General features: G+C 71.3%; 779 protein-coding genes, 3 rRNA genes, 37 pseudogenes and 4 riboswitches (2 of these 823 only partly in view). Of the genes and pseudogenes, 440 read left to right on the top strand and 379 right to left on the bottom strand.

The window, feature by feature from the left end:
* The 8 genes and pseudogenes from mltG (ACQEWB_RS08180) to nusB all read left to right on the top strand — a co-directional run.
* Nucleotides 1-1,639, top strand: partial view of an endolytic transglycosylase MltG gene (mltG, locus tag ACQEWB_RS08180; protein WP_432828566.1) — the 3' portion only. It extends 53 nt beyond the left edge of the window; 1,639 of the gene's 1,692 nt are visible here — the last part of the coding sequence; its start codon lies off the left edge, out of view; it ends in the stop codon at nucleotides 1,637-1,639.
* Nucleotides 1,639-2,454 (top strand): shikimate dehydrogenase, encoded by an 816-nt coding sequence (locus tag ACQEWB_RS08175; protein WP_432828564.1) that lies wholly within the window; start codon nucleotides 1,639-1,641, stop codon nucleotides 2,452-2,454. Before mltG (ACQEWB_RS08180) ends, ACQEWB_RS08175 begins: the two co-directional genes overlap by 1 nt.
* Before the next feature lie 153 nt (nucleotides 2,455-2,607).
* On the top strand, nucleotides 2,608-3,792 hold the full coding sequence (aroC, locus tag ACQEWB_RS08170; protein WP_432828562.1) for a chorismate synthase: 1,185 nt from the start codon (nucleotides 2,608-2,610) through the stop codon (nucleotides 3,790-3,792).
* Nucleotides 3,793-3,824: 32 nt separating this feature from the next.
* Nucleotides 3,825-5,438 (top strand): 3-dehydroquinate synthase, encoded by a 1,614-nt coding sequence (gene aroB, locus ACQEWB_RS08165; RefSeq protein WP_432843698.1) that lies wholly within the window; start codon nucleotides 3,825-3,827, stop codon nucleotides 5,436-5,438.
* Between the two features lie 224 nt (nucleotides 5,439-5,662).
* Nucleotides 5,663-6,583, top strand: a pseudogene (locus ACQEWB_RS08160) (Pro-rich N-terminal domain-containing protein); the annotation flags it as partial.
* Between the two features lie 188 nt (nucleotides 6,584-6,771).
* Nucleotides 6,772-7,878 (top strand): aminopeptidase P family protein, encoded by a 1,107-nt coding sequence (locus tag ACQEWB_RS08155; RefSeq protein WP_432828560.1) that lies wholly within the window; start codon nucleotides 6,772-6,774, stop codon nucleotides 7,876-7,878.
* A 49-nt stretch (nucleotides 7,879-7,927) separates the two neighbouring features.
* Nucleotides 7,928-8,494 carry an elongation factor P gene (gene efp / locus ACQEWB_RS08150; RefSeq protein WP_389519587.1) on the top strand — a complete coding sequence of 189 codons (567 nt, stop codon included), beginning with the start codon at nucleotides 7,928-7,930 and terminating at the stop codon, nucleotides 8,492-8,494.
* Nucleotides 8,495-8,496: 2 nt separating this feature from the next.
* A complete protein-coding gene (gene nusB, locus ACQEWB_RS08145; protein WP_432828557.1) occupies nucleotides 8,497-8,931 on the top strand; it encodes a transcription antitermination factor NusB in 435 nt (144 codons plus the stop codon).
* A 162-nt stretch (nucleotides 8,932-9,093) separates the two neighbouring features.
* Here the strand turns inward: nusB and bldD are convergent, their stop codons facing one another.
* A complete protein-coding gene (gene bldD / locus ACQEWB_RS08140; protein WP_242774960.1) occupies nucleotides 9,094-9,597 on the bottom strand; it encodes a transcriptional regulator BldD in 504 nt (167 codons plus the stop codon).
* A gap of 253 nt (nucleotides 9,598-9,850) precedes the next feature.
* On the opposite strand from bldD, the gene pyrR reads away from it, so the two are divergent.
* The 14 genes from pyrR to ACQEWB_RS08070 all read left to right on the top strand — a co-directional run bounded on the left by pyrR (nucleotide 9,851) and on the right by ACQEWB_RS08070 (nucleotide 26,541).
* Entirely contained in the window at nucleotides 9,851-10,435 is a 585-nt protein-coding gene (pyrR, locus tag ACQEWB_RS08135; protein ID WP_432828555.1) for a bifunctional pyr operon transcriptional regulator/uracil phosphoribosyltransferase PyrR, read from the top strand.
* Between the two features lie 106 nt (nucleotides 10,436-10,541).
* Entirely contained in the window at nucleotides 10,542-11,522 is a 981-nt protein-coding gene (locus ACQEWB_RS08130; RefSeq protein ID WP_432828553.1) for an aspartate carbamoyltransferase catalytic subunit, read from the top strand.
* Between the two features lie 4 nt (nucleotides 11,523-11,526).
* The gene (locus ACQEWB_RS08125; protein ID WP_432828551.1) at nucleotides 11,527-12,813 is read left to right on the top strand and encodes a dihydroorotase; all 1,287 of its coding nucleotides are present in this window, start codon (nucleotides 11,527-11,529) and stop codon (nucleotides 12,811-12,813) included.
* The gene (locus ACQEWB_RS08120) at nucleotides 12,810-13,376 is read left to right on the top strand and encodes a hypothetical protein (protein WP_432828549.1); all 567 of its coding nucleotides are present in this window, start codon (nucleotides 12,810-12,812) and stop codon (nucleotides 13,374-13,376) included. The genes ACQEWB_RS08125 and ACQEWB_RS08120 overlap by 4 nt, the downstream gene beginning before the upstream one ends.
* Entirely contained in the window at nucleotides 13,373-14,515 is a 1,143-nt protein-coding gene (carA, locus tag ACQEWB_RS08115) for a glutamine-hydrolyzing carbamoyl-phosphate synthase small subunit (protein ID WP_432828547.1), read from the top strand. Before ACQEWB_RS08120 ends, carA begins: the two co-directional genes overlap by 4 nt.
* Nucleotides 14,508-17,816, top strand: coding sequence for a carbamoyl-phosphate synthase large subunit (carB, locus tag ACQEWB_RS08110; protein ID WP_432828545.1), 3,309 nt, complete (start codon nucleotides 14,508-14,510; stop codon nucleotides 17,814-17,816). The genes carA and carB overlap by 8 nt, the downstream gene beginning before the upstream one ends.
* 55 nt (nucleotides 17,817-17,871) lie before the next feature.
* Nucleotides 17,872-18,981 (top strand): quinone-dependent dihydroorotate dehydrogenase, encoded by a 1,110-nt coding sequence (locus tag ACQEWB_RS08105; RefSeq protein ID WP_432828543.1) that lies wholly within the window; start codon nucleotides 17,872-17,874, stop codon nucleotides 18,979-18,981.
* The gene (gene pyrF / locus ACQEWB_RS08100) at nucleotides 18,978-19,817 is read left to right on the top strand and encodes an orotidine-5'-phosphate decarboxylase (RefSeq protein ID WP_432828541.1); all 840 of its coding nucleotides are present in this window, start codon (nucleotides 18,978-18,980) and stop codon (nucleotides 19,815-19,817) included. Before ACQEWB_RS08105 ends, pyrF begins: the two co-directional genes overlap by 4 nt.
* Nucleotides 19,818-20,228: 411 nt before the next feature.
* Nucleotides 20,229-20,552, top strand: a complete 324-nt coding sequence (locus tag ACQEWB_RS08095) for an integration host factor (protein ID WP_003977346.1) — start codon at nucleotides 20,229-20,231, stop codon at nucleotides 20,550-20,552.
* 60 nt (nucleotides 20,553-20,612) lie between these two features.
* Complete coding sequence (gene gmk, locus ACQEWB_RS08090; protein ID WP_432828538.1) at nucleotides 20,613-21,170, top strand: guanylate kinase; 558 nt, start codon at nucleotides 20,613-20,615, stop codon at nucleotides 21,168-21,170.
* A gap of 66 nt (nucleotides 21,171-21,236) precedes the next feature.
* The gene (gene rpoZ / locus ACQEWB_RS08085; protein ID WP_003988945.1) at nucleotides 21,237-21,509 is read left to right on the top strand and encodes a DNA-directed RNA polymerase subunit omega; all 273 of its coding nucleotides are present in this window, start codon (nucleotides 21,237-21,239) and stop codon (nucleotides 21,507-21,509) included.
* 100 nt (nucleotides 21,510-21,609) lie between these two features.
* Entirely contained in the window at nucleotides 21,610-22,812 is a 1,203-nt protein-coding gene (coaBC, locus tag ACQEWB_RS08080) for a bifunctional phosphopantothenoylcysteine decarboxylase/phosphopantothenate--cysteine ligase CoaBC (RefSeq protein WP_432828535.1), read from the top strand.
* A 240-nt stretch (nucleotides 22,813-23,052) separates the two neighbouring features.
* Nucleotides 23,053-24,261, top strand: a complete 1,209-nt coding sequence (gene metK, locus ACQEWB_RS08075) for a methionine adenosyltransferase (RefSeq protein ID WP_432828533.1) — start codon at nucleotides 23,053-23,055, stop codon at nucleotides 24,259-24,261.
* A 123-nt stretch (nucleotides 24,262-24,384) separates the two neighbouring features.
* A complete protein-coding gene (locus tag ACQEWB_RS08070) occupies nucleotides 24,385-26,541 on the top strand; it encodes a primosomal protein N' (RefSeq protein ID WP_432828531.1) in 2,157 nt (718 codons plus the stop codon).
* 86 nt (nucleotides 26,542-26,627) lie between these two features.
* Here the strand turns inward: ACQEWB_RS08070 and ACQEWB_RS08065 are convergent, their stop codons facing one another.
* Complete coding sequence (locus tag ACQEWB_RS08065; protein WP_432828529.1) at nucleotides 26,628-27,173, bottom strand: hypothetical protein; 546 nt, start codon at nucleotides 27,171-27,173, stop codon at nucleotides 26,628-26,630.
* A 263-nt stretch (nucleotides 27,174-27,436) separates the two neighbouring features.
* Between ACQEWB_RS08065 and fmt the strand changes: the two genes are divergently transcribed.
* Together fmt and ACQEWB_RS08055 are read left to right on the top strand one after the other, a co-directional pair.
* On the top strand, nucleotides 27,437-28,369 hold the full coding sequence (gene fmt / locus ACQEWB_RS08060; protein WP_432828527.1) for a methionyl-tRNA formyltransferase: 933 nt from the start codon (nucleotides 27,437-27,439) through the stop codon (nucleotides 28,367-28,369).
* A 114-nt stretch (nucleotides 28,370-28,483) separates the two neighbouring features.
* The gene (locus tag ACQEWB_RS08055; protein WP_432828525.1) at nucleotides 28,484-29,902 is read left to right on the top strand and encodes an RsmB/NOP family class I SAM-dependent RNA methyltransferase; all 1,419 of its coding nucleotides are present in this window, start codon (nucleotides 28,484-28,486) and stop codon (nucleotides 29,900-29,902) included.
* Here the strand turns inward: ACQEWB_RS08055 and ACQEWB_RS08050 are convergent.
* Nucleotides 29,883-32,042, bottom strand: a complete 2,160-nt coding sequence (locus ACQEWB_RS08050; RefSeq protein ID WP_432828523.1) for an MMPL family transporter — start codon at nucleotides 32,040-32,042, stop codon at nucleotides 29,883-29,885. The genes ACQEWB_RS08055 and ACQEWB_RS08050 overlap by 20 nt on opposite strands.
* A gap of 134 nt (nucleotides 32,043-32,176) precedes the next feature.
* Here ACQEWB_RS08050 and rpe point away from each other — a divergent pair, with 134 nt between their 5' ends.
* The 11 genes from rpe (at nucleotide 32,177) to ACQEWB_RS07995 (ending at nucleotide 43,011) form a co-directional block, all read left to right on the top strand.
* Nucleotides 32,177-32,863 carry a ribulose-phosphate 3-epimerase gene (gene rpe / locus ACQEWB_RS08045; protein ID WP_432828521.1) on the top strand — a complete coding sequence of 229 codons (687 nt, stop codon included), beginning with the start codon at nucleotides 32,177-32,179 and terminating at the stop codon, nucleotides 32,861-32,863.
* A 90-nt stretch (nucleotides 32,864-32,953) separates the two neighbouring features.
* Entirely contained in the window at nucleotides 32,954-34,000 is a 1,047-nt protein-coding gene (locus ACQEWB_RS08040; RefSeq protein WP_432828519.1) for a sugar-binding transcriptional regulator, read from the top strand.
* 43 nt (nucleotides 34,001-34,043) lie between these two features.
* A complete protein-coding gene (locus tag ACQEWB_RS08035) occupies nucleotides 34,044-34,415 on the top strand; it encodes a ribonuclease domain-containing protein (protein ID WP_432843696.1) in 372 nt (123 codons plus the stop codon).
* The gene (locus ACQEWB_RS08030) at nucleotides 34,412-34,714 is read left to right on the top strand and encodes a barstar family protein (protein ID WP_432828517.1); all 303 of its coding nucleotides are present in this window, start codon (nucleotides 34,412-34,414) and stop codon (nucleotides 34,712-34,714) included. The genes ACQEWB_RS08035 and ACQEWB_RS08030 overlap by 4 nt, the downstream gene beginning before the upstream one ends.
* A 131-nt stretch (nucleotides 34,715-34,845) precedes the next feature.
* Entirely contained in the window at nucleotides 34,846-36,288 is a 1,443-nt protein-coding gene (locus tag ACQEWB_RS08025; RefSeq protein WP_432843694.1) for a GuaB1 family IMP dehydrogenase-related protein, read from the top strand.
* 362 nt (nucleotides 36,289-36,650) lie between these two features.
* Nucleotides 36,651-38,117: an amino acid permease gene (locus ACQEWB_RS08020; protein ID WP_432828515.1), complete on the top strand. Its 1,467-nt coding sequence runs from the start codon at nucleotides 36,651-36,653 to the stop codon at nucleotides 38,115-38,117.
* A gap of 10 nt (nucleotides 38,118-38,127) precedes the next feature.
* Nucleotides 38,128-38,580 (top strand): Lrp/AsnC family transcriptional regulator, encoded by a 453-nt coding sequence (locus ACQEWB_RS08015; RefSeq protein WP_432828513.1) that lies wholly within the window; start codon nucleotides 38,128-38,130, stop codon nucleotides 38,578-38,580.
* 40 nt (nucleotides 38,581-38,620) lie between these two features.
* Nucleotides 38,621-39,055 carry a VOC family protein gene (locus tag ACQEWB_RS08010; protein WP_432828511.1) on the top strand — a complete coding sequence of 145 codons (435 nt, stop codon included), beginning with the start codon at nucleotides 38,621-38,623 and terminating at the stop codon, nucleotides 39,053-39,055.
* Nucleotides 39,056-39,169: 114 nt separating this feature from the next.
* Nucleotides 39,170-40,312, top strand: coding sequence for an MFS transporter (locus ACQEWB_RS08005; protein WP_432843692.1), 1,143 nt, complete (start codon nucleotides 39,170-39,172; stop codon nucleotides 40,310-40,312).
* Between the two features lie 165 nt (nucleotides 40,313-40,477).
* Complete coding sequence (locus ACQEWB_RS08000; protein WP_432828509.1) at nucleotides 40,478-41,266, top strand: carbon-nitrogen hydrolase family protein; 789 nt, start codon at nucleotides 40,478-40,480, stop codon at nucleotides 41,264-41,266.
* Nucleotides 41,267-41,307: 41 nt separating this feature from the next.
* Nucleotides 41,308-43,011 carry a flavin monoamine oxidase family protein gene (locus ACQEWB_RS07995; protein WP_432828507.1) on the top strand — a complete coding sequence of 568 codons (1,704 nt, stop codon included), beginning with the start codon at nucleotides 41,308-41,310 and terminating at the stop codon, nucleotides 43,009-43,011.
* Between the two features lie 6 nt (nucleotides 43,012-43,017).
* Here the strand turns inward: ACQEWB_RS07995 and ACQEWB_RS07990 are convergent, their stop codons facing one another.
* On the bottom strand, nucleotides 43,018-43,704 hold the full coding sequence (locus tag ACQEWB_RS07990; RefSeq protein ID WP_432828505.1) for a DUF5995 family protein: 687 nt from the start codon (nucleotides 43,702-43,704) through the stop codon (nucleotides 43,018-43,020).
* Between the two features lie 174 nt (nucleotides 43,705-43,878).
* On the opposite strand from ACQEWB_RS07990, the gene ACQEWB_RS07985 reads away from it, so the two are divergent.
* Nucleotides 43,879-44,988: a glycoside hydrolase family 6 protein gene (locus ACQEWB_RS07985; protein ID WP_432843690.1), complete on the top strand. Its 1,110-nt coding sequence runs from the start codon at nucleotides 43,879-43,881 to the stop codon at nucleotides 44,986-44,988.
* On the opposite strand, the gene ACQEWB_RS07980 is transcribed toward ACQEWB_RS07985, so the two are convergent.
* Nucleotides 44,967-46,346, bottom strand: coding sequence for a uracil-xanthine permease family protein (locus ACQEWB_RS07980; protein ID WP_432843688.1), 1,380 nt, complete (start codon nucleotides 46,344-46,346; stop codon nucleotides 44,967-44,969). The two genes, ACQEWB_RS07985 and ACQEWB_RS07980, sit on opposite strands and share 22 nt — an antisense overlap.
* A gap of 167 nt (nucleotides 46,347-46,513) precedes the next feature.
* Between ACQEWB_RS07980 and ACQEWB_RS07975 the strand changes: the two genes are divergently transcribed.
* Nucleotides 46,514-47,776 carry an alginate lyase family protein gene (locus ACQEWB_RS07975; RefSeq protein WP_432828503.1) on the top strand — a complete coding sequence of 421 codons (1,263 nt, stop codon included), beginning with the start codon at nucleotides 46,514-46,516 and terminating at the stop codon, nucleotides 47,774-47,776.
* Between the two features lie 25 nt (nucleotides 47,777-47,801).
* Here the strand turns inward: ACQEWB_RS07975 and ACQEWB_RS07970 are convergent, their stop codons facing one another.
* Nucleotides 47,802-49,013, bottom strand: coding sequence for an MFS transporter (locus ACQEWB_RS07970; RefSeq protein ID WP_432828501.1), 1,212 nt, complete (start codon nucleotides 49,011-49,013; stop codon nucleotides 47,802-47,804).
* Between the two features lie 180 nt (nucleotides 49,014-49,193).
* Here ACQEWB_RS07970 and ACQEWB_RS07965 point away from each other — a divergent pair, with 180 nt between their 5' ends.
* Nucleotides 49,194-50,573, top strand: a complete 1,380-nt coding sequence (locus ACQEWB_RS07965; RefSeq protein ID WP_432828499.1) for an ROK family transcriptional regulator — start codon at nucleotides 49,194-49,196, stop codon at nucleotides 50,571-50,573.
* Nucleotides 50,574-50,611: 38 nt separating this feature from the next.
* On the opposite strand, the gene ACQEWB_RS07960 is transcribed toward ACQEWB_RS07965, so the two are convergent.
* Nucleotides 50,612-51,352: an SDR family oxidoreductase gene (locus ACQEWB_RS07960; RefSeq protein WP_432828497.1), complete on the bottom strand. Its 741-nt coding sequence runs from the start codon at nucleotides 51,350-51,352 to the stop codon at nucleotides 50,612-50,614.
* Nucleotides 51,353-51,443: 91 nt separating this feature from the next.
* Entirely contained in the window at nucleotides 51,444-52,331 is an 888-nt protein-coding gene (locus ACQEWB_RS07955) for an RNA polymerase sigma-70 factor (RefSeq protein ID WP_432828495.1), read from the bottom strand.
* A 231-nt stretch (nucleotides 52,332-52,562) separates the two neighbouring features.
* A riboswitch (FMN riboswitch) is annotated at nucleotides 52,563-52,693 on the top strand.
* Nucleotides 52,694-52,840: 147 nt separating this feature from the next.
* Between ACQEWB_RS07955 and ACQEWB_RS07950 the strand changes: the two genes are divergently transcribed.
* The 10 genes from ACQEWB_RS07950 to ACQEWB_RS07905 all read left to right on the top strand — a co-directional run bounded on the left by ACQEWB_RS07950 (nucleotide 52,841) and on the right by ACQEWB_RS07905 (nucleotide 62,074).
* A complete protein-coding gene (locus ACQEWB_RS07950; protein WP_432828493.1) occupies nucleotides 52,841-53,446 on the top strand; it encodes a riboflavin synthase in 606 nt (201 codons plus the stop codon).
* Complete coding sequence (gene pnuC, locus ACQEWB_RS07945) at nucleotides 53,443-54,084, top strand: nicotinamide riboside transporter PnuC (RefSeq protein WP_432828491.1); 642 nt, start codon at nucleotides 53,443-53,445, stop codon at nucleotides 54,082-54,084. Before ACQEWB_RS07950 ends, pnuC begins: the two co-directional genes overlap by 4 nt.
* Entirely contained in the window at nucleotides 54,081-55,370 is a 1,290-nt protein-coding gene (locus tag ACQEWB_RS07940) for a bifunctional 3,4-dihydroxy-2-butanone-4-phosphate synthase/GTP cyclohydrolase II (protein WP_432828489.1), read from the top strand. Before pnuC ends, ACQEWB_RS07940 begins: the two co-directional genes overlap by 4 nt.
* Nucleotides 55,371-55,419: 49 nt before the next feature.
* The gene (gene ribH / locus ACQEWB_RS07935) at nucleotides 55,420-55,905 is read left to right on the top strand and encodes a 6,7-dimethyl-8-ribityllumazine synthase (RefSeq protein WP_020128903.1); all 486 of its coding nucleotides are present in this window, start codon (nucleotides 55,420-55,422) and stop codon (nucleotides 55,903-55,905) included.
* 33 nt (nucleotides 55,906-55,938) lie between these two features.
* Nucleotides 55,939-56,211: a phosphoribosyl-ATP diphosphatase gene (locus ACQEWB_RS07930; protein ID WP_020117406.1), complete on the top strand. Its 273-nt coding sequence runs from the start codon at nucleotides 55,939-55,941 to the stop codon at nucleotides 56,209-56,211.
* Between the two features lie 43 nt (nucleotides 56,212-56,254).
* On the top strand, nucleotides 56,255-57,103 hold the full coding sequence (hisG, locus tag ACQEWB_RS07925; protein WP_432828486.1) for an ATP phosphoribosyltransferase: 849 nt from the start codon (nucleotides 56,255-56,257) through the stop codon (nucleotides 57,101-57,103).
* Nucleotides 57,104-57,117: 14 nt separating this feature from the next.
* Nucleotides 57,118-57,564 (top strand): PH domain-containing protein, encoded by a 447-nt coding sequence (locus ACQEWB_RS07920; RefSeq protein ID WP_432828484.1) that lies wholly within the window; start codon nucleotides 57,118-57,120, stop codon nucleotides 57,562-57,564.
* A 138-nt stretch (nucleotides 57,565-57,702) separates the two neighbouring features.
* Nucleotides 57,703-59,046, top strand: a complete 1,344-nt coding sequence (locus tag ACQEWB_RS07915) for a hemolysin family protein (protein WP_432843686.1) — start codon at nucleotides 57,703-57,705, stop codon at nucleotides 59,044-59,046.
* Nucleotides 59,043-60,128 (top strand): hemolysin family protein, encoded by a 1,086-nt coding sequence (locus tag ACQEWB_RS07910; RefSeq protein ID WP_432828482.1) that lies wholly within the window; start codon nucleotides 59,043-59,045, stop codon nucleotides 60,126-60,128. Before ACQEWB_RS07915 ends, ACQEWB_RS07910 begins: the two co-directional genes overlap by 4 nt.
* A 134-nt stretch (nucleotides 60,129-60,262) precedes the next feature.
* A complete protein-coding gene (locus tag ACQEWB_RS07905; protein ID WP_432828480.1) occupies nucleotides 60,263-62,074 on the top strand; it encodes an RICIN domain-containing protein in 1,812 nt (603 codons plus the stop codon).
* A 74-nt stretch (nucleotides 62,075-62,148) separates the two neighbouring features.
* Here the strand turns inward: ACQEWB_RS07905 and ACQEWB_RS07900 are convergent, their stop codons facing one another.
* Entirely contained in the window at nucleotides 62,149-64,008 is a 1,860-nt protein-coding gene (locus tag ACQEWB_RS07900; RefSeq protein ID WP_432828478.1) for an AAA family ATPase, read from the bottom strand.
* A gap of 425 nt (nucleotides 64,009-64,433) precedes the next feature.
* Nucleotides 64,434-65,087, bottom strand: coding sequence for a uridine kinase family protein (locus ACQEWB_RS07895; RefSeq protein ID WP_432828476.1), 654 nt, complete (start codon nucleotides 65,085-65,087; stop codon nucleotides 64,434-64,436).
* A gap of 176 nt (nucleotides 65,088-65,263) precedes the next feature.
* Between ACQEWB_RS07895 and ACQEWB_RS07890 the strand changes: the two genes are divergently transcribed.
* From ACQEWB_RS07890 to ACQEWB_RS07870, 5 genes are all read left to right on the top strand, one after another.
* Nucleotides 65,264-66,214: a hypothetical protein gene (locus tag ACQEWB_RS07890; RefSeq protein ID WP_432828474.1), complete on the top strand. Its 951-nt coding sequence runs from the start codon at nucleotides 65,264-65,266 to the stop codon at nucleotides 66,212-66,214.
* A gap of 54 nt (nucleotides 66,215-66,268) precedes the next feature.
* Nucleotides 66,269-67,723, top strand: coding sequence for an amino acid permease (locus ACQEWB_RS07885; protein WP_432843684.1), 1,455 nt, complete (start codon nucleotides 66,269-66,271; stop codon nucleotides 67,721-67,723).
* Between the two features lie 153 nt (nucleotides 67,724-67,876).
* A complete protein-coding gene (locus ACQEWB_RS07880; RefSeq protein ID WP_432828472.1) occupies nucleotides 67,877-69,229 on the top strand; it encodes a peptidase C39 family protein in 1,353 nt (450 codons plus the stop codon).
* Between the two features lie 143 nt (nucleotides 69,230-69,372).
* Nucleotides 69,373-69,513 carry an SCO1431 family membrane protein gene (locus ACQEWB_RS07875; protein WP_432828470.1) on the top strand — a complete coding sequence of 47 codons (141 nt, stop codon included), beginning with the start codon at nucleotides 69,373-69,375 and terminating at the stop codon, nucleotides 69,511-69,513.
* A gap of 120 nt (nucleotides 69,514-69,633) precedes the next feature.
* Entirely contained in the window at nucleotides 69,634-70,293 is a 660-nt protein-coding gene (locus ACQEWB_RS07870) for a TetR/AcrR family transcriptional regulator (RefSeq protein WP_432828468.1), read from the top strand.
* Nucleotides 70,294-70,344: 51 nt separating this feature from the next.
* Here ACQEWB_RS07870 and ACQEWB_RS07865 read toward each other — a convergent pair whose 3' ends face one another.
* Nucleotides 70,345-71,577, bottom strand: a complete 1,233-nt coding sequence (locus ACQEWB_RS07865; protein WP_432828466.1) for a glycoside hydrolase family 18 protein — start codon at nucleotides 71,575-71,577, stop codon at nucleotides 70,345-70,347.
* 347 nt (nucleotides 71,578-71,924) lie between these two features.
* On the opposite strand from ACQEWB_RS07865, the gene ACQEWB_RS07860 reads away from it, so the two are divergent.
* From ACQEWB_RS07860 to ACQEWB_RS07850, 3 genes are all read left to right on the top strand, one after another.
* Entirely contained in the window at nucleotides 71,925-73,097 is a 1,173-nt protein-coding gene (locus ACQEWB_RS07860) for an acyl-CoA dehydrogenase family protein (RefSeq protein WP_432828464.1), read from the top strand.
* 351 nt (nucleotides 73,098-73,448) lie between these two features.
* Nucleotides 73,449-74,606 (top strand): hypothetical protein, encoded by a 1,158-nt coding sequence (locus ACQEWB_RS07855; protein WP_432828462.1) that lies wholly within the window; start codon nucleotides 73,449-73,451, stop codon nucleotides 74,604-74,606.
* A gap of 13 nt (nucleotides 74,607-74,619) precedes the next feature.
* A complete protein-coding gene (locus tag ACQEWB_RS07850; protein ID WP_432828460.1) occupies nucleotides 74,620-75,717 on the top strand; it encodes a phosphotransferase family protein in 1,098 nt (365 codons plus the stop codon).
* A 10-nt stretch (nucleotides 75,718-75,727) separates the two neighbouring features.
* Here the strand turns inward: ACQEWB_RS07850 and ACQEWB_RS07845 are convergent, their stop codons facing one another.
* On the bottom strand, nucleotides 75,728-76,165 hold the full coding sequence (locus ACQEWB_RS07845; RefSeq protein ID WP_432828458.1) for a hypothetical protein: 438 nt from the start codon (nucleotides 76,163-76,165) through the stop codon (nucleotides 75,728-75,730).
* Between the two features lie 235 nt (nucleotides 76,166-76,400).
* On the opposite strand from ACQEWB_RS07845, the gene ACQEWB_RS07840 reads away from it, so the two are divergent.
* From ACQEWB_RS07840 to fxsA, 4 genes are all read left to right on the top strand, one after another.
* Nucleotides 76,401-76,841: an Lrp/AsnC family transcriptional regulator gene (locus ACQEWB_RS07840; RefSeq protein ID WP_121888443.1), complete on the top strand. Its 441-nt coding sequence runs from the start codon at nucleotides 76,401-76,403 to the stop codon at nucleotides 76,839-76,841.
* Nucleotides 76,842-76,888: 47 nt separating this feature from the next.
* A complete protein-coding gene (locus ACQEWB_RS07835) occupies nucleotides 76,889-78,490 on the top strand; it encodes an amidohydrolase (protein ID WP_432828455.1) in 1,602 nt (533 codons plus the stop codon).
* 566 nt (nucleotides 78,491-79,056) lie between these two features.
* Nucleotides 79,057-79,851, top strand: coding sequence for a polyprenol monophosphomannose synthase (locus ACQEWB_RS07830; RefSeq protein ID WP_432828453.1), 795 nt, complete (start codon nucleotides 79,057-79,059; stop codon nucleotides 79,849-79,851).
* A gap of 118 nt (nucleotides 79,852-79,969) precedes the next feature.
* Nucleotides 79,970-80,527 (top strand): FxsA family membrane protein, encoded by a 558-nt coding sequence (gene fxsA / locus ACQEWB_RS07825; protein WP_432828451.1) that lies wholly within the window; start codon nucleotides 79,970-79,972, stop codon nucleotides 80,525-80,527.
* Nucleotides 80,528-80,645: 118 nt separating this feature from the next.
* Here fxsA and ACQEWB_RS07820 read toward each other — a convergent pair whose 3' ends face one another.
* From ACQEWB_RS07820 to ACQEWB_RS07805, 4 genes are all read right to left on the bottom strand, one after another.
* On the bottom strand, nucleotides 80,646-81,020 hold the full coding sequence (locus tag ACQEWB_RS07820) for an RNA polymerase-binding protein RbpA (RefSeq protein ID WP_010046329.1): 375 nt from the start codon (nucleotides 81,018-81,020) through the stop codon (nucleotides 80,646-80,648).
* Between the two features lie 255 nt (nucleotides 81,021-81,275).
* Nucleotides 81,276-82,619 (bottom strand): MFS transporter, encoded by a 1,344-nt coding sequence (locus tag ACQEWB_RS07815; protein WP_432828449.1) that lies wholly within the window; start codon nucleotides 82,617-82,619, stop codon nucleotides 81,276-81,278.
* Nucleotides 82,620-82,678: 59 nt separating this feature from the next.
* Nucleotides 82,679-83,455 (bottom strand): glycerophosphodiester phosphodiesterase, encoded by a 777-nt coding sequence (locus ACQEWB_RS07810; RefSeq protein WP_432828447.1) that lies wholly within the window; start codon nucleotides 83,453-83,455, stop codon nucleotides 82,679-82,681.
* A complete protein-coding gene (locus ACQEWB_RS07805; protein ID WP_432828445.1) occupies nucleotides 83,452-84,105 on the bottom strand; it encodes a YczE/YyaS/YitT family protein in 654 nt (217 codons plus the stop codon). Before ACQEWB_RS07805 ends, ACQEWB_RS07810 begins: the two co-directional genes overlap by 4 nt.
* A gap of 99 nt (nucleotides 84,106-84,204) precedes the next feature.
* Between ACQEWB_RS07805 and ACQEWB_RS07800 the strand changes: the two genes are divergently transcribed.
* Nucleotides 84,205-85,704 (top strand): PLP-dependent aminotransferase family protein, encoded by a 1,500-nt coding sequence (locus ACQEWB_RS07800; RefSeq protein ID WP_432828443.1) that lies wholly within the window; start codon nucleotides 84,205-84,207, stop codon nucleotides 85,702-85,704.
* Nucleotides 85,705-85,752: 48 nt separating this feature from the next.
* On the opposite strand, the gene ACQEWB_RS07795 is transcribed toward ACQEWB_RS07800, so the two are convergent.
* Both ACQEWB_RS07795 and ACQEWB_RS07790 read right to left on the bottom strand, forming a co-directional pair.
* The gene (locus ACQEWB_RS07795) at nucleotides 85,753-87,327 is read right to left on the bottom strand and encodes a hypothetical protein (RefSeq protein ID WP_432828441.1); all 1,575 of its coding nucleotides are present in this window, start codon (nucleotides 87,325-87,327) and stop codon (nucleotides 85,753-85,755) included.
* Between the two features lie 40 nt (nucleotides 87,328-87,367).
* Entirely contained in the window at nucleotides 87,368-87,562 is a 195-nt protein-coding gene (locus ACQEWB_RS07790) for a hypothetical protein (RefSeq protein ID WP_037742059.1), read from the bottom strand.
* Nucleotides 87,563-87,822: 260 nt separating this feature from the next.
* On the opposite strand from ACQEWB_RS07790, the gene ACQEWB_RS07785 reads away from it, so the two are divergent.
* From ACQEWB_RS07785 to ACQEWB_RS07765, 5 genes are all read left to right on the top strand, one after another.
* Nucleotides 87,823-88,215, top strand: coding sequence for an ankyrin repeat domain-containing protein (locus ACQEWB_RS07785; RefSeq protein WP_432828439.1), 393 nt, complete (start codon nucleotides 87,823-87,825; stop codon nucleotides 88,213-88,215).
* Between the two features lie 301 nt (nucleotides 88,216-88,516).
* A complete protein-coding gene (locus ACQEWB_RS07780; RefSeq protein WP_432828437.1) occupies nucleotides 88,517-89,935 on the top strand; it encodes a HEAT repeat domain-containing protein in 1,419 nt (472 codons plus the stop codon).
* 210 nt (nucleotides 89,936-90,145) lie between these two features.
* Nucleotides 90,146-91,291: a glycosyltransferase family 4 protein gene (locus tag ACQEWB_RS07775; protein ID WP_432828435.1), complete on the top strand. Its 1,146-nt coding sequence runs from the start codon at nucleotides 90,146-90,148 to the stop codon at nucleotides 91,289-91,291.
* Entirely contained in the window at nucleotides 91,288-92,445 is a 1,158-nt protein-coding gene (locus ACQEWB_RS07770; protein WP_432828433.1) for a glycosyltransferase, read from the top strand. The genes ACQEWB_RS07775 and ACQEWB_RS07770 overlap by 4 nt, the downstream gene beginning before the upstream one ends.
* Nucleotides 92,442-93,287, top strand: coding sequence for an SGNH/GDSL hydrolase family protein (locus ACQEWB_RS07765; RefSeq protein ID WP_432828431.1), 846 nt, complete (start codon nucleotides 92,442-92,444; stop codon nucleotides 93,285-93,287). The genes ACQEWB_RS07770 and ACQEWB_RS07765 overlap by 4 nt, the downstream gene beginning before the upstream one ends.
* A 50-nt stretch (nucleotides 93,288-93,337) precedes the next feature.
* On the opposite strand, the gene ACQEWB_RS07760 is transcribed toward ACQEWB_RS07765, so the two are convergent.
* The 5 genes from ACQEWB_RS07760 to ACQEWB_RS07740 are packed head-to-tail and all read right to left on the bottom strand — an operon-like array spanning nucleotide 93,338 to nucleotide 97,763.
* A complete protein-coding gene (locus ACQEWB_RS07760; protein WP_432828429.1) occupies nucleotides 93,338-94,216 on the bottom strand; it encodes a biotin-dependent carboxyltransferase family protein in 879 nt (292 codons plus the stop codon).
* Nucleotides 94,213-94,830 (bottom strand): 5-oxoprolinase subunit PxpB, encoded by a 618-nt coding sequence (gene pxpB / locus ACQEWB_RS07755; RefSeq protein ID WP_432828427.1) that lies wholly within the window; start codon nucleotides 94,828-94,830, stop codon nucleotides 94,213-94,215. The genes ACQEWB_RS07760 and pxpB overlap by 4 nt, the downstream gene beginning before the upstream one ends.
* Nucleotides 94,827-95,585 (bottom strand): LamB/YcsF family protein, encoded by a 759-nt coding sequence (locus ACQEWB_RS07750; RefSeq protein WP_432828425.1) that lies wholly within the window; start codon nucleotides 95,583-95,585, stop codon nucleotides 94,827-94,829. The genes pxpB and ACQEWB_RS07750 overlap by 4 nt, the downstream gene beginning before the upstream one ends.
* Nucleotides 95,586-95,604: 19 nt before the next feature.
* Complete coding sequence (locus tag ACQEWB_RS07745) at nucleotides 95,605-96,450, bottom strand: putative hydro-lyase (RefSeq protein ID WP_432843682.1); 846 nt, start codon at nucleotides 96,448-96,450, stop codon at nucleotides 95,605-95,607.
* 17 nt (nucleotides 96,451-96,467) lie between these two features.
* Complete coding sequence (locus tag ACQEWB_RS07740; protein WP_432828423.1) at nucleotides 96,468-97,763, bottom strand: MFS transporter; 1,296 nt, start codon at nucleotides 97,761-97,763, stop codon at nucleotides 96,468-96,470.
* 128 nt (nucleotides 97,764-97,891) lie between these two features.
* Here ACQEWB_RS07740 and ACQEWB_RS07735 point away from each other — a divergent pair, with 128 nt between their 5' ends.
* The 4 genes from ACQEWB_RS07735 (at nucleotide 97,892) to ACQEWB_RS07720 (ending at nucleotide 105,841) form a co-directional block, all read left to right on the top strand.
* The gene (locus ACQEWB_RS07735) at nucleotides 97,892-98,596 is read left to right on the top strand and encodes a GntR family transcriptional regulator (protein ID WP_432828421.1); all 705 of its coding nucleotides are present in this window, start codon (nucleotides 97,892-97,894) and stop codon (nucleotides 98,594-98,596) included.
* 133 nt (nucleotides 98,597-98,729) lie between these two features.
* Nucleotides 98,730-100,259, top strand: a complete 1,530-nt coding sequence (locus tag ACQEWB_RS07730; RefSeq protein WP_432828419.1) for a hypothetical protein — start codon at nucleotides 98,730-98,732, stop codon at nucleotides 100,257-100,259.
* A gap of 31 nt (nucleotides 100,260-100,290) precedes the next feature.
* Nucleotides 100,291-101,181 carry a hypothetical protein gene (locus ACQEWB_RS07725; protein WP_432828417.1) on the top strand — a complete coding sequence of 297 codons (891 nt, stop codon included), beginning with the start codon at nucleotides 100,291-100,293 and terminating at the stop codon, nucleotides 101,179-101,181.
* Between the two features lie 37 nt (nucleotides 101,182-101,218).
* The gene (locus ACQEWB_RS07720) at nucleotides 101,219-105,841 is read left to right on the top strand and encodes a hypothetical protein (RefSeq protein WP_432828415.1); all 4,623 of its coding nucleotides are present in this window, start codon (nucleotides 101,219-101,221) and stop codon (nucleotides 105,839-105,841) included.
* Nucleotides 105,842-105,920: 79 nt separating this feature from the next.
* Here the strand turns inward: ACQEWB_RS07720 and ACQEWB_RS07715 are convergent, their stop codons facing one another.
* Nucleotides 105,921-106,451 (bottom strand): hypothetical protein, encoded by a 531-nt coding sequence (locus tag ACQEWB_RS07715; protein WP_432828413.1) that lies wholly within the window; start codon nucleotides 106,449-106,451, stop codon nucleotides 105,921-105,923.
* Between the two features lie 418 nt (nucleotides 106,452-106,869).
* On the opposite strand from ACQEWB_RS07715, the gene ACQEWB_RS07710 reads away from it, so the two are divergent.
* The 5 genes from ACQEWB_RS07710 to ACQEWB_RS07690 are packed head-to-tail and all read left to right on the top strand — an operon-like array spanning nucleotide 106,870 to nucleotide 114,786.
* A complete protein-coding gene (locus ACQEWB_RS07710) occupies nucleotides 106,870-109,701 on the top strand; it encodes a nitrate- and nitrite sensing domain-containing protein (protein WP_432828411.1) in 2,832 nt (943 codons plus the stop codon).
* A complete protein-coding gene (locus ACQEWB_RS07705; protein WP_432828409.1) occupies nucleotides 109,698-110,135 on the top strand; it encodes a roadblock/LC7 domain-containing protein in 438 nt (145 codons plus the stop codon). The genes ACQEWB_RS07710 and ACQEWB_RS07705 overlap by 4 nt, the downstream gene beginning before the upstream one ends.
* Before the next feature lie 9 nt (nucleotides 110,136-110,144).
* Entirely contained in the window at nucleotides 110,145-110,540 is a 396-nt protein-coding gene (locus ACQEWB_RS07700) for a DUF742 domain-containing protein (RefSeq protein ID WP_432828407.1), read from the top strand.
* A 24-nt stretch (nucleotides 110,541-110,564) separates the two neighbouring features.
* The gene (locus ACQEWB_RS07695) at nucleotides 110,565-114,200 is read left to right on the top strand and encodes a hydantoinase B/oxoprolinase family protein (protein ID WP_432828405.1); all 3,636 of its coding nucleotides are present in this window, start codon (nucleotides 110,565-110,567) and stop codon (nucleotides 114,198-114,200) included.
* The gene (locus ACQEWB_RS07690) at nucleotides 114,181-114,786 is read left to right on the top strand and encodes a GTP-binding protein (protein ID WP_432828403.1); all 606 of its coding nucleotides are present in this window, start codon (nucleotides 114,181-114,183) and stop codon (nucleotides 114,784-114,786) included. Before ACQEWB_RS07695 ends, ACQEWB_RS07690 begins: the two co-directional genes overlap by 20 nt.
* 89 nt (nucleotides 114,787-114,875) lie before the next feature.
* Here the strand turns inward: ACQEWB_RS07690 and glpK are convergent, their stop codons facing one another.
* The 5 genes from glpK to ACQEWB_RS07665 form a co-directional block, all read right to left on the bottom strand.
* Nucleotides 114,876-116,387, bottom strand: a complete 1,512-nt coding sequence (gene glpK, locus ACQEWB_RS07685; RefSeq protein WP_432828401.1) for a glycerol kinase GlpK — start codon at nucleotides 116,385-116,387, stop codon at nucleotides 114,876-114,878.
* Between the two features lie 58 nt (nucleotides 116,388-116,445).
* Nucleotides 116,446-117,171: an MIP/aquaporin family protein gene (locus ACQEWB_RS07680; protein WP_432828399.1), complete on the bottom strand. Its 726-nt coding sequence runs from the start codon at nucleotides 117,169-117,171 to the stop codon at nucleotides 116,446-116,448.
* 366 nt (nucleotides 117,172-117,537) lie between these two features.
* Nucleotides 117,538-119,163, bottom strand: a complete 1,626-nt coding sequence (locus ACQEWB_RS07675) for a GGDEF domain-containing protein (RefSeq protein WP_432828397.1) — start codon at nucleotides 119,161-119,163, stop codon at nucleotides 117,538-117,540.
* A 103-nt stretch (nucleotides 119,164-119,266) separates the two neighbouring features.
* On the bottom strand, nucleotides 119,267-120,457 hold the full coding sequence (locus tag ACQEWB_RS07670; protein ID WP_432828395.1) for a lipid-transfer protein: 1,191 nt from the start codon (nucleotides 120,455-120,457) through the stop codon (nucleotides 119,267-119,269).
* Nucleotides 120,447-120,878, bottom strand: a complete 432-nt coding sequence (locus ACQEWB_RS07665; protein WP_432843681.1) for a Zn-ribbon domain-containing OB-fold protein — start codon at nucleotides 120,876-120,878, stop codon at nucleotides 120,447-120,449. The genes ACQEWB_RS07670 and ACQEWB_RS07665 overlap by 11 nt, the downstream gene beginning before the upstream one ends.
* A gap of 99 nt (nucleotides 120,879-120,977) precedes the next feature.
* Between ACQEWB_RS07665 and ACQEWB_RS07660 the strand changes: the two genes are divergently transcribed.
* Both ACQEWB_RS07660 and ACQEWB_RS07655 read left to right on the top strand, forming a co-directional pair.
* The gene (locus tag ACQEWB_RS07660) at nucleotides 120,978-121,787 is read left to right on the top strand and encodes a M15 family metallopeptidase (RefSeq protein ID WP_432828393.1); all 810 of its coding nucleotides are present in this window, start codon (nucleotides 120,978-120,980) and stop codon (nucleotides 121,785-121,787) included.
* Between the two features lie 47 nt (nucleotides 121,788-121,834).
* A complete protein-coding gene (locus tag ACQEWB_RS07655; protein WP_432828391.1) occupies nucleotides 121,835-122,371 on the top strand; it encodes an NUDIX domain-containing protein in 537 nt (178 codons plus the stop codon).
* Here ACQEWB_RS07655 and ACQEWB_RS07650 read toward each other — a convergent pair.
* Nucleotides 122,362-124,740 (bottom strand): glycoside hydrolase family 31 protein, encoded by a 2,379-nt coding sequence (locus ACQEWB_RS07650; RefSeq protein ID WP_432828389.1) that lies wholly within the window; start codon nucleotides 124,738-124,740, stop codon nucleotides 122,362-122,364. The two genes, ACQEWB_RS07655 and ACQEWB_RS07650, sit on opposite strands and share 10 nt — an antisense overlap.
* 213 nt (nucleotides 124,741-124,953) lie before the next feature.
* Between ACQEWB_RS07650 and ACQEWB_RS07645 the strand changes: the two genes are divergently transcribed.
* Nucleotides 124,954-126,921 carry an acetoacetate--CoA ligase gene (locus tag ACQEWB_RS07645; protein ID WP_432828387.1) on the top strand — a complete coding sequence of 656 codons (1,968 nt, stop codon included), beginning with the start codon at nucleotides 124,954-124,956 and terminating at the stop codon, nucleotides 126,919-126,921.
* A 3-nt stretch (nucleotides 126,922-126,924) separates the two neighbouring features.
* Here the strand turns inward: ACQEWB_RS07645 and ACQEWB_RS07640 are convergent, their stop codons facing one another.
* On the bottom strand, nucleotides 126,925-128,244 hold the full coding sequence (locus ACQEWB_RS07640) for an aminotransferase class I/II-fold pyridoxal phosphate-dependent enzyme (protein WP_432828385.1): 1,320 nt from the start codon (nucleotides 128,242-128,244) through the stop codon (nucleotides 126,925-126,927).
* A gap of 111 nt (nucleotides 128,245-128,355) precedes the next feature.
* On the opposite strand from ACQEWB_RS07640, the gene ACQEWB_RS07635 reads away from it, so the two are divergent.
* Nucleotides 128,356-129,564, top strand: coding sequence for an MFS transporter (locus ACQEWB_RS07635; protein WP_432828383.1), 1,209 nt, complete (start codon nucleotides 128,356-128,358; stop codon nucleotides 129,562-129,564).
* Between the two features lie 23 nt (nucleotides 129,565-129,587).
* On the top strand, nucleotides 129,588-130,481 hold the full coding sequence (locus ACQEWB_RS07630) for a hypothetical protein (protein WP_432828381.1): 894 nt from the start codon (nucleotides 129,588-129,590) through the stop codon (nucleotides 130,479-130,481).
* 61 nt (nucleotides 130,482-130,542) lie between these two features.
* On the opposite strand, the gene ptsP is transcribed toward ACQEWB_RS07630, so the two are convergent.
* Both ptsP and ACQEWB_RS07620 read right to left on the bottom strand, forming a co-directional pair.
* A complete protein-coding gene (gene ptsP / locus ACQEWB_RS07625; protein ID WP_432828379.1) occupies nucleotides 130,543-132,213 on the bottom strand; it encodes a phosphoenolpyruvate--protein phosphotransferase in 1,671 nt (556 codons plus the stop codon).
* 78 nt (nucleotides 132,214-132,291) lie between these two features.
* A complete protein-coding gene (locus tag ACQEWB_RS07620) occupies nucleotides 132,292-132,741 on the bottom strand; it encodes a PTS sugar transporter subunit IIA (protein WP_432828377.1) in 450 nt (149 codons plus the stop codon).
* 556 nt (nucleotides 132,742-133,297) lie between these two features.
* Here ACQEWB_RS07620 and ACQEWB_RS07615 point away from each other — a divergent pair.
* The 13 genes from ACQEWB_RS07615 (at nucleotide 133,298) to ACQEWB_RS07555 (ending at nucleotide 148,588) form a co-directional block, all read left to right on the top strand.
* Nucleotides 133,298-134,823, top strand: a 16S ribosomal RNA gene (locus ACQEWB_RS07615).
* 277 nt (nucleotides 134,824-135,100) lie between these two features.
* Nucleotides 135,101-138,220, top strand: a 23S ribosomal RNA gene (locus ACQEWB_RS07610).
* Nucleotides 138,221-138,291: 71 nt separating this feature from the next.
* A 5S ribosomal RNA gene (gene rrf / locus ACQEWB_RS07605) occupies nucleotides 138,292-138,408 on the top strand.
* Together the 16S, 23S and 5S rRNA genes form the textbook arrangement of a ribosomal RNA operon.
* Nucleotides 138,409-138,518: 110 nt before the next feature.
* Nucleotides 138,519-139,127: a CDP-alcohol phosphatidyltransferase family protein gene (locus tag ACQEWB_RS07600; RefSeq protein WP_432828375.1), complete on the top strand. Its 609-nt coding sequence runs from the start codon at nucleotides 138,519-138,521 to the stop codon at nucleotides 139,125-139,127.
* Between the two features lie 115 nt (nucleotides 139,128-139,242).
* Nucleotides 139,243-141,738, top strand: a complete 2,496-nt coding sequence (locus ACQEWB_RS07595; protein ID WP_432828373.1) for a sugar phosphate nucleotidyltransferase — start codon at nucleotides 139,243-139,245, stop codon at nucleotides 141,736-141,738.
* Between the two features lie 107 nt (nucleotides 141,739-141,845).
* Nucleotides 141,846-142,751, top strand: coding sequence for a DUF881 domain-containing protein (locus ACQEWB_RS07590; protein WP_432828371.1), 906 nt, complete (start codon nucleotides 141,846-141,848; stop codon nucleotides 142,749-142,751).
* Entirely contained in the window at nucleotides 142,748-143,080 is a 333-nt protein-coding gene (locus ACQEWB_RS07585; protein ID WP_003988855.1) for a small basic family protein, read from the top strand. Before ACQEWB_RS07590 ends, ACQEWB_RS07585 begins: the two co-directional genes overlap by 4 nt.
* A gap of 5 nt (nucleotides 143,081-143,085) precedes the next feature.
* A complete protein-coding gene (locus ACQEWB_RS07580; RefSeq protein WP_432828366.1) occupies nucleotides 143,086-143,919 on the top strand; it encodes a DUF881 domain-containing protein in 834 nt (277 codons plus the stop codon).
* Nucleotides 143,920-143,980: 61 nt separating this feature from the next.
* Nucleotides 143,981-144,889, top strand: coding sequence for an FHA domain-containing protein (locus ACQEWB_RS07575; RefSeq protein WP_432828364.1), 909 nt, complete (start codon nucleotides 143,981-143,983; stop codon nucleotides 144,887-144,889).
* Nucleotides 144,890-144,931: 42 nt separating this feature from the next.
* Entirely contained in the window at nucleotides 144,932-145,663 is a 732-nt protein-coding gene (ftsR, locus tag ACQEWB_RS07570) for a transcriptional regulator FtsR (RefSeq protein ID WP_432828362.1), read from the top strand.
* An 85-nt stretch (nucleotides 145,664-145,748) separates the two neighbouring features.
* A complete protein-coding gene (locus ACQEWB_RS07565; RefSeq protein WP_004002801.1) occupies nucleotides 145,749-146,222 on the top strand; it encodes a bifunctional nuclease family protein in 474 nt (157 codons plus the stop codon).
* A 259-nt stretch (nucleotides 146,223-146,481) separates the two neighbouring features.
* Complete coding sequence (locus ACQEWB_RS07560) at nucleotides 146,482-147,126, top strand: MerR family transcriptional regulator (protein ID WP_432828358.1); 645 nt, start codon at nucleotides 146,482-146,484, stop codon at nucleotides 147,124-147,126.
* 79 nt (nucleotides 147,127-147,205) lie between these two features.
* Nucleotides 147,206-148,588: a DNA polymerase IV gene (locus ACQEWB_RS07555; RefSeq protein WP_432828356.1), complete on the top strand. Its 1,383-nt coding sequence runs from the start codon at nucleotides 147,206-147,208 to the stop codon at nucleotides 148,586-148,588.
* Between the two features lie 26 nt (nucleotides 148,589-148,614).
* Here ACQEWB_RS07555 and ACQEWB_RS07550 read toward each other — a convergent pair whose 3' ends face one another.
* Nucleotides 148,615-148,992, bottom strand: coding sequence for a PRC-barrel domain-containing protein (locus tag ACQEWB_RS07550; protein ID WP_432828354.1), 378 nt, complete (start codon nucleotides 148,990-148,992; stop codon nucleotides 148,615-148,617).
* A 114-nt stretch (nucleotides 148,993-149,106) separates the two neighbouring features.
* A riboswitch (glycine riboswitch) is annotated at nucleotides 149,107-149,203 on the top strand.
* Between the two features lie 176 nt (nucleotides 149,204-149,379).
* On the opposite strand from ACQEWB_RS07550, the gene gcvP reads away from it, so the two are divergent.
* The gene (gcvP, locus tag ACQEWB_RS07545; protein WP_432828352.1) at nucleotides 149,380-152,265 is read left to right on the top strand and encodes an aminomethyl-transferring glycine dehydrogenase; all 2,886 of its coding nucleotides are present in this window, start codon (nucleotides 149,380-149,382) and stop codon (nucleotides 152,263-152,265) included.
* Between the two features lie 59 nt (nucleotides 152,266-152,324).
* Here the strand turns inward: gcvP and ACQEWB_RS07540 are convergent, their stop codons facing one another.
* The 5 genes from ACQEWB_RS07540 to ACQEWB_RS07520 all read right to left on the bottom strand — a co-directional run bounded on the left by ACQEWB_RS07540 (nucleotide 152,325) and on the right by ACQEWB_RS07520 (nucleotide 156,157).
* Nucleotides 152,325-152,744 (bottom strand): TOBE domain-containing protein, encoded by a 420-nt coding sequence (locus ACQEWB_RS07540; RefSeq protein ID WP_432828350.1) that lies wholly within the window; start codon nucleotides 152,742-152,744, stop codon nucleotides 152,325-152,327.
* A 27-nt stretch (nucleotides 152,745-152,771) separates the two neighbouring features.
* Entirely contained in the window at nucleotides 152,772-153,836 is a 1,065-nt protein-coding gene (locus ACQEWB_RS07535) for an ABC transporter ATP-binding protein (RefSeq protein ID WP_432828348.1), read from the bottom strand.
* The gene (gene modB / locus ACQEWB_RS07530; RefSeq protein WP_432828346.1) at nucleotides 153,833-154,726 is read right to left on the bottom strand and encodes a molybdate ABC transporter permease subunit; all 894 of its coding nucleotides are present in this window, start codon (nucleotides 154,724-154,726) and stop codon (nucleotides 153,833-153,835) included. The genes ACQEWB_RS07535 and modB overlap by 4 nt, the downstream gene beginning before the upstream one ends.
* Nucleotides 154,723-155,553, bottom strand: a complete 831-nt coding sequence (gene modA, locus ACQEWB_RS07525; protein ID WP_432828344.1) for a molybdate ABC transporter substrate-binding protein — start codon at nucleotides 155,551-155,553, stop codon at nucleotides 154,723-154,725. Before modA ends, modB begins: the two co-directional genes overlap by 4 nt.
* A gap of 208 nt (nucleotides 155,554-155,761) precedes the next feature.
* Nucleotides 155,762-156,157: a TOBE domain-containing protein gene (locus ACQEWB_RS07520; protein WP_432828342.1), complete on the bottom strand. Its 396-nt coding sequence runs from the start codon at nucleotides 156,155-156,157 to the stop codon at nucleotides 155,762-155,764.
* A gap of 107 nt (nucleotides 156,158-156,264) precedes the next feature.
* Between ACQEWB_RS07520 and ACQEWB_RS07515 the strand changes: the two genes are divergently transcribed.
* Nucleotides 156,265-156,864 (top strand): DUF1707 SHOCT-like domain-containing protein, encoded by a 600-nt coding sequence (locus ACQEWB_RS07515; protein WP_432828340.1) that lies wholly within the window; start codon nucleotides 156,265-156,267, stop codon nucleotides 156,862-156,864.
* Here ACQEWB_RS07515 and ACQEWB_RS07510 read toward each other — a convergent pair.
* Nucleotides 156,842-157,360 (bottom strand): hypothetical protein, encoded by a 519-nt coding sequence (locus ACQEWB_RS07510; protein ID WP_432828338.1) that lies wholly within the window; start codon nucleotides 157,358-157,360, stop codon nucleotides 156,842-156,844. The two genes, ACQEWB_RS07515 and ACQEWB_RS07510, sit on opposite strands and share 23 nt — an antisense overlap.
* A 126-nt stretch (nucleotides 157,361-157,486) precedes the next feature.
* The gene (locus tag ACQEWB_RS07505; RefSeq protein WP_432828336.1) at nucleotides 157,487-159,439 is read right to left on the bottom strand and encodes an amino acid transporter; all 1,953 of its coding nucleotides are present in this window, start codon (nucleotides 159,437-159,439) and stop codon (nucleotides 157,487-157,489) included.
* Nucleotides 159,440-159,800: 361 nt separating this feature from the next.
* Here ACQEWB_RS07505 and ACQEWB_RS07500 point away from each other — a divergent pair, with 361 nt between their 5' ends.
* The 5 genes from ACQEWB_RS07500 to ACQEWB_RS07480 all read left to right on the top strand — a co-directional run bounded on the left by ACQEWB_RS07500 (nucleotide 159,801) and on the right by ACQEWB_RS07480 (nucleotide 167,862).
* The gene (locus ACQEWB_RS07500; protein ID WP_432828334.1) at nucleotides 159,801-161,696 is read left to right on the top strand and encodes an NAD-binding protein; all 1,896 of its coding nucleotides are present in this window, start codon (nucleotides 159,801-159,803) and stop codon (nucleotides 161,694-161,696) included.
* A gap of 171 nt (nucleotides 161,697-161,867) precedes the next feature.
* A complete protein-coding gene (locus tag ACQEWB_RS07495; protein ID WP_432828332.1) occupies nucleotides 161,868-163,571 on the top strand; it encodes a PHP domain-containing protein in 1,704 nt (567 codons plus the stop codon).
* Nucleotides 163,568-164,218 carry a hypothetical protein gene (locus ACQEWB_RS07490; RefSeq protein ID WP_432828330.1) on the top strand — a complete coding sequence of 217 codons (651 nt, stop codon included), beginning with the start codon at nucleotides 163,568-163,570 and terminating at the stop codon, nucleotides 164,216-164,218. Before ACQEWB_RS07495 ends, ACQEWB_RS07490 begins: the two co-directional genes overlap by 4 nt.
* A gap of 128 nt (nucleotides 164,219-164,346) precedes the next feature.
* The gene (locus ACQEWB_RS07485) at nucleotides 164,347-167,223 is read left to right on the top strand and encodes an AfsR/SARP family transcriptional regulator (protein ID WP_432828328.1); all 2,877 of its coding nucleotides are present in this window, start codon (nucleotides 164,347-164,349) and stop codon (nucleotides 167,221-167,223) included.
* A gap of 99 nt (nucleotides 167,224-167,322) precedes the next feature.
* On the top strand, nucleotides 167,323-167,862 hold the full coding sequence (locus ACQEWB_RS07480) for a sigma-70 family RNA polymerase sigma factor (protein WP_432828326.1): 540 nt from the start codon (nucleotides 167,323-167,325) through the stop codon (nucleotides 167,860-167,862).
* On the opposite strand, the gene ACQEWB_RS07475 is transcribed toward ACQEWB_RS07480, so the two are convergent.
* Nucleotides 167,846-169,246 carry a hypothetical protein gene (locus ACQEWB_RS07475; protein WP_432828324.1) on the bottom strand — a complete coding sequence of 467 codons (1,401 nt, stop codon included), beginning with the start codon at nucleotides 169,244-169,246 and terminating at the stop codon, nucleotides 167,846-167,848. The two genes, ACQEWB_RS07480 and ACQEWB_RS07475, sit on opposite strands and share 17 nt — an antisense overlap.
* A gap of 153 nt (nucleotides 169,247-169,399) precedes the next feature.
* Between ACQEWB_RS07475 and ACQEWB_RS07470 the strand changes: the two genes are divergently transcribed.
* Complete coding sequence (locus ACQEWB_RS07470; RefSeq protein ID WP_432828322.1) at nucleotides 169,400-171,826, top strand: WXG100 family type VII secretion target; 2,427 nt, start codon at nucleotides 169,400-169,402, stop codon at nucleotides 171,824-171,826.
* A 70-nt stretch (nucleotides 171,827-171,896) separates the two neighbouring features.
* Nucleotides 171,897-176,282: an FtsK/SpoIIIE domain-containing protein gene (locus tag ACQEWB_RS07465; protein WP_432828320.1), complete on the top strand. Its 4,386-nt coding sequence runs from the start codon at nucleotides 171,897-171,899 to the stop codon at nucleotides 176,280-176,282.
* A gap of 109 nt (nucleotides 176,283-176,391) precedes the next feature.
* Here the strand turns inward: ACQEWB_RS07465 and ACQEWB_RS07460 are convergent, their stop codons facing one another.
* Nucleotides 176,392-177,030: a hypothetical protein gene (locus tag ACQEWB_RS07460; protein ID WP_432828318.1), complete on the bottom strand. Its 639-nt coding sequence runs from the start codon at nucleotides 177,028-177,030 to the stop codon at nucleotides 176,392-176,394.
* Complete coding sequence (locus ACQEWB_RS07455) at nucleotides 177,027-177,320, bottom strand: hypothetical protein (protein WP_432828316.1); 294 nt, start codon at nucleotides 177,318-177,320, stop codon at nucleotides 177,027-177,029. Before ACQEWB_RS07455 ends, ACQEWB_RS07460 begins: the two co-directional genes overlap by 4 nt.
* A gap of 120 nt (nucleotides 177,321-177,440) precedes the next feature.
* Between ACQEWB_RS07455 and ACQEWB_RS07450 the strand changes: the two genes are divergently transcribed.
* The 5 genes from ACQEWB_RS07450 to ACQEWB_RS07430 all read left to right on the top strand — a co-directional run bounded on the left by ACQEWB_RS07450 (nucleotide 177,441) and on the right by ACQEWB_RS07430 (nucleotide 182,606).
* On the top strand, nucleotides 177,441-178,094 hold the full coding sequence (locus tag ACQEWB_RS07450) for a COG4315 family predicted lipoprotein (RefSeq protein ID WP_432828314.1): 654 nt from the start codon (nucleotides 177,441-177,443) through the stop codon (nucleotides 178,092-178,094).
* 297 nt (nucleotides 178,095-178,391) lie between these two features.
* Nucleotides 178,392-179,684 carry an extracellular solute-binding protein gene (locus ACQEWB_RS07445; RefSeq protein WP_432828312.1) on the top strand — a complete coding sequence of 431 codons (1,293 nt, stop codon included), beginning with the start codon at nucleotides 178,392-178,394 and terminating at the stop codon, nucleotides 179,682-179,684.
* A gap of 9 nt (nucleotides 179,685-179,693) precedes the next feature.
* Nucleotides 179,694-180,692, top strand: coding sequence for a carbohydrate ABC transporter permease (locus ACQEWB_RS07440; RefSeq protein WP_432828310.1), 999 nt, complete (start codon nucleotides 179,694-179,696; stop codon nucleotides 180,690-180,692).
* Between the two features lie 53 nt (nucleotides 180,693-180,745).
* On the top strand, nucleotides 180,746-181,510 hold the full coding sequence (locus ACQEWB_RS07435) for a carbohydrate ABC transporter permease (RefSeq protein ID WP_432843679.1): 765 nt from the start codon (nucleotides 180,746-180,748) through the stop codon (nucleotides 181,508-181,510).
* Between the two features lie 52 nt (nucleotides 181,511-181,562).
* Complete coding sequence (locus tag ACQEWB_RS07430; protein WP_432828308.1) at nucleotides 181,563-182,606, top strand: endo-1,4-beta-xylanase; 1,044 nt, start codon at nucleotides 181,563-181,565, stop codon at nucleotides 182,604-182,606.
* A gap of 1 nt (nucleotide 182,607) precedes the next feature.
* Here ACQEWB_RS07430 and ACQEWB_RS07425 read toward each other — a convergent pair whose 3' ends face one another.
* The 3 genes from ACQEWB_RS07425 to ACQEWB_RS07415 form a co-directional block, all read right to left on the bottom strand.
* The gene (locus ACQEWB_RS07425) at nucleotides 182,608-183,657 is read right to left on the bottom strand and encodes a LacI family DNA-binding transcriptional regulator (protein WP_432828306.1); all 1,050 of its coding nucleotides are present in this window, start codon (nucleotides 183,655-183,657) and stop codon (nucleotides 182,608-182,610) included.
* 225 nt (nucleotides 183,658-183,882) lie between these two features.
* On the bottom strand, nucleotides 183,883-184,089 hold the full coding sequence (locus ACQEWB_RS07420; RefSeq protein ID WP_432828304.1) for a DUF5999 family protein: 207 nt from the start codon (nucleotides 184,087-184,089) through the stop codon (nucleotides 183,883-183,885).
* A 396-nt stretch (nucleotides 184,090-184,485) separates the two neighbouring features.
* Complete coding sequence (locus ACQEWB_RS07415; protein WP_432828302.1) at nucleotides 184,486-185,070, bottom strand: hypothetical protein; 585 nt, start codon at nucleotides 185,068-185,070, stop codon at nucleotides 184,486-184,488.
* 553 nt (nucleotides 185,071-185,623) lie between these two features.
* On the opposite strand from ACQEWB_RS07415, the gene ACQEWB_RS07410 reads away from it, so the two are divergent.
* Complete coding sequence (locus ACQEWB_RS07410) at nucleotides 185,624-187,141, top strand: glutamate--cysteine ligase (protein ID WP_432828300.1); 1,518 nt, start codon at nucleotides 185,624-185,626, stop codon at nucleotides 187,139-187,141.
* A 43-nt stretch (nucleotides 187,142-187,184) separates the two neighbouring features.
* Here ACQEWB_RS07410 and ACQEWB_RS07405 read toward each other — a convergent pair.
* Nucleotides 187,185-188,930, bottom strand: a pseudogene (locus ACQEWB_RS07405) (substrate-binding and VWA domain-containing protein); the annotation flags it as partial.
* A 185-nt stretch (nucleotides 188,931-189,115) separates the two neighbouring features.
* Here ACQEWB_RS07405 and ACQEWB_RS07400 point away from each other — a divergent pair.
* The gene (locus ACQEWB_RS07400) at nucleotides 189,116-189,916 is read left to right on the top strand and encodes a CPBP family intramembrane glutamic endopeptidase (protein ID WP_432828298.1); all 801 of its coding nucleotides are present in this window, start codon (nucleotides 189,116-189,118) and stop codon (nucleotides 189,914-189,916) included.
* A gap of 7 nt (nucleotides 189,917-189,923) precedes the next feature.
* On the opposite strand, the gene ACQEWB_RS07395 is transcribed toward ACQEWB_RS07400, so the two are convergent.
* The gene (locus ACQEWB_RS07395) at nucleotides 189,924-190,733 is read right to left on the bottom strand and encodes a PhzF family phenazine biosynthesis protein (protein WP_432828296.1); all 810 of its coding nucleotides are present in this window, start codon (nucleotides 190,731-190,733) and stop codon (nucleotides 189,924-189,926) included.
* Between the two features lie 153 nt (nucleotides 190,734-190,886).
* Here ACQEWB_RS07395 and ACQEWB_RS07390 point away from each other — a divergent pair, with 153 nt between their 5' ends.
* The 4 genes from ACQEWB_RS07390 to ACQEWB_RS07375 are packed head-to-tail and all read left to right on the top strand — an operon-like array spanning nucleotide 190,887 to nucleotide 194,318.
* Nucleotides 190,887-191,672 carry a cyclase family protein gene (locus tag ACQEWB_RS07390; protein ID WP_432828294.1) on the top strand — a complete coding sequence of 262 codons (786 nt, stop codon included), beginning with the start codon at nucleotides 190,887-190,889 and terminating at the stop codon, nucleotides 191,670-191,672.
* Complete coding sequence (locus tag ACQEWB_RS07385; RefSeq protein WP_432828292.1) at nucleotides 191,669-193,309, top strand: thiamine pyrophosphate-binding protein; 1,641 nt, start codon at nucleotides 191,669-191,671, stop codon at nucleotides 193,307-193,309. Before ACQEWB_RS07390 ends, ACQEWB_RS07385 begins: the two co-directional genes overlap by 4 nt.
* 32 nt (nucleotides 193,310-193,341) lie before the next feature.
* Nucleotides 193,342-193,680, top strand: a complete 339-nt coding sequence (locus ACQEWB_RS07380) for a GNAT family N-acetyltransferase (protein ID WP_432828290.1) — start codon at nucleotides 193,342-193,344, stop codon at nucleotides 193,678-193,680.
* Between the two features lie 5 nt (nucleotides 193,681-193,685).
* A complete protein-coding gene (locus tag ACQEWB_RS07375) occupies nucleotides 193,686-194,318 on the top strand; it encodes a PadR family transcriptional regulator (protein ID WP_432828288.1) in 633 nt (210 codons plus the stop codon).
* 98 nt (nucleotides 194,319-194,416) lie between these two features.
* Here ACQEWB_RS07375 and ACQEWB_RS07370 read toward each other — a convergent pair whose 3' ends face one another.
* On the bottom strand, nucleotides 194,417-194,845 hold the full coding sequence (locus ACQEWB_RS07370) for a type II toxin-antitoxin system Rv0910 family toxin (RefSeq protein ID WP_432828286.1): 429 nt from the start codon (nucleotides 194,843-194,845) through the stop codon (nucleotides 194,417-194,419).
* A gap of 78 nt (nucleotides 194,846-194,923) precedes the next feature.
* Nucleotides 194,924-195,097, bottom strand: a complete 174-nt coding sequence (locus ACQEWB_RS07365) for a hypothetical protein (RefSeq protein ID WP_360828776.1) — start codon at nucleotides 195,095-195,097, stop codon at nucleotides 194,924-194,926.
* 221 nt (nucleotides 195,098-195,318) lie between these two features.
* On the opposite strand from ACQEWB_RS07365, the gene ACQEWB_RS07360 reads away from it, so the two are divergent.
* Entirely contained in the window at nucleotides 195,319-195,882 is a 564-nt protein-coding gene (locus ACQEWB_RS07360; RefSeq protein WP_432828284.1) for a Clp protease N-terminal domain-containing protein, read from the top strand.
* 46 nt (nucleotides 195,883-195,928) lie between these two features.
* Nucleotides 195,929-197,005: an EamA family transporter gene (locus ACQEWB_RS07355; protein WP_432828282.1), complete on the top strand. Its 1,077-nt coding sequence runs from the start codon at nucleotides 195,929-195,931 to the stop codon at nucleotides 197,003-197,005.
* A 32-nt stretch (nucleotides 197,006-197,037) separates the two neighbouring features.
* Here the strand turns inward: ACQEWB_RS07355 and ACQEWB_RS07350 are convergent, their stop codons facing one another.
* Both ACQEWB_RS07350 and ACQEWB_RS07345 read right to left on the bottom strand, forming a co-directional pair.
* The gene (locus ACQEWB_RS07350; protein WP_432828280.1) at nucleotides 197,038-197,667 is read right to left on the bottom strand and encodes an FMN-binding negative transcriptional regulator; all 630 of its coding nucleotides are present in this window, start codon (nucleotides 197,665-197,667) and stop codon (nucleotides 197,038-197,040) included.
* Nucleotides 197,667-198,350, bottom strand: coding sequence for a pyridoxamine 5'-phosphate oxidase family protein (locus tag ACQEWB_RS07345; protein ID WP_432828278.1), 684 nt, complete (start codon nucleotides 198,348-198,350; stop codon nucleotides 197,667-197,669). The genes ACQEWB_RS07350 and ACQEWB_RS07345 overlap by 1 nt, the downstream gene beginning before the upstream one ends.
* An 84-nt stretch (nucleotides 198,351-198,434) precedes the next feature.
* On the opposite strand from ACQEWB_RS07345, the gene ACQEWB_RS07340 reads away from it, so the two are divergent.
* Nucleotides 198,435-199,763, top strand: coding sequence for an aminotransferase class I/II-fold pyridoxal phosphate-dependent enzyme (locus tag ACQEWB_RS07340; RefSeq protein WP_432828276.1), 1,329 nt, complete (start codon nucleotides 198,435-198,437; stop codon nucleotides 199,761-199,763).
* On the opposite strand, the gene ACQEWB_RS07335 is transcribed toward ACQEWB_RS07340, so the two are convergent.
* Nucleotides 199,735-200,700: a DMT family transporter gene (locus ACQEWB_RS07335; protein WP_432828274.1), complete on the bottom strand. Its 966-nt coding sequence runs from the start codon at nucleotides 200,698-200,700 to the stop codon at nucleotides 199,735-199,737. The two genes, ACQEWB_RS07340 and ACQEWB_RS07335, sit on opposite strands and share 29 nt — an antisense overlap.
* 38 nt (nucleotides 200,701-200,738) lie before the next feature.
* On the opposite strand from ACQEWB_RS07335, the gene ACQEWB_RS07330 reads away from it, so the two are divergent.
* Nucleotides 200,739-201,641 (top strand): LysR substrate-binding domain-containing protein, encoded by a 903-nt coding sequence (locus ACQEWB_RS07330; protein WP_432828272.1) that lies wholly within the window; start codon nucleotides 200,739-200,741, stop codon nucleotides 201,639-201,641.
* A gap of 1 nt (nucleotide 201,642) precedes the next feature.
* Here ACQEWB_RS07330 and ACQEWB_RS07325 read toward each other — a convergent pair whose 3' ends face one another.
* On the bottom strand, nucleotides 201,643-202,110 hold the full coding sequence (locus ACQEWB_RS07325) for a pyridoxamine 5'-phosphate oxidase family protein (protein ID WP_432828270.1): 468 nt from the start codon (nucleotides 202,108-202,110) through the stop codon (nucleotides 201,643-201,645).
* 141 nt (nucleotides 202,111-202,251) lie between these two features.
* Here ACQEWB_RS07325 and ACQEWB_RS07320 point away from each other — a divergent pair, with 141 nt between their 5' ends.
* Entirely contained in the window at nucleotides 202,252-202,908 is a 657-nt protein-coding gene (locus ACQEWB_RS07320; protein WP_432828268.1) for a cysteine hydrolase, read from the top strand.
* Here ACQEWB_RS07320 and ACQEWB_RS07315 read toward each other — a convergent pair.
* Entirely contained in the window at nucleotides 202,895-203,401 is a 507-nt protein-coding gene (locus tag ACQEWB_RS07315) for a Rieske (2Fe-2S) protein (RefSeq protein WP_432828266.1), read from the bottom strand. The genes ACQEWB_RS07320 and ACQEWB_RS07315 overlap by 14 nt on opposite strands.
* Before the next feature lie 193 nt (nucleotides 203,402-203,594).
* Here ACQEWB_RS07315 and ACQEWB_RS07310 point away from each other — a divergent pair, with 193 nt between their 5' ends.
* The 7 genes from ACQEWB_RS07310 (at nucleotide 203,595) to ACQEWB_RS07280 (ending at nucleotide 209,698) form a co-directional block, all read left to right on the top strand.
* Entirely contained in the window at nucleotides 203,595-204,359 is a 765-nt protein-coding gene (locus tag ACQEWB_RS07310) for a HipA family kinase (protein WP_432828264.1), read from the top strand.
* Nucleotides 204,360-204,376: 17 nt separating this feature from the next.
* Nucleotides 204,377-204,805 (top strand): DUF3037 domain-containing protein, encoded by a 429-nt coding sequence (locus ACQEWB_RS07305; protein ID WP_432843677.1) that lies wholly within the window; start codon nucleotides 204,377-204,379, stop codon nucleotides 204,803-204,805.
* A gap of 125 nt (nucleotides 204,806-204,930) precedes the next feature.
* Nucleotides 204,931-205,692, top strand: coding sequence for a 3-oxoacyl-ACP reductase FabG (gene fabG / locus ACQEWB_RS07300; protein ID WP_432828262.1), 762 nt, complete (start codon nucleotides 204,931-204,933; stop codon nucleotides 205,690-205,692).
* 15 nt (nucleotides 205,693-205,707) lie between these two features.
* Nucleotides 205,708-206,469 (top strand): SDR family oxidoreductase, encoded by a 762-nt coding sequence (locus ACQEWB_RS07295; RefSeq protein ID WP_432828260.1) that lies wholly within the window; start codon nucleotides 205,708-205,710, stop codon nucleotides 206,467-206,469.
* A 211-nt stretch (nucleotides 206,470-206,680) separates the two neighbouring features.
* Nucleotides 206,681-208,264, top strand: coding sequence for an ABC transporter substrate-binding protein (locus ACQEWB_RS07290; RefSeq protein WP_432828258.1), 1,584 nt, complete (start codon nucleotides 206,681-206,683; stop codon nucleotides 208,262-208,264).
* 69 nt (nucleotides 208,265-208,333) lie between these two features.
* Nucleotides 208,334-209,017: a uracil-DNA glycosylase gene (gene ung / locus ACQEWB_RS07285; RefSeq protein ID WP_432828256.1), complete on the top strand. Its 684-nt coding sequence runs from the start codon at nucleotides 208,334-208,336 to the stop codon at nucleotides 209,015-209,017.
* A 159-nt stretch (nucleotides 209,018-209,176) separates the two neighbouring features.
* A complete protein-coding gene (locus ACQEWB_RS07280; RefSeq protein WP_432828254.1) occupies nucleotides 209,177-209,698 on the top strand; it encodes a hypothetical protein in 522 nt (173 codons plus the stop codon).
* A 40-nt stretch (nucleotides 209,699-209,738) separates the two neighbouring features.
* Here ACQEWB_RS07280 and ACQEWB_RS07275 read toward each other — a convergent pair whose 3' ends face one another.
* The 3 genes from ACQEWB_RS07275 to ACQEWB_RS07265 form a co-directional block, all read right to left on the bottom strand.
* Nucleotides 209,739-210,230 (bottom strand): hypothetical protein, encoded by a 492-nt coding sequence (locus ACQEWB_RS07275; protein WP_432828252.1) that lies wholly within the window; start codon nucleotides 210,228-210,230, stop codon nucleotides 209,739-209,741.
* A 112-nt stretch (nucleotides 210,231-210,342) separates the two neighbouring features.
* A complete protein-coding gene (locus ACQEWB_RS07270; protein ID WP_432828250.1) occupies nucleotides 210,343-210,858 on the bottom strand; it encodes a DinB family protein in 516 nt (171 codons plus the stop codon).
* A gap of 42 nt (nucleotides 210,859-210,900) precedes the next feature.
* The gene (locus tag ACQEWB_RS07265) at nucleotides 210,901-211,413 is read right to left on the bottom strand and encodes a TetR/AcrR family transcriptional regulator (protein ID WP_432828248.1); all 513 of its coding nucleotides are present in this window, start codon (nucleotides 211,411-211,413) and stop codon (nucleotides 210,901-210,903) included.
* Here ACQEWB_RS07265 and ACQEWB_RS07260 point away from each other — a divergent pair.
* From ACQEWB_RS07260 to ACQEWB_RS07250, 3 genes are all read left to right on the top strand, one after another.
* Complete coding sequence (locus ACQEWB_RS07260; RefSeq protein ID WP_432828246.1) at nucleotides 211,396-211,557, top strand: hypothetical protein; 162 nt, start codon at nucleotides 211,396-211,398, stop codon at nucleotides 211,555-211,557. The genes ACQEWB_RS07265 and ACQEWB_RS07260 overlap by 18 nt on opposite strands.
* Nucleotides 211,558-211,633: 76 nt before the next feature.
* The gene (locus tag ACQEWB_RS07255; protein ID WP_432828244.1) at nucleotides 211,634-212,818 is read left to right on the top strand and encodes an FAD-dependent monooxygenase; all 1,185 of its coding nucleotides are present in this window, start codon (nucleotides 211,634-211,636) and stop codon (nucleotides 212,816-212,818) included.
* A gap of 13 nt (nucleotides 212,819-212,831) precedes the next feature.
* A complete protein-coding gene (locus ACQEWB_RS07250) occupies nucleotides 212,832-213,737 on the top strand; it encodes a Gfo/Idh/MocA family protein (protein WP_432828242.1) in 906 nt (301 codons plus the stop codon).
* Here ACQEWB_RS07250 and lnt read toward each other — a convergent pair.
* Both lnt and ACQEWB_RS07240 read right to left on the bottom strand, forming a co-directional pair.
* Nucleotides 213,661-215,235 carry an apolipoprotein N-acyltransferase gene (gene lnt / locus ACQEWB_RS07245; RefSeq protein ID WP_432828240.1) on the bottom strand — a complete coding sequence of 525 codons (1,575 nt, stop codon included), beginning with the start codon at nucleotides 215,233-215,235 and terminating at the stop codon, nucleotides 213,661-213,663. The genes ACQEWB_RS07250 and lnt overlap by 77 nt on opposite strands.
* Before the next feature lie 72 nt (nucleotides 215,236-215,307).
* Nucleotides 215,308-215,783 (bottom strand): annotated as a pseudogene (locus tag ACQEWB_RS07240) (nuclear transport factor 2 family protein).
* 91 nt (nucleotides 215,784-215,874) lie between these two features.
* Here ACQEWB_RS07240 and ACQEWB_RS07235 point away from each other — a divergent pair.
* A pseudogene (locus ACQEWB_RS07235) lies at nucleotides 215,875-216,039 on the top strand (DUF4291 family protein); the annotation flags it as partial.
* Nucleotides 216,040-216,122: 83 nt separating this feature from the next.
* On the opposite strand, the gene ACQEWB_RS07230 reads toward ACQEWB_RS07235, so the two are convergent.
* Nucleotides 216,123-216,746 (bottom strand): hypothetical protein, encoded by a 624-nt coding sequence (locus ACQEWB_RS07230; protein ID WP_432828238.1) that lies wholly within the window; start codon nucleotides 216,744-216,746, stop codon nucleotides 216,123-216,125.
* 331 nt (nucleotides 216,747-217,077) lie between these two features.
* On the opposite strand from ACQEWB_RS07230, the gene ACQEWB_RS07225 reads away from it, so the two are divergent.
* From ACQEWB_RS07225 to ACQEWB_RS07210, 4 genes are all read left to right on the top strand, one after another.
* The gene (locus ACQEWB_RS07225) at nucleotides 217,078-217,671 is read left to right on the top strand and encodes a hypothetical protein (RefSeq protein ID WP_432828236.1); all 594 of its coding nucleotides are present in this window, start codon (nucleotides 217,078-217,080) and stop codon (nucleotides 217,669-217,671) included.
* Nucleotides 217,672-217,759: 88 nt separating this feature from the next.
* The gene (locus ACQEWB_RS07220) at nucleotides 217,760-218,173 is read left to right on the top strand and encodes a hypothetical protein (protein ID WP_432828234.1); all 414 of its coding nucleotides are present in this window, start codon (nucleotides 217,760-217,762) and stop codon (nucleotides 218,171-218,173) included.
* Nucleotides 218,115-218,678, top strand: coding sequence for a DUF4291 domain-containing protein (locus ACQEWB_RS07215; protein WP_432828232.1), 564 nt, complete (start codon nucleotides 218,115-218,117; stop codon nucleotides 218,676-218,678). Before ACQEWB_RS07220 ends, ACQEWB_RS07215 begins: the two co-directional genes overlap by 59 nt.
* An 82-nt stretch (nucleotides 218,679-218,760) precedes the next feature.
* Nucleotides 218,761-219,501, top strand: coding sequence for an SDR family NAD(P)-dependent oxidoreductase (locus tag ACQEWB_RS07210; protein WP_432828230.1), 741 nt, complete (start codon nucleotides 218,761-218,763; stop codon nucleotides 219,499-219,501).
* Nucleotides 219,502-219,535: 34 nt separating this feature from the next.
* On the opposite strand, the gene ACQEWB_RS07205 is transcribed toward ACQEWB_RS07210, so the two are convergent.
* Together ACQEWB_RS07205 and ACQEWB_RS07200 are read right to left on the bottom strand one after the other, a co-directional pair.
* Nucleotides 219,536-219,715 carry a hypothetical protein gene (locus tag ACQEWB_RS07205; RefSeq protein WP_432828228.1) on the bottom strand — a complete coding sequence of 60 codons (180 nt, stop codon included), beginning with the start codon at nucleotides 219,713-219,715 and terminating at the stop codon, nucleotides 219,536-219,538.
* Nucleotides 219,716-219,863: 148 nt separating this feature from the next.
* Nucleotides 219,864-220,232, bottom strand: coding sequence for a winged helix-turn-helix transcriptional regulator (locus ACQEWB_RS07200; protein ID WP_432828226.1), 369 nt, complete (start codon nucleotides 220,230-220,232; stop codon nucleotides 219,864-219,866).
* A gap of 75 nt (nucleotides 220,233-220,307) precedes the next feature.
* On the opposite strand from ACQEWB_RS07200, the gene ACQEWB_RS07195 reads away from it, so the two are divergent.
* Entirely contained in the window at nucleotides 220,308-220,868 is a 561-nt protein-coding gene (locus ACQEWB_RS07195) for a carboxymuconolactone decarboxylase family protein (RefSeq protein ID WP_432828224.1), read from the top strand.
* A gap of 1 nt (nucleotide 220,869) precedes the next feature.
* On the opposite strand, the gene ACQEWB_RS07190 is transcribed toward ACQEWB_RS07195, so the two are convergent.
* A complete protein-coding gene (locus tag ACQEWB_RS07190; protein ID WP_432828222.1) occupies nucleotides 220,870-221,745 on the bottom strand; it encodes an undecaprenyl-diphosphate phosphatase in 876 nt (291 codons plus the stop codon).
* 255 nt (nucleotides 221,746-222,000) lie between these two features.
* On the opposite strand from ACQEWB_RS07190, the gene ACQEWB_RS07185 reads away from it, so the two are divergent.
* The 3 genes from ACQEWB_RS07185 to ACQEWB_RS07175 are packed head-to-tail and all read left to right on the top strand — an operon-like array spanning nucleotide 222,001 to nucleotide 224,815.
* A complete protein-coding gene (locus ACQEWB_RS07185; protein WP_432828220.1) occupies nucleotides 222,001-223,179 on the top strand; it encodes a Gfo/Idh/MocA family protein in 1,179 nt (392 codons plus the stop codon).
* Nucleotides 223,176-224,102: a PmoA family protein gene (locus ACQEWB_RS07180; RefSeq protein ID WP_432828218.1), complete on the top strand. Its 927-nt coding sequence runs from the start codon at nucleotides 223,176-223,178 to the stop codon at nucleotides 224,100-224,102. The genes ACQEWB_RS07185 and ACQEWB_RS07180 overlap by 4 nt, the downstream gene beginning before the upstream one ends.
* Nucleotides 224,096-224,815 (top strand): cupin domain-containing protein, encoded by a 720-nt coding sequence (locus ACQEWB_RS07175; RefSeq protein WP_432828216.1) that lies wholly within the window; start codon nucleotides 224,096-224,098, stop codon nucleotides 224,813-224,815. The genes ACQEWB_RS07180 and ACQEWB_RS07175 overlap by 7 nt, the downstream gene beginning before the upstream one ends.
* Before the next feature lie 23 nt (nucleotides 224,816-224,838).
* Here ACQEWB_RS07175 and ACQEWB_RS07170 read toward each other — a convergent pair whose 3' ends face one another.
* Nucleotides 224,839-225,309, bottom strand: a complete 471-nt coding sequence (locus ACQEWB_RS07170) for a winged helix-turn-helix transcriptional regulator (protein WP_432828214.1) — start codon at nucleotides 225,307-225,309, stop codon at nucleotides 224,839-224,841.
* Nucleotides 225,310-225,420: 111 nt separating this feature from the next.
* On the opposite strand from ACQEWB_RS07170, the gene ACQEWB_RS07165 reads away from it, so the two are divergent.
* Complete coding sequence (locus ACQEWB_RS07165; protein WP_432828212.1) at nucleotides 225,421-226,590, top strand: thiolase family protein; 1,170 nt, start codon at nucleotides 225,421-225,423, stop codon at nucleotides 226,588-226,590.
* 96 nt (nucleotides 226,591-226,686) lie between these two features.
* On the opposite strand, the gene ACQEWB_RS07160 is transcribed toward ACQEWB_RS07165, so the two are convergent.
* Nucleotides 226,687-227,469 (bottom strand): TVP38/TMEM64 family protein, encoded by a 783-nt coding sequence (locus ACQEWB_RS07160; RefSeq protein WP_432828210.1) that lies wholly within the window; start codon nucleotides 227,467-227,469, stop codon nucleotides 226,687-226,689.
* Between the two features lie 49 nt (nucleotides 227,470-227,518).
* On the opposite strand from ACQEWB_RS07160, the gene ACQEWB_RS07155 reads away from it, so the two are divergent.
* The 4 genes from ACQEWB_RS07155 (at nucleotide 227,519) to ACQEWB_RS07140 (ending at nucleotide 231,200) form a co-directional block, all read left to right on the top strand.
* Entirely contained in the window at nucleotides 227,519-228,241 is a 723-nt protein-coding gene (locus ACQEWB_RS07155) for a DNA alkylation repair protein (RefSeq protein WP_432828208.1), read from the top strand.
* A gap of 276 nt (nucleotides 228,242-228,517) precedes the next feature.
* Complete coding sequence (tuf, locus tag ACQEWB_RS07150; protein WP_432828206.1) at nucleotides 228,518-229,687, top strand: elongation factor Tu; 1,170 nt, start codon at nucleotides 228,518-228,520, stop codon at nucleotides 229,685-229,687.
* A gap of 95 nt (nucleotides 229,688-229,782) precedes the next feature.
* Nucleotides 229,783-230,628: a spermidine synthase gene (locus ACQEWB_RS07145; RefSeq protein WP_432828204.1), complete on the top strand. Its 846-nt coding sequence runs from the start codon at nucleotides 229,783-229,785 to the stop codon at nucleotides 230,626-230,628.
* 134 nt (nucleotides 230,629-230,762) lie between these two features.
* Nucleotides 230,763-231,200 carry a DUF4442 domain-containing protein gene (locus tag ACQEWB_RS07140; RefSeq protein ID WP_432843675.1) on the top strand — a complete coding sequence of 146 codons (438 nt, stop codon included), beginning with the start codon at nucleotides 230,763-230,765 and terminating at the stop codon, nucleotides 231,198-231,200.
* Between the two features lie 58 nt (nucleotides 231,201-231,258).
* On the opposite strand, the gene galU is transcribed toward ACQEWB_RS07140, so the two are convergent.
* A complete protein-coding gene (gene galU / locus ACQEWB_RS07135; RefSeq protein ID WP_432828202.1) occupies nucleotides 231,259-232,206 on the bottom strand; it encodes a UTP--glucose-1-phosphate uridylyltransferase GalU in 948 nt (315 codons plus the stop codon).
* 378 nt (nucleotides 232,207-232,584) lie between these two features.
* Between galU and ACQEWB_RS07130 the strand changes: the two genes are divergently transcribed.
* The 4 genes from ACQEWB_RS07130 (at nucleotide 232,585) to ACQEWB_RS07115 (ending at nucleotide 239,364) form a co-directional block, all read left to right on the top strand.
* A complete protein-coding gene (locus ACQEWB_RS07130; RefSeq protein WP_432828200.1) occupies nucleotides 232,585-234,360 on the top strand; it encodes an RICIN domain-containing protein in 1,776 nt (591 codons plus the stop codon).
* Nucleotides 234,361-234,619: 259 nt separating this feature from the next.
* Nucleotides 234,620-237,085 carry a beta-glucosidase family protein gene (locus ACQEWB_RS07125; protein ID WP_432828198.1) on the top strand — a complete coding sequence of 822 codons (2,466 nt, stop codon included), beginning with the start codon at nucleotides 234,620-234,622 and terminating at the stop codon, nucleotides 237,083-237,085.
* On the top strand, nucleotides 237,082-238,641 hold the full coding sequence (locus ACQEWB_RS07120; RefSeq protein ID WP_432828196.1) for a carboxylesterase/lipase family protein: 1,560 nt from the start codon (nucleotides 237,082-237,084) through the stop codon (nucleotides 238,639-238,641). The genes ACQEWB_RS07125 and ACQEWB_RS07120 overlap by 4 nt, the downstream gene beginning before the upstream one ends.
* Nucleotides 238,642-238,713: 72 nt before the next feature.
* Nucleotides 238,714-239,364 (top strand): DedA family protein, encoded by a 651-nt coding sequence (locus tag ACQEWB_RS07115; RefSeq protein WP_432828194.1) that lies wholly within the window; start codon nucleotides 238,714-238,716, stop codon nucleotides 239,362-239,364.
* Nucleotides 239,365-239,367: 3 nt separating this feature from the next.
* On the opposite strand, the gene ACQEWB_RS07110 is transcribed toward ACQEWB_RS07115, so the two are convergent.
* Nucleotides 239,368-239,901, bottom strand: a complete 534-nt coding sequence (locus tag ACQEWB_RS07110; protein ID WP_432828192.1) for a gamma carbonic anhydrase family protein — start codon at nucleotides 239,899-239,901, stop codon at nucleotides 239,368-239,370.
* 157 nt (nucleotides 239,902-240,058) lie between these two features.
* On the opposite strand from ACQEWB_RS07110, the gene ACQEWB_RS07105 reads away from it, so the two are divergent.
* A complete protein-coding gene (locus tag ACQEWB_RS07105; protein ID WP_432828190.1) occupies nucleotides 240,059-240,901 on the top strand; it encodes a YhjD/YihY/BrkB family envelope integrity protein in 843 nt (280 codons plus the stop codon).
* A 95-nt stretch (nucleotides 240,902-240,996) separates the two neighbouring features.
* Nucleotides 240,997-242,322, top strand: coding sequence for a diacylglycerol/lipid kinase family protein (locus ACQEWB_RS07100; RefSeq protein ID WP_432828188.1), 1,326 nt, complete (start codon nucleotides 240,997-240,999; stop codon nucleotides 242,320-242,322).
* Between the two features lie 2 nt (nucleotides 242,323-242,324).
* On the opposite strand, the gene ACQEWB_RS07095 is transcribed toward ACQEWB_RS07100, so the two are convergent.
* Nucleotides 242,325-242,786: a DUF7144 family membrane protein gene (locus ACQEWB_RS07095; protein WP_432828186.1), complete on the bottom strand. Its 462-nt coding sequence runs from the start codon at nucleotides 242,784-242,786 to the stop codon at nucleotides 242,325-242,327.
* 310 nt (nucleotides 242,787-243,096) lie between these two features.
* Here ACQEWB_RS07095 and ACQEWB_RS07090 point away from each other — a divergent pair, with 310 nt between their 5' ends.
* Nucleotides 243,097-243,573: a LuxR C-terminal-related transcriptional regulator gene (locus ACQEWB_RS07090; protein ID WP_432828184.1), complete on the top strand. Its 477-nt coding sequence runs from the start codon at nucleotides 243,097-243,099 to the stop codon at nucleotides 243,571-243,573.
* A 25-nt stretch (nucleotides 243,574-243,598) separates the two neighbouring features.
* Here the strand turns inward: ACQEWB_RS07090 and ACQEWB_RS07085 are convergent, their stop codons facing one another.
* From ACQEWB_RS07085 to ACQEWB_RS07075, 3 genes are all read right to left on the bottom strand, one after another.
* A complete protein-coding gene (locus ACQEWB_RS07085) occupies nucleotides 243,599-246,001 on the bottom strand; it encodes a LuxR C-terminal-related transcriptional regulator (protein WP_432828183.1) in 2,403 nt (800 codons plus the stop codon).
* A 145-nt stretch (nucleotides 246,002-246,146) separates the two neighbouring features.
* Complete coding sequence (locus tag ACQEWB_RS07080; RefSeq protein ID WP_432828181.1) at nucleotides 246,147-246,629, bottom strand: DUF1269 domain-containing protein; 483 nt, start codon at nucleotides 246,627-246,629, stop codon at nucleotides 246,147-246,149.
* Complete coding sequence (locus ACQEWB_RS07075) at nucleotides 246,629-247,183, bottom strand: DUF1269 domain-containing protein (protein WP_432828179.1); 555 nt, start codon at nucleotides 247,181-247,183, stop codon at nucleotides 246,629-246,631. The genes ACQEWB_RS07080 and ACQEWB_RS07075 overlap by 1 nt, the downstream gene beginning before the upstream one ends.
* A 365-nt stretch (nucleotides 247,184-247,548) precedes the next feature.
* Here ACQEWB_RS07075 and ACQEWB_RS07070 point away from each other — a divergent pair, with 365 nt between their 5' ends.
* Nucleotides 247,549-250,257, top strand: a complete 2,709-nt coding sequence (locus ACQEWB_RS07070) for an MGH1-like glycoside hydrolase domain-containing protein (RefSeq protein WP_432828177.1) — start codon at nucleotides 247,549-247,551, stop codon at nucleotides 250,255-250,257.
* On the top strand, nucleotides 250,254-251,738 hold the full coding sequence (locus ACQEWB_RS07065) for an alpha-amylase (RefSeq protein WP_432828175.1): 1,485 nt from the start codon (nucleotides 250,254-250,256) through the stop codon (nucleotides 251,736-251,738). The genes ACQEWB_RS07070 and ACQEWB_RS07065 overlap by 4 nt, the downstream gene beginning before the upstream one ends.
* On the opposite strand, the gene ACQEWB_RS07060 is transcribed toward ACQEWB_RS07065, so the two are convergent.
* The 6 genes from ACQEWB_RS07060 to ACQEWB_RS07035 form a co-directional block, all read right to left on the bottom strand.
* The gene (locus tag ACQEWB_RS07060; RefSeq protein ID WP_432828173.1) at nucleotides 251,735-253,498 is read right to left on the bottom strand and encodes a SulP family inorganic anion transporter; all 1,764 of its coding nucleotides are present in this window, start codon (nucleotides 253,496-253,498) and stop codon (nucleotides 251,735-251,737) included. The two genes, ACQEWB_RS07065 and ACQEWB_RS07060, sit on opposite strands and share 4 nt — an antisense overlap.
* Nucleotides 253,499-253,526: 28 nt before the next feature.
* A complete protein-coding gene (locus tag ACQEWB_RS07055; RefSeq protein ID WP_432828171.1) occupies nucleotides 253,527-256,259 on the bottom strand; it encodes a cation-translocating P-type ATPase in 2,733 nt (910 codons plus the stop codon).
* Entirely contained in the window at nucleotides 256,256-257,221 is a 966-nt protein-coding gene (locus ACQEWB_RS07050; protein WP_432828169.1) for a polyphosphate kinase 2 family protein, read from the bottom strand. The genes ACQEWB_RS07055 and ACQEWB_RS07050 overlap by 4 nt, the downstream gene beginning before the upstream one ends.
* Before the next feature lie 17 nt (nucleotides 257,222-257,238).
* Nucleotides 257,239-257,658: a DUF7144 family membrane protein gene (locus tag ACQEWB_RS07045; RefSeq protein WP_432828167.1), complete on the bottom strand. Its 420-nt coding sequence runs from the start codon at nucleotides 257,656-257,658 to the stop codon at nucleotides 257,239-257,241.
* Between the two features lie 144 nt (nucleotides 257,659-257,802).
* Nucleotides 257,803-258,459, bottom strand: a complete 657-nt coding sequence (locus tag ACQEWB_RS07040; protein WP_432843673.1) for an RDD family protein — start codon at nucleotides 258,457-258,459, stop codon at nucleotides 257,803-257,805.
* Nucleotides 258,459-259,205 carry a hypothetical protein gene (locus ACQEWB_RS07035; RefSeq protein ID WP_432828165.1) on the bottom strand — a complete coding sequence of 249 codons (747 nt, stop codon included), beginning with the start codon at nucleotides 259,203-259,205 and terminating at the stop codon, nucleotides 258,459-258,461. Before ACQEWB_RS07035 ends, ACQEWB_RS07040 begins: the two co-directional genes overlap by 1 nt.
* A 163-nt stretch (nucleotides 259,206-259,368) precedes the next feature.
* Between ACQEWB_RS07035 and ACQEWB_RS07030 the strand changes: the two genes are divergently transcribed.
* Nucleotides 259,369-260,133 carry an acyltransferase gene (locus ACQEWB_RS07030; protein ID WP_432828163.1) on the top strand — a complete coding sequence of 255 codons (765 nt, stop codon included), beginning with the start codon at nucleotides 259,369-259,371 and terminating at the stop codon, nucleotides 260,131-260,133.
* On the opposite strand, the gene ACQEWB_RS07025 is transcribed toward ACQEWB_RS07030, so the two are convergent.
* Nucleotides 260,130-260,987, bottom strand: coding sequence for an EamA family transporter (locus tag ACQEWB_RS07025; RefSeq protein ID WP_432828161.1), 858 nt, complete (start codon nucleotides 260,985-260,987; stop codon nucleotides 260,130-260,132). The two genes, ACQEWB_RS07030 and ACQEWB_RS07025, sit on opposite strands and share 4 nt — an antisense overlap.
* A 93-nt stretch (nucleotides 260,988-261,080) precedes the next feature.
* Here ACQEWB_RS07025 and ACQEWB_RS07020 point away from each other — a divergent pair, with 93 nt between their 5' ends.
* Together ACQEWB_RS07020 and ACQEWB_RS07015 are read left to right on the top strand one after the other, a co-directional pair.
* Nucleotides 261,081-261,653 carry a helix-turn-helix domain-containing protein gene (locus ACQEWB_RS07020; RefSeq protein ID WP_432828159.1) on the top strand — a complete coding sequence of 191 codons (573 nt, stop codon included), beginning with the start codon at nucleotides 261,081-261,083 and terminating at the stop codon, nucleotides 261,651-261,653.
* 22 nt (nucleotides 261,654-261,675) lie between these two features.
* On the top strand, nucleotides 261,676-262,233 hold the full coding sequence (locus tag ACQEWB_RS07015) for a YbaK/EbsC family protein (protein ID WP_432828157.1): 558 nt from the start codon (nucleotides 261,676-261,678) through the stop codon (nucleotides 262,231-262,233).
* 10 nt (nucleotides 262,234-262,243) lie between these two features.
* Here the strand turns inward: ACQEWB_RS07015 and ACQEWB_RS07010 are convergent, their stop codons facing one another.
* The 3 genes from ACQEWB_RS07010 to ACQEWB_RS07000 all read right to left on the bottom strand — a co-directional run bounded on the left by ACQEWB_RS07010 (nucleotide 262,244) and on the right by ACQEWB_RS07000 (nucleotide 265,747).
* Nucleotides 262,244-263,464, bottom strand: coding sequence for a 4-hydroxybenzoate 3-monooxygenase (locus tag ACQEWB_RS07010; protein ID WP_432828155.1), 1,221 nt, complete (start codon nucleotides 263,462-263,464; stop codon nucleotides 262,244-262,246).
* Nucleotides 263,465-263,538: 74 nt separating this feature from the next.
* Nucleotides 263,539-265,176 carry an APC family permease gene (locus ACQEWB_RS07005; protein ID WP_432828153.1) on the bottom strand — a complete coding sequence of 546 codons (1,638 nt, stop codon included), beginning with the start codon at nucleotides 265,174-265,176 and terminating at the stop codon, nucleotides 263,539-263,541.
* 163 nt (nucleotides 265,177-265,339) lie between these two features.
* A complete protein-coding gene (locus ACQEWB_RS07000; protein WP_432828151.1) occupies nucleotides 265,340-265,747 on the bottom strand; it encodes a CoA-binding protein in 408 nt (135 codons plus the stop codon).
* A 93-nt stretch (nucleotides 265,748-265,840) separates the two neighbouring features.
* Here ACQEWB_RS07000 and ACQEWB_RS06995 point away from each other — a divergent pair, with 93 nt between their 5' ends.
* Both ACQEWB_RS06995 and ACQEWB_RS06990 read left to right on the top strand, forming a co-directional pair.
* Nucleotides 265,841-266,554: a hypothetical protein gene (locus ACQEWB_RS06995; protein ID WP_432828149.1), complete on the top strand. Its 714-nt coding sequence runs from the start codon at nucleotides 265,841-265,843 to the stop codon at nucleotides 266,552-266,554.
* On the top strand, nucleotides 266,551-267,096 hold the full coding sequence (locus ACQEWB_RS06990) for a SixA phosphatase family protein (protein ID WP_432828147.1): 546 nt from the start codon (nucleotides 266,551-266,553) through the stop codon (nucleotides 267,094-267,096). Before ACQEWB_RS06995 ends, ACQEWB_RS06990 begins: the two co-directional genes overlap by 4 nt.
* On the opposite strand, the gene ACQEWB_RS06985 is transcribed toward ACQEWB_RS06990, so the two are convergent.
* Complete coding sequence (locus ACQEWB_RS06985) at nucleotides 267,097-269,073, bottom strand: amino acid transporter (RefSeq protein WP_432828145.1); 1,977 nt, start codon at nucleotides 269,071-269,073, stop codon at nucleotides 267,097-267,099. It abuts the gene before it with no gap.
* A 127-nt stretch (nucleotides 269,074-269,200) separates the two neighbouring features.
* On the opposite strand from ACQEWB_RS06985, the gene ACQEWB_RS06980 reads away from it, so the two are divergent.
* From ACQEWB_RS06980 to ACQEWB_RS06970, 3 genes are all read left to right on the top strand, one after another.
* Nucleotides 269,201-269,827, top strand: coding sequence for a YigZ family protein (locus ACQEWB_RS06980; protein ID WP_432828143.1), 627 nt, complete (start codon nucleotides 269,201-269,203; stop codon nucleotides 269,825-269,827).
* 119 nt (nucleotides 269,828-269,946) lie between these two features.
* Nucleotides 269,947-271,110 (top strand): exonuclease SbcCD subunit D, encoded by a 1,164-nt coding sequence (locus ACQEWB_RS06975; protein WP_432828141.1) that lies wholly within the window; start codon nucleotides 269,947-269,949, stop codon nucleotides 271,108-271,110.
* On the top strand, nucleotides 271,107-274,196 hold the full coding sequence (locus ACQEWB_RS06970) for an AAA family ATPase (protein ID WP_432828139.1): 3,090 nt from the start codon (nucleotides 271,107-271,109) through the stop codon (nucleotides 274,194-274,196). The genes ACQEWB_RS06975 and ACQEWB_RS06970 overlap by 4 nt, the downstream gene beginning before the upstream one ends.
* Here the strand turns inward: ACQEWB_RS06970 and ACQEWB_RS06965 are convergent.
* A complete protein-coding gene (locus tag ACQEWB_RS06965; RefSeq protein WP_432828137.1) occupies nucleotides 274,190-274,636 on the bottom strand; it encodes an Lrp/AsnC family transcriptional regulator in 447 nt (148 codons plus the stop codon). The genes ACQEWB_RS06970 and ACQEWB_RS06965 overlap by 7 nt on opposite strands.
* A gap of 127 nt (nucleotides 274,637-274,763) precedes the next feature.
* On the opposite strand from ACQEWB_RS06965, the gene ACQEWB_RS06960 reads away from it, so the two are divergent.
* The 3 genes from ACQEWB_RS06960 to ACQEWB_RS06950 all read left to right on the top strand — a co-directional run bounded on the left by ACQEWB_RS06960 (nucleotide 274,764) and on the right by ACQEWB_RS06950 (nucleotide 276,746).
* Entirely contained in the window at nucleotides 274,764-275,246 is a 483-nt protein-coding gene (locus ACQEWB_RS06960; RefSeq protein ID WP_432828135.1) for a rhodanese-like domain-containing protein, read from the top strand.
* Between the two features lie 79 nt (nucleotides 275,247-275,325).
* Nucleotides 275,326-275,838 carry an immunity 21 family protein gene (locus ACQEWB_RS06955; RefSeq protein ID WP_432828133.1) on the top strand — a complete coding sequence of 171 codons (513 nt, stop codon included), beginning with the start codon at nucleotides 275,326-275,328 and terminating at the stop codon, nucleotides 275,836-275,838.
* Between the two features lie 62 nt (nucleotides 275,839-275,900).
* Complete coding sequence (locus ACQEWB_RS06950; protein WP_432828131.1) at nucleotides 275,901-276,746, top strand: SDR family oxidoreductase; 846 nt, start codon at nucleotides 275,901-275,903, stop codon at nucleotides 276,744-276,746.
* Here ACQEWB_RS06950 and ACQEWB_RS06945 read toward each other — a convergent pair whose 3' ends face one another.
* Nucleotides 276,747-278,438: a DUF885 domain-containing protein gene (locus tag ACQEWB_RS06945; protein WP_432828129.1), complete on the bottom strand. Its 1,692-nt coding sequence runs from the start codon at nucleotides 278,436-278,438 to the stop codon at nucleotides 276,747-276,749.
* Between the two features lie 33 nt (nucleotides 278,439-278,471).
* The gene (locus ACQEWB_RS06940) at nucleotides 278,472-278,963 is read right to left on the bottom strand and encodes an Lrp/AsnC family transcriptional regulator (protein WP_432828127.1); all 492 of its coding nucleotides are present in this window, start codon (nucleotides 278,961-278,963) and stop codon (nucleotides 278,472-278,474) included.
* Nucleotides 278,964-279,023: 60 nt separating this feature from the next.
* On the opposite strand from ACQEWB_RS06940, the gene ACQEWB_RS06935 reads away from it, so the two are divergent.
* Nucleotides 279,024-280,265, top strand: coding sequence for a trans-sulfuration enzyme family protein (locus tag ACQEWB_RS06935; protein ID WP_432828125.1), 1,242 nt, complete (start codon nucleotides 279,024-279,026; stop codon nucleotides 280,263-280,265).
* Here ACQEWB_RS06935 and ACQEWB_RS06930 read toward each other — a convergent pair.
* The 6 genes from ACQEWB_RS06930 to ACQEWB_RS06905 form a co-directional block, all read right to left on the bottom strand.
* Nucleotides 280,243-281,610, bottom strand: coding sequence for a GNAT family N-acetyltransferase (locus tag ACQEWB_RS06930; protein WP_432843671.1), 1,368 nt, complete (start codon nucleotides 281,608-281,610; stop codon nucleotides 280,243-280,245). The two genes, ACQEWB_RS06935 and ACQEWB_RS06930, sit on opposite strands and share 23 nt — an antisense overlap.
* A 137-nt stretch (nucleotides 281,611-281,747) precedes the next feature.
* The gene (locus tag ACQEWB_RS06925; protein WP_432828123.1) at nucleotides 281,748-284,417 is read right to left on the bottom strand and encodes a DUF6493 family protein; all 2,670 of its coding nucleotides are present in this window, start codon (nucleotides 284,415-284,417) and stop codon (nucleotides 281,748-281,750) included.
* Nucleotides 284,414-285,838 (bottom strand): SWIM zinc finger family protein, encoded by a 1,425-nt coding sequence (locus ACQEWB_RS06920; RefSeq protein ID WP_432828121.1) that lies wholly within the window; start codon nucleotides 285,836-285,838, stop codon nucleotides 284,414-284,416. Before ACQEWB_RS06920 ends, ACQEWB_RS06925 begins: the two co-directional genes overlap by 4 nt.
* Before the next feature lie 139 nt (nucleotides 285,839-285,977).
* Nucleotides 285,978-287,561 (bottom strand): alkaline phosphatase D family protein, encoded by a 1,584-nt coding sequence (locus ACQEWB_RS06915; protein WP_432828119.1) that lies wholly within the window; start codon nucleotides 287,559-287,561, stop codon nucleotides 285,978-285,980.
* A gap of 376 nt (nucleotides 287,562-287,937) precedes the next feature.
* Entirely contained in the window at nucleotides 287,938-288,768 is an 831-nt protein-coding gene (locus ACQEWB_RS06910) for an alpha/beta fold hydrolase (protein ID WP_432828117.1), read from the bottom strand.
* A 110-nt stretch (nucleotides 288,769-288,878) separates the two neighbouring features.
* The gene (locus ACQEWB_RS06905; RefSeq protein ID WP_432828115.1) at nucleotides 288,879-289,532 is read right to left on the bottom strand and encodes an NADPH-dependent F420 reductase; all 654 of its coding nucleotides are present in this window, start codon (nucleotides 289,530-289,532) and stop codon (nucleotides 288,879-288,881) included.
* 114 nt (nucleotides 289,533-289,646) lie between these two features.
* Here ACQEWB_RS06905 and ACQEWB_RS06900 point away from each other — a divergent pair, with 114 nt between their 5' ends.
* Together ACQEWB_RS06900 and ACQEWB_RS06895 are read left to right on the top strand one after the other, a co-directional pair.
* Nucleotides 289,647-290,531, top strand: coding sequence for an RNA polymerase sigma-70 factor (locus ACQEWB_RS06900; RefSeq protein WP_432828113.1), 885 nt, complete (start codon nucleotides 289,647-289,649; stop codon nucleotides 290,529-290,531).
* A gap of 189 nt (nucleotides 290,532-290,720) precedes the next feature.
* A complete protein-coding gene (locus ACQEWB_RS06895) occupies nucleotides 290,721-291,482 on the top strand; it encodes a GntR family transcriptional regulator (RefSeq protein WP_432828111.1) in 762 nt (253 codons plus the stop codon).
* Nucleotides 291,483-291,583: 101 nt separating this feature from the next.
* Here ACQEWB_RS06895 and ACQEWB_RS06890 read toward each other — a convergent pair whose 3' ends face one another.
* From ACQEWB_RS06890 to ACQEWB_RS06880, 3 genes are all read right to left on the bottom strand, one after another.
* A complete protein-coding gene (locus tag ACQEWB_RS06890) occupies nucleotides 291,584-292,741 on the bottom strand; it encodes an ROK family protein (RefSeq protein ID WP_432828109.1) in 1,158 nt (385 codons plus the stop codon).
* A gap of 165 nt (nucleotides 292,742-292,906) precedes the next feature.
* On the bottom strand, nucleotides 292,907-293,569 hold the full coding sequence (locus tag ACQEWB_RS06885; RefSeq protein WP_432828107.1) for a response regulator transcription factor: 663 nt from the start codon (nucleotides 293,567-293,569) through the stop codon (nucleotides 292,907-292,909).
* 14 nt (nucleotides 293,570-293,583) lie between these two features.
* Nucleotides 293,584-294,738 carry a sensor histidine kinase gene (locus ACQEWB_RS06880; protein ID WP_432828105.1) on the bottom strand — a complete coding sequence of 385 codons (1,155 nt, stop codon included), beginning with the start codon at nucleotides 294,736-294,738 and terminating at the stop codon, nucleotides 293,584-293,586.
* Nucleotides 294,739-294,845: 107 nt separating this feature from the next.
* Here ACQEWB_RS06880 and ACQEWB_RS06875 point away from each other — a divergent pair, with 107 nt between their 5' ends.
* Together ACQEWB_RS06875 and ACQEWB_RS06870 are read left to right on the top strand one after the other, a co-directional pair.
* Nucleotides 294,846-295,766 carry an ABC transporter ATP-binding protein gene (locus tag ACQEWB_RS06875; RefSeq protein ID WP_432828103.1) on the top strand — a complete coding sequence of 307 codons (921 nt, stop codon included), beginning with the start codon at nucleotides 294,846-294,848 and terminating at the stop codon, nucleotides 295,764-295,766.
* A gap of 2 nt (nucleotides 295,767-295,768) precedes the next feature.
* Complete coding sequence (locus tag ACQEWB_RS06870) at nucleotides 295,769-296,491, top strand: ABC transporter permease (protein WP_432828101.1); 723 nt, start codon at nucleotides 295,769-295,771, stop codon at nucleotides 296,489-296,491.
* A gap of 27 nt (nucleotides 296,492-296,518) precedes the next feature.
* Here ACQEWB_RS06870 and mug read toward each other — a convergent pair whose 3' ends face one another.
* From mug to ACQEWB_RS06825, 9 genes are all read right to left on the bottom strand, one after another.
* Nucleotides 296,519-297,067, bottom strand: a complete 549-nt coding sequence (gene mug / locus ACQEWB_RS06865) for a G/U mismatch-specific DNA glycosylase (protein WP_432843669.1) — start codon at nucleotides 297,065-297,067, stop codon at nucleotides 296,519-296,521.
* A complete protein-coding gene (gene purB / locus ACQEWB_RS06860; protein ID WP_432828099.1) occupies nucleotides 297,064-298,506 on the bottom strand; it encodes an adenylosuccinate lyase in 1,443 nt (480 codons plus the stop codon). Before purB ends, mug begins: the two co-directional genes overlap by 4 nt.
* A gap of 263 nt (nucleotides 298,507-298,769) precedes the next feature.
* A complete protein-coding gene (locus ACQEWB_RS06855) occupies nucleotides 298,770-299,555 on the bottom strand; it encodes an SGNH/GDSL hydrolase family protein (protein WP_432828097.1) in 786 nt (261 codons plus the stop codon).
* A gap of 77 nt (nucleotides 299,556-299,632) precedes the next feature.
* Nucleotides 299,633-300,646: a hemolysin family protein gene (locus ACQEWB_RS06850; RefSeq protein WP_432828095.1), complete on the bottom strand. Its 1,014-nt coding sequence runs from the start codon at nucleotides 300,644-300,646 to the stop codon at nucleotides 299,633-299,635.
* Complete coding sequence (locus tag ACQEWB_RS06845; protein ID WP_432828093.1) at nucleotides 300,643-302,052, bottom strand: hemolysin family protein; 1,410 nt, start codon at nucleotides 302,050-302,052, stop codon at nucleotides 300,643-300,645. Before ACQEWB_RS06845 ends, ACQEWB_RS06850 begins: the two co-directional genes overlap by 4 nt.
* Before the next feature lie 167 nt (nucleotides 302,053-302,219).
* Nucleotides 302,220-302,645: a GNAT family N-acetyltransferase gene (locus ACQEWB_RS06840; protein ID WP_432828091.1), complete on the bottom strand. Its 426-nt coding sequence runs from the start codon at nucleotides 302,643-302,645 to the stop codon at nucleotides 302,220-302,222.
* A gap of 60 nt (nucleotides 302,646-302,705) precedes the next feature.
* Entirely contained in the window at nucleotides 302,706-303,596 is an 891-nt protein-coding gene (locus ACQEWB_RS06835) for an LLM class F420-dependent oxidoreductase (protein ID WP_432828089.1), read from the bottom strand.
* 46 nt (nucleotides 303,597-303,642) lie between these two features.
* Complete coding sequence (locus ACQEWB_RS06830; protein WP_432828087.1) at nucleotides 303,643-306,210, bottom strand: ABC transporter permease; 2,568 nt, start codon at nucleotides 306,208-306,210, stop codon at nucleotides 303,643-303,645.
* A gap of 4 nt (nucleotides 306,211-306,214) precedes the next feature.
* A complete protein-coding gene (locus ACQEWB_RS06825) occupies nucleotides 306,215-307,051 on the bottom strand; it encodes an ABC transporter ATP-binding protein (RefSeq protein WP_432828085.1) in 837 nt (278 codons plus the stop codon).
* A gap of 240 nt (nucleotides 307,052-307,291) precedes the next feature.
* Between ACQEWB_RS06825 and ACQEWB_RS06820 the strand changes: the two genes are divergently transcribed.
* Nucleotides 307,292-307,519, top strand: a complete 228-nt coding sequence (locus ACQEWB_RS06820; protein ID WP_432828083.1) for an antitoxin — start codon at nucleotides 307,292-307,294, stop codon at nucleotides 307,517-307,519.
* A gap of 4 nt (nucleotides 307,520-307,523) precedes the next feature.
* Complete coding sequence (locus ACQEWB_RS06815) at nucleotides 307,524-307,898, top strand: fic family toxin-antitoxin system, toxin component (RefSeq protein WP_432828081.1); 375 nt, start codon at nucleotides 307,524-307,526, stop codon at nucleotides 307,896-307,898.
* Here ACQEWB_RS06815 and ACQEWB_RS06810 read toward each other — a convergent pair whose 3' ends face one another.
* Together ACQEWB_RS06810 and ACQEWB_RS06805 are read right to left on the bottom strand one after the other, a co-directional pair.
* Nucleotides 307,899-308,600: a class I SAM-dependent methyltransferase gene (locus tag ACQEWB_RS06810; RefSeq protein ID WP_432828079.1), complete on the bottom strand. Its 702-nt coding sequence runs from the start codon at nucleotides 308,598-308,600 to the stop codon at nucleotides 307,899-307,901.
* A gap of 72 nt (nucleotides 308,601-308,672) precedes the next feature.
* On the bottom strand, nucleotides 308,673-309,359 hold the full coding sequence (locus ACQEWB_RS06805) for an esterase/lipase family protein (RefSeq protein ID WP_432828077.1): 687 nt from the start codon (nucleotides 309,357-309,359) through the stop codon (nucleotides 308,673-308,675).
* A gap of 118 nt (nucleotides 309,360-309,477) precedes the next feature.
* Here ACQEWB_RS06805 and ACQEWB_RS06800 point away from each other — a divergent pair, with 118 nt between their 5' ends.
* A complete protein-coding gene (locus ACQEWB_RS06800; RefSeq protein WP_432843667.1) occupies nucleotides 309,478-312,072 on the top strand; it encodes a LuxR C-terminal-related transcriptional regulator in 2,595 nt (864 codons plus the stop codon).
* 24 nt (nucleotides 312,073-312,096) lie between these two features.
* Here the strand turns inward: ACQEWB_RS06800 and bioD are convergent, their stop codons facing one another.
* The 3 genes from bioD to bioB are packed head-to-tail and all read right to left on the bottom strand — an operon-like array spanning nucleotide 312,097 to nucleotide 315,290.
* On the bottom strand, nucleotides 312,097-312,819 hold the full coding sequence (gene bioD / locus ACQEWB_RS06795) for a dethiobiotin synthase (RefSeq protein WP_432828075.1): 723 nt from the start codon (nucleotides 312,817-312,819) through the stop codon (nucleotides 312,097-312,099).
* 1 nt (nucleotide 312,820) lies between these two features.
* Complete coding sequence (locus ACQEWB_RS06790; protein ID WP_432828073.1) at nucleotides 312,821-314,101, bottom strand: adenosylmethionine--8-amino-7-oxononanoate transaminase; 1,281 nt, start codon at nucleotides 314,099-314,101, stop codon at nucleotides 312,821-312,823.
* Nucleotides 314,094-315,290: a biotin synthase BioB gene (bioB, locus tag ACQEWB_RS06785; RefSeq protein WP_432828071.1), complete on the bottom strand. Its 1,197-nt coding sequence runs from the start codon at nucleotides 315,288-315,290 to the stop codon at nucleotides 314,094-314,096. Before bioB ends, ACQEWB_RS06790 begins: the two co-directional genes overlap by 8 nt.
* Before the next feature lie 178 nt (nucleotides 315,291-315,468).
* Between bioB and ACQEWB_RS06780 the strand changes: the two genes are divergently transcribed.
* Entirely contained in the window at nucleotides 315,469-316,596 is a 1,128-nt protein-coding gene (locus ACQEWB_RS06780) for an 8-amino-7-oxononanoate synthase (protein ID WP_432828069.1), read from the top strand.
* A 42-nt stretch (nucleotides 316,597-316,638) separates the two neighbouring features.
* Here ACQEWB_RS06780 and ACQEWB_RS06775 read toward each other — a convergent pair whose 3' ends face one another.
* Together ACQEWB_RS06775 and ACQEWB_RS06770 are read right to left on the bottom strand one after the other, a co-directional pair.
* The gene (locus tag ACQEWB_RS06775) at nucleotides 316,639-316,866 is read right to left on the bottom strand and encodes a DUF397 domain-containing protein (RefSeq protein ID WP_432828067.1); all 228 of its coding nucleotides are present in this window, start codon (nucleotides 316,864-316,866) and stop codon (nucleotides 316,639-316,641) included.
* Nucleotides 316,867-316,875: 9 nt separating this feature from the next.
* Nucleotides 316,876-317,736, bottom strand: coding sequence for a helix-turn-helix domain-containing protein (locus ACQEWB_RS06770; RefSeq protein WP_432828065.1), 861 nt, complete (start codon nucleotides 317,734-317,736; stop codon nucleotides 316,876-316,878).
* Between the two features lie 212 nt (nucleotides 317,737-317,948).
* Here ACQEWB_RS06770 and ACQEWB_RS06765 point away from each other — a divergent pair, with 212 nt between their 5' ends.
* The gene (locus ACQEWB_RS06765; RefSeq protein ID WP_432828063.1) at nucleotides 317,949-318,407 is read left to right on the top strand and encodes an ATP-binding protein; all 459 of its coding nucleotides are present in this window, start codon (nucleotides 317,949-317,951) and stop codon (nucleotides 318,405-318,407) included.
* 51 nt (nucleotides 318,408-318,458) lie between these two features.
* Here ACQEWB_RS06765 and ACQEWB_RS06760 read toward each other — a convergent pair whose 3' ends face one another.
* The 3 genes from ACQEWB_RS06760 to ACQEWB_RS06750 form a co-directional block, all read right to left on the bottom strand.
* Nucleotides 318,459-318,932, bottom strand: a complete 474-nt coding sequence (locus ACQEWB_RS06760; protein ID WP_432828061.1) for a C40 family peptidase — start codon at nucleotides 318,930-318,932, stop codon at nucleotides 318,459-318,461.
* Nucleotides 318,933-318,935: 3 nt separating this feature from the next.
* Nucleotides 318,936-319,123, bottom strand: a riboswitch (cyclic di-AMP (ydaO/yuaA leader).
* Nucleotides 319,124-319,486: 363 nt separating this feature from the next.
* Nucleotides 319,487-319,795, bottom strand: coding sequence for a hypothetical protein (locus ACQEWB_RS06755; protein ID WP_432828059.1), 309 nt, complete (start codon nucleotides 319,793-319,795; stop codon nucleotides 319,487-319,489).
* A gap of 7 nt (nucleotides 319,796-319,802) precedes the next feature.
* On the bottom strand, nucleotides 319,803-320,438 hold the full coding sequence (locus tag ACQEWB_RS06750) for an ATP-dependent Clp protease proteolytic subunit (RefSeq protein WP_432828057.1): 636 nt from the start codon (nucleotides 320,436-320,438) through the stop codon (nucleotides 319,803-319,805).
* 63 nt (nucleotides 320,439-320,501) lie between these two features.
* On the opposite strand from ACQEWB_RS06750, the gene ACQEWB_RS06745 reads away from it, so the two are divergent.
* Complete coding sequence (locus ACQEWB_RS06745) at nucleotides 320,502-320,789, top strand: type II toxin-antitoxin system Phd/YefM family antitoxin (RefSeq protein ID WP_432828055.1); 288 nt, start codon at nucleotides 320,502-320,504, stop codon at nucleotides 320,787-320,789.
* 87 nt (nucleotides 320,790-320,876) lie between these two features.
* Here the strand turns inward: ACQEWB_RS06745 and ACQEWB_RS06740 are convergent, their stop codons facing one another.
* The gene (locus tag ACQEWB_RS06740; RefSeq protein ID WP_432828053.1) at nucleotides 320,877-321,890 is read right to left on the bottom strand and encodes an ABC transporter permease; all 1,014 of its coding nucleotides are present in this window, start codon (nucleotides 321,888-321,890) and stop codon (nucleotides 320,877-320,879) included.
* Between the two features lie 116 nt (nucleotides 321,891-322,006).
* Here ACQEWB_RS06740 and ACQEWB_RS06735 point away from each other — a divergent pair, with 116 nt between their 5' ends.
* The 8 genes from ACQEWB_RS06735 to ACQEWB_RS06700 all read left to right on the top strand — a co-directional run bounded on the left by ACQEWB_RS06735 (nucleotide 322,007) and on the right by ACQEWB_RS06700 (nucleotide 328,978).
* On the top strand, nucleotides 322,007-322,657 hold the full coding sequence (locus tag ACQEWB_RS06735; protein WP_432828051.1) for a TetR/AcrR family transcriptional regulator: 651 nt from the start codon (nucleotides 322,007-322,009) through the stop codon (nucleotides 322,655-322,657).
* Between the two features lie 87 nt (nucleotides 322,658-322,744).
* The gene (locus ACQEWB_RS06730; protein ID WP_037782101.1) at nucleotides 322,745-323,047 is read left to right on the top strand and encodes an urease subunit gamma; all 303 of its coding nucleotides are present in this window, start codon (nucleotides 322,745-322,747) and stop codon (nucleotides 323,045-323,047) included.
* 10 nt (nucleotides 323,048-323,057) lie between these two features.
* Nucleotides 323,058-323,369, top strand: a complete 312-nt coding sequence (locus ACQEWB_RS06725) for an urease subunit beta (RefSeq protein ID WP_432828048.1) — start codon at nucleotides 323,058-323,060, stop codon at nucleotides 323,367-323,369.
* Nucleotides 323,362-325,083, top strand: coding sequence for an urease subunit alpha (locus ACQEWB_RS06720; RefSeq protein ID WP_432828046.1), 1,722 nt, complete (start codon nucleotides 323,362-323,364; stop codon nucleotides 325,081-325,083). The genes ACQEWB_RS06725 and ACQEWB_RS06720 overlap by 8 nt, the downstream gene beginning before the upstream one ends.
* Nucleotides 325,084-325,093: 10 nt before the next feature.
* Nucleotides 325,094-325,768 carry an urease accessory protein UreF gene (locus ACQEWB_RS06715; protein WP_432828044.1) on the top strand — a complete coding sequence of 225 codons (675 nt, stop codon included), beginning with the start codon at nucleotides 325,094-325,096 and terminating at the stop codon, nucleotides 325,766-325,768.
* Nucleotides 325,769-325,791: 23 nt separating this feature from the next.
* The gene (ureG, locus tag ACQEWB_RS06710; protein WP_432828042.1) at nucleotides 325,792-326,469 is read left to right on the top strand and encodes an urease accessory protein UreG; all 678 of its coding nucleotides are present in this window, start codon (nucleotides 325,792-325,794) and stop codon (nucleotides 326,467-326,469) included.
* Entirely contained in the window at nucleotides 326,457-327,224 is a 768-nt protein-coding gene (locus ACQEWB_RS06705; protein ID WP_432828040.1) for an urease accessory protein UreD, read from the top strand. The genes ureG and ACQEWB_RS06705 overlap by 13 nt, the downstream gene beginning before the upstream one ends.
* 143 nt (nucleotides 327,225-327,367) lie before the next feature.
* On the top strand, nucleotides 327,368-328,978 hold the full coding sequence (locus ACQEWB_RS06700) for an alpha/beta hydrolase (RefSeq protein ID WP_432828038.1): 1,611 nt from the start codon (nucleotides 327,368-327,370) through the stop codon (nucleotides 328,976-328,978).
* 70 nt (nucleotides 328,979-329,048) lie between these two features.
* On the opposite strand, the gene ACQEWB_RS06695 is transcribed toward ACQEWB_RS06700, so the two are convergent.
* From ACQEWB_RS06695 to ACQEWB_RS06670, 6 genes and pseudogenes are all read right to left on the bottom strand, one after another.
* A complete protein-coding gene (locus ACQEWB_RS06695; RefSeq protein WP_432828036.1) occupies nucleotides 329,049-329,780 on the bottom strand; it encodes a lysophospholipid acyltransferase family protein in 732 nt (243 codons plus the stop codon).
* 264 nt (nucleotides 329,781-330,044) lie between these two features.
* Nucleotides 330,045-331,273, bottom strand: a pseudogene (locus ACQEWB_RS06690) (PP2C family protein-serine/threonine phosphatase).
* Nucleotides 331,274-331,341: 68 nt separating this feature from the next.
* Nucleotides 331,342-333,792, bottom strand: coding sequence for a SpoIIE family protein phosphatase (locus ACQEWB_RS06685; RefSeq protein WP_432828034.1), 2,451 nt, complete (start codon nucleotides 333,790-333,792; stop codon nucleotides 331,342-331,344).
* 134 nt (nucleotides 333,793-333,926) lie between these two features.
* Entirely contained in the window at nucleotides 333,927-335,156 is a 1,230-nt protein-coding gene (gene rocD, locus ACQEWB_RS06680) for an ornithine--oxo-acid transaminase (protein WP_432828032.1), read from the bottom strand.
* Nucleotides 335,153-335,977 carry a dimethylargininase gene (ddaH, locus tag ACQEWB_RS06675; RefSeq protein WP_432828030.1) on the bottom strand — a complete coding sequence of 275 codons (825 nt, stop codon included), beginning with the start codon at nucleotides 335,975-335,977 and terminating at the stop codon, nucleotides 335,153-335,155. The genes rocD and ddaH overlap by 4 nt, the downstream gene beginning before the upstream one ends.
* A gap of 153 nt (nucleotides 335,978-336,130) precedes the next feature.
* Nucleotides 336,131-336,616, bottom strand: coding sequence for an Lrp/AsnC family transcriptional regulator (locus ACQEWB_RS06670; protein WP_432828028.1), 486 nt, complete (start codon nucleotides 336,614-336,616; stop codon nucleotides 336,131-336,133).
* 77 nt (nucleotides 336,617-336,693) lie between these two features.
* On the opposite strand from ACQEWB_RS06670, the gene ACQEWB_RS06665 reads away from it, so the two are divergent.
* From ACQEWB_RS06665 to ACQEWB_RS06650, 4 genes are read left to right on the top strand one after another with little or no spacing between them, the layout of a single operon-like run.
* Complete coding sequence (locus ACQEWB_RS06665; RefSeq protein WP_432828026.1) at nucleotides 336,694-337,443, top strand: LytR/AlgR family response regulator transcription factor; 750 nt, start codon at nucleotides 336,694-336,696, stop codon at nucleotides 337,441-337,443.
* Nucleotides 337,444-337,445: 2 nt separating this feature from the next.
* A complete protein-coding gene (locus ACQEWB_RS06660) occupies nucleotides 337,446-337,808 on the top strand; it encodes a hypothetical protein (RefSeq protein ID WP_432828024.1) in 363 nt (120 codons plus the stop codon).
* A complete protein-coding gene (locus tag ACQEWB_RS06655; RefSeq protein ID WP_432828022.1) occupies nucleotides 337,805-339,517 on the top strand; it encodes a cation acetate symporter in 1,713 nt (570 codons plus the stop codon). The genes ACQEWB_RS06660 and ACQEWB_RS06655 overlap by 4 nt, the downstream gene beginning before the upstream one ends.
* On the top strand, nucleotides 339,514-340,731 hold the full coding sequence (locus ACQEWB_RS06650) for a sensor histidine kinase (RefSeq protein ID WP_432828020.1): 1,218 nt from the start codon (nucleotides 339,514-339,516) through the stop codon (nucleotides 340,729-340,731). The genes ACQEWB_RS06655 and ACQEWB_RS06650 overlap by 4 nt, the downstream gene beginning before the upstream one ends.
* Nucleotides 340,732-340,746: 15 nt before the next feature.
* Here the strand turns inward: ACQEWB_RS06650 and ACQEWB_RS06645 are convergent, their stop codons facing one another.
* The 7 genes from ACQEWB_RS06645 to ACQEWB_RS06615 form a co-directional block, all read right to left on the bottom strand.
* Nucleotides 340,747-340,920 carry a hypothetical protein gene (locus ACQEWB_RS06645; RefSeq protein WP_242777128.1) on the bottom strand — a complete coding sequence of 58 codons (174 nt, stop codon included), beginning with the start codon at nucleotides 340,918-340,920 and terminating at the stop codon, nucleotides 340,747-340,749.
* A 13-nt stretch (nucleotides 340,921-340,933) separates the two neighbouring features.
* On the bottom strand, nucleotides 340,934-342,847 hold the full coding sequence (locus ACQEWB_RS06640; protein WP_432828018.1) for a protein kinase domain-containing protein: 1,914 nt from the start codon (nucleotides 342,845-342,847) through the stop codon (nucleotides 340,934-340,936).
* A 28-nt stretch (nucleotides 342,848-342,875) separates the two neighbouring features.
* Nucleotides 342,876-344,213, bottom strand: coding sequence for a DUF6777 domain-containing protein (locus ACQEWB_RS06635; RefSeq protein ID WP_432843665.1), 1,338 nt, complete (start codon nucleotides 344,211-344,213; stop codon nucleotides 342,876-342,878).
* Nucleotides 344,214-344,357: 144 nt separating this feature from the next.
* Nucleotides 344,358-345,308, bottom strand: coding sequence for a cytochrome c oxidase assembly protein (locus ACQEWB_RS06630; RefSeq protein ID WP_432828016.1), 951 nt, complete (start codon nucleotides 345,306-345,308; stop codon nucleotides 344,358-344,360).
* Between the two features lie 105 nt (nucleotides 345,309-345,413).
* The gene (locus tag ACQEWB_RS06625; RefSeq protein ID WP_432828014.1) at nucleotides 345,414-346,439 is read right to left on the bottom strand and encodes a 6-phosphofructokinase; all 1,026 of its coding nucleotides are present in this window, start codon (nucleotides 346,437-346,439) and stop codon (nucleotides 345,414-345,416) included.
* Nucleotides 346,440-346,618: 179 nt separating this feature from the next.
* Nucleotides 346,619-347,347 (bottom strand): type 1 glutamine amidotransferase, encoded by a 729-nt coding sequence (locus ACQEWB_RS06620; RefSeq protein WP_432828012.1) that lies wholly within the window; start codon nucleotides 347,345-347,347, stop codon nucleotides 346,619-346,621.
* A gap of 17 nt (nucleotides 347,348-347,364) precedes the next feature.
* Nucleotides 347,365-348,603, bottom strand: coding sequence for a MurT ligase domain-containing protein (locus ACQEWB_RS06615; protein ID WP_432828010.1), 1,239 nt, complete (start codon nucleotides 348,601-348,603; stop codon nucleotides 347,365-347,367).
* A 113-nt stretch (nucleotides 348,604-348,716) separates the two neighbouring features.
* Here ACQEWB_RS06615 and def point away from each other — a divergent pair, with 113 nt between their 5' ends.
* A complete protein-coding gene (def, locus tag ACQEWB_RS06610; protein ID WP_432828008.1) occupies nucleotides 348,717-349,259 on the top strand; it encodes a peptide deformylase in 543 nt (180 codons plus the stop codon).
* On the opposite strand, the gene ACQEWB_RS06605 is transcribed toward def, so the two are convergent.
* Nucleotides 349,256-349,900 carry a TetR family transcriptional regulator gene (locus tag ACQEWB_RS06605; RefSeq protein ID WP_432828006.1) on the bottom strand — a complete coding sequence of 215 codons (645 nt, stop codon included), beginning with the start codon at nucleotides 349,898-349,900 and terminating at the stop codon, nucleotides 349,256-349,258. The two genes, def and ACQEWB_RS06605, sit on opposite strands and share 4 nt — an antisense overlap.
* Nucleotides 349,901-350,072: 172 nt before the next feature.
* Here ACQEWB_RS06605 and ACQEWB_RS06600 point away from each other — a divergent pair, with 172 nt between their 5' ends.
* The gene (locus ACQEWB_RS06600; RefSeq protein ID WP_432828004.1) at nucleotides 350,073-351,299 is read left to right on the top strand and encodes an acyl-CoA dehydrogenase family protein; all 1,227 of its coding nucleotides are present in this window, start codon (nucleotides 350,073-350,075) and stop codon (nucleotides 351,297-351,299) included.
* On the opposite strand, the gene ACQEWB_RS06595 is transcribed toward ACQEWB_RS06600, so the two are convergent.
* The 3 genes and pseudogenes from ACQEWB_RS06595 to ACQEWB_RS06585 all read right to left on the bottom strand — a co-directional run.
* Entirely contained in the window at nucleotides 351,296-351,814 is a 519-nt protein-coding gene (locus ACQEWB_RS06595; RefSeq protein ID WP_432828002.1) for a cupin domain-containing protein, read from the bottom strand. The genes ACQEWB_RS06600 and ACQEWB_RS06595 overlap by 4 nt on opposite strands.
* The gene (locus ACQEWB_RS06590; protein WP_432828000.1) at nucleotides 351,808-353,022 is read right to left on the bottom strand and encodes a cytochrome P450; all 1,215 of its coding nucleotides are present in this window, start codon (nucleotides 353,020-353,022) and stop codon (nucleotides 351,808-351,810) included. Before ACQEWB_RS06590 ends, ACQEWB_RS06595 begins: the two co-directional genes overlap by 7 nt.
* 7 nt (nucleotides 353,023-353,029) lie before the next feature.
* Nucleotides 353,030-354,100 (bottom strand): annotated as a pseudogene (locus tag ACQEWB_RS06585) (type III polyketide synthase); the annotation flags it as partial.
* A gap of 180 nt (nucleotides 354,101-354,280) precedes the next feature.
* Here ACQEWB_RS06585 and ACQEWB_RS06580 point away from each other — a divergent pair.
* Nucleotides 354,281-354,942, top strand: a pseudogene (locus ACQEWB_RS06580) (transcriptional regulator).
* Nucleotide 354,943: 1 nt separating this feature from the next.
* Here ACQEWB_RS06580 and ACQEWB_RS06575 read toward each other — a convergent pair.
* The 5 genes from ACQEWB_RS06575 to ACQEWB_RS06555 form a co-directional block, all read right to left on the bottom strand.
* Entirely contained in the window at nucleotides 354,944-355,180 is a 237-nt protein-coding gene (locus ACQEWB_RS06575) for a DUF6213 family protein (protein WP_432827998.1), read from the bottom strand.
* 25 nt (nucleotides 355,181-355,205) lie between these two features.
* Nucleotides 355,206-356,600 (bottom strand): NADP-dependent succinic semialdehyde dehydrogenase, encoded by a 1,395-nt coding sequence (locus ACQEWB_RS06570; protein ID WP_432827996.1) that lies wholly within the window; start codon nucleotides 356,598-356,600, stop codon nucleotides 355,206-355,208.
* A 96-nt stretch (nucleotides 356,601-356,696) separates the two neighbouring features.
* The gene (locus tag ACQEWB_RS06565) at nucleotides 356,697-357,164 is read right to left on the bottom strand and encodes an NUDIX domain-containing protein (protein ID WP_432827994.1); all 468 of its coding nucleotides are present in this window, start codon (nucleotides 357,162-357,164) and stop codon (nucleotides 356,697-356,699) included.
* Nucleotides 357,161-358,699, bottom strand: a complete 1,539-nt coding sequence (locus ACQEWB_RS06560; RefSeq protein ID WP_432827992.1) for an ATP-dependent DNA ligase — start codon at nucleotides 358,697-358,699, stop codon at nucleotides 357,161-357,163. The genes ACQEWB_RS06565 and ACQEWB_RS06560 overlap by 4 nt, the downstream gene beginning before the upstream one ends.
* 102 nt (nucleotides 358,700-358,801) lie before the next feature.
* A complete protein-coding gene (locus tag ACQEWB_RS06555) occupies nucleotides 358,802-359,719 on the bottom strand; it encodes an NAD(P)/FAD-dependent oxidoreductase (protein WP_432827990.1) in 918 nt (305 codons plus the stop codon).
* 80 nt (nucleotides 359,720-359,799) lie between these two features.
* Between ACQEWB_RS06555 and ACQEWB_RS06550 the strand changes: the two genes are divergently transcribed.
* The 8 genes from ACQEWB_RS06550 (at nucleotide 359,800) to ACQEWB_RS06515 (ending at nucleotide 367,174) form a co-directional block, all read left to right on the top strand.
* The gene (locus ACQEWB_RS06550) at nucleotides 359,800-360,378 is read left to right on the top strand and encodes a helix-turn-helix domain-containing protein (RefSeq protein ID WP_432827988.1); all 579 of its coding nucleotides are present in this window, start codon (nucleotides 359,800-359,802) and stop codon (nucleotides 360,376-360,378) included.
* A gap of 21 nt (nucleotides 360,379-360,399) precedes the next feature.
* The gene (locus tag ACQEWB_RS06545) at nucleotides 360,400-361,356 is read left to right on the top strand and encodes a GlxA family transcriptional regulator (RefSeq protein ID WP_432827986.1); all 957 of its coding nucleotides are present in this window, start codon (nucleotides 360,400-360,402) and stop codon (nucleotides 361,354-361,356) included.
* 112 nt (nucleotides 361,357-361,468) lie between these two features.
* The gene (gene gap / locus ACQEWB_RS06540; protein ID WP_432827984.1) at nucleotides 361,469-362,467 is read left to right on the top strand and encodes a type I glyceraldehyde-3-phosphate dehydrogenase; all 999 of its coding nucleotides are present in this window, start codon (nucleotides 361,469-361,471) and stop codon (nucleotides 362,465-362,467) included.
* Nucleotides 362,468-362,608: 141 nt separating this feature from the next.
* On the top strand, nucleotides 362,609-363,586 hold the full coding sequence (locus ACQEWB_RS06535; RefSeq protein ID WP_432827982.1) for an NADPH:quinone oxidoreductase family protein: 978 nt from the start codon (nucleotides 362,609-362,611) through the stop codon (nucleotides 363,584-363,586).
* Nucleotides 363,583-364,764: an acyl-CoA dehydrogenase family protein gene (locus ACQEWB_RS06530; RefSeq protein ID WP_432827980.1), complete on the top strand. Its 1,182-nt coding sequence runs from the start codon at nucleotides 363,583-363,585 to the stop codon at nucleotides 364,762-364,764. Before ACQEWB_RS06535 ends, ACQEWB_RS06530 begins: the two co-directional genes overlap by 4 nt.
* A complete protein-coding gene (locus ACQEWB_RS06525; RefSeq protein WP_432827978.1) occupies nucleotides 364,761-365,843 on the top strand; it encodes an acyl-CoA dehydrogenase family protein in 1,083 nt (360 codons plus the stop codon). The genes ACQEWB_RS06530 and ACQEWB_RS06525 overlap by 4 nt, the downstream gene beginning before the upstream one ends.
* Before the next feature lie 170 nt (nucleotides 365,844-366,013).
* A complete protein-coding gene (locus ACQEWB_RS06520) occupies nucleotides 366,014-366,877 on the top strand; it encodes a phosphatidylinositol-specific phospholipase C/glycerophosphodiester phosphodiesterase family protein (RefSeq protein ID WP_432827976.1) in 864 nt (287 codons plus the stop codon).
* Nucleotides 366,878-366,979: 102 nt separating this feature from the next.
* Entirely contained in the window at nucleotides 366,980-367,174 is a 195-nt protein-coding gene (locus tag ACQEWB_RS06515) for a hypothetical protein (protein ID WP_242777078.1), read from the top strand.
* Between the two features lie 12 nt (nucleotides 367,175-367,186).
* Here ACQEWB_RS06515 and ACQEWB_RS06510 read toward each other — a convergent pair whose 3' ends face one another.
* The 3 genes and pseudogenes from ACQEWB_RS06510 to ACQEWB_RS06500 form a co-directional block, all read right to left on the bottom strand.
* The gene (locus ACQEWB_RS06510; RefSeq protein WP_432843663.1) at nucleotides 367,187-368,338 is read right to left on the bottom strand and encodes a phosphodiester glycosidase family protein; all 1,152 of its coding nucleotides are present in this window, start codon (nucleotides 368,336-368,338) and stop codon (nucleotides 367,187-367,189) included.
* A 172-nt stretch (nucleotides 368,339-368,510) separates the two neighbouring features.
* A complete protein-coding gene (locus ACQEWB_RS06505) occupies nucleotides 368,511-368,870 on the bottom strand; it encodes a DUF779 domain-containing protein (protein ID WP_432827973.1) in 360 nt (119 codons plus the stop codon).
* Between the two features lie 113 nt (nucleotides 368,871-368,983).
* Nucleotides 368,984-373,041 (bottom strand): annotated as a pseudogene (locus ACQEWB_RS06500) (discoidin domain-containing protein).
* A gap of 162 nt (nucleotides 373,042-373,203) precedes the next feature.
* Here ACQEWB_RS06500 and ACQEWB_RS06495 point away from each other — a divergent pair.
* The 11 genes from ACQEWB_RS06495 to ACQEWB_RS06445 are packed head-to-tail and all read left to right on the top strand — an operon-like array spanning nucleotide 373,204 to nucleotide 385,605.
* On the top strand, nucleotides 373,204-375,300 hold the full coding sequence (locus ACQEWB_RS06495) for a glycoside hydrolase family 27 protein (protein WP_432827971.1): 2,097 nt from the start codon (nucleotides 373,204-373,206) through the stop codon (nucleotides 375,298-375,300).
* Nucleotides 375,301-375,314: 14 nt separating this feature from the next.
* Nucleotides 375,315-376,604 carry an ABC transporter substrate-binding protein gene (locus ACQEWB_RS06490; protein WP_432827969.1) on the top strand — a complete coding sequence of 430 codons (1,290 nt, stop codon included), beginning with the start codon at nucleotides 375,315-375,317 and terminating at the stop codon, nucleotides 376,602-376,604.
* A gap of 1 nt (nucleotide 376,605) precedes the next feature.
* Complete coding sequence (locus ACQEWB_RS06485) at nucleotides 376,606-377,541, top strand: carbohydrate ABC transporter permease (RefSeq protein ID WP_432827967.1); 936 nt, start codon at nucleotides 376,606-376,608, stop codon at nucleotides 377,539-377,541.
* On the top strand, nucleotides 377,541-378,398 hold the full coding sequence (locus tag ACQEWB_RS06480) for a carbohydrate ABC transporter permease (RefSeq protein ID WP_432827965.1): 858 nt from the start codon (nucleotides 377,541-377,543) through the stop codon (nucleotides 378,396-378,398). The genes ACQEWB_RS06485 and ACQEWB_RS06480 overlap by 1 nt, the downstream gene beginning before the upstream one ends.
* Nucleotides 378,395-380,449 (top strand): alpha-galactosidase, encoded by a 2,055-nt coding sequence (locus ACQEWB_RS06475; protein ID WP_432827963.1) that lies wholly within the window; start codon nucleotides 378,395-378,397, stop codon nucleotides 380,447-380,449. Before ACQEWB_RS06480 ends, ACQEWB_RS06475 begins: the two co-directional genes overlap by 4 nt.
* A 51-nt stretch (nucleotides 380,450-380,500) precedes the next feature.
* Nucleotides 380,501-381,274: an SDR family NAD(P)-dependent oxidoreductase gene (locus ACQEWB_RS06470; protein ID WP_432827961.1), complete on the top strand. Its 774-nt coding sequence runs from the start codon at nucleotides 380,501-380,503 to the stop codon at nucleotides 381,272-381,274.
* 43 nt (nucleotides 381,275-381,317) lie between these two features.
* Complete coding sequence (locus ACQEWB_RS06465; RefSeq protein ID WP_432827959.1) at nucleotides 381,318-382,061, top strand: FadR/GntR family transcriptional regulator; 744 nt, start codon at nucleotides 381,318-381,320, stop codon at nucleotides 382,059-382,061.
* Nucleotides 382,058-383,203 carry a galactonate dehydratase gene (gene dgoD / locus ACQEWB_RS06460; RefSeq protein WP_432827957.1) on the top strand — a complete coding sequence of 382 codons (1,146 nt, stop codon included), beginning with the start codon at nucleotides 382,058-382,060 and terminating at the stop codon, nucleotides 383,201-383,203. The genes ACQEWB_RS06465 and dgoD overlap by 4 nt, the downstream gene beginning before the upstream one ends.
* A gap of 2 nt (nucleotides 383,204-383,205) precedes the next feature.
* Nucleotides 383,206-383,982, top strand: a complete 777-nt coding sequence (locus ACQEWB_RS06455; RefSeq protein ID WP_432827955.1) for a hypothetical protein — start codon at nucleotides 383,206-383,208, stop codon at nucleotides 383,980-383,982.
* Nucleotides 383,983-384,010: 28 nt separating this feature from the next.
* Nucleotides 384,011-384,643 carry a bifunctional 4-hydroxy-2-oxoglutarate aldolase/2-dehydro-3-deoxy-phosphogluconate aldolase gene (locus tag ACQEWB_RS06450; RefSeq protein ID WP_432827953.1) on the top strand — a complete coding sequence of 211 codons (633 nt, stop codon included), beginning with the start codon at nucleotides 384,011-384,013 and terminating at the stop codon, nucleotides 384,641-384,643.
* Complete coding sequence (locus ACQEWB_RS06445) at nucleotides 384,640-385,605, top strand: sugar kinase (protein ID WP_432827951.1); 966 nt, start codon at nucleotides 384,640-384,642, stop codon at nucleotides 385,603-385,605. Before ACQEWB_RS06450 ends, ACQEWB_RS06445 begins: the two co-directional genes overlap by 4 nt.
* Nucleotides 385,606-385,608: 3 nt before the next feature.
* Here ACQEWB_RS06445 and ACQEWB_RS06440 read toward each other — a convergent pair whose 3' ends face one another.
* On the bottom strand, nucleotides 385,609-386,874 hold the full coding sequence (locus ACQEWB_RS06440) for a YhgE/Pip domain-containing protein (RefSeq protein ID WP_432827949.1): 1,266 nt from the start codon (nucleotides 386,872-386,874) through the stop codon (nucleotides 385,609-385,611).
* 302 nt (nucleotides 386,875-387,176) lie between these two features.
* Between ACQEWB_RS06440 and ACQEWB_RS06435 the strand changes: the two genes are divergently transcribed.
* The 3 genes and pseudogenes from ACQEWB_RS06435 (at nucleotide 387,177) to ACQEWB_RS06425 (ending at nucleotide 393,216) form a co-directional block, all read left to right on the top strand.
* Complete coding sequence (locus ACQEWB_RS06435; RefSeq protein WP_432843661.1) at nucleotides 387,177-389,252, top strand: molybdopterin cofactor-binding domain-containing protein; 2,076 nt, start codon at nucleotides 387,177-387,179, stop codon at nucleotides 389,250-389,252.
* Between the two features lie 49 nt (nucleotides 389,253-389,301).
* Entirely contained in the window at nucleotides 389,302-389,763 is a 462-nt protein-coding gene (locus ACQEWB_RS06430) for a (2Fe-2S)-binding protein (protein WP_432827947.1), read from the top strand.
* Nucleotides 389,764-389,842: 79 nt separating this feature from the next.
* Nucleotides 389,843-393,216 (top strand): annotated as a pseudogene (locus ACQEWB_RS06425) (pyruvate carboxylase).
* Here ACQEWB_RS06425 and ACQEWB_RS06420 read toward each other — a convergent pair.
* The 6 genes from ACQEWB_RS06420 to ACQEWB_RS06395 all read right to left on the bottom strand — a co-directional run bounded on the left by ACQEWB_RS06420 (nucleotide 393,164) and on the right by ACQEWB_RS06395 (nucleotide 398,486).
* The gene (locus ACQEWB_RS06420; protein ID WP_432827945.1) at nucleotides 393,164-393,934 is read right to left on the bottom strand and encodes a hypothetical protein; all 771 of its coding nucleotides are present in this window, start codon (nucleotides 393,932-393,934) and stop codon (nucleotides 393,164-393,166) included. The pseudogene ACQEWB_RS06425 and the gene ACQEWB_RS06420 overlap by 53 nt on opposite strands.
* 74 nt (nucleotides 393,935-394,008) lie before the next feature.
* Nucleotides 394,009-395,055, bottom strand: a complete 1,047-nt coding sequence (locus tag ACQEWB_RS06415; RefSeq protein ID WP_432827943.1) for an amidohydrolase family protein — start codon at nucleotides 395,053-395,055, stop codon at nucleotides 394,009-394,011.
* Nucleotides 395,052-396,071 (bottom strand): 4-hydroxy-2-oxovalerate aldolase, encoded by a 1,020-nt coding sequence (dmpG, locus tag ACQEWB_RS06410; protein WP_432827941.1) that lies wholly within the window; start codon nucleotides 396,069-396,071, stop codon nucleotides 395,052-395,054. Before dmpG ends, ACQEWB_RS06415 begins: the two co-directional genes overlap by 4 nt.
* A complete protein-coding gene (locus tag ACQEWB_RS06405; protein ID WP_432827939.1) occupies nucleotides 396,068-397,012 on the bottom strand; it encodes an acetaldehyde dehydrogenase (acetylating) in 945 nt (314 codons plus the stop codon). The genes dmpG and ACQEWB_RS06405 overlap by 4 nt, the downstream gene beginning before the upstream one ends.
* A 56-nt stretch (nucleotides 397,013-397,068) precedes the next feature.
* Nucleotides 397,069-397,857: a 2-keto-4-pentenoate hydratase gene (locus ACQEWB_RS06400; RefSeq protein ID WP_432827937.1), complete on the bottom strand. Its 789-nt coding sequence runs from the start codon at nucleotides 397,855-397,857 to the stop codon at nucleotides 397,069-397,071.
* Complete coding sequence (locus ACQEWB_RS06395; protein ID WP_432827935.1) at nucleotides 397,854-398,486, bottom strand: TetR family transcriptional regulator; 633 nt, start codon at nucleotides 398,484-398,486, stop codon at nucleotides 397,854-397,856. Before ACQEWB_RS06395 ends, ACQEWB_RS06400 begins: the two co-directional genes overlap by 4 nt.
* Before the next feature lie 109 nt (nucleotides 398,487-398,595).
* Here ACQEWB_RS06395 and ACQEWB_RS06390 point away from each other — a divergent pair.
* Both ACQEWB_RS06390 and ACQEWB_RS06385 read left to right on the top strand, forming a co-directional pair.
* Nucleotides 398,596-399,033: pseudogene (locus tag ACQEWB_RS06390) on the top strand (FAD-dependent monooxygenase); the annotation flags it as partial.
* Nucleotides 399,018-399,295 (top strand): annotated as a pseudogene (locus tag ACQEWB_RS06385) (VOC family protein); the annotation flags it as partial. The pseudogenes ACQEWB_RS06390 and ACQEWB_RS06385, both read left to right, overlap by 16 nt.
* 54 nt (nucleotides 399,296-399,349) lie before the next feature.
* Here ACQEWB_RS06385 and ACQEWB_RS06380 read toward each other — a convergent pair.
* From ACQEWB_RS06380 to ACQEWB_RS06370, 3 genes are all read right to left on the bottom strand, one after another.
* Nucleotides 399,350-400,930, bottom strand: coding sequence for a glycoside hydrolase family 18 protein (locus ACQEWB_RS06380; RefSeq protein ID WP_432843659.1), 1,581 nt, complete (start codon nucleotides 400,928-400,930; stop codon nucleotides 399,350-399,352).
* A 701-nt stretch (nucleotides 400,931-401,631) separates the two neighbouring features.
* Nucleotides 401,632-402,342, bottom strand: coding sequence for a hypothetical protein (locus ACQEWB_RS06375; RefSeq protein ID WP_432827933.1), 711 nt, complete (start codon nucleotides 402,340-402,342; stop codon nucleotides 401,632-401,634).
* Nucleotides 402,343-402,365: 23 nt separating this feature from the next.
* Nucleotides 402,366-402,959: a rhodanese-like domain-containing protein gene (locus tag ACQEWB_RS06370; RefSeq protein WP_432827931.1), complete on the bottom strand. Its 594-nt coding sequence runs from the start codon at nucleotides 402,957-402,959 to the stop codon at nucleotides 402,366-402,368.
* Nucleotides 402,960-403,032: 73 nt separating this feature from the next.
* Here ACQEWB_RS06370 and ACQEWB_RS06365 point away from each other — a divergent pair, with 73 nt between their 5' ends.
* A complete protein-coding gene (locus ACQEWB_RS06365) occupies nucleotides 403,033-403,311 on the top strand; it encodes a metal-sensitive transcriptional regulator (RefSeq protein ID WP_432827929.1) in 279 nt (92 codons plus the stop codon).
* Nucleotides 403,312-403,374: 63 nt separating this feature from the next.
* On the opposite strand, the gene ACQEWB_RS06360 is transcribed toward ACQEWB_RS06365, so the two are convergent.
* The 4 genes from ACQEWB_RS06360 to ACQEWB_RS06345 all read right to left on the bottom strand — a co-directional run bounded on the left by ACQEWB_RS06360 (nucleotide 403,375) and on the right by ACQEWB_RS06345 (nucleotide 407,080).
* Complete coding sequence (locus ACQEWB_RS06360; protein WP_432827927.1) at nucleotides 403,375-404,118, bottom strand: sulfite exporter TauE/SafE family protein; 744 nt, start codon at nucleotides 404,116-404,118, stop codon at nucleotides 403,375-403,377.
* Nucleotides 404,115-404,474, bottom strand: coding sequence for a rhodanese-like domain-containing protein (locus ACQEWB_RS06355; protein ID WP_432827925.1), 360 nt, complete (start codon nucleotides 404,472-404,474; stop codon nucleotides 404,115-404,117). Before ACQEWB_RS06355 ends, ACQEWB_RS06360 begins: the two co-directional genes overlap by 4 nt.
* A gap of 70 nt (nucleotides 404,475-404,544) precedes the next feature.
* Nucleotides 404,545-405,921 (bottom strand): MBL fold metallo-hydrolase, encoded by a 1,377-nt coding sequence (locus ACQEWB_RS06350; protein ID WP_432827923.1) that lies wholly within the window; start codon nucleotides 405,919-405,921, stop codon nucleotides 404,545-404,547.
* A 127-nt stretch (nucleotides 405,922-406,048) separates the two neighbouring features.
* Nucleotides 406,049-407,080: a bifunctional class I SAM-dependent methyltransferase/NUDIX hydrolase gene (locus ACQEWB_RS06345; RefSeq protein WP_432827921.1), complete on the bottom strand. Its 1,032-nt coding sequence runs from the start codon at nucleotides 407,078-407,080 to the stop codon at nucleotides 406,049-406,051.
* A 114-nt stretch (nucleotides 407,081-407,194) separates the two neighbouring features.
* Here ACQEWB_RS06345 and ACQEWB_RS06340 point away from each other — a divergent pair.
* The 3 genes and pseudogenes from ACQEWB_RS06340 to ACQEWB_RS06330 all read left to right on the top strand — a co-directional run.
* Nucleotides 407,195-407,513: pseudogene (locus ACQEWB_RS06340) on the top strand (fumarylacetoacetate hydrolase family protein); the annotation flags it as partial.
* A 17-nt stretch (nucleotides 407,514-407,530) separates the two neighbouring features.
* Nucleotides 407,531-408,330 (top strand): annotated as a pseudogene (locus ACQEWB_RS06335) (AMP-binding protein); the annotation flags it as partial.
* A 27-nt stretch (nucleotides 408,331-408,357) separates the two neighbouring features.
* The gene (locus ACQEWB_RS06330; RefSeq protein WP_432843657.1) at nucleotides 408,358-409,023 is read left to right on the top strand and encodes an AMP-binding enzyme; all 666 of its coding nucleotides are present in this window, start codon (nucleotides 408,358-408,360) and stop codon (nucleotides 409,021-409,023) included.
* Here ACQEWB_RS06330 and ACQEWB_RS06325 read toward each other — a convergent pair.
* The 3 genes from ACQEWB_RS06325 to ACQEWB_RS06315 form a co-directional block, all read right to left on the bottom strand.
* On the bottom strand, nucleotides 408,966-410,984 hold the full coding sequence (locus ACQEWB_RS06325; RefSeq protein ID WP_432827919.1) for a non-reducing end alpha-L-arabinofuranosidase family hydrolase: 2,019 nt from the start codon (nucleotides 410,982-410,984) through the stop codon (nucleotides 408,966-408,968). The two genes, ACQEWB_RS06330 and ACQEWB_RS06325, sit on opposite strands and share 58 nt — an antisense overlap.
* A 102-nt stretch (nucleotides 410,985-411,086) precedes the next feature.
* On the bottom strand, nucleotides 411,087-411,857 hold the full coding sequence (locus ACQEWB_RS06320; RefSeq protein WP_432827917.1) for an SDR family NAD(P)-dependent oxidoreductase: 771 nt from the start codon (nucleotides 411,855-411,857) through the stop codon (nucleotides 411,087-411,089).
* Nucleotides 411,858-411,878: 21 nt separating this feature from the next.
* Nucleotides 411,879-412,169 carry a hypothetical protein gene (locus ACQEWB_RS06315; protein ID WP_432827915.1) on the bottom strand — a complete coding sequence of 97 codons (291 nt, stop codon included), beginning with the start codon at nucleotides 412,167-412,169 and terminating at the stop codon, nucleotides 411,879-411,881.
* Between the two features lie 165 nt (nucleotides 412,170-412,334).
* Here ACQEWB_RS06315 and ACQEWB_RS06310 point away from each other — a divergent pair, with 165 nt between their 5' ends.
* The 6 genes from ACQEWB_RS06310 to ACQEWB_RS06285 all read left to right on the top strand — a co-directional run bounded on the left by ACQEWB_RS06310 (nucleotide 412,335) and on the right by ACQEWB_RS06285 (nucleotide 420,873).
* A complete protein-coding gene (locus ACQEWB_RS06310; RefSeq protein WP_432827913.1) occupies nucleotides 412,335-413,372 on the top strand; it encodes a LacI family DNA-binding transcriptional regulator in 1,038 nt (345 codons plus the stop codon).
* A 310-nt stretch (nucleotides 413,373-413,682) separates the two neighbouring features.
* On the top strand, nucleotides 413,683-415,065 hold the full coding sequence (locus ACQEWB_RS06305; RefSeq protein WP_432827911.1) for an ABC transporter substrate-binding protein: 1,383 nt from the start codon (nucleotides 413,683-413,685) through the stop codon (nucleotides 415,063-415,065).
* A 1-nt stretch (nucleotide 415,066) separates the two neighbouring features.
* Complete coding sequence (locus ACQEWB_RS06300; RefSeq protein WP_432827909.1) at nucleotides 415,067-415,942, top strand: carbohydrate ABC transporter permease; 876 nt, start codon at nucleotides 415,067-415,069, stop codon at nucleotides 415,940-415,942.
* On the top strand, nucleotides 415,939-416,859 hold the full coding sequence (locus tag ACQEWB_RS06295; protein ID WP_432827907.1) for a carbohydrate ABC transporter permease: 921 nt from the start codon (nucleotides 415,939-415,941) through the stop codon (nucleotides 416,857-416,859). Before ACQEWB_RS06300 ends, ACQEWB_RS06295 begins: the two co-directional genes overlap by 4 nt.
* Nucleotides 416,860-416,887: 28 nt before the next feature.
* Nucleotides 416,888-419,029, top strand: a complete 2,142-nt coding sequence (locus ACQEWB_RS06290) for a beta-galactosidase (protein ID WP_432827905.1) — start codon at nucleotides 416,888-416,890, stop codon at nucleotides 419,027-419,029.
* A gap of 29 nt (nucleotides 419,030-419,058) precedes the next feature.
* Nucleotides 419,059-420,873, top strand: a complete 1,815-nt coding sequence (locus ACQEWB_RS06285) for an RICIN domain-containing protein (RefSeq protein ID WP_432827903.1) — start codon at nucleotides 419,059-419,061, stop codon at nucleotides 420,871-420,873.
* Here the strand turns inward: ACQEWB_RS06285 and pqqB are convergent.
* From pqqB to ACQEWB_RS06255, 6 genes are all read right to left on the bottom strand, one after another.
* Complete coding sequence (gene pqqB, locus ACQEWB_RS06280; RefSeq protein WP_432827901.1) at nucleotides 420,863-421,765, bottom strand: pyrroloquinoline quinone biosynthesis protein PqqB; 903 nt, start codon at nucleotides 421,763-421,765, stop codon at nucleotides 420,863-420,865. The two genes, ACQEWB_RS06285 and pqqB, sit on opposite strands and share 11 nt — an antisense overlap.
* A gap of 9 nt (nucleotides 421,766-421,774) precedes the next feature.
* Nucleotides 421,775-422,932 (bottom strand): ABC transporter substrate-binding protein, encoded by a 1,158-nt coding sequence (locus ACQEWB_RS06275; RefSeq protein ID WP_432827899.1) that lies wholly within the window; start codon nucleotides 422,930-422,932, stop codon nucleotides 421,775-421,777.
* Between the two features lie 105 nt (nucleotides 422,933-423,037).
* A complete protein-coding gene (locus tag ACQEWB_RS06270) occupies nucleotides 423,038-425,554 on the bottom strand; it encodes a branched-chain amino acid ABC transporter ATP-binding protein/permease (RefSeq protein ID WP_432827897.1) in 2,517 nt (838 codons plus the stop codon).
* 12 nt (nucleotides 425,555-425,566) lie between these two features.
* Nucleotides 425,567-426,436, bottom strand: coding sequence for a branched-chain amino acid ABC transporter permease (locus tag ACQEWB_RS06265; RefSeq protein ID WP_432827894.1), 870 nt, complete (start codon nucleotides 426,434-426,436; stop codon nucleotides 425,567-425,569).
* Nucleotides 426,437-426,601: 165 nt separating this feature from the next.
* Nucleotides 426,602-427,960, bottom strand: a complete 1,359-nt coding sequence (locus ACQEWB_RS06260) for an FAD-dependent oxidoreductase (RefSeq protein WP_432827892.1) — start codon at nucleotides 427,958-427,960, stop codon at nucleotides 426,602-426,604.
* 107 nt (nucleotides 427,961-428,067) lie between these two features.
* Nucleotides 428,068-429,075 (bottom strand): alcohol dehydrogenase catalytic domain-containing protein, encoded by a 1,008-nt coding sequence (locus ACQEWB_RS06255; RefSeq protein ID WP_432827890.1) that lies wholly within the window; start codon nucleotides 429,073-429,075, stop codon nucleotides 428,068-428,070.
* A gap of 127 nt (nucleotides 429,076-429,202) precedes the next feature.
* On the opposite strand from ACQEWB_RS06255, the gene ACQEWB_RS06250 reads away from it, so the two are divergent.
* From ACQEWB_RS06250 to ACQEWB_RS06170, 17 genes are all read left to right on the top strand, one after another.
* Entirely contained in the window at nucleotides 429,203-429,997 is a 795-nt protein-coding gene (locus tag ACQEWB_RS06250; protein ID WP_432827888.1) for an SDR family NAD(P)-dependent oxidoreductase, read from the top strand.
* A gap of 117 nt (nucleotides 429,998-430,114) precedes the next feature.
* Nucleotides 430,115-431,248 (top strand): acyl-CoA dehydrogenase family protein, encoded by a 1,134-nt coding sequence (locus tag ACQEWB_RS06245; protein WP_432827886.1) that lies wholly within the window; start codon nucleotides 430,115-430,117, stop codon nucleotides 431,246-431,248.
* Nucleotides 431,249-431,351: 103 nt separating this feature from the next.
* Nucleotides 431,352-432,140, top strand: coding sequence for an enoyl-CoA hydratase/isomerase family protein (locus ACQEWB_RS06240; protein ID WP_432827884.1), 789 nt, complete (start codon nucleotides 431,352-431,354; stop codon nucleotides 432,138-432,140).
* Nucleotides 432,125-432,496, top strand: coding sequence for a Zn-ribbon domain-containing OB-fold protein (locus ACQEWB_RS06235; protein ID WP_432827882.1), 372 nt, complete (start codon nucleotides 432,125-432,127; stop codon nucleotides 432,494-432,496). The genes ACQEWB_RS06240 and ACQEWB_RS06235 overlap by 16 nt, the downstream gene beginning before the upstream one ends.
* A complete protein-coding gene (locus ACQEWB_RS06230; protein ID WP_432827880.1) occupies nucleotides 432,493-433,641 on the top strand; it encodes a thiolase family protein in 1,149 nt (382 codons plus the stop codon). The genes ACQEWB_RS06235 and ACQEWB_RS06230 overlap by 4 nt, the downstream gene beginning before the upstream one ends.
* Nucleotides 433,642-433,651: 10 nt before the next feature.
* Entirely contained in the window at nucleotides 433,652-434,863 is a 1,212-nt protein-coding gene (locus tag ACQEWB_RS06225) for an acyl-CoA dehydrogenase family protein (RefSeq protein ID WP_432827878.1), read from the top strand.
* Nucleotides 434,860-435,831 (top strand): phosphotransferase family protein, encoded by a 972-nt coding sequence (locus ACQEWB_RS06220; protein ID WP_432827876.1) that lies wholly within the window; start codon nucleotides 434,860-434,862, stop codon nucleotides 435,829-435,831. The genes ACQEWB_RS06225 and ACQEWB_RS06220 overlap by 4 nt, the downstream gene beginning before the upstream one ends.
* A 12-nt stretch (nucleotides 435,832-435,843) precedes the next feature.
* Entirely contained in the window at nucleotides 435,844-437,064 is a 1,221-nt protein-coding gene (locus ACQEWB_RS06215) for an acyl-CoA dehydrogenase family protein (protein ID WP_432827874.1), read from the top strand.
* Nucleotides 437,061-437,837, top strand: a complete 777-nt coding sequence (locus ACQEWB_RS06210) for an SDR family oxidoreductase (RefSeq protein WP_432827872.1) — start codon at nucleotides 437,061-437,063, stop codon at nucleotides 437,835-437,837. Before ACQEWB_RS06215 ends, ACQEWB_RS06210 begins: the two co-directional genes overlap by 4 nt.
* Nucleotides 437,834-438,601 (top strand): SDR family NAD(P)-dependent oxidoreductase, encoded by a 768-nt coding sequence (locus ACQEWB_RS06205; RefSeq protein ID WP_432827870.1) that lies wholly within the window; start codon nucleotides 437,834-437,836, stop codon nucleotides 438,599-438,601. The genes ACQEWB_RS06210 and ACQEWB_RS06205 overlap by 4 nt, the downstream gene beginning before the upstream one ends.
* On the top strand, nucleotides 438,598-439,386 hold the full coding sequence (locus ACQEWB_RS06200) for an enoyl-CoA hydratase-related protein (RefSeq protein ID WP_432827868.1): 789 nt from the start codon (nucleotides 438,598-438,600) through the stop codon (nucleotides 439,384-439,386). The genes ACQEWB_RS06205 and ACQEWB_RS06200 overlap by 4 nt, the downstream gene beginning before the upstream one ends.
* Before the next feature lie 101 nt (nucleotides 439,387-439,487).
* Nucleotides 439,488-440,114, top strand: coding sequence for a TetR/AcrR family transcriptional regulator (locus tag ACQEWB_RS06195; RefSeq protein WP_432827866.1), 627 nt, complete (start codon nucleotides 439,488-439,490; stop codon nucleotides 440,112-440,114).
* A 112-nt stretch (nucleotides 440,115-440,226) separates the two neighbouring features.
* The gene (locus ACQEWB_RS06190; protein ID WP_432827864.1) at nucleotides 440,227-440,577 is read left to right on the top strand and encodes a nuclear transport factor 2 family protein; all 351 of its coding nucleotides are present in this window, start codon (nucleotides 440,227-440,229) and stop codon (nucleotides 440,575-440,577) included.
* Nucleotides 440,574-440,957, top strand: a complete 384-nt coding sequence (locus ACQEWB_RS06185; RefSeq protein ID WP_432827862.1) for a hypothetical protein — start codon at nucleotides 440,574-440,576, stop codon at nucleotides 440,955-440,957. Before ACQEWB_RS06190 ends, ACQEWB_RS06185 begins: the two co-directional genes overlap by 4 nt.
* An 18-nt stretch (nucleotides 440,958-440,975) precedes the next feature.
* Nucleotides 440,976-441,296: an EthD family reductase gene (locus ACQEWB_RS06180; RefSeq protein ID WP_432827860.1), complete on the top strand. Its 321-nt coding sequence runs from the start codon at nucleotides 440,976-440,978 to the stop codon at nucleotides 441,294-441,296.
* Nucleotides 441,297-441,311: 15 nt separating this feature from the next.
* A complete protein-coding gene (locus ACQEWB_RS06175) occupies nucleotides 441,312-442,847 on the top strand; it encodes a class I adenylate-forming enzyme family protein (RefSeq protein WP_432827858.1) in 1,536 nt (511 codons plus the stop codon).
* The gene (locus tag ACQEWB_RS06170) at nucleotides 442,844-443,896 is read left to right on the top strand and encodes an MBL fold metallo-hydrolase (protein ID WP_432827856.1); all 1,053 of its coding nucleotides are present in this window, start codon (nucleotides 442,844-442,846) and stop codon (nucleotides 443,894-443,896) included. Before ACQEWB_RS06175 ends, ACQEWB_RS06170 begins: the two co-directional genes overlap by 4 nt.
* Nucleotides 443,897-443,971: 75 nt before the next feature.
* On the opposite strand, the gene ACQEWB_RS06165 is transcribed toward ACQEWB_RS06170, so the two are convergent.
* Nucleotides 443,972-444,721, bottom strand: coding sequence for an SDR family NAD(P)-dependent oxidoreductase (locus ACQEWB_RS06165; protein ID WP_432827854.1), 750 nt, complete (start codon nucleotides 444,719-444,721; stop codon nucleotides 443,972-443,974).
* Between the two features lie 37 nt (nucleotides 444,722-444,758).
* Entirely contained in the window at nucleotides 444,759-445,562 is an 804-nt protein-coding gene (locus ACQEWB_RS06160; RefSeq protein WP_432827852.1) for an SDR family NAD(P)-dependent oxidoreductase, read from the bottom strand.
* An 800-nt stretch (nucleotides 445,563-446,362) separates the two neighbouring features.
* On the opposite strand from ACQEWB_RS06160, the gene ACQEWB_RS06155 reads away from it, so the two are divergent.
* The 21 genes and pseudogenes from ACQEWB_RS06155 to ACQEWB_RS06055 all read left to right on the top strand — a co-directional run bounded on the left by ACQEWB_RS06155 (nucleotide 446,363) and on the right by ACQEWB_RS06055 (nucleotide 473,835).
* Nucleotides 446,363-447,835 (top strand): sugar transferase, encoded by a 1,473-nt coding sequence (locus ACQEWB_RS06155; protein WP_432827850.1) that lies wholly within the window; start codon nucleotides 446,363-446,365, stop codon nucleotides 447,833-447,835.
* Nucleotides 447,836-447,908: 73 nt separating this feature from the next.
* Nucleotides 447,909-449,225, top strand: a complete 1,317-nt coding sequence (locus ACQEWB_RS06150; protein WP_432827848.1) for a nucleotide sugar dehydrogenase — start codon at nucleotides 447,909-447,911, stop codon at nucleotides 449,223-449,225.
* Nucleotides 449,215-450,482: pseudogene (locus ACQEWB_RS06145) on the top strand (glycosyltransferase family 4 protein). The gene ACQEWB_RS06150 and the pseudogene ACQEWB_RS06145 overlap by 11 nt, the downstream one beginning before the upstream one ends.
* A complete protein-coding gene (locus ACQEWB_RS06140) occupies nucleotides 450,479-451,849 on the top strand; it encodes a Wzz/FepE/Etk N-terminal domain-containing protein (RefSeq protein ID WP_432827846.1) in 1,371 nt (456 codons plus the stop codon). Before ACQEWB_RS06145 ends, ACQEWB_RS06140 begins: the two are co-directional and overlap by 4 nt.
* Nucleotides 451,846-453,366, top strand: coding sequence for a Wzz/FepE/Etk N-terminal domain-containing protein (locus tag ACQEWB_RS06135; RefSeq protein ID WP_432827844.1), 1,521 nt, complete (start codon nucleotides 451,846-451,848; stop codon nucleotides 453,364-453,366). The genes ACQEWB_RS06140 and ACQEWB_RS06135 overlap by 4 nt, the downstream gene beginning before the upstream one ends.
* Before the next feature lie 3 nt (nucleotides 453,367-453,369).
* A complete protein-coding gene (asnB, locus tag ACQEWB_RS06130) occupies nucleotides 453,370-455,304 on the top strand; it encodes an asparagine synthase (glutamine-hydrolyzing) (protein WP_432827842.1) in 1,935 nt (644 codons plus the stop codon).
* Between the two features lie 16 nt (nucleotides 455,305-455,320).
* Nucleotides 455,321-457,501, top strand: a complete 2,181-nt coding sequence (locus ACQEWB_RS06125; protein ID WP_432827840.1) for a bi-domain-containing oxidoreductase — start codon at nucleotides 455,321-455,323, stop codon at nucleotides 457,499-457,501.
* Nucleotides 457,498-459,438 (top strand): alginate lyase family protein, encoded by a 1,941-nt coding sequence (locus tag ACQEWB_RS06120; RefSeq protein WP_432827838.1) that lies wholly within the window; start codon nucleotides 457,498-457,500, stop codon nucleotides 459,436-459,438. The genes ACQEWB_RS06125 and ACQEWB_RS06120 overlap by 4 nt, the downstream gene beginning before the upstream one ends.
* Before the next feature lie 9 nt (nucleotides 459,439-459,447).
* On the top strand, nucleotides 459,448-460,995 hold the full coding sequence (locus ACQEWB_RS06115; protein WP_432827836.1) for a right-handed parallel beta-helix repeat-containing protein: 1,548 nt from the start codon (nucleotides 459,448-459,450) through the stop codon (nucleotides 460,993-460,995).
* A 1-nt stretch (nucleotide 460,996) separates the two neighbouring features.
* Complete coding sequence (locus tag ACQEWB_RS06110) at nucleotides 460,997-462,229, top strand: O-antigen ligase domain-containing protein (protein ID WP_432827834.1); 1,233 nt, start codon at nucleotides 460,997-460,999, stop codon at nucleotides 462,227-462,229.
* Between the two features lie 2 nt (nucleotides 462,230-462,231).
* The gene (locus tag ACQEWB_RS06105) at nucleotides 462,232-463,476 is read left to right on the top strand and encodes a glycosyltransferase (RefSeq protein WP_432827832.1); all 1,245 of its coding nucleotides are present in this window, start codon (nucleotides 462,232-462,234) and stop codon (nucleotides 463,474-463,476) included.
* The gene (locus ACQEWB_RS06100; protein ID WP_432827830.1) at nucleotides 463,473-464,732 is read left to right on the top strand and encodes a class I SAM-dependent methyltransferase; all 1,260 of its coding nucleotides are present in this window, start codon (nucleotides 463,473-463,475) and stop codon (nucleotides 464,730-464,732) included. Before ACQEWB_RS06105 ends, ACQEWB_RS06100 begins: the two co-directional genes overlap by 4 nt.
* Nucleotides 464,729-465,514, top strand: a complete 786-nt coding sequence (locus tag ACQEWB_RS06095) for a sugar phosphate nucleotidyltransferase (protein WP_432827828.1) — start codon at nucleotides 464,729-464,731, stop codon at nucleotides 465,512-465,514. Before ACQEWB_RS06100 ends, ACQEWB_RS06095 begins: the two co-directional genes overlap by 4 nt.
* Nucleotides 465,511-466,158: a PIG-L deacetylase family protein gene (locus ACQEWB_RS06090; protein ID WP_432827826.1), complete on the top strand. Its 648-nt coding sequence runs from the start codon at nucleotides 465,511-465,513 to the stop codon at nucleotides 466,156-466,158. The genes ACQEWB_RS06095 and ACQEWB_RS06090 overlap by 4 nt, the downstream gene beginning before the upstream one ends.
* A gap of 3 nt (nucleotides 466,159-466,161) precedes the next feature.
* Complete coding sequence (locus ACQEWB_RS06085) at nucleotides 466,162-467,187, top strand: NAD-dependent epimerase/dehydratase family protein (protein WP_432827824.1); 1,026 nt, start codon at nucleotides 466,162-466,164, stop codon at nucleotides 467,185-467,187.
* Complete coding sequence (locus ACQEWB_RS06080) at nucleotides 467,175-468,458, top strand: DUF4910 domain-containing protein (protein ID WP_432827822.1); 1,284 nt, start codon at nucleotides 467,175-467,177, stop codon at nucleotides 468,456-468,458. The genes ACQEWB_RS06085 and ACQEWB_RS06080 overlap by 13 nt, the downstream gene beginning before the upstream one ends.
* Nucleotides 468,455-469,762 (top strand): hypothetical protein, encoded by a 1,308-nt coding sequence (locus ACQEWB_RS06075; RefSeq protein WP_432827820.1) that lies wholly within the window; start codon nucleotides 468,455-468,457, stop codon nucleotides 469,760-469,762. The genes ACQEWB_RS06080 and ACQEWB_RS06075 overlap by 4 nt, the downstream gene beginning before the upstream one ends.
* A complete protein-coding gene (locus tag ACQEWB_RS06070) occupies nucleotides 469,759-470,706 on the top strand; it encodes a glycosyltransferase family 2 protein (protein ID WP_432827818.1) in 948 nt (315 codons plus the stop codon). Before ACQEWB_RS06075 ends, ACQEWB_RS06070 begins: the two co-directional genes overlap by 4 nt.
* A complete protein-coding gene (locus ACQEWB_RS06065) occupies nucleotides 470,703-471,914 on the top strand; it encodes a polysaccharide pyruvyl transferase family protein (RefSeq protein ID WP_432827816.1) in 1,212 nt (403 codons plus the stop codon). Before ACQEWB_RS06070 ends, ACQEWB_RS06065 begins: the two co-directional genes overlap by 4 nt.
* On the top strand, nucleotides 471,911-472,459 hold the full coding sequence (gene rfbC / locus ACQEWB_RS06060) for a dTDP-4-dehydrorhamnose 3,5-epimerase (protein WP_432827814.1): 549 nt from the start codon (nucleotides 471,911-471,913) through the stop codon (nucleotides 472,457-472,459). The genes ACQEWB_RS06065 and rfbC overlap by 4 nt, the downstream gene beginning before the upstream one ends.
* Before the next feature lie 41 nt (nucleotides 472,460-472,500).
* Nucleotides 472,501-473,835 (top strand): glutamate-1-semialdehyde 2,1-aminomutase, encoded by a 1,335-nt coding sequence (locus tag ACQEWB_RS06055; RefSeq protein WP_432827812.1) that lies wholly within the window; start codon nucleotides 472,501-472,503, stop codon nucleotides 473,833-473,835.
* Between the two features lie 7 nt (nucleotides 473,836-473,842).
* Here the strand turns inward: ACQEWB_RS06055 and ACQEWB_RS06050 are convergent, their stop codons facing one another.
* Entirely contained in the window at nucleotides 473,843-474,529 is a 687-nt protein-coding gene (locus ACQEWB_RS06050) for a phosphatase PAP2 family protein (protein WP_432827810.1), read from the bottom strand.
* A gap of 160 nt (nucleotides 474,530-474,689) precedes the next feature.
* Complete coding sequence (locus ACQEWB_RS06045; RefSeq protein WP_432827808.1) at nucleotides 474,690-475,910, bottom strand: metallophosphoesterase; 1,221 nt, start codon at nucleotides 475,908-475,910, stop codon at nucleotides 474,690-474,692.
* A gap of 159 nt (nucleotides 475,911-476,069) precedes the next feature.
* Between ACQEWB_RS06045 and ACQEWB_RS06040 the strand changes: the two are divergent.
* A pseudogene (locus tag ACQEWB_RS06040) lies at nucleotides 476,070-476,249 on the top strand (alpha/beta hydrolase); the annotation flags it as partial.
* 107 nt (nucleotides 476,250-476,356) lie between these two features.
* On the opposite strand, the gene ACQEWB_RS06035 reads toward ACQEWB_RS06040, so the two are convergent.
* The 3 genes from ACQEWB_RS06035 to ACQEWB_RS06025 are packed head-to-tail and all read right to left on the bottom strand — an operon-like array spanning nucleotide 476,357 to nucleotide 479,086.
* Nucleotides 476,357-477,163 (bottom strand): SDR family oxidoreductase, encoded by an 807-nt coding sequence (locus ACQEWB_RS06035; RefSeq protein WP_432827806.1) that lies wholly within the window; start codon nucleotides 477,161-477,163, stop codon nucleotides 476,357-476,359.
* A gap of 35 nt (nucleotides 477,164-477,198) precedes the next feature.
* Complete coding sequence (locus tag ACQEWB_RS06030) at nucleotides 477,199-478,275, bottom strand: zinc-binding dehydrogenase (protein WP_432827804.1); 1,077 nt, start codon at nucleotides 478,273-478,275, stop codon at nucleotides 477,199-477,201.
* A gap of 13 nt (nucleotides 478,276-478,288) precedes the next feature.
* Complete coding sequence (locus tag ACQEWB_RS06025; RefSeq protein ID WP_432827802.1) at nucleotides 478,289-479,086, bottom strand: SDR family NAD(P)-dependent oxidoreductase; 798 nt, start codon at nucleotides 479,084-479,086, stop codon at nucleotides 478,289-478,291.
* A 347-nt stretch (nucleotides 479,087-479,433) separates the two neighbouring features.
* Here ACQEWB_RS06025 and ACQEWB_RS06020 point away from each other — a divergent pair, with 347 nt between their 5' ends.
* Nucleotides 479,434-480,081 (top strand): cysteine hydrolase family protein, encoded by a 648-nt coding sequence (locus tag ACQEWB_RS06020; protein ID WP_432827800.1) that lies wholly within the window; start codon nucleotides 479,434-479,436, stop codon nucleotides 480,079-480,081.
* Between the two features lie 178 nt (nucleotides 480,082-480,259).
* Nucleotides 480,260-480,814, top strand: a pseudogene (locus ACQEWB_RS06015) (MMPL family transporter); the annotation flags it as partial.
* 384 nt (nucleotides 480,815-481,198) lie between these two features.
* On the opposite strand, the gene ACQEWB_RS06010 reads toward ACQEWB_RS06015, so the two are convergent.
* Both ACQEWB_RS06010 and ACQEWB_RS06005 read right to left on the bottom strand, forming a co-directional pair.
* Nucleotides 481,199-481,576, bottom strand: a complete 378-nt coding sequence (locus tag ACQEWB_RS06010; RefSeq protein WP_432827798.1) for an SDR family NAD(P)-dependent oxidoreductase — start codon at nucleotides 481,574-481,576, stop codon at nucleotides 481,199-481,201.
* Nucleotides 481,546-481,761, bottom strand: a pseudogene (locus tag ACQEWB_RS06005) (SDR family NAD(P)-dependent oxidoreductase); the annotation flags it as partial. The pseudogene ACQEWB_RS06005 and the gene ACQEWB_RS06010, both read right to left, overlap by 31 nt.
* On the opposite strand from ACQEWB_RS06005, the pseudogene ACQEWB_RS06000 reads away from it, so the two are divergent.
* A pseudogene (locus tag ACQEWB_RS06000) lies at nucleotides 481,730-482,008 on the top strand (helix-turn-helix domain-containing protein); the annotation flags it as partial. The pseudogenes ACQEWB_RS06005 and ACQEWB_RS06000 sit on opposite strands and share 32 nt — an antisense overlap.
* A 437-nt stretch (nucleotides 482,009-482,445) precedes the next feature.
* Here the strand turns inward: ACQEWB_RS06000 and mftG are convergent.
* The 11 genes and pseudogenes from mftG to ACQEWB_RS05945 form a co-directional block, all read right to left on the bottom strand.
* A complete protein-coding gene (mftG, locus tag ACQEWB_RS05995; protein WP_432827796.1) occupies nucleotides 482,446-483,996 on the bottom strand; it encodes a mycofactocin dehydrogenase MftG in 1,551 nt (516 codons plus the stop codon).
* A 129-nt stretch (nucleotides 483,997-484,125) separates the two neighbouring features.
* The gene (gene mftR / locus ACQEWB_RS05990) at nucleotides 484,126-484,707 is read right to left on the bottom strand and encodes a mycofactocin system transcriptional regulator (protein WP_432827794.1); all 582 of its coding nucleotides are present in this window, start codon (nucleotides 484,705-484,707) and stop codon (nucleotides 484,126-484,128) included.
* Nucleotides 484,704-485,642 carry an SDR family NAD(P)-dependent oxidoreductase gene (locus ACQEWB_RS05985; RefSeq protein ID WP_432827792.1) on the bottom strand — a complete coding sequence of 313 codons (939 nt, stop codon included), beginning with the start codon at nucleotides 485,640-485,642 and terminating at the stop codon, nucleotides 484,704-484,706. Before ACQEWB_RS05985 ends, mftR begins: the two co-directional genes overlap by 4 nt.
* A gap of 843 nt (nucleotides 485,643-486,485) precedes the next feature.
* On the bottom strand, nucleotides 486,486-487,589 hold the full coding sequence (gene paaE / locus ACQEWB_RS05980; protein WP_432827790.1) for a 1,2-phenylacetyl-CoA epoxidase subunit PaaE: 1,104 nt from the start codon (nucleotides 487,587-487,589) through the stop codon (nucleotides 486,486-486,488).
* Nucleotides 487,589-488,104, bottom strand: a complete 516-nt coding sequence (gene paaD, locus ACQEWB_RS05975) for a 1,2-phenylacetyl-CoA epoxidase subunit PaaD (RefSeq protein ID WP_432827788.1) — start codon at nucleotides 488,102-488,104, stop codon at nucleotides 487,589-487,591. The genes paaE and paaD overlap by 1 nt, the downstream gene beginning before the upstream one ends.
* Complete coding sequence (paaC, locus tag ACQEWB_RS05970; protein ID WP_432827786.1) at nucleotides 488,098-488,958, bottom strand: 1,2-phenylacetyl-CoA epoxidase subunit PaaC; 861 nt, start codon at nucleotides 488,956-488,958, stop codon at nucleotides 488,098-488,100. Before paaC ends, paaD begins: the two co-directional genes overlap by 7 nt.
* A gap of 8 nt (nucleotides 488,959-488,966) precedes the next feature.
* Nucleotides 488,967-489,260: a 1,2-phenylacetyl-CoA epoxidase subunit PaaB gene (gene paaB / locus ACQEWB_RS05965; protein WP_432827784.1), complete on the bottom strand. Its 294-nt coding sequence runs from the start codon at nucleotides 489,258-489,260 to the stop codon at nucleotides 488,967-488,969.
* The gene (gene paaA, locus ACQEWB_RS05960; RefSeq protein ID WP_432827782.1) at nucleotides 489,257-490,243 is read right to left on the bottom strand and encodes a 1,2-phenylacetyl-CoA epoxidase subunit PaaA; all 987 of its coding nucleotides are present in this window, start codon (nucleotides 490,241-490,243) and stop codon (nucleotides 489,257-489,259) included. The genes paaB and paaA overlap by 4 nt, the downstream gene beginning before the upstream one ends.
* A gap of 92 nt (nucleotides 490,244-490,335) precedes the next feature.
* Nucleotides 490,336-491,095, bottom strand: a pseudogene (locus ACQEWB_RS05955) (3-hydroxyacyl-CoA dehydrogenase family protein); the annotation flags it as partial.
* A 51-nt stretch (nucleotides 491,096-491,146) separates the two neighbouring features.
* On the bottom strand, nucleotides 491,147-492,373 hold the full coding sequence (locus tag ACQEWB_RS05950; protein ID WP_432827781.1) for a thiolase family protein: 1,227 nt from the start codon (nucleotides 492,371-492,373) through the stop codon (nucleotides 491,147-491,149).
* The gene (locus tag ACQEWB_RS05945) at nucleotides 492,366-492,677 is read right to left on the bottom strand and encodes a hypothetical protein (protein ID WP_432827780.1); all 312 of its coding nucleotides are present in this window, start codon (nucleotides 492,675-492,677) and stop codon (nucleotides 492,366-492,368) included. The genes ACQEWB_RS05950 and ACQEWB_RS05945 overlap by 8 nt, the downstream gene beginning before the upstream one ends.
* A gap of 96 nt (nucleotides 492,678-492,773) precedes the next feature.
* Between ACQEWB_RS05945 and paaI the strand changes: the two genes are divergently transcribed.
* Together paaI and paaK are read left to right on the top strand one after the other, a co-directional pair.
* On the top strand, nucleotides 492,774-493,217 hold the full coding sequence (paaI, locus tag ACQEWB_RS05940) for a hydroxyphenylacetyl-CoA thioesterase PaaI (protein ID WP_432827778.1): 444 nt from the start codon (nucleotides 492,774-492,776) through the stop codon (nucleotides 493,215-493,217).
* Nucleotides 493,214-494,560, top strand: a complete 1,347-nt coding sequence (paaK, locus tag ACQEWB_RS05935) for a phenylacetate--CoA ligase PaaK (protein WP_432827777.1) — start codon at nucleotides 493,214-493,216, stop codon at nucleotides 494,558-494,560. The genes paaI and paaK overlap by 4 nt, the downstream gene beginning before the upstream one ends.
* Before the next feature lie 127 nt (nucleotides 494,561-494,687).
* Here the strand turns inward: paaK and ACQEWB_RS05930 are convergent, their stop codons facing one another.
* A complete protein-coding gene (locus ACQEWB_RS05930) occupies nucleotides 494,688-496,265 on the bottom strand; it encodes an MDR family MFS transporter (RefSeq protein WP_432827775.1) in 1,578 nt (525 codons plus the stop codon).
* A gap of 173 nt (nucleotides 496,266-496,438) precedes the next feature.
* Between ACQEWB_RS05930 and ACQEWB_RS05925 the strand changes: the two genes are divergently transcribed.
* The 3 genes from ACQEWB_RS05925 (at nucleotide 496,439) to ACQEWB_RS05915 (ending at nucleotide 498,914) form a co-directional block, all read left to right on the top strand.
* Nucleotides 496,439-497,065: a TetR/AcrR family transcriptional regulator gene (locus ACQEWB_RS05925; RefSeq protein WP_432827773.1), complete on the top strand. Its 627-nt coding sequence runs from the start codon at nucleotides 496,439-496,441 to the stop codon at nucleotides 497,063-497,065.
* Nucleotides 497,066-497,197: 132 nt separating this feature from the next.
* A complete protein-coding gene (locus ACQEWB_RS05920; RefSeq protein WP_432827771.1) occupies nucleotides 497,198-497,956 on the top strand; it encodes a hypothetical protein in 759 nt (252 codons plus the stop codon).
* A gap of 64 nt (nucleotides 497,957-498,020) precedes the next feature.
* Entirely contained in the window at nucleotides 498,021-498,914 is an 894-nt protein-coding gene (locus tag ACQEWB_RS05915; RefSeq protein ID WP_432827769.1) for a hypothetical protein, read from the top strand.
* A gap of 138 nt (nucleotides 498,915-499,052) precedes the next feature.
* Here ACQEWB_RS05915 and ACQEWB_RS05910 read toward each other — a convergent pair whose 3' ends face one another.
* Together ACQEWB_RS05910 and ACQEWB_RS05905 are read right to left on the bottom strand one after the other, a co-directional pair.
* A complete protein-coding gene (locus tag ACQEWB_RS05910; protein ID WP_432827767.1) occupies nucleotides 499,053-500,774 on the bottom strand; it encodes a protein kinase domain-containing protein in 1,722 nt (573 codons plus the stop codon).
* 141 nt (nucleotides 500,775-500,915) lie between these two features.
* Nucleotides 500,916-501,394, bottom strand: a pseudogene (locus tag ACQEWB_RS05905) (2-oxo acid dehydrogenase subunit E2).
* 597 nt (nucleotides 501,395-501,991) lie between these two features.
* Between ACQEWB_RS05905 and ACQEWB_RS05900 the strand changes: the two are divergent.
* Nucleotides 501,992-502,114: pseudogene (locus tag ACQEWB_RS05900) on the top strand (hypothetical protein); the annotation flags it as partial.
* A 321-nt stretch (nucleotides 502,115-502,435) separates the two neighbouring features.
* On the opposite strand, the gene ACQEWB_RS05895 reads toward ACQEWB_RS05900, so the two are convergent.
* The 3 genes from ACQEWB_RS05895 to ACQEWB_RS05885 all read right to left on the bottom strand — a co-directional run bounded on the left by ACQEWB_RS05895 (nucleotide 502,436) and on the right by ACQEWB_RS05885 (nucleotide 505,640).
* A complete protein-coding gene (locus ACQEWB_RS05895) occupies nucleotides 502,436-503,524 on the bottom strand; it encodes a FecCD family ABC transporter permease (RefSeq protein ID WP_432827765.1) in 1,089 nt (362 codons plus the stop codon).
* A gap of 74 nt (nucleotides 503,525-503,598) precedes the next feature.
* Entirely contained in the window at nucleotides 503,599-504,600 is a 1,002-nt protein-coding gene (locus ACQEWB_RS05890; RefSeq protein WP_432827763.1) for a FecCD family ABC transporter permease, read from the bottom strand.
* Nucleotides 504,597-505,640, bottom strand: a complete 1,044-nt coding sequence (locus ACQEWB_RS05885) for an ABC transporter substrate-binding protein (protein WP_432827761.1) — start codon at nucleotides 505,638-505,640, stop codon at nucleotides 504,597-504,599. The genes ACQEWB_RS05890 and ACQEWB_RS05885 overlap by 4 nt, the downstream gene beginning before the upstream one ends.
* Before the next feature lie 167 nt (nucleotides 505,641-505,807).
* Between ACQEWB_RS05885 and ACQEWB_RS05880 the strand changes: the two genes are divergently transcribed.
* From ACQEWB_RS05880 to ACQEWB_RS05820, 13 genes are all read left to right on the top strand, one after another.
* Nucleotides 505,808-508,768, top strand: a complete 2,961-nt coding sequence (locus tag ACQEWB_RS05880; RefSeq protein ID WP_432827759.1) for an aminotransferase — start codon at nucleotides 505,808-505,810, stop codon at nucleotides 508,766-508,768.
* 6 nt (nucleotides 508,769-508,774) lie between these two features.
* Nucleotides 508,775-509,821 carry a LacI family DNA-binding transcriptional regulator gene (locus tag ACQEWB_RS05875; RefSeq protein WP_432827757.1) on the top strand — a complete coding sequence of 349 codons (1,047 nt, stop codon included), beginning with the start codon at nucleotides 508,775-508,777 and terminating at the stop codon, nucleotides 509,819-509,821.
* Between the two features lie 116 nt (nucleotides 509,822-509,937).
* Complete coding sequence (locus ACQEWB_RS05870; protein ID WP_432827755.1) at nucleotides 509,938-511,533, top strand: ABC transporter substrate-binding protein; 1,596 nt, start codon at nucleotides 509,938-509,940, stop codon at nucleotides 511,531-511,533.
* A gap of 6 nt (nucleotides 511,534-511,539) precedes the next feature.
* Nucleotides 511,540-512,511 carry an ABC transporter permease gene (locus ACQEWB_RS05865; protein WP_432827753.1) on the top strand — a complete coding sequence of 324 codons (972 nt, stop codon included), beginning with the start codon at nucleotides 511,540-511,542 and terminating at the stop codon, nucleotides 512,509-512,511.
* Nucleotides 512,512-512,582: 71 nt separating this feature from the next.
* Nucleotides 512,583-513,404, top strand: a complete 822-nt coding sequence (locus ACQEWB_RS05860; RefSeq protein WP_432827751.1) for an ABC transporter permease — start codon at nucleotides 512,583-512,585, stop codon at nucleotides 513,402-513,404.
* Nucleotides 513,401-513,940 carry an ATP-binding cassette domain-containing protein gene (locus tag ACQEWB_RS05855; protein WP_432827749.1) on the top strand — a complete coding sequence of 180 codons (540 nt, stop codon included), beginning with the start codon at nucleotides 513,401-513,403 and terminating at the stop codon, nucleotides 513,938-513,940. Before ACQEWB_RS05860 ends, ACQEWB_RS05855 begins: the two co-directional genes overlap by 4 nt.
* Entirely contained in the window at nucleotides 513,886-514,401 is a 516-nt protein-coding gene (locus ACQEWB_RS05850; RefSeq protein WP_432827747.1) for an oligopeptide/dipeptide ABC transporter ATP-binding protein, read from the top strand. The genes ACQEWB_RS05855 and ACQEWB_RS05850 overlap by 55 nt, the downstream gene beginning before the upstream one ends.
* Nucleotides 514,398-515,123, top strand: coding sequence for an ATP-binding cassette domain-containing protein (locus ACQEWB_RS05845; RefSeq protein WP_432827745.1), 726 nt, complete (start codon nucleotides 514,398-514,400; stop codon nucleotides 515,121-515,123). The genes ACQEWB_RS05850 and ACQEWB_RS05845 overlap by 4 nt, the downstream gene beginning before the upstream one ends.
* Complete coding sequence (locus ACQEWB_RS05840) at nucleotides 515,120-516,157, top strand: P1 family peptidase (RefSeq protein WP_432827743.1); 1,038 nt, start codon at nucleotides 515,120-515,122, stop codon at nucleotides 516,155-516,157. The genes ACQEWB_RS05845 and ACQEWB_RS05840 overlap by 4 nt, the downstream gene beginning before the upstream one ends.
* The gene (locus ACQEWB_RS05835; RefSeq protein WP_432827741.1) at nucleotides 516,127-517,212 is read left to right on the top strand and encodes a C45 family autoproteolytic acyltransferase/hydolase; all 1,086 of its coding nucleotides are present in this window, start codon (nucleotides 516,127-516,129) and stop codon (nucleotides 517,210-517,212) included. Before ACQEWB_RS05840 ends, ACQEWB_RS05835 begins: the two co-directional genes overlap by 31 nt.
* Nucleotides 517,197-519,056, top strand: coding sequence for an MOSC domain-containing protein (locus tag ACQEWB_RS05830; RefSeq protein ID WP_432827739.1), 1,860 nt, complete (start codon nucleotides 517,197-517,199; stop codon nucleotides 519,054-519,056). Before ACQEWB_RS05835 ends, ACQEWB_RS05830 begins: the two co-directional genes overlap by 16 nt.
* A 432-nt stretch (nucleotides 519,057-519,488) precedes the next feature.
* Complete coding sequence (locus ACQEWB_RS05825; protein WP_432827737.1) at nucleotides 519,489-521,588, top strand: AAA family ATPase; 2,100 nt, start codon at nucleotides 519,489-519,491, stop codon at nucleotides 521,586-521,588.
* Nucleotides 521,531-522,505: a response regulator transcription factor gene (locus ACQEWB_RS05820; RefSeq protein WP_432827735.1), complete on the top strand. Its 975-nt coding sequence runs from the start codon at nucleotides 521,531-521,533 to the stop codon at nucleotides 522,503-522,505. Before ACQEWB_RS05825 ends, ACQEWB_RS05820 begins: the two co-directional genes overlap by 58 nt.
* 70 nt (nucleotides 522,506-522,575) lie before the next feature.
* Here the strand turns inward: ACQEWB_RS05820 and ACQEWB_RS05815 are convergent, their stop codons facing one another.
* Nucleotides 522,576-523,730, bottom strand: coding sequence for a substrate-binding protein (locus ACQEWB_RS05815; RefSeq protein ID WP_432827733.1), 1,155 nt, complete (start codon nucleotides 523,728-523,730; stop codon nucleotides 522,576-522,578).
* Here ACQEWB_RS05815 and ACQEWB_RS05810 point away from each other — a divergent pair.
* The 4 genes from ACQEWB_RS05810 to ACQEWB_RS05795 all read left to right on the top strand — a co-directional run bounded on the left by ACQEWB_RS05810 (nucleotide 523,663) and on the right by ACQEWB_RS05795 (nucleotide 530,574).
* Complete coding sequence (locus ACQEWB_RS05810) at nucleotides 523,663-524,778, top strand: amidase family protein (protein WP_432843655.1); 1,116 nt, start codon at nucleotides 523,663-523,665, stop codon at nucleotides 524,776-524,778. The two genes, ACQEWB_RS05815 and ACQEWB_RS05810, sit on opposite strands and share 68 nt — an antisense overlap.
* A 183-nt stretch (nucleotides 524,779-524,961) precedes the next feature.
* Complete coding sequence (locus ACQEWB_RS05805) at nucleotides 524,962-525,807, top strand: hypothetical protein (protein WP_432827731.1); 846 nt, start codon at nucleotides 524,962-524,964, stop codon at nucleotides 525,805-525,807.
* Complete coding sequence (locus ACQEWB_RS05800) at nucleotides 525,807-528,200, top strand: bifunctional serine/threonine-protein kinase/ABC transporter substrate-binding protein (protein ID WP_432827729.1); 2,394 nt, start codon at nucleotides 525,807-525,809, stop codon at nucleotides 528,198-528,200. Before ACQEWB_RS05805 ends, ACQEWB_RS05800 begins: the two co-directional genes overlap by 1 nt.
* A 52-nt stretch (nucleotides 528,201-528,252) precedes the next feature.
* On the top strand, nucleotides 528,253-530,574 hold the full coding sequence (locus tag ACQEWB_RS05795; protein WP_432827727.1) for a bifunctional serine/threonine-protein kinase/ABC transporter substrate-binding protein: 2,322 nt from the start codon (nucleotides 528,253-528,255) through the stop codon (nucleotides 530,572-530,574).
* An 895-nt stretch (nucleotides 530,575-531,469) separates the two neighbouring features.
* On the opposite strand, the gene ACQEWB_RS05790 is transcribed toward ACQEWB_RS05795, so the two are convergent.
* The 4 genes from ACQEWB_RS05790 to ACQEWB_RS05775 all read right to left on the bottom strand — a co-directional run bounded on the left by ACQEWB_RS05790 (nucleotide 531,470) and on the right by ACQEWB_RS05775 (nucleotide 535,664).
* Nucleotides 531,470-532,426 (bottom strand): S66 peptidase family protein, encoded by a 957-nt coding sequence (locus ACQEWB_RS05790; protein ID WP_432827725.1) that lies wholly within the window; start codon nucleotides 532,424-532,426, stop codon nucleotides 531,470-531,472.
* 140 nt (nucleotides 532,427-532,566) lie between these two features.
* A complete protein-coding gene (locus ACQEWB_RS05785; protein ID WP_432827723.1) occupies nucleotides 532,567-533,811 on the bottom strand; it encodes a cytochrome P450 in 1,245 nt (414 codons plus the stop codon).
* A 249-nt stretch (nucleotides 533,812-534,060) separates the two neighbouring features.
* A complete protein-coding gene (locus tag ACQEWB_RS05780) occupies nucleotides 534,061-534,963 on the bottom strand; it encodes an NAD(P)-dependent oxidoreductase (RefSeq protein ID WP_432827721.1) in 903 nt (300 codons plus the stop codon).
* Complete coding sequence (locus ACQEWB_RS05775) at nucleotides 534,960-535,664, bottom strand: SDR family NAD(P)-dependent oxidoreductase (protein WP_432827719.1); 705 nt, start codon at nucleotides 535,662-535,664, stop codon at nucleotides 534,960-534,962. Before ACQEWB_RS05775 ends, ACQEWB_RS05780 begins: the two co-directional genes overlap by 4 nt.
* Before the next feature lie 131 nt (nucleotides 535,665-535,795).
* Between ACQEWB_RS05775 and ACQEWB_RS05770 the strand changes: the two genes are divergently transcribed.
* Complete coding sequence (locus tag ACQEWB_RS05770; RefSeq protein ID WP_432827717.1) at nucleotides 535,796-536,680, top strand: LysR family transcriptional regulator; 885 nt, start codon at nucleotides 535,796-535,798, stop codon at nucleotides 536,678-536,680.
* 356 nt (nucleotides 536,681-537,036) lie between these two features.
* Here ACQEWB_RS05770 and ACQEWB_RS05765 read toward each other — a convergent pair whose 3' ends face one another.
* A complete protein-coding gene (locus ACQEWB_RS05765; RefSeq protein ID WP_432827715.1) occupies nucleotides 537,037-538,743 on the bottom strand; it encodes an MFS transporter in 1,707 nt (568 codons plus the stop codon).
* A gap of 270 nt (nucleotides 538,744-539,013) precedes the next feature.
* On the opposite strand from ACQEWB_RS05765, the gene ACQEWB_RS05760 reads away from it, so the two are divergent.
* Together ACQEWB_RS05760 and ACQEWB_RS05755 are read left to right on the top strand one after the other, a co-directional pair.
* Entirely contained in the window at nucleotides 539,014-539,136 is a 123-nt protein-coding gene (locus tag ACQEWB_RS05760) for a hypothetical protein (RefSeq protein WP_432827713.1), read from the top strand.
* Nucleotides 539,109-539,209, top strand: a pseudogene (locus tag ACQEWB_RS05755) (IS5/IS1182 family transposase); the annotation flags it as partial. The gene ACQEWB_RS05760 and the pseudogene ACQEWB_RS05755, both read left to right, overlap by 28 nt.
* Nucleotides 539,210-539,377: 168 nt before the next feature.
* Here the strand turns inward: ACQEWB_RS05755 and adh are convergent.
* The 5 genes and pseudogenes from adh to ACQEWB_RS05730 form a co-directional block, all read right to left on the bottom strand.
* Entirely contained in the window at nucleotides 539,378-540,901 is a 1,524-nt protein-coding gene (gene adh / locus ACQEWB_RS05750) for an aldehyde dehydrogenase (RefSeq protein WP_432827711.1), read from the bottom strand.
* Between the two features lie 76 nt (nucleotides 540,902-540,977).
* Entirely contained in the window at nucleotides 540,978-542,291 is a 1,314-nt protein-coding gene (locus ACQEWB_RS05745) for a GAF domain-containing protein (RefSeq protein WP_432827709.1), read from the bottom strand.
* Nucleotides 542,292-542,362: 71 nt separating this feature from the next.
* Nucleotides 542,363-542,962 carry an N-acetylmuramoyl-L-alanine amidase gene (locus tag ACQEWB_RS05740; protein WP_432827707.1) on the bottom strand — a complete coding sequence of 200 codons (600 nt, stop codon included), beginning with the start codon at nucleotides 542,960-542,962 and terminating at the stop codon, nucleotides 542,363-542,365.
* 26 nt (nucleotides 542,963-542,988) lie between these two features.
* Nucleotides 542,989-544,001 (bottom strand): annotated as a pseudogene (locus ACQEWB_RS05735) (acetamidase/formamidase family protein).
* Nucleotides 543,998-545,482, bottom strand: coding sequence for an APC family permease (locus ACQEWB_RS05730; RefSeq protein ID WP_432827705.1), 1,485 nt, complete (start codon nucleotides 545,480-545,482; stop codon nucleotides 543,998-544,000). The pseudogene ACQEWB_RS05735 and the gene ACQEWB_RS05730 overlap by 4 nt, the downstream one beginning before the upstream one ends.
* Nucleotides 545,483-545,756: 274 nt before the next feature.
* Here ACQEWB_RS05730 and ACQEWB_RS05725 point away from each other — a divergent pair, with 274 nt between their 5' ends.
* A complete protein-coding gene (locus tag ACQEWB_RS05725; protein ID WP_432827703.1) occupies nucleotides 545,757-546,299 on the top strand; it encodes an FABP family protein in 543 nt (180 codons plus the stop codon).
* Between the two features lies 1 nt (nucleotide 546,300).
* On the opposite strand, the gene ACQEWB_RS05720 is transcribed toward ACQEWB_RS05725, so the two are convergent.
* Together ACQEWB_RS05720 and xylB are read right to left on the bottom strand one after the other, a co-directional pair.
* Complete coding sequence (locus ACQEWB_RS05720) at nucleotides 546,301-547,509, bottom strand: ROK family protein (RefSeq protein ID WP_432827701.1); 1,209 nt, start codon at nucleotides 547,507-547,509, stop codon at nucleotides 546,301-546,303.
* A gap of 10 nt (nucleotides 547,510-547,519) precedes the next feature.
* Nucleotides 547,520-548,965, bottom strand: coding sequence for a xylulokinase (xylB, locus tag ACQEWB_RS05715; protein WP_432827699.1), 1,446 nt, complete (start codon nucleotides 548,963-548,965; stop codon nucleotides 547,520-547,522).
* Between the two features lie 143 nt (nucleotides 548,966-549,108).
* Here xylB and xylA point away from each other — a divergent pair.
* Nucleotides 549,109-550,274, top strand: a pseudogene (gene xylA / locus ACQEWB_RS05710) (xylose isomerase).
* Nucleotides 550,275-550,543: 269 nt separating this feature from the next.
* Here the strand turns inward: xylA and ACQEWB_RS05705 are convergent.
* The 4 genes from ACQEWB_RS05705 to ACQEWB_RS05690 all read right to left on the bottom strand — a co-directional run bounded on the left by ACQEWB_RS05705 (nucleotide 550,544) and on the right by ACQEWB_RS05690 (nucleotide 556,529).
* Complete coding sequence (locus ACQEWB_RS05705; RefSeq protein ID WP_432827697.1) at nucleotides 550,544-550,882, bottom strand: hypothetical protein; 339 nt, start codon at nucleotides 550,880-550,882, stop codon at nucleotides 550,544-550,546.
* A gap of 34 nt (nucleotides 550,883-550,916) precedes the next feature.
* Nucleotides 550,917-552,257, bottom strand: a complete 1,341-nt coding sequence (locus ACQEWB_RS05700) for an esterase-like activity of phytase family protein (protein ID WP_432827695.1) — start codon at nucleotides 552,255-552,257, stop codon at nucleotides 550,917-550,919.
* Between the two features lie 127 nt (nucleotides 552,258-552,384).
* Entirely contained in the window at nucleotides 552,385-553,674 is a 1,290-nt protein-coding gene (locus tag ACQEWB_RS05695) for an SWF or SNF family helicase (RefSeq protein WP_432827693.1), read from the bottom strand.
* Nucleotides 553,671-556,529, bottom strand: a complete 2,859-nt coding sequence (locus ACQEWB_RS05690) for an SNF2-related protein (RefSeq protein ID WP_432827691.1) — start codon at nucleotides 556,527-556,529, stop codon at nucleotides 553,671-553,673. Before ACQEWB_RS05690 ends, ACQEWB_RS05695 begins: the two co-directional genes overlap by 4 nt.
* A gap of 249 nt (nucleotides 556,530-556,778) precedes the next feature.
* Between ACQEWB_RS05690 and ACQEWB_RS05685 the strand changes: the two genes are divergently transcribed.
* Together ACQEWB_RS05685 and ACQEWB_RS05680 are read left to right on the top strand one after the other, a co-directional pair.
* A complete protein-coding gene (locus ACQEWB_RS05685) occupies nucleotides 556,779-557,840 on the top strand; it encodes a fatty acid desaturase family protein (protein ID WP_432827689.1) in 1,062 nt (353 codons plus the stop codon).
* Between the two features lie 126 nt (nucleotides 557,841-557,966).
* Nucleotides 557,967-558,149: a hypothetical protein gene (locus ACQEWB_RS05680; RefSeq protein ID WP_242768857.1), complete on the top strand. Its 183-nt coding sequence runs from the start codon at nucleotides 557,967-557,969 to the stop codon at nucleotides 558,147-558,149.
* Nucleotides 558,150-558,153: 4 nt separating this feature from the next.
* On the opposite strand, the pseudogene ACQEWB_RS05675 reads toward ACQEWB_RS05680, so the two are convergent.
* From ACQEWB_RS05675 to ACQEWB_RS05665, 3 genes and pseudogenes are all read right to left on the bottom strand, one after another.
* Nucleotides 558,154-559,544, bottom strand: a pseudogene (locus ACQEWB_RS05675) (tannase/feruloyl esterase family alpha/beta hydrolase).
* Between the two features lie 217 nt (nucleotides 559,545-559,761).
* A complete protein-coding gene (locus ACQEWB_RS05670; protein ID WP_432827687.1) occupies nucleotides 559,762-560,640 on the bottom strand; it encodes a hypothetical protein in 879 nt (292 codons plus the stop codon).
* A 136-nt stretch (nucleotides 560,641-560,776) separates the two neighbouring features.
* Nucleotides 560,777-561,073 (bottom strand): hypothetical protein, encoded by a 297-nt coding sequence (locus ACQEWB_RS05665; protein ID WP_432827685.1) that lies wholly within the window; start codon nucleotides 561,071-561,073, stop codon nucleotides 560,777-560,779.
* Between the two features lie 191 nt (nucleotides 561,074-561,264).
* Here ACQEWB_RS05665 and ACQEWB_RS05660 point away from each other — a divergent pair, with 191 nt between their 5' ends.
* Complete coding sequence (locus tag ACQEWB_RS05660; protein ID WP_432827683.1) at nucleotides 561,265-563,493, top strand: MMPL family transporter; 2,229 nt, start codon at nucleotides 561,265-561,267, stop codon at nucleotides 563,491-563,493.
* An 88-nt stretch (nucleotides 563,494-563,581) separates the two neighbouring features.
* Here ACQEWB_RS05660 and ACQEWB_RS05655 read toward each other — a convergent pair whose 3' ends face one another.
* On the bottom strand, nucleotides 563,582-564,181 hold the full coding sequence (locus ACQEWB_RS05655; RefSeq protein ID WP_432827681.1) for a class I SAM-dependent methyltransferase: 600 nt from the start codon (nucleotides 564,179-564,181) through the stop codon (nucleotides 563,582-563,584).
* Nucleotides 564,182-564,333: 152 nt separating this feature from the next.
* Here ACQEWB_RS05655 and ACQEWB_RS05650 point away from each other — a divergent pair, with 152 nt between their 5' ends.
* From ACQEWB_RS05650 to ACQEWB_RS05630, 5 genes are all read left to right on the top strand, one after another.
* Nucleotides 564,334-565,110 (top strand): MHYT domain-containing protein, encoded by a 777-nt coding sequence (locus tag ACQEWB_RS05650; protein ID WP_432827679.1) that lies wholly within the window; start codon nucleotides 564,334-564,336, stop codon nucleotides 565,108-565,110.
* Nucleotides 565,111-565,164: 54 nt separating this feature from the next.
* Entirely contained in the window at nucleotides 565,165-567,690 is a 2,526-nt protein-coding gene (locus ACQEWB_RS05645) for a sensor histidine kinase (RefSeq protein ID WP_432827677.1), read from the top strand.
* Entirely contained in the window at nucleotides 567,687-568,124 is a 438-nt protein-coding gene (locus ACQEWB_RS05640; protein ID WP_432827675.1) for a roadblock/LC7 domain-containing protein, read from the top strand. Before ACQEWB_RS05645 ends, ACQEWB_RS05640 begins: the two co-directional genes overlap by 4 nt.
* Nucleotides 568,125-568,146: 22 nt before the next feature.
* Nucleotides 568,147-568,554, top strand: a complete 408-nt coding sequence (locus ACQEWB_RS05635; RefSeq protein ID WP_432827673.1) for a DUF742 domain-containing protein — start codon at nucleotides 568,147-568,149, stop codon at nucleotides 568,552-568,554.
* A 179-nt stretch (nucleotides 568,555-568,733) separates the two neighbouring features.
* Nucleotides 568,734-569,339, top strand: coding sequence for a GTP-binding protein (locus ACQEWB_RS05630; protein ID WP_432827671.1), 606 nt, complete (start codon nucleotides 568,734-568,736; stop codon nucleotides 569,337-569,339).
* A gap of 13 nt (nucleotides 569,340-569,352) precedes the next feature.
* Here ACQEWB_RS05630 and ACQEWB_RS05625 read toward each other — a convergent pair whose 3' ends face one another.
* Nucleotides 569,353-569,781 carry a PPOX class F420-dependent oxidoreductase gene (locus ACQEWB_RS05625; RefSeq protein ID WP_432827669.1) on the bottom strand — a complete coding sequence of 143 codons (429 nt, stop codon included), beginning with the start codon at nucleotides 569,779-569,781 and terminating at the stop codon, nucleotides 569,353-569,355.
* A 91-nt stretch (nucleotides 569,782-569,872) separates the two neighbouring features.
* On the opposite strand from ACQEWB_RS05625, the gene ACQEWB_RS05620 reads away from it, so the two are divergent.
* Both ACQEWB_RS05620 and ACQEWB_RS05615 read left to right on the top strand, forming a co-directional pair.
* Nucleotides 569,873-570,286 carry a roadblock/LC7 domain-containing protein gene (locus ACQEWB_RS05620; RefSeq protein WP_432827667.1) on the top strand — a complete coding sequence of 138 codons (414 nt, stop codon included), beginning with the start codon at nucleotides 569,873-569,875 and terminating at the stop codon, nucleotides 570,284-570,286.
* A 125-nt stretch (nucleotides 570,287-570,411) separates the two neighbouring features.
* Nucleotides 570,412-571,293 (top strand): DUF6397 family protein, encoded by an 882-nt coding sequence (locus tag ACQEWB_RS05615; RefSeq protein WP_432827665.1) that lies wholly within the window; start codon nucleotides 570,412-570,414, stop codon nucleotides 571,291-571,293.
* 41 nt (nucleotides 571,294-571,334) lie between these two features.
* On the opposite strand, the gene ACQEWB_RS05610 is transcribed toward ACQEWB_RS05615, so the two are convergent.
* Entirely contained in the window at nucleotides 571,335-572,201 is an 867-nt protein-coding gene (locus tag ACQEWB_RS05610) for an acyl-CoA thioesterase (protein ID WP_432827663.1), read from the bottom strand.
* Nucleotides 572,202-572,232: 31 nt separating this feature from the next.
* Nucleotides 572,233-574,746 carry a DEAD/DEAH box helicase gene (locus ACQEWB_RS05605; protein ID WP_432827661.1) on the bottom strand — a complete coding sequence of 838 codons (2,514 nt, stop codon included), beginning with the start codon at nucleotides 574,744-574,746 and terminating at the stop codon, nucleotides 572,233-572,235.
* Nucleotides 574,747-574,912: 166 nt separating this feature from the next.
* Here ACQEWB_RS05605 and ACQEWB_RS05600 point away from each other — a divergent pair, with 166 nt between their 5' ends.
* Nucleotides 574,913-575,707, top strand: coding sequence for a metal-dependent hydrolase (locus tag ACQEWB_RS05600; protein WP_432827659.1), 795 nt, complete (start codon nucleotides 574,913-574,915; stop codon nucleotides 575,705-575,707).
* Between the two features lie 17 nt (nucleotides 575,708-575,724).
* Here ACQEWB_RS05600 and ACQEWB_RS05595 read toward each other — a convergent pair whose 3' ends face one another.
* From ACQEWB_RS05595 to ACQEWB_RS05580, 4 genes are all read right to left on the bottom strand, one after another.
* On the bottom strand, nucleotides 575,725-575,997 hold the full coding sequence (locus tag ACQEWB_RS05595; RefSeq protein ID WP_432827657.1) for a type B 50S ribosomal protein L31: 273 nt from the start codon (nucleotides 575,995-575,997) through the stop codon (nucleotides 575,725-575,727).
* Between the two features lie 33 nt (nucleotides 575,998-576,030).
* Complete coding sequence (locus tag ACQEWB_RS05590; RefSeq protein ID WP_432827655.1) at nucleotides 576,031-576,501, bottom strand: DUF5709 domain-containing protein; 471 nt, start codon at nucleotides 576,499-576,501, stop codon at nucleotides 576,031-576,033.
* Nucleotides 576,502-576,717: 216 nt separating this feature from the next.
* Nucleotides 576,718-577,491 carry an anti-sigma factor family protein gene (locus tag ACQEWB_RS05585; RefSeq protein WP_432827653.1) on the bottom strand — a complete coding sequence of 258 codons (774 nt, stop codon included), beginning with the start codon at nucleotides 577,489-577,491 and terminating at the stop codon, nucleotides 576,718-576,720.
* Complete coding sequence (locus ACQEWB_RS05580) at nucleotides 577,475-578,083, bottom strand: RNA polymerase sigma factor (protein ID WP_432827651.1); 609 nt, start codon at nucleotides 578,081-578,083, stop codon at nucleotides 577,475-577,477. Before ACQEWB_RS05580 ends, ACQEWB_RS05585 begins: the two co-directional genes overlap by 17 nt.
* A gap of 98 nt (nucleotides 578,084-578,181) precedes the next feature.
* Between ACQEWB_RS05580 and ACQEWB_RS05575 the strand changes: the two genes are divergently transcribed.
* Entirely contained in the window at nucleotides 578,182-578,700 is a 519-nt protein-coding gene (locus ACQEWB_RS05575) for a COG4315 family predicted lipoprotein (RefSeq protein ID WP_432827649.1), read from the top strand.
* A gap of 37 nt (nucleotides 578,701-578,737) precedes the next feature.
* Entirely contained in the window at nucleotides 578,738-580,336 is a 1,599-nt protein-coding gene (locus ACQEWB_RS05570) for an FAD-dependent monooxygenase (protein ID WP_432827647.1), read from the top strand.
* 82 nt (nucleotides 580,337-580,418) lie between these two features.
* Here the strand turns inward: ACQEWB_RS05570 and ACQEWB_RS05565 are convergent, their stop codons facing one another.
* Both ACQEWB_RS05565 and ACQEWB_RS05560 read right to left on the bottom strand, forming a co-directional pair.
* Nucleotides 580,419-582,200 (bottom strand): ABC transporter ATP-binding protein, encoded by a 1,782-nt coding sequence (locus ACQEWB_RS05565; protein WP_432827645.1) that lies wholly within the window; start codon nucleotides 582,198-582,200, stop codon nucleotides 580,419-580,421.
* A complete protein-coding gene (locus ACQEWB_RS05560) occupies nucleotides 582,197-584,020 on the bottom strand; it encodes an ABC transporter transmembrane domain-containing protein (RefSeq protein ID WP_432827643.1) in 1,824 nt (607 codons plus the stop codon). Before ACQEWB_RS05560 ends, ACQEWB_RS05565 begins: the two co-directional genes overlap by 4 nt.
* Nucleotides 584,021-584,153: 133 nt before the next feature.
* Here ACQEWB_RS05560 and ACQEWB_RS05555 point away from each other — a divergent pair, with 133 nt between their 5' ends.
* Together ACQEWB_RS05555 and ACQEWB_RS05550 are read left to right on the top strand one after the other, a co-directional pair.
* A complete protein-coding gene (locus tag ACQEWB_RS05555) occupies nucleotides 584,154-584,879 on the top strand; it encodes a L,D-transpeptidase family protein (protein ID WP_432827641.1) in 726 nt (241 codons plus the stop codon).
* A gap of 164 nt (nucleotides 584,880-585,043) precedes the next feature.
* On the top strand, nucleotides 585,044-586,378 hold the full coding sequence (locus ACQEWB_RS05550; protein WP_432827639.1) for a cation:dicarboxylate symporter family transporter: 1,335 nt from the start codon (nucleotides 585,044-585,046) through the stop codon (nucleotides 586,376-586,378).
* 95 nt (nucleotides 586,379-586,473) lie between these two features.
* On the opposite strand, the pseudogene ACQEWB_RS05545 reads toward ACQEWB_RS05550, so the two are convergent.
* A pseudogene (locus tag ACQEWB_RS05545) lies at nucleotides 586,474-586,925 on the bottom strand (MarR family winged helix-turn-helix transcriptional regulator).
* A gap of 105 nt (nucleotides 586,926-587,030) precedes the next feature.
* Between ACQEWB_RS05545 and ACQEWB_RS05540 the strand changes: the two are divergent.
* Complete coding sequence (locus ACQEWB_RS05540) at nucleotides 587,031-588,842, top strand: ABC transporter ATP-binding protein (protein WP_432827637.1); 1,812 nt, start codon at nucleotides 587,031-587,033, stop codon at nucleotides 588,840-588,842.
* Nucleotides 588,843-588,885: 43 nt separating this feature from the next.
* Nucleotides 588,886-589,728: an endolytic transglycosylase MltG gene (gene mltG / locus ACQEWB_RS05535; RefSeq protein ID WP_432827635.1), complete on the top strand. Its 843-nt coding sequence runs from the start codon at nucleotides 588,886-588,888 to the stop codon at nucleotides 589,726-589,728.
* A 12-nt stretch (nucleotides 589,729-589,740) separates the two neighbouring features.
* Here the strand turns inward: mltG (ACQEWB_RS05535) and ACQEWB_RS05530 are convergent, their stop codons facing one another.
* The 5 genes from ACQEWB_RS05530 to ACQEWB_RS05510 form a co-directional block, all read right to left on the bottom strand.
* The gene (locus ACQEWB_RS05530) at nucleotides 589,741-590,820 is read right to left on the bottom strand and encodes an NAD(P)-binding domain-containing protein (RefSeq protein ID WP_432827633.1); all 1,080 of its coding nucleotides are present in this window, start codon (nucleotides 590,818-590,820) and stop codon (nucleotides 589,741-589,743) included.
* A 46-nt stretch (nucleotides 590,821-590,866) separates the two neighbouring features.
* Complete coding sequence (locus ACQEWB_RS05525) at nucleotides 590,867-591,889, bottom strand: ABC transporter substrate-binding protein (protein WP_432827631.1); 1,023 nt, start codon at nucleotides 591,887-591,889, stop codon at nucleotides 590,867-590,869.
* Nucleotides 591,890-591,932: 43 nt separating this feature from the next.
* Nucleotides 591,933-592,697: an ABC transporter ATP-binding protein gene (locus ACQEWB_RS05520; protein WP_432827629.1), complete on the bottom strand. Its 765-nt coding sequence runs from the start codon at nucleotides 592,695-592,697 to the stop codon at nucleotides 591,933-591,935.
* Nucleotides 592,670-593,557: an ABC transporter permease gene (locus ACQEWB_RS05515; protein WP_432827627.1), complete on the bottom strand. Its 888-nt coding sequence runs from the start codon at nucleotides 593,555-593,557 to the stop codon at nucleotides 592,670-592,672. The genes ACQEWB_RS05520 and ACQEWB_RS05515 overlap by 28 nt, the downstream gene beginning before the upstream one ends.
* 137 nt (nucleotides 593,558-593,694) lie before the next feature.
* A complete protein-coding gene (locus tag ACQEWB_RS05510; RefSeq protein ID WP_343234701.1) occupies nucleotides 593,695-593,778 on the bottom strand; it encodes a putative leader peptide in 84 nt (27 codons plus the stop codon).
* A 122-nt stretch (nucleotides 593,779-593,900) separates the two neighbouring features.
* Between ACQEWB_RS05510 and ACQEWB_RS05505 the strand changes: the two genes are divergently transcribed.
* A complete protein-coding gene (locus ACQEWB_RS05505) occupies nucleotides 593,901-594,329 on the top strand; it encodes a YjbQ family protein (RefSeq protein WP_432827625.1) in 429 nt (142 codons plus the stop codon).
* Nucleotides 594,330-594,334: 5 nt separating this feature from the next.
* Here ACQEWB_RS05505 and ACQEWB_RS05500 read toward each other — a convergent pair whose 3' ends face one another.
* The 3 genes from ACQEWB_RS05500 to ACQEWB_RS05490 all read right to left on the bottom strand — a co-directional run bounded on the left by ACQEWB_RS05500 (nucleotide 594,335) and on the right by ACQEWB_RS05490 (nucleotide 599,283).
* Nucleotides 594,335-596,179: a glycoside hydrolase family 76 protein gene (locus tag ACQEWB_RS05500; RefSeq protein ID WP_432827623.1), complete on the bottom strand. Its 1,845-nt coding sequence runs from the start codon at nucleotides 596,177-596,179 to the stop codon at nucleotides 594,335-594,337.
* Nucleotides 596,176-597,660, bottom strand: a complete 1,485-nt coding sequence (locus tag ACQEWB_RS05495; protein ID WP_432827621.1) for a glycoside hydrolase family 76 protein — start codon at nucleotides 597,658-597,660, stop codon at nucleotides 596,176-596,178. Before ACQEWB_RS05495 ends, ACQEWB_RS05500 begins: the two co-directional genes overlap by 4 nt.
* A gap of 114 nt (nucleotides 597,661-597,774) precedes the next feature.
* Nucleotides 597,775-599,283, bottom strand: a complete 1,509-nt coding sequence (locus ACQEWB_RS05490) for a glycoside hydrolase family 3 protein (RefSeq protein WP_432827619.1) — start codon at nucleotides 599,281-599,283, stop codon at nucleotides 597,775-597,777.
* Between the two features lie 302 nt (nucleotides 599,284-599,585).
* Here ACQEWB_RS05490 and ACQEWB_RS05485 point away from each other — a divergent pair, with 302 nt between their 5' ends.
* From ACQEWB_RS05485 to ACQEWB_RS05465, 5 genes are read left to right on the top strand one after another with little or no spacing between them, the layout of a single operon-like run.
* Entirely contained in the window at nucleotides 599,586-600,659 is a 1,074-nt protein-coding gene (locus tag ACQEWB_RS05485; RefSeq protein ID WP_432827617.1) for a phytanoyl-CoA dioxygenase family protein, read from the top strand.
* Nucleotides 600,641-601,948: a DUF6271 family protein gene (locus ACQEWB_RS05480; RefSeq protein ID WP_432827615.1), complete on the top strand. Its 1,308-nt coding sequence runs from the start codon at nucleotides 600,641-600,643 to the stop codon at nucleotides 601,946-601,948. The genes ACQEWB_RS05485 and ACQEWB_RS05480 overlap by 19 nt, the downstream gene beginning before the upstream one ends.
* A complete protein-coding gene (locus ACQEWB_RS05475) occupies nucleotides 601,945-603,135 on the top strand; it encodes a type III PLP-dependent enzyme (RefSeq protein ID WP_432827613.1) in 1,191 nt (396 codons plus the stop codon). The genes ACQEWB_RS05480 and ACQEWB_RS05475 overlap by 4 nt, the downstream gene beginning before the upstream one ends.
* Complete coding sequence (locus tag ACQEWB_RS05470; RefSeq protein ID WP_432827611.1) at nucleotides 603,132-603,662, top strand: GNAT family N-acetyltransferase; 531 nt, start codon at nucleotides 603,132-603,134, stop codon at nucleotides 603,660-603,662. Before ACQEWB_RS05475 ends, ACQEWB_RS05470 begins: the two co-directional genes overlap by 4 nt.
* Nucleotides 603,640-604,803 carry an MFS transporter gene (locus ACQEWB_RS05465; RefSeq protein WP_432827609.1) on the top strand — a complete coding sequence of 388 codons (1,164 nt, stop codon included), beginning with the start codon at nucleotides 603,640-603,642 and terminating at the stop codon, nucleotides 604,801-604,803. Before ACQEWB_RS05470 ends, ACQEWB_RS05465 begins: the two co-directional genes overlap by 23 nt.
* A 16-nt stretch (nucleotides 604,804-604,819) precedes the next feature.
* On the opposite strand, the gene ACQEWB_RS05460 is transcribed toward ACQEWB_RS05465, so the two are convergent.
* A complete protein-coding gene (locus ACQEWB_RS05460) occupies nucleotides 604,820-605,032 on the bottom strand; it encodes a hypothetical protein (protein WP_432827607.1) in 213 nt (70 codons plus the stop codon).
* Nucleotides 605,026-605,712: a hypothetical protein gene (locus ACQEWB_RS05455; protein ID WP_432827605.1), complete on the bottom strand. Its 687-nt coding sequence runs from the start codon at nucleotides 605,710-605,712 to the stop codon at nucleotides 605,026-605,028. Before ACQEWB_RS05455 ends, ACQEWB_RS05460 begins: the two co-directional genes overlap by 7 nt.
* On the opposite strand from ACQEWB_RS05455, the gene ACQEWB_RS05450 reads away from it, so the two are divergent.
* Both ACQEWB_RS05450 and ACQEWB_RS05445 read left to right on the top strand, forming a co-directional pair.
* Nucleotides 605,675-606,208, top strand: coding sequence for an MFS transporter (locus tag ACQEWB_RS05450; protein WP_432827603.1), 534 nt, complete (start codon nucleotides 605,675-605,677; stop codon nucleotides 606,206-606,208). The two genes, ACQEWB_RS05455 and ACQEWB_RS05450, sit on opposite strands and share 38 nt — an antisense overlap.
* Nucleotides 606,181-606,534 (top strand): hypothetical protein, encoded by a 354-nt coding sequence (locus ACQEWB_RS05445; RefSeq protein WP_432827601.1) that lies wholly within the window; start codon nucleotides 606,181-606,183, stop codon nucleotides 606,532-606,534. The genes ACQEWB_RS05450 and ACQEWB_RS05445 overlap by 28 nt, the downstream gene beginning before the upstream one ends.
* 58 nt (nucleotides 606,535-606,592) lie before the next feature.
* On the opposite strand, the gene ACQEWB_RS05440 is transcribed toward ACQEWB_RS05445, so the two are convergent.
* Nucleotides 606,593-609,979 carry a S8 family peptidase gene (locus ACQEWB_RS05440; protein WP_432827599.1) on the bottom strand — a complete coding sequence of 1,129 codons (3,387 nt, stop codon included), beginning with the start codon at nucleotides 609,977-609,979 and terminating at the stop codon, nucleotides 606,593-606,595.
* Between the two features lie 44 nt (nucleotides 609,980-610,023).
* Entirely contained in the window at nucleotides 610,024-610,884 is an 861-nt protein-coding gene (locus ACQEWB_RS05435) for a DUF3152 domain-containing protein (RefSeq protein ID WP_432827597.1), read from the bottom strand.
* Nucleotides 610,885-610,982: 98 nt separating this feature from the next.
* On the opposite strand from ACQEWB_RS05435, the pseudogene ACQEWB_RS05430 reads away from it, so the two are divergent.
* The 3 genes and pseudogenes from ACQEWB_RS05430 to ACQEWB_RS05420 all read left to right on the top strand — a co-directional run bounded on the left by ACQEWB_RS05430 (nucleotide 610,983) and on the right by ACQEWB_RS05420 (nucleotide 613,706).
* Nucleotides 610,983-611,674 (top strand): annotated as a pseudogene (locus ACQEWB_RS05430) (response regulator).
* Between the two features lie 62 nt (nucleotides 611,675-611,736).
* A complete protein-coding gene (locus ACQEWB_RS05425; protein ID WP_432843652.1) occupies nucleotides 611,737-613,161 on the top strand; it encodes a sensor histidine kinase in 1,425 nt (474 codons plus the stop codon).
* Nucleotides 613,158-613,706, top strand: coding sequence for a hypothetical protein (locus tag ACQEWB_RS05420; protein ID WP_432827595.1), 549 nt, complete (start codon nucleotides 613,158-613,160; stop codon nucleotides 613,704-613,706). Before ACQEWB_RS05425 ends, ACQEWB_RS05420 begins: the two co-directional genes overlap by 4 nt.
* 37 nt (nucleotides 613,707-613,743) lie before the next feature.
* Here the strand turns inward: ACQEWB_RS05420 and ACQEWB_RS05415 are convergent, their stop codons facing one another.
* The 6 genes and pseudogenes from ACQEWB_RS05415 to ACQEWB_RS05390 all read right to left on the bottom strand — a co-directional run bounded on the left by ACQEWB_RS05415 (nucleotide 613,744) and on the right by ACQEWB_RS05390 (nucleotide 618,946).
* The gene (locus ACQEWB_RS05415) at nucleotides 613,744-615,189 is read right to left on the bottom strand and encodes an SLC13 family permease (RefSeq protein ID WP_432843650.1); all 1,446 of its coding nucleotides are present in this window, start codon (nucleotides 615,187-615,189) and stop codon (nucleotides 613,744-613,746) included.
* Nucleotides 615,186-616,103: an NAD(P)-dependent oxidoreductase gene (locus ACQEWB_RS05410; protein ID WP_432827593.1), complete on the bottom strand. Its 918-nt coding sequence runs from the start codon at nucleotides 616,101-616,103 to the stop codon at nucleotides 615,186-615,188. Before ACQEWB_RS05410 ends, ACQEWB_RS05415 begins: the two co-directional genes overlap by 4 nt.
* 319 nt (nucleotides 616,104-616,422) lie before the next feature.
* Nucleotides 616,423-616,563 (bottom strand): annotated as a pseudogene (locus tag ACQEWB_RS05405) (class II fructose-bisphosphate aldolase); the annotation flags it as partial.
* On the bottom strand, nucleotides 616,551-616,691 hold the full coding sequence (locus ACQEWB_RS05400; protein ID WP_432827591.1) for a class II fructose-bisphosphate aldolase: 141 nt from the start codon (nucleotides 616,689-616,691) through the stop codon (nucleotides 616,551-616,553). The pseudogene ACQEWB_RS05405 and the gene ACQEWB_RS05400, both read right to left, overlap by 13 nt.
* A gap of 82 nt (nucleotides 616,692-616,773) precedes the next feature.
* On the bottom strand, nucleotides 616,774-618,204 hold the full coding sequence (locus tag ACQEWB_RS05395; RefSeq protein WP_432827589.1) for a four-carbon acid sugar kinase family protein: 1,431 nt from the start codon (nucleotides 618,202-618,204) through the stop codon (nucleotides 616,774-616,776).
* 43 nt (nucleotides 618,205-618,247) lie between these two features.
* On the bottom strand, nucleotides 618,248-618,946 hold the full coding sequence (locus ACQEWB_RS05390) for a FadR/GntR family transcriptional regulator (protein WP_432827587.1): 699 nt from the start codon (nucleotides 618,944-618,946) through the stop codon (nucleotides 618,248-618,250).
* Between the two features lie 145 nt (nucleotides 618,947-619,091).
* Here ACQEWB_RS05390 and ACQEWB_RS05385 point away from each other — a divergent pair, with 145 nt between their 5' ends.
* Both ACQEWB_RS05385 and ACQEWB_RS05380 read left to right on the top strand, forming a co-directional pair.
* The gene (locus ACQEWB_RS05385; RefSeq protein ID WP_432827585.1) at nucleotides 619,092-620,258 is read left to right on the top strand and encodes a cytochrome P450; all 1,167 of its coding nucleotides are present in this window, start codon (nucleotides 619,092-619,094) and stop codon (nucleotides 620,256-620,258) included.
* Nucleotides 620,259-620,309: 51 nt separating this feature from the next.
* The gene (locus tag ACQEWB_RS05380; RefSeq protein WP_432827583.1) at nucleotides 620,310-621,179 is read left to right on the top strand and encodes an isocitrate lyase/PEP mutase family protein; all 870 of its coding nucleotides are present in this window, start codon (nucleotides 620,310-620,312) and stop codon (nucleotides 621,177-621,179) included.
* On the opposite strand, the gene ACQEWB_RS05375 is transcribed toward ACQEWB_RS05380, so the two are convergent.
* Entirely contained in the window at nucleotides 621,148-622,221 is a 1,074-nt protein-coding gene (locus ACQEWB_RS05375) for an alkene reductase (RefSeq protein ID WP_432827581.1), read from the bottom strand. The two genes, ACQEWB_RS05380 and ACQEWB_RS05375, sit on opposite strands and share 32 nt — an antisense overlap.
* A gap of 115 nt (nucleotides 622,222-622,336) precedes the next feature.
* Here ACQEWB_RS05375 and ACQEWB_RS05370 point away from each other — a divergent pair, with 115 nt between their 5' ends.
* Nucleotides 622,337-622,714, top strand: a complete 378-nt coding sequence (locus tag ACQEWB_RS05370) for a MerR family transcriptional regulator (RefSeq protein WP_432827579.1) — start codon at nucleotides 622,337-622,339, stop codon at nucleotides 622,712-622,714.
* Nucleotides 622,715-622,748: 34 nt separating this feature from the next.
* On the top strand, nucleotides 622,749-623,945 hold the full coding sequence (locus ACQEWB_RS05365) for a cysteine desulfurase-like protein (RefSeq protein ID WP_432827577.1): 1,197 nt from the start codon (nucleotides 622,749-622,751) through the stop codon (nucleotides 623,943-623,945).
* A gap of 50 nt (nucleotides 623,946-623,995) precedes the next feature.
* Here the strand turns inward: ACQEWB_RS05365 and ACQEWB_RS05360 are convergent, their stop codons facing one another.
* Together ACQEWB_RS05360 and ACQEWB_RS05355 are read right to left on the bottom strand one after the other, a co-directional pair.
* Nucleotides 623,996-625,621, bottom strand: a complete 1,626-nt coding sequence (locus ACQEWB_RS05360; protein WP_432827575.1) for a S53 family peptidase — start codon at nucleotides 625,619-625,621, stop codon at nucleotides 623,996-623,998.
* Between the two features lie 122 nt (nucleotides 625,622-625,743).
* A complete protein-coding gene (locus tag ACQEWB_RS05355; protein ID WP_432827573.1) occupies nucleotides 625,744-628,605 on the bottom strand; it encodes a helix-turn-helix transcriptional regulator in 2,862 nt (953 codons plus the stop codon).
* A 153-nt stretch (nucleotides 628,606-628,758) separates the two neighbouring features.
* On the opposite strand from ACQEWB_RS05355, the gene ACQEWB_RS05350 reads away from it, so the two are divergent.
* Nucleotides 628,759-629,574 carry a DUF427 domain-containing protein gene (locus ACQEWB_RS05350; RefSeq protein WP_432827571.1) on the top strand — a complete coding sequence of 272 codons (816 nt, stop codon included), beginning with the start codon at nucleotides 628,759-628,761 and terminating at the stop codon, nucleotides 629,572-629,574.
* A gap of 3 nt (nucleotides 629,575-629,577) precedes the next feature.
* Here the strand turns inward: ACQEWB_RS05350 and ACQEWB_RS05345 are convergent, their stop codons facing one another.
* From ACQEWB_RS05345 to ACQEWB_RS05310, 8 genes are all read right to left on the bottom strand, one after another.
* Nucleotides 629,578-630,399 carry a DUF1684 domain-containing protein gene (locus tag ACQEWB_RS05345; RefSeq protein WP_432827569.1) on the bottom strand — a complete coding sequence of 274 codons (822 nt, stop codon included), beginning with the start codon at nucleotides 630,397-630,399 and terminating at the stop codon, nucleotides 629,578-629,580.
* A gap of 184 nt (nucleotides 630,400-630,583) precedes the next feature.
* On the bottom strand, nucleotides 630,584-631,522 hold the full coding sequence (locus ACQEWB_RS05340; protein ID WP_432827567.1) for a sugar phosphate isomerase/epimerase family protein: 939 nt from the start codon (nucleotides 631,520-631,522) through the stop codon (nucleotides 630,584-630,586).
* Nucleotides 631,519-632,127 carry a nucleoside deaminase gene (locus tag ACQEWB_RS05335; RefSeq protein ID WP_432827565.1) on the bottom strand — a complete coding sequence of 203 codons (609 nt, stop codon included), beginning with the start codon at nucleotides 632,125-632,127 and terminating at the stop codon, nucleotides 631,519-631,521. Before ACQEWB_RS05335 ends, ACQEWB_RS05340 begins: the two co-directional genes overlap by 4 nt.
* Entirely contained in the window at nucleotides 632,124-633,668 is a 1,545-nt protein-coding gene (locus tag ACQEWB_RS05330; protein WP_432827563.1) for a GMC oxidoreductase, read from the bottom strand. The genes ACQEWB_RS05335 and ACQEWB_RS05330 overlap by 4 nt, the downstream gene beginning before the upstream one ends.
* 50 nt (nucleotides 633,669-633,718) lie before the next feature.
* Nucleotides 633,719-634,849, bottom strand: coding sequence for an ROK family protein (locus ACQEWB_RS05325; RefSeq protein WP_432843648.1), 1,131 nt, complete (start codon nucleotides 634,847-634,849; stop codon nucleotides 633,719-633,721).
* A gap of 26 nt (nucleotides 634,850-634,875) precedes the next feature.
* Entirely contained in the window at nucleotides 634,876-635,760 is an 885-nt protein-coding gene (locus ACQEWB_RS05320) for a carbohydrate ABC transporter permease (protein WP_432827561.1), read from the bottom strand.
* The gene (locus tag ACQEWB_RS05315; RefSeq protein WP_432827559.1) at nucleotides 635,757-636,629 is read right to left on the bottom strand and encodes a carbohydrate ABC transporter permease; all 873 of its coding nucleotides are present in this window, start codon (nucleotides 636,627-636,629) and stop codon (nucleotides 635,757-635,759) included. The genes ACQEWB_RS05320 and ACQEWB_RS05315 overlap by 4 nt, the downstream gene beginning before the upstream one ends.
* The gene (locus ACQEWB_RS05310) at nucleotides 636,626-637,924 is read right to left on the bottom strand and encodes an extracellular solute-binding protein (protein WP_432827557.1); all 1,299 of its coding nucleotides are present in this window, start codon (nucleotides 637,922-637,924) and stop codon (nucleotides 636,626-636,628) included. Before ACQEWB_RS05310 ends, ACQEWB_RS05315 begins: the two co-directional genes overlap by 4 nt.
* 197 nt (nucleotides 637,925-638,121) lie before the next feature.
* Here ACQEWB_RS05310 and ACQEWB_RS05305 point away from each other — a divergent pair, with 197 nt between their 5' ends.
* Nucleotides 638,122-641,298 (top strand): amidohydrolase family protein, encoded by a 3,177-nt coding sequence (locus ACQEWB_RS05305; protein ID WP_432827555.1) that lies wholly within the window; start codon nucleotides 638,122-638,124, stop codon nucleotides 641,296-641,298.
* Here ACQEWB_RS05305 and ACQEWB_RS05300 read toward each other — a convergent pair.
* The 5 genes from ACQEWB_RS05300 to manD are packed head-to-tail and all read right to left on the bottom strand — an operon-like array spanning nucleotide 641,292 to nucleotide 646,547.
* Nucleotides 641,292-641,483, bottom strand: coding sequence for a hypothetical protein (locus tag ACQEWB_RS05300; RefSeq protein ID WP_432827553.1), 192 nt, complete (start codon nucleotides 641,481-641,483; stop codon nucleotides 641,292-641,294). The genes ACQEWB_RS05305 and ACQEWB_RS05300 overlap by 7 nt on opposite strands.
* Before the next feature lie 31 nt (nucleotides 641,484-641,514).
* On the bottom strand, nucleotides 641,515-642,543 hold the full coding sequence (locus ACQEWB_RS05295; RefSeq protein WP_432827551.1) for an L-idonate 5-dehydrogenase: 1,029 nt from the start codon (nucleotides 642,541-642,543) through the stop codon (nucleotides 641,515-641,517).
* Nucleotides 642,540-643,919, bottom strand: coding sequence for an MFS transporter (locus ACQEWB_RS05290; RefSeq protein WP_432827549.1), 1,380 nt, complete (start codon nucleotides 643,917-643,919; stop codon nucleotides 642,540-642,542). Before ACQEWB_RS05290 ends, ACQEWB_RS05295 begins: the two co-directional genes overlap by 4 nt.
* Before the next feature lie 52 nt (nucleotides 643,920-643,971).
* Nucleotides 643,972-645,342, bottom strand: coding sequence for a mannitol dehydrogenase family protein (locus ACQEWB_RS05285; protein ID WP_432827547.1), 1,371 nt, complete (start codon nucleotides 645,340-645,342; stop codon nucleotides 643,972-643,974).
* Nucleotides 645,339-646,547, bottom strand: coding sequence for a D-mannonate dehydratase ManD (gene manD / locus ACQEWB_RS05280; protein ID WP_432827545.1), 1,209 nt, complete (start codon nucleotides 646,545-646,547; stop codon nucleotides 645,339-645,341). Before manD ends, ACQEWB_RS05285 begins: the two co-directional genes overlap by 4 nt.
* Nucleotides 646,548-646,637: 90 nt before the next feature.
* On the opposite strand from manD, the gene ACQEWB_RS05275 reads away from it, so the two are divergent.
* A complete protein-coding gene (locus tag ACQEWB_RS05275; protein WP_432827543.1) occupies nucleotides 646,638-647,348 on the top strand; it encodes a GntR family transcriptional regulator in 711 nt (236 codons plus the stop codon).
* 28 nt (nucleotides 647,349-647,376) lie between these two features.
* Here ACQEWB_RS05275 and ACQEWB_RS05270 read toward each other — a convergent pair whose 3' ends face one another.
* From ACQEWB_RS05270 to ACQEWB_RS05235, 8 genes are all read right to left on the bottom strand, one after another.
* Nucleotides 647,377-648,612 (bottom strand): vWA domain-containing protein, encoded by a 1,236-nt coding sequence (locus ACQEWB_RS05270; RefSeq protein ID WP_432827541.1) that lies wholly within the window; start codon nucleotides 648,610-648,612, stop codon nucleotides 647,377-647,379.
* Nucleotides 648,609-649,874, bottom strand: a complete 1,266-nt coding sequence (locus tag ACQEWB_RS05265) for an AAA family ATPase (RefSeq protein WP_432827539.1) — start codon at nucleotides 649,872-649,874, stop codon at nucleotides 648,609-648,611. The genes ACQEWB_RS05270 and ACQEWB_RS05265 overlap by 4 nt, the downstream gene beginning before the upstream one ends.
* 70 nt (nucleotides 649,875-649,944) lie before the next feature.
* Nucleotides 649,945-651,384, bottom strand: coding sequence for a hypothetical protein (locus ACQEWB_RS05260; RefSeq protein WP_432827537.1), 1,440 nt, complete (start codon nucleotides 651,382-651,384; stop codon nucleotides 649,945-649,947).
* A 132-nt stretch (nucleotides 651,385-651,516) separates the two neighbouring features.
* Nucleotides 651,517-652,524 (bottom strand): hypothetical protein, encoded by a 1,008-nt coding sequence (locus ACQEWB_RS05255; protein ID WP_432827535.1) that lies wholly within the window; start codon nucleotides 652,522-652,524, stop codon nucleotides 651,517-651,519.
* Between the two features lie 100 nt (nucleotides 652,525-652,624).
* Nucleotides 652,625-653,752: a HoxN/HupN/NixA family nickel/cobalt transporter gene (locus tag ACQEWB_RS05250; protein ID WP_432827533.1), complete on the bottom strand. Its 1,128-nt coding sequence runs from the start codon at nucleotides 653,750-653,752 to the stop codon at nucleotides 652,625-652,627.
* Between the two features lie 180 nt (nucleotides 653,753-653,932).
* Nucleotides 653,933-654,589 (bottom strand): DUF3105 domain-containing protein, encoded by a 657-nt coding sequence (locus ACQEWB_RS05245; RefSeq protein WP_432827531.1) that lies wholly within the window; start codon nucleotides 654,587-654,589, stop codon nucleotides 653,933-653,935.
* Nucleotides 654,590-654,674: 85 nt separating this feature from the next.
* A complete protein-coding gene (locus ACQEWB_RS05240) occupies nucleotides 654,675-655,106 on the bottom strand; it encodes a hypothetical protein (RefSeq protein WP_432827529.1) in 432 nt (143 codons plus the stop codon).
* A gap of 315 nt (nucleotides 655,107-655,421) precedes the next feature.
* Complete coding sequence (locus ACQEWB_RS05235) at nucleotides 655,422-656,222, bottom strand: SDR family NAD(P)-dependent oxidoreductase (protein WP_432827527.1); 801 nt, start codon at nucleotides 656,220-656,222, stop codon at nucleotides 655,422-655,424.
* A gap of 86 nt (nucleotides 656,223-656,308) precedes the next feature.
* Here ACQEWB_RS05235 and ACQEWB_RS05230 point away from each other — a divergent pair, with 86 nt between their 5' ends.
* Nucleotides 656,309-657,160, top strand: coding sequence for a helix-turn-helix transcriptional regulator (locus ACQEWB_RS05230; protein ID WP_432827525.1), 852 nt, complete (start codon nucleotides 656,309-656,311; stop codon nucleotides 657,158-657,160).
* 13 nt (nucleotides 657,161-657,173) lie between these two features.
* Here the strand turns inward: ACQEWB_RS05230 and ACQEWB_RS05225 are convergent, their stop codons facing one another.
* A complete protein-coding gene (locus ACQEWB_RS05225) occupies nucleotides 657,174-658,070 on the bottom strand; it encodes an EamA family transporter (protein WP_432827523.1) in 897 nt (298 codons plus the stop codon).
* Between the two features lie 68 nt (nucleotides 658,071-658,138).
* Here ACQEWB_RS05225 and ACQEWB_RS05220 point away from each other — a divergent pair, with 68 nt between their 5' ends.
* Entirely contained in the window at nucleotides 658,139-659,011 is an 873-nt protein-coding gene (locus tag ACQEWB_RS05220; protein ID WP_432827521.1) for a LysR family transcriptional regulator, read from the top strand.
* Between the two features lie 3 nt (nucleotides 659,012-659,014).
* Here ACQEWB_RS05220 and ACQEWB_RS05215 read toward each other — a convergent pair whose 3' ends face one another.
* From ACQEWB_RS05215 to ACQEWB_RS05205, 3 genes are all read right to left on the bottom strand, one after another.
* Nucleotides 659,015-659,536, bottom strand: a complete 522-nt coding sequence (locus ACQEWB_RS05215; protein ID WP_432827519.1) for a GtrA family protein — start codon at nucleotides 659,534-659,536, stop codon at nucleotides 659,015-659,017.
* Between the two features lie 102 nt (nucleotides 659,537-659,638).
* The gene (locus ACQEWB_RS05210) at nucleotides 659,639-660,601 is read right to left on the bottom strand and encodes a DMT family transporter (RefSeq protein ID WP_432827517.1); all 963 of its coding nucleotides are present in this window, start codon (nucleotides 660,599-660,601) and stop codon (nucleotides 659,639-659,641) included.
* A gap of 201 nt (nucleotides 660,602-660,802) precedes the next feature.
* Complete coding sequence (locus ACQEWB_RS05205) at nucleotides 660,803-661,387, bottom strand: TetR/AcrR family transcriptional regulator (RefSeq protein ID WP_432827515.1); 585 nt, start codon at nucleotides 661,385-661,387, stop codon at nucleotides 660,803-660,805.
* Nucleotides 661,388-661,503: 116 nt separating this feature from the next.
* Here ACQEWB_RS05205 and ACQEWB_RS05200 point away from each other — a divergent pair, with 116 nt between their 5' ends.
* A complete protein-coding gene (locus ACQEWB_RS05200) occupies nucleotides 661,504-662,529 on the top strand; it encodes an aldo/keto reductase (RefSeq protein WP_432827513.1) in 1,026 nt (341 codons plus the stop codon).
* A gap of 62 nt (nucleotides 662,530-662,591) precedes the next feature.
* On the opposite strand, the gene ACQEWB_RS05195 is transcribed toward ACQEWB_RS05200, so the two are convergent.
* Nucleotides 662,592-663,239, bottom strand: a complete 648-nt coding sequence (locus ACQEWB_RS05195; RefSeq protein ID WP_432827511.1) for a TetR family transcriptional regulator — start codon at nucleotides 663,237-663,239, stop codon at nucleotides 662,592-662,594.
* 57 nt (nucleotides 663,240-663,296) lie between these two features.
* On the opposite strand from ACQEWB_RS05195, the gene ACQEWB_RS05190 reads away from it, so the two are divergent.
* From ACQEWB_RS05190 to ACQEWB_RS05180, 3 genes are all read left to right on the top strand, one after another.
* Nucleotides 663,297-664,010, top strand: a complete 714-nt coding sequence (locus ACQEWB_RS05190) for a class II aldolase/adducin family protein (protein ID WP_432827509.1) — start codon at nucleotides 663,297-663,299, stop codon at nucleotides 664,008-664,010.
* Nucleotides 664,007-664,936, top strand: coding sequence for a carbohydrate kinase family protein (locus ACQEWB_RS05185; protein ID WP_432827507.1), 930 nt, complete (start codon nucleotides 664,007-664,009; stop codon nucleotides 664,934-664,936). The genes ACQEWB_RS05190 and ACQEWB_RS05185 overlap by 4 nt, the downstream gene beginning before the upstream one ends.
* Nucleotides 664,937-665,026: 90 nt before the next feature.
* Entirely contained in the window at nucleotides 665,027-666,580 is a 1,554-nt protein-coding gene (locus ACQEWB_RS05180) for an MFS transporter (protein WP_432827505.1), read from the top strand.
* Between the two features lie 18 nt (nucleotides 666,581-666,598).
* Here ACQEWB_RS05180 and ACQEWB_RS05175 read toward each other — a convergent pair whose 3' ends face one another.
* From ACQEWB_RS05175 to ACQEWB_RS05135, 9 genes are all read right to left on the bottom strand, one after another.
* A complete protein-coding gene (locus tag ACQEWB_RS05175) occupies nucleotides 666,599-667,024 on the bottom strand; it encodes a VOC family protein (protein ID WP_432827503.1) in 426 nt (141 codons plus the stop codon).
* A complete protein-coding gene (locus ACQEWB_RS05170; RefSeq protein WP_432843646.1) occupies nucleotides 667,021-667,806 on the bottom strand; it encodes a LuxR C-terminal-related transcriptional regulator in 786 nt (261 codons plus the stop codon). The genes ACQEWB_RS05175 and ACQEWB_RS05170 overlap by 4 nt, the downstream gene beginning before the upstream one ends.
* A gap of 233 nt (nucleotides 667,807-668,039) precedes the next feature.
* Complete coding sequence (locus tag ACQEWB_RS05165; RefSeq protein WP_432827501.1) at nucleotides 668,040-669,296, bottom strand: enolase C-terminal domain-like protein; 1,257 nt, start codon at nucleotides 669,294-669,296, stop codon at nucleotides 668,040-668,042.
* Complete coding sequence (locus ACQEWB_RS05160) at nucleotides 669,293-670,201, bottom strand: 5-dehydro-4-deoxyglucarate dehydratase (RefSeq protein WP_432827499.1); 909 nt, start codon at nucleotides 670,199-670,201, stop codon at nucleotides 669,293-669,295. The genes ACQEWB_RS05165 and ACQEWB_RS05160 overlap by 4 nt, the downstream gene beginning before the upstream one ends.
* Nucleotides 670,202-670,226: 25 nt before the next feature.
* On the bottom strand, nucleotides 670,227-671,171 hold the full coding sequence (locus ACQEWB_RS05155) for a carbohydrate ABC transporter permease (protein WP_432827497.1): 945 nt from the start codon (nucleotides 671,169-671,171) through the stop codon (nucleotides 670,227-670,229).
* Complete coding sequence (locus tag ACQEWB_RS05150; RefSeq protein WP_432827495.1) at nucleotides 671,168-672,073, bottom strand: carbohydrate ABC transporter permease; 906 nt, start codon at nucleotides 672,071-672,073, stop codon at nucleotides 671,168-671,170. Before ACQEWB_RS05150 ends, ACQEWB_RS05155 begins: the two co-directional genes overlap by 4 nt.
* Entirely contained in the window at nucleotides 672,070-673,401 is a 1,332-nt protein-coding gene (locus ACQEWB_RS05145; protein ID WP_432827493.1) for a sugar ABC transporter substrate-binding protein, read from the bottom strand. Before ACQEWB_RS05145 ends, ACQEWB_RS05150 begins: the two co-directional genes overlap by 4 nt.
* A gap of 752 nt (nucleotides 673,402-674,153) precedes the next feature.
* A complete protein-coding gene (locus ACQEWB_RS05140) occupies nucleotides 674,154-676,088 on the bottom strand; it encodes an NlpC/P60 family protein (RefSeq protein WP_432827491.1) in 1,935 nt (644 codons plus the stop codon).
* An 8-nt stretch (nucleotides 676,089-676,096) separates the two neighbouring features.
* A riboswitch (cyclic di-AMP (ydaO/yuaA leader) is annotated at nucleotides 676,097-676,269 on the bottom strand.
* A gap of 257 nt (nucleotides 676,270-676,526) precedes the next feature.
* On the bottom strand, nucleotides 676,527-676,925 hold the full coding sequence (locus tag ACQEWB_RS05135) for a DUF5997 family protein (RefSeq protein ID WP_432827489.1): 399 nt from the start codon (nucleotides 676,923-676,925) through the stop codon (nucleotides 676,527-676,529).
* Between the two features lie 58 nt (nucleotides 676,926-676,983).
* Between ACQEWB_RS05135 and ACQEWB_RS05130 the strand changes: the two genes are divergently transcribed.
* A complete protein-coding gene (locus ACQEWB_RS05130) occupies nucleotides 676,984-677,748 on the top strand; it encodes a LysR substrate-binding domain-containing protein (protein ID WP_432827487.1) in 765 nt (254 codons plus the stop codon).
* A 15-nt stretch (nucleotides 677,749-677,763) separates the two neighbouring features.
* Here ACQEWB_RS05130 and ACQEWB_RS05125 read toward each other — a convergent pair whose 3' ends face one another.
* Both ACQEWB_RS05125 and ACQEWB_RS05120 read right to left on the bottom strand, forming a co-directional pair.
* Nucleotides 677,764-678,093, bottom strand: coding sequence for a TfoX/Sxy family protein (locus ACQEWB_RS05125; protein ID WP_432827485.1), 330 nt, complete (start codon nucleotides 678,091-678,093; stop codon nucleotides 677,764-677,766).
* A 6-nt stretch (nucleotides 678,094-678,099) separates the two neighbouring features.
* Nucleotides 678,100-678,318: a hypothetical protein gene (locus ACQEWB_RS05120; protein WP_432827483.1), complete on the bottom strand. Its 219-nt coding sequence runs from the start codon at nucleotides 678,316-678,318 to the stop codon at nucleotides 678,100-678,102.
* 203 nt (nucleotides 678,319-678,521) lie between these two features.
* Here ACQEWB_RS05120 and ACQEWB_RS05115 point away from each other — a divergent pair, with 203 nt between their 5' ends.
* Entirely contained in the window at nucleotides 678,522-679,253 is a 732-nt protein-coding gene (locus tag ACQEWB_RS05115; protein ID WP_432827481.1) for a flavodoxin family protein, read from the top strand.
* 8 nt (nucleotides 679,254-679,261) lie between these two features.
* On the opposite strand, the gene ACQEWB_RS05110 is transcribed toward ACQEWB_RS05115, so the two are convergent.
* Nucleotides 679,262-682,069: a beta-L-arabinofuranosidase domain-containing protein gene (locus ACQEWB_RS05110; RefSeq protein ID WP_432827479.1), complete on the bottom strand. Its 2,808-nt coding sequence runs from the start codon at nucleotides 682,067-682,069 to the stop codon at nucleotides 679,262-679,264.
* A 185-nt stretch (nucleotides 682,070-682,254) separates the two neighbouring features.
* Here ACQEWB_RS05110 and ACQEWB_RS05105 point away from each other — a divergent pair, with 185 nt between their 5' ends.
* The 3 genes from ACQEWB_RS05105 to ACQEWB_RS05095 all read left to right on the top strand — a co-directional run bounded on the left by ACQEWB_RS05105 (nucleotide 682,255) and on the right by ACQEWB_RS05095 (nucleotide 687,780).
* Nucleotides 682,255-684,855, top strand: a complete 2,601-nt coding sequence (locus ACQEWB_RS05105; protein ID WP_432827477.1) for an ATP-binding protein — start codon at nucleotides 682,255-682,257, stop codon at nucleotides 684,853-684,855.
* 105 nt (nucleotides 684,856-684,960) lie between these two features.
* Nucleotides 684,961-686,349, top strand: coding sequence for an FAD-binding oxidoreductase (locus tag ACQEWB_RS05100; protein ID WP_432827475.1), 1,389 nt, complete (start codon nucleotides 684,961-684,963; stop codon nucleotides 686,347-686,349).
* 150 nt (nucleotides 686,350-686,499) lie between these two features.
* Nucleotides 686,500-687,780 carry an NADH:flavin oxidoreductase/NADH oxidase family protein gene (locus tag ACQEWB_RS05095; RefSeq protein ID WP_432827473.1) on the top strand — a complete coding sequence of 427 codons (1,281 nt, stop codon included), beginning with the start codon at nucleotides 686,500-686,502 and terminating at the stop codon, nucleotides 687,778-687,780.
* On the opposite strand, the gene ACQEWB_RS05090 is transcribed toward ACQEWB_RS05095, so the two are convergent.
* Both ACQEWB_RS05090 and ACQEWB_RS05085 read right to left on the bottom strand, forming a co-directional pair.
* Nucleotides 687,744-688,439, bottom strand: coding sequence for an HAD family hydrolase (locus tag ACQEWB_RS05090; RefSeq protein WP_432827471.1), 696 nt, complete (start codon nucleotides 688,437-688,439; stop codon nucleotides 687,744-687,746). The two genes, ACQEWB_RS05095 and ACQEWB_RS05090, sit on opposite strands and share 37 nt — an antisense overlap.
* 19 nt (nucleotides 688,440-688,458) lie before the next feature.
* Complete coding sequence (locus ACQEWB_RS05085; protein WP_432827469.1) at nucleotides 688,459-688,935, bottom strand: Lrp/AsnC family transcriptional regulator; 477 nt, start codon at nucleotides 688,933-688,935, stop codon at nucleotides 688,459-688,461.
* 217 nt (nucleotides 688,936-689,152) lie between these two features.
* Here ACQEWB_RS05085 and ACQEWB_RS05080 point away from each other — a divergent pair, with 217 nt between their 5' ends.
* Both ACQEWB_RS05080 and ACQEWB_RS05075 read left to right on the top strand, forming a co-directional pair.
* Complete coding sequence (locus tag ACQEWB_RS05080; protein ID WP_432827467.1) at nucleotides 689,153-690,649, top strand: FUSC family protein; 1,497 nt, start codon at nucleotides 689,153-689,155, stop codon at nucleotides 690,647-690,649.
* Between the two features lie 118 nt (nucleotides 690,650-690,767).
* A complete protein-coding gene (locus tag ACQEWB_RS05075) occupies nucleotides 690,768-691,799 on the top strand; it encodes a lactonase family protein (protein ID WP_432827465.1) in 1,032 nt (343 codons plus the stop codon).
* A gap of 85 nt (nucleotides 691,800-691,884) precedes the next feature.
* Here the strand turns inward: ACQEWB_RS05075 and ACQEWB_RS05070 are convergent, their stop codons facing one another.
* The 4 genes and pseudogenes from ACQEWB_RS05070 to ACQEWB_RS05055 all read right to left on the bottom strand — a co-directional run bounded on the left by ACQEWB_RS05070 (nucleotide 691,885) and on the right by ACQEWB_RS05055 (nucleotide 695,763).
* On the bottom strand, nucleotides 691,885-692,808 hold the full coding sequence (locus tag ACQEWB_RS05070) for a sirohydrochlorin chelatase (protein WP_432827463.1): 924 nt from the start codon (nucleotides 692,806-692,808) through the stop codon (nucleotides 691,885-691,887).
* A gap of 119 nt (nucleotides 692,809-692,927) precedes the next feature.
* On the bottom strand, nucleotides 692,928-693,932 hold the full coding sequence (locus tag ACQEWB_RS05065) for an N-acetylglucosamine kinase (RefSeq protein ID WP_432827461.1): 1,005 nt from the start codon (nucleotides 693,930-693,932) through the stop codon (nucleotides 692,928-692,930).
* A pseudogene (locus tag ACQEWB_RS05060) lies at nucleotides 693,929-694,605 on the bottom strand (uracil-DNA glycosylase). The gene ACQEWB_RS05065 and the pseudogene ACQEWB_RS05060 overlap by 4 nt, the downstream one beginning before the upstream one ends.
* 72 nt (nucleotides 694,606-694,677) lie before the next feature.
* The gene (locus ACQEWB_RS05055) at nucleotides 694,678-695,763 is read right to left on the bottom strand and encodes a WD40/YVTN/BNR-like repeat-containing protein (RefSeq protein WP_432827459.1); all 1,086 of its coding nucleotides are present in this window, start codon (nucleotides 695,761-695,763) and stop codon (nucleotides 694,678-694,680) included.
* A gap of 279 nt (nucleotides 695,764-696,042) precedes the next feature.
* Between ACQEWB_RS05055 and ACQEWB_RS05050 the strand changes: the two genes are divergently transcribed.
* Nucleotides 696,043-696,627: an Rv1733c family protein gene (locus ACQEWB_RS05050; RefSeq protein WP_432827457.1), complete on the top strand. Its 585-nt coding sequence runs from the start codon at nucleotides 696,043-696,045 to the stop codon at nucleotides 696,625-696,627.
* A gap of 158 nt (nucleotides 696,628-696,785) precedes the next feature.
* On the opposite strand, the gene ACQEWB_RS05045 is transcribed toward ACQEWB_RS05050, so the two are convergent.
* Nucleotides 696,786-698,792, bottom strand: a complete 2,007-nt coding sequence (locus ACQEWB_RS05045) for a HEAT repeat domain-containing protein (protein ID WP_432827455.1) — start codon at nucleotides 698,790-698,792, stop codon at nucleotides 696,786-696,788.
* Nucleotides 698,793-698,934: 142 nt separating this feature from the next.
* Nucleotides 698,935-700,599: an acyl-CoA dehydrogenase family protein gene (locus ACQEWB_RS05040; RefSeq protein ID WP_432827453.1), complete on the bottom strand. Its 1,665-nt coding sequence runs from the start codon at nucleotides 700,597-700,599 to the stop codon at nucleotides 698,935-698,937.
* Between the two features lie 72 nt (nucleotides 700,600-700,671).
* Here ACQEWB_RS05040 and ACQEWB_RS05035 point away from each other — a divergent pair, with 72 nt between their 5' ends.
* Nucleotides 700,672-701,415, top strand: a complete 744-nt coding sequence (locus ACQEWB_RS05035; RefSeq protein ID WP_432827451.1) for a PaaX family transcriptional regulator C-terminal domain-containing protein — start codon at nucleotides 700,672-700,674, stop codon at nucleotides 701,413-701,415.
* 84 nt (nucleotides 701,416-701,499) lie between these two features.
* Here ACQEWB_RS05035 and ACQEWB_RS05030 read toward each other — a convergent pair whose 3' ends face one another.
* Nucleotides 701,500-702,297: a pectate lyase gene (locus ACQEWB_RS05030; protein ID WP_432827449.1), complete on the bottom strand. Its 798-nt coding sequence runs from the start codon at nucleotides 702,295-702,297 to the stop codon at nucleotides 701,500-701,502.
* A gap of 31 nt (nucleotides 702,298-702,328) precedes the next feature.
* A complete protein-coding gene (locus ACQEWB_RS05025) occupies nucleotides 702,329-703,306 on the bottom strand; it encodes a pectate lyase family protein (RefSeq protein ID WP_432827447.1) in 978 nt (325 codons plus the stop codon).
* Nucleotides 703,307-703,653: 347 nt separating this feature from the next.
* On the opposite strand from ACQEWB_RS05025, the gene ACQEWB_RS05020 reads away from it, so the two are divergent.
* Both ACQEWB_RS05020 and ACQEWB_RS05015 read left to right on the top strand, forming a co-directional pair.
* The gene (locus ACQEWB_RS05020) at nucleotides 703,654-704,970 is read left to right on the top strand and encodes an extracellular catalytic domain type 1 short-chain-length polyhydroxyalkanoate depolymerase (protein WP_432827445.1); all 1,317 of its coding nucleotides are present in this window, start codon (nucleotides 703,654-703,656) and stop codon (nucleotides 704,968-704,970) included.
* Between the two features lie 152 nt (nucleotides 704,971-705,122).
* On the top strand, nucleotides 705,123-705,260 hold the full coding sequence (locus ACQEWB_RS05015) for a hypothetical protein (RefSeq protein ID WP_432827443.1): 138 nt from the start codon (nucleotides 705,123-705,125) through the stop codon (nucleotides 705,258-705,260).
* On the opposite strand, the gene ACQEWB_RS05010 is transcribed toward ACQEWB_RS05015, so the two are convergent.
* Nucleotides 705,257-706,336, bottom strand: a complete 1,080-nt coding sequence (locus ACQEWB_RS05010; RefSeq protein WP_432827441.1) for an NADH:flavin oxidoreductase/NADH oxidase — start codon at nucleotides 706,334-706,336, stop codon at nucleotides 705,257-705,259. The genes ACQEWB_RS05015 and ACQEWB_RS05010 overlap by 4 nt on opposite strands.
* 117 nt (nucleotides 706,337-706,453) lie before the next feature.
* On the opposite strand from ACQEWB_RS05010, the gene ACQEWB_RS05005 reads away from it, so the two are divergent.
* Nucleotides 706,454-706,813: an ArsR/SmtB family transcription factor gene (locus tag ACQEWB_RS05005; protein WP_432827439.1), complete on the top strand. Its 360-nt coding sequence runs from the start codon at nucleotides 706,454-706,456 to the stop codon at nucleotides 706,811-706,813.
* On the opposite strand, the gene ACQEWB_RS05000 is transcribed toward ACQEWB_RS05005, so the two are convergent.
* Nucleotides 706,733-708,121, bottom strand: coding sequence for a nucleobase:cation symporter-2 family protein (locus tag ACQEWB_RS05000; RefSeq protein ID WP_432827437.1), 1,389 nt, complete (start codon nucleotides 708,119-708,121; stop codon nucleotides 706,733-706,735). The genes ACQEWB_RS05005 and ACQEWB_RS05000 overlap by 81 nt on opposite strands.
* 127 nt (nucleotides 708,122-708,248) lie before the next feature.
* Nucleotides 708,249-709,589 carry an FAD-dependent oxidoreductase gene (locus ACQEWB_RS04995; RefSeq protein WP_432827435.1) on the bottom strand — a complete coding sequence of 447 codons (1,341 nt, stop codon included), beginning with the start codon at nucleotides 709,587-709,589 and terminating at the stop codon, nucleotides 708,249-708,251.
* Between the two features lie 190 nt (nucleotides 709,590-709,779).
* Here ACQEWB_RS04995 and ACQEWB_RS04990 point away from each other — a divergent pair, with 190 nt between their 5' ends.
* A complete protein-coding gene (locus tag ACQEWB_RS04990; protein WP_432827433.1) occupies nucleotides 709,780-710,253 on the top strand; it encodes a DUF6214 family protein in 474 nt (157 codons plus the stop codon).
* 33 nt (nucleotides 710,254-710,286) lie between these two features.
* On the opposite strand, the gene ACQEWB_RS04985 is transcribed toward ACQEWB_RS04990, so the two are convergent.
* Nucleotides 710,287-710,940 (bottom strand): DUF305 domain-containing protein, encoded by a 654-nt coding sequence (locus ACQEWB_RS04985; protein ID WP_432843645.1) that lies wholly within the window; start codon nucleotides 710,938-710,940, stop codon nucleotides 710,287-710,289.
* Between the two features lie 97 nt (nucleotides 710,941-711,037).
* On the opposite strand from ACQEWB_RS04985, the gene ACQEWB_RS04980 reads away from it, so the two are divergent.
* Nucleotides 711,038-712,540 carry an LVIVD repeat-containing protein gene (locus ACQEWB_RS04980; RefSeq protein ID WP_432827431.1) on the top strand — a complete coding sequence of 501 codons (1,503 nt, stop codon included), beginning with the start codon at nucleotides 711,038-711,040 and terminating at the stop codon, nucleotides 712,538-712,540.
* Nucleotides 712,541-712,547: 7 nt separating this feature from the next.
* Here ACQEWB_RS04980 and ACQEWB_RS04975 read toward each other — a convergent pair whose 3' ends face one another.
* Nucleotides 712,548-713,240 (bottom strand): TetR/AcrR family transcriptional regulator, encoded by a 693-nt coding sequence (locus ACQEWB_RS04975; protein ID WP_432827429.1) that lies wholly within the window; start codon nucleotides 713,238-713,240, stop codon nucleotides 712,548-712,550.
* A gap of 244 nt (nucleotides 713,241-713,484) precedes the next feature.
* Between ACQEWB_RS04975 and ACQEWB_RS04970 the strand changes: the two genes are divergently transcribed.
* Nucleotides 713,485-713,733 (top strand): DUF2630 family protein, encoded by a 249-nt coding sequence (locus ACQEWB_RS04970; protein WP_432827427.1) that lies wholly within the window; start codon nucleotides 713,485-713,487, stop codon nucleotides 713,731-713,733.
* A 33-nt stretch (nucleotides 713,734-713,766) separates the two neighbouring features.
* On the opposite strand, the gene ACQEWB_RS04965 is transcribed toward ACQEWB_RS04970, so the two are convergent.
* From ACQEWB_RS04965 to ACQEWB_RS04950, 4 genes are all read right to left on the bottom strand, one after another.
* Nucleotides 713,767-714,456: an HAD family hydrolase gene (locus ACQEWB_RS04965; protein WP_432827425.1), complete on the bottom strand. Its 690-nt coding sequence runs from the start codon at nucleotides 714,454-714,456 to the stop codon at nucleotides 713,767-713,769.
* A gap of 9 nt (nucleotides 714,457-714,465) precedes the next feature.
* Entirely contained in the window at nucleotides 714,466-715,137 is a 672-nt protein-coding gene (locus ACQEWB_RS04960; RefSeq protein ID WP_432827423.1) for a phosphatase PAP2 family protein, read from the bottom strand.
* 66 nt (nucleotides 715,138-715,203) lie between these two features.
* Nucleotides 715,204-716,139, bottom strand: a complete 936-nt coding sequence (locus ACQEWB_RS04955) for a M56 family metallopeptidase (RefSeq protein WP_432827421.1) — start codon at nucleotides 716,137-716,139, stop codon at nucleotides 715,204-715,206.
* A gap of 91 nt (nucleotides 716,140-716,230) precedes the next feature.
* Nucleotides 716,231-716,773, bottom strand: a complete 543-nt coding sequence (locus ACQEWB_RS04950) for a DUF5134 domain-containing protein (RefSeq protein WP_432827419.1) — start codon at nucleotides 716,771-716,773, stop codon at nucleotides 716,231-716,233.
* Between the two features lie 176 nt (nucleotides 716,774-716,949).
* On the opposite strand from ACQEWB_RS04950, the gene ACQEWB_RS04945 reads away from it, so the two are divergent.
* The 3 genes and pseudogenes from ACQEWB_RS04945 to ACQEWB_RS04935 all read left to right on the top strand — a co-directional run bounded on the left by ACQEWB_RS04945 (nucleotide 716,950) and on the right by ACQEWB_RS04935 (nucleotide 721,893).
* The gene (locus ACQEWB_RS04945; protein ID WP_432827417.1) at nucleotides 716,950-718,668 is read left to right on the top strand and encodes an FUSC family protein; all 1,719 of its coding nucleotides are present in this window, start codon (nucleotides 716,950-716,952) and stop codon (nucleotides 718,666-718,668) included.
* Entirely contained in the window at nucleotides 718,665-719,204 is a 540-nt protein-coding gene (locus ACQEWB_RS04940) for a MarR family winged helix-turn-helix transcriptional regulator (protein ID WP_432827415.1), read from the top strand. Before ACQEWB_RS04945 ends, ACQEWB_RS04940 begins: the two co-directional genes overlap by 4 nt.
* A gap of 104 nt (nucleotides 719,205-719,308) precedes the next feature.
* Nucleotides 719,309-721,893: pseudogene (locus tag ACQEWB_RS04935) on the top strand (cellulosome protein).
* Between the two features lie 7 nt (nucleotides 721,894-721,900).
* Here the strand turns inward: ACQEWB_RS04935 and ACQEWB_RS04930 are convergent.
* Nucleotides 721,901-722,665: a VOC family protein gene (locus ACQEWB_RS04930; RefSeq protein ID WP_432827413.1), complete on the bottom strand. Its 765-nt coding sequence runs from the start codon at nucleotides 722,663-722,665 to the stop codon at nucleotides 721,901-721,903.
* Between the two features lie 198 nt (nucleotides 722,666-722,863).
* Between ACQEWB_RS04930 and ACQEWB_RS04925 the strand changes: the two genes are divergently transcribed.
* Complete coding sequence (locus ACQEWB_RS04925; protein ID WP_432827411.1) at nucleotides 722,864-723,781, top strand: N-acetyltransferase; 918 nt, start codon at nucleotides 722,864-722,866, stop codon at nucleotides 723,779-723,781.
* Nucleotides 723,782-723,879: 98 nt separating this feature from the next.
* Here the strand turns inward: ACQEWB_RS04925 and ACQEWB_RS04920 are convergent, their stop codons facing one another.
* Nucleotides 723,880-724,272: a VOC family protein gene (locus ACQEWB_RS04920; RefSeq protein ID WP_432827409.1), complete on the bottom strand. Its 393-nt coding sequence runs from the start codon at nucleotides 724,270-724,272 to the stop codon at nucleotides 723,880-723,882.
* A 71-nt stretch (nucleotides 724,273-724,343) separates the two neighbouring features.
* On the opposite strand from ACQEWB_RS04920, the gene ACQEWB_RS04915 reads away from it, so the two are divergent.
* Complete coding sequence (locus ACQEWB_RS04915) at nucleotides 724,344-724,886, top strand: GNAT family N-acetyltransferase (RefSeq protein ID WP_432827407.1); 543 nt, start codon at nucleotides 724,344-724,346, stop codon at nucleotides 724,884-724,886.
* Between the two features lie 3 nt (nucleotides 724,887-724,889).
* Here ACQEWB_RS04915 and ACQEWB_RS04910 read toward each other — a convergent pair whose 3' ends face one another.
* Complete coding sequence (locus tag ACQEWB_RS04910) at nucleotides 724,890-725,573, bottom strand: glycerophosphodiester phosphodiesterase (RefSeq protein ID WP_432827405.1); 684 nt, start codon at nucleotides 725,571-725,573, stop codon at nucleotides 724,890-724,892.
* A gap of 381 nt (nucleotides 725,574-725,954) precedes the next feature.
* Here ACQEWB_RS04910 and ACQEWB_RS04905 point away from each other — a divergent pair, with 381 nt between their 5' ends.
* From ACQEWB_RS04905 to ACQEWB_RS04885, 5 genes are all read left to right on the top strand, one after another.
* Complete coding sequence (locus tag ACQEWB_RS04905; protein WP_432827403.1) at nucleotides 725,955-727,352, top strand: DUF6421 family protein; 1,398 nt, start codon at nucleotides 725,955-725,957, stop codon at nucleotides 727,350-727,352.
* Nucleotides 727,353-727,414: 62 nt separating this feature from the next.
* Nucleotides 727,415-728,164, top strand: a complete 750-nt coding sequence (locus ACQEWB_RS04900) for an SDR family NAD(P)-dependent oxidoreductase (protein ID WP_432827401.1) — start codon at nucleotides 727,415-727,417, stop codon at nucleotides 728,162-728,164.
* Nucleotides 728,161-729,231 carry a threonine aldolase family protein gene (locus ACQEWB_RS04895; RefSeq protein ID WP_432827399.1) on the top strand — a complete coding sequence of 357 codons (1,071 nt, stop codon included), beginning with the start codon at nucleotides 728,161-728,163 and terminating at the stop codon, nucleotides 729,229-729,231. Before ACQEWB_RS04900 ends, ACQEWB_RS04895 begins: the two co-directional genes overlap by 4 nt.
* Before the next feature lie 86 nt (nucleotides 729,232-729,317).
* A complete protein-coding gene (locus tag ACQEWB_RS04890; protein WP_432827397.1) occupies nucleotides 729,318-729,890 on the top strand; it encodes a transglutaminase domain-containing protein in 573 nt (190 codons plus the stop codon).
* A 9-nt stretch (nucleotides 729,891-729,899) separates the two neighbouring features.
* Nucleotides 729,900-730,601: a B3/B4 domain-containing protein gene (locus ACQEWB_RS04885; protein WP_432827396.1), complete on the top strand. Its 702-nt coding sequence runs from the start codon at nucleotides 729,900-729,902 to the stop codon at nucleotides 730,599-730,601.
* 11 nt (nucleotides 730,602-730,612) lie between these two features.
* Here ACQEWB_RS04885 and ACQEWB_RS04880 read toward each other — a convergent pair whose 3' ends face one another.
* From ACQEWB_RS04880 to ACQEWB_RS04870, 3 genes are all read right to left on the bottom strand, one after another.
* Nucleotides 730,613-731,350, bottom strand: coding sequence for a class I SAM-dependent methyltransferase (locus tag ACQEWB_RS04880; protein WP_432827395.1), 738 nt, complete (start codon nucleotides 731,348-731,350; stop codon nucleotides 730,613-730,615).
* A 92-nt stretch (nucleotides 731,351-731,442) separates the two neighbouring features.
* The gene (locus ACQEWB_RS04875) at nucleotides 731,443-732,171 is read right to left on the bottom strand and encodes a lysophospholipid acyltransferase family protein (protein ID WP_432827393.1); all 729 of its coding nucleotides are present in this window, start codon (nucleotides 732,169-732,171) and stop codon (nucleotides 731,443-731,445) included.
* Nucleotides 732,172-732,360: 189 nt separating this feature from the next.
* Nucleotides 732,361-732,777 carry a DUF4395 domain-containing protein gene (locus ACQEWB_RS04870; RefSeq protein ID WP_432827391.1) on the bottom strand — a complete coding sequence of 139 codons (417 nt, stop codon included), beginning with the start codon at nucleotides 732,775-732,777 and terminating at the stop codon, nucleotides 732,361-732,363.
* A gap of 75 nt (nucleotides 732,778-732,852) precedes the next feature.
* On the opposite strand from ACQEWB_RS04870, the gene ACQEWB_RS04865 reads away from it, so the two are divergent.
* The 4 genes from ACQEWB_RS04865 to ACQEWB_RS04850 all read left to right on the top strand — a co-directional run bounded on the left by ACQEWB_RS04865 (nucleotide 732,853) and on the right by ACQEWB_RS04850 (nucleotide 736,019).
* Nucleotides 732,853-733,266 carry a TlpA family protein disulfide reductase gene (locus ACQEWB_RS04865; RefSeq protein WP_432827389.1) on the top strand — a complete coding sequence of 138 codons (414 nt, stop codon included), beginning with the start codon at nucleotides 732,853-732,855 and terminating at the stop codon, nucleotides 733,264-733,266.
* A gap of 208 nt (nucleotides 733,267-733,474) precedes the next feature.
* Nucleotides 733,475-733,990, top strand: a complete 516-nt coding sequence (locus ACQEWB_RS04860) for a flavin reductase family protein (RefSeq protein ID WP_432827388.1) — start codon at nucleotides 733,475-733,477, stop codon at nucleotides 733,988-733,990.
* A gap of 223 nt (nucleotides 733,991-734,213) precedes the next feature.
* The gene (locus ACQEWB_RS04855; protein WP_432827386.1) at nucleotides 734,214-735,002 is read left to right on the top strand and encodes an electron transfer flavoprotein subunit beta/FixA family protein; all 789 of its coding nucleotides are present in this window, start codon (nucleotides 734,214-734,216) and stop codon (nucleotides 735,000-735,002) included.
* A gap of 54 nt (nucleotides 735,003-735,056) precedes the next feature.
* Nucleotides 735,057-736,019, top strand: a complete 963-nt coding sequence (locus tag ACQEWB_RS04850; protein ID WP_432827384.1) for an electron transfer flavoprotein subunit alpha/FixB family protein — start codon at nucleotides 735,057-735,059, stop codon at nucleotides 736,017-736,019.
* 58 nt (nucleotides 736,020-736,077) lie between these two features.
* Here ACQEWB_RS04850 and ACQEWB_RS04845 read toward each other — a convergent pair whose 3' ends face one another.
* Entirely contained in the window at nucleotides 736,078-737,022 is a 945-nt protein-coding gene (locus ACQEWB_RS04845; RefSeq protein ID WP_432827382.1) for an endonuclease/exonuclease/phosphatase family protein, read from the bottom strand.
* A gap of 214 nt (nucleotides 737,023-737,236) precedes the next feature.
* Here ACQEWB_RS04845 and ACQEWB_RS04840 point away from each other — a divergent pair, with 214 nt between their 5' ends.
* Nucleotides 737,237-738,541 carry a DUF6986 family protein gene (locus tag ACQEWB_RS04840; RefSeq protein WP_432827380.1) on the top strand — a complete coding sequence of 435 codons (1,305 nt, stop codon included), beginning with the start codon at nucleotides 737,237-737,239 and terminating at the stop codon, nucleotides 738,539-738,541.
* A gap of 99 nt (nucleotides 738,542-738,640) precedes the next feature.
* Nucleotides 738,641-740,680, top strand: a complete 2,040-nt coding sequence (locus ACQEWB_RS04835) for a protein kinase domain-containing protein (RefSeq protein ID WP_432827378.1) — start codon at nucleotides 738,641-738,643, stop codon at nucleotides 740,678-740,680.
* Here the strand turns inward: ACQEWB_RS04835 and ACQEWB_RS04830 are convergent.
* Nucleotides 740,626-741,420, bottom strand: coding sequence for a hypothetical protein (locus ACQEWB_RS04830; protein ID WP_432827376.1), 795 nt, complete (start codon nucleotides 741,418-741,420; stop codon nucleotides 740,626-740,628). The genes ACQEWB_RS04835 and ACQEWB_RS04830 overlap by 55 nt on opposite strands.
* Nucleotides 741,421-741,426: 6 nt before the next feature.
* On the bottom strand, nucleotides 741,427-742,536 hold the full coding sequence (locus tag ACQEWB_RS04825) for a LacI family DNA-binding transcriptional regulator (protein WP_432827374.1): 1,110 nt from the start codon (nucleotides 742,534-742,536) through the stop codon (nucleotides 741,427-741,429).
* A gap of 187 nt (nucleotides 742,537-742,723) precedes the next feature.
* Between ACQEWB_RS04825 and ACQEWB_RS04820 the strand changes: the two genes are divergently transcribed.
* On the top strand, nucleotides 742,724-743,671 hold the full coding sequence (locus ACQEWB_RS04820; RefSeq protein ID WP_432827372.1) for an ROK family protein: 948 nt from the start codon (nucleotides 742,724-742,726) through the stop codon (nucleotides 743,669-743,671).
* 49 nt (nucleotides 743,672-743,720) lie between these two features.
* Here the strand turns inward: ACQEWB_RS04820 and ACQEWB_RS04815 are convergent, their stop codons facing one another.
* Complete coding sequence (locus tag ACQEWB_RS04815) at nucleotides 743,721-745,742, bottom strand: NPCBM/NEW2 domain-containing protein (RefSeq protein ID WP_432827370.1); 2,022 nt, start codon at nucleotides 745,740-745,742, stop codon at nucleotides 743,721-743,723.
* A 267-nt stretch (nucleotides 745,743-746,009) separates the two neighbouring features.
* On the opposite strand from ACQEWB_RS04815, the gene ACQEWB_RS04810 reads away from it, so the two are divergent.
* The 6 genes from ACQEWB_RS04810 to ACQEWB_RS04785 all read left to right on the top strand — a co-directional run bounded on the left by ACQEWB_RS04810 (nucleotide 746,010) and on the right by ACQEWB_RS04785 (nucleotide 751,484).
* Entirely contained in the window at nucleotides 746,010-747,278 is a 1,269-nt protein-coding gene (locus ACQEWB_RS04810; RefSeq protein WP_432827368.1) for an ABC transporter substrate-binding protein, read from the top strand.
* A gap of 35 nt (nucleotides 747,279-747,313) precedes the next feature.
* Nucleotides 747,314-748,270, top strand: a complete 957-nt coding sequence (locus ACQEWB_RS04805) for a carbohydrate ABC transporter permease (RefSeq protein WP_432827366.1) — start codon at nucleotides 747,314-747,316, stop codon at nucleotides 748,268-748,270.
* The gene (locus tag ACQEWB_RS04800) at nucleotides 748,267-749,130 is read left to right on the top strand and encodes a carbohydrate ABC transporter permease (protein WP_432827364.1); all 864 of its coding nucleotides are present in this window, start codon (nucleotides 748,267-748,269) and stop codon (nucleotides 749,128-749,130) included. The genes ACQEWB_RS04805 and ACQEWB_RS04800 overlap by 4 nt, the downstream gene beginning before the upstream one ends.
* A 691-nt stretch (nucleotides 749,131-749,821) precedes the next feature.
* Nucleotides 749,822-750,046, top strand: a complete 225-nt coding sequence (locus ACQEWB_RS04795; protein ID WP_432827362.1) for a hypothetical protein — start codon at nucleotides 749,822-749,824, stop codon at nucleotides 750,044-750,046.
* A gap of 38 nt (nucleotides 750,047-750,084) precedes the next feature.
* On the top strand, nucleotides 750,085-750,297 hold the full coding sequence (locus ACQEWB_RS04790) for a hypothetical protein (protein WP_432827360.1): 213 nt from the start codon (nucleotides 750,085-750,087) through the stop codon (nucleotides 750,295-750,297).
* A 146-nt stretch (nucleotides 750,298-750,443) separates the two neighbouring features.
* Nucleotides 750,444-751,484, top strand: coding sequence for an NUDIX hydrolase (locus ACQEWB_RS04785; RefSeq protein WP_432827358.1), 1,041 nt, complete (start codon nucleotides 750,444-750,446; stop codon nucleotides 751,482-751,484).
* Here the strand turns inward: ACQEWB_RS04785 and ACQEWB_RS04780 are convergent.
* The 3 genes from ACQEWB_RS04780 to ACQEWB_RS04770 all read right to left on the bottom strand — a co-directional run bounded on the left by ACQEWB_RS04780 (nucleotide 751,454) and on the right by ACQEWB_RS04770 (nucleotide 754,206).
* Nucleotides 751,454-751,693, bottom strand: a complete 240-nt coding sequence (locus ACQEWB_RS04780) for a hypothetical protein (protein WP_432827356.1) — start codon at nucleotides 751,691-751,693, stop codon at nucleotides 751,454-751,456. The genes ACQEWB_RS04785 and ACQEWB_RS04780 overlap by 31 nt on opposite strands.
* 385 nt (nucleotides 751,694-752,078) lie before the next feature.
* The gene (locus tag ACQEWB_RS04775; protein WP_432827354.1) at nucleotides 752,079-752,789 is read right to left on the bottom strand and encodes an MBL fold metallo-hydrolase; all 711 of its coding nucleotides are present in this window, start codon (nucleotides 752,787-752,789) and stop codon (nucleotides 752,079-752,081) included.
* Between the two features lie 61 nt (nucleotides 752,790-752,850).
* Nucleotides 752,851-754,206: a dipeptidase gene (locus tag ACQEWB_RS04770; RefSeq protein WP_432827352.1), complete on the bottom strand. Its 1,356-nt coding sequence runs from the start codon at nucleotides 754,204-754,206 to the stop codon at nucleotides 752,851-752,853.
* Between the two features lie 131 nt (nucleotides 754,207-754,337).
* Here ACQEWB_RS04770 and ACQEWB_RS04765 point away from each other — a divergent pair, with 131 nt between their 5' ends.
* Nucleotides 754,338-755,636, top strand: coding sequence for a geranylgeranyl reductase family protein (locus tag ACQEWB_RS04765; RefSeq protein ID WP_432827350.1), 1,299 nt, complete (start codon nucleotides 754,338-754,340; stop codon nucleotides 755,634-755,636).
* 53 nt (nucleotides 755,637-755,689) lie between these two features.
* On the opposite strand, the gene ACQEWB_RS04760 is transcribed toward ACQEWB_RS04765, so the two are convergent.
* Nucleotides 755,690-756,139, bottom strand: coding sequence for a nitroreductase family deazaflavin-dependent oxidoreductase (locus ACQEWB_RS04760; protein WP_432827348.1), 450 nt, complete (start codon nucleotides 756,137-756,139; stop codon nucleotides 755,690-755,692).
* A gap of 191 nt (nucleotides 756,140-756,330) precedes the next feature.
* On the opposite strand from ACQEWB_RS04760, the gene ACQEWB_RS04755 reads away from it, so the two are divergent.
* The 3 genes from ACQEWB_RS04755 (at nucleotide 756,331) to ACQEWB_RS04745 (ending at nucleotide 759,000) form a co-directional block, all read left to right on the top strand.
* Nucleotides 756,331-757,014: a TetR/AcrR family transcriptional regulator gene (locus tag ACQEWB_RS04755; protein ID WP_432827346.1), complete on the top strand. Its 684-nt coding sequence runs from the start codon at nucleotides 756,331-756,333 to the stop codon at nucleotides 757,012-757,014.
* Nucleotides 757,015-757,114: 100 nt separating this feature from the next.
* A complete protein-coding gene (locus ACQEWB_RS04750; protein WP_432827344.1) occupies nucleotides 757,115-758,338 on the top strand; it encodes a sensor histidine kinase in 1,224 nt (407 codons plus the stop codon).
* Nucleotides 758,335-759,000 carry a response regulator gene (locus ACQEWB_RS04745; RefSeq protein ID WP_432827342.1) on the top strand — a complete coding sequence of 222 codons (666 nt, stop codon included), beginning with the start codon at nucleotides 758,335-758,337 and terminating at the stop codon, nucleotides 758,998-759,000. Before ACQEWB_RS04750 ends, ACQEWB_RS04745 begins: the two co-directional genes overlap by 4 nt.
* On the opposite strand, the gene ACQEWB_RS04740 is transcribed toward ACQEWB_RS04745, so the two are convergent.
* Nucleotides 758,961-759,245: a DUF6332 family protein gene (locus tag ACQEWB_RS04740; protein ID WP_432827340.1), complete on the bottom strand. Its 285-nt coding sequence runs from the start codon at nucleotides 759,243-759,245 to the stop codon at nucleotides 758,961-758,963. The two genes, ACQEWB_RS04745 and ACQEWB_RS04740, sit on opposite strands and share 40 nt — an antisense overlap.
* A 43-nt stretch (nucleotides 759,246-759,288) precedes the next feature.
* Nucleotides 759,289-759,882: a DUF308 domain-containing protein gene (locus ACQEWB_RS04735; RefSeq protein WP_432827338.1), complete on the bottom strand. Its 594-nt coding sequence runs from the start codon at nucleotides 759,880-759,882 to the stop codon at nucleotides 759,289-759,291.
* A gap of 110 nt (nucleotides 759,883-759,992) precedes the next feature.
* Between ACQEWB_RS04735 and ACQEWB_RS04730 the strand changes: the two genes are divergently transcribed.
* Together ACQEWB_RS04730 and ACQEWB_RS04725 are read left to right on the top strand one after the other, a co-directional pair.
* Entirely contained in the window at nucleotides 759,993-761,195 is a 1,203-nt protein-coding gene (locus tag ACQEWB_RS04730; RefSeq protein ID WP_432827336.1) for a sensor histidine kinase, read from the top strand.
* Complete coding sequence (locus ACQEWB_RS04725) at nucleotides 761,192-761,851, top strand: response regulator transcription factor (RefSeq protein ID WP_432827334.1); 660 nt, start codon at nucleotides 761,192-761,194, stop codon at nucleotides 761,849-761,851. The genes ACQEWB_RS04730 and ACQEWB_RS04725 overlap by 4 nt, the downstream gene beginning before the upstream one ends.
* Nucleotides 761,852-761,922: 71 nt before the next feature.
* Here ACQEWB_RS04725 and ACQEWB_RS04720 read toward each other — a convergent pair whose 3' ends face one another.
* Nucleotides 761,923-763,407, bottom strand: a complete 1,485-nt coding sequence (locus tag ACQEWB_RS04720) for an MFS transporter (RefSeq protein WP_432827332.1) — start codon at nucleotides 763,405-763,407, stop codon at nucleotides 761,923-761,925.
* An 86-nt stretch (nucleotides 763,408-763,493) separates the two neighbouring features.
* Between ACQEWB_RS04720 and ACQEWB_RS04715 the strand changes: the two genes are divergently transcribed.
* On the top strand, nucleotides 763,494-763,871 hold the full coding sequence (locus tag ACQEWB_RS04715; protein ID WP_432827330.1) for a MarR family winged helix-turn-helix transcriptional regulator: 378 nt from the start codon (nucleotides 763,494-763,496) through the stop codon (nucleotides 763,869-763,871).
* Between the two features lie 12 nt (nucleotides 763,872-763,883).
* Here ACQEWB_RS04715 and ACQEWB_RS04710 read toward each other — a convergent pair whose 3' ends face one another.
* Entirely contained in the window at nucleotides 763,884-764,627 is a 744-nt protein-coding gene (locus ACQEWB_RS04710) for a maleylpyruvate isomerase family mycothiol-dependent enzyme (RefSeq protein WP_432827328.1), read from the bottom strand.
* A gap of 122 nt (nucleotides 764,628-764,749) precedes the next feature.
* Here ACQEWB_RS04710 and ACQEWB_RS04705 point away from each other — a divergent pair, with 122 nt between their 5' ends.
* Nucleotides 764,750-765,544: an SAM-dependent methyltransferase gene (locus ACQEWB_RS04705; RefSeq protein ID WP_432827326.1), complete on the top strand. Its 795-nt coding sequence runs from the start codon at nucleotides 764,750-764,752 to the stop codon at nucleotides 765,542-765,544.
* Here ACQEWB_RS04705 and ACQEWB_RS04700 read toward each other — a convergent pair.
* Both ACQEWB_RS04700 and ACQEWB_RS04695 read right to left on the bottom strand, forming a co-directional pair.
* Nucleotides 765,534-766,673, bottom strand: coding sequence for a sensor histidine kinase (locus ACQEWB_RS04700; protein WP_432827324.1), 1,140 nt, complete (start codon nucleotides 766,671-766,673; stop codon nucleotides 765,534-765,536). The genes ACQEWB_RS04705 and ACQEWB_RS04700 overlap by 11 nt on opposite strands.
* Nucleotides 766,670-767,329, bottom strand: a complete 660-nt coding sequence (locus ACQEWB_RS04695) for a response regulator (RefSeq protein ID WP_432843643.1) — start codon at nucleotides 767,327-767,329, stop codon at nucleotides 766,670-766,672. Before ACQEWB_RS04695 ends, ACQEWB_RS04700 begins: the two co-directional genes overlap by 4 nt.
* Nucleotides 767,330-767,603: 274 nt before the next feature.
* Here ACQEWB_RS04695 and ACQEWB_RS04690 point away from each other — a divergent pair, with 274 nt between their 5' ends.
* Nucleotides 767,604-768,833, top strand: coding sequence for a DUF418 domain-containing protein (locus ACQEWB_RS04690; protein ID WP_432827322.1), 1,230 nt, complete (start codon nucleotides 767,604-767,606; stop codon nucleotides 768,831-768,833).
* The gene (locus tag ACQEWB_RS04685; protein ID WP_432827320.1) at nucleotides 768,830-768,970 is read left to right on the top strand and encodes a hypothetical protein; all 141 of its coding nucleotides are present in this window, start codon (nucleotides 768,830-768,832) and stop codon (nucleotides 768,968-768,970) included. Before ACQEWB_RS04690 ends, ACQEWB_RS04685 begins: the two co-directional genes overlap by 4 nt.
* A gap of 10 nt (nucleotides 768,971-768,980) precedes the next feature.
* On the opposite strand, the gene ACQEWB_RS04680 is transcribed toward ACQEWB_RS04685, so the two are convergent.
* The gene (locus ACQEWB_RS04680) at nucleotides 768,981-769,997 is read right to left on the bottom strand and encodes a serine/threonine-protein kinase (RefSeq protein ID WP_432827318.1); all 1,017 of its coding nucleotides are present in this window, start codon (nucleotides 769,995-769,997) and stop codon (nucleotides 768,981-768,983) included.
* 204 nt (nucleotides 769,998-770,201) lie between these two features.
* Between ACQEWB_RS04680 and ACQEWB_RS04675 the strand changes: the two genes are divergently transcribed.
* The gene (locus ACQEWB_RS04675; RefSeq protein ID WP_432827316.1) at nucleotides 770,202-770,873 is read left to right on the top strand and encodes a DUF6518 family protein; all 672 of its coding nucleotides are present in this window, start codon (nucleotides 770,202-770,204) and stop codon (nucleotides 770,871-770,873) included.
* On the opposite strand, the gene ACQEWB_RS04670 is transcribed toward ACQEWB_RS04675, so the two are convergent.
* The 12 genes and pseudogenes from ACQEWB_RS04670 to ACQEWB_RS04615 form a co-directional block, all read right to left on the bottom strand.
* Nucleotides 770,870-771,964, bottom strand: coding sequence for a response regulator (locus ACQEWB_RS04670; protein ID WP_432827314.1), 1,095 nt, complete (start codon nucleotides 771,962-771,964; stop codon nucleotides 770,870-770,872). The two genes, ACQEWB_RS04675 and ACQEWB_RS04670, sit on opposite strands and share 4 nt — an antisense overlap.
* Entirely contained in the window at nucleotides 771,957-772,202 is a 246-nt protein-coding gene (locus ACQEWB_RS04665) for a hypothetical protein (RefSeq protein WP_432827312.1), read from the bottom strand. Before ACQEWB_RS04665 ends, ACQEWB_RS04670 begins: the two co-directional genes overlap by 8 nt.
* 235 nt (nucleotides 772,203-772,437) lie before the next feature.
* Nucleotides 772,438-773,613, bottom strand: a complete 1,176-nt coding sequence (locus tag ACQEWB_RS04660) for an MFS transporter (RefSeq protein ID WP_432827310.1) — start codon at nucleotides 773,611-773,613, stop codon at nucleotides 772,438-772,440.
* A 161-nt stretch (nucleotides 773,614-773,774) separates the two neighbouring features.
* A pseudogene (locus ACQEWB_RS04655) lies at nucleotides 773,775-774,180 on the bottom strand (nuclear transport factor 2 family protein).
* 2 nt (nucleotides 774,181-774,182) lie between these two features.
* On the bottom strand, nucleotides 774,183-774,989 hold the full coding sequence (locus ACQEWB_RS04650) for an MBL fold metallo-hydrolase (protein WP_432827309.1): 807 nt from the start codon (nucleotides 774,987-774,989) through the stop codon (nucleotides 774,183-774,185).
* Nucleotides 774,990-775,130: 141 nt separating this feature from the next.
* Nucleotides 775,131-775,604 (bottom strand): MarR family winged helix-turn-helix transcriptional regulator, encoded by a 474-nt coding sequence (locus ACQEWB_RS04645; protein WP_432843641.1) that lies wholly within the window; start codon nucleotides 775,602-775,604, stop codon nucleotides 775,131-775,133.
* Nucleotides 775,605-775,663: 59 nt separating this feature from the next.
* A complete protein-coding gene (locus ACQEWB_RS04640; RefSeq protein WP_432827307.1) occupies nucleotides 775,664-776,626 on the bottom strand; it encodes a helix-turn-helix domain-containing protein in 963 nt (320 codons plus the stop codon).
* A gap of 19 nt (nucleotides 776,627-776,645) precedes the next feature.
* A complete protein-coding gene (locus ACQEWB_RS04635) occupies nucleotides 776,646-777,179 on the bottom strand; it encodes a 2,4'-dihydroxyacetophenone dioxygenase family protein (protein ID WP_432827305.1) in 534 nt (177 codons plus the stop codon).
* Between the two features lie 101 nt (nucleotides 777,180-777,280).
* Complete coding sequence (locus ACQEWB_RS04630) at nucleotides 777,281-777,730, bottom strand: N-acetyltransferase family protein (RefSeq protein WP_432827303.1); 450 nt, start codon at nucleotides 777,728-777,730, stop codon at nucleotides 777,281-777,283.
* Between the two features lie 20 nt (nucleotides 777,731-777,750).
* The gene (locus tag ACQEWB_RS04625) at nucleotides 777,751-778,785 is read right to left on the bottom strand and encodes a zinc-dependent alcohol dehydrogenase (protein ID WP_432827301.1); all 1,035 of its coding nucleotides are present in this window, start codon (nucleotides 778,783-778,785) and stop codon (nucleotides 777,751-777,753) included.
* 11 nt (nucleotides 778,786-778,796) lie between these two features.
* On the bottom strand, nucleotides 778,797-779,657 hold the full coding sequence (locus ACQEWB_RS04620; RefSeq protein WP_432827299.1) for a fumarylacetoacetate hydrolase family protein: 861 nt from the start codon (nucleotides 779,655-779,657) through the stop codon (nucleotides 778,797-778,799).
* Between the two features lie 34 nt (nucleotides 779,658-779,691).
* Nucleotides 779,692-780,516 carry an IclR family transcriptional regulator gene (locus ACQEWB_RS04615; protein ID WP_432827297.1) on the bottom strand — a complete coding sequence of 275 codons (825 nt, stop codon included), beginning with the start codon at nucleotides 780,514-780,516 and terminating at the stop codon, nucleotides 779,692-779,694.
* 50 nt (nucleotides 780,517-780,566) lie between these two features.
* Here ACQEWB_RS04615 and ACQEWB_RS04610 point away from each other — a divergent pair, with 50 nt between their 5' ends.
* Complete coding sequence (locus ACQEWB_RS04610) at nucleotides 780,567-782,279, top strand: IlvD/Edd family dehydratase (protein ID WP_432827295.1); 1,713 nt, start codon at nucleotides 780,567-780,569, stop codon at nucleotides 782,277-782,279.
* 12 nt (nucleotides 782,280-782,291) lie between these two features.
* Here ACQEWB_RS04610 and ACQEWB_RS04605 read toward each other — a convergent pair whose 3' ends face one another.
* Genes ACQEWB_RS04605 through ACQEWB_RS04595 form a run of 3 tightly spaced genes read right to left on the bottom strand, consistent with a single transcriptional unit; the run spans nucleotide 782,292 to nucleotide 784,947 of the window.
* Nucleotides 782,292-783,155, bottom strand: coding sequence for a hypothetical protein (locus ACQEWB_RS04605; protein WP_432827293.1), 864 nt, complete (start codon nucleotides 783,153-783,155; stop codon nucleotides 782,292-782,294).
* Between the two features lie 38 nt (nucleotides 783,156-783,193).
* On the bottom strand, nucleotides 783,194-783,994 hold the full coding sequence (locus tag ACQEWB_RS04600; protein WP_432827291.1) for an alpha/beta fold hydrolase: 801 nt from the start codon (nucleotides 783,992-783,994) through the stop codon (nucleotides 783,194-783,196).
* A complete protein-coding gene (locus ACQEWB_RS04595) occupies nucleotides 783,991-784,947 on the bottom strand; it encodes a LysR substrate-binding domain-containing protein (RefSeq protein WP_432827289.1) in 957 nt (318 codons plus the stop codon). Before ACQEWB_RS04595 ends, ACQEWB_RS04600 begins: the two co-directional genes overlap by 4 nt.
* A gap of 115 nt (nucleotides 784,948-785,062) precedes the next feature.
* Here ACQEWB_RS04595 and ACQEWB_RS04590 point away from each other — a divergent pair.
* Nucleotides 785,063-785,547, top strand: a pseudogene (locus tag ACQEWB_RS04590) (LysE family translocator).
* A 4-nt stretch (nucleotides 785,548-785,551) separates the two neighbouring features.
* Here ACQEWB_RS04590 and ACQEWB_RS04585 read toward each other — a convergent pair.
* The 3 genes and pseudogenes from ACQEWB_RS04585 to ACQEWB_RS04575 all read right to left on the bottom strand — a co-directional run bounded on the left by ACQEWB_RS04585 (nucleotide 785,552) and on the right by ACQEWB_RS04575 (nucleotide 788,857).
* Nucleotides 785,552-785,959: a VOC family protein gene (locus ACQEWB_RS04585; RefSeq protein WP_432827287.1), complete on the bottom strand. Its 408-nt coding sequence runs from the start codon at nucleotides 785,957-785,959 to the stop codon at nucleotides 785,552-785,554.
* A gap of 116 nt (nucleotides 785,960-786,075) precedes the next feature.
* Nucleotides 786,076-787,523, bottom strand: a pseudogene (locus tag ACQEWB_RS04580) (arabinose isomerase).
* Nucleotides 787,524-787,558: 35 nt separating this feature from the next.
* The gene (locus ACQEWB_RS04575; protein WP_432827285.1) at nucleotides 787,559-788,857 is read right to left on the bottom strand and encodes an MFS transporter; all 1,299 of its coding nucleotides are present in this window, start codon (nucleotides 788,855-788,857) and stop codon (nucleotides 787,559-787,561) included.
* 206 nt (nucleotides 788,858-789,063) lie between these two features.
* Here ACQEWB_RS04575 and ACQEWB_RS04570 point away from each other — a divergent pair, with 206 nt between their 5' ends.
* Nucleotides 789,064-792,987 carry a glycosyl hydrolase gene (locus tag ACQEWB_RS04570; protein ID WP_432827283.1) on the top strand — a complete coding sequence of 1,308 codons (3,924 nt, stop codon included), beginning with the start codon at nucleotides 789,064-789,066 and terminating at the stop codon, nucleotides 792,985-792,987.
* Here ACQEWB_RS04570 and ACQEWB_RS04565 read toward each other — a convergent pair.
* Nucleotides 792,970-793,989: a LacI family DNA-binding transcriptional regulator gene (locus ACQEWB_RS04565; protein ID WP_432827281.1), complete on the bottom strand. Its 1,020-nt coding sequence runs from the start codon at nucleotides 793,987-793,989 to the stop codon at nucleotides 792,970-792,972. The two genes, ACQEWB_RS04570 and ACQEWB_RS04565, sit on opposite strands and share 18 nt — an antisense overlap.
* 54 nt (nucleotides 793,990-794,043) lie before the next feature.
* A complete protein-coding gene (locus tag ACQEWB_RS04560) occupies nucleotides 794,044-794,769 on the bottom strand; it encodes a response regulator transcription factor (RefSeq protein ID WP_432827279.1) in 726 nt (241 codons plus the stop codon).
* A 300-nt stretch (nucleotides 794,770-795,069) separates the two neighbouring features.
* Between ACQEWB_RS04560 and ACQEWB_RS04555 the strand changes: the two genes are divergently transcribed.
* Complete coding sequence (locus ACQEWB_RS04555; protein WP_432827277.1) at nucleotides 795,070-795,828, top strand: IclR family transcriptional regulator; 759 nt, start codon at nucleotides 795,070-795,072, stop codon at nucleotides 795,826-795,828.
* Nucleotides 795,829-795,942: 114 nt separating this feature from the next.
* Complete coding sequence (locus ACQEWB_RS04550; RefSeq protein WP_432827275.1) at nucleotides 795,943-797,112, top strand: PP2C family protein-serine/threonine phosphatase; 1,170 nt, start codon at nucleotides 795,943-795,945, stop codon at nucleotides 797,110-797,112.
* 7 nt (nucleotides 797,113-797,119) lie between these two features.
* On the opposite strand, the gene ACQEWB_RS04545 is transcribed toward ACQEWB_RS04550, so the two are convergent.
* Both ACQEWB_RS04545 and ACQEWB_RS04540 read right to left on the bottom strand, forming a co-directional pair.
* Complete coding sequence (locus ACQEWB_RS04545; protein ID WP_432827273.1) at nucleotides 797,120-798,214, bottom strand: Gfo/Idh/MocA family protein; 1,095 nt, start codon at nucleotides 798,212-798,214, stop codon at nucleotides 797,120-797,122.
* The gene (locus ACQEWB_RS04540) at nucleotides 798,184-798,894 is read right to left on the bottom strand and encodes a ThuA domain-containing protein (RefSeq protein WP_432827271.1); all 711 of its coding nucleotides are present in this window, start codon (nucleotides 798,892-798,894) and stop codon (nucleotides 798,184-798,186) included. The genes ACQEWB_RS04545 and ACQEWB_RS04540 overlap by 31 nt, the downstream gene beginning before the upstream one ends.
* Nucleotides 798,895-799,131: 237 nt before the next feature.
* Between ACQEWB_RS04540 and ACQEWB_RS04535 the strand changes: the two genes are divergently transcribed.
* Together ACQEWB_RS04535 and ACQEWB_RS04530 are read left to right on the top strand one after the other, a co-directional pair.
* Nucleotides 799,132-800,046 carry an expansin EXLX1 family cellulose-binding protein gene (locus tag ACQEWB_RS04535; protein WP_432827269.1) on the top strand — a complete coding sequence of 305 codons (915 nt, stop codon included), beginning with the start codon at nucleotides 799,132-799,134 and terminating at the stop codon, nucleotides 800,044-800,046.
* A 122-nt stretch (nucleotides 800,047-800,168) separates the two neighbouring features.
* Entirely contained in the window at nucleotides 800,169-801,452 is a 1,284-nt protein-coding gene (locus ACQEWB_RS04530; RefSeq protein WP_432827267.1) for a hypothetical protein, read from the top strand.
* 6 nt (nucleotides 801,453-801,458) lie between these two features.
* Here ACQEWB_RS04530 and ACQEWB_RS04525 read toward each other — a convergent pair whose 3' ends face one another.
* Both ACQEWB_RS04525 and ACQEWB_RS04520 read right to left on the bottom strand, forming a co-directional pair.
* Nucleotides 801,459-801,683 (bottom strand): helix-turn-helix domain-containing protein, encoded by a 225-nt coding sequence (locus ACQEWB_RS04525; RefSeq protein WP_432827265.1) that lies wholly within the window; start codon nucleotides 801,681-801,683, stop codon nucleotides 801,459-801,461.
* Nucleotides 801,680-803,233 (bottom strand): GAF domain-containing protein, encoded by a 1,554-nt coding sequence (locus tag ACQEWB_RS04520; RefSeq protein WP_432827263.1) that lies wholly within the window; start codon nucleotides 803,231-803,233, stop codon nucleotides 801,680-801,682. The genes ACQEWB_RS04525 and ACQEWB_RS04520 overlap by 4 nt, the downstream gene beginning before the upstream one ends.
* 169 nt (nucleotides 803,234-803,402) lie before the next feature.
* On the opposite strand from ACQEWB_RS04520, the gene ACQEWB_RS04515 reads away from it, so the two are divergent.
* The 9 genes from ACQEWB_RS04515 to ACQEWB_RS04475 all read left to right on the top strand — a co-directional run bounded on the left by ACQEWB_RS04515 (nucleotide 803,403) and on the right by ACQEWB_RS04475 (nucleotide 812,759).
* Nucleotides 803,403-805,151, top strand: a complete 1,749-nt coding sequence (locus ACQEWB_RS04515) for an FAD-dependent oxidoreductase (protein WP_432827261.1) — start codon at nucleotides 803,403-803,405, stop codon at nucleotides 805,149-805,151.
* A gap of 19 nt (nucleotides 805,152-805,170) precedes the next feature.
* Complete coding sequence (locus ACQEWB_RS04510) at nucleotides 805,171-806,022, top strand: intradiol ring-cleavage dioxygenase (protein ID WP_432827259.1); 852 nt, start codon at nucleotides 805,171-805,173, stop codon at nucleotides 806,020-806,022.
* The gene (locus tag ACQEWB_RS04505) at nucleotides 806,019-807,089 is read left to right on the top strand and encodes a maleylacetate reductase (RefSeq protein ID WP_432827257.1); all 1,071 of its coding nucleotides are present in this window, start codon (nucleotides 806,019-806,021) and stop codon (nucleotides 807,087-807,089) included. Before ACQEWB_RS04510 ends, ACQEWB_RS04505 begins: the two co-directional genes overlap by 4 nt.
* A 25-nt stretch (nucleotides 807,090-807,114) precedes the next feature.
* Complete coding sequence (locus tag ACQEWB_RS04500; protein ID WP_432827255.1) at nucleotides 807,115-808,026, top strand: YceI family protein; 912 nt, start codon at nucleotides 807,115-807,117, stop codon at nucleotides 808,024-808,026.
* A 118-nt stretch (nucleotides 808,027-808,144) separates the two neighbouring features.
* A complete protein-coding gene (locus ACQEWB_RS04495) occupies nucleotides 808,145-809,230 on the top strand; it encodes an S-(hydroxymethyl)mycothiol dehydrogenase (RefSeq protein WP_432827253.1) in 1,086 nt (361 codons plus the stop codon).
* Nucleotides 809,230-809,862: an MBL fold metallo-hydrolase gene (locus tag ACQEWB_RS04490; RefSeq protein ID WP_432827251.1), complete on the top strand. Its 633-nt coding sequence runs from the start codon at nucleotides 809,230-809,232 to the stop codon at nucleotides 809,860-809,862. Before ACQEWB_RS04495 ends, ACQEWB_RS04490 begins: the two co-directional genes overlap by 1 nt.
* 200 nt (nucleotides 809,863-810,062) lie before the next feature.
* Nucleotides 810,063-810,425 (top strand): bifunctional 3-phenylpropionate/cinnamic acid dioxygenase ferredoxin subunit, encoded by a 363-nt coding sequence (locus ACQEWB_RS04485; RefSeq protein WP_432827249.1) that lies wholly within the window; start codon nucleotides 810,063-810,065, stop codon nucleotides 810,423-810,425.
* Nucleotides 810,422-811,585, top strand: a complete 1,164-nt coding sequence (locus ACQEWB_RS04480) for an NAD(P)/FAD-dependent oxidoreductase (RefSeq protein ID WP_432827247.1) — start codon at nucleotides 810,422-810,424, stop codon at nucleotides 811,583-811,585. Before ACQEWB_RS04485 ends, ACQEWB_RS04480 begins: the two co-directional genes overlap by 4 nt.
* 43 nt (nucleotides 811,586-811,628) lie before the next feature.
* Entirely contained in the window at nucleotides 811,629-812,759 is a 1,131-nt protein-coding gene (locus ACQEWB_RS04475) for an aromatic ring-hydroxylating oxygenase subunit alpha (RefSeq protein WP_432827245.1), read from the top strand.
* Between the two features lies 1 nt (nucleotide 812,760).
* Here ACQEWB_RS04475 and ACQEWB_RS04470 read toward each other — a convergent pair whose 3' ends face one another.
* The 8 genes and pseudogenes from ACQEWB_RS04470 to ACQEWB_RS04435 form a co-directional block, all read right to left on the bottom strand.
* On the bottom strand, nucleotides 812,761-813,507 hold the full coding sequence (locus ACQEWB_RS04470) for an IclR family transcriptional regulator (protein ID WP_432827243.1): 747 nt from the start codon (nucleotides 813,505-813,507) through the stop codon (nucleotides 812,761-812,763).
* Between the two features lie 178 nt (nucleotides 813,508-813,685).
* The gene (locus ACQEWB_RS04465; protein ID WP_432827241.1) at nucleotides 813,686-813,838 is read right to left on the bottom strand and encodes a hypothetical protein; all 153 of its coding nucleotides are present in this window, start codon (nucleotides 813,836-813,838) and stop codon (nucleotides 813,686-813,688) included.
* Between the two features lie 383 nt (nucleotides 813,839-814,221).
* Nucleotides 814,222-814,998, bottom strand: a pseudogene (locus ACQEWB_RS04460) (SDR family oxidoreductase); the annotation flags it as partial.
* Nucleotides 814,999-815,103: 105 nt separating this feature from the next.
* Complete coding sequence (locus tag ACQEWB_RS04455; protein ID WP_432827239.1) at nucleotides 815,104-816,039, bottom strand: LLM class F420-dependent oxidoreductase; 936 nt, start codon at nucleotides 816,037-816,039, stop codon at nucleotides 815,104-815,106.
* Between the two features lie 165 nt (nucleotides 816,040-816,204).
* Nucleotides 816,205-818,097, bottom strand: a complete 1,893-nt coding sequence (cysN, locus tag ACQEWB_RS04450; RefSeq protein WP_432827237.1) for a sulfate adenylyltransferase subunit CysN — start codon at nucleotides 818,095-818,097, stop codon at nucleotides 816,205-816,207.
* Nucleotides 818,097-818,999, bottom strand: coding sequence for a sulfate adenylyltransferase subunit CysD (cysD, locus tag ACQEWB_RS04445; RefSeq protein WP_432827235.1), 903 nt, complete (start codon nucleotides 818,997-818,999; stop codon nucleotides 818,097-818,099). The genes cysN and cysD overlap by 1 nt, the downstream gene beginning before the upstream one ends.
* A 2-nt stretch (nucleotides 819,000-819,001) precedes the next feature.
* Entirely contained in the window at nucleotides 819,002-820,036 is a 1,035-nt protein-coding gene (locus tag ACQEWB_RS04440; RefSeq protein ID WP_432827233.1) for a hypothetical protein, read from the bottom strand.
* A gap of 15 nt (nucleotides 820,037-820,051) precedes the next feature.
* Entirely contained in the window at nucleotides 820,052-821,197 is a 1,146-nt protein-coding gene (locus tag ACQEWB_RS04435; RefSeq protein ID WP_432827231.1) for a sulfotransferase family protein, read from the bottom strand.
* A 234-nt stretch (nucleotides 821,198-821,431) separates the two neighbouring features.
* Between ACQEWB_RS04435 and ACQEWB_RS04430 the strand changes: the two genes are divergently transcribed.
* The gene (locus ACQEWB_RS04430; RefSeq protein ID WP_432827229.1) at nucleotides 821,432-822,115 is read left to right on the top strand and encodes a TetR/AcrR family transcriptional regulator; all 684 of its coding nucleotides are present in this window, start codon (nucleotides 821,432-821,434) and stop codon (nucleotides 822,113-822,115) included.
* A gap of 7 nt (nucleotides 822,116-822,122) precedes the next feature.
* Here ACQEWB_RS04430 and ACQEWB_RS04425 read toward each other — a convergent pair whose 3' ends face one another.
* A complete protein-coding gene (locus ACQEWB_RS04425; protein ID WP_432827227.1) occupies nucleotides 822,123-822,776 on the bottom strand; it encodes a TetR/AcrR family transcriptional regulator in 654 nt (217 codons plus the stop codon).
* A gap of 83 nt (nucleotides 822,777-822,859) precedes the next feature.
* On the opposite strand from ACQEWB_RS04425, the gene ACQEWB_RS04420 reads away from it, so the two are divergent.
* The 11 genes and pseudogenes from ACQEWB_RS04420 to ACQEWB_RS04370 all read left to right on the top strand — a co-directional run bounded on the left by ACQEWB_RS04420 (nucleotide 822,860) and on the right by ACQEWB_RS04370 (nucleotide 835,463).
* A complete protein-coding gene (locus tag ACQEWB_RS04420; protein ID WP_432827225.1) occupies nucleotides 822,860-824,374 on the top strand; it encodes an MFS transporter in 1,515 nt (504 codons plus the stop codon).
* A 106-nt stretch (nucleotides 824,375-824,480) separates the two neighbouring features.
* Nucleotides 824,481-824,954: pseudogene (locus tag ACQEWB_RS04415) on the top strand (enterochelin esterase domain-containing protein); the annotation flags it as partial.
* 77 nt (nucleotides 824,955-825,031) lie between these two features.
* Complete coding sequence (locus ACQEWB_RS04410) at nucleotides 825,032-825,832, top strand: alpha/beta hydrolase (RefSeq protein WP_432827223.1); 801 nt, start codon at nucleotides 825,032-825,034, stop codon at nucleotides 825,830-825,832.
* Nucleotides 825,833-825,895: 63 nt separating this feature from the next.
* The gene (locus tag ACQEWB_RS04405; protein WP_432827221.1) at nucleotides 825,896-826,879 is read left to right on the top strand and encodes an ABC transporter substrate-binding protein; all 984 of its coding nucleotides are present in this window, start codon (nucleotides 825,896-825,898) and stop codon (nucleotides 826,877-826,879) included.
* Complete coding sequence (locus ACQEWB_RS04400) at nucleotides 826,876-827,652, top strand: 2,3-dihydro-2,3-dihydroxybenzoate dehydrogenase (RefSeq protein ID WP_432827219.1); 777 nt, start codon at nucleotides 826,876-826,878, stop codon at nucleotides 827,650-827,652. The genes ACQEWB_RS04405 and ACQEWB_RS04400 overlap by 4 nt, the downstream gene beginning before the upstream one ends.
* A 30-nt stretch (nucleotides 827,653-827,682) precedes the next feature.
* On the top strand, nucleotides 827,683-828,885 hold the full coding sequence (locus tag ACQEWB_RS04395; RefSeq protein ID WP_432827217.1) for an isochorismate synthase: 1,203 nt from the start codon (nucleotides 827,683-827,685) through the stop codon (nucleotides 828,883-828,885).
* On the top strand, nucleotides 828,882-830,510 hold the full coding sequence (locus ACQEWB_RS04390; protein ID WP_432827215.1) for a (2,3-dihydroxybenzoyl)adenylate synthase: 1,629 nt from the start codon (nucleotides 828,882-828,884) through the stop codon (nucleotides 830,508-830,510). Before ACQEWB_RS04395 ends, ACQEWB_RS04390 begins: the two co-directional genes overlap by 4 nt.
* Before the next feature lie 30 nt (nucleotides 830,511-830,540).
* Complete coding sequence (locus tag ACQEWB_RS04385; protein WP_432827213.1) at nucleotides 830,541-831,173, top strand: isochorismatase family protein; 633 nt, start codon at nucleotides 830,541-830,543, stop codon at nucleotides 831,171-831,173.
* A gap of 2 nt (nucleotides 831,174-831,175) precedes the next feature.
* Complete coding sequence (locus ACQEWB_RS04380; RefSeq protein WP_432827211.1) at nucleotides 831,176-831,406, top strand: phosphopantetheine-binding protein; 231 nt, start codon at nucleotides 831,176-831,178, stop codon at nucleotides 831,404-831,406.
* Nucleotides 831,403-835,278, top strand: a complete 3,876-nt coding sequence (locus ACQEWB_RS04375; protein WP_432827209.1) for an amino acid adenylation domain-containing protein — start codon at nucleotides 831,403-831,405, stop codon at nucleotides 835,276-835,278. Before ACQEWB_RS04380 ends, ACQEWB_RS04375 begins: the two co-directional genes overlap by 4 nt.
* The gene (locus tag ACQEWB_RS04370; protein WP_432827207.1) at nucleotides 835,275-835,463 is read left to right on the top strand and encodes an MbtH family NRPS accessory protein; all 189 of its coding nucleotides are present in this window, start codon (nucleotides 835,275-835,277) and stop codon (nucleotides 835,461-835,463) included. Before ACQEWB_RS04375 ends, ACQEWB_RS04370 begins: the two co-directional genes overlap by 4 nt.
* Nucleotides 835,464-835,477: 14 nt before the next feature.
* Here the strand turns inward: ACQEWB_RS04370 and ACQEWB_RS04365 are convergent, their stop codons facing one another.
* Nucleotides 835,478-836,770: an alpha/beta hydrolase-fold protein gene (locus ACQEWB_RS04365; protein WP_432827205.1), complete on the bottom strand. Its 1,293-nt coding sequence runs from the start codon at nucleotides 836,768-836,770 to the stop codon at nucleotides 835,478-835,480.
* A gap of 72 nt (nucleotides 836,771-836,842) precedes the next feature.
* Here ACQEWB_RS04365 and ACQEWB_RS04360 point away from each other — a divergent pair, with 72 nt between their 5' ends.
* Both ACQEWB_RS04360 and ACQEWB_RS04355 read left to right on the top strand, forming a co-directional pair.
* Nucleotides 836,843-837,979 carry a glycosyltransferase gene (locus tag ACQEWB_RS04360; protein WP_432827203.1) on the top strand — a complete coding sequence of 379 codons (1,137 nt, stop codon included), beginning with the start codon at nucleotides 836,843-836,845 and terminating at the stop codon, nucleotides 837,977-837,979.
* A 7-nt stretch (nucleotides 837,980-837,986) separates the two neighbouring features.
* Nucleotides 837,987-841,625 carry an ABC transporter ATP-binding protein gene (locus tag ACQEWB_RS04355; protein WP_432827201.1) on the top strand — a complete coding sequence of 1,213 codons (3,639 nt, stop codon included), beginning with the start codon at nucleotides 837,987-837,989 and terminating at the stop codon, nucleotides 841,623-841,625.
* Nucleotides 841,626-841,700: 75 nt separating this feature from the next.
* Here ACQEWB_RS04355 and ACQEWB_RS04350 read toward each other — a convergent pair whose 3' ends face one another.
* From ACQEWB_RS04350 to ACQEWB_RS04340, 3 genes are read right to left on the bottom strand one after another with little or no spacing between them, the layout of a single operon-like run.
* Nucleotides 841,701-842,777, bottom strand: coding sequence for a FecCD family ABC transporter permease (locus ACQEWB_RS04350; protein ID WP_432843639.1), 1,077 nt, complete (start codon nucleotides 842,775-842,777; stop codon nucleotides 841,701-841,703).
* A 2-nt stretch (nucleotides 842,778-842,779) separates the two neighbouring features.
* Complete coding sequence (locus ACQEWB_RS04345) at nucleotides 842,780-843,787, bottom strand: FecCD family ABC transporter permease (protein WP_432827199.1); 1,008 nt, start codon at nucleotides 843,785-843,787, stop codon at nucleotides 842,780-842,782.
* Nucleotides 843,788-843,840: 53 nt separating this feature from the next.
* Nucleotides 843,841-845,391, bottom strand: coding sequence for a sigma-70 family RNA polymerase sigma factor (locus ACQEWB_RS04340; RefSeq protein ID WP_432827197.1), 1,551 nt, complete (start codon nucleotides 845,389-845,391; stop codon nucleotides 843,841-843,843).
* 162 nt (nucleotides 845,392-845,553) lie between these two features.
* On the opposite strand from ACQEWB_RS04340, the gene ACQEWB_RS04335 reads away from it, so the two are divergent.
* Nucleotides 845,554-847,014 (top strand): alginate lyase family protein, encoded by a 1,461-nt coding sequence (locus ACQEWB_RS04335; RefSeq protein WP_432827195.1) that lies wholly within the window; start codon nucleotides 845,554-845,556, stop codon nucleotides 847,012-847,014.
* Between the two features lie 19 nt (nucleotides 847,015-847,033).
* Here the strand turns inward: ACQEWB_RS04335 and ACQEWB_RS04330 are convergent, their stop codons facing one another.
* Both ACQEWB_RS04330 and ACQEWB_RS04325 read right to left on the bottom strand, forming a co-directional pair.
* Complete coding sequence (locus ACQEWB_RS04330) at nucleotides 847,034-848,473, bottom strand: polysaccharide deacetylase family protein (protein ID WP_432827193.1); 1,440 nt, start codon at nucleotides 848,471-848,473, stop codon at nucleotides 847,034-847,036.
* A gap of 109 nt (nucleotides 848,474-848,582) precedes the next feature.
* Complete coding sequence (locus ACQEWB_RS04325; RefSeq protein ID WP_432827191.1) at nucleotides 848,583-852,275, bottom strand: hypothetical protein; 3,693 nt, start codon at nucleotides 852,273-852,275, stop codon at nucleotides 848,583-848,585.
* Between the two features lie 313 nt (nucleotides 852,276-852,588).
* On the opposite strand from ACQEWB_RS04325, the gene ACQEWB_RS04320 reads away from it, so the two are divergent.
* Complete coding sequence (locus ACQEWB_RS04320) at nucleotides 852,589-856,074, top strand: S8 family peptidase (protein ID WP_432827189.1); 3,486 nt, start codon at nucleotides 852,589-852,591, stop codon at nucleotides 856,072-856,074.
* A 47-nt stretch (nucleotides 856,075-856,121) separates the two neighbouring features.
* Here the strand turns inward: ACQEWB_RS04320 and ACQEWB_RS04315 are convergent, their stop codons facing one another.
* A complete protein-coding gene (locus ACQEWB_RS04315) occupies nucleotides 856,122-857,234 on the bottom strand; it encodes a LacI family DNA-binding transcriptional regulator (RefSeq protein WP_432827187.1) in 1,113 nt (370 codons plus the stop codon).
* Nucleotides 857,235-857,352: 118 nt separating this feature from the next.
* The gene (locus ACQEWB_RS04310; protein WP_432827185.1) at nucleotides 857,353-858,366 is read right to left on the bottom strand and encodes a hydroxyacid dehydrogenase; all 1,014 of its coding nucleotides are present in this window, start codon (nucleotides 858,364-858,366) and stop codon (nucleotides 857,353-857,355) included.
* A 312-nt stretch (nucleotides 858,367-858,678) separates the two neighbouring features.
* Here ACQEWB_RS04310 and ACQEWB_RS04305 point away from each other — a divergent pair, with 312 nt between their 5' ends.
* The 6 genes from ACQEWB_RS04305 to ACQEWB_RS04280 all read left to right on the top strand — a co-directional run bounded on the left by ACQEWB_RS04305 (nucleotide 858,679) and on the right by ACQEWB_RS04280 (nucleotide 866,835).
* On the top strand, nucleotides 858,679-860,007 hold the full coding sequence (locus tag ACQEWB_RS04305; protein WP_432827183.1) for an ABC transporter substrate-binding protein: 1,329 nt from the start codon (nucleotides 858,679-858,681) through the stop codon (nucleotides 860,005-860,007).
* 127 nt (nucleotides 860,008-860,134) lie between these two features.
* Complete coding sequence (locus tag ACQEWB_RS04300; protein WP_432827181.1) at nucleotides 860,135-860,983, top strand: carbohydrate ABC transporter permease; 849 nt, start codon at nucleotides 860,135-860,137, stop codon at nucleotides 860,981-860,983.
* Nucleotides 860,980-861,846 carry a carbohydrate ABC transporter permease gene (locus tag ACQEWB_RS04295; RefSeq protein ID WP_432827179.1) on the top strand — a complete coding sequence of 289 codons (867 nt, stop codon included), beginning with the start codon at nucleotides 860,980-860,982 and terminating at the stop codon, nucleotides 861,844-861,846. The genes ACQEWB_RS04300 and ACQEWB_RS04295 overlap by 4 nt, the downstream gene beginning before the upstream one ends.
* 10 nt (nucleotides 861,847-861,856) lie before the next feature.
* A complete protein-coding gene (locus tag ACQEWB_RS04290; RefSeq protein WP_432827177.1) occupies nucleotides 861,857-864,787 on the top strand; it encodes a Tat pathway signal sequence domain protein in 2,931 nt (976 codons plus the stop codon).
* A 55-nt stretch (nucleotides 864,788-864,842) separates the two neighbouring features.
* Nucleotides 864,843-866,015, top strand: coding sequence for an alginate lyase family protein (locus ACQEWB_RS04285; RefSeq protein ID WP_432827175.1), 1,173 nt, complete (start codon nucleotides 864,843-864,845; stop codon nucleotides 866,013-866,015).
* 34 nt (nucleotides 866,016-866,049) lie between these two features.
* The gene (locus tag ACQEWB_RS04280) at nucleotides 866,050-866,835 is read left to right on the top strand and encodes an alpha/beta fold hydrolase (RefSeq protein ID WP_432827173.1); all 786 of its coding nucleotides are present in this window, start codon (nucleotides 866,050-866,052) and stop codon (nucleotides 866,833-866,835) included.
* Here the strand turns inward: ACQEWB_RS04280 and ACQEWB_RS04275 are convergent.
* The 15 genes from ACQEWB_RS04275 to ACQEWB_RS04205 form a co-directional block, all read right to left on the bottom strand.
* Nucleotides 866,826-867,986 carry a lactonase family protein gene (locus ACQEWB_RS04275; RefSeq protein ID WP_432827171.1) on the bottom strand — a complete coding sequence of 387 codons (1,161 nt, stop codon included), beginning with the start codon at nucleotides 867,984-867,986 and terminating at the stop codon, nucleotides 866,826-866,828. The genes ACQEWB_RS04280 and ACQEWB_RS04275 overlap by 10 nt on opposite strands.
* Nucleotides 867,983-868,879, bottom strand: coding sequence for an ABC transporter permease (locus ACQEWB_RS04270; protein ID WP_432827169.1), 897 nt, complete (start codon nucleotides 868,877-868,879; stop codon nucleotides 867,983-867,985). The genes ACQEWB_RS04275 and ACQEWB_RS04270 overlap by 4 nt, the downstream gene beginning before the upstream one ends.
* A 31-nt stretch (nucleotides 868,880-868,910) precedes the next feature.
* Nucleotides 868,911-869,981: an ABC transporter substrate-binding protein gene (locus ACQEWB_RS04265; protein WP_432827167.1), complete on the bottom strand. Its 1,071-nt coding sequence runs from the start codon at nucleotides 869,979-869,981 to the stop codon at nucleotides 868,911-868,913.
* 14 nt (nucleotides 869,982-869,995) lie between these two features.
* The gene (locus ACQEWB_RS04260; RefSeq protein WP_432827165.1) at nucleotides 869,996-871,597 is read right to left on the bottom strand and encodes a carboxylesterase/lipase family protein; all 1,602 of its coding nucleotides are present in this window, start codon (nucleotides 871,595-871,597) and stop codon (nucleotides 869,996-869,998) included.
* 33 nt (nucleotides 871,598-871,630) lie between these two features.
* Nucleotides 871,631-872,326, bottom strand: a complete 696-nt coding sequence (locus tag ACQEWB_RS04255; RefSeq protein ID WP_432827163.1) for a GntR family transcriptional regulator — start codon at nucleotides 872,324-872,326, stop codon at nucleotides 871,631-871,633.
* A 62-nt stretch (nucleotides 872,327-872,388) separates the two neighbouring features.
* A complete protein-coding gene (locus ACQEWB_RS04250) occupies nucleotides 872,389-873,246 on the bottom strand; it encodes an amidohydrolase family protein (protein WP_432827161.1) in 858 nt (285 codons plus the stop codon).
* 32 nt (nucleotides 873,247-873,278) lie between these two features.
* Entirely contained in the window at nucleotides 873,279-874,259 is a 981-nt protein-coding gene (locus ACQEWB_RS04245; RefSeq protein ID WP_432827159.1) for an ABC transporter substrate-binding protein, read from the bottom strand.
* A gap of 58 nt (nucleotides 874,260-874,317) precedes the next feature.
* Nucleotides 874,318-875,178: a hypothetical protein gene (locus ACQEWB_RS04240; protein ID WP_432827157.1), complete on the bottom strand. Its 861-nt coding sequence runs from the start codon at nucleotides 875,176-875,178 to the stop codon at nucleotides 874,318-874,320.
* On the bottom strand, nucleotides 875,175-876,350 hold the full coding sequence (locus tag ACQEWB_RS04235) for a DUF3500 domain-containing protein (RefSeq protein WP_432827155.1): 1,176 nt from the start codon (nucleotides 876,348-876,350) through the stop codon (nucleotides 875,175-875,177). The genes ACQEWB_RS04240 and ACQEWB_RS04235 overlap by 4 nt, the downstream gene beginning before the upstream one ends.
* A 10-nt stretch (nucleotides 876,351-876,360) precedes the next feature.
* Nucleotides 876,361-877,254: a hypothetical protein gene (locus ACQEWB_RS04230; protein ID WP_432827153.1), complete on the bottom strand. Its 894-nt coding sequence runs from the start codon at nucleotides 877,252-877,254 to the stop codon at nucleotides 876,361-876,363.
* Nucleotides 877,255-877,268: 14 nt separating this feature from the next.
* Nucleotides 877,269-878,930: a thiamine pyrophosphate-binding protein gene (locus ACQEWB_RS04225; protein ID WP_432827151.1), complete on the bottom strand. Its 1,662-nt coding sequence runs from the start codon at nucleotides 878,928-878,930 to the stop codon at nucleotides 877,269-877,271.
* Entirely contained in the window at nucleotides 878,927-879,967 is a 1,041-nt protein-coding gene (locus ACQEWB_RS04220) for an amidohydrolase family protein (RefSeq protein WP_432827149.1), read from the bottom strand. Before ACQEWB_RS04220 ends, ACQEWB_RS04225 begins: the two co-directional genes overlap by 4 nt.
* A 77-nt stretch (nucleotides 879,968-880,044) precedes the next feature.
* Nucleotides 880,045-880,893: an HpcH/HpaI aldolase family protein gene (locus ACQEWB_RS04215; RefSeq protein WP_432827147.1), complete on the bottom strand. Its 849-nt coding sequence runs from the start codon at nucleotides 880,891-880,893 to the stop codon at nucleotides 880,045-880,047.
* Entirely contained in the window at nucleotides 880,871-881,503 is a 633-nt protein-coding gene (locus ACQEWB_RS04210) for an SRPBCC domain-containing protein (RefSeq protein WP_432827145.1), read from the bottom strand. Before ACQEWB_RS04210 ends, ACQEWB_RS04215 begins: the two co-directional genes overlap by 23 nt.
* Nucleotides 881,504-881,529: 26 nt before the next feature.
* Nucleotides 881,530-882,330: an ABC transporter ATP-binding protein gene (locus ACQEWB_RS04205; protein WP_432827143.1), complete on the bottom strand. Its 801-nt coding sequence runs from the start codon at nucleotides 882,328-882,330 to the stop codon at nucleotides 881,530-881,532.
* A 294-nt stretch (nucleotides 882,331-882,624) separates the two neighbouring features.
* On the opposite strand from ACQEWB_RS04205, the gene ACQEWB_RS04200 reads away from it, so the two are divergent.
* From ACQEWB_RS04200 to ACQEWB_RS04185, 4 genes are all read left to right on the top strand, one after another.
* Nucleotides 882,625-884,289, top strand: a complete 1,665-nt coding sequence (locus tag ACQEWB_RS04200) for a carboxylesterase/lipase family protein (protein WP_432827141.1) — start codon at nucleotides 882,625-882,627, stop codon at nucleotides 884,287-884,289.
* Between the two features lie 271 nt (nucleotides 884,290-884,560).
* A complete protein-coding gene (locus ACQEWB_RS04195) occupies nucleotides 884,561-885,223 on the top strand; it encodes an alpha/beta hydrolase (protein WP_432827139.1) in 663 nt (220 codons plus the stop codon).
* Entirely contained in the window at nucleotides 885,154-885,324 is a 171-nt protein-coding gene (locus ACQEWB_RS04190) for a hypothetical protein (RefSeq protein WP_432844408.1), read from the top strand. The genes ACQEWB_RS04195 and ACQEWB_RS04190 overlap by 70 nt, the downstream gene beginning before the upstream one ends.
* A gap of 50 nt (nucleotides 885,325-885,374) precedes the next feature.
* Entirely contained in the window at nucleotides 885,375-887,090 is a 1,716-nt protein-coding gene (locus ACQEWB_RS04185) for a carboxylesterase/lipase family protein (protein ID WP_432827137.1), read from the top strand.
* 86 nt (nucleotides 887,091-887,176) lie between these two features.
* Here ACQEWB_RS04185 and ACQEWB_RS04180 read toward each other — a convergent pair whose 3' ends face one another.
* A complete protein-coding gene (locus tag ACQEWB_RS04180; RefSeq protein ID WP_432843637.1) occupies nucleotides 887,177-887,806 on the bottom strand; it encodes a TetR/AcrR family transcriptional regulator in 630 nt (209 codons plus the stop codon).
* A gap of 251 nt (nucleotides 887,807-888,057) precedes the next feature.
* On the opposite strand from ACQEWB_RS04180, the gene ACQEWB_RS04175 reads away from it, so the two are divergent.
* From ACQEWB_RS04175 to betA, 11 genes are all read left to right on the top strand, one after another.
* Nucleotides 888,058-889,404, top strand: coding sequence for an aminomethyl transferase family protein (locus ACQEWB_RS04175; protein ID WP_432827135.1), 1,347 nt, complete (start codon nucleotides 888,058-888,060; stop codon nucleotides 889,402-889,404).
* Nucleotides 889,405-889,624: 220 nt separating this feature from the next.
* Nucleotides 889,625-891,022 carry a potassium channel family protein gene (locus ACQEWB_RS04170; RefSeq protein WP_432827133.1) on the top strand — a complete coding sequence of 466 codons (1,398 nt, stop codon included), beginning with the start codon at nucleotides 889,625-889,627 and terminating at the stop codon, nucleotides 891,020-891,022.
* Nucleotides 891,023-891,110: 88 nt separating this feature from the next.
* Nucleotides 891,111-892,004, top strand: a complete 894-nt coding sequence (gene folP, locus ACQEWB_RS04165) for a dihydropteroate synthase (RefSeq protein WP_432827131.1) — start codon at nucleotides 891,111-891,113, stop codon at nucleotides 892,002-892,004.
* 175 nt (nucleotides 892,005-892,179) lie between these two features.
* Nucleotides 892,180-893,523: an aminomethyl transferase family protein gene (locus ACQEWB_RS04160; protein ID WP_432827129.1), complete on the top strand. Its 1,344-nt coding sequence runs from the start codon at nucleotides 892,180-892,182 to the stop codon at nucleotides 893,521-893,523.
* A 134-nt stretch (nucleotides 893,524-893,657) separates the two neighbouring features.
* Complete coding sequence (locus ACQEWB_RS04155; RefSeq protein WP_432827127.1) at nucleotides 893,658-894,530, top strand: methylenetetrahydrofolate reductase; 873 nt, start codon at nucleotides 893,658-893,660, stop codon at nucleotides 894,528-894,530.
* Nucleotides 894,527-895,432, top strand: a complete 906-nt coding sequence (gene purU, locus ACQEWB_RS04150) for a formyltetrahydrofolate deformylase (protein ID WP_432827125.1) — start codon at nucleotides 894,527-894,529, stop codon at nucleotides 895,430-895,432. Before ACQEWB_RS04155 ends, purU (ACQEWB_RS04150) begins: the two co-directional genes overlap by 4 nt.
* Nucleotides 895,433-895,463: 31 nt before the next feature.
* Complete coding sequence (locus tag ACQEWB_RS04145) at nucleotides 895,464-896,333, top strand: bifunctional 5,10-methylenetetrahydrofolate dehydrogenase/5,10-methenyltetrahydrofolate cyclohydrolase (protein ID WP_432827123.1); 870 nt, start codon at nucleotides 895,464-895,466, stop codon at nucleotides 896,331-896,333.
* 35 nt (nucleotides 896,334-896,368) lie between these two features.
* A complete protein-coding gene (locus ACQEWB_RS04140; RefSeq protein WP_432827122.1) occupies nucleotides 896,369-897,400 on the top strand; it encodes a chorismate-binding protein in 1,032 nt (343 codons plus the stop codon).
* A gap of 42 nt (nucleotides 897,401-897,442) precedes the next feature.
* A complete protein-coding gene (locus ACQEWB_RS04135) occupies nucleotides 897,443-898,366 on the top strand; it encodes a LacI family DNA-binding transcriptional regulator (RefSeq protein ID WP_432827120.1) in 924 nt (307 codons plus the stop codon).
* A gap of 167 nt (nucleotides 898,367-898,533) precedes the next feature.
* Nucleotides 898,534-899,895, top strand: a complete 1,362-nt coding sequence (locus ACQEWB_RS04130) for an aminomethyl transferase family protein (RefSeq protein WP_432827118.1) — start codon at nucleotides 898,534-898,536, stop codon at nucleotides 899,893-899,895.
* Nucleotides 899,896-900,007: 112 nt separating this feature from the next.
* Nucleotides 900,008-901,678, top strand: a complete 1,671-nt coding sequence (betA, locus tag ACQEWB_RS04125; protein WP_432827116.1) for a choline dehydrogenase — start codon at nucleotides 900,008-900,010, stop codon at nucleotides 901,676-901,678.
* Between the two features lie 60 nt (nucleotides 901,679-901,738).
* Here the strand turns inward: betA and ACQEWB_RS04120 are convergent.
* A pseudogene (locus ACQEWB_RS04120) lies at nucleotides 901,739-901,816 on the bottom strand (formyltransferase family protein); the annotation flags it as partial.
* Nucleotides 901,810-901,938 (bottom strand): annotated as a pseudogene (gene purU / locus ACQEWB_RS04115) (formyltetrahydrofolate deformylase); the annotation flags it as partial. The pseudogenes ACQEWB_RS04120 and purU (ACQEWB_RS04115), both read right to left, overlap by 7 nt.
* A 196-nt stretch (nucleotides 901,939-902,134) precedes the next feature.
* Here purU (ACQEWB_RS04115) and ACQEWB_RS04110 point away from each other — a divergent pair.
* From ACQEWB_RS04110 to ACQEWB_RS04090, 5 genes are all read left to right on the top strand, one after another.
* Nucleotides 902,135-903,604 (top strand): aldehyde dehydrogenase family protein, encoded by a 1,470-nt coding sequence (locus tag ACQEWB_RS04110; protein ID WP_432827114.1) that lies wholly within the window; start codon nucleotides 902,135-902,137, stop codon nucleotides 903,602-903,604.
* Nucleotides 903,605-903,624: 20 nt separating this feature from the next.
* Nucleotides 903,625-904,713 carry a quaternary amine ABC transporter ATP-binding protein gene (locus tag ACQEWB_RS04105; protein ID WP_432827112.1) on the top strand — a complete coding sequence of 363 codons (1,089 nt, stop codon included), beginning with the start codon at nucleotides 903,625-903,627 and terminating at the stop codon, nucleotides 904,711-904,713.
* On the top strand, nucleotides 904,713-906,713 hold the full coding sequence (locus tag ACQEWB_RS04100) for an ABC transporter permease (protein WP_432827110.1): 2,001 nt from the start codon (nucleotides 904,713-904,715) through the stop codon (nucleotides 906,711-906,713). The genes ACQEWB_RS04105 and ACQEWB_RS04100 overlap by 1 nt, the downstream gene beginning before the upstream one ends.
* Nucleotides 906,714-906,726: 13 nt before the next feature.
* A complete protein-coding gene (locus tag ACQEWB_RS04095) occupies nucleotides 906,727-907,695 on the top strand; it encodes an ABC transporter substrate-binding protein (RefSeq protein WP_432827108.1) in 969 nt (322 codons plus the stop codon).
* A 217-nt stretch (nucleotides 907,696-907,912) separates the two neighbouring features.
* On the top strand, nucleotides 907,913-909,585 hold the 5' portion of the coding sequence (locus ACQEWB_RS04090) for a GcvT family protein (protein WP_432827106.1). The gene runs 766 nt beyond the window's last position; the window shows 1,673 of its 2,439 coding nt (coding positions 1-1,673); it begins with the start codon at nucleotides 907,913-907,915; the stop codon falls past the right edge of the window.

Here is a 909,585-nt window from a genome sequence, read left to right as displayed (position 1 = left end):
GTACTACGGGGACGACGGATGGGGAGGGCAGCAGGCCAACGCCGGCCAGCAGCCCCCCTACGGCGGCCAGCCGCAGCACTATCCAGAGCAGCCGCAGCAGCAGTACGGCGGCTGGGTCGACGGCCAGCAGGCCGGATACGGTCAGGCGCAGCAGCAGTACCAGGAGCAGTACCAGCAGCAGTATCAGGGGTACGACCAGCAGTACTACGCAGGTCAGGGCCAGCAGCAGTCGTACGACCAGGGAGCCTGGGGCCAGGGCACGCATACGCATGTCCAGTACACGGATCCCCAGGACCCGTATGCCCATGCCCAGCAGGCCGCCGCGTACGGCGCTGGTGACGACTACTACGGAACCCCGGACGCCTACCCGCCGCCCGAGCCGCCGAGCCGCCGGCAGGCCGAGCCCGAACCGCAGCAGACCGACTGGGATCCCGGCCCCGACCAGGGCGAACACGCCTTCTTCGCGGGCGGCGGCGCCGACTCCGACTCCGACGATGAAGAAGAGGACGACGACCCGCGCGCCGGCCGCAAGGCCCGCGGCGGCAAGAAGCCCAAGAAGAAGAGCCGCAACGGCTGCGCCTGCCTGGTGCTCGTGCTGGTCTTCGGCGGCGGCATCGGTGGCGTCGGCTATTTCGGCTGGCAGTTCTACCAAAATCGTTTCGGCCCGGCCCCGGACTACGCGGGCGACGGCAACGGCTCGAAGGTCCAGGTGGTCATCCCGAAGGGCGCCGGCGGCTATGTCATCGGGCAGAAGCTGAAGGAGGCGGGCGTCGTCGAGAGCGTCGACGCGTTCGTGTCCGCGCAGCAGACGAACCCCAAGGGCAAGACGATCCAGGACGGCGTCTACACCCTGGAGAAACAGATGTCGGCCGCGAGCGCGGTCGAACTGATGCTCAGCCCGAAGAGCCGCAGCAACCTGATCATCGCCGAGGGCCTGCGCAACGCGAAGGTCTACGAGCTGATCGACAAGAGTCTCGGGCTGGCGGACGGCGCCACGGCCAAGGTCGCCAAGAAGGACTACAAGAAGCTCGGCCTGCCCTCCTGGGCGCTGGGCCACGCCAATGTGAAGGATCCGCTGGAAGGGTTCCTCTACCCCTCCAGTTATGCGGCCGCCAAGGGGCAGAAGCCCGAGACCGTCCTCAAGGAGATGGTCACCCGGGCCAACGACAAGTACGAGGAACTGGGCCTGACGAAGAAGGCGAAGAGCCTCGGCCTCGACGGTCCCTGGCAGCTGCTCACCGCGGCGAGCCTGGTGCAGGCCGAGGGCGTCAGCCACGACGACTTCCGCAAGATGGCCGAGGTCGTCTACAACCGCCTCAAGCCCGGCAACCCGGAGACGTACGGCTCGCTCGAGTTCGACTCGACGTACAACTACATCAAGAACCAGAGCAAGATCGACCTGAGCATCTCCGAGCTGCGGAAGTACAACAACCCGTACAACACGTACTACGTCAAGGGCCTGCCTCCCGGTCCCATCGACAACCCCGGCGAGGATGCGCTCAAGGGCGCGCTCAACCCGACGAGCGACGGCTGGTACTACTTCATCTCGTTGGACGGGAAGACCAGCAAGTTCACGAAGACCCTCGCCGAGCACAACAAGCTCGTCGAGGAATTCAACGCGTCGAGGAACAAGAACTGATGTCAGTACCCCGAAGGGCGGCCGTACTCGGCTCGCCCATCGCCCACTCCCTGTCGCCGCAACTGCACAACGCGGCGTACCGGGCGCTCGGCCTGGACGACTGGTCGTACGACAGGTTCGAGACAGACGAGGCCGCGCTGCCCGGATTCTTCGAGCAGCTCGGTCCCGAGTGGGCGGGGCTCTCCCTGACCATGCCGCTCAAGCGGGCGGTCATACCGCTGCTCGACGAGATCACCGACACGGCGGCCTCGGTCGAGGCGGTCAACACCGTGGTCTTCCGGCCCGACGGCAGCAAGGTCGGCGACAACACCGACATCCCCGGCCTGGTCGCCGCGCTGCACGAGAAGGGCGTCGAGGAGACCGAGTCGGCCGCCATCCTGGGCGCCGGCGCCACCGCCTCCTCCGCCCTCGCCGCGCTGGCCCGCGTCTGCACCGGTGAGGTCACCGTGTATGTGCGCAGCGAGCGGCGCGCGGCGGAGATGCGGCAGTGGGGGGAGCGGCTGGGGGTCCGGGTCCGCCCGGCGGACTGGTCCGATGCGGTACGGGCCTTCGAGGCGCCCCTGGTGATCTCGACGACGCCCGCCGGCGGCACCGACGAGCTGGCCGAGCGGCTCCCCGCCAAGGTCGGCACCCTCTTCGACGTCATCTACGAGCCCTGGCCGACGCCCCTCGCCGCCGCCTGGCAGGAGCGGGGCGGGCACATCGTCAGCGGCCTCGATCTGCTGGTGCACCAGGCCGTCTTCCAGTTCCGTCAGTTCACGGGGGATCCCCGGTCGCCGCTGGCCGCGATGCGCGAGGCCGCACAGCAGGCCTGATCTGTCCGTTTGCCGGACTCGGATCTGAGCCGCCGCCCGGACGTGGGAGGATCGGGGTGGCGGGCCAGGGCCGCGCACCTGGTCGAGCCGTCGCCGTACGCGAGGACGTGCGTACGCAGGGCAGTACCAGGGCGCGAGCACTGAGGAGCACCGTTGAGCAGGTTGCGCTGGCTGACCGCGGGGGAGTCCCACGGTCCCGCACTCGTGGCGACGCTGGAGGGTCTTCCCGCCGGCGTGCCGATCACCACGGAGATGGTGGCGGACCACCTGGCCCGGCGCCGGCTCGGCTATGGACGCGGTGCGCGCATGAAGTTCGAGCGCGACGAGGTCACCTTCCTCGGCGGTGTCCGGCACGGTCTCACCCTCGGTTCCCCGGTCGCGGTCATGGTGGGCAACACCGAGTGGCCCAAGTGGGAGCAGGTCATGGCGGCCGACCCCATCGACCCGGAGATCCTCGCCGGGCTGGCCCGCAACGCGCCGCTGACCCGCCCGCGTCCCGGCCACGCCGACCTGGCGGGCATGCAGAAGTACGGCTTCGACGAGGCCCGCCCGATCCTGGAGCGCGCGTCCGCGCGGGAGACCGCGGCCCGTGTGGCGCTGGGTGCCGTCGCCCGCTCGTACCTGAAGGAGACGGCCGGGATCGAGATCGTCAGCCATGTCGTCGAGCTGTGCTCGGTGAAGGCCCCGGCCGGCGTGTACCCGACCCCGGCCGATGTCGAGAAGCTGGACGCCGACCCGCTGCGCTGCCTGGACGCCGACGCCTCGAAGGCGATGGTTGCCGAGGTCGACCAGGCCCACAAGGACGGCGACACCCTCGGCGGTGTGGTCGAGGTGCTCGCCTACGACGTCCCCGTCGGCCTGGGCTCGCACGTCCACTGGGACCGCAAGCTGGACGCCCGCCTGGCCGGTGCCCTGATGGGCATCCAGGCGATCAAGGGCGTCGAGATCGGCGACGGCTTCGAGCTCGCGCGGGTGCCGGGCTCCAAGGCGCACGACGAGATCGTCAACACCCCGGAGGGCATCCGGCGCGTGTCCGGGCGCTCGGGTGGCACCGAGGGCGGTCTGACCACGGGTGAACTGCTGCGCGTGCGGGCCGCTATGAAGCCGATCGCGACCGTGCCGCGGGCTCTTCAGACCGTGGACGTGGCCACCGGCGAGGCCACCCAGGCCCACCACCAGCGCTCCGACGTCTCCGCCGTGCCGGCCGCCGGCATCGTCGCCGAGGCGATGGTCGCGCTCGTCCTCGCGGACGCGGTCGCGGAGAAGTTCGGCGGCGACTCGGTGACCGAGACCCGGCGCAACGTGCGGTCCTACCTCGACAACCTGGCCATCCGGTGAGCGCAGTGCCAGTCGTCGTGCTGGTCGGCCCGATGGGCGTGGGCAAGTCCACCGTCGGGCAGCAGCTGGCCGAGCGGCTCGGCGTCGGCTACCGGGACACCGACGACGACATCGTGGCGGCCGAGGGCCGGGCCATCGCCGAGATCTTCGTGGACGAGGGCGAGCCGGTCTTCCGCGCGATCGAGAAGCTGGCCGTGCGGCAGGCGCTCGCCGAGCACGACGGCGTGCTCGCGCTGGGCGGCGGCTCCATCCTCGATGCGGACACGCGCGCGCTGCTCGCCGAGCACCGGGTGCTCTACCTCTCGATGGACGTCGAGGAGGCGGTCAAGCGCACCGGCCTGAACGCGGCCCGCCCGCTGCTCGCCGTCAACCCGCGCAAGCAGTGGCGCGAGCTGATGGAGGCCCGGCGTGCGCTGTACGAGGAGGTCGCCACGGCCGTCGTCGCGACGGACGGTCGTACTCCCGAAGAAGTCACCCAAGTCGCGCTGGATTCACTGGAGTTGAAGACTGCATCTCCCGGGGGGCAACCCCCGGACCCCCGGCCGGAGGACGTAATGGCTAGCCAGGTGACGAGGATCCAGGTCGGCGGGACCGCGGGCAGTGAGCCGTACGAGGTTCTGGTGGGGCGTCAACTCCTCGGTGAGCTGGGCGGGTTGATCGGGGAGAAGGCCAAGCGGGTGGCCGTGATCCACCCCGAGGCGCTCGCCGAGACCGGTGACGCGCTCCGTGCCGACCTGGCCGGGCAGGGTTACGAGGCCGTCGCCATCCAGGTGCCGAACGCGGAGGAGGCCAAGACCGCCGAGGTGGCCGCCTACTGCTGGAAGGCGCTCGGTCAGTCCGGCTTCACCCGTTCCGACGTGATCGTCGGCGTCGGCGGCGGCTCGACCACCGACCTGGCCGGCTTCGTGGCGGCGACCTGGCTGCGCGGGGTGCGCTGGATCGCGATCCCCACCACCGTCCTCGCCATGGTGGACGCGGCCGTCGGCGGCAAGACCGGCATCAACACCGCCGAGGGCAAGAACCTCGTCGGCGCCTTCTTCCCGCCCGCCGGTGTGCTCTGCGACCTGGCCGCGCTGGACTCGCTCCCGGTCAACGACTACGTCTCCGGGCTCGCCGAGATCATCAAGGCCGGCTTCATCGCCGACCCGGTGATCCTGGACCTCATCGAGTCCGACCCCGAGGCGGCGCGCACTCCGGCGGGCCCGCACACCGCCGAGCTCATCGAGCGTTCCATCCGGGTCAAGGCCGAGGTCGTCTCGGCGGACCTGAAGGAGTCGGGCCTGAGGGAGATCCTCAACTACGGCCACACGCTGGGCCACGCCATCGAGAAGAACGAGCGCTACAAGTGGCGGCACGGCGCCGCGGTCGCGGTCGGCCTGCACTTCGCCGCCGAACTCGGCCGCCTCGCGGGCAGGTTGGACGACGCGACGGCCGACCGCCACCGCACGGTCCTCGAATCCGTCGGCCTTCCTCTCCACTACCGCTACGACCAGTGGCCCAAGCTGCTGGAGGCGATGAAGGTCGACAAGAAGTCCCGCGGCGACCTGTTGCGCTTCATCGTCCTGGACGGCCTGGCCAAGCCGACCGTCCTGGAGGGCCCGGACCCGGCCGTGCTGCTCGCCGCGTACGGCGAAGTGGGCGAGTAAGTCCGCCGCTGCACCGTCCGCCCGATTTGCCTTACGGGCATGGGCACTTAGGGCCGTCCCCGGCCGTTCACCAAATGGCGGCCGGGGAAGGTACCGTTCGGTAGGGGAGCGGGGTTCATGCCCCGCTGCCAGCGCCAATTGCCTGCGGCGAGCGAGCCGAAGGGGCGCGCCGGTGGCGCCCCGGAGGTGAACCGAGCCCACAGAACGAGACGGAGTGGCACCGGATGCAGGACGCAGTGGGTGCTCCGCTGCCGCCGCCCCATCAGCCGGGGCACGGACCGGCCGCCGGCTGGTCGCCGGCCGCACACCACCCGGGTCACCCGGGCCCCCATCAGGGTCCGCCCCCCGCGTCCCCACCGCTGCCTCCGGGCTCCGCGCCCATGCCTCCGCCGCCCCAGGGTTCGGCCCCCGTGCCCCCGCCGCCGCCCGCCCCCGGCTTCCCGGGCGCTCCCGCGGCACCGGTCCAGCCCACCCCGCACCACACCGCACCCCCCGGCCACCCCCCGGCGCCGGACACCACCGGCCACGTCCCGCTGCCCCCGGGCGCCCCGGTCGGCATGCCCAGCGCCCCGCCCACCACGGCGGCCCCCGACCCGACGGCCACCACTCTCGCGGTCCTGCTGATCGGCCCCGCGGGTGCCGGCAAGACGAGCGTCGCCAAGTTCTGGGCGGACCACCGCCGGGTCCCCACCGCCCACATCAGCCTCGACGACGTACGCGAGTGGGTCCGCTCGGGCTTCGCCGACCCCCAGTCCGGCTGGAACGACCACTCCGAGGCCCAGTACCGCCTGGCCCGCCGCACCTGCGGCTTCGCCGCGCGCAACTTCCTGGCCAACGGCATCTCCTGCATCCTCGACGACGCGGTCTTCCCCGACCGCCCGGTCGTGGGCCTGGGCGGCTGGAAACGCCACGTGGGCCCCGGCCTCCTCCCGGTCGTCCTCCTCCCCGGCCTGGAAATCGTCCTGGAACGCAACGCCCAACGCGCCGGCAACCGCCGCCTCACCGACGAGGAGGTGGCCCGCATCCACGGCCGCATGGCGGGCTGGTACGGCTCGGGCCTTCCGATCATCGACAACAGCCAGTTGGACGTACAGCAGACGGCTCGTGTACTGGACGACGTACTGGCACGATCGATCGCAAGCCCCCGAACTGGTAATCGCAGGGCAACTGCATGCCGTCAAGGGGCGCGGGGCTGTATCAATATGCGGCTCCGCCGCGTGGGCGCGACCAGCCCCCACGAACCCGCACACGGCATCCCGCATCAAGTCGCACCCCCGTCCCCCGAACGACACCCCAACCGGCACAAAACCCCCACCCCTCCTACGCTCATCTCATGTCCGAGATGTACGCAATCCGCCGAACCCGGCTCCGGGAGCAGTTCAACGCCGCCGGCAACGCGGCAGCGCTCGTCTCCCACCCGGCCAACGTCCGCTACCTGGCAGGCCCCGCCCCGCAGGGCGCCGTTCTGCTCCTCGGCAGGACCGAGGACGTACTGGTCTGCACGGACCCGCCCGAGGACCGGCCCGCCGAAGGCCGCCCCGACGAGTCCCTCCGCATCCAGACCCTGCCCGGAACCTTCGGCGACCCCGCGGTCGCGGCCGCCGACTTCGCCGCGTCCCGGGGCACCGACTCCCTCGCCCTGGAAGAGCGGCACGTCACGGTCACCCGGCACCGGGCCATCCGCTCGGTCGCCCCCCGCCTCCGCGTCGCGGACCTGGGCGGCGCGGTGGAACAGCTGCGGGTGATCAAGGACGAGGAGGAGATCTCCTCCCTCCGCATCGGCGCCGAGATCGCCGACCAGGCCCTCGGCGAACTCCTGGAGTCGATCCTCGTCGGCCGCACCGAACGCCACCTCGCCCTCGAACTCGAACGCCGCCTGATCGACCACGGCGCCGACGCTCCGGCCTTCCCCACGTCCGTCGCCACCGGACCCAACGCCGGCCGCCGGGCCCACCGCCCCACCGACCGCCGTGTCGAGGAGGGCGACTTCCTCTCCGTCTGTCTGGGCGCGGCGTACCGCGGCTACCGCTGCGAGATCGGCCGTACCTTCGTCATCGGAACCTCGCCCGCGGACTGGCAGATCGAGCTGTACGACCTGGTCTTCGCCGCTCAGCGGGCCGGCCGGGAGAGCCTGGCACCGGGCGCCGCCTACCGGGACGTGGACCGCGCGGCACGGCAGGTGCTGGACTCCGCGGGATACGGTGAGGGCCTTCCGGCCCTGACCGGACACGGTGTAGGGCTCGAAATCGACGAGGACCCGCAGCTGGCCCCTGCGGCCATGGGTAAACTGGACGCTTGCGTGCCGGTCACCGTCGAACCGGGGGTCCACCTCCCGGGCCGGGGCGGCGTCCGGATCGATGACACGCTCGTCGTCCGCCCTGAGGCGGACGGCGGACCCGAGCTACTCACCATCACGACCAAGGAGCTGCTCGCGCTGTAGAGGTGCGTGCCCCGGGGTCGTCCACGTCAGTCCAGGAGATTCCGCAACCGTGGCTTCCACGAACGACCTCAAGAACGGCCTGGTGCTCAAGCTCGAAGGCGGCCAGCTCTGGTCCGTCGTCGAGTTCCAGCACGTCAAGCCCGGCAAGGGCCCCGCCTTCGTGCGCACCAAGCTCAAGAACGTGCTCTCCGGCAAGGTCGTCGACAAGACGTTCAACGCCGGCGTCAAGGTCGAGACGGCCACTGTCGACAAGCGCGACATGCAGTTCTCGTACATGGACGGCGAGTACTTCGTCTTCATGGACATGGAGACGTACGACCAGCTGATGGTCGACCGCAAGGCCGTCGGCGACGCCGCCAACTTCCTCATCGAGGGCTTCACCGCCACCGTCGCGCAGCACGAGGGCGAGGTGCTCTTCGTCGAGCTGCCGGCCGCCGTCGAGCTCGTCGTCGAGGAGACCGAGCCGGGCCTGCAGGGCGACCGCTCCACCGGCGGCACCAAGCCCGCCAAGCTGGAGACCGGCCACCAGATCCAGGTCCCGCTCTTCATCACCACCGGTGAGAAGATCAAGGTCGACACCCGCACCAGCGACTACCTCGGCCGGGTGAACAGCTAACCGTGGCTGCCCGCAACACGGCCCGCAAGCGCGCCTTCCAGATCCTCTTCGAGGGCGACCAGCGCGGCGCGGACGTCCTGACGGTCCTCGCGGACTGGATCCGGCTCTCCCGGGACGACACCCGGCAGCCGCCGGTGAGCGAGTACACGATGCAGCTGGTCGAGGGCTACGCCAAGCGGGCGCGGCGGATCGACGAGCTGATCGCGCAGTACTCGGTGGGCTGGACGCTGGACCGGATGCCGGTCGTGGACCGCAACATCCTGCGTCTGGGCGCCTACGAGCTGATCTGGGTCGACGAGGTCCCGGACGCCGTCGTCCTCGACGAGATGGTGCAGCTCGCCAAGGAGTTCTCCACGGACGAGTCGCCCGCCTTCGTCAACGGCCTGCTCGGCCGGCTCAAGGAGCTGAAGCCGACGCTCCGCCGGGACGAGGCCTGAGAGGTACGGCACTGCCAGGGGGCCCGCAGCGAGACTGCTGCGGGCCCCCTGGCGTTACGGGGCCCACGAGGCGCCCCGAGGCCGCAGAAAGCCGCCGGGGTGGCCGGAACCATGAAGTTCCGGCCACCCCGGCGGCACGTTTCTGCTGAAGTGCTGTGCGGCTCAGCTGTCCTCGTGGGAGGCGACCGCGCGGCGCGCGTCCGCGTCCAGCACGCCCCAGCTGATCAGCTGCTCGGTGAGGACCGAGGGGGACTGGTCGTAGATGACGGCGAGTGTGCGCAGGTCGTCCTGGCGGATCGACAGCACCTTGCCGTTGTAGTCACCGCGCTGCGACTGGATCGTCGCCGCATACCGCTGCAGCGGGCCCGCCTTCTCGGCCGGCACGGTCGCCAGCCGCTCCAGGTCCAGGACCAGCTTCGGCGGCGGCTCGGCGGCGCCGCCCGGGGTGGTGCCCGGCAGGAGCTCCTGCACCGGGACCCCATAGAAATCCGCCAGCTCGGCAAGGCGCTGTACGGTCACGGCACGGTCGCCGCGCTCATACGATCCGACCACGACCGCCTTCCAGCGTCCCTGGCTCTTCTCCTCGACACCGTGGAGGGATAGGCCCTGCTGGGTGCGGATGGCCCGGAGCTTGGCCCCGAGCTGTTTGGCGTATTCGCTGGACATATAGCTCCCCGGACACTGTGTCGACGCGGCTGCAGAGGGTCCGAGCCGCGCGTCTGGTAACTCACTGTGAGGTTACGCAGCGTGACGCTTCTGCGTCAAGCCGAATGGTCCACACCGACTCTTCCGTGGCAGCGGTGGCCGATTACGCCAGGGGGGTGATCAGGGGCGCGGCAAGGGCCTGCTAACGTGGATGGCGCAAATCCGACGTCCTTTAAGGTCCGTCCCGTGAGGCGGAGAAGGAGGTCCGTTTCGTATGGACAAGCAGGACACGCAGGACTCGGCCGGAATTCCGGCTTCCGATGCCAGGCCCGTACTCGAGGGCCCGGACATCGCGCGGGTGCTGACCCGCATCGCCCACGAGATCGTCGAGCGCGCCAAGGGCGCCGACGACGTGGTGCTCCTCGGTATTCCGACCCGAGGGGTCTTCCTCGCCCAGCGGCTCGCCGCCAAGCTCGAGGAGATCACCGGCCGCAAGATCCCCTGCGGTTCCCTCGACATCACCATGTACCGCGACGACCTGCGCATGCACCCGCCGCGTGCGCTGGCCCGCACCGAGATCCCCGGTGACGGCCTCGACGGCCGCCTCGTCGTCCTCGTCGACGACGTGCTCTTCTCCGGCCGCACCATCCGCGCCGCCCTGGACGCCCTGAACGACATCGGGCGCCCGCGCGCGGTCCAGCTCGCGGTCCTCGTCGACCGCGGCCACCGCGAACTGCCCATCCGCGCCGACTACGTCGGCAAGAACCTCCCCACGTCGTTGCGGGAGACGGTCAAGGTCCAGCTCGCCGAGGAGGACGGTCGCGACACCGTGCTGCTCGGTGCCAAGCCGACCCAGTAGCACGCACAAGGCGTACGGCGCTGCCGTACGCCCGCTCGGCGCGCCTCCACGCGCGTGCGTGCCGCCCGAGTTCTCCCGACCTGAACTGCCTTACGGAGCCTGAAAGATGCAGCGTCATCTCATCTCGGCCGCCGACCTCACCCGCGACGACGCCGTCCTGATCCTCGACACCGCCGAGGAGATGGCCCGGGTCGCCGACCGGCCGATCAAGAAACTGCCGACCCTGCGCGGACGTACCGTCGTCAACCTCTTCTTCGAGGACTCCACGCGCACACGTATCTCCTTCGAAGCCGCCGAGAAGCGCCTCTCCGCGGACGTCATCAACTTCACGGCCAAGGGCTCGTCGGTCTCCAAGGGCGAGTCCCTGAAGGACACCGCGCAGACCCTGGAGGCCATGGGCGTCGACGCCGTGGTCATCCGGCACGGCGCCTCCGGAGCGCCGTACCGGCTCGCCAACTCCGGCTGGATCGACGCCGCCGTCATCAACGCCGGCGACGGCACCCACCAGCATCCGACGCAGGCCCTGCTGGACGCGTTCACCATGCGCCGGCGCCTGGTCGGCCGGGACGCCGGGCTCGGCCAGGACCTGTCCGGCAAGCGCATCACGATCGTCGGCGACGTCCTGCACAGCCGGGTCGCTCGCTCCAACGTCGACCTGCTGCACACCCTCGGAGCCGAGGTCACCCTGGTCGCGCCGCCCACCCTCGTGCCGGTCGGCGTCGAGACCTGGCCCTGCGAGGTGTCGTACGACCTCGACTCCACGCTGACCAAGTCCGACGCGGTGATGATGCTGCGCGTCCAGCGTGAGCGCATGAACGCCGCGTTCTTCCCGACCGAGCGCGAGTACTCGCGGCGCTATGGCCTCGACGGCGAGCGCATGGCACGGATGCCCGAGCACGCCATCGTGATGCACCCCGGTCCGATGGTCCGCGGCATGGAGATCACCGCCGAGGTCGCCGACTCCGACCGCTGCACCGTCGTCGAGCAGGTCGCAAACGGAGTCTCCATCCGGATGGCCGTCCTGTACCTGCTGCTCGGCGGCAACGAGCCTGCCGTCAGCCACGCCCGCACCACCGAGGAGAAGTAAGAACATGAGCAAGATCCTGATCCGTGGTGCGAAGGTGCTCGGCGGCGAGCCGCAGGACGTCCTGATCGACGGCGCGGTCATCGAGGCCGTCGGCACGGGGCTGTCCGACGAGGGCGCCGAGGTCGTCGAGGCCGGTGGCAAGGTGCTGCTGCCCGGCCTGGTCGACCTGCACACCCATCTGCGCGAGCCCGGCCGCGAGGACTCCGAGACCGTGCTGACCGGAACGCGCGCGGCGGCGAGCGGCGGTTACACGGCCGTCTTCGCCATGGCCAACACCTTCCCGGTCGCCGACACCGCCGGCGTCGTCGAGCAGGTCTACCGGCTCGGCCAGGAGCACGGCTACTGCGACGTGCAGCCCATCGGCGCCGTCACCGTCGGCCTGGAGGGCAGGAAGCTCGCCGAGCTGGGCGCGATGCACGAGTCCGCCGCGGGCGTCACCGTCTTCTCCGACGACGGCAAGTGTGTCGACGACGCCGTGATCATGCGCCGCGCCCTGGAGTACGTGAAGGCCTTCGGTGGGGTCGTCGCGCAGCACGCGCAGGAGCCGCGGCTGACCGAGGGCGCCCAGATGAACGAGGGCATCGTCTCCGCCGAGCTGGGCCTCGGCGGCTGGCCCGCGGTGGCCGAAGAATCGATCATCGCCCGGGATGTCCTGCTCGCCGAGCACGTGGGCTCCCGGGTGCACATCTGCCATCTGTCGACCGCGGGCTCGGTGGAGATCGTGCGCTGGGCCAAGTCCCGCGGCATCGACGTCACCGCCGAGGTCACCCCGCACCACCTGCTCCTCACCGACGAGCTGGTACGGACGTACAACCCCGTCTACAAGGTCAATCCGCCGCTGCGCACCGAGCGGGACGTGTTCGCCCTGCGCGAGGCGCTGGCCGACGGCACGATCGACATCGTCGCCACCGACCACGCCCCGCACCCGCACGAGGACAAGGACTGCGAGTGGGCCGCGGCCGCCATGGGGATGGTCGGCCTGGAGACCGCGTTGTCAGTGGTGCAGGAGACCATGGTGGACACCGGGCTCCTCACCTGGGCCGGGGTCGCCGAGCGTATGTCCGTCAAGCCCGCCGAGATCGGGCGGGCGGCGGGGCACGGGCGTCCCGTCTCGGCTGGTGAGCCCGCCAACCTCACGCTCGTCGACACGGAATACCGTGGGTCCGTGGACCCCGCGGGCTTCGCCTCGCGCAGCCGGAACACCCCGTACGAGGGGCGTGAGCTGCCGGGCCGTGTGACGCACACGTGGCTCCGGGGCAAGGCCACGCTCGTCGACGGGAAGCTCACGTGACACCTGTAATCCTCCTCGCGGCCGAGAAGAAGTCGGCCGAGGTCACCGACTGGGCCGGACGTATCGGCTGGCTCGTCGGGCTCGCGCTCTTCGTCGCGCTCGTCTACTGGCTGATGCGCGAGGGCTGGAAGTGGCGCGGCACGCTCCAGGGCGATGTCCCCGAGCTGCCCACCGCGCCGGATGACCTGGGCCCGGTGAGACTGAGCATGAGCGGCCGCTACCACGGCTCCACCACCGCCGGTCAGTGGCTCGACCGCATCGTGGCGCACGGCCTCGGCACCCGCAGCCGGGTCGAGCTCACACTGACGGACGCGGGACTGGACGTCGTACGGCCCGGAGCGACGGACTTCTTCGTCCCGCGTGAGGCGCTGCGCGAGGCCCTGCTGGGCAAGGGCATCGCCGGCAAGGTCCTCACCGAGGGCGGACTGCTGGTGGTGACCTGGGCGCACGGCGACAAGCTGATCGACTCGGGCTTCCGCTCGGACCACGCGGCCGAACACCCCGAGTGGGTCGACGCCATCAACTCGATGATCAACAAGACGGAAACGGAAGGCGCACGATGACGACCTCCACCAGGGGAGCCGACAAGACTCCCGCCGTACTCGTCCTGGAGGACGGCCGGATCTTCCGCGGCCGTGCCTACGGGGCCGTGGGGGTGACCTTCGGCGAGGCGGTCTTCTCGACCGGCATGACCGGCTACCAGGAGACCCTGACCGACCCGTCGTACCACCGCCAGGTCGTCGTGATGACCGCCCCGCACGTCGGCAACACCGGCGTCAACGACGAGGACCCAGAGTCCAAGCAGATCTGGGTCGCCGGTTACGTCGTGCGCGACCCCGCGCGCGTGCCCTCCAACTGGCGCTCCCGGCGCTCCCTCGACGAGGAACTGCGGGGCCAGGGCGTCGTCGGCATCTCCGGCATCGACACGCGCGCGTTGACGCGCCATCTGCGTGAGCGCGGCGCCATGCGCGTCGGCATCTTCTCCGGCAACGCGCTGCCCGACGACGGCACCATGCTCGCCGAGGTGCGCCAGGCCCCCGAGATGAAGGGCGCCGACCTCTCCGCGGAGGTCGCCACCAAGGAGGCGTACGTCGTCCCGGCGATCGGCGAGAAGAAGTTCACCGTCGCCGCGGTCGACCTCGGCATCAAGGGCATGACCCCGCACCGGATGGCCGAGCGCGGCATCGAGGTGCATGTGCTTCCGGCGACGGCCACCGTCGAGGACGTGTACGCCGCCAACCCCGATGGGGTCTTCTTTTCCAACGGACCCGGCGACCCGGCCACCGCCGACCACGCCGTCTCCGTCATGCAGGGTGTGCTGGAGCGCAGGACTCCGCTCTTCGGCATCTGCTTCGGCAACCAGATCCTGGGCCGCGCGCTGGGCTTCGGCACCTACAAGCTCAAGTACGGCCACCGGGGCATCAACCAGCCGGTGCAGGACCGTACGACCGGCAAGGTCGAGGTCACCGCGCACAACCACGGCTTCGCCGTCGACGCGCCGCTCGACAAGGTCTCCGACACGCCCTACGGGCGCGCCGAGGTCTCCCACGTCTGCCTGAACGACAACGTGGTGGAGGGGCTTCAGCTCCTCGACCAGCCGGCCTTCAGCGTCCAGTACCACCCCGAAGCGGCTGCGGGCCCGCACGACGCCGCCTACCTGTTCGACCGCTTCACAGCTCTGATGGAGGGCCAGCGTGCCTAAGCGCACCGATATCCAGTCCGTCCTGGTCATCGGCTCCGGCCCGATCGTCATCGGCCAGGCCGCCGAGTTCGACTACTCCGGCACCCAGGCGTGCCGCATCCTGCGCGCCGAGGGCCTGCGGGTCATCCTGGTGAACTCCAACCCGGCGACGATCATGACCGACCCGGAGATCGCCGACGCCACCTACGTCGAGCCGATCACCCCCGAGTTCGTCGAGAAGATCATCGCCAAGGAGCGCCCCGACGCCCTGCTGCCCACCCTGGGCGGCCAGACGGCCCTCAACACGGCCATCTCGCTGCACGAGGCGGGCACGCTCGACAAGTACGGCGTCGAGCTGATCGGCGCCAACGTCGAGGCCATCAACAAGGGCGAGGACCGCGACCTCTTCAAGGGCGTCGTCGAGGCCGTCCGCGGCAAGATCGGGCACGGCGAGTCCGCCCGCTCGGTCATCTGCCACTCCATGGACGACGTGATCGCGGGCGTCGACACGCTCGGCGGCTACCCCGTTGTGGTCCGCCCGTCCTTCACCATGGGCGGCGCAGGTTCCGGCTTCGCGCACGACGAGGAGGAGCTGCGCCGCATCGCAGGCCAGGGCCTCACCCTCTCGCCGACCACCGAGGTGCTCCTGGAGGAGTCCATCCTCGGCTGGAAGGAGTACGAGCTGGAGCTGATGCGCGACAAGCACGACAACGTCGTGGTCGTCTGCTCCATCGAGAACTTCGACCCCATGGGCGTGCACACCGGCGACTCGATCACCGTCGCGCCCGCGATGACGCTGACCGACCGCGAGTACCAGATCCTGCGTGACATCGGCATCGCGGTCATCCGCGAGGTCGGCGTCGACACCGGCGGCTGCAACATCCAGTTCGCGGTGAACCCCGAGGACGGTCGCGTGATCGTCATCGAGATGAACCCGCGGGTGTCGCGCTCCTCGGCCCTCGCCTCCAAGGCGACCGGCTTCCCGATCGCCAAGATCGCGGCCAAGCTGGCCGTCGGCTACACCCTCGACGAGATCCCGAACGACATCACGCAGGAGACCCCGGCCTCCTTCGAGCCCACGCTCGACTACGTGGTCGTGAAGGCCCCGCGCTTCGCCTTCGAGAAGTTCCCGCAGGCCGACTCCACGCTGACCACGACCATGAAGTCGGTCGGCGAGGCCATGGCCATCGGCCGCAACTTCACCGAGGCCTTCCAGAAGGCGCTGCGCTCGCTGGAGAAGAAGGGCAGCCAGTTCACCTTCGTCGGCGAGCCCGGCGACAAGGCCGCCCTGCTGGCGGAGTCCGTCCGGCCCACCGACGGCCGTATCAACACCGTCATGCAGGCCATCCGCGCGGGCGCCACGCCCGAGGAGGTCTTCGAGTACACGAAGATCGACCCCTGGTTCGTCGACCAGCTCTTCCTCATCAAGGAGATCGCCGACGAGCTGGCCGAGGCGCCGGAGCTGACCCGGGAGCTGCTGGCCGAGGCCAAGCGGCACGGTTTCTCGGACCAGCAGGTCGGCGAGATCCGCGGCCTGCGCGAGGACGTCGTCCGCGAGGTGCGGCACGCCCTCGGCATCCGCCCGGTCTACAAGACGGTCGACACCTGCGCCGCCGAGTTCGCCGCCCGGACGCCGTACTTCTACTCCTCCTACGACGAGGAGACGGAGGTCGCTCCGCGCGAGAAGCCGGCCGTCATCATCCTCGGCTCCGGCCCCAACCGCATCGGCCAGGGCATCGAGTTCGACTACTCGTGCGTGCACGCGTCCTTCGCGCTGAGCGACGCCGGGTACGAGACCGTGATGGTCAATTGCAACCCCGAGACGGTCTCCACGGACTACGACACCTCCGACCGCCTGTACTTCGAGCCGCTGACGCTGGAAGACGTGCTGGAGATCGTCCACGCGGAGCAGCAGGCCGGTCCGGTCGCCGGTGTCATCGTCCAGCTGGGCGGTCAGACCCCGCTGGGTCTGTCCCAGGCGCTCAAGGACAACGGCGTGCCGATCGTGGGCACTTCGCCGGAGGCCATCCACGCGGCCGAGGACCGGGGCGCCTTCGGGCGTGTGCTCGCCGAGGCGGGCCTGCCGGCCCCCAAGCACGGCACGGCCACCACCTTCGCCGAGGCCAAGGCCATCGCCGACGAGATCGGCTACCCGGTCCTCGTCCGGCCGTCGTACGTCCTCGGCGGACGCGGCATGGAGATCGTCTACGACGAGACCCGGCTGTCCTCCTACATCGCCGAGTCGACCGAGATCAGCCCCTCCCGGCCGGTCCTCGTCGACCGCTTCCTGGACGACGCCATCGAGATCGACGTCGACGCCCTCTACGACGGTGAGGAGCTGTACCTCGGCGGCGTGATGGAGCACATCGAGGAGGCCGGTATCCACTCCGGCGACTCGGCGTGCGCGCTGCCCCCGATCACCCTGGGCGGCTTCGACATCAAGCGGCTGCGGGCCTCGACGGAGGCCATCGCCAAGGGCGTCGGCGTGCGCGGGCTGATCAACATCCAGTTCGCGATGGCCGGCGACATCCTCTACGTCCTCGAAGCCAACCCGCGCGCGTCCCGCACCGTCCCCTTCACCTCGAAGGCGACCGCGGTGCCGCTCGCGAAGGCCGCCGCCCGGATCTCGCTGGGCGCGACCGTCGCCGAACTGCGCGCCGAGGGGCTGCTTCCGGCGGGCGGCGACGGCGGCGAGCTCCCGCTGGACGCGCCGATCTCCGTCAAGGAGGCGGTCATGCCGTGGTCGCGCTTCCGCGACATCCACGGGCGGGGCGTCGACACGGTCCTCGGCCCGGAGATGCGCTCCACCGGCGAGGTCATGGGCATCGACTCCGTCTTCGGCACGGCGTACGCCAAGTCGCAGGCCGGCGCCTACGGTCCGCTGCCGACCAAGGGCCGCGCGTTCATCTCGGTCGCCAACCGCGACAAGCGCTCGATGATCTTCCCGGCGCGCGAGCTGGTCGCCCACGGCTTCGAGCTGCTCGCCACCTCCGGCACGGCCGAGGTCCTCAAGCGCAACGGCATCAACGCCACGGTGGTGCGCAAGCAGTCCGAGGGGCCCGGCCCGAACGGCGAGAAGACCATCGTCCAGTACATCCACGACGGCGAGGTCGACCTCATCGTCAACACCCCGTACGGCACCGGCGGCCGCCTCGACGGCTACGAGATCCGTACGGCGGCCGTGGCGCGGTCGGTCCCGTGCCTGACGACGGTCCAGGCGCTCGCCGCGGCCGTCCAGGGCATCGACGCCCTCAACCACGGTGACGTGGGGGTCCGTTCGCTCCAGGAACACGCGGAACACCTGACCGCGGCCCGCGACTAGCAGCCGACGAGGGGGACACCGGAAACGGTGTCCCCCTTCTCGTGAGGACATTGAGATGTACAAGCTTTTCTTCCGTCTGGTTTTCAAACGGATGGACCCGGAGCAGGCCCACCACCTGGCCTTCCGCTGGATCCGCCTCGCCGTCCGCGTCCCCGTGCTGCGTACCTTCGTCGCCGCCGCGCTCGCGCCCCGCCACAAGGAGCTGCGCACCGAGGCCTTCGGGCTGCGGATGCACGGCCCCTTCGGGCTCGCCGCCGGCTTCGACAAGAACGCGGTCGCCATCGACGGCATGTCGATGCTCGGCTTCGACCACGTCGAGATCGGCACGGTGACGGGGGAGGCCCAGCCGGGCAACCCCAAGAAGCGGCTGTTCCGGCTCGTGAAGGACCGGGCGCTCATCAACCGCATGGGCTTCAACAACGAGGGCTCGCTGGCCGTGGCGGCCCGGCTGGCGTCCCGTGAGCCGGTCTTCAACACCGTCGTGGGCGTCAACATCGGCAAGACCAAGGTCGTACCGGAGGCCGAGGCCGTCGGCGACTATGTGAAGTCGACCGAGCGGCTCGCACCGTACGCCGACTACCTCGTCGTGAACGTGTCGTCGCCCAACACGCCCGGGCTGCGCAACCTGCAGGCCACGGAGGCGCTGCGGCCGCTCCTGAGCGCCGTCCGCGAGGCCGCCGACCGGATCGTCGCCCACCGGCGCGTCCCGCTCCTGGTCAAGATCGCGCCGGACCTCGCCGACGAGGACGTGGACGCCGTCGCCGACCTGGCCGTCGAGCTCGGTCTGGACGGGATCATCGCCACCAACACGACCATCGCACGCGACGGGCTCGGTTTGGAATCCGAACCCTCCCTGGTGGGGGAGACCGGCGGCCTGTCCGGCGCCCCGCTGAAGGCCCGCTCCCTGGAGGTGCTGCGCCGCCTCTACGCGCGCGTGGGCGACCGCATCACCCTGGTGGGCGTCGGCGGCATCGAGAACGCGGAGGACGCCTGGCAGCGCATCCTCGCCGGTGCCACCCTCGTACAGGGCTACAGCGCGTTCATCTACGAGGGGCCCTTCTGGGGCCGCGCGATCCACAAGGGGCTCGCCGCGCGCCTGCGCACGAGTCCGTACGCCACCCTCGCCGACGCGGTCGGCGCCGACGTGAGGAAGACGACCGTATGACCGAGTCCTTCGGTGCACGCCTGCGCCGCTCCATGGACGAGCGCGGCCCGCTGTGCGTCGGCATCGACCCGCACGCCTCGCTGCTCACCGAGTGGGGCCTGAACGACGATGTGGCCGGTCTGGAGCGGTTCAGCCGTACCGTCGTCGAGGCGATGGCCGACCGGGTCGCCGTCCTCAAGCCGCAGAGCGCCTTCTTCGAGCGCTTCGGGTCGCGCGGTGTCGCCGTCCTGGAGCGGTCGGTCGCCGAGGCGCGGGCGGCCGGCGCGCTGGTCGTGATGGACGCCAAGCGCGGCGACATCGGCTCGACCATGGCCGGGTACGCCGAGGCCTTCCTGCACAAGGACTCGCCGCTGTTCTCGGACGCGCTGACCGTCTCGCCGTACCTCGGTTACGGCTCGCTGAGCCCGGCCGTCGCGCTGGCCCGGGAGAGCGGCACCGGCCTGTTCGTGCTCGCCCTGACCTCCAACCCGGAGGGCGGCGAGGTGCAGCACGCGGTGCGTGCGGACGGTCGGAACGTCGGAGCGACGATCCTGGGCCACCTGGCCGCCGAGAACGAGGGGGAGACGCCCCTGGGCTCCTTCGGGGCCGTCGTGGGCGCCACGCTGGGCGACCTGTCCTCGTACGAGCTGGACATCAACGGTCCGCTCCTCGCCCCCGGCGTCGGCGCGCAGGGGGCCACACCGGCCGACCTTCCCCGGGTCTTCGGAGCCGCCGCGCGCAACGTGGTCCCGAACGTCAGCCGCGGGGTGCTGCGGCACGGTCCGGACGTCGGCGCGCTGCGGGCGGCGGCGGAGCGCTTCGCGGACGAGATCCGGGACGCGTTGGCCGCCGTGTGACGCTTCGGTGATGTGGCGCTTCCGCTCGGTGATGCGCCGTTTCCGCGACGGCCGTAGAGGATCCGCGACGATCGAAGAATTTTCGAAGAAGTTTTCCGCGGCGACCGTATGAGGCTTTCTCGACGGTCGTCGCGGGCGTTCGAGCAGGTCGCCGGAGTCCTCCGATGAGTGGTTCGAACCCCGCTTGAGTCTGAATACATCCTCAAATCCGGGGCATTATGTCCTAAATGTCCGGCCTGACGGAGGCTGACCAGGACTTTTCCGCTGTTCTCGCTGACTCTGGCGGAGTTGGCCGCTAGTCTCCGAGCAGAGTGAACGGGCAAGCGTGTTGCTCGTGGCTCCCCAGGTGTGGGGCGACTAGGTTCCTCACCGGTCCGTATCCGACAGTTCGACATCCGAGGTGACGTAGGCGTGGCTCTTCCGCCCCTTACCCCTGAACAGCGCGCAGCCGCGCTCGAAAAGGCCGCCGCGGCTCGCCGGGAGCGGGCCGAGGTCAAGAATCGACTCAAGCACTCCGGCGCCTCCCTGCACGAGGTCATCAAGCAGGGCCAGGAGAACGACGTCATCGGCAAGATGAAGGTCTCCGCGCTGCTCGAGTCCCTGCCGGGCGTGGGCAAGGTCCGCGCCAAGCAGATCATGGAGCGACTCGGCATCTCCGAGAGCCGCCGTGTTCGCGGCCTCGGTTCCAACCAGATCGCTTCCCTGGAGCGTGAGTTCGGCAGCACCGGTTCCTGAGTCCGGGTCCTCGCGGACCGGGAGTCCCGGGCACCCCGGGATTGCTGGAATAATCGCTGCATGAGTGAACGTCCGCGGCTGACCGTGCTCTCCGGCCCCTCCGGGGTCGGCAAGAGCACGGTCGTCGCCCATATGCGCAAGGAACACCCCGAGGTCTGGCTCTCGGTGTCGGCGACGACCCGCAAGCCCCGGCCCGGCGAGAAGCACGGAGTCCACTACTTCTTCGTCACCGACGAGGAGATGGACAAGCTGATCGCCAACGGTGAGCTGCTGGAGTGGGCCGAGTTCGCCGGCAACCGCTACGGCACGCCGCGTAAGGCCGTGCTGGACCGTCTGGAGGCGGGTGAGCCGGTCCTCCTGGAGATCGACCTCCAGGGCGCCCGGCAGGTCCGCGAGTCCATGGCGGACGCCCAGCTGGTGTTCCTGGCTCCGCCCTCCTGGGAGGAACTGGTGCGCAGGCTCACCGGGCGGGGGACCGAGCCGCCCGAGGTGATCGAGCGCCGGCTGGACGCGGCGCGGATCGAGCTGGCGGCGGAGCCGGAGTTCGACGTGACCTTGGTCAACACCTCCGTCGAGGACGTGGCTCGCGAGCTGCTAGCCTTGATGGATGTTCTGTGATCACGCGTGCCGATCGCTAGCGCCGTGATCACGACCGATCTTTTCCCATCCATCGGAAGGTAGAGCGTGTCCTCTTCCATCTCCGCGCCCGAGGGCATCATCAACCCGCCGATCGACGAGCTCCTCGAGGCCACCGACTCGAAGTACAGCCTCGTGATCTACGCGGCCAAGCGTGCGCGTCAGATCAACGCGTACTACTCGCAGCTCGGCGAGGGCCTCCTCGAGTACGTCGGTCCGCTCGTCGACACCCACGTCCACGAGAAGCCGCTCTCGATCGCCCTGCGCGAGATCAACGCGGGTCTGCTGACGTCCGAGGCCGTCGAAGGCCCCGCGCAGTAGTATTTTCTGCTTACAGCTGGCTTTTCCACAGGCCCGACAGCGCGACTGTCGGGCCTGTGGTGTGTGATGGAGTCGTACGTTGCCGAGCCGGGGAGAGACGGTGGACAAGCCCAAGGTCGTGCTGGGGGTCAGCGGTGGCATCGCCGCGTACAAGGCCTGTGAGCTGCTGCGAAGGTTCTCCGAGTCGGGGCATGACGTGCGCGTGGTCCCCACCGCCTCCGCTCTCCACTTCGTCGGCGCCGCCACCTGGTCCGCTCTCTCCGGCAACCCGGTCTCCACCGAGGTCTGGGACGACGTCCACGAGGTCCCGCACGTCCGCATCGGGCAGCACGCCGACCTGGTCGTGGTCGCGCCCGCCACCGCGGACACCCTCGCGAAGGCGGCCCACGGCCTCGCCGACGACCTGCTCACCAACACGCTGCTGACCGCCCGCTGTCCGGTCGTCTTCGCGCCCGCCATGCACACCGAGATGTGGGAGCACCCGGCGACCCAGGAGAACGTGGCGACGCTACGGCGGCGCGGTGCCGTCGTCATCGAACCGGCCGTCGGCCGTCTCACCGGCGTCGACACCGGCAAGGGCCGACTGCCGGACCCGGCGGAGATCTACGCCGTCTGCCGCCGTGTGCTGGACCGGGGCGTCACCGAACCCGACCTCGAGGGCCGGCACGTCGTCGTCAGCGCCGGCGGCACCCGCGAGCCCCTCGACCCGGTGCGCTTCCTCGGCAACCGCTCCTCCGGCAAGCAGGGTTACGCCCTCGCCCGCACCGCCGCCGCGCGCGGCGCCCGGGTCACGCTGATCGCCGCCAACACCGGGCTGCCGGACCCGGCGGGCGTGGACGTCGTCCAGGTCGGTACGGCCGTACAACTGCGTGAGGCGGTGCTGAAGGCTGCGCCGGAGGCGGACGCGATCGTCATGGCGGCCGCGGTCGCGGACTTCCGGCCGGCGGAGTACGCGGCCGGGAAGATCAAGAAGAAGGACGGCAAGGACCCCGACCCCATCGTCCTCCTACGGAATCCGGACATCCTCGCGGAGATCTCGGCCGAGCGCGCCCGCCCCGGGCAGGTGATCGTCGGCTTCGCCGCGGAGACCGACGACGTGCTCGCCAACGGGCGCACCAAGCTGGCCCGCAAGGGCTGCGATCTTCTGGTGGTGAACGAGGTCGGGGAGCGCAAGACCTTCGGCTCCGAGGAGAACGAGGCCGTGGTGCTGGGCGCCGACGGCAGCGAGACCCCGGTGTCGCACGGACCCAAGGAACATCTGGCCGAAATGGTCTGGGATCTGGTGGCGCAGCGCCTCGCCTGAATGTTTCATTCGCTTCTCGGTCCTCTCAAACCTCTGCCACAGGGGTGTGGCGGCCCTGGTCAAGGGCGCCCGGGATTGGGCAGAATGCCCGTGCCGCAGGTCACGGCCCTCCCGAGAGGCGAGACAGGGGGGCCACTGGCCGAGCACGACCGATAAACTGTTCTCGGACGGCGCCGGGCGCAGCCCCCGAGCCCGTCCGCCCATGATCAGCCAGCAGCCGCTGCAACCCCAGGGAGCGTTGTGTCCCGTCGCCTGTTCACCTCGGAGTCCGTGACCGAGGGTCACCCCGACAAGATCGCTGACCAGATCAGCGACACCATTCTCGACGCGCTTCTGCGCGAGGACCCGACCTCTCGGGTCGCCGTCGAGACGCTGATCACCACCGGCCTGGTGCACGTGGCCGGTGAGGTCACCACCAAGACCTACGCGGACATCGCGACCCTCGTCCGCAGCAAGATCCTCGAGATCGGCTACGACTCCTCGAAGAAGGGCTTCGACGGCGCCTCCTGCGGCGTCTCGGTGTCCATCGGCGCGCAGTCCCCGGACATCGCGCAGGGTGTCGACACGGCGTACGAGAACCGGGTCGAGGGCGACGAGGACGAGCTGGACCGCCAGGGCGCCGGCGACCAGGGCCTGATGTTCGGTTACGCGACCGACGAGACGCCGACCCTCATGCCGCTGCCGATCTTCCTGGCGCACCGCCTGTCGAAGCGCCTGTCCGAGGTGCGCAAGAACGGCACCATCCCCTACCTGCGCCCCGACGGCAAGACGCAGGTCACCATCGAGTACGACGGCGACAAGGCCGTCCGCCTCGACACGGTGGTCGTCTCCTCGCAGCACGCCTCGGACATCGACCTCGAGTCGCTCCTCGCGCCCGACATCCGCGAGTTCGTCGTGGAGCCGGAGCTGAAGGCGCTCCTGGACGAGGGCATCAAGCTCGACACGGAGAACTACCGCCTCCTGGTCAACCCGACCGGCCGCTTCGAGATCGGCGGCCCGATGGGCGACGCCGGCCTCACCGGCCGCAAGATCATCATCGACACGTACGGCGGCATGGCCCGCCACGGCGGCGGCGCCTTCTCCGGCAAGGACCCGTCCAAGGTCGACCGCTCCGCCGCGTACGCGATGCGCTGGGTCGCGAAGAACGTCGTCGCCGCGGGCCTCGCCTCCCGCTGCGAGGTCCAGGTCGCGTACGCCATCGGCAAGGCCGAGCCGGTCGGTCTCTTCGTCGAGACCTTCGGCACCGCCAAGGTCGACGCCGAGAAGATCGAGAAGGCCATCGACGAGGTCTTCGACCTCCGCCCGGCCGCGATCATCCGCGACCTCGACCTGCTCCGCCCGATCTACGCCCAGACGGCGGCCTACGGTCACTTCGGCCGCGAGCTCCCCGAGTTCACCTGGGAGAACACGGACCGCGTGGACGCACTGCGGAAGGCGGCGGGGCTGTAAGGCCTGTTGCTGTTGGCGAGGCCCGGTTCCCTTCGGGGGGCCGGGCCTCGGCGCGTTCCGGACGCGGAAGGCCGGGGGCTCGGGCGGGCGCCACTGTCAGTGGGGTTTGGTAAAAATGCAAGCGTGAGCAGCGAGGACGGGCAGGGGGGCGGGGGCGCCGGAGGGGTGGCTCCTGAGCAGCTTGCGTTTATTCGGGAGGGTGTGCGGAAGGCTGAGGTGCCTCGGGCCAAGCCGCGGACCTGGCGGGGGGCCGCGCTCGCCAAGGAGTTGCCGGTGGCGCGGGTGCTGGTGGACAAGGGGGTGCTGCATCTTGATCGGTATTTCGATTACGCGGTGCCTGAGGAGCTTGATGCCGATGCTCAGCCCGGGGTGCGGGTGCGGGTGCGGTTCGGGGCCGGGCGGCATCGGGTGCGAGATGGGCGGCGTGAGGGTGGGGGGCTGATCGACGGGTTTCTCGTCGAGCGGCTTGCCGAGTCCGATTATTCGGGGCCTCTTGCTGCGTTGGCCCAGGTTGTTTCGCCCGAGCGGGTGTTGAGCGAGGAGCTGCTCGGGCTCGCGCGGGCCGTTGCCGATCGGTATGCGGGGAGCCTCGCCGACGTGTTGCAGCTTGCCGTGCCGCCGCGCAGTGCGCGGGCCGAGCAGCGGGCTTCGGCCGAGCCGTTGCCGCCGCCGGAGGCTCCGGAGGCGGGGTCCTGGGGGCGGTACGAGCGGGGCGGCGCGTTTCTGGAGGCCCTTGCGTCGGGGGGTGCTCCGCGGGCCGTGTGGAACGCCTTGCCCGGGCCCGAGTGGAGTGCGGAGATCGCGCGGGCCGTGGCGGCGACGCTCGCCTCCGGGCGGGGGGCACTGGTCGTCGTACCCGATGGGCGGGCCGTCGCTCGGGTCGATGCGGCGTTGACGTCCCTGTTGGGGGAGGGGCGGCATGCCGTGCTCACTGCCGATGCCGGGCCGGAGAAGCGGTATCGGGAGTGGCTCGCCGTGCGGCGCGGGGCCGTGCGGGCCGTTGTGGGGACCCGGGCCGCCATGTTCGCGCCCGTTCAGGATCTCGGGCTCGTCGCCATCTGGGACGACGGGGACGACAGTCACAGTGAGCCGCATGCGCCGCAGCCGCACGCCAGGGAGGTGTTGTTGCTGCGGGCCGCTCTGGACAAGTGCGGTTTTCTGCTGGGGAGTTGGAGCTGCACAGTGGAGGCGGCCCAGCTCGTCGAGACCGGGTGGGCGCTGCCGCTCGTCGCCGGGCGGGAGCAGGTGCGGGCCTCGGCTCCGCTGGTGCGGACCGTCGGGGACGGGGACCTTGCCCGGGACGAGGCCGCACGGGCCGCTCGCCTGCCGACCCTGGCCTGGCAGGTCGTGCGGGAGGGGTTGAAGCACGGGCCCGTGCTCGTACAGGTGCCACGACGGGGGTACGTGCCCCGGATGGCCTGCGCCAACTGCCGCGCGCCCGCGCGCTGCCGGCACTGCGCGGGGCCGCTGGAGGCGCAGGAGTCGGGGGCCGCGGGGCTGCACTGCGGGTGGTGTGCGCGGGAGGAGAACGGCTGGCACTGTCCGGAGTGCGGTGGGTTCCGGCTGCGGGCCCAGATCGTGGGGGCGCGGCGGACCGCCGAGGAGCTGGGGCGGGCGTTCCCCGCTGTGCCGGTGCGGACCTCGGGGCGCGAGCATGTGCTGGACACCGTGCCGGGTGCGCCCGCGCTGGTCGTGAGCACGCCGGGGGCCGAGCCCGTCGCCGAGGGCGGGTACGCGGCGGCGCTGCTGCTGGACGGCTGGGCGATGCTCGGGCGGCCCGATCTGCGGGCCGGCGAGGACGCGCTCAGGCGGTGGATCGCGGCCGCCGCGCTGGTACGGCCGCAGGGGGCCGGCGGCACGGTGGTAGCCCTCGCCGAACCGACGCTGCGGCCCGTGCAGGCGCTGGTGCGGTGGGATCCGATCGGCCATGCGGTGCGGGAGCTGGGCGAGCGGGCCGAGCTGGGGTTTCCGCCGGTGTCGCGGATGGCGGCCGTGTCGGGTACGGGGGAGGCGGTCGCCGAATTCCTGCGTACGGCCGAATTGCCGCGGGACGCCGAGGTGTTGGGGCCCGTGCCGTTGCCGGTCACCGGGGCGGGGCGGCCACGGCGGGTGGGGGCGCCGCCTCCCGGTGAGCACTGGGAGCGGGCGCTGGTACGGGTGCCGCCGGGGAGCGGGGCCGCGCTGGCGTCCGCGCTGAAGGCCGCGCAGGCGGCGAGGATGGCTCGGGGGGCCGGGGAGGCGGGGGTTCGGGTGCGGATCGATCCGCCGGATATCGGCTGAGCCGGGGCAGAGGGGTTACGGCGCGGGGTGATGGAACGCGTCTGCCCTCCCGGATGCGTGCCGGGAGGGCAGGGAGTGAAGGTGGGTCAGCCGTTGCGGGGGCCGGGGAAGGCTGTCGGTCTGGCCTCGTCGCGGAGGACGGGGCTGCCGGCCGTCGGCTGGGTCGGCATGGAGCGGGCCGCGGGGACCGTCGGCACCGGCGCCGGGAGGCCGGTGTTCACGCTGACCGCCCGGGTGCTCGACGGCTCGGCGGTGCGCTCGGCCTCGGCGGCCGCCTGGGTGGCGGCGCGACGGGCGCCGTAACGGCGGTGCACCGCCTGCTTGGTGACGCCGAGCGCGGAACCCACCGCGTCCCACGAGAAGCCGAGGGAACGGTCGAAGTCCACCGCGGCCGTGACCAGGGTCTCGACACTGTCCCGCAACTCCTGCGCGAGACGGACCGTCGGGGCGGGGGCGCGTCCGTAGACGACGAAGCCCGTGGACGGGCCGGAGCGGCGCGGGCGGTAGACGTTGCCCAGTTGGGCGGTGAGCGTGCGCAGTGCGTCCACCTGCCGGCGGACCCGCTCGATGTCCCGCACCAGCAAGTGCAGGCTGGCCCGAGCCTGGGCGTCGTGGGTTGCGTGGTCGGCCATGAACAAGCCTCTCGAACCGGCGATGAAAAGGATCGGGCCGCGGTGAAGCGGCCCGTTGTGGTCAACTCTTTCTTGACCAACGCGGGAGCGGTCCGCGGGTCACGCAGTGGGGGCGTGTGGGCATATGCGTGCGCCCCGGGGGGGCAGTTGGACAGGACGCCGGCCTCTCCCGTGGGGGTGCTCGCCATCGGCGGGTTCCGGTCCGTGGTCATAGACTGGGGCGCTGCCCGCCATCAACCTCCCCGAGAGGCCCGTACGCACCCATGAAGCTTGTCTTCGCCGGGACCCCCGAGGTCGCCGTTCCCGCTCTGGACGCTCTGATCGCCTCCGGGCGGCACGACGTGGTCGCCGTCGTCACGCGGCCCGATGCGCCGGCGGGGCGGGGGCGGAGGCTGGTCGCGTCGCCCGTGGCGCAGCGGGCGGAGGAGGCCGGGATCGAGGTGCTGAAGCCGGTCAAGCCGCGGGATCCGGAGTTTCTGGAGCGGCTGCGGGAGATCGCGCCGGACTGCTGTCCTGTGGTGGCCTATGGCGCGCTGTTGCCCCGGGTCGCGCTTGATGTGCCGTCCCATGGGTGGGTCAATCTGCATTTCTCGCTGCTGCCCGCCTGGCGAGGCGCCGCGCCCGTGCAGCACTCCATCATGGGGGGCGATGAGATCACGGGGGCTTCCACCTTCCTGATCGAGGAAGGGCTCGACTCCGGGCCGGTGTACGGGACGGTCACCGAGGAGATCCGGCCCACCGACACCAGCGGTGACCTGCTCACCCGGCTCGCCTTCGCCGGTGCGGGGCTGCTCGCCGCGACCATGGACGGCATCGAGGACGGCTCGTTGAAGGCCGTACCGCAGCCCGGTGACGGTGTCACGCTCGCGCCGAAGATCACCGTCGAGGATGCCCAGGTGGACTGGGCCGCCCCGGCGTTGCGGGTCGACCGGGTGGTGCGCGGGTGCACCCCGGCGCCCGGCGCCTGGACCACCTTCCGCGGTGAGCGGCTCAAGCTCATCCAGGTCACGCCCGCGACGGAGCGGACCGATCTCGCGCCCGGGCAGCTCGCCGTCGGGAAGAACAGCGTCCATGTCGGCACCGGCTCGTACGGCGTCGAGCTGCTGTGGGTGCAGGCGCAGGGCAAGAAGCCGATGCGGGCCGCGGACTGGGCGCGCGGGGTGCGGATCGGCGACGGGGAGACGGTCGGCGGGTAGCACGGGCACGGGAGGGGGCAAGGGGGCGGGGCGGACGTAGGCTTGGTCCGTATCCCCCGCGTGACGCCCGTATGTGCCGCGCGTGACTCACCGATGTACCGGAGCACCTTTTTCGTGAGCGACACCGCCTCTCGGCCCAGCAAGCCCGGCAAGCCCTACCGGCGGCCCAAGAAGGACCCCGTCCGCTTCCTTGCCTTCGAGGCGCTGAGGGCCGTCGACGAGCGGGACGCCTACGCCAACCTCGTGCTGCCGCCGCTGCTCAGGAAGGCGCGCGAGAAGGGCGACTTCGACGGGCGGGACGCGGCGCTGGCGACCGAGCTGGTGTACGGGACGCTGCGGCGGCAGGGGACGTACGACGCTGTCATCGCGGCCTGCGTGGACCGGCCGTTGCGGGAAGTCGATCCGCCGGTGCTGGACGTCCTCAGTCTGGGGGTGCATCAGCTGCTCGGGACTCGGATTCCCACGCACGCCGCCGTGTCGGCCTCCGTCGAGCTGGCGCGTGTCGTGCTCGGGGACGGGCGGGCCAAGTTCGTCAACGCGGTGCTGCGGAAGGTCGCTCAGGACGATCTCGACGGGTGGATCGCCAAGGTCGCGCCGCCCTACGAGGACGACCCGGAGGACCACCTCTCCGTCGTGCACTCGCATCCGCGCTGGGTCGTCTCCGCGCTGTGGGACTCGCTGGGCGGCGGGCGGGCCGGCATCGAGGAGCTCCTCTCCGCCGACAACGAACGGCCCGAGGTGACGCTCGTGGCACGGCCCGGGCGGGCCACCACCGACGAGCTGCTCGGCGCCGAGGCCGCCGTGCCGGGGCGCTGGTCGCCGTATGCCGTCCGGCTGACCGAGGGCGGGGAGCCCGGGGCCATCGAGGCCGTACGGGAGGGGCGGGCCGGCGTACAGGACGAGGGCAGCCAGCTCGTCGCGCTCGCGCTGGCCAACGCGCCGCTCGACGGGCCGGACCGGACGTGGCTCGACGGGTGTGCCGGGCCCGGCGGCAAGGCCGCGCTGCTGGCCGCGCTCGCCGCGGAGCGCGGGGCCGTGCTGCTCGCCTCCGAGAAGCAGCCGCACCGGGCCGGCCTGGTGGCGAAGGCGCTCGCCGGGAACCCCGGGCCCTACCAGGTCATCGCCGCCGACGGCACCAATCCGCCCTGGCTGCCCGGCTCCTTCGACCGCGTGCTGATGGACGTACCGTGCACCGGGCTGGGCGCGCTGCGCAGGCGGCCCGAGGCGCGCTGGCGGCGCCGCCCCGAGGACCTGGAGGGGTTCGGGCCGCTCCAACGCGCCCTGCTGCTGAGCGCGTTGGACGCGGTACGGGTCGGCGGTGTCGTCGGCTACGCCACCTGCTCGCCGCACCTCGCCGAGACCAGGGCCGTCGTCGAGGACGTGCTCAAGCAGCGCCCCGACGCCGAGATCCTCGACGCCCGCCCGCTGCTGCCCGGCGTACCGGACCTGGGCGAGGGGCCCGACGTACAGCTGTGGCCGCATGTGCACGGGACCGACGCCATGTACCTGGCCCTCATTCGGAGGACTGGCTGACCTTCGGGCCGACCGCCTCGGGCGTGTGGGCCGCCCCGTCCTCGTGTGCCAGCCGGTGCGGCCACCACACCCTCTTTCCCACGTCGAGGAAGAGGGACGTGACCAGCACGGACCGCACGATGAACGTGTCCAGCAGGACGCCCAGGGCGACCGCGAAGCCGATCTCCGCGAAGCCGACCATCGGGAGCGTGCCCAGGGCGGCGAACGTGCCCGCCAGGACCAGACCGGCCGAGGTGATCACCGCGCCGGTCGCGGCGAGGCCGGTCACCACGCCGGGCCGGGTGCCCTGGCGGAACGCCTCCTCGCGGATGCGGGTGGTCAGGAAGATGTTGTAGTCGATGCCCAGCGCCACCAGGAACACGAAGACGAACAGTGGGAAGGACACGTCCTCGCCCGCGTAGTCGAAGAGGTACCGGAAGGCGAGCGCGCTCAGGCCCAGGGCGGTCGCCAGGGACAGCATCACCGTGCCGATCAGCAGTAGTGGTGCCACCAGGGCGCGCAGCAGGATGCCCAGCACGAGCAGGACGACGGTCAGGACGAGCGGGATGACCAGGTAGTTGTCGTGCGTCTGGGCGTTGTCCATGTCCAGCAGGGCCGCCGTGCCGCCGCCGACCTGCGCGTTCGCGTCCGGTACGGCGTGCACCGCGTCGCGGACCCGCTCGACGGTCGCCTTGGCCGCGGAGCTGTCGGAGGGGTCGGACATGGTGGCCTCGAACAGGACCTTGCCGTCGTGCTGGGACGCGGTGCCGGGTGGGACACCGATGCTCGTGGGGACGACGCCCTTGACCGCGGCGACCGTGCGGCCGACCTGTGCGGCCTGCGCCGCATCGGAGACGATCACCAGCGGGTCGCCGGTGCCGGCCGGGAAGTAGCGTGCCGAGACCTCCTGGCCGACGATCGAGTCCGGCTTGCCGGTGAAGGCGTCCGCGTTCTTGATGCCCTCGGCGCGTAGCTGGAACAGGCCCAGGGACAGGGCCGCCAGGGCCACGGCCGTCACGCTCCAGACCAGGCGCGGGCGCAGTGCCATGGCGTGGCCCATGCGGGCCCAGACGCCCCGCTCGGTCGGGTCCGCGGAACCGAAGTGCGGGATCGCCGGCCAGAAGATCCAGCGGCCGAATACCAGCAGCAGGGCCGGGAAGAGGGTCAGCATCGTCCCCAGGGCGACGGCCACGCCGATCGCGGCGACCGGGCCGAGGCCCCGCGTCGAGTTCATCTCGGCCACGAGCAGCACCAGCATGCTGAGCACGACCGTCATGCCGGAGGCGAGGACCGCCGGGCCCGCGCGGTTGAGGGCGAGCTGCATCGCCTCGTGCCGGTCCTCGTGCCGGCGCAGCTCCTCCCGGTAGCGGGCGACCAGCAGCAGCGCGTAGTCGGTGCCCGCGCCGAAGACGAGCACCGTGAGGATGCCCGCGCTCTGCCCGTTGACGGTCAGGCCGGCGTGCCGGGCCAGCAGATAGATCAGAGCCTGTGCCGTGAACAGGGCGACCACCACGCCGAACAGCGGCACGAACAGCAGGACCGGACTGCGGTAGGTGATCAAGAGCATCACGATGACCACGGCCATCGCCGAGAAGAGGAGGGTGGAGTCGATGCCCTCGAAGGCGTCGGCGAAGTCGGCGGACGTGCCGCCGGGCCCGGTGATGTGCACGGCCAGGCCGTCGCCGCCCTTGCCCACCTGGTCGCGGATGGAGTCGACGGCCGGGGAGATGCGCTGCCAGCCGCTCGCGTCCATGGTGATCGGCACGTAGATCTGCGCGGCCCGGGGCGCCACCTTCCGGTCGTAGACGGGCCCGCGGGTTTCCGTGCCCCGGATGCCGTGATCGCTCAGCTGCCTGATCTGTCGGACGTCCTGGGCGATCCGCAGCCTGTCCTGGGCGGTCAGCCCGCTCGCGCGCGCGTAGACGACCACCGCGGGGATCTGCTCGGGCCGGAAGCCCTCGGAGACGTCCAGGACCTGTGTGGACTCGGCGGAACCCGGCAGCCAGGACTGGGCGTCGTTGTCCTGCGCGTCGTTCAGCTTCGCGCCGAAGGGCGCCGCGACGACCAGGATCACCAGCCACAGGGCCACGATCAGCCACTTCGAACGCCGCCCGCACACGAACCGGACGGTCGCCCGCTTCCACGTTTCGAGCTGCCTCATGGCGACCCCCGTAGTCGTACGTGGTGCCGATCGGCGGCCCAGCATGGCACGCGGGGTTCCGGAGCAACATCCGATGAACGGCTTAGGTCTGGACCGGCGCGAACAAACGTGCCCGGACATGGCAGGCTTGGGTCATGGCCGTGCAGATCAACCCCAGCATCCTGTCCGCCGACTTCGCCCGCCTCGCGGACGAGGCGAAGGCGGTCGAAGGAGCCGACTGGCTCCACGTCGACGTCATGGACAACCATTTCGTCCCGAACCTCACGCTCGGAGTGCCGGTCGTAGAGTCCTTGGCCCGTGCGACGGACACCCCGCTGGACTGCCATCTGATGATCGAGGCCCCCGATCGGTGGGCGCCCCAGTACGTAGAGGCGGGGGCCGGATCCGTCACCTTCCACGTCGAGGCGGCCGCCGCCCCGGTGCGGCTCGCCCGGGAGATCCGGGCCAAGGGCGCCCGTGCCTCCATGGCACTGAGGCCCGCGACGCCCATCGAGCCGTACGAGGACCTGCTCCCCGAGCTCGACATGCTGCTGATCATGACGGTGGAGCCGGGCTTCGGCGGGCAGGCGTTCCTCGACATCATGCTCCCGAAGATTCGCCGGACCCGCGAGTTGATCAGCAAGCACGGCCTCGAACTCTGGCTCCAGGTCGACGGCGGGGTGTCGGCCGACACCATCGAGCGCTGCGCGGACGCCGGGGCGGACGTCTTCGTGGCCGGTTCGGCCGTCTACGGAGCGTCCGACCCGGCCGAAGCGGTACGTGCACTACGCACCCAGGCTGAATCGACGACCGCCAGGGCGTCGTGGGCATGCGACCACTGAGCCACAGGTCGGTGAACAGCTACATGAACGGCGCCCATCAGGGCGGATCAACTGCGCCGGATCTGCAAGGATGAACGGCGAATCCAGAGTGTGAACAGCAGTGAGGAGAACGCCGTGTCGGGTATGACGGCGGGCGGCCGGTCAGCAGTGCGGATGGGACCCGCGGAGCTGGTGCAGGCGGCGGCCATGGCCCGCCGCTTCTACCTCGAGGGCAAGTCCAAGATCCAGATCGCGGAGGAGTTCGGCGTCAGCCGCTTCAAGGTGGCCCGGGTGCTGGAAACGGCTCTCGAACGGGATCTCGTACGGATCGAGATCCGCGTGCCGGCCGAGCTGGACGCCGAGCGCTCGGACGCGCTGCGCGCCCGCTACGGCCTCAGGCACGCCGTCGTGGTCGAGTCCCCGGCCGAGGCCGAGGACTCGCCCGACCCCGAGAACCTCGGTGAGGTGGCCGCCGACCTGCTCGGCGAGCTCGTCAACGAGGGCGACGTGCTCGGCCTTGCCTGGGGCCGCTCCACCATCCACATGGCCGCGGCCCTGGACCGGCTGCCACCGTGCACGGTGGTGCAGTTGACGGGTGTGTACGACGCCGGGACCGCCGAGCGCGGCTCCGTCGAGGCCGTGCGGCGGGCCGCCCAGGTGTCCGGCGGCGACGCGCACCCCATCTACGCGCCGATGCTGCTGCCGGACGCGGCCACCGCGGCCGCGCTGCGCAACCAGACCGGGATCGCCCGGGCCTTCGAGTACTTCGACAAGGTCACGGTCGCCTGCGTCTCCATCGGCTCCTGGGAGCCCGGCATCTCGACGGTGCACGACATGCTGAGCGACGAGGAGCGTGCTCACTACGCGTCCCTCGGTGTCGCCGCCGAGATGTCCGCACACCTCTTCAACGGCGAGGGCCGCCGGGTCGGACGGGACCTCGGCGAGCGGTGCATCACGGTCAAGGCCGACCAGCTGCGCCGTATCCCCGAGGTCGTGGCGATCGCGGGCGGGGCGCGCAAGGCGGCCGCGATCGACGCGGTGCTGCGGTCCGGGCTCGTGACCAGCCTGGTGACGGACACATCGGCCGCGGACGTGCTGATGACCTCGGGCACGACGCCGAAGCCGGCGCTCAACAGGAACGACCCGGACGGGCCCTGACAGAAGGTCAGCAGGGGACGGCCGTGACAGCATCGGCGACATGGTGCTGCTGCGGTTCGTCCCCCGGGTGCTTCTGTGCGTGCTGGCCCTCCTGGTGGGCTGCTCGTCCACCGGTTCGGCGTCCGGGCGGACCGACGGCATGGCGACCGTCCGGGCGTCCCAACTCCCCGCCGAGGCACGGGAGACGCTCGCTCTCATCGACAAGGGCGGCCCCTTTCCGTACGCCAGGGACGGTGTCGTCTTCGGGAACTTCGAGGGGCTGCTGCCCAGGCAACAGCGGGGCTATTACCACGAGTTCACCGTCCGGACGCCGGGCTCGCGCGATCGCGGGGCCCGGCGCATTGTCACCGGGCGGGGCGGCGAGATCTACTACACCGACGATCACTACGACTCGTTCAGGGCGGTACTGAGATGACGGAGTTCGTGGTCACGCTGGACCTCGACGGGGTCACGGACAAGGCGGGCCTGATGGACCGGTGTGCCCGGGACCTGAGGCTGCCGGACTATTTCGGCCGAAACTGGGACGCACTGGCCGATGTCCTCTCCGACCCGGGCGTGTGGCCCGACGGTGCGGCCGAGAAGGGCCTGCTCGTCGTCGTACGCGACTGGCGGCCGTACGCCCAGGCGCGTCCGGACGAGTGGGAGACCGCCCTGGAGGTCTTCTCGCACGCCTCCGCGGCGACGGTCGCACTCGCCCTTGGAGGTTCCTCCTAAAGACCCTCTGACCTGCCTGGACGATCTGCCCGGGCAACGCATTCCGGACGGCGTGGGACAATGAAGTACGTGCTCTTCCCCCTGGCTGACCTGTCCGGGGGCCACCTCTGATCGACTGGGATGTGCAGCACGTGCGTTTCCTCAACGACATCCAGCCCGCGTACGACCTGACGTACGACGACGTCTTCATGGTCCCGAGCCGCAGTGCGGTCGGCTCGCGGCAGGGTGTGGACCTCAGCTCCCCGGACGGCACGGGCACCACGATCCCGCTGGTCGTCGCCAACATGACCGCCATCGCCGGCCGCCGGATGGCCGAGACGATGGCCCGGCGCGGCGGGCTCGTGGTCATCCCGCAGGACATCCCGATCGAGGTCGTCACCGACGTCGTCACCTGGGTGAAGAGCCGGCACCACGTCCTGGACACCCCGATCGTCCTCAGCCCGCACCAGACCGTCGCCGACGCCCTGGCCCTGCTGCCGAAGCGCGCGCACAACGCCGGTGTGGTCGTCGACGAGGACGGGCGTCCGGTCGGTGTCGTCACCGACCAGGACCTGAGCGGCGTCGACCGGTTCACGCAGCTCGAGGTCGTCATGTCCCGTGACCTGCTGCTGCTCGACGCGGACATCGACCCGCGCGAGGCCTTCAACCGGCTCGACGCGGCCAACCGGCGATACGCCCCCGCCGTCGACGCCGAGGGTCGCCTCGCCGGCATCCTCACCCGCAAGGGCGCCCTGCGCGCCACCCTGTACACGCCGGCCGTCGACGCGAACGGCAAGCTGCGGATCGCCGCGGCCGTCGGTATCAACGGCGATGTCGCGGGCAAGGCCAAGCAGCTGCTCGACGCGGGCGTCGACACGCTCGTCATCGACACGGCGCACGGGCACCAGGAGTCGATGATCAGCGCGATCAAGGTGGTGCGGGCGCTCGATCCGCAGGTGCCGATCGCGGCTGGAAACATCGTCGCCGCCGAGGGTGTGCGGGACCTCATCGAGGCCGGCGCGGACATCATCAAGGTCGGTGTGGGACCGGGCGCGATGTGCACGACCCGGATGATGACCGGTGTCGGGCGGCCGCAGTTCTCCGCCGTCCTGGAGTGCGCGGCCGAGGCGAAGAAGTACGGCAAGCACGTGTGGGCCGACGGTGGTGTGCGGCACCCGCGTGACGTGGCGATGGCGCTGGCCGCCGGTGCGTCGAACGTGATGATCGGGTCGTGGTTCGCGGGGACCTACGAGTCTCCCGGCGACCTGCAGCAGGACGCCAACGGGCGCCTCTACAAGGAGTCGTTCGGCATGGCGTCCGCGCGTGCCGTGCGCAACCGCACCTCGGACGAGTCGTCGTACGACCGGGCCCGCAAGGCGCTGTTCGAGGAGGGCATCTCGACGTCCCGCATGTTCCTCGACCCGACCCGCCCGGGCGTCGAGGACCTGATCGACTCGATCATCGCGGGCGTCCGCTCCTCCTGCACGTATGCCGGCGCGGGTTCCCTGGAGGAGTTCGCCGAGAAGGCGGTCGTGGGCATTCAGAGCGCGGCGGGCTATGCGGAGGGCCAGCCGCTGCACGCCAGCTGGAGCTGACCGACTCCCTTGCGCGAGGCCCCCGTTGTTCCGCCGGCCGGAAGAACAGGGGGCCGTGCGCTGTGTGGGCGATTACGGTGTCCTGCACGACTGGGTGGACGCCTGCACGTTTCTCGTCAAGGACCTGTACTGAGCCCTGCCCGACGTCCGTCGACACCGGCGCAACGAACACCCACCCCACCCCGATGAACGCAACGATCTTGCGGATATGCGCAAGGTTGCTGCATTTCGGGTGCGAAGGTCCGGGCCGTAGGGTCATGCGCTGTACGTGGCGTGGCAGGGACCCCGCTCGGTGGGTTCCTGTTCTTGCAGGGGTGCCGCCGGTTCCGCCCGCCTGACCGTCATGACGAAGGAGTCAGCGCGTGCTGGACCAAGGCGCACCCCCGCAGAGCCGGACCTCCGCAGCCTCGCCGTCCCTGGGGCCGATAGCGAGTCTCACGCGGCGCAAGCCCGTGGAACGCCTGGTCGCGGAGGGTGGACAGGGGGAGGGAGGCAGTCTCCGGCGGTCGCTCGGGCTGTGGCAGCTCACCATGATCAGCATCGGTGCCACGCTCGGTACGGGCATCTTCGTGGTGCTGGGAGAGGCCGTCCCCAAGGCCGGTCCGGCCGTCACCCTCTCCTTCGTGATCGCCGGGCTCACCGCCCTCTTCTCGGCCCTGTCCTACGCCGAGCTGGCCGGCACCATCCCGGTCGCCGGCTCCTCCTACTCGTACGCATACGCAACCATGGGCGAGCTGGTCGCCTGGATCTGCGGCTGGTGTCTGGTCCTGGAGTACGGCGTGTCAGTCGCCGCCGTCGCGGTGGGCTGGGGCGAGTACCTCAACGAGCTGCTCGACGGGACGATCGGCGTGACCATCCCGGATGCGCTGTCCGCCCCGCCCGGCGACGGCGGTCTTTTCAACCTGCCCGCGCTGATCGTCGTACTCCTCGCGATGGCCTTCCTGCTGGGCGGCGCCCGTGAGTCGGCGCGCGCCAACACCGTCATGGTGTGCGTGAAGATCGCCGCGCTGGTGCTGTTCTGCGCCATCGGCATCCAGGGCTTCCGGTCCGGGAACTACGAGCACTTCATGCCGCTCGGCATGGCGGGCGTGAGCGCCGCCGGTGCCACGCTCTTCTTCTCCTACATCGGCTTCGACGCCGCCTCCACCGCCGGCGAGGAGGCCAGGAACGCCCAGCGCGACCTGCCCCGCGCCATCATGCTGTCGCTGGTCATCGTCACCGCGCTGTACGTGCTGGTCGCCGCCGTCGCCGTGGGCGCCAAGCCCTGGCAGCGGTTCAACGACTCAGAGGCCGCGCTCGCCCAGATCATGCGGGACGTCACCGGGCAGGGCTTCTGGGGCACGCTGCTCGCCGCGTGCGCCGTCATCGCCATCGCGAGTGTCGTGCTGACCGTGCTCTACGGCCAGACCCGCATCCTCTTCGCCATGTCCCGCGACGGACTCGTGCCCAAGGTGTTCGCCAGGGTCCACCCGAAGACCGGCACGCCCCGCGCCAACACCGTGATCGTCTCCCTTTTCTGCGGTGTCCTCGCCGCCGCGATCCCGCTCGGCCAGCTCGCCGACGCCACCAGCATCGGCACCCTCTTCGCCTTCGCGCTGGTCAACATCGCCGTGGTCGTACTGCGCCGGACCCGCCCGGAGATGCCCCGCACCTTCCGCGTCCCGCTGTCGCCGGTGCTGCCCGCACTGGGTCTCGGCTTCTGCGTCTGGATGATCGGCAGTCTGTCGGCCGTCACCTGGGTGGTCTTCGGTGTCTGGATGGCCGCCGGGCTCGTGTTCTACTTCGGGTACGGCCATCGCCGATCCCGACTCGCAACACCTGAAAGCTGATCGAACCACCGTGCTGAACGATCTCGACGAACGCATCGTGCACGCCCTCGCCGAGGACGCCCGCCGCTCCTACGCGGACATCGGGCAGATCGTGGGCCTCTCCGCCCCTGCCGTGAAGCGGCGGGTGGACCGGCTGCGCGCCACCGGCGCCATCACCGGGTTCACCGTACGGGTGGACCCGTCGGCCCTCGGCTGGGAGACCGAGGGGTTCGTCGAGATCTACTGCCGGCACAACACCTCGCCGGAGACCATCCGGCGGGGCCTGGAGCGGTACCAGGAGGTCGTCGCCGCGTCGACCGTCACCGGCGACGCGGACGCGATCGTGCAGGTCTTCGCCTCCGACATGCGGCACTTCGAGCGGGTCCTGGAGCGGATCGCCGGCGAACCCTTCGTGGAGCGCACCAAGTCGGTGCTGGTGCTGTCGCCGCTGCTCAGACGGTTCTCCTCGGGGTCCCCGGCCTGATCCGGCCGGACTGTCAGTGGCGGCCGCTACGGTCTTTCGCATGGCAGCCCGCATCGACCTGACCTTCGACTGCGCCGACGCGCAGCTCCTCGCCGCGTTCTGGAAGACGGCCCTCGGGTACGTCGACGAGCCCCCGCCCCCGCCCTTCGCCACCCGGGAGGAGTGGCTCGCCCAGTTCGACCTCCCGGAGGACGAGTCCGAGGACGACGGCGCGTGGCTGTGCGACCCGGAGGGCGTCGGACCGCGCCTGTCCATCCTCAAGGTCCCCGAGCCGAAGACCGCCAAGAACCGGCTGCACATCGACATCCGGGTGCCGGGGCACGGCGCTGCCGACGAGCGGTGGGCGCGGATCAGAGCGGAGGCCGAGCGGCTGGTCGGGGCGGGCGGCAAGGTCGTCGAGGAGTTCGACGGCCACCACGTGACGATGGCCGACCCGGAGGGCAACGAGTTCTGTGTGGGCGCCGGGCCCGCCTGAGCGCGATCCCGCCCGAGCGTCGCGAAAACCCGGTGGGCGGCCGGGCGTTCGCCGTCTAGCATCGATGGCATGACCTGGCGACATTGACCCACGACCGGCTCCGGGACCCGTCGACTGAGCGCCTCGCTGTACGCGTACGCGTTCCTCGACGACTTCGTCCTGCTCTACCCGGTGTACGCGCTGCTGTTCAGCGACACCGGACTGTCCGTCTGGCAGATCTCCTCCCTCTTCGCCCTCTGGTCGATCACGGGCGTCGTCCTTGAGGTGCCCTCCGGAGCCTGGGCCGACGCCGTCTCCCGACGGCTGCTGCTGTGGCTCGGCCCGCTGCTGACCGCGGTGGGCTTCGCGCTCTGGGTGCTCGTCCCGTCGTACTGGGCCTTCGCCGCCGGCTTCGTGCTGTGGGGCACGCGGGGAGCGCTGGGGTCCGGTGCCCTGGAGGCACTCGTCTACGAGGAGCTGGAGCGGCTCGGCGCCGCCGACCGGTACGCCCATGTCATGGGCCGGTCCCATGCGGCGGGGCTGGTCGCGGTGATGGCGGCGATGGGGCTCGCCGGGCCCGTGTTCGCGTGGGGCGGCTTCCCGGCCGTGGGCGCGGCGAGCGTGCTGGCGTGTCTGGCGAGCGCGGCGGTGGCGACCCGCTTTCCGGAGCACCGGGCTCCGAAGGAGGGCGGGGGTGAGGGCTGGGCCGTGACCCTGAAGGCGGGGCTCGCGGAGGTCCGGCGCGAGCGCTCGCTGCGCGGGGCGATCCTGCTGGTCCCGGCCGCGAGCGCCGTATGGGGAGCGCTGGACGAGTACACGCCGCTGCTGGTGCGGGACACCGGAGTGTCCGAGGCCCGCGTCCCCTACCTGCTCCTGCTGATCTGGGCCGGGGCCACGGCCGGCAGCCTGCTCGCCGGACGCTGCGAACGGCTCGGGCGGAGGGGGCTCGCGTGGCTGCTGGGCGGAGCGGCTGTGGCGCTGGCGGCGGGCGCCCTGGCCGGGACGCCCCTCGCCCTCGGCCTCGTCGGGCTCGCGTTCGGCGGCTTCCAGCTGGCGACCGTACTGGCCGACGTACGACTTCAGCAGCGCATCGAGGACACCGGCCGGGCCACCCTCACCTCGGTCGCGGGCCTCGGCACGGAGCTCGCGACGGTCGCCGTGTACGCCGGGTACGCGGCGATCGAGGCGGGGGCCGGCCACGGCACCGCGTTCGCGCTGTTCGCGGCGCCGTACCTGCTGACGGCGCTGCTGCTCGCCGCTCGGAGATCGCCGGGCTGATGCACCGGGCGGTCGCGCCCGGCGCGCAACGAATCGCCGCCGGACCGGTGTCGTACGCAACGAACAGCTCGGCGACGCGCAACGGCTCCTTCTTGCTGGTCGGAGCCCGGCGGCCGTACCGTCTAAATGTCCCCAGAACCCACTCCGTACCGGTGAGGAACACGCATGCGCACCGCCCTGCTCCAGAGCTCCGGCCGACCCGGCTCCGTCGCCGAGAACCTCAGGGTCCTCGACGCGGCCGCGGGCCGGGCCGCCGCCGCGGGGGCCGGGCTGCTGGCCGCGCCGGAGATGTTCCTGACCGGGTACGCGATCGGCGACGACATCGGCCGCCTCGCCGAGCCCGCCGACGGCGAGTCCGCGGACGCGATCGCCGACCTCGCCGGACGGCACGGGCTCGCGATCGCCTACGGATATCCGGAGCGCGAGGGCGGGACCGTCTTCAACTCCGCCCAGCTGATCTCCGCCGCGGGCGACCGCCTCGCCAACTACCGCAAGACCCACCTCTTCGGCTGCTTCGAGCACGACCACTTCACGCCGGGCGAACAGCCGGTCGTCCAGGCCGAGTTGGACGGAGTGACGGTCGGGCTGATGATCTGCTACGACGTCGAGTTCCCGGAGAACGTCCGCGCCCACGCCTTGGCCGGCACCGACCTGCTCGTGGTGCCGACGGCGCAGATGCACCCGTTCCAGTTCGTCGCGGAGTCCCTGGTCCCGGTGCGGGCCTGGGAGAACCAGATGTACGTCGCCTACGTCAACCGGGTCGGCCAGGAAGGGGAGTTCGACTTCGTCGGCCTCTCCACGCTGGCCGGGCCCGACGGCGTCGCCCGCACCCGGGCCGGCCGCGGCGAGGAACTGCTCCTCGCAGACGTGGACCCCGCCTTCCTCACCGCGTCCCGCGAGGCCAACCCGTACCTGAAGGACCGCCGCCCCGGTCTGTACGGGTCCCTGGTCTGATCCACCCCCAACACCCTGTTTGCGCAAGGAGTCCGTACCCCATGACGTCCACGGTGCCCAACGCCGTCGAGCACACCGACGAGCAGCAGCTGCCGCCGATCACCATGTTCGGCCCGGACTTCCCCTACGCCTACGACGACTTCCTCGCCCACCCGGCGGGCCTGGGCCAGATACCGGCGACCGAGCACGGCACCGAGGTCGCGGTCATCGGCGGTGGCCTCTCCGGCATCGTCGCCGCGTACGAGCTGATGAAGATGGGCCTCAAGCCGGTCGTGTACGAGGCGGACCGGATCGGTGGGCGGCTGCGGACCGTCGACTTCGACGGTCCGGGCACCGATGGCCTGACCGCCGAGATGGGCGCGATGCGCTTCCCGCCCTCCTCGACCGCCCTCCAGCACTACATCGACCTGGTGGGCCTCGAGACCCGGCCGTTCCCCAACCCCCTTGCGGAGGCGACCCCTTCGACCGTCGTCGACCTCAAGGGCGAGTCGCACTACGCCGAGACGATCGACGACCTGCCGCAGGTCTACCGGGACGTCGCCGAGGCCTGGAACCGGTGCCTCGAAGAGGGCGCCGACTTCTCCGACATGAACCGCGCCCTGCGCGAGCGCGACGTGCCGCGCATCCGGGAGATCTGGGCACGGCTGGTCGAGAAGCTCGACAACCAGACCTTCTACGGCTTCCTCTGCGACTCCGAGGCCTTCAAGTCCTTCCGCCAGCGCGAGATCTTCGGCCAGGTCGGCTTCGGCACGGGCGGCTGGGACACGGACTTCCCCAACTCCATCCTGGAAATCCTGCGGGTCGTCTACACCGAGGCCGACGACCACCACCGCGGCATCGTGGGCGGCTCCCAGCAGCTGCCGCTCAGGCTCTGGGAGCGCGAGCCGGAGAAGATCGTCCATTGGGCGTACGGGACCTCGCTGGCGGAGCTGCACGAGAACCGTGAACCCCGCCCGGCCGTCACCCGCCTGCACCGCACCGCCGGCAACCGGATCACCGTGACCGACGCGAACGGCGACATCCGTACCTACCAGGCGGCCGTCTTCACCGCCCAGTCCTGGATGCTCCTTTCGAAGATCGCCGTCGACGACTCGCTCTTCCCGATCGACCACTGGACGGCGATCGAGCGCACCCACTACATGGAGTCCTCGAAGCTGTTCGTGCCCGTCGACCGGCCCTTCTGGCTGGACAAGGACGAGGAGACCGGGCGGGACGTCATGTCGATGACGCTCACCGACCGTATGACGCGCGGGACTTACCTCCTGGACGACGGTCCGGACAAGCCGGCCGTCATCTGTCTCTCGTACACCTGGTGCGACGACAGCCTGAAGTGGCTGCCGCTGTCCGCCAACGAGCGGATGGAGGTCATGCTGAAGTCGCTCGGCGAGATCTATCCGAAGGTCGACATCAGGAAGCACGTCATCGGCAACCCGGTGACGGTCTCCTGGGAGAACGAGCCCTACTTCATGGGTGCGTTCAAGGCCAACCTGCCCGGCCACTACCGCTACCAGCGGCGCCTGTTCACCCACTTCATGCAGGACCGGCTGCCCGAGGACAAGCGGGGCGTCTTCCTCGCCGGTGACGACATCTCCTGGACGGCCGGCTGGGCCGAGGGCGCGATCCAGACCGCCCTCAACGCGGTCTGGGGCGTCATGCACCAGTTCGGCGGCGCGACGGACGCGACCAACCCGGGGCCGGGCGACCTGTACGACGAGATCGCGCCGGTGGAACTCCCCGAGGACTGACCCGGACTAGTCCGGCAGCGGGGTGAGCAGCATGCGGCCCGCGAACCCCACCGCCGTGTCCAGCCGCTGGGTGAACTCGGCGGCCACGTCGGGCAGCCCGCGCAGCGCCCACAGCGCGCGGGCCGCGGTCCAGGTGGCGTCCCGGGCGCGGTCCAGGCTCCAGGAACCGAGCAGGTGGGTGAGCGGGTCGGCGATCTGGAGGAGGTCGGGGCCCGGCATCAGATCCTCGCGGATGCGCTCCTCCAGCGAGACGAGGAGGTCGCCCACGCGGTCGAACTCGTCCTCCAGTTCGGCCGGTTCGCAGTCCAAGGTACGACAGGCGTCCACGACGGCGAGCGCCAGGTCGTGGCCGATGTGCGCATTGATGCCCGCGAGCGCGAACTGCAGCGGACGTACACCGGGATGGCGGCGGAACTGGAACAGCGGGCGCCAGCAGGCCGGCGGGCGGTGCTCGTCGGCCGCCGCCTCGACGGCCGCGAGATAGCGCTCCGCGAACCGCACGTCCAGCGTGATCGCGGCCCGCCGGTCGGGGAACCCACCGGTGTCGATGCGCCGGTCGACGGCCTCGGTGACGGCGAGGTAGACGCGGTTGAAGACCGCGATCCCGTCCCGCCCCGGCAGGGCCGAGTCCAGGGCGCGCATACGGGAGACGACCGCGTCTACGGATGTGGTGAACTGTTCCAATTGCGGCATGGGGGAAGGGTCCCAGTCCTACGCTGACGGAAGTGCCGGCGGGCCCGACGCTTCCCCAGAACGGGGGAACGCACCCGTCGTGGGGCAGGGGGGAGCTGGACGGTGTCGGGCTTACGTGCGCAGCGTCTGGCCGCCCGTAGGGCCGAGCGTCGGCGTGCCGCGCGGCGCAGCGCGATGGTGGCCGCCGCCTCCGTGGTGGTCGCCGTGGGTACGGCCACCGGCATGATGACCGCTCTCGCGGACGGGCACGGCGCCGACGAGGCGAGGCCCGGGGTGACCAGCTCGCCGCGGCTGGAGCAGTTGCCGGTGCTCCCATCGGCGTCGGCCACCAACTCCCTTTCGCCGAAGCCGAGTTACTCGAAGAGGCCGAGCCTCTCGCCCACGCGGACGGAGAAGAAACCGGAGCCGACCCCCGCGTCCGCCCGCCTCTACCTCCACCCCGACTCCCAGGTCCTCGACTGGGTCCGCGCCCACCCGGGCGATCCGCGCACGCCGGTCATCGAGTCCCGGATCGCCGACCAGCCGGCCGCGGTGTGGTTCGCCGACTTCACCCCGTCGACCATCGCCTCCCGGGTCCGTGCCGTCACCTCGGGCGCGGCGGCGCAGGGCCGGGTGCCGGTGCTGGTGGCGTACGCGATACCCGACCGCGACTGCGGCGGGGCGTCCCAGGGCGGGGCGCCGGACCTCGACGCGTACGACGACTGGATCGACGGCTTCGCGGCCGGGCTGGGCTCCGGCGAGGTCGTGGTCGTCCTGGAGCCCGACTCCGTCGCCCAGTCCGACTGCCTGCCCGGCGATCAACGCGCCGACCGCTTCGCCTCGTTGGCCCGCGCGGGCCGCGTCCTCAAGGCGGCCGACCCCGAGGCGCGGGTGTACTACGACGCCGGCCACTCCAGCTGGAACACGCCCGCGAAACAGGCGTCCCTGCTGAAACAGGCGGGCGCCGCCTCGGCCGCCTCCTCCGACGGGATCTTCTCCAACGTCTCCAACTTCCATACGACGTCCGACGAGATCACTTACGACCGTGAGGTCCTCGCGGCTCTCGGCGGTCCCGCGGGCCTGGGTGCCGTCATCGACACCAGCCGCAACGGCAACGGCGCCCCGGCCGACGGCCAGTGGTGCGACCCGGCCGGCCGCAGGATCGGGCGGGCGCCGACGCTGAGCACGGGCGAGGCACGCATCGACGCCTACCTGTGGGTGAAGCTGCCGGGGGAGTCGGACGGGTGCAAGGGGGCGGCGGGGACGTTCAGTCCGTCGTACGCCTACGCCTTGGCGTCGTCGTAGGAGGAGGTCCCCTCGTCCAGCAGCGGTTCCCGCGTCTTCAGGTGGGCCGGGGCGAGGACGCGCAGGGCGTGGTAGCCGGTGATGACGACCAGGGTGCCGAGGGCGATGCCGCTGAGGGAGAAGTTGTCGGTGAACTTCATCGTCACGCCGCCGACGCCGATGATGATGCCCGCGGCGGCCGGGACCAGGTTCAGCGGATTGCGCAGGTCCACCCGGGCGTTGGTCCAGATCTGCGCGCCGAGCAGGCCGATCATGCCGTACAGGATGACGGTGATGCCGCCGAGGACGCCGCCCGGGATCGCGGCCACGATCGCGCCGAACTTGGGGCAGAGGCCGAAGAGGAGGGCGAAGCCGGCGGCGGCCCAGTAGGCGGCGGTGGAGTAGACGCGGGTCGCGGCCATCACGCCGATGTTCTCGGAGTACGTGGTGTTGGGCGGGCCGCCCACCGCGGTGGAGAGCATCGAGCCGATGCCGTCGGCAGAGATCGCCGTGCCGAGCTTGTCGTCGATCGGGTCGCCGGTCATCTCGCCGACCGCCTTGACGTGTCCGGCGTTCTCGGCGACCAGGGCGATCACGACCGGGAGCGCGACCAGGATCGCCGACCACTGGAAGGTCGGGCCGTGGAAGGACGGCAGGCCGATCCAGTCCGCCTTGCCGACTCCGGAGAGGTCGAGCCGCCAGTGGTCGGTGACCTTGCCGCTCGCGTCGGCCGAGTGGATGCGGCCGAAGAGCCGGTCGAAGGCCCAGGAGACGCCGTAACCGAAGACCAGGCCCAGGAAGATCGCGACGCGTGACCAGAAGCCGCGCATACCGACGACGGCCAGCCCGGTGAACAGCATGACCAGCAGGGCCGTCCACTGGTCCTGCGGCCAGTAGGTCGAGGCGGTCACGGGTGCCAGGTTGAAGCCGATCAGCATCACGACCGCGCCGGTGACGATCGGCGGCATCGCGGCATGGATGATCCGCGCCCCGAAGCGCTGCACGGCGAGACCGACCAGGAAGAGCGCGAAGCCCACGACCAGGACCGCGCCAGTGACGGTGGCGCTGGTGCCGCCCTGCGCCCGGATCACGGCCGCCACGCCCACGAAGGAGAGGGAACAGCCCAGGTAGCTCGGCACCCGGCCGCGCGTGGCCAGCAGGAAGATCACGGTCGCGACGCCCGACATCATGATCGCGAGGTTGGGGTCGAGGCCCATCAGCACCGGGGCCACGAAGGACGCGCCGAACATGGCCACCACGTGCTGGGCGCCGAGGCCCACCGTGCGGGGCCAGGAGAGCCGTTCGTCGGGGCGTACCACCGCTCCGGGCGCGGGGGTTCGCCCGTCGCCGTGCAGCTTCCAGCGGACGCCGAGATCCATGGTGGGGTCGCTTTCTCTGTGCATGAGGTTTCTCTGTACGTGAAGTCTGTCCGGACCATTGTCACGGCTACCTGGCGCCTCTACGCTCGCACGGTCCTACTCATGAACTGCGTTCACATTTCTGACCAATCGTTTCTGGTTGCTCGTTCGATGGATCGGAGTGCTCGATGAGTGGAAGATCCCGTGCGGCCGTCCTGCTCGCCGCGGTGGTGACGATCGGAGCCGCCCTCGTCCCCTCCGCGCACGCGTCGCCGCCCAGGGCCCCGGACACGGCTGTCCTCGACGGCGGCCGCCTGCAGCAGACGAAGGCCCGCCTCGACCGTGGTGATCCCCAACTGCGCAAGTCGCTACGGGACTTGACATCCCGCGCCGACAACTGGCTGAACCAGGGCCCCTGGACGGTCACCGACAAGCCGAAACCCGCACCCGGCGGGGACGTTCACGACTACCTCAGCCAGGCCCCCTACTGGTGGCCCACCACGACCCCGACCGCCGACAACCCCTGGGGCTGCCCGTACGTCCAGCGCGACGGACAGCGCAACCCCGAGGTCGACTCCGGCACCGACCGCCAGGACGTCGAGCACGTCTTCGACTCGACCTACGACCTCTCCCTGGCCTGGTACTACACGGGCAAGAGGGTGTACGCCGAGAAGGCCGCCCAGGTCCTGCGCACCTGGTTCCTCGCCCCGGCCACCCGGATGAACCCGAACCTCAACCACGCCCAATTCATCCCGTGCAAGTACGACGGCCGCTCGATCGGCATCATCGACTTCTCGCAGTCCTACACGAGCGTGCTCGACGCCCAGGCGATCCTCGCCGCCGGGGCCCCGGGCTGGAGCGCCAAGGACCGCACCGCGATGGGCAAGTGGAACGCCGACTTCCTCGGCTGGCTGAAGAACAGCGACTTCGGAAAGGAGGAGGGCGCGGCGGCCAACAACCACGGCACCTTCTACGACATGCAGCTTGCCGCCCTCGCCTACGCGACCGGCGACCGGGCGCTGGCCCGGCGGACGGTCCTCGACGCCCGTACCAAGCGCATCGATCCGCAGATCGCGGCCGACGGCGGCCAGCCGCAGGAGCTGGCCCGCACCCGCAGCTGGCACTACTCGACCTTCGACCTGGTCGCCTACACCAGGCTCGCGGCGATCGGCCGGCACGTCGGCGTGAACCTCTGGGCCTATCAAGGGCCGGACGGGCAGGGGCTGTCGAAGGCCGTGGACTTCCTGCTGCCCGCCGCGACCGGGGCCGCCGCCTGGTCGTATCCGGAGCTGGAGTTCCACCGGTTCGCGGCGAGCGACGTCGTGCACGCGGCGGCCGACGCGGGCGACAGCGCGGCGCGGCAGGCCGTGGCGAAGCTGGAGGCGCCGCCCGGCGGTGACCTGTGGGCGCTGCGCCCGGCGGCCGAGCAACTGGACTCGATCGCGGGCTGACCGGGCGCTGCCCGGCCCTCGGGCCTCAGGGCCGCGGGTCGGGAACCGCCGCGCTCGGCGGGCTGACCGTCTTCCGGTTGCGCTCGCCGGTGCGCAGGACCCCGGCGAAGACGCCGAGCCCGCAGGCCAGCACGGTCACCAGCACGAACGACACCACCAGGCTCGTCGCCTGCGCCACCCCGCCGATCAGACTGGGCGCGATCAGGCCCGAGGTGTACGTGATGGTCGCGACGCCCGCGATGGCCTGGCTGGGGTTGGGGCCGCTGTGTCCGGCGGCGGCGAAGCACAGCGGCACGACGACGGCGATGCCCAGGCCGAGGAGGGCGAACCCGGCCATCGCCACGGCCGGATGGCCGGCCAGGACGATCAGCACTCCGCCGAGGACGGCGAAGCCGCCGCCGATCCGGACCGTGCGGACCGCGCCGAAGCGGTTGACGACCGCGTCGCCGACCAGCCGGGCCACCGCCATGGTCAGCATGAATCCGGTCGTGCACGCGGCGGCCAGGCCCGCCGAGGTGTCCAGCTGGTCGCGCAGATAGACCGCCGACCAGTCGAGGCTCGCGCCCTCCGCGAACACCGCGCAGAAGCCGACGGCGCCGATCAGCAGCGCGGACTTCGGTGGCAGCGCGAACCTCGGCGGCGGCTCCTCGTCCTCGGCCGGCTGTAGGTCGAGCACCCAGGTGCAGGCCACGAGGCCGAGCACGGTGAGGACCGCGGACGCGAGCGCGAAGTGCTCGCGCGCGTCCGCGCCGAGGTGCGCGGCGAGCGTGCCGCCCGCCGAGCCGATCAGGGCGCCCGCGCTCCACATGCCGTGCAGCCCGGACATGATCGACTTGTCGAGCAGCCGCTCCACCTCGACGCCCAGCGCGTTCATGGCGACGTCCGCCATGCCGGCGCTCGCGCCGTACGCGAACATCGCCAGGCACAGGGTGAGCATGTTCGGCGCGAGCGCCGGCAGCACCAGGGCCAGCGTCCACAGTGCGATCAGCCCGCGCAGGGCTGTACGGCTGCCGAAGCGATGGCTGATACGGCCGGCCAGCGGCATCGAGCAGGAGGCACCGAAGGCCGTGAAGGCGAGCGAGAATCCCAGCTGGCCGGCGCTGAGCCCGGCATGCTCCTGGATCCACGGCACGCGGGTCGCGAACGAACCGGTGACGGCGCCGTGCACGGCGAACACGGCGGCCACGGCGTACCGGGCCCGCCTCACCTCGCGCAGGTCGTAGACCACGTGGCTCATTCTCCGGCCCCTCCCGATTCTCCTCGGCCCTCACTGGCGTCCCGAAAACTATCAGGAACCCTGCCTGATAGATAGTGGAATACTGGCCGCAGGGGTCCCGGGTGCCCGCCGGCCCGGACCGCAGCGCCGGGCCGACACATGGGTTCCGGTACCGCTTCGCCGATCTGGAAGGATCCCGGCATGCCCGCATCCCCCAGTACCGCCCGGGCCATCAACGACCGGCTCGCCCTGCAACTGCTTCAGCAGGAGGGCCCGTTGACGGCGGGTCAGCTCAAGCAGCTGACCGGACTGTCCCGGCCGACCGTCGCCGACCTGGTCGAGCGGCTCACCGTGTCCGGACTGGTCACCGTGGTGGGTGAGGCGGGGGAGCAGCGGCGCGGGCCGAACGCGAAGCTCTACGGGATCGTCGCCGACCGGGCGCATCTCGCCGCCCTCGACGTCCGTACCGAGGGCGTGTCCGTGGTGGTGACCGACCTGGTGGGGCGCGTGCTCGCCGAGGCCTCCGCGCCGATCGGGGGCGACGCGGGGACGGGACCGGCGGTGGAGCAGGCGGTCGCGCTGGTGGAGCGGGTGGTCAAGGAGGCGGGCGCGGACCGTCTGCACACCGTCGGCATCGGCGCGCCCGGCCTGATCGACCCCGCCAGTGGCGAACTCCGAGACTCCTCCGGCCTCCCCGAATGGCACCGCCGCCTGGTCGCGGCGCTGCAGGAACGGCTCCCCGAGGCCCGGGTGAGCGTCGAGAACGAGACCAACCTCGCGGCGCTGGCCGAACAGCGCGAGGGGGTCGCCCGGGACCGCGACACCTTCGTCCTGCTGTGGCTGAGCCACGGCACGGGCGCGGCGGTCGTCCTGGAGGGGGCGCTGCGCCGCGGGGTGTCCGGAGGCATGGGGGAGATCGGCTTCCTGCCGGTGCCGGGGACGACGGGACTGCCTTCGGCGACCGACTGCGAGGGGGGCTTTCATTCGCTGGCGGGGGCGACGGCGATCGTGGGGCTGGCGGGGGAGTACGGGGTGATGGTGGAGGGGGCGGGAGCGGATCCGGTGGCGGCCGGGGTGGTACGGGAGGCTGTCGAGATGGTTTCGGGGGTGGCGTGGGAGGCCGGGACCGCGGAGGAAGCGAGAGCCGTGGGCGCCGGTCGCGGCGACGAGACGGCGGCCGACGCGGTGAGAGTGGGGACCGGTCGTGCCCACGAGAACTCGGTCGCCGGGTCGGCGGGTCCCGCCGGAGATCGTGCTTCCGCCGGCGAGGTCGCGGCTTCCGCCGCCGGGGCTGCCGCTGCCGACCGTTTTCTCGACGCCCTCGCCGAACGTCTCGCCGTCGGTGTCGCCTCCGTCGTGGCGATTCTCGACCCGGGGTGTGTCGTGCTCGGCGGGGAGATCGGGCAGGCCGGCGGCGAGCAGCTCGCCGCTCGGGTGGAGGCGCGGGTGCGGCGGATGTCACCGCTGGTCACCGAGGTGCGGCCGACTGTCCTGGGCGGCGATGCCGTACTGAGAGGCGCGCTGCTCACCGCGCGGGACCGGGCTCAGGACGAGTTGTTCGGGGCGCAGCCCGAGCGGTGACGCGAGTGCGCGGCGCTTCGCGGGGCACACGCCCGCGGTCAGCTCTTCCGTCCCGCCAGACAGTCCTCGAACGTCCCCTTCCCCACCGCCCGTTCCGGCACGAGGTGTCCGCCCTCGCGGAAGGCCCGGTACGCCCTGCCCCACAGCGGCACGTTCACCACGGGCCGCCGTCGGCCCGTCGACTTCAGGTACGCCCGCGCGAAGGACTCGAACGTCCGCGTCTCCGGCCCGCCCATGTCCTCGACCCGCCCCGCGGGCGCCGCCGCGGCCAGTTCGGCCAGCCGCTCCGCCACCTCCGCGACCTCGATCGGCTGGTCTCGCACCCCGGCCGGGAGGAGGACCACCGGCAGCTTGGCCAGCGCGCGGAACAGCCTCACCAGCAGGTCGTGGAACTGCGTGGTCCGCAGCACTGTCCAGCCCAGCCCGGACTCCTCGATCATCTGCTCGACGGCCAGCTTGGCCCGGTAGTACGGGAACGGCACCCGGTCGACCCCGACGATGGAGATGTAGACGAGGTGCCGTACACCCGCCCGCCGCGCCGCCGCGACCAGGTTCTCCGCGGCCTTCCGGTCACCGCCGGTCTGGTTGGTCGCGCAGTGCACGACCGTCTCCACGCCGTCGACCGCCGCGTCCAGCCCGGCACCGCCTTTCCGCAGGTCGACGGCGTAGGGCTGGGCATGCCGACTGAGCACCCGCACCTCGTGCCCGGCCGCCCGCAGCCGCTCGGTGACGAGCCGGCCGAGGGTTCCGGTTCCGCCGGTCACCAGGATCGTGGTCATGCCGTTCAGTCCCTTCGGGCACTGGGCGCTCCCGGACGGAACACCCTGCGACAGCTGAGACCACGCAGCCCCGGCAGAACGTGACAGGTCGCTAGCGACGTGCGAGTTGACGTCGTACGAAATCGAGCTTGTCAGGGTTCAGCACGATCCGCACATGCGTGATCAGCCCGTCTCGCACCTCGAACGCGACCGTGCCGGCGAGCGTGTCGCCCGCCCACGCGACCAGCCCGGGCTCGCCGTTGATCTCGGCCGGCGTGAAGGTGAGACCCGCCGCGAACCGCTCCGCGCCGCCCTGTGCCAGGCGCCCCACCTTGTCGCGCCCGTGGACCGCCCGCCGGGCCGCGCTGACCTTGCCGCCACCGTCGCTGGTCCACGTCACGTCTGCCGCGAGGACCTTCTCCAGGCCGGCCAGATCACCGTCCCGGGCCGCCGTGAGGAACGACGCGACGAGCTCCTCCTGCCGCTCGGGCGCCGGCTCGAACCGCGGCCGCTCCTCACCCACCCGCCGTACCGCCCGCCGGTACAGCTGGCGGCAGTTGGCCTCGGTGAGGTCGAGTGCGGCGGCGATCTCCCGGTGCCCGTATCCGAACCCCTCCCGCAGCACGTACACCGCGCGCTCGGTCGGTGTGAGCCGCTCCAGCAGGACCAGCATCGCCATCGACACGGCGTCGCGCTGCTCGGCCGACTCCAGCGGGCCGAGTGTGCCGTCGGAGGTGACGACGGGCTCCGGCAGCCACTCCCCGACGTACCGCTCGCGCCTGGCCCGTGCCGAGGTCAGCCGGCTGAGGCACAGGTTGGTGACGACCTTGGCCAGCCAGGCCGCCGGATGCTCGATGCGTGCGCGGTCGGCCGCGCTGAAGCGGAGATACGCGTCCTGCACCGCGTCCTCGGCCTCGTCCGCCGAACCCAGCAGGCGGTAGGCGAGCCCGAACAGCCGGGGCCGGTGCGGTTCGAAATCGTCGGCGATCGCGCTGCTCATGGCATCCACACTGCCAGCAGTGCGCGGCCACGGCCGAGTTGGGGGCCCGGCGGCGGGCAAGGGCCGTCGTCACCGCCACCGGGCCGGTCTGAGGGAGTCGAAAGGACTAGACCAAAGCCTCCATCAGGGCGGCCGAGTTGAGAAGTACAGAGACAGCTCCTGTGAGCCACCCCACAGCGTTCGCCCGTATGGACCCCGATCAGGCGTGGCACACTGGCTCTGTACCAGAAGCAGCGCACTCCGGGGTCGGTGAAAGTCCGAACCGGCGGTTACAGTCCGCGACCCGACCGCTTCCAGCGGCCGGTTGACCAGGTGAAATTCCTGGACCGACGGTTAAAGTCCGGATGGGAGGCAGTGCGCGGCGGGCGGGCATTCGTGCGCGTCGCCGTATCCGCTTCGTCCTACGGGACGAATCTGTCCGGCGCCGTCCCCGGTGTCCCTGCTCGTACGTTCTGTCGTCATCGACAGCCCCGGAGTCCGTGCCCCTATGCGGCAGGAGGACCCGGGAAGTGTTCACCGGAATCGTCGAAGAGCTGGGCGAGATCACCGACGTCGAGAACCTCGGTGACTCCTGTCGCTTCCGAGTGCGCGGCCCCGTGGTCACCGAGGGCGCGAAGCACGGGGACTCCATCGCGGTCAACGGCGTCTGCCTGACCGTCGTGGAGCACGAGGCCGACGAGTTCACCGCCGACGTCATGGCCGAGACCCTCGACCGCTCCAGCCTCGGCGCCATCGCCGTCGGCTCCCGCGTCAACCTGGAGCGGCCCACCGCCGTCGGCGCCCGCCTGGGCGGCCACATCGTGCAGGGCCACGTCGACGGCACCGGCCAGGTCCTGGAGCGCAAGCCCTCCGAGAACTGGGAGATCATCAGGATCTCGCTGCCCGCGGACCTCGCCCGCTATGTCGTCGAGAAGGGCTCCATCACCGTCGACGGCATCAGCCTCACGGTCGTGGACGCCGGCCCCGACCACTTCACCGTCAGCCTCATCCCCACGACGCTCGCCCTGACCACCCTGGGCATCAAGCAGCCCGGCGACCCGGTCAACCTCGAGGTCGACGTCGTCGCCAAGTACGTCGAGCGCCTGCTCGCGGCCGGTCAGGGGGCCGGGAAGTGAACTCCCTGAACACCGAGGCCTTCGTCCTGTTCGGCCAGCACATCCTCTGGTCGGACATGATCGGCAACATCCTCGGCCTGATCGCCCTGGCCCTCGGCTGGCGGCGCAACCTGTGGAGCTGGCCGGTGCAGTTCGCCTCCGGCCTCATCCTCTTCGGCGCCTTCTACGGCCACCTCACCGGCAGCGCGGGCAAGCAGGCGGTCGTCATGGCCGTCGCCCTGTACGGCTGGTGGCAGTGGAACCGCAACAAGGGCCAGGACGGCGAAGGCCACATCGCGCCCCGTTTCGCCACGTGGCGCGAGCGTGGCGCCATGGTCGCCGCCGCGGCCGTCGGCACGGTCGCGGTCGCCCTGCTCTTCAAGGCCTACCCGTCCCTGTCCTGGGACCCCTGGCCGGACGCCTACATCTTCGTCGGCACCATCGTCGCCATGTACGCCCAGGCCCGCGGCATGACCGAGTTCTGGATCGCCTGGCTCCTGGTCGACCTGGTCGGCGTCCCCCTCAACTTCGCGAACGGCTACGCCTTCTCCGGCTTCGTCTACGTCATATACGGCGCACTCGTCCTGTGGGGCATGCGCGACTGGTGGCTGCGCTCCCGAGACGGCGCGCGGCCCGTCCTGGAAGGAGCGCCAGCATGACCACGGCACCCATTCTCTACAGCACCGACGGCATCGAGGACTGGTCCCTCGACCCGATCGAGCAGGCCATCGCCGACATCGCGGCCGGCCGCCCGATCGTGGTCGTCGACGACGAGGACCGCGAGAACGAGGGCGACCTCGTGGTGGCCGCCGAGAAGGTCACCCCCGAGATCGTCGCCTTCATGATGAGCGAGTGCCGCGGCCTGATCTGCGCCCCCATGGAGGGCGAGGAGCTGGACCGGCTGAAGCTCCCGCAGATGGTCGACGACAACACCGAGTCGATGAAGACCGCGTTCACCGTCTCCGTGGACGCCTCGGGCGCCCACGGCGTGACCACCGGGATCTCGGCCGCCGACCGCGCGACCACGCTGCGGCTGCTGGCCGGCGGCGACGCCGGGCCGTCCGACTTCGTCCGCCCCGGCCACATCTTCCCGCTCCGCGCCCGGCCCGGCGGCGTCCTGACCCGCAACGGCCACACCGAGGCCGCCGTCGACCTCGCCCGCCTCGCGGGCCTGCGCCCGGCCGGCGCGATCGTCGAGATCGCCGGCGAGGACGGCCGCATGCTGCGCCTGCCCGAGCTGATCCCGTTCGCCCGCAAGCACGGCCTGACGATCATCTCCATCGAGGACCTGATCGCCTACCGCCAGACCGCCGAGCCCACGGTCCGCCGCGAGGCCGAGACCCGACTGCCCACCGCCCACGGCGAGTTCAAGGCCTACGGCTACCGCTCCACCGTCGACGGCGTCGAGCACGTCGCCCTCGTGCACGGCGAGATCGGCGACGGCGAGAACGTCCTGGTCCGCGTCCACTCCGAGTGCCTCACCGGCGACATCTTCGCCTCCCTGCGCTGCGACTGCGGCCCCCAGCTGGAGGCCTCCCTGGAGCGCATCCAGGCCGAGGGCAGGGGAGTGGTCGTCTACCTCCGCGGCCACGAGGGGCGCGGCATCGGCCTGCTGTCCAAGCTGCGCGCGTACGAGCTCCAGGAGCGCGGCCGCGACACCCTCGACGCCAACCTGGAACTCGGCCTGCCCGCCGACGCCCGGGACTACGGCGCCGGCGCGCAGATCCTGGAGGACCTCGGCGTCCGCAGCGTCCGCCTGATGACCAACAACCCCGACAAGACCGACGCCCTGCTGCGGCACGGCCTCAAGGTCTCCGGCCGGGAGCCGATGCCCGTACAGGCGGGCGAGCACAACCTCCGCTACCTGCGCACCAAGCGGGACCGGATGGGCCACGACCTGCCCTGGCTGGACGCCAACCCGGTGTCCACCTGCAGCAACCAGTAACCGCGTAACCGTAAAACTGCGAAACCGTACTTCGAGGAGACAAGAGAACGTGAGCGGCAAGGGCGCACCGGAACTGTCCGTACGCAACGTCGGAGACCTGCGGGTCGCCGTCATCGCGGCGCAGTGGCACGAAAAGGTGATGGACGGCCTGGTGGACGGCGCCCTGCGCGCCCTGCACGACCTCGGCATCGACGAGCCGACCCTGCTCCGGGTCCCCGGCAGCTGGGAGCTCCCGGTCGTCGCCAAGGTCCTCGCGGGCCGCGGCTACGACGCGATCGTGGCCCTGGGCGTCGTCATCCGCGGCGGCACCCCGCACTTCGAGTACGTGTGCCAGGGCGTGACCCAGGGCCTCACCCAGGTGTCGGTCGAGACCGGCGTCCCCGTCGGCATGGGCGTGCTGACCTGCGACACCGAGGAGCAGGCCCTGGACCGGGCCGGCCTCGAGGGCTCCAACGAGGACAAGGGACACGAGGCGGTGACGGCCGCGGTGGCGACGGCGGCCACGCTCCGCTCAGTATCTGAACCGTGGCGCTGAGGAAACCCGCATTGAAGTAATCTGGCGCTCACCATGTCGAACAAGACTTTCGAGGAGCTCTTCACCGAGCTCCAGCACAAGGCCGCCAACGGCGATCCCGCCACCTCCCGCACCGCGGAGCTGGTCGGCAAGGGTGTCCACGCCATCGGCAAGAAGGTCGTCGAAGAGGCCGCAGAGGTCTGGATGGCCGCCGAGTACGAGGGCAAGGAAGCGGCCGCCGAGGAGATCTCGCAGCTGCTGTACCACGTCCAGGTGATGATGGTCGCCCGCGGAATCTCGCTGGACGACGTGTACGCCCACCTGTAAACAAGTCGCCGTAAAACCCCTCAGAGCAAAGGAAGCCGACCTCATGCTGCGCATCGCCGTCCCCAACAAGGGTTCCCTGTCAGGCCCTGCGGCGGAGATGCTGCATGAGGCCGGCTACCAGCAGCGCCGGGAGTCCAAGGAACTGCGGATCGTCGACCCGGTCAACGAGGTGGAGTTCTTCTACCTCCGCCCCCGCGACATCGCGATCTACGTCTCCTCCGGCCGCCTCGACATCGGCATCACCGGCCGCGACCTCCTTATCGACTCCGGCGCCAACGCCGAGGAGATCCTGCCGCTCGGCTTCGCCCGCTCCACCTTCCGCTTCGCCGCCAAGCCCGGCACCGCGAACGGCATCGAGGACCTCGCGGACAAGACGGTCGCCACCTCCTACGAGGGAATCGTCGCCAAGCACCTGGCCGACAGCGGCATCGACGCCTCCGTCGTGCACCTCGACGGCGCCGTCGAGACCGCCATCGAGCTCGGGGTCGCCGAGGTCATCGCGGACGTCGTCGAGACCGGCACCAGCCTGCGCAACGCGGGCCTGGAGGTCTTCGGCGAGCCCATCATGAAGTCCGAGGCCATCGTCATCCGGCGCACCGGCGCCGACGCCGAGGAGCCCAAGGTGCAGCAGTTCCTGCGCCGGCTCCAGGGCGTCCTGGTGGCGCGGACCTACGTGATGATGGACTACGACTGCCGCGTCGAGCAGCTGGAGAAGGCCGTCGCGCTGACCCCGGGCCTGGAGTCGCCGACCGTCTCCCCACTGCACAACGAGGGCTGGGTCGCCGTACGCGCCATGGTCCCCGCCAAGGAAGCCCAGCGGATCATGGACGACCTGTACGACATCGGCGCCCGGGCCATCCTGACCACGGCCATCCACGCCTGCCGTCTCTGAGGGACGTACCGCAGATGTCCTCCGACCTGCCCGCCCTGCCCGTCACCTTCCGCCCGGGCCGCACCCGTGCCGTGCTGATGGCCGCCGGTGCCACCATCTTCGTGACCATCACGGTGATCGCGCTGCTGCTGGACCAGCTCAGCCCGGGCGAGCGCCTGAGCTTCGTCTTCACGGCCGCCCTCCTCGCCGGTGTCCTGTTCCTGCTGGCGCGCGTGAAGGTCGTCGCCGACGAGTCCGGCGTCACTGTGCAGAACATCACCAGCAGGCGTCGGCTGGAGTGGGCCGAGATCGTCCAGGTCAACCTCCGGCCCGGCGACCCGTGGGTGTTCCTCAACCTCAGCGACGGCACCAGCCTGCCCACACTCGGCATCCAGCCGGGCATCGCCAAGGAGCACGCGATCGCCGACGCCCGTGCCCTGCGGGCGCTCGTCGAGGATCGTGCCCCGAGGGATCTGCCGTAGAGACCCTTGTCTTGATTAATCTGTTGGCGGAGGCGTTTTTCCGGCGCCTCCGCCGCTTCGTGTTCCTGCTACCCGAGGAGTGACTCCCTCCAGCGATGGACGGATCGTCCTGTAGTACCTGCGCCGCCCCCTCACGACATACCGAGGCGGCGGCATCATGACCACCCCCTGCTGCTCCTGGGAGCGGCCCTCCTGCTGATTCTCGCCAACGGCTTCTTCGTGGCCGCCGAGTTCGGCCTAGTCACGGTCGAGTCGACGGACGCCGAGAAAGCCGCCGCCGAGGGCGACAAGCGAGCCCGCAGGGTCGCGGAGTCCCTCAAGGAGCTGTCCTTCCAGCTCTCCGGCACCCAACTCGGCATCACCATCACCTCCCTGGTCGTCGGCATGCTCGCCGAGCCGGCCCTCGCCGAGCTGCTGCACGGCCCGTTCACCGCGATCGGCATCCCCGAGGGCGCGGTCTCCGGGGTCGCGGTGGTGGTCGGCATGCTGCTGGCCTCCGCCGTGCAGATGGTGATCGGCGAACTCGTGCCCAAGAACTGGGCGGTGTCCAAGCCCATGCAGGTCGCCCGCTTCGTGGCCGGCCCGCAGCACGCCTTCGCGAGCCTCTTCCGCCCGGTCATCGCCGCGCTGAACGCCGTCGCCAACCGCCTCGTCCGAGCCTTGGGCGTCGAGCCCGCCGAGGAGCTGGCCTCCGCCCGCACCCCCGGCGAACTCGTCTCCCTCGCCCGGCACTCCGCGCAGGCCGGCGCCCTGGAACAGGACACCGCGGACCTCTTCGTACGGACCCTGTCGCTGGCCGAGCTGACCGCGCAGCACGTCATGACCCCGCGGGTGAAGGTCAGCGCGCTCCAGTCCTCGGCCACCGCCGAGGACGTGGTCAACCTGACCCGTGCCACCGGCCTGTCCCGCTTCCCCGTCTACAAGGAGAAGATCGACGAGGTCGTCGGCATGGTCCACCTCAAGGACGCCCTCGCGGTCCCCGCGCACGAGCGCCTGCGCACCCCGGTCGGCCGTATCGCCCGCCCGGCCCTGCTGGTCCCCGAGACCCTGCCGGTCCAGCCGCTCCTCGCCCAGCTGCGCAGCGAGCAGCCCATCGCGGTCGTCGTCGACGAGTACGGCGGTACGGCCGGCGTGGTGACCCTGGAGGACATCGTCGAGGAGATCGTCGGCGAGGTCCGCGACGAGCACGACGGCCAGGACGTGCCCGAACTCGCCGCCGCCCCGCCGGAGGACGGCAGGCCCGCCTGGGACGCCGACGGCAGCTGCCGGGTCGACATCCTCCAGCGCATAGGCCTCGATGTGCCCGAGGGGCCGTACGAGACCGTCGCCGGACTCGTCGCCGACCTGCTCGGCCGGATCCCGGCCGCGGGCGACAAGGCCGAACTGCCGGGCTGGCGGCTCACCGTGCGCCGGGTCGGCCACTACCGGGCCGAGCGCGTCCGCCTGGTGCGGACCGGGTCGGTCGTGGAGGTCGCCCGATGAGCGTGCTCCAACTCCTGTTCGCCGGACTGCTCGTACTCGCCAACGGCTTCTTCGTCGGCGCCGAGTTCGCCCTGGTCTCCGTCCGCCGCAGCCAGATCGAACCGCTCGGCACGGCGAGGGCCCGTCAGGTGCTGTACGGCCTCGAGCGCCTCCCGCAGATGATGGCCGCGGCCCAGTTCGGCATCACGGTCTGCTCCCTCACCCTCGGCGCGGTCGCCGAACCGACCGTCGCGCACCTGCTGGAACCGGTCTTCGAGGCGATCCACCTGCCGGACGGCATGATCCACCCGCTGGGTTACGTCATCGCCCTGGCCGCGGTGGTCTTCTTCCACCTCGTCATCGGCGAGATGGTCCCGAAGAACCTGGCGATGGCGGCGCCGGAGAAGGCCGCCGTGTGGCTCGCCCCCGGTCTGGTCGCCTTCGCCCGCGTCTGCAAGCCGATCACCATCGCGCTCGGCGCGGTGGCCCAGGCCATCCTGCGGCTCTTCCACGTCGAGCCGAAAGACGAGGTCGAGGCCGTCTTCACCAGCGAGCAGCTCAACCGCCTGGTGGAGGACTCCGGCCAGGCGGGCCTCCTCGACCCCGAGGAGCAGGAACGCCTGGAGGACGCGCTGGAGCTGGGCTCCCGCCCGGTGACGGACGTACTGCTCGGCCGCGAGTCCCTGGTGACGGTCCCGCCGTCGGTCACCCCGGGCCAGATCGTCGCCCTCACCGCCCGCACCGGCTACTCCCGTTTCCCGGTCGCCGCGGAGAAGGGCGCCTTCATGGGCTACCTGCACGTGAAGGACGTACTCGACCTGGAGGACTCGGAACGCGCGGTACCGCAGCAGCTGTGGCGCCCGATGACGACCCTCCGCTCCGAACTGCCCCTGGACGACGCGCTCACGGTGATGCGCCGGGCCGCCACGCACCTGGCGCAGGTCGCCGACGCGTCCGGCAAGGTGCTGGGGCTGGTGGCGCTGGAGGACGTACTGGAGCTGCTGGTCGGCGAGGTGACCGACCCGGCGCACCGGAAGGCGCCGGCGGTGAAGGTCACGGAGCCGCGCGGGAGCGGGGAGCCGGAGCAGGCCCTGGCGGGGTGACCGACGGCGGCAACCTTTTCGACGTCTGTGACGACCAGTGCACGAACATCCACTGACTGGTCCTGACACCGATCCGCGCACGGGCACGTCCGGCCGCCCGTGCGCGGTGAGAGAGAAGACAGACGTTGAAACTGTTGAAACGAAAATGGGCTCTTGTGGCCGGGGTGCTGGCGCTGATCTCGGCGGCGGCGGTCTCGGTACCGCTGTTCGCCCAGACCGTGAGTGCCACGGCGACGGCGTTCTCCACGACGCTGGTCAGCAGGGTCGGGGCGCTGTGCGCGGACGCGCCGAGCGGCACGGCGGCCAATAGCCGCAAGCTGGTCGTCTCGGTGTGCAGTGGCGGTGCCGGACAGGCCTTCGCCTTCAAGCCGGTCACCGGCAAGGACGACACCTACACGATCGGCACCCGGAACGCGCATGAGTGCGTCGACGTGGCGGGCCGGTCGACGGCCGACAACGCCGCGGTCATCCAGTACGCGTGCACCGGTCGGACCAACCAGCAGTTCCGCCTGCGCGCGGCGTCGGGCTCGACATCGAGCGCGGGCTACAACCTGGTGGCCGTGCACTCGGGCAAGTGTGTCGCCGTCGGCAAGGACGCCAGGACGGCGGGTACGGCGCTGGTCCAGTCGCCCTGCACCGCGAAGCGCACGTGGCTGGTGCCCAAGTCCACCGCCGGTCCGAGCGCCGGCGCGACCAGCGGCGCCTCGGCCGGCACCACCCCGAGCCCGGCCCGGTCCAGCGCCGCCCCCAGCCCGACCAAGACCTCCGCCTCCCCGACGGCGTCGCCGGTCGCCGCGGGCGCCTGCGCACGGTCCGTCGGATCGTCGCCGGTGGTGAAGACGACCCAGGTCGACCTCGGGGTGTCCGTCACCGGATACGGAGGCCAGTCCGACACCGACCCGCTGCCCATGGCGATGGCGGCCACCCCGTCCGGCCGTTCCTGGCTGGCCTGGCTCGGCACGGACGGCAAGGTGTACCTGGGCAACCTCGACTGCGCCGACCACCTGGTCGGCACGCCCAGCAGCTTCACCGGCATCGACCTCCAGGACGTCGCGGCCGACGCCGACGGCGGTGTGCTGCTGCTGACCCGCAAGGGCGACTGCCACACGGGCCCGCTGTGCGGCGGCAGTTCCAGCCCGTGCAACACCATGTGGATGATCCGCTTCGACAACTCCGGGCACCAGGTCTGGGAGCAGCAGGTCACGAACCTGAGCAGCAGCCGGGGCGGCTACGACGACGGTGCCCGCTTCGTCTGGTGGTACCAGCACCACGGCCGGCTCGCCTACGACGGCACCAACTACGCGGCGTACTTCTCCGATGCCGTCACCGTGCAGAACGGCAAGTGCGTCGACATCCACGAAGGCGACCGGATGCAGGTGGTCGGACCGACCGGGGCTCTGCTGTCCGGTCACGACAGCTTCGAACTCGGCTGTAGCCACAGCTGGGACACCCACATGGTCTGGGATCCGAAGGCGGGCCATTTCGTGATGGTCTGCGCAACCGACAACAACTGCCGGATAGCGCAGCCGGCCGGCTACCGGACGGTGGCTTCGGGCACCTGTGACGGCACCCTGTTCGGCGGCGACATCGTCCTGTCGAGCAACGCCGGGTACTGGGTCGGGTGGAGCCAGGGAGGCCGGGCGCGGCTGGACCACTTCAGCACCGGTGCCTCCGACAGGACCGTCCAGACCTCGGCCGCCGCCGCCCATCCGCACCTCGTCGGCTACGGTCACCGGATGCTGCTGGCCTGGGCGTCCGGCTCGAAGATGGCCGCGCAGGTGTACGACTCCGGTACGGGTGCCACGGTGGGCGGCCAGTTCCCGGTCGACGTGCCCGACCACGCCTACATGTCCTTCAAGGCTTACTCGGACGGCAGCGCGGCCTACGCGGCCGCCGGCAGCGGCGGTAGCTCGATCGTCATCGCCCGCGTGATGCCGATGAGCTGATCGCGAGTTCGCGAGTTCGCGAGTTCGCGAGTTCGCGAGGGGTGGGGGCTGGGGGCCGGGGAGCCAGTGCTATGTCACATAGCACTGGGATCCTGCGGCCCCCGCCCCGACAGCACCTCCCCGTACGCCTGCATCAGATCCGGCAGCCGCAACGTCGACAAGTCGTCCCGCGACAGCATCCCGGGATACGTCGTCAGCCGCAGATCCCGGTACGCGCAGCTCTTCTCGTACAGGGTGCGCAGGAACCGCCCGTTGCCCAGCTCGTCGATCCAGCCCTGGTCCACCACGTGCCCGGCGATGGACCGCAGCTCGTCCAGGGCCTCCTCGTCCCACACGTCGCCGTTCTCCGCCGCCAGCACCTCGCCGATCGAGGTGAGTTCGAGGGGGCGGTAGGACGGGAAGTCGACGCGGGTCGTGAAGCGGGAGGACAGGCCGGGGTTGGCGGCCAGCAGGCGGTCCATGCCCTCGGGATAGCCGGCCAGGATCACGACCAGGTGATCCCGGTTGTCCTCGGCCCGCTTCAGCAGGACCTGGAGGGCCTCGTCGCCGTACGCGTCCCCTTTGCCGTAGCCGGAGTTGGAGAGCGAGTACGCCTCGTCGACGAAGAGGACGCCGCCGATCGCGGAGTCGATGAGTTCGTTGGCCTTCACGGCCGTCTGGCCCAGGTATTCGCCGACCAGGTCGGCCCGTTGGGCCTCGACGAGGTGGTCGCCGCCGAGCAGGCCGAGGGCGTAGAAGACCCGGCCCAGGATGCGGGCCACCGTGGTCTTGCCGGTGCCGGAGGGGCCGGAGAAGACGAAGTGCCGCTTGGGCGGCTGGACCGGCAGTCCCTGACCGGCCCGCAGCCGTGCCATGTTCAACTGCGCTGACAGCGCCTTGACCTGGCGCTTCACCGGCTCCAGGCCGACCATGCGCTCGAGCTCGGCGAGCGCCTCCTCGAGTAATGCCGGGTCGGTCGGACCGGCGGGCAGCGGCGAGCCCGGCACGCTCTTCTCGCGCACCGCCGGGTCGATCACCGACGGCACCGGCCCGACCGGCGGAAGCTCCGGCTCGGACAGCCTCAGGTCCCTGGCCTCGGTGCCGAAGAGCGGGTCGAGGGCGTCCGGGCCCTCCAGGACGTCCGGCACGCCGGCGAGGGCGATCGCCGCGAGGTCGGTCGAGTCGTCGTAGCCGTCGCCCTCGGCGATCGCCGCCAGCCGGGCCGAGGTGTCCATGAAGGCGGGGTCGACCCGGTGCACGGCCCGGTACAGGGGGAGTGCGGCGGCCGAACGGCCGGTGCCCTCGTGGGCCCGCGCCAGCCAGTACCGCAGCTCCTTGCGCTGCGGCTGCTCGCTGCGGCAGCGCATCAGGGCCGCGGCGAGCAGCGGTTCCGCCTGGCCGTACATCTCCAGCCGCACCCGGGCCATGCCGCCGAACAGGCCCGCCTCGATGCCCAGCAGGGCGTCGTCGATCAACGGGTCGGTGTGGCGGACCAGTTGATCCCAGTCCTTGACCAGATAGGCGCGGCAGGCGTGCAGGAAGCGCACCTGGTGGTCGGTGTCCACGGGCGGCAGGCCGGCCAGCGCCCGGTCGAGCTCCGGGACATGGCGGCCGTCCAGCCAGTGCGAGGCGTGCGCGAGCAGCAGGTCGCGCGGGCTCTCCAGCACCGGTTGCACCCACCAGCCCAGCCAGTACCAGGAGTTGAGCGCACGGCGGTGTCTGGTCCGCTGCTCCCCGAACCGGTCCCGGTGCCGGAACATCCGTAGTAGCGCGGTCGTCGTGTCGACGCGCAGCGCGTGCAGCCCGAGCCAGCCGTCGGCCATCCCGGGATCCATCCGGACCGCGGCCCGGAACTCCTCCTCCGCCTGCGGATAGGCGCCCATCGTGTAGGCATCCACACCTCGCAGCCAGGCGAGGTCGGCCGGGGCCTCGGGGCCCTGCGTGCCGAAGTCCATCACGTCCCCCACAAACCGTGCCCCCGTCGGTTGGTCACCGGGCCCGCCCGGTGGCCGCCTTGATCGAACCGCCGTGCCGCGGACCGGAGTTGCGGTGCGCGCACCCGCGTTCGTAGGTCGCACCCAGGGCATCGTACCTGCGGGGGTGTCGCCCGCCGAAGGGTGCCGCACAGGCCGTTTGGCGAGGTGGGAGCAGATGGGGCGGAGACCGGACGGTGACCGAGAGTGAGTGAATCAGGGCTCACGGCGTCCGGATCGGGGGGTGAGGGCAGAACGAAGCCCCCGATCACGGGGGAACAACCGGGGGCTTCGCGACAAGGGGCGGCCTCGCATGGCCGCACATTGAGAACGTAAGTCCTGTACGGCCCCCGGTCAAGCCGAGTTGGGGCACTTCGGGAAGTTCCGATGCAGGGCCCTTCACAAGTTCAGCACACTGCGGATGGCCCGTCACCGTGCGTGAGCGGCTGGTCCGGTCCAACTGTCCATCCGGGCCCCGGAAGTACCTCGTACCCCTTCTCGCACTGCCGTACCAGAAGGTCCGCGAAGGGCTTCGACGGATCCTCGGCGAAGTGCTGTTGTTCCGCCTGGACCCACCCGGCCCAGAAGTCCCGCTGCTCCGCCCCGTCCCGGAGCCGCCCCCGCGTCCAGGAGTCCTCGTGCTCCAACTCCATCCACAGCAGGTGCGCCAGGTGCGGGCGCAGTGCGCGGCGGCCCGCGCCGACGCCCTCGACGAGGATCACCGGGGCACAGGGGAGGGCGTGCGGTGGTCCGAAGTGCCGGGCGAGCCAGTCGTAGGGGGCGTAGTGCGCGGTCTCGCCGCGGCTCAGGGGCTCGATCACCTGGGTCAGGAGGCGGCCGGTCCAGGCGAACAGCTCGTCGTGGCTGGCGATGTCGTCGAGGTGCAGCACGGGGGCGTCGTCCAGCGCGCGGGCCAACTGCCCGGCGAACGTGGACTTTCCGGAGCCGGCGTGTCCGTCGACGCCGATCAGGCGGACCGGGCCGCACGAGGGCGAGAGGCGGCGGAGCCGGGAGGCGAGGTCGTGAATGGTCGTTCCTTGGCCGGTCGGAGGGAGAGGCATATTCGACGGGAACATTCTAGTGGCGGATGAAATCAGGACGTATCGACGGTCCTGGAATTTGGTGTCCCATTGAACTAGTTCAACATTATGGAAATGGCGTTCCGGTTGCCTCCGCCGCTGAGTAGGGTGCCAGGTGCACAACTGCCGGGAGCCGTAACGGGGATGGACAGGAGCAGATGGCCGCGGGGTTATTCGAAGGGCAGTATGTCTGGCATCCGGCGGCCGACGACCGCGTCCTGGCGAGCGTGAGCGTGGATGTGCGGGCCGGCCGCTACCGCAGCGCCCGGGAAGCCCTCGTCGACACCCGCGGCGACCACGCGCTGCGCGCCCACCGCTCACTCGTCCTCGCCTCCGAGGCCGCCGACTCCGACCTCACCGAGCGCTGGCTGGCCGAGGAGCCCGGCCCCGAGGCCGCGCTGATGTGGGCCCGGGTGGCCGTGCTGCGGGCGGTGCGCGCGGCCGACGCGCGGGACCAGCGGGCGCCGGCCCTGGAGCGGATCGCGCTGGCCGCCTGTGACCGGGCCGCGCGCACCGACCCCGCCGATCCGACGCCCTGGGCGGCCCGGCTCGCCATGGCCCGGCTGCACCGCCCCATCGACCCCGCCCCGCGCGGGCTGCTCACCTCGCCGCCCGGCCCCTGGCGCCTGTTCGCGCACGTCCTGTCCCTCGACCCCTGGCACCGCGAGGCCCACCACCGCTTCCTGGCCTGCTTCTTCACCCGGCACGGCGGTTCGGTCAACGCCGCCTGGGACGTCGCCGCCTTCCTCGGCCAGCGCGCCCCCGCCGACTCCCCGCTACGCCTGCTTCCGCTGGTCGCCCTGGTGGAGAGCTACAACCCGACCCAGCTGCTCGCCGACCACGTCTGGGAGCAGCCGCAGTGGCGCTCCACGGCCCTCGCGATCTACCGGAACTGGCTGCCCACGGTGGCCGGTTACCGCTTCACCCCGGTCCTCGACCTGGCCTACCTCGCGCACGCCCTGGTCATGGGCGAGCGCGAGTTCGAGGCGCGGGCGGTCTTCGCCGCGATGGGCCCGTACGCCTCCCGCATGCCCTGGTCCGCCTTCGGTGACCCGGCGGAGCAGCTCTCCCGCGCCCGCCGCGCGTGCGGACTCCCTGTCCCCCCGTAGAAAGGCAGACCCGTGGCGGAACAGATAGCGGACGACGACGCCGTACTCCACGAGATGGGCTATCCGAGAAAACTGACCCGCCGCTTCCAGGCATTCGACAATTTCGCCATCTCCTTCACCATCATCAACATCATCTCGGGAATCTTCTCCGGCTTCGGATTCGGCATGAACGCGGGTGGCCCCCGCATTCTCGTCTTCGGCTGGATCGGCGTCTCCGTGATGGTGCTCTTCGTCGGACTCGCGATGGCGGAAGTCGCCTCCGCCTATCCGACGAGCGGGGCGCTGTATTTCTCCGCCGGGAAACTCGCCAAGAAGCACAAGGGCGCCTGGTCCTGGTACACGGGCTGGCTCAACTTCGTCGGCCAGGTCGGCGGCACGGCCGCCACCGGCTACGCCGCCGCCACCTTCGTCCAGGCCTTCATCGCCCTCCAGTGGCCCTCGTACGTGCCGACCGCCCACCAGACGGTGCTGATCACGGCCCTGATCGTGGTGGTGCAGGGGCTCGCCAACACCTACACCGTCCAGCTGGTCGCCGTCCTCAACCGGATCTCCGTGTGGTGGCTGCTGATCGGCCTGGTGGTGATCGTGACCGCCCTGATCGTCGGCCCCGACCAGCACCGGTCGGCGTCCTTCGTCACGCATTTCGCCAACAACACCGGCTTCACGAGCGGCCTTTACGGCGGGATGCTCGGCCTGCTCGTCACCAGCTGGACGTTCACCGGCTTCGACGGCAGCTTCCACATGTCCGAGGAAACCGTGCGGGCCACGGTCAACGCGCCCAGGGGGATCACCCGGGCCATCGGCTACTCGGCGATCACCGGCCTGATCCTGATGCTCGCTCTGGTCTACAGCATTCACGACTACGGCAAAGTGGCGAGCGCGTCCGCTCCGCCCGTCCAGATCCTGATCGACGGCCTGGGACTCGGCACGGCCAAGGTGCTCCTGCTGATCGTGATCGGCGCCATGCTCTTCTGCGGACTGGCCAATCTCACCAGCAACACCCGGCAGATCTTCGCCTTCTCCCGGGACGGCGCCATGCCCGGCTCCCGCTGGTGGCACTCGGTCTCACCACGCACCCGTACACCGGTGAAGGCCGTCTGGCTCGCGGTCGGCTGCTCGCTGGCGCTGGTCCTGCCCGGCTGGTGGTCGCACACGGCGTTCACCGCGATCGTCAGCGTCAACGTCGTCGGGCTCTTCCTCGCGTACGCCGTGCCGGTCCTGCTCCGGCTGCGGCTGGGCGCGGAGTTCCAGCCGGGGCCGTGGCACCTCGGCCGCTGGAGCCGGCCCGTCGGGGTGATCGCGGTGGCCTGGATCCTGCTCAGCAGCGTGCTGTTCATGCTCCCGCAGGCCTCGCCGATCACCGTGGACTCCTTCAACTACGCGCCGATCGCCCTGGCCGCCGTCCTCCTGATCGCCACGGTCTGGTGGTTCGCCACCGCCCGCCGCCGCTTCCAGGGACCGGTCAGTTACGGCCGTCCCGACGAGGTCGCCGCCATGGACCTGGTCTGAGGTCCCGGACGGCCGTGCAGGTCATGCCAGTGGTGGAGACCAATATTGCTGGGCGTGGCACCGGCCGAAGTGCTGGCAGGACGCCCTGCCCGCGGCCATAGTGGGCGCATTCCGCACCTGCCCCGACTCGGACACCTGGGGGTCATGCCACCCATGAGCAGAGCCGAACAGCCGTCCCGCAGAACCGTCCTCGCCGCCGCGGTGGCCGCCGCGGTCGCGGCCCCGGCCTTCACCGCCGGCACGGCCGACGCCTCGGACGCCGCCGAGGACCCGGCCCCGCCGGTCGACTACCGCTCCTGGACCTCGTACAAGGACTGGCGCAGCGGCACCGCCAAGGGCACCCGTGCCCTCGCCGGTGTCCGCCCCGGCCTGGTGATCGCCACCCCGGCCGGCACGACCGACTACACCGACCCGCACACCGGTACGACCGCCGGCTGGGAGTACGCGACCTGGACGTCCCCCGTCCACCGGCTGAGCGTCCCCTCGACCGAGGCGATCGCGTCGTGGAACGCGCACACCCCGGCCGGCACCTGGCTCCAGGTCGAGCTGCACGGCACGTACTCGGACGGCATCGCCACCCCCTGGTACGTGATGGGCCGCTGGGCGGCCGGCGACCAGGACATCAAGCGGACCTCGGTGGACGACCAGACGGACAACAAGAGCACCATCTGGACGGACACCTTCGCCATCGACGACGCGACGACCGGCCTGCGCCTGGTCTCGTACCGCCTGCGCCTCACCCTCTACCGCAGGCCCGGCACCGAGCTCACCCCCACCGTGTGGCGCCTGGGCGCGATGGGCTCCGACATCCCGGACCGCTTCACCGTCCCCGCCTCCACCCCGGGCCTGTCCGGGGAGCTGATCGTTCCGCGCTACTCGCAGGAGATCCACAAGGGCCAGTACCCCGAGTACGACAACGGCGGCGAGGCCTGGTGCAGCCCCACCTCGTCCCAGATGATCATCGAGTACTGGGGCGGCAGGCTCACCCCCGAGCAACTGGCCTGGGTGGACCCGAGCTACGCCGACCCGCAGGTGGACCACGCGGCCCGCTTCACCTTCGACTACCAGTACCAGGGCTGCGGCAACTGGCCCTTCAACGCTGCCTATGCGGCCACGTACAAGGACCTACAGGGCGTGGTCACCCGGCTCGGCTCGCTCACCGATCTGGAGACGCTGATCGCGGCCGGGATCCCGGCCATAACGTCCCAGTCGTTCCTCAAGGAGGAGCTGACGGGGGCGGGTTACGGCACCTCCGGGCACCTGATGACGGTGATCGGCTTCACGGCCGACGGCGATGTGATCGCCAACGACCCGTTCTCGTCCGACGACGAGGCGGTGCGGCGCGTCTACCGGCGGCGCGAGTGGGAGAACATCTGGCTGCGCACCAAGCGCTACAACGCCTCCGGCAAGGTCGTCTCCGGCACCGGCGGGGTCTGTTACCTGTACTTCCCGGCGCGTCCCACGGCCCACCAGTGCAGGGCGCTCGAGGCGGTCGGCGTGCGCTGAGGCACCCGCTCACCTGCGAAGGCCCCGGGAAACCGGGGCCTTTCCGCTGTGACCAACGTCTCTGCCGCAAAAGCCGTTCCAGGTGGCAAGGTGGACAGAACCCTGGGGGGAGTCCACCGCACACCCGACCTCAGCGAGACGCCATGACCACACAGACAGTTGCCGCCGCCCGCACCCGCACCGGCGGTCCCAAGGACGCCGGCCCGAAGGTCTTCGAGCACGTCATGGGCTGGACCCTCGTCGTGGTCCTCGCGATGCTCGTCACCCAGCTCGGCCTGCTGTGATCCGACCCACGAGGCCCCGGTCCCGCCGGTTCCCGCGAGATCGATCAGACTCGAACGAGCGGGGACGGTTGTTCTGACATACTGCGGATGTCCCAGCGCCCGTCTAGACCAGGGTCGACATTGAAGATCAGCGAACAGAGCGACAACGCCCGCCCGAAGGCCCGGGGCACCGAGCGTTCGCTGGCGCGGCGCGCCGAACTCATCGCCATCGGGCGGAAGTTGTTCGCGGACACGTCCTACGACACCCTCTCCATGGACGACATCGCCCGCCAGGCCCATGTCGCCAAGGGGCTGATCTACTACTACTTCCAGTCCAAGCGCGGCTACTACCTGGCGATCATCCACGACTCCGTCGCCGACCTGGTCAACTTCGCGTCGAGCGAGATCGAACTGGAGCAACTCGACCGGGTCCACCGCACGATGGAGGGCTATCTGCGCTACGCCGAGCACAACCAGGCGGCGTTCCGCGCGATCGTCAGCGGTGGTGTCGGCTTCGACGCCGAGGTGCACGCCATCCGGGACGGGGTGCGCGACGCGATCGTCGCGACCGTCGCCGAGGGGGCGTACGGCCGTACCGACATCTCCCCGATCGCGCGCATGGGCCTGTTCTCCTGGGTGTGCAGCGTGGAGGGGGCCACCCTCGACTGGATCGACCGCCCCCGGCTCACCCGCGACAAGATGCGCGAACTCCTGGTCAAGACCCTCGGCGGCGCCATGCGGGCCATCGAGGAACTGGACCCCGACTACCCCACGCCCGCCCCCGCCCGCCGCGACACCTGAACGAGGGGCGGAGGCTCCCGCGCCCCCACCCCAAGTCCCTGACCTCCGCGGCTAGTTGATCGCCTTGATCAACTCCCCGTTCGCGGTGTCCCCGCTCAGCTCCCAGAAGAACGTACCGCCGAGCCCCTGCTGGTTCTTGTACGTCATCTTCGTCCCGATGGTGGCGGGCGTGTCGTAACTCCACCAGTCGCTGCCGCACTTGGCGTAGGCGGTGCCGCCCACCGTGCCGGTCGCCGGGCACTTGGTCTTGAGCACCTTGTAGTCGTCAATGCCCTGTTCGTACGTCCCCGCCGCCGGGCCGGTCGCGGTGCCGCCGGGCGCAGCCTGGGTCACGCCGGTCCAGCCGCGGCCGTAGAAACCGATGCCGAGCAGCAGTTTCGAGGCCGGGATGCCGAGGCCCTTGAGCTTGGCGATCGTCGCCGAGGTGTAGAAGTTCGCCTTCGGGATGCCGGAGTAGGAGTTCAGCGGCGAGTGCGGAGCCGTCGGCCCGCTCGCGTCCCAGGCGCCGAAGTAGTCGTACGTCATCGGGTTGTACCAGTCGACGTACTGGGCTGCTCCGGCGTAGTCGGCAGCGTCGATCTTGCCGCCGCCGGTGGCGTCCGCGGTGATGGCCGCGGTGACCAGCGAACTGCTCCCGAACTTCGAACGCAGCGCCGCCATCAGGTTCTTGAAGGCGTCGCGCCCGCTGGTGTCACAGGTGTTGCCGCAGGCGTTCGGGTACTCCCAGTCGATGTCGATGCCGTCGAAGACACCCGCCCACTTGGAGTTCTTCACCAGGTCGTAGCAGGACTGGGCGAACGCGGCCGGGTTCTTCGCGGCCTCGCCGAACCCGCTCGACCAGGTCCAACCCCCGAAGGACCAGAGGACCTTGAGCCCCGGGTGCTTCTTCTTCAGCTTCAGCAGCTGGTTGAAGTTGCCGCGCAGCGGCTGGTCCCAGGTGTCGGCGACGCCGTCCACCGACTCGGCCGTGGTGTACGCCCGGTCGGTCGCCGCGTAGGAGTCGCCCATGGCGCACTTGCCGCCGGTGACGTTGCCGAAGGCGTAGTTGATGTGCGTGAGTTTCGCCGCCGAGCCGGAGGTCTCGACGTTCTTGACGAGGTACTTGCGGTCGTAGGTGCCCCATTCGGTGAAGTAGCCGACGACCTTGGAGCCGGCGGCCTGCTGGGCCGAGGGTTTCGCGGCGGCGGTGCCCGCGCCGACGAGCAGCCCGGCGCCGAGGACCGCGCAACACGCGGCGGACATGAGCGCCCGGAAAGAGGCGCGGGGGAGGTGCGGAACGTGCATCGGGTGTCTCCTCGTGGGGGAGAGGGGAACGCGCGCCGATTGGCATGAACGCGGTAAAGCGTTGGTCATGAACATTAGGAGGACTAGACCAGTCCGGTCAATGGTGCGGACCAATTTCACGGTCGTTCGGTACGGCTTCCGTTCGGCCCGGGATACTCTTGAAGTAAGCGGTCGTTAACTGGTGACTGGCAGCCTCCGATCGGGCATACTCACAGCGCAGAGTCGCTGGTCAGCAGCTTCCGAGACCCGGAAGCGGAGCATCGGCCAGACCCAGTACGACCCGGCGGCGCCGCCCCACCCAAGGCGCTCGTCCGCCGAACGCCCGACACAGGGAGGAGAGCGTCGCCATGCCCGACCGCGCCCCGCAGCCGGTGGACCGGCAACTGCCCACGGACGAGGCCCGGGAGCTGATCTCGCTGGTCCGCGACATCGCCCGGCGTGAGATCGCCCCGCAGGCGGCCGAGGAGGAGGACGCCGGACGCTTCCCGCGAGAGGTCTTCACCCTGCTCTCGGAGTCGGGACTGCTCGGACTGCCCTACGACTCCGAACACGGCGGCGGCGACCAGCCGTACGAGGTCTACCTCCAGGTCCTCGAAGAGCTCGCCGCGGCCCGCCTCACCGTCGGCCTCGGCGTCAGCGTCCACACCCTCGCCTCCTACGCGCTCGCCGCCTACGGCACCAAGGAGCAGCAGGTCGAGCACCTGCCGGCGATGCTGAGCGGGGGCCTGCTGGGCGCCTACTGCCTCTCCGAGCCGTCGTCCGGCTCCGATGCGGCTTCCCTTCGTACGAAGGCCGTTCGCGACGGCGAGGAGTGGGTGATCACCGGCACCAAGGCCTGGATCACCCATGGCGGGATCGCCGACTTCTACACGGTCATGGCCCGCACCGGCGAGGACGGGGCGCGTGGCATCAGCGCCTTCCTGGTGCCCGGTGACGCCGCGGGGCTGAGCGGTGCGGCGCCTGAGAAGAAGATGGGCATGAAGGGCTCGCCCACCGCGCAGGTCCACTTCGACGGGGTGCGGGTGCCGGACGAGCGGCGCATCGGGGAGGAGGGGCAGGGCTTCGCGATCGCGCTGTCGGCGCTCGACTCCGGCCGGCTCGGCATCGCGGCCTGCGCGATCGGCCTCGCCCAGGCGGCGCTCGACGAGGCGGTCGCGTACGCCACCGGGCGGCAGCAGTTCGGGCGCCCGATCGCCGACTTCCAGGGCCTGCGCTTCATGCTGGCCGACATGGCCACCCAGATCGAGGCCGGACGTGCCCTGTACCTGGCGGCGGCCCGGCTGCGGGACGCCGGGCGCCCGTTCGCCAAGCAGGCGGCCATGGCCAAGCTGCACTGCACCGACACCGCGATGAAGGTGACCACCGACGCCGTCCAGGTGCTCGGCGGGTACGGCTACACCGCCGACTTCCCCGCCGAGCGCTACATGCGGGAGGCCAAGGTGCTGCAGATCGTCGAGGGCACCAACCAGATCCAGCGGATGGTCATCGCCCGTCACCTAGCGGGTCCGGAGACCCGCTGAACTGCCCCGGGGCCACCTGCGGGGCCGCCAGCCTGACCCACTCCGGGTCGTGGCGGCCCGGCAGCGTGCGGCCCCGGTCGGCCCAGGTCCGCATCAGATCGCGGTAGATCGGCGGATCCGGGTGCTGCGGCGGCGCCAGCGGAACCGTTCCTGCGGGTGGCGGAACGAACACCCGGCGCTGACGCCCGGTCATGGTGTAGGTGGGGGTCATGCCAGGGCAACGCGGGGGTGCCCGGACAGGTCACCGATCCATGGAATCGAGCGTGAGTTCACTGCTCGTCCGGCGGCCTGTCTGGTCACCTCCGCGTTCCTGACGTACCGTCAGCCCAGCCGTCTCCAGGGAGGTTTGGCGTGGCCGACGACCGTCCCGTACCACTCGACGAGTACCCCGTGCACCAGGTCCCGCTGTCCATGAAGCACGTGGCGACCGGCGACCGGAACGCCTACGACCGCTGCATCTTCCACGTCCTCGACCACGAGGGACGCGCCCTGCTCATCGCCGGCCTCGGCGTGTATCCGAACGTCGGTGTGATCGACGCCTACGCGACCTTGCGGGTCGGTGACCGGCTGCATGCGGTGCGGGCCTCGGACGCGCTCGGCGACGACCGCATGAAGCTCGCGGTCGGACCGCTGCGGATTGAGGTCGAGGAGCCGCTGCGGCGACTGCGGCTGGTGTGCGAGGACGAGTCGCTGTCGTACGACCTGACCTGGACCGCCGAATTCCCGGCTCTGTGGGAACCCCACCACCTCCAGCGCCGCGGCGACCGGCTCACCCTCGAAGGGCGCCGCTTCGTGCAGGCGGGCGGTGTGCAGGGCGTGATCCGGGCGGCCGACGAGGAGTTCCGGGTCACCGCCGGCGGTTGGACCGGGACCCGTGACCGGAGTTGGGGCGTGCGGCCGATTCCCGGGGAGGAGGGCGGGCGGCTTGCCGAGGAGCATCCGACCGAGGGATTTCACTGGGTGTGGTGTCCGGTCCGGTTCGAGGACCGGTTCCTGATGGTGATCGTGCAGGAGGACGCGGACGGGTATCGCACGTTGAACGACGCCACCGTGGTTCACGCCAGTGCTATGTCACATACCACTGGGAGTCGTGCCAGTGCTATGTCACATAGCACTGGCACTCCCCGCGACCGCCAACTCGGCTGGCCCCTCCCCGAAATCACCTACCGCCCCGGCACCCGCCACCCCGAACGCGCCCTCATCCACCTCGGCGACCCCCGCAAACCGCAGGAGCTGGAGGTGGAGATCCTCACCTCCTCCCCGCTCGCGATCGGTGCCGGTTACCCGCCCGCCGACGACTGGCAGCACGGCACCTGGCAGGGGCGGGCCTGGACCGACAGCCGCACCTACGACCTCACCCAGCCCCACCCCCTGGCCGCGTACGGCGTCACCGACCACGCGGCGCGCTTCCGCCTCGACGGCCGGATCGGGCACGGCATCTTCGAGCACGGGTCGTTCGGACGGCACGACCCGAGCGGGTTCATGGACTTCAACTCGACGGCATCGTAAGGGGGTTCGCGAAATGGCAGCCACGGCACCCCGCCCCCGCACCAGCACCCGCGACCCGGAGGAGATCGCCCGCCGCCTCACCACCTGGCTCGGCACCCGCCTGCCCGGCGCCAAGGCGGTCGGCGTCACCGTCCCCGAGTCCAACGGCATGTCCAGCGAGACCCTGCTCTTCGACATCGAGCACCCCGAACCGCCGGTGCGGGCCTGCGCGTTGAGGCTCGCGGCGGACCCGGCGGCGTACACCGTCTTCCCGGTCTACGACATGCCGCGCCAGCACCGCACGATGCGCGTCGTCGCCGAACACACGGACCTGCCCGTGCCGAAGGTGCTGTGGCTGGAGGAGGACCCGGGCCCGCTCGGGGCGCCGTTCTTCGTCATGGAGCGCGTCGAGGGACGGGTGCCGCCGGACGTGATGCCGTACACCTACGAGGGCAACTGGCTGCACGCGGCCACCGACGCCGAGCGCGAGCGACTGGAGGCCGCCTCGGTCGGTCTGTTGGCCCGGCTGCACGACCAAGTGCCGTTGAAGGAGGCCGAGTTCCTCGCACTGCCGGGTGAGGGCGACGCCCTGCGCCGCCACGTCACCGCCCAACGCGCCTACTACGACTGGGTCGTCGACGGACGGGCCAGGTCACCGCTCATCGAGGCCGCGTTCGAACGGCTGGAGGAGCTCTGGCCCGGCGATCCCGGCACTCCGGTGCTCAACTGGGGCGACGCACGCATCGGGAACGTCGTCTACGACGGCTTCGAACCCGCGGCCGTCCTCGACTGGGAGATGGCGGCCCTGGCCCCGCGCGAGGTCGACCTCGGCTGGACCGTCTACCTGCACCGCTTCTTCCAGGACCTGACGGTCGCCTTCGGCCAGCGCGGCCTGCCCGACTTCCTGCGCCGCGACCGCGTGGAGGCCCGCTACGCCGAACTCACCGGCCACACCCCGAGCGACATGGACTTCCACACCCTGTACGCCGCCCTGCGGCACGCCATCGTCATGCTGCGCGTCGCCTACCGGCAGGTGCACTTCGGGGAATCGGCCGTCCCGGCGGATCCGGACACACTGATCCTGCACCACGGCAGCCTGCGGGCCATGGTGCAGGGCAGCTACTGGGATTGAGCGAGTCGGCTCAGGCGGCCTGACTGCGCATCACCGGCACGCGCATCGGGCGCGAGCCCGGGCCGCCGACGTGCGAGAACGGCTGGGTCCGCCAGTCGAGCCCCTGAGGGAGCGTCAACAGGAGGGCGGTGTCCTGCTCCTGGGGCTCGGCCGACTCGTCGGCGGAGCGGGCCTCGCCGGCCCTGCGGCCCGTACCGGCGCAGACGGTGAGGCCGAACGGGTTCCACGGCGAGGCGCACAGCGCGTGCTCCGGCAGCACCTCCTCGTCCGCCAGCAGCGCGATGGGCTGCGCGCAGTCCGGGCAGATCACCCGGAACATCTCGAAGGTGTCGTACGCGTCGAGTTCGTCGTCGAAGGCGTCGGGTTCGACACCCTCCGGCTCGGGCTCGACCACCACCGGCTGGAACCGCTTGGGCGCGGTGCGACCAGGGCGCTGAAGACTCTGCATGGATAACTCCCCCTTGGGCTGGGGCCGTGAAGGCGCTGCGGCCTCGACCACAGCAAGCACTTCCCGTCCGGTCACGGCGGTAATCACGAGAGCATCACGGAGACGTCTCGACGACTGTGGCGTTCGTCACATGCCGCTCGCAGATGCCCATGGCGGACGCCTACATCACGAACCGGGCATGACCTGGGGTGCTGAGGTATCCGAGGAGATCAAGCGCACTGTAGGTTCTTGCGCCATGGAGGAGCTCGACCGACAAATCGTTCAGCTGCTCGTCAAGGACGGGCGGATGAGCTACACGGACCTGGGCAAGGCCACGGGCCTGTCCACGTCGGCCGTGCACCAGCGGGTGCGGCGGCTGGAACAGCGGGGCGTCATCCGCGGTTACGCCGCGGTGGTGGACCCCGAGGCGGTCGGGCTGCCCATGACCGCGTTCATCTCGGTGAAGCCGTTCGATCCCAGCGCGCCGGACGACATCGCGGACCGGCTGGCCGGGGTTCCCGAGATCGAGGCGTGCCACAGCGTCGCGGGCGACGAGAACTACATCCTCAAGGTGCGGGTGGCCACGCCCCACGAGCTGGAGGAGCTGCTGGCCCGGTTGCGGACGCTGGCGGGCGTTTCGACCCGCACCACGGTGGTCCTCTCCACACCGTACGAGGCGCGGCCGCCGCGGATCTGACCCACCTGCGTACCGAGCGGTCCCGGCGAGGCGCGAGACTGTTCCTCATGAGTGAGCGAAGCCCCGAGCCGAAGACCGTCCTGCTCCGTCGCGGTGAGGTGCACAGCCCCGCCGATCCCTTCGCGACCGCGATGGTCGTCGAGCGCGGGCAGGTCGCTTGGGTCGGGTCCGAAGGGGCCGCCGACGCCTTCGCGGACGGGGTCGACGAAGTCGTCGATCTCGACGGGGCCCTGGTCACCCCGGCGTTCACCGACGCCCATGTCCACGCCACGGCCACCGGCCTCGCGCTCACCGGTCTCGACCTGTCCGACGCGCCGTCCCTGGAGGCGGCGCTCGCTCTTGTACGGGACTTCGCCGCCGGTCGGCCGGGCGATCGCGTTCTCCTCGGGCACGGGTGGGACGCGGCCCGCTGGCCCGGCGGTCGCCCGCCGACGCGCGCCGAGCTGGACGAGGCGACCGGCGGGCGGCCCCTCTATCTGAGCCGTATCGACGTCCACTCGGCGGTCGCGACGACGGCCCTGCTCGACATGGCTCCCGATCTCGGCGCGGTGGACGGGCCACTCACCGCCGACGCTCATCACGCCGTCCGTGCCGCCGCGTTCGCAGGTGTTACGTCGGTGCAGCGCACCGAGGCCCAGCGCGCCGCCCTCGCCCGGGCCGCCTCCCTCGGTATCGGGTCGGTCCACGAGTGCGCGGGGCCGGAGATCTCCTCCGAGGACGACTTCACCGGGCTGTTGGCGCTCGCCGCCGACCTCGCGGGCCCGCGCGTGGTGGGCTACTGGGCCGAGCAGGACGTCGAGAAGGCACGTGAGCTGGGCGCGGTCGGCGCCGCGGGGGATCTGTTCGTCGACGGTGCCTTCGGCTCGCACACCGCCTGTCTGCACCAGCCGTACACCGACGCCGGACACACCGGCACCGCTTACCTGGACGCCGCCGCCGTCGCCGCGCATGTCGTCGCCTGCACCGAGGCCGGACTTCAGGCGGGGTTCCACGCGATCGGGGACGCGGCCGTCACCGCCGTCGTCGAGGGTGTCCGTGGCGCCGCGGAGAAGGTGGGCCTCGCCCGGATCCGGGCCGCCCGGCACCGCGTCGAGCACGCCGAGATGCTCACGCCGGAGACGGTCGCCGCCTTCGCCGAGCTGGGGCTGACCGTGTCCGTCCAGCCCGCCTTCGACGCGCTGTGGGGCGGCGAGGAGGGCATGTACGCCCAGCGGCTGGGCGTGGAGCGGGCGAGGTCGCTCAACCCCTTCGCGGCCCTGCTGCGGGCCGGCGTACCGCTGGCCTTCGGCTCGGACAGCCCGGTAACACCCCTCGACCCCTGGGGCACGGTCCGGGCCGCCGCCTTCCACCGCACCCCCGAGCACCGCGTCTCCGTGCGGGCCGCCTTCACCGCCCACACGCGCGGCGGCTGGCGGGCGGTCGGGCGCGACGACGCGGGTGTCCTTGTGCCGGGCGCGCCCGCGGACTACGCGGTGTGGCGTACCGACCAACTCGTGGTCCAGGCCCCCGACGACCGGGTGGCCCGCTGGTCCACCGATCCCCGCTCCGGCACCCCGGGTCTGCCCGACCTCACCCCGGGCCATGACCTGCCCGTCTGCCTGCGCACCGTCGTGGGCGGCCGGACGGTGTTCGTACGGCCGGGCGAGTGATCTACCGGGGTGGCGCGCCGCGGATCCCCGGTCGCCACCCTGTCTCGCGACCTGCGCATCCTCCGCGCTGACCAGGCCTTTGAGGGCATACGCGCAGGTCAAACGGCTGTTGACAGGCGACGGCAGGGGGCCGGTAGGTTCGGCGAGTCCACCACCGGACGCCCGACCGGGGAACCTCCGAGCACTCGCCCGCGGCACCGCTGGGTCAGGGACGGTGTGCCGCACCGGGGCACCGCCACTGGGAGCCAGGCTCAGCGTTCGCGCCGCAGCGAGGGAACGTTCCGGCCGGTCGGGGAGGTGTGACCCGGGTGGGGCCCGGGCTCAGTAGACAACGGCTTCAGGTCGACCCGCAGCCAGCGGGTCCCAGGTCGGCCCGAAGGGCACCGGGCCCCCATCCGCAGCACGCGGCCACGACGGTACGCCGACAGGCAGGTGCCCAAACAGGGCCGAAACCGGGCTCTTACCCCGCTCTTGTGGAATCGACACCACCATACGAACCTTCTGTCACGTCATCGCAGGCGGCGGCCACTATGGTGGACGTCTGCGTACGGACAGAAGGGGCAGCAGTGAACGACGGCGACGGGACCCTCGCGGCACAGGACCGGGGGAGGCAGTTCGGCCCGCTCGGCACGGCCTTGGTGATCATTCCGACCTACAACGAGGCGGAGAACATCAAGTCCATCGTCGGCCGGGTGCGCAAGGCCGTCCCCGAGGCGCACGTCCTCGTGGCCGACGACAACAGCCCCGACGGCACCGGCAAGCTCGCCGACGAGGTGGCCGCCGAGGACGACCAGGTCCAGGTGCTGCACCGCAAGGGCAAGGAGGGCCTCGGCGCCGCCTACCTCGCGGGCTTCCGCTGGGGTCTGGAGCACGGCTACGGCGTGCTGGTCGAGATGGACGCCGACGGCTCCCACCAGCCCGAGGAACTGCCCCGGCTGCTCACCGCCCTCAAGAGCGCCGACCTGGTCCTCGGCTCCCGCTGGGTGGCCGGCGGCCGGGTGGTGAACTGGCCCAAGTCCCGCGAGGTCATCTCCCGCGGCGGCAGCCTCTACTCCCGCCTCGCCCTCGACCTCCCGCTGCGCGACATCACCGGCGGTTACCGCGCCTTCCGCCGCGAGACCCTCGAAGGCCTGGGCCTCGACGAGGTCGCCTCCCAGGGCTACTGCTTCCAGGTCGACCTCGCCCGCCGCGCGGTCAAGGCCGGCTACCACGTCGTCGAGGTCCCCATCACCTTCGTCGAGCGCGAACTGGGCGACTCCAAGATGAGCCGCGACATCCTCGTCGAGGCCCTCTGGCGGGTCACCGCGTGGGGCGCCACGGAGCGGGTCGGCAAGGTACTGGGGCGCGGCAAGAAGGCCTGACAGGAAGTCCGGCAGGAATGTCCGGCAGTCGCGGGTCATCGGGTCCTCATACGGCTTCACAGGCCCCGTTGATCGTTCCCTTATCCCGCACTGAGCCGGGCCCAGGCACACTGGATGCATGACGACTGGTGCTCCGACCCCCACGTACCCGACCCGGCCCCGCCGCTCCCGGCTGCGGACCTTCCTGCCGCTGGGCGTCGCGGCCTGGCTGGTGCTGGAGATCTGGCTGCTGACCGTGGTCGCCGGCGCGTCGAGCGGGTTCACGGTGTTTCTGCTGCTGCTCGCCGGGTTCCTGCTCGGCTCGGCGGTGGTCAAGAAGGCGGGCCGCCGCGCCTTCCAGAACCTGAACGAGGCGCTCCAGCGGGGCACCACCCCGCAGAGCGGCGGCAACGGGCTGATGATGCTCGGCGGCCTGCTCCTGATGATCCCCGGCCTCATCTCGGACGCGGTGGGCCTGCTCCTGCTGATCCCGCCGGTCCAGAAGGCCCTGGGCCGCTTCACGGAGCGCACCCTCGACCGCAAGCTGCGTGCGGCCGCCTCGGGCGGTTTCGGCGACGCCTTCCAGCAGGCCCGCATCCACCGCCCCGACGGCAAGGTCGTACAGGGCGAGGTGATCCGGGACGAGGCGCCGGGCGACGACGCCCCGCAGGACCCGCGCCCGCCGCTGACGCGATGACGGCGCCGTAGAAGCCGTAGCAAAGGCACAGACGCACGACTGCGGGCGGCTACGTGAATCCACGTAGCCGCCCGCAGTCTCTTGCGTTGTGTTGTAGTCCGCCCGACCCCGGCAGGGACTAAGCCGATTTGCGGCTGTCCCGCGGGTGGATCGCGATGTTCATCGCGCCCGAGCGGAGAACGGCTAGACGCTCCTCGAGGACCTCTTCGAGTTCCTCGCGGGTGCGCCGTTCCATCAGCATGTCCCAATGTGTACGCGCGGGCTTGGCCTTCTTTTCCTCAGGGCCGTCGCCGTCAACGAGGAGTGCCTGGGCCCCGCAGACCTTGCACTCCCACTCCGGCGGGATCTCCGCCTCGACCGAGAAGGGCATCTCGAAGCGATGTCCCTTCTCGCATGCGTACTCCACGGCCTGGCGCGGGGCCAGGTCGATGCCGCGGTCCGTCTCGTAGCTGGTCACCACGAGGCGCGTGCCGCGAAGAGCTCGCTCACTCATGAATCGTGCCTCCCGGGCTTGTCGCCCACAGGACAGGTGTCGCTGTCGTCGTCATCCGGTCAACGTCCGGTCGGCGGTAAAGATTCCCGTTCCGGGTCATGCGTCGCCGTCGTAGCCGCCCCTTGTTGTACCCACCGGCGCCCGGTTTGTCACATCTGCTAGCAGATGTCACCCAGCGTTTCGGCATCTTTGACGCGCAGTAACGGTACGCCTGGCAGGCCAAACGCGTACACTACCGCCCTTTCGCGCCGAACGCTAAATCCTCTCGGGAACCGGATTGCCCGCGTCGTGGATCGCCCGCCGCACCGGAACCCGCGCGAGCAGCGCGAATCCGATGACGAAGAAGGCGACCAGCGAGATGATCGCGTCCCGATAACTTCCGGTCAGCTGGTAGGTGATACCGAACAGAAGTGGACCGAGCCAGCTCATACCCCGGTCGCTCATCTCGTACGCCGAGAAGTACTCGGCCTCCTTGCCGGGCGGCACGAGATGGGAGAAGAGGGAGCGGGACAGCGCCTGGCTGCCGCCGAGGACGAGCCCGATACCGGCCGCGAGCACGAAGAACCACACCGGCGCCCCGGCCGGCAGGAAGTATCCGGCCGCCAGCGTCACCGTCCACGCCACCAGCGAGCCGAGAATCGTCCGCTTCGCCCCGTAGGTCCGCGCCAGCCGCCCCATCCCGAGCGCGCCGACGACCGCGAGTACCTGGACCATCAGCACGGCCGTGATCAGCGTGGACTGGCTCAGGTCCAGCTCCTCGGAGCCGTACACCGAGGCCTGGGAGATCACCGTCTGGATGCCGTCGTTGTAGATGAGATAGGCGAGCAGGAAGGAGAGAGTGAGCGGTTTGCCCCGCATGTCCCTGACGGTTGCCGCCAGTTGCCGCCAACCGTGGACCGCGGGTACGCCGGATGCCTCGGACGTCGTACGGCGGTCGCGCAGCCGCTTCAGCGGTACGAGGGTGAAGGCGCCCCACCACAGGCCCGCCGAGGCCAGACAGATGCGGACCGCCGTGGACTCGGAGACGCCGAAGGAGTCGTGGGCCGTGAACAGGACCAGGTTCACGACCAGCATCGTCGAACCGGCCGCGTAGCCGAAGGCCCAGCCGCGCGAGGAGACCCGGTCGCGGTCCTCGGGCGGAGCGATCTGCGGCAGGTAGGAGTTGTAGACGACCATCGAGACGGCCACGGAGGAGTTGGCGACGATCAGCAGCAGGCCGCCGAGCAGATAGCGGTCCCCGGAGAGGAAGAACAGGCCGGTGGTGGCCGTCGCGCCCACGTAGGCGCACGCGGCGAGCAGCGGCTTCTTGCGTCCCGTGCGGTCGGCGGCCGCACCCACCAGAGGCATCACCAGGATCGAGACGATCACGGACGCCGAGACGCAGTACGCGAAGAACGACCCCGCGCGTACGGGGATCCCCAGCGGGTGCACGAACCCGTCCACGTCCGCCGCCGACTTGGCGACCGCGGTCAGATAGGGACCGAGGAACACCGTGAGCACGCTCGTCGAGTAGACGGAGCAGGCCCAGTCGTAGAAGTACCAGCCGCGCTGCTCGCGCCGCTGGTCTAGGGCGTCCGCCCGCACGGTGTCGGTGCTCACCTGTGCCCTCGCTTCCCCGCCGAAGGTGGTCGTGCCAAGGGGGCGGTGGTGCGGAGGTGTCAGGTGTGGGTCACCCAGACGCCGCGGTCCTCCATGACCTTGCGCAACGTGTCGATGTGATCGGTCATGATGCCATCGACTCCCAGGTCCAGGAGCCGCTGCATGCGATCGGCCTCGTTGATGGTCCACACGTGCACCTGAAGACCACGCGCGTGTGCCGTGCGCACGAAGCGGCGATCGACCACCTGGATGCCCGACTGGGCCTCCGGCACCTGGGCGGCGACGGCGGAGGCGCGCAGCGCGGCGGGCACGCCCCAGGAGCGCAGTCGCAGGTTGAGGACTCCCCGGGTGCCGTAGGAGGTCGCCAGGCGCGGCCCGGCCAGCCGCTGGGCGCGGACCACGCGCGCCTCCGAGAAGGAGCCGACGCAGATCCGGTCCCAGGCGTTCGTGCGCTCGATCAGGTCCAGGAAGGGGTGGAGCGAGGACTCCGCCTTGAGGTCCACGTTCCAGCGCACCTCGGGGAAGGTCTCCAGGAGCTCCTCGAACAGCGGCACCGGCTCCTTGCCCGCCACGCGCGCGTGGCTGACGTCCTTCCACGGCAGGTCCGCTATGCGCCCCGCGCCGTCGGTCACCCGGTCCAACGTGGAGTCGTGGAAGGCGACCAGCTTGCCGTCCACCGTGGTGTGCACGTCGGTCTCGATGTACCGGTAGCCCGTGTCCACCGCGCGCCGGAACTGCAGCACGGTGTTCTCCAGACCGTCCGCCGCCCCGCCCCGGTGGGCGAAGGCGATCGGGCCGGGGTGGTCGAGGTAGGGGTGGCGTATCCGCGTGGTCACGGTCGCAGTATGGCTCCCCGCGGTTGCCCTTCGGCAACGACCGTGCTGCCGTCGGATGCAGCGGGGACGTCGAACACCCGCAGGAAGAGCTGCGCGAGCGGCCCGATCGACACCGCGTACAGGACGGTGCCGATGCCGAGGGTGCCGCCCAGCGCGAATCCGGTCGCGACGACGGCCACCTCGATCGCCGTACGCATCAGCCGGATCGAGCGGCCGGTACGGCGGTGCAGCCCCGTCATCAGGCCGTCCCGCGGGCCGGGGCCGAAGCGGGCGGAGATGTACAGCCCGGTGGCCACGCCGTTGAGCAGGATGCCGGCCAGGAGGAGAGGGATCCGCACGGCCAGAGCGTGCACCTCGGGCACGAGCGTGAGGGTGCCGTCCATGGCGAGGCCGACCACGAAGACGTTGGAGACCGTGCCGAGACCCGGGCGCTGCCGCAGCGGGATCCAGAGCAGCAGCACCGCCGCGCCCACGATGATCGAGACGACGCCGATCGTCAGGCCGGTGAGCTCGGCCAGGCCCTGGTGCAGCACGTTCCAGGGCTCCAGACCCAGGCCCGCCTCGACGAGAAGCGCGGAACTCGCGCCGTACAGCGCGAGTCCGACGTAGAGCTGGATCAGCCGCCGCCCGAGACGGTCCTTCGTGGCCAAGGGATACCCCCTGTGGTCGTAGTGGCCTGCTGCATGTCACCCTGGGACCTGGGTGGAGATGTCATCCATGGCCAATTCGAGGAAGGTGGACTGATTTCCATGACGCAGTGGACCTCGGCGATGGGTGCCGCTCAGCTCGCCCGGCTGCTCAACTCCCAGCAGGACCGCCCCGCGGGCCCCGGCACCCGCCGCCCGCCCGCCTACCGTGCGCTGGCCGACGGCATCCGGCTGCTGGTCCTGGAGGGCCGCGTCCCGGTGGCCGCCCGGCTGCCCGCCGAGCGCGAGCTGGCCCTGGCCCTGTCCGTCAGCCGTACGACGGTGGCGGCGGCCTACGAGGCGCTGCGCACCGAGGGATTCCTGGAGTCCCGGCGCGGCGCCGGCAGCTGGACGGCCGTACCGGCCGGGAACCCGCTGCCCGCGCGCGGGCTCGAACCCCTGCCCCCCGAGGCCCTCGGCTCGGTGATCGACCTGGGCTGTGCCTCGCTCCCGGCCCCCGAGCCGTGGCTCACCCGCGCCGTCCAGGGCGCCCTGGAAGAACTGCCGCCGTACGCCCACACGCACGGCGACTACCCGGCCGGCCTGCCCGCCCTGCGTTCGATGATCGCTGACCGGTACACCGCGCGCGGGATCCCGACGATGCCCGAGCAGATCATGGTGACCACGGGTGCCATGGGTGCGATCGACGCCATCTGCCATCTCTTCGCCGGGCGCGGTGAGCGGATCGCCGTCGAGTCACCCTCGTACGCCAACATCCTCCAGCTGATGCGGGAGGCCGGAGCGCGGCTCGTGCCCGTCGCGATGGCCGAGGGACTGACCGGCTGGGACCTGGACCGCTGGCGCCAGGTGCTGCGCGACGCGGCGCCGCGGATCGCGTACGTCGTCGCCGACTTCCACAACCCGACCGGCGCGCTCGCCGACGACGACCAGCGGCGCCAGCTCGTGGAGGCGGCCCGGTCGGCGGGGACGGTGCTGGTCGCCGACGAGACGATGAGCGAGCTGTGGCTCGACGACGGGGTGGAGATGCCGCGGCCGGTGTGCGGGTTCGACCCCGCGGGATCCACCGTGATCACCGTCGGCTCGGCCAGCAAGGCCTTCTGGGCCGGGATGCGGATCGGCTGGGTGCGGGCGGCGCCGGACGTGATCCGCAGCCTCGTCGCCGCGCGGGCCTACGCGGACCTGGGGACGCCGGTGCTGGAGCAGCTCGCGGTGAACTGGCTGTTCAACACCGGGGGTTGGGAGCAGGCCGTGGCGGTACGGCGGGCACAGGCCCAGGAGAACCGGGACGCGCTGGTCACGGCGGTACGGCGGGAGCTGCCGGACTGGGAGTTCGAGGTACCGCGGGGCGGGCTGACGCTGTGGGTGCGGACGGGTGGTCTGTCCGGGTCGCGGCTCGCGGAGATGGGGGAGCGGGTCGGGGTACGGGTGCCTTCCGGGCCGCGCTTCGGGGTGGACGGGGCCTTCGAGGGGTATGTGCGGCTGCCGTTCACCGTGGGGGGCGCGGTGGCTGAGGAGGCGGCGGTGCGGTTGGCCGCGGCGGCGAGGCTGGTGGAGTCGGGGGCGACCGGGGGCGGGGAGACGCCGAGGACCTTCGTGGCGTGAGGGACGGTCGCGCGGGCGGGTGGGATTCGCCGGCCCGCGCAGGCCGAGTCAGCTTTCTGCCACTACCGCGTCCGCGGGAATCGGCTCCGCCTCCATGCCCTCCGCATCCGCCGGCGTGGTCCGCGGCGGCAACAGCGCAAGCACGGCCTGCCGGTCCGCGTCGCTCGTCGCGTCGTCGTACGGGTCCGGGGTGGACGGGACCTGGAGCCGGTGCACCGGACCGGCGCCCAGTCGCGCGTACCCCCGTCCGGGCGGGACCTGGGTGACCGGCGTCGTGTGCGGGGGCGCGCCCAGGACCGCCTCCAGCTGGACCGGCGTCGCGGGCCCGAGCACGACACGCGCGCGCGTGTGCTGCCGTACCGCGTCACTCAGCGCGTCCGCGCTGTCGAACTGGTCGGCCACCACCACGGTGACGCCCGCCGCGCGGCCGTGCCGCAGCGGGACCTGGAGCAGGGACTGCGGGTCCTTGCGGCCGTCGGCGGCGGCGAGGGGGGAGAAGGCGCTCGGGCGGTCCAGCAGGATCCACAGCGGGCGCTTGGTGTCGTCCGGCGTCGGGTGGCCCGCCTGCCGGGCGCGGTTGGCCGCGATCAGCCGGCGTTCCGTCTCCGTCGCCGCCCACTCCAGGCTGGCGAGGGCCCCGGCCAGCCCGCACTCGACGGCGAGGACGCCGTCCCGGCCGGTCAGGCAGGCGTACTCGCCGGTGCCGCCGCCCTCGACGATCACGACGTCACCGTACTGAAGGGCCTGGAGGGCGATGGAGCGGAGGAGGGTCGAGGTGCCGCTGCCCGGTTGGCCCATGACCAGGAGGTGCGGCTCGGTGGAGCGGATGCCGGTGCGCCAGACGACCGGCGGGACGTCGCGCTGCTCCTCGCCGTGGGTGAGCGGGAGCGTGCGCTGGACCTGGGAGGGGTCGGTGAAGCCGAGGACCGTCTCGCCGGGGGCCGTGACGAAGCGCTGGGCGGCGATGTCGGTGGGCAGCGGGGGCAGGACCGTGACGGTGAGCTGGTTGCCCTCCTCGTCCCACGCGAAGTGGTACTCGCGGCCGCGGCCCGACTTGGCGTGCAGCAGCTGCTCGATCCGCGCGCGGGGCTCGGCCTCGCCGTCCGGGAAGTAGGCCGGGTAGCGGACCAGCAGGTGGGTGATGCGGCCGGACTCGTCGAAGTCGTACGCCGGGAAGGCCTTCTCCCACTCGCCGCCGTGGGCGTACGCGGGAGCCGGGTCGTCCGGCGAGGAGAAGTACGGGATCAGGGCCTCGTAGAGCGACTTGAGGCGCTTGGTCTGCGACTCGTCGGGGCCCTCGGGGGCCGCCGGTTTGCGGTCGCGGCCCTGCCAGGCTGCCGCCGCCATCAGGGTGATGGCGGCCAGCAGCGGGCCGTACGGCACCAGCGCCACGACCAGGACCACCGACGCCACCAGGAACAGCAGCGGTCCGCGCTTGTCCTTGGGGGTCTCGGCCCATCTGCGCCGCCCGGCCGTCGCCAGCCGGCGCAGACCGCGCGTGATCGTGATCAGCGGATGGAGGACGTCGGTGGCGCTGTCGGCCGCCGTCCGGGCCAGCTCCCGGCTCCGGGCGATCTGCGCGCTGCCTGTGCTCAGGATGCGGGGGAGGGGGCGCCGGGCCACTGCTGTCTCCTGAAGGTGCGTACGGAAGGGACGGACGGCGTCAGAACTTGATGCCGCCGAGGAGGCTGGCCAGGCTCTCGCCGCCGGCCTTGATGCTCGGCGCGATCGCCGTGCTCGCCAGATAGAAGCCGAACAGGGCCGACACCATGGCGTGCGACGCCTTCAGGCCGTCCTTGCGGAAGAAGAGGAAGACGATGATGCCGAGCAGGACCACGCCTGAGATGGACAGGATCATTTGGGATCTCCTGGTTCGTGGGGACAGTCACCATGAGTACTTCCAGGATCACAGGATGTATCCATACGATAAAAGGTGCAACTGGGTGAATTTCAGCAGATTTCCCTCGGTTGGCGGAGCCGTCCTGGGCCGGTTGAGCAGGGGACTTGCGTCCGACCGGGGCTGTGGTGATCTTTACCTCCGGCGCATCGGGTCATGTGCCGCGCGAGCCAGTACCCTTGCGATTCACCTGAACGGTTGTATGAGAGGCGGTCCGGCCGATGACTGAAGCCCCCGACCCCGAGGTCGTGGAGCTGGCGACCAAGATCTTCGATCTGGCCCGGCAGGGGCAGACCGAAGCGCTCGTGGCGTACGTCGACGCGGGTGTTCCGGCCAACCTCACCAACGACCGCGGGGACTCCCTCGTGATGCTCGCCGCCTATCACGGGCACGCGGACGCGGTACGCGCGCTGCTCGCCCGGGGCGCCGAGGCGGGCGGGGTCAACGACCGGGGTCAGACCCCGCTCGCCGGGGCCGTCTTCAAGGGTGCGACGGACGTCATCAAGGCCCTCCTGGAGGGCGGCGCCGACCCCTCCGAAGGCACCCCCTCGGCCGTGGACACGGCCCGGATGTTCGGCAAGACCGAACTGCTCGACTTGTTCGGCGCACACTGATCCGCATGTTCTGACCAGCGAAAACAGAGAAAACGGGGGAGGCGGTACAGGGCCGCCGAAATTTCGGTCGCGGCAGGTCGAAGTGCCGAGTCATCATGACGTCGTGATTCACGGACGCGATGGCTGGGCAGGTGTTGCCGCACCGCGCGGGCCGTGATGCGGTCCGCGAGGGCCACTGACGAGAGGCAGAGGAAGATGGTCTACAGCAAGCAGGAAACGGCGGGCGCCCCGACGTGTTGTCACGCGGCCAGGTGAAGCAGGAACCCCGGTTGCGTCGACGCTTGATGTGAGGCTGTTTCCCATGTTCGAACCGGTCATAGCGCCCAGCGGTACCCTGCTCGGCCTCCTCCAGAGGGGTCGTGGCGACGGGACGCTGCACGCGCTCACCGCACCGCGGGCCGAGGCGCTCGCGGCACTGAACCACTGTGTGCTGCGCGATCCCCGCCACGACTGGCAGGTGGAGAACCGCTCCCTTTACTACGCCCGTCTCTACCTCGACCTGAACGGCGAGCTGGACGAGATCGAGGCGCACCTCTTCGACGTCGAGGACGCCTTCGACGACGAGGAGTCACGCACGGGCCTGGCCCTCGCGGTCCTCGGCCACCTCGCCTCCTACGGCAGGCTGGACGCGCTCGCGCTGCTGCGCCGGTACGCCGCCTCCGGCTCCAACTGGGCCTGGGCCCTGGACGAGCTGGCCCTGCGCGACGACGACGCCGGGCTACGGGCCCTGGCCGCACCCGTGCTGGCCAGGTTCGCCACCGACGCCGAGGGCGAGGCCGAGCTGGCCACCGCCGTGCGCGACGCCTTCGAACCCCGGCCCTGGCGGCTGTGGGCCGAGGATCCGCGCGAATCGATCGCCACGCGCGTGCGTGCCGCGCAGGAGGCCGGCTGCTTCGACCGCTGGCAACGGCAGATGCGACCAACCGGGCCCCGTCCGGGGTGGAGCGTGCAGGCGGTGTTCGAATGGGCCCAGCAGGGCTGCGAACGCGGGGCCGCGCTGCATGTGCCCGCGGCCCGCTGTCTCATCGCCGTCGCCGGACCCGAGGACCGGCCGGAGATCGTCCGGGCCGCCATGGACGGCACCGACGGAGCCCGCTGCACCGCCTTGCGCTACCTGGCCGACAGCAATGATCCCGACGCCCTCGACCTGATCGAGGCCGCCGTGACCACCGGGACTGTGGCCGTAGTGGAGGCCGCCGTGGACGCCTTCGAGCGGATGCGCAGCGTCGCCGCCGTCGACCGGGCGCGCGGCTGGGCCCACCGCCCCGATCCGCTGGGCGCCGCCGCGGGGCGCATGCTCGCCTGCCGGGGCGGCGCCGAGGACAAGGACCTGGTCCTGGGCGCCCTGCGTGAGGCCGTCCGGGGCGAGGGCCCCGACGCCCCGACCCTGTGGACCCTCGTCGACGGCACCGGCCGGCTTGGCATCGCCTGCGCCGCCCCCGTCCTGCGCCATGTCTACCGGGAGACCGCCTCCTCCCATCTCCGCGGCCGCGCCGCCCGCGCCCTGGCCGCCACCGATCCCTCCTTCCCGGCCGGCTTCGCCGTCGAGTGCCTCTGGGACTGCGAGGAGACCACCCGCGAGATCGCCGCCCGGCACGCCGAGACCGGTGACGCCCGGGTCGTGGAACAGCTCCGCCGCCTCGCCGCCGATCCGGCCGAGGAGGCCGAGGTGCAGACCGCCGTACGAAGTCGGATCGCACCCGACGTGCCTGGTGTCTGAGAACTCCGACTGACCGCTGTTTGAGCCAGCCGCACACTTGCACCCCGGGGTGCGGCACGGCTTCCGGGTGAACGAGGGGTGACCCGCGGGTCAGGTGGTCATGGACAGGGCCTGACCTGCTCGGGTGTGCGGGGGAACGCTCACGGGACGTTCATCGTTCGCAAAGATCGACGTTGACGCGACCACGTCCAGCCCGGCGAGAACACCGGTATGCGTGTCGTCATCGTGACCGAATCCTTTCCCCCCGATGTGAACGGCGTGGCCCACTGCGCGCTCCAGACCGCCCGGCACCTCGTAGATCGCGGTCACTCCCCGCTCGTCGTCGCTCCGGCCAGCACCGCACTCGTCGGCCGGGCCGGTACCGGGCCCGACGCCTCGGCGCCGTGCCCCGTCGTCCGTGTCCCCTCCCTCCCCCTCCCGGGCTATCCCCAGGTCCGAGTCGCCCTCCCCAGCCGACGCCTGGCCGCGGCCATCGTCGAGCACCGGGCCGACGTCGTGCACCTGGCCAGCCCCTTCGTCCTCGGCGTCCGCGGGATGGCCGCCGCCGCCCGGCTCGGCATCCCCGCCGTCGCCGTCTACCAGACCGACCTGGCCGGCTACGCCCGCACCTACATGGGCGCCGGCGAGGCCGCGGCCTGGCGCCGCATACGTTCCGTCCACTCCGCCGCCGACCTCACCCTGGTGCCCTCCAGCGCCTCCATGCACGACCTGGAGACCCACGACGTGCCCCGCCTCAAGCTGTGGCAGCGCGGCGTGGACACCGTCCGGTTCCGCCCCGGGCTGCGCGACGAGAGCCTGCGTCGCGAACTCGCCCCGAACGGCGAGGTGATCGTCGGCTACGTCGGCCGGCTCGCCCCCGAGAAGCACATAGAGCTCCTGTCCGGCGTCTGCGGCCTCGACGGCGTCAAGGTCGTGGTCGTGGGCGACGGCCCCAGCCAGCCGAGCCTCGCCGAGGCGCTGCCGGGCGCGGTCTTCCTGGGCCGCCGCACCGGCGACGACCTCGCCCGGATCTACGCCTCGCTGGACGTCTTCGCGCACACCGGTCCCTTCGAGACCTTCTGCCAGACCGTGCAGGAGGCCATGGCGAGCGGTGTCCCCGTGGTCGCGCCCGCCGTAGGCGGCCCCCTCGACCTGGTCGCCGAGGGGCGCACCGGGTTCCTGGTGCCGCCGCGGGACGCGGACGCCGTACGGGACGCCGTCCAGTCCCTGGTGGCCGACCCGGCCCGGCGGGCCGCCTTCGGCGCCACTGCCCGCGCCACCGTCGAGGGACGCACCTGGGCGGCCGTCGGCGACCAGCTGATCGGCCACTACGCGGACGTCCTCGCCGCGCGCAGGAAGACGGCGGTGGCGGCATGACCCCGCTGCGCATCGTGCGCCTCGCGAACTTCGTCGCACCCGCGTCGGGCGGTCTGCGCACCGCCCTGCGCGAGCTCGGCAAGGGCTACCAGGAGGCCGGGCACGAGCCCGTGCTGATCGTGCCCGGCGAGCGCGCCGACGACCGGGACACCGAGCAGGGCCGCGTCATCACCCTGCCCGGCCCGTTGCTGCCCGGCACGGGCGGCTACCGCGTGCTGACCGACAAGCGGCGCGTGGCCCGGCTCCTGGAGGAGCTGGCGCCCGACCGCCTGGAGGTCTCCGACCGTACGACCCTGCGCTGGACCGGCAAGTGGGCCCGCCGGGCCCGGGTCCCCGCCGTGATGGTCTCCCACGAGACCGCCGACGGCGTCCTGCGCACCTGGGGCCTGTCCGAGAACGCGGCCCGGCGTGCCGCGGACGCGCTCAACGTCCGTACGGCGCACACCTACGCGCGCGTGGTGTGCACCACCGAGTTCGCCGAGCGCGAGTTCGTGCGGATCGGCGCCCGCAATGTCGTACGCGCCCCACTGGGCGTCGACCTGGTGGAGCGGCATCCCTCCCTGCGCGACCCGGAGCTGCGCGCCCGCCACGCGTGCGAGGACGAGATCCTGCTCGTGACCTGCACCCGGCTGTCCGTGGAGAAGCGGCCCGGCACGGCGCTGGACGCCGTGGAGGCGCTGCGGCGGCGTGGCCGCAAGGCGGTCCTGGTGGTGGCCGGGGACGGGCCGCTGCGGGCGCGGCTCGAACAGCGGGCGCGCGAGCGCAAGTTGCCGGTGACCTTCCTCGGGCACGTCTCCGACCGCGGGCTGCTCGGCGCGCTCCAGGCCTCCGCCGACGTGTGCCTGGCGCCCGGGCCGGCCGAGACCTTCGGGCTCGCGGCCCTTGAGGCGATGGCCTGCGCCACCCCCGTCGTGGTGAGCACCTCGTCCGCGCTGCCGGAGGTCGTCGGATCCGCCGGCGCCGTCGCGGCGGACAACGGGGACGCCTTCGCGGACGCCGTCGACATGCTCCTCGAACTCCCCGAGCGGGAGCGGCGGGAGACGGCACGCGCGCGTGCGGAGTGCTTCGGATGGGGTACGGCCGTGGACGCGTTCCTCGCCGCCCACGACGCGACGGTACCGGTGCGTCGTTACGTGCCCGGGGGCGTGGCATGAGACCGGTACGTTTCGTGGCCCTCGGCGACTCGCTCACCGAAGGGGTGGGCGACCGGGTCGGAGACGGGTGGCGCGGCTGGGCCGCGCTGCTCGCCCCCGGCCTCGCCGAGGACTCCGTCGAGTTCACCAACCTCGCGGTGAGCGGGGCGCAGACCCGGGAGGTGCTGGACATCCAGACGCCGGCCGGGCTCGCCCTGCGGCCGGACTTCGCGTCCGTGGTGATCGGCGTGAACGACACCCTGCGCTGCACGTTCGACATCCGCGCCGTCGCCGAACGGCTCGACAAGGTGTACGCGGCCTTCACCGGGCAGGGGGCGACCCTGCTCACGGCCTGTCTGCCCGACCCCGGTTCGATGCTCGGCCTGCCGGGGGCGCTGGCGCGTCCCCTGGCCCGGCGGCAGCGGGCGGTGAACCGGGTGGTGCACGCGCTCTCCGAGCGGTACGGCGCGGTGCATCTGCATGCCGCCGAGGAGGACTGGATCATGGACCGCGGGATGTGGAGCGCGGACCGGCTGCATCCGGGGGAGCGGGGGCATCGGCAACTGGCGGTGCGGTTCCATGCGTTGCTTTCGGAGACCGCGCTTGCCACCGGGCCTGCGCCGACCGCCGAGCCGGAGTTCGCCGGGCCCACCAAGTCGGCGAGTCTGCTGTGGCTGGCCACTGCGGGGACGGGGTGGGTGGCTCGGCGGTGTACCGATCTGTTGCCGCAGTTGATTCGGCTGGCTGCGGACGAGATGCGGCATCGGGCTCGGGGGACGAGTGGGCGGCTTGATCTGCGGGCTTCTGCGGCTGTTTCGGCGGCTTTGGCTGCGCTGTCCGTTGAGCAGGCCGACGCGGTATAGCTGTTTGGCTGCGGGTGCGTGGGGGCTGGTCGCGCAGTTCCCCGCGCCCCTTAACGGCGTTGGTGGCTGTGTACCTCTGTGAAGCGGATCGGCGTGCCCGGTGTGGCCTGGGCCGTGGCCGGGAGGTCCTGTGGGTGGACCACTGCGATCACCGGGTAGCCGCCCGTCGTCGGGTGGTCTGCCAGGAAGACCACTGGTCTGCCATCGGGGGGAACCTGGACCGCGCCCAGGACCATTCCCTCGCTGGCGAGTTCACCCGAGAAGGCTCGTTCCAAGGCCGGGCCCTCTGTGCGCAGCCCGATGCGGTTGCCGGCGGAGGACACGCGGTACGTGCGCGTGGTGAAGGTGCGGAATGCCTCTGGGGTGAACCAGTCGTCGCGTGGGCCGCGTGTGACGCGGAGGACGAGTTCGGTCGGTGGTGCCGGCTGCGGGGTCGTGTCCACGCGCGCGTGGACTCCGTACGGCGCTCCGAGGGGCAGCACCGTGTCGGCCGTCAGTGGGGGCGGGCCCAGGCCGGACAGGAGGTCCGTGGAGCGGCTGTTCAGGACCGGTTCTACGGCTATGCCGCCGGAGACGGCCACATAGGTGCGTACTCCGGAGGTGGCCGTGCCGACGTCCAGGAGGGCGCCTGCGGGGACCCGGACCGGGGCTCCCCAGGCGACCGGGCGGCCGTTCACCGTGACCGGGCAGGGGGCGCCGGTGATGGCCACGGTGACCGTGGAACGCGGGCGTACGGCGCAGCCGTTGAGGGTCGTCTCCAGGACGGCGGCGTCGGCAGGGTTGCCGACCAGGCGGTTGGCCAGGGCCGCCGCCGGGGCGTCGAGTGCGCCGGAGCGGGGGACGCCCAGGTGGGCGTGGCCGGGGCGGCCGTGGTCCTGGACGGTGGTGAGGGCGCCGGCTCGCACCACGACGAGCGCGCGGTCCGTCATGAGGGGGCCACCGGGACGAAGCGCACGCGCGTGCCGGGCGACAGCAGGGCGGCCGGTACGCGCGCGTGGTCCCACAAGACGGTGTCCGTGCGGCCGATCAGCTGCCAGCCGCCCGGGGACGAGCGCGGGTACACGCCCGTGTACGGGCCCGCCAGAGCCACCGAACCCGGAGGGACGGCCGTGCGCGGGGTGGCCCGGCGCGGGACGTCGTAGCGGGACGGCAGTCCGGTGAGATAGCCGAAGCCGGGGGCGAAACCGCAGAAGGCGACGGTGAATTCGATGTCCGTGTGGATGCGGGCCGCTTCGTGCTCGGTCACGCCCCAGTGGGCTGCGACCTCGGCCAGGTCGGGGCCGTCGTAACGCACCGGGATCTCGATCGCCGCACGCGCGCGTGGCGGAGCCGGGGGTACGTCGGAGGCGGTGAGCTCGGTGGCCAGGCGGGCCGGGTCGTCGAGGCCGTCGAGGAGGACCGTGCGGGCCGCGGGGACGATCTCGCGGACCGACAGGGCGCCTTCGGCGCGGCGGCGCAGCAACTCGGCGTGCAGTGCCTGGGCCTCCTCGCCGGAGGACACCTCGACGAGCAGGGCCCGGTCGCCGACGGGCAGTGCCCTCATGCGAAGGCCTCCACCCGGACGCCGGACTCCTGGAGGCGTGCCCGTACCAGCCGGGCCAGTTCGACGGCGCCCGGCGTGTCCCCGTGCAGGCACAAAGAGCGCGCGCGTACCTCGACCCGCGCGCCGGAGTGCGAACTGACCACTCCGTCGCGCGCCAGGTCGACCGAGCGCTCCACTACGGCATCCGGGTCGGTGACCACGGCGCCGTCCTGGCCGCGCGGCACGAGCGTGCCCTCCTCGGTGTACGCCCGGTCCGCGAACGCCTCCGTGACGGCCGGGAGGCCCGCCTTCCCGGCGTACTCCAGGAGCCGTGAGCCGGGCAGGCCGAGCACGGGCAGGCCGACGTCGGCGAGACGTACGCCGTCCACGACCGCGCCGGCCTGCTCCTCGTCGTGCACGACCCGGTTGTAGAGGGCGCCATGCGGTTTGACGTACGACACGCGCGTGCCCGCCGCGCGTGCGAAGACCTCCAGGGCGCCGATCTGGTAAGCCACCTCGGCCGCCAGCTCGGCGGGCGGTACGTCCATCGCACGCCGCCCGAAGCCCGCCAGGTCCCGGTAGGAGACCTGGGCGCCGATCCGGACGCCGCGCTCGGCCGCCAGCTCGCACACCCGCCGCATGGTGGCCGCGTCCCCGGCGTGGAAGCCGCAGGCCACGTTGGCGCTGGTGACGACGGACAGGAGTTGTTCGTCGTCGGTGAGCCGCCAGCGGCCGAAGCCCTCGCCGAGGTCGGCGTTCAGATCGATCGAGGTCATGGATCCTTCGGGTCTCTTCTCAGGCCACGCGGTACTGCTCGTCGCGGGCGTCGGTCAGGAACATCTGGCCCGGGGCGTGCGTGATGGCGAACGGCGGGCGGGACGCCATCACCGCGGCCTGCGGGGTCACACCGCAGGCCCAGAACACCGGGATGTCGTCCGGCGCGGCGTCCACCGGGTCGCCGAAGTCGGGGCGGCCGAGGTCTTCGACGCCGAGCCCGGAGGGATCGCCGCAGTGCACGGGGCTGCCGTGCACCGCGGGGAGCAGCGCGCTCTCCTCGATCGCCGCCGCCAGGTGCCGCGGCGGCACCGGCCGCATGGACACCACCATGGGTCCGCGCAGCCGCCCCGCCGGCCGGCACTGCCGATCGGTCACGTACATCGGCACGTTGCGGCCCTGTTCGAGATGGCGGATGGGGACGCCCGCCCGGGCCAGCGCCGATTCGAAGGTGAAGCTGCAGCCGATCAGGAACGACACCAGGTCCGCGCGCCAGTAGGCGCGTACGTCCGTCGGCTCGTCCACCAACTCGCCGTTCCGCCACACCCGGTAGCGCGGCAGATCGGTGCGCAGGTCCGCGCCGTCCGCGAGGACGGTCGTCCAGTCGCCCGCGTCCGTGACGTCGAGCACCGGGCAGGGCTTCGGGTTGCGCTGGCAGAACAGCAGCATGTCGTACGCCCAGTCGGCGGGCACGGTGATCAGGTTGGCCTGGGTGTGACCGGCCGCGACCCCGGCGGTGGGGCCGGTGAGCCCGTCCCGGAAGCGGGTCCTGGCCGTTTTCGGGCTCCACGCGTGCGCGTGCTCGTCGACGAGGGTCACCGGGCGGTCGTCGGTCGCGAGGGCGACGGGGCGGTCGTCGGTGACGATCCGGTCGTCCGTGTGGTTCACGCCAGCTCCTTCCCGCGCGTCTCCGGCAGCCCGAGCAGCGCCAGCGCGGCGATGCCGTAGCCGATCGCGCCGAACACCAGCGCGCCGCCCACGCCCCAGCTGTCGGCCAGGAAGCCGACCGTGGTGGGGAAGATCGCGCCCACGGCCCGCCCGGTGTTGTACGTGAAGCCCTGTCCGGTGCCGCGCACCGCGGTCGGGTACAGCTCGCTCAGGTAGGACCCGAAGCCGCTGAAGATCGCCGACATGCAGAACCCGAGCGGGAAGCCGAGCACCAGCAGCAGGGTGTTGGCGCCCTGCGGGATGTTCGCGTACGCCAGAATGCAGACCGCCGACAGCAGCGCGAACAGCCAGATGTTGCGGCGGCGGCCGAGCCGGTCGGTGAGATAGCCGCCGGTCAGGTAGCCGAGGAAGGCCCCGGAGATGAGGAAGGTCAGATAGCCGCCGGTGCCGACCACCGACAGCCCGCGGTCCGTCTTCAGGTACGTCGGCACCCAGGTGGCCAGCGTGTAGTAGCCGCCCTGGACGCCGGTGGAGAGCAGGCCGGCGAAGATCGTCGTACGCAGCAGGCCGGGTTTGAAGATCGCGGCGAACGAGCCCTTCTGGGCGCTGTGTTCGCGTACCGCGACCGCCTTGGGGGCGTCGTGCACCCGGCGCCGCATCCAGATCACCAGCAGCGCGGGCAGCGCGCCCGTCCAGAACATGATCCGCCAGGCCAGGTCGTCGCCGGCGAACGAGAACACCAGGGTGTACACGATCGCGGCCAGCGCCCAGCCCACGGCCCAGGAGCTCTGGACCGCGCCGAGCGTGCGCCCCCGGTGCCTGGCGCTCGCGTACTCGGCGACCAGGATCGCGCCGACCGCCCACTCGCCGCCGAAACCGAGGCCCTGGAGGGCCCGGAACACCAGCAGCGTCTCGTAGTTGGGCGCGAAACCGCAGGCCACGGTGAACACGGCGTAGGTGATCACCGTGATCATCAGCGCCCTGACCCGGCCGACCCGGTCCGCCACCACCCCCGCGACGGCCCCGCCGACCGCGGAGACCACCAGCGTGACGGTCGTGAAGAGGCCGGTCTGACCGCTGTCCAGGCCGAAGTAGGCGGCCAGCGCGACCATGCTCAACGGCAGCGTGAAGTAGTCGTACGAGTCCAGGGCATAGCCGCCGAACGCGCCGGCGAAGGCACGCCGGCCGCGCGGACCCAGGGCGCGCAGCCAGCCCAATGCGCCGTCGTGATCGGAGAGTTCACCGGTCTGTGAGCCGCTGACCAGGGCCTGCGGTGGAGGGGTCGTGCTCATGGGCACCTCGCAGAGGGAGACGGAGGGTGCGGAGCTGAGCGGTGCAATGAGCAGCAAGGTAGAGGATCGTTCAACGATCCTTCAATACCCGCGTTGTTTCGTTCTCGTGTCTGCGATTGAATTCCGGCATGGCAGAGCAGCTGAGCGGACTGGCCGACGACCGCGCCCTCCTGGGCCGTACCAGCACGGCCGAACGGGTCGCGGACATCCTCAGGAGTCGTATCGCCGAGGGTTACTTCCCGCCCGGAACCCGCCTGTCCGAGGACAGCATCGGCGGCGCGCTCGGCGTCTCCCGCAACACCCTGCGCGAGGCGTTCCGGCTGCTCACGCACGAACGCCTGCTCGTCCACGAACTCAACCGTGGCGTCTTCGTCCGGGTCCTGACCGTCGAGGACGTGGAGGACATCTACCGCACCCGCAGCCTCGTCGAATGCGCCGTGGTCCGTGGCCTCGGCGCCCCGCCGTACGGCCTCGAAGCCCTCGCCGCGGCCGTCGCGGAGGGCCTGCGGGCGGCTCGCGAAGGTGACTGGAAAGCAGTGGGTACGGCCAACATCCACTTCCACCGAGAACTGGTCTCCCTGGCCGCCAGCGCCCGCACCGACGAACTGATGCGCAGCGTCTTCGCCGAACTCCGCCTGGCCTTCCACATCGTGGACGACCCCAAGGCTCTACATGAGCCATATTTGGCTAGAAATCGTCAGATACTGGGTGCTTTGGAAGCGGGAGAGCGGGCGGAGGCCGAGAAGCTGTTGGCGGTATATCTCGCGGACTCGCTGGACCGAGTGGTGGATGTCTACCGTCGGAGGGTCGGGGAGGGCGAAGCCCTCCTCTGAGGGGTGCGGGGAACTGCGCGACCAGCCCCCACCGGCCTGCGCTGTTCGGAACCACCGCAGTCACCGGCGCTACCGGCGGAGCCGTTCCGCGTCGTTTGGGCCGTTGTCAGACCAAGGACCTAGTCTGTGCACCGTGACTTCGCCTGCTTCGACGGACCGTGTTCCGCCCCAGCTCAGCGCGGGGCCGCGCCCCGCACCGGGCCCGGCCGCCGACGAGGGGCTGGCGCGGCGCCTGCGCGCGCTTGCGTGCACCGCGCCGCTGCACGACCTCGACACACGCAAGGCGAACCTCGCGGGTGAGTACTCGGTGTACGGCATGGCCGAGGTCGCCCTCGCCGCCATCGACCTGGTCACCCTCAACATGGACTTCGACACGGGTGCCGACCACGACCAGATAGTGGCCAGGCTCATCCCGCGCATCGCCGCCCAGGCCCCGCAGCGCCCGGTCACCGAGCACGAGCGCGTGGCGCGCTGGGTCCTCGAGAACCTGATCAACGTCGGCAGTGTGGACCGAGGCTTCCGGGCGGTCTACGGCACCTTCGCGACGGACGGCAGCTATGTCCGCCGGGACTACGACTTCAAGCTGATCGAGGAGGTGCCGGGCCCCGGCGGCACGGTCTACCTCCGTACGACCGACGAGGCGGTCAACGTCCTGGTCGGCGCCCTCGACACCGATGTCACCAGCGCCCAGATCGCGGCCGAGGTCAAGCTGGAGGTCCTGATCAACCGGGGTCGCCTGGCCGACGCCCAGCTCGCCGCCGAGCAGGCACGGTACCGGACCGTGCAGTACTCGGAGACGCTGCGCCGAGCCCTGGACGCGACCCGGCGGAACGTCCGGGCGGTGGACTGGCTCAACTCCGTGCCGGACATGATCGCCGAGGCGCTGGACCACGTGGCCGACCGGTACCGGCACGAGAACGCGATCCTCACCAACATCCGCAAGGCCCGGGACGAGACGGAGGATCCCGAGCACAAGCGCCGGGCCGCCGAGCTGGTCGACATCGTCAAGGACTGCATCCGCCGCCACACGCAGCTCCAGTCCCGCCTGCTGGAGGCCGGACCGCTGTTCCGCGCGGAGCAGGACCGGCAGGCCTTCGCCACGCCGATGACGTCCTCGGGGATAGACCTGTACGGGCACCTGGTCGCGCCCGTGCTGCCGCTGCCCCTGCAGCAGGCGGTCCGGGTCACGGACGCGTTCTTCGCGCGCGGGACCGGGATGCGTACACCGGTGTCGGTACGGGTCTCGGACCTCGTGGACATACTGCTGACGCCGCCGGTGGAGCGGGAGCACCTCGGCGCCGAGATGCCGGAGCCGGACCTGATCGCCACGCCGGACGACAGCCGCTTCAGCGAGGAACAGCTCGCGGCTGCCAAGGAGTTGCTCGACCTGCCGGCCGACGCCCCGCGCCGCCTGTCGGGGCTGCTCGCCGAGGCGCGGCGCAGCGGGGACCTCGAACTGCCGTACCTGGTGGCGCTGTTGTCGGTCCATGCGGCGAGTCCGGCCGTGGGCACGGCCTATCGCCAGGGCGAGGAGAAGCTGCTGTTCGCCGTGGACGACGGGACGGAACTGGACGACCCGGAGTTCGGCGGGGCCGACCTGATCGTCGGGACCGCCCTGCTGGACGCCGCGGGGATGGCGGCGGACCGGACGGAAGCAGCATGAGTGAGCACGTGAGCGACAAGGAGCCCGAGCAGTGACCGAGCACGTCGAGTGGAGCGACCCGGAGACCCCGGCCCCGTCGGCGACCGCCGCCGTCACGCCCGCCGACGCCGCCGACGCGGCCCGGCTCGTAGCCTTCGGGCTCCAGCCCAAACTGCAGCCCGCCCGCGACCAGGAGTACGCCGAGCTGCTGCGACGCTACCGGGAGGACCCGCCGTTCGCGCGGCTCGCGGACGCCGTGGCCGCCGGGCTGGGTCTGGTCGTCCTGGAGGTGTCCCCGCGCGCGGGGATGGCCGTGACGGCCGCCGAGGACTCGGTGTTCGCCGTCCGTATGGGCGACTACGCCCGTCGTACGTCAGCCGACGGCGGCGACCGCTTCCTGCACGGCCTGGCTCATCTCGCCGTCGCCGCGATGGCGTTCCCGCGCCCCGAGGACCTGGCCGACGACGGGTACATCGGCCGTGTGACGGTCAACGGCGTCGACGCCTTCGTCCGGCAGGCCTGCCGGCGCCTGGAGGAGCGCGCCGACGAGCAGGGCGAGAACACCGACCCGGCCACCGACGCACCCGGTCTGGAGGCCGCCTGGCGGATCTGGGTGAGACGCAGCGCCGCCGGTGCCACCAAGGACGCCCGCAGACTCTCCGGTTCGACCACCGGCATCGTCGGCAAGGCCGTCGCCTTCCTCACCGACTCCGGGTTCCTGCAGCGCACCGGTGACGACAACGGCGGGACCTACCGGACGACGGCCCGCTACCAGCTTCAGGTGCGGGACATGGCGGGCAACGCTGCGATGGCCGAGCTGCTGGAGCTCGGCGTCGTCCCGGTGACCGACGGCACGCCCACCCTGCTGCCCCCCGAGGACACCGCGGACCTGGAGCTGGCGGCCGACGCCGGGCTGCCGTTCCACGCCTCGTCCACCTCCTGAACTTCCCCGACCTGCCGAAGACTTACGAGAGTCCGCCATGTACGAGCTGTCCCGGGTCCGCCTCTACTCCATCGGCCCCGCCGGTGCGCGCTACGCCGACACCGTGCTTGACCTGCGGGGTGTCGGCGAGCCCGTACCCGATCCCGCGCCCGCCCAGGCGGAGTTCTTCGAGGACGAGCCGGTCGGCCCGCCGCGCCGCCCCGCGCCCGCCGGCGTGCTGTTCCTGGAGAACGGCGGCGGCAAGTCGGTGCTGCTCAAGCTGATCTTCTCGGTGATGCTGCCGGGCCACCGCAACACCCTCGGCGGCGCCAGCTCCGGCGTGCTGCGCAAGTTCCTGCTCGCCGACGACTGCGGGCACGTGGTCCTGGAGTGGCAGCACACGCTGACCGGCGAGTGCGTCGTCGTCGGCAAGGTGAGCGAGTGGCGCGGGCGTCAGGTCTCCAACGACCCGAAGAAGTTCGCCGAGGCCTGGTACTCCTTCCGGCCCGGGCCAGGGCTCTCCCTGGACAACCTGCCCGTTGCCGAGGCGACTTCAGTAAGGCCGCCTGTCGAGGGCCAGTCGGGCGCGCAGGGCCGCCGCCGGACCATGAAGGGCTTCCGGGACGCCATCACCGAGGCGGGCAAGGCGTATCCGCATCTGGAGGTGCACTGGGAGGAGATCCACGACCGCTGGATCGAGCACCTCGGCGACCTCGGCCTCGACCCCGAACTCTTCCGCTACCAGAGGGAGATGAACGCCGACGAGGGTGAGGCGGCCGGCCTCTTCGCGGTCAAGAAGGACTCCGACTTCACCGACCTGCTGCTGCGCGCGGTCACCGACACCCGGGACACCGACGGGCTCGCCGACCTGGTCAGCGGCTTCGGCAACAAGCTGGGTCGGCGGGCCGAGCTGATCGCCGAACGGGAGTTCACCGCCGGCTCGGTGGACCTCCTCGGGCGGATCGTCGAGGCCGCCGAGGGGCGCGCACGCGCGCGTGACATCCACCTGGGTGCCGAGCGTCGTACGCGCACGCTGGCGCGGCGGCTGTCGGCGCGGGGCGTGCAGGAGCGGGCGCGGGCCGCCGACCTCGCCCAGCGCGTCACTGCGGCCGCCTACGCGGTCACGCACGCCGAGGCGGCCCGGGAGCGCAGCGCGCTGATCGCCGCCGAACTCGCCTACCGGAACGCCTCGTTGGCGCTGGCCGGCGCCGAGAAGTCGGCTTCCGGGCAGAAGCGCGAGCTGGCCGACGCCCGCACCCTGCACTCCGCCTGGCAGGCCGCCGAGATCGTGCTGCGCCACCGCGCCGCCGCCGACCGTGTCGCACGGGTGGCCGCCGCCATCCAGGAGGCCGAGCGGGACGCGGCCCCCGCGCTCGCCGCCCGCGCCAAGGCCGCCGTCGACCTCGTACGGGCCCTGCACTCGGCCGCCGGGAGCGCCGAGACCCTCGCCAACGAGGAGGAGGAGCGGTCCGCCGCACTCCAGGAGGCCGGCGAGGCCGCCTACCGGGATTCGACCGCCGCCGCCACCGAGGCGCAGCGGGCCCGCAGCGAGGTCGGCCATCTGCGCCAGCGTCTGACCGAGGTCGAACAGGAGACCGCCGAGGCGGTGCGGGCCGGCTGGCTCGACGACAGCGCGCCCGACGCGGACCCGGCCCGCGCGGCCCTCGCGGCCAGCGACGCCGAGAAGAGCGCGGTCACCGCCTGGGACACGGCGCGCGAGGCCGCGCGCAAGACCACGGAGCATGCGCGCGAGGCGGCCTCGGCGGAGTCCCGCGCGGAGCTGACCGCCGCCCGTGCGGCGGACGCGGCCACGGCGACCCGGCGGTCGTACGAGGCCGAGCGCCGGCTCGCCGAGGCGCTGGCGGCGGAGGAGCGGCTCGCCGAGCTGCTGAGCCTGTCCGGCAGCGGCCCCGCCCGGTCCGCGGTCCCGCAGCCGCGGCACGAGGCGCAGGGCGACGAGGGGGCGCTCACCCCGGAGGACCTGGACCGTTTCGCCGACGAACTGCGCGAACTGCTCGACGACTCCGTCTCCTCCGCCGAGCGGCAGCTCTTCGAGCTGCGCACCGCCGCGGCCGACGACGCCCGCATCCTCGGCGCCCTCGGCGACGGCGGACTGCTGCCGCCGGGTCCGGACGTCCTGGCCACCGTGGAGTTCCTCGGCGAGCACGGCATCCCGGCGCTGCCCGGCTGGCGCTACCTCGCCCAGTCCGTCGACCCAGCCGACCACGCGCGCGTGCTGGCCGCCCGGCCCGAGCTGGTCGACGGCGTGATCATCACCGACCCCGACACGCACGCGCGGGCCCGTGACGCGCTCGCCGACGCCGCACTGCTCCCACGGTCCGCCGTGGCCGTGGGCACGGCGGCCGCCCTGCTCGCACCGACGCCGGCGCCGGACACTCAGCCCGGCGACGTGTTCCTCGTACCGCCGAACCCGGCCATGCACGACGAACACGCCGCCGACGAGGAACGTCAGACGCTCAGGGCGCGGGCCGGCCGGCGGGACGAGGAGATCCGGACGCTCGCCGCGCGGCTCGGCAAGGACCGCGAGCTGGCGGCACGGCTCGCCTCCTGGCGCACCGGCTGCCCGGCCGGGCGGCTCGTCGAGCTGTCGCAGGCCGCGTACGACGCGGGTGCGTTCGCCGAGGAGGCGGAGGCCGAGCTGGCCGAGGCGCGCACCGTCCGGGCCGAGGCCGACGAGGCGGCCGCGGAGGCCACACAGGTGCGGGAGGAGCGGCAGGAGGCCGCGCAGAAGGCGCGGCGGGCCGCCGACGCCCTGGCCGGGCTCGCCTTCCGGCTGCGCGAGCGGGCCGGTTGGCAGGTCAAGGTGCGCGAACTGGCCGACGAGGGCGCCGAGTCGGAGGCCCGCGCCCAGGCCTGCCTGGAGCGCGCCCGCGCCGCCGACGAGGACCGGCGCGCCACACAGCGCGCCGCCGACGACGCCCGCCGCACGGCCCGCGCGCTGCGCGCCGAGCGCTCCGAGATCGCGGGCGCCCCCGACGACGTACCGGACACGGACGAGCACGACCCCAAGGCGTCCCTGCCCGCCCTGCGTGAGGCCTACCGGGCCGCCTCCCAGGTCTACGAGAAGGTCGGCGTCGGCGCCGACCTGCGCGCCGAACAAGCCCGCGCGGAAAGCGACGAGAGCGCCGCCATCGCCGAGCTGGACCGGCTCAGCAACAAGGTCCGCACCCGCGCCGAGCAGCTGCTCCAGTCGCCGGACGGCTCCGACGGGCCGTCCCGGCAGGCCGCCGCCGCCCGCGCCGAGGAGCTGGTGCAGCTCCTGGAGACCCGGATGTCCACCGCCAGCGAGCAACTCGGCCGACTGCGTGGCGAGGCCGAGCGGCACGCCCCCGAGGACGGCGAGGCGCACACCGAGCTGCCCGAGGAGCTGGAGCCGCGCGACGCCGAGCACGCCCAGGCGCTGCTGCGCACGGCGACGGCCGAACTGGCCTCCCACACCGAGTCGTTGACCCAGGCCCGCGAGGCCCACGCCGAACTGCTCGACGCCCACCGGGCCGCCGAGGACGGCGCCGGCGGCTTCGACGAGACCGCCGCGATGCTGCGGGACCTGCTGCGCGAGCACAGCTTCGACGAGGAGCAGGAGGAGCCGGATCCGTTCCCGGGCAGCCTGGAGGACGCCCGGCAGTCCGCCGCCGAGGCCCGGCGCTCGCTGCGCGGCTGCGCCGCCGACCTGTCCGCCGCCGAGGCCGCCGTACGGGAGGCGAGCGACGTCCTCGTCCGGCACGCCAACGCCACGCGCTACGAACAGGTCCGCACCCCCGCCCGCCAGCAGATCCGCGAGCTGCCCGCCTCCGCGCTGCCCGAGCACGCCCAGAAGTGGGCGGACGCCTTCGCGCCCCGACTGCGGGTGCTCACGGACGAGTTGGCGCAGCTGGAGCGGAACCGCGACTCGATCGTGGACCGCCTGCGCGGACTGGTCGAGTCGGCGCTCGCGACCCTGCGCTCCGCCCAGAGGCTGTCCCGGCTGCCCGAGGGGCTCGGCGAGTGGTCCGGTCAGGAGTTCCTGCGCATCCGCTTCGAGGAGCCGGACCAGGCCTCCCTCACCGAGCGACTCGGCGAGGTCATCGACGAGGCGACCCGGGCCGCCGTGAAGAAGAACTCCGACCTGCGCCGCGACGGCATGTCCCTGCTGCTGCGTGGCGTGGCCGCCGCGCTCCAGCCCAAGGGCATCGCCGTCGAGATCCTCAAGCCGGACGCCGTGCTGCGCGCCGAGCGGGTCCCCGTCGGCCAGATGGGCGACGTGTTCTCGGGCGGCCAGCTGCTCACCGCCGCCATCGCGCTGTACTGCACGATGGCCGCGCTGCGGTCCAACGACCGGGGCCGCGACAAGCACCGGCACGCGGGGACGCTGTTCCTCGACAACCCCATCGGCCGCGCCAACGCCACCTACCTGCTGGAGCTCCAGCGGGCTGTGTCGGACGCGCTCGGCGTCCAACTCCTGTACACCACCGGCCTGTTCGACACCACGGCGCTGGCGGAGTTCCCGCTCGTCATCCGGCTGCGCAACGACGCCGACCTCCGGGCCGGCCTCAAGTACATCAGCGTGGAGGAGCACCTCCGGCCGGGACTTCCCCAGCAGACGGCCGGGGAGGACGAAGCGGTGCACAGCGAGATCACGGCGACCCGCATGTTCAAGCGGCCCGCGCCGACCGGCGGTTGACCGAGTTCGCGACCGGTGGGGCCGGCGCGGGCGCTGCCGCTCGCCCGGCCTCGCCGTATGTCCTCAGAGCCGTATGCCCTCAGGAGTGCGACAGGCGGCCGGTGCCGCTCTGCCTGCGTATCCGCTCCTGCGCGCGCTCCGCGGCCCGCCCCTGACGCCTTGCCCGGCGACGCTCGCGCCGCAGCGCGCGGGCCGTGCTGCTCGGCACCGAGATCACGCCGTTGCGCTGGTTCCACACCTGGCGGGTCACCCAGACGTCCAGCGCGCCCCAAGTCGCCACCACCGTACTGACGACGCTGCTGATGACCATCGGGAAGGCCAACCAGGATCCGGCCATGGTGCAGAAGAAGGCCACCATCGCCTGGACCATCGTCACGGCGATGATGATCACCGCCCGCACCGCCGCCGTACGCACCGGATCCGGCATCCGGCGCCGCCGCGCCGGCTCCTCGACCCACAGTGGCCGGGCCTGAGTCTGCCCGCCGCTGTCGACCGCCTCGCGTGCGTCCGCCGGAATGTCGCGATCCGGTGCCTCAAGGCTTCCCTGTCGCACCGTCACGTGCGCCACTGCCCCATCCACGGCCGCCTCGCGCCGCTCCGCCGTGCCCATCAACGTGTCACTCCCCACCGCCAGCAGACCGCTCGCCCCGTGCCCGACGGCACGGCTCCCCAGTGGTTGCCCGGCTTGCGCTGTTTTACGCGGCCGGGGTGCGGGATGCGGCTCCTGTGGCCGATTCCGCCCCCATTTCCCATAGAGAAGGACGAACGGCGCGCCGCGAAGATTCCCAAGCAGCGAAAAATTTCGGCCAACTGATCGAACGGGCCTGCCGGATGGGTTCCCGCGGCCATTCCGGCAAACGAGGAGACAATCTCCGCTCATGACCGGACAACTCCCCATGTCTCGTCGCCCGCGCGGAAGTTCATCTTCCGGACCGCTCTTCGAGTTACCTGTGTGTCAGTAGTAGGCTCGCGCCGTTTGTTGACGTACATGTGTACCCCGGCCGGTGGGGGACCAGCTGGGGGAGGCCATGCGCTTTCGCGGGAAGTCGATCCGCCGGAAGATCGTGGCGCTGCTTCTCGTGCCGCTGGTGTCCCTGACGGCGATCTGGGGCTTCGCCACGGTACTGACGGGCCGCCAGGCGGAGCAGCTGTTCAACGTGTCCGACGTGGTGGAGAAGATCGCCTACCCGATCGAGGACACCGTCCGGGTCCTGCAGCAGGAACGCCGCCAGTCCCTGGTCTACCTCGCCGACCCGCGGGCCTCCGACGGACTGGTCGATCTCCGGCGCAGCCGGACCGCCACGGACAAGGCCGTCGCCGAGATCCGCAGGAACGCCAAGAACCCCGATGTCCGCGACGCCATGGGCGCGGACGCGGGCGAGCGGCTGACCGCCGTGCTGGACGCCTTCGACGGCGTCGAGTCCCTGCGCCGCAGCGTGGAGGACGGTACCGTCAACCGCGCCCAGGCCCTCGACCTCTACAACCGCCTGGTCGACCCCTGCTACGTCCTGCTCGCCAACCTCCACGTCGTCGACAACGTGGAGATGGACAAGCAGTACCGTGCCCTGGTCAATCTCGCCCGCGCCCGGGAGCTGCTCTCCCGCGAGGACGCTCTCCTGGGCTCGGCGCTGATCGTCGGCAAGCTCTCGCGCGACGAGGACCGTGACGTCACCGACCTGGTGGCCCAGCGCGGCCTCATGTACGACGTCAACCTGCCGCTGCTGCCCACGTCGGAGCGCGACCGCTACGAGCGGTTCTGGAAGAACGCCAACACCGCACCGCTGCGGGTGGCCGAACAGTCCGCCGTCGCCGCCACCAGTGGCACGGGCGAGGTCACCGCGCAGAGCTGGGACACCGCGGCCGGAAGCGTGCTCGACAAGCTCGGCACCCTCAACGACCAGGCGAGCGACCGCTATCAGGACCGCGTCCGGCCGGTGGCCCTGAACGTCATCGCCAAGGCGGCCGTCGCCGGCGTACTCGGTCTGCTCGCCCTGCTGTTCTCGCTCTTCCTGTCCGTGCGCGTCGGCCGCGCCCTCATCCGCGACCTGCGCCTGCTGCGCCTGGAGGCCCACGAGGCGTCCGGCGTGCGGCTGCCCAGCGTCATGCGGCGCCTGTCGGTGGGTGAGCAGGTCGACGTGGAGACCGAGGTCCCGCGCCTGGAGTACGACAAGAACGAGATCGGCGAGGTCGGCCAGGCCCTCAACACGCTGCAGCGGGCCGCCGTCGAAGCGGCCGTCAAACAGGCCGAGTTGCGGGCCGGCGTCTCCGAGGTCTTCGTCAACCTCGCCCGCCGCAGCCAGGTCCTGCTGCACAAGCAGCTCACCCTCCTCGACACCATGGAGCGCCGCACCGAGGACACCGACGAACTCGCCGACCTCTTCCGTCTCGACCACCTGACCACCCGTATGCGCCGGCACGCCGAGGGCCTGGTGATCCTCTCCGGCGCCGCACCCTCCCGGCAGTGGCGCAAACCCGTCCAGCTCATGGACGTCGTCCGGGCCGCCGTCGCCGAGGTCGAGGACTACGAGCGCATCGAGGTCCGCCGGCTGCCCCGGGTCGCCGTCACCGGACCGGCCGTCGCCGACCTCACCCACCTGGTGGCCGAACTCCTGGAGAACGCCACGGTGTTCTCCCCGCCGCACACCGCCGTCCAGGTCCTGGGCGAGCGGGTGGCCAACGGCTTCACCCTGGAGATCCACGACCGCGGCCTCGGCATGGCCGCCGACGCCCTCCTGGACGCAAACCTGAGGCTCGCCGAGACGCCCGAGTTCGAGCTGTCCGACACCGACCGGCTCGGCCTGTTCGTGGTCAGCCGGCTCGCCCAGCGGCAGAACGTCCGGGTCTCCCTTCAGCCTTCCCCCTACGGCGGCACCACCGCCGTGGTCTTCATCCCCGACGCCCTGCTCACGGACGACATCCCGGACACCAACGGCATCGGCTTCCGCCTCGACCGGCCGCACCCCTCGAAGGAGGCCGAACTCGAGGAGAGCCACCGCGCCGCGCTCTCCCACGTGCCCGTGCAGCTGCCCGGACTGCCCGCCTCCGTCCTGGACGGTCCGGTGGAGCTGGAGGCCCCCGTCGACCTCGACGCCATCGAGGACTTCCCGGGCGCGCTCGACGACGAGGACAGCGAACGCGGTGGGATCTTCCGCCCGCGCCGCTCCATCGCCCTCGCGCAGGACGAGACGGCGGCACGCCAGGGCGATCCGCTGCCGTACGACGGTGACGGTCACGAACCGGCCCCCGACGGCCTGGACGGCCGGCCCGGCGGTCCGGTGGCGCTGCCCCGCCGTCGTACGCCCAAGCTGGTCAGCTCGCACGGACGTCCGGTCATCGAGCAGCGCTCGCGCCGCGAGGACACGGACGGCGTGCCCCTGACGGGCCCCGCCCGGACCGAGCCGGATGCCGTCGCGCCGCTGCCCGCACGCCGCAGAGGCGACGAGCCTCTCGTGGGCAGGGGACCGGACCGGGCGGTCCCGGAGGGCGCACCGCCGCTGCCGACACGCCGGCGTGGCGCCTCGTCCCTGCGCCCGGGCGGAATCGACCGGCTCGGCGAACCCGCCGCCCCGTCGGCCGAGGAGCACGCTCCCGCCGCGCCCCCGGAGGCGCCCGGCCCCGGCGTGGCCCCGCTGCCCCGGCGCGTGCGCCAGGCCAACCTGGCCCCGCAGCTGAAGCAGAGCGGCCCGCGACGGCCCGCGGCGAGCGCGGATCCCGCGGAGGAGCGGGACGCCGACGAGGTACGCAGCCGTATGGCATCGCTCCAGCGCGGCTGGCAGCGAGGCCGCGAGGAGAACGCCGCGGGGGACAATGCATCCAGCGGCACAGCACCACGAGGAACGAATGAGGGGGACGGTCGATGACCGCACCGAAGGCGACCGGCCAGGGCGAGACCAGCAAGGCCGGGGAGCTCAACTGGCTCCTGGACGAGCTGGTGGATCGGGTCGCGAGCATCCGCAAAGCCGTCGTGCTTTCCGGCGACGGCCTGGCGACCGGCGTGTCCAAGGACCTGTCCCGGGAGGACAGCGAGCACCTTGCCGCCGTCGCCTCCGGGTTCCACAGCCTGGCCAAGGGCGTGGGCCGGCATTTCGAGGCGGGCAACGTCCGGCAGACCGTCGTCGAGCTCGACGACGCCTTCCTGTTCGTGACGGCCGCGGGTGACGGCAGCTGCCTCGCCGTCCTGTCGGACGCCGACTCGGACGTCGGCCAGGTCGCCTACGAGATGACGCTCCTGGTCAAGCGGGTCGGCGTGCATCTGGGTGCCGCTCCACGCACCGATCTGCCCGCAGGCGGGTAGTGGGATGTCATGAGCGCTGACGGTCAGGGAAGAAGCCACTGGTTCGACGACGAGGCAGGACCGGTCGTCCGCCCGTTCGCGATGACGCGCGGCCGCACCAGCAGTCCGGGCCAGCACCGCCTCGACCTGATCGCGGTGGTCGCCACCGAACCCGACGCGGACGACCCGGACGCCGACTCGACGCTGTCCCCGGAGCACGTGGACATCGTCGACCTGTGCCGGGACGCGCCGCAGTCCGTCGCCGAGCTCTCCGCCGAACTCGATCTGCCCATCGGAGTGGTACGGGTCCTCATCGGGGATCTCGTGGACGGCGAATTCGTCCATGTGACCCGGCCCGTACCGCCTGCCGAGCTGGTGGACGAGAGTATTCTGCGCGACGTGATCAGCGGCCTCCGGGCGCTGTGAGCGGCGCGGAAGCGGGGTAGCGACGTGACAGGCTGGCAGTTCTGGGTCGACAGGGGCGGCACCTTCACCGACATCGTCGCGCGACGCCCGGACGGCCGCCTGCTCACCCACAAGCTGCTGTCGGAGAACCCGGCACGCTACTCCGACGCGGCCGTCGCGGGCGTACGCGCTCTCCTGGACGGCTCCCAGGACCCCGTCGAGGCGGTCCGCATGGGGACGACGGTCGCCACCAACGCCCTCCTGGAGCGCAAGGGCGAACGCACCCTCCTGGTCGTCACCCGAGGCTTCCGCGACGCCCTGCGGATCGCCTACCAGAACCGCCCGCACATCTTCGCCCGCCGCATCGAACTCCCCGGCCTGCTCCACGAGCGCGTGGTGGAGGTCGACGAGCGCATCGCCGCCGACGGCACCGTCCTGCGCGCCCCCGACCTGGATGCCCTGACCGGCCCGCTCCAGGAGGCGTACGACGACGGGATCCGCGCCGTCGCCGTCGTCTGTGTGCACAGCCACCTCCACCCCGCCCACGAACAGGCAGTCGGCGAGCTGGCCGCCCGGATCGGCTTCCCGCAGATCTCGCTGTCCAGCGAGGTCAGCCCGCTGATGAAGCTCGTCCCGCGCGGGGACACCGCGGTCGTCGACGCCTACCTGTCGCCTGTCCTGCGCCGATACGTCCAGCACGTCGCCGACGAACTCGAAGGCGTACGGCTGATGTTCATGCAGTCCAACGGCGGCCTCGCCGAAGCCGGGCAGTTCCGCGGCAAGGACGCCATCCTCTCCGGGCCCGCCGGGGGCATCGTCGGCATGGCCCGGATGTCGCAACTGGCCGGCTTCGACCGGGTCATCGGCTTCGACATGGGCGGCACCTCCACCGACGTCTCGCACTTCGCGGGCGAGTACGAACGTGTCTTCACCACGCAGATCGCCGGCGTCCGGCTGCGCGCCCCCATGCTGGACATCGACACCGTGGCGGCCGGCGGCGGCTCGGTGCTCCACTTCGACGGCTCCCGCTACCGCGTGGGGCCGGACTCGGCGGGCGCGGACCCGGGGCCCGCCTGCTACCGCGGTGGCGGTCCGCTCGCCGTCACCGACGCCAACGTCATGCTCGGCCGCATCCAACCCGCCCACTTCCCCAGGGTGTTCGGCCCGGACGGCGACCAGCCCCTCGACGCGGAACTCGTCCGCGACCGCTTCGCCGCCCTGGCGCGCGAGATCGGCGAGAGCACCGGCGACGACCGCACGCCCGAACAGGTCGCCGAGGGCTACCTGCAGATCGCCGTCGCCAACATCGCCAACGCCGTCAAGCGGATCTCCGTGCAGAAGGGCCACGACGTCACCCGCTACGCCCTGACCACCTTCGGCGGGGCCGGCGGCCAGCACGCGTGCATGGTGGCCGACTCGCTGGGCATCCGCACCGTCCTCGTGCCGCCCATGGCCGGCGTCCTGTCCGCCCTCGGCATCGGCCTGGCGGACACCACCGCCATGCGCGAACAGTCCGTCGAGGCGCCCCTGGAGCCCGCCTCGATGCCGGGCGTCCTCAAGACCGCCGACGACCTCGAAGGAGCGGCCCGCGCCGAACTCCTCGCCGAGGACATCCCCGAGGAGCGCATCCGGGTCACCCGCCGCGCCCAACTCCGCTACGACGGCACCGACACCACCCTCACCGTCGGGCTGACCGAGCCCGACGCGATGCGGCACGCCTTCGAAGAACGTCATCGCGCCACGTACTCCTTCACACTCGACCGCCCGGTCGTCGTCGAAGCCCTCTCCGTGGAAGCCACCGGCATCACCGAACCCCCCGATCTCTCCGCCCTCGCCCCGTACGAAGGCCGCTCCGCCACCCCGGACACCGTCCGCCTCCACACCGGCGGCGCCTGGCGCGACGTCCCCCTCCACCGCCGCGAGGACCTTCCTCCCGGCGACACCGTCACCGGCCCCGCGATCATCACCGAGGCCAGTGCGACGACCGTCGTCGACGACGGCTGGCGGGCCGTGGCGCGAGACGACGGGCATCTGGTCATGGAACGCGCGGCGGTTACGGAGAGTTCCGATCTCGGCACAGCAGCCGACCCGGTTCTCCTCGAGGTCTTCAACAACCTCTTCATGTCCATCGCCGAGCAGATGGGTGCCCGGCTGGAGTCCACGGCCCAGTCCGTCAACATCAAGGAGCGGCTGGACTTCTCCTGCGCACTCTTCGACCCGGACGGGAACCTGGTGGCCAACGCCCCCCACATCCCCGTCCACCTGGGCTCGATGGGCACCAGCGTCAAGGAGGTCATCCGGCGCCGCGGCTCCTCGATGCGGCCCGGCGACACCTACGCCGTCAACGACCCCTACCACGGCGGCACCCACCTGCCCGACGTCACCGTGATCACCCCGGTCTTCGACACGGCGGACACGCAGGGTGACCGGATCCTCTTCTACGTCGCCTCCCGCGGCCACCACGCGGAGATCGGCGGCATCGCCCCGGGCTCCATGCCCGCGAACAGCCGCACCATCGACGAGGAGGGCATCCTCTTCGACAACTGGTTGCTCGCCGAGAACGGCCGCTTCCGCGAGAAGGAGACCCTCGGCCTCCTCACCGAGGCGCCTTACCCCTCCCGCAATCCGAAGACCAACCTGGCCGACCTGCGCGCCCAGATCGCCGCCAACCAGAAGGGCGTCGACGAAGTCGCCCGCATGATCGGGAACTTCGGCCTCGACGTCGTACAGGCCTATATGAAGCACGTCCAGGACAACGCCGAAGAGGCCGTTCGCCGGGTCGTCGACGCCCTCGACGACGGCGAGTACGCCTACGAGACCGACTCGGGCGCCGTCATCCGGGTACGCGTGCGCGTGGACCGCGAAAACCGCTCCGCCACCGTCGACTTCACCGGCACGTCACCCCAGCTGACCAGCAACTTCAACGCCCCCTTCGCGGTGGTCAACGCGGCCGTCCTGTACGTCTTCCGCACCCTCGTCGCCGACGACATCCCGCTCAACGACGGCTGTCTGCGCCCCCTGGACATCGTCGTGCCGCCCGGCTCCATGCTCGGGCCCGAGCCGCCGGCCGCCGTCGTCGCGGGCAACGTCGAGACCTCCCAGGCCATCACCGGCGCCCTGTACGCGGCGCTCGGCGTCCAGGCCGAGGGCTCCGGGACCATGAACAACGTGACCTTCGGCAACGAACGCCACCAGTACTACGAGACCGTCGCCTCCGGATCCGGCGCGGGCGACGGCTTCCCCGGCGCGCCCGTCGTCCAGACCCACATGACCAACTCCCGGCTGACCGATCCCGAAGTCCTGGAGTGGCGGCTGCCGGTACGGCTCGACGAGTTCGCCGTCCGGCCCGGCAGCGGCGGCGCCGGACGCTGGCCCGGCGGGGACGGCGCCGTTCGCCGTATCCGCTTCCTGGAGCCCATGACGGTCTCCACGCTGTCCCAGCACCGCAGGGTCCCGCCGTACGGCATGGCGGGCGGCGAGCCCGGCGCGCTGGGCGCCAACCGTGTGGAGCGCGCCGACGGCACGGTCACCGCGCTCGGCGGCAGCGACGCGGCCGACGTCGGGCCCGGCGACGTACTCGTCATCGAAACCCCGGGCGGCGGAGGCTACGGCCCACCGCCGCCGCACCCCCAACAAGCCCATGAAGCAGGAGAAGAGATCGATGATCTTCGGGCGTTCTGAGCGCGGGAAGCCTCCGGTCGAGCCCGTCACGCTCAAGATCCTGGTGGCCGGCGGCTTCGGTGTGGGCAAGACCACCCTGGTCGGCGCGGTCAGCGAGATCCGGCCGCTGCGCACCGAGGAACTGCTCACCGAGGCCGGGCGTCCGGTCGACGACACGAGCGGCGTGGAGGGCAAGCACACCACCACCGTGGCCATGGACTTCGGCCGCATCACGCTCCGCGAGGACCTGGTGCTGTACCTGTTCGGCACGCCCGGGCAGGAGCGGTTCTGGTTCATGTGGGACGAGCTCTCCGAGGGCGCCCTGGGCGCCGTCGTCCTCGCGGACACCCGCCGCCTGGAGGACTGCTTCGCCGCGGTCGACTACTTCGAGCGGCGTTCCATACCCTTCGTCGTCGGCGTCAACTGCTTCGAGGGAGCGGCGCGTTACCCCGACGAGGCCGTCCGCCAGGCCCTGGACCTCGACAAGGACGTACCGGTCCTGCTGTGCGACGCCCGCGACCGGGAGTCCGTCAAGGAGGTCCTCATCGGAGTGGTCAAGCACGCGATGGCGCAGGCCGCCGAGCGCCGCGAGACCGTCACCACCTGAGGCGCGCATACGGCCCGTACCCTCGCCGACCGGGGTACGGGCCGCAGTCATGCGCACGCGCGCGTGCGTCTGGCTCTCGGTGTCCTCTGCTAGCTCTCGGTGTCCTCCGCCCAGCCGAAGCTCTTCTCCACGGCCTTGCGCCAGTTGTGGTACTCACGGTCGCGTACGGACGCCTCCATGGCGGGCGTCCACTCGACGTCCTTCTGCCAGTGGGACTTCAGCTCGTCGAGGTCGTTCCACACCCCGGTGGCCAGACCGGCCGCGTAGGCGGCGCCCAGACAGGTGGTCTCGGAGACCTTGGGGCGGACCACCGGAACGTCCAGCACGTCCGCCTGGTGCTGCATGAGCAGGTTGTTCTTGGTCATTCCGCCGTCCACCTTCAGGGTGGTGATGTGCACCCCGGAGTCCTGGTACATGGCGTCCACGACCTCACGGGTCTGCCAGCTGGTCGCCTCCAGCACGGCCCGCGCGAGGTGCGCCTTGGTGACGTACCGGGTCAGGCCGGTGACGACACCGCGCGCGTCGGAGCGCCAGTACGGCGCGAACAGTCCCGAGAACGCGGGCACGATGTACGCGCCGCCGTTGTCCTCGACACTCTCCGCCAGCGGCTCGATCTCGTCGGCGCTGCGGATGATGCCGAGCTGGTCGCGGAACCACTGGACGAGCGCGCCCGTTATCGCGATGGAACCCTCCAAGCAGTAGACCGGCGCCTCACTCCCGATCTTGTAACCCATCGTCGTCAGCAGCCCGTTCTTCGACGGCACCGGCCGGTTGCCGGTGTTGAGCAGCAGGAAGGAGCCCGTGCCGTAGGTGTTCTTCGCCGTACCGACGTCGTAGCAGGCCTGCCCGAACACGGCCGCCTGCTGGTCGCCGAGGGCCGACGCCACCGGCACACCGGCCAGCTGGCCCACAGCCGTGCCGTACACCTCGGCCGAGGACCTGATCTCCGGGAGGACGGCCTCGGGGACGCTCATCGCGGAGAGGATGGACGGGTCCCACTGGAGGGTCTCGAGGTTCATCAGCATGGTGCGGCCGGCGTTGGTCACGTCCGTGACGTGCTGTCCGCCGTCGGTGCCGCCGGTGAGGTTCCAGATGAGCCAGGAGTCGATGGTGCCGAAGGCGATCTCGCCGTTCTCGGCGCGGGCCCTGAGGCCGGGCACGTTGTCGAGCAGCCAGGCGGCCTTCGGGCCGGAGAAGTAGGTGGCGAGGGGCAGCCCGGTCTGCTCGCGGAAGCGGTCCTGGCCGTCCGCCCCGCCGAGCTGGTTGACCAGGCCCGCGGTGCGCGTGTCCTGCCAGACGATCGCGTTGTGCACGGGCTTGCCCGTCGCGCGGTCCCACAGGACCGTGGTCTCGCGCTGGTTGGTGATGCCGAGTGCGCTGAGCTGGTCGGCGCGCAGTCCCGCCTTGGCGATCGCGCCCGCGACCACCGCCTGCACCTTGGACCAGATCTCGGTGGCGTCGTGCTCCACCCAGCCCGGCTTGGGGAAGATCTGGCGGTGCTCACGCTGGTCGACGGCGACGATCGCGCCGTCCTGGTTGAAGACGATGCAGCGGCTGGAGGTGGTGCCCTGGTCGATAGCGGCGACGAACTTGTCCGTCATGACGTCCCCTTCGTCGTTCCTGCGAGAGGCTGCCTGGGTCAGGAGGCTGCTTGGGAGATCAGAAGGCTGCTTTGAAGATGAGCCCGGAAAGCACCCCGCCGATCAGCGGTCCGACCACCGGGATCCACGAGTAGCTCCAGTCCGAGGTCCCCTTGTTGGGGATCGGGAGCAGGCTGTGGACGATGCGGGGGCCCAGGTCACGGGCCGGGTTGATGGCGTATCCCGTCGGCCCGCCGAGCGACAGACCGATGCCGACCACCAGGAACGACACGACCAGCACCGCCGTGCCGGACTCGCCCAGCCCCTTGGTCAGACCGAAGGCCAGGATGGGGAGCACCAGACCGATGGTCGCGATGATCTCGGTCATGAGGTTCGCGACGGGATTGCGGATCGCGGGCGCCGTCGAGAAGATCCCGAGCGTCGGCTGCGCGATCTCCTCCTCGGCATTGGCCTGGAACTGTGCGAAGTAGACCAGCCAGCACAGGACCGCGCCCAGCATCGCGCCGACCATCTGACCAGCGATGTAGAGCGGAACCTTGTCCCACTTCCCGGTGTCCACGGCGATACCGATCGTCACCGCGGGGTTCAGCTGCCCGCCGGACAGCGGCGCGGCCGTGTAGGCCCCGGCCATCACGCCGAAACCCCAGCCGAACGCGATGACGATCCAGCCGGAGTTCTGCGCCTTCGAGTAGTTCAGTACGACCGCGGCGACCACGCCGGCGCCGAAGAGGATCAGGATCGCGGTACCGATGACCTCACCGACGAATATGTCTCCGTTGCTCATGGCGGCTCCTAGGCCCTGGCCCGGGGTGTTCGACCCCGGTCCTCCGTGCAGGGTGCGTTTCCCATGGCTACTTCAGCCGAAGGGCAGGGAGGATCCGCGCCCCGCCCGGCGTCCGTGACGAGCGTGCCGTCGCAGCCGAATCGCCCGTGGGGGAGTGGGCCAGTTCTTCAGGCGGGGCCCGTGCGGTGTGTGCCTGGATACACCGTGTATGTACGGCGATGTCGACCGACACCGGAAGTGTTCCCCGACGCTCAGAGAGCGTCAAGGTCGCGGACCGCAACGATGACAGCCACCTGCGCGTGCCCGCGGTGGACACAGGGGCCGCGGGGGGTACGACGACGAGCTCGTCCCCGGTCCGGCGACGGCTCAGCCGGCCTGCGCGGGCGCCGCCTGCGCACCGCGCAGGATCTCGTGACCCGGCAGACCCGCCTGGCCCATCACCCAGCTCGCTCCGTGCAGCGCCTTGGCGGCCTTCTTCAGCGGCGCCAGACAGGCGGCGGCCTGCCGGTGGTCCGGCACGCTGCCGGGCGGACACAGGACCGTCGCCAGGGACAGGGTGACGGCCCGCCCACCCGCCGACCAGGGCGCGTCCAGCACGGCGGCGGCCAGCGGACCCAGCCACTCCGGATCGGTCAGCACCAGGAAGTCGTCCCCGCCGATGTGACCCACGCGGGTGCTCCCGGACGCCATGTGTTGAAGCGCCCGTCCTACGGACCGGATCAGCTCGTCGCCTGCGGCGAATCCGGCCCCGTCGTTGACCTGCTTGAAGTGGTCCACGTCCAGCCAGCTCAGGGCGAAGGTCCGGCGGTCACCGATGCGCCGGTCGACCTCCGCGGTGATCGCGTCCGAGCCGGGCAGCCGCGTCAGCGGATTGAGCCCGGCCGCCTCCTCGACCCGGCTCTCGGCCAGCGCCCGTACCAGGTCCGCCAGCCGGACGACGCCCACGCACCGCCCGTACCGGTCGACCACCGCCACGTCGTCCGACGTGCGGTCGCTGTCGCCGACGGCCACCACGTCCAGGACCTCCCAGGCGGTGGCGTCGACGCCCACCGTCCGCGGCGGATCGCCGAGCTTGGCGGCGGGCCGGTCCGCGTACAGCGCGTGCCCGTAAGGGCCGGACATCGACAGCAGGAAGCGCGAGCGGTGCACCGACCTGATCGGTGCACCGTGGGCATTCACGAGGAGCACCCCGGACACTTCGGGCGACCCGGTCAGCAGGGCCCTCACCTGCCCCGCGGAGGCGGTGACGGGCAGCAGGGCGGCCGGCCGCACGAACTCGCGCACGGACGGCCCCGCCTTCGGAACCGCCGCGACCGCCGGGAATCGGGGCGGAATGTATACATCCGCCGCGGGCAGCCGGGCCGGCGGCGCGAACAGCTCGCCCTGGGCCAGCTGGGCACCGGCCGACACCGCGGCGGCGCACTGCAGCTCCGTCTCCACGCCCTCGACGGACAGCAGCGCCCCCAACTGCTCGCACAGTGTCCGCATCGCCCGCACCGCCGCCGGCCGCGCCAGCAGCGAGGCGTCGAGTTTCACCAGGTCCGGCGCCAGGTCGGTGAGCAGCCGCAGGGGTACGTCCCCGTCCCCGATGCCGTCCGCACTGATCCGGAAGCCCTGCGCCCGCAGCCCACCCACCGCCTCCAGGAGCGCCTGCTGAGGCACGTGCGTGTACGGCGGCCCGACGTCGACCGTCACCTCCCAGGGCAGCCGCCCGGCCTCGCGCACGGCGTCGTGCAGCGGGGTGAGGCCGCCGAGGTCGGCGAGGGTGCCCGCGAACACGTTGACGTGCAGCGGCAGCAGCGTCTCCTTGCGCGCGGCAGCGCGGATCGCCAACACCGCCAGCCTGCCGTCGAGTTCGGGGTCCCGTCGGGCTTCTGCCAGGATGTCCCCGCTCTCCGGGCGGGCGAGTATCTCCAGCCCCGCGACCCCTCCGGTGGTCAGATTGACCACCGGCTGGAAGGCGAAGCGGAGATTATCCGTCCAGGAGCGCACGGGAGCATGATGACCCCACAGGCGCACGCCCAGGGCCAATTCATGAGACGTTCACGCAGGATTCCGGGCCGATCACGCAGCGTACGAGAAAGGGCTTGCCCCCTCACCGCACCGCGATCACCGCCGACCCGTGCCCGAACAACCCCTGGTTCGCCGTGATCCCCACGCGCGCGCCCGCGACCTGCCGGTCACCCGCCTCCCCTCTCAACTGCCAGGTCAGCTCGCATACCTGGGCGATCGCCTGGGCCGGAACAGCCTCGCCGAAGGAGGCCAGCCCGCCGCTCGCGTTCACCGGTATTCGTCCGCCCGGGGCCGTCGCGCCTTCCCGCAGCAGCTTCGCGCCCTCGCCCTCCCCGCACAGCCCGAGATCCTCGTACCACTGCAACTCCAATGCCGTGGACAGGTCGTAGACCTCCGCGAGGGAAAGGTCCTCCGGTCCGAGGCCGGCCTCTTCGTACGCCGCACGCGCGATGGACGCCCGGAACGTCTCGTCGGCGGGCGCCACCGCCACCGCGGAGTCCGTCGCGATGTCGGGCAGATCGAGCACCGTGCTCGGATACCGCGGGGTCACGGTCGACACCGCCCGGATCCGCACCGGCTCCGCCACCCCGTGCCGACGTGCGAACTCCATGCTGGACAGCACCAGCGCCGCCCCACCGTCCGACGTCGCGCAGATGTCGAGCAGCCGCAGCGGATCCGCCACCACGGCCGATGCCGCGACCTCCTCCGCGGTGACCCGCTTGCGGTAGCGGGCATGGGGATTGAGTGCTCCCAGGGCCGAGTTCTTCACTTTGACCTGCGCGAAGTCCTCCAGGGTGTCCCCGTGCACGGCCATCCGGCGGCGGGCGTAGAGCCCGAAGTACGTGGGATTGGTCGCGCCCAGCACACGGAAGCGCAGCCAGTCGGGGTCGTCGGCGCGATCCCCGCCCGCGGGCCGGAAGAACCCCTTGGGCGCGGCGTCGGCGCCCACCACCAGCACCACGTCCGCGAGGCCCGAAAGTATCTGCGCCCGCGCCGTGTTGACGGCCTGGGCACCGGACGCGCACGCCGCGTACACGCTCGCCACCCGGGCCCCCTGCCAGCCGAGCGCCTTCGCGAAGGTCGCGCCCGCCACATAGCCCGGATAGCCGCCGCGCACCGTGTCCGCGCCGACCACCGACCCGACCTCACACCACTCCAGGCCCGCGTCGGAGAGCGCGGCTCGGGCCGCTGCCACGCCGTACTCGACGAAGCTGCGCCCCCACTTGCCCCACGGGTGCATGCCCGCGCCGAGCACCGCCACCTCACCCGTCATGCCCCACCCCCGTCGGCCGCCAGTGCCAGGTCGTCCAGGTCGTCTCCGCGTCCTCGTGCAGCACGCCGGGGACGACCTCCACCTCCATGCCCACCGTCAGATCGGCGACGGTGACCCCGGGTGCCGCCTGTCCCAGTACCACCAGTCGCTCTGCCTCCAGCTCCACAGCGATCAACGCGTACGGCTCCCACGGAAGTTCCGGGTTCGTCACATAGGGTGACGGCGGCCGGTACTGGCTGTCCGTGTACGACCACACGCGCCCGCGCCGGGACAGCGGCACCTCCTGGAGATCGCCGCCGGGACACCCGGGATTGCGGCAGTGGATGTCCTCGCGGGGGAAGAAAACCGAGGCGCATGCCGCGCAACGGGTGCCGAGGAGTCTGAAGCCGTCCCCCTCGCCGGTGAACCAGCCGTCGACCACCGGCGTGCGTATTCGCGACACGGTCCCTCCCTGCAGCATCATCTGACGGAACGTCAGAAAGTGTGTCACGGGCATGCGGAATTGGGCAGGGCAGGAGACATGACACGACTCACCAGTGCAGTACGCGGGCTGATCACCGCCCTCGCCGCCCTACTGGCGGTGACCGCGGCCTCGGCCACCGCCCGGGCGGAGTCCGAGCCCAAGGCGCCGAGCGACTTCGTGGCCCTGAGAACCGTCGACCCGACGATCATCCAGGAGATGCGCTACTTCACCCCGCACAACTTCGTGGGCGAGCGCATCGACGGCTACGAGCAGCCGATCTGCATCCTCACCCGCCCGGCCGCCGACGCCCTCCACAAGGCCCAGGAGAAGCTGCTGAGCGAGGGCTACACCCTCAAGGTTTACGACTGCTACCGGCCGCAGCGCGCGGTGAACCACTTCGTCCGCTGGGCCGAGGACCTCGACGACCAGGCGATGAAGGGCGAGTTCTACCCGAACGTCGACAAGACCCGGCTCTTCGAGGACGGCTACATCGCGGAGAAATCCGGCCACAGTCGCGGCTCGACCATGGACCTCACGATCGTGAAACTCCCCGCCGAGCCGACCCGGCCGTACCACCCCGGAGAGCCTCTCGTGCCCTGCTACGAGCCCCAGGACGAGCGCTTCCCGGACAACTCCGTCGACATGGGCACCGGTTTCGACTGCTTCGACACCCTCGCGCACACCCTCGACCCGCGCATCCAGGGCGAACAGCGCGACAACCGCCTGCTGCTCAAGAGCACCCTCGAGGAGCTCGGATTCGTGAACCTCGCCGAGGAGTGGTGGCACTACACGTACAAGCCCGAGCCCTATCCGGACACCTACTTCGACTTCCCCGTGGCCTGGAAGTCCCTCATCAGCGGCGACTGAGCCGCCCCCGGAAGACGCCCTTCCCCTGATCGGATACAGTCCGCCGCGTGTCCGAAACTCAATCCTCCACCCCCAACTCCGCGCCCGACTCCCACTGTTCGAGCTGCGGAGCGCCCTATGGAGAGGGCGTCTCCGGCTGGCCCCGCACCTGTCCGGTCTGCCACGCCGTGGCCTATCGCAACCCGTTGCCGGTCGCGATCGCACTCCAGCCCGTGTACGACACCAAAGGCACCGCCCTGGTCGTCATCACCCGAACCATCGCTCCCGCGCGCGGGGGCATCGCACTGCCCGGCGGCTACGTCGACCACCGTGAGGACTGGCGGCAGGCCGTCGTCCGCGAGCTCAAGGAAGAGACCGGCATCGACGCGGCGAGCCGCGACGTACGGCTCGTCGACGCCCTGAGCTCCCCGGACGGCCACCTGCTGCTGTTCGGGCTGCTGCCGGAACGCCCGGCGGACGGCCTGCCGTCGTCCGCCGCCACGGACGAGACGGAGGGCTGGCACCTCCTGCGCCGGCCGGAGGAACTCGCCTTCCCCCTGCACACGCTGGCCGTACGGGCCTGGTTCGAGGGACGCTACATCTGAGCCGCGTCCTCCCCGAGCCCCCGCACTCGGACCGGGTAGGGCGGCTCGACCGGGCCGCCCTCGCCCTCCCGCTCCACCACCAGCCTCCGTCCCGCCCAACGGGTGACATAGCGTTCGAGTTCCGGCTCGTCCCATCCGTCGCCCGCGTCCGGTACCACCAGGCCGCCTCCGGTACGGCCCTGGGCCGGCGCCCACACCTCCAGCTCCAGCCCGCCGTCGTCCCCGCGCACGGGGACGACGGCACCCGCGCGTGCCAGCACCGGGATCCGCGCCAAGGGAGCGTCGAGCAGCACCTGCCCCGGCCCCTCGTACACCCGCTCCGTCGCGGTGTCGTACCAGCGGCCCCGCGGCAGCTGCACCGCACGCCGGTCCGCGCCCGGATCGAGCACCGGGGCGACCAGCAGACAGTCGCCCAGCAGGAAGGCGTCCTCGCAGTCGCGCAGCGCCCGGTCCTCGGGCGCGCCCCACCACGGCGGCCGCACATAGGGCGCGCCCGTGCGCCGGGCCAGATGCGCCAGCGTCATGAAGTACGGCAGCAGCCGCCGGCGCTCGACGAGCGCCACGCGCGCGTGCTCCAGCACGTCCGCCCCGAACTCCCACGGTTCCCGGCGACCGGCCCGCAGACTCGCGTGGGTGCGGAACAGCGGCAGATACGCGCCCAGTTGGAACCAGCGCAGATACAGCTCGGGAGAGGGACTCCCGTCGAAACCGCCCACGTCCGGCCCCGAGTACGGCACCCCGCACAGCCCCAGGCCCATCACCAGCGACAGCGAGGCGCGCAGCCCGGGCCACCCCGTGGCCACGTCGCCGGACCAGGTGCCCCCGTAGCGCTGCATACCGGCCCACCCGGAGCGCGAGAAGACGAACGGCCGCTCCTGGGGCGCCAGTTCCCGCAGCCCCTCGTAGCCCGCCCTGGCCATGCACAGGCCGTAGACGTTGTGCGCCTCCCGATGGTCGCCGCCGCGGCCCTCCAGGGAGTGTCCGGCCGAGCGCGGCAGCGTCGACTCCCCGAAGGCGGTGAACGAGGTGGGTTCGTTCATGTCGTGCCAGAAACCCGAGAACCCCTGGGCCAGCCGCTCCTCGTAGAGACCGCCCCACCACTCACGCACGCGCGCGTGCGTGAAGTCCGGGAAGACCGCCTCCCCGGGCCACACGACCCCGCGCACCACCCGGCCCGAGGCGTCCCGCACGAACGCGTCCTCGGCGGTCCCGCTGTCGTACACGGCATTGCCCGGCTCCGCCTTGACCGCGGGGTCGACGATCGACACCAGCCGGATCCCGTCCCGCCGCAGCTCATCGGCCAGCACCGGCAACTTGGGGAAGTGCTCGTGGTCGACCGTGAACACCTGGTGCTCGTCATAGTGGTCGATGTCCAAATGGACGGCGTCCAGGGGCAGCCCCCGCTCCTGGTACCCGGAGACGATCCGCCGCACCTCCTGCTCGCTGCCGAAGCCCCACCGCGCGTGGTGATGACCCAGCGCCCAGGCGGGCGGCAGCGCCGGCGCGCCCGTGAGCGACGCCCAGGCGAGCAGCACGCGCGCGGGAGTGCCCACCATCACCCAGCAGCGCAACGGGCCGCCGTCCACGCGGAGCTCGCTCGTCCCCGCGCGGTCGTGCCCGGAACCGGCGCCCTCCTCGCCCTCCCGCAGGGTCACCGTGCCGTCCCAGGAGGTGTCGTGGAACACCAGATGTGTGGCCGCGTCGGCCACTACCAGCTGCACCGGCATCGTGATGTACAGCGGATCGTCGCCGGGACCGAACGCATGGCCCGGGTCCGTGTTCCAGAGGCGGTACGTCCCCCCGCGCAGCCGAGGCCCCGACGCGCGTCCCCCGAGCCCGAAGAACCGCGCGTCCGCCGCGACCTCGGAACGCTGCATCCAGCGCGCGTCGCCGCCCCCGACCGGCTCCCACCATCTGGGCGGCAGATCACGGCGCAGGGTCACACCACCGGGCGTACGCACCTCGACCGCGCCGTGCCGCGAGACCATGACCGTCATCCGCTCGGCCACCACCCGCCAGCCGCCGTCCTTGTCGGGCTCCAGGACCGCCCGCGGATCCGGCTCCGGGCAGCGGCCCCCGAGCGCGTACGACGGCTCGGGACCGGCCCCGTCCCAGCCCCAGAACACCGCCCCGTTCACGGCGACCACGATCTTCAGCTCGGACCGGCCGAACCGGACGATCCCGCCGCCCGGACCGGGCTCCACCTCCCGCACCGGCCCCGGCACCCGCGCACGCTCGGCACCCCGCGGCGGCAGCGCGCCGGCATCGGCACGCCTCCTGCGCCACGCCGCCCGCACGGTACGCAACCTCTGGGCCGCCCCCGCAGAACCGACCACCCTCATCGAACGCACCAGGTCACGACCGTCCATGCTGCTCACCCTGCCATTCAACGCCCCACATGTGCGTGCCGTTCAACTGCCGTTCACCCGTGCCGAGACCACATCTTCACGACGGGGACTATGTGGGGCGCACCCTGGTGTAGAAGTCGATCACATGGCATCGTCCCTGTCAGCCGCGTCACGCGCACACCCCAGCACGTGCGCGACCGACGCACACGACGCGCACAGTCCGGGAGCCGCCCCATGTCGACCGTGAACCCCCAGCCGCTCTGGCAGCCAGATCCGGAACGCATCGCGCAGGCACAGGTCACGAAGTTCCAGGCCTGGGCGGCCGAGCGGCACGGCGCCCCGGCCGAGGGCGGTTACGCGGCACTGCATCGCTGGTCCGTCGACGAACTGGACACCTTCTGGAGAGCCGTCACCGAGTGGTTCGACGTACGGTTCTCGACGCCCTACGCGCGCGTACTCGGCGACCGCTCGATGCCGGGCGCCCAGTGGTTCCCCGGGGCGACCCTGAACTACGCCGAGCACGCGCTGCGCGCGGCCGCGACCCGCGCGGACGAAGCGGCCCTCCTGTATGTCGACGAGACGCACGAGGCGAGCCCGGTCACCTGGTCCGAGCTGCGCCGCCAGGTCGGCTCCCTGGCGGCCGAGCTGCGCGCCCTCGGCGTACGCCCCGGAGACCGCGTCAGCGGCTATCTCCCGAACGTTCCGCAAGCCGTCGTCGCTCTCCTCGCCACGGCCGCCGTGGGCGGCGTCTGGACGTCCTGCGCCCCCGACTTCGGCGCCCGCAGCGTCCTGGACCGCTTCCAGCAGGTCGAACCGGTCGTCCTGTTCACCGTCGACGGCTACCGCTACGGCGGCAAGGAGCACGACCGGCGCGAGATCGTCGCCGAACTCCGCCGCGAACTGCCCACGCTGCGCGCCGTGGTCCACATCCCGCTGCTCGGCACCGCGGCCCCGGACGGAGCCCTGGAGTGGTCGGCCCTCACCGGCGCGGACGTGGAGCCCGAGTTCGAGCAGGTCCCCTTCGACCATCCCCTGTGGGTGCTCTACTCCTCGGGTACGACGGGCCTGCCCAAGGCCATCGTGCAGTCCCAGGGCGGCATCCTCGTCGAACACCTCAAGCAGCTCGGCCTGCATTGCGACCTGGGCCCCGAGGATCGTTTCTTCTGGTACACGTCGACCGGCTGGATGATGTGGAACTTCCTCGTCTCCGGACTCCTCACCGGCACCACGATCGTGCTCTACGACGGCAGCCCCGGATACCCGGACACAGGAGCCCAGTGGCGCATCGCCGAGCGCACCGGAGCGACCCTCTACGGCACCTCCGCGGCCTACGTCATGGCCTGCCGCAAGGCCGGCGTCCACCCCGCGCGCGACTTCGACCTCTCCAAGGTGCGCTGCGTCGCCACCACCGGATCACCGCTGCCGCCCGACGGGTTCCGCTGGCTGCACGACGAGGTCCGCGACGACCTGTGGATCGCGTCCGTCAGCGGCGGCACGGACGTGTGCTCCTGCTTCGCCGGAGCCGTGCCGACCCTCCCGGTGTACATCGGTGAACTCCAGGCAGCCGGCCTCGGCACGGACCTGCAGTCCTGGGACCCGAGCGGCGAGCCCCTCATCGACGAGGTCGGCGAGCTCGTCGTCACCAACCCCATGCCGTCGATGCCGATCCGCTTCTGGAACGACCCCGACGGCAGCCGCTACCACGGCAGTTACTTCGACACCTACCCCGGCGTTTGGCGCCACGGCGACTGGATCACCGTCACCTCACGTGGCTCCGTGGTCATCCACGGCCGCTCGGACTCGACGCTCAACCGCCAGGGCGTGCGGATGGGCTCGGCGGACATCTACGAAGCTGTGGAGCGCCTCCCGGAGATCAAGGAATCCCTCGTCATCGGGATCGAACAGCCCGACGGCGGCTACTGGATGCCCCTCTTCGTGCACCTGGCCCCCGGTGCGGTCCTGGACGAGGCCCTGCTCGACCGCATCAAGCAGACCATCCGCGAACAGCTCTCCCCGAGGCACGTCCCCGACGAGATCATCGAGGTCCCGGGCGTCCCGCACACCCTAACCGGCAAGCGCATCGAGGTCCCGGTCAAACGCCTCCTCCAGGGCACTCCACTGGAGAAGGCGGTCAACCCCGGCTCCATCGACAACCTCGACCTGCTGTCCTTCTACGAGGACCTCGCCCGCAAGCGCGCCTGACCGTCAGCCGCCGTAGGTGGCCTCGGACTCGCCGAGCACGGCGGCGAAGTCCGAGGCCAGCCGCACCGCGTCGACCGGCTCCAGCTCCGCCACGGAGATCCGCACGCCCGGTGCCGACGACAGCCGGAACCTGGCCCCGGCGGCCACCCACCAGCCGTACGACCGCAGTCCGTTCACCACGGCCGACTCGTCCCGCACGGGCACCCACAGGTTCATCCCGCTGGCTCCCCGCGCGGGGATGCCACGATCGCCCAGCTCGCGGAGGAGGGCGCCGCGGCGCTCCTGGTACGTCTCCTGGGCACGCGCCACCAACGCGCGCGTGGCGGTGTCGGTCAGCAACCCGTGCACGGTGTCCTGGAGCAGATGACTGACCCACCCCGAGGTCAGTAGCAACCGCCCGTCGTGCCGGGCCAGCGTGGTCGCGTCACACGCCGCGGCCGCCCACCGCAGGTCCGTCCCGAGGGTCTTGCTCACCGTCCGCACGTGCACCCAGCGCGTCGGCCCGCTTTCGGTCAACGAGTGCAGAGGCGCGGCCGCGACCGAGGAAGCATGGTCGTTCTCGACGACCAACACGTCCGGCTCGTCCCGGAGCACCTCCACGAGCACGTCCCGACGCGCCATGGAGAAGCAGCCGCCGTACGGATTCTGCGCCCGAGGACTGCACACGACAGCCCGTACACCCGCCCGCAGCGCCCCGCGCAGAGCCTCGGGCCGCACACCCTCGTCGTCCACGGCCACCGGCACGATCCGCAGCCCCAACGCCGTGACCAGGTCCAGCAGATGGTGATACCCCGGGTCCTCCATCGCCACGGCATCGCCGGGCCGCAACTCCACGGACAACAGCCGCCCGATCAGATCCAGCGCCCCGTGCGCGAACGTCACATGCTCCACGGGCACACCGTCGGCCCCGATCCAGTCCCGAGCGGCGTCCTCCAGCCGCGCCAGCCTCGGAGTCGAACGGTGCGACCGCGCGCCGGGGGACAGGCGCGACGGCGGTACGAGAGCGGGGAGCAGCCTGGGATCCGGATGCCCGCCGGCCAGGTCCCGTAGCCCCTCCGGAACCCTGGGCGGCCGCCGCGAGGCCACGGCGGGTGCGGGCGCCACCACCGTCCCGCCACGCCCGCGCGTGACGACGATCCCGCGCCGTCGCAGCTCCTTGTAGGCCGTGGCGACCGTCCCGGCACTCACCCCGAGGTCGTCCGCCAACCGCCGAACCGGAGGCAGCGCGGCTCCCGGCTCCAACGCGCCCTCCGCCACGCCCCGTTCGACGGACGCGGCAATTCCCTTGGCCGTCGTACCACTGATCCCATATTGTATTGCCACGTTTCCAATTATGTATCAATACATAAGTCGAGGCAAGGGAGACCAGTGCATCCGATGCGCAGCGCAGCCGCATGGTCGAGGCGGATACCCGGAGGGCCCGACGGACGCAGAATGCTCGCCGTCGCCCTCGTCGACCGCACCGGCAGCGGGCTGTGGGCCTCGGTGTCCGTCCTGTACTTCACCTACGTGTCCGGCCTCTCCGTGGCCCAGGTCGGCACCCTCGCGGCGACGGCCGGGGCCATCGGCATCGCCGGCGCACCGCTGGGCGGCCGCCTCGCCGATCGGTTCCCGCTCACCCGCGTCCTGATCGCCCTCCAACTCCTGCGCGCCCTGGCCTCCTTCGCGCTCCTCACCACGAACGACTACGCCCTGCTGCTCGCCTTCGCGGCGGTCGGAAGCCTCGGCGACCGCGCGGCGAGCGTCCTCACCAAGCTCTACGCCACCCGCACGGCCGGACCCGACCGGGTCCGCTACCAGGCCGTGCAGCGCACCGTCGCCAACGTCGGCTGGGCCCTGGGCGGCCTCGCCGCAGCGGCAGCCCTCGCCCTCGGCACCACCACCGCGTACCAGTGGCTCCTCGCCGGCGACGCCGTGTCCTTCGTCGCCTCCGCGCTCCTCACCCTGCGCTGCGGCGAGCCACCGTCCGCCGCTCGCACCGTCACCACCTCGAAGGCCGCGACACCGGAGGCCAAGCCGCCCAACCCCTGGCGCGACCGCACCTACCTCGCCTACGTCGCCACGGAGACCGTCCTCTTCCTGGACGACGCCGTCTTCAAGGTCGGTCTGCCTCTGTGGATCGCGCACGCGAGCAACGCACCACACGGCCTGGCGCCCTTGCTGATGGTCCTCAACAACGTGATGGTGGTGGCCTTCCAGGTCCCCCTGGCCCGCTTCGGCACGACCACGGCCGCCGCCCGAGCGCTCCTGATCCCGCTGTCGGCCGCCTTCGCGTTCGGCGGTCTCGCCCTGGCGCTCTCGTCCACCGGCGGAGCCGTCACCGGCGTACTGCTCCTCACCACCGCAGCCATCCTCTTCACGCTGGCCGAGATGCTGCACGCCACCGTCTCCTGGGAACTCTCCGTCGCCCTGGCACCCGACACCGCGCAGGGCGCCTATCTCGGCGTCCACGGCCTGGCCCAGTCCGCCCAGCGCAGCGTCGGACCACTCGCCGTCACCGCGGCCATCGCCACGGGCCCTGTCGGCTGGACGGCCTTCGGTGCCACCATCGCCCTGACCTGCATGTTCCAGCATCGACTGGTCCGCGAACGCCTCGCCCGGACGCCGTTGTCAGTGCCGCCCGTTACTGTGAGTGAGCATTGATCGACTGTGCACAGGGGGAAAAGATGAGGCACACCGACCACCAGACCATGCGCCGCGTCCTGCGCCGCGAAATCGCCGGCACCATCGGCCTTCTGACCGACGAGCACGACTTCCGTGCCATGCGCCGCTATCGCACCTTCACCTTCGACAACCACAAGACCTACCTGGATCAGGTGGAGGCGCTCCTCAAGACACGCGCCTCCCAGGGCAGCCACACCACCGTCGCCCTCTTCGACCCGCAGGAGTACGCCGAGTTCTGCACGGACGCGGGCCTCGACCCCGACATCCCGTCCAGCCGCACCCGCTTCACCGCGGAACTGGCGAGCACGGGACCGACCGTTCCCTACGACGGCCAACCCCTGACCGACCTCGTCCCGACCCTCGTCGACGAAGCCGTCCGACAGGCCACGTGGGAGTACGCGTCCACACTCCTGGCCCGACTCGGCGCCTGCGCCTCTTGTGGCGAGGACATCGGCCGCGCCGCCTTCGCCCGCGCATCCGGCCTCCTCGTCCGCATCCTCGACACCGCCGGACCCGGCAACCGTCACCTCGTCTGCAGCGTCCAGGCGACACCGGAAACCCTCGTCTCCGTCCTCCACGCGGACGAGGACGACGAAGGTGCGATCCAACTGGACGAGGCCGAAGCCCTCGAGTTCACCACGGTGCTGGCGCTCGGCATTGCCACCCAGAGCCCCGGCGGACTCGTCATGCGCACCACCACCCCCGAGACCGGCGACCGCATCTACGGCTGGCGCCTGCGCGGCGAAGGCCTCGAACCGCTCACCGCAGGCGAGGTCTTCGACGCCTACTGCACCGACATCGAGTCCGGCGACCTGATCTCCCCGGAATCCGACGTCGACTACTGCGTGCCGCCCGACCTTGGACAGGAAGGAGAAGCACCGGGCCACCGTCACTGAACACGCAAAGGGGCGCCCCACCCGCAGGTGGAGCGCCCCTCAGGAAAAGCCGTTCCGGCTCCTACTCGCCGGACAGCACCGCCTGAGCCGCGTTGCGCGCTTCCTCGGCGCTCTCCGTGGCCCGGGCGGCCGCGGCGGCCCGCTCGCACTGGGCCAGCGTGTACTTGGCCAGCGTCGCCCGGACGTAAGGAATCGACGCCGCCCCCATGGAGAGAGAGGTGACACCCAGACCGGTCAGCACACATGCCAGCAGCGGGTCGGACGCTGCCTCACCGCAGACGCCACAGCTCTTGCCCTCGGCCTTGGCTGCCTCCGCGGACAGCGCGACCAGGTCGAGCAGCGCGGGCTGCCACGGGTCCTGCAACCGGGACACCGCGCCGACCTGACGGTCGGCGGCGAAGGTGTACTGGGCCAGGTCGTTGGTCCCCAGCGACAGGAACTCGACCTCCTGCAGGATCGACCGAGCCCGCAGTGCGGCCGACGGAATCTCGACCATCGCCCCGAACTTCGCCCGCAGACCCGCCTCACGGCACGCGTCGGCGAACGCCTTGGCGTCGGCACGGTCCGCGACCATCGGGGCCATCACCTCGAGGTAGACGGGCAGCCCCTCCGACGCCTTCGCGAGCGCCGTCAGCTGGGTGCGCAACACCTCGGGATGGTCGAGCAGCGTCCGCAGACCGCGCACACCCAGTGCCGGGTTGGGCTCGTCGGCCGGCGTCAGGAAGTCCAGCGGCTTGTCCGCGCCCGCGTCCAGGACACGGACCACGACACGACCCTCGGGGAACGCCTCCAGCACCTGCCGGTACGCCTCGACCTGCTTCTCCTCCGACGGAGCGTTCTTGCTGTCGTCCAGGAAGAGGAACTCGGTGCGGAAGAGACCGACACCCTCGGCCCCGGCCTCGACGGCAGCGGGTACGTCAGCCGGACCGCCGACGTTCGCCAGCAGCGGCACCTTGTGGCCGTCGGAGGTCGCGCCCGGCCCGGTCGAGGAGGCCAGCGCGGCCTTGCGCTCGGCGGCCGCGGCCTCCAACTGGGCCCGCTTGTCCGCACTGGGGTTCACGAAGATCTCGCCGGTGCTGCCGTCCACGGCGATCACCGTTCCCTCGGCCAGCTCACCGGCACCCGGCAGCGCCACCACGGCCGGCACCCCGAGCGCCCGCGCCAGAATCGCGCTGTGGCTGGTCGGACCGCCCTCCTCGGTGACGAAGCCGAGGACCAGCGTCGGGTCCAGCAGCGCCGTGTCGGCAGGCGCAAGGTCACGCGCAATGAGCACGTACGGCTCGTCGCTGTCCGGGACGCCCGGCATCGGAACCCCGAGCAGCCGGGCGACGATACGATTCCGCACGTCGTCCAGGTCGGCCACCCGACCGGCGAGGTACTCACCGGCACCGGCCAGCAGGGCGCGGTACGCGGCGAACGCGTCGTACACGGCACGCTCAGCCGTGCTCCCGACGGCGATACGCCGTTCGACGTCCGACATCAGCTCGGGGTCCTGGGCCATCATGGCCTGCGCCTCGAGCACCGCCTGGGCTTCGCCCCCCGCCAGATTGCCGCGCGCCATCAGATCGGCCGCCACAGCTTCCACGGCCTGGCGAGCGCGCCCCTGTTCGCGCTCCGCGTCCTCCGCCGGGATCTGCTTGGCAGGCGGCTCAAGCACCGCCGTTCCCATGTGCCGAACCTCGCCGATCGCCACACCGTGGCTCACGCCGACGCCTCGCAGCGTTGTCTCCATCTCACCCGTCTCCGATAGTGCGGCGGGTCCCGCCGCCGCGATGGTTGTCCTACTCGCCGTCATACGACGGCACTGACGTCACTTCCAGACGAAGAGACTGTCGCCGGCCTTCACATCGCCGTCGTCACGAAGATCGGAGAGGGCCTCGGTGGTGGCCTCCAGCGCCACCACCGGGCACACCGCGGACTTGCCTGCGGCCTCCACGGCGGCCGGGTTCCAGCGCACGACGCCCTGGCCGCGCGTCACGGTGTCGCCCTTGTTCACGAGGAGCTCGAAGCCCTCGCCGTTGAGCTGCACGGTGTCGATGCCGAGGTGAGTGAGGACTCCGTGCCCGTGCTCGTCGACGACGACGAAAGCGTGCGGGTGCAGAGAGACGATGACGCCGTCCACGGGAGCGACGGCCTCGGAGGGCTCACGGACGGGATCGATCGCCGTACCCGGGCCGACCATGGCTCCGGAGAAGACCGGATCAGGCACGGCCGCCAGTCCGATGGCGCGTCCGGCCAAAGGGGACGTCACGGTGGTCATGGGAGCCTCCCAGGGGTGGAGATTCATGTACGGGCCGTCACTGCCAGTCCCGGACGGCACACTGGGCAGCAGCGTATGTCATATGAAGTGCCGGTTCCGCATGAAAGATACCGGTTAGTGGTCTAGACCACCAGCTCAATCGATTTGCACCCGCTTCGCGGCCCCGTGTACAGTCGTACTCCTGCTTGAGACCGAGCGGCGCGACCGAGCGTCCTTGCTCAGCAGCACCCATACTCGTCAGATCCTATCTCGGGGTCGCCTTCTGCATGCCTGCAGGACGGTGGTCAGGGGGACGGAAAAACACTGATAGAGTCTGGAACACCGAAGGGAAGCCCGGAGGAAAGCCCGCGAGGGTGAGTACAAAGGAAGCGTCCGTTCCTTGAGAACTCAACAGCGTGCCAAAAATCAACGCCAGATATGTTGATACCCCGTCTCCGGCCGTCATGGTCGGGACGAGGTTCCTTTGAAACAAAACACAGCGAGGACGCTGTGAACTGCCGGATCATTCCTCCGGTGGTTCCGCTCTCGTGTGTGTAGTCCCGATTACGGGAAAACATTCACGGAGAGTTTGATCCTGGCTCAGGACGAACGCTGGCGGCGTGCTTAACACATGCAAGTCGAACGATGAACCACTTCGGTGGGGATTAGTGGCGAACGGGTGAGTAACACGTGGGCAATCTGCCCTTCACTCTGGGACAAGCCCTGGAAACGGGGTCTAATACCGGATACCACTCCTGCAGGCATCTGTGGGGGTTGAAAGCTCCGGCGGTGAAGGATGAGCCCGCGGCCTATCAGCTTGTTGGTGAGGTAACGGCTCACCAAGGCGACGACGGGTAGCCGGCCTGAGAGGGCGACCGGCCACACTGGGACTGAGACACGGCCCAGACTCCTACGGGAGGCAGCAGTGGGGAATATTGCACAATGGGCGGAAGCCTGATGCAGCGACGCCGCGTGAGGGATGACGGCCTTCGGGTTGTAAACCTCTTTCAGCAGGGAAGAAGCGCAAGTGACGGTACCTGCAGAAGAAGCGCCGGCTAACTACGTGCCAGCAGCCGCGGTAATACGTAGGGCGCAAGCGTTGTCCGGAATTATTGGGCGTAAAGAGCTCGTAGGCGGCTTGTCACGTCGGGTGTGAAAGACCGGGGCTTAACCCCGGTTCTGCATTCGATACGGGCTAGCTAGAGTGTGGTAGGGGAGATCGGAATTCCTGGTGTAGCGGTGAAATGCGCAGATATCAGGAGGAACACCGGTGGCGAAGGCGGATCTCTGGGCCATTACTGACGCTGAGGAGCGAAAGCGTGGGGAGCGAACAGGATTAGATACCCTGGTAGTCCACGCCGTAAACGGTGGGAACTAGGTGTTGGCGACATTCCACGTCGTCGGTGCCGCAGCTAACGCATTAAGTTCCCCGCCTGGGGAGTACGGCCGCAAGGCTAAAACTCAAAGGAATTGACGGGGGCCCGCACAAGCAGCGGAGCATGTGGCTTAATTCGACGCAACGCGAAGAACCTTACCAAGGCTTGACATACACCGGAAACGGCCAGAGATGGTCGCCCCCTTGTGGTCGGTGTACAGGTGGTGCATGGCTGTCGTCAGCTCGTGTCGTGAGATGTTGGGTTAAGTCCCGCAACGAGCGCAACCCTTGTTCTGTGTTGCCAGCATGCCCTTCGGGGTGATGGGGACTCACAGGAGACCGCCGGGGTCAACTCGGAGGAAGGTGGGGACGACGTCAAGTCATCATGCCCCTTATGTCTTGGGCTGCACACGTGCTACAATGGCCGGTACAATGAGCTGCGATACCGTGAGGTGGAGCGAATCTCAAAAAGCCGGTCTCAGTTCGGATTGGGGTCTGCAACTCGACCCCATGAAGTCGGAGTTGCTAGTAATCGCAGATCAGCAGTGCTGCGGTGAATACGTTCCCGGGCCTTGTACACACCGCCCGTCACGTCACGAAAGTCGGTAACACCCGAAGCCGGTGGCCCAACCCCTTGTGGGAGGGAGCTGTCGAAGGTGGGACTGGCGATTGGGACGAAGTCGTAACAAGGTAGCCGTACCGGAAGGTGCGGCTGGATCACCTCCTTTCTAAGGAGCAATAGCCGACTGCAGGCAAATGTCTTGCACGGTTGCTCATGGGTGGAACGTTGATTATTCGGTCCGGTTCACGGGTCGGAGGCTGTGAGTACTGCCCTCTCGGGGGCGTGGAAAGCATGATCTCCGGGCGGGACCGGTCCGGGCACGCTGTTGGGTGTCTGAGGGAATGAATTCCCTCGACGCCGGCCCCGGTGAAGCACCGCGTGAGTGGTGTGTGATGGGCGACTGGTCGTTGTTTGAGAACTGCACAGTGGACGCGAGCATCTGTGGCCAAGTTTTTAAGGGCGCACGGTGGATGCCTTGGCACCAGGAACCGATGAAGGACGTGGGAGGCCACGATAGGCCCCGGGGAGTCGTCAACCAGGCTTTGATCCGGGGGTGTCCGAATGGGGAAACCCGGCAGTCGTCATGGGCTGTCACCCTTGCCTGAACACATAGGGCAAGTGGAGGGAACGCGGGGAAGTGAAACATCTCAGTACCCGCAGGAAGAGAAAACAACCGTGATTCCGGGAGTAGTGGCGAGCGAAACCGGATGAGGCCAAACCGTATGCGTGTGAGACCCGGCAGGGGTTGCGTATACGGGGTTGTGGGATCTCTCTTTCACAGTCTGCCGGCTGTGAGGCGAGTCAGAAACCGTTGATGTAGGCGAAGGACATGCGAAAGGTCCGGCGTAGAGGGTAAGACCCCCGTAGTCGAAACGTCAGCGGCTCGTTTGAGAGACACCCAAGTAGCACGGGGCCCGAGAAATCCCGTGTGAATCTGGCGGGACCACCCGCTAAGCCTAAATATTCCCTGGTGACCGATAGCGGATAGTACCGTGAGGGAATGGTGAAAAGTACCGCGGGAGCGGAGTGAAATAGTACCTGAAACCGTGTGCCTACAAGCCGTGGGAGCGTCGGGCGAGCACTTGTGCTTGCCTCGTGACTGCGTGCCTTTTGAAGAATGAGCCTGCGAGTTTGCGGTGTGTTGCGAGGTTAACCCGGGTGGGGTAGCCGTAGCGAAAGCGAGTCCGAACAGGGCGTTTTAGTAGCACGCTCAAGACCCGAAGCGGAGTGATCTAGCCATGGGCAGGTTGAAGCGGAGGTAAGACTTCGTGGAGGACCGAACCCACCAGGGTTGAAAACCTGGGGGATGACCTGTGGTTAGGGGTGAAAGGCCAATCAAACTCCGTGATAGCTGGTTCTCCCCGAAATGCATTTAGGTGCAGCGTCGTGTGTTTCTTGCCGGAGGTAGAGCACTGGATAGGCGATGGGCCCTACCGGGTTACTGACCTTAGCCAAACTCCGAATGCCGGTAAGTGAGAGCGCGGCAGTGAGACTGTGGGGGATAAGCTCCATGGTCGAGAGGGAAACAGCCCAGAGCATCGACTAAGGCCCCTAAGCGTACGCTAAGTGGGAAAGGATGTGGAGTCGCACAGACAACCAGGAGGTTGGCTTAGAAGCAGCCACCCTTGAAAGAGTGCGTAATAGCTCACTGGTCTAGTGATTCCGCGCCGACAATGTAGCGGGGCTCAAGCGTACCGCCGAAGTCGTGTCATTGCAGCAATACTCCCAACGGAGGCTGTGATGGGTAGGGGAGCGTCGTCTGCCGGGTGAAGCAGCCGCGGAAGCGAGTTGTGGACGGTTGACGAGTGAGAATGCAGGCATGAGTAGCGATTCACACGTGGGAAACGTGTGCGCCGATTGACTAAGGGTTCCTGGGTCAAGCTGATCTGCCCAGGGTAAGTCGGGACCTAAGGCGAGGCCGACAGGCGTAGTCGATGGATAACCGGTTGATATTCCGGTACCCGCTGTGAAGCGTCAAACATCGAACCAGGCGATGCTAAGTCCGTGAAGCCGCCCCGGAGCCTTCGGGCAAAGGGGAGTGGTGGAGCCGACGGACCAGACCTGTAGTAGGTGAGTGATGGGGTGACGCAGGAAGGTAGTCCAGCCCGGGCGGTGGTTGTCCCGGGGTAAGGGTGTAGGACGGTGTGTAGGCAAATCCGCACACCATGTGTCTGAGACCTGATGCCGAGCCGATTGTGGTGAAGTGGATGATCCTATGCTGTCGAGAAAAGCCTCTAGCGAGTTTCATGGCGGCCCGTACCCTAAACCGACTCAGGTGGTCAGGTAGAGAATACCGAGGCGTTCGGGTGAACTATGGTTAAGGAACTCGGCAAAATGCCCCCGTAACTTCGGGAGAAGGGGGGCCATCACTGGTGATCCGATTTACTCGGTGAGCTGGGGGTGGCCGCAGAGACCAGCGAGAAGCGACTGTTTACTAAAAACACAGGTCCGTGCGAAGCCGTAAGGCGATGTATACGGACTGACGCCTGCCCGGTGCTGGAACGTTAAGGGGACCGGTTAGTCACATTTCGGTGTGGCGAAGCTGAGAACTTAAGCGCCAGTAAACGGCGGTGGTAACTATAACCATCCTAAGGTAGCGAAATTCCTTGTCGGGTAAGTTCCGACCTGCACGAATGGCGTAACGACTTCTCGACTGTCTCAACCATAGGCCCGGTGAAATTGCACTACGAGTAAAGATGCTCGTTTCGCGCAGCAGGACGGAAAGACCCCGGGACCTTTACTACAGTTTGATATTGGTGTTCGGTTCGGCTTGTGTAGGATAGCTGGGAGACTGTGAACTCCGGACGCCAGTTCGGGGGGAGTCGTCGTTGAAATACCAGTCTGGTCGTGCTGGATGTCTAACCTGGGTCCGTGATCCGGATCAGGGACAGTGTCTGATGGGTAGTTTAACTGGGGCGGTTGCCTCCTAAAGAGTAACGGAGGCGCCCAAAGGTTCCCTCAGCCTGGTTGGCAATCAGGTGTTGAGTGTAAGTGCACAAGGGAGCTTGACTGTGAGACCGACGGGTCGAGCAGGGACGAAAGTCGGGACTAGTGATCCGGCGGTGGCTTGTGGAAGCGCCGTCGCTCAACGGATAAAAGGTACCCCGGGGATAACAGGCTGATCTTCCCCAAGAGTCCATATCGACGGGATGGTTTGGCACCTCGATGTCGGCTCGTCGCATCCTGGGGCTGGAGTCGGTCCCAAGGGTTGGGCTGTTCGCCCATTAAAGCGGTACGCGAGCTGGGTTTAGAACGTCGTGAGACAGTTCGGTCCCTATCCGCTGCGCGCGCAGGAATATTGAGAAGGGCTGTCCCTAGTACGAGAGGACCGGGACGGACGAACCTCTGGTGTGCCAGTTGTTCTGCCAAGGGCATGGCTGGTTGGCTACGTTCGGGAGGGATAACCGCTGAAAGCATCTAAGCGGGAAGCCTGCTTCGAGATGAGTATTCCCACCCACTTGATGGGGTAAGGCTCCCAGTAGACGACTGGGTTGATAGGCCGGATCTGGAAGGCAGGTAACTGCTGGAGGTGACCGGTACTAATAGGCCGAGGGCTTGTCCATATTTGCTCGCGTCCACTGTGTTAGTTCTGAGGCAACGACCGTGTCATGTTCCCGGTCTAACTTCATAGTGTTTCGGTGGTTATAGCGTGAGGGAAACGCCCGGTTACATTCCGAACCCGGAAGCTAAGCCTTACAGCGCCGATGGTACTGCAGGGGGGACCCTGTGGGAGAGTAGGACGCCGCCGAACTCCTTTTAGAGCTCTGGCTCTTGGGCACTCAAGCCCAAGAGCCAGAGCTTTTTTGCGTTGAGGTAAGGTCAGGGGGCATCGTTGGCTCGTTTCCCACAGGAGGCTCCCGGGTGGAGGTCCAGGAGACCCGCGTCCAGACGGACCGGGTCCTCACCATCCCCAACATCCTCAGCATGGCGCGTCTCGCCGGCGTACCGATCTTCCTGTGGCTGATTCTCAGGCCCGAGTTCGGAGGGCCGAAGAGTGACGGCTGGGCGCTGTTGGTGCTGGCCCTGAGTGGGATCAGCGACTACCTGGACGGCAAGCTCGCGCGTCGCTGGAACCAGATCAGCAGCCTCGGCCGGCTTCTCGATCCCGCGGCCGACCGGCTCTACATTCTCTCGACTTTGGTCGGTCTCACCTGGCGCGAGATTCTGCCGATCTGGTTGACCGCTGTACTTCTGGCGCGAGAGCTGGTCCTGCTGGTGATGGTGGGCATCCTCCGTCGGCACGGCTATCCGCCGCCGCAGGTGAACTTCCTGGGGAAGGCGGCCACCTTCAACCTGATGTATGCCTTCCCGTTGCTCCTGCTCAGTGACGGAACTGGATGGATCGCGTCACTCGCTGCTATTTTCGGATGGGCGTTCGCAGGTTGGGGTACAACGCTGTACTGGTGGGCAGGAGTCCTCTACGTGGTACAAGTCCGCCGCCTGATCCGTGCGGACGCCATGGCCGACTGAACTCGCCGATTGCTCCGGCCGTAGCGGCTCGATGGCTTCCGGTGGAAAAGTGCGGGACAATCTGGACGGGTGAAGTCGGCTAGACCGTCGTCTCTTTGAGGAGGACGCTTCCGACATGAAGGCCGTCGTGATGGCCGGAGGTGAAGGCACACGCCTTCGCCCCATGACCTCAAGCATGCCCAAGCCGCTCCTACCCGTGGCCAACCGCCCGATCATGGAGCATGTGCTCAGGCTGCTCAAAAGGCATGGGCTGAACGAGACCGTCGTAACTGTCCAGTTCCTGGCCTCATTGGTCAAGAACTACTTCGGGGACGGCGAAGAGCTCGGAATGGAGCTCTCCTATGCCAACGAGGAGAAGCCACTCGGTACCGCAGGAAGCGTCAAGAACGCCGAAGAGGCGTTGAAGGACGACGCTTTCCTCGTCATCTCCGGCGATGCGCTGACCGACTTCGACCTCACCGAGCTCATCAATTTCCACAAGGAAAAGGGTGCGCTCGTCACCGTGTGTCTGACCCGTGTGCCCAATCCGCTGGAATTCGGGATCACGATCGTCGACGAAGAGGGCAAGGTCGAGCGCTTCCTGGAGAAGCCGACCTGGGGGCAGGTCTTCTCCGACACGGTGAATACGGGCATCTATGTCATGGAGCCCGAGGTCTTCGACTACGTCGAGGCCGATGTGCCCGTCGACTGGTCCGGCGATGTCTTTCCGCAGTTGATGAAGGAAGGCAAGCCGATTTACGGCTATGTCGCCGAGGGCTACTGGGAGGACGTAGGTACGCATGAGAGCTATGTGAAGGCGCAGGCCGACGTCCTGGAGGGCAAGGTCGACGTCGAGCTCGACGGCTTCGAGATCTCCCCGGGTGTGTGGGTGGCTGAGGGTGCCGAGGTGCATCCCGATGCCGTTCTGCGCGGGCCGCTCTACATCGGCGACTACGCCAAGGTCGAAGCCGGTGCCGAAATCCGCGAGCACACCGTCGTGGGCTCGAACGTCGTCGTGAAGAGCGGTGCCTTTCTGCACAAGGCCGTCGTCCACGACAACGTGTACGTCGGGCAGCACAGCAATCTGCGCGGATGCGTGGTCGGAAAGAACACCGACATCATGCGGGCCGCACGGATCGAGGACGGCGCGGTCATCGGCGACGAGTGCCTGATCGGTGAAGAATCGATCGTTCAGGGCAATGTACGGGTCTACCCGTTCAAGACCATTGAGGCCGGTGCCTTCGTCAACACCTCGGTCATCTGGGAGTCCAGGGGCCAGGCCCATCTCTTCGGTGCCCGTGGGGTGTCCGGCATCCTGAACGTGGAGATCACGCCCGAGCTCGCGGTGCGCCTCGCAGGCGCCTATGCGACGACGCTCAAGAAGGGCTCCACCGTCACCACGGCCCGCGACCACTCCCGAGGAGCCCGCGCGCTCAAGCGGGCGGTGATCTCCGCGCTGCAGGCCAGCGCCATCGACGTAAGAGACCTGGAGAACGTACCGCTGCCCGTCGCCCGGCAGCAGACCGCGCGTGGCAGTGCCGGCGGGATCATGATCCGGACCACGCTCGGGGTGCCGGATTCCGTGGACATCATGTTCTTCGACGGACAGGGCGCCGATCTGTCGCAGGGCAGCCAGCGGAAGCTGGACCGGGTGTTCGCGCGGCAGGAGTACCGGCGGGCGTTCCCGGGCGAGATCGGGGACCTTCATTTCCCGGCCAGTGTCTTCGACTCGTACACCGGGTCGCTGCTGCGCAATGTCGACACGACCGGTATCGCCGAGTCCGGGCTGAAGGTCGTCGTCGACGCGTCGAACGGCAGCGCGGGGCTCGTGCTGCCCAGTCTGCTCGGCAAGTTGGGTGTGGACTCGCTGACCATCAACCCGGGTCTCGACGAGTCACGGCCCACGGAGACCGCGGATGTACGGCGGTCGGGGCTGGTGCGGCTCGGGGAGATTGTGGCGTCCTCGCGCGCCGCCTTCGGAGTGCGGTTCGACCCCGTCGGTGAGCGGCTGTCGCTGGTCGACGAGAAGGGGCGGATCGTCGAGGACGACCGGGCGCTGCTCGTGATGCTCGACCTGGTGGCGGCGGAGCGGCGCAGTGGGCGAGTGGCGCTGCCGGTGACCACCACGCGTATCGCTGAGCAGGTGGCGGCGTACCACGGGACACAGGTGGAGTGGACGACGACCTCGCCCGACGACCTGACCCGGGTCGGCCGCGACGAGTCGACCATCTTCGGCGGGGACGGCAAGGGCGGTTTCATCGTCCCGGAGTTCAGCAGTGTCTTCGACGGTACGGCGGCCTTCGTACGGCTGATCGGGCTGGTGGCGCGGACGCAGCTCACGCTCAGCCAGATCGACGCCCGGATCCCGCGTGCGCACGTCCTGAAGCGGGATCTGGCGACTCCCTGGGCCGTCAAGGGACTTGTGATGCGGCGGGTCGTCGAGGCGGCCGGAGACCGCTTCGTGGACACCACCGACGGCGTGCGGGTGGTGGAGACCGACGGGCGCTGGGTGATGGTGCTGCCCGACCCCGCGGAGGCGGTCACCCATCTGTGGGCGGAGGGGCCGGACGACGCCTCCGCGCAGGTCCTGCTCGACGAGTGGTCGGCGGTCGTGGACAGCGCCGGGCGCTGAAAGACGCAGCACGCGCGCGTGCCGGGCAGGTGTCCTCAAGGGGGCCTGTCCGGCACGCCGGTGGGGCCATTCGGAGGTAGTGGGCGCGACGTGCGACGATGTGCGGCATGCCGCAGCAGCCCCCCGTTCGGAGCACACCCACGCGACCCTCGCGTCCGGACGCATCCATGTCGCTGCTCACCAACGTCATGGACCACAGCCTCGACGACGGGTATGCCGAGGCGGCCGCCCGTAAGAAGGCGGACGGTGCCGGCGGCCTGCCGAAGACCCTCCGTGCCAAACTCGGCCTGGCCGCCGGACTCGTGCTCGCCGCCCTCGTGGTGACCGTGGGAGCGGCACAGGCGCGCGTGGCGGCTCCGGTCGTGGCCAAGGAGCGCGAGGAGCTGATCGACCGCATCGACCGGGAGACCGCGGCGGCGGACAAGCTGGAGGGCTCCGTCGACAAGCTGCGCGACGAGGTGAGCGCGAGCCAGCGCGAGGCGCTCAGGGAGAGCGGCGGCGGGGACCAGAGCGAACTCGTGGGCATCCTGTCGGGCGCGGTCGAAGTGCACGGTCCTGGCGTGAAACTGGTCGTCAACGACGCCAAGGAAGCGACCAGTGGCGGCAACGGCGACCCGCGCGAGACCTCGGACTTCTCCGACACCGGCCGGGTCCGCGACCGCGACATGCAGCGCGTGGTCAACGGGCTGTGGGAGTCGGGGGCCGAGGCCATCTCCATCAACGGGCAGCGGCTGACGGCGCTGTCGGCGATCAGGGCCGCGGGTGACGCGATACTGGTCGACAACAAGCCACTGGTTCCGCCCTATACGGTGCTCGCCGTGGGGAACGGCAAGCAGTTGAGCACCAGGTTCCAGAACAGCGCCGACGGGCTGTATCTGCACGCCCTGCAAGAGAACTACGGCATCCGGACCGGCATCTCCGTCGAGGACGACCTCCGGCTGCCCGCCGCACCGAGTGTGATCGTACGTACCGCACAACCGAGCACCGAGAAGACTGAGAAGGGCACATCGTGATCGCCGTACTGGGCCTCGTCGTGGGAGTCGTGGCCGGACTGTTGGTCCGGCCTGAGGTTCCGGCGGTCGTCGAGCCTTATCTGCCGATCGCCGTCGTCGCGGCGCTGGATGCCGTGTTCGGCGGCCTGCGGGCCATGCTCGACGGCATCTTCGACGACAAGGTCTTCGTGGTGTCGTTCCTGTCCAACGTGGTCGTCGCCGCGCTGATCGTGTTCCTGGGCGACAAGTTGGGCGTGGGCGCCCAGCTGTCCACCGGTGTCGTCGTCGTTCTCGGCATCCGCATCTTCTCGAACGCCGCGGCGATCCGCCGGCACGTGTTCCGGGCGTGAGGCCGATGAGCGACAAGGAAGAGACGCCCGAGAACAGGCTGCGCAAGGAACTGCCCGAAGAGGTGCCCGCGGAGGCTCCCGAGGCCGCCGACGCTCCCGAGGAGAAGCAGCCCGAGCTGACCGGACGACAGCGGCTGGGCAAGGGGCTGTGGCCGCCGCGGGTCACCCGGGCCCAACTCATCGTGGCGGTGCTGCTGTTCGGCCTCGGCTTCGGGCTGGCCGTCCAGGTCGCCTCCAACAGCGACAGCGACAGTGCCCTGCGCGGCGCGCGTCAGGAAGATCTTGTTCGCATCCTCGATGAACTCGACGACCGTACTCAACGTCTTGAGGACGAGAAGCAGGGGCTGGAGAAGCAGCGCGACGAGCTGGAGAACAGCTCCGACCAGGCCGAGGAGGCCCGCAAGCAGACCGTCGAGAAGGAGAAGCAACTCGGCATTCTGGCGGGCACGGTGGCCGCGCAGGGGCCCGGCATCACGATGACGATCGACGATACGAAGGGAACGGTCGAGGCGGACATGCTGCTCGACGCGATCCAGGAGCTGCGCGCGGCCGGGGCGGAGGCGATCCAGGTGAACGACGTGCGCGTGGTGGCCGGCACCTACCTCACGGACTCCGGGAAGAGCGTGAGCGTCGACGGGAACAAGATCAACGCTCCCTACCGTTTCAAGGTCATCGGCAAGCCGGCGGATCTCGAGCCGGCGCTCAACATCCCTGGAGGCGTGGTGCAGACTCTCGAGAAGGAGCAGGCCACGGTCACCGTGGAGCGAGCGAGCAAGATCGTCGTGGACGCCTTGCGAGCCGCGAAGCAGCCTGACTACGCTCGGTCGTCCTCCCAGTGAACCGGCGGTGCATGGGGGACGACCGGCAGGGGCATGAGGTTGCGGGGGGTCGGCGCACCGAATGGGTGGTGCGTGGTGGAAACTGTCTGGTGGTTACGGACGTTGTGAGGATGTCCGGGTCGGCCGGCGTATTGAGTCAGGGTTCGTCCTGCCCCACGGGCGGGTCTGTTTCGGTCAAGGGGAATCGCCCGTGAAGTTGTTTCAGAGGTTGTTCGGCAAGAGCGCGCGAGAGGGCAGCGACAACAACGCGACCGCTCGCCATCGCGCACAGCCAGACGCAGAGGGGCAGCGCCCGCTGTTCCGCGATCAGGTCGGTGGTCCGGGCGGTGACATTTCCGGAGGTCAGGGCGCGCCGTCTGTTGACCCTGCGCAGTCCGGCGGCATAGGTTTCGGGCAACCGTCAACCTCAAGTACGGGTGGAGGGTTTTCCCCTATGTCGGCCCTGGTGTGTACGAGGTGCGGTAACCGAAACGCGGAGAACAGCCGCTTCTGCTCCAACTGCGGCGCCCCGTTGCGGCCCGGGGCCACCCCCGAGCGGCCGTCCGAGACCACGTCCACGATCTCCATCTCCGGCCTCGAGGCGTACGACGCCGAGGTCACCGGCCAGACCCAGCTGCCGGCGCTCTCGCCGGAGGCACAGGCGGCCGTGGACGCGCTGCCGCTGGGCTCCGCGCTCCTGGTGGTGCGCCGTGGCCCGAACTCGGGCAGCCGCTTCCTGCTGGACGGCGACCTGACCACGGCCGGGCGTCATCCGCAGAGCGACATCTTCCTGGACGACGTGACGGTCTCGCGCCGGCACGTGGAGTTCCGCCGCGGCCAGGACGGCTCGTTCACGGTGGCCGACGTGGGCAGCCTCAACGGCACGTATGTCAACCGCGAGCGGATCGACCAGGTCGGCCTCAACAACGGTGACGAGGTGCAGATCGGCAAGTACCGGCTGGTGTTCTACGCGAGCCAGCGCGGGTACTGACCCGCCCCCGGGCTCCGTCCGGGGAACCCCCAGGGAAGGTCCATGCTTCAAACACCGAGCGGTGGTGCCGGACACGGCACCGCCGCCACGGAGCTGATGAGCATCGGCACGGTGCTGACCGTGCTGCGCGACGAGTTCCCCGAAGTGACCATCTCCAAGATCCGGTTCCTGGAGTCGGAGGGGCTGATCGAGCCGCAGCGGACGCCCTCCGGGTACCGGAAGTTCACCGCCGGGGACGTCGAGCGCCTCGGGCACGTCCTGAGGATGCAGCGGGACCACTATCTGCCCCTCAAGGTGATCCGCGAGCATCTGGACGCCATGGAGCGCGGCGAGGCCGCCCCTCTGCCCACCGTGGGCCGTCAGCGGGACGGTGAGCCCGTCCTGGAGGTCTCCGAGGGCCCCACGGCGGCCCGGATCGGGCGGGCGGAGCTGCTCGCGGCGGCCGACATCGGCGACGAGGAGCTCCGGGAGTGGGAGTCGTACGGACTCCTCGCACCGCTGCCGGACGGTGCCTACGACGCCGAGGCGGTCACCGTGGCCTCGCTCGTCGTGGAGCTGGGGCGGTTCGGGATCGAGCCGCGCCACCTTCGGGTGATGAAGGCCGCCGCGGACCGTGAGGCCGGGCTCGTGGACCAGGTGGTGGCCCCGCTCAGGCGCCACCGCAATCCGCAGACAAGGGCGCACGCCGAGGCTCGTACGAAGGAGCTGGCGGCGCTCACGGTGCGGCTGCACGCGGCCCTCGTGCAGACCGCGCTCGGCGTACGCCTGCCCTGAGCCGGGCGGGTGTGCGAAGGCCGGATCGACCCCCCGTTCTCTGCCCGACTACCCAAACGTCCCGGGCACGTCCTAGGGTTGCTGTGTGAACGAGCTCGATGTCGTAGGTGTCCGGGTCGAAATGCCCTCCAACCAACCGATCGTGCTCCTGCGTGAAGTGGGAGGCGACCGCTACCTCCCCATCTGGATCGGCCCCGGGGAGGCGACGGCGATCGCCTTCGCCCAGCAGGGCATGGCCCCCGCACGACCGCTGACCCACGACCTGTTCAAGGACGTGCTGGAGGCCGTCGGCCAGGAGCTCACCGAAGTGCGCATCACGGACCTGCGTGAGGGCGTCTTCTACGCGGAGCTGGTCTTTGCCAGCGGGGTCGAGGTGAGCGCCCGTCCGTCCGATGCCATAGCGCTGGCACTGCGCACCGGAACGCCGATCTACGGCAGCGACGGCGTGCTCGACGACGCGGGCATCGCGATTCCAGACGAGCAGGAGGACGAGGTGGAGAAGTTCCGCGAGTTCCTCGACCAGATCTCGCCGGAGGACTTCGGCACCAGCAGCCAGTGAGACGGGGCCGGTCCGCCGGATCAGCGGTCCGTGACCGGTCGGCTGTGTCCGGTGACCACTGAAATGCTGGCATTTGCCACCGGCGTGTGAGAGAGTCCTGCGGCCCGTCCCGAGCGCATTCGGCTAGCCTTTCCCCGCGGTGGGGTACGGGAAACCACTCCTAGGGTGATTATCACTCGGCGTGCCGAGTGTGGCGGTCGTTGACGCACCCCGGGTGGCTGCCTACCGTCGAGGAGGCAGGTCAAGGACGGAGGTCGGCGTGAGAAGCAGCGGCGACGGTACGGCTGGGGGTGCCCCGGGACGCAGTCTCGGGGACAGTGGCCCGTACCCGCTTCACAGCAGCGCGGCCGATCACGCTCCGCAGCGACCGGCGGCCGTGCCGAGCAGCGGAGGGGCGGCGTCCATGGCGTCCGAGCAGATCGGCTATCGCGGGCCGACGGCGTGCGCCGCCGCCGGCATCACCTACCGGCAACTGGACTACTGGGCGCGCACCGGCCTCGTCGAGCCGAGCGTGCGGCCCGCCTACGGGTCGGGGACGCAGCGGCTGTACAGCTTCCGGGACGTCGTCGTCCTGAAGATCGTCAAGCGGTTCCTGGACACCGGCGTCTCGTTGCAGAACATCCGGACCGCGGTGCTGCACCTGCGCGAGCGGGGCTTCCGGGACCTGGAGCGCATGACGCTGATGAGCGACGGCGCCACGGTCTACGAGTGCACCTCGCCGGACGAGGTCCACGCGCTGCTCCAGGGCGGACAGGGCATCTTCGGGATCGCCGTCGGAGTGGTGTGGCGGGACGTCGAGAGCGCGCTGTCCCAGCTGCACGGCGAGCGGATCGACACCGGCGAGACCCTGGTCGGGCACAATCCCGCGGATGAGCTGGCGCGGCGGCGCAACCGGGCCGTCTGAGCGACCGCTCGGGGTGGTGCGGGCGGGGCCGGACGGTCGTTCGGGGCCATTGTCAGTGGCGTAGGGCAGCATCGGAGATGTGAGAAACGCGCCCACGATCCTGCATCTCGACATGGATGCCTTCTACGCCTCGGCGGAGCAGGCGTCCAAGCCGAGTCTGCGTGGGAAAGCGGTCATCGTGGGCGGGCTGGGGCCGCGTGGGGTGGTGGCCACGGCCTCGTACGAGGCGCGGGTCTTCGGGGTGCGGTCGGCGATGCCGATGGGGCAGGCGCGGCGGCTGGCGCCGAACGCCGCGTATCTGGTGCCGCGCTTCGGGTTCTACCGGTCGATCAGCGAGCAGGTGATGGGGCTGCTCCACTCGTTGTCGCCGCTGGTGGAGCCGCTGAGCCTGGACGAGGCCTTCGTGGATCTGGAGGCCGGGGAGGCGGCCTGGGACGAGGCGTCGGCCCGGCTGGTCGGGGAGAAGCTGCGGGCCGACATACGGGCGGGCACCGGGCTCACCGGGTCCGTGGGGCTCGCCGCGTCCAAGATGCTCGCCAAGATCGCCTCCGAGGAGGCGAAGCCCGATGGGCTGGTGCTGATCGATCCGGGGACCGAGCGGGCGATGCTGGGGCCGATGCCGGTGCGGATCCTGCCGGGTGTGGGGCCCGCGACAGGGGACCATCTGCGGCGGGCCGGGATCACCACGGTCGACGAGCTCGCCGAGGCGGGGGAGGACGAGCTCGTACGGCTGGTCGGCAAGGCGCACGGGCATGCGCTGTACGCGATGGCGCTGGCACGTGACGACCGGCCCGTGGTGGCCGAGCGGGAGGCCAAGTCCGTGTCCGTCGAGGACACGTACGACGTGGACATCCATGACCGGCTGCGGGTCGGGATGGAGGTGCAGCGGCTGGCGGACCGGTGTGTGCGGCGGCTGCGGGGCGCCGGGTTGTCGGGGCGGACCATCGTGTTGAAGGTGCGCCGGTACGACTTCTCGACGCTGACTCGGTCCGAGACGTTGCGGGGGCCCACGGATGATCCGGGTGTGGTGCGGGAGGCTGCGGCTCGGTTGCTGGAGTCCGTGGACACGACGGGGGGTGTGCGGTTGCTGGGGGTCGGGGTGAGCGGGCTTGCCGACTACACGCAGGAGGATCTGTTCGCGCAGGCCGCGGGGGTGGGGGTGAGCGAAGAGGCCGATGCGGAGCATTCGGTGGAGGAGGGGAAGGAGAGCGCTGAAGAGGCGCACGCGGGGGGCGGCGAGCGGCGGTGGGCCGCGGGGCACGATGTGCGGCATGCCGAGTTCGGGCATGGGTGGGTGCAGGGGAGTGGGCTGGGTCGGGTGACCGTGCGGTTCGAGACGCCGCAGTCGGAGGTGGGGCGGGTGCGGACGTTTCGGGTTGACGATCCCGAGCTGGAGCCGGCCGAGCCGTTGCCGCTGGTGCCGGGGAGGCCGGGGGCCGCGATGGACGGCGTGCGCGCCTGACCGGTGCCGGGGCTGGGGGCCCGGTGTTACGCGTCCGCGTCCTCTGTTCCTGCCAGCTTGCCGAAGTCCCGGTCCGGGAACGGGGGCGGGGGAGCTACGTCCAGGCCGTAGTGGTGGTAGAGCTGGAGTTCTTGTTCGGGGGAGAGGTGGCGGCCTACGCCGAAGTCGGGGGCGTCCTTGATGAGGGCGCGGTCGAAGGGGATGTGGAGAGTGCCCTCGACCAGTTCGCTGGGCTCCAGGGGGACGAAGGCGTCCCGGGAGAAGAGGCCGGTGCGTATGGCCGCCCACTCGGGCACGCCGGTCGCGTCGTCGAGGTAGACCTCGTCGATCGTGCCGATCTTCGTGCCGTTGCGGTCGAACGCCTTGCGGCCGATCAGGTTGCGCGGATCGATGTCGGTCTGCACGGGCCCTCCACTTGGTCGCAACTCATTCGTAAGCACTACAAAAGAGCACATTGGTGAAGGCGGCCACTCGAAGGCCCGGGTGGGGTGCTCGCTTGGTAGGCTGGCACCGGCTGCTGACCCCGTGCGGGAGAGTCTTCCGGAGATCGTCCGGAGGCGCCGAAGGAGCAAATCCTCCCCGGAATCTCTCAGGCACACGTACCGCACGGACGAGGTCACTCTGGAAAGCAGGGCGGGTGTCGACGGCTTCCGCTCTCACCGACGGTGAAAACCGGGGGCTCTTGGGCGACCCGGTGAAACTCTCAGGTTGAGATGACAGAGGGGGAGGCCGATCGGGTACCCGCGCCGTGGTGCCCCTCGAAGGTCGCGTCAGACCAGGAGGCCTCCGCAATGACCGCCCATCGCATTCCGCTCGCCGAGCTCGAACAGGGAATCCCCTTCGAGCAGCGCCATATCGGCCCCGATCACGAGGCTCGGGCCAAGATGCTCGCTCAGGTCGGCTACGGCTCGCTGGACGAGCTGACCGCCGCCGCCGTGCCGGACGTGATCAAGAACGCCGACTCTCTTGATCTTCCGGGAGCGCGTACCGAGGCCGAGGTGCTGGCCGAGCTGCGGTCGCTGGCCGACCGGAACCAGGTGCTCGACTCCATGATCGGGCTCGGCTACTACGGGACCTTCACGCCGCCCGTGATCCTGCGGAACGTGATGGAGAATCCGGCCTGGTACACGGCCTACACGCCGTATCAGCCGGAGATCTCCCAGGGGCGGCTCGAGGCGCTCCTCAACTTCCAGACCATGGTCGCCGAGCTCACCGGGCTGCCCACCTCCGGTGCCTCGCTGCTGGACGAGGGCACGGCCGCCGCCGAGGCGCTGGCCCTCTCCCGGCGGATGGGGAAGAACAAGAAGGGGCTCTTCCTCGTCGACGCGGATGTCCTTCCGCAGACCATCGCCGTGATCGAGACGCGGGCCGAGCCGACCGGCGTGGAGGTCCTGGTCGCCGATCTGAGCGAGGGCATCCCGGCCGAGATCGCCGCGCGTGAGATCAACGGCGTGCTCCTCCAGTACCCCGGCGCCTCCGGCGTCGTACGCGACATCAAGCCGCTGATCGACCAGGCTCACGGGCTCGGCGCGCTCGTCACCGTCGCCGCCGATCTGCTCGCGCTGACGCTGCTGAAGTCGCCCGGCGAGCTCGGGGCCGACATCGCGGTCGGTACGACGCAGCGGTTCGGTGTGCCGATGGGCTTCGGCGGGCCGCACGCCGGCTACATGGCCGTACACGAGAAGTTCGCGCGCAGCCTGCCCGGGCGGCTCGTCGGGGTGTCCGTGGACGCGGACGGGCACAAGGCCCACCGGCTGGCGCTCCAGACGCGGGAGCAGCACATCCGGCGGGAGAAGGCCACCAGCAACATCTGTACCGCGCAGGTGCTGCTCGCCGTCATGGCCGGCATGTACGCCGTGTACCACGGGCCCGAGGGGCTGAAGAGCATCGCCCGGCGGACCCACCGGTACGCCACGATCCTCGCCGCGGGGCTCACCGCCGGCGGGGTCGAGGTCGTGCACAACGCCTACTTCGACACGCTCACCGCGCGGGTCGCCGGGCGGGCCGCCGAGGTCGTCGCGGCCGCGCGGGAGAACGGGGTGAATCTGCACCTCGTCGACGCCGACCAGGTCTCGATCGCCTGCGACGAGACGACCCGGCGGGCCCAACTGGGCGCCGTGTGGGGCGCGTTCGGGGTCGAGGGCGACATCGAGGCGCTGGACGAGGACACCGCGGAGTCCCTCCCCGAGGGGCTGCTGCGCGGCGACGACTACCTCGCCCACCCCGTCTTCCACCAGCACCGCTCCGAGACCTCCATGCTGCGCTACCTGCGCAGGCTGGCCGACCGCGACTACGCGCTCGACCGCGGCATGATCCCGCTGGGCTCCTGCACCATGAAGCTCAACGCGACCACCGAGATGGAGCCGGTCACCTGGCCCGAGTTCGGGCAGCTGCACCCCTTCGCGCCCGCCGAGCAGGCGCAGGGCTATCTGACGCTGATCGCGGAGCTGGAGGAGCGGCTCGCCGAGGTCACCGGGTACGACAAGGTGTCGCTTCAGCCCAACGCCGGGTCGCAGGGCGAGCTGGCCGGGCTGCTCGCCGTACGCGGATATCACCGTGCCAACGGGGACGAGCAGCGGACCGTGTGTCTCATTCCGTCCTCCGCGCACGGTACGAACGCCGCGTCCGCCGTCATGGCCGGGATGAAGGTCGTCGTCGTGAAGACCGCCGAGGACGGCGAGATCGACGTCGAGGATCTGCGGGCGAAGATCGAGCAGCACCGGGACGAACTCGCCGTGCTGATGATCACGTACCCCTCCACGCACGGTGTGTTCGAGGAGCATGTCGCCGACATCTGCGCTCAGGTGCACGAGGCCGGCGGGCAGGTGTACGTCGACGGGGCCAACCTCAACGCCCTTGTGGGGCTTGCCAAGCCGGGGCACTTCGGTGGCGACGTCTCCCACCTGAACCTGCACAAGACCTTCTGCATCCCGCACGGCGGTGGCGGTCCGGGCGTCGGGCCGGTCGGTGTGCGTGCGCACCTGGCGCCGTATCTGCCGAACCACCCGCTCCAGCCCGCGGCCGGTCCCGAGACCGGTGTCGGGCCGATCTCGGCCGCGCCCTGGGGTTCCGCGGGGATCCTGCCGATCTCGTGGGCGTATGTGCGGCTGATGGGCGGCGAGGGGCTCAAGCGGGCCACGCAGGTGGCCGTGCTGTCCGCCAACTACATCGCCAAGCGGCTGGAGCCGCACTACCCCGTGCTCTACACCGGCCCCGGCGGGCTGGTCGCGCACGAGTGCATCATCGATCTGCGGCCGCTGACCAAGGCGACCGGGGTGTCGGTGGACGATGTGGCCAAGCGGCTCATCGACTACGGGTTCCACGCGCCGACGATGTCCTTCCCGGTGGCCGGCACGCTGATGATCGAGCCCACCGAGTCCGAGGACCTGATCGAGATCGACCGGTTCTGCGAGGCGATGATCGCGATCCGTGCGGAGATCGAGAAGGTCGGGGCGGAGGAGTGGCCGGCCGACGACAACCCACTGCGGAACGCTCCGCACACCGCCGCCGCGCTGGGCGGCGAGTGGGAGCACGCGTACTCGCGTGAGGAGGCCGTGTTCCCGGCCGGGGTGTCGGCAGCGGACAAGTACTGGCCGCCGGTGCGCCGGATCGACCAGGCCTTCGGTGACCGGAACCTGGTGTGCTCCTGCCCGCCGTTGGACGCGTACCAGGACTGACGCCGGTGAAGTGAGACAGGGCCCCGCCTCGGCGGGGCCCTGGTGTTTCGAGGGTGTTTTCAGGCGGTGGCCAGGGAGACCTCGGTCGCCTTGATCAGGGCGACGACCTGGGTGCCGGTCGCGAGGGCCAGGTCGCGGGCCGCCTCGTTGGTGATCGCGGAGGTCAGTTCGCCGCCCTCCACGGCGACCTTGACCGAGGCCATGGCGCCGCCGGAGGCGATGGCGGTGATCGTGCCGGGGAGCTGGTTGCGGATGGAGAGGCCCCCGACCGGGCCGGTGGCGAGGGAGACCTCCGTCGACTTCACCAGGGCGCGGACCGCGGAGCCCGGGGCGAGGGCCAGATCGGTCACGGCCTCGCGGGTGATCGCCGCGGTGAGGGTCTGGCCGCCGGCGAGACGGACGCCGACCGTCGCCATCACCGCGCCGGGGGTGATGGTGGTGACGGTGCCGGGGAGCTGGTTGCGGATGCTCAGGGTCATGGGCATCACGGTAGGGCTTTGGAAGGTTTACGCCGGGTATGCGTGTGTCTGCGTCGCCTTCACCGTCGCCCAGACCGACGCACCCGGGTGCAGGTCGAGTTCGGCCGCGGCGACCGTGGTGAGGTCGGCAGCGAGGGGGAGTTCGCCGGTGAGGGCGGCGCGGATCTGGTCGCCGTGGGTCTCCAGGCCGGCCACCTCGCAGCGCCAGTGGTTGCGGGCGCTGGTCCCGGTGGGCGGGTCGCGGTGGAGGGTCACGGCGCTCGGCGGGAACGCGACGAAGACCTGGCCGGACAGGTCCTCGGTGGTCGTGATGGCGGGGCCGGCGTCGAGGTGGACGGTGTGGCCGTCCGCCCGGCCCTTGTAGAGGTTCAGGCCGACGAGTTGGGCGATGTAGTCCGTGCGCGGATGGCGGGCGATGTCGGACGGGGTGCCCTCCTGGACCACGCGGCCGTGTTCGATGACCACGAGGCGGTCGGCCAGGACCATGGCGTCCAGGGGGTCGTGTGTGACGAGGACCGCCACCGCCTCGAACTCGGCCAGGTGGCGGCGGAGTTGGGCTCTTACGTCCAGACGGGTGCGGGCGTCCAGGGCGGCCAGGGGCTCGTCCAGGAGGAGCAGGCGCGGGTTGGTGGCCAGGGCCCGGGCCAGGGCGACGCGTTGGGCCTGGCCGCCGGAGAGGCGGCGGGGTTTGGCGGTGGCGTGGTCCGTGAGGCCCATGCGGGACAGCCAGTCGGCCGCCTGGGCCCTTGATTCCGACTTGGTCGCGCCCTGGCAGCGGGGGCCGAAGGCGACGTTGTCGAGGGCGGTGAGGTGGGGGAAGAGGAGGTAGTCCTGGAAGACGACGCCCACCGGGCGGGATTCGGGGGGTGTGTGGTGGAGGGGATTGCCGTCGAGGCGGAGGTGGCCTGCGGTGAGGGGGGTCAGGCCGGCGAGGGCCCGTAGGGCGGTGGTTTTGCCTGCGCCGTTGGGACCCAGGAGCGCGACCACGTCGCCGGGGGCGGCGGCGAGAACGATGTCCAGGCGGAAGGTTTTGTGGTCGATGACGAGGTGGGCGTCGAGGCCGTCGGCGGCTGCCGGGTTCGTGCGCGTCATGATGCCGTCATCCAGCGGTCTCGTAGGGCTGCCAGGACTGTGATGGAGACCGCCAGGAGGACCAGGCTCAGGGCGATGGCCGCCTCCGGCTTGTTCTGGAGGGCCAGGTAGACCGCCAGCGGCATGGTCTGGGTGCGGCCCGGGAAGTTGCCCGCGAAAGTGATCGTCGCGCCGAACTCGCCCAGCGCCCGGGCCCAGGCCAGGACCGCGCCGGCCGCGATGCCGGGGGCGATCAGCGGGAGGGTGACCCGGCGGAACGCCGTGAAGCGGGAGGCGCCCAGGGTGGTGGCCGCCTCCTCGTAGCGGGGGTCGGCCGCGCGCAACGTGCCCTCCACGCTGATGACCAGGAACGGCATCGCCACGAAGGTCTCGGCGACGACGACTCCGGTCGTGGTGAAGGGGAGGGTGATGCCGAACCAGGAGTCGAGCCACTGGCCGACCACGCCGTTGCGGCCGAGAGCCAGGAGGAGGGCGACGCCGCCGACGACGGGGGGCAGTACCAGGGGCAGGGTGACCAGGGCCCGTACGAAACCGCGGCCCGGGAAGTCCGTGCGGGCCAGCACCCAGGCCAGCGGGACCCCGATGACCAGGCTCGCCGCGGTCGCCGCCGTGGCGCAGAGCAGGGACAGGCGCAGCGCCTGCCAGACCTCGGCGCTGGTCAGCTGGTCGGGCATCGTGCTCCACGGGGCCCGGACGAGGAGCGCGACCAGGGGGAGGAGCAGGAAGGCCATGCCCAGGAGGGCCGGGAGGAGCAGGGGGAGCGGCACCCCGCGGCGGCTGTCGCGGACGGTGCGGCTGCCGCGGACGGTGCGGGTGGTGCGGACACGCCCGCGCCGCGGGCCGCCCTCGAGGGTGTCGGCCGCGGCGTCGGACCTGTCGGTCGAGGTCACGGCTTGAGGAACCCGGCCTCGGTCAGGACCTTCTGGCCCTCGGTGGACTGCACGAGCTCCATGAACGCCTTGGCCGCGGTGGGGTTCTTGGCGTTCTTGAGCAGGGTGATCGGGTAGTCGTTGATGGCCTCGGACGACTCGGGGAACTCGACGCCCTCGACCTTGCTGCCGGCCGCCTTCACGTCGGTCTTGTAGACGACCGCCGCGTCGGCCTCCTTCAGCACCACCTTGTTGAGGGCGGACTTGACGTCCTCCTCGTAGGAGACCGGGGTGAGCTTCAGCTTGCTGGCGTCCAGGGCCTTCTGGGCGGCGGCGCCGCACGGCACCGTCTTGTCGCACAGCACGACCTTGAGGTCCTTGTTGGTGAGGTCCTTGAGGGAGTCGACCTTGTCGGGGTTGCCCGGCAGGGTGGCGATCTCCAGCTGGTTGCGGACGAACGTGGCCGGCGTGCCGACCCCGTCGCCCTTGTCCGTCACGATCGCCATCGTCTTCGGGCTGGCCGCGGCGAACACGTCGGCCGGGGCGCCGCCCGTGATGCCCGCCGCGAGCGAGTCGCTGCCGCCGAAGCTGAAGGTCACCTTCGTGCCGGGGTGCTCCTTCTCGAACTCCTTGCCCAGCGTCGTGAAGCTCTCCTGAAGCGAGGCGGCCGCGAACACGATCACCTCGCCGGACAGCTTCGGCGACGAGGAGGCCGACGCGGAGGTGTCGGACTTCGTGGAGTTCGAGTCCGAGTCGGAGGAGGAGCAGGCGGTCAGGGCCAGCAGCGCGGCGGCTCCTGCACCGGCCACCTGCAGAGTCCGGCGGGTCCGGCGCGCGGAACGGGTCATCACGGGTCCACTCCCTATGTCGCTTCGCGGAGGAGCCCCTCGGGCCTCTCCTGTGCGCCGATCATACTGGCGCAAATGCGAGGTGTAAGTCTCCTGTCACATCGCATGAGCTGGAGCAATGAGTGGGTGGGGTGCGCATGTGCGTTCGTACGGGACGGGAGTGGGCGGTGGGCTGGGAGCGTCGTACGGGAAAGGCGTCACGGGTGGGTCAGGCACGGTCGATGTGGACGTTCGTCGACTTCACGCGGGCCGTGGCCTCCATGCCGACCTCCAGACCCAGCTCCTCGACGGCCTCGCGGGTCAGCAGGGAGACCAGTCGGTGCGGGCCGGCCTGGATCTCGACCTGGGCGGCCACGTCGCCGAGTTTGATCGCGGTCACGATGCCCGGGAAGGCGTTGCGCACCGAGGTGTACGAGGTCTCCTCCTCGGCGTTGCCGGCCTTGGCGAGTTCGACCGAGAACGCGGCCAGGGCCCGGCCGTCGACGAGCCGCCGCCCGCTGTCGTCGCGATGGGTCGCCACCCGGCCGGCGTCCGCCCAGCGGCGTGCGGTGTCGGGGCTGACGCCGAGCAGTCGTGCTGCCTGGCCGATTGTGTAGCTCTGCATGCGGTCACGATAGGGCCGTGAACGGGCTTCGGCGGACGTGGGGTTGAGGTCGGGTGTAACGCGATATAGCGTTAGTGGGGGACGTCGGTGGGGGATCGGAGTGAGGTATGTCGGGTGAGTCGGTACGCACCGCCGAGGCGTCGCTCGAACTGCGGGCCTCGCACGCGGACCGGGACCGGGTCGTGGACGTGCTGCGCATCGCGGCCGGGGACGGCCGGCTGACCGCGGAGGAGCTCGACGAGCGCTTGGAGGCGGCCCTGACCGCCCGCACGCTGGGCGAACTCGCCGTCCTGACGGTGGACCTGCCGGAATCCGCCTCGGAGGTCGTGGGCAAGGACGTCGACCGGATCGAGCAGCGCGGCGCTTCCACGCGGCGCGGGGACGGCTGGATGGTGCCGCGGCGGCTGGAGATCGCGTCGGAGTGGGGCGAGGTGACACTCGACTTCACCGATGCGGTGATCACGTACGACACCCTCCACATCGACCTGGACATGCGCGTGGGTGCGCTGAAACTGCTGACCCGGCCGGGCGTCGTGGTGGACGCCGACTCGCTGGTGTTCGAGTACGGCGGTGTCAAGGACCGTTCCGCGGCCGGCCGGGGCGGGCCGGTGGCACTGCGCGTCGAGATTCACGGCCGGATGAACCTCGGCCAGGTGGTGGTCCGTCCGCAGCGGCGCGGCTTCTTCAGGAGAGGCCCGAGGCCCTGAGGACCGCCAGCGCGGTCTCGTCGTCGATGCGGTGGCCCAGGCGGCGCAGTACGTCCGTGCCCTGGCAGAGCGTGCCGCGCTCCAGTGAGCGCCGTACGCCCGTGTCCAGCTCGTGCCAGAGCAGGGGGTCGGCGACCAGGACACGGGGGTCGAGTTCCAGGTTGTGGCCGTCGGTGTCGCGCAGGGCCAGGTGGGAGGAGGCGCCCTCGTACTGCCGTACCGAGACCAGGGCGTCGGTGCGGACCATGCGGCGGTGCACCGGGCCGCGTACCGCCAGCCAGCCCGGGCCCGCGGTGACGCGGGGCGGGAGCAGGACGGCGAAGACGGCCGTCGACAGGGTGAGCCAGAGCAGGGCGCGGGCCGGGGTGAGCGTCCGCGCGTCCCAGTCGACCAGCAGCGTCATCGCGAAGAAGGCCAGCGCGCAGTACGCGGCGAGCCGGGCGCTGCCACGCCAGTGGCGGTCGCCGGCCGGGCTCGGCGGTGTGCTCCTTCGCATGAGGCGACGGTAGGTCGCCGCCGGGGTGGGCGGACCCGCCACTGACGCTCTTCTGACGCGGAGGGAGTGGATTCTGACGCGTTCCTTACGTCTCCCGCGGTTCTTGACCCGGTGGTCGGCCAGAGTTCAGCCGGTGTGCACCCGCGGCCGGCGTGCGCGGTCCGGCTCGGCCTCGCGCAGCACCTCTCGGGTGACCGGGGCGACCTCGCCCTGGCCGAAGAGGAAGAAGCGCAGGAAGTTGGCGAAGGGGCCGCCCTCGGTCCACTCGAAGTAGATGTGCGGGGTGCACTTGGTGGTGTCGCGGACGTGCAGGAGCAGGGCGGCCAGGGCGTTCGGGATGGAGGAGGACTCCAGGGTCAGCACGCGGTAGCGGTTGTGCAGGACCTCGCCGCGCACCTTCAGGCCGGCCTCGAACTCGGACGGGTCGGTGACCGTGACCTCGACGAAGACGAAGTCCTCCTGCTCGGGCATGTCGTTGTCGGCCCGGATCTGCTCGATCTTGTCGCGGTACTCGGCCTTGTCGCGCTTGTCGGGCTCGTTGGCGATGAAGCGGATCTTCCGGCTCGCCATGTCCCGGATGAAACGTTCCGCCATGTCGTCGAGCGTCACGCTGGTCACGCGCAGTTCGAAGGCGCGGGCCAGGCGGGAGAGGAGGGAGACGAGGATGATGCCGGCGATGAAGCAGGCGCCGATCTTGACGCCGTCGGGGCGCTCGATGACGTTGGCCACGGTGACGTAGAGCAGGACCGCCGAGACGGCGGCGAAGCCGATGGTCCAGCCCTTCTGCTGGGCGCGGTGGGCGGCGATGGTGACCGCGATCGCCGCCGAGGACATCAGCACCAGGACGCCGGTGGCGTAGGCGCCGCCCTGGGCGTCGACGTCGGCGTCGAAGATCCAGGTGACCAGGAAGCCGATCAGGGTGAAGACGATGACCATGGGGCGCACGGCGCGGGCCCAGTGCGGGGCCATGCCGTAGCGGGGCAGGTAGCGGGGCATCAGGTTGAGCAGGCCGGCCATGGCGGAGGCACCGGCGAACCACAGGATGGCGATGGTCGAGACGTCGTAGACCGTGCCGAAGGCGTTGCCCAGGTACTCGTGCGACAGGTAGGCGAGGGCGCGTCCGTTGGCCTGGCCGCCGGACTTGAACTCCTTCTCCGGGATCAGGACCGTGGTGATGAAGCTCGTCGCGATCAGGAAGACGCTCATGATCAGGGCCGCGGCTGTCAGGAGCTTCTTGGTGTCGCGGATGCGGCCCTTCGGGTTCTCCTCGGTGTCGTCCGGGTCGCCCTGGACGTGCGGCATGACCGCGACGCCGGTCTCGAAGCCGGAGAGGCCGAGGGCGAGCTTGGGGAAGACCAGCAGGGAGACGCCGACCATGGCGAAGATGTTGCCGTGCTCGGTGGTCAGGGCGCTGGTCCAGTCGGTGACCACGTGGCCCGCGGTGACCACGTGCCAGAAGCCGACGGCCACGACGACCGTGTTGAGCCCGAGGTAGATCACCACCAGGGCGACGGCGACCCCGATCGCCTCCAGGAAGCCCTTGAGGAAGACCGCGCCGAGCAGGGCGACGAGGATCAGCGTGATCAGCATTTCCTTGCCGTGCAGGACGCTGGTCAGGTGGGGATTCTCGACCAGGTGGGTCGAGGCGTCGGCGGCCGACAGGGTGATGGTGATCAGGAAGTCGGTGGCGGCGAAGCCGAGCAGGGTGAGGACGAACAGCTTGCCCTTCCAGAAGGACAGCAGCCGCTCCAGCATGGCGATCGAGCCCTCGCCGTGGGGGCTCTCCTCGGCGACGCGGCGGTAGACCGGCAGAGCGCCCGCCAGGGTGACCACGACCAGCACGATGGTCGCGATCGGGGAGAGCAGACCGGCCGCGAGGGCGGCGATGCCCGGCTGGTAGCCGAGGGTCGAGAAGTAGTCCACGCCGGTCAGGCACATCACGCGGTACCAGCGCTGCCCCTTGTGGGCCGGCTCCGACTCGGCCGGCGCCGCCTCACGGGTCCCCTTGCCCATGTCGGCGAGGCCTTCCAGCATCCAGGCGCGCAGACGACTGGGCGGGGGGTGCTCGGTGGTGGCCATCGGCGTGCTCCTGATGTGCGGCTCAGCGTGTGGGTTCCGGCCATCACGCGGACGGCGGCACCAGCGTAAGCGGAGAGTGACGCGAGGGCCCACGGCTGAGGGGGCGGAGGGCGTCAAGCTTGCGTTAAGACTGTCCGGTCGGCGGGATGTGGCGGCGGAAAGGGCTGATCCGGGGTGTTGTCTCACCATTGCGCCGTACGAGGGGAGGAGCGTCGCCGGTCCGGGACGGACACCCTGCGTCATGGTGCCGGTGGGGCGCGGGGGTGCGGGCGGGCGGTCTTGACGTTCCCTTGACGGAATCTTGGTCGCTGTCAGGTACACGGCTGGAACAGTGCTCGTGACCCGGGCCGTTCTGCCTGATGTGACGTCAACTCTCCCCGTCCGCGCCGAACCCGGGCAGCGGGCCCAGCACATGGTGATCTGCGGCGACGACGGACTCGCGCACCGGCTGGCAGTGGAGCTGGACGGGGTGTGCGGCGAGGTCGTCACCGTCGTGCTGCCGTCCGCGAGCGACCGGCACGGGGCGGAGATCGCCGCCCTGCACCACGACCCGGACTCGCCGGTCGAACTGCACCTCTCCGCCCGCCCCGACGAGCGGTCCCTGCGTGCGGCGGGCGTCGAGCGGGCCGCCGCGCTCGCCCTCACTTACCGCGACGACCAGGTCAACATGACCGCGGCCCTGCTCGCGCGGACCATCAACCCCTCGGTGCGGCTGGTGGTCCGGATGTTCAACCGGGAGCGCGGCCGGCATCTGGAGCGGCTGCTGGACCGGGCGGCGGGGCTGTGCGACGCCCCGGAGCAGGACACGTCCACCACGGTGCTCTCCGACGCCGACACCGCCGTACCGGAACTCGTCGCGGCCGCCGCCGTGGGGCACGGCCACACCCTCCAGGTCGAGGGGAAGGTCTTCCGCGGTGTCGTACGGCCCGCGCGGACGGAGCCGCAGGGCACCGATCTGGCCACGCTGGCCGTGCTGTCCGGCGCGCACCAGGACGACCCGGCGAGCCAGGACAGCGCGGAGACGCCCGGGGAGGACGGGACGCAGCTGCTGCCCGACGACCGGACCGCCCACCACCGGCAGTTCACGCACGGGCGGCTGATGCTGGAGGAGGTCACCCACGTCTCCGAACCGGCCGCCGGCACGCGGCGTCCGCGCCCGCGCGGCTGGCTGCGGGCGCGGTTCGCGCACCTGCCGTGGAAGGTCTTCCTCTCGCACCAACTCGCCGCCGTCTACGGGGCCTTGGCCGCGGTCGTCGTGGGCCTCTCGACCGCCACCGCGCTCTTCGCCGACGAGCACCCGTGGTGGAAGAACGTCTACCTGCCACTGCTGGACATCTTCACCATGGGCGACCCGGCCACCGAGGAGTCGCCCGCCCGTCGCGTGCTCCAACTGCTCGCCGGATTCGTCGGGTTGGCGGTGCTCCCGCTCGTCGTCGCCGCGACCATGAACGCCACCGAGGCCTTCCGCACCGCCTCCGCGAGCCATCCGCCCGACGACGGCGTCGACGGGCACATCGTGCTGGTCGGCCTCGGCATGGTCGGCACCCGGGTGCTGGCCCGGCTGCGCGCCACCGACCACCAGGTGGTGGCCATCGAGCGCGACCCGCAGGCCCGTGGCGTGGCCCTCGCCCGGCGGCTCGGCATCCCGCTCCTCGTGGAGGACGCCACGGACCCGGGCGTCCTCGAACTCGCCCGCGTCCGGCAGAGCCGCTCGCTGCTGGTCCTCACCCGCGACGACGGGCAGAACCTCGACATCGTCATGGCCGTCCGGGAGACCAACCCGGCCGTCCGGGTGGTGACACGGTTGTACGACGACGACTTTGCGGCCACCGTCCAGCGCACCCTGCGCGCCTCCTACCCGGACGCGCTCACCCGGAGCAGAAGCGTTTCCGCCCTCGCCGCGCCCTCCTTCGCCGCCGCCATGATGGGCCGCCATGTGCTGGGGGTCATGCCGGTGGAGCGGGGCTCGCTGCTGTTCACCTGCGTGGACGTGGCCGGGCATGCGGAACTGGAGGGGCGTTCCGTGCGCGAGGCGTTCCGGGAGAACGAGTGGCGGGTGCTGGCGGTCGGGGCCGCGGCCGGACCGCTTCCCGCGTCCTCGGGCGGGGACTCGCTGACCGGTCTCCGGCCCGACCGGACGGACTTCGACTGGCGGCTCGGGCAGGAGCGGGTGCTGCGGGCGGGGGACCGGGTGGTGCTGGCGACGACGCGGCGTGGGCTGGACATCCTGATGACAGGCGTGTCGCCGCGTAACTGAGGCCGGGGGAGCGTCACTTGAGGACTGAGCCCGCGCGACTCCCGGATCTTTGCTTCTGCTTTACGTGCGGAGTTCTTTGTTCCGCTGCTGGGGGATCGTGTGCAGTTCATCGGAGGTGATCAGCCTCGGGCCCGTCCGAACACACACTCCGTTGCTTCAGCAGGAGCTGACATGGGCCACAGCGGTCACAGACACGGCCATGGACATCACCACCACGATGACGAGACCGGCACCGGTTCCCTGCCGCCGGCCCTCGACATGTCCGTACCGGACGACGAACTGACCCCCAGTCAGCTCTCGCGGCGTTCGATGCTGCGGCGCACCGGGCTGCTCGGGGCCGGACTGGCCGCGGGCAGCGTGCTCGGCGGCGCGGGGGAGGCGGCCGCGTCGACCGTCGACATGCCCGCCACACACGGCTCCCGCTCAGACGGCTACCTGTGGCTGGCCGGCGACCACCACATCCACACGCAGTACAGCTCGGACGCCAAGTACCGGGTGATCGACCACGTCCGGCAGGCGAACGCGCACGGCCTGGACTGGATGGTCATCACCGACCACGGCAGCGAGACCCACGCCAAGATCGGTGTGGAGAAGGTCAACCCGGACATCGTCGCGGCCCGCGACCGGATCGACGACACCCTGGTCTTCCAGGGCCTGGAGTGGAACATCCCGGCCGCCGAGCACGGCACCGTGTTCGTGCACCCGGGGAAGAACGAGGTCGCGGTGCTCAAGGAGTTCGAGAACTCCTTCGACGGCGCGGTGAAGGGCGCATCCGCCAACACCCCGGCCAACGAGGCGCTGGCCATCGCGGGCGTCGACTTCCTCGCCGACCAGGTGCGCCGCCGCAAGGTCAAGGACGCCCTGTTCCTCGCCAACCACCCGGCCCGCAAGGGCATCGACTCCCCGCACGAGATCCGCGGCTGGCGCGACGCCCAGCCCACCATCGCGGTCGGCATGGAGGGCGCCCCCGGCCACCAGGCCGGCGGTCTGCCCAAGCCGAACGGCCCGGGCGGGGCGCGCGGCATCTACGACAACAGCCCCAGCGCCGACTCCTTCGCCGCCTACCCGCTGGAGAGCTACCGCACCTGGGGCGGCTTCGACTGGATGACCGCCACCGTCGGCGGCCTGTGGGACAGCCTGCTCGCCGAGGGCAAGCCCTGGTGGATCACCGCCAACTCCGACTCCCACAACGTCTACGCCGACACCGCCGTACGCGGCCCGAACAGCGACTTCAACGCCAACGGCCGCTACAACGACCCGGTCTACGGCGGCGGCCTCAACCTCACCGACACCGACTTCTGGCCCGGCCAGTACTCCCGCACCCACGTCGGCGCCGCCTCCTTCTCCTACCAGTCGGTCATGGACGGCATCCGGGCCGGCCGCGTCTGGGTCGACCACGGCGGGCTGATCAGCGGCCTCGACGCCCGGCTGCGGGGCGGCGGCCGTGCCGTCACCCTCGGCGGCGTGCTGCACGTGCGGCGCGGCAGCCAGGTCGACCTGGTGGTCGAGGTCAGCCTGGCCAACGGCCCCAACTGGGCGCAGTTCGTACCGGCGTTGGCCCGCGTGGACGTCGTCCAGGGCGATGTCACCGGCCCGGTCGCCGACAAGGACAGCTTCGCCACGCCGAACACCAAGGTCGTCAAGTCCTTCGAGGTGAACAAGGCCACCGGTTCGGTGCGTCTGACGTACTCCCTGGGGCGTCTGGACAAGCCGGTGTACGTCCGGCTGCGTGGTACGGACGGCAACCGCGGCGCCGTCGGCATCAACGGCGCGGCCGTCGACCCGGCGGGCCCGGCCATGGACGTGCTCGGCGACGCCGACCCGTGGAAGGACCTGTGGTTCTACTCCAACCCGATGTGGGTCCTGCCCGCATGACCCCACTCGAGGACCTGCCCGGCGTCCGCTCCGTCATCGGGGTGGACGCCGGGACGGTGAGCCTGCGGGAGGCCGACCACCTCGTCCACCGGCTGGGGGACGAACTCGGCCTTCCGCCCGGCACCGTCGCCTGCACCCATCTGATCCGCGGCGGCGAACGCCCGGGTACGGCCGTGTCCTTCGCCTTCGCCGACAGCGGGCCGGCCGAGGCGGCCTGGCGGCGGCTGGTGAGGCCGGACGGGCGCGAGGCCGGCGCGGCCGTGGGCGACCGTGCGTACGGCGCGGTCCTGGGCGATCGTGAGCACGGCCCGGCGGCGGCCGTCCGCGCGGCGGCGCTGGCGGCTGGGGAACACGCCGGGCGAGACGCCGGCCGGGCGGTGATCTATCCGGGAGTCGAACACCTCACGGGCACGGTCACCCTGGCCGAACTGCTCGCGCTGACCGCCATCGACGAGGTCGGCGTGGTCGGTCGGCAGCCGACGGGCGACCAGGGGCCCGACCCCGCCACGCCGGTTCTCACCCGTGGACATGTACGGCCGGAATGGCGGGGCGGGCGGCTGAGGCTCGCGCTGGTTCCGGCTGCCGGTGACTCGCTCGCGCCGTTCGAGGTGCCCAACCCGACGCCGTGCTGCGCGGACCACGCCTGACGCGGAACTCCTTTGGCCGGTTTGGCACCCACGACACCCCAGCGCGCCGGAACCCCGCCTCGTCGAGTCCGCCCGGACTCTATGCTCATCCGGTCGTTCATGTCGTCACAGTCGGTGCAGGGGATTCGGTGCGTACACGATTCGCCGTGCTGGGACCCGTCCGGGCCTGGCGCGGCGACACGGAACTGGTGCTCGGACCGCCCAAGCAGCGGGCTCTGCTCGCGCTGCTGCTGACCGAGGCGGGGCGTCCGGTCGCCGTCCACGAGATCGTCGACGTCCTGTGGGGGGAGAATCCGCCGGACACCGCTGTCAACGTCGTCCAGCGGCACATCGGAGCGCTGCGCCGGCTGCTCGAACCTGAACTGCCTGCCAGGGGCGAGTCACGGTGGCTGGTGCGCGGCTCCGGCGGTTACCGCCTTGAAGCCGATGCCGAGTCCCTTGATCTGTTGAGTTTCCGGGAGCTGCGGCAGCGGGCGGCGAAGGCCGCGCAGGACGGTGAACCGGCCGTCGCCACCGAGCTGTTGATCGAGGCGCTGGCGCTGTGGCGTGGGCCCGCGGCCACCGGGATCGCGCCCGAGGTGCGGTCCCACCCGGCCTTCGTCGCCCTCGACGGCGAGCATCTGGCCGCCGTGAAGGAGGCGGCGGAGCTGGCGCTGGAGGCCGGAGGCGGTCTGGGCGCGCGGGTGCTGGTGACCCTTCGGCAGGCTGCCGCGCAGCATCCGTTGGACGAGGGCTTGCAGGCCAGGCTGATTCTGGTGCTCGCGGCCACCGGGCATCAGGCCGAGGCGCTGGACGTCCACCGGACCGTACGCACCCGCCTCGCCGACGAGTTGGGCGTGCAGCCGGGTCCCGAACTACAGGCCGTCCAGCAGCGGATCCTCGGCCGTACGCACGGTCTGCGCGTCGCGGGTGAGGTGGCCGACGTCCAGGAGGCCCGGCCAGAGGCCGTTGCCACCGTCCGGCCCGCCCAACTCCCCGCGGATCTGGCCGCCTTCACCGGTCGGCGCAGTGAACTCGCCCGCGTCCGCGAGCTGTTGCCCGCGTCCGGCGAGTCCCTGTCGGCCGTCGTGATCAGCGCCATCGGCGGCATGGCCGGCGTCGGCAAGACGACTCTCGCCGTGCACTGGGCACACAGTGTCGCCGACCGCTTCCCCGACGGGCAGCTCTACGTCAATCTGCGCGGCTTCCACCCCACCGGCTCGATCATGAGCGCCGCCGAGGCGATCCGGTCGTTCCTCGACGCGTTCGGCGTCCCCGCGCAGCGCATCCCAGGGGGCCTCGACGCGCAGGCCGCGCTGTACCGCAGCCTCCTCGCCGACCGGCGCGTCCTCATCGTCCTCGACAACGCCCGGGATACCGAGCACGTCCGCCCGCTGCTCCCCGGCGCACCCGGCTGCCTGGCCCTCGTCACCAGCCGCAACCAGCTCTACGGCCTGGTGGCCGGCGAGGGGGCCCACTCCCTGACGCTGGACGTCCTCACCCACGCCGACGCCCGCGAGTTCCTGTCCCGCCGGCTCGGAGCCGACCGCGTCGCGCGCGAACCCGACGCCGTCGCCGAGATCATCGACCTGTGCGGACGGCTGCCCCTGGCGCTCGCCGTGGTCAGCGCCCGCGCGGTCGTGAACCCGACCTTCCCGCTCGCATCCGTCGCCGCCGAACTCCGCGAGAGCGAGGACAGCCTCGACGCCTTCGCCGGGGAGGCTCCGGTCGCGGACGCACGCAGCGCGTTCTCGTGGTCGTACCAACTCCTCACCCCCGCGGCCGCCCGCGTCTTCCGGCTGCTCGCCCTGCACCCCGGACCCGACTGCTCGCTCGCCGCCGTCGCCAGTCTCGCCGGGCAGCGAATCGGCCAAGTGCGGCCGCCGCTCGCGGAGTTGGTCCGCGCCCACCTGCTCTCCGAGCCGGTGCCGGGCCGCTACGGCTGTCACGAACTGCTGCGTGCCTACGGCACCGAACTGGGCCGGGCCCAGGACGGCGCCCAGGACCTGGACGCGGCCCGGCGCCGCCTGCTCGACCACTACCTGCACACCGTGCACGCGGCCGACGCCGTCATGGCGCCCACCCGGGAACGCATCCAACTGCGGCCGCACGCACCCGGGGTGACCGTTCCGCGCCTGCCCGACGAGGCGGCCGCGGCCGGCTGGCTGGAGGCGAACCGGTCCGTCGTGCTCGCCGCGATCGAGCAGGACGCTCGGCACGGCAGCGGTGAGCACAGCTGGCAGCTGGCCGCGGCCGTGGATCTGTACCTCGACCGCAACGGCCACTGGCAGGAGCAACTGGCCGCTCAGACAACGGCGTTGGGCGCGGCCCAACGGCTGGGTGACATCCGGGGACAGGCCCACGGACACAAGGCGCTGGGCTTCGCCAACGGCCGCTTCGACCGGTGGGACGAGGCCGACGCCCATCTCGCCCGTGCCCGCGAACTGTTCGGCGAGATCGGCGACGGGATCGGCCTGGGCAGGGCCCACCGTCACTCCGCCTACCTCGCCAACCGGCGCGAGCGGCACGACGTGGCCCTCAACCACTACGCCTACGCGAGCGCCCTCTACCGCGCGGCCGGGTGGGACAGCGGGGAGGCGTATGTCGCCAACGAGGTCGGATGGACGTACATCCTGATGGGGAGGTACGAGGACGCCCTGAAGGAATGTGGTCGGGCGCTCTCGGTCCATCAGCGTACGGGCGACGGCAATGGGGTGGCCTCCGCGTGGGACAGCCTCGGCTACGCCCACCACCACCTGCACGAACACGACCGGGCGCTCGAATGCTACGAGCACGCCCTCCAGCTGTACCGGGAGAGCCGCGACCGCTACCTGGTGGCCGACACCCTGGGGCACATCGGCGACACCCACCGCGCGGCCGGCGACGACATCCGGGCCGCGCTCGCCTGGCGTGAAGCGCTCGGCATCCTCGAGGAGATCGAGCATCCCGAGGCCGCGCAGGTCCGCGACCGGCTGACGGACCTCGCCGTACCCGGTCCCGTGCCTGATCCGGGCGGGCGTCAGTAAAGCGTCAGAGTTCCGGAAGCGGGTCCTGCCTACGCTCCCCGCTCTCCGCTCCAACAGGAGCGGGGGCCGCGTACGGCATACCCCTTCAGGGACTGGATCATGACCACGACCACCGACGTGGCCGCCACGACGGCCGCGCACCGGGACCAACTGCTGCACACCATGGTGTCCGACCACGCGAAGGCCCTTCTCGCCTATGCCGAGAAGCTGCTGAAAGACCGTCACACGGCGGAGGACATCGTCCAGGAGGCCCTCATCCGCGCCTGGCCGCGCGCCGAACGCCTCTACAGCACCGAGGGATCGGTACGGGGCTGGCTCCTCACGGTGACCCGCAACCTCGTCGTCGACCGGATGCGCAGCGCGGCCGTCCGCCACGAGACCATCGGCGCCGAGGACCGGGACGTGCCGCTGCCCGACCACGCCGCTGCCGTGCTGACCTCGGTCGAAGCGGCCGACCTGCTGCGGGAGTTGAGCCACGAGCACCGTGAAGTGCTGGTGCACACCTGCATGTTCGGCCGCACGGCGCAGGAGACGGCGCGCATCCTCGGGATACCCGCCGGCACCGTCAAGTCCCGCCGCCACTACGCCCTCAACACCCTGCGCGCCAAGGCCGGCCGAGGGCTCAGGCCGGGACGGTGAGCCGCACATCGAGGACCGGGATGTCGACATGGCCGTCGGCGTCGGTGTGCCAGCGCCAGTGCGCGCCGCCCGCCTCGCCGTAGACCAGGCCGGTCCAGCCCGCGCCGCCCGGCCCGCACAGGGCGGCCAGTTCGGCGGCCTCCCGCTCGCCCGGCGTCCCGGTCACCACGACCAGACCCCGCACCGGCCGGCGGGAGGCTCCCGCGCGTACCGTCCCGTGCCCGGCGACGGGTGCCGTCGGGGCGGGCGCGTCCACTCGGGGCAGCTGCCGCAGCCCCGTCGGCACGGCGAGCGGCAGGTCGCCGTCCGCCCCGCGCAGCACGGTCACCGGGGTGTTCGGGCGGGTGCGGGCGATCTCCGCCAGGAGGTTCTGTACGACGTCCCGGGCCACCGTCCGGTCACCGCCCACGCTGAGCACGCCGTCCAGCCGGCTGAGGTCCACGAACACCGGCTCGCCTTCCTCGTCCGTGCCCGCGCGGACCAGACAGGCGGCGTTGACCGAGGCCTGTGCCGTCATGCCGGGGTCGTCGCCGCGGGTCAGCCAGCCGGTGGCGGCGGCGGGGCGGCGCCAGCGCGTGCTGTCGACGTTCGTCCAGGGGGCGTCGGCCGAATCGGAGGCGGCCAGCCACACCGTCACGCCCGTCTCGTCGACGCGCAGTGCGTGCACCGGCTTCTCGGGCTGCTGCCGGGTGGGCGCGAACTCGCCCAGGGTGCCGTAAGCCCGTCGTACCGACTCCGCGTCGGTGGCGAACCGGCGGCCCGTCGCCCGGCGTTGCGTCAGCAGGCGCCGGCGCCGCATCGGCTCGCCCAGCCCGCGTACGGCGCGGACCACGGCGCCGTACGCCTTGCGCACCTTGCGTCGGCCCACGATGCCCGCCGTGATCAGGGCGAGGAGGAACGCGCCGACCACGGCGACGGCCGCGGCCAGCGGGAAGGTGAACGTCGCGGACGTCTGCTGTCCGGAGGCCGGGGGAGCGGAGGCGGTGGCCTGCGTGCCGGTGTCGCGGGCCAGTTGGACGTCGGGGCCCGAGGCGTCCTGGGGCAGGCGAAGGATCCAGCCGGGGTGCAGCTGGTCGGCCGGGTCGTCCAGCGCCCCGCCGTCCTTCTGGGCCTGGCCGCGGTTGAGGTCGAAGATCTCGCCGGAGCGTGAGGCGTCGCCGAGTGTGGAGGCGGCGATCGACTGGAGGGTGGCGGGCTGCCCGCCGGTCTGTGCGGGGTCCGGGACCACGAACACCTTGATCAGGTCGTCCTGGGGCGCCGCGTGCGCGGATCCGGCCGCGCCGAGTGCCACGAGGCAGGCCGCGAGCAGTGCCGCGACGGCGTGCAGCAGCCGGTGTGCCGTTGCCGGCCTGTGCTCGGGCCTCGAGCCCGTGCCCTTGGTCATCGTGTCCACCCTTGCCCTCCGGGGTTCCGTTGCATCGACTACACGGAGCCACCCGACGAAAACGTTCGAAGCGAACACGGTTTGAACCTTCCGGAACGCCGACCCCGTGTACCTGGCGACCACACGTCACAGGCAGCGCACCGGGGGATCGCAATGGCACGTCGGCACTCGAGTCCCGAGGACTTCCGGCTCGTCGGCATGGACTCGGACCCGACGCCCGGCGACCCGGACCTGATCCAGGGCGTGATGCAGCGGTACCGGGACATCGGGGACGCCGCCGAGAAGGCGCTGAACGTGCTGAAGAAGGACGGCACGATCTCGCAGGGGCGCGGTTCGGCGATGGACCAGCTGAAGGAGAAGATCGGCGACGATCTCCCGGACAAGCTGACCAAGACCATGAACTCCTACCACGACGCGGCCCAGGCCTACAGCGATTACATGCCGCGGCTGCGCGAGGCCCAGGACACCCTCGACCGGGCCGTGGACCAGGCGCAGTCCGCCGCGCCGGCGGCGAACCAGACGCCCAAGGAGCTCGGCGCGAACCCGACGGACGCGGACAAGTCCGAGGCGCGTAAGACCCAGGACGCCATCGACACCGGCAAGTCCGAGCTGAACGCGGCCAAGAGCCTGGCCGAGCAGGCGAAGTCGATGCGGGAGAGCGCGCAGCGGCAGTGTGCCGACGTGCTGGACCGGGCGGCGGGGGAGGCGATTCCGGAGCGGAACATCTTCCAGAAGATCGCCGACTTCTTCAAGGACTTCCCGTTCGTACAGATCCTGCTGGCCGCGCTGATCGCCGTGGTGGCGGTGTTCTTCCCGGTGGTGGGGGCGCTGCTTGGCGGGGCCCTGTTCGTCTTCAACCAAGTGATAGCCAGTCAGACCGGCGGTATCAAAGCGGGTGACTTCGTCGTCGGGCTGCTCGGGATCGTGCCCGGCGGCTCGCTGCTGAAGCTGGGCGGGCGGGCCGTGGAGGCGATCGCGCCGGCCGCGGTGGCCGCGGTGAAGAACTCCGGGTTCATCGCGAAGAGCACGGCGTCGATCACCAAGATCGGTGAGTCCTTCAGTAACAGCAAGATCGTGAGTGGGGTGCTCGCCAACCCGATCGGCAAGGTGGGCGCGGAGATCTCCGGCAACTTCCTGAAGAACTCGGCGCTGGAGGCGGGCGCCAAGGCGGCCAACCACGACCAGATCACGGCCGCGGGCGTCTTCGCGGGGGCCGCTGCGGGGGCGGTGGCCGGGGCGGCCTTCAAGGGCGGCATCGGGAAGATCGGCAAGGGCCGTGGGAATCCTCCGGTGGAGGAGGGCAAGGGTGGCCGCTTCGGTGATACGACGGCGCCGGCGGCCGGGGACACGGTGGGCAAGCGGGCCTCCGACCAGCTCGGAGGCGCCGTGGAGGAAGGCGCCACCCTCGGCACCAAGATCGGCGTGGGCGTCGCGCAGGGTGGCGATCCCAACGAGGTCGCGGCCGGCGAGATCGCCAACTCCGCGCCGAAACTGGGCGCCGGGCCGGTCGGGAAGGCGGGCCTCGGCCGCTCGATCGACGGCATCGCGGACAAGATCCCGATCAAGGGAAGCCCGAGGCCGTCAACGGGGGCGGCGAACACGCTGGCTTCGGGGCAGCCGGGGACGCCGGATGCCGGCAGCGCGGGTGGGAATGCCGGGGCGGGGGCCAGGGAGCGGCGCCGGGCGGTGCGAACACGTCGGCGGGGGCTCATGGGGCCGGGCCGGATGGCGGGAATGCCGGGGCGGGGGCTCATGGGGCCGGGCCGGATGGCGGGAATGCCGGGGCGGGGGCTCATGGGCCCGGGCCGGACGGTGCGAATGCCGGGGCAGGTGTTCAGGGGTCCGGGCCGGATGGTGGGAGCGCCTCCGCCGGGGCTCATGGAACGACGCCCGCCGACCCGGCGAGCACGCCGCTGCCGCCTTCACCGACGGGCTCGCGTCCCTCCACTCCGGCCCCCGTGGATCCGGCGAACACACCGCTTCCGCCGTCGCCCACCGGCTCGCGGCCATCGACCCCGGCCCCGGCGAACCCGGCGGACGTACCCCTTCCGTTGTCGCCCACCGACTCGGGCCGTCCGACACTCCCACCCATCAGCACCTCCGACTCGCAGTCGAACTCCGGCAACGAGTCGCCCTCGCCGTCCCCGAGCAGCGACGGGTTCGTCACCGCGCCGACCAGTCCCTCGGAAGGCGCCGACAGCGGGCGTTGAGCGGCGTCCGCGTACCACCCAGTCTTCCGTCCCCGACCCGGACGGATCGCACCGACAACCAGCAAGGAGAGCTTCCATGCCCAACTACGCCGTCAACTCCGACACCACGTCCTCCACCTCGCAGGCCCTGCTCAACGACTTCTCCCAGCTCCAGGACAAGCTCAACGAGGTCCGGGGAAAGATCACCAACCTGCTCGCCGACGGCTACAGCACGCCCGCCGCGCAGCAGAAGTTCCAGCCCTTCTTCGACGAGTTCGCCAAGGGCTTCGAGCAGGTCAACCAGGGGCTCCAGGGCATCGGCCAGTACGTGAAGTCCGTCGGTGAGGCCTTCGACCAGACCGACAGCCAGCTCGGCTCCAACCTCTCCTGACCCCACGGCCCGGCTCGCCGCCGAGGCGGTCGGTGCCGCACCCACCTCCACACGAGAAGGACGATGAGCCGTGCGATTGACCGTCAGCGTGCGTGACCCGCAGGTCGAGGGGGTGTCCACCACCGTCGCCGTGGAAACCGAACCGTCCGCGCAGACGGGCAGGTTCGCGGCCGAGCTGGCCCGGAGCGTCGGGTACGCCGGGGCGGCCGCGGGGGAGCCGCCCCTCTACCTCGGCTCGACCCCCGTCGACCCGAACACCACCCTCCAGGGCGCCGGTGTACGGGACGGCATGGACCTCGGGCTCGGCGCTCCCCTTCCGCGGGAGCCCGAGCCCGAGGGCCGCACCGAGGTCCGCGTCGTCTCCGGGCCGGGCGCGGGAACCGTGTTCCGCCTGGTCCCGGGCGACTACGACATCGGCAGCGCCACAGGCTGCCGGATCCGCCTCGCCGAGGGTACGCCGATGCTCGCGGCCCGAGTGCGGGTCCGGCTCGACGGCAGCGCCCAACTCCTCATGACCGACATGGCCTTGCTCGACGGCAAGCCGGCCGAGGACCCCTCGCCGTGGCGGGAGGGCAGCCAACTCGCCGTCGGCGACATCCTGTTGGAGCTGACCTCGCGGCCGACGGCCCGCGCCCCGCTGACTCCCGCCCAGGACGGACTCGGCCTGGAGTTCAACCGGCCGCCCAGGTTCCTGCCCCCGGCCGCGGGCGCCAGATTCCGACTGCCGACCCCACCCGTCAAGCCCGACAAGCGGCCCGTCCCGCTGCTGCCGATCCTGCTCCTCCCGGCCGGCAGCGCGGCGATCGCCATCTTCGTCACCCACCGCTGGTCCTTCGTCTTCATCGCCCTGCTCTCACCGATCGCCGCCCTGGTCACCCAGTTCGGCGGCCGCAAGCAGGCGATGCTCAAATACCTGGAGAAGAAGGAGGAGTACGAGCAGACACTGGCCCGGGTGCGCGCGGACATCGACGCCGCCGTCCTGGAGGAACAGCACAACCTGCGGCTGTCCCTGCCCGATCCGGCCACCCTGCTCCACATGGCGGTGCAGCCTTCGGAACGGCTCTGGGAACGCCGTTGGCAGGACCCCGACTTCCTCACCGTGCGCGTCGGCACCACCGATCTGCCCTCGGCGGTCAGCGTCGACGATCCCGAGCAGGACGAGCACCGGCGCAGCACCGTGCCCTGGCTGAACCAGGTACCGGTCGCCGTGCCGTTGCGCCGCGCCGGAGTCGCGGGTGTCGCCGGTCCGGGCGCGACCCGCCTCGCCGGCTGGCTCGCCGCGCAGGCCGCCGCCCTGCACAGCCCCACCGACCTCCGCATCGTCGTCCTGGCCGGACCGGACGGCGAACGCGACTGGTCCTGGACCCGCTGGCTGCCGCACACCCAGGCCCAGGGCGAGGACGCCTACGCCCTGATCGGCAGCACCGCCGAGTCCCTGGCCCGCCGCATCGGCGAACTCGGCCAGCTCGTCGCCGCCCGCATCGCCGCGGGCCCCGACCTCGTCCGTGGCGGGGTCAACGGCTACCCCGACATCCTGGTCGTCCTCGAACAGGCGCGCCGCGCCCGCTCGTTGCCGGGTGTGATCGCTCTTCTCCGTGACGGCCCGTCCGTCGGCGTCCACACCATCTGCATCGACCGCGAGGAACGGCTGCTGCCCGAGGAGTGCGGCGCCGTCGTCGTCACGGACGCCGGCACGGCCAAGGTGCGCACCGGCTCCGCCGCCGCGCTGGAGAACGTCCGCGGCGACTCCCCGGAACCCGACTGGTACGAGCACTTCGCCCGCGCCCTGGCCCCGCTCCGCGGCGTCGGCGACAGCGACGAGAGCGCACTGCCCGGCGCCGTACGCCTGTTGGACCTGCTGAACATCGAACCGCCCACCGCCGAGGCCGTGGTGGCCGGCTGGTCGCTCGGCGGCCGCAGCACCAGGGCACTGCTCGGAGTCGGATACGACGGTGAGTTCGCCGTCGACCTGGTGCGCGACGGGCCGCACGCGCTGATCGCCGGCACCACCGGATCCGGCAAGTCCGAGCTGCTGCAGACCCTCGTCGCCACCCTCGCCGTGGTCAACCGGCCCGACGAGATGACCTTCGTGCTGGTCGACTACAAGGGCGGCAGCGCCTTCGCCGAGTGCGCCGACCTGCCGCACACCGTCGGCCTGGTCACCGACCTCGACACCCGGCTCGTGGAGCGGGCCCTGGTCTCCCTCGGCGCCGAACTGCGCCGCCGCGAGACCCAGTTGGCGCAGGTCGGCGCCAAGGACATCGAGGACTACCTCGACAAGCGCGCCCGCGGCGGCAACGTACTGCCTCCGCTGCCCCGACTGCTGCTGGTGATCGACGAGTTCGCGTCCATGGCGCGCGAACTGCCCGACTTCATCTCGGGGTTGGTGAACATCGCCCAGCGCGGCCGCTCCCTCGGCATCCACCTGGTCCTCGCGACCCAGCGCCCGGGCGGCGCGGTCACCCCGGACATCCGCGCCAACACCAACCTCCGTATCGCCCTGCGCACCACCGACACCAGTGAGAGCCGCGACATCATCGACGCCCCCGACTCCGGGGACATCTCCCCGGCCAACCCCGGCCGCGCGTATGCCCGGTTGGGCCCGTCGGCGCTGCTGCCGTTCCAGTCGGGCCGCGTCGGCGGTCGCCGCCCCGGCGGCCAGGCCCCTGCCGGGACCGAGGTGAGCGTCCACGCGGAGCCGGTGACCTGGCAGAACCTCGGCGGCCCGCTGCCGTCCGCCCGCTCCCGGGGCGGCTCGGGCGCGGCGCGGACCGAGGCCGTCACCGACCTCGCCGTACTCGCCGGAGCCGTCGCCCAGGCGGCCCGGCTGGCCGACGTACCACGACAGCCGAGCCCCTGGCTCCCGCCGCTGCCCGCACTGCTCCCGTGGACACCGCCACCCGCGCCCAAGCACACCGCCGAGCGCGAGGCGGCCCTGCCCGCCGTGGAGTACGGCATCGTCGACCTGCCCGCCCAGCAGACCCGCGCCCCCCTGGTCCTCGACCTCGACCGGGCCGGCCATCTGCACATCGTCGGCTCGCCCCGCAGCGGACGCTCCCAGACCCTGCGCACGCTCGCCGCGGCACTCGGCCAGGCCCACGGCGCCGACGACGTCCACCTCTACGGCATCGACTGCGGCAACGGCGCGCTCAACGCCCTGACCGCGCTGCCGCACTGCGGAGCGGTCGTCGACCGGAACCAGGTCGAGCGCCTGGGACGCCTGTTGGACCGGCTGGGCGCCGAACTCACCGCCCGCCAGAGCATCCTGGGCGCGCGCGGCACGGCCGACCTGAGCGAACTGCGCCGGAACCAGGTCCCGGAGGAGCGGCTTGCGCACATCGTGCTGATGGTCGACCGGTTCGAGGTCTTCGAGCGCGAGTTCACCGCGTACGACAACGGCAGTTATCTGGAGCGCATGATCCGGCTGCTGCGCGACGGCGCGGGCGTCGGCATCCACGTCGTCCTTGCCGGTGACCGGGTGCTGGGCAGCAGCCGGTTCTCCGGCACCACCGAGGACAAGATCGTGCTGAGGCTCAACGACCGGCAGGACTACTCCAGCGTCGGCATCCCCTCCAAGTCCGCGCCGTCCGACCCCGAACCGGGACGCGGCATCCGTACCCAGGACCTGAGCGAGGCGCAGATCGCGGTGCTCGGCGAGGACCTCTCCGGCACCGCGCAGGCCGAGATCCTGTTCACCCTGGGCCGGGAGCTGACCGAACGCGAGGCCTCGGTCCCCGCCGCCCGCCGCCCGATCCGGCTCGACGTGCTCCCCGACCGGGTGACCTACGCCGACGCGCTGGCCCTGCACACGCACGGCGGGCCCATGCGGCCCCTGGTGGCCGTCGGCGGCGACACCCTCACCTCGCTCGGCCCCGACCTGGCGGACGTGCCGACCTTCGTGGTCGCCGGGCCGCCGCGCACCGGCCGCAGCACCGCCCTGCTCGTCGCGGCCGAGTCGCTGCTCGCCGCCGGGACCGGCCTCATCGTCCTCGCGCCACGGCGCTCGCCGCTGCGGCAACTGCTGGGGCGGCCCGGCGTCGCCACCCTCATCACCGACGCCGAGGTGCCGGCGGGCGAGTTCCGTCAGGCCCTCGGCAACGTCCCGGAGGAGAACGGCGTGATCGTCGTGGACGACGCCGAACTGTTCATGGGAGCCGAGATCGACCCCGACCTCGCGCTGCTCGCCCGCGGCGGCGCAGGCACCGGCTGGGGTCTCCTCGCGGCCGGCAACGCCGAGTCGCTGGCGCTGAGCCTGGCCGGCTGGATGGGCCAGGTGAAGCGCAACCGCACCGGCATGCTGCTCTCCCCGCAGGGGCTGAGCGACGGCGAGGTCATCGGCGTGAAGCTGACCCGGGGTGTGGTCGGACAGGCGCCGCAGCCGGGCCGCGGACTGCTGCACCTGGGCGACGGAACACTGCGGGCGGTGCAGGTGCCGCTGCTCGAAGCGGAACTCTGAGACGGGGAGGTGCGCTCCCGATCCCCCGGGGACGCACCTCCCTCCCGACAGCGAAGGGCGGCCGGACCGTGGGGGTCCGGCCGCCCTTCGGCCTGCCGTACGGCTCGGTTCAGGCGGCGACCGTGTCGTCCTTCGGGGGCACCTGGACACCGTCGTCCGTCACGAAGCGGAACGTGCCGGTGATGGCGTCGAACAGGTCGTAGACCTCGCTCTTGAGCGGCAGGTTGGGGCTCGCGAGGGTGACGACGAGGAAGTCCTCGGTGCTGCCCGGCACCGGCATCATCGTGTGCATCGTCAGCAGCTTGACGTCGATGTCCCCGGTCAGCCGGGTCACCTCGGTGCCGGTGACCCGGGCGACCGTGCCCACGTGCGGGACCTTCGCCGACGCGATGACCCGGTCCCTGGGCGCCACCCCGGTCGCCGAGGAGACACCGAGCCGCGCGGACAGCACGGGCAGCGTGAGCTCCTCGCCCTCGGGGGTGCTGACGGCGAAGACCATGCCGTACGCCATGAAGAGGCCCTCGGTGTACATCGTCGCCGTGCCCGCGGCCAGCAGCGCGCCGTAGCGGCGCGCCGCCCGGGTCACCTCCCGGCCCTGCCGGAACATGTCGTTGATCCGGGCCTTCTCGCGCGGGTCGTCGGTCGAGGCGAGGGCCTGCGCCCGGGTCCTGGCCAACTCCTCGCCGCTCAGGTCGACCTGCTGCCACTGGTCCGGGATGTCCAGCAGAAACCGTTGTGCCGTGCTCACTTGCCGCCTCCGTCGTCGAGGTTCGCCACCGCGTCCTGGTCGGTCTTCTCGAAGGAGTCGAGGATGTCGCCGATGGCGTCGCGGATGCCCTGCACCTGCTTCTGCAGCTGGTGCTTGCCGTCCTCCCACTTGTTCTCGAAGTTCTGCGCGGAGCCGTGGGAGAGCTCGGGCCCGAACGCGGCATCGAAGTCGAAGGTGTGGTGTCCGATGTCGATGTTGTCGTGCACGAAGGCCAGCATGTTCCGGGCCTCCTCGAGTTCGCTCCCGGGGATGTTGACGTCCGACGCCACCGCGGGCCCCCGTTCCTGGATTCGTCTGTCGCGGAGCGGATCCGCCTCTGCCGGGAACACGTGGCCGCGGGGCCGAAAAGTTCACTGAACCCTCGGCGGCCCCTGTCTCGTGTGCCAGGCATGACCTCGCTCTTCACCCGTCGTGCCGCCGTCGCGTCCGTGCTCGCCCTGTGCGGGGCGCTGAGCCTGTCGGCCTGCGGCAAGACGATCTCGATCGGCGACAGTTCGGCCCCGGCTTCCTCGGCCCCCGCGTCGCCGCTCGCCTCGGCCTCGCCTTCGTCCACGGCGTCCGCCCAGGGCGCGGGCAACTCGGCGCTCCAGGTGGTCGACTCCACCGCGCAGGACAACGGCCTCAGCGGCACCGGCGGGACCGTGGTCGGCGCGGCGGTGCAGGAGACGCCGCCCAAGTGGGTGCAGCTCTCCGCGGTCACCTCGGCGCCGCTGAACGCACCCCACCTCATCAACATCAACCAGGCGTCGCTGTACCGCTTCGACGCCGACACCGCCGGCTCCGGACAGTCGGCCTGCAACGACGCCTGCGCCGTGAAGTGGCCCCCGGTGACCGTCCAGGAGGGCGGCAACGTCTATCTGGCGGGCGTGGACCCGAAGCAGGTCGGTGCGTTCCGCCGGCAGGACGGCCAGGTCCAGATCACCGTCGGAGGCCGGCCCCTCTACCGCTTCTCCGGCGACACCAAGCCCGGCGACCTGAACGGCCAGGGCCTCGACGGCAAGTGGTTCGCGGCCGGGCCGAAGGGAGAAAAGGTGACGCAGTAGCGGTCACCCCCTCCCCGACGGCGGCTCCCCTCAGTGGGCGCCGCCGTTTTTCATGTACGGCCGCCTTCGCAAAGTTCGCCGATCTTGCCGAATGTTTCGGACGCAACCCCACCCATATCGCGTCAACGCTCGGCGCCGGTGCGCGGGTTGCCCGCAGATTCACACTGCACAAGGGGTTGCCACCGTTTGCGAGCTGTCTCTAGGGTGCGGCAACAACGCATCTTTCTGGATCATCTCCGAAACTTTCGGTCCCTGCGGGCGGTCGTGGACGCGCCGTCCCTATCCAAGGAGCGCAAAATGGGCGACCGGGCACTGTCCCGCCGCGGCTTCCTGGCGGCCTCCGCCGCGGCCGGTCTGGGCATGACGGCACTGAGCGCGTGCGGCGGCGACTCGGACGGGGGGTCGTCGGACGGGACGACCACGATCGAATGGTGGAACATCTCCACCACCGAGCCCGCGCACACCGTCTGGGCCGGTCTGGCCAAGAAGTTCGAGGCCCAGAACCCCAAGGTCAAGATAAAGATCACCCAGCTGGAGAACGACGCCTACAAGTCGAAGATGACGGCGCTGACCGCCTCCGGGAAGCTCCCGGACATCTACCACACCTGGGGCGGGGGAGTGCTCCAGCAACAGGTGGACGCCGGACTCGTCGAGGACATCACCGACAAGACCAAGCCGTGGGCGGACGGCCTGCTGCCGGTCGCCAAGAAGCCGTACATCCTGGACGGCAAGACGTACGCCATCCCGTTCGACATCGGCATGGTCGGGTTCTGGTACAACAAGGCGCTCTTCAAGCAGGCCGGCATCGCCGAACCGCCCACCACCTGGAGCGGCTTCCTCGACGCGGTGAAGAAGCTCAAGGCGAAGAACATCACGCCCATCGCGCTGGCCGGCAAGGAGAAGTGGCCCGAGATGTACTACTGGGCCTACCTCGCGATGCGCACGGCCGGTATCTCCGCGCTCCAGAAGGCCAACGACGACAAGGACTTCACCGCCCCCGGGCTCGTCCAGGCCGGAGCGCACCTCAAGGAACTGGTCGAACTCCAGCCGTTCCAGAAGGGGTTCCTCGGCGCCGCGTACTCCACCCCGACCGGACAGGCCGCCACCATGGGCAACGGCAAGGCGGCCATGGAGCTCATGGGCCAGTGGGCCCCGGCCGTCGAGGCCGACTCCGGCAAGGGCCTCGGCACGAACCTCGGCTTCTTCCCCTTCCCGGCCGTCGAGGGCGGAAAGGGCGCCATCACCGAGGTGTTCGGCGGGGGCGGCGGACACGCCCTGCGCAAGGGCGCACCGCAGGCCGCCGTCGACTTCCTGAAGTTCTTCGCCTCCGAGGCCACCGACCTCGAACTCGTCAAGAAGACCGGCACCCTCCCGATCCTCCCCGCCGCCGCGAAGGCCCTGTCCGACCCCAACACCAAGGCCGTGCAGGCCCAGTTGACGGCCGCCACCGGCTTCCAGCTCTTCCTCGACCAGGCCTACGCGCCCGCCGTCGGCCAGGAGGTCAACGACAGCGTCTCCGCGCTCATCGCCGGGTCCAAGTCCCCCGAGCAGGTCACGCAGTCGATCACCAAGACCGCGAAGGAAGCGTAGTAGCCGGCGATGACCTCCACTTTCCTCCCGGACAAGCGGACCGGCCCCGACGTCGCCGTCTCCTCCCCGACGGCGACGTCGGCCCGCGGGCGGGCCCGCCGGCGGCTGGTGCACTGGCTCACCGCGGTCGCCTTCCAGGTGCCCGCCCTGGTCCTGTTCATCGGCCTGGTGCTGCTGCCGATGCTCTTCGCGCTGTACGCCGCCTTCTTCCGCTGGGGCGGCTTCGGCATGCCCTCCGACTACATCGGCGGCGACAACTTCACCCGCCTCTTCCAGGACGACGTCTTCCTCGGCGACCTGTGGCGCTGCGCGATCCTGGTCGGCCTCTCGCTGGTCCTGCAACTGCCGTTCGCGCTGGCCATGGCGGTGGCGCTGAACCAGCGGCTGCGCGGCCGGGCCGTCTACCGGATGCTGTTCTTCGCGCCCTACGTCCTGTCCGAGGCCATCACCGGCGTCCTGTTCGGCATGGTCTTCGCCCCGGACGACGGACTCGCCGACCACCTCCTCGGCAGCATCGGCCTCGACAGCCTGGGCGGCGAGTGGTTCGCCGACCCCTCCTACGTCATGGCGACCCTCTTCCTCGTCATGACCTGGAAGTACTTCGGCTTCCACATGATGCTCTACCTGGCCGGACTCCAGTCCATCCCGGCCGAGTTGACGGAGGCGGCCCTCATCGACGGCGCGGGCGCCTGGCAGCGCTTCCGCAACGTCACCCTGCCGCTGCTCGCGCCCACCCTGCGCATCAGCGTCTTCCTCTCCGTCATCGGCGCCATCCAACTCTTCGACCTGGTCTGGGTGATCACCCAGGGCGGTCCCGACCACCACTCCGAGACGATGGCAGTGACGATGTTCCAGTACGGCTTCAAGCGCTACCAGATCGGCTACGCCAGCGCGATCAGCGTGGTCATGTTCGGCATCTGCCTCGTCTTCGCCCTCGCCTACCAGCGGTTCGTGCTCCGCCGCGACCTCGAAGGGGCCACCACCACGATGCGGGGGGACGGCAAGTGAAGACCGTACGCAATCTGCCGCTGCACGTGGTCCTCGTCCTGGTCGGCGCCGTGATGGTCGTACCCCTGCTGTACGCCGTCCTGTCCGGCTTCAAGTCCACCGAGGAGCTCTCCCGCAATCCCTTCGGCCTGCCCGAGCACTGGCTGACCGGCAACTACACGGACATCCTCGGCTCCGGCGACTTCTGGCGGCTGCTCGGCAACAGCACTCTGATCGCGATCGCCACGACCGTGCTGGTGGTCGCCGTGTCCGCGCTCGCCGCCTTCTCCTTCGCGCGGTTCGCCTTCCGCGGCCGGGAGGTGCTGTTCACCTTCTTCACGATGGGGCTGATGTTCCCCTTCGCGGTGGCCGCCCTGCCGCTCTTCCTGCTCCTGCGCTCCATGGACCTGCTGGACAACCCGCTCGGCGTGATCCTCCCGCAGGCCGCCTTCGGGCTGCCGATGACGATCATCATCCTGCGCGGTTTCTTCCGGCAGATCCCGGGCGAGCTGGAGGAGGCCGCCACCCTCGACGGCTGCACCGCCTTCGGCTTCTTCTGGCGGATCCTGCTGCCCATGGCCCGGCCCGCGCTCGGCACGGTCTCCGTGCTCGCGGTCGTCACCAGCTGGAACAACTTCTTCCTGCCGCTGCTGGTGTTCACCGACGCCAAGTGGTGGACCCTGCCGATCGGCGTGCAGCAGTTCCAGGGCCAGTACTCGGCGGAGTACGCCCGCGTCTTCGCCTACCTGGTCCTCGCGATGGTCCCCGCCCTCGCCTTCTACTCGGTCGCCGAGCGCCAGCTCGTCGGCGGCCTCACCGCCGGTGCGACGAAGGGATGACAAGCGCCGACGGATGTACGGCCCCGCACCCCACCCAGTGAGGAGTCGCACCATGCCCAGGAACCGCCTCAGACTCGTCGGAGCCCTCGCCGCCGCCCTGGTCGCCGCCGGCCTCACCGCCGGCACCCCGGCCCAGGCCCACGAACGGCCCGCCACCCTCGCCGACCTCGCCCAGCGCCACGGCCGCTACTTCGGCAGCGCCACCGACAACCCCGAACTCACCGACAGCGCCTACACGGCCCTGCTCGGCAGCGAGTTCGACATGATCACGCCCGGCAACGGCATGAAGTGGTACGCCACCGAGCCCCAACAGGGCGTCTTCGACTGGACGAACGGCGACCAGATCGTCAACCTGGCCCGCAAGAACCACCAGAAGGTCCGCGCCCACACCCTCGTCTGGCACAGCCAGCTGCCGAGCTGGCTGACCAGCCGCGAGTGGACGGCCGACGAGCTGAGAGCCGTACTCAAGAAGCACATCCAGACCGAGGTACGGCACTACCGCGGCAAGGTCTACTCCTGGGACGTCGTCAACGAGGCCTTCAACGAGGACGGCACCTACCGCGAGACCATCTGGTACAGGACCCTCGGCCCCGGCTACATCGCCGACGCCCTGCGCTGGGCCCACCAGGCCGACCCGCACGCGAAGCTGTACCTCAACGACTACAACATCGAGGCGGTCGGCCCGAAGAGCGACGCCTACTACCAGCTGGCCCAGGACCTGAAGGCGCGGCACGTCCCGCTCGACGGCATCGGCCTCCAGGCCCACCTCGCTCTCCAGTACGGCTATCCGGCGACCCTGGAGGACAACCTCCGCCGTTTCTCGGAGCTGGGCCTCGACACCGCGCTCACCGAGGTCGACGTACGGATGATCCTGCCGGCGACCGACGAGAAGCTGGCCCAACAGGCCCAGTGGTACCGGGACTTGACCACGGCATGCCTCGCGGTGCGGCGGTGTGTGGGTATCACGGTCTGGGACTACACGGACAAGTACAGCTGGATCCCGGCCTTCTTCCCCGGCCAGGGCGCCGCCCTTCCGTGGGACGAGCAACTCCGGCCGAAACCGGCGTACTTCGCGATCAGGGAGGCGCTGAAGTAGGTCATGTGCGGGACGGTGGTGCGGTGCTCGACCGCACCACCAGCTCCGTGCCCAGCTCGACGCGCGGCGAGTCGGGTCGCTCGTCGCGGGCCAGCCGCAGGACCGTGCGGACCGCCAACCTGCCCATGTCGCCGAGCGGTTGGCGGACCGTGGTGAGCGGCGGCGCCGACCAGCGGACCTCCGGAAGGTCGTCGAAACCGACCACGCTCATGTCCTCCGGCACCCGCAGTCCCCGTCGGCGCAGCGCCTCGATCGCGCCGAGGGCCATCTGGTCGCTGGCCGCGAACAGGGCCGTCGGCGGCTCGGGCAGGTCGAGGAGGGCGTTGCAGGCGGTGAAGCCGGACTCGGGGTGGAAGTCGCCGGGGACGACGAGGGTTTCGTCGAGGGCGATGCCGGCGCCCTCCAGGGCCGCGCGGTAGCCGTCGAGGCGGGCGCGGGAGCAGAGCAGCCGGGGCGGGCCCGCGATCAGGCCGATGCGGCGGTGGCCCAGGGACAGCAGATGCTCGGTCGCGGCCATGCCGCCCGACCAGTTGGCGGCGCCGATCGTGGGGGCCTCCAGGGCGGGGGAGCCCGCCGGGTCGACCACCACCAGCGGGACGCCGAGGGCGCGCAACTCCTCGTGCAGGACCGGCTCCAGGGCCGAGGTGACCAGGATGACCCCGTCGGAGGCGCGGGCCCTGAGGTTGCGCATCCACTCGCGGGCGTCGCCCGAGCGGCCGTGGATCGCGGAGACGACCGTGCCGACGCCGGCCGCGTGCGCGACCTCCTCCACACCCCGGATGATCTCCACCGCCCAGGGGCTGTCCAGGTCGTTGAAGACCAGGTCGAGCAGGGCGGCGCGGGTGGCGGAGGTGCCCGTGCGCTTGCGGTAGCCGTGTCTCAGCAGCAGGTCCTCGACGCGGGCCCGGGTCCTGGGCGACACGTCGGAGCGGCCGTTGACGACCCGGGAGACGGTCGGCACCGAGACCCCGGCCTGCCGGGCGATCTCCGTGATGGTGACCCGGCCCCGCACCTCGGACGCCTCCTCGGCACCGGCCCCGTCTGCTGCCATGTCCCCCACCTCCGTGAACGCCTGCGGCGAATCTGGCGCCTGCGGCGAAACTTCCAGAAGTCTTCCGGAAAACGGGCGCACATGGGAAGGGCGAACCTCATTACGCACGGGTAACTACGCGGAGTGACCGACCCCCGACATGCGTCGGGGCCGGCTCGCGGTTCGTGTCCGCGACCGGCCCCAGGAGTTCACCGGACGGCTCGGCGGAGCCGCCCGGCTGCCGCCTCAGGCGGCGGTCATCACCTTGCCGGCGCCCAGCGGGCGATGCGGGGCGATGATCTTGCCGTCGGGCAGGAGCTCACCGGTGTCCTCGAAGAGCAGAACGCCGTTGCACAGCAGGCTCCATCCCTGCTCCGGGTGGTGCACCACGAGTCGGGCGCACTCCCGGTCGGCGGAGTCTGCTGAAGGGCACGGTGGCTGGTGCTGGCACATTGATGGGATCTTTCGCTCTGTCGTGATGTGTGAGATGGCTGTCGTGTCTGTCTCGCGGCTTGAAGCGTTGTTCATGGCCGCCCCCCGTGTGATAAGTCGGTCCAGTCCCAGTGTTGCCCCACGGACGTCAATCCGCAGGCATTTTGCGGCACCACTTCTTCACAGGTTGATGACGCTTCACCCGGCCGGACGGTTCATTCCAACTGCACTGTCACTTCGGGTGGTTCGGAGTGGCCGGATGGGGCTAGTCCTTCCTGGTCAAGGGCGATTTTCGGCTCGTACGAGCAGTCAATTGCTCGTACGAGCGGAAGTGGCGGAAAAGCGGCCGGGAAAAGCGCCGTACCCCGCCACCCGGAATTCGGGGGCGGGGTACGAAGGGCGTCGCGAGGGCGGGGCTCAGACCGGCTGGCTCAGAAGGGGCGCGGGAGTCACCCGATGGGTCAGCACCGGGAGCAGTTCGGCGACCCGGTGCGGACGGTGGGCCGCGATACCGGGCGGGGCGGGAGCCAGCGGGACGAGCAGGTCCGTGGCGGCGGGGTGGCCGCTCGCGCCGTCCGCCGTGCTGTCGCCGTGCAGCCACAGCGTGAGCATGTACAGGCTCGGCACCGAGAGCAGGCGCGGCTGGCAGGTCTGTGGCATGGTCTCGGCCTGGCGCAGGGCACGCTCGGTGGAGGCGATGTAGGGGCCCTCGAAGAAGTGCGAGAAGACCCAGCCGTCGGGGGTCAGCCGGGTCTCGGCCGCGGCCACGGCGCGGTCGCCGCAGCGGATCAGGAAACGCCACCCGGCCAGCCGGGTGGCGGACACGCCCGCGGGCGTGAGTTCGTCAAGTACGTGGACGGGCAACGGGAGTTCGGGAGTGGCCGGTCCCTGGGAACGCAACAGGGAGGGGGTTCGGGCCTCGCGGACCGCGGTGGGCGAGGCGAGTGCGGTGAGAACGGTGCGCAGGGCAGGTGCGGGTGCCGGGGGGACATGCAGCGGCATGGTGGGTCGCCTCTCATTCGACAGGCACGGTGGCGCGAGGGCGGGGGCGGACGGCGCTGTCTGCTCACGCGGTCAGAGAGGCGGGGGCCGGGGTCTGGGAACGAGGGATATGGGTGAGGCCTGCCGCACGTCACCTCGACGGCAGGTTCCACTGACCGCGGGCGCCACCCCTCTGCCTTGTTCGCGGAGTTTATACGACATGTGTTCAGACGGTGTTTCGTCTAGCCGTTTCCGGTGCACTCGGCAAGGGCGAATCCGGTCGGCGATACGTGGGAATCATCCCGATTCCGCTCGGCCCCGCAGCGATGACCTCGGAAAATGTCCGAGGCGCGGTCGGCCGTTTCTCGTCGGCATTTTTCACGAGGTTGTCTTCGGCCCGAAACAGCGCACCGTTTCATGCCTCGCGAATGTGCCTCCGGTCACGTCCCATCAGAGTAGCGGGCGACCGGCCCGCGCGGGGACGTTATCGATCGCCGCGGCTGGGCATCATCCCACGTGACCCGACACCGGCGGCCGGGATCCGCCCGCCGCCCGATCGAGGAGGGACGCTCCGATGGGGGAGAAGGTCGTGGCAGGCCGGTTCGATCTGTCCGATCGGCAGCTCTACCGCGACAAGCTGCGCAGGTGCCTGACGGGGCTGGAGCGACTCCTGGCCGAGAAGCGGTTCGACCGCCCCAAGAACCTCATGGGGCTGGAGATCGAATTGAATCTCACCGGCGCCGACGGCATGCCGAAAATGCTCAATGCCGAGGTCCTGGAACGCATCGCGAGCCGCGATTTCCAAACAGAACTCGCCATGTTCAATCTGGAAGTCAACATAGCCCCACACCGATTGGGCGGTCGCGTATTCGACCGGCTCACGGAGGAACTCCGCACCTCGCTGGCATATGCCGACCGGAAAGCCGGCGAGGTCGACGCGGGAATCGTGATGATCGGAATTCTGCCGACCCTCGACCGCGACGACCTGGTTTCCTCCAACCTCTCCGCCGTCGACCGCTACGCCCTGCTCAACGAACAGATCGTGGCCGCCCGCGGCGAGGACTTCGTCCTCGACATCGACGGCGTCGAGCGCCTCACCTGCACCTCCAAGTCCATAGCCCCGGAGGCCGCCTGCACCTCCGTGCAGCTCCACCTCCAGGTCACGCCGGCCCGCTTCGCCGACGTCTGGAACGCCGCGCAGGCCGTCACCGCCGCGCAGATCGCCGTGGGCGCCAACTCCCCGTTCCTGTTCGGCCGTGAGCTGTGGCGCGAGTCCAGGCCCCCGCTGTTCCTCCAGTCCACCGACACCCGCCCGCCCGAGCTCCAAGCCCAGGGCGTACGGCCGCGCACCTGGTTCGGGGAGCGCTGGATCTCCTCCGCGTACGAGCTGTTCGAGGAGAACCTGCGCTTCTTCCCGGCCGTGCTGCCGATCTGCGACCAGGAGGACCCGCTCGACGTCCTCGACGCGGGCGGCGTCCCCAAGCTCGCCGAACTCGTCCTGCACAACGGCACGGTGTACCGCTGGAACCGCCCCGTCTACGGCATCGCCGACGGCGTCCCGCACCTGCGCGTCGAGAACCGCGTCCTGCCCGCGGGCCCCACCGTCACCGACGTCATCGCCAACGCCGCCTTCTACTACGGTCTGGTCCGCGCCCTCGCCGAGGAGTCCCGGCCGGTGTGGAGCCGGCTCTCCTTCGAGGCGGCGGAGGCCAACTTCGACGCCGCGTGCCGGCACGGCATCGACGCCCGCCTCCAGTGGCCGCGCCGCGGACGGTACGGCGGCACCGCGGAGGTCGACGCGGTGAGCCTCGTACGCGACGAACTGCTGCCGTTGGCCGAGGCCGGCCTGGCCGCGTGGGGGGTCGAGCGGGCCGACCGGGACCTGTACCTCGGGGTGATCGAGGAGCGCTGCCGGCGCCGGGTCAACGGCGCGTCCTGGCAGGCGGCGACCTTCCACCGGGCCCTGGAGGCGGGCCTGTCGCGGGATGCCGCGCTGGCGGCCACCACCCGCAGATACCGCGATCTGATGCATCAGGGGGAGCCGGTGCACACCTGGCCCGTGGGATCGCCGGAGCCCGTGCCGCTGGGGTGACCGGCGTGGCTCGGTGAGGTTCAGTCCTGGGTGTTGCCCTGGGCCCCGCCGCCACGATCGCCTTCAGCATCACCGACTGGATCTGGGACGGGTTGCTGACCGACTGCCCCGAACCGCCGGTGGACTGCGCGATCTCCTCGGCCTCCTGCTGGTCGGCGTCGGGACCCACGGCGATGATGATCAGCGGAACCGGACGCTCGGGGTTGGTGAGCTTCTGCAGTTCGCTGATCAGCTCGGCGCGGGAGATGCTGCCGGGGTCCTGGTTGACGCCGTCGGTGAGGATGACCAGGGCGTTGAACTTGCCCTTGACGTAGGAGGCGGTGGCCTCCTTGTAGGCGGCGAGCGTGGTGTCGTACAGGCCGGTCGCGCCGTCCGGCACCGGCTCCAGACCGGTGAACGCCGCCGACAGCTTGTCCCGTACGGTCCCGCCGTCCTTCTGGTCGCCGAGCCGCTCGGTCGGCACCAGGACGCGGTAGTCCTTGTCGCCGTCCAGCTTGGTGGAGAACTCCCACAGCCCGATCTCGTCCTCGGGAGTGAACGTGGCGAGCGCCTGGAGCAGCGAGGCCTTGGTGACGTCCATCCGGGACTGGCCCGACTTCGACACCGGCTCCGCCATCGACCCGGAAGCGTCCACGACCGTGGTGAGCCGGGCACTCTGCACCGTGATCGTCCAGGTGCCGAGCGCCTCCTGGAGCGCCGCGTCCGAGGCGGGCTGCGGGGCGGGTTCGGAGTACGGCTGCGGGCTCTCGCCGCCGGCCTGCGCGACCACCGTCTCGGACGCGCTGTCGTCGGAGGTGCGGAAGCCGTACTTCTGGAGGAGCTTCAACTGCTCCGTCTGGCGCAGGTAGTTCATGAACCGCAGCGCGGCCCGGCTCTCGTCGGTGGTGAGCTGGTCGACCATCGCGTACGGGTAGTCCAGCTCGGGCGAGCCGTCCTTCGGATAGAACATGTCGAGCCCGTTGCCGCTGTCCGCCGAGGAGTTGTAGGCGTACGCCGCCTGCTCGGTGAGGATGAGCGCCTGGTTCCGCTTCGGGTTGCCCAGTTCGGTGCCCGAGGAGTCCCGCGGCAGCGTGTCCACGACCTGGCTGTCGGTGTCCGAGGTGCGCTGCGACAGCGTCTTCATCATCGCCGCGGCCTGCGTCTCCCCACCCTTGAGCCCGGCCGCGGCGGTCGTCAGCTGTGTGAGCGCGAGCAGCCCGGTGGCGCTGCGCGCGGGGTCGGCCGCACCCAGCTTGAGCGAGTCGTTCTGCATGGAGGCGGCGGCCAGTTCGATCCAGTTGTACGTCTTCTTCGGCCACCCGAGCGACTTCGCGGCCGGCGGCACCATCGCCACGCCGACCGGCGTCGAGGCCACCTCGCCCGCCGGGGTCACCTCGGTCGCGGCCGTGTTCGCGGTGATCCGGTCGACCCACAGCTCCGAGTCCGGCACCCACACCTGCACCTGGGTCGGCTTGCCGGTGCTCAGCTCGTCCGCGACCTTGTACGAGTCGCGGGCGGTCACCGCGACCGCGACACAGCGGCCGTCGGAGGTGATGCCCGTGTCCCGGGCCCGCTTCGCCGCGGCCGTCAGGGCGGGCGCGATGTCCGGTGAGGCGGCGAGCCGGAGCCGCACCGGGTCGTCCTTGCACGACGAGCCGAACGACAGCAGTCCGCTCTTGACGGCCCCCGCCGTGCCGCCGGCGACGGTGAGAACGAGAACCGTCGCGATCGCGACCGACCTGCGGCGCGCGCGTGGACGGGGGTCGCTGCCGCCCGCCCCATACTGATCGGGCAAGCTGTGACGTCCCATGACGGTGGTGCCCCTCCCTGTTGAACCTCGTGCCGGATGACGGCCGTATGGCATGCAAGGGGGAGGTACGCCCCGTACGGCGTCCGTCCCCCCTGACGGCCAAGCGCACGATCTTCGTAACTTCTTTCGAGACCCTAGCGGGGCGGCGATGGGGATGAGGCGCGATTACTCAACTGGAGGCAGGAGTGCAGGCAGAGGCGGGCCCGGTGGCCGATTCTTTTCCGCCTCAGCGGCTCTCGCGGCGGATTTTCCGCGACGAGACGCTGCTCGTTCTGGGGCTTTCGCTCGGTGCGAGTGGAGTGTCCGCACTGATCAGTTTTGTCGGATCGGTCACGAAACCGGGCGGCCTCAAGGACCAGGCGGCGACCCTCAACGCGTCCGCCGCGCCGGGCCGCCCCTGGCTTGATCTCGCCTGGCAGCTGTTCGGGATCGCGAGCGCCCTGGTGCCCGTCGCGCTGGTCGCGCACCTGCTGCTGCGGGAGGGCGAGAGTCTGCGCACGATCGGCTTCGACCGCACCCGTCCCTGGCCCGACCTCGGCCGCGGGGCCGGGATCGCGGCCGTGATCGGCAGCACCGGAATCGCCTTCTACCTGGCCGCACGCGGCCTCGGCTTCAACCTCACGGTGGTGCCCGAGGCGCTGCCCGACGTGTGGTGGAAGTACCCGGTGCTGATCCTGTCCGCGATGCAGAACGCGATCCTCGAAGAGGTCATCGTGGTCGGCTATCTGCTGCGCCGGCTCGGCCAGTTGGGCTGGACCCCGGGGACCGCGCTGGTGGCCAGTTCCGTACTGCGCGGTAGCTACCACCTCTACCAGGGCATCGGCGGCTTCGTCGGCAACATGGCGATGGGCGTGGTGTTCGCCTACCTGTACCGGCGCTGGGGCCGGGTGGGTCCCCTGGTGGTGGCGCATTCCCTGCTCGACATCGGAGCCTTCGTCGGCTACGCGCTGCTGGCCGGGCAGGTGGGCTGGCTGCCCACCGCCTAGGTCACCCCTAGGCCAGCAGTTCGCCCTCGATCGTCGTGACCGCGCGGCCGGTGAGGAGGGTGCGGTCACCACGGAGCCGGGTGCGGACGCGGCCCGAGCGCGGCGAGGCCTGCAGGCCCGTGAGGTCCGTGCCGCCGAGGCGCTCCGACCAGAACGGGGCCAGCGCCGTGTGCGCACTGCCGGTGACCGGGTCCTCGTCGATGCCGACGTTCGGGAAGAAGCAGCGGGAGACGAAGTCGTAGCCCCGGGACGGGTCCTCGGCGCGGGCGGTGGCGATGATGCCGCGCTCCGAGTAGGCGCCGAGCGCCCGCAGGTCCGGGGCGAGGGCGTGGACCGTCTTCTCGTCGGCCAGTTCGAGCAGCAGGTCGCCGATGTTCGGCCCGGTGTCGAACACGGAGAGGGGCACCGCCCCGAGCGCCTCCGCCACTCCGTCCGGCACCTCCACCGCCGTCAGGGGAGCCGTCGGGAAGTCCAGAGTGATCGCCCCGTCCTCCTGAGGCGTCGCCACGAGCACCCCACTGCGGGTGGCGAACCGGACCGTGCCCTCGTGGGCCCCCGTCGTGTGCAGTACATGGGCCGTGGCGAGTGTCGCGTGCCCGCACAGGTTGACCTCGGTCGCGGGCGTGAACCAGCGCAGCGCCCAGTCGGCCTCCCCGCCCGCGGGCAGCCGGTGCGCGAACGCCGTCTCCGCGTGGTTCACCTCCAGCGCGATCCGCTGCAACCGGTCGTCGTCGGGAAAGGCGTCGAGGAGCAGCACGCCGGCCGGGTTCCCGGCGAAGGGGCGGTCGGTGAACGCGTCGACGATTCGGATTCGCATGGGGGAGACGCTAGGGCGGCGTGGCGTCCGCGACCAAGGCCAATTGCCGGTCCCTGGACTGATTTCCGGGCCCCACGACTCGGCTGATCGGCCGTCGGCTGACACCCTGTACAGGCAGGCGCCGACAGTCCAGCTCCGCCCCAGGAGGCCGTCATGTCCCAGCCGTCCGTGCTCGCCGCCCTCTTGTCCGGGCTGCGCAGCGGCTCCATCGAGGTGGTCGACCTCACCCAGCCGCTGTCGTCCACCACGCCGGTGATCCAGCTGCCGCCCCCGTTCGGGCAGACCCAGGTCTTCGAACTGGAGGAGATCAGCCGGTACGACGACCGGGGCCCGGCCTGGTACTGGAACAACTTCCGCAGCGGCGAGCACACCGGCACCCACTTCGACGCGCCGGTCCACTGGGTCACCGGCAGGGACCTCGCCGACGTGGCGTCCGTGCCCGCGAGCCGCCTCATCGCACCGGCGGCCGTGCTGGACTTCTCCGAGCAGGCCGCCAAGGACCCCGACTTCCTCGTTGAGGTGGACCACATCAAGGCCTGGGAGGCGGAGAACGGACCCCTCCCCGACGGGGGTTGGCTGCTGCTGCGCACCGGCTGGGACGCCCGCTCCGGCTCGCAGGAGGCGTTCCTCAACGCCGACGAGAACGGCCCGCACACGCCCGGCCTGTCACCGGAGTGCGCCCGCTGGGTCGCCGAGGAGTCCCCGGTGCTCGGCCTCGGCACGGAGACCGTCGGCACCGACGCGGGCCGCGCCCACTCCTTCGACCCGGCGTTCCCCTGCCACTCGTACCTCCTGGGCGCCGACAAGTACGGCCTGACCCAGCTGCAGAACCTCGCCGCCCTGCCCCCGACCGGAGCCGTCCTCATGGCCGGACCGCTGCCGATCGTCACCGGCTCCGGCGCCCCCGCGCGCGTGCTCGCCCTGGTGGAGCGGTCGTGAAGGTCGCCGAAGCCGTCGGACGGGCGCTCACCGCGGCCGGGGTCGACCACGTCTTCGGCGTCGTCGGCTCGGGCAACTTCCACCTCACCAACGCCATGGTGGCCGCGGGCGCCCGCTTCGTCGCCGCCCGGCACGAGGGCGGCGCGGCGACCATGGCCGACGCCTACGCCCGCACGAGTGGCGCGGTGGCCGCGGTGAGCGTGCACCAGGGGCCCGGCCTGACCAACGCGCTGACCGGCATCACCGAGGCCGCCAAGAGCCGCACCCCGCTGCTGGTCCTGGCCGCCGAGGCGACCGCGCAGAACTCCAACTTCCGTATCGACCAGGCGATGCTGGCGCACTCGGTCGGCGCGGTCACCGCCCGCGTCACGACCGCGCACGACGCGGTGGAACAGGCCCGCGCGGCCCTCCAACGGGCCCGCCACGACCGGCGCACGGTGCTGCTCAACCTCCCGCTGGAGGTGCAGTCCCTGGACGTGCCCGACGGCGTCCTGCTGGACGCCCTGCCGATGCCGGCCCGGGAGCCGGTGGAGCCGTCCGGCTCCGCGGTGGCGGATCTGGTACGGGCCCTGGAGACGGCCCGGCGTCCGGTCTTCGTCGCCGGGCGGGGCGCCCGTACCGCCGTCGCCCCTGACGCCCTCCTGGCCCTCGCCGACCGCCACGGCGCCCTCCTCGCCACGTCGGCGGTCGCCCGCGGCCTCTTCCACGACAGCCCCTGGTCCCTCGACGTCTCCGGCGGCTTCGCGTCCCCGCTCGCGACGAAACTGATCCAGGGCGCCGACCTGATCGTCGGCTGGGGCTGCGCCCTGAACATGTGGACCATGCGGCACGGCAGCCTGATCGGCCCCGAGGCGACGGTCGTACAGATCGACGACGACCCGACCGCGCTCGGCGCCCACCGCGCCATCGACCTGGGCGTCACGGGTGATGTGGAACGGACGGCGCGGCGGGCGCTTGAGGCGGGCGGGGAGGAGCGCCAGGGATACCGGACGCCCGAGCTCGCCGCCGCCCTCGCCTCCCGCCGCCGTTGGCGGGACGTGCCCTACGACGACGAAGGCACCCGGGAGCGCATCGATCCGCGGACGCTCAGCATCGCCCTGGACGACATCCTCCCGGCCGAGCGGGTCGTCGCCGTCGACTCGGGCAACTTCATGGGGCATCCCAGCGCGTACCTCTCGGTGCCGGACCACAACGGGTTCTGCTTCACGCAGGCCTTCCAGTCCATCGGCCTGGGGCTGGCCACGGCGATCGGAGCGGCGCTGGCCCGGCCGGACCGGCTCCCCGTGGCCACGCTCGGCGACGGCGGTGCCCTGATGAGCGCCGTGGAGCTGGACACCGTGCGCCGCCTCGGCCTCCCCATGGTGGTCGTGGTCTACAACGACGAGTCCTACGGCGCCGAGGTCCACCACTTCGGCCCCGACGGCTTCCCGCTCGACACGGTCACCTTCCCGGAGACGGACATCGCGGCGGTGGCCCGCGGCTACGGCTTCGAGGCGGTGACGGTCCGCACCCCTGCCGACCTCAAGTCCGTCGCGGACTGGGTCGCCGGCCCCCGGTCGGCACCGCTCCTGGTGGACGCCAAGGTGACCCGCGACCACGGTTCCTGGTGGCTGGAGGAGGCCTTCCGCGGCCACTGACCGCACCGGGCGGGCGCCGCCAGCGTGGCGCCATGCGGTACGCGCCGATGCAACTCCGCCTGGAAACCGCTCGTTTGATCCTGCGCGAGTGGGGCGACTCCGACGTCGCCGACCATCGGGCACTCGTCGGCGGGGCCACCGTGGCGGAACCCGAGATCGCGTACGAGCTGTTCCGGCGGGCGCACGGCCAGGGCTACGCGACGGAGGCGGCGACCGCGGTCCTCGACGCCGCCACCGCGACCGGCCGGACACGCCTCTGGGAACACCCTCCCACCTGGGCACTTGCCCGAGATGAAGGCAAGAGGTTGTCATCCGAACGCTTCCGATATATCGTTGAAGCATCGCGACAGATCAACGATGGAATGGAGTGATTGCGATGCGTTCCCATGGATTCGAACGTGGACACGGTGGACCTGGCCGTCGTGGTCGGGGTGATTTCGAGGGCGTGCGCGGTGCCTTTGGGCCCTTTGGGCCGGGCGGCGGTCCGGGTGGCCCTGGCTTCGGCTTCGGCGGCCCCGGCTTCGGTCCGGGCCCCTGGGGGTCACGAGGCCGCGGGGGACCGCGGGGAAGGGCACGGCGCGGCGACGTGCGAGCGTCCATCCTCGCCCTGCTGAAGGACCGCCCCATGCACGGCTACGAGATGATCCAGGAGATCGCCGAGCGCAGCGGTGGGGCGTGGAAGCCCAGCCCCGGCTCGGTGTACCCCACCCTTCAGCTGCTGGAGGACGAGGGCCTGATCGCCAGTGAGTCCGAGGGCGGCAAGAAGCTGTTCTCGCTCACCGACTCCGGCCGCACCGCGGCCGACGAGGGCCCGGACGCGCCCTGGGAGGAAGCCTCCCGAGGCATCGACTTCGAGGCGCTCAGCGAGATCCGCCAGGCCGGCTTCGGTCTGATGGAGGCCTTCGGTCAGGTCTGGAAGACCGGCAGCAAGGAGCAGCGCGAGAAGGCGCTGGCCGTCATCAACGAGGCCCGCAAGAAGCTGTACCTGATCCTCGCCGACGAAGACTGACGAAGCCTGGCGAGGGCTGATCGGGACCTGCGGCCTCCCCGCCGTATGAAAGAGGCGCCCCGCGGAATGTCCGCGGGGCGCCTTCCTGCGTCCGAGGGTCAGGACACCAGCCCGGCGAGCTTGCGCAGCGACTCGTTCAGGGCGGCCGTGCCCGAGTCCTTCAGCTTGCCCGCCATCAAGGTGACCGCGGCGCCCGTGAATTCACCGTCGATACGGACCGTTGTGGCATCGCCGTCAGGGGTCAGGGTGTACCGCGTGGCCACGGTCACCGCCATCGGACCCTTGCCCTTGATGGCGAGGACGCGGGCCGGTTCCAGCTCCTCGATGGTCCAGTCGACCTCGGCCGGGAAGCCCATCAGCTTCATGTTCTCCTGGAAGGTCCCGCCCACCTCGAACGCGGTCGGGCCGCCCTTCGGGAAGCTGGTGTGGGTGGCGTTCCACTCGCCGTACGAGGGCCAGTCCGTGAGCTGCGCCCACACCTTCTCGGCCGGCGCCTCGATCCGTGCCTCCGCGCTGATTTCGGGCATGCGACCACCTCTTCGTGTCGGGCTGTGGTGTCGCGGAAAGTAACGTCACGGGTCGCAACATTCAATACTGATGAACCGTCAGGAATTGTGGACGAGTCGGATCACCGCGGCGTCGAACAGGTCCCAGGCGCGCGGGAAGGCGCTCTCGTCGTGGCAGTGCCAGGCGTCCCAGAACAGGTCGGCCGGCAGTGCGTCCTCCGGGGCGTACACCCGGTACACGTACTGCTTGCCGTCGACGGCCGGCAGTGCCACCAGCCAGCACCTGCTCTCCACGCTCCTGTTGGACGTGCGACGGAGTGCCGCGGTTGCGCGCGGGGCGCGTGGCAAGGCGGCTCGCGCCCCTGGGGGGTGAAACGGCCTGATGTCATCCGTAAGGAGGAGATTCGGGCGCTCGGGGTCCACTCTGTGTGGGACCCCGAAATGCTCCCCTTCGGGGATGACCGGAGAGGGCCGGGGCTGATGGGGTGGGGGATGTGCAACCCCGTATCCCGCGCCAGCAGGCCGGCGAGCAGGCCGTCGGTCCTCGCCCGGACAACGATGCCAGGCTCAGCGCCGAGCTGGCAGCGGTGGTGTCGGGGGCCCGCCGGCGGGCGGTGCGCGACGGGGACCGGCAGATCGACACGGCCCATCTGCTGCACTCGCTCCTGGAGTACGACCCCGAGGCGCGTGCCGTCTTCGGCGACGGGCCCGGCCTCGCCCGGCTGCTCGGCTACCTCGTGCAGCGCAGCATCGGCTACGGCCTGCGCTGGCAGAGCTCCGTCGAGGACTCCGGGGCCGTGCCCGTGGTGACCGAGGCCGAGGGCTTCTCGCCGCTGGCCGCGAGCGCGATGGAGTACGCCGGTGAGCGCGCCGCCCGCCGCGGCGGCGAACCGGCTCTCGGTGTCGACCTGCTCGCGGCGATCGTCGTCGACCCGCAGGCCAGGGCCGTGGAGGTGCTCCTGCGCGCCGGGCTCGACCCCCACGAGGTACTCGCCCGCGTCGAGGAACTGCCGACCGGGTCCGGCTGGGGTGGCCGCTGGGACGGGTCCAGTCGTTGAGACAGGTGTCAACGGGGGTGACGCTCATGTCATCGCCTGTCATCATGTGCCGGTGCATACGTCTGAGAGCAGTCAGGGCGGCCCGGAGGCCCGCGGAAAGGGCGTCGGGCTCGGCCTCGCGCTCGTGTCCGCGCTCGCCTTCGGGGGATCCGGGGTCGCGGCCAAGCCGCTGATCGAGGCGGGGCTCGACCCGCTCCACGTGGTGTGGCTGCGCGTGACGGGCGCCGCCTTGGTGATGCTCCCGGTCGCCGTCCGCCACCGCGCGCTGCTGCGCCGACGCCCCGCGCTGCTCGCCGGCTTCGGCCTGCTCGCCGTGGCCGGAGTGCAGGCCTGCTACTTCGCCGCGATATCCCGTATACCCGTCGGTGTCGCCCTGCTCGTCGAGTACCTCGCGCCCGCCCTGGTCCTCGGCTGGGTGCGGTTCGTGCAGCGGCGGCCGGTGACCCGGGCCGCGGCGCTCGGCGTGGTCCTCGCGGTCGGCGGCCTCGCCTGTGTCGTCGAGGTCTGGTCGGGACTGAGCTTCGACGCCCTCGGCCTGCTGCTCGCGCTCGGCGCCGCTTGCTGCCAGGTCGGCTACTTCGTCCTCTCCGACCAGGGCAGCGACGCCGGCGAGGACGCGCCGGACCCGCTCGGCGTCATCGCCTACGGCCTGCTGATCGGCGCCCTCGTGCTGACCGTCGTCGCCCGCCCCTGGGGCATGGACTGGTCCGTGCTGTCCGGCAGCGCGTCGATGAACGGCACCCGGGTCGCGGCCGGCCTGCTGCTGGCCTGGATCGTGCTGATCGCCACCGTCCTCGCCTACGTCACCGGCGTGCTGTCGGTGCGCCGGCTCTCCCCGCAGGTCGCGGGCGTGGTGGCCTGCCTCGAAGCGGTCATCGCGACCGTCCTGGCCTGGGTGCTGCTCGGCGAGCACCTGTCCGCGCCGCAGATCGTCGGCGGCGTGGTGGTCCTGGTGGGTGCGTTCATCGCCCAGTCCTCGGCACCGGCCAAGGCGCCCGCGGAGCCGGTCGCGAGCGGGGGCCGGAACGGGAGTTGTCCGCGCGCCGGTAGTGCCACGATGGGCCGTCGAGCGTCTGCGGCGCCGTCGTGGCCGGTCGCGCCCCGCGGCGGAGCCGCTGGTTGACGCAGCCCCGCGCCCCTTTCGGGGCGCTGCAGTCACGCCTGTTGCCTTCGTCGCAGGTGTGCGAGAGCCGCCGCGTCCCGCGGGCCGTCCCGCTCCACCAGCCCGGACACGATCCGCTCGTGCGCCTGCGGCTTGTGGCCCGCGTACTTGAACTTCGCCCGCACGTCGACCACTTCGAGCCGTACCCCGCGCAGCCCGGAGAGCATCCTGCCGTACGGCTCCTCGCCCGCCGCCACCCGCGCCGAGCCGCCCTCCGGCTGGAAGTGCCCCATCAGCCGGTTGAGCAGCTCGGCCTTCTCGGCCGCGTCGTCCACCAGGTGCGCCCGGCAACGGAGTTGAACCGCCGCGTAGTAGGTCGTCGGGGTGCCGTGCTCGGGCGGGGAGTCGGGCATGGCCTGCCAGTAGCCGGGTGCGTAGACGTAGTCGTCGACCACGCTCAGCAGCACGTCCGGGTCCGCCTCCAGCGCCTTCCAGAGCGGGTTGGGCCGGGCGAGGTGGGTGAGGACCTCGCCGCGCTCGGCGTCGTAGAGGAAGTGCAGTGGCTGGACGTACGGCGCCTCGCCCGGCAGCCCGTTGACAGCGAGCTGGCCGAAGTCGTGGACCGCGAGCCACTGTTGCCACTCGGCGTCGTCGCGTGCCGCGTCCCAGGGGTGGATCAGCATCACCGCACCGCCAGGTAGTCGGGCAGTTCGGTGCCGGGGGACAGGTCGGCGTCGGCGACGGGGGTCTCGTAGCCCTTGCGGAGCGGGACGACGCCGGCCCAGTGGGGGAGGGCGAGGTCCTCGGGCTCGTCGTTGACGCCACCGGTGCGGAGCTTGGCGGAGACCTCGTCCAGGTTGAGGCGGATCACCGCGGTGGCGGCGAGCTCCTTCTTGTTCGCGGGCCGCGAGTCGGCGGCCCGGCCCGGCACCACGTGGTCGACCAGCGCGTCCAGCGCCGTCCGCTTCTCCGCCGGGTCGGTCACGTCGTACGCGATGCCGTGCACCACCACCGACCGGTAGTTGATCGAGTGGTGGAAGGCCGAGCGGGCCAGGATCAGCGCGTCGACGTGCGTGACCGTGAGGCACACCGCGAGCCCCGGGTCGGCCTTGCCGGTCATCCGCAGCGGACGCGAGCCCGTCGAGCCGTGCACGTAGAGCCGGTCGCCGACCCGCCCGTACAGCGTCGGCAGCACCACCGGCGCCCCGTCCCGGACGAAGCCCAGATGGCAGACGTAACCCTCGTCGAGTATCGAGTGCACCAGTTCCCTGTCGTACGACGCCCGGTCCGGCGAGCGCGTGGGGACGGTGCGGTCGGTCGGCGTGTAGGCGGTGGGCTGCGACGTCGGCTGGGCGGTCCCCTGCATTTCGGTCTCCGTAGCTGTTGCTGTTCGAGGTGGCTGTTGCTGTTCGAGTTGCCTCAGATATTGCACTAGTGCATAATCTCCTTTGTGCTAGGAGAATACCGGATCGAAGGGCGACGCGCAGCAGAGATTGCGGCGAGCGTCGAGCGTGCGGTGGGTGCCGGCGGGCTGGAGCCGGGGCAACTTCTGCCACCTATGAGGGAGTTGGCGACCGAGCTGGGCGTCAATCCGAACACGGTGGCGTCCGCGTACCGGATCCTGCGGGAGCGCGGGGTGATCGAGACCGACGGGCGGCGGGGCAGCCGGGTGCGGTCGAAGCCGGCCACCACGGGGCGCGAGTACGCCCGGATGGACGTGCCCGAGGGGGTACGGAACGTGGCGAGCGGCAACCCGGACCCGGCGCTGCTGCCCTCGCTGGCCAAGGCGTTCACGGCGGCGGCCGAGCGGGCCGACCGGGAACCGGTGCTGTACGGGGACGCCCTGGTCGAGCCGGAGCTGGCGCGGATCGCCCGGGCGGAGCTGGACGCCGACGGCGTACCGGAAGGACCCCTGGCCGTGGCCGCCGGATCCCTGGACGCCGTCGAGCGCGTCCTCGCGGTCCACCTCAAGCCGGGCGACACCGTCGCCGTCGAGGACCCCGGCTGGGGCAGCCTGCTCGATCTGGTCCCGGCGCTGGGCCTGCGCACGGCTCCGGTGCGCGTCGACGACGAGGGCCCGCTCCCGGACGACGTCCGGCGGGCCCTGGAGTCCGGCGCCCGCGCCCTGATCGTCACGGACCGCGCCCAGAACCCGACGGGCGCCGCGGTGACGGCCACGCGCGCGCGTGCCCTGCGTGCCGTCCTCCGCGACCACCCGGAGATCCTCCTGATCGAGGACGACCACGGCCACGGCATCGTCGACCTGCCCCTGCACCCCCTGGCCGGCCCGACCCGCCACTGGGCCTTCGTCCGCTCGGTGGCCAAGGCCTACGGCCCCGACCTGCGCCTCGCCGTCCTCACCGGCGACCCCGTCACGGTCGACCGGGTGACCGGCCGCCACCGCCTGGGCCCCGGCTGGCTCAGCCGTATCACCCAGCGGGCGGTGGTGGGCCTGTGGACCGACGACACGCACGACACCCGGGCGGTGGCGGCGGCGTACCGCACCCGCCGTGACCTGCTGATCAACGCGCTGGCGCAGCGCGGCATCGAGGCCCACGGCCGCAGCGGCCTGAACGTCTGGATCCCGGTCCCGGACGAGACGGCCGCCGTGGCCCGGCTCCTGCACGCCGGCTGGGCGGTGGCCCCGGGCGCCCGCTTCAGGATGAACGCGCCGGCCGGGATCAGGGTGACCGTGTCCACCCTGGGGCCGGAGGCGGCCGCTTCGCTGGCCGACGCGGTGGCCGACACCTTCAGGCGTCCCTGGGCCTCACCTGTGTGAGGGCCGCCCCCGCCAGCACGATCAACGCCCCGACCGGCGTCGACCAGCTCAACGACTCCCCGAGTACGGCGACTCCCGCGGCCGTGGCGATGACCGGAATGAAGTAGGTGACCATCTGGGCCGTGGTCGGCCCGACTTCGGCGACCAGGCCGTACTGGATGAGGACGGCCAGACCCGTGCCGAGAGCCCCGAGGGCGGCTGTCGCCAGCAGCGGAACCACGGAGAAGCGGGTCGGAGCGGACGTGAACAGCGGTGTGACGACGGCCAGTTGAGCCGTGGCCAGCAACAACTGCGCACCCGTCAGCGACAGGTTCGAGTGGCTGGACCCGGCCAGGGTGCGGCGGACGTAGATCCATCCGACGGGATAACTGAGGGAGGCCAGCAGCGCCATGACCGTGCCCGCCGCGTCCAGTCCATGGAACCCCTGCCAGGCCCCCAGAACCGTCAGCACCCCCAGGAACCCGATCCCCAGCCCCGCCACCCGCACCCGCGTCGGCCGGTCCTCCGACAGGGCCACCAGGGACAGCGCCATGCCCCACAGCGGCGAGGTCGCGTTGCAGATCCCCGCCAGCGTGGACGGAATCGTCAGCTCTGAATAGGCGAACAGCGAGAACGGCAGCGCGTTCAGCAGGAACGCGGCGACCGCCAGATGCCCCCACGTCCGCACCCCGCGCGGCAACCCCTGCCGCTTCACCGCCATCGCCACCCCCAGCACCACCGTCCCGAACACCAGCCGCCCCAGCGTGACTTGGAACGGCGCATACCCTTCCGTCCCGACCTTGATCAGCAGAAAGCTGAAGCCCCAGATCAGCGAGAGCGCGCCGAAGCGCAGGCGCCAGTCGAGGGCGGGGCGACGGGTGGCTGGGGCGGCAGCGGTCCGGGGCGCGGTGGCGGTGGTCATGGTCGTAACGATGACGGAGTCGATCTCGTAGCACAATCGAGTTTTCTCGCCGGGTATCTCGTAGCATTGCTTATATGTTGAACCTGGAGCGCCTGCGCACCCTCCACGCCCTCGCCCGCCACGGCTCGGTCAGCGGCGCGGCCGAGGGGCTGCACGTCACCACGTCGGCCGTCTCGCAGCAGCTGTCCAAGCTGGAGCGCGAGGTCGGCCAGCAACTCCTCGCCAAGAACGGCCGGGGGGTGCGGCTCACCGACGCCGGCCGGCTGCTCGCCGAGCACGCGGCCCGCATCCTGTCCCAGGTCGAGCTCGCCCAGTCCGACCTGGAGGCGCAGCGCGGGGAGGTGGTGGGAGAGTTGCGGCTGGCGGCCTTCCCGACCGCCGCGCGTGGCCTGTTCCCGGTCGCGCTGGCCCGGTTGCGCGCCCTGCACCCCGGACTGCGCGCCACTTCACGGGAGATGGAGCCCGAACCGGCCGTACTGGCCGTGATGCGCGGCGACTTCGACCTGGCCGTCGTCCTCGACTGGTACAACAGGCCGCTGCCGGTGCCCGACGGGCTCGCCAAGGCCGTCGTCCTCGACGACACCGCGGACGTGGCGATGCCCGCGAACCACCGCTACGCGGACCGTGCGGAGGTCGAACTCGAGGACTTCGCCGACGACGACTGGATCACCTGGGGCGAGAGCGAGTTCTGCCACGAGTGGCTGATCCACACCCTGCGCTCCAAGGGCATCGAGCCGCGCGTGGCGCATCGCGCCGAGGAGCACCCCACCCAACTCGCCCTGGTCGGTGCCGGGTTGGGTGTCTGCGTGGCGCCGCGGCTCGGGCGCGGTCCGGTGCCGGAGGGCGTGCGGACCGTGCCCGTACGGCAGTCGGTGCGGCGCCAGGTCTACGCCGTGTGGCGTGCGGACGCCGACCGCCGCCCGTCGATCCGGGCGGCGGTCGAGGCGTTGCAGGAAGCGGCTCGAACGGTCGACTGACCTACGCGGGACCGAGCTTGCGGAAGTCCCAGGACACGATCTTCTCCGGGGTCAGCCGCACCCAGGCGTGCCGGCCGTCGTGCGGCATCTCCTCCAGGTTGAAGTTCTTGCGCGCGAACAGCGTCTCCGGGACGTCGAGTTCGGCACACAGCTCCCCGGTGCGCGGGAACTCGCCCACGAACTCCACGGCTCCGGACAGCTCGACGCCGCGCAGCTCGTCGTACTCCTCCCCGGTGTCGATCACGATCGCGACCCGCTGGTCGCGGCGCAGGTCGGTCCAGCGTTTGCTGCGCACCACGGAGTACAGCCACAGCGACTTGCCGTCCCAGGCGAACCACAGCGTGCTGACGTGCGGCGCACCGCTCGCCGACACCGTGGCGACCCGGCAGGTGCGCTGCACGGCGAGGAACTCGTCCAGTTCGCCGGGCGTCATCATGATCTTGCGGCCCCGACGTTGAGTGACGGTCATGCGGCCCCCTCTTCTCTCACGTCGTGTCAGAGGATTCCAGTGATCCTCTGACATCACGTCAGAAAAGGATGGGTCGTCTTCCGTCCGTACGCAATGGTGGCTAGTCTCACCCGACCGCACCGCCGTCGACCAGGGGGCCTCGTGCCGTCGTACGAAAAGCTCCGCGAGCTCCTCGAACCGGCCACCACCGTGCTGCTCACCGTCGAGTGCCAGCAGGGGGTCGTCGGCCCGGACAGCGCCCTGCCCGAACTCGCCCGCGAGGCACGCTCGTCGGGCGCCCTGACCAACATCGCCCGGCTGGTCGCCGCGGCCCACACGAGCGGCGTCCAGGTCGTCCACGCCGTCGCCGAACGCCGCCCCGACGGCCGCGGCGCGAGCCGCAACGCCCGGATCTTCCGCGCCGCCGAACGGCTGCCCGTCCAACAGCTGTCCGGCAGTACGGCGGTGCGGGTGGCGCCGCCCATCGAGGTCGCCGACCAGGACTTCGTCGTACGACGGCTGCACGGCCTGTCGCCGATCCAGGGCACCGACGTCGACGCCCTGCTGCGGAATCTCGGCTGCCGCACACTGGTCGTGACCGGGGTCTCGGCCAACGTGGCGATCCCCAACACCGTCTTCGACGCGGTGAACCGCGGCTACACGGCCGTGGTGCCGTCCGACGCCATCGCGGGAGTGCCTCCCGAGTACACCCCCGCGATGATCCGTCACACCCTCGCATTGGTCGCCACGGTCGCGACCACGGACGAGGTGCTGGGCTGCTTCGAACGGCCCCGACGAGTACGTGTCACGCCAGGCTGATCGAGTCCCCGCTCACCGTGACGTTCGCGGCCGTCAGGCCCGTGGTCGCCGGGCCCTTCTTCACGCTGCCGTCCTCGACCGAGAACTGGCTGCCGTGGCACGGGCAGACGATGGCGCCGTTGGCGATGCTGCTCACCGCGCAGCCCGCGTGCGGACACTTGGTCGAGAAGGCCTTGAAGGTGCCCGAGGCCGGCTGGGTGACCACCACGGCCTGGTCCTTGAAGATCTTGCCGCCGCCCTCGGGGATGTCGGCGGTCTTGGCCAGTGCGGTGCCGCCGCCGGAACCGGACGAGGCGCTGCTGCTGGCACTGGAACCCGAGTCGCCGCCGGTCGACGCGTTCGCGCCGGCCTGGGTGTCGGACGAGCTCGACGAGGAGTCGTCGTCGGAGGATCCGCACGCGGTCAGCGCGACGGCGAGTCCGGCCGCGCCGGCTGCCGCCATCACGGTGCGACGGGCAGGTGCCGGGACGGGGGGAATTGATTCGCTGGTCATGCTGACGTTTCCCTTCCATTGCAAGTTTCCTGGATCTGTCCAGGGGTACGGGCGTCCGCCGTCGGTTGTTCAGACGCAGTCGAGAGCTTGACCCTGTCGAGTTCAGGGGTGGGTAAAACCACGCTGTCGCTTTGCTGTCGATGTCGCGGCACCACTCGTCCGGGGGCCGCCGTCGCCCCAGTAACCTGGGGCGATGCTCAAGGAAGTGATCGCGACCCGCTACATCACGCCACTTCGTGAGGGCGGCTCGCTGCCGGGGCTCGTCGAGGCGGACGACCTCGGGGCGTACGTCCTGAAGTTCACCGGCGCCGGACAGGGCCGCAAGACACTGGTCGCCGAGGTCGTCTGCGGCGAACTCGCCCGCAGGCTCGGCTTCCGGATGCCCCGCCTGGTGACGATCGACCTCGATCCCGTGCTGGGCCTGGGCGAGCCGGAGCAGCAGGTGCAGGACCTGCTGCGGGCCAGCGGCGGCACCAACCTCGGCATGGACTTCCTCTCCGGCGCCCTCGGCTTCGACCCGCTCGCCTTCGCGGTGAGCCCCGAGGAGGCCGGCCGGATCCTCTGGTTCGACGCGCTGATCAACAACGTCGACCGGTCCTGGCGCAACCCCAACCTGCTGATGTCCCACGGCGACCTGTGGCTCATCGACCACGGCGCCACCATGATCTGGCACCACAACTGGCCCGGCGCCGGCGCCTCCGCGGCCCGCCCCTACGACGCCTCCGACCACGCCCTCGCCCGCTTCCGCCCCGACCTCGCGGGCGCCGCCGCCGAGTTGGCCCCCCGCGTCACCGAGGACCTCCTGGCCGAGGTCACCGCCGAGATCCCGGACGCCTGGCTGGCCGACGAGCCCGGCTTCGACACCCCCGACGACCTTCGGCACGCCTACGCGCGCGTGCTGCTCGCCCGCGCCGCCGACGTCCACACGCGCGTGACCGGAATCGAGGAGGGCAAGTGAGCGAGCGCCACATCCACATGGCCGGCCATGTGGTCGAACGTCACATCATCCGGGGCAGCGAGGCGAACGAACGGGACGTCTACGAGTACGCCCTGCTACGGGTCGTACCCCGCGTGGAGCGAGGCGAGTGCATCAACGCGGGCGTGCTGGTCTACTGCCGCGCCAAGGGATACGTCGGCGCCCGCACCCACCTCGACGAGACGCGGCTGCTCGCCCTCGACCCGGCGGCGGACGTGGCCGGCATCCAGGCCGCGCTCGGGGCCGTGGAGGGCGTCTGCGGCGGCGGGGACACGGCCGGGCAGGCCGCAGGGGACGACCCCGGGCGGCGCTTCCGCTGGCTCGTCGCGCCCCGTTCCACGGTCGTCCAGCCTGGGCCGGTGCACACTGGGCTCACCGCCGATCCGGCGGCCGAGACGGAGCGGTTGCTCGACCTGCTGGTGAGGTAATGGATCACACCGGCGCCGCGTGCCGTTGACACCGAGTGCCAGGCCTTCTAGCGTCACGTCCATCGAAGGTACTAAGCGGTCGCTCACCGCATCAAAGGTTCTCTCAAGGGCGAGGAGAAGCACCAATGTCCACCACTGACCAGCGGGTCGCCGTAGTCACGGGCGCAGCGCGCGGGATCGGCGCCGCCACCGCCGTACGACTGGCCGCCGAGGGTCGCGCGGTCGCCGTGATCGACCTCGACGAGGCCGCCTGCAAGGACACCGTCGAGAAGATCACCGCCGCGGGCGGCAAGGCGATCGCGGTCGGCGCGGACGTCTCCGACGAGGCCCAGGTCGAGGCGGCCGTCGCCCGTGTCGTCGCCGAGCTCGGCGCGCCGACGATCCTGGTCAACAACGCGGGCGTGCTGCGCGACAACCTGCTGTTCAAGATGAGCGTCTCCGACTGGGACACCGTCCTGAACGTGCACCTGCGCGGCTCGTTCCTGATGACCAAGGCCGTCCAGAAGCACATGGTGGACGCCGGCTTCGGCCGTGTCGTCAACCTCTCCTCCTCTTCGGCCCTCGGCAACCGAGGCCAGGCCAACTACTCGGCGGCCAAGGCCGGTCTCCAGGGCTTCACCAAGACCCTCGCCATCGAACTCGGCAAGTTCGGCATCACCGCCAACGCCGTCGCCCCCGGCTTCATCGCCACCGACATGACCGCCGCCACCGCCGCGCGCGTCGGCATGGGCTTCGAGGAGTTCAAGGCCGCCGCCGCCACCCAGATCCCGGTCGCCCGGGTCGGCGAGCCGGACGACATCGCCAACGCCATCGCCTTCTTCACCGGCGAGGCCGCCGGATTCGTCTCCGGCCAGGTGCTGTACGTCGCCGGCGGACCGCTCGACTAGGAGAACACGACCCTCATGACTGAACTGCCCGAACTCTCCGGCAAGGTCGCCGTCGTCACCGGCGCCAGCCGCGGCATCGGCTACGGCGTCGCCGAGGCTCTGATCGCCCGCGGTGACCGCGTGGTCATCACCGGCCGCAACGAGGACGCCCTCAAGGAGGCCGTCGACCGGCTCGGCGCCGAGCGCGCCATCGGCGTGGCCGGCAAGGCGCACGACCTGGACCATCAGACCGAGGTCGTCGAGCGCGCCATGACGGCCTTCGGCCGCGTCGACCACCTGGTCAACAACGCCGGAACCAACCCGGTGTTCGGCCCCATCGCCGACCTCGACCTGAACGTGGCGCGCAAGGTCTTCGAGACCAACGTGATCTCCGCGCTCGGCTTCGCCCAGAAGACCTGGCACGCCTGGCAGAAGGACAACGGCGGCACCATCGTCAACATCGCGTCCGTCGCGGGCATCGCGCCCTCGCCGTTCATCGCCGCCTACGGCGTCTCCAAGGCCGCGCTGATCAACCTGACCCAGCAGCTGGCGCACGAGTTCGCGCCCAAGGTGCGGGTCAACGCGATCGCCCCCGCCGTCGTCAAGACCCAGTTCGCCAAGGCCCTGTACGAGGGCCGCGAGGAGGAGGCGGCCGCCGCCTACCCCCTCGCCCGGCTCGGCGTGCCGTCCGACATCGGCGGCGCCGCCGCGTTCCTCACCTCCGAGCAGTCCGCCTGGGTCACCGGCCAGACGCTCGTGGTCGACGGAGGCATCTTCCTGAACGCCGGCGTCGGCTGACGCAACGGTTGCGAAGGTAACGATCGGGCACCCGAGGGCGCCGTTTCCTTGACGGAAACGGCGCCCTCGTCGTCGTACAAGAGGGGCACAGCGGAATGACAACGTCGTCATAAACAAGCTGATCAAGTGCCCTGTACCAACCGGGTTCAACCTCCGGGGCGCTGCGGTATGGTCTGCCGACCCTTGGTACGGCAGATCGAGGAGCGAGCGCGTGTTCAACCGGAAGCGACGCCTGCGTCAGGTGGCGGCCATCGCGTCCATATCGTCCCTGGTGACCGGATGCGGTGTGTTCTCGTCGAGCTCCTCCGACGACGAGGGACCGATCACAGTCGGGACGACCAGCGCCCCCAGCACACTGGATCCGGCCGCGTCCTGGGACCAGTCCTGGGAGCTGTTCCGCAACATTTACCAAACGCTCCTCAGCTACCCGTCCGGCGCGACCTCCCCGGAGCCCGACGCGGCCGACAACTGCCGCTTCACGGACAGCGGCAACAGAACGTACAGATGCGAGCTGCGCTCGGGCCTGAAGTTCTCCGACGGACACGCGCTCGACGCACGGGCCGTCAAGTACTCGATCGACCGGATCCGGAAGATCAACCTCAACGGCGGCCCCGCCGGCCTCCTCGGCAGCCTCGACCGGGTCCAGGTGCTGGGCGACCGGGAGGTCGTCTTCCACCTCAACAAGGCGGACGCCACCTTCCCGTTCGTCCTCGCCACACCCGCCATGTCGATCGTCGACCCCGAGGAGTACCCCGCCTCCTCGCTGCGCAAGGACGACAAGGTCTACGGCTCCGGGCCCTACACCCTCGCCTCCTACGAGGACGGCAAGAAGGCCGAACTCGCCAGGAACGACAACTACCAGGGGTACGCCGACCGCAAGAACAGCGCGGTGACCATCCGCTACTACCAGGAGTCGGCACCGATGGTCGCCGACCTGAAGAAGGGCGCGCTCGACGTCGCCTTCCGCGGCATGGACGCCGACGACATCGTCGACCTCCAGAAGCACGACGTGGACGGGAAGATCCAGCTCGTCGAGGGCGCCGGCATCGAGATCAACTACCTGGTGTTCAACCCCAAGGACTCCTGGGCCTCGAAGCTCGCGGTCCGCAAGGCGGTCGCCCAGGTCGTCGACCGCGGCGCGATCGCGCACAAGGTGTACCAGGACACCGTCGAGCCGCTGTACTCCATGGTCCCGAAGGGCCTGACCGCCCACACCACCGACTTCTTCGACGACTTCGGCAACCCCAGCACGGCCAAGGCCCGCAAGCTCCTCACCGACGCGGGCATCAACGAGCGCGTCCCGCTCACCCTCTGGTACACCACCGACCGCTACGGCTCCTCCACCAAGCTGGAGTTCGCCGAGCTCAAACGGCAGCTGGAGGACTCGGGGCTCTTCACGATCACCCTCAAGAGCCGCCCCTGGAAGACCTATGTGACGGGCTACCAGAACGGCGAGTACCCGGTCTTCGGGCGCGGCTGGTTCCCCGACTTCCCGGACCCCGACAACTTCATCGCCCCGTTCGTGGGCGACCAGAACGCCCTCGGCACGCCCTATCCGGCGCCCGAGATCACCGGGACGCTGCTGCCCCGCTCGCGCGGCGAGAGCGACCGGGCCAACGTGGTCTCCGACTTCGAGCAGGCCCAGCAGATCCTGGTGGACGACGCGCGGCTGCTGCCGCTGTGGCAGGGCAAGCAGTTCGTGGCGGCGAGCGACGACATCTCCGGCGCGGAGCAGGCGCTGGACCCGTCGACGATCATGATGATGTGGCAGCTCTACCGCAAAACCAGCTGGTAGGTCCCGGCTGTCAGTGGTCGCCTGTAGGTTCTGAGGCCTGAAGTGACCGCACGACATAAGGACGTTGACGTGACCGACACCGCCATGCTGCCCGAGTCCTGGCGCGGGGTTCTGGGCGACGAACTGCAGCAGCCCTACTTCAAGGAGCTCACGGAGTTCGTGGAGGAGGAGCGGGCGAACGGTCCCGTCTATCCGCCGCGCGAGGAGGTCTTCGCCGCGCTGGAGGCCACGCCGTACGACCGGGTGAAGGTCCTGATCCTCGGTCAGGACCCGTACCACGGCGAGGGTCAGGGCCACGGCCTGTGCTTCTCGGTCCGGCCGGGCGTCAAGATCCCGCCGTCCCTGCGCAACATCTACAAGGAGATGCACGCGGAGCTGGGCACCCCGATCCCGGACAACGGCTTCCTGATGCCGTGGGCCCAGCAGGGCGTCCTGCTGCTCAACGCGGTGCTCACGGTCCGCTCCGGCGAGGCCAACTCGCACAAGGGCAAAGGCTGGGAGAAGTTCACCGACGCGGTGATCCGCGCGGTCGCGGACCGGCCCGACCCCGCGGTCTTCGTCCTGTGGGGCAACTACGCGCAGAAGAAGCTCCCGCTGATCGACGAGACCCGGCACGTGGTGGTCAAGGGCGCGCACCCCTCCCCGCTGTCCGCGAAGAAGTTCTTCGGCTCCCGCCCGTTCACCCAGATCGACGAGGCGGTCGCGAAGCAGGGCCACGAGCCGATCGACTGGACGGTGCCGAACCTGGGCTAGGGCCTCCCTGGCACGATCCGCCGGACAGGCCCTGGGGCCGACCCGGATCACGGCCGCCGGCCGGTTCCCCGTGGTGCCGGCCCGGTGCCGCCTGACCGGGATTGTCGGTGGGGGCGGTTAGCGTCGGTCGGGACAGTCGACGAGTGGGCGGAGTGCGCGGTGGCCACAGGGCAGGAGCAGACGGCGCCGGATGCCGTGATGACGCGGATCGGGCAGGTCGTCATCCTGCACCACGCGGGCGACCGCGAGGAGGCCCGGCACCGCTTCCTCGACCTGTGGGCGGAGATCGGCGAGAACGGCGACCCGCTCCACCGCTGCACCCTGGCCCACTACCTGGCCGACACCCAGGACGACCCTTCGGATGAACTGGCATGGGACCTGAGGGCGTTGACGGCGGCGGAGGAACTGACGGACGAGCGGCTCGCCGAACACGAGGGGGCTCTGGCCGTACGGGCGCTCTACCCCTCGCTGCATCTCAACCTCGCGGCCGACTACGTGAAGCTCGAGCGCACCGGCGCGGCCCGCACGCATCTGCGCCGCGCCCGGGGCGCCGCCGAGGCGCTCGGCGACGACCCGTACGGGGACGGTGTGCGGGCGGCCATCGGGCGCCTCGAGCTGCGGCTGGGGGAGGAGGACGCCACGGGCGAGGGAGGCTGGGGGCCGCCGCGGCAGCGGCCCTGACCTCCTCCCAGGGGCGCGACGCCCGGCGGCCGCCACCGTCTCAACGCCCGTACGCCTGCTTGCAGATCACCGACTGCGGGCTGTCCGCCTGCCAGCCGCCGTACTTCTTGCCCAGGGCGCACACGTCCGACTGGCTCTTGGGGACCGACTTGGTCACGTCGGGGATCTGGGTGTCCGGCTGCTGCTGGTGCCGTGGCTTCGGGTGCGGCTGACGCGGGTGAGGATGAGGGTGGGGGTGAGCGCGGGGCGCCGTCGGCGGCTCGGCCGGCGCGGGCGCGCTCGTCGCCGCCCCGTGCCGCTCCGGCTTCGTCGGCTTCGCCGACCTGGACGGCCCGATCATCTCCAGTGCCTCACGGGCCGGCGCCTGCACGATCTGCGGCTCCGACTGACCGTCGGGGCGCGGCGCCGACGGCTGGGAGGGAGCCGCCGGCGGCGGGCCGGGCACGGGTGGCCGCTGGACCGTCACACAGCCGGAGAGGGCCGAGACAGCCACGGTGACCAGGAGCGTTGCGGTGGTCGTCGTTCGATGCACCCGCGCAACGATGGCGCCTCGGCCACCCCCGCGGACAGCGGACAGGCGGAGGATGCCCCGCACGGGTGATCTCTGGCCCCCTACGGAGTCCGCGCGTGGGCCCCTGCTGACGTCAGTCGCCGGTGGCGCCGTCGATGCGCTCGCGGATCAGGTCGGCGTGGCCGTTGTGCCGGGCGTACTCCTCGATCATGTGGGTGTAGATCCACCGCAGGTTGAACTGCTCGCCGCTGCGCGGATGCCGGCCCTTGGTGATGTCGTCCAGCCCGAACCCGGCGGCATGCCGGCGCGCGGCCTCGATCTGCGCCTGCCAGGTGGCGTACGCCTCCGCCCAGGTGTCCGCCTCGGTGAGATGGAACTCGCCGTCGGGGTCCTCGTCGGTGTAGTAGATCGGGCCCGCCTCCTCCTCGGCGCCGACCACCACACGGAACCACCCGCGCTCCACCTCCGCCATGTGCCGCACCAGCCCCATCAGGGACAGCGAGGACGGCTCCACGGAAGCCGTTCTGAGCTGGGCGTCGGTCAGGCCCTCGCACTTCCAGGCGAGCGTCTCGCGGTGGTATTCGAGCCAGCCCTCCAGCATGGTGCGTTCGTCGGCGGTGTTCCCGGGTTCGCGTCGCTCGATCGTCATGGCCGCATCCTGACCGACCGCACCCGATCCCACCACGTGTTTTCAGCCGTCGAGCATCCCGTGCAGCAGCTCCCACAGCCCCGCCCGCACCGCTGCCAGGTCCGGCACCTCCGCGTTGAACGAGCCCGCCACACAGGAGAACATCAGCCCGTCCGCCCAGGCCACCAGCGACAGCACGTGCCGGGCCGGGTCCGTGGAGCCCGCCGCCGTGACCATGCCGGCGAGCTGGTCGCGGAAGCGGGCGCCGGTCGCGTCGAAGTAGGCGCGCAGCTCGGGGCGGCGGGTGGCCTCCAGGGCCAGTTCGTAGCGGGCCAGGGTCAGTTCGCGGTTGCGGGTCAGGGCGCGATGGGTGGCCAGGGCCAGCGCGTCGACCAAGCGGTTGAGGCCGGCCTTCGGGTCCGGCAGTTCGTGCAGGGCGAGGACCCGTGCCTCGCGGTCGGCCAGCCGCCGTACCGCCAGCTCCAGCAGCGCCTGCCGGGTCCGGGCGAGGTTCGAGGTGGAGCCCTGCGGCAGCCCGGCCGCCTCGTCGACCGCCCGGTGGGTGAGCCCGCGCATCCCGCGCTCGGCGAGCAGGGCGAGGGCGGCGTCGGCGACGAGGTCGGCGCGGGGGCGCCGGTGGCGGTTGTGGCCGTGGTGGTGGAGCCCATGGGAGTCGCGGGGGGCACGGGGGTCGTCATGGAGGTCAATCTATCGGGGTGACTACATCTGTAGTACGGTCGGCGCCAGGCTCACTACAACTGTAGTGAGCCGGTGGGTTCGTACTCGAGGAGGAGCCATGGCACAGTCCCGGCGAGCCGTCGTCATCGGTGGCGGAATCGGCGGCCTGACCGCGGCCGTCGCCCTGCACCAGTGCGGCTGGCGGGTCACGGTGCTGGAGCGGGCGGCCTCCCTGGAGCCGGTCGGCGCCGCCATCTCCCTCGCGCCCAACTCCCTGCGCGCCCTGGACGTCATCGGCCTCGGCGACGAGATCCGCGACCTGGCGGCCTGGCAGGGTGACGGCGGGCTGCGTACCCCGCGCGGACGTTGGCTCGCCCGCACGCCCGCCGACGCCGTGGCAGAGCGCTTCGGCGACCCCGTCGTCCTGCTCCACCGGGCCACCCTGATCAACAGCCTCGCCGCCCAGCTGCCGCCGGGCACCGTCCGTACGGCCACCGCCGCGACCCTCGCCGACCCCGGAGCCGCCGACCGCCCGGCCCGGGTGCGCACGCCCGACGGCGAGTTGGCGGCCGACCTCGTCGTGGGCGCGGACGGCATCCACTCCGCCGTACGCCGAGAGCTCTTCCCGACACACCCCGGTCCCGTCTACTCCGGGTTCACCACCTGGCGGGTCGTCATCCCGGTTCCCGGCGTCGAGTTCGCCGCGCACGAGACCTGGGGGAGGGGCGCCCTGTGGGGCACGCACCCGCTCAAGGACGGGCGGGTGTACGCCTACGCGGCCGCCGTCGTCCCGGCCGGCGGACGCGCGCCCGACGACGAGAAGGCCGAACTGCTGCGCCGCTACGGCGACTGGCACGACCCGATCCCCGCCGTCATCGCCGCCGCCCGCCCCGCGGACGTGCTGCGCCACGACGTCCACCACCTCGCCGAGCCCTTGCCGGCCCACCACCGCGGCCGGGTCGCCCTGCTCGGCGACGCCGCGCACCCCATGCCGCCGACGCTCGGCCAGGGCGGCAACCAGGCCATCGAGGACGCGATCGTCCTCGCGCACCACTCGGACGACCTCGCCGCCTACACGGCGGCCCGACTCCCTCGTACTACCGCCGTAGTGCGCCAGGCCGTCCGGACGGCCCGCGTCAACCTCACGACCAACCGCGCGCTCATCGCCGTACGCGACACGGCGGTCGCCGCACTCTCGCAGGCCTCGCCCCTGTTCCTGCTGCGCGGCTTCCACTCCGTGGCCGGCTGGCGGCCACCGCAGCGGCCGTATGCTTCCGGGAGGACCCCGGCAGGCAACCGTTAGAGGAGACCATCCCGTGAAGGTCGGCTGCATCGGACTCGGCGACATCGCGCAGAAGGCCTACCTTCCGGTGCTCGGGGCCCTCCCCGGGGTCGAGCTGCACCTCCAGACGCGGACACCCGCGACGCTCGACCGGGTCGCCGACGGCCTCCACCTCGCGCCCGGACAGCGCCACCGGGACCTCGACGCGCTGCTCGCCCAGGACCTCGACGCCGCCTTCGTCCACGCGCCGACCATCGTGCACCCGGAGATCGTGACGCGGCTGCTGGAGGCGGGCGTACCGACGTACGTCGACAAGCCGCTCGCCTACGAACTCGCCGACTCCGAGCGGCTGGTGGCGCTCGCGGAACAGCGAAACGCATCGCTCGCCGTGGGCTTCAACCGCCGCTACGCGCCCGGGTACGCGCAGTGCGCCGACCATCCGCGCGAGCTGATCCTCATGCAGAAGAACCGCATCGGGCTGCCCGAGGAACCGCGCACGATGATCCTCGACGACTTCATCCACGTCGTGGACACACTGCGCTTCCTGGCCCCCGGACCGGTCGACGACGTGACGGTACGCGCGCGCGTGGCCGACGGACTGCTGCACCACGTCGTCCTCCAACTCGCCGGGGAGGGGTTCACCGCGCTCGGGGTGATGAACCGGCTGAGCGGTTCGGCCGAGGAGATCCTGGAGGTGTCCGGGCAGGACACCAAGCGCCAGGTGGTCAACCTCGCCGAGATAATCGACCACAAGGGCCAGCCGACGGTGCGCCGGCGCGGCGACTGGGTGCCGGTGGCGCGTCAGCGCGGCATCGAGCAGGCGGTGCTCGCGTTCCTGGACGCGGTGCGCGCGGGCAAGGTGCTCAGCGCCCGGGACGCACTGGCGACTCATGAACTGTGCGAGCGGGTGGTACGTGCGGTTCAGGACCGGGCCGCCTGAGCCGCACCGCCCGGACGCCCTCGGCCGTACACCACACGGCGAGGATCAGGAGGGCGGCGTGCACCGGCCAGTCGCCGTAGCGGACGTACGGGGTGACGCCGCGGGCCAGTGGTATGTCATACAGCACTGAGCTGCTCTCGTCCGTCCCGACCCACGATCCGATCCGCTCCCCGCGCGCCCCGTACACCGCCGACACGCCCGTCAGCGTCGCGTGCACCATCGGCCGCCCGGTCTCGGCGGCGCGCAGGGCGGCCAGCGAGGCGTGCTGCTCCGGCGCCCAGCTCTGCTGGAACGACGACGTCGCCGACTGCGCTATCAGCACCTCCGCGCCGTCCTGGGCGAGATGGCGGCTCATGTCGGGGAACGCCGACTCGAAGCAGACCATGGGGCCGACGCGCAGGCCGTGGCCGACGTTCATGATCACCTGCTCGGTGCCGCGCCTGCGGTCCTCGCCGGCCGCCTTGCCGACGTCGGTGGCCCAGCCCAGGAGTGAGCGGAAGGGGACGTACTCGCCGAACGGCACCAGCCGCATCTTGTCGTAGCGGTCGCCGGTGAGGCCCTGCGGGCCGACCAGCACCGAACTCTTGTATATGCCGGGCTTGTCGGAGCGGCGCGCGTCCACGTTGACCAGGATGTCGGCGCCCGTCTCGCGGGAGAGCGCCGCGATCCTGCGGGCCAGGTCGGGCCGGTCGCCCAGGTCGTAGCCGACGCTGCTCTCGCCCCACACGATCAGGTCGGGCTTCTTCCCCGCGAGCTCACGGGTGAGCTGCTCCTCGCGATCGAAGCGCTTGTCGGGGCTGCCCACGCCGTCTATGACGCCGGGCTGTACGACGGCGATCCGCGTCCGGCCGTCGACGTCGGGGCGGGGTGACCACACCCAGGCCGCGGAGGTGGCGGCGGCCGTCGCGACGATCCCGGCGACCGCGGGCACGCGGGCCTCGCGGACCGACACCAGTACGGCGACCGAGACGTTGACGGCGACGACCAGGAAGCTCAGCAGCCAGACCCCGCCGACGGAGGCGAGCCGCAGCGCCGGTTCCACCTGCCACTGGCTGGAACCGAGCAGACCCCAGGGGCCACCCAGCCCCTGCCAGGAGCGGACGAGTTCGACCATCAGCCATCCCGACGGCAGGACGGCCAGCGCGGCCAGCACCCGCCCCGGGCCCGGCACCCCGCCCAGGAACCGCCGCACCAGCCAGCCCCACGGAGCCCACAGCGCACCCAGGAGCGCGCCGATGACGAAGATGAACACATTCAGGCTCGGCAACAGCCAGTGGTGCACCGCGACCATGAACCCGAAGCCGCCGGCCCAGCCGTCGTACGCCGCCCGCTTCCCGGTCGGCGCGGAGCGCACCAGCAGCAGCCACGGGACCAGGGCGACGTAGGCGAACCACCACAGCGAAGGCGCCGGGAACGCGAACACGGGCAGGGCACCGGCGAGCGCGGCGAGCGCCGAGCGTCGCCACGGGGAGGCGAGCCACTGATCCAGGTACTTCATACGGCACCTCCGTACCCCGCGGGTGGCTCCAGTGTGCGTGCTTTCGATGATCCGGAACAGGGGGCCGGGCGATCAGTCGGCCACCGGGGCGGGGAGCCGCTCGGCCATCTGCCGCCACTTCTCCTGTACGACGACCTCCCGTAGCCGCCACCCCTCATACGTCCGCAGCAGCCGGAACGCGTAACGCCCGCCGCACACGAAGTCCGGTGCGGCGCCGTCGCCCTCGAACCGCATGGGATTGACGTAATCGGCCTGCACGCGCGCGGTGTCGCCGGTGTCCTGCTCCAGAACCCCGAACCGCACCCGGCGGTTGACGATCAGATGCTGCCGCATCGGAAACAGCGACATGCTCTCCGCGAGCCACGCGGCCACCCGCCCGGCATCCCCCTCGATCCCACCGGCCGACCGGTAGTCGGCCCGCCCGTCGGCCGTGAACAACCCCGATACCCGTCCCAGTCACCGTCGTCCACCGCCACCGCGTAATCGGTGACCACCTCGTCGACGGCCAGCCGATCCATCACGGTCGCCAGCTCCACACGCTGCGTCATCGGCTCAGTGTTGGGCATGGCGCCGACCGGGCCAAGGGCGTGAACGATATTCGGTGGTCTTCGCGCGCCGGTGCCCGCGAAGCTGTCCGCCATGAACGATCAGTTGGACCAGCAGGAGCCCAAGTTCCGTGTCCGCGCCCGCCATTCGGAGTCCACGCTCACGGTCTACCAGGCGTACCGACCCGAGATCGGCGTCCCGGCGGCACGCAACGGCCGCTTTCCGGCGGCGTGGAAGCGGGACCGGATGACGTGGATCATCAAGCCGCGTTCACAGACCCTTCCGCGGTAGTGGTGGCGCGGAAGGGAACGCTCGACGGGTTACGGGGAGGCTCCGCGCAGTCAGTCGAACGCCACGACCAAGCGGACTCCGTCGTCACCGAATCGGCCGGCCAGAGCCTTCATCACAGCGAAGACATGCGGCCACCCAGTCCCCGACCCCAGGACAGCGCCCGCGGTCAGTGGCTCGTAGACACAGACCAGATCGTCGGTGGACCACTCAACACGTTCTGAAGCGTTGCGACAGTCCAGAGGTGGCACGCCCATCAGGGACACGAACTCCGACGGCCACTGATGAGATACCGGCTGGCGGTGCAGTACCGACGGCAGCGACTTCTTGTACCAGGTCACACGGCCGACGAAATGCTCAGGCCCGGTCGCGGGATCAAGGGAAGCGAGCTCGCCCCAGCTGACCCAGCTCGCACCGTCCATCTCACCCCGCTCGGTCCAGGAGTCCAACTGCGAGCGCATGCCGCTCGACAGATCAGCGGGAAGACCACGACCGGGTGCAAGCGGCGGGAAGCCCGCGTAGTTGCGTACGCCGAAGAGAAGACCGAAGGCCGTGTAGTCGGTCTCGTCATACAGCGGCCACAGATCCATGGCAGCCACCCATGGCTCGCCGTCGTAGTCGCCGGTGCCGGCATAGGTATGACGAAACTCGATCCCGCCGTATATGTCCGTCCCCATGACGGCGCACCCTAACGGCCTTGGCCTGCACGACGCACATCACTATTGAAGGTCAGCCACAGAGCCGGTCCGTGTCCCGCTTGATGCGCCGCCTGCCGCAGCCCCAGCCCTCATGTCGGGCACCAGTCAAAGATCTGTGAACACGGCTTGACCTGGGTCTTCAAGCCGTGTTCAAAGCCCACAAGAACCTGTGCCTACGCGCTGGCCCCAGGCCGCCTCCGGGCCGGCCTGTCGAGGCGAGGATCATGGTCCCGTGATGAAGTGGACGAAGAGGACGCCCCCGGTCGGCCAGTCCGATCATGAGCCCGAACTCTCTGACTACCAGCGGGCAATGCGGAACCGGATTCTCGCGGCCCCGGTAGTGCCCGCGCCTGACCCCTGGCGGCCCGTCTTCGAGTACGAGTACGGCGTCCCTGTCGGCGGACTGCTCGGGATCGGCTTCGCGACGGACCCCGACACCGGCCACGATCTGGTGATGGTCGTCTCCCACGACGGGCACGGTCTCTTCGACGCCGTCACCGGCGAGAAGATCGCGCGGGATCGTGACGCGGACCCCGAGGACAGCAGCCGCGACGCGGATCCCGCTCTGTGGTGTCCTGGGTTGGGACCGGTCGCCGGAAGCAGGGTGCGCATCGCCGGACTCTTCGGCGGAGGACTGCACAGCACCGCCGGAGACGGCTGGAAGCTGGAGGTCGTTGCCCCGGCCTGGCCGAACGAGCGTGTCCTGCTCTCTCGCGACGGCGGTTTGCCGCACTCCGGCCCGCACGGGGAGCGCTGGTGGCACATCTTCCATTCCAACTACTCCGAACTCCGCGCGGTAGGTTTCTCCCCCTCCGGGCAGACCATCGCTGTAGCGACGAGCAGCGACATTTCACTGTGGACACGCAGGACGGACCACGGCCACGCCGGCAGCGCCGCGGCCTGACCGAACCAGACTGCGGGGCGGATCCGACAGACATCGGCATGACGTGACCCGGAACAATCTGATTTCCGCTCCCACAGAAAGCATGGCGATGGACGAAGACGAGAGCCTGCATCGGTACGGCCTGCATCCTGCCGGAGCGAACCTCGACGAAGTACGAGGTCTGCTCACCGCACAGACCCGGCTGGAGAAGCGTGCGCAGGGAGACAGTGACACGGAGTTGATGAAGCTGTGCTGCGTACAGCTGTTCAACGCCTCGGTCCTCGAAGACGTGCTGCTCATCTGGCAGGCCAAAACCGCCAGCATGGACACCGACTGCTCGATCGACATTCAGTTGCTGTGCGGCAGCGGACTGGCCAGGACCAAGGCGTACCTGTCGAGCCGACGCCTACCCGAAGCCGAAGCGGCACTGCAACGACTGCTCCGCTGTGAAGTGGCCGGCGACTTTGAGGATTTCTCCGCCGCAGGGCACTCCGCCCGCTACGCCGCCTACTACGCGCCGTGATGCCCGACGCCGGTCTCCAGGGCATCAAAGAGTCTGTGAACGAGGCTTGACATGGGTCAAGCCGTCCTTCCTCTGGATGATGTACCGCTGCGGCTGGGGCACGAAGGAAGGGCAGGAGACGGTTCTCGCCGTGGAGATCAGGCGGGAGGGCTTCGTCTGGGCGTTGCGCAACGCCTGTCTGTCGCACTACGTCCCCGCGCTGTACGACGACCAGGCCGCCTGGAAGCGGCAGTTGAGGCGGGCACCCGCACGCGTGCAGTGGGATCCGGAGCGCGACCTGCACCTGAACCCCCTGCCGCACCGTTCGTTGCAGCTCGGCCTCGCGGGGGAGGCCGCCGCCCTGTACGCCGACGAGTGGATCGTCGGGATCGAGGACGTGACGCCGCTCGCGACGGAGATTCACGGGCTCGTGAGGGCGGGGAAGCTCGGGCGGGCCGCCGGGTTGTTGCCCGAGGAGCGGCCGTATCCGCTGGAGGACGACGCGCTGGCGCATCTGCGGGCCTGAGCACGGCGAGGGCGGAAGGGCCGCTTCCGGGCTAAGGTGATCGATGATCGATCATTTGGGAAGTCTCGGTCAGGAGGACTCCATGGCACGTCCCGTCACCGTTGTCACCGGCGGCAGCAGAGGCATCGGCGCCGCGACCTGTCTGCGGCTCGCGGCCGACGGGCACGACGTGGTCGTCGGGTACGTCCGGGACAGTGCGGCCGCCGAGGAGGTCGCCGAGGGTGTGCGGAAGGTCGGGGCCCGTGCTGTCACCGTGCGGGTGGACACCTCCGTCGAAAGTGATGTCGAGCGGCTCTTCGAGGTGGCCGAGCGTGAGCTGGGGCCCGTGAGCGGGTTGGTGAACAACGCTGCTGTGACCGGCCCGTTGGGGCGTCTCGCCGATACCGACACGGACACCCTGCGCCGGGTCGTCGACGTCAACCTCCTGGGTACGTTGCTGTGTTCGCGCCGGGCTGCCCAGCTCATGACCGCTCGGGGAAGCGGTGTCATCGTGAACGTGTCGTCCGGGGCTGCCACGATCGGCAGTCCCGGTGAGTACGTGCACTACGCGGCCACCAAGGCCGCCGTCGACGCGCTGACCCTCGGCCTCGCCAAGGAACTCGGGCCGGACGGCATCCGTGTCAACGCGGTCGCCCCCGGCGCCGTCGACACCGACATGCACGCCACCATGGGTGATCCGGACCGGGCCTGGCGGATGGCCGAGTCGATTCCGCTGCGGCGGCCGGCGCGGGCCGAGGAGATCGCCGCGGCCATCGCGTGGCTGATGTCGCCGGACGCGTCGTACGCCACGGGAGCGGTACTGCGGGTGGCGGGCGGGCGTTGAGGCGTGCGAAGGGGAGTCCTGGGCGGTCCGCGGCTCAGGCCGCCTCGATCACGTTCCCACGGATCGCCGCCGCCCACTCGACCACCAACAGCTCGTACTCCGCACGCTCCTGAACCGACAGCGAGCCGCCCGCACGCAGCCACAGCGCACGGATCTGCTCGTTCAGCTCGGCAGCAGACCGCACGGAACCAGGGGCCATGGAATCGGGGGACATGCCGACAAGCCTAGGGGCAAGCACTGACACTGCGCTACCGGACGGCTACTCATCCCCTATGTCATTGGTCACGGATTTCTTGATCGCGGGCTCTCTGCTGACTTGACGGTCAGTCAATTGCCTGGCTGATCACGTCACTTCCGGCACGTCATTTCTGTTGCTCCGCCCACACGCGCGACCACTCCAGCAGCGGTCCCATCGCCGTCACCAGATCCGTGCCGAGCGGCGTGAGTTGCCAGGTCGACTCGGCCGCCGGCGCGGCGATGCCCGCCTCGCGCAGCTCCGTCAGGCGCGTCGACAGGACGCTGGACGACATGCCGTCACAGCTGCGTTGCAGGTCCCGGAAGCCGATCGGGGCGGTGTGCCGGTGGAGTTCCCAGATCACGCGCAGCGTCCAGCGGCGGCCCAGCAGGTCGAGCGCCGCCATCACCGGGCGGCCGGTCGTCGAACCCCGGACCGGGCGGCCGGGGACCGGTGTCGATCCCGCAGAATCCGATCCCGCAGAATCCGATCCCACAGAATCTCCTCCGTCTCCGGGTTGGCTCACTCCCACCCTTGCGCTTCGATTTCAGAAGCGCAAGAGTCGATGCCCATGAAGCAGCGCATCGACGGCGTCGCGCCGCCCTACCCGCCCGAGACCGACCGCTCCCTGCACCGCTGGATGCCGCCCGGCGTCACCCGGGAACCCCTGATGCTCTTCAAGGTGCTCGAACGCCACCCCGAACTCGCCTCCCGGATGCGCGCACTCGGCGCCGGACTCCTCGTCCACGGCCGCCTCTCCGAGGCCGACCGCGAGCTGGTGATCGCCCGCGTCGGCGCCCGCGCGGGCTGCGCCTACGAGTGGGGCGTTCACATGGCGACGTACGCCGAAACGGCCGGTCTCACCCCCCACCAGGTCACCCTGACCGTGACCGGTACCCCCGACGACCCTGCCTGGTCGCCCCGGCAGGCGGCCCTGCTGCACGCGGTCGACGAACTGCACGCCACCGCCCGGCTGAGCGACGAGGCCTGGGCCGGGCTCCGGGAACACCTGGACGAGCCCGAAGCCCTCGAATTCCTGGTCCTCGCCGGCTGGTACCGCACCATCGCCTACGTGGCCAACGGCGCGCAGATCGAGCCGGAACCCTGGGCGCTTCCGCTGCCCGGGCGGTGACTCAGCCCGCCGACTCCGCCGCGTGCGGGCTCAGCACGCCCGCCGTCACCAGGGCGATGATGACGATGCCCAACGCGATCCGGTACCAGACAAAAGGCATGAAGCTCTTGGTGGAAATAAACTTCATGAACCATGCAATTACCGCGTAGCCGGACGCGAAGGCGATCGCCGTCGCGAAGAGCGTCGGACCCCAGGCGACATGGCCGCTCTCCAGCGCGTCCTTGGTCTCGAACAACCCGGACGCCAGCACCGCCGGGATGGCGAGCAGGAAGGAGTAACGGGCCGCGGCCTCGCGCCGGTAGCCCATGAACAGGCCGCCGCTGATGGTGGCGCCGGAGCGCGAGACGCCGGGGACGAGCGCCGCGGACTGGCAGAGGCCGAAGATCAGGCCGTCCTTCACGCCCAGGTTCTCCAGCGTCTTGCGCTGCTTGGGCGCGCGATGCCGGCCGCCCGACTCGTCGCGCGCGGCCAGCCGGTCGGCGATGCCGATGACCACGCCGACAGCGATCAGCATGGTCGCGGTGATCCGCAGATCCCTGAAGGGCCCCTCGATCTGGTCCTTGAACAGCAGCCCGAGCACCCCGATGGGAATCGAGCCGACGATCACCAGCCAGCCCATCTGCGCGTCGTGGTCCCCGCGCATCTCCTTGTTGAACAGCGAACGCGCCCACGCCGAGATGATCCGCCCGATGTCCTTGCGGAAGTAGATCAGCACCGCGGCCTCGGTGCCGATCTGGGTGATCGCCGTGAACGCCGCGCCCGGGTCCTTCCAGCCCGCGAAGGCCGCGGTCAGCCGCAGATGCGCACTGGAGGAGACAGGGAGGAACTCGGTCAGCCCCTGGACGAGTCCGAGGATGATGGATTCAAACCAAGACATGAAGTTACGGCGTCCAAGTGCTGATCGTGGCAGGCGGACAGGGCGTCGCGCCGCCGGGCGTCGTGATCACGGGTGTGGGGGCAGCCTAGCGTCCGGGAGTGACAGCGCCCGCACAGGGGTTTCGAGGCCGTCTCGGACCTTGGGATTCGGGTGGTTGACCTTGTGCGGGGGCGCAGCTTACGTTGCATGGAGGAGAAAGCGCTTGCTGTTCCTCCTTGTAGAGCCGCTGTCCCTGGAGGAGTGCTGATCGCGTCCATGTCCACGTCCGAGACCCGCCCAGGGACGTCCCAGCCCCCGTCCGCGCCCCTCGCCGGCCGGCGCGTCCGGGCCGCGATCATCGGCATCGGCGCCATCGGTCGCGGCTCCCATCTGTCCGCGCTGAGCAGACTCGGCGAGGAGGGCGAGACCGAGGTCGTCGCCGCGGTCGACATCGATGCCAACGCGGTCGCGGAATTCTGCGAGGAGACCGGGATCCCGCACGGCTACACCGACCTGGACCGGATGCTCGAGGAGCAGCGCCCCGACCTGGTCAGCATCTGTACGCCGCCGACCCTGCACCGCGACCAGACCATCGCCGCGCTGCGCGCCGGGGCCTGGGTGTGGTGCGAGAAGCCACCGATGCCGACGCTCGCCGACTACGACGCCGTGGAAGCCGAGGAGGGCAAGGACGGCGGCCCGTACGCGTCGATCGTCTTCCAGCACCGCTTCGGCTCCGGTTCGCGGCATGTACGGCGGCTGCTCGCCGAGCGGGCCATGGGCCGACCGCTCGTCGCGCACTGCCAGACCACCTGGTACCGGGACACCGCCTACTACGCCGTGCCCTGGCGGGGCCGCTGGGCGACGGAGGGCGGCGGGCCCGCGATGGGCCACGGGATCCATCAGATGGATCTGCTGCTCGACCTGCTCGGGCCGTGGAGCGAGGTGCGCGCGATGGCCGGGCGCCTGGTGCACGACGTGGAGACCGAGGACGTGTCGACCGCCCTGGTCCGCTTCGAGAACGGCGCGATGGCGACCGTCGTCAACAGCGTGCTGAGCCCCGAGGAGGTCAGCCGCATCCGCATCGACTGCGAGCGCGCCACCGTCGAACTCACCCACCTCTACGGCCACAGCAACGCCAACTGGCGTGTCGTCCCCGCCCCGGACGTCCCCGGCGACGAGGCCGCCGCCTGGCAGGACTTCGGCGCGGACGTGCCCAGTTCGCATGTGGAGCAGCTGCGCGAACTGGTCGCCAGCATGCGCAAGGGGGAGCGGCCGCGCAGCAGCGGCGCGGACGGGCGGACCAGCCTGGAGCTGATCGCCGCGCTGTACAAGTCGGCGTTCACGGACAGCACGGTGAAGGCGGGCGAGATCGGGCCCGGAGACCCGTTCTACACGGCGATGCACGGGAACGTCCCCGGCTGGGCACCCGCGGCCGCCGAGGAGGGGTCCGCATGACCGGCCTGCGTCTCGTCCACGCTCACGGCGAGCGGATCACGCTCACCGAACCGGCCACCGGCGTCGAGCTGTTGAGCTACGTGTACGCCCCCGAGGCCGCGTGGGAGGCCCCGAAGCCGTACCTCCACCCGATCCGCACCCTCGCCGGTGACGTGGTCACCGACTACCGCCCCAACGACCACCGCTGGCACAAGGGCCTCCAGCTGACCGCCTCGCACCTGTCCGGCGCCAACCTGTGGGGCGGCAACTCGTACGTCCACGGCGAGGGCTACCTCGAACTCCCCGAGCGCGTCGGCTCGATGGTGCACGTCGGCTTCGACGAGGTCGCGGTGCACGAGGACCGGGCCGTCATCGCGGAACGGCTCACCTGGCACCCGTACAGCGGCGAACTGTGGGCCGAGGAGCGGCGGCTGATCGAGGTGCACGACGTCGACCGCGAGTCCGGTTCCTGGGCGCTGACCTGGACCAGCGCGGTCACCAACCGGCGCGAGGAGCCGCTGCGGTTCGGCAGTCCGACCTCCGCCGGGCGCGAACTGGCCGGCTACACGGGCCTGTTCTGGCGCGGCCCGCGCGGTTTCCGCGACGGCCGCATCATCGGTCCCGAGTCCGAGGGGCCCGGCCTGATGGGCGGACAGGCGCCCTGGCTCGCCTTCTCCGGCGAGCACGACGGCACCGACGGCCACGCGACCCTCGTCTTCGCACACGCTCCCGAGAACGACCACCTCGGGACGGACGGAACCCACCCCGCCCACTGGTTCGTCCGCAACGAACCCTTCGCCGGCGTGGCCCCCTCCTGGGCCTTCTACGACGAACTGGAGCTCGCCCCCGGCAGCACCCTCACGCGCCGCTACCGCGTGGTCGTGGCGGACGGAGTCCGGGAGCGGGAGGAGATCGCCAAGTACCTGGAGGCGCACCCGTGGTGAACACCGGCGGATTCACCGGACTGCCCGGCGGCGTCGCCGTCTCGCACCTCTCCGTCTACGACTGGCCCGCCGCCGACGGCGTCTGCGGTGGAACTCCCCATATGCACCTGACCTGTTCGGAGGGGTACGTCGTCACCGGCGGCCGGGGTGCGGTGCAGACGCTCACCACGTCCGGGTACGAGGTCACGCCCCTCGTGCCCGGCACGGTCGCCTGGTTCACGCCGGGCACCATCCACCGCCTCGTCAACGAGGACGACCTGCGCATCACGGTCCTGATGCAGAACAGCGGGCTGCCGGAGGCGGGCGACGCGGTCCTGACGCTGCCGCCGCGCTACCTGACCGACCCACAGACGTACGCCGCTGCGACCAGGATCCCGCTGGACGCCCCGGAGGAGGAGCAGGCCCAGGCCGCCCGAGTCCGCCGGGACCTCGCCCTGGAGGGCTACCGGGCGCTGCGCGAGGCGGCCGGCCCCGAGCCGCTGGCCGCCTTCCACCGCGCCGCGGCGGCACTGGTACGACCCCGGCTCGCCGAGTGGCGCGAGCGCTGGCACCGGGGCGCCGAGGCGGCCGCAGCTGCCACGGGGGAGCAGCTGCGCCGCCTCGAACAGGGCGACCCGTCCCACCTCGCCGACGCGGCCGTACAGGCGGAACTGCCTTCCGCGTACGGGAAGTTCGGGATGTGCGGGCGGTTGGACGTGTACAAGGGCGACTAGGCCCGGCCGGGCGCCATGCCCGATCATGCCGCCGTCGGCCCCGATACCGTCCACCCCGCCGCCTGTGGACGGGCCGTCAGGTCCTCGTGGTGGACCGGGTTGCCGCAGGCCTGGCAGGTGACGACCGGGATCATTTCGTTGCCGCAGATGTGCTCGACGACCATGGGGAGGTCGTCGTTCTTGCGTACGTGGCGGTCGCCCCACTCCTTGAGGGTCATCAGGACCGGCTCCAGTTCCAGGCCCGCCGGTGTCGCCCGGTACTCGAAGCGCTGCGGCCGTTCGCTGTAGACGCGCTTCGTCAGGATGCCCGCGTCCACGAGGCGGCGCAGGCGGGTGGCCAGGACGTCGCGCGGGGCGCCGATGTTGCGCACGAGCTGGTCGAAACGTCCGTTGCCCAGGCACACCTCCCGCAGGACGAGCAGGGAGTACTTCTCGCCGACGAGCGCCAGGGCGTCGGCGATGGAACAGGGGCGGGGGTCTCGTGTCGCGGCCATGGGCCCAGTTTAGGGGAGGGTTGGATTTTCCAACTCACGGAGTTAAGGTGAGTTTGGATTTCCTACTCACTGGTATCTCTCGTCGTCCGTCCCGTGCCGGAGGCCCACGCCATGCGTGACGCAGTCATCGTCGAAGCTGTACGCACCCCCGTCGGAAAGGGCAAGCCGAACGGGGCCCTCGCCCATGTCCATCCCGTGGAGCTCCTCGCCCACACCCTGCGCAGCCTCGTCGACCGCTCGGGGATCGACCCGGCGCTCATCGACGACGTCATCGGTGGCACGGTCACCCAGGTCGGTGAGCAGTCCGTCAACATCACCCGGCAGGCAGTCCTTTCGGCGGGCTTCCCGGAGTCGGTCCCCGCGACCACCGTGGACCGCCAGTGCGGCTCCTCCCAGCAGGCGGTGCACTTCGCGGCGCAGGGCGTCCTCTCGGGGGCGTACGACCTGGTCGTGGCCTGTGGCGTGGAGTCCATGGGCCGGGTGCCGATGGGCTCCGCGGTGCTGCCGGGCACCGACCCCTTCGGTCCCGGCGTCGCCGGGCGCTACCCGGAGGGGCTCGTGCCGCAGGGCATCGGCGCCGAACTCATCGCCGCGAAGTGGTCCATGACGCGGGAGGAGCTGGACGCCTTCGCCGTCTCCTCGCACCGCAAGGCCGCCGACGCCTGGAACCGCGGCGCCTTCGACGCGGAGGTCGTACCCCTTGAGGGCGTCACGCGCGACGAGTGCATACGGCCGGGCAGCACCCCGGAGACCCTGGCCGGCCTCAAGTCCGCCTACTACGACGCCGGTTACGCCGAGCGCTTCCCGCAGATCGAGTGGAACATCACCGCGGGCAACGCCAGCCCGATCAACGACGGCGCCTCCGCGGTCCTCATCACGTCCAGCGAAACCGCGGCCCGCCTCGGCCTGCGCCCGCTGGCCCGCCTGCACAGCTTCGCCGTCACCGGCTCCGACCCGCTCCTCATGCTGACGGGCGTCATCCCGGCCACGGAAAAGGTGCTGCGCAGGGCCGACCTGACCCTCGACGACATCGACCTCTTCGAGGTCAACGAGGCGTTCTCCAGCGTGGTCCTGGCCTGGCAACAGGAGACGGGCGCGGACCTCGCCAAGGTGAACGTCAACGGCGGCGCGATCGCGATAGGCCACCCCTTGGGCGCGAGCGGCACCCGCCTGACGACGACATTGGTACACGCGATGCGTGAGCACGGGGCGCGCTATGCCCTGCAGACCATGTGCGAGGCAGGCGGACTGGCCAACGCAATGATCCTGGAAGGGGTCTGAGCAACGCTGCCGAGGGGCGCGGGGAACCGCGCGACCAGCCACGACGAAGCCGCACCCGCCAGCCGACACATCGCGGCACTCGCAGCGGCGAAAGAACTACCGCCCCCGAATGTGATGCCGCTTGCGCCAGGCCACCACCGCCCCCGCCACCGTCGGCAGCGCGATGGCGGCCAGCGCGATGAGGAAGATCGGTGACGTCGGCGAAGAGGCCCGCGCCCCGGCGACCACATACGCCGCCGTATTGGGGATCGACCCCAGCGCGGTCGCCACCAGGAAGGACGTCCAGCCCATCCTGGAGACGGCCGCGCAGTAGTTCACGCCCCAGAACGGCAGCCCCGGAAACAGCCGCGCCGCCAGCATCGACCGCATCCCGTGCCGGCTCAGCTGCCCGTCCGCCGCCATGAGCAGCCGCCCCCGCAACAGCGGCCGCAGCGCGTCCTGCCCCAGCACCCGGCCGAGCCCGAACGCGAGCCCCGCCCCCAGCACCGTGCCCACCATCGACACCCCCAGCCCCACCGCGGAGCCGAACAGCGCCCCCGCGGCGAGGTTGAGCAGCGGACGCGGCACGAAGGCGACCGTGCACACGCCGTACGCCAGCGCGAACACGACGGCCGCCGTGGCGCCGCCCAGCTGCGGCGGCCAGCCGTCGGCGAGCAGCTTCTGCGGCTGGAACAGCAGCACACTCGCCCCGGCCCCCGCGAGCAGCGCGACCAGCAGCGAGAACCGGGCCCAGGGTGACAGCAGCACTCTGCCGAGACGCACGAGAGGAGGAGCCGGCGCGACGGCGACGACTGCGGGCACGGTGACGGCGAGCTCCGTGGCGGCGGCCCGGGGAGGGGCCGTGGCGGTGCCCCCAGAGCGGGTGGTGGCATCGAGCATTCGGCGACACTAACCGACGGATATGTGTGATCGCCGTATGGTTCGTCTCATGAGCGTCACAGCTGCGGGAATTCCGGGTGTGCCGTCGAGCACACTCGCCGACACCGTGCTGGAGCGGCTCACCGCCGTCTACGGCGCCGCGGCCGACCCGGAGCAGGCCGCGCCCATGCGGGCGTACATGAAGGACGTGGCGCCCTTCCTGGGCCTCACCACACCCGTCCGCCGCGCCCTGTCCCGCACCGTCCTGGAGGGCCTGCCGCGCCCCGCGGAGGCCGACTGCGCCGCGCTCGCCCTGCGCTGCTGGCAGCTGCCCGAGCGGGAGTACCACTACTTCGCCGTCGACTACGTGCGCAGGCACGCGCGCGTGTGCTCCTCCGCGTTCCTGCCGGTGGCCCGGCACCTGGTCGCCACCGTCTCCTGGTGGGACACGGTCGACCTGCTCGCCGCCCATGTCGTCGGCGCCCTGGTCGCGGCCGACCCGAGGCTCACCGCCGACATGGACGCCTGGATCGTCGACGACGACCTGTGGATCGCCCGCACCGCCCTGCTCCACCAGCTGCGCTACAAGGAACGCACCGACACCCAGCGCCTGTTCACCTACTGCCTGCGTCAGTCCGGACACCCCGACTTCTTCGTCCGCAAGGCCATCGGCTGGTGCCTGCGCGAGTACGCCAAGACCGACCCCGAGGCCGTACGGGCCTTCCTGGCCCGCGAGCGGGGACGGTTCGCGCCGCTGTCGGTGCGGGAGGCGCTGAAGAACATCGGGGCCTGAACTCCCGAGCCCGCGAACCCTGAACTCCCGTACCCCCGAAAATGATTCGACGCCGGACGAAGCGTCGGCAATGATCGACGACATGTTCCGGCACGCCTTCCTCCTCGCAGCATCCGCAGTCGCGGATGCGCCGAAGGCTGCCGTCCCGATCCTCCTGGCCGCTGTCGACGGCGCCCGAAGCTGACCCTCTCCGGAATGTCCGGCGGACCCCGCAGGGGGAGGGTCGGCAAGTCCTTGGGGTCCCCATCACCACTTACGAGGCTTCGAGGTACAGCCATGCCCAAGACGGCATACGTGCGCACCAAACCGCATCTGAACATCGGCACGATGGGCCACGTCGACCACGGCAAGACCACCCTGACCGCCGCCATCACCAAGGTCCTGGCCGAGCGCGGCAGCGGCACGTTCGTGCCGTTCGACCGCATCGACCGCGCCCCGGAGGAGGCCGCCCGCGGTATCACCATCAACATCGCGCACGTCGAGTACGAGACCGACACCCGGCACTACGCGCACGTGGACATGCCCGGCCACGCCGACTACGTCAAGAACATGGTCACCGGCGCCGCGCAGCTCGACGGGGCGATCCTCGTCGTCTCCGCGCTCGACGGGATCATGCCGCAGACCGCCGAGCACGTCCTGCTCGCCCGCCAGGTGGGCGTGGACCACATCGTGGTGGCCCTGAACAAGGCGGACTCGGCCGACGAGGAGCTGGTCGAGCTCGTCGAGCTGGAGGTCCGCGAGCTGCTCACCGCGCAGGGTTACGGCGGCGACGCCGTGCCCGTCGTACGGGTCTCGGGGCTGAAGGCGCTGGAGGGCGACCCGCGCTGGACGGCGTCCGTCGAGGCGCTGCTCGACGCCGTGGACACGTATGTGCCCATGCCGGAGCGGTACTTGGACGCGCCGTTCCTGTTGCCCGTCGAGAACGTGCTCACCATCACCGGCCGGGGGACCGTGGTGACGGGCGCGGTCGAGCGGGGGACCGTCCGGGTGGGCGACCGTGTCGAAGTGCCCGGCGCCGGGCTGGAGACCGTGGTCACCGGCCTGGAGACGTTCGGGAAGCCGATGGACGAGGCGCAGGCCGGGGACAACGTGGCGCTGCTGCTGCGGGGTGTTCCGCGGGACGCGGTCCGGCGGGGGCACGTGGTGGCCGCGCCGGGGAGTGTGGTGCCCGGTCGGCGGTTCTCGGCCCAGGTGTACGTGCTGTCCGCGCGGGAGGGCGGTCGTACGACGCCTGTGGCGACCGGGTACCGGCCGCAGTTCTACATCCGGACCGCGGATGTGGTGGGGGACGTCGACCTCGGTGAGGTCGCCGTGGCGCGGCCCGGGGACACGGTCACCATGACCGTCGAGCTGGGGCGTGACATGCCTCTGGAGGCGGGGCTCGGGTTCGCCATTCGTGAGGGTGGGCGGACCGTGGGGGCGGGGACTGTGACCGCCGTGGAGTGAGGTTGGTGTGCGTGGGGGACTGCGGGGCCGTTGTGGCTGGTCGCGCAGTTCCCCGCGCCCCTTCGGCGGCATCGCAGCGGGCCCACAATGGGGGAGTGACCGAACCTATCCCCGTAAGCAGGACCACCGACTTCGGTGTTGCCAAGCTCATGCCCGATGTCGACCGGGAGCGGGCCTGGCTGCTCACCGTCGACGGGGCTCCGCAGTCGTACGTCGATCTCGATGAGCCGTCCTATCTGGAGTTCGAGTACGCGCGGCGGCTCGGGCATGTGCTGGATACGTTCGGGGAACCGGGGCGGGACCTGGACGTAGTGCACCTCGGAGGTGGTGCGCTCACCCTGCCCCGGTATCTGGCGGTGACCCGGCCGGGCTCACGGCAGGATGTCGTCGAGGCCGACCGGGGGCTGCTGGAGCTCGTCGTCGAGCAGCTGCCGCTGCCGGACGGCGCCGGGATATCGCTGCATCCCGCCGACGCCCGCGCGTGGCTGGAAGGCGCTCCCGCCGGCTCGGCCGACGTGATCGTCGCCGACGTCTTCGGCGGCTCCCGGGTGCCGGCCCACCTCACCTCGCTCGCCTATGCCCGCGAGGCCGGGCGGGTGCTCCGAGACGACGGGGTCTACCTGGCCAACCTCGCCGACGCCTCCCCTTTCGCCTTCCTCCGCTCCCAACTCGCCACCTTCGCCGAGGAGTTCGAGGAGCTGGTGCTCATCGCCGAACCGGCCGTCCTGCGCGGCCGTCGCTTCGGCAACGCGGTGCTCGTCGCCTCGCACCACCCCGTCGACATCGGCGCCCTGGCCCGTCTCACGGCCGCCGACGCCTTCCCGGCCCGCGTCGAACACGGCCCGGGGCTGCGGAAGTTCATCGGCTCGGCCCGGCCGGTCCGGGACGAGGACGCCGTACCCTCGCCCGAGCCGCCGGACGGGGCCTTCGGCATCGGCTGAAACCTGCGGCCGAAACCTGCGGTAGAAACCAGCGGCCGAGACCGGTGCTGCCGCCGCCCGTGCGTCGCTCGTCACAAGGATCTGGCCACCCGGCGATACTCGTGAGTAACATACGCTTCATGAGCGCAGACCAGATGTCGATCGGCGAGATGCTCGCCGCGACGGTGCCGATGGCCCGGACGTTGAACCTCGAGTTCCTGGAGACCACGGCGGACAAGGCCGTGGTGTCGCTGCCGGACCAGGGCGAGTACCACAACCACGTGGGCGGGCCGCACGCCGGCGCGATCTTCACGCTCGGGGAGACCGCCAGCGGCACGATCGTGCTGGGTGCGTTCGGGGACCAGCTGGCGCGGGCCGTGCCGCTCGCCGTGCGCGCCGAGATCGCGTACAAGAAGCTGGCGATGGGGGCCGTCACCGCCACGGCGACCCTGGGGCGCCCGGCCGCCGACGTCGTCGCGGAGCTGGACGCCGGTGAGCGCCCCGAGTTCCCCGTGACGATCGAGGTCCGGCGCGGGGACGGCGCGGTCAGCGCCGAGATGACCGTCGTGTGGACGCTGCGGCCGAACGGCTGAGCAGGGATGTGCGTACGGGGCCCGGGGAGTACGTCCTTCCCGGGCCCTCGGCGTTTCCTCAGGCCGCGAGCCGCCCGCGCTCGGCGCCGCCGCCCTCCAGGCCCGCCACGAACTCCTTGAGCCAGGCAGTGAATTCGGGGCCCAGGTCGTCCCGGTCGCAGGCCAGGCGGACCACCGTGCGCAGGTAGTCGGCCTTGTCGCCGGTGTCGTAGCGCAGGCCGTCGAAGACGACCCCGTGGACCGTCCCGCCCGCGGCCAGTTCCTGGAGGGCGTCGGTCAGCTGGATCTCGCCGCCGCGGCCGGGCGGGGTGCGCTCCAGGGTGTCGAAGACGGCCGGGTCGAGGACGTAGCGGCCGATCACGGCGTAGTGGCTGGGCGCGTCCTCGAGCGAGGGCTTCTCGACCAGGCCGGTCACCCGGACCACGTCGTCCTCGCCGGTCGCCTCCACCGCCGCGCAGCCGTAGAGGTGGACCTGCTCCGGCGGGACCTCCATGAGCGCGATCACGCTGCCCTGGTGGCGGTCGCGGACGTCGAGCATCCGGCTGAGCAGCGTCTCGCGCGGGTCGATCAGGTCGTCGCCGAGCAGGACCGCGAAGGGCTGGTCGCCCACGTGGCGGCGGGCGCACAGCACCGCGTGGCCGAGGCCGAGCGGCTCGCCCTGGCGGATGTGGTGGATGTTGGCCAGCCGGGCCGGGTCGCGCACCGCGTCAAGGCGTACGGCGTCTCCCTTGGCCGCGAGCGCCTGCTCCAGCTCGAAGGCGTTGTCGAAGTGGTCCTCGATGGCGCGCTTGTGCCGGCCGGTGACCATGAGGACGTCGTCCAGACCGGCCGCGGCCGCCTCCTCGACGACGTACTGGATGGCCGGCTTGTCGACGACCGGCAGCATCTCCTTGGGTGTGGCCTTGGTCGCCGGCAGGAAGCGGGTGCCGAGTCCGGCGGCCGGGACGACCGCCTTGCGGACGGTGCGCGCGGGGGCGGGGGTGTTCGGATGGTGGGGGGCGATCATGCGGCCCATGCTGGCCCACGGGAATGAGAGCTTCCCGGGAGGAACTTCGGAGAACCCTGTGGATCGGGGCGCGTGACGGGGGCTCAGAAGTTGGAGATTTCGTGTGCCAACCGTCTTTGGGTGCACACAAGTTGACGCCCGGGTGCCGGTCATTTCGAATGCGGGTGCGGATACCCGCGGTAACTTATCTGAAGTTTACGGTTTTTGAACTTCAGTCACTCGAACTCCTTGTTTGCTGTGAGTCAATTGTGCGAAAGTGAGCGGCCCTATGGCGGTCCCAGACCCGACGCGCATAGGTATGCACCAATCAGGCACCTGCTTTCCGATGGACGCGCGTATTCCGCTTGCCGTCCTGCGGCTTGGAAAGGAATTGGTTCAGTGCAATCCCCATACCCCCCACGTCCGCCCTACCCACCGCGCCCCGGATCGGGCCCGGCCGAGTCCGACCGCAACCTCGTCGCACAACTGGATCAGGGGGCCACGGGCGCCCGGGCCGGCGCATTGCTGCTGGCCCGGCACTGGCGCGCGACCTACGACTACGCGGCGATCTGCCTGGCCGCCCCGGAGCACTCGGCGTCCATGGCCGCGGCCGCCGCGTTCCACCGGGTGCTCGGCAAGCCGGCCGGTGGAGCCCTGCGACCGCAGCTGCTGACCGCGGTACGTGACACCGTCAAGGAGTGGTCCGCGGACGACCGTATTTCTCATGTACTGCCGGAACTCCGCAAACCGACCGGCGGTCGCGGACTGCGTGCGGCACGCTCCGTGACGCCCGAAAGGCGACTGCTCGCCGAACGTGCTTTCCGGGCCCTTCCGGGAGCCTCCCAATGTCTGCTGTGGCACACCGAGGTCGAAGCCGAACCCATAACCGTACCGGCCGGTCTTTTGGGGGTGGACGAGCCCACCGCGGCCGCCGCCCTCGACCAGGCGCGGGAACAATTCCGGGCCGGCTGCGTGCGCGCCCACGGCGAACTCGCGCCGAGCAAGGAATGCCGCTTCTACAACCGACTCCTCGACGTCCCGATACGCCGGGGCGGTGCCCTGCTCCCGGATGTCCAGCAGCATCTGGCCGAGTGCCGCTACTGCCGGCACGCCGCCGAGCAGCTCAGCCATTTCGAGGGCGGCCTGGACGAGCTCCTCGCCGAGACCGTGCTCGGCTGGGGCGCCCGGCGCTATCTCGACTCCCGCCCCGGCCGCGGCGGAGAGCAGGCCCCGGCGCCGGGGCGCGGGCTCCTGCGGCCCGCCGGCGGCCGCCATCGCCCCGTCGCCCCGCGCAGAAACACCAAGGCCGTCGCCGTGGGCGTCGGACTCACCTCGCTCGCCCTGCTCGCGACCGTCCTGGCCGCAAAGGGCTGGTCCGACGACAACGGTGTCCCGGACCCGCAGGCCACCTGGGGCGCGCAGAGCGGCAGCTCCATCGCCCCGGGGCGCTCGGCGACCGGGGCCTCGGCGGGGTCCCCGTCGGCCGCGTCGGCGGGCCGGCCGATCGAGGTCGGCCGCGGCAGGCTGCGCAACCCGGACACCGGGCTGTGCCTCGACATCGACGGCGGCCGGGCCCGGTCCGGCGCCGCGGCCGTCCTGGCGGCCTGCTCCTCCGCCGGGGCCCAGCAGTGGTCGTACCAGGACGACGGTCTGCTGCGCAGCGGGGCGGACCCGGCTCTCTGCCTGGACTCCGACACCGACGACGGTTCGGTGGTCCTGGCCGGTTGTGTCGTACACGCGGGGGAGGTGCGCTACGACCTCACCGTGCGCGGCGAGCTGCTGCTGCGCGGGGGCAAGGACCGGCTGGTCGCGCCCGGCAAGGGGAACGCCGTCGTCGTTGCCCGCCGGGACGGGGCCGCCCGGCAGCGCTGGGTGCTCGAAGTCGGCATCGAGACCGAGGGGTTCACGCAGCAGCAGGGCGGGGTGGGGGAGGGCCCGAAGTCCCCGCCTGCGGAACCTCCCGGTGCGACTCCGCGGCCGCCTGTGGGTCCGCCTCCGCCCCCTGAGCCGCAGAGGGGCGAGCGCGAGCAGTACGGCGAGAAGTACGCCCAGGTGAGCAGTGAGGCCCGGCCCGCCGGTCCGCCCGTCCCGCTCGAGGACATCCGTACGCTCCCGGCCGACGTGCTCGACAAGGTCTCGTCCGTCACGACCCCACTCGGGGTCACCCTCGGCTGACACGCGGCACGACAGCCGGGGCCGCCCCGTCGAGGGGCGGCCCCGGCTTCGTTTCTTGTCGGCGTTCGGGCCGTTTCTTGTTCGGATCATTGACACGAGTCACCTTCGGTCATAGTTTTCCCGCCGCGCCAGTGGTGTCTAACGGAGTGTCAAGTAGGTCTGACGCATAGTGCGTTCAGATCCCGAACGCAGACCGGGATGCCACGGCCGCACCCGCGGTTCACATCGTCGTGCCCGCACACCGAAGGAGTGACGGCCCATGACCGACACTGTCTCGAGGAGATCCGCACTGCGTCTGCTGGGCGGCGCGATCGCCGTCGCCGCGGCGGCCACCGGCGGTCTCACCCCGCCCGCCCACGCGCAGACCAGACCCGACGCGGGGGCCGGCCCCCGCGTCGAAGGCCTCATCGGCAAGCTCACCCTCGACGAGAAGATCTCCCTCCTGCACGGCGCCACCGACCCGGCCTCGCTCGGCCAGGCGGGCTACGTCCCCGGGGTCGCGCGCCTCGGCATCCCCCCGCTCCGCCTCGCCGACGGCCCCGCCGGCGTCCGCGTCACCCGGCACGCCACCGCCCTCCCGGCCCCCGTCCTGCTGGCCTCCGCCTTCGATCCGGAGCTGGCCCGCCGCTACGGCCAGGTCATCGGCCGCGAGGGCCGCGCCCTCGGCCAGGACGTGCTGCTCTCCCCGATGGTCAACCTCATTCGCACCCCGTACGCGGGCCGGAACTTCGAGACCTTCAGCGAGGACCCGCTGCTCGCGTCGGACATGGTCGCCGCCGAGATCCGCGGCATCCAGGGCGAGCACCTCATCTCCACCGTCAAGCACTACGCGATGAACAACCAGGAGAAGGACCGCATGTCGATCGACGTGCGGGTCGACGAGCAGACCATGCACGAGCTCGAACTGCGCGGTTTCGAGGCGGCCGTCGGCGCCGGCACCGGCGCCGTGATGGGTGCCTACAACAAGGTCAACGGCACTTTCGCCTGCGAGAACAAGACACTGCTCACCGACGTCCTGCGGGACCAATGGGGCTTCGAGGGCTGGGTGATGACCGACTGGTTCGCCGCCCACAGCACCGCCGCGGCCATCACCGCGGGCCTCGACATGGAGATGCCCGACGGCACCTATTTCGGTACGGCGCTCAAGTCCGCGGTGCAGAACGGCAGCGTCGCCGAGAGCTACGTCGACCGTGCCGTCCGCCGGATCCTCGCCGTCATGGACCGCTTCGGCCTGCTCGACGGCAGCATGCCGCCCCGCCCCGACCGGGACGCACCGGCCGGCGCGGCCGTCGCCCTGGAGGTCGCCAAGGCGGGCGCCACCCTGCTGCGCAACGAACACCGCACCCTCCCGCTGGCCCCGGGCGGCAGCGTCGCGGTGATCGGGCCGACCGGCAGCCTGCCCTTCGTCAGCGGCGGCGGCAGCGCCCATGTCGTCCCCGACCACGCCGACAGCCCGCTCGACGCCATCAAGTCCCGCGCCGCGAAGGTCACTTACGCGCTCGGCGAGGACCTGTTCGGCAAGGCGATCCCCGCGTCAGCGCTCAGCCCCGCCTTCGACAGCGAGGCACAGCAGGTCGGCATCGGCAAGATCTGGAGCTACGCCGGGACGCTCACCGTCCCCGAGAACGACGAGTGGACCTTCGTCCTGCACTTCTCCTCCGCGCCCACGGCCCGCCCGAAGGTCCTGCTCGACGGCACGGAACTGTTCCCGCAGGCCGCCGGGTACGGCGAGTACTTCTCCGGCGGCCTCGTCTCGGCGGCCGCCGACGGACTCTCCGTGCGCCGCAAGACCCTGACCCTCGCCGCAGGCGCCCACTCCCTGAAGATCACCGCGCAGGGCGGGGCCTCCGGCCTGCTGTTCCGGCTGCGGCGGAGCACCGGCGCGACCCGCGCACAGGACGTCGCGGAGGCCGTCACCGCCGCCCGCGCCGCCCGTGACGTCGTGCTGTTCGCCTACGAGGACGCCACCGAGGGCCTCGACCGCACCACCGTCGCCCTCCCCGGCCACCAGGCGCAGCTGATCGAGGCGGTCACGGCGGCCAACCCGCGCACCACGGTCGTCCTCAACACCTCGTCCTCGACCTCGATGCCCTGGCTGAAGCGCACCGGCGCCGTGCTCCAGATGTACTACCCGGGCCAGGAGGGCGCGGCCGCCACCGCCGCCGTCCTGTACGGCGAGTGCGACCCCGGCGGCCGCCTCACCCAGTCCTTCCCGTCCGACGACGACCACCACCCCGTGGCCGGCGACCCCCTCCGCTACCCGGGCGTGGACGGCACCGAGGAGTACTCGGAGGGGATCCACGCCGGCTACCGCTGGTACGACGCCGAAGGCGTGCGGCCGCTGTTCCCCTTCGGGCACGGACTGTCGTACACCTCCTTCGCCTACGACGATCTGCGCGCGCACTGGACCCGGCGGGGACTGGTGTTGTCGTTCTCCGTGCGCAACACCGGGCGCCGTGAGGGGATTTCGGTGCCGCAGGTGTACGTCGGGCGCTCGCCCGAGCTGCAACTCGAGCAGGCGGTACGGGCGTTGGGCGGGTTCCGGCGGATCTCGCTGCGGGCGGGAGAGCGGCGTCGTGTCGAGGTGGAAGTCTCCGCACGCACATTGTCCTCATGGGACCCGAAGCGTCACGATTGGGTGCTCGGGGGCGGTCGGCGCACTTTGTGGGTCGGCGCGTCCTCGCGTGATCTGCGGCTGCGGACGAGCGTGGAGGTGGGCAGGTGATACGACGCGTCGCCGTCGCCCTGGCCGCCCTCGCGGCGGCACTCGTCGCACCCGTGCCCGTGGCGCAGGCCGCGGCGCGGGACGGTGATCCGGTCGTGCGCACCGACGCGGGCTCGGTGCGCGGTGAAGTCACCGCCGAGGGGCGGCAGTTCCTTGGAATTCCGTATGCCCAGCCGCCGGTCGGAAAGCTGCGCTGGCGCGATCCGCGGCCGGTCCGGCCCTGGCAAGGGGTGCGCGCCGCCCGGGACTTCGGCAACAAGTGCGTGCAGACGTCGAGTTGGGACCCGGGGTACGAGCAGCCCTCGTACACCGAGGACTGTCTCGATCTGAACGTGTACGTGCCCAAGGGGTCCGAACGGCGTGCGGTGCTCGTCTGGTTCCACGGGGGAGGGCTGACCGCGGGCGCCGGACAGGACGTCGTGCCCGATGCCTTCGCGCGGCAGACCGGGACGGTCGTCGTGACCGTCAACTACCGCCTGGGCGCGATGGGTTTCCTCGCCGAGACCGGGCTCGACGGCGAGGCGCGTGACGGGGTCTCCGGGAACTTCGGCATGCTCGACCAGCAGGCCGCGCTGCGCTGGGTGCGCGCCAACATCGGGCGCTTCGGCGGCGATCCGGGCCGCGTGACCATCGCCGGCGAGTCGGCGGGCGGCCGTTCGGTCTGCACCCAGCTGGCCTCGCCGGCGGCGAAGGGGCTGTTCCGGGCGGCGATCATCGAGAGCGGTGCCTACGGCGACTGCGGGGCGCGTGCGCACGAGGACGCGGTGGCTCAGGGGGCCGCGTTCGCCAAGAAGCTGGGGTGCGCGGACATCGCCTGTCTGCGTGGCAGGTCCGCCCGCGAGATCCTCGAAGCGCAGGGGGACTTCGACTGGGGGCCGGTGACCGGCGGCGCCTTCCTGCCGGTGCAGCCCGAGCAGGCGATCGCGAAGGGGACCGCCTCCCGGGTGCCGGTGATCAACGGCTCGAACAAGGACGAGGGGCGGCTGTTCGGCTTCTCCGACTTCGACCTGAACGGCACACCGCTCACGGCCGAGCAGTATCCCGGCGTGATGCGGGACAACTTCGGCGAGGAAGCGCTCCGGCGCTATCCGCTCTCCGCCTACCCGACGCCGACCATCGCCTACGCCACCGCGCTCGGCGACACCCTGTTCAGCTGCTCGGCGCTCAGGCTCGACGGTCTGCTCGCCGCGCGCGGTCCCGTCTACACGTACGAGTTCGCGGACCGCACCTCCCCGCCCTTCGCCTCCCTGCGCAATCTGCACACCGACTTCGACTTCGGCGCGACTCACGTGAACGAGATCCAGTACCTCTTCAAGCACTTCGGTCTGGAGTCGCCGTTCAACGCCGAGCAGAAGGTGCTGTCGCGGCAGATGGTGCGGTACTGGGGATCCTTCGTGCGGGACGGTGTGCCGCGGGCGGCCGGGCAGCCCACCATGCCCGGTGCCCCCGGCACGGTCCTCTCCCTGAAGACCGCGTCCGAGGGCGGAAACACCCTGAGTACCGCCGTGCACCAGGAGCACCAGTGCGATCTGTGGGACGCCGCCCCGGCGGGCTGACCCGGTAGGCTTCCCGGCGTGCGCCCCCGTGCGGCGCACGCCGGGAACGCGGAAATTCGGGAGGCACCGGCTTTGCACGTCCAGGAATGGCTCGACACCGTACCCGCGGCAGCCGTCTACGCAGTGGTGGCGCTGGTCATCGGGCTGGAGAGCCTGGGCATCCCGCTGCCGGGCGAGATCGTCCTGGTCTCCGCGGCCCTGCTGTCCTCCCAGCACTCCGGCATCAACCCGATCGTGCTCGGCGCCTGCGCCACCGCCGGTGCCGTCGTCGGCGACTCCATCGGCTACGCCATCGGCCGCAAGGGCGGACGGCCGCTGCTGGCCTGGCTGGGCCGGAAATTCCCCCGGCACTTCAGCGAGGGGCACGTCGCCACGGCGGAGAAGTCCTTCGAGAAGTGGGGCATGTGGGCCGTCTTCTTCGGCCGCTTCGTCGCCCTGCTGCGCATCTTCGCCGGGCCGCTCGCGGGTGTGCTCCACATGCCGTACTGGAAGTTCCTGATCGCCAACGTCCTGGGCGGCATCTGCTGGGCGGGCGGCACGACGGCGGTCATCTACTACGTCGGCGTCGTCGCCGAGGACTGGCTGAAGAGGTTCTCGTACCTGGGCCTGGTGGCGGCGGTGCTGATCGGCCTGACGTCGATGCTCGTGATCAGGCGCAAGGCGAAGAAGGCGACGGCGAAGCAGGAATCGGCCGAGACGGAACCCGTCCCGGCCGTCGACTGAGAGCTACGGCTTCTCGTACAGCTCGTCATGCTGCTGCGCCAACTCCGCGTAGAACGTTCCGTTCAGGGTCACGCCCTGTCGCTCCTCCTCCGTCAGCTCCCGCCGCACCTTGGCCGGTACCCCCGCCACCAGCGACCCCGGCGGCACCTGCATCCCCTGCGGTACCAGGGCCTGGGCGGCGATCAGTGAGCCCGCGCCGATCACCGCGCCGTTGAGGACCGTCGCGCCCATGCCGATCAGGCAGTCGTCGCCGACCGTCGCCCCGTGCACCACCGCGTTGTGGCCCACCGACACCCGCTCACCGATGCTGACCGGGAAACCGGGGTCGGCGTGCAGCGTGCAGTTGTCCTGGATGTTGGCCTGTGCGCCCACGGAGATGCGTTCGACGTCGCCGCGCAGTACCGCGCCGTACCAGACGCTCGCCCCCGCCGCGAGCGTCACGTCGCCGATCACCGAGGACGTGGGGGCCACGAAGGCCTCCGCGTCGATCTTGGGTTCCCTGCCGCCGATGCCCGTGATCAGCGCCTTGTGCGTCATCGACCTCTCCTCGCCGTCGGTTCACCACGCACCGTAGGCGATACACCGCCCGAGCCGCGCGCCGGGGCCCGCGTCACCCTCTGCGGGCGAAGCACGTCGGGCGGGCGGCGGGAGAAAGTGACGGAGCGACAGGCTTCCGCGGTCCGAGGAGGCGGTCATGGCGTTGCCGAGTCTCGCCAGGTCCCCGGCCGTGGGTAAGTCGCTGGCCGCCGGCAGATCCCTGGCCGTCCGCATCGGACGTCAGCTGGTTGGCGTGGGCTTCCTCGACATGGCGACCCGGCTGGCCGCCCAGGCGTTCCTCACCGCGCTGCCGCTGCTCTTCGTGATCGCCTCCTTCTCCCCGGCCGCGCTCCGGGACGAGCTGCGGCGGACGATACGGCTGCTGGTCGGCACCTCCGGCCCGGTCCTCGCGCAGGTCGACGGGGTCTACGCGGGCGGCGGCCAGGCGCGCGAGACCTGGGGCGCGGTCGGTGTAGTGGTCGCGCTGGTGTCCGCCACGGCGTTCAGCCGGGCGCTCCAGCGGCTGTGCGAGCGCGCCTGGCATCTGCCGAAGTCCGGGCTGCGCAGTGTGGTGTGGCGGTGGGGCGCCTGGCTGATCGTGTGGATCGTGGCCCTGCTGTTCCAGGGTGTGGTGCGTGACGGGTTCGGCGTGGGGCCCGTGCTCGGGGTGCCGCTCCAGCTGGTCGGGGCGTGTCTCCTGTGGTGGTGGACGCAGCATCTGCTGCTCGTCGGGAGGGTGGGCTGGCTGCCGCTTCTGCCCGGCGCGCTGCTCACCGGCCTCGGGGTCGTTCTGTTCTCCGCGGTCTCCGGGCTGTGGCTGCCGCGCTCACTGCGGGTGAGCGTCGATCGGTACGGGCCGCTCGGCTCCGTGTTCACCCTGCTGTCCTGGCTGATCTTCTTCTTCGCGACCGTCGTCGTGGGCATCGCGGTGGGATACGTCGTCGCCCACGTCGACGCGATCGGACGCCGGCTGGGCGTCACGCCACCGCCCGCCGGCTGAGACCCCGCCGCATCGCCTCCGGCGACATGGTGTCGGCCCGCGGATCGCCTGCCAGGGGTGATGCGGTCCGGCGGGGCGGGACCGAAGGTGGCGCCATGGAATCCACGACGCCGCAGCAGCGGTGGCTGGCCCGCGCGTCGCTGGCGTCCGCCGCCGCGTCCGTGCTGGTCCTGGCCGTCTTCGCCGGCCTCAGGACCATCGCCCTGGTGGGCGTCGGACTGGCCGGCACGGCGATCACCGCGGCGGCCGTGTGGTGGGCGCTGACCCGGCGGCGTCTGACGCGGGTGCTCGCCCTGCTGCTGGCCGTCGCCGCACCCGTGTGGGTTCTGGTGACGTACACCGGTGCCCGGCTGGCCTGGGTCGTGATCGTGGCCGCCGCTCTGTGGCTGCTCGCGGTCGGCGCGGGGCGGCGCGCTCTCGTCCCCGCGGACCGGCCCGCCGCGATGCCCGAGCGGCCCGGGCCACCGGTCCGCCACCCCGTCCTGATCATGAACCCGCGGTCGGGCGGCGGAAAGGTCGAGCGGTTCCGGCTGCGGGAGCGGGCACAGGAGCTGGGCGCCCAGGTACGTCTGCTGGAAGGCCCGGGACAGACCGACGTGGCCGAACTCGCGCGCAAGGCGGTCGCGGAGGGCGCCGACCTGCTCGGGGTCGCCGGCGGCGACGGCACCCAGGCGCTGGTGGCCGAGGTCGCCGCCGCTCACGGCCTGCCGTTCCTCGTCATCCCGGCCGGCACCCGCAACCACTTCGCCCTCGACCTGGGCCTGGACCGCGAGGACCCGTCGCGGGCCCTGGACGCCCTGCGTGACGGCGTCGAACTCCGCGTCGACCTCGGCCTCGCCGGCGGCCGCACCTTCGTCAACAACGTCTCCTTCGGCGCCTACGCCGAGGTGGTGCAGAGCCCGGCATACCGCGACGGCAAGACCCGCACCACGCTCGACCTCCTGCCCGACCTGCTGGTGGGCCACCAGGCCGCTCGGCTGACCGCGCACGCGGGGGAGACGACGTTCACCGAACCGCAGGCCCTGCTGGTCAGCAACAACCCCTACGGCACCGGCGACATCGCGGGCCTCGGCCGCCGCGCGCGGCTGGACGGCGGCGAGCTGGGCGCCGTCGGCGTCGACGTGACGTCCGCCGCGCAGGCCGCGGGTCTGCTGCGCGGCGGACGTGCCGCCGGGCTGACCGTGGCGACGGCGACGTCGGTCGTGGTCGACGCGGACCGGGCGTCGATCCCGGCGGGCGTCGACGGCGAGGCACTGACGCTGCCCGTGCCCGTGCGCTGCGAGATACGGCCGCGGGCACTGCGGGTGCTGGTCCCGCGGCACCGCCCGGGTCTGCGCCCGACGCGGCCCCCGCTGGACCGGCGCGGGCTCTCCCGGCTGGGTCACCTGGCCGTCGGCCGGGGTGGCCGGGCGCATCCGTAGCCCTACATCGGTGCGCCGTAGGCCTTGTGGGCCTGGGCGCGGCCGTAGGTGGCCAGGGACCAGATGACCAGTACGTCGAGTCCGATGATGAGCACCGCCCAGATCGGGTAGTACGGCGTGAAGAGGAAGTTCTCCAGCGCGCTGAGCGCGGCGACGGTGATGCCGACGACCCGTGCCCAAGTCTTCCCGCTGAACAGGGTGAAGGCCGCGGCCAGGATGACGACGCCGGAGCCCAGCTGGACCCAGCCCCACGCGTTCACGTCGTAGTCGTACGGGTAGTCCCGCACCCGCTTGTAGAAGTCGTCGTCGATGATCGCGGCCAGGCCGACGACCGCGTGGTACAGGCCGACCAGGAACAACATGCACACGGCGAACACGACCCCGCCGAGCATCAGTGGCGTGATCCGCGGCTCCGGTGCGGAGCCGCCGTACCGGGTCTGTTCTGCCGATGTCCGCTCCGCCATGTCGGGCACCTCCTCCTCGGGGGACAAGGAGCATCCTGCGGGCGGCGCACCGGGGGTTCACCCGCGATGGATGACTCCGGGCGGGCCCGGAGCCCGCGAGGACCTCGGCCTTCGGACTCGAACCGGTCGAGGTACGCCGGTTGTCGGGTGGGCGTGGTGGTGCGTTCGGCCCTGTCCCGGTCGGCGGACGTAGACACTCTTCGGGCATATTTGCCGGTTCCGTGACCAGAAGGCCGTAAGGCCCCTTCCGGCCCGGGCGTCCGGCAAGCACCGTTGGTATGTACCGCCGACCTCGAAGGAGGTGAGGGACATGCCTGCGATGCTGAGCGGCGAGCGGCGGGAAACGGCCTCCCGGCGGGCGGACGCCCGGCGGGTGTCCGTACTGCGCGGGCGGTTGCGTGCCCTCGGGGAGGACGAGCCCGGGGCGGAGACCGTGGTGGCGACCTGTCTGGTGTGGGTCGCCGACACGCTGGTCGACATAGCGGCCGCCATGGGCGACCCGCGCAGCGCGGGGGTGCTGGTGGACGAGGCGTCGGCCGTGCTGGCCGTGCTGCCCCGGGACGGCCGGGACCTGCCGGAGCCCGTGGTACCTGCCGAAGCCCTGACGGAACGTGAGCACGCGGTCCTGGTGCGGCTCCAGGCGGACGTGCCGCTCCGGCAGATCGGAACGGACCTCTTCATCTCCCACAACACGGTGAAGAGCCATGCGCGCGCGGTGTACCGCAAACTCGGTGTCTCCTCGCGCACCCAGGCCCTCGACCGGGCGCGGCAACTGCGGCTCCTGTGACCCCGGGAGCCGGTCAGGAGGAACCTCAGAGCAGTTCGAGCTCGCGGGCTCGCCGTACCGCGGCCGACCTCCGCGTCACGGCGAGCTTCCGGTAGACGCTCTTGAGATGCGTCTTGACGGTGTTGACCGACAGATACAGCTCGGCCGCGATCTCCTCCGTGGTCATCATCTGGGCCAGCCGCTGGAGCACGTCCTGTTCGCGGGCGCTGAGCGCGTCGACGAGCAGCGGGTCGTCCTCCCGCCGGTCCTCCGATGCGGCCGTACCGTCCTCGGACCGCGGCAGCCGCAGCGCGTGGGCCCGGATCGCGCCGACCGAGGCGGCGCACGCCTGTCGCACCGGCCGGCGCAGACCCTCGGCGAGCCAGTCGGCGGTGTCGGGGATGGCCTCCACGGTCCCGGGCGGGGGCGGAGTGCCGCTCTCCATCGCGGTGACGAGCTGGGCCACGAGGGATCCGATCCCGGCGACGAACGGGTCGGAGTTGGTGCGCAGCGCGGCGTGCGCCCGGGCGAGTTCGGTGCGGGCCCGGTCCGACTCCAGCCGGGCCATGCCGACCCAGGCCCGTACGACGTGCAGCGCCGCCCGGGACTGGTCCTCCGGCAGACCGGTCGGCCGGGGTGGCCGCTGGGCGTGCCCGGCGAGTTCGTCCGCGGCCCGGAAGTGCCCGCGCAGCACTTCGAGGAGCGCCAGTTCGGCGAGGCAGTCGCGGCGCAGCGCCTCGTTGTCGGCGGCCCCCGCGGCCTTCAGCCCCGCGGTCAGGGAGGCCTCGGCGGCCTTGAGACCGCCCTCCCGCAGTTCCGCGCGGCCCCGGATGGACAGGGCCAGCGCCTTCAGCTCGGGCCGGTCCGCCAGCAGGGTGCGCGGCACATGGGCGAACAGCCCCTCGGTGTCGGCCGCGGCGGCCCGCGCGGCCGGTGGGTCGCAGCACCGGTCCTTCGTCATCCGGACGACCGCGTGGGACAGCCGGCAGCGGGTCGCCCGTTCGGTCTCCTCCCCGGGCAGCTGCGTCAGCAGCCGGTCGGCGAGCTCCAGGGCCCGGACGCAGGCCGGCTGCTCGCCGCGCCGCAGGGCGGCCGCCGCGGCGACGAGCGCGGTCTCCGGGTCGACGGACTGCCCGGGCAGGTCCCCCAGATCGGCCGGCGCCAGCCGGACCAGTTCGCTCGGCAGCCGGGCGTCGGTGAGGGCGAGGACCTGTCCGATGGCCAGCTGGTGCACGACCAGCCGGCTGGCCTGGCACCAGTCGCCCGCGGTGAGCGCGTGCCGTACCGCCTCGGCGAGCAGCCCGTGTTCGCCCAGCCAGGCGGCCGCCCGGCTGTGCAGACGGGGGACCAGGCCGGGTGTCTCGTGCCGCAGGCGGACCCGCAGCACGTCGGCGAACATCCGGTGGTAGCGGTACCAGCCGTTGCCCACGTACTGGAGGAAGGAGTTGTGCCCGACGAGCGCGGAGAAGTGCGCCCCGGCCTCCTCGCCCGCGAGTTCGGTGGCCAGCTCGGCGTTGAGGTGCTCCAGGACGCTGGTCGACAGCAGCAGCCTGCGCATGGCCGGGCTGCGTCCGTCCAGCATCTCCTCCACCAGGTAGCCGACCACTGCCTCGTCGTCGCCGGCGAACTGTGCCACGAACTTCTCCGGATGCGGGTGCTGTTGCATCGACATGGCCGCGAGGCGCAGGCCGGCCGCCCATCCGTCGGCCCGGTCGCGCAGGGTGCTCACCACCTGCCGGGGCACCTCGACGCCGTGCTGGGCCAGCAGTGCGGCCGTCTCCCGGTCGTCGAAGGCGAGGTCGGCGGTGCGCAGTTCGGTGAGTTCGCCGGCCAGCCGGTAGCGGTGCAGATGCAGCGGCGGGTCCCGGCGCGAGACCACGACCAGCCGCAGCGCGGGGGCCGCGTGCCGGAGCAGGGCGGCCGTGCCCAGGGCGACCGGCGAGCCGGTCTCCGGCTGGAAGTCGTCCAGCACCAGGACGACGGGGTCCGCGCGGCCGGCCAGCGCGGCGGCGAGGGAGGCCACCAGCAGGTGCCGCTCCTCGACGGCGGTGCCCGAGGCGAGCGGGCCGGTGCCGGGGCCGACGGCCGTGCGGCGCGGCACCTCCGAAGGACCGGGCAGCTCCACGCCCGCCTCGCGCAGGGCCGCGGACACCCGGGACCAGAAGACGTCGGGCTGCTCCTCCGAGCCGTCACAGGTGACCCAGGCCACCGGGCCGGGCGCGCCCCGGGTGTGTGCCCACTCCACGGCGACCGCGGACTTCCCGGCCCCGACCGGCCCCACCACCACGGTCAACGGCCCCAGCACGCCTCTGGAGAGACGGTCCGTCAGCCGGGGCCGTGGAACGAGCCACGTGGGCAGGGGTGGTGCCCCCACCCGGGCCGGGGGAGCGGCCGACGGGGCGGGGGCGCCCGTCCGGGGCGGCTGCTGCCGCTTTCTCCACTCGTCCATCGCCGGCTCCTCGCTCTCGGGGCTGGCTGGTGCACGTCAGACGAGTGTGGTCCCACCGGCGCGGGGCGCCCATGATGAACGCCCCATCTCACCCGGGTGAACTTGGTACAACGCTCATTTGTTCACGATGGGATCGTTCCGCCCGTCATGTCTGCAGAGCCGCCACGAGTTCCTCCTCACGGTCCTTCGTCAGTGATGTGCGCAGCACGGTGGGCTGGAACGGGCGCAGGGCGTCGCGCACCTTGTCGGGCGTCGTGCGCCGCACGAGCGCGAAGACCGCGGCCCGGCCCGGCTCCAGGGCGCCGGCGATCTCCTTGATGAACGCGTCGTTGATGCCGACGTCGGTGAGCTTGCCCGCGACCGCGCCGGTGGCGGCGCCGACCGCGGCCCCGAACACCGGCATCAGGAAGATCAGACCGAACAGGGTCCCCCACAGGGCGCCGCCGGCCGCGCCGCTCGCGGTGGGGCTGAACGACTGCCGTACATGGATCTTGCCGTCCTGGGTGCGCCAGGCGAGCGCCGCGTCCTCCAGGTCCAGGAGCTCCTGCCGGGACAGCTCCTTCGAGAGACGCAGCACGGCCTCTGCCTTCTCCTTGTCGGTGAAGCCGAGTACGACGAGATCGGTCATCAGGACCTCCTGCTGTTCCGGCCGGACTGCCGGCCTGGCTGGGTGTGTTCCTCGGCCACCTCGTCGAGGCGGGCCACGGCGAGGGCGAGTTCGGCGATCACGGCCTCCAGGGACTCCTCCGTGAGGAAGCCCTCCGCCACGGGCACGCCGCCCGCCTCGCGGATCGCCTCGCGCAGTTCCCTGGCCCAGGAGTGCTCCAGCAGTACGAATCCGGCCGCGGTGCCCGGGTCCAGCTCCTGGGCGAGCCCCCGGATCTCCTCCAGGGTGAGACCGAAGGCGTTCCCCTCGGGCAGGGACGGGAACACCGCCTCGGCCTCCCGCAGGGTCCGGCGCGGGATGCCGAGCAGCGCGGCCACGGTCTCGCCCATGCCCTCGGCCTGGTAGTCGGCGGTGACGAGGTCCCCGCCGGGCTCCTTCTGCACGAAGAGCAGGTCGAGCACGCGGACCTGGCCGCCGCGCTCCAGCGCTCCGAGCTCGTCGACGATCCTTCCCTCGAACTTGGCGTCCGGCCCGAACTCGACCGTCAGCAGCTGTACGGGCCCGATTCCGGCCATGGCCGCTCCTTCCACGTGATGCCGAGGTGATGGCACTCCATCCAGTCGCGCCTGCTCCGGCTCCGCGTCACCCACCGAAGGTGAGGGCCGCGCGACCGGTCGGCGCCACGGTGGGCCCGGAGGCGCGACCGGCACGAGTTCGGCCAACTTCAGCGGGCCGTCCCGGAGTTCGAGCGGTCCCTGGTGGGTCTGCCGGCCGGCTGCCGGTCGCGGCACGCCGCCACGGCGGACCAGGGACCACGTGGACGCACCGCACGTCACGCCGCCGGCCCGCGGCGCGGCCTCACCCGCGGCAGGTGAGGCACCTGCCGGGAGGCCCCCACAGACTGGCGCCGCCGGTTGGGCCTGCGACAGGGAGCGAGGCGATGAGCGCGCGGACGAGTGGTGGACGGATCGGCCCGCGGGGCGACGAAGGCGGGCGGTGGCGGCTGTGGGGGCCGTATCTGAGTGAGCGTCAGTGGGGTACGGTCCGCGAGGACTACAGCGACGGGGGCGACGCGTGGTCGTACTTCCCCCATGACCACGCGCGCTCCCGTGCCTACCGCTGGGGCGAGGACGGCCTGGGTGGCATCTGCGACGAGAAGCAGCGGCTGTGCCTGGCGCTCGCGCTGTGGAACGGGCGCGACCCGATCCTCAAGGAGCGCGCCTTCGGCCTCACCAACAGCGAGGGCAACCACGGCGAGGACGTCAAGGAGTACTACTTCTACCTCGACAGCACACCCAGCCACTCGTACCTGAAATACCTGTACAAGTACCCGCAGGCGGAGTTCCCCTACACCGACCTGGTGGCCGTCAACAGGTCCCGGACCAGGCAGGACTTCGAGTACGAGCTGCTCGACACCGGGATCTTCGACGACGACCGCTACTTCGACGTGACGGTGGAGTACGCCAAGGCGGCCGCCGACGACGTGCTGGCCCGCATCACCGTGGCCAACCGCGGCCCGGACGAGGCGACCGTGCACGTGCTGCCGACCCTGTGGTTCCGCAACACCTGGTCCTGGCACGAGAACGGCGCCGAGAAGCCGTTGCTGAGCGCGCCCGACGGCCCCGGCGGCACCACCGTCCTCCGTGCCGTGCACCCCGAACTGGGCAGCTACGACTGCCGGTTCGGGGCGTCCGTACCTCTGCTGTTCACCGAGAACGAGACGAACGACGAGCGGCTCTTCGGCAGGCCCAACGCCTCCCCGTACGTCAAGGACGGCATCGGCCGACACGTCGTGGACGGCGAGAGCGACGCCGTCAATCCCGCGCGGCAGGGCACCAAGGCCGCCGCGCACCACATCCTCACCATCCCCGCCGGCGGTTCGGAGACCGTGCGCCTGCGCCTCGGCCCCTCCGGCACCAAGCTGTCCCTCGCCCGCGGCTTCGACACGGTGTTCAAGGACCGCATCGCCGAAGCCGACGCGTTCTACCGGGAGTTGACCCCCAGGGGCGCGAGCGCGGACCGGGCCATGGTGCTGCGGCAGGCGCTCGCCGGAATGCTCTGGACCAAGCAGTACTACCTGTTCGACCTGGAGGCCTGGCTGAACTCGCACGGACTGGACCCGTGGAGCGTGCCGCGCCCCGGAGTGCGCAACCACGAGTGGTTCCACCTGGTCAGCGACGACATCGTCGCCATGCCGGACAAGTGGGAGTACCCCTGGTTCGCCGCCTGGGACCTCGCCTTCCACACCGTCGCACTGTCGGCCGTCGACATCTCCTTCGCCAAGGAACAGCTCGAACTGCTCCTCCAGGACGCCTACTTGCACCCCAACGGCCAGATCCCGGCGTACGAGTGGAACTTCGCGGACGTCAACCCGCCCGTGCACGCCTGGGCCGCCTACTTCGTCTACCTGATGGAGGAGCGCACCACCGGCCACGCCGACCACGCCTTCCTCGAACGCGCCTTCCAGAAGCTGCTGACGAACTTCACCTGGTGGGTCAACCGCAAGGACCCCGGCGGCCGCAACGTCTTCCAGGGCGGGTTCCTCGGCCTCGACAACATCGGTGTCTTCGACCGCAGCGCCCCGCTGCCCACCGGCGGCACCCTCGAACAGGCCGACGGCACCGCCTGGATGGCCCTGTACTGCCAGTCCATGCTCCAGATCGCCGTCGAACTCGTCGAGCACAACCCCGCGTACGAGGAACTGGTCCTCAAGTTCGTCGAGCACTACCTGTGGATCGCCGCCTCCATGGACCGCGTCGGCGACCTGGGCGACGAACTGTGGGACGAGGAGGACGGCTTCTACTACGACGTCCTGCGGCTGCCCGACGGACAGGCCGTACGGCTGAAGGTCCGCTCGATGGTCGGTCTGCTGCCGCTGTGCGCGGCCACCGTCTTCCGCCCGGAGCAACTCGCCAGGGTGACGGGCCTGGGGGAGCGGCTGCGCCGCTTCGCGAACCGCCACCCCTCGCTCTCCGTGACACTCGCGTCGGCCCGGGCGGGCAGCGCGGGCGGTCCGCGGCTGCTGTCCGTCGTCGACGAGAAGAAGCTGCTCCGGGTCCTCGGACATCTCCTCTCCGAGGACGAGTTCCTCAGCCCCTACGGCATCCGCTCCCTCTCCCGCCACCACGCGGAGCACCCCTACAGCTTCTGGGTGCACGGCGAGGAGTTCCGGGTCGGCTATCTGCCCGCCGAGTCGGACACCGGGATGTTCGGCGGCAACTCCAACTGGCGGGGCCCGGTGTGGTTCCCGATGAACGCCCTCGTGATCCGGGCCCTGCTCAACCTCTACGGCTTCTACGGCGACGAGCTCACCGTCGAGTGCCCGACCGGGTCCGGCACCCGGCTGACCCTGTTCGAGGTGGCCCGGGAGATCTCCGACCGGCTGACCCGGCTCTTCCTGCGCGACGAGAACGGGCGCCGGCCCGTCTACGGCGGCGGGCGCAAGTTCCAGGAGGACCCGCACTGGCGGGACCTGATCTCCTTCCACGAGTACTTCCACGGCGACAACGGCGCCGGCATCGGGGCGGCCCACCAGACCGGCTGGACCGGCCTGGTCGCGCCCCTGATGACGCTCTTCGGCACCCTCGGCCCCGGCGACTTCCGCGCCGACCCCGCCCGGAGCGACCCCCTCAGGAGGACGCAGCGATGACCGGTGAGCTACCCGTCCAGCCCGTCGTCCACGAGGTGAACACCCGTGTCTGGCTGCGTGAGATCGCGGCCCGCACCGGGCGCATCACGGGCCTCAGGGACGTACCGAAGGACGCCTGGGACGAGATCACCCCGCACGGCGTCGACGCCGTCTGGCTGATGGGCGTGTGGGAGCGCAGCCCCGAGGGGCGTGCCATCGCGCTGCGCGACCCGGCCCTGTGCGAGGCCTTCACCGACGCCGTCCCGGACATCCGGGAGGAGGAGATCGCCGGGTCGCCGTACTGCATCCGCCGCTACGAGGTCGACGCCAGCCTCGGCGGGGCCGCCGGGCTGGCCGGGGCGCGCGCCGAACTCGACCGGCGGGGCGTGGGCCTGCTGCTCGACCACGTCCCGAACCATGTCGCGCCGGACAACCCGTGGACCTGGGAGCACCCCGAGTACTTCGTGCGGGGCGACGACGAGGACGCCCGCCGCGACCCGGCCGCCTTCCTGACGGTGGCCGGCAACGTCCTCGCGCGCGGACGCGACCCCTTCTTCCCGCCGTGGCCGGACGTCGTCCAGCTCAACGCCTTCGCGCCCGCGCTGCGCGAGGCCACGGCGGGCGTGCTGGGACACATCGGGGACGTGTGCGACGGGGTCCGCTGCGACATGGCGATGCTGCTGACCAACGACGTCTTCGAACGCACCTGGGCGGGCCTCGCGGGACCGCGCCCGCAGGAGGAGTTCTGGCCGACGGTCCTCGCCGCCGTGCGCGTCCGGCACCCCGCCATGACCTTCGTCGCGGAGGCGTACTGGGACCTCGAATGGGTTCTCCAGCAGCAGGGGTTCGACTTCTGCTACGACAAGCGGCTCTACGACCGGGTGCTGACCGAGAGCCCCGAAGCGGTCCGGCAGCATCTGCTCGCGGACGAGGCCTACCAGCGGCGGCTCGTACGGTTCCTGGAGAACCACGACGAGCCGCGGGCCGCGTACACCATGACCCCGGCCAAGGAACGGGCCGCGGCCGTCCTGATCGCCACCCTGCCCGGGGCCACGCTGTGGCACGAGGGGCAGTTCACCGGCCGCCGTACCCGACTGCCCGTCTTCCTGGACCGGCGCCCGGACGAACCGGCGGACGCCGGACTGCGGGCGTTCCACGAGCGGTTGCTGGCCGCGGTGCACCGCAGCGGGATGCGCGGCGGGCGGTGGCGGCTGCTCGACTGCACGGGCTGGCCGGACAACGCCACCCATCGCAACCTGGTCGCCTCCGGCTGGGTGGGCCCCGCCGGACGCTTCGTGGCCGTCGTCAACCTCTCCGACGCCCCGGCGCAGGGCAGGGTCCGGCTCCCCTGGCCCGAACTGGCCACCGCCACCTGGACGTTGACCGGTCTGCTGGACGGCACCCGCTACCCGCGGGAGGGCGACGAGCTGATCGATCCCGGTCTGTTCGTCGACCTGGAGCCGTGGGGCACACACGTGCTGTCGATCGGGTCGAACGGTTAGCCGGGCGGCGGCTGTTCGCCCGCCGCCCCCGCCGGTACCCCTGCCACCGTCGTCCACTCGGCGCCCGTCCGCTCGCGGTACGCGGCCACCGCCGCCTCCACGGTCGGGAAGAAGTGGCCGGGATCGATGGTGCGGGTCAGCTCGTAGCGCTCGATCTTGCGCCGGACCGGGTCCTTCAGCTCGGCGAACACCAGGCTGATGCCCTGCTCGTTGAGGGCCTCGTCCAGCTCCTCCAGCTCGTCGGCGGCGGTGGTGTCCACGTCGGTGATCGGCTCGGCCGCGAGCAGTACCCACCGGGGGCGCGGCTCGACCCGGGTCAGCCGCATGAGCTCGTTGCGGAAGGCCTTGGCGTTGGCGAAGAACAGCGGCCCGTCGAAGCGGTGGATCACCAGGCCCGGCAGCTGCTCGGCATCGGGGTAGGAGCGTATGTCGTGGTAGCCCGGCAACCCCGGCACCCGGCCCAGCATGGTGTTGTACGGCCACCAGGCCCGGCGGAAGACGTTGAGGATCGACAGGCCGACGGCGATCGCGATCCCCGGCAGCACGCCGAGCAGCGCCACTCCGAGGAAGGCCGAGACCGACAGCAGGAACTCCGCCCTGCGCTGCTTCCACAGCCGTGCCGTCCCGGCGAGGTCGGCCAGGGACAGCGAGGCCGTGATGACGACGGCGGCGAGTGCGGGCTGCGGCAGGTTGCGGAACAGCCCCGGCAGCAGTACCAGCATCAGGATGATCAGCCCGGCGCCGACGACCCCGGTGAGCTGGCTCCTGGCGCCCGCCCGTTCGGCCACCGCCGTCCGTGACCCGCTGGTGCTGACGGGGAACCCCTGGAACAGCCCGGCCGCCAGGTTGGCCGCGCCGATCGCGGTCATCTCCTCGTTGCCGCGCACCTGTTGGCCGCTGCGGGAGGCGAAGGCCGAGGCGTTGGAGATGGTGTCGGCCAGGGACACCAGGGCGATGCCCAGCGCCCCGGCGGTCAGTGGCCCCAGGTCGTCCAGGCGGACGTGGGGGAGCGTGAACGGCGGGAACCCCCGGGGGAGTTCGCCGACCAGGCTCACCCCGTGCCGGCCCAGGTCGAAGACCGAGGTCGCGCCGATCGCCAGGACCACCATGACGAGGACCGCCGGCACCTTCGGGAGCCACCGCTGAAGCACGAGGATCAGCACGATCCCCGTGCAGCCCACGGCGACCGCGGCGGGCACCGCCTTCCCGTCGGCGAGTCCCCGCACGAAGGCGTCGAACTCCGCGACGAGCCCGTCGGCGTCCGTCTTGAAGCCGAACAGCTTCGGCAGCTGGCCGATCAGGATCGTCAGGGCCAGCCCGTTCATGTAGCCGATCATGGTCGGCTTGGAGATGAGGTCGGCGATGAAGCCGAGCCGGCACACCCCGGCCAGGACCGTGATCGCGCCGACCATCAGCGACAGCATCGAGGCCAGCGCCACCGCGCGTCCGCTGTCCCCGCCGGACGCGATCAGCGGCAGGACCGTCGCCGCGATCATCGGGCCCAGCGAGGAGTCCGGGCCGAGCACCAGGATCCGCGAAGGGCCGAAGACCGCGTAGGCGAGGAGGCAGAGCACGGACGTGTACAGGCCGGTGATCGCGGGCAGGCCCGCGAGTTCGGCGTAGGCCATGCCCTGCGGGACGAGCAGCGTGGTCAGGACGATGCCGGCGACGACGTCCTTGACCAGCCACTCGCGCCGGTAGGCAAGAAGCGTGCCCAGCCCCGGCGGGACGAAGCGGCCGGTCGAGTCGTCACCTCGCATCGCGGTCCCTCCGTCGTGATACGGCGGTTCAGCCCTGTGGGACGGGAGCGGGCCCCGTGCGTCCGCGGGCCACCGCCTTGCCCGCCTCCCACAGCCCGAGCAGGGCCAGGGCGGGCAGCAGCGCCCAGCCGAACTGCCCCACGGTCAGCGGAGTCGTGCCGAGCAGCCGGTTGAAGACGTCCGTCTGGGTCGCCAGCACGGCGAGCACGAACTCGCCGAACACCGCCCGGTTCATCTGCTTGCTGTCGAAGGCCGAGGCCGTCAGGACCGTCTCCGTCTCGCTGCGGCACTCCAGGGCGGCCACGATCAGACAGAGCGCGAACGAGGTGAAGGCGATCGAGTTGCCGATCTCCGTACTGTCGAAGCGCGCCTCGCCCAGCTTGATCATCGACAGCAGGCCGATCGTGATCGCAAGACCCGCGAGCCCCACCGTCACCATGAGCCGGGTCGTCATGACCGGTTCGCCGCGCGGCCGTGGCCGGCGTCCCATCAGACCCGGACTGACCTGGTCGAAGCCCAGCGCGAAGCCGAAGGCCGCGTTGACGAAGAAGTGGATCCACAGCACCTGGGCCGGCGTGAACGGCTCGCCGTCCGCGATATTGAACAGGGTCGCGCCGAGGAAGGTCAGCACGAACACGACCAGCAGCACGAGCACGAAGCGGATGTACTTGGTGAGGTTGTCGTAGATCTTGCGGCCCTGCTCGACCGCGAAGACGATCGTGGCGAAGTTGTCGTCCGAGAGGATCAACCGTCCCGCGTTCTTGGCCACTTCGGTGCCCGAGCCCATGGCGATCCCGATGTCCGCCGCCTTGATGGCGGGGGCGTCGTTCACACCGTCCCCGGTCATCGCGACCACGTCCCCCTTCTGCTTGAGGGTGTCCGCGAGGAGCACCTTGTGCTCGGGGGCGACCCGGCCGATCACGCCGATGTCGTCGATCCGCGCCAGCCGCTCCTCCTCCGACAGGGCGGCGAAGTCCGAACCGAGGATCGCCTCGCCCTCGATGCCGACCTGCTCGGCGATCGCCGCACCGGTGATCACGTCGTCCCCGGTCACCATCCGCACCCGGATATGGGCGGCCTGGGCGCCGGCCACCGCCAGCCGGGACTCCTCGCGGGGCGGGTCCTCCATGCCGACCAGGCTCGTCACCTCCAGACCCTCGACGTACCCGAGCAGGTCCTCAGGGGTGAACTCGGCCGGGTCCAGATCGCGGGTGGCGGCGGCCATCACCCGGCGGCCCTCCCGCTCCATCCGCTCCATCTGCGCATGCGCCCGCTTGTCGAGATCGGCGTCCCAGGGGATCGCCGTACCCTCCGAGAGGGCTGTGGCGGCGCGCCCCATCACGGCGGGCGCGGCCCCCTTCACGAAGCAGCGCACGACCGGCCGGCCGCGCCCGTCGGTCGCCGAGTTGAAGGTGGCCATCAGCTTGTACGAGGGGTCGAAGGGCAGCGTGGCCAGCCGGGGGAACCGCTCGCGGGTCGCCCCCACGTCCAGGCCCGCCTTGTGGCCGAGCACCAGCAGGGCCCCTTCGGTGGGGTCGCCGACCACCCGGCCGTCCACCAACTCGGCGTCACTGGCCACCAGATAGGGCAGGATCGCGTCCTCGATGTCGGACGAGCGCCCGGCCGCGTGGTGCACCTTGCCCGCCAGGCCGTAGCCCGTCCCCGAGACGGTGTACCGGTCGAAGGCGTCCACGACCTCCACTGCCGTCATCTGGTTCAGCGTCAGCGTGCCGGTCTTGTCGGAGTTGATCGCCGAGGTGAAGCCCAGCGTCTCCACCGACGGCAGGTCCTTCACGATCGCGTGGTGCTTCGCCAGGTCCAGCCCGCCCAGCGAAAGGATCGTCTGCGTCACCGTGGGCAGCGCCTCGGGCACCGCCGCGATCGCCAGCGACACCGCGCTCACGAACAGCGCGTCCCATGCCTCGCCCCGGCTGCGCCCCAGCACGAACATCACGATCATCGTCAGTCCGGCCGCACCCGCGATCCACAGCGTCAGCCGGTCCAACTCGCGGGTCAGCGGCGACTGTTCGCGCTCGGTGGCCGACAACATCCCGGAGATCTTGCCGAGTTCGGTACCGGAACCCGTCGCCGTGACGATCATGGTGCCGCTGCCGTGGGTGACCGGCGTGTTCATGAACGCCGTGTTCGTACGGTCGCCGGGGCCCAGCCCTTCGCCCCGCAGTACCCCGGTGTCCTTCGCGGCGGGCGTGCTCTCGCCGGTCAGCGCCGACTCGTCGATCTGCAGCGCGCTCGCGGCGACGAGCCGGCCGTCGGCGGGCACGTCGTCGCCGGCCGTGATCAGGACGACATCACCGACGACGACCTGCTCCGCCGGGATCTCGCTCTCCGTCCCGTCCCGCCGTACCCGCGCGGTCGCCTTCATCATCGACTTCAGGGCGTTCATGGCGCTCTCCGCCTTGCCCTCCTGCCGGATGCCGATGACCGCGTTGAGCACGGTCAGCACCAGCAGGAGCACCGCGGTGGCCCACTCCTGGATCAGCAGCGACACGATCGCCGCGCCGACCAGGATGACCTGCATATAGCTGCGGTACTGGTCGAGCACCCGCCGCCAGGTCGGCTCGGGCTGCTCCTCGGGGAGGGCGTTGGGACCGTCCCGGTCCAGCCGCTCGGCGGCCTGCGCGGCGGTGAGCCCCGTGGCCGGGTCCACGCCGAGCGCCTTCGCCACCGCGTCGGGCGACTGCGCGTACCAGTGCCCGTCCGGTTCCGAGGTGCCGTACCGCCCGTCGGTCGAGGAGGTCATCCGTGCCTCCGTTCCTCGTCGGCCGCGACCGACGCCGCGTACGGATCGGCCTCGGCGCCGGGCGGTGCCGAGGCCACCAGCTCCTCCTTCACCACGAACAGTTCGTGCCGGGCCTTCTCGCCGACCTCCGGGTACTGCGGGTCGATGGAGATCAGCGTGTGGGCGAGCACAGCGGCCGCGGAGATGCGCGCGAACCACTTGTGGTCGGCGGGGATCACGTACCACGGCGCCCACTTGGTGCTGGTCGCGGAGAGCATGTGCGAGAAGGCCTCCTGGTAGTCGTCCCACCAGGAGCGCTCACGCGCGTCCGCCGCGGAGAACTTCCAGTTGCGCTCGGGTACGTCGATCCGCTTGAGGAAGCGGGTGCGCTGCTCCTCCTTGGAGAGGTTCAGGAACAGCTTCACGACCCGGAAGCCGTTGTCGTGCAGGTACCGCTCCCAGTCGTTGATCTCCCGGTAGCGGCGGCGCCACACGCCCTTGCGCTTCGCCGCGTCCGGCAGCCGCTGGCGGTCCAGGTGCTCGGGGTGCACCCGCACCACCAGGACCTCCTCGTAGTGCGAGCGGTTGAAGATGCCGATCTCACCGCGCCGGGGCAGTCGGCGGGCGTAGCGCCAGAGGAAGTCGTGGTCGAGTTCCTCACTGGAGGGCACCCGGAAGTTCGACACGTGCACGCCCTGCGGGTTCACCCCGCTCATCACATGCCGGATGGTGCCGTCCTTGCCGCCGGCGTCCAGTGCCTGGAGGCACATCAGCACGCCGTATCTGTTCTCGGCCGCAAGCCGCCGCTGGTAGTCGGCGAGCAGCGTGACCCCCGTCCGCAGCAGCTCCTGTCCGTCCTTCTTGCCTGCGATACCCGCCTTGAAGCCGGGGTCGAAGTCGGTGGACAGGTTCACCTTCGACCCCGGCCGCACCCGTAGTGGTGCGATGAACTCGGCGATCCGCTCGGCCCGTTCGTCCGTCATGCGTCCCGTCCCGGTCCTCAGTAGTCCGAGTCCTTCTCCACGACGCACAGACCCCAGATGATGAACGCGTTCATCGCGATCAGGGTCAGCGACCAGAACGGGTAGTAGGGCATGGACAGGAAGTTGGCGATGATCAGCAGACCCGCGATCAGCACGCCCATCACCCGCGCCCAGGTCGCCGTCATGGCCAGACCGATGCCGACGGCCACTGCGACCGCGCCGAGGGCCAGATGGATCCAGCCCCAGGTGGTCAGGTCGAACTTGAAGACGTAGTTACGGGTGTTGACGAACACCTCGTCGTTCGCGATCGCCATGATGCCGCGGAACACGTCGAGGATGCCGCACATGATCAGCATCACGCAGGCGAAGGCCGTCAGACCGCCGGCCGCCGCCAGAGTGCCTGGCGAGTGCTCGTGCTTGGTAGTCGTGGTGGCCATGGCTGGGCCTCCGTCTTCGGGACGGCCGCCGGTCGCGGCCCCTCGTTCATGATTCCTACTCCGGTCCCCCGGCCTGTGGCGTCACCTCGCATGGGTGATGGCGGGTGATCATCGGCGCCTGGCCGCCGATCTCCGCCGGGCCCGTCAGAAGCGGTGGTAGCGCACGGCACTGGCCACGACGACGTCCTGCACCGACGCGTGCCGGCGGCTGAACGGGATCCAGCACAGGCCCAGCGGGAACGCGAGGCACAGCACGGCCCGCAGCAGTGCCCGGGGCACGCCGAGCAGCCGTCCGGCGCGGGCGGTGACCCGCAGGCCCAGCAGCCAGTCGCCGACGGTGCCGCCGGTGGAGGCCCAGCTCACGGACAGATACAGCACGGCGAGGGCCCAGCCGACCGCGCCGGTCAGCCAGGCCGACAGCTCCGGCATCCGGAACGGTGGCCCGGTGACGAGCAGCCGCAACCCGCCGAACGCGAGCTGAGCGCCCAGCCCGATGCAGGCCACCACGACGGCGTCCACCAGCCCGGCAAGACAACGAGAAACGACACCTGCGACGTCGCTTGCCCGTTGGGAGGTGCGGGTGGTGGTGGGGGTGGCGCTGCGGGTGGCGCTGCGAGCGGGGTCGCGGTGGGTGTCGGGAGTGGGACCGGGGGAGGAGGCGCGGATGACCTCCGGACCGGCTTGAGACTCCGCACCGGCTTGAGACTCCGCACCGGCTTGAGACTCCGGACCGGTTTGAGACTCCGGTTCGGTTTGAGACTCCGGTTCGCGATCGGGTTCCGCGACCCGCTCGTCCCGCATCACGGCGTGAGCCCTTGTCCGTCGGCCCGCGCTGCTGCCTCGTGTCTGTCGGTCCGCGCCTCCGACGCATGGCCGTCGGTCCGTGCTGCTGCCTCGTGTCCGTCGGTCCGCGTCGCCGACTCATCCCCGTCGAGCCGTGCCGTCGGCCTCTCGCCCTCGTTCCGGTTCGTCGGCAACTCCGGTCTGTGCAGCAGTCGGTCGGCGACGCGGTTCACCATCCGGTCGGCCCGCATGCTCCGCGACCGCAGCGCGTCGACCGTCTCGTCGGCCATCCCACCGCTGGTCTCCCGCACGATCCGCCCCAGGTCGATCTCCTCCAGGACTGCCCTGGTGAGCACGACGAGATCCACCCGCCCGATCACGGCGTCCACGTCCAGGCGGGCGGCGATCCGGTCGACGTCGACACGCGCCACGATCCGGTCCACATCGACACGTGCCGCGACGGCGTCGACGTCCAGCTGCCCCGCCACCCGGTCCACATCCACCCGCGCGGCCACTCGGTCCACATCCACCCGATCGGCGATCCGGTCCACGTCCACCCGGTCCGCGATCCGGTCCACGTCCACCCGGTCGGCGATCGTGTTCACGTCGATCCGCGCGGCCAGGTCGTCCAGTTCGAGGCGGTCCACCACGGCCGCTGTCAGCGCCCGGATCACCCGGTCGGCGACCGCGGCGGTGCCGCCCAGCGCGTAGCGCGCCACCCGTCCCGCCAGGTCGAAGGGGTTCACGATGCCGAACATGGTCATCCCGCCACCGCAGCACGGCCCCCCGCACCGCCGCCTCATCCGCCGCGGGTGAACCGCGGTACGGTCCCATGTGCTCCCGGCCGCGCCACCCCCTACTCCCGTGGGGCGAAGATCACAGCCCGACGACCCCATGGGTGCACCTCACGCTGAGTACGGTGAGCGGGTGCCGAAGCGCAAGAACACGTTCTCATCCTGGCCGCGCCGCCTCGCGCAGCGCGCGGTCCACGCGGGCTGGGCCTGGGTGCAGCGCACCGGCTCGGTCACCGCGGAGCACCCCGGCCGCTTCCGCTTCGGCGCGCTGGGCCCGCACACCCGCCTCGCCTTCCCGCTCGGCACGGTCTTCGGCGAACCCTGGATCCACGTCGGTTCGCACTGCATCGTCGGCGAACAGGTCACCCTCACCGCCGGCCTGATGCCCGACCTCGACCTCGGCCCCGACCCGATCCTCCGCATCGGCGACGGCGTGGTCCTGGGCCGCGGCAGCCACGTCATCGCGGACACGACGGTCACCATCGGCAGCGACTGCTACTTCGGTCCGTACGTCTACGTCACGTCCACGAACCACTCCTACGACGATCCGCACGAGCCCATCGGCAAGCAGTGGCCGCGGATGGAACCGGTCGAGATCGGGTCGGGCTGCTGGATCGGCACGGGCGCGGTGATCCTGCCGGGCGCGCGAATCGGGCGGAACGTGGTGGTGGCCGCGGGGGCGGTGGTACGAGGGGTGGTGCCGGACCACGCCGTGGTGGCGGGCGCGCCCGCCCGGGTCGTCCGGCGCTGGACTCCCGCGGAGGGCTGGCAGCCGCCGCTCCGGACGCCCGCACCGGTGCCCCTGCCCGACGGCATAACGCCCGAACAGCTGCGCGCGCTCTCGGAGTTGGACGAGGAGACGGCGGCCCGGCTGGCGGAACTGGACGCCGAGTCCTAACCCGTCGCCAGCAGCAGCGTGCCCACCAGCGCGAGGCCCGCGCCCGCCGCCTGTATCGCCCGGAGTCGTTCGCTGAGGAAGCCGCGGGCGGCCAGGGCCGTCACCACCGGGTAGAGCGAGGCCAGTACCGCGGCCACCGTGATCGGGCCGTGCTGGGCCGCGACCGAGTACGTGCCGTTCGCCGCGACGTCCGCGAGGCCGACGAAGGCCAGGGCCGGGAGGGAGGCCCAGGGGAAGCCGGTGGCCGGCAGCGCGGGGTTGCCCCGCCGTACGGAGACGTAGAGGGCCGCTCCGCCCGCGGTGACGTTCGTCAGCCGCTGTACGAACAGGGCGAGGAAGAGGCCGGTGACGGTGGTCGAGGCCTCGGCGATCAGGGCGAAGACCGTGCCGAAGCCGAGCGCCGCGACCAGCGTGAGGAGGATCGCCCGCCGCTGCACGGGCGCTCCGCGCAGGTGCGGTCCGCCGGCGAGGACGACACCGGTGACGGCGACCGCGATGCCCGCGGCCTGCATCAGCCCCGGCCGCTCGCCGAGGAACAGCCCGACACCGACCGGCACGGCCACGCTCAGCGTGGCGAGCGGGGAGACCACGCCCATCGGGCCCAGGGCGAGCGCCTTGTAGAAGCAGTTCATCGCGACGGGTCCGGCCAGGCCCGCCGCGACCGCGAACCACAGCCGCGGACCGGCCTCGCTCCAGCCCCCGGTGGCGACCACGACCGCCCCGAGCACGGCCGTGGCGATCCCCTGCGAGACGACCACGACCGTCAGCGCCGGGGTACGCCGCGTCAGCAGTCCGCCGCCGAAGTCGGCCAGACCCCACAGCAGGCTTGTGGCCAGGGCGAAGAATGCCGTCACAGGTAGCCTCGCAGTACAGTTCGGTGAACGATCGGGTGCACAACACCGTAGTTCAGTGAATTGAACTCTGTCATCCAGAATGTTGGACGGAATGTGTCGGATCTCGACCTGTTGACCCAGTCCCTGGCGCGCAATGTCAAGCGCTGGCGCAACGAGCGCGGCTTCACCCTGGACGCGCTTGCCGCCCGCGCCGGCGTCAGCCGCGGCATGCTCATCCAGATCGAGCAGGCCCGCACCAACCCGAGCATCGGCACGGTCGTCAAGATCGGCGACGCCCTCGGCATCAGCGTCACCACCCTGCTCGACTACGAGCAGGGGCCGAAGGTACGGGTCGTCCCGGCCGACCAGGTGGTAAGGCTGTGGCACACCGACGCGGGCAGCTACAGCCGGCTGCTGGCCGGCACCGAGGCGCCCGGCCCGCTGGAGATGTGGGACTGGCGGCTGATGCCGGGCGACAGCAGCGCCTCGGACCCGCACCCGGTCGGCACGGTGGAGATCGCCCATGTCATCGCGGGGGAGCTGACCCTCACCGTGGAAGGCGCCGAGTACCACGTCCCGGCCGGCGCGAGCGTCACCTTCGAGGCCAACGCCCCGCACAGCTACGGCAATCAGGGCGAGGTCCCGATGGAACTGGTGCTCGCGGTCTCCGTCCCGCCCGTGCGCTGACCCTCCTGTTAGCGTGCGGAACATGCGCGCACCCATCGGACGCTTCGACACCGCCCTCCCCGCCCCCGACGCCCTCGCCGAACTGACCGGCCCGGTCGCCGCCGCCGTACGCGACTGGCACGGCAGCGTCCCGGCCGAGCAGATCGTGTACGTCGACACCGACCCGGAGTGGGCCGACACAGCCGTCTTCGTCGAGCACTACGGGCAGGAGCTGCTGGAGCAGTCGGCGAACTGTGTCGTGGTGGCAGGCAGGCGGGGCGGCGAGACGACCCTGGCCGCGTGTGTCGTGCTCTCCACGACCCGGGTCGACGTCAACAACGTGGTCCGCCGCCAACTCGGCGCCCGCAAGGCCTCGTTCGCGTCCATGGACACGGCGACGGGGGAGACGGGCATGGAGTACGGCGGGATCACGCCGATCGGACTCCCGGACGGCTGGCCGCTGTTGGTGGACTCGGCCGTCGTGGACCTGCCGTACGTCCTGGTCGGCAGCGGCCGTCGGCGCGGCAAACTGCTGGTGCCGGGCAAGGCGTTCGCGCAGCTGCCGGGCGCGGTGGTGCTCGACGGGCTGGGCGTGGCCTGAGACGGCTTGGTCAGGAGGCGGAGCTCTTGCCGAGGTACTGCTCCGCGAACGCGGCCGCCGCGGCCGGGGATTCGAAGAGGCGGCGCAGGCGGGCGAGGGTGGTGCCGGCCCGGTAGGCGTCGCCCGAGGACGTGCCGTGGTAGACGTCCGACAGCCACTGGGAGAACTCCTGGTAGTCCCAGACGCGGCCGAGACAGGCGTCCGAGTAGCCGCTGAGGCCCGCGGGTTCACCCTTGGTGAGGCAGTCGACCAGGCCGTCGCCGAGCAGGAAGGCGTCGTGCAGGGCGAGGTTCATGCCCTTCGCGGCTATCGGGGCGGTGAGGTGGGCGGCGTCGCCGGCCAGGAAGAGGCGGCCGAACACCATGGGTTCCACCACGTAGTTGTGCATGTCGAGGACACGCTTCTCGATCAGCCGGCCCTCGGTGAGCGGCGGGCGGTCGGCGGCACCGAGGCGCTCCTGAAGCTCGGCCCAGACGCGCTCGTGCGACCAGTTCTCCGGGTCGTCGCCGGGAGGGCACTCCAGGTAGTAGCGGGTGACCTCGGGGCTGCGGGCCATGTGCCCGGCGAAGCCGGCCGGGTGGATGCCGAACACCACGCAGTCGCTGGACGGCGGCGCCTCGGCGAGCAGTGCCAGCCAGCCGATGCCGTAGTCGTGCCGGGCGATCCGGGCGTGCTGGGGCAGCACGGTCCGCGTCACCCCGCGCGCGCCGTCACAGCCCGCCACGAACTCGCAGTGCACCAGCTCCCGTCGACCGGTCTCGGCGTCGACGTACGACACCGCGGGCCGGTCCGAGTCGAGCCCGTGCAGATGGACGTCCCGCACCCCGAACCGGATCTCCCCACCGCGCACGTCCGCGTACTCGCGCACCAGGTCCGTCACCAGCAACGGCTGCGGATACACGAAGTGGTGATGCCCCGTCAGCTCCAGATACGAGAACCGGTGCCGCGCCCCGTCGAACCGGAACTCGCACTCGGTGTGCAGCTGCGCCCGCTCCAACAGGTTGTCCGCCAGGCCCCGTTGCTCGAGCCCGCGCACCGCCCACTCCTCCAGCACACCGGCCCGCGGCCGCTGTTCGATGAACTCGCGGCTCTCCACCTCCAGCACCAGGCAGTCGACCGAGGCGGCGCGCAGGATGTTCCCGATGGTGAGACCGGCGGGCCCGGCGCCCACGATCACGACCGGAAAGCGTTGTTCGGAGGGCGAGTTGGGGTGGGGGGAGGTGTCAGTCACCCGAGCATTATGACGGTGGCCCGTCAGCCACGGCAGGGGAGCCGCGGCTGACGGGCCGGGAAGACGGAGAGGGGTCAGTGCGCGGGCGCGTCCGTGACCACGACCTCCTCGATGCTCTGCTCGATCTCCTCGGTGTTGGAGGCGGTCGCGCGGGCCCAGTAGTAGATCACCAGCGAGAAGACGGCGATGATCAGGATGTCCCACCACAGACCGATGTTGCCGGAGCCGCCGAAGCCGCCCTCCGCGGAGATCACGCCCATGCCCAGCAGGTAGACCGGCAGCCACTGGGCGGCCTTGAAGTCCATCCGGGGCGCGTCGGGCTGGTTGGTCGAGTTGGCCCACCAGGCGTAGCCGCCCAGGAGGAGGTAGCCGAGGACGATCGCCAGTCCGAGCCGCCACAGGGTGTCCCAGCCGGCCCAGTAGATGATCAGGTTGGCCACGACGAAGGACAGCGGCGCGATCACCTTGCCACCGGGCAGCCGGTACGGACGGTCGTGGTTCGGCAGCTTGTCGGCGAAGACGCCGTACGCCAGCGGCGCACCCGCGTACATCAGGACGCTCGCCGAGGTGATGAAGCCGACCAGCTTGTGCCAGCTCGGGAACGGCAGGAAGCAGATCACACCGGTCACGAAGGACATGACGAGACCGAACCACGGCACACCGCGTGCGTCGGTCCTGGCGAAGATCTTCGGCGCGTAGCCGTTCTTCGCCAGGCCGTAGGAGACCCGGGAGGTGGCGGTGGTGTAGATCAGGCCGGTGCCGCCGGGGGAGATGATCGCGTCGAGATAGAGGACCACGGCCAGCCAGCCGAGGCCCACCACGGTCGCGAGGCCCGCCCAGGGGCCGGTGTCACCGGCGTAGTGGAGGTTGGCCCAGCCCTTCACGAAGCTGCTGTGCGGCAGTCCGCCGATGAACACGATCTGCAGCAGGACGTAGATGACGGCGCCGATCGCGACCGAGCCGAGCGTGGCACGCGGCAGGTCCCGCCTGGGGTTGCGGCTCTCGCCCGCCAGCTGGATGGCCTGCTCGAAGCCTAGGAGCGCGAAGATGATGCCGCTGGTGCTGATCGCGGCGAGCACGCCCTTGGCGCCGAAGGGCGCGAAGCCCTCGGAGTGGAAGTTGGCCGGGTGGAAGTGGAGCGCGGCCATGATGAAGATCGCGCCCAGCGGGACTGCGATCTTCCACCAGGTCGCGGCGCTGTTGGTGTGCGCCAGGGCCCGTACGCCGAAGAAGTTCACGCCGACGAAGAGGGCCATGAGCAGGACCGCCACCACCAGACCACTGGCGGTCAGGGTCTTGTCGGAGTGCTCCAGGCCCTGTGCCCAGGACCAGTGACCGGCGTAACCGATCATGGCCTCGACCTCGATCGGGGCCACGGTCGCGGCCTGGAGCCAGGAGAACCAGCCGAAGGACATGCCGGCCAGTCCGCCGAAGGCGTAGTGCGGATAACGGGCCGTACCGCCCGCCACCGGGAACATGCCGCCCAGCTCGGCGTGGACCAGGGCCAGCAGCACGATCGCGATCGCGCCGATCACCCACGAGATGATCGCCGCGGGGCCGGCCTGGATGACCGCGTCATGGGCGCCGTACAACCACCCGGAGCCGATGATCGAACCGACGGACGCCCACATCAGACCGATCAGTCCGACGTCACGCCTGAGGCCGCTCGGCCCCGTGGCGTCCTGCACTGAGGTCTTCTCGACGCTCACCATACTTTCAGCGACCTCTCACCAGGTGAATAGTTGTTTTCAGCTCGTGCGACGTCGCAGATTAGGAAACAACAGAGGTCGAACAGAAGACCCATGGTGAACATTTGACCAACGCCCGGGAGGTTCCTGGACAGGCCCAAAGAGGCTGTTGGCGGCCCCTGTATGACTATCCGAGGCGCGGTATCTCGATAGCCGGGCAGCGGTCCATCACCATGAGAAGACCTGCCGCGCGGGCACGGTCGTACGCCGCCTCGTCGATCACGTCGAGCTGGAACCAGACGGCCTTCGCGCCCTTCGCGATCGCCTCGTCGACGACCGGCCCGGCGAGGTCGCTGTTGACGAACACGTCGACGACGTCGACGCCGAACGGGATGTCGGCGAGGGTGGCGTACCCCTGCTCGCCGTGCACCGTCTCCGCCTTCGGGTGGACGGGCACGACGCGCTTCCCGTAGCGCTGGAGCACGTCGGCCACGCCGTACGCGGCGCGCCGCCGGTTCGACGACAGGCCCACCACGGCCCAGGTGTCGCCGAGTTCGGTGAGGATCTCGCGGACCGTTGCCTCGTCGCCGTACACCGTGTGCCTCCCTGAGCCTCGTACAAGAACCGTCTCGACGGGCAACAGGGGACGGCACCCGTGGAATTCCCCGGGTTGAACTACGCTCGGCCCGTGCTGCGCATCATCGACGCCCGGACGGGCGAGGCGGTCGAGGCCGCTCCGGCCCGGCGGGGACTGACCCGGGTCGAGGCCCATGTGGTGGGGGGCGACACCGGTGCCCTGCGGGTGCTGCTGGTCGCCGATCTTCTGGTACGTGCGCTGGAGCTCGGCGGCACGCCCGTGTGGGGCGTGGCGAGCGGCGGGCCGCAGTCGGCGGCCTTGCGGGCCGGGGCCGCCGCGCTCGGGATCCGGCCGCTGGAGGACAGCCGGGACGTCGGATCCGGGCTGGGCGAGGCACAGATCATCCACGTCGTGGCGGAGGGCGGGACGGAACCGGACGGGGTCCGCGTCACCGTCGCCCCCACCACCGGCACCCCGGAGGACGCCGACCCGAGCGTTCTGCGCCTCGCGCTCCTCTCCCGGCATCGCGGTGCCGTGGCCCCGCTCGACGCCGCCGCTCTCGCCGAGGCCCGGGCCACCCTCGTACGCTGGCGCCGAGCGGTCGCGACCTGGGCGCAGCAGCCCTCGCGGCCGATTCCCGAGGAGGCGCGGACGCGTCTCCGTACCGCCTGGGAGGACGATCTGGACACCCCCGCCGTACTCCGGGTCCTGACCTGGGTGGAGAGCGCCGCCGAACTCCCGGACGGCGCCCGCTTCGAGACGTACGCCTACGCCGACCGGCTGCTCGGCCTCGACCTCACCCGCGACCTCGGGTCGCCGTCGTGATCGCGCGTGCCGGAGCCGGTCCGCTGCGCCGCCTGGTCGTGCTGCGGCACGCCAAGTCGGCCTGGCCGACGGGCGTGGCGGACCACGAACGGCCGCTCGCGCCGCGCGGCCGGAGGGACGCGCCCGCCGCGGGCCGCGCGCTCGCCGAGGCCGACTGCCTGCCGGACCTCGCCCTGTGCTCCACCGCCGTACGCGCCCGGCAGACCTGGGAACTGGCCGCCGGCCAGTGGGGCACACCGCCGCCGGTACGGCGGGACCGGCGGCTCTACGGCGCCGAGGCCGACGAACTCCTTGACGTCGTGCACGAGGTGTCGCCCGAGGTCGAGACGCTGCTCCTGGTCGGGCACAACCCCGGCCTGGAGGAACTCGTCCTGGAGCTGGCCGGGGACGGCCTCGACGACGCGCTGGACCAGGTGCGGCTGAAGTTCCCGACCTCGGCGATCGCCGTACTGGCCTGGCACGGCACCGGTTGGGAGACCCTTGCCCCGGGCACGGCGCTGCTCACGAGCGTGCTGGTGCCCAGGGGCAAGAAGAAGGACTAGTCAGCCCACCTGTACGCGGGGCCGGCGCTCCGGATCCGGTTCGGCGCGCCGCAGCACCTCGCGGGTGACCGGCGCGACCTCACCGTCGCCGAAGATCAGGAAGCGGATCAGGTGGCCGACGGGGTTGCCCTCGGTCCAGCTGAAGTACGCGTGCGGCACCTCGCCGGTGCGGTCGCGCAGCGCCAGCAGCACGGCCGCGATCGCGTTCGGCACCGTCGGCCCCTCCACCCGCAGTCGGCGCGCCCCGTGCTTCTCGTCGCCGCGCACGGTGATGTCCTGCGTGAAGTCGGAGGAGTCCCGCACGAACACCTCCAGGAACAGCAGCGGCACGCCCTCCGGGATGTGCGTGTGCGCCCGCTGGTCGTGCACCTTGGCCCGGTACTCCCGGGTGCTGTGCTCCTGCGGTTCGTTGGCGATCAGCCGCAACGGACCCCTTGCCGCCGCGTCGTCCACCAGCCGAGCCGCCGCCTCGTCGAACCCGACCTCGGCGGCCCGCAGTTCGAAGGCGCGATGGACGCGCGAACCGAAGGAGGTCACCAGGATCAGCACGATGAAGATCGCGGCGATCTTGATGCCGTCGGGCCGCTCGACGACGTTCGTGACCAGCGTGTACGCGAACACGGCCGTGATCGCGCCGAAGCCGAGGTCCGCGCGCCGATGGCCCCGCTTGTGCACCGCCACCGTCGAGGCGAACGCCGCCGACAGCATCAGCACCAGCACACCGGTCGCGTACGCCCCGCTCTGCGCGTCCACGTTCGCGTCGAACCACACCGTGATGAGGACGGCGGCGACCATGAAGACCAGCACCAGCGGGCGGACGGCTCGCGTCCACTCGGGCGCCATGCCGTAGCGGGGCAGATAGCGCGGTACCAGGTTCAGCAGACCGGCCAGCGCGGAGGCGCCCGCGAACCACAGGATGGCGATGGTCGAGACGTCGTACACCGTGCCGAAGGCCTGGCCCAGATACTCGTGCGCGAGATAGGCGAGGGCGCGCCCGTTCGCCTGGCCGCCGCTCTTGAACTCGTCCTGGGGGATCAGGATCGTCGTCGCCAGGCTGGACAGCAGCAGGAAGCAGCTCATGATCACGGCGGCCGTGGTGAGCAGTCTGCGGGTCTCCCGGACGCGGCCGGTCGGCTTCGCCCAGGTGTCCGTCGGATCGCCCTTGACCTGCGGCATCACCGCGACGCCGGTCTCGAAGCCGGACATGCCGAGCGCCAGTTTCGGGAACACCAGCAGCGCCACGCCGACCATCGCGAACGGCGAGGAGTGCTCGGCGGTCAGCGCGTCGGTCCAGTCGCCGATCCGCACCGGATGGCCGAGGACCTCCCAGGCCGATACGGCCAGCACGACGATGTTCAGCGTCAGATACGTCGCCACCAGCACCACCGCGATTCCGATGGCCTCCTTGAACCCCTTCAGGAACACCGCGCCGAGCCCACCGACGAGCAGCAGTGTGATCCAGAGGTTCTCGCCCTCCAGCCAGTGCGGGGCGAAGGGGTTCTCCACGACGTGCGCGGCGGCGTCCGCGGCCGACAGGGTGATCGTGATCATGAAGTCGGTGGCCGCGAAACCGAGCAGCACCAGCACGAAGATCTTCCCCGACCACCACGACAACAGCCGCTCCAGCATGGCGATCGACCCCTCGCCGTGCGGACTCTCGTGCGCGACCCGGCGATAGACCGGCAGCGCGCCGAGCAGCGTCAGCGCGATGAGGACGAGCGTCGCGACGGGGGAGAGCAGACCGGCCGCGAGGGCCGCGATGCCCGGCTGATAGCCGAGGGTGGAGAAGTAGTCGACGCCGGTGAGACACATGACCCGCCACCAGGAGTGCCCCTCGTGCTCGGCCCGCGGAGTCGCGTGCGGCCCCGGATGCCGGGCCGACTGCTCGCTCAGCCCCTCCAACAGCCACGCCCGGAAACGGGCCTTGGAACCGTCGGGCGCGACGATCGGCGCGCCCTCCACCTCGGTCCCGGTCATACGACGGTCTCCCTCAGCTCGGCACGGGCCACCGGCGGCCCGCGGACGCCGAGGAGCGAGTATCCCTGACATCCTGACCTGCGCCTGGGTCGGGGGCGACCCCAGGCACTGCACATAGGCTGGCCGGATGCAGGACGAGTACCGCACCGTCGCCCACCCCGGCGTGCACGAGACCGAGGTCAACCGCTCGCGCTTCCTGTGCGCCCTCGCCCCGGCGGCCACCGAGCAGGAGGCCCAGGACTTCGTCGCCGCCGTCCGCAAGGAGCACGCCGACGCGACCCACAACTGCTGGGCGTACGTCATCGGCGCCGACGCCTCCACCCAGCGGGCGAGCGACGACGGCGAACCCGGCGGCACCGCCGGCGTCCCCATGCTCCAGATGCTGCTGCGCCGCGAGATGCGGTACGTCGTCGCCGTCGTCACCCGCTACTACGGCGGCGTCAAGCTCGGCGCGGGCGGCCTCATGAGGGCATACGGCGGCGCGGTCGGCGAGGCTCTGGACACGCTCGGCACGATCACCCGCCGCCGCTTCCGCCTCGCCACGGTCACCGTCGACCACCAACGCGCCGGCAAGGTCCAGAACGACCTCCGCTCGACGGGCCGCGAGGTCCGAGACGTCCGCTACGGCGAGGCGGTCACGATCGAGATCGCCCTCCCGGACGCCGACGTGGACGCCTTCCGCGCCTGGCTCGCCGACGCGACGGCCGGTTCGGCGGGATTCGAGCTGGGCGGGGAGGCTTACGGGGACGCGTGACGAGCAGCCGAACCGTCCGATGGGTGGGGCGTTTTGGGTGCATACGGGATGGGTCATGACAGGCCGATACGGGAGTAACCGCCCGTGCTGTCGGACCCTCCCGTTAGTCTTCGGGGATCATGAGACTGCTGCACACCTCCGACTGGCATCTGGGCCGGGCGTTCCACCGGGTGAACATGCTCGGCGCCCAGGCCGAGTTCGTCGCCCACCTCGTCACGACCGTGCGCGAGCGCGCGGTGGACGCGGTGGTGGTGTCGGGGGACGTGTACGACCGTGCGGTCCCGCCCCTCGCCGCGGTCGAGCTGTACGACGACGCCCTGCACCGGCTCGCCGACCTCGGCGTGCCGACGGTGATGATCTCCGGGAACCACGACTCGGCCCGCAGACTGGGCGTCGGCGCCGGACTGATCGGACGCGCGGGCATCCATCTGCGCACCGAGCCGGCCGCGTGCGGAACGCCCGTCGTGCTGACCGACGCGCACGGGGACGTGGCCTTCTACGGGCTGCCGTACCTCGAACCCGCCCTGGTCAAGGACGAGTTCGGGGTCGAGAAGGCGGGCCACGAGGCGGTGCTCGCCGCCGCCATGGAGCGCGTCCGCGCCGACCTCGCCACCCGCGCCCCCGGCACCCGCTCCGTCGTCCTCGCGCACGCCTTCGTCACCGGCGGCGAGGCCAGCGACAGCGAACGGGACATCACGGTCGGCGGGGTGGCCGCAGTCCCCTCCGGTGTCTTCGACGGCGTCGACTACGCGGCCCTCGGCCACCTGCACGGCTGCCAGACCATCACCGAGCGCGTCCGCTACTCCGGCTCCCCACTGCCGTACTCCTTCTCGGAGACCGGCCACCGCAAGACCATGTGGCTCGTCGACCTCGACGCCGAAGGCACCGTAACCGCCGACCGCGTCGACTGCCCGGTGCCCCGCGCGCTGGCCCGCGTCCGCGGCACCCTCGACGACCTCCTCGCCGACCCGGACCTCACCCGGCACGAGGACGCCTGGATCGAGGCCACCCTGACCGACGCCGTCCGCCCGGCCGACCCGATGGCCCGGCTCACCGAGCGCTTCCCGCACACCCTCAGCCTCGTCTTCGACCCCGAGCGGGCCCCGGACGACCCCGACGTGTCCTACGCCCACCGCCTTGCGGGCCGCAGCGACCAGCAGATCGCCGAGGACTTCGTCGCCCACGTCCGCGGCGCCGGACCCGACGAGCGCGAACAGGGCGTACTGCGGGACGCGTTCGACGCGGTCCGCGCGGACGAGGCGGTTCGGGAGGTGGCACGGTGAGACTGCACCGGCTGGACATCACGGCGTTCGGGCCCTTCGGCGGCGCCCAGTCCGTCGACTTCGACGAACTCTCGGCCGCCGGACTGTTCCTCCTCCACGGACCGACGGGAGCGGGCAAGACGTCGGTCCTCGACGCCGTCTGCTACGCCCTTTACGGCACCGTCCCGGGCGCCCGCCAGACCGGCCAGGGCCTCACCCTCCGCAGCGACCACGCGGCGACCGGCACTCGCACCGAGGTGACCCTCGAACTGACCGTCGGGGGGCGGCGGTTGGAGATCACCCGGCAGCCGCCGTGGGAACGGCCCAAGAAGAAGGGCTCCGGAACCACTGTCGACAAGGCGCAGAGCCGGCTTCGCGAGTACGACGCCACGACCGCCGCTTGGAAGGACCTCAGCCGCTCCCACCAGGAGATCGGCGAGGAGATCACGCAACTGCTCGGCATGAGCCGGGAGCAGTTCTGCCAGGTCGTGCTGCTGCCCCAGGGCGACTTCGCCCGCTTCCTGCGCGCCGACGCCGAGGCCCGCGGCAAGCTGCTGGGCCGCCTCTTCGACACCCACCGCTTCGCCGAGGTCGAGAAGCGGCTCGCCGAGCGGCGCCGGGCGGCCGAGACGCAGGTGCGCGAGGGCGACGCGGAGCTGCTGGCCCACGCGGTGCGCATGGAGCAGGAGGCGGGCGGCGCGATGGAGCTGCCCGAACTGGCGCCGGGGGAGCCGGGGTTGGCGGAGGCGATCCTGGGGGCGGCCGCGGTGGCGCGCAGTTCCGTGCGTGAGCAACTGACGATCACCCACCTGTGGTTGAAGTCGGCCGAGTCCGCGCAGGCGGCCGCCGAGCGCGACTTGGGCGATGTACGCGAACTGGCCCGACTTCAGGGGCGGTTCGGCGAGGCGCAGCGGCGTGCCGCGCTGCTGGCCGAGCGGGCCGACGGGTACCACGAGGCACAGGCGCGCATGGAGCGGGCCCGCAAGGCGGAGGCGGTGGCGCCGGCGCTGGAGCTGCGGGAGTCCGCGGACGCAGAGCATCGAGGGGCGGTGCACGGCGAGTCACGCGCACGTGCACTCTTGAGAGAGGCCTACGCCGAAGCGCCCCAAAGGGGCGCGGGGCTCCATCGATCAGCGGCTCCGTCGCGGGGTGCGACCAGCCACGACGGCGCTGTTGACGACACACAACCCATCGCTGCCCTTCCCGCTGAGCACTTGGCCGTCGTCGCCCGCCGAACGGCAGAGGAACTCGGCGGTCTGGAGTCCGCCCGGAGGGCCGAGCAGCGGCTGACCGAACTGGCCGACGAGCGATCCGACCTGGACCGTCAGGAACGAGCCGACGAGGACGTCCGCCAGGAGGCCGAGGCCTGGCTCGAAGGATGGGACGAGACCCGCACCGGCCTTCAGGGAACCGTGGACGCGGCACAGGCCGACGCCGCCCGAGCCGAACAACTCGCCGTACAGCGCGACCCCGCGCACCGGCGCCTCGCCGCCGCCCGCCAGCGCGACCAGTTCGCCCGCGACACCGACGCCGCCCAGCGGCAGGTGACCGCCGCCACAGAAGCCGCGCTCAAGGCCCGCGCCGAATGGCTGGACGTCAAGGAACAACGCCTGAACGGCATCGCCGCCGAACTGGCCGCCCAGCTCACCGACGGCGAGCCGTGCGCGGTCTGCGGCGCCGTCGAACATCCGGCGCCCGCCCGCAAGGACGCCGGACACGTGGACCGGGAGACCGAGGAGCGCGCGCTCACCGCATCGCAGCAGGCCGACGAAGCCCGCGCCGAGGCCGAGCGCCGCCTCGGCGTCGTACAACGGGCCCTGGCCGCCGCCGAAGGCGAGGCCGGTGACACCTCCACCGAGCAACTCGCCACTGAGGCCGAGGAGTTGGAGCGGCGATACACGGAGGCCCGGAGCGGCGCCGCCGTCCTGCACCCCGCGAGCGAACGGCTGCGGCAGGCGGAGCAGGAGCGTGAGCGAAGGGTCGCCGCCCAGCAGGAGGTCGCCGTACGCGCCGCCTCCCGGGTCGCCCGCCGGGACGGACTGGACCGTGAACGAGCGGCCCTGGAAGGGGAGGTGGCGGAGGCGCGGGGGAGCGCCGAGAGCGTCGCCGCCCGTGCCGCCCAGCTGGAGCGCCGGGTCGCGCTGCTCACCGACGCCGCCGACGCCGCCCGCGCCGCCGAGGACACCGCGCAGCGGCTCAAGGACGCCGACTCCCGGCTCGCGGACGCCGCGTTCCGGGTCGGCTTCGACACCCCGCAGGCCGCGGCCGCCGCGCTCCTCGACGACATCGCCCACCGCGACCTCCAACGGCGCCTGGACGCCTGGCAGTCGGAGGAGGCCGCCGTACGCGCCGTGCTCGGCGAGCCCGACACCGCGGCCGCCGCCCAGCAGCCGCCCGCCGACCTCGCCGCCGCGGAAGGCGCCGCCACCCGCGCGGCCCAGCGGCTGCGCGAGGCCGCCTCCGCGCGCGACGCGGCGGCCCGCCGGTGCACCGAACTCGACCGCCTCTCCGCCCGGTCGGCGGCAGGCGTACGACGGCTCGCCCCGCTCCGCGACGAGTACGACCGCGTGGCCCGGCTGGCTTCCCTCGCCGCGGGCACCTCGGCCGAGAACGAGCGCAAGATGCGCCTGGAGTCCTACGTCCTGGCGGCCCGCCTGGAACAGGTGGCCGGCGCCGCGACCGTCCGCCTCCGGCGCATGTCGTCCGGCCGCTACACCCTCGTCCACTCCGACGACCGGGCCGGCCGCGGCCGCAGCGGGCTCGGGCTGCACGTCGTCGACGCGTGGACCGGCCGCGAGCGGGACACGGCGACGCTGTCCGGCGGCGAGACCTTCTTCGCCTCCCTCGCGCTCGCCCTCGGCCTCGCCGACGTCGTGACGGACGAGGCGGGCGGAGTCCGCCTCGACACGCTCTTCATCGACGAGGGCTTCGGCAGCCTCGACGACCAGACCCTCGACGAGGTCCTGGACGTGCTCGACTCCCTGCGCGAACGCGACCGCAGCGTCGGCATCGTGAGCCATGTCGCCGACCTGAGACGGCGCATCCACGCCCAGCTGGAGGTCGTGAAGGGGCGCTCGGGGTCGGCGGTCCGGCAGCGGGGTCAGTGACCGAGGGGCCGCCGGGGCAGCGGTGACGAGTACACGACGCTCGTGGTCACCGAGCCGAGCGTGCCGATCTTGCCGGAGACCTCTTCGAGGTGCCGCATCGAGCGGGCGGCGACCTTGATGACGAAGCAGTCGTCGCCCGTCACATGGTGCGCCTCCAGGATCTCCGGCGTCACGGCGACCAGGTCGTGGAAGGGCTTGTAGTTGCCGTTCGGATAGCGCAGCCGCACGAAGGCGAGGATCGGCAGCCCCAGCCGCTCGGGGTCCACGACGGCGGCGTACCCCTGGATGACACCCGCCTCCTCCAGCCGCCGCACCCGCTCGGTGACCGCGCTCGGCGACATCGCCACGGCGCGGGCCAGTTCGGCGAAGCTGGCCCGTCCCTCGCGCTGGAGGACGTCGAGTATGCGCCAGTCGGTGGCGTCCGGGGAAAACTCGGTCATGGGCCATGGTTAGCAGGGGAATCCCCGGCGGAGCAAGGAGAGGGCCGTGGAATGACCCTTCAAGAAGATGATCAACGGCCGTAGATTCTCTGACGTAGACAGCGAACGCCGGCGAAAGGCCCGAATCATGAGCAGCACCGTCACCGCCGTGAACCCCGTCCTGCGCGTCGCCCCGGCGGCCCCGGCCGAGGCGGCCGCCTACTTCCGCGCCAGCCTGGTCTTCCACGCCGACGTGTCCGACGTGGCCGCCGCGCTCGCGGCCGGCGGCGACCCCGGTTTCGTCGTCCTGGACTCCCGCTCCACCGAGTCCTGGGACCAGGGCCACGTCCCCGGCGCGATCCACCTGCCGACCGCGCTCATCCCCGAGCAGGCCGAGCAACTCCTCGACAGGTCCGTGCCGGTGGTGACGTACTGCTGGGGCCCCGGTTGCAACGGCGCGACCCGCGCCGCCCTCGCCCTCGCCGAACTCGGCTTCCAGGTCAAGGAGATGCTCGGCGGCTTCGAGTACTGGGCGCGCGAGGGCTTCGAGTACGAGACCTGGGAGGGTCCTGCCCGCCGGGAAGCCGACCCGCTGACGGCACCGGTGGACGCGGAGGACTGCGGCTGCTGACGGGGAGAGCGGTGGGCCCGTGGGGAGGGATGGGGGACGGCGAATCTGTGAGCCGGGTGTGCGTGTACGGTTCTGCGCCATGGTGCGATATGCGGAACCCGGCGCTCTGGATTGGGTCGAGTCGGGAGGCGGGCCGCTCATAGCGGTGCCCGAGGCCGTGCTGCCGTTCTGGGCGGGGGCCGACGGCGAGGAGAACGCCTCCGACTACGACCGGGCCTGCGAGGTCGACGGCTTCGTCGGCCTGCTCCCGGTCGGCGACTCGGCCGCGCTGGTCCTCGGCGACGAACCCGCCTCGACCGCGTTCCTGCCGGAACACGGCACCTTCGTACGCTGGTGCGCCGCGAACTCCGAGGACGAACTCCTCGCCGAAGTCCCGCAGGCCCTCGCCACGGCCGAGTGGGGCGAGGAGGTGCGCTGGCAGGTGCCTGGCGACGTCCTCCTCTTCGACTGCGCCTGGCCCGGCACCGACACAGAACGGACCGACAGCCTGAAGGTCGCCCTGGAGCCGGGGCGCTACGCGGTCCGCGCGGCGAACGTCCAGCCGGGACCGGAGACTTGGCTGGGCCTCGTACAACTGCGGCGCCTTCCCTGACCGCCGCACCCGCCCCGATAATCACGTGCGTCCCGTCGGTGCCGTGACCATCATGGTCGTCCATGCCCCGACTTCCGCACCCCACCCCCGAAGAGCTGCGCCGTGACCCCCTGCCGCTGCGCGGGCGTACCGCCCTGGTCACCGGAGCCAGCAGACGCAGCGGCATCGGACACGCCGTCGCCCGGCGGCTCGCCGCGTACGGGGCGAGCGTCTATCTGCACCACCATGTGCCGCACGACTCCGCCATGCCCTGGGGAGCCGACCGGCCCGAGGAGGTAACGGCCTCCGTGCGTGCGGCAGTTGGCGATCCCGAGGCGCGGGTCCTCGCCGGGCCCGGCGATCTCACCGAGCCGGCCGCGCCCGCCGAACTGATCGCCACCGCCGCCTCCGCGCTCGGCGGGCGGCTCGACATCCTCGTCGCCAACCACGCCCTCAGCGGCAGCGACGGCCCGCTCGACACGATCGACGCCGCGATGCTGGACGCGCACTGGGCCGTCGACACGCGCTCGGTGCTGCTGCTCGTGCAGGCGTACGCCCGTCATCGCGCTCAACTGCCGCCGCGCACCCTCGGCGGACGCGTCGTGATGATGACCTCGGGCCAGGACAACTCCGACGGCATGCCGAACGAGATCGCCTACGCCCTCCAGAAGGGCGCCCTCGCCTCCGTCACCCGCTCCCTGGCCACCACGCTCGCCGAGCACGCGATCACCCTGAACACGGTCAACCCCGGTCCCGTGGACACGGACTACGCGACCGGCGAGACGTACGAGGCGATCGCCGCCCGCTTCCCGGCCGGCCGCTGGGGCATGCCCGACGACCCGGCCCGCCTCATCGCGTGGCTCGCCACGGACGAGGCGGACTGGATCACCGGCCAGGTCGTCAACTCCGAAGGCGGGTTCCGGCGTTGATCACAGCTGGGACAGCTCGTCCACCAGGTCGTCCAGCCCCAGCGAACCCTGCGAGAGCGCGGCCATGTGCCAGGCCTTGAGGTCGAACGCGTCGCCGTGCGCCGCACGGGCCCTCTCCCGGCCCAGCAGCCAGGCCCGCTCGCCCAGCTTGTAGCCGATCGCCTGCCCGGGGATGGTCAGATACCGGGTCAGCTCGCTCTCCACGAAGTCCGCCGGCCGGCTGCTGTGCGCGCCGAAGAACTCCTGGGCCAGCTCCGGCGTCCAGCGCTCGCCCGGATGGAAGGGGGAGTCGGCCGGGATCTCCAGCTCCAGGTGCATGCCGATGTCGACGATGACCCGGGCGGCCCGCATCATCTGCGCGTCGAGGTAGCCGAGTCGCTGCTCCGCGTCCGTGAGGAAGCCCAGTTCGTCCATCAGCCGCTCCGCGTACAGCGCCCAGCCCTCGGCGTTGGCGCTGACCATGCCGATGGAGGCCTGGTAGCGGGACAGGGAGTCGGCGATGTGCGCCCACTGCGCGAGCTGCAGGTGATGGCCGGGGACGCCCTCGTGGTACCAGGTCGAGACGAGGTCGTAGACAGGGAAACTGGTCTGCCCCATCGTCGGCAGCCAGGTGCGGCCGGGACGCGAGAAGTCCTCCGACGGGGCCGTGTAGTACGGCGCCGCCGCACCACCGGGCGGGGCGATCCGCGACTCCACCCGCCGTACCCGCTCGGCGAGTTCGAAGTGCGTGCCGTCCAGCTTCTCGATCGCCTCGTCCATCAGGCCCTGGAGCCAGTCCCGGACCTCGTCGACGCCGTCGATGCGCGTGCCGTGCTCGTCCAGGTGCGCGAGCGCCACCCACGGCGTCTCGGCGCCGGGCAGGATCTTCTCGGCCTCCTGCCTCATCTCGCCGAGCAGCCGGTGGTACTCGGACCAGCCGTACCCGTACGCCTCGTCGAGATCGAGGTCGGTGCCGTTGAAGTAGCGCGCCCAGCGGGCGTACCGCTCACGGCCCACCGTGTTCGGGGCGGCCTCCACGGCCGGCGCGTACACGTCCCGCATCCAGTCCCGCAGCTCCACGACCGACGCGGTCGCCGCCCGGGCCGCCTCGTCCAGCTCGGCGCGCAGCGCCTCCGGGCCCGCCGACACGAAGTCCTCGAACCAGCCGCGGCCCTCGCCGTCCGTGTCCGACCACTCGGTCAGCTGCTCGACGAAGGTGGCGGTCGGCCGCGGCGGCGCGTACAGCTTGCGCTCAAGACCGAGCGCGAGGGACTCGCGGTAGCCCGCGTACGCGGCCGGCACGGCACGCAGCCGCTCGACGATCGCCGCCCAGTCCTCGTCCGTCTGGTTCGGCGTCACGGTGAACACGTCACGCACCGAATGCGCGGGCGTGGCGATGTTCCCGACCCGGCGCAGGCCCTCGTCCGCCTCGTGCACGGCGAGTTCCGCGTTCAGCCGCTCGCGCAGCAGCCGGCCGCACCGGCGCTCGATGTCACTGTCGGCCCCGGGCTGCCGCTCGGCCTCGTCGAGCTTCGCGAGGGTCGCCCGCGCCAGCTCCGCCAGCGCCTCCTGGCCCGCCGGGGACAGATCGGGCAGCCTGCGTGAACTCTCCTTCACACCGAGGTACGTACCGGTCACCGGGTCGAGGGCGATGAGCTCGTCGACGTATGCGTCGGCGACCTCACGGGGCAACGGGCTCTTGGTCTCTGACATGCGGTCCATCCTCATACGAGGATCCGCCGCACGTCACCCCGATTGAGCCGAGGGCGTAGGTGGCAGGAGGGGCCCGCAGTCCCACTGCTGGAAGATCAACCGGGTCTCCACGCGGGCCACTTCACGATGTGCCGTGAACCCGTCCAGCACGAGGCGCTGAAGATCGGCCATGTCCGCCACCGCCACGTGGACCAGGTAGTCGTCCGGTCCGGTGAGATGGAAGACGGTACGGGACTCCGGCAGCGCCCGGATCCGCTCCACGAACGGCCCCACCAGCTCCCGCCGATGCGGCCTGACCTGCACGGACAGCAGCGCCTCCAGACCCCGGCCGAGCTTGGCCGGATCCAGCCGAAGCTGATGCCCGAGAATCACGCCCGCCCGCCGCAGCCGCGTCACCCGGTCCAGACAGGTCGACGGTGCGACCCCGATCTGCGCGGCGAGGTCGCGATAGGTGGTCCGGGCGTCGTTCTGCAACAGCCGCAGCAGATGCAGGTCCACCGGATCCAGTACGACGGATTCGCCCATGCTCCGAACGTAACACGGCACTTCCCCCAACCGGCCCGATGAATGTTCACCCTTCCCTCCATGCACTCCACGAGAGCTCTGGACACGGAGGCCGTGCACGCTGGCCGCGACGACCTCGCCCGGCAGGGACTGCACGCGCCGCCCATCGACCTGTCGACCACCTACCCCTCGTACGACAGCCGCGGCGAAGCCGCCCGCATCGACGCCTTCGCCGCGACCGGCGCCGAGCCGGAGGGCCCGCCCGTCTACGGCCGCCTGGGCAACCCGACGGTCGCCCGCTTCGAGACCGCCCTGGCCCGCCTGGAGGGCACCGAGGCGGCGGTCGCCTTCGCCAGCGGCATGGCCGCGCTGACCGCGGTACTCCTGGTACGGGCCTCGACGGGCCTGCGCCACGTGGTCGCCGTCCGCCCCCTGTACGGCTGCAGCGACCACCTGCTGACCGCTGGCCTGCTCGGCTCCGAGGTCACCTGGACCGACCCGGCCGGCATCACGGACGCCCTGCGCCCGGACACCGGCCTGGTCATCGTCGAGTCCCCGGCCAACCCGACCCTCGCCGAACTCGACCTGCGGGCCGTCGCCCACGCCTGCGGTTCGGTCCCCCTGCTGGCCGACAACACCTTCGCCACTCCGGTGCTGCAACGCCCCGCCGAACAGGGCGCCCGCCTCGTCCTGCACAGCGCCACCAAGTACCTCGGCGGCCACGGCGACGTGATGGCGGGCGTGGTGGCCTGCGACGAGGAGTTCGCCGGACGCCTGCGACAGGTCCGCTTCGCGACGGGCGGAGTCCTCCACCCCCTCGCCGGCTACTTGCTTCTGCGCGGCCTGGCCACCCTCCCGGTCCGAGTCCGAGCTGCTTCGGCAACCGCCGCCGAACTGGCCGGACGCTTGGCTGCGGACCCCCGCGTCACCCGGGTCCACTACCCACGCATAGGCGGCGCGATGATCGCCTTCGAGGTGGCCGACGACCCCCACGAGGTGATCGCCAACGTCGAACTCATCACCCCGGCGGTGAGCCTGGGCAGCGTGGACACCCTCATCCAGCACCCCGCGTCGATCAGCCACCGCATTGTGGAGGCGGAAGACCGCCGGGGAGCCGGCGTGAGCGACCGTTTGCTGCGCTTGTCGGTGGGCCTGGAGGACGTCGAGGATCTCTGGTCCGATTTGAATCAGGCCTTGGGACAGCGCCCCGTCAGGGGCGCGGGGCTGTGTCGATCTGCGGCTGCGCCGCACGGCGCGACCAGCCACAACTCACCCGCACCCGCCGACGATTCCCCAGTCCCTACGGCGCTTCTGCCTTCATAGCCCGCACGTCCACATCCACATCCAACCCGGCCGTGATGACCAGAGTCCCCTCCTCGACCTGATAGTCGAGCGGCAACCCCAACCCCCGCATCGCGGCCACCATCCCCGTGTTGGACGCCTGAGTCACGGCGTACACACTCGCGCACCCCGTCTCGGCCGCCATCGCCACCAGCCGCCGCAGCAGTTCGCTCCCGATGCCACGTCCCTGCCACTTGTCCTCGACGAGCAGGGCGACCTCGGTCTCGTCCCCGTCCCACAGGAGATGGCCGAGTCCGACGAGGCGTCCCGAGGCGGTCTGCACGGCGAGCGTGCGGCCGAAACGCGGGTTGAGCAGGTGGTTGAGATAGCGGTCGGCGTCCCCGACAGGACCGTGGTACCGCATGTCCAAAGTCCGCTGGGAGCACCGCTCATGCATCTCCCGCGCGGCCTCCAGATCCCGGGGATCAGCCCGCCGCACCGTGATCTCGTTGCCCTCCGGCAGCGTCAGCACGTCCCGCCCGTGCGGCACCCGCGGCCCGAGCCGCGCGTCGAGCTCCACCAGCGCCCGCGCCCGCGCGAACTCGGTCGGGGTGAACGGCAGATACGGCCGCTCCACGCTGATCACTCCACCTTCAGGCGCCCGCAGCCGCATCACGGTGTCCTCGAGAACTCCCTCCACCGGCACCCCTTCCCGTGCCCGCCCGCCGCCGATCGGCACCGCCGGCACCTGGCGGATGGTGCACCGGCCCAGCAACTGCCTCAGCGCCAACGGCAGTTCCGCCGCGTCCAGCGCCGTGCGGGCAGCCAGGCCCAGCACCCGGGTCGGCGCGTCCACCAGGTCGTGGGCGTCGGCCCGCTCGATCCAGGTGTCGTGGCCCCCGGCCAGCGAGACCGCCCGGGTGAGCTCGGACGCCATGAGCCCGCCGGGCGCCCGCAGCAGGAACTCGTCCACCGTGCCCTCGGCCAGCGGATGCGTCTGCAGGCTCAGGATGTCGACCTGCCGCCCGGCGAGCGCCGTGCACAGCATGGCCAGCGACCCCGGTTCGTCCTTCACCGTCGTCCGCATTCGCCACAGCGTGCTCTCCCCGGGCACGGTCTCCGGCGTCTCCGGCGACGGCTCGGACGGCCCGGCCTGCTGCCCGTCAGGCAGCGACCGGGCACCGGTATCGCTCACCGGCGGCGCATGACCGTGGCGGCGTGACCACCAGATGTGGAACCCCGCCGTGGCGGCCAGCACGACCGCCGAGATCACCAGCAGCGCCGGGCCGTCGGGTCCGTGCCCGACCAGGTCCGCCACACCGTCCGCCGCGGCCACGGCGGTGAACAGGGCGGCGAGTTCGACGACGTCCCGCCGCCAGTGGTGCACGGGGCGGCCGTTCTTCGCTCGCGTCACATCAGACATGTCTCGACTCATACGGCCACTGTGAAGGAACGGTGTTGCGTGATCACGAACGTCTTGTGACTGATGGGTAAAGCATGGTTATGTACCTTTTGTTGATCTTTTTACGATTGGATGGCCAGCGCGCCGCGCAGCCGCCTGGCCTGCGACACCAGCCGGGAGGAACCGCTCCGCTCCGCCGTCTGCGCCAGGTGCGGTATCTCACCCCGAGCCCCGGAACGCTCGGCGCACTCCGCGGCCACCGCCAGCAGGTCGCCCAGCCCGCGAGCCGACATCCCCTGGCCGTTGCCGTTGCCGCCGCCGGCGGCGGGCTCGGCGAGCAGCGCGGGCAGGGTGTGCCGCAGCATCTCCCAGACGGTGGCGTTCGCCCCCGTGGCCGCCGCGGTCCGCGCCGACTCGGCGAGCCGCAGCGGCTTCACGGCCCCGTGCCGCACCAGCTCGCCCAGATCCGCGCCCAGCCGGGCCGCGTCGAGCTGCCCCCGTGCCGCCAGGATCAGCAACGCGTCCACCGCGGCGAGCCGGTCCTCCGCATGCCGAGCACCGAGCCCGTACGCCAGCCCCAGGTGCGTGGCCTCGCCGGCCTCACCGCCCGACTCCGCGAGCAGGGGCAGTACGGCGGCGGCGCCCCGCTCGTCGTCCATGGCCCCGGCGGACAGATCTCGCAGCAGCCGCCCGGCGACGAGTTCGCGCCGCTCGGGGAGCAGGGCGAGCCAGTGCGGACGTATGTCGTCGTTCCAGTGGTGGCAGTACCCCCTCTCGACGACGCTCATCGGGCGGCCGAGGGGGCGGAACTCGGGCGGGAAGTCTCCCTGCAGTTCCAGGAGTTCACCGCACTCGAGCAGGATCCGCCCGCCCGAGATCCGTCGTCGCGTCGTCGGCAGCGCGGAACCCGGATCGCCGAGCCAGTCGGCGAGCCGCGCGCCCTCCGCCGTGCCGAGGGCTGCCGCCCGCTCGGCGGCTCGCGCGGCCGCCGCTCGGTCCGTGCGCCGCGTCCGCAGCAGCGCCTGCGCGAAGTCCGCCGCCGACACCCGGGCGCCCAACCGCCGGTACTCGTCCAGACGGTCCACCAGCTCGTCCGGCTCCAGCAGGCCCGTGCTCCAGGTCGGGGTCGACAGCAGGAACGGGAGCGGGTCCGTTCGCAGCCGATGGGCCACCTCCCGGAGGCGGGCCGCGAAGGCCCGGGACAGTGCGCTGTGCCGGCAGCCACGGACAGTGGGCTCGTGCTGTACGAACCCGTGGAGCGTGTCCGTGTTCACCCTGCCGGAGAGGGCCGCGAGGAAGAGGTCCAGGCCGTCCTCCGCGTCCGACACGGCGAAGTCGCTTCTGTCGAACCGACCTGTGTGGTGCGGCCCGTCCGGAGAGTCGGCGTCGTACCACCAGCGGCGGATGAGCACGGGCTCGAGCGCCTCCAGGAGCGCTTCCCGATCGCGGTACGCATGGCACACCAGGCCGGCCAACGCCCGCTCGAACCCGGCCACACCGGGCTCGGCCGCCAGGGCCGACCCCACCTCTTCGGCGACCTCGACCGCCGAGGCCGGCGCGGGGGCGAGGCGGGCCGGCTGGGGCACGGGTGGCAGCACCTCCTCGTACGCCAGGGGTCCGGGAGTCGCTGGTGCGGTGCCGAGGAGCTGTCCCGCCCGGGCCCGAAGAGCCGGGATCAACTGCTCCGCGGCGACGGCCAGTTCGCCCCGAAGCTCGGCGCTCCCGACCTTCTTCAGATGCCGCTCCACCAGCTTCAGCGCCCGCTCCTGCACGTCCGAGTCCTGGTGGCCGAAGGCCTGCGCAACGGCCGACAGCAGCTCGTCGGCCGTGGAGGCGTCGCGGGTCAGCGCCTTGCCGAGCAGTACGAGCTGGGCCCGCACGAGCTTCTTCTCGGTACGGAACAGCACCGCGCCCGACAACTCGGCGAGTTGGTGAGCCGTCAGCTCACCGTCGAGGACGAGGGCGGCCAGCACCGACTGGGCGTGCGAGGCCACCGGGGAGACCGCGTCGGATGCCAGGGCCAGCCAGTCGGGGGTCCGCTCCCGCTCCTCGTCCCGGCCGAGGTCGAGCATCTTCAACAACCGCAGGAACACCCGGAGTTCGGTTTTCGTGCCGCCCCGCAGCAGACGGGACACACAGGCGTCGACCATCACCTTGCGGTCCAGGACTCCCTCGGTGGTGAGCTGGGCGAGCGCGCCCGTCCAGGTGTCCGGGCCGTCGCCGTGCGGCCACTCGAGCAGGCCGCCGATGTCGCTCGTCTCGAAGAGCGCGGCCACGAGCTCCGCCAGATGCGGATCCGGGCGCAGCCGGTCCAGCAGCGTGCCGCCCTGCCGCCAGGCCCAGCCCAAATGGCCCATCCAGCCCCGTACATACGCGTCCGTGGTCGGCACCGGGCAGCCCGACAGCCGTACCAGACCGGACATCAGCTCGTACGGCACGTCGGACGAGGCCGGTCGCTCGGCGAGCCGGTGAGTGAGGTCGGCGAGCCACTCGGGGGAGCGGTCGCCGAGGATGCGCAGCAGCAAGGCGGGCGAGGTCTGCGACCAGCGCAGGTCGGCCGCGGCGATCCAGGCGGCGACGGCCGCGGCGCCGGTCTGGCACGCCACTCCGGCGGCGAACAGCGGCGAGTAGGCGCGGCGGGCGGGCGCCTCCCAGGGGGCTGCCCGCAGCTCCTTGCGGAGCGCCGTCAACTCGGGCAGCAGGGAGCGTCGTTCGGTGTCCGTCATCTCGTCGAGCAGGCTCACCACCTCGGGCGTCCGGCCTGCCCGTACCGACTCCATCAGCGAACTCATCGCACACCCCCGTCGATCCGAACCGTCTTCGGTTCCCCCATGGCACTCTGCTGTTTCGCGGCGGCACCCCGCCGCACCATCCGTACCGCCAGCGCGTGCTTGCACGGCCCGCGCCCGCCCCGGTATCTCGCCCACCACAGGCAACTGCAGGTCAGCACCCCGGCCTCGTCCCGCACCCGGTGCACATGGCCGTCCTCCGCCGTCACAGTGCCGAGCGCGCCGTCCAGGGCGACCGCGCCCGCGGCCACCAGTGCCCGGGCCGAGCGCAGCCTGGGGTTGTGGCGCTCCACGCGCTCGGCGTCGTAGGGGAGTTCGCGGTGGAAGTAGGCCGCCTCCGCCGTGTCGTACCCGACCCGGCCCGAGGTGCCCAGGCGGACCAGGGCCGCCCGGACCCGCTCGGTCGTCAGGCCGGAGGCCGCGGCGAGGTCGGCGATGTCGATGCGGGGCTCCCAGGCCAGCAGCACCGAGACAAGCTCGGCGTCCGCCGCCGCCTCGTCGGTGGCCAGGGCGTCGAGCACCCCGCCCTCGCCGGAGAACCCCCGCGAGGCCTCCGGTGACAGGGTGAGCGTGAGCCGCATGCCCGGCAGGACCGCTTCCCAGGCACTGGCCGTGGCGGCGGCGCCGGTGACCGGTGGGCCGTACACCCGCAGGGCCGTCGCATGCCGGAGCACCCGCTGGAGGGCGATCAGCCGCTCCGGGCCGGGCAGGCAGACCGCGCCCGGCACCGCACGCGTGGTCGGCCGCAGCGCCCGACCGGCCGGCACCACCCACCTCGGGCCGGTCGACGCGCCCCGCCCACCCCCGCGGGGCAGGGCGCGCAGGAACCGGACCGCCTCGGCCGCCGGGAGTTCGGCCCGCAGGTCGAAGCCGGCCGCGATCACCTGGGCCTCCGCGAAGCCCCGCAGCCACCGGTCGGGCAGCGGCACCTTCTTCTCCACGACCGGCCCGTCCAGCGTGGTCACCGCCAACTCCTCGGGGCCGACCCGCAGATGGAGCGGGTCCTGCGAGCCGATCCGGGAGAGGGCGTCCCGCAGCGGGTTGTTGACGTCGACGTTCGTCGTGCCGTGCCCCACCTCGCCGCCGTCGAGGCCCGACTCCAGCACGTCCAGCCGGGCGTACACGCCGCCGCAGCCGGAGAAGGACTCGAAGCGCAGCCGGTCGCCGTTGCCCGTCACCACCGGGTCCAGGGAGGCGCGCAGCTGCCGCTGGTAGTAGCGCGCGGCGGCCACGTCCGCGACCGCGAGCAGCCCCGCCGAAGCCACCTGAGGAGACGTCAGGAAGCCTGCGAAGAAGCGGGGATGGTCCTCCGTGCCGGAGGGCGTCGCACCCCGCGAGGTCTCGAGTCCCAGGCGGCGCCCGTCCGCCGACGACTCCAGCACGGAGGGTCGGTGATAAGCCACGGCCTGCAAAGATCGCGTCATGGAAAAACCGTAGAGGCGACCACTGACAATCGGCTCTGACCTGCGAAAACACCCTGCGGGCGGGCGAGTTCGGGAGGCAGGCAGGGCCGCGCGCCGGGGGATGACGCCGGTGCGCGGCCCTGCTGAGAGGGTACGGGAGTTACTGGCCGACCCGGCCCGGCTGGAGCGTCTGCGTGAACAGCACGGTGCCGTCGTACTCGCGCAGACGGACCGTCAGCTCGCCGCTGTCGCCGTCGATGTCGACCTCGCCGAAGAACTGGTAGCCCTCTGCCGGCGAGACGTTCGCGACGGTCGGCGCCTTCACGAAGACCCGGTCCGGGCCGAACGTGCCGTCGAGCGCGTTGGCCTGGAAGGCGCCCGCGTTCAGCGGGCCCGAGACGAACTCCCAGAACGGCTCGAAGTCCTTGAACGCGGCCCGCGACGGGTCGTAGTGCTGGGCCGAGGTGTGGTGGACGTCGGCCGTCAGCCACACCGTGCCGGTGATCCGGTGGTGCTTGATGTACCGCAGCAGCTCCGCGATCTGCAGCTCACGGCCGAGCGGCGCGCCCGGGTCGCCCTGGGCGACGGCCTCGAAGTTCGCCTTGCCCTCGACTCCGTCGGGCACGACCAGGCCGAGCGGCATGTCCGCGGCGATGACCTTCCACACGGCCCGCGACCGGGACAGCTCCCGCTTGAGCCATTCCAGCTGCTCGGCGCCCAGGATGCCCTGCGGGTCGACGGTCTGGTTGTCGGGCGAGTTGGCGTTGCGGTACGTCCGCATGTCGAGCACGAACACGTCGAGGAGCGGACCGTGGTTGACCACACGGTAGATCCGGCCGTCCGGGCGGCCGCTGATGGTGCCGATCGGGAAGTACTCGGAGAAGGCCTGGCGGGAGCGGACCGCCATGTCGTCGAGCTTCGTGCCGGCCGGGTAGGCGGTGCCGGTGCCGATCACTTCGCCCGGGTACCAGTTGTTGCGGACCTCGTGGTCGTCCCACTGGATGATGCTGGGCACCTGGGCGTTGAACCGGCGCAGCGCCGAGTCCAGCAGGTTGTAGCGGAAGTTGCCCCGGTAGTCGGCCAGGCTGACGGCGACGTGCGACTTCTCCTCGCTGGTGACGTTGCGGTACAGGCTGCCGTCGGGCAGGGCCTGCGTCGCCGGGATCACGCCGTCGGCGTAGATGTTGTCGCCGCTGCACAGGAAGAAGTCCGGGTCCGTCTTCGCCATGGCGTCGAAGATGCGGTAGCCGCCGATGGACTCGTTGATGCCCCAGCCCTGTCCCGCCAGGTCGCCGGACCACACGAACCTGACGCCCTTGCGCCGTTTGGCGGGCGCCGTGCGGAAGGTGCCGGTCACCGGCTCGCCGGTGCGGCGCGGGTCGTCGGGGTCGGCGAGCCGCACGCGGTAGTGGATCTGCTCGCCCGAAGGCAGTCCGTGCAGGCGGGTCGTGCCGGTGAAGTCCGAGCCCTCGCCGAGGAGCGGGCCGTGCCATCTGCGCGGGTTGCGGAAGGACTCGGTCGCGGAGGTCTCGACGATCATCCGGGCCGGCCGGTCGGAACGCACCCACACCAGACCGGAGTCGGTGGTCACGTCGCCCGCCTGCACGCCCCAGCCCGCCGTGGGTCGCCCGGACAGGGCGAAGGCCGGGGCCGCGCCGAGGGCGGTGGGCAGGGTCAGGGCCGCCGACGCGGCGAGGGAGCCGCGCAGGACGCTGCGGCGGCCGGGGAACGGACGGTGTGACATGGATACGCCTCCAGGACGGGATCCGGCCAAGTGTGCGATGCCACAACTACTGGTGCGCCGCAGCGCACACGGAAACCACAAGTGAACAACTGACCGCCGGGGCAAGGGAACAGACACGCGGCCAGGGGGATGCCCGTGACGAAGGGGATGAGCCAACCGCTTGCTTCGCCCGCCGGTCACCCCGCGGTCATACGGCCGTCGCCGCGGCCATCAGCCGTACACCCGCCCGGATCCGGGCAGGCGGCTGGTGCGCATGGCCCAGGCCCAGCCGTACGCCCTTTCCGTCCGCCCGCTCGGCACGCGCGTGCGTGCAGTCCGTCAGCGGGCGCGCCGGAGTCGCCCTCGGGTCGGGCGCGTTGGGCCGAGGCCGGGTGGGTCAGCGGCTGCCGTCGAGGATGACGCGGGCGACCAGCGCCGGGTCGTCGTTCATCGGGCAGTGCCCGCAGCCGGGCAGCCGCACCAGGCGGGCCTTGGGGATGATCTGCTTGGCGCGCACCCCCTGCCGGCGCACGAGCAGCATGTCGCGGGTGCCCCAGGCCACGGTGACCGGGAGCCCGGGGACGTCGTCGGTGAAGCGGACGGCGCCGCCCGCCCGGAGGGTGTCGTCGAACCCGGTGGCCTGCACGAGGGCCAGCGTCTCGGCGACCACGGCCTCGGGTGAACGGCGGCCGGGGCGGGCGTAGATGGTGCTCGTCAGCACCGTGCGGCCGGCCGCCGAGCGCGACAGCTGCTCGACCAGCGGCAGCGGCAGCCGGCGCGCGATCCCTCGCATCGCGAGCAGCACGCCGAACGCGTAGCGCCGCTCGGCCTCCGACCAGAACCCGGCCGGCGAGAGCGCGGTGACGGACCGTACGAGCTTCTCGCGGCCGAGCTCCAGGGCGAGCAGACCGCCGAGCGAGTTGCCCGCCACGTGCGGCCGGTCGAGCTCCAGGGCCTCGCAGAAGGCGCCGAAGACGGCCGTGGTCGTGGGCAGGTCGTAGGCGAGCCCGTCCGGCAGCCCAGGGGACACGCCGAACCCGGGCAGGTCCACCGCGATCACCTCGCGCTCGGTCGCCAGGATGTCCACCACCGGGTCCCAGGCCTGCCGGTGGTGACCGATGCCGTGCAGCAGGAGCAGCGGCTCGCCGCTGCCCACGCGCGCGTAGGAGACGGTCACGGGCTGCGGGCCACGTGGAGAGGGGACCTTGAAGGAGACGGTGGCGGACATGGGGGTGCTCCTCGTCTGTGGCTCGCCGACGGACGCCGTGTAGACAGCTTGTCAGCAATTGCTACCGACGGGTAGCCCCCAGGTCCGTCGACCTCACGGCCGTACCGCCCTCAACGCGCCCTGCGGACCTCCAGGTTGAACTCGCCGTGCCCCAGGTTCCGGAACAGGTCCAGCCACAGGGGCAGCAGCATCTCCACACTGCGTGCCGCCCGGATGCCGCCCAGGTCGAGCACCCGGTGCGGCGGCCAGCCGAACTCCCCGAGCATGCGCGTGACCTGCTCCTTGGCGTCCGCGTCGTCGCCGCAGACGAACACCTGGTGCTCGCCCGGCACCAGCGAAGGTTCCACCATCACCTTGCAGTTGACGGTGTTCAGCGACTTCACCACGCGCGCGTGCGGGAACGCGCGCTGCAACTGCTCGCCCATGCTGTCGGACTCCACGGGGTCGAGCCGCAGCTCGCCGTCCTCGAACGCCATCGGGTTGGAGACGTCGACGACCACCTTCCCGTCCAGGTTCGCCGCCCCGGCCGCCTCCAGCGCCGCGAGCGCGACCCGGCCGCCCACGGCGACCAGGACCGTCTCGGCCGACGAGGCCGCCTCCTCGAAGGTGCCGGCCCGTGCGCCCGCACCGGCGCCCCGCGCCCACTCCAGGGCGGTGGGGTTGTCCTTCGTACGGGAGCCCAGCGTCACCTCGTGGCCCAGTTCGGCCAGTTTTCCGCCGAGCGTCCGGCCGACCTCGCCCGTGCCCAGAACCGCGTACCGCATGGCCACCTCCGCACGTCCGGGCCGCCGACCGCCTCGGCGGCCCGCGGGTCATTCTGCTCCCGGACACGCGGAATTCTCCTAGACATGCCCGGACGCGTCCCATGGGATGGAGCCGTGACGACCGACACCGAGACCGACGTCTTCGAAGAGCACCGCCCCGTCCTGCTGGGGGTCGCCTACCGCATGCTGGGGCGGGTGGCCGACGCGGAGGACGTGGTCCAGGAGACCTGGCTGCGCTGGTCCGGCGCCGACCGCGGCGACGTCCGCGAACCGCGCGGCTACCTGGTGCGCATCACCACCCGCCTCGCCATCGACCGGCTGCGCCAGGTCAAGGCGCGCAACGAGGCGTACGTCGGCCCGTGGCTGCCCGAGCCGTATGTGACCGACTTCGGGGACACCGTCCCGGACACCGCCGACCGGGCCGTGCTCGCCGACACGGTGTCCCTCGCCTTCCTGGTCGTCCTGGAGTCCCTGTCGCCGTTGGAGCGGGCGGTCTTCGTGCTGCGGGAGGCCTTCGGGTACCCGTACGCGGACATCGCCGTGATGCTGGACCGCGGCGAGCCCGCGGTACGGCAGCTCGCCGGGCGGGCCCGCAAGCACGTGGAGGAGCGGCGGCCGCGGTACGACGTCGATCCCGGCCGGCGCCGCGAACTCACCGAGCGGTTCCTCGCCGCCGCGGGGGAGGGCGACCTGGAGGGGCTGATGGCGCTGCTGGCGCCGGACGTGCGGCTGGTGGGCGACAGCGGCGGCAAGTCGCGGGCGCCGCTGCGGATTCTGGAGACCGCGGACAAGGTGGGCCGCTTCCTCGTCGGCGCCGCCGGAAAGGGCGTACCGGAACCGTCCTTTCGGTTCATGGAGCTCAACGGCGGACCCGCGTTCGTGGTCCTGTCGGCCGGCAAGCCGGACAGCGTCTTCCAGCTGGACGTCCTCGAGGGCCGCATCCAGGCGATCTACATCATCCGCAACCCCGACAAGCTGCTGTCCCTCCCAGTCGACTAGGCGATAAATCGGCCTGTTGACAACGCCCTGTGAGCGCCCTTCGGTAACCGCTCTCTGTGTTCGCTGTGGGATCGAGGATTGGTCTTGACCAAGGGTTTGGGCCGCCCTATGGTCGCAGATAAGTGCAACAACCTTTAATAAACAAGGGCGCTAAAACGCCGCCGGACCACGGCGATTGCGGAGGACAGGGTGGGGACCACGCAGTTGGAATCGGTGCCGGAACCGAAGTACTGGCATCTCAAGACCGTGCTCAGTGAGGCACTGGACTCCGAATTCTCGGTGGGCGAGATCCTGCCCAACGAGCGCGATCTCGCCGCCCGCTTCGGCGTCGCCCGCGCGACGCTGCGCCAGGCGCTGGAACAGCTCGAACTCGAGGGCCGGCTACAGCGCCGCCGCGGCGTCGGTACGACCGTCGCGCCGCCGCGCGTGGGCGTCGCCGTCGGCACCGAGCAGCACGCATGGCCTGGGGCCGCAGGAGACGACTGGCAGGCCGTCGACTGCACGGTCACGGCCCCGCCCGCGACCGTCGCCGCCGCACTGGAGACCGGCCCGGACGAGGCCGTGCACATCGTGCGCCGCTCGCGCGTCTCGAACGGCCAGCCCGTCGCCGCGGAGCTGCTCTACGTCCCGGCCTCGTCGGTGCCCGACCTCTCCGCCATAGACGCTCCGTCCGGACCGGCACGCGCGCGTGGGGTGCTGCGCGAGCTGCAGCGGCTGGAGCTCGATGGCCGGGAGAGCGCTGTGGAACTGGGCTCCGCCCGCGCGGAGGACGCCAAGGAGCTGGACCGGCTCCCCGGGGCCCCGGTCCTCGTCGTCACCACCCGCTTCCTCGCCGACGGCCGCATCGCGGCCCTCTCGGTGGCCACCTACCGTGCGGACACCTGCCGGCTGACCTTCGGCGACTCGGGTGGCGTGGAGATCCACCAGGATCCGGAGCGCCAGGCCTCCTGACACGGAACCCGAAACGCCGTGCGCCCCGGAACTCATCCGGGGCGCACGGCGTTTCACACGACAGAGGCCGACCGGGACCGGCCTCGGCGGTCCGGCGTCCGTCAGCGCCGAGCCGTCACCGTGCCCTCGACCGCGAAGAGCTGCTCCTCCACATGGTCGAGGGCCAGCCGCAGTGCGCCCGTCGCCACGGCGGCCTCGCCGAGGAGGGACAGGGCCACCTTCGGCGGGCGCAGACAGTAGCGGGCGAGTTCGCGGCGCAGTGGCTCCAGGACGCCGTCGAGTCCGGCCGCCCAGCCGCCCACGACGACCAGTTCCGGGTCCAGGGCGAGGACCAGGGCGGCCACGTCGTGGACGAGACGCTGGATGAAGCGGTCGACGGCGGCGCGGGCCCGCTGGTCGCCCTCGCGGGCCTGCGCGAAGACCTCGGCGACGGCCTGCTCGTCCAGCGGATGCAGGGGCTCGTCCGTGGTCGACAGGAGAGTCTCGGGGGTCACCTCGCGGCCCAGCAGATGCAGCGCGCCGATCTCGCCGGCCGCCCCGCCGTAGCCGCGGTGCAACTGCCCGCCGATCAGCGAACCGGCCCCTGGGCTCAGCCCCGCGAGCACCATCACGACGTCGTCGGACTCCGTCGCGGCGCCCTTCCAGTGCTCCGCGACGGCCGCCGCGTTGGCGTCGTTCTCGACCAGCACCGGGCACTTGAACGAACGGCTCAGCCGCTCGCCGAGATGCAGCCCCGTCCACTCGGGCAGCGCGGTACTCAGCCGTACGGTGCCGTCCGCCTCGACGATCCCCGGCGTCGCGACCCCGACCGCCCGCAGATTGCCGCGTGGGACACCGGCCCGGCGCAGCAGGTCGGCGACGGCCGTGCGCAGCCGCTCCAGGCGCTCGTCGGCCGACGCCGTCTCCTCGACGTCCTTGGCCTGCGCGCCCAGGACCCGTCCGTCCAGGTCGGCGAGGAGCGCGGCGACCCGGTGCGGTCCGATCTCCAGGCCGAGCAGATGACCCGCCTCGGCCCGGAAGCGGAACCTTCGTGCCGGTCGCCCCTGACGCCGGACCACGCTCTCGTCGGCGGCCTTCTCGACGACGTAACCCGCCTCGATGAGCCCCTCGACGACGCCCTCGACGGTCGGCCGGGACAGCCCGGTCACCCGGGTGATCTCGGTCAGCGTCGCGCAGTCCGTGGCGCGCAGCGCGTGCAGTACCACCGCGGAGTTGATCCTTCGCAGCAGCGAGGGATCCCCGCCGGTCAGCCGCCCCAACGTCCGTCCTTCCTGCTCGTGCGCGTGTTGGCCGGATCGTACCCGGCGCTCCGCCGGGTTGGGCCGCGCCGGGTCGAATTTCGTCCGCGGCGCCGTTGTGGCTGGTCGCGCCCACGCGGCGGAGCCGCAAATCGACACGGCCCCGCACCCCTTACGGGGCGCTGCTCAGCTCGGCGCCACGAATCCCGACTCGTACGCCGCGATCACCGCCTGCGTGCGATCCCGTGCCCCCAGCTTCGACAGTACGGCGCTCACATGCGACTTCACCGTTTCCGTGCCGACGACCAGGCGGGCGGCGATCTCCGCGTTCGACAGGCCGCGTGCCATCAACCTCAGGACCTCGGCCTCCCGTTCGGTCAGTCGGGCGCGCTCCATGGCGGCCCGGGCCGCCATGTTCCCGCCGCTTTCGCCGTACTCGGCGGCCAGTTGGCGCACGGAGGCGGGGAACAGCAGTGACTCGCCCTCCGCGACCAGTCGGACGGCGTGCACGATCTCGGCCGGGCGGGCCCGCTTGAGCAGGAAGCCGTCGGCGCCGGCCCGGAGGGCCTCGTAGACGTACTCGTCGTTCTCGAAGGTCGTCACCACGAGGATCTTCGGCGGCCGGTCGACCGTGCGCAGCACCGCGCGGGTGGCCTCGATGCCGTCCATGAGCGGCATTCGTACGTCCATGGCGACCACGTCCGGCCGCAGTTGCCGTACCAGCGGAATCACCGCCGCCCCGTCGGCCGCCTCGCCGACCACCTCGATGTCGGGCTGTGCCTCCAGCACGGCACGCAGACCGGCGCGTACGAGGGGTTCGTCGTCGACGAGGAGAACGGTCACCGGCATCCGGCCAGCGTAGATCAACTCAACGGCAGCTCCACATGTACCTGCCAGTCGCCCTCGTCGGGCCCGGTCCGCGCACCTCCGCCCAGCAGGGCCGCGCGCTCGCGTATCCCGCGCAGCCCGCTGCCCCGGCCGGGCCCCGGTACGTCTGCGGTCAGCGGATTGCGCACCTCCAGCACGAGCACCCCGTCGCCGACGTCGATCCGGACGCGCACGGGAACGGCGCCCGCGTGCCGCAGCACATTGGTCAGGGCCTCCTGGAGGATGCGGTAGCCCTCGCGGGAGACCGGGCCGGGTATCGACTCCAGCGGTCCGGAAAGCTCCGCGTCGACCTTCGCGCCGGAAGCGCGCGCAGACTCCAGGAGCCGGTCGGCATCCGCCAGCGTCGGACGGCTGCTCACCGGCCGCCCCGACTCCCGCAGTACGCCGAGCACCCGCTCCAGGTCCTCCAGCGCGGCACGCCCCGTCTCCTCGATGGCACCGAGGGCCCGGTCGGTGAACTCCGGGTCGCCCGCCGCCCGGGCCGCGCCGGCCTGCACCACCGCCACAGTGAGGGCATGGCCGATGGAGTCGTGCAGCTCGCGTGCGATGCGGTTGCGCTCCAGGAGCTGTTCCGTACGCGCCTCCAACGCCTCCAGGCGCTCGGCCGCGGACGGACCGAGGAGGCGGCGGGCGAGGACGGTGACCAGCTCGCCCAGGCCGACGACCACCCCGTACAACGCGATGAGCGGTAGTGGTGCCAACAGCGCGTACGACCAGTGCGGTTGGATCTCGCCGAGCAGGGGGATGCCCTCACGCGCGTGACCGAGCGCGAGCCGGACCAGCTCGTACGTCAGGCCCGGCAGCCAGACGCAGCTCGCCACGGCCACCGCGCCGAGCGCCATGCGTATCTCGAGCCACAGCACGGTGCGCAGCCGGTCCCGCCAGGCCGTCGCCGGGCTCAGGGAGATGCCCGCGTCCTCCTCGCCCGGCGTCAGCAGCAGCCGTGCCTGCACGCCCTCGCCGTGGCGCACCGCGGGGATGAGCCCGGCCGGCACGAGCGCGGCCGCGGGCACCCACCAGGTCGACATGTCGATGTAGAGCCACACGCTCACGATGAGCATCGGCACCCACAGGTGCAGCAGGCGGGTGTACGTCGTCCCCCGGACCAACGGGCGCAGATAGCGGGCCATTTCGTCATGGTGCCAGCCGCCACTGACAACGGGCCTCCCCCGAGCGAGGGAGCCGGACTCCACCCGCGAGGGAGGAGCCCGCCCCGCCCCACGGCCAGGCTGCTGCCATGACCAGCATCGATGTACAGGACCTCACCAAGGAGTACGGCGGCAGACGGGCCGTGGACCACCTCACCTTCACCGTCCGGGCAGGCCGCGTCACCGGCTTCCTCGGCCCCAACGGCGCCGGAAAGTCCACCACCATGCGACTGGTGCTCGGCCTCGACCGCCCCACCTCCGGCACCGCCACGATCGACGGCCGCCCCTACGCCACGCTCCGCGAACCCCTCCGTCACGTCGGCGCCCTGCTCGACGCCGAGGCCGCGCACGGCTCGCGCACCGGACGCGACCACCTGCGCGCGCTGGCCGTCAGCAACCGCATCCCGCAGCGCCGGGCCGACGAGGTGCTGGAGGAGACGGGGCTCGCCCCGGTCGCGCGGCGCCGGGTGAAGACGTACTCCCTGGGCATGCGACAGCGACTCGGCATCGCCGCCGCGCTGCTCGGCGACCCCGAGGTCGTCATGCTCGACGAGCCCTCCAACGGACTCGACCCCGAAGGCATCGTCTGGATCCGCGGATTGCTGCGCCGGCTCGCGGGGGAGGGCCGTACGGTCCTGGTCTCCAGCCATCTCATGAACGAGACCGCGTCCTTCGCCGATCACCTCGTCGTCCTCGGGCGGGGGCGGCTGCTGGCCGACACCCCGATGCGGGAGTTCATCGACGCGCGCGTACGGCCGCGGGTGCGGATCCGCACGAGCGACGCCACCGGCCTCAGGGCGGTGCTCGCCCGGCACGGTCACGACGCCGTGGAGCACGAGGAAGGGCACTGGACCGTGGACCACGCGCGCGTGGACGACATCGGACGCCTCGCCTCCGGCGCGGGCGTCCCAATCCTCGAACTCATGGCGGAAGAGGGCACGTTGGAGCAGGCCTATCTCGATCTCACCGGCGCCGAAGCCGAGTTCACCGCGTCGCCCCAGGAGGCCTGACCATGGAATTCACGCCCGTACTCCACTCGGAGTTGCTCAAGATTCGCTCGCTCCGGTCGCTCGTCGGCGAGTTGTGCGCGGTGCCGGTCGCCGTCGCGCTGTTCTCCGCGCTCGCCGGCCTCGACGGCGGCGATCCCGACTTCGACCCGCTGTTCTCGGTGTTCTTCGGCGTCGGCTTCGGGCAGATCGCGGCGATCGCCTTCGGCACGAGCGCGGTGTCGGCGGGGTTCCGGGGCGGTGCGCTGCGCGCCACGTTGATCGCCGTGCCGCGCCGCGGGCGGTGGTTCGCGGCCAAGGCGGTCGCGATCGCCGTTCCCGTACTGGTGGTCGGGCTGGTGACGGGTGGTGTGGGACTGGCCGTGGGCACAGCTGTGCTCGGCACGAAGGCGGACGGACTGACGGTCGGGGAGGAGTTGCGCGGGGTCGTCGGCTGCGCGCTCTATCTGACGCTGATGGCTCTGCTGGCGGCGGGCCTCACGGCGGTGCTGCGCAGTGGCGTTGCGACCCTGAGCATCCTCATCCCGTTCCTGCTCGTCGTCTCGTTCGTCATCGGGGACATGTCCGGTTCGGTGGCGGACGTCCTGCCGGACCGGGCGGGGCAGGTGGTGCTCCATCGCACCTGGGACGGCCTGCTCGGGCCGTGGAGCGGGCTCGCGGTGACAGCGCTGTGGGCGGGGGCCGCGCTGCTCGCGGGGGCGTGGAGCGTACGGCGCCGAGACGCCTGACCCCGGACTCCGGCCGGCCATCAGCCTTTAGGCGCCCTCCGCCGCCACCCGCAACCGCCCGAACTCCTCCGCCATCGTCGCCGCCGTCCAATGCGCGTTCAGCCCGCTCGGGTTGGGCAGCACCCACACCCGCGTCTCGCCGAACATCCGCTCCTGCGGCCCGACTTGAGCCTTGCGGTCGTCGAAGGCCGCCCGGTACGCGGTCACCCCGACCACCGCCAGCCATCGCGGACGTAGTCGCGTCACCTTCTCCGCGAGCAGGCGGCCACCCTCGTGGTACTCCTCCGCGCTCAGCTCGTCGGCCCGCGCAGTCGCCCGGGCCACGACGTTCGTGATGCCGAGCCCGTGGGACAGCAACTCCCCTTGTTCCGCCGGCTTGAACAGCCTCGGAGTGAACCCGGAGAGGTGCAGCACCGGCCAGAAGCGGTTGCCGGGGCGGGCGAAGTGGTGGCCCGTCGCCGCCGTCATGAGGCCGGGGTTGATGCCGCAGAAGAGGACGGAGAGGCCGTCCGCGACCACGTCCGGGACGAGGCGGTCGCGGGCGGCCTCCAGTTCCGCCTGGGTGAAGCGGGTCAGAGGATCGCCCCCGGCGTGTAGCCCGCGGCCTCCGGGTGCTGCTTGAGGATCTCCTCGATACGGCCGACGACCGCGGCGACCTGGTCGGCCGCGGCGCCGGTGAAGGAGAGCTTGTCGGCCATCAGCGCGTCCAGCGCGGCGCGGTCGAGCGGGATGCGCTCGTCGGCGGCCAGCTTGTCGAGGAGCTCGTTGCGCTCGGCGCCCTGCTCGCGCATCGCCAGCGCGGAGGCGACCGCGTTCTCCTTGATCGCCTCGTGCGCGACCTCACGGCCGACGCCCGCGCGCACGGCGCCCATCAGCACCTTGGTGGTGGCGAGGAAGGGCAGGTACCGGTCCAGTTCACGCGCGACGACCGCAGGGAAGGCGCCGAACTCGTCCAGCACCGTCAGGAACGTCTCCAACAGGCCGTCCAGCGCGAAGAACGCGTCCGGGAGGGCCACCCGGCGCACGACCGAGCAGGACACGTCGCCCTCGTTCCACTGGTCGCCCGCCAGCTCGCCGGTCATCGAGGCGTAGCCGCGCAGGATCACCATGAGGCCGTTGACGCGCTCGCAGGACCGCGTGTTCATCTTGTGCGGCATCGCGGAGGAGCCGACCTGGCCGGGCTTGAAGCCCTCGGTGACCAGCTCGTGCCCTGCCATCAGCCGGATCGTCTTGGCGAGCGAGGAAGGGGCGGCGGCCAGCTGTACGAGCGCGGTGACCACCTCGTAGTCCAGCGAGCGCGGGTAGACCTGGCCGACCGAGGTGAAGGCCTGCGAGAAGCCCAGGTGCCGCGCGATCCGCTGCTCCAGGTCGGCCAGCTTCGCCGCGTCGCCGCCCAGCAGGTCGAGCATGTCCTGCGCGGTGCCGACCGGGCCCTTGATGCCGCGCAGCGGGTAGCGGCCGAGGAGCTCCTCGACGCGGCCGTACGCCACGAGCAGCTCGTCGGCGGCGGTCGCGAAGCGCTTGCCGAGGGTGGTGGCCTGCGCGGCCACGTTGTGGGAGCGGCCGGCCATGACCAGCTCGCCGTGCTCACCGGCCAGCTTGCCGAGGCGGGCCAGGACAGCCACCGTGCGGTTCCGCATCAGCTCCAGGGAGAGGCGGATCTGCAGCTGCTCGACGTTCTCGGTGAGGTCGCGGGAGGTCATGCCCTTGTGCACGTGCTCGTGCCCGGCGAGGTCGTTGAACTCCTCGATGCGTGCCTTCACGTCGTGCCGCGTGACCTTCTCGCGCTCGGCGATGGAGGCCAGGTCGACGGTGTCGAGGACGCGCTCGTAGTCGGCGATCGCCGCGTCCGGCACCTCGATCCCGAGGTCCTTCTGCGCCCGCAGCACGGCGAGCCAGAGCTGCCGCTCCAGCTTCACCTTCTGCTCGGGCGACCAGAGCGTGGCGAGCTCGGCGGAGGCGTAGCGTCCGGCGAGGACGTTCGGGATGCGGGGCTTGGCGGGAGCGGAAGTCACGTAGACGGATTGTACTGGCGATTCGTGCAGGCCAGCGCCACGGTTGCCTTCGGCGGAACCTACGAGAGCTGCGTCACGCCTGGCCGGGAGGGTTCTCGCCCCCGCCGCCCCTACCCGTCCCATCACCAGGGGCTTCGCCCCTTCGACCCCACCAGGGGGCTCCGCCCCCTGGACCCCCGTCGGCCCGAAGGGCCTCGTCCTCAAACGCCGGACGGGCTGGAAGACCAACGCCGGACGGGCTGAAAAGACCGGCGCTGGACGGGCTAGGAATGCTCCTCGTACGGCAGCAGTTCCGGTCGTTTCGCCGGCAGGCCGTCGCCCGAGGAGCGGCCCGTGAGGCGGCGGCCTATCCAGGGGAGCAGGTGTTGGCGGGCGAAGCGGGCGTCGGCGGCCCGGCGGGCGCGCCAGCCGGGCGGCGGTGTGGCCGGCATCGGGGTGCGCCATTCCGCGTCCTCGGCCTTGTGGCCCAGCGTCTGCCAGACCGCCTCGGCGACCCGGCGGTGCCCCTCGGGCGTCAGGTGCAGCCGGTCCACGTCCCACAGGCGCGGGTCGGAGAGCGACGGGGCCCCGTACAGGTCGACGACCAGCGCGCCGTGCCGTTCGGCGAGCTCGTCGACCACGACGAACAGCTCCTCCATACGCGGTCGGAACCGCTCCAGGACCGGGCCCTGGCGGCCGGGGCTGCGCATCAGGACCAGCTGCTTGCAGGCGGGCGCCAGCCGTTCCACGGCCTCGGTCAGCAGGTCCCGTACCCGGACCATGTCGCACTTGGGGCGCAGCGTGTCGTTCAGCCCGCCGACGAGGGTGATGACGTCGGCGCCCATCGCGGCCGCCACGTCCACCTGCTCGTCGACGATCTGCCCGATCAGCTTGCCGCGCACGGCGAGGTTGGCGTACCGGAAGCCGGGGGTGGCGGCGGCCATCCGCCCGGCGAGCAGGTCGGCCCAGCCCCGGTAGGAGCCGTCGGGCAACAGGTCCGACATGCCCTCGGTGAAGGAGTCGCCGACCGCGACCAGGCTGCTGTACGGGGGAGTGGGATTCGTCTGCATGGCGTCAGCGATGGTATCCCGACTCCATACCCGTCGGTCGGTCGGTCTCCGTCAGCCCCGGCCCTGCTTCGAGAACGTCACACCGGCTGGCCGAACAGCTCCCGCAGTACGTCCTCCATCGTCACCATCCCCTCCAGCCGCCCGTCGTCGCCGAGCACGGCGGCCAGGTGCGTACGGCTGCCCCGCATCGCCGTCAGCACGTCGTCCAGGGGCGTCGCGGCCCGCACGCGCGCGATGGGCCGCATGTCCTGCACCCGGAACGGCTCGTCCCGCGGCGAGGCGTCCAGCGCGTCCTTCACATGCAGATAGCCCACGTTCCGGCGGCCCTCGTCGACCACGGGGAAGCGGGAGAAGCCGGACCGGGCCGAGAGCTGCTCCAGCTCCTCCGGCGTGACGCCCACGCGCGCGTAGACGACGCGTTCGAGCGGGAGCACGACGTCACGGACCGGGCGTCGGCCCAGTTCCAGCGCGTCGTGCAGCCGCTCCCGGGCGCGGTCGTCGATCAGTCCCGCCTCGCCCGAGTCCCGCACGATCCGGGCCAGTTCCGCGTCCGAGAAGGTGGCCGCGACCTCGTCCTTGGTCTCCACCCGCAGCAGTTTCAGCAGCGCGTTCGCGAAGGCGTTGATCGTGAAGATCACCGGACGCAGCGCCCGGGAGAGGGTGACGAGCGGCGGGCCGAGCAGCAGGGCGCTGCGTACCGGCTCCGCGAGCGCGATGTTCTTCGGCACCATCTCGCCGAGCAGCATGTGCAGATACGTCGCCAGGGACAGCGCGATCACGAAGGACACCGCGTGTCCCGCGCTCTTGGGCACGCCCACGGCGTGGAACACCGGCTCCAGGAGGTGCGCGATCGCCGGTTCCGCGACCACACCCAGGACCAGCGTGCACAGCGTGATGCCGAGCTGCGCGGCCGCCAGCAGCGCGGACACGTGCTCGAGACCCCACAGCACGCTCTTCGCCCGCCGGTCGCCCTCCTCGGCGTAAGGCTCGATCTGCGAACGGCGTACGGAGATCAACGCGAACTCGGCGCCCACGAAGAAGGCGTTGACGACCAAGGTCGTGAAACCGATCAGCAGCTGTACGGCGGTCATCGGGCCTCCCCCCGCTCGTCCTTCACGTCGGCCTTCCCCTGCCCGTCCCTCACGTCGGCCTCCCCCTGCTTGTCCCTCACGTAGGCCGCGCCGTCCTCGTCGTAGAGGGGAGCGTGCATCAGCACACGCGCGGCCCGGCGCCCGGACGCGTCCACCACGTCGAGCCGCCACCCGGCGACCTCGACGGTGTCGCCCACCGCCGGGATCCGCCCCAGCTCCGTCGCGACGAGACCGGCCAGCGTCTCGTACGGCCCCTCGGGCGCCCGCAGACCCACGCGGGCGAGCTGGTCGACCCGCGCCGAGCCGTCCGCCGAGTACAGGGCGCGTCCCTCGTCGTCGCTGCCGGCGGGCGCCAGGTCCGGTGTCTCGTGCGGGTCGTGTTCGTCCCGCACCTCGCCGACGACCTCCTCGACGATGTCCTCAAGGGTCGCCACGCCCGCGGTGCCGCCGTACTCGTCGATCACGACGGCCATGGTGCGCTTGCCGGAGAGCCGGTCCAGGAGGCGGTCGACGGTCAGCGACTCCGGTACCAGGAGCGGCTCGCGCATGATCTCGGAGACGGGCACGCGCGTGCGGCGCTCGGCGGGTATCGCCAGCGCGTCCTTGATGTGCGCGGTGCCCACGACCGAGTCGAGGCCGCCGCGGTGCACCGGGAAGCGGGACAGCCCGGTCGCCCGGGTCGCGTTCGCCACGTCCTCGCAGGTCGCCTGCGCGTCGAGGGCGATGACCTGGACACGCGGGGTCATCACGTTCTCCGCGGTGAGATCGGCGAGGTTCAGGGTCCGTACGAACAGCTCGGCGGTGTCCGCCTCCAGGGCGCCCTCCTTCGCGGAGTGCCGGGCCAGCGCGGCCAGTTCCTTGGGGCCGCGGGCAGAGGCGAGCTCCTCGGCGGGCTCCAGGCCGAAGCGGCGTACGACGTGGTTCGCGGTGTTGTTGAGGTGGGTGATGAAGGGGCGGAAGGCCGCGCTGAACCAGCGCTGCGCGTTGCCGACCGTCTTGGCCACGGGCAGCGGCGAGGAGATCGCCCAGTTCTTGGGCACCAGCTCGCCCACGACCATCAGGAAGACCGTGGACAGCGCGGTGCCGAGCACCAGCGCCAGGGAGCTCGCCGCCGAGGACGAGATGCCGAGCGATTCCAGCGGGCCGGCGATCAGCTTCGCGATCGACGGCTCGGAGAGCATGCCGACGACCAGGTTGGTGACGGTGATCCCGAGCTGCGCCCCGGACAGCTGGAAGGTCAGATTCCGTACGGCCTTCAGGGCCCCCGAGGCACCCCGCTCGCCGCGCTCCACGGCCCGCTCCAGCTGGCCCCGGTCGACCGTGGTCAGCGAGAACTCGGCCGCGACGAAGGCGCCACAGGCGAGCGAGAGCAGGATCGCCACCAGTAGGAGGAGCACTTCGGTCATCGGGTCACCTCCGTCCCATGATCGGGCAGGGGCGGAAGGAACGCGCGATGTCGTGTGCTGCGCGCACTACTGGGAGGCTCGTCCATGGGTGGACGCTCACACCTTTCATTGGAGGACCGAAGCGGCCATCCAATGGTAAAGGATCGGCAAAGGTGGTCGGTCCGTGGTCAGTCGGAGAGCGGCTTCACCCAGCGCCGCCACTGCTCCTCGGGCGCGTACCCGGCGGCACGCCACGCATGGTGGGCGGTCTCGTTCCGGGTCAGCACCATGGCGTCCCCGCGGCGCCCCCCGAGCCGTACGAACCGCTCCTCGGCTGCGGCCAGGAGCGCCGAGCCGATGCCCTGCCGGCGCCGCTCCGGGTGTACCGCCAGCCGGTACAGATGGCAGCGCCAGCCGTCGAAGCCCGCGATCACCGTGCCGACCAGCTCGCCGCCCCGCTCGGCCAGGATCAGCGCCTCGGGATCACGGCCGACCAGCCGCTCCACCCCGCTGCGGTCGTCGCTGATGCTGGTGCCCTCGGCGGACGTCTTCCAGAAGGCCAGCACGGTGTCGAGGTCGGCGGGGGTGGCGGCTCGTATACGCAGATCAGTCATACGAAGATCCCAGCACGTACGTCTGTGCCGGACCCGGAATTCCAGCATCCGGACGTCGGCTCAGCGGCCCGCCAGCTCCGCGACGACCGGCGCGAACGCCTCCAGGTACGGCTCCAGGACCGTGAGATACGAGAAGCCGTACCGCTCACGCCGGTCCAGCACCTGGGCGACGATCTCGTCCACGGTGCCGACCAGCAGGATCGGCAGCTCCAGCGCCTGCTCCACGGTCGCGCCGGGCACCCGCTCGACGAGGGGGCGGACCGCCGCCGCACGGTCGTCCGTCACGACCACCATCTGGAGGAGCAGGTTCAGTTCGGCCGGTTCCTTGCGGCCCTCGGCCAGCCGCAGGTAGCGCGCCACGCTCTGCTCCAACTCCCCGGCCGGGACGGGCAGCAGTTGTCCCGTCGTGCTTCCCGGCACGAGGCGCGCGCCGGTGAAGGCGGCGATGTCGGCGTGTTCCGCGGTGAGTCGCAGCATCCGGTCGCCGTTGCCCCCGATCACCAGCGGCACCCGGGGCTGCTGCACCGGCTGCGGCTGGTGATCGGGTGAGCCGAGCAGCCGGTCCAACTCCTCGATGGTGCGCTCCAGATGGTCCACGCGTTCGCCAGGAGAGCCGAACGGCAGCCGGGCCGCCTCGTGTTCGGCCCCCACGTACCCGGTGCCGAGCCCGAGTTCGAGACGCCCGCCGGTCAGGGCGTCCGCCGTCGCCACCTCGCGGGCGAGCAGAGTCGGGTTCCAGAAGCCCGCGTTGAGCACGAAGGTGCCCAGCCGTGGCCGCTCGGTCACCGCCGCGGCGGCGACCAGGGCCGGGAACGGTGCGGGCATGCCCAGATGGTCGGGGGCCAGGATGACGTCGTAACCGAGTTCCTCGGCCCGGCGGCACTTGGCGCGCCACTCCTCGGCGGGCGCCGCGGTGAGCAGGCTGACCCCGAAACGAAAGGGGCGTGGCATGAACTCTCCTCACTGACAAGCGACTTGAGTACCTGCCGTCATCCCATCACTCGTGCGCGATGGCCGCCAGCACATTCATGCGGGATGCACGCAACGCGGGCAGCAGGGCCGCCACGATGCCCACCACCGCCGAGCCGATCACCACCGCGACGATCGTGCTCCACGGCACCGCGAGCGCCTTCATCCCCTGGAGGGCCAGGACCTGTTGGGTGCACACGCCCCAGACCAGACCGAGGGCGAGCCCGAGGACCGCGCCGAAGACCGCGATCACCACCGACTCGAGCCGGATCATCCGGCGCAGCTGGCGCCGGGCGAGTCCGATGGCCCGCAGCAGCCCGATCTCGCGGGTGCGCTCGACGACCGACAGGGCAAGGGTGTTGACCACGCCGAGCACCGCGATGATGATCGCCAGCCCGAGCAGCGCGTACACGAGGTAGAGCAGTACGGCGATCTGGTCGTGCACGAGCTTCTTGTAGTCGGCCTGGTCCCGGGCCTGGACCTGTGGGTACGGCTTGAGCGTCCGCTCCAGGTTCCTGCGGAGCTGGTCGGCGCCGGTGCCGGAGGACTTGTCGACGTAGAGCGCGGAGTCCTGGCCGCCGGGCACGTACTTCTCGACCGTCGCGATCCCGAAGAACAGCCCGCCCTGCATGCCGAAGCCCTCGGACTGGTCCTGGTCGGTGAGGGCGCCGACCTTCAGGGTGGTCTTCCGTCCGGCCGGGAACTCGACCGGGATCGTGCTGCCGAGCCGGACGCCGTGGTCCTTCGCGAAGTCGACGTCCATGCCGATGCTGCCGGCCGCCAGCGCCGCGGCCGTGTCGCCGGACGCGTACGTCACGTGTGCGACGTCGTCGACCCCGTCGTCGTAACCCGAGGCCGTCGTCTCGATGCGCCTGCCGTCCGGGAGTGTCACCGCGACCGGTGCGAACCGCTGGCGTACGACGAGGCCGACGCCCTCGCTGCCGCGGACCTTGTCGGTGACCTCGTTCGAGAACGGCACGAAGTTGTTGTTCTGGATCACGAAGTCGGCGCCCAGCGTCTTGTCGATCTGCTGGTCGAAGGACTTCGACATCGAGGCGCTGGCCACGGACATGCCGCCGACCAGGGCGAGGCCGACCATCAGGGCGGCCGCGGTGGCGCCGGTACGGCGTGGATTGCGCAGTGCGTTGCGCTGGCTCATGCGGCCGATCGAGCCGAACAGCGCGGGGAAGGCCCCGCCGAGAACCCGGATCACCGGGCGGACCAGGAGCGGGCCCGCGATCACGGTCGCGATCAGCGTCAGGACCACGCCCAGGCCGAGCAGGGAAGCCGAGGACGAGGTCTTCGAGGAGGTGGCACAGCCGGCGAGTGCCGCCGCGCCGAGCAGCCCCACCACCGACCCGACGATCGCCCGTACCTTCAACGGCCGTCCCACACCGGCGATTTCGGCGTCCGCGAGCGCGGCCATCGGTGAGACCGTCGCCGCACGGCGGGCCGGCAGATACGCCGCCACGAAGGTGACGCCGACGCCGACGACGTACGCGGCCACGGGTGTTCCCCAACCGACCACCATCTCGGCGGTCTTGAGGTTCATCCCGAACACGCCCATGAGCTTGATCAGGCCGGCCGCCAGTCCGATGCCGGCCGCGAGGCCCAACGTCGAGCCGACCAGGCCGAGCAGCACCGCCTCGGTGAGCACGGACCGGCGTACCTGCCGCCGGTCGGCGCCCAGGGCACGGAGCAGGCCCAGCTCGCGGGTGCGCTGGGCGATCAGCATGGAGAAGGTGTTGACGATCAGGAAGATCCCGACCAGGACCGCGATTCCGGCGAAGCCCAGCATCACGTACTTGATGACGTCGAGGAATCCGCCGAGGTCCTCGGCGGCCGACTTGGCGTGCTCGTCGGCGGTCTTGACGTCGTAGGCGGAGGTGCCGACCACGGCCGCGACCCGCTGCTTGAGGACGGGGTCGGTCACGCCCTTGGCCGCGTCCACCGAGATGCCCGTGGCCTTGTCCGGCGCGCCGAGCAGCTGGGCCGCGGCGGTCTTCGGGTCGAGGAAGACCAGGGCGGCGCCCGGGTTGGTGGTGGTGAAGGTGGCGATGCCGACGATCCGGACCTTGAAGGTGCCCGGCTCGGCGAACACGGTCAGGGTGTCGCCGATCCGCACGTGCTTCTTGTCGGCGGTGTCGGCGTCCAGCAGCGCCTCGCTCCCGCTCTCCGGGGCGTGGCCCGAGGTCAGCTTCACGGGGCTGCGGGCGGTCAGGAACCAGTCGGAGGCGATGGTGGGGGCGCCGGTGGTCGGGCCCACGTTCTTGTTCTTGCTGTCGACGACCGTGATGTTCTCGACGCTGACGTCCGCGTGTGCCGCGGCGACCCCGTCGACCTTCGCCACCCGGTCCGCGAGCGAGGCGGGCAGGGTCTCGGCCGCGCCCGTCGGCACCTGGGACTTGAGGTCCTGCTTCGGCTCCACCGTCACATCGGCGGAGGTGGAGGCGAACAGCCGGTCGAAGGTGCGGGTGACGGTGTCGGAGAAGATCAGGCTGCCCGCGACGAAGGCCACCGACAGGATGATGGCGAGGGCGGAGAGCAGCAGCCGTCCCTTGTGGGCGAGGAAGCTCCGGAGCGTGGCCTTCAGCACCGGCTCACTCCTGTCCGTCCGGGCCATCGAACTGGCTGCGGATCACGTCGACCCCGGGGGTCTGGGGGGCACCCCCGGAAAAGAGGCGCATGCGCTCCAGCACCGCCTCCGCCGTCGGGCGCTCCATCTCGTCCACGATCCTCCCGTCGCCCAGGAAGAGCACCAGGTCGGAGTGGGCGGCGGCGCCGGGATCGTGGGTGACCATCACGACCGTCTGTCCCAGCTGGTCAACGGCCTCCCGCAGGAAGCCGAGCACCTCGAGACCGGCCCGCGAGTCCAGGTTGCCGGTCGGCTCGTCCGCGAAGATCAGCTCGGGCCGGGAGGCCAGCGCCCGCGCACAGGCCACGCGCTGCTGCTGCCCGCCGGACAGCTGGGACGGCCGGTGCTTGAGCCGGTCTCGCAGCCCCAGCGTGTCGATGACCTGGTCCAGCCACTTCTCGTCCGGCTTCTTGCCCGCGATGTCCATGGGCAGGGTGATGTTCTCGGCCGCATTCAGCGTCGGGATCAGGTTGAACGACTGGAACATGAACCCGACCCGGTCCCGCCGCAGCCGGGTCAGCTCGCGGTCCTTCAGCCCCGTGATCTCGGTGTCGCCGAGCCAGACCTGGCCCGCGGAGACCGAGTCGAGGCCGGCCAGGCAGTGCATCAGCGTGGACTTGCCGGAGCCCGAGGGCCCCATCACCGCGGTGAAGCGCCCGCGCGCGATGTCCACGTCCACCGAGTCGAGGGCGAGCACGGCCGTCTCGCCCGAGCCGTACGCCTTGGTCAGACCGCGGGCGCGGGCCGCGATCCCGTCGGCCGAAGCATGGCCCGGGGCGTGCTCCGCAGCTGGTGTGGACAAGGCTGCCTCCTCGCTCACAGGGACGTACGACTCCCTCGTCCCGGCGAGCCTAATGTGATGCGGCCCACACCCGGAATCCCCCCTGAGTGCAGGGCGGTCTCCACCCCAGGTCGGGCCCCTGATACCCGTGTAAGGGGCACGCTCCACCCGGGGGAGTGCGGGGGGAAGCGCCGGGGAGTGACGGGAAGCACCAGCAAGGCCCTCTTGCGGGTGCTAGCGTCCCAGCGCTAGCTTCTAGGTATGGCTAAGACTCAGCTGAACGTGCGAGTGGACGAGGGCACGGCCCGCGCCGCCCGCGAACGCGCCCTGGCCCGCGGCATGAGCGTCAACCGCTACATCGAGGAACTGGTCAGACAGGACACCGGCGAGGTCGGCCACACCTTCGTGGAGGCCGCGGCCGACTTCATGAAGCAGTACGAGGCCGTTTTCGCCGACGAGTTCGGCAGTGAGCACGAAGGTCGCCGCTGATCCCTTGAGCAACCTCAGAATCGACCTTGCCTGGCTGCTCATGCTCGCCGAACAGAACACCCCGGGGGACCCCCAGGTCACCGACTGGGGCGCCCTCGTCGCGGCCGTCGCACGCCACGAGGCGGAGATCTTCGACGTCCCCGTCTACGACAGTCCGCACGCGCGTGCCGCCTCGCTGCTCCAACTCCTGATCCACGTACCGGCGTTGGAGCGTTCCAATGCCCTGTTCGCCTCGGCCGTCGCCTACGCCTACCTCGTCGCGAGTGGCCTGAAGGTGGCCACCTCGCCGGTGCAGGTCCGCGAGCTGGCCCGGATGGTCAAGAGCGGTGAGGCGACCGTGCACGACATCGCCGCGGAACTGCGCAGCTGGACGGTGTGATCACGCCCCGGCGGCCGGATCGGTGACCCCCGGCCGCCATGCCGTGCCCAGCACGCAGTACGAGGTGGGCAGGGCCGGACCCTTCTCCGGCATCAACAGCCGCCGGTAGGGGCCGAGTTCGAACCCGGCCGCGCGCAGGGCGGCGATCGGGTCCCGGCCCACGTGACAGCCGCCGTTCAGCGGCGGCCACACCGTGCGGTCCAGGGCGTCCTGGGTGAAGTGCATGACCCGCCCGCCGCCCCGGCCGTGCTCGAAGAACCGCACGACACCGCCCGGCCGCAGCACCCGCCGTACCTCCGCGAGCGCCCGGGGCACGTCCCGCACGCTGCACAGCACCAGGGAGACCACCGCCGCGTCGAAGGCCTCGCTCTTGACCGGCAGCGCCTCGGCGGCGCCGGGTGCGACATCGACCGGGACCTCGGAGCGCAGGGCGTTCTCCACGGCCAACTGCCGCAGCGTGCGCTCCGGTTCGATCGCCACGACCTCCGAGACCGTGCTCGGATAGTGCGCGAAGTTCAGTCCGTTGCCCGCGCCGACCTCGATCACCCGCCCGGACAGTCCGGCCAGCAGCCGGTCGCGGATCCCGCCCATCCCCATCCGGGTCTCGGCGGACACGCTGATCCGGGCGTAGTAGCGCGCGAACAGCGGATGGTGCACGGGATCCCGCGCCACCTTGGCGGCGCCGGGGGACCGTAGCGGCATGCGGACCTCCTCGACGGGACGGGCCTTGCCACGATTGTCCCCCGTACGGGCCCCGCGCACCCTTTCCGCAGGTCAGGCGATGAAGTCCCGGACCTGCCCGTAGACGCCGTAGTCGTTGTTCATGTCGGTGTGCGAGATGCAGCCGACCTCGACGTTGGTCGCGCCGCTGAGGATGGCCGTGGTGTCCGGGGTGAGCGCGTCGTCGCAGTTGGACCAGTAGCTGGCGTACGAGACGCTGCCCGGGGTCTCGTCACCGGAGTTGAGGGACGTCAGGAAGGAGCTGCCGGTGTACATCTCCGCACAGGAGGTGTACAGCCACGCGCACCAGGACGCGGTGGTCGTCCCGTGGTTGACGCCGGCGGCCGAGACGTAGTCGTCGACGTACGAGGTCCCGCCGAGGTTCTTCAGGTAGTAGCGGGCGCTCAGCGCGCCCATCGAGTGGGTGACCAGGTCGACCTTCGAGGCGCCGGTCGCCTTGAGGACCCGCTGGACCTCGGTGGCCAGTTGCTGGGCGGTGGTCACGTTCGACTGCGACCAGCTGTACGACCAGGCGTCCAGCTCGGACGAGCTGTAGCCGTCCGCCTTGAAGTCGGCGATCCAGTCGTCCCAGCTGCTGGAATCGCTGCTCAGACCGTGGACGAAGACGATCGGGTTGTGGGTCGCCGCCTGGGCGGGGGCGGCGGACAGTGAGAGGGACAGAAGGAGCGATGCGACCACGGCCGAGGAAACCGTGGCGATACGACGCGTATGGCGTTGCATGGTGCCTCCTGACACGGGTGGGGTCGCCAGGAGTGTCGGCGCGGGTCTACGCGCGGCGCATCGGCGAAATCGCCGGTCTTTACGGTTCAATTAACTCGCCAGTAACATCACTTGTGTGGTGACTCCGGTGAACCCCCCACGTATCGACCGCACTTCGCCACCGCAGCGCACGGCGCCGCTTCCCGAGGGCGTCCGCGTACGGGTCCTGCACGCCGTCTACGGTGATCCGCGCGCCGCCGCCGAGCTCGTACCGCTGCTCACCGAGCGCCAGTCGGCCGGCCTCGACCCCCTGCCGACCGAACCCGCCGAACTGGCACCGGCGTTGCTGCGCGCGCGCCGCGCCGAGATCCGGGCGCTCCCGGACGACACCCGCCTCCTGCTGCTCCTCGCCGCCGCCGACCAGTACCCGGTCGCCACCCACGCCTTCCTGCGCGCCGTCACGGCCGTCCGCCTGGACACGCGTCCGCTGGAGTCCGCCGAATCCGCCGGTATCGCGCATGCCGGGCCCGGCGGGGTCGTGTTCCGCGACGCCTGGACGCGGATCGCCGCGTACGAGAGCGGGTCCTCGGCCGACCGACGCGACGTCCACCGGCTGCTGGCGCGGGTGTTGAGCGGCGAGGGCGAGAACCCGCGCCGCTCCTGGCATCGGGGCGCGGGCGCGCTGGGCCCCAGCGGCCGGCTCGCGGCGGAACTGCGCACGGCGGCGGACCAAGCCCGCACCTCCGGCCAACTCACCCTGTCCCGGGCCCTGTTGGAGCGTGCCGCCACCCTCTGCCCCGACCCGCCCACCCAGTCCCGCCTCCTCACCCGCGCCGCCACCGACGCCTGGCACGCGGGCGACGCCGACCGGGCCCGCCGGCTGGCGGCGAGCTCGTCGACCGACGACGACGCGCTGAACGGGCTGTTCGCTCTACGCGCGGGGAACGCGACGGAGGCGTTCGACGCGTTGCTGGCGCGGGCGCAGAGCGGCGGCGATGGCAGTGGGAACGGTTCTTCAGGGGTTGGCGGGGTGGCCGGGCCGGCGGGGGTTGGCGGGGTGGCTGGATCCGCTGGGGTCGGCGGGGCGGCTGGGTTCACAGGAGTCGGCGGGGCGGTCAGCTCCGCAGGCGCAGGCGCAGGCGCAGGCGCGGGAGCAGGCGCGGGCACGGGCGCGGGAGCAGGCGCGGGCACGGGAGCAGGCGCAGGCCGGGCGGCTGGCTCCCCAGCCGTGGTCGGGGCGGCCGGCTCCGCAGGAGTTGACGTGGCGGCCGGCTCCACACCGGTCGGCGGGGCGGCCGGCTCCACACCGGTCGGCGGGGCGGCCGGCTCCACACCGGTCGGCGGGGCGGCCGGCTCCACACCGGTCGGCGGGGCGGCCGGCTCCGCAGCGGTCGGCGGGGTGGTCGGCTCCGCGGGCCTGGGTGGGCCGGTCGACTCCGCCCATTTGCTCGCCCGGGCCACCGAAGCCGCCATCTACACCGGTGACCTGCGGCGCGCCCGCGAAGCGGCCAGGGTCGCCGGGCGGCTCGGGGTCGTGCCGCCCGGGGCGCTGGGCGGGCTCGCGGCCGCCGTCGACGGGCGTTACGAGCATGCGCGGGAGCTGCTGGTGGAGGCGGCCGGGCGGTGCGATCCGGGGGAGGATCCCACCCTCCTCGTGCACGCCGGGATCGCCGCGTTGATGCTGGGCGACCACACCCGCGCCAGCACCGCCACGGTCCGGGCGGCCGCCTCGGCGAGGGCGCGCGGGGCGACCGCCACCGTCGTACAGGCCCTGGAGTTCCACGCCTACGCCGACTTCTGGACCGGGCGCCCGCACGCCGGTGCGGCCACCGCCACCGACGCGCTGAGACAGGCGCACGCCACCGGGCAGGACAACGGCGCCTGCCATCTGCAGGCCGCCCTCGCCATGTTCGCGGCGGTCACCGGCGACGAGGCCGGCTGCCGCGACCGGGCGGCGACCGTACGGTCGTACGCCCTCGCCCGCGGTCTCGGTCTGCCCGCCGCGCTCGCCCAGTGGGCGCTCGCCTTCCTCGACCTCTCGGCGGGCCGCTTCGCCGCCGCCGCGGCCCGGCTGCGCGCCCTCGCTGGGTTCGGCCCCGGCCACGGCCACCGGGCCATCCGCCACCTGGCCACCCCGCACTACGTCGAGGCCGCGGTCCGCACCGGCGACACCCGCGTCGCCCGGGCCGCGCACGCCGACTACCACAGGTGGGCCACCGCCGTCCGCAGCCCCGACGACCTCGCGCTGAGCGCCCGTTGCCGCGCCCTGCTCGCGCCCGGCGCCGAGGCGGTCGAGCACTACCGCGAGGCCCTCGCCCTGCACGCCAACGGCACCCGCGACTTCGAACGGGCCCGCACGGAGCTGCTGTTCGGCAGCGCGCTGCGCCGACTGCGCCACCGCACCGAGGCCCGCGACCGCCTGCACAGCGCGCTGGAGGCCTTCGACTGCTTCGGCGCCCCGCACTGCGCCACCCAGGCCCGGACCGAACTCCGCGCACTGGGCGCCCCGGCCACCCCGACCCGCACCGACGACGTCACCGGCCGCCTCACGGCCCAGCAGCACGTCATCGCCCGCATGGCCGCGGACGGCGCCACCAACCGCGAGATAGCCGCCCGCCTCGCCCTCAGCCCACGCACGATCGACCACCATCTGCGGGGCGTGTTCAGCCGGTTGGGCATCCGGTCGCGGATCGAGCTGGTACGGCTGCTCGGTGAACGCGACGACACCTCATGATGGTGCCGCGGCCACCGCCGGCCTTCAGTCCCGGGGCGCTTCCCGTTCCCGGAACGCCTCCGGCTCCCACGTCCCGTCCAGCCGCGGCGCCAGCCAACCCGGCGCCGCAGCGCGGAAGTCGGCGGGGGCCAGCGAACCGGCACCCATGGGCAGCGCGCCCAGCAAGGGGGCCGCGGCGACCTCCGAGAGGTCCGTGATGTTGCAACGCATCGCGAGATCGGGGGAGTCGGGCCAGCAACCGATGACGACGCCCAGCAACTCCAGGCCCCGCCCCCGCAGTTCGCGTGCCGTCAGCTCGGTCGTGTTGAGCGTGCCGAGGCCCGCCGACGCCACCACCAGCACCGGCGCCCGCAGCAGCTGCGCCGCGTCCGCCAGTGTCCCGCCCGCCTGGTCGAAACGGACGAGCAGCCCGCCCGCGCCCTCGACCAGCACGAGGTCGTGCTCGGTGGCCAGCTTGGCGGCGGCTTCCGCGACGTCCTGCGGCCGCACCGGCGTCATCCCGGCCCGCCGCGCGGCCGTAGCCGGCGCCAACGGCTCGGGATAGCGGGCGAGTTCGGTCGCCGTGACGGCACCCGCGAGCCGCGCCACCTCCTGCGCGTCCCCGGCCTCGTCCGGTCGTACACCCGTCTGCGCCGCCTTCAGCACGGCCACCGAGCGGCCCGCCGCCACCGCCGACGCGGCGACCGCGGCGGTCGTGACCGTCTTGCCGACCTCGGTTCCGGTCCCCGTGATCACCAGTACCGGCATGTCATCCCTCCCGCGCAGCCGCGCACACCGCGCGTGTGATCCGTGCGAGGTCCGCGTCGCCGGTGACGTACGGCGGCATCGTGTAGACGAGGTCGCGGAACGGTCGCAGCCACACGCCCTCGCGCACGGCGGCCGCCGTCGCCGCCTTCATGTCGACCTCGTGGTCCAACTGCACGACCCCGATGGCCCCGAGGACCCGTACGTCCTTCACGCCCGGCAGGGCGGAAGCCTCGGCCAGGCCCTCCCTCAGCCCCGACTCGATGCGCTTGACCTCGCCGAGCCAGTCCTGTCCGAGCAGCAGCCCTAGCGAGGCGCAGGCCACGGACGCGGCCAGGGGGTTGCCCATGAAGGTCGGGCCGTGGGCGAGTACCGGGACCTCGCCGCGCGAGATGCCGTCCGCGACCCTCGACGTGCACAGTGTCGCCGCCATCGTCATGTATCCGCCGGTCAGCGCCTTGCCCACGCACATCACGTCCGGCGTCACCGCCGCGTGGTCGGCCGCGAACAGCGCGCCCGTGCGCCCGAACCCGGTCGCGATCTCGTCGAACACCAGCAGCACGTCGTGCGCGTCGCACGCCTCGCGCAGCACCCGCAGATACGCGGGGGAGTGGAACCGCATCCCGCCCGCACCCTGCACCACCGGCTCCACGATCACCGCGGCCAGCTCGTCGGCGTGCTCGGCGATCGCCGCGCGCAGCTGTTCGGCGTACGACTCCTCGAACTCGGTCGGCGGCGCGTCCACGAACACCTGGCGCGGCAGCACGCCGGACCACAGCTCGTGCATCCCGCCCTCGGGGTCGCACACCGACATCGGCTGCCAGGTGTCGCCGTGGTAGCCGCCGCGCCAGGTCAGCAGCCGCTGCTTCGACGGACGGCCCAGCGAACGCCAGTACTGCAGGCACATCTTGACCGCGACCTCGACCGACACCGAGCCGGAGTCGGCGAGGAAGACATGTTCCAGACCCTCGGGCGACATGTCGACAAGGAGCTTCGCCAGGCGTACGGCGGGCTCGTGGGTGAGCCCGCCGAACATCACGTGGCTCATCCGGCCGAGCTGCGCGTGCGCCGCCTCGTTGAGCACCGGGTGGTTGTAGCCGTGGATCGCCGACCACCAGGACGACATCCCGTCGACCAGCTCGCCCGAGCCGTCCGCCAGCCGCAGCCGGACCCCGCTCGCCGACTCCACGACGAGCGGTTCGACCCGGCCGGGCATGGGCCCGTACGGATGCCAGACGTGCCGCCGGTCGAGCTCGAGCAGCTCGGGGACGGGCAGGTCAGGCATTGGGCGCGAGGTCCGTTCCGGCACCACGACGGCGTACGGCGACGAGGTCGGTACGGGGCTGCTCGGCCACCGGCGCCGCAGCCGCCGTACCGCAGACACCGCCGCCCGCGTGCGAGCCGCACCCGGCGTCCTCGTGGGACCCGCAGCCGCCGGCCGCGTGCGAGCCGCAGCCGGCCGTGGCCGTCGCCCGGTGCTCCGGGAGCGTGATCTCGCCGGTGCCCTCCACCTCGAACCCGGCGTCCGCGATCATGTCCAGGTCGGCCTTGCCGGCCTGGCCCTCGGAGGTCAGGTAGTCGCCGAGGAAGATCGAGTTGGCCAGGTTCAGGGCGAGCGGCTGGAGCGTGCGCAGGTGGACCTCGCGGCCGCCGGCGATGCGTACCTCGACGTCCGGGCAGACGAACCGCACCATCGCCAGGATCCGCAGGCAGCGCTGCGGGGTGAGGTGCCACTCCTGGGCGAGCGGCGTGCCCTCCATCGGGATCAGGAAGTTCACCGGCACCGAGTCCGGGTCCAGCTCGCGCAGCGAGAAGACCACGTCGACCAGGTCCTCGTCGGTCTCGCCCATGCCCGCGATCAGACCGGAGCAGGCGGACAGACCGGCCGCGTGCGCCTTCTGCACGGTGTCCACGCGGTCGGCGTAGGTGTGCGTGGTGGTGATGTCCCCGTACGTCGCCTCGGACGTGTTGAGGTTGTGGTTGTAGGCGTCCGCGCCCGCCTCGCGCAGCCGCTCGGCCTGGCCGTCGGAGAGCAGACCGAGGCAGGCGCACACCTCGACACCCTCGTTCTGGTCCTTGATCGCCTTGATGGTGCCGGCCACCCGGTCCACGTCACGGTCGGTCGGACCGCGCCCGGACGCCACCAGACAGACCCGCTTGGCGCCGCCGGCCAGCCCCGCGGCGGCCGCCTCGGAGGCCTGCTCGGGCTTGAGCCAGGTGTACTTCAGGATGTCGGCCTTGGAGCCGAGCCGCTGGGAGCAGTAGGAGCAGTCCTCGGGACACAGTCCGGACTTCAAGTTGACGAGGTAGTTGAGTTTCACCCGTCGGCCGAACCAGTGCCGGCGCACCTTGCCGGCCGCGGCCACCACGTCGAGCACGTCGTCGTCTGAGGTGGCGAGGACGGCAAGAGCTTCCTCGCGGGTCGGCAGCTCGCGCCGAAGCCCCTTGTCCACCAGCGTGTTCAGCAGGTCCATGAGAGTCGATCCTGTCCTACGGACCCGCTCGGGGCCAAGGAGAGATTGGACAACAGAGGCACTTCGTCGTGTGTGGATTGCCACATCCTGGGGTGCGGGGCGTCCGGCTAGTGTCTGTCCACTGCCTACAAAAGCCCCTGCCTGCAAAAGCCCTGCCTACAAAAGCCCCGGAGGAGCCATGGCGTTCGGCTGGATCGACGAACAGGCGGAGCTGCGCCGCCGCGCCGGGCTCGTACGGACCCTGCGGCCCCGCCCGGCCGACTCCCCGCTCCTCGACCTCGCCAGCAACGACTACCTGGGCCTCGCCCACCACCCCGCCGTCGCCGAGGGCGCCGCCGCGGCCGCCCGGACCTGGGGCGGCGGCTCGACCGGCTCCCGGCTCGTCACCGGCACGACGGAGCTGCACACCGAGCTGGAGCGCGAGCTGGCCGACTTCTGCGGCTTCGAGGCGGCGCTGGTCTTCTCCTCCGGTTACGCGGCCAACCTCGCCGCGGTCACCACGCTGGGCCCGCACGGCTCGCTGATCGTCTCCGACGCGGGCAACCACGCCTCCCTCATCGACGGCTGCCGGCTGGCCCGCGGCACCACCCAGGTCGTGCCGCACTCCGACGCCGATGCCGTGCGCAAGGCGCTGCGGACACACGAGGGCCCGGCGATCGTCGTCTCCGACACGGTCTTCTCGGTGGACGGCGACGCCGCCCCGCTGGCCGCGTACGCGGAGGCGTGCCGGGAGCGCGGGGCGGGACTCCTGGTCGACGACGCGCACGGGCTGGGAGTGCTGGGCGAAGGGGGGCAGGGGGCGCCGTACGCGGCCGGGCTCGCGGGCGCGGAGGACGTCGTTGTGACGGCCACGCTGTCCAAGTCGTTCGGCAGCCAGGGCGGAGTCGTCCTGGGCCCGGCCCGGGTGATCGACCATCTGGTCAACGCGGCCCGGACGTTCATCTTCGACACCGGCCTCGCCCCCGCGGCGGCGGGCGCGGCCCTGGCGGCCCTCAGGCTGCTGCGCGGCGAGCCGGAGCGCGCGGCACGCGCGCGTGCTGTGGCGGCCGAACTGCACGCACGCCTGACCGCCGCGGGTCACGAGGCGGTACGTCCGGACGCCGCGGTGGTCTCGGTGCGTGCGCCGTCCCCGGAGGGGGCCGTGCAATGGGCGGCCGACTGCCGTACGGCAGGCCTCGCCGTGGGCTGCTTCCGTCCTCCTTCCGTGCCCGACGGCATCTCACGGCTGAGGCTCACCGCCCGCGCGGACCTCTCCGAGGCGCAGATCGAACGCGCTGTGCGGTTGATCGGCGAAACGCGACCATGAGTCGGCGTGACACGGCCGTGCGTCGCGCGATGGCGGAACCGATCAGGACATGAACGCGGCCGTGAAGCCCGCCCAGCTCTCGGGGGAGAAGAGCAGCGCGGGTCCGGCCGGGTCCTTGGAGTCGCGCACCGCCAGCAGGCCGGCCCACGGGCCGGAGTGCGGCAGTGCCGTCTCGACGCAGTTGTTCGCTCCCGTGCTGTAGCTGCTGCGCAGCCACCGCACGTCGTGCAGATCGGTACTTGAAGGTACGTTCCGAGGCAGTGCAGACATGGTGCCTCCTTACGCGCCGTCGACTTTCCCGGCGATGTAATCCAGCGATTCCTCGGGCGAAAGGGCGTGGATCCGAAGGGCGTTGAAGGCCTCCGTATAGGCCTGGAGGTCTTCTTTCCGTTCGAGGTAGAGGCTACTCGTCAAGTGGTCGAGAACAACCACGTCCAGATCAGAAGTGCGCGAAAATGAGAAGATTACGAAAGGTCCTGTGACACCGACATGTGCCCCGGCAGCGAACGGCAGTACCTGAAGGCTCACTTGGGGCAGTCGGGCGGCCTCGATGAGCCGTTCCAGTTGGCGCGTCATGACGTCCGGGCCGCCGATCTCCCGGTGCAGCACCGCCTCGTCCAGGACCGCTGCCAGCTCCAACGGCGGATTCGAACGCAGTACGTCCTGCCGGGCCAGCCGCACCTCGACCAGCGCGTCCAGCCGTTCGTCGTCCAGTCCGTCGACCGCCGCCCGGGTCACCGCACGCGCGTATTCGGGCGTTTGCAGCAGACCGGGCACGACAGAGGTCTCCAGCGTGCGCATCGCGCTCGCCTGGGACTCCAGGCTGATGAAGTCGCGGTAGGTGGGCGGGAGGATCCCGCGGTAGGCGTGCCACCAGTGGTGCCGGCCACCGCCCTCGTCCGACCCCGCCAATACCAGCAGCAACTCCCGCAGTTGGGAGTCGGCGATACCGTAGGCGTCGAGCAGTAACCGGACATCGGCCGGTTTCACTCCGCTGGCGCCGGTCTCGATCCGGCTCACCTTGGACTGGTGCCAGCCCACCATCCGGGCCGCCTCACCACTGGTGAGCCCCGCACTCGCGCGCAGCGCACGCAGTTCGGCGCCCAGTTTCCGACGGCGCACCGCGGGACCGTTCTGCATGCGCTACTCCTTACTCCTTCCGGGCCACCCAAATACGGTCTCCCGTCGCAGAGTTCACCGCTTCGAGCGACAGATATATGCATATCTTGGTGGATCGCCACCGTGACCGGCGCGGTAATGGCAGTCTGGCGGAGAAGCACCAGTCCGGGACCGTACTCGAACCATCCGCTCTGTGTCGGACCCCGGTCCCGCGGGAAAGGGACGACTGCGCCATGGCAGACCATCTGGAAGCATCCGTCACTCTGCCGAGCGAGCCGGCCTCGGTCTCCACGGCCCGCGGCTATGTGGTCAGCACCCTGGCGGAATGGGGACTGCCGGCCGACACCGAGGCGGCCGAGACCATCCGCCTGATCGTCTCCGAACTCGCCACCAACGCCGTACAGCACACCTTCGGGCAGTCACCCACCTTCACGGTGGACATCGTCCTGGACCGTGACGAACAGTTGCACATCGGCGTCACCGACAGCCACCCGCGCTTCCCCAAACGACTGCCGGCCGCCGTCCAACAGGACAACGGCCGTGGCATGGTGATCGTTCGTTGGCTGGCCGCCGAGTGCGGCGGCAGACTCCGGGTGCGACCCACCAGAGAGGGCGGCAAGACGGTCTCCATCGAGCTGCCCTGGACCGTACCGGCCCAGCCGCTGTCGGCAGCCGGGCAGCAGGAGCCGTGAGGGCCCGCGGGGGCGACGGCCGGTCAGGTGACCGTCGCCCCCACGGGAGAGTCAGCTGACCCGGCCGTACCAGACGCTCTTCGTCCAGATCTTCTGCAGCCTCACGACGTCCCCGGTCTTCGGGGCGTGCCAGATCTTCCCCTTCCCGGCGTAGATGCCCACGTGGTACACGCTGGAGCCCGAGTGGAAGAACACGAGGTCTCCGGCCTTGCGGCTCTTCGAGGAGATGTGGTGGGTCTTGTTGTACTGCTGGGCCGCCGTCCGGGGCAGTTTCTTGCCCGCCTTCTTGAACGAGTACAGCGTGAACCCCGAGCAGTCGAAGCGGCGCGGTCCCGTGGCGCCCCACTTGTACGGGGAGCCTTTCTTGGACGCCGCCACCTGAAGTGCCTTCGTCGCCGGCGTGGCGGCCGCGGCGTCGGAGGCGACACCCGGGACCACGACGGAGCCGCCTACCGCGGCGATGGTGAGAGCCGAGGCCGTACCGGCCCGGACCATGAGCGACGGGACACGATTGAGCGCAGTCATGCGCAACCCTTCGTCAGCCGCCTGTGAAGGATGACCTGTCGGATTCGGGCTGGCGAAGTTGCCCGGCCGCTGACGCGGCTTCACCCCAAGGGCTGCTCGGTCCGGTCATGGCGTGACCGTGCCGGCGACCCGTACTGCTTGGGTCCTCCACTCCTGCCGATCCACTCCTGTCGACTCGGTCATCCGGGCGGCGGCAGGACTCGGCGTCCACCCGGACCGCCCCGCCGCTTCGGCGGGGGCTTGTCGTCAGACAGGGATCTTGACTCACGCTTGTCCCAAAATCCCAATGGAATCGGGGATTTGTGTTGTTACTCACCACTCACCCGTTCGGGTGGACACCCCCTTGTTCGAGACGGCGTCGAGGGGGTGAACCAGCCCCGGACCAGCGGCGGAATGTCCCATTCCGTCCGTCGTCCACGCGCGTTGCGCAAGCTTGACGGTCGCTAAAAAGGAGACGCGGCTACTCCGAACGGGGGTACGTCGTTTGGTTCGTTTCAACTCCGGTCCGGACGCTTCGTCCCGGTGACGGACCGTCCGGACCGGCTGTGCGTGCGTCAACTGTCGGAGTGCGGCGGCACGGTGACCCGGGCCGTGCGCCGCTCCCCGTCCAGGACCCTGAGCGCCTGCGCCAGCGTGAACGCGTGCAGCTCGGTCTCGCCCCGCTGATGCATCAGCGCCAGCGCGTCCCGCAGCTCGGCCGCCTTGCTCACCAGCGCCTGGGCGGCACGCAGTCCGCGGTACGTGTCCCCGTGGTGCGCGGGGTTGATACGGCCGAGCAGATCGACCACGTCGAGGTAACGGTCGATCAACTCGCCCTCGGCGCGCGTCAGCGCGGGCAGCGGCGGCAGTTCGGGTGGGAGCACCGGCCGCTCACCGCCCGGTCGGCGGCGCGAGGGTCGGCCGGCGGCTGGGGATGATCCGGTCCACCAGTCCGTACTCCACCGCTCCCTGGGCGTCCAGGATCTTGTCCCGCTCGATGTCCGCGGTCACCTGCTCCGGGCTGCGCCCCGTGTGCCGTACGAGCATCTCCTCCAGGCGGGCGCGCATCCGTGTCAACTCCGCGGCCTGGATGGCCAGATCGCTGGCCTGCCCCTCGACCGGCTCGGCCAGCGACGGCTGGTGGATCACCACGCGGGCGCCCGGCAGCACGAACCGCTTGCCCGGTGTGCCGGCGGCCAGCAGCGCCGCGGCGGAGGAGCCCGCCTGTCCCAGGCAGGTCGTCTCCACGTCGCAGGTGACGTACTGCATCGTGTCGTAGACCGCCGTCATCGCGCTGAACGAGCCGCCCGGCGAGTTGATGTACAGCGCGATGTCCCGGTCGGGGTCCTTGTGCTCCAGGTACATGAACTGCGCCATCACGTCGTTCGCCGAGATGTCGTCGACCGGCGTCCCGAGGAAGACGATCCGCTCCTCCAGCAGCTTCGAGTACGGATCCATCGACTTGTGCCCGTAACTGGTGCGCTCGGTGAACTCGGGCAGGACATGGCGGGCGGACGGTCGGGTCATGGGTACCCCTCCTTCGGCGTCTGTAAGAAATGTACAGGACGTACGTGACGTTATGATGGGGGTATGGCCTACGAGATTCCGGTGACGCAAGCCAGGGCTGAGCTCGCCGACCTGATCAACCGGGTGGTGTACGGCGGCGAGCGCGTCGTCGTGACACGGCACGGCAAGCCCCTGGTCGCCCTGGTCTCCGCCGCTGACCTGGAACGACTCGCCGCCCTCGACGCACTCGACAAGCCGGTCGAGGAGCAGGTGATCAGCGCGGTCTCGACCGTCCGCGAGGTCGCTTCGGCTCCCCGCGAACGCCGGCGGTTCGGCATCGCGGCGGAGCACCGGGGATCGAACCCCTCGTAAGAAAAGCTCTGTTGGGGCACGGAAAGGCCGTGCGTCCCCGTCCGCTACAGCGGGGACGCACGGCCGGTTCGGTGTGCCGTGGCGCGGTCAGCCGACCGGGGCGAGCTCCCGTTCGGCGACGGGGTCCGTGGCCTTCGCCCGGCTCTTGAGCGCGCTGCCGAGGAGCACGGCGCCCAGGCCCAGCGCGGCCCACCAGGTCAGGGTGAGGGCGGGGCCGGTCGCCGCGGCGCCGTCGAAGAAGGACTCCGAGCGCAGCAGGGTCGTCCCGGCGCCCGGCGGCAGCCACTGGCCGATCGTGCCGACCGGCTCCGGCAGCATGCTCGGCGCCGAGGACGCGCCGGAGAACGGGTTGCCGAGGAACATCACGACGAACGAGACGATCCCGATGCCCGCCGGGCCGACGAGGGCCGCGAGCCCCGCCACGGCCGCGGCGACCGCCAGCGTCGACAGCCCGAACGTCCCGGCCTCCGCCCACCAGTCGCCGGTCAGCACACCGAGCCAGCTGTGCGCGACGGTGACCGCGACCAGGCCGACCAGCGCCGCCGCGACGACCAGAGCGAGCGCGGCACGGATCCCGCGCAGCCCGTGCAGGGTCACTATGGCGCCCGCCACGATTCCGGCCAGGGCGAGGGGCAGCACGCTGGCGCTCAAGGCGGCGCCCCGAGGGTCCTCGGCGGGAGCGGCGACGACGTCGACCGTCTTCACCGGGGTGCCGGTCGACGCGGCCTGCTGCGCCACCGCCTGCTGGAGCAGCTGGGCGACGACCGGGCTCGCAGCCGACGCGGTCAGCAGTTCGGGGCCCTGGGCGGTGACCACGACCGCGCCGTATACGGTCCGGTCCTCGATGGCGTGCCGGGCGGCTTTCTCGTCGGCGTAGTGGTGGATCTCGAACGCACCCTTGTGTCGCGTCAGCTGCTGTTCGACCTGGGCCGTGGCGGCGGTGGGGCCGGCCACGCCGAGCGGCACGTCGCGGGGCGCGGTGCGGGCCGCCGGCCAGGCGAAGGCCCACAGGGCCAGCGCGGCGAGCAGGGGGACGAGGGCGACGACCGCGAGGAGGCGGCGGGTTTGCGTCCGCGGGGGAGTAGCGGAAGCGGTGGACATGGGGGTTGTTCCTCTCGGAGCGCTAAAAAGAAGGATCGTTCGTTTTTGGTGTGTCACCACCGTCCCGCCGCTGTGGCCGCTTGTCAAGAAGGAATGTTCGTTTTAGCTTGTGGGGCATGGCCCGCGTATCCCAGGAACACCTCGACGCCCGGCGCCGGCAGATCCTCGACGGCGCCGCCCGCTGCTTCGCCCGCAACGGCTTCCATGCGACGTCCATGCAGGACGTGCTGAAGGAGGTCGACCTGTCGGCCGGGGCGGTCTACCGCTACTTCAGCGGCAAGGACGAGCTGATCGCCGCGATCGTCATCGAAGTGCTCGGCCAGGTCCACGAGGGCTTCGAGGAGGCGGCCCACAGCATTCCGCCCACGTCTCCCGACCTTCTGGTGACGACGGTCCTGGGCCGCGTACTGGCGAGCAGGGAGGCCTTGACCGTGGACGGGCGGCCCGCGTTCCCGCGGCTGGTCGTCCAGGTGTGGACGGAGACACTCCGCAACGACGAACTCGCGGCCCTGCTGCGCGAGGGCTACGGCGCCGTGCAGGACGCGTGGACGCGCATCGTCGAGGCGTACCAGGACGCCGGGATGATGCGGTCGGACGTGTCCCCGGACCATGTGGCCCGCACCATGATGTCCGCCGCCATGGGGTTTCTCGCGCAGCAGGCCCTGTTCGGGCCGATGCCGGCGGACGTGCTGCGCGACGGTCTACGGGCGTTGATGAGCGTGCAGGATCACAGCTCGGTTAACTTGCTTGAAACTCGGTCCAACTAGCCTGCCGATCCACGCCACCAGGGACTTTGCCCGTGGCCGCGGCAACCGGACCCCGCACGGTCCGGAGCGAGGACTGTGAGGTGGGACGTGCAACTGACCCCGCACGAGCAAGAGAGGCTGCTCATCCACGTGGCGGCCGACGTGGCCGAGAAGCGCCGGGCCCGTGGACTGAGGCTCAACCACCCCGAGGCGGTCGCGCTCATCACGTCGCACATCCTCGAGGGCGCGCGTGACGGCCGTACCGTCGCCGAGCTCATGGCCTCCGGGCGCAAGCTGCTGACCCGCGACGACGTGATGGAGGGCATCCCCGAGATGATCCACGACGTCCAGGTCGAGGCGACCTTCCCGGACGGCACCAAGCTCGTCACCGTCCACGACCCGATCGTCTGAGGGGGCCGCGATGATCCCCGGAGAGCTCCTCTTCGCCGACGGTCCGATTGCCTACAACGAGGGCCGTGAGGTCACCAGCCTGACCGTCCTCAACTCCGCCGACCGTCCCGTCCAGGTCGGCTCCCACTACCACTTCGCCGAGGCCAACCCCGGGCTCGACTTCGACCGCGCCGCCGCCCGCGGCAAGCGGCTGAACATCGCCGCCGGTACGGCCGTGCGCTTCGAGCCCGGCATCCCCGTCGACGTCGAACTCGTCCCGCTCGCCGGCGCCCGCGTGGTGCCCGGGCTGCGCGGGGAGACCGGAGGTGCCCTCGATGCCTGAGATCTCACGCGCCGCGTACGCCGACCTGTTCGGCCCGACCACCGGCGACCGCATCCGGCTGGCCGACACCGACCTGATCGTCGAGATCGAGGAGGACCGTTCCGGCGGGCCCGGACTCGCCGGTGAGGAGGCCGTGTTCGGCGGTGGCAAGGTCATCCGCGAGTCCATGGGACAGTCGCGCGCTACGCGCGCAGACGGCACCCCGGACACCGTCATCACGGGCGCGGTGATCATCGACCACTGGGGGATCGTCAAGGCCGACGTCGGCATCCGCGACGGCCGGATCACCGGGATCGGCAAGGCGGGCAACCCCGACACCATGGACGGGGTGCACCCGGATCTGGTGATCGGCCCGGAGACCGAGATCATCGCGGGCAACGGGCGAATCCTCACCGCCGGCGGGGTCGACGCGCACGTCCACTTCATCTGCCCGCAGATCGCCGACGAGGCGCTGTCCGCCGGTGTCACCACGGTGGTGGGCGGCGGCACGGGCCCGGCCGAGGGCTCCAAGGCCACCACGGTCACGCCGGGCCCCTGGCACCTCGCCCGCATGCTGGAGGCGATGGAGCAGTACCCGCTCAACATCGGCTTCCTCGGCAAGGGCAACACCGTCTCGCACGAGGCGATGCTGTCGCAGATCCGCGGCGGCGCCCTGGGTCTGAAGCTGCACGAGGACTGGGGGTCGACCCCGGCAGTCATCGACGCCTCGCTGACCGTGGCGGACCGGACCGGTGTCCAGGTCGCCATCCACACGGACACCTTGAACGAGGCCGGTTTCGTGGGCGACACGCTCGCCGCCATCGGGGGCCGGGGCATCCACGCCTACCACACCGAGGGCGCGGGCGGTGGGCACGCTCCGGACATCATGACCGTCGTCTCCGAGCCGCACGTCCTGCCCAGCTCCACCAACCCGACCCGCCCGTACACCGTCAACACCGCCGAGGAACACCTCGACATGCTGATGGTCTGCCACCACCTCAACCCGGCCGTCCCCGAGGACCTGGCCTTCGCCGAGTCCCGGATCCGCCCCTCGACCATCGGCGCCGAGGACATACTGCACGACCTGGGCGCCATCTCGATCATCTCCTCCGACGCCCAGGCCATGGGCCGGGTCGGCGAGGTGATCCTGCGCACCTGGCAGACGGCGCACGTGATGAAGCGCCGACGGGGCGCGCTGCCCGGCGACGGGCGAGCGGACAACCATCGGGTACGGCGCTACGTCGCCAAGTACACGATCAACCCGGCGCTCGCGCAGGGCCTCGCGCGCGAGGTCGGATCGGTGGAGACCGGCAAGCTCGCCGACCTCGTGCTGTGGGAGCCGGCGTTCTTCGGCGTCAAGCCGCATCTCGTCGTCAAGGGCGGGCAGATCGCGTACGCGCAGATGGGCGACGCCAACGCGTCGATCCCGACGCCGCAGCCGATCCTGCCGCGCCCGATGTACGGCGCGATCGGGCGGGCGCCCGCCGCCAACTCCTTCAACTTCGTCGCCCCGTTGGCCATCGAGGACGGGCTGCCGGAGCGGCTCCAGCTGGGGAAGCGGTTCGTGGCGATCGAGTCGACGCGCGGGGTGACCAAGGCCGACATGCGCGAGAACGACGCGCGGCCGCGGGTGCGGGTCGACCCCGACAGCTTCGCCGTGCACATCGACGGCGAGCTGGTGGAGGCCACGCCGGCCGCCGAACTGCCCATGGCCCAGCGCTACTTCCTCTTCTGATGGTGGCGTGATGTCGAGAGCCGCACTTCTTGTCCTGGCCGACGGCCGCTTTCCCGCCGGAGGGCACGCGCACTCCGGCGGGGCCGAGGCGGCGGTGAAGGCCGGGCGGATCACCGGGGGCGCGAGCCTGGAGTCCTTCTGCCGGGGGCGGCTGCACACGGCGGGGCTGGTCTCGGCCTCGCTGGCCGCGGCCGCCGTACTCGGCCTGGACATCCGGGAGCTGGACGCGGCGGCGGACGCGCGGACGCCGTCACCGGCGCTTCGGGTGGCCGCGCGGAAGCTGGGACGCCAACTGCTGCGGGCCGCGCGGGCGACCTGGCCTTCGGACGAACTCGACGCTGTGGCGCGGCAGTTCCCCAAGGGGGCGCATCAGCCCGTGGTGTTGGGGCTGGCGGCTCGGGCGGCCGGGCTGGAGGCCGTGGACGCGGCCTACTGCGCGGCCTACGAGAGTGTGAGCGGGCCGGCGAGTGCGACGGTGCGTCTGCTGAGCCTCGACCCCTTCGACGCGACGGGGGCACTGGCGCGGCTCGCGCCGGAACTGGACCGCGTCGTGGACCAGGCCGTGGAGGCCGCACGCCGGGCTGTCGACGAGGGAGTCGACGTCCTGCCCGCCGCGTCCGGCCCCTTGTTGGAGATCGGCGCGGAGGCGCACGCCGCCTGGGCGGTACGCCTCTTCGCGTCCTGAGAACGTCATTTGGAGCCGTACCCATGCACCTCGACCACACCCACGACGGCCCCTCTGCCGTCAGCGCCGACGCCCGTCGTCCCGACGGCTCGCGCCGTGCACTCCGTATCGGGCTCGGTGGGCCCGTCGGCTCCGGGAAGACCGCCACCGTCGCCGCGCTCTGCCGGGCCCTGCGCGAGGAGCTGTCCCTCGCCGTCGTCACCAACGACATCTACACCCGTGAGGACGCCGAGTTCCTGCTCCGGGAGGCCGTGCTGCCGCCCGAGCGGATCACCGCCGTCGAGACGGGCGCCTGTCCGCACACCGCGATCCGGGACGACATCTCCGCCAACCTCGAAGCGGTGGAGGATCTGGAGGACGAGGTCGGGCCGCTCGATCTGATCCTCGTCGAGTCCGGTGGGGACAATCTCACCGCCACCTTCTCCAAGGGACTCGTGGACGCGCAGATCTTCGTGATCGACGTTGCGGGCGGGGACGACATTCCGCGCAAGGGCGGGCCCGGCGTGACCACCGCCGACCTGCTCGTCGTCAACAAGACCGACCTCGCGCCGTATGTCGGGTCCGATCTCGGACGTATGGCCGCCGACGCCAAAGCCCAGCGCGCCGAACTGCCCGTCGTCTTCCAGTCGTTGAGGAGCGCGACCGGCGTCACGGACGTCGCCGCGTGGGTGCGGGCGCAGCTCGCCGCGTGGACGGCGTGACCGTGAGCGGGGTGCGCGCCACCGCTCGGATCGTCGCCCGGCAGGACGGGAGGGGCGGGACCTCGCTGCCCGTACTGGAAGGTGAGGGGCCGCTCGCGCTGCGGCGGACGCGGGGGAGCGGTGCCGAGGCGCGCGTCATGCTCGTCGGGGCGATGAGCGGACCGCTTGGCGGGGACCACTTCACCGTCGAGGCGGAGGTGGAGGCAGGGGCGCGGCTGAGGGTCGGCTCGGCCGCCGCCACCATCGCGCTGCCGGGGCAGACGAAGGGCGAGTCGCGTTACGACGTGCGGCTCGACGTCGGCGACGGGGGCGAACTGGAGTGGCTGCCCGAGCAGTTGATCTCCGCCAAGGGCAGCGACCTGTACGTCAGGACGCGCGTCGAGCTCGGCGCCGGGGCGCGGCTGGTGCTGCGCGAGGAGCAGGTACTCGGGCGGACCGGGGAGCAACCCGGACGCCTGACCAGCCGTCTTACCGTGCGCGTCGAAGGGCGCGCCGTGCTGGACCAGGAGCTCGCCTGCGGGCCCGGGGCGCCGGGCGGCTGGGACGGTCCCGCCGTGCTGGGCGGGCATCGGGCCGTCGGGCAACTCGTCGTCGTACGACCGGAGTTCGCGGCCGAACCGGTGGCGGCCCGGATGCTGGGGGAGGATGCTGCCCTCATGCCGCTGGCCGGGCCGGCCGCGCTGGTGAGTGCCACGGCCGGGGACGCGCTGCGGCTGCGGCGCGTGCTGGACGAGGCGCTCGCCGCCCTCGGGTGAGTATCCGCTGAGCGGGACACGGGTTCCCGTTTATCGGATTGGCAAAGAAGGTCAACGACCTCTGTTCTCAGACTGCTCACAGCCGCGAGGATCCCTCTGTCCATCGGAAGAGACCGATGAAGAGACTGAGGGGGAGGCCCCACTTGAGGGGAATGAGACCGAACAGGCGGACGACGGTGCTCGGTTCGGCCGGAGCGCTCGTCACCGCCACGCTGATAGCCGGCGCCGTCGCGGCGCCCTCGGCCAGCGCCAGCGCGGCGTCCGGCGCCGGGTACGGCAAGGACCGCGAGGCCCGCGGTGCCGCGATCGCCGCCGCCCGGGCCGCCAAGGCCGGCATCGACTGGCAGGACTGCCCCGCCGACTGGGGCTTCGCCAAGCCCATCCAGTGCGGCTGGGTCAGCGTCCCGCTCGACTACGCCAAGCCGTACGGCAAGCAGATCAAGCTCGCCGTCGACCGCATCGGCAACACCGGGACGGCGGCGGACCGGCAGGGCGCCCTCGTCTACAACCCGGGCGGCCCCGGCGGCTCCGGCATGCGCTTCCCGACCCGGGTCACCAACAAGAACCCGATCTGGGCCAACGTGGCCAAGGCCTACGACTTCGTGGGCTTCGACCCGCGCGGCGTCGGCCACTCCGCGCCGATCTCCTGCATCGACCCGCAGGAGTTCGTGAAGGCGCCGAAGGCCGACCCGGTCCCGGACTCCGAGGCCGACAAGCTGGCCCAGCGCAAGCTGGCAGCCGAGTACGCCAAGGGCTGTGCCGAGCGCACCGGCAAGGCGATGCTGGCCCAGATGACCACGCCGAACACCGTGCGCGACCTGGACGTCATCCGTGCCGCGCTCGGCGAGAAGAAGCTCAACTACCTTGGCGTCTCCTACGGCACGTACATCGGCGCCGTCTACGGCACCATGTTCCCGGGCCACCTGCGCCGCATGATCGTGGACAGCGTGGTCAACCCGTCGAAGTCGAAGATCTGGTACCAGGCCAACCTGGACCAGGACGTCGCCTTCGAGGGCCGCTGGAAGGACTGGGAGGACTGGGTCGCCGCCAACGACGCCGCCTTCCACCTCGGCACGACCCGGGACGCCGTCCAGGCGAAGTGGCTGGAACTGCGGGCCACCGCCAAGAAGAACCCCATCGGCGGGGTCGTCGGCCCGAACGAGCTGATCGGCTTCTTCCAGAGCGCCCCGTACTACGACTCCTCGTGGGTGCCGGTCGCGACGGTCTTCAGCAAGTACTTCGCCGGCGACACCCAGGCGCTGGTCGACGCCGCCGCCCCCGACCTGTCGGACACCGCGGGCAACATCACCGCGGAGAACGGCAACGCCGTCTACACGGCCGTCGAGTGCACCGACGCCAAGTGGCCCACCAGCTGGAAGAAGTGGGACAAGGACAACACCGAGCTCAACAAGAACTACCCGTTCATGACCTGGGCCAACGCCTGGCTGAACCTGCCCTGCGCGACCTGGCCGGTGAAGCAGCAGAACCCGGTGGACGTGACGACCCACAAGGGCCTGCCGCAGGTCCTGATCGTGCAGTCCACCCGTGACGCCGCCACCCCGTACGACGGCGCCGTCGAACTGCACAAGCGCTTCAAGGGCTCCCGCCTGATCACCGAGAAGGACGCGGGCTCGCACGGCGTGACCGGCCTGGTCAACCCGTGCATCAACCAGAAGGTGGACGACTACCTCCTGAGCGGCAAGCTGGACGCCGCGGACGTGACCTGCACCCCGCACGCCACGCCCAAGCCTTAACCGGCAGTCGTACGAAGTGAGGGGCGACCGGAGTGATCCGGCCGCCCCTCACCCACATGCCCGACCCGTCCTATCCCAGCGGCATCCGCGGGAACCGGCGCTCCTTCTCCGCGGCCCCGGCCGCCTCCGCCTCCTGCGCCTTGACGACGGCCGCGTACTCGTCGACGTACTCCTGCTCGGACAGCGTCAGGATGGCGTACATGATCTCGTCGGTGATGGCCCGCAGGATCGCCTTCTCGTTCTCCATGCCGGCGTAGCGGGAGAAGTCGAGGGGCTTGCCGAAGCGGATGACCACGGGGTGGATGTTCGGGATGACCTTGCCGGGCGGCTGCGCCTCGAAGGTGCCGATCATCGCGCAGGGGATGACGGGGACCTGGGCCTTGAGCGCCATGACGGCGACTCCGACCTTGCCCTTGTACAGGCGGCCGTCGTGCGACCGGGTGCCCTCCGGATAGATCCCGAGCAGCTCGTTCTTGCGCAGTACGCCGAGACCCTCGCGGATCGCCGCCTGCCCTGCCTCCTTGCCGGTGCGGTCGACCGGGATCTGGCCCGCGCTGCGGAAGAAGGTCGCGGTGAGCCGGCCCCTGATGCCGGGACCGGTGAAGTACTCCTTCTTCGCGAGGAAGGTGATGCGGCGCTTCAGGATCGCCGGCATCAGGAAGTGGTCCGAGAAGGAGAGATGGTTGCCGGCGACGATGGCCGGCCCCTCCGCCGGTACGTGTTCGAGCCCCTCGATGCGAGGCCGGAAGACGAGTCTCAGCAGTGGTCCCAGCAACACGTATTTGAGCACGTAGTAGAACAAAGGGGTCGCTCCTCACTCCGGCGGATCGCCTGGGCCGCCGCGTTCCGGCAGGTCAACCGGCGTGTCGTGGGTTTGTCAGTGTAGGTGCAGCCGCAGTCCGCCGGAACACGGCGGACACCGCGTCGCGCACATGGGGAGCAACTGCGGGACCAGCCTCCTGTTACCCGTTGGTAGAAGGCAACTTGACGGCCCATCATGGCGGATTCCGCATCCCGGCTGGCGGGCCACCACGTCTTGATCGCACGGTGCCGTGTGCGGTACCGCTCACAACCGCACGATCACCAGCGCCGTGTCGTCCGTCGCGCCGCCCGGGGGAAGCAGCTCCAGGAGGACCGCGTCGGCGAGGGGTTCCGGGGCAGGGTGCGGTGGCGGGTCAGGGAGGTGGCCAGGCGGGAGAGGCCCTTGTCGATGTCCTCGTGACGGCGTTCGATCAGGCCGTCGGTGTAGAGGACGAGGGTGGCGCCCTCGGAGTACGTCGTGCAGGCCTGGGGTCTGGGGATCGGGTCGGGGTGGGCGTCGAGGGGCGGGTCGGTGGCCTGGTCCAGGAACTCGACCCGGCCGTCCGGGTGGACCAGGGCGGGTGGCGGGTGGCCGGCGCTGCTGTACGTGATCGTGTGCTCGTCGAAGTCGATGAACGTCGTCACGGCGGTGGCCGATTCGGCGCCGTCGACGACGTTGGCGTAGCGGCCGAGGACGTTGAGGGCCTCGGCCGGACCCGCGGCGACCCGGGACGCGGCGCTCAGCGCGCTGCGCAGCTGGCCCATGACGCAGGAGGCCTCCAGACCGTGTCCGACCACGTCGCCCACGGCCACCCCGATGCGGTTGCCGCCCACCAGGTCGACGAGGTCGTACCAGTCGCCGCACACGTTCAGCGCGCCCACCGCGGGCCGGTAGCGCACGGCGGCCTGGTGGTGGCGGACCTGCCGGCGGGCGGGGAGCATCGCCTCCTGGAGGGCGAGGGCGACCTCGCGCTCGCGGGCGTGCGCCTGGCGCAGCCGTTCGTTGAGCTCCTGGAGTTCGCGGGCGCGCGTGTACAGCTCGGCCTCCAGGACGCGGGCCCGGCTGCCGCTCGGGCCGCCGCGGGCCCGGATCAGCTCGGTGACCTCCTCGACCCGGTGCACCAGCAGGATGACCTTCCCCTCGGCGTCGAGCACCGGCGCGTTGACGGGGCTCCAGTAGCGCTCCTCCCACTCCCCGGGCCGCTGGGGATCCTCGACGTCGTACCGCTGCAGGGCCATCGCGTCCCGCGTGCCGGTGGCCACCACGCGCTCCAGCGAGGCGGCCAGGTTGCGCATTCCCGAGGCACCGGCGTCGTTCGGGTTGTCCGGGAAGACGTCGAAGAGATAGCGGCCGATGACCTGCTCGCGGGTGCGCCCCGCCACCCGCAGGAACTCCTCGTTGGCGTCCGCGTAGATCAGGTCGGGCGTCAGCAGCGCCACCATGCCCGGCAGCGCCTGGAACACCCCCGCGTAGTCGATGGCCGCATCGTTCATGGCTACCGCCCATCCGCCGGAATCACACCATTTTCCCATGCCGTACGACGTATGTGCGTCCCTGTCCGTCAGGCCGGCGGATCCGTCAGGGACTGCTCGGCCCAGATGACCTTCCCCTCGGGTACGAAGCGGGTGCCCCATCGCTGGGTGAACTGGGAGACCAGCAGCAGTCCGCGGCCGCCCTCGTCGGTGGTGCGCGGATGGCGCAGGTGGGGTGCGGTGGCGCCGCCGTCGGACACCTCGCAGATCAGGGCGCGGTCCCTGATCAGACGCAGCCGGATCGGGCCGTCCGCGTGCCGGATGGCGTTGGTGACCAGCTCGCTGACGACGAGTTCGGTGGTGAACGCCAGCTCCTCCAGGCCCCACTCGGCCAGCTGCCGGGCGGCCTCCTTGCGGGCGTCGGCGACCACCGCCGGGTCGGCGGGCAGGTCCCAGTCGGCGACCTGGTCGGCACCGAGCAGCCTGGTGCGGGCCATCAGCAGGGCCACGTCGTCGTACGGGCGGTCCGGCACCAGCGCGTCGACCACGGCCCGGCAGCGCAGGTCGAGCGTCGGCGCGAGCCGCTCCAGGGCACGGCGCAGCCGGTCCCGGTCGGCGTCGACGGCCCAGTCGGCGCCCCGGGCCAGCAGCCCGTCGGTGTGCAGCGCGAGGGTGCTGCCCTCGGCCAGCGCCAGCTCGACCGACTCGAAGGGCGGACCCCCGGCGCCCAGCGGCGGCCCCTGCGGCAGGTCGACGAAGCTCACCGAGCCGTCCGGCATCACGACCGCGGGCGCGGGATGGCCGGCCGCGGCCATGGTGCACTGGCCGTCGACGGGGTCGTAGATCACGTACACACACCCGGAACCCACCTGCTGGACGCCCGCGCCCTCCGGCCCGAAGCCCTCCTCGTGGGCCGTCCGCCCGACCAGGTCGTCGAGGTGCGCGAGGATCTCCTCCGGCGGCAGATCGAGCGCCGCGAGGGTGCGTACTGCGGTGCGCAGGCGGCCCATGGCCGCGGCGGCGTCGATGCCGTGGCCGGGCACCTCGCCGACGACCAGGGCGACCCGCGCGCCGGACAGGGTGATCAGGTCGTACCAGTCGCCGCCGAGTCCGGTCAGCTCGTCGGCCGGGCGGTAGCAGGCGGCCACCTCCACCGCGTCCTGCTCGGGCAGCCGGCGCGGCAGCAGACTGCGCTGGAGTACGAGGGCCGCGTCCCGTTCCCGGCTGTAGCGGCGGGCGTTGTCCACGCAGACGGCGGCCCGGGACACGAGGTCCTCGGCGAGGGTGAGGTCGTCCTCGTCGAAGGGGTCCTGGCGGTGGCGCCGGAAGAAGGTGGTGACGCCCAGCGTGACGCCCCGGGCACGGATCGGCACGATCAGCACGCTGTGCAGGCCCAGCTCCAGGAAGGTCGCCGCCCGGTCGCCCGGTATGCCGGTAGCCCACTCCTTGGCCAGCGGGTCCAGCCGCCCCTCCCGCCAGGAGCGGCCCGTGGTGAGGCTGCGGATCGGGGGTGAACCGGCGAGGTAGGTGGCCACCTCGCCGATCCCCACGACGGCCTCCGGGACCCCGGCGTTCACCGACTGGTGCCCGGCCCGCCGCAACGGCACGTGGTCGGTGGCGCGCAACGGGCCCGGCTCGGGCTCGGCGCCGCGCAGCACCGAGTCCAGCAGGTCGACGCAGACGAAGTCGGCGAAGCCCGGCACGGCCACGTCGGCCAGCTCCTGCGCGGTCCGCGTGATGTCCAGGGTGCGGCCGATCTGCTCCCCGGCCCGGTCGAGCAGCGCCAGCCGCTGGCGGGCGCGGTGCCGCTCGGTGATGTCCACGACCGTGTAGTAGACGCCCATCGGGTGACCCTGGTCGTCCTCCAGCCGGGTGAACGAAAGCATGTGCGCGGTCTCCCGGTGCGGCGCCGAGCGGACCTGGCCCACGTGCTCGTACCCGACCACCGGCCGGCCGGTCTCCAGCACGCGCCGGATCTGCGCCTCGATGCCCTCGGTGTCGATGCCGGGCTGGATCTCCACGAGCCGCCGGCCCAGCCGCTCGTCCGCGGAGCCGCCGCCGAACTGCTCCAGGGCGGCGTTCGACCAGACGCAGCGCAGGTTCGCGTCCACGATCGCTATACCGACGGGGGAGTCGGTGACCATCTGCTCCAGCACGGTCCGGCTCATGTCCCAGCCGCGGGCGCCCGCCATGTCGGACAGCAGGACCAGCCAGTGGGCCGCGCCGTCGGGTTCCACCGCCGGAGTGATCCGCACCATCAGCCGGACCGGCCGCCCGCTGCGGTGGCGCGCGGTCAGCAGCCCCGCCCAGCCGCCGTCCCGGCGGCACCGCTCGGCCAGCTCGGGCACCCGGGCGGCGTCCTCGGCGGACAGCAGACCGGCCACGTCGGTACCCACCACCTCGGGGGCGGTGTACGCCAGCAGCCGCTGGGCGTCCGGCGTCCAGCTCGTCACCACGCCCCGCTCGTCGAGCAGCAGGGGCGCGGCGTCGGCCACGTCGAACCGCTGCCGGGCAACGTCCTGCTCCTCGTGAGTGCCCACGGCCGACCTCTCTGTCGCTGAGAGTGGTCTACCACCTCTTGTCCCCATCTTCACCCTTCGGGCACCTGGGAGGGGCGGCCGAAGGGTGAAGCGGGCGGATCGGGGACCGGCGTCCGTGCGCCGGCCCGGACCTCCTACGCCAGCACCTTCTCCAGCGCCCCCAGCGCCGACTCCAGCTCGTCCGCCGTGATCGTCAGTGGCGGCGCCAGGCGGATCGTGGAGCCGTGGGTGTCCTTGACCAGGACGCCCTCCCGCATCAGCCGCTCGCCGATCTCCCGTCCCGTGCCGATCACCGGGTCGATGTCGACGCCGGCCCACAGACCCCGCGCCCGGAAGCCGGTGACGCCCTTGCCGACGAGCCGGTCGAGACCGCCGCGCAGGACCACGCCCAGCTCGGTCGCCCGGCGCTGGTACTCGCCCGTCTCCAGCAGCTCGACCACCGCCGTGCCGACCGCGGCCGCGAGGGGATTGCCGCCGAAGGTCGAGCCGTGCTCACCGGGGCGGAGCACCGCGAGCACGTCCCGCCGGGCGACCACCGCGGACACCGGCACGATGCCGCCGCCCAGCGCCTTGCCCAGCAGCAGCACGTCCGGCACGACCGACTCGTGCTCGACGGCGAGCGTCCGGCCCGTGCGGCCCAGGCCCGACTGGATCTCGTCCGCGATGAACAGGCACCCCTTGCGCCGGGTCAGCTCGCGCACCCCGGCGAGGTAGCCCGCGTCCGGGACGACCACGCCCGCCTCGCCCTGGATGGGCTCGAGCAGCACGGCCGCCGTCGTCTCGTCGACCGCGGCTTCGAGAGCCGCCAGGTCGTTGTACGGCACGATCCGGAAGCCGGGCGTGAAGGGACCGAAGCCCTGCCGCGCCGTCTCGTCCGTGGAGAACGACACGATGGTCGTCGTTCGCCCGTGGAAGTTCTCCGCGGCGACCACGATCGTCGCCCGGTCGGCCGGGACGCCCTTCACCTCGTACGCCCATTTGCGGGCCACCTTGATGCCGGACTCGACCGCCTCGGCGCCCGTGTTCATCGGGAGCACCATGTCCAGGCCGGTCAACTCGGCCAGTCTCTCGGCGAATTCGGCCAACTTGTCGTGGTGGAAGGCACGGGAGGTGAGGGTGAGGCGGTCCAGCTGCCGGTGGGCCGCGTCGATCAGCGCCGGGTGGCGGTGGCCGAAGTTGAGGGCCGAGTAGCCGGCCAGCATGTCCAGGTAGCGGCGGCCCTCGACGTCTTCCACCCAGGTGCCCTCGGCGCGGGCCACGACCACGGGCAGCGGGTGGTAGTTGTGCGCCAGGACCGGTTCCTCGGCGCGGATCAGCTCGGCGGACGAACGCGTGGGCACGGGTACTTGAGTGGGCGCTGTCATGAACGGATCTCCTGGGTGCAGCATTTGATGCCGCCGCCTGCCTTGCGGAACTCGGACAGGTCGACGGGCACGGGGACATAGCCGCGGTCGGCGAGGGAGGCGGCCAGGGACTCGGCCTGGGGCGCGATGAAGACGTTCTGTCCGTCGGAGACGGAGTTGAGGCCGAAGGCCAGCGCGTCGTCGAGGGTGGCGAGCACGGCGTCCGGGTAGAGCCGGGCCAGCACCTCGCGGCTGCCCGGCGAGAATGCCTCCGGGTAGTAGGACACGTTGTTGCCGTCGGTGGTGTCGTCCAGGACGAACAGCGCCGTGTCCAGGTGGTAGAAGCGCGGGTCCACCAGCGTCAGGCTGATCACCGGGTGCCCGAAGAACTCCTGCACCTCGCGGTGCGCCTCACGGGTGGTACGGAAACCGGTGCCGGCCAGCATGTACCGGCCCGTCCAGACCAGGTCGCCCTCGCCCTCGCAGACGGCCTCGGGCCGGTGCACGTCGAAGCCGGCCGTCTTGAACCACGTGTCGTAGTGCGTGGACTCCGGGCGCCGCTCGGGCGCGTGGAAGAGCGAGCCGAAGACCCGGCCGTCCACGACGACCGCGGAGTTCGCGGCGAAGACCATGTCCGGGAGCCCGGGCGCGGGCTCCACGGTGTCGACGGCGTGGCCGTGGGTGCGGTAGGCGTGGATCAGCGCCTGCCACTGCTCCCGGGCCAGGTCGACGTCGACCCGGACATCGGGTTGCATCCAGGGATTGATCGCGTACTGCACGGCGAAGTGTCTGGGTTCGCAGACGAGGTACCGCCGCCGGCGCGGCACACGGGAATCGGACACAGAGGGGTTCCTCCGCTTCCTGGGGGTGTCGACTGGGTTGACACCAAGGTAGGAAGTGACCGATACGGGCGACAAGCAACGAGAATTGCGTGTCCGCGCAGGAATCCTGCGTCTTTCTCCGGTGCTGCGCAGGTCTGCTGCGCACTCGGATGTTTATTCGGGCGCGGGCTGCGTGGCGCCCGCCTCCGGGCTCTCCGGGAGCAGATGGGACAGCACCATCACGCTGATCGTCTTCCGGATGAACGGCTCCACGCGGATCCGCTCCAGCACCTCCTCGAAGTGCTCCACGTCCCGCGCCCGCACATGCAGCAGCGCGTCCGCGCCGCCGGTCACCGTCATCGCCGCGGTGATCTCCGGATGGTTGCGGACCACCTCCGCGAGCCGCCGCGGCGGGGCCGCGCCCTCGCAGTACACCTCGACGTACGCCTCCGTGCTCCAGCCGAGCGCCGACGGCTCCACCGTGGCCGTGAACCCGGTGATCACCCCCGTCTCGCGCAGCCGGTCCACCCTCCGCTTCACCGCGGTGGACGACAGCCCGACGGTCGCGCCGATCTCGGCGAAGCTCGTCCTGGCATTGGCCATCAGCGCATAGATGATCTTCCGGTCGGTCTGGTCGAACGGCGCGGGCCTGCTGTTCATGTCGGCACTGTATCCAGCGGATACGCCCACCCCCGGCACATGTCCACCCGTGCCGATTCCACCTACACTCCGGGTTCATGCTGCGCGCCCTCGCCGTCGACGACGAACGCCCCTCGCTGGAGGAACTCCTCTATCTGCTGAACGCCGACCCCCGCATCGGCACCGCGGAGGGCGCCGGCGACGCGACCGAGGCGCTGCGCCGCATCAACCGCGCGCTGGAGTCCGGGCCCGGCGGCCCCGAGGCGATCGACGTCGTCTTCCTCGACATCCAGATGCCCGGCCTCGACGGCCTCGACCTGGCCCGGCTGCTGACCGGCTTCGCCCAGCCGCCGCTGGTCGTCTTCGTCACCGCCCACGAGGACTTCGCCGTACAGGCCTTCGACCTCAAGGCCGTCGACTATGTCCTCAAACCGGTCCGCAAGGAACGCCTCGCGGAGGCGATCCGCCGGGCCGTCGAACTCACCGGCAGCGCCCCGCGCATCCCGGTGCACGAACCCGACCCCGACCACATACCCGTCGAACTCGGCGGCGTGACCCGCTTCGTGGCCGTCGACGACATCACCCACGTCGAGGCCCAGGGCGACTACGCACGCCTGCACACCGACCGGGGCAGTCACCTCGTACGGATCCCGCTGTCCACCCTGGAGGAGCGCTGGCGCTCCCGCGGCTTCGTCCGCATCCACCGACGCCACCTGGTCGCCCTGCGCCACGTCGGCGAACTCCGCCTGGACGCCGGGACGGTGAGCGTCGTGGTCGGCGGCGAGGAGCTCCAGGTCAGCCGGCGGCACGCACGCGAGCTGCGGGACCTGCTGATGAGGAGGCCCTAGCCGTGCCCAACCAGGACCCCGCCGAGCGGCGCGTCGTCGTCACAGGACCGCCCCGCCGCACCCGCCCCGCCTCCGGCTACTACCGCCCGCGCACCGAGATCGACGAGCAGACCACCCTCGGCCACACCTACGTCCGCTCCCTCATGCGCTCCCAACTCCGCGCCGCCCTCGCCGTGTTCGCGGTCCTCGGCCTGCTGATCGGCCCGCTGCCGCTGGTCTTCGCCGCCATGCCGGACGCGCACCGCCTGGAATGGGCGGTCCTCGGCTTCTGCCTCTACGCCCCCCTCGTCCTGCTCGCCCTCTGGTACGTCCGCCGCGCCGAACGCAACGAGCGGGACTTCGTGCGGCTCGTCGAAGACCGATGAACTCGAGCTATGCGGTCCCCGCGGTCGCCCTCGTTGTCGTAGCGACCGTCCTTGTCGGCGCCTTCGGCCTGCGCATCTCCCGCACCACCTCCGACTTCTACGTCGCCTCCCGCACCGTCGGCCCCCGCCTCAACGCGGCCGCCATCAGCGGCGAGTACCTCTCAGCAGCCTCCTTCCTGGGCATCGCCGGCCTGGTCCTGATCCAGGGCCCGGACATGCTCTGGTATCCGGTCGGCTACACCGCCGGCTACCTCGTCCTGCTCCTGTTCGTCGCCGCCCCGCTGCGCCGCTCCGGCGCCTACACGCTCCCCGACTTCGCCGAGGCCCGGCTCGCCTCGCACGGCGTACGGCGCCTCGCCGGGGCCTTCGTCGTCGGCGTCGGCTGGCTGTATCTGCTGCCCCAACTCCAGGGCGCCGGGCTGACGTTGACCGTCCTCACGGGCGCGCCCGACGTGCTCGGCGGGGTGATCGTGGCCGTCGTCGTGGTCGCCACCGTCGCCGCCGGCGGCATGCGCAGCATCACCTTCGTGCAGGCCTTCCAGTACTGGCTCAAGCTCACCGCCCTGCTGGTCCCCGCCCTCTTCCTGGTGCTCGCCTGGCAGGGCGACGGATCCCCCGACCACGCCTTCGAGGAACCGGCCACCTTCCGCGAACAGCGCGTCGTACGGGTTGACGACAGCCTCGACCTGAAGCTGGCCAAGCCGCTGACGGTCACCGTCACCGGCACCGTCGACGGCCGCACCCACGACGGCCGGCGCCTCCTACTCCCCGCCGGCACCCACCACATCAAGCAGGGCACCCGCCTGACCTTCGCCAAGGGCACCGTCGTTCCGGCCGCCGACCGCGGCACCAACGGCGGCATGTCGACGTCTCTCGCCTCGGGCCGCCAGGAACGCCCGCTGTACGCCACCTACGGACTGATCCTCGCGACCTTCCTGGGCACCATGGGTCTGCCGCATGTCGTCGTCCGCTTCTACACCAGCCCGCACGGCGTCGCCGCCCGCCGCACCACGGTCGCCGTCCTCGGCCTGATCGGCGCCTTCTACCTCCTGCCGCCCCTCTACGGCGCCCTCGGCCGCCTCTACACCCCCGAACTCGCCCTCACCGGCGACACGGACGCCGCCGTACTGCTGCTGCCGGACCGCATGATCGGCGGCGTCGGCGGCGATCTGCTCGGGGCGCTGGTGGCCGGCGGGGCCTTCGCCGCGTTCCTGTCCACGGCGTCCGGACTGACCCTGGCCGTCGCGGGCGTGCTCACCCAGGACGTCCTCCCGTCGCGCGGGGTTCGGCACTTCAGGCTCGGCACGGTGCTGTCCATGGTCGTCCCGCTCGCCGCGAGCCTCCTGGTGACCGGGCTGCCCGTGGCCGACGCCGTGGGGCTGGCCTTCGCGGTGTCGGCGTCCTCGTTCTGCCCGCTGCTGGTCCTCGGCATCTGGTGGCGGCGGCTGACCCCGCCGGGCGCGGCGGCCGGGATGCTGACCGGCGGGGGCTCGGCCTTCGCGTCGGTGGCCGCGACCATGGCCGGATTCCCCGGCTCCGGCCCGCTGCACGCTTTACTGGCCTGGCCCGCGCTCTGGTCGGTGCCGCTGGGCTTCCTCACCATGGTGCTGGTGTCCCTGGCCACGCCGGGGCGGGTGCCGGCCGGGACCGAGGGCATCCTGGCGCGGTTCCATCTGCCGGAGGCGCTGCGGGCGGAGGTGAAGGCATGAGCGGATTCCTGGCCGGTCTGTGCGTGGCCGTACTCCCGCTGCTGGCCGCCGGTTTCTGGCTGGGCCGGCGCACCGCGCGGCCCGAGAACCTCGCCGGTCTCGGCACCCCCGTCGAGCACGCCACCTTCCAGACCCTGCACACCGCCTCCCTCGCCGCGCCCCCGCTGCGGGCCGGGCTGACGGAGGAGACCGCCCGCAAGTCGGCCCGCAGGCTGCGTTCCCTGCTCGGCACGGACGCGCTGTGCCTCACGGACCAGAAGGAGGTCCTGGTCTGGGACGGCGTCGGCGGCCATCACCGCACGGAGATCATGGAGCGGCTCGCCGGCGCGCTGGAGACCGGCCGCGGCGAGGCCTTCCGGCTCAAGTGCGAGCACCCGGACTGCCCGGTCCGCTGGGCCGTCGTCGCCCCCCTCACCGTCGACGACCGCGTCCACGGCGCCCTGGTCGCCTGCGCCCCGCGCGAGTCAGCGGTCCTCGTACGAGCGGCCGGGGAGGTGGCCCGCTGGGTCTCCGTCCAGCTGGAGTTGGCCGATCTCGACCAGTCCCGCACCCGCCTGATCGAGGCCGAGATCAAGGTACTTCGGGCCCAGATCTCCCCGCACTTCATCTTCAACTCGCTCGCGGTGATCGCCTCGTTCGTCCGCACCGATCCCGAGCGTGCCCGGGAACTCCTCCTCGAATTCGCCGACTTCACCCGCTACTCGTTCCGCCGGCACGGCGACTTCACCACCCTCGCCGACGAACTCCACGCCATCGACCACTACTTGGCGCTCGTCCGGGCACGCTTCGGCGACCGCCTCTCGGTCACCCTGCAGATCGCCCCCGAGGTGCTGCCGGTCGCCCTGCCCTTCCTGTGCCTCCAGCCGCTGGTCGAGAACGCCGTCAAACACGGCCTGGAGGGCAAGGCCGCGAGTGCCGGGGGCAAGTGCCACATCAGCATCACAGCCCAGGACGCCGGCGCCGAGGCCCTGGTCGTCATCGAGGACGACGGCGTCGGCATGGACCCGGTGCTGCTCCGTCGTATCCTCGCGGGCGAGGTCAGCCCGTCGGGCGGCATCGGACTGTCCAACGTCGACGACCGGCTCCGGCAGGTCTACGGCGATGCCTACGGGCTCGTCATCGAGACCGCCGTCGGCGCGGGCATGAAGGTCACCGCCCGGCTGCCCAAGTACCAGCCGGGCGTCCACTCCGCCGGGCGGATCGGCGAGGAGTGAGCCGCGTGGTGGGTGTCAGGCGCTGCTGCGGGTGGCGATCATGCCGAGGGTGAGCAGCCCCAGCACGACCCAGCCGAACCACAGCCACCCGTTGCTGCCGAGCGCCACCGTATAGGCCGTCACGACGACGAGCCCGCCGACCGTCAGCACGCCCATCGCCTTCGTGGAACCGTCCGTAGAACCGGGCATCGCAACACCCTCCTCAGGATTCGTTCCCCTCCATGGTGCCTCCGTTCTGCTTCCGGACGGTGCACACGACGAAATGGGTGCCCGATTTCCAGGGGCCCTGGCTGGTCCAGGAGCCGGAGGTGTAGGCCGAAGGGTCGAAGCCGTAGTCGCCGGGCGGCACGTTCTTGAGGCAGGCCGCGTCCGACTCCGTGCGGGCCTCGGCGAACGTGACGTCCTTGCCCAGCTGGGTGAAACCGAGCACCTGCTCGTCGTGCGGGCCGGAGCAGGCGACCAGGGCGGCGTTCCGGTTGGAGGGGGTCCGAAGGCAGTCCCGGCGCTGCATGTTCTCCGTGTGGGTGAAGGTCGTGCCGAGCTTGCGGTTGTCGCCGAGCGGCCCGTAGACCGGCCCGTGCGCGCCCACCACGAGACAGGCCACGCGCCGCCCCGCGGCCTGGAAACCGGCGTCGGTCGGCACGATCGCGACGCTGTGGACGTCCGCCAGCCGCTCCCGGATCTCCTGCGTCCGCTCCTCGCACCGCGCCGGCCCCAGCCTGCGCGCCTCGTCCGCCGAAGCCGCCGACGCGAACGCCATGACCTGCCCGTCCGGCGGCCCGTTCGCGCAGGTCGGGTCCAGCTTCAGCCGCGGTGTGCCCTGGAGCTTGGCCACGGGCCAGTCGGCGAGCACGCAGTCGCCGTCCTTGAGCGCCTCGGAGAGCCCGACGGCCGAGCCGTACGGCGCCTTCGACCCGTCGTCGCCGGTCGTCCGGTGGGCCATGGCGTACCAGACGCCGCCGAGCGCGAGCACAAGCCCCAGGGAGGCGGCGACCACGGCCCGCAGGACTCGCGGGAGGGCGCTGCGGCGATGCGTGGCCGGGGGCGGCCCGGGCACCACGACGGGCCCGAAGCCACTCGTGCCGAAGCTGCCCGCTCCCGAGCCGACGCCCCCATAGCCACCCGCCGCGAGGCTGTCCGAGCGGAAGCCCTCCGCGGGCCCGGGCCCCGGTGGCGGGGGCGGGGTCACACCTGCCCAGGGCGGCTGCGAACCGAGGTCGGTCTGGGTGCGGGCGAACGAATCCGGCTCCGGCGTGACGATCCGCGACAGCGCCGCCTCCGCCTCCGGCGCGGACGGCCGCCGTGCCGGATCCTTCTCCAGCAGGCTCTGGAGTACGGGGCCCAGCGCACCGGCGCGCTGGGCCGGCCGCGGCTCCTCCATCACGACGGCGGTCACCTCGGCCAGATGCGACTCGCGGTCGAAGGGACCCCGGCCCTCCACGCCGTAGTAGAGCGTGCAGCCCAGCGAGAACAGGTCGGCCGCGGGCGTCGGCGGCCCGCCCGTGGCCCGCTCCGGCGCCAGATAACCGGACGTCCCCACCAGCACGGACGCCAGCGTGTACCGGGTCTCACCGGCGTCCGGCTGCACCGAGATGCCGTAGTCGGTGAGCAGGATCCGCCCGTACGGCGCCCCCGAGCGGTCCGGCGCCAGCAGGATGTTCGCCGGCTTCACGTCCCGGTGCATCACACCCCGCTCGTGCCCGGCGGTCAGCGCGTCGAGCACGGCGAGCCCGATGCGGGCGCACTCCGCGGGCGCGAGCGGGCCGCGCCGCTCGACCAGGTCGCGCAGGTCGACCGCGCCGCTGACGTACTCCATGACGATCCACGGCAGTCCCTCGTGCTCCAGGACGTCGTGCACGGTCACCACATGCGGATGGCCGCGCAGCCCGGCCGCGTGCCGGGCCTCGGCGCGGGCCCGGGCGACCCGGGCGTCACGTTCGTCTCCGATGGGCTCCGGGTGCCGGAAGACGATCTCCTTGAGCGCCACCTCGCAGGCGAGTCTCTGGTCGTGGGCGAGCCAGACATGGCCCATGCCGCCGCTGCCGAGCCGGTTCAGCAGCAGATATCGGCCGGCGATGATCCGGCCCACTCCCGACGTCGGTGATCCTGAATGCATCCGGTGACTCCCGGGTTCTGCGGGGGCGCTACATGATCGCGCCGACGGCGGCCCCGGAACTCGCGGGCGCGCTCGTGGCGGGTGCGCTACTGGTCTCGGGCGGCGGCGCGCTGGTGGTGACCGGCGCGCTGGTGGTGACCGGGTCGCTCGGCGGGGGTGGCGCGCTGCTGGTCACCGGGTCACTGGGCGGCGGAGGTGCGCTGACCGTCGTCGGCGGCGCGCTGGACGGCGGCTTCTCCGAGCTGGGCGGCGCCGCACTCGACGAGGACGGCGGGGCGGAGGACGTACCCGGTCCGCTGCCGGCCGGCGACGAGGGCGAGGACGGTCCGGACGACCCCGACGACGGTCCTGAGGACCCCGACGACGGCGGCTTCGTGGACGGCCCGGAGGACGAGGACTCCGGCGGAGTCGTCGACCCGTCGGATGTACCCCCGGACGGACCGTCCGACTTCCCTCCGGACCCGCTCCCGCTCTCCGGTGACGTCCCGCCGGTCACGCTCAGCGTCACGTACTGGCCGAACGGCAGCTCGGTCCCGGCCGGTGGATCCGAGGCGGTGACGGTCGAGTCGTCGGGCGGCAGCGACTTCCCCGCGTAGCCGACCGCCAGCCCCTTGTCGGTGAGCTGTCGGCTCGCGTCCCCGAACGTCGTCCCGGCGAGGACCGGCACCGCCCGGGGCTTGGCCGCGTTGAAGGGCTTGTCGGACGAGCCCGTCGTGCCGACCGGCCGTTCGATACCGCGGGCGGAATCGTCCACGTCGACCAGGGCGAGCTGCCGGATGGGCCGGGCCGCCGGCCGCACGGCCACCACCGACGAAGGCCGGTATCCCTGCCACTTCTTGTTGCCGTCGTCGAACTTGACCGAAATACGGTTCGTGTCACCGGTGAAGGGACGCAGCGGATTTCCGCACGAGCACTTCACAGCCGGAAGTCCCTGTTCATCGACGAGAATAGCGATTCCCGCCTGGAGCAGGGAGTTGAAGGGGATGGCCTTTCCCTTCTTGTAGTCATGGTTCTGCACGAGAGTGTCGTGACGCAGGAGAACAGGAGTGAGCCGGTCCAGATATCCGGGAATCTCATCGGTCGTAATGCTCAGCGCGGTCGCCCACGCCTGCGCCTTCTGATGGTTCCTGGGATCCGTGAGAAACGCCTTGAGTTTCTTGACGTCACAGATGTTCGGCTTGCGTGTGCCGCCGTAGAGACCCGGCGTGTCCCCCTGTTGCAGGCTGCCCTGCACGACCTGCGAGCGGACCGGCGAGTCGTGCCCCAGCCCGCTGCCCTCGTCGAAGAAGGGCGCGAGGGACGGAATCCCCGCCGAGACCGCCTTCACCAGGGTCAGTGGCGTGCTTCGATCACAGCCACTGAGCATCAGTACGAATACGAGCAGGACGGCGATCCGTCGAATCACCGATATTCCGGCCCTTGGCAGAAAAACGCGAAGTGTCATCACCGCTCCCCCGGCGGTACCCCCGATGCGCTTCATGCTACTGAATGGAGCGGAATGGCGAAGCCTTTAATGCCCTCGTGCGTTCAATGAGGCCAAATAGGCGTTGTACGCCTCGAGTTCCTTGTCGCCGTCGCGATCGGCGGCCCGGTCCTTGCGCCTGGCCTGCCGCTGCTCGGAGCCGTACCACTGGAACAGCAGGGCGAGCAGGACCAGCACGGACGGGACCTCGCTGAACGCCCAGGCGATGCCGCCGGCCGCGGTCTGGTCGGACAGCGCGTCGATGCCGAGCGAGGCGGGCGGGTTCCTGAACGTCTCCACCATCGGGGTCGACGCCATCATCAGCGCGATGCCGAAGAACGCGTGGAAGGGCATGCCGGCGAACAGCTCCAGCATCCGCATCAGATAACCGGGGCGCTGCGGGCCGGGGTCCACGCCGATGATCGGCCAGAAGAACACGACACCCACGGCGAGGAAGTGCACCATCATCACGATGTGCCCCGTCCTGGAGCCCATCAGGAAGTCGAACAGCGGGGTGAAGTACAGCCCGTACAGGCTCGCGATGAACAGCGGGATGGTGAACGCGGGGTGCGTGATGATCCGCATGTACCGGCTGTGCAGCAGCATCAGCAGCAGCTCGCGCGGCCCCTTGCGGCCCTTGCCGGCGGTGGGCAGTGCGCGCAGGGCGAGGGTGACCGGGGCGCCGAGCAGGATCAGGATCGGCGACAGCATGCTGATGATCATGTGCTGCACCATGTGCACGCTGAACATGACCATGCCGTAGTCGTTGAGCTTGGTGCACATCACGAGCCCGATGGTCAGCACACCGAGGACGAACGACACCGTCCGCGCCGCCGACCACTTGTCCCCGCGCCGCCGCAGCCGCACCACGCCGTACGCGTACAGTCCGAGCCCCACCAGGCAGGCCACGAGGAAGAACGGGTCCGCCGACCACTGAAGACCCCGCCCCAGCGTGAACGGCGGCAGATCCATGGTCATGCCGTGCCCGCTGTGATCCATCCAACGGCTCCTGATTCGTGGGGGTTGTGAGCTGTCTGTCCGGACCCAGACTAGAACCGCCCCCGGTCACGGTGGTGACCGGGGGCGGTTTCGCTCACGTACGCCCTACAGCACGCACTCGGCTTCCTCGTAGCGCTCGGCGGGAACCGTCTTGAGCGTCTCCACCGCCTCCGCCAGCGACACCATCACGATATCCGTCCCCCGGAGGGCCGTCATCTTGCCGAACTCCCCGCGGTGCACCGCCTCCACCGCGTGCCAGCCGAAGCGCGTCGCCAGGACCCGGTCGTACGCGGTCGGCGTGCCGCCCCGCTGCACGTGCCCCAGGATCACCGGCCGCGCCTCCTTGCCCAGCCGCTCCTCCAGCTCGATGGAGAGCTGGCGGGCGATCCCGGCGAAGCGCTCGTGGCCGTAGACGTCCTTGCCGCCCTCGTCGTACTCCATGGTGCCGGCGGCCGGCTTGGCCCCCTCCGCGGCGACGACGATCGCGAACCGCTTGCCTGCCTCGAAGCGTTCGCCGACCCGCTTGGCCAACTCCTCGATGTCGAAGGGCCGTTCCGGTACGACGATGGCGTGCGCGCCGGCCGCCATGCCCGAGTGCAGCGCGATCCAGCCGGTGTGGCGGCCCATGACCTCCACGACCAGCACCCGCTGGTGGGACTCGGCGGTGGTCTTGAGGCGGTCGAGCGCCTCCGTGGCGACACCCACCGCCGTGTCGAAGCCGAAGGTGACGTCCGTGACGGCGATGTCGTTGTCGATGGTCTTCGGGACGCCGACGATCGGCAGGCCGGCGTCGTACATCAGCCGGGCCGCCTTCAGCGTGCCCTCGCCGCCGATCGGGATGATCGCGTCCAGACCGAGCTCCTCGACGTGGCCCTTGGCCCGCTCCACCCCGTCCCGCAGATGGGACGGCTGGACCCGGGAGGAGCCGAGGATGGTGCCGCCGCGGGCCAGGATGCCGCCCACCGCGTCGAGGTCGAGCTTGAGGTAGTCGCACTCCAGGAGGCCCTTCCAGCCGTCCCGGAAGCCGATGACCTCGTCGCCGTGGTCGACGACGGCACGGTGCACGACGGACCGGATGACGGCGTTCAGGCCGGGGCAGTCGCCGCCGGACGTGAGGACACCAATGCGCATAGCCCGAAAGAACCTTCTTCGCGTGGTCGGCACCGGACCACGCTGTCCGGCTCGAACCCCGCCACCCTAGCGGCAGGAGGGGGCGGGGCCGCACCGTATGTCCGACTGCTGGACGACCCCGCTCACCTGTGCGGACGCCCTGTCAGACGGGCTGGTTGCGGAGGGCCGACATCCAGGTGTCAGGCAGGCTGCTCGGCGGCTGCGATGCGCTCGTTGCGCAGCGCCTCGTACCAGCGGTCGTCGGTCGGCGGCAGCGCGTTGACGTCGAGCGCGAGCTTCAGCAGCAGGTCCGCGATCAGCGGGTTGCGGGCCAGCACCGGCCCGTGCATGTACGTACCGAAGACCGTGTCGTTGTACGCGCCCTCCGTGCCGTCCCCCGTGCCGTTGCCGTTGCCGAGCTTGACCTGGGCGAACGGGCGGGCCGTGGGGCCGAGGTGGGTGACGCCCTGGTGGTTCTCGAAGCCGGTCAGCGAGGGCAGGCCGAGGCGCGGGTCGATGTCGGCGAGCACGTCGCCGACGCACCGCTCGCCCTCGCCGCGCACCGAGACCACGTCGAGCAGGCCGAGGCCCGGCTCGCGCTGGCCGAGGTCGTTGATGAACTCGTGGCCGAGGATCTGGTAGCCGGCGCAGACCGAGAAGACGATCGCGCCGTTCTCCACGGCCCGGTGCAGTCCGCCGTCCCGGCGCAGCCGCTCGGCCGCGAGCCGCTGCGGACGGTCCTCGCCGCCGCCGATGAGGTAGATGTCGCCGGAGGTCGGGATCGGCTGGTCGCTGCGCACGTCGAGGCGGGCCACGTCGAGACGGCGCTGCCGCGCCCGGCGCTCCACGACGAGGACGTTGCCCTGGTCGCCGTAGGTGCTGAGCAGGTCGGGGTAGATCCAGACGACCCGCAGGCTGTTGTCGCTCACAAAAGTCCCCTGAGTTCTCAGTTGCCGACGCGGCGGCGCAGGTCCTGGAAGGCGGTGTAGTTGGCGATGACCTCGATCCGGCCGTGCGGGCTCATCTGCACCGCCTGGTCGAGGTTCTCGCACACCTGGAAGTTCTGGTTCGCGACCTCGAGACGCACCGCGAGGTCCAGCCGGCGGTCGCCGATGACGCAGATCGGGTGGCCGGACAGGCGCGTGTAGTCGACGTCCCAGAGCCAGGAGGTGTCGGTGCCGTCGGCGCCGCGGGCGTTCACCGAGAGGATCACCGGGGTGGGTGGAGGATCGATAAGGCTGAACGTTTCGAGCCAGCCCGCCGGGTTCTTCGCGAGCAGCAGCCGCAGGTCGCGCTCCTGGAACTGGACCACGTCGTAGCGGCCGGCCACGGCCTGCACCTGGTACATGCGCTCGAGGGCGACCTGCGGCGGCACGCCGAAGACGGCGGCGACGGCGGCCGAGGAGGCGGCGTTGGCCTTGTTGGCGCGGCCGGGCAGCTGGAGGTGGATCGGCCAGGCGGAACCGTGCGGGTCGAGGACGTGGTCGCCGGACAGCGCCCAGCTGGGCGTCGGCCGCCGGAAGCCGCACTCGCCGCAGAACCAGTCGTCGCCGGGCCGCTGCATCACACCGCCGCAGGACGGGCAGGACCAGGCGTCGTCCTTCCACATCTGGCCGGCGGCGACCCAGATCACGTTGGGCGAGGAAGAGGCGGCCCACACCACCAGCGGGTCGTCGGCGTTGGCGACGATCACGGCCTTCGAGCCCGCGAGGCCCTCGCGCCAGTTCTCCGCGAGCATGCGGGTCTCGGCGGCGCGGTCGAGCTGGTCGCGGGAGAGGTTGAGCAGGGCGATGCACTTCGGGTCGGTGTCCCGGGCCACGCCCGCGAGGTACTTCTCGTCGACCTCGATGACGCCGTACCTGGCGTCCGAACCGCCCGCGAGGGCCGAGGTGATGCCGGCCGGCATGTTGGCGCCGAGCGCGTTGGAGACGACCGGGCCGGCGGCGCCGAGGGCCTCCGCGATGAGCCGGGTGGTCGTGGTCTTGCCGTTGGTCGCCGAGACCAGGACCACGTCCAGGTGCTGGGCGAGCCGCGCCAGGAGGTCGGGGTCGAGCTTGAGCGCCACCCGGCCACCGATCACCGAACCGCTGCCGCGCCCCGCGGCTCGCGACGCCGCCGCGACCGCCTTGCCCGCGGTCACGGCCAGCTTGGCCCGCGGCGTGAGCGGGTCCGAGTTGCCTGACATCAGTTCTCGATCCTCCTTGCGTACGCGCCGCGCCTCTGCCTGACGGCAACGTGGTGTGGACCTCAGCCTATCGAGATCTGTTCACGCTCCCGAACCGCCGTACCCTTGCGGCCATGCGAAACGGCTCCATTCCGGGCACCCGCGGGCGTGTCCGGCCTCTCACCCTGCTGGGGGACCCGGCACTGCACGCCCCGTGCGACGAGGTCGCCGACTTCGGTTCCGAACTGGTGTCGCTCGTGGAGGACTTGTTCGCGACGATGTACGCGGCACAGGGAGTGGGCCTCGCCGCGAACCAGATCGGCGAGTCGTTGCGGGTGTTCGTGTACGACTGCCCCGACGACGAGGACGTCCGCCACCTGGGTCACGTGGTGAACCCCCGCCTCGTCGAGGCCGACGGAGTGGTGCTCCGCGGCCCGGAGGGCTGTCTGTCCCTGCCGGGCCTGGAGGCGGGGACGGAGCGGTACGACCATGCGGTCGTCGAGGGCTTCACGGCGACCGGGGAGCCGGTGACCGTGCACGGCACGGGTTTCTTTGCGAGGTGTTTGCAGCACGAATGCGACCACCTTGAGGGCAGGGTCTACGCCGACCACCTGACGGGACTGCGCCACCGACGCCTGATGCGACAGGTGGCGCGATCCTCCTGGCACCGGAGCTAGAACCCGGGACCGCCGATCCTGTCGCCCGCCGCCGCGAGCCGGCCCCACAGGAGGTCGGCCAGGCTGCGGACCAACTCCGCCCGCGAGCACGGGCGTTCGCCGAGCCACCAGTCGCCCGCCGCGTGCATCATGCCGACGATGCCGTGGCCCCAGACACGGGCCAGCTGCTGGCTCTCCGGGCCGAGGTCCAGCCGGTCCTCGATGACCTGGGCCAGTTCCTCGCCCATCCTGCGCAGCAGCGGTGCCGAGTGCTTGCCGACGTCGAAGCCCTGGTCGGCGGAGGGTGTGCCCTCCGCCGGGTGCATCAGGAAGCGGTACACCTGGGGGCGGGCCTCGATCGCCGCGAGGTACGTGTCCAGCGTGGCCTCGACCCGCTCCCGCCGGTCCGCCGGGGCGTCGAGCGCGGCCCGGAGCGAGTTGAGCAGCGCGTCGGTGTGCCGCTTGGCCAGCGCGGCGTAGAGTCCGTTCTTGTCCCCGAAGTGCCGGTACAGGATCGGCTTCGTGATACCCGCTTCCGCCGCGATGGCGTTCATCGAGGCCTGTGGGCCGTCGCGCAGCACCACTCTGTCCGCGGCCTCCAGCAACTCGCGCCGACGTCGGTCGGCGGACCGCTGCTGTTCGGTCCGCTGTGTGGTGTCCATGAGCTCTCCCCACCCGTGCTAATTCGGTGACGCCTGCGCAAACTAACACTCAACATGCCCTCACCATCGAACTGGCTGCCGAGGCGTCATCAGGAGTTGACTTTTCCTACCGGTGAGTAACAGACTGGAGTTACCGCTAGTAACATGCACGTGCGCCGCCGCTGGAGGGGTCATGGCCGAGTTCACCATGGAGCTCAACGACGAACAGAAGGAGGTCCGGGACTGGCTGCACGGCTTCGCCGCCGACGTCATCCGTCCCGCCGCCGCCGAATGGGACGAGCGTGAGGAGACTCCCTGGCCGGTCATCCAGGAGGCCGCGAAGGTAGGCATCTACTCCCTCGACTTCTACGCCCAGCAGTACTTCGACCCCACCGGGCTCGGTATCCCGATGGCGATGGAGGAGCTGTTCTGGGGCGACGCGGGCATCGCCCTGTCGATCGTAGGCACCGGACTCGCCGCCGTGGGCGTTCTCGCCAACGGAACCGAGGAGCAGATCGGCACCTGGATCCCGCAGATGTACGGCGACGCGAACGATGTGAAGGTCGCCGCGTTCTGCTCCTCCGAGCCCGACGCCGGCTCCGACGTGGCCTCCATGCGCACGCGTGCGGTGTACGACGAGGCCAAGGACGAGTGGGTGCTCAACGGCACGAAGACCTGGGCGACCAACGGCGGCATCGCCAACGTCCACGTCGTCGTCGCGGTCGTCGACTCGGAGCTGGGCTCCAAGGGCCACGCCTCCTTCATCGTCCCGCCGAACACTCCGGGGCTGTCCCAGGGCCAGAAGTTCAAGAAGCACGGCATCCGCGCCTCGCACACCGCCGAGGTCGTCCTGGAGAACGTCCGGGTGCCCGGCTCCTGCCTCCTCGGCGGCAAGGAGAAACTCGACCAGCGGCTCGCGCGTGCCCGTGAGCGGGCCAAGTCGGGCGGCGAGCGGGTGAAGAACGCGGCCATGGCCACGTTCGAGGCTTCGCGGCCGGCGGTGGGTGCGATGGCGGTCGGTACGGCTCGTGCGGCGTACGAGGTGGCCCTCGACTACGCCAAGACGCGCTCGCAGTTCGGCCGCCCGATCATCGACAACCAGGGCGTCGCCTTCCAGCTCGCGGACATGCGTACGTCGATCGACGCGGCCCGTCTGCTGGTGTGGCGCGCGTCCTGGATGGCGATCAACGGCAAGCAGTTCACGGCCGCCGAGGGCTCCATGTCCAAGCTCTTCGCGAGCGAGACGGCGAAGAAGGTCACGGCCCAGGCGGTGCAGATACTGGGCGGCAACGGCTACACGCGGGAGTACCCGGTGGAGCGGATGCACCGTGACGCGGCGATCTACACGATCTTCGAGGGTACGAGCGAGATCCAGCGCCTGGTCATCGCCCGCACCCTGTCCGGAATGCCCATCCGCTAACGATGTCTGAGCGGCGTCAGCTGCTCGATGTCGTACCTCGACCGCAACTCCTCGATCGCCGCGTGATCCGGCGGGCCCCCGCTTCCCAGGATCTCGAGCAACTCCTCGAAGTAACGCTCGTGATCCGGGGGCGGGCTCGCCTGGAAGAACATCCTTGCCGGGGTGTCCGTCGGGTTGGCGAAGGCGTGTGGGCAGCCCGGTGGTACGACGATCACCGTGCCCGGGGTCGCTCGTACCACCCTGTTGCCCGAACTCGACTCCCAGCGCTGCCAGTTGTCCGGCGTCCGTACCCTCGGCTCGAAGGCGAGGACGTCCAGCTCGCCCTCCAGGACGTAGAACAACTCCTCGCTGCGGGTGTGGACATGGGCGCCCACGTCGAAGCCCGGCGGGACCTCCACCTCGAAGGTGGAGGCCATGCGGGAGTGGGTGCCGGTGACCTTGAAGGTGACTCGCTGGGCCGGGGTCTGGACCACCCGGCCGTGGCCCGGCGGGACCAGGAGCCCCTCGCTCACCATGTGACCGGCAGGGCTTCGGGGCCGCGGATCAACGCGCCCTTCTTGAAGGGGACCTGGTCCGGCGGGACCGCCAGTTTCAGGGTCGGTACGCGGTCCAGGAGCGCGTCCACCAGGAGCTCCGACTCCAGTCTCGCCAGCATGCCGCCCGGGCAGTAGTGCGGCCCGAAGCCGAAGGAGACGTGGGGGTTGGGGGAGCGGGCGAAGTCGATCGTCTCCGGGTCGGGGAAGACGTCCGGGTCGCGGTTGGCGGCCAGGTAGGAGACGTAGACCGGGTCGTTCCTGCGGATCCGTACGCCTCTGATCTCCACGTCCTCCGTCGCGATCCGCGAGAGGCCGACCGCGTTGCGGTGCGGGATGTAGCGCAGGAGTTCGTCGATGGCCCTGGGGCGGATCTCCGGTTCCGCGCGCAGGCGTTCGGCCAGGTCGGGGCGGGTCAGCAGCAGGTAGAACATCTGCCCGCTGTTGTTGGTGACCGCCTCGCCGCCGATCTGGAGGAGCACGGCGAGACCCACCGCCTCGTCCAGGGTCATCTCACCGCGCCCGACCGCGGCACCGAGCAGGGACGCCACGTCCTCGCCGGAGCTGCCCTCCCGCAGGCCGATGAGGTCGGCGAAGTACGCGCCCATCTCGTTCTTGGCCTTCTCGCTGACCTTCGCGCCGTGCGAGGAGGACAGGATCAGCTGGGTCCAGGTGTGCATGCCGTGCCGGTCGGCCGCCGGGACGCCCATCAGCTCGCAGATCACGGCGATGGGGAAGGGGCTGAGGACGGCCTCGCCGAGGTCGGCGGGCGGGCCGTCCTGGAGCATCTCGTCGACGAGTTCGTCGAGCATCCGGCGCGACCGCTCGCGCACCCGCTCCACGCCCTTCGCGGTGAAGGCGGCGGCGACCGAGCGGCGCAGCCGGGTGTGGTCCGGCGGGTCGAGGAAGCCGACCGCACCGCGCTGCGGGATGAAGTGCGGGGCGAGCCGGGTGACCGGCTGGTCCATGACCGCCTCGCGGCTGAAGCGAGGGTCGTTGGTCACCATCCGTACGTCGTCGTACCGGGTGACCAGCCAGGCCCAGCCCTCGCCGTTGGGCAGCTGGACGCGGGTCACGGGACCCTCGCGCATCAGCTCGCTCAGCACCGGGTCGAAGTCGACGCCGGTGAGGTCGAGGGCCGGCCAGTGCCGGACCGGGGGCAGTGTCTCTGTCAGGGTTTCTTCGCTCATGCCGTACTCATGCCGCCTCTAGGTCGTCCCGGCGCCAGCGGCCGAGGGACATCTCCGCCGTGATGCCGGGTCCGAACCCGGCGAGCAGCCCGCGCGCCCGGTCGTGGGCGCCGCCCTCGTCGAACAGCCGGCGCAGCGCGTCCAGGACGACGGCGCTGGCGATGTTGCCGTACTCGGTGAGCGTGGCCCGGCTGAACCGGAAGGCGTGCGGGTCGACCTGCAGGAACTTGCTGAGGTCGTCGAGTATTCGGGGCCCGCCCGCGTGGACTATGTAGAAGTCCAGGTCGGCGGCGTCCCAGCCGTGCAACCCCGCGAGGTCCTGGAGCGCCGGGGCGAGCGGCTCCATGGTGGCCGGCACCCGCTTGTCCAGCAGGAAGTGGAATCCGGTGGCCCGGACGTCGTACATGATCCAGTCCTCGGTCTTGGGGATCAGGTACGAGCCGTTGCGCTCCAGCTCGATGCCCTCGCCGCCGCGTCCGCGGACCACGGCCGCGGCGATCCCGTCGCCGAACAGGCCGTTGCAGAGCAGGGATCCGACGCCGAGGTCGGTGGGCTGGTAGCACAGCGAGCAGAACTCGCAGGCCACGATGAGGGCGTTGGCCTCGGGGTAGGCCGAACAGAAGTCGTGCGCCCGGTTGATGGCGGCGCCGCCGGCCGCGCAGCCCAGCTGGGCGATGGGGATCTGCCGGGTGGTGGCGTCGAAGTCCATCTCGTTGATCAGCCAGGCCGTGAGCGAGGGCATCATGAAGCCCGTGCACGACACGTAGACGATCACGTCGATGTCGCTGGTGAGCAGCTCGGCGTCGTCCAGCGCCCGCTGGATCACGGCGGGGACCCGGGCCTTCGCCTCGGCCACGTAGACCTTGTTGCGCTCCTCGAAGCCGGGGTGCTTCAGGGTCTCCTCGATCGGCTGCACGATGTGCCGGGTGCGCACACCGGTGTTCTCGATCAGCCGGAGGGCCAGCGGCAGTTGGGGATGGCCGGCGTGACGGGAGGCTGCCAGCTCCAGCGTCTCCTCCATCGTGATCACGTGTTCTGGGACGGACACCGAGGGTCTGCACAAAGTCGCCATGAACCGCGCCTGCTTTCGCCGTCCGGAAGGCTTTCGGCCCCCCGGTCAGAAGGTGGTTCACCTCTGGGGGTGGTTCACCCACGATCACCCGACGGGGCGACGATCTCGCGCCGGACTACTCCGTCTCGGGGACCCCCGTGTAAAGGTCGGATCAGGAGCCCCACATCCGAACCGACGGAGGACCCGATGGCGCGCACGGCCACGGAACTGCTGCGAACGACCACCTCGGAGCTGGCCCCGGACCCCCGGGCCAACCCCCTGGTCCCGCTGATCGCCCGGGGCGAGGCGCCCCTCGACACCCTGGCCACGCTGGCCCTGGAACAGTGGTGGGTGATCCCGGCGGACCGCACCGCGTTCCTGCATCTGGCGCAACGGGCGGGGAGGAGCCGGAGGCGGCGGCGTTCTTCACGATGCTGGCCGAGGGCGAGGCGCTGGCGTCACGGCATCTGGAACCGTTCGCGGCGGCGTGCGGCATCGACGAGGCCCGGGTCCAGGCCTACGAGCCCCTCCCGGGCTGCCAGGCCTACCCCGCGTATGTCGCCTGGCTGGCCCTGAACGCCACCCCGACGGACGTGGTCCTGGCGATCACGGCCAACTTCTCGGCGTGGGGCGGCTATTGCGCGACGATCGCGAGGGCCCTGCGCACGGAGTACGGCTTCAAGGCCGAGTCCTGCGCGTTCTTCGACTTCTTCGCCGAGCCGGCGACCGAGCTGGACGAGAGGGCGACGGCGGCGGTACGGGCGGGCCTGGACGCGGGGATCCTCGACGAGGAACGCGCACACACATACGGCCGCCTACTCCAGAGCTACGAGGCCATGTTCTGGGCGACGCTCGGTCAGCTGACCTGAGCTAGCCACTCTGCTCACTGCTGTGAGCAATACACGCCACGTCAATACGATCGGCGAGCTTCGCCAACTCGATCGTCAGCGCGGCCACCGTGTCCTCGTCGAGCCCACCCTCCCCGGCCTCCACCAGATGCAGCCACCGCCCACCCACGGTCCGCAAAAGCTTGCTCACATCGGCGGCGGCCACCTGCAAGGTCCCGCGGTCGTCGACGATCAGAGGCAGAGTCACTTCGCGGTTCACAAGCGGGATGTTAGCCGCGCAACGCTCACGCCCCGTGCCAAACCGTGGTGATGTTGCAGAACTCCCGGATTCCGTGCCCGGACAGCTCACGCCCGTACCCGGACCGCTTGACCCCGCCGAACGGGAACGCCGGGTGCGAGGCGGTCATGCCGTTGAAGAACACCCCGCCGGCCTCCAGGTCCCGTACGAAACGGTCCACCTCCGCCTCGTCCCGCGTCCACACGTTCGAACTCAGCCCGAACGGCGAGTCGTTGGCGATGAGCACGGCCTCGTCGAGACCGGAGGCCCGGTACAACGTGGCCACCGGTCCGAACGCCTCCTCGCGGTGGATCCGCATCTCGCGGGTGATCCCGGCGAGGACCGTCGGCGGGTAGTACCAGCCCGGCAGCTCGGGCCGCCGCAGCCGGTGGCCGCCGCACAGCACGGTCGCCCCGCTGCGCTTCGCGTCCTCGACCAGCTCCTCCAGATCGTCCCGCCCCTGCTCGCTGGCGAGTGGCCCGACCTCGGTGTCCTCCTCCATCGGGTCGCCGACCTTCAGCGCCTTCATGCCCTCGACGAACCGCTCGGCGAACCGGTCGTAGACGTCGGCGTGCACGATGAACCGCTTGGCGGCGATGCAGGACTGCCCGTTGTTCTGCACGCGCGCGGTCACCGCGATCTGCGCGGCCCGGTCGATGTCGGCGGACGGCATGACGATGTACGGGTCGCTGCCGCCGAGCTCCAGCACCGTCTTCTTGATCATCTCGCCGGAGGTGGAGGCCACGGCCCGCCCCGCGGGCTCGCTGCCCGTAAGGGTGGCCGCCCTGACCCGCTCGTCGCGCAGGATCTCGTCGACCGCGCCGGAGCCGACGAGCAGCGTCTGGAAGCAGCCCTCCGGGTAGCCGGCCTGGTGGAAGAGGTCCTCGAGGAAGAGGGCGGTCTGCGGGACGTTCGAGGCGTGCTTGAGCAGGCCCACGTTGCCCGCCATCAGCGCGGGCGCGGCGAAGCGGATCACCTGCCAGAGCGGGAAGTTCCACGGCATCACGGCGAGCACCGGCCCCAGCGGCCGGTAGCGCACGCGGACCCGGGACCCGCCGGAGTCCTTCACGTCGAATTCGGCGGGCTCCTCGTCCGCGAGGAGTTCCTCGGCGTGGTCGGCGTACCAGCGCATCGCCTTGGCGCACTTGGCGACCTCCGCGCGGGCCTGCTTGACGGGCTTGCCCATCTCCGTGGTCATCACGCGCCCGATGTCCTGCTGCATCCCGTCGAGCAGCTCGGCGGCCCGGTGCATCAGCCGGGCGCGCTCGGCGAACGACGTCGTCCGGTACGTGCGGAACGTCGCCTCCGCGAGCTGGAGCCGGCGCTCCAGCTCCTCCTCGCCCATGGCCTCGTACGTCTTGAGCGTCTCGCCGTTCGCCGGGTTCACCGTCGCGATGGGCATGGCTGACCTCCTGGGGGCGGCTCTGTGTTACGACCTTCCCGCGCACCGCGGGCGACCGCAACGCATGTGCGTCTGCTCAGGGCCCCACGGAGCCCGTCAGCCCGAGTGCTCCGCCAGCCGGTCGAGAAACGCGGCCTGGGCCTTCACGATCACGGCCCTGGCCCGGTCGAGACCGAACCACTCCACCCGGTCCAGCTCCGGGAACTCCTGGACGTTCCCCGACTTCGGCGGCCACTCCATCCGGAAGGTGCCCGGCTCGATCGTGGCCGGGTCGAGGTCGGCCTCGATCGCCCAGGCCGTGACCACCTTGCCGTTGGTCTGCCGCACCTCGCCCAGCTCGGTCGCCTCCCCGTCCGGCGGCGCCAGCCCGAGCTCCTCCTGGAACTCCCGGCGCGCCGCGTCCCAGGCGGTCTCCTCCGCGGGCTCGTACTCGCCCTTGGGCACGCCCCACGCCCCGGCGTCCCGTTTCGCGAAGAACGGGCCGCCCATATGGCCGAGCAACACCTCCAGGCCGCGGTCGGTGTGCCGGTACAACAGCAGGCCCGCGCTGCGCTTGTCGGTCACGGTCGCACCTCCGGGTGGGCGGCGAGCAGGGTCTCGACGGTGTCGGCCTCCTCGGGGCGCTTGTCCTCGCGGTAGCGGACCACGCGGGCGAAGCGGAGGGTGACACCGGCCGGGTAGCGGGTGGACTTCTGCAGGCCGTCGTAGGCGATCTCGACGACGAGTTCGGGGCGTACGGTCACCACATGGCCGTTGGTGTCGACCGCCAGCTCCTGGAGTCGCTCGGTCTGCCACGTCAGTATCGCGTCGGTCATGCCCTTGAAGGTCTTGCCGAGCATGGCGAAGCCGCCGTCGGCGGTGCGGGCGCCGAGGTGGAGGTTGGAGAGCTTGCCGGTGCGGCGGCCGTGGCCCCACTCGGCGGCCAGTACGACGAGGTCGAGCGTGTGGACGGGCTTGACCTTCAGCCAGGACGCGCCGCGCCGGCCCGCGCTGTAGGTGGCGTCCAGGGCCTTGACCACGACGCCCTCGTGGCCGCGTCCGAGGGTCGCGGCCAGGAAGTCCTCGGCCGCGGTGACGTCCTCGGAGCCCGACACCAGCGTGCGGCGTACCCGCATCGGCTCGGGGACGAGGCGGGCCAGCTCCGCGTGGCGTTCGGTGAAGGGCAGGTCGAGGAGGTCGCGGTCGTCGACGGAGAGGGCGTCGAAGAAGACGGGGGAGACGGGGACCTCGTGGGCGGCCGTCGCCACGTCGGTGCGGGAGCCGACGCGGCCCGCGGTCTCCTGGAAGGACCGTGGCCGCCCGTCCTTGTCGAACGCGATGACCTCGCCGTCCAGGATGAACCGCTCGCCCCTCAACCGCAGTGCGGCGCCGGTCAGTTCGGGGAGGCGGTCGGTGATGTCGTCGAGGGTGCGGGTGTAGATCCGTACGGTGTCGCCGTCCCGGTGCACCTGGACGCGGATGCCGTCCAGCTTCTCCTCGACCGCGCACGCGCCGAGCTTCTCGACCGCCTCGGTCACCGAGGAGGCGGTGTGCGCGAGCATGGGGAGGACCGGGCGGCCGACGGTGAGGCGGAAGCGGTCGAGGGAGGCCGGGCCGTCGGCGAGCAGGGCCTGCGCGACCGTCTGGAGCGACCCGGCCAGCATCACCGCCCGGCGTACGTCCGCGGATGGTGCCTCGGTGGCCTGCGCCAGGCCCTCCACGGCGACGGCGTCCAGGGCGCCCTGCCTCACCTCGCCGGTGATCAGGCCGAACAGGAAGCGCTGCTCGTCCTTGGTGGCTGCGGCCATCAACTCGCCCACCAGGCGGGTGCGTTCGGCCTGCGAGCCGGTGCCGGAGACTTTGGCCAGGTCGGTCAGCAGGGCGTCCACCTCGTGCACGGTGAGCGTTGGTTCGGTGGCGGGGGTGACCTGGTGACCGAGTACCTTCCAGCCGATGCCGAGCCGGCCCTGGGGGAGGCGTCCCGCGAGGTAGGGGATGACGATCGGTACGTCGTCCGGCTCGGCGTCTCGGAACAGTTCGGCGAGGAGGGCGATCTTCTTCGAGCGTGCGGAGGTGGCGGCGACCTCCTGGGACACGTGGGTTAGCCGGGCAAGCAGCATGTAGCCATAGTGCGGCGCGCTCCGCTGGGTTTCACCCGGAAGAGAGGGTTGTGTGCCGACTGCGGGTGTGTGGGGGCTGGTCGCGCAGTTCCCCGCGCCCCTTCAGGGCGTTGCGTCCAAGTCGGTCATGAGGAGCTCTCCGTTGACGGTGGCTCCCGCCCGATAGCCGCCCGCCGCCGCGTTGACGACCTGTTCGGCGAAGCCCATCGCGTTACCTACCGCCCATACGCCGGGCACCGTCGTCCGGCCGGTCGGATCGACCACGGGGTACGCGCCGAACGGCGTCTCCTCGAATTCGGCGCCGAGGCGCTCCAGGAGGTCCGTCTGCGGGATCGCCCGGGGTGCGGTGAAGACGACCTCGCGTGCGTGCGTCGAACCGTCCACCAGCCGTACGCCCGTCAGCCGGTCCTCCTCGACCACCAGCTCCGCGACCTCGCCGGGGACGACCTGCACTCCCGCCGCCGCGAGCCTGCGCAGGTCGTCGTCGGTCAGCTCGTCCTCCGTGACCGTGTGCAGGAAGAGGATCACGTCCTTGGACCACTGGGAGACCATCAGCGCCTGGTGGACGCTCATCGGGGTCGTGGCGAGGACGCCGAAGGACCGGTCGCGGACCTCCCACCCATGGCAGTACGGGCAGTGGATCACGTCTCGGCCGAAGCGTTCGGCCACGCCAGGGACCGTCGGGAGCTCGTCGCGGAGGCCGGTGGCGATGACGAGGCGCCTTCCGTGTACGGCTCGGCCGCTCGCGAGGGTGACCGTGAACCCCTCGGTGACGTCGACCGCGCGGTCGCGGATCAGGTCGACGCCGTACCGTGCGATCTCCTCGCGGCCGAGCGCCAGGAACTCGGCCGGTGGCATGCCGTCGCGGGTGAGGTAGCCCTGCATGTGGGCGGCGGGTGCGTTGCGGGGTTCGCCGGCGTCGACGACCAGGGTGCGGCGGCGGGCGCGGCCCAGGACGAGTGCCGCGGAGAGGCCCGCCGCTCCGCCGCCGACGACGATCACTTCGTACTGCTCGGTCATGGGTGACCACCTCCACGGCCGACGGTCCCGCGCTCCCGACCGCGTTGACAAACCCGTTTGCCGAAACTGCAATGGCGGTCATGACTGACGACACGTACGAGGTGCTGGCCGAGGTCGGGCCCCGGCTGCGCCGCATCCGCAAGGAGCGGGGTGCCACGCTCGCCGGGCTGTCGGCGGCGACCGGCATCTCGGTGAGCACGCTGTCGCGGCTGGAGTCCGGGCTGCGCAAGCCCAGCCTGGAGCTGCTGCTGCCGATCGCGCGGGCGCACCAGGTGCCGTTGGACGAGCTGGTCGGGGCGCCGCCGGTGACCGATCCCCGGGTGCGGGCCGAGCCGCTGGTCCGGCACGGGCGTACCTTCTGGCCGCTGACCCGGCAGCCCGGCGGGCTCCAGGCCTTCAAGGTGCTGGTGCCGCAGCGCGAGGAGGAGCCCGAGCTGCGGACGCACGAGGGCTATGAGTGGCTGTACGTGCTCTCGGGGCGGTTGCGGGTGGTGCTCGCGGAGCACGACGTGGTGATGACGGCGGGGGAGGCGGCCGAGTTCGACACGCGGGTGCCGCACTGGTTCGGGTCCACGGGGGAGGGGCCGGCGGAGTTCCTGAGCCTGTTCGGGCCGCAGGGGGAGCGGATGCACGTGCGGGCGCGGCCGAAGAAGGCCTGACCTCCTCGTACGCTGGTCACCGTGGAGCCCGCCCGTCTGCGCCGTGTCGCCGTCCTCGTCCTCGAAGGCGCCAAGCCGCTCGATGTAGGCATCCCGGCCCAGGTGTTCACGACCCGCGCGAGCATGCCGTACGAGGTGCGGGTGTGTGGCGCCGCGGCCGGGCTCGTGACCGGTGGTGACGGCCTGGCGTATCACGTCGCCCATGGGCTCGACGCGCTCGCCTGGGCCGATGTCGTGTTCGTGCCCGGGTACCGGTTCCCGGACCGGGAGGATCCGCCGCGGGCCGTCGTGGGCGCGCTGGTCGCCGCCCATGCGCGGGGCGCGCGGCTCGCCGCCATCTCGACCGGGGCCTTCGCGCTCGCCGCCACGGGGCTGCTCGACGGCAGGCGGGCCACGACGCACTGGCACTACACGCGGGCGCTCGCCGCGAAGCATCCGCTCGTCCAGGTCGACGAGAACGTGCTGTTCGTCGACGAGGGCAGCGTGCTGACCTCGGCCGGCGCCGCGTCCGGCATCGACCTGTGTCTGCACATCCTGCGCGGCGATCTCGGGGTGGCCGCCTCCAACCACGCGGCCCGGCGCCTGGTGGCCGCCCCCTACCGCAGCGGCGGCCAGGCGCAGTACGTGCCGCGCAGCGTGCCCGAGCCGCTCGGCGAACGGTTCGCCGCCACCCGTGAATGGGCCCTGCGCCGGCTGGGCGAGCCCCTCGGGCTCGACGCGCTCGCCCGGCATGCGGCGGTGTCCGCGCGTACGTTCTCGCGGCGCTTCGTCGAGGACACCGGGTACACGCCGATGCAGTGGGTCATGCGGGCCCGCATCGACCGGGCCCGTGAGCTGCTGGAACGTTCGGAGCTGAGCGTCGAGCAGATCGCGGTGGACGTGGGGCTGGGGACCGGTTCGAATCTGCGGGCGCACTTCCAGCGCATCCTCGGGACCACGCCGAGCGAGTACCGGCGCACCTTCACACGGGGTGAGTAGGCCGACGTGGTGGTGCCTGGCGCGATCCTTGCGAACCATGGCGCTCGCGCCACTGCCGCGGCCCTACCCCCGCACGCGACGCTGGTGGTGACGAACCGAAGGGACACCATTCATGACTCGCATCGCCGTCAACGGATTCGGCCGCATCGGCCGCAATGTGCTGCGCGCCCTGCTCGAACGCGACAGCGAGATCGAGGTCGTCGCCGTGAACGACCTCACCGAGCCCGCCACCCTGGCCCGCCTCCTCGCCTTCGACTCGACCTCCGGCCGGCTCGGCCGCCCGGTGAGCGTCGACGGCGACACCCTGGTCGTCGACGGGCGGCGCATCAAGGTGCTCGCCGAGCGTGAGCCGGCGCAGCTGCCGTGGGCCGAGCTGGGCGTCGACATCGTGCTGGAGTCGACGGGCCGTTTCACCTCCGCCAAGGCCGCCCGCGCCCACCTCGACGCGGGTGCCCGCAAGGTGCTCGTCAGCGCGCCCTCGGACGGCGCCGACGTCACGCTCGCGTACGGCGTCAACACCGAGGCGTACGACCCCGAGCTGCACACGATCGTCTCGAACGCCTCCTGCACGACCAACGCGCTCGCCCCGCTCGCCGCGGTCCTCGACGAACTCGCGGGCATCGAGCACGGGTTCATGACCACCGTGCACGCCTACACGCAGGAGCAGAACCTCCAGGACGGGCCGCACCGCGACGCCCGCCGGGCCCGCGCCGCCGGCGTCAACATCGTGCCGACGACGACGGGTGCCGCGAAGGCGATCGGCCATGTGCTGCCGGGCCTGGACGGCAAGCTGTCCGGCGACTCGATCCGGGTGCCGGTTCCGGTGGGCTCGATCGTCGAGCTGAACACCACGGTCGCGCGTGACGTGACCCGCGAGGACGTGCTGGCCGCGTACCGCGCCGCCGCGGAGGGCCCGCTGGCCGGCGTCCTCGAGTACTCCGAGGACCCGCTGGTGTCGTCCGACATCACCGGCAACCCGGCCTCGTCGATCTTCGACTCGGCTCTCACCCGTGTCGACGGCCGCCACATCAAGGTGGTCGCCTGGTACGACAACGAGTGGGGCTTCTCCAACCGGGTGATCGACACGTTGGAGCTGCTCGCGGCTCGCTGAGCGGTCACTCGGGCAGGAGGGCGGGTACCGGACCGGTTCCGGTACCCGCCCAGGTGTTTCCCGATGGGCAAGCGACCGCTTAGTATGCGTTGGACCCCGGTCAGGCTCCGGCACGACAACGCAGTCCCGTGGAGGCACCGCATGCAGGCATGGCAAGTGCACGAGAACGGCGAGCCGAGCGAGGTGATGCGGCTCCAGGAGGTGGAGACGCCCACGCCCGGCGACGGCCGCGTCCTGCTGAAGGTGCGTGCCGCGAACATCAACTTCCCGGACGTGCTGATGGTCCGGGGCCAGTACCAGGTGCGCCCGCCGCTGCCGTTCACTCCCGGGGTGGAGATCTGCGGGGAGACCGAGGACGGGCGGCGGGTCATCGCCAACCCCGCACTGCCTTACGGCGGTTTCGCCGAGTACGCCGTCGCGGATGCCGCCGCTCTGCTGCCCGTACCGGACTCGCTGGACGACGCGGAGGCCGCCGCCCTGCACATCGGCTACCAGACGGGCTGGTTCGGTCTGCACCGCCGGGCCCACCTGGAAGCCGGCGAGACCCTGCTCGTGCACGCCGCCGCCGGAGGGGTCGGCAGCGCCGCCGTGCAGCTCGGCAAGGCGGCCGGCGCGACCGTCATCGGGGTCGTCGGCGGCGCCGACAAGGCCGCCGTCGCCCGCGAGCTGGGCTGCGACGTCGTGATCGACCGCAAGAGCGAGGACGTCATCGCCGCCGTCAAGGAGGCCACCGGCGGCCGGGGCGCCGACGTGATCTACGACCCGGTCGGCGGCGAGGCCTACACCCAGTCCACCAAGGTCGTCGCCTTCGAGGGCCGGATCGTGGTCGTCGGCTTCGCGAGCGGCGTCATCCCGAACCCCGGGCTCAACCACGCCCTGGTGAAGAACTACGCGATCCTCGGTCTGCACTGGGGTCTGTACGGCACCAAGAACCCCAAGCTGATCGCGCACTGCCACGAGCAGCTCACCGAGCTGGCCGCGCGCGGCGCCATCAAGCCGCTGGTCAGCGAGCGCGTTCCGATGGACGGTGCGGCGGCCGCCGTGCAGCGGGTCGCCGACGGTGTCACCACCGGCCGGGTCGTCGTCGTCCCGTCCCTCGCGAACGGAGCAGCTGCATGACCGACGCAGCCGAACTCAAGCGCCGTACAGCCGAGTTGCTGGCCGCGCATCCGCCGGCCACCACCGACCGGCTCGACTTCCTGCGGGCCCGCTTCGACGCGGGGCTCGCCTGGGTGCACTACCCCGAGGGCCTCGGCGGACTGGGCGCGCCCCGCTCCCTCCAGGTCGTCGTGGACGCCGAGCTGGAGGCCGCCGGCGCCCCGGACAACGACCCGCGGCGGATCGGCATCGGCCTCGGCATGGCCGCGCCGACGATCCTCAAGTACGGCACGGACGAGCAGAAGCAGCGCTTCCTGCGGCCGCTGTGGACCGGCGAGGAGGTCTGGTGCCAGCTCTTCAGCGAGCCCGGCGCCGGGTCCGACCTGGCCGCGCTCGGCACCCGGGCCGTCCGTGAGGGCGAGGACTGGGTCGTCAACGGGCAGAAGGTGTGGACCTCCAGCGCCCATCTCGCCCGCTGGGCCATCCTCATCGCCCGCACCGACCCGGACGTGCCCAAGCACGCGGGCATCACCTACTTCCTCTGCGACATGACCGACCCCGGCGTCGAGGTCCGCCCGCTGCGGCAGATCACCGGCGAGGCCGAGTTCAACGAGGTCTTCATCTCCGGCGTCCGCATCCCCGACTCCCGCCGCCTCGGCGAGGTCGGCGACGGCTGGCGGGTCGCGCAGACCACGCTCAACAACGAGCGCGTCGCCATCGGCGGCATGCGGCTGCCCCGCGAGGGCGGCATGATCGCCCCGGCCGCCAGGACCTGGCGCGAACGCCCCGAGCTGCGCACCCACGACCTGCACCAGCGGCTGCTCAAGCTCTGGGTCGAGTCCGAGGTCTCCCGCCTCACCGCCGAACGCCTGCGCCAGCAGCTGGTGGCCGGCCAGCCCGGCCCGGAGGGCGCCGGCATGAAGCTCGCCTTCGCCCGCCTCAACCAGGAGATCAGCGGCCTGGAGGTCGAACTCCGGGGCGAAGAGGGCCTGTTGTACGACGACTGGACCATGCGCCGACCTGAACTCGTCGACTTCGTCGGCCGGGACGCGGGCTACCGCTACCTCCGCTCCAAGGGCAACAGCATCGAGGGCGGGACCACCGAGGTCCTGCTGAACATCGTCGCCGAACGCGTCCTGGGCCTGCCGTCCGAGCCGCGCACCGACAAGGACGTCGCCTGGAAGGACCTGGCCCGATGACCGACCTGCTGTACTCGGAGGAGGAAGAGGCGCTGCGGGCGGCCGTACGGGACCTGCTCGCCGACCACTGCGACGCGCCCGGCGTCATCGCCCGCACCGAGTCCGACGCCCCGCACGACCTCGCGGCCTGGAAGGCGCTCGCCGACGGCATGGGCCTGGCCGGGCTGCTGGTGCCCGAGGAGAAGGGCGGCCAGGGCGCCACGCACCGCGAAGTCGCCGTCGTCCTGGAGGAGTTGGGCCGCGCGGTCGCCCCCGTGCCCTACCTCACGAGCGCCGTCGTCGCCACCGAGGCGCTCCTGGCCTCGGACGCCGACGACCTGCTCGCCGAGCTGGCCTCGGGGCGGAAGATCGGCGCCCTCGCCGTCGCCCTGAACGTCGCACCGGGCGGCGCCTACAAGGTCGTACGACATGAAGACGGCACGCTGCACGGTGAGTTGACCTCCGTAGCCGACGCGGTGGTCGCGGACGTGCTGCTGGTTCCCGCGGACGACGGCGGGCTCTACGCCGTGGACGCGGCCGAGGCGACCGTCGTGCCCCAGGTGTCCCTTGACCTGACCCGGCCGCTGGCGATCGTGCGGCTGGACGGCGCCCCCGGACGGCTGCTGGGCGACGCCGAACCCGCCGTGCGACGTGCCCTGCGGGCCGGGGCCGGACTGCTGGCATCCGAGCAACTCGGGCTGGCCGACTGGGCGTTGACCGAGACCGTGCGGTACCTCAAGGAGCGCAAGCAGTTCAACCGGCCCGTCGGTGGCTTCCAGGCGCTCAAGCACCGGCTCGCCCAGCTGTGGCTGGAGGTCGTCAACCTCCGGGCCGCCGCCCGGAACGCCGCCGACGCGCTCGCGAACGGCGAGTCCGCCGAGGAGACGGCCCTCGCGGTCGCCGTCGCCCAGGCCTACGCGGCGCCCGTCGCCGTACACGCGGCTGAGGAGGCCCTCCAGTTGCACGCCGGTATCGGCATGACCTGGGAGCATCCGATCCACCTGTCCCTCAAGCGGGCCAAGGCCGACTCCATCGCCTACGGCACCGCGGGCGCCCACCGTGGCGCGGTGGCCGAACTCGTCGACCTGCAAGCCCCCTGATATTCACCCGATGAAGCCCGCCCCACCTGGGGCGGGCTTTTTCGTGCGCCTCTCCCGAAGGAGTGAACGAGCGGCGGCAGTCCGGCCAACTCCTGGCATGTACAGGTTCATTGGGGCTTGTCCGGCCTCATACTCCCTGTGGTTCCGACCGCCCCACAGGGAGGCAACGCATGTCGATCGTCACCCGCCGCAGAGCCCTCACCACCCTCGGCGCAGCCGCCGCGGTCGTGCTCGCCCCGCCCGCGGGCAGTGCCTTCGCGAGCGAACAGAAGCACCGGCCACGCCCGTTGTGGCGCGCCCACGCCCACAACGACTACGAGCACCCCCGCCCGCTCTTCGACGCCCTCGACCACCGTTTCGGCAGCGTCGAGGCCGACATCTTCCTCGTCGGCGACCAGCTCCTCATCGGCCACACCGTGGACGACCTGGACCCGACCCGCACCCTTGAGTCCCTCTACCTCGACCCGCTGTCCCGGATCGTCAAGGCCAACCACGGTTCCGCGTACCGGGGTTACCGCCACCCGCTCCAGCTGCTGATCGACATCAAGACCGAGGGCTCGTCGACGTACCTGGAGCTCGACCGCCATCTCCAGCGCTACAAGCACCTGTTCACGACGTATGCGCACGGCCGGGTGCACCCGGGTGCCGTCACCAACGTGATCTCCGGGGACCGGGCCGCCCGTACCCCCATGGAGGCGCAGACCGTGCGGCGCGCCTTCTACGACGGCCGGCTCACCGACCTCGGCACCTCCGCGCCCGCCTCCTTCGTCCCGCTGATCAGCGACAACTGGCAGCTCAACTTCACCTGGCTGGGCGAGGGCGCCTTCCCCGACGCCGAGCGGCAGAAGCTGCGCGCCATCATCGGCGAGGCGCACAAGCGCGGGCAGCAGGTGCGCTTCTGGAACACCCCCGACCTGGCCGGTCCCGCCCGCGACGCGCTGTGGAGCGAGCTGCTCGCAGCCGACGTCGACTACTTCAACACCGACGACCTGGCCGGCCTGGAGGCCTTCCTGGACGCCCACAAGGTGGCGTAGAACCACACGTTCGGGGGACAGGTCAGCGACCCGAAGCACGCCTCCGTTACGCCACACTTGCGGCCGAACGCCGCGAAACGGGCGTGGCGGAGGAGGTTGACGATGGCGATTTCCATCTCTGTGGTGCTGCTGCTCCTGATCCTGGCGGTGATCTTCATGCGCAACGGCGGGCTGAAGGTCTCGCACGCCCTGGTGTGCGCCCTGCTCGGCTTCTTCATGGCCGGCACGAGCATGGCGCCCACCATCCACAGCGGCCTCACGGCGACCGCCGACATCGTCAGCAGCCTGCATCCGTGAGGCCGGCCGCGGTCAGGACGTGACGAACACCCCGATGCCGTTGGGCACGGGGCGTTCCGCGTCTCCGGACGGGTGGTTCCGTACGGTCACGGTGCTCGCGCCCGCCGCGCGGGCGACCAGCGTGCTGGAGCCGCCGCCGTCCAGGCTGAAGGCGTCCGTCGAGCCCAACGCCTTCATCTCCGCGGCCACTTCGGCGATGGTCAGCCCGGTGCGGTAGGCGGGCGCACCGTCCAGCGCGAACAGCAGCAGCCGCTTCCCGCCGTCCGCGACACCGACGGCCGTACGCACGGCCGCGGTGTTGTCGTCGAGCCCGGCCAGCGGCTGACCGCCCTTGAGCACCGGGTAGCCGCCGAGCGCGAACCGGTACGGGATCCCGGACCTGGCCGCCACCAGCCGGTGAGTCACCTTCACGGCCTCGCCCTTGAAGAGCTTCCGCAGCTGCCGCGCGCCCGCCTCCCGGCCGACGAGGACGGTGGTCCCGGCCGCGATCGCGCCCTTGCCCGGAGTCTTGGACGTCGACACGACCCGGCCGCCCCGCACCGTCACCTCGTAGGTGTCCGTACTGCACGCCCCGGCCCGGTCGGTGTCCGTGCCGCAGGTCGCGCGGACCCGGGAGACGCTGCCCCAGTCCGAGGTGAACGCGCCGATCGAGCCCATCGGCAGCGCGTACTGGTTGAGCCCGCCCAGCGGCAGCCGCCCGACCGGCGTGCGCACCGAGCCGTCCAGCGCCAGGCTGTCCAGCCGGGCCGTGCGGTCGGTGCCGACGCCGAGCACGTCCTTGGTGGTGGTGCCGGGCGGCAGCGACGGACCGAAGCGCTGCCCGTCGGGCACCGCCGCCTTCAGCGTGTGCCCGCTCGCGATCGCCGGTCCGTCGGTCGAGCCGGTGGCCTCGACGCCCGGGTGCTGGGTCTCGGTGATGTTGAAGAAGTCGCCGTTGATGCCCGCGACGGCGCCCTGCGCGTTCGCCAGCTTGGAGACCGCGGACCGGGCGGCCACCGCGCCCGGATACAGCAGGTCGAGGCGTACGTGCGTATCACGCAGGTTGACGGTGAGCAGATGGGCGTGGGTGACGCCCTTCGCCCCCTGGATGTCGAACTGCTTGTAGGTCACGCCCCGGGCGACGGCGGTGACCCCGGGTGCGCCGCTGGCCGGTGCCGCCCCCACCAGGGCCGCACCGGCCAGCGCGCCGAATGCCGTGAGAAACGAGAGTACGGATCTGCCGGATCTGCCTGCCACGGAACGCTTCTGACGCTGCGCCACATTGCCCCCTGAGGTGTCGTCAACTTTTCCCAAGTCTCAGGGGAAGTGCAGCAGACGGCCATGGCCGCCGCAGTGGCTATGCGTCGACTACGCGAGAACGAGTGAGAAAACGCACCCCCTCGGGCGCCTCCAGCGAGAAACCGCTCCCGCGACCCGCTACGATGTCCACGATCAGCCGGGTGTGGCTCCACACCTCGTACTGGCTGCGCGACATCCAGAAGGTCACCGGCTCCGGCACGCCCTCCACCCGCAGCTCCGCGAGGAGCACGTCCGAGCCGCCGGTGCGGAACTCGCCCTCCGGGAAGCACATGGGCGCGCTGCCGTCGCAGCAGCCGCCGGACTGGTGGAACATCAGCGGGCCGTGCGTCGCCCGGAGGCTGCGCAGCAGGTCGGCGGCCGCGGGGGTGAGTTCGACGCGTGGGGTCTCCTCATACATGCCTCCAGGGCAGCACGGCCAAGGTTGCGAGAGGGTTGCACGGCGCACTCGGCAGGCCGGTCGGTCCGCGGTCGAGCCCCCCGCCACGGAGTGCGGTCCACGTCGAGGAGTTCCTATTGCGGCTGAGCGTCGGCCACGGGCACGTTGTAGCCCTCCACTCGGAGTTTCGGACGTGACGCACCCGGTGCGTCGGCCGACCAGGAGACGCTGAGGAGGCGGGATTCGCCGGGCAGCAGCCACAGGTAGTTGTCGCCATACAGGGTTGGCAGCACCCGGCGACCGGTCTTCGCGTCGCGGAGCGAGACACGTACCATCGCCGCGACCGACGAACCACGGTTGCGGAGGCGGGCGGTGAGGCCGTGCCGTGTGCCCGAGCTGCTCGTTCCGGTGATGTCGACGGACACACGGGACTGGGGCAGGTCGTTCAACGCCAGCATGTCGTCCGGCTTTTGACAGCGCCAGTACGTGTTCTCGGACAGCAACTCACCGCGGGCGTCGGTGAGCCGGACCCGCAGCAGATGGAAGTCCGGCAGCCCGGCCCGGTCCACCGTGAACGCGCTCGTGGTCGAGGACGGCGCGATGTCGACCTTCTTGCGCTGCTCAGCGGCGAGTTGACGACCAATCAGGTCGTGGCAGCGCGCCGAGACCGTGGCGCCCTCGATCGCCCCAGGGGTGTGGTTGACGGCGATCACCCGTCCGTCCGTCGCGCCGGCCTGCACATGTACGGGCTCACTGGCCTTGCGGGCGCCGTAGTAGGCGCCGTTGACGTCGAAGTCGTAGTCGTACGTCTGCCACACCGTGCTGTACCAGGCGGGATGCGACATCCACAGCATCAACCCGCTCGCGTCGTCCCAGAGCCTGGCGTTCCAGGCCTCGAACATGGCGCGGTGGTTCTCGTAGTTGACGAACTGCGCCTTGCGGCAGAAGTCATCCAGGTCCGTGGCCGGGCCGAGTCGTGACTCGATGGCGGCGCGGTAGTTCTGCGGCGCCTGATTCCCCCTGGTGCTCCAGTCGTGGTGGTACCAGGCGCCGCCGATCGGCCACTCGGGTTCGTCGCCGACCAGCCCGCGCATCGTCTCGGCCGTCGGCACGACCGGCATCCCGATCTCGGTGTGGAAGCCGAAGCTGCCGCTGCCGTAGGTGGCGGGGAGGAGTAGCGCTCCGGCTCCACCCAGCCGTAGGGCCCGCCGCCGGAGACGATCCCGCCCGCGGAGTTGTTCTGGTACAGCAGATCCGGCGCCTCGGCACGCACCGCCGCACGCATCCCGTCGTCGACCGGACCGGGCGGATTCCCCTCGTTGGCCCCGCACCACACGACCACGCCGGGATGGATCCGGTACCGGCGGACCGTGTCCTGCGCGAGATCGAGGAAGGCCTGGTGGTCCGGCGGGTCCATCGCCCAGGCGCCCGGGAAGTCGTTCCACACCAGCAGCCCGTGCTCGTCGCAACTGGCGTAGAACTCCTCGCGGTTGCTGCTGCCCACCCAGTTGCGGATCATCGTGAAGTTCATGTCCCGGTGCATCCGCACCGCCGCGTCCATCCGCTCGGCGGGCATCCGGCGCAACAGCTCGTCCCAGCCCCAGTTGCCACCGCGGCAGAACACCCGCACCCCGTTGACGCTGATCTTCAGCGGCACGGTCGAGTTGTCGACGGACTTCACGTCCGTCCAGCTCTCGCCGTCGTCCGAGACCTGGATGGTGTACGTCCTCGGGTACGCCGTCTCCCAGAGGACGGCCACGCGGTCGAAGGTGACCGAGGAGCCGAGGTCGACCTGGATCCACTGGTCGTCCTCGAAGGCGGAGGACCAGCGGGTGTCGGGGTTGCCGTCCGTGGCGTTCGAGGCCGGGTTGCCCGGATCGTCGACCGAGGACGCCGATGCCTGCTTGTGCAGGGCCAGATCGGTGTCGGGCGAGGCGCTGTTCAGCACCGAGAGGCTCCACAGGGAGGAGCCCCAACTGGTCGCCCTCGTACGGCAGAAGACCCGCAGATGCCGGGCCGTGCGCGCCGGGAAGTCGACGTTCTGCAGGCTCGCGGAACCACTCGTCCGGAAGGGCAGCGGCACCGCCGTGTTGTCGACGGAAGCCGCGTCCGTCCAGGTGTCACCGTCGTCGGAGACCTGGATCGTGAACGTCCTGGCGTACGCCTGCTCCCAGGTGATCACCACCCGGTCGAAGGACACCGAGGACTCCAGATCGACCTCGATCCACTGGTCGTCCTCGAAGGCCGAGGACCAGCGGGTGCCCGCGTCCCCGTCGGTTGCGTTGCCCGGCGGATTCCCCGGGTCGTCGACCGAGGAGGCCGTCGCCTTCTTGTGGAGGGCGAGGTCACTGTCGGGCGCCGAGCTGTCGGCGACGGTCAGTGCCCATATCGACGAGCCCCAACTCGTCGCCCGAGTACGGCACATGACCCGCACATACCTTGCCTTGCGCCGGTCGAAGGTCACCGTCTGGGCGTACGCGTCGCTGCCCGACTGGAAGACCAGCGGCACCTCGTACTCGTAGCCGAACTGGCGTATCCCGAAGCGGGTCGTGCGGCGGTCGCTCCGCTCGCCGCCGACGGACGCGGTGAGGGTCAGGTCGTGCAGGGCGGGGGAGCCGTAGCCGTTGGGCCACCACAACTTCGGGTCACGGAGGCGGAGTTCGGGGTGGTCGGCCGGGGTGAAGATGACGTCCGTGGTCTCGCCGCCGGGGACCGTCACCGTGCGGCTCAGGTGTACGGCGTCGAAGGCCGCCTTGACCGTGACGCTCCTGGCGGCGGAGTCGGCGTTGCGTACCGGGACGACGACCGTCAGCTCGGCGGTGCCGGTGTCGGGCAGGTCGGGGAGGCGGGTGTCGACGCGGGGGTCGCCCAGGACCGCGGCGCCCGTCGAGCGCAGCCGGACGTGGTTCCAGATGCCGGCCGCCCGGTCGCGCACCGCGGGCATCCAGTCCCAGCCCGAAGAGGCCAGATACGTGGGGGAGTTGCGGTTCATCATGTTCGCCCCGGCGTCCACGAACGCCAGACCCGCCGGGCCCTTGTCGCCCGGGCTGCCCGGGAACGGCATGGGCGTGATGCGGACGGCCAGCGCCTGTTCCGCGGAGCCGAGCAGCTCGGTCACGTCGAAGGCGGCACGGGCGAAGGGGAAGGTCACATCGCCGACCCGGCTGCCGTTGAACCACACCTCGGCCCTGTGGTTGACCCCGTCGAACTCCAGCCAGACCCGGCGACCGGCGCCGGTGCGCAGCCCCTCGGGGAGCGTGAAGGCGCGTCGGTACCACCAGGAGTGCCGCGAAAGGGCCTCCGGGACATGGAGGTTGTCGAGGCCGGCCACCGGGTCGGGCAGCTTGCCCTGGTCCACCAGAGAGGTCAGCACGGTCCCCGGCACCGTGGCAGGCAGCCAACCGCTCGTGTCCACCGAGGACTTGGAGAGCTCGGCGCCGTCACCGTCCGCCCAGTCGTCCATGGTGAGGTCCCAGCCGGACTCCAGCGGGACCGTGCCGTCCGCGGCGACCTTCAGTGCGGGAGGCGTGCGGTGCCGGGTGCCCCAGTCGGTCCAGCCGGTGACGTGCGGACGGGCGGTGCGGCAAGTGCCGTACACCTGAAGGCCGTTGAGGCCCAGCGGGTTGCTGTTGGAGCGCTTGTGGACCGTCATCCGCACCCAGCGGGCGGTGACCGGCTCGGGGAGGGCGATCTCGACGACCCCGCCCTTGCCGGAGTCGGTGCGGTACACGGCCGTCCACGCCTTGTGGTCCCGCGAGGTCTCGATCACGTAGTCGACCGCGCAGCTGGAGAGGATCTCCTGGCCCGTCGTGTCGTTGCGCGGGTTGCCGCCGGGGGCGTCGGTGTACGGCGGGTCGTCGGCCGTCGCCTCGAAGGTGAGGCGGAGCGACTCGATGGCGCACAGGGCCTGGAGGTCCACGGAGATCCACTGCGGGTCGCCGGGCGCGGCCCGCCAGCCGGTGCCGCGCACTCCGGCGGCGGCGACCTTGTCCACCGCGAACTCGGCCGGAGTGGGCGCGTAGTCCGTGGAGGAGACGGTGACGGGACGGTAGGCGGCGAGCTCGCCCGGGTGGCTGGAACCCGACGCCAGGGCCTGGGCGGGGAGGGCCGCTTCGAGGCCGAAGCTCGCCAGGAGGGTGGCCGAGGTGGAGAGCACGGTGCGGCGGGACGGTCTGTAAGGCTGATCCGACATGAACTGCGGCTCCGATCAGGGACGTTCGCCTCTGACAACGTTGCCAAACACTGCACGCGGGTCCGGGTCCTGTCAAGGGTTCCGGCAGGCCCGACGACCCTGTTTAAATAAATTAGGAATTAATATTGACAGGGTTTCGGCCACAGGGCCACAGTCTTCGCCGTGACGACTTCACACCTGCATGGACTGGCCACGACCGTCGCGATCGCGACCGTTCTCGCCGTCACCGCCACCCCCGCAGTCGCAGCACGGAGCGCTGACGACCAGGGCGCGCCCGCGTACTACGACAGCGGTCTGGCGCCCACGCCGTACATGGGCTGGAACACCTACTACGGGCTCGGCGCCCCCACCGAGAAGGAGGTGCGTGCCGTCGCCGACCGGCTGGTCGGCAGTGGTCTGCGGGACAGCGGCTACGACATCGTCTGGCTCGACGGCGGCTGGCAGGCCGACAACCCCCGTGACGCACAGGGGCACTTGGTGGCCAACCCGGAACGGTTCCCGTCCGGCATCCCCGCCCTTGTCTCCTACCTGCACAAGCACGGTCTGCGGGCCGGGATCTACACCGACGCCGGCACCTACGACGGCGGCAGAAGCTGTGGTCTCGGCAGCCGTGGGTACTACGAGCAGGACGCACGGCAGTTCGCGGACTGGAAGGTCGACGCCATCAAGGTCGACTTCCTGTGCGGGATCGGGGCGAAGCTCGACCCGGGGCCCGCCTTCAAGGAGTTCAGCGACGCGGTCGCCAAGTCCGGCCGCAGGATGCTGCTCAACCTCTGCAACCCGCTGACCGACGACTGGGGCCTGCCGCACACCCCCGAGCAGGACGCCCACAACACCTACGTCTACGCCCCGACCGTCGCCGACTCCTGGCGCACCGGCACCGACATCGCCTGGGGCACCCCGAGCCCCGGCCAGTGGCCCAACGTCCTGCGCAACATGGACGCCAACGCCTGGCACCCCGAGGCGCAGGGCCCCGGCCACTACAACGACCCGGACTACCTCATCCCCATGCGGAAGATGACCGACGGGTCGTACGAGCTGACGCAGGAGGAGTCCACCAGTCAGTTCGTGACGTGGGCCGAGATGGGCTCGCCGCTGATGCTGGGCTCCGACCCGCGGGCCCTGTCCGACTCGATGATCGCGACCCTGCGCAACCCGGAGATCATCGCCGTCGACCAGGACCCCCTCGCGGTCCAGGGCGTACGGGTGGCGACGGACTCGGTCGGCGACGTCTACAGCAAGGTCCTCCAGGGGCGCGGACAGCGGGCCGTCGTCCTGCTCAACCGCTCCGACCAACCCGCCCTGCGGACCGTGCGGTTCGCCGACGCAGGGCTCGGCGGACCGGTGCGGGTCCGTGACCTGCGGGCGCGGGCCGACCGGGGCACGCACACGGGGTCGTACACCGTCGAGGTCCCCGCGCACGGCACGGCGTTCCTGAAGCTGACGGGTGCCGACGTGCTGCCTGGCACGGACCTGGGCGAGAAGACCACGGCGAGCCCGGCCGTGGTGAGTGACGGGTCCGTGTTCTTCCGCGGGCCGCGCGGCTCGCTCGTCGAGAAGGACGTGGACGGGAGGGTGAAGGATCTCGGTGGTCCCGTGCAGGGGAGGATCCTGGGCCAGCCCGCCGCCTACGCCTCCACCGGCGGTCGTGTCGACGTGTTCGCCCGCGGCACCGACAACCGCGCCCACCGGCGGGTCTTCGCCGACGGGCGCTGGGGTCAATGGCAGTCCCTGGGCGGGGAGTTGACCGACGCCCCGTCCGTCGCCTTCACCGATCCCGGCCACTGGACGCTGTTCGCGCGCGGCGCCGACGGCGCGGTCGTGCAGCGCGGGCCGGCCACCGGCTGGTCCTCGCTCGGGCTGCCGGGGGACCGGCAGACGTACGGCAGGCCGTCGGCGGTGGTCGACAGTCAGGGGCGCGTCCATGTCGCCGTACGCACGGCGGCGGACGACATCTGGGTGCGGTCGCGGGACACCTCGGGGCAGTGGACGGCGTGGGTGTCGCTCGGCGGGACCGTCAGCGGGAGTCCGACGCTGGTGGCCGTCGGGGACGCGGTCGTGCTGTACGCGCGGGCCGCCGACTACACGCTCTGGCAGCAGCGGTACGCCGACGGCGGCTGGCAGGGGTGGAGCAAGCGGCAGGAGTTCCCGAGCGCCGCGTTCGACGGGGCGCTCGGCGCGGTCGCCGGGCCGGGCGGAGCCGTGGACGCGGTGTTCCGCGGGGTCGACGGCCACCTCCACCGGACCGAATTCAAATAAATTAGGAATCAATCATGGTCAAGTTCCAGACCGGCCGACGCCGGTTCCTCGCCGGGCTCGGTGCCGCCGGGACGGCGGCGCTGCTCAGCGGCTGTGTCACCTCGACCTCCTCCGGCAAGAGCTCCGCCAAGGGGGATGTGACGCTCCAGTCCAATCTCTCCGCCCCGCAGGCCAAGGCCGCGATGGAGGACATCGTCACGGCGTACGGCAAGAAGGGCTCCGAGCGCGCGAGCCTGAACACGGTCGCCGCCGAGACCTTCCGCACCCAGCTGCCGACCTACCTCACCTCGGCCAACCCGCCGGACGTGTACACCTGGTACCCCGGCTCGGTCGCGGACGCCTACGCCAAGAAGAAGCTGCTGCTCGACCTCGACGAGGTGTGGGCCTCCTCGCCGGACCTGAAGAAGTACTCGAAGGCCCTGAACTCGCTCTGCACGTCGAGCGCCGGCAAGAAGGTCTTCGTGCCCACCACCTACTATTGGTGGGGCATGTTCTACCGGAAGTCCAACTTCGCCAAGTGGGGTGTCAGCGAGCCGAAGAGCTGGGACGACTTCCTCGACCTGTGCGACAAGTTGAAGTCCAAGGGCGTCGCCCCGATCGGGCTCGGCGCCGGCGGCAACACCCCCTGGGTGGCCTCGGCGTGGTTCGACTACCTCGACATCCGGATCAACGGCGCCGACTACCACCGCCAACTCCTCGCCGGGAAGCACCGGTTCACCGACCCCGAGGTGCGCAAGGTCTTCGACCGCTGGCAGGAGGTGCTGCCGTACTTCGACCCGAACGGCGTCGCCATCCCCTTCCAGGACGCCACGACCGCCCTGCTCAACGGCCACACCGGCATGATGCTCATCGGCACCTTCTTCGCCGACGCGGCACCGAAGAACGCCCTCGACGACATCGACTTCTTCCGCTTCCCCGTCATCGACGCCAAGGTCCCCCTCGCCGAAGAGGCCCCCACCGACGGCTACTTCGCCAGCGCCCGCACCGGCCGCCGCGACCAGGTCTTCGACCTGATGAAGTACCTCGCCACCGCGGAGGCCCAGGAGCTCTACATCAAGGGCTCGTCCGGGACCGTCCTCCCCTGCAACCCCGACGCCCAGGACGCGGGTACGGCTCTCGTGAAGAAGGGCCGCGAGCACATCCAACAGGCCGCCGAGATAACCCAGTTCTTCAACCGCGACTCCAGCGACGCCCTCCAGCCCACCGCCGACACCGCGCTCACCAAGTTCCTGGCCAAGCCCAAGTCCATCGGGTCCATCCTCACCGACTGGCAGCGCGACGCCGAGAAGATCTGGAACGCCTGACATGGCCGTCCTGACCGCACCCGAACGCAGGTCCCCGGTCCGCCCGCCCGGCGGCGGCAAGCGGGCCGGGGGCCCTCGGCGCACCCCACCCCTGGTCCTGGCCTTCGTCCTGGTACCGCTGCTCGCCGAGGCCCTGTGGGTGTTCTGGCCCGCCCTCCAGGGCTTCTACCTGGCCCTCACCAAATGGGACGGCGTCTCCCCACCGCAGTTCATCGGATTCGGCAACTTCCGGGAGATGGCCCACGACGAGGTCTTCCGCAGCGCGGCCGGCCACACCGTCCTCTGGCTCGTGCTCTTCGGCGGCCTGTCCGCAGTGCTCGGCCTCGCCGCCGCACTACTGCTCCAGCAGGAGCGCCGCGGCGTCGGCTTCTACCGGGCCGCCCTGTTCCTGCCGGTCGTCTTCTCACTGGTCGCAACGGCCCTGGTCTGGCAGGCCATCTACCAGCCCGACGGCGTCCTCAACCGCCTCCTCGGCTCTGTCGGCCTGGACAGCCTCCAGCACGCCTGGCTCGCCGACCAGGACACCGCCCTCTACGCGGTCATCGTGCCCGCGCTGTGGCGCCAGATCGGCTATGTCATGGTCCTCTACCTGGCCGGCCTCAAGGGCATCGATCCGGCCCTCTACGAGGCCGCCAAGGTCGACGGCGCGACCGCCTGGCAGCGTTTCCGGCACGTCACCCTGCCCCAACTCCGCAGCGTCAACGCGGTAGTTCTGTCGGTCATCGTCATCGACTCACTCCGCTCCTTCGACGTCGTGTGGTCCCTGACCCGCGGCGGCCCCTACCACTCGTCCGAGCTGCTGAGCACCTACATGTACTCGACCGCCTTCCAGTCCCTGCGCCTCGGTTACGGCTCCGCCCTCGCCGTCGTCATCTTCGTGCTGGCCTTCGGCGTCATCGCCTCCTACCTCGTCCGCGCGTTCCGGGAGGCCGACTGATGTCCACCACCTTCACCACCTCCGCCGGGCTTCGCCGCAAGCGGGCCGCCACCGCCGGATTCCACCTCGGGGCAGGGGCGTTGGCCGTCCTCTGGCTGCTGCCCATCGCCCTGGTCGTGGTGACCAGCCTGCGCTCCTTCGACGACATCGCCGCGCATGGTCTGGGCAGTTGGCCGCACTCCTTCACGCTCGGCAACTTCGGCCAGGCCTGGACCGACGGCGGCCAGCAACGCGCCCTGATCAACAGCCTGTTGGTCACCATCCCCTGCGTCCTGATCACCCTCGCCCTCGCCGCGATGGCCGCGTTCGCGCTGAGCCGCTACGAACTCCCCTTCCGACGCTCGCTGTTGCTCCTCATGCTCGGCGGCAACCTCCTCCCGCCCCAGATCCTCCTCATCCCGGTGTCCAAGCTCAGCGAACTGATGGGCGTCTACGACACCCTCCCGGCCCTCATCGGCGTGCAGATCGGCTTCGGCGTCGGCTTCTACGTCTTCGTCCTGCACGGCTTCATGCGCTCGATCCCGGTGGAGATCCAGCAGGCGGCGGTCGTCGACGGGGCCGGGCCCTGGCAGATCTTCTGGCGGATCATCCTGCCGCTGACCCGCCCCGCCCTGGCCGCGCTCAGCGCCCTCTCCTTCACCTGGATCTTCAACGACCTGCTGTGGGCGATCACTGTCCTGCGCAGCGACACCAAGATGCCGATCACCGCCGCCCTCATCGGACTCCAGGGCCAGTACGTGTCGATGTGGAACGTGATCGCGGCCGGTTCGGTCATCGCCGCCGCCCCCACGGTCGCCGTCTTCCTCCGCTTCCAGCGCCACTTCGTGGCCGGCCTCAACCTGGGAGCCGTCAAGTGACGCACAAGCGCTGGACCTTGCGGACCGAGAACACGAGCTACGCGGTCCGCCTCTCCCCGGCCGGCCCCTGGGCCGAACTCGACGCCTGGGGCCCGCTGGGCGTCGAACACGGCCCGTCCGCCCTGGACCGGTCCCGGCGTACGCACTTCATCACCCCCGCGGACGCGGCCCCCGCCGAGTATCTGCCGTACGGGCTACGGCCGTTCACCGGATCGGAGCTGGTGGCCTCGCGGCCGGGCGAGGACCGGGGCGTGTGGTGGGAGTTCGTCGGGGCCGAGGAACAACAGGGAGCACTGCGGCTGACGTTCACCGACGAGGTGCTCGGCCTGCGCACGGTCCTCCACTACGAGACCGTGCCGGGCACCGACGTGATCCTCCGCCGGGCCGAGTTCACCGCCACCGGCCAACTCCGCCTGGAGCGGCTCGACTCGGCCGCCGTCAACATCCCCGTCACCGGTACGGCCCGCCTGACGTACCTCTCCGGTCAGTGGTCCCAGGAGTTCCAACGCACCCAACTCGACCTGCCCAGAGGGACGTTCGCCATCGGCAGCCTCCAGGGGGCGCCCGGACACGCCTACGCGCCCTGGCTCGCCGTGCAGGACGGGGAGGCGACCTACGGCATCGCCCTCGAATGGCCGGGCAACTGGCACATCACCGCGGAGGCCGAGCCAGGCGGCAGCCTGCGCGTCCGGGCCGGGCGGGTCCCGCACGAGGAAGCCGTCCTGCTCGCGCCCGGCGAAACCCTCGTCACCCCCAGCCTGGCCTGCGCCTTCAGCCCGGACGGCCTCGACGGTCTGTCCCGCGTCTGGCACCGCTACGAGCGCCGGCTGGCCGGCGAGCGACTGCACCGCCCGCGCAAGGTCCTCTACAACTCCTGGGAGGCCACCGGATTCGACGTCGACGCGGCCGGGCAGCTGGAGCTGGCCAAGGCCGCCGCCGACATCGGGGCCGAGCTGTTCGTGATCGACGACGGCTGGTTCACCGGGCGGGGCGACGACACCGGGGGACTGGGCGACTGGTACCCGGACCCGGTCTCCTTCCCGGACGGCCTCGGTCAATTCATCGACGAGACAAGGACGTTGGGCCTGGGCTTCGGCCTGTGGGTCGAGCCCGAGGCGGTCAGCCCGGGCAGCCGTCCGTACGCCGAACACCCCGAGTGGGTCTACCGCATCGAGGGCCGCCCCTCCCGCCTGGTCCGCAACCAGCTCCTCCTCGACCTCGGCCGGACCGACGTCCAGGACTTCGTGATCGGCACCCTCGACCGGCTGCTCGGCGAGTACGACATCACCTACCTGAAGTGGGACATGAACCGCCCGCCCACCGAGCGCGGCCGCCCCGGCGCAGGATCCGTCGACCTGGACGCCGAGCACGTCGCCGGATACCTCCGCGTCCTCGACCACCTGCGCACCGCCCACCCCCACGTCACCGTCGAGGGCTGCGCGGGCGGCGGCGGACGCGTCGACCACGCCACCCTCGCCCGCACCGACGTCGTCTGGCCCAGCGACAACACCGCGCCGCTCGACCGGCTGTCCGTGCAGTTCGGGTTCCTGCACGCGCACGCCCCGCACGTCATGAGCTCGTGGGTCACCGACGCGCCCGGCGTCTTCGACCCGCGCCCGCGCAGCCTCGCCTTCCGCTTCGTCAACGCCATGTGCGGAGTGCTGGGCATAGGCGCCGACCTGCGCGCCTGGACGGCGGAGCAGCGGGCCGAGGCCGCCCGGTGGATCGCCCGCTACAAGGAGGTGCGGGACGTGATCCACCACGGTGAGGCCCGGCTGCTCGGCACGCCGGAAGACCCCACTTGCGGCGTCCAGTACGACCTCGGCGAGCGCACGGTCGTCGCCGCGCTGAGCACCGGCCGCCTCGACGGCGCCCCGCTTCTGCCCGGGCGGCCCGACCGGCTCCGGCTGCGGGGACTGGACCCGGCCGTGCGCTGTCGCGACGACGCGACCGGGACGTCGTACAGCGGAGCCCATCTGCTCCACTACGGGCTGCCGTTCTCCTGGAGCGCCGATCACGATGCCGACCTGGTCGTGCTGATCCGTGAGTGAGCCCCTTATGTTTCGAGCAGGCCCTTTCACCTCAAGGAGTCGAAGCCCACGATGGACCAGCCCGTACGACGGCCCGGCGCCCGTTTCGCCGGCCGCACCGCCGTGGTCACCGGAGCGGCCTCCGGCATCGGCGCCGCCACGGCCGTACGCCTCGCCGAGGAGGGCGCGGCCGTCGTGCTCGCCGATGTCGCCGAGGAGCGGGGCGAGGCCCTGGCCGAGCGGATCGGCAAGGACGGCGGGCGGGCCCGGTTCGTGACCGCCGACGTCGCCTCCGAGCAGGACTGGGGGCTCGTGCTCGCCGCCGCGCACGCCTTCGGGCCCGTGGACGTCCTGGTCGGCAACGCCTTCACCGTCGACGTCACGCCCGCGCACGAGCTGTCGCTCGCCTCCTGGCGGCGGCAGCTCGACGTCAACCTCACCGGCAGTTTCCTCGGGTTCCGGGCGGTGCTGCCCGATCTGCGGGAGCGGCGCGGCTCTGTGGTCCTGACCTCGTCCGTGCACGCCCGGACGGGCATCCCCGGGCACCCCGCCTACGCCGCCTCCAAGGGCGCCCTGCTGTCCCTGTGCGGACAGCTCGCCGTGGAGTACGGGCCCGAGGTGCGGGTCAACGCCGTCCTGCCGGGGCCGATCCTCACCGCCGCCTGGGACCGGGTACCGGCGGAGGACCGTGAGCGGAGTGTCGACGGGACCGCGGCCCGGCGCTTCGGCACCCCCGAGGAGGTGGCCGCGGCCATCGCCTTCCTCGCCGCCGACGAAGCCTCCTACATCACCGGCACGAGCCTGGTCGTGGACGGCGGCTGGAGCGTCGTGAAGGCCTCCGCATGACCGCCCCCGCCCCGCAGCAGACGAACCAGAAAGGCTGTACGACATGAGCTCCTACGCCCGCCGCGGCGTGCACGGTCAGACCGTGGAGGCCCTCGCGCGCCGCATCCTGGGCGGTGCCATCCCGGAAGGCGCCACGCTCGACCTGGTCGCCCTCCAGAGCGAGCTGGACGTCAGCCTCACCGCCCTGCGCGAGTCCCTGAAGGTGCTCGCCGCCAAGGGGATGGTCGACGCCCGCCAGAAGCGCGGCACCTTCGTGCGGGCCCGCGCCGACTGGAACCTGCTCGACGCCGACGTGCTGCGCTGGCAGTTCGAGGGCGGTCGTACGACGGACGCCGACCGGGCGCTGCTGCACAACCTCGCGGAGGTGCGCGCGATCATCGAACCGGCGGCCGTCCGGCTCGCCGCCGCCCGCCGCACCGACGCCGACCTGGCCGCCCTCGAAGGCGCCCTGACGGCCATGGGGGAGGAGGACGCGGGCGCCGCCCACGCCGTCGAGGCCGACCTCGCCTTCCACCGCGCCCTGCTCGCCGCCACCCACAACGAACTCCTCGAACGCATGGAGATGGTGATCGAGTCCGGCCTCGCCCACCGCGACCGCATCGTCCACTCCTCCCCGCACAGCGAGGACCCGGTCCCGGCCCACCGGGCCGTCCTCGACGCCGTACGCGACCAGGACCCGCTTGCGGCCGAGGCCGCGATGCGGGCGCTGCTCGACCAGGCCGGCCGCGACCTGGACCGGCTCGGCACCACGGACGAGAACGAGACGGAAGGCTCCCGAGCCCAGTGAAGATCACCCGCATCGAAACCTTCCTGGTGCCGCCGCGCTGGCTGTTCTGCCGCGTCGAGACCGACGACGGCGTCGTCGGCTGGGGCGAACCCGTGGTCGAGGGCCGCGCCGAGGTCGTCCGGGCCGCCGTCGACGTCCTCGCCGAATACCTGATCGGTCAGGACCCGCTCCGCATCCAGGACCACTGGCAGGTCCTCACCAAGGGCGGCTTCTACCGCGGCGGCCCGGTCCTGTCGAGCGCCGTCGCGGGCCTGGACCAGGCCCTCTGGGACATCGCAGGCAAGACGTACGGTGCGCCCGTGCACGCCCTGCTCGGCGGCCCCGTGCGCGACCGCGTCCGGGTCTACGCCTGGGTCGGCGGCGACGAACCCGCGGCGCTCGGCGAGCAGATCGCGGAGCAGGTGGAGGCGGGCTTCACCGCGGTCAAGATGAACGCCGCCGGGGCCACCTCGCCGGTCGCCACCGCCGCCGAGACCGCGGCCGTCGTCGCGCGCGTCGCCGCGGCCCGCGAGGCCCTCGGCCCGGACCGTGACGTCGCCGTCGACTTCCACGGACGCTTCACCGCGGCGGCCGCCCGCCGGGTCCTCGCCGAACTCGCCCCGCTGCACCCGCTGTTCGTGGAGGAACCGGTCGTCCCCGAACAGGGCCATCTGCTGCCGGGCCTGGTCGCCTCGACGCCCGTCCCCCTCGCCACCGGCGAACGCCTCTACTCCCGCGCCGAGTTCCTCCCCGTCCTCACCGCCGGCATCGCCGTCGCCCAGCCCGACCTCTCCCACGCGGGCGGCATCTCCGAGGTCCACCGCATCGCCTCGCTCGCCGAGACCTACGGCGCCCAGCTCGCCCCGCACTGCCCGCTCGGCCCGATCGCCCTCGCGGCCAGCCTCCAGATCGCCTTCGCCACGCCCAACTTCCTCATCCAGGAACAGAGTCGGGGCATCCACTACAACAAGGACGCCGACCTGCTCTCCTACGTCGTCGACCCCGAACCCTTCCGCTTCGTGGACGGCCACGCACCCCGCGGCGATGCGCCCGGCCTCGGCGTCGAGATCGACGAGGCGGCCGTACGGGCCGCCGACCGCACGGGACACGCGTGGCGCAACCCTGTGTGGCGGCATGCGGACGGGTCCTTCGCGGAGTGGTGACGGTGAGCCCCCTGGAGATCGTCACCGACCGTGCCCACGGCGGGCGTTGGACCTCGCTGCGGTCCGGTGGGCGCGAGTGGCTGTGGCGGCGGGACGGAGTCGGGCGCGAGGGCGTGTCGCCGGAGGACGCCTTCGTGGACGCGGGCGGGCTGGAGGAGTGCGTGCCGACGGTCCGGGGCACGCCCGACCACGGGGACGCGTGGTCCCGGCCGTGGGTGAGGGAGGGGGAGGGGGTCGAGAGCGTCCACTGCGAACGCTTCTCGCTCAGCAGGACCATCCGATACGGCTCACCGGTCGACTACGTCCTGACGGCCGACCCGGGCTTCCGCTTCGTCTGGGCCGCACACGCCCTGCTCGACCTCTCCCAGCGGGCGGCGGTCCACCTGCCGGAGGGGGCGAGCACACGCCTCTACCCCGACAACGGACCGTGGGTGGAGGGAAGTTGGCCTGCACCTCGTGGATCCCGCCTCGACCGGTTCGGCCCGGACGACGGCACCGCGGTCGGTGCCGTCGTCGACTCCGCGCGCTGCTGCGTGCACGACGACGTGGACCGGCTGGGGTTCTCCCTGGAAGCCGAGGGGCAGCCGCTGTCGATCGCCCTGTGGCGCAACCTCGGCGGCTTCCCGGCCGCGGACCCCTACCGCAGCACGGGCGTCGAGCCGATGCTCGGCCGCGTCTTCGACCTCGCCGAGGCGGGCCCCGGAGACGCGGCCCGCGTACCGCCGTCCGGCGAGGTGCGCTGGCGGCTCACCCTCGCCCCGGACTGCAACTGCCCCTGAAACACCTGGAAGTGGAGCACGAGTACTCATGGACCTACGAGCGGCCCTGACCGCCCACCGCCTTGTCGCCATCGTCCGCGGCGACGACCCCGAAGCCGCGCTGAGCACCGTACTGACCCTGGCCGCGGAGGGCGTCGAGCTGATCGAGGTCTCCCTCACCGGCAAGGACGCGCTCACCGTCATCGAACGCGCCCGCCGGGCCCTCGGCCCCGACCGCCCCCTCGGTGCCGGCACGATCCTCACGGCCGAGGACGCACGGGCCGCGCACCGGGCCGGCGCGGACTTCGCGGTGACGCCGGCACTGGGCGAAGGGGTTGGTACGGCAAGGGAGTTGGGGATGCCGGTGCTGGCCGGGGTGCTGACCCCGACCGAGGTCCTTGCGGCCCGTTCCCTGGGCGCCGCCGCGCTGAAGATCTTCCCGGCCGCGCAGGCGGGTGGCCCCGGATACCTCAAGGCGCTGCGTGGCCCGTTCCCGCATGAGCTGTTCGTGCCGGTGGGCGGGGTCGACGAAGAAGCGGCCCGCGCCTACCTGGCCGCCGGTGCCGTCGCGGTCGGTGTGGGCTCGCCCCTCATCGGCGACGCGGCGGACGGCGGGAGCGTCGCCGCGCTGCGGGAGCGTGCGCGGGCCTTCCTGGCGGTGGTAGGGGAGTTCACGCCGTGACGCGCACCGCAGTGGGCCACTGGCGGCCCGCCGACGGCCCCGTCGTCTGCGTCGGCGAGACCATGGCCGCCCTCGCCCCCACCCCGCCCGACTCCCTCGAAACCGCCGCCGAACTGCGCCTCTCCGTGGCCGGAGCCGAGTCCAACGTGGCCATGTACCTCGCCGACCTCGGCCGCCCCGTCTCCTGGCTCTCGGCCCTCGGCGACGACGCCCTCGGCCGACGCGTGCTCACGGCCGTGTCGGCGGCCGGCGTCGACGTCGGCGGCGTACGGACCGATCCCGTGCGGCCCACCGGCCTGCTGGTGAAGGACCCCGGACGCGAGCGCACCCGCGTCCACTACTACCGCTCCGGTTCGGCCGCCTCGGCGCTCGGCCCCGAGCTGCTGGACGACGAACGGGTGCGGTCGGCCGCCCTGCTGCACCTCAGCGGCATCACCCCGGCGCTCTCCCCGACCTGCCGGGACCTGATGGAACGGGCGCTTTCCACGCCCGCGGACGAGCGGCCGTACGCCATCGGCTTCGACGTCAATCACCGCCCCGCGCTCTGGCCGGACGGCACGGCCGCCAAGGTGCTGCGGGACCTCGCCGGCCGGGCCGATCTCGTCTTCGTGGGGCTTGACGAGGCTCAGGGGCTGTGGGGCGAGCACCTGCAACCTGCCGACGTGCGGCGGCTGTTGGCGGGGCCGCGGGTCTTGGTGGTCAAGGACGGTGGGCGGGCCGCTCATGCCTTCGTCGGCGGGAGTGTCTGTACGGTGCCCGCCCTGCCCGTCGAGGTCGTGGAGCCGGTGGGAGCCGGTGACGCCTTCGCCGCCGGGTTCCTGGCCGGGCTGTTGCGGGGCGAGAGCATGCCGCGCGCCCTGCGGCTCGGGCACATCGCCGCCGCCTCGGCGCTCTGGGTGACGGGCGATCACGGGCCGTTGCCGGAGCCTGCCGAGATCGAGCGGCTGCTCGGCGGAGCGTGAGGGTCAGGCGGGCTGCGGGGTCAGGCGGACATGGCCCTTGCGGTCGTAGTAGCGGGTCATCGCGAAGCCGAAGAGAAGGGCCAGGGCAGCGCCGATCCCGATCATCAGCCAGGAGCGGGACAGGCCCGCGTCGCCCCGGGCCTCGAAGTAGAGGATGGCGCGGACGCCGTCGCTGAGCTGGCGCATGGGCTCGAAGTGGGACAGGAAGCGGTAGAACGCGGGCACCGCCTGGAGGGGGACCGTGGCGCCGGAGGACGGGAGGCCCAGGACGATGAAGACGAACATGGAGACCAGCTGGCCGACCCCGCCGAAAGCCGCGTTGATCGCCTGTACGCCGAGGCCGACGGCCAGGGCCGCGCAGTAGGAGTAGATCCACAGCAGCGGGATGTGGGTGGCGTCCATGCCCAGGATCGAGATGGTCGCGAGCATGATCAGGGAGACGCTGACGACCGTGATCCCCGCGGTCATGACCATCTTCAGCAGCAGGGTCTGGGTGCGGGTGATCGGCACGGTGGGGCGGCGGGTGTGCCAGGGGCCGATCTCGTTGTCGGCGTAGCCGAGGGCGGTGTCCACGCCGTTGCTGATGACGTTCCCGCCCATGAAGCCGGCCAGGACGAGCAGCAGCGTGTAGTAGAAGGCGCTGAGCCCGAGGCCGCTGTGGCCGCCGATGGGGTGGCCCACCTGGGTGACGACGTTCACCGGGTCGGCGAGCAGCAGTTTCGACGTGGGGTTCGCCTGTGCTCCCGCGGCTGCCGTGAGCTGTTTGCCGACGGTCTGTGAGGCCTGGTGCGCCGCCGCCGTGGTGATCTGACTGGCGAGCGAGGAACCCAGGCTGCCCTTGCCGGGGTTGGTGAGCACCGTCATCGTCGGGCGTGCGGTGGCGTCGGCCGTGGTGAGCGCCATGATGGACGTGGTGAAGTCGGGCGGGATGACCAGGGCGCCGTACACCTTGCCGGAGTCGAGCTGGTCCTGGGCCTCGGCCCGGGTGAGGGTGCGCCACCCGGCCTTCTCGTTCGACTTGTCCGAGGTGATCGCCGCGGCGATCTGCGTGCCCACGTTCTGCTGCTGCCCCGCAGGCGGCTTGCCGGTGTCGCCGTTGACCAGGGCGATGGGCAGACGGTGCAGGGCGCCCTGCGGGTTGACGATGCCGCCCATGTAGAGGAGGGCCAGCAACAGGGCGAGGAGCCCGGTCAGGACGGTGGGCATCAGCCACAGTTTGGGTCGGCCCAGCAGGGTGACGGCACGGGCCTGGGGACTGGCGTCGGCCATGGTTCTCCGTAGGTTGTGGGGACAGGTCGTCTACCGCACGGGTCAACTACGCACCCAGAGCCTACGGACGACAAGGGGCAGATGGGTGCAACCTGTCCGCGACCGGCGTGATCCGGTCGGGGCTGCGGCGGTTCTCAGGGAACCCACAGGGCATCTGAGCCCTCATATCGGATGACGCACTGGGCGAACCACCCGAGGAGTGTTTGTTGAACGGCACCGACACAGCCGGCATCGGAACCTCCGCCACCGGCCCGGTCCAGGAAACCGGAGCGCCGGGGTCCGGGGTGTCGCGCCGCCGGTTCATGGTCTACTCCCTGGCCGCCGCCACCCTCACCGTCGCCGCCCCGCTCGGCTGCGACTCCTCGACGGCCGAAGGCTCCGAGCCCGCCCGCGTCGGCGCCGACGTGCTGGTGACCGGCGCCGACGACGAGATGCTCGTCCTGGAGGTCACCGAGGCCAACCGGGTGGTCGTGCGGCTGCCGCGGGTCGAGCTCGGCCAGGGCATCACCACCGCCGTCGCCATGATGATCGCCGAGGAGCTGGACGCCCGCCTCGCAGACGTCGACATCCCGCTCGCGGACGCCCGCACCAAGGGCAGCCAGTCCACCGGCGGTTCGAACTCGGTCAGCGCGCTGTACGACCCCGCCCGGCAGCTCGCCGCCACCGCCCGCGCCCGCCTGGTGACCGCGGCCGCCCGGCGCTGGCGCCTGCCCGCCTACAGCCTGCGCACCGGGAAGACCATGGTGATCGCCCCGGACGGCCGCACGGCCACCTTCGGCTCACTGACCAAGAGCGCCGCCAGGATCCGCCGTACCTCCGTGTCCGCCAAGCCGAAGCCGGCCGCGCAGCACAAGGTGATCGGCAAACCGACCGGCCGTATCGACGCGCGGGACATCGTCACCGGCAAGGCCAAGTACGCCGGGGATCTGACCGTGGCCGGAGCCGGGCCGACCGTCGTGGCGCGGCCGCCGACGATCGGCGGGAAGCTCGTCTCGGTCGACGACCGGGCCGCGCGCGCCATGGACGGCGTACGGGCCGTGGTGAAGGTGGCCGGCGGGGTCGCCGTGGTGGCCGACACCTTCCACCACGCCTTCCAGGGCCGCGACGCCCTGAAGATCAAGTGGGCGCCGGGGCCGCTGGCCGGGCTGTCCGACGCGGCGATCCGCTCCCGGCTGCGGGCCGCGGTCCCGCGCCCGGGCGCCGCACCGCAGGGATCGACACAGGTGGAGGGCGAGTTCGAGTTCGCCTTCGTCAGCCACGCCCCGATGGAGGTGCTCACCGCGGTCGCGGACGTGCGCGCGGACCGAGCCGAGCTCTGGTTCTCCTCGCAGACCCCGATGGACGCCCGGGACACCATCGCCTCCGCGGTCGGACTGTCTGCCGCCAAGGTCAAGGTCCATGTGATGCGCGGCGGCGGCTCGTTCGGGCGGCGGCTCAACTTCGACGCCGCGATCGAGGCGGCCCTCATCTCCAAGGCGGCGAAACAGCCGGTCAAGCTGATGTGGAGCCGCAACGACGACACCCGCCACGGCCGGATGCGCCCCGCCAGCCACCACCGCATCCGCGCCAGTCACACGGACGGCCGCGTGGTCGCCTTCACCCACGCGACGGCCTCGGTGAACGAGTCGTACGGCAAACAGGGCAGTGCGAACCAGGCGGTCTTTGTACGACCGGTCGCCGCGCCGGTGCCGAGCGACTCCGGCCTCTACAACTTCGGCCGCCTGTCGGGGGATTCGGGCTCGGTCGACCTCGCGATGCCGCTCGGCGCCTGGCGCTCGGTGGACTCCGGGACGGTGCGGACCGCCGAGGAGATCATGGTCGACGAGATCGCCGGGAGCCTGGGCGTCGATCCGGTCACCTTCCGCCGTACGACCCTGCGGAACAAGGCCGTCAGGGCCGTGCTCGACAAGGTCGCCGAGGCCGGGAGCTGGAACTCGCCGCTGCCCGCAGGGCACGGGCAGGGTGTCGCCGTGCACGAGGAGTACGGGTCCTGCGTGGCCTGTCTCGTCGAGATCGACGGCACCGATCCGAAGAAGCCCCGGGTGACCAAGGTGGTGATGGCGGCCGACGTCGGCACGGTCGTCAACCCGCGCGGCCTGGAGGCCCAGCTCATGGGCGCGGCGACCGACGGGATCTCCGTGATCCTCCAGGCCGGGCTGCACATCGACCGGGGCGCGGTGCGCGAGGGGAGCTACAAGGACTTCCAGTGGGCCCGGCAGCGCAACGCCCCGCTGTACTTCGAGGCTCATGTCATGCCGTCAAAGGGCGAGCCCGGCGGGGCCGGCGAACTCGGCGTCCCCGCCGCGTCCGGAGCCGTCGCCAACGCCTACGCCCGCGCGACCGGCCTCAAGCCGCGCCGCTTCCCGCTGAACTTCTGACCGACTTCCCACTTTTCCGAGAAGGACCCGATCCTCCGAGAAGGACCCGATGCCCTCCTACTCCTTCACCCTCAACGGCAAGCAGGTCACCGTCGAGGCGCCCGCCGACATGCCGCTGCTGTGGGTGCTGCGGGACCTGCTGCACGTCACCGGGCCCAAGTACGGCTGCGGAGTCGGCGTGTGCCGGGCCTGTACGAGCCATCTCGACGGGGAGGAGATCCAGCCCTGCGTCGTCAAGGTGAAGGACTGCGCGAACCACAAGGTCACCACCATCGAAGGACTGGCCGACGGCGACACCCTGCACCCCGTGCAGCAGGCCTGGATCGACTGTGACGTCTCCCAGTGCGGCTTCTGTCAGCCGGGACAGATCATGGCCGCCGCGGCCCTGCTCAAGAAGACCCCGCACCCCACCGACGACGACATCGACGGCATCGAGAACGTCTGCCGCTGCGGCACGTACGCCCGGATCAGGGAGGCGATCAACAGGGCGGCCAAGGAAATCACCCCATGAGTGGCCCGGCTCACATGGCCATACCGGCACGTCACCGACAACATGGGGGGCGTCCGTCGGCAGGCTGAAGGGAGCGGCGATGTTCCGCAAGGTACTGGTCGCCAACCGTGGTGAGATCGCGATCAGGGCGTTCCGCGCCGGCTATGAGCTGGGCGCAAGGACGGTCGCCGTCTTCCCGCACGAGGACCGCAACTCACTGCACCGGCTCAAAGCCGACGAGGCGTATGAAATCGGCCGGCCCGGCCATCCGGTGCGGGCGTACCTGTCCGTCGAGGAGATCGTCCGGGCCGCGCGCAAGGCCGGCGCCGACGCCGTCTACCCGGGCTACGGCTTCCTGTCCGAGAACCCCGAGCTGGCCAAGGCCTGCGAGGAAGCCGGCATCACCTTCGTCGGGCCCAGCGCCCACACCCTGGAGCTGACCGGCAACAAGGCCCGCGCCGTGGCCGCCGCCCGCGCGGCCGGCGTCCCCGTCCTCGGCTCCTCCGCGCCCTCCAACGACATCGACGAACTCGTCGCCGCGGCCGAGGAGATCGGCTTTCCGGTGTTCGTGAAGGCCGTCGCCGGCGGCGGCGGGCGCGGTATGCGCCGCGTCGAGGACCCGGCGCAACTGCGCGAGTCCATCGAGGCCGCGTCCCGCGAGGCCGCCTCCGCGTTCGGCGATCCGACCGTCTTCCTGGAGAAGGCCGTCGTCGACCCCCGCCACATCGAGGTGCAGATCCTCGCCGACGGCGAGGGCAACGTCATCCACCTCTTCGAGCGCGACTGTTCGCTCCAGCGCCGCCACCAGAAGGTGATCGAGCTGGCCCCCGCGCCCAACCTCGACCCGGAGCTGCGCGACCGCATCTGCGCCGACGCCGTCCGCTTCGCCCGCGAGATCGGCTACCGCAACGCCGGCACCGTCGAGTTCCTGCTCGACCGCCGGGGCAACCACGTCTTCATCGAGATGAACCCGCGCATCCAGGTCGAGCACACGGTCACCGAGGAGGTCACCGACGTCGACCTCGTCCAGTCCCAGCTGCGCATCGCCGCCGGCGAGACCCTCGCCGACCTCGGCCTCTCCCAGGAGACGGTGCAGCTGCACGGTGCGGCCCTCCAGTGCCGTATCACCACCGAGGACCCGGCCAACGGCTTCCGCCCGGACACCGGCCGCATCAGCGCCTACCGCTCGCCCGGCGGCTCCGGCATCCGGCTCGACGGCGGAACCACCCACGCGGGTACGGAGATCAGCGCGCACTTCGACTCCATGCTGGTGAAACTCACCTGCCGGGGCCGGGACTTCGGCACCGCCGTCAAGCGGGCCCGGCGTGCCGTCGCCGAGTTCCGGATCCGCGGTGTGGCCACCAACATCCCGTTCCTGCAAGCCGTGTTGGACGACCCCGACTTCCAGGCCGGGCGGGTCACGACCTCGTTCATCGAGGAGCGCCCGCACCTGCTGACGGCCCGCTCCTCGGCCGACCGCGGCACCAAGCTGCTCACCTTCCTCGCCGACGTCACGGTCAACAAGCCGCACGGCGAGCGGCCGCACCTGATCGAGTCGACCACCAAGCTGCCCCCGCTGCCGGCCGGTGAGCCCGCGGCCGGTTCGCGCCAGCGGCTCGTCGAGCTCGGCCCGGAGGGCTTCGCGCGCTGGCTGCGCGAGTCGCCGACCATCGGCATCACGGACACCACCTTCCGCGACGCCCACCAGTCCCTGCTCGCCACCCGGGTACGGACGAAGGACCTCCTCGCGGTCGCCCCGGTCGTCGCCCGCACCCTGCCCGAGCTGCTCTCCCTGGAGTGCTGGGGCGGCGCCACCTACGACGTGGCGCTGCGCTTCCTCGCCGAGGACCCGTGGGAGCGGCTGGCCGCCCTGCGCGAGGCCGTTCCCAACATCTGCCTCCAGATGCTGCTGCGCGGCCGCAACACCGTCGGCTACACCCCGTACCCGACCGAGGTGACCGACGCCTTCGTCCAGGAGGCCGCCGCCACCGGCATCGACGTCTTCCGCATCTTCGACGCCCTCAACGACGTCGGCCAGATGCGCCCCGCCATCGACGCCGTACGCGAGACGGGCACCGCGATCGCCGAGGTCGCCCTCTGCTACACCTCGGACCTGTCCGACCCGAACGAGCGCCTCTACACCCTCGACTACTACCTGCGGCTCGCCGAGCAGATCGTCGAGGCCGGTGCCCACGTCCTGGCCGTCAAGGACATGGCCGGCCTGCTCCGGGCCCCGGCCGCCGCGAAGCTCGTGTCGGCGCTGCGGCGGGAGTTCGAACTGCCGGTGCACCTGCACACCCACGACACCGCGGGCGGCCAGCTCGCGACCTACCTGGCCGCGATCCAGGCGGGCGCCGACGCGGTGGACGGCGCGGTGGCCTCCATGGCCGGTACGACCTCCCAGCCGTCCCTCTCGGCGATCGTCGCCGCGACCGACTACTCGGACCGTCCCACCGGGCTCGACCTGCGGGCGATCGAGGACCTGGAGCCGTACTGGGAGAGCGTCCGCAAGGTCTACGCCCCTTCGAGGCGGGCCTCGCCTCCCCGACCGGCCGCGTGTACCACCACGAGATCCCCGGCGGCCAGCTCTCCAACCTGCGCACCCAGGCCGTCGCGCTCGGGCTCGGCGACCGCTTCGAGGACATCGAGGCGATGTACGAGGCCGCCGACCGCATCCTCGGCCGCCTGGTCAAGGTCACCCCGTCCTCCAAGGTGGTCGGCGACCTCGCCCTGCACCTGGTCGGCGCCGGGGTGGACCCGGCCGACTTCGAGGCGGCCCCGAACCGGTACGACATCCCCGACTCCGTCATCGGCTTCCTCCGCGGTGAGCTGGGCACCCCGCCCGGCGGCTGGCCGGAGCCCTTCCGCACCAAGGCACTCGAGGGCCGCGCCGAGCCCCGGCCCGTCCAGGAGCTGACGCCGGAGGACCGCACGGGCCTGACCAAGGAACCCCGCGCGACCCTCAACCGCCTGCTGTTTCCCGGCCCGACCCGCGAGTACGAGACGCACCGCCAGGCCTACGGCGACACCAGCGTCCTGGACAGCAAGGACTTCTTCTACGGGCTGCGCCCGGGGAAGGAGTACGCCATCGACCTGGAGCGCGGCGTCCGGCTGCTGATCGGCCTGGAGGCCGTCGGCGAGGCCGACGAGCGCGGCATGCGCACCGTGATGTCCACCCTGAACGGCCAGTTGAGGCCGATCCAGGTCCGTGACACGGCCGCCGCCTCCGACATCCCGGTGACGGAGAAGGCCGACCGGTCCAACCCCGGCCATGTGGCGGCGCCGTTCGCCGGCGTGGTGACCCTCTCCGTCGCCGAGGGCGACGAGGTGGCGGCCGGGGCGACCGTGGCCACCATCGAGGCGATGAAGATGGAGGCGTCGATCACGGCGAGCAAGGCGGGCCGGGTCGGCCGCCTGGCCATCAACCGCATCCAGCAGGTGGAGGGCGGCGACCTGCTCGTCGAGATCGGCTGAGCGGTCGCAGCGGAAAGGGCGGAGGGGTGGTGGCCGTCCGGCCGCCACCCCTCTTTGCCGGCCGGCTCCGAGCGGGCGGAGCAGAGGGGCGCCGCTGCGGCTGCCGGCCCACCTCTCTTCGGGTCAGGTGCGGGGTGGCCGCGGAGGTCGGCAGGACGACCACGGCGACCGGGACCAGCGCGAGCGCCGCCTTCAACGGGCTGTAGTCCAGGATGAGTTGGAGATACTGGAGCCCGACGAAGAAGAACCCGAACACGGCCATGAACTGCACCAGCACCGTGACCGCCCCGGCCCGGAAGCCGGGGATGTCGAGCAGCGGGTGTTCGGAGCGCAGACCGAGACAGGCGTACGCGGCGAAGCTCACCGCGGTCACCACGAGCGCGCCGATCACCGCGGGCTCGGTCCAGCCCTGCTCGTTGCCCTCGATGACGGCGTACACCAGGGTGCCGATGCCCAGCGCGGTGGTCACCGCTCCGTGCACGTCCGGCGGGCCGGGGTGGTCGTCCTTCGTGTGTCGGAAGGCCGCGGTGATGGTGGACAGCGTGCCCGGCATGATCATGGCGGCGCCGAGGCCCATCACGACCCGCCAGACGATCAGCATGTTCGTGGAGTCGGCGAAGGAGGCCGACAGGGCGAGGGCGAGGTCGGGCAGGGCGAGGTCGAGGGCGGAGACCGAGGCGACGACCAGGACCAGCGCCAGACACATCGCGAGCAGCACGTCGCGGTGTCCGGCACGGCTGGTGGCGAGGGTTTCCTCGACCTCAGTGGGGGGTTGTGCTCATGGGGAGTGCCTCATCTGGCGCCGGGTTGGACGAGCTTGAAGAAGAGACGGGCGCCGGCCCGCTGGGCGGACTGACGCAGCCGGACGGCGACCGGCCGGTCCGGGACCGGCACGGGCGTGCCGCCAAGGCGGGGGAACAGGGCCTCGGCGTTGCCGCGGTCGATCGCGGCCCGCAGGCCCGGCTCCACCCCGCTGTCCAGGCCGTTGGCGAAGTACTGGCCGGCGGCGGCCGGCGCGAACGGCCAGTCGCTGCCGAACAGGACGTGCCCGGGCCGGGCGAAGGCGAGCAGCGTGGGCAGGGCGGCCGGGCTGGAGGACAGCGCGGTGTCGAAGTAGAAGCCGCGCAGCTCCTCCAGGACGTCCCGCGGGCTGCGCCCGATGTCGCTCGCGATCGCGACGGCCATCCGGTGCGAGGCGTACGGGACGAAGCCGCCCGCGTGGCTGAAGACGAACCGGATGTCCGGGTACCGCCGCACGATCCCGTTGCGTACGAGGAGATAGGCGGCCCGGGTCGTGTCGAGCAGGAAGTCGGCGGCGAAGGGCGGGATGCCGTCGACCGGGGGCGCCGGGAGATCGGCCGGGTGCACGAAGACGACGGCTCGGCGGTCGTTCAGGGTGCGCCACAGGGCGTCCTGGCCGTCCGTGCCGAGGTAGGTGCCCTGGTTGTTGGCGAGCAAGGTGACGCCGTCGGCGCCGAGTTCGTCCAGCGCCCGCGCTGCCTCGGCGGCGGAGGCGGCCGCGTCGGGCATGGGCAGCGTGGCGAAGTAGCCGAAGCGGCCGGGGTGTTGGGCAGTGAGAGAGACGGAGAAGTCGTTGAGCAGTCGGGCCAGGTCGGCGGCCTCGCCCGGGTCGGTGAGGAAGCCGGTGCCGGGCGTCGACACCGACACGATCGCGGTGGCGGTGCCCAGCAGGTCCATCTGTTCGAGCGCCGACTCCGGGCTCCAGTCGGGCAGTTGACGGCCGCCCGCCTCGACGAGCCCCGACTTCGCCATCAGGTCACGGTAGAAGTCGGGCACGATGTGCTGGTGGACGTCGATCCGGTGCGGTGCGGCGCTCATGAGACGACCTCCCGGCTGCCCAGCAGGTCGAGGGCGACGTCGGTGAGCATGTCCTCCTGGCCGCCGACCATCCCGCGCCGGCCGACCTCGACCAGGAGGCTGCGGGCGTCGATGCCGTAGCGCGCGGACGCGGCCTCGGCGTGCCGGAGGAAGCTGGAGTACACGCCCGCGTACCCGAGGGTGAGCGTCTCGCGGTCGACCTGGACCGGGCGGTCCTGCAGCGGCCGTACCAGATCGTCGGCCGCGTCCTGGAGGGCGAACAGGTCGCAGCCGTGCTCCAGGCCCAGCTTGTCGGCGACCGCGACGAACACCTCCAGGGGCGCGTTGCCCGCCCCGGCGCCCATGCCGGCGAGGGAGGCGTCCACCCGGAGGGCGCCGTGCTCCACGGCGGTCAGCGAGTTGGCGACGCCGAGGGAGAGGTTGTGGTGGGCGTGGATACCGATCTCGGTGGCCGGGTCCAGTGTCTGGCGCAGGGCGTCGACCCGTTCGGCGACTCCGCCCATGGCCAGCGCGCCGCCGGAGTCGACGACGTAGACACAGCCGGCGCCGTAGCCCTCCATCAACTTCGCCTTCTCGGCCAGCTTCTGAGGCTCCGTCATATGGCTCATCATCAGGAAGCCGACGGTGTCCATGCCCAGCTCCCGGGCCGCGGCGATGTGCTGCGCCGAGATGTCGGCCTCCGTGCAGTGCGTGGCCACGCGGACCACGGAGGCGCCCGCGCGGTGGGCGTCCTGGAGGTCGGGCACGGTGCCGATGCCGGGCAGCAGCAGGGTGGCGACCTTGGCCCGGGTGACGGTGGCGGCGACCGCCTCGATCCACTCCAGGTCGGTGTGCGCGCCGAAGCCGTACACGCAGGAGGAACCGGCCAGCCCGTCGCCGTGCGCGACCTCGATGGAGTCGACGCCGGCCGTGTCCAGGGCGGCGGCGACGGCGACCGCCTGGTCGACCGAGTACTGGTGCCGGACGGCGTGCATGCCGTCCCGCAGGGTGACGTCACTGATGTACAGGCGGCTCATCGGAGGGCTCCCGCGGTGCGCTGCGCGTGCTGGGCGATGCGCTCGGCGGCGGCGACGGCCGCGGAGGTCATGATGTCGAGGTTCCCGGCGTAGGCGGGCAGGTAGTCGGCGGCGCCGGTGACTTCGAGCATCACGGTCACCCTGGTGCCGGTGAAGTCGCCGAGGCCGGGGACGCGGACACCGTCGTACGAGTCGAACTGGACCTTCTGCTTGAGCCGGTAGCCCGGGACGTACCCGCTCACCCTCTCCGCCATCGCCAAGACGCTTGCCCCGACGGCCTGTTGGTCGCAGTCGCCCTCGACCAGGCAGTACACGGTGTTGCGCATCAGCAGCGGCGGCTCGGCCGGGTCGAGGATCATCACGGCTTTGCCGTGCCGGGCGCCGGCCACCTCGCGCAGGGCGCGGGAGGTGGTCTCGGTGAACTCGTCGATGTTGGCGCGGGTGCCGGGTCCTGCCGAGCGGGCGGCGATGGAGGAGACGATCTCCGCGTAGGCGACGGGCGCGACCCGGGCGACCGCGGCGGCGATCGGCACGGTGGCCTGGCCGCCGCAGGTGACCATGTTGAGGTTCGGGGCGTCGAGGTGCTCGTCGAGGTTGACCACGGGCACGCAGTACGGGCCGACCGCGGCCGGCGTGAGGTCGAGGACCCGGACGCCGGTGGACTCCAGCCTGGCCCAGTTCGCCCGGTGGGCGGTGGCGGAGGTGGCGTCGAAGACGAGCCTGATGTCGCCGAACCCGGGGAGGGCCAGCAGCCCGTCCACCCCGTCGGCCGTGGTGGCGATGCCCAGGCGCCGGGCCCGGGCCAGACCGTCGGAGGCGGGGTCGATGCCGACCATCGCCCCCATGACCAGCGCGCCGGAACCACGCAGGATCTTGATCATCAGGTCGGTACCGATATTGCCGGAGCCGATGACGGCTACCGGCCAGGGGGCGGGAGGCATGCGGTTCTCCTCGGGCGTACTGGGGGAGCGGAGCTGTGGATCTCAGGACGGGTGGGTCAGACGAACGTCACCGACACCGGGCCGAGGCCGCCGAAGCGTGCCTCCACCTGTTGGCCGGCTTGCACGAAAGGCGCGGTGGTCATGGCGCCGGGGAGCACCACGTGTCCGGGCTCCAGCGCGGTGCCGAACCCGGCGAGCGTGTTGGCCAGCCACGCGACCGCGGCGGCCGGATGGCCCAGCACCTCCTTGCCGGTGCCGGAGGCGACCGGCTCGCCGTCGACGAAGAGGTCCACCGGCACGGCCGCCAGATCGGGCACCTCGGCCGGCGGAGTCCACGGGCCGCAGACGAGCCCGGCCGAGCTGGCGTTGTCGGCGACCGTGTCGGCGAGCGTGATCCGCCAGTCCCGGATCCGGCTGTCGACGATCTCCAGCGCGGGCGCCACCGCCTCGGTCGCCGCGAGGACGTCCTCGACCGTGATGCCAGGGCCGCGCAGGTGCCGGGCCAGCCGGAAGCAGATCTCGGGCTCGATGCGCGGGGCACAGTAGCGGGCCGCGAGGACGGTGCCGCCGTCGCGGTGCACCATGTCGTCCAGCAGCTGCCCGAAGTCGGGCTCGTCGACGCCGAGCAGCTGCTGCATGGCGGCCGCGGTCAGCCCGACCTTGTGCCCGACGACGGTCGCCCCGTCGGCGAGCCGCCGGGTGATGTTCTCCCGCTGGATCGCGTAGGCGTCGGCGAGACCGAGCCCCGGAAACAGCTCCGACAGCGGGTCGACCGGCGCCACGTGGTGCTCGGCCCGGCGCAGCAGCCGCCCGGCCTCCGCGCGCTGTTCTTCGGTGAGGGTCATGCCGTACTCCTTGCGGCCAGGCGGTTCGCCGCCTCGTGAACCAGCTGCGCGTGCAGCTCGAACATCGCCACCAGGTCCACGTCCTCGCCGTGGATCTCCCGGTGCACGAACAGGCCGTCGGCACCGGCGACGGCGTAGGTGGTGAGGGTGCGTACGGCGGCCTCGTCGAGGTCCGGGAACAGTGTGCGCATGACCTCTGTGATCTTCTGGCTCGCGATGTCGCGGACCTGGAGGAACACGGTCCGGCCTCTGGGTTCGGTGGGGCGGTGTTCCAGGGCGAGCATGAGGCCGAGGCGCAGGAAGTCCGGCGCGTCGACCAGCGACCGGGCCACGTCCGCCGCCATGGCGGTCACCCGCTCCAGCGGCGTACCGACGGCTTCGCCCGGCAGCGCGGCGGCGGTCAGCCAGGTCTCGAAGCTGCGCTCGATGACCGCGGCGATCAGGTCGTCCTTGTCCTTGAAGTGCCAGTAGATCGAGCTGGCGGGCAGCCCGCACTTGGCGCTGACCGCCGCGATCGACGTGCCCTCGTAGCCGCGCTCGCCCGCGATGGCCACCGCCGCGTCGAGGATCCGCTGGCGCGACTCCACACCGTTCGCCCGCTTCCTGCGCGGGGTCGAGGCCCTGGTCATGGGGCGTGCCCTCCTGCCGTCGCTCGCACTTGGCCGTCTCCGGCGGCAAGCTTACCGTAGCGTTCATTCCAATTGGAGTAAACACTACGGCAACCTGCGAGGTGGTCCGGTGGGCGGAATCAGCGCCGAGGACGGAGCCGAGAGCGGTGCGTACGACGTGGCGGTGATCGGGTACGGCCCCACGGGCGTCACCGCGGCGAACCTGCTGGGTGCCCTGGGCCTCCGGGTGGTCGTGCTGGAGCGGGACGCGGAGGTGTTCTCCCGGGCCCGGGCGATCTCCACCGACGAGGAGGTCATGCGGATCTGGCAGCGCACCGGCCTGGCCGACCGGCTGAAACGGGACATGCTGGCCGAGCGCCCGCTGGACTTCGTCGACGCGCGCGGCCGGGCCTTCATCAGCGCGCACCCCAGTCCGCGCGGCCACGGCCATCCGCCGCAGATGTTCATCTACCAGCCCGCGCTGGAGCAGGTCCTGCGCGAGGGCGTCGACCGCTACCCGAACGTCGAGATCCTGCTGCGGCACGAGTGCCTGCGACTGCGCCAGGACAACGAACGCCACCACTCAAGGAACTCTCCTACTACGCCCGCACCCCCTCGGGCTTCGAATGGGAGGTCGGCTGGAACCCCGTCGTCATCGACGAGACCACCTGGCAGCCCACCACCCACCAGGGCATCAGCGTCTGGGGCCACACCCCGGTCGGCCAGACCATCATCGGCAGACTCGACCAGTTCCGCCTCGGCGCCCGCTCCCTGACCGGCGGGAGAGCACCGTCCCCGCCCTCAGCGGCGCGGGCATCCCCGACGACTGACACGCCGAAGCGCCGGAACCCCGGTCAGGGCTCCGGCGCTTCGGTTTCACCGGCTCACTTCAGGCCGGTCGACGAGTTGAGGAGAGTGGTCTCCGCGTCATCTCCCTCCAGGGAGTAGATCATCACGCCGGCCAGGCCCTTGTTCCTGATGTACTGCCGCTTGGCCGTCATCGACTTCGGTGTCTCGATACTGAAGAACGTGCTGCCGTCGTACATCCACGTGGTCTTGGTCCTGCTGTCCCAGAAGACGGTGTCGTCGGTCAGCTTGTTCGCCGACTTGAGCTCCTTGTAGAAGGCGACGCCCGGAGCCTGCGAGTAGGGGTACGCCGATGGAGACCCCGTCGCCGTCTGGTACAGCCCGTTCTTGCCGCCGTCGGCCACCCCGGTCCACCCGCGGGCGTAGAAGGGCACGCCGAGGGTGATCTTGCCGGCCGGGAAGCCCTTGCCGAGATACGTCGTGATGGCGTCGTCCGCGGTCATGCCGGTTCCGTCGGCAGGGTCCGCGGAGGAACGGTACAGCGGGGCGTTGAAGTTGGTCGGTCCGGTGCCCTCCCAGGCGCCATGCATGTCGTACGTCATGATGTTGCCCAGATCCAGGTACGAGGCGATCTTGCCGACCTCGACGGTGCTGATCTTCTTCGGGCCGGCCGGCAGCGCGGCGGTGAGCAGCTTGTCCGATCCGAGCTGGGAACGGAACTCGGCCAGCAGCGCGGTGAAGTTGGCCGTGTCCTGGGCGCCGTAGTGGTTGCCGGTGTGGCCGTCGGCGCTGCCCGGGAACTCCCAGTCGATGTCGATGCCGTCGAACACGCCCGCGGCGGCGCCGTCGCCACCGGCGGGGTCGTCACCGAGCCTGGGCAGGTTGCCCTTGATGAACATGTCGACACAGGACTTGACGAACTTCTTGCGGGAGGCGTCCGTGGCGGCCGCGTCCGAGAAGTACTTCGAGTAGGTCCAACCGCCGATCGAGACAAGGACCTTGAGGTTCGGGTACTTCTTCTTGAGCTTCTTCAACTGGTTGAAGTTGCCCTTCAGCGAGTCGCCCCACTGGTCGCCGACACCGTCCACGCTCTCCTCGGCGGTGAAGCCCTTCTGGTAGTCGGCCCAGGCGTCACCGGCGCCGTCGTTGGCGTCGCCGTCGCTCTCGTCGCTCGAACCGGCCTTGTTCGCGGCCATGCAGGTCAGGTTGACCGGGTCGATGTTCTGGAAGGCGTAGTTGAGCTTGGTCAGCTTGCCGGCGGTGCCGTTCTGGTCCAGCGTCTTCAGGGTGTAGTCGTTGGCGTAGATCGACCAGGAGTTGAAGTACGCCACCCGCTCGCCGGGTACGCCGGCGTCGGCGCCGGACTCGTCCCAGTCGAGGTCCTCGACAGCGTTGTCGCCGGGCTGCGGCAGCCGCCAGGCGTCGACGCCGTTGCTGGTGCTGTTGAACAGCAGGAAGTCGGAGACCTTGTCGACGTCGAGATCGGAGAAGGCGCCGACGGAGCCGGCGAAGGCGTCACCGGAGCGGACGGTGCCCAGCGACTCCCAGCCGGAGACGTCGGCCGCCGCTGCCGTCCGGACCAGCTGCGTCGACAGCGCGGACGTGGAACTCCAGGAGCCGTCGCCGGTGTTCTTCCACGCGAGCACGTCACCGGTCATGTACTGGACGACGACCGCGTCGGCGAGGTCGTCACCGGTGATGTCGGTGAAGTAGACCTGTCCGACCGGGCCTTCGGCCGGGTGCGTGAAGCCCGAGAGCTCGTCCCAGTCGCCGGGACTCGGGATCCCGGTCGCGGTGTTCTCCCAGGCGGTGACGAAGTTGTTCCGGTCCACCAGGAGGAGGTCGTCGTCCTTGTCGCCGTCGAGGTCGGCGAACTGCGGTGTCCCGACGCCGAGATCGTTGGCGACGATGACCGGGTCGGCCCACTTGACGTCGGTGCTGGTCGACTCGTTGCGCCAGACCCGCATGGCGGCGAAGCCGGTGCCGGACTCGGTCGCGGACAGGAAGTTGATCAGCTCGTCCCGGCCGTCCCGGTCGAGGTCGCCGAAGTAGGCGTCCTTGGGGGTCGCGGTGGCGGCGGCCGGGGCGGTGTCGCCCTCCGGCAGCCAGACGCGCTCACCGTCGGAGCCGCATCCGGCGTTCATCCAGGTGTACAGCCTGCCGTTCTCGCTGACGGCGCGGTCGCCGTCGCCGTCGCCGTCGAGATCCGTGAAACGGGTCTGCGCGCCGTCCGCGCTGTCCACGATCTGCCCCAGCGAGCTCCACTCGCTCGCCGAGCCGTCCCCGGCCGGTTCACGGCAGGTGCCGGTGGCCGCGGAGCCGGAGCCCATGTAGTGCGGAAGGTTGCTCATCAAAGAGGTCATGGCCTTTGCCAGCCATTCGGCACTGGCGGCACCGCCACTGAACCAGCCCACGACCTTCCGATAGGCCAGTACGAGCTTGTCGGTGGCCTTCTGGAAGAAGGCGCGGGTCTCCTCCGGCGCCAGCCAGCCGCCGAAGGCGGCGAGCAGACCGAAGGCGATGGACTTCGCCATGGTGACGCCCCATTCGTCCGCGTCACCCCCTTGCCGTCGGCGAGCTGGGTGACCGCACTGTTCGTGAACTCGCTCATGAACGATCCGACACCGGCGCACAGCGGCGGCGGCCCGGCCGCTGCCTCGCAGAGCAGGGCCGAGGCGGAACCGACCACGAAGGCAAGCACGACGATGGCCACGGCCTGCCGCCAGTTGACGTCCACCTCGGCCTCGGGCGCCGTGACGGTGATGGTCACGACGGTGCCCTCGACCGACCACGTGTGATCGAAGTCGGCGTCACTGAGATCGGGCATGACGTCGTGCAGCTGGCCCTTGCTCTGCTCCTGCACCACCTCGTTGAGCTGCTTGCCCGAGTCGTCGATCGCGGTGAGTTCCGCGCGGAACGGGTCGGCGACTGCCGGGTCCTCGAAGTCGTAGGTGACGACCAGGTCGTCGGTCGCGGCGTGCGCCGGAGGCGGATTGACTCCGTAGAACAGCAGGGCGACGGCCGTGATGCTCGCTATGAGGGTCAGAACCCTCTTGATCGGTAAAGTCACCGCCAAAGTTTAGCCATGAACGATCACGCCTCTTTGACCGTTTCTTTAATTTTCAGCAGCGTCTCCTCGAACGACACCGCGTCCCTGGGTGGCCGGTTGTGCGGCAGCTTGGCCAACAGGGCGGCCATTCCGCAGGTGTTGGTGACGCCTGAGAAGACCAGGCCCGCGCCGACCAGCCCCGACAGCCAGTGCGCGGGCGGCCAGGCCAGACCCGCCAGGAAGCCCACGACGACCAACGACCCGGCGGCAAGGCGGACTTGGCGGTCCATGGGCCAAGGTGTACGTCCGCCGGTGGGCCGTTCGACCGGATTCCCGGCGGCCGTCCAGGCGCCGGTGCCGCCCTCCAGGGTGGCCGCCGCTATGCCCAGTCCGGCCAGCCGGACGCAGCCCTTGGCCGAGCGCGCCCCGGAGGCGCAGACGATCAGCAGGTTCCCGCGCGCGGCGACCGCCTTGAGTGCGTCCGCCGCCTCGTCGATGCGGTCCAGGGGGATGTTGTGGGCGCCGGGGAGATGGCCGCCGGCGTACTCGCCGGGCGTGCGTACGTCGACGACGGTGAAGTCGCCGAAGCGGGCGCCGGCCTGGGCGGCGCTGAGGGTGGCGGAGTCGTGCGTGGACATGGAACAGAACCTTTCTCTGAGGTGTTCCCCGGGCGGGGTAAGATACCCATGGGGGTATATACGAGGAGGAAGTGTGCAACTCGACATGTCGGCCGAGGAGCTGAAGTCGGCGCTCAACCGGCTGCGGCGGGCCCAGGGCCAGCTCGCGGGTGTCATCCGGATGATCGAGGACGGCCGTGACTGCGAGGACGTGATCACTCAGCTCGCGGCGGTCTCCCGAGCCCTGGACCGGGCCGGCTTCTCGATCATCGCGACCGGGTTGGAGCAGTGCATGACCAGCGAGGATCCCGAGATGCGGAACTCCGCGGAGATGCGGGCCCGGCTGGAGAAGCTCTTCCTGTCGCTGGCCTGAGCGTCGAGGGCGCCGGCGTGAGCGTCGAGGGCGCCGGCCCGAGCGCCGGGGCCGGTCGTCGCCTCACAGCGCTACCGACATGGCCATCGCCAGCGCGACCGCCAGCAGTACGAAGCCGAACACCCGCTGCAACACGGCCGGTGAGGCCTTCGCCGCCAGCCTCCGGCCGTCCCACGCCCCCAGGACCGCGGTCGCGAGGAACGGCATGATCGGCGCCCAGTCCAGTTGCGCGGCGGTGTGGGCGCGGGCCGCGAGGGCGACGAGCGCGTTGGCGACGATGACCAGCAGACTCGTGCCCACCGCCGCGCTCATCGGCACGGCCAGCACCGTCACCAGCGCCGGTACGGCGAGAAAGCCGCCGCCCACACCGAGGAACCCGGTGACCGTGCCGAGGCCGGCGCCCGCGGCGGCCGCCCGTACGCCCGACACCCGACCGCTCCGGTGCGGCGTACGGCGGCGCAGCATGTTCCCGGCGGCCAGCACCGCGAGCGCGGCGAAGGCCAGGGTCAGCACCGTCTCGGGGATGTGCGCGGACAGCGCGCCGGCCGCGGCCGCGGGCACCAGCCCGGCCGCCGCGAACAGCAGCCCGGCCCGCCAGCGCACCGCACCCGTCCGGGCGTGCGCCAGCAGCGCGGTGAGCGAGGTGACGATCACTATGACCAAGCTCGCGGTGGTCGCCTCGGTCGCGCGGAAGCCGAGCAGATAGATCAGTGCCGGGACGGTCAGGATGCTGCCACCGGCCCCGAGGGCGCCCAGCGCCAGCCCGACCAGCGCGCCGGCGACGAGGGCCAGGACGAACGCGCTCATATGACGGTCCCGTCGGCACCGTCCGCGTCCCGGACGGGGAGCCCTGCAACGGCCCAGTCCCGCATCCCGCCGACCACGTCCACGGCGGCGATCCCCTGCGCGGCCAGCAGCTCGGCGGCCTGCCGCGAGCGGTTGCCGGAACGGCAGACGAGGACGAGGCGGGGGCCGCCGGGAAGGGCCGTATCCGTATCCGGATCCGCCAGTCGGGACAACGGCAGGTTCAGCGCGCCCGGCGCATGACCGGCCCGGTACTCGTCCGCCTCGCGGACGTCGATCAGAACGGCCGCTCCGTCGCGGAGCAGGCCGTGGGCCTCGGTGACGGTGATGCGGTCGGGGCCGCTTCGGGAGAAGTGCATCGTGGGTGTTCCTCGAGTCCGCGCCGGCCGCCGGAACCGTCGTACGGCCCGAACCGGCGCTGTCGCACGGTCAGTTGGCGAGGGCGGGGGAGACCAGGGCGAGGCCGGCCTCGGCCGCGGCGGCGTAGCCGTCGTCGACGGCGATCACCGCACGCCCGGCGGCGTCGAGCACCGACGCGGCGATGGCCGCCCGCATCCCGCCCGCGCAGTGCACCCACACGGTGCCCGACGGCACCTCGTCCAGCCGCCGGTGGATCTGGTGGACCGGAATGTGCACACTGCCCTCGATCCAGCCGCCCGCACGCTCGCTGTCCCGGCGCACGTCGACGACGACAGGCTCCTCGCCCCGCTGCCGGGCCTCGGCGAGATCGGCGAAGACCGCGCGACGGAAGGAAGCCGGCCTGGCCCCGCCCGCGACCCACTCCTCCGGCGACCCCACCGCCGCCGCGGCCGGCCGGTCGATGCCCACCTGCGCCAACTCCCGCTGGGCCCTGGCGACTTGCTCGGCGCTCTCCGCGAGCAGCGTCACCGGCTTGCCCCACGGGATCATCCACGCCAGATAGGTCGCGAGCTGCCCGTCGACCTCGAAGTTGAACGCCCCGGCGAGATGCCCGTCCGCGAAGGCCACCCGGCTGCGCAGGTCCACCACCCACTCCCCGGCCGCGAGCCGCCGCGCGAGCTCACCGGCCTCCGCGCGCCCCGGCGCGGTCAGGTCGACCGGCGCCGGACCGCCCGCGTTGGCCGGCCCCATGTGCGCGTAATAGGCGGGCACGTCGTCGAGCCCGGCCAGCAGCTCCTTGACGAACGTGTCGACATCCTGGAGGAGCACGGGATTGGACGCCTTCTCGGCGCCCATGGTGCTGTGCTCACCGCCGGCCTGGTTCGAGGAGCAGAAGCTGCCGAAGCCGTGCGTCGGCAGCACGGCCACCTCGTCCGCCAGCTCGGCGGCGAGCCGGTGCACGGAGGCGTGCTGGGCGCGGGCCAGCCGCTCGGTCAGCCGCGGCTCGACGAGATCGGGCCGCCCCACGCTGCCGATCAGCAGCGAACCGCCGGTGAACGCGGCCGCCGCCCGCCCCGCCTCCTCCAGGACGTACGAGGTGTGGTGCGGGGTGTGCCCCGGAGTGGCCACCGCCCGCAGCGCGAGCCCCTCGTCGACCGGCTCCACATCCCCGTCCGCGACCGCGACCCGGGCGTACGCCACCTCGGCCCCGGCCGGCACCAGATACCGCGCCCCGGTCAGCCGGGCCAGCTCCAGGCCACCGGTCACGTAGTCGTTGTGCACATGCGTCTCGGCGACGGCCACGATCCGCACCCCGCGCCGGGCAGCCTCGGCGAGCACCCGGTCGACGTCCCGCGGCGGGTCCACCACCACGGCGGCGTCGGCGCCGCCCGCCAGATAGCTGCGGTTGCCCAGCCCCTGGGTCTCCAGCACCTCGACAAAGAACACGGCACTCTCCTTCGCGGATCATTGCGGAAATTACCCCCGGGGGTATCTGTTCCTTCACGGTAACAGATACCCAGGGGGGTATTTTCAAGAGTGTGCTCAACCGCTCAGGGAGGGCCGGCTCGGCGGCTCAGGCGATCGGATACCGGTGGACCGGCGGCAGGCCGGTCAACACGCCGGGGTGTACGACGTCGACGACATGCGCGCTCGGGGTGAAGAGGGGCTGGGCGAGGTGTGGCAGGTCGGCGACCTCGTGCCATTCCCAGCGACGGACCAGATGCGGCTCGGTGACGGACGGCTCCCCGGTGCACGCGGTGACGTGGACGGCGGCGGTGAGGCGCGGCATGCCCCGCACGGAGTCCATCAGCAGGGCGAGCAGCCGTGCCGAGCCGCGGTCCGCCTTCAGCCCCGTCTCCTCCTCCAACTCCCGCACGGCCGCGTCGACGAAGTCCTCGTCCGCGTCGTTCTTGCCGCCCGGCAGCTCCCAGACCCCGTGCGCCGACCAGCCCAGCAGGATCCGCCCGGCCGGGTCGGACACGACGACACCGGCTCCGGTGAGCGCGTGCGGCGCGGGGCTGCCCTTGCCGGCGCACTCGATCCCGGCCGGGACGGGGTCGCGCAGCAGCACGAAGGCCAGCCCGTCCGCGTCGTGCCGCTCGGCGACCGCCCACCCCGCGCACAGCAGACCGAGCTCGGCCTCGTCGAGGGCGATGTCCCGCTTGCCCTCCGGTACGGACTCGGCGACGGGGGTGATCACGCACAGGGTGCCGCCGGGCCGTAGCCGCTCGCGCAGCCGGTTCAGTACCCGGGTGCGGTCGCGGACGAAGGCCCAGGCGAGGCGGAAGGTGATCAAGTCGTAGGCGGGATGGGGGAGTTCGGCGAGGTCGTCCTGCTCGATGTCGAACAGGCGGTACGTCACGGACGGGTCCGGCTCCGCGTGTGCGAGGGCCGCTGGCGCGTAGTCGACGGCGTCCACGCGGTAGCCGCTCGCGGCGAGATGGCGGGCGAGCTCGCCCAACCCGCACCCGACGTCCAGGGCGACTCCGCCCTCGGGGGCCGGGGCGTGTGCGGCGAGCAGCTCCCGCTCGCTGTCGCGGAGCCCGCTGAAGCCCTTGCCGCTCGCGTAGTGCGCGTCCCACTCGTCACGCCCGGTGTATCCCACGCGGAGGGCATACCCCACTACGCGGTCATCCTTTCACCGCCATCCGGTTCGCCGCTCGTACACCAGCTGCGCGTGCGGCTCGAACATCGCCACGGGGTCGACGGAGTCGCCGCTGACCTCGACCGCCTGACCGAGCTGAGGCTGACGCTCAAGGTCAATGGCGAGATCCGCCAGGACAGCGACCTGACCGACATGATCCACAGCCCGTTGCAGGCGCTCCGGGAGCTCTCCCGCTTCCAGGCCCTCACCACCGGCGACCTCCTCCTCACCGGCACACCCGGCGGTACGGCTCTCATAGCGCCGCCCAAGCCGGTGGAGCTGCTCGCCGCGTTCCTGCCGTCGGCGGTGAAGTGGAAGGCATTAGCTGTCCATCCGCACTCCCGACGGGGCCGTCGACCTCGGCATGCAGCAGAACAAGGTGAGGTTCGCGTGACCACCGAGACCGACCTGATGTGGCCGCGCTACGACCACCCCGACGACCTGCCCGCCATCGAGGCCACCCCGCCGGCCGCACGCGGGCTGCCCGCCACCTCGTACGAACTGCTGCGACGCGCGGCCGAACGATGGCCGGAGCGCACCGCGCTCACCGTCCTCCCCGACGCCGCGTCCTGGCGCTCGCCGCACCGCCGCACCTACGCCGAACTCCTCGCCGACGTGCACCGGACGGCCAACACCCTGCACCGGCTCGGCGTCCGCCGCGGCGACTCCGTCGCCCTGCTCTCCCCGAACTGCGACGAACTCGTCACCGCCCTCCCGGCCGCCCAGCTCGCGGGCATCGCCGCCCCCGTCAACCCGGCGCTCTCCCGCAGCCACTCGCCGAGCTGGTCCGCCGGGCCGGCGCCCGGGTGGTCGTCACCGCCGCCCCGGAGCTGGACCCGGAGTCCTTCGCGACCAGCGCCGAGCCGGCCCGGGAGGGGCTGGTGGACCACATCCTGGTGCTGCGGCCCACAAGCGCCCGTTCCGCGCCGCCGCCCACCGTCGCCGACCTGGCCGCCTTCTTCCACACCGGCGGCACCACCGGGGCACCCAAACTCGCGGCCCACACCCACGCCAACGAGATCAGCGACGCCTGGATGATCGCGGCCAACTCGGTCCTGGACGAGGACTCCGTCGTCTTCGCCGCGCTGTCGCTGTTCCACGTCAACGCACTCGTGGTCACGCTGCTCGCGCCACTCCTGCGCGGTCAACAGGTTGTCTGGGCGGGCCCGTTGGGCTACCGGGCCCCCGCCCTTCACGCGGAGTTCTGGCGGATCGTCGGGCACCACCGGATCGCCACGATGAGCGCCGTACCGACCGTGTACTCGGTGCTGGCCGGGACTCCGCTGCTGGAGGGGTACGGCCTGACCGAGGCGACCTGTGCCAGCGCGCGCGGGTTCGTGGACGTGCGCAGGCCGGTTCGGTCGGGCAGCGGCTGCCGTACACATACATCAGGATCGGGGAGGGGCTGCCGCCGGGGAGACCGGTGTCGTTCGGATCAGCGGGCCGACCGTCTTCCCCGGCTACGTCGAAGGCCGGGACGGCGGCGGCTTCCTGCACCTCACCGGCCGGGGCAGGTGCCGGTGGCGTACGTGACACTGGCCGACGGCACGGTGGGCGAGGCAGAGCTGCGTGCCTGGGCTGCCGCCCAGGTGGGCGAGGCGGCGGCCGCCCCGAAGGCCGTACATGTGCTCGACGCGCTACCGGTCACCGCCGTCGGCAAGCCGTACAAGGTGCCGCTGCGCGCCGATGCCACCCGTCACGCGCTGGCCGCCGCCCTCGGCGGCATCGCCGAGGTGGAGGAGGTCCGGGCCGATGTCGACAACGGCCAGGTGACGGTCACCGTCACCGTGGCCGCAGGCGCCTCGGCGCGGGCCGAAGCGGAGCGTGTCGTCGCCGAGTTCGCGCTTCAGCAGGCCGAGTTGGTCTGGGTGAGCAGGCCCAGCCGCCAGGGGAGGGTGTTGTAGTCGCCGCCCGCGTTCGGGTCCTTGCCCTGGTACAGGTACTGGAGGCGGCAGGACGGGATCGTCAGCGTCTGGTCGTAACCGGCCCGGACCATCTCGCCGTGGCTGATGTCCTTCGTCCAACTACCGCCGGGGAAGGCCACGTTGCTCGCCCGGGCGAACGGATTGGCCTCCGACGCGGCCAGCGCCGTCCACGATCCGGCCAGACCGCTCGACGCCCAGGACCGGAAGTAGCGCCGCCCGTCCGACCCGATCGCCTCGACGAGCAGCAGGTACTGGCTGCTGCCCTGCACCTTGTAGACGTTGCTCGCCTCGAACAGGGCGTACTTGTTGGAGTCCTGGGCCGCGATGACCGTGTTGGCGAACCCGTTGGGGAAGCTCGCCAGGGTCGTCTGCGAGCGGTACAGATGGCCGTTGTCGTCGGACGAGAACAGATAGCAGTTCCCGCTGTCGCAGATCACCCACATGTCGACCCAGTAGCCGCTGCCGATGTTCTGCTTGATGACGTCCGGCATCGACGCGTAGAAGTTGCGCGGCGCGCTCCAGCCGTTGGGGTTGGAGATGTCGCTGTTCGTCGAGTACGAGGCGTTGCCGGTCTGGTAGACGAGGTACCAGAGCTTCTGCGGTGCGAAGTAGAAGACCTGGGGTGCCGCCCGGTAGCCGCTGCCGATCGGCGTGCGGTCGAGGTAGTAGTGGGTGGCCGAGGCCGCCTGCGACCAGTCCGTGAAGTTCAGGTACACCAGGCCGTACCCGGAGGCGCTCGCGACGCTGGCAAACACGTGGTATTTGCCGTTGTAGTACACCACCGACGGGTCCTTGAGGCCGGCGATGCTGTGCGTCGAGTCCGGCTTCGGGGACATCAGGACCCCGCTGGAGCTCCAGCTGTAACTCCCTGGCAGCGCGGCCGTGTCGGCGGTGCCCGTGGTCGCGGCCGGTGCACCGCCCATCGTCGTCAGCACCGAGTTGTACGCCGCCTTCTTGGCGCCGTTGCGGTCGAAGAGGAGCGGGTTGTCGCCGCTGCGCCAGGAGTCGCTGTCCCGGATGCCCCAGACGGTGACACCGTTGCAGCGGGCCACGTTCCAGCAGGCCCGGATGGTGTTGGCGTACGCCGTCGTCGATGCCTGCGCGATGTCCAGCTCGGTGATCTGTACGTCGACGCCGAGCGCCGCGAAGTTCGACAGCGTGGTCTGGAAGCTCGCCGGGGGACCGCCGGTGCCGAAGTGGGCCTGGAAGCCGACGCAGTCGATGGGCACACCGCGGGACTTGAAGTCGCGGACCATGCGGTAGACGCCCTGGGTCTTGGCGGCGTTCCAGTCCTCGATGTTGTAGTCGTTGTAGCAGAGCTTGGCCGCCGGGTCGGCCGAGCGGGCGGTGCGGAAGGCCTGCTCGACGAAGCCGTCGCCCAGGAGGTTCTGGAAGACGGAGGCGCGGTGGGCGCCGCTGCTTCCGTCGGCGAACGCCTCGTTGACCACGTCCCAGGCATAGACCTTGCCCTTGAAGTGAGCCATCTCCGTGGTGATGTGATTGTTCATCACACCGCGGAGCGTGTTCGCGTCGGTGATCGAGCCGACCCAGCCGGGCAGTTGGGAATGCCAGACGAGCGTGTGGCCCCGGACGCGCTGGCCGTGGGCGGTCGCGTGGGCGACGATCTGGTCGGCGGGGGCGAAGTCGAAGGATCCGCGGGTGCGTTCGGTCGTGTCCCACTTCATCTCGTTCTCGGGCGTGACCATGTTGAACTCGCGGTCCAGGATCGTCGCGTACGTCCCGTCGCCGAGCTTGCCCGCGGCCACGGCGGTGCCGAAGTACCGTCCGGACTGGGCGGCTTGGGCGCCGAGTGTGGACGCCTTGATGCCGGCGTCGGGGGCGGCGGACGCGGTGCCGGAGGCCAGGAGCGCGGCGACGGCGACCAGGCCTGACGCGGAGGCGGAGGCTCTGTGTCCTCGGGTGCGGCGAAGCAGTTTCATGATCCTCCTTGCGTATGGGAGCGCTCCCATGGAATGCGTGGAGGATGATAGGAGCCCCACAGGAACCGTCAATACCTCGCGCACCACCCGCAGGCGAGAGCGCTAGAGAGAGGCCAGTTTCCGCAGCACCCGTGCGGACACCGGCGTGGGCAGGTTGCGCAGGGTACGGACCAGTGCCGCCGTCGGCCAGGGGAAGTACGCGTTGGCCGGTTCCTTCTCCAGGGCGCGCACGACGTACCGGGCCGCGCGCTCCTGACTGATCTGGAACGGCTTGGGCAGGCCGTCGTCACTGATGCGCTCGGTGGCGACGAAGCCCGGGTGGATCGACGTGAACCGGACACCCCTGGGCGCCAGTTCGACGCGCGCGGCGTCGAGGAGTGTGCGGACCGCCGCCTTCGCAGCGGAGTACGGGCCCTGGCGGGGGATGCCCATCAGCCCCGCGAGCGAGTTGGTGTGGGCGACGAGACCGCCGTCCGCCTGGGTCGTCATCTGCTGGATCAGCGGGATGAGGTAGTTGACGACCACGTCGTAGTTGAGCGCCATGATGCGGGCGACGTCCGGCACGCCGACCTGGTCCATGGCCATGTCCGGGCCCTGGCCCGCGTTGAGCAGTGCGACGTCGACGGAGCCGTACTCGGTGACGGCGGCCGCGACCACCCCTGCGGCGGCTTCCGGGTCGAGGGCGTCCGCGGCGATGTCCAGGCAGCTGCCGCCGCCGGAGCGGATCTCCTTTGCCACGGCGGCCAGTTCGGGAGCGCGCCGGGCGGTGATGACGAGCCGGTTGCCGCCGGGGGCGAGCCGGCGCGCCACCTCCGCGCCTATGCCCGAGGAGGCGCCGACGATGAGGACCGTACGGTCGGTGATGCTCGCCATGGCGATCACTGTAAGGGTGATTCAGGCGTCGGAGGTCCGCTGCTCCGCGAGCCGTCGCCGAGCCTCCGTCCGGTCGAGGGGCAGGCCGGCCGCCGGGACCTGCCAGAAGGTGAAGGTCGAGTCCTTCGACGTGGAGCGCGGGCCGGTCATGATCGACCGGTGCGGCTCGGTCCTCGCGTAGGTGTAGAGCGACTCCTTGTCCTGCCAGGCCGACAGGGTCCAGAAGGTGCGCTTGAACGGTTCGGCGATCAGCGAGGCGCCGTACGCGCCGGGCGCGCCGGAGGCCTGCGAGTCGGCGCGTCGGCACGGCAAGCGCTGAACAGCCTGACGCTGCGCGAAGTCTTGACACCTCCGGTGTGACTGCGTAGACATGTGACTGCGCAGACATGACAGCGCAGTCACAAGCGGGCCGGGCGCTCCTGGAGCGCTCGCCGTGGCTGGCTAGGATTTGAGCCGACGGAGATCGGGAGACCGGAGATGACGCGAGTCGGAGCGCAGGGCGGCGGTGCGACGGCGCCGCGTGCCGTGGACGTGGCCCGGCTGGCCGGCGTCTCGCAGAAGACGGTCTCCCGGGTCTTCAACGGCGAACGGTACGTGTCGGAGGACGTCCGCCGACGGGTGCTCGAAGCCGCCGAGGGGCTCGGCTACCGCCTGAACAACGCGGCCCGCGCCCTGGCCTCGGGCCGCACCCGCTCCATCGGCGTCGTCACCCTCGGCACCGCCCTGTACGGACCCGCCTCACTGCTCATCGGCATCGAGCGGGCCACCCGGGACGCGGGCTACGCGCTCCGCGTCGTCAACACACTGGAGGGCGAACCCGGCGGTATCGCCGGGGCCGTCGAGTCGCTCCTCGACCAGGGCGTCGACGGCATCGTGGTCTCCGAACCGATCGACGAGGGGACGCCGTCGCTCAGCGTGGACGTGCCGGTCCTGGTGCTGGGTGCGCCCGCGGAGTTCGGTTCTCCCCGGGTCGTGACCGCGGGCGTCGGCGCGGAGTCGCTGGCGCGGGCGGCCACCGAACACCTGCTGGACCTCGGTCATGTGACGGTCCATCACCTCGCCGGTCCGCAACGGTGGTTCGCGGCCCGGGACCGGCTGATCGGCTGGCGTGCCGCGCTGGCCGCCCGCGACCGGCGGCAGCCGCCCGTCGTCGAGGGCGACTGGTCGGCGGCGTCCGGCTACGCGGCGGGCCAGGAACTCGCCGCCGCCGGTGAGGTCACCGCGGTCTTCGCCGCCAACGACGACATGGCCATCGGCCTGATCCGCGGGCTGGCCGACGCCGGCCTGCGGGTACCGGAGGACGTGAGTGTCGTCGGCTTCGACGACATCCCCGTCTCCGCATATGTCACGCCTCCGCTCACGACGGTGCGCCAGCCGTTCGACGCGGTGGCGCAGGAGGGTCTGCGGCTGCTGGTGCAGGCCATCGAGAAGCCGGACGCGGAGCCGGCCCCGGCGAGCGACCCACCGGTCGACCTCGTCGTACGGGGCTCCACGGCTCCTCCGCCGGTCCGCTAGACGGCTCCGCTGAACGACCGGTCCGGCTGACGGCCGGACTGTTGAACGACTCGTCCCGTTTGACGGCCGGTCCGCCGGACGGCCGGTCCGCCGAACGACCGGTCACGCCGGACGGCCGGTCACGTCGGACGGCCGGTCACGTCGGACGACCGGTCACGCCGGACGGCCGGTCATGACCGGTCCGCTGGAAGACCGGTCGTGCCAGGGCCGGTGAGCGGTTCGGCCGGTTCGTCTTCACCTCCCCCTTCCCACCCGCGCGACGCGCCCTCGCCAGGCGTGCCGTCCCTCTGCCCATCGGCGGGAGTTCACCATGCCCGGATCCTTCCTCCCCACCTCCTCTCTCAGCCGCCGGCGGTTCCTCGCCGCGACCGGTGCGCTCTCCCTCGGCGCCGCGCTCACCGCGTGCGGCGGCGACTCCGGTGGCTCCTCCGGCGCCGCCAAACCGGTCGGCCAGGCCGACATCGACAAGGCGATGAAGACGCCGACCCGACTCACCTTCTGGACCTGGGTGCCGGACATCGCCGACGAGGTCGCGCTGTTCGAGGAGAAGTACCCGGCCATCAAGGTCAAGGTCGTCAACGCCGGCCAGGGCGTCACCCACTACACCAAGCTGCGCACCGCGCTCAAGGCCGGCAGCGGCGCCCCCGACCTGGCGCAGATCGAGTACCAGGCGATCCCCACCTTCACCATCACCGACAGCCTGCTGAACCTGAGCCGTTACGGCGCCTCGTCCCTCAAGGACCGGTTCGTCGACTGGACTTGGAGCCAGGTGAGCGGACCCGACGGCGAGGTCTGGGCGATACCCCAGGACACCGGCCCCATGGGGATGCTCTACCGCAAGGACATCTTCGACCAGCACGGCATCCAAGTCCCGCGCACCTGGGAGGAGTTCGCCGCCGCGGCCCGCAGCCTCCACAAGTCCGCCCCGGACGTCTACCTGACGAACCTCGCTGCGAACGAACCCGCCGCCTGGCACGGCCTGTTGTGGCAGGCGGGCGCGAAGCCTTACGCCACCTCGGGCAGGAGCACCCTCTCCATCAGCGTCGACGACGCCGTCTCCAGGAAGCTCGGCGACTACTGGGGCGGGCTCGCCAAGGAGGGCGTCATCAGCACCGACCCCGACTTCACCGACGCCTGGTACGCCGGGTTCAACAAGGGCAAGTACGCCACCTGGCTCACCGCCGCCTGGGGCCCGGCCTTCCTCTCCGGCTCCGCCAAGTCCACCTCGGGCGACTGGCGCGCGGCCCCGCTCCCGCAGTGGGACGCCGCCAAGCCGGTCTCCGGCAACTGGGGCGGCTCCACCACCGCCGTCGTCAAGTCCACCGAGAACCCCATCGCGGCAGCGCAGTTCGCCCAGTTCCTCAACAGCGAACCGGCCACCGCCAAGATGTTCGCCACCAAGCAGTTCTTCTTCCCGGCGACCAAGTCCCTGCTCGCCGACGCGAGTTTCACCGGAGAGGCGCCCGACTTCTACGGCGGCCAGAAGGTCAACCAGGTCTTCGCCGACATCAGTGGCACGGTCTCCACGTCCTTCCAGTGGCCGCCGTTCCTGGACCAGGCGGCGACCGACTGGACCGAGACCGTCGGCAAGTCCCTCGCCGACAAGTCCGACACCGTGGCCGCGCTGGGCAGTTGGCAGTCACGGCTCACCTCGTACGCCAAGAAGCAGGGCTTCACCGTCAAGGAGTCCTGACATGGCCGCCGCTCACTCGAGGCGGGCGGGCCCCCTCTTCGTCGCCCCCTTCCTGATCCTGTTCCTCCTCCTCTTCCTCGCCCCGCTCGGTTACGCCGCCTACCTCAGCCTGTTCCAGCAACGCCTCGTCGGCGGCACGGTCTTCGTCGGCCTCGACAACTACCTCACCGCCCTCAAGGACCCGCTCCTCCTGCACGGCGTCGGCCGGGTGGCCCTCTTCTTCCTCATCCAGGTCCCGCTGATGCTGCTGCTGGCCCTGGCGTTCGCCCTCGCCCTCGACAGCGGCCTGCTGCGACTCGCCCGCGTCATCCGCCTGGGCATCTTCGTGCCGTACGCCGTCCCGAGCGTGGTCGCCGCGCTGATGTGGGGTTACCTGTACGGCCCCGACTTCGGCCCCTTCGCCCAGCTGAGCCGCCAACTGCACCTGCCGGCCCCGCACTTCCTGAGCGACGGCTGGATGCTCGGCAGCCTGGCGAACATCGTGACCTGGGAGTTCGTCGGCTACAACATGATCATCCTGTACGCGGCACTGCGCACCGTCCCGACCGACCTGTACGAGGCCGCCGCGATGGACGGCGCGGGCCCCTGGCGGATCGCCTGGTCGATCAAACTCCCCGCGCTGCGACCGGCGTTGCTGCTCACCCTGCTGTTCTCGGTGATCGGCAGCTTCCAACTCTTCAACGAGCCGAGCCTGTTGATGAAGATCGCCCCCGACGTGATCAGCAGCTCCTACACCGCCAACCTCTACGCCTACTCCCTCGCCTTCACCGGCGACCAGATCGACTACGCGGCCACGGTCTCCTTCCTCCTCGGCCTGGTCATCGTCATCGCCTCCTACGCCGTACTCCTCACCGCGAACCGCCGGAGGCCCGCATGACGACCACCCTGCGGCCACCGGCGACCACATCGCCCCCAGCCGCGCCCGTACGACGCCGCCCGGCCGTCCGCCGCCGCAGCACCCCGCTCACCATCGCCATGCTGGCCGCGCTGGCCTACTTCCTGCTCCCGCTCTTCTGGCTGCTGGTCGCCTCGACCAAGAGCACCCAGGACCTCTTCAACAGCTTCGGCCTGTGGTTCCCGCCCACCCCGCGGCTGCTCGCGAACATCCGGGCCACCTTCACCCAGGACGACGGCGTCTTCGTGCACTGGCTGCTCAACACGGCCGTATACGCCGTGGTCAGCGCGTGCGGCGCCGCCATGCTCGCGGCCGCCGGCGGGTACGGCTTCGCCAAGTTCCGCTTCCGCGGCGACCGGGCCGCCTTCAACCTGGTCCTCGGCGCCATCATGGTCCCGGCGACCGCGCTGGCGATCCCGACCTACCTCCTGTTCGCCAAGGTCGGCCTGGTCAACACCCCTTGGGCGGTCATCCTGCCCTCCCTGGTCAACCCCTTCGGCCTCTACCTCATGCGCGTCCACGCCGCCGACGCCGTCCCCGACAGCCTCCTGGAGGCCGCCCGCATCGACGGCGCGGGGGAGGCCCGGATCTTCTTCCGGATCGCGCTCCGGCTGCTGGCCCCCGGCCTGGTCACCGTCCTGCTCTTCACGCTCGTAGCGACCTGGAACAACTACTTCCTGCCACTGATCATGCTCAACGACCCGAAGCTGTACCCGATCACGGTCGGCCTCTCCTCCTGGGCCCAGCAGGCCCAGAACGGCGGGGCGGGCGCGAGCAGCGACATGCTCCCGCTCGTCGTCACCGGGTCACTCCTGTCCGTCGTGCCGCTCGTCGTCGCCTTCCTGCTGCTCCAGCGCTACTGGCAGAGCGGCCTGGCGACCGGCGGCGTCAAGCAGTAACTCCCCCTATTCACACGGAGGTCGGTTCATGGCGGTTCTGCCCGCCCGCGTCCTGTTCGGCGCCGCTTACTACCACGAGTACACCCCCGAGTACGACCCCCGGCTGCGGCCCGACGAACGGCTGAAGACCGACCTCGACCTGATGGCCGAGGCGAGCTTCACCGTGATCCGGGTGGGCGAGTCGGTCTGGTCGACCTGGGAACCGGACAACGGCCGCTTCGACCTCGACTGGCTCCAACCCGTCCTCGACGGCGCCCACGAGCGCCGCATCTCCGTGATCCTCGGGACACCGACGTACGCGGTGCCGCCGTGGCTGGCCCGGCAGTACCCGGAGATCACCGCCGAGCACGCCACCGGCCGGCGCCTCGGCTGGGGCGGCCGCCAGGAGGTGGACTTCACCCACCCCGCCTTTCGCTTCCACGCCGAACGGATCATCCGCAAGATCGCCGCCCGCTACGCCGACCACCCCGCCGTCATCGGCTGGCAGGTCGACAACGAACCCGGCCTGCACCTCTTCCACAACCACGGCGTCTTCCAGCGCTTCGTCGACCACCTGCGCGCCAAGTACGGCGACGTCGACACCCTCAACCGCGAATGGGGCCTGGTCTACTGGTCCCACCGGCTGGCCGACTGGTCCGACCTGTGGACCCCGGACGGCAACGCGCAGCCCCAATACGACGTCGCCTGGCGGGAGTTCCAGGCCCGCCAGGTCACCGAGTTCATCGGCTGGCAGGCCGACCTCGTCCGCGAGTACGCCCGCGACGGGCAGTTCGTCACCACCTGCATCTCCTACACCCGCCAGGGCGTCCAGGACGACGAACTCTCCGCCCGCCTCGACATCGCCGCCGGCAACCCGTACTACGACATGCAGGACGGCCTCCTGCTCCCCGACCCCACGCCCGACGACCACCGGCAGATGTGGAAGACCACCGGCGTCTGGTCGATGTACCAGACCGCCGACTGGATGTTCTCCTCCCGCCAGGAGCCGTTCCTGGTGACGGAGACCAACGCGGGCGCCATCGGCATGGCCTGGGACAACCGCCCCGCATACGACGGCCAGTGGCGCCAGGCGGCCTGGGCGCACGTGGCGCGCGGTGCGCGGATGATCGAGTACTGGCAGTGGCAGACCCTGCGCTTCGGCGCCGAGACCTACTGGGGCGGCGTCCTGCCGCACAGCGGACAGCCGGGCCGCGTGTACGCCGAACTCGCACGCCTGGGCGCCGAGTTCGAGAAGGCCGGCCCACTCGTCGCCGGGCTCGAACCCGATGCCGACATCACGATGGTCTACTCGACGCCCAGCAAGTGGCTCATGGAGAAGCACCCGCCGCTCGCCACGGCCGACGGCGAGCCCGACCCCGCCGCCTACCACCGCATCTTCGACCCCTTCTACCGCGGCGCCTTCGAGTCCGGCCGCCAGGTGCGCATCATGCACGCCCGCCAACTGCACGACCCGCAGGGCGAGATGCCGGGTCCGGCACCGGAGGAGGCCGCCCGCCGCCACCCCGTCCTCGTCGTCCCGGCGCTCTACCTCGCCGCCGATACGACCCTCGACTGGCTGGCCGCCTATGCCCACGCCGGCGGCCACCTCGTCCTCGGCCCGCGCACCGGCTACGCCGACCACGAGGGCCGGGCCCGGCTCGACCCGGCGCCCGGACGCCTGACCGAGGCCGCCGGAGTCACGTACGACGAATTCAGCAATCTCACCGACGCCATCCCGGTCCACGCCGCCTCCGGCAGCCCCCTCGACCTCCCGCCGGAGGCGACGGCGACCCACTGGGCCGACGGCCTGACCGTCACCGACGCCGAGGTCCTCGCCGCCTACCGGCATCCGCACTTCGGCCGCTGGCCCGCCGCCACCACCCGCCGCCACGGCGCGGGCCGCGTCACCCACGTCGGCACGGTCCCCGACCGCGCCCTCGCCCGGGGGCTGGCGGAGTGGCTGGCGCCCTCGCCGAGCCACGGCTGGGACGACCTCCCGGACACGGTCACCGTCACCACCGGCACTTCGCCCGACGGGCGCCGCGTGCACGTCGTCCACAACTGGAGCTGGGAGTCCGTCACAGTCACCGCGCCCGTGGATCTGACCGACGTCCTGGACGACCTCTCCATCTCCGCAGGTACGGAAGTGGAGTTGGGCGCCTGGGACGTGCGGGTGTTCGCCACCTCCTGAACAACTGGTCATCCCTCGAAGGAGAGGTCATGCAGAGAAGACGGCTGGGCAAGGTGCTGGGCACTTTCGTCATGGCGTCCGCGCTGACGGCGATCCCGTTGAGTAGCGCGCAGGCGTACGCCCCGACGGGCGGGATCCTCTATCAACTCGGCAACGAGCCCTGTCTCAAGGGCCGCGGCAACTGTGCCGTCTACCCCAAGTCGGCTCAGTTGCCGAGCGGACGCCTGGTCGCCTCCTTCGAGAAGGCCACCGTCGTACCGGGGACCGGAAGCGCCGACGGCGAGACCCTCCCCGTCTACAAGAGCGACGACTACGGCACCTCGTGGCAGCCGCTGTCCCAGGTGAAGGCTCCCGCATACCTCTCCAGCGACCCCAAGTACGCCAAGTACACGAGCAATTGGACCAACCCGTACCTCTACACGCTCCCGCAGGACATCGGAAGGCTGAAGGCGGGCACGCTGCTGCTGGCGAGCGTCGTGTCCGGCGACGACCACTACTACAAGGAGCACAAGGCGGCCGACCCGAGCTGGACACCGTCCAACGACGGCGACCGGAGCGACCTGGCGATCGCCCTGTACTCCAGCACCGACGAGGGCGCGACCTGGAAGGTCCTCAACGTCATCGCCACCGGCGGCTGGCAGGGCGGCAGCGCGGGTGCGATCGGTCAGAACGTCGCAACGGCCAACAGCCACCGGCAGGTTGACCCCCTCTGGGAGCCGTACCTGATGGTCTACAAGGGCCGGCTCGTCTGCTACTACTCCGACGAGAACGACTACCTCGGCGTCGATCCGGTCACCGGCGCCCCGATCCCGGACCCGGCGAACGACATCGTCGGCGACTCCCACGGCCAGATCCTCGTCCACAAGACGTGGAACGGCCGTAGCGCGCAGTGGAGTTCACCCGTCGTCGACATCGCCGGACTGAACCAGGACATGGGCGGCGGCAAGACGGAGATCGGCGGCGGACGGCCGGGCATGACGAACGTCGTCCCGACGAAGGACGGCAAGTGGCTGCTCACGTACGAGTATTGGGGCGGCGGTACCAACACCCGGTACGCCTTGGCCGCTGACCCGCTGTCCTTCTACCGGGGCTCGACGGGCAACCCCGTCACCTCGCTCCCGGTCGACACCGGTTCCCGTCCGCTCGCCACGGGCGGCAGCCCGGTCATCGTGCGGCTTCCCGACGGGCGGTTGGTCTACAACGCCGCCGGCAGTGGCAATGTCTGGGTCAACGGCAGCGGTCGTAGCGACGGCGTGTGGAAGGAGTACCAGACGACCTCGCGGGCCGGGTACAGCCGCAACCTCCAGTACGTCGCCGGCACGGGCCGTATCGCCGTCCTCAACAACCAGGACACGTCGACGATCGCGTACGCCGAGGTCGACCTCGGCCACTCGGCGGGCGCCTACTACCGGTTGGTGAACCGCAGGACCGGCCAGGTGATCGGCACCGGAGGCCGGACCAACGACGCGAACATCGGGAACGGCGACGTACCCGACGTAATCCTGGAGGACTCCGGGTCCGCGGCCGACCAGGACACCCAGTACTGGCATGTGGTGACCGAGCCGAAGGGCGGCACGACTCTGCTGAACAAGGCGGGCGGCCGCGCGGCGGCCATCTGGACGGGGAACCCGACGGTCGGCCGGCGGATCGGCCAGTGGGTCGACAACAGCCCGGCAGGCAGCTGGAATTTGATCAGAACGACCGACGGCTACTACCGGTTCCAGGCGGTCAGGAACACGGACGTCTATCTGACCGGCGGGTCCCCCGGGGCGCCGCTGACCCTGCAGAACGCTCTCGACGACGGCTCGCAGGAGTGGCGCCTGGTCCCGTGGCTCACAGGGTGACAACCATCCGCTCGGCGGCGACGCGCAGCCCCAGTCCGGCGAGCCGCTCGTGGGCGGGATCCGCGGGGTCGGTCAGCGGGTTGGTGTTGTTGAGGTGGGTGTAGTAGCGGAGTTCCGGTGCCGCGCGGTGCAGGCGTCGGGCGGTGCCCTGCGGGCCCTCGATCGGCAGATGCCCCATGCCGGAGGCCGTGCGCTCCGAGATGCCGGTGCGGCGCGGTTCCTCCTCGTCGAGGAAGGTCCCGTCGAGCAGTACGCAGTCGGCGCGGGCGGTCTCCTTGTCGAAGGCGTCGGTCCAGGTGGCGAGGGCGGGTGCGTAGAGCGCGGTCCTTCCGGTCCGCGGGTCGTGCACGCGCAGGGCCACGCTCCAGGCGGGGTGGGCGGGTTCGTCGGCGGCGTACCGCGGGCGCTTGGCCGACAGGGGCACCGCCTCGACCTGGAGGTCGGCGAGCTCCGCCGGTGGTGCCTCGCCGGCCGCAGGGAGGTCGTGCCAGGACAGGCGGGTGTACGGGTCGAGTACGTCGGCGAGTTGGAGCCGCGTGAGCAGCGCCCGGCGTACCGGTTCCGTCGCCCAGACCTCGATGCGGGATGCCTCGCGCAGTCGGAACAGGCCCAGGACGTGGTCGAGTTCGGCGTCGGTGAGGACCACACGCACCACCGGGGTGCGGGCGTGCCCGGCGTCCGGGCGCAAGTCGGGGTGGATTTCGAGTTGTTCGGCGATGTCCGGGGTGGCGTTGGCGAGGAACCAGGAGGACGAGTCCGGTCCATGGACGGCCAGTCCGTCGTGGAGGCGCCGCCGGGTGGGGTCTCGGCGTGCCCCGGCGCATCCGGGGCACGCACAGTTCCACTGGGGGAGACCGCCACCGGCGGCCGTACCGAGGATCCTCAGCTGCACGGTGGAACTCTAGTCGCGGGCCGGAGGCGTGTAGAAGTCGCCGACGGACGTCCAGACACCGTTCTTCACGACCACCCGCTGCACACTGCGCGTGCCGAGATGGTTGCTCGCACTGAACTTCATGACCGGTGACACCCCCGGGTCGACCGAGGACGCCTTCTGATACGCCGCCGTGAGGGCCTGGGACGTGACGGGCCCCTTGACGGTCTTCGCGATGTCGGCGAACACCTTGGCGTTGCTCCAGCCCCACAGGGCGAGGAAACCGGCGTCCTGACCGGGCTCGTACTTGGCCATCGCGGTCCGGAACTCCTTCACCGCGGGGTCACTGTCGGAGGGCGCCTTCACCAGCTGTACGGCCTTGAGGCCCTCGGCCGCGTCCTTGGCCAGCGCGATCGTGGACTCGGCGGCCACCGGCGCGTAGGCGTAGGTGGGCAGGGAGAGCCCCTGGAGCTTGGCCTCCTTGAGGAAGGCGGCCGCCTCGGGGGAGGTGAGGATCACGATCACCGCCTGGGGTTTCGCGGCCTTCACCTTGCTGATCACCGGGGTGTAGTCGGTGGTCTGGTACTTGACCGCGAGCCGGTCCACCTCGACCGAGGGATCCACCTTCTTCGCGACGGGCTCCACCTGCTTGGCCACGTTCACGAAGGCCGCCGGGTCACTGTGCACGACGAGGATCTTCTTCGCGCCGTCCTGCACCGCCCAGGCGGCGATCGCCGCGGCCTGGTCCTCGTACAGGGTCTGGGTGCCGAACAGGCCTGCGCGCGGCGGCTTGTACCAGGACTCGGTGCCACCCACCTCGTTGAGGACCGGCACCTTTGACTGGTTGAGGACGAACGGGAAGGCCGCCTCCGCCTGCGAGGTGCCGTTCGCGTTGACGATGGCGACCACCTTGTCCTGGCCCACCAGTTCACGTGCGATCTGCACGGTCTGCTGCGGGTCCGCGGCGTTGTCCTTGACGGTCCACTTGATCTTCCGTCCGTTGACGCCGCCCTGGGCGTTGAGCATCTTGAAGTACGCGTCGGCACCCGCCTTCTCGCCCACGCCGTACGTGGCGGTGGCGCCGGTGAGGGGCAGCCAGGCACCGATGTGGATCTCGGATGAGTTACCGCCGGCACTCGCGGAGTCCTGACCCGCGCACGCGTTGGCGGTCAGCGCCACCGCCGCCATGACGGCCATCGTTCCCGCGGCGCGGCGGAATTTTCTGATTGTCCGGAACACGGTCCACCTCGTTCACAACGGGAGTTCACAACAACGTGAGTTCACAAAGGGAGTTCACAACGGGATTTCGCTACGGGATTCGAGTTCGCCGGAGAGGCCGCCGCCGAAGTACGCAGCCTCCGCCACGGCCGCGAACTCCGGGTCGTCCGGGCGCCCGTGGGCGGCGACGACGCCCTCGTGCAGCACGGCCACCTCGTGGCTGACGGACAGGGCCCGGCTGAGCAGCTGTTCCAGCAGTACGACCGTCAGGCCGTCGTGGGCCAGCCGGGCCAGCCGGTCGTACACCTCGTCGACCAGGGCGGGGGCGAGGCCGAGCGCGGGTTCGTCGACGATCAGGACGTCCGGCGCGACGATCAGGGCCCGGGCGATGGCGAGCATCTGCTGCTCGCCGCCGGACAGCCCGCCGGCGGAGGCGGACAACCGGTCGCGCAGCCGGGCCGGCAGCCACTGGACGGTCTCCTCCAACCGCTCACGCAGGGGAGCGCCGGTGATACCGGCCGCGTACGCGGCGACTTCGAGGTTCTCGCGCAGGGACAGCGACTTGAACAGGGCCCGCCCTTCCGGCGCCAGGCTGGTACGGACGGTCCCGCCCGACTCCCGTGCCCCGTGGGCCGGTTCGAGGGAGCCGTGCAGGATGCCCGCCAGCGTGCTCTTGCCCGCCCCGTTGGCGCCGGCGATGCCCAGCACGACACCCTGGCGGACGTCGAGGTCGACGTCCCGCAGGGCGACCACGCCGCCGTACATGTGGCCGACCCCGCTGAGGCGGATCATGCTCCGCTCACCCACGTGCTCGGGCGGCCGGGTCCTGCCGTCGACCGATCCGAGGTACGACGACCGCACCTTGGGGTCCTGGAGCACGGTGTCCGGGGTGCCCTCGCCGATCGTGCGGCCGAAGTCGAAGGCGAGCACCCGGTGGGCCACGGAGAACAGGTCGTCGAGGACGTGGTCGATGACCACCACGGCGGTGCCCGCGGCGTGCAGCCGCCTGATGTGCTGTGCGAGCAGGGCCCGTTCACCCGTGTCGAGCCCGCCGAACGGCTCGTCCAGGATGAGGAGTTTCGGCTCCTCGGCCATCGCACGGGCGAGGTCGAGCCGCTTCTGCAGGCCGAACGGCAGCTCTCCGGGGCGTCGTCCGGCCACGTCCGCGAGCCCGACGGAGTGCAGCAGCCGCATGACGTCGGCGCGGTCCTTGGCGGTGATACGGCGGCGGGTGCACAACACGTTCTCCGCGACGGTGAGTTCGGAGAAGACCTCCGCGTGCTGGAAGGTCCGGCCGATGCCCAGCCGCCGCCGCGCGGTCGCCCGGGCCTTCAGCAGCGGCCGGCCCGCGAAGTCGGCGGTGCCGCTCACCCGGCCGTTGCCGGTCAGCCCGGACAGGGCGTTCAACAGGGTGGTCTTTCCGGCCCCGTTGGGCCCGATGACCGCCAGGATCTCGTTCTGCCGCAGGGACAGCGAGGCGTCCTCCAGAGCTTTGAGTCCGCCGTACGACACCGACACGTGCTCCAGGTGCAGCAGTACGGGGCCGTCGTCGCCCGTGGCTTCGGGCGGGGCTGCCCGGAGTACCGGGAGTTCCGCCGACTCCTGTGCGGGCAACGGGACTTCGAGGGCCGGCCGGCGCAGTACGCGCCGTGCGAGTCCGGCGAGGAACGGCACGACTCCGCCGGGCAGGAAGAGCAGCACCGCGATGAGCACGAGGCCCTGCACCACCGGCTGGGGCAGCCCGACCGCGGACGAGAGCGAGGGGTTCCAGGTGAGGTAGACACCACCGGCCACGGCGCCGAGGACGGTGCCGACCCCGCCGAGCACGCACGCCGCTATCAGCGAGATGCCGAAGGTCAGCGAGAACGGGTCCGGGCTGACGAACCCGGTGAGCAGGCCGAGCAGCACCCCGGCGAAGCAGGTGCAGGCCCCGCTCACCGCGAACGACAGCGACGACTGCGCCTCCGGCGCGATGCCGATCGTACGGGCGGCCAAGGGGTGCGACTTGGCGGCCACCAGCCGCATCCGCAGCGCCGAGGAACCGGCCGGCACGGCCAGCGCGAGCACCACGGAGGCCGCCCCGACCGCGAGGTACTGGGCATCGCTCCCGCCGCCCACCAGCGTGCCGAGGCCCAGGGCACTGCGCAGCTGGACCACCGGCACCCCTTGGTCGCCGCCGGTCACGCTGCTCCAGCGGTTGACCAGTTCCAGGGTCACCGTGGTGAAGGCGAGGGTCAGCAGGGCGATGTACAGCACCGAGAACCTGGCACCGGCGTACCCCAGGAAGGCGCCCAGGACGGCGCCGGTGGCGACGGCGCCGAGGACCACCGTCTCCAGGGACCAGCCGTGGCCGCTGCCGTAGGCCGCGAAGTAGGCGCCGATGGCGAAGAACGCGGGGTGGCCCACCGACCAGATGCCGGACCAGCCGGCGAGCAGGCCGACCGACAGCACGACGATCGTGTACACGGCCGCGAGCCCCACCGAGTACATCTGGTACGCGGGGATCGCGCCGGCGGCCATGAACGCCATGAGCACCGCGCCGGCGGCCGGGCCCAGGGCGGCCCGCGCCAGGAGGGAACGGTTGAAGACCATGGATGCGACCCCTCAGACCCGTTGGAAGGTGCGGGTGCCGAACATGCCCTGCGGACGGATCAGCAGCACCAGCACGGTGAACGAGAAAACGAAGGTGTCCCGGAAGCTGGCGGACACGTAGTTCGCCGCCATGTTGTCCAGGACACCGATGGTCAGGCCGCCCAGGACGGCGCCGTACATGCTGGTCAGGCCGCCCAGGAAGATTCCGGCGAAGGCGCGGAACAGGGGCGCCACGAGCGCGGTCGGCACCAGGCCGGAGCGCGGTGCGTACAGGCAGGCGGCGAGTGCGGCGAGCCCCAGGCCCAGTGCCCAGGAGATCCTGGCCAGGCGCTGCGCGCTCAGCCCGACCACGCGGGCGGTGTCCGCCGACTCGGCCACGGCGCGCATGGCCGAGCCGAGCGTGGTGCGGGCGAAGAGATAGCCCACCAGCGCCATCGCCACGGCGGCGACGCCGATCGTCACCAGACTCTGGACCGGCACCGCGGCGCCCGACCAGCGCACCGTCCCGCCGACCAGGCTCGGGAAGTCCTTGGGCTGGTCGCCCCAGATCGAGCCGGCCGTGCTCTCCGCGATCAGGGACACGCCCATCGTCACGACGAGCGCGGAGAACAACTGCCCCTGCCCCAGCGGCCGGATCACCGTCTCCCGCACCAGCAGGCCGGCCGCCACGGTGATCGCGACGGCGGCGACGATGCCGATCACCGTCGCCACACCGCGGTCGCGGAGCGAGAGCGCCACGTACAGGCCCAGGGTCGCGAGCGACGCCGTCGCGAAGTTCACGACGTCCGTGGCCCGGTAGACGATGACCAGCCCGAGACCCATGAGGCCGTAGACGGCTCCACTGGCCACACCGCTGACCAGGACAAGCAGGAACTGACTCACAGTCCCTCCCTCGGGGAAGAGCGCGTTCGCGCCACGCGTGCCAGAAGCATGATCACCTCACGAGCCGCAGAGTTAAAGTGAACTCAATTCAGTAAGCTAGGCACTCGGGTGCCGGACGGGCAAGCCTCGTGCACGGGATTTGTGCCGAGCGGGCCCGGCCGGGGTTCAGCGCCCGACGGCCGTCGGCGTCTCGGTGAGTGCGGTGCGTGCCGCCGCGAGGCCGAAGACCAGGGCGGGGGCGAGGCCGCCCGCGTAGGCGCGGCGGTACAGGCCGCCGGCATCCGCTCCGGCCGCGAGCAGGCCGGGTACGGGCCCTGATCCGGCCGCGTCTGCGGAAAGGACGTGCGCCCTCGCGTCGATTAGCAGGCCGCCGAAGGTGAAGGTGATCGCAGGGGCCGCCTCGATGACGTAGAACGGCGGTTCGTCGAGCGGTCGGCGGTCGAGCAGTCGGCCGGGATTCGGTGCGCCGGTCCCGCCCACCGTGGCGTTGAACTCCTCGACGCGGTCGCGGATCGTGGCGCCGGGATAGCCCCACTCCTCGGGCATCGACGCGAAGTCCTCCAGGCTGTCCGCCACCGCGCTGCGGGCGCCTGCGCGATGGCACAGCTGGAACTTGTCCACGCCGGGGATGCCCTCCACGTACGACGCGCTGATCCACTCGCGGTGCACCCGCGCGTCGGCCACCAACAGGCCGCGCGCTTCCGGTCGTTCGAGCAGCGCCATGGTGGTCAGATGGTCCCCGAGCGTCTCGTCGACGAAGCGCTCGCCCGTCGTGTCGAACAGCAGGGCGTGCTCGCTGTAGTAGAGCGCCAGGTCGACGAAGCGCGCCGGGTCGGCCAGCGAGACGCCGGCCGGCATCAGGTGGCCGTAGAACCCCGCGTCCTTCTTGCCGAACGCGGCGCCCGCGGTGCGTCCGAGCGCGAGACCGTCGCCCCGGCTGTGCGGGTTGGCCCGCAGCCCGATGTCCGCCGCCTGGGGGTGGACGTGCTCGGCGCGCAGGACTGGATCGCCCTGGAAACCGCCGGTCGCCAGCAGGGTCCAGGTGGCCTCGATCCGGCGTACGGATCCGTCTGGCCGGACGCAGTCCGCCCCTTTGACCACGCCGCTCTCCATCACGAGGGAGCGGGTCCAGGCGTCCGTCAGCACTTCCTGGCCCCGGTCGCGGATCAGCCGCTCGCAGGTGTCGAGGTAGTGGTTCGTGTCGACCTGGTGCCCGCGGCCGAAGCCGAGCACGGGCACCGGCGGTCGGCACTCCACACCCAGCGACCGGATCCACGCCACGCCGTCGGCGAACCCGTCCAGCAGGGCGGTGGCCAACTCCGGGTCGCCGTCCGGGTTGACCCGGCGCAGCTCCTCGACGGTCGGGGTCGTCCACACGAAACCGGCGAAGCGTGCGGAGCCGCCGGGGCGGTCCGCCTTCTCCACCAGCGCCACCGAGCCGCCGTCGGCGGCCACCCGGGCGGCCGCCGAGAGGCCCGCCATGCCGCCGCCAATCACGAGCAGATCCACTGTCTCCGTACCCATAGCGGGTCCCACCGCCTTCGTGTCGCCGAGTGGGACAAGACGCTAATTGAACTCACTTCTGGAGTCGAGAGGGTGGGAGGCACGTGGTGCGGCGGTACGGATTTCGGTCAGTCGGGGACCAGCACCGCGCGTCCCCGCACGCCGCCGGAACGGAGGGCCGCGACGGCTTCCGTTGCGCTCGACAACGCGAACCGCTCCACCTTCACCTTCAGTACCCCCTCGCCCGCCAGGGCGACGACCTCTGCCAACTCGGGCAAGGTCCCCCAGAAGGGCAACGAGATCCGCGTCCCGGGAGGGAGCGCACCGGGTTTGCGGACCAGTACCTCCCCGCCGCCGCTGCCCACGACGGCGAGTTCTCCGTCGACCCGCAGCACGTCCACCGCGGGCTCCAGACTGGAACGGCTGCCGACGAAGTCGAGCACGGCCGCCGCCCCCGCTCCTCCCGTCCGGCCCCGCAGGACCTTCGCGGTGTCGGGGCGCAGGAGCGTGCCGAAGTGTGCCCCGCACTCGTCGGCCAGGGCGAGCGCCTCCTCGCGCACGTCCACGGCCAGCACCTGCGCGTTCGTCGTGGCGCGCAGGATCTGGACGGCCAGATGCCCCAGTCCGCCGACACCGAGCACGACGACGCTCGCCCCCGGGGTGTCGTCCAGGGCGCGCCGGACCGTGGCCACGGAGTGGTACGCGGTGAGCCCGGCGTCCGACAGAGGTGCCGCCCGGGTGGCGGCCAGGTCGCCCACCGGGACCAGCAGCCGCCCGGACGGCACGAGCATCAGGTCGGCCATCCCGCCGTCGCGCCCGAGTCCCGCGCCGGTGCCGACGCGTTCCGCGTCCAGCGCCGCGCGCCGGTCGCAGTAGTTCTCCGCTCCGGCCGCACAGCGCGCGCAACTCCCGCAGCCCCAGGGGCCGTAGACCACCACGCGCTCGCCGACCGCCGGCCCCACGGCCAGCGGACCGCGCCGCACCACCCGGCCCGCGACCTCGTGCCCGAGCGTGAACGGGACCCGGTACGGAAGATCGCCCGGACCTGCGTCGATGACATGGAGGTCCGAACGGCAGAGGCCGGCCGCCTCCACCTCGATCAGGACCTCTTCGGCCGTGGGAGTGGGTCGTGCCACCTCGGTGAGGATCGGTGGGTCGCCCCAGTGGGTGAGTCGGAACGCTCTCGTCCTGCCTGTTGACATACCTGTGACAGTAACAAAAATGAAGTCAGTTCAGTAACCTACTCGGAGGCGGTGACCGTGTATGGGCGGTGAACGATCGGGACGCTTCGACGGGCGGATCGCGCTCGTCACCGGCGCCGGATCCGGCATCGGCGCGGCGGTCGTCCGGCGGCTCGCCGCGCAGGGCGCGGAGGTCTGCGCGGTGGACGTGGACGGGGCGGCGGCGGAGGCCGTGGCGAAGGAGGTGCCGCGAGCCGACTTCCTGACCGCCGACGTGGCCGAACCTGCGGAGGTCGACCGGGCCTTCGACGAGGTGGTACGGAGGCACGGGCGGCTGGACGTCGTGGTGCACGCGGCCGGTGTCGACGACCCCACGGCCAAGGAGTGGATCGCCGAGGCACTGGTCGCGGACCGGCCGCCGGAGGTGACGGGGCGGCTCGGCGACGATGCCTGGCGGCGCGTCATGCGGGTCAATCTGGACGGCACGTTCCATGTTCTGCGCGCGGCTGTGCGGGTCATGGTGCCGCGGCGGTCCGGGGCGGTGGTCACGGTCGGCTCGTCCTCGGCCTTCGATGCGCCGGCCGGTTATCCGCACTACGCGGCCTCCAAGGCGGGTGCGCATGCGCTGAGCCAGTCCGTGGCCAAGGAGGCGATCGCGTTCGGCGTTCGGGTCAATGTCGTGGCGCCGGGGCCCACGGAGACGGGGATGGCGGCGCGGACGCCTGCGGCGCTTCGGCAGGGGTTCGCCGATCCGCGGGTGCGGGCGTATGCGACGCCGGAGGAGATCGCCGACGTCGCGTTGTTCCTGGTGAGTGAGGAGGCGGCGAATCTCGTGGGGGCCGTGCTTCTTGCGAACGGTGGGCGGTTCACGGTTTGAGGGCCTGGCCCGGAGTGGTCGGCTGCGGGTTGTTTGTGGCTGGTCGCGCCCACGTGGCGGAGCCCAAATCGATACAGCCCCGCGCCCCTTGGGTGGGTGCACGTGAGGGAGGTTTGGATGTATCAGCTCGTTGCGGATCCTGTGATGCTGGGGGAGACGGAGGAGCAACGCCAACTACGAGCGGTTCTAAGGGAGTTGCTCAGCGAAGCGTGCGGTCCGGAGGAAGTTCGAAAGCAGGCCGACAGCCCGCGCGGATACGATCAGGCACTCTGGGACCGGCTCGCCCGTGAGATCGGTGTGCACGGGCTAGCCATACCCGAGGAGTACGGCGGCGCCGGCTACACCTTCGCCGAACTCGCCGTCGCGCTGGAGGAGGCCGGGCGGGTGCTGTGTCCCGTGCCGCTGCTGACCAGCGTCGTCCTTGCCGGACACACCCTGTTGGACAGCGGTGACCGGAGAGCCTGTGCGCGCTGGCTGCCCGGGATCGCCGCCGGTGCTCTCACGGCGACGGTCGCCGGGTTCGTGCAGCCGGCCGACGTGGCGGCCGAACAAGGCGCCGACGGCTGGGTGTTGCGCGGCGACGTCGACTTCGTACCCGATGGAGAGGGTGCCGATCTGCTCCTGGTGGCAGCCCGCGCACCGGACGGTGAGCGGCTGTTCGCCTGTAAGCCCGACAGCGCGACATGCGAGCGTACTGCTCGGCGAGTCCTCGATCCCACGCGCCGCCAGGCCCTCGTGCGCCTCCGGGGAGCGCCCGCCGAACCGGTCGGTGAGCCCGGACAGGCGTCCACCATCGTCGAATCCGTCCTCGACGCCGGACGCGTTGCCCTCGCCGCCGAGCACGTCGGCGGCAGTGCGCATGCCCTGGACGCCGTACTCGGTTACGTCTCCCAGCGGACCCAGTTCGGGCGCCCCATCGGCTCGTTCCAGGCGGTGAAGCACCGGCTTGCGGACCTGCTCGTCGAGGTGGAGGGCGCGCGGTCGGCGTCCGCATACGCGAGCGCCTGTCTGGTCGAGGGGTCGGCAGGGCTGCCCGTGGCCGCGAGCGCGGCGGCCGTCGCCTGCACCGGCGCCTACCGGCTGGCCACCACCGAATACGTCCAGCTCCACGGCGGCATCGGCTTCACCTGGGAGCATTCGGCCCATCTGTATCTGCGCCGGGCGCGGGCCGACGAGGCGTTGTTCGGCACGGGCGACGACCATCGCCTGCGCCTGGCCGGGCTGCTCGGCCTCGGCGGCCGCACCGGCTGATCGTTCGCCGGCCGCTCAACCAGGTCCCCCCTTCCCGATCCATTGACAGGGGCATCTATCGCCCCCAGAATCGAACTCAATTCAGTTCAGTTTGGAGGAGCTCATGGCAGTCGAGGACGAGATCCAGTTCGAGCGGGACGGGCACGTGGCGCGGGTCTGGCTGAACCGGCCGCACAAGAAGAACTGCGTGACCGTGCCGATCCTGAACCGGCTGGACGAGATCATCACCGAGGTCGACGCGGACCCGGAGCTGCGCGTGCTGGTACTGCGCGGGCGTGGCAACACCTTCTGCTCCGGGTTCGACCTGGACAGCCTCCAGGCCGACTTCGTCGGCAGCTCCACGGCCATCGAGGTCGCCGTGCTCTCCGCGAAGGTCTGCGACCGGCTCTACTCGATGAAGACGCCGTCGATCGCCGTCCTGGAGGGTCATGTCACCGCGGGCGGCTTCGAGTTGATGATCTCCTGCGACTTCGCGATCGCCGCGGACGACGCCCTGATCGGCGACTTCCACATCCGGCGCGCGCTGTTCGGCGGAGCCGGACCGATCTACCGGGTGCCGCGCATGATCGGCGTCCGCAAGACCAAGGAGCTGATGCTCACCGGCAAGCTGCTCACGGGGGTCGAGGCCGCCGAGTTCGGCCTCATCAACTCCTCGGCGCCCGCGGACAAGCTGGACGCCACGGTCGAGGAGTTCGCCGACCAGCTCGTCGACAAGAGCCCGTTCACCATGTGGATCACCAAGATGACCATCGACCGCAGCCTCGACGCCGACATCCAGTCGCTGATGGTCATGGAGCACCTCGCGGTCGGCGTGATGCTCAACTCCGAGGACGCTGCGGAGGGTGTGTCGGCGTTCCTGGAGAAGCGGGAGCCGCAGTGGAAGGGCCGCTGACCGCGGTGCCGGGGACCGGGAGCCGGCTGCGCGGCTCCCGGTGCGCCGACTGCGCGGTGGCCGTGTATCCCGTGAGCCCGGTGTGCCCGCGCTGCGGAGGACCGGCCGAGCCGGTCGTCCTCTCCGGTACGGGCACGCTGTGGACCTGGACCGTGCAGCGGTACGCGCCCAAGTCGCCGCCGTACGTCCCGCCCGCCGACGGATTCGCGCCGTTCGCCGTCGGATACGTCGAACTGCCGGAGGGAGTACGGGTGTTGGCCGCCCTCGACATCCGGCCCGAGGACGCGGAGATCGGCATGCCGGTGACGCTCACGGCGGGGGACGGTGTGCCGAGGGCCGCGGGAGCCGCCATATGAGCAGCGAGGACGTGCTCGTCTGCGGTGCCGGGATCACCTCGTTCGCGCGTACGGAGGCGAGCGGGCGGCAGCTCGCCGTACAGGCCGTGCGGGCCGCCCTCGCCGACGCCGGACTGCCCTGGTCCCGGGTGGGGGCCGCGTACGGCGGCAGCGATGCCGCCGGCAACGCCGACACGCTGGTCGCCGAACTCGGCCTGACCGGCGTCCCGTTCACCAACGTGCGCAACGGCTGCGCGACCGGCGGCAGCGCGCTCGTGTCCGCCGCCAACGCGATCCGTTCCGGGGCGGCGGACGTGGCCCTCGCCGTCGGTTTCGACAAGCACCCCCGGGGCGCCTTCGACCCGCGGCCCGCCGACTGGGGGCTCGACGAGGCCTACGGGCGGGACGGGTTGATGGTGACGACCCAGTTCTTCGCCATGAAGATCCAGCGGTACATGCACGACCACGGCATCAGCGCCCGCACCCTCGCACTGGTGGCCGAGAAGGCGTACGCCAACGGAGTGCTCAACCCGCACGCCTGGCGCCGCAAGCCCCTCGACGCCGACGAGATCCTGGCGTCCGGCATGGTCAACGACCCGCTGACCCGTTACATGTTCTGCTCGCCCGGCCAAGGCGCGGTCGCCCTGATCCTGTGCAACCGGGCCGTGGCCCGCGAGCTCGGCGGCAGGCCGGTCACCCTGCGGGCGGCGGTCACGCGCACCCGACGGTTCGGCTCCTTCGAGGTGTTCAGCCCGTGGGCGCCACCCGGGACGCCGACGAGTGTGAGCGCCGACGCCGCCCAAGCAGCCTTCGAGGAAGCCGGGTTGGGGCCGCGCGACATCGACGTGTGCCAGTTGCAGGACACCGAGAGCGGCGCCGAGGTGATGCACCTGGCCGAGTGCGGGTTCTGCGAGCACGGCGAGCAGGAGTCGCTGATCCCGTTCGGGGCGACCGGCATCGGCGGTGCGCTGCCCGTCAACACCGACGGCGGCTGCATCGCCAACGGCGAGCCCATCGGCGCCTCCGGACTGCGCCAAGTGCACGAGATCGTGCAGCAGTTGCGCGGCCGGGCTGGGGACCGCCAGGTGCCGGAGGAACCGTCGGCCGGCTTCACCCATGTGTACGGGGCGCCCGGCGTCAGCGCCTGCACCGTGCTGACCTGTTGAAAGGAGCGCCATGGAGGGGACACCCGACCCGGACGAGTTCCGCGCGGAGGCCCGGCGCTGGCTGAAGGGTGTGGCTCCGGCTCGCGCCGCACGCCGCGAGTGGGGCCGCGGCGACGACTCGGTGGCCGTCTTCGAGAACTGGACGGAGGCCGAGGAGCGCGTCCACACCGACCGGACGCGGGAGTGGGAACGCACCCGGTACGACCAGGGGTGGGGCGCCCTGGGCTGGCCACCGGAGTACGGAGGCCGCGAACTGCCCGCCTACTACGAGCAGTTGTACCGTGCCGAGGAGTCCGGCTTCGACGTGCCGCGGCGCACGGAGATCTTCCCGGTCACCCAGCAGCTCGTCGCGCCCGCCATCCGCATCTGGGGGACGGAGGAGCAGAAGCGGCGCTGGCTGCGCCCCATGCTCCGCACCGACGAACTCGCCTGCCAGCTGTTCTCGGAGACGGAGGCGGGCTCCGACCTCGCCGCCGTCCGCACCCGGGCGGCGCGGGAGGGCGACGGCTGGGTCCTGCGCGGCCACAAGATCTGGACGTCCGGGGCCAGGGTCGCCACCTGGGGCGTAGCCGTCTGCCGCACCGACCCCGACGTCCCCAAGCACGCGGGCATCACCGTCTTCCTGGTCCGGATGGACGCGCCGGGCGTCACCGTGCGGCCCATCCGGCAGATGACCGGCGGTGCCAGCTTCAACGAGGTCTACCTGGACGACGTCCACGTGCCCGACACCGACCGGCTCGGCCCCGTCGGCGAGGGCTGGCGGGTCACCCTCACCGTGCTCGCCGCCGAACGCCTCGACTCCGGCGGACTCGGCCTGGACAACGCCGACCGCGCCCTCGACCTCGCCCGACACCTGCCCCGCCCGCTCACCGACGGGGAACGGCAGCAGGCGGCCGACCTGTTCGTCCGCGTCCTCGTCCAGCGCCTCACCGGGCTGCGCGTGACGTCCGCGCTGGCGGCGGGCCGCGCACCGGGCGCCGAGGCCTCGGTCGGCAAGCTCCACGCCACCGCGACCATGCGCGCCACCACCGACCTGGTCCAGCAACTCCTCGGCCCGCGCCTCGCCGCCGACACGGGGGAGTGGGGCACCTTCGCCTGGACCGAGCACCTGCTCGGCGCTCCCGGCTACCGCATAGCCGGCGGCAGCGACGAGATCCAGCGCAACATCCTCGCCGAACGGGTCCTGGGACTGCCCAAAGAGCCGAAGGGAGAGGGCCGTTGAGCACCACGACCGAGGAGACCGCACTCGCCCGACGCGTCCGCGAGCGGCTCGCCGAGCACCACCCCGGCCAGGAATACGGCGACCTGCGCACCCTGCCCGGCGGCCACTCGGGGCTCACCTACTCCATCACGGCGGGACCGGTGTCGTACGTCGTGAAGGCGGTACCACCGGGACGGCGGCCGATCGGCCGCAACGACGTACTGCGCCAGGCCCGGATCCTGCGTGCTCTCGCCGGATCAAGGGTGCCCGTGCCGATGGTGGTGGCCGTCGATGAGAGCGAACCGGCTTGGTTCGCCATGGAGTTCGTGGACGGCGAGGCGATCGAGCCGGTCCTGGACGAGCACAAGCTCGATCCCGAGCCGTGCCGGAGACGGATGCTGGCCCTGGCCGACGTCCTGCGGGACCTGCACGGTACGACGAGTGCGGAGTCGGCCGAACCGCTGGATCCGGCGGCGGAGTTGGCCATGTGGAGCCGCACCATGCGCGCGGTGCCGCTCGAACTCCGCGCCGGTGCCGACGACTTGCTGGACGCTCTGGCCACACGCATCCCGGATGCCATTCCCCCCACCCTCACCCATGGCGACTTCCGCCTCGGCAACGTCCTGTGCCGGGGAGAACGCCCGGCCGCCGTCGTCGACTGGGAGATCTGGGGATACGGCGATCCGCGCATCGACCTCGCCTGGTTCCTCCTCTTCGCCGACCACCGCAACTTCCCGCAGCTCGGACGCGCGATCCCCGGCCTGCCCACCGAGCACGAGCTGCTCACCGGCTACCTCGACGGGCGTCCCGAACCCCCTGCCTTCGACTGGTTCCGCGCCCTGGCCCGCACCAAGATGGCCGCGATCATGGGCCACAACCTGCGCCGGCACCGCGAGGGCACCCACCACGACCCCGACCAGGAGCGGCTGCCGCCGACCATCGCGGCGATGATCCGCGCGGCCCACGACCTCCTCGACCGACGGCCCTGAAGGAGCGCCACCATGGATTTCGGACTCTCCCCGAGGGCCGACGAACTCCGCTCGCGCATGGCCGCGTTCATGGCGGAGTACGTCCTGCCCGCCGAGCCCGTCTACGACCGGCAGCTGGCCGAGGCGGACAACCCTCACGAACTACCGCCGATCATGCGGGAGTTGAAGGAGAAGGCCCGTGCCGAGGGCCTGTGGAACCTCTTCCTCGCGCACGGCGACCGGGGCGCCGGACTCACCAACCTCGAGTACGCCCCGCTCGCCGAGCTGGCCGGACGGTCGGTGATCGGCCCCGAGGTGTTCAACTGCTCGGCCCCCGACACCGGCAACATGGAACTGCTCGCCCTCTACGGCACCCCCGAGCAGCAGGACCGCTGGCTGCGCCCGCTGCTCGACGCCGAGATCCGGTCGTGCTTCGCCATGACCGAGCCCGAGGTGGCCAGCTCCGACGCCCGCAACATCCGTACCCGGATCAGGCGTGACGGCGACGAGTACGTCGTCGACGGCCACAAGTGGTACACGTCCGGGATCATCGACCCGGACTGCCGGCTGATCATCCTGATGGGCGTCACCGACCCGGACGCGCCGACGTACCGGCAGCAGAGCATGCTGCTGATCCCGCGCGACACCCCGGGGATCACCGTGCTGCGCGACCTGCCGATGTTCGGCTACACCGACCGCTGCGGCCACGGCGACGTGCTGTTCGAGGACGTACGGGTGCCGGTGTCGGCCCTGTTGGGCGGCGAGGGTGAGGGATTCGCCCTGGCGCAGGGGCGATTGGGGCCCGGGCGTATGCACTACGCCATGCGGGCGGTCGGATTCGCCGAACGGGCACTGGAGTTGATGTGCCGCCGGACCCTGACCCGCACCGCCTTCGGCGGTCCGCTCGCCGACCGTGGCGTGGTCCGCGAGTGGATCGCCCGCAGCCGGATCGAGATCGAGCAACTGCGGCTGCTGGTCCTCAAGTCGGCCTGGCTGATGGACACCTCGGGCAACGCGGCCGCCCGAACCGAAGTCGCCGCGATCAAGGTGGCCGCGCTGGAGGTCGCCCATCGGGTCGTCGACCGGGCCGTCCAGGCGCACGGAGCGGCGGGGGTCAGCGACGACACCGTACTGGCCCGGCTGTACGCCATCACCCGGGCGCTGCGGATCGCGGACGGTCCGGACGAGGTGCATCTGCGGACGGTCGCCCGCCGTGAACTGGCCAAGTATCCGGAGGAGTTGGCACAAGCGTGAACGGACAGCAGTTGGAGGGGCGGGTCGCCCTGATCACCGGCGGCTCCCGGGGTATCGGCCTCGGTATCGCCAAGGCGTACCGGGAGGCGGGCGCCCATGTGGTCGTCGCCTCCCGGAAAGCGGACGGACTGGCCGCCGCCCGCGAGGAGTTGCTGAGGGCGAAAGGGGACGGCGAGGTCCACGAGGTGGTCGCCAACGTCGGTGAACCCGAGGACGCCGAGCGCTGCGTCGCGGAGACCGTCTCCCGCTTCGGCCGCCTCGACGTCCTGGTCAACAACGCGGCCACCAATCCCTACATGGGCCCGCTCCTCGACCTCGACCTGCCACGCGCGGAGAAGACCGTACGGGTCAACCAGTACGGCATGGTCGCCTGGACCCGGTGTGCCTGGCGGGCATGGATGAGCGAGCACGGGGGAGCGGTCGTCAACATCGCCTCCGTCGGCGGACTGGTCGTCGACCCCCACATCGGCTGGTACAACGCCACCAAGGCGGCGATGCTGCACATGACCCGCCAACTCGCCTACGAACTCGGCCCGATGGCCCGCGTGAACGCCATCGCGCCCGGACTGATCAAGACCGAGCTGGCCCGCGCCGTCTGGGAGCCCCGGGAGCCGATCCTGACCGCGAAGCTGCCGCTGCGCAGACTCGGGACGGTGGAGGACGTGGCGCACGCGGCCGTCTTCCTGGCGTCCGAGGCCTCGTCCTGGATGACGGGACAGACGCTGGTCCTGGACGGCGGAGCGACCGTGCTGCCCATCGGGGTGGAGGCATGACGCCCACGGAGTTGTTCTCCTTGCACGGGCGTACGGCCGTGGTCACCGGCGCGTCCTCCGGGCTCGGGGCCCGGTTCGCCACGGTGCTCGCCTCGGCCGGCGCCACCGTCCTCGCCGCCGCCCGGCGCCTGGACAGGCTCAAGGAACTCGCCGACGAGGACCCGCGCATCCACCCCGTCGTCTGCGACGTCTCGCGGGAGGAGGACCGGGTACGGCTGATGGAGACGGCACTCGACGAGACCGGCCGGATCGACGTCCTCGTCAACAACGCCGGCGCGCCCGGCGCCGTACGCGCCGAGGACGAGAGCGCCGACGACTTCGCCGGCGTACTCGACGTGAACCTGGTGGCCCCCTTTCACCTCGCGCGGCTGCTGGCAGAGGCGCCGGAGCCCGGCAGCGGTCGTAACCGATCGGTCGTGAACGTCTCGTCCGTCCTCGGGCTGGTCTCCGGAGCCCCGCTGGGCGGTGCGGCCTACGCCGCATCCAAGGCCGGGCTGCTCGGGCTCACCCGTGAACTGGCGGGCCAGTGGGGCAGGTCGGGGGTGCGGGTCAACGCGCTCGCGCCCGGCTGGTTCCGCTCGGAGATGACCGAGGGGCTGTTCGCCGACGAGCGGTCCCGGCGATGGGTCGAGCGCGGCACGATGCTGGGGCGCGGCGGTGATCCGGGAGAGCTGGACGGGGCGCTGCTCTACCTCGCCTCCGACGCGTCCTCCTACTGCACCGGGCAGGTGCTCACGGTGGACGGCGGGTGGACGGCGCGATGAGGGTCTCGGTCGGGATCGACGGCGACGGGCTCGCGCGGGTCGAGATGTGCCGGGGGTCGGGCAACGCGATCGACCTGGCGATGGCCCGGGAACTGCTGGAAGCCGCCCGGGAGTGCGAGAAGGCGCGGGTCCGGGCCGTGTTGCTGACCGGACGCGGGCGGTCCTTCTGCGTCGGCGGCGATCTGAAGGAGTTCGCCGCCCTGCCCGGGGAGCGGCTGGCGGGGCATCTCACCGACGTCACCGACGCGCTCCACGGGGCGCTGCGGATCCTCGCCGGGCTGGAGGCTCCGCTGGTGGTCGCCGCACAGGGTGCCGTCGCGGGCGCCGGGCTCGGGCTCGTGGGTGCGGCGGACGTGAGTCTCGCGGCGGCCGACGCCGGGTTCACGGCCGCGTACACCGCGATCGGGTACACGCCGGACGCCGGGGTCAGCTGGTCGCTGCCCCGGCTCGTCGGGCCGCGGCGGGCCGTGGACCTGCTGCTGACCAATCGGCGCGTCCCGGCCGAGGAAGCGCTGGCGATGGGCCTGGTGAGCCGGGTCGTCGTGCCGGAGCGGCTGCACGAGGAGGCCGTACGGGCGGCAGGCGCGCTGGCGCGTGGGGCCACGGGGGCGTACGGGGTGACACGGCGGCTGGTCGGGCGGGCACTGTCGGCCGGGCTGGACGAACACCTGGAGGCGGAGGCCCGCCGGCTGGCCGCCGCCGCGGTGTCCACGGAGGGGCGGGAAGGCGTGGCGGCGTTCCTCGCCGGGCGCCGGCCCGACTTCGTGGGAACGGACGGTACGTGAAGAAGCCGGTCGATCTTCGATTCGTAGCCGACTTGAACTTGGGTCTACTCTCGGACGACCGGACGGTGATCGGTGCCGCCGGGTGAGGAAAGGGAGAGGCGATGGCAAGGGCGCGGATCGTGGATCCGGAGGAGGGGCCCAGGTCGAAGCGCGGCGCGATCCTCGTGGCCGCCGTGGAGCGGTTCGGGGAGGACGGCTACGAGAACACCAAGTGGTCGGAGGTGGCCGACCGGGTCGGCATCGGGCAGACCGCCCTGTACCACTACTTCGAGTCCAAGGCCCACTGCCTGCTCACCATCATGCGCCTGGAACTCCAGCGCTCCCACGACCAGTTCGTCGAGGCGACGGCCGACGAGACGGACCCGGTGGAGGAGCTGCGCGCGGCGGTCCGCACCGCCTTCGCGGTCACCGAGCAGGAGATCCGCCAGATGCGCATCCTCCAGGCCAACATGTCCCTGCTCGCCACCCCGCGGAAGTCGAAGCGCGAGGAGACCGAGCGTGTCGCGGCCCGCCAGCTGGTCCAGATGGTCGAGCGGGACTGGACGAGCCTGCTGATGCGCGGCATGGCCAAGGGCGCCTTTCCGGTCCGCGACGCGCACACCCTCGGCCTCGCCGTCCTCGGCATGATCGTCAGCGTCTGGCGGTGGTACCGCCCGACCGGAGCGATCCCCCTGTCGGAGATCAGCGAGATGATCGAGGGATGCGTGGTGCGGATGGTCGCGGAATAGCCTCCGGCCCGCCCCTTGTCGGGGGCGGGGCGGTCGCCTTACAGTCAAACTGAACTGAACTCAGGTTGTTTGATGGTTTCGGACTTGTGACGCTGAGGGAGAGCGATCGGCAATGGTGCTTCGCGAATACATGGCCAGAATGGACGGCCAGGACCCGGAAAAGGCCCTCGAACTCCTGGAACCCGGCTTCCGGTTCCTCATCTCCCTCCCCAGCGGTCAGCACGCCGGCACCTCCCGTGAGGCCTTCGCCGACTACATCGCCGGACGCAACGCCGTGGACCGCCGGCACGAGATCGTGCGGTACATGGTCGACGGAGACGTCGAGACGGCGTACGGCTTCGTCGTCGACGCGGGCGTTACCACGGGGGCCTTCCTGTCCGCCGTAAGGGTCTCGCCCGCCGGTCTGATGGCCGGCTACCAGTCCTTCTTCACCCCCGACTTCGACCTCGTGGACCGGCCGTGAGCGCGCCCGCCCCGTCCGCCGCGGCCCCGTTCCTGACCACCTGGTTCGGGATCCTGGACAGCGCCGAAGCCGACCGGATCCTGGACCTGATCAGCGACGACTTCTCCTTCTCCATCCTGTTCTCCACCGGTGGGGACGCCGGCACGGACTTCCACGGCGGCCGGGCCGAGATGGAGGGCTACCTCGCCCAGCGCGAGGTCGGCACCCGCACCCACCACCTGCTCACCGCGTCCACCGTCGGCCGGGACGAGCTGTACCTCGGCGAAGTACGCAGGTCGGGCACACCGGAGGCGACCTTCGTGGCCTCCGCCCGGCTGGACGACGAGGGCCGGGTACGGCGCCTGCTGATCGGGCGCTCGCCCGCGGTCCTGTTCACCTGACACACCCCCGGAGGCACCGTGTACAACCTCGTCCTGCTGGCCGCCCGGCCGCCCGACTGGACCCATGAACGCTTCATCGCCTGGTGGCGCGGCGAACACGCCGAACTCACCCGGCGCCTGCCCGGGCTCAGGTCCTGGCGCCACACCGACCTCGACGCGGCTCTCGAACCCCGCTCGGAGGGCTGGGACGGCGTCTCCGTCCTGAGCTTCGACACCGCCGAGGACCTGCACAAGGCACTGGCCGGCCCCGAGTGGGCGGCGGCCGTCGCCCAGGTCGGCGACATGCGCGGACGCCGGATCGCCGTCATGGGCGGCGAGATGGAGATGTACGGCAGCTGAGAGGCGAGGAAGCGGATGCGACAGACAGTGCGGGAGTTCCACGACCGCTGCGAACAGGCCGACTTCACGGCCGTCGTTGACGACCACGGACGCCACGGGGCCCGCGACCTCCTGCGGCGTGCGACCGAACTGGCCCAGGCGATGACCCCCGACGGAACACCGGGCGGCACCGTCCTGCTCCAGGCCGACAACTCCTGGCGTACCGTCGCGGCCACCCTCGCCGTCGGCCTGACCGGCGGAGTCCTGGCGCTGGTCAACCGCCATACGACCCCGGCCGAGTTCGCCGCCGCCCTGGAGGACATCCGACCGGACGTCCTGATCGCCGAACCCTCGGCGATCGAGGAGTGGGCCGGCGGTTCTGCTCTGCCGGACGCGCTCACGACCGAGGCCCTGGACGGCTGGACGGTCCTCGCCGGCCGAGGCCCGCGCGATGTCTCCCGCTGGTCCGGCGGCACCCTCATCGGCCTCACCTCCGGCTCCACCGGACGCCCCAAGGGCGTCGTCCAGTCCGAGAGCGCCCTGCGGTACGCCTGCTCCTGCACGATCGAGCTCAACGGCCTGCGGGACGGCGACGCGGTGGCCGCCGTCGTCCCGCTCTCCTCGACGGCCGCGTACTGCTTCGGCGTCTGTCTCTCGCTCATGCTGGGCGGACCGCTCGTCCTGTCCGGCCGCTGGGACCGCGAGGAGGCGCTCGCGCGCATGGCCGCCCAGGACGTCCGGTGGACCATGTGCGTACCGACCATGGCCCTCCAGATGGGCTCGGCCGCGGCCGGTTCGCGGGTCCTCGAAGGGGTCCGCTCGATCACCGTCGGCGGCGGCCCCATGGACCGCGGGGCCCTCGCCCGCGCCGAGCGCTCCCTGGGTACGACGATCCTGCGCGTCTTCGGCATGTCCGAGTGCCTGGGACACACCTCGCCCCGGCCGGACGACCCCGAGGAGATCCGCCTGGGCCGCGACGGACGGCCCTTTCCGGGTACGCAGCTCAGGGCCGTCGCGCCCGACGGCACCGTTCTCGGGCCCGGCGCGACCGGCCGGGCCCAGGTCCGCGGCCCGTCCCTCTTCCTCGGCTACGCCCGCGACGGCAAGGTCGAGCCGCCGGCCCTCACTCCGGACGGGTTCTTCCCCACCGGCGATCTGCTGGTGACCGGCGAGGACGGCACGGTCACCGTCATGGGCCGGGAGAAGGACGTCATCATCCGCGGCGGACGCAACCTCGACATCACCGAGATCGAGCGCGCCGTGGCCACCCATCCGGCGGTGGCCCGCGCCTGCGTGACCCCCGTACCGGACCCGCTCCTCGGCGAACGCGCCGCCGTGCTCCTGGTGGTCGAGGACGGCAGCGGTGAACTCGGCCTCGACGAGATCACCGCGCACCTGGCCCGCACCGGCCTGTCCAAGGCCAAGTGGCCCGAATTCGCTTTCACCGTAGGTGAGTTGCCACAGACGACGGTCGGCAAGCTCGACCGGTCGGGAGCCCGCAGGCTCGCCCACGACCTGCACGCGGAGCTCGCCGCGCACCCCGGACAACAGCACCGGCAAGGAGATGCATGACCACCCCCACGACCCGTACCCCCCGCTTCGACCGCGGCCGTTGGGCGCAGGCGGGACCCGAGACCGTAGGGCCCGGTGTCCACCGCATCCCGCTCCCGCTGCCGGACGACGGACTGCGGGCCGTCAACGTCTACGCCCTGGAGGGGCTGACGGAGGGGCTGGTCCTGATCGACGGCGGGTGGTCGATCCCCGAGTCCCGCAAGGCACTTGACGACGCCCTCGCCCGACTCGGCCACGACCTGGGCGAGATCAGCCACGTCCTGGTGACCCACATCCACCGCGACCACTACACCCAGGCCGTCGAACTGCGCCGACTGCTGGGCTCCCGGGTCTACTTGGGCGCGGGGGAGCGGAGGGGGCTGGAGCTGCTGGGGGAGCTGCGGACGGACGAGCCGGTCGGCTCGCTGGAGACACTGCGCCGGGCCGGGGCCCACGAACTCGCCGAGCGGGTCGCCGCGAAGTACCACGGCGACTTCGACCCCGCCGTCTGGGAGGCGCCGGACCGCTGGCTGCACGCGGAGGAACTCCGCTTCGGGGACACGCGGTTGACGGTCGTCCCGACCCCCGGCCACACCCAGGGGCATGTCGTCTACCTCGACCAGGCACGCGGACTGCTCTTCTCCGGGGACCACGTCCTGCCGCACATCACCCCGTCGATCGGGTTCGAACTCGGCGGCCCCGCGCTGCCGTTGGGCGACTACCTCGCCTCACTGCAGCTGATGACCACCCTCGCCGACGCCCGGCTGCTGCCCGCCCACGGCCCGGTCGGCGACAGCATGCACGCACGGGTCGGAGAGCTCCTGGCCCACCACGACGACCGGCTCGCCGAGACGCTGGCCGCCCTCGGCGACCGTACGCGCACCGCCTACGAGGTGGCGGGGGAGCTGGGGTGGACCCGGCGCAAGGTGCCCTTCGCCGACCTCGGCGCCTTCGACCAGATGCTCGCCGTCAACGAGACGGCGGCACACCTGGACGTGCTGGCCGCCCGCGGACGGGCCCGGCGCACGCAGGCCGACGGCGTCAACTCGTATGCGGCCGCGACCGGTTAGAAGCTGTCACGTGGCCGCGGCCGACCGGGAGTCCGGGGACGGCCGCGGCCAGCCAGGAGTCCGGGGACGGCCGCCTCAACGCGCCGTCCAGCCCCCGTCGACGTAGAGCTCCGACCCGGTCACGAAGCTCGCGTCGTCGGAGGCGAGGAAGGCCACGGTGGCCGCCACCTCCTCGGGTGTGCCGAGCCGGCCGAGCGGCGTGCCCTCGACCATCGCGGTCAACCGGGGTGTGTCGCGCCACAGTTCGCGCGACCGGGGCGTCTCGATGAACCCGGGGTGCAGGGAGTTCACCCGGACGCCGCGCTTCGCCCAGTGCAGCGCGGCGTTCTTCGTCATCAGACGTACGGCGCCCTTGGCCGCGTGGTACGAGAACTGGGCGCCGAAGCCGCCGACCGTACCGAAGATCGACGCGACGTTGACGATCGAGCCGCCGCCGGAGCGCTCGATGGACGGGCCGGCGTACTTCATGCCGAGCCAGACACCGGTCTGCGTGACGCCGAGGACCTGCTCCCAGGACTCCATGGTCTCGGTCTCCACCGTGTGCATCGTGGCGATACCCGCGTTGTTGACCAGAATGGACAGTTCGCCCGACTCGGCGGTCGCCGACGCGACGACCTCGCGCCAGGCCGACTCGTCCGAGACATCCAGGGCCAGCCCCACGGCTCCCCCTCCGACCTCCTCGGCGAGCTTCTCGCAGCGATCGGCGTCGAGGTCGGTCACCACGACCGCCGCGCCCTCGGCCGCGAGCCGCCGTACGACGGCGTCGCCGATACCTCCGGTGGCACCGGTCACCAGCGCGGTCTTTCCGGCCAGCCTGGACTGCATCAGGTCTCCCGACTTCTCGTGGTCTGCTGGGTGGTCCTCAGTCGCGGACGCCGAGCCAGGCGAGGGCGCCGCCGTCGATCACGTACGACGATCCGGTGATGAAAGCGGCGTCGTCGGAGGCCAGGAAGCAGGCCAGCCTGGCGACCTCCTCGGGGCGTCCGAACCGTTCCACCAACTGGGGTGCGGTCAAGTGGCGTTCCAGGGTGTCGGGGTCCTCGGCGGCGGCGAGGAAGTCCCGGGCGAGCGGTGTGTCGATGACACCGGGGCAGAAGCAGTTGCAGCGCACCGGGGCCAGGTCCACGGCGGTGACCTTGGTCAGGTGGATGACACCTGCCTTGGTGACGCCGTAGGCGGGGGAGTTGGGGAAGCCGGTGAGGCCGGAGACGGACGCGGTGTTGACGATGGCGGGCCCGCGCGGTGAGCGGCGCAGATACGGTGCGGCGAACTTGGTCGTCAGCCAGACCGCCTTGAGGTTGACCTCGTAGACGGCGTCCCAGACCGCCTCGGGAAGCGAGTCGACCCCGCGGTCCGGCTCGGTCGTGAACGCGGTTTCGATCACTCCGGCGTTGTTGACCAGGATGTCGAGCCCGTCGAAGTGTTCCGCGGTTCGTGTCACCATCGCGGCGATGCTGTCGGTGACGCGCAGATCGCAGACGATCGCCTCGGCCCGCGCCCCTGCGGCCCGCACCAACTCCGCGGTCTCGGCGAGGGTTTCCTCGTTGCGGTCCGCGACAGCCACGGCGGCCGCGCCCTGCCGGGCCAGCTCGACGGCGATCGCCCGCCCGATGCCCTGCCCCGCGCCGGTGACCAGCCCGGTCCTGCCGTCCAAGGAACCTGTCATGGGGCTGCTCCCGAGTACGCGTCGCCCTACCTGAACTGAACTAACTTCAGTATGGTGGAGTCTAGATTCCGGGGGCGAGGACGGCAAGGCGCCGAAACCGGTTTCCTTTTGCTGTACAGAAGAAGCCAATGCGTTCGGCCCCGATCGCGGTGGTCGGGGTGGTTGCGACGCGCCGCCGATCGCTCACATCCGCAACCGTCTCCCCCTCCTCACCGACGAGAATCCGCCGAACTCGCCCTGTGTGCGGTCCGGTCGGTACGGCCGGTGCACCTCGGGGTTACCGGCGGTAGGTCTCCTGAGGGGCTTCTGTTACCGCAGGTCACGCGGTGGGCTTTCGTTGTCACTGCGTCTGTGGGTAGTTGTCGGGCCTTGTATCCGGCTTCAAATGTTGAGCACAAATTCCACACATCCCTCTCTCCAGGAGGGGTTCGATGGTCTAGATTGACCTTGCTTCGCATGGTGGGACACGAGGCGACAAATGGTGATCTATTGGTCCGGCGTTACGGGCAAGCGGAATTGGCGTGTCCGGCGTCTGACGTGGGGGTGATCAACTCTTGGGGCCCGATGGGGCTTTGGGTGCGGGGAGCATCCGGGGTTCGACGGGTCCTGCGCTCCTCCTAGCCCTGTAGCAGCCGGGATGTCATGCACTGGGCAGGGGTCTCACGCAGGGAGGAACAGCGCGGTACGGGGGGCGGGGGGCCTCCCGAGGGGAGGAAGCGTGCGGGAGGCGGGGGCCTCCCGGGGGGAGGGACAGCAGTGTTGGGCGAGCACGTCATACCACTGGGGACCGGGGGGGTTCTGTGGCGCAGGGGGGACTAGTCGATCCTTTTTCGTCGGCGCACGGGCGTCTGACGGACGAGGCGATGAGCCGGCCCGCGAGCGGCTGGGAGCAGCGGTACAGACGTACCGTGATCACCAGCGACACCGTGGTCACCGCGTTCGTCGTAGCGGCGATAGGTGAGTTCTTCGGGGCCCGGGACGCGGCCAACTGGCATGAGAAGTGGGGCATTCTGGCCTTCGGCACCGAACTGCTGGTGCTGGGGTCGCTCGCGGTGAGCCGGGCCTGGGTTCCGGCCGTACTCGGCCAGGGCGCCGAGGAGTTCCGCCGACTCGGCCGCTCACTCTTCACGGCGACCGTCGTGCTCGCGCTCGGCGGGATAGCCCTCACCTCGCGCAACATCAAGCTCTGGATATTCGTCGCGATCCCGGCGATCGCGCTCGTCACCATGACCGCGCGCTATCTGCTCCGCCTCTCGCTGCACAAACAACGCAAGGAAGGACAGTGCCTGAGACCGGTGCTCGCCGCCGGGAGCCCGGACACCGTGCGCGACCTGATAACCCGGACCCGCAAGTTCCCGCACCTCGGCTGGCGCGTCGACGGTGTGTGCACGACGGACGGGATCGACGGTGACGAACTCGACGGAGTTCCGGTCGTCGGTCGGCTGACGGACGTCGCCAAATACGTGGAGCACGACGGCTATCGGGTCGTCGCCGTCACACCGGACGTGTACTGGACGCCGGAGCGGCTGCAGCGGCTGGCCTGGAACCTCGAAGGCAGCGACGCCGAGATGGTCGTGGCCCCCGTGCTGATGGAGGTGGCCGGCCCGCGGCTGCACGTCGACGCCGTGCTCGGGATCCCGCTGCTGCGGGTCAGCATGCCGACCTTCACCGGGGGCCGCCGGGCGATCAAGGCGGTCGCCGACCGGATGGGCTCCGCACTCCTGCTGATCCTGTTCGCACCGCTGATGCTCTTCGTGGGACTGCTCGTGGTGACGGACAGCCGGGGCGGGGCGTTCTACCGCCAGCGCCGGGTCGGCAAGGACGGCCGCGAGTTCACCATCCTCAAGTTCCGCACCATGGTAGTCGGCGCCGACCGGGCACGCGCCGAACTGGCCGACCGCAACGAGGGCGCGGGGCTGCTGTTCAAGATGCGCCGGGATCCCCGGGTGACCCGGGTGGGAACAGTGCTGCGCCGGTACTCGCTCGACGAACTCCCGCAGCTGTTCAACGTACTCACCGGATCGATGTCGCTCGTCGGTCCGCGCCCTCCGCTGCCGGAGGAGTCCGCCGCGTACGGCCCGGACATCCGGCGACGGCTGCTGGTCAAGCCCGGCCTCACCGGCCTGTGGCAGATCAGCGGACGCAGCGACCTGCCGTGGGAGGAGGCCGTCCGCCTCGACCTGCGGTACGTGGAGGACTGGTCGCTCGCCCTGGACGCGGTGATCTTGTGGAAGACGCTGCGCGCGGTGCTCTACGGCCAGGGGGCCTACTGATGTGCGGGGGGAGCCGTCGGGACGGCGGGCAGACCGCAGGCCGCAGGGGCCTGTGTGGGGGGAGGAACGGGTCATGAGAATCAGCGTGTTCGGGCTCGGCTACGTGGGCTGCGTGTCGGCCGCGTGCCTGGCCGGCATGGGGCACGAGGTCATCGGCGTGGACGTCAACCAGGTGAAGGTCGACCTGGTCAACGACGGCAAGGCACCGGTGGTCGAGGAGCGGATCGGCGAGCTCACCGCCGACGTCGTGCGGACCGGGGCGCTGCGCGCCACCACCGACGTCCGTGAGGCGATCATGCACAGCGAGGTGTCGCTGATCTGCGTGGGCACCCCCTCGGAGCCCAACGGCAGCCTGTGCACCACGTACTTGGAGCGGGTCACCGAGGAGATCGGCGCCGCCCTGGCCGAGCGGGGCGGGCGGCACACCGTGGTGTTCCGCAGCACCATGCTGCCGGGCACCTGCCTGAACCTCCTGGTGCCGATCCTGGAGAAGAACATCGGCGGCACCGCCGGCGTGGACGTCGGGGTCGCGGTCAACCCGGAGTTCCTGCGCGAGGGCACCAGCGTGCGGGACTTCTTCGACCCGCCCAAGACCGTCATCGGCGAACTCGACCCGGCCAGCGGCGACGTGGTGGCCGCGCTGTACGAGAGCCTGCCCGGCGAGGTGTTCCGGGTGCCGGTCCCGACGGCCGAGGCCATCAAGTACGCGGACAACGCCTTCCATGGCCTCAAGATCGGCTTCGCGAACGAACTCGGCGCCGTGTGCCAGGCGTTGGGCGTGGACTCGCACCAGGTGATGGACGTGTTCCTGGCCGACCGCAAGCTGAACATCAGCCCCGCCTACCTGCGCCCCGGCTTCGCCTTCGGCGGCTCCTGCCTGCCCAAGGACCTGCGCAGCCTGGTGTACGCGGCGCAGCGGGCCGACGTCTCGGTGCCCATCCTCTCGCACGTGCTGCCCTCCAACGCCGACCACCTCCAGCGCGCGGTGGACCTGGTGGAGCGCACCGGCAAGCGGAAGGTGGGCCTGTTCGGGCTGTCCTTCAAACCCGGCACCGACGACCTCCGGGAGAGTCCGCTCGTCGAGCTGGCGGAGCGGCTCCACGGCAAGGGGTACGACCTGCGGATCCACGACGCCAACGTGAGCCTCTCCCGGCTGATGGGCGCGAACCGCGAGTACATCGAGACCCGGCTGCCACACCTCGCGCAGCTGCTCGCGGACTCCGTCGAAGAGGTGCTCGACCATGCCGAGGTGTGCCTGGTCGGGACCAAAGACCCGGCTGTCCTCGCGGCCCTGCCTCATGGCGGCGGCCCGGTGATCGTCGACCTCATCCGCCTTCCCGACGCAGACAAGCGCCGGACCGAACCGGGATACATGGGCCTTGCTTGGTAACGAAGTCAGCGGCGACGGCTCGGGCCGGCGCGCGCTGATCCTGGTGGAGAACCTGTCGGTGCCCTTCGACCGACGGGTGTGGCAGGAGTGCACCACGCTGCGCGACGCGGGCTGGGAGGTGCACGTCATCTGCCCCCGGGGGAGAAGCGGGACACGGAGGCGGAGGCGGTGATCGACGGGGTGCGCATCCACCGCTACCCGTTGCGCGCCGCCACCGGAGGACCGGCCGGCTACCTCAAGGAGTACGGATCTGCGCTCTGGCGCACGGCCCGGCTGGCCCGCAAGGTCGGCCCGGTGCACGTGGTGCACGCCTGCAACCCGCCCGACCTGCTGTTCCTGTCGGCCCGTTGGCTGCGGCGGCGCGGCGCACGGTTCGTCTTCGACCAGCACGACCTGGTGCCCGAGCTGTACCTCTCCCGGTTCGACCGCGGCAAGGACCTGCTCTACCGCGCCGTGTGCGCCGTGGAACGGCGGACCTACCGGGCCGCGGACGTGGTGCTCGCCACGAACGAGAGCTACAAGGACGTCGCGGTGAGCCGCGGCGGCAAGCGTCCCGAGGACGTCTACGTGGTGCGCAGCGCGCCCCAGATCGAGCGGTTCCAACCGGTGCCGGCCGAGCCGGAGTTGAAGCGCGGCAAGTCCCATCTGCTGTGCTACCTGGGCGTCATGGGCCCGCAGGACGGTGTCGACTACGCGCTGCGCGCCCTCGCCAAGCTGCGCGACGAGTTCGGGCGGACCGACTGGCACGCGGTGTTCGTCGGCTCCGGCGACGCCTTCGACGCGATGGTGGAGCTGTCCCGGGAGCTCGGGCTCACCGAGCAGGTGCAGTTCACCGGGCGCATTCCCGACGCCGACCTGGTGCGCTACCTCTCCACCGCGGACGTGTGCCTCTCTCCCGACCCGCGCAATCCGCTCAACGACGTGTCGACCATGAACAAGGTCCTGGAGTACATGGCGATGGGCCGGCCGATCGTCTCGTTCGACCTGAAGGAGGCGCGCGTCTCCGCGGGTGACGCCGCCGTCTACGCGCCGGCCAACGACGAGGCCCGGTTCGCCGAGCTCATCACGGTGTTGCTGGACGATCCGGACAAGCGGGCCCGCATGGGCAAGATCGGCCAGGAGCGCATCGGCGGGCAGCTCTCCTGGAGCAACTCCCAGGCGTCGCTGCTCGCCGCCTATGCCGCCGCCTGCCGGGACCGCGCCGCGGTGTCGGCGAGCGGTCCGGTGCGCACAAGGAAGAAGAGGCAGCGCAGTTGAACGAAGACACCATCCGCCTCGTCACGATCGGGCGGATACTCCGGCGGCGGTGGCGGCTCCTGGCCGTCCTCGCCGTGGTGGGCGCACTGTTCGGTTACGGCACCTCGGTGCTGGTGTTCCCGCCGCGGTACACCGCGTCGGCACCGGTACTGCTGCCGGGCATCTGGGAGGAGCGCGAGCTGCTCACCGAGGTCGACATCGCCACCAGTTCGACGGTGGTCGACCGCGCGGCCGCCGCGCTGCACTGGACCGACGTCAGCAGGACGAAGCTGCGGGCCAACGTGAGCGCCAAGGCCGCCGACGGCAACATCATCACCATCTCCGGTACGGCGGACACCCCGGAGCGCGCGCAGCGGCTCGCCGACCGGGTGGCCCAGCAGTTCGTGCAGTTCGCCGCGGAGGTCGCGGGCAGCGGCACCGACGCCGGGGCGGCCGCGGAGACCGAGGCGCTGCGCAAGCAGGTCGCGGACACCAACCGCCGCATCAGCGACCTGGCCAAGGCCGCCGATCCGGGACAGACCGTGGAGAGCGTGCAGGCCCGCACCGCGCTCGAGAACCTGCGCACCTCGCTGGAGGCGGCCATGAAGAAACTCGAAGAGGCCGGCCCGACGAGCAACAAGGCAGGCATGGTCGTCATGGGCTCGGCCGCCCGGCCGACCGGCGAGGCACCTCCGACCAGGATTCAGCTCATCGTCGGCGGAGCACTGCTGTTCTTCCTGCTCGCGGTCATCGGCCATCTGGTCGCCGCACGGAGGAACCGCCGACTGCGCACCGAACCGGAGATCGCCGCGGCCCTGGGCTCGGCGTCGCTGGGCACCGTCGACGTGCCCGGCGAATGGCCCGCGCACCACCCGCAGGACGAGGGCGGACGGGCCAGGATCCGCCGGCTCCTCGGCGCCGACACCCGGTGGGACGTACCGGCGCCGCAGAAGTCCGGCGACGAGGCCGGCCGACGGCTCCGCTACCGGCGGGTGTGCGCTCGCCTGAGGGATCAACTGCCCTCTCCCCGGCGGCTGCTGGTCGTCGTACCGGACGGCGACGAGATCGCCCGCCGGGCCGCGGGACAGCTGGTCGCCGAGGCCAAGGGCGATCCGCTGCTGCGGGTGGTGGAGGTGTCGGTGGACCGGCCGATGGTGCCGGACCGCGACACCGAGAACGGCGCGCTGGTCCTCCTCAGCGCGGGAACCTGGACCGCCGACGAGCTCACCGGCATCGCCGGAGCATGCGCGGACGGCAGGCACGAAATCGTCGGCGTCGTCGTCGCCGGCGTGGTCGAGGCCCGCCCCGAGCGGCCCGCCGACCAGCTTCCGGACGACGCCACGCTGACGTTCGCGGTGCCCGGCCGCACGGCGGGAGGTTCGGCGTGAGCACGAGCACGACTTCGGAGTCGCCGACCTCCGCCCCGCTCCTCGACCTCCAGGGGCTGGTGGTGTCGGTGCGCAGGCGCCGCCGCCTGTGGTGCACCATGGCGGTCCTGGGCTTCCTGGCCGGCGCGGCGATCGCGGTCCTGATGCCGCCGGCGCCGAGCGCGATGACCAAGGTGCTGGTCGCCCACGCGGAGGACCAGCCCAACGACACCGGAACGCTGATCCGTACCGATGTCGCGGTGCTTCAGACCACCCGGGTCGCCGACATGGCCCTGAAGTCCCTCAAGTCCTCGGAGAAACCAGAGGACTTCATGAAGGACTACCGGGGCACCGGCCTGACCAACAACCTGCTCGAGATCGACGTGACCGCCGACAGCGACGCCGAAGCGGTGGCCCGGGCCAAGGCGCTGGCCGACGCGTTCGTCACGGACCACGTGACGCGGATGCAGGACATCGCGAAGGCCGAGTCCAAGGCCCTGCTCGACCAGCGCGACCGCACGAAGGCCGAGCTCGCCCAGGTCAACAAGGAGATCAGCGAGCGATCCACGGCCGGCGACACGACAGGGGCGGCGAGCATCGAGACGCTCTACGCCCGCCGGGCCGAACTCAACTCGAGGATCGCCGACTTCGACCAGCGCGCCGCGGACGCCCGCACCGGCACGCCCAGCGTCATCGCCGGCACCCAGGTCGTGGACGCGGCGCGCGCGGTACCGCACTCGCTGCCCAAGGCGGCTGCCACCGACGCCGTGATCGGGCTCGTCCTCGGCCTCTTCCTCGGGCTCGCCCTTGCCGCGGTCGGCGTGGTGGTCGCGGACCGCCCGGTGCTGCGCCGGGACATCGCGGCGAACCTGGGCGCCTCCGTCATCTCGGAGCTGCCCCGCCGCTCGGGCAGGCCGTGGCAGCGCCGACGGACCCGGCTGGCCCGCGAACGGCTCACCACGTCCCTGGCCCGCACCGTGCGCGGCTCCGCGGAACCGGTGTCGCTGCTGGAACTGGGCTGCGCGCGCAGCACGAGCCTGATCGCGCTGAACGTCGCCAGGGCACTGTCGGACGAGGGACCGGTGGCCGTCATCGACGGTCTGCCCGGCTCGCAGCTCTCCGGCCGCCGCCAGAAGCCGGGGGACCCCACCGTGCTCAGCGGTGAACAGGCCTCGGCCCTGCCGGATCAGGGGCACCTGATCGGCGTCGGCTCGGTCGCACCCGGCACCGCGTGGACCGACCTCCAGTACCTCGGCACCCAGACCGTGCTCGTGGTGCGGGCCGGGCACGGCAGCGCCGCCTGGCTGCACACCGTGGCGCGGCAGCTCGCGGACCAGAGCATCCCGGTGATCGGTGTGGTGCTGATCGACCCCGATCCACGGGACCGGACCGACGGCACGCTGTGGGACGGCCTGCAGACCGCGCTGCGCGGCCGGAGCGAGCGGTCGGACCGTCAGAGCGCGACAGGCCGTTGGCAGACGGAGCGGCTGCCGATGTGGGCGCAACGGGTCCCGGACAGCAACCAGGAGGCCAGGTAAGACATGTGTGGCATCGCAGGCACTTACCGATGGCCCGACGGGAAGGCCGTGACCGACCGGCTCACGGAGACCCTCGCCCACCGCGGCCCGGACGGGTCGGGCCGGTACAGCCACCCCGTCGGTGACGGCGAGGTGCACCTCGGGCACCGCCGGCTGTCCATCATCGACCTGTCCGAGACCGGCGCCCAGCCGATGGCCAAGGACGGCCTCGTCCTGACGTACAACGGCGAGCTGTACAACGCGCCGGAGCTGCGGGCCGAGTTGGAGGCGGCCGGGGTGGGCTTCCGCGGTACCTCCGACACCGAGGTGCTGCTCGAGGCCTGGCGGCGCTGGGGTACGGACTGTCTGTCCCGCCTTCGCGGCATGTTCGCGTTCGGGATGTTCGACGAGCGCACCGGTGAACTGGTGCTGGTTCGCGACCAGTTGGGCATAAAGCCGCTGTTCCTGCTCCGGCGCGGCGAGGGCCTGGTGTTCGCCTCCGAGCTCAAGGCGCTCGCCGCCGCGACCGGCGGCAGGCTGGAGGTCGACCACGCGGCGCTGGTGGCCTCGCTGCTCTACTACTGGGTGCCGGACTCGCGGTGCGCGTTCCGCGAGGCGGAGAAGCTGCCGCCGGGCAGCTGGCTGCGGTGCCGGCCCGACGGCCGGGTGGAGCGCGGCCGGTTCTGGAACCTCAAGGACGTCGCCGCCGAGGGCCGGGAGCGGGCCCGGAGCGGCGAACTGCCGGACCTGGCGGCCATCGTCGAGGAGTCGACCCGGCAGCACCTGCTCTCCGACGTACCCGTCGCGACCTTCCTGTCCGGCGGGCTCGACTCCAGCTATCTGACCGCGCTGGCGGCCCGCGAGCACCCCGGGATCTCCGCCTACACGATCGGATTCCGCGCCGAGGACGCCAAGTTCGAGGCGATGCCCGACGACCTGCGCTACGCCCGCCAGGTCGCCGAGCGGTTCGGTGTCGACCTGCACGAGATCGAGATCGCCCCGAACGTGCTCGACCTGCTGCCGCAGATGACGTACCACCTGGACGAGCCGATCGGCGACCCCGCCGCGATCAACACCTACCTGATCTGCTCCGCCGCCCGGGAGGCCGGCGTCAAGGTGATGCTCTCGGGGATGGGCGCCGACGAGCTGTTCGCCGGGTACCGCAAGCACCTGGCCAACCTCCTCGCCCTGCGCTACCAGCGGGTCCCGCGGCCGCTGCGGCGCGGGGTGTCCGCGGCCGTGGGCCGGCTGCCGGTCGCCACCTCCCGCCGGGGATTCCGGTCGGTGCGCTTCGCCAAGCGGTTCCTCTCCTTCGCCGATCTGCCGGAGGAGACCGCGTTCCGGCGCAGCTACACGATGTACGACCAGGACGAGCTGCTCGCGCTGGTCGCCCCGGACCTGGCCGGGACGGTCGACGACGTGCTGACCGAACACGCGGACATCTACCAGGACAACGAGCTCGACGACTTCGTCAACCGGATGTGCCTGGGCGACGCCCGGATGTTCCTGCCGGGCCTCAACCTCGCCTACACGGACCGCTCCAGCATGGCTGCGTCGACCGAGGTGCGGGTGCCGTACGTGGACATCGAGGTGGTCAAGGCGGCGTTCGCCGTGCCCGGTGACCGCAAGATAGCCGGACGGCAGGGCAAGGCCGTCCTCAAGGAGGCGGCCACCTCGGTCCTGCCCCGGGAGATCGTGTACCGGCCCAAGGGCCTGTTCAGCGCCCCGCTGCGGGCCTGGATGAGCCGGGACCTGGCACCGCTGGTGCGCGAGGTGGTCAACGACGGCGAGCTCGTCCGCTCGGGGATCCTGCGCCGCGACGCGCTGGCGCGGATGGTCGCCGAGGACGCCGCCGGGCAGCAGGACTTCTCCAAGCATCTGTGGCACGTGCTGACCCTCGAGTACTGGTATCGCGACGCGACCTCCGGGTCCGGCAAGAACTCCCCCGTGACGGCGTAGAAACAAGAGGACTTCGGTGAAACAGGTCGTACAGAACTACAAGAGCGGCGAGCTGGCGGTGCTCGACGTTCCGGTGCCGGGGTGCAAGCCGGGCGGTGTGCTGGTCCGCACCGCCTACTCGCTGATCTCCACCGGCACCGAGCTGATGAAGGTGTCCGAGGCCGGCATGTCGATGCTGGGCAAGGCCCGCTCCCGCCCCGACCAGGTGGCCAAGGTCATGCAGAGCGTGGCCACCAACGGCGTCCCGGCCACCTACCGCAAGGTGATGGGCAAGCTGGACTCCTACACACCGCTCGGCTACTCGCTGTGCGGAGTGGTCGAGCAGGTCGGCGCCGGCATCGACGACGTGAAGGTCGGCGACCTCGTGTCCTGCGCCGGCAACGAGCACGCCCTGCACGCCGAGCTGAACTGGGTGCCGAAGAACCTCTACACCCCGGTGCCGGACGGCCTCGCGCCGCAGCACGCGGCCTTCGGGACCGTCGGGTCGATCGCCATGCAGGGCGTCCGCCAGGGCGAGCCGCAGCTCGGCGAAGTCGCCCTCGTCATCGGCCTCGGCCTGATCGGGCAGCTGGTGGCGCAGCTCCTCACCGCCTCGGGAGTCCGCGTCGTCGGCGCCGACCCCGACCCGGCGCGCTGCGAACTCGCCGAGCGCCTGGGCGCCGCGGCCTGCGGCGACCCTGGGTCCGCGGCCGTGGAAGCCGCCGTCGCCGAACTCACCGACGGCCACGGCGTGGACCAGGTGTACCTGGCCGCCGGCGGCGGCAGCAACCAGCCCGTCGAGCTCGCCGCCCGCCTCTGCCGGGACCGCGGCCGGGTCGTCGACATCGGCAAGTGCCGCCTCGACCTGCCGTGGAACGCGTACTACGAGAAGGAACTCGACGTCCGGTTCTCGCGCTCCTACGGACCCGGGCGCTACGACCCGTCGTACGAGCTGGAGGGGCGCGACTACCCGATCGGCTACGTCCGCTGGACCGAGCGCCGAAACCTGGCCTGCTTCCTCGATCTGATGGCCCGTGGGCGCGTCGACGTGGAACCCCTGATCTCCCACGTCGCCGACTTCGACGACGCCGTCGAGACGTACCAGCGCCTGAAGGACGGCGAACTCAAGGCCGTGGCGGTCCTGTTCCGGTACCCCGAGCAGGAGGGCGAGAAGGCCGAGCCGGAGGCCCCGGCGATCGCCGTGCCCGCGGTGACCGTGAAGCCGAGTCCGGCCCGGGCCACCAACTCGCCGGTGCGACTGGCGTTCGTCGGCGCGGGCAACTACGCGACGTCGATGCTGCTGCCGCACCTGGCACAGCGCGAGGGCGTGAAGCTGTCGACGGTCGTCACCACGACCGCGCTGTCCGGGGCCAACGCCCAGCGGAAGTTCGGCTTCGAGGAGGCGACCACCGACCTCGACGCCGTGCTCGGCGACAAGTCCGTCGACGCGGTGTTCGTCGTCACCCGGCACAGCTCGCACGCCGAACTGACCCGTAAGGCACTGCTGGCCGGCAAGACCGTGTTCGTCGAGAAGCCCCTCGCCCTCACCGAGGACGAGCTGGCCGGCGTACTCGCGGCGGTAGAGGAGTCCGGCAACGACCGGCTCCAGGTGGGCTTCAACCGCCGCTTCGCGCCGCTGCTCCAGGAGGCCAGGACCAGGTTCGGTACCCGGACCGGCCCGGCGAACCTCCGCTACCTGGTCAACGCGGGCCGACTCCAGCACGGCAGCTGGTACCTCCAACAGGGCACCGAGGGCTCCCGGTTCGCCGGCGAGGGCGGCCACTTCATCGACACGGCGAGCTGGCTGCTCGACGCCGACCCGGTCTCGGTGTACGCGACCGCCACCTCCGGCAACGAGGACCTCCAGGTCGTGCTGCGCTACCCGGACGGCTCGACCGCCACCATCAGTTACGTCACCACCGGCCCGTCCGGCTTCCCCAAGGAGACCCTGGACCTGGTCGCGGACGGCAGCGCACTGCGGCTCGACGACTTCGTCCGCGCCTCGGTGTACGGCCGTAAGAAGTGGGTCAGTTCGCGGCTGCCCAAGGCCCGGGACAAGGGCCAGAACGCCGAACTGGCCGCGTTCATCAAGGCGGTTCGGACCGGCGGGCCGATGCCCGTGCCGCTGGAGTCGCTGGTCGCCACCACGGCGGCCACCCTCGCCGTGCAGGCCGGCCTGGCCGGCGGCGCGCCGGTGACCCTGGCGAGGTCCCGATGACCATGAGCGCGGGCTGGTACCTCCGGCGGCTGTCCCGGATGGGACCGCAGGAGATCGCCGGCCGGGTGGGCGACACGGTGCGCAGGCGCCGCTGGCGCTCGGCGCAGCCCGACTGCCCGAGCGTGACCGGCGCCCGGTTCACCGCGGTCCTGCCCGCGGGCACGATCGCCGCCATCGCACCGGACGCCGCGAAGCGTCTCGTCGCCGAGGCGGACCGGCTGATGGACGGGCACGGCGAGTTCTTCGGGGTGGAGCGCGACGACCTGGCCGACCCGGACTGGTCGTACGACCCGAAGACCGGGCGCCGGGCTCCGCAGGTCTACGCCTTCGACGTGCCGTACCGCGACGAGAGCGCGGTGGGCGACATCAAGCAGATCTGGGAGCCGTCCCGGCACCAGTACCTCACCCAGCTCGCCGCCGCCTACGCGATCACCGGGAACGAGCGGTACGCCGAGCGCGTGGCCGAGCACCTGCGGTCGTGGTGGTCGGCCAACCCGCCGCTGCGCGGCGTCCACTGGGTCAGCGGCATCGAGCTTGGCATCCGGCTGCTGTCCTGGGTGTGGATCCGCCGGCTGCTCGACGGCTGGCCCGGCGCGGCCGGGCTGTTCGAGGACAACCCGGTGGCGCTGAACCAGATCTGGCACCACCAACGCTGGCTGGCCGCCTTCCCCAGCCGGGGCTCCTCGGCGAACAACCACGTCATCGCCGAGGACGCCGGGCAGTTCGCCGCGGCCTGCGCGTTCGACTGGTTCCCCGCCTCGGCGCGCTGGCGGGCCGACGCGCTGCGTTCGCTGGAGCGGCAGCTGCGCAACAACACCTACCCCTCCGGCCTCAACCGCGAACTGGCCACCGAGTACCACGGGCTGGTCCTGGAGCTCGGCCTGGCCGCGGTGGCCGAGGCGGACGCCGCAGGAGTCCAAGTCCCGGCAACGGTCCGCCTGGTACTGCTGCGCATGACCGACGCGCTCGCGGCCGTCGTGGACAACCGGCTCCGGCCGCCGCGTCAGGGGGACGCGGACGACGGACACGGTCTGATCGTGGACGGCGCGGGCACCGAGCGCTGGGGCTCGCTGCTGGCCACCGGGGAGGCCGTGTTCGGCCGGCTCGACTGGTGGCCGACGGTGACCGGCACGGATGTGCGCACCCCGCTGCTGGCCGCGCTCGTCAAGCCGACCGAACCGTCCGCGGCCCGCCCGGCGAGCCGACCGGCCCACTTCGCCGACGCCGGCATGACGATCCTGCGCGGCCCGGAGGAGATCTGGTGCCGCTGCGACGGCGGTCCGCACGGCTTCCTGTCCATCGCCGCGCACGCCCACGCGGACGCGCTGTCCGTGGAGGTGCGGCACGACGGGGTCGACGTACTCGCCGACCCGGGGACGTACTGCTACCACGGGCAGCCCGAATGGCGGCAGTACTTCCGGTCGACCCTCGGCCACAACACCCTCCAGCTGGACGGTGAGGACCAGTCCGTCTCCGGCGGACCGTTCCTGTGGACCCGGCATGCCCGGACCCGTGTCCTGAGCGCGGACACGTCCGGCGAGGTGGCCCGCTGGACCGCCGAACACGACGGCTACCAGGGCTCCATGCACCGCCGCCGGGTGGAACTGACCGCGGAGAGCCAGGAGTTGAGACTGGTCGACGAGGTGAGCGGCCCGCGCCGGACCGTCAACCTGGCGTTCCACCTGGGCCCGGAGATCACCGCGGACTTGACCGGAAACCGGGCCCAGCTGACCTGGACCCGCGACGGTGAGGACCGCTCCGCCGTACTCGACCTGCCCGAGGAGCTGTCCTGGCAGGCGCATCGCGGCGAGAGCGAGCCGCCGCTGGGCTGGTACTCCGCCGGCTTCGGGCGCAAGGAACCCGCCACCACCCTGATCGGCACCGGCTCCACCGACGGCACGGCGGGTTTCACCACCGTGCTCAGGTTCCGCGGCTAGGGGGGGCACGTGGGGATCAAGAGGCGGCCCTGGGCGTTGGCGGTGGCACCGCTGGCGCTGGCCCTGCTGGCGGCGACCGGCTGTGACAGCAGCACACCGCAAGCCGATGCGAAACCGACCGCCGTGCCGACCACCTCCGGTGCGCGGACCACATCCCTGGCCCGGGTGTGCGCCAACCCCGCGGCCGGGCCCACCAAGGCACCGGCGGGCGCGGTGACGGTCGACCCCGCGAAGGTCGGCGACCTGGCGGCGAAGACCAAGAAGAGCCCTCCGAACACCACGTTCTGGCTCCGGCCGGGCAAGCACCGGCTCGACCCGGACCGCTACGCCCAGGTCGTCCCCAAGAAGGGGGACCGCTACATCGGTGCGCCGGGCGCGGTGCTCGACGGCGGGAAGAAGAACCAGTACGCGTTCAGCGGCGGCGCGGAAGACGTCACCATCCGCTACCTGACCGTGCAGCGTTTCGCGGCGCCGTCCGACGAGGGCGTGGTCAATCACGACTCGGCCGACGGATGGGTGATCGAGGACTCGACGATCCAGGACAACGACGGTGCCGGGCTGATGGCCGGTGCCCGCCAGCAGGTCCGCGCCAACTGCCTGAAGAACAACGGCCAGTACGGCATGAACGCGTACAAGGGCAACGGCCGCGTCACCGGCCTGGTGGTCGAGGGCAACGAGATCGTCGGCAACAACACCGGCGACTGGGAGCGGCGCAAGCCGGGCTGCGGCTGCACCGGAGGCATCAAGTTCTGGGACGTCAACGGCGCGGACATCCGCGGGAACTGGGTGCACGACAACCGCGGAACCGGGTTGTGGGCGGACACCAACAACAACGACTTCATCATCGAGAACAACGTCATCGAGGCCAACGACGGTGCCGCGCTGATCTACGAGATCAGCTACAACGCGATCATCCGGAACAACACGATCCGGCGGAACAACTGGGTCGAGGGCCGCAAGGCCGCCGACGCCGGCGACAGCTTCCCGTTCGCGACGATCTACCTCTCCGAGTCGGGCGGCGAACCACGGATCAAGGCCCGCACCGACAAGATCGAGATCTACAAGAACGTGCTGGAGAACAACTGGTCCGGGATCACCCTGTGGGAGAACGCCGACCGCTTCTGCAACAGCCCGGCCAACACCTCCTCCGGTGACTGCACGCTGCTGGTGAAGAAGACCGGCAGCTGCAAGAAGCCGGCGATCGCCAAGGCACCGCTCTACTCCGACTGCCGGTGGAAGACCCAGCGGGTGGACATCCACGACAACCGCTTCGTGCTCGACAAGTCCGTCCTCAAGTGCACGCAGAAGTGCGACCGCATGGCGGTGCTGTCCAACTACGGCACCTATCCGGACTGGTCGCCGTACCACGGCGAGCGGGTGGCCGACGCGATCACCACCAAGCAGCACAACCGCTGGCACGACAACGTCTACGTCGGACCGTGGAAGTTCGTCGCCCACGACCCGGCCCGCGTGCTCGACTTCACGCAGTGGCAGGGCACGCCGTACCAGCAGGACAAGGGCAGCACCCTCGACCTCACCGCAAAGGCCGGTGGTTGAGATGGAGGAGGAGCGCACACCGAAGATCGTCGGGGCGGTCTGGGGGCTGCTGGTCCTCAACACGCTCGGCTCCGCCGGGGCGAAGACCATCGTCCCGCTGCCCCGTTCCCTCATCCAGCTGGTCACCATGGGCGCGCTGGTCGCCGCGTTCACGCTGGCGCTCACGGTCAATCTCCGGCTGCGCATCCGACCCAGCGCGTACGTTCTCCTGCTCACCCTGCTGCTGGTGACGAGCCTGATCTCCAGCGTGCAGCTGGAGTCCGGCTTCGGTGCGCTGTTCCGCTGCTTCCGGCTGACTCTCTTCGTCTGCACGCTGTGGCTGCTCAGCCGCTGGTGGGACGGCAGTCTGACGTTCGTACGGCACCACATCCGGATGTACTTCGCGGTGCTTGCGTCCGTGGCCCTCGGCCTGGTCGTCTCCCCGGGCATGGCCCTGCCCGACCTCTACGGCGGGCGGCTGGTCGGCGATCTGTGGCCGCTCACCCCGCCGCAGATCGGCCAGTACGCGGCCGTGATCATCGGGCTCACCGTGCTGCTCCTGCTGGGCCGCCGGACCGACCGGGCCAGCGCCGCGATGGTCATCGTGCCGTCACTCGTCCTGCTCGCGCTGACCCACACCCGGACGGCCACGCTCGGCCTGCTGCTCGGGCTCGTGCTGGCGATCGGCTCGCTGCTGCTCACCAGCGCCGCGGCCCGCCGCTTCTTCACCTGGGCGGTGGCGATCGCCACAGTGGCCGCGGTGGGATTCGCCTCCATGCTCCAGACGTGGTTCCTGCGCGGACAGAGCAAGGAGAACTTCTCCAGCCTCACCGGCCGGGCCAAGGTCTGGGACGCCCTGCTGGCCGCGCCCCGGACGACCGGGGAGAAGCTGTTCGGCGTGGGCCTGGGCGACAAGTCCTTCGGCGGGCTGCCGATCGACAACAGCTGGCTGGCCGTCTACAACGAGCAGGGCCTGATCGGCGTCACCCTGGTCGCGATCATCATCATCGTCCTCGGCGGCGTCGCGTTGCTGCGGCCTCCGTCGCTACAGCGGGCCTGCGCGATCTTCCTGATCAGCTACTGCGCGATCGCCTCGTACACCGAGGCAGGCCTCGGCGACGCCTCCCCGTATCTGCTGCATCTGGCCCTGGCCGCCTCGCTGCTGGCGGCACCCGCCAAGGCCACGCCCCTCGCGCTGCCCGAGGTCCCGCGACGGCACGTCCCGCGCTGGGCCCAGAGATCGGAGGTGAGGTGAGCATGCACATCCTTGTGGTGCACAACCGCTACGGCTCGGCGCAGCCGAGCGGCGAGAACAAGGTCGTCGACCAGGAGGTGGAGCTGCTGCGCGCGGCCGGCCACCGGGTCGAGCTGTTCGAGCGGCGCAGCGACGACATCGGCGCCATGTCCCTCCTCGCCAAGGTCGCGGTGCCGTTGCGGGTGCCGTGGAACCCGGCCGTCCGCACGGAACTCGCCGCGCGGCTCCGCGCCGAGCGGCCGGACGTCGTCCACGTCCACAACGTCTTCCCGCTCCTGTCGCCCGCGGTGCTCGCCGCCTGCGCCGACGCCGGCGTGCCCGCCGTCGCCACGCTGCACAACTACACCCAGGTCTGCCCGCCCGGCACCCTGCAACGGGACGGCCGACCGTGCACCGAATGCGTCGGATCGAAGGTGCCGCTGCCCGCCGTCCGGCACGGCTGCTACCGCGACTCCCGCCTGGCGACCGTGCCGCTCGCGGTCAGCCTGTCGGCCAACCGGCGGCGCTGGTGGTCCGGCGTGGAGCGGTTCTTCTGCATCTCCGCGGCCCAGCGCGAGGTCCTGGCGGGGGCGGGCATGCCGGCCGAGCGCCTGGCCGTGAAGCACAACTTCGTGCCGGAGCCCGGCATTCGCCGGGAGGACGGGGGAGAGCAGCTGCTCTACCTCGGCCGGCTCGCGGAGGCCAAGGGCGTACGGCTGCTCATGGCCGCGTGGGACGAGATCGCGGCGGTCGGCGGCGTGGGCGTCCCGCTCGCGATCGCCGGCACGGGCCCGCTGGAGTCGGAGGTGACCGCCTGGGCGGCGGGCCGAGACGACGTGCGCCACCTCGGTCTGCTGGACCCGGCCGAGTGCCGCAAGGCCATCGCGCAGTCCGTCGCCGTGGTGGCTCCCTCGACCTGGCTGGAGGCGTTCGGCCTGGTGGTCGTGGAGGCGATGGCGGCCGGGGTCCCGGTCGTCGCCGCCGGTCACGGCGCCTTCGTCGAACTCGTCGAGGACGGTGTGACCGGGCTGCTGCACCGGCCGGGGGAGGCCGCCTCGCTCGCGTCCTGCCTCCGCCGGATCGCGGCCGAGCCGGACCGCAACCGGGAGATGGGCCAGTCGGCCCGGCTCCGTTACGAACAGGGGTTCAGCCCGGAAGTCGGGCTGGAGCGCCTGCTGGAGGAGTACCGCACCGCGATCGCGGGTCGGTCGGAACGGACTCGCGGCGGGGACACCCGCGCGAGCAGGGGGGATGGGAACAGCAGATGACACGATGCCGACTCTGTGGCTCGGAGGCGATGGCGAGCGTCGTCGACCTGGGGGCGACGCCGCCATGTGAGAGCTTTCTCGCCGCGGACCAACTCGACAAGCCGGAACCGGCGTACCCGCTGCACCTCCAGGTCTGCACGGAGTGCTGGCTGGCGCAGATCCCGCCGCTGATCACGCCGGAGGAGACGTTCAAGGAGTACGCGTACTTCTCCTCCTTCTCGACCTCCTGGGTGGAGCACGCGCGCACGTTCGTCGCCGACGCCGTGGAGCGTGTGGGGCTCGACGCCGAAGGCACCGACGCCTTCGTGGTCGAGGTCGCGAGCAACGACGGGTACCTGCTGAAGCACGTGGTGGACCGGGGGATCCGCTGCCTCGGCATCGAGCCCTCGGTGAACGTCGGAGCGGCGGCCCGGGACGCCGGCGTGCCCACGCTCACGGAGTTCCTGAGCCCGGAGACCGGCTCGAACGTCCGCGCCGAGCACGGCCCGGCCAACCTGGTCGTGGCCAACAACGTGTACGCGCACATCCCCGACGTGGTCGGCTTCACCCAGGGACTGCGTGCCCTGGTCGCCGACGACGGCTGGGTCTCCATCGAGGTGCAGCACCTGCTGACCCTGATCGAGGAGAACCAGTACGACACGATCTACCACGAGCACTTCCAGTACTACACGGTCGCCTCCGCGATCCGGGCGCTGGCCAGCGGCGGACTCGCCCTCGTGGACGTCGAGTTGCTGCCCACCCACGGCGGCTCCATCCGGCTGTGGGCCCGCCCGGCCGAGGTGGCCGGCGAGCCGAGCGAGCGGGTGGCCGACGTACTCGCCCGGGAGAAGGCCGCCGGGCTCCAGGAGCTGTCCGGGTACACCGAGTTCTCCGCCCGGGTGGCCAAGGTGCGCCGGGACCTCCTCAAGTTCCTCATCGAGGCGGCCGAGCGCGGCGAGACGGTCGTCGGCTACGGCGCCCCGGGCAAGGGCAACACCCTGCTCAACCACTGCGGCATCCGGCCCGACCTGCTGGCGTACACGGTCGACCGCAACCCGTACAAGCACGGCCGGTACACCCCGGGCACCCGCATCCCGATCCTGCCGCCCGAGCAGATAGCCGCGGACAAGCCGGACTACGTGCTCATCCTCCCGTGGAACCTGCGCGCCGAACTGACCGAACAGCTGTCCTTCGTGCACGAGTGGGGCGGCCGGCTCGTCTTTCCCATCCCGGAACTGAGCATCGTCGAGGTGCCCGCGAAGGAGGTAACAGCATGAAGGTCGTCCTGTTCTGCGGCGGTTACGGGATGCGGATGCGCAACGGAACCTCCGACGACGTCCCCAAGCCGATGGCGATGGTCGGCCCCAGGCCGCTGATCTGGCATGTCATGCGCTACTACGCGCACTTCGGGCACACGGAGTTCATCCTGTGCCTCGGCTACGGGGCGCACCACATCAAGGACTTCTTCCTCAACTATGAGGAGACGACGTCCAACGACTTCGTGCTGAGAGGCGGGAAGACCGAGCTGCTGTCCACCGACATCTCGGACTGGACGATCACCTTCGCGCAGACCGGCATCGAGTCGCCGATCGGGGAGCGGCTGCGCCGGGTACGCCACCACCTCGACGGCGACGAGATGTTCCTCGCCAACTACGCCGACGTCCTCACCGACGCCCCGCTGCCGGAGATGATCGAGAAGTTCGAGCAGCGCGACGCCGGTGCGTCGATGATGGTCGTACCGCCCCAGTCCTCCTTCCACTGCGTGGAGTTGGGCGAGGACGGCCTGGTCGGCGGCATCACCGCGGTGAGCGAACTGCCGCTGTGGGAGAACGGCGGCTACTTCGTGCTCCGCCAGGAGGTCTTCGACCACATCCCGGAGAACGGGGACCTGGTCGCCGACGGATGCTCCCAACTCGCCAAGCGCGGGCGGCTGGTGGCGCACCAGCACCGCGGCTTCTGGAAGCCGACCGACACCGTCAAGGAGCGCGCCGCGCTCGACGCCGCCTACGCCCAGGGCGACCGCCCGTGGGCCGTGTGGGAGCAGGGGGTGCGCGCGTGATCCGACTCGGAGTCGGGTCCCTCGACGCCGTCGTCGCCGTCGGTGCGCACTGCGACGACATCGCCATCGGGGCCGGCGGCACGCTGCTTGCCCTGTGCCGGGCGCGGCCCGGTCTCCGGGTCGACGCGCTGGTGCTCTCCGGCGGCGGCAGCGACCGTGAGCAGGAGGAGCGGGCAGCGCTCGCCGCCTTCTGCCCGGGCGCCGACCTGCGGCTGACCGTGCTCAAACTGCCGGACGGCCGGATTCCCGTGTACTGGGACGAGGCCAAGGCCGCCGTCGAGGAACTGCGCGCGCGGACCGACCCGGATCTGATCCTCGCCCCGCGCACCGACGACGCCCACCAGGACCACCGCGGCCTGGCGCAACTGATCCCCACCGCCTTCCGCGACCACCTCGTGCTCGGCTACGAGATCGTCAAATGGGACGGCGACCTCGGCCGCATGGCGGCCTACCAGCCGCTGTCGACGGAGCTCGCCGAGGAGAAGGTGCGGCTGCTGCAGGAGCACTACGCCTCGCAGCGGCACCGGCCCTGGTACGACCGGGAGGCCTTCCTCGGCCTCGCGCGGATCCGCGGCATCGAATGCCACGAGCGATACGCCGAAGCGTTCGCCGTCACCAAACTCACGCTCAACCTGGGGGGTTGAACCATGCGCGTACTGCTGACCGGACACCAGGGATACCTGGGAACCGTCATGGCCCCGGTCCTCGCCGCCGCCGGACACGAGGTCGTCGGCCTCGACGCCGGCCTGTTCGCCGACTGCGTGCTGGGCCCGCAGCCTGCGGACCCGCAGGGGCACAAGGTGGACCTGCGCGACGTCACGGCCGAACACGTGGCCGGCGTCGACGCCGTGATCCACCTGGCCGCGCTCTCCAACGACCCGCTGGGCTCGCTGGCGCCGGAGCTGACGTACGACATCAACCACCACGCGTCCGTACGACTGGCCCAGTTGGCCCGCGACGCCGGCGTGGGCCGCTTCCTGTACGCGTCCACCTGCTCGGTCTACGGCGCCGCCGGCGGCGACGACCTGGTGGCCGAGGACGCCCCGCTGCGCCCGGTGACGCCGTACGCGGAGTCCAAGGTGCGGGTCGAGGACGACCTGCACGAGCTGGCCGACGGCGACTTCACCCCGGTGTACATGCGCAACGCCACCGCCTTCGGCTACTCGCCCCGGCTGCGCGCCGACATCGTGCTGAACAACCTGGTCGGCCACGCCCTGCTGTCCGGTGAGGTGCTGGTGCTCTCCGACGGCACGCCCTGGCGCCCGCTGGTGCACGCCGTCGACATCGCCCGGGCCTTCACGGCCGCGCTGACCGCGCCCCGGGAAGCGGTCCACGACCGGGCCTTCAACATCGGCAGCGAGGTCAACAACGTCACCGTCGCCGAGATCGCCGAACAGGTCGCCGAGGCGGTGGCCGGCGCGAAGGTGAACATCACCGGGGAGAACGGCGCCGACCCGCGGTCCTACCGGGTCGACTTCTCCCGGTTCCGCGCCGCGATCCCCGGCTTCGACTGCGAGTGGACGGTGAAGCAGGGCGCGCTCGACCTCGCCGACGCCTACCGACAGCACGGGCTGACCCGCGAGGACTTCGAGCAGCGCTTCACCCGCCTCGCCGTGCTGCGCGCCGCGTCCGAGGCCGGCACCGTCGACGACACCCTGCGGTGGCGCCGATGACCACGACCGGCGAGGAGATGCACGCACTGGTGGAGCGGGTGTACCCGCTCTGCCGGAGCATCACCGGCGACGGTGTGCGTGCCACCCTCGACATCGTCGGCGAGTACATCCCGCTGGACGTGCACGAGGTGCCGACCGGGACCCAGGTGCTCGACTGGACGGTGCCGCAGGAGTGGAACATCCGGGACGCGTACATCGCCGACGGCACCGGCAGGCGGGTCGTCGACTTCGCCGAGTCCAGCCTGCACGTGCTCGGTTACAGCGTGCCGGTATCGGCGACCATGCCCCTGTCCGAGCTGCGCGGACACCTGCACACCCTGCCGGACCAGCCGTCCTGGGTGCCGTACCGCACCAGCTACTACAAGCCGGAGTGGGGCTTCTGCCTGGCCCAGGACACGTTGGACGCGATGCCGGACGGCGAGTACGAGGTGCGCATCGACTCCACCCTCGCCGACGGTCATCTCACCTACGCCGAGCACGTGGTCCCCGGGCAGGTCGCCGACGAGGTGATCGTCTCCTGCCACACCTGCCACCCGGCGCTGGCCAACGACAACATGGCCGGCGTCGCGGTGGCGACGTTCCTGGCCCGTCAACTGGCGGAGCAGACGCCGTACTACACCTACCGGTTCATCTTCGCGCCCGGCACCATCGGCGCCATCACCTGGCTGGCCCGCAACGCGGAGCGGGTGGCGCGGGTCAAGCACGGGCTGGTGCTGGCCTGTGCCGGCGACCCGGGCTCGCTCACGTACAAGCAGAGCCGGCGCGGCGACGCGGAGATCGACCGGGTGCTGCGGCACGTGCTGGCCGCCTCCGAACGCCCGCACCGGATCAACGAGTTCACGCCGTACGGCTACGACGAGCGGCAGTACTGCTCGCCCGGGTTCAACCTAGGCGTCGGCTCCCTCACCCGGACCCCGTACGCGGGCTACCCCGAGTACCACACCTCGGCGGACAACCTGGACTTCGTCTCCCCGGAGGCGATGGCGGACACCCTCGCCGTCTGCCGCGAGGCCTTCGCCGTCCTGGACCGCAACCGGCAGTACGTCAACCTCAGCCCGTACGGTGAACCACAGCTGGGGCGGCGCGGGTTGTACGACGCGCTCGGCGGGCGCAGCGACACCAAGCAGGCCCAGATGGCCATGCTCTGGGTGCTCAACCTCTCCGACGGCGAGCACGACCTGCTCGATGTCGCCGAGCGGTCCGGGCTGCCCTTCGACACCGTCGCCGACGCGGCCGACGCCCTGCACGAGGCAGGGCTGATCAAGACATGACGTCCATGCCCGTCGAGGGGGAGAGCTCCCAGACAGCGGTGCCACCGGCCCGGTCCGCCAAGCGGGCCCTCGTCGGCAGGCTGTCCTGGGGACTCGCCGACCAGGCGGCCTCCAGCATCAGCAACTTCGCGGTGGGCATCTACGTGGCCCGCTCGCTCGGGGTCACCGCGTTCGGCGTGTTCAGCCTGGCCTGGGTGACCTACGGCGTGGTGCTCAACGTCTCCCGCGGCCTCGCCACCGACCCGCTCGTGGTGCGCTTCAGCGGCGTGCCGGAGGCGTCCTGGCGCGGGGCCGTGGCCCGGTCGACGGGTACCGCGCTCGGCGTGGGTACCGCCATCGGCGCGGTGTCCCTGGCGGCCGGACTGGCTCTCGGCGGCCGACTGGGGCCCGCGTTCGTCTGCCTGGGCGTGATGATGCCGGGGCTGCTGCTCCAGGACGCCTGGCGGTTCTCGTTCTTCGCCGCGGGCAACGGGCGCAAGGCCTTCGTCAACGACGTCGTGTGGTGTGTGGCGCTCGTCCCGGCCATGGTGCTGGCGGCCCGCGCGGGCACCGTGGCGGCCTTCGTCCTCGCCTGGGGCGCGTCCGCCGCGGTGGCCGCCGCGTACGGCTGTTTCCAGTCCGGCATCCGGCCCCGGGCGACCGAGGCACGCGGGTGGCTGCGCGAGCAGCGCGATCTCGGCTACCGGTACCTGGTCGAGAACGTCAGCCTCAGCGGCGCGAGCCAGCTGCGGGCCTACGGGCTCGGCGCGATCGTGGGTGTCGGCGCGGTGGGCGCGGTGCGCGGTGCCGAACTCCTGATGGGCCCCTTCCTCGCCGTACTGATGGGACTGTCGCTGGTCACCGTCCCGGAGGCGGCACGGGTGGTGCGGCAGGCACCGCACCGCCTCGGCAAGTTCTGTCTCCTGCTCGGCGGCGGGCAGGCCACCGCCGCACTTCTGTGGGGAGGGTCGCTGCTCCTGCTGCCGAACCGGCTCGGCGACCTCCTGCTCGGCAGCGTCTGGCACTCCTCCTCGCATCTCATCGTGCCGATCACCTTCAGCGTCGCGGGCGCCGGCCTGGGCACCGGCGCGGCGGCCGGGCTGCGCGCCCTAGGCGCCGCCAGGCGCAGCCTGCGCTCCCAGCTGTTCGCCTCCGTCTGCTACGTCGGCGGCGGGCTCGGCGGGGCGGCCCTGGCCGGCACGGTCGGCTCGGCCTGGGGCGTCGCCGCGGCCACCGTCGGCGGCTCGGCCGTGTGGTGGCTGCAACTGCGCTCCGCCCTGCGTGAGCGCCACCCCAACTCCGTTCCCGAAGTGAGGACTTCATGACCTCCCAACCCAGGCTGACGATCGGCCTGCCCGTCTACAACGGCGAGGAGTACCTGGCCGAGTCGCTCGACGCCCTGCTCGGCCAGACCTACGAGGACTTCGAGCTGGTCATCTCCGACAACGCCTCCGCCGACGGGACCGAGGACATCTGCCGCAAGTACGCCGCGCAGGACTCCCGCATCCGCTACCTCCGGCTGCCTCGGAACATCGGCGCCACGCCGAACCACAACCGGGTGTTCGCCGAGTGCCGCGGCGAGCTCTTCAAGTGGGCCTCGCACGACGACCTCTACGCCCGCGATCTGCTGCGCCGCTGCATCGAGGCGCTGGACGAGCGGCCGGACGTCATCCTCGCCCACGCCGACCAGGCGGTCATCGACGGCGACGGCCAGGTGAAGGTCCCCTACGAGTACACCCTCGCCACAGACTCGCCGCACGCCCCGGAGCGCTTCCGCAGCATGCTGTTCGAGCCCGGCGGCGACGACTTCTACGGCGTCATCCGGGCCGACGCACTGCGCCGGGTCAAGCCGATGGACAGCTACCACCACGCGGACCGCACCTTCGTCGCCGAGATCGCCCTGCACGGCCGCTTCCACCAGGTCCCGGAACTCCTGTACTTCCGCCGCGACCACCCCACCCGCGCCGAGCGGGCGAACCCCTCCAAGCGCTCCCGCTGCGTCAACCTCGACCCGCGCCGGGCCGGCCTGCTGCACCCGACGCCCCGGCTGCTCGCCGAGTACGTCTGGGGCTTCGCCTCGGCGATCCGGCGGGCGCCGATCTCTCCGGCCGACCGGCGTGCCTGCTACGGCCACATGGCCGCGTGGATGACCAGCCGGGTCCGCCCGGGCGCCGGCGAGCGGGTCGAGGACCGCGCCCCGGTCGACCCGGCCAAGCTCACCGTCTCCGTCGACGCCCTCGTCGCCGGCCGCGAGGGGAGGCAGGCGTGACCGCTGTCCGTATCGGCCTGTTCGGCCTGCTCGGCTCCGGAAACCTCGGCAACGACGGATCCCTGGAAGCCGTCCTCGGCTACCTCCGCGCCGAGCATCCGGACGCGGAGGTGGACGCGCTGTGCGGCGGACCCGAGGCGGTGACCGCGAAGTTCGGCATCCCCGCGACCCGGCTGCACTGGAACCGCGCGGAGTACCGGACCGCGTCCCGCGCCGGCGCCGTCGCGTCGAAGGGACTCGGCAAACTCGTCGACGTCTTCCGCACCGCCGCCTGGGTGCGCCGCCACGACGTGGTGATCGTGCCCGGCATGGGCGTCCTGGAGGCCACGCTCCCGCTGCGGCCGTGGGGCTTCCCGTACTCCCTGTTCCTGCTCTGCGCGAGCGGACGGCTGACGGGCACCCGGGTCGCGCTGGTCAGCGTCGGCGCCGCCGAGATCCGCAACCGCCCGACCCGGGCCCTGGTGCGCTGGGCGGCGCGGATGGCCGCGTACCGCTCCTACCGGGACGGCCAGTCCCGCGACGCGATGCGCGCGATGGGCGTGGACACCGCGCACGACGAGGTCTACCCGGACCTCGCGTTCTCCCTGCCGACGCCGAAGTCCGGCGCGCCCACCGGCACACCCGGTACCGTCTGTCTCGGCGTCATGGACTTCCACGGCGGCAACGACGACCGCGCGCGGGCCGACGAGATCTACAGTCGCTACCTCGACGGGACGATCAAGTTCGTCCGCACGCTGGTCGAGGAGGGCAGGCCGGTCCGGCTGCTCACCGGCGACACCTGCGACGAGGCCGTGGTCGCGGCGATCCTCGACGCGGTCGACTCGCCGCTGGTCACCGCGGCCCAACCGGCGTCCCTGGCCGACCTGATGAACGAGATGGCCGCCGCCGACTCTGTGGTGGCCGTCCGCTACCACAACCTGATCTGCGCGCTGAAGACCGGAACGCCCGTTCTCGCCCTCTGCTACGCGGCGAAGAGCGAGGCGCTCATGGACCGGATGGGCCTCGGCACGTACTGCCACCCGGCCCGCGAGGTCGACGCCGACCGGCTGCTCGAACAGTTCCGGGACCTGGAGAAGCACGCGACGGAGCTACGACAGACCCTCGCCGAGCGGAACCGGGTCGCCGCAGAGCAACTCACCGAGCAGTTCACCGACTTGACCACGACCTTGTTCCCGGCGAACGCCCACGCACCACGGAAGGCTTCATGAAAGCGACCGAAGTCCCGGAGATCGCCGGCGCGTTCCTCTTCGAGCCGACGCCGTACGCCGACGAACGCGGCTTCTTCTGCCGCACCTTCGACGCCGACGTGGTCCGCTCGGTGGGCCTCGACCCGCACGCCTTCGTCCAGGACAGCGTCTCCCGCTCGGTCCGGGGCGTGCTGCGCGGCCTGCACCTGCGCTCCGGGGCCGGCGAGGCCAAGCTGGTGCGGTGCTCGTACGGGCAGATCTTCGACGTCGTCGTGGACCTGCGCCCGGACTCGCCGACGTACCTCGGCCGGGCCTTCTTCGAGCTGTCCGGTGAGACGCAGAAGACCATTTACATCCCGGCGGGATGTGCTCACGGCTTCCAGGCTCTTACCGAAATCACAGATACCTCATACCGTATCGACAGAGAGCACGATCCCTCCGAGGACGTGACGATCGCCTTCGACGACCCGGAACTCGCCATTCCCTGGCCACTGCCGGTCACGTCGATGTCCCAGCGGGATCGGGAGGCACCGAGCCTCGCCGAGGTCCTGAAGCACATGGCTTGACGCACCAAATGTCTTGAAGCACAAGGAAAGTTGAGGTCGGCGTGCACAACGAGGACACCGGCGAATTCGCCCTGCCCAAATCACGGACGGCGAACGAGCGACTGCACTCCCTGATCCCCGGGGGCGCACACACCTACGCCAAGGGCGACGACCAGTACCCCGAGGACCTGGCCCCGGTCATCAGCCACGGCAGCGGTGCCCACGTGTGGGACGTCGACGGCAACCGCTACATCGAGTACGGCTCCGGCCTGCGCTCGGTCAGCCTCGGTCACGCCCACCCGCGCGTGACCGAGGCGGTCCGGCGGGAGATCGACCGCGGCAGCAACTTCGTACGACCGTCCATCGTCGAGGTCGAGGCCGCGGAACGCTTCCTGGCCACGGTGCCGACCGCCGAGATGGTGAAGTTCGCGAAGAACGGCTCCGACGCCACCACCGCCGCGGTACGCCTCGCCCGCGCCGCCACCGGCCGCCCGCGGGTGGCCCTCTGCGCCGACCACCCGTTCTTCTCCACCGACGACTGGTTCATCGGCACCACGCCGATGTCCGCCGGCATCCCGACGGAGACCAACGAGCTCACCGTGTCCTTCCCTTACGGCGACCTGGCCGCCACGGAGGAACTGCTCACCCGTTATCAGGGCGAGGTCGCCTGCCTCATCCTCGAACCGGCCACCCACTCCGAGCCGCCGCCCGGCTACCTCGCCGGCCTGCGCGAACTGGCCGACCGGCACGGCTGCGTCCTGATCTTCGACGAGATGATCACCGGCTTCCGCTGGTCGGAGGCGGGCGCCCAGGGCCTGTACGGCGTCGTCCCCGACCTCTCCACCTTCGGCAAGGCGCTGGGCAACGGCTTCGCCGTCTCCGCGCTGGCCGGACGCCGCGAGCTGATGGAGCGGGGCGGGCTGCGCCACTCCGGCGACCGGGTGTTCCTGCTGTCCACCACGCACGGCGCGGAGACGCACTCGCTGGCCGCCGCGATGGCCGTGCAGACCGTCTATACCGAAGAGGGCGTCACCGCGCGGCTGCACGCCCTCGGCGAGCGGCTGGCCGCCGGTGTCCGGGACGCCGCGGCCGGCATGGGCGTCGGCGAGCACGTCGTGGTCCGGGGCCGGGCCAGCAACCTGGTCTTCGCCACCCTCGACGAGAACGGTCAGCCCTCGCAGGAGTACCGCACCCTGTTCCTGCGCCGACTGCTCGCCGGCGGGGTGCTGGCCCCGTCGTTCGTGGTGAGCAGCGCGCTCAGCGAGGCCGACATCGACCACACCGTCGACGTGGTGGCCCAGGCCTGTGCGGTGTACCGGAAGGCACTGGACGCGGCCGACCCCACGCCCTGGCTGGCCGGGCGACCGGTGAAGCCCGTGTTCCGCCGCTTGGCCTGACGTCACGTCACCGACCCTCCCGCCGACGGGCATCGGCCGTCCGGTCGACCAGCCACGCGGTCGCCGGGATCAGCGCCAGCGCGGTACACCAGCCGCCGAGGGCGTCGGTCGGATAGTGCGCGCCCAGGGAGACCTGCGCCCATCCCATCGCGGCGCCGGCCACGAGCGCCGCGGCGAGTACGAGTGACATGCCGGCCGCCCTGCCCAGGCCGAGCCGACCGGTCGCGAGCAGGGCCCCGACGAGGGCGAGTGAGGTGAAGAAGGCGGTGTGCCCGCTCGGATAGGACAGGTTGCCGGGACCGTGGATGGTGCGTCCCACCAGATGCTTGAGCAGCGTCGCCGTGCCCACGGTCACGGCGACGCCGAGAACGAAGAGCACCGCCGCCCGGGGACGCCGAAGCAGCAGGCAGCCCGTCACGACGGCCACCATCACCAGCACCGAACCAGCGGGTTCCCCCAGGAAGTCCAGGGTCAGCGCGACCCGCCTCCAGGGTCCCCGCACGCTGTCGTCCGTCGGCTCGACGAACCACCTGTCCACCCGGCCGGGCTTGCTGTGCCCGGCGTACAGGCTCCCGATCAGGCCCACCACCAGCGCGGCGAGGACCGCGATCGACCCGAGCCAGGTGGCGAGCGACCGGGGCAGCACGGAGTGGTCCGGACGGACGTCCGGTTCCGCTTCTGCCAGGCGATTCAACTCGAGCCCCCTGTCGTGATCCGACCGTGCCCTTCAAGGGATCGTAACCGTCCTTCGGTCACCAGTTCAGATCTTGAAGTCCGCTTGGGTGTTTCTTGGTCCGGAGCCGAGGAAGAGGCGGGAACCGGCCACGTATGTTGGCCTGTTCAGTGCTACGACGCTACGGCGACGTGGGCCGGTGCGGGCTGCGGAGCACGAGCAGGGTGATCTCGCTGGGGGCGAAGACGCGGAACGGCGGGCCCCAGAAGCCGGTGCCGCGGCTGGTGTAGAGGAGCGTGCGGGCGCCGTGGCGGCTGAGCCCGGCGAGGGCGGGCTGGTCCAGGCCGACCAGGTGGTGGAAGGGCCAGATCTGGCCGCCGTGGGTGTGACCGGAGAGCTGGAGGTCGATGCCGGCGGCTGCCGCCCGGTCGACGAACTTGGGCTGGTGCGCCAGGAGCAGGACGGGCAGGTCGGGGTCGGCGCCGTCCAGGGCTCCGGCGAGGTGGGCACGGTGGCCCGCCAGGCCGGAGGACTCGGCGGTGACGTCGTCCACACCGGCGACCACGAGGGTGTCGCCGCCGCGTTCGAGCAGCAGATGGCGGTTGCGCAGCGGCTCCCAGCCCAGCTCGTCCATCAGGTCGACCCAGCCCTGGGCCTCGCTGTAGTACTCGTGGTTGCCGGTGACGTAGACCCGGGCGTGGGTGGCCCGCACGGTACCGAGCGGGACGGCCTGCGCACGGCGGCGTTCGGCGGTGCCGTCCGCGATGTCGCCGGTGTGGCAGACCAGGTCGGCCTCCAGGGCGTTCACCGTCTCGCACACCCGCTCCGACCAGCGGGCGCGGTCGAGTGGACCGTAGTGGGTGTCGGTGATGAGGGCGACCCTGGTGCCGTCCAACCCGGCACCCAGCCGCGGCAGTTGCACATCCAGCCGCCGCACGCGCGGCACGCGGCGGGCCTCGCCGTACCCCCAGGCGAGCAGTACGGCGGTCACGCCGAGGACGGCCCAGGCGACGATCCGGGCCCGGTCCTGACTCCCGCCGACGCCGGCCAGGGTCAGCGCGAGCCGCAGGAGTACGCCGAGCAGCACGGACCAGGTGAACAGAACCCAGCTGCCGCCCAGCAGGGTGTCACCGATGATCGCCGCCCGGTCCTGCTGGCGCCGGCCGTGGCCGCGCGTCATCGCGAGCGGCATACCGACGAGACCGAGGACGAACAGGGCGGTGCCGGCCACCGTGACGGGCAACGGCCAGTGCTGGCCGCCGTACAGGAGCACCCAGCAGGGCACGGCCCACAGCAGGACGGGGGCGATCAGGGGGATGTAGCGCATGAGCCGGTACAGCCGACTCCGCCGCGCCACCTGCGCCGCACCCTCGGCGGGCCGGGTGTCACTGGTGTCGGTCACGCTTTCCCCTCCCTGACCGGGCTACCGTCCCGCGCACTGTATCCGGTCGCCTCCGGACCTCCGGTTCCGCGTTGATCGGGACGGGCCGGTGACCGGTCGGTCCATCTCGGGGCCCAGTGGCCGGGAGTCGTCGTCCGAGGTCTCGATGCCACCGACGACGGCTACGCCGCCCTGACCTGGGCGGCGCGCAAAGCGGCCGAACTCGGTGTCGCAGAAGGCCGGTTGGGTGTAATCGGCGAATGCGCCGGTGGCGGTCTCGCGGCTGCCGTCACGCTGCTCGCCCGGGACCGCGGCGGCCCCGACATCCGCTTCCAGTTCCTCTGCACGCCCGAGTTGGACGACCGGTGCTTGCCGACCAGATCGGGGCACTGTGCCGCGGCCTGCGAGCCTGACTGCCGGCCTTGGGTACGTTTCGCGACCGCCGCCCGGCACGTAGTGCGCAGCGCTCAGTGCAGTGCCTCGCCGCCGTTGACGAGGAGTGCCTGTCCGGTGATCACGCTGGAGAGCTGGTCGGAGGCGAAGAACAGGACGGACTTGGCGCACTCCCGGGTCGGGGGGATGCGTCGCTGGGGGATCATGTCGAGTACGGCGCCTTCGGCGGTCGCCCATGCCTTCTCGTCCTGCTGTTTGAGCCGTTCGAAGCTGGATCGGACGCTGGGGCCGTCCATGTAGCCGGGGACATGGGAGTTGACCCTGATGCCGTACTCGGCCACCTCCAGGGCGAGGGCCTGGGTGAGGGTGTACAGGGCGTTCTTGGAGCAGGCGTAGGCGAACATGCCCGTCTGCGGCACCCGCTGGGGCTTGAAGATGATGTGCGCCAGGATGTTGACGATCGAGCCGGAGCGCTGCTTCTTCATGTGCGGCAGCACGAGTTGGCACAGCCGGGCGCTGCCCCAGAAGTTGACCTCGAAGACGTCCCGCCAGGCGTCGAGGTCGGCATCGCCCAGCGGCCCTCGCGGGTTGGCGTTGAACGCGTTGTTGACGAGGCAGTCGACGCGTCCGAACGCCGCGACCGTGGCGTCGACCAGGTGCGCGCACTGGGCCGGGTCGGTGATGTCGGTCGGCACCGCGAGGACGGTGCCGCCCGCCTCCTCGATGGACTTCGCGCCGGCCTTGAGTCCCTCCGCCGAGCGGGCCGCTATGACGACCTTGGCGCCCTCCTGGGCGAGCAGCAGGGCGCTTTCGTGGCCGAGGCCTCCGACCTGTCCGGCGCCCGAGATGATCGCGACCTTGTCCTGCATGAGACCCGGCATGTCCGTCCTTCCACTGGGTGCGGCTGATCGGCTGGTCAGGGGGTGATCACGGTGCGTACGCCCGCGTGGTTGTCGAACGACTGGAGGATGTCGTGGGCCGTGAGGCCGATCCGGTGGGTGATGAGCCGGCCGACGTCGAGCCGGCCGGTCTCGGCCAGCCGGACGAGGGCCGGCAGGTCGCGGTCCGCGTGGATCTCGCCGGCGATCGACCCGGTCAGCCGCTTGCCGCTGCTGACCACTTCCCAGCCGCCGAGGTCGAGCTTCGAGGTGCTGTCGGGTGCGCCGACCGTCACGACCGTGCCGGCCCGGCGGGCCATCCGGTAGGCGCTGGTGATGGTGTCGATGCGGCCCACCGCCTCGAAGCTGACGTCCGCCCCGCGCCCGCCGGTCAACTCCTGGACGCGCTCGACCAGTTCCTCGCCCGGGGCTGAGTCGAGCGCGTCGGTGGCGCCGAGTTCGAGGGCGAGGAGGCGTTTGGCCGGTACGGGGTCGATGGCGATGATCCGGGCGGCGCCCGCCAGTGCGGCGGCCTGGACGACGGCCAGACCCACCCCACCCAGCCCGAGCACCGCGACCTCGTCGCCGGGCCGCACCTGCGCGGTGTTGAAGACGGCACCGGCGCCGGTCGCCACCGCGCATCCCATGATCGCGAGCTGTTCGAAGGGCAGGTCGGTGCGGACCGGGACGACGGACAGCTCGTGCAGCGTGCTGGCCTCGGCGAACGAACCGAGACCGCAGAACAGCGGGGCGGCACGGTCGCCGTCGAGCGCGTACCGCGGGGTGTTCCACAGCCGTACGCCCTCGGTGCAGAGGTAGGGGTAGCTGCGCAGGCACCACCAGCAGTGCCCGCAGGACGGTTTCGTCGCGCCGATGACCCTCTCACCCACCCGGACCCGGGTCACCTCGGGGCCGGCCTCGACGACGGTGCCGGCCAGCTCGTGGCCGAGCACCAGCGGCAGAGCGAAGGGCATCTGACCGGCGAGCACGCTGTGGTCGCTGTGGCAGATACCGCTCGCGCCGATCTCGACGACCACGTCGTGCGGGCCGGGCGGCAGGGCGGCAAGATCGCCGACCTTGAACGCGTCCACGGCATCCGCGTATCCGACTCGCATCACAGGCTCCCGGTCAGCCGGCCGCGTGGCCGCCGTCGACGGCGAACCAGGAGCCGTTGACGTAACTCGACGCGTCCGACAGGAGAAAGGCGATGGCCTTGGCGTACTCCTCGGGCTCGCCGAACCGCCGGGTGTAGAACTGCCCGTCGGCCTTCACCTCGAGCCACCGCTCCACCACCTCCTGGTCGCGCACGCCCTCGGCGACGGCCTGTTCGTGCACCGCCCGCCGGGTGCTCTCCTTGTAGATCCAGCCGGGATGCACGGTGTTGACCCGCACCCCGCTGTTCGCGACGTCCTTGGCGAAGGCCTTCGAGACGTGCGCGACCGCCGCCTTCATCGCCGCATAGGACGCCAGGCGCGTGTAGTAGTAGCGGGCCGAGGTGGCGACCAGATTGACCACCGAACCCGCACCCCGGGCCTTCATCCGGGGCAGCACCTCGCGCCCCAGCCGGACCGCGGGCATCAGCACGTTCTCGAAGTGGAAACGCCAGACCTCGTCGTCCTCGTACAGCTGCGGCCGGTCGATGTTGGGCCCCACGGTGTTCACCAGCCCGTGGATCGGGCCGAAACCCGACTCGACCTCCTCGACCAGCCCGGCGACCTGCCCGGACTCGGCGAGATCCGCGACGAAACCGGCGGCCCGCACACCGCGATCGCGCAGCTTGGCGACGAGCTGGTCGAGCTGTGCCGGGGACCGGGAAGCCAACGCGAGCGCCGCGCCCTCCTCCCCGAGCAACGCCGCGGTCGCCGCGCCGACATCACCCGACGCGCCACAGACGAGGACGACCTTGTCCTGCAGACCCAGATCCATTCGCTGCTCCGTGTTCCTGTGTCGTGGTTCAGGAGACGAGGGGAGTGATCGCGCCTCTGCCGTACGCCGTCAGGACACGTAGGCCAACAGCCGCACCCGGGTCGTCGCCGCGCAGAAGGCGAGGGCGGCCAAGGGATCGAGGTCGCAGTCGCGCTGCCCGACGGGGTGCTCGGCGGTGAAACGCACACGTACTCCTCGCATGACGCGAAATAGAGTGCATTCATTTAGCTCGCTCGGTCGAGAGTAGCAGGGATTACCGTATGGAAGACGGTTGGTGCGAAATTGATTACCCTGTATTCAACTCTTCGGCCATCGGATCACCGGCCGTCGGACACCGGAGGAACCCTGTGGGAGTTCGTGGTCTCGATCGCGGCGAACGCGCCGCGCTGATCATCAACGAGTGCCAGAACGCCATGATCAACCAGGACTTCAGCCACAACGCCGGTCTTGTGGACGAGGTGAGAACGCGGGGCGTGGTCACCCGGATCGCGTCGCTGGCCGAGGCGTTCCGCGCCGCGGGCGGCCTCGTCGTGCACTCCACCATCGTGCTGCGACCGGACGGCGCCGGTACCGCGACGCCCTGCCTCCTGCTCGCCGCGCTCGCCAAGCGAGCCGCCTGTGTCGAAGGCCGGCCGGACGCCGAGATCCATCCGGGTCTCACCCCGCACGACGAGGACTTCGTTCTGCGGCGAGTGCACGGCCTGTCACCGTTCCACGGCACCGAACTCGAGTCCGTGCTGCGCCAGCGCGAGGTCCGCACGGTGGTCGTCACCGGGGTGTCGACCAACGTCGGCGTTCCGGGCGCCTGCCTCGAGGCCGCCAACCGCGGCCTTTCGGCCGTCGTCCCCGCGGACTGCGTGGCCGGCAGCTCCAGGGAGATCCACGACTTCCAACTCACCCACATCCTGCCGCTGCTGGCGACCGTCACCTCGGCGGCCGAGGTCGCCGCCGCCCTCACCGAGGCACCGGAGCAGGCACCCCCTCCTGCGGTGTAGCGGGCTACACCCTCGGCCCGGGTCGGCACTCCCTCGTGGCAACGAGCGGTCCACGGAATCGTGTGGTGCGAAGACGGACGCCCCTCCACCCCTCCTGAACAGGGCGGATTCCCCTCACGGAGGCGGCTCTTCTTCCTGCTGCCGTTTTCCGAACCGCCGTTGTGCAGGCTTCCTCGTCATGGCAACTGTCCTCTATGGCCTAGGCCGTACGGCCTTCCGCTGGCTATGGTTCGTCGCTCTCGTGTGGGTCGCGGTGCTGGGGGCCGTCGGATTCGCCGCGTCCAAGGCCCCCACCCCCGCCGACGAGGGCTTCACGATGCCCGGCATCGAGTCCCAGAAGGCGTTCGACCTGCTGGAGGAGCGCTTCCCGGGCTCCGCGGCCGACGGGGCGAGCGCCCGGATCGTGTTCATCGCCCCGAGCGGTGAGAAGGTCACCGCGGCCGGCAATCGGGCCGCGATCGAGAGGGTCGTCGACGAGGCCGCCGACGGCACGCAGGTCGCCTCCGCGGTCGACCCCTTCCAGGCGGAGGCGATCAGCAAGGACGGGAGGACCGCGTACGCGACCCTCTCGTTCAAGGCGAAGGCCGACGATCTCAGTGACGGCGGCAAGAGCCACCTTGAGCGCGCCATCGACGGCGCCCGGGACGCCGGCCTGACCGTGGAGGTCGGCGGCGACGCGTCGGCGGAGCAGCCGAGATCTGCCGCTCAACTAGGCGATGGAATCACGGCGTTGAGGGAAGTGGACGCCCGCTGGCCGCCGTCATGGAATCCGTCGCATACAACCGAACTAGTGCGTCACCTTCGCCGAACCTTCTCCGAGGCACGCGGCACGCCTTCACGACCGCGGACACCACGCACACGTCACGGGCCGCCGGATTCCCGGAGTGGATCAACCTTCCCAGGGTGGTCGCCCGCCGGGGAGGACACCGTGAAGGCCCTGGCGAGGATCGTGTCGAGGTGTGCCGCGGGATCGGGAAGGTCGAACCGGAGGTTGTCCTCGTACCAGAGGCGGTAGGCGGCGACGGTGCAGGCGACGAGGAGGCACCGATCCCGACGCCTGCACGCCGTCCTCGGTCCGGTCTGGTGGCCCTTGAAGCGTCCCGCCGGGGCGGGTCGGTCAGGCGAGGAAGGTGATTCCGCCGTCCGCGCCGATCGCCTGGCTGTTGATGTAGCTGGCCTCCTCGCTGGCGAGGAAGACCAGCAGCGGTGCGATGTCCTCGTAGGGCGTGCCGAAGCGGCGGACGGGGCTGTGCGACTCGATCATCGCGGCCGCCGCATGTCCCTGTTCGGAGAGGTTGAAAGCGTCACTTCGGCCGACCGGAAGGAACGTGTTGGTGGTGATGCCGTACGGGCCCCACTCCTGCGAGGCGACTCGGGTGAGGGCCATGACGGCTCCCTTGGCCATCGCGTAGGACGCGAATCCGGGCCGGGGGTTGACCGCCGCACCGGACGCCGTGTTACCGCACCGATCTGCTCCGGCACGGCGATGTCGCACTGCACCGCGATCGCGCGGCCGCCCTTGTCGCGGATCTCCTGGGCCACCGCCTCGACCGCGGGGCCGTGGATGTCGGTGGCTACGAGCAGCGCACCCTCGTCGGCGAATCGACGCGCGGCGCCTCCTCCGATACCGCCGGCGGCGCCGGTGACAATGGCTACACGGCCGTCAAGACGTCCACTCATGTGTTCGTTCCTTTCGCATCACGGTGCCGCTATCAACACTGTTGACTGCATATGTGTCAGAGGTTTCATCGGTCGTTTCCCATATCGCTCTCGCGTCGGTGACTCCCGTGCAGCGCGCCATTGCGGAACAGGCGCACGCCTTTTCCATGAACGTGGTTTCTCGGGTGCGTCGATCCGCGACATCGCGTCGGCCGCCGGCGTCGATCCGTCGATCGTCATGCGGCATTTCCATTCGAAGACGGAGTTGTTCGCCAGAGTCATCGGATTCGACGTCTACTTCACACCGAGGCTCGACGCTCCGCTCGAAACGCTGGGCGAGCGGCTCGTCGCATACCTCCTGGCTCCCGGACACGCGGAGATGCGGCGGACGTTCACGGTGCTCCTGCGTGCGGCGGACCAAGACGCCCTTCGGCAGGAGCTTCAGGAGGCGATGTCGAGACTCATGGTGGAGGGGCTCTGCGCACGCCTTGAGGAAGGAACACGAATCGTCGACGGACGACGGCCGAAGCCGTCTCGTGCGACTCTACCGCCAGGCCGTGCAGCAGCTGATCACTCCGGGCCGCTGAATAGGCCGGGCCCCGCCTGTCGGCATCATGCCCCTTTCGGCGTGAATCCCGCTGGCGAATTGCAGCCGCATGAATTCTCGCGTCACTCGACTTCCGTCCGAGGCGTGTCCGCTCCGGTTCAAGGCAGGTCGCGCCGGATCGCGTCGGCGATGATCTCTCCGATGAGAACGGCGGTGGCGGCCGGGCCGCGCTGGGGCGCGTCGGGCAGGATCGAGGTGTCGGCGACTCGTAGGCCCCTGACGCCGTGTACGCGGCCGTACTGGTCGACGACGGCTTCGGGGTCGTCCTCCGGTCCCATCGGCGCCGTGCCGCAGGTGTGCTGGGCGGTTCCCAGGTTCTCGCCGATCCATCGGTCCAACTCGTCGTCGCGTTCCAGGACCGCGCAGCCGGGAGCACGTGGGCCTGGGCCCCGGTCGGTGAACGCGGGCGCCTCCAGCAGCGCGGCGGCGGCGCGTACGACTTCTCGCAGGAGTCGACAGTCCTCGGCAGATTCCAGGTAGCCGTAGTCGATGTCGGGAGTGGTGAGCGGATCGGCGGTCCGCAGCCGCAGTCGACCGGTCGGACGCGGTGCCAGCGACGAGGTCAGGAACGGCAGCGCGGCACCGTCCGAGGTCGTCGTGCCCGACGTGAGTGCGGCCAGGGGAACGAGGGACTGGAGGATTTCGAGCTCGCCCGGCCCGGATCGCGCGTCGCTTGCGCGAAGGTGCAGGCAGCCGCCGAGCCAGGATTCCCGAGGCTCGCCCCAGTCGGCCCGGCCGCCGCACTCCAGCACGACCTGGGGATGGTCGCTGAACCGCGTACCCAGACCTGCGGCATGCCGGATCACGGGGATGCCCACCCGCTCCAGATCCGCGCGCGGTCCGATGCCCGAGAGCAGCAGCAGGTGCGCTGTGCCCAGCGCGCCCGCGCTGACGACGACGCTCCCCGCGTCGAGTGTCAGAAGCCGGTCGCCGTGTTCGACGAGCACGCCGGTCGTCCGCCCGCGCTCGAACAGGACGCGCCGGACGGCGCAGTCGCCCAGCACCCTGAGATTCGGGCGAGCCCGGACCTCGGCGCCGAGGTAGGTCAACGCGGTGTTCTGGCGAACGCCGCCGACGACGTTGGAGGGCACGGGCCCGAAACCGGGCTGTGCCTGGTCGTTCTTGTCGGGGTCGTCCAGGTGGTCGAGGCTCCTCGCCGCGTCGGCGAACGCGACGGCCGCGGGGTGGTCCAGGGCTTTGCGGCGGACGGGCACCGGTCCGGCGCCCCCGTGCAGATCGCTCGACCCGAAGTCCAGGTCGCGTTCGAGATCCCGTAGGAAGGGCAGGACGCGCTCGTACGTCCACGCGGGATTGCCCGCGTCCGCCCAACGGCTGAAGTCCTCCCGCCGGGCCCGGATGAAGTAGCCGCCGTTCACCGTCGTCGATCCGCCGAGCACCCGCCCGCGGGGCACCGTCCACGGCCGCTCCGGAGTGAGGCGGACCGGCCATTCGGCGCTCGTCGGCTGCCGCGGCCGCGCCCCGGGCACGAGCCGGGCGTCGAGCAGGTCCGCGCCGAACCCGGCCGCGTCGCGCGGGGCCGGGCCGGCCTCGAGCAGTAGCACGCGGCGGTCGGGATCCTCGCTCAGCCGAGCGGCCAGCACTGCCCCGGCCGCTCCGCCACCGACCACGATGACATCGGGTGCTGACACAAGCCGCCTGCCGATCCGGCACGATTCCATGCCCCAGAGACTAACTTTTTGGCACTAGATGCCAATACTTTCCGCGCAGGTCGAACACACCCTTGTCAGCCGACGGCCCTTGACGGCGGTGTTGTGGGTTCAGAGGCCTTCGGCCACCCGGCGGAAGCCCTCGTCCAGCAGCTCCGTCAAGTCCGCCGCGCCGCCCTCCTCCAGCCACAGTTCGTAGCACGCGATGGAGATCGCCAGCGCCACATGGCCGGTCAGCACGGGCTGCCGAGCGGTGATCGGCAGACCGGCGCGCTTGGCGGCGAACTCGGTGACGATGGCCCTCCACGCGTTGTAGCGCAGCGTGGAATCGGCTTGGAGCGCGGGCACGTCGAGGATCAGCGCCACGCGTCGGCGGTGCCACGGCAGCGTGTGTTCGTCGTAGCGGTTGAACTCGGCGATGGCGATGCGCAGCGCCTCCATCGTGGAGACGGACTCGGGGATCTGGTCGAGCAGTTCACGCAGATGCGCGAGCTGCCCCTCGAAGTCTCCCCACACGAGGGCGTTCTTCGAGTCGTAGTAGCGGAAGAAGGTACGCCGTCCCACGCCCGCCGCGGCGGCGATCTCCTCGACCGTGACCGCGTCGAAGCCCCGCTCGTCGAAGAGTTCGAAGGCGACCCGTTCCAGCTCGGGCCTCGACGTGGCACGCGGGCGACCGGTCCTGGCAGGCTTCACAACCGTACACAGCACGACACGGCCGGTCGGTCGGGGCCGCCCGACGCAGGCGGCCCCGGCCTCGGGCCCGTGGCGCGGTATCGCCGCTGGGCAACAGCGCGCCGGCGTCGACCTTCAACTGCTGGCCGGTCACGTAGCGCGACATCCTCCCAGGCCGGGTTGTCCAGATCCGGCCGGAACAACCTGTACAGCGCGTCGTGGTGGATCATCGTCGAGTCCACGTTCCCCGGGTGGATCGCGTTGACCCGGATCGACGCCGGTGCCGGCTGAAGGGCGAGATCGTGCACCAACCTCGCGACGTGGCGCTTCGCGTGGGCGTACCCGGCGCCGCCCGGACCAGCTTGGTCCACGAAGCCGTCCAGCAGCGCGGCCATCGAGCCGATGCATACGATCGACGAGCCGGGGCCGAGGTGGAGGTGGGCCGCCTCGACGGTGTTGACCACACCGACCAGGTTGACGGCGACGGTGTCGAACCAGCCCTTCACCAGCACATCGGGCCCCAGCGTCGTGATGCCCGTGTTGGCGACCACGACATCGAGCCGTCCGAGTTCACGGACACCCGCGTCGACCGCCGCCGACAGCTCGCGGCGCTCCCGTACATCGGCGACGCATGTCACCACGCGCCGACCGTGCTCCCGGACCAGCCGCGCGATCTCCTCCAAGTCCTCCTCGGTCGGCATGGTGTACGAGGCGGTGCCGATCTGCGCGCAGATGTCGAGCGCGACGATGTCGGCGCCCTCACTGACGAGCCGGACTGCGTGCTGCGGCCCTGCCCGCGGGCGGCACCGGTCACGAGGGCGACCTTCTGGGCCGCTCTCCAGCGCCTCGATGCTCAGCCCGTCGGCGCCGAAGGCGGGTTGCAGGTGGTCGGCCACGGTGCGCACGATGTCCGCGGACGTGACGGCCTCGGCCAGCGCCGCGGTCGTCCTGCCCATGAGGGCGGTCCAAGTGACCGCGTGCTGCCCGCCGTCGGCGTCACCGGCATCTCCCTGGGGTCTTCGGGACAGCCGGCGAACCAGGCCGCCGGCCTGAGGAGCAGTGAGTGCCGTTCGGTGTCCGGAGCCACCGGCGCCCGGGTGAACAGGGACAGCGCGCCGATCGGTCCGTCGAAGCCCATCAGGGGCACCGCCACCGTGTCGGGGACCTCGTTCGGGACGCGCTCGCGCACCGCGCGGGCCGACGGCACGTCCTGTTCCACCCTGCAGTTCCGACCACGCGCCGACGGTCTCGGGCGGGAGCCCGCAGGCCGCCACGAGGCGGAGCCGATCACTGCCGGGAAGGTGCTCGTGCACCAGACCGCCGATGCCGCCCATCTGCGCCACTGCCGAATCCAGTACAGACATCGGCATCCCCGTGCCAGGCGTCGCTGGCTCCGATGGCTTCGAAGGACCGTGCGGCCCTGATCCCGGCCGCTCAGGTCTCGGGCTCGGCACGTCCCACCGCCACTTCGACTCCCGCTCGGTCGTGCCTCAGGTCTTCGATGCTTCCGCAGCCGGCATCAGGGCATCACCCACGGTGGTCCGTCCCGATCCCCGAGGTATACGCCTGCGCTGCTCAGACACACGGGCAGGGAGCCCGCGGTCAGGCAGAGTCGGGTTCGGCGTCCGGTGACTTGGCCGCCGTGGTGCCGGCGGCGCGCCGGCCGGCGTGGAAGTCCGCCGTCAGTACTCCGCCGGCACGCGGTGTCGGGTTCGACGCGGAAATGCTGTTCCTGGCCAACCGCAGAAGCGCGCCGGCCGACAAGCCACCGGCCGCACCTCGAGTCACCGGCGCCGGCCTCAGCTGTCGTAGTCCACGGTCAAGGTGTCGGAGACGGCGAACGACTGGCAGGTGAGGACGTAGCCCGCCTCCACCTCGGCGGGTTCCAGGGCGAAGTTGCGCCGCATGTCCGCCTTGCCGTCGCACACCAGGGCGCGGCAGGTTCCGCAGACGCCTCCCTTGCAGGCGAACGGCAGGTCGGGGCGGGTGAGTTGGGCCCCGTCGAGGAGGGTCATGTCACGCGGGAGGGACGAAGTGGTGGAGCGGCCGTCGAGGACGAGGGTGACTTGGCTGACCGGCCCTTCGGCGGCGGCCTCCTCGTGGCGAACCGGCTGCACGGGAGCGTCGTCGGCGTAGAAGAGTTCCTGGTGGACGCGGTCCTCGGGGACTCCGAGCCGGGCGAGCAGTTCCTGCGCGTCGCGGACCATGCCGTGCGGCCCGCACAGCCACCAGTGGTCCGCCCCGGCCACGTCGACGAGTCCGTCCACGAGCGCGGCGAGCCGCTCGGTGTCGAGACGCCCGGAGAGCAGATCCGCTTCCCTCGGTTCACGGGAGAGGACGTGGCCGAGCTCGAAGCGGGTGGGGTACAGGTCCTTCAGGTCGGCGAGTTCGTCGGCGAACATCACCGTGCCGGTGCGCCGGTTGCCGTAGAAAAGGGTGACCCGGGAGCGTGGGTCGGCGGCCAGGACGGACTCGGCGATGGACAGCATCGGGGTGATGCCACTGCCCGCGGCGATCAGGACGTGATGCCCCGGCTCGGCCAGGTCGGGAGTGAAGGCGCCCGTCGGAGCCATCACCTCGACCGTGTCCCCGGGGCGTACTTCGTTGACCAGCCACGACGAGAACAGCCCGCCGGGTACGACACGTACCCCGATCCGCAGCGGAGCGCCTACGGGGGAGCAGATCGAGTACGAGCGCCGCTCGTCGCGGCCGTCGATCTGCCGGCGCAGCGTCAGTGACTGGCCGGGGGAGAAGGCGAACTCCTCGGCCAGTTCCTCGGGGACGTCGAAGCTGACGGCGGCCGCGTCCTCGCACAGCGGCTGGACACCGGCGATCCGCAGCGCGTGGAACGCGGGGCGGCGCCGGACGCGCGGTGCTGTCTCCCGGACGGTGCTCGGGGCCATCAGATCTCCTTGACGTGTTCGAACGGCTCCAGGCAGGCGCGGCAGCGCCACAGGGCCTTGCAGGACGTGGCGGCGAACCGCGAGGTCTCCTCGGTGTCGCCCGACCCGCAGCGCGGGCAGGTCACTGCGCGCCGCACGGGCGACAGGACCAGCGGCACCGGCCCGGACGGGTGCCGAGGGGCGGGGCCGGGCGGCGCGATGCCGTGCTCGGCGAGCTTGCGGCGGCCGGCCGGCGTGATCCAGTCGCTGGACCACGGGGGATCGAGGACGGTACGGATCTCCACCCGCGCCCATCCGGCGTCCCGCAACCGCGCGGCCACCTCGGCGCGCATCTCCGCCATCGCCGGGCAGCCCGAATAGGTCGGCGTCAGGCTCGCGATGACCGTGCCGTCCGCGTCGACACGGACGTCCCGCAGGACCCCGAGGTCGGCCAGTGTGAGCATCGGCATCTCGGGATCGGCCACCTGCTCGGCAACGAGGCGGGCGTCCTCGGCCGTCAGGGCCACGGTCACCATGTCGCGTCCGGCAGGGCTCGGGCCACGCTCTGCAACTCGGCCAGCAGAGGCGCGAGATGTTCGGTTCGGTCGCCGTCCCGGCCGGCGCCGGGGAGCGGCTCCACGGCGGGCAGGGCGAGCAGGGCCGCGTCCAGAACCTGGTCGAGCACCGCCGTCACCTCGTTCCGTACGCTTGCCGCGTCGATGCCGAATCCCGGCGCGGACACGAGTAGTTCGTCCAGGTAGGGCGCGACCTGCTCAAGAGCCGCCCGCATCCGGCGGCGCGACTCGTCGGTGCCGTCGCCCAGGCGCACGGTCCACTCCGCGGCGTACTGGCGGTGGTATGCCAGTTCCTTGACGCCCTTGGCCGCGACGGCGGACAGGACCGGGTCCTGGACCCTGACGGAGAGCTCCTGGAACACGGCGAGGCGCCAGGCCGACAGCACCAGCAGCCGTACCACGCTGAACGCGAAGTCCCCGCACGGGAGTTCGGCCAGCCGTACGTTGCGGAACTCTTCCGGGTCCCGGAAGTAGGCGTACGCGTCCTCGCCGCGCCCGCTGCCGTCGACCTGCCCGGCCCGCGAGTACAGCAGCCGGGCCTGGCCGAGCAGATCGAGCCCGATGTTGGCGAGTGCCACCTCCTCCTCCAGCTCCGGGGCGCGCGTGCACCACTCGGCGAGACGCTGGGCGGACACCAGGGCGTCGTCGCCGAGCGCCACGCAGGCCGCGGCGAATTCGGCGGTGTCGATGCCCTCGGGCACGGCGGTGTCGACGCCGTACAGCGGATCCTCGAAGCCGGTGCCGAACGCCCAGCGGGCGTCGCCGCCGTCCTCGTGCCCCTCGGCCAGGGACAGGTAGACGTGGTCGTCACTCATGCCCGCTCCTAGATGTGGGGGACGTCGTCGGGGATGTCGTAGAAGGTCGGATGGCGGTAGACCTTGTCGGCGCTGGGCTCGAAGAACGGGTCCTTCTCGTCGCGCGTCGTCGCGGCTATGTGCTCCGAGCGCACCACCCAGATGGAGACGCCCTCGTTGCGCCGGGTGTACAGGTCGCGGGCGTGGGTGAGGGCCATCCGGTCGTCGGCGGCGTGCAGCGAGCCGACGTGCACGTGGTTGAGGCCGCGCTTGCCGCGCACGAACACCTCGTACAGCGGCCATCCCTGCTGCTCGGCACTCATGCCGTCACCTCGTTCTCGATCCGGGCGGCCGCCTTGGCGGCGTGGGCGGTGGCCGCCTCGCGGACCCAGGCGCCCTCCTCGTGGGCGGTCCTGCGGCGGGAGACCCGTTCGGCGTTGCACGGGCCGTCGCCGCTGATCACCCGTTGCAGCTCCGACCAGTCGGGGGTGCCGAAGTCGTGCCTGCCGCGCTCGTCGTTCCAGCGCAGCTCGGGGTCGGGCAGGGTCACGCCGAGCCCGGCGGCCTGCGGGACGGTCATGTCCACGAAGCGCTGGCGCAGCTCGTCGTTGCTGTGCCGCTTGATCTTCCAGGCCATCGACTGCGCGGAGTTGGGGGAGTTCTCGTCGGGCGGGCCGAACATCATCAGCGACGGCCACCACCAGCGGTCCACCGCGTCCTGCACCATCTCCCGCTGGGCCTCGGTGCCCCGCATCATCGTCATCAGCAGCTCGTAGCCCTGCCGCTGGTGGAACGACTCCTCCTTGCAGACCCGCACCATGGCCCGCGCGTACGGTCCGTAGGAGCTGCGGCACAGCGGCACCTGGTTGCAGATCGCGGCCCCGTCCACGAACCAGCCGATCACGCCGACGTCCGCGTAGCTGAGGGTGGGGTAGTTGAAGATCGACGAGTACTTCTGGCGGCCCTCGATCAGGCGCGTGGTGAGGTCCGCGCGGTCCGCGCCGAGGGTCTCCGCCGCCGAGTACAGATAGAGGCCGTGGCCGGCCTCGTCCTGGACCTTCGCGAAGAGGATCGCCTTGCGGCGCAGGGACGGGGCCCGGGTGATCCAGTCGCCCTCCGGCTGCATGCCGATGATCTCCGAGTGCGCGTGCTGCGCGATCTGCCGGATCAGGGTCTTGCGGTAGGCGTCCGGCATCCAGTCACGCGGCTCGATCCGCTGGTCCTTCGCGATCGTCGCGTCGAAGTGCTCCTGGAGCCGCGCCTCGGTGTCGTCCGCGGCTGCCGTGGGGGAGTGCGTTGTGGGCATCGCTACCAACTTCCCAACCGACCATTCGTTCGGTAACCAGTGTGGCGTGTTCTTGCGGTCCGGGCAAGACCCGTCGTGTTTCGGCTCCGCGCTCACCGCCACACGTAGAACCCCTGCCCCGTCTTCCGGCCCAGCTCGCCGCGGGCGGCCTTCTCACGCATCAGCCGGGGCGGGGCGAAGCGGTCGCCGAGGGTGGTGTGCAGGTACTCGGCGATGGCCAGGCGGAGTGGGCCCATCGGGTGCTTGTACCCCAGGCTCATCGCGTAGTCGATGGCCACCGGCTCGGCGGACGCGCTCCTCGACCATGCGGATCGCCTCCAGGCCGAGCGCCGGCCCGAGCCGGCTGTCGGCGAAGCCGGGGGAGTCCTTGACGACGACGTCCTTCTTGCCGAGGGCGTGCGTCCAGGCGAGGGCCGTACTGACGACCTCGGCCCCGGTCTCCGGAGCGACGACGAGTTCGACCGGCTCGGAGGTCGGCACCGGATTGAAGAAGTGCATGCCCAGGAAGCGGCCGGGCCGGGTGAGGGCGCAGGCCAGTTCGGTGACGGAGAGCGAGCTGGTGTTGGTGGCGAGGACCGTCCTATCGCTCACCGCCGACTCGGCCGCGGCGAGCAGCCCGGCCTTCAGCACCGCGTCCTCGGGGACCGCCTCGACGACGAGGTCGGCCGCGGCCGGCGGCTCCTCGACCGAGCCAACGGTACGGACCCGCGCGAGCACCTGCGCCGCGGGCTCGGCCGGCCTGCCTCGCTCGGCGGCCCGCTCCAGCCCGCTGGCGACCCGGTCGAGGGCGGCCTTCGCCGTTACCGCACCGCTCTCCACGATCGTCACGGACGAGCCGGCGGCGGCGAAGGACCACGACCCGGTCCGCGCGTTCCTCGACCAGGAGTGTCTCGTAGGCCGTGGTCACACCTGCTCCACGAGCATCGCGACGCCCTGGCCGACGCCCACGCAGAGGGTGGCCAGGCCCCGGCGGGCGTCCTCGCGCTCCAGCCGGCCCAGCAGGGTCAGCAGGATGCGGGCGCCCGAGCAGCCCAGCGGATGACCGAGCGCGATGGCGCCGCCGGAGGCGTTGACCCGTTCCTCGTCGAGCTTGAGGCGGCGGATCACGGCCAAGGCCTGCACGGCGAACGCCTCGTTGAGCTCCACCGCTTCGACGTCGTCGATCGCCCAGCCCGTACGGGCGAGCGCCCGTTGCGTGGCGGGGACCGGGCCGAGGCCCATCACGTTCGGCTGCACACCGGCCGACGCGGACGCGACGATCCGGGCCCGGGGCGTCAGCCCGTACCGTTCGACGGCCGCCGCGCTCGCCACCACCAGCGCCGAAGCCCCGTCGGACAGGGGTGACGCGGAGCCCGCGGTCACGACGCCGTTCGCACGGAAGATCGTCCGCAGCGAGCCGAGCTTTTCGAGCGTGGTGGACGGACGGGGCCCTTCGTCCCTCGTGACGACCTCGCCACCCTTCACCGCGACCGGCACGATCTCGCGGTCGAAGTGCCCCGCTTCCTGAGCGGCGACCGCCCGCTGGTGGCTGCGCAGCGCGAACGCGTCGGACTCGGCCCGCCCGATCCCGTCGAGCGCGGCCACCTCCTCGGCCGTCTCGCCCATGGAGAGGGTCACCTTCACCTCCTCGGGCCCGGCGTCGGGGGGCACGGCCCGGTCGGCGGCGGCGAAGCGCGGGTTGGTGAAGCGCCAGCCCAGCGAGGTGTCGTACGTCCGGCCCGGCTTGGCCCACGGTGTGCCGGGCTTCTCCATGACCCAGGGCGCGCGGGTCATGGACTCCACACCACCCGCGACGACCAGGTCGGCCTCCCCGGCCCGGATCGCCTGAGCGGCCGAGGCGACGGCGGTGAGCCCCGAGGCGCACAGCCGGTTGACGGTGTAGCCCGGCACGGTGTGCGGAAGTCCCGCCAGCAGTACGGCCATCCGCGCCACGTCCCGGTTGTCCTCGCCGGCCTGGTTCGCGGCCCCGAGGATCACCTCGTCCACCGCCTCGCCCGGTATCCCCGCGCGCCGGACAGCCTCGCCGACCACCAGGGCGGCCAGTTCGTCGGGGCGTACGGAGGCCAGGACACCGCCGTAACGGCCCTGCGGGGTGCGCGCCCCGTCGATCAGGAAGACCCCGTCAGACATGGGAACCCTCCTCGTCGGGCGTGACACGGGGGTAGGTGACGCCGAGCGGGAAGCCGTACGGCGAGGTCTCGGCGGGCGCCACGGTGCCGTCGCCGGGATGCCCCGGGAGCTCGAAGGGGTGGTCGAGCCGGGCCCGGAACGCGGCCTCCCCGAGGTGCGCCCAGTCCTCGCCGTACACCGACTTGCTCGGTGATTCCGGGTACGGCGTCCAGTGCTCGCGGGCGGCCGTGGCGGCCGCCGCCCGGTCGAGCAACTCAGGGTGACGGGCGAAGAAGTCGGGGCGCTCCGGGACGTTCTGGGGCATGCGTTCCACCTCTTGACAGGCAGTGGTGATGCTGGATTACTAGGCCGTGCTGCACGCTAACCGAATGTTCGGTCGGCTCACAAGGTGGTGGAAATCGTGACGCAGGCCACGGATACGGGGCCCGCTCCGACGAGTGGCGCGACAGAGCGGATGTTCGCCGCGGAAGCGGCGTCCCGGAGTCTCGGCATCGAGTTCCTGGAGAGCGGCGAGGGGACCGCCACCCTGCGTATGACCGTCACCCCGGCGATGGTCAACGGGCACCGGATCGCGCACGGGGGGTATCTGTTCCTGCTCGCCGACACGGCGTTCGCCTGCGCGTGCAACAGCCACGGCCCCACGACCGTCGCGGCCGGTGCCGCCGTCGACTTCGTCGCTCCGGCGTACGAGGGCGACGTCCCGGTCGCGACGGCGAGCGAGCGCACCCGGTTCGGCCGCAGCGGCATCTACGACGTGGGCGTCCTGCGTGGCGACGAGGTGATCGCCGAGTTCCGCGGCCGCAGTCGCACGGTACGAAGCACGGAGACGAAGGAGTCGCGATGAACGGTGGACCGGCGGTCGGGGCGGCTTCTGGAGGGCACCTGGGAGAGCCCCTGCCCGACGACCTGTGGGACGACGGCGAGCGGATGACCCGGGAGCAGCTGGCGGAGCTCCAACTCGACCGGCTGCGGGCGACGTTGCGACACGCCTACGACAACGTGGAGCTGTACCGGACGAAGTTCGACGAGGCAGGGGTCAAGCCCGACGACTGCCACGCCCTGGAGGACCTGGCCCGGTTCCCCTTCACCACGAAGGCGGACCTGCGGGACACCTACCCCTTCGGCATGTTCGCCGTACCCATGGACCAGGTCCGCCGCGTCCACGCCTCCAGCGGCACCACCGGCCGCCCGACCGTGGTCGGTTACACCGAGAACGACCTGTCGATGTGGGCCGACGTGGTCGCCCGTTCCATCCGGGCCGCCGGTGGCCGCCCCGGCCACAAGGTCCATGTCTCTTACGGCTACGGACTGTTCACCGGCGGCCTGGGCGCGCACTACGGCGCCGAGCGCGCGGGCTGCACGGTGATCCCCGCCTCCGGCGGCATGACCGCGCGCCAGGTGCAGATCATCCACGACTTCAGGCCCGAGATCATCATGGTCACGCCGTCCTACATGCTCACCCTCCTCGACGAGTTCGAGCGCCAGGGCATCGACCCGCGCAGCAGCTCCCTGAAGGTCGGCATCTTCGGCGCCGAGCCGTGGACCGAGGCGATGCGCCGTGAGATCGAGGAGCGTCTCGACATCCACGCCGTCGACATATACGGCCTGTCGGAGGTGATCGGCCCGGGCGTCGCGCAGGAGTGCGTGGAGACCAAGGACGGCCTGCACGTGTGGGAGGACCACTTCTACCCCGAGGTCGTCGACCCCATCACGGGAGACACGCTGCCCGACGGCGAGGACGGCGAACTGGTCTTCACCTCCCTCACCAAGGAAGCGCTGCCGATCATCCGCTACCGCACCCGCGACCTGACCCGGCTGCTGCCCGGCACCGCCCGGCCCGCCTTCCGCCGGATCGAGAAGATCACCGGCCGCTGCGACGACATGATCATCCTGCGCGGGGTGAACGTCTTCCCCAGCCAGATCGAGGAGATCGTGCTGCGTACCCCCGGTGTCGCACCGCACTTCCAGGTCCAGCTCACCCGCCGCGGACGCATGGACCACATGACCGTCCGCGTCGAGGCCCGCCCCGGCACCGGCCCCGAACAGCGCGAGGCGGCCGGCCGGGCGATCGCCCAGGGTGTCAAGGACGGGGTCGGCGTCAGCGTGGAAGTGGCGATCGTCGATCCCGAGACCCTGGAACGCTCACTCGGCAAGCTCCGCCGGGTCAAGGACCTGCGGGAAGCGTGATCGCCGCCGGCCGACGGAGACTGCAAGGACGTCACCCAGCTCTTGCCCCTACTCGATGCAACCGCATGATCGTGCCGGCGACGTGGGACTCGGCCATCGCGCCGAGACGGTCCTGACAGGGGCCGCTTCAACTCTCGTTCGGTGTGGTGGTCGCCGACCGGGCGGTCTCGGAGGTGGTGTCGATGCTGGTGCGCAGGGTGACCGGCTTCAGGAGGGCCGTCGCGATGACGGCGACGATCGCGACGCCGGCCGAGATGAGGAAGACGTGTCCGGTCGCGTCGCCGTAGGCGCCGCTGACTATTTCCTGGACGGCCGGGGAGCCGCTGCCGGTCGTGGCGCCGGCGGCGGGAAGGCCCGCGTCGGCGAGGCCCTGGCTCATCTGGTGGCTGACCTGGCGGGCCAGGATCGCGCCGAGCACGGCCACGCCGATCGTGCCGCCCAGGGAACGGAAGAAGGCGATCGTGGAGCTGGCCGCGCCGATGTCCTTCAGCGGAACCGAGTTCTGTACGACCAGGACCAGGTTCTGCGTGGTCATGCCGACGCCCATGCCGACCAGCAGCATCGCCACGCTCATGAAGACCAGCGAACTGTCCCGGTCGGTGAGCCCGAGCCCGGCGAACCCGACGGTGAGCAGGGCGCAGCCGGTGACCAGGAACGGCTTGAGCTTTCCGGTCCTGCTGATCAGCCGGCCGCCGACGGTGGAGGAGACCAGGATGCCGGCCATCATCGGAATCGTGAGCAGACCCGCGTGGGTGGGGGTGTAGCCGCGGCTGTTCTGGAAGTACTGGCTGAGGAACACGGAGCCGCCGTACAGCGCCGTGCCGACAGCGAGGCTGCCCATGATCGCCAGGGCCGTGGTGCGCTGCCTGACGATGTCCAGCGGCACGATCGGCTCGGCTGCCCGCGTCTCCACCCACAGGGCGAAGCCGAGCAGGACCAACGACCCGGTCACCATCGCCGCGGTCTGCCAGGACGCCCAGGCGAACGAACTGTCCACGAACGACACCCAGATGAGCAGCACGCTGACACCGGAGGCGATCAGGGCCGAGCCCAGATAGTCGATCTTCACCTCGGCGCGGCGGATGACGGGCAGCCGTAGGGTGCGCTGGAGCAGGACCAGGGCGACGGCGGCGATCGGGACGCCGATGAAGAAGCACCAGCGCCAGCCCAGCCACGAGGTGTCGACGATGAGGCCGCCCGCCAGCGGACCGCCGATCGTGGACACGGCCGTCACGCTGCTGAGGTAACCGGCGTAACGGCCGCGCTCCCGCGGTGAGATCATCGCCCCGATCGCGATCTGGACGAGCGACTGCACGCCGCCCACGCCTATGCCCTGAAGGGTCCGCGCGGCGATGAGCTCCCCTGCGTTCTGGGAGATGCCCGAGGCCACCGAGCCGAGGACGAAGACGCTGATCGCGGCCTGCACCAGGGTCTTCTTGCTGAACAGGTCGGCCAGCTTGCCCCAGATCGGGACGGTGGCGGTCGCGCTGAGCAGGGTCGCGGTGACGACCCAGGTGTACTGCGTCTGTGAGCCGTGTAGGTCGCCGATGATCCGCGGCAGTGCCGTCGAGACCACCGTGCTGGCGAGCGTCGAGACGAAGAGTGCGAGCAGTAGTCCGCTCAGCGCCTTGAGGACCTGGCGATGGGCGGCGGCGGCCCCCGCATCCGTGGATACGGGCTCGTTCACTGCGGTGGTGCTCGTCACACGGACTCCAGGTGGTGCGTGGCAGGGGAGGGTGCCGCCGAGGTCGGCCGCCGCGTTGAGTTTACAGAGTGTAAGGCGAACGTACGAGACGTATAGTCTGTCTCGTGGATCACCCCGGAGCGGAGGCGGTACCGGTGGCGGCTCGCGTCGACGGGGTGAGGGATATTGGGTCGATGACGTCTGAACCCCGCGCGAGCCTGCGTGAAGAGCAGAAGAACCTGACCCGCGATCGACTGCTCGACGCCGCGATCGAGGTGCTGTTCGAGAAGACCATCGTCGACGCGACGATGGAGGACATCGCCAAGGCGGCCGGCGTCACCCGGGTGACCGTCTACGCACACTTCCCGGGAAAGGTCGAGATCGTGCACGCGCTCGCCGAGCGCATGTACAGCCTCATGGGCGAGGCCTTCGCCGAACTGGCCGCGATCCCTCGCTGGACCCGCGCCGAGGTCCGCGGCTGGCTGGACAGGGCCACGGAGTACTGGCGCGAGATGACACCCGTGCTCCGCGTGGTCAGATCGTCGTCCTCCCTGGTGCGGCGCGTTCCCGCCGATGCGCGGGACCGGTACACCGGAGCGCGGGAACGCTACGTGTCCCTACTGCTCGGGACTCCGGGGCGCTGGCAGGACGTACCCCCGGCGCAGGCCACTCAGCGGGCCACGATGGTGGTGCTTCAGACGGAGTCGTTCCTCACGGCGTGGCTGGTGGCGGGCATTCCGATGGAGACCGACGATCCGCTCGAACTGCTCGCGGACGCCCTCTGCTACCTCCTCGACCCCGCGCTCGACAAGGACTCGTGAGCGGGTACGGCCCCCGAGCTACGTGAAACCACGTAGACCACCACGGGACTTGGGGCCGCGGCGCCGATACCGCCTGCCTGCGGGGCGATGATCTCCGTTGCGGAGAAGGCACGGGATACGCAGGGGGCGGGCATGTCGGACGCGGGGGAGGGACGGTCGGGACGAGCCCGTATCGCCCTGGTGGTGTTCCGGCTGGTCATGGTGGTGCTGATCATGCTGTTCGCCTGGCGGACGTACGAGGAGACGGCCATCGCCAACGCCCGTGCCTCGGGAAACCTGGAACCGGCGGACGCCGTCGTCGAGAACCGGACGGAAGAACACGGAAGGACGCACGGCGGCACAGGCCAGGACCGCACCGCGGACTGGGTCTACTGGCACGAGGTCACGCTCGAACTGCGGGTGAACGGCGAGCTGCGGTCCGTGGCGGGCGGCGCCGGGCTCGACGTGGGTGACCATGTCGAGGTCGGCCTGTGGCACGGGCACGTCATCAAGCTGGACGGGTACTACGTGTGGCGAGGGTGGCACAGCGGCCTCGGCGGCAACCTCCTCATCGTGTGCTACCCCCTGGTCATGGGTTACCTGATCGCCCTGGCGGTGGCGGTACGCATCCGGACGGCGCGCCGGGGCGGCGCCGATGTGCCCGACCCGGCCGACTTCGGCCTCGAGATCCTGTTCGGCATCATCGTCGGAGCCTTCACGATCGTCCCGCTGGCCCTGGTCCCCGCCGCCGTCGGCGCCGACCATCCCCGGTTCTGGCCGCTCGTCCCGGTGGCCACCGGCGCCACGGCCGCCCTGCTCGTCATGCGCAGACGGCTCGGGCGCGGGCAGAGCACGGCCGCCCGCGCCGGGGCCGACGACACCGACGCCGGGGGCGCGCCCGCTCGGTCCTGAACGCCGTGGCGCCGGGCACAGAGGAATCGATCATGTCCAATGAACGGTGACGGGGGCAGTGGGGATGGCGGAAACGTACGGGCCGCAGCTGGAGCCGCAGTCGGCCGCTCCCGCGTCCGGCGGGAGGTGGTCGCACCTGGCGACCGGGGCGGAGCTGGCCTTCGTGGCGCAGTTCGTCGTCGCGGGAGCGGTCTTTCTGGCCACCGCCGGCATGCGCGACGACCACGGCACCGGCCTCTTCGGTGTCCCTCTCGCCGTGGTCCCACGGTTGCTCCTCCTCGTGGTCCTCGCCGGGTACCTGCACTGGGTGTTGTTCACCCTGCCCGCCATGGCGCTGGGCCGGCTCCTGGCGGCCCCGCCATGGGCGGCGCTGCGGGCGGTGCTCGGGGTCGCCGCGGTCACCGCGGCCCACATGGCGTGGGCCGTCTCCGTGTGGGACGTCCCGGTCGGGTGGACGGTGGCCTGGATCGCGGGCACCGGGCTGCTTCCGGTGACGGCGGCCTGGTATGCGCATCGCCGGTCGCTCGGGTGGGGCGCGATGGCGGCCAGGATCGGCGCTCTCACCGGAGCAGCGCTGCTGTTCACCGCGGTCGGTGGGTTCCTCCTGGAGTGGACCGGCTGGCACGCGTACCAGCCGCCCCGGCTCGACCGGAGCCGGTACGTCGGGGACTGGTACGGCGCCGGTGGCGCGTACTGGCTGCGGCTGGGCGAGAACGGCGAGGCCGAAGGGCAGAACCTGCCGCTGGTCGACGAGCACGCCACGCAGTGGGAAACGTGCGAGGGCACCGGGACGTGGACGTTCGTGCCGCAGCGGCCGCGTGACCGGATCGTGCTCACGATCCCGAGCTGCGGTGCCCTCCGCGACTGGCAGGCGACCGGCACGGCCGACCGGCCACAGCTGTTCGTCGTCAAAGGGGATCCGGGCACCCCCTCGGTCATCACCCTGCACCGCCCCTGATGTGCTGCACCGGAAACCGCGGGCCGTGCGGGCGCCGGCGGACGACGTCGGTCGCGGACCTGAGGTTCTGCACGGAGATGTTGTACAGACCCGTGCCGGGGTTCGGATACCGACCGATCACCCGCTCCGGCCGGGGCGCTACCGCGCGACCTGGACCCAGATCTGATTGGCCTTGGCCGTGCAGGCGTACAAGGCCACCTGGGTGCCGTCGGCGGTCTCCTGTCCGATGACGTTCAGGCAGCCGCCGGTCCCGTCGTTGCGGATCTGGCCGCTCGACACCAGCGTCCAGTGTTGCAACCCGTCGCCGGTGTATGCGGCGGCGCTCTTGACCACGCGGCTCCCCGCCGTCGCGGTCAGATACCCGTGTGTTCCCTTCAGCGCGCCGTTCGAGTCGAGCGACCAGGTCTGCGCGGAACCGCCCGTGCATGTTCTGATCGCCGCGCTGTAGAGGTTCGCCGTCAGGCATTTGCCGGACTGCTTGCCTCGCAGAGCGAAGGACGACACGACTGTAACGGCGCCGGTCGAGGTCGCCGTCGGGGTCGAGGCGGGGGAGCCGGGGGCGTTCGACGACGCGGCGACTTCCTCGGCCCCGGCGGCCCCGGAAGCGTCGGAGGAGCTGGGGGCGTCGGTGGCGCCGGAGGCCCCGCCCGCGCTCCCGGCGGTTCCGACGCCGTTCTTCGCGCCGGGGTTCGCGGCAGAACTCTTCCCGGGACTTCCGCTCGCCCCCGGCACGACGGCCGTCGCGTTGACCGTCGCGCCGGCTCCGCCGCCGTCCGCCGCCCGGGCACTGCCGTTCTCGTCCGACGAGAGGGCCAGGTACGAAGCCGCGGCGATCAGCATCACGGCGACCACGGCGGCTCCCACGACCAGGGCCGCGCGCCGGGGACCACGACGGGACGCCGACGCCACCAGCCGGGCGGTGGGCGGCAGGCCGTCGGGCCCGCTGTCGGCGCGCGCGTCCTGCACCAGGGTCGTCGCCGCGGGTGGGCCGGGTGCCCGCACGGTCGGTGCGGCCGGTCGCGAGGGTTCCTCGACCACCGCGGTGAGCAGGGCATCCAACTCGGCGACGTCCGGCCGGTCCTGGGGATCCGCCACGAGCAACCGTGCCAGGACCGGGGCCAGGGCGCCCGCGTGCACCGGCGTGGGCACCGGATCTCCGAGCACGGCGGCGAGCGTGGCGAGGTTCGTGCCACGCCGCATCGGACTGGTCCCCTCCACACTGACGTAGAGGGTCATGCCGAGTGACCAGAGGTCGGACGCCGGGGAGTCGGCGGCCCCGCGGATCCGCTCCGGGGCCATGAACTCGGGCGAGCCGATCATTTCACCGGTGTTGGTCAGCCGGCTGGACCCGGGGAGGCTCGCGATGCCGAAGTCGGTGAGGACTGCCGTCGGGTGCTCGGGGCCCTCCCCCAGCAGGATGTTCGCCGGCTTGATGTCGCGGTGGTGGACACCGGCGGCGTGGGCGGCGCGCAGTGCGGCCAGCATGTCGCGGCCGATGCGGGCCGCCTCCCGGGGGTCCAGGGGGCCCTTGTCGAGCCGGTCCTGAAGGGACAGCCCCGGCACGAACTCCATCACCAGCCAGGGATACGGGTCCTGATCGACGACGTGATGGATCGTCACCACGTTGGAGTGCCGCAGCCGGGCGAGCGCGCGGCCCTCACGCAGCACGCGCTCGTGCTGCGCACGCCTGGTGCCGGGCTCTGCTCCGGTCGTACCGGGTTCGGCGAAACGGACCTCCTTGAGAGCGACATCGCGTTCCAGGACGGTGTCGCGCGCCCGCCACACCGTGCCCATGCCCCCGGACCCGAGCCGTTCCAGCAGCTCGAATCGCCCGTCGATGATCCGCCGTGCGCCGTTCATATGTGTTCTGTACCTCGATGATCTACCGGCCGGGTGACTCGCCCGGCTCGCCGAAGGGTACGGAGCGATCGGGGCGGGCACATCAGTGGAACCACGTAATCAGGCAAGGTCCTCGCCCGGCGCCCCCGGGCCGTGCACGCATCAGACGTCGGCCGACAGAAGCGCCGGGCGTTCCACACGGTCGGCCACGAACCGCAGGAAGCCGCCCGCCGTTCCGCCGTCGCAGCCCCGGTGGTCGAAGCTCAGCGAGAGCTGGGTGACCTTGCGGACGGTGAGGGCTCCGTCGACCACCCAGGGTTTGTCGACGATGCGGTCAGCCGGGCGATTTCCGCGGCAAGTTGGACCGTCGTCAGCCGGTGTGCGTCGCGGACGACGGGGACGACGAGCCCGCGGTCGGTCTGGGCGGCGAGGCTCAGGTGCACCTCGTCGTACCGCACGATCTCGCTCCGCTCGGTGTCGACGCTCGCGTCGAGCTCGGGACGGCGGCGCAGTCCGGCCACGCAGACGCGGGCGAGCAGGGCCAACAGCCCTACGCGGCGGCCGGGATCGCGGTGCGGCTTCGCGTCAGCTTGTCGGCGACGGCCTTGCGGACACCTCGCAGGGGATGCGGACGGGGCCATCCGACCCGTGGTCCGCAGTGGGCGCCGGCGCGTTCGCGGCCCACACCGGCGGGGCCGGTCGGCGAGGTCGAGCCCGTGGTCCCGGGCCAGCCGTCGTACGAGGGGGGGGGAGATGACGCGCGGGGCGTGCGGCTCGGCCTGCGGCGCCGGGGCGGCCGACGGCGTGCTGGTCGCCGTAGACCCGAAACGTCGGGCGGCGACGGCGTGGTACCGGTTCGGGCGCCGGCCTCGCCAAGGGTTTCCACGACGACCGGTTCATCGCTGTAAGGGTGACGTCGCGGACCCCTACCACGTACGCGGACGGCACCGTGGACGGCTTCACTTCCACCGTCGGGAGCTGCGTAGGCATCATGTGCGACAAGGAATGATGCGGTGCACCCGACCCGCTGTAGCTCCGGCAGGGCTCCCGCTGCCGCGGCCCCGTTTGCCCCGCCGTACGGGTTTGCCTACGCTCCCTGGAAGATCACGTGCTGGGGAGGCGGAGCGGTGGAACCGCAGGGCGGCGGGCCGGAGGAGGCGAGGGGCGCCGGGGGCGACGGCGGCGAGGAGGCCTTTCCCGACTGGTTCATCGAGAGCTTCGCCGACTACTGGCAGAGCATGGGCTCCTCGCGCATCGAGGGCCGTATCGCCGCGTACCTGATGGTCAGCGACGCGCCCGAGGGCGTGTCGGCGGAGGAGTTGGCCGAGGCCGCCGGTGCCAGCCGCGGCTCGGTGTCGACGTACACCCGGAGTCTCATCGCGGCGGGATTCGTGCGCCTGGTGCGCCGCCCGGACGACCGCGCCCACTACTACGTCATGGACGAGGACGTCTGGGGCGGCTTCCTGGACAAGGAGCAGGGCTACCTCAGGAGCCAGCGCGCCCTCGCCGCCCGCGCGCTCGCCGGCACCACCCCGGCGGCCCGGCCCACCGGCGCATCCGCAACATGCGCGACTACCTGGCCTGGCTCCTGGACGTCCAGCGCATGCCCGCCGCGTGGCGCGAGTACAAGGCGCAGCGGGACGCGGCGGACGGCGCGGAGTAGAGCGGCGTGCGCTTGCGGGTCAGAGTGTTCCTCCGCCACGGCGGGACCGGCCGAGCAGCCACAGCAGACAGGGCGCGCCCAGTGCTCCGGTGACGACGCCGACGGGGAAGCGGGTGTCGAAGGCGTACTGGCCGATCAGGTCGGCGGCCAGCACCAGGACCGCGCCGGTGAGCGCGGCGGGCAGGAGCGGTGAGCCGTTGCCGCCGGTCAGGCGGTGGGCGACCGGTGCCGACAGGAACGCGACGAACGCGATGGGGCCGGTGGCGGCGGTGGCCAGGGCGGTCAGGCCGACCGCGCCGAGCACGAGGGCCAGCCGTACGGCCTCGACCCGGGTGCCCAGTCCCCGCGCACTGTCGTCGCCCAGCTGAAGCGCCGTCAAGGGACGGTCGAGGGCCAGCAGGACGGCCGACAGCGGCAGTACCCCGGCGGCCAGCGGGCCCACCCCGTCCCAGAACGCGGTGCCCAGACTGCCCGTCAGCCACCGCATCGCCTCCTGCACGTCCCAGGCCGGGGCGCGCAGCAGCAGATAGGAGGTCACGCTGTTGAGCAGGGCCCCGACGCCGATGCCGACGAGCACGAGCCGCGCGCCCAGGACCCCCTGTCGGTACGTGAGCAGGTAGATGACGAGCGCGACGGCGATCCCCGCCGGTACGGCGACGAGGAACACGGCCGTCCCGCTCAGCCCCAGCACGATGATCGCGAACACCGCCGCGGCACTTGCCCCCGACGTGATCCCGATGACGTCGGGACTGGCCAGCATGTTCCGCAGCAGCGTCTGGAAGGCCGCCCCGGCCAGCCCGAACGCGAACCCCGCCAGCGTCCCGGTGAGGGCGCGCGGCAACCGCAGCCGCCCCACGGTGAAGGAGGCGCCCGGCACGCTGTCGCCGAAGACCACGCGCAGGGCGTCGTAGAAGGAGTAGACGGTGTGTCCGACGCAGAGACCGGTGAGGAACAGCGCGGCCAGCACCGCCGCCAGTCCCACGAGGGCGGTTCGTCTACGGCGGAGTCGGCGCCGTCGGCCACGGCGGATCGCCTCGACCGATCCGGCGTCCCGTGGCGTATGCGCAGCTTTCGTCGAGGCCGAGCCGGCGTCCGGTGACGTACTCACAGGTCCCGCACTTTCTGCGGCCGGGTGACGGTTACTCACAGGTCCCGCACTTTCTGCCGCCGGGTGACGGTTACTCACAGGTCCCGCACCTTCTGCCGCCGCGCGACGGCGATGAACACCGGCGCGCCGACGACCGCCGTCACTATGCCGACCTCCATGTCGCCGGGCCGGGCCACCAGACGGCCCGCCACGTCGGCGAGGGTCACCAGGGCCGCTCCGGCCAGCGCCGACAGCGGCAGCACCCGGCGGTTGTCGGGGCCGGTCAGCAACCGGACCGTGTGCGGGACGACCAGTCCGACGAAGCCGATCGGACCGGCGGCCGCGGTGGCCGCCCCGCACAGCAGGACGGCGCCCAGGGCGGCCAACAGGCGGGTACGGGCGACGTGTTGGCCGAGTCCGGTGGCGAGGTCGTCGCCGAGCGCGAGTGCGTTGAGGCCGCGAGCCGAGCCCAGGCTCAGCAGGAAGCCGGCCGCCAGCAGCGGCAGCACCTGGCGGATGCCGTCCGCCGACGCGCCGCCCACCCCGCCGATCTGCCAGAACCGGAAGGTGTTCACCACGTCGAGGCGCGGCAGCAGTACCGCGCTGACCAGCGAGGACAGTGCGGCCGTCACCATCGTCCCGACCAGCGCCAGCTTCACCGGCGTCGCCCCGCCCCGCCCGCGCGAGCCGATCGCGTACACGAGTAAGGCCGCCGCGCCCGCCCCGGCCACCGCCAGCCACATGTACTGCGCCGGCGTGCTGATCCCGAGGTAGGCGATCCCGCAGACGACGGCCAGCGCGGCACCGGCGTTGACGCCGAGGATGCCGGGGTCGGCCAGCGGATTGCGGGTCAGGCTCTGCATCACCGCCCCGGCCGTGCCGAGCGCCGCGCCGACCAGCAGCGCGAGCCCCGTGCGGGGGACGCGCTGCCGGACGGCGGCCCGGGCCAGGGTGCCGTCCTCGCCGTGGACGAGGGCGGCGAAGGCGTCGCCGGGGGAGACCGTACGGGCCCCGAACATGACGGAGAGCAGGGCGGCGGCCGCGACGAGCGCCAGGCAGGCCGCCGGCCACAGCAACGGGCGGGACCGGGTGGTCACTTGAGGTGCGCTACGGCGTCCGCCAGCAGCCCGGCGTACTCGTCGGTCGTGGCCGGGATGGTCAGCGCGGTGGGCGGCGAGAGCGCGGCGGCCAGTTCGGAGCCGTCCGGTATGACCACGACCGCGCCCTTGGCGATCGCGGGGATCTTGCCGAGCAGCGGGTCCTTCTGGAGCCGGCCGAGCAGCTTGTCGTCGCCGTAGGTGACGATCACGTCGACGTCGTCGAAGACGTCGGCCTTCTCGGCGCTGATCGTCCGGTAGAACTCGTCGGTCTTCGCCGAGAGCGTGGTCAGGCTCGCCGGGATCTTCATGCCCAGGTCAACGGAGAACTGATTGCGCACGTCGTGGCTGGTGTAGTAGCCGACCGTACTGAAGTCCTTCGGATCGAAGTAACCCACCAGCGCGGTACGGCCCTTGATCGTGGGGTGGTTCGCGGCCGCGTCGCCGATGGTCTTCTCCAGGCTCGCCACGAGCGCGTCGCCCTCGGAGGCGAGGCCCAGCGCCTTCGCGTCCAGCTCGATGGTGTCCCGCCAACCCGTGCCGAAGGCGAGTGAGGGGTAGGCGACGGTGGGCGCGATCTCGCTGAGGGTCGTGTAGTCGTCCTTGGAGATGCCGGAGTACGACGCGAGGATCACGTCGGGCCGTGTCTCGGCGATCGCCTCGAAGTCCAGGCCGTCGGACTCGTCGAACAGCGTCGGCGTCTTCGCCTTCAGCTCCTTGAGCTTCTTCGCGGTCCAGGACAGTACGCCGTCGCCGTCCTGGTCGCCGTAGGTCTGCTTCGGTATGCCGACGGGGACGACGTTGAGGGCGAGCGCGGCGTCGTGGTTGCTCCACACGATCGTGGCCACGCGCGTGGGCTTCTTCTCGATGACGGTCGTACCGAAGGCGTGCTTGATGCTCACGGGGAAGGCGTCCGCGGCGGCCGACGCCGGAGCGGCGTCCGGCGTCCCTTCGGCGTCGGAGCTCGCGCAGCCCGTGAGGGCGAGCAGGGCGGAGGCCGCGCAGGCGGCGAGGGTTCTTCTGAGCATGGGGAGTCTCACGGCGGTGAGGGTAGCCTTACCAACCACGAACTTTCAATTTTTTTGAAATGTCGTCTGCGGGCATTGACGCCCCCGGATGTCGGCTCTACGTTTGCCGGAACGTTCCGGCATGCATGCGGCACCACGGTGCGGCATGCAAGCGCCACGCAAGAGAAGCGGTACCACCCATGGGACTTCCCTCCGCCGACTGGCTCGTCCGACCGATCGCCCGGGTCGACGAGGCCGACGTACTCGCGCTGCTCGACGAGCGCTTCGGGGTGCGCGGCACGCTCCGGTCGCTGGGCAGCCAGCAGGACCGCAACTACCGGGTGCGCACGGACACCGTCGACCACGTCCTCAAGGTGACCAACCCGGCCGTCGACCCGGCGGCCCTGCGTGTGCGGTGCTCGGCGATCGAGGAACTCGCCGCCACGCTCCCCGAGCTGCGGCTGCCCCGCCCGCGGCCGGGCGCGGACGGCGACCCGGTGCAGTGGCTCACGGCCGACGGCTCGCAACTCGCCTGTCTGCTCCTGGACTTCGTGCCCGGTGAGCCCATCATGGACAGCCGCTACCTCGCCCCCGCGGTCGTCGCCGAGCTGGGCCGGATCGCCGGCCGGGTCGCCGGCGCGCTCTCCGCGCCGGCCGCCCTCGTCGTGGACCAGCCCCGCCTGTGGGACCTGCGCAACGCGCTCACCGTGGTCGAGACGCTCGCCCCGCACCTGCCCGACCAGCTCCGCGCCCAGCGCGTGCTGCGCGCGGCCCGTGCCGCACACGCGCTGGTCGAGCCGTACGCCGACCGCCTGCCGACGCAGCTGATCCACGGTGACCTCACCGACAACAACGTCGTCTGCGAACCGGCCCCCGACGGACGCCCGATGCCGGTCGGAGTGATCGACTTCGGCGATCTGGGCCTCGGCTGGACCGTCGCGGAGCTGGCCGTCACCTGCACCTCCGTACTGCACCACCATGGCGCGGGACCGACCTCCGTACTGCCCGCCGTACGCGCCTTCCACGCGGAGCGCCCGCTCGGCGACGAGGAGTTGGCGGTCCTGTGGCCGCTGGTCGTGCTGCGGTCGGCCGTCCTGGTCGCCAGCGGTCAGTACGACGTCCGGCTCGACCCCGACAACGACTACGCCTCGGACGCGCTCGACCGCGAGTGGACGATGTTCGAGGTGGCGACGTCGGTGCCGGCGCGGGTGATGACCGCGCAGCTTCGGCATGAGCTGAAGGGAGCGAGCGGGGCGAAGGCGGCGCCGGGGTCCGGGGAGCGGGTGGGTGAGTCAGGTGCGCCGGTGTCCGGTGAGCGCCTGGTGCCCGGTCTTCCCGAGCGCGTCCACGCCCTGGACCTCTCCGTCTTCGCCGACGGCCTGCACACCGGCTTCTGGCAGTCGCCGAACGCCGAACTCGACCTGGTCCGGGCGGAGTTGAGTGCCGACCACGCCGTCCGCACCCGGCACGGCGAGTTCCGGATGACCCGCACCACGGTCGACGGCGAAAGCCCCGCCGCGACCTGTGCGCTCGGCGTCGAGCTGTACGTCACCGAGCCGCTGGAGGTCCGGGCCCCATGGGCGGGCACGGTCTCCCGCGACGCCGACGGGGCGGTGACCCTGCGGCAGGACGACGGGCCCGAGCTGATCCTCGACGGCCTCGACACCGCCCCACTGGACTCCGGCCCGGTCAAGCCCGGCCAACTGCTCGGCACCGTGGCCGAGTTCGACGGCGTACACCTCCTCGGCGTACAGCTCAGCCACCTCGCCGGCGCCCGCCCGCCCCGCTTCGCCACCCCCGAACTCGCCGACGGCTGGCTCCGGTTGTGCCCGGACCCCACGGCGCTCCTGCTCCCCGGGACGCCGGAATCCCAGGACGCGGAAGGGGAGTTGCTGACCCGCCGTGAGCACGCCTTCGCCACAGTCCAGGAGCACTACTACGAGGAACCTCCCCGTATCGAGCGCGGCTGGCGCCAGTACCTGGTCGACACCCGGGGCCGCGGCTACCTCGACATGCTCAACAACGTGACGATCCTCGGCCACGGCCACCCCGCGCTGAGCGACGCCGTTCACCGTCAGTGGCAGCGGCTGAACACCAACTCCCGCTTCCACTACGCCTCGGTGGTCGAGCTCTGCGAACGCCTCACGGAGCTGCTGCCCGCCGGACTGGACACCGTGTTCCTGGTGAACAGCGGCTCCGAGGCGGTCGACCTGGCGCTGCGACTGGCCTGGGCGACCACCGGACGCCAGGACGTGGTCGCCGTCGAGGAGGCGTACCACGGCTGGACGTACGCGAGCGACGCCGTCTCCACCTCGATCGCCGACAACCCGGGCGCCCTTGAATCGCGCCCACCTTGGGTGCACACGGTCGCCGCCCCCAACTCCTACCGGGGCCGCCACCGGGGCGCGGAGGCCTGGCGCTACGGTCCCGAGGCCGCCGCCCGCGTCACCGAACTCGCCACCGCCGGGCACGCCCCTGCCGCCTTCCTGTGCGAGGCCTACTACGGCAACGCCGGCGGCATGGCCCTCCCCGACGGCTACCTGGAACAGGTCTACGCGGCCACCCGTGCCGCCGGCGGACTGTGCATCGCCGACGAGGTGCAGGTCGGCTACGGCCGGCTCGGCACCCACTTCTGGGGATTCGAGCAGCAGGGTGTCGTCCCGGACGTGGTGACCGTCGCCAAGGCCATGGGCAACGGGCACCCCCTCGGCGCGGTGATCACCAGCCGGGAGATCGCCGACGCCTACCGCACCCAGGGCTACTTCTTCTCGTCGGCCGGCGGCAGCCCCGTCAGCTCGGTGGTCGGCCTGACCGTGCTCGACGCGCTGCGCGACGAGGACCTCCAGGCCAACGCCCGCGACGTGGGCGGCCACTTGAAGCGACGGCTGCTCGAACTCGCCGACCGGCACCCGCTGATCGGCGCGGTGCACGGCTCCGGGCTCTACCTGGGCGTGGAGTTCGTGCGCGACCGTACGACCCTGGAGCCCGCGACCGAGGAGACGGCCGCGATCTGCGAGCGGCTGCGCGAACTCGGTGTGATCATGCAGCCGACGTCCGACCGGCAGTGCGTGCTGAAGATCAAGCCGCCGATGTGTCTGACCCGGGACAGCGCGGACGTCTTCGTCGCCGCCCTCGACGACGTCCTCACGAACGGCTGGTGATCGGCGATGACCTCCGGAACCCCCGCCGCCGCACCACACCCGCCGTCCGCACCCGCGACCCCCGCCGTCCCGCCCACCATCGCCGACGTGGCGCGCGAGGCCGCCGTCTCCAAGACCACCGCCTCCGACGCCCTGCGTGGCCACGGCCGGGTCTCGGGGCCCACCCGCCGTGCGGTCCTCGACGCGGCCGAGCGGCTCGGTTACGCCCCCAACCGCAGCGCCCGCAGCCTGCGCACCTCGGTGACCGAGACCATCGCGCTGCACATCCCGGAGTTCCTGACCAGCGCCGAGTACTACATGTCCTTCGTCTTCGGCGTCGCCGAACAGGCCGCCCACGCCGGGCTCAACGTCACCCTCCTGTCCTCCGGGCACCTCCCGCACCGCCGCGCGGAGGTCCCGCAGGTGGACGGGCTGGTGCTGTGCGACCCGGTGGCCGAGGACCCGGTCGTGGAGCAGCTGATGGGCAGCGGACTGCCGGTCGTCACGGCCGAGCGGTATGTCGGCGACCGGCAGCCCACCGGCGTCATATGGTCCGACCACGACGCCTCGATGACCGAACTCCTCGACCATCTGCACGCGTCGGGCGCCCGCCGCCCCGCCTTCGTCGCCTCCGACACCACCGGCGACTGGGCCCTCACCCTCCAGCGGACTCATGCCCGCTGGTGCGCCGACCGAGGCGTGCCCGAGGTCAAGGAGAAGGCGCCGTTCGGCTCCCCGCCGAGTGTGCTCCGGGCCGTCGTACGCCAACTGCTGGCGCGCACCCCGGAGATCGACGCCATCGTGTGCGCCGCCGACGGCGCGGCCGCCGCGGTGCTGCCCGAACTCCGCGCCGCCGGACGCACGGTGGGCGAGGACATCCTCCTCGCCTCCTGCGTCGACAGCTCCGCCATGCGCACGGCGGAACCCCCGATCACCGCGGTCGACCTCAGACCGCGGACCATGGGCGCCGCATGCGCCCGCCTGCTCTGCGAGATCCTCTCCGGCGAGACGCCGAAGGGGACCGTCCGCGACCTTCCCATCGAGTTGAACATCCGGGCGTCCACGCGCCCGTAAGCATCACTTCCGTAAGTCCGTAAGCGTCACAGGAACCCGTTGTCTCCCCAACTCCCCCCTTTCCTCACCCTCGTTGCCGGAACGATCCGGCAAACTCCCCGAAAGGAGGAGCGGCCATGCGAAGATCAGCAGTCCTCGTGTGCTCCGTCGCTCTGTCGGCCGCCGTGACATCCTGCTCCGCACCCGCCGCGACCGACACCGGCGCCGCGGGCAAGGCCTCGAAGTCCGGCTATCTCGACCAGTCCGACACGTCTTTGAAGGGCACCGGACCGCTCACCGTCCAGCTCGACTACGACTCCGTGGAGGCCGGCGGCCTCGACCCGCAGACCGCCGCCACCGCCCGCTCCTGGTCGATCGAGTCCCTGGTCTACGAACCCCTGGTGACCGTCGACTCCAAGTTCGGCATCAAGCCCATGCTGGCCAGCTCCTGGAAGCAGCCGGACGCGACCACCTACGTCTTCACGCTGCGCAAGGGCGTGAAGTTCTCCAACGGCCGCGCCCTCACCACGGCCGACGTCGTCGGCAGCATCAAGCGGCTGCTCAAGTCCAAGGCCGCCTACGCCGCCCAGCTCGGCCCGGTGAAGTCGGTCAAGGCCACCGGCGCGGACCAGGTCACCGTCCAACTCACCAAGGCCTACACGCCGTTCCTCGCCGCGCTCGCCAACACCCCGGCCGCGATCCTGCCCATGAAGGAGATCGAGGACGGCTCGCTGGACTTGCAGAAGGAGATGCTGGGCACCGGCCCCTTCGTGGTGAAGGACCACAAACAGGACCAGTACTGGAACTTCACCCCCAACACCGCCTACCGCGACGCGAAGTCCGTACGGATCACCGACCTGAAGATCGAGATCGTGCCGCAGGAGGCCGCCCGGCTCGCCGCCCTGCGCAACGGCAGCGCGGCCTTCGTGAACTTCAACAACGTCGACTCCATGGACCAGCTGGCCGGCACCCGCGACGCCAAGGTGGTGAGCCAGACCAACAGCGACTTCTACTACCTGATCCAGAACTCCAAGAACCCGGACTCGCCGCTCGCCGACGAGAAGGTCAGGTTCGCCCTCGACAGCGCCCTGAACCGCAAGGAGATCGCCTCCGTCGCCCTGGGCGGCCAGTCACAGCCGACCGGGGTCACGCCCAGCGTCCTGCCCGGCGCCTGCGACCCCGCGAAGCTCCCGTCCGCGACCGGCGACACCGCCGCGCTGAAGAACGCCGGCACCCTCCGCCTCGCCGTCTACACCTCCGAGCCCGCCGTCGGCCAGATCGCCCAGGTCATCCAGCAGCAACTCGCCAAGGCAGGCGTCACCGTCAAGATCCAGAAGTACGACGACACCACCTACGGCGCCAAGGTCTTCGGCGCCAAGCCCGACTTCGACCTCGCCGTCGGCTGGTTCGCCGGTTACGTGGACGCCTCGATGGTCTCCCGCTGGTGGAACCCGGTCGCCGCCGGCTTCTCCGGCACCTTCCTCAACGACGACAAGACCCTCGACACGCTCATCGACCGCGCCGCGAGCGAGCCCGACGGCGCCGCCCGCACCAAGACGCTCGCCGCACTGTGCGCCCGCGTCGACACCGCCGCCCAGATGCTGCCCCTGGTCACCCGCCCGTCCGTCGTCGGCTACCGCACCGACCAGGTGAGCCCGACCCTGCGCTCCGCCGAGGGTTACGGCAACTTCCTGCGCGACATCACCTCGTACACCCTCCCGGGCGCGAAGTAGGCCGTCATGGACCACATCCGCTGGCTCCTCGGCCGCGTCGCCACCGCCGCGCTCACCCTCTTCGGCGTCTCGGTGCTGATCTTCGCCGCCGTCCGCGCGATGCCGGGCAGCTACACCGACCTGGTCCTCGGACCGCTCGCCTCCCGGGCGGACAAGGCGGAGGCGGCGGCCCGCTTCGGCCTCGACCGCCCGGTGGCGGAGCAGTACCTGTACTGGCTGCGCAACGCCGTCCAGGGCGACTTCGGCACCTCGCTGGCCGCCCGCACCCCGGTCGCCGCCGAGTTCGGCGACCGGCTGCCGGTCACCGTGACCCTCACCGTGCTCGCCCTCCTCCTCACCGTCGCCGTCGGCGTCCCGCTCGGCGTCTGCACCGGGACCCGGGACGGCGGCGGACGCGGGGGAGTGCCGGGCCGCCTGGTCAGCGCGTTCGGCATGAGCCTGCCGGAGTTCGTCCTCGGCAGCCTGGTGGTGTTCCTCTTCACCCGCTACAGCCTGGGCCTGACCGTCGGCACGTACATCCCCTGGTCGAAGGACCCGCTCGGCTCGATCGGCTCCCTGTTCCTGCCCGCCTGCGTCCTCGCCGTGTTCTGTGTCGCGGCGACCGCCCGCACCACCCGGGACGCGGTCCTGGGCGTGCTGGTGGAACCGCACATCGCGGCCGCTGTCGCCCGCGGCGAACCGAAGGGCTTCATCGTGCGCCACCACGTCCTGCGCAACGCCTCGGTCCCCGTCCTCACCCTGGTCGCCACCCTCAGCGCCTACCTGCTCGGCGGCGCGGTCATCGTCGAACGCCTCTTCAACGTCCCCGGCCTCGGCTCCTACCTCGTCGACGGCCTGGACCGCCGCGACTACGGGGTGATCCAGGCGGGCGTCCTCCTCGCGGCGACGGTCTTCATCACGACCAACCTGCTCGTCGACCTGGCGAGCGGCCTCATCGACCCGCGGATCAGCACGGTGGGGAAGGGGGCGGCGCAATGAAAGACAAGGTCCTCAAGCCCCCCGGTACAACACGAGGATCACTCCGGCGCCGCCTCCGCCGGGCAACCGCCATGCGTGGTTACGACGGCCTCTTCCGCGCCGCCGTATGGGTGCTCCTGGCCCTCCTCCTCGTCACCCTGGTCGGCCGGCTCGCCGGGCTCGGCGGCCGCCCGGACGCCATCGTCGGGCCCCGGCTCCAACCACCGGGCTCCGGCTGGCTCCTGGGCACCGACAACCTCGGCCGCTCCCTCCTGCCCCGTCTCCTCCAGGGCATCGGCACCACCCTGCTGCTGTCGGCCCTCGCGGTCACCTGCACGGCCGTCATCAGCACCGCCCTCGGTGTCCTCGCCGGCTATCGGGGCGGCCGTACCGCCGAGATCGTCCTGCGGATCGGGGACATCCTGTACGCCTTCCCCGCCATCGTCCTGGCCGTCCTGGTCGCCGCCGTCCTCGGCCCGGGCCGCACCGCCGCCCTGGCCGCGATCGTCCTGGTGACCGTCCCGCTGATGACCCGCATGGTCGGCATCGCGGCCCGCGCGGTCGCCCGCCGCGAGTTCGTCACCGCGGCCCGGATCAGCGGCGTCCGCGCCACGACGATCATGCTCCGGCACATCCTGCCCAACGTCGCCGGCACCGTCGCCGTCCAGGGCACCTACGCCCTGTCCGTCGGCATCCTCGTCGAGGGCGGCCTCAGCTTCCTCGGTTACGGCGTCCAACTCCCGGACGCCTCCCTGGGCCTGCTCATCCAGGAAGGCGGCCTCTACATGGTCGGAGCCCCCTGGCTGATCGTCGCCCCCGGCGTGGTCCTGGTCGCCGCCATCATGGCGATCAACCTCATCGGGGACAGCCTGCGCGACCGCTTCGAACCCCGAGAGACGAGGTCGCTGACATGACAGCACCGCCACCGGAGACCGTCGTCGGCACGACCGCACCGCTGTTGGAGATCGAGGACGTCGTCGCCGAGTACCGCACCGGCAAACGGACCGTCCGCGCGCTCGACGGCACCTCCCTCACCGTCCACCGCGGCGAGACCGTCGGCATCGTCGGCGAGTCCGGCTCCGGCAAGTCCACCCTCGGCCTGCTGATCGGACGCCTGCTGCCCAGGGCCACCGTGGTCCCGCGCGGCCGCGTCCTGCTCGACGGCGAGTCCGTCCTCGACCTGCCCACTGACCGCCTGGTCGCCCTGCGCCGCGAACGGCTGGCCTTCGTCCCGCAGGACCCCGTCGGCGCCCTCGACCCGACCCTGCGCATCGGCCGCCAACTCGGGCTCGCCCTGCGAGGGTTCGCGGCGGACCCGGCCGCCCTCCTCGAAGGCGTCCGCATCCGCGACCCCGAACGCGTCCTGCGCCTCTACCCCCACCAGATCTCCGGGGCATGGCCCAACGCGTCATCGTCGCCATGGCGATGGCCCGCAAGCCCGATCTCCTGATCGCCGACGAACCCACCGCCGCCCTCGACAGCCAGGTCCGCGAGGAAGTCCTCCGCCTGCTGTTCGGCCTCGCCGCCGAACACGGCACCACGGTGCTCTGGCTCAGCCACGACCTCGGCGGAGTCGCCCGCCACTGCGAACGGATCGCCGTCATGTACGGCGGCCGGATCGTCGAGGACGGACCCACCGCTCAGGTCCTCGCCGCACCCCAACACCCGTACACCGACGCTCTGTCGGCGGCCGACCCCGCCCGGGCGAAGGACGGCACCCGGCTGCTCACCATCGTCGGCACCCCACCCGTCCTCACCGAGGGCGAACCCGGCTGCGTCTTCGGCCCCCGCTGCCCGGCGGCGACCGACGACTGCGCCACCACGCGCCCTTCGGCTCGCGAGGTCGAGGGCCGCACGGTCCTGTGCCACCACCCGGCAGGCGCACCACTGGCGAAGGAGGACGCCCGATGAGCGAGGATCCGGTCCTCGAACTCGACGCCGTCTCCGTGGTGTTCAAGCACGTCACCGCCATGGACAAGGTCGGTTTCAGCATCGCCGCCGGTGAGACCCTCGGACTGGTCGGAGAGTCCGGCTCCGGCAAGACCACCACCGGCTCCGTCGCCCTGGGACTGCGCAAGCCCACCTCCGGCACGGTCCGCTTCCCCTACGGCGGCCGCCGTACCCGCGCCGGAGAGGTCCAGGCGGTCCTCCAGAACCCCCACTGGTCCCTTAACCCCCGCCTCACCGTGGCCGATTCGGTCGCCGAGCCCCTCGCCGCCGTCAAGGGCGCCCGACTGCGCACCCACCACCAGGCTGCCCTGCGCATCCTCGACCAGGTCGGCCTGCCCGCCTCCTACGGCGAGCGCCTCCCGCACGAACTCTCCGGCGGCCAGCGCCAACGCGTCGCCATCGCACGGGCGTTGATCACCCACCCGAAATTCATCGTCTTCGACGAGGCGGTCAGCGCCCTGGACGTGTCCGTGCAGGCCCAGATCCTCAACCTCGTCCACGACCTCCAGACCGAACACGGCTTCGGCGCCCTGTTCATCTCCCACGACCTCGCCGCGGTGCGCTACCTCGCCCACCGAGTGGCGGTGATGCGCGCCGGCGCGATCGTCGAACTCGCCGACGCCGAACGCTTCTACGCCACCCCGCAGCATCCCTACTCCCGACAGCTCCTGGAGACGCTATGACGCTGACCGAGCACCCGGCACCGGCCGCCGGCCGGGTCATCCCGACCCCCTCCTTCGGACCGGCCGAGAGCAACGACGACCTCGACCTCGTGCCGCGGCCCAGCCCCGGCGCGGGCACGGTCGAGTTCGACTTCCCCGGCGTCGAGGTGGGCACCGCCCAGTACACGGAGGGCCCCACCGGCACCACGGTCCTCCATGTCCCGGCCGGCGCCCGCATGTTCATCGACGAACGCGGCGGCGCCATCGGCCTCTCCTACGGCGACAAGCAGTACGCCCACGCCATCTGCCTCTCGGGCGGCTCCCTGTACGGCCTCGGCGCCTGCGCCGGAGTCGCCGACGAACTGCGCGCCCGCGTCGACAACAAGGTCGGCTGGAACGACCTCAAGTGCGTGTCCGGCGCGATCATCTACGACTTCGCCGCCCGCGCCAACGCCGTCGTCCCGGACGCGGCCCTCGGCCGGGCCGCCCTGCGCATGGCCGAACCCGGCCGCGTCGCGGTCGGCCGCGCGGGCGCCGGGATCAGCGCCTCCGTCGGCAAGATCGACTGGTCACGCTGCGAGTTCTCCGGACAGGGCGCCGCCTTCCGGCAGATCGGCGACATCCGGATCCTCGCCGTGACCGTCGTCAACGCCGTCGGTGTCATCGTCGACCGCGACGGCACGGTGGTCCGCGGCAACTACGACCCCGCCACCGGCACCCGCCGCCTGCCCCACCTCGACTACCAGGCCGCGTTCGCCGGAGACGGCCCGACGGCCGCGCCCGGCAACACCACCATCTCGGCGCTGATCACCAACGTCCGCCTCGACGACCGGGCGCTGGAGCAGCTCGGCAGACAGGTGCACGGCTCCATGCACCGGGGCATCCAGCCCTTCCACACCAACCTCGACGGCGACACCCTCTTCACCCTCACCACCGACGAGGTCGACCTGCCGACCGCCCCCTCCCGGATCGGCGCCCACGCGATCAACTCCGTAGGCCTGGGCGCCGTCGCGGCCGAGGTGATGTGGGACGCGATCCTGAGCAGCACCCGGTGATCGCCCGCCACCACACCGACACCGCCGACCCGGCGGAACGCGGCCACGCCCTCGGCGTGGCCGACCGGACCCGCATCCGCACGAGCATCACCGAATACCGGCGGCTCTTCGAGGCCGTACAGGTCGATCCGGCCGTCCTGCCCTCGTACGGCGATCAGGCGGCCGAGGAGATACGGCGCTGGGCCCCCGCCCTGCACACGGAGCTGGCGGCGCTGGCCCGGGGCGCCGACGTGCCCCTGTGGCAGCTCGGCATGCTCAACGCCCGCACGGAGATACTCGCCACCGTCGGCGCCACCGCCGACGGCGAATGCACCACCGCCGTGTACGTCGGCGGGCCCGGCGCCCCGCACACCATCCAGACCTGGGACTGGCACGAGGAGTTCGCCGGGACCAGGACCCTGGTTCGGCATCCTGGTGTGCGGACCTTCACCGAGGCCGGAATCCTCGGCAAGATCGGCCTCAACTCGGCAGGTCTCGGGCTGCACTTCAACATCCTCAGCCACGCGTCGGACGGTGAGCGGATCGGCGTACCCGTGCATGCCGTGGCCCGCCGGATCCTCGACGAGGCCACCACGATCGCCGAAGCCGTGGACATCGCCCGCTCGGCCGACGTGTCGGCGTCCACGGTCCTGACCGTCGTGACGTACGACGGACGGCACGGTGACGCCGTCTGCGTGGAACTCAGCCCGGCCGGCACCGCCGTACTGCCCCCGGACGCCGACGGACACCTCCTGCACACGAATCACTTCCTCGACCCCCGCCTGGCCACCGGCGAACTCGCCGTGAGCACCGCCGGCACCTACCCCCGCCTCCAACACATCACCGCCGGACGGAAGTTGCTCGCCTCGCCCGACCCGGCCCACTGGGCCGAGCTGCTGCACGCGCACGAGAGCGACGGCGCCCCCGTGTGCTGCCACCCGCAGCCGGGCCTGCCGTTCCACCAGCGCTGGCGCACCCTGCTCACGGTCCGCCTCGACCTGGCCGAGGGACGGCTCGCCTGCCACGCGGGCGGTCCGTGCACGGCGGGGGAGGAGTCGGCGTGGGAGCACTTCTGACGCCTCGTCTGGAGGCGCTCTACCGCTACCCCGTGAAGGGCATGCCGGGCCAGTCGCTGCCCCACGTACACCTCACGGCGGGCCAAGGCCTGCCGCTGGACCGGGCGTTCGCGCTGACGGAAGGCGCGACACCGGTCGAGCCGAACGCGCACGGATGGATCTCCAGCGAGCTGCTGCTGCGCCTGCGCAAGCACGCCGAACTGGGCTTGTGCCGACTGGAGATGGAGCCGGACGCGGTACGCCTCACGGCTCCTGACGGCCGCGAGGTGCGGATCCCACTCGACGACACGGAGCCGCTCCCGCCCGGCCGACTCGGCGAGGCGGGGCTGCTCCCGCCCGGTCCCCTCGGTGAGTCGGGTCGTCCGCTCGGCGACCCACGGGCGCTCCCGCCCGGTCCCCTCGGCGACGCCCGCCTGGTCCGTCCCGGTGCGGCCCTCTGGGACTGGTCCGACGCGCCGCTGTCCGTCATCAACCTCGACACGGTGGAGGCGCTGGCGCGGGCGGCCGGCGTCCCCGTCGACCCGCTCCGCTTCCGCGCCAACCTGTACGTCTCCGGCCTGGGCGCCTGGCGCGAGCTGGACCTGCCGGGTGCGCGGGTCCAACTGGGCGAGGCGGAGCTGGAGTTCACCTTCCCCACCGAGCGCTGCCGGGCCACGACGGTCCGGCCCGGGACGGGCGTGCGCGACCTGAACGTCCCCGCCCTGCTCGCCTCCCGCTTCGGCCACCTGTACTGCGGGATGTACGCGAAGGTCGTACGCGGCGGCCGGATCGAGCCGGGCGACCGCCTCGTCGACCGCGGCCGGGCCCCCGCCGAGCCCCGCTACACCGCCCGCCTGGCCGAGCCGGGTCGCCCCCGGTACGCCGAACTGATCCGGCGCACGGACGAAAGCCTCACGGTCACCACCTTCGCGTTCCGCGATCCGGCCGGCGGGACGGGCTGCCGACCCGGACAGCACCTCCGCCTCCATCTCGCCGACGAGACAGGCCCGTTGTGGCGGTGCTACACCCTCACCGGCACCACCGAAACCGAACTGCGCATCAGCGTCAAGCGCGTCCCGGACGGCCGCGTCTCGGCCCGCCTGCACACTCTGCCGGCCGGCTCCCAGGTGCTCCTGTCGGGACCGTACGGCGAAGACCTCACCACCTCCGACGCGCGCCGTCCCCTCCTGCTGGCCGTGGCGGGCATCGGCATCACGCCCGTACTGCCCGTCCTGCGCGCCCTGTTGGACGCCAGCCCCGAGCGACCGGTCACCGTACTGAACGTCGTCCGCACGAGCGCGGAGACCCCGCTGTGGGAGGAGGCACTCGCCCTGCTGGCGAAACTCCCGAACGCCGCGGCACGCCTGTACGTCACCGACCCCGGCCCCGGACTGCCGTACGGCGCCCGCGCCGGCCGCCCGACCACCGCCGAACTGCGGGAGCTTGCGGCCGACGGCACGGTGGAGGCGTACCTCTGCGGCCCACAGGGCTTCGTCGACACCGTGCGCACGGCACTGCTGTCCGTCGGCGTCCCCGCCGCAGCCGTACGCGACGAACGCTTCCTCTCGCCCCGCCCGGTGTCCCTCGACGAGCGTCCACCACCCGAACCCGGCCCGTTCACCGTGCACTTCACGGCGAGCGGCACCCGCACCACCTGGACCGCCGACAGCGGCACCCTCCTCGACACGGCGGAGTCGGCAGGCCTCGGGCTCCCCTCGGCCTGCCGCTCGGGAGCCTGCGGAACCTGCCGCAAGAGCGTCACCGGGACGGTCGCCCACCTGACCGACCCGACCGCCCAACTCGACGCAGGCGAGGCGCTGTTGTGCTGCGCGGTGCCGGTCGGGGACGTGGCGGTCCATGGATGAGCCGCAAGCGTCTCCTGTCCCCCTTCCGGCTGGATTCTTCGGAGGAGGTCCAGCGTCGAGGCGGTCGCGGGATGCGCTTCCGTGCCCGAGCGGACCAGCGCTTCGATGGTGCGTCCAGGGTGGGGCAGGGGCAGGAGGATCGTGCGAGCGGGTCGTTGACGAGTTCGACGGCCGTGGTGCCCGTTGGCTGAGGTGTGCCGAGCAAGCGGTACTGGTAGGAGATCACCACGTCCAACCGCCGTTGCCGCAGCAGCGGCAGAGCGTTGTCCGGAAGAATGGATAGCTTGACTTGTTATTTCACCTTCGATCACACTTTGGCCCGCTCGCCCTCACAGGTTGCTTCACTGAGGCCGCCCAACGGGGGAGGGGCGAATTGACGCGCGATGTCCTCGTGGCCGTGCAAGGGGATGTCCACGGAAGGGAAACACGATAGTGCCGGCGTTCGAGGAGACGGCGACGACGCTGGTCGGCAGGGCAGTTGAGCTGGCACGGTTCGACTCGGTGATCGGCGGTGTGGGGCAGGACGGCCGGCCCGCCGTGATCGACGTCGTAGGCGACGCAGGCATGGGCAAGAGCCGACTGCTCAGCGAATTCTGCGCGCGGGCCCGGCAGCGGGGCCCGGCCGTGCTGCGCGGCAGGGCCACCGAGTACGAACTGCACACCCCCTTCCAGGTGTTCACGGACGCGTTCGTCGACGCCGATCCGGCCTTCCTCGCCTCCGACGCCGTACCCGAGGCGGCGGCACCCGTCCTGTACGGCACGCCCGCGGCACTGCACTCGGCACCGGGCACGGGCGTCCGCGACCGCTTCGGTCTCCACCGCGCCCTCGCCGACGTGCTGACCACGCTCGGGGAGCAGAGCGGTCTGGTGATGGTGCTGGACGACCTGCACTGGGCGGATCCCGCGTCCCTGGAGCTGCTGGACCACATGATCCGGCACCCGGTGCGCGGACGGGTGCTGCTGGTCGTCGCCCGCCGCGAACGGCAGACGGCGCCCTCCCTGGACGCCGCGCTCATGCGGGGCGTCGACAGCGGAGCCGTACTCCGGATGAGGCTGCGACCGCTGGACGAACAGGAGTCGATCGAGGCACTGGCCCCGGATCTGCCGGCCGGCGACGCCAGGGAGATCCACGACGCCAGCGGGGGCAACCCGCTCTACCTCCACTGTCTCCTGCACGCCCACCGGCAGGGTGTACGGCGGGACACGGCCGCCCACGGCCACGCCGGCACCACGACCGGGACACCGAGCGGACTCGCCGCGCTGCTCCTGGAGGAACTGACCGCGCTGCCGGCCGTACAACGTCGTACCGTCGAAGCGGTGGCGGTCCTCGGGGACCATGCCACGCCCGCCATGGTGAGTCTGACGACCGGGAACCCCACGGCGGCCGAACTCGACGACCGTATCGGCGCGTTGGGGCGGCGCGATCTGCTGCGCACGGGATCCGACGGCCGGTGGACCCTGCGCCATCCACTGCTGCGGGCGTCGGTCTACGAGCACACGCCCGCGTCCCGCCGTACCGAGATCCACCGCACCGCCGCGGCCGAACTGGCCCGCACCGGCGCCCCCGCCGCCGAACGCGCCCACCACGTGGAGAGATCCCTGACGGGCTGGGATCCAGCGGCGGCGGCCGTACTGAGCGAGGCCGCCGCCCAGTTCGCGCACACGGCGCCGGCCACGGCCGCCCATCTCCTGGACGTCGTCCTGCGGATCATGCCCGCCACGGCCGCCCACGCCCGGCGCCGCGGCGAGCTGACGCTGGCGCGGGCGCGAGCGCTCGGGGTGGGCGGCAGCCTGCGGGAGAGCCGGGACCTGCTGCACGCGCTGATCAGCGGCCCGGGCGAGGACGACGCGTCGCTGCGCGGGGACGCGACGGCGCTGTGCGCCATGATGGAACGTCACCTCGGACACTCCCCGGAAGCCCTCGCCCTGCTCCAGCGGGAACTGGCCCGCACGCCCGGCCCCGAGCCGCGCCAGGCGGTCTCACTGGGCCTCGCCCTCGGCATGGCGGCCCTCAACACCGTCTCCTACGCCGACGTACGCGACGACATCGCGCGGACCCTCGCGGTGGCCCGTGCGCACGGCGATCTCCGGGGAGAGGCAGCGGCCCTGGCGCTGGCGTCGCTGGGCGAGGCCTACGAGGGACAGGCCGCCGCGGCCGGCCGGCTCGCCGACGCCGCGGCCGGGCTGGTGGACGGCTTCACCGATCCCGCCGTCACGGAGGCGTCCGAGTCGCTGGTCTGGCTGGCCTGGGCGGAAGCCGTGCTGGAGCGCTACGCCGACGCGGAACGCCACGCGGACCGGGGGCTGGAGGTCGCCCGCCGCAGCGGTCAGGTCCATGTCCTTCCTCATCTGCTGACCGGCAAGGCCTTCGTACAGCTCACCACCTGCCGTCTGACGGCCGCTCTGGAGTCGGCGGAGGAGGCGGAATCCGTCGCACGGGCCATCGGCAGCAGCGACCTCCTGGCCTTCACCCTGTGCTTCAAGGGACTGACCCTCCTGCTGTCCCGCCCCTGGGCGACACGGCCGGCCTGACGACCGCGGAGGAGGCCGTGGCCGCGGCCGGCGGAAGCGCGCACTGGTGGGCCTCGCTGGCCGGATGCATGCTCGGCCACACGGCCCTCGTCGGCGGCGAGCCGCACCGGGCCCAGCACGCCATCCTGACGGCGGGCGGCCCCGACCTGCTGAAGCTCCAGCCCTCGACCCGCCCCGGCCAGCTGGAGACCCTCGTCGCCACGGCCCTCGCGACCGGCGACGCCGATCAGGCCGAGCGCTGGGCCGCGCAGGCGGTCGCGGAGGCCGAACGGATGGGGCTGCACGGCCAGCGAGGAGCGGCACTGCGCGCCCGGGCGGCGCTCGCCCAACATCGCGGAGACCCGCACAAGGCCGCCCACCTCTTCGAACGCGCCGCGCGGGCGTACGCACCCTCGGGGGCGACGCTCTGGGAGGCGTACTCCCTGCTGCTCGCCACCACCCAGGCACAGGCCGCGGGAGACGCCCGGCACGCCGCCGCCCTGTGGAGACGGGCCCACCGCCTCCTCGCCGACGGCGGCGCACAGCTGCTGACCGACCTGGCCGCGATCGTGCGCCCACCGGGCGAGGAAGCGGTGCCCGGGCCGACGGGACCCGACCGCCTCGCCACGGGACCGGAACAGCTGCTGCGCGAACCGCCGGGCACGCCCACGGAGCTGGACCAACTGACCAGACGGGAAAGGGAGATAGCCGATCTCGTCGCCGAAGGGCTGAGCAACCAGGCCATCGCCACGAAGCTGTTCCTCAGCAGCCGCACGGTCGAGAGCCACCTGTCGGCCATCTACCGCAAGACCGGACTGCCTTCCCGGTCGGCACTGGCGGGCCTGGTGACACGCGCCGCCCTCAGCCGACGGACCGCACCGGCCCCACAGCCACTGTTCTTCGAGACGGGACACCCTCCCGCTGGGCACGGCAGTTGAGTAGTTCCACTGATGGCGGCGTTGGGACGCACTCCGCTCGGGGATTGGGGGACTCGAGTCGTGAGCAACCTCAGACCCACTCCACCTCCGTCGGGTCCGTACCGGACGCCACCTGGGCGAGGATCGCGAACCCCGTGGCGGAGGCCTCGGCCAGGTGCATGCTCTGCCGCAGCCGGCCGTCGGCTCCCACCGAGACACGGCCGCGCGGCCCGGTCAGCGTGAGACCCCGCAGCGCCCGGGAGACGTCCCCGCCGCGCGGCGACCCCGCCTCCCGCGCGGCCCGGGCGAACAGGTGCAGACCCTCGTACGCCGACTCCGCCAGCGCCGACGGCGACGGCGCCCAGGGGCCGAAAACGGCCCGGTAGCGGCGTAGGAAGCCGGTGTTCTCCGCCGTGTCCAGGGCGGAGAAGTACGGCAGGCAGGACCAGACCCCGCTGCCTGCCGCGCCCAGATGCTCAAGGGTGCTCTCCTCCAGCAGGGGCGCGAGGGTACGGACACGGCGGCGCAGCCCCGCGGCGTGGAACCGCCGCTCGAAGTCGACCGAGCTCCACCCCACCAGGCTCGACAGCACGAGTTCCGCGCCGGACGCCTCGATGTCCTCCAGCACGTCGTCGAACGACGACTCGCCGATCCCGACGAGACGCTCGCCGACGACACCGCCGCCGAAGTGCTTCGCGATGCGGCGGCCGTGCGTGCAGACGGCCCGCGGCCAGGAGTAGTCGTTGCCGATCAGGTACCAGGAGCGGCCGCCGCTCTCGCGCATCAACGCCGGGACGGCCTCCGCCAGTTGGTCCGCCACCGACTCACCGAGCCGGAACAGCGTGCCGTTCTGCACGCGGCTGCCCTCGTTCGCGGCGGTGTAGAGATACAGCAGGCCCGATGCCCGCGCGTAGCGGCTCACCGCGTTGAAGGTCGCCGAGCTGTGGACGCCCACCACGGCTGCCAGGCCGCCCCGCCGGTCGAGTTCCTGCAGCCGAGCCAGCCCCGTGGCGGCATGGGTGGGATCGTCGATCACCTCGATCCGGACCGGCCGGCCGCGGATGCCGCCCTCTGCGTTGATCTCCTCGGCCGCCAGCGCCGCGCAGTTGGCGGCGGCCCGGCCGAACAGGCCGGCGCTCCGCGACAGGCTCGTCAGAAGGGCGACACGCACCCCGGCCCTGCGGGAGTTCGTCCCCGCGCAGGACGCGCCGGCGGTACGGCTGCTGCGCGAGGCCGGTGCCGTCATTCTGGGCAAGGCCAACATGCACGAGCTGGCGCTCGGCGTCACCAGCAACAACCAGGCGTTCAGCCCGGTGCGCAATCCCCACGACCTCAGCCGCTTCGCGGGTGGCAGCAGCGGCGGGGTCGCCGCGCTCGTCGCGGCCGGAGTGGTGCGCGCGGGCCTGGGCACCGACACCGGCGGCTCGGTACGGGTGCCCGCCGCCGTCACGGGCACCTGCGGGTTCCGTCCCACGCTCGGGCGCTACCCGGGAGAGGGCGTGACGCCGCTGTCGAGTACCCGGGACACCATCGGTCCCATGGCGCGCCGGGTCGCGGACCTGGTTCTGCTGGACGAGGTACTCAGCGGTGACGACACCCCGGTCGCCGCCCGGCCGCCGGGCTCGATCCGGCTGGGTGTGCCGACCGGTCACCTCACCGGGCGGCTGGAGGACGAGGTCGCCGTCCGGTGGGAGGCGGCCCTGCGTGACCTTGCGCGGGCCGGCGTGTCACTGGTCCCGGTCGATGTCGGCTCCTTCACCGAGGGCGAGTTCGAGACCGGTATGGCCATCGTGCTGTACGAGACCCGGGTGGAGCTGTCCGTCTACCTGTCGAAGTACCGGCCGGAGACGGACCTCACCGCGCTCACGGCCCTCATCGCCGGCTCCGACGTGCGCGGCGTGTTCGAGAACTGTGTCGTCGACGGGGCCCCGGCCCTGGTCTCCGAGGACGTCTACCGCGAGTGCCTGGACCGCTGGCGACGACTGCGTACGGCCTACGCGGACACGTTCGCCGTACACGGCCTGGACGGCCTGGTCCTCCCGACCACCCCGGCCACCGCCCTGGACCTTGCCACCTGTGACCAGGGCATGGTCCTGTGCGGAGAACCCGTCGACACCTTCGCCACCTTCATCCGCAACACCGGCCCGGCCAGCGTCATCGGCGCCCCTGGTCTGAGCATCCCCATGGGCGTGGCGACCAACGGTCTGCCGACGGGTCTGGAGATCGACGCCCGCGTCGGAGCCGACCGCGAACTGCTCGCCCTCGGGCTGACCCTGGAAGAGATCTGTGGCTGAGGCTTCCCGTGGTTCGGTGCGTGTCCGCAGAGGAGTTGGAGTCCAGCGCGGCTGTCGTCGTCCCGCGGTCGGGGCGAACAGGCGGAATGCGTGGTCGGCTACGTGGTTCCACTGAGGCGCCGTCACTCGAGTCGCGCCTACGTTCGGGGTGTCGGACAGAACAATCGGTGTTGAGGGGATTGAGTGACAGGCAACGCCCAGGTGGTACGGGGGAGTTGGGTGACCTTGCTGGTGGCGGGAAGCCTGCTGACGGGGTGTTCGGGCCAGACGACGGACAAGGGAGCGGTGCGGGAGAGCACTTCGGGGACAGCCCCTTCTTCGGCCAGTGCCCAGGCCGACGCTTCGCCGAGTGCCACCGCGACCCCGTCGGGGTCCTCGTCCGCCGCCTCCGCCGTCTTCACGCCGGATGCCTCCCTGGTGCCCAAGACCTCCAAGGACGGGCGTCGCCTGACCGATTCCGTCGTGCTCGCCCCGGGCGACTGGGGTCGGGGTTACGTCGCCCAGGCTCCGGCGGTGAGCACTCCGGGTACGTGGGCTGTGCTGGACAAGGACTGTCATTGGGAGCGGGAGAAGCTCCCCCATGGGGTGTTGGCGAGCACGTCCCGCTACAGCAGGTTGCCCGCGGGTGCGGGCAAGGGGGCCGTGAGGGTGACGGCCGTGGCCACCGTGCACGGCTCGGTCCTCGGCGCCGACGAGCAGTTGAGCACCACTCTCGAGGAAGTGCTGCGCTGCCCGGAGCAGTTGCCGCGGTCGGAGGAACGGATCACGGGTCTGATGTCGCTGGGTACTCCCTTCGGCGCCCGCGAGCAGGAGTACGCCGACGACTCCGTGCTGGAGGCCGGCACCTATGTCGGGAGCGGCGGCTCCGGACAGCCGTACCGCTGGATGGTCGCCCGCCTCGGCACGGTCGTCGTGGCCGTCTCCGTGACCGGTGGCGCCGGGAACACCGAGCAGGATCTCAACGAACTCGGCAGCAAGGCCCTCGCAAAGATGCTGACGCGCATCGAGCAGCGGCTGAAGGGGAATTGATGGAACCGCTGCGTACCACCGATCCCGCCAAGCTGGCGGACTACCGGCTGCTCGGGCGGCTCGGCGCGGGCGGGATGGGTGTCGTGTACCTGGCCCGCTCGGCCGGCGGAACTCTGGCGGCGCTGAAGGTGATTCAGGCCGAGTACGCCGAGGACGGGGACTTCAGGGAGCGTTTCCGGCGCGAGGCGGAGACGGCCCGGCGGATGACCAGCCCCTGGGTGGCGTCCCTGGTGGACGCGGACCCCGAGGCGGCTCAGCCGTGGCTGGCCACCGCGTTCGTGCCCGGCCCCTCGCTCGGCGAGGCCGTCGCCGAGTACGGGCCGCTGCCGGTGCGCGGCCTGCGGGTGCTGGGGGCGCGGCTCGCCGAGGCGTTGCGGGAGATCCACGCGGCCGGGCTCGTCCACCGGGACGTCAAGCCCGGAAACGTGCTGCTGGCCCTCGACGGGCCCCGGCTGATCGACTTCGGTATCGCCCGCGACCCCGAGGACACCGCGCTCACCTCGACCGGTGTCGTCGTCGGTACGCCCGGATTCCTGCCGCCGGAGCAGGCACGTGGCGCGGGGGTTCCCGGACCGGCCGGCGATGTCTTCTCGCTGGGGTGTGTGCTGGCCTTCGCCGCCACGGGCCGTCCTCCGTTCGGGACCGGATCGCTCGACGCCCTGCTGTACCGGACGGTGCACGACACTCCGGACCTCGACGGCGTGCCGGCGGAACTGGCCGGGGTGGTGGGTGACTGTCTGGAGAAGGAGCACGAACTGCGGCCCACCGCCGGGGAATTGGCGGAGTCCCTCCTGGGTGCCGTACCCGCCGTACCCGTCCGGCCTCTCCCGCCCGCCGATCCGCGGGAGGCTCTGCGGGCGATACGCCCTCCGGCAGTCGCGGATGAGACGCCCGTCGGCGAGGAGCAGGCCGTCGGGCCCGGCGATGAGGGTCGGCCCGTCGTCCCCGGCGATGAGGAGCAAGGCGTCGGTACTGCCGACGAAGAGCCGTCACCCGGACCGGATACCGAACGGCCGCTCGACGAAGAGGCCTGGCTGCCCGAGCCGTTGGTCCGGATGATCGCGGAGCGTTCGGCCGCCGGGCTCGCACTGCCCGCCATCGACGAGACCGAGGTCGCCACCGAGTCCGCCGGCACCACCCCGACGGGCACCACGGCCGCGCAGCCCGCGGGCCGTGCCGTCGGCAGACGCCGATTCCTGCTCCTGGCCGGGGGCGGGGCGGTCGTCGCGGCCGGGGGCGGGCTGGCGGCGTGGGCGGCACTCGACCGGAACGGCGGCGAGAACCGCGAGGCCACACCGGCGGACTCCCAGCCCCTCTACACCCTGGGCCTGCACGCCGATCTGACGGGTGATCAGAAAGACGTCGGCCGTGCGCAGGAGCGGGGTCTGCGGCTCGCGGTCCACGAGTTCAACTCCCGTGCGTCCGCGCCGTTCTCACTCGCCGTGAAGACGGTGGACGACGGCGGTGATCCGGCCCGGGCCCTCGCGGCGGCCAAGGAACTCGTCGCCGACCGTTCCGTGCTGGCGGTGATCGGTCCCACCACGGACGCCACCGCCCTGGCCTCGCTGGCGACATACGACGCCGCGTCACTGCCGCTGCTCGCAGTGACGCCCGGGGCCACCACGCTGACGGTGCTGGGCAGCCGGTCCTTCCTGCACGCACGGGTGACGGACACGATCCTGCCCTTCTACCTGGATGCCTACCTGCGGGGTACGGCGAAGTCGCGCACGGTCGGGATCGTGGACGACCGGGCGGCGGACGCCTATGGCTGGGAGATCAGCAGCACCCTCGCCAACATTCTGCGCAAGGTCCCGTTGCCGGCCGTGCCCAAGGTGGTCAGCGCCCTGCGCACCGACTTCGGGCCGACCCTGGACGCCCTGCTGGCCGGGGGCGCCGACTCGGTGGTCTTCGCCGGTTACCACGAACGGGCCGCGCTGCTGGCCCGGGAGCTGCACCGACGTGACTTTCCGGGTGCGAGGGCCGCCGCCCAAGGAGTGCTCGACGCACGGTTCCTGTCCGCGGCCGGCGACGCGGCGGACGGCTGGACGATCGTCGCCCCGGCGATGGACGCCATGGTGGCGCCGGAGGCGAAGGCGTTCCGGGCCGCGTACCGCGAGCTCTTCGACGCGGAGCCGGAGCGGTACGCCGTGGAGACGTACGACGTGGCGCAGTTCGCCGTGAAGACACTGCGGTCACTGAGCATCAAGAGCCGCACCCGGCAGAACCTGACCACGGCGCTGCGAGCGGGGTCGTACACCGGGATCGCGCGGAACCTCGCGTTCAACAAGGAGACCGGGGCGCTGGTGATCGACGGCAGCGGGGTCTACCTGTGGCGGGTCGAGGGCGGCCGGTTCGCCTACCAGGGCGTGGCGCCGTATCAGGTGTCCGCCTGATGGGATCAGGTGCTCACCTGTCCGACTCGGGCGTTCGTTCGACGGGGCGTTGATGGAGCCGTTGCGCGGATCCGACCCGGCCAGGATCGCGGACTACCGGCTGCTGCGCCGGCTCGGTGCGGGCGGCATGGGTGTGGTGTACCTGGGCCGCTCTCCCGGTGGCGCGCTCGCCGCCGTGAAGGTGATCCGCCCGGCGTATGCCGGCGACGCGGGGTTCCGGGCCCGGTTCCGGCGTGAGGTGGAGACGGCGGGGCGGGTCGTGAGCCCCTGGGTGGTGCCGCTGCTCGACGCCGACCCGGACGCGGAATCACCCTGGCTCGCCACGGCGTTCGTACCGGGTCCCGCCCTGGACGAGGCCCTGGGGGAGTGCGGCCCGTTGCCGTACGACAGCGTCCGCGTACTCGGGTCGCGGCTGGCCGCCGCACTGGACGCGGTGCATGCGGCGGGCTTGGTGCACCGGGACGTCAAACCCGGCAACGTGCTGCTCGCGGTCGACGGACCCCGGATGATCGACTTCGGTATCGCCCGGATGCCGGAGGACACCGCGCTCACCGCCAGCGGGATGGTGGTGGGCTCACCCGGCTTCCTCTCTCCCGAGCAGGCCCAGGGCAGGGGCCGGGAGATCGGCCCGCCCAGCGACGTCTTCTCGCTCGGCTGTCTGCTGGTGTACGCGGTGACCGGCGAGCGCCCCTTCGGGTGGGGTTCCGCGGCCGAGACGCTGATGCGCACGATCCATGACCAGCCTCGACTGGACGGCGTGCCGCAGTCGTTGCTGCCGCTGCTGCGGGATTGCCTGGCAAAGGAGCCCGCAGCGCGGCCGGGGGCGGCCGAGGTGCGGCGGGTCCTGGAGGGGGCGGGTAAGGCGTGGCGGGTCCTGGGCGGTGCGGGCGAGGTACGGCGGGTCAGGGATGGTGCGGGCGAGGGCGAGGGCGAGGGCGAGGGCGAGGGCGAAGGTGGTGGTGGCGAGGGCGAAGGTGGTGGCGGTGGCGGTGGCGAGGGCGAAGGTGGTGGCGGTGGTGGTGGCTGGTTGCCGGAGCCGGTGACCCGGCTGATCGCACGCCGTTCGGCGGCCGTGCTCGCCCTGCCCGCTGTCGAGGCGACCGAGGTGTCCATGGCGGCGACGGCGGCGACGACGGCCGTCGATATGGCTCCTGCTGGAGGTTGGGGTCCGACCCGCCGTCGCTTCCTGGTGTTCGGCTCCGTCGCCGGGGTGCTGGCGGCGGGCGGGACGGCGTTCTGGCGGACGGCCGGAAGTCCCGGCCGTGCATCGGCCCAGGGCAGTTCGAGCCCGCTGCCGCGGCTGGTCGTCGCCCTGCACGCCGATCTCAGCGGCGAGCAGAAAACGGTCGGCCGGGCTCAGGAGAACGGTGCCCGGCTCGCCGTCGACCATCTCAACTCCCTTGCCGGACGCGGCTTCGACCTGGCGCTCCAGATCCAGGACGACGAGGGCAACACCACCCGGGCGCGGCGGATCGCCGGGCAACTGGCGGCGGACGCGCGGGTCCGGGCGGTGCTCGGGCCGACCACCGACGCCTGCGCCAAGGCCACCCTCGACCTCTACCAGCGGGCGCGGCTCCCGATGGTCACGGTGTCCGTCGGACTCGACGAGGTCTCGCCGACCACCTACCGGGTCTACGCGGCCACCCGTCCCAGCGACTCCACCCTGGCGGCGCCGCTCGTCGCGTACCTCGTGCGCACGGTGGCGGCCCGCAGGACGGTGCTGATCGACGACGCCGCGGAGGGCGACGGCAGCTGGCGGCTGTGCTCGAGCATCGACGAGGCCGTGCGCTCCGGGGGACGCACCGTCATCCGTCGGACGCTCGCCGCCGAGAGCGATACGGCCGACTTCCGTGCCCTGGCGAGGTCGGTGACGGATGCGCGAGCGGACGCGGTGGTGTTCGGCGGCGGGTACGTCCGGGCGGCACGGCTGGCCCGGGCGCTGACTGCGGCGGGCTATTCCGGCGCACGGCTGGCCGGCGAGCGCGCCCTCGACGCCCGCTTCCTCACCTCGGCGGGCGATGCGGCCCAGGGCTGGGTGTTCGCCGCCGCGTTCCTGGACCCCACCCGGGTGACGGCCGCGAAGTCTTTCGTCACCACCTACCGGGCACGTTTCAAGACCGCGCCGCCCTGGTACGCAGCCGAGGCCTACGACGCGACGCTCTTCGTGGCCCGCGCCATGACGGCCCTGGGCGGCGCGTCGCGCGCCGAACGGGCCGCGATCGTGGGCCAGTTGCGAGAAACCGACTACCGGGGGATCACCAAGCGGCTGCGCTACGACTCGTCCACCTACCGCTACACGGACGCGATGTACCTGTTCCGGGCGACGGCGGGCGCCTTCCACTGCCTGGGCGACTACCGGGACGCCACCGCCTGAGCCCACGGCTCACGCCCTCGGCCAGGCCCGTCTGCTGTACCCCGAGCCGGCCAGGTCGACGCTACCGGCCGCGACGGGGACGCCTACGGGTACTTCCGAGACCCCGGAGACGTTCCACGACGTATGCCTCGCCGAACTCCCCGATGTCGACTACGCGTTCTGCGCCACCCACCCACCAGCGCTGTTCGCCTGGAGACTCGCCCCTTTCGAGCGGCTCACCGCCGCCGAATGGGCCGTCCCTTCGGAGACGGCACCGCCATCCACCCGCACGGCACCACCATTGCCCGAGCCGGCCCGAGCAGGCCTCCTCGATACTGGCGACCTGGGGGTCGTCAGCCCAGTAGAAGCGCTGGAACGCCGCACACGGCGAGGTGATGACCACCAGTACGGCCAACGCGCGCGCATGGATACGGGCTTGGGGCGTGTCCGGGAAGGAAGCCGGCCAGAGAATCTCCCGGAACCGGCTTTCCGCCCCCGGGTCGACGGCAGCCCTGAAGCCCCGTCGAAAACGAGCGTCACAGACCAGGCCCACCAGAGAGATACGTCCTAAATGACGCAAGGAGTGTGACCACGCCGGGACCAGATCTGTAGCTTCGGTGCGCGCCGAAGAGAAGGAACCCCTTGATTGGCTGGTCGACGTGGACAGTGGGGCGACTACTCAGGAAGCGCTCTGGAGCGCGACGAGTGGCCATCCCTGCAAACGCGGGGAGCAGGATCCCGAAGCGTTCATCAACGAGGCCTCCGAGGGACGATCCCCGCGGGCCCGGGGTTGTTCCCGCCCCGCGTTCGCAACGGCTGGAAACTCGGCACAAGCTTGCCGTCCGTTACGAGGCGACCGTGCTGGTCGCTGCCCTCAACGAGTGGCTGTGACCAGCACCTTCACCACGGAGAGACCCTAGACGACGGCCGGCAGGACGGTCAGCGTTCCCGTAGCTGTGTCGATCGTCGCCTGGGTGCCAAGGGGGATCGTCGGGGGATTGCTGCCGTGCCCGGCGGGGAGCCCGCCCAGGATTGGCACACCGAGTGCGGCCAGTCGGTCGCGCAGGACGTCGCGGATGCCCCATCCGCCCAGCGTGGGATCGTCGGCATCGCGTTCGAAGCCGAGGAACTGGCCGAGGGCGACGCCGCGGACACCGTCGAGCGCCCGCGAGCGGGTGAGCTGGGTCAGTGCGCGGTCGACCTCGCCCAGTCCGGTTCCTCTCCGGTGTTCGAGAAAGAGGATGGCCCCCCGCAGGCTGGGCAGGCCGGCTCCGGTCTCCGTGCGGATCGCACTGAGGTTGCCGCCCATCAGGAACCCCGTCGCCGTGCCCTCCACGGTGACGTCCGCGGTGGCCTCGGACGGGTCCCGGTGGAGGGTGACGGGATCGGTGGTCATCAGCGCGCGGCGCAGGGACTCGGCGGAGGCGGGCCCGGTGTAGCTGTCGTCGCGTTTGGCGAAGGGGCCGTGGAGTGTGGCCAGGCGGCATCGTGACCACAGGGCGAGGTGGAGGTGGGTGATGTCGCTGAAGCCGACGACCGGCTTCGGGTCGCGTCCGAGGGCGTCGGTGTCGAGGTCGTCGACGATGCGGTAGGTGCCTTTGCCGCCCATGGCGGCGATCACGGCACGGATGCCTGGATCGCGGAACGCCGCGTTGAGGTCGGCGACGCGGTCCTCGTCGCGGCCGGCCATGTAGCCCCACTGGTCGAAGACGTGTTCGCCCAGCTGGGCCTGGAGGCCCCAGGAGGTGAGCAGGTCGACGCCCCGGGCGACCTCTTCCCGACTCGGCGGACAGGCGGGAGAGACGATCCGCACCCGATCTCCGGGCCGCAAGCGCGGCGCCCTCAACGGCTGCGGATTCTGGTAGTCATCCATCCGACGATTCTGCGCGTGACCACCCACGGCCGAGATCCAATTGCGCAACAGACCCTGGCCGCTGGGCATAACGGCCCTTGCTGACAGGAGAGGGCGGAAAAGTGCGGCGCGCCGACCGCCGCTCCGGCAGCCCGTGGCCGTCACCAGCGGACCGGGAGCTCCTCCAGGCCGCCGACCAGGATCCCTTCCCGGCGTTTCAACTGCTCGGCCGGTACCGCGAGTTCGAGCGTCGGGAGCCTCTTGAGCAGGGTGGCGAGGACGGTCCTGAGTTCGTTGCGCGCGAATTCCCGGCCCACGCAGATCTGGGGACCGTGTCCGAAGGTGAGATGGGGATTGGGGGAGCGCCGTAGATCCATCCGGTCGGGGTGCGGGAAGACGGTCCCGTCACGGTTGGCCGCGGCGATCTCGGCCAGAACGGTGCAGCCGCGGGTGAGGGTGGTGCCGCCGAACTCCACGTCGGCGGAGAGGTATCGCGGCAGCGCGAAGCCGTGGTTGGCATCGAAACGCAGTGCTTCCTCCACTGCGGTGGGTATGAGTCCGGGGTCGGCCAGCAGTTCGCGCCACCGGTCGCGGTCGGCGAGCAGCATCGCGGTCATCTTTCCGATCATCTGGGACGTGGTCTCGTGTCCGGCGACGAGCAGACCGATTCCCGCACTCGCCAGCTCGGCCTCGTCGAAGCGTCCGTCGCCTGCGTCGACGATCGCGGTGAGCTCGCTGATGACGTCGTCGCCGGGGGCGGCACGCCTGTTCTCGATGTGCGTGATCATGTACGCGTAGAAATCGCCGGCGGCCTGGTCCATCTCGCTTCGCGTGTGGCGGGTGAGGCTGAGCAGGACCGTCGACCACCGCAGAATCTGCTCCTGGTCCTGGAGCGGGATGGCGAGAGCCTCGCAGATGACCCACAGTGGCAGCGGACGCGCCAGGGCACTGACGAGATCGGCGGGCCCCGGGCGGGCCGTCATGGTGTCGATGAGCTCGTCGGCCTTCGTGGCGATACGCGGGCGCAGTTCGTCGAGCCGCCGCCCGGTCAGGGCCCGGGTGAGGACGGAGCGCCAGCGGGTGTGGTCCGAGCGGTCGGAGTCGGCCTCCGATATGCCTTCCTCGCCGGGATCGGGCTGGTGGAACAGTCCGCCGTCCTCGGAATCGTCCAGCCGGGTGGTGTCCTCCGCGGCCAGGTTCCGGCGGAACCTGCGGTCGGCGAACAGCTTGCGGACGTCTTCGTAGCGGGTCAGCAGCGCGGTCTCGTCACCGCCGGGTGTGCGTACCCAAGTCACGGGGCACTTCTCGCGTAACCCGGCCCACTGGGCGGGCGGTTCGAGGGCGGTGACGCCCACGAAGGGGTAGTTCTGCGGGTCTTCGTCACCATGTCCGGTGGCCGAGGTCATGTCGTGGTCCTGCCTTTCTAGGCGTGCAGATGTCATTGCTGGTTCTTCGCGCGGACCTCGTACGGATGCGCAGCCCAGACCTGGTGCCGAATGACGTTAGGTGCGCACCTGTTCTGCGTTTCGTGCGTGGTCAAGAAGGATCAGACACTGGCGCCCCGCCAGGAGACTGCGGTAGAGAGCGATCCGAGTGTCGAGATGCGAGGGGCTTCGTTCGCCTTTCCCACGCCCGGCACACGTCCGCTCAAGTGATCAGCCTGGCGGCGCCGCCGCGGTGTGGCGCAGGAACTCGGCCAGTACGGAACCGTCCTGGTCTCCCAGGCCAGCCGCCAGGGCTTGGTCGATGAGCCGACGGCTCGCTTCCAGCTGGGCCATGGGTGCTCCCACGGATGACGCCAACCCGTCGATCAGCGACAGGTCCTTGGCCACCAGCGTCAGCGTCATGTGGGTCGCGGCTTCCTGCGGCCGTACGAAGTTCTCCCGGTTGTACAGCACGAAGGGGGCCGCGGCCGCACTCTGCGTGAAGGCGTCGTAGGCGTCCGACCGGTCGATACCGGCACGCTCCGCGAGCACCAGGGACTCGGCGAGGGCCGTCCCCAGCGACAGGAGCAGTGAGTTGATCACCAGTTTCATGACGCTGCCCCTGCCCGAGCCCCCGAAGTGCAGTATCCGGGTGGCCAGGATGTCGATGACGGGGCGCACCTGCTTCAGGGACTCCTCGGGACCGCCCGCCAGAACGGTGAGTTCGCCGCGTGCCGCCAACTCGACCGATCCGGACACCGGAGTGTCGAGCAGGACGGCGCCGCGTTCCCGGACCAGGGGCACGAGCGACATCACCGTACGAGGGGAGATCGTGCTGGTTTCCAGCACCGTCGTGCCCGGGCGAAGGCCGGCGAGGAGACCGTCGGGTCCGTGGTAGACCTCGTGCACTGCGGTGTCGTCGGCGAGGGAGACGATGACGATGTCGGCGGACGACGCTGCCTCCCGTGGCGAGTCGGCCACCTGAGCACCCGTCTCGGCCGCGACGTTCAGCGCCCGTTCTCGCGTACGGTTGGTCACGGTCACGCCGTACCCCGCCCGGCGCAGGCGCACCACCAGGGGGCGACTGAGGCGGCCGATCCCCACCACTGCCACCCCCGGCAGGGCATTGCTCATATGACGCCGCCGTTGAGGCTGAGGTTCACGCCGTTCGCCGCCGGGTTGTGCAGCAGGAAGAAGGAGCCGTCGACCATGTCCCGCATGGTCGGAAGCACGCCGGTCAGCGTCCGCTCACGGGCGCCTTTCAGGACCGGCTCGTTGCCCGCCCAGTAAGGGCTGTCGCCCACGACGCCGGGATGGACGGCGTTGACGCGGATCGGGGCCAGCTCCTTGGACAACGTTGCCACCAGGCCCATCACGCCGGCGTTCACCGTGGTGACCGTGGTGGACCCGGGGTACGGCATGTCCTTGGCCAGGCCGCCGAACAGCAGCACCGAACCGCTGGGCGAGATGCGTGAGCGCAGAGCATGGACGACGGTCGTGTAGCCGACCAGCTTGGCCACGGCCAACTCCGTTGCCCCGGCTATGTCGTAGTCGCCGATCGTGTTGCTGTCGCGCCGCATGCCCGCGAGAACGACCGAGTCCACGTGCTCGATGTCCCCCAGCGCCTTCTCGATGCTCTCGGGCTTGGAGAGATCGACGGCGATGCCGCGCACCCGCCCGCCGTCGCCCTCGCCACCGAGCTCCGCGGCCACCTTCTCCGCGCGTGCGCTGTCGCGGCCGGCGATGACCACGTGGGCGCCACGCTCGGCGTAGGCGGCGGCCAGCTCGCGGCCGATGCCGGAAGTACCGCCGACGATGAGGACCTGACTCGTCATGATGTTCCCCTCCAAAGCAGCAAGTGCCCTTGTCGGTAACCAGGTTGGCGCCCACCTCCTATCGAGTCCAACGAAATGTATTGACAGCTGTTATCGGATCTGACGATTATTGACGCGTGGAGATAAGGCAATTGCGGTACTTTGTCGCCGTAGCCGAAGAGCTCAGTTTCACCCGCGCCGCGTCCCGGCTCTTCGCCGCCCAGTCGACCGTGTCGGCGGCCGTCCGCGCCTTGGAGGAGGAGCTCCAGGTCTCCCTCTTCGACCGCTCGACCAGAGCGGTGGCTCTGTCTCCGGCCGGAGCGGTGTTCCTGCCGGAGGCCAAGACCGTTGTCGCGGCTGCCGAGAGGGCCAGAGAGGTCGTCGGCGAAGCGGCACAGAGGCTGCGGGGCAGTCTGCGGATCGGCACGATGACCCGTATGACCGCTCTCGATCTACCGCGTCTGGTGGGATCCTTCCGGCAGCGTCATCCGCTGGTCGACATCCAGATCCAGGTCTCAGGCACCGGGACCGGCGGCATCGCCGAGGATGTGCGACGTGGCCGACTCGACGTCGGCGTAGTGGCCCTGGGCCCCGGCGAGGCCCATGACCTGGACCTGCGGCACATCGCCACCGTCCCCTACACGGTGATCCTGCCCTCGGGACATCCACTGGCGCGGCAGGAGAGCATCACCCTCAGGGACCTGGCGCACGAGAACTTCGTCGATGGGGCACTCGGCTTCGGCAGCCGCACCGCCCTGGATCGGGCGTTCGGTGAACTCGGCATCAACCGCCGCGTATCGGTTGAGATAACCGACATCGCGACGGCTGTTTCGTATGTGCGGGCCATCGACGGCGCGGCCGTCATACCGCGCTTCGAGGCGACGGACATGACGGGAGTGGCGGTCAGGCCGCTGTCCGGCTCGGGGCTCGCCCTCACGTTGTCGTTCGCGGTGCGCGCGGGACGCGCTCCGAGCCCGGCGGTCTCCGCGTTGCTGGATCTCAGCTCCAACTACACCCGCGACGACGGGACGTTCTGATCCGGGAACGGTGAGGACGAGCGGGCGGTACGGAACCGTGCCGCTCGTGCCGTACCGGCTCACGCCTTTGCATACTGTCGGTGATGGCGCTGGGATGGCTGGGGAGGCCTACCCGGTGGCCGGCGTGTTCGGCTCCGAAGAACGGTGCTCTGTCGGCTGATTGGCCGACGCCTGGACCAGACAAGTGCCGCACTCCGCGAGGCGATCCGGTGATTCTCCTTGAACGGGACGAGTACTTCGCCGAGTTCGCCGCAGATCCGTTTGACGCGACCCGCGGTCATCGCGGATCCGTGCATGGACGCCGCGTTGTGTTGTCGTGGAGCCGGCCGTTCACGGACGGCCGGCTCCACGACTGGTCATGCTTTGGCAGCGGCGAGGGCCGCCAGTTCGCGGTTGACCGCGGCTTGGTGCGCCTCGGCGTCCTCGCGTGCCTTCTTCGGGCTCCAGCGCCCGGCCATCACGAAGACGAAGGGCAGGAAGAGCACCTGGCCGCCGACGCAGATCCACCACCAGTCACGCCACTCGCCGGGCCCGTCCTTCGACGCCTTCTGGACCGTGGCGCCGTACTTCTGGAGCACCTTCAACTGCGGCGCCGCCTTCTGTACGACGGCGAGGTCCTTCGCGCCGACTTCCTTGACGGCGCGGGCGCCGAGCGCGGGCGGGACGGTGGTCGGCGTGTACTTGTTCAGTTCGGCGAACAGCGCCGGATGCGCGTTGACGATGGCCAGCGCGGGCGCCGCCTGTACCGAGGCGGCCTTGACCTCGGCGCCGTGCTCCACGAGCGGGGTGACGGAGGTGACCAGTACCGGGATGAAGGCCGCTGAGACGGCGACCACGATACGTACGGTCCAGCCCCACACCGCGAGGCCCGCGGCGGTCGCCGCCGGGTTGTGCTTCTCCACCGTCTCGGTGAAGCTCGCCATCCAGGGCGCGTAGGCGATACCGCTGAAGACGCCGATGCCGACGAACAGCCAGGCGAAGGTGTAGTAGTCGGTCGTCTGGTGAGTGGCGCGGGTGGCGAAGACCGCGGTCATCACGATGGAGCCGACCGCGCCGACGATCATGAAGGGCTTGCGCACCTTGAGCCGGTCCGAGAGCAGGCCGACCAGGACCAGGGCGATGGCGTTCGCGCCCCAGTACCAGTTGGCCAGTGCGTTGGTGCGCTGCTCGCTGTAGCCGAAGACGGTCGCGAAGTAGACGACGAAGTTGCCGACCGCGGCGTAGTAGAGCAGCAGGAACACGGCGATGGCGAAGGCCGAGCCCAGCACGTCGAGCCGCATCATCTGCCGCCACTCACCGCGCCGCAGCGCCTCGGTGTCCAGCCCCTTGGCGCGTGCCTCGACCAGTGCCCGGTCCCGCAGCGTCACCATGATCTGGTCGCGCAGTGCCGGGGACAGCTCGCGCAGCGCGAAGATCGCGACGACGAAGACGACGAGGCCGGCGATCGCCGAGTAGCGCAGTTCGTCCTGCCAGGTGGCGCTGTCGAGGGTGTTGCTGGTGACGGTGGTGACCACGAGGGAGCCGATGACCGGGCCCATCGTCCAGTACCCCATCGCGGTGGCCCGGCCGAGCTGCGGCGAGAAGTCCCTGATCAGCGCCGGGGTTGCGACCAGCACGATGCCCTCGATGAAGCTGACGAGCGCGAAGAGCACCAGGTAGGTGGTCTTGTCCGCCGCGTTCGGCAGTCCGAAGAGGACCAGCAGCGCGGCGACCAGCAGCCCGTAGACCACCAGATTCGCCCGGCCCCAGCGGTCCGCCAGACCGGCCACGAGCGAGGCGAAGGCCCCGATCGCGTTGCCGATCACCGAAACCCAGACGAAATAGCGGTACGTCATGTCGAAGTGCGTGATGATCGACGTCGCCACCGCGTACTGGATGTACAGCATGTAGTACAGGACGACGGTGGTGACGACCACGATCGCGAGATACGCCATACGGCGGCCGGTGGGCGGGTAGTCCGCCAGTTCGCGGCGGTACAGCCGGGCCAGCGGGCCGTTGGCGCCCGTGGGTGGTGCATCGGGCGCTGGTCTGTTGGCGTCGAACGGCGTCGTAGTGGCGGACATGCGGCTCCTCCCGGGAATGCCCGGAGCCGGTTACGCGCGGTCCTGTGACGAGGGTGCGCGGTGGCCTGGCTCCGAGAGCGTGGCCAGAGGGTAGTACCGACTAGTCGGTATGCATAGTGGGTGCGCACGAGGTCGTTCCCTGGGGCGCCGCTGCCCGCCGACGGCGCGGGCGTCGAGCGGCCGTCCCTCCCGGGCCCGGCCCCTGTCAGGTGCGCTGCGCCCGCGATGTCTGTCGGGCGGGCGTGGGTGGAGACCTTCACCGGGTTGCAAGTGACGCAGTCTGCACGCCTGTTGAAGGTGGTGTCGGAACGGGGCGGCAGCCCGTCCGATGCCGGGCGTGAGGTGCTCGCCGACGGCGCCTACCTCAACTGCGGGTGCGAGTGGAGCATGTGACCGCCGGATGAAGAACTACGAGGTCCTCCGCGACTGCCACCAGCGCGGCGACGGCCCAGCTCAGGCTGCCTGATCACGACCTTGTGCAACACCTTGTAGCAGAGCCTCAGTGGACTCCCTGCCCAAGTAGCCCGACTCCTTGAGGGTTCTCCTTCTGGCTGTACTCCGGTGTGGGTCTCGAGCGAGGTCAGAGGAAGGCGCCTGACGGGCGAATGCCCAGGTCAGGCGCCCTTCCGTGTGCCTAGAAGAAGCCGAGCTTCTTCGGCGAGTACGACACGAGGAGGTTCTTCGTCTGCTGGTAGTGCTCCAGCATCATCTTGTGCGTCTCGCGACCGATGCCCGAGCCCTTGTAGCCGCCGAACGCCGCGTGCGCGGGGTAGGCGTGGTAGCAGTTCGTCCAGACGCGGCCCGCCTGGATGGCCCGGCCCGCGCGGTACGCGGTGTTGATGTCCCGCGTCCACACGCCCGCGCCCAGCCCGTACAGCGTGTCGTTGGCGGTCTTGATCGCGTCGTCGAAGTCGTCGAACGACGTCACCGACACGACCGGCCCGAAGATCTCCTCCTGGAAGATGCGCATACGGTTGTCGCCCTCGAAGATGGTCGGCTGGACGTAGTAGCCGCCCTTCAACTCGCCGTCGTACTCGATGCGTTCACCGCCCGTGAGGACCTTGGCGCCTTCCTGCCGCCCGATGTCCAGGTAGGAGAGGATCTTCTCCAGCTGGTCGTTGGAGGCCTGCGCGCCGATCATGGTGTCCGTGTCGAGGGGGTGGCCGGTCGTGATCTGCCGGGTGCGGGCGACCGCCGCCTCCATGAACTCGGCGTAGTGACCGCGCTGGACCAGGGCGCGGGACGGGCAGGTGCACACCTCGCCCTGGTTGAGCGCGAACATCGTGAAGCCTTCGAGAGCCTTGTCGCGGAAGTCGTCGTCCGCCTCCCAGACGTCCTGGAAGAAGATGTTCGGGGACTTGCCGCCGAGTTCGAGGGTGACCGGGGTGATGTTCTCCGAGGCGTACTGCATGATCAGCCGCCCGGTCGTGGTCTCCCCGGTGAACGCCACCTTCGCCACCCGCGGGCTGGACGCGAGCGGCTTGCCCGCCTCCACGCCGAAGCCGTTGACGATGTTGAGGACGCCCGGCGGGAGCAGATCGGCGACCAGGCTCAGCCAGAAGTGGATGGACGCCGGGGTCTGCTCGGCCGGCTTCAGCACGACCGCGTTGCCCGCCGCCAGCGCCGGCGCCAGCTTCCAGGTCGCCATCAGGATCGGGAAGTTCCACGGGATGATCTGCGCGACCACGCCGAGCGGCTCGTGGAAGTGGTACGCCACCGTGTCGTCGTCGACCTCGCCGAGCGAGCCCTCCTGCGCGCGGATCGCGCCCGCGAAGTACCGGAAGTGGTCGATGGCGAGGGGGATGTCGGCGGCCAGCGTCTCGCGCACCGGCTTGCCGTTCTCCCAGCTCTCGGCGACCGCCAGCGCCTCGAGGTTCGCCTCCATCCGGTCGGCGATCTTCAGCAGGATGTCGGAGCGCTCGGTCACCGACGTACGGCCCCAGCCCGGGGCGGCCGCGTGCGCCGCGTCCAGCGCTCGCTCGACGTCCTCCGCCGTGCCGCGTGCGATCTCGGTGAACGGCTGCCCGTTCACCGGTGACGGATTCTCGAAGTACTGCCCGCGGGCCGGCGGTACGTACTCGCCCCCGATGAAGTGGTCGTATCGCGCCTGGTAGGAGACGACCGCGCCCTCGGTACCGGGCGCCGCATAACGGGTCATACTGCTCTGCCTCCTTCGAAGCGCTGCCCACCGTTGGGCAGCTCTCGACCGGAGGCTAGGGACGGAGACGTTGCAACTACGTTGCCGTGCGCCCCCGCCAGCCGGTCGGCGCAGCCAGTTCCGACTCCAGCGCCGCGAGGCGGGACCGGACGGCCGCCGTCGGCCGGACCGCGGCGAGCGCCCGCCATACGTCGAGGTCGTCATCGCCCCACGGCGCGTGCGCCCAGTCCGCGAGCAGGTCGGGATCGCGGCCGGCGATCAGCGCCGTGCGCAGACCGTCGGCGAGGCGCTGCCTCAGTCGTACGACCGCCGGTGCCTGCGAGCCCGGCAGCAGCGGCCCGGCGTACCCGGTGGCGGCCGCCGTCACCGCGCCGGTCTCCAGCCGCCGCTCGACCACGGCCACATCCGACTCGACCGGTACGGTCAGCCGGTACGGCCGCGATGCCAGCAGCCCCGGTCCCAGCACCCTGCGCAGCCGGGCCAGTTCGGCCCGCAGCGTCACTGGCGTCACCGACTCGTCCTCGTACAGCGCGCACAGCAACTCGTCGCCGGTCAGCCCCTCCGGATGCCGGGCCAGCAGTACGAGGATCTCGCTGTGCCGACGGCTCAGCCGGATCCGTCGGCCGCCGAGCAGCAGGTGCGCCTCGTCCCGGCCCAGCGCCGTCAGCTCGGGTGCGTCTGCGGCGGGCAGCTCGGGGACGAGCAGCGCCAGCTGCGACTCGGCGGCGCGCGCGACCGCCTGCACGAAGCCCAGGCTGTGCGGATGCGCGAGCCCGTTCCCGCCGGTGATGTCCACGGCACCGAGCACCCGCCCGGTCCGCGGATCGTGCACCGGAGCCGCCGCGCAGGTCCAGGGCTGCACCCGACGTATGAAGTGCTCGGCCGCGAAGACCTGCACGGGCCGGTCCACGGCGACCGCCGTCCCCGGCGCGTTGGTCCCCATCGCGCTCTCCGCCCAACGCGCACCCGGCACGAAGTTCATCCGGTCGGCCTTCCGGCGGGTGGCCGGGTGACCCTCGACCCACAGCAGCCTGCCCGACGCGTCGCACACCGCGAGCAGATGCTCGCCGTCGGCGGCGAACGTCCCCAGCAGCTCCCGGAACAGCGGCATCACCCGGGCCAGCGGATGCTCGGCCCGGTAGGCACCCAGGTCACCGTCCGTGAGCTCCACGTCCGCCGTCCCGTCGGGCCCCACACCGGCCCGCGCGGAACGCCGCCACGACTCGGCCACCACGGACCGGACCGGCCGGGGAACCGTGCCCACCTCGGTGAACGTCTCGTGCGCGCGACGCAGGATCCGCGCGTGCTCGGCAGGGTCGGCCCCCGGCTCCAGGGCCACCCACGGATCGGTCAACTCGGCCTCCCCGAACGGTGATGCGACTGGGGACATCGTCACTCCGGGTACGCGCTCGGACAACCGTTTCGACCACCCTCACCCGAAGGGGGCTCCCGCCGCCCCGCTCAGGCGAAGTTCACGAGCCTTATGTAGCGCGTCCAGTCCCAGTTCGGCCCGGGATCGGTGTGGTCGGTGCCCGGAACCTCGTAGTGCCCCAGAATGTGCGCCCGGTCCTTGGGGATGCCGTACTTGGTGCAGATCGCCGCGGTGAGTCTCGCCGACTGCTCGTACAGGGCGTTGGTGAAGTAGGCCGGCCGGTCCACCCAGCCCTCGTGCTCGATGCCGATGCTGCGGGTGTTGTAGCCCCAGTTCCCGGCATGCCAGGCGATGTTGGCCTCGCGCACGCACTGCGCCACATGCCCGTCGGCGGAGCGCACCACGTAGTGCGCCGACACCTTCTTCTGCGGGTTCTGGAAGATCGCGAGGGTGTCGGCGTACGTCTCTTGCGTGACATGGATGATCACGTAGTCGACGGGATAGGCCGCGGGTCGGCTCGACACCGTGTAGTTCGAGCTGCTCGCCGCCTGCCACTCGGCGGACGGGTAGTCGACCGCCTGGGGCTGTGCACCGGCCCGCGTGTCGGGCAGTAACGCGTAGGGGACGGCGGTGAGTGCGGCGCCTTTCAGGAACCGCCGCCGGGTGGTGCTGGGTCTTGCCCGGTCCATGAAACCGTTGCCCTTCCGTCGATCGCTCAGCGCCGCAGCATCGCCGCGGTCTCGCGCAGCTGCGCATGCGCTCCGCGGTGAGTCTCGCGCGCGGGCAGCCATTGCTTGCGGATCTTCGCCACGCAGGTGTAGTTGGTGTCGCACACGTTGGCCAACGGCGACTCGACCGCCTGGGTCGCGAACTGGTAGGCGTCCAGCTCGCTGAACCCGTAGTCGCGCACCAGCCACTGCACCAGGTCCAGCTGGGATATCCGGAACGCGTCCTCCAGCGGACGGGCCGACCCCGTCGAGATGATGTGCGTGTCCGACTCGATGCGCGGCCACGGCGTGGCGACATCCTTGAGCAGCTCCACGATCACCACGGTGTTCATCGCGCACTCGACGGCGACCCCGCAGGTCTCGCCCTCACCCTGACGGGCGTGTCCGTCACCGAGGCTGAGCAGCGCGCCCTCCACGTTCACCCCGAGGTAGCAGGTGACGCCGGCCCGCATCTCGGGCGTGTCCATGTTGCCGCCGTGCGCGTCGGGCACCAGGGCCGAGCGGACCTCGAGATTGGCGGGGCCACACCGACGGTGCCGTGCATCGGGTCGAGGGGCAGCTCGGCCTCGATGTCGCTGTCGTGGGCCCGGAACAGGGCGGTACGGCGGCTCCGGTCGAGCTGCCAGATCCACACCGTCTCCGGCAGCGGCGGCTGCAGGGTGGCCGTGGTGTGGGTCGAGGTGAGCGCACCGAACAGGGGGACCGTGGTCGACGCCGCCCAGTCGCGGGCCGGCTCGATCGACACGAAGTGCACGGCGACCGTGTCGCCCGGCTCGGCGCCTTCCACGTGGAAGGGGCCGGTCTGCGGGTTGAGGAACGGGAACTCGCACACCTCGGACACCAGGTCCTTCTCCGACCGCACCCGCCCGGCGAAGCAGTCCTCCGTGTACAGGTCCAGGACCGTGCCGGGCGCGATGCGCGCCACGGGCGGTGCGCCGCCGAACGTCCAGGCGTACTCGCCCGGTTCGGGCCGGACGGTCAGGATCCGCGGGTCGCTCATTGCTGTGCTGCTCCGTTCTGCGCGGGGCCGGTGAGGGCGGGTTCGTCGAGATGGACACGGGCGGTCTCGGCTATGCGCTCGGGATGCCGCCGCATCAGCACGAACAGCACCACGAGCCCCAGCGCCATCCATATCCCGACGATGGGTCCGGCGTATGACACCGGTGCGGTCAGTTCGGTGACGAAGTCGAAGACGGGCAGACCGGCCGCGGTCAGCAGCGCGGGCACGAACGCGACGATGCCGAGGAGGGGCAGCAGCAGGTGCCGTACCGGCTTGAGCAACTCCCGCCTGCAGCGCAGGAAGTAGCCGGCACACGCCAGGTTCACCAGGATGTAGACGCCGATCACGACGGTCACGATCACTGTGGCGAGCAGCAGGAACGCCGTCACCGGGTCGTAGCCGAGGCCCAGTCCGAGCACCGCGCCGACCGCCACGACCGTCTGCACGGCGATCCCGGCGACGGGGGAGCGGTACCTGGGGTGCAGCGAGGCGAAGAGGCCGGGCAGGACCCGGATGCGGGCCAGCGCGAAGGCCGTCCGCGTCGAGACGTTGGCGCAGGCGTTGGCGTTGGCGATGGTCGAGTTGACCACGGCCAGGAACACCAGCACCCAGAACAGGCCGAACGATGCCCGGGCCACGCCCTCCCAGGACGCCTCGCCGGACGCCCCGAACTTCGCGAAGCGGTCCGGCCCGAAGTACACCGTCATGGCGTAGGTCGTGACGACGTAGAAGAGGCCGATCGCGAGCGCCGCGCCGAGGACCGCGCGGTGCATCGTGCGGCGCGGGTCGCGGGTCTCCTCGGCGAGCGGCGCTGCGGCCTCGAATCCGGCGAAGGCCAGCACCGTGTACACCGAGCCCGCGAACACCCCGCTGACACCCCCGTAACCCTCGGCGGTGTGCGAAGTCCCGAACACCGAAAGGGTGTTGTCCCCTCCCGCCTTGACGATCAGCCACACCGCGAACACCAGGAAGACGAGGATCTCGAAGACCCCCAGGACCGTGCCGAAGCGAGCCGAGGCGCGCACCCCGAAGTACCCGGCGGCCGCGATGATCGCCGCACCCGCGAGCGCCCACGGCCACCACAGGTCGGCCGGATACGAGGACCACTCGTCGTGCAGGGTGCCCGCCGTCGTGAAGCCCAGCTGGAGAAGGAGCAGCGGCGGGACGAGCGCCTCCACGAACACATAGCCCCAGCCGACGAGGAACCCGATGGTGGGATGCAGCCCCTGCGCCGCATACGTGGACACCGAGCCCGCTGCCGGGAGTTCGCGTGCCAGCTCGGCTACGCAGGATGCCGTGAACAGGCAGGCCACCAGCGCGACCAGCACCGCCAGCGGCAGACTTCCGCCGGCGAAGGCGGCACCGGAGGGAATGGACGCGGCCACCGCGGCGGCCGGCGCCATGGCCGTGATGCTCTGGAACAGGACCTCGCGCAGTCCGACCGCGTCCCGCCTCAGCCCTGCCGCCGCTGCCTCCGCCATGTGAATCCCCCTCAATTCACGCCGAGTTGCGAGGCTCCCCAAGACCCGACGGGTGCGCCTCACGTGAATCACGGTACGGCGCTGGCGGGTTGGGCAGAAGAGCGCGGCGTGCTTCGGTGGATCACGGCGGAATTGTGGAAAACCCGGCCACTCGATGGAGTGAAGCAGGGCCGCGGAATCGCGTGAAGTCGATCCCGGCGAGGCTTGCACACTTCCGACGGGACAGGCGCCCTAGGCTCTCTCCCGGCACCGGCACGACCCGAGGAGCGCAAGCGTGTTTGACCCCGCACCGGAACACCCGTACCCCGACGGCCATAGGCCGGACGAGGCGCCCGCCCCGCACGCGCTGCTCGCGCCGGTGCTCGGTCTGCTGGGCATGTGGCACGGCCGGGGCCAGGGCGGCTATCCGACGCTCGACGGGGACTTCGCGTACGCGCAGGAGGTCGCCTTCAGTCACGACGGCCGCCCCTTCCTCCGCTACGAGGCCCGCGCCTGGCTGCTCGACGGCGACGGCGCGCCGCTGCGACCGGCGGCCCGGGAGAGCGGCTGGTGGCGGCTTCAGCCCGACGGCCGAGTGGAGGCGCTGATCACCCAGCCCACCGGCATCGCGGAGATCATGGTCGGCCAGGCGGAGCAGGACATCGTCGAGCTGTCCACGGACAAGGTGGCGCTCACGCCCACGGCCAAGGAGGTCGGCGCGACCCGACGCCGGTACACCTTGACCGACGGGGACACCCTCACCTTCGTCCACGACCTCGCGGCGGTCGGACAGCCGTTGCAGCACCATCTGTCGGCAACGCTGCGACGCAAGCCGTAGCTCAGTCCCGCTCCGCCACCGCCGCCGGATCGTCCAGCACCGCCCGTACCACCGAGTGTGCCGCACCCAGCAGCGGCCCCTCCGGCCCCAGCCGTGACACCGACACCGGGCAGGCGGGCCCCGCGGTGCGCCGGGCCAGCTCGGCCTCCAGCGAAGGCAGCAGCCAGGGCGCCAGGCCGGCCAGCGCACCGCCCAGCACCACGCTCTCGGGGTCCAGCAGATTGACCGCGCCGGTCAGCGCGATGCCGAGCGCCTCACCCGCGTCCCGCAGCGCACGCCGTACATCCGTGTCGCCCTCGGCGGCCCGGCCCGCGAGCAGCCCGACCCGGTCCTCGCCCGGCTCGAGCCCCGCCGCCCGCAGCACCGCCTCCTCGCCGGCGTACTGCTCCAGACACCCGAGCCCGCCGCACGGGCACGCGGGCCCGTCCGGACGCACCGGCACATGCCCCAGCTCGCCCGCGAAACCACGCGTCCCGCGCAGCAGCCCCCCGGCCACGACGACCGCCGCACCGATGCCGATCTCCGCCGAGACGTGCAGGAAGTCGAGCGGAGTCGCCTCGCCGAGCCAGAGTTCGGCGAGCGCGCCGAAGTTGGCCTCGTTGTCGACTGTCAGCGGGATGTCGTCGGGCAGCAGGGCACCGAGGTCCGTGTCGTGCCAGTCGAGGTTCGGGGCGCGTACGACGGTGCGGGCGTCGCGGGCCACCAGGCCCGGCACGGCCACCGCGAGCCCCGCGGGCCACAGGCCCTCGCCCTCCGCCTCGGCGACCACCCGGCGGACCAGCTCGGTGAGTTCCTCGACGACGGGTCCGGGGGAGCGGCCGCGGTTCGCACCGTGCCGCACGGCACGCGCGCGTACCTGTCCGCGCAGGTCGACCGCGCAGGCGGCGAGGTGGTCGACGCCGATCTCCGCGCCGATCCCGGCGGGGCCGTGCCCGCTGACGGCGAGCGCCGAGCCGGGTCGGCCCACCCGGCCGGGCCGCTCGGGGCCGAGCTCCTCCAGCAGTCCCGTGCGTATGAGCTCGTCGACGAGGGTCGAGACCGCCGCACGGGTGAGGCCGATGTGCGAGGCGACCGCGGCGCGGGAGAGCGGCCCCTCAGCGCTCACCGCGTGCATCACCCGGGCGAGATTGCGGCGGCGCATGCCCTGCTGGGTGTCGGGCAGCGCCCGGCCGGGACCGGCCGGATGGGCCTCGTGCAGCGGTGCGCTCATGCCCCCGTCCTCAACGGCTGTCCGCGCTCCGCTCCAGCAGCGGGGCCGCGTCGGAGAGTACCCCGGCGATCCTGGCCAGCGTCGACTCGTCCCGCTCCACCGCGTCCAGGACCGGTCCGGCGGCCGTGTTCCAGCGCCGGGCGACCGCCGCCGGATCCTCTCCGGTCAGCAGGCCGGCCGCCTGTGCGGCGGCGCCGAGTGCGACCAGTTCCTTGGCCTCGGGGACCTGGACCGGGCGGCCCGACAGGCGTCGTACCGTCTGCTGCCAGGCAGTGCCCCTGGCGCCGCCTCCGATCAGCAGCAGGGGAGCGGAGCGGTCGGCGTCCTCGTCGAGGACCAGGTCGAGCGCGCCGAGCAGCGAGTGCACGGCGCCGTCGTAGGCGGCCTGGAGCAGTTGGCCGGCCGTCGTGTCGTGGCGCAGGCCGTGCAGCAGGCCCGAGGCGGCCGGGAGGTTCGGGGTGCGCTCGCCGTCCAGGTACGGCAGAAGGGTTAGGGCGGTGGTGGGCTCCACGGCCTCGCGGTCCAGGCCCAGCAGGGCGGCGACGCGGTCCACGGCAAGGGTGCAGTTGAGGGTGCAGGCCAGCGGCAGCCAGTCCCCGTGCGCGTCGGCGAAGCCCGCCACGGTGCCGGTCGGGTCGGCCGGGCGCCGCTTGGAGACGGCGTACACCGTGCCCGAGGTGCCCAGGCTCAGCACCGGCGTACCGGGGCGCAGCCCGAGGCCCAGCGCGGCGGCCGCGTTGTCGCCGGTGCCGGGTGCGACCAGGGTGCCCTTCGAGAACGGCAGGTCGTGGCTGTCGCGCACGGTGCCCGCGATCTCGCCCGGCCGGACCACCCGGGGCAGCAGCGCGGCATCGAGGCCCACGTGCGCGAGGGTCTCGTCGTCGTACGACTCCGTCCCGGACGCCCACCAGCCCGTACCCGAGACATCGCCGCGGTCGGTCGTGCCCTGGCCGGTGAGGCGCTCGGTCAGGTAGTCGTGCGGGAGGCGTACGGCCTTGGTCGCGCGGACCGCCTCCGGCTCGTTCTCGGCCAGCCAGGCCCACTTCGTGACCGTGAAGGACGCCCCGGGCACGCTTCCGGTGCGCTCCGCCCAGGCCTTCGCGCCGCCCAGCTCCTCGACCAGGCGGCGGGCCTGCGGCGCGGAGCGCACGTCGTTCCACAGCAGCGCCGGGCGCACCGGATCGCCCCGCCCGTCCAGCGTGACCAGGCCGTGCTGCTGCCCGCCGATGGACACCGCGGCGGCCTCGTGCGCCGCGTCGCCGCACTGGTGCAGCGCCTCGCACAGGGCGTCCCACCACTGGCGCGGATCGCTCTCGCGGCCTGCGCCGGAGGACACGGTGTGCGGCGCCTGGCCGCTGGCGACGACCTGCCCGGTGGCCGCGTCGACGACGAGCGCCTTGGTGGACTGGGTGGACGTGTCCACGCCGACGACGAGCGGACCCTCGGCTGCTGACATCGGGCTCTCCTTTTCCGCGGCTCAACTTGTCCCTTCCCAGGGACGTGCTCGCATACTAATTTGTAAACCGCCATGACGAAATAGTCGTAAGCAAGCGCGCAACAGTCGTAAGCAAGCGTCGCAATCGAGCAAGGAGCCGCGGCATGAGCTACCAGCCCACCCCGAGGACAGGTTCACCTTCGGCCTGTGGACCGTCGGCTGGCAGGGAAGGGACCCGTTCGGCGACGCCACGCGCCGGGCCCTCGACCCGGTCGAGACGGTGCAGCGCCTGAGCGAGCTGGGCGCCTATGGCGTCACCTTCCATGACGACGACCTGATCCCCTTCGGGTCCTCCGACACCGAGCGCGAGTCGCACATCAAGCGCTTCCGTCAGGCGCTCGACACGACCGGCATGAGCGTGCCGATGGCCACCACCAACCTCTTCACGCACCCCGTCTTCAAGGACGGCGCGTTCACCGCGAACGACCGCGACGTGCGCCGGTACGCCCTGCGCAAGACGATCCGCAACATCGACCTCGCGGTCGAACTGGGCGCGCAGACGTACGTCGCCTGGGGCGGCCGCGAAGGCGCCGAGTCCGGCGCCGCCAAGGACGTACGCGTCGCTCTCGACCGCATGAAGGAGGCCTTCGACCTCCTCGGCGAGTACGTGGTCTCCCAGGGCTACGACCTGAAGTTCGCGATCGAGCCCAAGCCGAACGAGCCGCGCGGCGACATCCTGCTGCCCACCGTCGGCCACGCGCTCGCCTTCATCGAGCGCCTGGAGCGCCCGGAGATGTACGGCGTCAACCCCGAGGTCGGCCACGAGCAGATGGCCGGGCTGAACTTCCCGCACGGCATCGCGCAGGCCCTGTGGGCGGGCAAGCTCTTCCACATCGACCTCAACGGCCAGTCCGGCATCAAGTACGACCAGGACCTGCGCTTCGGCGCCGGCGACCTGCGCGCCGCGTTCTGGCTGGTCGACCTCCTGGAGAGCGCCGGTTACGCCGGTCCGAAGCACTTCGACTTCAAGCCGCCGCGGACCGAGGACCTCGATGGGGTGTGGGCGTCGGCCCAGGGCTGCATGCGCAACTACCTCATCCTCAAGGAGCGCGCGGCCGCCTTCCGCGCCGACCCGGAGGTGCAGGAGGCCCTGCGCGCCTCCCGGCTGGACGAGCTCGCCCAGGCGACCGCCGCGGACGGCCTCGAGACACTCCTTGCCGACCGCAGCGCCTTCGAGGAGTTCGACGTCGAGGCGACCGCCGCACGCGGCATGGCCTTCGAGCGGCTCGACCAGCTGGCCATGGACCATCTGCTGGCCGCCCGCGGCTGAACGCCACGCGCGCGTGTCTGAGCGGTCCCCGTGCGGAATGCTCCGGAATCGTGCGGTCCAGTGCATGGATCCGTATCAAGTTCCGTGCAGGGGTCGCCTCCTGCCCGATGTGAGGCGACTCTGGACGGTATGGCCATGCCGCCGGTACCGCCTCAGCCGCCCGGGCCACCGGGTGACACGCCGCCTCCGGGCGGCGGCTTCGGACCGCCCGCCGAGGGCTTCGGTCCCGCCTACGGGGCGGGACCGGGCCATGGACCCGCCGGAGGAGGCTACGGCCCGCCGCCGGGAAGCAACGAGCCGCCCACCCAGGTCGGTTGGCAGCCGCCGGAACCGCCCAGGAACCCATGGCGCCGACGGCTCCACATCCTGCTCGTCCTGTTCGCCGGGATGGCGGCCGTTGCCGTCGTGATGTTGATGTCCCGTTCCGGGAACGACGACTCGCCCGACAACAAGAAGCCGTCGGCCTCGAACAGCGCGAGCGCGAGTTCCTCGCCGTCGTCGATCATCCCGACGAAGCTGCCCAGCAAGCTCCCGTCACGGTTGCCCAGCGAGATCCCGAGTGAGATTCCCAGTGAGATCGAATCGCTGATCCCGTCCCTGGGCGGCATCGATCTGCCCTAGTGCGCAGCCCATGGCGGCCGATCAGACGCCGTGCGGCAGCCGCACGTACGTCACCGTCGTCTCGATCCCGCTGTCGACCAGCCGGCCCTGCGCGTCGAAGGCGCCCGCGCCGTCCGTCATCCCGAAGTCGTTGTCGTTGATGAGGGCGAGCGTGTCGTGGTCCACGCGCGCGATGCCCTCGATCTTTCCGGGCACCCCGGCCACCTTGCCCAGGTCGACGACGAGCTTCTTGCCGAGCACCGGGACGCCGGAGGCCGCAGGGTCGTCGAGCTGCTCCAGAGAGGGCGACGTCGTGTCGTCGTCATAGGTGCCGCCGAGGATGTTCGCATCCCGGTCCAGCTTCACGAGCTGGAGCCGCGCGGCCTTGTCGGTGCGCTCCTCGACCAGCAGTCGGTCGCCGCCCACGGCGACCACCGAGGAGATCTTGAGCTCGGAGGTGTCGTCCTCGCTCGGGTCGACGACGTTCACCGGGTCGAATCGGTACGCGTACTCGGCCGTGACCGCCTTCCTCTTCGTCGAGAAACGCAGCAGCCGAGTGTTCAGCGAGGCCTCGCCCGCGTCCGTGTCCGGCAGAGACAGGGGGCTCTGCAGCGCCATCACCAGGTCGCCGCCGGGCAGTTGGGCGAGCCCCTCGAACCCGCGGTTGATCTTCCGGTGCAGCAGGACGGCGGGCAGTGCTTCGACCACCGGGTAGTCGGTCCCGGTGAGATTCAGCCCCTTGGGCACATAGCGGGTGAGCACCTTCCCGCGCGCGGAGACGTGCACGAGCGAGGGCCCGTACTCGTCGACGAGCCAGAAACTCCCGTCGGCGGCCCGCACGATGCCCTCGGTGTCCAGCCCGTTCGGGTTGTACGACAGAGCGGTCTGTGCGTCGTAGGAGTACGGCGCCTCGTCCCGCCCCGCCTGGTTCGACAGCCCGGTGACGGCCTTGCCGGAGCGGGTGGTGATCGGGATGGCGTCCAGCACCTTCACCGTGTCGCCCAAGACCCGGATCTTCACGATCGCCGGATCGAAGCCCGGCACCGGGAAGGTGCGCCGCTTCGTGCCGCTGACCTTGATCTGGCCGTTGGGCCCACGGTCGGTGACGGTCCAGTACTCACCCTTGCGGCCCGCCGGGTAGATGTCGCTGCCGATGCCACCCAGGTCGATGCCGCGGTCGTTGTCCACCGTCCCGGGCAGCAGCGCATTGCTGAACGCGCCGAGCGGGAGGTCCCCGAGCGTCGCCGTGCGCACGACCTGAGCGTCCTCACCCGACGCACCCGCGGCCGGCCCGGCGGCCACGAGGGCCCCCATCACGGCCAGCGGAACACCCACTGCGACGGCACGTCTGACACGGATCCGACCGGCGGCGTACGGGGACATCGGGCCTCCTGAAGGGCAACTTCATTGACAGCGGCCAGATTTGAACCCGATGGCGAACGTGTACCCACGACCAGATGAACACGGAGCGTCGGTAGCCCGAGCACACGGCCTGCCACCGGGAGCGACTTCAGTGAAGGGCGAGCCCTTCGGATGCCTCTTCGTCCCGGGAAACCGCTTCCACCGACGACAGCGCCGTCGCCGGATCCAGTGCCCCTTCTCCGACAGGCGCCCAGCGCCCCCGCTCCTTGCGGTACGGCCACCAGCGCCCGTCCCGCCCCAGACGCAGCTGAACCGGCTCGCCGACGACCGTCCACCGGTTCAACCTCGCCCGCAGCACCGGCCGTTCGTCCTCGTCCCAGGCCGACTCCAGCGCGGCACGCGCGCGTGCGAGCGTTTCGCCTTCTACGGTCCACTCCTCCTCCAGCACGGAGAGCGCGGCCGCGCCACCGAGCCCCCACGCACGCGTGGCCCGCGCCAGCCCCTCCCCGTCCCGCCCCGACCCCTCGGCCAGCCGAGCCACCACGGCCTCCTCGGGCGCGCCCGCCGCAAGCCGCACCGCATCCTGAGCAATCGTCAACTCCGAGTCGGGATCCTGCCGTTCTGTCCCGGCTCGCAGAGCCTCGGCAAGCAGCCGATGCGCTTCTACGGCCGTACGGGCGGCCAAGTACCGGAGCGCGCCGGGGACGACGCCCGGTGCCGGTGGGGCGTCGGTGTCCAGGGAGGGCGGTGTGCCGGGCTCGGAGGGGAGGTCCGGCGGGGCGGGGAGCGGGGGCAGGATGTCGCCGGCTGCGTATGCCTCGGTGGCGTCCACGCCCTCGGGCTCGGCGGTGAATTCGGCGCGTGGGGCGCTGCGGGCCTGGAGGTCGGCCAGGAGGGCCTGTTCGCCGCGGCCACGCATCAGCAGCAGGACGAAGGGATCCTGGTCCAGCAGGCGCGCCACCTGGTAGCAGAGCGCCGCCGTGTGCGCGCAGTGGTCCCAGGCGGCGCAGTCGCACTCGGGCTCCAAGTCGCCCATGCCCGGCAGCAGCTCGACGCCCGCGTCCGCCGCGTCCTCGACCAGGTGCGGCGGCATGTCGCGGTCGAGCAGCGCCGCCACATGGCCGACCCGCTCGACGGCCATGTCCAGGAAGCGGTCCCACTGCTCGCCGGTCAGCTCCTCCAGCAGGACGTCCGCCCGGTGCGGGGTGCGGTCGCGGCCCTGGACGACGGCCGTTATGCGTCCCGGACGCACGGACACCGCGCCCACGGCTCCCGCGCGTGCGAGCCTGCGCCCCGCTTTGAGCTGCTGCGAGTCCAGCGCCGCGTCCTCCAGCGACTTCAACCAGGCCTGACCCCACCAGGTCTGTGCGAAACCCCGCCCCTGCGCGGGTGGCAGCGCCGCGAAGGTGCGTTCCGTGTCTCCGTCGTACCGGTTCATCGCGTACCCCCTCGCAGCTCCACCAGATCGGCCAGTTCCGCGTCGGTCAGCTCCGAGAGCGCCGCCTCGCCGGCGCCCAGCACCGCGTCGGCCAGCTCCCGCTTGCGGGTGAGCATCGCGGCGATGCGGTCCTCGACCGTGCCCTCCGCGATCAGCCGGTGCACCTGCACGGGCCGGGTCTGACCGATGCGGTACGCGCGGTCGGTGGCCTGCGCCTCCACGGCGGGGTTCCACCAGCGGTCGTAATGCACGACATGCTCGGCCCGGGTGAGATTCAGTCCCGTCCCCGCGGCCTTCAACGACAGCAGGAAGACGGGCACTTCACCGTCCTGGAAGCGCTGCACCATCGCCTCGCGTCCGGCGACCGGTGTCCCGCCGTGCAGGAACTGCGAGGCGATGCCACGGGCGGCCAGGTGCCGCTCGACGAGCCTCGCCATGCGCACGTACTGGGTGAAGACCAGAACGCTCGCCCCCTCGGAGAGGATCGTGTCGAGCAACTCGTCCAGCAGCTCCAGCTTCCCGGAACGGCCGGCGATCCGGGGCCGCTCCTCCTTGAGGTACTGCGCCGGGTGGTTGCAGATCTGCTTCAGCCCCGTCAGCAGCTTCACGATCAGCCCGCGCCGGGCCATCCCGTCGGCGGCGGAGATCTCCGCGAGGGTCTCGCGCACCACCGCCTCGTACAGACCGGCCTGTTCCGCGGTCAGCGACACGGCGCGGTCGGTCTCGGTCTTCGGCGGCAGCTCGGGCGCGATCCCCGGATCCGACTTGCGTCGGCGCAACAGAAACGGCCGCACCAGCCGGGCGAGCCGCTCCGCGGCGGCCGGATCCCGGCCGCCCTCGACGGCCTGCGCGTACCGGGTGCGGAAGGCGCCGAGTCGGCCCAGCAGCCCCGGAGTCGTCCAGTCGAGGATCGCCCACAGTTCCGACAGGTTGTTCTCCACGGGGGTGCCGGTGAGCGCCACGCGTGCGCGTGCACCGATGGAACGCAGCTCCCGCGCGGTCGCCGAGTACGGGTTCTTCACGTGCTGTGCCTCGTCCGCCACGACCATGCCCCAGGAGACCTCGGCGAGCCGGCGCGCGTCCAGGCGCATCGTGCCGTACGTGGTGAGCACGAACTCCCCGTCGGCCACTGACTCCAGGCTGCGTCGCGCCCCGTGGAAGCGGCGCACGCGCGTGCCCGGCGCGAACCTCTCGATCTCGCGCTGCCAGTTGCCCATCAGGGAGGTCGGACACACCACGAGCGTCGGACCGGCCGTCGACGCGTCCGTCTGCCGGTGCAGATGCAGCGCGATCAGCGTGATGGTCTTGCCGAGCCCCATGTCGTCGGCGAGACAGCAGCCCAGGCCCAGCGACGTCATGCGCACGAGCCAACTCAGGCCCCGCCGCTGGTAGTCCCGCAGTGGGGCCGCGAGAGCCGCGGGCTGCCCGACCGGCTCCTGCGTCTCAGGGTCCGCCAGCCGTTCTCGCAGGGCCGCCAGCCATCCCGTGGGCTCGACGTCGACCCGGCGGCCCCCGACCTCCGTGGAGCCCGTCAGAGCGGCGCCCAGGGCGTCGACGGGCGTGATCTTGCGGTCCTGCTCGGCGCGGGCGCGCCGTACCTCCTCGGGGTCCACCAGAACCCACTGGTCGCGCAGCCGCACGACGGGGCGACCGGCCTCGGCGAGTCGGTCCAGTTCCTCGCGGGTGAGGCGCTGGTCGCCCAGCGCGAACCGCCAGTTGAACGCGAGCAGCGCGTCGGCCGACAGGAACGACGGCACGTCCGAGGTGATCCTGTCGCCCGGTTCGTCGTCCGGCGGGCCGATCACGGCGCGGGCGGTCAGTCCGCGGGTCAGGTCCTTCGGCCAGTGCACCTCGACTCCGGCGGCGGCGAGGCCGCGGGCGCCCGCTCCGAGGAGTTCGGTGATCTCCTCGTCGGCGAGGTCCACCGCGTCCGGCACACTCGCCGACAGGAGCGGCGTGAGCGGCGGCCACGCGCGTGCCGCCCGCCGCAGCGCGAGCAGCGTGTCCATACGCGCGCGTGGACCGAAGGCGGCAGTGTCGCCCGACTCGGCCCAGACGGCGGAGACGTCGGCGACAAGCCCCGGATCGCTCACGCTGTGCACCTGCAGCACGCCCCGGAACGCCGTCACCGCCTCCTCCTGCGTGAGTCCCGCGAGGCCGGGCACCTCGATCCGCAGCGACAGCCGTACGCCCGCGTCATGGCCCGCCGCGACATCCGTGGCCCAGGCCCGCTGCTCGGGCAGGTGCTGCGGCCGGCGCGCCGCGTAGGCGGCACCGCCGGTCACGAGCGGAGCTGCGGGGGAGCGGGGGAGGGTGTCGGCCACCGCGTCGAGGAAGGCGCGCAGCAGCGCCTCCGGGTCGGGCAGCCGCGGTGGTTCGATGCCGTCCAACGGCACGGCGTGCGCCTCGGGCGGCATCGCGGCGGCCAGTCCGCGGATCCGGTCGACGTCCTGCACGGAGAGCGGGCCGATCCGCCAGGCGTCGTGATCGCCGGGAGACAGGCCGGGAAGCAGCAGTCCCCGGGCCACGAACTGCAGGGCCAGCAGGCCGGCCGCACCCCAGAACGCCGTCCCCCGATGTGCGTCCGCGTCGGTACGCGCGCGGGTGAGAACCGGCAGCGCCGTCCGCACCGGCAGCAGAACCGCGGACACGTCGACCGGCTCCACGCCGTCGGCACCGGGCAACATCACGGTCAGGGGCGCCGCGGTCCCGGCCGCGACCGGCGGAGGAGCGGCGCCGTCGGCCCGCCAGAAGGCGACGGTGCCGGTGTGGGCCGGGTCGCCGGGCAGGAACACGGCGCCGCAACGCGCCAGTCCGGCGATCTCGGAGGATGTTGCCGCGGGGGTCGACTGCACAGTGATGCCGTGCTCCTCAAGTTTGACTACTGAGGTCGGGGTCGCCGAGGGTACAGCATTCCGGCGTGCCCCCCGGCATCCCGTCGCCGGCGTGTGGCTCACCCAGCTCCCGGGGTGGCGTCAACCCCCCTTCGCCGCACGGGGCTTACCCCCGCACGTACCCGGGTGGTGGCGCCATGGTCGCGGCGGGTCGCCGGTCCGTACGTTTCCTGAGGTCAGCCCGTTGCCCGAGAGAGCCGGAGACCGGACATGCCCGAGCCCACCACCGCCGTCGCCGAACCTGCCCGGGCGACCCGTGACGCGCCACCCGCCGGAAGCGAGTTCGCGCCCCTCCTGCGCACGGTGAAGGGCCAGGGCCTCCTGGAACGGCGCACCGGCTGGTACGCGCGCGTGATCGCCGCGAACGCCCTCGCACTGGCCGCCGTGATCAGCGGAGTCGTCCTCGTCGGCGACTCCTGGTGGTCGCTGCTCCTGGCCCCGCTGCTGGCCGCCTTCTGCGCCCGCGCTGCCTTCATAGGCCACGACGCCGGACACGGGCAGATCAGCGGCGACAAGAAGGCCTCCCGCATCATCGGCCTGCTCCACGGCAACCTGCTCCTGGGGATGAGCTACGCCTGGTGGAACGACAAGCACAACCGCCACCACGCCAACCCCAACCACATCGACAAGGACCCGGACGTCGTCGCCGACGTCCTCGTCTTCACCGCGGCACAGGCCGGCCTGCGGTCCGGCTTCCGGGGCTGGCTCACCCGCAACCAGGCCTGGTTGTTCTTCCCGCTCACCCTCCTCGAAGGCGTCGCCCTCAAGGTCCACGGCTTCCAGGACCTGCGCCGGCAGCCGCCCCGGGAACGCGCCGTGGAGGGCGCCCTCCTGGTCACCCATGTCGCCGCGTACGCGACGCTGCTGCTCACCACGATGTCCCCGGGCAAGGCGCTGGCGTTCGCCGCCCTCCACCAGGCCCTCTTCGGCCTCCATCTGGGGATGGCCTTCGCCCCCAACCACAAGGGCATGGAGATGCCCGACCCCGACGGCGAACGGTGGGGCCACCTGCGCCGGCAGGTGCTCACCTCGCGCAACATCCGTGGCGGCGTCCTGACCGACTGGTTCCTCGGCGGCCTCAACTACCAGATCGAGCACCACCTCTTCCCCAGCATGCCGCGCCCTCATCTGCGTCTTGCCCGGCCCCTGGTGCGGGCGCACTGCCTGGAGTTGGGTATCCCCTACGCGGAGACCGGGCTCGTCGACTCCTACCGGCAGGCCCTGCGTCATCTGCACGAGGTGGGAGAGCCCCTCAGGGCCCAGTGGCCGTGAGGAGCTCTCAGGGACGAGTCGGGGTCAGGGCTCAGGGTCGTCTCAGGGTTGCGGATCGGAACCACGCGAAGCGCGGGCCCGTTTTCAGAACAGAGAGCGGCACTGGCCGCGAAGGAGGCGACGTACATGTCGAACAACGCGAAGATCGCCATAGGAGGAGTGGCCCTCGGGCTCTTCCTGTGGATCTGGCTGCCCTTCTGGGCGGTGGTCCTGATAGTCGTCGGAGTCCCGACCGCCGCCTACCTCACGCTGGACCCCTCGCAGCGGCGCAGGCTGCGCCGCATCACCCGCAAGGAGCTCGGTCGCTGAGGCACTACCGGACGGGAGCGGCCCGGTCGGCCGGGGCACAGGAGTCGACCACATCGCCGTCCACGGGCCGAGCGACGGTTCGGTCCGTGGGCGGCAGCACGCCCCTCTCCACCCAGGAGACGAGCGTGTCGAAGGCCGAGCGGTAGCAGGGCAGGATGGGCCGGAGCCGGTCCGGATAGGTGTCGTACAGGCTGTCCACGTGCGCGCCGCCTTGGATCGTGTAGTAGCGGTGCAGTGCGCCCCGTCCGCTCGCGTCCACCATGCGCGCGTAGACGTCCGAGTCGGTGGCCTTGGGCAGCAGCGAGTCCAGGTCGCCGTGCAGCGTGATCAGCGGCCTGCCGATGCGCCCGGTGAGCGCCACGCGGGCCACCGCGCGATGGACGGCCGCGGGACGCGACGCGTAGTCGTACCTGGCGTCGGAAGTGCAGGGCGCCAGGATCTCGTCCGGAGTGCTCCCGGCGGACGGGCCGGGGCAGGCGGGGTCGTAGTCCGGATCGAACTCCGCGCGGTAGATCTTCTGCGTGACACCCCAGTAGGCCTTCTCGTGATACGGCCACAGGAACTCGGAGCCACGCGCGAAGCCGGCCCGGTACATGTCCTCGTCCCCGGCCGATCCCGTCATCCGCGCCACCGCGGTGGGCAGCGAGGTCAGCAGATTGGGGCCGTCCGCGGTCCACAGCGCGCCCTCCCAGTCCACGCCGCCGTCGTACAGCTCTGGGTGGTTCTCCAGCTGCCAGCGGGTGAGGTAGCCGCCGTTGGAGATGCCGGTCATGTAGGTACGGCGGGGTGCGTGCCCGTACCGCAGGGCGACCGCCCGCCTGGCCGCCCGGGTGAGCTGGGTGGTGCGCGTGTTCCATTCGGCGACCGCGTCACCGGGCCGGGTCCCGTCGCGGTAGAAGTCGGCACCGCTGTTGCCCTTGTCGGTCGCCGCGTAGGCGTAGCCCTGGGCGAGCGCCTGATCGGAGATCGCTGCATCCGTCGCGTACTGCCGACGGGTGCCCGGCGCGCCCGTGACCACCAGACCGCCGTCCAGTGGTCCGGCAGCCGGATCACGAACTGCGCGTCGTGCCGCCAGCCATGGGTCGCGTTGAAGTGCGAGGAGTCCGGGAAGTAGCCGTCGATCTGCACCCCGGGCACCCCGGACGGAGTGCGGGTGGCCTTGGCCGTCAGCCCCGCCTGGTCGGCCATGTCGGTGTACGGCGTACCGGCGAGGCCAGTCGTGGTCAGGTCGGGCAGACAGGCGCTCTGCTGGAACGCCGCGCCGGGCACGCGCACCCGCTCCTGGCGGTCGCAGTGCCCTTTGCCCGCCGTCGTGCCCGAGGCGGGAGTCGGCCAGGTGAGGACCGCCGCCGCCAGCACGGCGGCAGCGAGCGGAACACCTCGGGACGGACGCATGAAGGCCTCCAGGGGGCAGCGGGAAAGGCGAGCGCCACCGCCGGTGAGCGGGGAGCCCTGCGCTGCCTCATGGTGCGATCCGGCCTCCGCGGCATCCATGGGCCGGGGCCACATGGCACGAGGCCTGCGTGTGGGGGCGTACAACAGGCGAGCGGGTGAAGTTCCGCGCAGGGCAAGCAGGTTGGAGCAGTGCCGCCCTGCGCGGACCCAGTCCCGTTCAGCTGGGGCGTACGGCCATCTTGTCGAGCGCCTGGAGCAGACCCGGCAGCTCTGGTCCCCGGCCCACCGGGAGCACCTCGCCCGGCTCCGCGTCGAGGAGCACGAACGCGATGTCGTCGGTCCTGGCCACCAGCGACCAGCCGGGACCGTCGGCGCGCAGGGTGCGCGCGTCGCCCGGAGCGAAGGACGACCGGACACGGCCCAATGGCGGTGGCGAATCCACGTAAGCGCGGGCCTCGGCGAGCACCCGACGGACCTTGCTGGGTCCAGCGGGTCCTTCCCCGTCGGCCTTCCCGTCTTCCTGCTCGCCCGCCACGGCCGCTTCTGTGGCCTCAGGGGCCGCGTCCGCCGCGGCCGAGCCGACCGGGGTCGGGAACTCCGCGTCGTCGATCTGCTCGCGCCACAGCGCCCACTGCAGCGCGATCTCGTCGGCGCCCAGGCGTCGCTGGGCCGGCCCCCAGATGCTCGTGTCCGGCGGCGACAGCGGGGCACGCTCCGCGACCTCCGGGTCGGGATCGTGCGGCGCGGGCACGCCAGGAGCCGCGACGGCGACCGCGAGCGGCCAGCCCGGCAGGGCGGCGACGACCGAATGCTCGTCGGGCGACAGGTCGTACTCCATGCCGCAGTCCCACGACGCGATGGCGACGGCGACCAGGGAGACGTCGTCGACGACGACCGTCCACCGGGCACCGTCCCCGTCCTGGCCGATCACCAGGCCGTAGCCGTCGGCGAGCGGCGCGAGGCCGAGCGCCGCGCAGGCCTCCGGATAGTCGTCGCCCAGCACGCTCGGAAACTTCGCCGGCGTCAGCAGTACCGCCGTGAGCACATAGAGCGCGTCGTCCGCGGCGGCGACGGCGTCCTCGTCCGTCCCGGCCATCCCAGCCTCCCCATCGGTTCGTCCAACGGCGCGCACCCTAATGCGCGCGCAAGCCCCTTGTCACGATTCCCAAGCACACCCGGAGCTGCAGTTTTCCGGCTGGACGGGGCGAATCGCCCGCTCAGGGGCCCGAGCGTCAGGCCGCCGGGAGCCCGAGAAGCGTACGGGCCACCGTCCGCGGCGACTCGTCGCGCTCGCGCGCAAGTGCGATGACGGCACGGCACGCCAGCTCGTTGACCCCGAAGGACAGGGCCTCGGGCGACACCCAGCCGGCCGCCTCGTCGATCCGGTCCTGGTCGTCCTCCGCGCAGGCCGAGACATACGCGGCGGCCGCTTCGAAAAGATTGTGTGTACGTTTGTCCGGGCCGTGGTTCACCTCCGCCCGCACGGCGTTGAGGAATCTCGAACAGGCCTTGTGGACCCGTCCCCACATGCTGACCACCTTCCCCCTGCGTGGTTGCCGCGGCTGATCGGTCATCTCCTGCTGTTCAACGTAGAGTTGGAGCCGCCAGGGCAGAAGAGGCCGTACCCGCGTGGAACAGGGGAACGACATCCCGACATGCGCAGCGCCGGACCCGGACCCACACTTTGATCACCGGGGGCCGACCTCGAAGGGTGCTGTTCATGGCTTCGCTGCTCTTTCGGCTGGGCTGCTTCGCCTTCCGGCGGCGCTGGTACGTCACTCTCCTGTGGATCGCGGTCCTCGCCGCCCTCGGATTCGCCTCCGCCAAGGCGCCCGCAGCGCCCGACAGCACGTTCTCCGCACCGGGCATCGAGGCGCAGCGCGCGTTCGACCTGATGGAGCAACGCTTCCCGGGAGCCACGGCCGACGGCGCGACGGCGCGGATGGTGTTCGTCGCCCCGGACGGGCAGAAGGTCACCTCGGCCGCCAACCGGGCGGCCATCGACAAGGCGGTCGCCCGCGCGGCCGACGGACCGCAGGTCGCCTCCGCAGTGGGCCCCTTCCAGGCACAGGCGGTGAGCAAGGACGGCTCGACGGCGTTCGCGACCATCACCTACACCGAGGCGGCCAACGACCTCACCGACGCCGCCAAGAACACCCTGCGCGGCGCCGCCCAGTCCGCCCGGGACGCGGGGCTGACCGTCGAGATGGGCGGCACGGCGCTGGCGAGCACGCCCGAGGCGGGCGGCGTCGGCGAGGTGATCGGCATCGTCGTTGCCGCTGTCGTCCTGCTTGTCACCTTCGGTTCGATGGCCGCGGCCGGGTTGCCATTGCTGACCGCGGTGCTCGGCGTCGGCATCAGCATGACCGCGATCACCGCTCTGGCCAGTGCGTTCGGGCTGTCCTCGACAACCGGCACACTGGCCACGATGCTGGGCCTGGCCTGCGGCATCGACTACGCCCTGTTCGTCGTCTCCCGCTACCGCGAGGAGCGGGCCAACGGGCACAGCGAACAGGAGGCGGCCGGCCTCGCCGTCGGCACGGCCGGGTCGGCGGTGGTCTTCGCGGGGCTCACCGTGGTCATCGCGCTCGCGGGGCTCTCGGTGGTCGGCATCCCGATGCTCACCAAGATGGGCCTGTGCGCGGCCGGCGCGGTCGTGATCGCCGTCCTCGTGTGCCTGACGCTGGTCCCGGCCCTGATCGGCTTCTGGCCGCGCGCCGTACTCTCCCGCCGCTACCGCCTGACCGGGCGGCGCGTACAGGGCGTGTTGGGTAACCGGGGCAGTCGCTGGGCCGAGTTCGTGCAACGGCACCCCTTCCCCGTGCGCTTCACCGCGATGGTGACCCTGATCGTGCTCGCCATCCCCGTCCTCAGCCTCCAGCTGGGCATGCCGGGCGACGAGGCCAAGCCCACCTCCACGACCGAGCGCCGTGCCTACGACGACCTCGCCCAGGGCTTTGGGCCCGGCTTCAACGGCCCGCTGACCGTGGTGGTCGACGCCAAGGGAACCAGCGACCCGAAGGTCGCCGTGGCGACGATCGAGAAGAAGATCGGCGCCACACCGGGCGTCGTCTCGGTCACGACACCCCGCTTCAACCAAGCAGGCGATACGGCGGTGTTCTCCGCAGTGCCGCAGTGGGCACCGACCGACCAGAAGACCGAGGACCTCGTCCACACGATCCGCGGCGAGCGCTCCGCGACGGAGGCCGGCACAGGGGCGAACTTCGAGGTCACCGGCACCACCGCGCTCAACATCGACGTCGCCCGGAAGGTCCAGGGGGCCCTGATCCCGTATCTGATCGTCGTCGTCGGTCTGGCGGTCGTCCTGCTGCTGATGGTCTTCCGGTCGATCTTCATCCCGCTCAAGGCGGCGATGGGCTTCCTGCTCTCGGTGCTGGCCGCCCTCGGCTGCGTCGTCGCGGTCTTCCAGTGGGGCTGGGGCGCCTCGCTGATCGGGGTCGAGACGACCGGGCCGATCATGAGCATGATGCCGATCTTCCTGGTGGGCATCGTCTTCGGTCTCGCCATGGACTACGAGGTGTTCCTCGTCTCCCGCATCCGTGAGGCGTACGTCCACGGACAGGGTGCCGGCGAGTCGATCACCACCGGGTTCCGCTACAGCGCCCGGGTGGTGGCCGCGGCCGCGCTCATCATGATCGCGGTGTTCGCGGGCTTCGTCACCGCCGACGACTCCATGATCAAGATGATCGGCTTCGGCCTGGCGATCGCCGTCCTCTTCGACGCCTTCATCGTCCGCATGGCCTTCGTCCCCGGCGTCCTCGCCCTCCTCGGCGACAAGGTGGCCTGGCTGCCGCGCTGGCTGGACCGCATCCTGCCCCACCTGGACGTGGAGGGCGAGGCGCTCAGCCGCGCCCACCCCGCCCCGGTTCCGCAGCCGGACGAGGGGCAGACCGACAACACGGACACCAAGAGCCCGACACCCGCCTGAGTGCCGGACCATGGTCGCGCCGGGGTCCTCCGCCGGTTCCGTCACTGCGGGGCCGGACCCGGTTCAACCGGCGGGCCGGTTCTGACGGTCAGTTCTCCCGCACCGCCAGGGCGAGGAAGCGGGTGTCCTCGTCGACGTACGAGGTCATCCGCCAGCCCGAACCGGCCAACAGCGGGCGGAGGTTGGGCTCCGCCCGCAGGTCGTCCGGGGTGATCTGGCGGCCCTGGCGGGCCGCGAGCGCCGCCCGGCCGATGGGGTGGAACAGCGCGAGCACCCCACCGGGGCGCACGACACGGGCCAACTCCCGCAGGTTCTCGGCCGGCCGGGGCAGATGTGCGATCAGACCGGCGGCGAACACGGCGTCGAGCGACCGCGACCGCAGCGGCAGCGCGGCCACGTCGGCGAGCAGCAGCTGTCCGTCGCGGCCCCTCCCGGCCCGTACGGCGGCCTGGAGCATCTCCGGGGTGAGATCGGCTCCGAGGACCACTCCCGAGGGCCCCACGGCGGCACGCAGCGGCGTCAGGGCCCGTCCCGTGCCGCAGCCCGCGTCCAGCACCCGGTCGCCCTCGCCCAGTTCGAGCTCGGCGACCGCGGCCGCGTAGGCGGGGCCGTCGTCCGGGAACCGGCGGTCCCAGTCGGCCGCGCGGGTGCCGAAGAACTCCTGGACGTGTGTGTGGTCGTCGCTCATGTTCCGCATGATCTCTCACCGACACGGATGACGCCGCAGCGCGCACGTTCGACCTTGACGCGATCGTTCCGCTGCACCCCTGCGTCATATTGCGGCACTTTTCGAAATGCGCCCCCTTTGCGCGCCCTTGCTCCCACTAGCGTCCCGGAGCCATGGGACACCTGGACCACGCCACCTTCGGCTGGCTGACCCCCGTGCTGTCGTACGTGATGGCCTGCATAGGCGCCGCACTGGGGCTGCGCTGCACCGTCCGCGCCCTCGGCGCCACCGGACGTTCACGCCGCAACTGGCTGATCACCGCGGCCTCGGCGATCGGCACCGGCATCTGGACCATGCACTTCGTGGCCATGCTCGGATTCGGCGTGAGCGGCACCGACATCCGTTACGACGTGCCGCTCACGATCGTGAGCCTGCTCGTCGCCATGATCGTCGTCTGTGCCGGCGTCTTCGCCGTCGGCTACAGCAAGGACCGCGCCCGCGCGCTGTTCCTCGGCGGTCTCACCACGGGCCTCGGCGTCGCGAGCATGCACTACCTGGGCATGGCGGCGGTACGGCTGCACGGTCACGTCGGTTACGACCCGGCGCTCGTCGCGCTCTCCGTCCTGATCGCCGTCGTCGCGGCGACCGCGGCCCTGTGGGCGGCGCTCAACATCAGGTCGCCGATCGCCGTCACCGTCGCCTCCCTGATCATGGGGGCGGCCGTCACGAGCATGCACTACACCGCGATGTTCGCGGTGAGCGTCCGCGTCACGCCCTCCGGCCAGGCGCTGTCCGGGGCCACGGCGATGCAGTTCATCTTCCCCCTCGCCGTCGGCCTCGGCTCCTACCTCTTCCTGACCTCGGCCTTCGTCGCGCTGTCGCCCACGACGGGGGAGCGCGAGGCGTCCGCCTCCGCCCAGCGGCCCGTCGAGAGTGTCGCCGCCCACTAGCGGCGGGTCCGCGCCCCCAGGCACGCCCCCGAACCACTCCCGAGCGAGGAGGCCATGCGCACACCCCGTAGGACCCCAGCCCCCGGCGCCGAGACGCCGACCTCAACGCCCGCGCGGGGCCGCCGCGCCCACGCCGGACCGCCGGCCGACGAGCTCCTGGACGAGTCCGCGGGCATGCCGCCGGACGAGGCACCCGCGCGCGGGAGCCGCTGGCGGATACGGCCGCGCACCGTACGGGCCAAGATCGTCTGCCTGCTGATGGTGCCGGTCGTCTCGCTGCTCGCCCTGTGGGCGTACGCCACCGTCAGCACCGCCCAGGACGTGTCCCGGCTGCGGCAGTTGCAACGCGTCGACTCCGAGATCCGTACGCCCGTCGCCGCGGCCGTCGCCGCACTCCAGGCCGAGCGCGTCGCCGCCGTGCGCTACGCGACCGACCCGCAGGCCGGGCAGAGCAGCGACTACAAGCAGCTCGCCGAGCGCACCGACCGGGCCGTCGCCAAACTGCGGCTCGGCGACGACAACACCGTCGCCGACAGCGAGGAACTCCCCGCCGGAGTCGCCCAGCGGCTGGAGACCTTCGTCACCGGCACCCGCCAACTGCGTTCGCTGCGCACCGGGGTGCTCGCCGGCCGGACCGACTGGGACGCGGCCTACGGGCAGTACACCGGAACCATCGCCAACGCCTTCGGAGTCGGCGGCGCACTCACCGGCATCCAGGACGCCGACCTCGGCTCCGACGCGCGCGTACTGCTCGAATTCTCCCGCGCGGCCGAGGCCTTGGCCCAGGAGGACGCCGTACTCGCCGGCGCACCCCTCGCCGACGGCCTCACCGGTGATCGGCTGCGGCTGTTCACCGGAGCCGTCGACACCCGCCGCAGCCTCACCGCGGCCGCCGTCGCCGACCTGAGCGGCCCGGAGCGCGATGCCTGGCGCAGCCTCGCCGACACCAGCGCGTACGCCGGCCTCGGCACCGCCGAGGACCAGGTCATCACCGGCATCCCAGGTCCGATCAAGGCGTCACCGGAAGCCACTTGGGACAAGGCGCATGCGCGCGTGCAGGACGGCATGCGGACCATCGAGGCGAACGCCGGGCGCGGAGTGGCCGACCGGGCGGATCCGTTCACCCGCGGCCTGCTCACCCCGGCCGGCGCCGCGGTCCTCCTCGGCCTCGCCGCAGTTGCCGCGTCGCTCGTCATCTCGGTACGCATCGGACGCGGTCTGGTCGTCGAGCTGGTCAGCCTGCGCAACAGCGCTCTGGAGATCGCCCGCCGCAACCTCCCCGAGGCCATGCGCAGGCTGCGCGCCGGCGAGGAGATCGACATCCGGGCCGAGGCCCCGCCCGGGCCGCCCGCCGAGGACGAGGCCGGACAGGTCGCCGAGGCCCTGGGCACCGTGCATCGCGCCGCCCTTCGGGCCGCCGTGGAGCGCGCCGAGCTCGCCAGCGGCATCTCCGGAGTCTTCGTCAACCTCGCCCGCCGCAGCCAGGTCCTGGTCCACCGCCAACTGAGCCTGCTCGACAGCATGGAACGCCGCTCCGACGACCCGAACGAACTGAGCGACCTCTTCCGGCTCGACCACCTCACCACCCGGATGCGGCGCCACGCCGAGAGCCTGATCATCCTCTCCGGGGCGGCGCCCGGCCGCGCCTGGCGCATGCCGGTCTCGCTCACCAATGTCGTGCGCGCGGCCGTCTCCGAGGTCGAGGACTACGCGCGCGTGGAGGTGCGCCAGCTCCCGGAGGCGGCCGTCGTCGGCGCGGCCGTCGCCGACCTCACCCACCTGCTGGCCGAAGTCGTCGAGAACGCCGCCCAGTTCTCGCCTCCGCACACGCGCGTGCGCATCACCGGCGAACCCGTCGGCAACGGCTACGCCATCGAGGTCGAGGACCGCGGCCTGGGCATGGGCAAGGAGACCCTCGCCGAGGCCAACCGCCGCATCGAACAGTCCGAGGCCCTGGACCTGTTCGACAGCGACCGGCTCGGCCTCTTCGTGGTCAGCAGGCTCGCCGCCCGCCACGGCATCAAGGTGCACCTGCGGACCTCGCCCTACGGCGGCACCACCGCGGTCGTCCTGCTGCCCACCGCACTCCTGCACGGCGGTGCGGCGGAACGTTCCCCCAGCAAGGCCGCGGACACCGAGCGGACCGCGGAACGCGAGTACGCGCGCGTGCCGCCGCGCGTCACGGCACCGCAGGAGTCCGTACCGGCCCTGGCCGAGCGGCCCGCGCTGGCGGTGTCGGCACCGGCGGCGGTGGACACGGCGTCGTCCGACACCCCACCCCCCGGAGTCACCGCCTTGCGCCTGCACCGCCCAGAGGACGACGCCGAAGAGTCCGAGGACCTGCCCCGCCGAGTGCGCCAGGCGAACCTCGCCCCCCAACTGCGCGAGCACCGCCCGGAGGAGGCGGCCGCGCAACCGTCCGACACCGCGCACGACGACCAGCGGACACCCGAGGCAGTACGGGACCGCATGGCGGCGTACCGGGACGGCTGGACGCGCGGCGGCGGCAGGCAGCCGGGCCGTGGCGCCACCCCGGATTCGACAGCGCGCAGCGACAGCAGCGAAGGAGATCGCGCATGATCCAGGACCCGAGCATGAGGGCCGCCCAACGCGGCGGCGAACTCGACTGGCTGCTGGACGACCTGGTAGTGCGCGTGAACGAGGTACGGCATGCCGTGGTGCTGTCCAACGACGGGCTCGCCGTGGGCGCCTCGACCGATCTGCGCCGCGAGGACGCCGAACACCTCGCCGCCGTCGCCTCCGGCTTCCACAGCCTCGCCAAGGGGGCGGGCCGGCACTTCGGAGCGGGCGGAGTGCGCCAGACCATGGTCGAGATGGACGACGGCTTCCTGTTCGTGGCGGCGGCGGGCGACGGCTCCTGCCTCGCCGTCCTCACCGCGGTGACCGCCGACATCGGCCTGGTCGCCTACGAGATGGCACGGCTGGTCAAACGCGTCGGCGAGCACCTGTACACGGCGCCCCGCGTCGGCGCCCGCCCGCCGGCCGCCCGATGAGCCGAGAAGGCGGTCCACGCACATGACCGAGGACAGGACCGGCCCCGAGGACCAGCCGGGCAGCCAGTGGTACGACGGTGAGGCCGGGCCGCTGGTACGGCCGTACGCCATGACGGGCGGGCGTACCAGGCCCGGCCCCACCGGAGTCCGCTTCGACCTGATCGCCCTCGTCACCCTGGACCCCGGGGCACCCGGCGTCGACGACGCGCTCGGCCCGGAACACCGGGCGCTGATCGACCTGTGCCGACTGGAGACCCAGTCGGTCGCCGAACTCGCCGCGGGCGCCGACCTGCCCGTGGGCGTGGTCAGGGTGCTGCTCGGCGACCTGCTGGAGCTCGGCTGCGTCACCGTCAGCCGTCCGGTGCCACCCGCACAGCTTCCTGACGAACGGATTCTGCGCGAGGTGATCGAGGGGCTGCGGGCGCTGTAGATGAAAGTTCACAACCACCCGGTCCCGTACGGCCCCGACCCGTACACCCAACCGGACTCCGAAAGCGAACGATTCGGTCGCATCGGGCAAATAGCGGTCCAATCCTCCGGAGAAGGGACGCAGTTGTGATGATGCGTATCGACGTCGACCGTTGCCGGCACTCCCGAGAGAAGTGATCGATGGTCTCCGAGCACTCCGACGCCCAGGGCGGCGAGACGGCCGCACTCGCGTTGAAGATACTGGTCGCCGGCGGATTCGGCGTGGGCAAGACCACCCTGGTGGGCGCGGTCAGCGAGATCAGGCCGCTGCGCACCGAGGAACTGCTCAGCGAGGCCGGTCAGTTGGTGGACGACACCGACGGCGTGGACCAGAAGGTCACCACGACCGTCGCCATGGACTTCGGGCGCATCACCATCCGGTCCGGTCTCTCCCTCTACCTCTTCGGCACACCGGGCCAGGACCGCTTCTGGTTCCTGTGGGACGAACTGTCCCAGGGCGCGCTGGGCGCCGTGGTCCTCGCGGACACCCGGCGGCTCGAGGACTGCTTCCCCGCGGTGGACTACTTCGAGCACCGGCACATCCCGTTCGTGGTGGCCGTCAACTGCTTCTCGGGCGCCCGCAGGTACGGGGCCCAGGACGTCTCACGCGCCCTGGACCTGGACCGGGGAACACCGGTGGTGCTCTGCGACGCCCGGGACCGCGACTCCGGGAAGGAGGTGCTGATCCGGCTCGTCGAGTACGCCGGGCGGATGCACACCGCCCGGCTGCTCGACTCGGTCGGCTGACCGGGCGGCGCGCTCAGTCCGCGACGGCCTTCTGGACCAGGACCTTGTCGACGGCGAGGCGCACGAGGAGTTCACCGGGTACGCCGTTGCGCGCCCCGAACTCCTCGGCCCGCTCCTCGCCCATGTACCGGGCCCCGATCCGGCCGGCCCAGTACCGCAGTTCGTCGAGATCCTCCGAGATCCGGGCCCGCCCCTGCAGGACGACGAAGTCGAAGGGCGGCCGGTCGTCGTCCACGCACAGCGCGGCGCGCCCGTCACGGACCAGATTCCGCCCTTTCACGCTCGTCCCCGCGGTGTTGAAGACCACGTCGTCCCCGTCGAGCAGGAACCAGATCGGCGTCACGTGCGGGCTGCCGTCGGCCCGGACGGTGGAGAGCTTTCCGGTGCGGGTGCCGTGCGAGACGAACGCCCGCCATTCCTCATCGGTCATCTTCTGTGCCATGCACCCATCCTCCTTGCCCGGGGGCCGGTCGTGGGGAAGGCTGGCCAGAGATCCTCCGGCGAGGGGGAGTCGTTTCACGGGGAGACGAAACATGGCGCAGAACCAGGGACTTGGCTGGCTGCTGGACGATCTGACCGAGCGTGTCGACCATGTGCGGCATGCGCTGGTGCTGTCCAACGACGGCCTGGTGACGGGCGCGAGCACGGGGCTGCGGCGCGAGGACGCCGAGCATCTCGCCGCCGTCTCGTCCGGCCTGCACAGCCTGGCCAAGGGATCGGGACGCCACTTCGGCGCGGGCAGAGTACGCCAGACCATGGTCGAGTTCGACGACGCGGTCCTGTTCGTCACCGCGGCCGGCACCGGCAGCTGTCTGTGCGTGCTCAGCGCGGCCGACGCCGACATCGGCCAGATCGCCTACGAGATGACCCTGCTCGTCAACCGGGTCGGCGAACACCTCGGCGTGGAGGCCCGGCAGCCCGAAAGGTTCCCGTCCACGGACTCCTGACCAGGGGCTTTCCCCTCTCTCGTGGAGTTATCCACAGGCCCCCACAAGATCCGCCGCAGCGGTTAGGGTTTTTTCCGAGGCCACGCGGACGGCGCGGGGCCGACCACTCCACGGGGGAGACCACCATGTCGGGCAACACCGTCACCACACCGGACACCACCTCCTGCACGCCGAGCCACGCGGCCCGCGAACTGGAGCTCAAACGAGGGCAGTTCGACCTCGCCGTCAACCTCGGGTTCCTACGGACCGTGCCCGACGAAGGGGGCGGGGGCCGACGCGTCCCGCGCACCGAGATCGACCGGCTGCGGGGCGAGGACGGCTTCCCGGAGACGCTGACGAAACGCGTCGAGACCGTCGGCACCCGGGAGGGCGCGGAGCTACTGCGGGTGTCGATCGGCAGGTTCACCCGCCTCGCCCGACTCGGCATCGTCGTGCCGGTCCACTTCTACCTGAACCGCTACCGGGCCGTGGTCTGGCTCTATCTCGCCGAGGAGCTGCGGGAGTTGGCGGCCGACGAGAGCCAGGCGGCCCTGCTGAGCGGCCGTACACCGTCCGGGCTCCGGGAGCAGGTGCAGGAAGGTGTGGATCTGCGCGCCCGCAACTGGCGGCTGCGGCAGCTCGGCTTCCTGCGACGGCGGGCCGGCGATCATCCCTGGGCGCGCGCGGCGGCCGTAGCGTCGATGCTCGACCCGCTCCAGGTCGCCGAGGTCGTCCAGGACCCGTACGAGCGCCTCCACTTGACCCGGTTCCTGCCGAAGCCGGTGACCTACGGTGCGCCCGGTTCGCCCGCGGCCCAGCTGACCGAGCGCATCACCCACGCCGACGACACCGACGAGGTCGGTTGGCTGAGCGCCGACCTCGTGCTGTCGGTGAGCAACGCCCGCCGGCGCGACCCCGCACCGCGACCGGCCGGCTCGGCGCCGGTCGTGGAACACCGGGAACCCGACGCGGAGGACCCGGCCCGCTCCCGTGGCCTCCTGGGCTGGCTGCGCCGCAGGAATCCGTGAACCGTCGCGGAAACCCCTGAACCGTCGCGGCAGCCCCTCAACTACAGCGCCCGGAACAGGCCTTCCTGGACGACGGACACGAGCAGCTGCCCTTCCCGGTCGTAGATCCGTCCGCGAGCCAGGCCCCGCCCACCCGTCGTGATCGGTGCCTCCTGCTCGTACAGGAACCACTCGTCGGCGCGGAAGGGCCGGTGGAACCACATGGCGTGGTCCAGAGAGGCGATGTCGAAGTTCCGAGCGCCCCACAGGGGTTCGACCGGGATGCGGACGGCGTCCAGGAGGGTCATGTCGCTCGCGTAGGTCAGCGCGCAGGTGTGCACGACCGGGTCGTCGCCCAGCGGCCCGACCGCGCGCATCCACACGGCGCTGCGCGGCTCGGCGTCCTTGATCTCGTCCGGGGTCCAGCGCAGCCGGTCCACGTAGCGGATGTCGAAGGGCTGGCGGCGCGCCATCCGCTCGTACCGCTCGGGCAGCGCACCGAGATGCTCGCGGATCTCCTCGGTGACCGTCGGCAGCGACTCCGGGTCCGGGACCTCGCGGGCCGGCGGCAGCTGGTGCTCGAAGGGTCCTTCCTCAGGCTTGTGAAAGGAGGCGGTGAGATTGAAGATCGTGCGTCCCTGCTGGACGGCGGTGACCCGGCGGGTGGTGAACGACCTGCCGTCCCGCACCCGTTCGACCTGGTACACGATGGGCACGCCCTGGCGGCCCGGGCGCAGGAAGTACGCGTGCAGCGAGTGCACCGGACGGTCGCCCTCCGTGGTGCGGGCGGCGGCGACCAGCGCCTGGCCCGCCACCTGGCCGCCGAAGACCCGTTGCAGGTGCTCGTGCGGGCTCAGGCCGCGGAAGATGTTGACCTCGATCTGCTCCAGGTCGAGCAGGTCGACGAGTCTCTCGGCCGGGTTCGTCATGCGGGAGTTTCTCCTTGGCTCACGACTTGGCTCAGAGCTGACCGACGGCGGTGACGCGGACGACCGCACGGCCCTCCGCGTCGGAGGCGGCGAGGTCGATCTCCGCGCTGATGCCCCAGTCGTGGTCGTCGTTCGGGTCGTCGAAGATCTGCCGGACGCGCCAGACGCCCTCCTTGGGCGCCTCCTCGATCACCAGCAGCTTGGGGCCGCGTGCGTCCGGACCGGTGCCGAGGTCCTCGTACTCGTCCCAGTACTTGTCCATCGCCTCGCCCCACGCATCGGCGTCCCAGCCTGCGTCGGCGTCCATCTCGCCCAGCTCCCCGACCTGGTCGAGGGCGGCGAGTTCGACGCGGCGGAAGAGGGCGTTGCGGACCAGGACGCGGAAGGCGCGCGCGTTGGCGGTGACCGGCTTGACCTCGTCGGCCTTCTCCTGGGCCTCCTCGGCGGTCATCTCCTCCGGGTTGGCGAGCTGCTCCCACTCGTCGAGCAGGCTCGAGTCGACCTGGCGGACCATCTCGCCGAGCCACTCGATCAGGTCCTGCAGATCCTCGGACTTGAGGTCGTCCGGGATGTTGTGGTCGAGGGCCTTGTAGGCGCTGGCGAGGTAGCGCAGCACGATGCCCTCGGTGCGGGCCAGCTCGTAGAACGACACCAACTCCGTGAAGGACATGGCCCGTTCGTACATGTCGCGGATCACGGACTTCGGCGACAGCGGGTGGTCGCCGACCCAGGGGTGGCTCTTGCGGTACGTGTTGTACGCGTGGAAGAGCAGCTCCTCCAGGGGCTTCGGGTAGCTGACGTCCTGGAGGCGCTCCATGCGCTCCTCGTACTCGACGCCGTCCGCCTTCATGGCGGCCACGGCCTCGCCCTTCGCCTTGTTCAGCTGGGCGACCAGGATCTGCCGCGGGTCGTCAAGGGTGGACTCGACGACGGACACCATGTCCAGGGCGTAGGACGGCGACTCGGGGTCGAGCAACTCGAACGCGGCGAGCGCGAAGGTGGACAGCGGCTGGTTGAGCGCGAAGTCCTGCTGGAGGTCGACGGTGAGGCGGACGATCCGGCCGGTGGCGTCCGGCCCGTCGAGCTTCTCCACGATGCCGCCGTCCAGCAGCGAGCGGTAGATCGCGATCGCCCGCCGGATGTGCCGCAGCTGCTGCTTGCGCGGCTCGTGGTTGTCCTCCAGCAGGTGGCGCATGGCCTGGAAGGCGTTGCCGGGGCGGGCGATCACCGACAGCAGCATCGTGTGCGTCACGCGGAAACGGGACGTCAGCGGCTCCGGATCGGACGCGATGAGCTTCTCGAAGGTGGACTCCGACCATGCGACGAAGCCCTCCGGCGCCTTCTTGCGGACGACCTTGCGGCGCTTCTTCGGGTCGTCGCCGGCCTTCGCGAGCGCCTTCTCGTTCTCGACGACGTGCTCGGGGGCCTGGGCGACGACGAAGCCCGCCGTGTCGAAGCCGGCCCGCCCGGCACGGCCGGCGATCTGGTGGAACTCGCGGGCGCGCAGAGTGCGCACGCGGCTGCCGTCGTACTTGGTCAGGGCCGTGAACAGCACTGTACGGATGGGGACGTTGACACCCACGCCCAGCGTGTCCGTGCCGCAGATGACCTTCAACAGGCCGGCCTGGGCGAGCTTCTCCACCAGGCGCCGGTACTTGGGCAGCATGCCGGCGTGGTGGACGCCGATGCCGTGGCGGACGTAGCGGGAGAGGTTGCGGCCGAACTTGGTGGTGAAGCGGAAGTTGCCGATCAGCTCGGCGATCTGCTCCTTCTCCTCCTTCGAGCACATGTTGATGCTCATCAGCGCCTGCGCCCGCTCCACGGCCTGCGCCTGGGTGAAGTGCACGATGTAGACCGGCGCCTGCCGGGTCTCCAGCAGCTCCGTCAGTGTCTCGGTGAGCGGCGTGAGCCGGTACTCGTAGGACAGCGGCACCGGCCGGGTCGCCGAGCGGACCACCGAGGTGGGGCGGCCGGTGCGGCGGGTGAGGTCCTGCTCGAACATCGAGACATCGCCGAGGGTGGCCGACATCAGGATGAACTGTGCCTGGGGCAGCTCCAGGATCGGGATCTGCCAGGCCCAGCCGCGGTCCCCCTCCGCGTAGAAGTGGAACTCGTCCATGACGACCTGGCCGACGTCCGCGTCCTTGCCGTCGCGCAGCGCGATCGAGGCGAGCACCTCGGCGGTGCAGCAGATGACGGGTGCGTCGGAGTTCACGGACGCGTCGCCGGTCAGCATGCCGACGTTCTCGGTGCCGAAGATCTTGCACAGCTCGAAGAACTTCTCCGAGACCAGCGCCTTGATCGGCGCCGTGTAGAAGGTGACCTCGTCCCGGGCCAGCGCCGCGAAGTGCGCACCCGCCGCGATCATGCTCTTGCCGGAGCCGGTGGGCGTCGACACGATCACGTTCGCGCCGGAGACCACCTCGATCAGCGCCTCCTCCTGGTGGGGGTAGAGCGTCAGACCGCGCTCCTGGGCCCACGACTCGAAGGCTTCGTAGAGGGCGTCGGGGTCGGCGGTCGGCGGCAGCTGATCGATGAGTGTCACGGACCCATCTTGCCTGCCGTCCTCCCCCAGAGGGGAATCGGATGCGGCTGCGAAGATCACGACCAGTACGCTGTGTCGCCGACGGAGCGTCAGGGCACCCGGTCAAGGAGTCGGCGCACCCGGTCAACTGGACAGCGGCACAAGAGGAATGGGGCGGGCAACGGCCATGATGGGACCAGCACACTCACTGTCGGGAGCCGCGGCCTGGCTCGGCGTAGGTGCGGCGGCCGCCGCGACGGGGCACCCGATGCCCTGGCCGGTCATCCTGGTCGGCGCCCTGATCTGTGCCGGAGCCGCCCTGGCCCCGGACCTGGACCACAAGGCGGCCACCATTTCGAGGGCCTTCGGACCCGTCTCCCGCGGGCTGTGCGAGATCGTCGACAAGCTCTCCTACGCCGTCTACAAGGCGACGCGGAAGCAGGGCGACCCGCGCCGCTCCGGCGGCCACCGCACCCTCACCCACACCTGGCTGTGGGCGGTCCTGATCGGTGCGGGTACGTCGGTCGCGGCCATCACGGGTGGCCGTTGGGCGGTGCTCGCCATCCTCTTCGTCCACATGGTGCTGGCCATCGAAGGCCTGCTGTGGCGGGCGGCCCGGGGCTCCAGCAGCGACGTGCTGGTGTGGCTGCTGGCCGCGACCAGCGCCTGGATCCTCGCCGGGGTCCTGGACAAGCCGGGCAACGGCTCGGACTGGCTGTTCACCGACCCCGGTCAGCAGTACCTGTGGCTCGGGCTGCCGATCGTGCTGGGCGCGATAGTGCACGACATCGGCGACGCGCTGACCGTCTCCGGCTGCCCGATCCTGTGGCCGATCCCGGTGGGCCGCAAGCGCTGGTACCCGATCGGGCCGCCGAAGGTCATGCGGTTCCGCGCGGGCAGCTGGGTCGAGCTCAAGGTGCTGATGCCGGTGTTCATGCTGCTCGGCGGGGTGGGCTGCGCCGCGGCACTGAACTTCATCTGAGGCTCCGGGCGGCCGGTTCAGCCCGTGCCGCCCGAGCCCTCTCCCGCACCGCCCCCGTAGCGCCGCTCGAACTGGGCGATGCGGCCCTCGGAGTCCACCGTGCGTGCCTTGCCGGTGTAGAAGGGGTGGCTCTCCGAGGAGATCTCCACGTCCACCACCGGGTAGGTCTCGCCGTCGTCCCACTCGATGGTCTGGTCGCTGGTCGCGGTGGACCTGGTCAGGAAGGCGTAGCCGGCGGCGCGGTCGCGGAAGACGACCGCCCGGTAGTCGGGGTGCTTGTCCTGCTGCATGCGGGCTCCTCGGCGGGTCGGCGGGGCGACGGGTCAGCCGGACAGGGCGTCCTCGTCGACGATGTGCATAGCGGCCTCCTCGGCGGACGCCGCCGCGCCGTCGATGCCCACGTCCGTGGCGATCAGCGCGCTCTCCTCGTCCTCGTGCGCGCCCTCGTCGGGGGCCACGAGCCGGCCGGAGCGTACGGAACCGACCTCGTTGTCCAGGAGTTCCCCGTCGGTGCCGTCGCAGTCGCCGATGCCGTCCCCGTCGGGCACGACGAGGTCCGGCAGCTCCTCCGCGAGGCGCTGGTCCAGCGTCTCCCCACGGTGCCGCTCGGCCGCCGTCACATCGGCGCGCTCCACCGCCCACGGTCTGTCCGGCGGGGACCAGCCGCGGTCGAGGGGGTCGCCGACACCGTCGTTGTCCAGGGTGTCCTCGACGTCGAGCAGTCCCGAGTCCTCCTGGACCTCGGATCCGTCGGGCTGGTAGACGTCGTCACCCCATCCGTCGGCGCTGTTCACGGCTACCTCCTGGTGGTGCGGACCGGCCCGTTGTCACCGCGCCGTGCGGCGGGCCGCCAGTGCGCGGAGCACAGGCTGCGCCCGGGAGGAATCCACGATCCCCGGGCACTCCCCGAGCCGGTGCCGATATCCAGCCTTCCACCCCTTTTCGGGACTGCGCAACGGCACGGCGCGAGGAGGCACGCCCTTCCTGCGCCGACGCCCCCTCCGCCGGTGTCAGCCGCCCAGCTCGGCGGAGGACCAGACGTGGCCGTCGTCCGTGACCAGTTCGACGCGGTCGACGGCGCCGGCCGAACCGTAGGCGATCCAGGTGGCGCGTCCCGAGGCGGGCGTCCACCACTGTCCGGCGTCGCGGCTGGAGCCGTCCTTCAGGAGGAGACGGCAGGTGTAGTGGGCGCGGGGTCGACCGGCCGTGATCTGCATGACGATGACGCGGTCGGTGCCGAGGCGGCTGGGTTCCACGGTGCCGACCCGGGCGCCCGAGCGGGTGGTCAGCACGGCTCCGTGGTCGCTCGCGGTCACCTGGGCGGGCGTCGACCGATGGCTGAGGACCTCCGCCCCGACGACCCCTCCCAGACTGAGCCCGGCCACGGCGGCGGCCGCGACCAGCAAGGGGAGCCGGCGCGACCGGTGGCCCGGGGAAGGCGTCCGACGGCTCGCGGACGGCACCCGGTGGGCGGCGAGCGGCAACCGGCGCAACCCGGAGGGCGACCAGCGGGCGACGGTCCGAGACTCGCGAGCCATGCCCTGTCGCCGCAGCTCGAGCGGCTGGAGCCGCTCCAGCCGCTCCAGGACCCGGGCGTCGAAGCCGGGTGGGGCCGCCACCCTGGGCGCGGCCGGCAGTACGGCGTCGACGGCTGCCGAGAGGTCGTCGTAGGCCGAGCGGCAGGCCGGGCAGGTGGTGAGGTGGCGCAGGAGTTCCGCCGGTTCGCCGGGGAGGGTGCCGAGGGCCAGGGCGGTGAGTTCCTCCTCGTCAGGGTGGCGTTCCATCGCGGCTTCCCTCCTTCAGCGCGTCGCGCAGCCTGTGCAGGCCGGTACGGATGCGGGTCTTGGCGGTACCGAGCGGGATGTTCTCGTGCCGGCCCACCTCGGCGGCGGTGCAGCCGCCCAGCACGGCGAGCGCGACCGCGCGGGCCTGCTCGGCGGGCAGGTCCCGCAGCCGTTCCAGGGCGCGCTCGCTCTCCAGGGCGGCCAGGGCCAGCCCCTCCGTGCTCGCGGAGTCGGCTTCGGTCCGCAGGGCCAGGTCCAGGAGCCGTTCCAGGTTCTCGGCCAGGACGGGCACCGAGCGCCGGGCCCGCACCGCGTCGATGGCGGCGTTGCGGGTGATCGTCAGCAGCCAGGTGAGCGCCGAGGCACGCCGGGGGTCGTAGTTCCCGGCCGCCCGCCAGGCCCGGACGAAGACCTCCTGGCTGACGTCCTCGGCCAGGGCCGGTTCGTGGGTCACCGAGAGTGCCAGGCCGTACACCGCGTCCTGGAAGCGGCGGACGAAGGCCACGGAGGCCTGCTCGTCGCCCAGCGCGAAGCCGGCGACGAGGGAGGCGTCGTCGACCCGGTCAGCACGCGGGAACAGCTCCACACCCATGGGTACGTACGGGAGGGCCGAAGGGATTGAACGAAATCCACCCCAATCCGTCGAGACCGCTCACTCGTACAACCTCCGTCAGAAGGGACGGAGAGATCATGAGGCGAAGCAGGATCACCGTGGCAGGGTTCGCACTCGCGTCGGCGCTGACGCTGGCGCTGGCCGGATGCGGAGGTGGCAGTGGGAACGGCGGTGCCGGGTCCGGCAGCCAGGCCCCCGCCGTCATGGACACCTCCACCATCAAGGTCGCCGACTCACCGCTCGGCAAAATCCTCGTCGACGGCGGCGGACGCACGCTCTACCTCTTCACCGAGGACGGCAGGAACACCAACTCGATGAACTGCGACGCGGCCTGCACCAAGCTGTGGCCGCACCTGGAGGGCCGGCCGAAAGCGGGCTCCGGCGTCGACGCGGGCCTCGTCGGCAGCACCAAGGGCGGGGGGAAACCGCAGGTGACGTATGCCGGACACCCGCTGTACTACTACGCCGAGGACCGGACGGCCGGTGATCTCAAAGGGCAGGGCATCGACAGGATCTGGTACGTGATGAACGCGCAGGGCGCGGCGGTCAAGAAGGCCGTTCCGGCCTCGAACGGCAGCGGCGGGTACGGATACTGATCTTGCGGCCGACCGGCGGGTCGGGATCATTGACCTCATGATGGTCGAGTTGCCCACAGACCCGGACGTACTGATCGTCGGGGGAGGGCCCGTCGGGCTCACCGCCCGGGCGCTGCTGGAGCGCTGGGGCGTTCGCGTGCTGCTGGTCGAGAAACGCCGTGAGTTGTCGCCCTTTCCACGGTCCCGGTTGGTCAACGTTCGCTCGATGGAGGTGTTTCGGCAGCTCGGGATTGCCGACGGGATCGCGGACGCGGCGTTCGCGCCGCGGTATGGCCGGATCCGCTTCCGGGACACGCTGTACGACCGTGACTTCGCCTCGGCGGCGATGGTCGGGGTGCACGCACCCGTCCCCGAGAGTCCCGTGATCGGCGTGGTGACCTCGCAGGATCGCTTGGAACCCGAGCTGTTGGCCGCGGCGGAGGCCGAGGTGCGGTTCGGGGTCGAGCTCGTCGGGCTGTCCGAGGAGGCCGACGGAGTCGTGGCCTCGCTCGTCGACCGCGGGAGCGGGGAGGAGACGGTCGTGCGGGCGCGATACGTCCTCGCCGCCGACGGTGCGAACTCGGGTGTCCGGGAACGGCTCGGCATCGGCACCGACGGCCCGGGCGCCTTGGGAAGCCTCACCACCGTCGTGTTCGACGCCGACCTCGACCGCTGGTCGGCCGACCACCCGGCCGGGGTCTACGTCACCGCGCACGGCTCCCTCCTCCCGCTCTACCCGGAGGGCGGTTGGGCCTGGTTCGGCACGACGCCGGAGGGCACCGAGCACGCCGACCTCGTCTCACGTGCGCTGGGTGCCGGCAACCACGTACCGGTCGAAGTACTGCGAGTTCAGCACTGGGTCATGAACGCCTTCGTCGCCGAGCGCTTCCGCCACGGCCGGATCCTGCTGGCCGGCGACGCCGCGCACGCGATTCCCATCACCGGCGGCCTGGGCATGAACCTCGGCGTCGGCGATGTGCACAACCTCTGCTGGAAGCTGGCCGGTGTTCTCCAAGGGTGGGCAGGCCCAGGCTTGTTGGAGTCCTACGAGCCGGAACGCCTGCCCGTCGCCCACGAAACGCTCCGCCAAGCGGTGGCCAACGCCCAGCTCGTGGTCAAGGCGCAGACTCTTCGCCGCGATCAGCTTCTGACCGGCAAGGGGGCGTCCGCCCCGGTCGAACTCCCTTGGTCGGAGCGGTACTTCGCTCAACTCGGTCTCGTACTCGGCGTCAACTACCGCTCCACCGCAGTCCTGACGGACAACGGAACCCCGCCCGAGCGAACCGACACCGACACCGACCCCGACTCCCACACCGCATCCGAACCCCCCGACCGCGGCACGGACTACATCCCCCGTGCCGAGCCCGGCCACCGCCTCCCGCACCGCTGGCTCGCCCCCGACCGCTCCACGCTGGACACCCTCGGCGAATGGTTCACCCTGCTCACCCCGGACCCCGCCCACTGGCAGCAACATGCCGCTCCACCATGGCCGTTGCGCATCGAGCCCCTACCCGCCGAGCACACCGACCGCTACGACCTCGGCCCCCACGGAGCACTCCTCGTCCGCCCCGACGGCCACATCGCCGCCCGCTGGCGTGCCCGCCCGGCGGGCGACGGCACCATCCATGCCGCTCTCACGGACGTGACAGGCCTCTGAAGCACCAGCCCGCCAAACGCCGCCGGCCCAGGACCGACCGTTCCCGGTCACCGTCCTGGACCGCCGCCGCCCAAAAAACGCCTCACCCGTGCCACGACCGCCAAAGCGCCGCATACGCGCCGTCCGCCGAGACGAGTTCCTCGTGGCTGCCCAGTTCGCTGATCCGTCCGTTCTCCACCACCGCGATGACGTCCGCGTCGTGCGCGGTGTGCAGGCGGTGGGCGATGGCGACGACCGTGCGGCCGTCGAGGACGCGGGCGAGGGAGCGTTCCAGGTGGCGGGCCGCGCGCGGGTCGAGCAGGGACGTCGCCTCGTCCAGGACCAGTGTGTGCGGGTCGGCCAATACCAGCCTGGCCAGCGCGATCTGCTGGGCCTGCGCCGGTGTGAGCCCCAGTCCGCCCGAGCCGACCTCGGTGTCCAGGCCGTCGTCCAGTGCACGCGCCCAGCCGTCGGCGTCGACCGCACCCAGCGCCGCCCACAACTCGGCGTCCACCGCGTCCGTGCGGGCCAGCAGCAGGTTGTCCCGCAGGGAGCCCACGAACACGTGGTGCTCCTGGTTGACCAGCGCCACATGCGAGCGGACCCGCTCGGCCGGCATCCGGGACAGCTCCGCACCGCCCAAGGTGATCCGGCCGTCGCGGGGCGCGTAGATGCCGGCCAACAGCCTGCCCAGCGTGGACTTGCCCGCGCCCGACGGGCCCACCAGCGCGAGCCGGGTGCCCGGAGCGACCTCCAAGGACACCTTGCGCAGCACGTCCACGCCCTCGCGGTAGCCGAAGTGCACGCCGTCCGCGTGGACGTCCCGCCCGTCCGGGGCCAGCGACTCCTCCCCGGCCTCCGGCTCGATGTCCCGCACACCGACCAGCCGGGCCAACGACACCTGCGCCACCTGAAGTTCGTCGTACCAGCGAAGGATGATGTTCACCGGGTCGACGAGCATCTGCGCGATGAGCGCGCCCGTCGTCAGCTGGCCCACCCCGATCCAGCCGTGCAGCACGAACACCCCGCCGATCATCAGCACCGAGGCGAGCACCGTCGCATGGGTGAGGTTGATGACCGGGAAGAGCACCGACCGCAGCCACAGGGTGTAGCGCTCCCAGGCCGTCCACTCGGTGATGCGCCGTTCCGAGAGTTCGATACGGCGGTCACCGAGGCGGTGGGCCTCGACGGTGCGTCCGGCGTCGACGGTCTCGGCGAGGGCGGCGGCCACGGAGGCGTACCCCGCGGCCTCCGAACGGTAGCCGGACGGCGCCCGTTTGAAGTACCAGCGGCAGCCCAGCACCAGCAGCGGCACGGCGACCAGCACGGCGGGCGCCAGCGGCGGCACCGTGACGACCAGTCCGCCCATCAGCAGCAGCACCCACACCACACCGATCGCCAGCTGCGGCACGGCCTCACGCATCGCGTTGGCGAGCCGGTCGATGTCCGTGGTGATCCGGGAGAGCAGGTCACCGGTGCCGGCCCGCTCCAGAACGCCCGGCGGCAGCCCGACCGACCGCACCAGGAAGTCCTCGCGCAGATCGGCCAGCATCCGCTCGCCGAGCATCGCCCCGCGCAGCCGCACCTGCTGCACGAACACGGCCTGGACGACCAGCGCGAACGCGAACAGCGAGACGGTGAGCGGGAGATGGAGCTCCCGCGCGCCGTCCGAGACCCGCTCGACGAGGTCGCCCAGCAGCCAGGGGCCGACCAACGAGGCGACCACGGACACCGTGTTGACGACGATCAGGATCACGAAGGCACGACGATGTCGTCGGAACAGTTCGGCCACATAGGCGCGAACGGTCGCGGGGGCACCGACGGGCAGGGTGTTCGCCGTCGTCGGTGCCGCCGGGTCGTACGCCGGTGGCGCCACGCCGATCATGCCGACTCCTCGATCTCTTCCAGTTCTTCGAATTCCTGCAGTTCTTCGAGCGCTTCGTCCTCTTCGAGTACGGCGCTCATGGCCGACTCCTCCTCGGTCTCCCGGGTGACCACGGCCCGGTACCGGGGCTCGGTGCGCACCAGTTCGCGGTGCACGCCGACCGCCGCGACCTCGCCCTCGTGCACCAGCACGACCCGGTCCGCGCGGTCCAGGAGCAGTGGTGACGAGGTGAACACCACCGTCGTGCGCCCCTCCCGCAGCCCGCGCACGCCCTCGGCGATCCGCGCCTCGGTGTGCGAGTCGACGGCCGAGGTCGGCTCGTCCAGGACGAGCACCTCCGGGTCGGTGATCAGCGACCGGGCCAGCGCGAGCCGCTGCCGCTGACCGCCGGACAGCGACCGCCCGCGCTCGGTGATCCGCGTGTCCATCGGGTCCTCGGCGTCCAACGACCCCTGCGCGAGGGCCTCCAGAACGTCCCCGCACTGCGCCGCGGCCAGCGCGTCCCGCGCGCTGACGTCACCCGACGCGGGCACGTCGAGCAGCTCCCGCAGCGAACCCGACAGCAGCACCGGGTCCTTGTCCTGGACGAGGACGGCCGTGCGGGCCGTGTCCAGCGGCAGCTCGTCGAGCGGTACGCCGCCCAGCCGCACGGACGTGCCCTGCTCGGCGGGGTGCCCGCCCAGGCGTTCGGCGAGCAGGCCCGCCGCGTCCGGGTCGCCGCACACCACCGCGGTGAGCCGGCCGGTGGGGGCCAGCAGACCGGTGGCGGGGTCGTACAGATCGCCGCTCGGCAGCTCGGCCTCCCGTACGCCCCCGATGTCGGTGGCGCGCTCCAGCGAGAGCACCCGCGCGGCCCGCTTGGCCGAGGGGCGCGAGAAGGAGTACGCCATCGCGATCTCGTGGAAGTGCTGGAGCGGGTAGCTCAGCACCATCACCGAGCTGTAGACGGTGACCAGTTCGCCGACGGTGATGCGGCCCGCGCGGGCCAGATGGACGCCGTACCAGACGACCGCGATCATCAGCAGACCCGGCAGCAGCACCTGGATCGCGGAGATCAGCGACCACATGCGGGCGCTGCGCACCGCTGCCCGGCGGACCTCCTGGGAGGCGCCGCGGTAGCGGTCGAGGAAGAGTTCCTCGCCGCCGATGCCACGGAGCACGCGCAGGCCGGCGACGGTGTCCGAGGCCAGTTCGGTGGCCTTGCCCGCCTTCTCGCGCTGGAGGTCGGCCCGCCGGGTGGCCTTGGGCAGCAGCGGCAGCACCGCCAGCGCGACCAGGGGCACGCCCACCGCGACGACCGCGCCGAGGGCCGGCTGGTAGATCACCAGGGCGACGCAGACCAGCAGGGCGGTGAGCGCGGCGGCGAGGAAGCGGGAGACGGCCTCCACGAACCAGCCGATCTTCTCGACGTCGCCCGTGGAGACGGCCACGACCTCGCCGGCCGCCACGCGCCGCGTCAACGCCGAGCCCAACCGGGCCGCCTGGCGGGCGAGCAGCTGCTGCACGCGGGCGGCGGCGGTGATCCAGTTGGTGACGGCGGTGCGGTGCAGGAAGGTGTCGCCCAGTGCGATGCAGAAGGCGGTCAGCGCGAGCAGTCCGCCGGTCAGCGCCAGTCGGGTGCCCGAACGGTCGACCACGGCCTGTACCGCGAGGCCCACCCAGAACGGCAGTGCGGAGACCGCCCCGAAGTGCAGCATTCCCCAGGCCAGCGCCTTGAACTGTCCGCCCAGCTGATTACGGCCCAGCCACCACAGGAATCGTGGACCCGAGCGCGCGTCCGGCACGCCCGGATCGGGATACGGAAGGTCTTGAATCTGCATGACGACTGACATCCCGGTGGCTTGTGGCAGGGGGGTGGAGGGACCGCGTTCGGCGGTAGCAAACCGTGCAAGGTTCGCGTCGCAGCGTGGTCGGAGGCAAACGGTTTTCCGCGCGGACGTACAGAATGGGCCGATGCGAAAAATGGGTACACAACGTGCGGCGGTCGCGATGGCGGCCCTGGGAACCCTTCTGGCGGCGCTGTCCGGTTGTGGTGGGGCCGCCCACGGTGACGCGGGGGAGAACGGGGCCGGTGCCAAGGCCGCGCCCGCACGCGCGCGTACCGCCCTCCCCGGCATCGGCGACCGCCTGCACCGGCGGATCCCCGCCGACTCCCGCCAGGTCGTCGCGGTCTACGGCGACGGCAAGGACTCCCCGGACTCGACGGTCGTGCTGTACACGAAACACGGCAACAGCTGGGACCGCACCCGCAGTTGGCCCGCGCACAACGGCAAGAAAGGCTGGACCGCCGACCACCACGAGGGCGACAGACGCAGCCCCGTCGGCGTGTTCACGCTCACCGACGCGGGCGGTGTCCTCGCCGACCCCGGCGCCCGCCTCCCGTACACCCGCGACCCCTCCTTCGCGGCCCCGCGCTGGTGGGCCGAGTCGCACTGGCACGACTTCGACTACGTCATCGCCATCGACTACAACCGCGTCAAGGGCCGCCCGCCCAACGACCCGGCCCGCCCCGAGGGCGAGACCAAGGGCGGCGGCATCTGGCTGCACATGGACCACGGCAGCGGTACGTCCGCCTGCGTCAGCCTGTCCAGAACGGCGATGGAGTACCTGCTGCGCACGCTCGACCCGGACCGGCATCCCGTGGTGGTCATGGGGGACAGGGCGGACCTGAAGGCCTAGCGCGGACGGTGGAGGCCGCCCCGCGCTGATTTACACGGACGCAACACGCAGGTTTCCGACGCGATCAACTCGCGCGCGAAAGTGATCGCCACGGAAGCCGCTTTCCGTATCGCAGAAGTCTCCCCGGCTGCTGCGAAGTTGACGTCCCCCCACTAGGAGTGCCCGTGCCGCCGTCCGTCCCCTCCACCCCGCGACGCGTCGCACACATACTGCGTACCTCGCTCTTCGCGCAGGTCCTCTGCGCGCTCGTGCTCGGCATAGCCGTCGGGAAACTGTGGCCCGGCGTGGCCACGGACCTCCAGCCGCTCGGCGACGGCTTCACCCGCCTGATCAAGACGATCATCTCGCCGCTCGTCTTCTGCGTGGTCGTCGTCGGCATCGCCAAGGCCGGTGACCTGAAGGCGTTCGGCCGGATCGGGCTCAAGGCGCTGATCTGGTTCGAGGTCGCGAGCACCCTCGCGCTCATCATCGGGCTCCTCGCCGCCAACGTCGTCCAGCCCGGCTCGGGCATGCACGTCGACCCGGCCACGCTGAGCGCCAAGGCGGTCGACGCGAAGACCGGCGGCGGCTCGCTGCCCTCGACGACGGAGTTCGTCCTCAACGCCCTCCCGACCAGCTTCATCGGCGCCTTCGCCGAGAACTCCCTGCTCCAAGTCCTCATCCTGGCCTGCCTGGTGGGCGCGGCGCTGCTGCACCTCGGCCACACGAAGGTGCCGCAGGTGCTGCCCGCCATCGAGCAGGCCCAGGAGATCATCTTCGCGATCGTCGGCTTCGTCATGCGGCTGGCCCCCATCGCGGTCTTCGGCGCGATGGCCGTCCTGATCGGCCAGTACGGGCTCGGTGTCATCGAGACGTACGCGAAGCTGATCATTCTCTGTTACGTCGCCGCAGCGCTGTTCGTCGTGCTGCTCGCCGTGGCTCTGCGCATGGTCACCGGGCTGAGCCTGTGGAAGTTCCTGCGTTACATCCGCGAGGAGATGCTGCTGGCCCTCGGCACTGCGTCCACGGAGTCCGTGATGCCGCGGGTGATGCAGAAGCTGCGTCGGGCCGGTGCGCGCGACGACGCGGTGGGCCTTGTCCTGCCCACGGGCTACTCCTTCAACCTCGACGGCGCGTCGCTCTACCTCTCCATCGGCACGCTGTTCATCGCGCAGGCCGTGGGTGTCGACCTGAGCCTGGGCCAACAGATCACGGTCGTGCTGGTGTTGATGCTGACCAGCAAGGGCATGGCCGGTATCCCGGGTTCCGCGTTCCTCGCGCTGTCCGCGACGGCGTCCTCGCTGGGGGCGATCCCCGCGGGTGCGGTGGCGTTGCTGCTGGGGGTGGACCGGATCATGGACTCGATGCGGGTGGTGACGAACCTGCTCGGCAACTGTGTCGCCGTGTTCGCGGTGTCCCGGTGGGAGGGGGCGCTGGATGTGGAGCGGGCGAAGAGGGTGCTGGACGGCGAGGAGGTGGCGGTTTCGGAGGAGGAGGTGCCGGCGACTGTCGCCCAGTAGCTCGGCGGGTTCCGTATCGCGGGCGGCTGCGGGTGTGTGGGAACTGCGCGACCAGCTCCCCCACACCCGCAGCCGCCCGCAAGCCGTTCCGCCCCCTACCCGCAGCGCCTCTCCGGCCCCCCGTCCACCAACGCGTCCAACAACCCACCCAATACCCCCGCTGCTCCTCGCTCAGCGGCGCCAACATCTCCTCCGCCGCCGACCGCCGAGCCCCCCTCAACTCCCGCAGCGCCTTCCGCCCGTCATCAGTGAGCTCGATACGGATCACCCGACGATTGGTCGGATCCGGCACCCGCCGCACCTTGCCGCTCGACTCGAGCCCGTCCACCAGTGACGTCACGGCCCGCGGCACCACCTCCAGCCGCTCCGCGAGGTCGGCCATCCGCGGCGGCGAGTCGTAGTGCGCCAGCGTGCGCAGCAGACGGGACTGGGCCGGGGTCACACCCAGGCCGCACTGCTCGATGTGCCGCTTCTGGATGCGGTGCACCCGGCGGGTGAACCGCAGCAGCTGCTCGGCGAGCAGGCCGTCGGGATCGGGGGTGGTCATGCGGGAACAATATCAGGAGTTATTTCATTGTGAGCATAGGTAACAATGAGCTAGGCTCCGCCAGTCTTCACCGACTCACCTCCGTCACACCTCCCGAAGGAGCACATGCACCCCGATCGAGAACCCAAGTGGACACCGCCGGCCGAATCCAAGGAACAGCCCCGGCAGGTGCGCCGCATCCTGAAGCTCTTCCGTCCCTACCGCGGCCGGCTCGCGGTCGTCGGCCTGCTGGTCGGCGCCTCGTCGCTGGTCTCCGTGGCCACTCCCTTCCTGCTGAAGGCCACCCTCGACACCGCGATCCCGCAGGGCCGCACCGGCCTGCTCAGCCTGCTCGCGCTCGGCATGATCGCCAGCGCCGTCCTGAGCAGCGTCTTCGGAGTCCTCCAGACCCTGATCTCGACGACCGTCGGCCAGCGCGTCATGCACGACCTGCGCACCGCGGTCTACGGCCGCCTCCAGCGCATGTCCCTCGCGTTCTTCACCCGCACCCGCACCGGCGAGGTCCAGTCCCGCATCGCCAACGACATCGGCGGTATGCAGGCGACCGTGACCTCCACCGCCACCTCCCTGGTCTCCAACGTGACCAGCGTGGTCGCGACGATCGTCGCGATGATCGCCCTGGACTGGCGCCTCACCCTCGTCTCGCTCGTGCTGCTCCCGATCTTCGTCTGGATCAGCCGCCGCGTCGGCAACGAGCGCAAGAAGATCACCACCCAGCGCCAGAAGCAGATGGCCGCGATGGCCGCCACGGTCACCGAGTCGCTCTCCGTCTCCGGCATCCTGCTCGGCCGCACCATGGGCCGCTCCGACTCGCTGACCAGGTCCTTCGCGGAGGAGTCCGAGGGGCTGGTCGACCTCGAGGTGCGGTCGAACATGGCCGGTCGCTGGCGGATGGCCGTCATCACGATCGTCATGGCCGCCATGCCGGCCGTCATCTACTGGACCGCGGGCATCGCCCTCCAGTCGGGCGGCCCCGACATCTCCATCGGCACGATCGTCGCCTTCGTCTCGCTGCAGCAGGGCCTGTTCCGCCCGGCCGTGAGCCTGCTGTCGACCGGCGTCCAGATCCAGTCCTCGCTCGCGCTCTTCCAGCGCATCTTCGAGTACCTCGACCTGCCGATCGACATCACCGAGCGGGACAACCCGGTCCACCTCGACCGCATCAAGGGCGAGGTCCGCTTCGAGGACGTCGAGTTCCGGTACGACAGCCACGACGACAAGAGGGGCCCCACCCTCGACGGCATCGGCATCGACGTCCCGGCGGGCAGCAGCCTCGCGGTCGTCGGACCGACCGGCGCGGGCAAGTCGACACTCGGCTATCTGGTCCCGCGGCTGTACGACGTCACCGGCGGCCGGGTCACCCTGGACGGCGTCGACGTCCGTGACCTCGACTTCGACACCCTCGCGCGCGCGGTCGGCGTCGTCTCCCAGGAGACGTACCTCTTCCACGCCTCGGTCGCCGAGAACCTGCGCTTCGCCAAGCCGGACGCCACCGACGAGGAGCTCTACGCGGCGGCCAGGGCGGCGCAGATCCACGAGCACATCGCGGCGCTGCCCGACGGGTACGACACGGTCGTCGGCGAGCGCGGCCACCGGTTCTCCGGCGGCGAGAAGCAGCGGCTGGCCATCGCCCGCACCATCCTGCGCGACCCGCCGGTGCTGATCCTCGACGAGGCGACCAGCGCGCTGGACACCCGTACCGAGGCGGCCGTCCAGGACGCCATCGACGCCCTGTCGGCCAACCGCACCACGCTCACCATCGCGCACCGGCTGTCCACCGTCCGGGGCGCCGACCAGATCGTCGTCCTCGACTCCGGGCGGGTCGCCGAGCGGGGCACGCACGAGGAACTGCTCGACCGGGACGGACGGTACGCGGCCCTCGTACGCCGGGATGCCCAACTGGAACCGACAAGCTGAAAATATGCCGGGTTTGTGACGGTATGCGGGTTACCGTGCGCTCATGTACCTGAACACTCCGCCACGGAGAACGATTCGACTGACGCGCAGGGGCCGGCTCGTCCTCATCGCGACCGGAGCCGTCGTGGCCGGCACCGCCGTGGCGGTGCCGCTGCTGAGCCTGGAGAACGAGCAGGACGCCAAGCCCGTCTCCCTGGTGATCCCGGAGGGCTGGCGCGCGGGACAGATCTACGAGGCCGTCGACAAGGCCCTCACCCTGCCGGCCGGCAGCGCCCGGAAGTCCCTCGCGAAGGCCGGTCTGAAACTGCCGAACGACGCCGACGGAAACCCGGAGGGCTACCTCTTCCCGGCGACGTATCCGCTGGAGCGGAACGGGAAGAAGGCGACGCCCGAGTCGCTGCTGGCGTACATGGTGGACACCGCCGACAAGAAGTTCAACGGCGCCCCGACGGCGGCCGGCGCGCAGCGCAACGCGATGAACGTCTACCAGGCGGTCACCATCGCGAGCATCGTGCAGGCCGAGGCCGCCTCCAAGGCGGACATGGGCAAGGTGGCCCGGGTGATCTTCAACCGGCTGGAGCGCGGGATGCCGCTGCAGATGGACTCCACCATCAACTACGCCCTGAACCGCGCCACGTTGAAGACGACCGGCGACGACACGCGGATCGACAGCCCGTACAACTCGTACCAGCGCATGGGCCTGCCGCCGACGCCGATCGACAACCCGGGCGAGGACGCGATGCGCGCAGCGATCAGTCCGACGCCGGGCGACTGGCTGTACTTCGTCACCGTCAAGCCGGGCGACACCCGCTTCACGGCCGACTTCGCGGAACACCAGCGCAATGTCGCGGAGTTCAACGCCCGGCAGAAGCCCTCGGCGAAGTGACCCGGCGGGGCGTCACGCGGCGATCGCCCGCTCCTCGGCCAGCAGCCGCCTGATGTCCCGTACGGCCGCCCGGCCCGCCCGGTTGGCGCCGATGGTGCTGGCCGAGGGGCCGTAGCCGACCAGGTGGATCCGCGGATCGGCGACGGCGCGGGTGTCCTCGACGCGTATCCCGCCGCCCGGCTCACGCAGCCGCAGCGGCGCCAGATGGTCGATGGCGGCCCGGAAGCCGGTGGCCCAGAGGATCACGTCGGCTTCCAGCTGCCGCCCGTCCTTCCATGCCACGCCGTTCACCGTGATCCGGTCGAACATGGGCTGCCGGTCGAGAACTCCGTCCTCGATGCCCTGCCGGATCGCGTCGTTGAGCGGCAGCCCGGTGACCGAGACCACGCTCTTCGGCGGCAGGCCCTGCCGGACCCGCTCCTCGACGAGCGCGACGGCCGCCCGGCCGTACTCCTCGGTGAAGGGGCCCTCCCGGAACACAGGCGGGCGCCGGGTGACCCAGGTGGTGGCGGCCGCGTACTCGGCGATCTCCAGCAGGTGCTGCGTACCGGACGCGCCCCCGCCCACCACGACGACCCGCTGCCCGGCGAACGCCTCGGGTCCGGGGTACTGCGCGGTGTGCAACTGCCGTCCCCGGAAGGTCTCCTGGCCGGGATAGCGCGGCCAGAACGGCCGGTCCCAGGTGCCGGTCGCGTTGATCAGCGCGCGCGTCGACCAGGTGCCGTCCGAGGTCTCGACGAGCAGCCGCCCGCCCTTGCCCTCGCGCACGGCACGGACGTCGACGGGCCGCCGTACCCGAAGATCGAAGGTGTGCTCGTACGCGGCGAAGTACTCGGTGATCACCTCGGAGGACGGCCGCGCCGGATCGGCGCCCGTCAGCTCCATGCCCGGCAGCGCGTGCATGCCGTGGACCTTGCCGTACGTCAGTGACGGCCACCGGAACTGCCAGGCGCCGCCCGGGCCGGGGGAGTGGTCCAGCACCACGAAGTCGCGCTCCGGCTCGAAACCGGTGCGGCGCAGGTGATAGGCGCTGGAAAGGCCTGCCTGACCAGCGCCTATGACGACTACCTCGACCTCGCGCGTGTTGTTCACGTTTCTACCAACCGCGTCGAGGTCGAGGATCTTCCCGGTGGTCGGCTCAGCCCTCGGAGGCGCGGGCGGGCGTGGTCGACGGCGGCAGGTCGCCGTTGTAGCGGGTGTCCACGAAGGCGCCGAAGTCGACCTTCTTCGGGATGAGCTTCAACTCGGTGAAGGCGTCCGCGATCTGCTGCTCGGAGGCGATGAGCGGCTTGTCGACGGCGACCGAGACCCGGGTGGCGTTGGTGCGCTTCACCGAGGCCAGCGCCACCTCGTACGGCAGCCCGGTGTCCTTCGCCCACACCTTGGCCCACTCCTCCTTGTGCGTGTTCACCCAGTCGGTGGCCCGCCGCAGCCGCTCCAGGTAGTCCTTGATCGCGGCGGCCTTCTTCTTGTCCTGTAGCGCGCTGGGAGCCGCCACCTGGAAGGTGAGCCCGTTGGTGATGCCGTCGCCGGTCGTCAGGACTCGGCCCTGCTCGGCCTGGAGGATCTGGGAGGTGTACGGGTCCCACACCGCCCAGGCGTCCACCTTGCCGGAGGTGAACGCGGCCAGCGCGTCGGCCGGCTGGAGGTACTTGACCTTGACGTCACTGAGGCTCAGCCCGGCCGCCTTGAGGGAGGCGACCAGCTGGTAGTTGGCGGAGGAACCCTGCGCCACGGCGACCGACTTGCCCTTGAGCTCCTGGGCCTTGGTCAGTTTCGAGCTGTTGGGGACGAGGATGGCGTCGCCCTTCGAGGTGCCGTGCCAGGCGGCCACCACCGTGATCTTCGAACCCGCGCCGGCGGCGAACACGGGCGGGGTGTTGCCGACGCCACCGATGTCGACGGCCTTGGCGTTGACGGCTTCGAGGAGCGGTGGACCCGAGGTGAAGGTCGACCACTTGATCTTGTAGTCGAGGTTCTTCAGCTCGCCGGCGGCCCGCAGGATGGCCTCCGAACCGCCCTTCTGGTCACCGACGTCGAGGGTGAGCGAACCCCTGCCGTCGACCGAACCGCCCGCGTCGGCCGCGGAGTTCCCGCCGCAGGCGGTGAGCAGGAGGGCAAAGGGGAGGAGCAGCGCGGCGGGGACGAGGCGACGTCGCATGAGGGATTCCGTTCTGTGCAACTGGGGTGCGGGGAAGGGGAGTTCAGGCGGCGTCGGCGGCGGTGTCGACGCCGAGCCGTTCCAGCAGACCGGCCCGGAGCTCGGCGAAACGCGGGTCGGTGATGTCGCGCGGGCGGTCGAGGTTGATCGTCTGCTCGTGCGCGATGACCCCGTCGTCCATCACCAGGACGCGGTCGGCGAGCAGTACCGCCTCCTCGACGTCGTGCGTGACCAGCAGCACCGCGCAGCCGCGCCGCTGCCACAACTCACCCACCAGACGCTGGGCCTTGATGCGGGTGAGCGCGTCCAGGGCCCCGAACGGCTCGTCGAGCAGCAGCAGATCGGGCTCACGGACCAACGCCCTTGCCAGGGACGCGCGTTGGGCCTCGCCGCCGGAGAGGGTCTTGGGCCAGGCGTCGGTACGGTGGTCCAGGCCGACCTCTTCGAGCGCCTTCTCGGCGACGGCGCGCGCGGGCTTGCCGGGCAGGCCGAGCAGGACGTTGCGCCACACCTTCTTCCACGGCATCAGCCGCGGCGCCTGGAAGGCGACGGCCTTGCGGCGCGGGACCAGGACGGTGCCCCGGATGTCGCGGTCGAGGCCCGCCAGGATCCGCAGCAGGGTCGACTTGCCGCAACCGCTGCGGCCGAGCAGAGCCACGAACTCGCCCGGACGGACGTCCAGTCGGAGGTCCTCGATGACGGCACGGCCGTCGAAGGAGCGGGTCAGCCCCTCGACGTGCACGGCCTGGTGGGACGGGGTGGCCGTCGCCGGGCTCGGGCTCAGCGGCCCGTGAACGTCGGTCGCCATTGCAGCAACAGCCTTTCGAGGGAACGGACGATGAAGTCGGCCAGCAGACCGAGGAAGGCGTAGACGATCAGGCAGACCACGATCACGTCCGTGCGCAGGAAGTCCCGCGCCTGCACCATCAGGAAGCCGATCCCCGAATCCGCGTTGACCTGCTCCGCGAACACGAGCGCCAGCCAGGCGATGCCGAGCGAGTAGCGCAGCCCGGTGAGCGCGCCGGGCAGCGCCCCCGGCAGCACGACGTGCCGCACCAGCCCCCGGCGGGAGAGCCCGAGCGACTCCCCGGCCTCGATCAACTGGGCGTCCACGCCCCGGATTCCGGCGTACACATTGAGGTAGAGCGGGAAGGTCACGCCGAGCGTGATGATGGCGATCTTGGGTGCCTCGCCGATGCCGAACCAGATGATGAACAGCGGGATCAGACCGACGAACGGCACCGTCCGCAGCATCTGCACCGGCGCGTCCACCAGATCCTCGCCGACCCTGAACAGGCCCGAGACCAGGGCGAGGCCGACACCGATCACGGTGCCGAGCAGCAGACCGCCGGCCACGCGCTGGAGCGAGGTCCCGATGGCACCGGGCAGCGAACCGTCGGCGACCATGTCCCAGCCGACCTGCGCGATCCGCCCCGGCGAGGCGAGCACGTCGGCGGTCAACACGCCGGTGACGCTGAGGAGTTGCCACAGCAGGAGCAGCAGGACGGGCCCGGTGGTGCGTCGCAGCCAGCGGGGGACGCGGGTGCGGCGGGTGGAGGCGGGGACGATGGGGACGAGGTCGAGGGCGGCGTCCTGCTCGGCGCGTATCTCTGGTATTTCCGAAATATCGGGTTCGGGAGAGCCGGGTGGGGCATGGCTGATGCTCATGTTGCTCCACGGAGTGGGGGAGAGCGACCGGTGAGGGGTACGCGCCTCAGGGCCGCGGCACGGCATGGCACGCGTCGGCGCGCCTACCGGTCAGACGGCGGCGAGGGCGAGAAAGGGAAGACGTGGGGAGGAAGGCGTCAGCAGCCGCGGCAACACGCGGCCGAGGCCACCCGCAGCAGGTCGATGTGACCGCGCGTGGTGAGCAGAGCTGAACGCAACATGCGGCCGAAAGTAGCCAGCTGGTCGGTCCACGGTCAATGGTGTCTCGCGGAATGGACCCCTCGTATCAACCGGCGGGCGACCGCGCACGTGCGAATCCCGGCGTATGGGTCAGGATGGGCCCATGTCAGATGCCTTCACCACGCGAGTCCTGAACATCGCCACCGGTTCCACCGAGCGGGTCTTCGACCTCACCCGGGAGTGCGAGACCTTCCTGCGCGAGGCGGCCGCCGGCCGCGACGGCCTCCTCAACATCTTCGTCCCGCACGCCACGGCCGGCATCGCGATCCTCGAAACGGGCGCCGGCAGCGACGACGACCTCCTGGCCGCCCTCCACACCCTCCTCCCCGCCGACGACCGCTGGCAACACCGCCACGGCAGCCCCGGCCACGGCCGCGACCACGTCCTCCCGGCGTTCGTACCACCGCACGCGACCCTGCCGGTGGTGGGCGGGGGGCTGGAGCTGGGGACCTGGCAGTCGGTGTGTCTGGTGGACACGAACCGGGACAACCCGCAGCGGAAGGTCCGGCTCAGCTTCCTCGCGGGCGCATAGTCCCGCTACGGAGCGTCCGCCGCCGTCAACGCCCCCAGCGCGCTCGCCTGCGTGCGCCAGTCAACCTGGTTCGGGGTGGTGCCCGACCAGCGTTGGCCGAGGCGGTTCAGGGGGTCGCGGTCGGTGGTCCAGATCGAGTCGGCCTGTTTGCCGATGTACGCCTGGTAGGTCGCGGATCCGGTGGCGTCGGCCAGGTCGGCGAGGTGTCGTACGAAGATCCCCTTGAACTGTTTCTGGTTGTCGTCGCACGTGTTCGTGCCGGTGTCGCAGGACTCGGTGAGGATGCCGTCGCGGGTCAGGGTCGGTGCGGAGATCGCCGCGTCGGCCAGGCGCTCGGCGGTGTCCAGGTAACGGCTGGTTCCGGTGGCGCGCCACAGCTCGGTGAAGGCGCCGATGGCGAGGCCCTGGTTGTAACTCCACACCGTCTGACCGTTGTTGGCGCAGCCGGTGGTGAGGCCGTCGTTGACCAGGCCCGCCGAGTTGATCATTCCGCTGGAGAGGTACCAGTCGGCGGCCGTCACCGCGCGCGTGCCCCACACCGTGTCCCCGTTGATCCGCTGGTGCAGCGAAGTGGCCAGCCACAGATACAGACCGTTGGTCACCGCGTTCTTGTAGGTGCGCTCCCGGTTCCACCACACCCCGCCGCCGCACGTGCTCGGATCCCAGTACCCCTGGACGTAGTCGGTGATGGTGACCGCCTCGTCCAGGTAGCGCTGTTCGTGCGTGTGGTCGTACGCGGCCAGCCAGGCCACCGCCCACCACTCGGCGTCGTCCACGGCCCGGCTGATGAAGTGCCCCTCGATCGGATCGGTGCTCCGCGTGCCCGCGGGAAAGACCCCACGGTTCTGTTCGAAGGTGCGGGCGATCGCCCAGTCGTAGTCGTGGCGGCCGGTGCGTTCGGAGAAGTCGATCAGTGCGGTGAGGGAGGCGGCCGAGTTCCACCAACTGCCGCGCCACCAGCCCTCGTTCGGGTCGTACGAGGTCATCAGCGCGTCCGCCGCCGCGCGCGCCCGGGTCGGTGCGGGCCGGACCCAGGCGGTGCAGCTGCCCTCCTGGTGGCTCGCCTCACGGCCGCAGGCGCGGACCGCGCCCGCGAAGAGCAGGCCGCGGGGGTCACGGGTGGCGAACATGGTGGTGCGGGCGGAGGAGGAGCCGGACGGCACGGCCGTACGGCCGAGGGAGGAGCCCTCCGGCCAGGTGGCGCCCGCGTCCCAGGAGCGGTCCAGCCAGATCTCGTCGCCCGGGCCGCCATTGGCGATGACGCCCCACGCCATGGAGTCGGCCTGGTCGACGTGCAGGCTGATGGTCCGTCCGAACAGTGTGGTCGACGGCACCGGGGTGTCGTCGCCCGCCGCCGTGGCCGGATCGGCGCCGTCGCACACCTTCGGGTACACCCAGTCGGTACAGGTGACGGCCGCGGCGTCGCCGCACGCGCGGATCCAGCCGCGGCGGTGGCCCTGCGGATCGGTGATGTTGTACATGAGCGTGCGCGTGCCGGTCCAGGTGCTCGGGATGCTCGCCTTGCCGAGGAGGGGCTCCCAGGTGGCGCCGCGGTCCCAGGAGCGGTCGAGCCAGACGGAGTCGCCGCTCACGCCGTTGTCGATGCTCGCCCAGGCCATGTCGTCCGGATCGGAGACGTGCAGGCGCAGGACACGGCCGTTGATGTTCCGGTCCGGCACCGGGAACGTCTCCCGCTGCGCCTTGGACGGGTCGAGTGTGTCGCACGCCAGCGCACAGACCGCCGTCGCGGCACGCGAGGGCGTGGGCACGGCGAGCAGTACCGCGGTGAGTGCCGACACCAACGCGGCAATGATGAGACAACGTTGTCGGATCGTCGTCGCCGTCGTCATGACGCCGCGTCCAGCAGGTCGAGGGCGCTCTGCTGACGCGCCGCGTCCGTCTGGTCGAGTGGGCCGTACCAACGCAGTCCGTACTGGTCCAGGGCGTTGCGGTCGCTCGCGTAGGCGCGGTCGGCCTGGCGCTGGAGATAGGCGGTGTACGGGTGGTCGGCGAGTACGGCGTCGAGTTTGCCGAGGCCGCGGACATGGGCGCCCTTGAACGACGGCCCGTCGCCTCCGCAGTCGCCGCCCTCGCACGGGTCGCGCAGGATGCCGTCGGCGGTGTTGAGCTGGGAGGACGTGGTGGCGGCGTCGGCGATCTGCCGGGCGCCGGCGAGCAGTCCGCTGTCGCCGGTGGCCTTGTACAGCTCGGTCAGCGCGCCCAGGAGGACGCCCTGGTTGTACGACCAGACGGCGGCGCCGTTGTTGCGGCAGGTGGAGAGGTCGATGCCGTCGTTGACCAGGTGCGAGCCGTTGACCATGCCGGTGCCCTGGAACCACGACCAGCCCGCCTGGGCCCGGCCCAGATACGCGGTGTCGCCCGAAACGCGGTTGTGCAGAGCCGCGTTGAGCTGGATGTAGAGGGAGTTGGCGATCGCGTTCTTGTACGTCCGCGCCGTGCTCCACCACACTCCGCCGCCGCAGGTCGTGTCCCAGTAGGCGGCCATGTGGTCGGCGTCCGCGCGGGCCGTGTCGAGGTAGCGGCTGTCACCGGTCAGGTCGTACGCGGCGACCCAGGCCAGACCCCACCAGCCGGTGTCGTCGATGTAGTCGTTGCGGAACTGGCCGCCCTGGGCGTTGACGTTGAGGTCGTAGGTGCGGGCGATCGCGTACCGGTAACTGCCCATGCCCGTCACGCGGATGTTGTCGATGAGCGCGGTCAGGGCGTTGGCCGAGTTCCACCAGCCGGTGGTGTCGAACAGGCCGGTGCCGTAGTTGTACGACGTCATCAGCGCGGTCGCCGCCGCGGTGCGCCGCTCGCCGGCGTTCCACGTGGTGCGGGCCCATGGAGTGCAGGCGATCTCGGTACGGTCCCCGGCCTTGCCGCAGGCGCGCAGCGCACCGACGCCGAGGTTGTTCCAGTCGTCCACGTTGTACATCAGGGTGCGCCAACCCCGTTGCCCTGAGGGCACGGTGGTGTCGCCGAGCTTGCTGCCCGAGCTCCAGGTCCGGCCGCCGTCGAAGGAGCGGTCGAGCCAGACCTCGTCGCCCGGGTTGCCGTTGTCGATGGAGGCCCAGCCCATGGCGTCGGTGTCGTCGAAGTGCAGCACGATCGAACGGGAGTAGACGCTCGCGGTGACCGGTGTGCGGTCGCCCGGGGAGAGCGCGGGGTCCCGGGCGTCGCAGTACTTGTTGCAGATGGTGGCCGCCGCCGAGGTGCCGGCGGCGGACGCGGGTGGTGCAAAGGGAACGAGGAGGGCGAGCAGCCCGGGGGCGAGGGCTGCCGGCCATCGGTGGCGGGGGTGACGTCTCGGCTTCTGTACGGGGGTCATCGGACCTCCCTGCTCCGGCTGCGGATGTGAGAGCTACTGATGTGAGAGCGCTCTCAGAAGGTAGGCAAGAGCTGAGAGTGCGTCAATGTTGCATGGCTGTACGGAAGTTGAACCTCACCGTGCCCCGGCCAGCACCTCCGCCGCGGCCACCCCGGAGGCGGCGGTGGCACCGTGCGTGAAGATCTGGGCCGCCGCCGGAAGGGTCGTGCCCGGCAGGCCCATCTCCACGACGATCGCGTCGGGGCGGGCCGCGACGAGGTCGGCGAGCGCCCGCGCCATCCACGCGTGCCGGGCGGCGTCCCGGACGACCACGACCAGGGGGCGTCCCGCGGCGGGCGTCAGGGCGCAGGACTCCAGGGCGGTGGTCCGGGACCGCAGGTCCTCGTGGCGCACCCGGGCCGAGGTGGTTCCGGGGAGCCGTTCGCCCAGCGGGGCGGCGACGCCCCAGGGCGTCTCCTTGCCGATGGCCAGGTTGGTGGTCGGCACCAGCTCCACCACGTGCGGCGCGGCGACCAGGGGCAGGGCGCGCCGCACGGCTCCGGTCACCCGGATGGCCCGGCGGGCGGCCGCGAAGCCGATGCGGCCGCCGAGGTCGCCCGAGCCGGCCGGGCTCAGCGCTGCCGACCAGGCGGCGAACTCCTTGACCCGACGGCTCGCCTCGCCGAGCCGTTCCAGGCTGAGCTTCCGCGAACCGACCGCGTCGACAAGGGAGTTCACGAGCCGGTCGACGGTGGCCTCCTCGGCGTTCTCGCCGCCCACGCAGACGGCGTCGGCGCCGGCGGCCACCGCGCGCACCGTGGCCCCGCCGATGCCATACCGGCCGGTGACGGCGCCCATCTCGATGGCATCGGTCACGATCACGCCGTCGAATCCGAGCTCCTGCCGGAGCAGTTCGTCCAGGATGCGCGGGCTGAGGGTGGCCGGCAGATCGGGATCGTAGGCCGGGACCAGGAGATGGCCGGTCATCACGGCGCGGACGCCGGCCTCGACGGCGGCACGGAAGGGCGGCAGGGCCTGGGTGGCGATCTGTTCGCGGTCGGCGCCGTAGACGGGCAGGCCGTGGTGGGAGTCGACGGCGACGTCGCCGTGGCCGGGGAAGTGCTTGGCGCAGGCGGCGACGCCGGCCGACTGGAGTCCCCGGATCCATGCGGCGGTGTGCCGGGACACCACCTTCGCGTCGACGCCGAAGGACCTGACGCCGATGATCGGGTTGTCCGGGTTGGAGTTGACGTCCGCGCTGGGCGCGTAGTCGAGGCTCACGCCGATGGTGCGCAGCTGGCGGCCCAGGTCGGTGGCGACCTCCTCGGTCAGCTCGGTGTCGTCGACGGTGCCGAGGGCGAAGTTGCCCGGCCGGGTGGAGCCGGTCGTGGACTCGATGCGGGTGACGTCACCGGCCTCCTCGTCGATCGCGATGATCAACTCCGGGTTCTCTGCGCGCAGTTGACGGGTCAGCCGGGTGAGCTGTTCGGACGAGACGATGTTGCGGGAGAAGAGCACGACCGACGCGAGTCCGTCACCGATCTCGCGCAGTACCCAGTCCGGTGCCTCGGTGCCCACGAACCCCGACTGGAGGACGGAGAGCGCCAACCGTCGCAACTCCCGGCTGTGCTTGCTGGAGACCATCGAATGCCCTTCTGTTGGTACAGACCAATGCGTCTCCGCTCAGGCTAGCCGCTCCTGTCAAGGGGGTCCTGACCTCGGTAACTGGCTCTGGAGTGAGTCGCCTTGGGGGCAACGCGCCGACAACTTGCATGTTTGACAACGCGAGTTGGTCTAGTCCAAGTTGGTGATACGCGAGTTCGAACAGGGGCTGGTGCGGCACGTGGTGCAGCGACCCTGCGGGAACGTCCACCGCCCCTCACTCCGCGCAGTTCGGTGACCCGTTCGGGGTCACCGGTACCTGAGTTCGAGGTCTGGAGCACCGCATGCCCACACCTGCCCGTTATCTCCACCGAGCCCCGTCGGACATCCCCTACTTCAGTTCGGACGGCGAGACCTATCTCGCCCAGACACCCCTGCGGGACCTGAAGAAGAACCGCCCGCTCAGAGTCCTCTCCGAGGACGACTTCGCCTTCTGGCAGTCGTACGGCTACGTCGTGGTGAAGCAGGCGATCCCCGCCTCCTCCGCCCGCCGACTGCTCGACTTCGCCTGGGAGTTCCAGGGGCTCGACCCCGACCGCCCCGAGACCTGGTACGAGGACCGCGAGTACCGCTCCGACCTGGACCGGGAACTGCACATCTACGGCTTCGTCGAGGCCTACCACCACCAGCTCATCTGGGACAGCCGCCAGAACCAGCGGGTCTACGACGCGTTCGTCGACGTGTGGGACTGCGAAGAGCTGTGGGTGACGCTCGACCGGCTCAACCTGAACCCGCCCAACGTCAAGAACCGCGACCGGGCCCTGATCCCGCGCACGGACGAGGGGTTCGACATCGAGCTCCACTGGGACGTCGACACCACCCTCGGGGTGCTGCCGCAGCGGGTCCAGGGGATCATCGCACTGACCGACACCAGGCCGGAACTCGGCGGATTCCAGTGCTGCCCCGAGCTGTTCCGCCGGTTCGACCGGTGGAAGGCGCTCCAGCCGGACGACCGCGACCCCATCCGTCCCCGGATCGACCGGCGCGAATTCCCGGTCGTGCGACCGGAGATGGAAGCCGGCGACCTGCTGATCTTCAACGGCCTGCTGGCGCACGGGGTGGCGCCCAACACCTCCGAGAACAGCGTGCGAGCGGTCCAGTACCTGTCGATGATGCCGGCGCTGGAGTCCGCCCGGGACCTGAGGGGCTCACGGGTCGAGTCCTGGCGGACGCTCGGCACGCCGGACTGGAACGCGACCCTGCTCGGTGACGCGAATTGCCACGAATCGCTCCGGTACGGCCGTGCCGACCTCGGCGAACTCGGTGCCAAGCTGCTGGGCCTCGAGTCCTGGCACGGAGCCGGTCCGGACGACGAGACGGCGGGGGCCGGAGAAGAGTCATGCGCCGAATTTGTCTGACCCTGCCGACCAACAGGCCCTGCTCCGCCACGATTTCGTCCCTCGGCGATGAAGCGGCCTACGCCGCCCGGGCCTTCGACACAGAGGTCCACCTCCTGATCCTGGACTCCTGCGACCCGCCGGCCCACGCCGAACACGCCGAGGCCGTACGCCGGTTACCGGACGATCCGCGGATCGTCGTACACCATCTCGACGAGGCGCGGCAGCGGGACTTCCTGCGGCGGGCGATCGACCGGGCCGGAGCCACCAAGCCCGACCTGCTGCTCGGCCTGATGCTCCCGGCCCGACTCTCCTACGGCGCCTGCACCAACCGCGCGTTCCTCATCGCCACCGCGCTCGGCTGCGAGTCCGTCCACCGCAGGGACTCCGACAGCCGGTACCAGACCGTCGACGGCCAGACCGTCTTCCCCGTCCACCACGAACTCCTGTCGCTCGGCAGGCGGGCGTCCGACGCCGCCCACGACGTCACCGAGAACGCGCTGGCCGCCGAGCACAGCGGCAAACGGGTCGCGATGGTCGGCAGCTCCTTCGTCGGTGAACTCTCCGTGGACATCGGCGAGATACTCCGCATCGACCCCGACGTCTACCACGACATGGTGAGCCTGTGGGCGCCCGTCGACTGGTCCCGTGAACAGAAGAGACAACTCGTCGAGGAGTCCTTCAGGGGAGCCGGCGCCGACCCCTTCACCGTGGACCACTCCACACTCGCCCTGGTCGACCCCATGCGCGTCGACATGTGCAACATCGCCTTCCACGGCGTGCACGAGCGGATGCCGCTCCCGCCCGCGACCGACACGATCGGCAGCGACTACTTTCTCATCCACCTGGTCCACGACGCCGCGCTGCCGGGTGTGCTGCACAACCGGAACATCGTGAACTTCTACACCGGCGAACGCAGGACGGACAGCGGGTTCGTCGCGTACCAGTTGCGCTTCGTCAAGTTCCTGCTGTCGATGCTCTACTTCAACTTCGTCTACGACCAAATGGCCGGTGCCGGTGGGTCGTTGGTGGACGACGAGGGGCACGTGCGCTCCTCGGCAGTCGTCCGGCTCGTGAGGGAGAGCGCCGGGCTCGACCAGGGCGAGAACGTCCGGCGGCTGGATGCCCTCGACGCCGCATACCGTCAACTGGGCGGTCGATACGCCGAGTTCGCCGATGTTCTGTGGCAGCAACGTGAGCGGCTCCTCGACGAGGCGCGCGGTGACATCGAGGACTTCGCCTTGCTGGCGGAAGCCTGGGAGCCGTTGGTGGCCGCCGTCCGCCGCACCGCCGTTGGGTCGCAGCGGTGAGGGCGGCCACGACGTACGAGTCCGCTCGCCTGCTCGCCGCGCTGGCGGACGCCACCGAGGACCGGATCGTCTTCGATCTGACCGGAGTCGAGGACCGCTACGACACGCTGCGGCGCGAACTGCCCGGCGTCGACGTCCGGTTCGCCATGAAGGCCTGCCCGGTGGACGAGATACTCGCGTGCCTCGCCGGGAAGGGCGCCGGAGTCGACGGTGCCAGCCCGCGCGAACTGGAGCAGGCGCTGCGCGCGGGTGTGCCGGTCGCCAGGACGCACTACGGCAACACCGTCAAGTCCGACCGGGACATCGCGGACGCCCACCGGATGGGGGTCAGGGACTTCGCGACCGACAGTCTGGAGGACGTGGCCGCCATCGCGGCCCATGCTCCGGGAGCTCGCGTGTTCTGCCGGCTGGCGACCAGTGGGGAAGGGGCGCTCTGGGGGCTCAGCAACAAGTTCGGGTGCTCGCCGGCGGACGCGGTGCGGATCCTGGAGTCGGCCCGGGAGCAGGGGCTGACACCCTCAGGACTGTCGGTGCACGTCGGCTCCCAGCAGATGACCGCGGACGCCTGGCGCAGTGCCGTCGAATGTCTGACGGACGTGATGGGGGTTCTGGGCCGGCGCGGGATCAGCCTGGACCACGTGAATCTCGGCGGCGGGCTCCCGGCCCTCGGCTACCTGGACCGGTTCGGCATGCCGCTCGACCCTCCGCTCGACAAGATCTTCGCCGTGATCCGCGAGGGCATGCGCCACCTCAGGAAGGCCCACGGCGAACACCTCCGGTTCGTCATGGAGCCGGGACGCCACCTCGTGGCCGACCACGGGGCCATCCGGACCCACGTGGCGCGGCTCTCCAAGCGGCGGGGACCGGACGGCGAACGCCAGTACTGGCTCTACCTGGGCTGCGGCAAGTTCAACGGCCTTTATGAACTGGACGCGTTGCAGTACCGGCTCGTGTTCCCCACCCACCCCGCGGCGGAGTACGTCCCCGCCGTCGTCGCCGGTCCCACCTGCGACAGCGACGACGCCTACCCGCAGGAGCACGGCCTCGTCCACGTCCCGAAGGACCTGGCCTCGGGGGACCCGGTGTGGGTGCTGTCCAGCGGCGCCTACGCGATCAGCTACACGACCCAGGGCTTCAACGGCTTCGACCCGCTCCCTTACGCCTTCACGGGCGGGGGACACCGATGAGCGGCGAGAGCGTATGCGTGCGCGGCATCACCGACGCCGACTGGGACGCCGTGGTCTTGATGGAGTCGCGTGCCTACGCGGGGCTCGGCCTGTCGGAGGGGCGCGAGGCACTCCGCTCCAGGGCGGACGCCTCGCCCGACACCTGTTTCGTCCTGGACGTCGGCGCCCAGCCGGCCGGGTACCTGCTGGCGCTGCCGTATCCGGCCTTCAGGTACCCGGACCTGGAGCGGTCGGAGCCGGTCGGCGCGCACGCCACGCGCAATCTGCACCTGCACGATCTCGTCATCGCGGAGCGGCTGCGTGGCCGGGGACTCGGACAGCGCCTCCTCGACCACCTTTCCCTGGCCGCCGGGTCCCGCGGGTTCGAGCGGATCTCGCTGATCGCCGTCGGCCGCAGCGAGCGGTTCTGGTCGGCGCGCGGTTTCACCCCGTACCCGGGGGTCTCTCCGGGCGGCTACGGCGCGAACGCCGTCTACATGTCCAGATCCATGAAGCGAGCTGCCGATGTACCTGTTCCGTGTCCATGACCCTTTCCGGCGCGGTCAGTTGGCCATCGCCGCACTGTTCTGCTCCCTCGGCTTCCAGTACGCCACCTGGGCCGCCCGGATCCCGGCGATCAAGGCGGAGCTGGGGCTGACCGCGGCCGAGGTGGGGGTGCTGCTGATGGCGGCGGGGATCGGGGCCGTGGCGTCGTTCCCGTTGGTGCCGGTGCTGATGAAGCGGCTGGGCTCGGCACGCCTTGCGCTGCTGTCGACGCTCTGTCTGACCTTGCTGCTTCTCGGACTGGCCGTGGCGCCCAACTACCCGCTCGCGCTACTGGTGATGGTGGCCGACGGAGTCTTCGTGGGCTGTCTGAACGTCGCCATGAACGCGCAGGGCGCGGCCCTGGAGACACGGTACGAACGCAACACCATGGCCAGACTGCACGCGACCTTCAGCGCCGGCTCGCTGCTCGCGGCGCTCATCGCCTCCGGCATGAACGCGGCGACCTCGTCCGTGGCGGCGCACTTCGGCGTGGCGGCCGTACTCCTGGTGGTGCTGGCGGCCGTGGCGCGCTCCGGCCTGCTCGATGAGGACGCGCCGGCGGAGGAGAAGGAGAAGAAGGCCCGGAGTACCTGGAGTCTGCCGTCCCGGGTGACGCTCTGGATGTGCTGCGCCATGGCGTTCGGCACGGTGACGGAGGGCGCCATGAACGACTGGTCCGCCCTCTACCTGCGCGAAGTCGCCAAGGCATCGGCGGAGTTGGCGCCCATGGGCATCGCCGTGGTGTCCGGCATGATGGTCGTCGCCCGCCTCTTCGCGGACGGCTGGCGCAGCCGCTGGGGAGATGGGCGGGTCGTCCTGTCCGGCAGCGCCCTGGCCGCCGCGGGGCTGGCCTTCGCCCTGCTGAGCGGGGGAGTGGCCCCGGCCCTCATCGGGTTCGCCTGCGTCGGACTGGGCTGCGCGGCCGTGACCCCGTGCGTGTACGTGGCGGCTGCGAAACAGGGCTCGCAGGCACTGGCCCTGGTCGCGGCGATGGGCACCACGGGTCTGCTGGCCGGGCCACCGGTCATCGGCTTCGTGGCGAACGCGAGCAGCCTGGTGTGGGGGCTCGCGGTCGTCGCGGGGGCGGCTGTGGTGGTGTCCGTGTGCAGCACGCGGATCAGGTGGACGCCGGTGGGCGGCTGAGGGAGCGTGATGACTGTCAGCCGCGGATGTTGTTGACGGCCGCCTGGATCCGGAGCCAGGTCGGGTCCGAGGCGTCGGCGGCGGTCACCGCCGCCAGGTCGGCGTTGTCCCAGGTCCTCGTCCCGTCGGTGAGGACGAGATGTGTCTCCAGGTCGCCCGCGCCGGTGGCGACGACGAGGTCGCCGGTCGGCGTGGCGGCCAGTCCGGTCACCGGGGTGCCGTTCAACATGTCGTGCTCGGCGGCGTGTTGACGGTCCGACGGTCCACGTCGACTTCGACCAGGACCGCGTCCGGCGTCCCGACCCAGAGCGTGCCGGGCAGCGCGCCGAAAGCGATGTTGTGGCGCGACCAGGAGAGCATCCGGTCGAGCCATTCGGGCGGGTACGGGTAGCCCGGGCTGGGTTCGCCGAGGGGGCTCGCCAGGACCCGGCGCAGGGAAGGAAATTCGAAAACCTCCACCGAGTTGTCGTAGGCGTTTCCCCGGATCGCGAGATGGCGTCCGTCCACGCTGAAGACCGGCTTCTCGTACCCGTCGCAGTCCAGGACCAGCGCCCGACGCAGCACGCGCAACGCGGCGGGCACCGTGTCCTGATCGACCCGTCCGAAGAGGCCGAGCGTCGCGCCCTGATCGCTGCAGAGCGTGACCACCAGCCCGCCGGCCGGATGCTCCGCCGCACCGGTGTCCCAACGCGTACGGGTGACACGGTGCCCGAGGACGGGCTCGGTGAGCCCGGCAGGAGTCCACCGCGACACCCCGTCCTCGCCCGCCATCACGAGCAGCGGCTCGTCCGGGTGCCAGGTCACGGCGGGCTCCCGCTCCATCCGGTCCAGGCCCAGGGCGTCGCGGTAGACGGCCGACTCGGCGCCGACGGTGCCCAGCGTCGGGTTCGCCTGCGCCTTCGCGCCCAACTACGCCGTACTGCTGGTGCTCCGCCTGCTCTACGGCATCGGCATGGGCGGCGAGTGGGGGCTCGGGGCGGCGCTTGCGATGGAGAAGATCCCGGCCGAGCGGCGCGGGTTCTGGTCGGGGCTGCTGCAGAGCGGCTACTCGCTGGGGTATCTGCTCGCCGCCGTCGCGTTCTTCGTCATCGAACCCGCCTTCGGCTGGCGGGGGTTGTTCGCCTTCAGTCTCGTGCCCGCCCTGGTCGCCCTGTGGGTGCGCACCCGGGTCGAGGAGAGCGAGGTGTGGGAGAAGAGCGTCGCGGTCAACCGCACACCCGCGTACCAGATGTTCAGGAACCCCGCTGTGTTCAAGCGCCCGACCTTCGTGAAGAAGGGTCTGGGGCTGTCCCCGGACGCCGCCATCGCCATCGCCGTCGTCTACAACGTCGGTGCCGTCATCGGCGGTTCGCTGCTCGGTGCCTTCTCCGATTCTTTGTGCTGTCCACGGCCGTCGGCCGGCTGATGCTCTCCTCCTTCCTGATGCAGCTGTGCGTCCAGGGAGCCTGGGGCGTCATCCCCGCCCACCTGACCGAGATGAGCCCGGACGCGATCCGCGGCTTCTACCCCGGCGTCACCTACCAGCTCGGCAACCTGATCGCCGCCCTCAACCTGCCCATCCAGGAGGCCGTCGCGGACCGCCACGGCTACCCGGCGACGATCACCTGGACCGTCGTACCCGCCCTGGTCGCGGTGATCGTGCTCAGCGCGATCGGCAAGGAGGCCAAGGGGATCCGGTTCGGGAGCGCGGGAACGCGCGCGCCGAGCACCGCGGCGGCCGACACCTCGTAACCCTGGAAGGGGCTGGTCGGTCGCGCCGCGGGCTCGGCCCGGACGGTGGTCGAAGGGGTTACGGGGTGGTGAGGTAGGCCCTTTCGATCGTCTGGGTCAGGGTGTTGCCGTCCCGGTCGGTCAGTTCGGCGCGCAGCGAGACGGAGCCCGCCTTCGCCGGGTGCCGCAGGACCAGGTGGGTGCCGACGGACTTCGCCTGCTGCCAGGTGGCGCCTTCGTCGTAGGACACCTGGAAGGCGAGCTTGGCCGGGCGCTGTCCGGCCGCCGCGCCCTCGACGGTGAAGGGCACCTCGAAGCGCTTGCCCGCCTCAGCCGTACTGGCGAGGGTCAGCTTGGGGGAGTAGCGAATCGTCGACAGCGGCAGCGCGGTGAAGTCGCCCTCGGGGGTCTTGGCCGAGTGGAAGGTCCACTCCGCCTGGACGCGGGTGCTGACCCCGTACACGGCCGGGTCGCGGGAGTGGTCGACCGTCAGCTTGTACGCGGTGTCCTCCGCCGGGAGCGTGTACTCGGTGAGACCGTCGGTCAGCGGGATGCCGTAGTCGTCGGCGATCTCCTTGCCGTTCGCCTCCAACTTGACCGTCCCCGGTGCCGTGTCGCTGATGCCCCAGTGGCCGGCGCCGTCACCGAAGAGCGGCAGGAAGGCCCGCAGGGTGTTCCCGTCGCGCCCGGCGCCCGGGTATCCCCGCTCGACGCCGAGATCGTCGGGGCCATTCAGGACCGGGCCGAAGACGCCGACGCCGAACTGCTCCCGGTAGCTGTGCCCGGCCCGCCAGATCCTGGGCATGCGCATCAGGAAGCCCTCGAAGACTTTGTCGTCGCCCTCGCCCGAGACCTGCCAGTTGCGTACGGACCACTTCACGCCGTTGTCGAGGATGTACTCGGTGCTCCGGTACGGCAGATCTCCGCGCATGTCCGTATAGCCGGTCACCATCCGGCCGTCCGGCAGGTGCGGGGTCACCTCGGCCTGGACGCCCCGGCCTTCGACCGCCTCCCCCGCCGTGAGGTTCACCTTGGCCAACTGCTTGCGTTCGACCTTCGCGGTGAATCCGTCGAAGGCGCCCTCGCGGTACCAGGCAAGGTGGTAGTTGACCGGCCGTCCCGCCTTGTCCTTGCCGGTCCAGCCGCCGGCGTACAGGGACTTCAGTCCGTCCACCGGCTCGTCCGCACCGAGCCGCCCGAACCGGGAGCCCTCGAACGTGGGCAGCAGGAACTCGAGCGACGCATCACTCTGGTCCGCACCCCGGGAGTAGCGGATCGCGACCGCCGCGTCGTTGTTCACGGCCGCCGGGTCCGGCACGGTGACATCCACCGGCTTAGCCTGCCGGGCATCGACGTCGATGGTCATGTCCTTGTCCAGCAGCAGCTTCGGCTCAACCAGCACGGCGTGCTGCGCGGACGCCATCGACGGGTGGATCACACCGTTGAGGACGTACTGGGCCTTGGGCAGCCGTACCGTCAGCTCGCCGTCCTTCTCGTCGGCGTACTCCGCGTAGAAGTTGCTGTAGAGACCCGCGACCGAGGTCACGGCATCGCCGGTCGCCGCGCCGTTCTCGTCGATGTGCCTGAGCGTCAGGTTGTACGACTCCACCTCGCGGTCCACGCCGACCGCGGACCGCACCTGCACCTTGCCGTCGGCCGAGGTGGCCGACACCGAGCCGCCGAAGCTGCCGTCGGTGCTGCCCGCGCGGGTGTCCGCGGTGACGTCGGCGCTCGCCTCGCCGCCCGCCGGGACGGTGACGCGTTGGGGGGAGACGGTGAACATGCCCTCGGCGGCGGGCTTTCCGTCCACCGAGTAGGCGTCGACGGACAGGTCGAGGGTGACCGGCTCCGTGCCGAGGTTGCGGTAGGTGAGCTGCTTGGTCACCGCCTTGTCGTCGTCGTGCGGCCACTGCTGGACGCCGAAGTCGACCGGCCCCTGCTCGGTGACGACGTTCTCGTCCAGCGCCCGGACCAGGTCGACCCGTCCGGTGCCCTGCTGGTAGGAGCTGTACGCGCCCGGCTTCGCGGAGCCGGTCAGCACCGCCTTGATGCGCTCGCCGGTCCAGTCGGGGTGCTGCTGCGCGAGGATCGCCGCGGCGCCCGCGACATGCGGGGTGGCCATGGAGGTGCCGTCGAGCGTGAGGTACCCGGGCACGTCCGAGGGATACCAGTCGGCCAGCTTGCTGCCCGCGGCGGCCGCGGCCGTGATGGCGACGCCGGGCGCGGTCAGGTCGGGCTTGACCCCGCTGTCGCCGTTGCGGGGACCGCGGCTGGAGAAGTCGGCGAGCACGTCGGACTTGTCGACCGCGCCGACCGTGAGCGCGGCCGCGGCGCTGCCGGGTGAGCCGACCGTCCGCTCATTGGGGCCGTCGTTGCCGGCCGCGATGACGAAAAGGGTGCCGGACTCGGCGGAGAGCCGGTTGACCGCCTCCTCCATCGGGTCCACGTCCGGGAAGTCGGGGCCGCCGAGGCTGAGGTTGACGACGTTCGCGCCCTGAGCCACCGCCCATTCCATGCCGGCGATGATCCCGGAGTCCGTGCCGCCGCCCTCGTCGTCGAGGACCTTGCCGTTGAGGAGCTTCGCGCCCGGCGCGACCCCCTTGTACTTCCCGCCCGACTTCGCCCCGCTGCCGGCCACGGTGGACGCCACGTGGGTGCCGTGGCCGAACTTGTCGGAAGTGGAGCCGCTGCCGCTGAAGTCCTGCGCCGCGACCACCTTGTCCGCGAGGTCGGGGTGGCTGGTGTCGATGCCGGTGTCCAGTACGGCGACCTTGGTGCCGGTGCCGTCGTAACCCGCGGCCCAGGCGGTCGGTGCGCCGATCTGCGGGACGCTCTTGTCCAGCGAGGCCTGGCGTTTGCCGTCCAGCCACAGCTTCTCCACGCCGGTCGATCCGGTGAACTGGACTGTTCCCTTACCGGAGTTGTGGGTCACCGCCCGCCAGAACTCGGTGCCGCGCTTCTTCGCGGAGCGCATCGCCCGGCCGTTGACGACCGGCAGCTGACGGCCCATCCGCGCCCCGGCCTCGGTGAACGGGCTGGTCGAGGGCGCCTTCTTGCCGCGGAACGTGACGATCAGCGGCAGGTCGGTGCGGCCCGCGTCGTCGTACCCGTCCTTCACCAGCTGGGTCACGTCGAACAGCCGGGCATCCAACTTGCCCTGCGCCAGCAGCAGTTCGGCGTCACCCGGTACGACCTGGGTGTGCCCGGCGACGGTCCGCACGGTGAACGGCATGCCTTCGCGGCCCTTCGCCCGCTGCACCCCGGACAGCTGACCGGTGCCGTCGAGGAGCACCCGGTCGCCGGTGACCAGCGTGACGGTCTTGACGGCGGCGGTCGTACGGGCACCGCTGCCGGTCCTGACCGCCGCGCCGGCGGCTCCACCCGCCGGCAGTCCGGACAGCACGAGGGCCAGCGAGGCGACCCCCGCCGCGACGGCCGCACGCCTGTGTCTTGCGCGTAACTCCACTACAGCTCCTGGTGGTTGGGGATCAGAAAGAACCGGACCCGCCGTCACGGGACGGCGGGTCCGGTGATCAGTCGGCCCTCGGCGTCGTAGGGCCAGACATTGGGGACGCAGCCGAGCATGCCCTTGATCTGCTGCATCATCGCGGGGGCCGGTTCGCCCTTGCCGGGGCAGGTGACATGGCCGTGGCCGAGGAAGTGGCCCACCTCGTGGTTGACGATCAGGGCGCGGTAGGAGGTGACGTCCTTGGCGTAGACGGGAGTTGCCAGCACCCAGCGCTTGAGGTTGACCATCACGTTGTGGTCGACGCTGCAGTTGTATTCGCCGATGGTGTCGAGGCCGTACTGCTTGCAGGTCGTGTCGACGGTGTCCGGCGTGGCGATGCGGACCTCGAAGTCCGTCGGGCCGCTCGAGACGCGCCGGAACGCCGAGTGCCCGTCGGCCGTCCAGCCGCGCGGGTCGGCGAGGATGCGCTCAACCTCCTTGGCCGCCTCCGCCGGTGACACGTCGATGCCGTTTTCCACCTCGACCTTGTACAGCAGGACTTTTCCCTTGCCTGCCACCGCGCTCCTGCCGGGGGCGGTGACGAAGGTGCCGGGACCGCTCTGAGGGATGGCGATGCGGTGCTCTTCCGTCCTGCTCGGCTTCGGCGTCGGGCTGGGCTTCGCCTTCGGCGGCCGGGAGGTCGAGCTCGCCGACGGTGTGTGCTCGGCGCCGGTGACCGCGTCGGTCACCATCGGGGAGTGCTTCGCGTCGGCCGGCAGCCAGGCCACCACGGCGAAACCGACGACGCCGAGAGTGCCCAACGCGGCCAGTCCTGCGGCCAGTTGACGTCCGCTGCCGCGCGGGGCGGCATGGGCGGATCCCGTCCGGCGGCGGCTCGATCGCTTGTCCTTGTGCGTTGTCACGGCAGTTCACAGTGAGACCGGAATGTGATCGAACCTGGCCCGCAAGATAACGAGACGATAACGCCCCGTCCTGCTCATGCCATGTGGATACTGTGCCCATGTCACGTGTACTACTGATCGAAGACGACCGCGCCGTGCGCGAGGGTGTCGACCTGGCCCTGCGTCGCCAGGGTCACGAGGTGGCCGCCACCGCCACGGGTGAGGAGGGCATGGAGCGGTTGCGGGCCTTCCGGCCGGACATCGTGGTCCTCGATCTGATGCTGCCCGGCATGACGGGACTGGACGTGTGCCGGGCCATCCGGGCCGTCGACCAGACGCTGCCGATCATCATGGCCACCGCCCGGGGGACGAAGTGGACATCGTTGTCGGTCTGGAGGCGGGGGCCGACGACTACGTGGTCAAGCCCGTGCAGGCCAGGGTGCTCGACGCCAGGATCCGCGCCGTCCTGCGCCGGGCCGGCACGGCGGCCACCGACGCCGTCCTGCCGAAGATCGACACCTACGGTGAACTGGCCGTCGACCGGGCCGGTTTCACCGTCACGCTGGAGGGCGAGCCGATCGCGCTCGCCCCTTCCGAGCTACGGCTCCTGCTCACCCTCTCCGCCTCGCCCGGCCAGGTGTTCAGCAGGCAGCAACTCCTGGAGGCCGTCTGGGAGCACGACTACCACGGCGACGCCCGCCTGGTGGACGCCTGCGTCAAACGGCTGCGCACCAAGATGTACGAGCCGCCCAAGGCCCCGCGCTACATCCACACCGTCCGCGGTTTCGGCTACCGTTTCGCCGCCCCGTGAGGACACCGAGGCGCATCGGCGCCGTGCGCAAGAGACGGCTGCGCGGCCTGCGGGCCCGCCTGATGGTCGCCTTCGGGCTCGTCGCCACCGTCGCCGCCACCACGACCGGCGCGCTGACCTTCCGGGAGGCGCGCACCGGAGTGCTCCAGCAGAGCCAGGACGCCGTCATCCGTCAACTCCGCGTCCAGGCCACCCAGCACGCCCCCCAACTCGGCTTCCCTCCGGACGAGTCGGGGCTGCGGAGTTTCGCCGCCGACCTGGCGGACACCGAGGCCTCGGGCGGCTGGCGCGTGCTGGTCACCTACCGGGGCCTCAGCGCCACCTCCGCCGCCGGCGACACCTTCCCCGAGCTGACACCCGCCGTGCGCAAGGCGGTCGCGTCCAGCTCGGCCACCGTCTTCCAGCGGGTGCGCGCGGACGGCCGTACCTCCCTCGTGGTCGGCATGTCGGTCGCCTTCGGCGACGAGTCCCGGACGGAGTCCGGGGTGCGGGTCTTCCTGGTCGTTCCGCAGACCACGGAACAGGCGTACGTCGACGCCCTGGTCACCGCCGTCGAACGGGCCATGATCCCGGCCCTGTTGCTCGCGGTCGTGCTCGCCCTGTTCGCCGCCCGCGGTGTGCTGCGGCCGGTGCGGGCGCTGCGGCAGGCCACCCGGCGGATCGCCGAGGGGCGCCTGGACACCCGGCTCGCGGTCCACGGCTCCGACGAACTCGCCGACCTCTCCCACACGTTCAACGAGACGGCCGCCGCGCTGGAGACCTCGGTGGCGGAGCTGCGCGAGATGGAGGCGCGGGCCCGGCGCTTCGCCGCGGACGTCTCGCACGAACTGCGCACCCCGCTGGCCGCGATGGCGGCGGTCACCGACGTCCTGGACGAGGACGCCGCCCGGCTGGACCCGGACACGGCCACCGCGGTCCGGCTGATCAGCGAGGAGACGGTGAAACTGGCCCGTCTGGTCGACGACTTGATGGAGATATCCCGCTTCGACGCGGGCGCCGCGGTACTGCACCTCGACGAGATCGACCTCGCCGAGTCGATCCGGCGCACGCTCGCCTCCCGCGGCTGGACGGACACGGTGGAGACGGACCTGCCACCGCCCGACGCCGTACGCGGCCAGGTCGACCCGCGCCGCCTCGACGTGGTCGTCGCCAACCTGGTCGGCAACGCCCTCAAGCACGGCGCCCGTCCGGTGCGGGTACGGCTGAGCGCTGCGCCCGCCCCGGCACACCTGGCGGTGATCCAGGTATGGGACAGCGGCCGAGGCATCCCCGAAGACGTACTCCCGTACGTCTTCGAGCGGTTCTACAAGTCGGACACCGCGCGCACCCGTTCCGAGGGCAGCGGGCTCGGGCTGTCGATCACCGCCGAGAACGTCCGGATGCACGGCGGCACCGTGCGCGCGGCGAACCACCCGGGCGGCGGCGCCGTCTTCACCGTCGAACTCCCGCTGTGGCGGGACGAGTTGCCCGAGGAGCACCGGTCATGAAGGCCCGACACCGCGTCCCGCTGCTGCTGGCGCCCGCCCTCCTCGCGCTGACCTCCTGCGACATCCCGGCGACCGGGGTGGTCGAGGCCGGCGGCCCCGCGAGCGGCGTCACGCCGGTCACCACGGTCTACTTCGTCCGGGCCGACTCGGTCGTCGCGGTCCCACGCATCACCGACCGCCCCGGCGACACCGAGACGGCCATGCGACTTTTGCTGGAAGGCCCGAGTTCCGGGGAGGCGGCCGTCGGTTACTCGACGGCACTGACCGGCATGCCGACCAGGGCCCCTCGTGAGGCGGCCGCCACCCCTGAGCCGTCCGAGGCCCCGGTGGACGTGCCCACGGTGTCGGTGAAGGGGAGTGAGCTCGTGATCCAAATGCCTGCGGGGACAGGGGAGTTGAGCGACCTCGCGACCCGGCAGCTCATCTGCACGGCCGCCGCTGTCCGGCGCATCTCCGACGCGTCGAACAACCCGGCCATGGGCTATGTCGTCGACGGCAACGGGCGGCGGACCCAGGGGTCGGTGGAGGACTGTCCGGTGCGATGAAGTGCGACGCGAGAGTCGCTTTGCATGGCCGACTCCGTCAGAGCAGTGGCCACAGCGCCGCGGTGAGGGCGAAGCCGGTTACGCCCATGACCGTGGTGAGGACCGTCCATGTGCGCAGGCCGGACGCCACGTCCAGGCCGGCCAGCTTGGTGAACATCCAGAAGCCGGCGTCGTTGATGTGGGAGAGGGACAGGGCGCCCGCGCCCATGGCCAGGGCGACCAGCGACAGATGGCCCGTCGACAGGTCGGCGCGGTGCAGCAGCGGGGTGAGGATGCCCGCGGTGGTGATGAGGGCGACCGTCGCCGAGCCCTGGGCCGCGCGCAGGGCCAGGGACGTGAGGAACGCCAGCAGCAGCACGGGCAGACCGGTCTGCTCCAGTACGTCCGCGATCGCGTCGCCGATACCGCCGGCGACCAGCACCTTGCCGAACACACCACCGGCGCCCGCCACCAGGATCACCATCGCGACCGGCGGCAGCGCGGAGCCCATCACCTCGGCGATCCGCGGCCGGTCCCAGCCGCGCCGGGCTCCGAGCAGCCAGCCGCACAGGGCAACGTCGATGAGCAGCGCCACCATCGGAGCGCCCAGGACCGTGAGCACGGCGCGCAGGGTGGAGCCCTCGGCGAGGGTGTTCTGGCCGATCGTGCCGAGGAGGATCAGCAGGATCGGGGTGACGATCAGTGCCAGGACCATGGTGAAGGACGGCGGTTGGACCTCGGTGGCGGAGGGGGCCGGCTTGGTGAGTACGGCGGTGGTGCGGCCGCCGTCGTCGTCGGGTGTTCCGGGCTGCTTTGAGTCCGAGGGCTCGGCGCCGTTGTCCGGCGCCGGGTCTCCGTACACCTCCGCGTGCACCGTCGGGTCCATCGGGTACTCGCGGCGGGTCAGGCGGCGGGCGACGAAGAAGCCGAGCAGGGCGACTGCCGCCGTTACGGGCAGGCCCAGCAGCAGCATCAGGCCCTGACTGGCGCCGATCGTCGCGGCGACCGCGACGGCACCCGGGTGCGGGGGCAGGAACGCGTGCACGGTGAGCATCGCCGCGCCCATCGGCAGCGCGTACAGCAGAAGGGGTCTGCGGGAGGCGCGGGCCACGCCGTACGCGATCGGCATCAGGATGATCAGGCCGACCTCGAAGAAGACCGGGATGCCCAGCACGAAGCCGGCGACGGTCAGCGCGAGGGGAATTCGGCGGGAACCGAACTTGTCGATGAGTGCGTACGCGAACGCGTGGGCGCCGCCGGAGAGTTCGATGATCCGGCCGATCATCGCGCCGAGGGCGATGATGGTGGCGATGTGGCCGAGGGTGGCGCCCATGCCGTCCTCGATCGTCTTCACCAGGTCGGCGGCGGGCACGCCCGCGGCGAGTGCGACGCCGATGCTGACGACCACCAGCGCGACGAACGGCTGGACCTTCGCCTTGAGGATGAGCAGCAGCAGGGTCGCGACACCGGCGACCGCGATGGTGAGCAGGGCGGAGTGGCTCATCGTCCCTCTCCTTCCGGGGACTTGGGGGAGAGGACGGTGACCACCGAGGAGTCGTCGCGGGCGCCGAGGCCTGCGCCCTCGCCGAGCAGGTAGAGCTGTTCCGCCGCGGCGGCCAGCGGTACGGGGACGTGGGCGTTCTTCGCGATGCCGGTGACTATGCCCATGTCCTTGACGAAGATGTCGAGCCGTGACTTGACCTCGGGGTCGGGGCCGTCCTCGTACGTCTCGACCATGCGTGGGCCGCGGTCGGCGAACATGAACGAGCCTGCGGCGCCGTGCTTGAGGCTCTCCACGACCGTGGCCGGGTCGAGGCCGAGTCCGCGTGCGAGGGCGATCGCCTCGGCCGCGGCCGCGATGTGTACGCCGGCGAGGAGTTGGTTGACCGCCTTCATCGCCTGGCCGTCGCCCGGGCGTGGGCCGACGACGGTGAGCGTGGAGGCGAGCAGGTCCAGGACTGGGCGGGCCGCCTTCAGCGCTACGTCCTCGGCGCCTACGACGATCAGGAGGTCGCCGTTGCCGGCTCGGAGCGGGCCGCCACTGACCGGGGCGTCGACGGTGAGTACTCCGTGGTCGGCGAGGCGGGTGGCGGTGGTGCGGGCCGCTTCGGGGCCGATGGTGCTGGTGAGGATCACGACCGTGCCGGGGCGCAGGGTCTGGGCGGCGCCGGTTTCGCCGAACAGGGCGTCCTGTAGTTGTGGCTGGTCGCGTACGGCGAGTACGACGATGTCGGCGTCGTGTGCGGCTTCGGCGGGGGAAGTGGCCTCGTGCGCTCCCTCGGCGGTGAGGGTGGCGCGGCGGTCTGGGGCGATGTCGTAGACGGTGACGGGGAGTTGGGTGGTGAGGCGGCGGGCCATGGGGAGGCCCATGGCGCCTAGGCCCAGCACGGTGGTGTGGGGACGGGGGTGGGTGGACATGGGTGTTCTCCTGGGGACGGGGGGAGGGAGGAACGCCGGGGTGGGGAGGCCCCGGCGCCGTGGGGTGCGTGGGTGGGTCGGGGTCGGGGCGGTACGGCGAACCCGCCGCCGACGGTACTGCTGTGTCTTGAGGGGGGAACGAGCCCAACGGACCACGTAAGCGGCGGGTTGCGCCGTACCGCCCCGACCCGCTTCCGTGCGTGGGCGGCTGTAGGTCGTCGTTCTCTGCTGGTTCGGGGCTCAGGCGGCCCATGACCTCCAGGGCGCTTATGGCGTCCAGGTAGGCGCGGCGCAGTTCGGCGTTGGCGTTGGCCTTGGCCACCCCGCGTGCGAGGGCGCCGTGCAGGACCAAGGGGACCGGGACGGTCTCGTGGATCGTGGCCAGTCGGTTCAGGTCGAGGTGGATCGGGTTCTTGGTGAAGCCGTGGACGTTGGCGACGGCGATGGTCAGTGCGTCCACGCCCGTTGCGGCCACGAAGTCGGCCGCCCGTGCCGGTCGGTCATGGTCGAGTGGTCGCGGGCCCGGCGTACCGCCTCTTTGGTGAGGGCGATGTTTTCGGCGAAGGGCACGTGGGAGCCGTCGATCATGACTGAGGTGTAGCCCGCCTGGACAGGACGGGGCGTCCGGTGGCCGCGGCCTCCTTGAGCGCGTCGGTTCCGTGCAGCGGCATCACGCGCTCCTGAGCAGGTCGAGGGCGTCGGCGAGAGCGTCGTCGGTGCCGACGTTTCCGGCGAAGACGATGTAGGGGATGCCGGCGGCGGGGCCGTCCACCGGCTCCCAGAGCGAGACGATGCCGGGGAGCAGGGTGCCTCGGGCCCAGGCGCGGCGGATCTGGAGGCCGTGGGTGGCCGTGTCGCTGGAGGTGATGCCGCCCTTGGCTATGACGAAGGCGGGGCGGCGGATGGCGGTGACCTGGCGTACGGCCTCCACCAGGGCCGCGGAGACGCGGCGGGAGATCGCCAGGCTGTCGTCCGCGTCGGCGCCGGTCACGAGCGTGCGCGAGGTGCGGATCACGGCGTCCGCCGAGTGCAGGGCGCGGGAGGCGGCGGCCGCGACCTCGGAGATGTGGGCGTCGCGGCGTTCGTCGAGGAGTCGGGCCACGTCGAGTTCGTACTCGGCGATCCCGCCGCGTTGGCGGAGTCGGTCCAACTGCCTTGTGGTGAGGGAGACATGGGAGCCGACGGCGATCAGGCCGTGTGGTGACCTCCCGCGCAGTCGGCTCAGTTCGGGTGAGGTGAGCGGGGGGCGTCCGGCCTGGCCGGCGCGGGCCCGGACGAAGGACGGGCCGACGCGGTAGAGGAGTCGGCTGCCGTTCTCTTCCGCCTCCGCGAGGGCCAGTGCCAGTATCCGCAGGTCGTCGTCGCACACGGCGTCCACGACTGCCGTACGGCCGCCGCGCAGTGAGGACAGGAGCCGTGCCGTGTGGGTCGGGCCGCCGGCGCGCAGGTCGTCGAGGGTGATCCGAAGGACCTCGCCCGCGGGCTGTCGGCCTGCGGTCTTCTCCTCGATCCAGTCGGGCAGCGAGGAGCTGGTGTAGCCGAAGGTGGCGTCTCGGGCGAACTCGCTCTCGCCCACCGGTAGGAGGCCGTCCGGCGTGCGCATCCAGTGGTGGGAGGCGACGGTCAGGCGGCCCGCCTCGATGTAGGCGGGGACGAGTACGACACCGTCCACCGTGCCGAGTTCCTCCGTCAGGACGTCGGTCTCCAGCGGGAAGTGGCCGCGCAGGGTCGAGTCGCCGCGGCTGGCGATGACGTACTCGGTGCCCTCGGCCGCCGACGCCGTGCGCAGGGCGCGTACGACCTCGCGGTTGCGGGTGGCCGCGTCCTCGGGGGACAGGCTGCGGGTGTTGGTGAGGACGAAGAAGGCCGAGCTGTCCTGGCGCAGGGCCCAGCGCAGGTCGTCCACGGTCCAGGAGGTCAGGACCGGTACGTCGGCGACGGTCTGGGTGCCGGTCGGGTCGTCGTCCAGGACCACGAGACGGGGGCCGCCGGAGATGCGGGTGGCCACCTCGGCGGCACTGACGGCACGGACCGGGGGGAGTCCGGCCAGTACGTCGGCCTCGGGGACGGCCGCCGTTCGGGCAGGGAGGGGTGGGGACATGGCGAAATCCTGGTCCTGGAAGGGGAGTTGGGGCGGGGCGGTGTCAGCCCTGGTCGCGCTTGATCACGTGGGTGCGCAGGTCGTCCGCGGTCTGGTTCATATGGCCGTCCATCGCGGCCCGGGCGGCCTCGGGGTTGCCGGACTCCAGCGCGGCGAGCACCCGCTCGTGGTGCGCGATGGCGTTCGTACGGATCTCGGGCACGGCCGAGGTCTCCCGGCGCCCCTCGACCAGCAGGGGGCCGAACGGCTCGAAGAGCAGCGGTACGAAGAGGTTGCCCGTCGCCCGCATCACCGTGTCGTGGAAGTCGATGTCGGCCTGCACGAACTGCTCGGTGTCGCCGGCGTCGGCGGCCTCCCGCATCACCGCGAGGTGTCGGCGCAGCTCCTCCAGGTCCTCCTCGCCGCGCCGGGTGGCGGCCAGCTCGCAGGCGCCGTTCTCGATCAGCCGGCGCGCCTCGATCAGCCGCTCCGACAGGGCGCCGCTGGAGGTGCGCGAGGCCGCCCGGACCACCGGCTCCAGGGCGGTCCAGCGGTCCGGCGGGTTGACGTAGGTGCCGCGGCCGCGCACCACCCGGACGACGTTCTGGGCGCGCAGCTGCTTCACCGCCTCCCGCACGGTCAGCCGGCTGACGCCGCTCAGCTCCGAGAGCTCGCCCTCGGGCGGGAGGGCGGCGTCCGGCGGGTACTCGCCGTCGATGATCGCGGTGAGCAGCTGCTCGGCGAGGTCGTCCGAGAGCGACATGGTGGGACCTCTTCGTTCGGCTCTTTGGGCGGCTTCCACATCAGACGTCAGACATCTGATGTCTACATGCCGGAAACGATGACACCGGGTGGAGGGCCCGTCAATACCCCCGGACGGAGATACCGGGCCGTTGTTAGCCTGGGGCGTGATCGATTTCCCCATCGGCGCCGCGACCTCCCTCGCCGAGCTCGCCCGTGATCCGCACCCCCGGCTGGCGCGCCTGCGGGCGCGGGAGCCGGTGTCCTGGCTGCCCGAGCTGGACGGCTGGCTGGTGACCCGCCGGGATCTCGCGCTGAGCGTGATGCGGGACAGCGAGACCTACACCGTCGACGACCCGCGCTTCTCCACCGCACAGGTCGTCGGCCCGAGCATGCTGTCCCTGGACGGCGCCGAACACGCCCGCCACCGCGAGCCGTTCGCCGCCCCCTTCCGACCGCGGGCGGTGCGGGAGGGCTTCGCGTCGTTCATCGAGCGGGAGACCGACCGGCTCGTCACGGCGCTGGAGCCGGACGGCGCCTGCGAGTTGCGCCGTGCCTTCGCCGGACCGCTCGCCGTCGCCGTCGTCACCGAGGCGCTCGGACTCGTCGGCGCCACCACGGACACCGTCCTCTCCTGGTACGACACCATCGTGCGGTCGGTCTCCGAGATCACCGCCGGACTGGCTGCGGCGCCGGAGGGGGTCGCGGCCTACTCGGAGCTGCGGGCCGCCGTGGAGGCCACCGTCGCCGACCGGGGCGCGGCCTCGCTGCTCGTCTCCGCCGCCGGGCGGCTGCCGGTGCCCGAGGTGGCGTCCAACGCGGCGGTGATGATGTTCGGCGGGATCGAGACCGTCGAAGCGATGATCACGAATGCGGTGCTTCACCTGTTGGCGGATCCCGAGCAACTCGCCCTCGTCCGGGGAGACTTGGAGCTGCTGGACGGTGTGGTCGAGGAGTCCCTGCGGCTCGAACCCGGCGCCGCGGTCGTGGATCGCTACGCCACCCGGGACACCGTGCTGGGTACGGCCGGGATCCGCCGCGGTGACCTCGTCACGGTCTCCCTGGCCGGCGCCAACCGCGACCCGGAGACCTTCCCGGACCCGGACCGCTTCGATGTCCGGCGCGCCAACGCCCGCCTCCAACTCGCCTTCGCGCACGGCCCGCACCACTGCATCGCCGCCCACCTCGCCCGGCTGGAAACGCGCATAGCCCTCCAGCGGCTCCTCGAACGCCTCCCTGGTCTCCGCCTCGACCCGGCTCGCCCGGCCGCGCCGTACGGCCTGGTCTTCCGCAAGCCGCCCACGCTGCATGTTCTCTGGGACGGGCGCGGCTGAGGGGCCTTCCGGATTCGTCAGGAACAACTCGTCGTCTTCAAGGGGAAACACATGGACAGCGCACGACGCGAACGGGCCGCGCGGTTCGTCGAGTTGCACCGGGAGGGCTGCTTCCTGCTGCCCAACGCCTGGGACGTGGGCAGCGCCCGGGTCCTGGAGGCGGCCGGGTTCCCCGCGGTGGCGACCACCAGCGCGGGCGTCGCCTTCTCGCTCGGCCGCCCCGACCACGACTTCTTCGCCGAGCAGGCGCCGGAGGAGCGGGTCGGCCGGGAGACCATGCTGCGCCGGGTCCGAGAGATCGCCGGCGAGATCGGGGTGCCGCTCAGCGCCGATCTGGAGGACGGGTACGGCGAAGCGCCCGAGACCGTGGCCGAGACGATCGCCATGACGCTCGCCGCCGGTGCCGCGGGCGGCAACATCGAGGACTTCACCGGGTCCCGTGAACGGCCGCTGTACGAACCGGAGTTGTCCGCCGACCGCATCCGCGCCGCCCGGGCCGCCGTGGACGCGAGCGGTGCGCCGTTCGTCCTGGTCGGCCGCACCGACGGACTGCTCGTCGGCGGCACGCTCGACGACTGCGTCGCCCGCGCCAACGCCTACCTCGCGGCCGGCGCCGACTGCGCCTTCGTCCCGGGCGCCGCCGACGCCGCCACCATCGGCACCCTGGTGCGCGAGATCGACGGCCCGCTCAACGTGGTCATGGGCCTGACCGGCAACGCGCTCACCCTGGACGGACTGCGCGAACTCGGCGTCCGGCGGGTCACCGTCGGCGGCAGCATCGCCCGCGCGATGTACGGCCATCTGATCGCCGCCGCACGGGAGTTGGCGGAGAAGGGCACCTTCTCCTACGCCGACGCGCAGCTCCCGCAGAACGAGCTCAACCGCCTCTTCACGCCGAGTGCTGATAGGCCGGGTACGTGAGGTAGCCCTTGTCGCCGCCCTGGAAGTAGGTCGCCTCGTCGGCGGGGGCGATCGGCAGCCCGGTGCGCAGGCGCTCCACCAGGTCGGGGTTGGCGATGAAGGCGCGCCCGAAGCTGATGAGGTCGGCGCCGAGACCGAGCCAGTGGTCGGCGTCGGCGCGGCCGGTCTGCTTGGCGCCCAACGGCAGCGTCGGGTTCACGACCAGGGCGCCCGGCCACGCCCGGCGCAGGGCGACGAGCGTCTCCTCGGGGGCGGTGAGCTCCAGATGGACGTAAGCCAGCCCGAGTCGGGACAGTTCGGCCAGGAGCGCGGTGTACAGCTCGGTGACGTCGGACTCCTCGACTCCCCAGAAGGTGCCGCCCGGTGAGAGACGGATCCCCGTCCGTTCGGCGCCCACGGCGTCCACGGTCGCGGCGGCCGCCTCGACGACGAACCGGATCCGGTTGGTGACCGGGCCGCCGTAGCCGTCCGTGCGCAGGTTGGCGTTGGAGGAGAGGAACTGCGAGATCAAGTAGCCGTTGGCGCCGTGCAGTTCCACCCCGTCGAACCCGGCATCCACGGCACGGCGCGCGGCCTCGGCGTACGACTCGGCGTGTTCGGTGACCTCGGCGGTGTCCAGTGCGCGCGGAAGTGGCGCGGGCTGCGGGCCCGTCGGGGTGAACACCTCGCCGACGGCGGCCACGGCCGAGGGGCCCACGGGCCGCAACCCGGTCGTGTCCGGGTGCGAGACCCGCCCGCCGTGCATGATCTGCGCGAAGATCCGGCCCCCGTTGGTGTGCACGGCCTCCGTCACCGGACGCCAGGAAGCCACCTGCTCATCGGTGTACAGGCCCGGCGTCCCCGGGTTGGACTGCCCGACCAGGCTCGGCTGCACCCCCTCGGTGACGATCAGGCCGGCCGTGGCCCGCTGGGCGTAGTAACGCGCCATCGAGGGGGTCGCGAGGCCGCCCGTCGCGGCCCGCACGCGGGTCATGGGGGCCATCACCACCCGGTTGGGAAGTGCGAGATCGCCGAGCCGGTAGCTCGTGAAAAGGGTCGTCACGTCAGGTCACCTCATTCGTCCGTCGTGCCCGGTCCCGGGCACGACGGTTACGCTAGAACCTGACGTTGACGTCAGGGGTGAGGTCTGTGCCCCGGATCACACCAGGGAGGGCGGCATGCGCATCGGGGAACTCGCGGCACGCGCCGGAGTCAGCGTCCGGTCGCTGCGCTATTACGAGGAGCAGGGCCTCCTCAGCAGTACGCGCAGCGCGAGCGGGCAGCGGCACTACCTCGACTCCGACGTCGAACGGGTGCTGTTCCTCCAGCGGATGTACGCGGCGGGCCTGTCCAGCCGGACCATCGCCGAACTGCTGCCGTGCGTCGACTCGCCCAGCGCGGAGACCGCCGACGCGGCGCTGGAGCGGATGGCCGAGGAACGTGACCGGCTCGACGGGCACATCGCCGACCTGATCCGCGCCCGGGAGGCCCTCGACGGGCTGATGGCCGGGAACCGGGCCCACCGCGAGCGCCTGCGCACCGCCGTGGCAGGCTGAGACGTCCGGATCGAGCAGGTCGCAAGGAGCCCATGTGACGTACGACATCGCCGCCATCCGCTCCCACTTCCCGGCCCTGGCCGCCGGTACCGCTCACTTCGACGGGCCGGGCGGCACCCAGACCCCGGAGCCCGTCATCCGGGCCATCTCCGACGCGCTGGCCCGGCCCCTGTCGAACCGGGGGCAGATCACGCTGGGGGAGCGCAACGCGGAGTCGATCGTCACCGGGGCCCGGCGGGCCATGGCCGACCTCCTCGGGGCGGATCCCGCGGGAGTCGTCTTCGGGCGCAGCGCCACCCAGCTGACGTACGACTTCTCGCGCACCCTCGCCAAGACCTGGTCGCCCGGCGACGAGGTGGTCGTCACCCGGCTCGACCACGACGCCGACATCCGGCCCTGGGTCCAGTCGGGCGCCACCGTGCGCTGGGCCGAATTCGACCCGAAGACAGGAGAGTTGACGGTCGACGCCATCCGGGCCGTGCTGTCCGGGCGCACCCGGCTCGTCGCCGTGACCGCCGCCTCCAACCTGATCGGCACCCGCCCCGACATCCCCGCGATCGCCCGCGCGGCACACGAGGCCGGAGCGCTCGTGTACGTCGACGGTGTCCACTACACCGCGCACACCCTGGTCGACCTCGATGCGCTCGGCGCGGACTTCTTCGTCTGCTCGCCGTACAAGTTCCTCGGTCCGCACCACGGAGTCCTCGCCGCCCGGCCGGAGTTGCTCGAGACCCTGCGGCCGGACAAGCTGCTGCCCTCCACCGACGCCGTCCCCGAGCGCTTCGAACTGGGCACGCTGCCCTACGAGTTCCTCGCGGGGACGACGGCGGCGGTCGACTTCCTCGCCGAGCACCTGGACACGAAGGCCACCGGCACCCGGCGAGAGCGGCTGGCCGCCGGGTTCGCCGCGCTCGAAGCCCATGAACACGTGCTGCGCACCCGGATCGACGAGGGCCTGGCCGCGCTGGACGGGGTCACCGTCCACTCCAGGGCCGCCGACCGCACCCCTACCGTGCTGCTGACCTTCGAGAACCGCAGCACGGCCGACGCGTACGCCTTCCTCGCCGAGCGGGGCGTCCAGGCGCCGGCCGGCTCCTTCTACGCCATCGAGGCCTCGCGCCATCTCGGTCTGGGTGACACCGGGGGCCTGCGCGTCGGACTCGCGCCGTACAACAGCGCGGAGGACGTGGACCGGTTGCTGACGGGGCTGGCCGACTTCCTGGCACGCTGAGACGCGGGCCGGGGAGTCACCCCGGCCCGCACCTCACTCGTCGTGCGACGTCAGCCGAGGAGCTTGCTCGCCAGCGTGGCCGCGTTGTACGAGCCCCAGCCCGTGGTGAAGTCCCAGCCGGTGGCCGCGGAGTAGGCGCCGTTGCTGCCGCTGGTGATGTCGTGGAAGCCGGTGCCCGCCGCCGCGTACAGGGCGGGGTTGGCGAAGCCGAGGTTGGCGTCGCCGGACGCCGCGGCCTGCTGGTTGTAGAGGGCCGCGAACGCCGCCCACTCCGGGGCCGCCGCGCTCGTACCGCCGACCGAGGACCACGAGCCCTGCGAGTAGATCGAGACGCCGGGGCTCGGGTTGGCGTGCGCCGAGACGTCCGGGACCTGGCGGTAGCCGCCGCCCGCGCTCTTCTGCACCGAGGTCTGCCAGCTCGGGATCTTGAAGACGGAGGACTTGCCGCCACCACCGCCGGACCAGGCCACTTCCTTGCTGAAGGCGTTGGCGGAGGTGACGGTCAGCTTGGTGCCGCCGACACCGGTGACGTACGGGTCGCTGGCGGGGTAGTCGACCGAGGTGCCGCCGTCGCCCGCGTCGTCGGAGCCGTCGTCACCGGAGGCCGCGTAGAAGCCGAGGCCCTCGGCGGCGCCCGCCTTGAAGACGGCGTCCACGGCGTTGATGTTGGAGGTGGTGCGGGCGGACTCGGCCGCGCCCCAGCTGATCGAGGTGGTCGGGATGCCGCTGTCGACGATCGCCTGGTACGTGTCGACCTCGCCGGCGTCGGAGTTCGGGCCCTCGAAGACCGTGACGTTCGCCTTCGGGGCGATCGCGTGCAGCACCTCGATGTCCAGCTCGACCTCGACCTGGCCGTCACCGAGCGCGCCCGAGCCGCCGTCCACCTTGGACACGGTCGGGGTGGGCGAGCCCAGGCTGTAGTTGGTGTCGTACTTGGTGATGTTGGACTGCTGGAAGCCGTCGAACTCGATCAGCGCGATCTTCTGGCCGCTGCCGGTGTACGTCCCGGAGACGTTGTAGCCGCCCTTGAGCTGGGCCGGCGTGTAGCCGCCGCCGGGGCCGTTGTGCGGGGAGACGGTGTGCGGGGTCGCCTGGTGGTGCAGCTGGACGCGGTTGTTGAGGCCGGCCACGTCGCTGACGAGGGAGGCGATGGCGGTGGGCAGGGTCGGCGCGCTGTCGTTGGCGTAGAAGGAGCGGCCGGACCTGGCGTCCTTCCAGGTCGACAGCTTGGTGCCGAAGGCCTTCTCCAGCTGGGTGGCGGTGCCGCTCGCGTCGACCAGCAGGTTGCCCGAGTGGACCTTGCCGACGGTGATGCCCTGCGCGCGCAGGTAGGTCTTGAGCCGCTTGACCTCGGCGTCGGTGCGGCCGAAGCGGGCGGCGAACCGGCTCTTGGTGAGGTAGTGGCCGTAGGAGCCGGAGCGCGGGTCGCTCACCTTGGCGATGAAGGTGTCGAGCGCCGTACCGCCTCTGGGCGTCAGGCTGATCGCCACGGCTATCCGCTTCCCGGCCGCGACGCTTCCGGTACGTGCGGCGTTCTGCTTCAGGCCCGGCAGGACGTCCCCGGCGATCGCGGCACGGGTCGCGTGCGGGGCGTTCGCGGCGTAGGCGGCGGGGACGACGGCGGTGACGAGGGCCGGCGCGGCGACCAGGCCGAGCAGTTTCAGACGTGACTTCACTGAAGTCCTCCGGAGAGTGGGGGTGTTGTTCCCGGAAGCGGAACGGCTTCACCGTAGGAACTCCGGCCCCACCCCCATAAGCGGGGGAACCCTTGCGTCACGTGTTAACGGCGGATGTCACGTCAACGGCGTGTGTCCAGCGCACGACGGCCCTGCGTACGGCCCGCCTGACTGACCATCACCGCCTGCTCCGGAGGCTTCACCTGGCCGTCGTCGCCGGAGTCCACGGCCGCCCCGGAGGCGAGGACGGCGACCGCCATGGCATGGGCGAGCGCGGTACGGGAGCGGACCCCGACCTTGCGGTAGACCCGGGACAGGGTGCCCTCGACCGTCTTGACGCTGATGAACAGCTCCGCCGCGACCTCCCGGTTGGTGGCCCCGCCGCCCACCAGCTCGGCGATCCGGGCCTCCGTGGGCGTGAGTTCGGGCCCCGCCTCACCGCTTCCGGCGTCGAGCCGCGCGAGTTCCTCCCTCGCCCGCGCCGCGAGCGGAGCGGCACCGATCCGTGCGGCCGTCTCCAGCGCCTCGCCGAGCACCGCGCGCGCCGCACTCCTGCGCCGCGACCGGCGCTCCACCGCCCCCAGCGCGATCAGGGTGCGCACCAGGTCGACGGGCAAAGGGAGTTGCCGCAACCGGTCCACGGCGGCCCGCAGCCGCTCCGCCCCCTCCTTGGCCCGCCCGAGTCCCGCCTCCCGCAGCCCCTCCGCCCGCTCCAGGGCCGCCCGCACACTCCCCGGCGTATCACGGGACACGCGCGCGTAAGCCTCGCGCACCACGGCCCCGGCCTCCTCCGTCTCACCCAGGACGACCAGCGCCTCGGCCAGGTCGGCGTACCAGTGCAGCAGCGGAGGATCCGCGGCGCACATGGCCGCGCCCAATTCCCTGACCCGCTGCAGGGCCTCCACCGCGGCCGCCGCCCCGCGCGAGTCGCCGCCGAGCAGCTCCGCCTGCCCGAGCACCGCCAGCGCACGCAACAGGAACAGCCGGTCCCCGTCGGCCTCCGAGGCGCGCACCGCCTGCCCGGCCAGCCGCCGGGCCTCCTCGACTGTGCCACCCGCGGTCGCCGCGAGCGCCGCCGCGTAGAGCGCCGGGGCGGACTGGGCCATGGCCTGCGAGCAGCGGGCCGCGGTGAGCAGCGCCTCCCGGCAGTGCCCCGAGCGCACCTGGATACGGGTCAGCGACACCAAGGTCGCCATGACCTCCTCCACCCCGGCGAACTCCCCGATTCCGGCCAGGAGTCGGCCGACCTGCTCGCGGGCCTCGGTCACCCGGTCGGAGTCCAGGGCGAGGATCGCCCGCATCCGGATCAGCCGCCAGCTCTCCGGCCCGCCGCCGGCGCCCCCGGCCAGGGCCAGCGCCTCCGCCAACGCGCCGTCGGCGGCGACCGGTTCACCGGCCAGCGACCGCACCCGGGCGAGCGTGGCCAGCGCCCCGATCCGGGTCTCCGTGTCACCCGCCACGGCCGCCCGCCGCGCGGCACGCCCGGCATGATCGGCCGCCGCCGCCAACTCCCCGCACAGCAGCCCTCGTACGGCAGCCCAGTGGTGCAGCCACGCCTCGGCCTCGGGATCACCGTCGGCGTCCCGTAGCCCCTCCTCGATCAGGCCGTGCGCCCCCTCCAGCGCCTGCCCGGCGTTCCGCAGCAGCACCAGCCGCGCCCGCACCCGCTGCCGCGCCGACCCCGAAGCGAGAACGGCCTCGGCGGCCTCGCCGGCCTCTTCCAACTGCCCTGCGTCGCAGGCGAATTCGGCCGCCGCCAGCAGCCGCCCGACCCGGTCCGCGGGCCGGTCGCCAGGGGTGCGGCGAGCGGCGAGCCCGGCCAGTTCGCAGGCGGCCCCGAGCGCGCCGTCGCGTCGCGCCGACTCCGCCGCGGACATCAGAGCGCCGGCGATGTCCTCGTCCTCGTACGGATGGGCGTGGGCGAGATGGCGGGCCCGCTCGACGGTCTCGGCAACCGCGCGGGCGAGCAGGGCGTGCGCCTGCCGACGGTCGTTCTCCGGTGCGTCGGCATACAGGGCGGCCCGGATCAGCGGATGCGTGAACCGTACGACTCCGTCGGCGTCGGCCGTCGCGACACCGAGCCGCTCGGCCGCCGCGAGGTCCGCAAGAGGGTCCCTGAGGCCGGTGGCGCGCAACAGGGTGAGGGTGGGGCGGGTGGCGGTGCTCGCGACGAGCAGGGTGTGCCGCACCGAGGAGGGCAGCGTGCGTGCCTCGTCGAGGAGGAGGGCGCGCAGCCTTCGGGGGACGCGCAGCGCCGGGCCGGCGCCGACGGGGGGTGGGCCGAGGAGGGCGGCGCGCGCCAACTCCGTTGCGTACAAAGGGTTTCCGGCAGCGGTGTCCTGGACCGCCCGCAGGGTCGCGGGCGGAAGATCGGCGCCGAGCCCGACGCGCAAGAGGTCGGCCACCTCATCGTCTTCCATCGGCGGCACCCGAATCTCGACTGTTCCCGGCGGGCAGCAGCGCAGCCGCTCCGGCTGCTCACCGTCGGCGACCCGCTCGGCGGCCACCATCCGGACGTCCGCGCGGCCCAGCCGCCGTACCGCGAAAGCCAGCGCGTCGGCGGTCGGTTCGTCGAGCCATTGCAGGTCGTCGACGATCAGCAGGACGGGGTCGGCGGCCGCCAGGGCCCCCAGGACTTCCAGGAGCGCGACGCGCACGGCGAGCAGACTGCGGCCGTCTTCCGGTTCCGGGGTGTGCAGCAGGGCCGCGCGCAGTGCGGCGCGGGGTTCGGGCGCCAGAGCGTCGACGTATCCGTCCGGCACCTGCGCGAACAGGTCGATGAGCCCGCCGTACGGGAGTCGGGTGTCCTCCTCGGCGGGCGAGCAGCGCAGTACGACACCCGGCACGTCCGCCGTCAGGGCCGTCACCAGCGCGGACCTGCCGATTCCGGTGGGGCCGTGGAGGAGGACGCCGGGACCTGCCGTCAACTCCGACCGGGCGGTGTCGAGCAGCGCGGCGCGGCCCTTCAGTGGCCGTACTCCCACGGCGGCAGCCCACCCCTTGCCCAGCGCATCCAGGAATCTCTCATCTTGTGTTCATGACAACCTTCTCGGATTCCGCTTGTCAATGATCTCTGCCACGCCCGGGATCAAGAGTTCGTATGGCGGTAACGTCGAGGAGTCGAAGGAGGGCCGCTCATGACCACCCTGCCCACCCTGCGGTCCGTGCGGACCACCCCGGAGGGGCTCCTGTGGGAGCCCAGCGCCCGTTGGGTGCGGGGCCGCAAGGGCGATGTCACCGTCGTCGACAGCCGCCGCCCCCTGCTGGTCTGGGAGCCGGGCGTGCCCGTCCCGCTGTACGCCTTCCCGCGCGCCGACGTGCGCGAGGACCTGCTCCGGCCGGCGAAGAACCCGCCGACCGGCACTCACACCGGCTCGCGGATCTTCTACGACCTCGACCTCGGCGGCGAGCTGCTGGAGAACGCCGCGTGGACCTTCCCGTCCGCCGACCTGGCCGGGCACATCGCCTTCGAGTGGTTCCGGCGGGTCGGGCGGGGCCTCGACCACTGGTACGAGGAGGAGGAAGAGATCTTCATCCACCCCCGTGATCCGCACAAGCGGGTGGACGCGATCCCCAGCAGCCGCCATGTCCAGGTCGCGGTCGCCGGCACGCTCGTCGCCGACACCCGCCGCCCGGTGCTGCTCTTCGAGACCGGGCTGCCCACGCGGTACTACATTCCGCGCGAGGACGTCCGCCTCGACCTCCTGGCAGCGACCGAGCACCACACCGGCTGCCCGTACAAGGGCACCGCCTCGTACTGGTCCTGGCGCCGTGCGGACGACGTGCCGCCGAACCTGGTCTGGAGCTACCCCGACCCGTTGCCCGCGGTCGGCCCGATCAAGGGACTGCTCGCCTTCTACAACGAGGCGGTCGACATCACCGTGGACGGCGAACGCATGGAGCGCCCGGTGACCCCGTTCACCGAGGCGCTCGCGCAGCGACCGGGATCCTGACGGTCAGGGCTGCCCGCCCCGCTCCAGCGGGATCCTCTCGCCCGTCTCGATCGCCACCGGCAGCTGGTTCTCCGTCGGCGGGAGCGGGCAGGTGGCCAGGTCGGTGTAAGCGCAGGGCAGGTTGGCGGCGCGGTTGAAGTCGATCGTCACACGGCCCTCGGTGTCGGGGGCGCCGATCTGCAGGGAGCGGTTGGCCGCGTACGTGGTCACGCCCGAGGTCCTGTCCGTGAACAGCGCCATCAGGGAGCCCGGCGACCTCCCGTTGAACGCGGTGAGTCGGTGCGTGGTGCCGTCGAGCTCGAACTCGACCCGGCCAGGGGAGTCGTACACGTGCTCCAAACCCTCCACGGCGGCCCCCACGGTCACCGGACGCGGCTCATCGAAGGGCACGAACCGGCCGGTCACGACCCAGCGCGGGTCGGGCTCGTAGGCCGGCGTGCCGGTGAAGGCCGTGCGCAGCCCGTTGCCGGGATGGCGGGGCCGCACGATGTCGTGCCCGCCTCGTCTGGCGACCTCGATCAGCGCGTCGCCCCAGCCGACGTACACACTGCTGCGTTCGGGAAGGACGCCGAAGTCGTGGCGTCCGCGCACCAGTTGGCCCTCGACCGTCACCTCCTCGTCCTCGGCCGGCTCCAGAACAACACCGTCGGCCGTGGTCGACCACGTTCCCGGCGCGTCCTCGAACCGGGCGGGCTCCTCGGCGAGCCGGCGCAGGCTGGTGATCGCGAGGAAGCCGTGCGGGCCGGCGAGCACCGCCTCCTTCTGGCGATGCCACTCCTGCCACTCGGCGGCGAAGCTCACGCGGTCGACGTCCTGGACGGTCATCTGGGCTCCCTCTCGCTGCACGGGTCGTCTTCCGGTGCAACCGCCCCGCCGCCGCGGGCCATTCCGGCTTCACACGACTGTCATACGGGGTCGGGGCAGCGAGGCCGGGGACGTCTTGACGCCGAGCGAGGCCGAGGAACGGGCGGCCGCCCGGCTGTCCTGCGGCATCCGGCTGCAGGCTGCTCTACGGCACCAGTGAAGCCCGCGCCTCTCGCGCCACCGCCCTCCCGGCGCGCAGTGCGGCGACGGGATCCGGGGCCTCGTCCAGTTCGATGAGTACGGTCTCCGCGCCCGGCGTGCGGGACATCGCCTCCGCCCAGCCCTTCCAGTCCACGATGCCCCTGCCCAACTCGGCCATGTAGGGCTGCTGTTGGGCGAAGACCGTCTCGTCGACGGTGAGGTGGACGTCGATCGGCCGAACCGCGTCCTTCCAGTGCGCCAGCGCGATCCGCTGGGCATGGCGACGGGCCACCGCCACCGGGTCACCGCCCCCGAGCGCGATGTGGCAGGAGTCGGGGCACAGCCACACGTACTGCGGATCGGTCAGGGCCATGAACAGGTCGATGTCCCGCTCGTACCAGAGCGTGCTGTTGGACTCGGTGTGGAACACGAGCTTCACGCCGTACCGTGAGACCGCCTCGCCCACGGCGTGCGCGATGTCGGCCATGCGGGTCATGTAGGCGGCGTCGACGAAGAAGGCCGGGCGGGACCCGAACGTCGTCCTCATCGGCAGCCCGGCGACGAGGAGTTCCGCGCCCGCCTCGGCGAGGAAGGCCGCACGGCGCTCGGCGTCGGCGACGATCGCCGGAAGACTGTCGCTGCGGCGCCAGTCGGGAGCGTCGCTCCCGGCGATGAACGCGCTCACCAAGGACAGTCCGCGGGCCGCGAGTTCACGGCGGAACGCCGACGCGCTCCCGAACGCCCGCAACACCGAGGCGATGTCACCGGGCGCGAAGGTCAACTCGACGCCGGTGACGCCGGATTCGGCCAGCGTCCCCATGATCCGCTCCCAGAAGCGTTCCGGATGGGCGAGGGCCCAGTCGCGCAGGGCCTCGGCGGAGTCGAGGGACCAGAAGGCGGGGTGGTGGAAGGTGATGACGTCGGTGGCGAAACGTGGCGTCACTCGGAGCCTCCACGGGCGTTGTAGACGGTCGTCCCGCCGGCGTCCACGGCCTCCCGGTAGTTGCGGAACACCGCCAGGGCCTCGTCCCGGAGCACGTCCCCCGTGACCTTGATGCCGCGGGCCTCGAACTGCTCGGCCCAGTCGTCGCGCAGTGGGCCCTCGTCGAAGGTGGTGAGCTCCTCCAGCTCCGGCCCCTCCCCGGCGACCACGAGACCGCGCACCCCGGACCACAGGGTCGCGCCGTAACACTGCACGCAGGGACGCCAATTGACGACCAGCTCGTGCGCCGGCAACCCCTCGCCGCCGAGGTCCCAGCCGCCGGCCGCGCGCTGGGCGAGGCCGAGCGCCAGCACCTCGGCGTGCGCGCTGGAGATGCCGGAGGCGAGGACGACGTTCACGCCGACCGAGACGATCCGGCCGGTGTCCTGCTCGGCGACGAGTGCCGCGAAGGGACCGCCGTTGCCCTCGCGCCAGTTGCGGTCGGCCAGGCGGTGCACCAGGTGCATCCGGTCCTGGTGGCCGGGGAGGACTGCGGGCACGTCGGCCAACTCGTCCTCGATCCACGGCGGCAGCGAGACACGGTATTCCTTGGCGATGGCGATCATGTTCCAACTTCCTGTCGGCGAGCGGCGAGTGCGGTCCTGCGTGAGGTGACGGCCCGGGCGGCCCGTACGGCGGTGACGGCAGCGGTGAGGGTGACGTTGGCGGCCATCGGGGTGGGGATCGCGCCGGTCCCGGCGAGGTAGAGGTTGTCGTAGCCCCATACGCGGCCGTCCGGGTCGCACACGGTGGTGCCGTCGTCGGCCGCACCGGACCGGACGGTGCCGGTCAGGTGCAGCGAGGACCCGGGCGGCAGCAGCGCGCTCTCGCTCTCCGGGTCGAAGGGGCCGAACTCCCGGGCCAGGGAACGGACTTCGTCCAGTGCGCGGGCGATGAGCGCGCGATCGGCGGCGGAGTAGTCGAACTCGACGGCGATCCGCGGCAGTCCGGCGAGGTCGGTGTCCGTCTCCGAGAACACCAGCCGGTTCTCGGGGCGGGACTCGACGGGCACGTACAGGGAAAGGCCCACGGAGTGGGCCAGCGGCCGGCCGGCCTCGTCGACGTACGTCCGGTTCATGATCTGCCCGTGGAAGGGCTGTGCCGTCCCGTTCTGCGGCAGCCAGAGCGAGTCGGTGCTGAACTCGCCGACGCGGGGGAGCGGCAGGTCGCCCCGGTTGAGGCCGAAGCGGTCGGTGTCGAGCAGTACGCGGGCGGTGATGAACGCGTGCTCGTTGAGCCGGCGGCCGAGCGCCGGGGGCCGGATGCCCGAGGCGAAGAGGAGTTGCGGGGTGCGCAGGGCGTCGGCGCAGACCACGACGGCGTCCGCGAGGATCTCGGACTCGGTGCCGTCGGCCGTGCGGCGCAGGCGGGCGCCCGAGATCCGGCCGTCCGTGACGAGGAGCCGGGTGGCGAGCGTTCCGGTCAGGAGGGTGAAGGCCGGGTCCTCGCCGGTCGCGATCGCGGGGAAGACCGTGCCGGGGGCGGTACGCGGCATGGGACCCGTGGCGGTCGCGGTGACCGCCATGGGCATGGGCTGCGGGCGCCGGTCGGCCGGTCCGATGCCGTCGTAGCGCCGGCGCAGGACGTCGAGGACCAGGAGTCCGACCTCCGTCGGCCCGATCGCGGCCGGGGTGACCGCGAGCAGCCGGTGCGCGGTGTCGAGGTCCGCCGACCAGCCGGCCGGGTCGCCGAAGTCGAACACCTCGTCCCCGGCCGGCCACGGTGTCGCGGCCGTCCAGTGCACTCCCATGCCCCCCGTGTTCCATGCCAGCGCGGCCCGAGGCATCGCCTCGGCCTCCTCACCGAACGCGAGCGCGTGGTGCATCCCCGGCGGCAGCCCGTCGAGCCGGTCCGGGACCGCACGCACCACCTGGGCGCCGGTGTACATGCCCTGGATGCCGGTGGCCACCCGTTCGTTGTAGCGGGCCCACAGCGCGGGGTCGTCGAGGTCGTGCAGATGCCGGCCCGGGGTGTCGCCGATCGGCGTGCCGCCGTCCACCATGGTGATCTCCAGCGCCGGATCGCTCTCGCGCAGCCGCCGGGCCACGACGGAGCCCATGATGCCGCTGCCGACGATCAGGACGCCGGTGCGGGGGGTTTCGGTCACAGTGAGACTCCGTAAATCCGTTGCCGCGGGGGGAGAGAGACCGAGGCGCTTCACGCACTCGGGACGAGCGGGCCGAACAGCTCCGTGTCCATGCGGTCGAGGGCCAGCTTCACGGCGCCGACCAGTGCGGCGTCGCGGCCCAGGACGGTGGCCCGCAGTTCGACGGCGGGCGTGCGCGCCCTGCGCAGGGCCTCGCGCAGGCGGGGGAGCAGGACGTCCGCCGCCGCTTCCAGGCCGCCGCCGAGCACGATCAGCGAGGGCGCGACCGTCCAGGACAGGGTGGTGAGGATCGACGCCATGTGTTCGACGAACCCGTCGACCTCGGCGGACGCGGTCGCGTCCCCGCTCCGGGCGGCCTCGAAGCGGTCGAGTGCGACGGCACGGCGGTCCGGCTCCGGCGAGGTGAGCCAGGCGACCGGGCGGTCCTCCACCGAGCCCACCGGCATCGACGCCGCCTCGATGATCTCGCCCGCGGCACCGTCGAGGCCGCGGTGCACGGTCCCTCGTATCAGAATCCCGAGACCGGCACGGTTGCCGAGCACCGCCCAGACGACGTTGTCGTGGTCGGCGGCGACTCCGCGCCAACGCTCAGCCAGCGCACCGAGGTTGGAGTCGTTGTCCGCGAACCATGGCACCCGGACGCGGCGGGCGAGTTCCTTCGGCAGGTCCACGCCCTCCCAGCGGGTCGTGTGCACCAGCCGCCGCACCACTCCGTCGTCGTCGATCGCGCCACCGCTCGCCACCGCACCGGCCCGCAGCCGCTCCGGCGAGCCGCCCGCGTCCGCGAGGGCCTCCTGGACCAGTTCAGCGACGTCGTCCAGCGAGGAGCGCGGGTCCTGATAGGAGCGCAGCGGGCGGTGCGCGCGGCCGACGATACGGCCGCGTACGTCGGCGACCACCGCGAGCACGTCCGCGGTGGTGATCTGCGCGGCCGCCAACAGGGCGTGTTCGGCGCGGAGTTCGTAGCGGCGGGCGGGGCGGCCGGCGCTCCCCTTGGCGGGCACCCGGTCGAGCTCGGCCACCCAGCCGGTCTCCAGCAGAGAGCCGAGGATCAGTTCGATGGTACGGCGCGACAGGCTCGTCCACTCGGCGAGCGCGGTGAGTGTGGTCGGACCGGCCGAGACTGCCAACGCCCGCAGGATCACGGAGGTGTTGACCCGACGTACCGCGCTCTGGTTCATGCCGGACGCGATGACACGGTTGCCGATCACCGCATCCCCGTTCCCGCGACGCCCTGCACGAAGTACCGCTGGAGGAACAGGAAGAGCACCAGCACCGGGAGCATCACGACGATCGCGCCGGCGAGCAGCAGGCCGTAGTCGGTGACGTGGGCCGCCGCCTGACTGGTGGCCGCGAGGCCCACCGGGAGCGTGTAGCTCCGCATGCTCTGGGCGACCACCAGCGGCCAGATGAAGTTGTTCCACGAGGTCAGGAAGGACATGATCGTGATCGTCGCGACCGCGGGACCGGCCAGCGGCAGGAAGATCCGGAAGAAGATCCGGAACTCGCCCGCGCCGTCGATCCGGGCGGCCTCCAGGAGTTCGTCGGGGATCGACAGCGCGTACTGGCGCATGATGAAGACCGACAGCGGCAGCGCCATGGCGGGCAGGGCGATGCCGGTGAGGGTGTCCGCGAGACCCAGGTCGACCGTGATCACGAACTGCGGGACGAAGACCGTGGTGAACGGCACCATCAGCGCCGCCATGACCGCCCCGAACGCGAGCCGCCTGCCCGCGAAGTCCAGCTTGGCGAGGGCGTATCCGGCCGCCGACGCCGCCACGACGTTGCCGACGACCACCAGCACCGCGACGACGACGCTGTTGACCAGGAACCGGCCGAAACCCTGGGTCCTGAACAGTCGTACGAAATTGTCGAACGTGACATGGTGCGGCAGCCAGGCGCCGGGATCGGAGCGGATCTCGTCGAGACTGCGCAGGGAGCCGCCGAGCACCCAGACGAACGGCAGCAGAGTGAGCAGCGCGCACACCAACAGGGCGGCATACAGCAGGGGTTGGGAGGCGGAGCGGCGGCGGACGGTGATCTGTCCGGTGGTCGGTTCCGCTGCTTCGCGCAGCGCGGCGACGGCGGTCATGAGCGGGGCCTCAGCAGTCGGAACTGGACGACACTCACCAGGGCGACGAGGGCGAGCATCACGAAGGAGGCGGCCGAGGACACGCCCAACTCGCCTACCCCGAACTGGTGGTAGGTGTACAGCGCCACCGACTCGGTGGAGCCGAGCGGGCCGCCGTTCGTGAGCAGGTACGGCTCGTCGAACACCTGGAGGTAGAAGACGGTCAGGAGTACGGAGACCATGAGGGTGGTGGGCAGCAGCAAGGGCAGGGTGATGTGCCTCAACTGCCGCAGGCTGCCCGCTCCGTCGAGGGCCGCGGCCTCGTACACGTCCCGCGGGATCGCCTGCAGCCCGGCGAGGAACAGCACCATTGCGGTGCCGAAGTTGCGCCAGACGCCGAGGGCGATGACCACGGGCATGGCCAGGTGCGGATCGTCCAGCCAGTTCGGGCCGGCGAGGCCGACGGCGGACAGCACCCTGTTGACGGTGCCGTCGGCGTGGAAGGCGTACTGCCAGATCAGGGCCACCGCCACTACGTTGGTGACGACCGGCGCGAAGAAGACGGTGCGGAAGGCGCCGCGCAGCCGCCGGATGCCGGAGTTCAGCGCGAGCGCCAGGGCGAAGCCGGCGCCCATGGTCAGCGGGACGCCGACGGCCACGAACAGCGCGGTGTTCAGGATGTCCCGTACGAACGCGTCGTCCCGGAACAGCCGGACGTAGTTCTCCAGACCGGTGAAGTCCACCGCGAGCGGATGGCGCAGATCCGAGCCCCGCAGGTCGGTGAGGCTGAAGCCGAGCGCCGCCACGGTCGGGACGGCCGTGTAGAGCAGGAACACGATCGCGAACGGCGCGAGGAACAGCCAGCCGACGGCCGTACGGCGGGCCCTCACTTCGCTCCCGTACCGAGACTCTCGGCGTACGCCTGGACGTTCGCGGCGGCCTTCGCCGCGCTCTCCGTACCCTTGGCCACGGCCTCCATCTCCTTGCCCAGCCGGGTCGCCACCTGCTGCCAGGTACTCACCTGCGGGAACGCGCGGGTGTTCTTGAGCTGGGTGAGGAAGGCGTCCAGGAGCGGCTGTCCCTTGATCGCAGGGTCGTCCCAGGCGTCGACCACGGCGGGCAGCGAGCTGTACGCCTTGTACTGCGCGACCTGAGTGCTCGGCTCGGCGAGATGCCGGACGAACTTCCACGCGGATTCCGCGTTGCCGCTGTCGGCGAGCACGCCCCAGGTGCCGCCCGCCGAGAAGGAGACGCTGCCCGAGGAGCCCGCCGGGAGCGGTGCCGTGGCGACGTGCGCCGCCGTCCAGCCGTCCTTCTTGGCGGCGGTGTCGAGCTGACCGACGACCCAGGGCCCCGTGATCATCATGGCCGTCTTGCCGGACACGAAGTACGGCTGCGCGTCGAGGAAGGTCGGACCGCCGGTGTCGGCGACCTTGGAGGTGAAGAACGACGCGTTGTACTTCAGCGCGTCCGCCAGCTGCGGGGTGTCGAGGGTCCACTTCCCGTCATTCAGCAGCGAGCCGCCCGCCTGCCAGGCGTACATCGCCACGTCCTGGCCGTTGAAGATGTCCCAGCCGATGTCCGCGCCGAGCCCGTGCCCGGCGCCCGCGCCCTGGAGCGCCTTGAGGAACGGCACCATGCCGTCCCAGGTGGTCGGCGCCTTCACACCCGCCTTCTTGGCGAGGTCGGAGCGGTAGACCAGCGCGTAGGTGTAGGCGTACCAGGGGACCGTGTAGGCGACGTCCTTGACCACGCCGGCGTCCCACAGGCTGGTGAAGAAGCTCTTCGGGTCGACGAGGCCGTCCGGCACCGCCCGCAGGATCGACGGGTCGAGGAACTGGGCCTGCGACTCCGGGAAGAACTGGGCGACATCGGGGCCCTTGCCCGCCGCGATCGCCGACTGGAGCTTGGTGTAGTACTCGGCGTTCGGGATCAGCGTGAACTTGACGGTGAGCTTGGGGTTCGCGGCCTTGAACGGCTTGAGGACCTTGTCCAGCACGTCCGCGTCGCCCTGGGCGGCCCACACGTTCAGTGTGCCGGTGGCCGGTGTGTCGTCGACGGGCGTGGCGGAGGACTTCGCGGCGGAGGCCGCGCTGTCTCGGCCGCAGCCGGTGAGGGCGAGGGCGCCGCCGAGCGCCAGGCCGGCGGTCAGCTTCAGGGCACCGCGTCTGGAGGGGTTGGACACCGGGGGCTCCTGGGGGATTTCGCGGGAAAGCAGCGTTATTCGCTGACTGCGAAGCTACGAACGCCGTGTTGCGCCGGCGTGGCCCACCCGTCACGAATAATTTCGGAACTTGTAGCAAAATCGGCCAGTCACTTACTGTGGCTCGATCCGTACCGTGTGTTGAAATCGGGGCGGTCGGTGCAGCAGTGTGTCCTGTCATGGACCGTGACTGGAGCCCCACCTTCCGTCCGACCCGCCGCCAACTCCTCGCCGCCGCAGGCGTTGTGCCCCTCGCGGGCGTCGCTCCCGTGGCCCTGGCGAGACCGGACGCCGCGGCCACCTCTCTGACCTTCACCCGGGCCACCAACGGCTCGGCCACCCTCGCCCCCGCCGGCGACCACCTCATCGCCGAAGTCCAGGGCACCCTCTGGTCCCTGCCCCGCGCCGGCGGCAAGGCCCGCCCCCTCACCCCGGCCGACCTCGAACCGGGCCGTCCCACCCACTCCCCGGACGGCGAGCTCATCGCCTTCTGCGCCTACCGGGACGGTGGCTTCCACCTCTGGACCGTCCGCCCCGACGGTTCCGACCTGCGCCGGCGCACCGACGGCCCCTGGGACGACCGCGGCCCGGCCTGGTCGCCCGACGGGCAGCGGCTCGCCTTCGCCTCCGAACGCGCGGGCGACCCCGTCACCGGGAGCCCCTACCGCATCCACGTCCTCGACCTGCGGACCGGCCGCATCACCCGGGTCACCGGCCTGACCGGCCAGGACGGCCCACTCCAGGACACCCCGTGGGAGGACTTCGACCCCACCTGGACACCGGACGGCACCGGGATCCTCTTCGTCCGCGCGAAGACCGTCAGCACCGCCCTGGGCCTGACCGTGGAGGCCCGCACGATCGCCGCCGTCCCCGCCGACGGCACCGGCCCGGTCACCGTCCGGTACACCGAGACCGAGGCCGCCCAGGTCATGACCCCGGCCCTCGCCACCGACGACCGCCTCGCCCACCTCCGCACCACGGCCGCCCCCAACGCCTCCTGCACCCTCGTCGTCGACGGCACCCCCGTCCCCGTCACGGGCGACATCGCCCCGGTACCCCCGCGCTGGACAGCGAAGGGCGAACTGCTCCTCACCCTCGACGGCACCTTCACCCTCGTACGACCGGACGACCCCCGCCATCCGGAGACCGTCCCCTTCGAGGGAGGGCTCCCGGTGGCGCGACCGCGGTACAGGACCAAGGAGTACGACCTCGCGGACGCCCGGACCCGTCCGGTGCGCGGCATCCATCTGCCCGCGCTCTCGCCCGACGGGCGGCAGATCGCCTTCGCGGCGCTCAACTCGCTGTGGCTGGCCGGTAGTTCGGGCGAAAGACCGCCGAAGCGACTGCGCAAGTCCGCGGCCACGCGCTATCTGCTCGCCCCCTCCTGGGCGCCCGACGGGCGGTCGCTCGTCTACGCCGACGACCGCGACGGGCTCCTCGGCGTGTACCGGCACGATCTCGCCACCGGCGAGGAGACCGCCCTCGCGACCGGCGGCCGGGTGCATCCGGCGTTGTCGCCCGACGGGCGGCGGCTCGCCTGCATCGACATGACCGGCAGGCTCCTCGTCCGCGATCTGGCGTCCGGCGAGGAACGCGTCCTGGCCGCCCCCCTCGGCGCCGGCGGTCTGCCCGGCCGCCCCAGCTGGTCGCCCGACGGCCGCTACCTCGCCCTCTGCGACCGCAACCGCCTCAACTCCCGCTTCCGGGAGGGCTACAACCTCGTCCGCGTCGTGGACACCACGACCGGCACCGCCCGCCTGCACGCGGTGGCACCCCACACCTCGATCGCCGACCGGTACGACTCAGGGCCCGTCTGGTCGCCGGACGGCCGCTGGATGGCCGTGATCGTCGAATCGGCGCTGTGCCTGCTGCCCGTCGACCCCGACGGCACCCCGCGCGGCGAACTGCGCACCCTCACCACCGAGGCGGCCGACCATCCCTCCTGGTCCGCCGACTCCACGACCCTCCTCTACCTCTCCGGCACCCGACTGCGCCTCGTCGGCACCGACGGCGGCCCCGCCCGCACCGTCCGCGTCCCCCTCGACGCGCCCAGACCCACCCCCGCCGACGTGGTGGTGCACGCCGGACGCCTCTGGGACGGCACCGGCGAGACCACCCGCGACGACGTCGACATCGTCGTAAGGGAAGGACGGATCACGGCAGTTGAGCCACACCGCTCCGGCCGCGGGACCGCAGTCCGTCGTATCGACGCCTCCGGGCGTACCGTGATCCCCGGTCTCTGGGACACCCACACCCACCCCTGGCAGAGCACCTACGGCGGACGCCAGACCGTCGGCCAGCTCACCTACGGCATCACCACCGCCGTCTCGCTCGGCGGATTCGCCTACGAACAGGCCCGTATCCGCGAGGCCGTAGCCACCGGACAGCTCGCCGGACCCCGGCTGCTGGCCACCGGCGAACTCCTCGACGGGGCACGGGTCGCCTACAGCATGGGCCGCGCCCACCGGACCCGGGAGGGCCTGCGCCGGTCACTGGAGCGGGGCGCGGCGCTGGACTGGGACTTCGTCAAGACCTATGTACGGGCGCCGGGTTGGGTGATGGAGGAGGCCGCCCGCTTCGCCCACGAGCGGCTCGGCGTACGCAGCGGTGGGCATCTGCTCTCGCCGGGCGTGCAGCTCGGGCAGGACCTGACGACCCATCTGCAGGCCACCCAGCGAGCCGAGTTCGGGCATGCGATCACCGCGACGGGGCGTGCGTACGAGGACGTCGTGGAGGTCTACACCGCGCGCGGGGTGCGCTTCTCGGTGATCGCCACGCCCTTCACATCGGCGCCTCTCCTCGGCGCGGACCCGGCCCTCGCCGACGATCCCCGGGTCACCGTCGTCATGCCGCCGTGGGACACGGCCGCCGTCCAGCAGTCGGCCGGCGTCCCGCCCACCGCCGCCCAACTCGCCACCCTCCGCATCGAGACCGACATCTACCGGCGCATCCTGGCCGCCGGCGGCATCGTCGCCCTCGGCACGGACCAGCCCCTCGTCCCCGTCGGCCTCTCCCTCCACCTCGGCCTGCGCGCGCTGCACCGCGGCGGACTGTCCCCGGCGGAGGCCCTGCGCACCGCGACCGTGCTGCCCGCCCGCCTCTTCGGCGTCGACCGGGACCTGGGCACCGTCGAGGAGGGCAGGCTGGCGGACCTCACCGTCATCGACGGCGACCCGTTCACGGACTTCGCCACCCTCGTCCGTACGGAATCCGTCCTCAGGGGCGGAGTCCCGTACACCACCGAGGAGTTGGTGGCCTCCTTCGAGCCCGCGGCCACCCGCACCGCGGCCGCCCACGACGACTGGCTGGGGGTGGGGCGGCTGATGCGCAGGGAGGGGTGCTGCGACGGTCACTGAAGCGCGGAGCCCGCTTCAAGAAGGCGGTCGATCTCCTCGCGCGGCGGCATGGGCGGCACATCGGCACGGGTGCGCAGGGCCGCCGTGTCGTCGGGGCGGGCCGTGCCCCACAGGGCCTCGTCCTCGTCCTGGCCGACGAGGACGAGGACGAGGTCGGCGGCCGGTGCGGGGGACGGAAGGGACACGTACAGCTCCTACGAGGGACACGTACAGCTCCTATGGGGTCAGCCGCAGCATGACCTTGCTGCTGCCTCCGGTGGGGTCGGCCGCGACGACGAGGGCCTCCTCGGCCCGCTCCAGCGGGAAGCGGTGGGTGATGAGCGGGCTCACGTCGAGGCCGTCGCGCAGAGCACGCAGCGCGTCGTCGATCTCCTCGACGAAACGGTACGAGCCGATCCAGGTGATCTCCCTGGTCACCAGGTCCCCGAGGGCGGCGGGGACGTTCGTACCGGGCAGGTTGCCCACCTGGACGACGGTTCCGCCCCGTGCCGTGGCCCGCAGCACGGGCCCGAGCGCGCCCGGGGCACCGGACGCCTCGAAGACCACGTCCACGTCCTCGGGCAGCGTCTCGCCGCCGGAGAGGTCACGGGTCTCGTCGGCGCCCATGGCACCGGCCACCTTCAGGGACGAGGACGACACGTCGGCGGCGACGACCGTGCCCGCACCGCGCAGCCGTGCGGCCGCGACGACCAGCGAACCGATCGGCCCACAGCCGTTGACGAGGACGCTACGGCCACCCAGTTCGGGCACCCGGCCGACCGCGTGCAGGGCGACCGCCAACGGCTCGGCGAGCGCGCCCTGTTCGGTGTCCACGCCGTTGGGCAGGGGGCGGATCTGGACTGCCGGAACCGCCCGGAACTCGCTGAACCCGCCGTCGGTGTGCGGATCGAAGGCCGCCGAACCGAAGTAGCGCACCTGCGGATAGAGGTTCGTACGCCCGGCGATGCGCTCGGGAAGCAGGCCGTCGCCGACGAGTCGGGCCGGATGCACGGTCACCGCCTGCCCCTCCCGCAGCCCCGTGACTCCGTCGCCCAGCCCGGCGATCCGCCCCGCGACTTCGTGACCGAGCACCAGCGGATGGGTGAGCGCGGCGGTGCCGGAGGCCCCTTTCTGCCAGTACGCGATGTCGGATCCGCAGATCCCACCCCACTCCATGGCGAGCAGCACCTCGCCCCGACCCGGGACCGGCACCTCCCGCTCGTCGATCCGTACGTCGCCGGGGCCGTGCACCACGAGTGCCTTCATACGGCGTCCTCCAGGCGGACCAGGTCACGGCCGCGGGTCTCGGGCGCGAGCAGCGCGCTGACGAAGGTGATGAGGGAGTAGACGACGAGCATCGCCGCGATGGGCCACCAGCTGCTGGTGACGGCGGTGAGCGTGGCCGCGAGGACCGGGCCGATCGCGGTGGCCAGGATGCCGCCGATCTCCTTGGCGAGGGCGAGCTGGGTGAACCGGGTGCGGGCGCCGAAGAGTTCGGCCATCGTGACGCTCTCCAGCGAGAACAGGCCGAGGACGCCGACGTTCAGACCGAGGACCATGCCGAGCAGCACGCCCGGTGTCGAACCGGAGGTGATCAGCAGCAGCACCGGGAAGGCGACGACGACCGTCAGCGCGGTGAGCGCGAGGTAGACGGCGCGGCGTCCGAAGCGGTCGCCGAGCAGGCCGACCAGCGGCACGGTGACGAAGCCGAGCAGTGAGCCGTAGACGATGGCGTCCGTCGGGACGGACCGGCCGACGGCCAGGTTGGTGGCGATGTAGCCGACCAGGAACGTCTGTACCAGGCCCGAGTTGCCAGCCTGCCCGAAGCGCAGCCCCAGTGCGAGGAAGAAGGCCTTGCCCTTGCGCTGCCGGATGCCCGCGGCCAGGGGATCACCCTCGCGCGCCGCCGCGATCACCTCGTCCTTGGCCAGCGCGACCCCGTCCACCACGTCGGCCCGCTGCTCGAACACCGGGCTCTCCTTGAGGCCGCGGCGCAGCCATACCGCGAACAGCATCAGCACGAAGCTCAGCAGGAACGGCAACCGCCAGCCCCAGGACAGCAGTTGGTCCTCACTGAGCACGGCCAGGAGCACTGCCCACAGCCCGGACGCGGCGAGCGTCCCGGAGTTGGTGCCGAGCGACACCAGCGAGGAGACCAGCCCGCGCCGCTTCACCGGCGCGTACTCGGCGAGCAGCACGGTCGCCCCCGCGATCTCCGCGCCCGCCCCGAAGCCCTGGACCAGCCGCAGCGCCACCAGCAGCACGGGCGCCAGGATGCCGATGGCGGCGTACGTCGGCAGGGCGCCGATCAGCGTGGTGGAGGCGCCCATCAGCAGGATGGTCAGGTACAGCACCTTCTTGCGGCCGATGCGGTCGCCCATCCGCCCGAAGTAGACGGCGCCGGCGAGCCGGGCGACGTATCCGACGCCGTACGTGGCCATCGCGGCGATCAGGCCGATGGCGGGGCTGACGTCCGGGAAGAAGATCTTGTTGAAGACGATCGCGGCGGCCAGCGAGTACAGCTGGAAGTCCATGAACTCCATGGCCGTGCCCAGCCATCCGGAGACGGCGGCACGGGCCAGATCGCGCGTGGTGCGTTGCGCGGATGGCGTCTGCTGAGCGGCAATGACGCTGTCCTTCATCGTGAACTCCGTTGTTCGGGGAGTGAAGTGACGCTCTTTCAGAGGAGGGGTTTCAGATCTCGACGCGTCCGGCGCGCAGGGCGGGCAGCCGGTCCGTGACTGCGGTGGTGAAGGCGCCGTCCTCCGCCAGATCCTCGGCGCCCAGGGACCGGAGCAGGTCGCGCACGGATGCCGGTCCTGCCGTCAACACCCATGCGGCGAAGGCGAGTTCGAGTACCGGAGTGCCCGCTCCCCGCCCCCGCAGCTCACGCAGGGCGGGCAGCCAGCGCTCCCGGATCTTCAACGGCCCGTCGGTGCCGATCTGCCGCAGCTGGTGCCGCATCGCCGGATTGCGGAAACGCAGGACGAGATCGCCGGCGTACCGGAGCGGGTCAGGCCCTCCGGCTGGCAGCGTCGGCGCGAGTTCCGCGCAGAGCGCCCGCAGCAGGCGCTCGCCCCAGTCCGACGCCATCGCCTCGGCGACGGTCGTGAGGCCCGCGGCGAGACCGAGATACGCGAGCGCCGAGTGGGACCCGTTCAGCAGCCGCAGCTTGGTGAGTTGATAGGGCGTCACATCGGGGACGAAGAGCGCACCGTCCCGCTCCCACGGCGGCCGGGCGACGGCGAAGGAGTCCTCCAGCACCCATTGCCGATACGGCTCCGCGGTCACCGGCAGCGCGTCCCGCACCCCGAGGACGCTCTCGGCGGAGGTGCGGTCGGCCTCGCTGGTGGCCGGCACGATCCGGTCCACGACCGTCGAGGGGAAGGCGACGGCATCGGCCATCCGCTCCAGGGTCCCGGCGCGGTCCGGCCAGCTGGACGCCCGTACAAATTCATGCACGACCCGCCCCAACGCGGCGCCGTTGTCAGCCATGTTGTCGCAGGAGACGACAGTGATCGGCGGCGCACCGGCCCGCATCCGCGCCGCGAGCCCAGCGGCCAGCCGACCCACCACCGTGGCCAGGGGGCCGTCCGGATCCGCCGCGAGATCGGCGGCGACCGGAGCCGCCGCAGTGTCCAACCCGCCGGTCAGCGGCGACCGTTGGTATCCCTTCTCGGTCACCGTCAGCGTTACGACGGTCACCTCGGGGTCGGTGAGCAGGGCGTCGACCGCTTTGGCGTCGGGCCCCATGGCCAGCGCGCCGACCACCGAACCGACGACCCGCGTGCGGTTCCCGTCGGGCCGCCGCTCGGTGAGCGAGTACAGGAAGTCCTGTTCCCGCAGGGCGTGTACGGTCTCCGCCGAGCGGGGCGCGACCGCGGTGATGCCCCAGGGCTCGCCCGAGCGGGCGGCGGCTCGCTCGGTGTAGCCGGCCTGGTGCGCGCGGTGGAAGGCGCCGAGGCCGAAGTGGAGGACGCGGGTGCGGAGTTCGGCCGGATCGACCTCGGGGCGCAGCTCGGGCGAGAGCCGGGGCAGTGCCCCGCGATTCAGGTGGCCGGTCACCAGTCGTGCACCGAGCCGTCGAGGCGGCGGGCGACCGGGAGATAGCGCCGCTGGTACGGGAAGCGCTCGGCGGCCTTTTCGTCGTACTCGACGCCGAGGCCCGGGTCCTCGGAGGGGTGGAGCATGCCGTCGGCGAAGGTGACGCCCGTGCGGAACACCTCGGCGGTCTCGGCGGGGTGGCCCATGTGCTCCTGGATGCCGAAGTTCGGTACGGCGATGTCGAGATGGATCGCGGCGGCCATGCTGACGGGGGAGAGGTCGGTCGCCCCGTGCGAACCGGTGCGCACCTGGTAGAGCGCCGCGAGGTCGAAGATGCGCCGCAGGTGCGTAATACCGCCCGCGTGCACCACCGTTGTCCGGACGTAGTCGATGAGCTGCTGGGTGATCAGGTGCTGGACGTCCCAGATCGAGTTCATCACCTCGCCGACCGCGATCGGCGTGGTCGTGTGCTCGCGGATGAGCCGGAACGCCTCCTGGTTCTCGGCCGGCGTCGGGTCCTCCATCCAGAACAGCCGGCACCCCTCGACGCTCTTGCCGAACCGGGCCGCCTCGATCGGCGTGAGCCGGTGGTGCACGTCGTGCAGGAGATGGAAGCCGAAGCCGAACCGCTCGCGCACCGCCTCCAGGTAGCCGGGCGCGAATCCGAGGTAGGCCTCGGTGTCCCAGGGCTGCTCCTCGGGCAGATCGGTCGCGGCGGGCTCGTACACCGCGCCCTTCCGCACCCCGTACGTCCCGCCGACCCCGGGCACGGCGGCCTGCGCCCGTACGGCCTTGTAGCCCAGCTCCAGATAGCGCTCGACGTCGTCCAGCAGGGACGGTACGTCGGTGCCGCTGGCGTGCGAGTAGACGAGGACCCCGTCTCGGGAGCGGCCGCCGAGGAGCTGGTAGGCGGGCAGGCCCGCGACCCTGCCCTTGATGTCCCACAGCGCGGTGTCGACGGCGGCTATCGCGGTCATGGTGACCGGGCCGCGCCGCCAGTAGGCGCCTTTGTAGAGGAACTGCCACATGTCCTCGATGCGCGCGGGGTCCCTGCCGATCAGCAGCGGCACCACGTGGTCGCGCAGATAGCTTGCCACGGCCAGCTCACGGCCGTTGAGCGTCGCGTCGCCGAGGCCGGTGACGCCGTCCGTGGTGGTGATGCGCAGGGTGACGAACGTGCGCCCCGGGGAGGCGACGAACACGTCCACGCACTCGATCTTGCTCACAGGCACTCCTTGGTCGCGAAGTACTTGTATACAAGCAGCTGTCTCGGAGTGTGACAATACTTGTGCCGTGGTTCTACGTACGATGTGCGCATGGCTCAAACGAACGGGCGGACGAGTCGGCGCGACATCTACCTGAAGCTGCGTCAGCTGGTCCTCACCCTTGAACTCGCCCCGGGCGCCGCCCTGTCGGAGAACGAGCTCGCCGCGTCCCTGGGCGTCAGCCGCACCCCGGTGCGGGAGAGCCTGATCCTGCTGGCCCAGGAAGGGCTGGTGCAGGTCTTCCCGAAGATCGGGTCGTTCGTGTCCCGGGTGGACCCGGCGCAGGTCGCCGACGCCCAGTTCCTGCGGGAGGCCGTGGAGCTGGCCGCCCTGGACGACCTGCCCGGGGAACTCGACGCCGAGGTCGTCGAGGAGCTGCGGGACAACCTGCGGCGCCAGCGCGGCGCCGACCTCGGCCTGGAGGAGTTCTTCGCCCTGGACGAGGCCTTCCACCAGGGCCTGATGCGGCTGAGCGGCCACGGCAACGTGTGGACCACCGTCGCCGCGGCCAAGGGCCACCTGGACCGGGCCCGCCGCCTCGGCCTGCACGAGAACGAGTCGCCTGCCGTCTTCGCCGACCAGCACCACGAGATCTTCGCCGCGGTCCTCGGCGGCGACATCGCGCTCGCCCGCACCGCCATGCGCTCGCACCTGCGGGCCGTCTTCAACGACATCGAGCGCATCCGGGCGCACTCACCGGAGCTGTTCGCCACGGGCACGCCGACGGTGCCGGTGCGCCGTAACGTCGTGGTCTGGGAATGACCGGACCGGGCTCACCGGGCTGCGGGGACTAGCCGATGTGCACCACGCGGGCCCAGTCGGGCGGCGAGTCCGGTACGTAGTCCGGGTCCTCCTCGTCCCACGAGTCGTCCGGCCGCGGGAACAGCCCCACCACCGTGCGGCACGCCGGCCGGCTGTCCGGCCACGGTGTCTGTCCGTCGGTGAGCACCACGACGACGTCGGGGCGGGGCCGCGACCGCAACGCCGTGGCGAACCCGGTACGCAGATCCGTACCGCCGCCGCCCATGAGCGGGATGCCCTCGCCGCGGCACAGGGAGTGCACCATCCCGGCCGCCGCGTCGCACGGCACCACGTTGATCAGGTCGCGCCGACCGCCCACGGCCCGTGAGATGGCGGCGATCTCCAGCAGCGCGCTGCCCAGTTCGGTGTCGCTGACCGAACCGGACGTGTCGACGACCACCGACACCCGGGGCGGTCGGCGCCGCAGGCTCGGCAGCACCACCCCGGGGAATCCGGCCGAGCGCCGCGACGGACGGCCGTACGAATAGTCTTCGCCGACGCCGGGAGCGGAGGCCGCCGAGCGGACCGCCGCGCCCAGCAACTCCCGCCACGGCTGCGGCGGATGGAACGCCTCCTCGGCCCACCGCCGCCACCCCTCCGGCGAACTCCCCGGACGGCCCTTGATGCCCTGCGCCACCCGGAACCGCACCGCGTCCCGCTCCTGCTCGCTGAGCCCGCGCGCACCCTCCGGCCCCAGCTCCCACGCCCGCTCCAGCCCGTCGGCACCGCTCCCGCAGTCCAGCCAGGCCAGGCCCTGCGTTCCGGTCCCGAGCCGGACCATGTCCAGATAGCTCTCCATGAGCAGCCCCGAGTGCAGCTGGAGGTCACCCGGCATGACGACGCCCTCCGGCCGGGCCAGCCCGTCGCCGTACACGTCGTCGTTGATCTCGAAGTCCGCCGCGATGTTCATCCGCAGCCGGTCGCCCGACCCGGTCAGCCCGCGCTCCTTGGCGACCCGCTCACTGCGCCCGTGGTGGTCGCGCAGCAGATGCGACACCTCGTGCACCCAGACGCCGGCCAACTCCTCCACCGGCATCCGGTCCACGAACCCCGGCGAGACATAGCACCGCCAGTACCGGTCCACGGCCATCGTCGGCACCTGCCGTGACTCGACGGTGTGCAGCGCGAACAGGGCCGTGGCCAGATAGGGCCGGGCGCGGGCCGCCTGGAGCCGGGCGGCGAAGAGCTTGTCGAGGTCCAGGCCTCCCTGGGTGCCGGTCGTCATCGGCGCGCCTTCCCGGTCGCCGCGGCGGTCCGGGCCGCCGCGTGGTCCGCCCGCCGGGACAGGGACACCACCCCGGCGAGCTGCTCGATCGACTCCGGTACGTCCCACTCCTGCTGCCGCAGCGAGGCGAGGGTCGTCGCGGGTACGACCACCAGGTCCGGCGCCCCGGTCTCCACCGCCCGCACCAGCAGCGCCCAAGCCGCGTCCCACCGGGCCTTGTCCGGTCGCGCCCGGACCGCCGCCACCACACCGTCCAGTACGGCCTGACGCAGATCACCCCGCTCGGGCAGCTCGGCACCGGCCGGGTCGGCGAGCAGCAGTTCGGGGTCCGGCAGATCCATCCGGTCCACGCTCGCCAGCAGCTCCAGCCCAGGGCCGTCCCCGACGGTCCCCCTGACCAGGAGGGAGAGCACGTCCCGGGCCGAACCGGCCGCGGTCGCGAAGGCGATCAGCCGCAGGGTCATCTCCCAGCTCCGCGGCGACGGCCAGGCCCCGCCCCGGCGCGCCTCACTGCTCGGCAGCCGGTGCACCAGCCCGGGACGGCCGGTCAGCAGCCCGCACACCGCACGGCGGGCGAACTCCACGGCCTCCGGCAGCTTGCCCGGATCGAGCCGGGGCAGCGTCGCCCGCGGCCAGGTCCCGCCGAGACCGCGTACGACGACCTCGTGGTCGTGGGTCCACTGCAGATGCACGAACCGATTGGCCAGCGGCGGGCTCAGCTCCCAGCCGTCGGCCGCCGAGGAGCGTGGGTTGGCGGCCGCCACGATCCTTACGCCGGGCGGCAGTTGGAGCGCGCCGATCCGCCGCTCAAGGACCAGCCGGAGCAGCGCGGCCTGCACGGCCGGTGGCGCGGTGGACAACTCGTCGAGGAACAGCAGCCCCCGCCCGGCCCGCACCAGCCGCACCGCCCAGTCCGGCGGCGCCATCGGCACGCCCTGCTCGGCCGGGTCGTCCCCGACGATGGGCAGCCCGGAGAAGTCGGACGGCTCGTGGACGCTGGCGATCACCGTGGTCAGCGGAAGATCCAGCGCCGAGGCGAGCTGCGTCAGGGCGGCGGTCTTGCCGATCCCCGGCTCGCCCCACAGCAGCACGGGGAGATCCGCGGCGACGGCAAGGGTCAGGGCTTCCAGCTGGGTGTCGGGGCGCGGTTCGGTGGTGGTGTCGTTGAGGAGAGCCAACAGGTCATCGGCGACGTCGAGTTGGGAGACCGGAGTGGGGGTGGTGGGGGTGGCGGTCGTCATGAACGGGGTGCAAGTGGGCATGTGTCATCACCTTTGGGTTGTGAGGAGACGGATGCGGGATGAGGGTCGGGCAGCGCGCAGGTGACCGGGTTCAGCGACCGGTCGTGTGGCGTGGGTGTGAGCGGTGGCCGGCGGGGCGGCGCTCGCCGGGGCGGATGCGGTCGGGGCCGGGACCGACCAGGCCCGCCTTGAACAGGCCGTAGGCGATACGGCGTTCGGCGGCCGCCTCCAGTTCCTCACGCAACGGGCCGTCGCGGAGCAGCGCTTCGGGGCCGAGCAGGCCCTCGACCACGGCCAACGCACCGGCCGTGTCGCCGTGATCGAGGCGTTCGCGGACGCCGGCCAGGCAGTCGGGGCGGCGATGCGCCTGGTCGATGGCCTGGAGACAGGGGAGAGGAGTGCCGGTCAGAGCGGCCAGCAGCTCCTCGCGACGGACCTCGACCGGATCGTGGTCCAACGGCGCCAACACGCCGTCGACCAGGCCGATCCGGTGCCGGGCACCCCGGCACTCCACCGGATGGGGCTGCCCCGCCCGCTCCGGGCCCCGGGCGGGCCCGGACGCCGAACACCCCGGTACGAGGGCCGAGGCGACCAACGGATGCAAGCGATCGGCCTCGATCAGACCGCTGCGGACCAGTTCGAGGTCGGGCAACACCCAGGTCGCGGCGTCGGGCAGCACCGGGAGGCCATGGGCGCCCGCATCCGCGGACGCCGGCGTGATCCGCAGAGCGGACGCTCCGGGACCGGCCCCGACTGCCTCCCCGTCCGCGTCCAAGTCCCGGTCCCGGCCCCTATCCGAGTCCAGGTCCAGGTCCAGGACCAACCGGTGTCGGCCCGCGACCCGCACCATCACCCGGCGAGCGGATCTCCCCTCGGCGCGGAGCAGAATCCTCGCCTCGGCCGCCCAACGGTCGACGGCACACTCCCGATCCCGCGGCAGATCCAGCTCGACCAAGGTGCGGTCCTCGCCCGTGGGCCGGTCGGCTCCGGACCGGACCCGCAGCTCGTCCGCCCTCCGCGCATCCCACAGATGGCGATGCAGGTCGAGACGGAACCGTGCGCTGGGGTGGGGGTGCGGATGACGGGAGGCGCCGGGCTCGGACAGCGACCCGTCCCACAGGCCGAGGCTGATCCGCTGACCGGCGTCGGCCCAGGCGGGCGGTGTCCGGGCCACGAGGTGCACCGGGTCCGGGGCACCGGGTCCCGCACGGTCGTACCGGGCCAGGGCAACGGTCAGCCCCGGTCGCAGCAGCCCGTCGGGAGCGATCCTGGGCAGGTGCCAGCGCAGCAGGTCAGGGGCCAAGTGGCGGAGATCCGCCCGGAGTCGGGCGGCAAGGTCCCTGCCGTGGGCACGCGCCACGGAACGCAGATCGAGATCGACGTCGACCCGTGCGGCGGCACACGCCCCAACCCAGTCCCCGGCGAGGCGCCGGACGGTCGCTGTCTCGATCATGGAGGGCGGCACGGCGAACTCGCGCACGCGCAGCCAGCGGGAGAGGCGGGAATCCCCGTTCGCGGTCTCGGTGAGCATCAGCACTCACCTTGCGCGGACGGGACCCCCAATCTGACGGGAGAGTGAGTGGTCATCGCCGGGGAGCGTAACGCCACCTCGGGCCGACGCGCGAGGCATTTTCGTTCGGTAGAAGACTCATCGGTAGAAGATTCAGAGGAAGTCGTTGCGCTGATCGACGGTCACGGGACGGGTGCCCTGCCACTGCCGCGCGCTCAACAGCCGGGTCCGCTCGGCTGTTCGGCGCAGCGCGTCGATCGCACCGCGGTCGAGAGCAGCCCCGCTGTAGCCGACGTAGGCGATGACGCCCGGCTCGGGCTCCCACGCCAGGATCCCGTTGCCGACGACCGCGTCCGTCACGACGGCGGGTCTGCCGTGCACCGTGCCAGCCGCCGGCGCACCCACCGCGTACAGCCGGTCCTCCAGGCCGCCGCAGCGGACCACTCCCGTGAAGGTCAGACCGTTGCCCAACTCCCGCGCCTCACCCACCTCTTCAGAGCCGTACCGTGCCTCGCGCACGACGTGCGGGCGAGCCGGCCCCGTCGACACCACCGAGAACCCGGCCGGTGCCCTCACCTCCGGGCGGCCCGATACGACCGACGTCGCGGCGGCTATCTTCGACAACTCGGCCCACGACAGGTCACCACGGACCCGTGCGTACGAGTCGGCCAGCGGCCATATGACCTCGCCGTCACGGCCCGACCCCCGTTGCCCTGTCGCCCCGTCGAAACGTATCGGGCTGCCGGCCGGCGGCTTCTGGACCGGGAACGTCACCACCGCCCCGTCATGCCCCAACGACCCGGTGTCCGAACGCCGCACCGTCACCGTCCACTGACCAGTGGGCGCCGCCCTGTCGTGCCGGTTCAGCGTGCTGCGCCCCGCGACGGCCCCCTTGCCGGTGAGCACAAGCCCGGGCGTCTGGTCCCGCGCCAAGGAGAGCCCCGAATCCGTCAGCTGGGAGCTGTTGCCCGACGAGGCCGGCGCCGACGCCCACCGCGAGCTCCGATGCGCCGCCGACCGTCCGGAACCCCCGTCCGCCACGGCGACGAGCCCCGCCACCACCGCCGCGATCGCCACCACGCCCAGCGCGGTCAGGACCAACCACCGTGGCAGTCTCCACGGCGGCCGGTCCGGGCCGCCACCGCTCAGTACTTCGGTCATCGGGTCGGCCCTCCCCGCTCCCGATCGGCCCGCGCTGCATCACATCGCTTCATGTCTTGTGTACACCGCTCGGAGCCGATCGGTTCCAGATCGTCAGCCGTCAGCCGTCAGCAGTCCCCGAGGCCGGCGCCCACTTCTCCTCGATCCGGCCGTACCGCCAGATCAGCAGAGCCCCCGCCCACGTCACGACGAACAGCAGCACCACGGCGTACCCCACGCTGTTGAGGTCGATGCCACCCACCCAGTCCCAGAACACCCCGTGCAGCGAGAGTTTCTCGGCCGCGATCGACAGCAGTTCGACCGTGCCGATGATGAGGGCCGCGGCGACCGACAGACCGGTGATGGTGATGTTGTAGAAGACCTTGCGGACCGGGTTGGAGAAGGCCCACGAGTACGCGAAGTTCATGAACGAACCGTCGATCGTGTCAAGCAGGCTCATGCCCGCCGCGAACAGCACCGGCAGACACAGGATCGCGTACCAGGGGATACCGGCGCCCGCGGCCCCGGCCGCGAGGAACAGCAGCGAGACCTCGGTGGCCGTGTCGAAGCCCAGGCCGAACAGGAAGCCCAGCGGGTACATGTGCCAGGGCTTGCCCACGGCCCGCGTCGCCCGGCCCAGGATCCGGGTCATCACCCCGCCCGAGGCGCCCAGCTGCGCCTCCAGGTCGGCCTCGCTGTGGCCGCCCGAGCGCATCCGGCGGAACACCTTGAGGATGCCGACCAGCGCCACCAGGTTGAACGCGGCGATGACGTAAAGGAACACGCCCGACACCGACGTACCGATGAAGCCGAGCGTCGCGTGCAGCGAGGAGCCGTCGTCCTGGACCGGTCCGGCCAGCGAGCGCACGCCGAGTGCGAAGAGCAGGGCCAGCAGGAAGACCACGGACGAGTGGCCGAGGGAGAAGAAGAAGCCGACGGAGAGCGGGCGCTGTCCGTCCGAGATGAGCTTGCGGGTCGTGTTGTCGATCGCGGCGATGTGGTCCGCGTCGAAGGCGTGCCGCATGCCGAGCACGTACGCGGTGACGCCGATGCCGATGCCGAAGGCTCCCTGTCCGCCGCCCAGCTCGAAGTGCTTGGGCACGACGATCAGGATCAGCGTGCCCCAGCCGATGACGTGCAGCGCGAGGATCGCGGCGGCCAGTCCGCCGGCCCTGGCCCATTCGCGCGGGGTGAGTGCTCCGCGGATACGCCGGACGAGGCCCGGCTGGGTCTGGGGCGCAACGGTCATGGTGTGTCCTCGGTTCCCGGTGGTGCTCTAGGTCGTGGTCCATCCTTCATGGCATTCGGTGCCCAGGTGCAAAAGGATTGCAATAACTTCGAAGAGGCGGGTGGGGTGGACCACAGCCCAGGCCGCAGCCGATGTCGCAGCCCAGGCCACAGCGCACCCCACCCGACCCGAGAAGACCCGTCAGGAAGCCGTCAGCCCGTTCGAGCAGGCCGCACCAGGCTCAGGCGTCTGCGCGCCTTGGACGTACTTGGTGAAGAACTGCTCAACCCTCGGATCCGCGGCCTTCTCGACGCTGAGTTGGTGCCCCCACGCCGACAAGGTGATCGTCCCGGCCTGCCCCTCAACCGGGCTCATCAGTGTGTAAGGAGTCCTGGAGACCTTGTCGCCCAAGGTCTTCACGTCGGCATCCGCGGCCTTGTCGTTGTACGTCACCCAGACCGACCCGTGCTCCAGCGAGTGCACGGCGTTCTCGTCGGCGATCGGCTCGGTGTAGACGGTGCCGTCGCAGGTCATCCAGGCCTGGTTGTGGTTGCCGCCCACCGGAGGGTTCATGGGGTAGTCGACCGTGCCTGCCACATGGTTGCGCCCGAGCTTCTTGGCGTCCCAGGTCTTCTCGCCCCGGACGGGCTTCTTCGCCTCGGCGGCCGTCCGCTTCTCCTTCCGGTCGGCGTCGTTGATGGCGTACGCACCCCAGCCGGCGAGCCCGGCGACGATGACCACGCTGACGGTGACGGTGATGACGCGGTTGCGCCGCTCGCGAGCCTGCTCGGCCCGGCGCATCGCCTCTATTCGGGCTCTGCGGTCGGCGGCGGCCGCCTTCTTGCCGGTCTTGCTCATGGGTGTTGGTTCCTCGGTGGGTGCGGGGGTGGATGGACGCATGCCGACGGCCGCACGCGCGCGTGCGGCCGTCAGGGTGGTGCGTCTACGTCCGTTGCACCTGGAGGACGTGGAGGTCGGGAGCGCGACAGTCCCATGTGAGAGCCGTGAGACGCGGCGCGGAGGTCGAGGGCCGCGACAGATCCGCGGTACCGGGCAGAACCGTGGGCAGGTGCGGCACCGGCACGGTCGGCAAGGCCCGTACGACGGCACCGATCGAACCGCAGCAGACCGTGCCGGAAGAACCGTCGGCCGGGTGAAGGGACGCGGCGACCTTCCGTTCCGCGGAGCCCGCGACGACCGACGCCGACCCGCTGCCGCCGTCCCTTTCCGCGGAAGCCGGGGAGCCACCGCTGTGCGCGAGATGCGCCCCGCAGATCACCAGCACGGCGAGCAGCACGGCCAGGGCAGGGCCCAGCGTCGCGACGCACCTGGTCCACCATGCGTCGCGGCTCGTGTGCTGAATGTGGCTCCCCATCACCGGTGATGTTAGGCGGTCACCGGTGTGCCAACGTCAGCCCGGTCGGCCGTCCTTGAGAGGCGCGGCGGTCCGCTCGACGATGATCGAAGGTCCAACTCATGTCGGAGAGACGGTCCTTGCCGACAACTTGCCGACCACCGAGCCGTTCACCGAGGCGGTCGGCCCGAGTCGCAGGAAGCCGTCGGCGTCCCGGGGCGCGCCGCCCCTGCCACCGGCCTCGCCGTCCCGGCTCCCGCCCGGCCGTCCTGGCCACCCGCCGCACCCCGCCCCGACGCCGGGGCCACCTGCCCCCGGCCCGTCATACCCCCGTCCTCAGGCCCGCGCACCCCCGTCCACCTGCAACACCACCCCCGTCACGAACGACGCCCGGTCGCTCAGCAGCCACGCCGCCGCCTCCGCGATCTCCTCCGGGGCGGCCGCTCGGCCCAACGGGGTCTGGGCGGTGAGCGTGGCGATCGTGCCGGGGGAGCGGGACTCCCAGTCGTCGATCATCTCGGTGAGCGTCGTGCCGGGCGCGATCGCGTTGACGCGGATGCCCTCCGGGCCGTACGTGGCGGCGGCCGACGCGGTGAGGCTGTTGACCGCCCGCTTCGCCGCTCCGTACGCCGGCAGCCAGGGGTTGGCCATCAGGCTGCCGACGCTGGAGTTGTTGACGATCGCCCCGTGACCGGAGGTGGCGCGGATCGCGGCGACCTCGGCGTTCATCGCGAGCCACGGGCCCTTGAGGTTCACGGCGAGGATGCGGTCGAACTCGGCCTCCGGCAGCTCGTCCAGCGGCCCCGGATCCTGCCCCGTCGCACCGTTGTTGAAGGCGAGGTCGAGGCGGCCGTAAAGCTCCACCACCCGGTCGACGGCGGCACGGACACTGTCCGGGTCGGCCAGGTCGCACCGGACGAAGTCCGCCGTACCCCCGTCCGCCCGGATCTCCTCCGTCACCGCCTTGAGCTGGGCCTCCGTACGGGCCGCGAGCAGCACCCGCGCGCCCTCCCGGGCGAACAGCCGAGCCGCGGCCGCGCCGATGCCGCGCCCGGCACCGGTGACGAAGGCGACCTTCCCGGAGAGAAGCTTCCCGGAGAGAAGGCCGATGGGGGATGTGGTCGGTGTGTTGTCCATGCCGACGAGCCTGTGCCGCGCCCGCATCCTCATCCAGGCACCGGCAGTACCTGGCTGCACCCCGCGCACCCACGCACACTGGACCCGTGGACCGACGAGAACTGGCCGACTTCCTGCGCAGCCGACGCGAACGCATCACCCCCGCCGACGTGGGCCTGCCCACCGGACCGCGCCGGCGCACCCCGGGGCTGCGGCGCGAGGAGGTCGCGCAGTTGGCGTTCATCTCGACCGAGTACTACAGCCGCCTGGAACAGGCCCGCGCCCCGCACCCGTCCCGCGAGGTACTGGCCCAACTCGCCCGCGCCCTGCGCCTGTCGTACGCCGAACGCGACCATCTGCACCACCTCGCTGGCACCCCGCAGGGACCGCCCCCGGGCCCCTCCCGGGAGGTCCGGCAGAGCATCGCCGACCTCCTGCACCGGCTCCCGCAGGCCGCGGCCATCGTGCTCTCCGCGTCGTACGAGGTCATCGCCTGGAACGAGCTGGCCGCGGCCCTGATGGAGGACTTCTCGGCGCTGCCCCGCCGCGACCGCAACCTCGTCCGCCGCGTCTTCCTCGGCCCGCGCCCGCAGGGCCGGCGGCTGTACGGCGTCTCGGACGCGGAGGAGTTCGCCCGCTCCTCCGCCCAGCACCTGCGCGCCACCGTCGCCCGCTATCCCGACGACCCCGAACTCACCGCCCTGATCGAGGAACTCCTCGCCGGCAGCGAGGAGTTCGCCCGCCTCTGGGCCGCCCACGACGTCACCGCCGTACCCACTCTCTGCAAGACCTTCGACCATCCCGTCGTCGGCCCGGTCTCCGTCAACTGCGACGTCCTGGACATCACCGACCAGGACCAGCGTGTCGTCATCTACACCGCTGCCCCCGGCACCCCGTCCGCCGAGGCCCTGCGCCTGCTGTCGGTCCTCGGCACCCAGCGGATGGGCGTACCCGGCTGACGCCGACGACAGGTCACCCGCGTCGAGTGGCGATGCTCAGACTGTTGGCGGCGACGACGGCCCCGATCCCCGCCCACTCCGCCCAGCCCAGCCGCTGCCCCAGACCGACCAGCCCGACGACCGCCGCGAGCACCGGATTGACGCTCATGAACAGCCCGAACGCCTGCGCCGGCACCCGCCGCAGCGTGAACAGGTCCGCCAGATAGGGCACTGCCGAGGAGAGCACCCCGGCCGCCACGGCGTACCCCACCGCCGAGAGCGTGGGCGGCCGGTGCAGCACCACGGCGATACCGACCGGCAGGAACATCAGCGCCGAGACTCCGGCCGCCGCCGCGGAACCCCCGGCGCCGGGGATCCGTTGGCCGACGGTCCGGTTGAGCAGGATGTACGAGGCCCAGCAGACGGCGGCGAGCAGACCGAGGCCCATGCCGACGTAGTCCGTTGAGGGCTGCGGGCGCATCAGCGTGACGACACCGGCCGCGGCGACCGCCGCACAGCAGGCGTCCGTCCGTCGTCGCGCGGCGGCCAGCGCGATGGTGAGCGGGCCGAGGAACTCCAGGGTCACCGCGAGCCCGAGTCCGATGCGGTCGATCGCGGTGTACAGGGACAGGTTCATCGTCCCGAAGACCACGGCCAGCAGCAGCACGGGCCGCCACTGCCACCAGGTGAACCGGTGCAGCCCCGGCCGTCCGACGGCCAGCAGGACGAGCGCGGCGACGTACTGACGCACCGCGACCACTCCGAGCGGGCCAAGCACGGGAAAGGCGAGGGAGCCGAGAGCGGCGCCGGTCTGGTTGGACAGCCCGCTGCCGACCATCGTGACGACACCGGCGAACCGCTGCCCTTCAGGGGCGGTGGCGGTGGCGGAGGACGGTTGCGGTCGGTCGACCGAGGCAGGTGCGGGACGCATACCCCGATCGTGGGACCGCATCACCCATGCGCAAAATGCGTCTGTGCTTCGATCTATACGCTTGAGTCATGGATGTTTCGGATGCCCGTGTGGAGCTCAGGCAGTTGCGCTGCCTCGTCGCGATCGTCGACGAGGGCACCTTCACGGACGCGGCCATCGCCCTCGGGATCTCCCAGGCAGCCGTCTCCCGGACCCTCGCCTCCCTCGAACAGGCTCTGGGTGTACGCCTGTTGAGGCGCACCTCCCGCGCGGTCACCCCGACCGCGACCGGGCTGAGAGTGGTGGCACACGCCCGGCGCGTCCTGGGCGAGGTGGCCGATCTGGTCCAGGCGGCCACCTCGGACCACACCACCCTGCGTATCGGCTACGCCTGGTCGGCCCTGGGGCGGCACACGCCCGCCTTCCAGCGCCGCTGGGCCCAGGCCCACCCGGACACCGACCTGCACCTGATCCGGGTCAACTCCGCGACCGCGGGACTGGCGGAGGGCGCCTGCGACCTCTCCGTGGTCCGTCGGCCGCTGGGGGAGGACCGCCGCTTCGACGGCGCCATCGTGGGCCTGGAACGGCGGCTGTGCGCGCTGGCCGCGGACGACCCGCTGGCCAGGCGCCGCTCGGTCCGCCTCGCCGACCTCAGCGGCCGTACGCTCCTCGTCGACCGTCGTACCGGAACCACCACCGCCGAACTCTGGCCGCCGGACGCCCGCCCGGCCACCGAGGAGAGCCACGACATCGACGACTGGCTCAACGTGATCGCCGGTGGGCGCTGCGTCGGCATGACGGCGGAGTCGACCGCCCACCAGTATCCGCGGCCCGGTGTCGTCTACCGCCCGGTCCGGGACGCCGAGCCCATCGCCGTACGCCTCGCGTGGTGGCGGGACGACCCGCATCCCGCCACCGCCGCCGCCATAGAACTGCTCACTGCGCTGTACCGCGAGGGCTGACCCTCAGGCGACGGCGGCCACGACGTCGCCGGTACCGATGGCGCTGGGGCGGAGGGACCAGGCGACGGTCGTGGTCCGCTTGCGGCCGGCGGCGAAGACGTACAGCCGCAGCACCATGAAGCGGCCGATGCCGGCGAGCGCGGAGGCGCCGAGGTAGACGATCTGTTCGGTCAGCATCGACGGCGAGGACTGGACGCTGTGCAGTGCGAACACCGCGACGCAGGTGGCCAGGTAGGCGGCCGTGGCCGACCCCGCCGACTGCCAGTGCTGCCGCCAGCCGGCCCGCCCGGTGCGGAAGGTGAAGCGGGCGTGCAGTTCGGTGCACAGGAGCGTGGAGACCACGGTGATCAACGCGTTCGACAGGGCCCACGGCATCAGTACGGCGACCATCGGCACCGCGAGGCTGGAGAGGACGCCGACCCCTCCGCCGAAGACCACGAAGCGGAGGAAGGAGGCTATCGGGCCGGGAGTGGCGGTCGCCGTGAGCTGCGCCGCCTGCGGCTGAGAGGAGAGCGGCGCGTTCATGGGGTTCCTTCCGGCAGTACCAGGTTGCTTGACTTACGCAATCATAATCAGCATTGCTTGAGTTACGCAAGTACTGCTGGAAGTTCTGTGATCCCTTGGCGGCTAGCCCCTGCGGCCGCCGGTGTGGACCGGCGCGGTCAGCAGTACCAGCCCCAGGCCGAGGATCGCCAGCCCGCACCAGGAAGCGGCCGGCAGGCGCTCACCCAGCACCGTCACGCCGAGGACCGCCGCGACGGCGGGCTCGGCCAGCGTCAGTGACGTGGCCATGGAGGCGGGCGTGCGGCGCAGGCCGTATCCGAAGAGCCGGTAAGCAAGGAAGACGGTGAACACGGCGAGGTACCCCGCCACGCCCGCGCCGCGGACCTCGCCGAGCCAGTGCAGGTCGACGAGCGGCGCGAACGGCAGGACGAGCAGCCCGGCCGCACCGAACAGGACGCCCATCACCGCGTCGGACGGGTGCCCGTTCGAGATGAACTGGCCGCCGATCAGCGCGTACACGGCGTACGACAGCCCGCCGCCCGCGGCCAGCGCGACTCCCGTGAGGTCCATCGGCGTGGCCCGCCCGGCGAGTTCGGGACCCAGCACCAGCAGGGTGCAGCCCAGGACGGCGGCCGCCGTGGCGCAGGTCCAGCGGCCACTCGGCCGGCCTCGCCCGGTGGCCCAGGCCAGCAGACCGGCGAAGACCGGCGCGCTGCCCAGCGCGATCACCGTGGCCACGGCCACCCCGGTCCTGGCCACCGCCGGATAGAAGGTGACGGGATAACCGGCCACGGCCGACGCGCCCAGCACGAGCAGCCACCGCTCGCGGCCGGTGCGGGTGGCGAGCAGCGGGCGGGCGCCGCGCGAGGTGAGGAACAGCAGCATGCCGCCGAGTACGAGACCGGCGCAGCCGATGGCCGCCGCCGGAGCGCCGGCGGGCGCCAGGGAACTGGCGGTTCCGGTCGTGCCCCACAGCACGGCCGAGGTCAGGATGGGTGCGGGACCGCCGAGGAGACCGGCGCGAGCGGGGCGCGGGCCGGACGGGGACAGGCGTGCGGGAGTGGCAGAGGAAGTGCTTTTCGGCACAGTCGTGATCTTCCGTCGTCGAATGCGTCAGGGACTCGATCCGAAACGGGCGCACGACACAGGCCCCTGACCGCCCTGCGGGTCGGTCGGGTCTGGAGATCAGTTACGTCGGTGTCCGCGCCCGATCAGGCGCAGAGCGGCGGAAGAACGACGTGCCAGTAGGTCTTCACGCCGCGAGAATACCCGGGCGCGCGACAGGCGTTACGCGCCGTCCGTGTGGTGGACCGGGCGCAGTCCGTCGAGGGCGGCCCGCAGGATCGGCTCGACGTGGGCCGGTTCGCCGTGGATGGTCGCGACGGCGATGACCAGGTCGCAGATCTGCTCGACGGTGAGGTCGTCGCGGACCTCGTGCGCCTCCTGTGCCGCGGCGAGGAGCGCCCCGCCCGCGGCCAGTACCCGCGCCCGGTTCTCCCCGAAGACGGGGTCGTCGCCGTCGGTCTGCGCCAGCAGTTCGGAAGCGATGTCCTGCTTGCCGGTGAAGTAGGCGAAGAAGCGGTGCAGCCAGGCGAGGAACACCTCGCCCGGCGTTACGCCCTCGACGGTCTCCGCGGCGGCGCAGAGCGCGTCGACCTCGTCGGTGTACAGGGCCTCCAGGAGCTCCCGCCGGCCGGGGAAGTTGCGGTAGAGCGTCGCCATGCCGACCCCCGCGCGCCGCGAGATCTCGGCCATCGACACCTGGGCGCCGCCGGGCTCGGCGAAAGCGGCCCGGGCGGCCGCCAGGATCTTGTCGCGGTTGCGCTCGGCGTCGGCGCGTCTCGACGGCGTGGGCTGCTGGTCGGAGGGCATGGCTTCCTAAGTGGATAGGTTATCCGGTACGGTAAATGGACAGGCTGTCCGCTTCTCTGGGCGGCCTGATTCTACCCATCCGCCGCGCCCGTTTCGCGGCCCCTTGAGGAGCCTTCATGGACTACCGTCCGCTCGGACGCACCGGCGTCAACGTGAGTCGGCTGTGCCTCGGCGCGATGATGCTCGGCGCCTTCGGCAACACCGATCACGAGGACTCGGTCAAGATCATCCATCGCGCCCTCGACGCCGGGATCAACTTCGTCGACACCGCCGACTTCTACTCCGCGGGGGAGTCGGAGGTGATCGTGGGCAAGGCCCTCGCGGGTGGCCGGCGCGACAACGTCGTGCTCGCCACCAAGGCCGGTCTGCCGTTCGGCGAGGACGTCAACCAGCGTGGCACGTCCCGGCGTTGGATCACGGAGGCCGTCGAGGGCTCCCTGCGCCGTCTCGGCACCGACCGCATCGACCTCTTCCAGGTCCACCGCCTCGACCCGGCCGTCGACATCGACGAGACCCTGGGTGTCCTCTCCGACCTGGTCCACGCCGGAAAGATCCGCATGTTCGGCGCATCCACGGTCCCCGCTTCCGGCATCGTCGAGGCGCAGTGGACCGCGGACCGCCGCGGCCGCGAACGCTTCCGCACCGAGCAGCCGCCGTACAACCTGCTGACCCGCGCCGTCGAGTACGACGTGCTGCCGACCTGCGAGCGACACGGCATGGGTGTGCTGACGTACAGCCCGCTGGCCGGCGGCTGGCTCACCGGCGGCTACCGCAAGGGGCGGGTGGTCGCCGGACCGGGTTCGATGGTCCGCCGGAACCGTTTCGCCGCCCTGTACGACGCCAACTCCGCGGCGAACGCGGCCAAGTTGGAGGCGGCCGACGCCCTGGGCGCACTCGCCGAGGAGGCCGGTCTGACGCTGGTCCAACTGGCGCTCGCCTTCGCCACCCGCCACCCGGCGGTCACCTCGGCGATAGTCGGCCCGCGCACGATGGACCACCTCGACTCCTACCTGACGGCCGACGGCGTCCACCTGTCCGACGAGATCCTGGACCGCATCGACGAGATCGTGCCGCCGGGGCACACGGTCAATGTCACGGACAACATGTGGTCGGCAGTGGAACCTGGGGCGCGTCGGCGGTAGACGGAGCGCGCACCGCTCCTGAAGGGGCGCGGCAGTCGACCACGGCCCTCTCATGGGAGTACCTAGCGCTGGTAACGGGTGACCACTGCGCCCAGGTACCCGCGCAACATCACCTTCGCCTCGTCCAGAAGCGCCTCGTCCCCCCGAGCGTCACGCCGGAACGCTTCCTGGGCGAGCGCGTCGGCGGTCAGCACCGCAGCGTGGCACACACGGGCAAGCGCCTCGCCGTCCTCCGCAAGCCCGAGCGCCAGGAGAATACGGCGAACCCCGTCGGCCATACGCCGCTTGTGCTCGCGGTCAGCGCTCCGCGTCCGCTCGGTCAGCCCACTCCCGAACCACAGCGCACGGAAGCCGTGTTCGGTGCGGTAGATCCCGGCATACGCGTCGACGAGCATCCCGACCGGATCCTCCCAGCGCTCGCTCGCCGCCGCCTCGACGAACCCGTCCATCGCGGCTTCGAGCTTGGCGAAATAGCCCGCCGCGAGGGCGTCGATGATCGCGTCCCGGTCCGGCAGGTACTGGTACAGCGAGCCCACCGACACCCGCGCCTCCGCGGCGACCCGGGTCGTGGTGAGCGCCTCCACGCCGTACGCGATCAGCACCTCCTCGGCGGTCTCCAGCACCCGCGCCAGCCGGGCCCTGCTGCGCGCCTGCTGCGGGGTACGGCGCAGGGCGGCGACACCGCCGGGATCCGCGATCGAATCTGCCACGAACAACCTCCGAACCTGAACGTGACTTTGTTTCATGTTTAGACTACGGTCGCGCCCATGACCGACTCAAGTTCGGCGCTTTCGGCACACTCGGCACCTTCGGCAATGGAGCCGGAGCGGGCCGCCGTCGCGGACGCCTGCCGTCGGCTGGGTGCCGAAGGGCTGCTCGTCGGTACGGCCGGAAACGTCAGCGTACGCGTCGAGGACCGCGTCGCGATCACGGCGACCGGCGCGGTGCTCGCCGAACTCACCGCGGACCAGGTGACGTTGGTCGACCTGGACGGCAAGGTCGTCGGCGGAAGCCTCGAACCGACCTCCGAACTCGACCTGCACCTGGGCGTGTACCGACGCTACGGCTCCGGCGCGATCGTGCACACCCACGCCCCGATGGCCACCGCGCTCTCCCTCGTCCTCGACGAACTGCCTTGCATCCACTACCAGTTGCTCGCGCTGGGCGGCACCGTGCGGGTCGCGCCGTACGCCACCTTCGGTACCCCCGAACTCGCCGAGTCGGTGCTCACCGCCCTTGAGGGCCGCGGTGCCGCCATCATGGCCAACCACGGCGCCGTCACCCACGCGCCGACCCTCGACAAGGCCGTCGAGCACGCCCTGCTCCTGGAGTGGGCCTGCGGCGTCTACCAGCACGCCGCCGCGCTCGGCCGGCCTCGCGTCCTCGACGAACAGCAGCAACTCGCTGTCATCGAGGCCGCGATCGCCCGTAACTACGGCACCACGCACCCCGTACCACCCGCGCAGGAGGGAACCCGATGAAGGTCGTCACGATGGGCGTGCACGTACTGGACGTACTGGTCCGGCCGGTGGAGGAGATACCCGAGGGCCAGGGCGCGACCCTCGTCGAGGACATCCGGATGACCGCCGCCGGAACGGCCGCGGGCACCGCGCTCACGCTGGCCAAGCTGGGTGCCGAGGTGCGCACCGCGGGCGCGATCGGCACCGACCCGACCGGCGACATGCTGCTCCAGCTGCTCGAACGGGCCGGAATCGACACCGAGTTCGTGGTCCGCCGTATCGACACCGCCACCTCGGCCACCGTCCTGCCCATCCGCCCCAACGGCGACCGCCCCTCCCTCCACCTCCTGGGCGCCAACCTCACCTACGGCCTCGACGACGTGCCCTGGGACGAGCTCGCCGAGGCGACCCATCTGCACCTCGGCGGGCCGGAGTTGATCGGCGCCGAGGTCGCCGCGCGCATCCTGGCGCACGCCAAGGAGCACGGAGTGGTCACCTCCGTGGACCTGCTGGCCCCCGGCGAGCTCGGCACGTACGACCAGATCGAACCGCTGCTTCCGTACGTCGACTTCCTGCTCCCCAACGACGACCAGGTCCTCGGCTTCAGCGAGGAGACGGACCTCGTGACCGGCGCGAAGAAGTTCCTCGCCGCAGGCGTCGGCCTCGTCGCGGTCACCCGAGGCGGCGAGGGCGCGCTCCTGGTGACGCCGGAGGGCACGGAGACCGTCCCCGCCTTCGAGGTCGAGGTCGTCGACACCACCGGCTGCGGCGACGCCTTCTCGGCCGGCTTCCTGCGTGGCATCAGCCTCGGCCGCACCCCGCGCGAGGCCGCCGTACTGGGCAGTGCCGCCGCGGCGCTGGTGGCGCAGGGGCTCGGCAGCGACCACGGGGACTTCGACCTGCCGGAGGCCGACGAGTTCGCGATGACCCACAAGACCCGGTCCTGACGGCGGTGAGGCCAATCGAGTGGTGAGGGTCCGGGCGGGGGCGTACGGTCGAACAGTGGACGGCACCGTTCACTGAAAGCGCCACGCACTATGAGCACCAACCCGCAGCCGGCCTCCGCAGCACAGGCCACCGCCCAGGAAACGGGCGGCGGCGGAAGCGGCATGGCGCTGCTGGTGATCGCGTCCTGTCAGCTCATGGTCGTCCTGGACATCACCATCGTGAACATCGCGCTGCCGCACATCCAGCGCGCCCTGGACTTCTCCACCACCAGCCTGTCGTGGGTGGTCAACGCCTACACGCTCACCTTCGGCGGGCTGCTGCTGCTCGGCGGGCGGACCGGCGACATCCTCGGCCGACGGCGCATGTTCATCTACGGGGTGCTGCTCTTCGCGCTGGCCTCCCTGCTCGGCGGACTGGCCCAGACCTCCGGTCAACTCCTCGCCGCCCGCGCCCTCCAGGGCGTCGGCGGTGCCGTCGCCTCCCCGACCTCGCTCGCCCTGATCAGCACGACCTTCCGCGAAGGCCCCGAACGCAACCGGGCGTTCGGCGTCTTCGCCGCGGTCTCCTCGGGCGGCGGCGCCATCGGGCTGCTCGCGGGCGGAATGATCGTCGAGTGGCTGAACTGGCGCTGGGTCCTCTTCGTGAACGTCCCGATCGGCCTGCTCATCGCCCTCGCCGCGCCCCGCTGGATCAAGGAGTCCGAACGCCACCCGGGCCACTTCGACCTGGCCGGCGCGTTCACCTCCACCGTGGGCATGGTGCTGCTGGTGTACGGCTTCATCAGAGCCGCGCAGGAGGGCTGGCGGGACGCGCTGACGCTGGCGTCGTTCGGTGCGGCCATCGTCGTACTCGCGGCGTTCGTGCTGATCGAGCGGGGTTCGCGGCAGCCGATCACCCCGTTGCACATGTTCGCCGACCGCAACCGCGCGGGCACGTACGGCATCATGCTGAGCCTCGCCGCCGCGATCTTCGGCATGTTCTTCTTCCTCACGCTGTTCGTGCAGGACGTCCTGGGCTTCAGCCCGCTGGAAGCCGGGCTCGCCTTCCTGCCGGTCAGTGCGCTGATCGCCATCGGCGCCGGGCTGGCCTCGCAGTTCCTGCCACGCTTCGGACCCAAGCCGTTCATGGTGGTCGGCGCGGTCCTCGCGGCCGCGGGACTCGCCTGGCTGACCCTGACCGACGTCCACTCCACCTACGCGGGCAGCATCCTCGGCCCGATGCTGGTCTTCAGCCTGGGCATGGGCATGGAATTCGTCTCCCTCACTCTCATGGCCCTGTCCAACGTCACCCCACAGGAGACGGGGGCGGCCTCCGGCCTCCTCAACGCGACGCAACAGGTGGGCGGCTCCCTGGGCCTGTCCATCCTGGTCACCATGTTCGGCACGGCCAGCACCAACGAGGCCCAGAAACAAATCCCCCGCTTCCTGGCCCAGGCGACCCCCGCCGAACGCCTCCGCTTCCGTCACACCGGCCAACTGCCGAAGCCCTGGTCCGACGAGGTCCTGACGGCGGGCATCTCGGCCGCGTTCGTGATGGCAGCGATCTTCACCCTCATCGCCGCACTGATCGCGGTGCTGGCCATCCAGGTCCGCCCCTCCGACCTGGAACGCCTTAAGGGCGGGGTGGGGCCGGGCCAGACCTGAACGCCGGGCGGCCGGATGTCAGGACACCGACGTCCCGCCCCATTCCTCCGGAGCCACGTCCGCGAGGGTTTCCGAGAAGGTCCACTGGTGGCCGGCCGGGTCCTCGGCGGTGTACTGGCGTTCGCCGTACTCGAAGTCGGTCGGTTCCATGAGGATGCGGGCGCCGTTCTCGCGGGCCCGTGCGCAGTGGGCGCGGGCGTCGGACACGCGGACTGTCGTCGAGTGGGTGACCTCGCCGGGGCGCGGCGGGCGGCGGTCGTGGCGGACGTCGCCGATGATCACCGCCCCGTCGCCGAAGGCGAGTTGGGCGCGGTGGTCCTCGCCGATCCGCACCCGCTCGGTGAAGCCGAAGGCCGCGTCGAGCCAGGCGACCGCGGCCCGCACGTCGGGATAGATCAGGACGGGGATGACCGTCGCGGCGGGGATGGAGCGGTTCGGTTTCATGGCCGGCTCCCGACGGCTGGCGGGGTGGTCCCGGCCCGGTCCGGTGGTGCGGAGGGCGCCGGGACCAGGCCGAGTTGCTGGGCGCGCAGGACCGTACTGATGCGGTCGCGCGTTCCCAGTTTGCGGTAGATGTTCTCGACGTGCTTGTGCACCGTACGGTCCGAGATCCCGAGCCGGCGACCGATCGCGGCCGCGGTCAGCGCGTCCGTGAGCAGGAGCAGCACGGTCGTCTCCCGGGGCGTCAGGGCGCAGTCCGCCGCAGGTCCGGCCGGTCGCCGCCAGCGTTCCAGCAGCTGCCGCTGCTGGTCCACGGCCGCCAGCAGGGGCTGCAACCGCAGCGCCGTGTCGACGTCGTCGTCGGTGAAGTCCGTACCGGAGCGGTACACCAGGCAGCCCGTGATCGGGTACGCCGTCCCGGGCAGCGGAATGGCAAGGACGTGGTCCGCGGCCAGCAGGCCGTCGATCAGGCGCGCGGTCGGGCTCGTCGTCCAGGCCGCGCCGGCCGCTCGGCGTGCGGTGACCGGTGTCCGGTCGGAGCCGGTGGCGTAGAGCGGCGCGAACGGGTAGCCCTCGCGCAGCAGGCCGACCTCCTCGTCCCCGAGCCGGGCGAACCCGTCGGCCACGGCGGGCGGCATGCCCACCGTGCCACCGCTCTCGTTCCAGTCGTCCAGCTTGTAGATGAGGGTCTCGCCGCCGCACAGGTCCGGCAGGGCGCCCGCCAGCAGCGGCCACAGACGCTCGGGCTCGCGTTCGTGGAGCGCGTCGACGGCCACCGACAGCATGCGCTCGTAGGCCCCGCACCGCACCTGTGCCACGTCCTTCTCCGCTCGTCCGCCGCGTACGCAGTTGTACCCATACCGGCGGCGCCCCGCGCTGCCTCAGACTGCATCCGGGCCGCAACTACGTTCCCGGATGTACTCCAGGACATCCTCACGCACCGTGCGTGCCGCCGGAACGGGGGACCGGCGGCACGCACGGTGCCGTGGCCCTCACTCCGGCCGGAGCCCGCCGCCCGTCACCAACGCGGCAGCCTGAGCTCGTAGTCCGGCTGGACGCGCCGCATGTACCCAGTGTCGTCCCGGCTCCGCACGCCCGAGTCGACGAACAGCCGGTGCAACCTCTCCAGCGCGTCGTGGTCCAGCTCCACGCCCAGGCCCGGCCCGGTCGGCACCGCGACCTCACCGTCCCGGAACTCCAGCACCCCGGGCACGATCACGTCGTCGGCCGAGTTCCACGGGTAGTGCGTGTCGCAGGAGTGGTCCAGATTCGGGATGGCCGCCGCCACATGGGTCATCGCGGCGAGGCTGATACCCAGGTGCGAGTTGGAGTGCATGGACAGCGCGAGCCCGAACGCCTCGCAGACGGCGGCCAGTTCACGCGTGCGGCGCAGCCCGCCCCAGTAGTGGTGGTCGGTGAGCAGCACCTGGACGGCGTTCTGCTCGATCGCCGGTTTGAGGTGTTCCCAGGCGATCACGCACATGTTGGTGGCGAGGGGGAGCGGGGAGTCCGCGGCGACCTGCGCCATCCCGGGAATCGTCGCGGTCGGATCCTCCAAGTACTCGAGTACGCCGTCCAGTTCGCGGGCGACGTACCGCGAAGTCTCCACCGTCCAGGCCGTGTTGGGGTCAAGTCGCAGCGGCTGCCCGGGGAAGGCCGCCGCCAGTGCCCGGATTGCGGCGATCTCCTCGTCCGGCGGGAAGGCACCGCCCTTCAGCTTGAACGACCGGAATCCGTACCGCTGTTGCATCAGCCGCGCCTGCTCGACGATCCCCGCGGGATCCAGTGCCTCGCCCCAGTCGTCGCCGACCGCGGCCCGCCCGTCGAGGGCGGGGTGCTCGGCCCACTTGTAGAAGAGGTACGCGGCGAACGGCACCGAGTCGCGGACCTTCCCGCCGAGCAGATCGCTGACCGACCGCCCGAGCAACTTGCCCTGTGCGTCGAGACAGGCCACCTCCACCGCCGAGGTGGTCCAGCCGCGCTCGTGCGAACTCGGCACGGTCGGCAGCAGCACGGCGTCGATCGCGGCGCCGATGGCCGTCGTGTCGAAGACGTCCATGCCGACGACGACCTTCGCCGCAGCCTCGAGTCGCTCCAGCCGGGCCATACCGCCCGGCGACTCGCCCAGGCCCACCGTGCCGTCTTCCAGGACGAGTTGGAGGATGATCCGCAGGGCGAGGGGCTCGTGGACGCCGTTGGAGTTGAGCAGGGGCGGGTCGCGGAACGCGATCGGGGTGACGATCAGCTCGCGGATACGGGTGCCGGTGGTGCTCATGCGCCCACCACCTCCAGACCGTGGTCGATCAGCTTCGCCAAGCGCGCGGTGTGCTCCGGCGTCGGATCGAGCAGGGGCGTTCGTACGCCGCCCACGTCCAGTCCGCGAAGGGTCACGCCTGCCTTGACCAGCGCCACCGCGTACCCGGGGACCTCGTCCCGGAGGGCGACGAGCGGGCCGTAGAACTCGTCGAGCAGCGTGGCGACGAGTTCCTCGTCGCCCTCCGCCAGCGCCCGGTGGAAGGCGAGGGCGATCTCCGGGGCGAAGGCGAACACCGCGGAGGAGTACAGCTCGACGCCGATGCCGCGGTAGGCGGGAGCGGTCATCTCGGCGGTGGGCAGGCCGTTGAAGAACTGGAAGCCCTCCGTGCCCGGTACGGCACGCACGGCCCGGACCATGCGGTGCATCCGCTCGATGTCGCCGATGCCGTCCTTGAGGCCGACGACCTTGGGCAGCGCGGCGATCACCGCGGCCGTGGCCTCGGTCGGCCGGGCGGTCCCGCGCTGGTAGAAGATCACCGGCAACCCGCTCGCGCCGCTGACCTCTTCGACGTAACGCACCAGACCCTGCTGCGGTGCGCTCACCAGGTACGGCGGCAGCAGCAGGATGCCGTCGGCGCCGGCCCGCTCGATGCGGGCGGCCTGGTCGCGGGCGACCGGGGGAGGGCCACCCGCGGCGGCCAGTACCGGCACCCGGCCGCCGACCGTCTCGACCGCGACCCGCGTGGCCCGTTCGATCTCCTCGGCCGTCAGGGCATGGAACTCGCCGGTGCCGCAGGCGACGAACACGCCACCCGCGCCGGCACCGACCCCGGCCTCGACGTGCCGCGCAAGCCGTTCCTCGTCCAGCGAGCCGTCCGCCGCGAACGGCGTGACCGGGAAGAACAGCACTCCTTGGAACTTCATGTCTCTCTCAGACGTGGGGGGTTGGTCAGCCCTTGGTGGCGCCGGCCGCGATGCCGGTGACCAGCGAGCGCTGGAGGAGCAGATAGACGATCAGGCTGGGGATCAGGGCCATGACCGCACCGGCGAGGACCACCCCGGAGCCGACCACCGGGTCGGTGCGCAGGGTGGCGAGGGCGACGGTGACCGTGTAGTCGGTGGGGTCCTTGGCGGCGATCAGGGGCAGCAGGTACTGGTCCCAGATCATGATGAAGCCGAGCACGCCGGCCACGCCGAGCGCGGGCCTGCACAGCGGCAGGATGATCTGCCACAGCAGCCTGAGCTCGCCGACGCCGTCGATGCGGGCCGCTTCCTCGATCTCGGTCGGGATGTCCTTCATGAACTCGGTCAGCATCATCACCGAGAAGCCCCAGGCACCGAGCGGCAGGATCACCGCCCAGACCGTGCCCTTCAGGTCCAGCCCCAGGACCGGGACATGACCGAGGACCAGGGACAGCGGGATCGCGATGACCTCCTCGGGGAGCATCATCGTCAGCATGAACAGGGTCAGGACCAGCGCCTGGCCGCGGAAGCGGTGCCGGGCCAGCGCGTAGGCGGCGAGCACCGAGACCACGAGCTGGAGCAGCAGCCCGCCGCCCGCGATGACCAGCGAGTTGCCGAAGTAGTCCCACATGCCCTGGTCGCCGGCCACCTTGAAGTTGGACAGCGTGGTGTCGTGCGGCAGGAACGAGAGCGAGGAACCGCTCGGGTGGGTGGTGAAGGCGCCCGAGACGATGGTCAGGAAGGGCGCCGCGAAGATCGCCAGGGCGATCACGCACAGCAGGATCCGCAGCGCCAGGCCGAGGCCCGGCCGGTCGGTCCAGCCGAGCGCGGTGTCGAAGCGGGCGGGAGTGGTGTGCGGTGCCTTGGCCTTGCGTCCGGCCGGCGACGCGGGCGCCGCCGGCCGGACGGGATCGATGACGGGGGCGCTCATCGCACGTCTCCCCTCTTGCGGAAGTAGTTGACCGTGACGGTGAGCAGCAGCGTCACGCAGAGCAGCACGACGGAGGCCGCGGACGCGCCGCCGATGTCGTTGCGGGTGAAGCCGAGGGTGTAGGCGCGGGTCATCCAGACCTCCGTCGACCCGGCCGGACCGCCGCCGGTGAGGACGTACACCTCCGTGAACACCCGCAGTCCGCGGATGGCGGCCAGCGTGAGGACGATGCCGAGGGCGGGGCGGATCGCGGGGAGCGTGATGTGGCGCAGCCGCTGCCACAACGACACGCCGTCCATGGCGGCTGCCTCGTACAACGACCGGTCCACGCCCGCGAGTCCGGCGAGGATGATCACCATGTTGTAGGGGGCGGCCAGCCAGATGCCCATGGCCATCGTCGCCCACAGCGCGGTGTTCGGGTTGTCGAGGAACGGCACGGGACCGATCCCGACGAAGCCGAGCGCGCTGTTGATCAGGCCGTCCGAGGTCGGGTAGTACATCAGCCGCCACAGCTCGCCGACCACCGCGGTCGCGGTGACGACCGGCAGGAACACGGCCGTACGCACGATCTTCAGCGAACGGGCCTGGCCCTCCAGGAGCAGCGCGAGTGCGAAGCCGACGACGATGGAGCCGAGTGACTGCCCGATGCCCAGGACCAGGGTGTGGCCGACCGCGTCCTGGAAGCGGTGATCGCCCAGCACACGTGTGTAGTTGTCGAGCCCGATCCACTTGTCGCCGAGGAAGGGCCGCACCTTGAAGAAGCTGAGCCACATGCCCTTGCCCATCGGCACGAACTTGAAGACGAGGGCGAGCAGCAGTCCCGGTGCGAGGAACAGCCAGGGGAGGACGGCCTTCTTGGTCAACCCCCCGCGCCTGACCGGCGCGTTCACGGTAGCGGTCATTTCAGCAGGTCCTGGTCCTTGAGGTCACCGGCGAGGGTTTCGTTGAGCTCCTTCAGACCGGAGCGGACGTCACTGCCGCAGTACGTGAAGAGGGCGTTGAGGCTGTCGGCGGTGTCCTGCTTGATCGGCGCGAAGTCCGGCGCGTTGGGGAACTGCTCGGAGCTGTCCTCGTACGCCTTCTGTACGACGCTCCAGCGCGGGTCGTCGCGGACCTTGGCCGCGTCCAGCGTGGAGTTGGTGGGGATGCGTACGACGGGCTGGTGGCCGTCGACGCTGGTCATGGCGATCCGCTGGCCCTCGGGGGAGACCAGGAAGGCGGCAAGTGCCTGCTCCTGTTCGGTCTTTCCGGTCCTGGCGCCGAAGTAGACGTTCTCGCCGTCGGCCAGCACGTCGGAGCCGGCCGGACCGGCGGGGGCCGGCACGACCTCGTACTTGTCCTTGCCGGGCGTCGTGTCGTAGGTGGCGATGTTGTACGGGCCGGTCATGTACATACCGGCGTTGCCGTCCTGGAAGTTGGTGGCGGTGCCGGTGACCGCGGAGACCGCGCCGGGCTGGAGGACGCCCTTGGCGCCGCAGAAGAGGTTGTCCTTGAGCCAGGTGACGGTCCGTATCGCGGCCGCCGAGTCCATTGCGGGGCGGTAGCCGCCCTTGCCGTCCGACTTGATGATCTGCGCGCCGCCCTGCCACAGGAAGCTGGAGCCCCACCAGGCGGCGTAGCCGTTCATGGCGCTGCCCGGCGCGACGATGCCGTAGGTGTCGGCCTTGCCGTCGCCGTCCGGGTCGCGGGTGGCGAAGGCCTTGGCCACGTCGAGCATCTGCTGCCAGGTCCTGGGCGCCTGGAGGCCGAGCTTCTTCAGCCAGTCCTTCCGGATCATCAGGGTCTGGGCCTGGCGGGAGTACGGGATGCCGTAGTGCTTGCCGTCCAGGCCCACCGTCGATGCCCAGGACTTCGCGGTGATCTGGTCGTGGCCCGTGATCGAGGCGGGGTCGATCGGCTTGAGCAGGCCCTGGCTCTGGTAACTGCCCATCAGAGCCGTGTCGTTGATCATGACGTCGGGCAGGTCCTTGGTGGAGGCCCGGGCCTGCAACTGCTGGTCGAAGTTGATGACCGGCTGGTAGTCGACCTTGATCCCGGTCTTCTTGGTGAAGGCGGCGAAGACCCGGTCGTAGGTGGCGGCGGAGTCCGGATTGCTCCGGGTCCACACCTCCAGCGTGTTGGGATCGTCGCCGGCGCTGCCGGCCCCCGAGCCACAGGCGGCCGTTCCGAATGCGAGCCCCGCGGCGGCGAGGACGGCGGCCGGGCGGCGACGACGTCGGCGATCGCCCATGGGCACCTCCGTTCATATTCGTGAACTGTCTTCACGAATCTAAATGACGGCCCAAGTTACGAATCGTTGCGTACGCATGTCAAGACATGGGTGGTTGCTTTCGCCGAACCTCTGCGCATTGTTCGGCTGATCGAACCAGAAGATGGGCGGTGAGGATGGCGGCGCGGACGACGGTGACCGGTGTGTAGAGCCCTTTGTCGATCCAGAGTCCGGCGTTGTCGGTGTCGGACAGGTGCTCGTTCAGGTAGCCGCGGGCGCGTCGAGGGCGATGACGGCGTAGGCGGTCTCCTCGGGTTGCCCGTAGAGGAAGCCCCAGGATCCGTTGGCGTGCTGGGTTTGCAGGAGCCAGGACCAGGTTCCCGCGAGGCGCTCGGGCGGCAGCGCGGCGGCGGTCTGCGCTGTGGCGTAGTAGGGCGACAGATGCCATTTGTCGTGCCACCAGGCCTGGTCCTGGCGGTTGTCGAGGAGAAAGGCGGTGATCTTGTCGATCTGGCTGTGCGGGCCTTCGAAACGGGCCGGACCTTCCGTGCCTGGCGTTCACGCCCCGGAAAGGGTCCTGCACGGCGCAGGCGGTGTCTCCCGTGCCCACCGCACGGGGCGCGCAGCGGCCGCTTCCGTACCGACTGGGGGAAATGAGAGACCGGCGTGGCTGGGGCTCACGCCGGTCGGGTTGTGGAGCCGAGGCTCACATGAACTCGAAGCTCACGTGAAGTCGAGGCTCAGCGGAAAACGATGCTCAGCGGAAACGATGCTCACACGGGGCGGACGCTGATGCGGATGGCTGCCTCTCCGGCGTTGTGGATCGACTCCTCGCGGATGACCGAGCCCGGGCCCGGTGCGTGGATCATCAGGCCGTTGCCGGTGTAGAGGCCGACGTGGCTGAAGTTGTCGTGGAAGAAGATCAGGTCCCCGGGGCGGCTCTCCGCAAGGGGGATCACCGTGCCGGTGCTCGCCTGCTCGGCCGTGGAGCGCGGCAGGCTGACCCCGGCGGCCTTCCAGGCGGCCTGGGTGAGTCCGGCGTTGTCGTACGACTCGGGCCCGACCGCACCCCACAGACACGGCCGCCCGATCTGCGCCCGCGCGAACGCGATGGCCCGGTCGGCCTTGGTGCCGACGGGCGTCTCGACCACGGGAACCCCCGTGTCGAGCACGCTCGGCTCCCGCATCCGCCAGTCCTCGACCACCGGTATGGGTACGCCGGTGTCGAGCACGCTGGGCTGCTGCATCCGCCAGGCCTCTTCCGCGGCCCGGCGGGCTTCCTCGGCAGAGCCCTGCCAACCGAGCTGGACCGGTTGGGCTTGGAGGGCGGAGGCCGGCCAGCCGGTCTGGGACGACTGGGCCTCGGCAGCGGGCTGCCAACGGCTCTGTGCCGACTGGGCTTCCGCGGCGGCGGTCTGCCAACCGGCCTGCGCCGACTGCGCCTGCGTCGGCTGGGGCTGCGCGCCCGTGGTCTGCCAGCCGGTCTGCGCCTGCCGAGTCCCCGCGGCCGGAGTCTCCCAAGGGGCCTGGGCGGGCTGAGCCTCGAGGGCGGCGGCGGGCTGCCAGCCGGTCTGGGCCGGCATGGCCTCCGCGGCCGGGTTCTGCCAGGAAGCCTGCCCCGACTGGGCCTCCAGAGCGGCGGCAGACTGCCAGCCGATCTGTGCGGGCTGGGCTTCGGCGGCCGACGTCTGCCAGGAGGCCTGCGCGGACTGAGCTCCGCCGGCCGGGTTCTGCCAGCCGGTCTGCGCCGACTGAGCGCCGGCGGCCGACGTCTGCCACGCCGCCTGCGCAGGCTGGGCCTCGGCGACGGCGGGCATCCAGTCGACCTGGGTCGGCTGGGCCTCCAGGGCCGCCGGCTGTCGGCCGGTCTGGGTCGGCTGGGGGGCGATGGCTGCCATCGGGGCCGCGGTCTGACGCGCCGTGAAGCGGTACAGCAGGTCGCTGGCCGCCGCCACCTTGCGCTGGCTGCGCTGCTTGGACTGCCGTAGCGACGACTGCCTCGGCTCTGCGGCCGGCGCGGACAGGGACGGGGAAGCCGCACGGCGCTGCTGCGGTACGGCGGGGAGCGCGGCGGTGGGGCTCGCGGTTGCCCCAGGCATGGGACCCGCGGTCAACTCGGCCACCGGACCTGCGGTTACCGCAGGCGTGGGACCTGCCGTCAGCTCGGCCACCGGACCTGCGGTCAGTTCGGCCACGGGGCGTCGCGTACCCCCGGCAGGCAGCTCCAGCGCGGACGCACGCCCCGCCGCCTCCAGTTCACGGCCGGGCCGCTCCGCCGGCCGCTGGGCCGGGCGCGCGGGCCGGGGACCCGCGTCCGGCCTGCGGTCGGCCGGCAGCACCGCAGGAATCGTCGGCCCCAGCGAGGCACGCGCCGCGCCGAACCACTGCCGGGTGATGTTGTCCAGGTCGGGATCCGAGGACCGTCCCCCGGTCCCGCCTCCGCCCGCCGGGGCGCCACGCCCCCGCGATCCGGACTGCGTGCGCGTGAGGTTGAACTGCCCGGTGTCGCTCTCGGCCCGGTCGTAGAGGCTGCTCACCCGCTGGCTGACGTCCTCGCGGCTCGGCCGCTCGTCGTCGGCCGTCACCGGTGCGGCGTCGGCGGTCTGCGAGAGCACGGCCACTGAGGTGAGTGCCGCGGTCGCGAGGGCGGAATTGCGCATGCCGGGCAGGCCGAAGCCTCCCGCGCGCGGACTTCGATCCGGCGCCATGGGAGCCGTACTCCTTCCGTACTCCGCCTACCGAGTTAGCTGTCGGGTTCGGGCGGTCGATCCGGAAGGCATGCCCTACGGCCCTTGCCCCGAAGGGCAGTTGGGCCGATTCACCCCATCGTTCGGTTGGGTCCCCGGCTCCGGCTGCCACGAGGCGCACCGGACTCGGCGGAGGCCGCGCGCCCCGACGGGGTTCGTCGGAGGAAGTCGAACGGCCTGGGCGTCAACTTAGCCAACTTGTGCGCCCCGTGTGAAGGTTGAGGTGTGAAATGTCCGATACGCTTTTGTGACATTCGTCGTGACGTGGTGTCAGAACCGTGTGCCGTGCACACAACGGGGCCATACGGCGACCGACGGTGGTCACGAACGACGATCGGCCGCGTCACGTAAAGCCAAGAGAAGCCAAGAGAAGCCAAGAGAAGCACAAGAGAGGACGCCTCAGGAACCGTCGCCCTTGGCCGCGCGCTCGGCGTTGCGCTTCTTGATCCGCGCGCCCTCCTTGCGGACCTCGGCCTGGGTGGCGCGCTCCTTCTGCAGCCACTCGGGCTGCTCCTGCTTCAGGGCCTCGATCTGCTCGGTGCTGAGCGGCTCGGTGACGCCGCCACGTGCGAGACCGGCGATGGAGACGCCCAGCTTCGCCGCGACGACCGGACGCGGGTGCGGACCCTTGGCCCGCAGCTCGCGCAGCCACTCGGGCGGGTTCGCCTGCAGCTCGTCGAGACGGGCGCGCGAGACGGCACCCTCACGGAACTCGGCGGGGGTGGCCTCGAGGTACACACCCAGCTTCTTGGCCGCGGTCGCGGGCTTCATCGTCTGGGCGGTCTGGTGCGACTTCATGGGGTCCAGGATATCGAGCGCGTGGGGGGCCGCCGACCACGGACGGTAACCTGGCGGGATGACAGGCTCGGAAGCATCCCCGACGTTCCGGCTTGCGTACGTTCCGGGGACGACTCCCGCCAAGTGGGTGCGGATCTGGAACGAGCGCCTGCCGGACATCCCGCTGACCCTCCTCGCCGTGGCGGCGGCGGAGGCGGCCGATGTGCTGCGCGGCGGTGACGCCGACGCGGGTCTGGTGCGGCTCCCCGTCGACCGCACGTTCTTCAGCGCGATCCCCCTCTACACCGAGACTTCGGTGGTCGTGGTCCCCAAGGACCATGTGATCACCGCGGCGGCGGAGGTGACCGTCGCCGACCTGGCCGACGAGGTGCTCTTCCACCCCCTCGACGACGTCTTCGACTGGGACGCCCCGCCCGGCGAGCCGGCCTTCGAGCGGCCGGCGACCACGGAGGACGCGATCGAGCTCGTGGCGGCCGGCGTGGGCCTCGTCGTCGTCCCCCAGTCCCTGGCCCGCCTCCACCACCGTAGGGACCTCACCTACCGCCCGGTCGTGGACGCCCCCCAGTCCGGCGTCGCCCTGTCCTGGCCCGAAGAGGCGACCACGGACATGGTCGAGGACTTCATCGGCATCGTCCGCGGCCGCTCGGTCAACAGCTCCCGGGGCCGTAAGCCGCAGCAGGCCGAGCCGAAGGAGAAGGGCACGGACAAGGGCGCGGCCCGGCGCAGGCAGCCCCCGGCGAAGGCGACGGGGCGCGGCGGTGCCAGGGGCGGCGCGAACGCACCCAAGGGCGCCAAGCGAGGGAAGCCGCGCCGCCGCTCCTGACCGGATGCGGCCACGTCACTTGGGCGGCAGCCCGGCCGCGAAGGCGTACCCCTCGTCGATCCACCCACCGAGCGCCTCGTCCTCCGCCACGGCGGAGCCGTCGACGACGACCCAGCCCCGCATCGGCCGCCCCGTCATGTCGAACAACCGCGCCCCGGGCCGGGCGAGCGCCGCGTCCGTCGCATCCGGACCGACCCGCACCATCAGATCGTCACCGGTCACGCCCACGGCCATGTTGCCGTGCAGCAGAAAGGCGATCCCACCGAACATCCGCTTCTCGGCAACGCCCGGATCAGCACCCAGCCGCTCCCGGATCCGCTCCGCGAGCCCTTCGTCGTATGCCATGGGATCTCAATCCGTACGTTCCGTGAGCCTGCGTTCCAGATCGCGCAGATCCTTGCGGACGGAGGAGCCGCCCTCGACCCGGATGCGGGCGAGCGTGCCTTCCGGGTGCGGGAGGTCGTACGCGTCCACCCGCGGCACGTAGTCGATGCGCCGGCCCATCGCGTACGCCGCCACTCGCTCGGGCGGCAGCGGGAGCACACGCTCCGCGGTCACGTCGATCGTCATCGTGAGGCCGCCTTGTCCGAGCCGATACCGCCTCCAGGATCCCGCGATCCACCCGCAGGCGCGCGGCCGGACCGGTGACGGCTTCCTTACGTCGGTGGGTCGAGGCGGGACAAAACGCCGCCCGGGAGAGACGCTGCTGGCGAGCCTCGGCTCGGACCGGGCCGGGGAGCCGCCCGGCGGTCCCGCACGGAGGAGTGCCGCTCATGACCACGACGCCCACCACCGACGACGCCTACCGCTTCGACGACCTCACCGCCCTGTTCATCAACTGCACGCTCAAGCCGTCGCCCCAGGTCAGCCACACCCAGGGTCTGATCGACAAGAGCGCGGAGATCATGATGTCCCGCGGGGTCACCACGTCCGAGGTCCGGGCCGTCGACCACGACATCGCCCCCGGCGTCTACCCGGACATGACCGAGCACGGCTTCGCGACGGACGAGTGGCCCGCGCTGTACGAGCAGGTGATGGCCGCGGACATCCTGGTGCTGGCCGGGCCGATCTGGCTGGGCGACAACAGCTCGGTCACCAAGAAGGTCGTCGAGCGGCTCTACAGCGGCTCCGGTCTGCTCAACTCCCAGGGCCAGTACGCCTATTACGGGCGGGTCGGCGGCTGTCTGATCACCGGCAACGAGGACGGCGTGAAGCACTGCGCCATGAACCTCCTCTACAGCCTCCAGCACCTCGGCTACACCATCCCGCCGCAGGCAGACGCCGGCTGGATCGGCCCGGCCGGCCCTGGCCCCTCCTACCTCGACCCCGGTTCGGGCGGCCCGGAGAACGACTTCACCAACCGCAACACCACCTTCATGACCTGGAACCTGATGCACCTGGCGGCCATGCTCAAGCGCGCCAAGGGCATCCCCGCCCACGGCAACCAGCGCTCGGAGTGGGACGCCGGCTGCCGCTCCGACGCCCCCAACCCCGACTACCGGTGAGGGTCCCCTCAGGACACGTAGGTCGCCTGCCGGGCCGTGGCCACCACCGTCTCTCCGTCGGCCGCGCCGAGCAGCCCCGCCGTCACCCATGACCCGACAGTCGACCGAACCCGCTCGACGAGCGCGCCCTTCGTGCGGAAGGGCGCCGCCGCCCACACCTCGTCCAGCAGCGTCGTCCCGTCGGCCTTCGCCGGGTTGGCCACGCCCGAATCGGTGTTGCCGAAGACGATCCGGGGCTCCGAGCGCCGGAAGTACGCGTGGGTCGGGTCCTCCGTACCCTCTGAGAAGGGGGCCAACTCGGTGCCGTTGAGCGTGTAGTGGAGGGGTTTGCCGGGGACCGCGGTGAGGGACGGCAGCAGGTCGCCGGACAGGGCTGCGTTGCCGTAGAGACCGAACGTCAGGTACTCCGTGGACGCGTTACGGGCGACCAGGTTGACCGGGCCGTGGAAGAGGGTCTGGAGGGACGGGTCGTCCAGGGCCTTCTCGACCCACAGTAGGAAGGGCATGGTGATCCGCACGGTGTCGCCGGCCCGCCACTTCCGGGAGACGGAGAAGTAGCCGCCGCCCGTCGAACCACCCTTCACCGCCCGCCCGTTGACCGTCACCCGGAAGCCCGCGGTCGCCCACGCCGGCACCCGTAGCCGTAGCTCGAAGGTCGCGCTGCCGCCACCGATCGTCAGCGTGCTGCGCTGCTCCCGCGGATACTCGGTGGTCTGCGTGACCGTGACGCCCTTCTCGGCCCAGGCCAGCCGGGACGGGCTGTAGAGGTTGACGTACAGCGCGCCGCCGTCGGCCGCCCTGAAGTACACCGAGTCCTGGTACTTCGTGGCGCTCTCCATCCCCGTGCCCTCGCAGCAGGTGGTGCCCTGCTTGGGCGTGTAGTCGCGCACATGCCCCGGCGTCAGTCCGATGAAGTAGGTGACGAGCGGCTTCTCCGCGTCCGCCTTGTCCTGCTTGGAGCCCAACACCTGGTTGTAGAGGGCCCGTTCGTAGTAGTCGGCGTACTTCGGATCCTGCTCGTGCAGGAACAGCGTCCGGCTCAGCTTCAGCATGTTGTACGCGCAGCAGGTCTCCGCGGTCGTCGAACCGATCGTCCCCGCGATCACGTCCCGCGCCTTCCAGAACTCGCTCGTACTGGTCCCGCCGATGCCGTACATGCGATGCGGTACGACCATGCCCCAGAAGTTCCTCGCGGCGGTCAGGTAACGCTCCTCGCCCGTCGCGTCGTACAGCCGCACGAGCCCGGTGAAGATCGGGATGTGCTGGTTGGCGTGGATCCCGTCGAGTGTGTCGGTGCCCGCCGCGCAGGCGTCGATCAGCTTGTCGAGGTCGAACAGCCGGGCCAGCGCCAGGTGTTCGGCCTTTCCGGTGAGCGCGTGCAGATCGCAGATCGCCTCGACGATGCCGCCGAACTCGCCGCTGGAGAAGATCCCCCACATGCGCTGGAGGGTGGCGGCGGGGAGCACGGACAGCCGCGCGTACATCCAGTCGCCCATGCCCGACGCGAGGTCGAGCGCCCGGTCGTCATCGGTGGCGGAGTACGCGTCCAGCAGCCCCCGGAGGATCTTGTGCGCGGTGTAGTACGGCGCCCACACCTTCGTGTAGTCGCTCCCGGTCATCGACTCCAACAGGATGAACTGGGTCTCCGGATACGCCGCCAGGAACCCGGGGTGACCGGGCCCGCCCCAGGTCCGGCGCAGGACGGCGTCCAGCCCACGGCCGGAGGCGTCCGCGAGGGCCGATCCCGAGGTCTCGTCGAAGGCGTACGACGCCAGGTCGCCCCGCCCGGCGGAGGTGTCGGCGGCACGGCCACTCTGCAACTCCGTGATCTCGGCGGCGGAGAGCGCGCGGGAGTAGACGTCGAACCCGTCGTAGGCACCGGCGAAGACGGGATCGCCGGCGTAGTTGGAGCGGCCGAGCCAGTTGTTCGCGGGGGTGCCGAGCGCGGCCGGGGTGAGGGTCATCGCCGTATTGCGTGCCACGGCCGTGCCGTTGACGTACAGCGTCCCCGTGCCGTCCGCGATCGTCACCGCGAGGTGGCTCCACCGGCCGGTCGGCAGCGCGGCGGTGCCGTTGATCCCCTGCTCCCCGCCGGCACCGCTCGTCGTGATCGCGAAGCGCGGTACCCCGCTGCCGTTGCGGGCGGCCAGATACATGTAGCGCGTGGTGTTGTCGCCGAAGTCGAAGACGCGCGCCCAGGTGTCCTCGTGGGTGGGTCTGACCCAGGCGGAGAGGGTGATCGTGGGGCTGCCACCAAGAACACCGGCGGGCAGGTCGACGTACTGGTAGGACCCGCGCTCGTTGAGGACGGCGGTCCCGAACCGCCCTTCCACGGCGAGGACTTCGGGATCCTTGCGCAGCGCCGCACGCACCTCGCTCAGCGCCCCGACCATGGTGTCGATCTTCTCGGCGAAGACCTGCTCCCCGGTGCCGGCGTACGCCTGCGACAGCATGGTCAGGAAGTGCCCGGTGTAGTGCCCGCGCAGATTGCCGTTGGCCTCGCCGTCCAGCCCCTCCCAGCCGCCGGGCGCGACCGCGTCACCGGTCGGGAGCCCGGCGTTGGCGCGGAAGACCTGGAGCAGCCGGTTGACGTCGTAGCCGCGGGCGTGGTCGAGCATGAGCTGCCGCTTGTCGGCGAAGACGCCCGGTCCGAGCGCCACTTGGTCGAGCGCGAACGGGAGCACGCTCCAGGCGGCCGGTGCCGCGGCTGCCGCTGCCGAGGCCGACCTGCCGGTCGCCGCGTACGAGACCGCGGGTACGGCGGCGGCAACGGCCGCGGCGCGCAGGAGGGTTCGCCTGGAGAGGGGCGGTGCCATGTGTGCTCCTCTGTCGCTGGTCGATGTTCGGTATTGCGAACGTCATTCGAATGGTCGACCAGACGATAAAGAGGAGGCGGGAGAGCGTCAACGGGTCCGGAGTGCCCAGTTCCGGCCGTTCGTCGCCGGAAGGCCGTTGGCCCGCGTCAGCCATCCGCGCCGCTCCCGGTGGCAGAATCGGCCGCGTGGACCGGGGGATCCTCGAACGTGAGCGCGAACTGGCGCGACTGGCCACGGCCGCACGCGAGGCGGCGGCCGGTGCCGGTTCGGTGGTGCTCGTCTTCGGTGAGGCGGGAATCGGCAAGTCGAGCCTGGTGAGAGCCATGCCGGACCGGCTGCCCGAGCAGGCCCGGGTGCTGGTCGGCCAGTGCGACGACCTCGCCACCCGGCGGCCTCTGGGCCCGTTCCGCGACCTGGTCGGCAGCGTCGGCGCCGAGCTGGCCCGCGCGGTGACCGAGGGCGGTGACCGCCACCGCGTCTACGAGGCACTGCACGGCGAGCTGGCCGTGACTCCGCATCCCGCGGTACTCGTCGTCGAGGACGTCCACTGGGCCGACGAGGCCTCCCTGGACGCCCTGCGCTTCCTCGTGCGCCGGATGGAGCGGCTGCCCGCGCTCCTCGTCCTCACCTACCGCGACGACGAGTTGAGCAGCGGTCACCCCCTGCGCCACCTCCTCGGACAGGTGTCCCGCGCGCCCCGTGTGCACCGGCTGCCCCTGGCCCGGCTGTCCCTGGACGCCGTACGGACCCTGAGCTCGACCGGCCGGCTCGACCCGGCCCAGGTGTACGAGGTGACGTCCGGCAACCCCTTCTTCGTCGCCGAGGTGCTGGCCGCGGGCGGCACCGGGGGAGTGCCCCCGACGGTCGTGGACGCCGTACTCGCGCGGCTGCGCGGGCTCGAACCCGTCACCGTGGACGCGCTGGAACAGCTCGCCGTCGTCCCCTCGGCCGTCGAGCGCCCGCTGGTCGACGTCCTGCTCAACGGCTGTGTGGCCCCGCTAGTCGAGGCCGAGCAGCGGGGGCTGCTGGCGGTGACGCCGGAGCGGGTGGCGTTCCGGCACGAGCTGATCCGGCGGGCCGTCGCCGACTCGGTGCCCGCCGCCCGGCGCATCGACCTCGACCGCAACGTCCTGGCGGCGCTGGTGGCCCGCCCCGGCTCCGACGCCGCCCGCATCGTCCACCACGCCGCTCAGGCCGGCGACCAGGACGCCATCGCCCGTTACGGCCCCGACGCCGCCCGGGACGCCGCCTCCGCCGGCGCCCACCGCGAGGCTGCCGCCCAACTCCGGCTCGTGCTGCGGCAACGCGGCCGCTACGGTCCGTCCGACCTCGCCGACCTGCTCGAACGCTACGCCGTGGAGAGCTACACGATCGCCGACTCGGCCGCCGCCGTCGCCGCCCAGCGGGAGGCGGTCGCGCTGCGCCGGTCACTCGGCGACATCCGCGCGCTCGGCGCCGACCTCCGCTGGCTGTCCCGCATCCACTGGTGGGCCGGCGACGCCGACGAGGCCCAGGACGCCGCCCGCGAGGCCGTCGCCGTCTTGGAACACGCGGGCGACGACCGGCTGTTGGCCCTCGCCGTCAGCAACATCGCCCAGCTGCGCATGCTGTCCGACCGCTACCCCGAGGCCGTCGAAGCCGCCGAACGCGCCATCGCCCTGGCCCGCAGGACCGAGGACGCGGCGATCCTCTCGCACGCCCTCAACAACCAGGGCAACGCCCGCTGGCGGGGCGGCGACCCCGGCGGCCGCAAGCAGCTGGAGGAGAGCCTCGACGTGGCCCTCGCCGCCGGCGAGGTCGAACACGCCTGCCGTGCCTACGCCAACCTCATCTGGACCCTGCTCGACAACCTCCAGTACGCCGAGGCCGACCGCTATCTGCCCCCGGCGATGGACCTCGCCGACCGCGCCGAACACCTCGGCTTCCTCACCTACCTCCACGTCGAACTGGCGATACGCCGGCTCGCCGCCGCCGACTGGGAGGACGCCGAGCGGCACGCCGAGTTCGGCATCCACGACTTCCTGCCCGCCCGCTGCCCCGCCCTGACCGTCCTCGCCCGTGTCCGCACCCGCTGCGGCCGCCCCGGCGCCGGCGAACTCCTCGCCGAGGCCCAGGAGATCGCCGTACGCACCAGGGAACTCCAGCGCACCGGCCCGGTCGCCGCCGCGCTCGCGGAGGCGGCCTGGCTGCGCGGCGACCGCGCGGCCGTCATAGAAGCCGTCACCCCCGTCCATGCCGAGGCCCGCCACCTCGCCGGCATCCCCTACCGCGCAGAACTCGGCTACTGGCTCGCCAAGGCCGGACAGCCCGTCCCCATCGAGGACTCCGGCCATCCGTACGCCCTCCAGGCCCGCGGACGCTGGCGGGAGGCCGCCGCGATCTGGCAGGACGCCGGCTGTCCTTACGAGCACGCCGCCGCCGTCGCCGAGAGCCCGCACCCCGCCGACAAGCTCACCGCCCTGGCCGAACTCGACGCCCTCGGCGCCGAACCCCTCGCCCGTCTCGTCCGCACCGAACTGCGCAGGCTCGGCGTGCGGCGCATCCCGCGCGGCCCGCTCGCCGCGACCCGCGGCAACCCGGCCGGGCTGACCGAACGCCAGCTCCAGGTCATGCGGCTGCTCGCCGAGGGGCTGACCAACGCCGAGATCGCCGCCCGGCTCGTGGTGTCCGTGCGTACCGTCGACAACCACGTCCGCGCCGTCCTCGACAAACTCGACGCCCCAACCCGGCGGCACGCCGCCGTACGCGCCGCGGAGCTCGGGCTCCTGCCCGGCCGTGAAACGTAGGTACCCGACGCCCCGAGCTAGGTGACGGCCACGGATGCCCGCACTCGCGCAACACGAGTAGAACGTGCGGATCGGCTCGAACTCCGAACAAACGGGGGATACCGCATGTCCAGCACTATCGCCCAGGCGGCACGACGGGAACTGACCGACTTCAACGGGGAGTTGATCTCTCCGGAGGACTCGGGGTACGAGCAGGCCCGTGCCGTCTACAACGCGATGATCGACCGCCGCCCCGCCCTCGTCGCGCGCTGCGCCGACGCGGACGCCGTCGCCCGCGTGATCGGCTTCGCGCGCGCCCACGACCTGCCCCTCGCGGTCCGCGGAGGCGGCCACCACGGGGCCGGCATGGGCACCGTCGACGGGGGAGTCGTCGCCGACCTCTGGCCCCTCAAGGCAATCCGCGTCGACCCCGAGGCCCGCACGGTCCGGGTCGGCGGCGGCTGCGTCTGGGGCGAGGTGGACCGCGCCACCAACACCTACGGCCTGGCCACGCCCAGCGGCATCGTCTCCACCACCGGCGTCGGCGGCATCGCCACCGGCGGCGGGCTCGGCCACCTCACCCGCAAGTGCGGGCTGACCATCGACAACACCCTGGAAGCCGACGTGGTCCTCGCCGACGGACGGCAGGTGCGCGCCGCCGCCGACGAGAACACCGACCTGTTCTGGGCGATCCGCGGAGGCGGCGGCAACTTCGGCGTCGTCACGTCGTTCCTGTTCCGGCTGCACCAGATCGACACGGTGGTCGCCGGGCCGACCTTCTGGCCCGTCGAGGTCAGCGCCGACGTCCTCACCGCCTACCGGGACTTCCTCCCGAACGCACCCCGCGAACTCAACGCCTTCTTCCTGTACGGCACCGTCCCGCCGGCCCCGCCGTTCCCCGAGGAGATCCAACTGCGCAAGACGGCCGGCGTGGTGTGGTGCTACACCGGCGACGACAGCGCGGCCGCCGCCCGCGAGATGGCTCCGCTGCTCGACGTACTGCCGGAGCCGATGCTGCACGCCGCCGGGCCGATGCCGCACCCGGACCTCCAGGCCATGTTCGACGGGCTCTACCCGCCCGGCCACCAGTGGTACTGGCGCGCCGACTTCGTCGACGAGATCTCCGACGAGGCCGTCCAGCTGCACGCCAAGTTCGGCGCGGAGGTGCCCACCGTCCAGTCGACGATGCACCTCTACCCGATCGACGGCGCCGCCCACGACGTCGGCCCCGACGACACCCCCTGGGGCTACCGGGGTGCCACCTGGTCGACGGTCTACGCCGGCGTCGACCCCGACCCCGCCAACGCCGAGCTGATCAAGCGCTGGGCGGTCGACTACTCCGAGGCCCTGCACCCGTACTCGGCGGGCGGTGCCTACGTGAACATGATGATGGACGAGGGCCAGGAGCGCGTCCGGGCCAGCTACAGCCGCAACTACGACCGGCTGGCCCGTATCAAGGCGGACCTCGACCCGGAGAACGTGTTCCGCCTCAACCAGAACATCCGGCCGAGCTGACGGAAGGGCGTCCATCGACCGGCGGTGCCCCGGGCGGGGGACGGGGCACCGCCAACCTCCTGCCCGCACAAGGATGTTGAGGCCGCTCGCATCACCTGCCTAATGTGAGCGGCGCTCACATTCGACTGCTCGGCAGGAGGGCGCCCAGTCATGCCCAACGACCTGTTCTCGCCACTGGAGTTGCGCTCCGGACTGGTCCTGGACAACCGGATCGCCAAGGCGGCCATGGAGGAGGGCATGGCCGGACACGGCCAACTGCCCGACGAACGGCTGCCGTTGCTGTACCGGCGCTGGGGCGGCGGGGGCGCCGGTCTGCTGATCACCGGCAACGTGATGGTGCACGCCGAGGCGCTGACCGGTCCGGGCGGCGTCGTCCTCGACGAGACGTCACCGCTGGAGCCGTTCACGCGGTGGGCCGAGGCGGGCAAGGCCGGGGGAGCGGCGCTGTGGATGCAGCTCAATCACCCCGGCCGCCAGATGCAGGCCGAGATGCCCGGCGTCGTATGGGGACCCTCGGCGGTGGGCGTCGACGCGGGCAGGCACAGCAAGCGGTTCGGGCAGCCGGTCGCGATGACTGCGGAGCAGATCGGCGTGACGGTGGAACGATTCGCCGTGACGGCGGCGCGGGCGGAGGAGGCCGGGTTCGACGGCGTGGAGGTGCACGCGGCCCACGGATATCTGCTCTCCCAGTTCCTCTCACCGCTGGCCAACCGGCGTACGGACCAGTGGGGCGGGCCACTGGAGAACCGGGCCCGGCTGCTGCTGGACGTCGTCCGGGCGGTACGTGCCGTGGTGTCGCCGTCGTTCGCCGTGGCCGTGAAGCTGAACTCCGCCGACTTCCAGCGCGGCGGCTTCGACGCCGACGAGGCACGCCGGGTGATCGCCATGCTCGAACCGCTCGGCGTCGACCTGGTGGAGCTGTCGGGCGGCAGCTTCGAGAGCCCGGTGATGGCCGAGCGCTGGGCCGACGAGCGCACCGAGGCGCGCGAGGCGTACTTCCTGGACCTGGCCACGGAACTCGTGGCGACCAGCGCGGTCCCGCTGATGCTGACCGGAGGCATCACCCGCCGGGAGACGGCCGAACAGGTCCTCGCCGACGGCGTCGCCCTGGTCGGCCTCGGCACCGCGCTCGCCGCCACGCCCGACCTCCCCGACCGCTGGCGCCAAGGCCGGGAGGCGGACGGCCAGTTGAAGATGGTGACCTGGTCCGACAAACTCCTCGCCTCGGCGGCGGGCCTGGCCGTGGTCCGCCGCCAACTGCGCCGCCTGGCACGCGGAGACGAACCGGCCCTGGGCACCCACCCCGCGTACGCGCTCCTCTCCGACCAGCTGGCCAACGTCCGCGCCCTGCGCCGCTACCGGACGTGGTTGAACCGGCCGCTCCCGCGGCAGGCTCAGGAACCCGCCGCCGACCGCACCAGCCACTCGTAGGCGCCCCGCGCCGTGAACTCCGCCTGCCCGCCCCGCAGTAGCAGATCCGCCGTCGCGAACTCTTCGGCGTCGGCCTGGGCGGCGACGTACGGGATCGCGATGCAGCGCATCCCGGCGGCGTGCGCGGCGGCGGCGCCGGGCGCCGCGTCCTCCAGGACCACGCAGTCGGCGGGGGTGGAACCCAGTCGGCGGGCCGCCTCCAGGAAGACGTCCGGGGCGGGCTTGCCGCGGGGGACCTCGTCGGCGGAGACGACCGTGCGCAGATACGCGTCCAGGCCGGTGCCCGCCAGGATCGCCTCGATGGCCTCCGGCGACGAACCCGAGGCCACGGCCAGCGGCACGCCCTCCGTCGCGAGCAGCTCCACGAACTTCCGCATCTCCGGGTACGCGCGCGTGGCCGCGCGGGCCAGTGCCAGGTACCGGCGGTTGGTGTCGGCGAGGAGCTCGTCGACGGACGCGGCAAGGCCGTACTCCCGCTTCCACAGGGCCGCCGTCTCCTGCGTGCTCACGCCCACGTACCGCTCGTGCTGCGCCCAGGTGAAGCCGGGGACGCCGTGCTCGGCGAGGGTCTGCCGGCCCGCTTCGTAGTAGTTCGGCTCGCTGTCCACGAGTGTTCCGTCGAGATCGAAGACGACCGAGATGCCGCCGAGCCTGTTCATGTCCCCAGCATGGCAAAGGTCATTTCCGGGCCGCGCGGCCGATCGACTCGACGAGCGGCAGCAGCCGCTGCGGCACCCGCTCGCGCAGGGCCACCTCGGTGCGGGTGCGGACGACTCCGGGGAGGCTGATCAGCTTCTGGATCACGTCCTCCAGGTGAGCGTTGTCCCGCGCCACCACCCGGGTCAGCAGATCCCCGCCGCCCGTGATCGAGAACGCTTCGACGATCTCCGGTACGGCGGCCAGCGCGTCCCCCACGTCGTCCAGATGGCCCTGGGTGACCTCGATGTGCACGAAGGCGAGCACCGGGTGGCCGAGCGCGGCGGGGGAGAGCGTCGGAGCCGTGCCGGTGATCACGCCGTCCCGCTCCAGGCGGTCCAGTCGGGCCTGAAGGGTGCCGCGGGCGACGCCGAGGACGCGGGCGTACTCACGAACGCTGGTGCGGGGCTGCTCGAGGAGCAGTCGCAGGATCCGGGTGTCGAGCTCGTCGACGGCCATGGTGCGCGGCCTCCTCGTACAGGGTCGTGCTTGGTCCGTTGGCCCGCTCATGGACGACAGGGGACCGAAATGTCTGTGCCAATGGTCCAGCGTATCGGGTGCCACTTGAGCCAGGTTCTCACCTGATGCTGCAATGTGCGGGTCGATGGCGCTGCGGACCCCGCGGCGCCTTTTTCGTGCCGGTGTCCAGATGTCGTTGTCAGAGGGGCGGGTAGCAGTGCTGAAGAGGGTGTTCGTGGCTCCGGACCCGGGGCGGACACGGCTGCGCTTCGCCGCGCGGGCCGTCCTGGGCATCGGGCTCGCGGTAGCCGTCTGCGGCCTCGCCGGGCTGTCCCTGGTCGGCGCCGTCACCGGCGGGCTGGCCGCGCTGCTCGCCCTGTTCACCGTCACGGACGCCACGGTCCGCGGACAGGCCGTCACCACCGCCCTGCTGCCCGCCGTCGGCCTCCCCGTGCTGGCCGCCGCGGCCGCGCTGCACGACCACCCGGTCGCCCGTGACCTGACCTTCCTCGCGATCATCGGCGTGGGCGTGTACGCCCGCCGCTGGGGGCCGCGCGGGCACAGCCTCGGCGTGTTCGCGTTCATGACCTTCTTCGTCGCCCAGTTCCTGCACGCCACGGCCGGACAGCTGCCCGAGCTGTACGCCGCCGTGGTCCTGTCCCTGCTCACCGCGGCGGCCGTCCGCTTCGGAGCGTGGTGCTACGAGGCCCACCTCCCGCCGGCTCCGGTGCCCGCCCCGCCCGTCGGCAGCGGTCTGGCCCGGGTGACCACACGCCAGGCCGTCCAGGCGACCGCCGGCGCGGGATTCGCCCTGGTCGTCGGCCAGTTGGTCTCGGGCCACCGCTGGTACTGGGCCGTCGGCGCCACCTGGTGGATCTTCGTCAACACGGCCTCGCGCGGCGAGACCCTGGTCCGCGGCTTCCGCCGGGTCCTCGGCACCGTGATCGGCATCGGCCTCGGCCTGCTCGTCGCCGTCCCGGTACACGGGGCGGGCCTCCCCACGGCCGTACTGCTCGCCGCGTGCGTCTTCGGGATCTTCTACACGGCGGCCGTCTCGTACACCTGGATGATGCTGTGCGTGACCCTGCTCGCCGAGCTCCTCTACGGGCTGCTGGGCGTGCTCACCCCCGGCCTGCTCGCCCTGCGCCTCGCCGAGACCGGCGTCGGCGCGGTGGGCGCGGCCCTCGCCGTGCTCTTCGTCCTGCCGGTCACCACGCACACCACCACCGACGCCTGGATCCAACGAGCCCTGCGCTGTGTGCACGCGTGCACCGCGGAGGCGGCGGCCCGTCTGGCCGGTTCCACGGACGCCGACCCGGCGGCGAGGGTGGCCGACCTGGAGCAGCTACTGGGCCGCGTACGCCTCTCCGTCGCACCCCTCGTCCACCCGCTCAACCCCATGCTCGGCCGCAAGCGGCGCGCCCGCCGGGTGCTGGCCCTGCTCGACGACTGCGCCCGCGAGATCCGCGGCCTGGTCGCCGTCGCCGCCGACCCGGAGGCCTCCCACGACGCCCGCCTCGCCGCCGCGTGCTGGCGGGTGGAGGCCGCGGTCGAGGCCCTGACCGGCGACGGACGCGACCAGCTCACCGCCGTGGCACCCGAGCCGCTCACGACGGCACCGGCACTGGCCCATCTGCACGGCCTCGAACGGGCCCTCGCGGAACTGGCGACACCCCTGCGGACGCCGTCGGGCTCGCCGCTGGTGGGGGCCTGAAGCCGCCTGGCCGTTTCGGCGCGGTCCGTCCGATGAATTCCTCTCTCCTGGTCTAGACCTCGCTTGATCGACTGCTACCGTCACCCCCGACGGCACAGATCGAGAGGGGACAGCGGTGATGGACGGCGACGGGCGGCGACGGCGGGCCTTCATCGGGTCGTTCACGGCGGCCGGGGGACCCGGCATCGTGACGGCGGCGGTGGCCGGGGGCAGTGGTGCGCTGACCGCCCTGACCAGCGTGGACGGCGTACCCGACCCGTCGTATCTGGCGCTCGCGCCCGGCGGCGGCACCCTCTACGCGGTGAGCGAGACCGCCGACGGCGCGGTGGCCGCGTACCGCACGAAGGGGGACCGGCTGGAGCGGGCCGGCGCGCCGGTGCCGGTCGGCGGGCAGGAGCCGACCCACCTCAGCCTCTTCGCCGGTCACGTCCTGACCGCCAACTACGGCTCCGGCAGCGTCAGCGCGATCCCCGTCCGCCCCGACGGCGGCCTCGCCGACGCCGCCTCCACCGTGCTCCGGCACACCGGCTCGGGACCGCACACGCGCCGCCAGCAGGGGCCGCACGCCCACCAGGTGCAGTCGGATCCGAGCGGGCGGTGGGCCGTCAGCGTCGACCTCGGCACGGACTCGGTCCGCGTCTGCACCCTGACCGACGGCGGCCTCGCGCTGCACCGGGAGACCGCCCTGCGCCCCGGCTCCGGACCCCGCCACCTGGCCTTCCACCCGGACGGCACGCGCGCGTACGTCGTCAACGAACTCACCCCGACCGTCACCGTCTGCCGCTGGGACGCCGACAGCGGCACCCTGAAGCCGCTGACCGAGACCCAGGTGCTGCCCGGCGCCCCGGCGGGCGACGCCTACCCGTCGGGCATCGTCGCCTCGCCCGACGGCCGCTTCGTGTGGACCGCCACCCGCGGCGAGGACGTGCTGTCCACCTTCGCCGTCGAGGGCGAGGAGCTCCGGCTGGTCGGCACGGCCCCCTGCGGCGGCCACTGGCCCCGGGCGATCGCCGAGTCGGCGGGCTTCCTGTACGTCGCCAACGAGCGCTCCGGCGAGGTCACCTGGTTCGCCGTCGACCCCGACACGGGTCTGCCGCGCTACGAGGGCGTGATCGAGGTACCGGCCGCGTCCTGCATCGTCTTCGACTGATCTGCCGTACACACGCCGAAGGGCCCGGCTCCGGACTTCGGAGCGGGCCCTTCGGCATGGTTCGTCCACAGCTGTGCCGTGCGCGTCAGCGGACCGGCGCGCCCTGCGCCTGCTGCGGGGCGATGCCCAGCGCCGTCGTGTACTTGGCAAGCGCGAGCTTGCCGATCGCCGGGTACGGACCGAGCGCCTCGGCGGCGGAACAGCCCGCCTCCTTGGCCGCCTCCTCGATCAGGCCCGGGTCGATCTCCGGCCCTATCAGGTACGGCGCGAGCGCCAGCTGCTGCGAGCCCGAGGAACGCAGCTGCTCGGCGATGGCCGAGATCGAGCCGTCCTGGTCCAGGGCCGCGGCCATCACCGGCACGGCGAGGCGGGCGGCGAGCAGCATGCCGGTGATCCCGGCCGCCTGCACCGCCTCGTCACCGCCCACGGAGGCCAGGATGATGCCGTCCGCGGCGGTCGCCACGGTGAACAGGCGGGCGCGGTCGGCGCGGGCCAGACCGGCCTCCGACAGCCGCACGTGCAGCGCCTCCGCGAGCAGCGGGTGCGGACCCAGCACATCGGTCAGGTCGGCCGCGACCCGGCTCTCCATGACCGCCTGGCGGATCCGGCGCAGCAGCGCGCTGTCCGGACCGGCGAGCAGCGGCACCACGACCGCGACCGGGCCGTCCGGCTCCTTGACGTCGAGACCGGCGGCCTTGGCCTGCTCGAAGCGGGCCGCGCGCTCCTCGGCGCCGTGTGCGAGTACGGCCTGGAGCGTGGGGAACTCCGCGTCGTCCCCGTCCAGGTACCCGATGCGTGCGTCGAGGCCGGGGAGCTCGGAGCGGGCGATGCTCACGACCTCCTCGGCGAGGCTGCGCGTGGCGGCGCCGGGGGTGCCCGGCACCGCGAGAACGAGCGCGGGCGCGCCCTCGGGAGCCGCCAGGGGCTCGGGTCGGCGGTGCCGCCCGGGCTGGCGAGGTCGCGGCATTCGTACTGGCAGGCCGGACGCGGGCCCAGTGGGGGAGCTCATGGCGACGCATGTTACTGGCTTCCTGGGCTCCCCTGTTCGGGGAGGGTGCAGGTGAGCGGTATCCGTCCGCTTTTGTCTGATGAGTTACGTACAGATCGGAAGTGATCGCGGGGAAGGCATCAGTCCCCCTTTGGGGTCACCACGGACAGCATCGCCGCGTCACCCGGCAGGGTGAGCGTGCCCGCCGCGAGGTCGGCCGCGATGCGCAGGGCACCGGCGAGCGGATCGCCCGCGGCGGACACTCGCCGCGCATGTGGCAGAACTCTCTCCAACTCCGCCTTCAGCGGTACGAGGAGAGGCTCGCCCATCTTGAACAGGCCCCCGGTGACGGCGACTCGGGGCTCGCCCGTGGCCGGGCACACCGCGACGGCCGACTCGGCCATGTGCCGGGCGGCTTCCCGCAGGATGCCGGTGGCGACCGGATCGGCCTCGGCGCAGGCGGCGACCTCGGGCGCGAAGGAGGCGAGGACCGCGGGCCGGTCCGGGCGCGGGTACAGCAGCCCGGGCAGCCCCGGCATCGGGCCGAACTGCTCCGCTGCGCGGGCCAGCAGGGCCGCCGATCCGCCGGGCCGCCGGTCATAGGCCCGCAGGGCGGCCTCCAGCCCGGCCCGCCCGATCCAGGCGCCACTGCCGCAGTCGCCGAGCAGATGACCCCAACCGTCGGCGCGACGCCACCGGGTGAGATCGGTGCCGACGGCGATGAGACCGGTCCCACCGGCGACCACGGCACCCGGATGCGCTCCGACCGCTCCCACGTACGCGGTGACGGCATCGGCGGCCAGGGCGACCGCCCGGACCCCGAACTCCCGCCTCAGCGCGCCCGGAAGCTCCGCACGCAGAGCATCCCCCAGCGTGGCGAGCCCGGCGGCACCGACGGCGACCGCCCGCAGCTCGGTCACCCCGGTCTCGGCGAGCAATATCCGCACCATGGGCACCAGTTGCTCCATGAGATGCCCGGGGTCGATTCCCCGCGACCCGGTGCGCACCGGCTGGGAAGACTCCCGCTGGGCCACTGCGGCGTGGCGATCGGTGGCGATGACGACTCGCAGCCCGGAGCCTCCGGAGTCGACGGCGAGGACACCGGGAGTGCCGGAGCCCCGCCCGTCGGTGGCCGTGCCGGTCACGGCAGGCGCCAGTCCACCGGCTGTCCTCCCTGCCCGACCAACAAGTCGTTGGCGCGGCTGAAGGGGCGGGAGCCGAAGAAGCCGCGGTCGGCCGACATGGGGAGGGGTGGGCGGACTCCACGGACGGGAGGTTGCCGAGCAGCGGTCGTGCGTTGCGGGCGTCGCGGCCCCAGAGGATGGACACCAGGGGTGTGCCGCGTGCGGCCAGCGCGCGTATCGCCTGCTCGGTGACCGCCTCCCAGCCCTTGTCGCGGTGCGCGCCCGGCTTGCGCGGAGCCGTCGTGAGCGCCCTGTTGAGCAACAGCACGCCCTGCTGCGTCCACGGCGTCAGGTCGCCGTTGGACGGCTGGGGGAGGCCCAGGTCGGTGTTCAACTCCCGGTAGATGTTGATGAGACTGCCGGGCAGCGGCCGCACATCCGGCGCCACCGAGAACGACAGCCCCACCGCGTGCCCCGGTGTCGGATAAGGGTCCTGGCCGACGATCAGGACCCTTACGTCGTCGAAGGGCTGCTGGAAGGCCCTCAGGACGTTCGGTCCGGCCGGGAGGTAGGTGCGTCCCGCGGTGATCTCCGCGCGCAGGAAGTCGCCCATCTCGGCGATCCGTCCGGCGACCGGTTCCAGGGCCTTCGCCCAGCCCGCTTCGACGATTTCATGCAACGGTCGTGGTGCCACGGCGTCACCCTACTGCCGTACAGGCAGTGGAGATCAACCGGTGGCCAAGGCCGCCCGCTCCCCCCGCCGGGCTCATCCGACCACCGCGGCCCGCACACAGAGCACGTCCGGCAGGTGCGAGGCCAACTGCTGCCAGCTGTCGCCGTCGTCGGCCGACGCGAACACCTCGCCGTTGCGGTTGCCGAAGTACACGCCCGCCGGGTCGGCGTCGTCCGTGCACATCGCGTCCCGCAGGACCGTGCCGTAGTGGTCCTCGGAAGGCAGCCCCGCCGAAAGGGGCTCCCAGCTCTTGCCCGCGTCCGCCGTGCGGAAGACCCGGCAGCGGTGGCCGGCGGGCACCCGGTCGGCGTCGGCGTTGATCGGGAACACGTACGCCGTCTCGCCACGGTGTGGATGGGTGGCCGCCGCGAAGCCGAAGGTGGACGGCAGGCCCTCGCCGATGTCGGTCCAGTTGGCGCCCGCGTCGTCGCTTCTGTACACGCCCCAGTGGTTCTGCAGATACAGCCGGTCCGGGCTCGACCCGTCCTGGGCGATCTTGTGCACGCACTGCCCGAACTCCGGGTTCGGATCCGGCAGGAACACCGCGGAGACACCGGAGTTGGAGGGCGCCCAACTCGCGCCGCCGTCCGTGGTCTTGAAGACCCCGGCGGTCGAGACGGCGACCGTCACGGCCCGTGGGTCGCGCTTGTCGGTGACCACCGTGTGCAGCCCCTCACCGCCGCCGCCCGGCACCCACTTGGAGCGCGTGGGGTGCTCCCACAGCGGGCGGACCAGCTCGAAGGTCTCCCCGCGGTCCTCCGAGCGGTACAGCGCGGCCGGCTCCGTACCCGCGTACACCACCTCTTCCTCCGCGGCCGCCGGGTGCAGCTGCCACACCCGCTCCAGCGAAGCGCCCGTGTCCTTAGGGAACTTGACGGCCGGCCGGGACGGTTCGGTCCAGGTCCGGCCCAGGTCGTCGGAGTGGAACACGGACGGGCCCCAGTGGGCGCTGTCGCCCCCGGCCAGCAGCCGCGGGCGGTCACCCCGGGTGTCGATGGCCACCGAGTACATGGCCTGCGCGTTGAAGTAGGGACTCTCGTCGAACTCCCAGCTGCCCCCACGCCGACGCCCGATGAACAGGCCTTTGCGCGTGCCCACGGCGAGCAGTACCTCGGTCATGCCGATCACCTCCGCGGTGTTTTTACGGCTCTGTCCCAGCCACCGGCCAGTCTGCACCCCGCCACTGACAGTCACCTCCGGAGTCGGCGTCTTCGCAGGTCGGAGCCGGGGCGGCGGTTTGACGGGGCGGTTCGCCCGGCCGGTTTGCGCAGTCGCCTGCGCGGGCGGGGGTACTCGTGCGACCGTCGAGACCGGGGACTCGCCTGAGCATCCGGGGACCTTCGCCCGTATGGGATGGAGGTCGGGGATGGTCCTGTGCTCATGAGGAGGATGCCGTAGATGGCGTTCCGTGGTCCGAAGGTGTGGCTGTGGCGCTGGAGGCGCAACCCGCTCAAACGTCGCGCCGACGCGGTGGAGGCCTGGGTGGTGCTGGGTGCCTGGGCGGTCACTGTCCTCGCGGGTGTGCTGGCCGGGCTGGCCGCCACGCAGTCCGTCGAACACGGGCTGGCCCGCGAGCGCGTCGAGTGGCGCAAGGTGGAGGCACGGCTCACCGAGAAGGCCCCGGGAACGGCCTCCAAGCAGTCCGGCACGTCCAGTGGCGACCAGGTCTGGGGCAAGGTCCATTGGATGGCGCCGAACGGCTCCGGCCACACGGGCCAGGTCCGCGTCCGCCCGGGCAGTGCGGCCGGCACCCCGGTCGCCGTCTGGACGGACCCTGAAGGCCGCCTGGTGACCAGGCCGGCCACCGTCTCCCAGGCCCACCTGCGGGCCGCGCTGATCGGCTGCCTGGTCGGCGTGAGCGCCGCGGTCGTCCCGTTCGTCGGCGGCCGAGTGCTGCGCGGACGCATGGAGAGTCGCCGTATCGACCAGTGGGACACGGAATGGGCCCGCTTCGACCCACTGTGGGGCCGCAAGACGAGCTGACGGCGAGGAACGGCCTCGTGGACTTCCGGCGCTTTGAGAGCGCCTGAGAGTTCCTTGACGCCTGCGAGCGGCTGAGAGCTCCTTGATGCGCCTGCGAGCGCCTGCGAGCCCCCGAGAGCTTCTGGAGAGCGTCTTGAGAGCCGTTCCTCCCGGTCCGCCTAAGCCTTGCCCACCACCTCCCGGCACGCGCGCAACAGCTCCTCGTCGTGCAGGACGTCGTGGCTGCCGTAGCCGCCGATCGAGGCCTGATGGCGGCGCGGCGCGGCGAGTTCGGCGCGTATGAGGTCGTGCAGGGGTGCGCCCGACACCCCCAGGGCGGCGAGGGCGGTGGTGATCGGACGGCGGGTGTGCGGGTTGGCCGTCCAGGCCGCCTGCAGAATCGGGGCGGCCAGGTCCGCGTCCCCGCCGATCCGCCACAGGGCGCACGCGGCCGACGTCCGCTCCCACAGGTCGTCGGAGCCGGCCATGCGGCGCAGTCGGGGCAGTGCCGGCCGGGCCGCCGCCCCGAGGCGCGCCAGCGTGTCGGCGGCCTCCCGCCGGTGGTGCCGGCGGTCGCTCGCCAACTCCCGTACCAGCACCGGCAGTACGACGTCCGGTTCGTCCGCCAGCGACCACAGGGCCGCCGCGGCAGCCACCCCGCGCTCGGTGTCCAGCAGTCCGCGCAGCACCGGTGTCGCCTCCCGCGCCGCCGCTGGGAACGCCCCCAGAGCGCGCACCGCCGACTCCACGACCGAGTCCCGCAGCCGGACACCCTCCGGTATGCCCCGCACCAGCCGCAGCACCTCGGGCGCCGACTCCGCGTCCGCCAGCGCCGTGAGCGCCGACAGCAGGGGCGCGGCCCGCTCGAAGAGCTCGGGCGAGTCGAGGGCGACCTCGCCGAGCCGCTCCCGCAGCGCCGGCGCGAGCGGGGCCGCGGCCGGGCCCAGGTGGACGACCACCTGGCCGAGGTCGTCCGGTACGAGAGGCCCGGCGAGCACCGCCGCCAGTTCCGGCACCGCCCGCGGATCCCCGGTCCTGGCCAGGGCCTTGAGCGGGCCGCCCAGCGTCGGCGCCCCCCGCTCCCACTGCCGTACCCACAGGTCGGGACGGGAGAGCACGAGTGTGTGGAGCGCGTCGGCGGCGGGGGCGGCCAGGTCGAAGAGGTCGCCCAGGACGGAGACCGCGGCGTCGCGCAACCGGTCCTCCTCGGCGGCCAGTTGGGCGCCGATCAGGGCCACGGGCCCGCGGTAGTCGGCCCGCCACTCGCGCAGCAGCCCCGCCGACATCCACACGGCGTTGCACCGGTCGGTCGGGTCCGGGCTGGTCAACTGCCCCATCAGCAGGGCGATCCGGTCGGCCACCCGGCCGCCGAGCGCACTGTGCAGCGTGCGCAGCAGCTGGGAGCCCTCCTCGTCCGAGGGCCGCAGCCGCCGGAGCCGGCCGACGAGCGTGTCGGTGTGGGGGAGCCCGGTTCCGGCCCGCGGGCAGGGCCGTGTCTCGGACCGGTCCCGTAACAGCCCCACGACGGTGGGCACCAGGTCGGCCGGCAGCCGGTCGGGCGCGCAGCCGGCCAGCTGACCGATGGCGGCCAGCCGCAGCCCGGGTCCGAACGGTGGCGCGCTCTGCGCGGCCAGGAGGTCGACCGCCTCGGCGGCGTGGTCGGGGTGGAGACGGGCGAAGGTCCCGAGGCCCTCGGCCAGGGCGAGCAGCACCCGGTCGTCCCGCTCCACCGTGATCCGCTCCCGCAACAGGCCCAGCACCCGCCCCGGTTGGTCGAGGAACCGCACGACCGCGCCCACGGCCGCCCGCCGCACCCCGGCATCGGGATCCCCCGTCAGCCGGACGAACGCCTCGGCACCCGCGTGTACCACCGCGCACGCCCTCGCGCCGGTGTCGTCCGTCCGGCTCTCGCCCTCCTGCCCGATGCTCACCAGCAGCTCGACCATCCCGCCGCGGTCCGCCACCTCTGCGCACTCCACCAGCACGAACAGGAACGGGATGCAGGCCAGCGTCGAGTCGTACACGTCTCCCTGGTGGTGCACCGCGCCGTACATCCCGTCGAGCGCGACCTCCCGCTCGGCGGGGTCCGCGGAGGCAAGCCCCCGCAGCAGTCCGGGCACGTCCTCCGCACTGCCGTACGCATGCCGCAGCGAGGCCCAGTCGACCTCGTCGATCCCCGTCAACACGTGTCCTCCCGAGGCGAAGTGCCAACTGATCGTGAGTCTGCACCACGCCACTGACAACCAAGCGGAATCGGGAGGTGACTGTGCGCCAATCGTCGGAAACGGTTCGGTCGGCGCGAGGGAGGTTCGGCCGGCCTGAAGGGCTTCAGTCCCCGCCGGGCAGCGCGCGGACCAGAATCGCGTCCGGATCGGCGGAGTCCGGCAGCGTGCCGAAGGCATGCCCCCAGTCGCCGCCGAGCCGGGTCGCGCAGAACGCGTCGGCGACCGCCGGCGGCGCGTGCCGGACGAGGAGGGAGGCCTGCAGCGCCAGCGCCATCTGCTCGACCAGGCGGCGGGCACCGGCCTCGGACCCGGAGCTCAGCAGGCCTTCCAGCCGGCCGACCGCGGCGTCCAGCCGCGCGTCCGCGCCCCGCGCCAGGGCGAGTTCGTCGAAGAAGGCCTGTGCGGTACCCGGCTCGCGCCGCAACGCCCGCAGCACGTCGAGGGCGTTGACGTTCCCCGAGCCCTCCCAGATCGACAGCAGCGGGGCCTCGCGGTAGTGGCGGGGCATGCCCGACTCCTCGACGTACCCGTTGCCGCCCAGGCATTCCAGGGCTTCCGCGGTGAAGGCCGGACCCCGCTTGGTGACCCAGTACTTGCCGACGGCGGTCGCGATCCGCCGGAAGGCCGCCTCGCCGGCGTCCCCGCGCACCGCCCGGTCGGCCGCTCCCGCCAGCCGCAGAGTGAGCGTCGTGGCGGCCTCGGACTCCAGCGCGAGGTCGGCCAGGACGTTGCGCATCAGGGGCTGGTCGACCAGCCGTGCCCCGAACGCGCTGCGGTGGCGCACATGGTGCCCCGCCTCGACGAGCGTCTTGCGCATCAGGGTCGCCGACATCATCACGCAGTCCAGGCGCGTGCAGTTGACCATCTCGATGATGGTCTTGACGCCCCGCCCCTCGGGCCCGACCAGCCAGGCGAACGTGCCGTCGAACTCCGGCTCGGAGGACGCGTTGGACCGGTTGCCCAGCTTGTCCTTGAGGCGCTGGAGCCGGAAGGTGTTGCGGCTGCCGTCCGGCAGGATCCGCGGCACCAGGAAGCAGGACAGCCCGTCCGGAGCCTGCGCCAGGACCAGGAACACGTCGCACATCGGCGCCGAGGTGAACCACTTGTGCCCGCGCAGCTGGTACATGCCGGGCTCGGCGGTGGGCCACGCCGTGGTGGTGTTCGTACGGACGTCGGAGCCGCCCTGCTTCTCGGTCATCCCCATGCCGGCGAGCAGCCCGCGCTTCTCGGTCGGCACCCGCAGACCGGGGTCGTACTCCCGGCTGGTCAGCAGGGGTTCGTACATCTTCGCCAGCTCGGGCTGCGCACGCAGCGCGGGTACGGCCGCGTACGTCATCGACGTCGGACAGCCGTGCCCGGCATCCGTGTGCCCCCACACCAACCCGCCCGCGGTACGCGCGACATGGGCGCCCGGCCGGTCCTCCGCCCAGGGCGTCGCCGCGAGCCCCGCGGCCACCGCGGCCCGCATCAGGTGATGCCAACTCGGGTGGAAGTCGACCTCGTCGACACGGTTGCCGTACCGGTCGTGCGTGCGCAGCACCGGCTCGTGCACGTTGGCCAGCTCGGCCCACTCCTGCGCCTCGGCGCTGCCGGCCCGCAGCCCGAGCCGCCGTATGTCCTCCTCGGCCCACTCGGCACCCTCCCGGTGCAGCCCCTCCATCAGGGCGGTGTCCTCAGAGGCGTCGTAGGGCGTCAGCGGGGGCGGCTGGTTGGTGACGGAATGCGTGGTGTACTGCTGCGGCTGCGTGGGCGCGGGTGTCGTGGCCATACGGTCATGTTGCATCTTTTCTTCGGCCGTAGCAATGATGCAACAAGAAGGTCGCACGTAGGGTAAGTGACCATGCCGATGAACGTGTCAGTGCAGCCCGGCGAGGCCGGCCTGCGGCCGCTGTCCGCGCGCTCGGTCGTGCTGAGCCTGCTCCTCGGCGTGCACCCGCCGGAGCTCCCGGTGAAGGACCTGGTGCGTGCGGTGGAGCCGTTCGGTGTCGGCGGCTCCACGCTGCGGGCCGCGCTCAGCCGTATGGTCACCGCCGGTGACCTGCGGCGCACCGACTCCGTCTACCGGCTCAGCGACCGGCTGCTGGCCCGCCAGCGCCGCCAGGACGACGCGGTGGACGCTCGCACGCGCGCGTGGGACGGCGACTGGGAGATGACGGTGATCACGGCGACCGGCCGCGGCCCCGCCGAGCGCGCCGTCCTGCGCGCCCGGCTGGCCGGCCTGAGGCTGGCCGAACTCCGCGAGGGTGTCTGGCTGCGCCCCGCCAACCTTCTCCGGCCGCTCCCGGACGACCTGGCCCCCGTGGCCCAGTCCTACACGGCCCGCCCCGACCTCCCCGCGCCCGAACTGGCCGCCTCCCTGTGGCCCTTGGACGCCTGGGCCGCCGACGCCCGCTCCCTGCTGGCCCACATCGCCGCGGCCGGCCTCCCCGCCCACCGCCTCACCGCCTTCGCCGCGGTCGTACGCCACCTGCTCACCGACCCCGTCCTGCCCCCGGAACTCCTCCCCGCCGACTGGCCGGGCGCGGCACTGCGGGCCGCATACGCCGAGTACCAGCGGGAGATCGCCGGCTCCATCGGCGTATGACGCGGGACTCGGGAGGTGACACGACGGCGGCCGTACGAAGCGCCGTGCGGGTGCGCTTCGTACGGCCGGGTTCACCGTGGGGGTCTACTTGTAGGTGATGTCCGAGGCGGCGTACTTGCAGTACGTCGAGTCCGGACCCGAGCCGTTCTTAGGCGGCTCCGCGCCCGTGTTGTTCCCGATGTACTTCTGGCAGGGCACGATCTTCTTGCTGCTGTCCCCGACGATGGTGATCTTCTTCAGGGTCGCGCTGTCGCCGTAGTTGGTGTTGATCCCGACCAGCGCGCTGCCCTTGTAGGTCGCCTCGATGGTGTTGAGGTTGATGGTCCGCTTGTACTGCGTGCCGCAGTTGCCGCAGGAGCGGACCAGCTTGCCGAAGTTCTGCACCGCGAAGTTGGAGACGTTCAGCGTGCCGGCGCCGTTGAACTGGAACACCTTGTCGCTGGCTTCCTTCGCGCCGCCGCCGGAGACGGTGTACACGTTGGACGACGAGGAGCCCCGGAAGGTCGCCGCGTCCTCACCGACGTCCTCCCACCACACGTTCTGGAGCGTGCAGCTGCCCTCGCAGTGGATGCCGTCGGCGGCGGGCGCCCCGATGATGACGTTCTTCAGGACGGCGCCGGGGGCCAGGTCCAGGATCGGGTCCTGGTCCTCGTTCTGGCCGCCGGTGCCGAGGTCGCCGCTGCCGTAGAGGCGCTTCATCCCGTAGTCCTTGGTGCCGGAGACCGGGATGGTCGCGGTGACGGCCTGGCTGCCGTTGGCGGTGGGCCAGGTGGCGGCGCTCGCCGGGGAGGCTCCGTCTGTCATGATCATGACAGACGTAAGTCCTAGAGCGGCCAGGCCGCCGGCCAGTGCGCGCGCACGCGTGCGTGCTGGTGAGGTCATGTCCCGATGCCTTCTTCCGGGTGGGGGGTGGTCAGAGCTTGCCGGTGCCCGCGCCGGCGGTCACCGAGGCGACCACGGACGAGGCGGGCTCGGCGGTGTAGCTGTAGGGCGGGCTGGTGAAGGTGCCGACCTGGGAGATCTCGGTGGCGGCTCCGCCGAGGTCGTTTCCGGACAGGTTGGCGTAGCCGTCCACGTCGCTGTCCCGGTTGGTCGTGACGGCGACCTCGGTGCTGCGGAACACGTTGTTCTGGACGAACATCTGCGCACCCATGCGCGAGTGCACGGCCGTCTCGGCGCCGACGACGTAGTTGTCGTAGAAGTGCCCGGTGCCGAACCGCAGGCTGGGGATGCGGGAGTTGACGTTGTCGAACCAGTTGTGGTGGTACGTCACCCGCAGATGCCCGGTGTCCTCGCTCGCGTTGTTGTCGCTGTGGCCGACCAGCGAGCCCTTGTAGTGGTCCTTGAAGACGTTCCAGGACACCGTGACGTAGTCCGAGGCATGGGTGATGTCGACCAGTCCGTCGTAGTAGTCCTTGTCGTGGTCGCGGTCGGACGACAGGGCGTTGTGGTCGATCCACACCTTCGTCGACTTCTGCACCGTGATCGCGTCCGTGCCGACCGCCTTGCTGAGGTTCAGGTTGCGGACGATCACGTTGGTCGCGTTCTTCAGCCGCAGCCCGCCACCGGTGAACCCGGACGACGAACCGACGCCCAGCACCGTGGTGTTGGAGCCGATGTCGACCTGACCGCTCAGCGAGATCAGGCCGCTCACCTTGACGACCTTCGCCGTGCTGCCGGTGACCGCCGTCTTGAAGGCGGCCAGGGTCGAGACGGTGGTCGCCGTGGCGCTGCCGCCGCCGGTCGTCCCGGCGCCGAACCCGACCGGCGACGAATCGGCCGCGCCGGCGGACTGGGGGAGGGCGAGAACGGTCACCGTGGCCAGCGCGGCCGCGGCGGCCGCCACCATCGTGGTTCTTTGCGCGTGTGTACGTGGGGGGCGAGTACGCATGCGGGTGCGTCCCTTCGGGAGGTCTTGCTTGGTCGTGTACGTGAACGACGTACTCCATGTTGAACTCCGCGCGCGAGCATGGTGACCGATCGGGCCCTGTCGGTCACGGTGCTGAACGGAACGTAGAGGGTAAGCGCTTTCTGGTCAACGCTTTGCGCAGGACGCATTCCGTAAGCCCAGGTGGGCGGCAAGGGCTGTCCGGATCCGGGCGGGACAGCCCCGTGGGAGCGCTTCCATGGAGGGCGTGTCCATGCCACGATGCGGAACGGGCTCCCGCCTTCTCCGGAAGATTCCCGAGAAGTTCCGAACGGCTTTCGACCGACTCCCGCCGAGAAAGGGGCAAGGACGTGTCCACCCGCACCCGTACGACCCCGAGGAGACCACTGCGGACGGTGCTCCCGGCACTGGTCACCGCACTGGTGTCGTTGCTCGCAGCGGTCACCCTCGCCGCACCCCCGGCCGCCGCCGCGCGCGCCGCGGTCCCCACCGCGACCCTCACCGAGGTCACGGACTTCGGCACCAACCCCAGCAACCTCCAGATGTACCTCTACGTGCCGGACAGCGTCACCGCGCATCCCGCGGTCGTCGTCGCCGTGCACTACTGCACCGGCTCCGGACCGGCCATGTACAACGGCACCGAATGGGCCCAACTCGCCGACACCTACGGCTTCGTGGTGATCTACCCGTCGGTCACCCGGGCCAGCAAGTGCTTCGACGTCTCCTCGCCGCAGGCCCTCGAGCGCGGCGGCGGCAGCGACCCGGTCGGCATCAAGTCGATGATCGACTGGGTGACCCGTACGTACAGCGCGGACACCACGAAGGTCTACGCCACCGGGATCTCCTCCGGCGCGATGATGACGAACGTCCTGCTCGGCGACTACCCCGACGTGTTCGCGGCCGGCGCCGCCTTCTCCGGCGTGCCCTTCGGCTGCTTCGCCACCACCGACGGCTCAGAGTGGAACAGCGCGTGCGCGAACGGCACGGTGACCCACACCCCGCAGGAGTGGGGCGACCTGGTGCGCGGCGCCTACCCGGGTTACACCGGCCCCCGCCCCCGGATGCAGTTGTGGCACGGCACCGAGGACGCGACGCTGCGCTACCCGAACTTCGGCGAGGAGATCAAGCAGTGGACGGACGTCCAGGGCGTCGGCCAGACCCCGGCCGCCACGGACTCACCCGTCTCCGGCTGGACCCGCACCCGCTACGGCTCCACCGGTGACCGGGCCGCCGTCGAGGCCATCAGCCTCCAGGGCGTCGGCCACAACCTCTACACGTACGGCATGGCCTCCCGCGCCCTCACCTTCTTCGGACTCGACAGTTCGGGCCCCGCGCCCCAACCGCAGCCCGGCGCCTGCAAGGTGAGCGTCACCACCAACGCCTGGAACACCGGCCTGACCGCCTCCGTGGCCATCACCAACACCGGCACCACGACGGTCAACGGCTGGCAGCTCGGCTTCACCCTGCCGGCGGGGCAGGTCATCACCAACGGCTGGGGTGCGACGTACGCGCCGGCCTCCGGAGCGGTGACGGCGACGAACGCCACGTACAACGCGACGATCGCCCCGAACACGAGCGTGAGTATCGGCTACCAGGCGAACCACACGGGCAACAGCGCGGCTCCGGCCGCTTTCGTCCTCAACGGGACGGCCTGCACGGCCGGTTGAGGACGGGCACAGGAAGTCCTCGCGATGGGCACAGAAAGCCTCCGTGTTCTCCGCGAAGGCGGCCGGCCGGCCGTGATTTATTGGGCGGCCGGCCATGGAACAGCTGCACGGATCGGGCGAGTATGAATTCGAGTGAGAACGAACATCTGCCGGTGTACGAAAGTCTCGTACGCGAACGCGGAGACGTGGTGACCGAGGCGCGGGTGGTGGCCGAGCGGGCGCAGCGCCAGGCGCGGCAGGCGCTCGACGGTCACCACTGGGCCGAGGAGGCGGTCGCTCCGGGGAGCTAGACGGACCGGTGGTACTGGTCCGGCACATGCACGTCCCCGCCGAGCTCACGGGCCGCGGCCCGCGCCCAGGACGGGCTGCGCAGCAGCTCGCGGCCGAGCAGCACCGCGTCCGCGTCACCGTTGGCCAGGATCTTCTCGGCCTGTTCGACGCCGGTGATCAGACCCACGGCCGCGACCGGCAGTGAGGTCTCGGCCTTCACCCGGGCCGCGAACGGCACCTGGTAGCCGGGGCCGGTGGGGATGCGCACGCCGGAGGCGTTGCCGCCGGTCGAGACGTCGAGCAGGTCGATGCCGTGGCCGTGGAGCTCGGCGGCGAAACGGACCGTGTCGTCGGCCGTCCAGCCGCCCTCCTCCAGCCAGTCGGTCGCCGAGATGCGGAAGAACAGCGGCTTGTCGTCCGGCCACACCTCCCGCACGGCGTCCACGACCTCGAGCGCGAAGCGGACGCGGTTCTCGTACGAGCCGCCGTACGCGTCGGTGCGGTGGTTGGAGTGCGGCGAGAGGAACTCGTTGATCAGATAGCCGTGGGCACCGTGGATCTCGGCCACCTCGAAACCGGCGGCGAGGGCACGGCGGGCCGCAGCGGCGAACTGGCCCACGACCGCACGGATTTGATCGACCGTCAGCTCGGTGGGCACCGGGTGCCTGCCGTCGAAGGCGAGCGCGCTCGGCGCGACACCCCGCCACCCGTTCTCCTCCGGCCCGAGCGGCGCGCCGCCCTTCCAGGGCTGGTCCGTCGACGCCTTGCGGCCCGCATGGGCCAGCTGGATGCCGGGCACCGTCCCCTGGGAGACGAGGAAGCGCGTGATCCGGCGGAACGCCTCGACCTGGGTGTCGTTCCAGATCCCCAGGTCCTGCGGCGAGATCCGGCCCTCCGGCGACACGCCCGTCGCCTCGACGATGATCAGCCCCGTGCCGCCGGCCGCGCGCGCCGCGTAGTGCGCGAAGTGCCAGTCGTTCGGGGCGCCGGTCTCCGGGCCCTCCGACGCGGCGGAGTACTGGCACATCGGGGGCATCCACACGCGGTTCGGGATGGTCACGTCGCGCAGGGTGAAGGGCTGGAAGAGGGCGCTCATCGGGAGCTGCTCCGTTCTCGCGGGACCGAGGTACGGCTCGTACGATAGGCATCGTAGTACGTCGAATGTCAAACTACGATGCCTGCCGAACTACGAAAGTTCTCGTACAATGGCCGCGTGAGTACCCCCGCCCCCGCCACCAGCAGCCGTGACCTCCCGCATCCCGGGCGGGCCGAGATCCGGCTGGAGGGCGTGCTGCACGCGCTCTCCGACCCGATGCGGCTGCGGATCGTGCGAGAACTCGCCGCCGACGGCGACGAGCTCTCCTGCTCGCGGTTCGACCTGCCCGTCACCAAGTCCACGACCACGCACCACTTCCGGGTGCTGCGCGAGGCCGGGGTGATCCGGCAGAACTACCGGGGCACGGCCAAGATGAACGGCCTGCGCCGGGACGATCTAGACGACCTCTTCCCGGGACTCCTCGACGCCCTTCTCGCCGCCGCCGACCGGCAGGCCGTCCGCCTCCGGAAGCGCTGAACCGGCCTTCGAGGGAAGGTGGTTGAAGAGCAGGTTCAGTACGATCGCGGTGAGGCAGCCGGCGCTGATGCCGCTGTTCATCACCGTCTGGAACCAGTCCGGGAACTTCGCGTAGACCGTCGGCACCCCGACCGGCAGCATGCCGACCGCCACCGAGACCGCCACGACCGTGAGGTTGTGGTTGTCCTTGAAGTCGACCTGGGCCAGGGTCCTGAGGCCGCTCGCGGCCACCGTCCCGAACATCACCAGACCCGCTCCGCCCAGCACCGGCGCCGGTATCGCCGCGACCACCGCGCCCAGCTTGGGCAGCAGGCCGAGCAGGACCAGGATCCCGCCCGCCGTGGCCACCACCCAGCGGCTGCGCACCCGGGTCATGCCGACGAGGCCCACGTTCTGCGCGTACGCCGTGTACGGGAAGGTGTTGAAGACGCCGCCCAGCACGGTCGACAGGCCGTCGGCGCGCAGTCCGTCCGCCAACGAGCGCGGCTCGACCTTGCGGCCGGTCATCTCGCCGACCGCGATCAGGTCACCGGTCGTCTCGGTCATCGTCACCAGCGCCACGACCAGCATCGAGATGATCGCCGACGCCTTGAAGGTCGGCGCCCCGAAGTGGAACGGCGTGCTGATGCCCAGCCAGTCGGCGTCCCCGACCCCGCCGAAGTCCGTGAACCCGAAGGGGACGGCCACCGCCAGACCGATCACGATGCCGACCAGCACCGCGATCCGGCTCAGGAAAACCGGCGCGAACCGCTGCACGCCCAGCACCACCAGCAGCACGAAGCCGGCCAGCGCGAGGTTCTTCGGCTCCCCGAAGTCCTTCGAACCGGCCCCGCCCGCCGCCCAGTTGCCCGCGACCGGCAGCAGCGAGACACCGATGATCAGGATCACCGTGCCGGTGACCAGCGGCGGGAAGAACCGCAGCAGCCTCCCGAACACCGGCGCCAGCAGCACGATCGCCAGCCCCGCGACGATCACCGAGCCGTAGATCGCGGGCAGCCCGCCGCCCGTCGTCCCGATCAGCACCATCGGCGACACGGCGGCGAACGTACAGCCCTGCATGATCGGCAGCCGCACGCCGAACCGCCAGAAACCCACGCACTGGATGAGCGTCGCGATGCCGCACACCAGCAGATCGGCGGTGATCAGATACGCCAGGTCCGCGGACGACAGCTTCATCGCACCGCCCACGATCAGCGGCACCGCCACCGCGCCCGCGTACATCGCGAGCACGTGCTGGAGACCGAAGGCGGCCAACTGCCGTACGGGTGGGACCTCGTCGACGGGATGGGCCGGGGTGGGTGTGGCCATGAGCACTCCAGAGCGGCGGGGGCGGGGGAGAGATCCAACAGGACGAGACCGTAAGGACCTTGAACAGTTTGTTGATTTCCGGGTGTTGCCGACGTGTGTCCTGCCCACCGGATCGCGGCCGACTCTGCTACGAGGCCGCCCGCGCCGCGGCCAGCAGCGACTCCCAGTCGGCCAGCTTGACCACGCTCCGCCCGAGGGAGGCCCCGAGCGTCGCCTCGGCCCGCTCGATCGCCTGCCATCCGGCCCACTCCACCGGCTCGATCCCCGCCGCGCGCAGCGCCGTGACCGGGTCTTCCGGTACTTCTTTGCGTACGAGGACGGAGGCGTCCTCCAGCAGCGAGGTCACCGTCTCCTTGGCATCCGGCCGGTTGGTGCCGATGACGCCCGTCGGGCCGCGCTTGATCCAGCCGGCCACGTACTCGCCCGGCACGGTGAAGCAGCCGTGCAGGACCCGGCCCTGTACATGCGGGACGGTGCAGGTCTCCTCGTCGAACGGCAGCCCGTCGAGGGGCACTCCGCGGTAGCCGACCGAACGCAGCACCAACTGCGCCTCGACGGTCTCGTACCGCCCCGTGCCGCGCACCCCGCCGCGCCCGTCGGGCTCCGTCCGCTCGAAGAGCACGGCGCCCACCCGCCCGTCCTCCTCCAGCAGTTCGACCGGACGCAGGAAGAAACGCATCCAGATACTGCGGCCCGCACCCCGGGAACCGGCCCCGCCCCAGCCCCGCAGTACCTCCACGTTGCGCCGCTGGACCGCGGGCAGCGCGGCCGGGTCGGCGTAGGCCGGATCGATGGCCAACTCGTCCGGATCCACGACCAGTTCGGTGTCCGGCAGGCCGCCCAGCTCGCGCAGCTCCTTGGTGGTGAAGCGGCCCTGCGAGGGGCCGCGCCGGGCGACCATGTGGATGTCCGTCACCGGGCTCGCCGCCAGCGCGCTGAGCGCGCCCTGCGGAATGTCGGTGGGACTCAGTTCCGCCGCGCCGCGGGCCAGCATGCGGGTGACGTCGACCGCGACGTTCCCTGCGCCGATCACCACGGCCGAACGGGTGCCGCGCACGAAGGCGTCGTCGACCGCGTCCGGATGGGCGCTGTACCAGGACACGAACTGGGTCGCCGACCAGCTGCCCGGCAGGTCCTCGCCGGGGATCCCGAGATGGCGGTCGGTGGCCGCGCCCACGCAGTACACGACCGCGTGGTAAAGCTCCCGCAGCCGCTCGGTCGGCACCCCGCGGGGGCTGACCTGGACCCCGCCCAGGAACCGCACCCGCTCGTGCTCCAGGATCGTCCGCAGATTGTTCTGCAGCGACTTGATCTTCTCGTGGTCCGGCGCCACCCCGTAGCGCACCAGGCCGTACGGGCACGGCAGCCGGTCCAGGACGTCGACGTGCACCCCCGGATCGAGCTGGACGAGGTTCTGGGCGGTGTAGACCCCGCTCGGCCCGGAGCCGACGACGGCGACACGCAGCACGGCGGAACCCCTTACGGCAGGAGATCGCTGACGGCACCAATATCGCACCGTCGGTGCTGGCCCGACAGGGTGTCGGCGCGGCTCACCCGTGCGTGTCCGTTCGTATGGAATGTGATGATGCGGTTACGTTGCGTGTGTGCTAGAAGCATCCTTTCTTAATCTTTCTGATCGTTGTCCGACGGACGGCACGGTGTCCGTGTGGCCCGCGTGGGAAGTGCAGGAGGGCGCGGACGCGGTCACGACGGCCTGGTTCACCGTCCGGCTGGCGTTCCCCGACGGCGCCCGGGTCGACGCCCTTGCCGTGGTCGGCGAGGGGAGCGTCTCCCTGGAGGACGTCCGGGCCCAGCCGGCGCTGTCCCTGGACGACCTGGCGCTGCTCGCGGACTGGATCGAGGACCCGCTCTTCGACGCGTGCGGCTTCGGCGAGGAGGCGCCCGCGGAAGCCGGCGGCCCGTCGGGCTCGCGGCGCGCCCGTCCCGCCTGGCCGCGGGGGACCGAGGGCCGCTGGCTCGTCGCGCAGGAGTACCGGGCCGCGCAGGAGGAGGGCGTCGACCCGGTCCTCGCGGTGATGTGCGCGACCGGCCACAGCCGCCGCAAGTCGCTCCGGATGATCTCGCAGGCGCGAGACGCGGGATACCTGACACCCAGTCACGCACGCCGCTGACAAAGGACGTTGGAGCGGTCGGCCGTTCGGCCGTTACTGCATGTCGCGCATCCGGGTGATCTCGCTCGTCTGCTGGGCGATCACGTCGTCGGCCATCTCCTCGATCTGGATGTTGTTGCCCTGCGCCTTCACGTCGGTCGCCATGGTGATCGCGCCCTCGTGATGCGTGATCATCAGCGTCAGGAACAGCTGGTCGAAGGCCTTTCCCTCGGCCGCGCGCAGCTTCTTCAGCTGGGCGTCTGTCGCCATCCCGGGCATGGCCGCGTGGTCGTGCCCCTCGGTCTTCTCGTCCTTGCCGTGTCTCTTCAACCAGCCCTGCATGGCCTTGATTTCGGGGTTCTGTGCGGCGGCGATGCGTTCCGCCAGCCGCTTCACCTGCGTCGACTCGGCGTGTTCCGGGGTGAGTTCGGTCATCTCCAGGGCCTGCGAGTGGTGCGCGATCATCATGCGGGCGTAGGAGACGTCCGCCGAGTTGGGGGAGTCGTCCTCGGCGCGCTGCTCGGTGGCGTCCGCGGCGGACAGCGTCCGGTTCTCCTCGCCCGGCAGACCCGGCGCGATCACCGAAGGCCCGTTCGCCGCAGGTGACTTGGCCCGCGACTCCGAGTCGCAGGCCGACAGCCCGACCAGAGCCGCGGTGGCCAGTGCCGCCGCGGCGAGGGCTCGCCATGACCGGCCGAAAACCTTCATTACGAGTTCGTTGCCCTCTGTTGATCTGTGCATGGTGAAGACGATACTTCGGGGATGCGTGAACCGTTCCGCCACGAACGGAACTAGGGAGGAAACAGTGACCCTGTTGAACCAGCTCCGAACGCGACGCAGACGCCTGGGAGTTGCCGCCGCCGCGGCCGGACTCCTGGCCGCACTGCTGACCGCCGCACCGGCGGCCGCGACCCCCGACCCCGGGGACGCCCCGGCCACCGGCAAGGAGGTGTCGAAGAGCGCGCGGGCCGAGGCGGCCGAGGCCATCGCGGGCGGTGAGATACCCGGCCAGGACGAGATCGTCCACTCCGCCAACATCGAACCCCTGGTCAACATCCCCAAGGACGCCCTCGCGGGCACCAATTCGGACCTCGCCTTCCAGGGCAGGTACGCCTTCGCCGGCAACTACGACGGCTTCCGCATCTTCGACATCAGCAACCCGAAGGCGCCGAGGACGGTCGCCCAAGTCCTGTGCCCCGGCTCGCAGAACGACATCTCCGTCTCCGGCGACCTGCTCTTCCTGTCCACCGACTCCTCGCGCAGCGACAGCAGTTGCAACAGCACCACCCAGCCCGCGACCGAGAAGTCCTCGTGGGAGGGCATGAAGGTCTTCGACATCAGCGACAAGAAGAACCCCAGATACGTCGCCGCCGTCGAGACCGCCTGCGGCTCGCACACCCACTCGCTGGTACCGGAGCGCCGTAACGTCTACGTCTACGTCTCCTCGTACTCACCCAGCGCCACCTACCCGGACTGCCAGCCGCCGCACGACGGCATCTCCGTCATCAAGGTGCCGCGCAGCCACCCCGAGAAGGCGGCCGTGGTGGACTTCCCCGTGCTCTTCCCCGGCGACGGTCCCGACGGCGGCGGCAATCCGGGCTCACCCACCAACCCGGGCGTCTCCAAGACCACCGGCTGCCACGACATCACCGTGCTGCCCTCGAAGGACCTCGCCGCGGGCGCCTGCATGGGCGACGGCATCCTGCTCTCCATCAAGGATCCTGAGCACCCGAAGGTCATCGACCAGGTCCAGGACAACGTCAACTTCGCCTTCTGGCACTCGGCGACCTTCAACCAGGAGGCGAACAAGGTCGTGTTCACCGACGAGTTGGGCGGCGGCGGTGCGGCCACCTGCAACGCGGCGATCGGTCCCGACCGAGGTGCCGACGGCATCTACGACATCGTCGGCAAGGGCGACAAGCGCAAGCTGGTCTTCCGCAGCTACTACAAGATCCCCCGCCACCAGGCCGACACCGAGAACTGCGTCGCCCACAACGGCTCGCTGATCCCGGTCAAGGGCAAGGACATCATGGTCCAGGCCTGGTACCAAGGAGGCGTCTCCGTCTGGGAGTTCACCGACTCCGCGAACCCGAAGGAGATCGCCTACTTCGAGCGCGGCCCGCTGTCCACCACCACCCTGCAGGTGGGCGGTGCCTGGTCGGCGTACTACTACAACGGCTACATCTACGCGAACGACATCGCCAAGGGCTTCGACGTCCTGAAGCTCACCGACCGGCGCACGGATCCGGCGAAGCGGGTACGGCTGGAGGAGCTCAACGTCCAGACGCAGCCGGACTACTTCGACTGAGCCGGCGCTAATCCGGCGGACCTGGCTCGGCGGCCGGTTCCGACTCGTCGCCGGTCGCGAAGAAGCGTGACAGGTCCATCCGGCGGGTCGCGTCGGCCGCCGTCCCGGTGTCCGGCGGGAGGCCCATCTCCGGGTCCAGCCGGTAGCGCTTGAACAGCTCGGCGCGAAGCGTCGCGATCGGCATCGGCACGTTCGGCAGCACCATCGCGTACACGGCGCCCATCAGCAGGGAACGCAGCATCGGGTAGTCCACGGCGACGTCCCGCGAACCGTGCCGGGCGACGGTGTCCCGGAGCAGCTCGGCCAGCCGCTGCTGCTCCGGGCACTGCACGAACCCCTCCGCCTGCAGCAGTCCCGCCATGTGCTGGCGCATCAGCACGGGCCGGTCCCGGGCCAGCCCCAGGATCGCATCGATGGCCCGGGCCATCCGCTCCCGCCCGTCCTCCGTGCGCGGCTCGCTCTCCAGCGCCTCTTCCAGGGAGCGGTGCATCAGCCGGTGCACCGCGGACTGCACGAGCTGGCGTTTTCCGGGGAAGTAGTACGACACCAGGCCGCGCGCCGAGCCGGCCCGGTCCGCGATGTCGCCGAGCGTCGTCGCCTCGTAGCCGTGCTCGCCGACCAGCTCGACGGCCGCCTGGAGGAGCCGCTCCCGGGAACGTCTCCGCAACTCTTCATTGACCGAGGCGCTGCGCGGGGACATGCTGTAACTCCGTCGTTGACTGGCTACCAGCCAACTATACTCGGCGGGGCCACGCCAAGGTCCCGAAGGGCCTGGTGAGGGCTGCCGTCCGTCTGGGGCGACGCGGGGGATCGTCTCAGGCGGGCGGTCTTCCCGACCCGAAGGTGTCCTCAGGCGACTACCGCCGGACCATCGCACTCGCGTAGCACCGCAGCTCGGGCGTCCCTAGAGTGGTCGACGGTGCCGAGCCGAGGAGCGTGCGGACATGGAACAGGACCAGCGGATCCTGGCCAGGATCACGGAGATGGTCGAGGACGAGCGCAAGCTGCGGGCGTCCATGGCGGCCGGTGACATCGACGGCGCGACGGAACACCAGCGGCTCGGCGAACTGGAACGCGAGCTCGACCAGTGCTGGGACCTGCTGCGGCAGCGGCGCGCGAAGACGGAGTTCGGGGAGAACCCGGACGAGGCGCGGGTGCGGTCGTCCTCGCAGGTGGAGGGGTATCTGGAGTAGCGGCCGGGAGCTGGGGGCCGGGGCCGCCGACGGTCAGTCGACCAGGTCCAGCACGGGCCGCAGACCGTCCGGCCGCTCCCGTACGGGCAGATGCCGTACGAGGTGGAACCGGCACCCGAGGGCCTCCGCCCCGCCGTCCGCCTCCGCACTGTCGCCCACCATCAGCGTCTCGCGGGGCTCGACCTCCAGCGCCTCGCAGGCGACGGCGAACAGCCGCGGGTCGGGCTTCTGGATGCCGTGTTCGTACGACAGCACGTACGTGTCGACGAACCGGTCCAGCCCGTGCGCCTCGAAGATGGGCCGCAAATCCCACCCGATGTTGCTGACCACACCGATACCGAGCCCGCGCTCGCACAGCCCGTACAGCACCTCGGCGGCATCGGGATACGGGGTCCAGGCGGCCGGCGTCATGTGCCGGTCGTACAACGCGTCGTGCAAGTCGGTGTGAGGCAGCGGCACTTGGCGCGACAGCCCGATGTAGGCGGCCCGATGTGCCGCGGCACTCTCGTCCCGGACCCGCCACAACTCGCGGAGCTCCTCGGGCAACCGCTCCGGAAACGCCCCACCCGGCTGCGCCCCCGCCACCTCCAACGCCTTCGCCGCCTGCACCAACTCCGGCTCGGACAGGGCGACCCCGCCCTCATCGAGCACGGTACGCAACCAGGACTCGGTGGACTCGATCCGGAACAGAGTGCCGGAGAAGTCGAAGAGGACGGCAGGCATGAACGGATCTTATGGCCCCCACCGCCGGTGGACCAGCACGGCCACCGTCACCACCATCGCCCCCAGCAGCCAGCCGCCCACCACGTCCGACGGCCAGTGGACGCCCAGCCATACGCGGGTCAGGCCGACGCCGGTCACCGAGATCGCCGCCGACCACAGGGCCGTACGGGATGCCGCGCGGCCCGCCGCGTAGTGGTGGACGAGCCACAGGAGCAGGCCGCAGACGATCGTCGCCGTCATGGCGTGGCCGGAGGGGTACGCCGCGTAGTGGGCCGAGTCGACGGGGTCGGGCCAGGTCGGGCGGGGGCGGTCGACCGCGGCCTTGAGGGCTTGTTGGAGGACGTTGCCGAGGGCGACCGTGATCGTCAGCCACAGGGCCGTCCACCACGCCGCATGGCGCCGGATCAGCCACACCACGGTCAGTGCGGCCGCCAGGCGCATCGTCCACGGGTCCCAGACCCAGTCCGTGAGGATGCGGAACACGTGGGTGAGGTCCGGCTCATCGACGGCCCAGCCGTGGGTGGTGCGGGCGATGTCGCCGTCCACGCTCATCAGGGGGTGCCACTCGGCCGCGACCAGGATCAGCAGGAGGAGGGAGGAGACGGTCAGGGCGGCAGCGGCGCGGGCCGCGGTGTGGTGGTCCGGCGGGTGGGGCGGGGAGTCGACGGGCGGGGAGTGCATACGGTGATCCTCGCCGACGGGTGGGGTGCGAGGCGAATGGCGGGGTTCCCCAGCTTGGGACTGCGTCTATCCCAGCGCCCGCAGACCCGGAACGAACGCCACCAGCACCGGCACCGCCGGAGCCAGTGCGGCCGTCGCCGTCAGGCTCACGCGGCGGGCCCTCGTGAGGCGGGCAGGTGGGGTGAGGAGGCGGTGGACGCGTTGCGGGACGTGGGTCCGGGTGGTCGGGGAGGGGCCGAACACGCCTCGGTCCTCGTTCAGTTCGACCAGGGCCAGCGCGGTCGTCAGGCGGCCGTGCCGACGGGACGCCGTGTCGTCCGCCGCCAACTCCACCAGCCGGTGCATCTCGTCGCGGAACGCCGCGAACACCGGCACCTGCGGGAAGCCGCCCGCCAGCGCGGCCGAACAGTGCAGCAACCAGTCGTGCCGAGCCCGCGCATGTCCCTGCTCGTGCGCGAGTACGGCATCCAGCTGCCGGCCTTTGAGGCGGCGCAACGCCGCGGTCGTGACCACGAGTTGAGGCGCGGGGCCCGACAGCCACCAGGCGTCGGCCCGCTCACCCTCCAGCACGACCAACTGGCCGCCCACCGGCCCCTCACCCGGCAACAGCGGGGCCCGGACGAGGAGTTCGGCCCGCCGCTGCCGACGGCCGGCACGCGCCCGTACGACCTCCCGGACCAGCATCGCCCCGCTCCACACCCCCGCGCACGCCAACGTCACCGCGGTCGCCGCGGCCCAAGGCCCGGTGGTCCGCAGCGCATACGCCTCCACCACGGCATGCGGCGCCGAGGCGAAGACATGCCCGCGCACCGCCTGCCAGGCCGCCGCCGCGCTCAGCGTCATCGACAGCGCGCAACACAGGATTACGGCCGCCACCACGCACTGCCACACCCACAGCGCGACCACCGGCTCGTGGTCCGGCCAGCCGGCCCGGGCGAGCAGCCGAGGGGCGACCACGGCGGCCAGCGCGCCGAGCAGCAGCAGTGCCGCGGGGACCATCATGCCGATCACCCTATGAGCGCGGCGCCGCCCAGGGCACGGGCCGCCGTAGCAAAAGTGACGCAAGCAACGGTTGCCCGCCGCGGACTGGCGCTCAGAGCGTGATCAGCATCGCCACCATCGCGATCCCCATCGACAGCCGGCACGCCCGCGCCAGCTCCGGCCGGTCGCCCCACGCCACGGTCCCGCCGCCGGCGGCGACCGGTATCAGACGGACGCCGGAGAACAGCACGTAGACCGTGAAGTAGAGCAGCAGAGCCCCGGTCAGCAAGGGGATTCCGGACGAGGTGCCGTGGCCGGCGTGGTGTGCGCGGGAGACCGCCATGACGATCGCCATGTAGGCCATGGCCGCGGTGCCGACCAGGTGGTGGAGGTGGTGCGGGCTGGTGCGCGCCGACCAGAGCGCGCGCAGGGCTGCCGCACCGAACAGGGCGGCGTAGCCGGGCCAGGCCCAGGACGGTGGGTTGAACACCGCGGCCGGTACGGCCATCGCGGCCATCCCGAACCCCATCAGCGCCTCGCCGCCCGCGGACCGGCGCTGTTCTTCGACGGTGCTGCGCATCCGCAGCAGACAGTAGGCGCCGGTCGCCGCGCACAGCGCGACCAGCAGCCAGCCGGGCGAAGCCGGTCCGTGCACACGCACCTCCCCGCTCAACGGTGTCGACAGTCCGTCGATGCCCGGGCGACGTGGTGCGCACGCGAGCGCAAGGGTGTACACGGGGAGCATTCGAGGGAGCACGGGAGGTGACGGGAGGCGGGGGACGTGGTCGCCGAGGTGCTTTACGAGTAAAACACCTGCTAATGTTATGTCACATGGCACTAGACGCGACCAAGGCACCGACCACCCCGCACCCCCGCCGCTTCCCCCTGGCCACCCCCCTCCGCCTGGGCCGCCCCTCCGGCATCTGGTTCAAGCCCGCCCTCAGCGTCGTCGCCTCCGTCGCCCCGCCCAACCTCACCCTCCTGGCCCTCGGCCGGCTCGACCTGGCGATGTACACGATGGCCGGTTCGCTGTGCGCCCTCTACGCCCACAACCGCCCCTACGCCGCCCGGGCCCGCACCCTCGCCCTGGTGATCCTCGGCATGGTCGGCGGCCTCGCCGTCGCCCTGCTCGCCGCGTCGCTCACCACCGGCGCCGTCGTGCTCGTCACCGTCGGCGCCCTGCTGGCAGCGGCCCAGAAGGCGCTGTGCGACGCCACCCGCATCGGCCCGCCCGGCAACGTCGTCCTCACCTTCATCAGCTCCGCCTCCCTCTTCGCCCCGCAGACCCTCGCCCAGATCCCCGGCCACCTCGCCCTGGCCCTCGCGGCCGGCGTCTGGGCCTGGCTCGTCGGCATGGCGCCCGGACTGCTGCGACCGCACGGCCCGGAGCGCCGGGCCACCGCCCAGGCCCTGAACGCGGCCGCCGCGTACGCCGAAGCCCACGGCGGCGACGGCCGCCCGCACTCCCGCACCGCGGCGCACGCCGAGACCGAAGACAGCGACCCTCACCCTCACCCCCGCCATCGCGCCGCCGCGGCCGCCGCCATCCAGGCCGCCTGGCAGACGCTCCTGGCCGCCCGCGACCCGCGCACCCGCCGCGCCCTCGAACGCCTCGTCGTCCGTGCCGAGGTCGCCCTCGCCGCCCCCGCCGACACCGACCCCGAGCGGCTGCGTGCCTGGGCGCGCGAGCTGACCGGCACGGGCCCGCTCCCGCAGGTCCACGACCCGGCCGCCGCCGACGAACTCCTTGGCGCGGACGCCGAACTCGCCGCCCCCGCCCGCCCGTTGTGGCAGCGCCTCGGCCCGCTGACCCCCATCGCCGTACGCACGGCGTTGGGCTGCGCCCTCGCCGGTTACGCCTCCCTGGCCCTCGGCATCGGCCGCCCCTACTGGGCCCTGGTCACCGCCGCCTCCCTCTACCAGGCCAACCTCGCCCTCACCTGGAGCCGCGGCATCCAGCGCGTTGTCGGCAACCTCCTGGGCGTACTCCTCTTCGCCGCCGTCGTCCCGCTCGCCCATGTCAGCCAGGTGCTCCTCGTGCTCCTCTGCCTCGCCTTCAACTTCGGCGCCGAGGCGCTGATGGGCCGCAACTACTGGCTGGGCAGCGTGTGCGTGACCCCGATGGCCCTGCTCATTACCGAGTTCGCCCGGACCCAGCAGCCCGGGCAGCTGATCACCGAACGGGTCGTGGACACGCTCGTCGGCGCGCTGGTCGGCTTCCTGGCCGCGGTCGTCGTCACCAACCGCCGCTCCGGTGACCGCGTCGAACACGCGCTGACCGCGGTTGAGGGCGCCCACGAACGCACCGCCCGCCTCCTGGCCGAGCCCGCCCCCGTGCCCACCGCCCTGGAATCCGCCCGCCGCTCCCTCGCCGCCGCCCTGGCCGACCTGCGGGCCACCGTCGACGCCGCGTCCGGCGAGTGGTGGCAGCGTGCCCTGCCCCAGGAGCGGGTCGTGCGCGCCGAGCAGGCCGCACACCGTACGCTCGCGGCGACGGCAAGGCGCCAGGGGCTGCACAGAAGTACGAGCGTGGAGGGCATACGGCCATGACGGCAGTGAACGGACGGCAGGCGGACGCGGCCGGGGGCGACACCGTCTCCGCGGTCGTCCGGCAGTGGCAGGCCGTCCACCCCGACCTCGACACCGGCCCGATGGAGATCATCGGCCGCATCAACCGCTGCGCCGCCCTCCTCCAGCAGGCCGAGGACGCCCCGCTGCGCCGGGCCGGACTCAGCCGCCCCGAGTTCGACCTGCTCGGCGCGCTGCGCCGCACCGGTCACGAGCTGACCCCCGGCGAACTGGCCCGCGAGACCTTCTCCTCCGGCGCCGCCGTCACCAAACGCCTCAAGCTGCTCACCGAGCGCGGCCTGGTCGAGCGCCGCGTCGACACCCGCGACCGCCGCGTCGCCCACCTCCGCCTCACCGACACGGGCCGCGACCTGGTCGACGGCATCATGCCCGAGCAGCTCGCCTACGAGACGGCCGTGCTGTCCGTCCTCGAACCGAGTGCGCAGGGCGAACTGGCCGGGCTGCTCGGCGAGTTGCTCGGCCGACTGGAGGGCCGGCTCGGCGCACTGCGTGCCTGAGCGGCGGTTTGCGGAAGTTTCGGAGGCCGGCCGCCCGTTGACGTGATCGCCGCGGACTCCTTACGTTCGACCAGGCCGGTTCGGACCCCCGACTGGCGTACGAGATGCCGAACGAAAGATGGGGTGCCGTGACAGCCGAAACCCTCACGGTCGACCTGGGCACCGAGACCGGCCCGTTCCACGGCGGCGCGAGCGGCACGCTCTACGGCCTGTACGGCGACGGGGTGCCCAGCCGCGCCGTCGTCGAGGGCATGTACGTCCGCACGGTCACCACCAAGGCCCAGGACGGCATCCAGCACCCCGGCGCCGACGCCCTGGAGATCCTCCCGTCCTTCGTCGCCGCGGGCGGCAAGGACGTGTACGTCTACATCCCCGACTTCCACCGTGGCTTCCCCTACGAGTGGCCGGGCGCCACCGGCGCGGAACGGCTCGCCACCCATCTGGACGTCCTCCGCCGCCAGGTCGAGCAGGTGCTGACGCTCGGCACGCTCAAGTCCCATGTGGTGTACGTGCCGTTCAACGAGCCCGAGGGCAACATGTTCGGCACGGGGGAGTGGAGCTACGACGGCGTCTCCTGGCACACCGAGCCCGGCCCCTTCTTCACGGCCTGGGAGCGGGCGTACCGCCTCATCAGGGAGTTGGACCCCGGCGCGCGCATCGCCGGACCCAACACCTGCATCCTCTATCCCGAGGTGCGCGGCTTCCTGGAGTTCGCGCGCGACCACGGCGTACTCCCGGACGTGGTCACCTGGCACGAGCTGTCCTCGCCGGACGAGGTCCGTACGAACGTCGCCAAGTACCGTGAGCTGGAACGGGAGTTGGGCATCGGCCCGCTGCCCGTCAACCTCAACGAGTACGCCCACAACTACCACCTCTCCGTCCCCGGGCAGATGATCCAGTGGATCGCCGCGATCGAGGAGTCCAAGGTCGACGCCGACCTGGCGTACTGGAACATCGCGGGCAACCTCAACGACTCGGCGGTCGAGGCCAACAAGGGCAACGGGCAGTGGTGGCTGTTCAACGCCTACGGACAGCTGTCCGGGAACACGGTCGAGGTCAGGGCGCCGCGGCCCAACGTGCAGTACACCCTCCAGGGCGTCGCCGCGCTGGACCGGGAGAAGCGGCAGGCCCGGGTGCTGTTCGGCGGCGCGAGCGGGGCGGCGGACCTGGTCGTCGAGGGCATCGACACCGGGGTGTTCGGCGGGCGGGTGCATCTACGGCTGCTGGAGATCCCGTGGACCGGGCAAGTCGGCGCGAGCGCACAGCCGTTGCTGCTGCGCGAGATCGAACTGCCCGTCGTGGACGGCCGGGTGAGGCTTCCCCTGACCGGCCTCGACGAGATGTCGGCCTACCAGCTCGTCCTCGCCCCCGGCGGCAACGGCGCCAACCTGCTGCCGCCGTCGGTCGGTTGGCGGCGCACCTACGAGGCGGAGGACGCGTCGTACACGGGCGGTGGCTATTCGAAGAACGGTCCCGAGGGATCCCCGTCCGACGTCGACAAGTTCGCGACCTCGGGCGGCCATCACGTCGGCGGCCTCCGAACCGGCTCCGACCTGGTCCTCGCCTTCGACGTCGAGGTCCCGCAGGACGGCACGTACGACCTCCGGGTCTTCGCCAACTCCCACAACGAGGCCGAGCTGGTACGGGAGCAGGGCCCCACCAACGTCTTCCTGCGCGTCGACGGCCGCGACGCACGGGAGCTGCGCCTGCCGCTCGGCTACAAGTGGGCGGTGTGGGGCCACACCGGCACGACCGTCGAGCTCACTGCCGGACCGCACCGGATCACGCTTGCGGCCGAGGATCCCGATCTGGGCGTGACCAAGGGCGACGCGGTCGTCGACAAGCTGGACCTCGCCCTGCGCGGCGAGCGACAAGTGGCCCTGTACGACGCCGAGTTCGCGGCGCTCGGCGGCGGAGCACGGGTCGACTGCGCCGAGCCCGGCGCCTCGGGCCCGGCGCCGCGGTCCTCCCGCGCGGAGGCACCGCCACCTTCTGGGTGTACGCCGAGGACGACGGCGAGGCGACGGTCACCGTCGACCTGCTCGGCCCCGGCGAGGGCCTGCTCACGGTCAACGGCGAGGAAGTCGCGCGGGCCGAGCGCGGAGCCGTACCGCTGTTCCTGGCCGGAGGCATCAACAAGGTGACGGTGACCGGGACTTCGGAGCGCCTGGTGGTGGACCGGCTGCGCGTGGAACCTTCACGAGGGCTGCTTCCGGCGCGCGTGTCCGCCGCCGAGGAAGGCACCCTGGCCGGCACGGCGAAGGTCACCGGATACCCGTACGCCTCCGGCGGCAAGGCCGTCGACGGCATCGGCGCCGGACCCGCGAACTCCCTCACCCTCACGGTGACGGCCTCGCACCCCGGACGTCACGCGCTCACCGTCCGCTACTCCAACGGCGAACAGGCGCCCGCCACCCACTACAACCCGGACCCGGTCTGCCGCCACGCCGACATCTCCGTCGACGGAGCGGCCCCGCAGCGCGTCCTCTTCCCCACGACGTTCCACTTCAACAATTTCTGGGACCTCTCCGTCCCCGTCACCCTCAACAGGGGCGTCAATACCGTCACCTTCACCGCCGACGAACTCCCCGACTTCGACGGCCGCAGCAGCAATCAGCACGGTCAGCGGTCCGCCTACGCGCCTGTCATCGACCGGGTCACGGTGACACCGCTCGCCCTGCCGGACTAGCCACCGCTCAGCCCCGCTGCAGGTCCGCGTACACCCCGAACATCGCGCCCTGCGGATCCCGCAGCACGGCGATCCGCCGGACGTCGGCCATCGACCTCGGTTCCATCAGGACGGTGCCGCCCGCCCCGGTCGCCGTGGCCGCCGACGCGTCGGCGTCGGACACCGCGAAGTACGGCAGCCAGTGCGCGGGCACCTCGTGCGGGAACTTGTCGTCCATCCGCATCATCCCGCCGAAGTCGGCGCCGTCGATGCCCCACTGGGTGTAGTGCTCCGAGGCGTTGACGCTCCAGCCGAACACCGTGGTGTAGAAGTCCACGGCCCGCTCCGGGGCGCGGGTCAGAACCTCCACCCAGCCCAGCGAACCCGGGGTGTTGAACACCCCGGCCCCCGGGAAGGTCCGTGCCTGCCACATCTGGAAGACGGCACCGGTCGGATCGACGGCCACCGCGAACCGGCCGATGTCGAACACGTCCATCGGCCCGAGCAGCACCGTCCCGCCCGCCGCCGTCACCTTCCGGGCGGCCTCGTCCGCGTCCGCCACCGCGAACGACACGTTCCACGCGACCGGCTGCGACTCCTGGTACAGCGGCGTCAGCGCGGCGACCGCGACCTCCCCGAGGTGCGCGACCGTGTAACCGCCCGCCTCCTGCCGGGCATCCGTCTCGGGACGCCAGCCGAACAGCTCCGCGTAGAACCGCTTGGCGCCGTCCAGATCGCTGGTCCCGAGCTCGGTCCAGCAGGGCCCGCCGGTCACCGGCTTGTCGAGCTTCATGGCGTTCCTTCCGAAGCGGATCCGGATCTGCTCCGGGGCAGATCCGAGCAGACCCCCTCCAGCACGCTAGTCCCGCACCCGCCCCCCGGCCATCCGACGCAAACCCCCTCGCGCCCGGCGCCGCCACCGACATACCCTCCTCCTCATACCGCATCGCATGGCGGCCTCCAGCCCACCACCCCTGTCCGGAGGTCCCGCATGTCCGCGCTCACGGTGCGCCCCTTCCGCCGCGACGACCGCGACCAGCTCACCGAACTGATCAACGCGCACGTCGCCGCCGTGGTGCCCGGCGTCTCCGTCTCGGTCAACACAGTCCTCAGCGACCTGGAACGGCAGCCGGGCGAGGCCGTCACCGACCCCTGGGTCGGCGAGCGCGTGACGCTCGTCGCCGAGCAGCGCGGCGCGGTCGTGGCCGCCGCCCACCTGCTGCGCTACCGCTCCGAAGGCGAGGTCGGCGAGTCCTACCGGGACGCCGGCGAGATCGACTGGTTCGTCTTCCGCCCGCCCGCGTCCTTCCGGCCGGACTCCGACCTCGCCGCGGAGCAGCTGATGGCCGCCTGCCTCGCCCTGCTCGCCCGCTGGAACGTCCGCGTCCGCTACGCCGGCGGTGCCGTCCCGGCCCCGGCCGTCTACGGCCTGCCCCGCAACTGGCCGCACATCCACGCCCTCTACGAACGCTCCGGTTTCCGGCACACCGGCGACACGGAGGTCATCCTGATCGCGCGGGTGGCCGACCTGCCGACACCCGAGTCCGGGTCCGGTCCGCGCTTCGAGCGCACGCTGGGCGAGTGCGGCACCCGCTTCACGGCTTACGACGACGCAGGTGCCGCCCGCGGCTTCATCGAGGTCGACACGGCCCTGGCCCGCCCCGAACGCCAGTCGCGTGCGGCCGGTCTGGCCGACATCGGCAACCTGCACATCGACCCGGCGTCCCACGGCACAGGCCTGGAGCACCACCTCCTCGCCCACGCGGCCGACTGGCTCCGCCTGTCCGACGTGGACCGCCTGCTCGCCTACGAGTCGGCCGACGACGCACCCGCGATCGAGCTGCTGCTGGGGGCGGGCTTCACGGAACTGACCCGCACGGACCGCGGCTGGGAGCACCGGCCCGGCTGATCGGGCCCGGAGCGGGCCGGATACCGGGCCTCGCCCCGGCCCAGCTGATCGGCGCCCGTGCGGGCCGGATGCCGCCCCGGCCCCCCGACCCGTACCGCTCAGATCCCCGGCCGATACCGAATCGGATGATCCGCCGGCACCTCCACCAGCACGATCGGCATCCCGTCCGGATCCGCGATCCACATCTCGACCAGCCCCCACGGCTCCTTCACCGGCGGCCGCACGATCTCGACCCCCTTGCCCCGCAGCTCCTCATGCGCCGCGGCCGCGTCGTCCACCTGGAGCCACAGCCGTACGGCCGGGGAGGGCGGGGCCTCGGTGCGTCCCGAGAGCTCCAGGAAGCCACCGCCGAGGAAATAGACCGTGCCCCGCTCCGGGCCTGTGCCGAACTCGCGGTAGACCGCGAGGCCGAGCTGCTCGCCGTAGAAGCGGCGCGAACGCTCGGGGTCGGTCGGGTGGAGCAGCGTCCGGCTGCTGAGTACATGCACCATGCGCAGGGAGCCTAGCCGCGGCGTTACGCTCGTCCCTGCCCGCGCCGCGCCCGAGATCGGAGACCTGCACCATGGACAGCGCCGCCACCGACGGACTGACCTTCCGTGACGCCACCGACGCCGACGTGGACGAGCTCGTCGCGCTGGTCGAGTCGGCGTACCGCGGGGACTCCAGCCGGGCCGGGTGGACCACCGAGGCGGACATCCTGGAGGGGCAGCGCACCGATCCCGAGGGGGTGCTCCAGGTCATCAAGTCGCCCGACAGCCGACTGCTGACGGTGGAGCGGGACGGCGCGATCGTCGCCTGCTGCCAGCTCGAACACCGGGGCACACACGCGTACTTCGGGATGTTCGCCGTCAGCCCGAAGCTCCAGGGCGGCGGCCTCGGCAAGGTGATCATCGCGGCGGCGGAGCGCACGGTCCGCGAGACCTGGGGCGCGACCGAGATGCACATGACCGTGATCTCCGTTCGCGAGGACCTCATCGCCTGGTACGAGCGCCGCGGCTACCGCCGTACGGGAAAGACGACCCCCTTCCCGTACGGCGACGAGCGCTTCGGTATTCCGCAGCGCGACGACCTGCGGTTCGAGCTGCTGGTCAAGGAGCTGGCGTGACGTTCATGCGGTGAAGCGGCCGGTGCGCTTGATCTCCGGGTAGTCGGTGGTCGCGCCGTCCAGCTGCAGGGCCCGTACCAGCCGCAGGTGGTCCTGCGTGTTCACCACCCAGCCGATGATCCGCAGATCCGCCTTGCGGGCCCGCTCCACGATCTCCAGGGTGAGTCGGCGGATGTTGAGGCAGACAGTCGAGGCACCGGCGTCGACGGCGCGGTCCACGATGTCGGTGCCGTACCGGCTGCCGATCAGCGCGGTCCGTACGCCGGGCACCAGGCGGGCGATCTCGGCGACCGCCTCGTCGTGGAACGAGGACACCTCCACCCGCGAGACCAGGTCCCGGTCGAGCATGACCTCGGCCAGCGCGCGGGCCGCCTGCACGTCCTTGATCTCGGCCTGGAGCGGCGCCCTGACCGCGTCCAGGACCTCCTCGAAGACCGGGACCCGTTCCCCGCGGCCCGCGTCCAGGGCGCGCAGTTCGGAGAGGGTCTTGTCGGCGATCGGGCCGGTGCCGTCGGTCGTGCGGTCCACGTCCGCGTCGTGCATGACGACGAGTGCGCCGTCCTTGCTCAGATGCAGATCGAGTTCGATGACGTCGAGGCCGGCCTGCTGGGCGGCGACGAAGGAACGGAGGGTGTTCTCGGGTTCGGTACCCATGACTCCGCGATGACCGATGGTAAGGAAGTTCAAGGTTCAACTCGCTTCCGTCGACGGCGGCTCGGCCCCGCGGACCGGAGCGGACGGTCCCGCGGGCAGAGCCGCAGCCTAATGGCCCGGCCCCGCGATGAACCCGTGCGTACACCGGGGATTGGCGTGGCGTACGGGGCGGACCTGGCCTGTACCGGTGGGGGCGGTCACCCTGCCGTGGGCGAGTCCTGCGGGCATTGACCAGTGGCTGATACCCGCGCGGGCCGTACGTATACCCGGAAGTGCCGCCTCAACCGCGTCCGGCAGGAAAAAGTTCGGTGACAATGTGGGTGCGCAGGATAATTTCCGGAGGCTCACCTTGCTGGGAGGAAGCTCGTATGTATACGGTCTCCATACGCGAGCTTCTCCCGTGGAGGATGGGACATGACGGAAATTCTTGTGCAGGCGGCGACGGGGGAACGGGTTCCTCCCGCGACCAGGGTGGTCGAGCACCCGGCGTGGCCGGCGCTCAAGGATGCCGTGGAGCGGATCCGGCCATGGCAGTCCAAGGACGGATCGATCGACTTCGAGGCCGAGGGCGCCCCCGGGAAGGCCGATGCCGAGGCCGTCGTACGGCGTGTCGTGGCGGCCGTCGAGGAGCTGTCCCCGCTGCTCCCGTACGACCGCGCCTACCACGAGGCCCTGGTCAAGGATCTGGAGCGCTGGGTCGCCGACGGCTTCCAGGTGCCCGACTTCCTCGACTCGCTGCTGGCCTTCCAGCCCGCCGCGAACCGCGCGGACGGTCTCCAGCACCTGGTCGTCTTCGCGATGTACACGCAGAACGGCAACCCGGACCGCAACCTCGAAGCGGTCGTGCTGCGCATGGTCTGGCCCGACTGGCTGGCCGAGCTGGAGCGCACCCGCTACGACAACCCGCTGTTCTGCGGCATCAAGTTCGAGGACTTCACGGCGGGTTACGACACCAACTCCGCCGTGCTCTTCCCGGAGACGATCGCCGTGCGCGAGGCGCCGGAACGATTCTCCTGGGGTGGCATCTTCTGCGACCGGGAGGCCGCCCGCTTCCGCCGGGTCACCGACGCGGCCGTCGGCATCCTGGGCCTGGAGCTGCCCGCGGACATCGCCGCGATGGTTCACGACCAGACCCGCTGCGAGGAGGCCTTCGTCCTGTGGGACATGGTCCACGACCGCACCCACAGCCACGGCGACCTGCCCTTCGACCCGTTCATGATCAAGCAGCGCCAGCCGTTCTGGATGTACGGCCTGGAGGAGCTGCGCTGCGACCTCACCGCCTTCAAGGAGGCCGTGAAGCTGGAGGCCGACGGCGTCCCGCAGGCCCGTGACGTGCAGTACGCGGTGCTGTTCGACCGCATGTTCCGTTTCCCGGTCACCGGCGAGCGCGTCCGCAACTACGACGGCCTCGGCGGCCAGCTGCTCTTCGCCTACCTGCACAAGCACGACGTCGTCCGCTGGACCGACAACAAGCTGTTCATCGACTGGCAGCGCGCCCCGCAGGTCACGAACCAGCTGTGCGCCGAGATCGAGGACCTCTACCGGGCCGGCATCGACCGCCCGAAGCTGGTCCACTGGTTCGCCGCGTACGACCTGGTGTCGCGGTACCTCGCCCCGCACCCGGGCTCCAAGTGGGCCAAGGGTCCCGACGCCCTCGACCTGAGCCAGCCGCCGCGGAAACTCGTCGATGACGTGCTTCCGGACGAGTTTCCGCTGAGCATGTTCTATGAGGCCCTCTCCAAGAAGCTTCGCCATGTGATCGCCTCGACCCGGGGCATCACGGCGGACAGCGCCGAGCGGGCCGCCGCGTGAGCGTTCGCGGCACCGGGAACATTGCTCAGGCCGCCCAGGCGGCTGCTCAGGAGGCGAAGAACATGGCGGGGAACGGAGCTCTCAGCGGTGCGGTGATCGCGGTGGCCGGGGCGGGTGGTCCCGCCGGGCGGGCGGCACTGGTCCGGCTGGCCGAGGCGGGCGCGACCGTCGTCGCCGCCGACAACGATCCCGAGCGGCTCGCGGAGGCCGTGGGCGCGGCCCGGGACGCGGGCGGCGGCGCCACCGTCACCGGGGAACCCGTCGACCTGCTCGACCTGGAGTCCACCCGGGACTGGGCCGTCGGCATCGAGAAGGAGTTCGGCCGGGTCGACGGCGTGGTCCACCTCGTCGGCGGCTGGCGCGGCAGCGAGACCTTCATCAAGACCAGCCTCGACGACTGGGACTTCCTGGAGCTGCTGCTCATCCGCACCGTCCAGCACACCTCCCTCGCCTTCTCCGAGGCGCTCCAGCGCAGCGACCGTGGCCGGTACGTCCTGATCAGCGCGGCCGGCGCCTCGAACCCGACCGCCGGGAACGCCGCGTACGCCGCCGCCAAGGCCGCCGCCGAGGCGTGGACGCTCGCCATGGGCGACTACTTCCGCAAGGCCGGGGGCGCCGAGGGGCCGACCTCGGCGGCTGCGATCCTGGTGGTGAAGGCGTTGGTGCACGACGCGATGCGCGCCGAGCGTCCCAACGCGAAGTTCGCGGGCTTCACGGACGTCAAGGACCTCGCGGAGGCCATCGTCGACGTCTGGCACAGGTCCGCCGCCGAAGTGAACGGAAAGCGTCTGTGGCTGACCGAGAAGCCGTGAACCCCCCGAAGACCGACGCCCGTCGCCATCACGACCCGGAGGTCCGCGGCTTCGCCAGCGACAACTACGCCGGGGCCCACCCGGAGGTGCTCGCCGCCCTGGCCCTGGCCAACGGCGGTCACCAGGTCGCCTACGGCGAGGACGAGTACACCGAGAACCTCCAGGGGATCATCCGCAGCCACTTCGGCGCCACGGCGGAGGCCTTCCCGGTCTTCAACGGCACCGGCGCCAACGTCGTCGCGCTCCAGGCGGTCACCGACCGCTGGGGCGCGGTGATCTGCGCCGAGAGCGCGCACATCAACGTCGACGAGGGCGGGGCACCGGAGCGCATGGGCGGCCTCAAGCTGCTGACGGTGCCCACGCCCGACGGCAAGCTCACGCCCGAGCTGATCGACCGGCAGGCGTACGGCTGGGACGACGAGCACCGTGCGATGCCGCAGGTCGTCTCGATCACCCAGAGCACGGAGCTCGGCACCCTCTACACGCCGGACGAGATCCGCGCGATCTGCGAGCACGCCCACGCGCACGGCATGAAGGTCCACCTGGACGGCTCCCGCATAGCCAACGCGGCCGCCTCCCTGAACGTACCGATGCGGACGTTCACCAACGCGGTCGGCGTCGACATCCTCTCCCTCGGCGGGACGAAGAACGGCGCGCTGTTCGGTGAGGCGGTCGTCGTCATCGACCAGGACGCCGTCAGCCACATGAAGCACCTGCGCAAGCTGTCCATGCAGCTCGCCTCGAAGATGCGCTTCGTATCGGTGCAGTTGGAGGCGCTGCTCGCCAAGGACCTCTGGCTGCGCAACGCCCGCCACTCCAACGAGATGGCCCAGCGGCTGGCCGAGGGCGTGCGCGCCGTGCACGGAGTGGAGATCCTCTACCCGGTGCAGGCCAACGGCGTGTTCGCCCAGCTCCCGCACGACGTGAGCGAGCGGTTGCAGAAGCGGTTCCGGTTCTACTTCTGGGACGAGGCGGCCGGTGTCGTGCGCTGGATGTGCGGCTTCGACACGACCGAGGAGGACGTGGACGCGTTCGTGGCGGCGCTCAAGGAGGAGATGGCGCGGTAGCGGCGCCAAGGAGTCGAGTGCATAGGTATGCGGCCACCTGAAAAGTCATTGACTCTCGGGTGATCGCTTTCCTATGCTCTGCGGTCATGGAGCTGATCCAGAACACCCCCGATCTGTCCGCGTACTTGGCCGCCGACGAGGTCATCGACCATGACCACCCGCTGGTCCGGGAGACGGCCGGCCGGCTCGCCAAGGATGCGGTGGACTCGTATGCCTATGCGCGCCTGGCGTTCGAGTTCGTGCGCGACACGATCCCGCACTCCCAGGACTCCGGCGACATGCGCGTCACCTGGCGCGCCTCCGATGTCCTGGAGCAGGGCACGGGCATCTGCTACGCCAAGGCGCACGCGCTCGCCGCCCTGCTGCGGGCCGAGGACATCCCGACCGCGCTCTGCTACCAGCGGTTCGACGTGGTGCACGGCCTGGTCGCCGTACGTTTCAACGGCGCCTGGCACCGGCAGGACCCGCGCGGCAACAAGCCGGGCGTCGACGCCCAGTTCTCCCTCGATGGCGAGCGGCTGGCTTTCGTGCCAGACCCGGAGTTCAATGAGGTGGACCATCTGGTCCTGTACGCTGAACCGCATCCGACCGTACTGAGCGTCCTCCGTGCCGCCCCCGACCGGCCGTACCTCTGGAAGACCCTCCCCACCGCACTCTGAGGCAAGGCGATGACCCCCTCCCTGACCGTGTCCGACGAGGTGCGCGCCCTCGCGCCCGGCTTCACCCACGTGGCGATCGAGGCGCACGGGCTGACCAACGGGCCGTCCACGGCCGAGAGTTCGGCCCTCCTCGACGACGCGGCCGGCCGTCTCGCCGTACGCCTGGACGGTCGCGCACCGCACGAGGACCCGCACATGGTCGCCTGGCGCGAGACGTACACGGCGTTCGGCTCGAAGCCCTCACGCACCCGCAACTCGGCGGAGGCGCTGGCGAAGAGGGCGCTGTCGGACGCGGGACTGCCCCGCATCAACCTCCTCGTCGACCTCTACAACGTCATCAGCGTCGCGCATCTGATCCCGGTAGGCGGCGAGGACATCGACCACATCCAGGGCGGCATGCGGCTCGTGCGGGCCACGGGCGACGAGGACTTCGTGACCGTCGCCGGCGGTGAAGAGGTCGTCGAACACCCCGACGCGGGCGAGGTGGTGTGGCGCGACGACGCGGGCGTGACCTGCCGCCGCTGGAACTGGCGCCAGGGGCCGCGCACCCGACTCACCGAGGAGACGGTTTCCGGCATCTTCCTGCTGGAGAGCCTGGCACCCATGCCGGTCGCCGAGGTCGAGGCGGCGGGGGCCGAACTCGCCGAGCTCCTGGAGAAGTTCAGCCCCGGGGCGCGCATCGAGCTGCGTGCGCCGGAGTCGGCGAGCTGAGGTCGCGGCCGTCAGGCGACGCGGCGGAACAGTGCGGTCCAGAGGAAGGGTTCACCGAAGGACGGTGACTCCGGCGGCTCGTCGCGCATCCGCCGCAACTCCACTTCCGTGAGGTCGGAGAACAGCCCGCGCAGCGCCTCGGGGGTATACGCCAGGCCACCCTCCAGGCGACCGCGGCGGTAGAACTCCGCGTCCGGGAGCTCGGATCCCATCGCCCCGGCGGCGAAACTGGTGATGCCGAACAGGCCGTCCGGCGCGAGGAGTTGGTCGAGGAGCGCCAGGTAGCTGACACGGCGGTGCGGTGGCAGGTGGTGGAAGCAGCCGGAGTCGTAGACGAGGTCGTAGGGTCCGTGGAGTTCGGTCCCGAGCAGCGCGAAGGCGTCACCGGTGAGGAAACGGGCCTCGACGCCTGCCTCGTGGGCCCGTTCGCGGGCCCGGGCGATCGCCACGGGGGAGAGGTCGACGCCGTCCACCTCGAATCCGAGGGACGCGAGATACAGCGCATTGCGACCGGGACCGCACCCCAGATCGAGGACACGGCCCGGAGCAGCCGGCAGACCGCGGTCGACGTACGAGACCAGGTTCTCGTCGGGCTTGGCGACGAAGAACGGAACGGGCCTGTCGGGATCCGCATAGAAACCGTCCCACCAGGACGCCCCGCCGTCCCCGGTCCACCGGTCACCCCCGGAGTCGAACAGCCCGTCCAGGACACGGAGTACGTCCTCCACCGTGCGCGTGTTCCGGTCCATGGGATCCCCTCTCGGTCGAGGAGATCCTAGGGCCGGAGAACGAGAAAGGGCAGGTCAGAAAGTCGATCCGGGGCGGCCTGGGCTGCCCGGCCTCAGTGCGCCTCGGTCGCCCTGACCTCTTCCGGAGTGGGCGCCGTGCCGCCCAGGTGGGCCGGCATCCACCAGGTGTCGTTCGCGTCCTTCGGACGGACCGGGTAGGCGCGCTGGGCCGCCTCCAGAAGCTCCTGGCAGCGCTCGCGGACCTGGCGGGTGATCGCGCCGGCGTACTTGTCCTTGGACGCCTCGATCGCCTCGCCCACCCGGATCGTGATCGGGGTGTGGCTGCGCTTGAAGTTGCGCGGCTGGCCCTTGGTCCACAGGCGCTGCGTGCCCCACAAGGCCATGGGGATGAGCGGGACACCGGCCTCCTGGGCCATACGCGCCGCGCCCGACTTGAAGCTCTTCAGGGTGAAGGACTGCGAGATGGTCGCCTCGGGGAAGACGCCCACGATCTCGCCGGAACGCAGGGACTCCAGCGCGTGCTGATATGCCGCCTCGCCGTTCTTGCGGTCCACCGGGATGTGCTTCATGCCCCGCATCAGCGGCCCGGAGATCTTGTGCCGGAACACGGACTCCTTCGCCATGAAGCGAACGAGACGTTTCTGCGGGAGCGCCGCCAGACCGTCGAAGATGAAGTCCAGGTAGCTGATGTGATTGCTCACCAGCACGGCACCGCCCGAGCGCGGGATGTTCTCCGACCCCTTGCAGTCGATCTTCAGGTCCCACGCCTTGAACAACGTGAGGGCGAGACCGACGACGGGGCGGTAGACAAGCTCTGCCATGGGACGGGGTGGACCCTTCCTTCTCAGCCTGGGAAGGTTGCTCCCGGCGGGAAAGTTACGCAGCCGTAGGTTTACGGCATGCCGCAGATCGTGCCCGAATAACGGCCGGGGAGCCAGTCCAAGTTCCGGTGAACTGCGGAGATCCTCGTCACGTCCCCCGGTGATCCACCTCGTGCTTTTAACTCGCCTTTACTGCGTGCGCACCGTCACCCTCCGCACCACCAGGTACATCTCGCAGCCCAGGCAGTACCCGAACGCGGCATTGAGGAAGGCCGCCGCGAGCGCCAGCCCCGTCGCGGCGAGGCCCAGCCACTCGGGACCCAGGCCGTACCCGACCAGTCCCACGCCCGCGAAGAGGAGCCCCACCGCCTGCGCGAACCGCGGCGGATCCGGCGACTCGAACCCGGTCGGCGGCCCGATCCGGGGACGTACCACCTTCCGGAACAGCCAGCCGTACGGCGAACGGCCCACCCCGCCGGCCGCGCCCAGCGCGAACGCCAGCGTCTGCCAGGCCAGCAGCCAGGTGCTCCCGGTGATCAGCACAATGGCCAGCACCAGAGTGGTCACCGCCGCGCCGAAGCGGGGGCCCCTCACATCGATGTCCATGAATCAAGGATTCCGCATGGGAAAGAATTCAGGGCCTCGGGAATCTTTGCAGTCTCGTGAACGCTGGAGCAGTGGATGACCGGACTTGTGGTGTGCGCGGTGGTGCTCGCGGTGGCGGGCGCCTACGGAGTGCTTCATCGGCAGCGGAGCGGGAGGGTACGCGTGCGAGGGCGCGACGGCGGAAAGCGGCTCGGGGCGGCCGAGTTGGGCGGGGAGTTGGGCCCGCGGGCCACACTCGTGCAGTTCTCCAGCGCCTTCTGCGCGCCGTGCCGGGCCACCCGGCGCATCCTGGGTGAGGTCGCCGACATGGTCCCGGGTGTGACCCACGTCGAGATCGACGCCGAGGACCGCCTGGAGCTCGTCCGCGAACTCGACATCCTCAAGACGCCGACCGTGCTGGTCCTGGACGCCGACGGCCGGGTCGTCCGGCGCGCCACCGGCCAGCCCCGCAAGGCCGACGTCATCGCGGCGCTGGGGGAGGCGGTCTGACGGCTGTGACCGGGACGGTGAGGCATCTCCCATATGCCGGAACGTACTTGACTGTGCACGCCACCTATCGTCAGCCTGACCGTATGCCCAAGGAACTCCTTCTCTTCGGGCGGGTCCACGTCGACCTGGCCCGCACCGCGAGCGCGCGCTGTCCCGGCTGTTGAACAGCCACGACCCCGCTCGCCCCTCCTCGCAGAAGGACAACTCCATGACGGCAACGCCCGACCTCGGCACCCGTACACCCCAGCTCGCCTCGCCCGACCTGCTGCGCTCCGTCTTCCGGCGGCACGCCGCGGGAGTCGCGGTGATCACCGCGCGTGGCGACGCGGGCCCGGTCGGCTTCACCGCCACCTCCCTGACCTCCGTCTCCGCCGAACCCCCGCTGCTCTCCTTCGGCATCAGCACCACGGCCTCAAGCTGGCCCGCGATATCGGGGACGGAGCACGTGGGCGTCCACATACTCGGGGACCACCAGCAGGAGTTGGCCGCCACCTTCGCCAAAAGCGGCGCCGACCGCTTCGGTGCCCCCACCGACTGGCGGGAGGGGCCGGAGGGCGTTCCCGTCCTGGACGACGTCCTCGCCTGGCTGGTGTGCCGCGTCGTCGCGCGCGTGCCCGCCGGGGACCATCGCATCGTGCTGGCCGAGGTCGTGCTCGGCGATCCCGCCGGTCCCGGCCGTCCGCTCCTGTACCACCAGGGGCGGTTCAACGGCCTGCGCGACTGATCCGCCGCCGGCTCCCGCTGCGAAGCGGTCGAGTTCCGATTACGCTGCGTTGCAAAGGTCACAGTTCAAAGCGCTTGCTTAGCGGGAGTGAACTGGGTGTACTACTGGCGAGTAATATTTCGCTCGGAGCGCGGGTCGCCCCGATCGGGATCGGCCGCTTGAGGCGCCTATGCTGCCTGAAAGTAGGCAGCACCGAAATGACGATTGCAGTAGGAGAGCCGGCGTGAGCTTGAGGATCGTTGTCACTGTGAAGTACGTGCCCGACGCCACTGGCGACCGGCACTTCGCCGATGACCTGACCGTCGACCGGGACGACGTGGACGGTCTGCTCTCCGAGCTGGACGAGTACGCGGTCGAGCAGGCGCTGCAGATCGGGGAGAACTCCGACGACGATGTCGAGGTCACCGTCCTGACGGTGGGTCCGGAGGACGCCAAGGACGCGCTGCGCAAGGCGCTGTCGATGGGCGCCGACAAGGCCATCCACGTCGAGGACGACGACCTGCACGGCACGGATGCGATCGGCACCTCGCTGGTGCTGGCGAAGGCGATCGAGAAGGCCGGCTTCGACCTGGTGATCTCCGGCATGGCGTCCACCGACGGCACCGCGGGCATCGTCCCGGCACTGCTCGCCGAGCGGCTGGGTGTGCCGCAGGTGACGCTGCTGTCCGAGGTCAAGGTGGAGGACGGCACGGTCACCGGCCGCCGCGACGGCGATGCCGCGTCCGAGCAGCTGGAGGCCTCCCTGCCGGCCGTGGTCTCCGTCACCGACCAGTCGGGTGAGGCGCGGTACCCGTCCTTCAAGGGCATCATGGCGGCGAAGAAGAAGCCGGTGGAGTCCTGGGACCTGTCCGACCTGGAGATCGACGCGGAAGAGGTCGGTCTGGAGGGTGCCTGGACGAAGGTCGACTCCGCGGCCGCGCGTCCGGCCCGTACCGCCGGCACGATTGTCAAGGACGAGGGCGAGGGCGGCAAGCAGCTCGCTGAGTTCCTCGCGAGCCAGAAGTTCATCTAAGGCTCAACCCCCTCACCGCCCCTCAGACTTCGCAATTCGCAGGAGAGCATTCTCATGGCTGAAGTTCTCGTCTACGTCGACCACGTGGACGGTGCCGTCCGCAAGCCCACCCTGGAGCTGCTGACCCTGGCCCGCCGCATCGGCGAGCCGGTCGCCGTCGCGCTGGGCAACGGCGCCGCCGACACCGCCGCCGCCCTCGCCGAGCACGGCGCGGTCAAGGTCCTCACGCACGAGGCGTCCGAGTACGCCGACTACCTGGTCGTCCCGAAGGTCGACGCCCTGCAGGCCGCGGTCGAGGCCGTCTCCCCGGCCGCCGTGCTGGTGCCGTCCTCCGCGGAGGGCAAGGAGATCGCCGCCCGCCTCGCGCTGCGCACCGGCTCGGGCATCATCACCGACGCCACCGACCTCGAAGCCGGCGACGACGGCCCCATCGCCACCCAGTCCGTCTTCGCCGCGTCCTTCACCACCAGGACCCGCGTCTCCAAGGGCACCCCGGTCATCACCGTCAAGCCCAACTCCGCCGCCGTCGAGGCCGCCCCCGCCGCCGGCACCGTCGAAGCCCTGACCGTCTCCTTCTCACAGCAGGCGACCGGCACCAAGGTCACCGCCCGTACCCCGCGCGCCTCCACCGGCCGTCCGGAGCTGACCGAGGCCGCGATCGTGGTCTCCGGCGGCCGCGGCGTCAACGGCTCCGAGAACTTCGCGATCATCGAGGCCCTCGCCGACTCCCTCGGCGCGGCCGTCGGCGCCTCCCGCGCCGCGGTGGACGCCGGCTGGTACCCGCACACCAACCAGGTCGGCCAGACCGGCAAGAGCGTCTCCCCGCAGCTGTACATCGCCAACGGCATCTCCGGCGCCATCCAGCACCGCGCCGGCATGCAGACCTCCAAGACCATCGTCGCCGTCAACAAGGACGCCGAAGCCCCCATCTTCGACCTCGTCGACTACGGCGTCGTCGGCGACCTCTTCGACGTCGTCCCCGCCCTCACCGAAGAGATCAACACCCGCAAGGGCTGATCGCTCCAAGGCTGTACGAGGCCCCCGTGACCGCGCGAACGGTCACGGGGGCCTCGGCTCATCCCAGGCTCAGCGAGGCCTGGACGGGGAAGTGGTCGCTGGGGAACTGGCCGTTGCTGGAGTAGGTGTCGATCGTCGCCCGGAGCGTCCTGACCCCCGGCGAGGCCAGGATCCAGTCGATGCGCTCGCCGCCCGGCTTTCGCCCGCGGTAGTTGTGGAAGGTCCCGTACAGCGGGCCGCGCCGGGCCGCCGCGTCCCAGGTGTCGACGAGGCCCGAGTCCACCAATGTGTCGTAGGCCGGATTGTCGTGTGCGGCGACATTGAAATCGCCGGTGACCACGACCGGTGACGAGCCGCCGAGCTGCGCTGTGCGCTCGGCCAACAGCTTGGCGCTGCGCTCGCGGGCGTACTGGCTCCGGTGGTCGAAGTGCGTGTTGAGGACGTAGAACTGCCGTCCCTCGTCGGCGAGATCACGGAAGCGGATCCAGGTGACGATGCGGGGGAAGGCGGCGCCCCAGGTGTTGGAGCGGATGACCTCCGGGGTGTCGGAGAGCCAGAAGGTGTAGTGCTCCAAGGGGGCCAGACGCCGCTTGTCGAAGTAGATCGCCGTGGACTCGTCACGGCTGCCCCCCTCGCGGCCGGTGCCTATCCAGTCGTAGTGCGGGCCGAGATCGGTCTCGATGTCGCGCAGTTGCTGGTAGAGGCCCTCCTGGGTGCCCATGACGTGCGGGCGGGCGCGGCGCAGCAGCTCGGCCATCACCGGTCGGCGGTCGTGCCAGCTGTTGGGTTCCGTCGTGCTCGCGAAACGCAGGTTGAAGGTCATCACCTCGAGAGGAGGCACGCGCAGGGCCTTCGCGGAGACGGGCGGGGCGGCCGCGGGCGAGGCGGATCGCGACGAGGCCGACGAGGTGGAGGCGGCCGCGCTGGAGAGGGGCACGGTGACCGCCGCGGCTAACAGGGCCTTGAGGCCCAGACGGCGGGTTACTCGGCGGTGGATCGGCACGGAGGCTCCTTGGGGAGGCGGCGGCCGGACGGGGCGGGCGTGCGGCGGAGTCGTGCGTAGAGCAGTGTCATACCCGGGGGTGAGACCGGCGTGAACATGCCCAGATCAGGGCGTGGCTCGGCGTGGACATGGTGTTGACCATCCGGAAGGGCCCGGATAACTTCATTCAACGGATTGTTGATTCCGTAGGGTGGAAAACAGGAGGGTGTGGGCAATGGGCCAGGGTCAGCAGGAGAAGGTCGCGACGAGCCTCGCGGGCGCCGTCAGCGAGGAGATCAGCGCCTCCCTCGCGCCGGTCGACGCGGAGCTGGAGCGCCACTACCCCGGCGACCCCGGCACCCGTCAGCCCGTCCACACGGTGTACGTCCCCGGTGACGTCTTCGCCGCCGACACCGTCCGCTCCTGGGGCGACCAGGCCCTCGCCGCGCTCGACGAACACGCCCCGGACGCCGCCTCCTTCGCCGCCGTCCTCGGCCTCTCCGACGAGCTCGCCGAGCCCGTGTACGCGCGCGTGCGGGCCAAGTTGGAGCGCGAGCCCATCGAGGACCTGCGGGTGGACTTCGAGGACGGCTACGGCCCCCGACCGGACGCAGAGGAGGACGCGGCGGCGGCCCGTGCGGCGCGGCTGATCGCGGAGGCGTACGAGAACGGGACCGCGGCGCCGTACATGGGCATCCGTATGAAGTGCATGGAGGCGCCGGTCCGTGACCGGGGCATCCGCACCCTCGACGTCTTCCTCACCGGCCTGATGGAGGCCGGCGGGCTGCCGGACGGGCTGGTGCTGACGCTGCCCAAGGTGACGTACGCCGAGCAGGTCACCGCCATGGTGCGGCTGCTCGAGGAGTTCGAGAAGGCGCGCGGGCTCTTGGCCGGGCGGATCGGCTTCGAGATCCAGATCGAGACCAGTCAGTCCATCCTCGCCACCGACGGCACCGCGACCGTCGCCCGGATGATCCAGGCCGCCGAGGGCCGGGCCACCGGACTGCACTACGGCACCTTCGACTACAGCGCCTGCCTCGGCGTCTCCGCCGCCTACCAGGCCAGCGACCACCCGGCCGCCGACCACGCCAAGGCGATCATGCAGGTCGCGGCGGCGGGCACGGGCGTACGGGTCTCGGACGGCTCGACCAACGTGCTGCCGGTCGGGCCGACGGCGAAGGTCCACGACGCGTGGCGCCTGCACTACGGCCTCACCCGCCGCGCCCTGGCCCGCGCCTACTACCAGGGCTGGGACATGCACCCCGGCCACATCCCCACGCGTTACGCGGCCGTGTTCGCCTTCTACCGCGAGGGATTCGAGCAGGCCGCGGCCCGGCTCGCCCGGTACGCCAACCGGGCCGGCGGCGACGTCATGGACGAGCCCGCCACCGCCAAGGCGCTCAGCGGCTATCTGCTGCGCGGACTGGACTGCGGCGCCCTCGACATCGCCGAGGTCGCCCGCGTGACCGGACTGACCCGGTCCGACCTGGAGGGCTTCGCCTCGCCGCGTCGAGGTGACCTGACGGCGTCCGCCAAGTAGCGGACCTGTCACAGCACTCACCGGCGGCTGGTGTTGTCACACCCGCCCCGTAGTCTGTACGGCACGCATTGGTGTGTCACAGGAACGGGGCGGGCAGCGGTGGCTTCGGGGGAATCCTCAGGCGGAAACGGCCAGGCGGACGGGACCGGCCGGCTGCTGGCAGGGCGCTATCGCGTCGTGTCCCAGCTCGGTCGCGGCGGCATGGGCGTCGTCTGGAGAGCCGTCGACGAGGTCCTCGGCCGCGAGGTCGCCGTCAAGGAGCTGCGCACCTACAGCGACGCCGACGGACCCGAACTGGCCGACCTGCGGGTGCGGATGCAGCGCGAGGCCCGTGCGGCGGCCCGGGTCCGGCACCCAGGAGTCGTGGCCGTGCACGACATCGGTGAGGTCGACGGCCGTCCGCTGATCGTCATGGAGCTCGTCGACGGGCCGTCCCTGGACGACGTGTTGCGTGAGCGCGGGCCCCTCGACCCGCGCGAGGCGGCCGGGATCGGCGCCAAGGTGATGGAGGCGCTGGCCGCCGCCCACCGGGCCGGTGTGCTGCACCGCGACGTGAAGCCAGGCAACATCCTGCTCGACCGCTCCGGCCGCGTCCTCCTGACCGACTTCGGCATCGCCTCCATGGAGGACCCGGACGACGGTTCGGACACCCGTCTGACCCGCACCGGTGCGCTCGTCGGCTCCCTGGACTACCTGGCGCCCGAGCGCGCCCAGGGCGGCGATCCCGGCGCGGCCTCGGACATCTGGGCCCTGGGCGCCACGCTGTACGCAGCCGTCGAAGGAACCTCACCCTTCCGCCGTACATCGACGTACTCCACGCTCACCGCGATCATCGGCGAGCCCCTCCCGGAACCCCGGCGCGCGGGCCCCCTCGGCCCCGTACTCCAACAGCTCATGGACAAGCGCCCCGAGGCGCGTCCGGAGGCCGAGGAGGCGGTGGCGCTGCTCCAGTCGGTGGCGGACGCGGCAGCCACGGATTCGCCGACGACCACACTGCGGGGCGGCACGGCACCGAGAGCGGAGACGGAGCGCAGTGTTCCGGCGGTGCCGCCGATACCGGGCGAGGCTGGGCCGACAAGGCCCGCTGTGTCCCAGGGCCCCGGCGGCCACGATGCGACAAATCCGGCCGCTGTGCACGGCCTTGGCGCCGCCCAGCCGCCAAGTCCCGCGGGAGCGCCCGGATTCGGAGCCCCCGCGCAGGGCGCCCAGGGCTTCGGACCCCACGGGCAGGGCGCGCCCGCACCGGACGGCCGGGCCGCCGCGACCCCGCAAGGCTTCGGCGCGTCCACCCCCGAGGGCCAGGGCGCCCCCACCCCGCTCGGCTTCGGCGCGACCGCGGCCGAAGGGCAGGCCGCTCCGCCCTCGCTCGGCTTCGGCGCCCCCATACCGCCGGACCAGGCCCTCACCGGCCCCATGCCGGCCGCCTCGGACTCCCCCCGGCGCAACAAGGGCCGCGTCCTGCTCGCCGCCGTCGCCGTCACCCTCGTTCTCGCGGGCGCCGGAACCGCCGTCGCCCTGCTGAACGACACGGGCGACAGCGAGGCCGGCGGTCGGCCCTCCTCGTCCGGCACGAGTCCCGCCGCCGGCTCCTCGGCCTTGGAGCGCACCGACTCCGGTCACCCCAGCGCCTCCAAGTCCCCGGGGAAGGGCGGCAAGAAGACCCCGAGCGCGTCGGCGACGCCGGGCGGGAAGGGCGGGACCGGGCCCAGCAGCGGCGCCTCCTCGTCCGCCCCGGCCCACTCCTCGGGCGGCGGCACCACCGGCGGTGGCACCTCGGGCGGCACGACCGGCGGCAGCGACAGCGGCGGCTCCGCAAGCGGCGGTACGACCGGCGGAAGCGGGTCCACCAGCCCGGCCCCGGCCTGTACCTCCATAGGCGGCGGCAAGTACAACTGCACGGTCTGGCGCGAGGCCAAGTCCTACACCGCCTCCGGCACCGAGGTCGGCGTCCTCGGCGCGGGCACCAACTACTTCTTCTGCCAGCAGAACCTGGGCCGCCGCGAGACCTACGGCCAGTGGACCAACGTCTGGTGGGCGAAGACCGACGACGACAGCGGCAACACCGACGTCTACGTCAGCGACGTCTACATCAAGGGCGGCGACAACGACGAGCCCGTCCCCGGACTCCCGGTCTGCTGAGGTCGTACGAGCCGCTCCAGGCCGGACTCCGTCACCAGCTTCTCCTCCGCGAACACCCGCGTACCGCGCTCGCACAGCAGCCGGTCGGCCCGCGCCCGCGCACAGAACTCCTCGGGCGTGACCCCGAACAGCTCCCTCAACCGCGGGAATCCGGCCAGGAGTTCGGTGAGCAGCGCCCGCTGGCCCGGGTGCGGCCGGGGCGCGCCGGTGCCGTCGTGCAGGACCCCGCGCCGGTTGACGTACACGAACGCGCCCGGCAGTACCGTCCCGTCCGCCAGCTCGATGCGGACGTCGGCCGAAGGCAGCCAGGCGCGCCGGTAGTTGCCCTCCGGCAGCGGCACGCCCTCGCTCGCGTCGATCACCGCGAGCTGCTCGGCGTCGAGCCAGGTCACGAACAACTCCCGTATCGCGTCCGGCGATTCGACCGGTGACGCCGACACGTATCCCAGGCGGCTCACGTGCGCGGAAACGCCCACGTCGATGCCGGTGACCCGGGTCCGCACCATCGGGATCGGGGAGGCGATCTGGAACTCGGTCATCTTGTGGCGCAGTTGGCCCGGGCAGGCGTTGGAGCCGACCGCGAGGACGGGGGTCCGGTCCTCGTGCACCAGCCGGTCGAGCGGGAGGAGCCGGTCGCCGTCGAGCAGTCCGGACTCGGCCGGCCACGCGCCCGGGTACTGAAGGGGATGGTCGCGCGGGGCCACGGCCAGCCCCAGCGCCTCCAAGGTGTCGCCGAGCACGGCCGCTCAGTCCGTCGGCGGCAGTTCGCCCGAGCCGCGGGTGATCAGTCGCGTCGGCAGCTCGATGCGCTCCGGCGCGATCAGGTCGCCGTCCAGCTGGCGGAAGAGCCGCTCTGCGGCCGTACGGCCGAGTGCCGCCGCGTCCTGCGCCACCACCGTCACGCCCGGCTGAAGCAGGTCCGCGAGCTCGATGTCGTCGAAGCCGACGAAGGCGATCCGGCGGCTCTGCTCGGCCAGCACCCGCACCACGGTGACCGTCACACGGTTGTTGCCCGCGAAGATCGCCGTCACCGGATCCGGCCCGGTGAGCATCTCCTCGGCCGCCCGGCGCACCCGGTGCGGATCGGTGACGCCCAGGGACATCCAGGCGTCCTCGACCGGAATGCCCGCGTCCTCCATCGCGGCCCGGTAGCCGCGCAGTCGCTCGGCGGCCGTGTGGATGCGGGGCATGTCGCCGATGAAGCCGATCCGGCGGTGGCCGTGGGCGATGAGGTGGGCGACGCCGTCGCGGGCGCCGCCGTAGTTGTCCGAGAGGACGACGTCGGCGTCGATCTGCCCGGCCGGCCGGTCCACGAAGACCGTGGCGACACCCGCCTTTATCTCCGGCTCCAGATAGCGGTGGTCGTCACCCGCCGGGATCACCACCAGCCCGTCCACCCGCCGCGCGCACAGCGCGAGCGCCAACTCCTGCTCGCGGTCCGGGTCCTCCGCGCTGGAGCCGTTGATCAGCAGCGCCCCGTGGGCCCGGGCGACCTCCTCGACCGCGCGGCTGAGGGGGCCGTAGAACGGGTCGGCGAGATCCTCCAGGACCAGGCCGATGCTGGCGGTGCGGCCCTTGCGCAGCACGCGGGCGCTGTCGTTGCGCCGGAAGCCCAGCGCGTCGATGGCCTCCTGGACCCGGCGCTCCGTCTCGGGGGTGACGCCGGGTTCGCCGTTGACGACACGGGAGACGGTCTTGAGACCGACCCCGGCGCGTGCGGCCACGTCCTTCATGGTCGGACGGTTGCCATATCTGGCCCCGGCGTGGCGGTCTGTGCGGCGGGCGGTCTCGGGCACGATGCGCTGTCCTGTCTCGTCTCGTCCACGGGTCTCGTTCACGGGGATGCGTCGGACCATGAGTTTGTATGAGGATGTGGCGTCGAGCATAGAGCCTGGACAACGTTGTCATATGCGAGAGAGACTGTCCACCGCAATCTCCGGCCTGCGACCCCACCGCGAGACCGGTCCACTCTTCTCCGTAGTTGAAGGGGGAACTTTCCCCTGGTCGACGGGGACCGAAGGTTTTCGGGGAGATCCGACACTGATGCACACCGACCTCGTGGCCGCGCTAGACATCGGCGGCACCAAGATCGCCGGCGCCCTGGTGGACGGGCACGGCCAGATCCTGGTGCGCGCGCAGCGCGCGACGCCAGCGCAGGAGGACGGCGACACCGTGATGGGCGCCGTGCAGGAGGTCCTCGGCGAACTGACCGCCTCGCCCCTGTGGGGACGGGCCACGGCCCTCGGTATCGGCAGCGCCGGTCCGGTGGACGCGTCCGCGGGCACGGTGAGTCCGGTGAACGTGCCGGGATGGCGCGATTACCCCCTCGTACGGCGGGTCCGGGAGGCGGCCGGCGGGCTGCCGGTCGAGCTGATCGGCGACGGCGTGGCCATCACGGCGGCCGAGCACTGGCAGGGCGCCGCCCGCGGTCACGACAACGCGCTGTGCATGGTGGTCTCCACCGGTGTCGGCGGTGGCCTGGTGCTCAACGGCCAGCTGCACCCGGGTCCGACCGGCAACGCGGGCCACATCGGCCACATCAGCGTCGACCTCGACGGCGACCTGTGCCCGTGCGGCTCGCGCGGCTGCGTGGAGCGCATCGCGAGCGGGCCCAACATCGCCCGCCGGGCCATCGAGAACGGCTGGCGGCCGGGCCCCGACGGCGATACGTCGGCCGCCGCGGTCGCCGCCGCGGCTCAGGCCGGCGACCCGGTCGCCGTGGCCTCCTTCGAGCGGGCCGCGCAGGCGCTGGCCGCCGGTATCGCGGCCACCGCGACCCTGGTCGAGATCGACATCGCGGTGATCGGCGGGGGAGTGGGCAAGGCGGGCGAGGTCCTGTTCACGCCGCTGCGCAAGGCGCTCGGCGACTACGCGACCCTGTCCTTCGTGCAGCGCCTGGCGATCACGCCGGCCCAGATGGGCACGGACGCAGGCCTTGTGGGAGCGGCCGCGGCCGCGCTCGCCAGGCGGACGGACGCGGCCGCGGTCTGACGGGCCCTGAGGCAGGAACGTTCCCCCACTGCTGGGCCCCTTCCCGGGCTCAGCAGCTCAACTGAGCGTCCCCCCAGTCGGCGTGGTCCGAGTCGATGCCGTCTCCGCCGTCGGTGACGACGAGGCGGACCACTTGGGCGCCGGTCACGTCGGCGGTGAGCGGCTGGGCCGGCATCGCGTTGGTGAGGACGCCGGTCGAGGCGACCTTGGTGCCGTCGGCCCAGACCTCGAAGGCGACGGTGCCCTTGGCGCCCTTCTCGTCGTCGACGCCGACGTCCGCGGTGACCGTCTCGCAGGCCTTGCCGGTGTAGAACGCGACGGCGCTCTCCGCGTGGACGCCGAGTCCCTTGCCGTACACGACCCCGCCGACGGTGATCGGGTGCCCGTCGCCCGCGGCACTCTCGCCGTTGCTGGTATTGCGCTCGACGGGACCATAGCCGTTGGTGGCCGACAGCCACGGAAGGTCGCCGAGCCCGGAGACGCCCGACGGCGGCGGCACGACGACGGACGCCGTCAGGGGCAGCGCGCTGTCGACGCGGATCCCGTTCGGGGAGCGGTAACTCGCCTTGAGCGTCAGGTCGTACGATCCCGTCGGCGTCCCGGCCGGTGCGGTGACCGACCATCCGGTGCGCAGGGAGCGGCCGGTCGGGAGGGCCTTGGCCGTGGTCCGCGAAGTGGCCTTCACGGTCCACCCGTCGGGCCCGGTCAGCTTGACGGACACCCTCTCGGCCCGCGTGCGGCCGAGGTCGGTGACGACGGAGGTCAGGGCCGCGGCCTTGCCGGCCTCGACCAACGGGCTGCCGTCCAGGCCGAGTTCGACGGCCGGCGGATGCGCGGCCCACTTGCGGTCGGCGGAGACCCGGACGAGAACCGTGCCGTGCGCCGGGACGGTCGCCGCGATGGTGCCCGCGGTGTTGTAGCTCCGGTGCTGCCACAGGTCGCGCTGGGTGTAGGCGCGGGCGGCGGGCAGGCCGACCGCGGCGGCGGTGGTGGAGATGTGCTGGGCGGTGCCGGTCTCGTTGAAGAGGGCCACCGCGCGGCTGCCGTCCTGCATCTCCTTGGCGACGACCCAGCGCCCGCCCTCGGACGAGACGACCGTGCCCTGCTTGCCCAACGGGTCCTGGTCGACGGCGATGACCTCCTTGTTGTCCAGGATGTCGAAGGTCGCCTGGGAGGCCTTGCGCAGGTCGGAGCCGATGAGGAGCGGGGCGGCCATGACCGACCACATCGAGAAGTGCGAGCGGTACTCGGTGTCGGTCATACCGCCGTTGCCGACCTCCAGCATGTCGGGGTCGTTCCAGTGGCCGGGGCCGGCGTACGGGGCGAGCGGCAGGTTCTGCTTCAGGATGGACAGCATCGAGCCCCAGCTGTCGCTGATGTCACCGGTCGTACGCCACAAGTGGCCCACGTCCGAAGCCCATTCCCAGGGTTTGTTCTGACCCCATTCGCAAATGCTGTAGACGATGGGCCGGCCGGTCGCCTTGAGGGCGTCGCGCATGGTGGTGTAGCGCAACTTGGCGTCCACACCTTGGTTGTTGCAGTTGTCGTACTTGAGGTAGTCCACGCCCCAGTCCGCGAACTGCTGGGCGTCGCTGTACTCGTGGCCGAGGGCGCCCGGGAAACCGGCGCTGTTGCAGGTCTTGGTGCCCGCGCTGGTGTAGATGCCGAGCTTGAGACCCTTGGAGTGCACATAGTCGGCGACCGCCTTGATCCCGTTCGGGAAGCGGACCGGGTCCGGCACGAGTTTGCCGTCGGCGTCGCGGCTGGGCAGGGCCCAGCAGTCGTCGAGGTTGACGTACTGGTAGCCCGCGTCCTTAAGGCCTTTCTCGACGAAGAGGTCGGCGATTCCCTCGACCATGGACTCGTTGAACTCGGCACGGCAGTGCGTGGAGTTCCAGTTGTTGAAGCCCATCGGAGGGGTGAGGGCGAGGCCGTCGGCCAGGGTGGGCGCGGCGGGCCCGGCGGCGGGTGCCGCGGCGGCCGGCACGGCCAGTCCGGCCGCGGCGAGGAGTCCCGCGGCGATCCCTCCCACCACTCTTCGGCGGGTTGTGCGGGCGTGAAGGTGACGCATCGTTACGTTCCTCCGAACACGCGAAAGGTTGGATGACGTCATGTCCCCGTCATGGGTGCGCGTTTACGGTAGGACGTGTCTGACTGTGTTGGAAGAGATGAGGTAACGGTTGTTCGATATGCCGTCAGAACCCTTGACGCCAAGGCCAGACGGAGGTGAGATCCAAGCCACGCGTTCGGTTGTGTTGGGTGGTACCCCGAGGAGGGGCACATGGCACAGTCTTCCTTCCGCCCGTTGGTCCAGTCCAGGCTTGGGGCAGGTCATCGGATGTCCCGGCGAAATCTCTTGCGTGGCGCGGCCCTTGGCGTCGGCGCGGTCACCCTGCCCGCGCTGCTCTCGGCGTGCGGCGAGGGACCCGGCGGCAACAAGAAGGAGGTGACCGTCGGCTCCAACGCCTCGGACGCCGTACCGAAGAAGGCGTACGCGGCGGCCTTCCAGGCGTACGAGAAGAAGTCCGGGAAGAAGGTGAAGGTCAACACCAAGGACCACAACGACTTCCAGGAGAACATCAACCGCTATCTCCAGGGCACCCCCGACGACGTCTTCATGTGGTTCGCGGGTTACCGCATGCAGTACTTCGCGGAGAAAGGGCTGCTGACCGAGATCAGCGATGTCTGGAAGACCTTCTCGGGATTCTCGGACGCCCTGAAGGACCAGTCCACGCACGACGGCAAACAGTACTTCGTGCCGTACTACTACTATCCGTGGGCCGTCTTCCACCGTAAGAGCCTGTTCCAGCAGAAGGGCTATCAACAGCCCACGAAATGGGACGACTTCATCGCGCTCGCCAAGCAGATGCAGAAGGACGGCAATCCGGTCGCCTTCTGCGACAAGGACGGCTGGCCGGCGATGGGCACTTTCGACTACATCAATCTCCGGCTGAACGGCTACGACTTCCACAAGTCCCTGATGGCGGGCGAGGAATCGTGGACCGACACCAAGGTGAAGAACGTCTTCGACACCTGGCGCGAACTCATGCCGTACTACCAGAAGGGCGCCCTCGGCCGGACCTGGGAGGAGGCCGGGCAGAGCCTTCAGCAGCGCAAGACCGGCATGGCCGTGTTCGGCATGCCGCACCCCGGCACCCAGTTCCCGGCGAACGAGCGCGATGACATCGACTTCTTCGCCTTCCCCGAGATCGACGCGCAGTGGGGTCAGGACGCCGTCGAGGCGCCCATCGACGGGTTCCTCGTGGCGAAGAAGGCCAAGAACCTCACCGGCGCGAAAGAGCTGCTCAAGTGGCTCGGCAAGCCCGAGGCCGAGAACACCTATCTCAAGTACGACCCCAACAACGTGGCCGTCAACGACGGCGCCGACACGTCCTCGTACAGCGCCCTGCAGAAGAAGTCCGCGCAGCTCGTCTCGGGCGCCAAACAGATCTCGCAGTTCCTGGACCGCGACACCCGGCCCGACTTCGCCTCGACGGTGATGATCCAGTCCATCCAGGACTTCATCGGCAACCCGAAGGACGTCGACGGGCTGTGCAACAGCATCGAGCGGCAGAAGAAGACCATCTTCTCGCAGCCCGTCGGCTGATCAGTGTCCGTCGGTTCATCACCGTCCGTCGGTTCATGACCGTCCGTCGGCTGATCACTGGGGGAATTCGTTCCGTGGCGCTCACCTTCCCGCGGCGCGCCGGAGGGCGACGGCGGCTGAGGCGGTTCACCCGCCGTGACGTCGTCGTCCTCGGCTTGCTGCTCGGCATCCCGATCCTGCTCGACATCGTCATCGTCTGGGGCCCGACGCTCGCCTCGATCGGGCTGTCCTTCACCGCCTGGGACGGCATCGGCGACATCCACTGGGTCGGGCTGGACAACTACAGGAACCTCGCCGACAACTACCCGCCGTTCTGGCCGGCCGTCCGCCACAACATCATGTGGCTGCTCTTCCTCGGCCTGATCGCCACGCCCTTCGGCCTCCTCCTGGCCGTCCTCATCGACCGGGGCGTCCGCTTCAGCCGCTTCTACCAGTCCGTCCTCTACCTGCCGGTCGTGCTCTCGCTCGCCATCGTCGGCTTCATCGCCCAGCTGATCCTCGGCACCGACCAGGGCGTCATCAACACGGTCCTCAACAACCACGACGACCCCATCGACTGGCTGGGCGACTCCCACCTCAACCTCTGGATGATCATGATCGCGGCGGGCTGGCGGCACGTCGGCTACGTGATGATCCTCTACCTGGCCGGGCTGAAGGCCGTCGACCCCCAGCTCAAGGAAGCCGCGGCGATCGACGGCGCCAACGAACGCCAGACCTTCTTCCGTGTCGTCTTCCCGACCATGCGCCCGGTCAACGTCATCGTCGGCGTCATCACGGTGATCGAGGCACTGCGCGCCTTCGACATCGTCTACGCCGTCAACAAGGGCCGCAACGGCCTGGAACTCCTCTCCGTCCTCATCACCGACAACATCATCGGCGAGGCCAGCCGCATCGGCTTCGGCTCCGCGATCGCGGTGGTCCTGCTCGTCGTATCCCTCGGATTCATCGTGACGTTCCTCGTCCAGGAGCTGCGAGGTGCGCGCGACCGATGACGGCAGACACCCGGCGCGGCCGTTGGGGCGTGCACATCTTCCTCACGGCGGTCTCGCTCCTCTTCCTCGCACCCCTGCTGCTCGCCGTCTACGCCAGCCTGCGCCCGTACGACGACACGGCGCAGCACGGCTACCTCTCCTGGCCGAAGCACCTCTCCCTCGACTACTACCGCCGGGCCTACACCGAGTCCGGCATGGGCAAGTACTTCACCAACACCCTGCTGATCGCCGTCCCCGCGGTGATCGTGACGCTCTTCCTGGCGGCGTTCGTCGCCTTCGCGGTCTCCCGTCTGAAACTCCGCGGCGGAATCGTGCTCCTGATGTTCTTCACGGCGGGCAACCTGCTGCCCCAACAGGTGCTCGTGACACCCCTGTACGTCCTCTTCAACAAGATCCCGCTGCCCTGGTGGATGTCCGACTCGCTCACGATGTACGACTCCTACTGGGCCGTGATCCTCGTCAACATCGGCTTCCAGATGGGCTTCTGCGTCTTCGTCCTCGCCAACTTCATGCGCACCCTGCCCCAGGAGATCCTGGAGGCGGCGATCGTGGACGGCGCGGGCGTGTGGACCCAGTTCTGGCGCATCACCCTGCCCCTGTGCCGCCCCGCCCTCGCGGCCCTCGCCACCCTCGAATTCACCTGGATCTACAACGACTTCCTCTGGGCCCTGATCTTCATCTCCAACCCCGACAAGCTGCCCATCACGTCCTCCCTGAACAACCTGCGCGGCCAGTTCTTCACGGACTACAACCTGCTGGCCGCGGGCTCGGTCCTGGTAGCCCTCCCGACGATCCTGGTCTTCCTGCTCCTGCAACGGCACTTCATCGCGGGGCTCACGCTGGGGTCGACGAAGGGGTGACGCGCGGGCGCCAACTGTGGTCGAGTTGGTTGGGAAGACTTCACGCAGGCCCATCAGTCGACAGCCGGGTCGGTTGCCGATGACTTTCGGCCATTCCAAACGAAGTTGGTAGATCCGGACGATCTTCTATTCGATCATCGGGGATCTTGAGAATGATCGATCAGGGAAAAGTTGGTTGAGAGTCGATCATTGATCTTCCCGGATCATGAATGGCGACGCAGGTGAAAGGGTATCTGTGCGGGCGGCGTGATCGAATACAGTCAAGACGAGTTGGCTGAGGGTGGATGCCAGCTCGGCCTGGATACCGCCAACTCTCGCCAACTTGATGTCCAGTAGTTTTCTCTTGGGCGGGTTGGCGTAGTGCCCGTGATGCCCGGCAGCCCATGGCCATGTGGGGCCTTTCCGCAGGTGACGTGCCCTGAACCCGAACCGTGAAACGCTCCTGCCCGCCCGCAGCGGGTCACCGGCGCACCGATAACCACCTTCGCCGGTCGGGCGGTCACTGGTTGTTGCCGGTTTCCGACAGAGTGTTCTTCGAGGCCGAGCACAATGAAAATGCGGCCCCCCGCTGACGACGGGGAGCCGCTGGTGACAATTCGCTCGGCTCAAGGAGGGAATCATCAATACTCAGGGTACGGGGCGTCAGCCCCGGAACGAAACCGTGGCATCGCATTCGGGCCGCGCTCGGGTTGTGCCCACCGGTGTTGCCGTTACCGGTGCGATCATTGCCGCCGCCGTCCGAGATCACGCAGTCGCGTTCATGACCGCGTCGGCCGTCATCGCACTCCTGGCCGTGCTCATGGTCGCGGCGGTGCCGGCCATCTGGTCGCGCAAGCCCGAACGCCGCAACGCGGCTCTGGTCGTGCTCCGCATGCTGCTTGGCCGGCGCTGGAGTTCCCGCCGGCCGGTCGGCTGAACCGTGACCCTCGGCCCGTCCCGGCAGTTGGACCGGGCATGAAGAAGCGCAGCATGCTTGCCATCGCCTCCCTCGCCACCGGCTTCGTCGTCGCCGCCATCACCCCCTCGCACGGGGGCGGCCACCAGGTGCTCGGTGATCACCAGACGCTTGGCGACCTGAGCGTCGAGGACACCGTCGGCACGGTCGCGGACACCGTCGGCGACGGCAGTCTCTCCGACACCGGCAAGGTCCTCGGGCAGAACGACTGACCCGGCCGACGGGCCGGAAAGCGGCGCCGGTAGCCCCTGCTCCAGGGGGTACCGGCGCCGCCCCATGTGCGCCCTCAACTGCGGCTGGTTTCCGTGGCAGGGTGGAGCGGGCAAGCCTCAGGGGGCCAACATAAGAGGGGGAGTCCGTGATCGTCTGGATCAACGGCGCGTTCGGTGCGGGCAAGACCACCACCGCACGGGAACTGATCGAGCTGATCCCGAACAGCACGCTCTTCGACCCCGAGGTCGTCGGCGGGACGCTGGCACACCTGCTGCCGGCCAAGCACCTCGCCGAGGTCGGCGACTACCAGGACCTGCCGAGCTGGCGGCGCCTGGTGATCGAAACGGCGGCCGCCATGCTCGCCGAGCTCGGCGGGACCCTCGTGGTCCCGATGACCCTGTTGCGCCAGGAGTACCGCGACGAGATCTTCGGCGGCCTCGCCGCCCGCCGGATCACCGTCCGGCACATACTCCTGGCACCGGCCGAAACGATCCTGCGGGAGCGAATAGCCGACCGGGAGGTCCCGCCCGACCTCCCCGACGGCGAGATGCGGGTACGGCAGTGGTCGTACGATCACATCGAGCCGTACCGCACCGCCCTCGCCTCCTGGCTCACCGCGGACGCCCATCCCGTCGACACCGGCACCCTCACCCCGTACGAGACCGCCGTCCGCATCGCCGAGGCCGTCGCCACCGGCGAGGTGCCGGTGTGCGACATCGTGCAGACGCCCGAGCCGACCGCCGAGACCATCGCCGCGGGCGTCCTCCTCTTCGACGAGCAGGACCGGGTGCTGCTCGTCGACCCCACCTACAAGGCCGGCTGGGAGTTCCCCGGCGGTGTCGTCGAACCCGGCGAGGCGCCCGCCCGCGCGGGGATGCGCGAGGTCGCCGAGGAGACCGGCATCCACCTCGTCGACGTACCGCGCCTCCTGGTCGTCGACTGGGAGGCGCCACGCCCGCCCGGATACGGCGGCCTCCGCCTCCTCTTCGACGGCGGCCGCCTCGACTCCGCCGAGGCCGCCCGGCTCATGCTGCCCGGCCCCGAACTGCGCGACTGGCGCTTCGCCACCGAGGAGGAGGCCGCGGATCTGCTGCCGCCGGTGCGCTACGAACGGCTGCGGTGGGCGCTGCGGGCACGGGAGCGCGGGGCGGCGCTCTATCTGGAGGCCGGCATCCCGGCGCCGTGACCGCAGGAGTCGTAGTCCCAGAGTTTGTACGGCGGTGCAGCCAGCCCGCTCTCCTCCTGGAACCGCCTGCTGAACTCGTCCATCGCGGCGGCCGTCCGCGCATGCCGCGCAGTGAGGTCGGCGGCGGCCTCCGGAATGCCCTCGGGGCGGGCGCCGTCGGCGCAGGCGCGGACGAAGGCGGAGCGCTCCTCGCCGCGGTGGCCGTACAACTCCGTGACCAGCCGGAGGAGGCGTTCTCCGCGTGTCCTGCGGCGAGTTGGGCGCGGAGCCAGTCGTGGACGGTGTGCGGGACGTACTCCAGGAAGAGTGCGACGCTCGCGGTGGCCGTCCGCACGGCCTCGATGTGCCGGGAGGAGGTTCTCGGTCTCGGGCAGGACTCGCCAGTGATGTATGAGAGGGAAGCCCGAAAACGCTTGCGACAGAACCCAGTTGGTCGTCATCTCATGCACGGTCAACTCCCGCCAGGCGCCGAAACCCGGGCTGGGGACGAAGACCTGAACGCCGTCGGCCTCGAGCAGGGTGGCCCGCCCACCGACCCCGTGCCCGGCCGGTGCACCGGCCGCCACCAGCGCGCCGAGCTCCGGATCCCCATCTTCAGCCCGTCGGTCGGTACGTGTCCGCCGAACGTCGGATCGCGGCCGAGGCCTTTCCGACCACCGGGTCGCCGTGGCCGAAGCAGGCCACGTCCGTGTCGAGTTCGGCCAGGCGGTGGAAGGAGGTGACGGCCTGGGTGCGGTCGAGGTTGAAGACGCCGAGCATCACCTTGCCGTCGACCGGCGAGGCCGCGACGGCGTCACCGCTGAACAGGACGCCGTGGGACGGGAGATGGAGGGCGATGCTGCCGTGGGTGTGGCCGGGGACGTGGATCACGTCGGCTCCGCCGCCGAAGCCGAGGGCGTCGCCGTCGGAGAGTTCGGTGATCGTCGCCGGGCGGAACCAGCAGCCTTGCGGCAGGAGTTGGGAGGCCCCCGCGTACAGGGGGCGCTCCCACTCCTCGAACTCCGGCGGCGGGGCCGGGAGTTCTCCGCGTACGAACGGGGCGTCCGCGTGGTGGGCGAGCACCTCCGCTCCGCCGCACAGTTCGGCGAGTTCGGCCGCTCCGCCCGCGTGGTCCTCGTGGAAATGGGTCAACACGATACGTCGTACCGTCCCGAGGGGCTTCGCCACGGCGGCGATGGCCGCCGCAGAGCCCGGCGGACCCGCGTCGATCAGGGTCAACGTGGTGCCGTCGCGCCAGAGGTAGGCCTGGCCGACCGGGAAGCGCAGGAGGTGGAGGTGACCGGGGAGGAGTTCTACGACGTCCATGGAGGCGACCGTAAGAGGGCCCCCGTCCGTGGACGAGGGCCCTCTGCTGATGGCAGAGCGGTCAGTTGGTCGCGTAGTTGCGCAGGAACAGTGCTTCTGTCACCGACAGGTGTTCCAGTTCCTCGGGGGAGACGCTCTCGTCGAGCGCGTGGATCTGGGCCTCCGGCTCGCTCAGGCCGATGAGGAGGATCTCGGCCTGCGGGTAGAGGGAGGCGAGGGTGTTGCAGAGGGGGATCGAGCCGCCCTGGCCGGCGTACTGCATCTCCTGGCCGGGGTAGGCGACCGACATGGCCTCGGCCATCGCCGCGTACGCCGGGCTGGTCGTGTCGGCGCTGAACGCCTGGCCCTGGCCGACCTGTTCGATGCTCACCCGGGCGCCCCACGGGGTGTGCGCCTCCAGGTGGGCCTGAAGAAGCTTGGTCGCGTGGGTGGCGTCCACGCCCGGGGGGACGCGGAGGCTGACCGTGGCGCGGGCGCCGGCCTGCACGGACGGGGTCGCGCCGACCACCGGCGGGCAGTCGATGCCGAGGACGGTGACCGCGGGGCGGGCCCAGATGCGGTCGGCGACCGTGCCGGAGCCGATCAGTTCGACGCCGTCCAGCACCTTGGCGTCCTGCCGGAACTGCTGCTCGTCGTATTGCAGGCCCTCCCACCGGGCCTCGGAGGTCAGTCCGTCGACCGTCGTCGAACCGTCTTCCGCGCGCAGCGAGTCGAGTACGCGGATCAGCGCGGCCAGCGCGTCGGGGGCCGCGCCGCCGAACTGGCCGGAGTGCAGGTTGCCTTCGAGGGTGTCGACGCGCACGCGGAGCATCGTCATGCCGCGCAGGGTCGTGGTGACCGTCGGCAGGCCGACCCGGAAGTTGCCCGCGTCGCCGATGACGATCGTGTCCGCGGTGAGGAGGTCGGGGTGCTCCTCGGCGTACCGCTCCAGACCGCCCGTGCCCATCTCCTCCGAGCCCTCGGCGATGAACTTGACGTGCACCGGCACACCGCCGTTCGCCTTCAGCGCGCGTAGAGCCAGCAGATGCATGATCACGCCGCCCTTGCAGTCGGCGGCCCCGCGCCCGTACCAGCGGCCGTCGCGCTCGGTCAGCTCGAAGGGCGGGGTGGTCCAGGCGGCCTCGTCCAGCGGGGGCTGCACGTCGTAGTGGGCGTAGAGCAGGACGGTCTTCGCGCCCTCGGGGCCCGGCAGGAAGCCGTAGACGGACTGGGTGCCGTCGGGGGTGTCGAGCAGAGCCACGTCCTGGAAGCCCTCGGCGGTGAGCGCGTCGGCGACCCAGTTCGCGGCGCCCTCGCTCTCGCTCTTCGGGAACTGCGCGAAGTCCGCCACCGACTTGAAGGCGACGAGCTCGGCGAGCTCCGCCCGTGCTCTCGGCATCAGCGAGGCGACGGTCTCGGCGACCGGATTCGACGACATGGGCACGCTCCTCGTGGGTGCGACGTTGTACTGGTGGATATCGAGATCCTCCCACAGTGGCCTGCGGCGACGTCGGTCGTAGGATGCGGGGGACAGTGCGGCAGCGGCTTGATCGGGAGCAGTAGACCATCGTGAGCAGCGAGAACTCTTCGGCGGACGACCCTTCGGCGGACGGCGTGCAGGACGACGTGCAGCGGGTGTGGGACGTCGTCGTGGTGGGCGCGGGACCCGCGGGGGCCTCGGCCGCCTATGCGGCGGCGGTCGCGGGGCGGCGCGTCCTGCTGCTGGAGAAGGCCGAGCTGCCGCGCTACAAAACCTGCGGCGGCGGCATCATCGGCCCCTCGCGCGACTCCTTGCCGCCCGGCTTCGAGCTCCCCTTCCGGGACCGGGTGCACGCGGTCACCTTCTCCAACAACGGCCGCTTCACGCGTACCCGCCGCTCCAAGCAGATGCTCTTCGGGCTGATCAACCGGCCCGAGTTCGACCAGCAGCTGGTCGAGCACGCGCAGAAGGCGGGCGCCGAGCTGCGTACGGGCGTCACCGTACAGCGGGTCGAGCAGCACGGTTCGGCGGTGCCGGACCGGCGGACGGTCGCCGTGGTGCTCCAGGGCGGCGAGACGCTGCTCGCGCGGGCCGTGGTGGGCGCGGACGGCAGCGCCAGCCGGATAGGAGCACACGTCGGGGTGAAGCTCGACCAGGTCGACCTCGGTCTGGAGGCGGAGATCCCGGTGCCCGAGACGGTCGCCGAGGACTGGCGGGGGCGGGTGCTCATCGACTGGGGGCCGATTCCCGGCAGTTACGGCTGGGTGTTCCCCAAGGGCGACACACTCACGGTCGGTGTGATCTCGGCGCGTGGTGAAGGTGCCGCCACCAAGCGGTACTTGGAGGAGTTCGTCGGGCGGCTCGGTCTCGCGGGGTTCGAACCGAGCATCTCCTCCGGCCACTTGACCCGCTGCCGGGCCGACGACTCGCCGCTCTCCCGCGGCCGGGTGCTCGTCTGTGGTGACGCGGCCGGGCTCCTTGAGCCGTGGACCCGCGAGGGCATCTCGTTCGCGCTGCGCTCGGGGCGGCTCGCGGGGGAGTGGGCGGTACGGATCGCCGAGGCGCACGACGCGGTGGACGCCCGTCGGCAGGCCCTCAACTACGCGTTCGCGATCAAGGCGGGGCTCGGCATCGAGATGAGCGTCGGCAGGCGCCTGCTGACGGCCTTCGAACGCCGCCCCGGCCTGTTCCACGCGGCCCTGACGGGATTCCGGCCGGCGTGGAACGCGTTCAAGGGGATCACCCAGGGAGCCACGTCCCTCGGCGAACTCGTCCGCACCCATCCGATGGCGCAGCGTGCACTGACGGCGTTCGACCGGCGTCAGCCGGGCGGTGACCCCGCTGCCACGGCCGAGCCGACCCCTGCGACGGAGGACGCCGGCTCCTGACTGGGAATATGACCGGGGCTACGGGTGGCGGGTGGCGGGCGGCGGCAACGCCGTCAGCCGCTGACGGTGATGCGGAACACCGGATGGTCCGGGGCGATACGGCGCAGGTCGGCGTCGGGGGAGTCCGGGCCGACGCCGTTGAAGAAGACGCCGACCTCGGCCTTCCAGCGCTTGAGGTACGCGCGCAGCAGCGGGACCTTGTCGTCGTCGGCGACCTCGGTGGCGGTGAACACCTCGGTGTTCTTGCCGAGGCGCAGCTCGCCGCCGCCGGCCGCGCGCATGTTGTGCGTCCACTGGACGTGACCGCGCGGAGCGAGCAGGTACTGCTGGCCGTCCACCGTCATCAGGTTCACGGGGGTGGTCCGCCACTCGCCGCTCTTGCGGCCGCGGACCGCGAGGACCCGGGAGCCCCAGACGCTGATGCCGCGGCGGGTCATCCAGGCGACGGCGCGGTTGAAGACGTTGACGGTGAACCAGCCGGGCTTCTGGACGTGCGTGGACATGAGGACCCCCATCGGTCGAGATCATTGATTGCGATTGAGAGAGCGCCGCTCGCCTTTGTGAGCACTGCTCTCGGTTGGCTTGGTGAAGAGTCTGCACCGGATCGGTGATCCAAAGCAAGAGCACTGCTCTCTTTTTTGTTCGGTGCTCTCGTTTGTGTGCACTGCTCTGGTTTCGTGGGACACTGAACCGCATGAGCAGCACACAAGGCGCCCGCGCCCGGGCCAGGATCGAAGTGACCGCGGCCATCAAGGACGAGGCACGCAGACAGCTCGCCGCCGAGGGTGCCGCCAAGCTCTCGCTGCGGGCCGTGGCACGCGAACTGGGCATGGTCTCCTCCGCCCTCTACCGCTACTTCCCCAGCCGGGACGACTTGCTGACCGCACTCATCATCGACGCGTACAACTCCGTCGGCGAGGCCGCGGAGGCGGCACAGCACACCGCGACAGCCCCCGTGCAGCGCTGGGTCGCCGTCTGCGAGGCAGTACGCACCTGGGCGCTCGCGCATCCCCACGAGTACGCGCTGATCTACGGCTCCCCGGTCCCCGGCTACACGGCCCCCCAGACCACCGTCCCCCCTGCCGCCCGCGTCGGCCTCGTCCTGATCGGCATCGTCCGCGACGCCCTGAAGGGCCCGGGCATCACCTTCCCCCCGCTCCCCGCCGAACTGCGCCCCGAGGCCGAACGCCTCACCGCCGACATCGCCCCCGACCTGCCACCGGCGGTGGGTGCGGCCCTGGTCGCGGCCTGGGCCCAGCTCTTCGGCCTGGTCGGGTTCGAACTGTTCGGCCAGTTCAACCGGGTCGTCGAGGACCGGGAGCCGTTCTTCCGGCATGCGGCGGACCGGCTCGCGCACGGAGTGGGGTTGAGAGGCTGAGGCGGGCGGGCGTATCGGTCGGCGTACTTCCCCGGGAGTACGCCCCGTCACCCCGCCCGGCTGACGCCCACCAGCGTGGATGCCGTCTAGCGTGGCGGGCATGGACGAGCAGCGTGGGCGTGGGGCGCCGCAGTGGTGGTGGCACGGGCCGCCGTGGCTGAATCGTTGGGGTGCGGAGGGGCGCGGGAACCGGTGGCCGTGGCCCTCCACCGTGCTGCTCACCTTCTTCGTGCTCGGCGGCTCCAACTACGCCGCCCACCGGCAGGAGGGCGTGCGGGCCGACCTCGACGTCTTCGCTCGCGTGCTGCTGATCGTCGGGTCGGCGCTGTTGCTGTGGCGGAAGCGGTATCCCGTGGCCGTCGCGTTCGGCACGGCCGGAGCCGCGATGCTCTATCTCGGCGCCGGTTATCCGTACGGGCCGGTCTTCTTCCCCGTCGCCCTGGCCTGCTTCGGCGCCATCGTCGCCGGGCATCGGCGGGCCGCCTGGACCGCGATGGGCATGCTCTGGGTCGGGCATGTGCTGGTGGCCCACTGGCTGTACCGGTGGCTGCCACCGTCCGCGGACTCGGCATCCCCCTGGGGGCAGGAGGCCGTGGTCGCCGCCTGGGTGGTGGCGATCACGGCGGTGGCCGAGCTCGCCCGGACCCGGCGTGAGCAGTGGGCCCGGGAGCGGGCCGAGCGGGCGCAGGCGGCCCGGCGGCGCGCGGACGAGGAACGGCTGCGGATCGCCCGTGAACTGCACGACGTCCTCGCCCACAGCATCTCGGTGATCAACGTCCAGGCCGGCGTCGGCCTGGCCCTCCTCGACACCGACCCCGAACAGGCGCGCACCGCACTCACCACCATCAAGGCCGCCAGTAAGGAGGCCCTCGGCGAGGTCCGTCAGGTCCTCGACACCCTCCGAACCCCGGGGGACGCGCCCCGCGCACCGGCCCCCGGCCTCGACCGGCTGCCCGAGCTGGTCCAGCAGGCGGCGAGCGCCGGACTGGCGGTGGAAGTGGACGGCGACCCGCCCCGGCTCGCGCCGGGCACGGACCTCGCCGCCTTCCGGATCGTCCAGGAAGCGCTCACGAACGTCGTACGGCACTCCGGTTCACGCCACGCGCGTGTGCACGTCGAGCACGACGCACGTGCGCTGCGGCTGCGGGTCGAGGACGACGGGCCCGCGACCGGCGCGGACGCGGGCGGCAGCGGCAACGGCCTGGCCGGAATGCGGGAACGGGCCGCCGCCCTGGGTGGCACGATCGAGGCGGGCCCGCGCCCCGACGGGGGCTTCCAGGTGCTCGCCGTACTCCCGCTCAAGGCCAAGGAGGACGACCGGTGATCCGCGTACTGCTCGCCGACGACCAGTCACTGGTGCGGGCCGGCTTCAAGGCGCTGCTCGACGCGCAGCCGGACATCGAGGTGGCCGGGGAGGCCGCGGACGGGGAGGAGGCGCTGCGCAGGGTGCGCGAACTGCGCCCCGACGTCGTCCTGATGGACATCCGGATGCCCGCGCTGGACGGGCTGGCCGCGACCCGCCGGATCACCGACGACGACGCCCTGAAGGGGGTGAAGGTCATCATGCTCACCACCTTCGAGCTCGACGAGTACGTCTTCGAAGCGATCCGTTCGGGCGCCTCCGGCTTCCTGGTCAAGGACACCGAACCGGACGAACTCCTGCGCGCGGTAAGGGCGGTGGTCGAGGGCGACGCGCTGCTCTCGCCGGGTGTGACGCGCCGTCTGATCGCGGAGTTCGCGGCCCGTTCCAAGGAGCCGGGGGTCGAAGGCGCCCTCGCCGAACTCACCGAGCGGGAAAGGGAGGTGATGGCTTTGGTCGGCATCGGCCTCTCCAACGACGAGATCGCCCGCCGCCTGGTCGTCAGCCCCCTCACCGCGAAGACCCACGTCAGCCGTACCATGGTCAAACTGGGCGCCCGCGACCGGGCCCAACTGGTCGTGCTGGCCTACGAGTCGGGGTTGGTGCGGCCCGGCTGGCTCGGCTGAAGCCCCCGCCGGAAGCGCGCCAGCACGCTCACGACCCGGGCGACGAACAGGACGGGCGCGAGCGCGAGTCCCGCACGCAGCAACACACCCTCCACGGTCGCCGGCAGATCGAAGAGCAGCGCCGGCCCGGCGACCGCACCGAACACGACCGCCGCCGCGAACACCGCGCTGACCAGCGCATAGCCGACCTCGACGATCACCGCGTCCTGCTCGGCCTTGTTGGGCCGTCCCCCGTACCCGTCCATGCGCCCAGTCTCACGGCCGGGAGCCCGGCGGGGCAAGCGGGGCTCACCGCGCTCCGCGCCGGCCGCGGAGGCTCAGGGCGATGACGGAGACGAGGAACCAGAAGGCGCCGAAGGCCGAGTACCCGGCGACGGCGGACAGGCCGCTCGTCGACGAGCCGGACATGGCGGCGATGCCGGCACCGGCGAGGACGGACTGCCCGCCACTGACGGCCATGGGCCACTGGGCGCCGACGGAGCGCCGACGCCGTATCGCCGTGACCAGCTGGACGGCCCCGGAGAGCAGCGCCCAGACGCCGAACACGAGAAGGGCCCTGCCGACGGTGGAGGAGACGGCCACGGCCATGCCCGCGGTGGCGACGAGGCCGAGTGCCGCGTTGGCCGTGCCGACGGCGTCCGTCGTGCCGGCCAGTCGACGTTCGAGGAGCGTGGCGACGACGTCCCACAGGGGGTAGCCGACGAGCAGCACGCCCGCGATCGCCGTGGGCGTGTCCGTCGACTTCAGCGAGGCGGAGGTCGCGAGGACCAGGGCCACCCAGATCAGGGAGAAGACGATGCGGATCAGGTGGAGGGAGCGCAGCCCGGAGGCCGTGGTCGCGGGCGGGGTCGAAGCTGTCGGCCGTACGGAAGTCTGAGTCATCCTGGGTCCCGTTGTGATCGTGACGAGGTGAGACGGTCGTCTCGGGGACGAGTCTCAGCGGCCTCGGGAGGGGACGCGTACTTCGAACGAAGTACATGGTCGGGGAGCCCGTGAACGAGAATCGGGTCATGGCCGAGGTGTACGACGAGCAGGACGGACCCGCGGCACCCCTGTGGGTGCGCCGCCCCGAGGTGCTGCATCGCGTCGCCTACGCGGTGGCCGCGCTGGTGTTCACCGGACAGATCGTGGCGGTGGTCCTCAGGGGCTCGGACTGGCCGACGGCCCTGTCCGTGCTCCTCGCCGGTGCCGGGGTCGCCCTCTCCTGGTGGCGGCCGTGGCCGGGGCTGGTCGTGACGAGCGCCGCGTCCTTCGCCGTCACGGCAGTGGGCCACGACCCCCTGTCGGTGTGGATGATGGCGGTGCTCGTGCTGTTCTCGGTCACCCTCAAGGGGAGGCAGCCGCTGGTCGGGACCGGCATCGTGGCGGCGTTCTTCCTGGGGGCGTTCATGACGGTGGGAGGATTCCGCGGCGGCGCGGTGGTGGGGGCCGCCGCCCTCTTCTCGGCCGTGGCGGGAGGCGCGACAGGGGCGGCGCTCCGCATCCACCGGGACCACTGGTGGATCCTGGCGGAACGGGCCGAGAACGCCATCGCCACCCGCGAGATCGAGGCCACCCGGCGGGTGACCGAGGAACGCCTGCGCATCGCCCGGGACCTCCACGACGTCATCGGCCACCAGGTCGCGATGCTGAGCCTGCACCTCGGTGCCGCGGAGATCGGGCTGCCGGCGGACGCCGAGTCCTCCCGGCAGGCCCTCGACTCGGCCCGCTCCAGCGCCCGCACGGTGGTCGTCGAGACGCAGCGCATCCTCGCGCTCCTCCGCCTCGGGGACGACGGCCCCGACGACGAGGCGCTGCGGCCGACCCCGGCGCTGAGCGGCCTGGAGGGACTCGTCGCCTCCTTCGAGAGCATCGGCCTCGACGTCAGGTCCGCCATCGACATCCCCGCCGGTTTCGTGGAGCCGAGCGTCGGCGTGACGGTCTACCGGGTCGTTCAGGAGGCGCTCACCAACGCCTACCGGCACGGCGAGGGGACGGCGACGGTGGAGGTGCGCGAGATCGACGGCAGGATCTGCGTCACCGTGGAGAACCCCGTCGCCCGCTCGCCCCGCGGTTCCGGCCCGGGCAGTGGCCTCGGACTGGTGGGGATGCGCGAACGCGTCGAGTCCTCCAGCGGGCGGCTGACGATCGGCGGTCACGACGGGCGGTTCCGGGTCCACGCGGAGTTCAGCCCGTTGGGAGCGGTCGTCCGATGACGCGGATTCTGATCGTCGACGACCAGGAGGAGATCAGAGCCGGCATCCGCACGATGCTCCGCCTCGACCCGGGTCTCACCGTCGTCGGTGATCTCTCGGACGGCCTCCAAGTCGCCCCCTTCCTCCGGGAGCACACCGTCGACCTGGTCCTGATGGACATCCGCATGCCCGGCATCGACGGTGTCGAGGCCACCCGCCGGATCCGCGCGGAGCATCCGCCCGAGAAGACTCGGGTGATCGTGCTGACCACCTTCGACCAGGACGACATCGTGCTCGCCGCCCTGCGCGCGGGCGCCAACGGATTCCTGAGCAAGACCGTGAGCCCGGCCGAGCTCGTCGCCGGGATCAACGAGGTGGTCGGCGGAGGCGGTGCGTTGTCGGCCGCCGCGACGGCCGCGCTCATCGGTCACATGACCGACAGCCCGCCCCCGGTGATCGACCGGGAACTGCTGCGCCGCTTCGACGCGTTGACGCCCAGGGAACGGGACGTGGTCGTGCTCGTCGCGAGCGGACTCGGGAACGACGAGATCGCGGCCCGGCTGCGCGTGTCCCCGTTCACCGTGAAGACGCACGCGGTGCGGGCCATGACCAAGGTCGGCGCACGCGATCGGGCGCAACTCGTCTCGTTCACCTTCCGGGCCGGCCTCTACCCCTGAGCCGGCCGGGCAGCCCGGTGCACGGAACGGCGCGGGCATCCCCCTCGATGCCCGCGCCGTCCCGCCGTCGCCTAGTCGCGCACAGGCACGCGATCCGCCTCCAGGGAAGTGGACTTGGCCACCACGACGGACTTCGGTGTACGACGGGTACGCACCCCGGTGAGCGTGATCAGCAACCCGGCGAGCGCGATACCCGTGACCACCACCAGCCCGGGCCGGTAGCTGTCCAACACGGCCTGCGGAGTGGCGTGTTCGGGTGCCCCGGCCGTGACGACCGCCGTCACGACGGCCAGGAAGATCGCGCCGCCCACCTGCACCGAGGTGTTGAGGAGGCCCGAGATCATGCCCTGCTCGTGGTCGTCGACGCCGTTGGTGGCCTGGATGTTGAGCGAGGGGAAGACCAGGGCGCAGGCCGCGCCGATCAGCAGCATGGAAGGCAGGATGACGGCCGCGTAACCGGGGTCGAGGTTGATGCGCAGGAACAGCGCGTATCCGACGGCCATCAGCGTGAAGCCCGCCGCGATCAGCCGCTGGGTGCCGAACCGGTCGACGATCGCGCCCATCTTGGTCGAGGACACCGCGACCAGCGCGCCCGCGGGCAGGAAGGCGAGCGCGGTGTGCAGCGCCGACCAGCCGAGGAGCGACTGCATGTAGAGGGTGGTCAGGAACTGGAAGCCGACGTACGAGCCGAAGAAGGCCAGCGCGCCGAGCTGGGCGCGGATCTGGTTGCCGGAGCGCAGCACGCCCAGCCGGACCAGCGGACCCGGCGAGCGGCGCTCGACCAGCACGAACACGGTCAGCAGGACGGCGACGGCGAGGAAGGACAGCAGCGTGCGCGCCGATCCCCAGCCGACCTGCGGTGCCTGGACGACGGTGAAGACCAGGAGGAGCATCGACGCGGTGCCGAGGACGGCGCCGGGGATGTCGTAGCCGTTGTGGTCCTTCTCGCGTTCGCTGCGCGGCAGCAGCTTCAGGCCCGCAAGGAGCGCGATCAGGGCGATCGGCGCGGGCAGCAGCATGGTCAGGCGCCAGCTGGCCTCGGTGAGCAGGCCGGAGAGGACCAGGCCCATCGAGAAGCCGGTGGCCGCGCAGGTGGTGTAGATCGAGAGGGCGCGGTTGCGCAGCGGGCCCTCGGCGAAGGTCGTGGTGATGATGGACAGGCCGGCCGGCGCGGTGAAGGCCGCGCTCAGGCCCTTGATGAAGCGGCTGGCGATCAGCAGCGGACCCGAGTCGACGAGGCCGCCGAGCAGCGAGGCGAGGGCGAAGACGCCCAGCGCGACCAGGAAGACCTGGCGTCGGCCGAGCAGGTCTGCGGTACGTCCGCCCAGGAGCAGGAGGCCGCCGTAACCCAGGATGTAGCCGCTGACGATCCATTGCAGCGTCGAGGTGGACAGGTCCAGGTCGGAGCCGATGGACGGCAGGGCGACGCCGACCATCGACACGTCGAGCGCGTCGAGGAACATCGCGGCGCAGAGCACCAGCAGGGTGCCCCACAGCCGGGGAGTCCAGCGGACCGCCAAGGGCGGGGCCGCGGGAGTGGTGAGCGGAGAGGTCATGTCCACAGACACTACATGCGTATGCATGAGATGTAAGCGCATTTAATTCACGTGCAACAAAGCTGATTCTCTGCTACGGTGCGCGCATGGCGGCGAAAAAGGCCGAGCAGGCGCTCGTGGACCAGTGGCGGGAGATGCTCGCGCTGCATGCGCGCACCCAGTGCGAACTGGACCGCGCGCTGCACCAACACGGCCTGTGCGCCAGCGACTTCGAGGTGCTGGACGTACTGTCCGGCGACTCCTGCGCCTACCGGGTGCAGGAGATCTCCGAGCGCGTCCACCTCAGCCAGAGCGCGCTGTCGCGGCTGATCGCCCGGCTGGAGAAGGACGAACTGGTCGAGCGCGCCATGTGCGCCGAGGACCGCCGGGGCGTCCGGGTGGCCCTCACGCCGAAGGGTCGCGCCCTGCACGGCGAGGTGCTGCCGGTGCAGCGCGCGGTGCTGGTGCGGATGCTCGACGCCTGAGGATCGGCCCGCTCAGCTCCAGGTGACGGCCGACTTCTCGCGCCACAGCGCGGCGACGGAGGCGTCCCCGGTCACGTGCGGGAACGGCACGCGGTTCCACAGCGAGAGGTACAACTGCCCGGCGGGCCCGGCCACTTCGCAGTCGACGTCGTCCTCCGTCCAGTCCCGCTCGGTCGCCGGGGCCTCCTGGGAGAGTCGTACGGTCCACACCGCGTCGTTCTCGTCCACCGCCCGCACCCGCAGCACCCGGGGCTCGTCGCTGCGGACCTTGCTCCGGCCGCGGGCGTGGAAGCCGCGCAGCAGCTCGTCGACGCCGTCCACCGCGAAGGCCGGGGCGATCGGGCTCGGCGTGCCGCCCCTCGCCGACTCGGCGTCGACACGGTGCACGGTCGTCTCGTGGGCCTGCCGCCGTGCCCAGAAGGCGAGCGGGGACGGCGCGGGCAGGAAGTGCCAGCACCGCACGTCCGGCGAGGCCGAGGCGAGCGTGTCGACCAGGTACCGGTGTCCTTCGCGGAACCAGGCCAGCAGCTCCTCGCCGTCGAGCTCGGGCAGCCCGCCGTCGGGCTGGTACGAGGTGTGCCCCTCGGCGACGAACGCGGCCGCCCACCGGTGCACCATCCCGGTGTGCCGCACCAGGTCCCGCACCTGCCACTCGGGACAGGTCGGCACCTTGGCGTCCGTCCCGGCCTCCTCGGCGGCCACGGCGAGCAGGCCGCCCTCACGGTCCAGGATCCGCACGTACTCGGCTGTCTCCATGACAGGAGTGTGCCGGATGGAGTGCGGTCGAGCCTCTCGGAACGAAGATCCAACCCTGACGCGCGTTTCACGCCACGAGGACGTAAATTGTGGGGGACACCAGGCCAACTCGGGGAGTCCCCATGCCGCTTGAAGGTTCGCTCATCAACAGCAACGTTCCGCACTCGGCCCGTATCTGGAACTACTGGCTTGGCGGCAAGGACTGCTACGAGATCGACCGGCAGGTCGGCGACCAGATCGTCGCGGCCAACCCGCACATCATCGACATCGCCCGCGCCCAGCGCGGCTTCCTGGTTCGCGCCGTCGAGCACCTCGTGCGCGACATCGGCATCCGGCAGTTCCTGGACGTCGGCACCGGACTGCCCACCGCCAACAACACCCACGAGGTCGCCCAGCGGGCGGCCGCCGAGTCGCGGATCGTCTACGTCGACCACGACCCGATCGTGCTGGCCCACGCCGAGGCCCTGCTCACCAGCACGCCCGAGGGCCGCACGGACTACATCGACGCCGATCTGCGCGACCCCGACGGCATCCTGGAGCAGGCCGCCAAGACGCTGGACTTCTCCCAGCCGATGGCGCTGATCCTGCTCGGCATCGCCGCGCACGTCACCGACGACTCCGCGTACGGCATCGTGGAGCGCCTCGTGGGCGCCCTGCCGGCCGGCAGCTATCTGGTGTTCTGCGACAGCACCGACGCCGTCCACCCCGAGCAGCAGCGCGCGATGGTCGAGCAGTGGAACGCGGCGAGCGACAATCCCCGCGTCAACAGAAGCCCGGAGCAGCTCGCCCGCTTCTTCGACGGCGTGGAGCTCCTGGAGCCCGGCCTGGTCTCGGTCTCCCGCTGGCGTGCCCCGGAGGCGGGCGGGCGGCTGCCTGCCGAGGTCGACAGCTTCGGCGGGGTGGCCCTCAAGGCGTAGGGAGCCGGTCCACGCGCAGCCGTACCTCGTAACCCCCGGCCGCCGAGGGCCCCGACTCGAAGGTGCCGCCCAGGAGTTCGGCGCGTTCCCGGAGGCCGACCAGGCCCTGACGGGAGCCGGGCAGGGGCAGGGCGGGGCGAGTCGGCGGGGTGTTGGTGACCGTGACGCCGTAGGTCGTGGTGTCGTACCAGAGGCGTACGGTCGCCCGCGCGCCCGGCGCGTGTTTGCGGACGTTGGTCAGGGACTCCTGCACGGTGCGGTAGACGGCGCGCTGGGCCGGTGTGCCGATGTCCGGCGGGAGTTCGCCGGTCAGGGCCGCGTCGATGCCGCTGGTCGTCACCAGTTCGTGCAGGTCGGCGAGGGTGGGCTGCGGGGTGAGCTCGGTGGCGCTGCCGCCGGAGGCGCGCAACAGGGTGACCATGTGCCGCAGTTCGTCGAGGGTGTCGACGCTCAGCGAGCGGATGGTGCGCGCGCCCTCCTTGAACTCCGGGTCCTTGGCGGCGACTTGGAGTGCGCCCGCCTGTACGGCGATCAGACTGACCTGGTGGGAGACGACGTCGTGCATCTCCCGGGCGAGCTGGGCGCGTTCGCGGGCGAGGACGGCCTGGGAGTGCAGCAGCCGTTCGTGCTCCCGGGCCTCCTCGATCTCGGCCAGCCGCCGCGACAGGTCTCGCCGGGCCTGCACGAGTTGGCCCAGCAGGACGGGTGCGGCGGCGGTGGCGAGCATGTAGAAGAAGTTGACCAGGGTCCAGGTGCGGTCGCGGGAGGTGAGGTCGTCCAGCGGCCACGGGGCCGCGGAGGTGAGCGCGAACAGCAGCGCGCACCCGCCGAGCAGCCGACGGTTCCGGGACCGCTCCGCCAGCGTGAACAGGGCCGCGAACGGGGCGAAGACGATGTCCTGCATCAGGCTCGCGGGAAGCGTGCACAGGAACACCGCGAGCGGAAAGCGGCGCCGGAGGACGAGCGCGGCGCAGCCCGCCACGGCGACGGCGACCGCGAACGGCGAGTCGTCCCACAGACCGAACCAGACGTCGAGACCGGCGACGGCGACGACCAGCCCGTCGACGACGGGGGCGGGGACGCGGGCCCACCAGGGCCGGGGCACCCTGATGGGCCGGGATGCGCTCATCGCCCGCCCTCCGCGTCCCGCCCCGCGTCCAGCAGTCCCGCCCGCTGGGCGAGGAGCGCCGCCTGGACCCGGCTGGTGACCCGCAGCTTGGTGAGGATCGCGCTGACGTGGTCCTTCACCGTGCCGGCGCTGAGGTGGATGCGGGCGCCGATGTCGCCGTTGGAGAGCCCCTCCGCAATCAGCACCAGCACCTCGCGCTCCCGCCCGGTGAGCCGCCCGACCCGCGCCGCCTCCTCGTCGTCGACGGCCGCCGCACCGGGGTGGCTCTGCCAGACGGCCCGCGAGGCCTTCGGCGACAGTACGACCCCGCCCGCCGCCAACGTCCGTACCAGCTGCGCCAGTTGATCAGGCTCGGTGTCCTTCAGCAGGAAGCCGGCCGCGCCCGAACGCAGCGCGGTGAGGATGTACTCGTCGGCGTCGAACGTGGTCAGCATCGCCACCACCGGCGGCCGGGCCAGCGCACGCAACTCCCGCAGCACGGTCAGCCCGTCCACGTCCGGCATCCGGATGTCCAGCAGCACGACGTCCGGCCGCACCCGCACCACGGTGTCGACGGCCTCCGCACCGGTCGTGGTCGCGACCACCTCGACGTCGTCGGCCGCGCCGAGGATGAGCTGGAATCCGGACCGCACCAGGGCCTCGTCGTCGACCACCATCACCCTGATCACGTGCGTTCCGCCTCGTCGCTGGGGAGCGTACGTCCGCGACGCACGTCGATGCCGATTCTCACCGCACCGACCGTAGAACGGGAAACACCGCGCCCGGAGCCCCGACGGGACACTCCCGCCACTCGGGGGGAGCGGTCCAGCCGCATGGGGGAGGCCCGGGCCATCGCGTGCCGTCCGCGAGAGCCGGTACCCCCCGGACGGCGGGGGTGCACCGGACACCTGCCGGATACTCCGGACCCGCGGCCCTCTCCAGCCTGGGAACATGACCCAGAACGCAGACGACACGGCGCTCACGGCGCCGTCCACCGCCCGCACCGATGCCGTCAACACCGCCCAGACCGGCGGTAGTTCGACGGTGGGCCGCCTGATCGGCGTGGATCTCGCCCGGGGCCTCGCAGTCTTCGGCATGTACGCCGCCCACGTCGGCCCCGACCCGTCCGAAGGCGGTGTCACCGGCCACCTCATGGAGCTGGCGCACGGCCGCGCCTCCGCGCTCTTCGCCTTTCTGGCCGGCTTCTCGATCATGCTGATCACCGGCCGCCGCAGCCCCAGAACGGGCCGCGCGGGCCGCCAGGCGGTGGCCAAGGTGGTGATACGCGCGCTAGTCCTGCTCGCCCTGGGCACCGCCCTCACCCTGTCCGGCACCCCGGTCGAGGTGATCCTCGCCTTCTACGGCCTGTACTTCCTGCTGGTCCTGCCCCTGTACCGGCTGACCGCAGGCCCTCTGGCGGTCGTCGCGGCGGCGAGCGCGCTGCTCCTGCCTCAGATCCTGTACGTCGTGCAGCAGACGCTCCCCACCGACGGCGTCAGTGGCGTCTGGGCCTGGCCCGCCGGCGCCGACGGCATCGTGTCGCTGCTGTTCACCGGCAGCTACCCCGCCCTGACCTGGGTCCCCTTCGTCATCGCGGGCATGGCGGTGGCCCGCCTCGACCTCGCCGCCACCGTCGTACGCACCCGGCTCGCACTCACCGGTCTCGGCCTCGCCGTTCTCGGTTACGGCGGCTCCTGGCTGGCTCTGCACCTGGTACCCGGCGCGCTGTCGGCGCTGGGCAAGTCCGGCTGGGGCGACGGGGGTTCGGCGGCGTCGGCCTGGTGGTCCGACACATGGGGCTACCCGAGCGGCACGACGCCGGCCGGTCTGCTGGTGGCCTCGCCACACAGCGAGACGACCCTCTCCGTCCTGGCCAACACGGGTGTCGCGATCGCCGTCCTGGTCGGCTGCCTCGCCGCCGTCGACGCCTTCCCGCGCGTCCACCGCCTCGCCCGGCCGGTGATCGCGGTCGGCTCGATGTCCCTGACCGCGTACGTCTTCCACGTCGTCGGCATCCGCCTGCTCGGCATCGAGGAACTCCCCGGCTCCCCGCCGCACGTCCTGCTCGGCTTCATCGTGGCCGTGACCGTGTTCGCCACGCTCTGGTCCCGCCGCTTCCGGCGCGGCCCGCTGGAGTGGCTGCTCGGCAAGGCCACCAAGCCCGCCGAGCTGATCAGGTGAGCGGCCCGCCCGGCGACCGCTGGGAGTTCCTCTGGCTGACGGCGGCCTCGGCGGTCGCCGTCCTGGCGGTCCTGCGCCCCGACCTGTACGCCGCTGCGGCACAGCACTTCGCGGACGGTCTCTTCGGCCGCCACTGACGGTCGGGGTTCAGGGAGCGGTCGTCGTGCCGGTCGGGGACGAGGACGGTGGACGTGCGGTGCCCGCGACCGTCGGCGGTGGGCTGGTGTCCGGCAGTCGGCTCTCACCACCCGGCCGGATCGCGGTGATGATCATGACGACGGCCACGGCGGCCGCGGCGAGCAGGACCAGGGCGGTGAGCAGCCGGGAGGACCGTTCGGCCACCGGCGCTTCCGCCGGCTCGGGTGCCGCCGCGAGCGGCCTCAGACACGCCACCACCTCGTCCGCGCCCGGCCGCCGGTCCGGATCCTTGTCGAGAAGCCGACGCAGGAGAGGGGTCAACGGGCAGTCGGCGTCCGGGAGTTCGGGATCCTCGTACACCACTGCCAGCAGTGTCGCCGGCATCGAGGAGCGGGTGAACGGAGGGCGGCCGGTCAGCGCCGCGCAGAGCGTCCCGCCGAGTGCCCACCAGTCGGACGGCGGGCCCGGGGCACCGCCGGTGGCCCGCTCCGGGGAGACGTACTCCGGGGTGCCGACCAGTCGGCCGACCCGGGTCAGCGGCCGCGCGTCCTGTACGGCGGCGATCCCGAAGTCGGTGAGTACGACGCGGTGGCCCGGGCCGAGCAGCACGTTGCTCGGCTTGACGTCACGGTGCAGCACCCCGGCCGCGTGCACGCCGCGCAGCGCCTCCGCCAGCGCGAGCCCGATACGTGCCGTCTCCCGCACGCCCAACGGCCCCTGGGCGGCGATGGTCCGCTCCAGCGACGGTGCCTCCACCAGCTCCATCACGATCCACAGCCGGTCGTTCTCCTCGGCCACGTCGTAGACCCGCACGACGCCCGGGTGGTCGATGCGCGCAGTCGCCCGCGCCTCGCGCAGCGCACGCTCCCGACGCGTCACCGGGTCCTCGTCCGTGCCGAGGCCGTCGAGCAGCAACTCCTTGACCGCGACCGGGCGTTCGAGCATCTCGTCCCGCGCTCGCCAGACCCGTCCCATGCCACCCTGCCCGATACTCCCCGTCAGCTCGTACCGGCCACCGATGCGCATGGGCGCCCACCTCCCCCTCCTTCCATGACAACACAGCCCGCCACGGGAGGAGCAGCGCGAATGCGCCGGTTGGAGCGGCAACGCGTTTGCGGGCGGGCGGCAGGGGCGCGCGGCCCGGCGATGACCGGAAGGACGGCTATACACCTCGCGTGTACGTCACGTGTATAGTGCGCGGGAGTGCACAGCAGGTGCGACGGAGCGAGCGTGACCGCGGAGGCCGGTGTGGCGACGATTGCGACCCCCGATGAGCTTGATGTTCCGGACGATACCCGCGGTGCGTGGGTCGGCCCCGCGGCGATGGCGGTGGTCGGCGGGCTGTTGCTCGGTGTGCTCACCAACCTCGCCCAGGGGTGGCTCCCGGGTGCCTGGAACCAGCTTGCCAACTCCGGCGCCGTCTGGTCCGCCGTGGCCTTCGGCGCCGGTGCGCTGCCGGCCCGCCGGGGCGGCGTGTCCCGGGCCGCGGTCGGTGGGCTGGCCGCCGAGGCCGGACTGGTCCTCGGCTACTACGGCTACGCCGAGTTCGGTCGTGACGGCATGGGCGACCTCCTGTTCCCGCTCGTCTGGCTCGGCATGGCCTGCGTGGCGGGACCGCTGTTCGGCGTCGCCGCGCACTGGTGGCGGCGCAGCCCCGACATACGGCGCCGGATCACCGGACTGGCCGCGTTCGCCGGGCTGTTCGGCATGGAGGGGGTGACGGCCGCGTGGGACCTGCACCACGCGTCCCAGGCCTGGGCCTGCCTCGCGGCGTTCGTCCTCGTACCGCTCCTCATGGCCCGCACCCACCGGGAGCGTGCCCTCACCCTGGCGGCGGCCGTGCCCTGCGCCCTCCTCGCCTACGCGGTCGTCGAACTGCCCCTCCAGGCGGTCTCCGGCTAACGGTCGCCGGCGAAGCGCCGTTCGAGGTAGATGCCGGTGAAGACGGCCACCTTGGCGCGCAGCGCCCAGGGGTCGAAGGGCTTGCTGATGTAGTCGACCGCGCCGGCGGCGTAGCCCCGGGCCGAGTGTTCGGGGTCGGCGCCTATGGCGGTGAGGAAGATGATCGGTACGTCGCGGTTGCGCGGACGGCGTTTGATGTGGGCGGCGGTCTCGTAGCCGTCCATGTGCGGCATCTGCACGTCCATGATGATCACGGCGAAGTCGTCGTGGTCGAGGAGCGCCTTGAGCGCCTCCTGACCGGAGGAGACGGCGACGAGTTCCTGGTCCAGCGTGGCGAGTACGGCGGTCATCGCCAGGAGGTTGTCGGGCTGGTCGTCGACGATCAGCACCTTGGGCATGGCCTGGGCGGAAGCCGCCGGGAGGGTCACGGTGGCCTGCTGGACCTGCTCCACGGCCTCCAGCTGGCGTTCCAGGAGGTTGCAGCGTTCCTCGGCCCCGGCGTGCTGCTTCTTCGCTGCGTCGAGTTCGCTGCAGAGCCGGGCGACCTCGCCCTCGAGTCGCTCCCGCTCACGCAGCAGTTCCGTGACGTCGGGATTGGCCGCGGCCAGCCGGTCGGCCCGTTCGCGTTCGGCGCTCCAGGCCGCCTCCAGGTGGCTCAGGCGCACTTCGAGGTTGGCGATGCGGTGCTTGCGGTCCAGCAGCGCGTCGCCCAGCGCGTCGCCACGAGCGGTGGAACGGCGTGACGCCCGGTCCGCCTCGGCGAGCTGCTCCTCCAGCTCCTCCACCGCGTGTCTCGGCGAGGTGCTGCTCTCGACGACGGCCCCGTGCAGCCGCCGTACGAGCTCGATGGCCTCCGGGGTGGCCGCCACGCCCCGCTGCTCGGCCACGTCGGTGAACAGGTCCATCACCACGTCCCAGGGCGGTACCCGGGTGCCGTTCAGATAGCGGGAGAAGGTACCGGCGTCCCGGATGCGCCGGGCCGCGTACCGGCGTACCGACACCTCGAGTCCCTCGAACAGCTCGCGGAGCGCCATCGCGAGCGCCCGGGACTCGGGGGCCAGGTCCTGGGCCAGCGGCCGGAGTTCACCCATGCCGGTCCCCGGCCTTCGAGCAGAGCGGCCGACGGCCGCGGGGCCGGTCGGCCGCATGCCCGCGCACGAGCACCAGGTGGAGGACCTGGACGGCTCCTCCGACGGCGGCGAAGCCGCACAGCGCGCTGCGGGCCGCCCCGTCACCCGCGAGCGTGGACAGAAGCCCGGTGCCGGCCCCAGCCAGCAGCGACAGCGCCAGAACCAGCACGGTCCGCTTGGGCAGTCGTAAACGATCCATCGTTCCTCTTTCGGTGCCCGGCCGTCGACCGGCCGGAACTGCGCGCCCCAAGCGGGGCGCCGAAAAGTGAAGACCAGGATGAAGGGGGATGAAGGTGTTGCGCCACACGGTCGACGAAGCGGCAACGATCAACACCGTTGCCGGGTACGGTACTTGCTCCCGCAACAGGGATCACGGCAGGTCAACGGGTGTTGATCGGTGCCGTGTTGCGGCAACGCGGGCGGCGGACCGGAGGTCAGCGCCCGGTCGTGTGCCGGGTGGCGAGGCCGATGACGGCTGCCGTGGCGGCGAGGACCGCGACGCTGGTGAGGGCGGCGGGCAGAGAGAACCAGTCGGCCATGAAGCCGATCGCGGGCGGGCCGAGGAGCATGCCGCCGTAGCCGAAGGTCGAGGCGATCGCGACGCCCTCGGGGCCGGCCAGGGTGCCGGCGCGTTCGACGGCCACCGGGAAGAGGTTGGCGAGGCCGAGTCCGGTGACGACGAAGCCGAGGAGCGCCGCCCACAGGGAGGGGGCGAGCGCGCCGAGCAGCATGCCGGCGGCGGCGGTCGTGCCGCCGATGGTCAGCGTGCGGGTCCGGCCCAGGCGTTCGAGCAGCCTGGTGCCGGTGAGGCGGCCGATCGTCATGGCGAGCGCGAAGCAGGAGTAGCCGACGGCCGCGGCGCCCGGAGAGGCGTGCAGGTCCTGTTCGAGGTGCAGGGCGCTCCAGTCGGCCAGGGCTCCCTCGCCGTAGGCCGTGCAGAGGGCGATCAGACCGAAGGTGACCACGAGGCCACGGGTGCGGGTGTCGGGCCGGCGTGCCGTGGACGCCTTCCCGGAGAGGCTCTCCGGCGGCACGGGTGGCTCGATACGCAACAGGGTCCGTCCCGCGACGACGGTGACGACCAGGCCGATGACGGTGAGGCCGAGCAGATGCCGAGTCGGCGACAGATGGCCTGCGACCAGCCCGCCGAGCCCGGCGCCGATCATGCCGCCGAGGCTGAAGGCGGCGTGGAAACTGGGCATCACGGGGCGCCGCAGGGCCCGCACCAGGTCGACGGCCGCGCTGTTGAAGGCGACGTTGATCCCGCCGTAGGCGCTGCCGAAGACCAGCAGTACGGCGCCGAGTGCGAGGGCGGAGTGGGTGAGCGGAGGCAGGGCGACGCTGAGCGAGAGCAGGATGCCGCAGACGACGGTGACCCGGTGGTTCCCGTACCGCCGGCACAGCCGCCCGGTCAGCATCATCGTGATCACGGCACCGGCGGACACACCCAGCAGGGCCAGCCCGAGGGTGCTGGCGGAGGCGCCGGTCTGCTCCTTGATGGCGGGGATACGGACGACCCATCCGGCGAAGACGAAGCCGTCGAGAGCGAAGAAGACGGTGATCGCGACACGAAGCCGGGTGAGCTCGTTGCCCGGCACGACACTGTGCATTCGGGTTTTGTTTATTGGCGGCACAAACTCAGGCTAGGCGGGGAGAAGGGGCGGGGCAAGGGGCGAACGAGTCGGAGGCTTCCGCCGGCGGGACGCGCGAGGGGCGGGCGCCCATCGAAAAGCGCCCGCCCCTCACCAGTCGAATCGTCCCGTCGCGCTCCCTACGCCATCGCGTCCCGCACGAGCGCCGTGTCCACGAACTGCTCGAAGCGGACGATCAGTCCGCCCCGTACGACGAAGTGGTGCGCGACCCGGACGTCGATCGGCTTGCTCGTGGCCTTGTTGGTGGCCGAGTACCGGGCCAGGACGACGACGTTCTCGCCGTCGACGACGTAGGTGTCGTCGTGGGCGGCCCAGTCGTCCCACTCCTTGCCGAGCTGCTCCATGACGTTGGAGGTCACGCCGTCGGGGGTGCGGTAGGTGCCGGCCAGCGGGAAGCCGGCCATCTCGGTCCACTCCACGTCGGGGGCGAGAGTGGCGCGCAGGGCCGTCAGGTCACCGGCGGCGGAGGCCAGGTACTGGCGGCGTGACGTCGGCGGGGGCCGTGGAAGCGGCGAAGTCGCTCATGGTCAGCCCCACTTCATCTCGCCCTTGGCGACCTTGGCACCGATCTGGGCGGCGATCAGCATGCCGTAGTCCGGACAGCGCTCGACCAGCGCCTCGGTCAGCGCGGCACCGTCGGCGGCCTTGCCCAGCTCCTCCTCGAAGGCGACCAGGTAGTCACGGGTGGCACTGATCGCCGAGGCGTCGGCCGGGGTGTTCGGCAGGCGGTGGCCGGGGACGACCAACTCCGGTTCGAGGGCGGCCATTTCGTCCAGCAGGTCGATCCAGGACGCGCGGTCGCCGGGGGTAGGGGTGTCGGCGACCCAGACGTGCTCCTGCTGGAAGAGCAGGACGCCGCCGAGAAGGGCGCGGTGCTCGGCCTGCCAGAGGTAGTGGCGGTCGGGGAGTCCGGCCGTGCCGCCCCTGAGCTCGAATCGGTGGCCTTCGAGGGTGAGGTCGCCGGTCAGCGGCTGGAGGTCGACCAGGCGGGTGGGGAGGTTCGGTCCGAGGGCGGCCCAGGCCTTGAGCTTGCCCTCGTACGAGTGCTGGATGTGCTCGATGACGATGGGCGTGGCGACGAAGGCCGCCTCGGGGAAGGCGTCGGCGATGGCCTCGGCGCCGAAGTAGAAGTCGGGGTCGGCGTGGGAGACGAAGACGGTGGTCAGCGTCTTCCCGGAGTCGAGGATCTCGGCGGCCAGGCGGTGGCCGTCGGCCCGGGTGAAGGCGGCGTCCACCAGCAGGGCCTCGCTCTCGCCGGTGACGAGGGTGGCCGTCTTGTTCTTGCTGCCGGCGGGGAAGTCGAGGTCGAGGACCTTGAAGTCGAGGGTGCTCATCGAAACGCTCCTGGCGTCGGGGAAGGGCAAGGGCTGCGAGGCGCGAGGCACTCACCCTCGACAACATTATCTGACGCGTCAGATATTTCACTGCGGGACGACCGGTCGGGTGATGTGTGCGGAGAAGGATCGCCGCCGGTGTCAGGGCAGCTGGGGGAGGGCTCCGCGGGCCGAGTGGCTGAGGATGCGGAGGTCCTCCGTAAAACGTTTCCGGTCGGCTGCGGGCAGCGGCCCCAGGAAGTACCGCTCGATGTTCTCGACGTGGGTCCGGGACGCGCGTACGGCGGTCTCCTCACCCTGCGGTGTCAGCCGGACCAGCCGCCCCCGCCGGTCGTCCGGGTCCGTGACGCGCCGCACCAGCCCGGCCGCCTCCATCCGGTCCACCAGCCGGGTCGCCCCGCCCGTGGTGAGCACCTGCTCCTGGCCGATGGTCCGCATCGACAGCCCCGGCTCGCCCGCCCGGCCCAGGATCAGCAGCACCTCGTACATCAGATGGCTGATCCCGCACTCCTCCTCTATCTTCCGGCCCAGGATGTACTCCAGCCGGTTCGCGGCACCCTGCAATCGCCCGAACGCCAGGACCAGCTCGTTGTCGGCCGCCTCCTTCGCGGTCATGATGGCCCTCTGCTCGTCCTGCTCGCCCACGGCACCTCCGTACGTTCCTCCGACGGAACCTACCCCGTCGCGCTGTGCGCCGGTCCGGCACCCGTGGGACGGACTTCGCCGGGTGTACGGCCGTAACGGTCCCGGAAGACCCGGGTGAAGTGCGCCTGGCTCGCGAAGCCCCAGCGGTGGGCGATCTCCGCGACGGTGAGGTGGCGCGAGGCCGGGTCGGCCAGCTGGTCGCGCGCCTCGGTCAGCCGCCGGTCGAGGATGTGGCGGGCCGGAGTGGCCCCGCTCGGCCGGAAGACGCGGCTGAGGTGCCGGGTGGAGATACCCAGCGCGTCGGCGACCCGCTCCGGGCTCAGCCGGGGGTCGGCCAGGTGCCGCTCGATGTAGTGCCCGGCCAGGGCCAGGCGGGCGTCCCCGGCGGGCGCCGCGGAGTCCTCGCCCAGGCGCGGGGCGGCCAGCGCACGGACGAGGTCCAGCACGGTGGCCTCGGCCCGCACCGGGTCACCGCTCCCGCGGTCCGCGGCCCAGTCGGTCAGCACAGACTCCAGCGCCGACACCGTCGTACCCCGCTCGAACAGCAGCGGCGCGGACAGGTCGGCGGTGGCGCAGTGCCCGGCGAAGGTCTCGCGGGGGATGTCCACCAGCAGCTTGCGCATGGCCGACGGGAAGCCGAACAGGTACGGGCCGCGGGTGTCGTAGAGGACCGCGTCGCCCGCCCGGACGGTGAGGCAGCCGCCCGCGTGGAAGAACACCGCCTGCCCCGCGGTCAGCAGGCTGACGAAGACCGAGTCCTTGGGGAGGTCCCGGCAGGTGCGCCGGGTGCGCTCGATGACGTGCTCGTTGCCGGTGATCCCGGCGAGCCGCAGGCCGCCGAGCCGGAAGTTGGCCTGGGTGGCCAGCAGCCCGTGCGGCGAGTACGACGAACAGGTCAGGCCGACCAGGGCCCGCCGGTTGTACTCCTCCCAGAAGCCGATCCGGTCCTCGGGGTCGACGGACCGCGTGGACACGCGGGAGACGAGGGTCATCCTCCGGAAGCTACCGGAGCTACCGGAAGAGCGAGTCCACGTAGTCCGCCCCGATGCCGTTCTTCTCGTAGTGCGCGCGGCACAGCGCGATGTAGTCGTGGACGTCGAAGTAGCCTTCGGCCGCGCCGTTCTCGTCCAGCCAGACCAGCGGCCCCTTGACGATGAAGAAGGCCTTCATCGGCTCGTCGCTCTCGTAGGCGACCAGCGTGTGTCCCTCGCCGGGGGACTCGTAGACGAAGTCACCGGCGCGGGCCGTCCACGGCCGCTCCAGGTACCCCCACTTCCCGGAGATCGTGTACGCGAACACCTCGTGCGGGTGGTAGTGCCGGTTGACCAGGCCCGCCTCCTTGGCGCGCAGGATGTCGGCCCACGAGTTGTCCTTGACGTTGATCCACAGCGGGCGCGAGCCGACGGTCTCGGTGAACGGAACGTAGTAACGGTCGTCGTCGGTGGCCACCTGCGGCAGGTACACCTCGGGCTGGGCGTCCGGCTTGAGGGAGTTCCGGATCGGCTGGAGATGCCTCCAGAACTCGGTGCTCGCTGCTTCGGGCATGGTCGCCTCCCCTGTGTCGTGGCGGGTGGCCGTCAGTGAAGCGCGGGAGCCGCGTGGACGTCTTGCCCCTCGCGGACATCACGGGTTGCCCGTTCGGGACATCAACCCGGCCGGCGCACCATGAACACGTCGACCGGGTCCTCGGTCTCCACAGCGAAGCCGTGGCGCTCGTACAGGCGGCGGGCGGCGCTGCCCTGCAGGACGTCCAGGCGGACGGTCACGCCGTCGGCGTCGGTCTGCTTGAGGAGCGTTCCCAGGACCGCCGACCCGAGGCCCCGGCCCTGGAGCTCCGGCACGATGAAGAAGTGCTCCAGCCAGTGCTCGTCCTCGGCCGGGCGCAGCGCGACGCAGCCCGCGAAGGCGCCGTCGACCAGGATGACGGACGCGTACCGCGGGACGAAGGAGTCCCGGAAGCGCTGACGGACCCGGTGCTCGTCGAAGCGCCCCAGCCGGACCAGGTCAGGGCGCATCACGATCGCCCGCAGCTCGACGATCTGCTCCAAGTCCGCGAGCCGCGCGGGACGCAGGGTCCAGTTCCCCGTGGTTTCCATGATCGAAGTATCGCAGTCGCTCACGACGCCCTTCTGACCAGGCCGGACCGGGGATCGACGTGGATCTTGGGTCCGCGCCCGGCGCCGGACGGGCGCTTGCCCGCCAGTACCGGGCCGACTTCCTCCAGGCCCACGGTGGCGGCGACCAGCGGCCTGGGGTCCACAGATCCCGTCGCGTACGCCCTGATGGTCGCGTCCAGGCCGGGGGAGCCGGACAGGATGCCCACCGCCGTCACGTCCTTGAGGACGAGCGTGCGGGTGTCGATCCTGCTGGGCTCGCCGGCCAGGCCGATGTACACCAGACGGCCGCCCGGCTCCACCAACTCCAGTGCGCTGCCCGGCAGATGGGCTGCGTTCGAGGCGTCCACCACGGCGTCGAAGGGCAGATCCGGGACCGAGGCCTCCGTCCACACGTGCTCGAAGCCCAACTCGCGGGCGAAGGCGAGGGATGCGTCCGTCGCGCCCATCAGGTGCACCTCCGCCTCGGCGGCGCGGAGGAACATCGCGACCAGCAGGCCGATCGTGCCCGGGCCCAGGACCAGGACGCGGTCGCGGGGGCGAGGTGCCGCGGCCCGGGCGGCGCGCAGGGCGTTGCCGCCCGGCTCCACCAGCGCGCCGAGGACGGCGTCGACCGAGTCGGGCAGGGCGTGCAACGACGAGGCCGGTACGGCGAGTTGCTCGGCCAGGGCGCCCGCCTGTCCGCCCCGGATGCCGACCTCGCGGCGTTTCTCGCACACGTGCTGCCGGTCCAGGAGACAGCGACGGCAGTTGCCGCAGCCGAGCATCGTGTCGCCCATGACGCGACGGCCGAGCCAGCCGGGGTCGACGCCCTCGCCGACGGCCGCCACCCGCCCGGCCCACTCGTGCCCGGGCCGCATCGGGTAGGCGGAGTGGCCCTGGTGGAGGTAGGCCATGGCGCCGGTGAAGAACTCGACGTCCGTGCCGCACACGCCGACCCGTTCGACGCCGACGACGACCTCGCCGGGCGCCGCCACCGGCGCCGGGAGGTCCTGGACCTGGTAGGCACCGGGCGAGGTCAGCACGAACGCGCGCATCAGGCGAGCGGTCACCGGGGCGCGAGGACGCGCTGGCGCTGCGAGCCGAGGTGGCTGATGCCCAGCTCCATGACATCGCCCGGCTGGAGATAGACGGGCGGGGTGAGGCCCATGCCGACGCCGGGCGGGGTGCCCGTGTTGATCAGGTCGCCCGGCTCCAGCACCAGGAACCGGCTCAGGTAGTGCACGATGAAGTACGGGTCGAAGATCATGGTCTTGGTGCTGCCGGTCTGCCGGCGCACTCCGTTGACGTCGAGCCACATGTCCAGGGCGAGTACGTCCTCGATCTCGTCGGCGGTGGCGAGCCAGGGCCCGGCCGGGTTGAAGGTCTCGGCGGACTTGCCCTTGGCCCACTGCCCGCCCCGCTCCAGCTGGAAGGAGCGCTCGCTGACGTCGTTGACGACGAGGTATCCGGCGATGGCGGCACGGGCCTCGTCGACCGAGTCCAGATAGCTCGTGCGCCGGCCGATGACGATGCCGAGCTCGACCTCCCAGTCGGTCTTCGTCGAGCCGCGCGGGATGCGCACGTCGTCGTTCGGGCCGACCAGCGTGTTGGGTGACTTGGTGAACAGGATCGGCTCGTCGGGGACGGGCATGCCGCTCTCGGCGGCGTGGTCACGGTAGTTGAGGCCGATGCACAGGATCTGGTGCGGGCGGGCGACGGGCGCACCGACACGCTCCCCGGCGAAGCGGGACACCCGGCCCGCCGCCAACCGCTCGGCCACCAGGGGGCGTACGCGGTCGATGCCGCCCGAGGCGAAGAACGCCTCGTCGAAGTCCGTTACGACGTCGGAGAGTTCGACATAGGTCTCGTCGTCGACACGGGCGACGGGCTTCTCGGCGCCGGGGGCGCCGATACGCATGAGCTGCACGGGACTGTCTCCAGGGACAAGGGATGGGGGGGCTTCAGATGTGGGGTCCGGCGAGAGGGCCGAGCAGGGCGCGGATCTGGTCGAGCGCGTCGACCAGGGTGGCCAGGGGCGTCCGGTAGGCCAGCGCGCTCACGCTCACCGCTCCGGACGGCGTGGTCGGCGAGATGAGGAACACGGGCAGGGCGAGGCAGGTGACCCCGGCCTCGTTCTCCTCGTCGTCGACGCCGTAGCCCCGCTCGCGGGTGGCGACGAGTTCCCGGTACAGGTCGGCAGCGGCGCACAGGGTCCGTGGCGTACGACGTTCCAAGGGGGCGCCGGCGAGCCACGTCTCGACCTCCGCCACCGACCCCAACTCCCGTGCCAGCAACAGCTTTCCGACGGCTGTGGCGTGGGCCGGATTGCGCCCGCCGATCGTCGACGTCAGCCGCACGGCACCGCTGGGCGGATCGACCTTGGCCCGGTAGACGACCTCATGGCCCTCCAGCACCGCGTAGTGCGCCGTCTCCCCGAACCGGCGCGCCAGCGCGTCGAGGACCGGCCGGACCCGGACGTGATCGGGCCGGGCCTCGTGGTGGGCGAAGGCCATGCGCAGGAACTCGTCCCCGAGCAGATAGCGTCCGCGGACGTCCTGGTCGGCGAGACCGGCCCGGCGCAGCGCCCCCAGCGCCCGGTGCACGGTCGGCTTGGGGCTGCCGATCACCCGGGTCAGCTCCTCCAGGCCCGCCCCGTCGGGATGGCGCGCGAGCTCCTTGAGGACCGCGAGCACCCGGTCCGACCCCACAAGTCGGCCGACCCCGGCGCCTGTTGGGCCGTCCTCGCCGAGGTCTGTCGGTCCGTCGTACGCCTGCGTATGCTCCATGACGTTCCAGAATCTAGACCGTCGTACCGATTGTTGGAAGGGGCTCAACGATGACGCTCCGCAGCGCGCAGTGGTACGGGGGACAGGACCGCAACGCCTACATCCACCGGGCGTGGATGCGGCGGGGCGTGCCCGGCGACGCCTTCACCGGGCGGCCGCAGATCGCGATCGCCAACACCGCGTCCGATCTGACCCCTTGCAACGCGCATCTCGACGAGGTCGCGGCCTCCGTCCGCAACGGTGTGTACGAGGCGGGCGGCATCCCGCTGGACCTGCCGGTGGTGTCGCTCGGCGAGACCAACGTGCGGCCGACCGCCATGCTGTGGCGCAACATGGCCGCGATGGCCACGGAGGAGATGCTGCGGGCCAACCCCATCGACGGAGTGGTGCTGCTGGGCGGCTGCGACAAGACGATCCCGTCGCTGCTGATGGCCGCCGCCTCGGTGGATCTGCCCGCGGTGGTGGTGCCCGGCGGCCCGATGCTGACCGGGACCTTCCGCGGTACGCCGCTGGGCTGCGGCACCGACGTGTGGCGGCTGTCGGAGGAGGTACGGGCCGGGACGCTCTCGCAGGAGCAGTTCACGCGGTCCGAGTCGGCGATGATCCGCAGCCGCGGACACTGCAACACCATGGGCACCGCCTCGACGATGGCCCTGGTCGCCGAGGCCCTGGGCACGGTCGTCCCCGGTACGGCCGGAACTCCCGCTCCTGACAGCCGACTTCTGGAGGCCGCGCACGGCACGGGCCGGCTCGTGGTGGAGATGGTGGGCGCCGACCGGCGGCCGGGGACCTTCCTCGGCGAGGGGTCCTTCCACAACGCGATCGTGGCGCTGGCCGCCATCGGCGGTTCGACCAACGCGGTGGTCCATCTCCTGGCGATCGCGGGCCGGTTGGGGATCGACCTGTCGCTCGACGACTTCGACCGCATCGGCTCCCGTGTCCCCGTACTGGTCGACCTCCAGCCGGCCGGCCGTTTCCTCATGGAGGACCTCCACCGGGCCGGCGGTCTCCGCGCGGTCCTGCGCGAGGTGCGTGACCTGCTGGACCCCGACGCGCTGACCGTCACCGGCGAACCGCTGGTCAACTACCTTGCGGACGCTCCCATTTGGGACGCCGAGGTCATCCGCTCCCGCGCCGAACCGCTGGTCGCCCAGGGCGGTATCGCCGTACTCCGCGGCAACCTCGCCCCCGACGGCGCCCTGATCAAACCGGCCGCGGCCTCCCCGCACCTGCTCCAACACCGGGGCCGGGCGGTGGTCTTCGACTCCATCGAGGACTTCCACGCCCGCATCGACGACCCCGGACTGGACGTCGACGCCGACTCGGTGCTCGTGCTGCGCGGCTGCGGCCCCAAGGGCTACCCGGGCATGCCCGAGGTGTCGAACATGCCGCTGCCGAAGAAGCTGCTCGAACAGGGCGTCCGCGACATGGTCCGCGTCTGCGACGGCCGGATGAGCGGCACCGCGTACGGCACGGTAGTCCTGCACGTGGCCCCGGAGGCCGCGGCCGGCGGCCCGCTCGGGCTGGTGCGCACCGGGGACCTCGTGACCCTCGACGTCGAAGCCCGCCGTATCGACGTGGACGTCCCCGCCGACGAACTCGCCCGCAGAACCCCCGACAAGGCCACGGTCACGGGCTTCGCCAACCCCCGGCGCGGCTGGGAACGCCTCTACGTCGACCACGTCCTCCAGGCCGACACCGGCGCCGACCTCGACTTCCTGGTCGGCTCCAGCGGGTCCGAGGTGAGCCGCGAATCCCACTGACCTGGCCCGGGCTCAGCGGAAGGCCACCTCGGCGGTGGCGTGCCGGGGCTCGCGGTGGGTGGCGATGTGCAGCCGGGCCTCCGAGTCGGAGGAGGTGCCGTCGGCGAGGAGGTGCTCGCCGACGAAGGCCGGGCGGTGCAACCGGTAGGACAGTGACCGCACTTGGCGCTCGGGGGCGTTCCGGCGGATCAGGTCCAGCATGAGCAGCGCCAGCAGCGGGCCGTGTACGACAAGGCCCGGATAGCCCTCCACATCACGGCAGTACGGGGTGTCGTAGTGGATGCGGTGGGCGTTGGCGGTGAGCGCGCTGAACCGGAACAGGAGCCGCTCGTCGGGCTGAAGCCGCAGCTGCCACGGGCCTTCCGGCGTCGGTACGGCCGTGTCGTCGACCGTGGCCGGATGGCTCGGGGCGGAGCCCTCGCCGGACCGGTAGACGATGTCCTGCTCCTCGACCAGGCAGGTGTGCCCGTGCTGCCGGAACTCCTGGCGTTCGGTGACGAACAGCAGCTCGCCACTGCGGCCCTGTTTGGGGGTGACGGCGGCCAAGCTGCTGACGCGCCGGGCCGGTTCGCCGAGGCGCAGGGGCTGGATGATCTCGGACCGTCCGCCGGCGAACATGCGCCGGCGCTCGGGGACAGGCGGCAGGAAACGGCCGTCGCTCAGATGCCCGTCCGGGCCGAGCGCCTGCTGCGGTGCCCAGTGCAGGAAGTACAGCCACTGCCACAGCGGCGGCAGCGGGTCACCGTGCCGGGCGGCGGCTTCGGGCAGGTCGAGCACGGCCGACAGTGCGGCCGCCGGACCGGGCGACAGGGCGTCCTCGTCGGTGACCGGTTCGGGGTGCCAGGACTCCACGTGGGAGGCGAGAGAGACGGGCATGGGCTTCGTGTCCTCCGAGGCGGGGCTGGTCGGTGTCGTCAGGCGTGCAGGAACTCCGTGACCAGTGTCGTGGCTTGGGGCCGGCACTCCTCGAAGTAGGCGTGGCGGGCGCCGGGGAGGACGTGCGTACGGGCGTCGGGGATGCGGGCGGCGAGCAGGGGGACGTTGTCGGCCGGGGTGAGCCGGTCCTGGTCGCCGTGGAGGACCAGCGTCGGGGCGGCGATGCCCGGCAGTGCGTCCCAGGCGTCGTGCCGGTTGCTCGCCACCAGGTGGCCGCGGACGGCGTGCGCGGGCATGCCGGGATCGCCGAGGGTCGTGTACGGACCGGGATGGGCGGCCGTCCACTCCGGCGTGTACATGAGGTCGATCAGTGCCGCGCGGACGGCCCGCGGATCCGGCTGGGCCAGGGTGCGGCGCACGGCGGTGTCCCGCTCGACGGCGTGCGGGCCGCCGGGGGAGGTGCAGCCCAGGACCAGACGGCGGACCCGCCCGGCATGGTCGGCCGCCACCCACTGCGCGACCCGCCCGCCCATCGAGGTGCCGTACACATCGGCCCGCTCGATCCCCAGGTCGTCGAGGACCGCGATCACATCCTGGGCGAACTGCCTTGTGGAGTAGCCCTCCAGCGGCTTGCCGCTGTCGCCGGTGCCGCGGTGGTCCATGGTGATCGTGCTGTGCGTGGCATGGAAGTCCGCGCGCACCCGCTCCCACCAGTGGTGGTTGTTCGCCTGCCCCGCGAGCAGCACCAGCGGGGGCCCGTCCCCTTCGACCTGGTACGCGAGTGCGGTGCCGTCCTGGGCATGCGCGAGGGCGTGCCGCCGCCGGGCGGTGTCGGTCATCGGTTCTTCTCCGGGCTGGAAGGAGGGGGCGGGGTCGTGCGCCGGTGCAGGGTGGCCGCTCGGCGGAGGGCGTCGCGGCACGCGAGGACGGCCGGATGCCGGTCGCTGCCGCGGCGTACGACCGTGAAGACGCGGCGGGTGCGTTGGCCGTCCGGGAGTCGGCACAGCGGGACGGTCGGGGACCGGCCGTTCCAGACCAGGTCGGGGAGGAAGGCGGCGGCGTGCCGCTGCTCGACGAGGCGGAGGTGGAGCAGGAGGTCGGTCGTTTCGAAGTGGACGTCCGGTTCGAAGCCGGCGTTGCGGCACAGGGTCATGGCCCAGTGCCGGGCGGGCGTTCCCTCGGGCTCCATCCCCCAGGGGCGGTCGGCGAGCGAGCGCAGAGCGGCCGTCGGGCTCTCGGCGGCCGGTGTGCCGGTCGGCTGCTGCGGCAGTGCGAGGTGCAGGGGGTCGTCGAGCAGGTCTTCCTGTTCCAGCTCGGCCGGGCGCGGCTTGGGGTTGCCGGGGTACTCCTCGGCGAGGACCAGGTCGAAGTCGCGGGCCTGGAGGGCGGGCAGGGCGAGCTCCGGTTCGCGGTGCGTGACGTGGACGCGCAGGCGGGGGTGCTCCTCGCGCAGGAGGCCGAGCGCGGTCGGGACCAGGGCGAGGGCCGCCGTCTGGAACGAGGCGATGCGCAGCGTGCCGGTCAGTTCCGTGAGGGACGTGGCGATCTCCGCCTCCGCGCGCTCCAGACGCTCCAGCACCGCCTCGGTGTGCGCGACCAGGATCTCGGCCTGCACGGTCAGCCGCACCCGACGCCCGACCGGTTCCAGCAGCGGGACGCCCACCTCGGTCTCGAGCAGGGAGAGCTGCTGGGAGACGGACGACGGGGCATACGTCAGGGCGGTGGCGACGGCCGCGAGCGTGCCGCGGTGCTTGAGCTCGCGCAGCAGCCGCAGTCGGTGCAGGTCGTACATCGGCGGCCCGCCCCTCTCGCGGACGCGAAGCGCATCGAATGGTCGGCTTTTCCGACGACTATAGATCGAAAACATTCGCTGGACCGATGACGGGGGGCACCGGACCCTGATCAGCATGCTGACCCACCTTGCCGCAGCCGTAGCCGTCGCCGTCCTCGGTGTGCTGACGATCGTGCCCGGACCGGACATGGCGGGACAGCGACCGGGCTCCTGGTCCGGGGCGCGCTGACCGCGGCGGGTCTCGCGGCCGTACTGGCCGCCTCACCCATGGCCTACCTGGCCGTCAAGCTCCTGGGCGCGGGCTACCTGGTGTTCCTCGGCGGGCAGTCGCTGTGGCAGAACCGCCGGACCGCGCCCGCCACGGAGGACGGCGGCACTCGCGGTACCGCCGGAGGCCCGTGGCGGACCGGTCTCGTCAGGAATGTCCTCAACCCGAAGATCGCCGTCTTCTCCACCGGTCTGCTCCCCGCCCTGGCCCCGCCCCGGCTCGCCGCCACCTGAGCGCGGCAGGCTGTCGAAAACCCGCGGACCCGCCGAGCGCTCGGGCGCACGACGGGTCTGGTGCTGATCGGCATCGGGCTTGTGGTCGCGGTGGGATGACTCCCTACGCCTGGGAGATGTTGACCAGCCAGATGACGCCGAAGCGGTCGGTACACATGCCGAACACGTCGCCCCACATCTGCTTGTCCAGCGGGACGGACACCGAGCCGTCCGCCGACAACTTCTCCCAGTAGCCGCGCAGTTCGGCGTCGTCGTCACCGCTGAGGCTGACCGTGATGTTGTTGCCCACCGTACGGTCCATGCCCGGAGGGTTGTCGGCGCCCATCAGGGTGAAGCCGCTCGGGGTCTCCAGCATGCCGTGCATGATCTTGTCGGCGAACGGGGCGTCCTTCTGGCCGAACTCGCCGAAGGTGCTGAACGTCAGCGTGCCGCCGAAGACGTCCTTGTAGAACTCCATCGCTTGGCGGGCGTCTCCGTCATAGCTGATGTACGGGTTGAGTCGCGAGGCCATGCGGAACCTCCAGGAGGCGTGTGAATGGTCCGATTCGTGCAGACTAACGCGGGCCACTGACAACGGCCTGCCGTGCCGACGGCTGCCGTGTTCGGCCGGCAGCGGATGTGCCCCGGTCACACCTCCCGGTGGTCGATGCCGAGCAGGCTCGCCGCGGCGCGGAAGTCTCCGGTGCGGTGTCCGACCGCGAGGGACCAGTGGTGGCCCACGCCCGTCGCGCTCCACGCGTCGACCCACTCGCCGGGGTCGCGGCCGAAGTCCACGCGGCTGGTGGTGTTGCCGATCGCCAGCAGCGGGCCCGGGACGACAGTGCCCTCGGACGTGATGAACGACAGGCCGCCGTCCGCGTCCTGACCGAGGCCCAGCAGGGTGACCGGACCGTGCCGGACGTCGAACTCCACGCTGACGCCCCAGCCGCGCTTGCCGTGGTAGACGCCAAGCCCGCGCAGCAGCGGGTCGCGCGCGCCGACGGCGAGGTGGGCGGGCCCGTCGTGGCCCATCTCCACCACGCCGTCCTCGAAGTTCAGAGCCTGGATCTCGGTGAACGAGCCCCGGCGCCGACACTTTGCGAGGCCAACTGGGCGACACTGGTGCGTAGTTCGTACTCGCCGGCCGCCGGCACGCCTCGGGCGGTGAGGAGCGAGGCGCCCAGGATCATGCCGGCGCCGAGCCGCTCGTGGAGTTCGCCGTCGAGACCGCGGTGGTAGTAGGCGAGGGTGTCGAGGCCGAAGTCCTCGACGAGCCGGTCCAGTGCGACCGACACCGTCGCTCCCCACGCGAAGTCCTCGTCCACCACGCTGTCGTCGAGGGCGAAGACCCGCCGGGCCAGAGCCATGCGCTCGCGGGTCTCCGCCTCGGTCACCCGCTCCACCCGGTGGCGCAGGTCGTCGAACTCCAGCACCTCCACATGGGAACCGAACGTGGCCGGCAGCAGGGTCAGGTCGGTGGACACGTCCAGCATGCCGGGATACAGGTGCCCCATCAGCCCGTGCCGCGCGTGCCGGAGCGCGGCACGGACGTGCGCGGCACGGATCCACTGCTCGATCCGCCGCCACGCGGACTCCTGGCGCAGCCATCCCGACACCGACCGGAAGGGGATGCCGGCCCGGCGGAAGACGTTGCCGACCTCGGGCACCGAGCACTGGGCGCAGTACGCCAGCCAGGCGCCCGTGTCGAAGGTGGCGTGGTCCATCCGCTCCGACGGCTGGAGGTCGACGACCAGCACCGGGGTGTGCGAGCGGCGGGCGATCGGCAGCACCATCGACGAGGTCAGATACGTCGTCAGGAACAGCACGATCAAGTCGCAGTCCGCCCGCCGGAGTTGCTCCGCCGCGACCGCGCCCTCCTGCGCGTCGGAGACGAAGCCGACGTCCGTCACCTCGGCGTCCATCCGCCGCAGCCGCTCGGTGACGTACGCGGCCGACTCCTTCAACTGGGGCAGGAGGTCGGGGAACTGCGGCCAGTAGGTGCCGAGTCCGCCGGCCACCAAACCGATGCGGGTACGGCGGTGGGGCACGGGAGGGAGCAACTCCCCTACGGACAGCGAGGGTTCAGCGGCGGTCATGGCTGTGGGTGCTCCTTCGGAGGTCCGCTTCGGATTCACGCCCTGGCCGCCCCCAGATCCGCCGGGGCGGCCGCGGTGGAGGGGGCGCGCCGGATGAGGACCCGGACGATGTACACGCCCGCGACGGCCGACGCCGCCATACAGGCGGTGATCGACCAGAGCAGCACGGACGCGCTGTAATCCATCAGCGCGGGCGTCACGAACGCGACGCCCGCGAAGACCCCGCGCGACAGGGCATAGGTGAGGCCCTGGGTGGTGCCCCGGGTGTCCGGCGGCAGCGTCAGCTGCGACCACACCTTGTAACTGGCCTCCCCGGCAAAGGGGTTGGAGATCTGGTACAGCACGAAGAAGACGAGCATGCCGAACAGGGCGCCCGCCGTGAGCGAGGCGATGCAGAAGGCGACGATCTGCACGACCGTGAACACGTAGAACAGCCGGTCGCGCCAGGCGGTGTCGGCGATCCGGACGAAGACGAGGGTCAGCACCAGGGCGATCGGCAGGAAGGCCAGGTTGATCCCGGTGGCCGTGCTCTGCGAGGCGCCGCTGACCGTGACGAGCAGGTAGGTGCCGAACTGGCCGAAGGTGTTGGCGCCGATGCCCCAGGTCACGTAGTAGGCGAAGGTCGCGGCCATCGGGAGCAGCGCGGCACGGTTCAAAACGTTCTTGAGCTCGATGCCGCGCGGCGCGGCCAGCGCGGCGGCCTCCTGCGCGACCTCCGCGTCCGACGGCCCGTCGGCCAGATCGAGGCGGGAGCGCAGCTGCCAGGTGACCAGCGCGGCGACGGCCAGGTGACCGGTGATACAGCGCGCCCCGGTCATCCCCGTGTCCGACAGAAGATAGCCGAGGAAGATCACGACGACGATGCCCGCCACCCACATGACCTGCGTGAAGGACACCAGACGTGCCCGTCCCTCGGCGGGCGCCGCGTCCGAGACCACGGCCAGGGAGGTCGGCAGATCGGCACCGGCCGCGAGGCCCGCGACCAGCACGCCGACGAAGAGCACGACGTCGTTCGGCGCCAGTGTGATGACGACCGCGCCCACCGCGAAACAGAAGATGTCCCAGTTGTAGACGCGGCGGCGCCCGAACATGTCGGCCAGCCGGCCGCCTACGAGGGAGCCGACGGCGATGCAGCCGGTGACGATCGCACTGATCGCGCCCGCCATCCACACGCCCATGTCGTAACTGTCGCGGTAGATGGCCAGGTTGACGGCGATGCTGACGATGAGAGCGGCGTCCAGGTAGGAGGCCATGCCCGACAGGGCGGCGACCTTCCACAGCCGCCAGGGGATGGGTTGTTCCGAGCGTGTGGGGACGGTCGGGGTTCGGACCATGATGCGACTCCGTCGGCCGGTTCACGGTGAACAGTGGCCGTGAATATAGGCCTCGAAAAACGTTGCAACAACCCCTACCGCGCCCATTTGCAGCAAGGAGAAGCGGCACTCCTTCCTGTCTCCCGGCTCCGGTGCAACCATTCGAGAAGGATGACGACCGGATGGCGTAAAACGTTTTGGAAGCGAAGGTCGGAAGGACCGCACCCGTGATCTCGCCAGCGCTCCAGCAGCTCTTCGACGACCCGCCCCAGGACTTCGGCCCCACTCCGCTGTGGTGGTGGTCGGGTGCGAGGGTCACCCGGGAGCGCCTGGACTGGCAGCTGCGCAGGTTCGCCGCGGGCGGCGTCCACAACCTCGTGGTGATCAACCTGGCACCGGCCGGCCCGAGCTTCGGCGCCCGCGCCGACGAACCGGCCTGGTTCGGCGAGGAGTGGTGGGCCCGCTTCACCGACGCCTGCGAACTCGCCCGGGATCTGGGCATGCGGCTGTGGTTCTACGACCAGATCGGGTTCTCCGGCGCCAACGTCCAGGGCGCCGTCACCCGCCTGCACCCCGAGGCGGCCGGACTGGCCCTGCGCTCCCGCCGGGCAGCCGTCGCAGGCGGGGCCGTCCCGCTGGGGAGTTCGGAGATCCTCGTGGCGACGTACTCCGCGGACGGCCGACGCCGGCCCCTCGGCGCGGCCCCGGACGGCAGCGAGGTGCAGCTGGTCACCGCCGTACCCACGGCATTCGACTACCTGAACCCGCAGTCCGTGCACCGTTTGATGAACGCAGTCCACCACGAGTTCGACCGCCGCGTCCCCGAGTACCTGGGCAACGTCATCGCCGGCAGCTTCCAGGACGAACTGCCCGGCACCAACACCTGGACCCGCGCCTTCCCCGAGGAGTTCCTCGCCCGCCGCGGCTACGACCTGCTCGACCACCTGCCCGCCCTCTTCCACACGGCGGGCCGCACCGCCGAGGCGGCGAAGATCCGCGCCGACTACTACGCCGTGCGCGCCGAACTCACCGAAGAAGCCCTGTTCAAACCCCTCGCCGCCTGGCACGACGAGCGCGGCATGCTGCTCGGCTGCGACCAGAGCCACCCCGCCCGCTCCGGCTACCCGGCCCAGTCCACCCAGATCTACACCGACTACTTCCGCACTCACCGCTGGTACAGCGCCGCAGGCAGCGACCACCACGGCGACTCCAAGGTCCACTCCTCCATGGCCCACCTCTACGGCCACGAACGCGTCTGGATCGAGGCGTTCCACTCCTCCGGCTGGGGCGGCACCCTGGAGGAGACCTACGACTGGCTGCTGCCGTTCCTGCGCAGCGGCGCCAACCTCTACAACCCGCACGCCAGTTACTTCGGCACCGCGGGCGGCTGGTTCGAGTGGGCGCCGCCGTCCACCGACTGGCGTCAGCCCTACTGGCAGCAGTACCCGGCCTTCTCGCGAGCGGTCGCCCGGATCTGCTCGATCATGTCCTGGGGCACCTACAGCGCGGACGTGGCGGTCCTCCACCCCACCGCCACCATGCAGGCCCTCGTCCCGCTGGACGCCCCCGTCAAGCACTTCGGCGACGGCCGTCTCGGCGACGCGCACGCAGACGTCGACGAGACCCAGCGCCACTACCTCGACCTGTGCGGCACCAACAACTGGCTGCGGCCCAGGATCGGCACCCTCGACCGCCACCGCATCTCCTTCGACGTCATCGACGACGCCTCGATCCAGGGCGCCAAGACCGAGGACGGCGCCCTTCGCGTCAGGGACCTGGCCTATACGGCGGTGGTCCTGCCGTCGGCGAGCGTCCTGGAGGAGGAGACGGCCCGTCGGCTGACCGAACTCCTCGATACCGGTGGCCGCGTGGTGATCGTCGGCCGCCCGCCGACCCACGCGGCCGGCGTGTCCGGCGACGACTCCGTCGTGGCGGCGCTCACCGCCCACCCGCGCATCGAGCGGACGGCCGACCCCGAGTCCGCAGCGGCGGCGGTCGCCGATGCCGCCGGTTACGCGACCGGAGACGTACCGCTGCTGGTCAGGAGGCAGGGCGGCACGGCCGTCGCCCTCGTCACCGCGGCCTTCCCCGACGCCCGTACGCATCCGCCGAAGGGCCACCACGAGATCGACCCCGCGCGCTACGCCCGCACCTCTACCGTCACCGTCAACGCCCCGGTCGCCGAGGCCGAGATCTGGAACCCCGCGACCGGCGCCCGCAGCCCGGCCCGAGTCACCGTCACCAACGGCGTCTCGACCGTCGAGGTCTCCTTGGACGGCGCCCCGGCCGCCCTCGTTGTATGGCGCGAAGGCCCGCCGACGGACCGAGCACCCGCCGATCCACGCCACCACCCCTCGACGGCCGTCGACCTGTCCACCGGCTGGGAGGGCCGCCTCGTCCCCACCCTCGACAACACCTGGGGCGACCTGGCGCTCCCCGCCGGATCGTCCGTCGCCGAACCGCAGATCTGGACCATGCGCTGGACCGAGGGCGAACGCCCTTGGGAACGGACGCGGGTGACATACGGCAACCGGGTGCGCGTCCTGCCACCCGTGGCGGCCGCACCCGCGCCCCTGGACCACACCGCTGTCGGCAGGATCCTGGCCGGTGAGTCGGAACTGGCGCCCGCGGACTGGGAAGTCTCCCTGTACTCGTCGAGCCGCGGAACCCCGGAGCCGTATGGCCTGCTCGGCAACAAGGGCCTGGTTTCGGAGGAGTTCGTCCATGTCCCCGTGCCGGGGATGGGCACCGTCGCCCGGGTCCGGACCATCGTGGAGACCGGCCACCGAGGACCCGCCGGCCTGCACGTCGGCGCGGCCGCGGCCAAACGCGTGTGGTGGAACGGCAGTTGCCTGGAGACGACCAGTGGCTTTCTGGCGTCCGCCCGGGTGGAGGTCGAACAGGCCCGCAACGTCCTCGAGTACGAGCTCTCCGACGCCGAGAACCGGCTCCGGACCATCTCGGGCGCCGCAAGTACACCACTGGGCAGCTACTTCTGCCTCGCCCACCCGGACGGATTCGCGCCCCGCCCGCAGTTCATGTGCCTGCCCGACGGGGTGTGCCCGGACGGCGCCGTCACGTACCACGGGAGGCTGCGCGTTACGGCGGACAGGACGGCCGTGCTCGTCGTGGGCGCCGCCGTGGGCGTCACCGTGCTGCTGGACGGCACGGCCGTGGCCCGACAGGAGAAGGCCGAGTACTACGAGTCCGACTGGGGCGCGGTGCCGATGTTCTTCCGCCACCGACTCGCCCTCGGGGCGGGCGATCACGTGCTCGACGTCGTGGCCGACAGCGTCAGCGCACGGGACGCGGTGTTCGTCGACCTGGTGGCAGCGGCGGAGCCCGTCGCACTGGTCAGTGGAGCGGGCTGGGTGGCGGAGACGGGGGAGTGGCGCGGCCGTACCGTCGAACACGAGGGCAGGTGGGGCGAGTTGCGGCACTGCCTTGCGGCCGTACGACCCCACCCGTTGCCGTACACCGAGTGGCTCAACGGCGAGCCGGTGCTGGGCGAACGCGTACTGCCGCTGCGATCCACCGATGGCCTCCGCGAAAGCGCCCAGCGCTTCCGCTTCACGGTGCCACCCGGCACCGTCTCGCTCGAACTGCCACTGGCTCTCCCTGCGCGGGTGAGAGTAGCGGAGGGCGAACTACCCCTAAAGGAAGGGACAGTGACGCTTCATCAACCCGCGCCTGAACCAACCGAGATCGAGGTCGTCACCGAACCCACGGCCGTATTGCGAGGCGGCTCGGCCTGGCACGGTCCCGTGCGCGTGCGGACCGTACCGGCGCCGATGCCGCTGGGGGACTGGCGGTCGCTGGGGCTGGCCGGCTGGAGCGGGGGCCTGACGTACGCGCGTGACATCGACGTGTCCGCCGGGCCGGATCCGGTGCTGGACCTGGGGCGGGTGCGCGGGAGTTGTGAGGTTCGGGTCGACGGTGAAGCCGTCGGCGAGGCGTTCTGCGCCCCGTACCGCTTCGAGCTGCGCGGTGTCGCCGGGCGCAGGGCCCATGTCGAGGTCACCGTCCGCAACACGCTGGCGCCGTATCTGGCCGAAGCCACCCCGACCGCGTGGGCGTTCGACTCCCAGCTCCCGTCGGGGGTGCTGGGGCCGGTGACGCTCCTGGTCCCGGGCTCAGATGCCGGGGAGTGAGCCGGTGGAGTCCCGCAGTACCAGGGTGGGCGCGAACACCCTTGTCTCGTGGGCGTGTTCGGCCCGTGCCTCCACCTCGTCGAGGAGCATCTCCACGGCGGCCCGGCCGAGGTCCTCGACGGGCTGCCGGACCGTCGTCAGGGTCGTACCGACGAAGCTCGCGATGTCGAGGTCGCCGTAACCGACCACCCGCACGTCCTCGGGGACCTTCACGCCCCGCTCGGCCAGGCCGCGGCACAGGCCCGCGGCGAGGAAGTCGTTGGTGCAGAAGACGCCGTCGGGCAGGTCGTCGAGCCGGGCAGCGATCTCCATGCCGTACGCCACCGTCATCTCCTCGGCGACGACCTGGCCGAGGCGCGCCTCGCGCTGGGTGCGTACGGCCTGGCGGGCGCCCTGGTAGCGGTCGGCGCACTGCCGTATCGAGCGTTCGCCGTTCAGGACGAGGATGTCCCGTGCTCCGCTGTCCAGCAGGTGCTGCACCGCGATACGGCCGCCGGCGATGTCGTCGACAGACACCGAGCAGCCGTCCTGGGCCGGCATCGCGCGGTCCGCGAGCACCAGCGGGATGCCGCGTTCGCGCAGCCGGCTGAGCCGGGTGGGGTCGGCGCTGAGCGGGACCACCACGGCGCCGACGGCGCGCTGTTGGACGAGCATGGTGAAGTAGCCCTGCTCGCGGTCGGGGGCGTCGCCGCTGTGGCAGAGCACCAGGGAGTAGCCGTGGTCGTAGGCCGCGTCCGCGGCACCCCGGGCGATGCGGGCGTAGAAGGAGTTGGTCACGTCGGGCAGGACCAGCCCGATGGTGGACGAGTGGCCCGTGCGCAGGCCGGAGGCTCCCGGGTGGGGGACGTAGTCGAGGGCGGCGACCGCGTCGCGGACCCGTGCGGCGGTGCGGGAGTTGACCCGCTCCGGGCGGTTGAGCACGTTCGACACCGTCGACACCGAGACGCCGGCGGCGGCCGCGACGTCCTGAATACGGGCGGGGCGAACCGGGATGGCGTCCACCCCCTCGCTGTGACAGCCGCGCGACCAGGCACGACGTGGTCCTCGTAGGCGAGGTCAGTGTACCCCGGCCGGGGTTGCATCGTTTTCCGTCGGCAGCGGAAGCGCGGACCTGACGCCCAGCCGGAAACCGACCCCGCGCACCGACTGGATCGACAGGGCCTCGCCGAGCTTGTGCCGCAGGGCCGTCACATGGGTGTCCAGGGTCTTCGTCGGGCCGAGCCAGTTGCTGTCCCAGACCGAGCTCATGATGGTCTCCCTGGTCACCAGGCTGTCCACCCGCTCGGTGAGAAAGGCCAGCAGGGCGTACTCCTTGGGGCTCAGCCGCACCTCGCTGCCGTCCAGGTAGGCGCGATGGCCGCGGCGGTCGACGGCCACCCGCCCGTACAGATCACGCGGAGCGGTCGGCGGGCGGTGCGGGCCGCCGGGGCGGACGGAATGCCGGCGCAGCACCGCCCGCATCCGCGCGATCAACTCACGTACCAGGAACGGCTTCACCAGGTAGTCGTCCGCGCCGAGTTCGAGCCCGACGACCCGCTCCGTCTCACTGCCCCGCCCGCTGATCACGATGAGCGGGACATCGCCGCGGGCCCGGAACTCCCGGCACACGTCCAGGCCGTCCATGTCCGGCAGTCCCAGGTCGAGCAGCACGAAGTCCGCGTCCGGCGCGGTCAGCGCGTGCCCTCCGGTGGCGACCCAGGCCACGTGGTAGCCGTAACGGCCGAGGGCCCCTTGGAGGGCTTCGGCGACGTCTCGGTCGTCCTCGACGAGCAGTACGTGCACGGTCTTCTCCTGAGGCGCTCTGGACCACGCTGGGGGACGGGTCGTGCCCTCAAGGTAGGGACAGGGACGGGCAGTTGGCCTCCGCCGGAGGGTCGAGGGCGTCGAGCACGAGTAGTACGGCCGTAGTAACCGCCCTACTCCCACGGCAGGCCCGGCCCCGATGAAATCGACCCGCCCCCCGATTTTGCCGCCGATTTTGCCGCTGATATTGCCCTCGATATTGCCCTCGATGTTGATTGAGTCTTCAACGGAATGGAGGCTCGCGTTGCCCCGGTCAGGGCCCCGGCGCACGCTGTAGCCATGGGTGCGCGTGACGGTCCTACGCTGATCACCTCTGTCCAGCGGGCCTTCCGGCTGCTGGAAGGGGTGGGTGCGCACGAGGGCGGTGCGCCCGCCAAGCAGCTGGCGCGCGAGGCGGGGCTGCCGCTGGCCACCGCCTATCACCTGCTGCGCACCCTGGTCCACGACGGTTACCTGCGGAAACTGGACGACGGCCGGTTCGTGCTCGGCGACAAACTCCAGACCCTGCGGTCCGGCAGCCGCGGGCAGGCCCTGCTCAGCCGGGTCCGGCCCACCCTCGCCGCACTGCGCGACGAGCTCGCGGCCGCCGCCTACCTCACCTTCTACGAGGACGGCGAGATCCGGGTCGCCGAGATCGTCGACAGCCCCCGGACGCCCCGCGTCGACCTCTGGGTCGGCTTCGAGGACGCCGGCCACGCCACCGCGCTCGGCAAGTCCGTGCTGCGCGAGCTGGACGACGACGCCCGCAAGGACTACCTCTCCCGGCACCACCTGGCCGACCTCACGCCGCGCACCGTCACCAGCCTGCCGGAGCTGCTGCGCCGGCTGGACGACCCGCCGCTGGCCCCGGCCGTCACGGACCTCGAGGAGTACAGCCTGGGCACGGTCTGTGTCGCCGTACCCGTCTACTGCGGGGACATGATCGGCTCGCTCGGCGTCTCCCTGCCGGCGGACCGGCTCGCCAGGCTGCCGGAGGTCCGCGCCCGACTGCTGCCCACAGCGAGCCGCGTCACCAGGACCCTCTCGCTCACTATCTGAAAACTGTCTCCTTGTGAGGCCCGGGCCCGACACCGTTTCCTGGATGAAACAGGCAAATCGGGAACGCGTCCCGTACGGACCGGCCCGGACACAGGTGAGGACTGCGCACGCACTATGAGTCGGGCTCGACGAGACAGCGGTGGCAGGTGCGCCGCCGCGCGGCTGGCCGCCGGGACGCCGCTGCTGCCCATGCTGATCGTCTCCGCCGTCGCGCTCGCCGACCTGGTCGGCGGGGCGGGCATGATCTGGCTTCCCCTGCTCGCCGCCGGACCGGCGCTGGCCGCCAGCACCAACGGCCCGCGCGGTGTCGCCTGCGTCGGTCTCCTCGCCGTGCTGCTGGGCTCGCTGCTCGGCATCCGGGACGGCGTCCCGGCCCGTGAGCTGGCGGCCGTGCTGTCCGCCCTGCTGGCCGTCACCCTGGCGAGCGGCCTCGCCTGCTTCCTGCGCGCTCGCCGGGAGCGGGTGCTCGCGGCCGTCCGCTCGGTCGCCGAGACCGCCCAGCACGCGCTTCTCGTGCCCGTGCCCGAGACGGTCGGCCCCTTCCAGGTCGCCGTCCGCTACAGCGCCGCGGCGGCCGAGGCCCGGATCGGCGGGGACCTCTACGCCCTGATCCCCACTCCGTACGGCGTCCGGCTGATCGTCGGCGACGTGCGCGGCAAGGGGCTGCCGGCCGTGGGGACGGCCGCTCTGGTCCTCGGTGTCTTCCGCGAGGCCGCCTACGACGAGCCCGATCTGCTCGCCGTCGTCGACCGGATCGAGCGCAGCCTGGCCCGCAACCTCGGCAGCGACGACTTCGTCACCGCCGTGGTCGCCGGCCACCCGCGGCCCGGGCACCTGGAGGTGGTGAACTGCGGACACGCACCGCCGCTGCTGGTCCGCGCGGGCGGGAGCGTCACGGCGGTGGAGCCCACGGACCCGACCCCGCCGCTCGGCCTGCGGGCGCTGACCGGGCACACTCCCGGCCTCCAGGTCCTGCCCTTCACGGACGGTGACCAGCTGCTCCTCTATACCGACGGCGTCACCGAGGCGCGCGACCGCGGCCGCGCGTTCTACCCCCTGCACGAGGGGCTCGCCAGGCACGCCTCCGACGACCCGGCCCGCACCCTCGACGCACTCCACGACGAACTCCTCGCCCACGTCGGCGGGCGGCTCCACGACGACGCGGCGCTGCTGCTGATCCGTAGACCGGCCGCCGCCGAGTCGGTCGCACCCCGGGCGATCGTTCCCCGTCCGGTGGCAGAGGCGGAGCGCGACAGCGGGGATCAGGCCGCCGAGGCCGTGTGACCTCAGCTCACCAATCCCCGGCCGCTGTGAGCGGAACGGGGACGGGCGGCTGCGTCGAGGTCGTCAGCTCGATCCGGCGGCCCTCCGCCGAGGAGCGGAGCAGCGCGGTCATCATCTCCAGTACGTGCAGGGCGAGTTCACCGCTCGCGCGAGGTGTCCGACGTGCGTCGGCCGTGATGAGGTCCAGCAGACCGACGCCCCGCGCCGCGTCGACGTAACCCGCCGACGGCGGCAGTGTGCGCCACTCCGTGTCGCCGAGTGCGAAGAGGCGTACGTCGCCTGCGAAGTGGTTCGGGTCGGGGACCGCGAGGGTTCCGGTCTCGCCGTGGACCTCGATCGGCGTGGCCGTGGTGGCGACGCCGTCGAAGCTCGTGGTGATCGTCGTCAGGGCTCCGCTCACGTGCTCCAGCACTCCGGAGACATGGCTGTCCACCTCGACCGGGATCCGCTCGCCTTCGCGCGGGCCCGACCCGATGACGCGCTCGGTGCGCAGCCGGCCGGCCGCCCCGATCACGGACCGTACCGGGCCCAGGAGATGGACCAGCGAGGCCAGGTAGTACGGCCCCATGTCCAGCAACGGGCCGCCGCCGACGGTGTAGTAGAAGTCGGGGTGGGGATGCCAGCGTTCGTGCCCCGGGGTGACCATCACGGCCGAGGCGGCCAGCGGACGCCCGATCCGGCCCGCCTCGACCGCCGCCCGAGCCGTCTGGATCCCGGTCCCCAGGACGGTGTCCGGCGCGCATCCGACACCGACTCCCGCCTGCGCGGCCGCCTCCATGACGGCGCGAGCTTCGGGCAGGGTCGCGGCGAGAGGCTTCTCGCCGTAGACGTGCTTCCCGTGGCCGATCGCGCCGAGGGCGATCTCCGCGTGGGCCGCGGGTACGGTGAGGTTGAGGACCGTGTCCACCTCCGGGCTGCCCAGCAACTCCCCGACGGGGAGCGCCTCTACGCCGGGCAGCTCGGCGGCGACGGCGGCCGAGCGGGAGGCGTCGAGGTCGGCGACCGCGGTGACGCGGACGGCGGGATGACCGACGAGCGTGTCCAGGTACGCGCGGGAGATGACCCCGAGACCTACGACGCCGATGCGGTGCGCGTCGCCCACAGCATGCCCCTCTCGATGACGGTGCGGACGTTGGGGTTCTCCAGGACGTCGAGGCTGTGCCCCGGCGTCGTGACCACGACGCGTCCGGCGCCCCAACTGCGGGTCCAGACCGCCGGGGAGTGGACCGGCCGGTGCCAGGGCTGCCACGGACGGGCGGGATGCGTGGTGGTGGCGAGTACGTCGATCAGGTCGTCGTGGAGCACCCAGTACTGCTCGGTGCGCAGCTCGAAGTCCTCGATGCCCGCGGTGACCGGGTGTTCGCGGCCGAGTTCGGTGAACTGCACCTGGTACGGAAGGTAGTTGTCCTCCTGGCCACCCTCGCGCTCGCACGGCTCCTTGCCCGGGTGGGTCGCGAACTGCCCGCCCACCAGGTGGAGATAGTCGGCGCAGGCGCGGTACGAGTCGCAGATGCCGCCGTGCCAGCCGGTGAGGCCGGTGCCCGCCTCGACCGCCGCGCTCAGCCCCGCCACCTGCTCGCCGGTGATCTCCGACATCGTCACGCACTGCACGACGAGGTCCGTGCCGGCCATCGCGGCCGGGTCGGCGTAGACCTCGGGCGACTCCTCGACACGGACCGTGTATCCGTTGCCGCGGAGGAAGGGCAGGAACAACTCCGTTGCCCGGACCGGCTCGTGCCCCTCCCATCCGCCTCGGACCACCAGGGCCTGCTTGCACGTCATGTCGTTCCTTCGTGGGGCGGCCGCCCCGGTCGGGTCGGCGGTCTTCGGGCCGGTGAGCAGCGCGGACCGGTTCACAGGATGCGTCAGCCGCTCGCGCCGGCGAAAGGGAAACCAGCTGCCACGAAACTTTCGGGGCCGACCGCTCCCCGGGATCGGGCTTGCCGCCGGGTTCCCGGGTCTGGCACGATCGCTGCCCTTGTCACACGCGCCCCACAGCGCGGTCGTCGAGGAGGTCCGGTGCACAGACGGTGGCTGTTCATATCGGCGGCCGCGGTACTCATCGTCGCCTCCCTCACCGCGGTCCTGCTCACCGGCCGGAAGTCGGAGGCGCGGGACACCGCGGCCACGTCGGCCGCGAGCACGCACGCGTCCGCCCCGGCCTCGACGGCGTCCCCGTCCACGTCCGCCGCCGCGACGGCCGTATCCCCGAAGCCGTCGGCCAAGCCCAAGCCGCACAAGCCTTCCCCCTCCGCGACCACCGCGTCGGCGAAGCCGGCGGCCACGACCGCCGCCCAACCCGCCTCCGGCAGCGCGCCGTTGGCGGGACGCATCCGCCCCGGCGTCACCTACCGGGGAGTCGCCACCTTCTACGACGCGGACGGCGGCGGCGCCTGCCTGTTCGACCCGAGCGGCGACGTCATGACCGGCGCGATGAACACCACCGACTACGAGGCCTCCAAGGCGTGCGGGGCGTACGTGGTCGTCCACGCGGCCAGTGGAGCGTCGATCACGGTCCGCATCACCAACGAATGCCCGGGGGACTGCGCGCCCGGCCAGATCGACCTCAGCGCGGAGGCGTTCGCGAAACTCGCGGCGCCCTCGGCCGGCCGGATCCCCATCACCTGGACCCTGGCGAGCCCCAGCGGCCTCGGCCCGCTGTCGGTCCGGTACAAGACCGGGTCCTCGCAGTACTGGTGCGGCATCCAGGTCATCGGCCACCGCAATCCGCTGGCGCGGCTGGAGGTGAGCAGCGGTGGCGGCTGGCGTTCGCTGAAGCGGGAGGACTACAACTACTTCCTCGCCGAGGACGGCGGCGGATGCGGCGGTTCGATCAGGATCACCGACATCTACGGCCAGCGGCTCACCGTGAACGGCATCGCCATCCGCCCGAACGTCGTGCAGCCGACGCGGGTCCAGTTCGCCGTGCACTGAGAGCTCTGCACTGAGAGCTCTGCACTGAGATCCGTGCACCGAGTGGTGTTCCTTACCTCCGCACAAGCAACCCACAGTCCCGCGACCCCCTCTTCACGGATGTCGGAGAGGAAGGACGGGACGTGCGGAAGCGGGATACGGCCGGCGCCGTGCCCAGGGACGGGGCGCGGATCGGCCGCATCGGCCGCTATCCGGTGCGCCTGCACAACGCGCTGCTGACCCTGTGGACAGCCGTCTGGTTCGTCGTCGCGGAACGCCATGGAGCCGTGTCCTGGCACTACCTGAGAACCGGTCAGCAACTCCTCTTCAACCAGATCCCCGGCGGCGGCCTCGCGCTCTACGCCAACCACCCCGAGCTCCAGATCGGCCCGGTCAGCTTCCTGGTCGCCGGACTGTTCGCGCCGTTCCCGGCCGGTCTCGGCGAGAAGCTCGCCGACGCGTTCATGTCCGGCCTGGGCCTGTACATGCTGGTCCTGGTCGGCCGTGCGGCCGCCGACCACTACCGGGGAACGGGCCTCAACCATAAGCGACTTCAGCAGCGCGTGCTGATCGCCGGGGCGGCCTTCATCCCCATGTGGGTGGAGGTCGCGGTCCGCTTCGCGCACCTCGACGACGTACTGGCGCTCTTCTTCACCACACTCGCCTTACGAGCGCTGGTGCGCGGCAGGGCCACGGCGGTGGGCGTCTTCCTGGCCCTGGCGGTGGACTGCAAACCCTGGGCGGTCGGCTTCCTGCCCCTCCTGCTCGCCCTGCCACGGCCCGCCCGGCTGCGCTCGGCCGCGTGGGCCGCGGGCCTGGTCGCCGCCGCCTGGCTGCCCTTCTACCTCACCCACCTCGACACGCTGGCCGCCGCCCGCTTCACGATCCCCAACCAGCCCGCGTCGTCCCTGCGTTGGTTCGGTGTCCACGACGCCGCCACCCCCTGGTGGGACCGCCCCGCCCAGATGGTCCTCGGCATCGCCCTGGGCACCCTGGCCGTACGTCGGCACCGCTGGCCGGCGGTCGTGCTGCTCGCCGCCGACGCCCGCATCGTCCTGGACCCGAGCGTGTACACGTACTACAACGCCTCGGTCCTCCTCGGCACCCTGATCTGGGACTCGATCGGCCAGCGCCGCCTGGTCCCGTGGGTCAGCTGGATCGCCCTGATCTCCCTCTACGGCAGCGCCCTGGTGATCCCCTCCGACCCCACCCAGGGCTTCATCCGCCTGGCCTTCGCGGTCGGGTCGGCGGCCTATGTCCTGTGGTGGCCCCAGCGGACGCCCCGCAACCGGCGCCGGGGACGTGCGGCACCTGCGCCGGGACCGGCGCCGGGGCGGGTCCGGCCGGAGGTTCCCGCGGCGACGGCGCACGGTGGGCAGCGCGGACGCGCCGTCGACGCGCTGGGCGGGCGCCGGAGCCGGTCCTGACGGGGCTCAGCCCCGGTATCCCCGCAGCTTCCGGTACAGCGTCGCGCGGGCGATGCCCAGGGACGCGGCCGTGCGGGCCTTGTTGCCGCCGTGCAGGCGCAGGGCCTCCAGGATGGCGGCGCGCTCGGCGTGCTCCATCGGGCTCAGCGGCCGGGGTGCGGGACCCTCACGCACCGGGTCCGGCAGCTCGGCCCGCCGGACCGGGCCGGTCGCCCGCCGGTGCTCGGTCAACGCCCGTACCAGATGGGCGAGTTCCGTGACATTGCCGGGCCAGGAATGCTGCTCCAGGGCGCGCAACGCGTCCAGCGTCCAGGTGAGCGGAGGGTGCCCCGGCTCAGGCCTGGGAGCAAGGGACGTGAGCAACTCCCTGATGTCGTCCGGCCGTTCGCGTAGCGCGGGGAGCGCGACCGACCGGGCCGCCAGGGTGTCCAGGAGCCGCTGGAGACAGGGACCGGGTGGTGTTCCGGGGTGTAGGTGACCAGCAGGGGGGCGCCCGGACGTGTATCCAGGAGGGAGTTGAGGGCCGCCGTGTCCGGCTGCGCGAGACGCTCGACATGACGGATGAGGAGTGCACGGCCGTTCATCAACTCGTCCGTCCCGGCGGCGAGTTCGGTCTCCGCCGCGTCCACGACCAGAAGCTCCGTGGCCAGTTCCCGGGCCAGTGAGGTCTTCCCGGTGCCCCGCTCGCCGACGAGCAGCAGCGGCTCCGGCGACCGTGCCAACTCCACCGCCCGGCCCACCGCATGCCGCCACGGCACCGATCGCCCGGCCAGGCCTGCCACCGTCGGCGCGGCGGCCGTGACGGCCGTATGCCCCACCGGATCCAGCACCCCGACCGCGCCGACGACCGAACCCCGGTGCAGCACCGGCGTGAGCGTCGCCGCCGCGCATCCGGCGCCGTCCGGCAGTCGGATGCGGTACGAGGATGCGCGCGTCGCGGCTCCCGGACCGTTGGCGCGACCCGCCGTCGTAACGGACGACGGCGTACCTTCCCCCAAGTCCCGCACCAGACCGACCGCACCCTGTTCCAGCGCCTCCAGCCCTTCCGGCGACAGCACCTCCCCGGCAGCCTCGCTGACCAGTCGACTCCGGCCGTCGAGCGCGACGACCGCGCGCCCCCGCTCTCCCGCGGCCCTCAAGTACGCGTCCAGCAGCACCCGTTCGGGCGTCCGCGACCGCGCGAGGAGCTCCGCCTCCACCGCGCTCACCGCGGCCTCCGCCAGCGGAGCGCCCGGATGCGGGCCGCACTCGGCGCAGAGCGGACAGGCGACCGTCACCGTGCCCAGCGGCCGGCCGGTCTCCGGCGCCCGTACCGGCACACTCACCGCGGAGAGGTCCTGCCACAGGTCGAGGAAGTGCTCGGGGCCGTGCACCTCGGCGCGGCGATGTGTGTGCAGTGCGAGGGCCGCGCTGTTGTGGCCGACCACCTGCTCGGAGAGGTCCTGGCAGGGGTCGCCCGGCCCGAAACCGCCCGCCCACAGCACCCGGAGGCGGTGGTCGGTGAGGACGAGGGACATCCGGCCGGTGCCGAGGGTGGGGGCGATCCGTTCGAGGACGGGCCGGGCCGCGGTCAGCAGGGGTGACTCGGGCGCCCCGGCGGGGCCGGCCGGGGACGGGTTCGCCGCGTCGTGCCGCACGCCGAAGAAGCGGGCACGCTTCCACGCGGCGACGACCTCCTCCGGTATCCCGTCCGGGAGTTGCCGCCCCAGCAGGAAGAGCTCGCGGGCCCTGCGCAGGGAGGCGAGCGTGGGGCGGACGGAGGGAAGCTCGGCGGTGGTCACGACACGGCCAACCCTACCGGGAACGGTTGAACAGGCAACAACCTGTCCCGCAACGACCCGTCCCACGGCCGACCATGCGCACTGTCTCGTATTGAGACACCCGACTTCCCGCGCCCGGTCACATGATCTTGAACAGTCGGTGCCTGTTCTCATTCCCTGGAGCGTCCCCGTGCACACCGTCGAGCCCGATGTCGTGACCGACGTGCTCATCGTCGGCAGTGGCCCCGCCGGCGCCTCCGCCGCGCTCGCCCTGAGCACCTACGGCGTACCGAACATCGTCGTCACCCGCTACGCGCGCCTCGCCGACACACCCCGCGCGCACATCACCAACCAGCGGACGATGGAGGTGCTGCGCGACCTCGGCGTCGAGGACGAGGTGATCGCCCGGGCGACGCCGCAGCGGCTGATGGGCGACACGACCTTCTGCACCAGCCTGGCCGGCGAGGAGCTCGGCCGGGTCCGCTCCTGGGGCAACGACCCGCTCGTCCAGGCCGCCCACGAACTCGCCAGCCCCACCCGCATGTGCGACATGCCCCAGCACCTCATGGAGCCGGTGCTCATGGACGCGGCCGTGGCGCGCGGCACGAACCTCCGCTTCAGCACCGTCTACAAGTCCTTCGTCCAGGACGACTTCGGCGTGACCGTCACCGTCGAGGACCTGCTGCGCGGCGACGAGTACACCATCCGTGCCAAGTACCTGATCGGCGCCGACGGCGGCCGCTCGCAGGTCGCCGAGGACGCCGGGCTGCCGATGGGCGGCCAGATGGGCGTGGCCGGCAGCATCAACATCGTCTTCGACGCCGACCTGACCAAGTACACGGCCCACCGGCCCTCCACCCTCTACTGGGTGCTGGCCCCCGGCGCCACCGTCGGCGGCATCGGCGCGGGCCTGGTGCGGTGCGTGCGGCCCTGGAACGAGTGGCTGATCGTGTGGGGTTACGACGTCACGGCCGGCGCCCCCGACCTGACCACCGAGTACGCCGAGTCGATCGTCCGCCAACTGGTCGGCGACGACGACATCCCGGTGACCATCAAGTCCTCCTCGGCCTGGACCGTCAACGAGATGTACGCGGAGACCTACTCCGACGGCCGCGTCTTCTGCGCCGGCGACGCCACGCACCGCCACCCGCCGTCCAACGGCCTCGGCTCCAACACCTCGATCCAGGACTCCTACAACCTGGCCTGGAAGCTCAAGCTCGTCCTCGACGGCACCGCCGCCCCGAGCCTGCTGGACACCTACACCGCCGAACGCGCCCCGATCGGCCGGCAGATCGTCACCCGCGCCAACAAGTCCATCGGCGAGACCGCTCCCATCTTCGAGGCGCTGGACGGACTCTCGCCCCAGACCCCCGACCAGCTGTGGGCCAACATCGCCGCCCGCAAGGACGACTCCGAGGCCGCGCAGAAACAGCGGGCCAGGCTGCGCGAGGCGATCGCCTTCAAGGTGTACGAGTTCAACGCGCACGGTGTCGACCTCAACCAGCGCTACACCTCCGCCGCGATCGTCCCCGACGGCACCCCCGACCCCGGCTTCGACCGCGACCCCGAGCTGCACCACCGGCCCAGCTCCCGCCCCGGCGCCAAACTCCCGCACGCCTGGATCACCTCGGGCACCCGCACCCTCTCCACCCTCGACACCGTCGGCCAGGGCCGCTTCACCCTGCTCACCGGCATCGGCGGCGCGGACTGGATCCGGGCGGCCGGGAACCAGGATCTCGACATCGCGACGGTCGTCATCGGCCCCGGCCAGGAGTACGAGGACCCGTACGGCGACTGGGCGCGCCTGAGCGAGGTGGTCGACGGGGGAGCGCTGCTCGTACGCCCGGACGGTTACGTCGCCTTCCGGTGCCCGACGGCCGCCGCGGACGCCGAGCGGCTGCTGACCGAGGCGGTCCGGCGGATCCTCGGACGCGCCTGACCGGAAGGACCTCCCGCACATGAGTACCGACCTCACCCGGGCGGTCGTCGACAGCCTCGACGGCACGGCCGACCCCCGCCTGCGCGAACTGCTCGCCTCCCTCACCCGCCATCTGCACGCCTTCGTCAGGGAGACCGGGCCGACGATGGCCGAGTGGGAGCGGGCGATCGACTTCCTGACGGCCACCGGGCAGACCTGCACGGACACCCGGCAGGAGTTCGTGCTCCTGTCGGACGTGCTCGGCGTCTCGATGCTCGTCGAGACGATCAACGGCGACGGGCACGGCACCGAGAGCACGGTCCTCGGCCCCTTCCACATGACCGAGTCCCCGGTCCGGGAACTCGGCGCGGACATCGACCTGGTGGGCGGCGGCGAACCGTGCGTGGTCAGCGGCCGGGTGCTCTCCCTGGACGGCACCCCGCTGCCCGGCGCGGGCCTCGACGTCTGGCAGGCGAACGCCGAGGGCTTCTACGACGTCCAGCAGCCGGAGGTCCAGCCGCCGGGCAACGGGCGCGGGCTGTTCACGGCCGACGCCGAGGGCCGCTTCTGGTTCCGCACCTGCGTGCCGAGCCCGTATCCCATCCCCACCGACGGCCCGGTCGGCGACCTCCTCCAGGCCACCGGCCGTCACCCCTACCGCCCGGCCCACATCCACTTCATCGCCTCGGCCGAAGGACACGCGCCGGTCACCACGCACATCTTCGTCGCGGGCACCGACTACCTCGACTCGGACGCCGTGTTCGCCGTCAAGGAGAGCCTGGTGCAGGACTTCGCCGAGACCGACGACCCAGCCCTGGCGCGGGAGTTCGGCATCCCGAACCCGTTCCGGCACGCCCGCTTCGACCTCGTACTCAACCCGGCTCGATCATGAGGGAGTTCGTGCACGAGACCCGGCCCGTGCGGGTGGTCCTGCGGGCCGGCGCCGCCGGCGCCGCGACACCTCAAGAGGCCCAACACCTGGGTCTGCGGCGGCTGTTGGTGGTCAGCGGGCCGCGGGGCGCCGAGACCGCCCGCGCCGTCGCGGACGCGCTGGGCGATGCGTGCGTCGGGGTGCATGCCGAGGCACGTATGCACGTGCCCGCCGAGGTCGCCGAGCGGGCCGTCGACGTGGCGCGTTCCCTGGGCGCCGACGGGTGCGTGGCCGTCGGCGGTGGCTCCGCGATCGGGCTCGGCAAGATGATCGCCCTGCGGACGGGACTGACGCTGATCGCCGTGCCCTCCACCTACTCGGGGTCCGAGATGACCCCGGTCTGGGGCCTGACCGAGAACGGCGCCAAGCGGACCGGCCGCGACCCCTCCGTCCTGCCCCGCAGCGTCGTCTACGACCCCGAGCTCACCCTCTCGCTCCCGGTCGGCCTCACGGTGACCAGCGGCATCAACGCCGTGGCGCACGCGGCCGAGGCGCTGTACGCGCCGGACGTCTCACCGCTGATCGCGCTGACGGCCGAGGAAGGCGTACGGGCCATGACGGGCGCCCTGCCCGAACTGGTCGCCGACCCGGAGGACCCGGACGCCCGGGGCCGTGCCCTCTACGGTGCCTGGCTGTGCGGTGCCGCGCTCGGCGCGACCACCATGGGCCTGCACCACAAGCTCTGCCATGTCCTCGGCGGCACCTTCGGCCTCCCGCACGCCGACACCCACACCGTCGTCCTGCCGTACGCCCTCGCCCACAACGCGCCCGCCGCGCCCGAGGCGATGGCCGCGCTGGGCCGAGCCCTCGACACCGAGGACGTTCCGGGCGCCCTGTGGGATCTCGCCCGTCGCCTCGGCGCTCCTCGCTCGCTGGCCGAACTCGGCCTGAAGGAAGCCGACTTGGCCGTCGCGGCCGGCGAGGCGACCAGCCGGACGTACCCCAATCCGCGGCCGGTCACCACGGAGGGCGTGCTGGACGTACTGAGAACCGCCCACCGGGGCGACCGGCCGCACACGAAGTACTGACCGACGAAACCGAAAGGTGAACACCATGCCCCTCGGACTGCTCCGGCGGCGATTCAGGAATGCCCCCGGAAGCGCCGCGGGCCTCACGCTTCCCGTCCCGGCCGGCGCGGGTGTCGTCGTCCGCGAGGTCCTGGACCCGGTGAACCAGCCCCTGGGCGGCGCCGACGTGACGGTGACGGAACTGCGCAGCCACCAGGTCGCGGCCCGCGGCACCACGGACCCCTACGGAATGTTCATGGCCGTACTGCCGCCCGGCGACTACAGCGTGATGATCCTTGCGGAGGGGCTGGAACCGCACCGCGAGACCGTGCCGGTCCTCGCCGACGCCGGTGTCGCCCCGCAGCGCGTCTGGCTCCAGCCGGGCCGGCAGGCCGACCTCCCGGTCCCCGGCACCTGGCTCTTCGACCCGCCGCACACCGCGATCCGGTTCATCGCCAAGCATGTCGGCATGGCCCATGTGCACGGCCGGTTCGAGCGCTTCGAGGGCGGCATCCAGGTCACCCAGGACGTCTCCGACTCCCGCGTCCACGTGCGCATCGACGCGTCCAGCATCACCACGGGCAACAACACCCGGGACGCCCACCTGAGGTCCGCCGACTTCCTCGACGTCGACAACTTCCCGTACATCGACTTCAGGAGCACGCGGTTCGCCTTCCGGGGCGGCAGCAAGTGGTCCCTCAATGGCACCCTGACCATGCACGGCGTCAGCCGGTCGGTGTCCCTGGACACCACCTACCTGGGCATGGTCAACGGCGGCTACGGCGAGGAACTGCGCTGCGCCGCCCTCGCCAAGGCGGAGCTGCACCGCGAGGACTACACCCTCAACTGGCGGTCCATGCTGGCGCGCGGTATCGCGGTGGTCGGACCGACGGTCCAGCTGGAGCTCGACGTCCAGGCGATGTACCGCACCCACGACACTCCCACGCCCCCGGAGTAGGGGCCTTCCCCGTTCTTGACCGCCGGTCTGCCCTCCACGATGCTGTGTTGCGGCACGTGCTCTGCGTGCCGTAATGAGCAACATCGGACTCAGGTCTCGTACCAGTCGAGGAGTGGCCATGTCTCAGCAGGTCCGCGCTGTCGTCGCACGGGCGAAGGGCGCCCCGGTCGGCCTGGAAACGATCATCGTGCCGGACCCCGGCCCGGGCGAGGCGGTGGTCAGGATCGAGGCCTGCGGGGTCTGCCACACCGACCTCCACTACCGCGAGGGCGGCATCAACGACGAGTTCCCCTTCCTGCTCGGGCACGAGGCGGCGGGCGTCGTGGAGTCGGTGGGGGAGGGCGTCACGGACGTCGTTCCCGGCGATTTCGTGATCCTGAACTGGCGTGCGGTGTGCGGTCAGTGCCGGGCCTGCCTGCGCGGACGGCCGCAGTACTGCTTCAACACCCACAACGCCAAGCAGAAGATGACCTTGCTGGACGGCACCGAGCTGTCCCCGGCCCTGGGCATCGGCGCCTTCGCCGAGAAGACGCTGGTCGCGGCCGGGCAGTGCACCAAGGTGGACCGGGCCGCCTCGGCCGCCGCGGCCGGCCTGCTCGGCTGTGGCGTGATGGCGGGCATCGGCGCCGCGATCAACACCGGCAACGTCGGGCGCGGTGACTCGGTCGCCGTCATCGGCTGCGGTGGTGTCGGCGACGCGGCGATCGTCGGGTCGAGCCTGGCCGGTGCGGGGAAGATCATCGCCGTCGACATCGACGACCGCAAGCTCGCCACCGCCCAGAAGCTGGGCGCCACCCACACCGTCAACTCGCGCGAGGGCGACCCGGTCGAGGCGATCCGCGAGCTGACCGGCGGCTTCGGCGCCGACGTCGTGATCGAGGCGGTCGGCCGCCCGGAGACGTACAAGCAGGCCTTCTACGCCCGCGACCTCGCCGGAACCGTCGTGCTCGTCGGCGTGCCCACCCCGGAGATGAAGCTGGAGCTGCCGCTCCTCGACGTCTTCGGGCGCGGCGGCTCGCTGAAGTCCTCCTGGTACGGCGACTGCCTGCCCTCCCGCGACTTCCCGATGCTCATCGACCTCTACCTCCAGGGCCGCCTCGACCTGGACGCCTTCGTGACCGAGACCATCGCCCTGGACGAGGTGGAGAAGGCCTTCGAGCGGATGCACGGCGGCGATGTGCTGCGCTCGGTGGTGGTGCTCTGATGGCCGAGGCCCGCATCGAGCGCCTTGTGACCTCGGGGACCTTCTCGCTGGACGGCGGCACCTGGGACGTCGACAACAACGTGTGGATCGTCGGCGACGACCAGGAGGTCGTCGTGATCGACGCGGCCCACGACGCCGACGCCATCGCCGAGGCGGTGGGCGGGCGGCGGATCAAGGCCATCGTCTGTACGCACGCGCACAACGACCACATCGACGCCGCCCCCGAACTCGCCGAACGCACCGGCGCCCCCGTCCTCCTCCATCCGGACGACCTGCCGCTGTGGAAGCAGACCCACCCCGACCGGGCGCCGGACGCCGAGCTGGCCGATGGGCAGATCCTGGTGGTCGCCGGGGTCGAACTGACCGTGCTGCACACCCCCGGCCACGCCCCGGGCGCGGTCTGCCTGTACGCGCCCGCCCTCTCCGCGCTCTTCAGCGGCGACACGCTCTTCTCGGGCGGACCGGGGGCCACTGGACGGTCGTACAGCCACTTCCCGACCATCATCGAGTCCATCCGGGAACGGCTGCTGACCCTGCCCGGCGACACCGTCGTGCACACCGGTCACGGGGACACGACGACCGTCGGCGCGGAGGCGCCGCAGCTTCCGGACTGGATCGCCCGCGGTCACTGACCGCCTGACCTGCACAAAGGCACTGATTCCGGTGCCGACCCCTGCTCCCATCGTGTTGCTTATAGCGCTGTTGGTTGCGTAAAGAGCAACATGCGGAAGGGGTCATCCGGGCCTCGGAACTCCTTGACAAGGGTTCTGGCCCGACCTCAGACTGATGTTGCGCTTACCGCAATCCGTTTCGCTATACGCACCGAGGTGTCATGATGATTCCCGTGTGTCGTCTCGCGGATCTCCCGCGAGGCGAGGCCCTCCGGCTCGACATCGATCCGCCGGTCTCGGTGTTCCACACCGACGACGGCGAGGTCTTCGCCATCGACGACACCTGCACTCACCAGGACGCCTCGCTCGCCGACGGCTGGCTGGAGGGCTGTGAGGTGGAATGCCCGTTGCACGCATCGAAGTTCGACCTGCGCACCGGCGCCGTGGACGCCCCACCGGCCAAGCTGCCGGTGCGGACGCACGAGGTCGTGATCGAGGACGGGACGATCTACGTACAGGTGTCCGCGGACGCGCCCAACCTGCCCCCCTGCATCGCCTCCCGGCTGGCCGGAGGTCCCGCGTGAGGACGGTGGCCGTCGTCGGCGCGTCGCTCGCGGGCCTCTCGGCGGCGCGCTCGCTGCGCAAGCAGGGTTACGACGGTCGGCTCGTCGTCATCGGCGACGAGCTCCACCGCCCGTACGACCGGCCGCCGCTGTCCAAGGAGTTCCTGGCCGGCACACTCGGCGAGGCGGACCTGGTGCTGGAGTCGGACGGCGAGGACCTCGGCGCGGAGTGGCTGCTCGGCACTCGCGCCACCGGCCTCGACCGTACGGACCGCACCGTCCGCCTCGCCGACGGCCGGGAGGTGCGCGCCGACGGCGTGGTCATCGCGACCGGCGCCGCGGCGCGCACCCTGCCCGGCTCCGAGGGCCTCGCCGGGGTGCACACCCTGCGCACCCTGGACGACGCCCGCGCCCTGCGCGACGAACTCGCCCGCGGCGGACGTCTGGTGGTGATCGGCGGCGGCTTCATCGGCGCCGAGGTCGCCTCCACGGCGTACACCCTCGGGCTGGACGTGACGGTCGTCGAGGCGGCTCCGACCCCGCTTGCCGGGCCACTGGGCGAGACCATGGGCACCATCGTCTCCGCACTCCACGCCGACCACGGTGTACGGCTGTTGTGCGGGGTCGGCGTCAAAGGGCTGAGCGGGGAGACCCGCGTGGACGCCGTCCTGCTGGAGGACGGCCGCAGCATCCCCGCCGACATCGTGGTCGTCGGCGTGGGCGCGCGGCCCTGCGTCGAGTGGCTGGAGGGTTCCGGCGTCGAGCTCGACAACGGGGTGAAGTGCGGCGCCGACGGCCGCACCAGCCTGGCCGGTGTGGTCGCGGTCGGCGACTGCGCCAACTGGTACGACCCCCGAGCGGGCCTGCACCGCCGCGTCGAGCACTGGACCGGCGCCCGCGAGCGGCCCGACGCCGCGATCGCCACCCTGCTGGCCGGCGGCGCGGTGGAGCCGGGTCTGCCCCGGCCGCCGTACTTCTGGTCCGACCAGTACGGCGTGAAGATCCAGTTCGCCGGTCACGCGGCCGGCGCCGACAGCGTCACCGTCGAGGAAGGCGCCGCGGACGACCGCAACGTCCTCGCCGTCTACCGGCGCGGCGGAGAACCGGTCGCCGTGCTCGGGATGAACCAGCCCCGCCTGTTCATGCGCTGGCGCAAGCAGCTCGCCGCCGTGACGTCGTAACCCCTGTTCCTGATCCCTCCCCGACGTTCCCGAGGAGTGCACCGTGACCTCGACCAGCCTGCCGGACAGCCTGATCGCCACCCTCCCCGGCTCCGCCTACACGGATCCCGGCATCTTCGCCCAGGAGCAGGAGCGCATATTCGAGACCATGTGGTTCTGCGCCGTGCGCGCCTCCGAGCTGGCCAAGCCCGGTGCCTTCCGCACGGTCGACGTGGGGCGGGAGAGCATCCTCATCACCCGGGCCAGGGACAACAGCATCCGCGCCTACTTCAACGTCTGCCGGCACCGCGGCGCCAAGCTCTGCACCGAGGAGAGCGGCGAGGTCAAGCGCGCCTTCCAATGCCCGTACCACGCCTGGACCTACGGCCTGGACGGCAAACTCGTCGCCGCGCCCAACCTGACCAAGATGCCCGACGTCGGCCGTACCGAGTACGGCCTGGCGAGCGTCGCCGTGCGCGAATGGCTCGGCTACGTCTGGGTGTGCCTCGCGGAGAACCCGCCCTCCTTCGAGGAGGACATCATGGGGGCGGTCGTCGAGCGGCTGGGCGACGTCGAGTCGATCGACCACTACGACATCGACAACCTCTCCGTCGGCAAGCGGATCGTCTACGACGTGCAGGCCAACTGGAAGCTCATCATCGAGAACTTCATGGAGTGCTACCACTGCGCCACGATCCACCCCGAACTCACCGAGGTGCTCCCGGAGTTCGCCGACGGCTACGCGGCTCAGTACTACGTCGGGCACGGCGCCGAGTTCGGCGAGGAGGTCCAGGGCTTCACCGTGGACGGCAGCGAGGGTCTCGACCGCATCCCGGGTGTCGCGGACGACCAGGACCGCCGCTACTACGCGATCACCGTCAAGCCGCAGGTCTTCATCAACCTCGTACCGGACCATGTCATCTTCCACCGGATGTACCCGATGGCGCACGACCGCACGGTCGTCGAGTGCGACTGGCTCTACCTCCCGCACGTCGTCGAGAGCGGCAAGGACGTCAGCCGGTCCGTGGAGCTGTTCGACCGGGTCAACCGGCAGGACTTCGAGGCGTGCGAACGGACACAGCCCGGCATGAGCTCCCGGATGTACGCCAAGGGCGGGGTGCTGGTGCCCAGCGAGCACCACATCGGTGCCTTCCACGACTGGGTGAACGAGCGGCTGGGCATCGCCCAGGGGTGACTCAGCCCAGATAGCCCATGCGGTGGCTGATCTCCTCGGCGCCCTTGAGCAGCACCGGGGAGAGCTCGTGCAACCGCTCCTCGGTGAAGCGGTACGAGGGGCCGGACGCGCTGAGCGCGGCGACGACCTCGCCATCCTGGTTGCGGATCGGGGCGGCCATCGCGTGCAGGCCGATCTCCAACTCCTCCAGGGTCCACGAGTAGCCGCGCTCGCGGGCGTCGGCGAGGTTCTTCTCCAGCTTCGCCTTCGCGGTGATGGTGTGCGGGGTGACCTTCTTCAGGCCGGCCTCCGCCAGCAGCACGGTCCGCTCCTTGGCGGGCATGTGCGCGAGCAGGATCTTGCCGCTGGACGTGGCGTGCAGCGGGGTCAGCTCGCCGACCCAGTTGTGCGCGGCGACAGCCGCCGGGCCGCGCACCTGGTAGAGGTTGATCGCGAAGTGCTCCTGCATCACGGCGATGTTGATCGTCTCGCCGATCTCCTCGGCGAGACGCTCGCAGACCGGGCGGCCCTGCTGCGTGATGTCCAGACGTCCGGTGACGGCGCCGGCCAGGCGCACGATCCCGAAGCCGAGCCGGTACTTGCCGCGCTCGCCGGCCTGCTCCACCAGTCCACGCGCCTCCAGGGCGCCGAGCAGACGGAACGCGGTGGACTTGTGAACATCGATCTCGGCGGCCACCTCGCTGACGCCGGCCTCGCCACGGTGGGCCAGGATCTCGAGGACGCTGATGGCTCGGTCGACCGACTGCACTCCGCCGGCCTGCGAATTTGACGTTTCGGTGTCTTGGCTGTGGTTGCTCACAACGAAACTATACGCGCAGTACGGCACAACCCGATGAGAGTCGAGACGCTGACCAGGGCCTTTACCCAGGTAAGGGTCGATTCATGCGCCGGGGTGCTTGCCGGCTCCGGCCGGGGTCGAACCGGCGTCAGGTTTCCGCTTGTTCGCTCTGCTCGCCCGGGAGGAGGAGCCGGTGCGCGGCGGTCAGCAGGAGTTCCCGCAGCTCCTGGCGGGGAATCCCGTCGATTCGCCGCGAGGTCCCGCTGAAGAGCAGCCCGCCTCCGGTCATCGTGACGGCCACTCGCCGGTCCTTCCAGGGCCACGTCCAGTCGGCGGCGCGGGTCGGGTTCCGTCTCGGCGGCGTCGAGGAACTCGGTCAGCCGCGCGAAGACCGGCTCGAGCACTGCCGAGACGATGTCCTCCTTCGCCTTGAAGTGATCGGCTCGGATCGGATTCCTCATGCACCGCATTCTTCTGAGCACGTTCCTCATGGACGTTCCCGCCGACGTCCACGACCCGACGCCGGCGTTCTGGTCCGGGGTCCTGAACGCGCCGACCAGGTTCACGGGCATGCCCGGCGCGGGTGGGATGAGTGCGACGGAGGGGAGGGGCGTGACCCTGTTGCGACGCACGCCCTCGGACCCCTGGGCGGGTCCACGCATCCGCGGGCCTCCCGTCAGTTCATCCACTGGCCGCCGGCCACGTCGATGGTCTGCCCGCACATGTAGTCGGCGGCCTCCGAGGCCAGGTACGCGACCATGTTGGCGACCTCCTCGGGCAGGCTCACACGGCCGAGCTGGACCTGCTGGGTGATCGACTCCGCGATGGAGTTGCGAGCCGCGTGGTCCTGTTCGGACTGCGGGTCGAGGATCCGCTGCTTCAGGTCCGGCTTGATCATGATGCCGGGGGCGACGCCCAGCACGTTCACCCCACGCGGGGCCATCTCGTGCGCGAGGTTGCGGGTGAAGCCGATGACGCCGGCCTTGCAGGAGTTGTAGACCACCAGACCGCGGTTCTGGACCCGCCCCCGACGGCCCCGATGTTGAGGATCCGTCCCGAGCCCTGGGCCAGCAGATGCTCCACCGCCGCGTGCGCGCCGTACATCAGCATCGTCAGGCTGCCGAGCACGGTCTGGTCGATCTCCTCCTTCGTCTGCTTCTCGAAAGGTCCGGCCACCACCATCACGGGGTTGTTGACCATGATGTCCAGCCCGCCGAGCGCGTCCCGGCTCTCGACCACCGCGCTGTGCACCTGGTCCCAGTCCGACATGTCGGCGCGGATCGGCACGGCCCTGACACCCCAGCGCTTCTCGATCTCCCCGGCCCGGCGCTCCACCTTCTCCAGGGTCCGGCCGATCAGGGCGACATCGGCGCCGAGTCCCGCGAGGCGATTGGCGATCGCCTGCCCCAGGCCGTCGCCGCCGGCGCCGGTGACGATCGCCTTCCTTCCGGTCAGGTCCATCAACTCGGTCACGCGTTTGTCGATGATGTGCGTCGGCAGCCGGTCGAAACCGAGCATCTGAATCCAGTCCTGCGACTCCACGTCCATGAGGATCTCCGTTTCTGTCTATCGCCGAAGGGGGGTTCGATGACTCGTTTGGAGGTAGGTCGCCCCGAAGGCCTCGATGAATTCCAGCGTGGCGGTGGGTTCCGCGGTCGGGCTGGACACCAGCACGGTGGTCACGCCCGCCTTCTCGATCTCGGACAGTGCCTCGCGATGCCGGTCGGCCTCGGCCTCGGACGTCGGTGCGGCGAGGGCGGCGTCCCGGTATGAGTACTGCACCTCGATCGGGTCCGTACGGCCGGCGGCGCGCGCCGCGTCACGGACCTCCTTGATCATGTCGGCCAGTTGCGCCAGCGAACCGATGGCGGGCGTCCGTGCCGTGGCGCTGAGCTCGGGCGGTCCGATCAGCGGCATCCAGCCCTGTGCGCGCTCCGCCACGCGGCGCCGGGTCAGCTTCGAGTTGCCGCCGATCCAGATCGGGACGGGGTTCTGCACCGGCCGGGGGAGGGCGATGACCTCGCGAGCCTCGAAGTGGCGGCCGCGGTAGCTGAACGGTTCGCCGCTCCAGTGGAGGGGGAGCACGTCGAGGGCCTCGTCGAACAGGGCGTTGCGCTCCGCCATGTCGACACCGAGCGCGAAGAACTCGGACTTCAGGTATCCCGTGCCCAGCCCCAGCACGAGTCGGCCGCCCGAGAGCTTGTCGAGGGTCGCCGCCGACTTGGCCAGCAGGAAAGGATTCCGGTACGGGGCCACCGCGAGGTTCGTGTGCAGGCGCAGCCGTTCCGTCGCGGCCGCGACATAGCCGAGGGCGACGAACGGATCGAGGCTCTGATGCCCGCCGTTGGCCAGCCAGCGGGCGCTCGGTACCGGATGCTCGCTGAGGCAGAAGCCGTCGAACCCGGACCGCTCGGCCGTCGTGGCGACCTCGCGCAGTGAGCCGACGTCGAGCATGTCCCGCTCGGTGCCGGTCGTCTCCGGGTAGTGGTAGAGAAAGCGCATCGTTACCTCGTTGCGGGTCGGGAATCCGGCGCGGGGGAGACGTCCCGGAGGGCGTCGAGCACGGCGTCGGACAGTTCCGGGCGGCAGATCAGGGGGTCGGGCAGGGAGGGGTCGATTCCGCCTCGGCGGTGAGCGCGGCGGCGAGTTCGTGGTCGTCCCGAGTGGTCATGGCTCCTCCCGCGGGGGTGCCAGGACGCCGGCCCGGCGGAGGTGGGCGACGACGAGGTCGGCCGAGGTCTCGGCGGGGACGGTGCCGCCCGCGTCGAGGCGCAGTTCGGGGGACTCGGGTGGTTCGTAGGGGGAGTCGATGCCGGTGAAGTGGACGAGTTCGCCGCGCCGGGCCTTGGCGTAGAGGCCCTTGCGGTCACGGGCTTCGGCGATGTGCAGGGGCGTGTCGACGTGGATCTCGATGAACTCGCCCTCGCCCAACAGGCCGCGGGCGAAACGGCGTTCGGCCCGGAACGGCGAGATGAACGAGGCCAGCACGATGATCCCGGCGTCCACCATGAGCTTGGCGACCTCCGCGACGCGGCGGATGTTCTCGACCCGGTCGGCGTCGGTGAAGCCGAGGTCCTTGTTGAGGCCATGGCGCATGTTGTCGCCGTCGAGGAGGTAGGTGTGGTGGCCCTCGTCGTGCAGTCGCTTCTCGACGAGGTTGGCGATGGTCGACTTTCCGGCGCCGGACAGGCCGGTGAACCAGAGGACGGCGGGGCGTTGGCCCTTGCGGCGGGCGCGGGCCTGCTTGTTCACCTCGACGGCCTGCCAGTGCACGTTGTGCGCGCGGCGCAGGGCGAAGTCGAGGAGACCGGCGGCGACGGTGGCCCGGGTGAGGCGGTCGACGACGATGAATCCGCCCATGTGCCGGTTGGCGGTGTAGGGGTCGAACGGGACGGGCCGGTCGAGGCGGATGTTGCAGACGCCGATCTCGTTGAGCTGGAGGGTGCGGGTCGCCGTCTGCTCCAGGGTGTTGACGTTCACCTTGTACTTCGGGCGGTCGATCGCGACCCCCGTGCTGCGGGTGCCGAGTTTGAGCAGGTAGGGCCGTCCGGGGAGCATCGGCTCCTCGCTCATCCAGACCAGATGGCACTGGAACTGGTCGGCCACGCCGGGCGGTTCGAGGCTCGTGGCGATGACATCGCCCCGGCTGACGTCGATCTCGTCGGTGAGGGTCAGCGTGACCGACTGGTCCGCACCGGCCTCGTCGAGGTCCCCGTCGGCGGTGACGATTCTGGCGATCGTGCTCTCCTGCCCGGACGGCAGCACCCTGACCCGGTCGCCGGGCCGCGTGGTGCCCCCGGCGATCTGCCCGGAGAAGCCGCGGAAGTCGAGGTCGGGCCGGTTGACCCACTGCACCGGCAGGCGGAACGGGCGGGCGGACAGGTCGTCGGTGGCGTCCACGTCCACGGACTCCAGGTGACCGATCAGGGTCGGCCCGGTGTACCAGGGCGTCTGCGGGCTGGGCTCGGTGATGTTGTCGCCCTGAAGCGCGGAGACCGGGATACAGGTGATGTCGGTCAGGCCGATGCCGGCGGCGAAGGCCCGGTAGTCCGCCTCGATGCCGGTGAAGACGTCCTGCGCGTAGCCCACCAGGTCGAGCTTGTTCACGGCCAGCACGATGTGCCGGATGCCCAGCAGCGACACGAGGTAGCTGTGCCGGCGGGTCTGGGTCAGCACGCCCTTGCGGGCGTCGACGAGGATCACCGCGAGGTCCGCGGTGGACGCGCCGGTGACCATGTTCCGGGTGTACTGCTCGTGCCCCGGTGTGTCCGCCACGATGAACTTCCGCCGCTCGGTGGAGAAGAACCGGTAGGCGACGTCGATCGTGATGCCCTGCTCCCGCTCGGCGGCGAGCCCGTCGACCAGCAACGCGAAGTCGAGATCGCCTCCTTGGGTCCCGACCCTCTTCGAGTCGGCTTCCAGCGCGGCGAGTTGGTCGGCGAACACCAGCTTCGAGTCGTAGAGCAGTCGGCCGATGAGCGTGCTCTTCCCGTCGTCGACACTGCCGCACGTGATGAAGCGGAGCAGTGACCTGTGCTCGCTACCCTCGGGCCCCGTCATCAGAAGTAGCCCTCCTGCTTCTTCTTCTCCATCGAACCGGAGGAGTCGTTGTCGATCACCCGGCCCTGCCGCTCCGAACTCGTGGTGAGGAGCGTCTCCTGGATGATCCCCGTCAGCGTGGTGGCCGTGCTCTCCACGGCTCCGGTCAGCGGGTAGCAGCCCAACGTGCGGAAACGGACGTTCCGTTGGCGGGGGACTTCACCCGGGCGGAGCCGCATCCGCTCGTCGTCGACCATGATCAGCGCCCCGTCCCGTTCCACCACGGGACGACGGGCGGCGAAGTACAGCGGCACGATCTCGATCCGCTCCCGCTCGATGTACTGCCAGACGTCCAGCTCCGTCCAGTTCGACAACGGGAAGACACGCACGCTCTGCCCGGGTCGTGTGCCGACGTTGTACGCCCGCCACAGCTCCGGCCGCTGCGCCTTGGGATCCCAGCGGTGCTGCTCGGACCTGATCGAGAACACCCGCTCCTTCGCCCGGGACTTCTCCTCGTCCCGGCGGGCCCCGCCGAACGCGAGGTCGAACCCGTGCTGGTCCAGGGCCTGTTTGAGCCCCTCGGTCTTCCACATGTCCGTGTGCGTCGACGAGCCGTGGTCGAAGGGGTTGATGCCGAGCCGTACGCACTCCGGGTTCTGATGGACGATCAGCTCGACACCCAGGTCCGCCGCCACCTTGTCCCGGAACTCGTACATGGCCCGGAACTTCCACGTCGTGTCCACGTGCAGCAGCGGGAACGGCGGCCGCGACGGATAGAACGCCTTCGTCGCCAGGTGCAGCAGCACCGAGCTGTCCTTGCCCACGGAGTAGAGCATCACCGGCCGTTCGCTCTCGGCGACGGCCTCCCGGAAGATCTGGATGCTCTCCGCCTCCAGGCGCTGCAGGTGCGTCAGTCGCCCCATGGCTACGACCAGTCGATCTTGTCGCGCATGGTGGAACGTTCGAGCATGCCGTACGTCTCCTCGCCGTCCCAGCGATACCGCACCCCGCCCTGGTACAGGACGGGGAAGTTGGGCATGGTCGGCCGGTGGACGACGTCGAACGTGGACACCGCCGTCTCGCCCTCGATCCGGGTCCGCCCGAGCTCGGACTCGAAGACGACCGACACGTCCTCGCCGGTGGGCTGCAACCTGCCGAGCCAGGGGGCCTCGACCACCCGGGCGGGAATGAGCGGCCCGTCTCCCTCGTACAGGAAACCCTCGTTGAACGTCGGCTGCCCGTCGTCGCGCGGCGGATACGCGATGTAGCCGAAGGCCCGGCCGCTGGGGAACAGCGCCGACTGCCAGCAGTGGCCCCGGAATTCGGTGAGGTCGCGCACGCCCTGGCGGCGAATGCGCAAGCCGCTGCCGGTGAAGCCGTGCTGTTCGTCGGCGACGCGCAGGGTCCCCTTCGCGCGGAAGAGCTGCTCGTAGCGCGGGCCGCCCATGAGGCCGCCCTCCTCCGAGTTCTCCAGCCTCTCGCGGGCCTCCGTCAGGAGCGATCCCTGGATCCACGGGGGCACCGCCATGGTCGCCTCGACGTGGAACTCCACCTCGACCCGCGGCCCGTCGGGTTCACCGGCGATCAGTGCCTTGGTCGTGGTCCGCGCCGCCGTACCGTGGAAGTCCGCGGTCCAGGTGCGGAACGGTTCGACGCACCGGAACGCGAGCGGGCCGGTGCCGAGGACGGTCGGGCGGCCGTCGATGTCCAGCGGGGAGTGCGAGCGCCCCGAGTCGCGCAGCCGGTAGACCCGCCCGTCGGGAAAGGCGATGTTGAGCTGGAGCAGGTGGTCGTCCCAGTCGGACGCGACCGCCTCCACGGCGACCCGGGGTATGCCCAGTTCACCCCGGTCGTCGGAGATCCACATACTGGCCGAGTCCCGCATCTCGGGGTTCTCGGGGCGTTCGGCGAAGACCTGTTCGCGTGCCGCGTCCAGTGCGCCGGTGAGATCGATGGCCATGTCGGGGCTCTCCTTTCAGCGCGCGGTCCAACGCCGCATCTGCGTGGTGTAGTCGGCGAACAGCGGGCGGATCCCGTCGATGTCGAGACCGAAGTAGGCGGGATCGGGGTGGGTGTTCGGCTCGCGTTTCTCGCTGTTCTCCGTCCACCACCGCTGCATGCCGGCCTCGAACTCCTCCGTGACGGGCTCACCCAGCCAGGCGTAGAGCTTGCGGATCTCACCGACCGGATCGCGGTGCATCGCCCGGAAGTCGATGTCGAAGAACCGGTCGTCACGGCCCGCCGCACGGAACGCGAGGGTGCGGCGCATGCCGACCGTCCAGTGCTCGACGTTGAGTTCGCCGATGTAGTGCGGGTCGATCTCGTCGCAGAACGAGCGGGCCACCGCGGCGTAGAGGTCGGCGACCGAGACCACGACCTCGGTGGGGTCCCGGTGGGTCATCACGAACCGCGCGTCGGGGAAGGCGCGGTCGAGGTGGTCGAGGAAGAGCAGGTGGGTCGGGCACTTCAGCCGCCAGGGCTGCTGAGGGAAGCCCCACTGGAGCAGCTTGAGTGCGCGCACCTCGTACTGGTACGTCGACGTGAGATCGGCGTCGAGCAGCCATGTCGAGTAGGAGGGCAGATAGGCGTACGCCTGGAAGATATGGGCCTTGAAGTCGAGCGCCATGAGGCTCTGACACTCCGTCGGACCGTCGGCGCTGGCCGGTACGAGTGCCCCGCGCCGCGGTGACGTCCTGGTCCGCTCCTCGACGGTGGCGCGGCCGGCCTCGATCCGGGAGTCGGCTCCGAGGACGGTGGACGGCGGCGGACACGGCCGCTCCGCCTCCCACATCCGCAGCGACCTGGCGTTCGGGTCCTCGGCCAGCAGGAACGACAGCGCGGTCGAACCGGTGCGGGGCAGCCCGAGACCGATCAGCGGTGCGACGATCCGTTCGTCGTCGATCTCCGGGTGGCGCCGGTACCAGTCCTCGATCTGCAGACGTTGTGTCAGCAGCCGGACCAGGTTGGCGCGCAGCGCGGTCTGGCCGTGGGCGTTGAGGCGGGCTTCCTCGTGCAGTGACCGCACGAGGATCTCCAGCCCTTCGCGGAAGGAGTCGTCACCGAAGTCGTCCAGTCCGGTGTCGGCGCGGGCCGCGTCCAGCAGTTCGTCGTGCAGTCGCATGGGGAACTCCCCTCAGCCGGTGTCTACCGTCGCTTGCCGTGCACGGGGCGGCGCCGGGCACGCCGGAGACAGCCTCGGCGCAGGCCGTCGCCTGTACTGGGATCGGGTGGAAGGCCGGGTCTACGCGGCTGCCCCCGGTGCGGTCCGGATCGCCGTATCATCGGCGAAACCGAGATCCACACCGAACCGTCCATCCACCGTCGGATGAATTCGTGACAGTAGGGTGCCACCAATATGAGTGCAGCGGCAACACCCGGGACGGACGGAAACGAACCTGCCCGGCAACGGCGGCGCTACGACAGCCCGGTCCGGCAGGAGCGCGCCGCCCGGACCCGGGATCGGATCGTCGCGGCCGGCTCCAGGCTCGTCCACGGCTTCCCGGTCTGGGACTGGAAGGAGCTGACCTTCCGCGCCGTCGCCGCGGAGGCCGGCGTCGGCGAGCGCACCGTGTACCGGCACTTCCCCACCGAGCGCGAACTGCACAACGCCGTCATGCGCCGCCTGGAGGAGGAGGCCGGCCTGTCCTACGACGGGCTCGGACTGGACGATCTCGCCGACGTCACCACGCGCTCGTTCGCGACCCTGTCCTCCTTCGCCGTGCCCCGCTGGTCCGCCCCGGACCCGGAGGAACCGCCGCTGGCCGCCCAGGACCAGCGCCGCCGCGACGCCCTCCTCGACGCCATCGCCCCGCACACGGCTGAGTGGTCGGAGGCCCGGCGCCAGATGGCGGCGGCCATACTCGACGTCCTGTGGAACGTGCCCTCCTACGAGCGGCTGATGACCAAGTGGGCCTTCGACGGCGAGCGGTCGACCCGCGCCATCACCTGGGCCATGGACGTGCTCGCCGAGGCGATCCGTGAGGGCCACGGACCCGACGACGGATCGACGCAGGGAGAACTGCCGCCCGAGAAGCGGTAGTCGCCCCTCAGCGGCGGGGGCCGTCCGCCGGCGCGGGAGCGAGAAGGTGGCCGAGGGAGTCGGCCAGTAGCTGCAACGGATCGTCGGTGTCCAGCGGCAGGCCGACGGCGATCCAGGCGGAGAAGAACGATTCGGTCTGGAGTACGGCCATCAGCGCCCGTTGGCGGGCCTCCGCCGGGTCGACGCCCCGCCAGTGCTCCGGGTCCGAGATGAGCAGGTCGATATAGCGCTCATGCGCCTCGGCGTACTGCTTGCGCCCGTCGTTGATGCTGCGAAGGGCCGTCGGTGCCGCCGAGTTGGCGACGCGGCGGATCGGTGCCATCTCCCGCCACCGGCTCTCCGCGCCGTCGAGCCAGGCCCGGATGCCGGCCGTGGTCCACTCCGGCCGGTCGGCCAGGTCGGCGTACGCCTCCTCCATCAACTCGTACACCCGCTCGACGAGTGCGTCGACGATGTCGGCCTTGCCCGGGAAGTGGGCGTAGACGGTGGCCCGGGTGACCCCGGCGGCCTGGGCGATGTCCTCCATCCGGGCGTCCAGGAAGGAGGTCTCGGTGAACACCGTGACGGCCGCGTCGAGCAGCCGGCGGTGGGTGAGGATCTTCTGCTCCTCGCGCAGGTTCCGGCGGGGTGGGGCGGTCTGCGGTGGGGTGGAGCGACTCATGGGTTCACCATACGCCGTGTATGGTGAGTCGATGTCGCTATACATCGTGTATAGCTAGTAGCTGCTTCGCCTGGAGCCCGTTGATGAGCACCGCAGTTGACGAGTCGAGTCCCACGGACATCTCACCCACGTCCCGCCGCCAGGTGCTGAAAGCGCTGAGCGGCCTGTTCCTCGCCCTGTTCGTCTCGACCCTCAGCAGTACGGTGGTCTCCAGCGCGCTGCCCAAGATCATCGGGGCGGTGCACGGATCCCAGACCCAGTACACATGGGTGGTCACCGCGACCCTGCTCACCACGACGGCGACGACTCCGATCTGGGGCAAGCTCTCCGACCTCTTCAGCAAGCGGACCCTCGTCCAGGCCGCCATGGCCATCTTCATGCTGGGCGCCCTGGCGTCCGGGGCAAGCCAGACGGCCGGGCAGCTGATAGCCGCCCGCGCCCTCCAGGGCGTCGGTGTGGGAGGGGCCCAGTCCCTCGTCCAGATCGTGCTCGCGGCGATGATCCCGCCGCGGGAACGCGGTCGCTACAGCGGTTACCTCAGCAGTGTCACGGCGACCTCCACCATCGGCGGGCCGCTGCTGGGCGGCGTCATCGTCGACACCTCCTGGCTGGGCTGGCGTTGGTGCTTCTTCCTGGGCCTGCCCCTCGCCGTCCTCGCCCTGATGCTGCTCCAGCGGACCCTGAACCTCCCGGTCCTCCGCCGGGAGAACGTGAAGATCGACTATCTGGGCGCCGCCCTGATCGCCTCCGGCGTCAGCGTGCTGCTGATCTGGGTGTCCTTCGTGGACAACTCCTTCGCCTGGGCCTCCTGGCAGACCGCGGTCATGGTGGCCGGCGGACTCGCCCTGATCGTCCTGGCCCTGTGGGTGGAGACCCGTGCCCCCGAACCCGTCGTGCCGCTCGCCATCGTGCGGCAGCGCACCACCGCGCTGGCGATCGTCGGCAGCCTCGCGGTGGGTACGGCGATGTTCGGCGCCTCGGTCTTCCTCAGCCAGTACTTCCAGCTCAGCCGCGGCCGCACGCCCACCCAGGCGGGCCTCCTGACGGTCCCGATGATGGCCGGCATCCTGATCGCCTCCACCATCGCCGGGCGGCTCATCAGCCGGAGCGGGAAGATCAAGCCGTTCGTCATCGCCGGCAGCGTGCTCCTCGCGGCCGGATGCGCGGGACTGGGCACCATCGACAGCCGGACCTCCGTGGTCTTCCTGAGCGTGTCGATGCTGTGCGTCGGCATGGGTGTCGGGATGACGCTTCAGAACTTCGTGCTCATGGTGCAGAACACCGTTCAGCTCAAGGACGTCGGCGCGGCCAGTTCCACGGTCTCCTTCTTCCGCTCCCTCGGCGGCACGATCGGCGTCTCCGTCCTCGGTGCCGTTCTCGCCCGCCACGTCCAGGACTCGGTCGCGAAGGGGGAGACCGTCCAGGTCGCCTACGGCGACGCGACGGCACAGATATTCCTGCTGTCGGCCGGCGCGGCCGTGCTCGCGGTCGTCGCCGCCCTGCTGCTGAAGCCGGTGCGGCTGCGCAGCAGCCTCGATCTGCCGGAGAAGGCAAAGGAGAAGGCAAACGAGAAGGCCGGGGAGACGGGAGGCGAATAACGGCTCACCGGCCGGGATGACGGGGCACGGGCAGCTCTCGCGGACGGCAACTTAGGTTAGGCTTACCTAAGATCGAGTGTCGACGATTTCGTCGGCAGATCTTGCCATGCCGCCTGCCCGACTCGCGTCCACGGAGATCCCGATGCCCGTCACCCCCGCGCCGGCCCTCCTCCCCGACGCGCGGCCGGTCCGCATCACCGGACCGCGTATCGCGCGTCTCGTGGCCCGGTTGGCGACCGCAGCCGAAGGTCAACACGCTTTCCTGGTAGCCGAGTTCTGGAGCGAGGCGGTGCGCCTCGGAGTCCCTCTGGTCGAGGAGTCGGAGGACGAGCCCGGCCATCGGGCCGTCACCTTCCTCTGGCGTGGCCATCGCGCCACCAAGCAGGTCCTGCTGCTCGCCGACGGTGCCGGGGACCGTGAACGCCTCGCCGAGTCCATGCTGGAGCAGGTGCCCGGCACCGACGTATGGCATCTGGGCCTGCGGCTGCGTGCCGATCACCGTGGTTCCTACGGTCTGGCGGCCGACGTATCCGCCAAGGCGCCTCCCACGGACCCGGACCGACTCCAGCGGCTGTTGCGGTCGCTGACCGCGCACCTGGCGCCGGATCCGCTCAACCCCGCTGTATTCCGGCCCGTTGGCAGTCCGCGCCGAGCTCCGTGTTCGCCCTGCCGCACGCACCGCCCCAGCCGTGGGAGGGCCGGGCCGGCAGCGTGCCGGCCGGGCGGGTCGAGCGGCACCGGGTGCCCACGGCCCTGCTCGGCGGCGACCGTGCCACCTGGATCTATCTTCCGCCGGGGCATACGGACGGCAGCGGATCGCCGTTGCCCGTGCTGGTGTTGAGCGACGGCGACCTGTGGTTCGGGCGGCTCGGCTTCGGTCGTACGCTCGACGCGCTCATCGCCGACGGGACGCTGCCGCCCCTCGCGGTACTGGCACCGGACGCCGTCGACCGGCAGGTCCGGCACCACGAACTCGGCGCGAACGACGCCTTCGTGGGCTTCCTCGCCGACGAGTTGCTGCCCTGGGCGGCCGGCCGTCTGCCGCTCACCACCGACCCCCGCTTGACCGTCGTCGCCGGGCAGGAACTGGGCGCGGTCACCGCGCTGTACGCCGCGTACCGGCGGCCCGAGCGGTTCGGCAACGTCCTCGCCCAGTCCGCCGCCCTGTGGTGGCGGCCCGGGTTGCCACCCCGAACCGGCCCCGCACCCCTGGTGTTCGGCAGGCCCTGGCTCGTCAGCCGGTTCGCGTCCGCCGGGCAACTCCCCGTGAACTTCCATCTGGACGTCGGCCTGCACGAAGGCACCGCGGTCGGCCACCACCATGCCCTGCACGACGTGCTGCGCTCGTCCGGCAACCAGGTGACCCTCGACGAGTTCAACGGCGGCCACGACCACGCCTGTTGGCACCCGGCCCTGGCCGACGGCCTGGTCCGCCTGCTGGGCGCCGCGGCCACCTGACCGGCCCTCAACTCACTTCTCTCCTCTCTCTGTTCATCCCTTCGCTCAAGGAGCTGTTCCCGCATGTTCTCTGCACGTGTCCTTCGCAGGTCGGTCCTGCTTTCCTGCACCGCCGCCGTGTCGGGAGCCCTGCTCCTGAGCGCCTGTGGGAGTGGCGACGGCGACGACACCGCCGGGGGAGAGGCCGTCGCGGCCACGACACGGCAGTTCACCGACGCCCAGGGCCGCAAGGTCGAGATACCCGTCGATCCGAAGAAGGTCGTCACGCTGAGCGAGTCGACCACGGACGCCGCGCTCACCCTCGGCATCGAACCGGTCGGTACCACCTCGGGCCGCGGCCAGACGGGCGTGTCCACGTATCTCGCGGACAAGGCGTCCGACTCGCAGGTCGTCGCCACCGTCGCCGAGGCCGACATGGAGAAGATCGCGAGCCTGAAGCCCGATCTGATCCTGGTCGACGCGACGGTCGGCGCGCAGAAGTCGCTCGACCAGCTTCAGAAGATCGCCCCGACCGTCTTCACGGCCAAGCAGAACGAGAACTGGCGGACGGCGTTCACCGACACCGCCGACGCCCTCGACAAGAAGTCCGAGGCCTCGAAGTGGCTGAAGGCCTTCGACGCCCAGGTCGCCGACGTGAAGGGGACCCTCGGCGACAACGCGGGCAAGTCCGTCTCCGTGATCCGCTGGCAGGACGGCGCACCCTCGGTCGTCGGCAAGGGCGACGGCGTCGTCGGCGCCACGCTCAAGGCGCTCGGCCTGACCCGGCCCAAGGACCAGCAGGGCGCCAGCGTCGGACACAGCGAGCCGGTCTCCCTGGAGAAGCTCGACACCATCGACGGCGACTGGCTGTTCTTCGGCACGCTCGGCGACAAGGCCGACGGTACGAAGGCGTACGCCGAGGCCCGGAAGGTCGCCAACTTCGGCAAGTTGAAGGCCGAGACGGACAAGCACGTCGTGGTCGTCTCGGGCTCGGCCTGGAACAGTGCGGGCGGCCCGCTCTCCGCGGAGGTCGTCCTCGACGAGCTCAAGCAGGCGCTCGCCGAGTGAGCGCCGAACTCGCCGGCCGGCTCGCCCTCGTGACGGGGGCGGGCCGGGGCATCGGCGCCGCGGTGGTCGAGGCGCTCGTCGCAGAGGGGGCCCGGGTGGTCGCCACGGACCTGGCCCCCGCCGAGGCCCTTGTCGCGAATCATGGCGACCGGGTCCGGGCCCGCCGCCTCGACGTCACGGACGCGGCCGCCGTGGAAGCGCTCGTCGAGGAGACCGAGCAGAGCCTCGGCCCGCTGGACATCGCCGTCAACGTCGCCGGAATCCTGCGGAGCTCGCACGTCGTCGACCTCACCGACGAGGACTGGGCGGCCACCTTCGCCGTCAACACCGACGGTGTCCTGCACGTCTCGCGGGCCGCGGCCCGCCGGATGGCCGAGCGCGGCCACGGCAGCATCGTCACCGTCGCCTCGAACGCGGCCGGCGTCCCCCGCGCCGGCATGTCCGCCTACGCCGCCTCGAAGGCCGCCGCCGTCATGTTCACCAAGTGCCTCGGCCTCGAGGTGGCGGCCAGCGGCGTCCGCTGCAACACCGTCTCGCCCGGCTCGACACTCACCGACATGCAGCGCGCCCTGTGGACCTCGGGCGACGAGCAGACCGCGGCCCGGCGTGTCATCGAGGGCGACCTCGCCACCCATCGCACGGGCATCCCGCTCGGCCGTATCGCCGATCCCGCCGACGTCGCCGACGCCGTCGTCTTCCTGGCCTCCGACCGCGCCCGCCACATCACCATGCACGACCTGTACGTCGACGGAGGCGCCACCCTTCGGGCCTGACCGGCCCCCGCCCCCCCACTGGAGACAGCCATGTCCATCTCCCTGCACGAACCCCCCACCCCCACCGACCCGCCGCTTTCCCCCGGCGCCGCGACCGCGCTCCTCCAGGCCTACCGCCCTGCCACCGACCGCTTCCTCGCCTCGCCCCACCGCACCCTGCTGGGCCGCGGCACCAGCGCCGAAATCCCCCATGACAGCCGCCCGTTGACGGAGCGGGTGCGCGAGGTGCTCGGCTCGCTGCGCCGCCCGGGCGCCCCCGCTCCGGTCGTCGTCGGCTGTCTGCCCTTCGCCCCCGACGCCCCGCCCGCCCTCGCGGTCCCGGACATGGTCCACTGGGCGCCCCCGCTGCGCGAGGACCCGCTCGTCTCGCTGCCCGTGCCGTACGAACAGGAGGCACCCCGCTGGCACTTGCGGGAGGTACCGGAACCCGAGCGGTACGGCGCCGCGGTCGCCGCCGTCGTGGAGCGGATGCGGGCCGGCGAGTTCGACAAGGTCGTCCTCGCCCGCACCCTGGAGCTGACCTCGTCCCGCGAGCCCGACCTGCCCACGATGCTGCGCAGACTGGCCCGCCGCGACCCGGCCGGCTACACCTTCGCCGTGCCGAGCGGCCCCGGCCGCACCCTGGTCGGGGCGAGCCCGGAACTCCTCGTCGCCCGCCGGGGCGGCCACCTCACCGCCAACCCGCTGGCCGGATCCGCGCCCCGCAGCACCGACCTCGCGGAGGACGTGCGCAGGGCCGCCGACCTGCTCGAGTCCGCCAAGGACCTGCACGAGCACGCCGTGGTCGTGGCCGCCGTAAGCGAGTCCCTGGCCCCGTACTGCCACAGCCTGCTGGTGCCGGAACGGCCCACACTCGTGCGTACGGCGGCCATGTGGCACCTGTCGACCACCGTCACCGGCGAACTCGCCGACCCGGGCACGACCGCGCTGGACCTCGCCTCCGCCCTGCACCCCACCCCGGCGGTGTGCGGCACGCCGACCGAGGTGGCGCGGGCCGTGATCGCCGACGCCGAGCCCTTCGACCGCGGCCCCTACACCGGCATGGTCGGCTGGCAGGACGCCGACGGCGACGGAGAGTGGGTCGTCACGATCCGCTGCGCCGAGGCCGAGGGCCGTTCGCTGCGCCTGTTCGCCGGTGCCGGCGTGGTCGCCGCGTCCACGCCGCAGGCCGAGACCGCGGAGACCGCCGCGAAGTTCCGCACCTTCCTGCACGCGGTGGGGGCCTCGCTGTGACCATCACCCCCGGCGTCGACGCCCCGACCTGGCCGGAGGAGTTCGCCGAGCGCTATCGCGCCGCCGGTCACTGGCGCGGCGAGACCTTCGGCGGCATGCTGCGCTCCCGGGCCGCCGCCCACCCCGACCGGATCGCGCTGGTCGATCCGGCGCCCGAGCGGCGCACCTGGACGTACCGGGAACTGGACGAGCGCGCCGACCGGCTGGCCGCCGGGTTCACGGCGCGCGGGATCGGCCGGGGCGACCGGGTCGTCGTACAACTGCCCAACGTCGGCGAGCTCGTCGAGGTGGTCTTCGCGCTGTTCCGGATCGGCGCACTGCCGGTGTACGCGCTGCCCGCGCACCGCGAGTCGGAGATCGCCCACTTCTGCTCCTTCGCCGAGGCCGTCGCCTACGTCGTCCCGGACGTCCACGCCGGCTTCGACCACCGTGACCTCGCCTCCCGGGTGCGGAAGCGGACGCCGAGCCTGCGGCACGTGTTCGTCGCCGGTGAGCCGGGCGAGCACACGGCACTGTCCGAGGTGCCGTGCGAGCCGGCCGGGCCGCCCGCCGAACCCCGGCCGCACGAACTGGCGTTCCTCCAGCTGTCGGGCGGCACGACGGGCGTGCCCAAACTGATCCCGCGCACCCACGACGACTACCTGTACTCGCTGCGCGGCTCCAACGAGATCTGCGGTGTCGACGCGGACACCCGCTTCCTCGTCGCCCTGCCCGCCGCCCACAACTTCCCGATGAGTTCACCGGGTTGGCTTGGCGTCCTGTACGCGGGCGGTACGACGGTGCTGTGCCCGAAGCCCGATCCGGCGACCGCCTTCCCGCTCGTGGAGAGCGAGCGGATCACCATGACGGGACTGGTGCCACCGCTGGCGCTGGTGTGGACCCAGGCCGCCGAGGCCCGCGAACACGACCTCTCCAGCCTGGAGTTGGTGCTGGTCGGCGGCGCCAAGTACAGCGAGCAGGCGGCGCGGAGACTGGAGCCGGCGCTGGGCTGCCGCCTGATGCAGGTCTTCGGCATGGCCGAGGGGCTGGTCAACTACACACGGCTGGACGACGACTTCGAGACCGTCGTCGGCACCCAGGGCCGTCCCATCTCCCCGGACGACGAGATCCGCATCGTCGACGAGGCCGGACACGACGTCCCCGACGGGGAGTTCGGGCATCTGCTGACCCGCGGCCCCTACACGATCCGCGGCTACTGGCGGGCCCCCGAGCACAACGCCAGGACCTTCACCGCCGACGGCTTCTACCGCACCGGCGACATCGTGCGTCGCCTGCCGGCCGGCCATCTCGTCGTGGAGGGGCGGGCCAAGGACCAGATCAACCGGGGCGGCGAGAAGGTCGCGCCCGAGGAGATCGAGAACATCATCCTCGCCCACCCGTCCGTGCACGACGTGTCCGTGGTCGCGGTCCCCGACACCTACCTCGGCGAACGCTCCCTCGCCTACGTGATCCTGCGCGACGGAGCCGAGGCGCTCAGGCCGGTCGCCGTCAAACGGTTCGTGCGCGAGCACGGGGTCGCCGCCTACAAGGTGCCCGACCTCGTCGAGTTCGTCGACGCCTTCCCGCAGACCGGCGTCGGCAAGGTCAGCAAGAAGCAGCTGCGCACCACCGCCGAGCAGCACTGAGCCCAAGAGCACCGAAAGGCCGTCCCCTTCATGGCACTCCCCGCCATCGCCCCCTATCCGCTCCCCGCTCCCACGGAGCTCCCCGCCAACCGGGTGTCCTGGACCGTCGACCCGGCGCGCGCCGTGGTCCTCGTGCACGACCTTCAACAGCACTTCCTGTCCGTCTTCCCGGCCGGAGCGCAGCCCCTGACCGGCATGCTCGACAACACGGCCCGCCTGCTGAGGGAGTACCGCCGCCTCGGCGTTCCGGTCGTCTACTCCGCCCAGCGCGGCGGCCAGACCTCCGAGGAACGCGGCCTCCAGCTGGACTTCTGGGGCCCGGGCGTCGCCGACGACGCCGAGGCCCTCGCCGTCCCGAAGGCCGTCGCTCCCCAGCCCGGCGACACCCTGCTCACCAAGTGGAAGTACAGCGCCTTCGTACGGACCGAACTCGACGAACTGCTACGGGAGTCGGGCCGCGACCAGCTGGTGATCGTCGGCGTCTACGCGCACATCGGAGTGCTGATGACCGCTGCCGACGCGTGGATGCGCGACATCCGGGCGTTCGTCGTCGCCGACGCCGTGGCCGACTTCTCCCGGGCCGACCACGACCTGGCCCTGCGCTGGGCCGCCGGCCGCTGCGCGGTCGTCACCACCACCGACGCGCTCCTGACGGAGGTCTGAGCATGGCCCTCACCCTCGACCTGATGCGGCAGGACGTCGCGGACAGCCTCGGCGAACAGCCCGCCGACATACCCGTCGACCAGAACCTCCTCGACCACGGCCTCGACTCGGTCCGCATCATGGCCCTCCTCGAACGCTGGCGCCGCGAGCACGGCGCCCGCGCCGACTTCGCCGACCTCGCCGAGCGACCCGCCATCGACGCCTGGGCGGCATTGCTGGGGGTGACGGCATGACCGTCACCCTCACCGCCACCGCCCAACTCCCGCTGACAGCAGCCCAGTCGGGCATGTGGTACGCCCAGGCGCTGGATCCGCTGAGCCCCGCGCAGAACACCGCCGAGTGCCTGGAGATCGACGGCCCGATCGACCCCGAACTCTTCGCCGAGGCACTGCGCCGGGTCGCCGACGAGGCCGAAGCGCTGCGCGTCCGAATCCAGGACACGCCCGACGGCCCGCGCCAGCACATCGCCGAGCCGGTCCAACTGCCCCTGACCGTAAGCGAACTCCACACGGAGGCCGAGGCGGAGGCATGGATGCGTGCCGACCTGGCCGAACCCACCGACCTCGCCACCGGCCCGCTCTTCCGGCACGCCCTGTTCCGCGTCGGCGAACACCGCTGGCTGTGGTACCAGCGCATCCACCACCTCGTCATGGACGGTTACGGCTACTCGCTCCTCGTACGCCGGACCGCCGAGGTGTACTCGGCGCTGGCCCGCGGCGAGGACCCGCCCCCACGCACCTTCGGCGGCCTCGCCGACCTCGTCGCCGACGACACCGCCTACCGCTCGTCACCCGCCTTCGAGGCGGACCGAGCCCACTGGACGCGGGCCTTCGCGGACCGCCCGGAAGTACCCCGCCTCGCGGGCCGCGGCGCGCTGCCGTCCCGCTCCTTCCACCGGCATACGGCCCACCTCGCCCCGGACACCACCGACCGCCTGCGCGACCTCGCCGCCCGCCTCCGCGCCACCTGGCCGGACGTCCTGATCGCGGCGCAGGCCCTCTGCACCGCCCGCGCCACCGCCCAGCCGGACGTCGTCCTCGGCCTGCCCCTGATGGGCCGCATGGGCTCGGTGGCACTGCGCGTGCCGGGCATGGTCATGAACGTCCTCCCGCTGCGCCTCACCGTCCCGCCCGAGGCGAGCTTCGCGGAGCTGGTACGGCAGGTGGTGCTCGGCATCCGCGAGGCGCGCCGGCGCCAGCGCTACCGCTACGAGGACATCCGCCGCGACCTGGGCCTGCTCGGCGAGAACCGCGGCCTGGTCGGACCGCTCGTCAACGTCATGCCCTTCGACTACGGCGTCGACTTCGCGGGCGCCCCCGCCAAGGCCCGCAACCTCTCCGCGGGCCCGGTCGACGACCTGACCGTCAACATCTACGACCGCGCCGACGGCAAGGGCCTGCGCATCGACCACGACGGCAACCCGGCCCTCTACGGCGAGACCGAACTCGCCGTCCACCAGGAGCGGTTCCTGCACCTCCTGGACCGGCTCGCCGACACCGACCCCCAACTCCCGCTCGCCGCCCACACCATCGCCACCCCCGCCGAACAGGCCCTCGTACTGGACGAGTTCAACCACACCGACCGAGCACTGCCGCCGACCACCCTCGTCGGTCCCATCGAGTCGCGGGCGGTCGCGACCCCGGACGCGACCGCGCTGGTGTACGGCGACATCTCCCTCACCTACGCCGAACTCAACGCCCGCGCCAACCAGTTGGCCCACCACCTCCAGTCCGTGGGCGCCCGGCCGGGTGCCGTGGTGGCGGTCTCGGTGCCGCGCTCGCCGGAACTGGTCGTGGCGCTGCTGGCCGTGCTGAAGGCGGGCGCCGCGTATCTGCCGCTCGACCCGGACTATCCGGCCCAGCGACTGGCGTACATGCTCCAGGACGCGGCACCGGTGTGTGCGATCACCGACCGCGCGGGCCGCCTCCCCGAGGACACCGGAACCCCCCTCGTCCCGCTGGACGGGCTGGACGTCTCGTCGTACCTCCGGGTGAACCCGCCACGGGCGCTCACCCCCAGGCATCCCGCGTACGTCATCTACACCTCCGGGTCGACGGGCCGTCCGAAGGGCGTGGTCGTACCGCACCGGGCGATCGACAACCGGCTGCGCTGGATGCAGCACGAGTACGGGCTGACCGCGCAGGATCGTGTGTTGCAGAAGACGCCGTCGTCGTTCGACGTGTCCGTGTGGGAGTTCTTCTGGCCCCTGCGCGAGGGTGCGGCCCTGGTCGTGGCGGAGCCCGGCGGTCACAAGGACCCGGCCTATCTGGCCCGGCTGATCCGTGAACAGGCCGTCACCACCTGCCACTTCGTGCCGTCGATGCTCCAGGTGTTCCTGTCGGAGCCCGAAGCGGCCGAGTGCCGGGCCACCCTGCGCCGGGTGTTCTGCAGCGGCGAGGCCCTGCCCCGGGAGACGGCGAACGCCTTCGCCCGCACGCTGCCGGGCGTCGAGCTGCACAACCTCTACGGGCCGACCGAGGCCGCCGTGGACGTCACGTACCACGCGTGCACGCCGGGCGACTCGGGTCCGGTGCCGATCGGGCGGCCGGTGTGGAACACCCGCCTGTACGTGCTCGACGCCGGGCTACAGCCGTGCCCGCCCGGAATTCCGGGCGAACTGTGCCTGGCTGGCGTGCAGTTGGCCGACGGCTATCTGCGCCGCGCCGAGCTCACGGCGACCCGGTTCGTCGCCGACCCGTTCGGCCCGGCGGGCGGTCGGATGTACCGCACCGGCGACCTGGCCCGTTGGACCGACGCGGGCGAGGTGGAGTACCTGGGCCGCACCGACCACCAGGTGAAACTGCGCGGGCAGCGCATCGAACTCGGGGAGATCGAGGCCGCGTTGGCCGCCCTGCCGGGCGTGGACGGCGCGTGTGCGCTCGTGCACGAGGACCGCCTCGTCGGCTACGTGACAGGCGGGGCCGACCCGGCCGTCGTACGGACGGCGCTGGCGCGCGAGCTGCCGGAGCACATGGTCCCGGCGGCGGTCGTCGCCCTCGACGCGTTCCCGCTCAGCCCCAACGGGAAGCTGGACCGCCGCGAGCTGCCCGCGCCGGTGTTCGCCGGCGACGAGGGCGGGCGCCGCCCGGCCACCGCGCGCGAGGAGGCGCTGACGGCACTGTTCGCCCAGGTGCTCGGCGTCGGACAAGTCGGCCCCGACGACGCGTTCTTCGACCTCGGCGGCAGCTCACTGCTCGCGGTCCGGCTGGTGGCGCGCGTGCGCGAGGAGTTCGGCGCCGAGCTGACGATCGGCTCCCTCTTCGAGGCGCCGACACCGGCGGCGCTGGCCGCCCGACTGGACGCCGCCGGACCGGCTGCCGGGGACGCCCTGGACGTCGTACTACCGCTGCGCGCGGACGGAGACGGACCGCCGCTGTTCGCCATCCACCCGGCGGGCGGCATCTCCTGGTGCTACGCCGGACTCTCCGCACGCCTCGGCCCCACCCGGCCGGTCTACGGCATCCAGGCCCGGGGCCTGGTCGGCGCCGAACCGCTGCCGGCCTCCCTGCAGGAGGAGGCCGAGGACTACGTCCGGCGGATCCGCGAGGTGCAGCCGCAGGGGCCGTACCGGCTGCTGGGTTGGTCGGTCGGCGGGGTCCTCGCGCACACCGTGGCCGTCCTGCTCCAGGATGCCGGGCAGGAGGTCGAACTCCTCGCCCTGCTGGACGCGTTCCCCGCCGAACAGTGGCGGGAGCGGCCCGCGCCCGAGGAGGGCGACGCGCTCACCGCGGTCCTGCGGATGGCCGGCTTCGACCGCACCGACGAACGCGACCGCGACGACGTACTCGCGACCCTGCGCCGCGCGGGCAGCCCCCTTGCCGGGCTCTCCGAGCGCACCCTGTCGCGGATCGTCGACATCGTCCCCAACCACGCCCGGATGATGCGGGAGCACCAACACCGGTGTTACGAGGGCGACGTGCTGTTCTTCACCGCGGCTGCCCCGCGTGTCGAGGACTGGCTGACCCGGGTGGCGTGGCAGCCGCACGTGAGCGGCTCGATCCTCAACCACGACCTGGACTGCACGCACCCGCAGCTGATGCGGGACCGCCATCTCGACGACATCGCGGCCGTGCTCGCCGCCCGGCTCAAGGAGCTCGACGCATGACGGCGCAGCCCGGCCCGTTCGATCCCGGCCCCGAGGGTGCGGACACCCACCTCGTGCTGGAGAACGCGCACGGCGAGCTGTCGCTGTGGCCGTCCTGGCGTGCGGTGCCGTCCGGTTGGACGACGTGCTTCGGTCCCGCTCCGCACCCGGCCTGCGTCCGGCGGGTGGAAGCGGGCCGGGAGTGAGGGGGCGGGTGCGCTCACACCGGGGACGTGTGCCACTCGGCGCAGGTGGCGGCGAGGCCGTCCACGAGGGCCGCCGCCCAGCAGCAGTGGTCGTGGCCGCCGGAGTATACGTTCAGCGAGGCGGTGAATCCCCTGGCCGACATGAGGGCGTGCAGACTGCTCATGTCGTCGAGGATCGTGCCCTCGTTGGAGCCGACGTCCATGCGGATGCTGACCTCGCCGACCGGCACCGCGGCCGCCTGCTCGTGCAGCCAGGTGTCACGGCCGCTCTCCAGCTCCTGCGGGCGGGTGTTCATGCCGGGCCGCCACCAGGTGGAGGCGGAGTGGGCGAGCACCGTGCCGAAGGCGGTAGGCCGCCGCAGAGCCGCCGCGAGTGCGGTGAGTCCTCCCAGGCTCTGGCCGCAGAGGATGGTGCGCCGCGGTCCCGCCCAACCGGGAAGGTCCGCGGTCACGGCGGGCACGACCTCGTCGGCGAGGGCGTCGATGAACCGTGGGTTGGCGCCGAGTTGGCGCATACGCTGCGCGGTGTCGGCGCCGGCCTCGATGCCGAGGACGGCCATCGGCGGGATCCTGCCCGCGGCGACGGCGGCGGTGAGCGCGCTTGTGACGCCGTACTGGTCGAACCACTTCTCGCCGTCGAGGAGGACGAGCAGCGGCAGTCGGGCGGCGGGTTCGGTGCCGGCTCGGGTGCCGGCCTCGGTGCCGGATCCTGTGACGGGGACGAAGCGCCGTACTCGATAGGTGGTGCCGTCGGCCGTGAGGAGGCCGAACGTGTCGGTGCCGGGGGCGGGGTGCGGCTCGGTGTGCCATTCGGTCAGCGAGGGCGCGCCGTCCAGTTCGATCATCGAGCCGAACGGTCCGCCGGCCCGGTGGTTGAGAGGGTCCGACCGGTCGTCGGGCAGACCACGGGCGGTGCCGCGCCGCGGGCCTCGCGAGGTGATGTGCGGATCGTCCGCCGTGAAGGGATGGATGCGGTAGCTGCACCGAAGCCCCAGGGGCAGGCGCAGGCTGACGTACCAGAGGTCCGTGCCGTCCAGGCGTCGCATCATTCCCCGGGGCGCGAGGTGCTTGTCGGTGACGCGGTTGGCCAGCAGGTAGACGCCTTCGACCGGGCGGTCCTGGCGCCACACCACCGTCACCAGGCGTTCTTCCGGGGCGCCTGCCACCCCTTCGACCAGGGGTGCGCCCTCGTCGGCGACTTCACGCCAGAAGCGTTCCAGGGCTGAGTCGCCCCGCGCCCGCACCTGGCTCAGGAGCCGCCTCAGCCGCGGGCTCGCGACCGAGGGTGCGGCTGTCGACTCGCTCATGGCGTCCTTGCCCCTTCCCGAAATCCGAACTCATTACTTAGGCGAGCCTAACCTAGGCATCTGGAGATGATCATGCGAGTACTCTTCGTGGGACCCCCTCTGTATGGGCTGCTGTATCCGGTCCTGTCCCTGGCGCAGGCCTTCCGCGCCGAAGGCCACGAGGTCGTGGTGGCCAGCGCCGGGGCCTTCACCCGGCGGGTCGCGGAGGCCGGCCTCGTCGGGTTCGACGCGGCTCCGGAACTCGACTCCGAGGCCGAGTACCGCCGCGGGGAAGAGCGGCGCAAGCAGCAGAACCTCGGTACCAAGATGGGGAAGTTCTCCTTCTTCGGCGACGAAATGGCCGACGCCCTGGTCGACTTCGCCGGGGGGTGGCGGCCGGATCTGGTGGTCTATCCGCCGTTGGGCGTCGCGGGCCCGCTGGTGGCAGCCAAGTACGACCTGCCCGTCGTCATGCAGACCGTCGGCTTCGGACACCAGCGGTGGCATGTGGAGGGCGTGACCCGTTCGATGGCGGACGCGTACGCCCGCCACGGCGTCGAGGGCCCGCCGCAGGATCTGCGGTGGCTCGACATCGCCCCGCCGAGCATGCGCGTGCTCGACGAACCGGACCTGTGGTCGATGCGGTACGTGCCCTTCAACGGAGGCACCGTCCTGGAGGACTGGTGGAGCGCCGACACCGGGCGGCCCCGCATCGTCGTCAGCCTGGGCACGCTCAAGCCCATGGTCGACGGCATCGACCTGATCAAGTGGGTCGTCGAGTCCGCGGACGAGTCGGACGCCGAGTTCGTGCTGTCGCTGGGCGAGCACGGGCAGCGGGAGATCGACTCCCTGCCCGACAACGTCCGTCTGGTGTCGTGGATCCCGATGGGCCCGCTGCTCGGCCGTGCCGCCGGGTTCATCCACCACGGCGGAGCGGGCAACACGCTGACCGCGCTGTCGGCGGGCGTCCCGCAGATCGTCTTCGGCCAGGGCGCCGACCGGCCCGTCAACGCCCAGACCGTGGAGCGGCGCGGCTGCGGGTTCGTACCGGGGGAGAAGGGGCTGATCAAGGCGGACATCGACCGCCTGCTGACGGACGTGTCCCTGCGAACCGCCGCCGCCGAAGTCCGGGACGAGATGCGCGCGCAGGAACCGCCGACGGCCATCGCCCGGCGGCTCGCCGACCTCGTCTCACCCGGCCCGGCCGCCCCCGCACCCACGCACCACTGAGGACACTATGCCAACTCCACTGCTCCCCACCGCAGATCCCGGCTGGCTGCGCCGGCTGATCGGCATCTGTCTGCGCCACCGCCGCCTCATGGCCGCGATCGTGCTCTCGTCCATCCTGAGCATCGTCCTCGTGACGCTGGGACCCCTGCTGACCAAGGACGGCGTGAACCGCGCCGTCGCCGGCGACAGCGACGGCATCGGCTGGGTGGCCGGCGGTCTCGTGCTGATCGCCGCGATCGACTTCGCCGGTAACTACGTGCGCCGCTTCACCGGCGGCAAGCTCGCCCTCGGCGTCCAGCACAACCTGCGCGAAGAGGTCTTCCGGAGCATCCAACGGCTCGACGGTCCGGGCCAGGACCGGCTGCGGACCGGCCAGGTCATCTCCCGCACCAACAGCGACCTTCAGCAGATCCAGCAGATGCTCACGATGCTGCCGGTGCCGCTGACCGTGGTGACCTACTACCTCTTCGGCGTCGTGGCGATGCTCTGGCTCTCGCCCCGACTCACCGCCGTGACCGTGGTGGTGGTCGTGGCCCTCGGCGCCGTGGCGCTCTGGACCAGGCGCCGCGTCTTCGAGACCTCGGCGAAGGCGGCGAACGACGCGGCCGAGGTGACCGAGCACATCAAGGAGACCATCGACGGCGTTCGGGTCGTCAAGGGATTCGGCCAGGAGGAGCGGGAGATCCGCCGGCTGGAGCGGGCCACCCGCGCCCTGTTCGGCGAGCGCATGCGGATGATGCGCGTGCACGCCGCCCCGGGCGCGACCATGCTCGCGCTCCCGGTCCTCGGCCAGATCGCCGTCCTCGTCTACGGCGGCAGCATGGTCATGAACGACTCGATCGACATCGGTACGTTCATCGCGTTCGCCGCGTATCTCACCATGCTGACCGGACCGACCCGGGTCTTCGCCACGTACCTCGTGATCGCCCAGCGCACCCGGGCCTCCGCCGAGCGCATCTTCGAACTCATCGACTCCCGACCGGAGATCCACGACGGCACCGCCGAACTCGACGCGAAACCGACGGAGTTGGTCTTCGAGAACGTCGGCTTCGGCTACACCCACGACGAACCCGTCCTGCGCGACGTCACGTTCAGTGCCGCGGCCGGTGAGACCGTCGCGGTCGTCGGCCCCTCCGGCTCCGGCAAGTCGACGCTCTCGCTGCTGATCCCACGGTTCTACGACGCCACGTCCGGCGCCGTCCTCCTGGGCACCGGCGACGAGCGCACCGACATCCGCGAACTGCGCCTGGAATCCCTGCGGTCCCATGTCGGCGTCGTCTTCGAGGAGCCGTTCCTGTTCGCCCGCAGCGTGCGCGAGAACATCGCCTACGGCCACGAGGACGCCGGTGACGAGGAGATCGCCGCCGCGGCCGAGGCCGCCGGCGCGCACGCCTTCATCACCGCCCTCCCGGACGGCTACGACACCAGGCTGACCGAGCGCGGACAGAACCTCTCCGGCGGCCAGCGCCAACGCCTCGCGCTGGCACGGGCGTTGCTCAACCGGCCACCGGTGCTGATCGTCGACGACGCGACCTCCGCCGTCGACGCCACCACCGAGGCCGCCATCCACCGTGCCCTCGAACACCACGTCGGCGGTGACCGGATCACGGTGCTCGTCGCCCGCAGGCGCTCCACCCTGGCGCTGGCCGACCGCATCGTGGTCCTCGACGACGGCCGCGTCGCCGACAGCGGCACCTACGCCGAACTCGCCGCCCGCTGCACGGTGTTCCAGGAGCTGATCGCGGGCGACACCGACACCATCGACACGCGCACCGCCCGCACGCCGGGCGAGCTGTGGCCCGTTCCGGAACCGGACGACGACCCGGGCGCCGCCCCCGGGCGCCACGACCGTTTCGCCGAGCTGCCCGCCAAGGTCCTCACCTCCGCGGAACAGGAGGCACCCCCCACCCTCCACGCGATACTCCGCCCGGTACGCGGCCTGCTGGCCGTCGCCCTCGGCCTCGTCGCCTTCGACGCACTGGCCCGGGTGGTCGTCCCCGTGCTCCTGCAACGCGGCATCGACGACGGCATCGCGCCCGGATCCATGCGCACGGTCTGGTGGATCGCCGCACTCTCCCTGCTCCTGTGCGCGGCCAACTGGTTCGTGTACACCTACCAGACGCTGACCAGCGCCAAGGCCTCCGAGTCGGTCCAGTACCTGCTGCGCCTGCGCAGCTACCGGCACCTCCAGCGACTCGGCCTCGACCACTACGAGAAGGAGAGCGGGGGCAGTCTGCTCACCAGGATGACCGTGGACATCGACTCCCTGTCCAAGTTCCTTCAGCAGGGCATGGTCCAGGGTCTGGTCAGCGTCCTGACGATGGGCGGCATCGCGGTCGCCATGGCGGTTCTCGACTGGCGGCTCGCCCTCGCCGCGCTCGCACCCTTCCCGGTGATCGCGCTGGTGACGCCGGTCTTCCGCCGGCTGAGTTCGAACGCGTACAAGGAGGCCCGCGACCAGCTGGGCAAGGTCAACAGCTCGCTCCGGGAGAACGTCGCGAGCCTGCGCATCGCGCAGTCCCACGGCAGGCAGCGCAGCACCGCGAAGCACTTCAGCGCCCTGTCCAACCTCAACCGCCGTATCCAGGAGAGGGGGCAGCGCTACATCTCGCTCTACTTCCCCCTCCTGGCGTTCTGTTCGGAACTCTCCATGGCACTCGTCGTCCTGGTCGGCGGCCACCTCATGGCGAGCGGCGCGGTGACGACGGGCGTCCTGGCAGCCTTCCTGCTCCTCCTGGGCCAGTTCTACGGCCCGATCCAGCAGTTGTCGTCCATCTACGACTCCTACCTCCAGACCCGCACCAGCGTGCACCAGGTCACCGAACTGCTGGCCACCGAACCCACCCAGCGTCCCGTCGCCGGCCCGGTGCCGGTGACCGGGCGTCTCGGCGGACACATCCAGCTGCGGGACGTGACCTTCCGATACGAGGACGCAGCCGAAGACACCCTGCACATACCGGAGTTGACCCTGGAGTCCGGGCAGAGCGTCGCCGTCGTCGGCGCCACGGGCGCGGGCAAGTCGACGCTGGTGAAGATCGTGGCGCGCTTCTACGACCCGGCGTCCGGCAGCGTCTTCCTCGACGGGGTCGACAGCCGCCGCTACGACCTCGCCGGCTTCCGACGGCGGGTGGGCATCGTCCCCCAGGAGGCCCACCTGTTCGAGGGCGACATCGCGGAGAACATCCGCTACGGCCGTCCCGACGCGAGCGACGAGGAGGTCGCCGCCGCGGCGGACGCGGTCGGCGCGACGACGACCATCGCCCGGCTGCCGGGAGGTTTCCGGCACGCCGTGCGCCAGGCGGGCGGCAACCTCTCGGCCAGCGAGCGCCAACTGATCGCGCTGGCCCGGGTCGCACTCGTGGACGCCGACGTACTGCTTCTCGACGAGGCGACCGCGATGCTCGACGCCGGCACCGAAGCCGCCGTGCTCGACGGCATGTTCAAGGCCGCGCGCAACAAGACGGCCCTGTTGGTCGCCCACCGTCTGACCACGGCCGCACGCTGCGACCGGATCCTGGTGCTGGACGCCGGACGCCCGGTCGAGTTCGGCACCCACGACGGGCTCCTCACGGAGAACGGCGCCTATGCCCGCCTGTGGCGCAGCGCGCAGTCGCCGGCCCGGGAGGAGGTCGAGTCGATGGCCTGACGCCCCCGCCCGATGTCGAATGAGCTGAACCCCACGGCAAGTCACCGTGGGGTTCGGTCCGTTGAGAGGCGTACGTCAAAGACGATGCGCCCGGCGCTCCCGCATCAGCAGCCACGCCAGATACAGACCACCCCCCACTCCCATCACCACACCGACCGGCATCAGCGCCGACCCCGTCACCCGCTGGGTCACCAGGTCCGCGGCCGCCACCAACACCGCCCCCATCCACGCCGCGGGCAGCAGGTTGGGCCCCGTGGCGCGAGTGAGCCGACGCGCCAACTGGGGTGCTGCCATGGCCAGGAACGGGATGGGCCCCGCGGCGGCCACCGCCAAAGCCGTCAGACCGGTCCCCGCACACAGCAGCACCAGCCGACTGCGCTCCGGCGGCACCCCGAAGGCGCCTGCCGTGTCATCGCCCATCTCCAGGACGGCCAGCCGGCGTGCGAACACGAGGACCACGGGAACGCACACGACCAGCCCCAGCCCGGCGACCTGGACGTCGGTCCAGGTCCGCGCGTTGAGCGAGCCGATCATCCACCCCGCGGCCTGCGCGGCCTTGCCGATGTCGGCCCGGACGTACAGGAAACTGGTCGCGGAGCCGAGCACCGCGGAGGCCCCGATGCCGACGAGGACGAGCCGGTACCCGTGCACACCGCGCCGCCACGCCAGCAGATAGACCGCCGTGGCCGTGGCGAAGCCGCCGACCAGCGCGCCGGAGGCCGTCTGCGCGGCCCCCGCGTCGAAGAGGATGATCGCGACGAGCGCACCCGCAGAGGCACCGTTGCCGAACCCGATGATGTCCGGGCTGCCCAGCGGATTCCGGGTGAGGGACTGGAACACGGCACCCGCCATGCCCGTACCGAAGCCGACCAGAACGGCCACCAGCGCACGCGGCAGGCGCAGGTCGAGCACGATGAACTCGGCACCCGGCGGCCCGTGCCCGGCGAACGTCCGCAGCACCTCCAGGGGGCTCACCGCATAGCTGCCCGTGCCGACGGACAGCACCACCACGCACACGCCGATCACCGCAAGCGCGAGGCAGACCAGGAAAGCGCGCGGATCGAAGCGGAGCGAGTAGCGCCCGGCGCGCAAGCGGCCCCGGCGCGGTTCGAAGAGGAAGGTGTCGCCGCGCCGGCTCGCGCTCTCGGTCAGAGTCACAGCTGGGCCACCTTCCGCTGCCGTACGAGATGGATGAAGAGCAGCCCGCCGAGGAACGAGGTCACGATGTCCACCTCGATCTCGGACGGCGGCACCACGACCCGGCCGATCACGTCGGACACGAGCATCAACGCGGGCGCGAACAGGGCGCAGTAGGGGAGCAGCCAGCGCGGGTCGGGGCCGGTGAACGCCCGGACGGCGTGCGGGATCATCAGGCCGACGAAGCCGATCGGCCCGCACACGGCGGTCGCGCTGCCGCACAGCAGGGTGATGGCCACGATCGACAGGATCCGCGTGCGCCGTACGGAGGTGCCGAGCGCTCGGGCATGGTCCGTGCCCAGCGCGAGGGCACCGAGCGGCCGGGCCAGGGCGAAGGCCAGCAGGACGCCCGCGACCAGCAACGGCAGTGCGTTGAGCAGGAGTTGGGGGTCGCGTTTGGCGAGGGTGCCGACCGACCAGTGGCGCATCGAGTCGAGGGTGCTCAGGTTCCACAGCTGTAGCCCGTTGACGTAACCGAACAGGGCGGCGTTGACGGCCGTTCCGGCGAGCGCGAGGCGGACCGGGGTGGCCGAGCGGGCGCCGCCCAGCGCGTTCACGGCAGTTGCGGCGACGGCCGCCCCGGCCAGCGCGAACCACAGATACCCGGTGAACGACGTGATGCCGAGGACGCCGATCGCGGTGACGACGGCGGCGGACGCGCCCGCGTTCACCCCCAACAGCCCCGGGTCGGCGAGCGGGTTGCGGGTCAGGACCTGCATCACGCCGCCCGCGAGCCCGAGAGCGGCGCCGGCCGCGATGCCGATGAGCGTTCGCGGGAGCCGGAGTTCGCGGACGATGTTGTCGAACCGCGATCCCGAAGGCGAGACCAGTCCGGACCAGACGTCCGCGAGCGGCACGTGCTCGGTGCCCACCGCCAGCGACAGCGCGGACGCGGCGACGAGCAGTGCCAGCCCCAGAAACAGTCCTGCGGCACGCGGATGGCGGGTGCGAGTTCTCGTGAGCATTTACTTAGCTTAGGCTACCCTAAGTATTAGGGTTCTTGGCCCGCGGCCGCCGGTCAGGCAAGAGGTGCTACGACGACGAAGGACCGGTCCGCCCGGTACGCGGCGGTGTTCTCGACAGGGTCGAGCCACAGTTCGAGGTTGTCGCGGTGGCGGAGGTAGCGGCCCGGGTAGTTGTACGACTCCAGGGAGACCGAGCCGGCCGTGGAGCCGGAGCGGGGGCAGAAGGTGGCGTCCTTCTGGAAGAGGGCGGATCCGTCGTTGACGTCCAGCCTGATGCGGAAGGCGAAGTGGCGTACGTATCTGCCCGCGGCGTCCCTGAGCGAGTAGCAGTCGGAGTCGGCGAGGCCGGGGACGAAGGCCAGCGTGGCCGACTGTCGGGTGGCCAGGGAGCTGGTGGCGCCGAGCGGAGTGAGGAAGCCCAGGCTGCCTGACTGGGTGATGTAGTCGCCGGGGGTGTCGACCGACCGCAGGGCATGCCGCCCCGAAAGCCGCGCGGTAGCAGTCGGTGTGGGGGTCGGGGTCGGGGACGGTTTCGGTGATGCGGAAGCCCTTGGGGGCGGTGCGGCGGAGGAGGTGGCGGGCGTCGGTGGGGCCGCGGCGACGGGCGGGCGGGTCGGTTTGTCCGACGGCGTGGTGGCGTACCAGGCCACTCCGGCGGCTGTGAGCACCACGGCACCGGCGGTCGTCGCCGCCACCGGCTTGGCGGCCAGCTTGCCGAGCAGTCGGGCCAACCGGCCCGCGCCGCCCGCCACATGTCCGCCACCCGCCCCCGTACCCGCACCCGCCGAGCCCGCCGCGAAGACCCTCCCAAGGACCAGCCCCGTCAATGCGATCGGCAACGGCACCAGCGCGAAGCCGCCCAGCAGTCCCTCCGCCGGTATCAGATCGGACGTGCTGAACAGGCAGGTCGGGCAGTCGCGGACATGGCGTGCCATTCGCTTGCGCCACAGTGCCGACGGGCGTCCGTCCCAGGAGGTGAGGACGCCGGTCAGCACCGTGCAGCGCGGCGTGGCGGTCACCGCCCGTACCACCGAACGCGCGGTCTCCAGCCGTTCCTTGACCCGCTGGACCCGAACCGCGGCATGCTGCGGAGTGAGCTCGCAGGCCGCCGCCAGCTCCGCGCGGGTCAGCTCGCCGGCCGCCTCCAGCCACCACAGCGCGAGCACCTCGCGCTCCTCGCTCTCCAGCCAGCGCGTCGCCTCCACCGCCTCACGCCGCTGGCCGGTCAGTGCCAGGCGCAGAATCGTCAGATCGGCGAAGTCGGCCTGCGGATCCGCCTCCTGGGCGGATTCCTCCAGGGGCTCCGCCGTCGCCCGGGTCCGCCCGCTGCGCCACCGGTCACGGATCTGCCGCACCGTGATCGCGACCAGCCAGGACCGGAACCGGTCCGGCTGTTCGAGTCCGGGCAGCCCGTCCAGGACCCGCAGCATGGTCTCCTGGACCACGTCGTCGACGTCGCTGTGTCCGTCCAGCGCCCGGCCGACGATGTTGTAGACCAGCGGTAAGCAGTCCCGAACCAGCTGTTCCGACGCCTGCCGGTCCCCGGCCCGTGCCGCCACGACGACGGTGACCTCCGGCCGGTCCTGCACGTCCTGTGCGCGCACCCGTCCCACCCTTCTTCCGTTGCCGTACAGCCGTGCCGATGTGTCGCGGGGCGACAGTGTGCCAGGAGTGAACCGACTGATTTTCTTCGGGCGCTTGTTGTTATGTGCGGTCGGCCCGCGCGTCTCCTGTACGTACGCCCCGAAGCGACAGGAGTTCAGACAGTGCCAGCGAGCCAGGACAACGCCCGACCGACCATGAACCGGCGCGGCATGCTGAGGATGACGGGCGCGGCAGCGGTCGTCGGCATCGGGACGGCCGCCGCGGCCGCCGCCCCCGCCAGGGCGAGCGGCGGCCTGGTCCATCCCGGAATGCTCCACACCCAGGCCGACTTCGACCGGATGGCGGCCAAGGTGAAGGCGGGCACGGCGCCGTACAAGGCGGGCTACGCGGTGCTGGCGGCCAACTCGCACGCGCAGAGCACCTGGAAGCCCAATCCGCTGGCGAAGGTGATCCGCGGCGGCGACGGCACGAACGTCGGCACGCTGTACCACGACGTCCACGCCGCCTACCAGAACGCCCTGCGCTGGAAGGTCACCGGCGACAAGGCCCACGCGGACGCCGCCCGTGACATCCTCAACGCCTGGTCGGCGAAGCTCACTTCGGTCGACGGCAACGCCGACCGGTTCATCGCGGCGGGCCTGCACGGCTACCAGTTCGCCAACGCGGCCGAGATCATGCGCGGTTACCCGGGCTTCGAACTCGCCCGCTTCCAGAGGATGCTGGTCGACGTCTTCTACAAGGAGAGCAGCGACTTCCTCGCCCACCACAACGGCGCCTACGTCACCAACTACTGGGGCAGCTGGGACCTGTTGAGCATCGCCTGCGTCCTGGCCACCGGCATCCTCTGCGACGACCGGGCCAAGATCGACGAGGCCGTCACCTACTTCAGGACCGGGAAGGGCAACGGCTCCGTCAAGCACCTCATCCCGCACATCCACCCCGGCGGCCTTGGCCAGTGGGTGGAGGTCGGCCGCGACCAGGGGCACACCACCCTGGGCGTCGGACTGGCCGGCGCCATCGCCGAGATGGCCTGGAACCAGGGCATCGACCTCTACGGCTACGACGACAGCCGCCTGCTGAAGGGCTTCGAGTACGTCGCCAAGTGGAATCTCGGCCACGATGTTCCGTACACCTCCTGGACCTGGAACTACGGCGCGCCGGGCGTCTGGAGCGGATCGCAGACCCTGACCGCTCCGTCGCCTGACTCCCGCGGGCAGCTCCGCCCGATCTGGGAGTCGATCTACAACCACTACGTCAACCGCCGCGGCCTCGACGCCCCTTACGTGACCGAGTACGCCGCGAAGGTCCGTCCCGAGGGCGGCGGCGGGAACTACGGCGAGGGCGGCGGCTTCGACCAACTCGGCTTCGGGACGCTGGCCTTCACCCGCCCCAAGGCGATCGTCGCGGCGGGTACGCCGGTCCCGTCGAAGAGCGCGACCGCGGACACCGGAACCCCGAAGGCCGGTGACGCGAGCGGAGGAACCCGGGCCCAGGGCGGCAGGGGAGACGACCTGGCGGCGACCGGTGCCGGCGGAGTCGCGGCCGTGGCCGCGACCGGTGTGCTGGCCATCGCGGGAGGCGTCATCGCCCTGCGCCGCAGAGGCGCCCGCGACAACGGCTGACCCTGCCCGAACGGCGCCCTCAGAGCGTGGCCCGCAGATGGCTGACCGTGACGAAGTGGAAGCCGCGGGCGGTCAGCGTCCGCAGGATCTCGGGGACGGCGGCGACCGAGGTCGGGTGGATGTCGTGCATCAGGACGACGGAGTTCCGGGCGGCCTTGGTGATCACGGTCTGCGCGACCCTGGCCGCGTCCGGGTACTTCCAGTCCTCGGTGTCCACGTCCCACAGCACGGGAGAGAGGGCGGTGGCCGCCCGGACCGTGCTGTTGATCGCCCCGTACGGCGGGCGGAAGAGCGTCGGCTCCTTGCCGGTGGCGGCCTTGATCGCCGCGCTGGTACGGCTCAGCTGGGAGGCGATCATCTCGGGGCTGAGCTTGGTGAGGTCGGGGTGGTTCCAGGAGTGGTTGCCGACCTCGTGCCCGGCCCGTGCCTCGGCGCGGACGAGTTCCGGGTGGGCGGCCACGTTCTGGCCGACGGTGAAGAAGGTGACGCGCGCCCGGTACTTCGCCAGGTAGGTCAGCAGCGTCGCCGTCTCGGGCGCGGCCGGTCCGTCGTCGAAGGTGAGGGCGATGCACTTCACCTGCTTGCAGTCCGTGCTGTCCGTGCTCGACGCCGATTCCGTCGGTACGGCGGGAGCGGTGGTGTGGGTCGCGCCGAGGTCCAGCGTGCCGCTCGGGTGCACGGTCTGCCGCTGGGCGCGCTTCCCGAACCCGGACAGCCACGGGGTGACCGTCGTCTCGGGAAGGGTGACGAGGTAGGTGCCGGCCGCCGGGACGCCCACGACGCCCCGGTCGAACTCCACCCGCAGTCCGCCATCGGCGGTGAAGGACATGTCGGCCAGCGTGGCGGCACGGCTGGTGTCGTCGAACGCGCCGTCGAGCTGGGCCGCGTCGATACCCTGCCGTCCCTTGAGCTGCTTCTTCAGCTCGGCGACGAAGGCGTCCCGAAAACCGTCGGCGACGAGCCCGGGAGCGGCGCGGTACGTCCGGTCCTTTCCGTCGTACCAGTACGTGTTGGTGCTGAGCCCCGACCCGGCCGCCGAGCCGTCCTGTGTCGACAGCCGGACTCCCAGCACGTCTCCGGACGCGGCCAGGAACGTGTAGCTGATGTTCAGCTCGTGGTCCTGGTTCACCGCCGAACCGCTCGCGCACGCGGTCTCGCGGAAGGTCGACAGGCGCTCCTCCACGTACTTCTTCATCACGGCCGTCGTCGCCTCGGCTCCGGGGACGGCCGGGTAGCTGGTGGCGAACGGGCAGGAGCCGTGCTCGCTGTTGTCGGAGACGATGTCCAGGCCCTTGATCTTCGACGGGTCGACACCGCGGTTGGCGGCCGTCGGGGACGAACCGGCACCGACGGCCGCCGGTCCGGTCCCGGAGGAGCTGGGCGCGCCAGACGAGCAGGCCGTCGTCAGGACAAGGGAGGAGAGCAGGAGGAGCGAGGGGACCACGAGGTTTTTGCGCATGACGAGACAGCCCTAAGCGACGGGATTTCCAGGCGGGCCGGACGGCCACACCCCGATCCTCACGGGCCCGGGAGTTGTCCAGCGACCCCCCGCCGTCACCTCTGGACAATCACGTACCGGCGCAGATGTCCTGGTAGGGCGCATCCGGGACGTAGGTCCGCCACTGTGCCCTGGTCAGTCCGCCGCCCATGCGCGCGCAGACGGCCGCGACGGCCCGGTCGGGCGTGATGGAGTAGGTCAGGAGCGGGGTCTGCGGGCCCGTCGCGTACAGGGTTCCGCCGTCCCTGCTGAACGCGACCGAGCGGATGTCGTCGCCGGGTGTGGGCAGCTCGGTGCCGAGGGTCTGCTGGGTGGCGGTGTCCCACAGGCGGAGAACCCCGCCACCGCCGACGGCGAGTGTGCCGCCGTCGGCCGAGAAGGCGAGCGCCGACACCGCCGCGCCGGTGGACGCCGGCAGTACGCCGGTGCGGTGGCCGACCCCGCCGTCCCACAGGGTGACCCGGCCGGACGCGTCACCCACCGCGAGCCGCCTGCCGTCCGGACTGAACGCCAGGGCGGTCACCTGCCGTCCGTCGGCCAGCTCCCGGCCGGTGACCGATCGGTCGGACGGACGCGCGTACTGGTCGTCCGCTTCGACGACCAGGTCCCCGTCGGGCCGCAGGGCGACGGCGCTCCAGCCGAAGCCCGGCACGGTCGCCTTCGTCCGGTGCCGGGCGCCGGTCAGCGTCCACACCTCGGTCACGGTCCCGTGGTCCGTGGGGTGCGACACCAGCAGGGTCCGGCCCTCCGCGCCGAGGGCGATCGGCGCCATCGGGGTGTCGTAGGTCCCCGCCACCTCGAACGACGTCCTGATCTTGTGGGCCGGCACGTCCCACACCGTGAACCGCTGCTTCTCGGCGTCCTTGGTGTGCACGATGTCGGAGACGACGAGCGCCCGGCCGTCCGGGCTGAAGGAGAGCAGCGGAGCGTTGCCGTCGGAGGTCGGCAGGGTTCCGACGGTGGCCTTGGCGAGCACGGCGCGGGTGCGCGCGGAGCGCAGCTGGAAGCTGCTGCCGGTGACGATCGCCAGGGTGCTGCCGTCCGGACTGAGCGTGCTCGTGTCGGAGGAGGTGTCCTGCCAGGTGGCCGAGAGCGGGGTGGTGAGGTCGTACGAGCGTACGGTCGTCCCGTCGAGGAAGCGCAGCACGTGCCGTCGGCCCGGGGCCCAGGTCAGGTCGCCGACCTGTGTGCCGGTCAGCGCGGTCCGGAAGACCTGGAGCCCGCCGCCCGTCAGCCGCCACACCGTGAGCCCCTGATTGTCCGCCGTGGCCAGGAACCGCCCGTCGGGCGTGAAAGCGGCCTGGGTGAAGCCGCCGTCGCCGGGATCGGCGAGGCTCGCGATCACGCGGCCTCCGGCGACGTCCCACACGTCGAACCCGCCGTCGGAGGTGGCCACCAGGCGCTTGCCGTCCGCGCTGAAGCGCAGCAGGTGATCGACGCCGTCGGCACCCGACCCCGTACCGCAGAGGTTCTTCTCCTTGTCCCAGGCACCCGGCACGGGTGCGTCGCGGGCGGTGTCCCACACCTGGGGCGCACCGCCCGCCGGGCACACGGCGAGCAGCCGGCCGTCCGTGCCGAGGGCGGCGGACACCGGGGCGCTCGCCATCGGGACCTGGAAGCGGGCATGGTCGTCGCCGGGCCGGAACACCCGCAAGGGGCCGTCCTGAGTCGACGGCACGGAGACGTAGCTCTGCCCGTCGGCCGCGTACGCCAGTACGGCCTGGTCACGCGGGCCGGCCAGGGCCTTGCCCTGCGCCAGGTCCCACAGCTGTTCGCCGCCGTCCGACCCGGGTCCGGACAGGTCGACGGTCCGGGCGTCGGGGCCGACGTCGATCACGTCCCGCCCGGAGGGGAGGACGTACGAGGAGGTCAGCCGATGGGTGGCCACATCCCGGACGCTCACCCGGCGGCCCGTCACGCTGACGAGGCGGCGGCCCTGGTCGGTGAGGAACCGGCGGGTGTCCCGGCCGGTGCCGGGATCGGTGAAGGCGTCCAGCTGCGGCTGGAAGAGAGAGCCGAGCAGCGCCGACCGGGACTCGGTCAGACCGGCGGTCTTCCAGGCGGCGACGCCGAGCAGCGCGGCCGTGCGCGGGTCGGTCGTGCGCAGGCCTGCGGCCGACGCGGCGAGCCGGCGGGCGGCGGCCTTGTCGGCCTCCTGCCGGCCGGCCCGGTTCTGCTGCCAGGCCGCCAGACCGGCGACCAGGGCGAGTACGACACAGGCGCAGACGGCGGCGGTGCGGACGCGCCGCTTCCGGGTGGTCCAGTCGCGGGCGGTGAGCGAGGCGGTGAGGAAGTCCCGTTCGGGCCCCGCCAGGTCGTCGTCAGCCCGCCCGCAGAACAGTTCCTCGGCCCGGCCGAGCCGCGTGCCCCGGTACAGGGCGCCCTGGTCCTGGTCCAGCTCCGCCCAGCTGCGGGCGGCCTCGCCCAGCCGGCGCTGCTCGCGCAGCCGTTCGCGGTCCTCCTCGATCCAGGCGGCGAGCCTCGGCCAGCCGGTGATCAGCGCCTCGTGGGCGAGTTCGACGGTGTCGTCGTCCAGGGTGACCAGGCGGGCGGCGGCAAGGTGCTCCAGCACCTCCGGCGCGCCGGGTCCGAGCTCGTCCCGTCGAGCCGGGCGCCTGGTGTCGGCGGCACCGGTCTGCTGCCCGGGGGCGATCAGCCGCAGCAGAATCCGGCGGGCGACACGGGCCCGCGCCTCGGACAGCTCGCCGTACGCGGCCTCGGCGGTGGCGGCGATCGCACCGCGCGCGCCGCCCGCCGCCTCGTAGGCGGCCTCGGTGAGCGTGCGGCCCCGGCGGCGGCGCCAGGTCTCCAGCAGGGCGTGCGAGAGCATCGGCAGGGCACCGGGCCGGTCGCCGACCTCGTCGATGATCCGGGCGGTCAGGGCGCGCTCCACCAACAGGCCCGCCGCGGCGGCCGGTTTGGTGATCACCTCGCGCAGCTCGTCCCGGCTCATCGGCCCGACCAGCAGGTTCGCCCCGCTGACCGCCTCCGCCAGGTCACCGCGGGCGGCGCAGTGGCCGTAGAAGTCGCCTCGCACGGCGACGACCACGCGCAGTCGGCTGCCGGGCTCGCGGGCCGCCAGCAGCAGATCGAGGAAGCGGCCTTCCTGCTCCCGGTCCCGGCAGAGCGTGAACAGCTCCTCGAACTGGTCCACGATCACCCAGGTGTCGTGTTCGTCGTCCTCCGCGAGCAGCGCCTTCTCATGGGTGTCCGCGGGTCGTTCGCCCGGCGTCAGTACCCGTACCACCGCCGGGCGTTCGGCGCCCTCCGCCGCCTGAAGCGCCGGTATCAGCCCGGCGCGCAGCAGCGAGGACTTGCCGCTGCCGGACGGCCCGAACACCGCCGCGAACCTGTGCTCGCGCACCAGCTCCAGCAGCTCGCCGACGAGCCGGTCCCGGCCGAAGAACAGCGCGCTGTCGGCCGGCTCGAAACGGGCCAGACCCCGGTACGGCGGCGGGGCGTCCGCGTCGGCGGCCGGCTCCCGGACGGCCTGCTCCTCGACCGCGTCCCTGGCCGCCCGCCACCGCTCCTCCCACTCCTCGCGGTCGGCGTCCAGCGCCCGCGCGTAGGCCAGCACGACGGCCGAGGACGGCAGTTGCTCACCGGCCGCCGCGGCGGCCAGCGCACTCGACGAGTAGTTGGCGCGCCGGGCCATCTCCCGGTACGGGGGCGTGCCGGCCTGCTCCCGCAGGACGCGCAGGTCGTGCGCGAGCCGCTGCACGGGACCGGCGTCGGGGTCCACCGGCTTCTCGCGTCGTCCCACCAGGTGCGCCTTTCCTTTGTCAGTACATACGGACGGTCACGTTACGTTTCCGCCCGAATCCGCGGCAATCCCCGCTGACCTGCTGTTACGGAATTGTCCAGGAGTGACTCAGGGCAGCTGATGGACAACGCTCGGGCCGCAAGACTCGTCCTCGCCCGGTGACATCCCCGTCACCGCGGCCCGGCGCGGCCCTCGGCCGGATTCGTGCTCCGGCCCGGGGCCGCGCCGCGCGTGGCGGCCCGCCCGCTCGGCACGGCACATCCCCGCCACGCCACCGACCCACACGCCATCGACCGGGGAATCGAGACCTTCCTTGCGGAACAAGCACCGACTGCACAAGCGCGCCAGAGTCGCGGCATACGGCTCGGCCGCGCTGCTGACGGCGACCGCCCTCGCCACCACCGCCCTCCTGCCGGGCTCCACCGCCCTCGGGGTACAGGCCGCGGCGGCGAGCCTGCCGGCCAGGACCGCCGCACGCGTCACCCTGATCACCGGTGACACCGTCCGGCTGGACGGCACCGGCCGGGTGACCGGCGTGGAGCGGGCCAAGGGCCGCGCACACATATCCGTGAACATCCGGCAGTTCGCGGGCCACACCTACGTCGTCCCCCTGGACGCCGCGAAGCTGGTGGCCGACGGGCGGCTCGACCGCCGCCTCTTCGACGTCACTCTCCTGGTCAAGGACCACTACGACGACTCCCACCGCAAGGAACTGCCGCTGATCGTCTCCTACAAGGGCACCGGCGGCACCCGGGCCGGTGCCCGCAGCAGCCTCGCCGCCACCGCCGACGTGGGCCAACTGCTCCCGGCCGTCCACGGCGAGGCACTGACCGCCGCCAAGCCGGACGCCGCGAACGTGTGGAAGGCACTGACCGACAACGCCGGCGACGCCACCGCCGTGACCGCCGCGCCCGGTATCGCCAAGGTGTGGCTGGACGGCCGCGTCCGGATGTCCGCCCAGGACGGCGCCTCGGCCGGCGCGGCGGCGAAGGCCGCCGCAACCCCGAGCCCCAAGGCGAAGCGGACCGGCGCCACCGCGGCCGGCGCCCCCGACCCCCAGGGAGGCGTCACGCAGATCGGCGCCCCCACCGCGTGGAAGGCCGGCTACGACGGCAAGGGCGTCAAGGTCGCCGTCCTGGACACCGGCGTCGACGCCACCCACCCCGACCTCAGCAACTCCATCGCCGCGACCAAGGACTTCACCGGTTCCGGTTCCACCGACGACAAGCAGGGCCACGGCACCCACGTCGCCGCCACCATCGTCGGCTCCGGCGCGGAGAGCGACGGGAAGTACGAGGGCGTGGCCCCCGGCGCGAAGCTGCTCGTCGGCAAGGTCCTCGACGACACCGGCACCGGCGACGACTCGCAGATCATCGCGGGCATGCAGTGGGCGGCGTCCCAGGGCGCCAAGGTCATCAGCATGAGCCTGGGCGAGAAGGACAGCGCGGGCGACGACCCGCTGGAGCAGGCGGTGAACAGCCTGTCGGCGTCCTCCGGCGCCCTCTTCGTGATCGCCGCCGGCAACGAGGGCCCCACCGACACCACCGTGGACTCGCCCGGTTCCGCCGCTGCCGCCCTGACCGTCGCCGCCGTCGACCACGACGACGAGCTCGCCGACTTCTCCAGCCGCGGCCCGACCGCCTCCGGCACCCTCAAGCCGGACATCGCCGCCCCCGGAGTCGACATCGTCTCCGCCAAGGCCGCCCACGGCAGCGAGGGCGACCCGGTCGCACCCGGCTACGTGAAGATGTCCGGCACCTCCATGGCCACCCCGCACACCGCGGGCGCCGCCGCGATCCTCGCCCAGAAGCACCCCGACTGGACCGGAGCACGGATCAAGGCCGCCCTGACCACCTCGGTCGAGCCGCTGACCGGCACGAGCCTGTACGGCGCCGGGGCGGGCCGCGTGGACGTGGCCCGGGCCCTGGACACCACCGTCACCACCGAGCCGTCGGCCGTCGACTTCGGCACCCCGGCGACCTGGCCGCACAACGACGACACCCCGGTCACCAAGTCCCTCACCTACCGCAACTCCGGCACCACCCCGGTCACTTTCGACCTGGCCATGTCCGAGACCGGCCCCGACGGGAAGGCGGCGACGGGGCAACTCACCGTCTCCCCCTCCCACCTCACCGTCCCGGCCGGCGGCACCGCCAAGGCGACGGTCACCGCCGACACCCGGCAGGGCAGCCTCGACGGCGCCTACTCCGGGGTGGTCACCGCGACCGGCGGCGCGCAGATCACGCGCACGGCCGTGCTCGTCAACCGCGAGGTGGAGTCGTACAACCTGAAGCTGTCCGTGATCGGGCGCGACGGCAGGCCCGACAGCACGGCCGGCATCGCCTTGGCCGGCCTGGGCAACGGCAAGTGGTACTCGCTCAACGAGAACGACGACATGCCCGGCGGCAAGACCACCGTGCGGCTGCCCAAGGGCCCCTACCTGGTCGACGTTCTGGGCACCGACTCGGCCGGCAGGGTCGCCGAGATGGTCGCACCGCGCCTGGTGGTCGACCACGACACGCCACTCGTCGTCGACCTGCGCAAGGCCAAGCCGGTGCGGGTCACCGCCCCGGACCGCAAGGCCACGATGCGTGCCGGCGCGCTCATGTTCGTCGCCCGTGGCGCCAAGCCCGCCAACGACTACCTCAGCGGCACGTCCATCGGCGCCGACGACTTCTTCATGGGCCAACTCGGACCGAACGCCCCCGCCGCTTCCTTCGTCTCGCAGATCGGCGGCATCTGGCAGCACACCGCCACGTCACCGGCGTACAACCTGGTCACCACCCGTGAGGGCGCCTTCTTCGACGGGCTGAACCGGACCTTCACCTCCACCCGGGGCATGGCGCGCATCACCACCTCGTACGCCAGCACCCTGTCGGGAGCCGTCGGCGCCCCGACGAACTGGTGGTCCACCAAGGCCTGGCCGGAACTCACCCGGGTGTCCCAGACGGTTCGCGGTCTGGACCGCAAGGTGCCGGCCGCCTCGGTCACGCAGTACGTGTCCACCGACCACGAACTGAGCTGGGGCCTGGGCGCCATGCTGGGCAACGCGCGCCACCCCGACGACACGACCACCGCCAACACCTCGCGCCGCTTCGAGCCGGACCGGACCTACCCCGTCACCCTCAACGGCGGTGTCCACGGTCCCGTCGTCGCCCCGACCGCCGCCGCCCTCGGCGGCGCGCAACTCGGCGGCTACTACATGGTGTGCACGCCGATGTTCGCCGACGGATCGGGCAGCTTCCCGTACGCCAGGGCCGCGCAGTTCCACACCCGGCTCACCTCCGGCTCGCAGGTCGTCATCGACTCCAGGGCCGACCTCTGCGAGGAGGGCGTCCTGCACGGCACGCTCGCCCACAAGGCGGCCTACCGGCTCTCCGTCACCGCGAACCGCGGCGCGGACTACAAGGTGAGCGACAGCGTCACCGGAGCGTGGACCTTCACCTCGGCGGGCGACGCCACCAAGGCCGAGAAGTGGCCGCTGTCCGTGGTCCGCTTCCACCCGGCACTGAGCCTGACCAGCACCTCGAAGGCGGGCAGGCGGATCACCGTCCCGCTCTCCCTCCAGGGCCCGGCGGCCGCCAAGGGCCACCTCAAGTCGCTGACCGTACAGGTGTCGTACGACGGAGGCCGCTCCTGGAAGCCGGCCACCGTCCGCACGGACACCGCCGGCGGCCACTACCTGACCGTCACCAACCCGGACACCCCCGGCACGGTCTCCTTCAAGGCGACCCTGGCCGACACCGAGGGCAACACCTACACCGGCACGATCCACAACGCGTACCGGACCGTCCGCTAGCCGACGGCGGCGCCCGACCCCGCGGAGGGTCGGGCGCCGCCGTCGAATCACTTTGATCTGGGCGCCCGTACGGACTCCCGTATCACCAACTGCGTACTGAGCACCACGTGGTCGTCCCCGCCGATGCTCTCCTCCCGGTCCAGCGCCAGACGTACGGCTGTCCGGCCCAGTTCCTCGTAGGGAACGCGGACCGTGGTGAGGGACGGGGTCAGGTCAGTCGCGTAGGGGACGTCGTCGAAGCCGACCAGCGAGACGTCGCGAGGGATCCGCAGGCCCGCCTCGCGCAGTGCGGCCAGTGCGCCGACGGCGATCGCGTCGGTGCAGGCGAAGACGGCCGTGAAGTCCAGGCCGCCGTCCAGAGCGTCCCGCACCCGGCGGTGTCCCGAGCCGCGGGAGTACGACCCCGGCAGGTCCAACTCCGCCTCATAGGGCACCGAGTGGGCGCGCAGAGCGGCCAGATGACCGTCCCGACGCTGGTCGGCGCTGCTGAACCCGGGCTCGCCGCCGAGGAACAGAACCCGCCGGTGCCCGGCGGCGAGCAGGTGCGAGGACGCCTGGAACGCGCCACCCCGGTTGTCGTACTCGACGACGGTCGCCGGGATCCCGGCAGGCAGCGGGGGCCGTCCGACCAGCACCAGCCGGGATCCGGCGGCGTCGAGGGCCCTGGCGTAGTCGGCCATACGGCGGTGATAGGCGTCGTCGGCCACCACGCCACCGACCAGGACGACCGCGGCGGCATGCTGCTCCCGCATCAGCTGGACCAGGTCGTCCTCCCGGGCCGCGTCGCCGCGCGTGGAACAGACCAGGCTCAGCCGGCCACGGCTGGTGACCTCCTCCTCGACACCCGCGGCGACATGGGCCAGGGACGGGCCGGTGATGTCCTGGATGACGAGGGCGACGGGACCGGCCACACGCCCCGAGAGGGCCTTCGCGTGGACGTTCACCACGTAGTGCAGCGACTCCACGGCCGCCATGACCCGGGCCCTGGTTTCCGCCGACACCGGGTAGTTGCCGGCCAGCGTACGGGAAACGGTTGCTACGGAGACGCCCGCCGCGGCGGCGACATCCCGGATCGTACTGGGGCCTTCCGCCCTGGCCGTCCTTCGCCCCGTCTTCGTCTTCCCTGGGCCGTTTCGAGCGCGCTTCCCGGTGTCCGTCACGAGGTCGACGTTACTGCATCGGACCCTGCTCGCGGCCCGTGAGCAGCAAGAACGGCCGCGCTGGAACGGTAACCGTTTCCCACGGCATTCCCCATCAGGGCGCGGAGCCGGCGCGGCGTCAGGCGCTGTTGACCAGGTCGGCCTGGAGTACGGCGTGCGCGAGCGGTGCGCCCGCGGTGAGCAGCGCCAGTTCGTCCACGACGGTGCGGCCCAGCCGCTCCAGCTCGTTGCCGAGGGAGCCGGCGATGTGCGGGGTGAGGAAGACGTTCGGCAGTCGGTACAAGGGAGAGTCCGCGGGCAGCGGTTCGGGTTCGGTCACGTCCAGCACCGCGCTGATGCGCCCGGAGACCAGCTCCTCGGTGAGCGCGTCGGGATCGACGAGCGCGCCCCGGGAGGTGTTCACCAGCACCGAGCCGTCCGGCATCAGCGACAGGCGCCGCCGGTCGAGCATCCGGTAGGTCTCCGGGATGTCGGGCGCGTGCAGGCTGACGATGTCGCTGGTGCGCATCAGCTCGTCGAGCGGCAGCAGCGCGGCCCCCAGGGACGCCGCCTCGGCGACGTCCACGTACGGGTCGTGGAGCGTCACCGTGAAGTCGAGCGGCCGGAGCAGCTCGAGCAGCCGGCGGCCGACCCGCGACGCCCCGATGACGCCGATCCGGCGTCCGAGGTTGCCGACTCGGGCAAGGTCGCCGGGTGGCGGAAACGCGTGCTCGGCGCGGAACCGCTCGCGCAGTCCGAAGGCCTCTTTGCCGGACAGCAGGATCGCCGCGAGGGTGTACTCGGCCACCGGAAGCGCGTTGGCCTCCACCGCGTTCGACACCGCGAGGCCCCGCCCCCAGACCGCGGGCGCGAGCAGGCTGCGCACGCTGCCCGCCGCGTGCAGTACGGCCCGCAGCCTCGGCGCCGCCGCGAGGACCTCCTCGTCGATGCGCGGACAGCCCCAACCGGTGATCAGTACCTCGGTCTCGGCCAGCGGCCCGGCCACTGCCGGATCGGCGAAGTCCCGTACCACCAGCGTGGGATCGAGCCGCGCGAGCGACGTCAACCGGGCCGTCAGACGGGGCGGGAAGAGTGCGGGAAGGTGCACCGGGTCCATGGCGAACAGGGCGCGAGGGAGCTGGGACGTGCGCATGGGGCTCCGCATCTACGGAAGGTGAGTGTGAGGGGGAGCAGCGGGAAAGCGTGCAGTAACCGTATTCCACGCTAGAGCTTGAGAAGTTCGCCAGTCAACGACTCGCCGCGGGTGCCGCGCCTCCCCGATGTCGGGATTCGGAGCGGGGTGAGCCAGAAAAATGCAGCTCAGAGCGGCTTTATGAGTAACCCCTGCGTAGTGCCGACGAAACAATCGGCTGCCCGCCCCTTGTGAATCGGCCACCACTGGTCCTACGGTCCACGGGAAACGGTTACTACATCCGATCCAACTCCGCCCTTCCCCGGAGGACCGATGAGCACCATCCGTACGAGAGCCCTCGCCGGCGCGGCCGCCGCCCTCTCCCTCTCCCTCGTCCTCGGCGCCTGCGGCGGCGGTGACGACGACACCGACTCGGCAGCCAAGACCACCAAGGGCAAGGTGCAGTTGGAGTTCTGGAGCTGGACCGAGGGCATCCAGCAGCAGGTCGCCGCCTGGAACAAGACGCACCCCGAGACCCAGGTGAAGTTCGTCAACGCGGCCGGCGACACCGTCTACCAGAAGCTGCGGGCCGCGGTGACCTCGGGCAACGCCCCCTGCCTGTCCAAGATGGACGGGATGAACCTGGCGAACTTCGCCGCCGACGGGCTGCTCACCGACATCACGAAGATCGCCGCCCCCTACAAGTCCCGCTACACCACGCCCGCCTGGAACGCGGTGAGCCCCGGCGGCGCCACCTACGGCATCCCCACCGGCTCCTCCCCGCTGTTCACCGCCTACCGGGCGGACCTGTTCCAGAAGTACGGCATCAAGGCCCCCACCACCTGGGACGACCTGATCGCCGCGGGCAAGGCCGCGCAGAAGAAGAACAAGAACGTCAAGATCTTCAACATGGCGGGCGAGGACCCCAGCACGCTCGTCGACCTGTCCTGGCAGGCGGGCGCGGAGTGGTACGGGATCGACGGCGACCACTGGCAGATCGGCTTCACCTCGCCCGACGCGCTGAAGGCCGCCGACGTCGTCCAGCAGCTGGTCGACAACAACCTCGCGTCCAACGCCTCCTACGCCGACCCGGGCGTCTTCAAGACCTGGGACCTCGGCAAGACGATCCTGATGACCACGTCCACCTGGCAGCTGCCGATCTACGACACCAACTTCCCCAAGTCCAAGGGGAAGTGGCAGCTCGCCGACGCGCCGGTCTTCGACACCGCCAAGCCGCAGACCTCCAGCAACTTCGACGTCACGGCCGTACTCAAGGGCTGCAAGTACCCCGACCGGGCGGCCCAGTTCGCGTCCTGGCTGTCCAGCAGCAAGGAGTCCTTGACCGCGCTCACCGACCCCGCGTCCAAGTCGGGGCTCTTCCCCGCGGTCAAGGACGTCTCCCCGTACGTCGACAAGATCATCCCGACGGAGATGTTCAACGGGAAGTCCGACAGCGCGAAGGTGATCACGACCGCCGCGTCCCGGGTGGGCGAGCAGTGGCAGTACGGGCCGGACTACGCGGCCATGTACTCCGAGATGCAGAAGCAGTGGGGCAAGGTCATGAAGAAGCAGCTGACCGTGAAGGACATGCTGACGCACCTTCAGGAGTGGGTGCTCGCCGACCTGAAGAACAAGGGCGTCAAGGCCGTCGCCGCGAACTGAACCACCTGATCTGGAGACTGCCTTGTCCACCCTCGCACGACCGGCGAAGGCCGCGGAAGACTCCCCGGTCCGGCGGACCTCCCCCCGTCGGACCGGGAGGCGGGGAGCCTACAAGGGGCTGCTGTTCATGCTGCCCTTCCTTGCCGGCTTCCTCCTCACCTATGTCGTGCCGATCGGCTACGCCTTCAGCCAGAGCCTGCACGAGAAGAAGAGCAGCGGCATCGGCTTCGGCCCGACGAGGGTCGTCTACGCGGGCTTCGCCAACTTCTCGGCGATCCTCTCCGACGGCACCTTCTGGACCGGCATGCTGCGCACCCTGCTCTTCGGCGCCGCGCAGATCGCGGTCATGCTGGGCATCTCGCTGCTGCTGGCCCTGCTGCTCGACGGCGTCGCGGCCCGCGCGGTCCGTTTCTTCCGCGCCGGACTGCTCATCCCGTACGTCATCCCGGGCGTGGTCTCGACGCTGATCTGGCTGTTCCTCTACAGCCCGACCGCGAGCCCGATCGTCGACATCGGCGACAAGGTGGGCACGACCGTCACCTTCTTCGGCGGCCTCAACACCTATCTCTCGCTGGGCAATCTGCTGACCTGGCAGGGGATCGGCTTCAACATGATCCTGATCTCCGCCTCGCTGCAGGCGCTCCCGCGCGAGCTGTACGAGGCCGCCCGCCTCGACGGCGCGAAGGAATGGCGGATCGCCTGGTCCATCAAGGTCCCGAACATCACCGGGATCCTCGTGCTGACCGGCATGTTCTCCCTCATCGGCCGGCTCCAGCTGTTCACCGAGCCGCTGTTCCTGCGGTATGTGGCACCGGAGTCCATCAGCACCGACTTCACGCCGATGCTGGAGATCTTCGACCGGGCGTTCAAGACCGGCGACTACCAGTACGCCGCCGCCGAGTCCCTCGTCCTCGCCGCCGTCACCGGCATCCTCGCCTTCGTCTTCTACCGCGTCACGAACAGGAAGATGTCATGAGCTCCGTCGCCTCCGGGGGCGGTGCGCGCCCCACCCGCCGCGCGGTGGCCCTCACCACCGGCCTGCTGATCGTCTTCCTCCTGTACTCGCTGGCCCCCACCTGGTTCCTGCTGGTCGCCTCGACCAAGAACCAGACCGACCTGTACTCCACCTTCGGCCTGTGGTTCTCCTCGAACCACCTCGCCGACAACTTCCAGGCGATCTGGGACTACCACGACGGTGTCTTCGGCCGCTGGATCCTCAACTCCGTCGTGTACTCCGGCGTCGGCGCCGCGGGCTCGACGCTCATCTCGCTCGCCGCCGGCTACGGCCTGGCGAAGTTCGAATTCCGGGGCCGGGGCGCCCTGTTCGGCGTCATCGTCGGCGCCTCGCTGCTGCCGAGCACCCTGCTCGCGTTCCCGCTCTACCTGGTCTTCGCCGACATCCACCTGACCAACACCGTCTGGGCGGTGCTGATCCCGTACTTCATCAACCCCTTCGGGGTCTACCTCGGCAAGGTCTACGCCGACTCCTCGGTGCCCACCGAGCTGATGGAGGCGGCCCGCATCGACGGCGCGAGCGAGACCCGGATCTTCTTCTCGGTCGCGCTCCGGCTGGTGCGCACCGGCGGCATCACCATCTTCATGCTCGACTTCGTCAACATCTGGAACAACTTCTTCCTCCCCCTGTTCATGCTCAACGGCGAGCGCTCCTTCCCCGTGACCCTGGGCCTCTTCTCCTGGGTCCAACAGGCGCAGGCCTCCCGCGACATGAACACCCTCGTCCTCACCGGGTCACTGCTGTCGATCATTCCGCTGGCGGTCTTCATGTTCGCCCTGCAGAAGTACTGGCGCAGCGGAATCCTCATGGGCAGCCTCAAGTAAAGGATCACCCGTGCCCAACGCACCCAGAAGACGTGACGTCCTCAAGTACGCAGGGGCGACCGGCGTCGCCGCGGCCGCCATCGGCCTGCCGACCGTCGCGACGGCCACGCCGGCCATCGCCTCCGAGCCGGACACGTCACGCGTGCCAGGCCGTGCCCCGCTCGACGTCGTGGTCTTCGGCGACGCGGACTCCGAGGCCGCGCACCACCTCGAAGCCACCCTCTCCGACACGGTCACCGGCGGCCTCGGCCAGAGCGCCCGGGTCCTCAACCCGACCGACACGGCCTCCTATTGGGGAGGCACCCTGAAGTTCGACGTCGCCGTCCGGCCGACCGGCACCACCTACGTCACAGTCCGTCTGTGGGGCGACGACCACGACGACAGCTCGGCGGAGGCCGCGTCCGGCACCGAGATGTGGCGCCTCCAACTCTTCTGCGAGGGCAAGCAGGTCGGTCACCAGGACCAGGGCGCCGTCGACAGCCTCGACATCCTGGACACCGCGCCGCGCACGCCGGGCCGCTTCTTCTTCCACACCCTGCCGCTGCCGGAGAAGATGACCGCCGGCAAGAAGAAGGTGTCGCTGGAGATCCGCGCGATGGGCCGCATCTGGTCCTACGGCCAGAACCAGGCCCAGCTCTACTACGACATGACCACCCCCTCGCGTGGCGTCTACCGCCTCTACACCCACACCGACCCCTGCTTCGTACCGCCGAAGGGCGAGGTCCAGGGCCCCGCGCCCGACCCGAAGCCCCGGACCGGCGGCGAGGAGGTCCTCGACGCCATCAAGGCCCGGGTGCAGAAGGACCAGGCGTACTTCCTCACCACCGCGACCCCCGCCGCCATGGACGGCTGGGCGATGCAGTCCCTCGCCGAGGGCTGTCTGTGGTCCGGCAGTCCCGCCCACGGCAAGCCGGAAGCCGTCGACCGGGTCCTCCAGGCGATCGACGGCCGGTACATGGCGTGGAAGGCCGACGACACCGTACTCACCGGCTCCGACCAGCAGTGGCAGGGCTTCGGCCGGGTCGGGCTGGTGCTGGCCCTGCTCTGGGAGCACCTCGGCGACCGCCTCGACACCCAGGTGACGGGCTCGCCGTACGCGATAGCCAACCCCGGCTTCGAGTCGGGCGCCGACACCCCCACCGGCTGGGAGAAGCCCGGCTGGGCCGCCGCCGGCACCTGGGCCCGCGACACCACGGTCTCCCGCTCCGGATCCGCCTCCCTCAAGCTGACGGCCACCGGTTCGGACGGCTACAGCTACGTCTACTCCGCGCCCAAGACCCGTATATCCGAAGGGACTTACACCTACGGCGCCTGGATCAGGACGGACGGCGCCACCGGCCTCGGCGCGCATATCGACCCGCTGTTCTTCGACGCAGGCGGGAACCTGGTCGGCAGCGACCACAAGAAGTACGCCACCACCGGCACCCACGACTGGGAGTACGTCTCGATCGACCTGGCGACCCCGGCCGGCGCCACCCAGATGGAACTGCACCTGCGCCTGTCCGGCCCCGGCACCGCCTGGTTCGACGACGTCACCCTCGTCGCCCCCACCGACACCACCACTCCGGTGCCGCCGGTCCGCAGGGACGCCTACATCGACATGCTCAAGTCCAGCCGCGACTACTGGCGGCAGCACTTCCCGCACTACAGCAACCAGTCGCAGATCTGCGCCATCGGCCTCTACCAGACCAACCGCGGCCTCAAGCTCCTCGCCCCGGACCTCGCCCTGTCCGAGGACCGGGCCCGCGACTACATGTACCAGTCCATCGGCATCAAGCCCTACCTCGGCCCGGAGGACAAGGACGGCAACCCGACCAAGCCCCTCGGCGACAGCTACTACCAGGTCACCGAGGCGGGCCTGACCCGCGAGCTCGGCTACGTCGGCAACTATGGCGAGGTGATGGACTGGCTCGTGATGATGTACGAGTCGGTCACGCGCGGGTACGGCGGCCAGGAGGCGCCCGAACTGCGCGAGCAGATGGTGAAGATGACCAAGGCGCGAGGCGCGTTCCGGGTGCTCGACGTCGACGCGGACGGCTGCCGCATCTCCCGTATCGAGACGGTGATCGGCTGGCGCAACGAGGTCTACCCCGGCGAGATCGGATACGCCTCCCGCACCGCCTGGGACTCCAATCCCGTGATGACGGCCGCCGTCTTCAAGGACCCCGACATCGTCGGCTGGACCCAGGAGATGATCGCCGACGGTCAGCTCTACCCCCAGCTCGACCTCCAGGCCAACCACACCTGGACCCGCGTCGGCCTCAACGCCCTGCGGTTCCTGTCCCGCGACTGGCCGGAGTTCGAGGCCCAGGCCGCCCGCCAGGGCCGTATCCCGACCGGCTGGGACCGGCCCGACTTCGTGGTCACCGACGAGGAAAACGGGTGCGTGGCCGTCAAGAACGGCAAGGAGCTGTTCTTCGCCTCCCTCTACTGGCGTGCCCGGCAGGGCGTGAACGACTACGCCCGCGTCCACCACGTCACCCCCACCGACCAGCGCTCCGCCACCATCCGCCAGCGCACCGCGGGCGCGACCGACGACACCTTCACGGCCCGCGACTGGATCCTGTGGGACTACGCCATCAACGACCCCGGCGCCGGTGGCATCCCGCCGGGCGGCTTCCCGCCTCCGGGCGACACCCTCCACCAGGCGCTCGCCGGAGACGTCTACCCTCTGGCTCCCGTCCCCGCCGACGTCCCCGACCCCACCCTGGGCGTCCACTTCGACGGCGTCGAGACCATGCTCGTGGGCCGCGCGCCCTTCTACCTCTGCGAGTACGGCGACTACCTCATCGCCATGAACACGAGCACGGACAAGGTCTTCACCCTGCCCTCGCGCACGGACTTCGGACCGGCCCGCGACCTCGCCACCGGCAGGACCGTAGGCGCCGGCCACCGTCCGAAGCTGGGCCCGCGCAGCACTCTCGTCCTGTACCGCGGCTGAACCCTCCCCCCCCACTTCTTCCCACTCGATGCCGAGTGCGAGAGAGGACCATCCCGTGAACGAGCAGTCGCCGTCCGCTCCGAACCGCCGCCGCTTCCTCAAGCTCACCGCCGTCGGCGCCGGTGCGGCCGGGCTCGCGGGCGCGGGCGCCCTGGCCGGTGCCGACCGGGCCGACGCCATCACCTCCGGCCTGTCCGCGCTGACCCACCCGGGCGTCCTGCACAGCCGCGCCGACCTCGACCGGATGCGGAGCAAGGTCGCGGCGGGCGCCGAGCCGTGGCTGAGCGGGTACAAGGTCTTCGCCGCCGACTTCTTCTCCTCGTCCTCCTACGTCGTCGCGGGCGGCCGGGCGACCGTCACCCGCGGCACCAGCCCCGAGAGCGGCAACGGCGAGCTCTGGTACGACTGCAACGCCGCCTACCAGAACGCCCTCATGTGGTACATCACCCAGGACACCGCGCACGCGTACAAGGCCCTGGAGATCATCAAGTCCTGGACCAACGCACTGCGGACCATCAACGGCGCCGACGCCGAACTCGCCGCCGGCATCTACGGCGCCAAGCTCGCAGCGGCCGTCGAGATCATGCACTACACCGGCCCGTCCGGCAGCTGGACCCAGGCCGAACTCGACGCCACCGTGGCGATGTTCGAGAACATCTTCGTCCCGCTCGTCAACGTCTACGGCGACGGCGGCTACGGTCTGATGGGCCTCAAAGGCATGCTGCAGATCGCGGTCGCCTGCAACAACCTCACCCTCTTCAACGACGCCTACAACGCCTTCTACACCCACAGCTGCTGCGGCCTGACCAAACTGATCCAGCCCGGCACCGGCCAGTGCTGCGAGTCCGGCCGCGACCAGGGCCACACGCAGCTGATCCTGGGCTCGCTCGCGGAGATCTGCCAGACCGGCTGGATCCAGGGCCTCGACCTGTACGGGGCCTCCAACTCGCTGCTCCTGTCCGGCTTCGAGTACACGGCGAAGTACAACCTCGGCAAAAGCGTGGCGTACGACGCCTCGTTCGGCCGGTGCGACTGGCACTGGTCGGCCCTCGGGTCGGACGGGCGTGGCGCGTTCAAGCCCATCTACGAGATGGCGTACAACCACTACGTGAAGCGCGCCGGGAAGTCCGCCCCCTACACGGCACAGGTGGCGGGCAACCTGCGTCCGGAAGGCGCGCCGACCCAGTGCGACCAACCGGGCTTCGGCACGCTCCTGTTCTCGCTCTGAACATGTTGGCTGGATGTGAGGAGAAGAGCCTCTCGTGATCGACATCGGCCGCGTCCGGCTGTTCTGCACGAGCCCGGGTCCCGTCGGCGCCCCCGCGCTGCTCCTGGTGCACGGCTGGGGCGGCGACGGCAGGGAGTGGTCGCCGCACGCCGAGGCGTTGGCCGAACGGTTCCGGGTGATCGTGCCCGATCTGCGCGGCCACGGCCGCTCCGAGGTACCGGGTCTGGGGAACACACCGGCGGAGATGGCCGCCGACCTGGCCGCGGTGACGGAGGCTCTCGGCACCGGGCCGGTGGTGGCCGTCGGTCACTCCATGGGCGGGCAGGTGGTCAACCTGCTCGCCGTACGGCACCCGGAGCTCGTGCGGTCGGTCATCGCCCTCGACCCCGCCCACGGCGCACACGGTGCCGAAGTGGACGGGATCCCCACGCGGTTGGCCGAGTACCGGGCGCGCGGGGCCCGGGCTGCCGCCGAATTCGTGGCCGGCGCGTTCTCCCCGCAGGCCCCGCCCGGACTGCGCACCGCCCACGTCCGCACCATGCTCGGCACGCCCGACCACGTCATCGCGCAGTCGTACGCCGGCATGTACACCGACCCGGACGCGGTCGGCATCCGTCCGCAGAGCGAGGCGTACCTGCGCCGTCGTACCCGGCCGGCACTGACGGTGTGGACGTCGGCGGAGGCGGCCGACTGGGAACGCGGCTTCCTGCCCACCCCCGGCTCCAGAGTGGAGCACTGGCCCGGCACCGGGCACTACCTGCACGAGGAGCGGGCCGAGCGCACGGTGCGGCTCATCCGGGAGTGGGTGGATCAGCGGTAGCAGAAGGCGATGGAGTCGGGCTTCGGTACGGGAACGGAGGTGCCGGTGGCCGTCAGCAAACCGGAACGCGGATCGATGCCGAACAGGTCGATGGTGTTGCTGGCCTCGTTCGCGACGAACAGCCACCGTCCGCCGCGGTGCACCGAGAAGCTCCATGGAGTGGTTCCGGCGCAGGGGATGCGCTGGACCTCCGTGAGCAGTCCGGTCCTTCGGCCGGTCGAGAAGACGACCAGGGCGTTGTCGCCGCGGTTGGAGACGTAGACGAAGCGGCCGTCACGGCTGATGGCCAGTTCGGCGGCGCTCGTGGTGCCGGTATGTCCGGGGGCGTTCGTCGAGAGGATCTGGCGCTGTGTCAGCAGCCCTTCTTCGGCATGCCAGTTCAGGGTCTCGATGCCCGCCGTCAGCTCGTTGAGGAGGTAGACGGTGCTGCCGTCGGGGTGGAAGACCAGACGGCGGGGGCCTGACCCCGGTGCGGTGGCGTAGGTGCGGGGACCGTCCGAGAGTGAATGTGTCGTGCGGTCGAAACCGTGGACGAAGGCCCGGTCGGCGCCGAAGTCCGCGACCAGCGCGTGCCGTTCGCTCGGGTCGACGACCACGTGGTGGGGGTGTGGTCCCGTCTGCCGTGGGTTCGGGCCGGACCCGGTCTCCTGCACCAGGGAGGCAGGGGAGGCGAGTTGGCCGTGCCGGTCGATGGGAACCGACACCGCCGTACCGGCCGCGAAGTCCGCCACCAGGAGGGTCTGCGAGCGGTGGTGCACGCCGATGTAGGAGAGGCCGCCGCCGCCGGCCGGCACGCTCTCCGTCGCGATCTCGCCGAGCAGACTCAGGCCCCCGGTGGCCTTGTCGATGCCGAAGTACCGGATGAAGCCGCCCTGTTCGCTGCCGGCGACGTACAGGACCGGGTGGGTCGGGTGCGCGGTCACCCAGTTCGAGGTGACCTGGGCGACGGAGCCGATGGGCGTGAGGGTTCCGTGGACCGGGTCGAAGCGGATCGCGTACACCTGGCCCACGCCCCAGGTGCCGACGTAGAGGAGGTCCTCCGCCCGGTTCGGTGCCGCCGAGACGGAGGGCGCGGCGGCGAGCAGCGGGACCGACGCGAGCGCGGCGCCCAACACGGCTCTACGGGTGGGGACTTGCTGATCCTGGCTCATCGGGCGGACATCCTTTTCTCTCGACTGGCCGGGTGGGGTGTCCGGCGGCGGGCCGCGAGGCCGAGGCGCTTGAGGGCGTAGGTGTCGAGTGCGGTCAGCACGCCGTTCAGGGTGAGTGTCATCGCCACGAGGATGATCAGTCCGGCGAACTCGCTTGCCGCGTCGAGATTCTGTGCCGCGGTGAACAGCTGGTGGCCCACGCCCTCGGAGGAGGCGATGAACTCGCCGCCGATGACGCCGAGGATGGCCAGTGGTCCACCCGTCTTGAGCGCGGCGAAGAAGGGCGCGGCGAGCGTCGGGATGGTGACGTAGCCGAGCACGTGGTGCCTGCGTCCGCCCATCACCTGGACGACCTCGACGAGTTCACGCTCCCGCAGCCGCAGCCCGAGGTAGACGTTGTAGAAGACCACGAAGGCCACACCCGTCATCGCGATGGTGATCTTCGACCAGGGGCCGATGCCGAAGAACAGCAGGAACAGCGGTGCGAGCGCGATCTTCGGGATGCCGTTGAGGGCCGCCACGAGCGGTTCGAGCACTCGTCCCGCGAGCGGGAAGGAGCCGAGGAGCAGGCCCGTCACGGTTCCGGCGGCGACGCCCAGCCCGAAACCGGCCAGCACCTCCACGGCCGTGACCCTGATGTCGGTCCAGCCGGCGGACGAGCCGAGCAGGTCGGACAGGGCGTGGGCCACGTCGGTGGGTTTGCTGACGGCGTACTCGGGGACGACGGGGCCGCTCATCACCTGCCACAGGACGACGGCGACCACGATCACCGCGAGGCGCAGCAGCACCACGGTGGCCGTGCCCCGCAACCGGTCGTTCCGGCGCCGGGGCGGCCTGGCCGGGGTGGTGTCGGGTTCGGGCCTGGTCACGGTGTTGTCCGTAGCGGTCGCCATGGTTCGCTCCTTACGGGTCGGTCCGGCCGGGTCATGGCAGGTACTTGTTGGTCCAGTCGTCCGAGGAGACCTTCGCGTCCGGGACCGCACCGATGCTCTTCACGAACGCCACGGTCTTGTTCAGGCCCGCGTCGGTCAGTTCGTCGCTCTTCGGCCACTCGACCTGGGCGATGCTGCTCTTCAGTACGTCGTCGGGGGCGCCCGGCATCGTCGTCTGCGCCGCGCTCAGGACCTTCGCGTCCGTCGGGTGGGCGGCGATGTACGCCGTCGCCTGCTGGACGGCCGTCGCGAACCCCTTCACCGTGTCGGCGTCGGAGTTCGCATAGCTCTTCTTCACCACCACCAACTGGCCGTATCCGGCGTCCTCGTAGGCCCACTGGGGCACCTTGAGCGGGTCGGCGACCACGACGCCGTCGCCGTCGTGCTGGACCTGGAGCGGGATCGGCTCGGAGGTGACGAACCAGTCGATCTCGCCCTTGGTGAGGGCGGCCTTGTCGGCGGCAGGGCTCGGCAGCGAGACCCACTTCAGCTTGGTCGGGTCGACGTCGTGGGCCTTGAGGAACAGCCCCGCCTCGGCCTTGGTGTTGGCGGAGCTGGCCCCGGCCGTCGAGTCGGCCAGGGCCCCCGCGACCGTGTCCGCGGGCGAGTCTGCGGTCAGGTCGTGCTTCTTGGCGAAGTCGGCGCTGACGACCAGGCCGAGCGGGTTGCCGCCGCCGTTCGTGCCGACCGCAAGCTGTGGCAGCCCCTTGGAGAGGGCGGCGAGGAAGTTCGTCGGACTGTCGTTGAGGAACTGCACCGATCCCGACTGGAGGGCCGAGGTGCCGGTCGCGGCGGTCAGCGTGACGTACTTGACCTTGATGTTCCGCTGGTCGAAGTAGCCGTTCTGCTCGGCCAGCCGGATCGACAGGTCGAAGATGTTGCCGCTGATGCCGACCGAGACGGTGGTCTTCCCGTCCGAGCCGACCGATGAGGAACCGTTGCCACAGCCGGTGAGCAGGGCCGCGCCGAGTAGCGCGGCGGACGTCAACGCGAAGGCCCGCGCCCGGGTGCGGCTTCTTGTGGCCATGGGGTCGGTCATGGGGGTGGTTGCGGGGTTGGTCATGGGAACTCCCTTGTTCACCAGGCCTGTTGGGTGCCGAAGAAGCGGATCCAGAAGTCGGTACGGGCCGGATCGGCCACGGGGATGGGGCGGAACCGCGCGCCGATCTCCATGACGGTGCCCGCGGCGGGTGCGTAGGCCGGCCAGTGGGGGAGGCCCGGTCCGTTGGGGTCGCCGGTGGCGGCGAAGTTGGTCCAGTACGAGGAGACCGTCCCGGCGACCGCGCGGTCCTCGTCGGTCCAGGGCGGGGTGCCGGGGGCCGGGTTGCCGAAGACGTAGTCGATCTCGGAGCCGTGCGCGGCGCGGCGGACCGAGGACCCCTGGACCGGGGCGCGGTGGGTCCAGAAGTAGGTGTGCACGGCGCGGGTGGTGTGCCGGGTCCAGTCGGTGCCCCAAAGATGAGTGGAGACACGGGAGTTGTCGCGCGCCGCCGCGCTGCTCGCCCGCGCCGCCTCGTCGTCCGTGGCGGCCGGGTACAGCCGTAGGAACTCGTCGGCCAACGCCCCGAACTTCGCCTGCGCGGCGGCCCGATGGGCCTCCAGGGTCACGTGGACGGGCGGCGCGCCGGGCCGGGACGCCCGCCGACCGGTGCGCAGCGCGGCGAACGAGTCTTCCGGAACGGCGCCGCTCTCGTCGAGGTTGTTCCCGGCGAGGTAGTCGACGTCGAGTTGCAGGCCCTTGGCGTACGTCTCCTCGTAGCGGGCCGGGATCACCCAGCCGTCCACGACGGGGCGGAACAGCGGCGGTCCGGGTGCGCCGACGGTCCGTACCGCCTCGTCGACCGGATGATGGCCGTCGATCAACTTCCGCCAGGGCAGGGCCCGTAGCTCCTGCGGGGTGCGGGCGCCGTGCTCCCGCGCGTACCGGACACCGGCGACCTCGGCGTGTTCCGGGAGCCGGTAGGAGGTTGCCAGGTAACGGAGTTCGGGGTCCCGCGCGTACCGGGCGTGGCTCTGTGCGATCGCGCGGTGGAACAGGCCCTTGGCGAGCGGGGACATTGCGAGGAAGTTGACCGTGCCGGCACCGGCGGACTGCCCTGCGACGGTCACCCGGCCGGGGTCGGCGCCGAAGCCCGCGATGTTGTCGCGCACCCAGCGCAGGGCGGCGACGCAGTCGAGCAGGCCGTAGTTGCCGGAGGCGGTGTGCCCGGACTCCGCCGCGCACTCGTGGCTCAGCTCGGGAGTGGCGAGGAAACCGAAGGCGCCGAGGCGGTAGTTGAAGGTGACGACGACGAGGCCTTGACGGGCGAGGTTCTCGCCGTCGTAGCGGGGGTGCGCGCCGGTGCCCTCGCGGAAACCGCCCCCGTAGATCCACACGAGCACCGGACGCCGTTCGTCGGCGCAGGTCGCGCCCGTCCAGATGTTGAGGTTCAGGCAGTCCTCGCTCATGGGCACGTCGACGCCGGTCGCGGCCGCGTCGGTGGGTGCCTGCGGGCACATCGGGCCGAAGCGGTCGGCCCGCCGTACGCCGTCCCAGTGGAGCGGCGGGCGGGGCGGGCGCCAGCGCAATTCCCCGACCGGTGGGGCGGCGTAGGGGATTCCGCGGAAGACGGTGACGGAGCGGTCGCGGCCCAGGATGCCCTGGACGGGGCCGGATTCGGTGTGCACGGCGTCACGCACGGGGGCTCCTTCCCGCCCCCGGCGTGCCGTCCGTCAACCGGCCGGCGGTCCTGGGGGTTTGTCCAGCAGCAGCGCCCGGCGTGCGGAGCCGACGTGGTGGCGCATCGCGGCGACGGCCGCGTCGGGGTTGCGGGTGACGATGGAGAGGAAGATGGCCTGGTGCTCCTCCAGCGATCCGGTCCTCGGGTGCGGGGCGGAGAGATTGCGGTACTGGCGCATCACCAGCGGATAGAGCAGCGTGTCGTAGGCGTGGGCCAGGGTGTGCTGGTGCGCGGCCTGCTTGATCTGCTGGTGGAAGCGCCGGTTGCCCCGCGAGTAGGCGTCCTGGTCGCCCCGGGACTGCGCCTCCTCCATCTCGGAGAGGGTCTGCCGCAGGGCGGCGATCTCCTCGTCCGTGGCCCGCTCCGCCGCCTTCCCGGCCAGGGCGGACTCCAGCGTCTCGCGAGCCTCCAGGATGTCCGCCGCCTCCTCGACCGAGAAGCTCCGTGTCCGCACACCCCGGTTGACCTCGCTGGTGACGTAGCCCTCCTGGGCCAGACGCACCAGCACCGAGCGCATGGTGCTCCGCGAGACGTTGAACATCCTGGTCAGATCCGCCTCGGTCAGCCGCGTGCCCGGGGCGATGCTCCCCGACAGCAGCAGCGACCGAAGCCCGTCGTACGCCTGGCTGTAGCGGGTGGTCGACGCCTTCGCCCCACCCTCGACCTCGCCGATGTCGCCCTGCTGCACCTTGACCGCCCCTGTTGCCCGTGAGGATGAGAACCGCGGCGGGAACCCTAGCCGACCGCACGTCAGCGCCCCGATCCGGTGAGCGCCGGATACAGGCGTCGGGCCGTTCCCGCGAAGATCTCCGCCCGGGCCGGCTCGGGCAGCGGTGCCAGGACGGTTCGTGCGAGGCCGACGAGTTCCGGCAGCGACTGCTCGGCGGCCGGACAGTTGGAACCCCAGGCGATACGGTCCGCACCGAATGCCCCGACGACGGGCGCGAGGAACTCGATGGCCTCGGGCCCGGCGTCCCGCAGCGGTTCGAGGTTGCGGTGGGTGAGCTTCAGGTACAGGCCCGGATGGACGGCGAGCTCGGCCACCTCCTTGCCGGCCCGCCCCGGAGAGGCGGCGATGTCGGGGTATCCGATGTGGTCGAGGAGCACCCGTACGGCGGGGAAGCGCTCCAGGATCTCCACGAGCTGCCGGGTCGCCGGGCCCAGCCGCATCTGGAGGCAGACCGTGATGCCCAGCACCCCGGCCGCGTGCCAGAACTCGTACGTCTGCGGCGCGGCGAACCACTCGCCCTGCACGGGGACGGTGCTGCCGCTGGTGAACAGCCGCACCCCGGCAAGCCCGCCGTCGACCGCGGCACCGAGGCGCGCGGTCGCGTCCGGGGCGAGCGGGTCGAAGGTGCCGACGGCGAGGAAACGGTCGGGGCGGCGGCCGCGGCTGTCGGCCACGTACGAGTTGTCGTAGCCGTAGGCGGTCGTGGCCTGGACGAGGACCGCCTGTGCGATGCGGGCCTCGTCCATGCGGGCGGCCATGCCGTCGGCGGTGACCGGCCGGGAGGCGGCCCACGCGGAGGCCTTGCCGCCGATGGGCGACCACGGATACCTGGCGCGGTCCTCGGAGATGACGTGGCAGTGGGTGTCGACGATGTCCATGACTTCGGCTCCTGTCGGGCGTCTCGGGCGTCTCATACGTCCGGGTGGTCGCCGTCCGCGAACAGCGCGCGCGGCTCCCCGGGGAAGTCCGCGTCGAGCAGACCCTGGTCACGGGAGTGCCGGACGAGCGCGGCCAGGCTGCGCTCGTTGGCGGCGAGGCCGTAGGGGACGGGATCGCCGCCGATCTGCGCGGCCTGGCGGGCGAAGCGGGGGAGGGCGGTCCACCGCGGGTCGGCGGCCAGATGCTGCCGCTTGGCCTCGGCGAACGCCGCGTACAGGGCGGTCGGCAGGGCGGGGTCCCGGGCCACGAGCTCGGCACGGAAGGCGATCAGGGAGTGGAGCGGGTAGATGCCGGTGCGCAGGTACCAGTCGGCGGCGAGCACGTCCGCCTCCGGGAACAAGGGGTACGGGCCGTCCTGCGCGGAGGCCTCCGCGCCCGCCGCCGCCCAGCCCGCGCGCGGCGCCCCCGCCCGGCCCGTGCCGGCGTTGCCGGTGAACGCCGCGTCGATCTCCCCGGCACGCAGCAGCTCGCCGAGGGAACGTCCGTCGGTGGCGCGCTCCACGTTCGGCGGGACGCGGCCCTCCACGTGGTCGTCGTCGTCCACCACCCACGTGATCTTGTCCAGGTCGACGCCGTACTCCTCGGCGAGGACACCGCGCACCCACACCCCGGTGCTCACCGAGTAGGCACGGACACCCACCCGCCGGCCCTCCAGATCCCTCGGAATCCTGATGCCGGAGCCTGCGCCGCACTGGATGTCGCCGTGGTGGAAACGGCGGTTGAGGAAGACGGGGATCGCGGTCAGGGGGACGCCGGCCTGCCGGGCCATCAGGTAGGACACCGGCGCGAGTTCGCACACGTCGAACTCGAGGTCGCGGATCATCCGGCGATAGGCGCCGATGACCGGCCGGACCCGGACCTCCTCGACCCGATAGCCGTCCAGGGCGGCGGTGCCGTCGAGCAGCGCCCGCGCATGGGGGTAGTCGCCGACGACCACCGAGAGCTTCTCCATCTCCTGCCTTTCACGGGATTGCGGATACGTCGATGCGGACACGTCGGTCGTGCGTCGCTCAGCCGCCGAGGCGGGACGGCGGGACACCGAGGGCCGCGCAGGACCGCGCGGCCAGGTCGTCGAAGTCGACGGTGCGGGGGAGTACCTCCTGGTCCAGCGCGTAGGCGGCGGCCTGGGCGACCGGGCCGCGCAGTGCCGCGAAGCCGACGGGGTGGGAGCCGGCGGCCCCGGCGGCGCCGCACAGGGCGTCGTAGGCGGCCAGAACCGCGTCCCGGTGCTCGCGGGCGGCCGCCTCGGTGACGCCGACGACGTGGTTGACGGGAGTGAAGCCCCTGCTCGCCGACCACTCGGCGGCAACTTCGCGCGCGTCGGCGATGGCGGTACGGATACGGTCGTCGTCCGGCAGTTCGTTGCCCATGATCCCGAAGTCGAGCCGCCCGTCGAGGAAGTCGGCCTGGAGGCGGGCGCCTTCGGGAGCGCGGGTGACCCAGTCCGGGTCCCCGGCGACGTCCACGTGCGCGTCCTCGTACGTCCGCCAGTCGACCTTGCGCAGGTCGACGCCGTACTGCTCGGCGAGGAAACCGCGCACCCACACGCCGGTGGTCTGGCTCCAGGAACGGACGCCGACGGTACGGCCCTCGACGTCGCCCACGGTCAGCTCGCCCAGCGTGACGAGCGTCTGGTGCTGGGGGCGGCCGAGGGTGGTGACGGGGAGCAGCAGTAAGGGCCGGTCGGCGGCGATCGCCTGGAGCAGCGTGACGACCGCCAGTTCGCAGACGTCGACATCGACCTCGTTGACGAAACCGCGCGATGCCTTGTGCACCGGCCGCACGTCGAGCCGTTCGAACGGCGTCCCGGTCAGCCGTACGGCCGTTTCGGCCGCGGCCGCGAGATCGTCGCGGCCCAGGACCACCTTCATGACTGACTCCTCCTGGAGTTACCGGAGTTGGGGACGTGGAAGCGCTCGTGGTGCCGGCGCAGCAGGTCCACGCCGTAGTCGTTGCCGTTGGGGGTGCGGACGACGGTGTGGATATGGCGCCGTGTCGGCACGTCGTTGTCGAACATCACCCCGGCCTGGTGCTCGAACTCGACGAGCAGCACGGGGCTGTGGATGCGGTAGTAGAAGACGCCGTCCGGGGCCGGGTCGCCGATCCAGGCGAAGTGGGTGTCGCCCTCGTGGGCGAGGACCTCGTCCATGCGGACGCGGGCGTGGCCCGTGTTCGCCCGGTCCGTGTACAGGGCGATCAACTCCACGGCGGTGGCGCGCTGGTGTGCGTTGAGCGCGCCGAACGGCACACCCGCATAGCCGAGTTCGTAGTTGTCCCGGAACGCACCGACGAACAGGTCGGGCGGCAACTCGGCCGCGATGACCGCCTGTTCGCGCTGGCGTGACGTCAGGCCCGCGAACAGCTCCCGTCCCACGGCCTCTTCGCGCCGGAAGGCGGTGGTCCCCGCGTACTTTCCGGAGTCGGCGATCACCGGCTCGGCGCCTAGGAAGGTCGGAGTGAGGACCATGTGGTCCCCGACGAGCACGCAGTTGACGTTCACGTGGTGGCCGTCGAGCTGCCAGCCGAAGGGGCCGCCGCTCTCGGGATCGCCGTAGACGCTGAACCAGTAGAGCCACTCGTTGAGCAGGTCCGTCTCGCCGCGCAGTTCGCCGATCGTCAGGTTGAGGTGCATCAGGTCGACGACCTGCGCGTACCCGGTATGGCTGAGGCTCGCGCGGAGGACGTCGAGGGCGAGTTGCCGCTTGGTGTCGTCGAGGTCTTCCAGGCACAGACCGTGGCGCAGGAAGTAGCGGGCCCCGTTGGCCCAGTGGCGCCAGGACACGTGGTCCATGGGCAGCAGGCCCTGTGCCAGCTCCCTGGCGGACAGCGCGGCCAGGTAGTCCTCGGTCGCCCGGCGGATGCCGGTGGTGTCGGCGCCGGTTGAGGTGAGCGGGAACAGGCCCGGCTGTACGCCGCCCGGTGCGGCCACTCCGCGGAACGGCTCGGCGGCGGCGCGCCGGCGCCACTCGACCTTCGCCAGCAACTCGGGCGTCCACAGGGCCGGTTCACGGGTGGGCGCGGCCCCACGTTTTCGCAGTCCCATCTCGGTCTCCTCAGGCGGCGACGAGCGCCGCCTCCTTCTCGATACGGGCGAGGTCGACGGGCGTCCGTACGACCCGCTGCTCCAGGGCGTACCGGGCGGCGATCTCCAGACACCGGGCCAGGGAGTCGCTCCAGCCGGCGGCCACCACGCGCCCGGCCGGGGTCGTGGCGTCGCGCTCCGACGCGGTGTCCGTGATGGACCGGGCAAGGGCGCGGTAGAGCGAACCCACCGCGTCCGGCGCCGACTTCAGCACGTCGTCGCGCACCACGAGCAGATGGTTGGCCGGCACCGTGCCGTGCCGCTCGATCCACGCCTCGCCCGCCGCCTCGGCGTCCTCGATGACGGGAACCAGGGGCATCCCCTGGACGCCGATCGCGCGCGGGCCCAGCACGGCAGCCGTCACGTCGCCGCCGCGCAGCAGTTCCGCCACACCGCCCGCCGCCGACCGCTCGACACAGCTCGGCTCCCGGTACTGCGCGACATGCGGCTCCTCGGTGGTGACCCAGGTGATCTCCGAGGCGTCGACGCCGAACTCCTCGCGCAGGATGCCGCGCACCCACAGACCGGTGGTCTGGCTGTACGAGCGCACGCCGATCCGCTTCCCGGGCAGTCGCCGTGGGTCGAGTGCCGGGCCGTCCGGCAGGCGGGTGAGCGAGTGGTGGTGGGTGGAGCCGATCATCACGACCGGCAGCAGCGTCACCGGCACGCCCGCCTCGCGCGCCTGGAGAAACGTGGCGAAGGCCATCTCGCAGACGTCGAAATCCAGTTGGCGGACCATCCGGGCGAAGGCCGGGTACAGCGGGGTGACCGTCGGGAAGCGGCAGTCGACGCCCTGGACCGGGACGGTGCCGTCCTTGAGGGGCCGGGTGTGCGGGTGGTCGCCGAGCAGCACCGACAGCGGCACGTTCCTCTCCCTCCTCATACGTCCTCGCCGAACAGGAGGCGGCGGTAGGGGACGCTGCGCACGCTGCGGGTGACGCGGACGTCGACGACGGTGGGGCGGGGGTCGCGCACGTAGTCGGCGAGGGCGGTGCGCAGTTCGTCGGTGGTGCGGACGGTGGCGCCGGATCCGCCGAGGGCGACCGCGACCGGCCCCAGTTCGGGTGTCGGGATCAGGGCCAGCTCCGGATCGAGGCCCTTGGCGGCCGACTTGTGGTACTCGGCGCCGAGACCCTCGTCGTTCATCACGACGACGAGCACCGGGATGCCGTAACGGCACGCCGTCTCGAACTCGGGAAGGTGCATCAGGAAGCTGGCGTCGCCCTCCACCACGAACGAGGGCCGTCCGCCGTCCGCGACGATCTTCCCGATGGTGAGCAGCGGGGCCTGGCCGATGGCCCCGAACATGCCGTAGTTGGAGACGACTTCGCGTGAGCGCTGGAACAGCATCGTGCCGAAGTCGGTCTGGTGACCGCTGCCGAGGACGAGACCGATCTCGCCGGGGAGTCCGGCGTCGATGACACAGATCGCCTCGCGCGGGTCGACACGGTCCGGCTCGCTCACGTATCCGCCGGGCTCCTCCGCAGGAGCGGCCAGCCGGCGGCGTACCTCGGCGGTGTGGAAGCCCTCGGCCCTGACCGAGCGACGGCTCAACTCCCGTTCCAGTTCCGTGAGCGCGGTGACCGCGTCCGCGCGGAGGTAGCAGTCGGCGATGCGGCCGTTGCCCATGACCAGGTGCTCGGCGGTGTCGATCTGGACGTACCGCGCCTCGGGGAAGAGGTAACCGTGCTCGGTGGTGTAGTGGTTGAGGCCGGCGCCGACGGCGATCACGCAGTCGGCCTGCTGGAGCAGGTCCATCGCGGTCCGGTTGCCGTACAGGCCGGAGATGCCGACGTGGTGCTCGGTGCGGTCGTAGAGCCAGTTCTTGGCCTGGAGGGTGGTGGCCAGCAGGGCGCCGGTGCGCTCCTGGAGGCGCAGGACGTGTTCTCCGGCGCCGGCCTGGCGGGCCCCGCGCCCCGCGATGATCACGACGCGTTTGCTCGCCTGCACGATGTCGGCGGCGCGGGTGACGCGGGCCGGGTCGGGCAACGGCCGCTGCCGGTCGATGAGTTCGGTGGACGGCGTGTAGGGGACGGGGTCCAGGCCGTCGCCGTAGGCGTGCTGCTGGATGTCGATGGGGGCGCTGAGCATCACCGGGCGGGACTCGGTGCGCGCGAGGTAGAAGGCCCGCTGGACGGCCTCCTCCGCCTGGTCCGCGCGGGAGAGGTGGACGAACCCGCACTCGATCGCGGCGGCGAAGCGGCCCTGGTCGAGGTACTGGGCGGCGGCCCGGTCGCCCCAGGCGGTCTCACCGCAGAAGGCGACCAGCGGGGTGCGTGCCCGCGCGGCGACGATCATGGAGGTGGCCAGCTGCGAGACGCCCGGACCGCTGGTCGTGGTGAGGACGCCGGGCCGGCCCGCGGCGCGCGCCCAGCCGTCGGCCATACCGAGCCCGGAGCCCTCGTGACGCACCTCGTACAGCCGCACCCCGCGCTGTGCCAGCGCGTTCATCCAGTGCATGTTGGCGTCGCCCATCATGCCGAAGACGTCACTGGTGCCCTCCCGGACGAACGCCTCGGCGAGCGCTTCGTAGACCTTCAACTCCGGCTCCCTTCCAGGGCGTTCTTCAGGCGTGGGTACACGCGCAGCGCGTTGCCGCCCTGGATGAGCCGGCGGTCCTCGTCGCTGAGGGAGTCCACGGAGTCGAGGAGGTGCTTCGTGTCGTCGAAGCGGTGGCCGGTCTCCGGGTCGACGCCACGGACGGCGCCGATCATCTCCGAGGCGAAGAGGACGTTCCGGGCCGGAATGACGTCCACCAGCAGTTCCATCCCGCGCCGGTGGTACACGCAGGTGTCGAAGAAGACGTTGTCCAGGACGAGTTCCTCCAGCGGAGGACGACCCTGGTCCTGCATCACGCCCCGGTAGCGGCCCCAGTGGTACGGGACGGCACCACCGCCGTGCGGGATGACGAACCTCAGCGTCGGGAAGTCGGTGAACAGGTCCGACAGGCACAGCTGCATGAACACGGCGGTGTCGCCCGCGAGGTAGTGGGCGCAGGTGCCCTGAAGGGCCGGATTCCGCGACATCGCCACGTGCAGCATCGCCGGGACGTCGAGCTCCACCATCTTCTCGTAGAGCGGGTAGTAGACCTTGTCGGTGAGCGGCGGGGCCTGCCAGTAGCCGTCGGACGGATCGGGGTTGAGCAGACAGCCGACGAAACCCAACTCGCCGACACAGCGCTCCAGTTCGGTGGCGCTGGCGCGGACCGACGAGGCGAGGGCGTCGCCCGGCGACTGGGGCAGCTGGCAGACGCCGACGAAGCGGCCGGGGAAGAGGCCGCAGACGCGGGCGATCAGGTCGTTGCTGACGCGGGACCAGACCAGGCTGGTCTCCTCGTCGCCGTAGTGGTGGGCCATCTTCCCGGCACCCGGCGAGAACAGCGCCACGTCGACGCCGCGTTCGTCCTGGAGCTTGAGTTGGCCCTGTTCGACGGCGGCCCGGATCTCGTCGTCGCCGATGCGCAGTTCGTCGGGGGAGAGGCGCGCGCCCGTTTCCTCGTACGCCTTGATCTGCCGCTCCCGCCATCTGCCGAGCGCCGGCGGGGCCGTCGTGAAGTGGCCGTGGCAGTCGATGAGCATGGGTGTCCTTAGGAACGTCGGGTGGTCCGGGGGAACGTGGGGTGGTCCGGAGGAGTCGCGGGTGCTCCGGGGATCGATCAGTCGCGGCCGGTCAGGGAACGGCCCAGGTCCAGGCCCGGGTAGCTGCGCACGGGGGCCGACATCAGGAAGCGGTAGCCGTCGTCGAGCACCTGCTTGACGTTGTCGGCGGTGACGTGGGGGTGGCCCACCGCGACGCCCCGCGCGAGGCAGGCGTCCAGGACGCGGCGCTTGCTCTCCGCCATCCGGGGATGGTCGTACTGGCGGGGAACGCCGAGCTCCTGGCTCATGTCACCCTCGCCGACGATGACGAGGCCGACGCCGGGCACCTCGTCGAGGATGCGCGGCAGGTTGGCGACGCCGAGCTGGTCCTCGATCATGAGGGCGACGAGGATCTCCCCGTCCGGATCCAGCGGCCACACCCCGCTCTTCGCGTAGTACTGCTGGTTGGTGAGACCCCAGTAGCGGGCCGCGGCGGCCGGGCTGTCGCCGCGCAGCCCGGCGGGTTCGTGGCGCGGATCGTCGGGCAGCGAGGGGTAGCGGCAGGCGGCGACCGCGTTGCGGGCCTCCTCGACGGTGGCGACGTGCGGCCATACGACGCCGTACGCACCGAGATCGAGGACCTGCTTGGCGTGCCACTGGGCCCGCTCCGCGCCATTGGCCGGGATGCGGACGAGCGGGGTGGGGCCCTCGGCCGCGACGATCTGACGCCGGTTCAGCAGGTACTGGAGGCTGTCGCGGAGCGCGACGACGTCCCAGGGCTTGTGCTCCATCTCGAAGACCAGGGCGTCGTAGCGGGTGGTGGAGAACTCGACCGCGGCGGCGGGGTCGGCAGGAGCGAAGGACGCGAAGACGTGCTCCCCGGCGGCAAGGCCGGCGATGGCCCTATTGAGCCGTTGTGCTGCCACGGGCGGCCTCCTTCTTAGAAGCGGGGGTCGAGGCGGGCCGGGCGGTTCGCCGCCCGTGCAGCAGCCGGGACCACCACGTCCTGAGCCGGCGGAGTGCTCCTCCTTTTGCTGATGAATCGTCAATTTGATCTGGTGCGACAGGAATGGGAGTTACGACGGACTCGCCGCAGCGCTCGATCAGCTCGGCCGAGAAGTCCTTGGCCATGCGCGATACGACGACCCCGGCGCCGGATTCGATGAGCGGGGCGAGCTTGCCGGAGAGTGTCACCTCGCCCTGCAGCGTCATGCGCGAGCCTGCCCTCGTCGGCTCCTCGGCGACCTGGAACTCGGCGGTACTGGCGAAGCGGGTGGCGCCCTGGCCGTCCCGGCCGCGGGCCGTGAGGCGGCCGGAGCGCTCGGACTCGTCGAGCTCCAGCGTGACCCGGGCGGTGAACCTGACCCGGATCCCCCCGAATCCGACGACCAGGGTCCCGTCGAAGGAGCCGTCGTCGTGCGGCTGGCCGAGTTCTGCGCCGCGTATGCAGGACACGACGGCGGAGGGGTCGGAGACGACCTCCCAGACGCGTCTCGAGGGACTCGGTACGGTGATCTCTTCCGCGATCGATATCAAGTGTGTCGACCTCGCTTCGCGATGTGCTAGGCCGCGTCCGATGACCGGACGTCGGAGGTGAACAGGCCCCAGAGGTCGTTGTAGATCTCGGAGAACTCGCGCGACTCGACGAGGGAGCCGATGGTGCGGGGGCGTTCGAAGGGGACGGGGAGGGTGCGCCGGATGGTGCCGGGACCCTCGGACATCACGATGACCTCGTCGGCCAGGTAGATGGCCTCGTTGAGGTCGTGCGTGACGAAGACGAGCGTGCCCCGCTGCTCCTCCCACAAGTGGAGCAGTTCCTGCTGGAGGTTGAGCCGGGTGAGGGCGTCCAGCGGCCCGAAGGGCTCGTCCATCAGCACGATGGACGGTTCGTAGATCAGCGCCCGCGCGATCGCGCAGCGCTTGCGCATACCGCCGGACAGCTCGCGCGGGTAGTGGTCCTCGAACCCGGTGAGGCCGACGAGCCCGATCCAGTGGGCGATGCGCTCCGCACGCTCCTGCTTCGGGACCTTGCGGAACTTCAGCGCCAGTCCGACATTGGCCCGCACGCTGAGCCAGGGCAGCAGGTTGGCCTGCTGAGTCACGTACGCCGCCTCGGAGTTGACGGCGGTGACCGGTTCGCCGCCGAAGTACACCCGCCCGGAGGACGGGGCGAGCAGGCCGGCGGCGAGGTTGAGCAGGGTGCTCTTCCCGCACCCGCTGGGTCCGATGACGGCGACGAACTTGCCGCGGTCGATCTGGAACGACACGTCCTCGATCGCCGGCCGGTGGCTGCCCGGGAACTCCAGGGTGACGTTCTCGAAGCGGAGGGCTTCAGTCTGCGAGGCGCGCTGTTTGGACGACATCCATGGTCTCCTCGACCGATCAGGTGAGGTGGGTGGGTCGGCCCGTCGACGGGGGTCAACACGCAAAGTCGGTACCGAGATTGTCCGACAAGAACTTCAGGGAACGTAACGCCGTCGACCTACGGCTGCAAGAGGTGTGCAGGAAGTAGAGGTGATTCTCAGGAAGCCAAGTCTCGGGCGGAGCAAGATTGTTGGACAATCTCTGTCGCGCATATTGCCCACAATATTGCTGGGCGACTACGTTCACTCACCGCAGTTCACTGTTCCCGATCGCAGAGTCAGGAGCTGGGAACCATGAGCAGAACGAGACCTTCCAACAGAGTCGCCGTCGCGTTCGCCTCGGCGGGCGTGCTGGGCCTGGGACTGCTGTCCCCGGTCGCGTCCGATGCCCTGAAGTCCGGTCCGGATGCCGCAGGGCGCCCCGCGTCCCTGGTGGTGCGGACAGCCGCCGGCAAGGTCCGCGGCGACAGCAGGACCGGCTACGACGAGTGGCTCGGCATCTCCTACGCGGCCGATCCCACCGGCGCCGACCGGTGGAAGTCCCCGCAGCCCGTGGCCAAGTGGTCGGGTGTGCGCAACGCCACCGCCTTCGCCAACCGGTGTGCCCAGAACACCGGTTGGGACCCCGGCTACGAGAAGACCATCACCAGCGAGGACTGCCTCGCCCTCAACGTGTACGTCCCCGACGGCGCCAAGGCCGACGCCCCCGTCGTGGTGTGGATCCACGGCGGCGGCAACACCGGCGGCGCGGGCCAGGACACCGACCCACGGAAGTTCGTCCAGCAGACCGGCGCGATCATCGTCACCGTCAACTACCGTCTGGGCGCCCTCGGTTTCCTCAACCTGCCCGAGTTGCGGGCCGAGAGCGGGAACGGTCCCGGCAACTACGGACTGCTCGACCAGCAGGCCGCCCTGCGCTGGGTGCACACCAACATCGCGCGGTTCGGCGGCAGTCCGAAGAACGTGACCATCGCCGGACAGTCCGCCGGCGGGAGCGCGGTCTGCGACGAGCTCGCCTCGCCCACCGCCAAGGGCCTGTTCGCGCACGCCGTCATCGTCAGCGGCGGCTGCAACCTGCAGACGACGGCCGCGGGGCAGGCGCAGAGCACGGCGTTCGTGAAGACCGTCGGCTGCGACACCGCCTCCGACGTCCTCACCTGTCTGCGCGCCAAACCCGCCGCCGAACTCCTCGCCGCCCAGAAGAAGTCGGGCGTCTCACCGTCCGTCGGCGGCACGGCCTTCCCGGTGAACCCCGGGACCGCCGTGCAGACCGGGAACTTCAACCGAGTGCCGGTGATGCTGGGCCAGACCAACAGCGAGCGCGGCCTGTTCACCTTCCAGAACTACGACTACCTCGGCACCCCCATGACCGCCGCCGTGTATGAACAGCAGGTGCGCGCCACCTACGGCGCGAACGCCGACAAGGTCCTGGCGGAGTACCCGCTCAGCGCGTACGGCACCCCCGGCGAGGCCTGGACCGCCGTCCAGAACGGCTCCACCTCCTACACGCGCCAGCAGCTGTTCGGCTCGCTCTCGCGGTATGTGCCCACCTACGCCTACGAGTTCGCCGAGAGCGACACCCCGCACTTCACCTCGATCCACCTACTCCAGCAGAAGAGCGAAACGGCGCGCGACTTCCCGTTCGGGGGCGCGATCCACGTCGACGACCTGGGCTACATCTGGGAGTACCTCGGCCAGACCCTGCCCTACGACGACGACCAGCTGGAGCTGTCCCACCAGATGATCAGTTACTGGGGCCACTTCGCCGACGACGGGAACCCCAACGGGTCACGGACCCCCGACTGGCCCAAGTACAGCATCGACACAGGGAAGTTGATGTCCCTGAAGGCCTGCGACACCGCCCCGTCGGGCAATCGGGCCCCGGCGGCCTGCTCCAAGGCAACCGACGGCTTCGCGGCCGAGCACGACCTCGGCTTCTGGGCGAGCCTGCCGAGCTGACGAGGACGATCACACCAGCCATCCCCAGTTCCTGTTCCGCCGTTGGGAGTTGCTTCACCATGCCCTTCTCCGTCATACGCCGCGGAACAGCAGCACTCCGCACCCTCGCGGTGCCGGCCGCCGTGCTCGTCCTCACGGCGGCCGGCACCGCCGCACACGCAAGCAGGAAAGCCGACACCGCACACCGTCTCGCCCCGCAGGTCGTCCACACCGATACCGGCCCCACGGGCTACCAGGTGACCTTCCGCTACAAGGACTCCCGCACCGGCGTGTGGTCCTACACGGTCCCGCTGCCGTCCGGCGTCTTCAACTACGGCTTCCACGTGGACTGTGCCAGCTCGACCCAGACCGGGTGCACCGAGGTGTCGGACCCGGGCAACCCGACCTGGAACACGAGGAACGGCAGGACCACCGGCTCGGTCCAGGCGCTCAGCCAGGTCTACTCGCGGACGTTCCCTATCCGACGTCCAGCCCGATCATTCCCGCGGGCACGAACCGCCTGGCCGTCTACACCCCGCCCGGCTACGACCCGCACCGGTCGACTCCGTACCCGACCGTCTACCTGTTCAGCGGTGGCGACAACGAGACGGACTGGACCACCCAGGGCAATGTGTCCAACATCCTGGACGACCTCATCGACACCGGACAGATCCAGCCGATGGTGGTCGTGATGCCCAACTCCCTCGGAGAGACCGCCGATTCCAGCGGCTATCCGGCCTTCGACGCCAATCTGGCCCTGGAGTCATCGCTCCCTTCACCGTCCCGGACGCGTCGGACATCAGTGAGGCACAGGTCACGGCGATCAAGAAGGCGGGAGTCTTCGTCGGCGGCGGCTGGCAGGAACCGAGCGTCACGCCCGGCGGCGTGCACGGAGCGGGTCACTCCTACCACGCCCGCGTCGTGTCCACCCCGGCCGGGGAGGGCGTGGGCCTGACGGCGGACTTCGTCAACGGCGGCCACGAATGGTTCGTCTGGCGCCAGTTGATCAGGGACTTCCTCACCCGCACCGCCTTCCTCCCGCCGGTGACGGGCTGAACCGGCCCCCCACCACGAGCCTTCATCCGCACACTGCTCAGGAGACCCGAATGACCGTGCCAGAAAGCCGACGCGCCCTCCCCACGGACTCGCCGCTCCACCGGCGGGACTTCCTCGGCCGGACCGCCGCCGTCGCCGCGGCCGCCGTCCTCCTCGACGCGGTCGGCGCGCAGTCCTCGTCGGCGGCGGAGCCGTCCCGGGAGGGCCCGGTGCGCATCGACACCGGCCTGGTCTCCGGCGTCGCCGCCGCGGCGACCGGCGTCACCGTCTTCAAGGGCATTCCGTACGCGGCCTCCACGGCCGGCGGGAACCGCTGGCGCCCGCCGCAGCCGGCACCGTCGTGGAAGGGCGTCCGCAAGGCCGACACGTTCGGCGACGCACCCCCGCAGGCGTCGACCACCCTCACCATGAGCGAGGACTGCCTCAACCTCAACGTCTGGACGGGTGCCAGGAGCTACCGTGAGCGGCGCCCCGTCTACGTATGGCTCTACGGCGGCGGATTCTCGGCCGGAACCGGCTCGGACCCGAGCTTCGACGGCTCGGTCCTCGCGAGCAAGGGCATCGTCGTGGTCACCATCAACTACCGCCTCGGCGCCCTGGGTTTCCTCGCCACACCCGAACTCAACGCGGAGGACCCGCACGGTGTGTCCGGCAACTACGGTCTGCTGGACCAGATCGCTGCCCTCAAGTGGGTACGGCGGAACATCGCGGCGTTCGGCGGCGACGGACACCGTGTCACCGTGGGCGGCCAGTCCGCCGGCGCGGGCTCCACCGACATGCTGTCCATGTCCCCGCTCACCACCGGGCTCTTCCGGCGCTCCGTCGCCGAGAGCCAGGTCCGTTACCCCAGCGACCCCGAGTTGCGCTACCTCGGCGTCTCACTCAGGAAGATGGACACGGCCCTCGAACAGGGCCCCGCTTACGCCGCCTCGAAAGGCGCGAGCACACTGGCGGAGCTCCGCGCCCTGCCGTGGCAGGACTTCACGGACGGCGCCACGCTCAAGGACGAGACCGTCGACACCAAGTCCGTGGCGAAACCACCGCTGTTCAGGCCAGTGGTCGACGGCCGCGTCCTGCCGGCCGGCTATCTGGCCACCTACGAGGCCCGGGCGCAGAACGACGTCTGGTACCTGGCCGGCAACAACCTCGACGAGAGCGGAGCCGTACCGGACACCGCCTTCGCCTACTGGCGCGAGGCGGGTTATCCGGACCGCCCCGGCGCCCCGCCCGTCCATGTCACCCTCGACGACTACATCAGCGCCGCACGCCGGAAGTTCGACGCGATGGCCGACGAGTTCCTCGCTCTCTACCCGGCCACCACGGACGACGAGGCGGCCCGCGCCAGCAACGACGCGATCCGCGACAACTCGCGCGTCTCGACGTACCTCTGGAGCGGGGAATGGACGAAGGGTGCCGACCGCCCGGTGTACACGTATTTCTGGACCCACCGCCCGCCGGGCCCCGACCACGACATCCGGGGCGCGTACCACGGCTCCGAGATCGTCTACTTCTTCGGCAACCTCTACCCGGACACGCAGGCCTGGACCGACCAGGACCGCGAGATCGCCGACACCCTGTCCTCCTACCTGGCCAACTACGTCGCCACCGGCAACCCGAACGGCCGTGGGCTGCCCAACTGGGCGCCGTACAGGCCCGGTTCACCCACGGTCATGGAGATCGGCGAGCACTACGGCCCGATGAAGGTGGCGTCCCGCGAGAAACTCGACTTCTGGAGGCGCTACTTCGCCACGCAGGACGCCTGGTAGACCGCTCGGCCCACCCCCGACGCGTCCCGCGGCGCCGTACCGGGATGTGCAGCAGGTCGCTGCCCAGGATCACGCTGCGACCGTGATCAGTCGGCCGAACGCCGCCTGCAATCGCCGTCGCGACGGGCCGCGCCGTACAGGAACACCCGGACGGCGACCGAGATGCTCTCCCGGACCTCCGCGTCGTCGGGCTTGTGCGGGGAGTTGGTCAGCAGCCGCATCTGGGCGTCGCCCAGCATCGCCTGGTACAGCTGCGCCGCGGCGCGCAGCGGGTCGGTCACGTCGATCTCGCCGGCGTCGCGGGCCTCGCGCAGGTAACCGGCGAGAACGGCGTGGCCCGCCGCGGGGCCGTGCTCGAAGAAGGCCCGGCCGACCTCGGGCATGCGCTCCGCCTCGGCGGTGACCAGACGGTGCAGGGCGATGGCCTGAGGAGTCAGGACCAGGTCGGCGAAGTGGCCGCCCAGGGCCGTGAGGGTGGCGGCGAGGTCGGCGTCGGGCGGGGTGAAGGAGTTCACCGGCCGCGACCACTCGTCGCACAGGGTCTCCACCGCCGACTGGAACAGCGCGGCCTTGTCGGCGAAGTGGCGGTACAACGTCGCCTTCGAGCCACCGACCTTCGCCAGCACGTCCTCCATCGAGACACCCGAGTAGCCCTTGGCGATGAACAGCTCGCCGGCCTCGCTCAGGATCAGCTTCCGCCGGTCCGCCGCCCTCATCCTCTGCACGGTCGACATCGTATAAGCCGCTTCCTGTGCTGGTGGGTGCGCTGGTCCGGGTCCGTTTCGACTGCCCGCGCACCGCCTCTTGTGTCTGCACCCGATCGATCTGTACTGTACCGTACAGTACCGCTGCTGGCCGGGGCCCGACCCTGCCGTACCGCATGCGTACATCGAGCCGAAAAGACCTTCACCTCCCCACCCGCTGTAGAAGCGCACGCGGTTGCGCCGGCATGACATGGAGGAAGCACATGGCACACCTTGAGGACGAGATCCGCGCGGCCGGCAGCCCGCTGGCGCTGCTGCGCGGCGGGCGGTCGGGGGCGTACCCCTTCCCGATCCGCGCCGAGTTCACCAACTGGCGTGACGAGCAGGAGAGCTGGCGCACGACCGCCGCGCTGATGGACCTCTCCCACCACATGACCGACCTCACCGTGGAGGGCCCGGACTGCTACCGGCTGCTCTCCGAGCTCGGCGCGAACAGCTTCAAGGGCTTCGGCCCCATGCAGGCCAAGCAGTTCATCGCGGTCAACCACGACGGTTACCAGATCGGCGACTGCATCCTGTTCTGCCTGGCCGACAACCTGGTCCGGCTCGTGGGACGGCCACCGGCCCTCAACTGGGTCCAGTTCCACGCCGAGACCGGCGGCTACGACGTCACCCTGCGCCGCGACGAGCGCACCGCGCAGAACCGGAACGGCCGCGAGTTCTACCGCCTCCAGCTCCAGGGCCCGCACGCCTCGGCGATCTTCGAGGAGGCCAACGGCGGTCCCATGCCGGACATCCCCTTCTTCTCCATGGGCCGCTTCAACATCGGCAAGTACGAGGTCACCGCCCTCAACCACCGTATGTCCGGCTTCCCCGGCCTGGAGTTCTTCGGCCCCTACGCCGACATCGACGGCGTCCGCGACACGCTCCTGGAGGCAGGTGAGCCCTACGGGATACGTCAGGTGGGCGGCCGCGCCTATGCCTCGGTGGCCACGGAGTCGGGCTGGATCGCCTCCACCGTGCCCGCCGTCTACTCGGGCGAGAGCATGAAGCCGTACCGCGAGTGGCTGGGCGCGCGCACCTTCGAGGCGAACCTGTCGACCGGCGGCAGCTTCGTCCCGGAGAAGGTCGAGGACTACTACGTCACCCCGTACGACCTCGGCTACGGCCACATCCTCAAGTTCGACCATGACTTCATCGGCCGTGAGGCCCTGGAGGCGATGCGCGGACGCAAGCACCGCAAGAAGGTGTGGCTGTCCTGGCACCGCGACGACGTCGCCCGCGTCTACGCGAGCATGTACGAGCAGGGCGACCGCCGCTTCAAGTACATCGAGCAGCCCGCCGCGTTCTACTCGGCCTCCCAGTTCGACCGCGTCGAGGCCGACGGCAGGCTCATCGGGCTGTCCACGCTGTGCAGTTACTCGTCCAACGTCCGCGGCTGGATCTCCGTCTGCATGATCGACGCGGACGAGGTGGGCTACGGCCGCGAGGTCGACCTGGTCTGGGGCGAGCCGGACGGCGGCTCGGCCAACCCGACCGTGGAGCGGCACGCGCAGACCACCATCCGCGCGACCATCTCCCGCAGGCCGTTCGCGAGCGACAAGCACTGACGGCACCCCTGGTCAGGGCACGGGTCCCGGGCCACCCCCGGGACCCGTGGGCCGGACGCACGCAAGATTAGATTCCGCGCGCAGTCCGCCCGCCGCCCCTACCATCGCCCCTACCGCAAGAGTGATCGAACACCTCGCCCGCAGAGCCTGTGTCACATCCCCGGCCCGGGCGCGCCGAGGTCTCCCTCTCAAGCCCTCTTACGGCAGGACACCCTCCATCGTGACCACGCACCCGGCACGCACCGGCACCGCCCACCACTACGTCGTCATCGGCGAGACGCACCTCGCGAGCCGTGTGTGCGCCACGCTGCACGACGGACCGCACACGGCCGAACACCTCGCCCGCCCCCGCGACGAGGACCTCCGCGCCGCGATGGGCAGGCGCCCGAGCGGCGTCGCCGTGCTCCTCCACGACGACGTGGCGGCCCTGCGCTACGCCCTCGCCGTCGCCCACCTCTCACCCACCACCCCGCTGGTCGCGACGGTCTTCGACCGCACGGTGGCCGACGAACTCGGCCGCCTGCTGCCGCAGTGCGCTGTCACCTCGCCCGCGGACCTCGTGGCACCCGCGCTGGCCGGTCCCTGCCTGGACCCGGCCGTCATAGCGGTGCAGCGGCACGGAGACCGGATCCGGGCCGTCCGCGAGAACCAGGACGCCCTGTACACAGAGGACTGGCAGCACAGGCCGCGGCCGAGGTGGCGGGACCGGGCGGGCTGGGCCCTGCGCCAGCTACGGCCCCACGACGCGGGCACCCGCCTGCTGGTCGTGGGCATGCTCGCCGTCCTCGCGGTGCTCGCCGGCGACTGGGCATGGCTCGTCGGGCACGGCCACCCTCCGGCGGAGGCACTCTTCGACGCGGCGCGGGTGGTCGCGGGGGTCGGCCCGGCGGTGGCCCCCGAGGAGGCCCACGGCTACCAGGTCCTTGCGGCACTCGCCATGCTGAGCACCGTCGCCTTCACCGCGCTGTTCACCGCCGGCGTGGTGGAGCGGCTGCTCGGTCCGAGGCTGATCGGCCTCGTCGGGCCGCGCACCCTGCCGCGCTCCGGTCACGTCATCGTGGTCGGCATGGGGCAGGTCGGCATGCGCCTGTGCGTCGAACTGCGCGCCCTGGGCGTACCCGTCGTCGGCGTCGAACGGGACCCGCGGGCCTCCGCCGCACGGCTCGCCCGCAGCCTCGGGGTGCCGGTCATGACCGGGAACGGCGTCGACCGCCACGTGCTGGAGCGACTCCGGCTGCGGCACGCACGCGCCCTCGCCGCGGTCGGTTCCGACGACCTCGACAACATCGCCGTCGCCATCGCCGCCCATGGCGTCGCCGACCACATCCGGGTGCTGATCAGGGCCGGCGAACACGAGGCCATCGCGGAGACCCGCTCCCTTCTGCCCATGGGGACCATCAGGGACGTCACCGGCATGGCGGCCGCCTACGTCGTCGCCCGCCTCCTCGGCGAGCCGGTGGCCGGCGTCGTCGCCCACCAGGGACACATCCACCTCCAGAGCCCCGACGACACCTTCAGCGGCAGCGCACCGCGGGACCGGGCCCGCTGCGCACACCCGCCCGCCGGACCCACGACCCGGATTCCGCTCCCCGGAAGAGTGATCACAATCCGTAACTAGATCGATTAAGTATTTTCCTGTACCCTCACCACCGAATCGATTGAGCATTCCTTTCCCGAGGGACGTGGGAACAAGGAGGTTGCCGCTGATGCCGACCATCGAAAGCGCCGCTCCCGAGCGGCCGAGAACCCTCGCACCCCCGGACGGGCTTCCCCGCCCCGGCCGCTGCCTGGTGATGGGCATCCTGAACGTGACGCCCGACTCCTTCTCCGACGGCGGCCTGTACGCGGACACCCGCGACGCGATCGACCGCGGACTGGCCCTCGCCGCCCACGGCGCGGACATCGTCGACGTCGGCGGCGAGTCCACCAGACCCGGAGCGCGGCCCGTGTGCCTCGACGAGGAGCTGGCCAGAACCCTTCCGGTGGTACGCGAACTCGCCCGGGCCGGCGTATGGGTGAGCGTCGACACCATGCACGCCCCCGTGGCCCGCGCCGCGGTCGAGGCGGGCGCGCGACTGGTGAACGACGTCAGCGGCGGCCTGGGTGATCCGGCCATGGCGCGGACGGTCGCGGTGGCGGGTGTGCCGTACGTCGCCATGCACTGGCGCGCGCCGAGCCGCGAGATGGACCGGCACGCCGAGTACGACGACGTGGTCGCCGACGTCATGGCCGAACTGGGCGGCCGGCTCTGGCAGTTGACGGAAGCCGGGATCGACCCCTCCCGTATCGCCCTCGACCCGGGACTCGGCTTCGCCAAGCGGCCCGAGCACGACTGGGCGCTGCTGGCGGGGCTGGACAGGCTGCGGGAGCTGGGACTTCCGCTGCTGGTCGGCGCGTCGAGGAAGCGGTTCATCGGCGCGGCCCTCGCGGAGGCGGGCGCCGGCGAGGTGCCGCCCGCGGAGCGCGACGTGGCGACGGCTGCTGTCTCCGCGCTCGCCGCCGTCGGCGGCGCGTTCTGCGTCCGGGTGCACGACGTCCGCGCGAGTCTCGACGCGGTGCGGATGGCCGCCGCCTACGTCGAGTACCGGGACTGCACATAAAGATTGCACGGCCGGGGCCTCTGCCGGGCCGGGCCGTGTTTGGTAGCGTTCGCTAGATCGTTTTAGCTCCCAACCGATCGGCTTGTGCCGCGTGTTGAGCCGTTCGCTGTCGAGTACTAAATCGATCTAGTTCACTTGGTTCATCCGGGACGAACAGCGCAGAAAAGGAGCCGCAATGGCAATCCCCTCCCTTCAGGACGGCATCGACAAGGCCGGATCGCCGATCCGACTGCTCTGGCAGCCGAACGCCGAGCCGTGGACCCCCGAGGTCGTCGAGCGCGAGTACACCGGCTGGCGTCAGGAACAGGCCGCCTGGCACGAGGGCGTGGCCCTGCTCAACCTCTCGCACCACATGTACGACATGTGGATCGAAGGCCCGGACGCCACCCGGGTGCTGGCCGACCACGGCGTCAACAACTTCGAGAAGTTCGCGATCGGACAGGCCAAGCAGTACGTGCCGGTCACCCGCCACGGCCACATCGTCACCGACGGGATCCTCGCCCGCGAGGGCGAGAACAAGTACCTGCTCAGCGGCATCCCCGCCGCCCAGCACTGGGTGCAGTACCACGCCGAGAAGGGCGGCTACGACGTCGCCTTCGAGACCGACGCGTCCTCCGCCTTCCGCCCCGGCGGCGGCGACCCCAAGCTGTTCCGCTACCAGATCCAGGGCCCGCTGGCCGCCGAACTCGTCGAGCGGGCCTTCGGCGGACCCCTGCCGGAGACCAAGTTCTTCCACTCGACGGCCGTCACCCTGGACGGGCGCCCCCTGCGCGCCCTGCGCCACGGCATGGCCGGCCAGGCCGGCTTCGAGTTCATCGGTCCCTGGGAGCACGCCGCCTACGTTCACGAGACGTTCCTCAAGATCGGCGAGCCGCTCGGGCTGATCCAGGTCGGCGCCCTGGCGTACGCCACGCCGAGCGTGGAGAGCGGCTGGATCCCCTCGCCGGTACCCGGCATCTACACGGACCCCGAGCTGGAGGAATACCGCAGGTACCTGCCCCTGTTCGGCATCGAGGGCAAGCGCCCGCTGAACGGCAGCCACTTCTCGGAGGACATCGCGGACCACTACGTCTCGCCGTACGAGCTCGGCTACGGCAAGCTGATCCACTTCGCCCACGACTTCGTGGGCCGGGACGCCCTGCTGAAGGCCAAGGACGCGCCGCGCCGCACCAAGGTCACCCTCGTCCTCGACCCCGAGGACGTGCGCACGGTCATCGGCGAGGGTCAGGACCCCGGGTTCGTGCTCTCCTACGCCCGGCACCGGGTGGAGGCCGGCACCGGTCTGGTCGGCGTCACCATGCAGAGCGCCTCGATCGACCCGGTCGGCACGGTCCTCGCGCAGACCCTGATCGACGCCGAGCACGCCGTGCCGGGCACCGAGGTCGCGGTCGTCTGGGGCGAGCACCCCGGCTCCGGTACCGACCCCGAGGCGGACCTCGGCTTCCCGCGGATCCGCGCCACCGTGCAGCCGTCCCCCTTCAACGAGCACGCGCGGACCCTCTACCGCCACGACCGCTGACATCCGCCGCCCACCGCAGGGCACCGCCCGGACCCGCCTGCCGACCTGACGTCAGGTCGACGGGTCCGGCGGTGGTGCCCCCGGTCGGGCCCGTGGACCCGGCCCCAGCAGGCGAGAAAGCGAGACGAAAGACGATGAACCCCACCGGCACGGCACCGACAGCGGTCGGCACCGCACTCCTCGAGGACTTCTCCCTGGAGATGACGGGGAAGGACGTCCCCAAACTGGAGGAGGCCCGCGACTCCATTCCCCGGGGCACCCGGATCAACGTCACCTTCCTCGGAAACGAGGACCTGGAGATGCGGCTTGCCGCCGCCCGCGCGGTCAAACGCCTCGGCTTCGTGCCGGTACCGCACATATCCGCCCGCCGCCTCGGATCGCGCGACGACTTCGAGCGCTTCCTGGCCGGCCTCCAGGCCGACGGCACCTCCGACAACGTCTTCCTCGTCGGCGGCGACCCGGACTCGCCCGAGGGCCCCTACGCCGACTCCCTGTCCCTGATCGACACGGGACTGCTCCAGGAGTACGGCGTACGGCACGTCGGCATCACCGGATACCCGGAAGGGCACCCCGCGATCGACGGCCCGACCCTGTGGTCCGCGCTCCAGGGCAAGCACGCCGCCCTCGCCGCCCAACCCCTGGAAGGCGGCGTCATCACCCAGTTCGGCTTCGACGTCGACCCGGTGCTCACCTGGGTGGAAGAGGTCCGCCGCCGCGGCATCGCGGTCCCCATCAGGATCGGCGTGCCCGGGCCCGCCGGAGTGCGCCGGCTCATGTCGTACGCCGCCCGGTTCGGCGTCGGCACCAGCGCCTCGGTCGTCCGCAAGTACGGGCTCTCCCTGACCAACCTCATGGGCACCGCGGGCCCGGACCGCTTCCTGCGCGACCTCGCCGCGGCCCACGACCCGTCCCGGCACGGCGAGTTGAAGATCCACTTCTATACGTTCGGCGGGCTCAAGGCCACCTCCGACTGGGCCGCCCGCTTCCGGAAGGACAGCCTGGCATGACCCTCACGCAAACCGCCCCGGCCCGCACCACCACCGGGAAGCCGCCCGCCGAGCAGGCCTCGCTGATCGTGCAGGGCGCGGACGCCACCGGCATCGTCGCGGCGGTGACGTCGGTCCTGAGCAGCCACGGCGCCAACATCGTCTCCCTCGACCAGTACTCCGACAACCCGCAGGGCGGCGCCTTCTTCCAGCGCACCGTGTTCGGCCTCGACCATCTGCGGGCCGTGCTGCCCGCCGTGCGGGCCGACCTCGACGAGCGGCTGGTGGGGGAGTACGGGCTCAGCTACACCCTGCGGGACATGTCCGTGCCCAAGCGGGTCGCGATCTTCGCCTCCAAGTCGGACCACTGCCTGCTCGACCTGCTCTGGCGCCACCGGCAGGGCCAACTCCCCGTCACCGTCGCCATGGTGATCTCCAACCACCCCGACGTGGCCGAGGAGGTGCGCGGCTTCGGCATCCCCTTCTTCCACGTGCCCTGCCAGGGCGCCGACAAGTCCGCCGCCGAGGCGGAGCACCTGCGGCTGCTCAAGGGCAACGTCGACTTCGTCGTCCTGGCCCGCTACATGCAGATCCTCTCCGGCGACTTCATCGAGAACGTCGGCGTGCCGATCATCAACATCCACCACTCCTTCCTGCCCGCCTTCATCGGCGCCGGGCCCTACGCCAAGGCGAAGGAGCGGGGCGTGAAGCTGGTGGGGGCCACCGCCCACTACGTCACCCAGGACCTGGACGAGGGCCCGATCATCGAGCAGGACGTCGTCCGGGTCACCCACGCCCACACCGCGACCGACCTCACCCGCCGCGGGGCCGACGTGGAACGCGCCGTGCTCTCCCGCGCCGTGCTGTGGCACGCCGAGGACCGGGTCATCCGCGAGGGCAACCACACCATCGTCTTCGCCTGACCGGGCCCGCCCCAGAAAGCGGTTCGCCACCATGACCACCACCATCGACGGCGCCGGGATCGCCCGGCGGATCCGCACCCAGGTCGCCGAAGCGGTCGCCACGATCGCGGCCGACGAGCCGGGGCGAACCCCCGGCCTGGCCACCATCCTCGTCGGCGACGACCCGGCCAGCGCCGTGTACGTCGCCGCCAAACGGCGTGCCATCAAGGAAGCCGGCATGCGCGACTTCCATCGTCATCTGCCCGGCCACGCCACCCATGACGACGTGGCCGCGGTGATCGACGGGCTCGCCGCCGACCCACAGGTCTCCGGCATCCTGCTCCAACTCCCGCTGCCCGCGCACCTCGACGGAGTCGCGCTCATCAACCGCATCCCCGTCACCAAGGACGTCGACGGCCTCACCACCGCGAGCGCCGGCCGCCTCGCCCGCGGGGAGCGCGGGCTGCGGCCGTGCACTCCCAGCGGTGTCATCGAGCTCCTCGACGCCGAGGGCATCGCGCTCAAGGGAGCCCAGGTCGCGGTGGTCGGCTGGGGCGAACTGGTCGGCCGGCCGCTGGCCCAACTCCTGCTGCGGCGCGGGGCGACCGTGTCCGTCGCCCACGAACACACCACCGACCTCGCGGCGGTCACCCGCCCCGCCGACATCGTCGTGGTCGCCACCGGCGTCCGCGGGCTGGTCGGCCCGGAGCACGTCCGCCCGGGCGCCGTCGTCATCGACGTCGGCATCCACCGCACGCCCTCCGGTCTGACCGGCGACGTCCGCTCCGCCGAACTCGACGGCATCGCCGACCGGATCACCCCGGTCCCCGGCGGTGTCGGCCCGATGACCATCGCGATGCTGCTGGTCAACACGGTGCTCGCCGCACAGTGGGGCGCCGAACGTGAGGCCGTGGCGGCATAGACGCCTGCGAACCGGACAACGACAGGAGGCGCGCGATGGACGAACCACCGCCCATGGCCCTGCTCGGCGGGCGGCTCGCCACCGGACTCGTGGACGTCACCAGGGACCCCTCGGCGCTGGACTCCGAGGGCTTCTGGGCCGTGGCCGCCGACTTCGAGGGCCGGCCGACCTGCGCCCGCTTCCGCGACGTACGACCGGCCGAGGGCCACGACATCCCGGCCGCCCCGTGGCACGGGCCACCCACCGACTCCTGGTCCACCTCGCTCGACCGCCGCGCATACAAACAGGGAGTGACCCGCATCCGTGAGCACATCGCGGCCGGCGAGGTCTACCAGGCGAACCTGTGCCGGGTCCTGTCCGCTCCCGTCGCCCCGGGCGCCGACGTGGCGGCGCTGGCCACGCTGCTGGTACGGCACAACCCGGCGCCGTACGCGGGATTCATCCGTCTCCCGCGCCACGGCGTGGAGTTGGCCACCGCCTCGCCGGAGCTCTTCCTCCGCCGCGACGGCAGGTACGTGACCTCGGGCCCCATCAAGGGCACCGGCCGCACCGAGGCCGACCTGCTGGAGAAGGACCACGCGGAGAACGTGATGATCGTCGACCTGGTCCGCAACGACCTCGGCCGGGTGTGCGCCACCGGTTCCGTGACCGTGCCCGACCTGTGCATCGTGGAGAAGCACCCCGGCCTCGTCCACCTCGTGTCCACGGTCGACGGGCTCCTGCGTGACGGCGCGGGCTGGCCGGAGCTGCTGGCGGCGACCTTCCCGCCCGGCTCCGTCACCGGGGCACCCAAGGAGAGCGCCCTGCGGATCATCGAGGAACTGGAGACCTCACCCCGGGGCCCCTACTGTGGGGGCATCGGCTGGGTCGACGCCGACCGCGGGCGGGGCGAACTGGCCGTGGGCATCCGCACGTTCTGGATCGACCGCGCCCAAGGACTCCTGAAGTTCGGCACGGGAGCCGGCATCACCTGGGGCTCGGAGCCGGAGCGGGAATGGCAGGAGACACGGCTGAAGGCGCGCCTGCTGCTGGCCATCGCGTCGGCGGGACATCCGGACACCACGTAGGCTGGCCTTTCAGGCTTAATCGATCTACAGGAGTGTGCCGGGATGGGCCGTTCAGGCCGGGTGACGTTGACCGACGTGGCCAAGGCGTCCGGCGTGTCCCGGGCGACGGTGAGCTTCGTGCTCAACGACGACCCTCGGCAGACGATCTCCGCGGCGACCCGGCAGCGGGTCCTGGACGCCGCCCACGACCTGGGCTACGTCGTCCACGGCATCGCCCGCGCGCTGCGCGAGGGGTCCTCGCGGATCGTCGTACTCCACGTCGACCACGGCATGGAGGGCAACTTCTCCCGCAGCTACGTCCAGGGCCTGGACGAGGAGCTGGCCGAACACGACCACGTCCTCCTCGTCCGGCACGGGCAGGGGGCGCCCGAGTCCACGCAGAAGATCCTCGACGCCATCGCGCCGCGCGCCGTGCTGCGGCTCGGCGAGGTCTACATGCAGGGACAGGAGCCGGAGGAGGACTGGGAGAACGGGTTCGCCGCCAACGCGGCGCTTCAGATCCGGTACCTCGCGGAACGGGGACACACCCGGATCGCCATGGCCCTGCCCGACCACGAGTTCCCGCTGACCGGGGCGCGCCTCCGCTTCGCCCGGGAAGCCGCCCGGCGGCTGGAGCTCCCGCCCCTCGAACGCTTCGTCGTACCCCGGCCCCGGGGAGCCGGAGCGGCCGCCGTCGAGGCGTTCCTCGCCGCGCACCCGCAGGTGACCGCCCTGGCCGCCTTCGACGACGACATCGCCCTGCGCACCCTGACCGCGCTGCGCGACCTCGGGCGGCGCGTGCCCGAGGACGTGGCCGTGATCGGCTTCGACGAGACCGAGTACGGCTCCCTGACCACGCCCGCGCTCACCACCGTCCACATCGACGCCGAGATCCTCGGCCGGATCGCCGCCCGCAACGCCCTGGGCATCGACAGCGGGGGACTGGCGCCGGTCCCCGGGCACATCGTGGCCCGCGCGTCGGCGTAACCGCAGGCCGCGGTAGCCGAGCCGCGCACCACCGACTCCGGTGGAAATGATCTACAACGACCCCGGTGCTGCTGTCGGCAGGGTCTGTTACGGTCCCACTTAACCGATCTAGTTGCTTCTTCGTTACCGGACGAACGAAGAGGCGTACATGTTGCTGGAGGATCCCCGTGGACATCGCCGACGCGCAGCGCAGCACGTACGAAGCGGTCCTTCGGTTGAAGGACGCCCCCTTCGTCGCCGAGCGGCCGCCGTACTTCAGCCCGGCCGTGGCGGCCCAGGACCGGAGTAACGGTCTGGGCGGCTACGGCGCCTTCGCCCAGACCCTGCTGCCGCTCGAGTACACGAGCTGGACCGAGGAGTGCACCGCGCACGTCACGTCCTGCTACGTCGGCGACTGGTCGTCCCTGCACAAGGTCGTCGTCCGGGGGCGGGAGGCGCTGGACTTCCTGGCCTGGCTGGGCATGCGGGACCTCTCCCGCTTCGAGCTCGGCGGAATCAAGCACCATGTCCAGCTCGACGCGAGCGGCTGGGTCGCGTCCGAGGGGATCGTGTGCCGCCTGGACGAGGAGGAGTTCCTCTACACGGCCGGCAGCGGCGACTGGCTGATCTGGCAGCTGAGCCAGGGGAGTTGGGACGCCGAGGTCGAGGACGTCAGCCCCGAGCGGTTCATCTTCGGCATCCAGGGTCCGGCGGCCCTGGAGACGCTGGAGCAGCTGACGGGGGAGAGCCTGCGCGACATCGCCTTCAGCCGGAGCCGGATGTCGTCGATCGACGGAGTGCCGGTGCGGGTCCTGCGTACGGGCATCTCGGGCGAGCTCGGCTATGAACTGCACGGCCCCGCCGGACACGCCAACGAGGTCTGGTCGGCCACCGTCGCCGGCGGCGAGCGCTTCGGGATCCGGCAGCTGGGCCTGCGCTCCCAGCCGGTGCAGCACATCGAGGCGGGCATCGCGACGAACGGCCTCGACTACCTCCCGGCCTCCATCCTCACGCCGGGCGCGCCGAGGCAGTTCCGGCGGGGAACGCCCGGCGGCAGCTTCGTGCCGGAGAACGGCATCACCGACTACTTCCGCAAGCCGGGCGAGCTGGGCTGGGGCTTCCGCAAGGGTGTTCCCGACCGTGACTTCCTGGGCCGGGACGCGCTGGCCGCCGACGCCGCGAAGGAGGAGCCGCAGCGAACCCTCGTGGGTCTGCGCTGGAACGCCGCGGACGTCGCCGGTATCCTCACTGCACCACTGGGCGAGGGTGACCTGCCCGACCCGATGGAACTCCCGCGCGGCCGCGGCCCCGCCTTCGACCAGGTCCTCGCCGGAGGGCGGCGGGTGGGCGTGTCCACCGGCCGGACCGTCAGCGTGAACCTGCGGTCGACCATCTCCCTGTGTGTGATCGAGCCCGCCCATGCGGCGTCCGGGACGGAGCTCGCCGTGCTGTGGGGCAGGCCGGGGACCGCGCAGCGCGAGATCAGGGCGACGGTGACGGAGCTCCCCTTCAAGCCGGACCGACGGCGGACCGACGTGTCCTCGCTGTGAAACCTCGGCGAAACGCGGACCTCGTAAGTTGCGTTGGTCGCAACCTAGTGCGTATAGCGCTACTGGTATTAGCATGCGACGCGTATCTACGGCGCGAGCGAGACGAGGCACCATGGCTCCCCTGCAATACGACTTCGTCATCGTCGGCGGCGGTTCGGCCGGCAGCGCACTGGCGAACAGGCTCTCCGCGGATCCGGCGAACAGCGTGCTGGTCCTGGAGGCGGGCCGGTCCGACTACCCGTGGGACGTCTTCATCCACATGCCCGCGGCGCTGACGTATCCCATCGGCAGCCGCTTCTACGACTGGAAGTACGAGTCCGAGCCCGAGCCCCACATGGGCGGCCGGCGCGTCTACCACGCCCGCGGCAAGGTGCTGGGCGGCTCCAGCAGCATCAACGGCATGATCTTCCAGCGCGGCAACCCCATGGACTACGAGCGCTGGGCCGCCGACGCCGGGATGGAGAGCTGGGACTACGCGCACTGTCTCCCGTACTTCCGGCGCATGGAGAACTGTCTGGCCGCCGACCCCGACGACGAGTTCCGCGGCCATGACGGGCCCCTGGTGCTCGAACGCGGCCCCGCGACCAACCCCCTCTTCGGTGCCTTCCTCAAGGCCACCGAGGAGGCCGGTTACGCCCCGACGGACGACGTCAACGGCTACCGGCAGGAGGGCTTCGCCAAGTTCGACCGCAACGTCCACCGAGGCCGGCGCTTGTCGGCCTCGAAGGCGTACCTCAAGCCCGCCAGGAAGCGCCCCAACCTGACCGTGAAGACCCGGGCCCTGGTCACCCGTGTCCTCTTCGAGGGCAAGAAGGCCGTCGGCGTCGAGTACCAGCGCGGGAAGGGCGCCCTCCAGCAGGTCCGCGCCAAGGAAGTCATCCTGTGCGGCGGCGCGATCAACTCCCCGCAGCTGCTCCAGCTCTCCGGTGTCGGCAACGCGGAGGAGCTGCGCGCGCTCGGCATCGACGTCGTACACGACCTGCCGGGCGTCGGCGAGAACATGCAGGACCACCTGGAGGTGTACATCCAGTACGCCTGCAAGCAGCCCGTCTCCATGCAGCCGTACCTGGCGAAGTGGCGCGCCCCCTTCATCGGCCTCCAGTGGCTCTTCCGTAAAGGCCCGGCCGCCACCAACCACTTCGAGGCCGGCGGCTTCGCGCGCAGCAACGAGGACGTGGACTACCCCAACCTGATGTTCCACTTCCTGCCCATCGCGGTCCGTTACGACGGCTCCGTACCCGCCGGCGGCCACGGATACCAGGTCCACGTCGGGCCCATGTACTCCGACGCCATCGGCTCGGTGAAGATCAAGAGCAAGGACCCGCGCGAGTACCCGGCGCTGCGCTTCAACTACCTCTCCACCGAGCAGGACCGCCGCGAGTGGGTAGAGGCGATCCGGGTCGCCCGCAAGCTCCTCAACCAGCCCGCGCTCGCCCCCTACAACAACGGGGAGGTCTCGCCCGGCCCGTCCGTCGAGAGCGACGAGGAGATTCTCGACTGGGTCGCCAAGGACGGCGAGACCGCGCTGCATCCGTCCTGCACGTGCAAGATGGGCACCGACGAGATGTCCGTGGTCGATCCGACCAGCATGCGGGTGCACGGGGTGGAGGGGCTGCGGGTCGTGGACGCCTCGGTGATGCCGTACGTCACCAACGGCAACATCTACGCCCCTGTGATGATGGTCGCCGAGAAGGCCGCCGACCTGATCCTCGGCAAGGAGCCGCTCGCGCCGTCCAAGGCGGCGTACTACCGGCATCGTGACGCCCAGAAGCAGGCCGGCTGAGCATCGCCGGGGGCCGCGCCCCCAGACTCCCGCTTCGGCCCTGAAGGGGCCTTGTCCTCCGTATGCCTGGTCGTAGGGCTTCGCGCCCTTGAAGCTGGGGAGGAAGGAGTGGTGGATGTTGATCGCGTGGCCCGGTAACGCAGATTTTCCAGATTCGCGTTTGGATCGGAAACGTCGAAGTGGACCCTCATGAAGAAATGACCCTGGAGTCGATCATCGAACCGCCGGCTAACCAGGATGCGGCCTCCGTCGGTGCGTATTGCACAACTTGGTTAGCGATACGCAACACGGTCGGCTCGGTGCGCGCCCTCGGTCAAGGGTGGCCGCGCAACTGCTCACATGGCGAAATCGTCATCCGCCAACCCCTTGACGATTGTCCGGTCATTCGCCAAGGTGTTCCACCACAAGCAATTGGATGCACGATGCGCAACGCATTTCAGCTGAAGGGCTTGGCTCGTGGCAGACCTGTACGTTGACGGTGAATGGCGGGAACCGGTGGCCGGAGGCCACCGGGAAATCCGATGTCCTGCCGACGGTTCGCTCAGTGCGACCGTGGCGGAAGGGACACGTCCCGACATCGAGGCGGCGATCGCCGCGGCCCGCCGCGCCTTCGACGAGGGCCCCTGGCCGCACACCCCCGAGCGTGAGCGCGGCGCCCTGCTGCTGCGCACCGCCGACCTGATCGAGCGCGACGCGAAGGAGTTCGCCCGCGCCGAGTCGCTGGACACCGGCAAGCGGCTGGTGGAGAGCGAGTACGACATCGCCGACGTCGTCTCCTGCTTCCGTTACTACGGCGGGATCGCCGGCACCGACGCGGGCCGGGTGATCGACACCGGCCGCGACGACGCGGTGAGCCGGGTCGTGTATGAGCCGGTCGGGGTCTGCGGGCTGATCACGCCCTGGAACTACCCGCTGCTACAGGCCAGTTGGAAGGTGGCCCCGGCCCTCGCCGCGGGCAACACGATCGTCCTCAAGCCCAGCGAGCTCACGCCCTCCACCTCCGTTCTGCTGATGCGGGCACTGGAGGAGGCCGGACTCCCGGCCGGCGCCGCCAATCTGGTCCTGGGCACCGGTCCCGAGGTGGGCGCCCCGCTCTCCGAGGACCCGCGCGTCGACATGGTCTCCTTCACCGGCGGCCTGGAGACCGGCAAGCGCATCATGGCCACCGCCGCGGCCTCCGTGAAGAAGGTCGCGCTGGAGCTCGGCGGCAAGAACCCCAACGTGGTCTTCGCCGACGCCGACTTCGAGACCGCCGTGGACTTCGCGCTCACGGCCGTGTTCCTGCACTCCGGGCAGGTCTGCTCGGCCGGCGCCCGGCTGATCGTCGAGGACTCCCTGCACGACCGCTTCGTCGACGAGGTGGTCAGGCGTGCGCGCCAGATCCGCCTCGGTGGCCCCTTCGACCCCGAGGCCGAGACCGGCGCGCTGATCTCCGCGCAGCACCTCGCGAAGGTCGAGGCGTACGTCGCCGCGGGTCTCGCGGAAGGCGCCGTACTGCGCTGCGGCGGCGCGCGGCCCGACGACCCCGCGTTGGCGAACGGCCACTACTACCCGCCGACCGTTCTCGACGCGTGCACGCAGGACATGCGCGTGGTGCACGAGGAGTCCTTCGGGCCCGTGCTGACCGTCGAGCGCTTCACCGACGAGGACGACGCCGTACGCATCGCCAACGACACCGAGTACGGACTCGCCGGCGCCGTCTGGACACAGGACGCCGGGAAGGCCCAGCGGGTCGCCCGGCGGCTGCGTCACGGCACGGTGTGGATCAACGACTACCACCCCTACGTACCGCAAGCCGAATGGGGTGGCTTCGGGCACTCGGGCGTGGGCCGGGAGCTGGGACCGTCCGGCCTGAACGAGTACCGAGAGCCCAAACACGTCTGGCAGAACATCCAACCCCGGCCGCAACGCTGGTTCCGCGGCTGAACGCCGAAAAGAGGTCGATCGTGACCCCCACACAGACCGAGGTGCCGCAGCGGCGCGGCACGCCCCAGGACTCGGACGGCACTCCGGTCATATCCGTGCGCAATCTGTGGAAGGTGTTCGGGCCGAAGGCCGACCGGGTACCGGGTTCAGAGGAACTGTGCGGTCTCTCCCGCCGGGAGCTCATGGACCGTACCGGATGCACCGCCGCCGTACGCGACGTCGACTTCGACGTCGCGCCCGGCGAGGTGTTCGTCGTCATGGGACTGTCCGGGTCCGGCAAGTCCACCCTGGTGCGATGTCTGACCCGGCTCATCGAACCGACCTCCGGCGAGGTCGTCTTCGAGGGCCAGGACATCCGCCAGTGCGACGACAAGCACCTGCGCGAGCTGCGCCGCAGCAAGTTCTCCATGGTCTTCCAGCACTTCGGGCTGCTGCCCCACCGCCGCGTCGTCGAGAACGTCGGCTTCGGGCTGGAGATCCGCGGCATGAGCAAGGCCGAGCGCACCAAACGGGCCCTGGAAGTCGTCGAGTTGGTGGGCCTGGCCGGATACGAGAACTCCTACCCCGACCAGCTCTCCGGCGGTATGCAGCAACGCGTGGGCCTGGCAAGGGCGTTGGCGGGCGACCCCGACGTCCTCTTCTTCGACGAGCCGTTCTCCGCGCTCGACCCGCTGATCCGCCGCGACATGCAGAACGAGGTCATCCGGCTGCACCACGAGGTCGGCAAGACCATGGTGTTCATCACCCACGACCTCTCCGAGGCGCTCAAGCTGGGTGACCGCATCCTCATCATGCGCGACGGCAAGATGGTCCAGTGCGGCACCGGCGACGAGCTCGTGGGCGCCCCCGCCGACGACTACGTCCGCGAGTTCGTGAAGGACGTGCCGCGCGGCGACGTCCTCACCCTGCGCTGGATCATGCGCGCACCGGAGGACGGCGACGACCTGGACGGTCCCGAGCTGGGCCCTGACGTGGTGGTGAAGGAGGCCACCCGGGTCGTCCTGGCCGCGGACAAGCCGGTCAAGGTCGTCGAGAACGGCAAGCTGCTCGGCATCGTCGGCGACGAGGAGATCCTCGCCGTGGTCGCCGGTCAGGAAGGCGGCGCGTGATGGCGACCGTCCTGGAGAAACCCGAACAGACGGGGGCCGTGGAGCCGGTCACTCCGGTCAGGCGTGTGCGCAAGGTCGGCCGGCCCGTGGTGATCGGCGCGATCGTGGTCGTCTGGCTGGTGCTCTTCGCCGTACTGCGGGGCAAGCAGACCCTGTCCCTGGCGGCCGCCGACCTCACCGACCTGCACCGGTGGATCAACGACCTCAACGACTCCATCGGCGCCAACCGGAACTCCAACCCGCTCTTCCTGTACTTCTTCAACGAGATCCGGCTGGTCATCGACAACCTGGTGACCTTCATCCAGCACCTGATCTCCCAGCCGACCGGCGACCGCCCGGTCCCGCAGATCGGCTGGCTCGGCGTCGTGGGCCTCGTCGGTTACGTCTCCTGGGCCGTGGGCAACTGGCGGGTCGCCCTGCTGGCCGTCGCCGGCTTCACCTTCTTCGGGCTCCAGGGGCTGTGGCAGGAGTCCATGGACACCCTGGCGCTCACCCTCTCCGCAGTGTTCGTGGCACTGCTGTTCGCGGTCCCGCTCGGCGTGTGGGCCGGTCTCTCGGACCGGTTCAACCGGATCGTGACGCCGTTCCTGGACTTCATGCAGACGATGCCGACCTTCGTCTACCTGGCGCCGCTCACCCTGTTCTTCCTCATCGGCGGCGCCTCCGCCTCCATCGCCACCGTGATCTACGCGGCCCCACCGACGATCCGCATCACCGCGCATGCCATCCGCAACGTGTCGAAGACGACGGTCGAGGCGGCCGACTCGCTGGGCGCCACCCGCCGCCAGTCGCTGCTGAAGGTCCTGCTGCCGATGTCCAAGCGCACCGTGGTGATGGGCGTCAACCAGACCATCATGGCGGCCCTCGCCATGGTCACCGTCGCCGCCCTGATCAACGCACCCGGCCTCGGCGCCAACGTCATCCAGGCGTTGCAGTCCCTCGACGTCGGCACGGCCTTCAACGCGGGCCTCGCCATCGTCGTCATGGCCATCGTCCTGGACCGCGTCACCACCGCGGCCGCCGCGCGCGAGGAGAACGCGCGCAACTCCAAGTACGACTTCGCGAAGTGGCGCCGCCCCCTGCTGGGCGCCGGCGCCGCGGTCACCGCGGTCCTGGTCTACCTCTCGCACACCTACCTGTGGGCGGCCGACTTCCCCGGCGACGGCACCGTCGGCAGCCACATCGCCAGCGCCGTCGACACGGCGACCAACTGGGCGCAGGACAACCTGTCCGGGCTGACCAACGCCATCCGCGACGTCATCACCAACGGCCTGCTCAACCCGTTCCAGACCCTGCTCACCGACTCCCCGTGGTGGCTGGTCGGCGCGGTGCTGGTCGCCCTCGCGGTGGTCCTCGGCGGCTGGAAGACCGGCATCACCACCGCCGTGTGCGTGGGCCTCCTCGTCGGCACCGGCGTGTGGTCCGACGCCATGACGACGCTGGCCTCGACGATCGTCGCCACCGTGCTGGTGATGATCCTCGGCATAGTGTTCGGCGTCTGGATGGGCCGCAGCGCGATGGTGGACCGGCTGATCCGGCCGACCCTGGACGCGGCCCAGGTCATGCCGCCGTTCGTCTATCTCGTGCCGTTCCTCGCGCTGTTCGGCGCCACCCGCTTCACGGCCATCGTCGCCGCGATCGTGTACGGCGCACCGGTCGCCATGAAAATCATCGCCGACGGGATCCGGGCCGTGCCCGAGACCACCGTGGAAGCGGCCACCTCCGCCGGGTGCAACACCTGGCAGATCATCACCAAGGTCCAACTGCCGATGTCACGCAGTGCCCTGACGCTCGCGACCAACCAGGGCCTGATCTACGTGCTGTCGATGGTTGTTGTGGGCGGCCTGGTAGGCGCGGGCGCCCTCGGCTACGACGTCGTGGCCGGATTCTCGCAGGGCGAGCTGTACGGCAAGGGGCTGGCGGCAGGACTCGCCATCGTACTGCTCGGAGTCATGTTCGACCGGATCACTCAGGCAGCGGCGCGACGCGCGAGCGCTTAAGGAGCACCACACCATGGCAAGACACTGGCGAGCCGGCGCGGCCGGCCTGGCCGTTCTCGGCCTCACCCTCACCGCGTGCGGTGGCGCGAAGGTCGGCGACACCTCCTCGGGTTCGAACAGCGCGGGCAGCTCCGGCAAGTGCGGCACCTTCAACCTCGCGGTCAACCCCTGGGTGGGCTACGAGGCGGACGCGGCGGTCGTCGCGTACGTCGCGGAACACAGCCTGGGCTGCAAGGTCGACAAGAAGAACCTGAAGGAAGAGATCGCCTGGCAGGGCTTCGGCACCGGCGAGGTCGACGCGGTCCTGGAGAACTGGGGCCACGCCGACCTGGTGAAGAAGTACATAACCGAGCAGAAGACCGCCGTGGACGCCGGGCAGACCGGCAACAAGGGCATCATCGGCTGGTACGTGCCGCCGTGGCTGGCCAAGGCGCACCCCGACATCCTCGACTACAAGAACCTCAACAAGTACGCGTCCAACTTCAAGACCTCCGAGTCGGGCGGCAAGGGCCAGCTCCTCGACGGCGACCCCTCGTACGTCACCAACGACGCGGCCCTGGTGAAGAACCTCAAGCTCGACTTCAAGGTGGTGTACGCGGGCAGCGAGACCGCGCTCATCCAGGCCTTCCGCACCGCCGAGAAGAACAAGCAGTGGGTCATCGGCTACTTCTACGAGCCCCAGTGGTTCCTGTCCGAGGTCCCGCTGAAGAAGGTCAGCCTGCCCGCCTACAAGGACGGCTGTGACGCCGACGCGGCCAAGGTCGCCTGCGACTACCCCGTCTACAACCTCAACAAGATCGTCAGCACGAAGTTCGCCAAGTCGGGCAGCCCCGCCTACAACCTGGTGAAGAACTTCAACTGGACGAACGACGACCAGAACGAGGTCGCCAAGTACATCGCCCAGGACAAGATGACGGACGACGCGGCGGCCAAGAAGTGGGTCGACGCCAACAAGGACAAGGTGGACGCCTGGCTCAAGTAGCCGAGCCGGGCAGACCGGTCGAACATGCCCGGCGGGCGGCGCGCCTTCTCGCGTGCCGCCCGCCGGGCATTGCCGTGTCCGGGCCCGTGTTTCCGGGCGTTTTCCGACGTCACGGACCCCTTGACACCCCCTCCCCGGGACAGGCACGCTGAGTTGCGCAACCTGAATCGCGTTGCGCACAAAGCAACTAGCCGGTTTTGATTTCGGAGGTGCGGCGATGGCGGGACCCCGAGTGGTGATCATCGGAGCGGGCGTCGTGGGAGCGGCCCTCGCGGACGAGATCTCCGCACGAGGCTGGACCGAAGTGACCGTGGTCGACCAGGGCCCGCTGCCGGCCACCGGAGGCTCCAGTTCACACGCCCCGGGCCTGGTCTTCCAGGCGAACTCGTCCAAGACGATGACCGAGCTGGCCCGCTACACGGTCGAGAAGTTCTGCTCCCTCGACGTCGACGGCAAGCCCTGCTTCCTTCAGGTCGGCGGCCTCGAAGTGGCGACCACCCCGGAGCGCCTGACGGAACTGCACCGCCGCCACGGCTGGATCACCGCCTGGGGCATCGAGGCGCGCCTCCTGACCGCCGACGAGTGCCTCGAACAGCACCCGCTGGTCAACCGCGACAAGGTCCTCGGCGGCCTCCTGGTCCCCACCGACGGCCTCGCCAAGGCGGTCCTCGCCGTCGAGGCGCAGATCCGCCGCGCCACCGAGCGCGGGGTCACCTTCCTGCCCCGCCACGAGGTCCTGGACATCCTCCGGGCCGACGGCGAGATCACCGGCGTCCGCACCGACCAGGGCGACCTGCCGGCCGACATCGTCGTCTGCTGCGCCGGCATCTGGGGCCCGAAGATCGCCCGCATGGCCGGCATGAACCTCCCGCTGACCCCGCTGGCCCACCAACTGGCCTGGACCGGCCCGATACCGGCCCTCGCCGGCCAGACCGAGGAAGCGGTCCGCCCGATCCTGCGCCACCAGGACGCCGACCTCTACTACCGCGACCGCTTCGACGGCATCGGCATCGGCTACTACGGCCACCGCCCGATGCCCATCACCGCCGACGAGATCCTCTCCGTCGACGAGGCCGACGAGATGCCCTCGGTCCTGAAGTTCACCGAGGACGACTTCGTCCCCGCCTGGACCGAGACCCAGTCCCTGCTCCCCGCGACGCAGGAGGCGAAGATCGAGGAGGGCATCAACGGCCTCTTCTCCTTCACCACCGACAACTTCCCGCTCCTCGGCGAGTCCCCGGACGTCAAGGGCTTCTGGGTCGCCGAGGCCGTCTGGGTCACCCACTCCGCGGGCGTCGGCCGCGCCATGGCCGAATGGCTGGTCGACGGCTACTGCTCCTCCTTCGACCTGCACGAGTGCGACGTCAACCGCTTCGAGCCGCACCAGCTCACCCCCGAGTACGTGCTGGCCCGCGACTGCCGCAACTTCGAAGAGGTCTACGACATCCTCCACCCCCTCCAGCCGTCGGGCGACCCGCGCCCGATCCGCAAGAGCCCCTTCTACGCCCGCCAGCAGGAGCACGGCGCGGTGTTCCTGGAGGCGAACGGCTGGGAGCGCCCGCAGTGGTACGAGGCCAACGCGGCCTTGCTGGAAGGCCGTTCGATCCCCACCCCGAACGACTGGGCCGCGCAGTTCTGGTCGCCCGTCGTCGGCGCCGAGGCCCAGGCCACCCGTGAGACCGTCGCCCTCTACGACATGACGGCCCTCAAGCGCCTCGAAGTCTCCGGCCCCGGCGCCGCGGACTTCCTGGAGCGCCTGGTCACCGGCAAGGTCGCCAAGTCCGTCGGCTCGGTGACGTACACGCTCCTCCTCGACCACGACGGCGGCATCCGCAGCGACGTCACCGTGGCCCGCCTCGCCCGTGACCTCTTCCAGGTCGGCGCCAACGG

Source organism: Streptomyces sp. CA-249302, assembly GCF_050936785.1.
Classification (GTDB): domain Bacteria; phylum Actinomycetota; class Actinomycetes; order Streptomycetales; family Streptomycetaceae; genus Streptomyces.
The sequence above is the reverse complement of the archived record's forward strand: the minus strand, read 5'-3'. Positions and strand labels throughout refer to the sequence as shown.

Excerpts from the sequence above, each read along its gene's own strand:
- ACQEWB_RS05860 (WP_432827751.1), top strand. The coding sequence starts at position 512,583 with ATGCGTGGTTACGACGGCCTCTTCCGCGCCGCCGTATGGGTGCTCCTG.
- ACQEWB_RS04500 (WP_432827255.1), top strand. The coding sequence starts at position 807,115 with ATGCCCCTCGGACTGCTCCGGCGGCGATTCAGGAATGCCCCCGGAAGC.
- ACQEWB_RS07065 (WP_432828175.1), top strand. The coding sequence starts at position 250,254 with ATGACCGGTGAGCTACCCGTCCAGCCCGTCGTCCACGAGGTGAACACC.
- ACQEWB_RS08030 (WP_432828517.1), top strand. The coding sequence starts at position 34,412 with ATGACGGAGTTCGTGGTCACGCTGGACCTCGACGGGGTCACGGACAAG.
- ACQEWB_RS06430 (WP_432827947.1), top strand. The coding sequence starts at position 389,302 with ATGCCCTCCTACTCCTTCACCCTCAACGGCAAGCAGGTCACCGTCGAG.
- ACQEWB_RS06880 (WP_432828105.1), bottom strand. The coding sequence starts at position 294,738 with ATGGCCCGCTATCTGCGCCCGTTGGTCCGGGGGACGACGTACACCCGC.
- paaK (WP_432827777.1), top strand. The coding sequence starts at position 493,214 with ATGAACGGTGGACCGGCGGTCGGGGCGGCTTCTGGAGGGCACCTGGGA.
- ureG (WP_432828042.1), top strand. The coding sequence starts at position 325,792 with ATGCACCTCGACCACACCCACGACGGCCCCTCTGCCGTCAGCGCCGAC.
- ACQEWB_RS07965 (WP_432828499.1), top strand. The coding sequence starts at position 49,194 with ATGCCCGCATCCCCCAGTACCGCCCGGGCCATCAACGACCGGCTCGCC.
- ACQEWB_RS05215 (WP_432827519.1), bottom strand. The coding sequence starts at position 659,536 with ATGAACGCGCCGCTCTCCTCTCAGCCGCAGGCGGCGCAGCTCACGGCG.
- ACQEWB_RS06720 (WP_432828046.1), top strand. The coding sequence starts at position 323,362 with ATGCCTGAGATCTCACGCGCCGCGTACGCCGACCTGTTCGGCCCGACC.
- ACQEWB_RS04360 (WP_432827203.1), top strand. The coding sequence starts at position 836,843 with ATGCGAGTACTCTTCGTGGGACCCCCTCTGTATGGGCTGCTGTATCCG.
- ACQEWB_RS06640 (WP_432828018.1), bottom strand. The coding sequence starts at position 342,847 with ATGCATTCAGGATCACCGACGTCGGGAGTGGGCCGGATCATCGCCGGC.
- ACQEWB_RS07515 (WP_432828340.1), top strand. The coding sequence starts at position 156,265 with ATGTCGGGTGAGTCGGTACGCACCGCCGAGGCGTCGCTCGAACTGCGG.
- ACQEWB_RS06120 (WP_432827838.1), top strand. The coding sequence starts at position 457,498 with ATGACCATGAGCGCGGGCTGGTACCTCCGGCGGCTGTCCCGGATGGGA.
- ACQEWB_RS06175 (WP_432827858.1), top strand. The coding sequence starts at position 441,312 with ATGCGACAGACAGTGCGGGAGTTCCACGACCGCTGCGAACAGGCCGAC.
- paaE (WP_432827790.1), bottom strand. The coding sequence starts at position 487,589 with ATGGCCCCGAGCACCGTCCGGGAGACAGCACCGCGCGTCCGGCGCCGC.
- ACQEWB_RS05175 (WP_432827503.1), bottom strand. The coding sequence starts at position 667,024 with ATGAAACCGAACCGCTCCATCCCCGCCGCGACGGTCATCCCCGTCCTG.
- ACQEWB_RS06750 (WP_432828057.1), bottom strand. The coding sequence starts at position 320,438 with ATGACCCGACCGTCCGCCCGCCATGTCCTGCCCGAGTTCACCGAGCGC.
- ACQEWB_RS06325 (WP_432827919.1), bottom strand. The coding sequence starts at position 410,984 with ATGAAACTGCTTCGCCGCACCCGAGGACACAGAGCCTCCGCCTCCGCG.
- ACQEWB_RS07060 (WP_432828173.1), bottom strand. The coding sequence starts at position 253,498 with ATGCGAGGTGACGACTCGACCGGCCGCTTCGTCCCGCCGGGGCTGGGC.
- ACQEWB_RS06260 (WP_432827892.1), bottom strand. The coding sequence starts at position 427,960 with ATGGGTACGGAGACAGTGGATCTGCTCGTGATTGGCGGCGGCATGGCG.
- ACQEWB_RS06920 (WP_432828121.1), bottom strand. The coding sequence starts at position 285,838 with ATGACGCGATCTTTGCAGGCCGTGGCTTATCACCGACCCTCCGTGCTG.
- ACQEWB_RS07190 (WP_432828222.1), bottom strand. The coding sequence starts at position 221,745 with ATGTCTTGGTTTGAATCCATCATCCTCGGACTCGTCCAGGGGCTGACC.
- ACQEWB_RS06605 (WP_432828006.1), bottom strand. The coding sequence starts at position 349,900 with ATGGACACCACACAGCGGACCGAACAGCAGCGGTCCGCCGACCGACGT.
- ACQEWB_RS07315 (WP_432828266.1), bottom strand. The coding sequence starts at position 203,401 with ATGACCAGCGAATCAATTCCCCCCGTCCCGGCACCTGCCCGTCGCACC.
- cysN (WP_432827237.1), bottom strand. The coding sequence starts at position 818,097 with ATGACGGGGCCCGAGGGTAGCGAGCACAGGTCACTGCTCCGCTTCATC.
- ACQEWB_RS04265 (WP_432827167.1), bottom strand. The coding sequence starts at position 869,981 with ATGACCAACCCCGCAACCACCCCCATGACCGACCCCATGGCCACAAGA.
- ACQEWB_RS06305 (WP_432827911.1), top strand. The coding sequence starts at position 413,683 with ATGCCCGGATCCTTCCTCCCCACCTCCTCTCTCAGCCGCCGGCGGTTC.
- ACQEWB_RS04915 (WP_432827407.1), top strand. The coding sequence starts at position 724,344 with ATGGACAGCGCCGCCACCGACGGACTGACCTTCCGTGACGCCACCGAC.
- ACQEWB_RS06855 (WP_432828097.1), bottom strand. The coding sequence starts at position 299,555 with ATGCAGACGAATCCCACTCCCCCGTACAGCAGCCTGGTCGCGGTCGGC.
- ACQEWB_RS05010 (WP_432827441.1), bottom strand. The coding sequence starts at position 706,336 with ATGAGCGCCCTCTTCCAGCCCTTCACCCTGCGCGACGTGACCATCCCG.
- ACQEWB_RS06655 (WP_432828022.1), top strand. The coding sequence starts at position 337,805 with ATGAACTCGAGCTATGCGGTCCCCGCGGTCGCCCTCGTTGTCGTAGCG.
- ACQEWB_RS08130 (WP_432828553.1), top strand. The coding sequence starts at position 10,542 with ATGCAGCGTCATCTCATCTCGGCCGCCGACCTCACCCGCGACGACGCC.
- ACQEWB_RS05200 (WP_432827513.1), top strand. The coding sequence starts at position 661,504 with ATGGACTACCGTCCGCTCGGACGCACCGGCGTCAACGTGAGTCGGCTG.
- ACQEWB_RS05460 (WP_432827607.1), bottom strand. The coding sequence starts at position 605,032 with ATGTTGAACGGCACCCCGGTGACCGGACTGGCCGCCACGCCGACCGGC.
- ACQEWB_RS06100 (WP_432827830.1), top strand. The coding sequence starts at position 463,473 with ATGACACGATGCCGACTCTGTGGCTCGGAGGCGATGGCGAGCGTCGTC.
- paaD (WP_432827788.1), bottom strand. The coding sequence starts at position 488,104 with ATGGTGACCGTGGCCCTGACGGCCGAGGACGCCCGCCTCGTTGCCGAG.
- ACQEWB_RS04550 (WP_432827275.1), top strand. The coding sequence starts at position 795,943 with ATGAGTCGGGCTCGACGAGACAGCGGTGGCAGGTGCGCCGCCGCGCGG.
- ACQEWB_RS07435 (WP_432843679.1), top strand. The coding sequence starts at position 180,746 with ATGGTCGTACCCCTGCTGTACGCCGTCCTGTCCGGCTTCAAGTCCACC.
- ACQEWB_RS05400 (WP_432827591.1), bottom strand. The coding sequence starts at position 616,691 with ATGATCGACGGCTCCCACGTGCCCTTCGCCGAAAACATCGCCCTCACC.
- ACQEWB_RS07575 (WP_432828364.1), top strand. The coding sequence starts at position 143,981 with ATGGGTGGTGCGTGGTGGAAACTGTCTGGTGGTTACGGACGTTGTGAG.
- ACQEWB_RS06980 (WP_432828143.1), top strand. The coding sequence starts at position 269,201 with ATGCAGGACGAGTACCGCACCGTCGCCCACCCCGGCGTGCACGAGACC.
- ACQEWB_RS05925 (WP_432827773.1), top strand. The coding sequence starts at position 496,439 with ATGACGTCTGAACCCCGCGCGAGCCTGCGTGAAGAGCAGAAGAACCTG.
- ACQEWB_RS05305 (WP_432827555.1), top strand. The coding sequence starts at position 638,122 with ATGGACCGTGACTGGAGCCCCACCTTCCGTCCGACCCGCCGCCAACTC.
- ACQEWB_RS07970 (WP_432828501.1), bottom strand. The coding sequence starts at position 49,013 with ATGAGCCACGTGGTCTACGACCTGCGCGAGGTGAGGCGGGCCCGGTAC.
- ACQEWB_RS05395 (WP_432827589.1), bottom strand. The coding sequence starts at position 618,204 with ATGTCCCCACCCCTCCCTGCCCGAACGGCGGCCGTCCCCGAGGCCGAC.
- rpe (WP_432828521.1), top strand. The coding sequence starts at position 32,177 with ATGGCCGTGCAGATCAACCCCAGCATCCTGTCCGCCGACTTCGCCCGC.
- ACQEWB_RS06515 (WP_242777078.1), top strand. The coding sequence starts at position 366,980 with ATGGCGATTTCCATCTCTGTGGTGCTGCTGCTCCTGATCCTGGCGGTG.
- ACQEWB_RS05260 (WP_432827537.1), bottom strand. The coding sequence starts at position 651,384 with ATGCTCACCGAGACCGCGAACGGGGATTCCCGCCTCTCCCGCTGGCTG.
- ACQEWB_RS07780 (WP_432828437.1), top strand. The coding sequence starts at position 88,517 with ATGTTCGAACCGGTCATAGCGCCCAGCGGTACCCTGCTCGGCCTCCTC.
- ACQEWB_RS06905 (WP_432828115.1), bottom strand. The coding sequence starts at position 289,532 with ATGCGGTACGCGGTTCTGGGCACGGGCGAGGTCGGCCGGACGCTCGGC.
- ACQEWB_RS07425 (WP_432828306.1), bottom strand. The coding sequence starts at position 183,657 with ATGGCAGCAGACGGGGCCGGTGCCGAGGAGGCGTCCGAGGTGCGGGGC.
- ACQEWB_RS06505 (WP_432827973.1), bottom strand. The coding sequence starts at position 368,870 with ATGTATGAGGAGACCCCACGCGTCGAACTCACCCCCGCGGCCGCCGAC.
- ACQEWB_RS07680 (WP_432828399.1), bottom strand. The coding sequence starts at position 117,171 with ATGAGCAACGGAGACATATTCGTCGGTGAGGTCATCGGTACCGCGATC.
- ACQEWB_RS07960 (WP_432828497.1), bottom strand. The coding sequence starts at position 51,352 with ATGACCACGATCCTGGTGACCGGCGGAACCGGAACCCTCGGCCGGCTC.
- ACQEWB_RS05730 (WP_432827705.1), bottom strand. The coding sequence starts at position 545,482 with ATGGCGGAGGCAGCGGCGGCAGGGCTGAGGCGGGACGCGGTCGGACTG.
- ACQEWB_RS04810 (WP_432827368.1), top strand. The coding sequence starts at position 746,010 with ATGTCCCGGCGAAATCTCTTGCGTGGCGCGGCCCTTGGCGTCGGCGCG.
- ACQEWB_RS05505 (WP_432827625.1), top strand. The coding sequence starts at position 593,901 with ATGTCAGATGCCTTCACCACGCGAGTCCTGAACATCGCCACCGGTTCC.
- ACQEWB_RS07005 (WP_432828153.1), bottom strand. The coding sequence starts at position 265,176 with ATGGTGAGCGTCGAGAAGACCTCAGTGCAGGACGCCACGGGGCCGAGC.
- pyrF (WP_432828541.1), top strand. The coding sequence starts at position 18,978 with ATGACCGAGTCCTTCGGTGCACGCCTGCGCCGCTCCATGGACGAGCGC.
- ACQEWB_RS06635 (WP_432843665.1), bottom strand. The coding sequence starts at position 344,213 with ATGCTCAGTGGCTGTGATCGAAGCACGCCACTGACCCTGGTGAAGGCG.
- ACQEWB_RS05705 (WP_432827697.1), bottom strand. The coding sequence starts at position 550,882 with ATGCCGCCCAGGGACGGGATCAGCGATTCGATCTCACTGGGAATCTCA.
- ACQEWB_RS04870 (WP_432827391.1), bottom strand. The coding sequence starts at position 732,777 with ATGGACATCGATGTGAGGGGCCCCCGCTTCGGCGCGGCGGTGACCACT.
- ACQEWB_RS06945 (WP_432828129.1), bottom strand. The coding sequence starts at position 278,438 with ATGTCAGAGACCAAGAGCCCGTTGCCCCGTGAGGTCGCCGACGCATAC.
- ACQEWB_RS05320 (WP_432827561.1), bottom strand. The coding sequence starts at position 635,760 with ATGACCGCCGTCGCCGCGCTGCGCGAAGCAGCGGAACCGACCACCGGA.
- ACQEWB_RS04250 (WP_432827161.1), bottom strand. The coding sequence starts at position 873,246 with ATGGACATCGTCGACACCCACTGCCACGTCATCTCCGAGGACCGCGCC.
- ACQEWB_RS05255 (WP_432827535.1), bottom strand. The coding sequence starts at position 652,524 with ATGACCGAAGTACTGAGCGGTGGCGGCCCGGACCGGCCGCCGTGGAGA.
- ACQEWB_RS04625 (WP_432827301.1), bottom strand. The coding sequence starts at position 778,785 with ATGCGCGCGTTCGTGCTGACCTCGCCCGGTGCCTACCAGGTCCAGGAC.
- purU (WP_432827125.1), top strand. The coding sequence starts at position 894,527 with ATGACCCTCACGCAAACCGCCCCGGCCCGCACCACCACCGGGAAGCCG.
- ACQEWB_RS05510 (WP_343234701.1), bottom strand. The coding sequence starts at position 593,778 with ATGTTGCGTTCAGCTCTGCTCACCACGCGCGGTCACATCGACCTGCTG.
- ACQEWB_RS06110 (WP_432827834.1), top strand. The coding sequence starts at position 460,997 with ATGGAGGAGGAGCGCACACCGAAGATCGTCGGGGCGGTCTGGGGGCTG.
- ACQEWB_RS06665 (WP_432828026.1), top strand. The coding sequence starts at position 336,694 with ATGCTGCGCGCCCTCGCCGTCGACGACGAACGCCCCTCGCTGGAGGAA.
- dmpG (WP_432827941.1), bottom strand. The coding sequence starts at position 396,071 with ATGAGCCGCCTGTACATCAGTGACGTCACCCTGCGGGACGGCATGCAC.
- ACQEWB_RS06290 (WP_432827905.1), top strand. The coding sequence starts at position 416,888 with ATGGCGGTTCTGCCCGCCCGCGTCCTGTTCGGCGCCGCTTACTACCAC.
- ACQEWB_RS06985 (WP_432828145.1), bottom strand. The coding sequence starts at position 269,073 with ATGACCGGGACCGAGGTGGAGGGCGCGCCGATCGTCGCGCCCGACGGT.
- ACQEWB_RS06360 (WP_432827927.1), bottom strand. The coding sequence starts at position 404,118 with ATGAGCGCGTTCGTCCTGGCCCTCGTCGCCGGCGCGCTGGTCGGGCTG.
- ACQEWB_RS06820 (WP_432828083.1), top strand. The coding sequence starts at position 307,292 with ATGGCTAAGACTCAGCTGAACGTGCGAGTGGACGAGGGCACGGCCCGC.
- ACQEWB_RS07495 (WP_432828332.1), top strand. The coding sequence starts at position 161,868 with ATGGGCCACAGCGGTCACAGACACGGCCATGGACATCACCACCACGAT.
- ACQEWB_RS06570 (WP_432827996.1), bottom strand. The coding sequence starts at position 356,600 with ATGCCCATCGCGACGGTGAACCCGGCGAACGGCGAGACGCTCAAGACG.
- ACQEWB_RS04435 (WP_432827231.1), bottom strand. The coding sequence starts at position 821,197 with ATGCGACTGCACGACGAACTGCTGGACGCGGCCCGCGCCGACACCGGA.
- ACQEWB_RS04145 (WP_432827123.1), top strand. The coding sequence starts at position 895,464 with ATGACCACCACCATCGACGGCGCCGGGATCGCCCGGCGGATCCGCACC.
- ACQEWB_RS05345 (WP_432827569.1), bottom strand. The coding sequence starts at position 630,399 with ATGACCGTCCAGGACGTCGACCGCGTGAGCTTCGCCGCCGAGTGGCAG.
- ACQEWB_RS04100 (WP_432827110.1), top strand. The coding sequence starts at position 904,713 with ATGGCGACCGTCCTGGAGAAACCCGAACAGACGGGGGCCGTGGAGCCG.
- ACQEWB_RS05525 (WP_432827631.1), bottom strand. The coding sequence starts at position 591,889 with ATGCGACGTCGCCTCGTCCCCGCCGCGCTGCTCCTCCCCTTTGCCCTC.
- ACQEWB_RS06205 (WP_432827870.1), top strand. The coding sequence starts at position 437,834 with ATGACGCCCACGGAGTTGTTCTCCTTGCACGGGCGTACGGCCGTGGTC.
- ACQEWB_RS06925 (WP_432828123.1), bottom strand. The coding sequence starts at position 284,417 with ATGAGTTCGCTGATGGAGTCGGTACGGGCAGGCCGGACGCCCGAGGTG.
- ACQEWB_RS05985 (WP_432827792.1), bottom strand. The coding sequence starts at position 485,642 with ATGGGCAGGACGACCGCGGCGCTGGCCGAGGCCGTCACGTCCGCGGAC.
- ACQEWB_RS04965 (WP_432827425.1), bottom strand. The coding sequence starts at position 714,456 with ATGCCTGCCGTCCTCTTCGACTTCTCCGGCACTCTGTTCCGGATCGAG.
- ACQEWB_RS06835 (WP_432828089.1), bottom strand. The coding sequence starts at position 303,596 with ATGCCACGCCCCTTTCGTTTCGGGGTCAGCCTGCTCACCGCGGCGCCC.
- ACQEWB_RS05575 (WP_432827649.1), top strand. The coding sequence starts at position 578,182 with ATGAGGCGAAGCAGGATCACCGTGGCAGGGTTCGCACTCGCGTCGGCG.
- ACQEWB_RS05695 (WP_432827693.1), bottom strand. The coding sequence starts at position 553,674 with ATGAACCGGTACGACGGAGACACGGAACGCACCTTCGCGGCGCTGCCA.
- ACQEWB_RS05085 (WP_432827469.1), bottom strand. The coding sequence starts at position 688,935 with ATGGCCGTCGACGAGCTCGACACCCGGATCCTGCGACTGCTCCTCGAG.
- ACQEWB_RS05660 (WP_432827683.1), top strand. The coding sequence starts at position 561,265 with ATGGCTTCGCTGCTCTTTCGGCTGGGCTGCTTCGCCTTCCGGCGGCGC.
- ACQEWB_RS04185 (WP_432827137.1), top strand. The coding sequence starts at position 885,375 with ATGACCGTGCCAGAAAGCCGACGCGCCCTCCCCACGGACTCGCCGCTC.
- ACQEWB_RS07410 (WP_432828300.1), top strand. The coding sequence starts at position 185,624 with ATGGGGGAGAAGGTCGTGGCAGGCCGGTTCGATCTGTCCGATCGGCAG.
- ACQEWB_RS07195 (WP_432828224.1), top strand. The coding sequence starts at position 220,308 with ATGAAGCAGCGCATCGACGGCGTCGCGCCGCCCTACCCGCCCGAGACC.
- ACQEWB_RS04770 (WP_432827352.1), bottom strand. The coding sequence starts at position 754,206 with ATGTCGTCGAATCCGGTCGCCGAGACCGTCGCCTCGCTGATGCCGAGA.
- ACQEWB_RS05115 (WP_432827481.1), top strand. The coding sequence starts at position 678,522 with ATGACCACGACGCCCACCACCGACGACGCCTACCGCTTCGACGACCTC.
- ACQEWB_RS06600 (WP_432828004.1), top strand. The coding sequence starts at position 350,073 with ATGGCCGAGTTCACCATGGAGCTCAACGACGAACAGAAGGAGGTCCGG.
- ACQEWB_RS07770 (WP_432828433.1), top strand. The coding sequence starts at position 91,288 with ATGACCCCGCTGCGCATCGTGCGCCTCGCGAACTTCGTCGCACCCGCG.
- ACQEWB_RS06170 (WP_432827856.1), top strand. The coding sequence starts at position 442,844 with ATGACCACCCCCACGACCCGTACCCCCCGCTTCGACCGCGGCCGTTGG.
- ACQEWB_RS06630 (WP_432828016.1), bottom strand. The coding sequence starts at position 345,308 with ATGGATCACAGCGGGCACGGCATGACCATGGATCTGCCGCCGTTCACG.
- ACQEWB_RS08155 (WP_432828560.1), top strand. The coding sequence starts at position 6,772 with ATGTCCGAGATGTACGCAATCCGCCGAACCCGGCTCCGGGAGCAGTTC.
- ACQEWB_RS06240 (WP_432827884.1), top strand. The coding sequence starts at position 431,352 with ATGGCAGTCGAGGACGAGATCCAGTTCGAGCGGGACGGGCACGTGGCG.
- ACQEWB_RS04695 (WP_432843643.1), bottom strand. The coding sequence starts at position 767,329 with ATGGTGGTCGACGACGAGGCCCTGGTGCGGTCCGGATTCCAGCTCATC.
- ACQEWB_RS06030 (WP_432827804.1), bottom strand. The coding sequence starts at position 478,275 with ATGCGAGTCGGATACGCGGATGCCGTGGACGCGTTCAAGGTCGGCGAT.
- ACQEWB_RS05165 (WP_432827501.1), bottom strand. The coding sequence starts at position 669,296 with ATGAGCACCACCGGCACCCGTATCCGCGAGCTGATCGTCACCCCGATC.
- ACQEWB_RS07310 (WP_432828264.1), top strand. The coding sequence starts at position 203,595 with ATGCTCAAGGAAGTGATCGCGACCCGCTACATCACGCCACTTCGTGAG.
- ACQEWB_RS04300 (WP_432827181.1), top strand. The coding sequence starts at position 860,135 with ATGCTGCCCTTCCTTGCCGGCTTCCTCCTCACCTATGTCGTGCCGATC.
- ACQEWB_RS04670 (WP_432827314.1), bottom strand. The coding sequence starts at position 771,964 with ATGGGTGAACTCCGGCCGCTGGCCCAGGACCTGGCCCCCGAGTCCCGG.
- ACQEWB_RS05950 (WP_432827781.1), bottom strand. The coding sequence starts at position 492,373 with ATGTCTGACGGGGTCTTCCTGATCGACGGGGCGCGCACCCCGCAGGGC.
- ACQEWB_RS05370 (WP_432827579.1), top strand. The coding sequence starts at position 622,337 with ATGCGCATCGGGGAACTCGCGGCACGCGCCGGAGTCAGCGTCCGGTCG.
- ACQEWB_RS07700 (WP_432828407.1), top strand. The coding sequence starts at position 110,145 with ATGAGCGCTGACGGTCAGGGAAGAAGCCACTGGTTCGACGACGAGGCA.
- ACQEWB_RS07875 (WP_432828470.1), top strand. The coding sequence starts at position 69,373 with ATGACCACACAGACAGTTGCCGCCGCCCGCACCCGCACCGGCGGTCCC.
- ACQEWB_RS05125 (WP_432827485.1), bottom strand. The coding sequence starts at position 678,093 with ATGGCATACGACGAAGGGCTCGCGGAGCGGATCCGGGAGCGGCTGGGT.
- ACQEWB_RS07710 (WP_432828411.1), top strand. The coding sequence starts at position 106,870 with ATGCGCTTTCGCGGGAAGTCGATCCGCCGGAAGATCGTGGCGCTGCTT.
- ACQEWB_RS06355 (WP_432827925.1), bottom strand. The coding sequence starts at position 404,474 with ATGCACTTCTCCCGAAGCGGCCCCGACCGCATCACCGTCACCGAGGCC.
- ACQEWB_RS05700 (WP_432827695.1), bottom strand. The coding sequence starts at position 552,257 with ATGTCCCCGTACGCCGCCGGTCGGATCCGTGTCAGACGTGCCGTCGCA.
- ACQEWB_RS05815 (WP_432827733.1), bottom strand. The coding sequence starts at position 523,730 with ATGACGGCACCGGCCTCGCGCAGCAGCCGTACCGCCGGCGCGTCCTGC.
- ACQEWB_RS06625 (WP_432828014.1), bottom strand. The coding sequence starts at position 346,439 with ATGCGCATTGGTGTCCTCACGTCCGGCGGCGACTGCCCCGGCCTGAAC.
- betA (WP_432827116.1), top strand. The coding sequence starts at position 900,008 with ATGGCTCCCCTGCAATACGACTTCGTCATCGTCGGCGGCGGTTCGGCC.
- ACQEWB_RS07370 (WP_432828286.1), bottom strand. The coding sequence starts at position 194,845 with ATGCCCGAAATCAGCGCGGAGGCACGGATCGAGGCGCCGGCCGAGAAG.
- ACQEWB_RS04330 (WP_432827193.1), bottom strand. The coding sequence starts at position 848,473 with ATGCGCAAAAACCTCGTGGTCCCCTCGCTCCTCCTGCTCTCCTCCCTT.
- ACQEWB_RS05290 (WP_432827549.1), bottom strand. The coding sequence starts at position 643,919 with ATGAAGGACAGCGTCATTGCCGCTCAGCAGACGCCATCCGCGCAACGC.
- ACQEWB_RS04305 (WP_432827183.1), top strand. The coding sequence starts at position 858,679 with ATGAGCACCATCCGTACGAGAGCCCTCGCCGGCGCGGCCGCCGCCCTC.
- ACQEWB_RS07440 (WP_432828310.1), top strand. The coding sequence starts at position 179,694 with ATGACCTCCACTTTCCTCCCGGACAAGCGGACCGGCCCCGACGTCGCC.
- ACQEWB_RS06465 (WP_432827959.1), top strand. The coding sequence starts at position 381,318 with ATGAGCTCCTACGCCCGCCGCGGCGTGCACGGTCAGACCGTGGAGGCC.
- carA (WP_432828547.1), top strand. The coding sequence starts at position 13,373 with ATGACGACCTCCACCAGGGGAGCCGACAAGACTCCCGCCGTACTCGTC.
- ACQEWB_RS05110 (WP_432827479.1), bottom strand. The coding sequence starts at position 682,069 with ATGGCACCGCCCCTCTCCAGGCGAACCCTCCTGCGCGCCGCGGCCGTT.
- ACQEWB_RS05070 (WP_432827463.1), bottom strand. The coding sequence starts at position 692,808 with ATGAGCTCCCCCACTGGGCCCGCGTCCGGCCTGCCAGTACGAATGCCG.
- ACQEWB_RS08050 (WP_432828523.1), bottom strand. The coding sequence starts at position 32,042 with ATGAGGCAGCTCGAAACGTGGAAGCGGGCGACCGTCCGGTTCGTGTGC.
- ACQEWB_RS05095 (WP_432827473.1), top strand. The coding sequence starts at position 686,500 with ATGCCCAACGACCTGTTCTCGCCACTGGAGTTGCGCTCCGGACTGGTC.
- ACQEWB_RS06940 (WP_432828127.1), bottom strand. The coding sequence starts at position 278,963 with ATGGGCGAATCCGTCGTACTGGATCCGGTGGACCTGCATCTGCTGCGG.
- ACQEWB_RS05205 (WP_432827515.1), bottom strand. The coding sequence starts at position 661,387 with ATGCCCTCCGACCAGCAGCCCACGCCGTCGAGACGCGCCGACGCCGAG.
- ACQEWB_RS04180 (WP_432843637.1), bottom strand. The coding sequence starts at position 887,806 with ATGAGGGCGGCGGACCGGCGGAAGCTGATCCTGAGCGAGGCCGGCGAG.
- ACQEWB_RS07055 (WP_432828171.1), bottom strand. The coding sequence starts at position 256,259 with ATGACCTCCTCGACCGACGGGCGGTACGGCACCTCGGAACCGGACGGG.
- ACQEWB_RS07390 (WP_432828294.1), top strand. The coding sequence starts at position 190,887 with ATGTCCCAGCCGTCCGTGCTCGCCGCCCTCTTGTCCGGGCTGCGCAGC.
- ACQEWB_RS05130 (WP_432827487.1), top strand. The coding sequence starts at position 676,984 with ATGACAGGCTCGGAAGCATCCCCGACGTTCCGGCTTGCGTACGTTCCG.
- ACQEWB_RS04275 (WP_432827171.1), bottom strand. The coding sequence starts at position 867,986 with ATGAGCCAGGATCAGCAAGTCCCCACCCGTAGAGCCGTGTTGGGCGCC.
- ACQEWB_RS04890 (WP_432827397.1), top strand. The coding sequence starts at position 729,318 with ATGGAGCTGATCCAGAACACCCCCGATCTGTCCGCGTACTTGGCCGCC.
- ACQEWB_RS06095 (WP_432827828.1), top strand. The coding sequence starts at position 464,729 with ATGAAGGTCGTCCTGTTCTGCGGCGGTTACGGGATGCGGATGCGCAAC.
- ACQEWB_RS07110 (WP_432828192.1), bottom strand. The coding sequence starts at position 239,901 with ATGACGCACAAGGCGCTGATCACGGGCATCGGCGGCAGGGAACCCAAG.
- ACQEWB_RS07445 (WP_432828312.1), top strand. The coding sequence starts at position 178,392 with ATGGGCGACCGGGCACTGTCCCGCCGCGGCTTCCTGGCGGCCTCCGCC.
- ACQEWB_RS06550 (WP_432827988.1), top strand. The coding sequence starts at position 359,800 with ATGACTGACGACACGTACGAGGTGCTGGCCGAGGTCGGGCCCCGGCTG.
- ACQEWB_RS06435 (WP_432843661.1), top strand. The coding sequence starts at position 387,177 with ATGGTCTACTCCCTGGCCGCCGCCACCCTCACCGTCGCCGCCCCGCTC.
- ACQEWB_RS04850 (WP_432827384.1), top strand. The coding sequence starts at position 735,057 with ATGGCTGAAGTTCTCGTCTACGTCGACCACGTGGACGGTGCCGTCCGC.
- ACQEWB_RS07420 (WP_432828304.1), bottom strand. The coding sequence starts at position 184,089 with ATGTGCCAGCACCAGCCACCGTGCCCTTCAGCAGACTCCGCCGACCGG.
- ACQEWB_RS06590 (WP_432828000.1), bottom strand. The coding sequence starts at position 353,022 with ATGAGCGAAGAAACCCTGACAGAGACACTGCCCCCGGTCCGGCACTGG.
- ACQEWB_RS07090 (WP_432828184.1), top strand. The coding sequence starts at position 243,097 with ATGCCTGCGATGCTGAGCGGCGAGCGGCGGGAAACGGCCTCCCGGCGG.
- ACQEWB_RS04355 (WP_432827201.1), top strand. The coding sequence starts at position 837,987 with ATGCCAACTCCACTGCTCCCCACCGCAGATCCCGGCTGGCTGCGCCGG.
- ACQEWB_RS04490 (WP_432827251.1), top strand. The coding sequence starts at position 809,230 with ATGGCCGAGGCCCGCATCGAGCGCCTTGTGACCTCGGGGACCTTCTCG.
- ACQEWB_RS06870 (WP_432828101.1), top strand. The coding sequence starts at position 295,769 with ATGGAATTCACGCCCGTACTCCACTCGGAGTTGCTCAAGATTCGCTCG.
- ACQEWB_RS04395 (WP_432827217.1), top strand. The coding sequence starts at position 827,683 with ATGTCCATCTCCCTGCACGAACCCCCCACCCCCACCGACCCGCCGCTT.
- ACQEWB_RS04485 (WP_432827249.1), top strand. The coding sequence starts at position 810,063 with ATGATGATTCCCGTGTGTCGTCTCGCGGATCTCCCGCGAGGCGAGGCC.
- ACQEWB_RS06885 (WP_432828107.1), bottom strand. The coding sequence starts at position 293,569 with ATGCCGGTGACCGTTCTCCTCGTCGACGACGAACCCCTCGTACGCGCC.
- ACQEWB_RS05565 (WP_432827645.1), bottom strand. The coding sequence starts at position 582,200 with ATGATCGGCGTGGCGCCACCGGCGTACGACCCGGCGGCACCGACGACG.
- ACQEWB_RS04880 (WP_432827395.1), bottom strand. The coding sequence starts at position 731,350 with ATGGACCGGAACACGCGCACGGTGGAGGACGTACTCCGTGTCCTGGAC.
- ACQEWB_RS05495 (WP_432827621.1), bottom strand. The coding sequence starts at position 597,660 with ATGACCCCCGTACAGAAGCCGAGACGTCACCCCCGCCACCGATGGCCG.
- ACQEWB_RS06555 (WP_432827990.1), bottom strand. The coding sequence starts at position 359,719 with ATGACCGAGCAGTACGAAGTGATCGTCGTCGGCGGCGGAGCGGCGGGC.
- fabG (WP_432828262.1), top strand. The coding sequence starts at position 204,931 with ATGTCCACCACTGACCAGCGGGTCGCCGTAGTCACGGGCGCAGCGCGC.
- ACQEWB_RS06195 (WP_432827866.1), top strand. The coding sequence starts at position 439,488 with ATGGCAAGGGCGCGGATCGTGGATCCGGAGGAGGGGCCCAGGTCGAAG.
- ACQEWB_RS07475 (WP_432828324.1), bottom strand. The coding sequence starts at position 169,246 with ATGACCAAGGGCACGGGCTCGAGGCCCGAGCACAGGCCGGCAACGGCA.
- ACQEWB_RS07490 (WP_432828330.1), top strand. The coding sequence starts at position 163,568 with ATGACCCCACTCGAGGACCTGCCCGGCGTCCGCTCCGTCATCGGGGTG.
- cysD (WP_432827235.1), bottom strand. The coding sequence starts at position 818,999 with ATGGGGCGACTGACGCACCTGCAGCGCCTGGAGGCGGAGAGCATCCAG.
- bioD (WP_432828075.1), bottom strand. The coding sequence starts at position 312,819 with ATGCCGGTACTGGTGATCACGGGGACCGGAACCGAGGTCGGCAAGACG.
- ACQEWB_RS05680 (WP_242768857.1), top strand. The coding sequence starts at position 557,967 with ATGTCGAACAACGCGAAGATCGCCATAGGAGGAGTGGCCCTCGGGCTC.
- ACQEWB_RS07480 (WP_432828326.1), top strand. The coding sequence starts at position 167,323 with ATGACCACGACCACCGACGTGGCCGCCACGACGGCCGCGCACCGGGAC.
- paaB (WP_432827784.1), bottom strand. The coding sequence starts at position 489,260 with ATGAGTGCCGAGCAGCAGGGATGGCCGCTGTACGAGGTGTTCGTGCGC.
- ACQEWB_RS05055 (WP_432827459.1), bottom strand. The coding sequence starts at position 695,763 with ATGACCGAGGTACTGCTCGCCGTGGGCACGCGCAAAGGCCTGTTCATC.
- ACQEWB_RS04245 (WP_432827159.1), bottom strand. The coding sequence starts at position 874,259 with ATGGAGAAGCTCTCGGTGGTCGTCGGCGACTACCCCCATGCGCGGGCG.
- ACQEWB_RS07790 (WP_037742059.1), bottom strand. The coding sequence starts at position 87,562 with ATGATCCTGTCCATCTCAGGCGTGGTCCTGCTCGGCATCATCGTCTTC.
- ACQEWB_RS07180 (WP_432828218.1), top strand. The coding sequence starts at position 223,176 with ATGACCGGCCTGCGTCTCGTCCACGCTCACGGCGAGCGGATCACGCTC.
- ACQEWB_RS07595 (WP_432828373.1), top strand. The coding sequence starts at position 139,243 with ATGAAGGCCGTCGTGATGGCCGGAGGTGAAGGCACACGCCTTCGCCCC.
- ACQEWB_RS05790 (WP_432827725.1), bottom strand. The coding sequence starts at position 532,426 with ATGGATGACTACCAGAATCCGCAGCCGTTGAGGGCGCCGCGCTTGCGG.
- ACQEWB_RS07160 (WP_432828210.1), bottom strand. The coding sequence starts at position 227,469 with ATGCTCGATGCCACCACCCGCTCTGGGGGCACCGCCACGGCCCCTCCC.
- ACQEWB_RS04375 (WP_432827209.1), top strand. The coding sequence starts at position 831,403 with ATGACCGTCACCCTCACCGCCACCGCCCAACTCCCGCTGACAGCAGCC.
- ACQEWB_RS05585 (WP_432827653.1), bottom strand. The coding sequence starts at position 577,491 with ATGGAACGCCACCCTGACGAGGAGGAACTCACCGCCCTGGCCCTCGGC.
- ACQEWB_RS06250 (WP_432827888.1), top strand. The coding sequence starts at position 429,203 with ATGGGCGGTGAACGATCGGGACGCTTCGACGGGCGGATCGCGCTCGTC.
- ACQEWB_RS04495 (WP_432827253.1), top strand. The coding sequence starts at position 808,145 with ATGTCTCAGCAGGTCCGCGCTGTCGTCGCACGGGCGAAGGGCGCCCCG.
- ACQEWB_RS07930 (WP_020117406.1), top strand. The coding sequence starts at position 55,939 with ATGTCGAACAAGACTTTCGAGGAGCTCTTCACCGAGCTCCAGCACAAG.
- ACQEWB_RS04800 (WP_432827364.1), top strand. The coding sequence starts at position 748,267 with ATGACGGCAGACACCCGGCGCGGCCGTTGGGGCGTGCACATCTTCCTC.
- ACQEWB_RS06765 (WP_432828063.1), top strand. The coding sequence starts at position 317,949 with ATGGCAGACCATCTGGAAGCATCCGTCACTCTGCCGAGCGAGCCGGCC.
- ACQEWB_RS06975 (WP_432828141.1), top strand. The coding sequence starts at position 269,947 with ATGAGACTGCTGCACACCTCCGACTGGCATCTGGGCCGGGCGTTCCAC.
- ACQEWB_RS04505 (WP_432827257.1), top strand. The coding sequence starts at position 806,019 with ATGAGGGAGTTCGTGCACGAGACCCGGCCCGTGCGGGTGGTCCTGCGG.
- ACQEWB_RS04760 (WP_432827348.1), bottom strand. The coding sequence starts at position 756,139 with ATGTCCACGCACGTCCAGAAGCCCGGCTGGTTCACCGTCAACGTCTTC.
- ACQEWB_RS06230 (WP_432827880.1), top strand. The coding sequence starts at position 432,493 with ATGAGCAGCGAGGACGTGCTCGTCTGCGGTGCCGGGATCACCTCGTTC.
- rfbC (WP_432827814.1), top strand. The coding sequence starts at position 471,911 with ATGAAAGCGACCGAAGTCCCGGAGATCGCCGGCGCGTTCCTCTTCGAG.
- ACQEWB_RS04635 (WP_432827305.1), bottom strand. The coding sequence starts at position 777,179 with ATGCCCGAAGCAGCGAGCACCGAGTTCTGGAGGCATCTCCAGCCGATC.
- ACQEWB_RS08175 (WP_432828564.1), top strand. The coding sequence starts at position 1,639 with ATGTCAGTACCCCGAAGGGCGGCCGTACTCGGCTCGCCCATCGCCCAC.
- asnB (WP_432827842.1), top strand. The coding sequence starts at position 453,370 with ATGTGTGGCATCGCAGGCACTTACCGATGGCCCGACGGGAAGGCCGTG.
- ACQEWB_RS05155 (WP_432827497.1), bottom strand. The coding sequence starts at position 671,171 with ATGAGCGCCCCCGTCATCGATCCCGTCCGGCCGGCGGCGCCCGCGTCG.
- ACQEWB_RS07990 (WP_432828505.1), bottom strand. The coding sequence starts at position 43,704 with ATGCCGCAATTGGAACAGTTCACCACATCCGTAGACGCGGTCGTCTCC.
- ACQEWB_RS06470 (WP_432827961.1), top strand. The coding sequence starts at position 380,501 with ATGGACCAGCCCGTACGACGGCCCGGCGCCCGTTTCGCCGGCCGCACC.
- ACQEWB_RS06275 (WP_432827899.1), bottom strand. The coding sequence starts at position 422,932 with ATGGCGGCGGTGGCGCTGACCGCCAACGCGTGCGCGGGTCAGGACTCC.
- paaA (WP_432827782.1), bottom strand. The coding sequence starts at position 490,243 with ATGCCCACAACGCACTCCCCCACGGCAGCCGCGGACGACACCGAGGCG.
- ACQEWB_RS07105 (WP_432828190.1), top strand. The coding sequence starts at position 240,059 with ATGGCGTTGCCGAGTCTCGCCAGGTCCCCGGCCGTGGGTAAGTCGCTG.
- bioB (WP_432828071.1), bottom strand. The coding sequence starts at position 315,290 with ATGGACCTGCTGAACACGCTGGTGGACAAGGGGCTTCGGCGCGAGCTG.
- ACQEWB_RS04900 (WP_432827401.1), top strand. The coding sequence starts at position 727,415 with ATGGCGGGGAACGGAGCTCTCAGCGGTGCGGTGATCGCGGTGGCCGGG.
- lnt (WP_432828240.1), bottom strand. The coding sequence starts at position 215,235 with ATGAAGTACCTGGATCAGTGGCTCGCCTCCCCGTGGCGACGCTCGGCG.
- ACQEWB_RS05035 (WP_432827451.1), top strand. The coding sequence starts at position 700,672 with ATGCCGATGAACGTGTCAGTGCAGCCCGGCGAGGCCGGCCTGCGGCCG.
- ACQEWB_RS06215 (WP_432827874.1), top strand. The coding sequence starts at position 435,844 with ATGGATTTCGGACTCTCCCCGAGGGCCGACGAACTCCGCTCGCGCATG.
- ACQEWB_RS05170 (WP_432843646.1), bottom strand. The coding sequence starts at position 667,806 with ATGCTGTCGGTGGCCGTCGACGCGCTCCACGAACGCGAGCCCGAGCGT.
- ACQEWB_RS04270 (WP_432827169.1), bottom strand. The coding sequence starts at position 868,879 with ATGGCGACCGCTACGGACAACACCGTGACCAGGCCCGAACCCGACACC.
- ACQEWB_RS05075 (WP_432827465.1), top strand. The coding sequence starts at position 690,768 with ATGGACGGCGACGGGCGGCGACGGCGGGCCTTCATCGGGTCGTTCACG.
- ACQEWB_RS04135 (WP_432827120.1), top strand. The coding sequence starts at position 897,443 with ATGGGCCGTTCAGGCCGGGTGACGTTGACCGACGTGGCCAAGGCGTCC.
- ACQEWB_RS05415 (WP_432843650.1), bottom strand. The coding sequence starts at position 615,189 with ATGAGCCACTCCGCCCTGCTCACCATCGCGGTCGCCGGTGTCGCGACC.
- ACQEWB_RS04755 (WP_432827346.1), top strand. The coding sequence starts at position 756,331 with ATGAGCAGCACACAAGGCGCCCGCGCCCGGGCCAGGATCGAAGTGACC.
- ACQEWB_RS05780 (WP_432827721.1), bottom strand. The coding sequence starts at position 534,963 with ATGAGCAATGCCCTGCCGGGGGTGGCAGTGGTGGGGATCGGCCGCCTC.
- ACQEWB_RS05595 (WP_432827657.1), bottom strand. The coding sequence starts at position 575,997 with ATGCAGCAGGACAAGCACCCCGACTACCGGGCGGTCGTCTTCCGCGAC.
- ACQEWB_RS07450 (WP_432828314.1), top strand. The coding sequence starts at position 177,441 with ATGACCTCGCTCTTCACCCGTCGTGCCGCCGTCGCGTCCGTGCTCGCC.
- ACQEWB_RS06645 (WP_242777128.1), bottom strand. The coding sequence starts at position 340,920 with ATGCCCGGTTCTACGGACGGTTCCACGAAGGCGATGGGCGTGCTGACG.
- ACQEWB_RS05920 (WP_432827771.1), top strand. The coding sequence starts at position 497,198 with ATGTCGGACGCGGGGGAGGGACGGTCGGGACGAGCCCGTATCGCCCTG.
- ACQEWB_RS05225 (WP_432827523.1), bottom strand. The coding sequence starts at position 658,070 with ATGCGTCCCGCACCTGCCTCGGTCGACCGACCGCAACCGTCCTCCGCC.
- ACQEWB_RS06370 (WP_432827931.1), bottom strand. The coding sequence starts at position 402,959 with ATGTCCACGCACGACTCCGCCACCCTCAGCGCCGCCCAGGCCGGCGCC.
- ACQEWB_RS06745 (WP_432828055.1), top strand. The coding sequence starts at position 320,502 with ATGGCCTACGAGATTCCGGTGACGCAAGCCAGGGCTGAGCTCGCCGAC.
- ACQEWB_RS06670 (WP_432828028.1), bottom strand. The coding sequence starts at position 336,616 with ATGAACAGCAGGCCCGCGCCGTTCGACCAGACCGACCGGAAGATCATC.
- ACQEWB_RS07690 (WP_432828403.1), top strand. The coding sequence starts at position 114,181 with ATGATCTTCGGGCGTTCTGAGCGCGGGAAGCCTCCGGTCGAGCCCGTC.
- ACQEWB_RS05135 (WP_432827489.1), bottom strand. The coding sequence starts at position 676,925 with ATGAAGTCGCACCAGACCGCCCAGACGATGAAGCCCGCGACCGCGGCC.
- ACQEWB_RS04750 (WP_432827344.1), top strand. The coding sequence starts at position 757,115 with ATGGACGAGCAGCGTGGGCGTGGGGCGCCGCAGTGGTGGTGGCACGGG.
- ACQEWB_RS04160 (WP_432827129.1), top strand. The coding sequence starts at position 892,180 with ATGGCAATCCCCTCCCTTCAGGACGGCATCGACAAGGCCGGATCGCCG.
- ACQEWB_RS05270 (WP_432827541.1), bottom strand. The coding sequence starts at position 648,612 with ATGACGACCGGCACCCAGGGAGGCCTGGACCTCGACAAGCTCTTCGCC.
- ACQEWB_RS06805 (WP_432828077.1), bottom strand. The coding sequence starts at position 309,359 with ATGCAACGCCATACGCGTCGTATCGCCACGGTTTCCTCGGCCGTGGTC.
- ACQEWB_RS04925 (WP_432827411.1), top strand. The coding sequence starts at position 722,864 with ATGTCCGCGCTCACGGTGCGCCCCTTCCGCCGCGACGACCGCGACCAG.
- ACQEWB_RS05745 (WP_432827709.1), bottom strand. The coding sequence starts at position 542,291 with ATGTCCCCAGTCGCATCACCGTTCGGGGAGGCCGAGTTGACCGATCCG.
- ACQEWB_RS04815 (WP_432827370.1), bottom strand. The coding sequence starts at position 745,742 with ATGCGTCACCTTCACGCCCGCACAACCCGCCGAAGAGTGGTGGGAGGG.
- ACQEWB_RS07940 (WP_432828489.1), top strand. The coding sequence starts at position 54,081 with ATGACCACGGCACCCATTCTCTACAGCACCGACGGCATCGAGGACTGG.
- ACQEWB_RS07345 (WP_432828278.1), bottom strand. The coding sequence starts at position 198,350 with ATGCAGGGGACCGCCCAGCCGACGTCGCAGCCCACCGCCTACACGCCG.
- ACQEWB_RS07085 (WP_432828183.1), bottom strand. The coding sequence starts at position 246,001 with ATGGACGAGTGGAGAAAGCGGCAGCAGCCGCCCCGGACGGGCGCCCCC.
- ACQEWB_RS06960 (WP_432828135.1), top strand. The coding sequence starts at position 274,764 with ATGAGCAGCACCGTCACCGCCGTGAACCCCGTCCTGCGCGTCGCCCCG.
- mltG (WP_432827635.1), top strand. The coding sequence starts at position 588,886 with ATGTACCTGAACACTCCGCCACGGAGAACGATTCGACTGACGCGCAGG.
- ACQEWB_RS04365 (WP_432827205.1), bottom strand. The coding sequence starts at position 836,770 with ATGAGCGAGTCGACAGCCGCACCCTCGGTCGCGAGCCCGCGGCTGAGG.
- ACQEWB_RS04645 (WP_432843641.1), bottom strand. The coding sequence starts at position 775,604 with ATGACCGCGAAGGAGGCGGCCGACAACGAGCTGGTCCTGGCGTTCGGG.
- ACQEWB_RS07170 (WP_432828214.1), bottom strand. The coding sequence starts at position 225,309 with ATGGCCGCGACACGAGACCCCCGCCCCTGTTCCATCGCCGACGCCCTG.
- ACQEWB_RS04790 (WP_432827360.1), top strand. The coding sequence starts at position 750,085 with ATGAAGAAGCGCAGCATGCTTGCCATCGCCTCCCTCGCCACCGGCTTC.
- ACQEWB_RS05240 (WP_432827529.1), bottom strand. The coding sequence starts at position 655,106 with ATGGGGAGCCACATTCAGCACACGAGCCGCGACGCATGGTGGACCAGG.
- ACQEWB_RS06190 (WP_432827864.1), top strand. The coding sequence starts at position 440,227 with ATGGTGCTTCGCGAATACATGGCCAGAATGGACGGCCAGGACCCGGAA.
- aroB (WP_432843698.1), top strand. The coding sequence starts at position 3,825 with ATGGGCGTGGGCAAGTCCACCGTCGGGCAGCAGCTGGCCGAGCGGCTC.
- ACQEWB_RS07330 (WP_432828272.1), top strand. The coding sequence starts at position 200,739 with ATGTTGAACCTGGAGCGCCTGCGCACCCTCCACGCCCTCGCCCGCCAC.
- ACQEWB_RS05150 (WP_432827495.1), bottom strand. The coding sequence starts at position 672,073 with ATGACCGCTACCGTGAACGCGCCGGTCAGGCGCGGGGGGTTGACCAAG.
- ACQEWB_RS07395 (WP_432828296.1), bottom strand. The coding sequence starts at position 190,733 with ATGCGAATCCGAATCGTCGACGCGTTCACCGACCGCCCCTTCGCCGGG.
- ACQEWB_RS06270 (WP_432827897.1), bottom strand. The coding sequence starts at position 425,554 with ATGGTCTTCAACCGTTCCCTCCTGGCGCGGGCCGCCCTGGGCCCGGCC.
- ACQEWB_RS07720 (WP_432828415.1), top strand. The coding sequence starts at position 101,219 with ATGTACGAGCTGTCCCGGGTCCGCCTCTACTCCATCGGCCCCGCCGGT.
- ACQEWB_RS07375 (WP_432828288.1), top strand. The coding sequence starts at position 193,686 with ATGCGTTCCCATGGATTCGAACGTGGACACGGTGGACCTGGCCGTCGT.
- ACQEWB_RS07620 (WP_432828377.1), bottom strand. The coding sequence starts at position 132,741 with ATGACCACCGTGACGTCCCCTTTGGCCGGACGCGCCATCGGACTGGCG.
- ACQEWB_RS05245 (WP_432827531.1), bottom strand. The coding sequence starts at position 654,589 with ATGAGCAAGACCGGCAAGAAGGCGGCCGCCGCCGACCGCAGAGCCCGA.
- ACQEWB_RS07185 (WP_432828220.1), top strand. The coding sequence starts at position 222,001 with ATGTCCACGTCCGAGACCCGCCCAGGGACGTCCCAGCCCCCGTCCGCG.
- ACQEWB_RS04605 (WP_432827293.1), bottom strand. The coding sequence starts at position 783,155 with ATGCCCGTCTCTCTCGCCTCCCACGTGGAGTCCTGGCACCCCGAACCG.
- tuf (WP_432828206.1), top strand. The coding sequence starts at position 228,518 with ATGCCCAAGACGGCATACGTGCGCACCAAACCGCATCTGAACATCGGC.
- ACQEWB_RS04825 (WP_432827374.1), bottom strand. The coding sequence starts at position 742,536 with ATGGTCCGACGCATCCCCGTGAACGAGACCCGTGGACGAGACGAGACA.
- ACQEWB_RS07860 (WP_432828464.1), top strand. The coding sequence starts at position 71,925 with ATGCCCGACCGCGCCCCGCAGCCGGTGGACCGGCAACTGCCCACGGAC.
- ACQEWB_RS05945 (WP_432827780.1), bottom strand. The coding sequence starts at position 492,677 with ATGCCCCAGAACGTCCCGGAGCGCCCCGACTTCTTCGCCCGTCACCCT.
- ACQEWB_RS04975 (WP_432827429.1), bottom strand. The coding sequence starts at position 713,240 with ATGTCCCCGCGCAGCGCCTCGGTCAATGAAGAGTTGCGGAGACGTTCC.
- ACQEWB_RS05500 (WP_432827623.1), bottom strand. The coding sequence starts at position 596,179 with ATGACGACGGCGACGACGATCCGACAACGTTGTCTCATCATTGCCGCG.
- ACQEWB_RS06485 (WP_432827967.1), top strand. The coding sequence starts at position 376,606 with ATGGCCGTCCTGACCGCACCCGAACGCAGGTCCCCGGTCCGCCCGCCC.
- ACQEWB_RS05160 (WP_432827499.1), bottom strand. The coding sequence starts at position 670,201 with ATGAAGTTCCAAGGAGTGCTGTTCTTCCCGGTCACGCCGTTCGCGGCG.
- ACQEWB_RS07520 (WP_432828342.1), bottom strand. The coding sequence starts at position 156,157 with ATGCAGAGCTACACAATCGGCCAGGCAGCACGACTGCTCGGCGTCAGC.
- ACQEWB_RS06840 (WP_432828091.1), bottom strand. The coding sequence starts at position 302,645 with ATGACTGATCTGCGTATACGAGCCGCCACCCCCGCCGACCTCGACACC.
- ACQEWB_RS07070 (WP_432828177.1), top strand. The coding sequence starts at position 247,549 with ATGAGCGCGCGGACGAGTGGTGGACGGATCGGCCCGCGGGGCGACGAA.
- ACQEWB_RS06245 (WP_432827886.1), top strand. The coding sequence starts at position 430,115 with ATGTATCAGCTCGTTGCGGATCCTGTGATGCTGGGGGAGACGGAGGAG.
- ACQEWB_RS05865 (WP_432827753.1), top strand. The coding sequence starts at position 511,540 with ATGGACCACATCCGCTGGCTCCTCGGCCGCGTCGCCACCGCCGCGCTC.
- ACQEWB_RS04840 (WP_432827380.1), top strand. The coding sequence starts at position 737,237 with ATGGGCCAGGGTCAGCAGGAGAAGGTCGCGACGAGCCTCGCGGGCGCC.
- ACQEWB_RS06715 (WP_432828044.1), top strand. The coding sequence starts at position 325,094 with ATGTCGAGAGCCGCACTTCTTGTCCTGGCCGACGGCCGCTTTCCCGCC.
- ACQEWB_RS05295 (WP_432827551.1), bottom strand. The coding sequence starts at position 642,543 with ATGAAGGCACTCGTGGTGCACGGCCCCGGCGACGTACGGATCGACGAG.
- ACQEWB_RS04945 (WP_432827417.1), top strand. The coding sequence starts at position 716,950 with ATGGCACTAGACGCGACCAAGGCACCGACCACCCCGCACCCCCGCCGC.
- ACQEWB_RS05470 (WP_432827611.1), top strand. The coding sequence starts at position 603,132 with ATGAGCGGCGAGAGCGTATGCGTGCGCGGCATCACCGACGCCGACTGG.
- ACQEWB_RS05875 (WP_432827757.1), top strand. The coding sequence starts at position 508,775 with ATGACCTCCGGAACCCCCGCCGCCGCACCACACCCGCCGTCCGCACCC.
- ACQEWB_RS07040 (WP_432843673.1), bottom strand. The coding sequence starts at position 258,459 with ATGCGGGACGAGCGGGTCGCGGAACCCGATCGCGAACCGGAGTCTCAA.
- ACQEWB_RS05140 (WP_432827491.1), bottom strand. The coding sequence starts at position 676,088 with ATGGCGCCGGATCGAAGTCCGCGCGCGGGAGGCTTCGGCCTGCCCGGC.
- ACQEWB_RS04905 (WP_432827403.1), top strand. The coding sequence starts at position 725,955 with ATGACGGAAATTCTTGTGCAGGCGGCGACGGGGGAACGGGTTCCTCCC.
- ACQEWB_RS04930 (WP_432827413.1), bottom strand. The coding sequence starts at position 722,665 with ATGAAGCTCGACAAGCCGGTGACCGGCGGGCCCTGCTGGACCGAGCTC.
- def (WP_432828008.1), top strand. The coding sequence starts at position 348,717 with ATGCGAAACGGCTCCATTCCGGGCACCCGCGGGCGTGTCCGGCCTCTC.
- ACQEWB_RS06480 (WP_432827965.1), top strand. The coding sequence starts at position 377,541 with ATGTCCACCACCTTCACCACCTCCGCCGGGCTTCGCCGCAAGCGGGCC.
- ACQEWB_RS07125 (WP_432828198.1), top strand. The coding sequence starts at position 234,620 with ATGACCGACACTGTCTCGAGGAGATCCGCACTGCGTCTGCTGGGCGGC.
- ACQEWB_RS07015 (WP_432828157.1), top strand. The coding sequence starts at position 261,676 with ATGCGCGCACCCATCGGACGCTTCGACACCGCCCTCCCCGCCCCCGAC.
- ACQEWB_RS07540 (WP_432828350.1), bottom strand. The coding sequence starts at position 152,744 with ATGACCCTGAGCATCCGCAACCAGCTCCCCGGCACCGTCACCACCATC.
- ACQEWB_RS07510 (WP_432828338.1), bottom strand. The coding sequence starts at position 157,360 with ATGCGAAGGAGCACACCGCCGAGCCCGGCCGGCGACCGCCACTGGCGT.
- ACQEWB_RS06595 (WP_432828002.1), bottom strand. The coding sequence starts at position 351,814 with ATGGTGAGCGAGGGGCTCCTGGTCCCGCCGGGCCACGGCCGGGTGGTC.
- ACQEWB_RS05380 (WP_432827583.1), top strand. The coding sequence starts at position 620,310 with ATGGACAGCGCACGACGCGAACGGGCCGCGCGGTTCGTCGAGTTGCAC.
- ACQEWB_RS04660 (WP_432827310.1), bottom strand. The coding sequence starts at position 773,613 with ATGCACAGTGTCGTGCCGGGCAACGAGCTCACCCGGCTTCGTGTCGCG.
- ACQEWB_RS04600 (WP_432827291.1), bottom strand. The coding sequence starts at position 783,994 with ATGACCGACACCGCCCGGCGGCGGCACGCCCTCGCGCATGCCCAGGAC.
- ACQEWB_RS05265 (WP_432827539.1), bottom strand. The coding sequence starts at position 649,874 with ATGCCCACTTGCACCCCGTTCATGACGACCGCCACCCCCACCACCCCC.
- ACQEWB_RS06740 (WP_432828053.1), bottom strand. The coding sequence starts at position 321,890 with ATGTCCACCGCTTCCGCTACTCCCCCGCGGACGCAAACCCGCCGCCTC.
- ACQEWB_RS06300 (WP_432827909.1), top strand. The coding sequence starts at position 415,067 with ATGGCCGCCGCTCACTCGAGGCGGGCGGGCCCCCTCTTCGTCGCCCCC.
- ACQEWB_RS06760 (WP_432828061.1), bottom strand. The coding sequence starts at position 318,932 with ATGACTGCGCTCAATCGTGTCCCGTCGCTCATGGTCCGGGCCGGTACG.
- ACQEWB_RS07630 (WP_432828381.1), top strand. The coding sequence starts at position 129,588 with ATGAGGCACACCGACCACCAGACCATGCGCCGCGTCCTGCGCCGCGAA.
- ACQEWB_RS05350 (WP_432827571.1), top strand. The coding sequence starts at position 628,759 with ATGACCACCCTGCCCACCCTGCGGTCCGTGCGGACCACCCCGGAGGGG.
- ACQEWB_RS05480 (WP_432827615.1), top strand. The coding sequence starts at position 600,641 with ATGCGCCGAATTTGTCTGACCCTGCCGACCAACAGGCCCTGCTCCGCC.
- ACQEWB_RS05555 (WP_432827641.1), top strand. The coding sequence starts at position 584,154 with ATGCGAAAAATGGGTACACAACGTGCGGCGGTCGCGATGGCGGCCCTG.
- ACQEWB_RS05635 (WP_432827673.1), top strand. The coding sequence starts at position 568,147 with ATGACCGAGGACAGGACCGGCCCCGAGGACCAGCCGGGCAGCCAGTGG.
- ACQEWB_RS07225 (WP_432828236.1), top strand. The coding sequence starts at position 217,078 with ATGCGGAACCGGATTCTCGCGGCCCCGGTAGTGCCCGCGCCTGACCCC.
- ACQEWB_RS05425 (WP_432843652.1), top strand. The coding sequence starts at position 611,737 with ATGGTCGCCTTCGGGCTCGTCGCCACCGTCGCCGCCACCACGACCGGC.
- ACQEWB_RS07305 (WP_432843677.1), top strand. The coding sequence starts at position 204,377 with ATGGCCGGCCATGTGGTCGAACGTCACATCATCCGGGGCAGCGAGGCG.
- ACQEWB_RS04725 (WP_432827334.1), top strand. The coding sequence starts at position 761,192 with ATGACGCGGATTCTGATCGTCGACGACCAGGAGGAGATCAGAGCCGGC.
- ACQEWB_RS07820 (WP_010046329.1), bottom strand. The coding sequence starts at position 81,020 with ATGAGTGAGCGAGCTCTTCGCGGCACGCGCCTCGTGGTGACCAGCTAC.
- ACQEWB_RS07955 (WP_432828495.1), bottom strand. The coding sequence starts at position 52,331 with ATGAGCAGCGCGATCGCCGACGATTTCGAACCGCACCGGCCCCGGCTG.
- ACQEWB_RS05560 (WP_432827643.1), bottom strand. The coding sequence starts at position 584,020 with ATGCAGATTCAAGACCTTCCGTATCCCGATCCGGGCGTGCCGGACGCG.
- ACQEWB_RS07705 (WP_432828409.1), top strand. The coding sequence starts at position 109,698 with ATGACCGCACCGAAGGCGACCGGCCAGGGCGAGACCAGCAAGGCCGGG.
- ACQEWB_RS05100 (WP_432827475.1), top strand. The coding sequence starts at position 684,961 with ATGTCCAGCACTATCGCCCAGGCGGCACGACGGGAACTGACCGACTTC.
- ACQEWB_RS07415 (WP_432828302.1), bottom strand. The coding sequence starts at position 185,070 with ATGCCGCTGCATGTCCCCCCGGCACCCGCACCTGCCCTGCGCACCGTT.
- ACQEWB_RS04385 (WP_432827213.1), top strand. The coding sequence starts at position 830,541 with ATGGCACTCCCCGCCATCGCCCCCTATCCGCTCCCCGCTCCCACGGAG.
- ACQEWB_RS04875 (WP_432827393.1), bottom strand. The coding sequence starts at position 732,171 with ATGGCAGAGCTTGTCTACCGCCCCGTCGTCGGTCTCGCCCTCACGTTG.
- ACQEWB_RS06535 (WP_432827982.1), top strand. The coding sequence starts at position 362,609 with ATGCAGGCATGGCAAGTGCACGAGAACGGCGAGCCGAGCGAGGTGATG.
- ACQEWB_RS04310 (WP_432827185.1), bottom strand. The coding sequence starts at position 858,366 with ATGCGCACGTCCCAGCTCCCTCGCGCCCTGTTCGCCATGGACCCGGTG.
- hisG (WP_432828486.1), top strand. The coding sequence starts at position 56,255 with ATGCTGCGCATCGCCGTCCCCAACAAGGGTTCCCTGTCAGGCCCTGCG.
- ACQEWB_RS07050 (WP_432828169.1), bottom strand. The coding sequence starts at position 257,221 with ATGACGGACGAACGGGCCGAGCGGATCGCCGAGTTCATCGCACCACTA.
- ACQEWB_RS04700 (WP_432827324.1), bottom strand. The coding sequence starts at position 766,673 with ATGAGCGCATCCCGGCCCATCAGGGTGCCCCGGCCCTGGTGGGCCCGC.
- ACQEWB_RS07775 (WP_432828435.1), top strand. The coding sequence starts at position 90,146 with ATGCGTGTCGTCATCGTGACCGAATCCTTTCCCCCCGATGTGAACGGC.
- ACQEWB_RS06160 (WP_432827852.1), bottom strand. The coding sequence starts at position 445,562 with ATGACAGGTTCCTTGGACGGCAGGACCGGGCTGGTCACCGGCGCGGGG.
- ACQEWB_RS07660 (WP_432828393.1), top strand. The coding sequence starts at position 120,978 with ATGACACGACTCACCAGTGCAGTACGCGGGCTGATCACCGCCCTCGCC.
- ACQEWB_RS07980 (WP_432843688.1), bottom strand. The coding sequence starts at position 46,346 with ATGGATCTCGGCGTCCGCTGGAAGCTGCACGGCGACGGGCGAACCCCC.
- ACQEWB_RS05090 (WP_432827471.1), bottom strand. The coding sequence starts at position 688,439 with ATGAACAGGCTCGGCGGCATCTCGGTCGTCTTCGATCTCGACGGAACA.
- ACQEWB_RS04235 (WP_432827155.1), bottom strand. The coding sequence starts at position 876,350 with ATGGGACTGCGAAAACGTGGGGCCGCGCCCACCCGTGAACCGGCCCTG.
- ACQEWB_RS04960 (WP_432827423.1), bottom strand. The coding sequence starts at position 715,137 with ATGCACTCCCCGCCCGTCGACTCCCCGCCCCACCCGCCGGACCACCAC.
- ACQEWB_RS06395 (WP_432827935.1), bottom strand. The coding sequence starts at position 398,486 with ATGACCAGGGCCTCGACCCCGCGCAGGAAGCGGGCGAACGGTGTGGAG.
- galU (WP_432828202.1), bottom strand. The coding sequence starts at position 232,206 with ATGATCGCCCCCCACCATCCGAACACCCCCGCCCCCGCGCGCACCGTC.
- ACQEWB_RS04720 (WP_432827332.1), bottom strand. The coding sequence starts at position 763,407 with ATGACCTCTCCGCTCACCACTCCCGCGGCCCCGCCCTTGGCGGTCCGC.
- ACQEWB_RS04955 (WP_432827421.1), bottom strand. The coding sequence starts at position 716,139 with ATGATGGTCCCCGCGGCACTGCTGCTGCTCGGCGCGCTGGCCGCCGTG.
- ACQEWB_RS06530 (WP_432827980.1), top strand. The coding sequence starts at position 363,583 with ATGACCGACGCAGCCGAACTCAAGCGCCGTACAGCCGAGTTGCTGGCC.
- ACQEWB_RS05600 (WP_432827659.1), top strand. The coding sequence starts at position 574,913 with ATGATGGGACCAGCACACTCACTGTCGGGAGCCGCGGCCTGGCTCGGC.
- ACQEWB_RS04425 (WP_432827227.1), bottom strand. The coding sequence starts at position 822,776 with ATGAGTCGCTCCACCCCACCGCAGACCGCCCCACCCCGCCGGAACCTG.
- ACQEWB_RS05915 (WP_432827769.1), top strand. The coding sequence starts at position 498,021 with ATGGCGGAAACGTACGGGCCGCAGCTGGAGCCGCAGTCGGCCGCTCCC.
- ACQEWB_RS06770 (WP_432828065.1), bottom strand. The coding sequence starts at position 317,736 with ATGCAGAACGGTCCCGCGGTGCGCCGTCGGAAACTGGGCGCCGAACTG.
- ACQEWB_RS06525 (WP_432827978.1), top strand. The coding sequence starts at position 364,761 with ATGACCGACCTGCTGTACTCGGAGGAGGAAGAGGCGCTGCGGGCGGCC.
- ACQEWB_RS04095 (WP_432827108.1), top strand. The coding sequence starts at position 906,727 with ATGGCAAGACACTGGCGAGCCGGCGCGGCCGGCCTGGCCGTTCTCGGC.
- ACQEWB_RS04985 (WP_432843645.1), bottom strand. The coding sequence starts at position 710,940 with ATGAAGGTTTTCGGCCGGTCATGGCGAGCCCTCGCCGCGGCGGCACTG.
- ACQEWB_RS07265 (WP_432828248.1), bottom strand. The coding sequence starts at position 211,413 with ATGCGCGGGCTCACCCACCGGGCGGTCGACGAGGCGGCCGGGCTGCCG.
- ACQEWB_RS08125 (WP_432828551.1), top strand. The coding sequence starts at position 11,527 with ATGAGCAAGATCCTGATCCGTGGTGCGAAGGTGCTCGGCGGCGAGCCG.
- ACQEWB_RS05655 (WP_432827681.1), bottom strand. The coding sequence starts at position 564,181 with ATGAGCGACGACCACACACACGTCCAGGAGTTCTTCGGCACCCGCGCG.
- ACQEWB_RS04615 (WP_432827297.1), bottom strand. The coding sequence starts at position 780,516 with ATGGAGCATACGCAGGCGTACGACGGACCGACAGACCTCGGCGAGGAC.
- ACQEWB_RS04420 (WP_432827225.1), top strand. The coding sequence starts at position 822,860 with ATGAGCACCGCAGTTGACGAGTCGAGTCCCACGGACATCTCACCCACG.
- ACQEWB_RS04665 (WP_432827312.1), bottom strand. The coding sequence starts at position 772,202 with ATGGATCGTTTACGACTGCCCAAGCGGACCGTGCTGGTTCTGGCGCTG.
- ACQEWB_RS06085 (WP_432827824.1), top strand. The coding sequence starts at position 466,162 with ATGCGCGTACTGCTGACCGGACACCAGGGATACCTGGGAACCGTCATG.
- ACQEWB_RS06150 (WP_432827848.1), top strand. The coding sequence starts at position 447,909 with ATGAGAATCAGCGTGTTCGGGCTCGGCTACGTGGGCTGCGTGTCGGCC.
- ACQEWB_RS07380 (WP_432828290.1), top strand. The coding sequence starts at position 193,342 with ATGCGGTACGCGCCGATGCAACTCCGCCTGGAAACCGCTCGTTTGATC.
- ACQEWB_RS05145 (WP_432827493.1), bottom strand. The coding sequence starts at position 673,401 with ATGGGCGATCGCCGACGTCGTCGCCGCCCGGCCGCCGTCCTCGCCGCC.
- ACQEWB_RS05880 (WP_432827759.1), top strand. The coding sequence starts at position 505,808 with ATGGGACTTCCCTCCGCCGACTGGCTCGTCCGACCGATCGCCCGGGTC.
- ACQEWB_RS04920 (WP_432827409.1), bottom strand. The coding sequence starts at position 724,272 with ATGGTGCATGTACTCAGCAGCCGGACGCTGCTCCACCCGACCGACCCC.
- ACQEWB_RS07765 (WP_432828431.1), top strand. The coding sequence starts at position 92,442 with ATGAGACCGGTACGTTTCGTGGCCCTCGGCGACTCGCTCACCGAAGGG.
- ACQEWB_RS05570 (WP_432827647.1), top strand. The coding sequence starts at position 578,738 with ATGATGGTCGAGTTGCCCACAGACCCGGACGTACTGATCGTCGGGGGA.
- ACQEWB_RS05220 (WP_432827521.1), top strand. The coding sequence starts at position 658,139 with ATGGATGTTTCGGATGCCCGTGTGGAGCTCAGGCAGTTGCGCTGCCTC.
- ACQEWB_RS04775 (WP_432827354.1), bottom strand. The coding sequence starts at position 752,789 with ATGGACGTCGTAGAACTCCTCCCCGGTCACCTCCACCTCCTGCGCTTC.
- ACQEWB_RS06330 (WP_432843657.1), top strand. The coding sequence starts at position 408,358 with ATGAGCGCCGTACCGACCGTGTACTCGGTGCTGGCCGGGACTCCGCTG.
- ACQEWB_RS07635 (WP_432828383.1), top strand. The coding sequence starts at position 128,356 with ATGCTCGCCGTCGCCCTCGTCGACCGCACCGGCAGCGGGCTGTGGGCC.
- glpK (WP_432828401.1), bottom strand. The coding sequence starts at position 116,387 with ATGACGGACAAGTTCGTCGCCGCTATCGACCAGGGCACCACCTCCAGC.
- ACQEWB_RS05050 (WP_432827457.1), top strand. The coding sequence starts at position 696,043 with ATGGCGTTCCGTGGTCCGAAGGTGTGGCTGTGGCGCTGGAGGCGCAAC.
- ACQEWB_RS05685 (WP_432827689.1), top strand. The coding sequence starts at position 556,779 with ATGCCCGAGCCCACCACCGCCGTCGCCGAACCTGCCCGGGCGACCCGT.
- ACQEWB_RS04820 (WP_432827372.1), top strand. The coding sequence starts at position 742,724 with ATGCACACCGACCTCGTGGCCGCGCTAGACATCGGCGGCACCAAGATC.
- folP (WP_432827131.1), top strand. The coding sequence starts at position 891,111 with ATGCCGACCATCGAAAGCGCCGCTCCCGAGCGGCCGAGAACCCTCGCA.
- ACQEWB_RS07880 (WP_432828472.1), top strand. The coding sequence starts at position 67,877 with ATGAGCAGAGCCGAACAGCCGTCCCGCAGAACCGTCCTCGCCGCCGCG.
- ACQEWB_RS05765 (WP_432827715.1), bottom strand. The coding sequence starts at position 538,743 with ATGTCCGCCACTACGACGCCGTTCGACGCCAACAGACCAGCGCCCGAT.
- ACQEWB_RS05025 (WP_432827447.1), bottom strand. The coding sequence starts at position 703,306 with ATGCGTACTCGCCCCCCACGTACACACGCGCAAAGAACCACGATGGTG.
- gcvP (WP_432828352.1), top strand. The coding sequence starts at position 149,380 with ATGACCGCCCATCGCATTCCGCTCGCCGAGCTCGAACAGGGAATCCCC.
- ACQEWB_RS08000 (WP_432828509.1), top strand. The coding sequence starts at position 40,478 with ATGCGCACCGCCCTGCTCCAGAGCTCCGGCCGACCCGGCTCCGTCGCC.
- ACQEWB_RS05800 (WP_432827729.1), top strand. The coding sequence starts at position 525,807 with ATGGAACCGCTGCGTACCACCGATCCCGCCAAGCTGGCGGACTACCGG.
- ACQEWB_RS06200 (WP_432827868.1), top strand. The coding sequence starts at position 438,598 with ATGAGGGTCTCGGTCGGGATCGACGGCGACGGGCTCGCGCGGGTCGAG.
- ACQEWB_RS07165 (WP_432828212.1), top strand. The coding sequence starts at position 225,421 with ATGCGTGACGCAGTCATCGTCGAAGCTGTACGCACCCCCGTCGGAAAG.
- ACQEWB_RS05640 (WP_432827675.1), top strand. The coding sequence starts at position 567,687 with ATGATCCAGGACCCGAGCATGAGGGCCGCCCAACGCGGCGGCGAACTC.
- ACQEWB_RS05775 (WP_432827719.1), bottom strand. The coding sequence starts at position 535,664 with ATGACGAGTCAGGTCCTCATCGTCGGCGGTACTTCCGGCATCGGCCGC.
- ACQEWB_RS05910 (WP_432827767.1), bottom strand. The coding sequence starts at position 500,774 with ATGAACGGCGCACGGCGGATCATCGACGGGCGATTCGAGCTGCTGGAA.
- ACQEWB_RS07975 (WP_432828503.1), top strand. The coding sequence starts at position 46,514 with ATGAGTGGAAGATCCCGTGCGGCCGTCCTGCTCGCCGCGGTGGTGACG.
- ACQEWB_RS04175 (WP_432827135.1), top strand. The coding sequence starts at position 888,058 with ATGGCACACCTTGAGGACGAGATCCGCGCGGCCGGCAGCCCGCTGGCG.
- adh (WP_432827711.1), bottom strand. The coding sequence starts at position 540,901 with ATGACCCGTTATGCGGCGCCCGGTACCGAGGGCGCGGTCGTCTCCTAC.
- ACQEWB_RS04805 (WP_432827366.1), top strand. The coding sequence starts at position 747,314 with ATGACCGTCCGTCGGCTGATCACTGGGGGAATTCGTTCCGTGGCGCTC.
- rocD (WP_432828032.1), bottom strand. The coding sequence starts at position 335,156 with ATGACAGCGCCCACTCAAGTACCCGTGCCCACGCGTTCGTCCGCCGAG.
- ACQEWB_RS05845 (WP_432827745.1), top strand. The coding sequence starts at position 514,398 with ATGAGCGAGGATCCGGTCCTCGAACTCGACGCCGTCTCCGTGGTGTTC.
- ACQEWB_RS07985 (WP_432843690.1), top strand. The coding sequence starts at position 43,879 with ATGGTGGCCGCCGCCTCCGTGGTGGTCGCCGTGGGTACGGCCACCGGC.
- ACQEWB_RS07885 (WP_432843684.1), top strand. The coding sequence starts at position 66,269 with ATGGGCTATCCGAGAAAACTGACCCGCCGCTTCCAGGCATTCGACAAT.
- ACQEWB_RS05650 (WP_432827679.1), top strand. The coding sequence starts at position 564,334 with ATGGGACACCTGGACCACGCCACCTTCGGCTGGCTGACCCCCGTGCTG.
- ACQEWB_RS07080 (WP_432828181.1), bottom strand. The coding sequence starts at position 246,629 with ATGACCGATCTCGTCGTACTCGGCTTCACCGACAAGGAGAAGGCAGAG.
- ACQEWB_RS04715 (WP_432827330.1), top strand. The coding sequence starts at position 763,494 with ATGGCGGCGAAAAAGGCCGAGCAGGCGCTCGTGGACCAGTGGCGGGAG.
- ACQEWB_RS05540 (WP_432827637.1), top strand. The coding sequence starts at position 587,031 with ATGCACCCCGATCGAGAACCCAAGTGGACACCGCCGGCCGAATCCAAG.
- ACQEWB_RS07895 (WP_432828476.1), bottom strand. The coding sequence starts at position 65,087 with ATGCCTCTCCCTCCGACCGGCCAAGGAACGACCATTCACGACCTCGCC.
- paaC (WP_432827786.1), bottom strand. The coding sequence starts at position 488,958 with ATGAGTGACGACCACGTCTACCTGTCCCTGGCCGAGGGGCACGAGGAC.
- ACQEWB_RS06285 (WP_432827903.1), top strand. The coding sequence starts at position 419,059 with ATGCAGAGAAGACGGCTGGGCAAGGTGCTGGGCACTTTCGTCATGGCG.
- ACQEWB_RS07140 (WP_432843675.1), top strand. The coding sequence starts at position 230,763 with ATGTCGATCGGCGAGATGCTCGCCGCGACGGTGCCGATGGCCCGGACG.
- ACQEWB_RS07735 (WP_432828421.1), top strand. The coding sequence starts at position 97,892 with ATGGCAGAGCAGCTGAGCGGACTGGCCGACGACCGCGCCCTCCTGGGC.
- ACQEWB_RS06225 (WP_432827878.1), top strand. The coding sequence starts at position 433,652 with ATGGAGGGGACACCCGACCCGGACGAGTTCCGCGCGGAGGCCCGGCGC.
- ACQEWB_RS08105 (WP_432828543.1), top strand. The coding sequence starts at position 17,872 with ATGTACAAGCTTTTCTTCCGTCTGGTTTTCAAACGGATGGACCCGGAG.
- ACQEWB_RS07075 (WP_432828179.1), bottom strand. The coding sequence starts at position 247,183 with ATGGCCGGAATCGGGCCCGTACAGCTGCTGACGGTCGAGTTCGGGCCG.
- ACQEWB_RS06400 (WP_432827937.1), bottom strand. The coding sequence starts at position 397,857 with ATGACCCTCACCGAAGAACAGCGCGCGGAGGCCGGGCGGCTGCTGCGC.
- ACQEWB_RS04630 (WP_432827303.1), bottom strand. The coding sequence starts at position 777,730 with ATGGAAACCACGGGGAACTGGACCCTGCGTCCCGCGCGGCTCGCGGAC.
- ACQEWB_RS04345 (WP_432827199.1), bottom strand. The coding sequence starts at position 843,787 with ATGCTCACGAGAACTCGCACCCGCCATCCGCGTGCCGCAGGACTGTTT.
- ACQEWB_RS04240 (WP_432827157.1), bottom strand. The coding sequence starts at position 875,178 with ATGAAGGTGGTCCTGGGCCGCGACGATCTCGCGGCCGCGGCCGAAACG.
- ACQEWB_RS07350 (WP_432828280.1), bottom strand. The coding sequence starts at position 197,667 with ATGCTGATCCACCCCTGGGACGCGGCACGCGACGACGCCGAGTGGCAA.
- ACQEWB_RS05665 (WP_432827685.1), bottom strand. The coding sequence starts at position 561,073 with ATGTGGGGACGGGTCCACAAGGCCTGTTCGAGATTCCTCAACGCCGTG.
- ACQEWB_RS07270 (WP_432828250.1), bottom strand. The coding sequence starts at position 210,858 with ATGACGATCGAGCGACGCGAACCCGGGAACACCGCCGACGAACGCACC.
- ACQEWB_RS05620 (WP_432827667.1), top strand. The coding sequence starts at position 569,873 with ATGGCGCAGAACCAGGGACTTGGCTGGCTGCTGGACGATCTGACCGAG.
- ACQEWB_RS04865 (WP_432827389.1), top strand. The coding sequence starts at position 732,853 with ATGACCGGACTTGTGGTGTGCGCGGTGGTGCTCGCGGTGGCGGGCGCC.
- ACQEWB_RS07750 (WP_432828425.1), bottom strand. The coding sequence starts at position 95,585 with ATGACCTCGATCGATCTGAACGCCGACCTCGGCGAGGGCTTCGGCCGC.
- bldD (WP_242774960.1), bottom strand. The coding sequence starts at position 9,597 with ATGTCCAGCGAATACGCCAAACAGCTCGGGGCCAAGCTCCGGGCCATC.
- ptsP (WP_432828379.1), bottom strand. The coding sequence starts at position 132,213 with ATGGAGACAACGCTGCGAGGCGTCGGCGTGAGCCACGGTGTGGCGATC.
- ACQEWB_RS04970 (WP_432827427.1), top strand. The coding sequence starts at position 713,485 with ATGGAACAGGACCAGCGGATCCTGGCCAGGATCACGGAGATGGTCGAG.
- ACQEWB_RS07590 (WP_432828371.1), top strand. The coding sequence starts at position 141,846 with ATGCCGCAGCAGCCCCCCGTTCGGAGCACACCCACGCGACCCTCGCGT.
- ACQEWB_RS06075 (WP_432827820.1), top strand. The coding sequence starts at position 468,455 with ATGACGTCCATGCCCGTCGAGGGGGAGAGCTCCCAGACAGCGGTGCCA.
- ACQEWB_RS05185 (WP_432827507.1), top strand. The coding sequence starts at position 664,007 with ATGAAGGTCGTCACGATGGGCGTGCACGTACTGGACGTACTGGTCCGG.
- ACQEWB_RS06295 (WP_432827907.1), top strand. The coding sequence starts at position 415,939 with ATGACGACCACCCTGCGGCCACCGGCGACCACATCGCCCCCAGCCGCG.
- ACQEWB_RS05040 (WP_432827453.1), bottom strand. The coding sequence starts at position 700,599 with ATGGCCACGACACCCGCGCCCACGCAGCCGCAGCAGTACACCACGCAT.
- ACQEWB_RS07670 (WP_432828395.1), bottom strand. The coding sequence starts at position 120,457 with ATGACGGGTGAGGTGGCGGTGCTCGGCGCGGGCATGCACCCGTGGGGC.
- ACQEWB_RS06440 (WP_432827949.1), bottom strand. The coding sequence starts at position 386,874 with ATGGCCGACGCCAGTCCCCAGGCCCGTGCCGTCACCCTGCTGGGCCGA.
- ACQEWB_RS04295 (WP_432827179.1), top strand. The coding sequence starts at position 860,980 with ATGAGCTCCGTCGCCTCCGGGGGCGGTGCGCGCCCCACCCGCCGCGCG.
- ACQEWB_RS07155 (WP_432828208.1), top strand. The coding sequence starts at position 227,519 with ATGAGCGTCACAGCTGCGGGAATTCCGGGTGTGCCGTCGAGCACACTC.
- ACQEWB_RS06415 (WP_432827943.1), bottom strand. The coding sequence starts at position 395,055 with ATGAGCGCCGCACCGCACCGGATCGACGTCCACCAGCACATCGTGCCC.
- ACQEWB_RS04220 (WP_432827149.1), bottom strand. The coding sequence starts at position 879,967 with ATGCTCATCGACTGCCACGGCCACTTCACGACGGCCCCGCCGGCGCTC.
- ACQEWB_RS07740 (WP_432828423.1), bottom strand. The coding sequence starts at position 97,763 with ATGAGCACGACCCCTCCACCGCAGGCCCTGGTCAGCGGCTCACAGACC.
- ACQEWB_RS07205 (WP_432828228.1), bottom strand. The coding sequence starts at position 219,715 with ATGTCCCCCGATTCCATGGCCCCTGGTTCCGTGCGGTCTGCTGCCGAG.
- ACQEWB_RS07045 (WP_432828167.1), bottom strand. The coding sequence starts at position 257,658 with ATGGCCACCACGACTACCAAGCACGAGCACTCGCCAGGCACTCTGGCG.
- ACQEWB_RS05390 (WP_432827587.1), bottom strand. The coding sequence starts at position 618,946 with ATGTCGCTCTCGGACGACCTCGCCGAGCAGCTGCTCACCGCGATCATC.
- ACQEWB_RS04575 (WP_432827285.1), bottom strand. The coding sequence starts at position 788,857 with ATGGTCCGAACCCCGACCGTCCCCACACGCTCGGAACAACCCATCCCC.
- ACQEWB_RS04155 (WP_432827127.1), top strand. The coding sequence starts at position 893,658 with ATGAACCCCACCGGCACGGCACCGACAGCGGTCGGCACCGCACTCCTC.
- ACQEWB_RS04595 (WP_432827289.1), bottom strand. The coding sequence starts at position 784,947 with ATGTACGACCTGCACCGACTGCGGCTGCTGCGCGAGCTCAAGCACCGC.
- ACQEWB_RS08010 (WP_432828511.1), top strand. The coding sequence starts at position 38,621 with ATGGCAGCCCGCATCGACCTGACCTTCGACTGCGCCGACGCGCAGCTC.
- pxpB (WP_432828427.1), bottom strand. The coding sequence starts at position 94,830 with ATGAGGGCACTGCCCGTCGGCGACCGGGCCCTGCTCGTCGAGGTGTCC.
- ACQEWB_RS07835 (WP_432828455.1), top strand. The coding sequence starts at position 76,889 with ATGAGTGAGCGAAGCCCCGAGCCGAAGACCGTCCTGCTCCGTCGCGGT.
- ACQEWB_RS07535 (WP_432828348.1), bottom strand. The coding sequence starts at position 153,836 with ATGACGCGCACGAACCCGGCAGCCGCCGACGGCCTCGACGCCCACCTC.
- ACQEWB_RS07785 (WP_432828439.1), top strand. The coding sequence starts at position 87,823 with ATGACTGAAGCCCCCGACCCCGAGGTCGTGGAGCTGGCGACCAAGATC.
- ACQEWB_RS06165 (WP_432827854.1), bottom strand. The coding sequence starts at position 444,721 with ATGCAGTCCAGGCTGGCCGGAAAGACCGCGCTGGTGACCGGTGCCACC.
- ACQEWB_RS06790 (WP_432828073.1), bottom strand. The coding sequence starts at position 314,101 with ATGCCTGACCTGCCCGTCCCCGAGCTGCTCGAGCTCGACCGGCGGCAC.
- ACQEWB_RS04380 (WP_432827211.1), top strand. The coding sequence starts at position 831,176 with ATGGCCCTCACCCTCGACCTGATGCGGCAGGACGTCGCGGACAGCCTC.
- ACQEWB_RS06320 (WP_432827917.1), bottom strand. The coding sequence starts at position 411,857 with ATGGCGAGCATCACCGACCGTACGGTCCTCATCGTCGGCGCCTCCTCG.
- ACQEWB_RS06070 (WP_432827818.1), top strand. The coding sequence starts at position 469,759 with ATGACCTCCCAACCCAGGCTGACGATCGGCCTGCCCGTCTACAACGGC.
- ACQEWB_RS07865 (WP_432828466.1), bottom strand. The coding sequence starts at position 71,577 with ATGCACGTTCCGCACCTCCCCCGCGCCTCTTTCCGGGCGCTCATGTCC.
- ACQEWB_RS07100 (WP_432828188.1), top strand. The coding sequence starts at position 240,997 with ATGGAATCCACGACGCCGCAGCAGCGGTGGCTGGCCCGCGCGTCGCTG.
- ACQEWB_RS07210 (WP_432828230.1), top strand. The coding sequence starts at position 218,761 with ATGGCACGTCCCGTCACCGTTGTCACCGGCGGCAGCAGAGGCATCGGC.
- ACQEWB_RS06105 (WP_432827832.1), top strand. The coding sequence starts at position 462,232 with ATGCACATCCTTGTGGTGCACAACCGCTACGGCTCGGCGCAGCCGAGC.
- ACQEWB_RS05630 (WP_432827671.1), top strand. The coding sequence starts at position 568,734 with ATGGTCTCCGAGCACTCCGACGCCCAGGGCGGCGAGACGGCCGCACTC.
- ACQEWB_RS05645 (WP_432827677.1), top strand. The coding sequence starts at position 565,165 with ATGCGCACACCCCGTAGGACCCCAGCCCCCGGCGCCGAGACGCCGACC.
- ACQEWB_RS05615 (WP_432827665.1), top strand. The coding sequence starts at position 570,412 with ATGTCGGGCAACACCGTCACCACACCGGACACCACCTCCTGCACGCCG.
- ACQEWB_RS06850 (WP_432828095.1), bottom strand. The coding sequence starts at position 300,646 with ATGACCGCCGTACAGCTGCTGATCGGTTTCACGACCTTGGTCGTCAAC.
- ACQEWB_RS04585 (WP_432827287.1), bottom strand. The coding sequence starts at position 785,959 with ATGGCCTCGCGACTCAACCCGTACATCAGCTATGACGGAGACGCCCGC.
- ACQEWB_RS07470 (WP_432828322.1), top strand. The coding sequence starts at position 169,400 with ATGGCACGTCGGCACTCGAGTCCCGAGGACTTCCGGCTCGTCGGCATG.
- ACQEWB_RS06780 (WP_432828069.1), top strand. The coding sequence starts at position 315,469 with ATGGCGTTCGGCTGGATCGACGAACAGGCGGAGCTGCGCCGCCGCGCC.
- ACQEWB_RS05855 (WP_432827749.1), top strand. The coding sequence starts at position 513,401 with ATGACAGCACCGCCACCGGAGACCGTCGTCGGCACGACCGCACCGCTG.
- fxsA (WP_432828451.1), top strand. The coding sequence starts at position 79,970 with ATGACGACTGGTGCTCCGACCCCCACGTACCCGACCCGGCCCCGCCGC.
- ACQEWB_RS05325 (WP_432843648.1), bottom strand. The coding sequence starts at position 634,849 with ATGAACCAGAGCGCGGTACGTCGGGTCAACACCTCCGTGATCCTGCGG.
- ACQEWB_RS07645 (WP_432828387.1), top strand. The coding sequence starts at position 124,954 with ATGTCGACCGTGAACCCCCAGCCGCTCTGGCAGCCAGATCCGGAACGC.
- ACQEWB_RS06910 (WP_432828117.1), bottom strand. The coding sequence starts at position 288,768 with ATGTCCGCCACCGTCTCCTTCAAGGTCCCCTCTCCACGTGGCCCGCAG.
- ACQEWB_RS05190 (WP_432827509.1), top strand. The coding sequence starts at position 663,297 with ATGACCGACTCAAGTTCGGCGCTTTCGGCACACTCGGCACCTTCGGCA.
- ACQEWB_RS05420 (WP_432827595.1), top strand. The coding sequence starts at position 613,158 with ATGAAGGCCCGACACCGCGTCCCGCTGCTGCTGGCGCCCGCCCTCCTC.
- ACQEWB_RS05785 (WP_432827723.1), bottom strand. The coding sequence starts at position 533,811 with ATGACCTCGGCCACCGGACATGGTGACGAAGACCCGCAGAACTACCCC.
- fmt (WP_432828527.1), top strand. The coding sequence starts at position 27,437 with ATGAAGCTTGTCTTCGCCGGGACCCCCGAGGTCGCCGTTCCCGCTCTG.
- ACQEWB_RS05250 (WP_432827533.1), bottom strand. The coding sequence starts at position 653,752 with ATGACCGTTGCGCCCCAGACCCAGCCGGGCCTCGTCCGGCGTATCCGC.
- ACQEWB_RS07295 (WP_432828260.1), top strand. The coding sequence starts at position 205,708 with ATGACTGAACTGCCCGAACTCTCCGGCAAGGTCGCCGTCGTCACCGGC.
- ACQEWB_RS04405 (WP_432827221.1), top strand. The coding sequence starts at position 825,896 with ATGTTCTCTGCACGTGTCCTTCGCAGGTCGGTCCTGCTTTCCTGCACC.
- ACQEWB_RS07715 (WP_432828413.1), bottom strand. The coding sequence starts at position 106,451 with ATGGGCACGGCGGAGCGGCGCGAGGCGGCCGTGGATGGGGCAGTGGCG.
- ACQEWB_RS05850 (WP_432827747.1), top strand. The coding sequence starts at position 513,886 with ATGGCCCAACGCGTCATCGTCGCCATGGCGATGGCCCGCAAGCCCGAT.
- ACQEWB_RS04205 (WP_432827143.1), bottom strand. The coding sequence starts at position 882,330 with ATGTCGTCCAAACAGCGCGCCTCGCAGACTGAAGCCCTCCGCTTCGAG.
- ACQEWB_RS07220 (WP_432828234.1), top strand. The coding sequence starts at position 217,760 with ATGGACGAAGACGAGAGCCTGCATCGGTACGGCCTGCATCCTGCCGGA.
- ACQEWB_RS05485 (WP_432827617.1), top strand. The coding sequence starts at position 599,586 with ATGCCCACACCTGCCCGTTATCTCCACCGAGCCCCGTCGGACATCCCC.
- ACQEWB_RS05465 (WP_432827609.1), top strand. The coding sequence starts at position 603,640 with ATGTACCTGTTCCGTGTCCATGACCCTTTCCGGCGCGGTCAGTTGGCC.
- ACQEWB_RS05410 (WP_432827593.1), bottom strand. The coding sequence starts at position 616,103 with ATGTCCACCCACCCCCGTCCCCACACCACCGTGCTGGGCCTAGGCGCC.
- ACQEWB_RS06935 (WP_432828125.1), top strand. The coding sequence starts at position 279,024 with ATGCACTCCACGAGAGCTCTGGACACGGAGGCCGTGCACGCTGGCCGC.
- ACQEWB_RS05720 (WP_432827701.1), bottom strand. The coding sequence starts at position 547,509 with ATGAGCGCACCGCTGCACGAGGCCCATCCGGCCGGTCCCGGCCGGGCG.
- ACQEWB_RS04370 (WP_432827207.1), top strand. The coding sequence starts at position 835,275 with ATGACGGCGCAGCCCGGCCCGTTCGATCCCGGCCCCGAGGGTGCGGAC.
- ACQEWB_RS04735 (WP_432827338.1), bottom strand. The coding sequence starts at position 759,882 with ATGACTCAGACTTCCGTACGGCCGACAGCTTCGACCCCGCCCGCGACC.
- ACQEWB_RS05515 (WP_432827627.1), bottom strand. The coding sequence starts at position 593,557 with ATGAGCATCAGCCATGCCCCACCCGGCTCTCCCGAACCCGATATTTCG.
- ACQEWB_RS06405 (WP_432827939.1), bottom strand. The coding sequence starts at position 397,012 with ATGCCTCCCGCCCCCTGGCCGGTAGCCGTCATCGGCTCCGGCAATATC.
- ACQEWB_RS07800 (WP_432828443.1), top strand. The coding sequence starts at position 84,205 with ATGACGCAGTGGACCTCGGCGATGGGTGCCGCTCAGCTCGCCCGGCTG.
- ACQEWB_RS07850 (WP_432828460.1), top strand. The coding sequence starts at position 74,620 with ATGGCAGCCACGGCACCCCGCCCCCGCACCAGCACCCGCGACCCGGAG.
- ACQEWB_RS05520 (WP_432827629.1), bottom strand. The coding sequence starts at position 592,697 with ATGGCGACCGACGTTCACGGGCCGCTGAGCCCGAGCCCGGCGACGGCC.
- ACQEWB_RS05740 (WP_432827707.1), bottom strand. The coding sequence starts at position 542,962 with ATGGACCGGGCAAGACCCAGCACCACCCGGCGGCGGTTCCTGAAAGGC.
- ACQEWB_RS05030 (WP_432827449.1), bottom strand. The coding sequence starts at position 702,297 with ATGACCTCACCAGCACGCACGCGTGCGCGCGCACTGGCCGGCGGCCTG.
- ACQEWB_RS06520 (WP_432827976.1), top strand. The coding sequence starts at position 366,014 with ATGTCGATCGTCACCCGCCGCAGAGCCCTCACCACCCTCGGCGCAGCC.
- ACQEWB_RS05580 (WP_432827651.1), bottom strand. The coding sequence starts at position 578,083 with ATGGGTGTGGAGCTGTTCCCGCGTGCTGACCGGGTCGACGACGCCTCC.
- ACQEWB_RS06380 (WP_432843659.1), bottom strand. The coding sequence starts at position 400,930 with ATGACCGGTGACGTGCTCGCGTGGAAGAACACCGGCGACGGCTCCTGG.
- ACQEWB_RS04200 (WP_432827141.1), top strand. The coding sequence starts at position 882,625 with ATGAGCAGAACGAGACCTTCCAACAGAGTCGCCGTCGCGTTCGCCTCG.
- ACQEWB_RS06775 (WP_432828067.1), bottom strand. The coding sequence starts at position 316,866 with ATGTCTGCACTGCCTCGGAACGTACCTTCAAGTACCGATCTGCACGAC.
- ACQEWB_RS04940 (WP_432827415.1), top strand. The coding sequence starts at position 718,665 with ATGACGGCAGTGAACGGACGGCAGGCGGACGCGGCCGGGGGCGACACC.
- ACQEWB_RS04610 (WP_432827295.1), top strand. The coding sequence starts at position 780,567 with ATGACGCTCCGCAGCGCGCAGTGGTACGGGGGACAGGACCGCAACGCC.
- ACQEWB_RS04640 (WP_432827307.1), bottom strand. The coding sequence starts at position 776,626 with ATGACCCTCGTCTCCCGCGTGTCCACGCGGTCCGTCGACCCCGAGGAC.
- ACQEWB_RS04710 (WP_432827328.1), bottom strand. The coding sequence starts at position 764,627 with ATGGAGACAGCCGAGTACGTGCGGATCCTGGACCGTGAGGGCGGCCTG.
- ACQEWB_RS04430 (WP_432827229.1), top strand. The coding sequence starts at position 821,432 with ATGAGTGCAGCGGCAACACCCGGGACGGACGGAAACGAACCTGCCCGG.
- ACQEWB_RS04680 (WP_432827318.1), bottom strand. The coding sequence starts at position 769,997 with ATGCGCATCGGTGGCCGGTACGAGCTGACGGGGAGTATCGGGCAGGGT.
- ACQEWB_RS07325 (WP_432828270.1), bottom strand. The coding sequence starts at position 202,110 with ATGACCGTCACTCAACGTCGGGGCCGCAAGATCATGATGACGCCCGGC.
- ACQEWB_RS07580 (WP_432828366.1), top strand. The coding sequence starts at position 143,086 with ATGAGCGACAAGGAAGAGACGCCCGAGAACAGGCTGCGCAAGGAACTG.
- ACQEWB_RS04650 (WP_432827309.1), bottom strand. The coding sequence starts at position 774,989 with ATGAGCACCCTCGACTTCAAGGTCCTCGACCTCGACTTCCCCGCCGGC.
- ACQEWB_RS06025 (WP_432827802.1), bottom strand. The coding sequence starts at position 479,086 with ATGGATCTGGGTCTGCAGGACAAGGTCGTCCTCGTCTGTGGCGCGTCG.
- gap (WP_432827984.1), top strand. The coding sequence starts at position 361,469 with ATGACTCGCATCGCCGTCAACGGATTCGGCCGCATCGGCCGCAATGTG.
- ftsR (WP_432828362.1), top strand. The coding sequence starts at position 144,932 with ATGCTTCAAACACCGAGCGGTGGTGCCGGACACGGCACCGCCGCCACG.
- ACQEWB_RS07920 (WP_432828484.1), top strand. The coding sequence starts at position 57,118 with ATGTCCTCCGACCTGCCCGCCCTGCCCGTCACCTTCCGCCCGGGCCGC.
- ACQEWB_RS07840 (WP_121888443.1), top strand. The coding sequence starts at position 76,401 with ATGGAGGAGCTCGACCGACAAATCGTTCAGCTGCTCGTCAAGGACGGG.
- ACQEWB_RS06810 (WP_432828079.1), bottom strand. The coding sequence starts at position 308,600 with ATGCCGCTACGGTCCCCCGGCGCCGCCAAGGTGGCGCGGGATCCCGTG.
- ACQEWB_RS06650 (WP_432828020.1), top strand. The coding sequence starts at position 339,514 with ATGAGCGGATTCCTGGCCGGTCTGTGCGTGGCCGTACTCCCGCTGCTG.
- ACQEWB_RS04860 (WP_432827388.1), top strand. The coding sequence starts at position 733,475 with ATGACGGCAACGCCCGACCTCGGCACCCGTACACCCCAGCTCGCCTCG.
- ACQEWB_RS05120 (WP_432827483.1), bottom strand. The coding sequence starts at position 678,318 with ATGACGATCGACGTGACCGCGGAGCGTGTGCTCCCGCTGCCGCCCGAG.
- ACQEWB_RS04555 (WP_432827277.1), top strand. The coding sequence starts at position 795,070 with ATGGGTGCGCGTGACGGTCCTACGCTGATCACCTCTGTCCAGCGGGCC.
- ACQEWB_RS04455 (WP_432827239.1), bottom strand. The coding sequence starts at position 816,039 with ATGCGCTTTCTCTACCACTACCCGGAGACGACCGGCACCGAGCGGGAC.
- ACQEWB_RS05795 (WP_432827727.1), top strand. The coding sequence starts at position 528,253 with ATGGAGCCGTTGCGCGGATCCGACCCGGCCAGGATCGCGGACTACCGG.
- ACQEWB_RS06310 (WP_432827913.1), top strand. The coding sequence starts at position 412,335 with ATGACGCGAGTCGGAGCGCAGGGCGGCGGTGCGACGGCGCCGCGTGCC.
- ACQEWB_RS06450 (WP_432827953.1), top strand. The coding sequence starts at position 384,011 with ATGGACCTACGAGCGGCCCTGACCGCCCACCGCCTTGTCGCCATCGTC.
- ACQEWB_RS07890 (WP_432828474.1), top strand. The coding sequence starts at position 65,264 with ATGGCCGCGGGGTTATTCGAAGGGCAGTATGTCTGGCATCCGGCGGCC.
- ACQEWB_RS07900 (WP_432828478.1), bottom strand. The coding sequence starts at position 64,008 with ATGGACTTCGGCACGCAGGGCCCCGAGGCCCCGGCCGACCTCGCCTGG.
- ACQEWB_RS07650 (WP_432828389.1), bottom strand. The coding sequence starts at position 124,740 with ATGGACGGTCGTGACCTGGTGCGTTCGATGAGGGTGGTCGGTTCTGCG.
- ACQEWB_RS05180 (WP_432827505.1), top strand. The coding sequence starts at position 665,027 with ATGAGCACCAACCCGCAGCCGGCCTCCGCAGCACAGGCCACCGCCCAG.
- ACQEWB_RS07995 (WP_432828507.1), top strand. The coding sequence starts at position 41,308 with ATGACGTCCACGGTGCCCAACGCCGTCGAGCACACCGACGAGCAGCAG.
- ACQEWB_RS06035 (WP_432827806.1), bottom strand. The coding sequence starts at position 477,163 with ATGCCGGGTCTCATGCAGGACAAGGTCGCGATCATCTCGGGCGCCGGA.
- modA (WP_432828344.1), bottom strand. The coding sequence starts at position 155,553 with ATGACCCGTTCCGCGCGCCGGACCCGCCGGACTCTGCAGGTGGCCGGT.
- ACQEWB_RS07760 (WP_432828429.1), bottom strand. The coding sequence starts at position 94,216 with ATGACGGACCGCGCGCTCGTCGTGGTGCGAGCCGGCGCCCTCACCACC.
- ACQEWB_RS04510 (WP_432827259.1), top strand. The coding sequence starts at position 805,171 with ATGAGTACCGACCTCACCCGGGCGGTCGTCGACAGCCTCGACGGCACG.
- ACQEWB_RS06560 (WP_432827992.1), bottom strand. The coding sequence starts at position 358,699 with ATGCTGCTTGCCCGGCTAACCCACGTGTCCCAGGAGGTCGCCGCCACC.
- ACQEWB_RS04690 (WP_432827322.1), top strand. The coding sequence starts at position 767,604 with ATGACCCAGAACGCAGACGACACGGCGCTCACGGCGCCGTCCACCGCC.
- ACQEWB_RS04440 (WP_432827233.1), bottom strand. The coding sequence starts at position 820,036 with ATGGCCATCGATCTCACCGGCGCACTGGACGCGGCACGCGAACAGGTC.
- ACQEWB_RS04885 (WP_432827396.1), top strand. The coding sequence starts at position 729,900 with ATGACCCCCTCCCTGACCGTGTCCGACGAGGTGCGCGCCCTCGCGCCC.
- ACQEWB_RS07505 (WP_432828336.1), bottom strand. The coding sequence starts at position 159,439 with ATGGCCACCACCGAGCACCCCCCGCCCAGTCGTCTGCGCGCCTGGATG.
- ACQEWB_RS07910 (WP_432828482.1), top strand. The coding sequence starts at position 59,043 with ATGAGCGTGCTCCAACTCCTGTTCGCCGGACTGCTCGTACTCGCCAAC.
- ACQEWB_RS06615 (WP_432828010.1), bottom strand. The coding sequence starts at position 348,603 with ATGTCAGGCAACTCGGACCCGCTCACGCCGCGGGCCAAGCTGGCCGTG.
- ACQEWB_RS04705 (WP_432827326.1), top strand. The coding sequence starts at position 764,750 with ATGCCGCTTGAAGGTTCGCTCATCAACAGCAACGTTCCGCACTCGGCC.
- ACQEWB_RS07035 (WP_432828165.1), bottom strand. The coding sequence starts at position 259,205 with ATGACCATGTTCGGCATCGTGAACCCCTTCGACCTGGCGGGACGGGTG.
- ACQEWB_RS05625 (WP_432827669.1), bottom strand. The coding sequence starts at position 569,781 with ATGGCACAGAAGATGACCGATGAGGAATGGCGGGCGTTCGTCTCGCAC.
- pyrR (WP_432828555.1), top strand. The coding sequence starts at position 9,851 with ATGGACAAGCAGGACACGCAGGACTCGGCCGGAATTCCGGCTTCCGAT.
- ACQEWB_RS07255 (WP_432828244.1), top strand. The coding sequence starts at position 211,634 with ATGGCACAGTCCCGGCGAGCCGTCGTCATCGGTGGCGGAATCGGCGGC.
- ACQEWB_RS06735 (WP_432828051.1), top strand. The coding sequence starts at position 322,007 with ATGGCCCGCGTATCCCAGGAACACCTCGACGCCCGGCGCCGGCAGATC.
- ACQEWB_RS08065 (WP_432828529.1), bottom strand. The coding sequence starts at position 27,173 with ATGGCCGACCACGCAACCCACGACGCCCAGGCTCGGGCCAGCCTGCAC.
- ACQEWB_RS04140 (WP_432827122.1), top strand. The coding sequence starts at position 896,369 with ATGGACGAACCACCGCCCATGGCCCTGCTCGGCGGGCGGCTCGCCACC.
- ACQEWB_RS04540 (WP_432827271.1), bottom strand. The coding sequence starts at position 798,894 with ATGACGTGCAAGCAGGCCCTGGTGGTCCGAGGCGGATGGGAGGGGCAC.
- ACQEWB_RS05235 (WP_432827527.1), bottom strand. The coding sequence starts at position 656,222 with ATGGACAACACACCGACCACATCCCCCATCGGCCTTCTCTCCGGGAAG.
- ACQEWB_RS06490 (WP_432827969.1), top strand. The coding sequence starts at position 375,315 with ATGGTCAAGTTCCAGACCGGCCGACGCCGGTTCCTCGCCGGGCTCGGT.
- ACQEWB_RS05000 (WP_432827437.1), bottom strand. The coding sequence starts at position 708,121 with ATGGCCACACCCACCCCGGCCCATCCCGTCGACGAGGTCCCACCCGTA.
- ACQEWB_RS05840 (WP_432827743.1), top strand. The coding sequence starts at position 515,120 with ATGACGCTGACCGAGCACCCGGCACCGGCCGCCGGCCGGGTCATCCCG.
- ACQEWB_RS06965 (WP_432828137.1), bottom strand. The coding sequence starts at position 274,636 with ATGACCGAGTTTTCCCCGGACGCCACCGACTGGCGCATACTCGACGTC.
- ACQEWB_RS07845 (WP_432828458.1), bottom strand. The coding sequence starts at position 76,165 with ATGCAGAGTCTTCAGCGCCCTGGTCGCACCGCGCCCAAGCGGTTCCAG.
- ACQEWB_RS05870 (WP_432827755.1), top strand. The coding sequence starts at position 509,938 with ATGCGAAGATCAGCAGTCCTCGTGTGCTCCGTCGCTCTGTCGGCCGCC.
- ACQEWB_RS06950 (WP_432828131.1), top strand. The coding sequence starts at position 275,901 with ATGCCCCGACTTCCGCACCCCACCCCCGAAGAGCTGCGCCGTGACCCC.
- ACQEWB_RS07430 (WP_432828308.1), top strand. The coding sequence starts at position 181,563 with ATGCCCAGGAACCGCCTCAGACTCGTCGGAGCCCTCGCCGCCGCCCTG.
- ACQEWB_RS07230 (WP_432828238.1), bottom strand. The coding sequence starts at position 216,746 with ATGGGGACGGACATATACGGCGGGATCGAGTTTCGTCATACCTATGCC.
- ACQEWB_RS07095 (WP_432828186.1), bottom strand. The coding sequence starts at position 242,786 with ATGGCGGAGCGGACATCGGCAGAACAGACCCGGTACGGCGGCTCCGCA.
- ACQEWB_RS05610 (WP_432827663.1), bottom strand. The coding sequence starts at position 572,201 with ATGACGAACCCGGCCGAGAGACTCGTCGACCTGCTCGACCTGGAGCAG.
- ACQEWB_RS05275 (WP_432827543.1), top strand. The coding sequence starts at position 646,638 with ATGGCTCAAACGAACGGGCGGACGAGTCGGCGCGACATCTACCTGAAG.
- gmk (WP_432828538.1), top strand. The coding sequence starts at position 20,613 with ATGAGTGAACGTCCGCGGCTGACCGTGCTCTCCGGCCCCTCCGGGGTC.
- ACQEWB_RS04740 (WP_432827340.1), bottom strand. The coding sequence starts at position 759,245 with ATGGACGGGTACGGGGGACGGCCCAACAAGGCCGAGCAGGACGCGGTG.
- ACQEWB_RS05490 (WP_432827619.1), bottom strand. The coding sequence starts at position 599,283 with ATGGTCTCCAGCAAGCACAGCCGGGAGTTGCGACGGTTGGCGCTCTCC.
- ACQEWB_RS05670 (WP_432827687.1), bottom strand. The coding sequence starts at position 560,640 with ATGGCCGGGACGGACGAGGACGCCGTCGCCGCCGCGGACGACGCGCTC.
- ACQEWB_RS06875 (WP_432828103.1), top strand. The coding sequence starts at position 294,846 with ATGACCAGCATCGATGTACAGGACCTCACCAAGGAGTACGGCGGCAGA.
- xylB (WP_432827699.1), bottom strand. The coding sequence starts at position 548,965 with ATGTCAGCAGCCGAGGGTCCGCTCGTCGTCGGCGTGGACACGTCCACC.
- ACQEWB_RS06845 (WP_432828093.1), bottom strand. The coding sequence starts at position 302,052 with ATGACCGAAGTGCTCCTCCTACTGGTGGCGATCCTGCTCTCGCTCGCC.
- ACQEWB_RS06725 (WP_432828048.1), top strand. The coding sequence starts at position 323,058 with ATGATCCCCGGAGAGCTCCTCTTCGCCGACGGTCCGATTGCCTACAAC.
- ACQEWB_RS05335 (WP_432827565.1), bottom strand. The coding sequence starts at position 632,127 with ATGATCGCCATCGCCAAGGAATACCGTGTCTCGCTGCCGCCGTGGATC.
- ACQEWB_RS06955 (WP_432828133.1), top strand. The coding sequence starts at position 275,326 with ATGGTGCGATATGCGGAACCCGGCGCTCTGGATTGGGTCGAGTCGGGA.
- ACQEWB_RS06915 (WP_432828119.1), bottom strand. The coding sequence starts at position 287,561 with ATGTCACACCGTCCGTTCCCCGGCCGCCGCAGCGTCCTGCGCGGCTCC.